Below are 684670 nucleotides of genomic sequence, written 5' to 3' on the forward strand. Positions count from 1 at the left end.
ATATCAAAAACAGGAAGTCAAAATGTTTCATTCGTTGCAAATCGATTTCCGTTTCATGACAAAATGTTGAAATTTTTCGTGAATAGAGGCAACCGGGTAGCATTTTCCCCCTCATTTCGTGTACAATGGTAGTAAACAGACAAAGACATCTCTCATCTGCTAGCAGTCGGTTGTGCCATGCGAATGATGCTAAGATAGGGAGTGGTCTTTTGAAACCTTCAACACATCGGATGCTTACCCGCATCAAATCCGTGTATATGTACATTAGCGAAAAAGGAACGGTTACGACCCAAGAGCTTGTTGATGAGTTCGGCACCACCCCACGAACGATCCAGCGCGACTTAAACGTGCTTATGTACAACGATCTCGTTCTCAGCCCAAGCAAGGGCAAATGGACGACCACAAACAAAAAAGTGCGCATCTCTTCGTAAACCCGGTGCCAATAGGGTAGGCAAGATGGGAGATGAACGCGAACCATTTTTCCACAGATGAATATCCACTATTTTTCCATAAAAAAGGAACCGCGTTAGGTTCCTTTTTTTTCGTCCGTCTCTGGCCGGTATTGCTTCAACATGTCCACCTCTTCGTCCGTCAATTCCCGATACTCACCGACCGCCAAATCCGGATCAAGCGGCAGCGGCCCCATTTGAATTCGTTTTAAATAGACGACCCGCTTGCCGACCGCTTGAAACATCCGCTTCACTTGATGGAACTTCCCTTCGGTGATCGTCACCTCGACATCGGAACGAAGGCCGGATTTCAACACAACGAGCTTGGCCGGTTTTGTTTCATAGCCGTCATCAAGGACGACGCCGCGCTGAAACGCCGCGACATCCGCTTCCGTCACTTCCCCGTCCACGACGGCAAAATACGTTTTCGGCACGTGTTTTTTCGGCGACAACAGCTGATGGGCGAGCTGGCCGTCATTCGTCAAGAGCAGCAGCCCTTCCGTATCTTTGTCAAGCCGCCCGACCGGAAACGGGGAAAACGCCCGGTCTTCTTCTTCAAGCAAATCGACGACCGTCTCTTCCACGGCATCTTCCGTCGCGGAAACGACCCCCGAAGGCTTATTCATCATCAAGTAAATGAATGGCTTGTACTCGACCGTTTCTCCCCAAACGGTCACGATTTGCTCATCCGGCCGCACTTTCGTTTTCGCATCACGAACCGGCGCGCCGTCCACTTTCACCGCTCCGGACTTGAGCAGCTTTTTCACTTCCTTCCTCGTCCCATACCCCATATGGGCGAGCAGCTTGTCAATGCGCAGCTCCACAAATCTCCCTCCTAAAAAAATGGCCTTCATTAGGCGTTCATCTAGTCCGTTTCCGCCTTCCCCCCATACACTGTGAAGGAAACATCAAGAAGGGGGATTTACCGATGAATGAATATTACTATTATGTCCCAACGTTGGATGATTACCGTCAACAGCCGCCAGCCAGCCAATTTTGGCCCGGATACCCAGGCGGGCCATTCGCCAACTGGGCGCGGCGCATCGAACGGCTTGAGCGGGCCGTCGAACGGCTCGACCGCCGGCTCGACCGGGTGGAAAGCCGCCTCGATCGCGTCGAACGCCGGCTCGGCCTGTCGTAAGCGAAATGGAGAAAGAAGGCGGGGACGACCGCCTTCTTCTTTTTTTGCTGCAAGCCGAACGGCATGGGGGAGGGCGAAAAACAGCCGTCGTCGAACCCTTTCGCTCGGGCGCCGCGATGTTCGCAAGAAGCGCCGTCCGCCAGGCTCCCGGCCTAAACGAGCCGCTTCTAGGAAACGGCCGATCCCCCCATACACCCTCGTCTACGATACCGCCTTTTTCTCTTTCCGGCGCCAAAACGCAAACCGGTCGCCAAACAGCGCCGAAAACAACCCGAAGCGGATGCTGAGAAACAAGTAGACGGCCGCCCCGACCGCTGCGCCGATGGAAACAGCGCCCACCGATTCAGCGGTGCCGGCGCGGTAATCGATCCATCGGGACGCCAGCGCCTCGACCCCCATAACCGCCGCTGACATCGCCGCCGTCAGGATGGCCATAAACGCCGTCCGGCGGGCGACAAACCGATAGCGGTAGCGCGTGCGGCGCTGAATGACCCATAAGTTGAACGCCACCGAGACGAAATAGCCCGCCATCGTGGCCACAATGGCCCCGACGGCCGACCATTTCATAATGAGCGGCGTGTTGAGCAAAAGCTTCACAAGCAAGCCGGCTGTCAAACTGACGACCGTAAACCGCTGCTCGTTGATGCCTTGCATGATCGCCGCCGTCACAGAAAACAAAGCGTACAAAATCGCCGCCGGCGCATACCAGCGCAACACTTGTTCACCAAGCGGATCATAGCTGTAAAACGAGCTGTACACCGGCCCTGCCAGCACCGCCATGCCAATCACCGCCGGGAGCGTTAAAAACATGAGCACTTGAAACGTCTGGTTCAAATATTGCCGCAGCGCTTTCCAATCTTGCGCGACATACGCTTTCGTAATCGTCGGGATGAGCGCCAAGCTGAACGAGGTCGCGAGCGTCACGGGGATGACGACGAGCTTTTGCGCCCACATGTTGAACACGGAATACGCGTGCTCCGCGATGCTCCCGCGGCCCGCCGCCGCCATCGCGTGATTGAACGTAAACTGATCGACGAGCTGGTACAGCGACATCGACAAGCCGACAAAAACAAACGGAATCGAAGAAAGAAGCAGCTCTTTATACATCGCCAAAAGCGACACGTCCGCTTCGCCGCGGTCACGCGCAAGCAGCGACTGCAAATACGGACGCCGCTTCCACCAATAGACAAGCAACACCAAAAGCCCCGCCGCCGCCCCGACAAACGCGGCAAACGTCGCCGCGCTCACAGCGGAGACGATCGAGCCGTCCATCAGGCGCAAAATGACGTAGCACGCCCCAAGCAAAAACGCGATGCGCGCGATTTGTTCGACGACTTGCGACAGCGCCGTCGGGCCCATCGACTCATGTCCTTGGAAAAATCCGCGGATCAAGCTCATCACCGGCACGATGAGGAGCGCAAAGCTGACCGCGCGGATGACGGCCGTGACGTCGTCGACCGAGTTGACGTTCGTTTTCGCATCGATGACGTGCGGCGCCAAGATGGGCGCCAGGGCGTACAAAATGAGCCATGAGGCGATGCCGCTTGCGATCATCAAGACAAGGCCGGAGCGAAAGAGCCGATAACCGACGCCGTATTCCCCAAGCGCGTTGTATTTCGACACAAACTTTGACACCGCCACCGGCAGCCCGCCGGTCGCCAAGCTCAAAAAAATTTGGTACGGCACATAGCCGTATCCGTACAGCGCCCCGCCGCGCTCGCCGACAAGATGGTAAAACGGGATGACGTAAAATAAACCAAGAAGGCGAGAAATCATCACGCCAGCCGTTAAAATAAACGTGCCGCGCAGCAGTTTCGATGTTGACATATGACCCCTTCCCTAGCCATGGACGTTGAAAATGATAACGTATCTATTTTACCATAGTTGTCAATGGAACGAAAAATATCGGCCACGCGCAGAAAGAAAGGGTGGAATGAACATGGGATACGACGTCATCATCATCGGCGGCGGTCCGTCCGGGCTCATGGCGGCCATCGGCGCCGGCGAAGAAGGGGCGAAGGTGCTCTTGTTGGAAAAAGGAACGAAGCTCGGGCGCAAGCTCGCCATCTCCGGCGGCGGACGCTGCAACGTGACGAATCGGCTGCCGGTGGATGAAATGGTCCGCCATATTCCCGGCAACGGCCGCTTTTTATACAGCGCCTTTTCCGTATTTAACAATGAAGACATCATCCGCTTTTTTGAGCGGCTCGGCGTGCCGCTCAAGGAGGAAGACCACGGCCGCATGTTTCCCAAAAGCGACAGCGCCCAGTCGGTCGTCGACGCGCTTGTTCGCGAATTGTCGCGCCTTGGCGTCGATGTTCGACTTGAATCGCCAGTGGCGGACGTGTTGTATGAACAAGGAAAAACAGTCGGTGTTACGCTGAAAAGCGGGGAGACGATCCACGCCCGTGCGGTTGTCGTCGCCGTCGGCGGCAAATCGGTGCCGCAAACCGGCTCAACAGGCGACGGCTATCCGTGGGCGGAAAAAGCGGGTCACACGGTGACCGAACTGTTTCCAACCGAAGTTCCGATCGTCTCGCATGAGCCGTTCATCCGAGAGCGGACGCTGCAAGGCTTGTCGCTGCGCGACGTCGCGTTAAGCGTCTTAAAGCCGAATGGCAAACCGATCATCACCCACCGGATGGATATGCTGTTTACGCACTTCGGCATTTCCGGCCCAGCTGCTCTCCGCTGCAGCCAGTTTGTCGTTAAGGCGTTGAAAAAAGCGGCGGACGGCGCGGTCAAAATGAGTATCGACGCGCTTCCGGACGTGACGCAGGAAGAGCTGTTTCAACAGTTCGCCAAGCTGTGCAAAGAGGAGCCGAAAAAGGCGATGAAAACGATCGCCAAAACGGTGCTTCCCGAGCGGTACGCCGTCTTTTTGCTCGAGCGGGCCGGCATCGACCCGCACGCCTCTGCCGGCACGGTCGGCCATGAGGCGCTGCGGGCGTTTGTCCGACAGTGCAAACAATTTACCTTTTACGTCCACGGCACGCTGCCGCTTGAGAAAGCATTCGTCACCGGCGGCGGCGTGTCGGTCAAAGAAATTGAGCCGAAAACAATGGCCTCCAAATGCATGGCCGGCCTTTACTTTTGTGGGGAAATTTTGGACATTCACGGCTACACGGGCGGCTACAACATCACCGCCGCCCTTGTCACCGGGCGGCTCGCCGGCGTGAACGCCGCCCGCTATGCATTGGCGGAAAAAAACGGGGCGATCGGCTCCGCGGGGCAGACGGCAACGAATTGACCGCCATCCTCATGCCCCTCGGGTGCTCCGGGGCTTTCGCTGACATTCCGACAACGCCCGTCTTCAAGGCGGGCGATCGCAAAATTTCGCCGCCTGAAATGGAAATGCCGAAACGAAAAAAGCGTCGCCCGCTTTGGGGGGGATCAGCACGAAAACGGCCAAAGAATCCCGCAGTCTGGAGCCGTGTGAAGTGTCAAGTCCGGTAAATGACCATGGCGGAAAAACAGTAGATTTGCTCGCCTTCCGATTCCATCGCCGCCACGCTGTACTTGACATCGATCAACTGTCCGTCTTTCAATCGGGCTAAAAAATCATTGACCGCCGCTTCCAAATCTTTTTCATGCTCTTTATCAAACACTTTCACTTTGTACATCGCCATTCCCCCGTTTTCTTTTTCCTTTTCCACGCATTTAGGGAAAATCCTGCCCACAAAAGGCGTCACGCGCCCCCGAACAGCGGGACGCGTGACGTCAGAAACTTCATTCGTCTTAATACACTCCAACCGCATTGAACGCCTGTTTCACCGAGTTGACTTCTTGGCTTGTCGACCCGTACAAATCAGCGGCCGCTTGCACGCAGGCGGCGCGCAGCTGGCTGAAGTTCGACGTCGGCGTCAAATAGTAGACAAGCGCCCGGTAGAAAATTTTCCCCATTTTGTCGCGGCCGATGCCGGTGACGCTCACGCCGTAATGGACGCCGCCTTGGCTGAGCAAGTACGCCGCTTTATTGATGATGCCGCTGTTTGTATGGACGCCGCCGTTGTCTTGCGTGCCGGTTTATTTTACTGAAAATTATAACGTTTTTTGTCTGCTTCCATCGCCCTTCGGCACTAAAAAACAAAACAGGCGCCCCAAACGATTGGGACACCTGTCGAACAAAACGTGCAGGCCGCCTTCGGCTGCCGGCTGCATGTCGGCCGAAACTGTGATGTCTCATTAACATGGAAACCTTCTTCACGAAAGCCCGCATCGCCATTCGCACGGACGCCCGGCCGCGGTCAGGCGGAAACGGCAGGCGCGACGAGGCATCATCGTTTCGGCACCGTTTCCCCTTCCCACTCAAGCATGCCGCCTGTCATGTTGCGGACGCGATAGCCAAGCTCTTGCAAGTAGCGGCAGACGTTTTCGCTCCGCCGTCCGGAGCGGCAGACGAAAATATATTCTTCATTGCGGTCGAATTCCTCAAGCCGATCGGGGATGTCGCCCATTTTGATATGCTTGGCGCCCGGAATCATGCCGAGGGCGACTTCCTCGTCTTCGCGCACATCGACAATGTTCAGCTTTTCACCGCGTTCGAGTTTTTCTTTCACTTCAGCCGGCGTGATTTCCTTGATCTCTTCCATGGCAGATCGACCCCTTTCGTTGGTGGATCAGGAGCGGGCCGAAGCCCGCCCTCATCATCAGTTGGCGACGATATTGACGAGCTTGCCCGGGACGGCGATCACTTTGCGCACCGTTTTGCCCTCGAGCTGCTCTTTAATTTTTTCGTCGGCCAGCGCCCGCTCCTCGAGCGCTTCTTTTGGCAAGTCGGCTGGCACGTGCAGGCGCGACCGCACTTTGCCGTTGATTTGCACGACGATTTCGACGACGTCGTCGACGAGCTTCGTTTCATCATACGCCGGCCACGGTTCGTAGGCGATCGTGTCCGTATGGCCGAGCTTTTGCCACAACTCTTCGCCGATGTGCGGACAAACCGGTGACAAGAGCTTGACGAAGCCTTCCATGTATTCTTTTTTCATTTGCTCCGCTTTGTACGCTTCGTTGATAAACACCATCAGCTGCGAAATGGCAGTGTTAAAGCGCAAGCCTTCATAGTCTTCCGTCACTTTTTTCACCGTTTGATGATAGACGCGCTCGAGCGTATCGTTCGCCGGTTCGTCGACAATGTTCGGGTTCAGTTCGCCATTCTCGGTGACAAAGAGTCTCCAGACGCGGTCGAGGAAGCGCCGCGCCCCATCAAGCCCTTTCGTCGACCAGGCGATCGACGCTTCAAGCGGCCCCATGAACATTTCATACAGCCGCAGCGTGTCGGCGCCATGGCTTTCGACGATATCGTCCGGGTTGACGACGTTACCTTTGGATTTGCTCATTTTTTCGTTGTTTTCGCCCAAAATCATCCCTTGGTTGAACAGCTTTTGGAACGGCTCTTTCGTCGGCACGACGCCAAGGTCATAGAGAAACTTATGCCAGAAGCGGGCGTACAGCAAATGCAAGACCGCGTGCTCCGCCCCGCCGATGTAGACGTCGACCGGCAGCCATTTTTTCAATTTCTCCGGATCGGCGAGCTGCTTGTCGTTGTGGGGGTCGATGTAGCGCAAGTAATACCAGCAGCTGCCCGCCCATTGCGGCATCGTGTTCGTTTCGCGCCGCCCTTTTTTCCCGGTTTTCGGGTCGACAACATTGACCCATTCTTCGATGTTGGCCAGCGGCGACTCGCCCGTTCCCGACGGACGGATTTCATCCGTTTTCGGCAACACAAGCGGCAATTCCTCTTCCGGCACCGGCGTCATCGTGCCGTCTTCCCAATGGATGATCGGAATCGGCTCGCCCCAGTAGCGCTGGCGGCTGAACAGCCAGTCGCGCAGCCGGTACGACACTTTTTTCCGCCCTTTGCCATGCTCCTCAAGCCAGGCGATCATTTTGTCGATCGCTTCCTGCTTGTTCAAGCCGTTTAAAAACTCGGAGTTGATATGCTCACCATCTCCGGTGTACGCTTCCTTTTCGATATTCCCGCCGGCAACGACTTCTTTGATCGGCAAGTGGAATGTTTTCGCGAATTCATAGTCGCGCTCATCGTGCGCCGGCACGGCCATGATCGCTCCGGTGCCGTAGCTCATCAAGACGTAGTCGGCGATCCAAATCGGAAGCCGATCGCCGGTGACCGGGTGAATGGCGTACGCGCCGGTGAACACACCCGTTTTTTCTTTCGCCAAATCGGTGCGCTCAAGGTCGCTTTTGCTTTGAATTTCCTTTAAGTAGGCGTCAACGGCTGGCTTTTGCTCCGGCGTTGTGATTTTTTCCACGAGCGGATGCTCCGGCGCCAAGACGGTGTACGTCGCGCCAAACAGCGTATCGGGCCGCGTCGTGAAGACGGTGAACGTTTCGTCATGGCCGTCGACGGCGAACTCGATTTCCGCTCCCTCCGAACGGCCAATCCAGTTGCGCTGCATTTCCTTAATGCTTTCCGGCCAGTCGAGCTCTTCTAAGTCTTCGAGCAGCCGGTCGGCGTAGGCGGTGATTTTCAACACCCATTGCCGCATCGGCTTGCGAATGACCGGATGTCCGCCGCGCTCGCTCCGGCCGTTGATCACCTCTTCGTTCGCCAGCACGGTGCCGAGCGCCGGGCACCAGTTGACCGGCATTTCATCCATGTAGGCGAGCCCTTTTTCATACAGCTTCAAGAAAATCCATTGCGTCCATTTGTAATAATTCGGGTCGGTCGTGTTGATTTCACGGTCCCAGTCGTATGAGAACCCGAGCGATTTGATCTGCCGGCGGAAGTTGTCGATGTTTTTTTGCGTAAACTCCGCCGGGTCGTTGCCGGTGTCAAGCGCATATTGCTCGGCCGGCAGCCCAAATGCGTCCCAGCCCATCGGGTGAAGGACGTTGTACCCTTGCATCCGCTTCATGCGCGCCAAAATGTCGGTTGCCGTATACCCTTCCGGATGGCCGACGTGCAAGCCGGCGCCGGACGGATACGGGAACATGTCAAGCACATAAAACTTCGGCTTGTCGTCATCATCGGGCGTGCGGAACGTTTTGTTTTTCTCCCAATAGTCCTGCCATTTTTGTTCAATTTCGCGGTGGTTGAAGCTCATCGCAGCACTCCTCCTATCCAGTTTTACTTGCATCATAGACGAAAATATGTACAAAAAAACCCCTCATCCCGAACAAAAGGGACGAGAGGAACACTTCCCGCGGTACCACCCTTTTTTGGCGCGCCTATGGCGCACCCGCTTTGTTCCTTAACGCAGATTCACGGCCGGCGTTATCGGCCGCAGCCGTTCACGCCGGCAACTCCGAGGCGAGTTCGCGGATTGACTTCGGTTGACTCGCACCGACCGTCAACTCTCTGCCGTCCATCAAGCCCGCTACTATTCCTCTTCACCGTTGTTCGCTTTATGATGACAAATTTATTATTATTGTAAAAAATTTGTCGATCGATTGCAAGCGAAAAACTAGACGGTCACAGCCGTTTTTTCCCCCGCCTCTTCCGCCCGCTTCGGCAGCCCCCGGTCATACACGAGCGCCGCGCCGACGGCCAGCAGAGCGAAGGCGACAAGCAATCCGATGAGCGGTTTCATTCCGAACGCATCGGCGACCCACCCGCCGAGGACCGGCCCGATCATCCGTCCAGCCGTGGCCGTGCCGTTGACGATCCCTTGGTAAAACCCGGCTCTCCCCAGCGGCGCCAGCTCGTTCACCACCGCCGGAATCGCCGGCCAGACGATCATTTCGGCGATCGTGAGCACAACCATCGACGTCGCAAATTGCAAAAGTGAATCCGCGCCAAACAATATCGCAAACGAGACGGTGAAAACGGCGAACCCGATGGCGATCTGCCGCTTCATCCCCGGCATAAAGCGGCGGACCAACGGCGCCAACAGCGGCTGGCCGAGCACGATCAAGGCGCCGTTGATCGTCCAAAGCAAGCTGTAGTGATGAACCGGAATGGAAAGCTCGCGCGTATAGGCGGCGATCGTCGTCGACCATTGGACGTAACTCATCCAGCATAATCCATAGCCGGCGCAAAGAAGGACAAGGGCGCGGATGTGCGCCCGGGGCGCCCCGTCCCCCGTTCGGCGCTTCCGCTCTTTTCTCCGCAGCGGCGGAAGCGGCATGCGCCGCAGCCCAATGACGACCGTCGCCAAAAAAGCGGCATACAGCCAAACGTTCGCCCAAAACACGAGCGCAAACGAATGCGAGGCGACAACGCCGCCAAGCGCCGAGCCGGCGGCGACGCCGATGTTTTGCGCCACATACAAGGCGTTGAATGCCCGCCGTCCCCCTTCCGGCCAAACCGCCCCGACATACGCCGACGCCGCCGGAAAGACGACGCCGTTGCCGATGCCGACAAGCGCCAGCCAGACGGCATAATGCGGCCAACCATGCCAGACGCCCAAACCGACAAGCGCCGCCATCGTCAGGCACGCTCCGGACACGAGCGTGCGAAACCCGCCGATCCGGTCAAACAACATGCCGCCGAGCAAGCTGCCAATGACGCTGCCGCCGGAGTTGAGCATCAGCACCGCTCCCGCTACGACGAGCGGCTGGCCGAGCTGTTCATGCAAATAAATGGTATTTAGCGGCCATAAAAACGACGCTCCTGTGACATTGAGCGCCATGCCGACAAGCAGCCACCAAAGAGCACGGGGCATCGGTCATCATCCTTTTCGTCTGCTATTTCGACTCCCAAACTAATTGTATGTGGGAAAGCGAAAAAAAGCAATCAAAAAAAGAGGGCGGCATGGCGCCCTCACAGACAGCGGCGCGTCACCCGTTCCGCTGCTTGGAGCGGGCCGGCTGGCCACCTGTTTGTTCATACTGTTTTTTCGCCAGTTTCACCGGATCAAAGTCTTGGCCGAGTTCCAAATCGTTATTGTTGTGACCGTTGCGCGTTTTTTGCTCCGGGTTCGTTTGTTTCAGACGTCGCTTCATTCCTTGTTCCTCCTTGTGTTCGCCATCAAGCAGACAGCCGCCCTGCGGTTGCTTTCCGTTTCACCGGTCAGGCAACATCCGCTTGTTATGCACCAGGACCTTCGATAGCGGCCATCGTGCAAAGCTCTTGTTTCATCGGTCAAGCAAAATCATCTCGTTTTGCAGCTGCTCAAGCTGAAGCCGCATCCGATGCAGCTGTTCCCGCTGCTGGGCGTTGCAACTTCGCGCCAAGTGAGCCAAATCGTTGACTGTCTGCTCAAGCATTTGCTGGGCGTTTGTGTATTCCGTGATGTTGTAGTGCTCTTGCTTTTGCGCTTCCGTATATTGTTCTTTCGCAAAGCGGATGACGTCTTCGCACCGCTGCAAAAATTCTTCCACCGATTGTCTTGTCGCCATGCGCTCACCTCTTTTCATGATGTTCCCTCATCTTTACTATGCGCCGACGCTTTCATCTGTATCACGTCAATGATTGGCAACAGTCGCTTTTTGCCGCCATCCGTGGTACAATGCAAGGATGATGCCATTTCAGCACAAGGAGAGAACGGCCGTGACAAACGCAATCCCATTTCCATATGCCGCCGACGGAAAACGGTATCACACATGGAACTGCCATTTGCGGCAAACGTTCGGCCAAAACGTGTTCAAAGTCGCCCTTGACGGCAGGTTTGACTGCCCGAACCGCGACGGAACGGTGACGTATGGCGACTGCACGTTTTGCAGCGCCGCCAGATCGGGCGATTTTGGCCCGATGTGGAGCGTCAACAAATGGGAAGGGCTAAACGCCATTGACGCTGAACTCAAGCGGCGGGACAGCTTTCAAGGAAAGCGGCGCGAACAGGGGGTGGCAAACGCATGGCCATCATGAATATTTTGCCGTTTGCCCGCTTTTTGCTTGATCAAGCAGTCAACGAAGGCGACATCGCCGTCGATGCGACAGTTGGCAACGGCCATGACACCGTCTTTTTAGCCGAGCTCGTCGGGGAGCGCGGGCATGTGTTTGGTTTTGATATTCAAGCCGAAGCGATCGCGGCGGCCAGAGCCCGCCTCGCCGAACACGGGCTGGACGGGCGGGTGACGCTGTTTCAGACAAGCCATAGCCTGCTGCTCGAAACGCTCCCCGACTCCGTTCACGGACGCATCGCCGGCGCCGTGTTCAACCTCGGCTATTTGCCGGGCGGCAATAAGCAAATCGCCACCCAGCCGGAATCGACGATTCAAGCGGTCGAGCAGCTTCTTTCCATCCTAAAGCCGGGCGGCATCATCGTTCTTGTCGTCTACCACGGCCATCCGGAGGGAAAGCGCGAACGCGACGCGCTCCTTGATTACGTCCGCTTTCTTGATCAACGGCGCGTCCATGCCTTGAAATACGAATTCATCAATCGGCAAAACAACCCGCCGTTTTTGATCGCACTCGAGAATCGGGCGGATGGGAGCGCCTGATTCCGTCCGATCCGCCGACGAACCACTGCTCTCGCCAGTACAAGCAAACGGCTGCCCTTACGAAAAGGACAGCCGTTTTTGTTGCTCCTGCCAAAAGCGGTACGCTTTTCCGTTCCAATAAAAAAACATCGACGCCGCCCCGCCGGCGCGGACGAGCCGGCGCGCCAGCCGGTGCAGACCGCGTTGCTTTTTCACCTTGGCATCCGACAAATACAACCCAAGAAGCCCTCGGTGAATAAGGCGGTGAAACTGGCTGTGCGGAAGGGCGCCGACATGGCGGTCGGCCTCTTCGATGAAATGGCAAAGCCGCTCAAGCATCACCGTTTCATTCGGATAGTAAAAGCAAAAATTCAAATCGCCGCCGGCTCGATCTTCCTCTTGATCGATCAAATAGTCGAGCAAAATGTGCAGCCCTTGAATGTATGGAAAATAACCGTCGCGCACTTGTCTCGCCATCTCCGGCGGCAGCGATTCGCCAAACGCATAGGCGACGAGGCAGAAAATACCGAGCGTCGAACCGGAGCAGGCGGAAAACTCATACCACTCCATCGGCGGCAAGGCGTCTTTGTATTGCGCGAACCATTTCTCCAGCCGCGGCACCCGCTCGCTCGCTTCGACATGTTTATGCACTTGCAAGTCGCAATAATATCCGGCCAATTCATGCAAAAATGGGGCGATCGTCTCATAATGGCGCACCGTCTCGAGCACCTCTTGGCACGTGCGGACAAGCGCCGGCAAATAGCCGCCGTCTTCCTGTTCGCGGCGATGTCGGTAATAGTTCGACGGCTCGGCGCCGATTGTCAACGCGTCCGGCATCGAATCGTGCAAGGCGCGAAAGTCGAGCGGATCGAGCGAGGTGCTGCGGTCGCACAAATTATCCAAATAATCGCTGATCGTCTGGTAAGCCACGATAAAGCGGATGCAATCCTCCATGTTTTCTCCGGCCAAAAGCGCCAAAATGGAGCCGCCTTCGCAATGGAACGTTTTCGACGCGATGCTCGCCAAGGCCTGGCGCCGAAGCTCCGGGTCGGGAATGCGCTCGGCCTGGCGCCGCCAATAGGCAAGCTCGCGGTGGACAAGCGGAAGCACGTCACGATACACCATTTTCATCAAGGCGATGGGGTTTTTCGGAATGTTCAATCGGTTCACCTCAGGTGCAAACACCATGGTCTCGTCTCCTAGCATTTCCATCTTATCGGCAACCAAAATTGTTTCGCGTCTGAACAGCTTGCGATCTCGTCTTCCAGTATTGCCATCAATGCGGCCGGGGCAAATCATAAAAGGGTTGGCGACGGAATGAAAAAGCCGCTCAACAACGGTTCTTCTCACGTTGAGAAGCTTTGTGAAATCGGATCTTCTTCCCCGATCCCAACCACTCATCGGGCGAAACGAAACGTTTTTCACCAATCCCGATTAGGCGCGCTCGCTTTCGTTGGCGATTTGGACGCAGCGTTGTACAATACATGGTGAACGATCGATTTTGCAACAGAAAGGAACGAACGCCCATGATTTACCCATACAAAGGCAAAACGCCGCAAATTGCCGCCTCCGCCTTTATCGCCGACTATGTGACGATCACCGGCGATGTCGTGATCGGCGAAGAGACAAGCATTTGGTTCAATACCGTCATTCGCGGCGATGTGGCACCAACGGTGATTGGCAACCGGGTCAATATTCAAGATAACTCAATTTTGCATCAAAGTCCAAACAATCCGCTTATCATTGAGGACGGGGTGACGGTCGGCCATCAAGTCATTTTGCACAGCGCCATCGTTCGCAAAAACGCGCTCATCGGCATGGGCTCAATCATTTTGGACCGCGCGGAAATCGGGGAAGGCGCGTTTATCGGCGCCGGCAGTTTAGTGCCGCCGGGCAAAAAAATTCCACCCAACACGCTCGCCCTCGGCCGACCGGCGAAAGTCGTCCGCGAACTGACGGAAGACGATATCCGCGAAATGGAGCGCATCCGCCGCGAATATGTCGAGAAAGGGCAGTATTACAAAGCGCTGCAGCAACAGCGGACATCGTGCGCCGACAAAAAAGAGCTACCGTGATCAGGCAGCTCTTTTTCTTTCATCACTTGTCCGCCAGCGCCAGCGCTTGTTCTCTCAGCGTCGTCGCTTTATCAGTGCGCTCCCACGGCAAGTCGATGTCCGTACGCCCAAAATGGCCGTAAGCAGCCGTCTGTTTGTAAATCGGGCGGCGCAGGTCAAGCATTTTGATGATGCCCGCCGGGCGGAGATCGAAGTTGCTGCGCACGACCTCAATCAAAATGTCTTCCGACACTTTGCCGGTGCCGAACGTATCAATGGAAATCGATACCGGACGGGCGACGCCGATCGCGTAGGCGAGCTGCACTTCGCATTTGTCGGCCAGTCCTGCCGCGACGATGTTTTTCGCGACATAGCGGGCCGCATACGCTGCCGAGCGGTCGACTTTCGTCGGATCTTTGCCCGAGAACGCGCCACCGCCGTGGCGGGCGTAGCCGCCGTACGTATCGACGATGATTTTGCGCCCCGTCAACCCAGCATCCCCTTGCGGACCGCCGATGACAAACCGTCCTGTCGGGTTGATGAAATAGTTCGTGTTCTCATCAAGCAGCTCCGCGGGCACGACCGGCTTGATGACCTGCTCTTTAATGTCGCGCTCGATTTGCTCTTGCGTAATTTCCGGATGGTGCTGCGCGGAAACGACGATCGTATCGACGCGCACCGGTTTGCCGTTTTCATCGTATTCGATCGTCACTTGCGTTTTCCCGTCCGGCCGCAAGTACGGCAAGACGTCCGTTTTACGCACTTCCGCCAATCGGCGCGCCAAGCGGTGCGCAAGCGAAATCGGCAGCGGCATCAATTCTTCCGTCTCATTGCAGGCGAACCCAAACATCAATCCTTGGTCGCCGGCGCCGATCGCTTCAATTTCCTCATCAGTCATCTGACCTTCGCGCGCCTCGAGCGCCCGATCCACCCCCATCGCAATGTCCGGCGATTGTTCGTCAATCGACGTCAGCACCGCGCACGTATCAGCGTCAAATCCGTATTTGGCGCGCGTGTAGCCGATCTCCCGGATCGTATCGCGGACGATGCGCGGAATGTCCACGTATGTTGATGTCGTGATTTCCCCGCTCACGAGCACCAGCCCGGTCGTGACGCTCGTTTCGCAGGCGACGCGGGCGTTTGGATCTTTTTCCAAAATCGCATCCAAAATGGCGTCAGAAATTTGGTCGCAAATTTTATCCGGATGTCCTTCCGTCACAGACTCTGAAGTAAACAAGCGGCGTTTGGCTGACATTCGGTTTGTTTCCTCCTCTTGGCATAATGTGGCGACACGGAACTCATTTCCCTTTTTCCCTTCGCAATATAAAAAACCTTTCCTGTAACGGCTGAGGAAAGGTCATGGCAATCGTATTGCTTCCTTTCACTCTTATCGTTCAAGGACTGCGCCTTGCCACAGGTTAGCACCATTTCACACATGTCCAGTTGTGACGGTTGCTGGGCTTCATCGGGCCTGTCCCTCCACCGGCTCGGGATAAGAGTATCCGTTCAATGACTTATCTTATCGCAACGGAATCGGCAAAGTCAACTATCAAAATTCATTTTTTATCATTTCCAGCCGCGAAAATTCTTTCCTCAAGGAAATCGACACATTGGGCAAAATAAAGTTTGAAAAACCCACACAATTAGTATGGACTATTAATAAAAATGTGTTATACTATTTTCAAGAGTGATTACAAAAAGAAGGCGGGTTTTGAATATGGGGATCGCAAACATGACGAATAAGCTTGATTTATTGCTACAAAAACCGTACGTACATCACCAATTGTCCGTCGCCGAGCTCGTCGAGAAAGTCCTGCAACGGAACGAAGGACGGCTGACCCACACCGGAGCCGTCGCGGTGACAACCGGCAAGTACACGGGGCGGTCGCCGAAAGACAAATACATCGTCGAAGAACCGTCCACGAAGCAAACGATCGACTGGGGAACGGTCAACCAGCCGATGTCTCCGGAAACGTTTGAGAAACTGTACGACAAAGTGCTCGATTATTTAATGAAACAAGATGAACTGTTCGTCTTTAAAGGCTTTGCCGGCGCCGATCCGAAATACCGGCTGCCGATTCAAGTCGTCAACGAATTCGCCTGGCACAACTTGTTCGTCCATCAGCTGTTCGTCCGCCCGAGCGCCGAGGAGCTCGCCGCGCACGAGCCGCAATTCACCGTCATTTGCGCGCCGAACTTTAAAGCCGACCCGAAGGTGGACGGGACGCGCTCGGAAGCGTTCATCATCATCTCGTTTGAACGGCGCACCGTGTTGATCGGCGGCACCGAGTATGCCGGCGAAATGAAAAAATCGATTTTCTCGGTCATGAACTATGTGCTGCCGGAACAAGGCATCCTGCCGATGCACTGCTCGGCCAACGTCGGGCAGGAAGGCGATGTCGCCCTCTTTTTCGGCTTGTCGGGAACGGGAAAAACGACGCTCTCGACCGACCCGAACCGCCGCTTGATCGGCGATGACGAACACGGTTGGTCAAGCCGCGGCATTTTCAACATCGAAGGCGGCTGCTATGCGAAATGCATCAACCTATCGCGCGAGAAAGAGCCGCAAATTTTTGACGCCATCGGCTTCGGCGCGGTGCTCGAAAACGTCGTTCTCGATGACGCGACGCGGGTGCCGAATTACGACGACGGCACGCTGACGGAAAACACACGCGCCGCCTACCCGCTTCAGGCGATCCAAAACATCATCGACCCGAGCGTCGCCGGCCATCCGTCCACGATCGTGTTTTTGACAGCCGATGCGTTCGGCGTCCTGCCGCCGATCAGCAAGCTGACGCGCGAACAGGCGATGTACCATTTCTTAAGCGGCTACACAAGCAAGCTCGCCGGCACCGAACGCGGCGTCACCGAACCGGAAGCAACGTTCTCAACGTGCTTCGGCGCACCGTTTTTGCCGCGCCCGGCCGTTGAGTACGCGGAAATGCTCGGGCAAAAAATCGCCGAACACAACGTCCGCGTCTTTTTGGTCAACACCGGCTGGACAGGGGGGCCGTACGGCGTCGGAAGCCGCATGAAGCTCGCCTACACCCGGGCGATGGTGCAAGCCGCCGTCGAAGGGGAGCTCGACAACGTCGAAACGGTGCAAGACCCGATTTTCGGCCTCGCCATCCCGACCCGCGTCCCGGGCGTGCCGGATGACGTCCTGCAGCCGCAAAACACATGGGCCGACAAACAAGCATACGAACAAAAAGCAAAAGAGCTAGCGCAAAAATTCCGCGCCAACTTCCAAAAATTCGCCCACATCGATCCGTCCATCGAAAAACTCGGCGGACCGCTCGTGTAACAAGAACCCAGCCGGACAGGGAGCCGTTCCCTGTCCGGCTGTTTTTTCGAACGCATAAAATGATTGTCGTCGATCCCCCGGGATTTTTGTACGATTGGAGGTCGACGACAATGCGAAGGCGGGTTTACTTCTTCAGCTGTTCAATCTTTTCCGCCGGCAGCCCGGTCAGCTCGTGGATCGTGTCGACATCGTACCCTTTCGCCAACATTTTCTTCGCGATGTCGATTTTCCCTTCCTCAATCCCTTTTTGGCGCCCTTGCTTCATCCCTTGTTTGACTCCTTGTTGAATTCCCTTTTCCATTCCCCGCTGTTCGTACGAGACGATGAGCTCCATCACTTGCTTCGCTTCCTTCGTCTCCATTTGGCTCACCTCGTTTCGCAGTTGGATTTCCTCCGCTTCGGACAACCGCAAATACGTTTCAAAAAACCCAAACAACAGCCGCTGCTTCGCCTCATCGAGCTCAAGGCGGACTAGCATGCGCAAAAACTCCTTTTTCACTTCCACCTTCTCGCTTTCATTATACCCCATTTTGCTTAACAAGGCGGCGGCAACCGGATTGTCACGGCGGATGTACTCGCGCCACGGCAGTTTGCGCAGTTCCACCGTCAGAAAGCGGAAGTCGAGAACGGTCAAAAACGGAAACTGGACGACCAATGAGGAAGGTTCATCGTGGTGTTCATCATAGCTGAAGATGGCGATCGGAAGAATGCGGCGGCGGTATTTTTGAAACAAGCGGCTGAAGTAGAGGAACATTCGCTCGGGGAAGGTCCGCTGTGCGTAGCTTTGGTGTTCGACATGGACGATGATGAGCCCTTCCTCCCCCTTCATCTTCGTTTCGACCAACAAGTCGACGCGATGCTTCTCTCCGGCCGTCACGTCGGTAAACAGTTCTTCTGTGAGGAAAGAAAGGTGGCGAACGTCGATGTGCTCGTACACGTTGGGAAAGAAAAGAAGCAAAAACTCTTCGAAAAACGTCGACAGCAGCTCTTTGAACAACCGGTCGTGATCGATTCGCGGTTTGGCCACGTTTCCCCTCCTTGCGGCATCGAATTCATCGTATGATATTCGCTCTCCGCGGCCAAACTCCTTCTCCTCCCCCCTACTTTTTTTATGGTATGATCAAACGTCGCACAGGAAATCCTCAAGCAAAGGCTATTTTTATGCTTGTCTGAACCGGCCTGACGCCACAAGTTAACTATAGACGGAAAAAACTTGAGCCAAGAGCGCAAACCGTTCTTCCGTTTGCGCTCCTGTCCGATGAACCCGTTCAGCTCTCATTCAGCCGCTTCATGGTGTGCAGCCTCGTTCAATTCGTCGAATACAGGCTGACGAGCTCATACGTCACCGTCGTCCGACTGTCTTCCCATTCGAGCTTTCTCACGACCGCGACGCCGCTCGCTTCGCTTTGCACCGTCCGGCGCACTTCAAGCGGCACGTCAAGCGGATACAAGCGGTAGCCTTCTTTTTTCAACACAAACACATTTCCTTGAACGCGCTGTTCCTTTCCTTTTGTCACAATGACCGTCTGCAGCTCCATCGGCATGCCCATATGATTCCAACCTCCTTGGCACCCCATCGATTCGTTGGCGGCCGCGCCGCCACCCGAGCGGCGCACGCAGCCGCCCCTCTAGTTGTATCGTATCACATCGTCGGCTGTTGTTTCATCCATTCCGTGAGCCTTTGCACCGTCTCGCGATTGGCTTGCGGCGGAAAATAGTGGGTGAACTCAGGGAAGTACCAAGCCGTGACCGGTTTGCCGAGCTGCTTCAGCCGCCGTTCCAGCCGCCAGGCGTGCTCAATCGAGACGTTCTCATCGCGCTCGCCGTGGATGATGAGCACCGGGGCCTTGAGCCGTTCCAGATGATAGAGCGGCGTGCGGTGCCGGTAGCGCTCCGGGCATTTGTTCGGCGTCCCGCCGATGACGCGCTTCATCATCCGCCGCAAGTCAGGCCGCTCCCAATACGTAAGCTCCATATCCGCCACCCCTCCCCAGACCGCGGTATTGTCAAAAGTTTATCCTCCACACTCACGGTTTTCCCTTGAGTTTCAACGGTTGGAAGAAAAAAAGCTTGCCACCCCCGTTGTTTTCGGCCATCATTGAGGTAACGACACCCAACAGCCAAAACAAAGGAGTGACAAGCTTTGTTACCTCAATTATTAGCCTATTTGCTCGAAATAATCAAGACCCAATATCAAATCATTGTGTATTTGATGGGTGTGATCGTGGGAAAATCCTTGAATCTCGAGGACTTGGACGAACCCATCCAAAAGCCGTACCGGAAACTTCAGGTCGATGACCTTCCGATCATCGATGTGCCGGAAACCCTTGATTACCGAAAGCTGTTGGCAGACTATGAAGCCCAGCACGGACGTCCTTTACGGCCCATCCAGCGCCGCGCGAATGCGAAACACCGTGTTCCGGATTCGTTGACCTGCCCTCGCTGCCAGGCTCCCTCTTCTTACCTGTACGCCAATAACGGCGGAAAAGGGCAATACCAATGCAAAGTGTGCCAGTGCCGGTTCAACCACCGAAATCGGTTCACCAAGCAAGCGGTCTTTCGCTGCCCGCACTGCAAAAAGACGCTGGAAAAAATCAAGGAACGCAAAGAATACAACATCTATAAGTGCAAGAACAACGCTTGCCCGTTTTACCAGGCCAACCTTCGCCGGATGACGAAGAAGGAGCGCCAACAGTTTCAACAGGATCCTCAAGCCTTCAAGGTGCGGTATTTGTTTCGAGAGTTCTTGTTTGACTTTCTCCCGTTGGCTTCCTCGTCGCTCATCAAGCCGAAGGTCGATTTGTCCCGGCTGGCTGCGTCGCCGCACGTGTTGGGGCTCGTGTTGACGTACTACGTCAACTTTGGGATGTCCTCGAGGGAGACCGCCGCCGCCATGAAGGACATCCATGGCGTCTCGATCTCCCATCAGACGGTGCTCAACTACGCCAACAGCGTCGCGCTTTGGATCAAGCCCTTTGTCGACCGGTTCCCGTATGAGCTGTCCGGTTCGTTTTGCGGGGACGAGACGTATATTCGCGTCAAAGGGCGCTGGCATTACCTGTTCTTTATGTTTGACGCCGTCAAAAAGATCGTGCTGTCGTATCGCGTCTCGCCCAACCGGGACACGCTCTCGGCCATCAAGGCCATCGATGATGTCCTCAGGAAGCTAGCGTCCCTCCCAGACGACTTGTCGTTCGTCGTGGATGGCAACCCGATTTATCTGCTGGCGCAACACTTCTTCGCCCAACACGGGATTTCATTTGACGTCCGCCAAGTGATCGGGCTGACCAATGAGGATCCGGTCTCGGAAGAGTTTCGCCCTCTCAAGCAGATCATCGAGCGATTCAACCGGACCTTTAAAGGCAACTACCGCCCGACCCATGGGTTTGGTGCGGAAGAAGGCTCGGTGTCCTTTGTGACGCTGTTTGTGGCGTATTTCAACTTTCTGCGCCCACACAGCGCGCTCGAAGGCCGGGTGCCGGTCGTCATCCCGGAACTGGCGGATCTTCCGCATATGCCGGCCCGGTGGACGAAGCTGATCGCCATGGCACAAGCGTTTCTCCAACAAGAGGCGGCCTGACTTTTTTGTCCTCTGGAGCCCGTTGAACAGAACTCCTGCCGGATTCGGCGAAGCGAACCCTTGACCAACCGAACACCGCCAAAGGTAAAATTCGGTCATGGCAAGGGCGGCTTTCTTATTGCCTTCTTTTTTGTCCCCGTCGCCCTTGACGACTCTTCCGCACCTTTGGCGGGTGTTGGTCAAGGGCGAATCCGGCCCTCCGCATGCCCCACGATGCTCAATGGGATGATCTGTGTGGAGTTTTCATAGAACTTTTGACGCTACCCAGACCGCCACCGAACAGACCCCCTCGGCCATTAGGGAGGCATGGAGCGCCATCGCCCCGCCGCGCGAGAAGCCAAACACGTGCACGCGCCCGGGATGGACGAGCGGATGGCGGCGAAGGAGATGAAACCCAGCGAGCGCGTCATAACGGTCTTCACCGGCAAAATCTTCGTTTCCTTCTCCGCCCCCATTGCCGCGATAGAGCGGAGCGAAGACGACAAACCCGTGCGAAGCGAATTGGACAAGGCGCGGCACCCGCACTTGCCCGACGTTTTTGATGCCGCCGCGCAAATACAAAAACCCGTCATAAACGCCTTTTCGCTTCGGCGCCGCTAAAAATCCTTTCACCTTCAGCCCTTGGGACATATAGGTGACAAAGAACACATCGATTCCCGGATGCGGCGACGGAAACCGGTATTGGTCGATGATGTCCCCGTCCATACGCCTGCCTCCTTCCTACGCGAAAACAGATGATGCGAACCACCCGTCATCATCCCCCAACGCCTTCTTTCATTAGGGCAAGTGGGGCTGTCCAACTGCCTCGCCGCTCTTGCATGCCGTCCCTTGGCCGAGCGTCAGCTTGAAAAAGCCCTCGAGCGCGAGGAGCGTCCCGACCGCCGCCCGTTCTCGTTCGACCGCCCATTTTTTCTAGACATTCACACATTTTGGCTGCGTGCATACGATAAGGTGAAACCACGGTTTACCGCATGCGAACCAAGGGGGGTTAACGAACATGAAAAAATGGGCCGTATGGTTATGCTCGCTTCTGCTGCTTTTGCCGCTTTCCGCCTGCACGAATGACGGGGGCCAAAGCGAAAAGCCGCTCCAAAAAGTGCGGCTCGCCGAAGTGACGCACTCGATTTTTTACGCACCACAGTACGTCGCCCTGGCAAAAGGCTTCTTTAAAGAAGAGGGGCTGGATGTCGAACTGACGACGACATGGGGCGGCGACAAAACGATGACGACGCTGCTTTCCGGCGGCGCGGACATCGCCCTTGTCGGCTCGGAAACGTCGATTTACGTCTACAGCCAAGGAACGGACGACCCGGTCATCAACTTTGCCCAACTGACCCAGACGGACGGAACGTTTCTCGTCTCGCGCAAAAAAATCGGCCACTTTACATGGGAGATGTTGAAAGGAAGCACGTTCCTCGGCCAACGGAAAGGCGGCATGCCGCAGATGGTCGGCGAGTTTGTGCTGAAAAAACACGGCATTGACCCGCACAACGATTTGCATCTCATTCAAAACGTCGATTTCGCCAATATCGCCAACGCCTTTGCGAGCGGCACCGGCGATTTCGTCCAGCTGTTTGAGCCAACAGCGAGCATTTTTGAACAAGAAGGGAAAGGCTATATCGTCGCTTCATTCGGCACCGAATCCGGGCGCGTGCCGTACACGTCGTATATGGCAAAACGAAGCTACATGAACGAAAACAAAGACGTGATTGAAAAATTTACGCGCGCGATCTACAAAGCGCAGCAATGGGTCGAATCGCACAGCGCAGCTGAAATTGCCAAAGCCATTCAACCGTACTTTAAGGACACGGACTCGGCCATCATCGAAAAAGTGGTTGAGCGCTACAAAAGCCAAGGGACCTATGCGACCGATCCGATTTTGGATGAAGAAGAATGGAACAACTTGCAAACCATTATGGCCGAAGCCGGCGAGCTGCCGAAGCGCATCGACCTGAACACGCTTGTTGATTCGTCGTTTGCCAAAAACGCGATGAACAAGTGACGAAAGCAGGTGAACGAAATGTTTCTTGCCATCGACCGCCTTTCGCACACGTATTTGACGAAAACGAACGCCGTCACTGCACTCGATGATGTGTCGCTGTCCGTCGAGAAAGGAGAATTTGTCTCCTTTCTCGGCCCAAGTGGCTGCGGCAAAACGACGCTTTTGTCCATCATCGCTGGGCTGATTGAACCGACGGAAGGGGCGGTCCACATCGAAGGCCAACCGATTTGGCCGAGCGGAATGGCCGCGCCGACGGCGCGGCGCGCGGTCGGCTACATGCTTCAGCAAGACTACCTATTCCCATGGAAAACAATCGAAGAAAACATCCTTCTCGGCTTAAAAATGACTAGAACGCTAACTGCTCAAACCAAAGAACGGGCGCTCGCTCTGCTGGCGGAGATCGGCCTTGGCGGCGTCGAGTCGTATTACCCGAGCCAGCTGTCCGGCGGCATGCGCCAGCGTGCGGCGCTCGTGCGCACGTTGGCGACCGACCCGAAGCTGCTTTTGCTTGATGAACCGTTTTCCGCCCTCGATCAACAAACAAAGCTGAAACTGGAAGAACTCGTTTGGAAGACGTTAAAACAATACGAAAAAACAGCGGTGCTCGTCACCCATGACATCGAAGAAGCCATCGCCATGAGCGATCGCATTTTCTTGTTTTCGCCGCGCCCTGGGCGCCTTGTGCGGACGTTTGTCATCCCGGATGAACTGCGCGGCCGCCCGCCGCTTGCCGCCCGCCAGCATCCGGCGTTTTCGCCATTGTTCCAATCCATTTGGAAGGAGATGGAGGCTCTTGAATCAAGCTCCTGACCGCATCCAGTCGCTGCACCGTGAATACCTCGCCGCATTGCGCAAAGAGCGGCGAGTGATCCGCCTTTGGCAGACGGCGCTACTTGTCGCCTTTTTCGCCGTCTGGGAAGCGGCGAGCCGCTTTCATTGGGTCGATCCGCTCCTATTCAGTTCGCCCTCCGCCATCGCCAAGCTGTTTGGCGAAAAACTCGGCGATCATTCACTGTTTGTCCACACGTGGGCGACATTGTTTGAAACGTTGCTCGGCTTTCTGATCGGCACCGCCGGCGGGGCGCTCATCGGCGCGGTCCTCTGGTGGTTTCCGCGCCTGGCGAAAACGCTCGATCCATATTTGGTCGTCTTCAACGCCATGCCGAAAGTCGCCCTCGGGCCGATTTTGATCGTCGCACTTGGGCCGGGATTTACGTCGATTATCGCCATGGGCGTCGTCATTTCGGTCATCATCACAACGATTGTCGTCTATTCGGCGTTCCAAGAAGTTAATCCGAACTATTTGAAAGTGCTGCGGACGTTCGGCGCCACCCGCTACCAATGCTTTCAAGAGGCGGTGCTGCCGGCGTCGTTCCCGGCGATCATTTCGACGTTGAAAGTGAACGTCGGCCTCGCTTGGGTCGGCGTCATCACCGGCGAGTTTCTCATCTCCAAGCAAGGGCTTGGGTATTTAATCATTTACGGCTTCCAAGTGTTCAACTTCACGCTTGTGTTGATGAGCCTGCTCATCGTCGCCTTGCTGTCGACCATTATGTATCAGCTTGTCGCCTTGATCGAAAAAAAATGGGGAAACCGCCGCTAGCGGGACGCTCGCCGAATGTTGACGGGCGTCTCGTTTCATTCCTGTCGTCCCAATGAGCCGGCATCCGCCGCTTTTGGGAAGCCCATCTTCGGGAGCCGCCGATCGGCGCCCCTTTTCAATCGATCAGCCCGCGCTGTTTCAACTTGGCAAGCGCCAGTGAAAGCACGTCATCTTTCATGAAATAGCTGAAACGCTGATCGGCGCGGATGTCATCCGGCAGCGCCTCAAGCAGCACCGGACCGTTCGTTTCCAAATACGACCCCCGCTCGACGAGCGCAGCGATGTCGGCAAAATAAATGTTTTTCACGATATCCGGCTCCACTTTATATTGGCCGATGTATTCGAGCCGGCCGACAATTCCCCCCGTTTCTTCCATCACTTCGCGGGCCGCGGCTTCCGCCGCTGTTTCCCCTTCTTCCACCTTGCCGCCGGGAAACTCAAGGCCGCGGCGCGGATGATCCGTCAACAGCCATCGCCCGCCATAGCGGCAAATGACCCATACATGCCCGGGGGAGGGGGAAAACGGATGATCCGCAAAGGCCAGCCGAACGCGATGTCCGTAATAATCGCGAAATTCATGCATCGGACTCTCCCCTTTCCTCTCCCCATTATACAGAAAAACGCCGCTCGACTCGCGGCGTTTACTCTTCTTTTTCGTCCGGAAGAATGCCTATCGAGCGGATGTGTGCTTTCGCTTCGTCGTTGCCGAGCTCATAAATCATTTTGTAAATGTCGACCATCGTCCGGTCGTACGCATCGTTTTCCCGGTCGTAATGGTATTGAATATACGGCACGTGGGCACGCCAAAACGCCTGCCAGTCGGTCGAGTAGTTCTGGTCGAAATACTCGCGCAGGCGGGCGATTTCCTCATCAGTCGCCTCGATTTGAAAGTCCCACGGCGACGCGGTTTTCAATTGGGAAATTTCCCCGGTTGCCATCGACACGTAATACGTCTTTTTCCGTTCGTCTGCCACCTTCGTTCACTCCTTCTGCTCTTTTTGCTTAGTGTGGGGCAATCGGGGAAAACTATGCTCATTTTATTTCATCTTTCAACAGCTCGATCGCCTTGCACGAAGCAAAAGGCCGTCCCCCGGCCTGAGGACAGCCTCCTCATTCTTATCGTCCTAAGAACGATTTCAACATCCAGACGTGTTTTTCCAAGCTGCGATGAATGCCAAGCAGCATATCCCCCGTCGTTTCATCGTTCACTTCATCCGCCAGCTGCATGCCTTCCTTCAATTCGCCGATCATCGTTTCAAAGTCGCCGACAATCGAAGCGACCATTTGCTCCGCCGTTTCCGTCCCGGCTGCTTCTTTGACGGACGCCTGCTTGAGGCAGTCTTTCATCGTCGCCACAGGTTTGCCACCCAAGGCCAACAGCCGCTCGGCCAGTGCGTCAATGTGGATCGCGGCTTCGTTGTACAGCTCTTCGAATTTTTCATGCAGCGTGAAAAACTGCGGCCCGGTGACATACCAATGATAGTTGTGCAATTTCACGTACAACACAGTCCAGTTGGCGATTTGCTTGTTGACAAGATCGATCAGTCGAGTTGTCATCCTCTCACTCCTCCTTATGGTTCTTGTACCCAGCTGGCTTGTTGATGAAACATGGAAAATGTGTCGATGGATAGCTTGCCCGATTTCACCGGAAATATGAACGCCAGCTCTGCCAGATATGGTATAGTGAACTACCCCCACTTAATTTTCTAGCGAAAATTTGAAGTGGGGGCTTCCAAAGAAGTTTGACTGCTTCAAGCAATCCTTATTCTTTGAGGCGTGTCCACTTCGCCGCTAGAGCATAAGACACTCAGGTCTACAGCTTTACTTTTCTTTAAGATGTTTAATGCGCCATTGACATCAGCATTAATTAGTTTGCCAGACTTTGTTCGATACAAGCCGCGCTTAATACGTTTGCCGCTGAACTTATATTCTTTTGGATTGTCGGCATTATATTCAGGAATCTCATCGCCGTCAAAATTCCTTGTGTTCAAAATAGTATTGTCTGACATTGTACAATCCGACGTTGTACATGTTCTTGGCAATATGGCACAGTTCTCGAAGAGTCAAGTATTCTTCTTTGGTCAAACCATTTAGCTGTTGTTTGATACAAAAATACATTTTTTCACCTCCCATCTAACTATATTATACTATATTTTACTGAATCTATCCTATTTTCAGCAAAATATAGTTAAGGCGATTCATCTCCCACTTACTCCGCTTCGCTTCGTTGAAGTGGGAGTCTTCTCGCCTAATTAAGATAAAAAGAAAAAAGGCGGGCGTCATGATGTACTGGACCTTGATCGTTTGCCTCATCATCGCCGCTGTCGTTCTCGTGCTGGCGGTCGTCACGACGTCCAAAGCGTATGCCTACAAGCATACGGTCGATCCGCACCCGAATGAACACGGCGGCGAACAACAAGCCGGCCCGAAGCAGCCGCAGTAGCGGCGCGGGGCTGGCTTGTTCATCAACCAAACACCTTTTTCAACTCTTCTTTCTCTTGCGAAAGCCAAAAGCGCATCAGCTGTTTGGCCGCCTCTAGATCATGCAGCTTCGCTTGGCCGCATTGCCGCTCGGTCGCGGCTGGCACTTCCGTCGCGGCGAGCGCGTCCTTCATGGCTTCTTCCAACAAATCAATGATCTCGTCCACGGTTGGCGAGCCGCTCACGACAAGATAAAACCCGGTTTGGCAGCCCATCGGCGAGATGTCGATAATATCGAAATGATCATATTTGGCCGCATGTCGGCGCAGCGTATACGCAAGCAGGTGCTCGAGCGTATGAATCGCGGCCGGATCCATCGCCTCTTTGTTCGGTTGGCAAAAACGGATGTCAAACTTATTGACGACGCCGTCGCTGCCGACTTTGTGAACGCCGCAATGCCGAACGTACGGCGCTTTGACCGCGCAATGATCCAATTCAAAGCTTTCCACCGGTGAAGGCATGTCAATCACTCCTAGTTATTTATTCTCTTTTTTATCATAACCAAGACGAGGAACGTTCCGCATCTTTTTTGCCTCTCGTTCGGCTTGGCGTCTATGCCCAAAAAGCAAGGCTGAGTCGGCGCTCCCTTCCGAGCGAACGACAGTTGTTTTTCTTGAACAAAAGAACGGTTTGTTCTATTGTAATCATGATGATCACAGAAAGGAGAACTGTACATGGGCCAATGGCTGATTTGGTGCATCCGCTTTTATCAACGCTTTCTTTCTCCGCTCAAGCCGCCGACATGCCGCTTTTATCCGACCTGCTCGAACTATGGCATCGAAGCGATCCGGCGCTTTGGCGCCATAAAAGGGGGATGGCTGACGGCGAAGCGCATTTTGAAATGCCATCCGTTCCATCCGGGCGGTTTTGATCCTGTTCCTGAATCATCAGAACATGTGAAAAGAAACAAAATCACTTAATGGCCTTGCCATTTGCTTGATTTTTTTATATGATTAATCCTGTAAATCGTAATGATTACGATATAATAAATGCGGACATCCTTGAGCCCAGAAAGGAGTTCAATATGAGACTACCATCCATTCTTTTGTCTTTCCTTTTGGCGGCAAGCGCCTGGCTATACGGCTGCCAAGCAAAACCGGAGGCACATAAGGCCCAAACATCGAACGACCCATTGACGATTTATACAACCGTCTATCCGCTTGAAGACTTTACGAAAAAAATCGGCGGCGACGCCGTGAACGTCAAAAGCGTTTACCCGCCGGGAGTGGAATCCCATACGTTCGAACCGACAACCAAAACCGTGCAGCAGATTGCCGATGCGGACGCCTTCATTTACATTGGCCACGGGATGGAACCGTTCGCCGAAAAACTGCAGGAAACATTACAAAATGAGCACGTCCGATTTCTCGTTGCCACAAACGGCATCGAATTGCTTGAATCGAACCATGAACAGGAGCATGCGCATGGCGAAGGGCACAAAGATGAACACGGAGAGGGACATGAGGAAGAACATGGCCATGAACACGGAGACAAAGATCCTCACGTATGGCTTGACCCCATCCGATCCATTTCGATCGCCGAGAACATCCGCGATTTGCTGATGGAACTGAAACCTGAAAAAAAAGACCTGTTTATGCAAAACTTTGAAACGTTAAAGATGAAACTCGAGCGCCTTGACGGGCAATTCCGTTCAACAGTGGAGAAAGCTCCCAGAAAAGAGATACTCGTTTCCCATCAAGCTTACGGATATTGGGAAGACCGCTACGGAATCAAACAGCTGAGTGTTTCCGGGCTTTCTCCGAGCAACGAACCATCGCAAAAAGAGCTGACTCAGCTCATCCAGACAGCCAAACAGCATCACATCCGCTATGTCATTTTCGAACAAAATGTTCGTCCCAAAACGGCGGAAGTGATTCAGAACGAAATCGGCGCCAAGCCGCTCCGTCTGCATAACTTGGAATCGCTGACCGATGAAGATCGAAAAGCCCACAAAGATTACTTTGCTCTTATGGCCGAGAATCTCCACGTGCTGCAAAAAGCCCTTTATTGAAATACAACCGCCTGCCTCTTTCGATTCGTGGGCTTTCTCATTTTGTTTCCCGGCTTCGTCTATTTCTGGCGTTTGTTTATGCACGATAAGCGCTATGTACGGCCAAAACAACAAGGAAAAAGGTGTCCCCAACACGCGTGGGACACCTTCCTTTATGACGTGCGATCTTCTGCCCTGCAGAAAGAAAAGCACCCTTTTCCTCACCCATCACTCTCACTATTGCAGCGAGCGGACATAGGCCGCAATGGCCGCAATTTCTCCCGGCGTCAATGTTTGCATTTCTTTCGTCCGATGGCGCCGGATTGCTTCCTCGATCGTTTTCGCGCTGCCGTCATGCAAATACGGGGCTGTCGCCCATACGCCGCGCAGCGTCGGCGTATCCCACTGTTTGGGCGTCCGCGGGTTTGTGAACCGGGCGCGGGCGTCGCCTTTGGAGGCGCGGTCCTTCGGATTGGCCGTGCCGATATCGTGCAAGTAGGCGGTATTGGCAGTCGTCAATTTCCCGTCAGGCCCGACCGCCTTGACGCTGTCGGTGAAATACTCGCCCCCATGGCAGCTTAAGCAATTCCCTTTCCCGTTAAACAGGCGCTCCCCTTCCTTCGCTTCCGCCGTCAAGCTGCCGTCCGCCTTTCGATACGGGCTTTTCGGCACGGGGAACGAACGCGGGTCGTTCAAGTAGGCGAGAATGGCGTCAAACATATGCTGGACGTTCGGCGGCAGCGGCTTGGACGGGTCGATCGCCGTCATGCCGCCCATCTCGCCTTGCACCGTATGAATGTAGTCGGTAAAATCGTCGCGCGAACCATCCCACATAAACAGCCCGGTTTTCGTCGCCAAAATATTGCTCGGCACGTTGCGCGGCCCTTTCGCCGTCATGAGCGTCAAGCCGTTGATGTCGCCGTCGCTATGGCACGAAGCGCAGCTCATCCAATTGTTTCCTGTAATGTTGATGGCAAACTCGTCGCTGTTGGCGCTGTAAAAGATCGTTTTTCCTTCACGCACGAGCGGGGAGAGCGAATCTTTCGCAATGAGGCGGATCGTGCCGCTCTCCTGCTTCGCTTTCGCATATGGGCTTTTTCCTCCGGTTTTGATCACGGCCAAATCATGGCTCATGGCGTTGTGGACGTAAAGCGTCTTCCCATCCGGCGAAATCGCGATCCCGCGCGGATTGTTGCCGTGGATGCGTCGCAAAATTTGCGTCGCCTTGCCGCCGCGGCGCAAGTCAAAGACGACGAGGTCCTCGCTTCCAGACATGACCGCGTACGCTTTGCCGCCGTCCGGGGAAAACGCCACATCGTACGGATTGGAGACGATGATCGTCTCGTTATGAACATCAGTGACATTGATCGCGGCAAACAGCTCTTTCCGCTCGTCCGGCAACTCAACGTCGTTCGTCACATCAATGACCGAGATGGCCGGAAACACCGTTTCCTCAAATTGGATCGGCGTATCGATGTTCGTCAATAAGTGCGGAATATACGCTTTTTTGCCGTCCGGGGCGATGACGATTTGCTCAAGCGTGTTCGGAATGCCTTGGCTCTTTTTTCGATCGGCTTTATCCGGCGACGGGGCGAGGGCGATTTCCTTGACCGCCCGCCGTTTCTTTGTGTCAATCACGGTGACTTTAGCCGCCAAATATTGCGTCACGTACAGCTTCCTTCCGTCCGCTGTCAGCGCCAGCGCCCGCGGCCGATCGCCCGCTTGGATGTCTTTGGTCCGCTTCCCGCTCTCAGCGTCAAACACCGAGACCGTGCCCGAGCGGTAGTTGGCGACATATACTTCCTCCCCATCTGGACTGGTGACGATGCCGAACGGCTCGATCCCCGTTTTCCAACGGTCGACGACTGTCCGCTTGTCAAGCGATACGACGTCCACTTCATCATCGTACATGCAGGAAACATACAGCGTCCGTCCATCCGGGCTGAGCGCCAGCTGGCGTGGTTCGCGGCCGACGGGAATTTCCGCTTCCTTCGTTTTGGTTTTCGCGTTGATGATTGTCACTGTATCCACATCGATGTTGGCGGTGTAGACATAGCGCCCGTCGCTGCTTACGGCGATGTTGTCGCCGTGCGCCGGGGCGTGTCTGACCACTTTCGGCTGCTCATGCCATGCCTTTTCGTCCTGACAGCCGGCCAACAGCGCGGCGATCGCCGCGGCGAACCACCATTTTCGCATTTCAATATTCCCCCGTTTTTTCACGAAAATGATAACCATCCTCAATTTTACAAAGAAAAGCAGCGAATCTCAGTCGTATTCGCCGCTTTCTTTCTGTTATTTGTTGCCGGATCCAACATCGACCTTGACCGTCCGCAACACCGGCGCCACGCCGTATGGGCCGCCGGCCGCCTGCACTTGCGGCACATGGTCGCGGTCAGTGTTGCCCAATTTTTTCCCTTTGATGTAGACATCTCCCGTATCCCAAAACTCACTTGCCTGCATCCCTTCCTGAAGCGTCGGGCCATCGACGATTCGGTCGTAAAAGTCGACGTAACGGGAGATGATCGTTTCGCGGTCAAGGGATTTCGCCGTCTCATCCGCTTGGTCGTTGTTCAAGTTTTGCAGCGCCACGCGGAACACCCCCGACAACGCGCCGGCGAGCCACGAGGTGTACTTATCCTCTGTTTCTCCCGTATGGTACACGTGCCATTTTTGATCCCAAAAATGGCGGTCCATCGCCTCATAAACAAGGCGCGCCGCATCGCGGTACGCTTCGTCTTTCGTCGCCAAAAACGCCGCCGTAAGCCCGCGGATCGCACCAAGCTGGGCAAGAAGCGTCGGCTCGTCTTGATCCGGCCCTTGGCCGATCGTATAGCCGTTTTCGACAAGCCCGTCTTTTCGCATCAAGTTGTGCATGATAAAATCCGCTTGCCGGCGGATGAGCTCAAGCGCCCGCTTTCCTTCCGGCGTGCCAAGCCCTTTGGCGCTCTCTCCGCTCGCATAGCCGACCGGCATCCCGTCAATCGCCCGTTCGAAGATGCGGAGCGCTTCCATTGTATAGCCGGCTTGGAACGTATCGACCCGATTTCCTTGCGTTCGCCCGTCATGTTCGGTCACAAACGCGCCCGCTTTTTCATTGAAATGCATGGCATCGATGTTGCGAAACACTTGCAGCAGCACGTCGCGGTTGACGGAATACGGGTCGTCGGCCACGCGGTCGTTGGCTGGATCGGCATCCACATTTTCTTTTGCCGCTTTCGGGAACGGTTTTCCGTCAAACACGGCCAAAAACGCGGGGTTTTGGTTTTTGTTTTCCGGCCGCTGGTCGGTCATGCCGAAAAACTCCGCCGCCGGCCATAGCATGAGCCATTGGTCCTCAAGCAAGCTGCGGGGATCTTTGACGACCAACTTCGCCGCATCCGGCGCCAGCTCGCTTCCCCCTTCAGCCAATTCCACCGCGTGCGGCAAATAGACGAATCCCCCGCTTGGGTTGTAGCGGCTGCCGGCTGCCTTCGTCAACGCCTGTTGCTTCGCATCATAAAATAAATGGTCACGGATAAAAGCCAGCTTGTTCCATATTTGTTCCGTCAAAATCATCCCTTGCATCCCGTCGGCGGAGCTGACGCCAAGAGCGACGTTCCCGCTTTGATCGTCGTTTGGCGTTTTCGCCTCCACCTCTTCATCGCTGTCTTTTTGATGAAAATTCCCCAAAAAGTCGCCGGCCCAAAGCGCTTGCTTCAAAAAGACACCGCCGTAAGCCGATGGCGTGAGCACTTTGTCCATTTTTCCGCGATCCCAGCGAAGCGATTGGAAATCGACTTGATAGACGGGAACGTATGTACCGTCGTCATTTTCCGCGTACACGTCCGTGTCAACCTTTTGCGCATAATGCGGATCGCCGCCGGCGTACTCGATGAAGGTCGGGAACATGTTGCGGAAAATTTCCTCGCGCGGATAGCCGACGCTGTCCGCAAGCTCATAAAAACGGTCGGCGAGTGCTTCATCGGCTGGCTTATGCCGCTGTTCGGCCCGTTGCTTGGCGATCGGGCCGTTGATGAGATGGAGCCCGAGCCCTGACTTTTCTGTCACCTCATACATGGCTTCTTCGGAATACTCGTATGACTCGATGCCGGCCGTATAGTCAAATTTCGTCGGCTCATCCGGCTTTCTCGCGTCAAGGGTGTCCAAATCAAGCCCGAGCCCTTCAGCGAGCGGTTCGCCCGAAAGTTCAAATTCCGAGTAGGCAAACATATTGCCGGCCGTATCAAAATGATCGTCCGCCACCGGCACGTGCAGGCGCGGCGCTTCCGCTGAACGGCCGTTCTCTTTCTCCCCGACGGCGGAACAGCCGGACGCCAAAAGCAGCGAGGCCGCCGCCGACGTGGCCATGATTTTCCAAGGCATGCGTTTCATAACTTGCTCCCCCATTTTATTTAAAAATAACGATTTTCATTTTCAATCTATTTCATTATACGTCGGCGATCCCCTTCATTCAAGCCGGAATCCGTTCCATCACATTCCGCCCGAGAAAGACGCTTTTCATGCCTCTTCTCCTTCCCTTAAGCCGGAATCCACTCAATGCGGCGTCCGCCCGTCCATAAAAAGCAGCATTCCAGTTCGTTCGGACAACGTCCGATTGTTTTGCGGCATAAGGACGACGCCGTTTCTTTGCATCGCCGAATGGCTTCCTCTTCCTCACACCACAGCAGCACACGAACCCGGTCGCGGTAAACGATGTACAACTCCCGATCCGCTTCTTCGCCCAATCCGCCGTCCGCCAGCAGCAGCGGCTTGCATGCCGCCTCTTCCATCGAACCGAAAAACTGCAGCAAATGATCCGTCACCTTGGCCAACACAAGTCCGTAATGCAACGGCGTCGGAAACATCGACAAAGGAAGGAGCGAACGGTGCTGATCAATCAACCGGAGCAAGCAAAGCGGCGACCGCAGCGAAGGGGCGGTGTCGCAATACGCTTGAATGACGCGGCGAAGAAACCGGCGCAACGCATACGGCCAGACATCCAACGTCTCGTGATGGATAGGCACCATGGCTCGCCTCCTGTTTGTTCATGCATGTTTTCCCAGCTGCTCCAACACGGCGTTTATCGAGCTCCATGACCGTTTCGCAAAATAAATAGGCTTGTCTTTGCTTTTCGCCTTCTCTTTCACTTTCTTCGCCAAATTATGGTTCACGTAATCGATCATGACCAATATGGCGTCGACATGCTCCGGAATGTCGCGTTTCACCATATTCACTTTTCGTCCATTGAGATGAATGATTTCCCGGAATCCGGAACGCTCCAATTTATCGGTAATATGGCCTAAATGATCGGCTCCGACAACAAGCAGTGATGCCATCACGAAAGCCTCCTTTGCTCGCTTCTTTCTTTTTTATTTTAATTGAGAATGATTTTCTATGTCAATTATAACAAGAGATATTTTCATCATTTTTTTGGGCGATGAGCCCCCGCTTCAACGATGGTAAAGAAGGAAACGCCATTTCTGCACGAAATCCTTCTTTTATATTTGGGGAGGCGTGGGAGAACAACCATGATGGAAGCTGTCGATTGCCCCTGCTTCCGTTGATCCCAAGCGGGAGTCTTCTCGATTAGAGATGGATAAAATGCCTGCAAATGCGTCAAACTATAGACGCGGGCGATTTCATCACGACAAGGGGGATGACCATGGCGAAAGATGTTCTTTGCGAAGTGCGCAACTGCCATTATTGGGCGGAAGGGAACCGTTGCAGCGCGGAGTCCATTTATGTGGTCAGCCATGCCGGAAACATGGCGTCTGATTCGTCGGAAACGGACTGCAAAACGTTTACTCCTTCCAATGAAGCGTAACGATTCAGCAAATAAAGCGCTGCCCGGTGTTGCGGGCGGCGCTTGCATCGTTAGAGGGGGATGACGGTGGACAAGCGCGCCAGTCTCATTCAAGCGTTCCAAAAGGAAATGAAGCGGACTCGCCCGATGGCGTCCCCACGTTGCATCGACTCGTTCGCCAATTTGTGGGAGTACGAATTCGGTTCGTTCGAGACGCTGCCGCCGGATTTGAAACGGCTTGTCGCTTATCGAGCGGCTGAGATCGGATGGACGGATGATGACGTGTAAGGCGGGCAAACAGACGAAGCAAGCGCCCTGCTTAAAGACGGGACGCTCGCTTTTCTGCTTCCGGAATCAACGTTTTCAATTCGCGGCGCAATAGTTTTTGCGCCGCATTGCGCGGCAGCGCGTCGACGAAATAAATGCGCGCCGGCACTTTGTATTTGGCGAGCCGCTCGCGGCAAAACTGCTTCAGCCCATGCTCATCAGCCGCAGCGCCTTTTTTCAGCACTACAAAGGCACACGGCACTTGCCCCCATGTGTCATCGTCGATGCCGGTCACGCCGGCTTCTTCGACATCGGGGTGCGACAGCAGCACCGCTTCGATTTCGGCCGGATAGACGTTTTCCCCGCCGGAAATAATGAGATCGGAGCGGCGGTCGAGCACGTACAAAAACCCGTCTTCGTCGACATAGCCGATATCCCCGGTGTAAAACCAGCCGCCGCGGATCGCCCGTTCCGTCGCCTCGGGGCGGTGCAAGTATCCTTTCGTCACGTTCGGTCCTTTGACGACAATTTCCCCAGCTTCATACGGCGCAGCTTGTTTTCCGTCTTGCATAATGCATAGCTCGGCCGGAAAGAGCGGCTTGCCGGCGGAGCCGAGTTTCGTCAGGCTGTATTCGGGCGCCAGCGTCACAATTTGCGATGACGTCTCCGTCATCCCGTACGTCTGGTACACCGGAATGCCTTTTTCCTTGCACGTCTCAAGCAGTGGGCGCGGCGCCGGCCCGCCGCCAAGCAGCATGCAGCGAAACGTATCAGGATAGCGCGCTTCCCCAAGCTCCGCCACCATCCGTTGCAGCATGGCGGCTACCACCGACATGATCGTCACCGTTCCGTTCATAATCAAGGCGTTCGCTTCCTTTGGGTCAAATGACGGCTGAATGTACATCGGCATGCCGTAAATGACACTGCGCATGGCGATCGACAGGCCGCTGATGTGAAACAGCGGCACGGCCGCAAGCCAGCAGTCGCCTTCGTGCAACCCGAGATTGAGCGCCGAGCCGACCGCGCTCCACCAGTGGTTGCCGTACGTTTGCAGCACGCCTTTCGGGGTGCCGGTCGTTCCGGATGTGTACATAATCGTCGCCGTCTCGTCCAACTCGAGCGTTTCCTTGAGCAGAACGTCCACTTCCGAAAGCGCGGCGAGCGCGCTCGTCGTCATCACCCGCCCGTCGCCGCCAAGGCGCCCGGCCAGTTCCTCATCGGCAATGACAAGGCGCGCGCCGCTGTCATCGAGCTGCCAGCCGAGCTCATAAGACGTGAGACGCACGTTTTGCAGCAAGGCGCGCGCGCCGAGCAAAAACAAGGCGTGGACGATCTCGATCATTTCAATGCGGTTTTTCATCAAAATGGCGACGATGTCGCCTTCCCGAACGCCCGCTGCAGCGAGGCGGCGCGCCCATGACGCCGACGCTTCGTACAGTTCGGCAAACGTTTTCGCCCGCTCTCGATCACGAACAGCCGTCCGCTCCGGGGTTAAAAACGCCCGCTGCTTCAGCCAGTTTGGCATTGTGGTCATGCGTTCTCCTCCTTTCGGCCGTTTGGCGTGCCAGCCCATCGCACAAGGCGCCGCCGCTCCCGCCAAAAAACACCCGCCGCTGTGGAAACGTCCTGTTCCGGGGGCGAGGTTGTTCCTTCCTTATGTGCCCCGCTGGCAGCGAGATGCGAAAAAGCAGCTTGATGCGGCATCAAGCTGCTTGGTCCGTTCTCACGGGAAACGCGGGAACTGGCCGAAGTCCGGCTTCCGTTTTTCCTTGAACGCCCGCATTCCTTCTTTCGCCTCTTCCGTCGTATAGAATAGAAGCGTCGCATCGCCCGCAAGCTGCTGAATGCCGGCCAGGCCGTCGGAATCGGCGTTGAACGCCGCTTTTAAGAAGCGAATGGCGGTCGGGCTTTTCTCCAAAATTTCTTGCGCCCATTTGACCGTTTCTTCTTCCAGCTGCTCGAGCGGCACGACTTTGTTCACAAGCCCCATCTCGAGCGCTTCTTGGGCGTTGTACTGGCGGCACAAATACCAAATTTCCCGCGCTTTTTTATGGCCGACGATGCGCGCCAAATAGCCGGCCCCATAACCGCCGTCAAAACTGCCGACCTTTGGCCCCGTTTGGCCGAAAATCGCGTTGTCGGCCGCAATCGTCAAGTCGCAGACGACGTGGAGCACATGGCCGCCGCCGATGGCATAGCCGGCGACCATCGCGATGACCGGTTTCGGAATGACGCGAATGAGCCGTTGCAAATCGAGCACATTGAGGCGCGGAATTTCGTCCTCGCCGACATATCCTCCATGGCCGCGCACTTTTTGGTCGCCGCCCGAGCAGAATGCTTTTCCGCCCGCGCCGGTCAAAATGATGACGCCGATATTCGAATCGTCGCGCGCTTTTGTGAACGCGTCGATCATCTCATTCACCGTTTTCGGCCGAAACGCGTTATGTACTTCCGGACGGTTGATCGTAATTTTGGCGATGCCGTTGTACGTTTCGTAAATAATGTCCTCATAGTCGTACTGCTTCACCCATTCAAACGGCATTTACACTTCCCCCTTTGTCATGAATTCACTTACTATTGTAGCAAAAACACCGGGCTGTTCCACGTGAATTGCATGTCCGGCTCCCGGAACACAGACGAACCTGCTGTCGGGCAGCCGCTCATGCATGCGGGCGGCGATGCGGCAAAACTTTTCATCACGCTCCCCGCAAACAAGAAGCACGGGCATGTCAAGTTCCCTAAGCCGCTCCCACCAAGACGGCTGCACGCCGGTTCCCATCCCGCGCAAGCTGTTGGCAAGCCCTTCAGCCGTATGGCGAAGCCGCTCACGGCGGACCGCCGCCCTTACAGACGCCGGAAGCGCCTGTTGCGTGAAAAAAAGCGGAAGACGCTCCCAATGGTCGACGAACGCACGCACCCCTTCCTGCTCGATCCGCTGCGCAAGCGCCTCATCCGCCTCTCGCCGGGCGCGCCGCTCCGCATCCGTCTGCAGCCCCGGCGAACTGCTCTCCAGCACAAGGCGGCGGACGCGGTGCGGATGCAACATGGCGAAAGTCAACGCCAGCCGCCCGCCCATCGAGTAGCCGACCACGTTCGCTTTCTCGACGCCAAGCTTATCAAGCAACGCCGCCAAGTCGTCGGCGGCGCGTTCGATCCGATACCGCCGGGCGTCCTTTGGCGCTTCCGTCCGCCCGTGCCCAAGCAAGTCCGCCGCAATCAGGCGGAACCTCCGCCAAAACGGGTGGAGCGGCCGCCATGTGTCCGCGCTGCCGGTAAACCCGTGCAACAATAAAAGCGGCTCCCCTTCGCCATATTGTTCCACATGGTAACGAACCCCATTCAGCTCCACATCAAACCATTCCTTTATGTTCGAGAAATTTCGCGATTTCCTGGGAAACACGTTCCCACAAAAAACGATGCATTTGGACATTTTCCGCGCGCGACGTGCGCACTTCGACAACATGAAGCCCGCCTGCTTCAAACGATTCCGCCACTTGACGGCGAAATTCGTCCCACGTACGCGGCGTTGCGTGCCGTCCGCCGTACATCCCAACGGCATCGGAAAACGACAAACCGGTCGGCGTGCCAAACAGCGTTTCAAACGGCCCTTCATGACGCGCCTGCGGCAAAAAGGAGAAAATGCCGCCGCCGTTGTTGTTCAACAGCACAATCGTCGCCTGCAATCCGTGCATTTTCGCTGCCAGCAGCCCGTTCAAATCGTGGTAAAACGACAAATCGCCGATCACGAGCGCAAGCGGCCCCGCGGCGGCGCCGGCCCCCAAGGCGCTCGAGACGACGCCGTCAATGCCGTTGGCGCCGCGGTTGGCAAGCACGCGGAGCGGCTTGTCCGTCGACCAGAAAAACGTATCGGCGTCGCGGATTGGCATGCTGTTGCCGATATACAGCAACGCGTCCGGCGGCAACAATTCGGCAAGCTCGACGAACACCTTCCCTTCAAACCATTCGGTTTCTGGCAAGTGCTGCCGCAACACGGTGCGGGCGATGTCGTTCATTTCCCGCCATGCCGCCGACCAGGGGCTTGAGGCCGCTTTCGGTTCGGCCACACGCAACAGCTGCCGGCACAACGCTGTTTCGTCGCTTTGCACCATGCAGGCGGCCGACAGCGTCGGGTCGCGCCAGCCGCCGTCATCGACGACGATTTGGCGGATCGAGCGATGCCGCTTCAGCCATAACAACAGCGGCTTGGACACCGGCATGGCGCCGAAGCGGAGCACGACATCGGGCACAAGCTTGGACGCGATTGCCTCGTCTTTTAAAATCGCGTCATAGCTGTCAATGACATACGTTTTGTCGTGCGCGCCGGCGCGCAACTGCGACAGCGGATCGGCGAGAATCGGAACATCGAGCGCCCGCGCGAGCGCGGTGACCGCCTCGGCGAAACCGGGCCGGTCGAGCGGCCCGCAGATGATCAGCCCGCGTTGAGCCGCGGCGAGCTCTTTATACAGGCCGGCCGCGCTTTCATCAGAAACCGTCGGCTGGCCGTTCACCACACGCGGCACCCCTTTAAGCGCCTGCACGCGCTCCCAGACGCCATCGTCAATTTCCGGAACAAGCGGCTCGCGGAACGGCAAATTGACATGCACCGGACCGGCCGGCGCAGCAGCGGCCGCTCCAACAGCCCTTGCCGCCATCGCCTGCGCATAGCGAAGCATCCCTTCCGCTTCTTCCGGCAGCGCCAAATCGACAAACCATTTTGCATAGCGGCCGTATAAATGAAGCTGATCGATCGCCTGCGGCGCGCCGACATCGCGCAGTTCATGCGGCCGGTCCGCCGTCAGCACGACGAGCGGCACGCGCGAATAGTGGGCTTCGACGAGCGCCGGCAAGTAATTGGCCGCCGCCGTGCCCGAGGTGCACACCAATGCGACCGGCCGCCGCTTCGCTTTCGCCATGCCAAGGGCGAAAAAGGCGGCTGACCGCTCGTCAATGTGCATCGAAAAGCGGAGGGCGGGGTTCCCGGCGATCGCCATCGCCAGCGGCGTTGAGCGCGATCCGGGGCTGATGACCGCCTCCGCCACCCCGGCTTGCACAAGCCCATCGACGAAAGCGGCTACATACAACGACAACGCCTCAGTCATGGTGCATCACTCCTAACGCCGATAACATCGGCGCCATTTTCACGTTCGTCTCCTCGTACTCGCTTTGCGGATCGGAGTCGGCGACGATGCCGCAGCCAGCAAACAAGAACGCTTGACTGCCAGCAAGCAAAGCCGACCGAATGGCGACCGCCCATTCCCCGTCACCATAAGCGTCCACCCAGCCGATCGGAGCGGCGTACCACCCGCGCTCGAGCGGCTCGAGGGCGCGAATCGTTTCCATCGCTCGTTCGCGCGGCGTCCCGCCGAGCGCCGGCGTCGGATGCATCCGTTCCACCAGACGCAACACGGACGGCTCCCGGCAGCCGCGGCCGACAACCGGCGTGCATAAGTGCTGAATATGAGGAAGCTTGAGAAGCTGCGGCCCGTCCGGCATCTCGACCGCCTCGCACACCTCGGCGAACAAGCGGCTGATCATGCGCACCACAAATTGATGTTCTTGGCGGTTTTTCCGGTCGGAAAGCAGCCAGGCGCCGAGCCGTTCGTCTTCTTCGACCGTCGCCCCGCGGCGCGCCGATCCCGCCAGGCAAATCGAACGGCACGTCTCCCCCTCTTTTTGGACGAGCTGCTCCGGCGATGCCCCGATTAAACAGCGGCCGTCTTGTTCAAAGGCAAACAAGTAGGCAAACGGCTGCTGCTCGCGAAGCCGGGCCAATACGGAGCCAGCATCGATCGTTCCGGCAAATGTCAACTGCCGGGCGCGGGCGAGCACGACTTTGTCAAGCGCCCCGGCGCGAATCGAAGCGATCGCCTGTCGGACCGCCTCCATCCACCGTCCGCTGTCTGCTTCCCGAGCCGCGACGAGCGCGGGAAGGGGGGCCGGAAGCGGCGGTGCAGCGATTCGCCCAAGCAGCCGGCCGACCTGCTCGATTTCCCGCCCCCCACCGCCGGCAGGCAGCGTGACGGTCAGCTTCGCCTGCCCGTTCCGCATCGAAAGAAGCACAGCCGGCGCGATCAGTTTTCCGGCTGAAAACCCGCGCCATACGTCCGTCGGCGTCCGGTGCGGATCAAAGGAAAACCCGCCGAACAGCAGCGGCGGCGCATCCGTGTCGCCATGCCGCTCGATTTGGCTGGCCCACTGCCGGCGGCGCGCATCGACCTCGCGAAACCGCCCGTCCTTTTCCCCCGTCTCAATTGCATGCACCGAGCCGAGGCCGACCAAGATGGTGCCGTCGCTTCGGTCCGACCAAAAAAACCGTTCGCGGAATCCGCAAGACGGCCCTTGCATAAAAAAAGAAACCGGATCGACGCCTTCCAACGATTCCGTCCAGCTGACAAACGGCCGCGCCGCCCGCACCACCAATTCGTGCAGTTGTTGTTGGAGTGTATGTTGAAATCCAATCGCCACGATCCTCACGCTTTCTTTCGTAAAATTCCCTCTCCATCCCCTACTTCCCATTATCCATTATATATAATAGGAAATCATTTATCTATCAGAAAGGGTTGACACGCCTAAAACCTTTTCCTACACTTATTTTGCGCGGAAACCGATCATATTTTCAAGGAATATAAGGGGAATGGATATGCAACCAGTCACACATATCGGCCACCGACCGCCGGCTCGCCGCGACTGGCGCGTCTTTTGGCGGCTGACGCGTCCGCATACGCTGACAGCGGCGTTTGTGCCAGTCTGCGTCGGCACGGTGCTGGCGATGGGAGAAACGTCTGTCAATTGGCTGTTGTTTGTCGCCATGATGGCCGCCTCGTTGTTGATTCAGGCGGCGACGAATATGTTTAACGAATATTACGATTACAAGCGCGGCCTTGACTCGCCGGAATCGGTCGGCATCGGCGGCGCCATCGTCCGTGACGGCCTGAAGCCGAAAACAGTGCTGGCGTTGGCGTTTGCCTGCTTTGGGGCAGCGATGCTCATCGGCGTCTACATTTGCGCGCAAAGCAGTTGGTGGCTCGCGCTTGTCGGAACGGTCTGCATGGCGGCCGGCTACTTTTACACCGGCGGTCCTGTTCCGATCGCCTATACACCGTTTGGCGAACTCGCCGCCGGATTTTTCATGGGCTTTATGATCATTTTAATTTCCTTTTTCATCCAAACAGGCGGCGTGAGCAAAGAAGCGGTGCTCGTGGCGATCCCGGTCGCCATTTTCATCGGCGCCATTTTGCTGGCCAACAACATTCGCGACTTGGACGGCGACCGCGAAAAAGGACGAAAAACGCTCGCCATTTTAATCGGCCGCGACTGGGCGATCCGCGTGCTTGCCATGATGTTTGCCGCCGCGTTTCTTTGGACGGTGGCGCTTGTGCTGTTGGGCATCGTGCCGTTTTGGGCGATGCTCGTCTTGCTGAGCGCGCCAAAAGCAGCGGCCGCGGCGCGCGGATTCATCGGTAAAACGAAACCGGCGGAGATGATGCCGGCGATGAAGGCCACAGCGCAAACGAATACACAATTTGGCTTTTTGCTCGCCATCGGCTTGCTTGTCGGCCAATGGCTGTAAACACGGTCGAAACGGCCGTGTTTTTTTTTTTTGATTTTCGCCCATACTACACCATATAGATAGGCTCCCGCGGCGAAACCATTCGCCGCCAACGGAAGGATGAAACGATCCCTGTGTTTGAAAGGCTCCAGACATTTTCAAGTTTGAATCCATGCAAGACAGACGCTGCAAGGAAGGGGTTGCAACCGATGTTGACGAACGAACAACTCGCCGCCTTCCGCTCCACATTGCTTGAGATGAAGCGGGACATTGAAGACCGGCTGAATCAAAACGACCATTTCGGCATGACGCGCAGCCACGCCCACGATGCGGTCGGCGAGCTGGCAAGCTACGACAACCATCCCGCCGATGAGGCGACTGAACTGTATGAGCGGGAAAAAGATTTGGCGTTGGACGACCATACAGAGCGCGAATTCCGCGAGATCGAGCGGGCGCTGAAAGCCATCGATGACGGCACGTACGGGATTTGCCGCACATGCGGCCAGCCGATTCCGTACGAGCGGCTTGAGGCGTTGCCGACAACGCTTTATTGCCGGGAGCACAGCCCGGACCAAATCATCTCGCAAAAGCGGCCACTCGAAGAAGGGGTACTCATGCCGCCGTTTGGCAAATTCGATTTTGACGACCGCGACGAATCGGTCGCCTATGACGCCGAAGACGCTTGGCAGGAAGTCGCCCGCTACGGTTCATCGGACACGCCGTCCGACCTTGGCAAAAATGTTGATTATTACGGAGAAGTATACGCCGAATCGGAGGAGCACGTCGGCTATGTCGAGGATTTGGAAAATTTCGCTGCTGTCGATTTGTACGGGCGAAATGTCAAAGTGTATCCGACGCGGGAGCACGAATGGCTCGAAAACATATTGGATGACGAAGGCATCATGTCAAACATCGGCGACTTGCCGGCGTATGAAAAAGACCCGTATACGGTGAACGAAAGCTATCGCCGCTACGATGAGCGCCCGACCCAGCAAAACTTCGGGGAACCCAATCCGTAGACAAAGGGCCTCCGTGCGATGACCTCTTGAAGTGGGGAATGCGGCCAGGCGGCCGGTTCAGTTTGACGCGCTCCAAAGGCCGACTTCCAACGTGGGACGCACGCCTTGCCATGGTCCGCTGACAACAAGCGCCTCATGTTCCAATGGCGGGAAACTCGCCAACGGGCCAGTCTGTTTTCAAACGAGCACGGGTTCTCGCGCCGCCTTCCAAACGATGGGCACATGGTTGCCCGTGCTTGTTTGAAACGGAGGAGGGGCGGATTCCGTAGTACATAACGGAATGTTGCAAAAACCTTTGGATGGAGGAGAAACGATGAATGCCCATGAGATCGATTACCGGCTGTACGGCGATGACATGCAGTTTGTCGAGATCGAACTCGATCCACGCGAAAGCGTCATTGCGGAAGCGGGCGCCATGATGATGATGGAAGACGACATCGCGATGGAAACGGTCTTTGGCGACGGCTCCTCAGCCGGAAAAGGACTGCTCGGCCGCCTCGTCGGCGCCGGGAAACGGCTGCTCACCGGGGAAAGTCTGTTCATGACCGTGTTTACAAATCAAGGCAGCGGCAAGCGCCGCGTCGCCTTTGCCGCTCCGTATCCGGGAAAAATCATTCCGGTCGACTTGAGCGAACTGGGCGAGAAACTCATCTGCCAAAAAGACTCGTTTTTATGCGCCGCCAAAGGGGTTTCCGTCGGCATTGAGTTTCAACGCAAGCTCGGGGCCGGCTTTTTCGGCGGGGAAGGGTTGTTTTTGGCGACCGTCACCGGCCCCGGGGCGGTGTGGGTGCAGTCGCTCCCGTTCAGCCGGCTCGCTGACCGCGTGCTTGCCGCCGCTCCGAGCGCCGGCGGACGGTCGGTCGGCGAAGGCAGCATCCTTGGCAGCATCGGCGATTGGCTAGACGGCGACGATTGAAACAAAATCAGGCGTTCAAACCGAACGCCGGCCGGTTCCGCCAACGCGAAACGGGGCGTTCCAACAGGGCGGCCCCGTTCCGTTTATGCCGTTGCCGCCGCAGTCCGGCAACAGCCATACATCCGACCTCTTTCCGCTGCAAGCCGTCGCTCCTTGGCCGCTGTTTTGCCTCCGCACAGGAAACCGTCCCAAGCCCGGCGTTTGGAAACGGCGGAATCGATCGTTCAGACCGGCTCAGACGGAAAAGGTTCATCATGCCAAAGACAAGTTCGTGATGGCGAGCGGCTGGTCGTTTGCGCCTCTGAGATGATTCGAAGCGGCCGCGCTCGTCTTTAGGGGCGCCTGTTTCCCGCCGGGCTTTACATCGACGGCGAAATGCCCCAAATCTCAGCCGCGTATTCCGCGACGGTCCGATCGCTGGCAAAGTAGCCGGAGTGGGCGATGTTGACGGCGCTCATCCGCCCCAGCCCGCCGTTGCCAAGCCCGGCGTCCGCCTTACATTCCTCGACATCTTCGAGGCGAATGCCGAGCTCGCGCAATCCTTCCTCGACGACCGAACGGACGCCGAGGTTTAACAAATTGTTGCCGAGCAGGCGACCCAACAAAAACTCAATCGACAAATAATACACTTGTTTCCACCGTTGCGCCCGGTAGCGTTCATTCGTCGTGATCCAATGGCGGCTGATATGTTCGCGCACCATCTGGCCGAGAACGTGATAATGATCGCGCGCCGTCGATTCGGCAAACGGTTTGCCGCACAGCGCCTCGACCCGCACCACAAACGCCCGTTTGAACGTTTCTTTAGGTTGATACGTTTCTTTAGGTTGATCAGCCGCTCCTTTCAACACCACGCCCGGTTCGACCTTGGCGTCTTTATCGATAATGACGCCATCGAGGACGCAGCCGTCGCCGATTTGGCACTTTTGCATATAATGTTGTTTTTCACGACCGCTCCTTTGCCGATACGGACGCCTTGAAACAGCAATGAACGCTTGACCGTCCCTTCGACGACGCACCCTTCATTGACGAGTGAGTTCGCCACTTCCGCCTCCTGGGAAATGTATTGCGGCGGCTGATTCGGATTGACGGAATAAATGCGCCATGAGCGGTCGAACAAGTCGAGCTCGTTGTCCTCATCCAACAAGTCCATGTTCGCTTCTCACAAGCTTTTCACCGTGCCAACATCTTTCCAGTAGCCTTGGAACGGGTAGGCAAACAACCGCTTGCGTTCGCGAAACAAAAGCGGGATGATGTCTTTGCCGAAATCGTGCGACGAATGCGGGTCATCGTTGTCGATTTTCAACTATTCTTTCAACAGCGGCCAATTGAAAATGTAAATGCCCATCGACGCCAAATTGCTCTTTGGCTCCGCCGGTTTTTCGGCAAACTCGACAATTTGCATCTCGTCATTCGTATTCATAATGCCAAACCGGCTCGCTTCTTCCCATGGCACTTCAATAACGGAAATCGTCACATGGCCTGTTTGGTGATATGGTAGTCGAGCATCTGCCGATAGTCCATTTTGTAAATGTGGTCGCCGGACAGCACGAGCACGTAGTCCGGGTCGTACTGTTCAATATAATTCACCCGTGGTGCTAGATAAACTCAAACAAGCATAAAAATAGCCCTTGCATGAGGATCCCCTTAAAATGAAAGTGCAACCAACCATTAAAAAGGAGCATTCCCGTTAGGAGCTTTTCCGGGGACTTGATCAAAAAAAGCCCTCTTGGTATGATGCAGGGGTGTCAAACAATACCTACCATCATGCCAAGGAGGACTTCAGATGAATTGTACACAAAACTATAAAATTGATCAAGTTACGGAACAAACGCTTGTCGTGGGCATCGATATCGCGAAACGAACCCACTACGCCTGCTTCGTGGATGACCGGGGGCGCGTGCTTCGCAAGTCGTTCCCGATCTTCCAGTCGAAAGAGGGGTTTCAGCAGCTGTATAAAGCGATTCAGGAGGCGATGCAAGCGTTTGGGAAGTCAGAGGTGATCGTCGCGGTGGAGCCGACCGGGCACTACTGGTTGAACCTGGCCTACTTCCTCGAGGAGCACGGGATCCCGTTGGTCATGGTCAACCCGGCGCATGTGTGCCGGTCGAAAGAACTTGATGACAACCTGCCGACGAAACACGACGCCAAAGACGCCCTGGTCATTGCCAGACTGGCAAAAGACGGACGATTCCTCGTTCCCCGGCTGCTGCACGAGATCGAAGCCGATTTGCGCGTGGGAAGCACGCTCAAAGAGAAGCTCCGCAAGGAACAGACGGCGGTGAAAAACGCGATCGTCCGCTGGACGGATCGGTATTTTCCAGAGTTTTGGACCGTGTTTCGTGACTTGGGGAAAACGGCGCTTTCGGTGTTGGAGTGGACGCCGCTTCCGGCTGATATGGCCGGTCGGACCGCCGAGGAGCTCATCGAGGTGTACCGGCAAAGCAAAGGGATGAAATGCCCGCAGAAGGCCAAAATTCAGGCGTTGATCAACACCGCGAAGGACTCGATTGGGGTGACGGAAGGGACAGCGATGGCCCGGTTTGAGATCGCCGCGCTCGTCCGCCGATACCGCCAATTGGAGGCGGAGATCGCTGCACTGGACGCCGAGTTGAAGGCATTGGTTCAAACGACGATGGAGTACCAATGGTTGAAAACGGTCGACGGGTTGGGAGACGCCACGATCATCGATCTGCTGGCGGAGATCGGCAGCTTCGCCCATTATCGGGACCCGCGCCAATTGGTGAAGTTGGCGGGCCTGACGCTCAAGGAGAACTCCTCCGGCCAGCGCAAAGGGCAAAAGCACATCTCCAAACGGGGACGGAAACGGTTGCGCTCGGTGCTGTTTCGGGCGATGATTCCGCTGATTCGGCATAACGAGGCGTTTCGCGAGCTGCATGAGTATTATACGACCCGATCCGTCAATCCGCTGACCGGAAAGCAGTCCATCGTCGCCTTGTGCCGGAAGCTGTTGAATGTGCTGTTTGCGATTTGTACGAAGAAACAAGCGTTTGACGCGGAGCGAATGAAACAGGACGTCTTGTCCCAGGTGCAACGGGCGGCCTAAGGCCTCCCCCTGCGAACGGAAGAATCGTTGGACAACGAGATGACACCGGAGAAGCTGGCGTGATTTCATCCATTCGACCTTGAGTCCCTAAAGGAGCTTGGCCGGCCTCCGCCTGATGACGAGACCGAACGAGGGAATGTTGGCGCGAAGACGCCCGGAGACATGGGAGGGTTCGTCCTCATCAGCGACGCGGAGATCCAAAGGGTGCATCGAATACGCTTCTCCCCACGGAAGGAAAATATACCCATCCGTGGCCGCGAAGCGCACCCTAGGTCTGTAAGATATCCACAAAACTGAAAAAGGATGTAAGGGATTTTGTCGAAAAATATTTTTTGGACACCCCTGAGGGGCCGAAAAGCCTTGATAAATCAACATTTCTAGAGGGAGGATCCCTATGCAAGAGCACTTTCATTTTACTACAGATCGAGCCAAGATTCAAAAGCAATATGCCGCCATTTTCGTTTTTGTTTCTGCTCAACTTTCATGCATTCAGGTGCATCTTCATCGTCGAAATCGCCATTTGGTCAAGCAAGAGGACGCTGTCATCATCGCCATTCATCTTTTAGGAAAGCTGCTCGGTTTTACTTCACGGGCATGGCATCGTTTTGTCACGGGAAATTTGTTCACAAACGTCTCGTTTCTCGAACGTTCCCGGTATAACCGCCGCTGCCGGGCGCTTGGCTTCGCTATCAAATGGATTGCCGTCGTGAGCAAAACGCGGCCAACATCATGCCTATGCCGTCGTGGACAGCTTGCCGCTCCCGTTGTGCCATACGGCAAGAATGCATCGCGTCAAACGGTTTCAAGAGATCGCCGACATCGGGTATTGCGCTTCCAAAAAGCAATGGTACTACGGGTTGAAGCTGCACCTTCAAGTGACCGATCAAGGGCTGCCAATGGGGTATGTGGTGACGGAAGCATCTTGCCACGATCGAATCGCAGCCGAAAGCGTGATGACCCAAATTCCCCACCCGTATAACTTTGGGGACAAAGGATTCATTAGCCGTGACTTGCAAAAAAGGCTGTACGAAGAATACCAAATGGCGCTTTGGACTCCGTCTCGAAAAAACCAGAAACATCGTGCGTCCGAGGCATGGGAGAAATGGATCCAACAAAAACGCAAAGTGATCGAGACGGTGTTCTCGGTTCTGGTTGACCACTATCGCATCACGGGGATCCGAGCCAATTCGATTATCGGATTTGAAGTGGCACTAGACGGTATATTGTTAGCTTATTCCCTGGTTACACTTGGGCTAGTTGAGCGCTAAAGCTCAACTAGCACCACGGGTGGCAAAATGAAATTTTCTGAATACACATAAAGGAGGGAAAAGGTGACTTGATTGTGTGCATGCTTCCGCTCATGCGGCGGCGTTTCCATATACTTCAGCATGTCGTTCATCCAGCCCATGTTCCACTTGTAGTTAAAGCCAAGCCCGCCGTCATACGTCGGCGCCGTCACCCGCGGCCAATCGGTCGAATCTTCAGCGATCATCAAGACGTTGGGGTCATAGGCAAACACCGCTTCGTTTAACTTGCGCAAAAACTCGACCGCATACGGGTTTTCATAGAGCTGGTCGTTGTTCGGCCAATACAGCATGTTCGCGACCGCATCGACGCGGAATCCGTCGACGTGGTAATACTCGAGCCAAAACAAGGCGTTGGAGATGAGAAAACTGCGCACTTCCGGTTTGCCTAAGTCAAAATTCGCCGTCCCCCAGACGTAATTTTCCCGGTCTTTTTCGTTCGCATATTCGTACGTCGGGGCGCCGTCAAACATATATAACCCGTGGGCGTCCTTGCAAAAATGCCCCGGCACCCAATCGAGAATGACCCCGATTCCTGCCTGATGGCAGCGGTCGACGAAATACATGAAATCATGCGGCGCACCGTAGCGGCTTGTCACCGCATAATAGCCGGTCCCTTGATACCCCCACGAACGGTCGAGCGGATGCTCGACAAGCGGAAGCAGCTCAATGTGCGTAAATCCACGCTCTAGCACGTACGGGATAAGTTCGTCGGCCATCTCACGGTACGTCAAAAAACGACCTTCCTTTTTCTTCCACGAACCAAAATGGAGCTCATAAATGACCATCGGCTGCTCGTAAATCCGCTTTCGCCGCTTCTTCCGCTGCCAAGACTGATCGTTCCACTGGTATCCTTTCAGATCGTAGACAATCGAGGCGGTGTGGGGGCGCAATTCGGAGCAAAACGCGTACGGGTCCGCTTTCAGCAGCACCCGCCCATCCGGCGTGACGATCTCATACTTATACAAATGCCCTTCCAAGTTTTCCGGGACAACGATCGTCCATACTCCTTCATCGTTCACTTTGGTGAGGCGGAACTTCGCCCCGTCCCAGCCGTTAAAGCTGCCGACCAGGCGCACGTCGCGCGCATGCGGCGCCCAGACGCAAAAGCGGGTGGCGGCCCTTCCGCCCTCATCGATCACGTGGGCGCCAAACAGCTCGTAGCTTTTATGCAAGCTGCCTTCATGAAACAAATACACTTCCAAATCCGTCGGATTCGCCGCAATCAAGTTCGATCGCATCCTTTCTGAAGCAAGATGATGGCCATACACAATATTGACTCCTATTCGCCAGCAGCAGGATTCATTCCTTGAATTGTTCGTCTATATTTTTAGACAAATTCCAACAACCGCTCTTTCTCGCTGTCGAAATTTCATTTGCACACAAGCGGATTTTTATATTATAATTTATAAATAACGGAGGTGCATTATGGCTCCAACACTGTACGATTTTCACCATCTCCCGCACGTCAAAACGCAACATGAATCAAAAAAAGCGCTCTGGGTGACGCTTTTGTTGACCATGTTTTTCACCGCCGTTGAAATCATTGGCGGACTGATTTCCAACTCGCTCGCCCTCTTGTCCGATTCGGCCCATATGGCATCCGATGTATTGGCGCTTGGATTGAGCATGGTCGCCCTCTACATGGCAACGCGCCCGCCGAACCGCCGCTTTACGTTCGGTTTTTTGCGATTTGAAATCATCACATCGTTTTTGAACGGGCTGACGTTGGCCGTCATTGCGCTGTGGATTTTATGGGAAGGCATTCAGCGTTTTCTTCATCCTGAACCGATCAACTTTCGTCTTATGCTCGGAATCGCGGCGATCGGCCTCATCGTTAACTTGACGTTGACCATCGTCTTAAGCCGGAGCACGAAAGAAGAAGACAACTTGAACGTTCAGAGCGCCCTTTGGCATTTCATCGGCGACTTAATCAGCTCGATCGGCGTCATCGTGTCCGCGCTGCTCATTTACTTCACTGGCTGGACGATTTTCGATCCGATCATCAGCCTCGTGATCGCCGCCATCATTTTCACAGGCGGGGCGAAAATTATGCGTGAATCGTATCTCATCTTAATGGAAGCCGTACCTGATGGGTTCGATCTCGAACAAATCCGCGCCGACATTCGACAGATCGAAGGGGTCGAAGACGTGCACGACATGCATTTATGGGCCATCTCCACCGACCATTACTCGCTGTCGGCCCATGTGTTTGTCAGCGAGCACATCCAGCCGCTTTGTGTCATTTTGGCGGTGAATGAAATGCTGAAGGAAAAATACGGCATTGAGCATGCCACGATCCAAGTCGAGCACACCATGCTCCACGACCACGGAACCTATGGGAAGGCGTTTTTGGAGAAAAAGAAGCAGCCGCAATGATAAAGACCGCCCATGCCGAATCGGCAAGGCGGTCTTTTATGATCAGTTCACGGATCGTTTTAACCCGTTTTTGGCTCCGTTTTCTTTTTGCAGGCGGTACGAAGCTGCATATCCCGTTTCTTCCGTTTCGTCCACGCCGTAGACGTAAACATTACCGAGACGGTCTTTGTATGCAAGCAAGTAATAGTAGTCACTGTATTTGTCTTTTTTCGCATACACGATGTTGGTTTCCACATTGGCCTTCAGCGAATAGGTCTTCTCATCAATGTACGCATCGCCGTACGGGTCATAGACGAATAACGTAGCCGTCACGGCTTCCGTGACGCGAATCGATAAGTTCAAGGCCGTCCGGTTGCCATAGCTGTCATAGGTGAAAGAGTAAAGGGAAGAAACGAGCCATGGAGGATCAGCGCTGTTATCGATTTTCCCTTCCGTCGTTTCGATCACCCCATTCGCAAACCGGGCGGCAATGCGGAACGTATAGACGCTGTCATCGTAAAACACGGTTTCGCCATTGTCGTTCAATCCATCCCATGTCAGCACTTGATCGCCGGCGTTAAGCGGATGTTCCGTCCAGATCGTCCGCACTTTTTCCCCTGCCTCATTGAAAATTTCCGCCGTCACCGTCGCTGGCGTGGACAGCCGGAAATGGACTTCGCTTCCCATTTCTTCATAAAACCAGACGACTTGCGGCGCGGCCACGTTGGCCAAGTCGACGTGCAGGAGGCTCGTGAAGGAAGCCTGCTGCCCGCGGGCGTCCACCACTTTCATGCGCACCTCATATTGCCCGTCAGCGACATACTGGCCGCTTCCGTCTTTCCCATCCCACGCCGCCTTTTTGCTTCCCGGGCCTTGCTGCGATCCAGAGAGAACGGTGCGCACGAGGGACGAACCTTGGTAAATTTCCACCGTGACGCTGCCCGCCTTCGACAGCGTATACGGGATGTCAAATGGCCCTTGCTGGACATAATACAAATCGTCCGGTGCCTGAATGGTTGGCTTGCGCCAATCTTCCACCTTAAATTTCGCCGTATGGACCACAAGCTTGTTGCCGCACAAGTCGGCAATTTCAACAGTATAATAGTAGTTTCCTTCACTGACAAAGGCGTTTTTGTTGTCTTTTCCGTCCCAGCTGATCGTATAAGAACCGCTGTTGTATTTTTTATTGCGCAAAAGCTGTTTGCTGATGGCTCCTTTTTCTGTTTTCACGTAGGCAGAAACGACGAGAGGCTCTTTCAGATTCATCCGGAAGCTTGCTTTCGCCACCCCGTCCATTTTAAACAGTGTTTGGCCAAGCGACACGCCGCTAAAGGCGACTTTTGTATCGATCACGACCGAGAGGCTGCGCGCGGCTTCCTTGCGTTTTTTGTCGTCCACTGCGGACAGTTTCAACCGGTACGTTCCGTCAGGCAGCAGCTTTCCGCTCGCATTTTTCCCGTCCCAAACAAGCGTCTGTTTTCCGCCGGAAAGCCATTTGTTGCTCCAAATCGTTTTCACGAGCTTGTTTTTCGAATCGTACACTTGCGCCGTGACGCTTGCCTTTTTGTTGAGCGCAAACGGAATGGACACCTTCCCTTTTGCCTTCGGCGAGAACGATACAGTGGAAGATGACAGCTGAATAGACGGAACCACGCTGTCTACAACCTTGATTTGCTTCGTTTTCGCCACCGTTTCGCGCCCGTTCGACACTTGAACGACCATCGTATACGCGCCGCTTCCGACAAATGCGCCGTTATCTTGTTTGCCGTCCCACGACAAGGAAATGCGGTTGCTGTTCCAAAGCTTGTTTTTGGCGATCGTCCGGACGGCGTACCCCCTGCTGTTTTTTACGTACGCCGTCACTTTCAGCCCTTTTCTATAGGCGGACAGCGAAAACCCAACCTTGTTATTTCCCTTCATTGTAAACGTTCCTGCCGCCGAAATCGAAGACAGCGGCGAAGGCGTGTTCCGCACCGCCTTATAGGCATCCACTCTTCCATACCCATAAAACACGTCCCATCCCTTACCGCCCAGATCGACGGTTGACTTTCGCAAAATGCTCTCGACTTCCCCGCGCGTCAGCAGCGGATTTTTCGACAACACGAGCGCTGCCGTGCCCGATACGATCGGCGCCGCCATCGATGTCCCAGTCAGGCTGTAATAGGAACTTCCCGGAAACGTGGAATAAATGTTGACTCCGGGGGCGGCGAGGTCAATGTAATCGCCGTAGTTGGAGAAATCGGTGATCCAATCGCTGCTGTCCGTAGCGCTCACGGCGATGACCGGGTCAAACGCAGCCGGATACACCGGGAAGTCTATATCGTCATTTCCCGCCGCCGCGACAAGCACAACTCCTTTGGACACCGCGTATTGCACCGCTTCTGCTTCGTACACTGTCGCGGAGTACAACCCGAGGCTGAGGTTAATCACATTCGCTCCGTGGTCTACCGCATACACGATTCCGTACGCCACGTCGTAACTCGTCGCCCCATCGCCTTCGAACACGTTCACCGGCATAATTTTCACATTCGGCGCCACGCCCACGACCCCTTTTTTATTGATCGACGCGGCAATGATGCCGGCTACATGCGTGCCATGCTCCCCAGCTGGGACCGACTTCGCCCCTGTCAGCACATTGTAGGGGGATACAATTTTTCCCGCCAAATCGGGATGGTTCATCTGCACCCCGTCATCGACGACCGCCACGGTAATTTGCCCCGATCCTTTTGTCGTATCCCACGCCTTCGGGGCGTTGATTTTTTTCAAATGCCACTGTTTGCTGTACCCTGGATCGCTCGGCGTATAAGTCCGTTCAATCACGTAGTTCGGTTCCACCGATTCAATTTCCGGAAGTTGGACGAGTTTGGCCGCCAATCCTTTCAAATCCGTGCCTTTCGGCGCTTTGACCAGGGAAAAGTTCCCGATGTCCATGAACGAAAGCTCGGCAGCCCGAAACAGCCGCAGCAGCGCTTCCCGCCGTTGTTCGCTGATTCCTTCTTTAAACTTCACAACCAACTCGTTTGCCGCTATTTCTTTTGGCTCGGAAAACTTTACAACGACATCCTTCACCGAAGACGGCGGCTTGACGGAATCCACTGTTTCCGCTGAGACAGCGGAATGATAGACTCCGAGCAGCAGCAGCGACAGGCCGATGGCCCTCAACCATTTCACGTGTTTGCTCCCCCTTCTTTTCGCTTCCCTTTCATTACGGCCGCCATGCCATCTTTCTTTCATTACGGCCGCCATGCCATCTTTCACTCGAACCGGCTACCCCCTTTCCTTTGTTGCTATATAGGAAAATATAACAATATTATACAATTGGAAACTGCCGTATATCTACCACTATTTAACTCAATCTTTGTAAAGAAATCCCTCGCTTCAACGCGAAGGGAAAGAGGGGGTGAATGTCGGTCGGCATCAGCCGAACCGCCTGGATACAGTTGTTTGTAAACTGGATGCAGGGGCTGCACGGGGAAAATCCAATGCGAAAACGAAACGAATCTTTCCACGAGAATCTACCGGTTTTCGCTTTGATCACTACTGTTCAGGAAGGAACCGCCCCCTCTTTCGCGAATCCATATACATAACCGCCTTTCACGGCCGCCCCGCCAAAACCGATCGAAAAGGAGGATTTCCGATGGAAATGGAGGTCATCTTGTCGTTTTTCAGCGTCGCCATATTGCTTACATTGGCGCCGGGCCCGGACATTTTATTCGTCATCGCCCAAAGCGTGTCGCAAGGCAAACACGCAGGCATCGCCACCGCGCTCGGGCTGTGCACCGGCCTGCTTGTCCATATCAGCGCGGCGGTGCTCGGCGTCTCGGCCGTCATTTACCAATCCGCCTTGGCCTTTTCCGTCGTCAAATATGCAGGCGCTGTGTATTTGCTGTACCTGGCCTGGCAGGCGTTCCGTGAACGAGACGAGGGCCTCTCCTTTGGGCGGCAGAAGCCAATGGCATACGCCTCGCTGTACAAAAAAGGCATTGTCATGAACGTGCTCAATCCGAAAGTGTCGCTCTTCTTTTTGGCGCTCCTGCCGCAGTTCGTTGATCCGTCAGCGGGCCAGATCCCGCAGCAAATGCTCGTATTAGGCGTCATCTTTCTCGTTCAAGCTCTCGCTGTCTTCACCTTAGTGAGCATCGGTGCGGAAAAACTGCGCCAATGGCTCTCGGCCCACACCGCCATCACTAGGCGAATCCATTGGCTCAAAGGCGCCATCTTCGCGCTGATCGGCATCCAAATCGCCGTCAGCGAGCGGTCGTAGCGGAAGAAAAAAGAGGGCGGCTGCCCTCTTTTCTGCTCATCTCCACAACAGTGCCGCGCCTCCCAATATGAGGAGCAGGGAGAGAAATAGCACCCATGTTGACCAAAGATCGATCATTTCAAAAAACAAGACTATTCTCCGCTCACGCCCCTCCTTCTTCTTGTATTCTTCCCACTGTTGCTTAATGATCACGATCCCAAACGGAAACACCCCGATTCCCGCCACAAGGAGAATCACCGCTATTCCTTTGTCATCCGTCCCCATTCCTCTAGCCAACCTCCGCACCGAATCACCGCCCGCGCTTTCAGGCAGGTGAGGATCATGCTTTCTGACGCCGTTCGCCCTCGCTCACGACGCTTTCGTTTGCAGCAGCTTCACACCAAGCCCGATAAACACGATCCCTGTCAATCGATTGACAAGAAGCGCCATTTTCGCGTTTTGACGCATCCGTTTCGTCGCTAGCGCGGCGACATAGACGACGCCAAGCCCCCACAGCGTGCTCGTCACCACGAACGAAACGCCGAGCAGCAGAAACGGAAGCGGGCCGTATGGCTGGGCCGTTTCGATGAATTGCGGCAAAAACGAAAGGAAAAACAACGCCACTTTCGGATTCAACACATTCGTCGTCACGCCGTGCCAATAAATCTTGTTCAGCTTCATCGGCGCCAACTCCCCCGACTCCAACGCGGGCGGCGCCGGCTGCCGCATCATTTTGATGCCAAGATACACCAAATACGCCGCGCCAGCGATTTTCACAGCCGTAAATAAGACAACCGACTGCTGCAAAATCACCGCCAAACCAAACGCAGCGAGCAACGTATGAATGAACACTCCCATCGAAATGCCCAACACCGAATACACGCCCGCTTTTCTCCCTTGCGCCACACTGCGCCCCATAATATACATCGTATCCACTCCCGGAGTGGCATGCATCAAAATCGACGCCAGCAAATACATCCCGTAACTTGTAATGCCTAACACATGTCTCCCTCCTGACCAAGCTAGCAAACAATCATCCATGGACAGTGGCACTGCTTTCGGGCAATGTTACAAAAGGTGGGGGGCTTCACCACCGATACAGTGACAAAATCGTTCCGTTTTCCAAAACGAATGATCCCAAGAACCTCGATGTCCACCGGCCTTCGAAAAAGCAGATGATGGGTAGCGCCCGGTCGGACAAGCAGCGCTTCCCCAATCGAACATCTTTTTTCCTTCCATGACCGCCCGCTCAACGAAAGCGGCTGTTTTTCACTGTCCTTGTTAGAAGTGAACTGCCCACCACCTACGCTTCGCTTAGAGGCAGGGGCTTCAAGCGACTTGTGCGTGTTCACTGAACGGTAAGCCACAAACAAGAACCCTTTACGCTTCCCTTCGTTCCAAAGGTGTCGGTTTGAACCATAGACGATCATATTCATCGGCGATGGCCAACCGAAATTCATCTCCCACCTACTCATTGATCGATCGCTCTTCACATTCCTTGAGGTGGGAGACTTCTTTCGGAAATGACGTTAACGTAAAAGATCTTCTTCTCATCGTCAGTCAAAAAGGCGATATTTTCGAAATGGAAAAAATGGCAGTAGCGCCAGAAATACTTTTAGTCACATTTTCGTGTCACCTAAAAGGCCGGTAAAAAACGGCTGTCACGAGCAAATCAGCGGCATTTCGCCGAAAAAGAAGATTGATTCCGCAAGGTTGTTCTAATTAAGAAACAGCTGGAACTAGCAGTATTTTATACGAAATCACCTGCCTCCTAAATCACCTGCTATTTTTCCAACCTCTTCTTAACGTCCAGATTTTTCTAGCTCTTTCGAATGGTTTGTTTTCGTTTCTTTCCAAGACAACAGCGTAAGTTCGTATTGGGCAAACCCGTTGGACAATGTCGCCACATAGCGGATGCGGCTGTCTGGCGGCAAATATTTTTGTGCTTCCAGTGACGATTCAAAGGAAACGGTCACCGATGCTTTCCCTTTCACTGGCGCAAAGGTCCAGTTGCCGTCCACGGACGGGTTGATCGTTCCGTTTTCGCGAATATAATCGATGATCACTTGCCGGTTTTCATCCGGCGCGGCCAAAATCGTGTTTTTCCCGCCCGGATTGATGATCCGGTTCGTCGTCGCCCGATAGTTGTTCGTCGCAACGATAAATTCCATCTTCGCCGTCACCGGTTTGCCTTGGAATCGCAAGTTTTTAATGCGGTTTGCTTTCGGATTGATCACATTTTGGTTTTTGTCGTATTTCGCCGGCTCGGTCACATCGATCTCGTACGTCACGCCATCAATAATGTCGAAGTTGTACGTCGGGAAGTCGTTGTTGACAAGCGGCTGAATGCCTGTCTTGTTCGGGTCGATTTGGTTGAATTGTCCCGCCGACCACTCAAGCCATTCTTTCAACTCGGCTCCCGTAATTTTCAGCGCATACACCGTGTTTGGATACAAGTACAAATCGGCGACGTTTTTAATGGCGATTTCCCCTGCCGGAATATCCGTGTAATAGCTCGGTCCACCGCGCCCGCCGGCCTTGAACGGAGCGCCGGCTGACAGCACCGGAAGGCCTTCATACTGCGTCCCTTTTAACATTTTTTCCACATACCACTTTTGGGCGTTCGTGACGATTTGCACGGACGGATCATCTTGAACGAGTGCAAAATAGCTGTTGATCGGGCTCGTAGTTTTTCCAACCGGGCTGCGGACGTACTGGATCGTCGCTTCGTGCTCCGCCTGAATGGCCTGCTCGACGGCCGAATCGCTGTCAACCAACGGCGTTTTCGTCGCCTTGTCATACACTGGACGGAGTTGGGCTTTCGCTTGCGTCACTTTCCATTTTCCGTCGACTTGCTCGACCGTCAAGTCGATCACGCCGAGCGTATCGCCCCATGAACCCGGCATCGTCACCGGAACGCCACTAAAATGCGCAGCTTGACGACGTCCCGCTCCTCCGCGCCTACCGCCGTCGGCCCAAACGAAGGAGCCAGCAGCCCCAACGCCAACACCACGCTCGCCGCCGCGTATTTCTTCCGTTTTTTCAATGTCCATCTCCCACTCATCAAATCATTGTCATCTTTCTGCGCCCGCATAGCGCGCTCGAAGACCGGGTGCCGGTCGTCATCCCGGAGCTCGCCGAGCTATCGCATATGTCGGCCCAGTGAACGAAGCTGATCACCATGGCACAAGCGTTTCTCCAACAAGAGACAACCTGACCTTTTTGTCCTCCTGAGCCCGTCGAAGAGAAAACCTGCCGGATTCGGCGAAGCGAACCCTTGACCAACCGAACACCGCCAAAGGTAACATTCGATAAAGGCAAGGGCGGCTTTTCGATTGCCTCCGTTATTCCCCCATTCTTTGTTGTCCCTTGACAATAATATTTTATTTTAAATATTAATAAAATAAAATAAAAAATTAGATTCATGATTAACTTCTCAAACTTGCTTACTCCATCGCCTTACGAATATGCTCTGGAATCATCACTACTTCTGTCGTGATCACAGGTTCGTTATATTCCTCATCAATACACTCATACCAGAACGCCAAATGTTTTTTATCAATTTCGTGTTCGGACTCTTCTACGGAAATCCCGCCTTCTCCCTGAACAGAGAACCAGTAAAGAAACTCTCCTTCCTCATTTCGCTCGCGGAAGATCGCTTCGACATGCATTTTTTCATCTTTGAGCGTCAACAGCACCTCGTTCATATGTGTGTTTAATAATTCCATCCATTCATCCACCCGCTTCGATTTTCCTTCCTTTACGCGAAATTTGCTTAATTCTACTTTCATCTCATGCTTCCACCTTTCTATTTATTGATGAGCTTCAAAATATAGAAAGAAACAGGCGTGTTGATTATCCAATAAAATCCAAAGGGTATAGAAAAAAGAGCACCTTTCCTGTAGAATGTGAGTAGCAACACAAACAAACCCAGGAGGTGCTCTCTATGAACAAGCATACCACACTCCCGAATTTGATGCAAAAACTTGTTTCGGATGAAGAGATTCAACTGATTGCCGAAGCGGTTGGGTATCGTGATTCGTCTCGAACCTTTACGTTGCGCGAGTTGATTCACTTCTTCCTGCTGGCCGCCATGCATCAATGGAAAAGCTTTCGCCACGGAGCCGATGTGGGGCCTCTGTATGGATTGCCGCGATTCCATTATTCAACTGTATCCAAGAAAGCGAAAGAAGTTCCCTATGACATCATGAAACGCTTGTTGGCGTTGATCATTTCCAAGTGCAACCGCCAAACCCGCCGTTCGCTTCGGTTTCCCAAACCGCTTCGGGTGGTGGATTCGACGACCGTCACGGTCGGGAAAAACCGCCTCCCATGGGCTCCGTATCACGGCGAACGCGCCGGAGTGAAGCTGCACGTCGCGTATTCGCCGGAATCCTCGTTGCCGGCAGACGTGGTGGAAACCATCGGACTGCGTCATGATGGCCCGGTGGGAGAACAGTTGACGAACGCTCAACAAGTGCTGGTGGAAGACCGGGCGTATTTCAAAATCGAACGCCTCGATCGATTTGTGGAGCAGCATCAGCTCTTTGTCATTCGGATGAAGGACAACATCGAACTTCATCAGAAAAAAAGCTTGAACCGCCTTCCGAGCGCATCTTCATCGGTTCAAGCCGACTTCACGTGCCAGTTGGGAACGAAACAATACCGCTCCACCAAGCGTCACCGGGTAGTGATCTTTCGAGATGCGAATGGCCGCGACATTCGGGTCGTGACGAACCTCTTCCATGCGTCTGCGGAAACCATTGCCGACATGTACCAACAACGTTGGACTGTTGAGATCTTTTTCCGTTGGGTGAAGCAATATCTGAATGTCCCGACCTTGTTTGGCACGACGGAAAATGCGGTATACAACCAACTGTTTGCGGCGTTCATCGCGTATGTGTTGCTGCGATGGCTGTATGATCAAACCAAAAAACGGACGAACGTCTCTCTTTCCTTCATTTCGTTTGTTCGCCGTTTTTTCTCTGGGCAGCTTCCTCTCGATTGGAAATCCGGGATGGCCGCTGCTTTGTTTGAGTATGCCCAAATTTATGGAAGGCGTATGTCTAATTTTGGATAATCAACACTCGTGAGAAAGAAAGCAGTATATCTTGTATGCCATGCCGAAAACGGTGGAGATAAGCGTCGCATAATAGTCATCAATGTGACCGTGCGCCACATGCCAGACAACTAACAGAAAAATGATATAGCATACTACATCGAGCAGCATCCCTTGCTTAGACGTTCGTTTTTCACCTTATCTTTCTACTCTATTTCGCTTCCTATCTATATAATTCCTTCTATAATTTTACACTTAACTACTGTAGATGAGCATTTTTCATTACAATAATTTCCATGGTTAGAGAGACAAACAGGGTACCCCTTACGCGATACGGAGCTGTTTTTTGATCACATCAATGGGAATATCTTGCTTTGCAGCGTCATAAATGAACTCGACGACGCTGTGGTCTTTCCGCGACCGAAGAAGCTCCAGCCCGGTGGAGAGATTTTGTCGGGATTCGGCGATGCTGTACACGCAGGAGAGCAGCACCACCGCCCAATACCGTTTCACCGCCCGAATGTGGCGAACGCGGTATCCATCCAGCTTCAGTTGATCTTTCGCCTGCCGGAAAAAGCACTCGATCGTCCAGCGCTGGGCGTAGTAACGCAAGATGTCTTCGTCCCCGAGTTCCCGGTCGGTGCTCAAGATGCAATGAAGATGTTCCGGCGCCATCGGCTGATCCGCCTTCCAAGCCAGCAGCACCACCGCGTCATCGAGGCCATGGATGGCCCCCTCATAGCGATACACGCGATAACGCTCCTGCCCCACCGTGACGAGGCGGGTGTCTTTGGACTCGATATAGCGGGCAAACTGCTTGGCTTGGATGGCGATGCCTTTCGGGTAGAGAATCCGGTTCGTCTTGAGCATCGCGATGACATGGAATCCCTGTTTCAGACAGGCTTCGATGAGCTTTTTGGACGGATACCACGAATCCATGAGCACATACACCGGCTGAGCCCGCTTCACCTTGAGTGTAAACTAGCACATTATTTCAGAATCCCTTTTTCAAATTATTTCAGGCGGATTCGGAAATAATGTGCAAAATTTTTGCGGATTGTTCCGGATTTTGCACATTCTTTCGGAACGTTTGCACGCTCTTTCAGATGAAGATTTCCAGCGCGCCTGATGGACCTATGGAAAAGAGAAAGCACAAAAGAGGCCGATTCGGCCCCTTTCGTGCTAATACCCCATTTCCTCTGCGGCCATGCGCACCACTTCTTCGTCAATGGCGTCCTTTTTCAGCTGATACCCGTATAACAGGCACGTCGTGGCCAACGTGTTGATCACCCGAGGCCATCCCCGCGACTGCAGGGCAATCGCCTCTAACGCCGATGGGGTGAAGATCGGATGCTTCGCCCCGGCCTGTTTCATCCGATGTTCGATGTAGCCCGCCACCTCTTCCTTCTCCAGCGGCCCCATCCGGTATCGCATGATGATCCGCTGGTCGAGAGGGCGGTGCTGATTGAGCCGCAGCTTCCCCTGTAAATGGGGCAGCCCGGCCAAAATCAAGACAAATGGGTTGGTCGAATCCATCTCAAAGTTGAACAAGATCGCGATGTCCTGTAAAAATGCATCCTTCGCTAAATGCATCTCATCCAAAATGAACACCGGCGTGATCCGCCGTTCATGATACAATCGCTCGATCGCCTGCTGGATTTGGCGGAAGAGGTCTACCTTGCGGTACTTCGGTTCCTCTCCTAATCCCAAGGCCAGTCCACGGTAAAAATCCATCACGCCTCCGGTGGATAACGGAAAGTAGACGACATGATACAATGATGGATTCAATGACTCTTTCAGCGCCCGAAGGGCGAACGTCTTGCCCGCCCCCGGCTCTCCGATCAACAGCCCGATCCCCCGGGTTCGTTTCACGTACTCCAGCGCCCGCAACGCTTCCTGAAATGACGCCCCTTGATACGCCTCGGACGGGTCTGTTTCTTTCGCAAACGGCTCCCGCGAAAGGGAGTAAAACGATTTATACACTGTGTTCTCCCTCCTTCGCCGGAATCGCCGCAAACGGGGACCGATGGCGTTTTACATAGGCATTGTCCTCCAAACGCACCCGAATGGCTTCCGCCACCCGTTTGCCCTCTTCGTACACATAGACGCCTCGTTCGTCATAGCGGAGCTCAATCGATTGCCCAATGAACCGAGGCGGCACTTCGTATAGCTGTTTATTCAGGGTGATTGTGCCATCGGCTTTCACCTTGCGGTGCTCCCGTTTCAGAAAAATCGCATCCAGCCAATCGCCATCTTCGATGAACGACACGAGATGCACTTGCGATTGAAACACCTCATGCGGCGTTTTTCCGTCCAGTGAGGCGTGCGGTTTTCGATGATACTCCTCTTCAAGCCACTTCCAAAAACGCTCGTTCAACTCGTCAAGCGATTTCGGCGGATTCAGCTCCAACAGTGGATAAAACCGTGTCTGTACGGTGCGGAAGAACCGTTCGATTTTTCCCTTGCTTTGCGGGTCATACGGCTGGGTGTGGATGAGCGTAATTCCCATCTCGGCGCACGCATACTGCAGCACCTCGGACCGATAAATTTTCCCGTTGTCCGAGTAAATGCGTTTCGGCTTCCCGCAACGAAGCACCGCTTCCTTCGTGACGATCCGCAGCCCGTCAAACTTCTCCGAAGGGAAAAATTGGGCATATGGCACTAACCGCGAGCAGTCATCGATATACGCGATCAAAAACGTTTTCTGGGCTTTCCCATGGACGCGAATCGTGGGTCCATGGGATAAGTCCCCTTGCCATAGCTCATTGATCTGGTCATACGCAAAACGCTTTCGCTCCGGCATCGGCAAGATTTCTTTTCCCACCAGGTTGTGTTTTTTCAACAATCGGTATATAGTAAAGTAAGAGGTATGATTTTCTGGGATTTCCCCCTGCTCGATCAGGTGTTCGTAGAACACCGTCACGGGCATGGTGGGATGTTCTTTTCTTAGGGCTAAAATATGATCCTCATCATCGGGCGACAGACGCCTTGAGTGGCCGCGGTCCGAACGGCGCTTCGGCTTTAAGGCGTCAAAGCCCCCTTTTTTGTATCGGGTGCACCAATCGAGGATCGTCTTGGCTGCGATTCGTTTGTCTCCCTGGTGGGGAACATGGTGCACTCGCTCGCTCACCTCTTTCAGATACGTCTTCGGTTCCACCTGCCCATTCACCAACGGAGCGATTAGCCCGTACCGAAACAGGGCAATGTCGTGTCTCATCGACTCATTCATTCAAATCTCCTCCTTGTCTCACTTGGAATCAGGACCGTTCCGGTCCGTCTGCCCTTATCGTACCGAATTGCTTTTTCTCCGTCGATAGGAAAGGTTTGTGGGAACCGAAACTATTTCCAATTTAGGGTATGTATGTAAAATCAGGATCCCATTTAATTCGCAAAAGGGTGTCGGAATCCGCCCTCCCACATCTCTCTGATGGCCGAATCAAGACCGTGTTCCTCTAACGTCTGGATCCACCAAGAAGCCCGTTCCTTTTCTTTTTTCACGATAGGGCCTATGATCCTCCACCGCCTCGCAAAAAAGCTGTGAAGGCTTGATAGGTTTCGGTAGAACCGTCGGACATAAAAGATGATGCCGTCCTTTGTCGGGAGAAACGGAGCCTGGTTCGTCCTTTCGGTCAATCCCAACTGCTCTTTCACGACTTGCCATATGGCGGACAACGTATACTGAAAATACGGGAGGAGAAAGGAAGGCAGCACACTCACCGTCTTCAAGCATTCCCGACAGCGATACCGGACAATCCAAATGCGATAATCACCATGTGGGGTCAATGCGTTTCGCTCATAGTAACCGTGGCGGTGCAACGGGCGCTTGGCCCGGCAATGCGGACACTTTTTCAGAAGAGGGAAGTCGTTTTCTTTTCCACGCTCTGCATACGTTTGGACGTCAATGCCAAAGTCATGAAATTGGATCACGTCCTCCTCCCCCTCCTATGAACCGATGGATTTTCTCTTCCGAAATAATTCACAAAAAATTTAGCACATTCTTTCAGAAAAGGGGAGAGGGCTTTCTGAAGGAATGTGCAAAAAAATGTCTCTTTTGTTCCGAAATAAAGTGATAATTTACACTTGAGCGAGGAAAGCATCTCGATCGCCAGGTCGATCTTGCTTTTTCCCGCTTTCTTGTCATACAGGCGGAACGCAAATGGGAACGCCTGCGTGAAGGTGTGCACCATCAGCCAAACGAGCGAATGCCCCCAGACCGATTGATGATCTTTATGCGAGTAGTGCCAGTCGCACCCTTGAATGGCGTGCACAGCCCGTGACGAAGGCTTTGTTTTTTGGCAAATCGTATCATCAATCGAAACAAAAAGGGGTTGATTCTTCCGTTTGGCCAGTCGTTCGACCTGGGAAAGGATCCACTCTTGAAGCTTCCCAAGCAGCCTTTCCTCGTTCCAAGGGCTTTTCGTGAAAAAGTGACGGAGCGTCGTTCGATGATTCGGATGAAAGCTCCAGTAATGAATATCAGTCAATGTTCCCGAGAATCCCTTGGTGGTCAAGGCATCGACAATATGAATGAGATGCTTGATGACCGGTTTGGAAAGCTGCAGCGTCAACCCCAGCGTGAAGAAAAACTTGTGGATTCCTTGGTGATGTGCTAATCTATTCATGAGACATGAACCTCCTTGTGTGAATGGGTTTTGAACACATCTATTTTACCCAAGGAGTCCGGTTCATGTCTCCTTTTTTGTTTAGTTGTCAATTTATGTCAGTGAATTTGCTCATCTACAGTTAACTATATAAATGCACCTTGAAAAGTTAACCTTTGCATCACGCTGCACACCCCAAGCGTCGAAGCACCTCTTCCGGTTGTTGATCTATATATTCCATAAACCGGGCAATGGCTTGGTCAATATCCATTTGATCTTTGTGAAACACATTGGCAATGACCGCATCCTTGAGCCATTTCCACAAGCGTTCGATGGGATTCAGCTGTGGGGAATAAGGAGGTAAAAAGATCAAGTGAAACGATTCCCCTTCTTGGCGCAAGAAATCTCTCACCATTTTGACATGGTGGATGCGGGCATTGTCGAGCACGAGCACGATCAGCTGGTCTGGATAACGGCTCTTCAAGATCTTTAAAAAATCCAAAAACGTCGTCGCATTCGCAGCGACTGCTCGATGAAGAACGGTGTCCCCATTGAGCACATTCACCGCCCCAAATACAGAAACGTGGGCATGATGGCCGCACGTAGGCACTTTCCATTTCACCTCACCGAACACGATTGTACGCACACGATTTTCTTTTCTCGAATCGTATTCAGTAAATAAAAAAACAAGAGATTTCACTTACGTGAAACCCCTTGTCCCTAAAGCCTTCTTCCTATTTTCGATGCCGATGGTGGGAGTAAAACCACCACCCTCCAAACCTTGATTTTTCAAAGTTTATAGACTTTCAATTTCCTTGGTGTGCAAAATTTGTGCAAAATTATCTCCAGTGCGTAAATCCATGCAAAAAGGCGGAATCCACTCCGCCTTCTTTTTTATGAACAAAAAGCCTACTCATGGGGAGTAGGTTTACTTAGTGAACTACCCACCACCTACGCTTCGCTTAGAGGTGGGGGCTTCAAGCGACTTGTGTGTGTTCGCTGAACGGTAAGCCACACACAAGAACCCTTTACGCTTCCCTTCGTTCCGAAGGTGTCCGTTCTAGCCATATTCTATCCTATTCGTTGGCTAACGCCAACCGAAATTCATCTCCCACTTTCACTGGTGCTGGCGCGCCTTCACGTTTAGAAGTAGGAGACTTCTTTCGGAGGGAAGTTAAAACAACTTTTTCATAAGAGCTGCATAAATCTTATCATTAATTTCCAACAAACTTTTCTTACCGTCTTTAAATTTAATAGCTACGACATATACGCCTTTAGATTTTGCAGATAACCCTGCAAGTAAACCCACTGGGCCTAAAAGGAAAGAGCCTACCAATCCTCTTCCAACTGCACTCACAGCGCTTTTTCCTTTGGTTTCATCCATCACTTCGTATTCTTCGACATTCTCCTTTGTTAATTCTATTTTCTTCGTAAACCCTGTCATAATACACACAGCGCCATGAATCAGCATGACGTTTTTCCCTTCATACTCTCCAGCAATGACTTTATTTTTTGCTCCCATGCACAAAATCCCTCCATTAGCTTAATTTCCCGCACTTCTTTTACCCTCCAATACTGTTTATACATCGATAACCGAAAAATTCCTCCTATAAAAACAAAAAAAATCCCCTGCCGAGTGGCAAGGGATTACTTTATGCGTATTTTTTGTCCGACACGAATTATATTCGGATTCTTGATGTTGTTGAGTTTCTGTAAAGTGGCTACTGTCGTTTTGTTTTTTGCCGCGATTCCAGACAGTGTATCTCCAGGTTTCACCGTGTAATATGACACATTGGCTTTAGGTGGACTCATTTTAGCCTTTACTCGTTGTTTGAAGTCTTCAAACGCCTTGGAATCCCTTACCCATGGCGCCGGACAATTTTTATGGGTAATATCGTAATGACGCACAATGTCTTTAATTGGATCCAACTTAAATGTTTTGCAGAGCTCTACAAATACATCTTCTGTACGAGAGATGGTGTCTGGATGAAACGTGCCGTCTTTTTCCACACACATTTCCACACCGATGGATAGAAAGTTCGCGTTCGGTTTCAATTCTGGAAAGCCGCGGTAAGTACCATCGTTCGCATGGTATGCCACTTCATCGAGAGGAATGATGTTAATTGCTTCGTTTTTATCCACAAAAATATGTGCCGAGGCGTATCGTTGTGCTTGAATGATGGTTCGATCAAAATACGTGAAATGATTGGCCGCTGATGCACCTGGGTTAGCTGTCCAATGCAAAACAAGTTTTTTTACACCTTTCAGTTTTAGACCCGGACGCGAATATTTGTTTACTCGGATGAACTTTTCTGTCCATGCGCTCATTACTTATCCTCTCCTTTCCCACTTTTTCCTTTCAACACTTCTACCGCCTGTGTAAGTCGTTCCGGAACTGGCACTCCCATTCTTCCCGCATTTTCAAAAATGCTTAGCAGCTCGTTGGCCATATAAAAAACGATAGTCGCATCTCGGAACATATTTTTCGTTCCAAGTGCGCTATCGACTTGATGCGCAAGGGCAACCATTACAAAGATCATCACTTTTTTAGCAATGCCTCTAAATCCAATCTTGCTAGACAGTGTTTTTTCCATAAATGCAGCGGCCATTCCGCTCCCATAATCAATGGCCGCCATCCAAAACAGTGCAACAAGCAATCCAATCGACTCACCAAAAACCAAACCGGCGAGACCACCAAGAATGGCCGCGCCGGTTTTGAAAACAACATCGAACCGTTCCATCATTTCACAACCTTTCTTACTGTAATAAAAAAGAGGACTGATATTTCAGCCCTCTTAACTGCCGGAATAGATAATTACCAATACACAAAGCGCTAAATAAATAACAACTCCAATCCATTTGATCGGTTGCTTTATCCATTTAGGCATCCGATGGAGCCAAACAATGGTATCGTCGAGAGCGTTTTGCGCTCTCTTGTGATTTCGAAAAAATGTTTCGATACCATCTAGGATGATTCTTAAAATGACTAATCCCACCAACACAAGCGCCGCAAAGAAAATAAAATTTAATATGCCTATCATGGGATCGACGCCAGGCGTGCCAAACATGCTTTATTTCCCCTCTCTTAAGCGTTTTAACTGTTCGATTAGGTTTTCAATTCTTTGCGCCTTTTCTTCGTTACTCATCTCCTTACTTTTATCGATTTTCTTGATTTTATCTAAAACTGGCGCATAAAGCGGTTTGCCTTATCAATTTCCGATTGTAAATAAGGATTGACGGTCGGTGTCGCTGGGTTTGGTGCTGCGGTTGGTTTCGGCGCTGCTGTTGTTTTCGGTGCGCTCACTACGGTTGGTTTGGTCGTCACCGGTTTTGGTGCGCTTGGTGCCGGCGGCTTATAGGTGCTACCCGTCAGCAATTTATACGTGCTATCCTGCGCCGAGCTTGTCTTTCCGCCCGATTGTTTAATCTCGTTATATTGGCGAATGAACCTTTCTTCTTTCGCTTGTTTTCCCTGAATCGCCTTTAAGGTTTGCTGTTGGGCTGGCGTTGGATTTTTAACCGTTTGAATTTGCCGCAAAAATCGCTGTTCTTTCTCAGTTAAAGGCATCGTATCACTCCTTTACAGAAAAAAGGCGAGCCAAAGCCCGCCTAAATTCGTGTCAAGTTCACGTCAAGCTGTGACAGGTTATGTCGCAGTATCGTCCGACTACGCAGTAAACTCTTCTCCTGTAATTTCCTTGTACTCAGCTAAAGTAATAACTCCCCATTCTGCCACTTCATGGACAATATCTTTTGTTAGGTATCCCATTTTGTAAAAAGTATTATAAAAATCGAAAAATGGACTTTTCATTAGCTGACTCCTCCTTTTAATTTCGCAATCTCGATATTTAAATTTGCTATCGTTTGTGTCAATTGAGTGATTAGCAAATCTTTCTTTTTGTTTTCGATTGTCAGTTGTGCCAACGCGGCCGCCGTGTTTTTTTCAGTGCTTTCTTCTTGTTGTCGTTCCTGTTCGACAATCTCTAAATCTTTAATTCGGATGCTTTTCATCTTTTGTCACCTCCTTTTACTCAAATGAGAAACCAAAGCCGTCAACGATAATTTGATCGGTTGCGGTTCCTTTCAATATCTCAAATTGAATGTTAATCCCCCAGTTTGATGCTGTTTTTGTTGTGTTTGTGAATGAGTATGCCTGACGATTCAGAAACGCCGTTGTGATGTCCTCCCATGTCGGGTTTGAATCGAAGCCGTTGTTGCAGGCTTTCACCGACAATGTAGCACCTTTTGGAACAGTGACCACACCACTAACGACAATTTTCTTTGCCGCAATCGATGTTTTGATCGGATTTTTCAACGTAAATTTGATTCGATCATCCGTTTTCGTGAATGTATATGTCCGTGTTGCTGTACCGCCTTTGTCGTCCGTGACAGTAATCGTAATAGTGTGAGAACCAAGCGATAAAGTTGACCAAACGCTGCTCAAGTCAAGCGTGTATGTCTGACCACGGACTGCATTGTTGATTGTTCGTATTGTTGTTGTATCAACTTTTTCTGTAACTGTGAGTGTATCGCTTGTATCTGTATCGTCAACAGAATAGTTCACTGTAAAAGGAGCTACTTTATTTCCTAGGTTAGAATCCGAGCCAGAAATCACAGGGGCAGAATTCAGAACTTCAAGGACGGGGCGCCAACCGAAAATCGCACCGCGGGAGTCAGACGAATAGTAGTCCCAGAAGCAAGCCGAGACGTACCCGCGGACCGCGCGGGTGGCGCTGTTTCCTGTGTATGTTTCCTGCACCCAAGAATAAACGTAAAACCAATTCCAGAACTGGTTATGCGCGCTGTTAAAGTCTATTGAGTATTGATAAATATCTAAATCCGTTGCGGATGGCACTGGCAAACCGCTAAATCCCGCCTCATTTGTGATTATTCGATCCCATTCATTGCTAGAAGGATAACCACCGGAGTAGTTGCCAGTTCCGTGATGATAGTCGCTTCCGCCTGTGAGAACTCGTAGCTTATATTGTCGCCCATCAATTGTAATAGTTTTCCCGAAAATGAGACCTTGAGCATTTAAATCGTCCCACGAGACATTTACAAGCAAAACACGGTCAGAGATTAACAGTTTCTTACTCCCGTCATTCACTTCGCGCCATTGAATTTTATAGGCGTCACTAGGGTTGGTATCTCTGATCTCGATTGCTGCCCCGACAGTATAAGAAGGTATATCTCCAGCACCTGGAGCCCCCGGAGGTGTATAACCTTTCTGCCAAGGTTTTGTCGGAAGTGCTATTTTTGTTCCTCCGACATATAAGGTACCTAATTTAATTAAATCGCCGTTCGCCAAATTTCATCTCTCCTTCCACGTTGATATAAGGAGTTTGCAAGGATTATATATTTCAAAAGTGAGTAAAACGCTTGCTTAATTTCTTGGCATAGAGAGAATTTCTCTGCTTTTGGAAAGTTTCGTAAAACCGGATAAGTCTCATGCAGTAATAATTCTGTCTTTTTATACAAGATTAAATCTGTTGCGGACTGACTCAATTAAAGCACCAACCTTTTGTTTGCACTATCATAAATCCCGTTCATCAAATTGATATCGTTTAAATTTTGAAAGCTTTCGATAAAAATATTCGCCGTCACACCGTTTAACGTTGCTCCTTTCAGCGTTTCGAGTTCTACAGCCATATCGATTATGTTGATGTTTAAATGTGTTAGTTCATCTTTTGTCGCCGCGTCGCTACTCAATTGTTCAGATGGCACTTTTCCATCTGGGCCAAGTGTTGCAACGCCGTTAGGTTTTCCTTTTTCTGTTTTCCAAACAAAATCACTTGCTTGTTTTCCGTCTACTGTATCCGCGTCTAAACCGCTTCCTGCGCCGTCGTTACCATCATGCCAGATTTTATGCCATTGTCCCCAAACCGTATCGTGTTCACCAGCATGACGATAATAAACTGAACCTGACGGCCCGCCTTGAGGGTGTATCCATTCAAAAAAGTATTGAAATTTCACGTCTCTCTGTGATATGTGCATTATTTTTCCATAGTTTGTCGGTTGTCCTTGTAACAGTCCTGCTCCAAGAACGTCGTAGTACGTAATTCCATCATTCGGCCATTTATCCGGCGTGTCGCTGGTATTTACACCAGCAGGCAAAGGAGTGTTAAATTTTAACGGTCCCGTCATTGTATCTCCGGCTGTTTTTACATATACTCCATCATGATTATGATCTGAACGAGCAACGGTTGTGGCGCTACCATTTCCACCAAACGACGCTGCAATGGTTACTTTGTCGTTTACTGCGTCTGGCGTTAATACGACCCCTGTACCAGCAACCAATTCTAACGTATCGGTTTTACTATCTGCGTCAATATTGGTTGCCCCTACTTTAATCGTCGTAAAGGCATTTTGGTTAGGTTCAGCGGTGGTACTGATTGTAATTTTATCGTTGGTTGCATCAGGGGTTAAAGTAATGTTAGATCCTGCAACCAATTCTAACACATCGGTTTTGCTATCCGCATCGATGTTGGTTGCGCCAACTTTGATCGTGGTAAACGCGTTTTGGTTCACCTCAGCGCCTGGCTGAATCCCATCGAGTTTGGCTTTATCCGATGCAGAAATCGCTCCTGGTGATGTCGTTGTAGCAATTGGCAATTGCGATGTTGGCACTTTCGCGTTCCCGTCGAGTGAAGCTACCCCGTTTGCCGAGCCTTTTTCTGTTTCCAATACAACCCCCTGGTCAATGCGATCCCAGTTGTCATTCAGCATGGTTTGTATATTGAATGTATCATTTCTATCAGCCACCGGATCTTTCTTATAAAGCCCTAAACGCGGTGTATTACTCGCCATCAGTAATCACCTCCTGCAAATTTATCAAGCGTCGTCGCCTGTAACTGAGAAAGCGTCATTACATGATGAATATCTTTGATTAGTAAATAAGAAAACTCGAAGTTGATCGCCAAATGAGCCGGAATAATCTCACGCAAGGCGTTTTGAATGTCGGTTAAGTTAGGCGGGACTCCAAGTTTGCTTACAAATTTAATTTTGACTGTATAAAGCGAAGGTTGTTCAATGACTTCAACTTGTCCGTTGTAATACGCTTCGGCAACGTTTTTGACCAATTCTACCGTGACCGTTCCGATACCTCGCAACTTCGACTTTATAACCGATCGTCGTTGGTCAATCGGCTTGCTTTCGTCTGTCGGGATACCGCAAATGCGCTCCCAATTCGCAAGCCCCCATGTGGCTGTGTCAACATAGAATTGTTTCAAAACTTCATCTATTGTAACATTCAATTGTTCAAATTCTTCGCCCTCTGTCCCTATTAAGGTTTGAAATTCTCTTATATTCTGATAATAATCAGGGAGATATTGGGATAAATTAGACATTTAGCGATACCTCCCTACGAATAGGAACTTCTTCATCTTGTAACGCTACATTGGCTGTGTCACTATTCACAATCAGCCCGTTGTAGTCAATGACACCTGGCGTATTCAGTAAGAGTGTTCCGATTTTTGCGTAGCTGACATACGTCATTGAAAAAGCGATCTCTCTGAAATATTCATCCAACGACGCTGCGAAAGCATCTTGAACATTTTGCAACGTATATCCCGATGCAAGGACTACGTTCGCCGAAACATTGATCGGTTTGCCTGTCGCTGAAGCTACTGTGACAGACGCTCCGATCGGCCGCACTTGCTCGATATATTCTTGCACTTGACTAACCAATTCTGTTGTGGCCGGTCGCATATCCGTATTAACGATTGTAATTTTGACGGTGCCAGGGCCGTTCCAAAGTGGTGTTACTTTTGCTGCGCCCACACCAGCCACTTCTGTCGCCCATCGCTTATAATCCGCCGCATTTCCACTCGTTCCGGGCTCCCGTACCTTCTGCAAAAAACGTTTTCGAAGGGAGTCATCACTTTCTTCATCCTCACCCGGAACGAGGACATCTGCTAGTATCGCTGTTCCTAGTCCGTCAATCGGTTCGATCGGAAGCAGACTACCAAACTCTTGATTGCCCGCGCTTCCTAGTGTTTCTGCTTGCATACGGAACTGACCGTTGGCAATTTTTCCGATAGCTACATAGACCATGTCATTAAGTCGGAACCGGCTTCCGATCGGAACGTCAAATGGCACGCCCTCCTCATCCGTGAACACTCCTTTTCGAATGGCCGGCGTCGCTTGTTTTCTATACACACCAAAGTCCGCTGCACGTCGATCCAAATATTCACCCGTCGAGGTTTCTCCGAACGCAAGACGCAAAACAACGTCCAGTTCTGCATACATCTGTGCCAATTCCATCGCAGCCGGTGCTAACGCATCATAGATGACAGAACCTTCTTGTTTATCAACATCGTCAGGAACTCGATCAAGCATCCTCTGCAAAATTGCCTCAAACGTTTGGTCCTCAAACAATACCGCTCACCTCTTTGGACGCCTCTATCTTTCCATAGACAGTTTGGCAAACAAACGTGGCGATAGCTGAATCCGCCTGGAACTGAATGCTGATGTCTTCGACTGCTAGGATGCGCGCGTCTTGAAGCACCGCTTCTTCGATTCTCCGAGGCAATTCTGCTTGGACAAACAATCTTTCTTTGCCACTTAGATTTTCAAAGCCGTAATCATCGCTATAAATTAAATGCTTGAATCGTTCGGTGCTCAACATTTTGAAAATCGATTGCTTGATAGCTTCCAACCCGTCAATCATTCCGATGCACCGGCCTCTCTCAAAGTCGAGACGATACGTTTTGGTAGGAAAGACGGAAGTATCGACGATATCTGTATCATCCATCAAAATATCTTCAGAAGGTAATACTGCCATCACTTCACCACCTTATCTAAAACCACAAATTGCTGGCCTCCTTGAGCGCGAAGCAGGATTACTTTATCGCCGCCTTTTAGATTTGCTTGTTCCGCCTGCTCCGTAACAACCAAAAATTCTTCCGTCAGTTTCAATCGCTGATGTATTTGAATCGCAAGAGGGCTTTCGGATACAACCGTGCCAAACAACACATTAACCGGATTAGTCGCTTCCACAGCTTTCACAGCAACTGTTTTAATTAAATCTATCAAGCTCATCTCAAATCACCTTCAAATCTAATTGCATCGTGTGCACGCCGCCTTCCCAGTTGTGCGTGCATTCGTCAACGAGAAAATATTGCTTGATGCCGATCTTTTCGATGTACACAAACACAAAACAACCGGCGCGCACTTTCCAATGGCCGAGGCAGGTGAGTTTCAATGATTTCGTTTCACGGTTACGCAACTTGATTAACTTGTCCAACAAGTCTTTGATTTGCGCGGCCGTCATCCTTTCATCGACTTTGCGAAATTCTTGCAATCGTCCCCATTTAGCAATGTTCGCGCTGTCTTGGGCAATATAGACCTCGCGTTTTCCTGTTTTTTTGTTGTCTTGCACGATCTTGATACGATTGTACGTTTCCTCGTCGATTGACTTTTTATAGTCGAAATCAAAAAGCAGACTCTCTTCCCCAATGTAGAAGTCGTCTGCTCGAATGGCCATGTTATTGATATTTCGCAGTTCCAGTTTCCCAAAATGATCGAACAGTACATAGTTCCTGTTCGTTGCAATCAACGTTGAATCTAAAAACTTTGCCACCACATCGAGCGCTTTTTTGTTGTCTTCGACCATCGCTGGCACTTTGTATCCCGTTTCTTCAAACGTTCCAATTTTCAATCCTGCATCGGTTGCAATTTTCCTAATGCCGGCCGTGGCCGTTGTTGAAGAAAAGACAAAGGTGTCGTTGTACATCAAATATCGAAGCTGATCATACGCCTTAACACTAAAATCACTATCCGCATTGAATCCTGTTTCAAACACATAGCCGTAGAAAATCTTGTATGATCCGTCGGTGACACGAATCACGGCTCCACTATTGATGGAAAACTTACGCGGATCCTCTATCACCAACTTTGCTTCCAAGGTGCCGGCTTTCCCGATCCGGCTGGTTGTCCATTTTAAGCTGGCCGCGGGCATGTCCCATATGGTTCCGTCTCGATTATCGATGAACACTTCCATTTCATTTCACCCAGTCTGGCGGGATCTTTAGCACTAAGCCGATAGGCAATCGGCGCAATTGACTGTCCTTGATACCGTTCAATTTCTGCAATTCACGATATCTATGACCACTGCCCGTGTAATACTGCGCCACCTTCCATAAGCTATCCCCTCTTTTAAGCGTATAGGTTGTTGGTTTCGGCTTCGTATTTTGCCGAGTGGGGGTATTCTTCTTCACGATTTGTTTCGTTCCGTTTTTTGCCTTGGCGATTTTCATTTTTTTTGGGCCGAATGGTACATATTTTTTTAACTCAAGAGAAAAGTTGACGTCCTCGCTACCAAAAGACTCGTCGTATTCAAAACGCTCAATGGTCACCAATTCATTAATCGTAAACGGCCCATTGACATAAATATATCGAACGGGCTGTTTGTGATTCAGCCACTTTTCCAACAAACGAATATAATCCTTCGGCTTTTTAAAGACCGTCGCTGAATAGTGCGTCGGTTGTGCTGGGAAGTAGGACTCCAGAGTAAAACTTTTCAGCTTTGCTGGCTTCGGGACATTCACTTTCCCTAACGAGGCAATCGTAAATTCTTCTCCGTCCCCTTCTTCCTTCACATTCACCTTTTCGGGGTTAACCGGGAGACGGAAGAATTCCCGGTCATTCACGACAAAATATATGGCTCTTTCCGTCATGAGTACGCCCCTTCCGCCGACCGTGCGATTTCATTTGACATGAGCTGTTCAATACGTCGGATCAACTTGTTAATGTCGACTTCGCTGCGAATATCGCCGGTTTGAACTTGGACAGTCGGTGTCAGTGTGATGAAGTTCTGAATCGACTTGATTGTCGCCAACTCTTTGAACACTTCTAAATCTTCCTCAGCAATATTCACCTCATCATCAATCTTCCCAACCTTTCCGACCTTATCCAGTTTGCCGCCGGTCGGGTTTTTGCCTTTATCATTTCCAATGGGATTCTTCATGCCAGGGCTGTTGGCGATTTGATTACCAAGCGCTTGGGACGGAAAGGATTTGAACGGATTGCCTGTTTTCCCATTCGGAATTAGGCTTTTCGCTTTATCCCACACTCCTGCCAGCTTATCTGATACGTTTTTGCTGAAGTTGATACCGGCTTTATTCCCCGCGTCAAACGCTTTGGGAAGGCTGAGCAAATTCATCCGTGGAATACTAACCACATTTTTGCTGCTTGTCGGCGCTTGAAGATTTGCTGCCCAGCTTTTCAATCCACCGGAGATGTTGCTTACCGATCCGGCACTCAGTTTGCCGATCGTTCCGATGTTCACGCCTGGTATCATGTTCAGAGCTTTAATCAGCCCATTAATGGCGCCAATCGCAATATTTGCCCCAGCTACAAAAGCACGAGCCAACGCATTGGCCGCACGATCAAAAGACCCGGCGAGCGCCGCCATGTTGTCGATCACCATTTTGGCTAAATCGTAGAACAACTTTTTAACGGCGTATGTCGGATCGATAAACACGTTGGCCAGGAACTCAGCAAACGTTGCAAACAGATTCCATAGGTTGGCCACACTGTTCCAAATATAAGCCCCCAACGCCGCAAACAACCCTGTAATAAATCCAATCACCGCAGCTGTTTGTTCTCCCCATCTTACCGTTGCATAAGCAACGAATCCGATTAAAGCAATGATCGTCAGTAATACCCACGTGGCTGGGGAGCTAAGCATAGCTGCATCGTATACCCATTTTGCGGCTGCTGCCATGAGGGTAGCTGCTCGCACTACCAACCATTTCGCTGCAAGGCCAAGCAAAATTGCACCAATCCCAGCCAAAACAGAGCCAATGACCGTTAAAACTGGCGCAATCCACGACCAATTTTCTTCAAAAAACCGTCCAACGGCACCAACCATTCGATAGAAAAACTCCAGCGCATCAAAAGCAAGATCCATGCCTTTAATAAACACGTTGACAAAAAACATCGCATGTTCCGCCATCGTAGCGAACGCATCAGAGTTCACGAACTGGTTAAACCGAATCAGCAACGGTTCAAATGCGCGGAACGCCCAGTTTTTGAACATGGTCATCGCATCGGAGAACGTCAACGGCATGTTTTTGAATTTCTTTTCAATGTCATCGGCAGCTTTGAACAAGGCGTTTTTGATAATGTCGGCAGTAATCGTTCCTTCTGCTGACATCTGCTTTAATTCGCCTTTTGTTTTCCCTGTAAAATCCGCAATTGCTTGGGCGAGCAATGGCGCATTTTCCATGATAGAACGGAATTCATCGCCTTGTAGTTTTCCAGCCGCCATCGCTTGGGTCAGCTGATACATGCCGGCTTGACGTTCAAAAGTGGACGCGCCGGATACGGTGAACGCTTTTCCCATCAACTCAGAAAACCGGATCATTTCGTCATTATTTTTGAATGCATCTTCTGCCAACAACCCTAACTTTGCGACCGAGTTAGCCATATCAACGTAGCCGCTTCGACTGCGTTGCGCTGCTTGGTATATCTTTTCCTGTAACTGCGCTTGTGTTTGCAAACCGTCATTGATATTTGCCAAACGTGCCGATGTAGAAACATACGTATCCGACGCTTCTACAAATGTTTTCGCCCCTTGCTTGATCGCTTCCAATGCCATATAGGCCGCCGCGGAGCCGGCAAAAGCACTAAAGAATGCTCTGACTGCACTAGTTGCCTGATGAATGGGAGGGGGCAAGCTAGCAAATTTCGACTGGAGTGGCGTTAGAGCATCGACGGATTGTTTAGATGCCAAAACTAGACGTTCTAAATCAGCCGATGCGTTCGTAATCGCTTTACGTGCTTTCGCCAATCCTTTTGTATCTAATTGAGTCGCGCTCGCATCCATCTTTTCCATGACGCGAATGGTCGCGTCCATCGCGCGAATCATTTTCATGAGCGGCCCCGTCAATTTGTCATTTAACGCTAACGTCGTTTGGACTCCAGCCATTCGCTCACCCCCTCATTTTGCTTTTTATGCGATCGTGTTCTTCTTTCTCTTTTTTCAATTCCAACTGAATGCTCGCAATGACAAACGCCTTTTCTTTTCTGTCCATCTCTAAAAACTCACGAGGACGCCAATGAAAACGGTGGAGAGCGACATGAGCATAAAACGCCTCTCCACCTTCTTCAATTAGTTTTTTGCCTCTTCTACCTCTTCGTCCATCGTCTTATCAAGCCCGGAAATTTCCGTCACCTTCTCAAGAATTTGGTTTGCTTCTCCTAAAAGGAACATTTCTGCAAACAACTTGTCCGCTCCTAGCACCCCATACGACTCTTGTAGTTCGCGATCGTTCAAATCAGGATACACAATCGATGCCACACAAATTTCACGATTATATCTCACCACATCAAACACCCGTTCCATCTTCCCGCCTTTTCCTGGACGGAATTTAAAGCAGCGCTCATTGATGGCGTCCGCTTCGCCGGCCGTGAGGGGACGCAAAACGAGTGGTTCATCAAAACGTTCCAGCTTCAACTCTACATTTTCATATGGTTTTACATTCCCTTTTAAAAAAGCTTTAAACTTGCTCATGTCGTTCCTCCTTAGTTAATGGTTTTAAATTGGTCAAGCAGATCGAAGTCATCAAACGTGAACGATACTTCATCTTTCAGGACATCGTCAGAATCTCCATCAAGCTTAGCGATGAGTGTGCTGTCCGGCACAATATTTTTGATGATTGCTGTTTGCTTGCCGGCTGCACTCGTAATATCCGCATTGACCAACATCGCATCGAAAATCGGCGCCTTCCCTGTCCGTAGATATTCCAATGCCATAGCGCGAATTTCTGGGCGATGGTAGTAATACGTCATGTTCCCTTTTCCGTTTGCTCCAACGATTTTACTTCCATTCATACGTGCGCCTACACGTTTGACGTCAGCTTTGATATATTCAATCGTTGCGTCAAATTTCACAATTTCCGCGAACTCATATGACTTCCCGTCGATCGTAATGTATAGCGTCCCTTCCTTCGACGAGATCGCATCTTTTGATTCCATTACACGTGGCATATTTATCACCTCCGTTTATCACTTGCACGCCACTGTCATATAGAGTTTTTCCATGGCATCGACGAATTTAAGTCCTACATTGACCAACACAGCATCTTTTTCATCACCTTGTTCAACTACAATTTCATCTGGATTATATGGCTCTAAAGCACCGACTCGCACGAGAGGATCTAACACGGTTTTCATCACTTCTTTTTTGAACAAGTTTCGGCCGTCCTCGTTGTTGTTCACTTTTCCAATGAAATATTTGGAGTAGATATACTGCGTGTTGTCTGAAACGATATCCATTTCACGAATGATTTTGTTTTTGCGGAAATCTTGATTTTTTGTCGGTGTGAATGAACGGAATGTGTTAATGTCTTGTTCTACCACTACCGAATCCCGATTGAATGTATAGACGATATGACCATCTTTCAATGCCTGTTCGATTTCCTCATGTGTTTTGCGTTCACAGTCAACAGCACCTGGATACTCGGCATATGTCAGCGAGCTCGTTCCGGCATTCGCGTACGCTGCTGCGTACCAATACAGCGCGTCTTTGGCGGTTAGTTGTTCGCCCCCTTCAAGCGTGACGCCATTGAGAACCGACACCACACCTTCATGATCGGCCTCGTTATAGTTGTTGGTGACGAGCGTGACATTTTTGCCGTAATTAGCCCGCCATTCTTTCACTTTGAGTGCGAGCAGCGCCTTCACCGTCGAATCGTCCGTACCGACGGCTACCACTTTGAAGTCTTGTGTATCCAATCCTGCAGCAAATTCACTATAAGCGTCATTTGTTGCTGTTCCCGTTGTTCCTCCGGACAGCGTCAATGTCACGTCAACTGTTGGCAGTTGCCCGCTAAACGTAACAAATGCATTCGGCTGCAAGTCAGCAATGGTAGCTACCGTTTGTGTATCTACGACAGCTCCATCAAAATACGTTCTCACTGTTGCTGTGCCATCCAAATTCACCGTCACTACTACTGATAGTTTATTGCCATCAGAACCGGCGTACTTGGCGGTCGCCGTCAATCCTCCACCCGTTGCCGCGGCTTTATTCCCCCCACTATTCAAGTTAAAAATCAGTACTTGACTGGTTGCCTTGAACGCTTCACGGAGTGGAACGATTTCGTTCAAATTCTTCCCTAACACTTCTTTAAATTTGGTGTTCGGCGTGACCTTTACGAACTTTCTCGCTTCGCCCCAATCTAATTTGATGGGAATGGCGACAACCGTATTGGAGTCCGGCGTCGTTGTGTTCAGGCTGTTCGTTTCAAAATTGATATACGCGCCAGGACGAATTTTGTTTTGCGTCTTCCATGTACCTCCTGCCATTATTGAACCTCCTTCGCTTTCCATTCACTCAAGAGCGTGTCTACTTCTTCTTTCGTGTACGTTCTCGACTCATCAAGCAGCACTTCAAGCAGCAATCGATCTTTCGCATATTCGGTCGCGCCCAAAAATGCTGATTTCCCATATCGCACTTCTGCCGTGCTTTTTTCAGTTTGCCGCGCCAATTTCCACCCCTCCTAGCGTCTGCATCTTTGTTTCGTCCGCCTTCTCTTGAAGCCAAACGCTCACATCGAACGTGATCACCAGCACGTTATCGGTTTTCGTCCCTTCGACACGATTGACATGGTAGCGATTCGCGATGTATTGAAATTCGTTTTGAAACGTTTCAAACACGTCATCGCATTCTGTATCTACTTCTGTAGATTGAGGAAAGTACACTACATTGAACGAATACGACCGTTGCACTTGACCTTTGACTTTTCTTTCTTGGCCAGATCGAATGATACGCACAAGAAAAGCAGGAGTTTGAAGCCCCTGCTTGACTTTTTCATCGTATACTTTGATGTCGCCAAACACCTGTTTAATTTGCTGAATAATGAGTGTTTTAATCTCCAAAGATCCGCCTCATCTCCTTTTCGATCTCCCGTTGCCACATGTTCGGGGCGATTCGGCGCATGTCATCCATCGTTAGCTTCAACATAAACCGTCCTTCTACCCACCCGACGGTCTGTCCAGCCACCACGATACGATGTCCGTTTTCCACAAACGATGCATATTCTGCCTGGTTGTAAATGTGAATATATATCGTATCACCCTTGCTCATCACATAATACTTCCAGTTGTTTCGCAAGTTTCCGGTATCAACGGGCGTTAGTTTTTTCACCTTTCGAATGGCTAGCTGTGCGATGCGTCCGGCCACTCTCATTTGCACTTGATGAGCGATTTTATTTAACTCTACCAGTTGTTGTTTCAACAACCTCACTTCACTGAACTCGTACCCCATTACGCATAGCCCTTTCGAATGAGCAATACTTCTTGATGGGTGACATACACAAATGGCTCTTTTGCCGACTCATATCGGATCCCATCAATCACAAAAACATCGCCGGCCTGCACATCAATGTCACTAGATAGCAGCGCCTTGACATCATACTGAATGGCGTTTGCATCACCCTGCACAGCGTTATTGAGCGTCTGCATACCAACCGAAGAAAGGCGACAAGGCACGTTTTCGTGCTTTGTCGCCCACTGCATTCCGTCGGCGCCATTTGGCTTCTGATACGGTTCGTATCGTTGGATGGTAGCTGTTCGGTCATACAGCCGTTCGACCGCGGATTTGGCTTTGAGAAAGATGTCACGGGCCCGCATGCTACCACCTCATTTTGCGAAACTTATATAACGCATTCTTGTATGAATGAACAACACTCTCTACTTCTGTTTCGCCTTGGCTCTTTTCGTGGGTCGTAAACGTGACTTGCACGTCCCCTTCTTTGATGGATTGAACAGTCGGTTCGGCATCGGGAGTATTTTTCTGCCTCAAACGAATCAAATCTACAACCATGTTTGCGTGAACATATCTCAACTCGTCCGGGACGTCCTCCCGATTGCAAAACGTCTTGATCGCCTGGCCAACTTCATCGATGTACATCTCCAGGCGATCGTCAGACAGAGAGGTGTCCAATTGGGCTTTCACAATCTCAAGAACGGTCATCACTATTCAGCTGCCTTTTCTGATGCCTTTTTTGCCCCTTTTTTCGCCTCTTCCTCCACCACTTCTTCGTATCCAGCCTTTTTAAAGGCGGCCTCTTGTACATCGTTGTGCGCGACCAAAACAACGTCGCCTTTTTTAAATTTCTTCATGTCCCGTCACCCCTTACGCGTTTTTGTGCACGTAAATGGCGTTCTTTTTGTTCTCGAATACGAACGCATCGTAACGAATACGTCCTTCCACCAATGTACCGTTAATGCCTGGCGGATTTTCATGCGTGACATAGTCAGTCAATTTAATTGGTGCCACTGTCGCCATCGGATGCGTAATGAAGAACTCGACGTTGGCTGGCAAGTAAGAAGACGGCACCGTAATCAATGGAATCCCGTCAATGAGACCCACTTGCCCTTTCATTAGTGCATCCTGTGCGATATCAGACGCTTTAATGAAAGACGGGTCTAAGCGAATTTGTTTATAAAAATTCGCGCCAATATACGCTACGCGACCAACCAATGGCACTTTCAAGTCTGTAAGTGTCGTTGTCGCATCCAAAAACGCCTCATACGCATTATCCTTTGTAATCGGCGCCGTCGCCGTCGTGCCCGCATTGGCGCAAATGACTGCAAAACGATAGATGTCCACCTCCGGCACAACCACTTCGTCAATCTGACGGGCAAGCGCTTTGCCGGCCTCCATAACACCCATGGTATCTTGTTTCGATTTATTATCGATCGTAAACGTAAAGGACCGATCGCGTGTTACTTTCATTTCTTGCACACTGTTCTCCAGTTCGACCGGTGTGCCATAACGATTGTTTCCTGACGGCGTATAATCTTGCATCGGTGCTGTTGGGATCGAGAATACCTTGACCGTTTCGACCCCAACCCACTCCAAATCTTGATTTACAGCTCCACCCGAAAGAGATTGTTTTTTGAAACGCTCGTCGACATATGGCGCATACTTCTCCGCATAGTTAATTGGCATTGTTCATTACCTCCTACACATTAAATAGAATTAAATCCAGCTAAAAACGGATCCTCTGGATCCCCGCCAGTCGGATTGCCTTCAGCTGGTTTGATCCCCGTAATTTTCGGTTGATGGTTGTTTTCAGGCACAAATAAAAAGGACTTGGTTTCTTGCAGCGTCTTTAACTGCTCATCCAGTCCTTTCGTGATGTTTCCGTTTTCGTCTAATTCAATAGCGTCCTTGTCAAGAAGCGACGCAACCAAATCGGCGTCATGTACCTTTCCATTAATCGCAAGTTTAATCGCGCTGTTCAATTGCGTTTCTTTGATTTTCGCTTCATATACCGCCTTCTCCTCTTTATATCGCTTCTCTAAATCCGCAAGCTTCGTTTGTAGCTCTTCATTTCCCTCGGCTTGCTTTTTCAACTGTTTTAAGTCGTTGTCGCGCTGCTCTAGCTGTTTTTTCATATCGTCAAGGTTGGCTTTCAACTCATCGACTTTGGTCTTGTGAGCTTCAACCGACTTTCCATGCTCGGCCATAATTTTGTCAATGACCTCTTTCTCCAGTCCTAAACTTTCGAGAAATTCACGTTTCATTCTTGTTCCCCTCCAGGTTACGTTTTTTTACGTGGTTACGGCCACGAACCGCTTTGTTCTTTAACGTCTACAAATGCTAAAAAGACGAGGGAAAATAAAAAAGCACATAACCGTTTTGTTTGGTTAGGTGCTTATTCTATAATTTGAATTGACTTAATTTCTGGCTCACCAACACCGATATATTTTCCGTCGATAAACATGTCAAGACTATCATAATCATTATCGGTATCTTCTTGGTCGGTATAATCTTGGACAATCCCCTCTAATATTTCACCATCTTTGAGAGTAACTCTTATTTTCTTTCCTACATATTCCCATAATCTCAATGCTCCATCCCTCTTTCTTTTATTAAAGTTGGAACAATATGAGTTCCTGTCTTACTATAATGTATTTTAAAGTCTTTTGTTTTTACTTCTTCTCCCGTTGTTTGATCCACATATACCCCGATGTATTTATCACCTTTTATGAGTTCTTTATTTATCCATTCTCCTTTGCTACTGAATTGAAGTACACCAGTACCAGCATATTTTCTCACTAACTCATTAGCTTCCTCATAAGAAATCGTTAAATAGCTTGGCTTCTGCTTACCCTTTGCTTTATTTCTCTCTACATAATCAAGATAGCGTTTATGAGACGGATTATGCTTGTCGTAATGGTTTCGGCTGTGTTCCAATTTATAAACACCATTACGAATATCGGCTCGTATCTGTTCTTCTAACGCTTGGCGCTTCTCTCTTTCTTTACGTTCCGCCTCGAGCTTCGGTTTCAATACATGTTCATTATACCACTCTTCATAAGGAACCGAACCCACCAATCCATTCATGGACTGGCGTTTTTCGCCGTTTGTGTACTCCGACTCATCAAAATGCGGGATCGTCGTCGTTCGGCAGCGCACATGAAACGGCGGCGCATTCGTGCCTGGCTTATAATCTTTGACGTTATAAACCTTGCCGTCTTGATATCTACAAATATCTGATGTTCGCATATCGAGCGTGGCCAAAATCTCGTATTTCTCCATTCCTGCATCGCGATAGCTGTTGTGCGCAGCTAAATTGTGAAAGAAGCTCGCTTCCGTCCTAACCAACGCTTCGGCGCGCGAGTATGCAACGTCTGTCACTCTCACTATTTCTTTGGCCGTCCGATCGATGGACCGGCCGATGATGAAGCTTTGTTCGAGCGACTTTCGAATGTTTTGCATGGTTTCTTGTTCGTGGCCCCAAATCCGTTCAGAAAACTCTTTGCCACTCCAGTTGTACGACATCACTTCGCGCATGGTGCTGTCATCAAGTATTTGAACGTTTGCAGGGATGCCGGCCATCGCGAAATCATACATGAAGTGGTAGTACGAGTTTTGGTACACATCGACCAACCCCGTATAGGTGTACTCCTGCAATCCGTTTTTTCCGCCATAGAGGTGCAGCATCATCATTTCGATTTGCGCTAAAAGCAACTCTAATCGCGAAATCCGAACACGATAACTGACTGCGTTGAGCAAATTTTCGTATTGCGGATTTCCCGCGAGGGCCATAGCACGAAACCGGGCCAAATCGACTTGCTTAAATTCTTCAATTTCTTGGGACGTTAAAATCTTTTTCGCCTCATACAATGAAAGCTTGTTATCTCTCGCATACCTTGCGTAAAACGCTTCAATCTGTCGCACAATATCTCGTTGCGCTTCTTTCAGTCGCTGTTGCATCTGCGCTAAATATTTCTCGACAATCAACTGCGCTTCCTGTTCTCTTTGCGCGGCACGCTGCTCCCAATACTGCCGGCTATTCATTTACGTTCCCATCTTTCCTTTGTTGCTGGAACGCACCCTGGTAGCCGTTATACATTTGTTCTTGTTCCTGTTGCTTCTTCAATCGTTCCTCGACTTGCTCCGTATACCACGGATGATTTTCACGAATTGTCTGGTCATCGAGAATACCAACCGACGCCTGGCAGTTGGCGATCACCTCTGACTCATTAATGATGATGTCACGGTTGAAGATAATTGAAATTGGCTCATTCGTGAAATCGCCTTTTCCTGTCATGAGCAAATACTGGTCGATGAACCAAATCAAATGTTCTAGGCTTGATTGAAACTCGGTTTCAAGGATGTTGCAGTCCATATCTAAATCCGAATATCGGTATCGAAGCGCCACTCCACTGGCGTTGCCCAGGTTCTCATCCTGTGTATCAACCCCGCGTCCAAATTCATAGATGGCTTTGCGAATGCGCAACAACTCTTTTTCCACAGCATCTGTCTGCAAATCGGTTTGTAGCTTGTCTACATCACCGTTTTCATCTAACTTTACCGCCCGATATCGGTTCAAATCATTTAAAAACTCCTGCAAGTCCACGCCGCCGTAATTCACAAGCTTGTAGATGAAATTCGGGATATCAGCCAAAAGGTCCGCGTTCACAGAAGCCTGCAAATTGTAATCATCAACGAGCGACTTGATACAGTCGATGAGAGGTTGTTCCTCCTCATTGTATTTAAAAGGAATGAGCGGAATACGCTCCCACAGATACGGCTTTCCATCGATCATGAAATGATAGTTTGTTTCCACTCCAGCCAACACATCCGGAACGAGCGAATCGGCTTGCCAGACATAATAGTTAATCCCGTTTGGGTGGTGATACTCGACCTTCTTTTGTAGTTGTTTTTGTGTGTTCGTGTACACCACTTCTTCATACACCCGAATAAACGACACAATCTCTTCATGATCATTATCTTTCCAGAACGGAATAATTTGTTCGCTCGGAATTTTTTTGAAAGCTAATTCTCCTTTTTCGTCAATGTACACATATAAAAAAGCGATCCCTTTATTGATCGCTTCTTTGCCGAGATTTTTAATCACCTTTAACAGCCGTTTATCAAACATATCTTGCATAATTTTGCGGTATTCTTCGTTTTCTGTCGCGATCGTCGGCTCCTTTGAAAGCAAATAGCCCACCTTTTGATTGACGAGCTTCTTCACAAAGTCATGAGCCAATTTTTGATTGGAACGCCACGTGATTTCCTGATTTTTCTTTTCAATGTCCATCTTCGTGCGGTAATATCGATCGCCGAGCAACATCAAATTCCGCTTTTCGCTTGTCTCCCAGTCTTTGACGATCGCCGCCAAAAGTTGCTCATCTGTCATGATCCCTTTCGCAAGCTCCGCCAACGCCCGCTCATGCCATGGCGCCCTGAATAAGTCCTCAATCAGCACATGATCACCTCCCTATTTCAAAATTGATACGGATGGCCGTTTCATATCGTCTTCAAACGCATACCGTGTGGCATCGATCGTATGATTATTTTTATCCTCCAGCTTGGGCTTTGGATTGCCGTCTGCATCTACCTGATAGTCAATAGACTCAAATTCTCTTGCGATGTTTGGTGTTCTCTTTGGGTCAATGACGATCGCCTCTAGGTCATCCAGCCATTTCTCCCCGTACTCCACGCTTCCCGGCCCCTTCTTGGCTCCTTTGATTCGTGGTATGCCGTGCTCTTTCTTCATTTCATCTATCGATTTCGGTTCGGCACTATCGGCAATGATCGGTTCAAGATGATAATTTTTCGCTTTGATTTTTTCAGCTGCTTCCCGGTTCGATAACTTTACACCATATATTTCGTCAATCGCGTAAATCGTTCTCCTCGTTTTATCGTAGTGCCAGCGTACAAACGCGAACGGATCCACACCATATCCCCAGTCAATGCCCTGGCGGATGTTATCAAAGCTCTTCATCTCGTCATCCGTAATCGTCCGAAACACCAAGTTGTCAAACGGTACCACACCACTCCCGATCGGCTCGCCAAGGTATTCATGACGATACTTCATTTCATTCGTTCGCTTTGTGTGCTCCGCTTCCTCCATGAAATCCTGCGACAAAAACGGATTATCCAAATACGTCGAGTGATGAACGAACGTGTTTTCAGGAAGAAACTGCGTTTCGTATTTTTGGTTCACCCATGATTGCCTCCGTTTTGGCGGGTTATAGCTGTAAAAAAACGTATATCTCAACCCATCTGGAAGCTCTCCGCGCAACACCGACTTTTCGATGACAGACACTTCTTCTTCTGTCTTAAATTCAGCAAGCTCTTCGATCCACATAATTGCTAGTGGAAATTTCGATGCTTTAATGGATTTGATTTTTTGTGGGTCATCAGCACCGCGGAACAGAATCCGATTTCCTCGCGGCAGATACGTGATCCGCATCGGGTTGATCGTCACTTGAAAATACTCTGTGACACCCAATATTTCCATCGCTTCTTTCAGCTGTTCCAACACCGAATCCGCTAGCGTGTTCCCGACCCTGCGTACAACAAGAGCCGTCACCGGATACCGCATCACCAGCAATAACACCATCATTGCGATATGCGTAGATTTGGCGCTGGCCCGACCACCTTTCAGTACATAGCGCAAATAACGTTGCTGTTTCACCAGCGCCCACACTTTTTGGAACGTTGGTGTAAACACTTCAGAAAGCCTAATCTGCTTCATCGGACTCACCGATGTCATCGATAATTTGAACACCAAAATTGGCGTCGATTTGCTGGCGCTCGGTCCACATGGCGAAGCGCTTGCCGAGGAGCTCAGCGGCTTTGACACGATCCCGAATGCTTGGTGTCTTATCTTCCAATTCAAAAAATCCTTCGCCTTTTCCGACAGGGATTTCTTCCGTGACCTCACCACGCAGCACTTTTGTCAAAAACTCCAGCACCTCATCCTGCGAAGCGACGCGTGCTTTATCTTTTTCAGCTAAGCGTTGACCGATGTACTCTTTAATCGCAACATTTTGCAACAGTTTGTGCGCATGACCTCGAGCCGTAGCGTCGGAATACCCAGCCTTTCTCGCCGCCTCTTCTGCGTTTCCTAATTCGATATAATAATCCGCAAACGCTTTTTGTTTTGGCGTCAACTTCCGCATCTACATCCCACCTACCTCCTCCTCTATTTTCTTTTGATCGCCCCGCGATGTCGCTTGTACGTTGGCCGATTCACGCCCATGATTTCCATCCAATCGCGCCAGGTCATCTTGTCCCTCTTCTTCATACGACGCAGCTTTCGTTTATCTTTATCACTCAACGCCTCGTGCAACTTATACACGTGGATCACCTCACTTAAATAAAAAACGCCACCCGATCGGGTGACGCTGATCCAACATATCTCACGCTATCATCATATCATGTCTGACACAAAATAATCTGTCATCTTTCTGTCATTTTTCCGTCAGTTTTCCTTCACTTTTCTGTCACTCACAAAATAAAAAAGACACCTACACAGGTGTCTCTTCCTCTTTGTAAACCTCTATTCGTAAAGCGAAAGCCAGCTTGTAGAACGCCCTTTCTCGCTCGCGGTAGTATTTTGATTCACTGATACACATATCGTTGTATACATCATAATCACGCGGCTCCTCTATACTCATATATCGTTTGATAATCAATTCGCGTTGTAGCTTCGTCAACCGATTCACCGCACGTACTATCCTTCTCATATATTCATCACGTTCCCGTTCGAAATCCACTTTTCGTATTGCAACATCTTCTGTAGACGAATGAAACGCATTTGTCTGCGACGGCGGCACGAGAGAGTACGTCTGTGTCACGCGTGGCAGAAATTCGTCCGGAACCGTCAACATATACATGCGATATTTTTCAAGTGCTGCCTCGACTGCTTCTTTTGTTTTTTCTCCGTCCACATCGCGAAGGAATGACATCTGTTTATACTTTACCAACCGGACCACTCCCGTTATAATATTGTCAAGGATTCCCATTGTTCACCGTCTATTCACCGTCATTGACCGGGAGAAGTCCGGTCTTTTTTTATGTCCGAACCTTACATAATCACGCACCATAGACATCTTTTTGTAGTTTTTGTAACGTATAAAGCCGTAATGCTTTCAGTTCACGTTGAAGATTGACGCAATTGTCCGAGTATCGGTCATTATCCGCCATCGCGGTTTCGAACATCTCTTTCCAGCGCTCGACTTCCTGCTTCAACTGCTCGCATTCCTGCTCCTTCTCTGTCAACAGCTTGTGCGCGTGGATCGCTTCTCGTTTGAGCCATTCGATGCCGGCCTCTTCTGTTGTATCTTCAGTGATCGTTTCGCTATCGGCCGGCTCATTCTCTGCCGTTTCTTGCGATTCAGTCCCTTGTTGTTCCAACTCTTTTTCCAATTGAGCGATCTTCTCCTTCCGGAAGCTCTTCCAGTTATACAGCTGTTGTTTGGTGATATTCTTGATCGCTGCGATCACGGCATCACTGAATCCCTGGCGGCGCAAATCGATGTATTCCTCGACAGTCAAGTCAATTTTCTTGGCCACTTCGGTCTTCTCCCTCTTGTCTTGGATGCTCTTTTTCGATATGTTCATCCAGCTGGCGTTGCATTTCAAACAGTTTTTTTATGTTCATCTGTTTCCCTCCAACTTGGTTTATAGTTATTCACATAATCCACAATCCTGCTGTAGAGGACGTCCCCGATGCCGGGGATGTCCTTCATGCCCTCTACCAACTCCGCGATCATTTGCGCCGCCGCCATCGATGCCTTTTTCTCCGCTTCTTTCATTCCGGCATTGAACCCGCGCCAATAGTCTGGATTCATTTCTCCCCTCCACTTACCAGAAGAAATATCCGCGTTTTTTCGCTTCTTCCCACTCTTTTTCCGTTTCGATCACTTCGTGTTCTCTTACATCGCCGTAGCAATCCGTTATCACTCTGATTCTCAAGAATTTTTCATCAAATTCTTTTGTCCATTCCGCTTCATACGATTCAACACTGATAATCTCTTTAATGTAATATTCCAGTGCGTTCATTTTCCTCGCCTCCATTAAACCGGTTTATCTCCCTCGTACGCCGCCGTTTTATGTATGTCGGTACTTTCCTATTCCTCCTGCTGTCCGGCGGCTGTACGGGGCGAATACGGGCGTTTATGAACGTGTTAGTTTTTAAGCCTTGCTAGCGCTAAAATCATTTTCAAATCGTCATAGTCCAGCTCCTGTATCTCCCGTCCTTCATACTCGTGTATGCCCATTTCCAAGAGGCGGCGGATCACAAACTGCCGTTGCAACTCGCGCATGTGTTGCACTGATTTATAGAGTGTGCCCATCATTCATCCCCCTCCGGTTGCAAAAATCATGTCTATTTTGCAGAATGGTTGCAATTACATATTCCTTTCATAAAATCCGGCCAGCGCCGGGAAATGGATATGCTCTTTTTTCATATCCCGGAACGTGAGGAATTCCCGGCCGCGCGACATCGGAAAATCCAACGGGTACTGGTGACAGTTGTACGGCTTTCGTTTGAACTTCTGCTGGAAAAACTGAATAGCTTCTTTCTCATTTGCTGCGAATATGAAAGCGAAACGTTTATCATCATACTTGAGAGAGAAAATTTTTATATCGCTGAATCCGAGTTTATTTTCTCTAATCATCTGTGCAACTTTTTCATGATCGGCTTGCGTAAAATCGAGTGAGTCAGCATCATCCTCGAGGGACACTCGCCCTTCTTGAAGTAAATGAAGTATGTAATGGGCTAGTGTCTTTTCCTCATATCGGATGCTCTCCTCATACAGCTCTCTGACCGTAATCATCGATGATCTCTCCTGTGTGTTCGTTGTATTTGACGCGAACCGTTCCAACCGGGCCGTTTCGGTTTTTAGCGATGATAAGCTCTAACGTGTCGTCGTCCGTTTCCTTGTTGTAATACTTTTCACGGTACAGGAAGATGATGAGGTCTGCGTCTTGTTCCACGCTTCCTGATTCACGAATATCGGACATCACTGGACGCTTGTCCGCTCGTTGTTCAACCGAACGGTTCAGCTGCGCCAGTGTGATAACCGGACAGTTAAATTCCTTCGCCATTGCCTTGAGACTTTTCGAAATCTCCGTCACCTGCAAATGTGCGCTGCCGCCGTAAAAATTCGCTGGCTTGATTAGCGTCAAGTAATCTATAAAAATGACAGGCTTTCGGTCTGGGAAGCTATGAATCATTTTCCTCGTTTTCGCTCTCATTTCCATGATGGTTTGGCCAGCACCGTCAAAAATCTGAATGTTGGTGTCTGCCACTCTGCCAATGATGGTTGGCCACATCTTTTTCTGTTCATCCGTTAGACCCTTATAAAGGTTCCGCATCTTCATTCGATTGAATCGGCCTGTTGAGGCGATCAATCGGTCTGTAATGCTGCGGCTCGGCATTTCTAATGAGAAAACAATCGGTAAATACCCTTGCCATCCGGCTTGTTTAGCTAAGTGAATCATGACATCCGTTTTTCCCATTGAAGGACGCGCCGCAATCACCGTGACTTCTCCGTCCTGAAATCCGTTCGTTGTTCTATCCAATTGAGCAATGCCAGTCGGAACGCCTCTTCTCGTTTCTTGCGGTTGCCAAGGCGCTTCGTATATTTCCGCCAGCATATCTGTTATGGCTGTATGGTCATCCATTTTGGCTTCGTTGATCGCGTCTAGCGATGTGATGACTTTCCCGATCTCCCATCCTTCTTGGATTGCTCGCGTTAGGATATTGTTTTTCTCCCGTTCCTTCCAGGCTTCTAAAACAAGTTCCTCGTATTCTTCAATTTTTTCGGCATCGGCAAAGGAAGCAAGTTCGTTAATGTATGAGATGCCGCCAAGTTGATCTAACTCGGGAGCCGTCGATAAGGTAACCACATCGACAGGCTTCCCTTTTCTAACGAGCTGCAGCATGGTTTTGAAAAGCTTTTGATGACGAGTGTCTTCAAATTGTTCCGGTTTTAGTGTTGTGTCCTTTAGCAAGTAGTTGTGCCTTAGAAACGTCCCTAGCAGCGCTTTTTCTGCAATCATGCCCAATCTTCCCCAGCATTGATGTCATACATCAGCTCGTCGTAGTATGGTGGGACTTTTTCTTTTTGTTCTCGTAAATCCGCAACGGTAGGAGGAAACTTCTTCTCTTTCACATGAGCCTTCACGCGCTCCATGACTGCGTTAGCATCTTGGTCCTGCAAAAACTCATGCCATATATCCAGCTTTTCCGATGACACTTCGAAATTTGGATAGACGTTCGCAAGGATTTTAAATACTGTTTTTAGTTGGTCCCGTGTCATCTATAACGCCTCCCAATCGATGCTGGATTTTTTGTGTTTTTGGTTCTCAAACTCCACATCGAGAGCATATACATCATCTAGGGTCTTCACATTTTTGTTGAACCAGTTTCTCATGATTCCTTCTGCATAGCTAAAAGGTTTTTGATTCACTAAGGCACGTTTCATAGCCTCAATAACAACGGGATCGCTAAGGTCTTCACACCAACTGATGATCTTCTCTCTCATAAAGTCATTGACATACCCAAAATTACGTTCGAAAAATTTGACCGCATCGTCATCGACATCATCATGTTGTTCTTCTTCTTTTTCTTCTTCTTTTTCTTCTTCTTTTTCTTCTTCTTTTTCTTCCCCATAGTCTATGGATACCGTATCGATACCGTATGGATACGGTATGGATATGGTATCTGTTTTATATCCGAGCTTTTGGCAGCGACTAATGAACTCCATAACAAATTCCGGTGTTTTCACTTGTTCCAGCTCTTTTTTGATACAAGCCATGACTTTTGAACTGTTAATCATGTTGTATTTCGCCCAATTGAGGATGAAAATTTCCTTTGTTGCTTCGTTGTACTTGATTTTTCCGTAGTCGATAAATCGTTGTAAAAGCTTGTCCACTGTATCACGGTTATAACCCGTTTCCATCTCGATCACTTTTTTTGGCAACTCATAAATTCCGCATTGTGATGTTTTGCTATTAGTCATCAGGTAAAGGTAAAAGTATTTCTCCTCTGGTGTAAGATCGAGAACGAAACTGTCTTGCCAAAAGTTAACGTGTATTTGTCGGTATTTTGCCACTTTGTTCACCCCTTCCTGACACAAATCGCAAACCCATCCTGACACAAATCGCAAACCCATCCGCCACGCGTTTAACGGTAAGATCCGGGTATCTTCGCATATACTCTCGCACCAACTGTTTGAAGTGCTCTTTATCTTTTGCCTCCTCCCAAATCCAGCGTGGGAGGAGGACTTTATATGGGGCTTGGTCATTCAGCATCGAAGACGATCTCCTCTTGTTGAGCCGTTTCTTCTCGCAGCTGCAGATCGATCACCTCGTATGCCTCGGCTTCAATGTAGTCAACTGGTTCCGGATCAGCTGTGATGTCCTTCTTCACTGTCTCGTCTTGAACAACAGCTTGCTGAATCTCAATCGAAATCGGCAGGTACTTCCACATGTGCCGGATGACAGTCTTTTTGGCCATTTCCTCATAGTCCGTTACCCACGGACCGTTATTGGCTGCTTTTGAACGCTTGCGACGTTTTTCAATCTCCTCTTTAGGCATGAATTCGAATTGATAGCCGCCGTCTTTGAAATGCGCAACCGCATAAGCACCAATAAACTCACCGCGGTTTGTCATCGCTGGCTTATGAACGAGCTTTGGATGTAAGCCGTACTCATATTCGAACGTGTCGTTTTCGTAAACCGCATGAGCATAAATGCTTTCGATATTTCCGCTGCGCCGTGCTAGGTCGATCATGCCTTTATAGCCGATGATGAATTGCACATCGGATTGTCCTGTTTTTCCATTTTTGAACGGAACGAAGTAGCAATGTCCGATGAGCCCCGGCTCTAGTCCAAGCTGTGCTGCTTGCATAACCGCGCCGAGAAGTGAAGGAACAGAACATTCAAGCAATTTAGGATTCGTACGGATAGTTGTAAGAGCAATTCGCGCCATGCGATCGGCATCCATGTGCTTTGGAAGAGCTTTTTCGATCTCCGGCCCCATCTTTTTGAGATATGCTGCAATCGTTTGTGCTGGAGTAGGCGCTGCTGCCTCTGTTTTGTTCGCTTTGTTTGCAAGCTGGTTTTTTAGCGTTTGATTTGTTGCCATACATATGACCTCCCTTATTTAATTGCAAAACGACGAAATATAGATTCTTTAGTCACTTCTTGATAAATGTCCGGATACTTCTCTTTGAGTAACTTCGTATCAACTCGACTGCTGTGAACGTTTTTCCACGTGACGATACGGTCACCGGCAAATGCTCTTTCATAATCACCGAGCATAGCCTTGAGCTGATTTTCAGCTTCCTTGCGACGTTCAGCTGCTTCGGTCTCCTCTTGCTTGGCTTGCTCGTATTTGGCGATCAACTCGGTAGCATGAGGTGGAAGCTCAATCTCTTCATCGAACTTCGCTGTCGGATACAAAGCTTTTAGCAAATCACTCGAAGCATCCGAACCGTCAAACATCGGTGGATTTTTCTTGAGAACGTGATTGTTCCAGAAGTTCGATTCAATCTCGATGAGATACTGAATGATCTCCTCATCTCGCTCGATTTTCTTGTAGATGAATTTGTTTCCGCCGATGAGAACCGCAATCCACCAGGAATCAAAACCTGTGACGGCCATGTAGTGTTGGCATTGGATGATATATTGCGCCGGAACCTCATCGTCTTTCCACTCTTCCTTGAGGTATTCACTGGCTGTTTTGCACTCAAGCCCCTCTTTCCGGCCGACAATGAGGCGATCGACGTTCGCGATCATGAATGGATGCTCCGGATGTCGCAAGATCGCGTTCCGACGACGGACTTTCAGGCCTGTTCGCCGGCTGAATTCCTGTGCGACGATATCCTCCAGGATCGTCCCCCAGTAGGCTGCTTCACTCGGCACTGATTCCTTCACGCCTTCCACTTTTTCGTAATACACCTGGATCGGACTTTTATATTTGTTAAGGCCGGCAATGGCGGCCGCATCCGATCCGCCGATGCCTTTCTGACGTAACCGCAACCATTCAAGATGATCCATGTTCGCCGTCTCTGCTAGGATGATCGGCTTCATAGGATCACCTCGTCAAAATCAGTAGTTTCGATAAGATGCTCACCCAAGCAGACGGTGTCACAGAACAAATCACCTTCAAATTGAATTGCTTCACATCCCTTATATAGTTCAGCACCGCAGTGACGGCACTCGCCGACCGTTGGATACGACTGTGGATCTCGCAGTCCATAAGCAAACCGATCAAGATTCATAACTGATTACCTCCCTTGTATTTGGAAGGCCGGTGAAATATAATGGAATTGGCAGGATAAATATTCACCGGCCTCTTTTTTATGGTCGAACGGTTCTGTTGTCCAAGCAGAACCGTTTTCTGTTTTTCCACTGCCGGTAGGCTTCGTTTTCAAGCAACCAAAAACGTTCTTCCCAAGACATCTGCAACCAATCGCGAACTTTGATCATCATACCGGCATCCGGCCGCACAAACTCTTTCTCGCTTCGCGAGTTTTCCACACACGCGACCAAACCTGTTTAGCTCCCACTATATCCCCGCTGGCTTCAATTACTTCCACCAAGCCGATTAAAAAGATCTCCTCTCGTAGCAACTGCTTATATCGTTTTTTGCAAAATGTTTCTCTGTTTTGCAAAAACATCATTTCACCTCCTTCACTCGAGACCGAAGCGTTCCAAAAGCTCTGGGCATGCCTTAATCGCATCACGAATGGTACTCAATCCAACACTGTTGACCCACTCAACACCACGCCGACTGTGAATACCGATTTCCACGATGAAGTTTTTGCTGATCCCGTTAATGTTGTAGGAGATGTTTCCATTGCCGTAGTCAATCGCTTCTATGCTAAAAATGCTGATGATTCGCTCTTTGTCTATGATGTCACCCGCCAACTTCTTGGTCTCTTCCGGCAACTCATCGAACGAGACGCGTTTGATTTGCATGAGGATCCCCCTTTTTCGTAAAGATGTCTCGGAAATGCTTTTGCAAAAACTCCTCCATCTTCGAAGCGATGAAGCACCATCGCTCACCTTTTCGCTCCGGGTAGTACACAAAACCGCCATTTTCAATATCGAGCATCGGCTTGTAGCGAGGATGGAGCAGGATGTGCTCCTTCAGCCAATCCTCGCTGTAGCCGGTGTGTTCCTTTAGGTCTTGCATCGACCACCAGACTTTGCTTTTCACTTCGTCTCCCCCTTCACGCCGTTTCTTTCTTCAGCAATAACCGGAACGTCTCTCGCCCTTTCGGCGTGATGAGCGTCTGCACGTCTGCCTTGCCGTTTCGCTCCCACTCTTTCAGCTCGAATAGCTCGGGAACATACGCCGCGTATGGCTTGAGCTTCCCTTTCTGATCGCGATACACAAATTTGTTTTTCAGCAACCAGTCGATGAAGAAACGTTCTTTCACTTGCAATTCTTTCGCTGTATCGCGGAAATTCGTTAGCAAGTTCCGATCAACCAGCGCGTCGAAATACTCCACTTTCGGCTTCATCGCCGCGATCTGCTCATTTTGCCGACGCACCGTTTCCAGCACGCCACGGAACATTAGCTTCGTCTGCTCATCCGCAAACGGAAGATACGTATTGATGAACATGTCCTCGTTCGCGACGTAGCCGCCGGTTCGACGGATGGTTGGGAGGACTACTTCAAATATCCACTTTTCAAATTCCTCCGCCTTTTGTCTGATTTCCGGATTTTTGCTCTGATCAGCCGCCTTAATGATCAAGCGGTATATATCCCCTTCTGGGATAACTTTCACCGTTTGCTCTCCTCCATTAGTAAGGATGCGGTAAGTTACCGCCCCCTTGCAGTGGCTTGAAATTGCTTCGTGCGGCCGGCTGTACCCCAATGCTTTTGCAACATCATTACCAACGGCGTGTGGATTGTTGTTAATTTCGACGAATCGAACATCGCCGAACATCGGATGATTAAAAATCTGTAATTGGTTCACACTTTCCCCTCCACCTCGTTAATGTATTTGATTAACTCTTTGTTTTTGTGTTGATACGCAAGCTGTTTTGTCGCTTTAAGCGATATAAGCCATTTTCCGTTGTGATAAATGAACTCATTGTCCGGTACATCCTTAAAAATCGGGAACTGTCTTTTAAATTCCGATAAACTAACTGGATCCAACTGTTTCACTTCCTTCTTCCGATCCATTGACTGCATGTAACGGATCGTCTAAAAAAATATATTCTTCAAAATTCAAACCATTTTCATCGCAATACTTTTTCAATCTTCCTAAGAACTTTGGTCCTGCCATACTATTCGAATTTAAAACCCTGTATAAATGTGCTACATCCAGACCTAGCATTCTAGCAAATTTACGGTACCCTCCATTTGCCCTTTCTTCCATTAATCCTTTCAACTTATCTTTGTCAATGTACACTTTACCACCCCTTTCTAGGTGTTGTATGCAGTCAATGTTGTTTACATGTAAAATATAACACTATTTATTACATACAGTCAATACTTTTTTGTTATTTTTATCTTTTTGTTGTTTACAAACAACAAAAGATATGTAACATTGATTTCAGACAATACAAAACAGGAGGTTGTCAATATGTCCTTTGATAAACAAAAGTTTGCCGAGTTATTAGAAAAAGCAAAAGGAAACAGATCAATAAACCACTACGCCCAAAAATCAGGTGTTACATCTGCTCATATATCAAGATTACTTAGATGCTTACTAGACAGCCCTCCCACTCCACAGACGATAAAAAAATTGGCTGACCATGCACACAACGGGGTTACTTATAAGGACCTCATGGAAGCTGCCGGCTACATCGATGACAATACAAAAACAGATCTCCCTGAACTCACCGAGAAAGACGAGCGTGACGTGCAAAAAGAGCTGGAAAAGATCATCAAGGGGCTCAAGACAGGGAGTGGATTTGCTGCATTCGGCGGAGTAGACATCGACGAACTCGATGAAGAGGATCGGGAACTGCTGATTGCATCTTTGGAAAACTCTCTCCGCCTCGCTAAACGTATCGCAAAGCAAAAATTCACGCCGAAGAAATATCGAAAAGAATAACCATCTCCAGGGGGTTCGCTATGGCTGAGAAGATCAAACAAATTGTAGAGAAGATGATCCGAAAGCACGGCACGAACAACCCCTTTGAGATCGCATCACAGAAAGGCATTGTGCTGTTGTTTGAGCCGCTGGGCGGGATATACGGGTATCATCATACATTTCGCCGGATTCAGATCATTCACATCAATTCAGAGTTGGACGAGCCGATGAAACGCTTCGTATGCGCGCACGAGCTGGGGCATGCGGTTTTGCATCCCGAACTTAGCACTTCATTTTTGCGAAAAAACACACTTTTCTGCATGGATAAAGTGGAAAGGGAGGCGAATGAGTTTGCCGTGGAATTGCTCCTGTCGGATGAAGTGCTTTATACATATCGAGGTACTAATGCAACCATTTATGAGGCCGCCGCGGCGTATGGCATCCCCAAGGAGGTGGTGCATCTAAAAAATTTTGACTTCTGAACCAAACATACATTCTGCACTTCTGCAAAGGGAGGGAGAAGACATGGCCAGCATCCAAAAAACCAAAAGCGGCTGGCGCTATCGTGTTTCCTACAAAGAAAACGGAAAATATAAAACGAAAACGAAAGGAGGTTTTCGGACGAAGAAAGAAGCGGAGCTTGCGGCCGCTGAATTGGAGAAACAACTTCACAAAGGCTATGATATTAATGCCGCAGATCAGCTTTTCCCTGAATATATGCGGAATTGGTTCGAGCTGTACAAAAAGGGGAAACACAGTCCAGAGCATGATAAAAATGTGGAATACTCCGTTCAGCTAGTCGAGGAATACTTTGCAGGCGTAAAGATGAAAGAACTCACAAGGGATATGTACCAAAAGTTTATTAATGAAATAGCGGAAACGAGAACGACTGAAACCGTCAAAAAACGTCATACTTACATCAAGGAATGCATTAAAGCTGCTATCGAAGAAGGAGTTATCATTCGCGACCCTACCTATAAAGTGGTGGTGAAAGGGAAGAAAAAAGGGAAAGACGAGGAACTGAAATATTTAAATTATCAAGAGGCGAAACAATTAATTGCTGAAATCAAAAAAGATATGCGCCCGAAATATATTTCGCGATATATCATTCTCTTTGCATTGGCGACTGGCGCACGTTTTTCGGAAATATTAGGGCTCACATGGGACTGCATTGATTTCAAAAACAGAATGGTGACGATCAACAAGACTTGGGATTATAAATTTACGAATGATTTTGCAGATACGAAAACCTATTCATCGAAGCGAACCATAAAGATCGATGAAGACACCTGCAAAATATTGAAAGAACTGCGGAAAGCACAGAATGAGGTGGCCATGAAAACCGGATTGAGGAACGAGAAAAATCTTGTTTTTGTGAACACGAAGATGGAGTTAGTGTCCAATAACGCTGTTAACAAAACACTAAAAACGCTGTGTAGAAAACTTGGTTTAAAAGAGGTGACGATGCATTCCTTGAGACATACGCACGCTTCGATGCTGTTATACCGGAAAGCGAACATCAAATATATCTCAAAGCGTCTTGGCCATAAGGATATAGGGATCACATTGCAGACCTACTCGCACATTTTGGACGAGCTGGAACAAGCGGAAAATATGCTCCTCGATCAAATCATGGATGATCTATATCATGCAAAATAGCCGTGCAAAATTCGTGCAAAATTTTTTCGGATTCTATCGTTTTTTTCGGGATTTCCTGAAAATGAAAAACGACCGCAAACGCGGTCGTATCAAGGCTTCCACGACTTTTGGCCGTGGGCTATCGAATTCCAAGGATGCCGATGGTGGGAGTCGAACCCACACGGGCAAAGCCCACACGATTTTGAGTCGTGCGCGTCTGCCAATTCCGCCACATCGGCGCGACATGCATTATTTTATCACATTACTTCATGTCTGTCAACACTTTTTATATTCATTAGATGGAGGCGGCACCCGGATTCGAACCGGGGGTAAAGGTTTTGCAGACCTCTGCCTTACCACTTGGCTATGCCGCCTTGATCGAGAGCGGAAGACGGGACTCGAACCCGCGACCCCCACCTTGGCAAGGTGGTGTTCTACCACTGAACTACTTCCGCGTCATTGGCTGGGGTAGCTGGATTCGAACCAACGCATCACGGAGTCAAAGTCCGTTGCCTTACCGCTTGGCTATACCCCAACGCCGAAAAGTGAAGGGCGACTAGTGGGAATCGAACCCACGCATGCCAGAGCCACAATCTGGTGCGTTAACCACTTCGCCATAGTCGCCATAATGATAATCAAAATGGCAGGGGCAGTAGGAATCGAACCCACACCGGAGGTTTTGGAGACCTCTGTTCTACCATTAAACTATGCCCCTTCAATCATGGTGGAGGGGGACGGATTCGAACCGCCGAACCCAAAGGGAGCGGATTTACAGTCCGCCGCGTTTAGCCACTTCGCTACCCCTCCAAGGAATGGTGCCGACTGCAGGACTTGAACCCGCAACCTACTGATTACGATTCAGTTGCTCTACCAATTGAGCTAAGTCGGCATAATTATGATATAAATCGCGGCTCATTGTTCATTTGTTGTGTCCCTTCCTCTACCAGCCAACTCGAAGAAGCTGGATGCGTCGGGACAACTCGCAGCCGATTCGATGAAGTGGATGCTCGTCTCTACCAATTGAGCTAAGTTGGCATACATATGATGCACATTATGTTATATGGTGGCTCGGGACGGAATCGAACCGCCGACACAAGGATTTTCAGTCCTTTGCTCTACCGACTGAGCTACCGAGCCGTATTAGGTTTTATGCTGTTTGCTTGTCCTGGATTGTGCCTCTTCCTCTTCGAGCTAATTCGAAGATGCTGGATGCGTCGAGGCAACTCGCCTCTGCCGAGTAGGCTGCCAAGCCATCATGATTTTCCTAATTTTTGAACAATGGCGGTCCCGACGGGACTCGAACCCGCGATCTCCTGCGTGACAGGCAGGCATGTTAACCACTACACTACGGGACCAATTTGGTTGCGGGGGCAGGATTTGAACCTGCGACCTTCGGGTTATGAGCCCGACGAGCTACCGGACTGCTCCACCCCGCGACGATAGGAAAGTAAATTAATTTGCACAATGTTCTTAGCGTTGTTATCCGTTACCTCTTCCTCTACAAGCTGATTCAAAGATGCCAGATGCGTCGAGGCAACTCGAAGTGAATTCGATGAAGCAAAGGCTCGTCGCTCCACTCCACAACGATTGAAAATGGTGGAGGATGACGGGATCGAACCGCCGACCCCTTGCTTGTAAGGCAAGTGCTCTCCCAGCTGAGCTAATCCTCCACGAAGAAGTGACCCGTACGGGATTCGAACCCGTGTTACCGCCGTGAAAGGGCGGTGTCTTAACCACTTGACCAACGGGCCATGTTGATGAATCATGGCGGAGAGCAAGGGATTCGAACCCTTGAGGCGCTATTCACGCCTACACGATTTCCAATCGTGCTCCTTCGACCACTCGGACAGCTCTCCACGATGGCTCCGCAGGCAGGATTCGAACCTGCGACCAATCGGTTAACAGCCGATTGCTCTACCACTGAGCTACTGCGGAATGACATCACTTTAGACATTTATTATTATAATGATTCGCGTTGAGCTGTCAAGGACTTTTTTTCATTCCTTCAAAACTAGATAACCGTTTTGGGAAGAAGCCGGGGCGAACCGCTCGCCTCCGCTTTTCTTGGTTAAGCCCTCGATCGATTAGTATCCGTCAGCTCCACGTGTCGCCACGCTTCCACCTCGGACCTATCGACCTCGTCATCTTCGAGGGATCTTACCCGCCTGACGCGGTGGGAAATCTCATCTTGAGGGGGGCTTCACGCTTAGATGCTTTCAGCGCTTATCCCGTCCGCACATAGCTACCCAGCGGTGCCCCTGGCGGGACAACTGGTACACCAGCGGTGCGTCCATCCCGGTCCTCTCGTACTAAGGACAGCTCCTCTCAAATTTCCTGCGCCCGCGACGGATAGGGACCGAACTGTCTCACGACGTTCTGAACCCAGCTCGCGTACCGCTTTAATGGGCGAACAGCCCAACCCTTGGGACCGACTACAGCCCCAGGATGCGATGAGCCGACATCGAGGTGCCAAACCTCCCCGTCGATGTGGACTCTTGGGGGAGATCAGCCTGTTATCCCCGGGGTAGCTTTTATCCGTTGAGCGATGGCCCTTCCATGCGGAACCACCGGATCACTAAGCCCGACTTTCGTCCCTGCTCGACCTGTCCGTCTCGCAGTCAAGCTCCCTTGTGCCTTTGCACTCTCCGAATGATTTCCAACCATTCTGAGGGAACCTTTGGGCGCCTCCGTTACCTTTTGGGAGGCGACCGCCCCAGTCAAACTGCCCGCCTGACACTGTCTCCCACCCCGCTAAGGGGTGCGGGTTAGAATTTCAATATCGCCAGGGTGGTATCCCACCGCCGCCTCCACCGAAGCTGGCGCTCCGGCTTCCCAGGCTCCCACCTATCCTGTACAAGCGATACCAAAATTCCATATCAGGCTGCAGTAAAGCTCCACGGGGTCTTTCCGTCCTGTCGCGGGTAACCTGCATCTTCACAGGTAGTATAATTTCACCGGGTCTCTCGTTGAGACAGCGCCCAAGTCGTTACACCTTTCGTGCGGGTCGGAACTTACCCGACAAGGAATTTCGCTACCTTAGGACCGTTATAGTTACGGCCGCCGTTTACTGGGGCTTCGGTTCGCACCTTCGCTTCCGCTAAGCGCTCCCCTTAACCTTCCAGCACCGGGCAGGTGTCAGCCCCTATACGTCGCCTTTCGGCTTCGCAGAGACCTGTGTTTTTGATAAACAGTCGCTTGGGCCTTTTCACTGCGGCTCGTTCGGGCTCTTCACCCAAACGAGCACCCCTTCTCCCGAAGTTACGGGGTCATTTTGCCGAGTTCCTTAACGAGAGTTCTCCCGCGCGCCTTAGGATTCTCTCCTCGCCTACCTGTGTCGGTTTGCGGTACGGGCACCTCTTCCCTCGCTAGAGGCTTTTCTTGGCAGTGTGAAATCGGGGACTTCCGGATGACTCCGTCGCCATCACCGCTTGGCCTTACAATCCGCGGATTTGCCTACGGATCAGCCTTGCGGCTTGGACAGGCTCTTCCAGCCGCCTGCTCGCCCTATCCTCCTGCGTCCCCCCATCGCTCAAACGGGAAGGAGGTGGTACAGGAATCTCAACCTGTTGTCCATCACCTACGCCTTTCGGCCTCGGCTTAGGTCCCGACTAACCCTGAGCGGACGAACCTTCCTCAGGAACCCTTAGGCTTTCGGCGCAGAGGATTCTCACCTCTGTTTTCGCTACTCATACCGGCATTCTCACTTCTAAGCGCTCCACCAGTCCTTCCGGTCTGGCTTCAACGCCCTTAGAACGCTCCCCTACCGATGACCAACGGTCATCCCGCAGCTTCGGCGGCACGTTTAGCCCCGGTACATTTTCGGCGCAGAGTCACTCGACCAGTGAGCTATTACGCACTCTTTAAATGGTGGCTGCTTCTAAGCCAACATCCTGGTTGTCTTTGCAACTCCACATCCTTTTCCACTGAACGTGCACTTTGGGGCCTTAGCTGGCGATCTGGGCTGTTTCCCTCTCGACCACGGATCTTATCACTCGCAGTCTGACTCCCGGGCATAAGTCGTTGGCATTCGGAGTTTGACTGGGTTCGGTAACCCGATGAGGGCCCCTAGCCCAATCAGTGCTCTACCTCCAACACTCTCCATCCCGAGGCTAGCCCTAAAGCTATTTCGGGGAGAACCAGCTATCTCCAAGTTCGATTGGCATTTCACCCCTACCCACACCTCATCCCCGCACTTTTCAACGTGCGTGGGTTCGGGCCTCCAGCCGGTGTTACCCGGCCTTCACCCTGGACATGGGTAGATCACCTGGTTTCGGGTCGACGACGACGTACTTTTCGCCCTGTTCAGACTCGCTTTCGCTGCGGCTCCGCCTCTTCGGCTTAACCTCGCACGCCATCGTCACTCGCCGGTTCATTCTACAAAAGGCACGCCATCACGCATGAACGCGCTCTGACTACTTGTAGGCACACGGTTTCAGGTTCTCTTTCACTCCCCTTCCGGGGTGCTTTTCACCTTTCCCTCACGGTACTGGTGCACTATCGGTCACTAGGGAGTATTTAGCCTTGGGAGATGGTCCTCCCTGCTTCCGACGGGATTTCCCGTGTCCCGCCGTACTCAGGATCCGCTCGGGAGGGAACGAAGTTTCGACTACAGGGCTGTCACCTTCTCTGGCCGGCCGTTCCAGACCGGTTCGTCTACCCCGTTCCTTTCTCACTCCCACAATGAGCGGTCCTACAACCCCAAGAGGCACGCCTCTTGGTTTGGGCTGTTCCCGTTTCGCTCGCCGCTACTCAGGGAATCGCGTTTGCTTTCTTCTCCTCCGGGTACTAAGATGTTTCAGTTCCCCGGGTGTGCCCTCCATGCCCTATGGATTCAGGCATGGATACTGCCCCATTACGGACAGTGGGTTCCCCCATTCGGACATCTCCGGATCAACGCTTGCTTACAGCTCCCCGGAGCGTTTCGGCGTTTGCCCCGTCCTTCATCGGCTCCTAGTGCCAAGGCATCCACCGTGCGCCCTTTCTAGCTTAACCTACAGCGCTCTCGGCTTCTTCCTTATTGTCTAGCGTCGGCTCGCCGCCGCTCGGGGTCAAATAACCTTCGCCTTCCGGGTGCAAGCACCCTTGCAGGCGAAGAACATTTGCCCATCGCGGCAACCCGCGAGCCTCCGCTTTTCCGGTTATCTAGTTTTCAAGGAACGATTTTTGTCATTGAGAGAACATGACTCGTTCCCTCAAAACTGAACGAAACGAAAGCGCTGTGTATCGACAGTTGGCCATTGCGGCCTCCACTTTTCGTCTTGTCTAGCTCCAGCGCCTGGCTCTCTTCTGCCAAATAACCTTCCCCCTCGGGGTGCCAGCACCCCTCCGGGTGAAGAACATTTGGCTTCGAGAGCCGAACGCGGCGCTTCCGCTTTTCGTCCTTAGAAAGGAGGTGATCCAGCCGCACCTTCCGGTACGGCTACCTTGTTACGACTTCACCCCAATCACTTGCCCCACCTTCGGCGGCTGGCTCCCTTGCGGGTTACCTCACCGACTTCGGGTGTTGCAAGCTCTCGTGGTGTGACGGGCGGTGTGTACAAGGCCCGGGAACGTATTCACCGCGGCATGCTGATCCGCGATTACTAGCGATTCCGGCTTCATGCAGGCGAGTTGCAGCCTGCAATCCGAACTGAGAGCGGCTTTTTGGGATTCGCTCCCCCTCGCGGGTTCGCAGCCCTTTGTACCGCCCATTGTAGCACGTGTGTAGCCCAGGTCATAAGGGGCATGATGATTTGACGTCATCCCCACCTTCCTCCGACTTGTCGCCGGCAGTCCCTCTAGAGTGCCCAACCGAATGCTGGCAACTAGAGGCGAGGGTTGCGCTCGTTGCGGGACTTAACCCAACATCTCACGACACGAGCTGACGACAACCATGCACCACCTGTCACCCTGTCCCCCCGAAGGGGGAACGCCCAATCTCTTGGGTTGTCAGGGGATGTCAAGACCTGGTAAGGTTCTTCGCGTTGCTTCGAATTAAACCACATGCTCCACCGCTTGTGCGGGCCCCCGTCAATTCCTTTGAGTTTCAGCCTTGCGGCCGTACTCCCCAGGCGGAGTGCTTATCGCGTTAGCTGCAGCACTAAAGGGTGTGACCCCTCTAACACTTAGCACTCATCGTTTACGGCGTGGACTACCAGGGTATCTAATCCTGTTTGCTCCCCACGCTTTCGCGCCTCAGCGTCAGGTGCAGGCCAGAGAGCCGCCTTCGCCACTGGTGTTCCTCCACATCTCTACGCATTTCACCGCTACACGTGGAATTCCGCTCTCCTCTCCTGCCCTCAAGTCCCCCAGTTTCCAATGACCCTCCACGGTTGAGCCGTGGGCTTTCACATCAGACTTAAGAGACCGCCTGCGCGCGCTTTACGCCCAATAATTCCGGACAACGCTCGCCCCCTACGTATTACCGCGGCTGCTGGCACGTAGTTAGCCGGGGCTTTCTCGTGAGGTACCGTCACCGCGCCGCCCTCTTCGAACGGCGCTCCTTCGTCCCTCACAACAGAGCTTTACGACCCGAAGGCCTTCTTCGCTCACGCGGCGTCGCTCCGTCAGGCTTTCGCCCATTGCGGAAGATTCCCTACTGCTGCCTCCCGTAGGAGTCTGGGCCGTGTCTCAGTCCCAGTGTGGCCGGTCACCCTCTCAGGCCGGCTACGCATCGTCGCCTTGGTGAGCCGTTACCTCACCAACTAGCTAATGCGCCGCGGGCCCATCCGCAAGTGACAGCCCAAAGGCCGCCTTTCAACCGAAGACCATGCGGTCTTCGGTGTTATCCGGTATTAGCTCCGGTTTCCCGGAGTTATCCCGGTCTTGCGGGCAGGTTGCCCACGTGTTACTCACCCGTCCGCCGCTGACCGAATCAAGGCAAGCCCCAATCCGGTCCGCTCGACTTGCATGTATTAGGCACGCCGCCAGCGTTCGTCCTGAGCCAGGATCAAACTCTCCAAAGAAAGTTGATTGGCTTTTGCTTCGGCCCATGCGGACCTCCGCTTTTCGTATTGTCCAGCTTCGGTCCGCCGCCGCTCGGGGTCAAATAACCTTCGCCTTCCGGGTGCAAGCACCCTTGCAGGCGAAGAACATTTGCCCGTCGCGGCGACCCGCGGACCTCCGCTTTTCGTCGCGCTTCGTTTCATTCAGTTTTCAAGGAACGATCGCGCTGCTTGGATGCAAGGAATTTCACTTCCTCATCAACTCATTGTCTCTCGCAAGCAGCTCCTTCATACTAACATAACATCTTTTCGTTGTCAACTGTTTTTCTTGTCCGTCGCGTCCGAACTGTTCGTTCTAGCAGCGACGCTATTTAATATATCACCTCAAAAACAAAAATGCAATACCTTTTTTTATTTTTTTTTTTTGCGACGCTGCTGCCCCCTTCTTCCTTTATATCATATTGGAATACGACGCCCGCTGCCTTGGCAACTTGTCCGCCTAAGACGACGAATATGCGGAGCGGCGGGCGCATACATTTCAATAATATATCTATCATCACTTACTTGATTTTTACTTTCTTGAAGGAGGCATCTTGGCGTTGATTCGCATCTTGTCATCTCCGTCCGGTTTTCACGTTTCCGGCTCGTCCTCGCTTCCGCCGAATGAACAGCGCATTCTGCACGCCCTTGTGTCTTCCCCTGAACTATATACGTATCCGAACGAACAGCAACTGCTGTTTGAAATCAAGCTTCGCAGCCAGATCGTTCAAGCCTCGGTGGACTTGGCGAAAAGCCGGGCGCAGTTTGCCATTTTCCGTTTTTCGCGCTGCAACAGCCAGTTCTGGCTGCGGGATGAGCGCGGGGGGTTTCAGCTTCGGCCAGACGTTCTTCCATCGGACGCCATCAATGATATTTTTGTCAACAGCGAACTGTACGCCTTTGAGTGCGCGACGGCGATCGTCATCGTTTTTTATAAAGCGGTGCTTGAAGGGATTGACGTGTCGGCGTTCAATCGTTTGTTTGCCCATTTGCTGCTGTATGACTGGCATACGGACAAAGACCTCGGTATCGAAACGAAAAAGGGAGAACACTTTCTCCCCGGGGACTGCCTTTATTTTAAAAACCCGGACGTTGATCCGCTGACGCCGCAATGGCAAGGGGAGAACACGATCTATTTGGGCGATGGCTTGTTTTACGGACACGGCATCGGCATCGAGACAGCGGACAGCATCATCGCCGCCCTCAACCGGAGGCGGAAGCAGTGGGCGACGAAATCCGCCTATCTTCTTCCTCATATTACACAAATGAACTTCGCTTATTTATCCCAATTCGCCCGCCGCTTCGACGAACTCCGCCTGCCGCTCGGCCGTCTGCCATGGATCGCCGGGACGTTAGGGTCCGCTGCTTTCTTGTATCGTTAGCGGGCCTTTTTCGTTTTTCTCCCACAAATACAGCCCGATTCCTGTTAAAATAAAAATGCCGCTGATCCATTGAAACAGGTGGATCGGTTCATCGAGCAGCCAGTACGCCAACGCCGAAGCGCCGACCGGTTCAAACAAAATCGCCATCGACACCGTCGAGGCGCTCACCCATTTGACGGCCCAGTTCATCACCGAATGGCCGAGCAGCGTTGGAATGACGGCAAGGGCGAGAAAACAAAGCCAATCCGTCAGCTGATACGCCGCCAGCGAAAGGCGAAACAGCATCGCGTACAGCCACAACACCGCCGCACTAATGCCATAGACGATATATGTATACGTCATGAGCGACAACCGTTGGCGCACTTCTTGGCCGAACAGCCAGTACGCCGTCACCATCGCGCACGCCACCAACGCCAACATGTCCCCATAGAGCGCTTCGCCGCTGACGCGAAAATCGCCCCAGCTAATCAAGACGCTTCCCGCAATCGCCAAAACAGCGCTTGCGAGCGCGCCCGCCGTCAGCCGCTCACGGAAAAAGAGCGCCCCGCCCGCAAAGGCGAACAGCGGCTGCAGCGTCACAAGCACGACCGAGCTGGCGACGGAAGTATAGTCGAGCGATTCAAACCAAAGAATAAAATGAAACGCAAGCAGCACGCCGGAACAAATCGAAAACCACCAGTCGCGTCGGGAAATACGCTTCAGTTCGCGGATATGGCGAAGAAAAAACGGCGTCATGATGACGACCGCGAAAAAAAGCCGATAAAACGCGATAACGGCCGACGGCGCCTCCGACCATTTGACGAAAATGGCCGATGTCGACACAGCAAGCGCGCCGATCAATAACGCAGCATACGATTTCGCTATGCTTGGCGGCTTCATGTTTCCATCTCCTCACCAACATTTTTTTACATTCATTATACCATGAAAGAGGTGAGAAAAAATGATGTTTGATCCGTTCCTCAAATTAGGGATTTCCGCCATCCTCGGGCTGATTATCGGGTTGGAACGGGAATTGAAGCGAAAACCGGTCGGCTTGAAAACGTGCCTTGTCATTTCCATTTCCAGTTGCCTGCTTACGATCGTTTCGATCGAATCGGCGTACGTCTTTCCTCTTAAAGACCATATCACAATGGACCCGCTCCGCCTTGCCGCGCAAATCGTATCCGGGGTTGGGTTCCTGGGAGCGGGCGTCATTTTGCGCCGCGGCAACGACAGCATTACCGGGCTGACGACCGCCGCGATCATTTGGGGGGCGGCAGGGATTGGCGTGGCGGTTGGCGCGGGCTTTTATTGGGAATCGGCGTTCGGTGTGGCGCTGCTCATTGTCAGCGTCGAACTCATTCCATTTTTAATCAACTTTTTCGGACCGAAGCAGCTGCGCGAAAAAGAGGTGATGCTGCAAATTACGGTCGATGAGGCGAAAAACATCACCAAAGTGATTGACCATTTAAAACAGCAGCGCATCAATATTAAAACGATCCGCATTAAAGACGTTGAGGAACATGAGCATTTGCTGAAACTAAGAGCCGTCATTGACCAAAAGCGCTCGACCGCCGAGCTTTACTACATCATTCGCTCCATCGACGCCGTCGTCCATGTCGATATTGAAAGCGGCTGATGAAAAAAGGATTGCAAACAGCCGACAAACTATATATAATGGAACATGGGCAGATGATCCATACCGTTTGGGGCATTAGCTCAGTTGGGAGGGCGTCATTGTTAGAATGACTGCCCTCATTTACTAAAAATCGGTTCAAAGAGATTTTAAAAGTGATTTCTACCCGGTCTCTAAAAACAACGATTTTGTCAATTACTGTACTTAACATCATTTTCTTTTTTTCCACCGATGCCTTTTCAAATACTTCTCTCCATACAGGAATGTATCTCTGCAATTCCTCCATTTCAGACAGTTCTATCTTCTTGGATTCTAAATCTAATTTTGCTTTATTGATCGATTCTTCCAACTCCCTTAACTCATTTTCTTTCTGATTAATAAGGTCATTAACAACTTTTGCATCAAAGGAACTTTCCCCCATGATTATTTTGAGTGCTTCATCTTTTAACTTCACTAACGCAGAATTCACTTTGTCAAATTCGCTTTGGAGCTTTCTTAACGTTTTAACCTCTTTATCTGTATTGCGTTGCTTAAATTCTTGAATCTTACTAGTAAGGTCGATTGTTTCAAGTTGGTCTAAATAATCATAAAGTTCGTCAAGAACCACACCTTCAATCTTTTTCGGAGAATACAATGTCTGTCCATCGCAATCTACTTTTTTCTGTGCTTTACCCGAACATCTGTATTTAGCCTCACGCTTTACATATTCTGTTCCATCTTTACGAACATATTTCTTTTTATTATATGTTGTACAAAGTGGACTTCCACAATGTCCACATCTTACTAACCCCACAAGTAACAAAGAGCTTTTCGTAGTCGTAATAATACTTTCTTCTCCCCTATTTTTTACATTTTCAGGATTTCTCTTCTCACGTATACTCTGCACTTTATTCCACTTTTCCTCATCAATAATTACTAGTTCCTCTAATTTCTCTTTAGATACCACTTCTTTTTCAGTACCTCTTGCGTAAACCATGTAGCCTTTATACATTGGGTTCCTTAATACATTATTAACCGCTCCGGAAGTCCATTTTTTCCCTGTTTTTGATGGGATACCTTGATTATTAAGATATTGAGCTATCCTGCTTTGACCATATCCCTCCTCAAGAACAAGATCGTACATTTTTTTAACAACCTCAGCTTCTTCCTCATCAATTACAACCTTAAGTAATTCTTTTCCCTTTTTATTGAAAACCCCCGAATTAACCGTCTTGTAGCCGTAAGGCACTAGACCCCCTCTATAGATACCATCTTCCACCATTTGCGAATGCTTTTCGTTTACTCGTATTGACGTTTTTCTACTCTCTCCACTTGATTGCCAGAATCGAATATAATTAATAAGCCTATCAGCATGATCTTCTAGCTTTTGTTGCCCTTCTTTGACTGACCATACCTCTATTCCATTATTAATAAACCATTCAACTATGAAAGGAGTCTCATCATCTCTCCTACCCAGACGGTCAAACATAAATACTAAAAGAACATCAAACAAACCTTTTTCGGCATCTTCTTTTGCACGTTGAATAGCATCCCTTTTACTTGCGGATACCTTAAACCCTGAAACACCTTTTTCAATATACTCTTTTACCAATTCCCAATTACCCTGCTTCTCGATGAAAGACCTACAAGCATTTCGCTGCATAGGAATATCATCACCATCGAGCTGTCCTTTTGTCGATACCCTGTAAAGCGTAGCAACTCTTTTCTTCACACCATCCATTACCATTCAAATACCACCCTTAACTTTATATTTCATTTTATAGTTGTTAGTTACACTACCTTTGTGTTAACTCGCTACCTAGACCATGTCAATTGTTTGATTCTGTTTTTTGCCTTATATATTCTTGGGTTAACATTTCCAATAACTCTCTTTCCGCATTAACATTACTTTCCATAAACTTTACCACAACCCACATTCCATGCTTCTCATTAAATCTTTTAACACCGATGACTTCATCATTTTCGATGATTGGTAAATATTTTTGACCATCAATAACAACAGCTTCTAAAGTAGACATGTGACCATCACCCCATACCGAAAATTAGGGATTGACCCCATGCCTTATAAACAATCTCTTGAAACAAGTCTTGAATTTTAGGCTAAAAGCAGACGTTTTTAAAATATTTGTACCTTTTGTTTTCAGATGTCCTTAAAAGGTATTAATTACCCCCAACTAGAGTCAATATGTTCCAGAACATACTTAATGCTTCTTACTTACTCGGTAAAAAGGCAAAAAAAAATACACCTATTCTTTTGATGATATGTAAATTATCATCATTAAAAGATATAGGTGTATTTTTATCATAATAATCAACCAAAAAGATGAAATCATATTGATAAGTACATATCAATGTACTCAATAGCAACCTTTTCATCTTGTTCAATCGCAATTTCTACTGCTCGTTTAACTATTTCCAATAGGTTCTCGGATTGTTTTCTAAGATTGAAGCTTTCTGTAATCTTTAATCGGATTATTTCTTGAGCGTTTTTATCAATGATAGGTACTGGGATATTTAAAAACTCATTTTTATTAATGGCAGTTAGGATTGTTCCTGAGCAGTTTTGTTTTAAGATATTTTGCATTAGTTCTGACTTGAATAAAATCAAAAGTGTTTCAGAGTTTATCTTTTTCGAATTGATTACGTAGAACCCAGTTGAACATAGGGCATTATCATATTCTTTTGGAATTAATGCACAACTTTCTAAAGAACCCTCAATAGAAGAAATAATCACATCATTTTCGTTTACTTTTCTTCTTGCTCTTGTAGGCAATTCATTTCCTTTTGCAATAGTGCAACCAGTTATTTCTCCAGATTTACCTATATTAGATAACTCAATATACTTATACTCAATATTGTCTTCAGGGTTAAAATTCTTATCCTTTATATTACATACTGAACCTAAAAGGTCATACCCATTTGTATATTTATAAATTAAATTTATATAATCTTCATATTTAGGTTGATAATACTCGGCATCTAAACGACCTGTAGCAAGGAAGGATTCTTTAAAATTCTTAATATTTATATTTTCTTCACTTAACTTCAAACCCTTTAAACCTATTGCTTTTAATAGATAATTTTCCGCTTCTTGATAGGCTTTAACAGAACGATCTTTATATTTGATTGAGAGTTTATATAGTGATTCAAACTTATTTTCAAAATCATCCATGAATCTTGGCAACCCAATTTCGCCAATAGAAGGAAGAGTTAAATGGGGTTGCCCTGTCTGACTTGCAGTTCTCCATAATAAGTCCTGCCCATATTTAGAGTGCAAAAATGCCCACAGGAAGTATTTATTAATCTGTTTTATATTTTTTGTTCTCAACAATATTAAATCTCTACTCAAGGCATAATACGGATATTCATTCGTTACTAAACCTAATTTTGCTAAAGTATTACCCCCTTTTGCAATCACTATATCACCTGGATAAGCAATTGCTATTGTTGAAGGATTATTATCTAATACAAATTGAGGTAAAAATGCTGTTTCAGAGTTTATTGTAACTAAACCATTCTGGATATCATTTACACGTAGAAATGGAACACCCTCAAAATCAAAGTTATAGTACTCTGTGATTGAAGGGTAGAATGCACTACAATCGAGTTCTACATTAATATCTTTAATTTTAATCTTACCTATTGCATTTATTTTTTCTTCCAGTTTAAGATAAGAACGTTTGTAATATTCTGCATCAAGCCTACCTTTAATATTATCTATTTCAGACAGTTTAACTATCGAAAACTCGACTCGCCCTTTCAATAAAGCTTTATACTTCGCTTCATTGAAAGGGCTATCTAGAAAAAACTTAATTTTTCCTTCTTTGCGAATTCTATAAAGGCTTCAGCTATACCATCTTGTGTTAACCCATCATGATTATATAAATCATGCTTTACAATAAGATGACCATGAGAGTCTAACAAATACTCCTCTAAATTATCATCATTATCTTGGACAGCATTAGGGTAATCTTTCTTGCGTACATATATTTTTTCTCCACTATTATCTTTGCTTGGTTCTTGCATTGTAGCGAAGAAAATTGGATAATCGTCTACCTTCGGGCAAAGTTCATCATCCCATTTTTGAACTAGCAATACGCTCGTTTTTGTACCAGTATGTGGTTTAAAAACGTTTCCGTGAAGCCCAATTACCGCTAAAATACGGCAGTGTTCAGCAATAAACTCACGTATATACTTATCACTGCTATTGTTTAACCTACCTTGTGGTAGTATAATCGCCATTCTACCACCTGGTTTTAAGAAGTCGAGGTTACGCTCAATAAATAATATATCTCTTCCTACTTTTGATTGATAACCTCCGTTAGGTTTTTTCGCTAATTCATATTTAGCAAGAATTCTGCTTTCCTTTATATCTCCTGCAAACGGTGGATTTGCCATCACTATATCAAATTTAAACTCCCTATTACTATTTTTATTAGCTCTGAGCTTCTTTAATCTTTTCCACCCTTCATAATAGATGTCTCGCCAATCTTCATCTTCTATTTTTTCATCCCATCGCTCATAATCCAATGTATTTAAATGAAGCACATTAGTTTGACCATCACCTGCAATGAGGTTTAATGTTCTACCTACTCTAACTGCTTTTTCGTCAAAATCTATTGCAAATACTTTTTCTCTTGCATAATCAATGCAACGTGATGGTTTAACCTCTGAAGTAAATAAATGACTTTGATCTAATCCCTCATCCTTCAAGATTTGCTTCCATACGTGGAAAATCGTATGTACAGTGAAACCACAGCTTCCTGCTGCTGTATCAATCATCGTTTCATGCTCTTTAGGGTTAAGCATTTTTACACACATATCAATGACATAACGTGGAGTAAAGTATTGTCCTTTTTCACCTTTGCTGCTTTTATTTATTAGATATTCAAACGCTTCATCTATTACATCTAGATTGGAATTAAACAGTTTTACGTCTTGTAACGATGCAACACATACGGAAAGGTGAGAAGGAGTGAGCATGATTTTCGAGTCCTCGGAGAAAACCCCCTCCCATTTACTTTTCGCTCTGTCAAATAAATCCTGAATTTTCTCTTTTAATTCACTTTCTGTATACCCATAGTTCCTAAACTCTAAATGTCGATTTCGGTTTCTACCACTTTCCATCTCGTCATACAACTTTGTAAAAATTAATTTGAAAACCTCTTCGAATACATCAACGCCCGCATTTGCTAAAACCTCATCTTCCATTTCTAAAATGAGGTCTTTCAAAGATTTACGTTCAGTTACTAATTTATCTTTAGCAATAAGGTCGTCTATAGTCCAACGCTCTTCTAAAATGTCTGATAGTTTTTGGTCGGCTCTTGGTATAGTTGGGATATCCTCAAAATAATTAGGGTCTTTTCGATGGTAATAAGAAATGGAATCACCATTAGTCCAAACTCCTATCGGTGCTCCTGTAGCATTGCAGTAAGATTTAAGTTGTTCTTTCCCCTCTTTAAACTTAGGCTTCTTCAACTCAACTATTATATACGGTGCTGTTACTTTATCTTTATCAAAAATAACAATATCCGCTCGTTTTTTCTCTCTTCCAAAACTAACTGCATACTCTAATTCCATTCTATCAGTAGGATAACCAAAATCCTTGGTTAACACCAATACATACAATTGTCGAATGACTTCTTCAGGTGTCAATTTGACATCCTTATTACGTACTAAACACTTAAAATATGGTACCTTTTTACCCCGAACCTCTTTAACAATGATGTTCTCTTCAATAAAATTTATCTTGTCTTGACTAAATTGCGTTAATTTATAGTTGGAATCCTTTAAAATGTCAGCTATTTTCATCTCGATATACACCTTCCATAACATTTTACATATTGCTTATTGCTGTCCTTTATTTTATCAAATATCGAAAGTAAAATTCCATTTCATTTATAACCATATAAAGAATCTAGTCAGCAATGGATTAAAGTATATCAAAAATGATAACTAGACAAGGAAAACGTTACTAATCTCTGTATGACCGTTACCTCAATCTGCAACTACTATATACCGCAACAAACATAAAAAAATCAACACCTATACCTCTAGCTAACCTTTATAAGGTTAGTTACCGGTTGCTTAGGTGTTGATTTTTTACTTGTTATGAACCAACGATTTTTTAGGTACCCCTTTATACATCAGCTCTAGTCTACTCTAATGATATCTCTTCCAACCCTACTCACGAAGATTTCATCGAACATAGCAACATTTGTTTCCTCGTTTAACGTATATGCAGAGAGATAGCCCTGCTTTGCCTTGAAGATTGTATGCTCTACATATTCCTTTATCACTACCTCGCAAGGATTATCCATTAAATCTGGATCGATGTAAATCGCTTCTTCAAAGATATTCTTTGGAACATACAAATAACTCTTAATTGGCACTACCTGCTCGAATGTATTTACTTCAAATTCGCTCTGAATATCCGGCTTTTTCCCTAACATGATGCATGAAAACAATACATGGTAAACCATCAACCCGTTTTGATCTAATTCATCTATTATTTCTTTGTCTCTGTCTGTTACCCCTTCTTGGATTATCATTGTCGGTCTTAAACTGTTGGTGACCAGTATCTCTCCATTCTTAAAAGCATCTATAATACTTTCCTTGACACCTAGTGTCTTCATTATCTGCTCTGCTAACCTCAAACTCCTTGATGTGTAAGGTACTATTTTCGATACATCCCCCTTATTCCATAACCTCGAATCTCTCTTTCCAATCCTTTTTGGCATCCCTAAAACCTCCCTTAATTTGGTTCTTAACTAATTAAAACCTGCTTTACGCAGGTTTTTAATCGGTCAACTAGTTATAAGCTAGCTCGCGAGTTTACTCTTAAAATTCGCTTATCTCTAGCGTTTTGAAAAATTTTTCGGGTATTTTTTGATGAAATGCCTTTTTAAGAGCAAATACCCCTTTTATAGACAATAAACCACTGCCGCTAACGACCATAACTCCTTACAAATTCCTCTATTTTCTGCCGGTTTACTTTACCTTTATCAAAATCATATACTTTCCATACATCTATCGAAACCGCACCACTGTCGACTGCCTCTAATCGAGAAAAATACCTTTTTAAACCTTTTTCATACTCTGTGCGAGATACCGATTGAGTTCCTAACTTGTACTTTTCAGGCTCTGCCTCGCATCCATCGCATACATTAAATGGATTTGGTCCAGATGCGTAACTGATCTGCTTCGTGTAAATCGTGTCGCCTTCTAACTTTATTTCAAACAATCCACTGCTCCAACTATCTAGACCACTTGTGCCGTCTTCTCCGATAAATATGTAATGACCATTACCCCGATATAACGCTATGTTCGAATCCTGTACCGAAAACGCCCACATTCCAATATGAAAACGAGTCTTGCTCTCAATAGGTGCGCCCGATATACCTGCACCTTTATGCTTTAAATGTACGATCTTGCCACCTCTTACAGTTATCGCTACATTGATCGGAGATGTTAAACGACCTACCGAACCGCCTAAAAGCTCTGGAATCCCATTTATATCTAAATCGATTAATACTAACTCGTCATTCGGGTCGAGAAATGTATCTCTGGATTCGAAGATGCTATCTAAATATTTCACATAAACACTCTGCCAACTTTCTTGAGGGTGAAGAAACAACACCAGTGGCATTATCAAAAGCAATATAAGAAAAGACTTTTTCATTTTTACCCCCTCCCTTTAAAGACGTGTCTATGTTACCACGTTAAAGGGTACGGGCAAATAAAAAATAAAACCGTTCTGAAATAGAACGGTTTATATCACCTCCTCTGCTTTATTTTTTGCCTTCATCACACTAACAATTTTTTTAACTCTTTTAAATCAGACAAGTGTTTGCGAAGCTCTGCTTCCTCATGTTTATTAGTGACTACATTTAACTCATCTTTTATCTTCACTTCAGCAAATTTTATTGAAAATTCTGCGCCAATCTTTATTGCGTTACGTTGAGCCTCCTCAAACTGTTTTTGAGCATTCTCGAATTCTCTACTTATTCTCTCTAGACCAACCGTTAATGCTTTACGTTGAACCTCCTCGAAATTTGCTTTAGCATCACAATATTTATTGATTGCTCTTTGAATTCTCTTCAATAGTGCCATTAATTCATATATTTGTTCCTCCTCTTCTTTTATTTTGCGCATTAAGATACCACCATCATCAAACCCATTATCTTTAAGATATATTGCACTTAATGCTAATTTTTCTAGCCTATTTAACTTAAATGCTAAAAAATCACAACATTCTCCTGAATATTCAATTACTTGCAACATCATTTTGTTAAATTCCATTTAAACCCATCTCCCTTTTTATAGTTTTATTATTTGTTACATATTTTTTCGATATCTCTTGAATTTAATCTTGAAATAGAACCATCTCTTGTATTGTTTTAAAAATTTCATAAAAAATTTTTTAATGTCATAGAAAAAATCCCGAAGAACCCCCTTAACGATTTATACTCTTCCTATTCGAGAGTTACACTCTTCAAACCAACCACTACCTATCGCCCCTAAATAGTTCAACAAACAGCCTCTATACAACCTCTCTCCAAATAAAATGAACACCAAATTTATAGAAATGTTTCGTACTTAAACCTCATATCTATTAATGAAATTACAAATGAATGGAGGATAACACTATGAGTGAAAAGGAATTATTTGAAGTTGAGATTGAAACGATTAATAAGTGCTTTGAACAACTGGTCGACACTTTTAATAACTTCTTTCAAGGTGTCGAAATCAATGAAGCCCATATTGGAAGATTCAAAAAAGAACAAGGCAGAATGAAACAATTTGCTGATGGAATTAGTGCTCTTCAAAAACAATGGGAAGATTATCAACAACATATCATAGATATTAAATTAATCGTCAATCGGACTTCTTTAGAAGTCGATCACCATAACGGTATAGTGCGTATCCTTACCGAAGATCTTAGAACTGCTAAAATTAATTCAAACGTTTTATCTATCGATTTATTCCGTGATATTGTTCTTTGCACAGTTGAACAATTTACAAGTGGTAGACGAAATCCTAAGCCTATCGATATTGCAACATTAATGGAGGATGAAATTAGAAGCAGAAGTAGATATGATAGCAAGGATTCTCAACGAGTGTTGGTTTATCGGGTCTTTCTTGTGTTGCAAAATGAAAATGCTGATATATTAACTCAAACTGTTGATGGCGAATTTAATCTTAACAAATCAGTAGATGAAGTCAAAGAATGGTTGGATCGAGTATTAAGTGAAAATCGTTGAATGTATAAGAACCATTAGATGTTGCATCTAATGGTTCTTTTTCATGCGCACTTGTGAGGGTGCGCGGTTTGCTCGTTTTTATAATGAGGGATAAGGTGAAATGAAGTGTGGTGGAGTGGTGGGAGAAATCATTTCTAATGTAGTGAAATGCTCATAAAAACGCCTCATTGCTCGAGTTGAGGTGATCTAACCGAAATTTGTATATCATGTCTGTCTTTGCTCTGTTTTTTCTTCTATGCCTTTGCTTCTTCCTCTCCTGTCTATTATGAATAAACTCAATTTTTAGATGCTGAAATTGTTTTTTTTATTGCACATTTTTTAAAAATTTCTTTTGTTATATAAAGCTGTTTTCGTATATTGTATGAAAGTATCCTACAAAGAAAAAAATTTATCTAAAACGGAGAAAAAATTTTCCTCCACAAAATATTTACCCCACATCTAGGTCGCTAGACGAACTCTGACTGCTTACCCAAAGCTAAAAATATACCTAATCTGATATATAACGAACATTATTTAAAAAGGTAACCTGCCTTTTCTTTTTCAGGTTACCTTTTAACTCTTACCCATCACCGCATTATAGAGTTATCTTTCAATTTGGTTACTTAATTGAACTTTTCTTACTTCTAGTTCCCTCTTGCGTTCCTGTAAAACCTGTTCTACTGTTAAGTCTCTAATCTGGAGAGAGAAACCTTTTTGCCTTTTAGGTCTTCGAGTTGCTTGAATGTCGTAAAGCTTGTACTCTCGACCTTGCTCTGGGTAAACAACGAAGGCAACGTGCTCCTCAGTTGGTACAAGACCCATTCGCTTTAATTTGTTTTGGGTAAATAAGTGGTCAGGTACTTCCTCTGGAAGGTAACGCTTTAAATTGTCTTTAGTCATATTAACCTCCGTTAACTTATCAAAAAATTACACCTGTTATTTACAGCAGACCTATGAATAGTCAGTTTCTAAAATTATAGGTGCATTTTTTGTTAGTTCTCTATAAATTTATTTCACCGTATTTACTAAAACGCTTATTTAATTCATCCATTAGAAAGTTATACGCTTCTTGAGTAATACGAATGTGTGATCTTCTGAAGTGCATGCTTTGTAGGGTTTTATGGCTTACCTTATTCCTTTTTCTTAAAGACGGGAAGGCTGCTTTCCCAATACTATTATACAAATCTACCAAACGAATACCATTCTTAATAGGCGCATTAATTACTTTTCCACTTGTCAATTCAACATAGTATGGAAAACGATGTTTCCAAGGAGCATCTTTAATATCAGCATCGTCAACAACGTTATCCTTATTGAATCCTTCTGTCTTGGCATACCCTACAATCATAGGTGTAGGTTGACCATGTTCATCGTAACTAACAATTGTTAAGAATAAAGTATCATCCTTTGCAATTCCGCTTGGTCTGCGTGGAAAGTAAGTAGTCTTCAAATCTCGATTCCGTATACCCTTCATTTGTTGGTAATTCAAATCATTAGGAATTCTGTTCTCTCCGGTTCCTTCAAACTTTAACCAATAACCATTACTTCCCTCGTCTGCTTCATATGTATTTTCTAGAATTGACTCGAATAAATCAGGATGAACAATTTTCTTTAACTCTACACCTTTTTTCTTAATATTTGAATATGTAACAGTTTTATCCCTTTGATTTGCTGCCAACTGAGGAACATACCTCTTTTCTTCATCGATCCATTCTTGTGTAACAACTCCTTTATCCCCAGCTGCTTGAATTTGCTCTAACAAATCATAGAAATACTCTTGAGCTTTTTCTGCTATTTCTGGTTCATCATCCATTAGTACGCAAATTTCATGATTAGACACAAAACCACCTTTTGTAAAATTGGCTGAACCAATGATTGTTGAATGTGAATCAAACAGATAAAGTTTTGAGTGTAAATCAACTAATGCATATATATTTGCATTTGCATGTAAAAGGCGTTCTAGTCCGTATATACTGCTGACACGTTCAACAAAGTCTTCCCGATAAAATCGTGTAATGATATTACAAACTACTGAAGGATTCTTAATTAGCCAATCGGCTAATAAGTTTGCAGTTTGCGTTCCTATAAAGGGAGAAATAATATTCAATTCATTCTCCGTTTTCTCTAAAAGTTCTTGAAACTGATATAGTAGGTTTTTGGATATTAAACTGACAGGCATCTTTTACCCCTCCCACAATTAAAGCTGCAACTATTTCTTTTCGTTTCTTCCACCTGGGACAAATTCATTGCGGCACCATTTTACAAAGTTTCCTGAATGGAGCATGTATGTTCTTGCCGTGTTATCAGCTAACAGACCTTCTTTCGCTTTTTCTTTTACTTCATTTTCATATATTTGATGCAATTCTTCTAATTTCTTTATAAATTCTTGTGATGCCCTCATCTGAATCAGCTCCCGATTAATATTTTATTTAATTATATAAAATTTTTTCTATTTATATAAGTTGCAATAAAGATTTTCCGATTGTTCGATTCTGTTTTCCTTCATAACAAGTCATTTTGATAGAATGCAGCGGGCGTTCTACTGGATGTAAAACAAAGTTTCAACTTATATATTTAAGTAATTTGTAGATATGGTTTATGTGTTGGGAATTGAGATTGTGATCCAATAAAAAGTACCTAATCTTTTAGCAGTCCACAAATTGAACTACATATAAAAAGTTAACTCTTAAAAAATTAAAAGGTAACCTGCTTCGTTTTCAGGTTACCTTTATAAAATACCTTTTATCTACCTTGGTTGATTTCCATTTACTTCAAAAAGACCCTTCTTAGGGTTAAGATATAAATTCATATCAGGTTTAACGTGGACCCAAGAATCTGTCGCCATTCAAATGTATCATGTGGTCAGGGTTATCAGCAATCCAAATCTCTGTCTCCCATGCAATTTCGTTAATAAATTTTTTAAAACCATTCTCACTGCTCATATCTAAAAATGCAGTAACGTATATAATTCCGCATTCGCAATTCTCAAGCATCGCTTGAATTTCGTGCATTCGTTTCACAGAAATAGGTCCAACGGATGTTACGGCTTCAATAAAATACAACCAGTTTTTATCTGGTCTATATAATACAACATCAGGTAACTTATCATGGTCAGTAATGCGAACTCCTAATTCTTCTAATTTCTCTCTGTTTTGGTTCATCACCAAAAGTTGTACTTGCACCTGTCATGAAAGTATGTTAGCTGTTTCTAGCCGAACCCGCAATGCAAAACGCTGGATATTTCTGTATCCGTATCCCCGACGTTTCATCAGCTTGATCTTGTTATTTGTTCCCTCCATTTTCCCATTTGAATAAGGGGATAAAATGCACGATATGATTTCGTCTGTTCGTTTGACGAGTGATTTTGCGATGGCGCGAACAGCAGAACAAGGACAAAACAAATACCGATGAACCCAGGCGTTCAAACGACGTTTCGCTTGTCGCTCGTTTTGGCTTTTGGATACATAACGAAAATGTTGAAGGGATTGATAGACAGCCTGCAAGGAATCACTCTCTTTCTGCCACTCCCGCACCGTTTGGCGCTCCTCCTCGGTGAGTTTCTCGGGGCACTGGGTCAATAAGCGGCAAACATGCCGAACATGCCCATGTTTCTTGTTCCCTTTTCCGAAGGATTTGCGGCATCGATCCAACGCTTCCGTAAACAATTGAATCACATGAAAATAATCGACCACATGCTTCGCTTCCGGACACACCCCTTGAATGGCTTTTTTCATCGCTGGAGCCAAATCACTCACGACATACTGAACAGAACCAGACACAGGAGCCAACACACGTCCAATGGCTTCCTCGTTCTTTCCTGCTTCAACGGCATACACTTCTCCCGTTTCGGCATCCATGACTGCCACTCCGTAATCATGTCCTTTTCGAAACGCAAACTCATCGACACAAACTGCCTTTGGTTGGATGTCATTCGATAGGAAGGAAGGGGCATGGGTATAAAACCAGCGTTCAACGGTCGTGTACGGAAGCTTGAGCATACGAGCCACCGCCTGAATGGATGTTCCGATGCAAGATTGCGCCACCCATTGCTGAAACGCATCCGTCGCTGCACTTCGAGGGGAAATTCCGGGATAAGACGTGCTGAATGTCATGCCACATGTACAACAACGTCTACGCTCCACAGGGAGTTCCACCCAAAAGATGCCGATCCGTTGAGCATACCCATGCATCCATTGCTTCTTTTTTCCTGTCATTTTGATCGTGCGTTTCAAGCAAACAGGACATAACGGGCATTGTTCAGGAAGAGAAAGTTCGAAAATCCAACGTTCTTCTTCTTTTCGCACCTTTTGAATCAAAACATCTGGTAAATCGATGAGTTCTTTGATAAACTGAGCGTACATGCGAATTTTCCTCCAATGGTTTGGTTTGGACACCTTTACCATACAGGAAAATTCGCATTTTTTGTACCCTCTATTTTCTCTATGCACACCGATCTTCAATGATCAAGTACAACTTGTGGTGAAGAGCCTCTGTTTTTAACTAAATCTTTTTTTGCCGTGTCTCCAACATATAAAACCTCTGCCCCTGGTGCAAACCGTGGAGCAAATTCTTCTATTATTGCCTTTTGAAGCTGATTATGTTTTCCCGGACTGAACTGTAGCTCTTTTCCATTTACCTTTACTGGTATCATGGTCATTTCTCGAACTTGGCTATATTTCTCTACCAAGGTTTCATGGTTCTCCAACCATGCTCCCAATTTTTCTTCCCATTCATCCGTTCCATATGCGCGAATGACTTCCAACACTTCATCTGTTAAACGATAAGAATAACGAGGGCTGTTTGTTGCTCGTTCTTCATCGTCTACATTGCGAACAGTTATAGCTCCATCGCAAAATTGGTGGATGGTATCTTTGCGGATAGTTTCTCTTGTGTTAGGTTTATAAACTTTTCCATAATGTTCAGCCATGAAGTTCATCATATCAACAATTCTCATAGGTTTATTTGTAGCTGCATCCCAGTTGTCTTCCTCTTTTAATCCTGCAAGTGCTAAAAATGTATACGCACTTCTATCGTTGTACTGTTGCTTCGGCATTCCTAATGCTTTTAATATTTCTTTTGCTTCTTCCAGTTTCCCCACTTCAATCACTCCTGATTTACACAACATTTCTCTTTCTAGATCTGGTAACTATAAACATTTCATCAATAATAGTATCACAAAATTCAACGGTAATACTATCCAGATTCATCACTTTTTCTCCGATTTGAATAATGTCTGTAAGTGAAGGAAGTGGGATTGAGTTCATTTCTGTCGCATTTACTTGTGTACTTCCATTCAATATTCTGTAATAGGTATCAACATAACTGCTATTTAATATCGCAAATAATCCAAACATTTCTTCCCTTGTCATTTCTCCATTTAACTTTGTGATATAGTTTAAATGATTTTCAATGCCAACTTTTTTATAAGGGAAGTTTTCAGCGATGTATAAAGCGCATTGTACTCTTTTTCTCTCTTCTTTACTTGTAAATCGCTTTACGAGAATGTAATCCTTGCTGTCTAATAAAATCCCTTTACTATCTTCCGTATTCAGAATATATTGCGGATTTTTAGAAGCAGGAACAGGGAATGTTATTCGGTTGTTAGAAAAATGGTTTGACCAAAGAAGAGGAACGGTATTTTCCACTTCTTCTTCTCTTAAGAATTCAGTTGCTCTAAAATCCACAACGGGTCCTGTTTTTAACTTAAACCCCAAACTTGGTAGGTTATACTTCCAATTCTTCATCATGTTAAGTAACTGAACTTCATCTCTCGTTGTTGGAATCATGATAAAAAGATTATCCGATTCTATATCTACAACAGTACTATAAGGTACTTTATGAATAAATCTTTCACCAGTGTACATATTTTCACTTGCGGATATAAGAATCGTATCTGTTACTTGAGTAGTTTTAATGGCTTTTAAAATAATCGCTTCTTGTAGTACTTTATCATTATCAAATACATCTTCCCTTGAATGAAATAGGTGAAGATTCGTTAGGCGAACAGTATTTAGAAAATATTCCCGAAACTTTTTAAAGTAAAGTCCACTGGTAAAACTTCTTGGTGTAATAAAAATCATTTGCCCATTTTGTTTCAACAACTTTGCAGAAAGAGCCATGAATAAGAAGTAAATATTTGGTTGTCCATGTATAACGGAACTCATTGCCACAGATTCCGGTTCTGACTTTCCTATCTTTTTATACGGAGGATTAGAGATAATCACATCATATAGACTTTCTTCTTCTCTGTGTTCTCTACCATTCCAATAGTCACTATTATCCAAAATAAAATTTTCTTGAATGATATTATAAGAAAATCTTTTACCGTTCTTTTCTAACACTTCACGAACCAATTCCATGTTAGCTCTTAGCACTGGTAATACATTTTCGTCATTTTCATAAAGATCAATATGAACGGTATTAATATTGCTTTGTTCCAAAATCCTTTCGCACAATGCACCTGCAAGAATGCCTGTACCAGCCCCAGCGTCTAATATCTTAATCGTTGACGTGTTATGTTCCATTAAATTTGCCATATAAGTGGCAACAGCAGGCGGAGTAAAGAATTGTCCTATTTTCTTACGGTTACTTTTATTTACTCTTTTTCCGTAATCAATAGTTGTATCGTAAATATGATTGACTAACATTTTTTTACACCTCAAAATATCGTATATCCGTTCTCTTATTTTAACACAACGTGGTGATAAGATTAAATGTTGTAAGCACTATGCATGATAAAAGACGAATTGAATTATTGAAGATGTACTTAGGGAACAGATATTTTAAAATTTAAAAGTAAACAATGTAGCAATAATCTTTTTGAACTGGTTCGATAATTAAAAAAAAAGACATACAAAAAGAAAGACCGATTTATTTCGGTCTTTACCTTATAAAATACGTACCCCACTTCTCTATAATTAACCTCTTTCCCTTACCGCACTACTGCCCTTAAATAACTGCCCAGCTCAACAGGAGGTACATCACACTTCATATAATCATGATACAAGCCTATGTCATTTAAACGAGCACTTATATAATGCTTTATCATTATGGCATCCCGTTTTACACTACTCGGTCCTTTATAAACCGGCTGATTAAAAACATCTGTTTTTGTGTAAAACTCTAATGCATAATGAGCATCCTTTAGCACCTGATAAATATTCATATTATAGCCACGTATCCTTATTGAATCCAACACTTTGTGTAAATCCGATTTCCGCTTTACACAATTATTTAAACAAATTATCAAATGACTATCTGTATCTATAAAAACACGTTCCTTTTGTGACCTATTTGACAAGTCTACTCTCGGTAAAAATTCTCCATACGTACCTATTAACGTTTTGACATGCAACTTGCTGTATTTATCAAATACAACTGCCACTAGTAAATGATCAGGTCTCTTAATATAAACCATCTCTAATCACCTCATTCAGTTTTATAAAGCCGCTCCTCAAACTCAAATATTGGACATTGGTGACAGAAGTATGTCTGTAATAACGAATCAGGAGGGATTAAAAAACGACAACATACAGAACCACATAACACCAACAAATCACATAATTCTTGATAGTATTCGCTCTTCTTGAAATTTACAATGTCCTGTTCAGTTCTTAATGCTTTTATTTGATTCTTTAGCCCCGTAAGACTATAAGGCTCATAAATACCTCGATTTACCCCTATTTTTAATAGATACTCTAGTCTGCCTATAACTTTCAGATATTCTTCTCTTAAATACGCAACCTGCTCTTTACTCAACATCACCACTCCTCGAAATTACCTTTATCACGCTAAGGCTCACCACCTTTCTTGATGAAACCTAAAACTTTATTTCCCTGCTCTAAAAATCACTACGCTTAAAACTAATTATTTCTATTGATTATTACTTTTTTCTAATACCATTTCTTAAAATCGATGTCTTGTCTACCCAACTAACTGTTTTATTTTTACAACTTAACAAAAAAGACAGCATAAGACACTCGATCCACGAATGCTATACTGTCGTTTTTATTATTTTTTGCATAAAAAAAATAAGACCCCAAACAGAGCCTTATAATGATGCCTCGTATTCCTTTACCTTTTTATAAAAAGTCGGCTTCTTCATGTTTACTAAATTCATGAACTCCACCGCTTTGATTTCGCCTTTTTTCCATTTTTTATATAACTCATCCCATTCTTTAGGAAGTTCTAACTTTGGTCTTCCCATATGTTTCCCCCTAGCCTTAGCCGCTGCTATACCTTCGGCTTGACGCTGTAAAAGAGTTTCACGTTCTTGTTGAGCTAAAGTCGTATATACCTCGATTAATATAGAATTGACCATATCTAAAACCCATTCTTGACCTTCTGGATAATCCTGCATTGTTGTAGGCATATCTAAAATTTTTACCCGAATCCCGTTACGTTTAAAATACTCTAAATACTCTTTGATTTGTGCTTTATTCCGACCTAACCGATCAATCGATTTAATATACAACGTATCGCCAGACCGCATTGCTTTTAACATATTTTGAAACCCTTCACGTTCCATGTCTTTCCCACTAGCCTTATCGCTATAGATATACTTTTCATCGGTAACATACTTTTTTAACGCATCATATTGTCGATCTAAATTTTGCTCTTTAGAAGAAACCCGAATATAACCGAACGAGATATTCATTAGACGATACCACCTTTATTTGGAAAGTTATTTTTGGTTGTCTAATGATACCGTGATTGTTTATAAAGGTCAATTAGTTTTCATACGTTTATAAAGTTTAATTTTCTTAATAAATAGACGCTAAATAGATATGAAATAGTACAGTAAGAAAAGGGGTACCTTTATAGACTATTACGATAACAAATTCCTATACTTCTTAACCATTTGTTACCATTTGAGACAAAAAAGAAAAGGCTTTTAAAAGCCTCCAAATAAAACCTAATTTTTACATTTTTACTCTTCCTCTTTTTTAGCCACATTTAAGTTTAACTTTTCTTTAAGTGCTAACGCTACCAGTGTCGGTGCAGGAGGTAATTTCCCACCAGATATTTTTCGATACTTTTCAGTGTTCTTTAGCAATGCTCCAAATTTATCTGCATACTGTGGCTTGATTACCCAACTACCATCTGGCATATATACATCGATATCTACCATCCCTGCTTTTATCGACCTCCTACCGTATTTCTTATTGTAGTTAATTGTCGGAGTCGGAAGCTTCGCATCGCCTCTATAAAATGCAGGAGATTTTACAGAAAGATGTACCCCATCAGAATTCCCATATTCATCACAACAGAATCCTCCATACTCATCCCTTATGATTAAAAACATAAATTCATAAAGTGTAAGATAACACGAGTGTTGATTATCCAAAATTAGACATACGCCTTCCATAAATTTGGGCATACTCAAACAAAGCAGCGGCCATCCCGGATTTCCAATCGAGAGGAAGCTGCCCAGAGAAAAAACGGCGAACAAACGAAATGAAGGAAAGAGAGACGTTCGTCCGTTTTTTGGTTTGATCATACAGCCATCGCAGCAACACATACGCGATGAACGCCGCAAACAGTTGGTTGTATACCGCATTTTCCGTCGTGCCAAACAAGGTCGGGACATTCAGATATTGCTTCACCCAACGGAAAAAGATCTCAACAGTCCAACGTTGTTGGTACATGTCGGCAATGGTTTCCGCAGACGCATGGAAGAGGTTCGTCACGACCCGAATGTCGCGGCCATTCGCATCTCGAAAGATCACTACCCGGTGACGCTTGGTGGAGCGGTATTGTTTCGTTCCCAACTGGCACGTGAAGTCGGCTTGAACCGATGAAGATGCGCTCGGAAGGCGGTTCAAGCTTTTTTTCTGATGAAGTTCGATGTTGTCCTTCATCCGAATGACAAAGAGCTGATGCTGCTCCACAAATCGATCGAGGCGTTCGATTTTGAAATACGCCCGGTCTTCCACCAGCACTTGTTGAGCGTTCGTCAACTGTTCTCCCACCGGGCCATCATGACGCAGTCCGATGGTTTCCACCACGTCTGCCGGCAACGAGGATTCCGGCGAATACGCGACGTGCAGCTTCACTCCGGCGCGTTCGCCGTGATACGGAGCCCATGGGAGGCGGTTTTTCCCGACCGTGACGGTCGTCGAATCCACCACCCGAAGCGGTTTGGGAAACCGAAGCGAACGGCGGGTTTGGCGGTTGCACTTGGAAATGATCAACGCCAACAAGCGTTTCATGATGTCATAGGGAACTTCTTTCGCTTTCTTGGATACAGTTGAATAATGGAATCGCGGCAATCCATACAGAGGCCCCACATCGGCTCCGTGGCGAAAGCTTTTCCATTGATGCATGGCGGCCAGCAGGAAGAAGTGAATCAACTCGCGCAACGTAAAGGTTCGAGACGAATCACGATACCCAACCGCTTCGGCAATCAGTTGAATCTCTTCATCCGAAACAAGTTTTTGCATCAAATTCGGGAGTGTGGTATGCTTGTTCATAGAGAGCACCTCCTGGGTTTGTTTGTGTTGCTACTCACATTCTACAGGAAAGGTGCTCTTTTTTCTATACCCTTTGGATTTTATTGGATAATCAACACGCCTGTCTTCATATCTTGCCTTACACCAGACACAAATTCTTTATTTGCCTCATGCATTTCTTCAAAAAACCACTTAATATTTTTAAAAAACTCCATGTATTGTACCCCTCCCAAACTTACGGTATTGTCAAAAGTTTATCCTCCACACTCACGGTTTTCCCTTGAGTTTCAACGGTTGGAAGAAAAAAAGCTTGCCACCCCCGTTGTTTTCGGCCATCATTGAGGTAACGACACCCAACAGCCAAAACAAAGGAGTGACAAGCTTTGTTACCTCAATTATTAGCCTATTTGCTCGAAATAATCAAGACCCAATATCAAATCATTGTGTATTTGATGGGTGTGATCGTGGGAAAATCCTTGAATCTCGAGGACTTGGACGAACCCATCCAAAAGCCGTACCGGAAACTTCAGGTCGATGACCTTCCGATCATCGATGTGCCGGAAACCCTTGATTACCGAAAGCTGTTGGCAGACTATGAAGCCCAGCACGGACGTCCTTTACGGCCCATCCAGCGCCGCGCGAATGCGAAACACCGTGTTCCGGATTCGTTGACCTGCCCTCGCTGCCAGGCTCCCTCTTCTTACCTGTACGCCAATAACGGCGGAAAAGGGCAATACCAATGCAAAGTGTGCCAGTGCCGGTTCAACCACCGAAATCGGTTCACCAAGCAAGCGGTCTTTCGCTGCCCGCACTGCAAAAAGACGCTGGAAAAAATCAAGGAACGCAAAGAATACAACATCTATAAGTGCAAGAACAACGCTTGCCCGTTTTACCAGGCCAACCTTCGCCGGATGACGAAGAAGGAGCGCCAACAGTTTCAACAGGATCCTCAAGCCTTCAAGGTGCGGTATTTGTTTCGAGAGTTCTTGTTTGACTTTCTCCCGTTGGCTTCCTCGTCGCTCATCAAGCCGAAGGTCGATTTGTCCCGGCTGGCTGCGTCGCCGCACGTGTTGGGGCTCGTGTTGACGTACTACGTCAACTTTGGGATGTCCTCGAGGGAGACCGCCGCCGCCATGAAGGACATCCATGGCGTCTCGATCTCCCATCAGACGGTGCTCAACTACGCCAACAGCGTCGCGCTTTGGATCAAGCCCTTTGTCGACCGGTTCCCGTATGAGCTGTCCGGTTCGTTTTGCGGGGACGAGACGTATATTCGCGTCAAAGGGCGCTGGCATTACCTGTTCTTTATGTTTGACGCCGTCAAAAAGATCGTGCTGTCGTATCGCGTCTCGCCCAACCGGGACACGCTCTCGGCCATCAAGGCCATCGATGATGTCCTCAGGAAGCTAGCGTCCCTCCCAGACGACTTGTCGTTCGTCGTGGATGGCAACCCGATTTATCTGCTGGCGCAACACTTCTTCGCCCAACACGGGATTTCATTTGACGTCCGCCAAGTGATCGGGCTGACCAATGAGGATCCGGTCTCGGAAGAGTTTCGCCCTCTCAAGCAGATCATCGAGCGATTCAACCGGACCTTTAAAGGCAACTACCGCCCGACCCATGGGTTTGGTGCGGAAGAAGGCTCGGTGTCCTTTGTGACGCTGTTTGTGGCGTATTTCAACTTTCTGCGCCCACACAGCGCGCTCGAAGGCCGGGTGCCGGTCGTCATCCCGGAACTGGCGGATCTTCCGCATATGCCGGCCCGGTGGACGAAGCTGATCGCCATGGCACAAGCGTTTCTCCAACAAGAGGCGGCCTGACTTTTTTGTCCTCTGGAGCCCGTTGAACAGAACTCCTGCCGGATTCGGCGAAGCGAACCCTTGACCAACCGAACACCGCCAAAGGTAAAATTCGGTCATGGCAAGGGCGGCTTTCTTATTGCCTTCTTTTTTGTCCCCGTCGCCCTTGACGACTCTTCCGCACCTTTGGCGGGTGTTGGTCAAGGGCGAATCCGGCCCTCCGCATGCCCCACGATGCTCAATGGGATGATCTGTGTGGAGTTTTCATAGAACTTTTGACGCTACCAAACTTACTAATAAATTCTACTATATTTATACAATGTCCTTCTTCCACATTCCTGCCCGTTAATTAAAAATCAACATTATACGTTAACAACGAAGTGAAAAAATAAAAAAAAAGCGACATCACTGTCGCTTTTGCTAGTATGTATATGGAGCATATCGGATTCGAACCGATGACCTCTTCGCTGCCAGCGAAGCGTTCTCCCACTGAACTAATGCCCCATTCTTATGACACTTTTCATTATGGACACTACTTATATTATCATAAAAAACAGAAAAATATCAACTACAAAATGCACACCCATCCGTCATTTTACCCCACCCTTTTATAAAAATCATTTCTTGGATTGCCCGTCATGTTCACATAATAAATGCTATTTGCTATACTTTTACTTGAATAAAACACGAAGCTGTTTTTCAAGGATTTTGGGCAGTGTAACTGACAAGCGTGGGAGAGCGTCGTGCTGGCAGCGCGAAGGTCACCGGTTCGAGCCCGGTATGCTCCATCCGTCAAACCCTTGCGTGGCAAGGGTTTTTTGTTTTCTGATTTCGCGGAGAGGGGATCACGATGAAGCGAATGATGATCATGATCGTTTGTTTGGTGCTGATGGCCCCGATATATGCAGCCGCCCATCGTGGCGAACTAGATGAATTGGGCGGACATTTTCGCAACAGCGACTGCACGTACTTGCTGCATGAACCGACTGCGCTCGCGAAACAGGCGAAAACGAAAGAAGAGCTTGTCCAACTTATTCAGAAATACAACGGCAATGAACGATGCAAGCGAAACCTCACTCCTGACCGCATTGACCTCGACGGCCATGCGCTCGGGGGAAAAGAGGGCGATGCTTCGCTGCGGCTGGGCCGGACATACAAAGCGGCATTGGTAGGGTGCGTGGACGGTGACACGGCCAAATTCCGTGTGAACGGCCATGTGTATACAACCCGCTTTTTGTTCATTGACACCCCGGAAAGCACGATCGAAGTCGAGCCATATGGAAAAGAAGCGAGCCAGTTCACGTGCTCCCGCCTGCAAAAAGGGGACATTGTGCTTGAAACAGACGGGAATACGTTGTTCGACAAATACCAGCGGCTGCTCGCTTGGGTGTGGGTGGACGGTCGCCTGTTGCAAGAGGAGATTGCCAAAGCGGGATTGGTGGAAGACTTTTATGACTATGGCGATTACAAATACGAAGACCGTGTCCGCGCCGCGTTGAACGAGGCAAAACGGACGGGGACGGGCATGTACGGAAGGGGAGCGGCAGATGAAAAGCCAACGCCAAACGGGGCGGACCATCCGCCTGATGGCAACACGCCGTCAAACGAGAAGTCCGCTGGCAGCCCGGCCGCCGATCAACCGTCTGCTTCCGATCAAGAGGCGGCGCCGAAAGACCGCGCGGGTCATCCCGTTGTTTATGCGTTGCTTGGTTTGCTGGCGGCGGCCGCGCTCTATTGGTTCGTCCGCCGGGGGACATGACCGGTGCGGGCGGATGATGGCAGCTCGAAACGCCCGGCTGCCCGCATCTTGACGCCCTGCCAATGAAACAGCCTGTCCGGTGCGGACAGGCTGTTTTGGTGCGGGCTGCAGGACAACCCGCTGCTATTGTTTCGGGAGCAGTTCTTCAATGCCGCCTTCGTGGGCGGCCGTTCGCCCGGACGCCGCCTCGAGCCGGCGGAATCCGTATTCCTCCAAACGCGCAATTTGCCAGTCTGTGAGATCGGTGTACGCGATGACAGACGGCGTGCCGGACGATTTATAAATCAAATTGCCGGTCACCGGGCATTGAAAGGCGTCGGCGACAAATCCTTCGCCGTCTTGAATCGTAAACAGCCGAATCGGCATAACGTTCATGTCATTCCCTCTTTCTTGGCATTGTCATGATTATCCGTGCCCCATCGGACGCCATTCTATACAAGCCGTTTGCCGACGATGACCAAATCGCGTTCCACCCCATCCAGTTCCGCCACGCGCGGAAAATATCCCCACCGTTCAAATCCGAAGCGGGAGAAAAGCCGTAAACTTGGTTCATTATGCGCAAAAATAAAGCCGAGCAGCGTCTTTATTTCAAGCGCTGGCGCCTTGTCGACCGCTTGCTTCAGCAACTTCGTCCCCAATCCTTGACCGCGGTGCGATTCGGCAATATAAATGCTCACCTCCGCCGTATGGCGGTACGCCGGGCGGCCGTAAAACGATTGGAAACTGAGCCAGGCACAAATATCGCCGCCATCTTCCACCACCCAAAGCGGCCGATGGTGAGGATCATGCGCTTCAAACCACGCCTTTCGGCTTTCCACCGACACCGGTTCCAAATCCGCTGTCACCATTCGGCTTGGGATCGTTTCGTTGTAAATGCGGACGATGTGCGGCAAATCAGCCGCCGTCGCATCGCGGATCACCCATTGTTCCATCTGAAATCTCCCCTTTTCGATTTCTCTTTTGCGTCCAAAGCCGCTTTTTTTGCAGCGCATTTCGTTTCCAAAAACGAAACAAGCGGGGAGTATAATCAAAACGTATGTACAAACAAAGAAAGGGGAACAACGTCAACTACCCCCACTTCGCTAACGCTTGAAGTGGGGGCTTGCAACTCCCCAGAAGTGCAAACAGACTTCGTCCTCCTTCCTTGACTTGGGGTTGCATCAGGGCAGGTTGACAACTACCCAACGACGCAGGTCATGCCTGCATCGTTACCGATTCTCTCGGTGTGTCTGTTGGCAGTACTTGGCTTCCACACACAACAGACGGATCTACGCTCGATGTTTTACGGTTACAACGTTTCCTGTAACCAACTCCATACATCGAGTAGCAGTTATTGGAGTGCCTTTATTAAACGGTTTTCTCCACGCCTTTATTATATCATACACAAAAGAAAAGGGGAACGCGCATTCCTCTCCCACTTACTCCCTTTGGTCGTTGAAGTGGGAGTCTCCTGCGCGAAATAGGATGAAAATCGAATGACGTTCCCCACCCGTTCTCTCTCCTTTCGATATTTCCAGTCGTTGACCCATTAGTCATGACCATATGTTACCGACCGGACAGTCATATATCAAGAAATTAAAAAAACACCGGGGCAACCGCCGAACAGCGGGGCCAATAAAATAAGGTTACAGACATTTCGTCCGTAACCTTGCCGTTGCCAGCGAATTGGTTCGTCAGCGGTTTCTCGCCCGTCCTGCGGGTCATTCGCGCTCCTCAGTCAGCTCGGCGACCGGCACATCCAGGCGCTCATTGAGCCGGCCGTCGCGCAAATGGACGGTCGCCATTTGCCGTTCTTCGTCATACGCGTCGATCCAGACCGATACCCCGTTGTAATAGACCGGAATATCAGCGGGCGACGAAACGATTTGTTTGACGCGGTTCATCTCCATCGCCGCTTTCCCCCTTTCCGTCGTGCTCCGTTTCCTAGTATGCGAGGGAATAGGAATGATTATGCAAAAATGGTCCACACTAAAGGGAGAAAAATCCGAGAGAGGGAATGCGATGAAAACGAGGGATGTGTTGTTCGCATACTGGCGCTGGCCGGCCATCATCCGTTTGTTCGCCGCTGCGAGCGCCACGATTGTGCTGTTTGGCGCGCTCATGCGCCTCATTGAACCGGAGACGTTCCGCACCGTGTTTGACGGCATTTGGTGGGCGATTGTGACCGCGGCCACGATCGGCTACGGCGACATCGTGCCCAAAACAGTCGCTGGAAAGATAGCAGCCATCGTGCTCATCGCACTGGGCACCGGCATTCTCACCGCCTATTTCGCTTCCGTCTCCGCGGCGGCCGCCACCCAAGCAACGGCGCGCACAAGCGGGCGCTTTGAGTATCGGGACCAGGATCACGCCATCGTGGTCGGCTGGAACGAACGGGCGCGAGAAGTGCTGCTTCGCCTCGCCCGGCGCGAGCCGTCGCTCCGTTTTGTGCTGATCGACGCAACCGTGCCGTCCCACCCGCTCCCTGATGTTCCCGTTCATTTCATTAAAGGGTCGGCCGGCGATGATGCGGTGTTGGAGAAGGCGAACATTCAAAAAGCGCGGTTTTTGCTCATTACTGCGAATCCGCACAAAGCCGAGGCAGAAGCGGACAAAGACGCGATCGTGACGCTGCTGGCAGCCAAAAGCCTCAACCCGTCGGTGTACGCTATCGTCGAAATCTTAACGGCGCGCAACGTCGCAAACGCCTTCCGCGCCGGCGCCGACGAGGTGATTGAGACGAACTTGCTGGCGAGTTTCGCCATGGCCGCCAGCCTCCGCTCCCCGGGCGTCGCCAGCGCGCTTACGGCGATGCTCAGCCGCCCGGGCACGCAGACGCTCTCCTTGCTTGAGCCGGATGCCGAATGCATCGGACAGACGTTTCATGACGTGCAACAACGGCTGCTTGGGCGCCACATCACCGCGCTTGCCGTCGTCTGCGCCGACAACCGGACCGTTTCCGTTTCGCCGCAGCGCCTCATTGAAGAAGGAGACCGCCTGTTCGCGATCGTTCCTTAATCGAGCAGGCGGCGCTCCAACTCTTGAACGAGCGCTTTACCGACGGAAATATACCGCTCGGGAACGGTCGCATCCGGGTCTTGCGGTTCGGCAAACTGGTTGAACGTCGCCCCCACATTGCCCACATCGGCGAAATCATCAATTCCTTGTTGATATTTATGCGCAAGCAAAAACGGCCGCCCAAGCTCCACCGTCGTGCCATGCGAATCAAGCTGCCCGTCGACTGCCCGAAACGGCACGCGCAAAAACTGGTAACCTAAGTCGTCGGCGATTTTGTAGTCAAAATACCCGTGATCGTAATCCCAGCCGCCGCCGATCACATAACCGAGTGGTTTTAATTGCTCTTCCAAATGGTACAGCTGAAATTGCTTCCCTTCCAAACGCGACGGAAGTTCAATCATAGACAACCCCTCCTTCTTTTTTATCGTTTCCCGTTTGATGGGGATTATTTGACCGCGGCGACTTCAGACGCCTGGTGAAAAACGGCAGGGGGCGATATAGCCGCGCCCGGGCGCTAAGCAGCCAAACGGCTGGTTCACAACGGGGTCAGGCCAAAAAAAAACGCCTCTTCCCTCGCAAAAGGGAAGAGGCGTTTTTTTGGCCGTTTGGGACGCGTCGCAGCGGCGGACAGCGGTGAGCCGCGTTGTCATTTCAGCCGTTTTTCCAGCTCTTCTTTCAGCTGCTCATACCCCGGCTTGCCCAAGAGGGCGAACATGTTCTTTTTGTATGCTTCCACTCCCGGTTGGTCAAATGGATTCACCCCGAGCAAGTAGCCGCTCATAGCGCACGCTTTCTCAAAGAAGTAGACGAGATAGCCAAACGTGTACTCATCCAGTTTCGGCAAGGTGATGACCAAGTTCGGCACGCCGCCGTCCGTATGGGCGAGCAGCGTCCCTTCGAACGCTTTCGTGTTGACGAAATCGACCGTTTTTCCCGCCAAATAGTTGAGTCCGTCAAGGTCGCTGTCTTCCGCTTCGATGACTAATTCATGGCGCGGTTCTTCTAGCTTCAGCACCGTTTCAAACAAATCGCGGCGCCCTTCTTGAATGTATTGGCCGAGCGAATGCAAGTCGGTCGAAAAGTCGGCCGACGCCGGGTAAATCCCTTTTTGGTCTTTCCCTTCGCTTTCGCCAAACAATTGCTTCCACCATTCGGCGAAGTAGTGCAGCGCCGGTTCGTAGTTCACAAGCAGTTCGATCGTTTTCCCTTTGTTGTACAAAATGTTGCGGATGGCGGCGTATTGGTAGGCGGCGTTGTCCTCAAGCTCCGAGGAACTGAAATCGCTGCGCGCTTTCGCCGCGCCTTCCATCATCGCGTCGATGTCCGCGCCGCTGGCAGCAATCGGCAATAGCCCGACCGCGGTCAACACCGAATAGCGGCCGCCAATGTCATCCGGAATGACAAACGTTTCATACCCTTCCTCGTTGGCGAGCGTTCTTAACGCGCCGCGCTTGCTGTCCGTCGTCGCATAAATGCGGCGGCGCGCTTCCTCTTTGCCGTATTTATCCTCGAGCAGTTTGCGGAAAATACGGAACGCGATCGCCGGCTCGGTCGTCGTCCCCGATTTGGAAATGACGTTGATCGAGAAGTCTTTTCCTTCCAAGAAATCGATGACGTCTTTCATGTACGTCGAGCTGATGTTGTTGCCGACAAAAATGATTTGCGGCGTTTTCCGCTTCTCTTTCGGCAAGGCGTTGTAAAACGAATGATGCAGCATCTCAATCGCCGCGCGCGCGCCAAGATACGAGCCGCCGATGCCGATCACAAGAAGGACATCGGAGTCTGATTGAATCTTTTTCGCCGCCTCCTTGATGCGGGCGAATTCGTCTTTGTCATAGTCGACCGGCCAGTCAAGCCAGCCTAAAAAGTCGTTCCCGGTTCCGGTTTTTTCGTGAAGAGAATGATGCGCGACTTTCACCGCATCGCGCAAGTATGTAAGCTCATGTTCGCCAAAAAAGGCGAGCGCTTTCGAATAATCGAACCGAATATGGGTCATCCATTCCGCCTCCCTTTCATGTTCATTTCCTTCTTTCACTTTAGCGGAATAGACGGGGGAAATCAAGCCGCAGTCCGCGTTTGCAAACGGATTCAATTCCGACAATTTTCGCTGCGTGTTTTCGGACGAAAGCCGACGAACAACGGCGGTTTCGCCCAATTGAGAATTCTGCCACAAACGAAGAGGCAATGGCAAAGGGAGCCGCTTGTGAAAGTGCGTTTTGGCTGCCTTTTCCGACCCTTTTCCGACTCCTAGAAAGCCGGGCAACACAGCCATGCCCGCCAAACCGACGATGCCGGAGCGGCGAGAAAAGCAACATTTCCCGCTTTGAACACGGTCATGACGGCAGCTTTTCTCTTCCATCGCCAGCCTTGCCGGGGACGGACAGCAAACAGCCAGCTTTGGCCTAAAGCCGCCGGCTGGCTGTTGCAAAACCGCTTCATCTTGGAGAGCCCCCGCTTTTCCAGTAAACGACCCACCACCTACGCTTCGCTTAGAGGTGGGGGCTTCAAGCGACTTGTGCGTGTCCACCGAACAGCAAGCCACACACAAGAACCCTTTACGCTTCCCTTCGTTCCGAAGATGTCGGTTCGGACCATATTTTATCCTATTCGTTGGCTAACGCCAACCGACATTCATCTCCTACTTTCACTTCGTTTCGAAGTGAGAAAGATGTTAAAGCGACGCGCGCAAAATGGCGAGCACATCGTCACGGTTCAGCTTTTTGAAATGGCCGAACTCGCCGAACGCCATGGCTTTATCCGCCATCAGTTCGAGCTGCTCGTCGCCAATGCCGTAGTCCATCAACCGCGACGGCGCCCCAAGGCTTGACCAAAACGCCCGCAGCCGCTCGATGCCTTCAAGCGCCACATCGCGCTCCGCTTTTCCGGCCGGATCAACTCCGAAGACGCGCACCGCAAGCTGGGCGAAGCGGCTGACGTTTTCATCCAAAACATGCTTCATCCAGTTCGGAAACAAAATCGCCAATCCCCCGCCGTGCGGAATGTCATACACCGCGGAAACGGCGTGCTCAATGTTGTGCGTCGCCCAGTCGCCGCGCACGCCCATTTGCAGGAATCCGTTTAAGGCGATCGTGCCCGAGTACATGATCGTTTCGCGCAGCTCGTAGTTTTCCAGGTCATTGACCAGCTTCGGCGCCGCCTCAATGACCGTGTTGAGCACCGCTTCGCACATCCGGTCCTGAAGCGGCGTGTTCAGCGTGTGGTGGAAATATTGCTCAAACACGTGCGACATCATATCGACGATCCCGTACACCGTATGTTCTTTCGGGACCGTTATTGTATAGGTCGGATCCAAAATCGAAAACTGCGGAAACGTCACCGGGCTGCCCCAGCCGTATTTTTCTTTCGTCTCCCAGTTCGTAATGACCGAACCAGCATTCATCTCCGACCCTGTCGCTGCCAGCGTCAAAATCACGCCAAACGGCAACGCGTCGGTGACGACCGCTTTTTTTGTGATGAATTCCCACGGATCGCCGTCAAATTTCACCCCGGCCGCGATCGCCTTCGTGCAGTCAATCACGCTGCCGCCGCCGACAGCGAGCAAAAACTCAACCCCTTCCTTCCGGCAAAGATCAACCCCTTTCCGGACGGTCGAGACGCGGGGATTCGGTTCGACGCCCGGCAGCTCAACAACGTCGGCGCCAATGCCGGCCAAGATGGCCATCACTTCATCATACAATCCGTTTCGTTTGATGCTGCCGCCGCCGTAGACAAGCAGCACCTTTTTGCCGTAGCGCGTCACTTCCTGCCTCAGCTGTTCAATTTGCCCCTTCCCGAAAATGAGTTTCGTCGGGTTGCGGAATGTAAACGGTTTCATCTCGTTTCCCTCCTTTGGCTTCTATTATGGCGGCCGCGGCCATCGTTGTAAAGCCGATTGCTTTCCAAAGCAGCCGTGCATATTTTCAACCGCTATGATTCATTCTATAAGCGAATGAAAGATCTTGCCCAAAGGAGGTGGACACGATGGGAGCGTGGCAGCGGATCGCCTTGTTATTGACGATCATTGGCGCGATAAACTGGGGACTAATCGGGTTTTTTCAATTTGATTTGGTTGCCGCCATTTTCGGCGGCCAGGACGCCGTTTGGTCGCGCATCATTTACAGCCTTGTCGGCATCGCCGGCTTGATCAACCTGGCGTTGTTGTTCAAACCGGCCGAAGAGCTCGAGCGCACTGAACCGAAACCGACCCGCACCTGAACGGGGCGGGACACCGCAGTTTGCGGGCGAAACCGGACACTCACCGCTTGGCGGTGAGTGTTTTATTGTTTTGGCAAATCTTCCTTCTTCGACTGCTCGATCCATTCACGCAGCTTTTCTTTTAGCGAGCGGAATCCCGGCTCAAGCGGCATTTTGATGCGCGCCTGGCGCTTCTCCGCGCCTGGTTCAAGCGCCTTCAAGGACAAGCTCGCCCGCTTCATCTTCCAGTCGACATCAAGCACTTTGACGGTCACGTCATCGCCGACATTGACATAATCGCGCACATCTTTGACAAATCGGTGCGAAATCTCGGAAATATGGATGAGCCCCTGCATTCCGCCCTCAAGCTGGACGAACGCGCCGTACGGCTGAATACCTGTCACCTTCCCTTTCACAATGGATCCTCGTTTGATCGTTGGCAAGCAAAACACTCCTATTGGTGAATTTCATCGTTTCTGTATTATAACATAAGGGGAAGGCAAAACCCAAAAATGAGGGGATAGGCCCAAGCGATTGTTTTTCTTGCACGAATGTGCTTGCTCCGTGGCGCGCGGCTCGCCGCCAACTGCCGACCCGATGGATTTTTTCCTAAACCGGCCGCCCCCCGGTCGTGTCCTTGCCGCTCTTTCGCGCGTATAGGCGTCAAGAAAAAGCCGGCGCAAACAGCGGTTCCGAACCAAGCCGCCATTACCGCTCCGTATGGATGAGGGCGTGTGCATGCGAAAACGGAAAAAGGCGCCCCGCTTCCGCGTGGGCGCCTTGGCCGCCGGCTACAAACGCGCCAAAAACCGTTTTATTCGTTTGACGGCTTCCTGCAGCTGTTCAAGCGACGACGCGTACGAACAGCGAACATGTCCTTCTCCGCTTTGGCCAAAGACGCTGCCGGGGACGACCGCCACTTTTTCTTCGATGAGCAGCCGCTCGGCGAACTGCTCTGACGTCATGCCGGTATGCCGAATGGATGGAAACGCGTAAAACGCGCCACCTGGCATATGGCATGGCAAGCCGATTTCATTGAGCGACGACACGAAATAATTGCGCCGCCGCCGGTAGCTGCTGCGCATCTCGGCGACATCGCGCTCCCCGCTGCGAAGCGCCTCAAGCGCCCCGTATTGCGCCATCGTCGGCGCGCACATGATCGCATACTGATGGATTTTCAACATCGCCTGCAAAATGTCTTCCGGCGCCGCAGCAAATCCGAGCCGCCAGCCGGTCATCGCGAACCCTTTCGAAAACCCGGAAATCAAAATCGTCCGCTCGCGCATGCCGCTGACGGCGGCCATGCTCATATAGCCGCCGTCATACGTCAGTTCGGCGTAAATTTCGTCGGCGATGACAAGCAAATCGTGCTCTTTCGCCAGGCGGGCGAGCGCTTCAAGTTCAGCCGGACGGAGAACCGTACCGGTCGGGTTGTTCGGCGAGCAAATGATGATCGCTTTCGTCCGCGCGGTGAGCGCCTGCTCCAGCTGCGCCACATGGAGTTGAAACCCGTCTGCGCCCGTTGTCTGCACCGCCACCGGCGTCCCGCCGGCAAGCACGACAAGCGGCTCATACGCCACGAAGCTTGGCTCGACGACGATCACTTCATCGCCCGGGTCGAGAATCGCCCTCAGCGCCAAATCGATCGCCTGGCTCGCCCCGACCGTCACCAAAATTTCCGTCTCCGGCCGGTAGTCAACGTGAAACTTGCGGCGCAAATAGGCGGCGATCTCTTGGCGGAGCTCCAAAAGCCCGGCGTTTGGGGTATAGGACGTATAGCCTTGCTCAAGCGACAAAATGCTCGCTTCGCGGACGCTCCAGGACGTGACAAAATCCGGTTCGCCGACGCCGAGCGAAATGACACCCTCCATGCCGGAAGCGAGATCGAAAAAGCGGCGGATGCCGGACGGCTTCAAGGCGGCGACCGTCTTCGACACGTATGTGTTTCGCATTTGCGGCTTCATGGCGACACCACGATGCGGCGATCTTGATCTCCTTGACCAAAGACGATGCCGTCATGTTTGTATTTTTTCAAAATGAAATGGGTCGTCGTTGAAATGACAGAATCGAGCGTCGACAACTTTTCCGATACAAACTGGGCAATTTCTGACATCGACCGCCCTTCAATGACGACCGACAAGTCGTAGGCGCCGGACATCAAATAGACGGATGTCACTTCCGGAAAGCGGTAAATGCGCTCCGCCACCTCGTCAAAGCCGACGCCGCGCTTCGGGGTCACTTTCACATCGATCATCGCCGTCACCCCTTCATGACCGTCCACCTTCCGCCAGTCGACGAGCGCGGTATATTGGACGATCACTTTCTCCTCTTCCAGCTTTTTGACGAGTGCCTCCGTTTCCGCAACTGGCAGGCCGACCATTTTCGCCAACATATCAAGCGGCGTACGCGCATCTTTTTCTAATATTTTTACAATTTCTAGTTCTTTTTCACTCAGTTTCACTTTGTCTTCCTCCCTTTCATCCATTTCCGCAAACCGGCCGCTGGATGCCGTCACGGGAGCGAACAAGATGCGGCGTGTTTCAGTTTGAGAAGCCGGCGGGCGAGTTTTTGACAGTCGCGGGCAGGAATCGTTTTGTCAAACGCGAATTCATATATGGACTGAATACGGGCGGCCAGCGTGCGGGGATCATCCGTATCGTACACCGCCTGAAGAACGTCGACCGCTTCCACCTCGTAGGCGCCGTTTCCGAGACCGAACGGGTCCCAGGCGCCGATGGTCTCAAGAAGCAGCCGGTTCAACTGCTGTCCGTCCATGCTGTCCATCCACCTTTCTTGCTGCTATGATATAACCAATTATAAGCCATCGATTCGAAAAAAAGAAGGGAGAAGATGCAACAATGTTTCCGTCCGATGAGGGAAAAAGCCATGCCCAAAACGGGGAAGGAACGGCCGCGTCCCTGTTCGACCGCGTGATTGACCGCCGGGGCACGCTGTCCGTGAAATGGGATGATACAAAGCGCATATTCGGGCATGAAGACGTCTGGCCGATGTGGGTCGCCGATATGGATTTTCCGGCGCCGCCCGAAGTGCAGGAAGCGCTGCAGCGGCGGGTTGAACACGGCGTGTTTGGCTACACCGTCATTCCCGATTCACTCAAAGAAGCGGTGTGCCAATGGCTTGAACGCCGTCATGACTGGACGATCGATCCGTCTTGGCTCGTGTTTGCCCCTGGCGTTGTGCCGGCGGTCGCCGCTGCCATTGAGGCGTTTTCGGAGCCGGGGGATGGCGTCGTCGTGTTCTCGCCCGTCTATCGGCCGCTGTTTGATCTCGTCCGCCGCCACGAACGCACGCTCATATTCAGCTCGCTCCGGCTGGCGGAAGAGAACTACGTCATCGACTGGAACGACTTGGAAGCCAAACTACCCGGGGCAAAGCTGCTCATCCTTTGCCATCCGCACAATCCCGGAGGCAAATCGTGGACGGCCGCCGAGCTCGAGCGGCTCGGGGAGCTGTGCCTCAAACACGGCGTCTTCGTCTTATCGGACGAAATTCACGCCGATTTGACGCTTCCGCCGCACCAGCATGTGCCGTTCGCCGCGCTTCGTCCCGAGTTTGCGGCGCAAAGCGCCACATTCCGCGCGCCGACGAAAACGTTCAACCTGGCCGGCTTGCAGGCGGCCGAAGCGGTCATTCCCGACGATTCGCGGCGCCGGGCGTTCCGCCGCATCCAGCAGCGTCACGGCTTTTTTACGTTGAATGCGTTCGCCGTTGTCGGGGCGGAGGCCGCGTACCGATGCGGCGGGTCGTGGCTCGACGCCTTGCTTGCCTACTTGCAGGAAAACATCGAGGCGGCCGCCGCCTATTTGGCCGACCGTCTACCGGCGCTTCACCTCATCCGGCCGCAGGCAACGTATCTCATCTGGATCGACTGCCACGGCCTCGGCCTTTCCGAGGCGGAGCTGAAACGGCGGCTGTTGGAAAGTGGAAAACTGGCTGTTGAATTCGGCAGCAAATTCGGTCCCGAAGGCGCTGGCTTCATCCGCTTAAACGCCGCCTGCCCACGCCCGACGCTCGAAGAAGGGCTGCGGCGGCTGAGGGCGGCGCTAGGCTAGCTTTGCGCCAAAGAAGTGCGGCCAAGCGAATGGCGAAACGGAAACGAAACAGCACCAAATCCGTTGCGGGATTCCTCTATCCATGTCAATCAAAAAGGAAAAGGAAGCCAAACGATCGTTCCTTCCCGTTCTCTGTTCTGCCAACCATGTGCCGCAGAGGCCGTGCAACCGTCGCTTTCGCGCATTTGCCATGCGAAGAGCTGTCCCGGCAACGTGAAACAGGGGCCCGCACGCGAGCCCCTGTTTCATGACGACTTGATTTCCCCGCAGGCGATCCGCCCGCCGGCGTCGCCGGCCGGCTGGGTCATGCCGTCGTCTTTCTTGGCATGAATGACGATCGATGTTCCGTCTTTCGTCAAGAGCGTCCCTTTTTCCCCTTCCCGGAGCGTCACATTCGGCGCCGTCAGCTCGACGTTGACCGTGCCGTCCTCCTTCACAATGATGTTCGGCAAATCGCCGGCGTGCGCCCCTTCCGGATGGAGAAGGCCGTGCTTTTTCCCGTCCGGGTTGTAATGCCCGCCCGCCGACTGAAAATCAGGCGGCTGGCAACTTCCTTTTTCATGAATATGAATGGCGTGCTCCCCCGGCGGGAGCCCTTCCAAATCGAGCTTCAACCGCACTCCTTCGGCTTGCTCCGTCAATTCCACCGTACCGATCCGATCGCCGTCCGCATTGATCATCTCCACCGTCCGGCTCGTTCCTTCATCTTGCCCGCAGCCGGACAACACGAGCAGCACGGCGGACATGATCGCATATGATCCACGCAACACAAACTCCCCCCAGCTTCATATCCGTTATCCGCCATTATTGCCGGGAAAGCGCCGGTTTATACATGCGGCGGCTGTTTTTGTCTGTCCTGTTTGCCGAGCAGCTGTTCTTCCAGCTGCTTCGCCTCCTTCTCCTGACGCCGGGAAATGACGACGATGAGCCGCATGGTAAACACCGCCATCAAGAAAAAGACGGCAAAGGAAATCGCCGCCGGAATGTATTCACGCTTGTCTTCCGGAAAGTACAAAAACAAGTTCAACACCCATGGCCACATCGCAAACAACCTTTCTGCCGTAAAATCATCTATCATTATAGCATAAAAAAAAAAGCCGCTGCCAACGCAGCCGGCTATAACGCAAACTTTTTCCTCAGCTGGGTGAAATCGATCCGCTCGCCGAGCGTCGGCGGCTTCGTCTTCGCCAAATACTTTTTGTCGTTTTCGATGAGCCGGAAGATCGTGTAGGCGGTAAACGCATCATCGAGCGCGCAATGGGCTTTTCCAACTGCTTCGTTTCCATACTCTTGCACCGCTTTGCGTAAGGCGGTTTGGTTTTTGTTGCCGAAAAACCGTTTATACTCCAAAGCCAAATCGCGGTGTTCGCCGGTGAATGGAAATGCGACTTGCGCCGACTGACAGTTTTCCCGGAGCACTTTCATGTCCATGCCGCCCCATGTAATGACGGTCGTCGGGCGCTCTCGGTCATACCGCCGGAGCAAGGAAACGAGATCAAAAAAGCTCATGCCGCCATCAATTTGCGCTTGGGTGATGTTGAGGAACGATTTGCACCGGTCGGTGAGTTGCGGAAAACGGAGCGGTTTCACATAGGAGGAAAATTGGCTCACGATTTGCTCCTCAACAACCGCAACAAGGCCGACTTCGATAATTTCCGGGCAAAACCCACTCGGATTCGTTTTCGTCTCCGGCATCGTAAATTCGAAATCGAGAAACAAATATTGCGGGTCATCCATCGCCGCTTCCCCCCTTTCTTCCATACAGCCGTAATGGGTCTTACTTATTATTATATCACGTAGAAGCCATTGTTTATTTCTTTTTTCAGAAAAGGGCGAAAAAGAGGCGGATGCCGTGAAAGCGGAGTGGTCTGGAGAAACCCAAAGGACATCCCGCTATTTCTTCTCTACTTTGCGCTTTTCGTTATACGTTCTCTCCGTTCGGCTAAATCATCGCGAACCGTCCCTTCCCACGGGCGAACGCCGGAGTAGTACGCCGCACGGCTAATCAAATGAGCTGACACCGGAGATGTTAAAAAAAGAAAGACAATAGCCAACAACAAACGGGAATTGAAATGATCGTGCTTCAACCAAAAGTAAAATAACGTCCCCATTAAGATAAAAATCATCCCTAGAGTAGTGCTTTTGCTAATGGCATGGCTTCTCGTATAGACGTCAGGGAGGCGGAGGGCGCCGATGGCCGAAATCAACGTTAACAGCGCGCCAACCATGACGAGCAACATGATCACCCCATCAATGATTTCCGTCACGTTCAATCACAACCCCCTTTTGCAAAAACTTAGCAAACGCCACCGTGCCAAGAAATGCCAAAATTCCAATCAGCAAAATAATTTCTAAAAACACGCTCGTCTCCAATATGATGGACAGCACCGCCACAATGCCTGCCAGACAAATCCCAATCGCATCAAGCGCAATGACCCGGTCCGCCACAGTCGGGCCCTTGACAACCCGATACAGAAAGCAGATGACAGCAAGCGACAACAACGTCAGCGCGACATTGAACACCACCATCACCGGCTCACCTCCAAAATCGTTTTTTCAAATGATGTCTTGATTTGTCGGATGACTTCATCCACATCCGGAGCATCCATCGTATGAATATAAATCTCTTTCTTATCATCAGAGACGTCGATCACAAACGTTCCGGGCGTCAATGTAATCAAGCTCGACAACAGCGTAATTTCCCAGTTCCTTCTCACCTCAAGAGGAAGAGCGAAAATGCAAGGTTTCATGTCCAGCGACGGGGAAAGAACAATCTTCAAAACAGCCCAGTTGGCCAACAACAACTCTTTGATGAAAATGAGCGCCAGCTTTCCAATCACAAACAACGGTACGGCATAAAACGTCGTCGAGAAATATCTTCGCAGCACAAAAATGATGCCGAAACCAAGAAGATATCCAATGACAAACGATGATCCGCTAAACGAATCAGCAAGAAACATCCAAACGAATGCCAATATCACATTGATCAGCAATTGTTGCGCCATTTGCCTCTACTCCTTCAGCACGGACTCAATATATATTGACGGATCCGCCAACGTCGCCGCCGCCTGAGCGATATATGGACGAACAAATTCGGCCCCGACGCCGTATAAAACGGCCAAGGAAAGAAGCGCGACAATCGGCACATACAGCGGGGCGACTCGTTTTTGCTCATACCCGCGCGCTTCTCCCCAACAAGATTGAATAAAAATTTTCATCACCGAATAAAGCACAAGCAAGCTGGATAATAACACAACCAGCGCAAACAGAAGCTGTCCTTTTTCAAACGCCGCCCGAATAATGAGCGCTTTTCCGATAAACCCGCTGAACGGAGGAATGCCGCTTAGCGCAAGAGCGGAAAGGAATACGGTCCAGCTAAGCAGTGGATACGAACCGAGCAGTCCGCTGAACCGCCCGAGTTGATTCGTTCCCGCGACATACGCAATCGCCCCGATAATGAAAAAGAGCGCCGTTTTCATGACCATGTCTTGCAGCAAGTAAAAGATCGTGCCTTCCATACTTTCTTCTGTCATTAAAGAAATGCCAAACGCCATCACACCGATGGCCGCCACAATGTTATAAATGGCGATTTGCCGCATATCGCGGTAAGCCACGGCGCCAATGACGCCAAATACAACGGTCGCGATCGCCAACCACGCTAAAATCGTATGCGTATAGCCGACATCTTGACGGAAAATGAGCGTGAAAGTGCGCAAGATCGAATACACACCGACTTTTGTCAACAAGCCGCCAAACAACGCAAGCACAGCTGACGGCGGAGCGGAATAAGCCCCCGGCATCCAAACATAAAACGGAAACAACGCCCCCTTTAACCCAAAGACAATGAGAAAAAGCAAGCAAATGACCGTCAATACAGCAGTGTTGTCTGCTTGAGAAATCCGTACAGCTAAGTGCGCCATATTCAATGTGCCGGTCACGGCGTACAAATAGCCGACGGCGATGACAAACAACGCTGATGAAAACACATTGATCACCATATATTTCATCGTTTCCTGAAGCTGGATTTTCGTGCCGCCATGAACGAGAAGCGCATACGATGACATAAGCATCACTTCATAAAACACGAATAAATTAAAAATATCCCCTGTGGTAAACGCCCCGTTCACTCCGACAATGAGAAACTGAAAAAAAACATAGTAGTACATAGACGCCTGTTTCGAATCAATCGTGAAAAATGAATACAGGAGGCAAGCGAACGCGATCATGCTCGTTGTCAACACCAGGAGCGCTGTAAGCATGTCAGAGACGAGCGTAATCCCAAACGGTGCCGGCCAGTTTCCAACGTCCAGCTTCTGCATCCCTTCATGGTCGACAAGGCGCACAAGCCAAGCGCCCGCAGCGATGAGCACCCCTGCTGACACGAGGGAAATCATTTTTTGCGCTTTCAATGATTTCACACAAAACATCAAGATGACCGCTGTCGTCAATGGAATCGCAATCGGAAAAATTACTGCATTAGTCATGGTCTTCCTTTCCCCTCATCTGTTCAATATTGTCCGTCCCGATCTCCTGATAAGAACGATACGCCAAAACGAGCAAAAACGCCGTGACACCAAAGCTAATGACAATCGCCGTCAAAATCAGCGCCTGCGGAACAGGATCGACATAGTGTTCCGCCTGCACGTCAAGCAGCGGCGGCGCTCCTTTTTTCAATCCTCCCATCGTCAATAACAGCAAGTGCGCTCCATGGCTTAACAATCCCGTGCCGATAATGATCCGAAGCAAACTTTTGCTTAACATTAAGTACGTAGCGCCGGCAAACAAACAGCCGATGACAATAATCATGACGACTTCCATTTATTCATCCTCTCCTATCGTTTCGATAATCGTCATGGTCACCCCGACAACGACCAAATAGACTCCTAAGTCAAACAAGACGGCCGTATGGAGCGAAACATCCCCAAGCAGCGGCAGCATGACATGGCCATGGGCGTGCGTTAAAAACGGGACATCGAAGACTAAGCCGCCAAGACCTGTTCCTAAGGCAAACAGCAGCCCGACACCAATGAGCGTGCGATACGAAACCGAGATCATCGACCGGACGGTTTTGATGTCAAACGCCAGCAGCAGCAAAATGATGGCGCCGGCGGTAACGAGACCGGCAATGAATCCGCCGCCCGGGTAATAGTGGCCGGCGAAAAAAAGCTGAATCCCAAATAAAATGATCATAAACGTGACAACGGCCGTTACCGTCCGCAAAATGAGCTCATTCATATTTGCCGCTCTCCCCTTTCGGAGCTTTCAGCTTCACTAAAGCGTAAATGCCGAGTGCCGCGATCGCCAGCACACAAATTTCAAAAAGTGTATCAAATCCGCGGAAGTCAACTAAGATGACGTTGACAATATTTTTTCCAGCCGCTTTTTCATACGCGTTTTCAATATGGTATTGAGCGATCGATGCAAAGTTTTTCTCACTGTACGCCAACAAGGCGATCACGCTGACCAACGCGCCGACGCCAAGCGAAATAAGAGCGTTCCCAAGCCGGAATCGAACGCCTTTCTCATGGCGGCTGAGCTTCGGCAAATGATAAAAGCAAAGCAAAAACAGCGAAACAGAAATCGTTTCAATGACAAGCTGGGTCAATGCCAAGTCAGGCGCCCGGAACAACACAAAGAAAAGGGAAACCGTATAGCCGACCGAACCTAACGCGATAATCGCAACAAGACGTGATTTGGCCGCCACAGTCGTCGCTGTTCCGATCAAGGCGACCAACGCCAATATCAGTTCATGGATGCCCACTTCCGCTAAATGGCTTAGCGAGAGCCTTCCATCTACTTTCAAAACAATCGTTGCGACAAGCAGCACGATCATTACGGACAAAATATACAAGAAATACGTCCGAACATACCCGGTCATGTAACGGCTTGTCAGCGAATACGACTGCTCTTCCATCTGCCGCACGACCGTGTCATATAAGTGATTCAGTGAAAGCCGCTGCGAAAACGCGCCGTACACGCGCCTCCATGAATCAAACTTCCGATATAGCAACACGCCAAGGACAATCACTCCGATCGTCATCCACACTTCAATCGTCCATCCGTGCCAATGACTAATGTGCACGGAAAGCCCTTCCCGACGGAACAAGCCGTTAACAACAGCATCCACCGCCGGAGCAATCACCGTGTTGGACAACACATTCGGAAACAGTCCAAAACCGATGACAAGGACGGCCAGCACCACCGGCGCCACAAGCATCCCCACCGGGGCTTCATGCGGCCGTTTCGGCCATTCCGAAGGCCTCGGAGCGCCAAGAAACGTTTTCCCAACAAAAAGAAGGCTGTACAAAAAGGTGAACACGCTCCCCACCCAAGCGAGCACCGGAAACAAGATCCCCCAGACATCAAGCGAAAACAAATGGGCGTTCGCCACCTGCACCATGGCCGCAAAAAACATTTCTTTGCTTAAAAATCCGTTAAACGGAGGCACACCTGCCATCGACAATGAACCGATGACCGCAACGGTAAACGTGACGGGCATAACGCTGAGCAGCCCGCCAAGACGCCGGATATCCCGCGTCCCGGTCTCATGATCGACAATGCCGGCAACCATAAACAAGCTTCCTTTAAACGTCGCATGGTTGATTAAGTGAAACACTGCTGCCACCACGGCCGCCATATATAAACGACGATCGCCCGGATCGCCATGAAAAGCCAGCGCTCCAGCGCCAAGCAGCGACATAATCAACCCGAGCTGGCTCACCGTCGAATAGGCGAGCAATCCTTTCAAATCTGTTTGGCGAGCGGCATGAAACGATGCCCAACAAAGCGTCGCCATTCCAATGCCCATCACCAACCAAACCCATAGCGAAGAAACAGCAAAAATCGGAGTGAAGCGAGCCACTAAATAAATGCCGGCTTTCACCATGGTGGCCGAATGCAAATACGCGCTGACCGGCGTCGGCGCTTCCATCGCGTCCGGAAGCCAAATGTAAAACGGAAACTGCGCGGATTTGGTAAACGCGCCAAGCAAAATCAAGAGCATCGCCGGAAAAAATAACGGATGTTGCGGCCACGCATCCGCCATAGCCATCCAATCGCGAATACTGTACGACCCTCCACTCATGACCGAAAGCAATAAAAATCCTCCAAGCAAAGACAACCCGCCAAGCACGGTGATGAGCATCGATTTTTGCGCCCCATACCGCGAGCGTTCACGCTCATTCCAGTAGCCAATCAATAAAAAGGATGAAAACGATGTCAATTCCCAAAATAGATAGAGCGCCATTGCGTTGTCCGAAAGAACGACGCCAAGCATCGCTCCCATAAACAAAAGCAAATACACGTAAAAGTGGCCGAGTTTTTCCTTTTCCTTTGGCAAATAGTAAGTCGAATACAGCACGACAAGAGAACCGATCCCTGTGATTAGCAACGAAAAGAGTAGCCCTAACCCATCCATATAGACTTGAAAATCCATTCCTAGAGACGGAATCCAAGGGATCGTTTGTCCGTAGGGGGTAAGAGGGAGATGTTGAATAAAATATAAAAACAATAAGACCGGTAGTGGGAGCACAAACCATCCGGTATGAATCGAACGCACATATTTATACAAAAACGGAACGAATAAAGCATAAATCAGTGGTGAGACAATTGCCAAGTTTAACATGAACCATCCTCCTTCCCTATTGTTTCCCCTCACATCGCCCCGCTTATCCTACTTCGTATTGTATCATAAACTCCCGCCTCTGTCGGCACAACGGTCTGCTGAAAATCAAGCCAGACTTTCGCCGCCTATCTGTATACGAAAAATTCCTAAAAAAGTTTCCCCTTACGCTGCCAATCGCCAATCGCATCGTTTCGATCGAGCAGGTGATTTATATAGATGCAATTTAAAGATTTACCATTTGCAGCTTTTATCGACTGTCAGGCGACCGAACAACGCCGCTTCACAGACCCATATATGGGTCTGTGAAGCAGGTGGTTGTTCGGTCTTCCGTCACGCCTTGGCGTGACGGGGCAAGCCTATGGCTTGCCTTCGACAGTCGAAAATGGACAAACCGCTTTTCCGTCAAGGATATGTTAAACTTCTTCGTTGCATCTATATAGTGAAACATGCTGCTGGTCCCAGCCGCTTTTTGCATTAAAAAGCATGGTGAATCCCGTTTTCTTTTTCGGTGAAATGCCGCTGATTGGGGCGCGACAGCCTTTTTCACCGGTCTTCCATGGCACCGGCTTACAGCGCAACGAGTATAAATAAGTAGTAATCACGCAGAAAAGGAGGAGCAAGCCCATGGTTTATTTCCTGCCCCCTGCGGCATGGGCAAGGCCGTACCCGTCGGTCGACCCCGCCATCTTCTCCCAATCGGCTGCCACCGCCCAGACGCTCATGAACGATGCTGGAGTCATTTTAAAAAGGCTGGCCGAATCGCGCTCGTTTTCCGCCACGATCATGTCCGCCGCCCAAGAAGGAAAAACGGAGGAAGTAAAGCGCCTCATCCGCTCGCTCGGCATCCGCTCGCAAACTGAAGTGTATTTTAATCCCAACGGCATCCGCCTGACGCTGTCGCCGCCGCCTGGCGCATTTCCGTGCTGCCAGCTTGCCATCGGCTTGCGTTGGAACGTGTTTCCTCCATTTCACGTATAGCCTTCGCCATCGCAACGCGCAATCAGCAAGCGGCGTTCGCTCTTCACATTCCCTGCTTTGGCGGCTGCCAACATCCGTTCACGTCGGCCGCACCTGATGCGATAGCGCCGTTTCCAGACGATGCACGGCGCTGGAAGCGGTGTTGTCGTTTGAGCCTTGCTGGGCCAGAAGCTCCTTTCACACCAAAACGGTTCTCGCCGCCGACCTTCGTGAACCAAAAAAAAGACAACGATCGTCTCATCGCCGTCTGGCGCCTAAACAAACTTGCCGGGCACCCAACGCCCGGCGTCCCCTTCCATTCACTTTGCGCATCCGCTCACCCCGAGTTCGACAGTGACTAGGCAAACAAAATGCCTCTCAACCCTTGATACAAAAGGGACGGGAGGCATTTGAGCACACTTTGGGCGTGTATCTAGGCGCGAGGATGGATGCCTAGGATCTTCGGAGGAGGTTCCAACCCTAGAGCCGCAAAGAGTTGCGCTTGTTTGGCCGTCAGTTCGGCTCGCTGAGAAAGGCCGCCGTTTTTGGAAGAAAAATGTCCAAGCATAAGACGCTCACATTCGTCTCTTACGTTCGGCCACGATTCATGAGTTCGGAGAAGGAATCGCGAAATGCTTTTGGCCAGACGTTCCAAGACGGCGCGATCCACTTCATCTTCGCGCCCGAACGAATCCATCACCTTCGCTTTCGCCTATTTGGCCTTTGGATCCCATTCATTGTGAGCAAGCTGGAGATAAGCAACGGTTGTTCCATCCTTGTTTTTGCGTGTGACTCGTCGTATATACATGCCTATATTACAACTTATAAACTTTATTTTTAAAAGAAAAAAATAATAAATCGTGTGCCTATGAAATTCAGCGTTTTTTTCTAGGATCCGCATTACGAAACCCTTGATATAACAGCATTTTGGTCATTTCCATTTGCCTAAAATGACCTCAAAGCTGTCGAACTCGGGCTCACCTAGGTCGATAAATGAGATCCCCGACAATGATCGTGATCAACGAAATCAACATCGTCATCTTGACCACCTTATAGTCTAAAAAGCGCAGCACTTGTTCTTCAAACATGTAGACGAAAAAGAATATGACCATCAGCACGGCGAGAGCTAAGACAAATCTTTTTTTCGATTCATGGACAATAGATTCTCCTTCTATCAGAATGTATCCAATACATTGCCCGTCGTTTTGATCATATCGTCGGAAATAAATACTTTTTTCAGATTGGTGCGCTTGCTGTCGCTATAGACAAAGTGATACGCGTCATATATATACTGATCATAATAATCACTGTAATATCGTATGATTTTCACTGTTGTCCAGTATGGTTTTAGATTAATATATTCCCCTGCCAATGTACAAATCGAAGCAATGGTTGTTGCCGCTCCAGGGCCAAACGTATATCCAGCTAATGTAGCGATAGCAGTTAATCCTGTTTTTAATACACTGCTTACAAATTTAGCGGTATCGTTATCAAAAGAATAATATCTAGTTCCGATAACCGTTCCATCTCCTGGGTTAGGGATCACTTGAGGCTTCACTTGGTTGCTGTATGAACCTCCCCCACTTACGCCTGTAGGCGTTGAAGTGGGGGTTTCTTGCCTTTTTCTTTCCGGGTGTTTCACGATACACCGGGTTTCCCGTGTATCTCGTGACCAAGCACGGAAACACAACAGAAAGAAATAGCAAGCAACATCATGCCAAAGCATGAAGGGTGGGAACTCACCATCTACTACTTCTCGCTTACGCGATCCGTAGATACTTGTGGTTCGTTATTTTCATCGGTCGGAATTCTCCATATAAGTGTTTTGTAAGAATATTGCATGCCGAATGGACATCCCGATGCTGAGAATAACCACAAGCACAAATAAAATTTCTAGAAGAAGGTTTTTTCTTCTTCCCGCAAACAGGACATGTTTGCGTGGTATACGATTCATCCACTTTTTCAAAAGTGATGCCTTTAGCTTCTAGTTTGTATTTCAAATAGTCGTAGAGTTTGCCAAAACACCAGTTCGATAATTTTTGGTTCACCAATTTGGATCGCTTTTTCTTTTTGTTGCGCTGGACGCCTTCGACATCGCCTATCATGAAATGTTTGACGTTTTGTTCCAAACACCAATCGACCAATTGTTTGGTCGTTTTATGCAAGCAGTCTTTTAATTGCGCTTCGCTTTTCGATAAAATATATTGCTTCGCGCGGTTATATTTTTTCCATTTACGCGAACCTTTTTTACATTTGGACATCTTTTTTTGCAGTTCTGCTATTTTTTTATTTCGAAGGCGATGAATGCTTCTTATTTTCCTACCGGTGATGATGATGCTGCTTCCGTTTTCGCTGACGGCACTAATGGCGTGAATTTCGCCAGGATCACCGGCAGCGATAGTTCCTTCTTTTTTAGTAGTTGGTTGTTCACCGTTTTCATAACTGAGGCAAAGCATGAGTTTCCAATGTTTCGCATCAAAAATGAGTTCGATTTCTTTGACAGTGCCGTTTGGAATTTGTTCTTTATCGATTTTCACTACAATAGGAGGTTGGTTTTTTCTTTCCCAGCGACCCATTTTCAGTTCAATGGTCCCATTTGGGTGAATGATAAATCCGTTATTTGCCCATTTCGTGTTGAAATATTTTTTCTGTTTGTACGGATATTTGTTATCTAGCCCTTTTTGTTTGGCTTTTTTGGCGCTGTCTCTGGCGTTCAAATATTTATGGCATACGGCTTGAATGCTTTGGCTATGGATCGGGTATTTGCCCTTCGTTTGTTTTTGAAGTTCGGTTTGGTTGATCCATTTTCCATTATTCTTTAATGCATAGTTTTTGGCAATGACTAAACAGTCATTCCAAATTTGAGCCGATATTCGGTTGCATTCGAATAATCGATCGATATCTTTTTTTGATGTTTGAAAAGGTATTTTGACCGTTCGATACATCCTTTCACCTCCTTACTTATAATATAAAATATGAATAACTCACATTTCGCACCCTAACAAGGTCAAAACAAAGGATTTTTTATTTAGTTTTTCAGAATAACTTTTTGACCAACACGACGAGCGATGGCTATCCTTTTTTTACCATCGCTGGTCGTTCCGTATGACGTTACACGTAAATGCTCTCATCCAGCCCCAACCCCTGCAGAATCCTTCGTTGTTCAGGGGTGAGGGAGCGATCCAGTGAGCGTTGGATGCGTCCATCCGGCAGCTCCAGGAGGACGACGTTCACATATTGAAACAGCTGGAAAATCGCCTGCCCCGTCGGTCGGGTCAGCTTGCGGCCTCCAGGACCCTTCAACGGGTGTTCTGGAGTAATAAACTGACGCACTCGGCGCTGAAAAACGCGGTAAATCGCCAAGGCCAACAGAAACAAATAGCCCAATACCGCGACCCGTTCTGGTTTTTTGACGTAAATCTCATCCGTGAAAAACGGATCTTTCAAAAAAGCGAAGTTCATTTCCACCGAGATCTGCCCTTTATACAGCTTCAAGATCTCTTGGGCATCCATGGGTTGGCCCTTCCATTCCTTCGGAACGGTCGTGACGAGGACAAACCGGGACGCTTTCCGTCTTGCCTGTTCCCACGCGTTTTGGTCGAATTCGACGTCAAGGCGCAAGAGATACCGCGTCTCCATCTCGGGTTCCGCCCCTTTTTTCGGCCGTCCGCGCCGTTTTTTCGGGCGTACGATCTCTTCGACCGCGGCCTTGACCTGATGAAACCGTGGGCGAAGGGACGTCTTGAGGGACGCCAAGGCTTGTTCGGCGTCTTCCCGGCACGAGAAAGGGTGGCGCTCCCAATGGGCTTGTTCCTCGCGAAGAAGCTCCGCTTCTTTGGTTCGTTCTTTTTCGAGCGTCTTTCCTTTTCGCTGGTCGAGCGCACTCGATTCGACGACGATCAGCCGAACGGGGTGGCCTTCATAGGTGGAGGATGTTTCCCATACCCGGTACGTGGCGCCGTTTCTCTCCGCCAGGGTAAAGGGTTCGCTCCACGGGATGTGAGGCGAATCGGCCTCCGCTAATGCCCGTTTCACGATCCGAAGCGACGAAGGGCCTCGGGTGATCAAAAAGGCGTTGGCCGCTTTGGTTTGCGCCAGAGTGTCTTTTGTCATCGCGGCGGAATCGGCCACGTAAATCCATTCGTCTTCCATCTTGGCTTGTTTGAGCTGTTCGTGGACACGGGACAGCACCTCCGGATTCCACGTTTTGTCAGGCAGGTTGCCGTCGTGCACATCGCCGTAAAACGGGATGCCGTCCTCGTTGCCGACCAGTCCGAAGCCGATCTGTTTTTGCCAACGATGATGGCGGTTATAGCCATGTGTGATCTGCAAAGCCTCTAATGAGGCCGATTCATACGCGCCGTAAACCGTCTTGTCCGTCGTATCGGCGTGAAAGGCTCGGAGGGAAAGGCCTTCTTTGCGATAAATGTGAATCAAGCAAGTGCTGATCACCTTGTGAATATCGGCCTCATACAAGCGGTCGAGATGACGAGCCAAGGCATCGTCGTTCAACCAGGAAGGATGGAGACCGGGACGGATGAGTTTCTCTAGATCGATCTCCTGAGCCCATCGTTCCACGTGAACGAGGGCTTGCCGGCCGTCAAACACATTGTAGAGGATGGCCTGAACGGCATCGCTGACTCGAGTCTGGCACTGTGGATCAACGGGAACGAGATGGTCAATCAATTGGGGCAGGCCCAGTTTCTTGAATAGGGCACTTATTATATTCAAATAATAATTGCGATAGACCTTTTTGACTTGAACGTTCATGAGAGAAAAACTCCTTCACTTTCCTTGTATGTCAAGGATTCATTCGACGATGGACACAAAAAATCCTCCCGATTTTCGTTGGGAGGGTGCGAAATGTGAGTACAGCATTCGAGCCCGCAGCATTTTATCAGAACGACGAAACCACTCTAAGGGAACACGATGGGGAGACGGCCATCTTCCTCTTTTTTCGCTCGATCTTTCCGGACCAAGACGATTTTCTTATCCGTCCATCCGCGCCCCTTCTTTCACGCATTGCCGTTTTCATCCGTCGGCTGCCGAGCCCCGATTTCCGCCGGGTGCGCAAATCGTAGCCCTCGTCATTTTTGCTCGTATGAATGATGTCTTCGTTCGCTCCGATTTTGCTCGCCCGTTTCAGCTCCTCATCCGGCACGAACCGATCCATTGACAAGACCTCCTTTCACGCTCCTCGCCGCGTTGTCCACATGAAGCGCTCGAGGAGTCGTTTTTTCTTTATCATCCCCCCAAGCCGCTTTATCATCCGCCGAAAAAAGAGAATTGACAGCCTAGCGATTGTTCGGTACGATTTTGTTAACGAACAAAAAAAGGAGGTTTACATATGGAGCGACGGACTTCGCTTCGACCGATTGACATGACGCTCGCCGCCATGTTCGTCGCCTTGATGGCGATCGGGGCGAACATTACGTCGTGGGCGCCGTTTCTTGTCGTCGGCGGTGTTCCCATTACGCTGCAGACGTTTTTCTGCGTCTTGGCCGGAGCGGTGCTCGGGCGGCGGCTCGGTGCGGTGGCGATGATTGTGTACATGCTCGTCGGCCTCGCCGGTGTGCCGGTGTTTGCTAAATTCAACGGCGGACTGTCGATGATTTTCCAACCGACATTTGGCTTCATTCTTTCGTTTATCGTTGCCGCTTATGCGACCGGATGGGTCATCAACCGCGGCCCGCAGCCGGCGTCAAAAGCTCGTTTCGTCACCGCCGCACTCGTTGGCATGGTCATCAACTATGTCATCGGCACGAACTGGATGTACATGGCGTACAAACTATGGGCGGAAGCGCCGGAAGGGCTTTCGTACGGCATGGTGTGGGGCTGGATGCTTGCCCCGCTGCCGAAAGACATTTTGTTGTCGATCGTCGCCGGCTTGATCGCCCCAAGGATTTGCCGGGCGATCGGACGCTCCTCCGCCGCGGACCGTTCGGCGGCCTAAACACGAAAAGAGTCTGACCCAAAAGGGAAATTTTCCTTAAACAAAACACAACATAGGAAAAACAATAAGAAAGGGTGTCCCGATCTGTTGGGACACCCTCTTTCATTCGTTAGAAAAATAAACGGAGAACCTGGTACACAAACCCAGCAATCAACGCTGACACTGGCAAGGTGATGATCCATGTCAGCACAATGCGGCGGGCGACGCCCCATTTGACGCCTTTCACCCGTTGGGCGGCGCCGACCCCCATGATGGCCGAGGAAATGACGTGCGTCGTACTGACTGGCAAATGCAACAACGTGGCGGAAAAAATGACGAGCGCCGAGGATAAGTCCGCTGCCGCCCCATTGACAGGGCGGATTTTCATAATTTTTCCACCGACCGTTTTGATGATCTTCCATCCGCCGACAGCCGTCCCCAATCCCATGGCTAAGGCGGCAGAAATGCGCACCCATTCCGGCACGACATCTGAGTGGTGCATTTCGGCAGCGATCAGCGCCATCGTAATGATGCCCATCGTTTTTTGGGCGTCATTCGTTCCATGCGTATACGCCTGCAATGCAGCCGTTACAACTTGAAATAGACGAAACCCTTTGGTTGTTCTTGTTAAATTGGCGTCTTTAAATAAGAAACGAAACAAACTCATAATGACAAACCCAACACCCATCGCCAAAAATGGAGAAATAATCAATGATTCCAAAATTTTAAGAAAACCTTGGTAATGGATTACATCCCAGCCAGCGGCGGAAATGGCTGCCCCAGCGACCGAACCGATGAGTGCATGCGACGAGCTGCTCGGAATGCCATAATACCACGTAATTAAGTTCCAGGCAATGGCAGCAACCAGCGCTGCCAAAATGACGAGAGAACCGTTCTCAAGGGTGAATGGATCGACAATGTCTTTCGTAATCGTTTTCGCGACACCGGTGAAGGTGAGCGCGCCGATAAAGTTCATCGTTGCAGCCAAAATAATGGCTTGGCGCGGCGTGAGCGCTCTCGTCGACACCGACGTCGCAATGGCGTTCGCGGTATCGTGGAACCCGTTAATAAAGTCAAACGCCAACGCGAAAACCACAATGAATATCGTCAAGACTAAAATCATATCCATAAAAACAACGTCCCCTTTTACGCGTTGCGCATAATGATCGTCTCGAGCGTATTCGCGACATCTTCACAGCTGTCAGCAATCTCTTCCAACATTTCGTAAAGCTCTTTGTATTGGATGAGCTTAATCGGGTCTTTTTGCGTCACAAACAAGTTTTTGATCGAAGCGCGCAAAATTTCGTCGCATTTCGTTTCGTAATCCTTGATTTTAATGGCGTGCTGGCGCATGTCAAGCAACTTTTTGTGCGACAGCAGTTCGAGCGCATGAACGATTTCGATCGTGCTTTGGTAAATATAGTCGAAGAACTTCACCATATGTTCGTCAATGTCCGTGAATGAGAACATTTCAAACCGGGCGGAGCATTGTTCAAGCCCGTCAAGCACATCATCCATTTTCATCGCCAGCTGATGGATGTCCTCCCGTTCAATCGGCGTAATGAACGTTTTGTTCAATTGGACGACAAGCTCATGGATGAACGAATCGCCTTTCCGTTCATACTCTTTCATGACGCGGGCGAATTCTTTCAAGTCGCTCACGCCTCGGATTTTATACTCAACAAAGTATTGGGCTGCTTCCTTGACATTTTCCGAAATCTTAAACAACATGTCGAAGAAAACGTCCTTTTTTGGGGAAAAGATCATTGAGACCACCCTCCATCTCAGAATTCGAAAATCACCGCTACTTATTGTAGTAATTTACACAGCATTTACAATAAGACAATCAAAAATTTTACACAAAATTTACATTACCTTTACATTTTGTTCGCTTTTCCTGCCCATATATTATGTAGCGTGCCAAACAAAAGCCGAAGCTATGCACATTTGCTTCGGCTTTCCCATTCGACATCGCGCGGCCGCCGGCTCAGCCCGTCCTGCTTGAATTAGGCGATCGCAGCGCCGCTTGCGTCTTGCTTATTCAAACCGTTCAACAAACGCGGTGAGCGTCCGCACCATGACACCCGTCGCCCCAGCCGGGCCGAGGTCGCCATCTTTCTTTGCAGTCGCCGTGCCGGCAATGTCCAAATGCACCCACGGGGTGTCTTCGGCAAACTCGCCAATAAACGCCCCGCCCATAATGGCGTGCCCTTCGCGCCCCGGAGAGTTGTTCAAATCGGCGATTTTGCTGCTTCGCACCCGCTCGCGGTCGTGTTCGGTGATCGGCAGCCGCCAAATGAACTCCCCGGTTTCCATCGATGCTTCCAGCAGCTGCTCAAACAGCGCCTCGTTGTTCGTCATCGCTCCTGTTTTGTCCGTGCCAAGGGCGACGATCACTCCGCCTGTCAGCGTGGCGACATCGATGATATAGCTGGCGCCGTGCTGTTTCGCATAAGTCACCGCATCGGCCAAAATGAGCCGTCCTTCAGCGTCCGTGTTGCGGACTTCGATCGTTTTTCCGGACAGCGATGTGATGACATCATCCGGTTTGAACGCCTCGCCGCTGATCATATTGTCAGTCGCCGGGATGACGGCGAGCACGTTTTGTTCCGGCCGCAGTTCGCCGATCGCTTCCATCGCCCCGAGCACCGCCGCCGCGCCGGCCATATCCGTTTTCATATCAACCATGCTGTCGCGCGGCTTCAGGCAGTAGCCGCCTGTGTCGAACGTCACCCCTTTGCCGACGAGGGCGATCACGTCTTCCCATTTTTCTTTCCCTTGATATTTCAACATGATCAATTTCGGCGGCTGCTTCGACCCTTGGTTGACCGCGAGCAGCGCTCCCATGCCGAGCCGCTCCATGTCTTCTTTCTCCAAAATTTCATAGTCAAAATCGTATCGGTCAGCGAGCTTTACGGCATAATCCGCCAAATCGGACGCCGTCAGCAAATTCCCCGGCGTGTTGACGAGCGTGCGCGCCGAGTTCGTCGCCTTCCCGTATACCGAACCGACGAACAAGCTCGCCTCGATGTCCGCTGCGTCCGCCCCCGTATAAACGGTGAGCGATTTCATCTCATAGTCCCGCTCTCGCCTGTTTTGCTTGTATCCCGGGAACTCATACGTCGCCAAATAATACGCTTCAGCAAGCGCATGCGCGGCTTCGTTTTCGTCGACGTCCCCGGCCGTAAACGTGTCAAGCGCGACCGCCGCTTTCGTCCGCTTCGCCTGCTTCAACGCGCGAAACAGCTTGCCGAACACCTCGCGCAGCCGCGCAAACGTCAGCTCCTCTTTTTTGCCGAGCCCGACAAAATAGAGTCGTTTCGCCCCGGCCGGCAAAAGCGGGTGAATCACGGCGATGCTCCCCCGTTTCGCGGAAATGTCGCCTTCCTTCCACAGTCCGGACAGCTGTCCGCCAAGGCGGGCGTCATACTCGTCGGCAAGGCCGGCAAACGGCTGCCCCCCTTCAAACAAGCCGATGACCAACGCTTCCTCGTTCGTTTCGACAGACGGCAATGGCTTTACCGTAAACATCGTCTCATCCTTTCTATGATTATGCCTTCCCGTCTTCATTATAGCGAAACAAGCCAATTATTTCGATCATCTAATGGATGAATTCCCCATATTTAAAAACAAGGGGGGCGAAAGAGGGAAAAAGGCGGGATGGGGCGAATGGATAACCATACTCCGATGCAGAAAGGACCGATGCCGTTGAAAATCGTTTCCTTATGTCCAAGCAACACCGAACTGCTCGCCTATCTCGGCCGCCTTGACGATGTCGCCGCCGTCGACGATTCGTCCGACTGGCCGCCCGAGGTGAAGCAGCTGCCAAACGTCGGGCCGGATTTGCACATTGATATGGACCGCGTCGAGGCGCTCAAGCCTGACCTGGTCGTCGCCTCTTTAAGCGTGCCCGGCATGGAGCGCAACGTCGAGGAACTCAAACGGCGCGGGCTCCCGCATCTCGTGCTGGCGTCGAATTCGCTTGAGGACATCGCCAACGATCTCCTTCAGCTCGGCGAGGCGCTTGGCGAAACGAAAAAAGCGGCCGACCTCGTCCGCCGCTACCGCGCATTTCTCAGCGAATACCGCGAGCGGGCCGCAACGGTGGCGGAGCCGGCTCGCCTCTATTGGGAATGGTGGCCGCGGCCGATTTTCACGCCGGGCGGGGCAAACTGGCTGAGCGAACTAAGCGAACTCGCCGGCGGGCACAACGTGTTCGCCGACCTTCCAGAAGCGAGCGTCCAGACGGAATGGGAAGACGTCGTCGCCCGCAACCCGTCGCACGTCCTGCTCGTTTGGGTCGGCGTGCAGACGAAAAACATGAACGCCAACGCCGTTATCGCGCGCCCGCACGCCGACAAGACTGAGGCGGTCCGTGCCGGGCGCATCCACGTGTTGGAAGAAGCGCTCTATTGCCGTCCGTCTCCGCGCCTCTTGGTCGGATTAAAAAATTGTCGCCGCTTTTGCATCCGGCGCTGTTTCCTCCCGCTGACGACAGCGATCCGCTCCTTGGCGGCTGACGGGCGGGAGCCCTCCTTTAACTTTTCGATTCCAAATATTGCTGCCGGAACACTTGCATCGTTTCATCCTCGTTCAACCGCGTCAATTCTTCCTCCGACAGCTTGCCGTCCCCTTTTTGGATAATGTAAACTTGCACTTTCCTTTTTCCCCAATATTTATAGACATCTTCGACCGTTTCATAATATAAATCAAGATGATGGCCTTTGATCGCCCCGCCTTTGTCGGCGACGACGCCGAACCCGTATCCGGGGATGAACAAAATCGTGCCGATCGGAAAGATCGATAAATCGGCAGCAATCGTCGAATAAAGGTCGCGCTTCACGCGGACGCCGGAGTACGTGATGCCATACTCAGGGTGATCAGGCGTTTTCCCGGTCGATTCAATGCCGGCTGTATAGCCGGTGGCGACCACTTCAACGGAAGGATATTTTGACCAGTCAAAATGATCCTCAAGCCGCGGGGCGGAGCGACTGCCGCTTTTCGGGCGGCCGTTTGTCCCGCCACTCGGCTCATGCTCGACCAATAATGCGCTCGACAAGGAGCGGAGAACCGTTTCCGCCTCGACTCCGGAAACAGACTGGAACGTCGCGGTGAGCGCTAGGAAAAACAACACCGTCATCGCGGTCCGGCGTGCAAACTGCCTGAACCTATCCAATGATCTCAACTCCTCTCACACCTCTATTTATCTCCAACCAAAATCGAAATATTCATTGCAACGGCGGGCCAATCGAAAAAACGCATGACACCGGACTCCAAGCGCCTGTTCCGCGGCGCCCTCCGGCATCGCCGCAACATGAAAAAACGCCGCCGCAGACACGGTGGCGCGCAAAAATAAAAAACGCCCCCGCTTGCGCGGAGACGCCTGAACACCTTTGATACCCTTTTGCGAAAAATACAACCGATCGGGCAGCATGATCGATCCGAAATGTCTTAGAACATTTGATAGCCTTTCGCCCGCAGCGTGCGGATCGCCCATCCGGCGCAAAGGGCGCCGGCAAAGCCGCTCGCCAAAATCAACAAATCAGCCGTTTCCAGCGAGGCGATTTTCCGGCCGAGCGCCGAAAACGAGGCGGCCGGATCGGTCCAATACTGCTTCCATGGCACATCGTCAATAATGAACACCGCAATGACCGGAAAGCAAACAGCCATGATCCATGTCATGCGCAACAACATATTTAACAAAAATCCGATGCCGAAAAATAAGACGAAAAATAAAAGCATCGAAATGAGTACAACCGGCAAACTCATTTGCATCCGCCCTTCCCTACCTTACACCCTTTTTCAGTGTACTGGATGGGCGGATGACAAGTCAATGCTCATCGTCGTCTTCCGTCTCGCTTCCCGTCCCTTGGCAGCCGCAGCACGTTTCCGATCCGCCGAGCAAAAGCTGGACGTATCCGTGGCCACCGCAGTACACGCAATCGGTCGTCGTCGCCGTTTGTGCCATTCTTCTTCCCCTCCACTTCTTTTTTGTTAATATATCAAAATTTTCTGTAAAAAATAGCGATTCTTCTCTGTTTTCGTTCATGTAATCGAATACATCGGCGCCTCGCTTTCATTTTCTCCATTATTCTTATGATTTTGACGATTTTAAGTAAAGGCGGTACTTCGTGTACCCAAACCGGATCACCCGGGTTCAGCCCGTTATGCGGGGGAAGGGAGACGAGCGGCTCAAGCGCCAATAAATAGCGAAGCAGCCCGGACGTGTTCGGGCCGTCGCGGAACGCCGCCTTGCTTAAAAAAGCAGCGGCCGACAATTCGCCCGCCTGCACGGTAATGGCGGCCGACAATGGGCGGAGAAGAAACATCGCCAAATTGTCGCTGATCTCTCCGTCGATGACCCCGGTGCGCAAACCGAGAAACACGACCGGCTCGGCGTCGATTCCCGTCTCCTCTTTCACTTCGCGGACGGCCGCCTCGTCAAGCATCTCCCCCGGCTTGACGAATCCAGCCGGCAACGACCATTTGCCTTTCAGCCCGCTGTAGGCTTTCTTGACGACAAGCCATTCGCCCGCTTCGTTGATCACAAGCCCGGCCGAGGCAATCCATACGTTTCCGCGTTTGTGGTCCATCATCCTCATCCTTTTCCCATCGTTGTTCCTGTTTGTATTTCGACAAGAAAGCAGCCGTTCCCTGTCAGCCGCCATATAAAAAAGAGCCGGCCCGAACGGAAACATCCATGAGAAAAGGCGCCCCTGGCGATGGGAGCGCCCTCTTTTGGCCTTCATCAGAAAAACTTGAATTTCCCTTTTTTCATGACGAGCGATGCACCGCCGATCAAATACAAAGCGCGGTTGTCGACGACTTTTTTCATGAAGCTCGCTTTCGTTCCCCACAACTTTTTGCCGAACACAACGCCGATCGCATCGTCATGGCCGAGCGAGCAAACCGTCCCTTTAATATCCGGCTTAAACGGCTCCAGCTCCCCTTGTCCACGGATGAGCACCGCCAAGTTTTTCGCGCACAGCTGGCCTTCTTGCATGGCGATTTGTGCCGTCGGCGGATACGGGCGGTTCGTTTCTTCATCAATGACGAGCGAACAGTCGCCGACGACGAAAATGTCTTCATGCCCCGGGACACGCAAGTACGGGTCCACTTTAATGCGCGCCCGCGCCGCTTCAAACCCAGATTCCTCGATGACGCGGCTGCCGCGCACGCCGGCCGCCCAAATGACCGTGCCGGCTTTAATTTCCTCGACATCATCACCTTTCGCGACAATGATGCCATCCGGCGTGCACTCTTTAATGGCGGTGCCGATTTTAAACTCCACTCCTTTGCGCTCGAGCTGGCTCACCGCGTATTCGACAAGCTCCGGATCGAAGCCCGGCAGCGCGGTCGGCGCCGCTTCGACGCAAATGATGCGCACTTTGTGCGGATCGACGTCATATTCGCGGCACAGCTCCGGAATGCGGTTGACGAGCTCGCCCAAAAACTCGATGCCGGTGAACCCGGCCCCGCCGACCACGATCGTCAGCCGCTCGTCTTTCTTTTCCTCTTCCGTGTTGTACGTCGCAAACTGGTACTCGATATGCTCGCGGATTTGCCGCGCCGCGTTGATGTTGGCGATCGAGAACGCGTACTCTTTCAGCCCTTTGATGCCGAACGTCTCCGATTCGAATCCGAGGGCGATGACGAGATAATCGTACGTCAGCTCTCCATTTTCAAGCAGCACTTTCTTTTCGCCCGGCACGATTTTCGTCACCGTATCTTGGACGAATTTCACCTTGCTGCGATCAATGACGTCGCGGATCGGATAGCGGACGCGGTCATGGTGCAACGTGCCGGCCGACGCTTCATGGAGCCATGTCGTTTCATAATGGTAGTCATGTTTGTTGACAAGCGTAATGTTCGCCTCGTTCACCCCGACAAGTTTTTGCAGGCGGACGGTCGTCATGAGCCCGCCATAGCCAGCCCCTAAAATGACAACGTTTGGTTTTCTCACTTGAATCACTTCCACCCTTTTTAATTTTTTTCCACACGTTTCTGATAGCTTTTGCTTCGGCCCCCATTTTTATTGAGCGAAGTTTGTGAAAGTATTCACGTTAACCTTCAAAAAAATGTCGACAGATTGTCACAAAAAATTAACAATCTATCCACAACCATATTAGTTCTTTTTTTGCCTCTTTTCAAGCCCTTTTTTTCCGCCGGCCCGGCAAAAATTCTCCGTTATAACGGCGCGCATTTATGGTAAGATAAACTTGTAAGGCCATTATTTATATGCGGGGAGGAATGTCGGTGAAAGAGGATCGGAATCTTTATGACGTCACGATCATCGGCGGCGGGCCGACCGGGATGTTTGCCGCGTTTTACGGCGGCTTGCGGCAAATGAAAGTGAAAATTATCGAAAGCCTTCCGCAGCTTGGAGGGCAGCTGGCTGCGTTGTATCCGGAAAAATACATATACGATGTCGCCGGGTTTCCGAAAGTGCGCGCCCAAGAGCTTGTCAACCAGCTGAAAGAGCAGATGGACCTATTTTCGCCGACCGTCTGCCTGAACGAGTCGGTCGACACGCTCGAAAAGCAGGGGGACGGAACGTTTAAACTCGTCACCAATCAACAAATCCATTATTCGAAAACGATCATCATCACCGCCGGAAACGGCGCCTTTCAGCCGCGTCGGCTCGAAATCGAAAGCGCTCCCCGCTATGAAGGAAAAAACTTACATTACTTCATCAACGACTTGGGGCAGTTTTCCGGAAAGCGCGTGCTCGTCTGCGGCGGCGGCGATTCGGCCGTCGACTGGTCGCTCATGCTCGAACCGATCGCCGAAAGCGTCATGATTGTGCATCGCCGTGACAAATTCCGCGCCCATGAACATAGCGTCGAACAGTTGATGAAGTCAAGCGTGCACGTGAAAACGCCGTTTGTGCCGGTCGAGCTCATCGGCGATGACCAAGGCATCCGCCAGGTCGTCCTCGAGCATGTGAAAGAAGGCGCGAAAGAAACGATCGATGTCGACGCCGTCGTGGTCAACTACGGCTTTATTTCGTCGCTCGGCCCGATCAAAAACTGGGGGCTTGACATCGAAAAAAATGCGATCAAAGTCAACTCGCGCATGGAAACGAACATCCCCGGCGTGTATGCGGCCGGCGACATTTGCACATACGACGGCAAAATCAAGCTGATCGCCTGCGGCTTCGGTGAAGCGCCGATCGCCATCAGCAGCGCGAAAACGTACATCGACCCGACGGCGCGGATGCAGCCGGCGCACTCCACGTCGCTCTTTTAAGCGGCAAAAAAGCGGCGACCGCCGAAACGGATTCGCCTATAACACGAACGAAAAACAGTACTTGCCAAAACAACAGCCCGACGGAACCAGAATGTTTGACGCAAAAAAAAACGCGCCCTGCCAAATCGGGCGGAAACCGCCGCCCGGTCGCAGCAGGGCTCGTTTTTCATTGCGCTATTCTTTCGCGGCCGCCGTATCCAGCCGCTCTGTTTGCTCCAAAAGCGCTGCCAGTTCCTCATTTTTCTTTTCCGCCGCCTTCAACCGCCGCTGCAAGCTGAACAAGCGCACCCAACCAAGCATGCCGACAACGAGACCGCCAACAATCGCCGATCCGAAAATGACGACAATGAGCGGCAGGCGGGTTTCACCGGCCAAATAATGGATCGTCACTTGCTCGACATTGGCCACTGCCATAAGAGCGATGACAAGCGCCAACACGAGCGCCAGCAACAAATTCAACTGCCCTTTCATCGGCGCTCCCCCTTCCTTTGACGGCCGTCTGGAAACGGCCTCCGGCGACGGGCGGCTTCAGCCGTTCACTCGGCATTGCCCCGGTGCGCCGGGGACGATTGATACGTTGAACAGCGCATTTCATGCCATTCGGCTAACATTGCTCCGGCGTGCCGGCGTTCGTTGCGGTGCGGAACGACGAGCCGCAGCCGCATGTTGCGATGGCGTTCGGGTTGTTGATCGTAAACCCGCCACCAAGCAAAGACTGCTTGTAGTCGATGACCGTGCCGCGCAAAATCGGGGCACTGTCGCGGTCGACCAAAATTTTAATCCCGTGCTGTTCGAATTCAATATCATCATCGCGCCGCTCGTGCTCAAAGCCCATGCCGTACGACAGCCCGCTGCAGCCGCCGCCATGGACGCCGACGCGCAGGTAGGCGTGCTCTTCTTCCTGCTCCTTCATCATGTCCTTAATTTGAAACGCCGCCGCTTCGGTCAGCGTCACGATCGCTTCCGCCATTGGACTCTCTCCTTTCCATGTTCTCGTCTTTCCAACCGGTCTCGTTTTGCCTCTTTTTTCTCTTTGCTTATAGTATACCGCTTTCCCATCCGGGTGCTCAACCGTTCTGCCCGCTTTCGTAAAAATACACGCCAGTGCACACCGTCTCCGCCGGCCCGGTCATGCGTACACGCCCGTCATGCCCCCAGACGATGCGCAAATCGCCGCCGGCCAAATGGACGACCGTTTCCACTCCGCGCGCCGTTTTGCCGTTCAACACCGAAGCGACGACGGCCGCGCACGCTCCGGTTCCACACGCCTGCGTCACGCCGGAGCCGCGCTCCCAGACGCGGAAATGAAGCTCGCGTTCATTGACGACTTCGACAAACTCGACGTTCACCCCTTCCGGAAAGCGCGGATCTTTCTCGACAAGCGGGCCGAGCGTCGTCACCGGCGCTTCGTCAATGTCCTCGACATAAAAAATGACGTGCGGGTTTCCCATCGAAACGGCGGTAATTGTATATTCGCGCCCGTTTACCACAAACGGCTCGGCGACCACCTGCGCCGCTTCCGGCCCGGCCATCGGAATAGCGCTCCGCGCGAGGCGCGGTTCGCCCATATCGACGGTCACGCTCGCTACCTTGCCGTTTTGGACAGCGACTTCCGCCTCGACAAGCCCGGAGAGCGTTTCAATCAAAAACGAGCGGCCGCGGACGAGGCCGTGCTCATACGCATATTTTGCCACGCAGCGCAAGCCGTTCCCGCAGTTTTTCCCTTCCGAGCCGTCGCTGTTAAAGATGCGCATTTTCACCGGCGCCTCATCGGACGGGCAAATGAGGATCAAGCCATCCGAACCGATGCCGGTGTTGACATCCGACACGCGGCGGGCGATCGCCGGCAACTCGTCTTCCGGCAACGTTTCCCGAAACAAATCGACGTAAATATAACTATTTCCTAACCCATGCATTTTCGTAAACGAAAACGATCGCACGATATGCCCTCCCGAAAAATTTTTCACCTTTTGCGTATATTGAATCCTTTGTGTGGACAAAATGGGAATATCCCCCGTTTTTTCATATACATTGAAGAGGATGCCGCTTGCAGGCATCCTCCTTTTTTCAGTCAAAACATCGGATTTTCTTCCAAATGTTTATAAATATTTTCCACCAGCTGCTCCGGCGTCTCACCGCTGACAAATTCGCCGTTGACGAGCGCAAACAACGTTTCCGCACAACGCGTGCAATAGCTTAAGCAGCTGTATTCGATGATGTCCAAATTCGGGTCTTTTTCAAGCATTTCCATCGCTTTGTACGACCCGCTCGCCAAGTTGCTGATGCAAAATTCTATGACCGGCAAAATCATCGCCTGTTCACCTTCCTGCTTCCCATCGTAGCCGTTTTGCGGCGCGGCGTCAACGGACATGCTCACGAGAAGGGCGCGGAAAAAGAGCGTCCCTCCAGTTTGAGAAAATCAAAAGCGCTGGCGCAAGGTTTCTCAAGTTGAGAAAAGGCGCAAGCGACGGCATGACGCTGAACGCACGACGCCGACCGTCGACAGGGAAGCCGCCATGCCGCTTCGGTTGAGCGCTCTCAGCGCCAAACGATGCGGTTTGTCAGCTTATGCGCCTCCAAGGCGGCCGTCCAGAAAAATTGTTGTTCTTTTGTCACAATTCGCTATACTTTTCCGTGAAAATAATGAATCCATGAGCGGTTATTTTTATGTTTGGGTGGCGAGTAAAAGCTTACTCATGGATGTTTTTTATGTTTATGGCATTGGCGGCTTACGAAACTGGACACAAGCCTGCCGCATTTGCCAAGCGCCCAGCTCGCCGAAGCGCAGGCGGAGCAAATCGTCCAAGTGCTGCAAAAACGGTGGAACGGCGAAGAGCCGCCGAGCGAATTCCCGCCGATCAAGCTGAAAGGCATTCTCGGCTCACTCGGCAAAAAACACGGCTTCGGCCTCGTCGCGGACCGCCCGCTCACCGGACGCGTGCCGCGCCTGTTAAAGTCGGGCATTTTATGGATGTACAAGTACCATCATGGGTATTAACCTGCTGAGCAGGCGGCCGCTTTGGTGTAAATTATCACTTTATTTCGGAACAAAAGAGACATTTTTTTGCACATTCCTTCAGAAAGCCCTCTCCCCTTTTCTGAAAGAATGTGCTAAATTTTTTGTGAATTATTTCGGAAGAGAAAATCCATCGGTTCATAGGAGGGGGAGGAGGACGTGATTCAATTTCATGACTTTGGCATTGACGTTCAAACGTATGCAGAGCGTGGAAAAGAAAACGACTTCCCTCTTCTGAAAAAGTGTCCGCATTGCCGGGCCAAGCGCCCGTTGCACCGCCACGGTTACTATGAGCGAAACGCATTGACCCCACATGGCGATTATCGCATTTGGATTGTCCGGTATCGCTGTCGGGAATGCTTGAAGACGGTGAGTGTGCTGCCTTCCTTTCTCCTCCCGTATTTTCAGTATACGTTGTCCGCCATATGGCAAGTCGTGAAAGAGCAGTTGGGATTGACCGAAAGGACGAACCAGGCTCCGTTTCTCCCGACAAAGGACGGCATCATCTTTTATGTCCGACGGTTCTGCCGAAACCTATCAAGCCTTCATAGCTTTTTTGCGAGGCGGTGGAGGATCATAGGCCCTATCGTGAAAAAAGAAAAGGAACGGGCTTCTTGGTGGATCCAGACGTTAGAGGAACACGGTCTTGATTCGGCCATCAGAGAGATGTGGGAGGGCGGATTCCGACACCCTTTTGCGAATTAAATGGGATCCTGATTTTACATACATACCCTAAATTGGAAATAGTTTCGGTTCCCACAAACCTTTCCTATCGACGGAGAAAAAGCAATTCGGTACGATAAGGGCAGGAGGACCGGAACGGTCCTGATTCCAAGTGAGACCAGGAGGAGATTTGAATGAATGAGTCGATGAGACACGACATTGCCCTGTTTCGGTACGGGCTAATCGCTCCGTTGGTGAATGGGCAGGTGGAACCGAAGACGTATCTGAAAGAGGTGAGCGAGCGAGTGCACCATGTTCCCCACCAGGGAGACAAACGAATCGCAGCCAAGACGATCCTCGATTGGTGCACCCGATACAAAAAAGGGGGCTTTGACGCCTTAAAGCCGAAGCGCCGTTCGGACCGCGGCCACTCAAGGCGTCTGTCGCCCGATGATGAGGATCATATTTTAGCCCTAAGAAAAGAACATCCCACCATGCCCGTGACGGTGTTCTACGAACACCTGATCGAGCAGGGGGAAATCCCAGAAAATCATACCTCTTACTTTACTATATACCGATTGTTGAAAAAACACAACCTGGTGGGAAAAGAAATCTTGCCGATGCCGGAGCGAAAGCGTTTTGCGTATGACCAGATCAATGAGCTATGGCAAGGGGACTTATCCCATGGACCCACGATTCGCGTCCATGGGAAAGCCCAGAAAACGTTTTTGATCGCGTATATCGATGACTGCTCGCGGTTAGTGCCATATGCCCAATTTTTCCCTTCGGAGAAGTTTGACGGGCTGCGGATCGTCACGAAGGAAGCGGTGCTTCGTTGCGGGAAGCCGAAACGCATTTACTCGGACAACGGGAAAATTTATCGGTCCGAGGTGCTGCAGTATGCGTGCGCCGAGATGGGGATTACACTCATCCACACCCAGCCGTATGACCCGCAAAGCAAGGGAAAAATCGAACGGTTCTTCCGCACCGTACAGACACGGTTTTATCCACTGTTGGAGCTGAATCCGCCGAAATCGCTTGACGAGTTGAACGAGCGTTTTTGGAAGTGGCTTGAAGAGGAGTATCATCGAAAACCGCACGCCTCACTGGACGGAAAAACGCCGCATGAGGTGTTTCAATCGCAAGTGCATCTCGTGTCGTTCATCGAAGATGGCGATTGGCTGGATGCGATTTTTCTGAAACGGGAGCACCGCAAGGTGAAAGCCGATGGCACGATCACCCTGAATAAACAGCTATACGAAGTGCCGCCTCGGTTCATTGGGCAATCGATTGAGCTCCGCTATGATGAACGGGGCGTCTATGTGTACGAAGATGGAAGGAAGGTGGCGGAGGCCGTTCGGGTTCGTTTGGAGGACAACGCCTATGTAAAACGCCATCGGTCCCCGTTTGCGGCGATTCCGGCGAAGGAGGGAGAACACGGTGTATAAATCGTTTTACTCCCTTTCGCGGGAGCCGTTTGCGAAAGAAACAGACCCGTCCGAGGCGTATCAAGGGGCGTCATTTCAGGAAGCGTTGCGGGCGCTGGAGTACGTGAAACGAACCCGGGGGATCGGGCTGTTGATCGGAGAGCCGGGGGCGGGCAAGACGTTCGCCCTTCGGGCGCTGAAAGAGTCATTGAATCCATCATTGTATCATGTCGTCTACTTTCCGTTATCCACCGGAGGCGTGATGGATTTTTACCGTGGACTGGCCTTGGGATTAGGAGAGGAACCGAAGTACCGCAAGGTAGACCTCTTCCGCCAAATCCAGCAGGCGATCGAGCGATTGTATCATGAACGGCGGATCACGCCGGTGTTCATTTTGGATGAGATGCATTTAGCGAAGGATGCATTTTTACAGGACATCGCGATCTTGTTCAACTTTGAGATGGATTCGACCAACCCATTTGTCTTGATTTTGGCCGGGCTGCCCCATTTACAGGGGAAGCTGCGGCTCAATCAGCACCGCCCTCTCGACCAGCGGATCATCATGCGATACCGGATGGGGCCGCTGGAGAAGGAAGAGGTGGCGGGCTACATCGAGCATCGGATGAAACAGGCCGGGGCGAAGCATCCGATCTTCACCCCATCGGCGTTAGAGGCGATTGCCCTGCAGTCGCGGGGATGGCCTCGGGTGATCAACACGTTGGCCACGACGTGCCTGTTATACGGGTATCAGCTGAAAAAGGACGCCATTGACGAAGAAGTGGTGCGCATGGCCGCAGAGGAAATGGGGTATTAGCACGAAAGGGGCCGAATCGGCCTCTTTTGTGCTTTCTCTTTTCCATAGGTCCATCAGGCGCGCTGGAAATCTTCATCTGAAAGAGCGTGCAAACGTTCCGAAAGAATGTGCAAAATCTGGAACAATCCGCAAAAATTTTGCACATTATTTCCGAATCCGCCTGAAATAATTTGAAAAAGGGATTCTGAAATAATGTGCTAATTTACATTTGGCTTCCTGTTCATTCACGCCAACAAAAGCGGCGGAGGACTCCCCGCCTTCTCTTTAGATGGCGTTCACCTGCCGCTTACGATGAGCGGTAGCCGTATTTCTCCATTTCCGCATAAATCGACTTCAGCCGCGGATTGCCTTCGGCCACGACTTCCCCTTCCACGACCACGACCGGGTACACCCAATCTTCCTCAACGATCGTCTGCGCCAGTTTCCGCTTTGCCTCATCGTCAGCGGGCGGCGCGAAAATGTCGACGTACGTCATCACAAACGGCTGGTCGGGATATTTGCGGCGCAGCGCGGCCTCGAGCCACTCATACGTTTCCTTCGACGACGGCAGCTGCACGCACGACGGACAAATGATGTCGGCCCCGTACACACAAATTTCAACCGGCTTGAATGTCATCGTTGTCATCCTTTGCGAAAACAAAATTTATCATTACTGTAGATGAGCAAATTCACTTACATAAATTGACAACTAAACAAAAAAGGAGACATGAACCGGACTCCTTGGGTAAAATAGATGTGCTCAAAACCCATTCACACAAGGAGGTTCATGTCTCATGAATAGATTAGCACATCACCAAGGAATCCACAAGTTTTTCTTCACGCTGGGGTTGACGCTGCAGCTTTCCAAACCGGTCATCAAGCATCTCATTCATATTGTCGATGCCTTGACCACCAAGGGATTCTCGGGAACATTGACTGATATTCATTACTGGAGCTTTCATCCGAATCATCGAACGACGCTCCGTCACTTTTTCACGAAAAGCCCTTGGAACGAGGAAAGGCTGCTTGGGAAGCTTCAAGAGTGGATCCTTTCCCAGGTCGAACGACTGGCCAAACGGAAGAATCAACCCCTTTTTGTTTCGATTGATGATACGATTTGCCAAAAAACAAAGCCTTCGTCACGGGCTGTGCACGCCATTCAAGGGTGCGACTGGCACTACTCGCATAAAGATCATCAATCGGTCTGGGGGCATTCGCTCGTTTGGCTGATGGTGCACACCTTCACGCAGGCGTTCCCATTTGCGTTCCGCCTGTATGACAAGAAAGCGGGAAAAAGCAAGATCGACCTGGCGATCGAGATGCTTTCCTCGCTCAAGGTGAAGCGGGCTCAGCCGGTGTATGTGCTCATGGATTCGTGGTATCCGTCTAAGAAGCTCATCGAAGCCTGTCTGAAACAGGGATTCCATGTCATCGCGATGCTCAAGACGAACCGGATTCTCTACCCGAAAGGCATCGCCATCCAAGCCAAGCAGTTTGCCCGCTATATCGAGTCCAAAGACACCCGCCTCGTCACGGTGGGGCAGGAGCGTTATCGCGTGTATCGCTATGAGGGGGCCATCCATGGCCTCGATGACGCGGTGGTGCTGCTCTCCTGCGTGTACAGCATCGCCGAATCCCGACAAAACCTCTCCACCGGGCTGGAGCTTCTTCGGTCGCGGAAAGACCACAGCGTCGTCGAGTTCATTTATGACGCTGCGAAGCAAGATATTCCCATTGATGTGATCAAAAAACAGCTCCGTATCGCGTAAGGGGTACCCTGTTTGTCTCTCTAACCATGGAAATTATTGTAATGAAAAATGCTCATCTACAGTTATCTAAGATAGGTTTCACTGGATCCATTACTCTAGCTTTCCGGATTTGTTTTCTTTTCGTTGGGCTAAAGTCCTCCATCTCTGCATACTTCTTAATCGTTCTAGGATCATGATTCGTTCTTTTGGTAATATCTGAGTATGAACGCCCTTTTTGATTCGCCTCATATCTGATATAATCTATTTCAGCCACTGCTAACATCTCCTTCATTACCTCCCGTTGAACAAGTTGCCCAACTAGGAGGGTATGGTATTTAGGGAATGTTGGCAAGTGGTTTTTTTATTTATGTATGGCCGCTGGGGCCTACATAAATTAATTGCCATACACTACATTAATAGATTGCCACAAACAGCTCCGGGGGTATTTAAAACACCGCTTTTTGCCGGTTTACCGGAAAAGGCGCAGGAAGCACTGGCAAAGATGACGCCCTTTTCCCCTAGACTGGGACATCCAGAAGAATTTGCCAGGCTGGTTTGTGCGATCGTGGAAAATCCAATGTTAAATGGGGAAACGATTCGTCTTGACGGGGCAATTCGCATGCCGCCGAAATAGACAGAGGGGTGATGGAATGGGAGAGCTTGTATTCGTACGCAAGGACAAGCACATCGCATATTTGACGATGAACCGACCGGAAAAATTAAATGCTTTATCCGCAGATCTGGTCCAGGCATTAATTCGCGAATTGAAGAAGGCGGAAGCCGATGATGAAGTGAAAGTTATTATCCTCTCCGGAGCGGGGAAATCGTTCTGTTCCGGCGGAGATCTTTCGGCTTTTCAGAAAATGTCCGATATTGGATCAATCATCAACTGGATGAAAGAGGCAACAAGACTTGAGCAGACGATTGTTGAGTTAGATAAGTTGGTGATTAGTGCAGTTCACGGGTATGCTGCTGGCGCTGGTTTCAGTTTGGCATTAGCGAGCGATTTTATCGTTTGCGATAAGGATGCGATTTTTACCGCGAGTTTCGCGAAGGTGGGACTGATTCCCGATTTAGGGTTGATGAAAAATTTAGCGAAAAACGTACCGCTACCGCTGGCAAAGGAGTGGCTTCTATCTGGAAGTCGTATTACAGCTGAAGAAGCCTATCGAAAAGGACTCGTCAATCGAATTGCTGAAGGAGATTTACTGGAGGAGGCGAGTCGTTTTGCCAAGTTTATTGTGGAGGGACCGCCACTTGTTCAGCGTTTTGTTAAATATATGTTGAATCATGCCCATGAGTTCACCCACGATACGAATTTCATGCAAGAAGTAACGATGCAAGCCTTGCTTTTACAGACAGAAGATAATAAGGAAGGCGTGCGGGCATTTTTCGAAAAAAGAAAGCCAGATTTTAAGGGGAAATAAGTGAAAAGATGAAAAAAAGGCGGAGAAACATAAGGTTTTTCCGCCTTAAGTCATTTAGTGAGGAAACTATTCATGTGTCTTTAATACGTGTTTCCTTAGAGCATTTGCCACTCCATGTTGATCATGGTGATCGGTTGTAAACATTGCATGACTTTTTACGACATCATCGGCATTCTCCATTGCAATGCTAATACCTGCTGCTTTTAACATCGGAATATCATTGATTTGGTCTCCAATCGCGACCGTATTTTCCATAGGGATTTGTAAGTGACTGGCCAAGTAACGTAGGCCGAACCCTTTATTCGCATCTTTATGGGTAAATTCAATGGAAGGTGGTCCACCAGAACTAATGGATACATCGTTCCGTGCCATCGTTTGTTTTTCCAAGAGCGATAGTTTTTCCTGATTAAATGTATTTCCGCTAATTTTTGTAACGTTTAAGTTTAATAGATCAAGTTCTTCGACATCACGTACAAATATCATATTGTTTTGGCTGAATACGATATCCGCATGATGTCTGTAGTAGTCTTTATCAATAGCAGGAGATGATTTTGCCAATTCGTCAATCTCGTTGTATAGAAAACTCTTTGTATCTTTTTCCATGAATATACCTTGATCGGTATAAAGTTCAACGGGTATCTCATATTGACGGAGGGCGTTAATTATTTCCAGGACCGTTTGCTTGTCTAAAAACAATTGTTTTAAAAAGCCGTTATCGTAAATGCTTGAACCATTCCCGCTGATAATTGGTAAATGAAGCTTATATGGCTTTAAAATATGCAAAATATCATCATGATACCTTCCAGAACAAATCGCAATATGATGGCCCTGCTTCTTCACTTCCAGGATTGCCTGTAGATTTTCATCGCTGATCGAACCATCGCTCGATAACAATGTGCCGTCCATATCAATGGCGATTAATTTCATGAAAACATCATTCGCTTTCTTTGTATTTTTTGTTCCATGATAAAAATAGACCCGCACACCATAAGATAAGAGTTTTTGATAAACTTTTCGTATGGTGGCGGGTCTTACCTTAACAATTCTATCTATCTAAAATACTTCATTCGACATAAGCTATTTGTTACGATTCTTCAAGGGTTGAGTGAGTGATTTTGTCCAAATTGGAGGTCCTTCCGGGAATGCTGCTTGCATATATACGTACATGAACATTCCCGAAAGTTTTTTTATTTATTAGAGCTCTTCACCATTCGTTTCGATGACTTTCTGATACCAGAAGAAGCTGTCTTTCTTAATCCGTTCCATAGATGCGTTATCGTCCACATCACGATCGATATATACGAAACCGTAACGTTTTTGATACCCGTTTAACCAGCTTAATACGTCTGAGAATGACCATACAGTATAGCCGATCACGTCTGAACCATCGGAAATTGCATCCCGAATCGCGTTAATATGATCTCTTAAATAGTTAATTCGATAATCATCGTGGATTCTGCCGTTTTCCACAGTATCAAATGCTCCGAGACCATTTTCTGTAATTAATACAGGTAAGTTGTAGCGACTGGTGATTCTTGTGATGGCAATTCGTAAACCGGTCGGATCGATCGTCCAGTCCCAATCAGTTTTATCGGTGAATGGATTATCGACAATCCGATAAAGTCCCGGAATTCCTTTTTCCGGTGTCGTTCCTTTTTCACCGGTATTGTTAATTGCATAGTTCATTTGCACACCGTCGAGGGGATTGTAAGCAACGGTTGCTGTTTGATAGTAGTTGATACCCATAAAATCAGGTTTTCCTTTGGCAAGGAGCTCGAAGTCGCCTTCCTGGATATCCGGTGTCAAACCATTTTCCTCTAAATAACGCCATGCTCTTTTCGGATATCTGCCATGTACGTATACATCCATCCAGAAGTAATTGTGGAAGTCATTCGCATCGTCTGCTGCCAGTACATTTTCTGGTTTCGTATCTACAGGGTAGTACGGCATATAGGCAAAGCTCGGTCCAATTTTTCCATCTGGAACATATTTGCGGAATTCGTTTATGACAGCCGCATTGGCGAGATTGGCAATATGGTTTGCATTATACATTCTTTTTCTATCTTGTACTTTAGGAGGGTGGAGAGCAGATTCATAGCCATGCCCGATAAAAATATTTTGTTCATTTAATGTTACCCAGTATTTTACACGGTCTCCGTACCGTTTAAATAATGTAATCGCATAGTTTTTAAAGTCTTCGATGATTCTTCTCGATTCCCAACCGCCATATTCATCTTGTAGAGCTTGCGGTAAATCCCAGTGATAAATCGTTAATACTGGTTCGATATTGTATTTGAGTAATTCGTCGATTAAACGATCGTAAAATTCCAGTCCTTTTTCATTTACCTCGCCATATCCTTTAGGATAAATACGTGGCCAGGAAACAGAGAAACGGTATGCTTTAAGACCTAATTCGGCCATTAATTTTACGTCTTCTTTATAGCGATGATAGTGGTCAATCGCTATATTACCGGTTGTGTTTTTGTAAGTATTTCCAGGGGTCTGAGAAAATGTATCCCAGATGGACGGTCCTTTTCCATCCTCATTCCAGGCCCCTTCTATCTGGTAGGCTGCCGATGCAGCCCCCCATAAGAAATCTTTCGGGAAAGGTTTTTTCTTGAGATGCTCCATTCTAAAATCCTCCTTAATTTATTAATCAATTTTATTAGTTGTTAAATTGTTTTAATACAAAGTCAATCGCTTTCTTCGGATTGTTTGTCAATTCGATATATTCTTGACCACTGGTCGATACGAGTTTAATTCCTAAACGATCCGTATCTTTCTTGATCACTTCGTAGTTGGAAGCAACTTGTGGTGCGAGAATGACTAAATCAAAGTCTTTCAAAATATCATTGTGAGAACCGTATGCACCTGCTCCTGCAATAATCGGAACATTATATTCTGCAGCGGCTTTTTTTAATGCATTGGCGAGTAAACCACTAGTTCCACCACCGGCACATAAGACAAGGACGTTTTTCACATCTTTCATTTGTCCAGCGACAACTTCATCAAGCGCTGTATCTACTTCAGCCGTAACTTCTTCTTCATCTGATTCTGCAGTTTCCAGTTCTTTTTGATAGATTTCATTATCGTAAGCTTTAAAGAATGGATAGTAGATGAGGAAGTCAACAACCAGTAACAGGATTGCTAACACAAAGGATAATCCTGCAAAACCGGTACCCATTACTAATCCTAACGGACCGGGGGTTGTCCACGGTAATACGTAAATGAATCCATTCATATTTAAAACATCAACGAAAAATTTGAAGAGCCATACGTTTGCAATTGGTGCCAGGATAAATGGTACAAAGAATACCGGGTTTAAGACTAACGGTGCACCGAATAAGATCGGTTCGTTAACACCGAAAAGTACAGGAATCGTTGCTGCTTTACCGATTGCCCGGTTTTGTTCTGATTTGGCTAAGAATGCAAACATTAATGTAATGATTAATGTTGCACCGGTTCCACCTAAAGTGGCGACGAAATGTTGTAATCCAGGAGCTAAAACGTGTGAAGCGTGTTCACCAGCCTGGAATAATTTCAAGTTTGCTTCGATATTCACATAGTAAATTGCAGTAACAGCAGGTTCAACAATGGAAGGACCGTGAATACCGATAAACCAGAAGAAGGCCATGGCTCCGTAAATGAGCGCCAGTCCTAAATATCCATCAGCAGCTGAGAACAAGGGTTGGAAAAACTTAATAACTCCTTCTGCAAAGTTCATCCCGGTTAAGTTTCTAAACACCAAATCAAATAGCCAGAAAAATAATGTAGATAAGGCAAATGGAATTAAGTCCTTGAATGTTTGGGCGATATTTGGTGGTACTTGTTCCGGTAATTTGATCGTTACATCGTTTTTCACACAAACTTTATAAATATTACCAACGACAAATGCCGAAATGAAAGCTGTAAGTAATCCAGCAGATCCCATATAGCCACTGGAAAAACCGCCTTCAATGGCATCTGCGGAAACGAGCAAGAAACCAACAATGGAAGCTAACATCGTAGAAATATTGTTGATTTGGTTGTTACTCGGTAAATCCCGGTTAAATGAGTCGGTTAAATATTTTGCCGTTGTGGCAGTTACCAATACGGCCAAAATTCCCATTGAATAATTGTAGGCTTTTAACAGAATTGCTTCGATGTGTTCAGGCCAGTAGAATCCGAAAACATTTGGTACGAAAGCCACTAACATAAAAATACTGGAAAATAAGACAACAGGCATGGATGCGATGAAACCGTCTTTTACAGCTCTCAAATAGACGTTTCGAGAAATTTTTTCAAAAAAGGGTTTCATTTTTTCGATTTGTGCAACTAAGCCATTCATTTTTTCCCATTCCTTTCATGATTTTTATTCGATTTGTGCAACTAAGCCATTCATTTTTTCCCATTCCTTTCATGATTTTTATGAATTGTGATCTTTTCGGTAAATATTTATTAAATGCTGAACAATATCACTTAACAACAATGTCGTCATTAAATGATCTTGTCCATGGACCATGATGAAACCTAATTCTAAATCTTCGCCACTAGCTTCAGCTGATAAGACTTTCGTTTGAGCATTATGAGCTTTATTTAAGCTCTCTCTTGCTTCTTCGATTAACTGATCAGATACATCGAAGTTGCCATTTCTTGCTTCGTTGATTGCGTTGAGTAGCTTTGATCTTGCTTCACCGGCGTAGGAAACAATTTCAAAGCCTACTAAATTCACTTCCGTTTTATTCATGTTGTTTCTCCTTTCTAAAACATGTTTGCTATTTTTTGTATTTAATGTAAAGATTGATGGATTTTCTGGTTTTTCCGAACGGGCGTCCAAAAAGCGATCATGTATTCATCATACAGCTTCTTTTGCAAGTCTTGGCTCACATATCCTTTGTCACCAAGTGTATACGGATGAGGAAGTTGGGCCATCACGGTTTCCGCAGCTGTCCGGTCGTGACAGGATGCTTCGGTGACGACATATCCCATCGGAAGCGCTTGGTCAGTGATCTGGAGATGAAGCTTAAACCCATAGTAAGCCATCTTTTTGGATGCACAATACCCGATATCTGCGATTCCTTGAAACTCCAAATAAAGTGAAAGTGGGAGGAGTTCAGTTCAACGGATACAAAACGGCTTAAGCGCTTTCTTATAACCCATACAGAAATTCCGAAAGGATAACGATATTTTTTAGGTGCTCTTTTAAAAATCCTCCCTAATTTTTTTGACTTTCTCATTTCAAAGCATCCTAATGTTTCTAAATTCTATAGAAACACTTTGGTCAGTTAATGGCTTACTTACTGATTTTCATTGATCACAAACAATACCAAACGAATGTTATATAACTTCACTGAACAGCATGACCAAAAGATGTCTCACCGCATGAATTGATTTTTTGTCTGATGTCCCTTATAATTAAAACTATCAGTGACTTGTAATAATTCACTAATTACTTTCATCCTTCTATCACCTCCTCGATATTACAATACATCCAACTTTCAATTACCTTATTGATTTTCCACTTAAGGAATAAATTCTATCTACTATCATTTGATTGATAATATAGTCAATTTGATTGGTATCAATAAACCCCGTCTTTTCTTCGATAGCATTTAACGTTCCGAAAGCATTGCCATAGACCAATACTTGTTCAGGACTATAATTTCTCTGAAGGGCGACAGCGAATCCAGCGACCATAGAATCCCCTGATCCAACCGGATTGACCGCTTGGACCTTAGGCGGTGTAATTTTGTAAAAAACTCCTTGATGATAGGCAATCGATCCTCTTTGTCCTAATGAAACGACAATATATTCGATTTCATATTCCAATAAAGAATTTTGGATGGCTTCGATGACTTCTTCATCCGTTGTCACTTTTCGATTGCATAGTTGGGATAATTCATCGAGATTCGGTTTAACTAAATATGGCTTCGCCTTTATTCCTTCTCTCAAAGCTTCTCCACTTGTATCCAAAATAAATTTTTTTCCTTTTTTATTCGCAATCTCAATCAATGTTCGATAAAAAGACGGTTTTAACCCTTTTGGCAAACTTCCCGAAGCTGTAATGACATCGGCACCGTTGATGAGGTCTTGATAATTCTCAATAAATTTTTTTGCTTCTTCTTCTGATATCGCCGGTCCTTCTTCTAAAATTTCTGTTTGTTGTCCATCATGGAGAAGAGCTATGCAGTTTCTTGTGTTTCCCTTAATATCAACAAACCGATGTGGAATTTGGATGGAATCAAGCTCGTTTCTTATAAACTGTCCGTTTGTTCCACCGAGAAATCCCGTTGCACAAAGACTTTCATTTGTGCAACGGATAACCCGGGAAACGTTTAACCCTTTTCCACCAGCGGTTTTGATCACACGATTGCATCGGTTCACTTCGTTGATATGAAAGGAAGAAAGATGATAGCTCATGTCAATAGCCGGATTTAATGTGATCGTCAAAATCATCCATCTCACCTTTTTCAATAACGATTGACACTCATGCACATTTCGATTTTTTCTTTAACCACTTGTTTCATAGCTTGCTTGGCCGGTTCCATATATTTTCTTGGATCATTTGCATTAGGATGATCGATTAAATATTGTCTTAACGCATTGGAAAAAGAAATTTTCAATTCAGTGGCGATGTTGACTTTACAGCATCCTAATTCAATACATTTTCGAACATCCTCGAATGGGATGCCAGATGCCCCGTGCAAAACAAGAGGCACACTTACCACTTCACGAATTTCTCGTAATCGATTAAAATCTAATTTAGGGGCGGACTTGTAAAGACCATGAGCTGTTCCAATCGCAACCGCTAAAGAATCAACACCCGTTCTTTCCACGAATTCTTTGGCGGCTTGCGGGTCCGTATAATAAGAATCAGCATCATCTACCACTAGATCATCTTCTTGTCCGCCCAATCTTCCGAGTTCCGCTTCAACGGTTGCTCCATTAGAATGAGCCAACTCCACCACTTGTTTGACTACCTGAATATTTTCTTCAAAGGGAAGATGAGAACCATCGATCATGACAGATTTAGTACCCAATTCAATCGATTCCTTAATATCTTCGATGTTTTCATGATGGTCAAGATGAAGTGCAATCGGAATCGAGTATTTTTTGGCGGCCGTTTCAGCAATGGCTTGGATGTAATCTCGGCCCGCATACTTAAATGTGCCCGGTGTGGCAGCTAAAATCACCGGCGATCTTAATTCAGATGCTGTTTCGACGACCACTTGAATCGTTTCCAAGTTGTGAATATTAAATGCAGGAACCGCATAACCCTCTTTTTGAGCTTTTAATAACATGTCTTTTGTGTTGACTAAACAATTGAACATAATGATTGCCACCTTCTTGTTTTTCATTATTCATTCGGGTACTCGCCTTTTTCCCATTTTTCTAAGAATTCATCAAAAAAGTGTTCATCCCCGATCGATGAGTCCTCCTCAATCAATCCATCGATTTTTTCTATCCATTTCTTATTTTTTTCTGTTTCTTTATACTCTGTTTCAAGAAAGACGTCGATAATATTTTCCATCAACCCGATGCCTGTAATTCGTCCCCCCATTCCAATGACATTGGCATTCAATTGTTCTCTCGCATATTTGGCTGTGGCTACATCTCGAACCAATGCGGCTCGTATGCCTTTTACTTTATTAGCGCTCGTCGTAATGCCAACACCGGTACCGCAAATAACAATGCCTAAATCCGCTTCGCCATTTACAACTTTCTCGGCTGTTTTTTTGCCATAAATCGGATAATGAGTTCTCACTTTATCATAAGTACCATTATCAATCACTTCATAGCCTTTCTCTTTTAGATACTCAACTAAATGATCTTTAATTTCTGTGACAATATGATCGCAACCTATCGAAATTTTCACCGAAATCCCCCCATTTATGCCATTTTATTTAGCATATCCACGCGAATTTGATGTCTGCCACCGGAGTATTCCCCTTTGATGAAGGCATCGACGATCGATTCAGCCAACCGTTTTCCCACAATACCAGACCCCATAGTAATCATCGAGGCGTTATTATGCTCCCTTGTCATCTTGGCAGAATGTTCATCCGAGACTTCAGCACAAATAATGCCTTTATACTTGCAAGCCGTCATAAATGACCCAGCTCCATATTCGTCAATCGCAATTCCTCTGTCAGCCTCATTAGCTAAAATCGCTTTGGCTACACGAGTAGTCGATTCAAAAAAATCCAAATCATTTTCCGGCGTTTTATCTATCACTTTATGACCTTTGAGACTTAAATACTTTTTCAAATGTTCTTTTAATTCAAAACCGGCGGAATCTGCACCTATCGCAATCTTCATGTTGAGATCCTCCCTTACTTTCTATTTAATAATTTTGGTCCATTTCTTATAGTACTCTTCTATTTGGGGACTAATTTTCGTGTCTGTGATAATCGCTGTCACATTTTTTACATCATAAAAGGTACAAAATGCTTCCACCCCAAATTTAGAATGGTCAGCTAAAATGTATTTTTCTGCCGCATTGTCTAAAATGATTCTTTGTCCATTGCCTTCCTCTTCATTGGCTGTAGTCACTCTTGTATCAATGATTCCGTTTGTGCCGATAAAAGCTTTATTTACTTTGATCTCGCTTAATAATTTATTGGCAAAATAACCAATAAAGGTTCCTGTTCTTTCTCTAAATCTTCCACCGATTAAAATCACATCATACCGTGAATCGTGCTTAAAACGGTTAAAAACCGTAATCGAGTTGGTGATAACATCCACATTTTCTGCCTTGACATAATCATAAATTAATTCATTCGTCGTTCCCGGCCCAATAAAAACAATATCATGATCGCAGATTAATTCCGCACATTTTTGAGCAATATGTTTTTTCTCCTCTACATTGATCGTTTGTTTCTGAACATGGGATAACTCTACATAAGGGATGGTACCTTTCTTCTTCGCACCCCCGTGAACCCGCTCAATTAAGCCTTGTTCCTCAAGAGCATTCAAATCCCTTCGAATCGTCATTTCAGCGACATTCAATCGCTCCGCCAATTCCGAAACCTTCACGACATCTTTTTGACTAATCACATCTAAAATGAGCCGGTATCTATCCTCTTTTAACATCGTCACCTCCCTCCTTTCACAGTTCGAAAATGTTCATTTTTGTTATAAAATGTTTGTTTCTGTTTACACCTGAATCCGTGACAGCAGCTCATCAAAAGCACCGGAAAACGTAATCATATCAAGGGTTTAGCCCAGTTTCGGATGTTCACTTATTGAGTGAAAAGCAAAAAGTGTGATATTTGTTGATTTATCAAGCTTTCTCAGCAGTTTGAACGCGTTTTTATCACGGATTCAGGTTTACATTTATTATTTTATAACGAAAACGCTATCATTACAACTATTTTTTGTTTTGTTCAACCTTTTGTCAAAAAACAGACTGGTACCGTCAAGAATTTTGTGTAATGTAAATGGGGTAGGTGTTCTAGCAAAATGCTTTACACAAAATTTTATACATCATCGACAACGGTACCGTCAAGAATTTTGTGTAATGTAAATGGGGTAGGGTTTCTCTGAAATGGATTTGAATTGATAGGGGACTGATTTTCTCCACACAAGAGACTGAATATTCAGTCTCTTGTGTGGAAAGGGAGAATCCCCCTATTTTGTTTATTTACAGTATTTGGTTAATGATAACGTTCTTCAAACATTCGCTCGAGGGCTTCCTGCGCTTCGGCAAATCCTCTTAACTTTCGCCCTGCCCATTTCTCATTAAAATCTTGAATGGTTAAATACACGACTTTTTCCGCGGCTTCTAAACTGCTCAAACTGTTCATCGGCTTTAGACGTTTCCGAATTTCCTTGATCGTTCGTTCGATGGCATTGGTCGTATAAATCACACTTCGAATACTGCTTGGATCATCCATAAATGTAAGGAGGACATCCAACTCATTGGCCCAAGATTGAACTTCTCTTGGATATTTGCTGGACCATTTCGACTCAAACTGTTGAAACATTTGTAACGCCATCTCCTTATTCGGCGCGCGATAAATCAGCTTGAGATCCTCGGCCACTTCGAATTGGTCTTTTTTCCGAACACGGCTGAGGGTGTTGCGGACTTTGTGCACGACACAGCGCTGCACATCGGCTTTCGGATACACCGACTTAAAGGCTTCCTCCAGCCCCGGAAGGCCATCGAAGACGCCAAGAAGCACTTCCTTGACGCCTCTTTGGTAGAGGTGTTGAAGAATTTCCTGCCATACATAGGCGCTTTCTTGTCCTCCCACAAAGAAATCAAGAATTTCGCGATATCCTTCTTCGTTCACCCCTAACACCACATAAATGACTTCTTTCTCCACGGTTTCGCGACGAAGTTTTACGTATAAACCATCCAAATATAAGACGGAATAACGCTTGTGCAGTGGACGAGTGTGCCATTTCTCGATGTCTTCCTTCACTACATCGGTAATACGGCTGATCGTTGCAGGAGAATAGGCATTGCCTAAAATTCGTTCAATAAACTTGCCAATTTCACGCGTACTCATGCCACTTTGATACATCCTGATGATGGCTTCCTCAAGCCAGCCGGTGTGCCGTTGGTAAGGGGCAAACAACTGCGTTTGAAATTCCCCGTTTCGGTCTCTTGGAACCAAAAGACCCTCAATCCGGCCATATTGCGTATCTAGATTTCGCTGATAGTAGCCGTTTCTCATATTCGGCGTTCCAGCCTGTTCGATTTCAAGGAAATGTTTGATTTCTTCCCGCATAATCAGTTCTAATTTTTCTTTTACAAACTGACGAATGGCATTTTCCAGTTGATTTGCCCAGTCTACATTCGGTATACTTTTAGACATAGGTAGGGTTCTCCTTTCTCTAAGATTTTTGGTCCAATCAGAGAATACCCTACCTTTTTTCTTTTGTTCTAGCAAAATGCTTTACACAAAATTTTATACATCATCAACAGACTATTTAAGAAAAAACCTTATACTGCAGCTATTCGCTCTCTTTTCTGTAAATCAATTTATTTATCTTGATTGATCCCCAATCAAGAAAACTTCATTTCAAAACGTAGTCCTGATGGCTCTGTTATTGAGAGATACGCAAAAATAATGAGAATACAGTTGCAAATAACAAGAGAAAGGGAATCTGTTTAAGTGAGAAGGGAAGATTCAAATAAAAGATTTAAGGAATCAATAGGGCAAGGAGGTTCTAATCATCGCAAAAAGCTCGATCCATCCGATTATGTAATAACTGTAGATGAGCAAATTCACTGACATAAATTGACAACTAAACAAAAAAGGAGACATGAACCCGATTCCTTGGTTAGAATAGATGTACCACCAACTATCCACAAGGAGGTTCATGTCTCATGAATAGATTAGCACATCACCAAGGAATCCACAAGTTTTTCTTCACGCTGGGGTTGACGCTGCAGCTTTCCAAACCGGTCATCAAGCATCTCATTCATATTGTCGATGCCTTGACCACCAAGGGATTCTCGGGAACATTGACTGATATTCATTACTGGAGCTTTCATCCGAATCATCGAACGACGCTCCGTCACTTTTTCACGAAAAGCCCTTGGAACGAGGAAAGGCTGCTTGGGAAGCTTCAAGAGTGGATCCTTTCCCAGGTCGAACGACTGGCCAAACGGAAGAATCAACCCCTTTTTGTTTCGATTGATGATACGATTTGCCAAAAAACAAAGCCTTCGTCACGGGCTGTGCACGCCATTCAAGGGTGCGACTGGCACTACTCGCATAAAGATCATCAATCGGTCTGGGGGCATTCGCTCGTTTGGCTGATGGTGCACACCTTCACGCAGGCGTTCCCATTTGCGTTCCGCCTGTATGACAAGAAAGCGGGAAAAAGCAAGATCGACCTGGCGATCGAGATGCTTTCCTCGCTCAAGGTGAAGCGGGCTCAGCCGGTGTATGTGCTCATGGATTCGTGGTATCCGTCCAAAAAGCTCATTGAAGCCTGCTTGAAACAGGGATTCCATGTCATCGCGATGCTCAAGACGAACCGGATTCTCTACCCGAAAGGCATCGCCATCCAAGCCAAGCAGTTTGCCCGCTATATCGAGTCCAAAGACACCCGCCTCGTCACGGTGGGGCAGGAGCGTTATCGCGTGTATCGCTATGAGGGGGCCATCCATGGCCTCGATGACGCGGTGGTGCTGCTGGCTTGGAAGGCGGATCAGCCGATGGCGCCGGAACATCTTCATTGCATCTTGAGCACCGACCGGGAACTCGGGGACGAAGACATCTTGCGTTACTACGCCCAGCGCTGGACGATCGAGTGCTTTTTCCGGCAGGCGAAAGATCAACTGAAGCTGGATGGATACCGCGTTCGCCACATTCGGGCGGTGAAACGGTATTGGGCGGTGGTGCTGCTCTCCTGCGTGTACAGCATCGCCGAATCCCGACAAAACCTCTCCACCGGGCTGGAGCTTCTTCGGTCGCGGAAAGACCACAGCGTCGTCGAGTTCATTTATGACGCTGCGAAGCAAGATATTCCCATTGATGTGATCAAAAAACCGCTCCGTATCGCGTAAGGGGTACCCTGTTTGTCTCTCTAACCATGGAAATTATTGTAATGAAAAATGCTCATCTACAGTTATCATTAGATTTTTTCCGCTACCATGATTATAATAAAAAATAGGGAAAGGAGTCGATGAAAATGACGGATCAAGAAATCAAAGAACAAGTACAAGAAGTTTTAGATAAACTCCGTCCGTTCCTGCTTCGCGACGGCGGCGACTGCGAACTTGTCGATGTCGAAGACGGCGTTGTCAAACTCCGTCTCCTTGGCGCATGCGGCAGCTGCCCGAGCTCGACGATCACGCTGAAAGCGGGGATCGAACGCGCCTTGTTTGAAGAAGTGCCGGGCGTCGTTGAAGTGGAACAAGTGTTTTAATGAAAAATCCGAACAGCGACCGCTGTTCGGATTTTTTTTGTCGCCGGCGGGCGGACACCGTCCGCTTCCGGACGACCCCGAAAACCGGACTGCCGCTGGCGGTCAAGCTTCAAGCGCCAGCTTGTAGACGCGGCTGCCGCGCGGCTCGACGGAAAGACGCGCGATGTCGCACGTCGGAAAATGCGGGCGCAGCTGGTGCGCCAGCCGCTCTCCTTGACCCGGTTCGGCAAAGACGAGCACTGTCGGCCCCGCCCCGCTCAGCGCCGCGCCGATCGCTCCGTATTCCTCGGCAAGCGTCTCGGCCCGCGCCAGCTCCGGAACGAGCGGTTTCCGGTACGGCTGGTGGAACAAATCGGCCGCCATCATCCGGCCGGCGAGCTTCCAGTTTTTCGTGAGCAAGGCGGCGACAAGGACGTTGCTGACGGCGCTTGCCTCGACGGCGCGCGCCCGCGGCCATTGGGCCGGCAGCTGTCCGCGCGCTTTTTTCGTTTCCAGTTCATAACCGGGGATAATGGCGACGATCTCCACATCAAATTCCGGCACACGGACGACATCCACCCCCGCTTCGCGGCAGCAGCCGATGACCAGCCCCCCGTACAGCGAGGCGCCGACATTGTCGGGATGCCCTTCATAGCGGGCCGCCCATTCCATCTTTTGTTCGCGCGACAGGCCTAGCTCGAGCAGCGCATCGGCGAGCTCCACGCCGGCGACGACCGCCGCTGCGCTGCTACCTAGCCCGCGCGTAAACGGAATGTCGCTGTACACATCGACCGCGCAGCTCGGCAGCCGCCGGCCGTGCGCGTCCGCCACCTTGTCCGCCACCTCGTACACCAAATTGTCCGTCCCGCGCGGAATGCCGCTGACTTCCGGTGTTTTGGGCGCAAACGACCACGCTTCCGCCAAGCGAACATCAAGCGTCAAGTAACGGTTGACGGCGAGCCCGATCGAGTCAAAGCCGGGCCCTAAGTTCGCCGTGCTGCCCGGCACGATGATTTTCAACATCTCGTCTTCTTTCATGTGCGGACAACCCCTTGCAAACGCTCCAAGACAGCTCGTTCATCATTCGGCAGCACGACCGGCTCAATCGCCGCCGTCTCCAAGGCGATGGCCGGGTCTTTCAAGCCGTTGCCGGTCAAAACCGCTACGACGAGGCTGCCGCGTTCGATTTCGTTCCGTTCGCGCTGTTTGATGACCCCGGCGATGGCCGCGCATGATGCCGGCTCGGCAAAAATGCCTTCCGTCCGGGCGAGCCGCTTGTAGGCGGCCAAAATTTCGGCATCGCTCACCTCATCGATTTTTCCGCGCGATTCGTTGGCGGCCTCGACCGCTTTTTCCCAGCTCGCCGGATTGCCGATGCGGATCGCCGTCGCCACCGTTTCCGGCTGTTCAATCACCCGGTTGCGGACGATCGCTGCCGCTCCTTCCGCTTCAAAGCCGCGCATTTGCGGCAACCCGGTCCCTTTGGCCGCATGGTACTCCTTAAACCCTTTCCAATAGGCGGTGATGTTGCCGGCGTTGCCGACCGGAATGGCGAGCACGTCCGGGGCGCGGCCAAGCTGGTCGCACACTTCGAACGCCGCCGTTTTCTGTCCTTCGATCCGGTGCGGATTGACCGAGTTGACAAGCGTAATCGGCGCCGTTTCGCTCAGGCGGCGCACCATTTTCAGCGCCTCGTCAAAGTTGCCGTCAATCGCGAAAATCTCCGCGCCGTACATCGCCGCTTGCGCCAGTTTGCCAAGCGCGATTTTCCCGTTCGGCACAACGACGAGGCAACGCATGCCGGCGCGCGCCGCATAGGCGGCCGCCGACGCCGACGTGTTGCCAGTTGACGCGCAAATGATCGTATGGCTTCCTTCCTCTTTCGCTTTCGCCACCGCCATCACCATGCCGCGGTCTTTAAACGAACCGGTTGGGTTCGCCCCTTCAACCTTGACATACAAGGTGATCCCAAGCTCTTCCGACAGACGCGGCAGCGGAATGAGCGGCGTGTTCCCTTCGCAAAGTGACAGCCTCGGCGTCGCCGCCGTAAGCGGCAAAAACTCGCCATAGGCGTCAAGCAGGCCGTTCCATGCCATTACCGTTTCTCCCCTTCCACCCGATACGAACTTTGGACGCGCTCGACGATTTCCAAATCGCCCAGCTGCTGCAAAATGTCTTCGTAGTCTTGCTGCGAGGCGTCATGCGTCACGATCACGATTTCCGCCAGACCGTTTTCTTTCAGCGGCAGCTGCAAAATTTTCTCAAAGCTCACCCCGCGCTGCGAAAACAGCGTCGTAATTTTCGTAAATGCACCGACTTGGTCTTTCACATGAATGCGCAAAAAGTATTTTGAGAAAATTTCCGCTGGCGCTTTCAATTGCTTTTCATATTGCGGGGCGACCGCGGAATGGCCGTTGACGCCAAGGCGCATGTTTTTCATCACCGCGACCAGATCGGAGACAACGGCTGTCGCCGTCGGCAGGCTGCCCGCCCCCGGCCCGTAAAACATCGTCTCCCCGACCGCTTCGCCATACACATAGACGGCGTTGTATTCGTTATGCACCGACGCAAGCGGGTGCGAATCCGGCAAAAACGTCGGCTGGACGCTCACTTCGACCTTCTGCCCGTCGCGCTGGGCGATGCCGATCAATTTCATCGTGTAGCCAAGCCGCTTCCCGTAGTTCAAGTCTTCCTCGGTCACTTCGGTGATTCCCTTCACTTGCACATCGTCCAAGTCGATGTCCATCGAAAAGCCGAGGCGGGCCAAAATCGCCATTTTTCGCGCCGCATCGAGCCCTTCCACGTCTGACGTCGGATCGGCCTCGGCGAACCCGAGCGCCTGCGCTTCCGCCAGCACGGCTTCATACGAAGCGCCGTTTTGCGACATTTTCGTCAAAATGTAGTTCGTCGTTCCGTTCACGATGCCCATGAGCTTGGTGATCCGGTCGGACGCCAAGCCGTCGACCAGGCTGCGCAAAATCGGAATGCCGCCGGCGACGCTCGCTTCATAAAACAAATCGCAACGGTGCTCCGCCGCCACCCGAAGCAGCTCTGAACCGTAGACAGCCATTAAATCTTTGTTCGCGGTCACCACGTGCTTCCCTTGGCGGAGCGCCCGCAACAGCCACTCTTTCGTCTCCTCGACGCCGCCCATCACCTCGATGATGACATTGATGTCCGGATCGTCGATCACGTCGGCGGCGCTTGTCGTCAACAATGCGGGGTCGACGGCGACATCGCGCGGCTTATGTACGTCCCGGACGAGGATTTTTTTCACCTTCACCGGACAGCCGACTTGGTGCATCAATTTTTCCTGGTGGTTTTCGATAATTTTCACCACGCCGCTCCCGACCGTTCCTAGTCCTAACAATCCGACCAAAATTGGTTTTTCCATGATTCCCGCTCCTTCTGTTTACGTACAGTAGACATTTGTATTTTTATAGTAGACATTATAAAAGACGATCAGCCATTTGGCAATGAAAAGTTTTACGACAGCTCGTTCACCGGGGTCAACGGCGACCGGCCTTCCAAGACAGCGATGATGTTGTCGCGCGCCAACGTCATCATCGCTCGCCGCGTTTCGTATGTGGCGCTGCCGATATGCGGCAACGCCACAACGTTCGGAAGCGACAGAAGCGGATGATCGGCGGCGACCGGCTCTTTCTCAAACACATCGAGCCCGGCAGCGGCGATCTCCCCTGCGACAAGCGCCTCATAAAGCGCCTGTTCATCAACGACCGCGCCGCGCGCCGCATTAATGAAAATCGCCGATGTTTTCATTTGCCGAAACGCCTCGCGGTTGAACAAATGGCGCGTCTCGCGGGTCAGCGGCGTCAAGCAGACGACAAAATCGCTCTCGGCAAGCAAATCGGCGAACGGGCGGTAGACGGCGCCCAGCTTCTCTTCCGCCTCCGGACGGCGCGAGCGGTTGTAATACAACACATCCATGTCAAACCCTTTCGCCCGCTTCGCCACCGCCTGCCCGATGTTGCCCATGCCGACGATGCCGATCGTTTTATGATGGACATCGGCGCCCGCCAGCAAAAACGGGCTCCAGCTTTTCCATTTTCCTTCTTTCAAAAATTCGGCTGCTTCGACAAGGCGGCGGGCAGTGGCGAGCAGCAAAGCAAACGTCAAATCAGCCGTCGTATCGGTCAGCACATCCGGCGTGTTGCACACAAGAACGCCGCGCTTCGTTGCCGCCGGCACGTCAATGTTGTCATAGCCGACGCCCATGTTGGCGACGACTTTAAGCCCTGAACCGGCCGCCAGCACGTCCTCGTCGATCGGGTCGGACACCATCGGCAAAAGGGCCGCCGCCTTTTTCGCCTCTTCCACCAACACCTCGTGCGGTACAGCCACGTCCTCATGCGGCCACATGCCGACCTCGGCGACGGCGGCGAGCGGGGCGATCACCTCCTCCGGCAGCTTTCGCGTCACAAAGACGTACGGTTTCGTCATGAAACAGCCCTCCATCTCATTTTTTCTAAATCTTATCACAACTCCAGCTAAAAAAAACGGGAAGTTGTCCGTTCCGGTGGTTCGGAAAAGTCGGCACTCGTTCGTTGCGGACAAAAACGAAGACCCCCTGTCACGGAAAGAAAACAGGCCCCCATTCGCTTCGGCTGAAAAAAAACAGGGTGTTTCCTTTCTATAAAAAGGAAAATCACCCAGACCTGCTTCAGCTGAAAAAACGGGAAGTTTCTTCCCCCTCATGGCGCCGGCGGCAGCCATTCAACGGCCGGCAGCCGGATATGGTTGGCGATGCCGGCGATCTCAGCAAATGACGCCAAAAACTGCTCATACTCGCGCGATGCGTCAAGCAACTGCCGCAGCGCCCGTTCCTGCCTCGCCTGCTCTTCGCGGTCCGCCGTCGTATAATACGCCTCGATGCATTCAAAATACGGAAGCGGAAACAGCAGGCGCGCATAAACCAGCCGCCAGGCAAACGACGACAGCGGCGCCAAATGACCGTAATCTTGGAAGAACTGCCGCACTGCCCGTTGACAGCCTAGCCCACGCTTGTTGTACAAATGGCGCACCCATTCCGCCAAATCGCGGGCGCAATGGTCGTACACCCAATCGAGCGGCAGCTTCGCCTCCGTTCCTTCGACCCAGCCGGCTTGCGGCAGGCGCTCATGACAAAACGCCGCATAATCGACGCGCAGCGGTTCGTCGTCGAGCTCTGTGTCAGCCACATATTGCACGGCGTTTTCCGCCAATCCTAAATAGTACGGGAACGATTCAAGAAACAGGCGGTCAAACGGCGATGCCGGCCCCGCTGCCATCATGTTCGCCCAAAACGCCTCCATTTGGTCGATTCGCTTCGCCCACAGTTCGCGCCATTGGCCGATGCGCCGGCAGGATGTGATCGGCAGCGGGCAAGAGCGCCCGTATTCATGCATGAGCGCCAGTTCGCGGCCGAGCGAACGAAGGCGGGCGGCCGGAAGCGGCGCGCGGAGGAGGACGAACGGCTGGCCTTGGCAGGGGGCAATATACGTCCCATGTTTCGTTTTGACCAGCTCCCCGACGGCGTCCACCCCTTTCGCCCGCAAATAGCGGCTCATTTGCTGACGCTCTTCCAGCTCCTCCTCGCTCCGCCCATCCGCCGGCACGATGAGAAACCGCTCTTGTTTATGCCAAACGACCGTAGACGCTCCCCGCTGTTCCATCCGTCCGACGCGCATGTCATATTGCTCATATACCCATGTTTCCATGGCCGCTCCTCCTTTGTCTTTTTGGCTTGCATTCTTCCTCCCTCCATGTCGTCGCCGCCCCGATGCCGCCCGGACGGGAACGGACTTTTGCGCGCTGATTCCCGGGCCCATAGCCGCGGCAAGGGCAGCTATTGTTTATATATGACAGCAGGCGTCAAAAAAACCGATGAGCATTTTTCTTTATACGAAGGATACATTCATGGCATGATAACATATATATAACAAACGACTTTTTCAAAAGAATGGGTGACAAACCATGACCAAACCGGATATGAACAACCTTGAACAAACCGCCCGCCGATGGCTCGAGGAGCGGGGGGTGACGGTGGAAAAAATTGCGGAGCTTGTTTATTATTTGCAATCGAAATACCATCCGGATTTAACGATGGACGAATGCATTGAAAACGTCAACCGCGTCATCTCGAAACGCGAAGTGCAAAACGCGATTTTGACCGGCATCCAGCTCGACAAGCTCGCCGAGGACGGTCGGCTTGACGAGCCGCTGCAATCCATCATCCGCCGCGATGAAGGGTTGTACGGGGTGGACGAAATTTTGGCCCTTTCGATCGTCAACGTGTACGGATCGATCGGGTTTACGAACTACGGTTATATCGACAAACAAAAACCGGGCATTTTGCAATATTTAAATGACAAATCAACCGGCAAATGCAACACGTTTTTGGACGACATCGTCGGCGCCATCGCCGCGGCGGCATCCAGCCGCCTCGCGCATCGAGCCGCCAACGCCGAGTGAGCGGCGGCGCGAAGCATCCATGCAAAAGACGAAATAGCAGCACCCCTCAAGCCAAACACGATTTATTGGTTCGCATCGATGGCTTTGTTGCTGCACCCGGTCATGAGAAAGGGTGCCCCGAGCCTTTCGGGACACCCCTCTTGCTTTACAGGCGCTCCATCCATTCGCGGAGCGAATCAGCCGTATAGGTCGGCTGCCGTTCGTAGCGGGCGAGCATCTCTTTCGTCGTGACGCCCGTATGGACGAGCAGCGTATCGATGCCCGCGTTCATGCCGGCTAAAATATCCGTCTCGTAATAGTCGCCGATCATCAACACATCTTCCTTTGGAACGCCAAGCACCTTAAGCGCCTGCTCCATAATGATGTTTTCCGGCTTGCCGATAAACGTTGGCTTCACTTGCGTCGAAACGGCGACGACGGACGTGATGGCGCCGTTGCCCGGCAGCAGCCCGCGCTCGGTCGGCAAGGCGATGTCGCCGTTTGTCGAAATGAACATCGCCCCGTTGCGGACGGCAAGGCACGCGATGGCAAGCTTCTCGTACGTCAGCTGGCGGTCGATGCCGATGACCACCACGTCTGCGTCCTCCCCAGCGAAGCGGAACCCTTTTTCCGCCAACGCGGTGCGGATCCCTTCCTCGCCGATGACATAAACGGACGCGTCCGGCTTTCGCTCAAAAATGTAGTTCGCCGTCGCCTGGCTTGTTGTGAAGACATGCCTCTCTTCCGCCGGCACGCCGAATGAGCGCAATTTTTCCGCCACTTGCGCCGGCGTGCGCGACGAGTTGTTCGTGACAAACAAATACGGGAGGCTGCGGCGGTGCAGCTCGTTCACAAACTCGCGCGCCTCGGCGATGCATTCTGTGCCGCGGTACATTGTCCCGTCCAAGTCAAGCAAATAGCCTTTGTATCGTTTCAACGGTTGTCAGTCTCCTTTCCATCCATCGATTCGCTGCCAAACGCCGACACCGGGCCGAGCTCGCTTTCCAAGTAATGGCGCACCGCCTTCGGGTACGCCTCAAGCGCCGGCAGCTGTTCGTTCAAATCCGCGAGCAGTTTCGCGTGATCGACGTTCGTATAGTTTTGGACGAGCGCTTTCCGGTGGGCGATGAACGCTTTCAGCCGCTCGCCGTCCTCAGCCGAAATCACCTGCTCGTCAGTCAAAATGTCAATAATGTCGTTATAGCTCCCCGGGTCGCGCATAATAAAGCCGTCAATCATCGCGTTGCCGACATCGAGCACCGCCTCGATGAGGACATGAGCGATCCGCTCGAGCGCCAGCTGCTCAAGCGCGCCGTCCCAGTGGCGCTGCGCTTTGTAGTGCGCCATCAGTTGCTCCATGCAGCGAAGCCGCTCTTCCAATTTGTTTTGGTCGACAAAATACATGGCTCGTCCTCCTTTTTTCTTCCCCGCCTTCCTCCCTTTTTCGCCGTTCGTCTGCTATGATGGACATAGGCGAAAAATAAAGGGAGGAATGGAGATGAGGGAACGGTTTTACTTATACGATGATACGGTCGAGGCAGCGGTCCGGTTCGTCAGCTTTGTCGGCGAGCGGCAGCGGTTCGATTTGGCGTTAATTGAAACTGACCGCTTTTATGGGAAATATTTGGTGCTGGATTTGCAAAGCAACCGGTTTGCCATTCTTGGCCGCGACGATTTGGAGGAGCCGGGCTATATCGAACGCGCCTATGCACTCAGCGAACAAGACGCCGATGAGCTGCGCGCCTTTTTGGACGAATGCCTTTCATAACCTTCCTCGGTTTTGGACATCTTATGAAACACCCCCGACAGCAAGGAAGGTGAGACGAATGGCGGAACGAGAACAATATGCCGACTTTTCCGTCGTCGAAAAACAGCGCAACTTTTTAACCGCCGAAGAATTCCCGGAAGGTCCGTACGGCTCGCCGCGCCGCGATGACGCCCTGGTCGAGAACAAAAGCACGCCGTGGAAGGAAGGGCAGCGCCATTACAGCGCCTTCAACTATGAGTTCAAATCGTTTCACCAAAACATTCCAAGGCGCGATCCGGCCTCCCATCCGCCGCACGACGACCCGCGCCAAAGCGAGCAGTTTCCATACAACGAAGGCGAATGACGTGCGGCCGCCCGGCAGCGGGCGGCTGCCGCCTTTACCGCTTCACCTTGCGCAACACAAAATAGGCGCACCCAAAATTGCAATATTCATACAAATACTCAGACAGCGTGCTGATTTTCGTATCATACGTCGCCTTTTGGTTATGGTCATCGAAAAACCCGCGCAGGCGAAGCTGATTGTATCCCCAATCGCCGACAATGTAGTCGTACTTCCCTAAAATATCGGCGTATCGGGCGCGAAACGCCTCTTCGTTAAACGCGTTTTTGACGTTTTCAACCAGTTCATAACAATGGTTGTTAATGCAAATCACCGCTCTCACCTCGCCTTTCCACTTTCATCATAAACGATGAACCGCACCCAATCAATTACTGTTATCAAACAGCGAACCGCGTGCCACCCTAAAAGCGAGGGGGGCTGACGATGAACCGATGTTGGATCGCCGCCGCGTTCGGAACGGCGATCGCCCTGGCCGGCTGCGCGCAGACGGCGCAGGACGAAAACACCGACGTCTACAAACGGAGCGGCAATACGATCAATGTGACCGACCGCAATGAGCTGTACAACGAAAATGGGGTGCCAAACGGCGATGACACGCCGATGAACAACTTCGGCTACGTCCGCCATCAAAAAAGCCCGATCCTCGGCGATGCAAACGGCTATAACGACATGCCGTCGTTCAACCGCGAGCAAGCCGCCGATTTAATCAGCAAACTGTGCACGCAGCTACCGGGTGTCAACGATGTCGCCACGCTCGTCACCGATGAAGAGGTGCTTGTCGTCTATGACGCCGACACAAAAAATCGGCAGCAAACCGCCGACCAAGTGAAAAAGACAGCGCTGTCCGTCGTTCCCCGCTACTACCATGTGTATATCGCCGACAATCCACAGCTGATGAAAGACATTGAGCGCTTCGGGCTCCTTGATTCGAACGCGCGCAATATCGACCAACTTCTCGATGCCACGATTCAGCGGATGTTGAAATATCCGCAAGGGAAAAAGCTGAGCGACGGGGAAAATGAAAACGGCGAAATGATCAACGAGACAAACGACCACCTCGACCGCGACTTCCGCGACGGCACGCCGCGGCCGACGCCGGCCGGACGGTAGCGAAAGAAAACGGTCTGCCTGTTTCTTAAAGAGGCTCGACCGTTTCTTTTTTCCGGCAACAAAAGCCGCCAGTCAAAGTGTTTGCCGCCTGGGCGCGATGCCCGCATCTCCCCTCGCAGGCTGTTTGGCGGCAGCGAGGGGGGCGGACGCCGGCTTTGACTCCGCAAGCCCGGGCGCCTGCCATCTTCACGCCTTCAGCTGCCGCGCTTTCGCCGCTTCGTTCACCTGCTCGTCGGCATGGTACGACGAACGGACGAGCGGACCGGCCTCGCAATGGCTGAACCCTTTGCTCAGCGCGATTTCTTTCAGCTCTTGGAATTCGTCCGGATGGTAATATTTGACGACTTTCAAATGTTTTTTCGTCGGCTGCAAATATTGGCCGATCGTCAAAATGTCGACATGGTTGGCGCGCAAATCGTCCATCGCTTCGATAATTTCCTCTTTCGTTTCCCCAAGGCCGACCATGATGCTCGATTTCGTCGGAATGTCCGGCTGCAGTTCTTTCGCGCGCCGCAAAAACTCAAGCGAGCGTTCATACGTCGCCCGGGCGCGCACTCTCGGCGTCAGACGGCGCACCGTTTCGATGTTATGGTTTAAAATATCGGGACGGGCGTCCATCAGCGTTTTTAAGTTTTCATACACGCCGCCCATATCCGATGGCAGCACTTCAATCGTCGTAAACGGATTTTTCCGGCGGATGGCACGCACCGTTTCCGCAAACACCGCCGCCCCGCCGTCTTTGAGGTCATCGCGGGCGACGGCCGTAACGACGACGTGTTTTAAATTCATGATGCGCACCGACTCAGCGACGCGTTCCGGCTCTTGCCAGTCAAGCTCGGTCGGGAGCCCGGTTTTGACAGCGCAAAAGCGGCAGGCGCGCGTGCAGACGCTGCCCAAAATCATAAACGTCGCCGTCCGCCTTACCGCCCAGCACTCATGAATATTCGGGCACTTCGCCTCTTCGCACACAGTATGTAAACGATTTTCCCGCATCAGCTTCTTCAATCCGATATAATGTTCATTCGTGTTCAGTTTAATCTTCAGCCAGTCCGGCTTGCGGACATGTTCTTCGTTTGTTGCCATCGTTCTCACTCCACTTGTCGAGGATTGTTCCATTTTCATTATAAATGAAAAACGCGAAAAAACACAAAAAAATAAGCCGCTTTCCTCTTTTTAACATTTATGAATCGCCTGTTTCTCCCCAAACTAAACATATGAAATGGGCGAAAAGGGGGGATTCCACGTGCACCGATGGTTTGTCGCCCTATGGGTGGCGACGGTGTTGTTCATAGCGGCCAGCGCGGCTTCCGCGGCGGAAAACGACGACGCAGTATACGAACAGCGCATGGAGCTGTATAAAAAAGCGGAGGCGGTTTCGCTCATTCCATGGTATTACTTTGCCGCCATCGACCAGTATGAACGGAACATCCGGCAAGCGCGCCGCGACTTGCCAAAACCAACCGGCGTCCTCGGCATTTATATGAAACCGGACGTATGGGCCGGACCGCTGAACAAAAATCCGCACGATACGAACCCGTTTACGATTTCCCAGTTTGGCGGGCTCGGTGTGGACGGAGACGGGGACGGCAAGGCGCGGGCGGATGACGACGACGACGTCATCATGGCCATGGCAAGCTATTTGCAGACATACGGTATCGATCATCGCCATATTAAAATCGCGCTTTGGAACTATTACCAGCGTTCCAAAACGGTGGATTTGATTTTAGGAAAAGTGAAGATTTACAAAAAATACAAGACATTGAAACTGGATGACCATGTCTTTCCGCTCCCGTTGCGGGCGAATTACAGCTACCGCGACACGTGGGGCGATGCGCGCGGCTGGGGCGGGCGCCGCATTCATGAAGGAACCGACATTTTCGCCGGCTACGGCGTGCCGGTCCGCTCGACGTGCTATGGCATTGTCGAACTGAAAGGATGGAATAAATACGGCGGCTGGCGCGTCGGCATCCGCGACATCAACAACACGTACCATTATTTTGCCCATTTGAACGGCTTTGCCGCCGGGCTTCGCGAAGGGCAAATCGTCGAGCCGGGCACGATCATCGGCTCGGTCGGCAGCTCCGGCTACGGACCGCCGGGCACCGCTGGAAAGTTCCCGCCCCACCTCCATTACGGCATGTACAAAGACAACGGCTATACGGAGTGGGCGTTTGACCCGTATCCGCACTTGAAAGCGTGGGAGCGGGCCGAGCGGCAGCAACAGCGGCGCCGCTAGCAGCGGCGGCTGGACAAAAAAGAGGCCGATGTCGGCCTCTTTTCGTCTTTCTGCTTTCGTTAATGCCCGCCCAAATACGCCTGTTTCACTTGCTCGCTCGCCTGCAGCTCGCTCGCCGCCCCCGACAGGACGACGCGCCCGGATTCGATGACGTAGGCGCGGTCGGCGATGGAGAGCGCCATGTGGGCGTTTTGTTCGACAAGCAAAATCGTCGTTCCCGATTCGTTGATTTCCTGAATGATGCGGAAAATCGTCTTCACCAGCAGCGGCGCGAGCCCCATCGACGGTTCGTCAAGCAAGAGCAGCTTCGGGCGCGCCATGAGCGCACGGCCGATGGCGAGCATCTGCTGCTCGCCGCCCGAAAGCGTGCCGGCCAGCTGCTTGCGCCGCTCCTCGAGGCGCGGGAACAGCTGAAAGACTTTGGCAAAGTCTTGTTGAATGCCGTCTTTGTCTTTGCGCAAAAACGCGCCAAGCTCCAAGTTTTCCTCGACCGTCATATTGGCGAACACGCGCCGCCCTTCCGGCACGTGGGAAATGCCTTGCTTGACGATCGTTTGCGTCGCCTTGCCGGCGATCGAAGCCCCTTCGTAGACGATGTCGCCACTTTTCGGCTTCAACAAGCCGGAGATCGTTTTTAGCAGCGTCGTTTTGCCGGCGCCGTTTGCGCCGATCAGCGTGACGATCTCGCCTTTGTTCACCTCAAGCGATACGCCTTTTAAGGCATGAATGTTGCCGTAAAACACATCGATTGCCTCCACTTTCAACACGTCACGACACCTCCTCGCCAAGGTAAGCCTCGATCACTTTCGGGTTGCTGCGCACTTGTTCCGGCGTGCCGTGGGCGATCAATTGGCCGTGGTCCAACACGTAAATGCGCTCGCATATGCCCATCACAAGCGACATATCATGCTCAATCAACAAAATCGTCAACGCAAACCGTTCGCGGATAAACGCGATCAAGTTCATCAATTCTTTCGTTTCTTGCGGGTTCATGCCGGCGGCCGGCTCGTCAAGCAAAAGCACTTTTGGCTGCGCCGCCAGCGCCCGGGCGATCTCAAGCCGGCGCTGCTGGCCGTACGGCAAGTTTTTCGCTTTCTCGTGCATGACGCCGTCAAGCTGAAAAATGTTCAAAAACTCGATCGCCTTTTCTTCTATTTCCTTTTCCCCGCGGAAATGGGACGGGAGGCGGAGAATGGAGCTCGCGATCGAATGGCGGGCATGCGCATGGTAGGCGACTTTCACATTGTCGAGCACCGACAGCTCGCCGAACAGGCGAATGTTTTGAAACGTCCGGCTGATCCCTTTGCGCGTAATTTTATACGGCGGCAGTCCGTTCAACGTCTCGCCGTCAAGCATAATCCGCCCGTCAGTCGGCACATACACGCCCGTCAACAAGTTAAACAGCGTCGTTTTCCCCGCGCCGTTCGGGCCGATGAGCCCGACAAGCTCCCCTTGATATAGCTCCATCGTCACACCGGAGAGCGCCTTCAGCCCGCCAAACTGGATGCCGACGTTTTCTGCTTTAAGCAACGGTGTTTTTGCCGCCATGATTCATTCCTCCCTGCGCTGCCTTCCGCCATTTGAAGAGCGAAGATAGTTCTTTCGTCCCCATCAACCCGGTTGGACGGTACAGCATCACCAAAATCAAGACGATGCTGTAAATGATCATCCGCGTTTCCGGATAGTTTTGCAAGAACGTCGAAACGATCGTCAGCAACACCGCGGCCACCACCGCGCCGGATAGGCTGCCGAGCCCACCGAGGACGACGAAAATCAAAATGTCGAACGATTTCAGGAAGCCAAAGTTCGATGGCTGAATAATGTAAAAGTGGTGCGCATACAGCGCTCCGGCGATGCCGGCGAAAAACGAACCGATCACAAACGCCGCCACTTTGTAATACGTCGTGTTGATCCCCATGGCATCGGCGGCGATTTCATCTTCGCGGATCGAGATGCACGCCCGTCCGTGCGTCGAGTTCGTGAAGTTGGCGATCACCAAAATGGTGGCAAACAGGCAGGCGAACACCCACGGCCATGTCGTCATATGCGTCACCGTCATGCCGCTCGCCCCGCCGACGTAATCGATGTTCAAGAGCGCGATGCGGACAATTTCGCCAAAGCCGAGCGTGGCGATCGCCAAATAATCGCCTTTTAAACGCAAGCTCGGCACGCCGATGATGAGGCCGGCGAGCGCCGCCGCCACCCCGGCAGCCAAAACGCCGGCCGCAAACGGCAGCTGCAGCTTCATCGTCATAATCGCGGAGGCATAGGCGCCAACGGCGAAAAAACCGGCATGGCCAATGGAAAATTGTCCGGTGATCCCGATAATTAAATGAAGGCTGACGGCCAAAATGACATTAATCGCCATAAAAAAGAGGGTATTCACATAAAAGATGTTTAACGTTCCGCTTGCAATCAGCCACTCGACAACAACGAAAAAGGAGAAGGCCAGTATGACGGAAACCCAAAATCCACTCGTCCGCTTCCAAGTTGCCATTGTTCCCTACCATCCTTTACACTTTTTCTCGTACGTTCTTGCCAAACAATCCGGCCGGCCGGAAAATGAGGATGAGAATTAAAATGACAAACGCCACTCCGTCGCGCCAAAGCGAGTAGCCGAGCCCGCTGACGAGCGATTCGATGACGCCAAGCAAAAGCCCCCCGACCATCGCTCCCGGAATGATGCCGATTCCGCCCAACACGGCGGCGACAAACGCTTTTAATCCGGGAAGAATGCCCATCAATGGCTCGATTTTTGTATAATAAATGCCGAAAATAACGCCTGCCGCCCCCGCAAGCGCCGAACCGATGGCGAACGTGGCCGAAATCGTATTGTCGACGTTGATTCCCATTAACCGGGCCGCTTCCGCATCATGAGAGACGGCGCGCATCGCTTTCCCGATTTTTGTCCGGTGAACAATGAACTGAAGAAGGACCATCAAAACGAGGGACGTGCCGAGGATGAACAGCGACTGGCTGCTGATGACAACGCCAAACAGCTCCAAGTTCCGATCTGACAGCAACGTGCTCGGATACGCTTCCGGCTGCGCCCCACGCAAATAAATGATGACGTACTCAATGAGCAGCGATACGCCGATCGCTGTAATGAGCACAGCAATGCGCGTCGCGTTGCGCAGCGGCTTGTACGCAATCCGCTCAATGACTACCCCGAGCACGGCACAGGCGGCCATCGCCAACAACAGCGCTGGGAAAAAACCGACGCCGAGCATCGTCACAGCGTAAAAGCCGACGAATGAACCAATCATAAAGACGTCGCCATGGGCGAAGTTAATGAGCCGGACGATGCCATACACCATCGTATAGCCAAGCGCGATGAGCGCATAAATGCTGCCTAGCGAAATGCCGTTGACCAGCTGTTGAATGAGTTCCATGATTGCACGCTCCTTAACGAAAACTCGTCGTTGGCCAAAAGAAATGCCGGATGGGAGGGCGCCCCTTAGGGGCCTCCTCTGTCCACGCATCCATCCAGCCTTTTATTACGGATTCACTTTTGTTTTAAATTGCTGCTGCCCGTCTTTGTATTCCAAAATAATGGCCGATTTGACAGGATTGTGGTTTTGATCGACCGTAAATGTTCCCGTGACAAGCTGCAAATCTTTCGTTTGCGCCAGCGCGTCTTTAATTTTCACCGGATCGGCGCTGCCAGCCCGTTTGATGGCATCCGCCAAGAAGTATGCCGTATCGTAGCCAAGGGCGTTAAAGGCGTCCGGCGCTTTATTGTATTTCGCTTGGAACGCTTTGACAAATTCTTGAATTTTCGGATCCGGGTCGCCCGACGAATAATGGTTCGTAATGTACGTATTGTTCAACGCGTCTTTGCCAGCAAGCTCAATCAGTTTTGGCGAATCCCAGCCGTCGCCGCCCATGATCGGGATGTTCAACCCAAGCTCTCGCGCTTGTTTGACGATCAAACCGACTTCTTCATAGTAGCCCGGCAAGAATAAAAATTCCGGATTGGCCGATTTAATGCTCGTCAGCGTGGCGCGGAAGTCGGTGTCTTTCGCCACATACGCTTCTTCGGCAACAATTTGGCCGCCGCCGGCTGTAAATGTTTCTTTAAATGACGCCGCCAGCCCTTTCGAATAGTCGCTCGCGCTGTCGATCAAAACAGCCGCCTTTTTTACTTTCAAGTCGTTCAGCGCAAATTTGGCCGCCACCGTTCCCTGGAACGGGTCGATAAAGCACGTCCGGAAGACGAACTCGTTCACTTTGCCATCTTTGACGGTCACCGTTTCGCTCGTCCCAGACGGTGTAATAATCGGAACTTTATTGTCATTGGCAATTTGCACTTGAGCGAGCGTGTTCGTGCTCGTCGCCGAGCCAATGATGGCGACGACTTTATCCTGGCTGATCAACTTGATCGCGCCGTTCGTCGCTTCGGCCGCTTCCGATTTGTTGTCGACTTTCACCAACTCCAGCTTTTTGCCGTTGATTCCTTCTTTGTTGATTTCCTCAAGCGCCAAGTCGAGCCCTTCCGCAATCGACTGGCCGTATGACGCGGCCCCGCCGGACAGCTCAAGGTTGGCGCCGATTTTAATCACATCGCCGCCCCCGCCTCCGCCGCTGTTTCCGCCTGAAGAACTGCCTCCTTGCTGGTTGCCGCCGCAGCCGGCCAAAAGACCCGCCGTCAGCATCAATGAGAAAAAGACACCTGCTGCTCTTTTTTTCTTCATTTCTTGTTCCCCCATTGTTCAAAATGTTCTGTCACCAGAGCGCACACCTTTTTCTGCATACTATATCGATAGAGTCCGTATGCCTTGTGCGCTCGTGCGCCGCGCCGGATGGCGCCGCAAACTGATGCATGCCTTCCGATGCCGGCCGTTCATCCCCCCTCTCAAACTGATATATAAATAATAAAATTATTTTCAATTTAATATAATATTACAAAATTCGAACCAACTCGTCTAGTTGTTTTCTATTTAAAAAACAAAAAAGCTGTTTCCTCTTGACAAACGCCAGAGAAACAGCCAAAGCCCCTTCGCCGAGAAGAACACTTTTTTTGCATAACATTTCCATGTTTCTGTAAAAACCATTCCCAACGGCTGACGGGCACCCGTCAACCTAACGGAACTATATAGATGCAATTTGAAGCTTTGCCATTTGCAGCTTTTACCCGAGTATTTGATCGACTGTCGGGCGACCGAACAACGCCGCTTAAAGACCCATATATGGGTCTGTGAAGCAGGCGGTTGTTCGATCCTCCGTCACGCCTTGGCTTGCCTTCGACAGTCGAACGAGAACGATCGATTTAGGAAGATGACAGTCGCCGGCCTTTTAGAGGCGCACATTGACAGCCTTTCCCACTACCGCTTCGGAAGCTGGATGGACGGGCCGACTTGACCGCCGTTTTTGTTGTAAAATTGCGGCACTTCTCCCGGAATAAAGCGCATCACAACTGGAATATCTGTTGTCACATTGGAAATTTTCGATGCAAAAGGAATGACGACCTGGATGTCGACCGATACATGAATATCAATTTCAATAAAAAAACTGTTAATATCATACGCTCGAATTTCTTTCGTCACTTCCGATTCGACATTGCCAACGATCTGAAACTGCACCGGAATGCGCGGGCCGAGGTTGGCGAGCAGCACGTTGTTCGTCACTTGGCCGAGCGGGATATAGTAAATGATCCCGCGGCTGTCCCCTTGGCCGGATTCGACCTCAGGCAGCACCATCCGTTCGATCCGTCCTTCTGTCGCCGCCTTTAAGCTTTCCATCACATGATCATCCGTCTCCGATAAGATGCGATTGATCACCGCGGTGTCAAAATCGACCGACACAATTTTGCCGCTTTCGTCCTTTTGAACCGTGACCAGCTGCCGAAATTCAGGGTTGTCTTTTTGAAACTGCTGCTCAATGGCGTTATTGATCACCAAGTTGGCAATCCGCTTCGTTTCCGTTTCCGCAATTTCCATCAGCATCGGCTCAATGCCTTTATTCACGATCCAAAGCCCGGCCGCTGTGGAAAACATAAAAAAAACGAATGTCAATAAAAACACGTAGCGGAACGGAAGCGGCCCTCTCCGCACAAATCGGGGGCGCAGCAAAATGAAATCCCTCCTTTACAAGCTATATGTATGCTTGCAAGGAGGGATTTTTTCACCGCATTTTCAACAGCGCGTCTTTTCCTTTCATTCCCCGTTTGATGCCAAGCTCCTCGGCGGCGACTGTCACCGATTCGAGCGGCGCCTCAAGCAACTGCTCGACCGTGCGCACCCCGACCGCCCGTCCGGCGACAATGCCGCGGTCGCGCAGCTTTTCGTTCAATAACGCCACATCGAGCGCCCCGCACATGATGTACCCTTTTTCACTCGCCACCGCCAGCAAGTTCGTTTTCGGCAGCTGGACGGACACCGCGACAAACGGATGTCCCTCAATGATAATCGGCTTGACTTCCACCATCGCCGCAGTCACTCTCCTTTCCATACTCCAATGTATGAAGCATGGAAAAAGAAGTGCCTGCCTATTGGGCCAATTTCCAGGCGAGAAGATCGCGCAAAAACTCCGGCATATAGTACGTTTTCTCCGCTGCCCGCTGAATTTGCGGATAAAAATGACCAATGGCAAACATGTCGGTCGTCGCCACGTCATAGGTGCGCTCCGGCTCGAGCGGCTCGCCGTTGATTCGAATGGCGCGGATATGCCAGGCGCCGTCTTCTTCCAGCTCCGTTTCGATCTCGACGCCGTCGTACACCATTTCTCCCATCACTTCGCCGCGGAAGCCAAACCCTTTAAAACGAAAATGCTTCATCCGTTCCGTATTGGCCTCAAGGATAATCTCTTTGAGCTCCGCGCCGCGCAGCTTCACCTTGCACGGGTTGAGCGGATGCGGGCAAATGCGATGCAAATCTTTTTTCGTCACCGGTCCTCTCGCAAGCGGTTCAAGCAGCACCCCGGCGTTCACCATCCCGATGTCCGCCTGGCACCATTCGCGCAGCGCAGACGCAAGCAAACGGGCAAGCGGCGACGGAGCGAACCAGTCAAGCGGCAAGTCATCATGGAGCACGGCGACTTGTTCCGCTTCAAGCCGCGCCAAACTTTTCTGTTCAAGGGAGCGAAGGCGGCACGCCACTTCTTCGGAAAACGGCATCACACCAGCATCCAACACCTTCGCAGACGCCCGCCCAAGACGTCGCCCTTCCACTTCCAGCTTAACGACACCGACATATTGTCCGTATTTCCCAGCCGCGCAAAGAAGCGCACCGTTTACTTCCTTACCTTCTGGAAACACATGGTGGGTGTGAGCGCCCAACACAATATCCACGCCCGGAATCGTTGCAGCGATTTTTTCATCTTCATTCACCCCAAGATGAGACAGCACAACGACGCAATCGGCCTTTTGCCTTACTTCCTCCACCGCCGCTGCCAACATGTCAAACGGCGGAACGATCTTCCAGCCGAGCAGCTCGTAAAAGTGAGAAAACGGAGCGGTGGCGCCAACCACCCCAATGCGAAACGTCTCCGTCGCCGGGATGACGACATACGGAAGCGCCCAATGCGGCCGCACGCCATCGCGGCGAAACAAATTGGCGACAACGACCGGAAACCGAGCCTGTTCGTACAACGTATCCAGTTCATCATGATCAAGGGTGATCCCTTCGTTGTTGCCGATCGTCACCGCATCATAGTGAAGATCGTTCAATAAGTCCACATTCGCTTTTCCACGCGTCGCCTCGGTAATCGGGTGCACGCGATCGAGAAAATCGCCGACGTCAAACAACAGCATCGCCTCGTTGCGAGCGCGATGTTCCCGTCTCCGTTCCGACAAAAAGCGGACGATTTGCGGCCAATGTTCAAAATGGCTGTGCACGTCGTTCGTATGATAAATGTAGATAGTTTGCTTCAAAACGCGCGCCCCTCCTTCCATTACGCCAAACTTTCCCATACAAGCCGGGCCCCGAGCAGTACAAGCACTAGCCGCAGCACGACGACAAGCATCCGGCTTGGCATCCGCTTATTGATCCACGCCCCGGTTTTCGCGCCGATCCATACGCCGGGAATGAGGGCAAGGGCAAACGACCATTGCACATTTCCCATCGCGACATGGGTGAGTGAACCGACGAGCGAGGACAAAAAAATCATCAACATCGACGTCGCCACCGCCACATGGGGCGGAAAGCGAAACAGCACGATCATCGCCGGCACCATGAGCGAGCCGCCGCCAATGCCAAACAACCCGCCGAAAAAGCCGACCACAAACGCGATGGCGACCGCCATGAGCGGTTGATAGCCGTATGTGAACACCTCGCCGTTTCGGTCCGTGTACATTCGCACAACACGCCGTCGCCACCATGGCGCCGGCCGCGCCTGCTCCGCCGCTGTTCGTTCGGCCCCGTTTTCTTTCGCCGCCGCCGTCTCGTCAGCCGAACGCTTCGTTTTCTTTTGACTCAGCGACAAAAAGAGCGACATGGCGATTAAAAACAGCCCAAAATACAATGAAAAATGAGCGGCGCTCAGCGTATTGTTCACCCAAGCGCCGATGACCGCCCCGGGAACGCTGCCAAGGCAAAAGAGCAAGCCGCTTTGATAGTCGACCATTTTGTCTTTCATATACGACAATGTGGACGATAAGCCATTGAAAATAATGACGACAAGCGACGTGCCGACCGCCACTTGCGGCGTCACCGCCGACAGCCAGCCGAGCGCGCCGAAAAACAGAAGCGACGGCACGATGATCACCCCGCCGCCAAGGCCGGCCAAACTGCCGACCGTCCCCGCGATAAAGCCGATCAAGACAAGCAACGCATACGCCATCCTCCATCCCCCTCTTTCTCGCTTCAAAACAAACCAAGCTGCCGCGGCGCAAGGCCCGTGTACTCAATGCCAAGCAAATCGATCAATTGTTTGGCGTTGTCGGCGGCATCGCCGCCGGAGTTGTTGTTAAACAGCACGTAAATCTGTTTCGTTTTTTGTTTTAATACCTCTATATGGCGCACCCACTCGCGCAGCTCGCGCTCATTGTACCGGTATAAATAGCGGACCACCCTCCAGTTCTCGCCGGCCGTCGCCTTGTTCCAGCCGTGAACATTCCGTCCGTGCAGGCGGATGAGCGTCTTTTCCCGGTCGGTCGGATGCAAAACGGTCGGCACCGACCCTTCCCCCGCCTGCGGCTCGTCGCAAATTGTGTGAATCCACCCTTCTTCTTCCATAAAGTGAAGCGTTTTTTCATAAAAGCGCGGCGAAAACCACGATTGGTGCCGAAATTCGAGCGCCGCCGGCACCTCCCCCATCCGCGCTTTTGTCCAGCGCAAGTACGCCACATGCTCGCGCCGACAGTCAAACCACGGCGGAAACTGAAACAGCACCATCGCCAATTTCCCCGCTTCCTGAAACGGCGCGATCGATTCCAGAAACGCGGCAAACATCGCTTCCTTGCTTTCATACGGAATCGGGCCGCGCTCATGCCCGGTCATTCCTTGGTATGCCTTCACGATAAACTGAAACGGCGGCGGCGTTTCCCGAATCCATTTTTCCACATTCGCCCGCGGTTGAATGGCGTAAAAGTACGAATCGACCTCGACCGTCGGAAAATGGGCCGCATATTCCGGCAGTTTGTCCTTCGCAGCAAGGCCCGGCGGATACAAACTGTCATGATCGCCCCAGCCGGTCAGTCCAATATAAATCATGGCCATCACCAGTTTATTCAGCTTTCAGATATTTTAACTATACCATAAGCAGGTCGGCCATGAAATCAAAACGACTATTGGCACGTTGCTCTAAGGGGGAATGGCCTGCGACGCGGCAAGCAACGTTATTCTTGCGTCAAGTAATTGAAATGTTTATCCGTGATATAGGTGAGATCAATATCAAAATTCATCTTATCTAAGATCGGTTGAATGTACTCGATTAAATGTGTGCCAACCCCAAAATAATCAGGGAACTTCGTAATATAAAACGAATGATTATTATCACAATCGGGCTTATGTTCAACTAACCCTTCGATGACCTCAATGATTCGGTCCACCATATGTTGTTCTAATGTTTTCTCTGAAATGATGACCGTGTGGATATAATTCTCCGCGCCTTCAAATGAATCCTCATCCTCGATTCCCTTTAAAATGGGAAAATCATCGAGAACACTAGGTCTCCTGTAATCCAAAATCAATAACATACAAACCGTTTCACCATCTTGGTCATCTAAACGAAACAACTCCAGATCTCGCAACTTCAACATTCTGATCAATTTCCACATTCCTATCATCTCTTTCACGTTCCACTCTCTTTTTCATCGTTATATTTTCAAAATAATGAAACATCACCAATCCGATTATAGATCATAACAAAATATTCATAAATAACCATTCCTTCACAAATCTGAAATGGACGATCATCGTTATGGACGCTTTTAGCACGGATAGAGCATGCCAGCATAACAATGACCGCTGACACCCACTCCATGTGACTCAAAACATTGAGGATGAGACACTGAAGTGGGATCAGCGGCACTTGAAAAAAATGATGGGTGCAGCGCTTCGTTTGAACGCTGTACCCTTGATATGATCAAGATTATCCAATGCTTCCTTCCATCTCGAACTTGATCAAGCGGTTCATCTCGACCGCGTATTCCATCGGCAGCTCTCTTGTAAACGGCTCAATGAAGCCCATGACGATCATTTCCGTCGCTTCCTGCTCGGAAATGCCGCGGCTCATCAAGTAGAACAGCTGCTCTTCCGACACTTTCGACACTTTCGCTTCGTGCTCAAGCGAGATGTTGTCGTTTAAAATTTCGTTGTACGGAATCGTGTCCGATGTCGACTGATTGTCGAGAATGAGCGTATCGCATTCGATGTTCGAGCGCGAGCCGGACGCTTTGCGGCCGAAATGGACCATGCCGCGATACGTCACCTTGCCGCCTTGTTTGGAGATCGACTTCGAGACGATCGTCGATGACGTATTCGGGGCCAAATGGATCATTTTCGCCCCGGCGTCTTGATGTTGCCCTTTGCCTGCGATGGCGATCGACAGCGTCAAGCCGCGCGCCCCTTCGCCTTTTAAGATGACGGCCGGGTATTTCATCGTCAGCTTCGAGCCGATGTTGCCGTCGATCCATTCCATCGTCGCGTTTTCTTCGCAGACGGCGCGCTTCGTCACCAAGTTGAAGACGTTGTTCGCCCAGTTTTGGATCGTCGTGTAGCGGCAGTAGGCGCCTTTTTTGACGATGATCTCAACAACCGCGCTATGAAGCGAGTTCGTCGTGTAAATCGGCGCTGTACAGCCTTCGACGTAATGGACGTGCGCCCCTTCGTCCACGATGATGAGCGTCCGTTCAAACTGCCCCATGTTTTCCGAGTTGATGCGGAAGTACGCCTGAAGCGGCGTATCGACTTTGACGCCTTTCGGGACGTAGATGAACGAACCGCCCGACCAGACGGCCGAGTTCAAGGCCGCAAATTTGTTGTCTGTCGGCGGCACGACTTTGGCGAAATACTCGCGGAACAAGTCTTCGTTCTCCTTCAGCGCCGAGTCGGTGTCTTTAAAGATGACACCGAGTTTTTCGAGGTCTTCTTTCATGTTGTGGTAGACGACTTCCGATTCGTATTGCGCCGAGACGCCGGCCAAATATTTTTGTTCCGCCTCTGGAATCCCTAATTTATCGAACGTCGCTTTGATCTCCGCCGGCACCTCATCCCACGAACGGCCCGATTTTTCCGTCGGTTTGACGTAGTACGTAATTTCATCGAAATCGAGGCTTGATAAGTCGCCGCCCCATTGCGGCATCGGTTTGCTGTAGAAGATGTCGAGCGCTTTTAAGCGGAACTCGAGCATCCATTGCGGCTCGTTTTTCATCCGCGAAATTTCTTCGACGACTTCACGCGTCAGGCCGCGCTGGGCGCGGAAGACGGAGACGTCTTTATCGACGAAGCCGTACTTGTATTCACCAATTTCCGGGGCTTTTTTCGCCATCTCGGTTCACCTTCCTTTAGACTTAGTGGTGATGCAGTCCTTTTTCGAGCGCTTTCCACGCGAGCGTCGCACATTTGATGCGGGCCGGAAACTTGGAAACGCCTTGGAGCGCCTCGATGTCGCCAAGGTCGACGGAATCGTCGTACTCTTTCCCTTGGATCATATCGGAAAAAATGTGGGCGAGCCGAAGCGCTTCCTCCACCGTTTTTCCTTTGATCGCCTGCGTCATCATCGACGCCGACGACATTGAAATCGAACAGCCTTCGCCTTCAAATTTGACGTCGGCGACTTTTCCGTCTTCGACTTTCATCGTCAAGTGGATGCGGTCGCCGCACGTCGGGTTGTTCATGTTGACATCGACGTTCGTTCCTTCAAGCACCCCGCGGTTTCGCGGGTTTTTATAATGATCCATAATGACTTGGCGGTAAAGCTGATCCAACGGATGGTTAGAAGACATGGCTGAAGTACTCCTTCGCTTTCTGTAATGCGGCGATGAACCGGTCGATTTCCTCTTTCGTATTGTAAAGGTAAAAGCTCGCCCGGGCGGTCGCCGTCACGCCGAGCCATTTCATGAGCGGCTGGGCGCAATGGTGGCCGGCGCGGATGGCGATCCCTTCGGCGTCAAGAACCGTCGCCACATCGTGCGGATGCACCCCGTCGATGTTAAACGTCACAAGCCCCGCCCGTTCTTTCGGGCCATATACCGTGACGCCGTCGATGCCAGCCAGCCGTTCGAGTGCGTATTGCGCCAGCTCGTGCTCATGGGCGGCGATGGCGTCCAAGCCGACTTGTTCAAGGAAATCGATCGCCGCCCCAAGGCCAATCGCCCCGGCGATGATCGGCGTGCCTCCTTCAAACTTCCACGGCAGCTCTTTCCACGTCGAGTCGTACAGCTCAACAAAATCGATCATTTCGCCGCCGAACTCGACCGGCTCCATCTGCTCAAGCAATTTCTTTTTGCCATATAATACGCCGATTCCCGTCGGCCCGCACATTTTATGGCCGGAAAGGGCGAGAAAATCGCAATCAAGTTCCTGAACATCGACCTTCATATGCGGAGCGCTTTGCGCCGCATCGACGACGACGACCGCGCCGCGCTTATGGGCGATGCGGGCGATCTCCCGCACCGGGTTGATCGTCCCAAGCACGTTCGATACATGAGCAATGGCGACAATCTTCGCTGCTTCGGTGACGGTCGCCTCGACATCGCGCAGATCGATCGTGCCGTCTTCCTGCATTGGAATGTATTTTAACGTCGCCCCCGTTTGCTTCGCCAGCTGCTGCCACGGAATCAAGTTGCTGTGATGCTCCATGTACGTGATGACGATCTCATCGCCTTCTTTGACGTTGACGCGCCCGTAGCTGGAGGCGACCAAATTAAGCGATGCCGTCGTGCCACGCGTAAAGATGATTTCCTGCGCCGATTGGGCGTTTAAAAACCGCCGCACTTTTTCGCGCGCGCCTTCGTACGCATCGGTCGCCTTCGTCCCGAGCGTATGGACGCCGCGGTGGACGTTCGAGTTGTACTCGCGGTAATAGCGGTCAAGCGCCTCAATCACCGGCAGCGGCTTTTGCGATGTCGCCGCGCTGTCGAAATAAACGAGCGGATGGCCGTTCACTTGCTGATGCAAAATCGGAAACAACGCGCGAATGTCGTTCACATTCATGATTGAACTTTCCTTTCAATCACTTCAATTAATTGGTTTTTCACGCCTTCAAGGGGAATCGCCTCGACAACCGGCGCCAAAAAGCCGTGGATGATGAGCCGTTCCGCGTCGCGTCTCGGAATGCCGCGGCTCATTAAGTAATACAATTGGATCGGGTCAACGCGCCCGACAGAAGCGGCGTGGCCGGCCATGACGTCGTCCTCGTCAATCAACAAAATCGGGTTCGCATCGCCGCGCGCTTTTTCGCTCAACATCAAGACGCGCGACTCCTGCTCGGCGTTTGATTTTGACGCACCGTGCTCAATTTTCCCGATGCCGTTGAAAATCGAGGTCGCGCTGTCGCGGACGACGCCGTGTTTTAAAATGTGGCCTTCTGTATGCTTTTCGTAATGAATGACGCTCGTCGTAAAGTTTTGCACTTGCTCGCCGCGGCTGACCGCGACCGTTTTCGTATCGCCGAACGAGCCGTCGCCGACAAGGCGGGTGATGTTCTCGGAGACCGTATTGCCGTCATTCATCAGCCCGAGCGCCCATTCGATCCGTCCATCGCGCCCGGCGATGCCGCGCCGATTGACATACGTCGTGGTGCCTTTGGCCAAATGGTCGACAGCGGCGAAAAAGACGCTTGCGTTCGCTTGAGCAAACACCTCGGCGACCACATTAACGACCGCGTTTCCTTCGCGGCTTGTTGATATATAATTTTCGACAAACACGACGCGGCTGTTGTCTTCCGCCACGACGATGACATGGTTAAACAAGGCGATGTCGTCTTCGTCTTGAATATAGACCGCCTGAAGCGGCGTTTCAATCTCCACATTTTTCGGGACATAGACAAACACACCGCCGTTGAGCAGCGCCGCATGGAGCGCGGCAAGGCGGTGCTCATCCGGCTTGACCGCCGTCATCAAATAGTTTTTCAGCAAGTCGCCATGCTCGCGCGCTGCGGTGAAGATGTCGGTGAAAATGACGCCCTTCTCCTTCAACTCATCGGACAGCGACACATACGCCGGCGTATGGTTGCGCTGCACGTACAAATTTTTCGTTCCTTCGCCGGCTTGCATGAGCGCCTTGACCGCTTCAGGCAAGTCATCGAGGCCGGCATATGGCGCACTGTCAACGGCATGGCGTGAGAAGCCAGTGAAGTTCCAATTGTCGATTTTCGTTTTCTCCGGTTTCGGAAGCGGCAGCCGCTCCGCCAACCGAAGCGCCTCAAGGCGCCGCTCGGTCAGCCAGCCCGGTTCGCCGCGTCCGCTTGAGAACGTGCGGATGTAGGTTTCATCGAATGGGATTTTCGTTTCTGTCGCCATAGTCCTCCTCCTAACGCTTACGCTTCTTGTCCGACCGTTTCGTCTTCGATGCCGAGTTCTTTTTTGATCCAGTCGTACCCTTCCGCCTCAAGCCGCTGCGCCAGCTCCGGACCGCCGGACTTGACGATGCGCCCTTGCATCATGACATGCACATAATCCGGGGTGATGTAGTTGAGCAGCCGCTGGTAGTGGGTGATGATCAAACAGCCGAACTCGCTGCTGCGCATTTCGTTGACACCTTTGGCGACGATTTTGAGCGCGTCGATATCGAGGCCGGAGTCGATCTCGTCTAAAATGGCGATTTTCGGCTCAAGCATCATCAGCTGCAAAATTTCATTTCGCTTTTTCTCCCCGCCCGAGAATCCTTCGTTCAAGTAACGGTGCGCCATATCCGGGTTCATTTCGAGAAACGCCATTTTTTCATCGAGCTTGCGGATGAATTTCATGAGCGAAATTTCGTTGCCTTCGCCAAGCCGGGCGTTGATCGCCGCGCGCAAAAAGTCGGCGTTCGTCACTCCACTGATTTCGCTTGGGTATTGCATCGCCAAAAACAGGCCGGCGCGCGCCCGTTCGTCGACTTCCATCTCAAGGACATCCTGGCCGTCGAGCGTCACCGATCCTTCTGTCACTTCATATTTTGGATGGCCCATAATGGCCGATGCCAGCGTCGACTTCCCCGTTCCGTTCGGACCCATGATGGCGTGGATTTCCCCGCCTTTGACTTCCAAGTCCACTCCTTTTAAAATTTCTTTTCCCTCCACGGCGACGTGGAGATTGCGAATCGTCAATACCGCCATGCAGCATACCTCCAATTCTCAATTGAAAGTCAATTCACTCGCTTGTCTTCTAGCGATCGTTCATTCTCATTTTATTCTCATTATCATTTTATAACAAATGAAAACTACGTGCAACTTTCCCGCTCTGTTTTCACTGTGACCGTGTGAAAAAACAGCGCCTTTTACTATTTTACACGAAAACCGCAAGCTTGTACGAGTTTTTGCAAAAAAAGACCCCGTTTTTTCCGGAGTCTAGTGAGCCGCCCGCAGCTCGCGGAGGCATTCTTGCACAAGCGTCACCGCTTGGCTCATCGCCGCCCCGCCGCCAAACGCGGCCGCCACCGCGTATACTTCCAAAATTTCCTGTTCCGACGCTCCTTCATCAAGGCAGCCTTTCGCATGGTAAATCGTGCAATACTCATCTTGCGTCGCCAGGCTGATGCCAAGGGCGATCAATTGTTTTTCTTTTTTCGACAGCGCTCCCTCGGCAAAGCACGCTTCCGTAAACGCGTTAAACCGCTCGGCTACGTTCGAAAGTTTTTTGGGTGAACGCCTCTATCCCTTCTTTGTAGCGGTGAAGGGAGGATTCGACCGATGCATAAACGAATGGTATTGAAAGGGTGTGGAAACACCACCGTTTCGCCAACATCGACGGAATGTCATGATGAAAACGAATGGTTCTGTTCCACTCCCATCATCATAGGAAAGGGGGCAATGCCATTGATTCGTTGGGTTGTCTTTGCCTTAACCGCCGCTTTCGCTTCGTTTTTGGCATGGATCATCATCGGCAGCATTCTCGGTGAACACGGGGACGTCATCTTCAGTTTAACGACAGTGGTCGCCCTGCAAAACTGCGTCATCATCGTCATGCTCGCCGCCGTACTGGCGCGTTTGAACAACCGATGAAGCGCGGGAAAACAGACCGGCCGCGGCGTCTCTCCATCCAAAACGGTTTTGAACTTTCGGGCGGCTCTTTTTTGTGCAAAAAATAACGGAAGCGATTCGCTTCCGTTATTGATTGTTTGTCGCCGCTGGAATGACGGCGCCGTGGTATTTTTCTTTGATGAAATCTTGGATTTCTTTCGATTGCAGCACTTCGACAAGCGTTTTGATTTCTTTCCGGTTTTCATCGCCTTTGCGCACCGCCACAATGTTCACATACGGATTGTTTTTCGGCGACTCCACGGCGATCGGGTCTTTCGCCGGGTCCAAACCGGCGTCAAGCGCATAGTTGGCGTTGATCAAAACCGCATCGCCTTCGCCGTTTTTGTAAATTTGCGGCAGAAGTCCAGCATCGACGTCCGCTTTAAATTTCAAATGTTTCGGGTTTTCGACGATGTCGTTGACCGTCGCTTTCGTTTTATCGATGCCCGGTTTCAGCTTAATGAGCCCCTTTTCTTGCAGCATCGACAAAATGCGGCCATGGTCGGCGACCGAGTTGCTCATGATGATCGTCGCGCCGTCCGGCAGTTCTTCAATGCTTTTGTATTTTTTCGAGTATAAGCCGATCGGCTCGATATGAATGCTGCCGGCGTTGACGAAATCATAGCCGTACTCTTTCTTTTGCGATTCCAAATACGGAATGTGTTGGAAATAGTTGGCGTCGATTTGCTTCTCAGCCAGCGCTTTGTTCGGCAAGATGTAATCTTGGAACGTAATGATCTCCAAGTCGATGCCTTTTTCTTTCAAAATCGGTTTCGCTTTTTCCAAAATTTCCGCATGCGGCACGTTCGACGCACCGACTTTCAACTTCACCAATTTGCCGTCTTTGCCGCCTTCCGCGCTGTCGTTATTGTTGCCGCCGCATGCCGCCAAAGCGAGCACGAGAATGGCGGCGAGCAACACACCCAACCATTTCTTCATCAGTTGTTTCCCCCTTTATCGTTTATCGATTTTCGAAGTGACAAAGTCACCGATCAGCTGAATGATAAATACAATGACCAACACCAATACGGTTGCGACAAATGTCACATCGTTATGGTTGCGCTGGAACCCTTCCAAATACGCCAAGTTCCCAAGCCCGCCGGCGCCGATGGCTCCAGCCATCGCTGTATAGCTGACGAGCGACACCGCCGTCACCGTAATGCCGGAGACAAGCGCCGGCAATGACTCCGGCAGCAACACTTTCCAAATGATCGTCCACGTTGAGGCGCCCATCGCTTGGGCTGCTTCGATGACGCCTTTATCAATTTCGCGAAGGGCAATCTCCACCATGCGGGCGTAAAACGGTGCGGCCCCAATGATCAAAGCCGGCAGCGCCGCATTGGCGCCAAGCATCGTCCCGACGAGCCAGGTGGTAAACGGAATGAGCAAAATGATCAAAATAATAAACGGAATGGAGCGGAAAATGTTCACAAACGCCGCAATCACGGTATTGACAAACCGGTTTTCCCATAGGTTGCCCTTCGCTGTCAAAAATAGAAGCAAGCCAAGAACGATTCCGAGAACGAAAGTGGCCGCCACCGCCACTCCCGTCATATACAGCGTCTCGACCGTCGCCGCCCACATCGTCTCCCATTGGACGTTCGGCAGGAGGTTAGCGAGCATCGTGAATCACCTCCACCGCCACCTGCTGGCTTTGAATGTAGCCAAGCGCCCGGTCAATTTCATCCGCCGCCCCATTGATGTGCACAAACAGCACCCCATAAGCGCCTTGATGGGTTTGCGAAATTTTCCCTTGCAAAATATTCATATCGACGGCAAATTGCCGCACGACCTGGCTGATGAGCGGCTGGCCGGCCGCCGCGCCGACAAACGTCAGCTGCGCGATCAGCCCGCTCGGGTATTGGCCAAACAAATGGGAAATCGCCTCTTCCGTCTCTTCCGGCTCGACGAGCTGCTTGACGAACCGCTTCGTGATCGGCTGCTGCGGGTTGCGGAACACGTGCAACACGTCGCCTTGCTCAACGATTTTGCCGTTTTCCATCACGGCGACGCGGTCGCAAATTTTGCGGATGACGTGCATTTCATGGGTGATCAGCACGATCGTCAGCCCGAGCCGCTTGTTGATGTCAACGAGCAAGTCCAAAATCGCATCGGTCGTCTGCGGGTCCAACGCCGATGTCGCCTCGTCGCAAAGCAGCACTTTCGGGTTGTTGGCGAGCGCCCGGGCAATGCCGACACGCTGCTTTTGCCCGCCGCTCAACTGCGACGGATACGCCTCTTCCCGCCCCGTGAGCCCGACGAGCTCGATCAATTCATCGACCCGTTTTTGCCGCTCCGCTTTCGGAACACCCGCAATCTCGAGCGGAAACGCAATGTTTTCCCGCACTGTGCGCGACCAAAGCAAGTTGAAATGTTGGAAAATCATCCCGATCTCTTGACGCGCCTTGCGCAGCTCCCGCCCTTTGATGCGCCCCATGTCGCGGCCGGCGACGACCACCCGGCCACCCGTCGGCTTCTCGAGCCCATTGAGCAAGCGGATGAGCGTACTTTTCCCCGCGCCGCTGTAGCCGATAATGCCGAAAATTTCCCCTTCGCGAATCTCAAGCGACACATTGTCGACGGCCGTGACCGAGCCGTTAGCCGCTTGATAGATCTTTGTCACATGTTCGAGTGTAATCATCGTTTCACCTTCCTCCCCAAGGCGGCGGAGCGCAAAAAGAAAACCTTTCTGCCCGCAGAGAACAGAAAGGTATTGTGCACCATTCCGTCTCTTATCTCTCAAAGCAGGCCGCTTTGTGTGAATTGGCACCTTTTCAGCGCACGCGCTGACGGTTGCCGGGCTTCATTGGGCACATCCCTCCACCTCTCTTGATAAGAGCGCAACAATCGCCTATTCGATTGACTACAACTGTGATTGTATCACCTTGTGTCGAACATTGTCAATAAAAATTTCACCCAACATGCCGATATGGCTTAGCCAAATGGAGGAGCGACTCAAGCAGCAACAGATGACGAAAGCTTCCCGATACATGCACTTCGCGCAGCCGGACGAGCTGCTGCAGCTTCAGCTCGCCGTCTAAAAGCGAGCAAAGTGCTTTTTTGGAGCCGTGCACCGTCAAGACGTTCCGTTCATCAGGTTCCCTTCCGGCAGTAAGCTCCTTGCCGAGCGCCACCATGGCGGTCTCTTCCTCGCTTTCAAAGCGAACATACAGCTGCTCATCCGGCAAAATCGGCAACAAATGGCGCAACGTTTGCATCCGTTCCATAAACTGTCCTACCAACTCGCACATTTCCATTGAGCATCCTCCCCCCATCTCCTTTGTCCTTTTATTTCCATGCCGAAGGGGGAGAATCCTTTACAAAAATCTCGACAGCCGCCGTGGCGAACCAACGCCGTTTTTGTCATTTCCCATGAAATGTGTCAAACGGCGTCAAAAAATGGCGGATCGTCAACGCGGCAAACGGGCGCGGATTGCTTCGTACAAATAAGGGACCGAATGGAACGCATACCATTTGCCGATGATCTCTCCGCCGGCGAAAAGAAGCAAGCACGGAACGCTTTCAATTTTCCACGCCGCCGCCTGCTCGGGGATGTAGTTGATGTCCGTTTCGCAAAACGGTATGTCCGGAAACAATTGTTCTAGGACAACAAGCATGCGCCTCGCCAACTGGCACGTGCCGCACAGTGGGGTATACAACGAAAGAGCGAGAAGCGGCTCCCCTTCCACCATTCGCTTAATATCGTTTCGACCGATTGTGTTCACTCGCCTCTTCCTCTCATGAACGATTCGATACGGACGTCAAAATGGGCGCGCAGCAGCACATGCGCCAAATGCCAGATCGGGGCGGCGGCCACTTCGCGATACGCCCGGTCAATGTAAATATGCCCTGCTTCCGGAAACACCCGGCGGAACTGCCGGCGCAATTTTTCCCCCGCCTCGTCGGCATCGGCGAGCACGTACACATCCCGCCCTTCGAGTTCATCGGCCAGCTCCTCAAGGCGCGCATCGCTGATCGTGCCGTTCGTGCAAATGATGACAACCGGCTCGTTCAGCACGGCCGCCACTTTTTCCTTATCTGACCGCCCTTCCACAATAATCACTTTTTCCACCTGTCGCATGTCCGACCCACCTAACGTGAATGAGGATACAATATTGTATGGCAACAGAAAAGCAACGGCCATCCGCCGTTGCCTCCTAACACCAGCCCGCCTCCCCGTCGCAGTCGACATATTTTTGATCCGGTTCAACGGTAGCGGTGACCCATTTTCAAATTTTCCCATTTGTTCGCTTTATCCGTTTTTCCACGCTACAGCCGCAGGAAGCGGAAGGCGGCCGATGAGCTCGCCTCCCTCGTACAGTTCGATCGTGCGGCCGTTCCATTTGCCGGTGACCCGGTCCGTGACATCCAGTTGCTTCGTTTGCAACACCATCACGAGCACCCCTTTTTCATCACATTCCGGTATGTATAGGGGGCCCGGTTCGAAGCGAACTTTGCAGGAACGTTTATCCTTCGTTGATCATCGCTTCGTATTGTTCGGCCGTCAACAAGTTGTCCACTTCACTTAAGTCTTTCGGCTCAATAACGATCATCCATGCTTTTTCATACGGTGATTCGTTCACATATTCCGGATTGTCGTTCAACGCTTCGTTCACTTCGACGACCGTGCCGCTGATCGGCGCATACAATTCCGAGACGGTTTTCACCGACTCAACGCTGCCGAACGGCTCGTTCGCTGTCAGTTCCGCGCCGACTTCCGGCAGCTCGACAAACACGATGTCGCCCAGCTCCGATTGGGCGAAATCGGTGATGCCGATGCGCACTTTATCCCCTTCGACGCGCACCCACTCATGCTCTTTCGAATAACGGAGTTCTTTCGGCGTGTTCATTAAATCCCTCCAGTGCGGCAAGTTGTGTTCTTTTTCATCATAACCGATTTTTCGCCAAAACTCACTGAATTCATTTCATTTCGGCCAAATTTTTTATGTTTCCGTCGAAACGCGCCCGGCAAAACACGATTCGTAGTCTTGTTCGCGGAATCCGACCACGACCCGCTCGCCGTCCGTTAAAATCGGCCGCTTGACGAGCATGCCGTCCGAGGCGAGCCACGTGAGCATCTCGTCTTCCGAGGCGCCATCGAGCTTGTCTTTCAATCCGAGTTCGCGGTATTTCATGCCGCTTGTATTGAAAAATTTTTTGAGCGGCAGCCCGCTTTTTCGATGCAAGTCGGCGAGCTGTTCTTTCGTCAGCGGCTCGTCGACCAAATGCACCGTTTGCACCTCAATGCCGTGTTCATCGAGCCAACGCTTCGCCTTCCGGCACGTTCCGCATTTTGGATACCAGTAGAGCGTCAGCGCCATCCGCATTCCTCCCTTTCATTCGACGGCTTGGAATTCATGGAAAAAGAAGCACCAGGCAAACGCCTGGCACTTCCCATTATCACACAATATACCGTTCCGCTTCAATGAGGGCGGCAGCCGCCTCGCGTTTTTTCGCGATCACATTGATCGGCGTATGGCGCGTAAACCGGCGGAGAGCGGCGAGCATCATCCGCAGCGTGTCGCCTTGTTCGACGGCGACAAGCGTTTCTTTCGCATGCCCCTCAATTTCATCCTATTTCGCGCAGGAGACTCCCACTTCAACGACCAAAGGGAGTAAGTGGGAGAGGAATGCGCGTTCCCCTTTTCTTTTGTGTATGATATAATAAAGGCGTGGAGAAAACCGTTTAATAAAGGCACTCCAATAACGGCTACTCGATGTATGGAGTTGGTTACAGGAAACGTTGTAACCGTAAAACATCGAGCGTAGGTCCGTCTGTTGTGTGTGGAATCCAAGTACTGCCAACAGACAGACCGAGAGAATCGGTAACGATGCAGGCATGACCTGCGTCGTTGGGTAGTTGTCAACCTGCCCTGATGCAACCCCAAGTCAAGGAAGGAGGACGAAGTCCGCTTGTACTTCTGGGGAGTTGCAAGCCCCCACTTCAAGCGTTAGCTAAGTGGGGGTAGTTGACATAGGCGACCACATCCGGATCGGTATGCTCCGTCGGGATGATTTCAAGCAGCTTCAAATAGCGCGGCGGATTGAAGAAATGCGTGCCTAAAAAGTGTTTTTTGAAATCATCCGAACGCCCCTCCGCCATCGCAGCGATCGAGATGCCGGATGTGTTCGAGCTGACGATCGTCCCCGGCGTCCGCACCTCGTCAACACGGGCGAAAACGCTTCGTTTGACATCCAAGTTTTCGACGACGACTTCAATGATCCAATCAACATCCGCCAGCCGATGGAAATCGTCTTCAAAGTTGCCGGTTTCAATGAGCGCCAGATTGTCTTGAGCCATCAGCGGCGCCGGCTTTTGCTTTTTCATCCGCTCCAGCGCCTGATTGGCGAGGCGGTTGCGCACTTGTTTATGCTCGAGCGTCCAACCTTTTGCTTCTTCCTCTTTCGTCAATTCCCGCGGCATGATATCCAACAGCAGCGTCGGAATACCGACGTTCGCCAAATGGGCGGCAATGCCCGAACCCATGACGCCGAACCCAAGCACCGCAGCGCGCCGAATGCGTTTTCCCATTTCGGTTCCCCCTCACACCATTGAATGAATCATCATTCATTTTTTGGTGAAAAAATAGTCGTGAAAACGTTATCTATATTCAATATATAGTATGTTGTTAATTTTCGCGATATATTTGCGCACATTTTTTTCACATCGCCGCCGTTCTTTCAATCCATACTAACAACCAGGAGGTGAAGACGATGGCCCGGCTGAAAAAAAATCCGTCTGAACGCGGCGTCAGCGCGGCGAGCGTGAAAGGAAACGCCGGCCCGACGGTCGAAGCCGACGGCGGCGGCAAGCGGACGAGCCAAAATCAGCAGTACAAAAAGCACAACATGCAAGGGGACTGAACGCCTAAGGGCGTCCGTCCCCTTTTTGCCTGCTTGACTTTCGCGCTGCCGGGCGATGGGCGTCACTTACGGAACATGCCTTTGACGACGAACGCCACGTTGGCCGGGCGCTCGGCGAGCCGGCGCATAAAATAGCCGTACCAATCGGTGCCGTACGGCACGTACACGCGCATCGTATACCCTTCGCGCGCCAGCTCGACCTGGCGCTCCGGACGAATGCCGTACAACATTTGAAATTCGAACTGACTGTTCGGGATATTGTATTCCTTGACGAGCTGCTTCGTATATTCAATGATGGCGTCGTCATGCGTCGCCACCGCCGTGTAATTGCCGTTTAGCATATGCTGCTTGATGATCTTTTTAAAGTTTTCGTCCACATCTTTTTTGTCTGGAAACGCCACTTCCGGCGGCTCTTTGTACGCCCCTTTGACGAGCCGCAAGTTCGGGCGGTACGGCTTCAGATCTTCAATGTCTTGCTCCGTCCGGTACAAATACGCCTGCAGGACCGTTCCGACGTTATCGTACTCTTTTTTCAACGTTTTAAAAATGTCGAGCGTCTTTTGGCAGCGTGAATAGTCTTCCATGTCGATCGTCACGAACACGCCGCGCTCTTTCGCCGCATCCAAAATGCGGCGCATGTTGCGCATGACAAGATCATCGGAAATGTCAAGCCCCATCGACGTCATTTTCAGCGACAGTTGCGAATTCAGCTTCTCGCGGCTGATCGCGTCGATCGCCTCTAGGCAATGGTTCGCCATCTCGTTCGCTTCTTGCTCGTTATCGACAAACTCTCCCAAGTAGTCGACCGTCACGGCCAGCCCTTTTTCGTTCAACCGGCGGATGACATGCACCGCTTCCTCAATCGTTTCGCCGGCGACAAACCTTGACGCGCCGAAGCGGAGGCCGTATCGCTTCGCCAACCGGGTCAACGTCTTATTTTTGGACAAGAACAAAAAAAAGTCGCGCATCAGCTGTTCCACTGTTGCAAGCCCCCTTTGTACGGAAACGCATTCATAATCCTTATTGTACCATGTTTCCGCCCGATTAAATACGTTTTTTCCGCACGGTTTATCTTTTATATGTGAATAATTTTCCACTCACTGCACAATCTACAAGCGAACAAACCATGAAAGGAGCGAAACGCGATGCAGCAACAACCGCAAATGAACCCGCAGACTGCGATGCCCGAGCCGCCGCAAATGGTGTCATCAAAAGACGCCATGTATTTTTCCGATATGATGTCGTGGAACTTGCTCGCGGCGAAAAAGGCGCACTTTTTCGCCGCGCAATGCCGGGACCCCGAGGTGGTGCAGGCGATCGAGCGCGCCGGGCAAATGCATCAGCGCCATTACAACATGATTTTGCGTCATTTGCAAAACCCGCCGCAGCCGCCGGTGATGTGAAAGGAGGGACGCCCGATGAACCAAAAACAAGTGCAAAATCCAGAGACGCAAGTGCCGAAAACGCCGCAAATGAACGAACGCGATTTTTTGAACGACATGTTGACAACAGAAAAATACATGACGTCGGCATACAGCGTGTACTTGCATGAGGCGAGCAACCAACCGTTATATCAAGAAATGATGAACATTTTCACAGAAACACAAAACTGCCAGCGCGAACTGTATAACTTGATGTTCAAAAAAGGCTGGTACAAACTTGAAGCCGCCGATCCGCAAAAGCTTCAGCAAATGTACCAGCAGTTCCAAGGGTATACGAATCAGCTCCCTTATCAAGGGAATGTCATGCAATAACAAAGCAAGAGGATGTCCGAACAGCAAAAGGACATCCTCTTTCTCAATCCGTTAAGAAGACCGGGTGCAGAAAGGGGAGAAAGGGATGACAGCGCCATCCGAATCCGTGTGGAACATGCTGCAAACAGCCGACGTCCGCATCCGCGACACCGAGATCATTGAATAAGCACCCCTTCTTGTTCCACAGGGATGCTTATTCTTTCATGAATAGACGATCAATCCCACCAGTCTGGATACGGCGGATACGGCGGATATAGCAGATACGGCGGATACGGCGGATACGGCGGATACGGGTAAAACGGACGCGGAGCTAACGCGCCGCCGAGCAGTCCGCCCAAGAAGCCGCCGACAAATGGGGCGCCAAACAACAATCCTGGAAATGGCATCGTTCCTTCTCCTTTCCCCAAAGCTAGAATGCTACACTGTATTCATATGCAACAAACAAGAAAAGAGGGTGGGTCGTCCGCCCAACCCTTGCCGGTTTCTCACCACCAAATGGGGACATACCACAACGGATAGAAAAACAGCGGAACTAATGCGCTCCCGAGCAAACCGCCTAAAAAGCCGCCAAAAAACGGAGCGCCGAAGAAAAACGGGTGCGGCCGCCAAATGCGTTCATCCGCTGCTTGGAGATGGCTCATCTTGCTTTCCTCCTTCCACTTGCTTTAGTCCCACTGTATGCAGAAAAAACGCCCGTTGCTTAGGCCAGTACCTATATAAGTTGCAATAAAGATTTTCCGATTTCGTAAATGAGAAGATAAAAAAACCGGCGCCATTCGCCGGTTGAATGCGACAGAAACAGGAAGCCGCTTTTCGCTGTATTATTTTTGCACAACCATTTTCATCCCGCACTGGCAAAGCAATGAATGTTTCAGCCGCCGAATAGGCTGGCGGCATTGTTCACAAATCATCGGCTTGTTCATCGATCTTTCTCCCCTTTGCACTCCTTCTACATTCTATTATACACACTTTTTGTTTATAGTAAATATAAATTAAAAATTATTATTAAATGATAGTGCGGATGATTTTGTTCCGCTTCCCATTTGTGCTACACTCATAGTGTTAATATTCTAACAAATAACAAAGGGAGGATGCACGATGTACGACATCGCCATCATCGGCGCCGGGCCTGCAGGGGCAAGCGCCGCCATTTTCGCCGCCAAAGCCGGGAAGAGAACGGTCTTGTTTGACAGCGACAAAGGCATGACAAAGCGCGCTTGGGTGGAAAACCATTACGGCGTTCCGCAAATCAGCGGCCCGGAATTGGTGGAAACCGGGAAAAAACAAGCCGCAAAATTCGGAGCAGAATTGGTGGAAGCACAAGTGACGGATGTGCAAAAAACAGACGGGGGATTCCGTCTCGAAACAGAAGCTGGATCCTGTCAACTACCCCCACTTAGCTAACGCTTGAAGTGGGGGCTTGCAACTCCCCAGAAGTACAAGCGGACTTCGTCCTCCTTCCTTGACTTGGGGTTGCATCAGGGCAGGTTGACAACTACCCAACGACGCAGGTCATGCCTGCATCGTTACCGATTCTCTCGGTCTGTCTGTTGGCAGTACTTGGATTCCACACACAACAGACGGATCTACGCTCGATGTTTTACGGTTACAACGTTTCCTGTAACCAACTCCATACATCGAGTAACAGTTATTGGAGTGCCTTTATTAAACGGTTTTCTCCACGCCTTTATTCTATCATACACAAAAGAAAAGGGGAACGCGCATTCCTCTCCCACTTACTCCCTTTGGTCGTTGAAGTGGGAGTCTCCTGCGCGAAATAGGATGAAACGAAACACGTCATCTTCGCCACCGGTTTGGCGACCGATTTAGCGGAAAAAATCGGCCTGCGCACCAAACCGGGTACGGAGCCGCGCATTAAAACGGTGCTTGACGTCGACGCCAACGGCAAGACGAACATCGACGGCCATTTGGGCGGCCGGGACGGTCGCTGGCGTCAGCGTCCATACGATCATCACAGCGGGCGACGGTGCGAAAGTCGCCATCAACGTCATCAGCGAGCTGAACGGCGAACGGTACGTCGATCACGATGTATTGAAAAAATAACAACGAAGGTGTCCCAAACAGCGGGACACCTTTTCTAAATAGCGCCATGGAAACGGCCGAAATGCAAGATGACGGGCCTGAAACGTCTGTCGCGTCGTCCCCGCATGACAATAGCGGCCCCGATCCATCCAAGGGCGCTTATTGTCCAATGCTCCGGTACTTCCCTTCAAAAAACAAGAGCGGGTCGCCCGGTTCGTCTTTCATCAAAATATCGGTCACTTCCCCAAAGTAAAGCGTATGATCGCCGGCCACGTACGTGCTGTGGACGTTGCATAAAATATTCGCCAACGCCTCCGGCAAAATCGGATGGCCGTTCACCCAATCAAACGAAACGGGGCGCTCTTCTTTCAACTGGCCGGCAAACAAGCGCGACAACTCCTCTTGATCGCGCCGCAAAATGTTGACGGCAAATTTCCCCGTTTGCTTGACAATGTCATGCATTCGCGCTTTATGGCCAATGGAGACGACGACAAGTTTCGGGTCGAGCGAAACGGACATAAACGCGTTCGCCGTCATTCCTTTCGCTTCCCCTTGAAAGTCGGTCGTCACGACCGTCACGCCGGTCGCAAATTTTCCCATGGCTCTGCGAAATGTACGATCATCCATACGTTTCTCCCATCCTTCCCTTTTCGTCATCCAGCAGCCCTACGCCTTCAGCTGGCGGTTGGGCGGCTTTCCTTCTTGATGTTTCCACACGACGGGCGTTTCGTCCGACATCTTGCCTCTATGGCTAGGCCCCATTCATGCCGAAATGAGGGTCAAATCTACCCCCATCATAGCAGAAATAGGGGAAAGAAACAACGACGATATACGGCTGTCATCGGCGGCCCGCCGCTCCAAGGTACGCCTCTGCCACCCGCTCAGCGGAAGAAGGTCAGCGCCGCCGCTTAAACGCTTCGGCGGTGTTGATTTTGTGTTGACGAACGTATTGTTCGATTTCATGCGGCGGCGCCTGTTCACGCAACAGACGGATGATCTCTCGATGTTCTTCGATCGATGCTTTCGCCCGCTGCGGCACAAAGGTGAAGCCGTAGGCGCGGATGCGCTTCATCCGCTGCCAAATTTGCTTGATTTGCTCTTCAAGATAGGCGTTGCCGCAATGGGCGTAAATCAGAGAGTGAAATTCATAGTTCAGCTCGCTGAACCGTTCCAGCTCCAGCTCTTCAAGCGCCCGCTCCATCCGCTCGTTTACTTGCTCAAGCCGATCGATCGCCTCCTTTGTCAAATGGGGGGAGCCGAGCGCGGTCGCATAGCCTTCCAGCACAGCCAACACCGACAGCGTCTCGATATATTCTTTCTCGTTGATGTTGCTCACAACGGCGCCCGTATACGGTTTGAGCTCGACAAGCCCTTCCGCTTCAAGCTGGCGGATCGCCTCCCGCACCGGGATGCTACTGAGTCCAAGCTCGCGGGCGATTTGGCCGATGACGACCCGGTATCCCGGGCCATAGACGCCGTTTTCAATGCGAGAAAGAATATACTCGTAAGCCAATTGGGTTTTGTTTTTCGCTTTCGTTTCCATACGTTTATCATATACTAGATCGTATACATTGACTAGCCATTATGCCTGTTCGGCAGACAAGGCGGTCTGTTTCTCCCCTTTGCCGAATGCGGGGATTGGCGGATCGCCGACCGCGACGTGGACAACTTGCACTTCCGTATAGAAATCAAAGCTGTAATGCCCGCCTTCGCGGCCGATGCCGCTGTATTTCGTCCCGCCAAACGGGATGCGCAAATCGCGGACGTTCGGCGAGTTGACCCACGCCATCCCGCTTTCGATCGCTTGGGCGACGCGGTGGCCGCGCTTCATGTCGTTCGTCCAGACGTACGCCGCCAATCCGTACTTCACATCGTTCGCCAACCGAATAGCCTCTTCTTCACTCGTGAAAGACATGACGGCCATGACCGGTCCGAAATTTTCTTCCTGCGCCACTTTCATATCGTTGCGGCAGTTAAGCAATAATGTCGGGGGCACAAAGTTGCCGCGCTCCAGCCCTTTCGGAACGCCCGGGGCATAGACGTCCGCCCCTTCCTGTTTGGCGATCTCAATATAGCGGTTCACCCGCTCCCAATGATCGCGATGAATGAGCGGTCCCAGTTCGGTCGCGGGGTTCATCGGATCGCCGATGACGATGCGGTCGACGCGCTCTTTCAGCCGGACGACAAATTCGTCGTAAATCGACTGCTCGAGCAGCAGCCGCGAGTTGGCCGTGCACCGTTCGCCATTGAGCGAAAACACGCCCCACACCGCCGCGTCAAGCGCCCGATCGAGATCGGCGTCGGCGAACACGATGAGCGGCGACTTGCCGCCGAGCTCCATCGATGTTTTTTTCAACGTTGCCGCGCTGTTGCGGATGATCTCCATGCCGGTCGTCGTCTCGCCGGTAAACGAGATGAGGCGCACATCCGGGTGGGCAACCAATGCGGCGCCCGCCGTTTCGCCAAACCCGTGCACGACGTTGAACACCCCGCGGGGCAGCCCGGCTTCATCGATGATTTCCGCCAGTTTATTCGCCGTCAACGGTGACCATTCGGCCGGCTTCAAGACAACGGTGTTGCCGGTCGCCAGCGCGGGAGCCACCTTCCACGTTTCCAGCATAAACGGCGTATTACGGCGTAATGAGCCCGGCGACGCCGACTGGTTTATAAACGGTATAGTTTAAAAACTGACCATTCACATGATACGCCTCGCCAACAAGGCGCGTCTTCACCATTTCCGCGTAAAAGACGTTCCCGTGACGGAAATGCCGTGCGTGCCGCTTTCAATATGCCAATCGATGAGCGCGGCAAGCGCCGCAAAATCCACGTTTCCTTCCTCATCAAACGGCGTGTTGCCGGCGCAATGGAAGACCGGCCAAACCGCGTTATACATGCGCGATTTTGCGGATCGGCCGCTTCTCCTTCTCCACCGGGTGCACGGCGCCGGACAGTACGAGCGGGTCATCGAGGAATGCCGCCGCCATGGCTTTGAACCGAACGTTCTATGCGAATGCCCGGACGCGACCATATTGCTCTCCCTTGTCGCCCAAGGCCTCGGAGCCACCATTGTGCCGCAATCCACTGTAGCCTTGTTTCGCCTCCCCGTCATCAAGGTGCTGGAGATCATCGACTCTTCGATGACAGCGGAAGCCGCCGCCATCCTCGACCGACAACGGTATTTGCCAAAAAGCGCCTGAACATTCCTCGACGTGCTCCAAACCGCTGCGGCCCGCGCCGCCGGCGGACAACATGAAGAAAGATAGCGATTCCTCCAATCATGGACGCTCAAGTGAAGGGAAAAAACAACATTGGCGTCATCTCTTCGTTGCGCCGCCCTTTTTGTTCAACGACCGGCTTTCCAAAAAAAATCAGGCGCCGTTGGGCGCCTCATCACAACCCTGCCGACCGCTGCAGCCGCTTGGCGATTTCCAAAAAATCTTCGGCCGAAATCCCGGGAGCGAATTCTTCCGGCACTTCGTCCAAATCGGGGATCGCCCCCCCTTGGGGCGCTCCTTCGACCACCTCGAGCGGCTGGCCGTCGCTTGGATGGGTTCCTTTCCAAATGCGGACGATTTCTTTGTAATAGCGATCGCTGAACGTATAAAGTCGGCGGTGGACGCCTTGATCCTCATACTTTCTCGCCGCATCGAACACGCGGTTATCGAGGTTCGGGATTGGCAGAAGCTTCGTCACATCAACGCCCGTCGCCACTTCCAACGCCTTGGCGTACGCCAAAACATGAACGCCCCCGCGCACAAGCAAGTAGCCGATCATCTCGCGGGCGGTAGGGTGGTCCGTCATTTCATAGACGCGCATTTTATGCGTGCGCGCTCCGCATTCAAGGAAAAAGTTGTGAAGCAAATCCAAAATCAAGTTGCCGCTGTTGAACACGTACTCCCCCGTCCACGCCTTCCCCATCGAATCGCCGGGAAACGCCGTCTGCGCCGTCGCGATAAAATGATACGTATTGCGCTTGTCTTTCGCATCCTTCATCGGCGCTGTATCCGGATCACCTGGATGGGTGGAGCCGGTCAAGCAAAGGTTGATCGCATTGGACACGAGCTCGACATGGCCAAACTCTTCGGCGGTGATGCTCGCCACCAACTCGTAAAACGGGCGCAGCTTCTTTTTTTGCCGAAAATTGAATGACTGAAACAAATAATTGTTTAACGTCGACATTTCTCCGAAACGGCCGCCAAGCAGCTCCTGGACAGCGGCAGCCGCATTGGGGTCCGCGTATTTGGGCTTCGGCAATTCAATCGCCAGCCGGTCGATCCGCTGAAATACCACGACTCTTTTCCTCCTTTTCCATTAATCGCCGAGGCGAACAGACACCACTTGCGCCAAGCGGATGTAATAAACCGCCTGATTCGCTGAGATGACGATATGGTCCGGCTTCACATCCCTCACCGTTCCTTGGATCGAACCGCGGACGGTTTCCACTACCACTTCTTTGCCGTTCAAAGCTTGGAAAGCGTGGTACACATACGGGTCAACCAGGGCAATGAGCTGCGGTGACGAAGCATGGGACACGTAGGGCTGGTTCATTCTCATTTCCTCCCTTTTGATGCGTTGAAGAAGATTCCCTTTTATCCATATGCCGCCCCGTGCCAAACATGACAAAAAACCAAGCGCCCTAAAAAAGAAAGCGGCCTTGATGCCTACTCATCAAGCCGCTTCCAACGATGGTTACGCCGCGAGAAAGCGGCGAACGCTCGGAATCTTTTGCACCACAAAACGGTCAAACAGCCAAAAAACGGTGAGCAATCGGCGAAAATGGTGTGAAATGAAACGGCCGGACAGACCAGTCCGCCTCATCATCCGATCAACCCAAGACGCAGCGCTTTTGCCACCGCTTCCGTCCGATTTTTCGCGTTGAGTTTCCTTAAGGCGCTGGAAATGTAGTCGCGCACCGTAAATTCGCTCAAATAAAGCTGACAGGCCGCTTCCAATGTCGATGCCCCATCAGCGAGCAGCTTCAACACCTCGATTTCCCGCGGCGACAGCGGCTCATGCTCTCCCTCATCCTTTTTTCTCGCCGGCGCTTCGATCAATTTCAACAACAACTCCCCCGCGCTTTGGCCAAATTTCATCAGCGCGGGAAACAGACGGCGGTCAACGGCAAAGAAGCGGCCCGGTCCGCGGTCGAGAACGACGCCTCCAATCATCCGCCCTTCCGTCGGCACATACACCGGAACGATCACCAGTGAGGCCAAACCGAACAAATCCACATACAGGCGCGGAAACTGTTCGCTCGCCCTCGGCACATAAATCGGACGAAAATGGCGAAATTCATGCACTTCCGCTTTCAATTTCCCCACGCTTTCTTTCAACATCGGAATGCTGTCCAATTCCACGCGCAAGCGCTGAATTTGCCCATTGTCCACGCCATGCCCGTGCAGACCGATGGCTGTGCTCTCCTGATTGACAAATTGAAACAGAGCGCAGCGGCTGAAAGGAAGAAAATAGGAAAAACCAAAACAAATATGCGCCGCCGATTCCTCAAACGTCTGCGCCCGCAAAATCCATTCGTTGAACAAAATGACGGCATCTTTCCACAAGGATTCTTTTTTCCACGCGGAATCGCTACTGGGTTTGAATGATTGTTCATTCACTTCATACAACAACCATTCATTCCATTTGAAAAACAAATACCGCACGGCTGGGTGCAGCGCAGCAGCCGCTGACGCATGCGCCTTCAACACTTGATGAACCGTATTTTCCATTAAATTCAGGGAAAATATGACCATCTCCGGATGAAACGCCGCAATGCGTTCGAGCTGCCCATTCGCTGGATGTTCGCCCCCGTACGGGAGCAATCTTGCCTGAACGAATGCGCATAGCGTGGAAAACACCTCTTGAACCCGCGCATTCCGCTTGCCAAGCGCCTCGCCGATCCGTTTCCATTCCCGGTTCAATTCCGCCGCATACCTATGCAAGATGTCGGCCGCTTCATGAAGCAAACGAAGCAAATGATCATTTCATTCCTTCGACATCCACATCCTCCCCCCGCATCCCCGCTAGTGATCGACTACTTTGATCATCTACTTTCTTAATTCGATGGGTCAATTCCTTCTTTTACCCGTCACGGTTGTCCAACAGCACTAAAAAAATCCGACAAACATAGGGATGTAATGGAATGCATAATTATCATAAAATTTAAACATATTTAATGAAGCGCTTACAGGTCTGATCATTCAAAAAAGGGGGAGGAGAAACGCCATGGAAATGGCAACAAAACCGGTCATCAACGCAATCTGTTTCAAAATATGTTACATCTTCAAAAACAACGTACAATGCAAGGTAAAAACGCGGTGCAAAATCCGCGCAAAATTCTTGCAAATTCGATGGGCTTCTTTCGGATTCTTGAAAAAGCAAAAACGACCGCAAACACGGCCGTATCAAGAGGTTCACTATTTTTAATCCGAAACAGCAACATGTTGGAAATGGAGACGGTGGGAGTCGAACCCACGTCCAGAGGCATCGCCACTTAAGCATCTACGAGCGTAGTCGGTATATTTCGCTTCGCCGTCCGTTCCGCCTACCGACAGGCATCCCGGCGGCTAGCCTGGTTCGTCTCTTCCCTCATCCTCAGGCGGCGGATTTGGGCGTAGCCCGCTTCATATGAGCCCCTCGAACGCCACGCGGGCGATGGCGGGAGGAGCTAGCTGCAGCAATTAGGCAGCTAAAGCGTAGTTTTGTTTGCCAGTTATCTTTAGGTGACGTTTTTACGAGGACGTCCCCCTCGGCTCGCCGCTTAAGCTCGACCTACCCCTGTCGAATCCGGATCGTCCCCGCGGTGCGAAGAGATCGGAACAGCTTAAGCATCGGATAACTGGCTGTTGCACTTTTTATTATACCATGACGCGGTGCATTTTCAATGGGAATGTTTTCAATCTCGCCAAAAAACAGGCTCTTCTCCGAATGTTGTGCCGGATGATTGAGAACACGGCTTCTTGGCACTTGCCAAGAAAAATCAGCCCATCCCATTTTCCGTACACGGCGACGCAAGAAATGCCCCCGCTTGCCGCGATGAACCAAACATCCCTCCGCCGTTCCCAAACCGGCAATGCCCGCCAAAAGCCCGATGTTTCAGGCTCCCGCCCTCGACAAATGCCCGCTCGGCGGCTTGCCTCTCTACAGCTTTTGCCGCTCGCGGAACGCCCGCTCGATTTCGCGCTGCGCTTCTTTCCGCTTCATGTCTTCCCGTTTGTCGTATTTTTTCTTCCCTTTGGCCACTCCAAGCTCCACTTTGGCAAAGCCATTTTTAATATACAATTTCAGCGGCACGAGCGTATACCCTTGCTCTTTCGTATAGCCGATCAGCTTGTTGATTTCGCGCCGGTGCAGCAAAAGCTTTCTCGTCCGCAGCGGGTCGTGGTTGTAGCGGTTGCCTTGTTCGTACGGGCTGATATGCATGTTATGGAGAAACACTTCCCCTTTTTCCACTTTGGCGAACGAATCTTTCAAGTTCACCCGGCCGTTGCGGATCGATTTGATCTCCGTCCCTTGCAAAACGAGGCCGGCTTCATACGTTTCTTCGATGAAATAGTCGTGGTGCGCTTTTTTGTTTTGGGCGATCACTTTTCCTTCGCCTTTCGGCATCCGTTTTCCCCCTCCTCATTGTAGCGTTTCTTATTTTACCAAAAACGAAAAAGAAGGAAAAGCCGCCCGTTCGGCTTTTCCTCACCGTTTTTTCTTTTTCTTCTTTTTCGCCTTCGCGCTGCGGTTTGAGCCGCTTTGCGCTTTCGGCTCCGCCTTCGCTTTTCCTTTCTTTTGCTTTTTCCCTTCAATGACGACCGGCGCGGCTTTTGCCTTCGGCGGGCGGCGTCCTTTCATGCCGACGACTTCAAAATCGACGATCCGTTCGTCTTTGTTGACGTTGATGACACGGACGGTGATTTCATCGCCGATGCGGTACATTTTTCCCGTCCGCTCGCCGATCATCGCATAACTGCGCTCGTCATAGCGGTAGTAGTCGTCGGTTAAGTAGCTGACGTGCACCAGGCCTTCGATCGTGTTTGGCAGCTCAACGAACAAGCCGAAGTTCGTCACCGAGCTGATGATGCCGTCAAATTCCATGCCGATTTTGTCTTCCATAAACTCGGTTTTCTTCAGATCGTCCGTCTCCCGCTCCGCCTCAACGGCGCGCCGCTCCATATCGGAAGCGTGTTCCGCAATTTCAGGCAGCTTTTCCGCCCATTTTTGCTGGGTGTCAAGATCCATCTGGCCGTTAATGAGATACGTCCGGATCAACCGATGGACGATCAAGTCCGGATAGCGGCGGATCGGCGACGTAAAATGGGTGTAAAACTCAGTCGACAGGCCGTAATGGCCGAGGCTCTCGGCGTCATAGCGCGCCTGCTTCATCGACCGAAGCATGACGGTCGAGATCACCATTTCTTCCGGCTCGCCGCGCACCGCTTCGAGAATTTGTTGCAAAGCGCGCGGATGGATTTGGTTGCCCGTTCCTTTCACGACATAGCCGAAGTTCGTGATGAACTCCAAGAAACGTTGCAGTTTTTCCGGCTTTGGATCCTCATGGACGCGGTACATAAACGGTACGTTCAGCCAATGGAAATGCTCAGCGACCGTTTCGTTCGCCGCCAACATAAACTCTTCAATCAACCGCTCGGCGACCGACCGCTCGCGCAAGACGACATCGTACGGCTTGCCGTTTTCATCGACGAGCACTTTCGCTTCTTTGAAATCAAAATCGATCGCCCCGCGCTTCATCCGCTTCGTGCGCAAAATGTCGGCGAGCTCAGCCATCAGCTCAAACATCGGCACAAGCGGCGCGTATTTTTCCCGCAAGGCTTCGTCTTTGTCCACCAAAATTTTATTGACATCGGAATACGTCATCCGCTCTGTCGTGCGGATGACGCTTTGGAAAATGTCATGGCGGACGACTTCGCCTTGCGGGGTGATCTCCATCTCGCACGACAGCGTCAGCCGGTCGACTTTCGGGTTGAGCGAACAAATGCCGTTGGACAGCCGGTGCGGAATCATCGGGATGACGCGGTCAACCAAATAAACGCTCGTGCCGCGTTCATACGCCTCGCGGTCGATCGGCGAGCCTTCTTCGACGTAATGGCTCACGTCGGCGATGTGGACGCCGAGCTTATAGTTGCCGTTTTCCAGCTTCGTCACCGTCACCGCATCGTCTAAGTCTTTCGCATCCTCGCCGTCAATGGTGACGATCATCTCGCCGCGCAAATCGCGGCGCCCTTCCAAGTCTTTCTCCGTAATGACATCCGGCACCCGGTTGGCGTGCTCGATCACGTCTTCTGGAAATTGAAGCGGAAGGCCGTATTTATAGATGATCGCCAAAATGTCGACGCCCGGGTCGTTTTTATGGCCGAGAATTCGGACGACTTCCCCTTCAGCGCTCATCCGTCCTTCTGGATACGAGGTGAGCCGGACGACGACTTTATGCCCTTCGACCGCACCGTTCGCGGCATGTTTCGGAATGAAAATGTCGTTGACGATCCGTTTGTCATCCGGGATGACAAAGCCGAAATATTTGCTTTCGGTGTACGTGCCGACGACCTCTTTCACCCCCCGCTCCACAATGCGGACGATCGTCCCTTCGCGGCGCGCCCCCGATGAATCGGCCTGGACGCGCACAAGCACCGTGTCGCCATGCATCGCGTTTTTCAGTTCGGACGGCGGGATGAAAATATCATCCAGTCCCGGCTCCTCCGGTGTGACAAACGCGAATCCTTTCGGGTGGCCAATCACCTTGCCGCGCACGAGATTCATCCGCTCGGGCACGCCGTAGCGGTTGCTGCGCGTCCGGACGACGAGTCCTTCCTCTTCCAGGGCGACAAGCGTTTTGACAAACTCCTTGAATCCATCGGCATCCTCGATGCCAAACGCTTCTTCCAACTCTTCGACCGTCATCGGCTTATACGCCTCATCGCGCATAAACGTTAAGATGCGTTCGGCCAACACATGATCCATTGTCCATCCCCTCCTTTCTCCATTACCAATCTAACGATTCAAGAAATGCATAAATATCTTCATGCAGCTGATCTTTTTCTTGATCAAGCGTAATCACATGGCCTGATTGCTCATACCACTTGATTTGTTTGACCGGCGATTCAATTTCGTTATAAATGATGTTCGCGCTGTCCGGGTTGATCATCTCATCATGGCGCGCCTGCACAACAAACGTCGGGGCATAAATCAAATCAAGATGGTCACGCACATCGGCGATCAGCTCCTGCAGCGCCTTTAACGTCTTCATCGGCGTCTGCTTGAACTTCTCCATCTCCTGTTCGATCTGCTCCTCTGATTTTCCTTCCCGCTTTTTATACTCGCGCGCATACTCGAGCACGCCTTCGTACATCGTTTCCTCGCTTTTGATGTACATCGGCGCGCACATCGTCACAATGCCCTCTATAGGTACAGTGTAACCTAATTTCAATGAAAATACGCCTCCAAGCGACAGTCCGGCGACGGCGATTTTTTCGTAGCCCTTGTTTTTCAAAAACTCGTAGCCGTTCATGACATCTTGCCACCAGTCATCCGGCCCGGTGTGGACGAGCTCCTCAGGCGGCACGCCGTGTCCTTTGTAAATAGGCGCATGGCACGTATAGCCTTTGGATTCTAAAAAACGCCCGAGCATCCGAACATCAGCGGAATTGCCGGTAAACCCATGCAACAGCAGCACCGCCCGCTCCCCGGCTTCAAAGAAAAACGGCTTCGGCGGAACAATTTTCATCATTCGTTCTCCTTCCTTTCTTGCTGAAATAGAAAAGGCAGCCCGCTTCTCTTTGGACCGCCCCCGTTTTTTGCTTATGATGGTTGGACATAAACAACAAGAATCGCCAACACAAAGAACAAAACGGCCAACACAACCGTCACGCGCTGAAACACCGCATCGAGCCCGCGTGCTTTCTGCTTCCCGAACAATTTCTCGGCGCCGCCGGTAATCGCCCCCGACAGCCCGGCGCTGCGGCCCGACTGCAACAAGACCACCGCGATCAGCGCGATCGACACAATGACAAGCAGCGTCACAAGCAAGGCATGCATGCCTGACACCTCCAACGACCGACATTGCAATACTTTCATTATACCATAGATCGCCGTTGGCGGCAACTGGCGGGCCTGTCTCAACACGACGAAAGGCACAAATTCACTTTTCCGTGAAAATACATGCGCCTTCAGCGGTCATTTTCATGCCCGGGTGGAGAGCAAAAATTGCTCATGGAACTTTTCCGTGAAAATGCAGGACTGACGCGAGATTTTCATCCCTGGGTGGAGGGCAAAGCGTGCTGCCCATGGATCTTTTCCGTGAAAATCCCCACCACTTGGTGAGTGCGGTATACGCTCCTGATCCGTGAGGGTATACTGAAAATGGCCAAAAAAGGCAATAGGAAAGCAGAGGTGCCCGATTTTAGGCATCTCGTATAACCTGTCTGCCTTTTGGCTAGACTAAATAAGTTGTGGTTGGCGGAACGGCTCTTTGCGGGAGATCATGCAAAAGATGATCACCAACATCCGCCGAGCAATGGCGATGAGGGCTTTTTTCTTCCCGCACCGGGCCGCCAACGACCAAAACTTTCGGGACAAGGGATGCGTCTTGGATCGAGCTGCTGACCATGCCGCCTCGCATAACGCTGATCGGAGATGGGGATTGCCTTTTGTCGTGCGCGTGCTCTTTCGCTTTCCGGCGCTTTCATGGTTGCCGGGGGACAATCCAGTCCATGAAGCCGCCCGTTCCGGCGTTTCAAAGACGCTCATGTCGGTTCCCATCTCGGCGATGATGACGGCGGCGGTTTGTTTTTTCACTCCGGGCATGGTCATCAGCAGGTTCACTTCCTCGCGATACGGCTCGAGCAGGCGGTCGATGTGTTGGTCGACTTCTTCGATGAGCCGCTCCAATTCCTCAACGTGTTTCCACAAGAGGCGAAGGAGACGGAGCTCGTGTTCGGTCAAGGTGCCGAGCAGCGAATCGTACACCGCTTGCTTTTTCGTTTTGAGCCTTCCGCGCAGGCATTCATCCAACTCGTCCTTGTCCACGTATCCCTTCTCGAGCAGCCGGGCGAGGATGTCTTTTCCGGAAACGCCGAAGAGATCGGAGAGGACCGAGCCGAGTTTGACATTGGAAGACTCGAGCACTTTTTGAATCCGGTTTTTCTCCGAAGTCAGCTGTCCGACCCACTTTTTGCGGAGGCGGGTAAAATCCCGCAATTCGCGAATATCCGCTGGGGGGACGAAACTTTTTTCAACGAGTCCATGGCGGAGCAGCTTGGCGATCCACTCGGCGTCCGAGACATCGGTTTTTCTTCCCGGGACATTTTTGATCCGCTGCGGATTGGCCAGTGTCAAGTCGACATAGCCCTCGAGGAAGGCGAAGACCGGTTTCCAATACACGCCGGTGGATTCCATGGCGACATGGGTGACCCCATGGTCTTCGAGTCACTCAAGCAGGTCGCCAAGTCCTTTCGAGAACGTGGAGAAGGTTTGAATGTCCTTTTGAATGTGTCCATCTTCTTCCCATAGCGCGCAGGCGACGATGGTTTCGGCATGAACATCCAATCCTGCGCAGCGAGGATAGATGACATCCATGATGAAAATCCTCCTTTTCGATGATCGAGTGCGCAAACAGCGAATCCACGGGAGAAATGCGGCAGTTTTCCGTTCGTCGTCACCTTTCCTCTATCACAGGAAAGGGCGGACAATGGGTGGTGCACCCAGTGGATTCAAACACTTTTCTGTACAGGGTCCAAGCCACCATTAAGTATAACGTCCTGTTAAACTGTTTGCGCCTATTCTTCATTATGGGAAGAAAAGGGGGATTTTCATCCCTGGGTGGAGGGCAAACCATTGCCCATGGATCTTTTTTGTGAAACATTTTTGTGAAACATTAGATTGGAAAGCCCCTCATCTAAAAGTTTTAAAAAAATACAAGCCAGAAGATGCTCAAATGGAGGAAATCGATGAAATCATTGACGAATGCCTGGCAAAAATCGCAACGTATCTGACCTGATCTGATCGGCCTGGAGGCAACGGAAGAATGGAACGGTGTTGAAGGAAAGACTGCGTTTCCTGTCTTTGCAAGACAGCTGAATCGGAGGGCGGGGGCCAAAAAAATTCCCTGCCTCTACCCCTTTGCATAGATGGGGGAACGTTTCATCCTCCATCTGCTTGACGCTCCATGCCTCGGGCGCGGTATGATCATTGTCGTCCGCAGCCGAAATGCGTTACAATAGAAAGCAAATCGGCAACGACTGGAGGGACTTCAATGGCAAGACCGGACGAACGAGTCGTCATCGCGATTGACGGCTATCAATTCAAACGGGCGCGCGAGGCAAAGGAAGGGAAAATTTTCGTCACCTCGCCGATCGGGGCGAACTTTACGTTTGACATCAACGTCATGCGCAAGCTCATCGAGGCCATCGACCGCGACCCGGCGCTCGCGGAACAGTTCGGGCTTCCTTCCCGAGGGGCGAACGAATAAAAAGGAACGGCGGTTGGCCGTTCCTTTGTTGGTTTAGCGGAGAGAGGCCGAAGCTCCATTTTTTCCGCAGACGGCGGTGCTCCCTCACGAATCAAATCTTCTAGCGTCCTTGCCATGCCGCCCGCTCGCGGCCGAACGGGTCGTCCTCGACATGGCTGGCGGCCGAAAAGACAAAGGCCGCCTTGCGCTCGTTCGTATACGCCGGCCACGCTTCCGGCAAGTGAGCACCGTTCGGGTCTCCGGTGCGGGCAAACGAGAGCCAAGCGTAATGCATTTCATTGGCGATCGCCTCGCGCTCCGGCCGGTTGCCGACGAAATTCGCGACGCCCGGCTGATGGAGATTGTGAAACACAAACGGCAGCTCGAGCGCGTGGCATGCTTTCAGCTGGCCGCCGAACACCGGCGTCTCATAGTCAAAGCGGTACATGTACACATCCGCCCCTTGCGCCGCTTGGGCGTCCGCCGTCCGCAGCATCCCCTCGACAAATACGCGGTACGTCATGATGCGAAGCCACGTTTGCCAAGTAGGCTCCGACGGCTCCGCCGTTTCTTTGTAATAGCGGATGGCCTCTTCTGGCACCGGCCCGACTTCCCGGTTGATTCGGTCAAGAAGTTCCTTTTCGCCAAGCTTTGTCCATGACGGATCCGTCAAGGTAAACAAGTTGTACTCGTCTTTCGTCACGCCGATGAGAATCGGAATGCCGCTGGCCGCCCCGTAGCGGAGCGCTTCGATCGGATGGCGGCGCAATACGCGGCCATCCACCACCGGACCGTACATGACCCCTGGACCGAGCGACAGCGCCGCCCGCAGCAGCTCCTCGGCAGGAATCGACAACAGCCGTTCGCGGTCGCCCGGACGGATGCCAGCCTTATCAAGAATGCGTTCGGTCATCGCCATCGCGGTCTCCGGCGAACGGAGAAGAAGCGATCCCGAACCGCTTTGCAACATGGCGCGCCGAAACAGCCCGCTGGCCTCCGGAAGCGACAACAGCACGCCGACGCTCGCCGCTCCGGCCGATTCACCGAAAATCGTGATGTTGTCCGGATCACCACCAAACGCCGCAATGTTCTCCTTCACCCAGCGCAGCGCCGCCACTTGGTCCAAAATGCCGAGATTCCCGGCTTGCGCGTACGCTTCGCCGAACGAATCACCGAGATGCAAAAAGCCAAACACGTTCATTCGGTAGTTGATCGTCACGACAACGACATCGCCGTGTTTCGCGAACGCCGTCCCGTCATACCACGGCGAAGAACCCGAACCGAACAAAAAGGCGCCGCCGTGAATCCAAAACAACACCGGGCGCTTCTTCCCATCCGCCGCCGGCGACCAAATGTTCAAGTACAGCCCGTCTTCGCTCGGCGCCTCGCTCATCCGCCCGAGCAATCCGCTGAAAATCGGATCCGACGGCTGCATCACGACAGGACCGAACGATGTCGCCTCCCGCACCCCATCCCACGCATCGGGCGGCTCCGGCGGCAAAAACCGGCGCTCACCGACCGGCGCTTTCGCGTACGGAATTCCTTTCCAAACAAAAACGCCTTCATTCATTTCCCCGCGCAACCGTCCGTACCTTGTTTCAACAACGGTTCGCTCCATCCCCATACCTACTGAATATTCAAATGATTCAAGAAATATTATAAACCACCACCCCTCCCACGTCCATCGTTTTGCACCCGCATGAGAGGTGCTCATGCCGCTTCGAAAAGAGAGATGCCTCGCCCATGTACAAAAGTAAAGATAGCCGCAGCCGAAGCAGTGAACACCATGAAGGAGATGATTCGAGGCGCGATCACGCCAAAAACATTTTGTTTAAGTCACTCCATGCATGGTATCAAACTCAAGCCCCCAATGTATACGGATTTCCCGGACTGCCGCCAATGCCAGCGCGCCGGTTCACAATGTTGCCCCATGCGTCATACTCGTATTGGACAACGACATTTCCGCTTGCGTCCGTCAATGCCACGACATCTCCATGACCGTTCAAATGATAGTAGTAAGTGGCTCCGCCTTTCGTCATCGTGACCGGGTGGCCCAATGCGTCCCATGTATATTCCGCTGTGATGATGTTGTTGGCGTCTGTTTCAGCCGATAAACTAAGAAATACGTATCATCCCCTAAAAACAGATCCATGATGCCAATCCTAGCATCATGGATGCTCATTAGTTAAAGAAATGGACGATCCATTCCATATCTTCCAACTATAACACATAATAATCACATCGCTTTCGTTACACCATTCTCCTATGATTTGACGTTCTTCCTCCGTCAACTTCTCTAGGCATTAGCTCAATAACCGGCAAACGTAACGAACATTTCCGTGTTTCTTGCCCCCCTTTGTCCACATATTTGCGACAACGTTCTAACACATCGGTAAACAGCTGAATGACATGAAAATAATCCACCACATGTGTCGTCTCTGGGCAAACCCCTTGAATCGCTTTTTTCATCGCTTGGGACCCAATCGCTCACGACACACATGAGTCCATGCACGTCCAATGGCTTCCTGTTCTTTCCTGCTTCACTGGCATACACTTCTCCCGGCATCCATGATCGCCACTCCGTAGTCATGCCCTTTTCGAAAAGCAAACTCATTTTCACGAAAAGCCCTTGGAACGAGGAAAGGCTGTTTGAGAAGCTTCAAGAACGGGTTCTTCCCCAGATCGAACGCCTGGCCAAACGGACCCCAATCAGCCCCTTTTCCTTTCGATGGATGATACGATTTGCCAAAAAACGAAGCCTTCGTCACGGGCAACGCACGTCATTCAAGGATGTGATTGTCATGACTCCCATAAAGATCATCAAATGGTCTGGGGGCATTCGCTCGTTTGGCTGATGGTGCACACCTTCACGCAAGCGTTTCCGTTCGCGTTCCACTTGTATGACAAAAAGGTGGAAACCAGCAAAATGGACCTGGCAATCGAGATGCTTTCCTTGTTCAAAGGGAAACGGGCTCGTCCGATGTATGTGCTTATGGATTCATGGTATCCGTCCAAGGAACTCATCGAAGCCTGCCTGAAACAGGGATTCCATGTCATCGCCATGCTCAAGACGAACCGGATTCTTGATCCGAAAGGCATCGCCATCCAAACCAAGTCGTTGGCCCGCTATATCAAGCCTCAAGCCCCCGCCTCGTCACGGTGGGTCAGGAGCGTTACCGCGTGTATCGCTATGAGGGGTCGATCCATGGCCTCGATGACGCGGTGGTGCTGCTGGCTTAGAAGGCGGATCAGCCGATGACTCCGGACCATCTCCGTGTCTTCTTGAGCACCGATCGGGAGCTTAGCGACGAAGACATCTCGCGTTACGATGCCCAGCGTTGAACGAGCGAATGCGCTTTCCAGCAGGCGAAAGAGCAACTGAAGCTAGATGGATACCGCGTTCGCCATGTTCGGGCGGTGAAACGGTATGGGGCAGTGGTGCTTTAGCCTGCGTGTACAGCATTGCCGAATCCCAACAAACCCTTTCCGCTGGGCTGGAGTTGCTTCGATCGCGGAAAGGCCACAGCATCGTCGAGTTCATTGATAACGCTGCGAAGCAAGATATTCCCATTGATGCGATCAAAAAACAGCTCCATGTCGCCTAAGGAGTACCCTGTTTACCTCTTATGACATGGAAATTATTATAATGAAAAATACTCATCTACAGATAAAAAAACTATTTGGCTCTTCACCACAACATGTACTTGACAAGCAATACAGCTTCCTGCACAAAGATTTGAAAAAATCACGGATTTGTTGATTTTCCCTTACAAGCGTAAATAGAGTTCAGAAAAAATCAAGTACAACTTTTGGTGAAGAGCCAACTATTTAAAACATTTCTATATTTTGTTAAAATTATATAAAAGATTTTGTTCAATCCATTTTCCAGTAAAAGGTGAAAGTGTAAATGAAGAAAATAATTCTTCCTGTCACGAGTGTTGATTATCCAAAATTATACATACGCCTTCCATAAATTTGGGCATACTCAAACAAAGCAGCGGCCATCCCGGATTTCCAATCGAGAGGAAGCTGCCCAGAGAAAAAACGGCGAACGAACGAAATGAAGGAAAGAGAGACGTTCGTCTGTTTTTTGGTTTGATCATACAGCCATCGCAGCAACACATACGCGATGAACGCCGCAAACAGTTGGTTGTATACCGCATTTTCCGTCGTGCCAAACAAGGTCGGGACATTCAGATATTGCTTCACCCAACGTGTAAATTAGCACATTATTTCAGAATCCCTTTTTCAAATTATTTCAGGCGGATTCGGAAATAATGTGCAAAATTTTTGCGGATTGTTCCAGATTTTGCACATTCTTTCGGAACGTTTGCACGCTCTTTCAGATGAAGATTTCCAGCGCGCCTGATGGACCTATGGAAAAGAGAAAGCACAAAAGAGGCCGATTCGGCCCCTTTCGTGCTAATACCCCATTTCCTCTGCGGCCATGCGCACCACTTCTTCGTCAATGGCGTCCTTTTTCAGCTGATACCCGTATAACAGGCACGTCGTGGCCAACGTGTTGATCACCCGAGGCCATCCCCGCGACTGCAGGGCAATCGCCTCTAACGCCGATGGGGTGAAGATCGGATGCTTCGCCCCGGCCTGTTTCATCCGATGCTCGATGTAGCCCGCCACCTCTTCCTTCTCCAGCGGCCCCATCCGGTATCGCATGATGATCCGCTGGTCGAGAGGGCGGTGCTGATTGAGCCGCAGCTTCCCCTGTAAATGGGGCAGCCCGGCCAAAATCAAGACAAATGGGTTGGTCGAATCCATCTCAAAGTTGAACAAGATCGCGATGTCCTGTAAAAATGCATCCTTCGCTAAATGCATCTCATCCAAAATGAACACCGGCGTGATCCGCCGTTCATGATACAATCGCTCGATCGCCTGCTGGATTTGGCGGAAGAGGTCTACCTTGCGGTACTTCGGTTCCTCTCCTAATCCCAAGGCCAGTCCACGGTAAAAATCCATCACGCCTCCGGTGGATAACGGAAAGTAGACGACATGATACAATGATGGATTCAATGACTCTTTCAGCGCCCGAAGGGCGAACGTCTTGCCCGCCCCCGGCTCTCCGATCAACAGCCCGATCCCCCGGGTTCGTTTCACGTACTCCAGCGCCCGCAACGCTTCCTGAAATGACGCCCCTTGATACGCCTCGGACGGGTCTGTTTCTTTCGCAAACGGCTCCCGCGAAAGGGAGTAAAACGATTTATACACCGTGTTCTCCCTCCTTCGCCGGAATCGCCGCAAACGGGGACCGATGGCGTTTTACATAGGCGTTGTCCTCCAAACGAACCCGAACGGCCTCCGCCACCTTCCTTCCATCTTCGTACACATAGACGCCCCGTTCATCATAGCGGAGCTCAATCGATTGCCCAATGAACCGAGGCGGCACTTCGTATAGCTGTTTATTCAGGGTGATCGTGCCATCGGCTTTCACCTTGCGGTGCTCCCGTTTCAGAAAAATCGCATCCAGCCAATCGCCATCTTCGATGAACGACACGAGATGCACTTGCGATTGAAACACCTCATGCGGCGTTTTTCCGTCCAGTGAGGCGTGCGGTTTTCGATGATACTCCTCTTCAAGCCACTTCCAAAAACGCTCGTTCAACTCGTCAAGCGATTTCGGCGGATTCAGCTCCAACAGTGGATAAAACCGTGTCTGTACGGTGCGGAAGAACCGTTCGATTTTTCCCTTGCTTTGCGGGTCATACGGCTGGGTGTGGATGAGTGTAATCCCCATCTCGGCGCACGCATACTGCAGCACCTCGGACCGATAAATTTTCCCGTTGTCCGAGTAAATGCGTTTCGGCTTCCCGCAACGAAGCACCGCTTCCTTCGTGACGATCCGCAGCCCGTCAAACTTCTCCGAAGGGAAAAATTGGGCATATGGCACTAACCGCGAGCAGTCATCGATATACGCGATCAAAAACGTTTTCTGGGCTTTCCCATGGACGCGAATCGTGGGTCCATGGGATAAGTCCCCTTGCCATAGCTCATTGATCTGGTCATACGCAAAACGCTTTCGCTCCGGCATCGGCAAGATTTCTTTTCCCACCAGGTTGTGTTTTTTCAACAATCGGTATATAGTAAAGTAAGAGGTATGATTTTCTGGGATTTCCCCCTGCTCGATCAGGTGTTCGTAGAACACCGTCACGGGCATGGTGGGATGTTCTTTTCTTAGGGCTAAAATATGATCCTCATCATCGGGCGACAGACGCCTTGAGTGGCCGCGGTCCGAACGGCGCTTCGGCTTTAAGGCGTCAAAGCCCCCTTTTTTGTATCGGGTGCACCAATCGAGGATCGTCTTGGCTGCGATTCGTTTGTCTCCCTGGTGGGGAACATGGTGCACTCGCTCGCTCACCTCTTTCAGATACGTCTTCGGTTCCACCTGCCCATTCACCAACGGAGCGATTAGCCCGTACCGAAACAGGGCAATGTCGTGTCTCATCGACTCATTCATTCAAATCTCCTCCTGGTCTCACTTGGAATCAGGACCGTTCCGGTCCTCCTGCCCTTATCGTACCGAATTGCTTTTTCTCCGTCGATAGGAAAGGTTTGTGGGAACCGAAACTATTTCCAATTTAGGGTATGTATGTAAAATCAGGATCCCATTTAATTCGCAAAAGGGTGTCGGAATCCGCCCTCCCACATCTCTCTGATGGCCGAATCAAGACCGTGTTCCTCTAACGTCTGGATCCACCAAGAAGCCCGTTCCTTTTCTTTTTTCACGATAGGGCCTATGATCCTCCACCGCCTCGCAAAAAAGCTATGAAGGCTTGATAGGTTTCGGCAGAACCGTCGGACATAAAAGATGATGCCGTCCTTTGTCGGGAGAAACGGAGCCTGGTTCGTCCTTTCGGTCAATCCCAACTGCTCTTTCACGACTTGCCATATGGCGGACAACGTATACTGAAAATACGGGAGGAGAAAGGAAGGCAGCACACTCACCGTCTTCAAGCATTCCCGACAGCGATACCGGACAATCCAAATGCGATAATCGCCATGTGGGGTCAATGCGTTTCGCTCATAGTAACCGTGGCGGTGCAACGGGCGCTTGGCCCGGCAATGCGGACACTTTTTCAGAAGAGGGAAGTCGTTTTCTTTTCCACGCTCTGCATACGTTTGAACGTCAATGCCAAAGTCATGAAATTGAATCACGTCCTCCTCCCCCTCCTATGAACCGATGGATTTTCTCTTCCGAAATAATTCACAAAAAATTTAGCACATTCTTTCAGAAAAGGGGAGAGGGCTTTCTGAAGGAATGTGCAAAAAAATGTCTCTTTTGTTCCGAAATAAAGTGATAATTTACACCCAACGGAAAAAGACCTCAACAGTCCAACGTTGTTGGTACATGTCGGCAATGGTTTCCGCAGACGCATGGAAGAGGTTCGTCACGACCCGAATGTCGCGGCCATTCGCATCTCGAAAGATCACCACCCGGTGACGCTTGGTGGAGCGGCATTGTTTCGTTCCCAACTGGCACGTGAAGTCGGCTTGAACCGATGAGGATGTGCTGGAAAGGCGTTTCAAGCTTTTTTTCTGATGAAGTTCGATGTTGTCCTTCATCCGAATGACAAAGAGCTGATGCTGCTCCACAAATCGATCGAGGCGTTCGATTTTGAAATACGCCCGGTCTTCCACGAGCACTTGTTGAGCGTTCGTCAACTGTTCTCCCACCGGGCCATCATGACGCAGTCCGATGGTTTCCACCACGTCTGCCGGCAACGAGGATTCCGGCGAATACGCGACGTGCAGCTTCACTCCGGCGCGTTCGCCGTGATACGGAGCCCATGGGAGGCGGTTTTTCCCGACCGTGACGGTCGTCGAATCCACCACCCGAAGCGGTTTGGGAAACCGAAGCGAACGGCGGGTTTGGCGGTTGCACTTGGAAATGATCAACGCCAACAAGCGTTTCATGATGTCATAGGGAACTTCTTTCGCTTTCTTGGATACAGTTGAATAATGGAATCGCGGCAATCCATACAGAGGCCCCACATCGGCTCCGTGGCGAAAGCTTTTCCATTGATGCATGGCGGCCAGCAGGAAGAAGTGAATCAACTCGCGCAACGTAAAGGTTCGAGACGAATCACGATACCCAACCGCTTCGGCAATCAGTTGAATCTCTTCATCCGAAACAAGTTTTTGCATCAAATTCGGGAGTGTGGTATGCTTGTTCATAGAGAGCACCTCCTGGGTTTGTTTGTGTCGTTACTCACATTCTACAGGAAAGGTGCTCTTTTTTCTATACCCTTTGGATTTTATTGGATAATCAACACGCCTGTCTTCCTGTAATTTTATTTATCAATCTTGTTTTTATAGTGGGTTACCTCATAGATACCGGGTTCCCCTTCGGTTCTTTATGGCTGGTATGGCTACCCTTTTTCGTTGCTGGTATCATCCTGTCCATTATGTTTCTAGTTCGTTATAGAAAGGAATCCAATGCCAACCTATTTTTATCGCTTGCTGTCTTGTTAAGTAGCCTTAGTTCTTTAGGTCTTTGGAGTTTTTATTATTATTTAGCCCGTGTTATGGGAGGATAAGAGCACGAAAAGAGAAGGTTGGAATAGACCTTCTCTTTTCATAAAAACATTTAGAAAATGCTACCTAATTTTCCTTGCGAGCACAATAATCCAAACTCGACAACCATCCACCAGTCCGGATCATAAGTAGCGTATGCACAGAGATATCATTCGTAATCGCAACCATCGTCTCCTTTCCCAAAATTAGCCCAACAACGATCGTGAGCTTGGCAGCATCGGTCTAATGCGTTAATTGGTGTTCCACTTCTACACTTAGCTCCAAAGTAATTTTGGTAACAATATTTTTCATTACCAGAACCATAGGAAACTAAGCATCCCTCATACCAGGCTTCGGGTGCGATTTCACCTTCCATTATTTTATCAGTCCCCATTGGTTTTTTAAGCTCTTCTACAAACAAGAAGTAAGAAGCTTCAAAAGGAATTTCAACTTATCTCTAGGAGCCCGGTGATTTACTTAGCAACGAGGTAAAACCTATATTTTCTCAAATTCAGAAACCTTGATAAAACGTGCTTTTGTTTCTCATTCAGCTTCGTCGATTTCTCAAGTATCCTCGTTTTTCACCGGCCTTCTAGAGACAAAGATGTGATTGTTTAAGTATGAGAGTGAAATCATGGGAAATATTTGCAAGAAAATTAAAAAATATAATCAAATCAAAATTGATCTTCTCAAAATAGTTAAGTGTATTGATTGTTGTACGGAAGATGAAAAAGAACTTTACCAGAACAAAGAAGTGACAAGCTTGTTGCCCAAATGATTCGCCGATTTGTTTGAAATCCCTAAGACCCAATATTCAATCACTGTGTATGTAATGGGTGTAATATGGGAAAACGATTGCCTTCTTTTTGTCTCCACCGCCCTTGACGATTCTTTCCCACCTTTGTCGGGTGTTGGTCAAGGGCGACTCCATCCTTGAACATCCCTCCGATACTCAAGGGGATGGTCTATGTGGAGTCTTCATAACGCGCTTTTGACGCGACCCTTTGCTATCCTCGCCCGCCGCAAAAAAAGGCACCTTTCTTGGCAAACAGCCGAAAGGTGCCTGTAATGATTCTGTTATCGGTTATTTTTTCAAATTGTAAAACGAACGGATGCCTTGGTAAATGGCCGTATGGCCGAGTTCATCCTCAATGCGGAGCAGCTGGTTGTATTTCGCGACGCGGTCGGTGCGCGACGGCGCGCCTGTTTTGATTTGGCCGGCGTTGGTGGCGACGGCGATGTCGGCGATCGTGCTGTCTTCCGTTTCGCCGGAGCGGTGCGAGACGACAGCCGTGTAGCCGGCGCGTTTCGCCATTTCGATGGCGTCAAACGTTTCGGTGAGCGTGCCGATTTGGTTCACTTTGATCAAAATCGAGTTGCCGACGCCTTTTTCAATGCCTTCGGCCAGTTTTTTCGTGTTCGTGACGAACAAGTCGTCGCCGACAAGCTGCACTTTTTTGCCGAGCCGCTCGGTCAGCAGTTTATGGCCTTCCCAGTCGTTTTCATCGAGCCCGTCTTCGATCGAGATGATCGGATATTTCGATACAAGCTCTTCATACCAAGCGACCATTTCTTCCGACGTTTTCACAACGCCTTCGCCTTCAAGATGATATTTGCCGTCTTCTTTGTTGTACAGCTCGGATGAAGCAACGTCCATGGCGAGCATCACTTGTTCGCCCGGTTTGTAGCCGGCTTTTTCGATCGCTTCGATGATCGTTTGCAGCGCTTCTTCGTTCGATTTCAAGTTCGGGGCGAAGCCGCCTTCATCGCCGACCGCGGTGTTGTAGCCTTTCGATTTCAGCACCGCTTTTAAGCTGTGGAAAATTTCCGCCCCCATGCGCAGCGCTTCGCGGAAGCTTTCCGCGCCGACCGGCATGATCATAAATTCTTGAATGTCGACGTTGTTGTCCGCATGCGCGCCGCCGTTTAAAATGTTCATCATCGGCACCGGCAGCGTTTTGGCGTTAAAGCCGCCTAAGTATTGGTACAGCGGCAAACCAAGCTCGTCCGCCGCCGCGCGGGCCACGGCAAGCGAAACGCCCAAAATGGCGTTGGCGCCAAGTTTGCTTTTGTTTTCCGTGCCGTCAAGCTCAATCAACGCGCGGTCGATCGCCACTTGGTCGGTCACTTCAAGGCCGATGATTTCCGGCGCGATGATTTCGTTGACGTTTTCGACCGCTTTTAACACCCCTTTGCCGAGGTAGCGGTTTTTGTCGCCGTCTCGCAGTTCGACTGCTTCATATTCCCCAGTCGAGGCGCCGCTCGGCACCAGGGCGCGGCCGAAACCGCCTTCTTCTGTATACACTTCCACTTCTACGGTTGGGTTGCCGCGCGAATCGAGCACTTCGCGGGCGTAAACATCAATAATCGCAGACATGAACACACACTCCTTTTCCTTCGTATCGTTATTTGACAATCAACGATTTCCCTGTCATTTCGTTCGGCTGCGGCAAACCGAGCAAATCGAGCATCGTCGGCGCCAAATCGCCTAAGATGCCGCCGTCTCTAAGCTTGATGCCTTTTTTCGTCACGATGACCGGCACCGGATTCGTCGTATGAGCCGTTTGCGGCTTGCCGTCCGGCGTCAATACTTCATCGGCGTTGCCGTGGTCGGCGGTGATGATGGCGATGCCGCCTTTGGCCAAAATGGCATCGACGACTTTGCCGAGGCATTCGTCCACTGCCTCCACCGCCTTGATCGTCGGTTCGAGCTTGCCCGAATGGCCGACCATATCCGGGTTGGCGTAGTTCAAAATGATCGCATCGTACTTATCGGCTTCAATTTCCTTGAGCAGCGCATCGGTCACTTCATAGGCGCTCATTTCCGGCTTCAAGTCATACGTCGGCACTTTCGGCGAGTTGATCAAAATCCGGTCTTCGCCTGGAAATTTCTCTTCGCGGCCGCCGCTCATAAAAAACGTCACGTGCGGATATTTTTCGGTCTCGGCGATGCGCAGCTGGCGCAGTCCGTGCTGCGACAGCACTTCCCCGATCGTGTTGTCCAAGTTCGTCGGCTTGAACGCCACGTACCCTTTCACCGTTTCGCTGAAATGGGTCAAGCAGACAAAGAACAAATGCTTCGGATGTTTCGGGCCGCGGTCAAACTCGCGGAAATCTTCGTTCGTAAACGTGTTTGAAATTTGGATCGCCCGGTCAGGGCGGAAATTATAGAAGATAATCGCGTCATTGTCTTGAATCGTCGCCACCGGCCGGCCGTCTTCGCGGACGATGACCGACGGCAGGACGAATTCGTCGTAAATGCCGTGTTTGTACGAGTCCTCGATGCACTCGAGCGGGTCGCGGTACGTCGGCCCTTCCCCGTACACCATCGCCCGATACGCCTTTTCGACGCGGTCCCACCGCTTGTCGCGGTCCATCGAGTAGTAGCGGCCCGATAACGTCGCGATTTCGCCGACGCCATATTCCTTGATTTTTTCCTGCAGTTCTTTGATGTATTGCGGCGCTGTTTGTGGGCCGACGTCGCGGCCGTCCAAAAAGCCGTGGATGTACACGCGCTTCACGCCTTCTTTCGCCGCCAAGCGCAAGAGGGCGTACAAATGGTGAATATGGCTGTGCACCCCGCCGTCGGAAAGCAAGCCGAACAAATGCAAACTTGTCCCGTGTTGTTTCACATGGTTCATCGCCGCCAAAAACGTTTCATTTCGGTCAAACTCGCCTTCGCGAATGGCAATGTTGATTCGCGTTAAGCTTTGGTACACAATGCGCCCGGCGCCGATGTTGAGATGGCCGACTTCCGAGTTGCCCATCTGCCCTTCCGGAAGCCCGACCGCCTCGCCGCACGCCTTGAGCGTTGTGTGCGGGTATTCGTTCCAATAGCGGTCAAAGTTCGGTTTGTTCGCCTGAGCGACCGCATTGCCGTACGTTTCGTCGCGCAGCGCAAATCCGTCTAAAATGATGAGCGCAACCGGTTTTTTACTCATGACGCCCCGCCTCCACCAATTGCAAGAATGAAGCCGGCTCGAGGCTCGCCCCGCCGACTAAGGCGCCGTCGATCTGTTGTTGCGCCAAGAAGTCGCGGATGTTGTCTGGTTTGACGCTGCCGCCGTATTGAATGCGGATCGCTTCCGCCGCCTCCGGGCCAAACAGGCGCGAAACAACCGAACGGATATGGCCGCAGACGCTGTTGGCGTCTTCCGGTGTTGATGATTTGCCCGTCCCGATCGCCCAAATCGGCTCGTAAGCGATGACCGCTTGCTTCACTTGTTCCGGCGTCAAGCCGGCGAGCGCTTTTTCCACTTGCGAGGCGACAACCGCGTTCGTCTGCCCCGCTTCCCGCTCCTCAAGCGATTCACCGCAGCAAATAATCGGTATAAGCCCGCGGGTGAAGGCGGCCAACACTTTTTTGTTCACGGTCTCATCTGTTTCGGCGAACATTTGCCGGCGCTCCGAATGGCCGAGGATGACGTACGTGACGCCGAGGTCTTTCAGCATGACCGGGCTCACTTCGCCTGTGTACGCCCCTTGATCGGCAAAGTGCATCGTTTGCGCCCCGATTTTTAAATCCGTGCCGTCTGCCGCTTGCACCAACCGATCCAAAAAGAGAAACGGCGCGCAAACGACGGAATCGACTTCGTCGGCCGGCGGCACGTGCCCTTTTACGTCCTCGACAAATTGAACCGCTTCCGCTAATGTTTTATGCATTTTCCAGTTGCCTGCAATGATCGGTTTTCTCATCGTTCACCCTTCCTTTCAATGGGCGGAGTCAGCCGCCATGCGCCAAATCCGGCGCCGTGGGTCATTTGTCTTCGAGTGCGACGACACCCGGCAGCTGTTTTCCTTCCATAAACTCGAGCGAAGCGCCGCCACCGGTGGAGATATGATCCATTTTGTCGGCCAAGCCGAATTTCTCAACCGCCGCCGCCGAATCCCCGCCGCCGATGACCGAATAGGTGTCGAGCGCTTCCGCCAGTGCTTCGGCGATCGCTTTTGTCCCGTGGGCGAACGCGTCCATTTCAAAGACGCCCATCGGGCCGTTCCAGACAACGAGCTTCGACTCGCGAATGACATCGCGGTACAATTCGCGCGTTTTCGGGCCGATGTCAAGCGCCGACCAATCGGCTGGAATCGCGTCAATCGGCACGACTTTCGTGTTGGCGTCGTTCGCAAACCGGTCGGCGACGACCACGTCCACCGGCATATAAAAACGGACGCCTTTTTCTTTCGCCTTTTCCATAAACGATTTGGCGAGTTCGATTTTGTCCTCCTCAAGCAGCGACTTGCCGACGTCATGGCCGAGCGCTTTGACGAACGTATACGCCAGTCCGCCGCCGATGATCAAGTTGTCGACTTTTTCAAGCAAATTGTCGATGACGCCGATTTTGTCTTTCACTTTCGCCCCGCCGATGATCGCTGTAAACGGGCGGTCCGGATTCGAAAGCGCCTTGCCAAGCACTTCAAGTTCTTTTTCCATCAAAAATCCGGCCACCGCCGGCAAGTAATGGGCGATGCCTTCCGTCGACGCATGAGCGCGATGGGCGGCGCCGAACGCATCGTTGACATATAGATCCGCAAGCTCCGCAAACGCTTTGGCGAGCTCGGGATCATTTTTCTCTTCGCCAGGGTAAAAACGGACGTTCTCAAGCAAGAGCACATCGCCTTCGTTCAAACGGTCGACCGCCGCTTTCACCTCATCGCCGACCGCTTCATTCGTTTTGGCGACCGGCCGTTCAAGCAGCTCGCCGAGCCGCTTCGCAACGGCATCCAAACGCAATTCTTCGACCACTTTTCCTTTCGGGCGGCCGAGGTGGCTCGCCAAAATGACTTTCGCCCCGTGCTCGATCAAATAGCGGATCGTCGGGAGTGCGGCGCGAATGCGCGTGTCATCGGTGATAGCGCCTTGCTCCATCGGAACGTTGAAATCGACGCGGCAAAAGACGCGCTTTCCCCTCACATCAACGTCGCGGATCGTCTTCTTGTTCATCGTTCGTGCCCCCTTTTGGCTACAGTTTGGACAAGGAAAAGGAGTGGGGATCATTTCCCCGCTCCCCTCCATTTTCCTATTATAGACTTGAACAGGCGGAAAACTCAGCGCCAAGCTGGTTTTACAGCCCTTTCGAGGCGATGTAGGCAGCCAAGTCGACGACGCGGTGCGAATAGCCCGTTTCGTTGTCATACCACGAAACGACTTTCACCATTTTGCCATCAATGACCATTGTCGACAACGCGTCGATCGTCGACGAAACGGTGCTGCCATTGTAGTCGCGCGACACGAGCGGTTCTTCGCTGTAGGCCAAAATGCCTTTCAGCTCGCCTTCAGCTGCTGCTTTCAACGCGGCATTCACTTCTTCGACCGTCACTTCTTTTTCCAATTCCGCCACCAAGTCGACAACGGATACGTTCGGCGTCGGCACGCGCATCGCCATGCCGTTCAACTTTCCTTTCAATTCCGGCAAAACGAGCGCGACCGCTTTCGCCGCCCCGGTCGTCGTCGGAATGATCGATTCGGCCGCGGCGCGAGCCCGGCGCAAATCTTTATGCGGCAAGTCCAAAATTCGTTGGTCGTTTGTGTACGAGTGAACGGTCGTCATCATGCCGCGGACGATGCCGAATTGTTCATGCAGCACTTTGGCAAACGGCGCCAAGCAGTTCGTCGTGCACGACGCGTTCGAGATGACATGATGGGCTTTCGGATCGTATTTGTCTTGGTTGACGCCCATGACGATCGTAATGTCTTCGTTTTTCGCCGGGGCGGAAATGATCACTTTTTTCGCACCCGCTTCCAAATGTTTGGCGGCGTCTTCGCGTTTCGTGAAGCGGCCGGTCGACTCAACGACGATGTCAACGCCGATCTCGCCCCACGCCAAGTTCTCCGGATCGCGTTCCGCCTTGACGATGATTTCTTTGCCGTTGACGACCAAGTTGTTGCCGTTCACTGACACTTCGGCATCCAAACGGCCATGGACAGAGTCGTACTTCAACAAATGAGCAAGCGTATTCGCATCGGTTAAATCGTTCACCGCCACCACTTCAATGTCCGGGTTTTTCAATGCCGCGCGGAAGACGTTGCGTCCGATGCGGCCAAATCCGTTGATTCCCACTTTGACTGCCATCTTATTTTCCTCCTTGCGATTGGATTGTATCAGCAAGGGAGATTACTCCCCTACGAACGCTTTTGCGGCTCCTTCGTCCGTCACCAATATCGAGTGCGGCGCCCGTTTCATGTACGCGCGAATGGCTTTCGCCTTCGACGCCCCTCCGGCGACGGCGATGACATGCTCGACATGCGGGAGGTGTTCAAGTTGAATGCCGACTGTTTTCACTTTATGGACGACGTCGCCGTACTCGTTGAAATAGTAGCCGAACGCCTCGGCGGCCGCATGGCGGGCGATGATGTTCTCCATCTCTACAGGCGGCGTCTTCCGCCGCTTGGCCATCGTCACCGCTTCACCGATGCCATGGACGACCATGCGGCATGATTGGATGAGCTCAAGCACTTCTTTCACCGCCGGCTCTTCGACAAGCGACGCGTACGCTTCATCGCTCAGCTGGTCAGGCACGTGCAGCAACCGATAGCGGCCCATCGCTTTTTCCGCCATTTTCGCACAAATCGTGTTCGCCTGATTCTCGACATCTTCGCCAAGGCCGCCGCGCGCCGGCACGAACAACACATCACGAAGCTTCGAATCCGGCGTCATCATCTCCGCGACCGCCGCCATCGTCGTTCCGCCGGCCACGGCGACGATGTCCCCGGGCTCAAGCAGCTCCTTCATGCAGGCGACACACGCTCTACCCATTTCTTTTTTTACCCAAGGGGAACGGTCGCTATCCCCGGCAACGACAATCACCCGCGGAATGCCGAGCTGTTCCTGCAGCGCGGCTTCCAGCTCTTTGAGTCCGAGCGCTTCCCGCATCAAATCATTGAGCGTATGAAGGAGCGCCTGGCCTTCCTCCGTCAACCGCATGCCCGACACATCGGTGGAAAGCAAGTTTTGTCCTTTCAAAAATTCTGTTTCCGACCGGAGAACCCGCTCGCTCATGCCGAGGCTCGCCGCCAGCGCCCGCCGCCCGATCGGCGCCATAAGCGAAATAGAGTACAAAATTTGATATCGTTTTTGCATAACGTCAAGCAAGTCGGGCGATAATTTTTTTAATGCCTCTACTAACGGTTGCATCGATCCTTTCCCTTAGCAGAACATAGGGACGTTTTTTGTCCCGGTATGACATATTATGTCCCGCCAATCGATAAAAAATTCCTCCCGCGCTATTTTCATTATAGCAGGAGGACGATAGCAGTTCAACTATTTTTTGCCCGCCGCAACCGTTTTCTCACCGTTTCTTTTTCAATCATCCCATACCCGATTTCTTCCCCGTCAAGCTCGACGACCGGAATCATCAACTGATATTTCTCGAGAAGCGCGTCGTCTTCATAAATATCGATCTCTTCCATCGTAAACCGATAGTCTGCCTGCAGCTCCGTCAAAACCGCTTTCGCTTTGTCGCAAAGCGGACAGTTCGTCTTCGTGTACAACCGGATGTGCATCGCGTTCTTCCTTTCTTTCACCGGTCGCATCAAGCTCCGGTGTATTGCTTTCGTTTCGCCGAAGAAGGAATGCGCAGCTGCTCGCGGTATTTGGCGACCGTGCGGAGCGAAATGGCGATGCCGTATCGGCCATGAAGCAAATCAGCAAGCTGTTGGCCAGAAAGCGGCGTCTGTCGGTCTTCCGCCGCGATCAGCTCTTGGATGATCGCTTTCACTTGAGCGGAGGAAAGCCACCTCGATCGTTTCCGCCAGCTCGTCGCGCTCAGGAAGACGTTCAAGCTGCAGCAAGAGGCATTCCGCCAAATCGCGGGCGCCGACTCCCGGCGGGTCGAGCGACTGCACAAGGCGCAGCCCCCGTTCCATCTCTTGTTCCGATGCGGAAAACCGCGCCGCCAGCTCGGCAAGCAATGAAAAACGACCGCAAACGCGGTCGTATCAAGGGGGTTGGGAATCTCAATCCGAACTTGTCAGATCGTTGGAACGCCCTCGGCAGGATTCGAACCCACGCTAAGAGAACCGGAATCTCTCGTGCTATCCACTACACTACGAGGGCATGGAAGTTCATGATTTCTCTATTTCGTTCCGTTGCATGTTCTATTATAGCAGGATCGTGCAAAAATGCAAGGGGAAAATGCAATAAAAAAACAGGAAAAATCAGGCCTTTGTTCCTTCCACATCAATGCCACCGCCACAGGCAACTGGTTAAAAAAATAAAAAAGCGGTTATGATGAAAAGAGGGATGTTCCCGCTAGCCGCGAATATGTTATAAAGAATGGGGAAGGTCGTTTTGTTTGACCTTCATTGACCATTCGTGTATGATGAAGGCGTACATATTGATCCATTAGGATGGAAAAGGAGGCGTTTTGGGATGTATTTGATTCCGACTGTCATCGAACAGACGAACCGCGGGGAGCGGGCGTACGACATTTATTCGCGCTTATTGAAAGACCGAATCGTGTTCCTTGGCAGCCCGATCGACGACCAAGTGGCCAACTCGATCGTGTCGCAGCTGTTGTTTTTGGCGGCGGAAGACCCGGACAAAGATATTTCCTTGTACATCAACAGCCCGGGCGGCTCGATCACAGCTGGCCTGGCGATTTACGACACGATGCAGTTCATCAAACCGGACGTATCGACAATTTGCATCGGCATGGCCGCTTCCATGGGGGCGTTTTTGCTTGCCGCCGGTGCGAAAGGGAAACGGTTCGCCTTGCCAAACAGTGAAATCATGATCCACCAACCGCTCGGCGGCGCCCAAGGGCAGGCGACGGAAATCGAAATCGCAGCGAAGCGCATTTTGTTCTTGCGCGACAAATTGAACCGCATTTTGGCGGAAAACACCGGCCAGCCGATCGAAGTGATCGAACGCGATACGGACCGCGACAACTTCATGACAGCGCAAAAAGCGATGGAATACGGCATTATCGACCGGGTGCTGACGCGCGCTGATGAAAAATAAGGCATGCACACGTTGGTAGAACCGCTATAGAGCTGCGCCTGCACCGACATTGACGAAAAAAGGCTGCTTCCGACAAAAACGGAGCAGCCTTTTCCATTCCTTTCCCCGCCAGCCCCACACGCTGCTTTACTTTTCCTTTTGCACATAGGCGGCGAGCTTTTCGATCGCTTCTTGCTCATCCGGACCGTCGGCAATGAGCGTGATCACCGCTCCATGGCCGATGGCGAGGCTCATCAAGCCCATAATGCTTTTCGCGTTCACCTGTTTTCCATCTTTTTCCAAAAATACATCAGCGGAAAAACGGTTCGCTTCTTGGACAAACAACGCCGCCGGGCGCGCCTGCAGCCCGGTTTCTAATTTTACTTTCACTTGTTTTTCCACCATTCTCCATCTCCCCTTTACAGCGATTTATGGAAATCGATCGGCTTTCCAGCCCGCAGCCGCTCCGCGATCTCATCAATTTTGCGTAGCCGGTGGTTGATGCCGGATTTGCTGATTTTGCCGCCGGCGACCATCTCGCCAAGCTCTTTCAGCGTCACGTCTTGATGCTCGATGCGAAGCTTCGCGATTTCCCGCAGCTTCGCTGGCAAGGCGTCGAGGCCGATCGTCTCGTCGATGTAGCGGATGTTTTCCACCTGGCGAAGCGCAGCGCCGATCGTTTTGTTCAAATTGGCCGTCTCGCAATTGACAAGCCGGTTGACCGAGTTGCGCATATCGCGGACGATGCGGATGTCTTCAAAGCGGAGCAGCGCCTGGTGAGCGCCGATGATGTTCAAAAACTCGGCAATTTTCTCTGCCTCTTTTAAATACGTAATAAACCCCTTTTTCCGTTCCAACATTTTCGCATTTAAAAAAAAGTGGCTGTTCATCAGTTCACATAAAGAGCGGTTATGATCCTCGTACAAAGAAAAAATCTCCAAGTGATACGAGGACGTCTCCGGATTGTTGACCGAGCCGCCGGCCAAAAACGCACCACGCAAATACGAGCGCTTACAGCATTTTTTCTTGACAAGTTCCGGATCGATGTCATGAATGAACGAAAAATCGCCGTTCCAAATGCAAAGATCACGGAGCAGCGGGGCGGCGCCGTCGGTAATGCGGACGATATACACGTTATTTTTCTTTAAACGCATTTTTTTGCGGACAAACAGCTCAACCGCGACGTCATACCCTTTTTTCAACAGCGTATAAATGCGCCGGGCGATCGCCGCATTTTCCGTTTGGACATCGACCGCCATCCGCCCGCCGGAAAACGACAGTGAGCCGTTCATGCGCAACAGCGCCGACAGCTCGGCCCGCAAGCAGCAGCGCTTGACCTCTAAATTCGTCAGCTCCTTCTTCGTTTCGGACGCAAAAGACATGATCGTTCCACCTCCATTCGCTCCCGTACCGGCCGGTTGGAGGTGCCCAACTCTCGGCGCGGCCATGCGGCCGCCGCCCCTCGCGCCCCGTCTCCTTGGCCTATGCGTATGCGGATCAGGCACACAGCGCCCGCCGTCTAGCAGCGGGGAAGCAGCCCGAGAAGGAGGGCGGCGACTTTCCCTGTATTATGGCGAATGACCCCATCATCGTACGTAACAATATCGTCACGGATCACCTGCACGCCGAGCGTGCCGCTGTCATCATGCACCGGCTCGGCCCGCTCCTCTTCATACCGGCGGCGGATGGATTCCGGAATCGCCCCGCTGTTGACGATGACGGCATCCAAAAACGGGACGCCAAGATGGTCATGAAGCGCCTTCACATGGTCGCTCACCGTATAGTGCGGCGTCTCGCCGGCCTGGGTCATAATGTTGCATATATAGACTTTTTTCGCCTTCGCCTTGCACACTTCCTGCCCGATTTTCGGCACGAGCAAGTTCGGCAAAATGCTTGTGTACAGACTCCCCGGGCCGATGACAATCAAGTCGGCGCCGCGGATGGCGGCGGTCGTCTCCGGCAACGGTTCAATATCTTCCGGGGTTAAAAACACCCTCTTAATTTTTTTCCCCGCGCCAGGAATTTTCGACTCGCCCGAAATAATGGTACCATCTTCCATTTCCGCGTGCAACACGACGCTTTTGTTCGCCGCCGGCAACACTTGGCCGCGTACGTTCAACACTTTGCTCATTTCGCGGATCGCCTTCACAAAATCGCCGGTGATCGATGTAAGCGCCGCCAAAATCAAATTGCCGAGCGAGTGTCCCGATAAGCCGTTGCCGTTTTGAAAACGGTGTTGAAACAGCTCAACAATAAGCGGTTCGACATCAGACAGCGCGGCGAGCACGTTGCGCACATCCCCAGGCGGCGGGATGTGCAGTTCGTCCCGGAGCCGCCCGGAACTCCCCCCGTCATCGGCGACGGTGACGATAGCCGTCAAGTCAAGATCGTGCTGTTTCAGACCCCGAAGCAGGACGGGAAGCCCAGTGCCGCCGCCGATGACGACGATCTTCGCTGCTCGTTTGTCTCTCATCGATGCGCTTCCTTTCTCCTCTCCATGTCCCGGTGCGAGACAACCGTTTTATAATTGGCGGAAAAATGGCGGGCGATATGCTCAGCGAGCGCCACGGAACGATGCTGACCGCCCGTGCAGCCGATGGCGATCACCAGCTGGCTTTTTCCTTCGCGCTGGTAATACGGCAGCATAAACGCCAGCAAATCAATCAGCTTTTCCAAAAACTTTTGCGTTTCTCCCCATTTGAGCACATATGACGCCACTTCCTCATCGAGCCCGGTTTTCGGCCGCATATGCTCAATGTAGTGCGGGTTCGGCAAAAAGCGGACATCAAACACCAAGTCAGCGTCAATCGGGATGCCGTATTTAAATCCAAACGACATAACGTTGACCATAAAGCCGGACTGGGCGTGCGATGAAAACTGGCGGACGATTTTCTCCCGCAGTTCGCGCGGCTTGAGCCCAGTCGTGTCATAAACGATTTGCGCCCGCCCTTTGAGCTCCTCAAGCAGTTTCCGCTCCAGGCGGATGCCTTCAAGCGGCGGCTCATTCGGCGCGAGCGGATGCGTCCGCCGCGTTTCTTTATAGCGGGCCACAAGCGTCGAGTCTTGCGCATCCAAAAACAAAATTTGCGGCATAATCCACGCCTGCCCGGCCAACTCATCGAGCGCGGCAAACAAGTGGTCGAAAAAGTCGCGGCTGCGCAAATCCATGACGAGCGCGACTTTATTCATTTTATTCCCGGACTCTTTCACAAGCTCCAAAAACTTCGGCAACAGCGTCGGCGGCAAGTTGTCGACACAAAAAAAGCCGAGGTCTTCAAAGCTTTGGATCGCCACCGTTTTGCCTGCCCCGGACATGCCGGTGATGATAACGAGTTGAATCGGTTGCTGCGCCCCGTGTTTCCCCATTTTTCTGCTCCCCTTCCGCTAACTTGGATCAAGACGATATGAAAGCAACTCAAACTCCTCCGTATATACAAACGTTCCGTACATGACCCCTTTGCCTTTGACAGCGTATTCTAAAATATGGTAGTCTCCTGGGGCCATCGGCAACGTGGACAGCGCTTCAACCTTATGCCAAGCGAGCGTCCCTTCTTCGGAAGACGGCACGTTTTCGCCGATGAAGTCGTCGGCGAAAAACGTAAACATCATCCACTCCGATACTGTTTCATTCCCGTTTTTCATCACGATCGTAAAGACGCCTTTCAGCTCTGGATTTTTCAAATAAATGCCCGTCTCTTCCCGGTATTCACGAATGCATGCTTCGCGCACCGTCTCACCGGGCTCCATTTTCCCGCCCGGAGCGACCCACCAGCCGCGCCTCGGCTTTTGCAACAGCAGCACTTGGCCGTCTTTATATAATACGCAGTTTGTCACCCGTTGCAATTCGTTCACCCCAACCATCCGCAAACACGCACATAATCATCTTTATTTTACCATAAATAGTTAGGCCGCTCCACCTTCAAACCGCTGGAAACCGTCCGCTTCCCGTCTGCAAAAACCTCGGGGCCCAACATTCCGCTTCCAGCCGAAAGACGCCATCCCCGCCGTTTCAAGCGAAACGGCAGGATGCAAGCGCCCGGCAAAAAAAGAGACGCGGACAAACGCCCGCGCCAAAAAGGATCTATATAAAAGGGGGTCAATTACTTACTTATAGCATACGACAAATGTGTTGCGCCCGTGTTACATCTGGGTTAAATAACCATTACGATTTGATTGCGATTTGGTTACCGGATCAGCTGACCCCTTGCTTATGGAGCTTTTCTTTCAGTTCCTCAACGTAATGCTGGGCGCTTTGCGCGGCGATGCTGCCGTCGCCGGTAGCCGTCACGATTTGCCGGAGCGTTTTTTCCCGCACATCACCGGCGGCGAAAATGCCCGGCACTTTCGTCTCCATCTTTTCGTTCGTGACGATATAGCCGTTTTCATTCGTGATGCCAAGATTGGCAAACGGCTTCGAGAGCGGCACCATCCCGATGTAAATGAAAACGCCGTCGCACGGAAATTCGCGCTCCTCGCCCGTTTGCGTATGCACAAGCGTCACGCTGCCGACTTTTCCGTCCTTTTCGTTGATTTGTTTCACCGTATGGTTCCAGATGAAATCAATTTTTTCATTGGCGAACGCCCGGTCTTGCAAAATTTTTTGCGCCCGCAGCTTGTCGCGGCGGTGAACGATCGTCACTTTATTGGCAAACCGCGTCAAATAGACGCCCTCTTCGACCGCTGAGTCGCCCCCGCCCACGACAACCAAATCTTTCCCTTTGAAAAACGCCCCGTCGCACACCGCACAGTACGAAACGCCGCGGCCGCCGAGCTCCGCTTCACCCGGTACGCCGAGTTTTTTATATTCCGCTCCGGTGGCGATGATGACCGCGCGGGCCTTGTACTCTTTGTCGCCGACGATGACCGTTTTGTACGCCTCGCCATCGATGATTTCTTTCACATCGCCGTATGCGTACTCCGCGCCGAATTTTTTCGCATGCTCAAACATTTTCGTCGCCAATTCCGGGCCTAAAATCGTTTCAAAGCCAGGATAGTTCTCGACTTCCTCAGTGTTGACCATCTGCCCGCCCGGGACGCCACGCTCGATCATCAGCGTCGACAAATTGGCGCGCGATGTATAGACAGCCGCCGTCAGCCCAGCCGGCCCGGCTCCGGCAATAATGACATCGTAAATTTTTTCGTCTGCCACACCGTCCACTCCCTCGCTTGAGAATCATTCCATTTTCATCGTATAAAAGTCGATTCGCCCTGTCTATTGATTTGCTCATGTATAGAGACGGCGCGCTTTTTGCACGTATTTTTGCACCGTCGACGCCGAAACGCCGTATTTGGCCGCCATCTCTCTTTGCGTCACACGCTCTCCTTGCTGACGACGCCACATGTATTCAATCGCCGCCGCCCACGCCGCTCCGTTCGCAAACCGTTCGCCATCGGCCAGCGGATGGACGGCAATCGCAAACGCAAAGCGGCAGAGTGCTTCCTTTTCTTCATTATTTGCCGAAAGCGCATCGACCATACGGCCGACGTTCCCCGCCCGGGCGGACGAGCCGTCGGTCAAGCCAAATAAAAACGAGTCGATGAATGGACGCAAGCGCGGGTCGGCCGGCAACAAGCGGCAGATCGCCAGCGACATGGCCGTTTCCTCCGCTTGCTTCGAGCGGCTGAACAAATATAAGCCGTACAACTGGTCAGCCAATCCTTCCTGCTCAATCCAGCGGATGATGCGGGCAAACGCTTCGTCGAACGACGGAACAGCCCACGGCTCCTCGCCGCGCTTTTCCGGATGAAACACGAGAAACTCTTCCCACATGTTCCGAGCGAGCGATTCATGCCCCGTATGGTAGGCGGTGCAGGCGAGCCAGTAGTAAAACGGCCCGTCGCCGCGAAAGCCGCTTTTGTACAGGCGGTGCAGCCAGCGGAACGCCAAATCGAACCGCCCGACAAGCGCGAACGTCGCCCCGAGCTTGTATTGATGCTCATGGAAAAACGGATAAAGCCCGGCGAGCGTCCGGCAAAGGGAAGAGACTTGCTCCTGATCATGCAAGTAATACGCGAAAACGAGCGCATTGCAAAGCGCATGCAAATTGCCGGGATCGCGTTTGAGCACTTCACGCACTTTCTGTTTCGCTTTGTCGACATCGCCGCTGTAAAAATAAGCAAGCGCCAGGTTGTTGTGCGCCGCCCACACGTCCGGATAGCGGACGACAATCGCCTCGAGCGCCTCAATCGCTTCCGCAAACCGCTCCTCCTCAAGCAAACGGCGGGCCCGATCCTCCAGCACCATCAGTTGCTCCTCTTCTTCCGTCCATTCTGAGCCATCGAGCCGAAGCAGCTCAAGCAAGTCGGCGGCATCGTCGGCAAACTCCCCGTCCGGCTCATTCGCCAAGTACTGTTCAGCGTATTGCCGAGCCTCGCGGAACAAGCCGAGGCAGGCGAAATTGTTCGCCAAAAAATACAAACAGTCGTCCATCGTTTCATCGAGATCATGAATAATTTTGAACAGCCATTGGTTTGAAAACTGGTATTCACCAAGTTCGGACAATACTAGCGCCAGCTGCAGGGCAAACGACGCATCGCGCTCATCCAAACGGACAGCGCGCTCGAAATACTTCCTCGCCTTATGCAAATCGCCCCGATCGTATGCTTTCATTCCTTTTTTGAAAAAATACTCTCCGTTCTGGATAAACGGCACAATCGTCGCTTTTCGTGATGACTGCTTCAGTTGTTTTCCCATTCTGTCCTCCGTTGTCCGTAAAATTCGTCGAGCAACAGTATATCATATTGGCCGCTGAAACAAACAACAAAACTCAGCTCAAAAACATGGCAGCAGCGCCATTGCCGTCCGCCAAACGGCGGAGACGTCAAAAAAGGATGCCCCGCCCTCCGGCTGCCTCCGCGGTTCGCTCACGCGAGCCATGAGCCCGGCAGTCTGAGTGGCGGGCATCCCGTTTTTCCATTCCTCCGTTTCCAATCGTTCCCGTGAACAAGCCTTCGCCAACCATCGGCTTACGATTAGGTTTGTTCCGCTGCTTCCGTTTTTTGTGCGTGCCGCTCGGCAAGCGTTGCCAGCACGGCGTCAAGCGGCAACTTTTGTTCCCGCAACAGCACAAGCAAATGGTACAACAAATCAGCCGCTTCCCATTTCAGCTCGTCATGACTCCGGTTTTTCGCCGCAATAATCACTTCGGCCGCTTCTTCGCCGACTTTTTTCAAAATCTTATCGACGCCTTTTTCAAACAAATACGTCGTGTACGACCCTTCTGGCCGTTCGGCGTCGCGCTTGGCGATGATCTGTTCGAGCTCGTTCAAAATGGCGAACCGGTCGGCCTGCGGCGCGCGCGCCGCGCCGTCCAGCGAGCGGGAAAAGCACGAATACGCGCCCGTATGGCACGCCGGACCCGCCGGCTCGATGAGCACGAGCAACGCATCGGCGTCGCAGTCGTAGCGGATGTCGACAACGCGCTGCACGTTTCCAGATGTCGCCCCTTTATGCCACAACTCTTGGCGCGAGCGGCTGTAAAACCATGTTTCTCCGGTCTCGATCGTTTTTTCGAGCGACTCTTTGTTCATATAGGCGAGAGTGAGCACTTCCTTGCTTTGCGCATCTTGGACGATCGCGGGCACCAGCCCTTTTTCATCAAAGCGAATGTCTGCCGTCATCGCACGTTCACCCCTCTTTCTTTCAAGTACGCTTTCACTTGTCCGACCGACGTTTCTTTGTAATGGAAAATCGATGCCGCCAGCGCCGCGTCCGCTTTCCCTTTTTCGAACGCTTCGAGGAAATGCTCGGCCTTGCCGGCGCCGCCGGACGCAATGACCGGAACGCTGACCGCTTCGCTCACCCGCCGCGTCAAGGCAATATCAAAACCGTTTTTGCCGCCATCGGCATCCATGCTCGTCAGCAAAATCTCCCCGGCGCCAAGACGGACCGCTTCCTGCGCCCACGCGACCACTTCCCATTCGGTCGCGTTGCGGCCGCCGTGCGTATAGACGCGCCATGAACCAAGCGTTTCATCGTATTTCGCGTCAATGGCAACGACGATGCATTGCGAGCCGAAAAAGTCCGCCCCTTCCGCGATCAAGGCCGGATGGAGCACCGCGGCGGTGTTGAGCGATACTTTGTCGGCCCCGGCGCGCAGCATCCGCTTCATATCGTCAAGCGAATGAATCCCCCCGCCGACCGTAAACGGAATGGCGAGCTCGGCAGCGACGCGCTCGACGACATCGACCATCGTTTTCCGGCCTTCATGGGAAGCGGAGATGTCCAAAAAGACGAGCTCGTCCGCCCCTTGCTCATCGTACGCCTTCGCCAGCTCCACCGGGTCGCCGGCATCGCGCAGCTGGACAAATTGCACTCCTTTGACGACGCGGCCGTCTTTCACATCGAGGCACGGGATGATGCGTTTCGTGATCATCGCTCGCTCACCGCCTTTAACGCTTCCGCTAGCGTAAACTGATTCGTATAAAGCGCCTTGCCGACGATCGCACCGCCGATGCCTTGTCCAGCATATTGGCAGAGCGCGCGCAAATCGTCAAGCGAGCTGACGCCGCCAGAAGCAATCACTTCTTTTCCCGTCGCCTCGGCCAACCGGACCGCGGCGGCGATGTTCGGGCCCGACAGCGTGCCGTCCGTTGCAATGTCCGTAAAGATAAACGTCTCCGCCCCCGCCTCGGCGAGCATCCGCCCGAGTTCTTCCGCTTTCACGTTGGACGTCGCCAGCCACCCTTCCGTCGCCACGAAGCCGTCGCGGGCGTCAATGCCAATCACGATGCGGCGGCCGTATGTTTGGAGCATCTTTTTCACAAACGGCGGATCGGCAATGGCCGCGCTTCCTAAAATGACGCGGGCGACCCCATTTTCTAAATAATACACGATATCCTCTTCCGTCCGGATGCCGCCGCCGACTTGCACGTTGACGCCCAGGCGGGCCGCTTCAATGACAAACCGGTCGTTGACGCGCCGCCCTTCTTTCGCCCCGTCCAAATCGACCATATGAATCCACTCCGCCCCTTGGGCCGCGAATTGCTCGGCCATCGCGACCGGCGAATCGCCGTACACCGTTTCTTTGTTGTAATCGCCTTGCAGCAGGCGGACGCACTTGCCGCCGCGCATATCGATCGCCGGATAAATCGTAAACGCCGCCATCAGCCGTTCCCCCTTCCCGTGGCGATGCCGACATAATTGTTCAAGATGCTCATGCCGACCGCACCGCTTTTTTCCGGATGAAACTGTGTGCCAAACACACAGCCGCGCCCGACGACCGCCGGAACATCAACGTCATATTCACTGCTCGCGAGCACGACGTCCTCATCCCCTGGAATGACATAATACGAATGGACAAAATACACATGCCCTTCCTCGACGCCATGAAGAAGCGGCGACGGGCGATGGAAACGGAGCCGGTTCCAGCCCATGTGCGGCACTTTGTATGGCTCGCCGGTTTTCGTGACGCCCGGAAAACGGACGACGCGGCCGCGAAGCAAGCCAAGCCCTTTTGTCGGCCCGTTTTCTTCGCTTTCGTCAAACAACAGCTGCATCCCTAAACAAATGCCAAGCAGCGGCGTGCCGTTTTCAACCGCCGAACGGATGAAAGCAGCTAGGCCTGTCTCATTTAAAATGTGCATCGCATCGCGAAACGAGCCGACACCGGGCAAAATCAGCCCGCGCGCCTGCTCGAGCTCCTCTTTGTCGCCGCTCACGATATACGGGCAGCCGAGCCGCTCGAGCGCTTTGCGGACGCTGTATAAGTTGCCCATGCCATAATCGATGATCCCGATCATCGTCATCCCATTCCTTTCTTCCCTGATCCATGCCCATCCCCTTGTTCAATGAACAACGGTATGGCGGCATGCTTTTTTACGGCGCTCCTTCCATGTGCAAACCTCTCCTTGGCATCCGGTCGCCTTTCCTGCATCCATGGAGCTTTTCCCGCAGGAAGCGCTGCCTCGATCCGACCGCCTTTCCTGCGCCTGCGGAACTCTTTCCCCACGGGGGGCGCCCCACTCCATCGGCTACAGCATCCCTTTTGTCGACGGAACGCCTTTGACGCGCGGGTCGATCATCGTTGCTTCATCGAGCGCCCGCCCGAGCGCCTTAAACACCGCTTCGACCATATGGTGCGTATTGCGCCCGTAATGGACGATGACATGCAAGTTCATCCGCGCTTCAAGCGCCAGTTTCCATAAAAACTCATGCACGAGCTCGACATCAAACGCGCCGACTTTCGCTGCCGGAAACTCGCCGCGAAACTCAAAATGCGGGCGATTGCTCAAGTCGATCACAACTTGCGCCAAGGCGTCATCCATCGGCACAAACGCGTTGCCGTACCGCTTGATTCCTTTTTTGTCGCCAAGCGCTTCCTTGATCGCCTGCCCGAGGCAAATGCCGATGTCTTCCGTCGTATGGTGGTCGTCAATATGCGTGTCGCCTTTCGCGTCAATGCGCAAATCGAACTGGCCGTGCTTGGCGAACAAATCGAGCATATGGGTTAAAAACGGCACGCCCGTTTCCAGTTCGGCTTTTCCTTCGCCGTCAATCGCCAAACGCAGCTCAATGCTCGTCTCGTTCGTCGTTCTTGCGATCATCGCTTCCCTTGCCATCATTCATTCCCCTTTCTCGAGCCGCACCTCAATGGCGCGCGCGTGCGCCTCCAGCCCCTCGAGGCGGGCAAAGGCGGCGATTTTGTCGCCATGTTGTTTCAATGCGGTTTCACTGTAAACAATCACGCTTGATTTTTTCACAAACTCGTCAACGCTCAAGCCGCTTGAGAATCTGGCCGTGCCGTTGGTTGGCAGCACGTGGTTCGGCCCGGCGAAATAGTCGCCGACCGGCTCGGAGCTGAAGCGGCCGAAAAACATCGCTCCCGCATGGCGGAGCCGGCCGAAAAGCGCGAGCGGTTCTGCCGTCATCACTTCCAAATGCTCCGGGGCCAGTTCGTTCACGACATCCACCGCTTCCTCAAGCGTCTCGGTGACGTAAATGGTGCCGTAGTTCTCGAGCGCCGCTTGGGCAATGTCGCGGCGCGGCAGCGTTTCCAGCTGCCGTTCGACTTCGCTCGCCACCGCCAGCGCCAATTTCATCGACGGCGTCACCAAAATGGCCGACGCCCGCACGTCATGCTCGGCTTGCGACAACAAATCGGCCGCAATCTCATCCGCATGCGCCGTCTCATCGGCGAGCACGACAATTTCGCTCGGCCCGGCGATCATGTCGATCGCCACATGCCCAAACACTTCCCGCTTCGCCAATGCCACATAAATATTGCCCGGCCCGAAAATTTTGTCAACCGGCCGGATCGTTTCCGTCCCGTAAGCAAGCGCGGCGATCGCCTGCGCGCCGCCGACTTTGTAAATTTCCGTCACGCCGAGTTCATAGGCGGCGGCCAGCACCCCAGCCGGGAGCGTGCCGTCTTTGTTTGGCGGCGAGGTGATGACAATCCGTTTCACCCCCGCCACTTGTGCGGGAATAACGTTCATCAGCACAGACGACGGATAAGCGGCCGTCCCGCCTGGCACGTACAACCCGACCGCATCGAGCGGCGTCACCTTTTGTCCGAGAATGGTGCCGTCTTCTTTCGTCATCCACCATGATTCGCGCTTTTGCCGCTCATGGTAGTCGCGAATGTTCGCCGCCGCTTGGCGAATGATCTCTAGCATCTCCGCGTCCATCGCCGCATGCGCGCGCTTCATTTCCGCTTCCGTCACCTTGAGCGAATCCAAGCGGACGCCGTCAAACCGTTCCGTGTATTCTTTCAGCGCTTCGTCGCCGCGGGTGCGCACAGCGGCGATGATATCGAGCACCGCACGCCGCTGCTCCTCCGTTCCGCTTTCAATCGTCCGCCTTAGCGACACGCCACCTCGGATCCGTTCGATTTTCATCGTTCGCTCCCCTTTCTATGGCATCGATCTTTCTATGGCATCGATCCGTTTTCCTCCACCAAGCCCCCATCAGCGCCGCGGACGCCGTTCCGCCAACGCCGCGCCGAGCCTCCATCAAGCTCTCTGCGGACAACCGCCCGTTTCCATCTTTTTCTATGGTTGTGGAATCACCGCCGCCAATCGGTCGACCAACCGCTCAATGTCCCCGCCGTTTAGCCGGTAGCTCGCCGGGTTGACAATCAGGCGCGACGTCACCTCGGCGATTCGTTCCAGCTCGACAAGTCCGTTTTCTTTCAACGTCCGTCCGGTCGAAACGATATCGACGATCCGGTCGGCAAGGCCGATCAGCGGGGCGAGCTCGATCGAGCCGTTTAGGCGGATGATCTCAACTTGCTCACCTTGTTCGCGAAAATACGTCGACGCGATGTTTGGATATTTCGTCGCCACCCTTGGCGCGATTTCATTCATCTTGGCACCGGGCAGCCCGGCGACCGCCAAATGGCAGCGGCTGATGTGCAAATCGAGCAGCTCATAGACGTTCCGTTCTTCCTCCATTAAGACATCTTTTCCCGCTATGCCCAAATCCGCCACCCCATGTTCGACATAGGTGACGACATCCATCGGTTTCGCCAAAATAAAGCGCATCTGCTCCTCCGGCACGTCAATGACGAGCTTGCGCGACTCGTCAAATTCCGGCGGCAGCACATAATCCGCCCGCCGCAGCAGCTCGACCGCCTCATCAAAAATGCGCCCTTTTGGCATCGCAATCGTCAGCATCACTCTTCCTCCCTGCTCGTCGTCATGTGCAAACGCGGCGCTTTTCCGCCAAACTCTCCCTCTCGCCGAACTAGCGCAGCCGGACACCCTCGTGGCTTTAGCCGTTCCATCTCCCGCCTCATCGACAGCCGTTCCAGTCGTTCCTGTTCGAGACGTTCTCCTCTTTTTGCGGCATTCATTGCCCGCTGCGGCCAAGCAAATAGACGATCGACCGGTAGCGCTGGCTGTAGGCGTCAATATCACGAATGCCGGCAATATGCTGCAAGACGACGCGCTTGCCTTCCACCCGTTTCGCCTCGGCGAGCTCCACCGCTTCCGCCAGCCGCTCTTGGCTAAAGACGATGCACTCGATGTCGCCGCGCACATCCGTTTCCCCAATCGCCTCAATCAACCGATCGACGCGCAACCCAACCCCCGTCGCCGGCGCCGGGCGCGAGAACTTCGCCAGCAAATCATCATACCGCCCGCCGTTGCCGATCGGGAATCCGACTTGCTCGGCGTACACGTCAAATAAAATGCCGGTGTAATAGCTCATATGGCTGACAAGCGCCATATCGAGCTTCACCGCCTCGGCCACCCCATACGTCCGAAGCGCTGCCATGAGCGCCGCCAGCTCGTCAGACGCCCGCCGCCCCTCCTCGCTTGTGACGAGCGTTTTCGCCTGTTCGATCACGTCCGTTCCGCCGCGCAAGGAAAGAAGATCCAACAGCCGCTTTTGATCGATCGACGAAAGCGGCCACGACTTCACATGTTCGCGGTAACCGACGTAATTTTTCTCATATAAAAAACGGCGCAATACACTCGCCCGCTCCTCATTCCCTAAAATCTCCAAAAACAGCGCATTGACATACCCGATATGGCCGATGGCCACCGAAAAGCGGCCCAACCCCACGCGCTTCAACAACGCGACCATTAAGCTGATGACTTCGGCGTCGGCGGCCACCGTGCCGTCGCCGATCAGCTCGACGCCGATCTGCTCAAACTCCGCCGGCCGACCGCCCTCGCGCTGCTGGGCGCGGAACACGTTGGCGTTGTACGCCAACCGGAGCGGATTGCCGTCGTCATAAAGCCTTGACGCCGCCACCCGGGCGATCGGCGCCGTCATATCGGGCCGAAGCACGAGCGTATGCCCTTGCTGATCGAGGAGCTTAAACAGCCGATGATCGGCAATCGCCGACGCCGCCCCGACCGTTTCATAATACTCAAGCGTCGGCGTTTCGATAAACTCGTACCCCCAGCGCTCAATTTCTTCCGCCATCACCGAGCGCACTTGCTTTTTCAACTCATATAAAAACGGCAGCGTATCGCGCATGCCCAACGGTTTTTCAAACATGAACAGCTTTTTTGCCATGTCCCCACGCCCTTTATCGAAATACTTCAGGAAATACTTTAGTTTGCTAATATGGTAGAGAAGTGAAGTTATTAGTAGTTTACTCCTTTGCGGCCACAGCGTCAAGGGGAAAACGCTTTGCCAATAACAAAACGGACAAGATCGCTTCAAAAAACTAGAAGCGCTTGTCCGTTTCGTTCCACACGGCATAGGCAGTGATCTGCACTCTAATGAAAATAGCGGCGATCCATCTTGCCAAAATCCCCAATTCTCCTTTTTTGTTTCTTTCCTTTTTTCCTATTCCAACATGGAAAACCGCCCCCGTTCAATCGGAAGGCGGTTCACTCCGGCGAACGATGCGCATCGGGCAGCCGGCGACCATCGCTCCGGGCGGGACGTCTTGATGAACGACCGTGCCGGCGGCGACGACGGCGCGGTCGCCGATCACCACGCCGGGCAAAATGGTCGAGTTCGCGCCGATCATCACCTCATCGCCGATCACGACATCGCCGAGGCGGTATTCGTCAACCAAATATTCGTGGGCGAGAATCGTCGTGTTGTAGCCGATGACGCAGTTGCGGCCGATGCAGATTTTTTCAGGGAAGAGAATATCTGGCATGACCATAAAGGCGAGCGCGGTTTGCTCGCCGATGTTCATGCCGAGAAACGTGCGGTACAGCCAGCGTTTTAGCGGCAAAAACGGCGTGTAGCGCCCGATTTGAATGATGATGACGTTTTTCAGCACTTTCCAAAACGATACGGTGCGGTACAATTGCCAGAGCGAGTTCGCTCCTTGGACAGGGTATTTGGTCGTTCGTCTCACCGGGAGGATGATTCCTCCTTTCATTCGTTGATGCCGACAATGGCGAGCAAGTCGCTCATTTTCTCGAGCATATAGTCCGGTTTATATTGTTCCAAATATTGGCGCCCTTTAATCGCCCACGCGACGCCGGCTGTTTTGACGCCGGCGTTTTTGCCGGCCAACATGTCGTGGTAGTTGTCGCCGACCATGAGCGCTTCGTCCGGTGTTGACTGCAGCACCTCAAGCGCCTTGTAAATCGGCTCGGGGTCCGGCTTTGGCCTCGTGACGTCATCGAGGCCGATGACGCACGAGAAAAACGGCGCCAGCCGCGTTTTTCTTAACCCCATTAGGGCGGTGTCGTGCATTTTCGTCGTCACGACGCCAAGGCGGAAGCCATGGCGGTGGAGCGTTTCGATCGTTTCATACACGGTGTCAAACTCGCGAATCAGTTCGTCATGATGGGCGTGGTTGAACGTGCGGTACGTCTTCACCATCTCCTCGACCCGTTCCGGATCGAGCGAGCCGAACGTTTCATAGAGCGACGGGCCGATGAACGGCAGGACGTCCTCACGTTTGTAACGGCCTGGATAGTACTTCTCCAACGTATGCAAAAACGACTGGATGATGAGCTCGTTCGTATCAATCAATGTGCCGTCAAGATCAAACAAAATGGTGCGAATCGTCATGAAGCGGCTTCCTTTCTAGTCGGTTGTTCAAAGCGGCGCCAAACGAACGCCACCGCCATTGTCAGCAATACGGCCGTCACCAAGCGGATGAAAAGCAGCGGCCAAACAGAGATGCCAAGCGGGACGAAAATGAGCGTATCTTCGACGACCGCATGGCAAGATACGAGAAAAATGAACGCCAGCGTCAAGTCGCGCTTCGAGACGCCGTCTTCTTTCGCCGCCTGAATCATCACCCCCGCCCCGTACGCCAAGCCGAACACAAACCCGGCAGCGAGCGTGAGCGATGTGTTCGCGCTCATGCCCAGCATCTTCGTCGCCGGCGCCATCCAGCGCGAAACGGCTTCGATCCAATGGCGTTCTTTTAAAATTTGAATGACCGTCATGAGCGGAATGACGATCGCGACAAGCTGCACAATGCCGGCGGCCGCTTTTTTCAGCGCCGCCAAGATGATCTCTCCCCAGCCGGACGGCGGGGCGGCTTCATGCGTGACAAACCCGTATTGGGCGATCTCCTGCCCCCCGTCCCATAGATGGGCGATCAACAAACCTGACACGACAGCGAGCCCGACGCGCACGACGATCATCAGCCAGACGCTCATGCCGGTGCGCGAGGCGACGGATGACTCGACGATCAAGTTATGGGAAAAGGAAAGCATGACCGCGAGAATGAACACTTCCTTCACCGTCAACTCGATCGTCAGCATCGCCCCGATCGCCGCGTACAATCCAAGCAAATTGCCGAGCACAAGCGGCACAGCCGCATCGCCGGATAAGCCGAACCATTTCATCAGCGGCGTAACCCCATCAATGATCCATGAAAAAAGCGGCGTCGGCTGCAGCAACGCCAACAGGAGCGTCACGGGGAAAATGATTTTCCCCAGCGCCCACGATGTCTTCAGCCCGGCGAGCACACCGCGCTGCAACGTTCCTGTCATGGTCTCCTCTCTCCTTTGCTTGCCTTGATCACCGCGATGCGGTGAAACCTTGATTCTCTGGATGCCGCGCACCGCATCTTGTTCATCCGTCCGCACCTAACCGAAAAAAGCGGGAATGCAGCTCCCCGACAAGATTGTTCCCGCTGCGAAGCGCGGCGGCGAAGGGGCTGCATTCATCGCGGTTTCCCGAAAACCGAACAAGTCCGCAACGTTTCGCCGCCTCAAACGGCTATTCATCCCGATAGCGCGCGTCCGCCCAGCCTTTTGTCCGGCGCACGATCCAAAGCGCGACGGACAAAACGATGAGCGTCACGGACACGACTTGCGCCGCGCGCAGGCTGCCGGCGAGCATCAAGCTGTCGGTGCGCATCCCTTCAATCCAAAAGCGGCCGATCGAGTACCAAATCAAATACGACAAAAACAGCTCTCCGCGCCGCAAGTTGACGCGCCGAAGCCAAAGCAAAAGACAAAAACCGGCCAAATTCCAAAGCGATTCGTACAAAAACGTCGGATGCCAATAGCGCCCGTCAATGTACATTTGGTTGATGATCCAATCCGGCAAATGCAAATTTTCAAGAAACTGGCGCGACACAGGGCCGCCATGCGCCTCTTGGTTCATAAAATTGCCCCAGCGCCCGATCGCCTGGCCTAAAATGATGCTTGGTGCGGCAATATCGGCGAGCTTCCAAAACGACAGCCCGCGCGCGCGGGCGAACACCACGCCCGTCGCCACCGCCCCGATCAAACCGCCGTGAATGGCGAGGCCGCCTTTCCAAACTTTTGGAATCTCTGACAAATGCTTTGAATAATAGTGCCATTCAAACAACACGTAATACGCCCGCGCGCAGACAATGGCGATCGGCACGGCAAACAGCACTAAATCGACAAACGTCTCTTTCGGCAAGCCGAGCCGCACCGCTTCGCGCGTCGCGAGCCATAGCCCAATCAACACACCGGTGCCGATAATGACCCCATACCAATAAATCGTAATAGGGCCAAGGTGCAAAAACACGCGGTCAAGCGGCTGAATCGTCGATTCCATCGTTTCCACCTCCTATGCTCCATGCCCAAACGAGATCCATTCCTTTGACGCAAGAAACGCCGACGATCAGTCGTAATCGTGCGCGCCGTCTTCGATGGCGTCGCTCAATCGCGCCGAAAACTCCTCAGCCGCGTTGACCCCGAGCCGCTTCAGACGGAAATTCATCGCCGCCACTTCGACGATGACCGCCAAGTTGCGCCCTGGGCGGACCGGAATCGTCAATTTCGGCAATTCCGTGTCCAAAATTTTCACTTTCTCTTCTTTCAACCCAAGCCGGTCGTACTGTTTGTCCGGGTCCCACAACTCCAAATCGATGACGAGCGAAATGCGCTTATGCGTCCGCACCGCCCCGGCGCCGAACAGAGTCATCATGTTGATGATGCCAAGTCCGCGAATTTCGAGCAAATGTTCAATCAACTCGGGCGCGCTGCCGACGAGCGTATCTTCATCTTCTTGGCGGATTTCCACACAGTCGTCGACGACCAACCGATGGCCGCGTTTGACGAGCTCCAGCGCCGTTTCGCTTTTGCCGACGCCGCTTTTGCCCGTGATCAACACCCCGATGCCGTACACATCGACCAACACCCCGTGCACCGCGGTGGTGGGGGCGAGCTTGCTTTCCAAATAGTTTGTCAATCGGCTTGACAGGCGGGTCGTTTTCATCGTCGAGCGCATGACCGGCACCGACTGGCGCTCAGACGCTTCGATCAGCTCCGGCGGAACCTCAAGTCCACGCGAGACGATGATCCCTGGCGTAATGTCCGTGCAAAGCCGTTCCATCCGCGACTTTTTTTCTTCCGGCGTCAACGTTTCATAAAACGACAGCTCCTTCCGTCCGAGCAACTGCAGACGCTCCGCCGGGTAATAGGCGAAATAGCCGGCCATTTCAATCCCCGGCCGCGACAAATCGCTTGTCGTAATCGGGCGGTAAATGCCCTCCGCGCCGCTGACGAGCTCGAGCTGGAACTGTTCAATGATGTCTTTCGTCCGCACTTTTGGCATACGTCGCCTTTCTCCCCTTTCTTCATCTTTCTTCCATTGTAACACGTTTCGTTCCGCCCTTGAATGGAAAACATCGGGGAAAACAAAACAGGGACGGCTCACCCCGTCCCGATCAAGCCAAACACATCAAACCGAAACGATCTTCACCGCATCGTTTCTCCCATTGCAACCTCTTGCCGCATTCGCCATCTTTTCACACGATCACGGAAAACCATGGCGCCACCGGCCTTCCAATGGATCACGCCCCGTTACGACCGGTTGTGGAGCGGCTCGATCACCGCTTTTTGCACAAGCAAATGGAAAAACGACAAGACGATCGACGCAAGCAGCGCCGTGCCAAAGCCGCCGATTTGAAACGCATCGCCCATCAGCCCTGCAGTCATCATGAGCGTGATGGCGTTAATGACAAACAAAAACAAACCGAGCGTCAACACGGTCACCGGCAGCGTCAACAAGATGAGCACCGGGCGAACGACGGCGTTGAGCACCGCCAAAATCACGCTCGCCAAAAACGCCGCGCCGATGCCGCTGAAGTGAATATCGTCAAAATAGCCGTCAATCGCCATGAGCAACACCGTATTGATCAACACACCGATCAGCCAATTGAGCATTTCATCACCATCTTTATTCGAGTCTCGCGCCCGCCGGCCACACCTTGTTACAGTCCCAAAGAAACGGGGCCACGGCATTCGCCGGCAAACGGGCGCTTTCTCTTATTTTAACACTTGAATCCCTTTTATGACATTCCAAACAATGACAACAAGATTCACCGCCCCAGCAACGAGGAACCCAAGCCAGACGAGCCCGCCGCCAAAAAGAAGCGATTCCTCGCCCCAATGGCCGAACAGCACCGGCGACGCGGCCAACGCAATGAACAAGAGGATCGTAACGGCCGGAATCAAATGCGACACGAGCGACCGCTTCGCATGGCGTTTGACTTCAAGATCTTCGACAACAAAATAGACGACAATCGGCAAAATGAACGGCGCAAAAAAGACGCTGAAATAACAAAGCGCGGATAACACTTTGTTCGTCGACAATCGGCAATCCCCTTTCCAAGTTTCCTTTACCTGTATATACGACGGCCGCTAGGAAAAGTTTCCTGCCGACGGCAAAAAAAGGCGGAGGCCGCCGGTGTCCCAAGCGGCGGACAAAGCCGCAAAGGCCTTTACGCCTTCGCCGCTTCATATTGCGCCTGCATGCGCGCCCGGTCGCGTTCGAGAATCGGTTTTAAGTAGCGGCCGGTGTGCGATGCCTCGACCTCGGCCACCTCTTCCGGCGTGCCGACGGCCACGATTTGCCCGCCGCGGTCGCCGCCCTCTGGGCCTAAATCAATAATATAGTCCGCGGTTTTGATGACGTCCAAATTATGCTCGATGACAAGCACGGTATCACCGTTGTCGACGAGCCGATGGAGCACGTCAAGCAGCCGGGCGATGTCATCAACATGAAGCCCGGTCGTCGGCTCGTCCAAAATGTAGAGCGTCCGGCCGTTGGAGCGGCGGTGAAGCTCAGCGGCGAGCTTGACGCGCTGCGCCTCGCCGCCGGAGAGCGTTGTCGCCGGCTGACCGAGCTTCATATACCCAAGCCCGACGTCATAGAGCGTCTCGAGCTTGCGTTTGATTTTCGGGATCGAGGCGAAAAAGTCGAGCGCATCTTCGACCGTCATGTCCAAGACATCGGCGATGTTTTTCCCTTTATACGTCACCTCGAGCGTTTCACGATTGTACCGTTTGCCGTGGCACACTTCGCACGGGACGTACACGTCCGGCAAAAAGTGCATCTCAATTTTGATGATCCCATCGCCATGGCACGCCTCGCAGCGCCCGCCTTTGACATTGAAGCTGAACCGCCCTTTTTTGTAGCCGCGCACTTTCGCTTCGTTCGTTGAGGCAAACACGTCGCGGATGTCGTCAAACACCCCGGTGTACGTCGCCGGGTTCGACCGTGGCGTGCGGCCGATCGGCGACTGGTCGATGTCAATCACTTTGTCGAGATGCTCCAGCCCGCGGATGTCGCGATGCTCGCCCGGCTTGGCTTTCGCCCGGTTGAGCTTTTGCGCCAGCGCCTTATACAACACTTCGTTGACAAGCGTGCTTTTGCCCGAGCCCGACACCCCGGTGACAGCGACAAACGTGCCGAGCGGGATGTTCACCGATACGTTTTTCAAGTTATGCTCGCGCGCGCCGACCACCTCAAGCCAACGTCCGTCCGGACGGCGCCGCTCGGCCGGAATCGGGATGAATTTTTTTCCTGACAAATACTGGCCGGTGAGCGAGTTCGGATTGTCCATCACCTCTTCCGGCGTGCCGGCGGCGACGACCTCGCCGCCGTGGATGCCCGCCCCCGGGCCGATGTCAATCAAATAGTCCGCGGCTAGCATCGTATCCTCGTCGTGCTCCACGACAATGAGCGTATTGCCGAGGTCGCGCATGCTTTTCAACGTCGCGATCAAGCGATCGTTGTCGCGCTGATGAAGCCCGATCGACGGCTCGTCGAGGACGTACAGCACCCCCGTCAGCCGCGAGCCGATTTGCGTCGCCAAGCGGATGCGCTGCGCCTCGCCGCCGGAGAGCGTGCCGGCTGAACGGCTGAGCGTCAAATAGTCGAGGCCGACGTTTTGCAAAAAGCCGAGCCGGTCGCGAATTTCACGCAAAATAAGGCGGGCGATTTGCGCCTCTTTTTCGGTCAGCTCGAGCCCGTCAAAAAAGGCGAGCGCCTCGGTCACCGACATGGCGGTGACCTCGCCGATATGCTTGCCGCCGACAAGGACGGCCAGGCTTTCTTTTTTCAGCCGGTAGCCTTGGCATGTCGGACACGGTTGTTCCGCCATATACTTTTCCATCTGCTCGCGAATGTAATCGGAGCTTGTCTCCCGGTAGCGGCGCTCGATGTTGCGAACGACGCCTTCAAATGCGATGTATTGTTCACGCACTTGGCCAAAATCGTTCGTATAGCGGAAATAAATCGGCTCACCGCCGCTGCCGTACAAAATTTTCGCGAGCTGCTCTTTCGGCAACTCCTTCACCGGCACGTCCATCGGGATGCCGTAGTGGCGGCACACAGCTTCGAGCAGCTGCGGGTAGTATTGCGAGCTTTGCGGCTCCCACGGAGCGATGGCGTGTTCTTTTAACGTCAGCTCATCGTTCGGGATGACCAAATCGAGATCCACTTCGAGCTTCACCCCGAGCCCGTCGCAGTCCGGGCAGGCGCCGAACGGACTGTTGAACGAAAAGAGGCGCGGTTCAAGCTCCCCGATCGAAAAGCCGCAGTACGGACAAGCGTGCTTTTCACTGAACAAGAGCTCCCCCTCGCCGATCACGTCAACGACCACTTTGCCGTCGGCGAGCTTCAGCGCCGTCTCCAACGAATCGGCAAGCCTTGATGCGATGCCGTCCTTGATGACAACCCGGTCGACGACGACATCAATCGAATGTTTTTTGTTTTTTTCCAGCTCAATGTCCTCCGTCAACTCGCGCATCTCACCGTCAATGCGAACGCGCACATACCCTTGTTTGCGAATATCCTCCAATGTCTTGGCGTGCGTCCCTTTTTTTCCCGAGACGATCGGCGCCAAAATTTGCATTTTCGTCCGCTCCGGGTAAGCAAGCAGCCGGTCGACCATTTGCTCGATCGTCTGCGATTGGATTTCAATGCCGTGCGTCGGACAAACAGGGCGGCCGATGCGGGCGAATAGAAGCCGCAAGTAATCGTAAATTTCTGTCACCGTGCCGACGGTTGAGCGCGGGTTGCGGCTCGTCGTTTTTTGGTCGATCGAAATGGCCGGCGACAATCCTTCAATCGCATCGACGTCCGGTTTTTCCATCTGCCCTAAAAACTGGCGGGCGTACGCCGACAGCGATTCGACGTAGCGTCGCTGACCTTCCGCGTAAATCGTATCAAACGCCAGCGACGACTTCCCCGACCCGGACAGCCCGGTCAAGACGACGAGCTTGCCGCGCGGGATTTCAACGTCAATGTTTTTCAAGTTGTGGGCGCGCGCCCCTTTGACAATGATTTTCTCCATTCCGTTCACCCGGCCATCATCCTTCCGCTTTCAATTCGAAAATGACGTCGCGCAGCTGGGCGGCCCGCTCGAAGTCGAGCGCTTTGGCCGCCTCTTTCATCTCCGTCTCGAGCGTTCGAATCAGCTCTTCCCGCTCTTGTTTCGTCATCGCTGCCGCCGGCTTCGCCTCGTACATCTCCGTCTCTTCCGCCGCATACGTCGCGCGGATGACGTCGCGAATCTCCTTTTTCACCGTGCGCGGCACGATGCCGTGCTTTCGGTTGTACTCTTCTTGAATCGCGCGGCGCCGCTTCGTCTCTTGAATAGCGATTTCCATCGATTTCGTCACTGTATCGGCGTACATGATCACATGGCCGTTCGCGTTGCGCGCCGCCCGGCCGATCGTCTGGATGAGCGAGCGCTCCGAACGCAAAAACCCTTCTTTGTCGGCGTCCAAAATGGCGACAAGCGACACTTCCGGAATGTCCAATCCTTCCCGCAGCAAGTTGATGCCGACCAGTACATCGTATTTGCCGAGCCGCAAATCGCGGATGATTTCAATGCGCTCGAGCGTCTTAATTTCCGAATGCAAATACGCCACCTTGATCCCCGCTTCTTTTAAATAATCGGTCAAATCCTCCGCCATTTTTTTCGTCAGCGTCGTCACGAGCGTCCGTTCATTCCGCTCGACGCGCTCATGAATTTCGCCGATCAAATCGTCGATTTGTCCTTTTGTCGGACGGACGTCGATTGTTGGGTCAAGAAGCCCGGTCGGGCGGATGATTTGTTCGACAACGCCCGGGCTGTGCTCGAGCTCGTACGGCCCCGGCGTCGCCGAGACGTAAATAATTTGATGGATTTTTTGCTCGAACTCTTCAAACGTGAGCGGTCGGTTGTCGAGCGCCGACGGCAGACGGAAGCCGTGGTCGACGAGCACTTGCTTGCGCGCCCGGTCGCCGTTGTACATGCCGCGCAGCTGCGGCAAGGTGACGTGTGACTCATCGACGATAATCAAAAAATCGTCCGGAAAATAGTCAAGCAATGTATACGGCGTCGATCCCGGCGGCCGCAGCGCCAAATGGCGCGAGTAGTTTTCGATGCCGGAACAAAAGCCCATCTCGCGCATCATTTCCAAATCATAGCGCGTCCGTTGCTCCAGCCGCTGCGCCTCCAACAGCTTTCCTTGGGCGCGCAGTTCGGCGAGCCGCTCCTCAAGCTCTTGTTCGATGTTTTGAATGGCGAGCCGCATTTTCTCCTCGCGCGTGACGAAGTGCGACGCCGGGAAAATGGCGACATGCTCGCGCTCGCCGAGCACTTCGCCCGTCAAGGCGTCCACCTCGCGGATGCGCTCGATTTCATCGCCAAAAAATTCGACGCGAATGCAATGTTCATCGCGCGACGCGGGGAAAATTTCGACCACATCGCCGCGGACGCGGAACGTGCCGCGCCGAAAGTCGATATCATTGCGGTCGTATTGGATGTCAACGAGCCGCCGCAGCAGCACGTTGCGCTCGATTTCCATCCCCACGCGCAATGAAACGACAAGCTCGCGGTATTCTTCCGGCGACCCTAAGCCGTAAATGCATGAGACGCTGGCCACGATGATGACATCCCGGCGCTCAAACAACGCCGACGTTGCCGAGTGCCGCAATTTGTCGATTTCATCGTTGATTTTCGCATCTTTTTCAATGTACGTATCCGTCTGCGGCACGTACGCTTCCGGCTGATAATAATCGTAATAGCTGACAAAATATTCGACGGCGTTGTGTGGGAAAAACTCTTTCAGCTCGCTGTACAATTGACCGGCGAGCGTTTTGTTGTGGGCGATGACAAGCGTCGGCTTGTTGACTTGGGCGATCACGTTCGAGATCGTAAACGTTTTGCCCGTCCCCGTCGCCCCAAGGAGCGTTTGATGTTTCACACCCCGCTGCAAGCCGTCCACAAGCTTGGCGATCGCCTGCGGCTGATCGCCTTGCGGTTCGTACGGCGACACTAATTGAAAACGGCCCTCCACCGTTTCGCCTCCTTCTTCAATCCATCTTTCCCCATTGTATCATATCCTCTGCGCAGATGCACAAAAAACGCGAACTGGTATTCGTTCCAACCTGCACAGCGATTTCCATTCCGTCAGGCCGCTTCCAGCTGCATAGATAAAAAAGCGGACCGCTGCAGATGGGTCCGCTTCTCTGTCATTTCTTTAAGTTGTCCAACATTCGCCCCGCCAACAGAAAACCGGCAATCGTCGAGGCGATGTCGGCGACGATTTCGTGCAGCTCGTCCGTATACCCTTTGGCATACGAGGCGACAAGCAAGGCAACGGTCAACAACAACGCAATGTAACGGTTGTACGTCACCCGCGCAAACAGCAGCAACAAAAGGCACGGGATGATAAGGGCCGCGAGAAACCACATACGTCTAGTCTCCTTTACGACACAGCTTCGGACGCCGAAGAGCCTCGTTGATGAACGAACAGCAGACCAAGTTCGTGGTGGCCGTCTTCATACACCGCTCCTTGAACGAAGCGGATCTCGCCGTTATGGCTGATGACTTCCAGCTTGCAAAACGCGCGGTTGCGCTGGAGCGCCTCGTAAAACTCGGCCTCAGTCTGCACTGGAACGCCGTTCGCTTTTACAATCACTTCACCAATGCTTAACCCCATTTGTTCCGCTTTGGAATTCGGGAGCACCCCGACGATCACCACGCCTTGCGGATGGCGGGCAAACCGGGGCGGGCGGGCGCGGTCGGCGCGGTGACCGGAAAAGGCAATCCACTCCCGCCCAATGATGGCTGCAGCTCCTGCGGCAGCCCCTAGCAACGGATGCCATAATCCGAAGACGGCCAGCACGGCGACAAGCCAAGCGAGGCGAAGCACGCGCCGCCCTTCTTCACGAGCTGCTTCCGCCGGCAGCACGTGCTGCCGGCGCTGCGAAAAGCCGAGAAGAAACGGCACAAGCCAAAACGAATAGCCGTCCCCAGCTGGAATGAGCGGCCACCACGAAACCGACGGCAACGCGCCGTCGGATATCGGCAGCACGACCGGCACAAACCAAAACCGTTGCGTCCACTGCATGCCGACAATCATTCCACGTTTGCTTCTCGCAAGCTGCGGCGAGGCCGCCCCATTTCGCGAGCGGAGAATCAGCCATCCTTCCGCCAACAGCAACAACACAAGCAGGGCGGCAAGCGCCCCTCCATCCGCCGCACCGTCTGACAACAGATGAGCGGCAAGTCCGCTTGGCCCCGCCAAGCCGAGCAAGACGAGCGCTCCGCCCACTGTATAAGCCGGTGAAAGGAGGCGCGCCTCCATCGTCAGGCCAAGCAGGATCGTCAACCCCGTCACCGCCCACACCGCATCCGGCGGCAACGCGAGCCCGATGCCGGACGCAATGACAGACAGCACAGCGCCCGCAACCCATCCCCACGTCCAAAGCCCACGCCATTCTTGCCCCAGCCGATAGACGCGCACATGAAAATCGCGGCGCTCCCGCTTCACCCGCCGCCAGCCGGCACCCCAGGCCAACAGCAGGCCGTAATACAAGAGCGGCTGCCGCCACACATCGGCGACGCCTTCCAACCATTCCAATCCCCAAGTTGCCATCCGCCTTCCCCCTCGCTTCGTTCCCCATTCTTTATCTCCTGAATCCGTGATAAAAACGCGTTCAAACTGCTGAGAAAGCTTGATAAATCAACAAATATCACACTTTTTGCTTTTCACTCAATAAGTGAACATCCGAAACTGGGCTAAACCCTTGATATGATTACGTTTTCCGGTGCTTTTGATGAGCTGCTGTCACGGATTCAGGTATCTTCTATTCTACCAAATGACTGGGACAAATCCCATGCCTGCCGCCATCTTTTTTGCCTGAATGGCGAATTTGCGCTGTTTTCCACTTTCTTTGCCGAATGGACACTAGTTTTGTCGCCCGGGCAGGATTTCTTATGCCAATGAAAAAAGGGATATAGAAGAAGACAAAAAAGGAGGAGTGGAACGATGGAGTTAAAAACACCCGACGTTGCCGCCCGTCTCGGAGTGTCGCCAAAAACGATCCAGCGCTGGGTGCGGAAATACAACATTCCGCTGCAAAAAAATGAAGCCGGCCACTACTTGTTTGACGAAAAAACGATCGCCCTGCTTGAGCGGGTCAAATTTGAACAAGGCGCCGCGCTGGAAACGCAGCCGAAAGCAGAACCGAAAACACCGCCGGCCCCTAGCCGTCCTTCAACATCGCCGCCGAACGTTCCTATTCATGCCCTGTTTCAAGAATATGTCGGACCGGAAATCAGCCGCGTCTCCCTGCGCCTTGATCAACTCGAGCAGCAACTGGAACAAAAAGCGGATGACGTCGTTTCCGTTCAATTGCTGCACCACCGACGGGAGATGGAAGAAATCACCGCCCGCCTGACCGCCTTGGAACAGCTCGTTGCCCGCCTCGAGCAACAGCTGAATCACCAGCCGCCCGCCCCGCACAATCCGTCCGAAGAACCGAAGCGGAAACGGCGCGGCCTCGGGCGGGTGATGAACTTGTTTGTCTAACCGTGCAAAGGCACAATCAGCCCCACCAAACAGGCAACGAGTTTATCGTGCGCTCTGCCTTAGGCAGGGCGTTTTTTCTGCCCTTCCTTATGATCCGTCCTTTTCCTTCTCTTCACTGCTTCTTTACTCTTTTTTCATTCTTTTTTAATCATCGTTCTTTATAATCTGTAGATGAGCAAATTCACTGACATAAATTGACAACTAAACAAAAAAGGAGACATGAACCCGATTCCTTGGTTAGAATAGATGTACCACCAACTATCCACAAGGAGGTTCATGTCTCATGAATAGATTAGCACATCACCAAGGAATCCACAAGTTTTTCTTCACGCTGGGGTTGACGCTGCAGCTTTCCAAACCGGTCATCAAGCATCTCATTCATATTGTCGATGCCTTGACCACCAAGGGATTCTCGGGAACATTGACTGATATTCATTACTGGAGCTTTCATCCGAATCATCGAACGACGCTCCGTCACTTTTTCACGAAAAGCCCTTGGAACGAGGAAAGGCTGCTTGGGAAGCTTCAAGAGTGGATCCTTTCCCAGGTCGAACGACTGGCCAAACGGAAGAATCAACCCCTTTTTGTTTCGATTGATGATACGATTTGCCAAAAAACAAAGCCTTCGTCACGGGCTGTGCACGCCATTCAAGGGTGCGACTGGCACTACTCGCATAAAGATCATCAATCGGTCTGGGGGCATTCGCTCGTTTGGCTGATGGTGCACACCTTCACGCAGGCGTTCCCATTTGCGTTCCGCCTGTATGACAAGAAAGCGGGAAAAAGCAAGATCGACCTGGCGATCGAGATGCTTTCCTCGCTCAAGGTGAAGCGGGCTCAGCCGGTGTATGTGCTCATGGATTCGTGGTATCCGTCCAAAAAGCTCATCGAAGCCTGTCTGAAACAGGGATTCCATGTCATCGCGATGCTCAAGACGAACCGGATTCTCTACCCGAAAGGCATCGCCATCCAAGCCAAGCAGTTTGCCCGCTATATCGAGTCCAAAGACACCCGCCTCGTCACGGTGGGGCAGGAGCGTTATCGCGTGTATCGCTATGAGGGGGCCATCCATGGCCTCGATGACGCGGTGGTGCTGCTGGCTTGGAAGGCGGATCAGCCGATGGCGCCGGAACATCTTCATTGCATCTTGAGCACCGACCGGGAACTCGGGGACGAAGACATCTTGCGTTACTACGCCCAGCGCTGGACGATCGAGTGCTTTTTCCGGCAGGCGAAAGATCAACTGAAGCTGGATGGATACCGCGTTCGCCACATTCGGGCGGTGAAACGGTATTGGGCGGTGGTGCTGCTCTCCTGCGTGTACAGCATCGCCGAATCCCGACAAAACCTCTCCACCGGGCTGGAGCTTCTTCGGTCGCGGAAAGACCACAGCGTCGTCGAGTTCATTTATGACGCTGCAAAGCAAGAGATTCCCATTGATGTGATCAAAAAACCGCTCCGTATCGCGTAAGGGGTACCCTGTTTGTCTCTCTAACCATGGAAATTATTGTAATGAAAAATGCTCATCTACAGTTTATAATGTATAATGTCCCGTGTTGCCAATGCTACACCTGTCCAAAAAGGGGGAGCAACAAGTGAAACAGATTGAACGCAGGGCCATCGCCGCTTCCTTTCTTATCTTAGCGCTCTATCTTTCCCCGCTTTACCTTCTCGGCGAGCATGCTCACATTCGTGTCCATGACAATATGGACTCAAACATCGCCTGGTACCGCGTGCTTGCCCGAAGTGGACAATTGTTTGGCCCGCTTGACGCCGTGATTCCGCAAGTGATCAACGGGTTGCCGCGCAACGCCTTCGGCACTGAATTCAGCGGCATCGTGTGGCTGCACGCTTTGTTTCCCTCCATGGTGGCGTACGCCATCAGCCAAACGATCACGAGGGTATTCGCCTTTTTAGGCATGTATTGGCTGCTCAGGCGCCACTTTTTGTCTTCACCGGAATCATGGCTCATTCGCGTCGGGGCGGCGCTTGCTTTTGCGCTGACACCGTTTTGGCCGTCCGGCATGTTAAGCACGCTCGGCATGCCGCTGGCGCTTTGGGCGTTTCTGTCGATCCGCAACGGAGAAGTGACATGGAAAGAATGGCTGGCGATCATCTTGCTTCCGTTTTACGCCAGCTTTGTGCTCGGATTTTTCTTTTTCCTCGCCGCGATGACGGCGGTGTGGCTGTTTGACGGCGTTGTCCGCAAGCAATGGAACAAGCGGTTTTTCGCCGCGATCGCCCTCATGACTGGCATCTTTTTGGCCATCGAGTACCGCCTCGTGTACTCGCTTGTCTTCAGCGGCGAACCGACGAGCCGGAACGAGTTCCTCTCCTCGCGGCTCAGCTTCGTCCATTGCCTTCGTTTAACGTTGAAAAATTATGTGCTCGGCCATACGCATGTGATGACCGTCCATGGGCCGATCATCTTGCCGGTGCTTTGGGCAGCGTTTTTTCTCGTTTTGCGCCGCCATCAGCGCGGGCCATTGGAGCGACGCTTCCTTTTGTTGTTTTGGTTGAACATCGCCTTATCGGCTTGGTATGCGTTTTGGTTTTACAAAGGGTGGCAGCCGCTGAAAGAACGAATTTCCCTTTTGAATACGTTCAATTTCGCCCGCTTCCATTTTTTGCGGCCGATGGTCATTTACATCGATTTTGCCTTGGCCTTGCAAATCTTAGCCAAGGAACGGACCGCATGGCGGCGCCTCGTGCCGATCGCCTTGGCGCTGCAGCTGCTTTTGCTTGGCGGGTTTAATGAAGAAATCCGCTATCGCCTCGCTGGCACCCCATCGTTCGAGCAGTTTTATTCCGAACATTTATTTACCAAAATCAAGCAATACATCGGCAAGCCGGTATCGTCCTACCGCGTCGCCAGCGTTGGACTTCACCCGGCCATCGCCCAATACAACGGGTTTTATACGCTCGATACGTACAACAATTTTTACCCGTTATCGTATAAGCGGAAGTTCCGCCGCATCATTGCCAAAGAATTAGACAAAAGCCCCGTGCTGAAAGACTATTTCGACCATTGGGGCAACCGCGTCTATTTGTTTTCGGCAGAGCTCGGGAAACATTACATGTTCACGAAACGCTCGCATAAGGTCATCCGTCATTTCGAGATCGACACAAAGGCGTTCAAACAGCTTGGTGGCAAGTACATTTTTTCCTCCGTTCCGATCGAAAACGCCCGCGACATCCATCTCCGCTTCTTGCGGGCGTTCACTGATCGACAGTCAGTCTGGAAAATTTATGTGTACGAAGTGGAGTGAAAGGGAGGTAAGAAACATGGTGGACAAACCATTGTTAGCCATCGTCGTCCCCTGCTACAACGAAGAAGAAGTGCTGCCAGAAACGGCCCGGCGGCTGACCGCTTTGCTTGAGCAGCTGCTCGAAGAAGGAGCAGTCGCCATCGGCAGCCATATCGTGTTTGTCGACGACGGCAGCCGCGACCGGACATGGGCGCTCATTGAAGAAGAAAGCGAGCGAAATCCTTTCGTGGCGGGCATCAAGCTCGCGCGCAACGTCGGCCATCAGCGGGCGCTGCTCGCTGGACTCGAAACGGTTCGCGCGTACGCCGATTGCGCCGTATCCATTGACGCCGATTTGCAAGACGATGTGGAGGCGATCCGCGAATTTGTGCAAAAATACCGCGAAGGATATGACATCGTGTATGGCGTGCGGCGGAGCCGAAAGACAGACACGTGGTTCAAGCGTACGACCGCCCAAGCCTTTTATCGGTTCATGAGGGCCATCGGAATCGAGCTGATTTACAACCATGCCGACTTCCGGCTGATGAGCAAGCGGGCGCTCGATGAACTGAGCCGTTATACGGAAGTCAATCTCTTTTTGCGCGGGTTGGTTCCGCTCGTCGGCTTCCGCTCGACGTGCGTCTTTTACGACCGGCATGAGCGGTGGGCTGGACAGTCGAAATACCCGCTCAAAAAGATGCTTGCCTTCGCCTTTGACGGCATCACGTCCTTGAGCGTCGCACCGATTCGCGCCATTACGCTCATCGGTTTTTTGGCCTTTCTCGCGAGCGGTGCATCCGGGCTGTACGCCCTCATCAGCAAACTTCTCGGGCACGCCGAATCAGGCTGGACGTCGCTCATGATCTCCATTTGGTTCATCGGCGGGCTGGTGCTCATGAGCCTCGGCCTCATCGGGGAATACATCGGCAAAATGTATCAAGAGGTGAAACGGCGGCCCCGGTTTGCGGTCGAAAAAACCGTGCAGCTGCCGCTTCCATCAGAAAAGGAGAAAACACCAGCCCATTTGTAGGAAGCCAGCGATAGTCCACAGGCAAATCAGTCACAAAGAAAAGGGTGCCTCTGCGTTGTCAGAGGCACCCTTTTCTCTTTACTCGTCATCATTGGCTCGCGCGCGACGGAAACAACACGCCAAGCGCTTTTTTCAACTGCACATCATGCTTCGGATCGCGGACGGCTTCCATGATTTTCGTTTGCAACACATCCGCCGTCGTCTCATCGATTCGCCCCGTAACCGGGAGCTGATTCGCTTTTTGGAACGCTTGGACGGCTTGCTCGGTGTCTTTGCTGAAGTAGCCGTCCGTGCGGCCCGGGTTGAAGCCAAGCCCTTTGAGCATTTTTTGCGCATTGGCGATTTGCTCGTCGTTCATGTCATACCGAAGCGGTTTTTCGACATGAAGCGGAGCGACGTGGAAATAATCCGGCTGCGCCACCGCGACATCCGGCTTGATCCCTTTTTTATGGATCCAATGCCCGTCTGGCGTCAGCCATTTGTACAGCGTCAATTTGATGTTGCTGCCGTCGCCCATCGGGATCGCCTGCTGCACCGTCCCTTTGCCGAACGTTGCCTCGCCGACCAGCTTGTAGCCGCCCGCTTCCTTCATCGCTCCGGCCAAAATCTCTGACGCCGATGCGCTTCCTTTGTCGATGAGCACGACGATCGGGTATGGCTTTTTCGCCGTTAAATCGGAATAAAACTTTTGCCGATCGCCATCGCGTTCTTCAATTTGCACATATGGTTTGCCTTTCGGGATGAGTTGCTTCAAAATTTCCTCAACGCTTTGCAAATAGCCGCCCGGGTTGCCGCGCACATCGATGATCAAGCCATCAATATGTTCGGCCTCAAGCTTCGCCAGTTTCTTTTTAAAATCGGCGGCCGTGTTTTCCGAGAATGATGTAATTTGCAAATAGCCGGCCTTTTTGCCTTCATACGTTTTGACCGACTCATACACCGTCTGAATCGGAATTTCGTCGCGGACGACTTTGACTTTCATCACGTTTTTGACGCCCGGGCGCAAAATGTCAAGCTCCACTGTCGTCCCTTTTTTGCCGCGGATTTTCAGCACCGCTTCATACAAGTCAAGCCCCTCTAGGCTTTCCCCGTTCACTCGCAAAATTTGGTCGTTCGGCTTCAGCCCCGCTTTTTCCGCCGGCGAATTTTTGATCGGAGCGACGATCGTCACCTTGCCGTCGATCATGCTCACTTCGGCGCCGATTCCTTCAAACGACGAGTCGAGCGACTCATTGAACTGCTCCGTCGTTTCCGCATCCATGTAGACGGAATACGGATCATGGAGCGTGTCGATCATCCCTTGAATGGCGCCTTCCGTTAATGTTTCTTCATCCACTTTTTCCACATACCGGTTTTTAATGAGTTCGTACGCCTGGCGGATTTTTTTCATTTCGTCATGATCGCTGGCCGTCTTGGACAGTTCCTCAGAAATGGCCTCCGGCATCGGCCCGTCTTCTGCTCCGCCAGCCAGCTGCAAACCGGCATACGTCCCGCCGGCCCCGATGAGCATCGAGATGGCCATGAGTGCGGCCGTTGTCGTTTTCTTCACGTTGTTTCCTCCTCACCCTAAACCTGCCCTTTCCATTGCCTGCAACGGAAGGGAAAGGGGGTCTCTTCGTTCTCCTTCGGCGAAACAAGCGGATGCCTCTAACGCCAATGAGAAAAGGAAAAGCACCGCCCAAACGCCGTGCCATGCCTTTATCTCCATCATATGTTAGGCTTGTACCGAGTATGCTCATTCGTTGTCTATCCTTTACTAGTTTACACGCTGCGTTTTGATTTCTCAACTCATACGGGCGCGGAAAAAAGAGGCACCCCCCGCCATTTTGGCGAACGATGCCTCTTTTTGATTCGTCTTTTTAGCCGCATCCGAAGTGGCCGTCAAACGAATGAACCGCACAAAAACGAAATGCTCTTACTCCTCTTTGGGCAAATCAATGAGCATGAACTGCGCTCCTTCGTTCGTCACCAAGCGAAGCGCCGGCGTGTCCGTAATACGGGCCGCATCGCGCCGTTCGAGATGGGCCTCACCGTTTAACGCCAAATCCCCCTCAATGACAAAGACAAAGATGTTCCGCCCTTCCGGCTGGGTAAACGTCAGCTCATGCCCGGCTTCCAAATCGGAAAGATAAACAGTGTACTAAGGTACAGAGTCAAGGGGGGATGTGGTGCAGCCAAACCGTTTTCCTTGATGTCAAATCAATCAAAAAAATACGCAACTTGTCCGTCTCATAGACAGACAAGTTGCGTATAGCAGAATTTAGAAAGCGATGTAATTACGCGGATCGACCGCATTCGTTTTTCCTGGGTTCCAGCCGCCGCGGTGCAGTTCAAAATGAAGGTGCGGACCGGTCGAATTTCCAGTATTACCCATATAACCGATGACTTGTCCTTTGCGAACGTGCTGCCCTTCGCCGACAAGACGCGCTTCTAAATGAGCATACACGGTCGTATAGGTTTGCCCATTAATCACATGGCTGACGAAAATGACGTTGCCGTAGCTGCTAGAATAGTAGGAGCGGAACACAATGCCGTCCGCTGCCGCGACAACCGGCACAACAGGAGCTCGCTTGCCAATGTCGACCCCGGGATGGAAGTCCGTGCCGCCAAACCGGTAGCCAAAGCCCGAGGTGATCGGACCGTTGGCTGGACGGGTGAAGGCCCCGCTCGACACAGGCGGTGTGCTGCCGCCCGATGGCGCTTCTTCTGATGACGATCCTCCATCGTTTGGCGCGGTATATGTACGTCCCTTCTGTTTCGCTTCTTCTTCGGCCCGTTTTTGCCGTTCGAGTTCGGCAAGCTGCTCTTTCACCGCCGCTTCTTGTTTGGCGATCAGTTCTTTTTCTTCTTCAAGCGCCATCTTATGATCATGCTCTTCTTCCTCTTTTTGCTTCAAATCGGCCATCAGGCGATTTTTTTGTTCCAGCTGGCCAGCCAGTTCAGCCTGCAGCTGCTTCAATTCTTGCAAATCCGCCTGCAGCTTGTTCCGCTTTTCGGTCAATTCTGTTTCCTTTTTTTCTTTCAGCGCTTTGTCCGCTTCCTGTTCACGGATGATTTGCTGGTCCGCTTCCATAATCGTGGTGACAGCGCTCATCCGGTCGATGAAGTCGCTGAAGCTTTGGGCGCCAAGCAATACTTGCAAGTAGCTGATCGCCCCGCCGCTTTCCTGAAGCGAACGCATCCGCCCTTTTAAAATTTCGTTCCGCTTTTCAATCCGCTCTTGAATTTCGGCAATCTCTTGTTTCAGTGTCTCGATCGCCTGCTCGGTTTCATCAATATCTTTGCTGACGTTGCGGATTTTGCCGCTCGTTTCGTCAATCGCCACGTTGAGTTTTTGAATGTCATTGGCAACTTGGCGCTGTTGCGAGCGAAGCGATTCGATCGTTTTTTGCGCCTCATTGATTTTTTGCTCGACATCGGACCGCTTCGAACGCAGCGAATTCATTTCATCCCGCTTCTGCTCGATGTCGCGCGTACTGACGGCGTTCGCTGCCGGCGGGAGAATGCCCAGCCCAAGCGCCCCGGCAACAGCGAGCGCCAACATGCGTTTCTTTTTCATCTTTCCCCTCTCCCTTTCTATCATTTATACTTTTAAAAACTTGCGCACAGACATAACGCTTCCCCAGACGCCGATGCCGGCGCCAATCACTAGCAGCAGCCCGCTTAACTGCCACATAAACGGCGAAAACGGAAGAAGTTCAAAAAACGGCAAGGAAACCCACTGTTCATACACCTGATACACGTTGTAGTACACGATCGAAAGCGCCGCGATCGGGAAGAGAGCGCCGAGCATTCCAAGCCATAGCCCTTCCAAAAAAAACGGCCAGCGGATAAACCCGTTCGTCGCGCCCACGAGCCGCATGATTTCAATCTCGCGGCGGCGGGCGAAAATCGTAATTTTGATCGTGTTGGAAATGAGAAACATCGCCGTAAACAACAATCCGAGAATGAGCACGAGCCCAACGTTGCGCGCCACTTTCAGCGCGTCAAACAGCTTCTCGACCGTCCCTTGGCCATAATTGACTTTATGAACGAACGGCAATGTTTCGATTTGTTTGGCGATTTTCACTGTATCTTGCGGATGGGTCGCTTTCACGACGTATACATCGCTTAGTGGGTTGTCCTGTTCAAATAAGCGGAACGACGAGCCTTCGTCCCCCATGCTTTTGATCAGCCGCTTCAGCTCTTCGTCCTTTGATGAATAGCGCACTTCCTTCACGTTTGGAATGGCTTCAATTTGCCGGCGCAAGGCGTCTTTTTGCCGGCTGTCAGCGGTCAGCTCGATATGGACGCGAATTTCGACATCGTTTTCGACTTTTTTGGCGAAATGGTTGATGTTAAACATGACGACAAAAAAGACACCGACAAGCAACAACGTCACCGTGACGGCGCTCGCGGACGCAAATGTCATCCAACCGTTGCGGCCGAGGCTTTTCATGCTCTCCCGAACGTGGCGCTTGAACGTATTAAGCGTCATAACCGTATTCCCCCTTCGCCTCGTCACGGACAATTTTTCCGTTTTCGATGGCGATGACGCGCCGACGAGTCGCGTTGACGATCTCTTTGTTGTGGGTCGCCATCACAATCGTTGTGCCCCGGTCGTTGATTTTCTCAAACAACTCCATAATTCCCCATGACGTTTCTGGATCCAAGTTCCCTGTTGGTTCATCGGCAATGACGATTTTGGGGGAATTGACAATCGAGCGGGCAATCGAAACGCGCTGCTGTTCGCCCCCGGACAGTTCGTTCGGGTAAGAGCGGACTTTATGTTTGAGGCCGACTAAGTCGAGTACTTCCATCACTTTTTTGCGGATCGCTTTCGGCGATTCTTCAATGACTTCCAACGCAAACGCCACATTTTCATAGACATTGAGCTTCGGAAGCAGCTTGAAATCTTGAAACACAACGCCGATGTTGCGGCGCAGCAACGGGACTTTGCTGTCTTTGATTTTAGCGAGGTTCACGCCATTGACGATGATTTTGCCGCTCGTCGGCTTTTCCTCGCGGTACATCATCTTAATAAACGTCGACTTTCCAGCTCCGCTGGGTCCAACGACATAGACGAATTCTCCTTGCTTGATGCGAACGTTGATGCCGTTTAACGCCACAACGCCGTTTGGATACGTTTTGTATACATCTTGCATTTCAATCATCATCATCACCTATTTTCGACTTTCCTGTTGCCCTTTCTCGAGCTGTTTCGAATGAATCCTGCAAAATTCCGCAAAGATTATTATAACACGATTTTCTATTGTCGAATTTTACATTTATATTTCAAATGGCCAACAAAAGCAAGAGTAGGAAAAACGGCCCAAAAAAACACACCGTCTGGTTTTCGGTTCAACCAGACGGTGCACATGCGGTGATCCTTTTCATTTTTTCGAAGCGAGCCATTCCGCCACTTTATCAGCGTCTTCCCCTTTAATGATTCCGGCCGGCATGGCGCCGCGGCCGTTGGCAATGATCTCTTTGATCTGCTCTTTGGAGTACTTGCTTCCAACCTTTTGCAAGTTCGGGCCGACCCCGCCCGACAAGTCTTGTCCATGACAGGACGCACAGTTTTGTTTATAAATTTGCTCGGCGGACGCGGCGGTATCTCCTCCACCATTGTTGCCGTTGTTGTTCCCAGCGTTGTCCCCGCCACCGCCGCACGCGGCAAGCGCGAGCGAAACGCCAAGGAACATCGCAGCCAACTTCCACTTCATGGCGAACTCCCCCCAGAAAACAAAAATTTCATTCTCTTTTATTATAACCGATTTTTTCCGTTTTACGTACGTTGAAATCCCTCTCCAAGCACTTCGACGGCGTTGGCCACGACGACAAACGCTGTCGGATCAATGGTTCGGACCAATTGTTTCAATTTCGTGAACTCGGATTGCGCGACGACGCACATCAGTACCGGCCGTTCGTGTTCGGTGTAACCACCGTACGCCGGCAGCCGCGTCACCCCGCGATCGATTTCGTGCAAAATGGCGCGGCGCACTTTTTCCTCTTCATTGGTAATAATCAAGGCAATTTTCGAATAGCCAAGCCCAACTTGGACGAGGTCGATCGTTTTGCTCGTCACATACAAGGCGATCAGCGCGTAGAGCGCTCGCTCAATGTCAAAGACAAACGCCGCGGTCAACACGATCAAGCCGTCAATCAAAATCACACACATGCCGAGCGATAGCCCGGTATATTTATGGATGATTTGCGCCGCCAAATCGGTGCCACCCGTCGAAGCGCGGCCGCGAAATACAATGCCAAGGCCGAGCCCGACACCGATACCGCCAAAGATCGCGCCAAGAAGCGGATTCGTCGTCGCCGGCTCCATCCCTTTCGTCATGTAGACGACCAACGGCAAAAACACCGTCCCGACAAACGTCTTGACGCCAAACTGCCGGCCTAGCAGCACAACGCCAGCGATAAAGAGCGGAATGTTGAGCGCCCATTGGACGTAGGCAGGCTCAATGCCAAACAGCGCGTGCATAATCGTGCTCACGCCGCTTACCCCGCCCGAGGCGATCCGATTCGGCAGCAAAAACACGTTAAACGCCACCGCGACAACTGCCGCGCCGACCAGAACATACACATACTCCAAAGCTCCCTCCAACGTCGGAGGCATGGTCTTCTCTCTTCGCTTCCGCATGCTTCCCCACCTTCCTCTGTGAGTATAGCATGCCCGTTTTGGCAAGTAAATGACAGCCAGTTAACGCGATAACGGTCTGCTATGATAAAGGAAAAAAGGACGATCCGATGATCGCCCTAGCCAAAAAATACAAGCCTCAATACACATCCCCGCGGTTGCCGATCGCCTCAATATAGATGATTCGTTCATCATGATCGATGCGAAACAACACACGATATGTTCCGATTCGCAGCCGATATAATCCATCCTGCCCCTTCAACTTTTTAATATCCCCCTGTGGTGGGATCGCAAGCAGACCTTGCAACCCAGAGGCCAACCGTTCTTGAACCTCTTTTTCTTGCCTAGCGATGAATTTGACTGCAGCCTTACGGTAAATCAACTTGTAGCCCGAATTCACGCTTGGCTTCTCCCCCGGTGATATATCCTTCATCGCTTTGCAGCTGCTGGCGCTCTTCTTCCGTCAACGCTTCTTCTTCATCTGTTTCGTCAATCCGCTCCCATACCATTCGTTCCTTTCTGGACCGATCAAGCAAGTACATCAAAAAATCGTACGCGGTTTGATGATCCGTTTCATCCAACCGGTCAATCAGTTCGTAAAGCAATTGTTTGCGCACAGCCAAAGCCATCGCCCTCCTTTTTCCTTATCATTACCTTCAGCGTATCACGAAAGCATAGATGCGTCAAAAGGCCAAAACACGATTTTGAAGCAAAAAAAGGACGATCCGATGATCGCCCTTTACTTCAACTTCGCACGCAAATACGCGTCAATAAACACATCAATTTCCCCATCCATCACCGCTTGCACATTGCCGACCTCGACGTTCGTCCGATGGTCTTTGACAAGCGAATACGGATGGAAGACGTACGAACGAATTTGGTTGCCCCAGCCGATTTCTTTTTGCTCGCCGCGCAGCTCAGCGAGTTCGGCCTGCTGTTCCTCGAGTTTCTTTTGGTACAATTTCGCCTTCAACATATTCATCGCTTTTTCGCGGTTTTTAATTTGCGACCGCTCCGACTGACACGTCACGACAATGCCAGTCGGCAAGTGAGTGATGCGCACGGCCGAGTCGGTCGTGTTGACGTGCTGCCCGCCCGCTCCGCTCGAGCGGTACGTGTCGATTTTCAGCTCTTCCGGCCGGATCTCAATTTCAATGTTATCATCCATCTCCGGCACGACTTCGCACGAGACGAACGACGTATGGCGGCGGCCCGAGGCATCAAACGGGGAGATGCGCACAAGGCGGTGCACCCCTTTTTCCGCTTTTAAGTAGCCGTAAGCGTTATGCCCTTTAATGAGCAGCGTGACGCTTTTAATCCCCGCTTCCTCGCCCGGGAGGTAGTCGAGCGTCTCGACTTTGAACCCTTTTTTCTCCGCCCAGCGCGTGTACATGCGCAACAACATCGACGCCCAGTCTTGCGACTCCGTGCCGCCCGCGCCCGGGTGGAGCTCCAAAATAGCGTTGTTTTGATCATACGGCTCATTGAGCAGCAGCTGCAACTCAAACTCGCTGAAGTCTTTTGTCAGCTTTTTCGCTTCCTCGACCAGCTCAGCTTGGAGCTCGTCATCCGGCTCCTCCTTGAGCAATTCGTACGTCACTTCCAAGTTGTCAAACCGTTCTTCCAGTGAAGAAAATTCCTCGACGAGATCTTTGAGCGCATTCGCTTCGGAAATGACCGCCTGCGCCGCCTTCTGGTCATCCCAAAAGTTGGGCGCGGCCATTTGCTCCTCTAATTCGCGAATGCGCTCCTGCTTCGCTTCGAGGTCAAAGAGACCCCCTGATTTCCGCTAATCGCTTAGCCATTTTCTCAAGCTCTTGCTTAATTTCCACCAAATCGATCATGTTGTCCTCACCTCATCATGAATATAGTATGTCAATGGTTCATATCTGCCATTCAAAAGGGAGGCAGCGCCCCCCTATTATTTATAAACCGTTACACCGTTCTTCCGCAACAATGTTTATATTTCTTCCCGCTCCCGCACGGGCACGGATCGTTGCGGCCGACGCGCACCGCCTTGCGGACCGGTTTTTTCTTCGGCTCTTCGCCGTCTTCTTTCGGGTGAACCGCTTCGCCTTTGGCCACCTCTTGGCGCTCAAGGTTATGGTGGATTTCCGCCTTCATGATATAGGTGGCGACTTCCTCTTCAATCGCGGCAATCATGTTTTCAAACATCGCATAGCCTTCCATTTGGTATTCGCGCAGCGGGTCGACTTGCCCGTAGGCGCGCAAATGGATGCCTTGGCGGAGCTGCTCCATCGCGTCGATATGGTTCATCCATTTCATATCGACGGCGCGCAAGACGACGACGCGTTCAAACTCGCGCATTTGTTCCGGCGGGATTTGCGCTTCTTTCTCATCATAGCGCACTTTTACTTTTTCCCAAATCAGCTCGATCATCTCTTCGGGCTCTTTGCCGCGCAAGTCAGCTTCCGTTACATCCCCTTCCGGAAGCAGATGGGCGTTGAGATACTCAACGAGCCCTTTCAAATTCCATTCTTCCGGAACCTCTTCTTTCGGCGTATGAGCGTTGACGACGCGCTCGATCACCGATTGGATCATCTTTTCGATAATGTCGCGCAAGTTGTCGGAATCAAGCACTTCATAGCGCTGGCGGTAAATGATTTCCCGCTGTTCGCGCAGGACATCGTCATATTGAAGCAGTTGCTTGCGGGCGTCGAAGTTGTTGCCTTCGACCCGTTTTTGCGCCGACTCAACGGCCCGTGTCACCATTTTGCTTTGGATCGGCTGCGAATCGTCCATCCCCAGGCGGTCCATCATCGCCATCAAGCTCTCGGAACCGAAGCGGCGCATCAACTCATCCTCAAGCGACAAATAGAACTGCGACACCCCCGGATCGCCTTGGCGTCCCGAGCGGCCGCGCAGCTGGTTGTCAATCCGCCGGCTTTCGTGACGCTCCGTGCCGATGACGGCCAATCCGCCAAGCTCCTTGACCCCTTCGCCAAGCTTAATGTCCGTCCCGCGCCCGGCCATGTTCGTCGCGATCGTCACCGCGCCTTTTTGTCCTGCTTGGGCGATGATCTCCGCCTCTTTCGCATGGTTTTTCGCGTTTAAGACGTTGTGCGGGATGCCGCGTTTTTTCAACATCTCCGACAACAGCTCCGACGTCTCGATCGCCACCGTGCCGACCAACACCGGCTGCCCTTTCGCATGGCGGGCGGCGATGTCCTCAACCACGGCGCGGAACTTCCCTTCCATCGTCCGATAAATCAAATCCGGACGGTCCTCCCGGATCACCGGGCGGTTCGTCGGAATGACGACGACGCGCATGTTGTAAATGTTGCGGAACTCTTCCTCTTCTGTTTTCGCCGTCCCCGTCATCCCCGCGAGTTTTTCATACATGCGGAAATAGTTTTGGAACGTAATCGTGGCCAACGTCATCGACTCGTTTTGAATCTCGAGCCCTTCCTTCGCCTCAATGGCTTGATGAAGCCCATCGCTGTAGCGGCGGCCATGCATCAAGCGCCCGGTGAACGGGTCGACGATGATCACTTTTCCGTCTTGCACGACGTAGTCGACATCGCGCTGCATCACAACATGCGCCCGCAGCGCCAGCTGAATATGGTGGTTGAGCGTCACGTGCTTCAAATCAAACAAGTTGTCGATGCCAAACGCCCGCTCGGCTTTGTTCATTCCTTCTTCCGTCAGCTGGACGCTTTTCGATTTTTCATCGTATGTGTAATCGACATCTTTGCGCAGCGTGCGGACAAACGCGTTCGCCTGCACATACAGCTTGGTCGACTTCTGCGCCGTCCCTGAAATGATGAGCGGCGTCCGCGCTTCATCGATCAAAATCGAGTCAACCTCGTCGATCACGGCAAAATGCAGCGGCCGCTGCACCATATGCTCCTTATAAAGCACCATGTTGTCGCGCAAATAGTCAAAGCCAAACTCGTTGTTCGTCCCGTACGTAATGTCGGCGTTGTACGCCGCTTGCTTCTCCTCGCGCGACATGCCGCTTAAGTTCAACCCGACAGTCATGCCTAAAAACTCATACAGTTTGCCCATTTCCGTCGCATCGCGCGTCGCCAAGTATTCGTTGACCGTCACGACATGCACGCCGCGCCCCGTCAAGGCGTTCAAATAGACGGGCATCGTCGCCGTCAACGTTTTCCCTTCACCCGTTTTCATCTCGGCGATGTCGCCCTCATGCAAAACGACGCCGCCCATAATTTGCACTTTATATGGGTACAAACCGAGGACGCGCTTCGCCCCTTCGCGCACAACGGCAAACGCCTCGACAAGCAAATCATCGAGCGATTCGCCTTGTTGGTAGCGGGCTTTGAATTCCTCGGTTTTTTGCCGCAACTGTTCATCGGACAGTCGGGCCATCTCCGGACCGAGCGCGTCGACTTGATCGGCAATTTTCTCAAGCCTTGCCAAATGACGCTTGTTCGGGTCAAATACTTTTTTTAAGACTCCAAGCATAGGAAACGCTCCTTATTTTTCATGGACTCACTTCTTCATCATCATATCATTATACAGGGATCAGTGACAACTGTTGCACAGGCTTCAAGAGGGGGCATGTCCAAGAGAGGGGATCACAACTTGGACTGAAGTTGCTCAATCGCCGCTTCCGCATGGTGAAGCCGCCGATTCAGCGCATAAATTTCAAAACTTTTCTCCTCCACTTTTTCGTGAATTTTGCGAAGCAAGATTTGCACATCATCCACAAGCTGCGTTTCGACGCGATAAAGCGTTTCTTTCACTTCCGTCAATTCAGTTTCCACGCCATCCAATCGGGTCTCTACGCCGCCCAATCGCGTTTCCACGCCATCCAATCGGGTCTCTACGCCGCCCAATCGCGTTTCCACGCCGTCCAAGCGGGTCTCTACACCATTCAACCGCGTTTCCACGCCGTCCAATCGGAACTCTACACCATCCAACCGGGTCTCTACGCCGTCCAATCGGGCCTCTACGCCTTTCAACCGCGTTTCCACACGGTCTAACCGCTCTTTCACCGCGCCCATTTCCCGTTCGAGGCCGACGAGGCGTCCGTTCATCTCCGTCAAACGGCCATCCATCTGCTCAAACCGTTGGCGAGTTTCTTCTTGGAACACCAAAAACCCTTTTTCCATGTTGTCCAACTTGGACAAAATTTGACGCAACAATTCCTCCATTGCTCTCCCCCATTTTGATTTTTCTCATGCATATTATAACATCCCCTGCCCAAAAAAGCAGGGGATGCGCACAAGAGGCAACCGTTTAATTCGCCTCGATCAATCCGTATTTTCCATCTTTGCGGCGGTAGACGATGTTCGTCCGGTTCGTCTCGGCATTCGTAAAAATGAAGAAGTTGTGCCCCAACAAATTCATCTGCAAAATCGCTTCTTCGCTGTCCATCGGCTTCAAGCTGAAGTGTTTCGTGCGCACGATTTCAAATTCCTCGTCGTCCTCCGCCGCAGCAGCGCCGCTTGGCACAGGGGCGGCCAGCTTCGCTTCTTTCTCGCGGTCGCGCAGCTTCCGATTGACTTTCGTTTTATGTTTGCGGATTTGCCGCTCCAGTTTATCCGTCACTAAATCGATCGCCGCATACATATCGTTATGGCGCTCTTCCGCCCGAAGCAACAAATGCGGCATCGGAATGGTCACTTCGATTTTCCCTTGTCCATCGTTGTAGACTTTTAAATTGACATGGACATTCACGTCATCGGTGCGGTCGAAATAGCGCTCCAACTTGCCGATTTTTTTCTCCACGTACTCGCGCAGCGCTGGCGTGACTTCAATGTTTTCCCCGCGAATGTAATACATCATCGCTGACCACTCCTTATTTTCAAACTATAGATCCCTACATTCTTTCATTACCCATCAAACCCCTGCTTCAATCAAAAATATTTTCGAAGATTTTGCGAAAACTGTAGGAAAATATGGTAAAACAGGCATGGGTGTTTTTTCTTAATTGGTGTGGAAAGTACGGAGTGTGGAAACGATGCGAAAAATCCATATTTCCCATGCGAAAAGCGGTGACGTGCTCGCTGTCGACTTGTTCGCCGCCAACGGCAGCGTCCTTTTGTCGCGCGGCGTGCGGCTGACAAACGGCTACATCCGTTCGTTGGCGCAAAAAGGGGTTCAATACATTTATATTATTGACGACAAACAAACCTATGACATCCGCCCGCGCCCGCTCATCAGCCCGACCGTGCGCCAGCAGGCGGTGAAAAAAGTGTACGAGACGATGACGGCCTTGATCGAGCAAAAAAAGCTGCTCAGCCGCGTGTCTTCCCTCGATTTAGGAAAAGAGTACGAAAACGTGTTCAAAGACATTTTGGACTATTTGCTCAAACAAGAAGATTTGCTCATCAACTTGTCGGATTTGGTCATCTCAAACGGCTACTTTTTCCACCATTCGGTCAACGTCGCCACGACCGTTAAGCTCAACACCGGAGAAGTCGGCGTCGTCTCGCAAGTGTTTCCGGGCTTCCCGCTCCGCCCCATCGTCCGCGTCATCAAAAATCCAGCGGGCGAGGAGCTGAAAAGCCCGTATGAAATCGACTTGCGGAAACAGATGAACATCACGATTGTGAAAGCAGTTTGAAGCGAAAAGGACAGCACGGCGCTGTCCTTTTCTTTATCGCTTTTTATCGTAAAACATCCCGTCAATCGAAAGCGGCTGCTCGTACGGATGAACGTAGCAGGCGTTCGCCTGCCGCTTCGCCTCGGTGATCCGCAAATCACTGCCAATCTCATCGCGCACTTGACGAAGCCGCGCTTCAATCTCTCGATTCCAAGCAACGATCTCGCGGCCAAGCCGCTGCTCTTCCTCGCTGTATGGCGGCCGCAGCTTCCGAAGCAGCTCCTCACGCTCCCGAAGCAGCCGATCGACCGCCGCAAGCCGCTCTTCGCGCTCCTCGGACGGCCACGGCAGCGCCGTCGCCTCAAGCAACTCCTTCGTTGCGCGCCAAACATCGTGCACAACGCCCATTACGCCTGCCCGCCTTCCGCGTATTGGCGCTGCCGGTTCAGCTGAATCACTTGCTTCCACGTATCGCGAAACTCGACGACATACCCTTCCACTTCATCCAAAATCGCCGCATCGCTTTTCACATTCGCCTCGATCAGACGGCGGTAGATGTAGTCATACATCGTCATCATCGACTTCGCAACCTCATACTCCATCTTCAATGTCTTCATCAGTTCCAAAATGATGTTTTGCGCCTTAATCAAATTTTCATTGCGCGCCGCAATGTCCCCTTTCTCGATCGCCTGGCGCGCAAGCTTGATAAACTTCAAGCACCCGTTATACAGCATCAACGTCAGTTCACCAGGAGACGCCGTCCGCACCGCGTTCGCTTGGTAGTGTTGATACGGATTGTTTGTCGCCATCTTCCGTCACTCCTCTTCTATGATGTTCACCCCATCGCAAAGCCATCATCTGATTCAACGGGCCGCGCCGAACGCCCTTCATCTGTTGCCATCCGTGAGCGTGGTCGCTTCTTCCCCCACTGTCACCGCGACAGCGCCTGAGCCTTCAAACCGCTTACCCCTGCATGCCGCCGCCAAAGGCGTTCATCAAGTACATGCTTTGCTGGTTGGCGCGCTGAATCGCCTCTTCCATCGCCGTGAATTGGCGATAGTAGCGGTCTTCAATTTGTTTCAAACGGTCTTCGAAGCGGTCAATTTGGTCATTGATTTCGATTAAATCGCGCCCGATCGCAAACTGCTGGTTCGTCCAAATCGTCTTCCCCGCTTTTTGCTCAATCTTCCCGATCGTCGCTTTGATCGTATCACGCAGGCGGCGGGCGATCCCTTTTTCCGCATCCGTCGCCCCGTCTTGGTTAAACAGTTGATAGACGGCATCCGGGTTTTCCTTGATTTTCTCCCGCAGCTTCGTCTCGTCAATGATCAACTTCCCACCGTCAAGGTAATTCGACGACGTCGTAATCCCGATTTGCGCGAGCTGCGAGAACCCGCTCGGGATGTTCGCCCCTTCCACTTTCGTGTACACATTCATCCGCATTTGGCTTAAGGCGCTCGACAAAATCGAATCGCCGCGAAGCATCCCGCTGCGCGCCTTTTCTTCCCACAGCTCCACTTGTTTTTCCGTCATCGCTTCTTTTTGCTCATCGGTGAGCGGCGGATAGTCGCGATAGCGCTCTTCTTTCAACTCGGCGTTGATTTTGGCGATCACTTCATTGTATTTATCGACAAACCCTTTTATCGCGTTCACCATCGCGTCGACATCGGTCGAAACCGACACCGTCGCTGTCCCCGTCCCTTTCACCGTATACGTCACACCGTTGATCGTAAATGTGTTCGATGAACGGGTCGTCGTCAAGCCGTTCAACGTCACTTGCACGTCTTGCCCCGCTGTTTTTCCTGTCAAATCCTGCCCTGCCGCGGCTCCCGTAAACCCAAGCTTTTGCGCGAAAAAGTCAGCCGTCGTCTGATCAGCGAGCACCAAGCTCGCCTGCGCCCCCGTCTCTTTTTTCATGATCGAAATCCGCCCGGTTTTTTCATCGTAAAACGCGCTGACGCCAAGATCCGCATTGTTGTTGAGCTGGGCGATCAACCCGTCCAGCGTCGTTCCTTGTTTTACCGTGATCGTCGCCTGCTTCGTGCTCCCATCCCCGTTCGTCACATTGATCGTCAACGTCGTATCAGCGGCAACGGAAAAACTCGCCTTGTCCACCCTTACCGCTTCATCGGACAGCCAGACGGCCGATGTGGCCACTTGATTGACTTGAATCGCCGCCGCCACGTTCGCCGCACTCGAGCCCGCCGTCGCTGTGACGACCGATTCGTTCGAACTCGAGACAGTTTTTTTGAACATGCTGCTTTGGAGCGTGATGTTGCTGAACAAATAGTCGTCAAGCCCCTGAAGCAACGTGTTCATCGACCGGTAATCATCGCGCTGCCACTCGAGCAGCTGCTTTTTCTGCTTCAATTTATCAAGCGGCATCCGTTCCACTTTCATTAAGTCCTTGACGATCTGGTCGATATCCATCCCGCTCGCGAGGCCGCTGATGCGCAACGTATTCGCCATGTCGACTCACCACCGTTAAATTTTTTTATCCACCAAAAGCCCGACAAACTCCATCATCGCCGCGTACATATCCAACAGCTTCTTCGGCGGGATTTCTCGAATGACCTGATCCGTTCGCTCATCAATGATTTGTACGTAATATTCCTGCAGCTCGTCATGCAGTTCAAACTTTAACGACGTATGGCTTGGCTGAAGGAATTCGTTTAAGCCTTTCACTACTTCTTCTAGTTTTTCTTTTGGAATGTTTTGCTGCGGTGCTTCCGAAGTGCTAGCATGATTCTGCTTTTGCGACTCGATCACGCTGCTTGCCTTTTCATTGCGAACACTTTCATACAAATAAGAAGGAGAATGCGAAGAGACCCTTTCCACCGACATAACGCCCGCTCCTTTGCATGAACACTATCTATGTTTTATATCGGATAAAGATGGAGAATTGTGAAGGGGGAGCAATAAATGCAATCCATATAAAAATCAGGAGATGATGATAATTTCATTTCTTGTGTATAATACTTGTCAATTGTTGAAAATAGCGGGGGTATCATAAGCAAAAACTAACGAGGGGGAAGTAGAAACTTAAAAGGGGAATATAAAAGAGTAAAATCACATTAAAACAAAAAAACAAGATGAGGAATATAAGCACAAAACATTCTTGGCAAAACTCAAACATTGCTTTTATCCATATTTAATAATGAAATTTTTAAAATCAATAATCATTCCCGTTCTCTCCATAAAGTCTACGCCTAAAATTCCGTCAAAACCATATATTTCTTTAGTCATTCCCAGTTGTAATAAAAATGATGCTAGCTCCTTTCCATCAATTATAACGTTGTTTACGATTTGTTCATAACAAATCTCGCTGTATCCGCCTACTCCGTACATTCGTTTTGTTCTTCCATTAATAATATCTAATTCGATACCAATTTGTGCGAGTGCATCCGTATCAAAAATGGTCGTAGCACAACCTGTGTCCAACAACACGTCTGTTAAAAGAACAGTTTTTTCACCACACTTTATTTCGACAGAAACAATAGGTAATCCATTTTCTATTCTTATATTCATACTCTCCCCCGAATCCCTATAAAATATTGTTCTTCTACCTCTATTTGCTCCTTACTTGTGTGAAAAATATATAATTCTTTCTCTGGAAAAGTTTTGTGTTGCTGCTTATAACCATTCCATGCATCAGACACACTATGGTACCGATCGATCACTACCATTTCCTCAATGATCCGTTTGCCATTTTGCGAATAAGCCGAAATGGCCTCCACCAACACAAATTGATTCGGATATTGCTTACGTAACTCTGACCATTTCATTTGTTTGCCTCCCTTTTTATTATCGGTATTGTCAAAAGTTTATCCTCCACACTCACGGTTTTCCCTTGAGTTTCAACGGTTGGAAGAAAAAAAGCTTGCCACCCCCGTTGTTTTCGGCCATCATTGAGGTAACGACACCCAACAGCCAAAACAAAGGAGTGACAAGCTTTGTTACCTCAATTATTAGCCTATTTGCTCGAAATAATCAAGACCCAATATCAAATCATTGTGTATTTGATGGGTGTGATCGTGGGAAAATCCTTGAATCTCGAGGACTTGGACGAACCCATCCAAAAGCCGTACCGGAAACTTCAGGTCGATGACCTTCCGATCATCGATGTGCCGGAAACCCTTGATTACCGAAAGCTGTTGGCAGACTATGAAGCCCAGCACGGACGTCCTTTACGGCCCATCCAGCGCCGCGCGAATGCGAAACACCGTGTTCCGGATTCGTTGACCTGCCCTCGCTGCCAGGCTCCCTCTTCTTACCTGTACGCCAATAACGGCGGAAAAGGGCAATACCAATGCAAAGTGTGCCAGTGCCGGTTCAACCACCGAAATCGGTTCACCAAGCAAGCGGTCTTTCGCTGCCCGCACTGCAAAAAGACGCTGGAAAAAATCAAGGAACGCAAAGAATACAACATCTATAAGTGCAAGAACAACGCTTGCCCGTTTTACCAGGCCAACCTTCGCCGGATGACGAAGAAGGAGCGCCAACAGTTTCAACAGGATCCTCAAGCCTTCAAGGTGCGGTATTTGTTTCGAGAGTTCTTGTTTGACTTTCTCCCGTTGGCTTCCTCGTCGCTCATCAAGCCGAAGGTCGATTTGTCCCGGCTGGCTGCGTCGCCGCACGTGTTGGGGCTCGTGTTGACGTACTACGTCAACTTTGGGATGTCCTCGAGGGAGACCGCCGCCGCCATGAAGGACATCCATGGCGTCTCGATCTCCCATCAGACGGTGCTCAACTACGCCAACAGCGTCGCGCTTTGGATCAAGCCCTTTGTCGACCGGTTCCCGTATGAGCTGTCCGGTTCGTTTTGCGGGGACGAGACGTATATTCGCGTCAAAGGGCGCTGGCATTACCTGTTCTTTATGTTTGACGCCGTCAAAAAGATCGTGCTGTCGTATCGCGTCTCGCCCAACCGGGACACGCTCTCGGCCATCAAGGCCATCGATGATGTCCTCAGGAAGCTAGCGTCCCTCCCAGACGACTTGTCGTTCGTCGTGGATGGCAACCCGATTTATCTGCTGGCGCAACACTTCTTCGCCCAACACGGGATTTCATTTGACGTCCGCCAAGTGATCGGGCTGACCAATGAGGATCCGGTCTCGGAAGAGTTTCGCCCTCTCAAGCAGATCATCGAGCGATTCAACCGGACCTTTAAAGGCAACTACCGCCCGACCCATGGGTTTGGTGCGGAAGAAGGCTCGGTGTCCTTTGTGACGCTGTTTGTGGCGTATTTCAACTTTCTGCGCCCACACAGCGCGCTCGAAGGCCGGGTGCCGGTCGTCATCCCGGAACTGGCGGATCTTCCGCATATGCCGGCCCGGTGGACGAAGCTGATCGCCATGGCACAAGCGTTTCTCCAACAAGAGGCGGCCTGACTTTTTTGTCCTCTGGAGCCCGTTGAACAGAACTCCTGCCGGATTCGGCGAAGCGAACCCTTGACCAACCGAACACCGCCAAAGGTAAAATTCGGTCATGGCAAGGGCGGCTTTCTTATTGCCTTCTTTTTTGTCCCCGTCGCCCTTGACGACTCTTCCGCACCTTTGGCGGGTGTTGGTCAAGGGCGAATCCGGCCCTCCGCATGCCCCACGATGCTCAATGGGATGATCTGTGTGGAGTTTTCATAGAACTTTTGACGCTACCTTATTATCATTTTATCAATAATCACCTTACACACATATAAAAAATCGTAGAAAGCAACATCTTTAATTTAAACGATGACAGTTTTAATCCTAAAAGTTTCTCTCCTTTACTGTAGATGAGCATTTTTCATTACAATAATTTCCATGGTTAGAGAGACAAACAGGGTACCCCTTACGCGATACGGAGCTGTTTTTTGATCACATCAATGGGAATATCTTGCTTCGCAGCGTCATAAATGAACTCGACGACGCTGTGGTCTTTCCGCGACCGAAGAAGCTCCAGCCCGGTGGAGAGGTTTTGTCGGGATTCGGCGATGCTGTACACGCAGGAGAGCAGCACCACCGCCCAATACCGTTTCACCGCCCGAATGTGGCGAACGCGGTATCCATCCAGCTTCAGTTGATCTTTCGCCTGCCGGAAAAAGCACTCGATCGTCCAACGCTGAGCATAGTAACGCAAGATGTCTTCGTCCCCGAGTTCCCGGTCGGTGCTCAAGATGCAATGAAGATGTTCCGGCGCCATCGGCTGATCCGCCTTCCAAGCCAGCAGCACCACCGCGTCATCGAGGCCATGGATGGCCCCCTCATAGCGATACACGCGATAACGCTCCTGCCCCACCGTGACGAGGCGGGTGTCTTTGGACTCGATATAGCGGGCAAACTGCTTGGCTTGGATGGCGATGCCTTTCGGGTAGAGAATCCGGTTCGTCTTGAGCATCGCGATGACATGGAATCCCTGTTTCAGACAGGCTTCGATGAGCTTCTTAGACGGATACCACGAATCCATGAGCACATACACCGGCTGAGCCCGCTTCACCTTGAGCGAGGAAAGCATCTCGATCGCCAGGTCGATCTTGCTTTTTCCCGCTTTCTTGTCATACAGGCGGAACGCAAATGGGAACGCCTGCGTGAAGGTGTGCACCATCAGCCAAACGAGCGAATGCCCCCAGACCGATTGATGATCTTTATGCGAGTAGTGCCAGTCGCACCCTTGAATGGCGTGCACAGCCCGTGACGAAGGCTTTGTTTTTTGGCAAATCGTATCATCAATCGAAACAAAAAGGGGTTGATTCTTCCGTTTGGCCAGTCGTTCGACCTGGGAAAGGATCCACTCTTGAAGCTTCCCAAGCAGCCTTTCCTCGTTCCAAGGGCTTTTCGTGAAAAAGTGACGGAGCGTCGTTCGATGATTCGGATGAAAGCTCCAGTAATGAATATCAGTCAATGTTCCCGAGAATCCCTTGGTGGTCAAGGCATCGACAATATGAATGAGATGCTTGATGACCGGTTTGGAAAGCTGCAGCGTCAACCCCAGCGTGAAGAAAAACTTGTGGATTCCTTGGTGATGTGCTAATCTATTCATGAGACATGAACCTCCTTGTGTGAATGGGTTTTGAGCACATCTATTTTACCCAAGGAGTCCGGTTCATGTCTCCTTTTTTGTTTAGTTGTCAATTTATGTAAGTGAATTTGCTCATCTACAGTCCTTTAGTAACAATGAGAGCAATGAACATGAAGCTGCATCCCATTACTAATCAAAAGGGACACAATTCTTTGAAAACCTTTTTCCCGAAAATCATCAGGCATGATCACAATCAACGTATAATCGGCGAGCGAATGGTAAAACTGCATTTTTCGGTCCGCCTTCTCCGTATACCACTTGTAACGCGTCGAACCATATAGTCCGAAATATTCGACAATCCACTTTCTGCCGTTTTGTTCAATCACCCAGTCAGGGATATATACTTCGTCCAGGCGTGTTGATTATCCAATAAAATCCAAAGGGTATAGAAAAAAGAGCACCTTTCCTGTAGAATGTGAGTAGCAACACAAACAAACCCAGGAGGTGCTCTCTATGAACAAGCATACCACACTCCCGAATTTGATGCAAAAACTTGTTTCGGATGAAGAGATTCAACTGATTGCCGAAGCGGTTGGGTATCGTGATTCGTCTCGAACCTTTACGTTGCGCGAGTTGATTCACTTCTTCCTGCTGGCCGCCATGCATCAATGGAAAAGCTTTCGCCACGGAGCCGATGTGGGGCCTCTGTATGGATTGCCGCGATTCCATTATTCAACTGTATCCAAGAAAGCGAAAGAAGTTCCCTATGACATCATGAAACGCTTGTTGGCGTTGATCATTTCCAAGTGCAACCGCCAAACCCGCCGTTCGCTTCGGTTTCCCAAACCGCTTCGGGTGGTGGATTCGACGACCGTCACGGTCGGGAAAAACCGCCTCCCATGGGCTCCGTATCACGGCGAACGCGCCGGAGTGAAGCTGCACGTCGCGTATTCGCCGGAATCCTCGTTGCCGGCAGACGTGGTGGAAACCATCGGACTGCGTCATGATGGCCCGGTGGGAGAACAGTTGACGAACGCTCAACAAGTGCTGGTGGAAGACCGGGCGTATTTCAAAATCGAACGCCTCGATCGATTTGTGGAGCAGCATCAGCTCTTTGTCATTCGGATGAAGGACAACATCGAACTTCATCAGAAAAAAAGCTTGAACCGCCTTCCGAGCGCATCTTCATCGGTTCAAGCCGACTTCACGTGCCAGTTGGGAACGAAACAATACCGCTCCACCAAGCGTCACCGGGTAGTGATCTTTCGAGATGCGAATGGCCGCGACATTCGGGTCGTGACGAACCTCTTCCATGCGTCTGCGGAAACCATTGCCGACATGTACCAACAACGTTGGACTGTTGAGATCTTTTTCCGTTGGGTGAAGCAATATCTGAATGTCCCGACCTTGTTTGGCACGACGGAAAATGCGGTATACAACCAACTGTTTGCGGCGTTCATCGCGTATGTGTTGCTGCGATGGCTGTATGATCAAACCAAAAAACGGACGAACGTCTCTCTTTCCTTCATTTCGTTTGTTCGCCGTTTTTTCTCTGGGCAGCTTCCTCTCGATTGGAAATCCGGGATGGCCGCTGCTTTGTTTGAGTATGCCCAAATTTATGGAAGGCGTATGTCTAATTTTGGATAATCAACACTCGTGTACTTCGTCATATTCTTGGTTCACAAAACGACATCCTTCTCTTTCCACTTTCCCATCAACGACCTCGCGAATCAAAAAGTTATGGATTTCTAGTTCTTCTTTTGAATCACACAATTGCCCGTCAATCCCAACTAGCAAATTAAATTCCTCAGGCTGAAATGTATATTCGGGGAATGATTCCATAATCCAACGGTAAAATTTGCTGTCGTAATGACGATCGACCATGCTGATAAACCGTGGAAAATGCTTGCGAAAATACGCCCGGTTTAACCTCGGCAACTCCTCGCGGCCGATCCCCCGCTTGGCACAAAACGTCCGCAGCGCCTGCACCCGGTTTTGCGGCGAATGCCAATGTTGGTTCGGCACACGCTGAAACTCTGTCACATCATACTTCCCCGGAAACACCGCCTCTATAATCTCAATCGGCGAACCGTGATATTCATGTAACAGACCAGTCAGCCCTTCCGCCATCAGCCGCTGTTTCGTCATAAAGCGCGGGACATCCTGCTCGGCTACTCCCTCCCTTTCAATCAAATCAATAATGACCTGTCTGACATTCTTGATATCTTTCCAATAGCCGTTTGGTTTTGTGTGAAAATCATCGAGTGAAAATTGGTTAGGGAAAAGATACTGGATGAACGCTGAAGGAGATCCGCGGTGATGTTTTAACGCTGCGCTAAAACGATATTGCAAAAGCATTTGCTGCGTCACTTTCTTCGGCACGTCTTCGAACCGGATCTTTTCCTTACGAAGCATGTCCATAAACTGCTCTTTCAAAAATTCGCGGTTTGTTGCATAACCTTGAGGAATTTTTTTAAAATCCGTTTCTTTAAAACGGCCGGGGTATAGGGCGTTCATAAGGCGAAATGGGGAATAACCATACCGCTTTAAAGGATTGGAAAACCCCCATTCGACAAGAACATAGCGGTTTACTTTTTGAGGGATCTCCTCAATCTTGATTCTCTCTTTCTCTAAATACCACTCCAAGCGTTTACGTATATTCTCCACATTGCCCCAATAATCAACCGGAACACGGCGGAAGTCGAATTCATTATATTGGTTAGGGTAAACAAACTCAATGAGCCGACGGGGAGATTTAAACCGATTCAAAACTCCCCAAAGTTTTTGTTCTCCAATAATCTTTTTATGGTTCATCACCAAAAGTTGTACTTGCACCTGTCATGAAAGTATGTTAGCTGTTTCTAGCCGAACCCGCAATGCAAAACGCTGGATATTTCTGTATCCGTATCCCCGACGTTTCATCAGCTTGATCTTGTTATTTGTTCCCTCCATTTTCCCATTTGAATAAGGGGATAAAATGCACGATATGATTTCGTCTGTTCGTTTGACGAGTGATTTTGCGATGGCGCGAACAGCAGAACAAGGACAAAACAAATACCGATGAACCCAGGCGTTCAAACGACGTTTCGCTTGTCGCTCGTTTTGGCTTTTGGATACATAACGAAAATGTTGAAGGGATTGATAGACAGCCTGCAAGGAATCACTCTCTTTCTGCCACTCCCGCACCGTTTGGCGCTCCTCCTCGGTGAGTTTCTCGGGGCACTGGGTCAATAAGCGGCAAACATGCCGAACATGCCCATGTTTCTTGTTCCCTTTTCCGAAGGATTTGCGGCATCGATCCAACGCTTCCGTAAACAATTGAATCACATGAAAATAATCGACCACATGCTTCGCTTCCGGACACACCCCTTGAATGGCTTTTTTCATCGCTGGAGCCAAATCACTCACGACATACTGAACAGAACCAGACACAGGAGCCAACACACGTCCAATGGCTTCCTCGTTCTTTCCTGCTTCAACGGCATACACTTCTCCCGTTTCGGCATCCATGACTGCCACTCCGTAATCATGTCCTTTTCGAAACGCAAACTCATCGACACAAACTGCCTTTGGTTGGATGTCATTCGATAGGAAGGAAGGGGCATGGGTATAAAACCAGCGTTCAACGGTCGTGTACGGAAGCTTGAGCATACGAGCCACCGCCTGAATGGATGTTCCGATGCAAGATTGCGCCACCCATTGCTGAAACGCATCCGTCGCTGCACTTCGAGGGGAAATTCCGGGATAAGACGTGCTGAATGTCATGCCACATGTACAACAACGTCTACGCTCCACAGGGAGTTCCACCCAAAAGATGCCGATCCGTTGAGCATACCCATGCATCCATTGCTTCTTTTTTCCTGTCATTTTGATCGTGCGTTTCAAGCAAACAGGACATAACGGGCATTGTTCAGGAAGAGAAAGTTCGAAAATCCAACGTTCTTCTTCTTTTCGCACCTTTTGAATCAAAACATCTGGTAAATCGATGAGTTCTTTGATAAACTGAGCGTACATGCGAATTTTCCTCCAATGGTTTGGTTTGGACACCTTTACCATACAGGAAAATTCGCATTTTTTGTACCCTCTATTTTCTCTATGCACACCGATCTTCAATGATCAAGTACAACTTGTGGTGAAGAGCCCTTTTTATTTATCTTTGGAATTTGTTCCCTTGATAAACCAAGTTGTACTTCTAACACATAGCGTACCAAGATAATGACATTTTCGTCCTTTTCCCATGTCCCTGCCGGAAGCGCCTTTCTCTTTCCAGCTAGCAATTCTTTGTACACACCTATAATCGGGAATTGCTCCAATTCGTAACAAGGAATTGTCCGATATTCATTTGTATCCGTCACTTGAATCACCCCCTTCGATTATAGCATATATACAAACATATGTTCTATATGCTTTTAAAATTTTTTGTCTTATCATCCTAACAAAAAACATACCGAGGAATCCAAATGTCCCTCGGTATGTTTTCTCGTATTAACGAAGCAATTGCAATACCCCTTGTGGTTGTTGGTTGGCTTGCCATGCCTCAACGTCTTTCGAACGTTGTGTAGACTACATCTTCACCTTTCCAGCTTGCCGCTGGCGAAGGGCTGGGCGCTTCGGTTCGGCATTTGCCTCCCCTACGGACTTCATCACCATAGCGTTTCGCCTTAGGTGGTATGTCCTAGTCGTTGAACCTTCTCCACCCTTTCGGGACAGGAGCTTGGCTGCTGATTGCCCATTGTTCCATCTTTCCTTTTTTCAAGCCATCACGCCTGCCGTTTCCAGCTTCGTTGTGGCAAGGAAAGCTTTAGGGCTTCCCAGCAATTCACCCAGTGATCCTCTTAGCCGTTTCCAGCTAAGACGCCCTTCTAATCAAATTACCGAAGCAGTTGCAACACCGCTTGCGGAATTTGACTAGATTGAGCCAACATCGCTTGTGCTGCTTGAGAAAGGATGTTGTTCTTTGTGAACTCCATCATTTCTTTGGCCATCGTGCCACCCTCACTTTCGTGACGGGACCAGACTACATCTTCACCCTCAGCTTTACCTGTTAGGGGCCGGGCGCTTCGAATGATACAGGACGATGAAAGAATCCTGTTCACCCTACGGACTTCATCGCCATAGCTTCTCGCCTTAGGCGGTATGCCCTAGTCGTTGAACCTTCTCCACCCTTTCGGGACAGGAGCTTGGCTGCTGGTTGCCCAATCCTTTGACTTTTCAAGCCATCACGTTTGCCGTTTCCGGCTGCGTTGTGGCGTCAAAGGCTCTAAGGGGTTTCCAGCAATTCACCCGGTGATACTCCTAGCCGTTTCCAGCTAGGACGACTGTGCCTGTCGCCATTTAAGCGGCTAAGGCATAATCTACGTCGCGAATGCGGGATTCAGCTGCTGTTAAGTTTTCAGATGCTGTTCCTAAGTTGTTAATTGTATGCTCGAGACGGTTTTGAACCGCACCAAGTTTACCACGTTCTGCTGATACAGTTTGAATAGCTTTATCAATAACTACAATAGCTCTAGAAGCATCCTCTTTATTTGAAATATTTAATGCCGCTTCCGTTTTAATATCATTTGTGCCATTTGTTACTGTATTTGTAGAAGTAAAGCCTGCTTGACCAGCATTACCTGTAATACCTAATGCAGCCGCACGCATATCGTTAATTGTTAAGGACATAGATTGACCAGTATTTGCACCAATTTGGAACTTCGTAGTATAACCTGAACCTTGTGCACCAGGTCCAACTACTTGTTGAACATTCTTAACATCACTAAAATTACTTTCACCTAAGGATTTCAAAGCATCGCTACTAACATTAATCGTAATATCTTTACCTGTTTCTGAAATAAATTGAAGTTTGTTGTCTTTGGATAGAGCAGCAGTAACTTTATCCGACAATCCAGCTTCTTGTAATGCTGCATTAATATCTTTTACGAAGCGCTCCATTTCAGCTTTTGCAACATTTGCATCAGCATTTGTAACATCGTATTTTTTAGGATCTGTGCCTGTGTTAAGATTTACTTTGACAGCACTATCAGAACCTACAGTAACTTCAAAATAATCTCCAGATAAAATTTGTAATTCGCTACTTCTAGTTCGGATAATAGAAGATCCGTTAGTTAAGCCTGTTCCAGTATCAGCATTTGAAATTGTAATGTCTGCACCATCTAAAGAGATAAGGTCAAATCCATCATTATTGGAGTTTGCAACTACTTGAACTTTACCAGATCCTAAAGCTTTATCAATTTTGGATTGAACATCAGCTATTAAATTGTTTAAACTATCATAATTTTTGTCTAAATCAATCTTTTTTGAATTAATTGTAAAAGATTTAGTGTTCGAAGTAGCGCCCGAAGACGCAAAATTTAATTGATTACCAGTAGCATTACTATCAGTATCGATAGTTCCACCTAAAACAACTTTCATCTTGTCTAATGCTAGAGCTGATTCTACACCAGCTCTCTCCATAGTCGTAGGACTACCCACTGCACTTGTTGTTCCCGTTGTCAAAACATCGTCAACATTAGCAACATCATCTGTCGCTCCTGTCAGAATAATATCAATTGAGCTCGTCGCTCCTTCTGATTTGGCAGTAAATTTAATATGTGTATTACCGCCAGAAGTAACCTTCTCCAAATTAACTAAATCAGATAATTTAGTTCCACCAGATGTTACCTCATTTAAAGCATTAATTACATCATCAACAGTTTTACCTGTCCAGTCCCTTTTGAGAGCGGAAGTTACATCAAAAGTAGTGTTGTCGACTTTAATTTTTGCTGTAAAGTTAACAGAAGACAAATTTTGAGCTGCAAAGTTTACAGTACCAGTTATTGAAGCACTTCTTGCTTGGGTAATTTTTGCACTTTCATTAGAACCGATTCCACCATTTAATAATTTTTGAGTGTTAAATTCTGTCGTATTACCAATACGGTTAATTTCGGAAGTTAAGTTGTTTAATTCATCTTGAAGAGCCGCACGGTCAGCATCTGTTGCAGTACCGTTTGCTGCTTGAACAGCCAATTCACGCATACGTTGAAGAATAGAATGAGTTTCATTTAAAGCTCCTTCTGCCGTCTGGAGAAGCGAGATTCCATCCTGTGCGTTGCGCGCTGCCATCTCCAATCCGCGAATTTGCCCGCGCATTTTTTCCGAAATCGCAAGGCCTGCCGCATCGTCGCCAGCACGGTTAATGCGAAGACCAGATGATAATCTTTCCATGTTTTTCGCTGCTGCGTTTTGACCGATCGTTAATTGACGATACGTGTTCAACGCCGCAATGTTGTGATTAATTCTCATATCCTTTTCCTCCTTGAAATTTTTTCTTCCACGTCCTTGTGGAATGATAGATTCGCGGATAGGAAGAAAGTCGGCCGCCTTTCTTCGCTATACCGCGTTCACTTTTTATATCGGTTTATTTTTTTTAAAGTTTAATAGGTTGGAGAAAAAATTCTTAGATTTTGATGTCGAGAAATTGGGAGAATGGCGAAGGCTGCTGGATCTCTTTGATGATGCGCGCTGGGTCGTCTTTATGTTTGTTGATCATTTCGTTTAAGGCTTGTTCGGCAATGGCCTTATTGTCTTGCACAATGCGCGCGACGACGCCTTGGACTGGCACTCCGCCGATGCTGACGCTCATCACTATTCCCCCCCTTTCCAGTGTTTCAGTTGTTCGTTTAGCTGCTCGAGCGATGTTTTGGAGGCGAAGGAGGCAGCGTTATTTTCTGCTTGGATGGCGAGATAAATTTCTTTGCGATGAATTTCAACATGTTTTGGTGCGTTAATGCCAAGCTTCACTTGGTCGCCTTGGATGGCGAGGACGGTGATTTCAATGTCATCGCCGATTTGAATCGCTTCCTTCAGCTTGCGCGTTAGTACAAGCATACTTGCCGCCTCCTTTATTTCGCCACTTTTTCGGGAAAGAGACGATGTTTCGTTTTATAGTTTGTATTCGTTAAAATAACTTGCTTGCCAAGACGCTTATGGACGTTAATGACAATCGGCGCCTGCAAGTTCGCCGTCGTGTCGTCGAACGGATCGGCAACAGTAAGAATGACATACACGGCTACTTCTTTTTCCGAAGACAACTGCAGTTGGGTAACTGACTGCTCATCAAGCTCGAAGTCATAATCTTTAAAGTAAATAAACGGATCAATCATCGCAAACCCGAGCGCTGGCGTTTTGATCGATTGCAAAATAACAAACGGCGTATCTTCAAGCGGCAATAGAACAAATTGTTTTTCGTCTAAAAAGCCTGGAATGCCGTGCTCGAAATGAAAAATATCCTTTTCGTTAATTTCAATTTCACCATGATATTTTGTACGAATTTTCATCATTTCACACCTTTTTATTAAATTGAAATTTCAAAATTAGTACCAACAAACTTTAAGTTGACGAAATCGATTTTTAATGAATTGCGCTGTCCAAGATCCATCGTCACTTTCCCCGGGGTATAGTGGATCATCGGCTTGTTTATTTTGGCGCGAATAATCGGTTGTTGGACTTTTACATCAATATGCACTTTCGCTGGTTCGAAGTTCGTTTTGACACTGAAGAGAGAAGGAATCCAACCAATATTGAAGTCATATATCGGATCCTCGCTGTTTTCTTTTGCCTGCTCGGCAAGTGGATTGCCGCCATCTTCAATTCTCATCAACTCATCTCCCTGGCGAGATACGCGGGCAAGTCCTTCCAGCCAGTCTTCATAACCTTGTTGCGCAAATTCTTCAATGCGGCGGAAAATATGTTTTAAATCCATCTCTTCCCATGCTTTCGTTTGGTCAATGGTCAGCTTGGCCGGTGTCGTTTCAATCTTCATTTCTGCCGGAGGTTGCTTCAGGTCAAGCTCTGCTGGCGGTTGTTTAATTTCCTGTACAGGCGGTGTTGTCTTGATCGCGATCTTTGCAAAGGTAGACTGCAAGCGAATTTGCGGCAGTTGCATATTTTTCTCCCTCCTAGAGGAAAAGCTATCTTGTCCTCGCAAGATAGCTTAACGCAAAAAGTCAAGAAGCGTCGGTTGAATAATGCGGGCACCGACACCTAGAGCGGCGCGATGTACGCTTTCTTGCGTTTTTAAATCAGTGATGACACGTTCAATGTCGGCATCCTCATTATCGGAGAGAATCCGATGAGCGATGACTTCCTGCTGATCCACTCTCTCTTCCATTAACTCTACTCGATTTAAACGAGCCCCCAATTCCGCACGAGCACTAAGTAAATTATTAATATGCTGATCAATATAACTAAGGTACTGGCTTATATCTTTTCCTGATTTTGTCGCATCATTTAAGTCGTTATTTAAAAATTCTAAATCACTAAATAATCCGTTTCCTTTTGCGGTATTGTCGTAATTAAATACTTTTGTCGGATTCACGTTTACAGGAATATAAATCCCTTTCGATAATTCGATTTTTATTTCATCCGTGTTCTGCGATACAACTGGCGGAGTTCGGCTTAAATCTACTGGTTGTTTCAGCGTATCCGTACCATTAAAAATATATTTATCTCCGACTTTTGTATTGGCAATAGAAGCTAAGTGTTCCGTTAATTGTTTAATTTCCTCCGAAATCGCTGCACGTTGGCTTACTTCATACGTATCGTTGCTCGCTTGCACCACAAGCTCGCGAATGCGCTGCAACGCTTGTGTCGCTTTATCAAGCGCTGCATCCGAGTTTTCGATCCAGTTGTATGCTTCGGAAAAGTTGCGCTTAAATTGCTCAACTTCTGTTAAGTTTGTACGGTATACCATCCCTTTCATTGCGATAACTGGATCATCGGATGGACGATTAATTTTTTTTCCTGTTGCCAGTTGATCTTGATATTTGCCAAGCCGCGCATAGCTGGCGCTTAAATTCCTAAGCATATTCCCTGTCAACATCCCTTGCGTTACGCGCATGTTTGTTCACCTACCTTCCTACAATGCCCATGCCGTTAATAATTTTATCGAGCATTTCATCGATGGCGGTAATTTGGCGTGCTGCTGCGTTGTATGCATGTTGAAATTTAATCATGTTTGTCATTTCCTCATCTAGTGATACCGAGCTGACCGATTGACGACGTTCCTCTACAGACTGACGTAACACTTCACTGTTATTTTTCAATCGTTCAGCTTGCTGTCCATCCACACCAAGCTTTCCAATCCATCCTTGGTAATTAGATTGAATCGTACCTGATGTTAAAGGAAGTGAGGTCGGCAAACTTATTGATACATCTATTAAGTTCACTGTTCCAGACGACAATAGTATTTTTCCAACGCTTGCTAAGTTAAGAGCATTGTTTCCATTTCCAGAGACGCCCTGTTTGGTGGAAGCTGCAATGTTAGAAAGATCATCGATTGCCGATGATAACTTAATGTTCTTAGCAGCTCCCGGAACTGTTACATCAAAAAATGCAGGAGCTTTTGCAGCACTGTTCAGTCCGTAACCCTCTTTATGAACAGCGTTGAATACTGTTCCAAACGTATACGCTAGATTATCCAAATTGTTAATCATCTCAGGATAAATGCCTTTTACATTTCCTGAAGAATCTTTATAACCAAACGATTCTATCAATCCTAGTAATTTTCCAGATGGAAACGATGTGATTGAAATGGAAACTCTGCCTATTTGCACATTGTCAATATCACTTATCGGAGTTTCTTTAACACCATCTCCGTCAATATCGCCTCCGATTCCATTTGGAAGAGAAAATGCATTCGTATGATTTCCTTGAACTAAGTAAATTTTTTGGTTGTTACTATCTAAAATCGGATTCCCGTTACTATCCACTAGATAAATATTATACGTTCCTTCTGCTATCTTTAACGCGTTTCCACCGCTTGGAACTTTCTCAACCTGTACGTTCACTAATTTTGACAGTTCGTCAATCAAGCGGTCGCGCTCATCGTATAAATCGTTTGGTAAATAGCCATTCGGCTCGACTTCGCTGATTTGTTGGTTGATTTTGCTGATTTGTTGTGCCAGAGAGTTGATTTCTGTAATCGTGACACCAATTTCATGACCTAAATCATTTTTAATTTGTGATAACGAGTCATGTAAATAATGAAACGTTTCCACAACCGCCAATCCGCGTTGACGAACGACCGAACGCGCCCCTTCATTTTCCGGATTCACGCTTAAATCTTGCAGCGCTTGCCAAAACTGATCCATCGTTTTCGATAAGCCACTGTCCGATGGTTCGTTCATGATATCTTCCATTTTTTTTAGGGCGTCTGCTCGCGCTTCCCAGTAGCCAAGCTTGTTATTTTCCCCGCGATATTGAATATCTAAAAAACTTTCACGCACCCGCTCAATCGACCCCGCCTCGACCCCCGTCCCCATCTGTCCCGGAATTTGCGGGCGGTTGAGGGAAGCCGGCGGGTACGGCTCGCTTTGGACAAAATTGACACGCTGACGGGAATAGCCGAGCGTATTGGCGTTGGCAATGTTATGGCTGGTCGTGTATAGCGCCATTTGCTGCACGGCCATGCCGCGCTTGGCGACTTCAAGCCCGTGAAACGTCGATCCCATCGTGCCCCTCCTTTTCATCTTCTAATGATTGTCCGCTGTTTTCTGCCTAGCGGCTCTGTTTCGTTTTGACGGCTGTTGGATGGATCGATCTCTCCTTATTTTCCGTCGGTGACTTGTGCTGCTATGCTTTGGAATCAAAGAGTGAACGGCTTCGTCCATGTCCATATTGTCTCGTTGATTGGTTTGGCGCGGTATAGTTCACGTTGGGCGGCTGCGGCATCAATTGGTCCAACATCAGCGTCACCCATTGCAGCGACTGGCGGATGAGCTGCCCATTCAGCTCGTTGACTGCCTGGAGTTCGTTGATCACGTCGAGCAACTCGCTAGCCAACTGTTCGGCTTTTTGCCGCTCCTCCTCGTCCATTTTCGGCAAGCAATCGGCCAATGTCAGCGGATGCCCGCCATCGGACCATGCGGCGACGAGTTGTGCCCGCTCGCGCTCGAGCTGCTGGATGGCGGCGATAGCAGTTTGTTCTTTTTGGATCAGCTGCATTAATCCGTCCATATCGCCTCGTTTTAATACGTCCGTTTTTTGATAGGCCAATTGAAGCAAATGCCGGTGCAGCGTCAAGTGCCGGTCAAGGAGCGCCATCAGCTGCAGCGCTGGCGCACGCTGTTCATCATCGGTTCGGCGATTTTCTACCCTTGTGTTCATTGGCCATCGCCCTTATAGAACTTGTATAGTTTCTCCGCAATGGCGCGGGCATCGATCTCATACGTTCTGTTGTCGATTTGTTCCTTCAACCGGCGCACTTTCTCTTCCCGCTCGGCGGCCCAAGTGGAGCGTTGCTGCAGCTCTTTTGCCGCCTCGGAAATTTCGACGCGATCCCGCCGCCCGGGTTGCCCTGTTTTTCCTTGTGGGATGCCCGAGTACTGACGGTAGGGATGAACGCCAATCAAAAACCGGTTATCGATTCTCACTGCGATTCCTCCTATCCGTTCCGCCCGTTGTTGCCTTACTACTATTATCGGTCAATCCGTTCATTTGTTTAGCGGCCATTTCGCTCTTCGTCGGTGTAATACGTGCGAAACACTTGTTTTTTCTTCTGTTCTTCTTCTTTTTTCGCCATTTCCAGCTGCCTTTGCAAATCTTTTGAACAGTCAGCGCACATTCTGCCTTCGCGGATCAGCTTGCCGCAACGGTCGCACGGATATCCTAAATTCGGCAGCTGCGCCAACGTTAAGCGGCCGCTTTTGATGAATTTGACCAGCAGCGTCTCAGGCACCCCTGTCGCATCGACAATTTGCTCCATCGTCGCCAACCGGTTTTCCCGGCGCCGCAAAAATTGGACCACGGTTTGAAATTGCCGTTCTTCTTCTTCATGACAAGACGGGCAAATATCGCGAAACGGCGAGCGGACAAACAGACGGCCGCAAACCGGGCAATTTTCTAAGTTCATCATTCTCCCCTCCCAATGTGCCCATTACGTATACAAATTGACGATCAACCCTTGAATTTCCCCCAACGTCTGCAGCAAATCAATCCTCGGCCGTTCTTGCTCGAGCACCGCGTTTGTGACGTCCAGCAGCTTTTGGTCGATCGTTTTGACGATATGATAGACGCGGGAACGGCCGCTCCAATGGAACCCATACTGCTCCGTCAGTTTCAAGCCATGGTTCACCGCTTCATCGAGCATTTGTCTGACGAGCTGTTTATACCGCCGCAAATCGTCAACCGTCCGCAACTTGGCCAGTTTTTTTCCCTGCTGTTCGATTTCATCCGCCAGCTGCCTCAGCCGCTCGTTTCGCAGCTTTTCCTGCTCCTTGGCGGTCAGCTCGGCAAATGACACGGATGGCGAAAAAGAAGCCGCCGCTTTTTTGCCGATTGGAACCGATGGGGTGTTGGCAATTTTATTGATCTCCATCTTCTTCGCTCCTACCGCCTTGTTCATCAAGCTTCTGAATCCATTTTAAAACTTCCCCGATCACCGCGTAAAGCTGCGGCGGGACGCGCGGCACCGGATCGACCAGCTGTCTCAGCAACTCCCGGTCATGGGGCATCGGAATGCCCGCCCGCCCCGCCTTGTCGGCCACCTCATCAGCAAGCTGCCGCGGCTGTCGGCCAAGATGTTGCTCATATGATTTGAAAGCAGGGGCGTAACGGTGTCTGTTCATATCGTCCACTCCCACTGGCTCGTTGGTATTGTCAAAAGTTTATCCTCCACACTCACGGTTTTCCCTTGAGTTTCAACGGTTGGAAGAAAAAAAGCTTGCCACCCCCGTTGTTTTCGGCCATCATTGAGGTAACGACACCCAACAGCCAAAACAAAGGAGTGACAAGCTTTGTTACCTCAATTATTAGCCTATTTGCTCGAAATAATCAAGACCCAATATCAAATCATTGTGTATTTGATGGGTGTGATCGTGGGAAAATCCTTGAATCTCGAGGACTTGGACGAACCCATCCAAAAGCCGTACCGGAAACTTCAGGTCGATGACCTTCCGATCATCGATGTGCCGGAAACCCTTGATTACCGAAAGCTGTTGGCAGACTATGAAGCCCAGCACGGACGTCCTTTACGGCCCATCCAGCGCCGCGCGAATGCGAAACACCGTGTTCCGGATTCGTTGACCTGCCCTCGCTGCCAGGCTCCCTCTTCTTACCTGTACGCCAATAACGGCGGAAAAGGGCAATACCAATGCAAAGTGTGCCAGTGCCGGTTCAACCACCGAAATCGGTTCACCAAGCAAGCGGTCTTTCGCTGCCCGCACTGCAAAAAGACGCTGGAAAAAATCAAGGAACGCAAAGAATACAACATCTATAAGTGCAAGAACAACGCTTGCCCGTTTTACCAGGCCAACCTTCGCCGGATGACGAAGAAGGAGCGCCAACAGTTTCAACAGGATCCTCAAGCCTTCAAGGTGCGGTATTTGTTTCGAGAGTTCTTGTTTGACTTTCTCCCGTTGGCTTCCTCGTCGCTCATCAAGCCGAAGGTCGATTTGTCCCGGCTGGCTGCGTCGCCGCACGTGTTGGGGCTCGTGTTGACGTACTACGTCAACTTTGGGATGTCCTCGAGGGAGACCGCCGCCGCCATGAAGGACATCCATGGCGTCTCGATCTCCCATCAGACGGTGCTCAACTACGCCAACAGCGTCGCGCTTTGGATCAAGCCCTTTGTCGACCGGTTCCCGTATGAGCTGTCCGGTTCGTTTTGCGGGGACGAGACGTATATTCGCGTCAAAGGGCGCTGGCATTACCTGTTCTTTATGTTTGACGCCGTCAAAAAGATCGTGCTGTCGTATCGCGTCTCGCCCAACCGGGACACGCTCTCGGCCATCAAGGCCATCGATGATGTCCTCAGGAAGCTAGCGTCCCTCCCAGACGACTTGTCGTTCGTCGTGGATGGCAACCCGATTTATCTGCTGGCGCAACACTTCTTCGCCCAACACGGGATTTCATTTGACGTCCGCCAAGTGATCGGGCTGACCAATGAGGATCCGGTCTCGGAAGAGTTTCGCCCTCTCAAGCAGATCATCGAGCGATTCAACCGGACCTTTAAAGGCAACTACCGCCCGACCCATGGGTTTGGTGCGGAAGAAGGCTCGGTGTCCTTTGTGACGCTGTTTGTGGCGTATTTCAACTTTCTGCGCCCACACAGCGCGCTCGAAGGCCGGGTGCCGGTCGTCATCCCGGAACTGGCGGATCTTCCGCATATGCCGGCCCGGTGGACGAAGCTGATCGCCATGGCACAAGCGTTTCTCCAACAAGAGGCGGCCTGACTTTTTTGTCCTCTGGAGCCCGTTGAACAGAACTCCTGCCGGATTCGGCGAAGCGAACCCTTGACCAACCGAACACCGCCAAAGGTAAAATTCGGTCATGGCAAGGGCGGCTTTCTTATTGCCTTCTTTTTTGTCCCCGTCGCCCTTGACGACTCTTCCGCACCTTTGGCGGGTGTTGGTCAAGGGCGAATCCGGCCCTCCGCATGCCCCACGATGCTCAATGGGATGATCTGTGTGGAGTTTTCATAGAACTTTTGACGCTACCGGCTCGTTTCGTTTTCCGTCTTCACTCTGTCTGTCGCCGCCCGCTCTTGGTCTTGGGAGTTCATCGGTTGGAAAGTGAGGCGTTGCACCCGATAACCGATCTGTTCCAAATGATCTTTGACTGTCGCCGCATATGACTGCAACACCGCCGCCAACCGCTCGTATTCTGTTTCCACCGTTACGGACAGCTGCCGTTCGATCGCCTGCAAGGAAATGCCGACTTTGCCTTGATTCGTGTCCAACAAAAAGTAGAGGCGGCAGTTTTGCCAGTCAAGCTGTCCGTCACCGCTGCGAGCGTTGACGTGCACATGTACGGTCGCCATCTCACCATGAAGCGAGAGTGGCCACTGGTACAACATAGTTTGGGTGTGGCTGTCAACAGTAAATTTGTTGAGCAACTGTTGGCCGGTAAGATTCATGAGCAGCCGTTCCGCCTGCGCGGGAGCGGTTCCTTCCTCAACCCATGACAGCAGCATCGCCTTCAAATTCTCGACCGGCTGTAATCGCTCTCCGCTCAAGAGCGCACGGGCGGTCTCTTGTTCATGGAAAAAGCCGAGGCGGCGCAGCGATTCAAAGACTCCTCTCGCCGATAATGCGCCATCGTTGGGCGCTTGGTCCACATGTTTCAGAAGGCGCGACAGCTGCTCGTGCGGCTTCGTGCCCTGCCACGCTTCCGATTCCATGAAAAACCGCTGTACTTTTTGTTCAGATGGCTGAAAGCGGAGCGACTCCAACAACGCTTTCACTTCACGCGCCGTCTTGGCCGCTTCGTCCGTCTTTCCTTCAGCAAGGCCGCGTTTCGCTTCTGCCAATTTCGCCCCCGCCTCAAGCAACTTCGTTTCCGTTTTCATGTCAGTAAACAACAACCATTCCCCGTGCAACAGCATGCGGTCGAGTGAATGAATGAGCGACTCAACAAGCGGCGCGGCTCGCTCTGTCGACTGTTGGGCAGCGGCATGCGCAAATTGTTCGAGCTGACGGACCATATCACGCTGCCAAACGCGAAAATCGTGGACCAATTGCCTTATTTTTTCTGTCACTGCCGTCATGACAAACGTCCGAGCCTCTGCCGTTGGAAGAACCAGCTCCGATGCAACCGCATACGCGCGCGAACCTTCCAATCGCTCCGTTTGTTCACGAACAGGCGCCGCTTTTGCTTCATGGGTTTCTTCCGGTTCCGTTTTCGTCAACAACGGCGCCAACAGGTCTCCGAGCGGCGGGCCATGGAGCGCTTCATGCGCTAGGCGCAAATGCGTCTCGGTCACCTCGAGCTGTTTCGCCGCCAAAGCAGCGAAGGTTTCCTGTTTTTTCTTTATCGAGCCGCCTTCCGTCTCCCAAAAACGACGAACGGCTTCTTTTTCCTTTTCGGTCAGGCGAATGCCACGGGCCGACAGCCATGAATCGATTCCATCGTCCAACGAAGATGGCAGAAACCGCCCTATAGATGATAGTGGCACCGCTTGCGCCATCCAAGTTCCACCTTCTTGCTTCACAAGCCGCACCATAAACGAACGTTCGCTTGGGACGCCATCCACAAAGTGGACGCGTACATCCTGTTGGCCGATGGCGACCACGGCCTCTTGATCGTTGAACCTTTCTTTCATTACCGCCATCTGCACGCTCCCCGGCTGCAATGAAACAGCCGGTGCGGCGACCTCATTGGATCGTTGATCGTGATGGATACGCATCATCATTCTTCCTCGCTCTTTGTTCTCCTACTTTATTATATCGGCACGTAGGCTTCCAATGTTTACACTGTTACGCGCGAATGAGCGTCAACGCCCCCACCTCTGCCGCCCCCGCTTCAAGCAAAACAAGGGCCGCGTGGCGGACGGTGATGCCCGTCGTGTAAATGTCATCGATGAGAACGATTCGTTTTCCGTCAATCGGCGGATGTCCGGAGAGAAAAAACGGGTTGTCGGTCTCCATCCGCTCGCGGCGCGATTTTTTCGATTGCTTTTCGGAATGTTTACGGGCCAGCCAAGGGAAATACAGGGATGGAAGCAGGCGGGCGAGCGCTTCCGCTTGGTTGAAGCCGCGCTCATACAGCCGTTCGGGGCTCAGCGGGATTGGGACGATGTGCCAATCGCGGCCGAAATGTCGGCGAAACGCTTGGGAAAACGGACGGCGGAATGCCTCGACGATGACATAGTCGCCGCGGAATTTCCATAAGGCGACGACGTCTTTCATCCAGTCGTTGTATAGATAGACGGATCGGTTTTTCACGAGCACCCTCCCCCATTGTTCATCTTCCTGCCACCGAAGGCAGTCGGCGCACAGCGATGGCTTGGCTTCCTCGAGCGGGCGGCCGCACATCTCGCAAAGGCGGCCGTCAATGAGTTTGAACGACCCGCGGCAGCGCGGGCAAAGGACGTCTGGGTCTTCAAGAAGAAACAGCTGGCGCCAGCTCGTGATCGGGTTGTACGGAGAATGGCAAAGGAGGCAGTTCATCGATGCAGCAACCCCCTTTTCTTCGCTGTCTCATTCATGCGGACAATGTGGCGGCGCGCCCGCACCATCTCGTTCGTTTTTCCGTGATGGAAAAAGCGGACGTCGCCATCCGGAAACGCCGCGTGGCGGCCGACGCGGCCGGCGATTTGCACAAGAGCGCTTTCCGTAAAGATGCGGTCTTCGGCACCGAGAACGGCGACATCGATGTTCGGCACCGTCACTCCCCGTTCAAGGATCGTCGTCGTCACAAGCAGCGGAACGCGCCCGTCGCGAAACGCCTGCACATGATCGGCGCGATCCGGGGCTTCGGCATGAACGCCGACGATGCGGGCATCGACTCGTTGCAACAGGCGGGTGACAGCTTCAAGCTCATCGATATGGGGAACGAACAAAAACGCCTGCTTTCTCTGTTCCAAACGATGGAGAACCCACGCAAGGACGTTTTCGGGCAAGCGGCCGCGCTCTAACCGCTTGCGCCAATTGCCGCACCATTCAAGCACGGGGACGGGGAGCGGATGGCCGTGATAGCGGGCGGGGATGACGACGGCGTTCCGTTTGCCACGCGCAATGTCACGTTGCCAAGCGCGGGAGGGAGTGGCGGTGAGATAGATGAGGCTTGATCGTTCTTTCCGCGCTTGACTGACGGCGTATTCAAGCATCGGTTCAACCGAATACGGGAAGGCGTCGACTTCATCGACGATCATAACGTCAAATGCGCGGTAGGCTCGCAGCAACTGGTGGGTGGTGGAGAGGACCAAAGAAGCGATCCGCCCGCGCTCATCGCTTCCGCCGTGCCATACGGCGAGCGAAACGCGCGGGAACGCCTGGCGGAAGCGCGGAGCGAGCTCGCGGACAACGTCCACTCTAGGCGTGGCGAGGCCAACGCGCCAACCTTCCTCCAAGGCGGCAGCGATGGCGGGAAACAACATCTCGGTTTTCCCTGCCCCGCATACGGCCCAAACGATCAGCTCGCTTCGGTCCAGCACCGCCTGTCGGACAGCCTGCGCGGCCTCCGCTTGGGCGGCGGACAGTTCCCCGTCCCAAGCGAGCGGCGCTTCGTGCGGCTCGGACGGAAGCGGCATCGTCACGTGCACAAGGTGAGTGCAGGAGCTGATGCGCCCCATCACGAGACACTTGCGGCAATACGCACAATCTGCCCCGCAGCGGGCGCACGGAAACGCGGCAAAAAGATGAGGATCGTTATTTCCGCAACGGACGCAGCGCCAGGCGCGCGCTGTTTTGATGAGCCCGGGCTGTTCGTGAAGCAAACCGGTCTGGATGGCGGCAGCGACTTCTCCATCGGGAAACGGCAGCTGCTCCCGCGGGAGACGCTGACCGTTCAGCCAGGAAACGAGCGGCGAAGCAACAGAAGATGGGAGAATGTACAATGAGCATCACTCCTTTTGAAATTCAAGAAAAGCATGTTCCCGAGCTGGGAGCCAAAAAGAGCGGGTGGCGCAGTGATGCGGTAAAAACGCGCTCCCCCAGGTTGAAAGGCTTTGAGCGCATCAATGAGCCAGTGTTATGGAGAAAGAGCAGAGCTGACGATGTTTTTCCCTAAAAGGCGGGTGGAAAACCGCTGTTCCCCTTGATCGATGAGTTGAATGTGTGAAAAGAAGGAACGACGCTACAAGGTTTTTCTAGTTGAGAAACGAAGCGAGAAAGCGGTTGTGCTAGCAAATCACCGCCCTTCTAACAAAATGATGAAAAGATGGGGAGGAAGCAAAAAACGGCAGCCTTCGATCGGCAAAGAAAGTGGAGGCAAAAAGGGCTTCCCAATGGAGTCAAGATGTGGTTTGACCCTCTTTTTCACGACATATCGACCTTCGAAAGAAAAGGATAAAGCGAAATCCGACAACATCAAAGATCCACAGAGAGTCATCGAGTCGATCGACAACGTGTTTCGACAACATTCCCGGGGAAATAGCGACAAATTTTTCAGGAAAGGAAAACGGTTCGACAAGTTCGGCCAGCCCCACATCTCCGGTCCGTTTCATAAGGAGGTGAGAAAACGAATGTAAAACAAATTCGCCGCCGCACAAGGCGGAGCACACCGTTCCGCCTTGTGCTCGGCTGCAGCGCCTCGAGGCGGCGCTTTGCGGCCTCGACTTATGGCTGATACCACGTCAGCCCGAGCGCCCCTTCGCCGACGTGCGTGGCGATGACGGGGCCAAAATAGCTGATCGAAAATTCGACGTGCGGATAGCGGGCGGACAGCTCATCGCGCCAGCGGTGCGCTTCATCGGGCTGGTTGGCGTGGATGATGGCGGCTTTGAGCGGCACACCCTTTTCCGCATCTTCGGCGAACAGCTCTTCGATGCGTTGCACCGCCTTTTTGCGCGTGCGGATTTTTTCAAACGGCACGATCACTTTGTTTTCAAAGCGAAGGAGCGGCTTGATTTGCAAGAGGCCGCCGATGAACGCCTGCGCGCCAGTGAGCCGTCCGCCACGCTGCAGGTGGGACAAGTCGTCGACCATAAAATAGGCGCGCAACGTCCGCTTCATCTCATCAAGACGGGCGAGAATCTCCTCCGGCATTTTCCCCGCCTTCGCCATCTCGGCGGCTTCGATGGCGTAAAACCCTTGCGCCATGCAGCTGATTTCCGAATCATAGGCGTAAACGCGCAGACCATCGACCATCGTTCCCGCCGTCACCGCGCCTTGATACGTGCCGCTGATGCCGCTTGAAAGGTGGATGCTGATGACAGCGTCGTACCCTTCCTCACGAATGGCAGTGAACAAGTTGACAAATTCGCCGACTGAGGGCTGCGATGTCGTCGGCAGCTTAGGATTCTGCTTGATTTTGACAAAAAATTCATCCGCCGTCATATCGATCTCTTCGCGATATGTTTCGTCCCCAAAAATGACGCTGAGCGGAATCATCCGGATGCCGAGCCGCTCGCGCACGTCTTTCGGCAAATAAGCCGTGCTATCGGTGACAATCGCAATTTTCACAGATGCCATTCCTTCCTGATTCAGCATTTTCTGCCATTATACCAAAAAGACTCGTTGTCCACCACCGCTCGATGCATGAGGAGGCAAAGAACGCGGGCAGACCGTGAAGCGGAACATCGTTGATCCTCATGCAACGCTTTGCCCAAGCCGCTCCTTCGCCGCCAAACGGCGCATCGATGCCACAGGAAGCCGCTTCGATCGTCAACGCACCGCTGCAAAGACTGGCGAGAGCCCCCGTTCCGTTCAGCGCACCTCCACCCAGCCGTTTTTGATCGCGACCACAACGGCTTGCGTCCGATCATTGACGTTTAACTTTTGCAAGATGCTGCTGACGTGGTTTTTCACTGTTTTTTCGCTAATGTACAGCGCTTCGCCGATGGCGCGGTTGCTTTTGCCGTCGGCCAACAGCTGCAGCACTTCGCACTCGCGCCGCGTCAATAAATGCAGCGGACGACGCACTTCTTGTTTGACCACCACGCCGCCTTTTTCCGACGTCAAGCGGCGGTATTCGCGAATCAAGTTGTGCGTCACTTTCGGATGCAAATACGATCCGCCTTCCGCGACGATTCTCACCGCCTCAATGAGCGTATCGGCATCCATCTCCTTCAGCAAATACCCCGTCGCCCCCATCTGCAAAGCGCGCATCACATAGTGTTCATCGTCATGGATCGACAACACGACGACTTTCGTATCAGGGTAAGCTTCGATCAGCTGTTTCGTCGCCTCCACGCCGTTGATGTCCGGCATATTGATGTCCATCAGCACCAAATCGGGGCGGTATGTTTCGACGATCGAAAGCACTTCGCTTCCGTCGCTTCCTTCCGCCACGACTTCAAAATCGCCCTCAAATTCCAAAATGCGCTTGATGCCCTCGCGAAACAGCTGGTGATCGTCGATAATCGCGATGCGTGTTTTCATCGTTTCCTCTCCTCCTTGTTCGTTTCGTCAGTCGAACGGTCGAGCGGAACGCGAATGAACACGGTCGTTCCGCTGCCAATCTTTGAGCGGATGTCGAGCGTGCCGCCGAGTAGCTCCACCCGCTCCCGCATGCCAATCAAGCCGAACGCATTTTCTTTTTTGACCAATGGATCAAATCCTTTGCCATCGTCTTTGACACTGACAAGCAGATGGTGGCACGTCACTTCCATTTTGACGTCGATGTGGCGCGCTTCGGCATGCTTCAAGGCGTTTTGCACCGATTCTTGGACAAGGCGAAACACGGCCGCCTCCATCCGCGACGGCAGCCGAATTTCTTCGCCGATATGTACAAAGGAAATGTGGACTCCGTTATTATATTCTTCGGTCGTTTGCAAGTATTTTTTTAGCGTCGGAACCAATCCTAAATCATCAAGCGCCATCGGCCGCAAATCGTAAATGATGCGGCGCACTTCGGACAAAGCCGAATGCACCATTTTGCGAAAATCACGAATCTCGGCGATCGCCGCCTCTGTCCCTCGCTCTTTGATCACCTTTTCGACGAGATCCGATCGAAGCAGGACATGCGCAAGCAGCTGCGCCGGGCCGTCATGGATTTCCCGCGACAGCCGACGCCGCTCTTCTTCCTGGGCTTCGGTGATTTTCAGCCCAAATTCCTGCTTTTGCTTCGCTCCTTCAACGAGCTCGCTGACCTGGCGGAAATCGCTGTTTAAGTAGTGGAGCACGACCGTAATTTGCCCGACTAAATAATCGGCGCGTTCGATAATTTGCGCAAAGCTCGCCAATCTCCGCTCGAGTTCATCACGGCGCAGCCGCAGCTGTTTCTCCCGCTCGCGCACCATCGTCAGCTTCATATGCAGCTCGTGCGCCGCTTCATACGCCTCGCGAATATCTTGCTCCGAGTAGGTCGAAAAGTTTTGGCTCACTTCCGACAGGCGGCGGCGCGCCTGACGCGCCTTCATTTCCAGCTGATCCGCTTCTCCGATCGCCTGCACGGTCAGCCGCTTCACCTCCTCAAGTTCGCGAAGCAAATGGTCGTGCTCTTGACGCGACTGCTCCCCGATGCGGAAAATTTCGTCTTTGCTATGTTGAACGGTGTCAATCATTTTTTCGACAATCCGATCTAACTGCTTTACGTCCCACTGTTTTGCCTTAGCCATTTGCCAACCTCCAACAGCGCTGCCAAGCGGTGCGCATGGGCGCCAGCAAAATTTGTTTGAAGGAAAAAAGTTGTCGATTTATAATAATAAAAGCATGCTCTATTTTTAGTTTACCATAATGAGAGTAGAGCGCTAGCCGTTCTTGCAAAAATAAACAAATAAACCGTTTGCACGATGTTGATCGTTGAGGTGTTTCGTTTTGTTGCAAAAATATTACACGGTTAAAGGATACGGTGAACACGAAATCGTAATTGAAAAATCACGGTTTATCTGCTATGTCAACCGCGCGGAAACGGAAGAAGAGGCTATCGCCTTTATTCAACAGATCAAGAAGAAGCATTGGGATGCCACCCACAACTGCTCCGCCTATTTGATTGGGGAGCATGACCAAATCCAAAAAGCGAACGATGACGGTGAGCCGAGCGGCACCGCAGGGGTGCCGATGCTTGAAGTGCTGAAGAAAAAAGGATTGAAAGACACCGTCGCCGTCGTCACCCGCTACTTCGGCGGCATCAAGCTCGGTGCGGGCGGCTTGGTGCGTGCATACAGCCGCGCCGTCTCAGAAGGCCTGAACGCCGCAGGCATCGTCGAACGCCGGCTCATGCGCGTCATGCAGGTGATGATTGACTATTCGTGGCTTGGGAAGGTGGAAAATGAGCTGCGCTCTTCCGTATATACTATTAAAAATATCCAATATGCCGACCGCGTCACGTTTGATGTTCTCGTTCCCGAGGACAGCCAGTCTTCGTTCGGCGAGTGGATGACCGAACTGACAAACGGAAGGGCGGACATTCAGGCGGGAGCGATGGAGTATGCCGAACGGTTGCTTCCGTCTTCCTAAAACGAAACTGGAAAGGAAAGAAGGGTTAAACGATGAATCATACAAGAAAAACGGTGAAAAAGCGAAAGAAAAAAAAGCGGCTCCGCCGATTATTTTTGCTCGTGTTTCTTCTTTTGCTCGGGGGTGTCGGCGCCTTTGGCTACAATATTTACTCCGAGACGAAACAGGCGTCAAGCAAAATGTATCAAGCGCTTGATCAGCCGGCAAGAAACATTGAGGTGCGCAAAGACCCATTTACCGTTCTGTTAGTCGGAGTGGAAAACCAGTACCACGACGAGGAGGGGCGGTCTGATGTCGTCATGCTTTTGACCGTCAATCCGAAGACGAACAAAGTGTATTTGTTGAGCATTCCGCGCGACACGCGCGTTTACATCCCGAGCGAAGGGCGGAAAGACAAAATCACCCATTCTTACAGTCAAGGCGGCATTCAATCGACCATTGCAGCCGTCAATGAGCTGATCGATGTACCGATTGACTATTACGTGACAACCGATTTTGACGGGTTCCAGAAAATTGTCGATTCCTTAGGCGGCGTCACGGTGGATGTTCCGTTCACATTCAAAGCCCAACTGACCGGCTCCCTCAAATGGCATACGTTCCATAAAGGCAAACAAGAGTTGAATGGCAATGAAGCGCTCGCCTATGTGCGCATGAGAAAATCGGACCCCCGCGGCGACTTTGGCCGAAACGAGCGGCAAAAACAAGTCATTCGTGCCATTATTGACAAAAGCACATCCATCACCTCGCTGCCGAAGCTGGATGACATCATCGCCGATTTAGGGGATCACGTGCGGACGAACATCCCTCCGGCCGATTTGTTATCGTTCATCTATGTCTATCAAAAAATGAAAAACGCGGATGTAGAAAATTTGCATTTGAAAGGATACGACGAAACAATCAACGGCGTGTACTACTACATCCCCGACGAGCAATCGGTCAGCTCAATCAATGAAACGCTGCGGCAAGCGCTCGAGACGTCCAACGCCTCCCTCACGCGCAGCAATTCACCATCCACACAAAACCAAAATTAACGATCACAAAGAAGGTGCTCCCAAAAGCAATGGGGCGCCTTTTTCCATTTACAGCGTATATCATGCCGCAATGATGATGAAAGAACACAACTTTTCATGTCCTCTGTTTTTTTCTCTTTTTCAACAAAACTTTTCATTTTTTCTCATAATAGGACTGAATTCGGGTTGGATAAAACGGCAAAATTCGCTATGATAGTATAGAAAACGCAAACTTGAGAAAAAAGGGGGGATCGAATCCTTGAAAAAAACGCTTCTTTCCGTCTTGTTAGCGACTTGCCCGCTGTGGCCGTCGGCCGCCTTGGCCGCCGATGGAAGTCCGTCCTCATCCTCACCGACACTCATGGTCGCGGAGCATAACGCTTTGCTGAGGAGAGGAGCGACGGATTCCTATCAAATCGTCGAATCCATTTCCGCTGGCCAACAAGTAAAGGTCATCGACAAGTTCCAAAACGCTGCTGGCGAAACGTGGTATCGCATCGAATATAAGGGCATCACAGGCTGGGCGCGGGCAGACGACTTTTCTGAAGCGCATGTCTCTTCCGCCTTCCCTAACGTGATGTTCGCCAAGCAAGACTCGTTGCTGAGAAGAGGGGCAACCGATTCATATCGGTCCGTTGGCTCGATTCCCGCTGGCCAACAAGTGAAAGTCATAGACGAGTTTCAAAATGCCTATGGTGAAACGTGGTACCGCATCGAGTACGGAGGCGTCACCGGCTGGACGCGTGCGGACAGCTTTTCTAACCAACCGCCTTCCATGCTCGTCGGAAAGCGTGCGGTGATCGCCGCCAACGACATCGCGATGCGCAAGGGGGCATCCCCTTACTATCCGGTCGTCAAAACACTGTCTAACGGCGATGTCGTCTCCATCATTGCCGAGTTCACCAATTCGCTCGGGGAACAGTATGTGCGTGTGGAGTGGGCGGGAGTCAAAGGATGGGTGAAAACGGAACAGATCTACATACTCAAACAGCTTCCGACACTTTTGCCGACATTCATGAACGTTGTGCAGTCCTCCCCGGTTCGCCGCGGGGCGAGCGTCCATTACCGCGCCGTCGCTACAGTGTCACGCGGTCAATCTGTCAAAGTGATCGATTTGTTCGTCACAAATGGTCAGGAACTTTGGTGCCGCGTTGATCTCGGACATGTCCGGGGATGGGTGTCGGAAAAAGTGTTGACGATGTCATCAACCATGTCGGTTCCAAGCGGTGTCTCGGATACGTCCAGCGTCTCAGGCCAGCCGCTGACGGTCAGCGTTTCGGTCGCCAATGTGCGGCAAGCTCCATCTTTAAAAGCAAAAGTCGTCACCCAACTGAAAAAAGGAACCAAACTGAACAGCCTGTCAAGCGCCAAAGATGCGTCGGGAGCGCTTTGGTACAAAGTGTCCCTCAATGGAAAAACGCTCGGCTGGGTGCACGAGACGGTTGTAACCAAATCCTACCTTTCCCCACCAGCCAGCCAGGGGATGCAAAAGCAGGTGACAACCACTAATGCGGCGCTGTTTGCCGAACCTTCGTTGAGCGCCGCCGTCATCGAGCGGATTGCGAAAAACCGAACGGTCACGGTTTTGAAGACGACAGAAGCATCTCCGTTCGACTGGGTGCAAGTCACCTCTGCATCGGGGAAAACGGGATGGATGCCGGTGTTTGAAGTAAAAGCCCCATCCTACGTATACGTCAAACAGGCGGGCACTCCGCTGCGCCGAGGTGCATCTTCGAACTATCAATCGTTGAAGGCGTTGGCAGCGAATGAGCGGCTTGCTGTCCTTTACGAATATCATGGATGGCTGAATGTCGAAACATCCAATGGCGTCCGCGGATGGGTGGAAGAATCGAGCACCTCTACCGTCGCCTTAAATAGTCTCGTGGAACCGACGTTTTCGACCATCAACGACAATGCCTATTTGACATGGAAAAAAACGTCTAATTTCCGCGTCTCCTATTCGTTGTTGCCGGGCAATCGTCTGAAAATCACCGGCTCGTTTTCCTACGCTGAAGTCCCGTCGACCGATATTCCAGGCATACAAACCGTGGAATGGACCGGCAGCAGCCTGCTCATCACCTTTGAACCGGGGTACACGTTCACCCTTCGCCATTACAGCGACCGATTGGCGCTGAAAATTCTCGAGACCGGACTCAAGGGCAAAAAAATCATCATTGACGCAGGGCATGGGGCGCACGACACCGGGGCGATCGGCCCTGGCGGCACGCGGGAAAAAGATATTACTCTCGACACCGCCTTATTGCTAAAAGAAGAATTGGAGCGGGCCGGAGCGATCGTGAAATTGACGCGAAGCACCGACATCTTTTTGGAGCTGTCTGAACGGACATGGATCGCCAACAGTTCCGACTACGACGCCTTTATCAGCATTCACGCCGACTCATACTCGCGGACATCTCGCGGAACGACAACGTACTACAACGTATCGAGCAACTTCAATGGGCCAAAAAGCGAGCAGTTGGCCGCCATCGTGCAAAAACATCTTGTCCAACAGCTCGGAACATATGACCGCGGCCATAAAACGCAAAACTTTTACGTCAACCGGAAAAACGAGCTGCCGAGCATTCTCGTTGAGCTCGCCTTCATCTCCAATCCAAATGAAGAGGCGCAGCTCAAAACGAAAGCGTTCCGCCAAAAAGCGGCCGTCGGCATTCGCGAAGGACTGGAAGAGTATTTCAGCCAATTCTAGTTTGTTCGCGTTCGGAGAATAATAGCATGAGAAGGCCGGTAATGCAACGGATTGCAAAGCTTTACGACGGAGTTCGTCAAACTGAGAAACATGGCAGCATCGCGTTTTCATTCCTTGCGATTCCTCATGAACCGAGCGAATCCGTTGTTTTTCACCGGCCTTTTAGGAAAGCTATTATTCTCCTTTCTTTCCATATCCAAAAACGGGGGAGATGAAACATGATGAAACGAAAAGCCAAATGGGCCGTTGCTGCCAGCCTGGCGGTCGGAATGACGGCAGGCGCCCTCTTGTTTACGCCATCGGCGATGAAAGCATCAGAAGAAGTCGTGTTAGCGAGCGTCGACTGGGTGACTTCCCAGCTCAACCCGATGAAAAACGACATTGCCAACCTGAAAGCACAACTGGCCGCCCAGCAACAACAAATTCAACAACTTCAACAACAACTTGCTAGCAAACCCGCTTCGCCTTCTTTGCCTTCTGTCGTCTATGTAGTGAAAAACAATGCGGCCGTCCGCAGCGGAGCGGCAACGAGATACCGTGTCATCACTTATAAACAGAAAGGGGCTTCACTGCAAGTGGTCGGGGCGCACCTTACTTCCCAAGGATTGTGGTACAACATCATCCTCTCCTCATCGTTGAAAGGTTGGATTTATTCCGGCGATGTCTCGACATCCGCCGTCAGCAGCGACAGCACCAAGCACGTCATCGCCACGGCCGCGGTCAATATTCGAAAAGGAGCGACGACTTCTTATCCGATTATTGCGACCGTTCCAAAAGGGACAGAGATGGTCTATATTCAGCCGTTTACCAACAGCAAAGGGGAGAAATGGTACAACGTGCAACTGTCTGATGGGCGTCAGGGTTGGATGGCCGCTGAATTTGGTGAGGTGAAGTAGACGGTGAAAAAATTGGCGTGGTTGGCCGTCGGCCTGTTTTTGCTCATCGTCTCTCCTTCCGCGTCGAACGCCGCTGGGGTGAAAACGTACAACAATCCCGTGCAAGTCCTTTTATATAAAGGGACATCGGTGACAGCCGCCGTCGAAGGAAACTATCAAATCGTCAATAAAGAGACGTTGACGATCACCCCGCTGCCAAGCGGGACAAATCTGACATTTCAGTCTTCCTCTTCGACCGTGTTTGTCACGTACAATGGAAAGACGGATTTTTCAAGCACCGGATTTACCATTCAAGAAACGATCGGCGCGGCGCCGTTGTCGCTTGTCAAGGTGAACCAAACGCGGTATCGGGGAAGCGTCGACATTCGCCTGCAAAACAGCGCCTTGTATGCTGTCAATATTTTAGATATGGAAGATTATTTAAAAGGAGTCGTGCCGAGCGAGATGCCTGCCTCTTGGCCGCTTGAGGCGCTGAAGGCGCAAGCCATTGCGGCCCGAAACTATGCCTATAAACATAAAACAAGTTTGACGACCAATCCAAACACACAGACGTATAAAGGATATGATGGAGAATCTCCACGATCGAACGCGGCAGTGGATGCAACAAGAGGATGGTATCTGAAATATAATGGCAGTATCATTGAAACGTATTACCACTCGACAAGCGGCGGCAGAACCGCCAATGTAAGCGACGTCTGGAACTCGTCGCAAACCGCCTACCCATATTTGGCGAGCGTCGATGACCCGTATGAATCATCGCCGTACAGCCGATGGTCATTCACCTTCTCCCCAGCTGTGCTGTTGCGTTCGTTCGGGTTCAACGATCCATCGGTTGTTTTATACGACGTCTCGATCGCCAAAACCGGCGCGAACGGAGAAGTGGGGGCCGTCACGATTGAAACCTCGGCAGGCGAAAAAACGGTGAAAGGCAATGAAGCGATCATCCGCAAACTGTTCCCGCTAGACGGCAATCAATTTTACGGCATCTTGCCGTCCAACTGGTTTGACATTCAAGTGCAAAAAAGCGGCCCATCCGTGTCGATTCAAACGGCCAGCGGCAACATCGCCGCCTCTTCCTTGTCATCTTACTCCGTCCAAACAGGGAGCGGAACCGTTTCGCTCGCCGGCGTCGAAGGAATCAAGGTGCAAACAACGGATGGCATCGTGCCGCTTTCCGCCTCGCCGTCAGGGGTTAGCTCGATCACTGTCACGGGAAAAGGATGGGGGCACCGGATCGGCATGAGCCAATACGGAGCAAAAGCATTTGCCGAGCGCGGATGGACGGCAGAGCAAATTTTAGAACACTACTTCCCCGGTGCTGAAGTCTCGTTCTAGCGACAGAGTCCATGATGTCATACGGGATTTTGCTCTCCACCTCGGCATCACTCGGGAACAAAAAAGGGCGTCCTTCTTTGTGAGCGGAACGCCCTTTCTTCTTTTTCTATTTTTCTGTCCATCTGACGGATTCGCGTTTTGTTTCATCGCCAAGGGCGTGAAGCAAATCGTCGACAATGCGAATCCATGAGTATTGCTCCACCGCCAACTTACGCCCATTTTCCGCCATCTTTTCGTATTCCTCGCTCGGAAGGCAAAGCAACTCGAGAACCGCGGCAGCGATCTGTTCAGGATTTTCTGGAGGAGCGATTTTTCCGCAATGGTATGTTTCTAAAATCTCGGCGCTCTCCCCTTCGCCGCAATACAGCACCGGGGTTCCGGTGGCGATCGCCGGGAAAATTTTCGACGGCCTTGCCCCTTTAAACAAATCGATGTTGCGCAGCGAAACGATGCTGTAATCGGTGATGGAGAAAATCTCCGGCATCTTCTCAACCGGAACGGATCCGTAAAACGTCACATTGTCAAGGCCGAGCTCTTCTTTTAACGCCATCAGCTTTTCTCGCTCTTGGCCATCGCCGACAAACAGGAAATGCGCCCGTTCATCTTTTGCTTTGACGATGGCCGCCGCCCGCAGCACCGAATCGAGCCCTTGGGCGTATCCCATCGTTCCGGCGTACGTAAACACCACTTTTCCTTCGAGCCCTAATTCCGCAAGCAACTCTTTGTTTTTCGGCAGCGGGCGAAACACATCCGTGTTGACGCCGTTCGGCAATAAAAAGACATCCTCGGGCGCCTTTCCTTGTTCAATCATATAATCGCGAATGCCTTCTGTCGCGGCAGCGATTTTCCAAGCCTTCCGGTATAAAAACAGCTCGAGCCACCTCGCCATTCGGATGAACAGCCGATTTTTCAAAATGCCGAGCTCAACGGCCGATTCCGGCCAAATGTCAGCGACGTTGAAGACAAACTTCGCCCGTTTCAACTTCGCGCCCACGTACCCGGTGATCCCTAAAAACAACGGCGGGGAATTGCAAATGATCACATCCGTCGGCTTCGCTTTCACAAGCAGCGAATAAAACGAGCTGAACGTAAACGAAAAATACGAAGCGAGTCGCTTCCAAAAGCTCCCCTTTGGCGACGGATAAATCCATGTCCGATGAACGGGAATGCCCTCCCATTGTTCGAACAAATAAAACAGGCCGCGGTATGGCTTGGGGATGACGCCGTGCGGATGATGCGGGAATGCCGTAAGCACTTCCACTTGATGCCCCCGTTTGATCAGCTCTTTGCTCACCTCATACACACGAATTTGCGGTGCGCCCGTTTCCGGCGGGAAGTGTTGGCATAGGTAAATGATCCTCATCGTCCGCTCCACACCACTTTCCCCCAAAATCGCAAACGAACGTTCCATTTCGAGCGCCAAGAGGCGAGCGCAAACGAGGCGTGGAAAAAGGGCAACGCCCCCCTGGCATCGTTCCGCTGTCCTTGGATGTATAGTCGTTGCCGTAAGCCAACGGCCATCACGAGCTTGCCAACGGAAAGCCGCCGGCTTCGCGTCCTAGCCGCCGCTTTCGGCAACAAACGAGCACCAACCGCGGCGGCTGATATGACGGCTTTGTTCCTCATCGACTCCCTCCACCGCCTTTCAACGTTTGTTCATACAATCGGATCATGCGCATCGCATTTTCCGTCCAATCGTAATGTTCATGAACATGGTTGACGCCGTTTTCCCCCATTCGTTGCCGCAGCCTCTCATCAAGCAACAGCCGTTCGAACGCCTCCGCTAGCTTTTCCGGACTGTTTTTCGGCACAATCAACCCCGTTGTTCCCTCACGGACGACTTCCGGCAATCCACCGACGTTGGAGACGACAACGGGAACGCCGCACGCCATCGCCTCGACGGCGGCAACGCCAAAACTTTCGCTGTCTTCAGTCGAAGGCACGGCGAAAATATCCATTTGATTGATGTACAGTGGCACTTGTTCGTTCGGAACTTTGCCGACAAACGTCGTCACGGATTGGATGCCGAGGCGGGCGCACAGCTCCTCGTATTCACTTCGCTGCGGCCCATCGCCGACGATCAACAGCTCCGTTTGTGGATGCCGCTCGTGCACAACGGCAAACGCTCGAATCAAATCAGCGATCCCGTACTTGTCCGAAAGAGCTTTCACTGTGCCGATCGTCACGGTCCGTTTCGGCTGTTTCGGCAATGGTTTGAAGCGGGCGACATCCACCCCAAACGGCGTCACCTCGATCGGTTTGTCCGTATACTTTCCGGTTTCTTTCGCCATCACATGACTTGTCGAACAAATGACATCCGCTCGCTGCAATGTATATTCAAGCATCCGTCGGTTCCAGCGATTGGCATTCGGAAACTGATACACGTCGCGTCCCCAGACGGAGACGTAAAACGGATGATACGAAGCAAGCGCCCCGATCAACCCGTAGCTGGAGGCATAATGGGCGTGCAAAATATCTGGTCGAAACGAAGCGAGCAGCCGCTTTAATGAAAAGACAGTGGAAAAATACGACAACTTCCCCGGCAGCCATTTCGGCAGCACGACTGTCTCGACTTCTTTCGCTTGCTCCGGCCCGTAATGGTCTTTAAACGTCACGACTTTCACATCGATGCCTTGCGTTTGGTAAAAGCGGGCCCACTTATGCGTATGGATCGATTTGCTTGGAGCCAATAAGGCGACTTTCATCGGAGGCCCCCCACCAACGTTTCTTTCACCTTTTCCACTCTCGCTTCCCATGAATGTTTCGCCATAAACGTCCGCGCAATGCGCAAGCGGCACTCCTCGAGCATGTCCGCCATCTTGGCGATCGCTTCTGCCATCGACGACGGGTTGTCGTCGCAAATGACGCCATACCCATCCGCTTCAATCAATCGCTTTTGCGCCGAGCAAGCGGTGGCGACAATCGGCAGGCCGCTCGACAGATAGTCGACCAGTTTGACGGGAACGGAAAAATCATTATACTCGCTCCGCCGCCGCGGGATGAAGGCGAAATCCATCTCCGCATACAAACGGTCGAGCGCTTCGCCGCTGACGTGCTCGACGCGCACTTGCAAGGCGGCAAGCTCTTCTTTCACCGCAAGCGGCTGCCGCTCGTACTCGTCTTTTCGGCAGACGACGGTGAGCGAAACAAGCGGCTTGCGGCGGTTTGCTAAGCGAATCGCCTCAAGCAGGAGCAAAAGCCCATAGTCAGCATTGTTGATGCCGCCAACATAAATGGCATTCAGCGGCTGTTTCGCCGTCCCGAACCGCTGAAACGGCTTTTGCTTCCCACCCGGCGGCAAATCGACCATCGGGCGGCGGATCGCGACATATGTTCCCATTTCGAGACTCGGCAAAAAGATGACATCGCAGTACCGCTCGTAAAACCGTTCTTCCCAACGGTACATCATTTGCATGGCCGCTTTTTTCCAACCGCGGAGCGGATACAAATCAGGAAACTTCCAATAGACGTCGCGATAAAAGACGCCAATGGGAACGTTGCGGCCTTTCAGGTAGCGGAGCACATCCCGATCGACGAACGGACGTTGCGGCCGGTGTCCTGGGTCCGTGAGCCAAAGCGGAATCGTCTGGTTTTCCATATAACAAAACCAGACATCATCGAGCTTGCCTTGGCTGCGGAGCTCTTGAAATTGCTTCTCCCGCTCGGCTGACGTGCCGGCGATCAGAAGAACGTCCACTCCCTCTTTCGCTCCCCAGCGCAAAAACGCCTGATGCATTTCATACGGCCGCAGCTTTGACCCGCTGTTTCGTTCCGCGACGAGTGAAAACGGGTAATAAATCAATACGGTTTTCATCATTCATCCCTCATCCGTGATTCGCCTTTTCGCTGCAAACCATGCCCGTAAATCCCCCTGCACCCGCAGCCACAACGCCATTCCGCCAAACAATGCCACGAGCAGCACCCAGGTCGGATTGAACAAAAAATCGGTGAACCCACCGACGAGCGTGCGGGGGATGTTAATGGAAAAATAAACGAACAAACTTAAAAACAAAGGATTTTTTGGCAGCCGTAGAAACCCAATATACAACAGCTGCGTCACGACACCGACATACAGCGTGCCGATGACGATCCCCACATAACCGAAATTGGCATACGCCTCAGCAACAAAAAGGGTGTTCAACACTCCCCCTGTCCCGTCTTCAATCCGCTCTGGGAACACGTGCGCCATCACGAGGCGGGCGGAGCGGACATTCTCGACGTCAAACAACCCTGTTAAAATCGAGGGCAAGCTTTTTCCATAAAGAAATGGCAGCGCTTCGCCGAACAAATTCAAATGAAGAAACATCGGCGCGATTTGCGCCAAAATCATGCGGCCGATCGGGCCTTTGTTGTAAGACAAAAAGGTCGCAACATCTTGCACCCCTTGAATGACGATGTACATGCCGACGAGCACCGCCGCCCCCACTCCCCCATACAACGCCAATTTCGCCGCCGACAGCCTTGTTTTTCCAATGTAGATGCGAATCAGCAAAAACATCATCACGTAAAAGAAAATCGGCGATTTGGCCAAATCATACACATTGACGAACACCGCTCCGACAAACAGACAGATAAACAGCAGCTTCCACCGCCACTCGTGCGTCAGCTCGGCAAACAAATAAGCGATAAACGACAAAAGCGGCGTGAGCGTAATGGCAAAAATATTGCGAACGAGCACGTTTCCGGCAAAATGGCGCGACGCCTCAATGCGCAACGCAGCCAAGCTCTCATCCGTCCCTGTCAAGAGCGCAAACACCGGAATCGTCGGCGTTTTCCAAATCATATACGCAATGGCGGCAAAACTGAGGAGCGACAGCGCCAAAAACGCATAAAACACTTGGCTGCCCGTCGCTCCAGCCAACGGAGAAAGCGGCTTTTGCAAATAGGCGCGAAACTCCTGCCTCGCTTCAAATCCGCACAGCCTTGAAACGACCACCATCGACAGCGGGAACACGATCATGACAAAGCATACGACAGCAAATCCAATCTGCCGGTATTCCTCGGGCCGAAACAGCTTGCGAATCATGTAGTAATCGTCCATCCCCAAGGCGATCAGCAGCGCGCCGATGAAGCTTGACAGAAGGAACGAGTAATAGTACACAATCGACACGAGATTCGGCGCCGTCCATGAAAGCGTCCCCGCTGCATAGCGAAACATCAAGGTGGAGACGACAAGAACAATCAACCCAATCAACACGTCCAACATGCCGACGCACCCTTATCGCTGTCCGATCGCCGCCACGATTTTCTCCGCCGCATGCCCATCGCCAAAGACGTCCGCATAAACAGGGGCGACTTCCTTGTGGACCGCCGCGACGATCTTCTCGCGGTCCGTGCCGGTTAAGATGTTCGCCCCGCCTTCGAGCGTTTCCACCCATTCGGTTTGTTCGCGCACCGTCACGCAAGGCACACGAAGGAAATACGCTTCCTTTTGTACGCCTCCTGAATCGGTGATGATTTTTTTCGCGCCGCTCTCTAACCGAAGCATGTCCAAATAACCGACCGGATCGATCAGCCGAAGCCCTGGAATCGCCGAAGCGTCCAAGCCGTACTCTTCAAGCTTATGCCGCGTCCGAGGATGAATCGGCCACACTTTCGTTCCGTCAATATCCCGAAAAGCAGCCAAAATGGCTTTCAATTTGTCGGGGTCATCGGTATTTTCCGCTCGGTGAATGGTGATCAAGTAGTAGGATTGTTCCGCCAGCGACAAATCAGCCAAAATCGTCGATTGGCGCTGTGCGAGCTCCTTGTTGTACAAAATGGCGTCATACATGACGTCGCCGACATTCCAGACGTTTCGCGTAATATTTTCTTTTCGTAAATTTTCCACGGCCGTCTCCGTTGGACAAAATAAGAGCTCGGAGACATGATCGGTCATGATGCGGTTGATTTCTTCCGGCATCTGCTTGTTGAAGCTGCGCAGTCCGGCTTCGACGTGGATGACGGGAATATGGAGCTTCGCTGCGACAAGAGCGCCCGCGAGCGTCGAGTTCGTATCGCCATAGACGAGCACATAATCCGGTTTTTCCTGCATGACAATTTCTTCAATTTTCATCAGCATTTCGCCCGTTTGCTTTCCATGGCTGCCTGAACCCACCCCTAGATAGTAGTCAGGCGTCGGAATGTTCAACTCCTCAAAAAAAATGGCCGACATATTCGGGTCATAGTGCTGCCCGGTATGGATCAGCACTTCGGTATATTGTTTTCGCAAGACGCGCGAGACGGGGGCAGCCTTGATAAACTGCGGTCTGGCGCCTAACACGGTGGCGATTTTCATCCGAAGCACCTCCTAGATCAGATGAGCGGTTATCAAGTATTTTGCGCATTTTCATCCTCGATCGTGCGCACCGGACGGCGCAAATCACGATCAACCCGGCTGGCAAAGAGTGTGGCGGCAAACAGGCCCCAACCAGCGAGCACCCAGCCGTCAGCAATCGGCGCCTGCTGAACGTAGACGATGACGATGAGGGAGAGCAATGTGCCGACCAAAACCAAAGCCATCTTTTTCCATGACACTGGCACAGGATACACTTGCTGGCTTTTGCGAAAAATGAAAGCCACAGCGACCATATACGTCATGAGGCTGGCCGCGACCGCCCCCCAGCTGAGCCAAAGCGGCACCAAAACGGCGTTCAATGCAAGATGAAGAAGCGCCGCTAGCGTGAACACCCGTGAAATATAGCCGGTTTCCTTTGTCAAAAACAAGCCGGTGGAAACAATCAGATAATAAAAGTTCAAAAACGTGACGGCCGATAAAAACGGGATATAGGACGCTGCATCGCGATATTCCGGTTTGAAAAAGGTTTCCACAAGCCACGGGCTCGCCGTGGCGATCAAAAGCAACCCAAACGCTCCAATGAGCAAAAGCGCCATATACACTTTCGCAAACAGCGCACGGCTTTCCGGCCGGTCTTTCATCGACATCGAATACGGACGCCACGCCATCTGCACGCCGCTCGTGATGAGCGTGATCACGGTCGCGAGACGCAAGGCAACCCCAAACACCCCGACTTCCTCCAACGACGCAAACCGTTGGATGAAAAACGTGCTGACGTTGGCGATCACCCAAAAGGCGAGCGAAGTCGGCACGAGCGGGGCGGCGTAGGCAAGCAGCTCCTTTAACACGTCAAAGCGCACGCGCCACACCATATACTTTACGGTCAAATGCAGCATCAACAAAAACACGAGCGCGCTGCTCACGAGCCGGCCGATGAGCAACCCTTCCGGCGTCGCCGCGAACCACCGGAGCGCCGCATACGACAGCACAGCGACAAGCAGCATTTTCACGAGCGTCCAAATCACGACTTTTTTCGTCTGAAATTCAAACCGCAGCACCGTCGTCGCCATGACGAAAATCGTATCGAGCAGCAACGTCGCGATACTGATGTACAGCAAATCGACATAGCGAGGTTCTTGAAACAGCGCGCCTGCGATCCACGGACCGGCCAAAACGACAGCCAAAAATAAGATGGCGACGACAAACAGCCGGAAGCACATGACGTTGCGCACATACAAAAGGCGCTTCTCTTTGTCGTCCGTGTCGTAATAGTAAAAAGAGAGCGCCGAATCCGTACCGAAAATGACGAGAAATGTCAGCATCGACGTCCATTGGTCGATCAAGTAGACCGCCCCGTACTGCGCCTTGGACAAATAGCTTGTATAAATCGGCAGCATCAAAAAGGCAATCATCTTCGTGCCGACGTTCATAAACGCGTAAAGGAGCGAGTCCGCTCCTAAACGCTTGAATGCCGAGAACAATTTATAACAACTCCCGCTCGTCGACCATTTTGCTGAAGCGCGCCGGGAATCCTTTCACGACCGTCCTCGGTTCCGTATCTTTTGTGACGAGCGCCCCAGCGGCGACAAACGTCTCTTCCGCCACCGTCACGCCCGGCAGCAAAATCGCTCCGCCTCCGACGCGCGCCCCGCGCTTGACGGTCGCCCCTTTGATTTTGGCGAACCGTTCTTCCGTCCGCCCCATGTAGTTGTCATTGGTCGTCGTGACGCACGGGGCGATGAACACATGGTCTTCGAGCGTCGTGTAGGCCGTGATGTAGGAGTTCGACTGGATTTTCGTCCGATCGCCGATTTGGACGTGGTTTTCGACGCACACCCCGCGCCCGACGATCACATATTGGCCGATGTGCACGTTTTCGCGCACGCTCGCCAAATCAGCGATCAATGTGTAGGCGCCGATCACTGCTCCTCGATAGATGACAGCGTTGGCGCCGATCGTGCAATGGTCGCCGATGACAAGCGGCGGCAGCTCGCCCGACAGCTTGACGGTGCTCGTTTTCGCCGGCTTCGGCGGTTTGCCGAGCACCGCTCCGTCGGCGATCGTCACGCCGTCGCCGACGACGGTTCCTTCGTGAATCGTGACGCGATGTCCGATTTTAACGTCGTTTCCGATTTTGACATTCGCCTCGATGACCGTGAAATGGCCGATTTCGACACGTTCACCGCAAACAACAGAGGGATCGACAACGTTCATGGTTTCGTCTCCTTCGCTTACAATTTGACGTATTTGGCCGGTTTCGACACATCTTTCATAGCATTGCGTGTGTCAAACACGACCCGGCTGTGACGAGCGACCATTTCATAGTCGATGTTGGAATGATCCGTCGTAATCAAGACAAGATCTGACTGTGCAAGCAGTTCCGGCGTCAGCTCGACCGTCTCAATCACCCGGTTGCACGCCCGGAACGACGGAACATACGGGTCGACGACGGAAAATTCCGCTCCGTATTGCTCGAGCAGCTCGACGATTTTCAACACTGGCGATTCGCGCACATCATCAATGTCTTTTTTGTAGGCGACGCCGAGCACCGTCACCTTCGAACCGCGCATCGCCTTCCCTTCTTCGTTCAAAATGAGCATTGCGCGATTGACAACGTATTCCGGCATGGCATTATTGATTTCGCCGGCCAGCTCGATCAGGCGCGTATGGTAGTTGTATTCGCGCGCCTTCCATGTCAAATAAAACGGGTCGATTGGAATGCAATGGCCGCCAAGCCCCGGGCCCGGGTAAAACGCCATAAATCCGTACGGCTTCGTTTTCGCCGCCTCGATCACTTCCCAAACGTCAATGCCCATCCGTTCGCACAAAATGGCCATTTCGTTCGCCAACGCAATGTTGATATGGCGGAACGTATTTTCAAAAATTTTCTCCATTTCCGCCACCGCCGGACTCGACACTTCGTGGACATCGCCTTCAAGCACAGCTCGATACATGGCCGCTGCCACTTTCGTGCACGTCTTTGTCACGCCGCCGACGACTTTCGGCGTATTTTTCGTCTTAAACTGCTTGTTGCCCGGGTCAACCCGCTCCGGCGAATAGGCAACGAACACCGTTTCCCCGACGACGAGCCCCTTTTTCTCCAGCGCCGGTTTCACGATTTCTTCCGTCGTGCCTGGATAGGTGGTCGATTCCAACACGACAAGCATCCCTTCATGGGCGTATTTAGCGATTTCCTTCGCCGAGTTTTCGACGTAGGACGTATCCGGCTGATGATGCCCATCGAGCGGGGTCGGCACCGCGATCGCCACGGCATCGACTTCCGCGATCCGGGCGTAATCGGTCGTCGCCACAAGCCGCCCTTGTTTGACCATCTCATGCAAATCTTCATCGACGACATCGCCGATGTAGTTGATCCCATTGTTCACTTGATCGACGCGGCTTTGTTGGATGTCAAAACCAATGACATGAAACCCTGCTTTTGCTTTTTCGACTGCCAGCGGCAACCCGACGTAGCCAAGCCCGACCACACCGATGACCGCGTCGCGTTTCTCAAACTTTTGCAACAGCCGTTCCGCGTATTTCATTCCTCTCATTCCTTTCTACTCAGATAGTTGCACTCTTGTCCCCGTTTCCGCCGAACGCAAAATCGCTTCGATCAGCCGAACAGGAGCCAATCCGTCCAAACCCGTGACGATCGGCTCGCGGTCTTCGCGAATCGCTTGCACCATATCTTCAATGATCCATTGGTGCCCCGGCTTGCCAAACGGGTCGGCGTTGATCTCATCGATGAGCTTTGCCCGTTCTTCCTCGCTGACGCCTTCCGCTTCCCACGTTTCGATAAAGTTGGCCGTCCGGCCGCCGATTTTCACTGATGCCGTTTCGCCGAAAATGGCGATCGATTCCTCCAAGTTTTGCGGATAAATCGTCGTCGCTGCCTCAATGACGCCAAGCGCCCCGCTTTCAAACTCGACGACCGCCGCCGCGACGTCTTCCGTCTCAATCTTGCGCAGACGGGTCGCCGCCATCGCTTGCACCGCCTTGACCGGCCCCATCAGCCAAAGCAGCAAATCCAAATTGTGAATGGCTTGATTCATCAAGACGCCGCCGTCAAACTCTTTCGTCCCCCGCCACGCCGCCTGGTCATAATAGGCTTGATTTCGATTCCAGCGCACCGTGGCGTTCGCATGGCTCAGTTTTCCGAACATCCCACGCTCCATCGCCTCTTTCAGCTTCCGAATAGCCGGACGGAAGCGGTTCGGATGAACGACCGCGAGCTTCACGTCGTATTCTTTCGCCGCGCGGATCATCTCTTCAGCGTCGCTCACACGGAGCGCCATCGGCTTTTCCACAATGATATGACGGCGATAGCGGGCCGCCAGCTTGGCCAGCCGCGCGTGCAATCCAGACGGAACACAAATGTTGACGACATCGATCTGTTCGTTCTCCTTCAACATCGTCTCCATATCAGTATAAACAGGAACGTCCGACACGTCGCGCAAACGTTCCGGATTCGTGTCGCACACGGCCGCCAGCTCGGCGCCGTCCGCCTTTTCAATGGCATCGATATGTTTTTTGGCGATATGCCCCATGCCGACAATGGCAAAACGGATCATGAAGAATAGTACCTCCTCGCGTCCAATATATACTTCCAAAGCACGAGCCAAACGACCGTCAAAAACAGGCCGAGGACAAGGCCGACGGCCATCAGCTGCCCCGTATACGTTTTCGATTTCGCCACCGTTTCCGACAATACGGCCGGTTTTTCGTAAAAGACAAGATTGCCGCGGATGCGATTGACACGCTCCATCACTTCAGTCAAGTTGTTTTCCGACTCGACCAACAAGGCGCTGATGTCATAGAGCTGTTCTGGATTCAAGCGGCCCGACTGTATTTGTTCGCTATAATAATCGACTTTTTGTTGCAAGGCGCGTTCCCGTTCTTCCAGCGCATGCAAGTATTTCGTGGTGACATCAATCCGCTCTTGCGAATGGCGCTTGAGCTCCTGGCTGTATTCCGACACAACAAGCTTCAATTCTCGACTCACGTCTTGTTCATCGTCGCCTTTGACCGTGATTTGCACGTACTGTTTCTCAGGAACGACGACATCCAAGTTTTTTACATCTGGAAACTTCGCTTCTATATTTTTCGGATCCGTCAACTCTTTTACATCAATCGATCCGGTAAACACGACAGCTTTCCCCGTATACTTCTCCCCCTGCAGCAAAAGCCGCCCTGCGATGACGGTCAACACGATCGTCGCAAGCGGAACGACAAGAAACCACCATTTTCGCTGCCAAAAAAAGCGCAAATATTCGTACAGCACAAACGGTCGTTTTTCCGCCGTCAATCCGGCCACCATCCCTTATCATAAAATAACAAAGTGTTGTGAACAAAACAAATGATCCAACGCCAAAGGAAACGCCATTGCTGTGCGCAAGTGACGTTTCCTTTGGCCGGTTGGACGATCAAGCGAAATGACGGTAAAATTCCGCGATTTTCTCGACGACGTACTGTTGCTGCTCCTCTTTCAGCTCTGGGAACATCGGCAGCGACAGCGCTTCTTTCGCCGCTTTTTCCGCCTCCGGCAGCTGCCCTTCCTTATACCCGAGCGAAGCAAACACCGGCTGCAAATGCAGCGGCAGCGGATAGTACACCATCGTCGCGATCCCCTGTTCTTTCAAAAACGCTTGCAACTCGTCGCGCTTCGGCGCTCGAATCGTGTATTGATGGAACACATGATAGCGACCGTCGACTTCTTTCGGCGTCACAACAAGGTCGCCGACCGCCTCCTCGAGCAGGCGCGTATACGTCGCCGCATGCTTGCGCCGCTGTTCCGTCCACCGATCCAGATGCGGGAATTTGACGCTTAAAATCGCCGCTTGCATCTCATCGAGGCGGCTGTTGTAGCCAAGTACATGATGGTAATATTTCGGCTTGCTGCCATGAACGCGGATGACCCGGCATTTTTCGGCCAGTTCGTCATCATTCGTAATGATCATGCCGCCATCCCCATAGGCGCCCAAGTTTTTCGTCGGGAAGAAACTGTACGTCGCCGCCGTCCCAAGCTCGCCAACGCATTTCCCGTTGTATTTCGCGCCGATCGCCTGGGCGGCGTCCTCAATGACAACCAATCCATGCCGCTTGGCAATCGCGGCAATCGCCTCCATATCCGCCATTTGCCCGTACAAATGCACCGGGATGATGGCTTTCGTCTTCTCCGTCACCGCCGCTTCAACTTGCGCTGGATCGATGTTGAACGTCACCGGATCGATATCGACAAACACCGGTTTGGCGCCGGCCCGCGCAATCGATCCTGCCGTCGCGAAAAAGGTGAACGCCGTTGTGATGACTTCATCGCCCGGCCCGACGCCGGCTGCTTGCAAAGCAATATGTATCGCATCGCTTCCGTTGCCGCAGCCGATTCCGTGTTTCGCCCGGCTGTAGGCAGCAATATCTGCTTCTAGCTTTTTGACATAATCTCCTAAAATAAAGCGAGAGGAGCGCATCACTTCATCCAATACGCGCATGATCTCCGGCTTCAATTGTTCATACTGTTCGCTTAAATCCAACATTGGCACGTTCATCGCAAGTTCCTCCGAATCCAAAAAATATGTAGAATAACCATGTTTAGTTTATCATATTTTTGCGTCAATATATAATGACAGTTTTGTGGCAATCTTGGCCTTGCCGCAAAAAAATCAGCGAAGGAACGGCAGAAGCTGCATAAACAACGAAAAAGAAGGGCATAATTTTCCAAAGACGGGGCATTCCTGAAAAAAGCCGTTTGTCCCTTTCATGGCACAAACGGCTCATTTGCTATTTATCGGTCATTTCCGTATACTTTTCGGCTTCCCCGAAGCAGCTTACGAATAAAAGTCATAAACGGTTTGTACTGATCATTGACCAAGCCGATCAGTTCAGCCAGCAGTTCCACGAAGACGATCAAGGCAAAGACGATGAGAATGGACTGCCATAACGTCGAGGCGGAGAACAAAATCGCGCTGATGGCAAACATCAAGCCAAACGCATAAATGAGCAGCACCGTGTTGCGATGCGAAAAGCCAAGGGCCAGCAGCCGATGATGAAGATGCAACTTATCCGGCGCCGAGATCGGCCTTTTATTCACAATGCGGCGAATAATGGCAAATGTCGTATCGAAAATCGGCACACCCAAAATGATCACCGGAACGACGAAGCTGAAGAGCGTCACGCTTTTGTAAAGCCCTAGCACCGACAGGACGGAAATCGCATATCCTAAAAACAACGCGCCGGTATCCCCCATGAAAATTTTCGCCGGGTGGAAATTGTAAAACAAGAACGCGATGACGCTGCCTAAGAGGATCAAGCAGAGCGTGAAAATGAGCATTTTGCCTGCCATGCCCGCCATAACGGCAATGGCCGCAATCCCAATGGCGGAAATGCCCGCGGACAATCCATCCAATCCATCGATCAAGTTGATGGCGTTCGTAATCGCGACAATCCAAAATATCGTGATCGGGTAGCTCCACAGCCCCAACTCAAACGTGCCGACAAACGGAACGGTCAAAAGATCGACCTTCAACCCGGAAGCAACAACGACGAACGCCGCCAGCAGCTGGCCGGCCAGCTTCACTTTTGGCGACAGCTCGTACAAATCGTCGAGCATCCCGACGAGCACGATGATGATGGCGCCGACCGTCATCCCCGTCACTTGCTCTTTATACACCCCGCCGACAAAATAGCCGACGGCGACACCGATAAAAATGGCCAATCCGCCAAGCCTTGGCATGACTTTTGTATGCACTTTTCTCCCGTTCGGCCGATCGACCGCGCCAATTTTGACCGCGAGTTTGATCACGAACGGGGTGATGACCAATACTGTGATAAACGAAGCCAAACATGCGGCAAATGCTTCCATATTCATATGCAATCACCTTGGCCTTATAAAATCGCGGAAACACACATCATCTTTATGTTACCATATACGATGAGTAAATCAATCTTTTTTTACACCCCTTTTTTGTCCCCAAGGATGGAAAATTTCTTTTTCCCTTGCCGCGAGAAGCTCCGAGCGCCAATCCGGCGGACGATTCCACATTTTACATCCTCCCTCCACAGGAAACATCTTGTGCTATAATTAGGTTTAGAGCACTTGGTGTGAATCATGCCTGTCTAGGAGAGGAATGGACATATGTTTGCAAAAGTAAAGCAACTATTTGACGAAAGCGCGCGAGACGTGCAGCGTCTTGCCAAGCTGGCGGCGCAAATCAATGAATGGGAACCAACCATTTCTTCGCTGAGCGATGAACAACTGCGCCAAAAAACGGTTGTCTTCAAAGAACGGCTCGAACGCGGCGAGACGCTCGATGACATAAAAACCGAGGCGTTTGCCGTCGTCCGGGAGGCGGCGCGGCGCGTGCTCGGTCTGCGCCATTACGACGTGCAACTGATGGGCGGATTGGCGATGCATGAAGGAAACATCGCCGAAATGCAGACCGGGGAAGGAAAGACGTTGGCGGCCACTTTGCCAAGCTACTTGCACGCCCTCCTTGGAAAAGGCGTCCACATTATTACGGCCAACGAATATTTGGCGCGCCGGGACTGCGAACAAATGGGTCGTGTGTTCCGCTTTCTCGGCTTAACCGTCGGCCTGAATGTGTCGCAAATGACGGCCAGCGAGAAAAAAGAAGCGTACGCGGCCGATATCACGTACGGCACCGGCACCGAGTTCGGCTTTGATTATTTGCGCGACAACATGGTGTACCGCCTCGAAGATAAAGTGCAGCGCCCGCTGTATTACGCCATCATCGATGAAATCGACAGCATTTTAATCGACGAAGCGCGCACCCCGCTCATTATCGCCAATAAATCGGGAATCGGAGCCGAATTGTTCCCGATTATGGCGCGCATCGTCCGCACCTTCGAAGAAGGAAAAGAGTATGAACGGTCTTTGGAGACGAAACAAATTTTCCTCACCGAAGAAGGGGCGCAAAAAATCGAGCGGGCGTTTGGCATCGACAATCTATACGACTGGGAGCATCACGTGCTGCTCCATCATGCGATGCAGTTGCTGCGCGCTTGGTTTATCATGCGGCGGGATGTCGATTACATCGTCAAAAACGGCAAAGTGATGATCGTTGACCCGTTCACCGGCCGGGTGATGGAAGGACGCTCGTTCAGCGACGGCCTGCATCAAGCCATTGAAGCGAAAGAAGGTGTGGAAATCACCGAAGAAAACGACATCCAAGCCACGATTACGATCCAAAACTATTTTCGCATGTATGAGAAGCTAGCCGGGATGACCGGCAGCGCTACGCCGTCGAAAGAAGAATTTTGGCAAACGTACCAGCTGCGCGTTATTACGATTCCGACAAACCGGCCATCCCGCCGCACCGACTGGGACGACCTCGTCTACCAGACGTACGAGGCGAAAGTACGGAAAATTATCGACGAAGTGAAAAAAATGAATGCCATCGGCCGTCCCGTTCTCATCGGCACGACATCGGTCGCACAGTCGGAACGGTTGTCAGCGGCGTTTTCGAAAGCAGGCATCCCTCACCACCTGCTCAATGCCAAAACGGAGGAAGAAGAAGCGCGCATCATCGCGACCGCCGGGCAAAAAGGGCAAGTGATGATCGCGACCAATATGGCCGGGCGCGGGACCGACATTTTGCTTGGAGAAGGCGTCAAGGAACTTGGCGGGCTGCACATCATCGGCACAGAGCGGCATGAAAGCCATCGCATTGATATGCAGCTGCGCGGCCGGGCAGGACGCCAAGGGGATCCGGGGTCTTCCCAGTTTATCATTTCGCTGGAGGATGATTTATTTCAGCTGTACGATCAAGAGGAGCTGGAAAAATGGCGAAGCAAAGTCAAGACGGATGAAACCGGGCTCATCGTGTCGCCCGACCCGATCAAGTTCGTCCAAAAAGTGCAAACAACGATCGAAAACGCCCATTATTCGGCGCGATTGCATTTATTGAAATTGGACACCGTGATCGACCAACAAAGCAAAGTCATCTACCATATGCGCGATCGCGTCTTGGCGCTGAAGCAAGCAGAGGTGCTGTCCGAGCTCCTTCGGCACATTCAGCGTTATATCACGCAAACGATCGACCGTTATTGTCCGGAAAACGTCTTTTTTGAAGAGTGGAACATCGAAGGACTGCACAACGAGCTGCGCCGTGCCTTTTTCCAGTTTGCCTATCCGATTGATGATCTTCGCCATAAGCAAAAAGAAGAAATCGCCCAACTTGTTTGGGACGAATACCAATCGCTTGAAGCGGCGCTCGCCGATCTTCCGTGCGACGAAGAACAAACGATGCGGCTTAAGCATTTGATGGTTGAAACCATCGACGCCCACTGGATTCGCCACTTAAATCAACTGAATGTATTAAAAGAGGGGATTCATTTGCGCAGCTACGGCCAAGAGGATCCGTACCGCGCCTTTGAAATGGACGCCTACCGCGAATTCGTCGCGCTGCAGCAAGCGATCGACGCCGGCATTTGCACGACAGCCATGAACTATTTGAAAAGCCAGTTTGTCATCGATGACGAAGCGGCCGCCGCGAACGAACCATAACCGCGGCGCAGCACGCCGCCTCGTAAAGGAGCATTCCCGTTAGGAGCTTTTCCGGGGACTTGATCAAAAAAAGCCCTCTTGGTATGATGCAGGGGTGTCAACCACATCACTCACCATACCAAGGAGGACTTCAGATGAATTGTACACAAAACTATAAAATTGATCAAGTTACGGAACAAACGCTTGTCGTGGGCATCGATATCGCGAAACGAACCCACTACGCCTGCTTCGTGGATGACCGGGGGCGCGTGCTTCGCAAGTCGTTCCCGATCTTCCAGTCGAAAGAGGGGTTTCAGCAGCTGTATAAAGCGATTCAGGAGGCGATGCAAGCGTTTGGGAAGTCAGAGGTGATCGTCGCGGTGGAGCCGACCGGGCACTACTGGTTGAACCTGGCCTACTTCCTCGAGGAGCACGGGATCCCGTTGGTCATGGTCAACCCGGCGCATGTGTGCCGGTCGAAAGAACTTGATGACAACCTGCCGACGAAACACGACGCCAAAGACGCCCTGGTCATTGCCAGACTGGCAAAAGACGGACGATTCCTCGTTCCCCGGCTGCTGCACGAGATCGAAGCCGATTTGCGCGTGGGAAGCACGCTCAAAGAGAAGCTCCGCAAGGAACAGACGGCGGTGAAAAACGCGATCGTCCGCTGGACGGATCGGTATTTTCCAGAGTTTTGGACCGTGTTTCGTGACTTGGGGAAAACGGCGCTTTCGGTGTTGGAGTGGACGCCGCTTCCGGCTGATATGGCCGGTCGGACCGCCGAGGAGCTCATCGAGGTGTACCGGCAAAGCGAAGGGATGAAATGCCCGCAGAAGGCCAAAATTCAGGCGTTGATCAACACCGCGAAGGACTCGATTGGGGTGACGGAAGGGACAGCGATGGCCCGGTTTGAGATCGCCGCGCTCGTCCGCCGATACCGCCAATTGGAGGCGGAGATCGCTGCACTGGACGCCGAGTTGAAGGCATTGGTTCAAACGACGATGGAGTACCAATGGTTGAAAACGGTCGACGGGTTGGGAGACGCCACGATCATCGATCTGCTGGCGGAGATCGGCAGCTTCGCCCATTATCGGGACCCGCGCCAATTGGTGAAGTTGGCGGGCCTGACGCTCAAGGAGAACTCCTCCGGCCAGCGCAAAGGGCAAAAGCACATCTCCAAACGGGGACGGAAACGGTTGCGCTCGGTGCTGTTTCGGGCGATGATTCCGCTGATTCGGCATAACAAGGCGTTTCGCGAGCTGCATGAGTATTATACGACCCGATCCGTCAATCCGCTGACCGGAAAGCAGTCCATCGTCGCCTTGTGCCGGAAGCTGTTGAATGTGCTGTTTGCGATTTGTACGAAGAAACAAGCGTTTGACGCGGAGCGAATGAAACAGGACGTCTTGTCCCAGGTGCAACGGGCGGCCTAAGGCCTCCCCCTGCGAACGGAAGAATCGTTGGACAACGAGATGACACCGGAGAAGCTGGCGTGATTTCATCCATTCGACCTTGAGTCCCTAAAGGAGCTTGGCCGGCCTCCGCCTGATGACGAGACCGAACGAGGGAATGTTGGCGCGAAGACGCCCGGAGACATGGGAGGGTTCGTCCTCATCAGCGACGCGGAGATCCAAAGGGTGCATCGAATATGCTTCCCCCCCGCGGCAGGAAAATATAACCAGCCGTGGCCGCGAAGCGCACCCTAGGTCTGTAAGATATCCACAAAACTGAAAAAGGATGTAAGGGATTTTGTCGAAAAATATTTTTTGGACACCCCTGAGAGGCCGAAAAGCCTTGATAGATCAACATTTCTAGAGGGAGGTTCCCTATGATTTTCCGACGAAAACAACGCACGCAACCGGAAGCCGAGCTGCCGGCGCAACATGTCAAACAGCCGGAGGTCGGAACGAAAACGACGCTGTCGTTTCATCCGGACTGGCAGCTGTCTCCGGAAGAAACGTACGTCTATCGCTTTTACCACGAACAGCTGCCGCCGCTTCAGCCAAACCAAATTTCCATTTCCGGCGTCAAGCTGGTCGAATACAACGATGGGTTTGTCGCTGTCGCCATTTTGCGCAACACGCTGCCGAAGCCGGTTCGCTTTGAACGAATCCGCCTGTTGCTGCTTGACGAGGATGGCACGGCGATTGCCCGCAAAGAGTTTGATATGAGCCCATTCGGCGAACTGCCGCCAATGACGGCCCGCCCGTGGCGGTTTTTGTTCGCCGCCGAGGACAAGCTCGTCGATCAGTTGCCTCAAGATGGATGGAAGATCGCCTTTGAACTGACACCGCGGCATCGGCTCGATCTAGAGGAAAGCTGGGAGCAGACGCTGTCGGCCAAGCAGCGCCAACAGCTGCAAGCCCTCGTTGACTCGGTTCCGCCTCCCGCTCCCGGAGAGGTGAACTTCATGGGCATTGAAGCGAAACAGCTGCCTTCCGGTGAACTAGGCGTCACGTTGCTCATTCGCAACGGCAGCGACAAACATATCCATTTTGAACAAATCCCGCTTGAAGTGCGGGATTATGCTGGCGATATCGTCGCCCGCGGATTATTTCCATGCCATCTGGAAGTGAAAGCCCACACCAGCAAACCATGGACGTTCCTCTTCCCACCGGAATTGCTGCGCAAAGCAGAACCGGATTGGACGTCCTGGAAGGTGACGATCCCATCCTCCCCGGCACAGAGCGAAAAGCAAGAAACGCAATCAAGCGAGGAGTAACCGGCAAAAAGCTGGCCCCCATGGTCGCCAAACGACCGATGGAGGCCAGCTTTCTTTGCATCGTTCCGTTCAAAACGACCGCGCTCCCGTTGTCCGTTGAGCCTTAGACGCAACAGCCGAACATTGCATCATCAAGAACGACGGCTATCCAACCCATCTCGACGGGAGGGCCTTATTTCGTAGAAGCAGCGGTTTGAATCTCCATGTAAGCACCTTTTTTCATCGCCACGCCGTCTTTGCTTTTCAACACCGGCGGAATGACCAATAAATAGCTCTGCCCTTTGGCCAGCTTCGCTGCCGGTTTGATCAAAAGCTCCGTCCCCCGGCGGATTTGCGCCGTCACCGCCGCTTCCCGTCCGCCTAATTGATACAATTTTACTCCGCTTACCGCGGTATTGGCGAGCGGACGAGAGAAGCGGACGACAAACGTCTTATCGACCGGCGCATTGCGCAGCTTGCCGAGCGACTGATACCCTTTCAGCTGGCCAATCAGCAAATCGCGGTGAGCGGCATACAGCTCTTTCCCAACAACCGTCGGCACATCCGGCTTCACCCCAACATGATGAATCGGCGTCCCTTTTGGCGAGAAAAAGTGGGCGACGGTCAACTTCAACATGCTGCCGTCCGACAGCTCAAACATTTCCTGCATCGATCCTTTGCCAAACGTCCGTTGCCCATACAAAACGGCCGCCTTTTGCTCCTTCACCGCCGCCGCCAACATTTCCGACGCGCTCGCGCTCGACGCGTTGACAAGCAGCCGGATCGGACCCGCCATTTGCACCGGCTGTTTGACAGCGGCATACACTTCTGGGTGATTCGAACGGTCGCGCAACTGAAACGCCTGTTTCACATTCGGGAAAAAGCCGGCGATTTGCTGCGCCGTTTCCACATATCCCCCCGGATTGTCGCGGAGGTCAAAAATCCACCCTTTCACCCCGCTTAACGAGCGAATGGCGCGTTCGATCTCAGCAGGCGCTGTCTCATCAAAACTATATAGCTGAATATAGCCGATATTCCCTGCCAGCCGTTTGAACTCCACGTTCGGCCAGTCGATTTTTTCCTGCTTGATGGTGACGCTGACGGTTTCCTCGGTCGACGGCCGCCAAACGGTTACGGCCACCGTCGTTCCTTCTTCCCCTGCGATCAAGCTCAATACTTTTTCCATTGTCTCATTCGTTACCGGCTGCCCGTCAACAGCCTGAATCACATCGCCCGGCTGCAGTCCGGCGCGGGCGGCTGGCCCATTGTCCAAGACAGACATGATGTGGACGCCGTTCTCATCTTCCTCAATCATCACGCCGATGCCGACAGACTCCATATCAATCCACTTCAAAAATTCCTCGTATTCTTCCTTTGTCATATAGGCAGAATACGGGTCAAGCTGTTTGACAATATCTTGCGGGGTGCTCGCCTTCAGCACTTGATCGCTCACTGGTTCCACATAATACTGGCGGACAATTTTCCGCACTTCTTCGAGCACCTTCGTTGACGCCGGAGCCGTCGCCGCCTCCGCCGGCGGACTCCAAACCGAAAATGAGGCCGCAAGCAATAGAAGAGCCGCCGCCCATCGCTGAATCACCTTCATATCCATCTCTCCTCTCCCGACATGCGCCAGTTTATTCGATATCGACATCTAAGACAACCGGCGCTTTAAAATCATCGATATACACCGCCAGCTGCTTGCGCGTCGCCGCATCCACCACGTTTGGCAGCCACCGGTCGCAAAGCGACAGCAACCGCTCCGCCCGCGCGATATCCCCTTCATCATACGCATCAAGCAACTTGTCCATGGCTTTCATAATATTGATGGGATCATACGCGCGCTGCTTGACAGCCAAAGCCGGGCGTTGAAACCATCCTTCCATCTTTTCGCGCAGCGACGCTCCCGGAACGCGGCCGATGAGAATCGCTGTTTTGCGAATTTGATATTCCAGCGGACCGTAGGAATCGTACACAACATCCACATCCCCCGTCCGCAGCGCCCAGTCGACGTTGGCCGCCAAGGCGCGCAATCGCTCCCCGCTTTCGACCGCGCTGATATAGGCGGAAGCCTTTTTCATCGTCTGTTCTCCGGCCGCGATCCGTTTTTCCAACTGCGCCCTTGCCGTTTGCGGACGCACGCGCGCCACTTCTTTTTTTGCCGCCTCATAATCGCGTTTGACTTGGTTGAAGAGACGGTACGGCTTGGACCATTGATTGGCTTTCATCGCCCGCTCAAGCTGGGCGGCATGCTGTTCAAGCCTATCCACATTCGGGAACGAGGCCGCTTCCACCTGAACAGTCAACAGCGAAAACGACAACCAAAACACCGCCAGCCATCCGATGATGGAAAATGCTTTTCTCCGTTTTCTCCTCACACTTTCACCTGCTATCTACAAAAATATAAAACATGTACTTCAATTTTACTGGAAAAGACACAAAATGAAAATATGTTCTGAAAAAAATCGAACTTAAGCCCTTCCAAGCATAAATAAGGCTGACTCTTCAGCCACCTTTTTGACTGTCAGAGCCAGCCTTGATCAACGAAAGTCCGGCCAGTTCGTTTGCTGCTGATCCCCGTCGATTTTGCTTAGCGTCCGGTAGCGAAACGGAATGATGGCCTGTTCTGGCTTTCCAAGAAACTCTTTCGCCCATTCGAACGGAATCAAATCGAACTGTTCCTTGTTTTCGGCAATGAAATAGACGCCGACGACTCTTCCTTGTTGATTGAGGTCAATTGTCAAAAAAGCCGGGTAATACGTGCCGTCTTGCGCCCACAGCACCGCTTTGGCCGTCACCAGGCCGTCCCCTTCGTCTTCCACATCCGGATTGGCGATTCGCTCCAACACTTTGATCGCCCATCCTTGTTTTTTATATCCTCCGACCAGCTTCGGCGGGTTTTTCCGCAACTGCTCCAACAACGTTTGTTCGTCCATCGTCAAGCTTTTGCCTCCCTTGCGGTTTGCCTATCCACTCGTTTTATAATATATACAATACTTTTCAGAGAAATGCAAATGCCCAGAAGAACAGGAGTCAGTCAAGACTTTGTGGAGAACATTTTTTCGGTTCACTACGGGTGTTGTCAATCACTAGTTAGCGAACCATTTTCAGGAATTCATTCGTAAGCGCTTTCGGACTCTCATCCCTCATCTTGAGGCGATGATACGATATTCCATTTTTTTACACCCAACCACCATCCCGGAGCGCCGACAACGCTTGATGGATCGGCGTCCCGGATGACCGCTGCAGACACGGTAGATTCTGACGCACCACATCTGCCCACAACCGTCCGGCCTTCCGTTTGGCCTGTTCGATCCGCTTGGACTTTGTTGAGGCCGAGGCCGCCGTTCGGGTCTCTTCTTCCTCCACCAACTGCCCATTTCTCCGCCAAATCCCGTCGATTCGGGCCGCCATCGCCCTCAGAAACGCCCGAAGCCCTTGGTCTTTCCAGCTGCGGCGGGATTTCACCCGATGCGCAAACCGGCTCATCACGCTCTCGGCGTGGCCCATCGGACGCATGCCGGTCGTCTCCACCCCTTGCTCCGACAGCCACTCCCGATAGTCCCGGATGCATCCCGGCATCGACTCGATCCGGCGGATCATGGCAACCATCTGCTTCTCTTTCGCTTCGTCCTCCAACGTGCCGACCGCGCTGTTCAGCTCCACGAGAAGCCCCTCTTCGTCTTGTTTCGCCAGCTTCTTCCGCACCTCCCGCCAACGCGGATGGCCGGACAGACACTGACGCAGCTCCCGCGCCACATGAAATCGATCCAGCTGAAAGCACGCCCGCTTCCCAAAATACTCCCGGCAGGCCGTGATCCACGACGCCGCGTCGCCGTTGATGATCAAAAGGTCCCGGCACGGATCATAGGCATATTCGTTCATCAGCCACTCTTCAAACCGTTCCCACACGTCTCCCGCCCCTTCATGGAGGTAGTGGCGCCGGTTCACGAGCTCGAGCTGCGAACCGTTTCGTTTCCATCCCTCGTGAACCGCCAGGATTTTCTCTTCTTTCGCCCGTTTCCCTTTCCCCTGGCGGGAAATGAACAGCCCATCCGCCTCCACAAATAGCACTCGGCCGTGCCGTTGGGAAACAGGGCGGTGCAGCGAGACAGGGGCCTCCAGCACCAGTTGGCGAATCGCCTCGTGGCTTAGGACCGCATACCCCACGATCGACTCCAACGTACGGGCCGCTTTGCGGTAGGAAGAGCACTCTACGGCCAACTCGACCGCCGTTTCCTCGAGGCAAGGGCTGATCGACTGCGCTCCATCAAAGCCCAGTTCGGCATCCAGCAAGAAGGTATAGTTCCCCGTTTGCCGGTCATAGTAGTAGTTCCGTCGAAACGTCACTTCTCCAAACAGCGTTTGGATCGTAGTCGGCCGTTTGTCTTTCAGCTGATACCGCCGCTTGTCCCGCGCTTCCGCCAGTTGTTGATCAATCTCCTCCAAAAGGGTCGCCAACAAGACAGCGAACACCTTTTGAAGAGTTCTGACTAATTGTTCCTCCAGCTCCCTCTAGAAATGTTGATTTATCAAGGCTTTTCGGCCCCTCAGGGGTGTCCAAAAAATATTTTTCGACAAAATCTCTTACATCCTTTTTCAGTTTTGTGGATATCTTACAGACCTAGGGTGCGCTTCGCGGCCACGGCTGGTTATATTTTCCTGCCGTGGGGGAAGCGTATTCGATGCACCCTTTGGATCTCCGCGTCGCTGATGAGGACGAACCCTCCCATGTCTCCGGGCGTCTTCGCGCCAACATTCCCTCGTTCGGTCTCGTCATCAGGCGGAGGCCGGCCAAGCTCCTTTGGGGACTCAAGGTCGAATGGATAAAATCACGCCAGCTTCTCCGGTGTCATCTCGTTGTCCAACGATTCTTCCGTTCGCAGGGGGAGGCCTTAGGCCGCCCGTTGCACCTGGGACAAGACGTCCTGTTTCATTCGCTCCGCGTCAAACGCTTGTTTCTTCGTACAAATCGCAAACAGCACATTCAACAGCTTCCGGCACAAGGCGACGATGGACTGCTTTCCGGTCAGCGGATTGACGGATCGGGTCGTATAATACTCATGCAGCTCGCGAAACGCCTCGTTATGCCGAATCAGCGGAATCATCGCCCGAAACAGCACCGATCGCAGCCGTTTCCGTCCCCGTTTGGAGATGTGCTTTTGCCCTTTGCGCTGGCCGGAGGAGTTCTCCTTGAGCGTCAGGCCCGCCAACTTCACCAATTGGCGCGGGTCCCGATAATGGGCGAAGCTGCCGATCTCCGCCAGCAGATCGATGATCGTGGCGTCTCCCAACCCGTCGACCGTTTTCAACCATTGGTACTCCATCGTCGTTTGAACCAATGCCTTCAACTCGGCGTCCAGTGCAGCGATCTCCGCCTCCAATTGGCGGTATCGGCGGACGAGCGCGGCGATCTCAAACCGGGCCATCGCTGTCCCTTCCGTCACCCCAATCGAGTCCTTCGCGGTGTTGATCAACGCCTGAATTTTGGCCTTCTGCGGGCATTTCATCCCTTCGCTTTGCCGGTACACCTCAAGAAGCTCCTCCACCGTCCGGCCGGCCATATCAGCCGGAAGCGGCGTCCACTCCAACACCGAAAGCGCCGTTTTCCCCAAGTCACGAAACACGGTCCAAAACTCTGGAAAATACCGATCCGTCCAGCGGACGATCGCGTTTTTCACCGCCGTCTGTTCCTTGCGGAGCTTCTCTTTGAGCGTGCTTCCCACGCGCAAATCGGCTTCGATCTCGTGCAGCAGCCGGGGAACGAGGAATCGTCCGTCTTTTGCCAGTCTGGCAATGACCAGGGCGTCTTTGGCGTCGTGTTTCGTCGGCAGGTTGTCATCAAGTTCTTTCGACCGGCACACATGCGCCGGGTTGACCATGACCAACGGGATCCCGTGCTCCTCGAGGAAGTAGGCCAGGTTCAACCAGTAGTGCCCGGTCGGCTCCACCGCGACGATCACCTCTGACTTCCCAAACGCTTGCATCGCCTCCTGAATCGCTTTATACAGCTGCTGAAACCCCTCTTTCGACTGGAAGATCGGGAACGACTTGCGAAGCACGCGCCCCCGGTCATCCACGAAGCAGGCGTAGTGGGTTCGTTTCGCGATATCGATGCCCACGACAAGCGTTTGTTCCGTAACTTGATCAATTTTATAGTTTTGTGTACAATTCATCTGAAGTCCTCCTTGGCATGATGGTAGGTATTGTTTGACACCCCTGCATCATACCAAGAGGGCTTTTTTTGATCAAGTCCCCGGAAAAGCTTCTAACGGGAATGCTCTTTTAATAAAGGCCATTCTGTGGTAAGATGTTTCATGGACTCTCTCCCTCCTGTTTTCGGTTGATGTTGACAATCACCATCATAGCAGGGAGAGAGTCCTTTTTGCATGACATTTGCTTTTTTCTACCGCGCTTCGCTTGGTGGCCCCGACGAGCGTCGCGAACAAAAGTTCGCAACCCTCGTCGGGGATCATTTCGGAATGTCACCCACAAATATTTTACTCACACGAAGAACAGCATGCAAGGACTTTCACGATTTCGGAACCACTATCGATGAGCAACATCCCTTGTTCATTCACCATCCTTCTAGGCAAGCAGGGGAGGCGCGCCCATCAGCGGAAGAGGGCGCGAAGGCCGTCGATGTAAATCGCTCCGGCGTTTTTCCGTCCGATATCCGTTTCCATATAACGCACCGGCATCTCCAGCATGAGCGGAAGCGCGACATCGCTAGGCACAGCGGCTTCGACATATTTCCAACCGATCCAATCGACATGGCGGGCAAAATCGATCCAAATGCGGCGCCCGCTTCCATCCTGCAGCTGGGCGCGCAGCCAATGGCCGCTTCCGTCTCCATACACCCACATGCCAATCGCTTGCGGCCGTTTCGAAATCCAAATCGCTTCCTCCCGACTAGCATAGACGCCGGATGTCCCTGGCATCCCGCGGAAATCGTATGAAATTTTCAGCGCCTGCTTTCCTTCTCTCACCTTTTCTGTCGTCCGCTCGACCGCAGCCCCCACATAGTTGACGCCCGATGCATTCCACTTCAACTCGTTCTCAAAATCATCAAGCACTTCTTCGCTTTCCCCGTTCTCTTGCGTCTCTTTGTACACAACAAGAAGCGCATTCGCCACCGGACGCGCAAATCCATCAGACGGCTTGTTTTCGACTTTGAGCTGCCCGTTTGGCTGGCGGACGACAAAGGTCGAAGAACCGCCGCCATCGAGCGTCATCGCATCGACGGCGCCAAGCTCATGCATCAGTTTGGCCAGCTCATTCAACGTCATGCCTTGGCTATGAGCAGGCTGGCGGCCATCGACAACGACGAGCATGACATTTCCGTTCTTGTCAATGCCGACGGCTGTACGCGGATGGACTCCTTTAATCGAAAACGGCTGCACTTTTCCATCCGCCACCAACCGGTATCGGCCGCCGAGCGCTTCTTTCACCCCACTCCATTCGGGCTGGTCATACTGAAGGGAAATTTCCACCGCATCCCCTTCTTTCGCCTGCCGCAAATAGTCACTCGCCCGGCCATGGCCCGATAGCACGAGCTCTCCAGGCTGGAGCGGTTCATTGCCTTGACCGACTACCACTTTCTTCACCGTTCCGGTGACCGTTCCATTCCCGTTCAACACCCCTTGTACATTCGTCAGCACGACTTCCGTCCCAAGAGCGTTCGTTTTCGTGGAGGCAGCGAAATACGGGGTGTACAAAATCAACTGATGAGCGCGCCGCGGCTTGTTGATGCCATCGACGGGATATGAGCCTCCTTCTCCAATTCGAACGCCAATTTGAACATCTGGGTTTCCAATCATCGGCTTTCCATCAGCGCTGATGCCAAAAATCGTCCGTTCCGCCGCCGGCGTTGTATTCGTCATCACGATCTCTCCCCGGTGCACCATCAAATCGGTCGGCGAACCATCCTCTTTGAAATAATCGCCGTTCACCGCCGCCAGTACGATTCCGTCGCGGCCATCGTACCGTTTTGCCTGCTCAAGCACCGGTTCAATGCCAAGCACTTGATCATTGGACAGCGCCGTCTCAATGGCCAGCCTCTCATTCGACGTATCGATGTCAAGCTTGTACACATGCTGCTTGCCGCGCGCGCCGACGATTTCCATTTCCTCTTTTTCCACCCCGGAGGCGATGCGCGTCGACACCTCCTTTACCACCGTGCCGACCGCCAGCTGCCTTGCCCCATACTTCCCCGGATTGACAAGCTTCAGCTTCTCCCTCGACGGCGTTTTATACACAACATGCCCTTTGATATTGGTGACGTAATATCCACCGCCAACCCCGTATTGGCCGCCAAACGCCTCGTCATACGAATACACCCGGTACTGTTCTCCAGGCTGCAACACGCGGACAAACGTCAGCACCCCGTTTTCCCGTTTCCATAGGTTAATCGGTTTCACGATCTCCAATTTTCCAATTTGCCCCTGCACGAGGCGCATGCCTTCCCAGTAGACGACATTCGCTCCGGCATCCGCTTCTGCCGCCTGCAGCGCCGTCCATGCGGCCAACACCGCCCCGACCCCAATGCGGATGATGTTCTTCGCTTTTCCCACTAGTCCTATTTTCCTCTCTTTCTATCATTTTGTTGCCACTGATTCTATTATACGACAAACTTCTACAAAATGGGGGATCATTTTCCATTTATTTAGTCCAAAAAAAGAACGTCCCAGCACTGCTGGGACGCCCTGTAGAAGCGAAAACATCATCCGCGGTCACGGAGTATAAAACTCTTGAGAGTAGTAGGGTTGATGAAATGAATTGAACGCCACCCCAACGCCGAGGCGGGTAAAGTCCGGATATAAAAGGTTTTGCCGATGACCGAGCGAGTGCATCCACGCTTCATGGACAAAAATCGCATCGTATTGTCCGTAGGCGATGTTCTCTCCCGCCACGCGATACGCGATGCCACGGCGCTTCAGGCGGTCAAACGGCGACAGGCCTTGCAAGTTCGTATGAGAGAAGTAGTGATGGACCGCCATATCTTCGCTATGTTCACGGGCGGCCGCCGCCGCCTTCGCATCCCACGCGAGCGCCGGAAGTCCGTGCAAGCGGCGCGCCGCGTTTGCTAAATCAAAAATTTGATATTCATAGGCCGTGCGCAGCTCCTCCGTCGGCGTTCCGTAAAACCCGGGCTTTTCATCCTCGAGCGCCCGATTGACGACAAGCACGCCATCCACCCGGTTGTTGTTGTACCGGTCATAAAAGAAGGTGACGTAGCGGCCGTTGACAAGATAGGTCCCGTATTCGTCATTTTGAATGTCGTAGACGGCATCCTTTTTTTGGATGAAGGCGAGCGGCCGACCGTAGCGCGCTTCCACCACCGTTTTCGCCGTTCCGATGCCCGTTCCTTTTTTCGTTTGGACAATCGGCTGATTCGTGTACATCGCCGCCACCCGATCACGGTCATAGCTCACCATCAAAAAGTTTTTGTAACCGCCTTGATCATACGCCTCCCAATATAGGCCGTAGGCGTTTTTCGTCTTGCGCTTCGCCGTGCCGTACATCGCTTCGACCTTGGCGCGCGAGTCGCCGATCGCCACCCCGTTCATCGTGACATCCGCCATGCTTGTTTTCGCCTGCTGCACGCATAAAGCAGCGGCCAACTTCTCTCTTGACGGCGTTTCATAGCGGACGCGGGCATCGTTCTTGATCCCATATCCTCGGCCGACACCAAAATAGCCGCCGCCTAGCGCGTACACGCGATACACCGCACCGCTTGGCAGCGTCTTCACTGCTTTGTTCGACAACCATAGCTCTGTCGGCGCCACCACCGTCACCCGGCCGATTTGCCCGGGCTTCAGTTCAGCACCGTCCCACCACACTTTTTCCGTGCCGACACGTTCTCCGCATCCCCCCGCCTTGACCATGGATGAACTCGGCATCCAAAGCCATCCGGCCGCCGCCAACAGCATTCCAATTGCCACGGCCTGCACCCATTTCCTCACTTCCGCCCGCTCCTTCCTTTCTCTTTTTCTTTCATCATAGAGGTCTTTCCGTCAAAAGAAAAGAGAAAAAAGAATGATTTCGAAGAAAAAGAGGGGGCTTTGGTGGCGCAAAGGTCAACATTTCGTCAAACAAGCTTCTCACCGGACTTGGCTAAGGGGCGAAATATAGGTTAAAATGGATCATATTATTCTTCCACACGAGTGTTGATTATCCAAAATTAGACATACGCCTTCCATAAATTTGGGCATACTCAAACAAAGCAGCGGCCATCCCGGATTTCCAATCGAGAGGAAGCTGCCCAGAGAAAAAACGGCGAACAAACGAAATGAAGGAAAGAGAGACGTTCGTCCGTTTTTTGGTTTGATCATACAGCCATCGCAGCAACACATACGCGATGAACGCCGCAAACAGTTGGTTGTATACCGCATTTTCCGTCGTGCCAAACAAGGTCGGGACATTCAGATATTGCTTCACCCAACGGAAAAAGATCTCAACAGTCCAACGTTGTTGGTACATGTCGGCAATGGTTTCCGCAGACGCATGGAAGAGGTTCGTCACGACCCGAATGTCGCGGCCATTCGCATCTCGAAAGATCACTACCCGGTGACGCTTGGTGGAGCGGTATTGTTTCGTTCCCAACTGGCACGTGAAGTCGGCTTGAACCGATGAAGATGCGCTCGGAAGGCGGTTCAAGCTTTTTTTCTGATGAAGTTCGATGTTGTCCTTCATCCGAATGACAAAGAGCTGATGCTGCTCCACAAATCGATCGAGGCGTTCGATTTTGAAATACGCCCGGTCTTCCACCAGCACTTGTTGAGCGTTCGTCAACTGTTCTCCCACCGGGCCATCATGACGCAGTCCGATGGTTTCCACCACGTCTGCCGGCAACGAGGATTCCGGCGAATACGCGACGTGCAGCTTCACTCCGGCGCGTTCGCCGTGATACGGAGCCCATGGGAGGCGGTTTTTCCCGACCGTGACGGTCGTCGAATCCACCACCCGAAGCGGTTTGGGAAACCGAAGCGAACGGCGGGTTTGGCGGTTGCACTTGGAAATGATCAACGCCAACAAGCGTTTCATGATGTCATAGGGAACTTCTTTCGCTTTCTTGGATACAGTTGAATAATGGAATCGCGGCAATCCATACAGAGGCCCCACATCGGCTCCGTGGCGAAAGCTTTTCCATTGATGCATGGCGGCCAGCAGGAAGAAGTGAATCAACTCGCGCAACGTAAAGGTTCGAGACGAATCACGATACCCAACCGCTTCGGCAATCAGTTGAATCTCTTCATCCGAAACAAGTTTTTGCATCAAATTCGGGAGTGTGGTATGCTTGTTCATAGAGAGCACCTCCTGGGTTTGTTTGTGTTGCTACTCACATTCTACAGGAAAGGTGCTCTTTTTTCTATACCCTTTGGATTTTATTGGATAATCAACACGCCTGATTCTTCCATTTTCGTGAGAGAGGAGCATACTTTATGAAGATCATGAAAAAATTTCTAACAGTCTCAGCGCTAAGCGCCGGAATCCTTCTGTCGCCATTTCACGCCCACGATGCGCAAGCAAAAGTTTGGTGGAATGGCATGGAATTGGTGCAGGGACAGATCGGCAAATTAACTGTTTTGAAAGATACCGAGCTTTATAAGTTACAAGGAGAGAAGAAAGTCTACGTCAGAACGTTAAAAACCGGCGGAACCTACCGCATTTACACGTTTAAACCGGGCATGTTAGGTTTAGGCGGCGGATATTATGTCGATCGCGATGCCCGGGTAAAATACGAAACTCCTTCCAAAGCAAAACTCAATCAAGTTAAAATGGAACAGCTGTTCCGTGGAGTAAAACTCGGCATGTCCACTTCTCAAGTCAAGAAGTTGGAAACCGCAAAATTTATCCTACAAGAAAATATAGACGGCGGCCAAGCCTGGGTCTATTCGACTTCTCTTTTCGGATATCATACGCTGCTCGTCTATGGATTTGAGAACGGAAAGCTTGCCTTCTACGGCTACTCGTTCGATGACGGCCAGGAGTATACAAACGATCAGCTCACAGCGATTTATAACAATCTGAAACAACAGCTCATCACGCTATTTGGAAACCAGTATGAACAGTCCGATTCTGGCCAAGGCTACCCGCCTGCACTCGCATTTCACAAAGACGGCCTTGTGATTGCCCTTTCCTATGATGCGGACGGGTTGGCGGTTACGGTCACGAGTGAACAATAACGTGCAAAAAGCGAGGCTGCCCTATTGATTCGGACTGCCTCGCTTTCTGTTTTTACTTCCCATTCACCAACTTCAACTTCTCCTTTGACGGCGTTTCGTAGCGGATGTGCGTGTCGATGTCGGTCACGTAATACCCGCCGCCGACCGCGTACTGCCCGCCGAAGCGCGCATCATACCCGTAGACGCGGTACACTTCCCCAGGCTGTAAGATGCGGACGAACACAAGGCGCCCATCCTTCGTCCGTTTCCATAGATTGATCGGCTTTTGCACCGTCAAGCGGCCGATTTGCCCTTTTTTCAACTCCACGCCATCCCAGTAGACTTTTTTCACTTGGCCTGGAGGAGTGGTTGGCTTTCTCGGTTTCTCTTTTGGTTTCGATGGAGACGGTTTTTGCGGCGGTGCTGATGGAGGCGCTTCGTTTCCCGGTGGAGCTGTGCCGCCCGGCGGAACGCTCCCCCCAGGGGATGCTCCATCCGATGGACCACCGCTGCCCGGAGAGGTGCCGTTGCCTGGTGTTGCCCCTCCGTCATGGGACGGCGTTTCGCTTCCCGGAGAATCGCCGTTGCTTGGCGGCGTTGTCAACTTCCCTTCACGCAACTGCTTCGTCTCCAAATTTAGCACGTAATCTTTCGTATTTTTCGCAATGGCTCCACCGTCGTTTTTGAACACGGCTGCTTTGCTTTCCGCTGACGGTTCGATATGGATCGCCACTTCTTTTTGCTGCGGAGCCGGCGTAAAGGTGTAGACAAATGCCATCTGATCATTGATCGGCACCCGCTCGCCATTGATCGTCAAAACACCGTTTTTAATGGCATTGCCCTTGATCGTCACTTGACTCCCTTGTTTTTTCACCTCTTCGATGACCACCGGCATATCAATCCAGCGCAAAATGCGGTCTTCCACAACCATCGTATTGTTTCCTTCATTGTGAACGGTCACTTTCAAATCCGTGCCGATCGAGCCGTATCCATAATAACTGACATCATCATCCCCATTGTCTGCAGGCGTATGATCAGCCAGCCCTTCCTGATCCCACGACCCGCCTTTCACATACTTATACGTGATCGTTTCCCCTTCTTGCACTTCAGTTGTAAATTGCCAATCAGGCGTCACCGCTCCATTGCGCGACATTTCCCATGCCCCTGTGTTCCAGCCGTTCAGGCTGTTCGGAATCGTAATGCGGGCATCGAGCGGCGTATAATCCGGCGCTTTCACTTTAAAAATCACCTTCACCATCACAATGTCCGGCGTCACCTTGACCGTGTTCGACTCCACAACATTGCCGGCGCGGTCATACAACTTGACAACATACGTGTACTCGGTGCCGTTTTCGACATCGTAGTCTGTAAATGAATCGCCGATCGAAGTGGTTGTATGCACGATATCACCGTTGCGCTCGATGACTAACAAATAAGCATCTCCATCTTTTTTCCCAACAAACGTCCATGATAAATTCACTTGTCCGGATTCAACCGCAGGCTGCCGCAGCTCGATGGCGTCTGCTGGCGCTATTTGGTCGCTGCTGTCTGCCGCAAACGTCACTTGCTTCTCTGCTGTATACACCCATTCCTTGCCGAGATTGGTCGTCAGCGCATAACGATACGTATACGTCCCTGCGGCGAGCGGAGTGAAGGAAGCCCGGAACACGTTGGCGTCGCCGTCTTGTCCTTGGTAGGACGCTCTGTATTCTTTCCATTTTTCGTCATGCGGGCCTTTCACTTGCAACACCGCTTGCAACCCATCGGCTGCTCCTTTGCTTGTCACACCGTCGATGTTCACTTTGACATCGATTGGTTGCGGCTGGGACAAGTCGAGTGTGGCATTGCTTAACGTGGTCACGAACTGGACATTGTCGCTCGTCAGCGGATAATGAGGAACGACGCGATTCGTTTCCACCTTTGGCGACTCATTCCCGTTCTCATCGACGGCGGTAACGGCAAAGTAATACGCAGTCCCGTTCGCCAACGAATCGATCGTCACGGAAGTCTCGTTCGTTTCCACCGCTAACGTATAACCAGCCCCTTGAATGGTTGATTGGTACACCCGATACTTCGACGCTTGCCCTTCCCAAGTAAGCGTCACGCGACCAACCGCGGCGCTTGCCTCCAAACTTCTGACCGCGGCAGGTATTTTCACCGTCACCGTCCCAAACATCATCCGTCCATCCAGGGCCGGAATCGTGACCGTCAACGTTCCGCCAGCGACCGTGGCTTTCTCGCCATCATGCAACTCATCCGTGAGTACGGTGCCATTCGGAAGCAACGAAGCGACGTCAAGCGCCACCGTCTTGTCCTCATTGCCGCGGTTGACGGCAATGAGCGCCACTTCACGCCCGTATTGGCGGGCAAATACGTATACATCCCCTTGCGCATACACCGTCTTGATGTCGCCATGGGCCAACAACGATTGATGGCGCTGGCGAATGTGCCCCACTTTCTGATAATGGGACAACAGATTTTGATCTTCTTTGCCCCACGGATACGTGCGGCGGTTGTCTGGGTCTTTTGAGCCTGTTACTCCCGCTTCATCGCCGTAATAAATCGTCGGCGCCCCCGGATATCCCATCTGCAAAATCGCCGCTAGCTTGAGCCTCTTTTTCCCAAGTTCCTCATTATAATTCGGATCAAGCTCCGCCCGCTCGGATGAATCCGTTCCGTTCCCAAGCAGAAAGACCGCCCGCGCCGTGTCATGCGAACCGATTAAGTTCATCAGCGCATAAAACGCTTCACTTGGGTAGTCTTCTCTTATGGCCGTCAGCCGTTTGTCCGCCTCTTCTGCATTTCCGTTTTTCAAAAAGTCAAGCACCGCCCCGCGGAACCGGTAGTTCATCACGGAATCGTACTGGTCGCCTAGAAAATATTTCGATGCGTCATCCCAAATTTCCCCTAAAATGAGCGGCTGCTCCCTCTCTTTTAACGTCGGACCGCGGTCGTACGACCCTTGAAGCAATTCTTGGCGGAACTCGCGCCAAAACGCCGGATCCACCTCATTCGCTACATCCAACCGCCACCCAGAGGCGCCGCGGGCAATCCAGCTTTTCGCCACCGAATCCGATTCACGGAAAATGTAATTCGCGAGCGCATCGTTGTTTAATTCACTCGGATACGATACCTTCTCCCCTATCACGGACTTAAACTCAGGCAAGCTGTCATAGCCCCACCATGACTGATACTTATAACGACCATCGACTTTTTCGTTTTCAATATTGAACCAAAGATGAAACCCATACGGGCTGAACGTCTGTCCCTCTTGTTTGAACTTCTCTTCCACTTGTCTCCGCGCTTCTTCCTCGCTCAATCCTTTTTCATTCATCAAATCGTAAACCGCTTCCCAATATTCATACGCGCCGACGGTCGGATAGCGGTGGTAGCGGTCAAAGTAAATCGAATCGTCGGATACGTGGTTGAACACCCCGTCTAAGATGAGATGCATTCCCCGGTTCGCAAGCGCTTGCACAAACGATTGGAATTCTTCCGGGGAACCGAACATCGGATCCAATTCTTTGTAATTGCTCGCATCATATTTATGGTTCGATGGCGCATTGGCGATCGGATTTAAGTAAATCGTGTTCACCCCAAGCGACTGCAAATAATCCAACTTTTGTTCAATTCCGGCGATGTCTCCGCCGAAAAAGTCATTCGACCATTCGCCGTCGCCATCGTAGCCGCTCGTTCCTTTCAGGCGCGGATTATCGGGCAAATCCGACCAATCGCGATGCTCAATCGGCTGCGCCCCGCGTGCCTGCTGCTTGCTGTTGTCGTTGGAAGGATTGCCGTTAAAGAACCGATCCGGGAAAATTTGATACACAACCGCTTCTTTCATCCAGTCGGGCGTCCTGTAATCCGGATCATACACCGTCAACTGGAACAGCTCTGCACGGCTGTCCACGGCTTTCCCCCATTGCCCTTCTTGCGTATCTTCGCCGTATTCCACTTTCGTTCCGGCATCTTGAGCAATAAATTTATACCCGTACACCCCGGGCGTCGAAGGGGTGAACACAGCCTCCCAATATTCATCATCCCCGAGCACGCCGACTTTTTCCATCGTGTAGACGTTGGCCGTGCCGGTCGTCGTATTTTTCACATACACATCCGCTTTCGTCAAATCGCCTTTTTTCGCCGCTAAGCGAAGCGTCACCTTCGTTCCTGCTTTCACCGCCCCAAACGGCTGGCGGTACAACGTATCCCATGTATTGTGTTTTAATCGGTCTTTCTGAACAACACCGTCAGAGCCATTGGGGTTGTAGTCGGTGTACACCTCTTTTGTTTTCGCATTGAAGAAGAATGTAATGATCGTCGTTTCCAAAACATTTAAGCGTGCATTCTCTTGTGGGTAGCTCTCATTCCAATTGTTTCCGAGGACAATTTTATATTCATACGATCCTTTCGGCACCTGCGCCTTAAACGTGTACACCGAGTCAAAATCATCATCGGTCAACAGCGTCGTCGATGTCCCCGGAGTCCATCCGTTGCTCTCCCTCTCATAGCCGATGGCCGGCAGCACCGTCCCGACAAGACGCGGCTGTTTCTCCTTCGCAATCGCCGTATACCATGTCGAATCCGCGATCGCATGCGTCCGGTCATTGTAATAAAACGTCACCTCGGTTTGCCGATCCAGCTTCAACACCAGATTTGCGCCATTGCGCCCACCGGCGCCGTAATTTTCATCCCAGCTGCCGTTGACCGCAATTTTGTACTCATAGGTCCCGGCTGGCAGCGTCCCGGTGAATGTATAAAGCCCATTCCCTTCATCATGCATCCTCGTCGCCAATGCCCCCGGGTCCCATTCCGCCGTATGGCCCAACTCATCTTGCAAATTGCCGACTAGCGTGATCGTCCGTGGCTGCGAGGCCGTGGATTCGGCCGTCCACCGATGCTCCCCATTCCCTAGAGCGCTAGAACTTCCTGTTTCGTTCGCAGCGGCAACCGCCTGGAAAGGAGTCAATGCCAGCAACAACACCGATGCCAAAACCAATGATAGCATTCTCCTTGCCCTCTTGATCATCCCCTGCTCCCTTCTCCTTTGTTTGGCCAACTTCCTTCTCTCCTCTCCTTTTTATTTCTTTGTGCAATCGTTTGCACAAAATGGTTGGTGCAAACGATTTCATCAATCTTTATCTTATACCAATAAACAGAATATTTCAACTATATTCCCCTCTGTTTTTTTATTTTCGATTCACTCCTAACTCAAAATCGTTTAAATTCGATATTGAAAACGATCACAAATAAAAATTATAATAGACGTAACCGTTCGAGGTTTTGCTTCCTGTTTACTCTTTTTATGCAATCATTTCCCTTCATTTTTTGGAATCCAAACCGTCGAATGTAACATTTGATTAAGGGGGAAGGGCATTGTGCTAACGTTTCACCGCATCATTCGAAAAGGATGGATGTTCCTGCTCGCGTTTTTGCTCACTGCCTTGCTGTTCTGCCCAACCGGACAGCCCGCCAAGGCTGCCGCACCGTTTAACGGCACCATGATGCAGTATTTTGAATGGTACTTGCCGGATGATGGCACGTTATGGACCAAAGTGGCCAATGAAGCCAACAACTTATCCAGCCTTGGCATCACCGCTCTTTGGCTGCCGCCCGCTTATAAAGGAACAAGCCGCAGCGACGTAGGGTACGGAGTATACGACTTGTATGACCTCGGTGAATTCAATCAAAAAGGGGCCGTCCGCACAAAATACGGAACAAAAGCTCAATATCTTCAAGCCATTCAAGCCGCCCACGCCGCTGGAATGCAAGTGTACGCCGATGTCGTGTTCGACCATAAAGGCGGCGCCGACGGCACGGAATGGGTGGACGCCGTCGAAGTCAATCCGTCCGACCGCAACCAAGAAATCTCGGGCACCTATCAAATCCAAGCATGGACGAAATTTGATTTTCCCGGGCGGGGCAACACCTACTCCAGCTTTAAGTGGCGCTGGTACCATTTTGATGGCGTTGATTGGGACGAAAGCCGAAAATTGAGCCGCATTTACAAATTCCGCGGCATCGGCAAAGCGTGGGATTGGGAAGTAGACACGGAAAACGGAAACTATGACTACTTAATGTATGCCGACCTTGATATGGATCATCCCGAAGTCGTGACTGAGCTGAAAAGCTGGGGGAAATGGTATGTCAACACAACGAACATTGATGGGTTCCGGCTTGATGCCGTCAAGCATATTAAGTTCAGTTTTTTTCCTGATTGGTTGTCGTATGTGCGTTCTCAGACTGGCAAGCCGCTATTTACCGTTGGGGAATATTGGAGCTATGACATCAACAAGTTGCACAATTACATTATGAAAACAAACGGAACGATGTCTTTGTTTGATGCCCCGTTACACAACAAATTTTATACCGCTTCCAAATCAGGGGGCACATTTGATATGCGCACGTTAATGACCAATACTCTCATGAAAGATCAACCAACATTGGCCGTCACCTTCGTTGATAATCATGACACCGAACCCGGCCAAGCGCTGCAGTCATGGGTCGACCCATGGTTCAAACCGTTGGCTTACGCCTTTATTCTAACTTGACAGGAAGGATACCCGTGCGTCTTTTATGGTGACTATTATGGCATTCCACAATATAACATTCCTTCGCTGAAAAGCAAAATCGATCCGCTCCTCATCGCGCGCAGGGATTATGCTTACGGAACGCAACATGATTATCTTGATCACTCCGACATCATCGGGTGGACAAGGGAAGGGGTCACTGAAAAACCAGGATCCGGACTGGCCGCATTGATCACCGATGGGCCGGGAGGAAGCAAATGGATGTACGTTGGCAAACAACACGCCGGAAAAGTGTTCTATGACCTTACCGGCAACCGGAGTGACACCGTCACCATCAACAGTGATGGATGGGGGGAATTCAAAGTCAATGGCGGTTCGGTTTCGGTTTGGGTTCCTAGAAAAACGACCGTCTCTACTATCGCTTGGTCGATCACAACCCGACCGTGGACTGATGAATTCGTCCGTTGGACCGAACCACGGTTGGTGGCATGGCCTTGATGCCTGCGATCGCGTTGTAAAGATATTCCGCTCTATCATTGAGACAAAAAACACGGCCTTGCCCGCCATGAATGGCGGCACAAGGCCGTGTTTGATGTTACCATCCATTTGCTTGCTTCAACTTCTCCTTTGACGGCGTTTCATAGCGGATGTGCGTGTCAATGTCTGTTACGTAATACCCGCCGCCGACCGCGTACTGCCCACCGAAGCGCGCATCATACCCGTAGACGCGGTACACTTCCCCAGGCTGTAAGATGCGGACGAACACAAGGCGCCCATCCTTCGTCCGTTTCCATAGATTGATTGGCTTTTGCACCGTTTGATGATTGTACCGTGATTTTCTTCGCGAGGAAGTGAGACGAAATGACGATTTTCGACCTTTGAACCATTTCATATATGTCTCAAACATTCCTGGGTTACCATTAAATCCCTAGTTGAAATTCGTGTACAGTATATTTGCTTTTTGTCACAACTCCCGGGTGCCGCAATGTTTCATGCACGTTCTCATGATACAACCGAACGTTTTCATTCATGACCTTCCACTCAACCGATCGTTGATGGCAAAACCCATCGATATCATTGTCGAGATGTTTCACATAGCGATAGGGGCTAATGATCCCAATGCTGAGCCATGCTCCATTGCGAACCAACACGATATCCCCTTGTTCCATCGTATGGACAAACGCCCAGATTGCGCCAAGAGCGTTGCCAAGCTTCGCCCCCGAATAATGGTACACGTTGCGCAATCGCTCTTTCCGTTCATCTTTGCTTATGCCGTCCAAATTGCCAATCAGCGGCCAGCCAATCCCAATGACCTGGTCGCGAATGAATTCGTCGTACCGCTGAAAAAAAGCGGTACACGTTGATCGCCGTCAGCCAGTTTTTCTTGTCTAATTTTTGTCAGGCTCTCAGATATTACTGCTCCATTCATTTCGTCTACCCTATGCTTTTCTAATTTTTGAGCTGTTGTCTTCTTCGTTACTCCCATTTAAGAGTCCGGCTATTCCACATTTTCCAATATTCATTTTCTTTTAAAATTGAGTCATATACAGGAAAAAGAAAATCTCGAATTTTCTCCATGACGAAGGGAAACTGTAGATCTTCTTTTATACCCGTTCTTTGCAAAAATGCCTTCCACTGTTTGTTTCGGCTCTCATCTTCTGCAAAAGAAGATGAAAACACAGGATGTTCTTTTTCTAAATTCGTTCGACGTCTTTGAAAGGTTTCAAATATGGCTTCCCATAAAACACGTCCATCAAAATTCTCGGTTGATAAAAGCGTGAAAACATCATAAAAATCCTTCATTCTACTGTTGACAACAGATAGTGAGATCATCGCCTCAAACTTTTCAGCTATTACTGAATAAGTTGAGTAGACTCGAATCTCCGGGGGCTTCATATTTAATAAAGTAGGATACTGCATCTCTTGTGGTTTTGGGATCACGACATCACCAAATCCAATATCCAGTTGCAATTGCTTTTTTATTTTGCCAAGTGCTGCCGGAATTTTAATACGAATCCCTTCATAATCAGCACCCTCTTTAATTCGTTCAGCCGTAATGCCCTTTACATCAAATTCGACTCCATCTTCTTCAGTGGCTAACGCACAAATGGACTCAAACGCAGTTTTGATATATTGAATATCATTCGAAATTTGTCTGGCTAAAAAGTCAATATCTTTGGTTGGCCTAGATTTAAATTGTGTTAAGGAAAATAAAAAGAGACCGCCTTTTAGAACAAATTGATCCCGATAATGAGAAATGGAAAGTCGATATAGCAACCTTTCTTGAAAATACAACAATAAAATGAAATCAAAGGTTTTTCCGCTTTGTTTAGCAATATTCTTTAGTCTTTCTCCAACTGAAGCAGGTATATTTTTAATATTTCCCATTATAAAAGCACCTCTAAGTATTTTAATAAAACCGTCTTGATGCGCATTTTCTCAGCACATTCCACCAGTTTATTTATGTTTTTTTCAGGACTTTGTAAATAATTTCGCAAACCTTCTTTCATTAAATCGATTCCTATTTTTTCTCTGTATCGAATAATGTCGCAAATCGTTTTTTCACGATTATAAATGCTTATTTTATGGCCGCCTATTTCCACTTCTTCAATTCCATATTCAAACTGTTTTTTTGAAAAATAGAAAATTTTAATTGGCGGATAATCGGGCAAACTGGGTTTCCTTGATTTTCTTTCAATAGCAATTTGGTACTCCCACGGGTTATAAGTTGTTAACTCATAAAAAGACAATGCCGACAAAAGACAAAGAACACCATTCGGGATCACTTTTGATACTTCAACCACTTCTTCATTTTGATCATTTTCAAATGCAGCATAACGGTACAGCCCACGTTTTATCCTAATGATGTCTCCATTTTGCTCGAACTTTCGAATATAATATTTGCTCACTCCTTTTCTGGTTAAGTCTTCTGTCTTCGCAAATCCTTTTTGACGCACAAAAATATCTTTTATGATTTTGCTTACTTCTTTATTCATTCATGATCACCACTCTTTTCACCTAAAAGTCGGCATTTATCATTCATTGCAAACATTTCATATACTTATTCTCCATTATTCACAATATCCCTCTTTTTTTCACCTTAATGCATTCACTTATTATTATATGCCGACAATAAGTAAAATTCCTACCGTTATTTTCACATATAATACTGAACCATTTCGCTCATGAAAACGTGATCCACTCCACTCCCGGAAAGACATCGTGTTAATATGGAGGGAGAGACATGATCGGCTGGTTGCCTCATATATCGCCATTCAAGCAAAATAATGCCTATGGAGGCTCCATACCATACTGACTGTGTTCCAAACTGTCCTTGGTCAACCGCAATGTCTATGGCTACACTTTAACAGCGACGTCACTGCCACTGACTATTACTCCGTCAAATGATTTAAACTGTGAGCATCATAACACCTTCATTCATTACCAACTAACTTGAACGCTCTCCCCCTATGCTTGCACTTAGAGGCGGGAGATTCTTGGGAACCCCCGCGGCAGGCTATGAACCAAGCCATCCCCGTGCATCCCACGGTTCAGCGATCTTACGAAGACAGCGATTCATCCCCCACTTATGCTCACGCGTAGAAGTGGGGTCTTCTCAATTCGGAATGATAAGCATGCAAAAAGCGAGGCTGCCCCATTCATTCGGACAGCCTCGCTTTCTTGCTTACTCCCCATTCACCAACTTCAACTTCTCCTTTGACGGCGTTTCGTAGCGAATGTGCGTGTCGATGTCGGTCACGTAATACCCGCCGCCGACCGCGTACTGCCCGCCGAAGCGCGCGTCATACCCGTAGACGCGGTATACTTCCCCAGGCTTTAAGATGCGGACGAACACAAGGCGCCCATCCTTCGTCCGTTTCCATAGATTGATTGGCTTTTGCACCGTCAAGCGGCCGATTTGCCCTTTTTTCAACTCCACGCCATCCCAGTACACTTTTTTCACTTGGCCTGGAGGAGTGGTTGGCTTCTCCGGCTGCTTTGGCGGGTTGGGCTTTTCTTCCTTCCAAAGCGGCAAGGCAAATTCATATTGGGCAAATCCGCTCGGCAAGGCGGTGACATAGCGGATGCTGCCGTCTTGCGGCAAGTATTTTTGCGCTTCCGGCGACGATTCAAACGTGACGGTCACCGGCGCTTTCCCTTTCACTGGCGCAAACCGCCAGTTGCCATCCGCTGACGGGTTGATCGTTCCGTTTTCCCGAATGTAATCGATGATCACTTGCCGGTTTTCATCCGGCGCAGCCAAAATCGTGTTTTTCCCGCCCGGATTGATGATCCGGTTTGTCGTCGCCCGATAGTTGTTCGTTGCGACGATAAATTCCATGTTCGGCGTCACTGGCTTGCCTTCGAATTTCAAGTTTTTAATCCGATTCGCATTCGGATTGATCACATTTTGGTTTTTGTCGTATTTCGCCGGCTCGGTGACATCGATCTCGTACGTCACGCCATCAATAATGTCGAAGTTGTACGTCGGGAAGTCGTTGTTGATAAGCGGCTGAACGTCTGTCTTGTTCGGGTCGATTTGGTTGAATTGCCCCGCCGACCACTCAAGCCATTCTTTCAACTCGGCTCCCGTAATTTTCAACGCATACACCGTGTTCGGATACAAGTACAAATCGGCGACGTTTTTAATGGCGATTTCCCCTGCCGGAATATCCGTGTAATAGCTCGCCCCGCCGCGTCCGCCGGCTTTGAACGGAGCGCCGGCCGACAGCACCGGAAGGCCTTCATATTTCGTCCCTTTCAACATCTTTTCGACATACCATTTTTGCGCATTCGTGACGATTTGCACGGACGGATCGTCTTTGATAAGCGCAAAATAGCTGTTGATCGGGCTCGTTGTTTTTCCAACCGGGCTGCGGACGTACTGAATCGTCGCTTCATGTTCCGCTTGGATCGCCTGCTCCACGGCCGGGTCGCTGTCAACCAACGGCGTTTTCGTCGCCTTGTCGTACACCGGGCGAAGCTGGGCTTTCGCTTGCGTCACTTTCCATTTTCCATCGATTTGCTCAACCGTCAAATCAATAACCCCAAGCGTATCGCCCCACGCCCCCGGCATCGTCACCGGAACACCGTTGATCGTGCCTGTTTCATTGTTGATACCGTTCCCATCCGGAAAATCGGGCGTCGTTCCCGGAAGCGCCGGGAATTTTTTATGCTGGTGGCCGGTCAACACGGCGTCGACCCCCGGAATTTGCGTCAAATAATAGGAGGCGTTTTCCATATTCGGGCTGTTTCCGCCGGTCTCAATGCCCGAGTGCGATAGCACAACGATCAAATCGGCCCCTTCCGCTTTCATTTTTGGAATATACTTTTGCGCCGACTGCACAATGTCTTTCGCAATCACTTTCCCTTGCAAATTCGCTTTGTCCCAATCCATAATTTGCGGCGGCACAAAGCCGATGACGCCGATCTTCAGCGTATGCTTCTCCCCGTCTTCATCAACGACTTCTTTCGCTAAAATTTGATACGGCGTGAAATAGTTGACATCGTTATCCGGATTTTGGTCATGATCGTCACGGTACACGTTCGCATTCACGATCGGCAGCTTGGCATCGTCATACACTTCATTGAGGAAATCCAAGCCATAGTTGAACTCATGGTTCCCAACCGTCGCCGCATCGTACTTCAACAAATGCAACAGTTTCACCGCTGGATGCACTTCGCCGTCTTGCAGCGGCTTCACTTTCGCCACATAGTCGCCAAGCGGCGTTCCTTGAATCAAATCCCCGTTGTCAAACAGAAGCGTATTCGGCTGCTCAGCGCGCGCCTGCTCGATCAAACGCGCCGTCTTCGACAACCCAAACTCATTCGTCGGACTATCTTTGAAATAATCGTAGTTGACGAGATTCATATGTACGTCCGTCGTCTCTAAAATGCGCAGCTTGACGACATCTCGGTCTTCCGCGCCCGCTGCGGTCGGCAACACAGCCGGAGCAAGCAGCCCCAACGCCAACACCACGCTCGCCGCCGCGTATTTCTTCCGTTTTTTCAATGTCCATCCCCCTCACTCAGATCAAATCATTGTCATCTCTATACATATTACCATAAAAGCAACAAAATTTTGATAGAAAAAACCAGGCGTGTTGATTATCCAATAAAATCCAAAGGGTATAGAAAAAAGAGCACCTTTCCTGTAGAATGTGAGTAGCAACACAAACAAACCCAGGAGGTGCTCTCTATGAACAAGCATACCACACTCCCGAATTTGATGCAAAAACTTGTTTCGGATGAAGAGATTCAACTGATTGCCGAAGCGGTTGGGTATCGTGATTCGTCTCGAACCTTTACGTTGCGCGAGTTGATTCACTTCTTCCTGCTGGCCGCCATGCATCAATGGAAAAGCTTTCGCCACGGAGCCGATGTGGGGCCTCTGTATGGATTGCCGCGATTCCATTATTCAACTGTATCCAAGAAAGCGAAAGAAGTTCCCTATGACATCATGAAACGCTTGTTGGCGTTGATCATTTCCAAGTGCAACCGCCAAACCCGCCGTTCGCTTCGGTTTCCCAAACCGCTTCGGGTGGTGGATTCGACGACCGTCACGGTCGGGAAAAACCGCCTCCCATGGGCTCCGTATCACGGCGAACGCGCCGGAGTGAAGCTGCACGTCGCGTATTCGCCGGAATCCTCGCTGCCGGCAGACGTGGTGGAAACGACCGGACTGCGTCACGATGGCCCAGTGGGAGAACAGTTGACGAACGCTCAACAAGTGCTGGTGGAAGACCGGGCGTATTTCAAAATCGAACGCCTCGATCGATTTGTGGAGCAGCATCAGCTGTTTGTCATTCGGATGAAGGACAACATCGAACTTCATCAGAAAAAAAGCTTGAAACGCCTTCCGAGCGCATCTTCATCGGTTCAAGCCGACTTCACGTGCCAGTTGGGGACGAAACAATGCCGATCGACCAAGCGTCACCGGGTGGTGATCTTTCGAGATGCAAATGGCCGCGACATTCGGGTCGTGACGAATCTCTTCCATGCGTCTGCGGAAACCATTGCCGACATGTACCAACAACGTTGGACCGTTGAGGTCTTTTTCCGCTGGGTGAAGCAATATCTGAATGTCCCGACCTTGTTTGGCACGACGGAAAATGCGGTATACAACCAACTGTTTGCGGCATTCATCGCATATGTGCTGTTGCGATGGCTGTATGATCAAACCAAAAAACAGACGAACGTCTCTCTTTCCTTCATTTCGTTCGTTCGCCGTTTTTTCTCTGGGCAGCTTCCTCTCGATTGGAAATCCGGGATGGCCGCTGCTTTGTTTGAGTATGCCCAAATTTATGGAAGGCGTATGTATAATTTTGGATAATCAACACTCGTGAATTGAATCATTATTTTGTTTCTCATCTTTTTTCTCCTTTAATAGTTTCTACCTGAATCCGTGAAAGAAGTGTATCAAAAATGCTGGGAAACCCAATCGTGTCGAGACTTCGACTCCATTTCGAATGTTCACCTATTAGGTGAAGAACCCCGAGTGCAATATTTTGTTGATTGATCCAGTTTTCTTGGCAGCTTTGAACGCGTCTTTATCACGGATTCAGGTTCTATTAAAATATACGCATCTTACCAATCTATTGAGGGGTTTGCTCTATTCTCTTCTCATTCTTTATTTAAATACTGAATAAGGAACTTTCACTTCCGGCATTCCCGCTGCATAAGGCGCCACTTCGTATTCATAAAACTTAATAACGATTCCATTCGCGGTAAAATAGAACGGACGTTGGCTGTTAATCTCTATACCAGACAACTCTTCTGTAAAAATGGCCTCGCCGCGATTTGCCCGGTTTGTTAAATCAGTAATCGCATATTTTTTAATCTTATTCAAAGCCGACTGGCTTTTTGCCACATCGCTTAAATACAAACGCTGGCCAGTCAAAACGTTAAAATTATACGCGGTTACTGTAGACATTCCATGTGCGCCGCCAGTATACATATAATCGTAAATTAAAATGCTAAGCAGATTGTTCTCATTATATTTCACTTCATAGGACATTTTATATTCGTAATCTAACATAGATTCTGGAAAATCCCCGCTATATTGCTCACGGTGTTCTTGTTCCGTTCGTTCTAGTTCCATATAAGCGTTATAAGAGGCACGAACGTGCTTTGCAAGTGTTTCATTAATTTTATCTTGGGCAGATTTGCTGATTAATCCTGTCACTTGAGGGTAATCAAAAGTATCCTTATAGGTGCGTTTAATAATTTTTACTCCTAACGCCTGCAGCTTTTCTTTCGATGGAGTCTGATATTTGACCCGATTGTCCCGATCAATAAAATATCCGCCGCCAAGGCCAAGTTTTCCTGGTAGAAACGTATAGATGCGGTACACCTCACCCGGATTTAATTTGCGAACTACTTTTTTTGTTGTTCCATTCAACTTGTAGAGCTCTGTCGGCTTAATGATGGTAGCTTTGCCAATCTGTCCTTTCTTTAATTCCATTCCATCCCATAGTACTTTCGCTAAAGCTTCATTATAAAAAGGACTCGCGAACATAAATAAAAAACAAACAACTACAGACGTAATCCACTTTTTCACGAATATTTCCTCCCCACAAAGATGAAATAAACAGGTGATAATAGCACCATAAAAATTTTACCTCATTTTTTATATAATTGTAAATGTTTTTTATAGATAAGCTACCAAAGTAAAAGATAGCACCGCTACTAAATCGGTACCGTCAAGAATTTTGTGTAATGTAATGGGGTAGGGTTTCTCTGAAATGGATTTGGAATGAATAGGGAACTAGTTTCCTCCACACAGGAGACTGAATATTCAGTCTCCTGTGTGGAAAGGGAGAATCCCCCTATTTTGTTTATTTACAGTATTTGGTTAATGATAACGTTCTTCAAACATTCGCTCGAGGGCTTCATGCGCTTCGGCAAATCCTCGCAACTTTCGCCCTGCCCATTTCTCATTAAAATCTTGAATGGTTAAATACACGACTTTTTCCGCGGCTTCTAAACTGCTCAAACTGTTCATCGGCTTTAGACGTTTCCGAATCTCTTTGATCGTTCGTTCGATGACATTCGTCGTGTAAATCACACTTCGAATACTGCTTGGATCATCCATAAATGTAAGGAGGACATCCAACTCATTGGCCCAAGATTGAACTTCTCTTGGATATTTGCTGGACCATTTCGACTCAAACTGTTGAAACATTTGTAACGCCATCTCCTTATTCGGCGCGCGATAAATCAGCTTGAGATCCTCGGCCACTTCGAATTGGTCTTTTTTCCGAACACGGCTGAGGGTGTTGCGGACTTTGTGCACGACATAGCGCTGCACATCGGCTTTCGGATACACCGCCTTAAAGGCTTCCTCCAGCCCCGGAAGGCCATCGAAGACGCCAAGAAGCACTTCCTTGACGCCTCTTTGGTAGAGGTGTTGAAGAATTTCCTGCCATACATAGGCGCTTTCTTGTCCTCCCACAAAGAAATCAAGAATTTCGCGATATCCTTCTTCGTTCACCCCTAACACCACATAAATGACTTCTTTCTCCACGGTTTCGCGACGAAGTTTTACGTATAAACCATCCAAATATAAGACGGAATAACGCTTGTGCAGTGGACGAGTGTGCCATTTCTCGATGTCTTCCTTCACTACATCGGTAATACGGCTGATCGTTGCAGGAGAATAGGCATTGCCTAAAATTCGTTCAATAAACTTGCCAATTTCACGCGTACTCATGCCACTTTGATACATCCTGATGATGGCTTCCTCAAGCTAGCCGGTGTGCCGTTGGTAAGGAGCAAACAACTGTGTTTGAAATTCCCCGTTTCGGTCTCTTGGAACCAAAAGACCCTCAATCCGGCCATATTGCGTATCTAGATTTCGCTGATAGTAGCCGTTTCTCATATTCGGCGTTCCAGCCTGTTCGATTTCAAGGAAATGTTTGATTTCTTCCCGCATAATCAGTTCTAATTTTTCTTTTACAAACTGACGAATGGCATTTTCCAGTTGATTTGCCCAGTCTACATTCGGTATACTTTTAGACATAGGTAGGGTTCTCCTTTCTCTAAGATTTTTGGTCCAATCAGAGAATACCCTACCTTTTTTCTTTTGTTCTAGCAAAATGCTTTACACAAAATTTTATACATCATCAGTGACATACTCCCACCACCTACGCTTCGCTTAGAGGTGGGGGCTTCTCGGGTAATCCCATCTCATGATGGGAAGTTGACCGAGCGATCCCCGTGTGCCCCACGGTTCGAGGACAAGTTAGACGATCGCGAATCGTTTCATGCCCTCATGTTTGATATTGATGGCCGCATTGACGTCCCTGTCGCTCTCGAATCCACATTCACAGCGGAATGTACGCTCAGAAAGCGATAGAGACTCCTTGACTCGACCGCAGCACGAACACGTTTTGGACGAGGGGAACCATTTGTCGATTTTGATCAGTTTCTTCCCCTGTTCTTCCAATTTGTACCGAAGGAAAGAGGTGAACATGCCCCAGCCGTTGTCATGAACGCGTTGACCGAAATGGAGGGCTTGGGACATTCCCTTCATGTTGAGGTCTTCGATGACCACGCAATCATACCGTTTCGCTAATTTGTGCGACTCCTTATGCAGAAAGTCTTTTCGTTGGTTCGCAATTTTTTCATGCAGCTTTGCCACTTTCAGACGCTGTTTATGCCAACGATTCGAGCCTTTCTTTTTACGAGACAATTTACGCTGTTCTTTCGCTAATGTTTCCAATGCTTTGCGATAGAATCGAGGATAATTGGCTCTCTTACCCTCGCTATCGACATACAGCGTACTCATGGAAAAGTCAAGCCCAACCACCGTTTGTACTTCTTTTGGGGCAGGTTGATGTTCGTACTCTGTGAGAATAGAAATATAGTATTTTCCTGTTTTGGTTTTCGTGATCGTACAAGACTTGATGATATGGTGGGCAGGAATCTCCCGGTGTTGCTTGAGCTTGATCCATTTCAGTTTGGGCAGCTTGATATAGCCATCTGAAAGCTTGATGTTGCCATTTACCACATTTGTGGTGTACGACTGTTTCGCCTTGCGGTTTTTGAACTTGGGAAATCCAGCGCGGCCAGAAAAGAAGTGTTGAAACGCTTTCTGCAAATTCAATTGGGCGTTTGCCAGCGCAAGGCTGTCCACTTCTTTTAGCCAAGGAAACTCCTTTTTGTACTTGGCAGGGGTCGGACATGTTTGCTGTTTCAAGGATTCTTGATCGTCCTTGAACTTTTCAAACATTTGTATGCGCTCTTCAAGCATTTTGTTATACACGAAACGGACACAACCGAAGGTTTTGGCGAGCAGTTGTTCTTGTTCTTTTGTTGGGTATAGACGGAACTGATAGGCTTTGTTTGCCATATCGACACCACATCACTTCATACCTTGATTTTCGATATATTTTTTCTATAACTGATTATATTGTAATACACAAAAAAGAGACAATTTTAGGCTATACCTAACCGAAATTCATCTCCCACTTTCACTTCGTTTAGAAGTGGGAGACTTCTTTCGGAAAGATGTTAAAAGAAAATCTCTATTTTCCTCTCTTCTATCCATTTAGCGAAATTTGCATTTTTAATTTCTGTATGGAATGACTGTCCATCTAACGAATAAATGACCTTCCTTGACTCGTTTCGACCGCTGCTGTGCACAAAAGCATAGATTTCTTCGGAGCTTAATTTCGTATTTTGAATGGATAATTGTAGAATACGGTCATAAGACAGCAGGATGTATTGCTCTTTAAACATCAAAAAATCATCGACACCTAATATTCGAAATAAACTTTCGTTATTTACAAAAGTATTATACATCGTATATACACCTTTGCCGTCATCACTACATATATAGGCAGGACCGTAGTACTGATGAACAAGCAATAATGAGAAAAAACAAATAAAGCGCTCTCCTGCATTATTTCCGTTATGTAAAATGATTTGTCTCAATTTCGGAAGATCCGAAAAAGAGGATAATTCACATCGTTCCAGATTATTAATAATATCTCTATTTACTCTGAAAGCTTCCAAAGCTAGTTGTTTCATCGCATCAAATATGTATTGCTTTTTCGTCATTCCTTTTTCTAATTGATAAATGGTTTCCATCGATATAATGTATAGCTGTTTCTTCGCCGATAATTGTTTGAAAAGCTCAAAGTAATAATTATTATACCGTTCCTTTGTGGGTATATTCCTAAAAGACTCTTCTAACACTACATCAGGAATAAGAAAAACCGGGGACTGATGAAACGCCTGCAGCAAAAGCGGCAAATTTGATATTTGTTTTCTTAATTTCGTTAAGATCATATTATCTAACATATAAAATGCTTGATGTTCATTTAGTGACTGGTACAGTTGGACCGTATTATCTGAAATAAACGGGCGAACGGATTCTAAAACAGGGGAATCGAGGACCTTCATCCTTTCGTCCCCCTTTGATCATGCACTGACGCCAACACTTGTTCATATAGCTTATCATAAGATTTTTTAATCGATTGAAGATCCTCCTCATACATCAATCCTTTTGCTTTTTCATACAATTCATCAAACCCGCTGATGTTTATTGTATAACTAGGCTCGAAAAATGATTTGTCTATATCATGAGGAATACGATTTCTATAATCATAGTCCAATGCATTTTTCGCTTCGTTAATCGTGATCAATTCGTTTTGAGCAAGTTTAACAATTAACGCTTTATACGGGATCTGGAAGATACTGATTAATCGCATAATTTTTTCTGGGAGAGATTGTTTCGTATGAGCAGTTTCTAAAAATTGAAAGCTTCTTTCTAACACAAAGTCATTAATTAAAAATTCGGAAGCGAAGAGATTAGGAAGCCGCTCTTTTTCATCATAAATATGATCAATCATGATAAAATTTTGGTCAGGGTTCTTAATTTTATCTCTGTCAAAAAAGAAATGATAAAACTCGTGCGCCCACATGAAATTTTCATATATTCTCGGCTGTGCGGTATTAATATGGACATAATAATCACCGTTATAGTAATACACAAGCCCACCATAGTCAGCATTTTGAATCGGAAACTGCAATACATTTGCATGCTCGTAAAGATAAGTTTTTATAAAATCAAGCGGCTTTACATGAGCAAGAGGATCTCCGAGGGAGTAAATACGGTCCATCGCCTTTTTAATTTTCGGCAAATGTGTTTTGTTATGCTCTAGAATCATTTCAAGATTATCTTTTGCAATCAATGGACTACCCCCTTGGATGTTCGGAATTTGTCACTGATTTTAACACATCGATCAGTTCAACAAATTCGCTGAAAAGATGCATGCCCTTTTTGAATTCTTCGTCCTCTGCACCGTGAAACGAAAGGGCCACATAATTCATAAATGAATCAGATCGGCTACGGTCAAACGTTTTTTCTTTGAATTCCATATCTGCCTTGTAAAAAAAGAACGGATCTTTAATGCGGAATAGCTTATTGATCTTTGCAACATACTCCTCCACATTTCCTTCGCCTTTCAAGAAATTATAATAAGCTGTCTTCTTAATACCAGTGCGTTCCATCACCCATGAATGTTTAATGCCTTTCCCTTCTATATATTTTTTGACATTCTGACCTACAATTTTGTTTGTATTTACCATACACTTCACCTCCCGTATATCTAACTCATATTTCGCAACCTTTGCATAATATACAAAAAATGACCAAAATATTCGCATAAAAATAAACTTTTATACAGATATTGTAAAATAACTAATTTTTATTCGATGAAATCAGGTTTATTTTGAATTTTTATTCAAGGTGCGAAATGTGAGATCTAAAATGACGAATCCAACCTTGAACATCCCTGCGATGCTCAATGGGATGATCCGTGTGGAGTTTTCATCAAACTTTTGACCTTGCTTCTACAATCAATTATAAACTGAGAACAATTGATTTTCCATGTATTTTTCCTCAAAAAGCGGAATATATGATTAGTTTATGTCAAAAATCATGCAAAAGTTCTTGATTAAATTCATTTTTTCCTTAAAAACGGGAATAAGGACGTCCTTCCGTTAATGCAAAAAGGCGCCCCAACGTTTGGGACGCCTTCTCCCTTGATTTCTACAGCAACTGAAGCAACGCCTTTTTGTTCGCTTGCACTTGGTCGTTCAACGCCTTGACTTTTTCTTTTACCTTCTGAATGTTTGCGTTGTTGGCGCCGACTTTCTTTTCAAGGGCGCGAATCTAGTTCACCATTAAATCCCTAGTTGAAGTTCGTGTACAGTATATTTGCTTTTTGTCACAACTCCCGGGCTCCGCAATGTTTCATGCACCTTCTCATTATACAACCGAACGTTTTCATTGATGATCTTCCACTCCACCGATCGCTGGTGGCAAAACCCATCGATATCATTGTCGAGATGTTTCACATAGCGATAGGGGCCAATGATGCCGATGCTGAGCCATGCGCCATGGCGAACCAACACGACATCCCCTTGTTCCATCGTATGGACAAACGCCCAGATTGCGCCAAGAGCGTTGCCAAGCTTCGCCCCCGAATAATGGTACACGTTGCGCAATCGCTCTCTCAGCTCATCTTTGCTTATGCCGTCCAAATTGCCAATCAGCGGCCAGCCAATCCCTATGACCTGATCGCGAATGAATTCGTCGTACCGCTGAAACCCATGCGGTTTCGTTTTCATTTGAAATACATGCGCCATTTCCAATCCCCCGTTTCCCTTTCAACCTCCGCCTTAGCCACACCGTCCCATCCATCAAAAAGCGACAGGCGCGTAACCACTTCAACTTCTTGCATGCTTCTTAAGAACGGCGGTAATCGCCTCAATCGTTTCTTTGGCGCCATCCGTCAACGCTTCAAACTTAAAAGCAATCGACTGGGCGTTTGGATTGATGGATGGTTCTTCGTTTTGATCTCTGCGAAACGCCGTGATCGCCTCCAAGTCTTGTTTGAGCCCATCGGGAAGCAGCGCTCGCTCGAACCTCCAACTGACAATGCAGGGCTCTTTCGCTGTGTAATCGTTGGATCCTTCATATTGTATAGCCCCAATGCGCTTCTTCTCTTTCTCAGAAGCGGCATCATTCGTGAACTACCCCCACTTAATTTTCTAGCGAAAATTTGAAGTGGGGGCTTCCAAAGAAGTTTGACTGCTTCAAGCAATCCTTATTCTTTGAGGCGTGTCCACTTCGCCGCTAGAGCATAAGACACTCAGGTCTACAGCTTTACTTTTCTTTAAGATGTTTAATGCGCCATTGACATCAGCATTCATTAGTTTGCCAGACTTTGTTCGATACAAGCCGCGCTTAATACGTTTGCCGCTGAACTTATATTCTTTTGGATTGTCGGCATTATATTCAGGAATCTCATCGCCGTCAAAAAAGCTGGCTTGAGACGTATAGGATTCTTCCTGTTTCAAGAATTCAATGCCGTAAAATTTACAAAGATATTCTAGCACGAGTGTTGATTATCCAAAATTAGACATACGCCTTCCATAAATTTGGGCATACTCAAACAAAGCAGCGGCCATCCCGGATTTCCAATCGAGAGGAAGCTGCCCAGAGAAAAAACGGCGAACGAACGAAATGAAGGAAAGAGAGACGTTCGTCTGTTTTTTGGTTTGATCATACAGCCATCGCAACAGCACATACGCGATGAATGCCGCAAACAGTTGGTTGTATACCGCATTTTCCGTCGTGCCAAACAAGGTCGGGACATTCAGATATTGCTTCACCCAACGGAAAAAGATCTCAACAGTCCAACGTTGTTGGTACATGTCGGCAATGGTTTCCGCAGACGCATGGAAGAGGTTCGTCACGACCCGAATGTCGCGGCCATTCGCATCTCGAAAGATCACCACCCGGTGACGCTTGGTGGAGCGGCATTGTTTCGTCCCCAACTGGCACGTGAAGTCGGCTTGAACCGATGAGGATGTGCTGGAAAGGCGTTTCAAGCTTTTTTTCTGATGAAGTTCGATGTTGTCCTTCATCCGAATGACAAAGAGCTGATGCTGCTCCACAAATCGATCGAGGCGTTCGATTTTGAAATACGCCCGGTCTTCCACGAGCACTTGTTGAGCGTTCGTCAACTGTTCTCCCACCGGGCCATCATGACGCAGCCCGGTCGTTTCCACCACGTCTGCCGGCAACGAGGATTCCGGCGAATACGCGACGTGCAGCTTCACTCCGGCGCGTTCGCCGTGATACGGCGCCCATGGCAGGCGGTTTTTCCCGACCGTGACGGTCGTCGAATCCACCACCCGAAGCGGTTTGGGAAACCGAAGCGAACGGCGGGTTTGGCGGTTGCACTTGGAAATGATCAACGCCAACAAGCGTTTCATGATGTCATAGGGAACTTCTTTCGCTTTCTTGGATACAGTTGAATAATGGAATCGCGGCAATCCATACAGAGGCCCCACATCGGCTCCGTGGCGAAAGCTTTTCCATTGATGCATGGCGGCCAGCAGGAAGAAGTGAATCAACTCGCGCAACGTAAAGGTTCGAGACGAATCACGATACCCAACCGCTTCGGCAATCAGTTGAATCTCTTCATCCGAAACAAGTTTTTGCATCAAATTCGGGAGTGTGGTATGCTTGTTCATAGAGAGCACCTCCTGGGTTTGTTTGTGTCGTTACTCACATTCTACAGGAAAGGTGCTCTTTTTTCTATACCCTTTGGATTTTATTGGATAATCAACACGCCTGATATTCTAGTTTTTCTTTTATGTTACCGAGAGGAATATTGACAAAGTTTTGATTTGTCTTTTTTCCTAGATTCATATTGCGTTGCCATGTTTCCGCATAGCCAATGACAAGTTTTCCAATTTGATTTTCAATACAGTAGTTAATGATGTAACGGCAAGTCTTGTTGATATAATCATTCACTTTATTATTGCGATTCATAGCAAGCAAAGCCTGTTTACGAGTGGTGACTTTGATTTTTTGCTTATCTTTTATGCTTTGAAGTCTGGCATTTTCTTTGTTAAACCATTGATTTATACTTTTTAATCTCCGCCCATCAATGATGAATGATCTGCCGTCTGATGTGACACAAGTGGCAAGATTGTTTAATCCTAAATCAATTGCCAGTGCTTTTTGGTCGTTTAATTCTCTTTGATCTTCAGGCATTTCATATTTGTACTGAATCTCAAAGAACCTGGCATGATGCTTAGGAATGATTTCAATCTGCTTAATCTTTTTGTCCAGTAACACAGGCGGAATCGTTATCGTGATAGGCTTGTGAGTCTTTTTAAATAGGCGAGAATACGGTATCGTGAATTTGTTGCCGTCTATACGAATCTGGCCAATGATCAGTGAATGAAAGCCATCTTTTTTAAGATATTTTGGAATACTGATAGCCTTGTGGTCATATTTTCCTTGTTTGGCAAGACTGATCAAACCAAAGAAAGATTTAAAGGCTTCATTGACCTTTTTTAAAATTTGCTGTGCCATGTTGCTGTTTAACAGCTTATAGTTTTCGTTAGTTTTTGCAAGATGATAATTTTTCTCATAATTAAGAAATTCCTTGTGTTCAAAATAGTATTGTCTGACATTGTACAATCCGACGTTGTACATGTTCTTGGCAATATGGCACAGTTCTCGAAGAGTCAAGTATTCTTCTTTGGTCAAACCATTTAGCTGTTGTTTGATACAAAAATACATTTTTTCACCTCCCATCTAACTATATTATACTATATTTTACTGATGTAAACTAGCACATTATTTCAGAATCCCTTTTTCAAATTATTTCAGGCGGATTCGGAAATAATGTGCAAAATTTTTGCGGATTGTTCCGGATTTTGCACATTCTTTCGGAACGTTTGCACGCTCTTTCAGATGAAGATTTCCAGCGCGCCTGATGGACCGATGGAAAAGAAAAAGCACAAAAGAGGCCGATTCGGCCCCTTTCATGCTAATACCCCATTTCCTCTGCGGCCATGCGCACCACTTCTTCGTCAATGGCGTCCTTTTTCAGCTGATACCCGTATAACAGGCACGTCGTGGCCAACGTGTTGATCACCCGAGGCCATCCCCGCGACTGCAGGGCAATCGCCTCTAACGCCGATGGGGTGAAGATCGGATGCTTCGCCCCGGCCTGTTTCATCCGATGCTCGATGTAGCCCGCCACCTCTTCCTTCTCCAGCGGCCCCATCCGGTATCGCATGATGATCCGCTGGTCGAGAGGGCGGTGCTGATTGAGCCGCAGCTTCCCCTGTAAATGGGGCAGCCCGGCCAAAATCAAGACAAATGGGTTGGTCGAATCCATCTCAAAGTTGAACAAGATCGCGATGTCCTGTAAAAATGCATCCTTCGCTAAATGCATCTCATCCAAAATGAACACCGGCGTGATCCGCCGTTCATGATACAATCGCTCGATCGCCTGCTGGATTTGGCGGAAGAGGTCTACCTTGCGGTACTTCGGTTCCTCTCCTAATCCCAAGGCCAGTCCACGGTAAAAATCCATCACGCCTCCGGTGGATAACGGAAAGTAGACGACATGATACAATGATGGATTCAATGACTCTTTCAGCGCCCGAAGGGCGAACGTCTTGCCCGCCCCCGGCTCTCCGATCAACAGCCCGATCCCCCGGGTTCGTTTCACGTACTCCAGCGCCCGCAACGCTTCCTGAAATGACGCCCCTTGATACGCCTCGGACGGGTCTGTTTCTTTCGCAAACGGCTCCCGCGAAAGGGAGTAAAACGATTTATACACCGTGTTCTCCCTCCTTCGCCGGAATCGCCGCAAACGGGGACCGATGGCGTTTTACATAGGCATTGTCCTCCAAACGCACCCGAATGGCTTCCGCCACCCGTTTGCCATCTTCGTACACATAGACGCCTCGTTCGTCATAGCGGAGCTCAATCGATTGCCCAATGAACCGAGGCGGCACTTCGTATAGCTGTTTATTCAGGGTGATCGTGCCATCGGCTTTCACCTTGCGGTGCTCCCGTTTCAGAAAAATCGCATCCAGCCAATCGCCATCTTCGATGAACGACACGAGATGCACTTGCGATTGAAACACCTCATGCGGCGTTTTTCCGTCCAGTGAGGCGTGCGGTTTTCGATGATACTCCTCTTCAAGCCACTTCCAAAAACGCTCGTTCAACTCGTCAAGCGATTTCGGCGGATTCAGCTCCAACAGTGGATAAAACCGTGTCTGTACGGTGCGGAAGAACCGTTCGATTTTTCCCTTGCTTTGCGGGTCATACGGCTGGGTGTGGATGAGTGTAATCCCCATCTCGGCGCACGCATACTGCAGCACCTCGGACCGATAAATTTTCCCGTTGTCCGAGTAAATGCGTTTCGGCTTCCCGCAACGAAGCACCGCTTCCTTCGTGACGATCCGCAGCCCGTCAAACTTCTCCGAAGGGAAAAATTGGGCATATGGCACTAACCGCGAGCAGTCATCGATATACGCGATCAAAAACGTTTTCTGGGCTTTCCCATGGACGCGAATCGTGGGTCCATGGGATAAGTCCCCTTGCCATAGCTCATTGATCTGGTCATACGCAAAACGCTTTCGCTCCGGCATCGGCAAGATTTCTTTTCCCACCAGGTTGTGTTTTTTCAACAATCGGTATATAGTAAAGTAAGAGGTATGATTTTCTGGGATTTCCCCCTGCTCGATCAGGTGTTCGTAGAACACCGTCACGGGCATGGTGGGATGTTCTTTTCTTAGGGCTAAAATATGATCCTCATCATCGGGCGACAGACGCCTTGAGTGGCCGCGGTCCGAACGGCGCTTCGGCTTTAAGGCGTCAAAGCCCCCTTTTTTGTATCGGGTGCACCAATCGAGGATCGTCTTGGCTGCGATTCGTTTGTCTCCCTGGTGGGGAACATGGTGCACTCGCTCGCTCACCTCTTTCAGATACGTCTTCGGTTCCACCTGCCCATTCACCAACGGAGCGATTAGCCCGTACCGAAACAGGGCAATGTCGTGTCTCATCGACTCATTCATTCAAATCTCCTCCTGGTCTCACTTGGAATCAGGACCGTTCCGGTCCTCCTGCCCTTATCGTACCGAATTGCTTTTTCTCCGTCGATAGGAAAGGTTTGTGGGAACCGAAACTATTTCCAATTTAGGGTATGTATGTAAAATCAGGATCCCATTTAATTCGCAAAAGGGTGTCGGAATCCGCCCTCCCACATCTCTCTGATGGCCGAATCAAGACCGTGTTCCTCTAACGTCTGGATCCACCAAGAAGCCCGTTCCTTTTCTTTTTTCACGATAGGGCCTATGATCCTCCACCGCCTCGCAAAAAAGCTATGAAGGCTTGATAGGTTTCGGTAGAACCGTCGGACATAAAAGATGATGCCGTCCTTTGTCGGGAGAAACGGAGCCTGGTTCGTCCTTTCGGTCAATCCCAACTGCTCTTTCACGACTTGCCATATGGCGGACAACGTATACTGAAAATACGGGAGGAGAAAGGAAGGCAGCACACTCACCGTCTTCAAGCATTCCCGACAGCGATACCGGACAATCCAAATGCGATAATCGCCATGTGGGGTCAATGCGTTTCGCTTATAGTAACCGTGGCGGTGCAACGGGCGCTTGGCCCGGCAATGCGGACACTTTTTCAGAAGAGGGAAGTCGTTTTCTTTTCCACGCTCTGCATACGTTTGGACGTCAATGCCAAAGTCATGAAATTGAATCACGTCCTCCTCCCCCTCCTATGAACCGATGGATTTTCTCTTCCGAAATAATTCACAAAAAATTTAGCACATTCTTTCAGAAAAGGGGAGAGGGCTTTCTGAAGGAATGTGCAAAAAAATGTCTCTTTTGTTCCGAAATAAAGTGATAATTTACAACTGAATCTATCCTATTTTCAGCAAAATATAGTTAAGGCGATTCATCTCCCACTTACTCCGCTTCGCTTCGTTGAAGTGGGAGTCTTCTCGCCTAATTAAGATAAACAACTGCACGGTTTGCTTTGCATGGCCATCACATAAATGCAAGCCTGCTTCCATCGATTTGTTTGCGATGAAATGGAAAATGGGTGCAACGGCAAAGCGGTACTCGAGCACCTTCATCTTTTCGTCTCCTTTCTTTTCACGCAATTTTTTGCTACGATTAACTTCAGGCATTGTGAGCATCCTCTCCATCCGTCAACATTTAGTTATGCGTTCACAACTTCCACAGTAGAGGAAAGGTTAGGAACTGGCAAGCCTTTTTTTATGCCATGAAGCTCTGCACTTTTTTGTTGCAGAACTCTGTACTTTCATTTTGCACTAAACACACAAGATAGTTGTCCAACTCTTCGTGATAGAATTCGTACGCTTCATAACCCACCTCGTCAATGTTCGCTGCTACGTTGAACGTTCTCTTCATTGTCCTTACAAACCAATCCATGTGTAACATCTTCTCGTCTCCTCTCAAATATATCCTTTTTCTTTCAGCGACAAATATCGTTCAGCGCAAACAATCAAATGGTCTAGCACATCAATTCCAACGATTCTTCCAGCCTCGACTAGGCGTTTCGTTACTTCAATGTCTTCCCTCGACGGCTCGCAATGACCGCTGGGATGATTGTGCGCAACGATGATAGAAGCCGAGTTGGAGAGAATGGCAGCCTTCATCACCTCCCTCGGATGCACGATGCTAGCGTTCAGACTTCCGACATGGCAAACGTTGATGGCAGTCGGCTGTTTTTTCGTGTCAAGGCAGACAACGACAAACTTCTCACGGTCGGCTTCCGCAAGAAACGGCTTCAGTAGCTTGTACGCGTCTTCCGGCGACTTGATTTGTCGCTCCTTGTACAGCACGCTAGAATCCCGAACGAGCTTCAGGCTTACGATGTTGACGCGCTTCGCTGGCTGCTTGGCAGATACCTCTCTTTCTAGCAACTCTAGCTGATGGTGGTTGATGGTTTGATACTTGCTCATCCTTTTCCCTCCTAAAATAGAAATAGCCTCAATTCCCCGAAAGGAATTGAGGCACCATGACTGTAGGTTCAAAATCATAATATATATTTGAAATCAAGCTCGATACAGATTTGGGCAAAAAGAAAAGCCCCGCAGAGATTTCTCTCCGCAGAGCTTTTCGACATACTTCGGGGCGCGACAGTGGAGTGAGCCTTTAAAAGTAGACATGTATAAATCGGGAAAAAGATGTCCATACAGAAGACAGGAAGGAGCCGATGAACATGTCGAAAAAACAAAGAACTTATGTAACTATTCAGCCACATCATAAAGTGAGCTGAATATTTTCTTCTTTCCTTGTCTATGATGTGAATATTGATAGACAAGGAGGTGAATCACATGTTGACGGTACAACAAGCTGTATTTACAGTTGAGGGCTTAATCGGCAAAGTCCAACAACAAAAACAGCTCATTCATCAACTCGTTCAAGAAAATGAACATTTGCGTCACGAAAACAAACAACTACGCAAAGAAAATGAACAACTGAAGTACCGTGTTCAAGAGCTGGAAGCACGCACGAAAAAAACAGCTCCAATAGCCATTTGCCCCCATCTTCTGACCGTTTTGCCAACACACGTTCTTCCCGTCAACCATCTGGCAACAAGCCAGGCGGACAAGAAGGACATCAAGGAACGACGCTCCATCAAGTAGAACATCCACATCATCGTGTCGTCCACCGTGTGCATACGTGTCAAGGATGTGGAGCTTCTTTGCGTGAAGTCAAACCGTTCAAAGTCGATATCCGTCAAGTGTTTGATGTCCCTCCTGTGGCGATCGAGGTGACACAACATGAACGTGAAGTGAAATCGTGTCCACATTGTCGATGCGTGCAACAAGCCGAATTCCCATCCCATGTCACGAATCATGTGCAATACGGTCCACGGCTCACGGCGCTCGTTGTTTATTTACATCATATCCAATTGATCCCGTACAAGCGTTTAAGTGATACAATCGAAGCGTTATATCAACACTCGATTAGTACAGGAACCCTTGCCAATATGGTGAAACGAGGACGCGAAGCGCTGGAATCAAATATGGACATCATCGAAGACGCCTTACTTGAATCCAACATCCTGCATGTCGATGAAACGAGTTTGCGCATCAATGGGAAACTCGCATGGGTGCATGTCGCGTGTACATCGAGATATACATACTTGGCTCCTCACGCTTCTCGTGGAAAAAAAGCGACCGATGAGATCGGGATTCTTCCCCGATATGAAGGGACGATGATGCATGATGCGTTCGGTACGTATCCGAAATACACACATGCCACCCATGCCCTTTGTCATGCCCACCATTTGCGTGAGTTAAAAGGATTCATCGAACAAGGGCATACGTGGGCGATGCGCATGACCACGTTTCTGTTAGCCGCCAAGCAAGCCGTCGAAGCCCATCACGGTGCACTTTCCGAAGAAGAAGCGAGACGGTGGGAACGAGTGTATGATCGCATCCTAGAAAGAGCACAACACCGATTAGAAACGATGACGCCTCTTCCGAAAAAAGCACTCGCTTTTGTTCGACGCCTTCAAAAACGAAAGGAAGAAGCGCTGCGTTTCTTACGTGAAGTACATGTTCCCTTTGACAACAACCAAGCCGAACGCGATCTTCGCATGGTCAAAGTCAAAGAGAACATTTCGGGTACGTTTCGCGAAGAAACATTCGCGCAGTCGTTTTGCATCGCAAGAAGCATCGTTTCCACACTGACGAAACACGAAAAAAACGTGTGGGATTCGTTATGTCTTCTGTTGACGGGTGACACGCTTGATCGCGTTCTTTCTACCACTTAGGGCATTTTCTATTACGGGGATGCCCTATTTGTGTTGCGCTTCTTTACATACTACTATCGGAGTGAATAGTTACGAACTTATAAAAGCTATTCTCCAGAATTGAAAATGGAAGCCGTTCAAAGAGCCTTGGCGGGAGAGAGTGTAAAAGTCATTGCACATCATCTTGAGATTACAGATCCTGACTATATTTATAAATGGATAGATCAATATGAAATGTACGGGGAAGTAGGACTAAAACGAAAAATTAGAAATCATCCTGAAATGGACAAGGATTTCATCATACGAGAACTAGAGATGGAGAATGAAATTTTAAAAAAGTATCTGCAAATTCTGAAAAGGGAGGGAAAACAGCGAAATTCAAAGTAGTAGACGAGCTCAAAACAAAATTTCCAGTCGTTAAAGTATGTGAAAAACTACAGATTTCAAAATCTGGTTACTATAAATACTTGAAAACGAAGGGTAAGAAGAAAAAAGAATCTAAGAAAGACTAATCATTAAAAGAATATATCTCTTTGATTTTCCATGAACATAAAGGGAGATATGGATATCGCAAAATTCACGCAGTTTTAAACAATCAATATCAACTACCTGTAAGTGAAAAAGTTGTACGTCGACTAATGAGAGAATTAGGATTAAAATGTCAATCTCGCATGAAACGAAAACAGCCAGTCAAAGTGAAAAAAGCAACTTCCGCTGGATATATTTATGAAAACCTATTAAAAAGAAACTTTTCCACGACACGTTTAAATGAAAAATGGGTCACAGATGTCACAGAAATTGCCGTGGAAGATAAAAAACTATTTGTTTCTGCCGTTATGGATTTACACAACAATGAAATTATTGGGCATCAGATTTCATCAACACACGATGTTCAACTTGTGGAAGATTCCCTATTGTATGCATTAGAAATCAGACACATCAAGGATTCTTTAATTCTTCATTCAGATCAAGGAATGCCATATCGATCAACAAGATGGAAAACGCTGATGGATACATTTTCAATCACACCAAGTATGTCGAGAAAAGCGAATGCGCTTGATAACGCATGCATAGAAAGCTTTTTCTCCTACCTTAAAACAGAGATGGAACAGGACTTGCGACGTACGAAAAGTGTGGAAGAGGCAACACAGCTTATCCATGATTACATTCGCTATTACAACCACCAACGGATACAAGGTGTTCTTCGTTATCAGACACCGACTCAATATGCAAAGGCTAGTTAACAACGAGCACCAGTGGGCTATATTTCCTCCTTCTCGTCTTACCAACCTCTCCTCAGAACTCCGTGGGGCTGTCAAGTGCTCTCCTTGACAGTTTCACGGGGTTCTGAGACACTAGGAAAAAGACGAGAAAAGGAAAGGAACCAGAGCTTTACCACTCTGATTCCTTCACGTGAACTGAATTTATACTGTCTACTTTTCGGATCGCAGTGCACAGGCATGCATCCCAAATTTTAGAACTCCATCAGTAAGAGTTAATTGCTCACCTTAGCTTGATCCTCTGCTTTTTGTTCAGCAGCTTTATTCTCTGCTTTTTGTTCAGCAGCTTTATTCTCTGCTTTTTGTTCAGCAGCTTTATTCTCTGCTTTTTGTTCAGCAGCTTTATTCTCTGCTTTTTGTTCAGCAGCTTGAGCTGATGAATAAGCTGATGTAGCTGTTACTTTAACTGGTCCTGCAGTTAAAGTACCTGCAGATACTACTACGTTAAACACAGAGTCTTTTGGAATTTCAGTTACTTCAGCAGACGCAGTACCATTGTTTACAAATACCAATTCGCCATCTACTTTATTGAATGTCAACGTGCTTACAAATTTAGTTCCATCAGGAAATTCATTGTTAGATCCAGTCAATACAACTCGTACGCCATATTGGTCCGTTACGACAATATCAGCAACATCTCCAGCTAAAACAGAGAAGTCAAATGGAGCATTTACCTTAGCCGCATCATAAGAAACATTTTCGAGTGCAGCAACTGTTTTACCAGCAGCTAAATCAGTAGCCTTACCATTAGCCACAACTTCTAGTTTTGTTACTTTTGGAGTTTCTTTAGAAATTGTCACTTCTTGTGTAAGTTTTTCACCAGTAGCATTGATTGTAACTGTTAATGGAAGTTTAATTTCTGTTTCATCTTTTCCGTATGTGAATGCTTTATCAACATCGATTGTTCCATCAGCAACATCAGTATTAAATGTAGCATTTGTAGACGAAACAGTGTAGTCAACCCCATGTGTTAGCTTTACTTTGCTTCCATCATCAAGCACACCATATACTTCAACTGCTTTATCATATGCACCATTATCAGTTTTACCAGCAGCTGTTTCATCATACACAGTGCCGACAGGTTTCACTTCATATGATTTATACTCTGTGCCATCTGTTACACGGAAGGTAACTGATTTTTCGCTGCCTGTAAGTACCTCATTTTTTTCTACATCTTTAATTGAAATTGTAACTTTTTCTGTACCTTTAGCAATTGGAGCAATTGTGTTCCTATCTGTAATGTTAACTGCACCTTCACCAGTATTCGGCTTTTCATCTGTGATTACTAAAGAGTATTTAGCTTTGTTACCAGTAAAGTAATTTGCTTTTTGGGCGGCTGACATTTCGCGCTCATATTGGTCAATAATCTTCACATTATCTACAGAAAGTGTTTGAGCAGATGAACCTGTAAGAACTGTTGTCTTAATGTCAGATGTTACACCTTCAACCCGCACAGGTTTTGCTTCTGCTTTAACTTGAATGTTTGCAATAGTAGATTTTCCAGTAGAAGATACTGCTACTAAAGAAATGTATCCTTCTTTAACATTTTCAGCAGGAACTTCTACGCCAATTTTTCCATCTACTTTTTTAACAACTGCATTTGTAAGACCAGATACTTTAATGCCTCTTGTTGCATCGTTTAGAACTTTTTCATCTGTAACAAGATTACCTTCTTTATCAAGAACTTGGATTGGTACAAATAGTTTTTCCTTAGCTACAACTAAATCTGGAACTTCAAAAGTTACTGTATCAGTACGTTGACTTTCTGCTACTTTCACTTTAAATGTAGCATTTTTACCGCTCGCAGTAGAGATCAGCATAACAGTCGTTTCGCCAGCTGTAACTGGACCATTTAGTTTCAATGCTGTTACATCTTTTCCATTTACTTTAATTGTTTCAAAATCAGTTGCTACCTTAGCAATTAAAGGATTCGTGTTATTAATCAGTACAGCATTGGAAGCATCAAGAGTAGCTTCGTCTACTACGTTACCATATTGATCTTTACCTTCTACCAATAAGTAGAATGCATCTTTAGAAAGATCAGTGGTTTCAGTTAGAGCCTTACCATCTTTGTTGTAAAGACCAGTAATAGCAATTTCAGAAACTTGTGCTTTTGGTGATACTTTTACCGTTGCTGAAGCTGATTTTCCACTAGCAGCATGCACAAGTGTTAAAACAATTGAATCTCCTTCTTTAACACCATCTTTAACAGGTATAGTAACTACACCTTTTGAAGGATTTGCATTGCCACCAACTACTGTACCAGCTGCATTAGCTGTTAGTGCAGTTGTAGCCGTGATATCTTCACCGTATTGGTTCTCTACTTTATAACCAACAGTGACATTTTTACCATTTTTATCTAAAACTGCATTTTCACTTAAAATTTTTACAGTTTCAACTCTTTCATTTTCAACAGTTGTAGTAGCTGTTAAAGCTTGATCAGTTAAGCCAGTGACGTTGACAGTGTACTCGCCAGCTGTTAATTTTCCTGTTAATTCAATAACAGCTTCAGTTTTATCAGCATTAAACGTGATGGTTTCAGTATTAACTTTTACAGAACCTTTTTTCACTTCAAATTTAGCTTTGGTAGTATCAACAACTTTGTTAAATTTAACTTTTAAAGATTTAGAAGTAATCGCACTTACACTCTCAACCTTCGGCGTCAATGCTGCTTCATACGCCGCCTTGGCGTCTTGTGCTGCTTTTTGCAGTTCAGCTTTGAACGCATCGGTTACTTTCGATACGTATTGGTTGACTTGGTCAAGCGCGGCTTTCGCTTTGTCCAAGTTGCCGGCTTTGACAGCGTCTTGCGCTTCACGCGCTTTCATGGCAACGGTGATGTCGTAGATCAAGCTGTCGCGCAATGCTTGAGCATCGGCTTTGAACGTCGAACGGAGGAGTTCGCGCGTCGATTGGCCGTAGACGCGGTCGAGAATGACCGTGCGCGTTTTGAGCTCGTACGAAATTTTGTGGTAGAGCTCTTCTGCTTTTTTCAGATCTTTCGCATCGACGGCTGCTTTGAGTTCTTGGCGCATTTTGTCTAATTTTGTCGCATAGTTGTAAGCGTCGATGTACGTAGCCACGCGCGCTTCGCCCGATTTCGGGTTGGCTTTGAATACATACGTTTCGTATGTAGCTTGCAAGTCAGCCAAATACGCGTCTTTTTTCGCGCCGCCGGCTTTGTTCACGACAGCGACAGCGTTTGCATACGCTTGTTTTGCTTTGTTGTAGGCGGCATATACATCTTTAATGTCCGGGAATTGGCCCGTTTCCGTTACCGTATGGCTGTACGTATAGTATGCTTCTTTCATTTGCGCTTTCGCTTGGCTGACGACCGTCGCCACGTCCGTTGCTGCTTGGGAAGCATGCGGGTTGGCGGCGACGAAAGCGCTCGCTGCTACAGCGCTGGCTGTGGCGAGTTTGACTGCTTTCTTTTTGTCCATAAAGCCTAAAATCCCCCTTCGTTTTTATGAAACTTTAAGACAATGATCCTAAACGGCTGCCGTTTAGTAGATTCATTGCCTAAAAGGTGCTAACATGAACCAAGATCATCATGTGTGTCCAGATGATAGACTTATTAGCAAGGCTATCATTCAGTGCTAGCACTTTCACATCATTCCTTAATGTTCTACGTCTTCTATAATAATACATTTTCTTTCTAAATTCTAGCCCTAAATACAAATTTTTTAGAGAATATGCCATTGAAATTATTTCCATCGATGGCGACATTGATATGAATATGCCTGTAACAGAAATTTAGAACAATATTTTGGCAGTTTGATGGTTTTGGTTGGCAAACATTTTGTGCAAAAACATCAATCGTTTTTCTTCACCGTGACGTCCATCGGTTGGCCAAGCGTCATTTTGACGACGTCATAGCGGTCATTCAAGTACAAATCGAGAAAGCGGAACTGTCCTGCGAATTGTTCCGGACTGTTCGTGATGGAAAATTGCAGCTGCATTGCGTAATCGCCGCTGTTGGCGAGCTGTTCGGCGATTTTTTCGATCTCTTCCTTCGGCACGTTGTACGCTTTTAAGTAAGAGATCGAGTCGGCGATCGCTTCGGCGTTGTCGTTGAAGAAAATGGAGAGCGTCACCGTTGCGCCGTCGATGCGGCCTTCAAGCGGCAATGACATATTTTGGCCGTATAAGTACCAGCCGAACAGACGATTTCCTTTTTGCCGCTCAATGACGAACGGGACGGATTCATTTCCTGCCTGAAGAATGTATTGCCCTTTCAATGAGCGGGCGACAAGGGCGAGAAGTTCGTCTTTTGTGAACGGCACGTATTGGATGGCGTCCCCTTGTTTGGCATACAGTCTACCGCCGAGGCTGTAATAGACGGTGCCGCCTGCCCGTTTTTGGCTGTAGACGCGATACTCGCGCCCTTGTTTCGCCGTCATGGCGGACTGCCATGCCGCTCCGTTCAGGCGGTATAGAGGCGTGTCGCGCAAAATGACGACTTTGCCGATCATGCCTTGTTTCCATTGGACTTGCCCCCATTGGACGGCGGCGTCAACTGTTTGTCCATTTCCTCCGAGGGCGATGGCGGCGGCGAGGCAGATGGCGGCTGCCATTTGGGATGCATGTTTCATCTTCGTTTTCCTCCTCATTTTGGTCATCGTTGTCGTTCCAGCATGCTAAAAGAACCGCTTCGCCCCCAAGTACCGCTGTTTCCAATACGGTTGGTCGAGGCGGCTGATCGTCACTCCAGTCGAAGCGCCGCTATGGATGAACTGGCCGTTGCCGATATAGATGCCGGCGTGCGATGGGCCGTTGGTGGTCGTGGCGAAAAAGACGATGTCGCCGACTTCCGGGGCGGAAACCGATACGCCTGCATTCCACATCAAGGCGACGGTGCGCGGGATGGGGACGCCTTGTTGCTGGAACAGGTAGAAAATGAAGCCGCTGCAGTCAAATCCCTCTTCCGGTGTCTCGCCGCCCCAAACGTATGGGGTTCCGAGCAGCTCAGCCGCATCGGCGACGAGTTCGATGACGTCCAGCTTCGCCGCAGGGGCTTGTCCGATCAGGCGCTCGTATGTTTCGCCGTCAACAATGCCGGTTGCGGGGAGTTGGGCCGCTTGTTGGAAACGACGGACGGCATCGGCGGTGGCGGTTCCGTAGTAGCCGGTGATGTCCGTCCAGAAGTAGCCGAGCTCTTTGAGCTTCGTCTGAATGCGCTTGACGTCGTCGCCGAGCGCGCCGATTGAGAGGCGAACCGCCAGGCGCTCGCGCTCGATCGGTGCAGGGGAGGTCGTTTTCGCTTTTACTGCGCTCGCGAGGCGGGCAACGGTTTGGTTGTCGACCGCGCCGGTCACTGGCAGGCCGTTGTCGCGTTGAAAGCGGCGGATGGCGTCGGCGGTCAGCACCCCATAGTAGCCGGTGATGTCCGAATAGGTAAAGTAGCCGAGTTGTTTAAGCTGCTGCTGCAGCTTGCGGACGTCGTCGCCGCGCGAACCGATCGTCAGCGCGTCAGATAACGTGGCCGGCTGACTTGTTGCTTTTTGCTTCAGCCGCTCAAGCGTCGCCCGGTCCGCCCGCCCGGTGGCGGGAAGCCCGTTCGCCCGTTGAAACTGCTTCACGGCATCGGCCGTCACCGCGCCATAGTAGCCGGTGATTTGCGGATAGCGAAAATAGCCGAGCTGTTTCAGCCGGCGTTGCAAATCACTGACGGCCGCACCGCGGGAACCGATGGCGAGCGTGTCGTTTGACGCAGGCTTTTTCAGCTTCGCGTAGGTGGCGTCATCGACGATGCCGGTCGCCGGCAAGTTCATCGCCCGTTGGAACGCCTTGACCGCTTTTTCGGTGATGGCGCCAAAGTAGCCGGTCGCTTGCGGATACGTGAAAAAGCCTTTTTCTTTCAAGCGCTGCTGGAGCTGTTTGATTTCAGGGGAACTCATGCCTTTTTTCCATTCCGCCGCCTGGCTGTCATCCGGGGCAAGAAAAAAGGACGAAACCATGGCAGCGGCAAAGAAGGCGTGATTCGGTTTCACGGATGCGTCCTCTCCCTTCGCCGCTCCTTCCGTTTGTTGTCGTCTTGTCCTGAGTGGATGTTCAAGATGAGGCGCGGCAATGTTCTATATTTTCAGTATATCGTACGAAAGCCATGAAAGGAAATGCTTTTTTCCATTGGGAGAAGAAAGAAGATCATGAACCGGAATGGGGTGTTCCCCGTTTCGGACGCGACAGATTGGCGAACAAGTGCGATACATGCCGGTCATCGACAAGGTAAATCGACTGCAGCACTTCATAAATGAGCTGTTTTTCCATCTCCAGCCATTCATCTGCGCGGATCGGGATGTATTTTTGCCTCGGTTCGTTCCATTCATAAAGGGCGACGGTAAACTTTTTTTGGCGAAGATCGAGCTTGACGATAAACATGTAAAGCTGGCTCGTGCATTTAAATACAAAATAGAGCTGGGCTTCCTTTGAGCAGGTGATCGTGCGGAACAGCGCCTCGCCTTCCGATGCAAAACGCATCCGTCCACCTTCGTTTTTCAGCGAGCGCAGCGAATCAGTGAAACTGGCCGGGGCGATCGTTTTCAGCCGCACGGAAAACGGATTTTTCATTTCCTTAATATAGATATGGTACATTTTTTGGGCGTGCTTCTCCCCGTTTCGTTCACAAATGACAAAATCGGCAAGATAGATGTTCACCTTGACCCCCTCTTTTTGGTTCATAATTTCCCATTTTTAACTAATTGTACTATGTCCTTCCTGGGCAAAAAAAGAGGCCGAACGACGAAATCACGGACAAATCCGTTCTGATTTAGAAACAAAGAGAGAAATGGGCGAAAAAGGAACAATCATTGGCTCCACGCTTTTCTATCTTTAAATAGTAATGATGAAAAGCGTGGTGACGAACGATGACAAACTTGGGGGAGACGCTCAAACAACTGCGAAAACAACGGCGCTGGACACAGGAACAGCTGGCCGAGCAGCTGAACGTGTCCCGCTCGCAAATCAGCAAATGGGAAAACGGCAGCCTGCTTCCTGACATTCAATCGCTCGAAAAGCTATGCCATTTGTTTAACGTCAGCGCTGATTTTTTACTCGGCAGCGAACTCGGACAGCGGGAAGTGCTGCGGGAAGTGAAGCGGCTGTATGGGGAAACGGAAATGGGTGAAAAGACGCTCGCTGTCGTCGATTATGTGCTGCGAAACCGCGAGATCAGCGACGCGGTGTACACGTTGGCGAAATTGCCGGAGAAAAAACGAAAACATGTCGAAACGATGCTGATCACGATCATTAAAGAGTGCGCCGAAGCCCTCGGCTGACTCCCGCCCTTCGACAAAAAAAGCGCTAACATCGGCTGCTAGCGCCATCGTTGGGGAGTCTTGCGAGGACACGTTCTTTCTCTTGGGGATTCGTTAAGAAAGGAATGAATGGGGAAACAAATCATCAAAACGGGAGAAAGGGAACGGATTCAGTGGCCCTTTACGGAAGTCGCGAATCCGTTTAGACGTGCTCCGGCCATTCTGGTTTCTTTCCGGAGTGGAGAAATTGGACGGACTCCGCGACGACTTCGGTGACATAGACGCGTTGACCGTCCTTATTATCGTAGCGGCGCGTTTGGATTCTCCCCGTCACCGCCACCATCGATCCTTTTCGGCAATAATTGGCGGTATGTTCCGCTGTTTTCCGCCATAAGACGCATGGAACGAAATCGGCATCAATCCCTCCTTCCGCGTTGCGGAAATTTCTCGCCACCGCCAAGGTGACGGTCGTCACGGCTGCTCCTTCGGCTGTGTAACGGAGCTCCGGGTCTTTCGTCAACCGCCCGACAAGCACCACTTGATTGACCATACGCCGGCGCATCCCTCCTTTCCATCCACCGCATCCTTATGATAAACGATCGCGTTTTTTGCCGTAAAACTGCGATTTTTGCATTTTTCTGCGCAATCTATAAGTACAATCCTCGTCAAATGCGGACAATGCGCCAGCAATAGCGCAGCAAAATGGCGTTTTTGGCATTTCGCAGCAAAATATGTGGATGGCTTTGGCGGAGACAGGCGCATCATCCTGTTTTTCTTCCCTTCGTTGGCTATGGTATAATTATGAATAGACAATCGTGATGAGGTGGGCGACCATGAAAACGTTCAAGCTTGTCGGGCTCTCGGTGATTGACGAGGGGATGCACCGCCGGGACATTCCGTTTATTGACGGCCTGATCATCAATAAGGAAGACGGGCAAAACCGCTGGCTCGTCGAGGCGTATTTGGATGATGAATACGAACCGGTATTTGCCGGATTGAAGGAGCGGACTGAGTTTCAGCTGCAAGTGACGATCACCAACCCGGGCAACGATCCGGCGAACATGCTTGTTGCCGTCCGTTCGATCACGAAAATGAACGGCCATATTAGCGTGCTGATGGAAGGGTTGATGATCCCACGGCGGACTCATTTGGCTGAAATGGTATTGGCCGGCCTTGTTGAGAAAGGATTGCAAGGCGAGGCGCTGCTCAAAGAATTCCGCCAGCAAATGGATGAGCGGCAAGGCGTGAGAGCGAGGGACGGACGGACATAATAAAAGGCTAGAGAGCGCGACTCTCTAGCCTTTTTGTATATCCATCGAGATCGGACGGCCATCAAACGTGGGCAGCGAAATCGACATGCACGAACGAAACCGGACAGTGTGGGCAGGTCGCCGATACGCGCCATTGACGCGCGACAGCTTTCATTCACTGACGCATCCCTCGCCAAAGCGAATGCTGTCCATGTCCATTGGCATGGACAGCTTACCATTCATTGTGAACGCGTTCCAGCGAAACGGTCTGAACCGGGCGGGCGGTGACGATGTAGCGCTTCGGGGCGCGGCCGATGAGACGGAACGGATAGCACGTCGTCACCGTCAGCGTTGGGCGCGCTTTCTCGACCAAAACGGTCCGGTCGTTGTCATCGACGATGCGAATGTTGACGATGCGATAATGAACAGCTGTGTCCGCCGCCCGGATGACGAGAGCATCACCGATCCCTAGTTCCCCAAGGCGGCGAAACACCGTGTCGCGATGCCCTGACAGCACGACATGCCCCTTTCCCCCCGGCCAAGCGCTGGCCGGGTAATGGCCGGCGCCGCGGCGCAGCTCTTGCTCGCGGACGCCTTCGTATACCGGGATCGCCACCCCGAGCTTCGGAATGACCAGCTCGCCAAGATGCGCCCCCAGCGGAGCAGCGGCTTGTTCAACCGGACGGCGGGACGCGTGGGCGGCTTCGGCCGCCGATGATGGAGACGAGTCCAAGGCAGGCAAGCGGACCGCCTCTTGATTCGCTGCTTTCCAGCCAACGATGTACCAATAGCCGTTCCAACCTGCTGTTGCCGCTCCGATGGCGAAAACGGCTGCGGCCGCCCAGCGGGCAGCTTTGCGTTTCCATCGATACCGAGGCGCATCTTTTTTCCACACTGTCTGCTCCCTCTTCACAGCCGCTCACCCTTTAAGGCGCCCCGCCCGCCGGTAAAGGAGAGCGCCTGCGACAGCCAGCAGCAACCCGGCCGCCGCCTGCGGCAAATACGGCGACGCCGTATCCGGCAATTTTTCTCCTTGCATCATCCCCTTCATCTCAAGCGCCAGCAGCCCGGCTTCAATCCCTTTCTCCCCGGCGCGGACGATGTAGCCGGACGTCAACATGTCCCTTGTCATCGCGATATCGGCCATTTCTTCACCTTGGCGGTTATACAATTTCACGTCGATCGTCTTCGTATCGGCTGCAGCGGCCGCTGACGGCTCCATCTCCCGCCCGTTGACATAGTACTTGGCCTCAAGCTGCAGCAAACGAAGCGCTTTTTCCCAAAGGGCTCGCAGTTCGCGACGTTGCTCATCCGTCCACGGCCCCTCGGTCTGCTCAAACGGGCGCAGCTGCGCACGAAGCGCCAAAAGCCGCCCAGCCAATTGCGGGTCGTCAATCGAGGCGATATGCCGGGTGAAGGCGCGTACTTCTTGTTCCGTCATCCCGAGCACCCCAAGCAAGTCGTTGATTTGCTGCATGGCGGCGTTATGCTGTGAGTAAAAACGGACGGCCCGGTCCAAGTCTTCAACAAATGTGTAGTCTTGCACCGTTTCGCCAAACTGGCCGAGCAGCGCCTCGAGCTCCTCGACCGTCAGCCCGTGCCGACGCAAAACGGCATGAAGCCGCTCGTCAGTGATGGGCGTGCCGAGCCATTGTTTCATCTCATCCATGGTGCGAAAATCGGCGGCTGTCAAGCCGTATTGATCCAAATAAGCCAACAGGTCGCTCACTGTCCAGCCGACACTCTCAGCATACTGCTCAAGCTCGCTTCGGCTGATGGCCGCCGCCCCAGCCGGAAACGAAGCGAAAACGGCGACAAGCACAGCCATTCCTAGCCATTGCCGCATTCGGTCTTCCTCCCTTTCGCTTTCTTTGACGTACATTGGTAGTATTTTCCGAACATGCCGCTCTTATGTACGCCAACCAGCGAAAAAAGAAGAAAGCTTGGCCTAGAGCGCTTGAACGTTCTCCCACCTACGCAAACGCTTAGAGATGGGAGATTCTCGGGGACACCTGCCATAAGGCAGACTGCCAGCCAGACCATCCCCGTCTGTCCCTGTGACTTGGCTGTTCCAACGAAGTCCTTCTTTCAAGATATTTTGAGCGGCGTTAGGGGACATCCATGATGGAAGACGCTGATTCATTCCCCCCTTCGGCTGATCGCGTGAAAGCGGGGGCTTCTCGGTACATAAGAACAGGCGCCCGAGTTTCGGACGCCTGTTTCGTGTTAGGAAAGGTGGCTTACGGTTGCCTGTTGGAAGTAGGCGTTGTACAATGCGCGCACCGCCTCGTTGACGACGTCTTCTTTGACGCCGAACATCATGCTCACTTCGGACGATCCTTGGTTGATCATCTCTAAGTTGATGTTGGCATTGGCAAGCGCCGTCACCGCTTTGGCCGCCATCCCGACCGTTTTTTCCATCCCTTCGCCGACCACCATGATGAGCGCCAGTCCGTATTCCACATTGACTTCGTCGACCGCCAGCTCCTCGCGAATGCGGGCTAAAATGCGCTCTTCTTTTCCGTCAGCGAGCTGGCTCGCCCGCAAAATGATCGACATGTTGTCGATGCCGGATGGCGTATGTTCATATGAAATGCCTTCGTCTTCTAAAATTTGCAGCACGCGGCGGCCGAATCCGATTTCGCGGTTCATTAAATATTTGCTGATGTTGATGCTGCAAAAGCCTGTGTCGCTCGCAATGCCGGCGACTGGTTCGTCGATATGATTGCGCTTGGCGACGATCCACGTGCCCGGAGCCGCCGGGTTGTTGGTGTTTTTGACGCAAACGGGGATGCCGGCGCGGTAGACGGGCTCCAGCGCCTCGTCATGGAAGACGGAAAAGCCGGAATACGACAGCTCGCGCATTTCCCGATACGTAATTTCCTTCAACTTGCGCGCATCAGCGACGATCGACGGGTTGACGCAATAAATCGAATCGACGTCGGTAAAGTTTTCGTACACGTCCGCTTTGACGCCCGCGGCGACGATTGAGCCCGTAATATCCGACCCGCCGCGCGGGAACGTGACAATATGGCCCGATCGGGAATAGCCGAAAAATCCCGGGATGACCAAAACGCCGCGACGTTCGCGCAGCTGCTTCAGTTTGTCGTACGACTCCGGGAGCACTTGGGCGTTGCCTGGCTCATCAGTGACGATGATGCCGGCTTCCAGCGGGCTGACGTAGCTCGCCTCAAGCCCAAAATCTTGCAAATAAATCGCCATCAGCCTTGCGTTATGGTCTTCGCCGCTCGCTTTCATGGCGTCAAACAGGCGGGGCGGATCGTTCCGATAGGCGCTGATTTTGGATTGTAAGTCATCCACAAGTTCAGCCAAAAATCCATCAGCTTCCAACTCAAGTTCATCTACAATGTCGGCGTATCGTTTTGTGATTTCTTGCATCGTTTGTTCATACGGCTCATCCGCTGCCACCTGTTCGGCGAGCCGAATGAGCATATCCGTCACTTTCACATCATCTTTATACCGCTTTCCAGGAGCTGATACAACGACGATGCGGCGCTCGATATCCGAGCTGACGATGTCGGCCACTTTACGGAATTGTGCAGCGCTCGCCACCGAACTTCCACCGAATTTAGCTACTTTCATCGTTCATGACCCTTTCTGTCGAAAGTATCTATAATTGTTTATCATATCACATTTTTCCGCCCATGGAACTATTCATTTTTTAGAAATTTCCGCCAACGTCCCAAAACGCCGCCATCGCCGGCCATGACTCTCTTCAAAACAGATGGCGCCGTGCTTCGTCAATGGAAAGACGGTGCTGCAACAGCCCCCCCGCCTTGACAAACGGATGATGGTTCAGCACAGCGCCGTTTTTCCATCGTTCCTCCTCAATTTTTTCCGAAAACGGCCGCTCTGCCTCACGTTTGTGCCACATTGCCGCGGCGGACGTTGGCGATTCCTTCTTTGCAGACGCCATACGGCAGCCACGAGCAGTTGCGGCATAACTCGTCCAAATCATCCGGCTTGACCCGTTCCGCCGTCCGCCGGATCAGTTCAGACTTCCAATACACATTGCCCGGCTCCAAACCTAAATGGCGAATGACGTTTCCGTCAAGCGAACGGACGTGGGCATCGGAATTGGGGCCGGCTTCACACGTTGTCTCTCCATGATGCGGACAGGCGAGGCACGCCTCATCGAGCGCCGCGACGACTTCAATCGGGAAATCGTCGTGTTCATCGCGAATGCGGGCCACGATCTCCCACATTTTTTCCACGAACGACGGGCTGTAGCCCATGCCGCGAAACCCGTGCACACAAAGCAAATGGTGGCCGCGCAGACGCAACGGCTTCATGCTCCTCTCTCCTTTCCTTCGTCTCGTTCGAGCATATGACAGGCGCGTGAAAATATGCCTGTCGCGCCGTTCTTTCATCTCTAAAATCATCATACGCCAACTGGTCCCTAGCAGCAATCATGTATTTGACCGGCGCCTTTCCAACTTCTTTTTCATTCAAGGATGGGGAGCAACATGGTACAATGAAAGCGGCAACTTCGCAACGAAAGGAATGGCGAATGATGACGAAAGACGAAGCGGCACGTTGTCTTTCCGTTTTGCTTCACGAACTGACCAAACCATGGCGAAAAGAAAAAATCCATTCCGATGTGCTCGAAATCATTATGAAACTGCGCATCCAGGCAGCGGATGACGAACGCTATATGAATAATTTGCTCAGCAACATCGCCTTCGCCGGCGAATCGGCGCATGCGTTAAAGCAAATTTGGAGCTACATGCTGCGTGAGCAAACGTTTCTATCGCCACAGACGATCGAGGCGATGCTCACGGACGCCCAGCAAGCGATCCGGCGCCGGCTGCCGGAGCTGACCGCCCGCTATGAGCGTCCGTTTTTGTCCATCGATGACCCGCTCGAGCGGAAACGCCAGCTTGAGCGCTCCTACGGTGCGCTTCTTTTGTTCAACCGGATCGCCACCGACTTTTTGCTTGAGTTCGTCCGCGAAGAAAACGAAACGGCAGCGAGCGTCTTTTTCGCCGCCGACCCGAACGAGGCGATCGAAGTGTTCCATCATCTTTGCAGCGTCTACGCGAGCCGCTGGCTGGAAGGCCTGGAAGTCGATTGATGGACAAAGACGATGACTTTCTTGATAAAGCGCTTGAAGGCTTCACGATGTTCGCTCTAAACCAAGGCGAAGTGTGCACATGCCCGTCGCGCGCCCTCATCCATGAGTCGATTTACGACGCCTTTATGGAACGGGCGCTTGAACGCGTCAAGCAAATCAAGCAAGGCAATCCGCTCGATACGGAAACGATGATCGGCGCCCAAGCCTCCTCCGAACAGCTCGAGAAAATTTTGTCATACATCGACATCGGCAAACAGGAAGGCGCCGAACTTTTGATCGGCGGCGAGCGGAACATGCTGGAAGGGGAACTCGCCGACGGATACTATGTCAAGCCGACGATTTTCAAAGGACATCACAAAATGCGCATCTTCCAAGAAGAAATTTTCGGCCTGGTGCTCGCGGTCACGACGTTTAAAGATCATGACGAAGCGCTTTCGATCGCCAATGAGACGCTGTACGGCCTTGGCGCCGACGTCTGGACGCGCGACATCAACACCGCGTACCGCTTCGGCCGCGGCATCCAGGCCGGCCGCGTGTGAACGAACTGCTATCACATTTATCCGGCCCATGCGGCATTTGGCGGCTACAAGATGTCCGGCATCGGCCGCGAAACGCACAAAATGATGCTCGACCATTACCAACAAACGAAAAACTTGCTCGTCAGCTATTCGCCGAAAAAACTAGGCTTGTTCTAATACTCACCCACCCACTCTTTCATCGCCTCCCCGTTTTGAGGCGAAGAGCCCACCATGTTGACAAGGTGTCCCGGTTCCGTTCGGGACACCCTCTTTTGCCTTGACGACACTGCTGTTGTCTCACTCGTTCTCCGCCAAGCAGCGGGCCGCCGATTGACCGCCCATACTGAAAACAAACGAAATGCATGAATGCAAAGGAGGGACACCCAATGGCTGAAGAACCGAAAGTCATCGCCACCGAAGCAGCGTTAGCGTTAATCGAAAAGCTGAAAGCCAAGTACGGCCCGCTCATGTTCCATCAATCCGGCGGCTGCTGCGACGGCAGCTCGCCGATGTGCTACCCGCTCGGTGAGTTGATCGTCGGCGATTCCGACGTGTTGCTTGGCGAAATCGGCGGCTGCCCGTTTTACATCGCCAAGGCGCAATACGAATATTGGAAGCATACACAGCTCATCATCGATGTCGTTCCGGGGCGCGGCGGCATGTTTTCACTGGAAGGCCCGGAAGGCGTCCGCTTTCTCACCCGCTCGCGCGTCTTCGGCCAAAGCGCGGATGCAGGTGCGCCGTAGCTGCCCATTGCGGGATGCCGCTGTGAACCCGCCATGTGCGATGCATGAATCGCTTGGCCAATGAAAAGCACGGAGCTCGACCGCTCCCCTTCGCCCCCGTTCCCAGATGCTTTATCCCCTTCGGAGCGGTTTGTTCGTCGCAACAAAAAAATGGCGGTCCGCCACCTGACCAAATGAGGCGCGGTCCGCCATGTCCTTTTCTTTACAGACCCGCGAGCGAGAAAGCCCACTCCTTGAGGAGTGGGATGAAAGCGAGCCGTTTTCTTATATTGAATGATGATGAAAAAAACGGTATCATGTAATCGTCGCAAGGAGGTGAATCCATGCCGACCATCACACTAAGGCTGGAACTGCACAACCCAACGAAAGTCAAACAGGATATGTATGAACGGATGACAGAAGTGAATACCGCGTTTGCGAATTGGCTGTTGGATCATCCCGAGCTGAATCAAGCGACGAGCAAAATTTTTAAAGCGTTTTCGTCGCAGCGGTTTCCTTCCGCCGTCGTGAATCAAACGATTCGAGAAGTGAAGTCCCAAAAGAAAAACCAGAAAACAAAGAAGTTTCGAACATTCTGGTGTTGCTTTAACAACCAAAACGTAAAGGTGGAAAAGAAAGGAGCGTTCTACACGGTTTCCTTCCCCACACTGGAGAAGCGAATTGGCGTGCCGGTCGTCACGCGCCCCTATCAAGAAGCATGGCTGAATCGGCTGCTTAACGGAACTGCTAAACAAGGGGCAGCCAAGCTCTACAAAAAGAGAAAGAAATGGTACTTGGCGATCGCGATCACCTTTGAAGTCAAGCCGCGGCACGAAACAAAGGTGATGGGCGTTGACGTTGGGCTTCGCTATATCGCTGTGGCCAGCGTGGGAACGAAATCACTGTTTTTCAAAGGGAACCAATGCGCCTTTGTACGCCGACGATATGCGGCTTTGCGGCGAAGGTTGGGCAAAGCGAAGAAGCTCCATATGATTCGCAAAATCGGCCGCAAAGAGTCCCGCTGGATGAAGGATCAAAATCACAAAATCAGCCGTCAAATCGTGAATTTTGCGCTCGCCAACGGTGTTGGCGTGATTCGAACGGAAGCGTTGACGGGGATTCGCAAGCGGGCAACATCGGCCAAAGAAGCGGGGCGAAGCCTTCATGCTTGGGCGCTTCATCAACTGCAAACGATGATTGCCTATAAGGCGGAAATGGCGCGCATTCGCGTTGAGTGGGTGAATCCAACCTACACGAGCCAAACGTGTAAATGTGGTTATCGAGAGAAAGCGAACCGAAACGGCATCCGCTTTCGATGCCAAAGGTGTGGATACACTCTCCACGCCGACTTGAATGGCGCCATCAACATCGCCAAAGCGATTTCGGGCTTCGCCGTCTAACCTAGCGCACTGGTCACAGGTGCGCCGCCCATGGGGGTACATCCTAACCCGATGGGATGGGGTGATGACACACCCCTGAACTTGGGCGTTGTCCGAACCAGAAATGGATGAGGACGTGAGCGACCCAAGAATCCCACGCCTTTAGGCGTGCGGAGTGTCAATCAGCCTCTTTTGCCTGCTTCATCGCCTCTGCCCGATCAGACAAGACAATCCGTTTCAAGCCGAACACGAAAAGCAAGCCGACCGCGATAAACGTGAGCCCGAACCAAAAGACCGCCTGCAGGGAATCGACAAGCGACTGCTTCAGCACCGGCACGAACATGTCCCGAAGCGGCGCTGGAATTTTCGCCATCGCTTCCGGACTGAGCAAGACAGAATACAAGCCTTGCGGGTCGGTATGGATCATATCGGCAAAGCGGTCGACAAGCCCTTTCGCCTGCGCCGGCAGCGCTTCAAGCTTTGGCATGAGCCGCTCGTCAAGCAAGACGCTCGACCGATGGTTCATGATGGCGCCAAGCACTGTCATCCCAAACGTCCCGCCAATCGAGCGGAAAAATTGGCTTGAAGATGTCACCACGCCAAGCTCCGATTTCGGAAAGCTTTCTTGCAAAGCAAGCGTTAAAATCGGCATCACGAGCCCTGTACCGAGTCCAAGCACGATCATATACAGCGTTGCCGTCCATTTTGACGTATCGACATCCATCGTGCCAAGCAAGCCAAACGCTGACAACATAATGGCCATGCCGACGATCAGCTGTGTTTTCACACCAATTCGGTAAACGAGTCGGCCGCCAACGACACTGCCGATAATCATCGTAATCATCATCGGTGTCATAATCGTTCCTGACTCTGTGGCACTTACCCCAACCACTCCTTGCATAAAAAACGGGACGAACATGATGGCTCCGAACATACCGACGCTCATGAAAAAGCCGATGCCGTTTAACAACGTAAACGTCCGGTTGCGGAAGAGCCAAAGCGGAATGATCGGCTCCTCCGCCCGTTTTTCCGCCCAAACAAACAAAGCGAAAAAGACAACCGCGGCCGCAAACAACGAAACGATTTGCCACGACCCCCACGGATATCGGTCGCCGCCAAACGTCAACCCCAACAACAAGCTGACGACGCCCGCCGTCAACGTCGCCATCCCGGCGATGTCAAATTTCACCGGCCCTTCGGCTTTATATTTGCTTAACCCCATCGCAATCAGCACCGTGGCGAGAATGCCGACCGGCAAGTTGATGTAAAACACCCAGCGCCAGTTCAAATGGTCGACGATAAAGCCGCCGATTTGCGGGCCGAGCACTGAAGCGAGACCGTACAAACCGCCGAACACCCCTTGCCATTTCGCCCGCTCCTTGCCGGTAAACACGTCACCGATGACAATCATCGCCATCGGCATCATAATCCCGCCGCCCAGTCCTTGAATGCCGCGGTAAACGATGAGCTCGGTCATATCGTTCGCCATGCCGCAAAGCGCTGAACCAACCATAAAAATGACCAACCCGCTCACATAGACAATCCGACGGCCCAATAAGTCGGCGAGCTTGCCGGCGATCGGCACGACCGTCGTCGACGTCAACATATACGCTGTCGTCAGCCACGTCATAATCCCCAATCCGTGAAGCTCCCCGACGATGCGCGGCATCGCCGTGCCGACAATCGTCCCGTCTAATGCCGCAAACAGCATGGCAATGATCAGCCCGGTAATGAGCAACGGGCGATGACGAATGGTGCTCGTCGGCACTGCTATCGCTTTTTCCATACTTCTCTCTCCCATCCGTTTTGTCGTTGGTATTCATCCATTTCTTTGACCAATGCATCCAAAGCCGGTGCGAGTTGAGGCGTTTGTTGATGACGCAAATACAACAGCAGCGCTTCGACGATATAGACGCGGGGCGGCGCGTGCCGTCCAAGCAGCTCCTCCTCCAGCGCTGCTATGGCTTCGAGCACATCGCTTGCCTGCTTTGGATCGAGATCGTTGACAGCCTCCCGGACGGCGGCGAACGCGGAAGCCAGCCGCTCCCGCTGACGCTCTCGCTCCTGCTCCTCCATCTTCACCCATGGCGCAAACGACTCTTCCGTCAAAAGCGGACGCTCCTCAGCCGTGAAGCTAGCGACAATGGCATCAAGGCGGCGCATGAGAAAACGAGCCGCCTCGTCCGCATCAAACGCCTCCTCGCGAAAAAAGAAGTAAAACAAATATTGCCGGATGATGCCGTTCGTCATCATGGCCACATCATACACATACGGACCAACCGCCTCGCCATAGACCTCCGTTAGGCGCGTGCAATACCATAAAAAAAGGCGCCCATGCTGGCGAAACATATACCGCTCCACTTCCGGATTGACTTTCGGCAATTGTTCCGACATGATCATGCGCAAAAAGTCTTTGTACTCGCGAATGTGAGAAAAATGGGCCGCCAACTGGCGGACAAACCGCTCCTTTTCCGGGCCATCCCCGCCGGATGCCGTGAAATCTGCGACCATTTTTTCGCTGTAATAGCGAAGCACTTCAAGCAATAATTCCTCCTTCGAGGCGAAATGATGGTAAAACGCCCCTTTGGAAATGCCCCACGCCTCGACCAAATCTTGAATCGAGGTGGCATGATACCCTTTTTCCGCAAACAGTTTCATCGCGGTTTCAATAAAGCGAACGCGCCGTTCATCCATGGCAACGACTCATTCCTTTCCCATTCGCTCTCATCCATTGCCGGTACGACGGCAACACCGCGCGCGGTTTCACGACATCAACCCGTACGCCGCGCTGTTGCAGCCATTCTACCAACCGTCGAACATGGATCATTGTCCTCGCCTCCATATCACTTATGACCAAATGGTCAAAATAATTATAAACCAACGTCATAAAGATACGCAACTCAAAAACGATTTTTTTGACCAATAGGTCGATTTTTTGCTAATTCCATTGAACAATCGGTCAATATCCCTGCCTTCAAACAAAAAACGGCCCCACCGCCTGATTGAAGACGGTGAACGGCCGTCCTTGCTATTCGATCGCTCTCGCCGCAAGCGCCAACGCGCCCGCGATGCCGGCGTTGTCGCCAAGCCCTGGGAGGACGATGTACTCGTCGATCTTCTCGAGAATCGTTTCGTGCTGAACATACCCATTGAGCAACTCCTGCACATGACGGCGCACAAGCGGCAACACGTGCGTCTGCTTCATGACGCCCCCGCCCGTGATCACCTTTTTCGGCGATAAAATGAGGATGTAGTTGGCGATCGCTTGGGCTAAGTAAAACGCCTCAAGCTCCCACACCTCGCTCCGGTCGGCCAGCTCCGCCCCCTTTTTCCCCCAACGCCGCTCAATCGCCGGGCCGGACGCCATGCCTTCTAGACAGTCGCCATGATACGGGCAGATGCCGGCAAACGCATCATCCGGATGGCGGCGGACGAACATATGTCCCATTTCTGGATGAAGCATCCCGTGAAGCAGACGCCCTTCCACGACGGCGCCGACACCAATGCCTGTCCCGACCGTCATATATAGGCAGCTATCCAATCCTTGCGCCGCCCCCCCAGCGCAGCTCGCCGAGCGCCGCCGCGTTGACATCCGTGTCAAAGCCGATCGGCACGGGAAAATGCTGCTTCATCGTGCCGACAAAATCAAACTGCGCCCACGCCTGTTTCGGCGTGCTCGTAATGTACCCGTACGTCGGACTGTCCGGACGCAAATCGACTGGGCCGAATGACCCGATGCCAATCGCCTCGATGCGGTGCGGACGGAAAAAGTCGATGACGTGCGCCATCGTCTCTTCCGGCGCCGTCGTCGGAAACACCGCTCGTTCATGGATGTTCCCCTGTTCATCGCCGATGGCGCAGACAAATTTCGTGCCTCCAGCTTCAATGGCTCCTAGGATCATATGTACGCCTCTCTTTCTTCATCTGCTCTTTTCTTGTATCTATCTTACTAGAAAAAGGGAGAGGGCATCAATGACAAAAAGCCGCTGATCAGCGGCTTTTTGAAACATAGCGCAATCGATTCTATTGTCTACCGGGTTTGTTGATCTACACTGCTGATTGGCTCACCCCTTCACCGAACCAGCCAACAACCCACGGACAAAATATTTGCCAAGGAAGATGTACACAAGCAAGGTCGGCAGCGCCGCCAACAGGGCTCCCGCCATTTGCACGTTCCATTGGACGATTTGACTGCCGGATAAGTTTTGCAAGGCGACCATGATCGGCTGTTTGTCCGATGTCGTGATCGTCACGGCGAACAAAAACTCGTTCCAAATGTTTGTAAACTGCCAGATCGCCACGACGACAAATCCAGTGATGGACAAGGGGAGCATAATATAACGAAAAATACGGACAAACCCAGCGCCGTCGATTTTCGCCGACTCAATCATTTCATCGGGGATCGCCGCGTAGAAATTCCGAAACATCAGTGTGGTGATCGGAATGCCGTAGACGACATGGACGAACACAAGCCCCGGAATCGTGTTGTACAGCCCGATTTCGCGCAAAAATTGGATGAGCGGAATGAGAATGCTTTGATACGGAATGAACATCCCGAACAAAATGAGCGTAAAGAGCGTATCCGCTCCTTTAAACTTCCATTTCGACAGTACATAGCCGTTGAGCGACCCCAGCAGCGCGGAGAGCAGCGTCGCCGGCACGACGAGCAAAATCGAATTCCAAAAGTTCGGGGCGAGCTTGTCAAATGCCGTCGCGTAGCTGCTCCAATCGATCGTTGACGGCAGCTTCCACATATCGGCCAATGTCACTTCATCGAGCGGCTTCAAGCTCGTTGTGACCATGACATACACCGGCAACAGGAAAAACACGCTCATGACGAGGGCTAACAAATACAAAAACGGCCGCGCCCACATGGATCTCGCCATCACGATCCCCCCTTGCGGCTTGAGATGAGATACGGAACGATAAAGATGGCGACCGACAGCAGCATCACGATCGCAATCGCCGCGCAGTTTTTGGTCAAGCAAAATGGCAAGCAGTTGGCCGAGCACAATGACGGCGGCGATAAACAACACCGTAAACACAAGTGTATTGCGCAAGTCGGCCTGGAAGCGGAAATCATGAAACAAATACAGATAGTTTTTCAACCCGGCAAACGACCAATCCGGCACGAGCGAATTCCAGTTGCTCAAGGACACATACCCCGTCCAGCCGATAAACCCGTACACAAATAAGAAAATCAGTACGACCGACGGTGCCAAAAACGCCGCTGCCAGCCAATGATCGGCCGTCCATTTCCGCTTTTTCCGCACCGCGGGGACATATGCTGTCTTCTCGGCTGGCGTGATGTTGACCGTTTCCACTAAGATCCCTCCTCATGATGACGAAAAGGGGAAGAGAATGGCTCCCGTCCCCTTTTCCCGATTACTTCTTCAGTTCTGCGGCGGCCGATGCCAACGTGTCGATGAACGTCTTCACATCTTTTTGCGTCACGAAAATGTTGACGGCCTGATTGACCTTCGTGACAAACCCTTCCGGCGCTGCTGAACCGTGCGCTAAGCTCGGCGCCAGCTCCGCCGTCTTGAAGTCTTGCATCGTTTGTTTGCCGTATTCATCGTACTTGGACGGATCCGCGTCGATGCGGGCCGGGATGGAGCCTTTCAGCGGGTTAAACGCATCTTGCCCTTCCACCGAACCAAGCACCGATAAGAACTTCTTCACATCGTCCGGGTTTTTCACGCCTTTCGGCAGGCCGAACGTATCGGTGATGACCATAAACTTGCCATCGGTGTTCGGTGTCGGTACGTAGCCGAAATCTTCGTTCACTTTTAATTTTAGGTCGTTGACGAAATAGCCTTTGGCCCAGTCGCCCATCAAAGTGCGGATTGATCTGGCTTTGCAAGCTTTTCAGTTCAAGTTCTTTCACGAGCCGGTCAAGCTCCGCTGCTTCTCGATGACAGCAAAAGCTTGTATAGATATAGATGCAACGAAGAAGGTGAACAGATCCTTGACGGAAAAGCGGTTTGTCCATTTTCGACTGTCGAAGGCAAGCCTTTGGCTTGCCCCGTCACGCCAAGGCGTGACGGAAGACCGAACAACCACCTGCTTCACAGACCCATCTATGGGTCTGGAAGCGGCGTTGTTCGGTCGCCCGACAGTCGATAAAAGCTGCAAATGGTCAATCTTCAAATTGCATCTATATGAACAAATAGGGGTCAGTCTGGCCGTCATCATTCGCCATGCGGCGGTGGCCATGCCCATCATCAAGTGCAGAGCGAGCAAAAAAACCCCGTTCCGAAACAAGCTCGCTGCATCGGAACGGGGTCTCTCCACTCGTTTATCCTTTCAACTTTTCCACCGCCTCCACTGGCAGTCCGGTCAACTCACAAATCGTTGGCACATCATATCCTTTCCCTAACATCCGTTTCGCAACGTCCATCTTGCCTTTTTCCATCCCCTTTTCCACCCCCCGTTGCTCGTACGACACGATGAGATCCATCACTTTTTTCGCTTCCTTCGTTTCCATTTCGTTCACCTCGTTTCGCAATTCGAGTTCCTCTTGTTCGGACAACCGCAAATACGTCTCAAAAAAGCCAAACAACAGCCGCTGTTTCGCTTCATCAAGCTCCAAACGGACGAGCATGCGCAAAAATTCTCTTTTCACGGCCACTCTTTCACTTTCATTATACCCCATTTTGCTTAACAGAGCGGCGGCGACCGGGTTATCGCGGCGAATGTACTCGCGCCATGGCAACTTGCGCAGTTCAACGGTAAGAAAGCGGAAATCGACAACGGTTAGGAACGAAAACTGGATGGTGAACGAGGACGGTTCATCGCGGTGTTCGTCATAGCTGAAGATGGCAATGGGAAGAATGCGACGGCGGTATTTTTGAAACAAACGGCTGACATAAATGAACATGCGCTCGGGAAACGTCGGCTGCGTGTAACTTTGGTGTTCGATATGGACGATGATCAGCCCATCTTCCCCTTTCAATTTTGTTTCCACCAATAGATCGACACGGTGCTTTTCGCCGGCTGCCACATCCGTAAACACCTCTTCGGACAAAAAGGAGATGTGGCGGAAGTCGACTTGTTCATACACATGCGGGAAAAACAGAAGCAAAAACTCTTCAAAAAACGTCGACAACAACTCCTTAAACAGCCGATCATGGTCGATTCGCGTTTCGGACACGGTCTCCCTCCTTGTGATATTTGAACTTCCTTTATTTTCTTCGCCGCGCCTTAGGCAAAATCCTGCCGAAAAGGCTGGTGAAAAGCATTGATTTTGTCTAAAATAAGGGGAACGTGAACGGGAAGAAAGCCCTTGTGTTGTGCGGCTTTTCACGATGAAATGACAAAGCCGCCTGTCACTGGCGGCCTTGTCAGTCCACTATAGCTTAGTTTCCAGCCGCTGCTTTGGTCTGTTTGAAAAACTGCGGCAAGTATTCTTTATGCGCTTCAAGCATTTCGTCCAACATTTGTTTGGCGATGGTGTCAGACGGCACAAGCGGATTGATCGTCATGGCGACGAGCGCCGTTTGGTAGTCGCCGGTGACCGCCGCTTCGGCTGCGACGCGCTCGAACGACTTGATTTGCTGGACGAGCCCACGCACCGCGACCGGCAAATCGCCGACGGCGATCGGTTTCGGTCCATCTTTCGTGATGACGCAGTTTACCTCCACCGCCGATTCCGGAGGGATGCTCGCAATGGCGCCGTTGTTTCTCGTGTTGACCGGCTGAATGTCGCGCTTGTCGTTGTAAATGGAGCTGATCAAGCTGCACGCGGCGTCGCTGTAGTACGCCCCACCACGCTGTTCGAGCTGCGGCGGCTTGATGGCCAAGTTCGGGTCTTTGTACAGCTCGAACAGCTCTTTTTCGAGCTGCTGCACAACCTCGGCGCGCGTCCCTTTCGTTTTCGCCGCCTCCAGCTCCTCGGCGAGCATTTTGTCTGTTTGGTAGTAATACCGGTGGTACGGGCAAGGCAGCACCTTCAACCTTTTTAAGAAATCCGGCTCCCAGCCAAGGTCAACGATGTTTTTCATCGTCACACCGGAGCGGTCTGGATGGGCGACGAGATCAATCACCTTTTCGGTCACCTCGACGCCGTCCAGATAGACGTGCAAGCCAAACACCATATGGTTCAAGCCGGCAAAATCAATGTGCACGCGGTCGGCATCAACGCCAAGCAGCTTGGCGACGCCCATGCGCATGCCGATCGGCACGTTGCACAACCCGACGACTTTCTCCTGCTTCGTATAGCGCAAGACGGCTTCCGTCACCATTCCAGCCGGGTTTGTGAAGTTGATCAGCCATGCATCGGGGCAAAGCTCTTCCATATCGCGAATGATGTCCAAAATGACCGGAATCGTCCGCAATCCCTTAAACAATCCGCCCGGGCCGTTTGTCTCCTGGCCGATCACCCCGTATTGGAGCGGGATGCGCTCGTCTTTCGCCCGTGCCTCTAGGCCGCCGACACGAAATTGCGTCGTAACAAAGTCTGCTCCTTCCAAGGCCCGGCGGCGGTCTAGTGTCAAATGAATCTCAATGGGCACACCGGCTTTTTCGACCATCCGTTTGGCCAGTGCGCCAACGATTTCGAGTTTTTCTTTGCCTTCCGGAATATCGACAAGCCACAATTCCCCGACCGGCAATTCATGATAACGCTTGATCAACCCTTCGACCAATTCCGGCGTGTAGCTCGACCCGCCGCCGATCGTCGCCATTTTCAATCGTTTATCCATACTCCTCTTCCCCTTTCGCCCTGTTGGGCATGGTATAATCAATGTAGGAATCAACCAGTGGGCTTGGAAGCGCCATCCTTTCCCAGCTATCGCACGTTCCGTCCCATGAAAGCGAGGTGTCCCGATGTTCACTCCTGAACAAATCGCCCAGTTCTCCGAGCTCGACTACGCCATTTACGACTATGTGATGAAACATCCTCATGAAGTCGCGTACATGCGCATTCGCGAGCTCGCCGAGGCCGTCCATGTCTCGCCGCCGACCGTGCTCCGCTTTTGCAAAAAGGTCGGATGCGAAGGGTTCAGTGAATTTAAAACGAAATGGAAGCTGTATTTGCGCGAGACAAAGCGAACCGCGATCATCAGCAGTCAAGAGGCGCTTAAGGAATTTTTCGAACGGACGCTGACCGCCGATTACGAGCGGACCATTCTGGATGCGGCAGCCGCGATCGCCCGGGCGGATCACGTGATTTTTGTCGGCTCCGGCAGCTCCGGCATTTTGGCTGAATACGGATCGCGCTATTTTTCTGCCTTTCAAAAGTTTTCCGTCTACATCAAGGACCCGTTTTTTCCGATTTACGGCCATTATTTCCACAACTGCGCCGTGATCGCCTTGTCGGTGTCTGGAGAGACGTCATATACGCTCGCCCAAGTGCACCGGTTCAAGGAAAACGGCAGCACGATCATCAGCATCACCAACCGGAAACATTGCACACTCGCGAACATCTCGGACTACAACTTGACGTATTATGCCACCGCCGAGCGGATGGGACAGACGGATGTGACAACACAACTGCCGGTCGTTTATTTGCTTGAGCGGCTCGCGAAGGAAATGTACCGGTTGCTGCCGGCGCAGACTGACCGCGGGCCGAGCGGGCGGTGACAAGGCTACAGCTCGGCACCGTTCGTCGCAATCACACGCTGATACCATTTGTTCCCTTAAACGTTCGGCCCGGCTGTTTGGCAAACACATCCCATACCGATAATCCTTTTCCATCTTCGTTCCACGCCCCTTCGACTTGATACGCAGCTGATGCTGCGCCCCATAAAAACTCAGGCGGGAACGGTTTAAGATGACGATGCTCCATTCAGATCGTCTCCTTTCTCGCAACAACGTCGATGAATCATTCTATCACCAATAAACCGTGTTTGGCGAAAAAAGTAAAGGGCGCGGCGGCTTTTTGTAACGAGACGAACGTGAAAAACAATTGTTTCTTCGGAGTAACAAACTGTTACAAAAAGGATAAGAAAAGCAAGCGCGCAGTATGCAAAAAGCAACCGTGAGGACGTTTCATGAAATGCGAGCAACGGCACTCTCCATCCTTGTAGAGAAACACAAGAAGAAAAAGGTGCTCCGTTCCATTGAGAGCACCCTTTTCCCCATAAAGGCCCGTCTTCAGCCCATTTATGTTTGGGAGAAATATTCAACCTAATCCATCGAGCCGCCATACAGATGAAGCGTTACGGCAAAAAGATTTTCCCCGGATTGAGAATGCCGTTCGGGTCAAACAGCTGTTTCAACCGTTTCATCCAAACGACGGCGTCGCCTTTTTCCTCGCGCAAAAACGTCCGTTTGCCAATGCCGATGCCGTGCTCTCCCGTGCACGTGCCGCCGCGCGATAAGGCGTAGCGGACGATATGGGCGTGCACCTGCTCGATCCGCGCCATCTCCTCGGCGTCATTCGGATCAAAGGCAAGCACGGTATGATAGTTGCCATCGCCGACATGGCCGAAAATGGCGGCAGTCATCTTCTGTTCATCAACAAGCCGACGCGTATCGGCAATGGCGCCGGGCAGTTCGGACAGCGGCACGCACACGTCGGTGGAGAGCATCGACTTGCCTGGATAGGCGGCTTGAATGGCAAACGCCGCATGGTGGCGCGCTTCCCACAGCTTCGCGCGGGCGAGCGAGTCGGTCTCGACCACAAACGAAACCGCCCCCTCCGCTTCGCACAATTCGTTGACAAGCTTTGTCCCTTCCTCGACGCTTGACGGGCTGCCGCTCAGTTCAATAAACAGCGTTGGTTTCACTGGATAATCGGTTTTTTTGTACGCATTGACCGCCGCGATCGTCGCCTCGTCAACGAGCTCGATTTTGTCGGGGCCGACGCCGGACCGCAAAATGGCAAACGCCGCTTGCGCCGCCGCCTCAAGCGATGGAAAACACACTTTGATCGCATTGGTCGCCTCTGGAATGCCATGCAGGCGGACGACGAGGCGGGTGAACACGCCAAGCGTCCCTTCCGATCCGACGAACAAGCCGGTCAAGTCATAGCCGTCCGACGATTTCACCGCCAAACTTCCCGTCTGAATGACTGAACCGTCCGCGAGCACCACCTCTAATCCGAGCACTTGATCGCGCATGACGCCGTACTTGACGCAGTTCGTTCCGCTCGCATTCGTCGCCGCCATGCCGCCGATCGTCGCGTCGGCCCCCGGGTCGACTGGGAAAAACAGTCCGTATCGCTTCAGCGCCTCATTCAGTTGCAGCCGCGTCACCCCCGGCTCGACGATGGCGAGAAAATCGTCCGGGCGAATGTCGATGATGTGGTTCATCAACGTCAAATCCAAACTGATGCCGCCCGCAACTGGAATGACATGCCCTTCCAAGCTCGTGCCAGCGCCAAACGGCGTCACAGGGATGCGGTGCTCGTTGGCAAACGCCATCACCCGGCTCACTTCCTCCGCCGTTTTCGGAAAGACGACGACATCTGGCGCATGCGGCGCATGGTAGGCGATGCCTTTGCTGTGGTGTTCGAGCACCGTTTCATTGATGCTCACCCGCTCGCGGTCGCCGATCAATTCCAGCAGTGATTCGTATACGTTCATCGTTCTCCTCCTCACCCGATCGGATCAAGCGGTGCCATCCATCGATGCGCCACCTTTTCTCTTGACGCACTCTGATGGTGGATCGATCGACCCGGATGGCATGGTTCGTTTAGTAACGGAGCAACGTTTCAATTCCTTCCGCAATCCGCTCGGCGTTCGGCAGCCAATCATCCTCCACCGACGGCACCGGGTACGGCGTGTCGTAGCCGGCGATGCGCACGATTGGAGCTGATAGAGAAAACAGCGCCCGCTCGCTGATCAAGGCCGCCACTTCCGCGCCAAACCCGCCTGTTTTCACCGCTTCATGGACGATCATCACCCGCCCCGTTTTTTCGACCGAGGCGAGGATGGCATCGATATCGAGCGGCTGAAGGCAGCGCAGATCGATCACTTCCGCGTCAATCCCTTTCGTCCGCATCTCATCGGCCAGTTTGGCGACAAGCGGTACGGTCGGCCCCCACGTGAGGATCGTCACATCTTCTCCTTCTTTGACGACCCGCGCTTGGCCGAGCGGAATCGTGTACGGTTCTTCCGGCACCTCCATCCGAAACGCCCGGTACAGCTTCATCGGCTCCAAAAACAAAACCGGGTCTTCATCGCGAATGGAGGAAATCAATAGCCCTTTCGCATCGTAAGGATTGGACGGCATGACCACTTTTAAGCCTGGGGAATGGGCAAACAGCGCCTCGAGCGCATCCGAATGCAATTCGGGCGTCCGCACCCCGCCGCCGTACGGGCTGCGCACAACGATGGGGCACGAAAACCTCCCGGCGGAGCGGAAGCGGATGCGCGCCGCCTGGGCCGCCAGCTGGTCCATCGCCTGGTACACAAACCCGAGAAACTGAATTTCGGCAATCGGCCGCATGCCATTGATCGCCAAACCGATTGACGTGCCGATAATGCCCGATTCCGCAAGCGGCGTATCAAACACACGCCCCTCGCCAAATTGCTCAAGCAGCCCGTCCGTCGCCCGGAAAACGCCGCCGTTTTCGCCGACATCCTCGCCAAGCACGATGATGCGCGAATCGCGCTCCATCTCCTGGCGCATCGCTTCATTGATCGCTTCAATCATCGTCAGCTCGGCCATTTATCTCACCCCGCTCCGTTGTTTGCGCCGCATCACTTCTTCTTTTTGCTCGGCAAGCAATGTTGGCGCTTCGCTGTACACGTAATCGAATACATCGACAATCGAACCGGACTTGCTGGCGATGGCCGCCTCGTACGCCGCCGTCACTTCGTCATTCACTTGGGCGACAAGTGCTTCTTCTTGCGCTTCCGTCCATAATCCGCGCCGTTTAAGCAGCACGCGCAGACGGTAAAGCGGATCTTTCGTCCGCCATGCTTCCACCTCTTCCGGCCGGCGGTATTTCGTCGGGTCGTCCGCCGTCGTGTGCGGCCCAAGCCGATAGGTGAGCGCCTCGATCAACATAGGACCCTCGCCGCGGCGGGCGGCTTCGACCGCCTGTTTCATCGTTTCATAAACCGCCAGCACGTCATTGCCGTCAACGAGCACCCCTTTCATTCCGTAAGCGAGCGCTTTTTGCGCGATCGCCCGGCTTGCCGTCTGTTTCCGGTACGGGACGCTAATGGCGTACTGGTTGTTTTGGCAGAAAAAGATGACCGGCACGTTGTACACCGCGGCAAAATTCATCGCTTCATGAAAATCGCCCTCTGACGTCGCGCCATCGCCAAAATACGCCACCGATACGTGCGATTCGCCTTTCAATTTCGACGCCCACGCGCAGCCGACCGCATGCAACGTCTGCGCCGCGATAATGATTTGCGTTGGGAAAATGTTCAATCCTTCCGGCATCCGCTTTCCCGACAGGCGGCCCTGCACATAATGGAAAAACTGCTCAAGCGGCATGCCGTGCATCAAGCAGACCGCCACTTCGCGGTAGCTCGGGAAAATCCAGTCGTCTTTTCGAAGCGCAAGGGCGCTGCCGATTTGCGCCGCCTCTTGACCGCTAAACGGGGCATACGTCCCGATCCGCCCTTGCCGCTGCATGCGCAAAAGCCGCTCATCAATGACGCGCGCCCGCCGCATTTCCCGGTAGGCACGAAGCAGCCACTCATCGGAAAACGCCGCTAACTTCTCCTCATCGCCATTTCCGTTTTCATCGAGAATTCGCACGATCTCGACCGACAATTTGTCCGGGTCAAACATGGGCTTCCCTCCTCATCATTTTTTCATCACGGCCCAGCTGCTTCTCTTTGGCGCTCGCTCTCTTCCAGCACGAAGACATGTCCTCCTAACCGAGCGCCGCCTACCGCACGTCCAAGAGCAACACTTCCGGATTTTCCAAATAGTGCGCCACCGTCCGCATAAACCGCCCGGCCGGCTCGCCGTCAATGACGCGGTGGTCAAAGGTGAGCGACATCCCCATCATATCGCGGATGACGATTTCATCGCCGACGACAACCGGGCGCCGTTTGATCGCATGAGCCCCGAAAATCGCCACTTCCGGATAGTTGATGATCGGCGTCGCAAACCAGCCCCCGCCCGCCCCGGTGCTCGTGATCGTAAACGTGCTTCCTTGCAGCTCCTCAAGGCGAAGCGCCTGGCGGTGCGCTTTTTCTGACAGTTCCGCGATTTCGATGGCGAGCTCGCGGATCGATTTTTGATCGGCGTCACGGATGACGGGGACGACGAGACCGGCTTTCGTCGCCGTCGCGATGCCGATGTGATACCGTTTCTTCAACACGATTTCGTTCGTTTCCTCATCCAGCACCGCATTAAACATCGGATATTGCTTCAGCGCCCTTGTCACCGCTTTAATAATAAACGGCAAATACGTCAGTTTGATACGTTCTTCCGCCAATTGATTGGCAAGGTGCTTGCGGATTTCCACCAACTTCGTCACGTCCACCTCGTCCATGCCGGTTACATGCGGCGCCGTGTACATCGATTTCACCATTTTTTCGGCGATTTTTTTGCGCAAGCCTCGAAGCGGGATTCGCTCTTCTTCTTCAAACACCGCATCCAAACTCGCGATGGATGTCCATGAGGCTATACTCTCCTGCCGTCCTCCGGCCGCACTCGCGCTGCCGGTCGGCAGAACGCCGGCTTCGTTCGCTTCCCTTCTTGCCGCCTCCGCCACCGAAGCGGCCGCCTCGCGCTCCCTGATATACCGCTCCAAATCGGCGAGCGTCACCCGACCGCCTTCGCCCGTTCCTTCCACTTCATCGATCGGAACACCCATCTCCCGCGCCCGCTTGCGCACAGACGGCGCGGCAATCGCCCGCTTGCGCCCCACCGTTGGGCGCGGGGCTTCTATATGAACAGCAGACGCAGGCTCCTGAGCCAAATGGTCAGTCGGCGCCGCTTCGGCCGCCACCGCCGCCTCGGTTTCCACGACAATCAACGGCTCTCCAACCTTCACCGTCGCCCCTTCCGGCCTGGCAAGCGCCACCACTTTGCCAGCGACCGGCGTCGTCATTTCGACCATCGCCTTATCGGTTTGAATTTCGGCAATCGGCTGATCCGCCTTGACCACATCCCCTTCCCGGACAAGCCAGCGAATGATTTCCGCTTCATGCAGCCCTTCACCGATGTCGGGCAATTTAAATTCATAGATCATGTGATATCCCCTTCCCCTTGTTCTCATGCTGTGATGGGAAACAAACACAATGGTGCAGCATCAATTGGTGCGGCGATCATGAGGAAACATAGAAGTTAAGCGCTTACAAAAAACGTGGTGACCATTCGTTTTTTCTACCAAAATATAAAATGAATATTTTAAATTTTCCAACCTACAAGATTTATGATAGTCTATAGATTGTCAAACTGTCAATATAAGGAGAGCAGACATTTTTCGCCCGCTTCGACAATCAACGACAGCAACTTCCATTATCGCAACATAACATTTTCGATTTCATTTGTCCCCAAACACCGGGAACGGGTCCAAAACGGCGGGGAGGCTGTTTTTCCCAGTATGAGCCATACAGGCGCCAATCGGCGGCATTGGGTGAAAAAGAAGTTGGTTTTATAAGGTTTTTCTAATTGAAAAATAAAACTAGTTCAACGGCATCACCCGTTTATATAAGGAGAGGGAGGAATTGACATGCGCCTTGCCACGATTCACCATATCGCTTTGATTTGCTCGGACTATGAACGATCAAAACGATTTTATACAGAAATTCTCGGATTTCGCCCCATCCGGGAGCAATACCGCGCTGAGCGCCGTTCGTACAAACTCGATTTGGAAGCTGATGGCGGCATTCAGCTTGAGCTATTTTCCTTTGAAAACCCGCCGAAGCGCCCAAGCTACCCGGAAGCGTGCGGACTGCGCCATCTTGCTTTGGCGGTGGACAACCTCGATGAAGCCATTGCCTACTTGCGCCAACACGGCATCGATCCCGAACCCGTCCGCGTTGATGAAGCGACCGGCAAACGATTCACCTTCTTCCAAGATCCGGACGGGCTGCCGATCGAGCTGTATGAAAACTAGAGAGAAAAGCACAGTTGCTCCATGACGATGACAAAACGAAGCCTCTCCGTTGATTTGTGGTACAATGGGGGCGATACAAATGAAGGAGGCCAAACAACATGATTCGAGTCGCAACCATCGGCACAAACTGGATCACCGAAGCATTTCTTGACGCCGCGCGCCTCGTCGATTCCTTCGAACTCGCCGCGGTCTACTCGCGAACCGAGGAGACCGCAAAGCAGTTTGCCGACAAAGTCGGGGCGCCGCGGACGTTCACGGACTTGCAAAAGCTGGCCGAAAGCGACGGCATTGATGCCGTCTATATTGCCAGCCCGAACGCACTTCATGCCGAGCAGGCGATTTGGCTCATGAACCACGGCAAGCACGTCTTATGCGAAAAACCGCTCGCCTCCAATGCGAAAGAAGTCAAAGCGATGATCGAAGCGGCCAATCGAAACAGCGTCGTATTGATGGAAGCGATGAAGGCGACGTTGCTCCCCACTTTCCGATCCATCCGCGAGCACTTGCCGAAACTCGGCCGCATCCGCCGCTATGTGGCAAACTATTGCCAATACTCATCGCGCTATGACGCCTATAAGCAAGGAACGGTGCTCAACGCCTTCAACCCCGCTCTCTCGAACGGGGCGTTGATGGACCTTGGCGTCTATTGCCTGTACCCGATGGTCGTTTTGTTCGGCCAACCCCGCAGCGTGAAGGCGCAAAGCGTGAAGCTCGAATCCGGCGTTGATGGCGAGGGCTCGATCGTGCTCGATTACGGCGACATGGACGCGGTCGTCTTTTATTCGAAAATCACGAACTCACACTTGCCTTCGGAAATTCAAGGGGAAGACGGAAACATGATTATCGACGCCATCCACACACCAGCCAAAGCGGAAATCCGCTACCGCGACGGACGCGTCGAGGACATCACCGCGCCGCAGGACAAGCCACCGATGTATTATGAAGCACAAGAGTTTATCCGTTTGATCGAAAACGGAGAACGCGAATCGTCCGTCAACTCGCACCGCCATTCGCTTTGGACGATGGAAATCATGGACGAAGCGCGAAAACAAACCGGCATCGTGTTCCCAGCCGACGAGCGATAATAAAAAGGTTCCAACCTAGTCTTCCTGGGGCTCGGTTGGAACTCTTTTTCTTTCTGTCTCATTGGATTTCCTTGGCTACCGATAAGCCATGGCTGTCACCTTCTGCTAAAATACGGGCCAAGCCATCCGCTTTCATGCGTCATGACAAACGTCCAGTTGAACTCACTGTCCACCACATATAGATCGATTTTGTCGTTTTCCGTTGCCAGATCGGCGGCTTTCAAGCCGGACGCATCCTCCACGGTGAACGCATCGTCGCCATGTTGAAAGAAAAGATTAGCAACATGTTTTCTCTTCTTGATCAAACGCCATTTCCGCTTCTTCTCCTGTGAAACAGCCTCTCATCCCATAGCTGAACACATGCCATAAGTAGCCGTTGACTCCATTCCGATTATGAAGGTGGATGTGTTGTTTTTCTTCCTCGGTCAAATGGCCGGCAAACACCTCTTCCCACTGTTGTCGCCATTGCGCTCCGAAACCGGACTGTTTACGGATTTTGATGTTTCGGCGAGCTAACTGATGAAATAACTCCATTTCGTTTCTCCTCCAGTGACCTAATGTGGCACCGCCTTCATCGATGTGCTCATTTCGTCTATCAACAAGATGGCTTCTCACCATCTTCGTCACACCGAGCGGTTTTCGTCCGCCCAGCCACTTCCCTGTTTCCGTCCGCACTTCGACGAGCAGTTGCTGCGCACCCTATGCAAGATAGTTTCCCCGCTCTTTGCGCCTGCCTTGCTGCACCGCCCCTATTCCCCCGTCTCGGCAAACCGGCGGATGCGCGCGCCGATTTCATCGCGGACGCGGCGGAACACCGCGAGTTTCTCCTCTTCGGTCCCTTCCGCTTTCGCCGGGTCGTCAAAGCCCCAATGGACGCGCTTCACGTGCGGCGGTGTGACCGGGCAGTGGTCGGCCGCATGGCCGCACAGCGTCACGACCAAATCAGCGCGGTTGAGGAGATCCGGGTCGATGACATCAGACGTTTGGTTCGAAATGTCGATGCCGACTTCCTTCATCACTTTCACCGCATTCGGATTGAGGCCATGCGCTTCAATGCCGGCGCTGTGCACTTCCCATTCCTCACCAAGAAGTTGTTTCGCCCAGCCTTCCGCCATTTGACTGCGGCACGAGTTGCCGGTGCATAAAAAGTATATGACTTTTTTCTTCATCGCTGATTCCCACCTTTACGTTGATGTTGGATTGCCCGAAGAAAAATACTTTCGCTGAAACGCCAATGCTACGTTGACAAGCGCCAGCATCACCGGCACTTCAATGAGCGGACCGATAACTGCCGCAAACGCCGCGCCCGAATGAATGCCAAACACCCCAACGGCGAGGGCAATGGCCAGCTCAAAGTTGTTGCTCCCCGCCGTAAACGCCAGCGTATGAACCTCCCCCACTTATCGAAGTGGGGGTTTCCTGTTTCCCCTTCGGAGGTGGATGCATGATAGGCTGGTTGGCAGCCTATCTGCAGGCAACACCTGGCACCCGTCCCGTTGGGAGCCACAGGCAACATGAGTATCCATGATACTCAAGGGCGGGAACTCGCCATCTACGACTTCATACCTAAGCAATCCGTCGATACGTAAACGGTTTGACCGTAAATTCCAATGGGCGGATTTCACCATAATATACTTTGGCAAATAAATTCATTGCCCCATGGATATCACGGTGTCGTTTGTACCCGCATTGACATGTATAATTTCTAGAAGAAGATTTATTTTTCTTCCCGCAAACAGGGCATGTTTGCGAGGTATAACTTTCATCTTTTTTCTCGATTTGAATTCCTTCGGCATTCAATTTGTATTTGAGATAATCAAATAATTTTCCAAACGACCAATTGGATAATTTCTGAGTTTTTGGGTAACTTCTTTCTTTGCCCGAAAACGGGTTTTCAGCGTTCGATACATGGTTTCACCTCCTATGTTTATTGTATTCTATTGCCATCCAAAGAAGAAAGAAAAAAACAGAAAAACCGAACGCCATTCATCCCCCACCTGTAGAGGTGGGGGACTTCTGGCTGATTTATGTTAAATAATGATATAAGTTAACCATGATGTATCGACAAAAGCAAGAAAAGCGAGCGTGCCGCATGTTTCCGCCGTACGCCCGCCAATGTCAGTCCATCCGCTTTTTCGCCGCCGACAGAAGATCGATTGCCTTCGTCCCTACCCCGACGAATGTTTCCAAAATCGCTTGCGCCCCAGCGATCGAAAAAATAAAAATGAACGGCATGGCGATCTTCGGGATGAATAAATACCCAAGCGCGAGAAAAATCGCGCTCCACACCCCCGCGCACCAGTAACAGTTCAACAAATAGCCGAATTTCGATTTCGGCACTTTTTTGATTTCCGTATGGCCGTCCTCACGCCGGATTGTCTCTTTTTTCATAAACGGATTGCGAATGAATTCGGTGATCTTATCAAAGACGATCAAGTGGGTGAACCTATAGCTGGCCAAAATGATCATGATGTACGTCATCCAGTCGAGTTCGCGAAGCATGGTGGATTCCTTTCTTTTTCCATCTTTTTCTTTAGTATGAACCAAGATGCGTTTCTTTATGACCTCCGATGGTTAATGGAGACGGTCGAGGGAACAAGCACGTTGTTCATCCCATGCGCCTCCAACGCCCCTAAGGCCATTTCGTCATTATGGGCAAAGACCGCTTGAATGTCTTTATGGCTTTGCAAAATATTTTCCATGACCGACAATCCTTTAGCTCGGTCAAAATCCGCCGCCTGTTTGGCGACGACTTTCATCCTATTTCGCGCAGGAGACTCCCACTTCAACGACCAAAGGGAGTAAGTGGGAGAGGAATGCGCGTTCCCCCTTTCTTTTGTGTATGATAGAATAAAGGCGTGGAGAAAACCGTTCAATAAAGGCACTCCAATCACGGCTACTCGATGTATGGAGTTGGTTACAGGAAACGTTGTAACCGTAAAACATCGAGCGTAGGTCCGTCTGTTGTGTGTGGAAGCCAAGTACTGCCAACAGACACACCGAGAGAATCGGTAACGATGCAGGCATGACCTGCGTCGTTGGGTAGTCGTCAACCTGCCCCCTGATGCAACCCCAAGTCAAGGAAGGAGGACGAAGTCCGCTTGTACTTCTGGGGAGTTGCAAGCCCCCACTTCAAGCGTTCGCGAAGTGGGGGTAGTTGACATTGGCTGCTTTGTCGATCACTTGGTGGAATCCTTCTCCCCGTTCACGTGCGGCCGAGGAGCCCGGAATCCCCTCCAATTCCACAATGTTTCCGCCGTTTTTCAAGTGGTCGACGATAAACTGCGCGGCCATTTTTCCTCCCGCCACATTGGCGGAGGCGATATGGGTGACCACTTTCCCGCCGTCCGCGCTGCGATCGACGGTAATGACCGGGATGTTGGCGCTGTTGGCGGATTCAATCGCAGACGTGACAGCGCTTGAGTCCGTCGGGTTGACCAGCAGCAATAAAAGCATAGGATAAAAAACAGGACATTGACAACTGCCAATGCCCTGACCAACACGCACAGCGACCGCAAAAAGTGCAACGATCTAGAAATAAGCAGAATCGCCCCACCCCCACCTACACCTAGTAGAGGACTTTTCTTTTGATACCGCACAACGACTGTCGCGATCAACGACGCAAACGAAATGATCAGCGACAACCACAGCAGCCATCATCCATTAGCCCCTTTTTATCAAGGGAGTTGCCGCTGCTGCCGTGCATGAAACCGTGCATCTGTATTAACCAGCATGTCTTAGAACACCTAAGGCGTTCGATCATTGCCTAACGCCCCTCTGCAAGCTTCTCACTTTTCCCTCCACCGTTCGCTTGCTTCATCCGCCCGTTTCGCCACCGCCATCATGCTCATGATGACGAGCATCACAAACGAACCCACAAACATTCCCGCGATAAACGCGACCATGGCCCTCTCTCCCTTTTCTCGCAAACTCGTTATTGGCCATTCTTTCCGTTTACATCTAAATCTATACGATGGGAGAGCTTTGTTCTATTATACGCCGCGTTTGACCGCCCGATGCTTGGTCCTTGCCCAACAGCGGCAAGCCCATACAATCAAAAGCGCCAGGAGCGCCCCACATGAATCAATCGCCACATCTTTTGGCGTCGCCGTCCGCCCCGGTTCAAACGATTGGTGCCACTCGTCGGTTGCCGCATACACTGTCGCAAACAGCCAAGCGCCCGCATACGCAAACCGTTTTGGCGCAAGCGCCCGCCACACAAGCGCGGCCAAAATGCCAAACTCGGTCAAATGCGCCGCTTTGCGAATCAAAAAATTCAAAAATGACGACCCCTCTTCATCCCCTCCGCCGAACGGCAAGTACGACAAAATCATCTGCAGCACATGCGCCGTATTCGCCCCAGTGAACGAGGAAGACTCGCTGAAGCTGTAAATGACGAGGCACCAGAGAATGACGGGAAGCCAGCGGGAAAGGAAAGCTCTCATCGTTTCACCTGCCAACAACCTTTTTCCCAACAAAACAAGGTACCTACACAACAAACGAAAGTAGACACCTTGTTCGCTGAACCCTTTATCATCATAACAGGAAGGGTGATCTTTTTCCATTTTCTTTTTTGAAAGCTGCTTTACCATTGTTGTGACATACTCCCACCACCTACGCTTCGCTTAGAGGTGGGGGCTTCTCGGGTAATCCCATCTCATGATGGGAAGTTGACCGAGCGATCCCCGTGTGCCCCACGGTTCGAGGACAAGTTAGACGATCGCGAATCGTTTCATGCCCTCATGTTTGATATTGATGGCCGCATTGACGTCCCTGTCGCTCTCGAATCCACATTCACAGCGGAATGTACGCTCAGAAAGCGATAGAGACTCCTTGACTCGACCGCAGCACGAACACGTTTTGGACGAGGGGAACCATTTGTCGATTTTGATCAGTTTCTTCCCCTGTTCTTCCAATTTGTACCGAAGGAAAGAGGTGAACATGCCCCAGCCGTTGTCATGAACGCGTTGACCGAAATGGAGGGCTTGGGACATTCCCTTCATGTTGAGGTCTTCGATGACCACGCAATCATACCGTTTCGCTAATTTGTGCGACTCCTTATGCAGAAAGTCTTTTCGTTGGTTCGCAATTTTTTCATGCAGCTTTGCCACTTTCAGACGCTGTTTATGCCAACGATTCGAGCCTTTCTTTTTACGAGACAATTTACGCTGTTCTTTCGCTAATGTTTCCAATGCTTTGCGATAGAATCGAGGATAATTGGCTCTCTTACCCTCGCTATCGACATACAGCGTACTCATGGAAAAGTCAAGCCCAACCACCGTTTGTACTTCTTTTGGGGCAGGTTGATGTTCGTACTCTGTGAGAATAGAAATATAGTATTTTCCTGTTTTGGTTTTCGTGATCGTACAAGACTTGATGATATGGTGGGCAGGAATCTCCCGGTGTTGCTTGAGCTTGATCCATTTCAGTTTGGGCAGCTTGATATAGCCATCTGAAAGCTTGATGTTGCCATTTACCACATTTGTGGTGTACGACTGTTTCGCCTTGCGGTTTTTGAACTTGGGAAATCCAGCGCGGCCAGAAAAGAAGTGTTGAAACGCTTTCTGCAAATTCAATTGGGCGTTTGCCAGCGCAAGGCTGTCCACTTCTTTTAGCCAAGGAAACTCCTTTTTGTACTTGGCAGGGGTCGGACATGTTTGCTGTTTCAAGGATTCTTGATCGTCCTTGAACTTTTCAAACATTTGTATGCGCTCTTCAAGCATTTTGTTATACACGAAACGGACACAACCGAAGGTTTTGGCGAGCAGTTGTTCTTGTTCTTTTGTTGGGTATAGACGGAACTGATAGGCTTTGTTTGCCATATCGACACCACATCACTTCATACCTTGATTTTCGATATATTTTTTCTATAACTGATGTAACTATTCACCCCAGTGCTAGTGTATAAAAAAGCCCAGCACAAATAGGGCATTTCGGTCATAGAAAATGCCCTAGGTAGCGGAAAGAACTCGATCGATCGTTTCGCCTGCCAACAGAAGACATAACGAATCCCACACGTTTTTTTCGTGTTTCGTCAGTGTGGAAACGATGCTTCTTGCGATGCAAAACGACTGCGCGAATGTTTCTTCGCGAAACGTACCCGAAATGTTCTCTTTGACTTTGACCATGCGAAGATCGCGTTCGGCTTGGTTGTTGTCAAAGGGAACATGTACTTCACGTAAGAAACGCAGCGCTTCTTCCTTTCGTTTTTGAAGGCGTCGAACAAAAGCGAGTGCTTTTTTCGGAAGAGGCGTCATCGTTTCTAATCGGTGTTGTGCTCTTTCTAGGATGCGATCATACACTCGTTCCCACCGTCTCGCTTCTTCTTCGGAAAGTGCACCGTGATGGGCTTCGACGGCTTGCTTGGCGGCTAACAGAAACGTGGTCATGCGCATCGCCCACGTATGCCCCTGTTCGATGAATCCTTTTAACTCACGCAAATGGTGGGCATGACAAAGGGCATGGGTGGCATGTGTGTATTTCGGATACGTACCGAACGCATCGTGCATCATCGTCCCTTCATATCGGGGAAGAATCCCGATCTCATCGGTCGCTTTTTTTCCACGAGAAGCGTGAGGAGCCAAGTATGTATATCTCGATGTACACGCGACATGCACCCATGCGAGTTTCCCATTGATGCGCAAACTCGTTTCATCGACATGCAGGATGTTGGATTCAAGTAAGGCGTCTTCGATGATGTCCATATTTGATTCCAGCGCTTCGCGTCCTCGTTTCACCATATTGGCAAGGGTTCCTGTACTAATCGAGTGTTGATATAACGCTTCGATTGTATCACTTAAACGCTTGTACGGGATCAATTGGATATGATGTAAATAAACAACGAGTGCCGTGAGCCGTGGACCGTATTGCACATGATTCGTGACATGGGATGGGAATTCGGCTTGTTGCACGCATCGACAATGTGGACACGATTTCACTTCACGTTCATGTTGTGTCACCTCGATCGCCACAGGAGGGACATCAAACACTTGACGGATATCGACTTTGAACGGTTTGACTTCACGCAAAGAAGCTCCACATCCTTGACACGTATGCACACGGTGGACGATGCGATGATGTGGATGTTCCACTTGACGGAGCGTCTTCCCCTCATGTCCCTCTTGCCCACCAGGCTTTTTGCCAGACGGCTCGCGGGAGGAACGCTTTTTCTCAAAACGGTCAGAAGATGGGGGCAAATGGCTATTGGAGCTGTTTTTTTTCGTGCGTGCTTCCAGCTCTTGAACACGGTACTTCAGTTGTTCATTTTCTTTGCGTAGCTGTTTGTTTTCTTTCAACAGTTGCTCAATGACTTGTTGCTGGTGAGTAATGAGCTGCTTTTGTTGTTGAACTTTGCCGATTAAGCCCTCAACTGTAAATACAGCTTGTTGTACCGTCAACATGCGATTCACCTCCTTGTCTATCAATATTCACATCATAGACAAGGAAAGAAGAAAATATTCAGCTCACTTTATGATGTGGCTGAATAGTTACTAACTGATTATATTGTAATACACAAAAAAGAGACAATTTTAGGCTATACCTAACCGAAATTCATCTCCCACTTTCACTTCGTTTAGAAGTGGGAGACTTCTTTCGGAAAGATGTTAAAATCGTTCGCTCACAGGCTGGAAAGAAGATTTCTTTTCCGTTCCCCTCTTTTCTTTCGATCATTCCCCTTTTAAGGGAGATTCTCTCCCTAGTTTATGTTTTCATGAACAAGGGTATGGGTATAGTAGTAAAAGGAAAATGTGTACATTTTTTTCGGTCAGCATTATAATTTTTAGAAAGGAGAATCAATGAGGTGATCGATATGCCTTCCGCTTTGGAAACGAAAATGAGGGTGACACTGTCTTGCACGGAACAGGCCAACAAACCAGATAAGGATCTTCCATTTGCCGAATTACGGAAAAAAATAGCCAAACCTTCTCCCTTTGGCAAAAAATTAGTGGACATCTACAAACAAGGACGGTAGCCGATTATGTCGTTTGTGATGACATATGAAGATGCCATAGATGAACATTTTGGACAAGCGTCTATATACATCGATGCTTGCCAACATTCAAGATTTAGCCTTGGCTCAAATGCGGCTGTTCCAGCTCGAAGCCTATGATGCCTTGCATTATGCCATTGCAACATACCACCATTATGGCTACTTCGCTACGCTTGATGGCGATTTTGTCCATACTCTTTACAACCAAGACCCCGACCCAGCGTCGATTACAAAAATTATAAAAATCGCCTAGCCTTGACGTTCTTGATCGAGTCGGGGTTGAAAAAGTAAGGGAGGCAGAGAACTCTATGCCCTCCTTCATTTCTTCTCCACTCACGCGAGCTGCACCAAGTTCAACCATGTGAATTGGTGACAAAGAAAGAGCATGCAATACATATCGATCCGCCTTTATGATGTACAAAAAAGCGGAAGCATCCTACTCTGCTTCCGCCAACAGTTTCAACGTCGCCGCGACAAACATTTGCACGCCAATCTCAAGCGCGTCTTCGTCGATCGTAAAGCGCGGATGGTGATGCGGGTAAACGATGCCTTTTTCTACATTGCCCGCGCCGACGTAGAAAAAGCTGCCCGGCGCTTTTTGCAAGAACGCCGAAAAATCCTCGCCGCCCATGTTCGGTTTCAAGCGAGCCACTGCCTCTTCACCGAACAGCTCGCGCGCCGTTTCTTCGATGACGCGGGTCACTTCATCGTAGTTAATGACCGGGCGGTAGCCGTAGTCAAATTGAAACTCATACGAGGCGCCGTGCGCTTCGGTGATTCCTTTGACAATGCGCTCCATCCATTGCGGTACCGTCTGGCGCAGCTCGGCGTCGAACGTGCGCACTGTCCCTTGAATTTCGACCTCCCCTGGCAGGACATTATGCGCCGTACCCGCCACAAATTGCGTCACGGACAGAACAAGCGGCTCGAGCGGGTCGACATAGCGCGAGACGATGTGCTGCAAGTTCGTCACGACTTGCGCCCCGATGGCGATCGCATCGATCGTTTGGTGCGGCATCGCTCCATGGCCGCCTTTGCCGATGATGCGGATGAAAAAGCGGTCGGGTGCGGCCATCATCGGTCCATACACAATGCCGATTTTTCCACGCTCAAGCGGCGACCAAAGGTGAGTGCCGATGACGACGTCCACCCCGTCCATGACACCCGCTTGCACCATCTCCTCCGCCCCACCCGGGGACAGTTCTTCCGCGTGTTGGAACAAAAAGCGAATCTCACCATGAATGTGATCGCGAAGCTGGGCAAAAATTTTCGCCGTCCCCAACAGCATCGCCGTATGGCCGTCATGCCCGCACGCATGCATGACGCCTGGGGTTTTGGAGGCAAATTCAAACGTGTTTTCCTCTTGAATCGGCAGCGCGTCCATATCGGCGCGAATGGCGACGACCCGGCCTGGCTGTTGGCCAATAAGGCGCGCCATGACGCTCGTTTTCGTCGGACGGGTAATCTCGAGACCGCCGAACGATTGCAGCGTCTCGTAGACAAACTGCGCCGTTTTCTCTTCCTGGAACGACAATTCGGGATGGGCGTGCAAGTGGCGGCGCCAGGCGATGACGTCCGTTTTCACTTCATCGACGAGCCGTTTGATTTCTTCCTTTGTCATCACGTTTCCCCCTCTTTTCCGCTTTCCTAATATTATAAACGGAAATTTTTGAATTTTCATTTCTCTATATTCATGAAGAAAGGCAGCCCGCTGCACGTTTAGTGAGTGAGCTGCTGTCCCAAACGTCATTCGTGATGCTCCACCGTTTCCTTTATCGCGCTTTGCCATCCGACCACCCCCGGCCGCCCAATCGACTCGTAGATTAAGCCGGCGGCTTCGGCCGCCTTCGGGTCGTAGCAATTCCGCCCATCCACCACAAGCGGTGTTTTCATCAGCGTCTTGTAACGGTGAAGGTCAAATTGCAGCACAGCCGGCCATTCGGTGAAAATGAAACAAACATCCGCGCCGCGAATGGCTTCCTCGATCGTCTCGCAACAAACAACCGCATCGCCAAAACGGCGGACGACATGTTCGAGAGCGGCTGGGTCCCAGACGCGCACGACTGCTCCTTCGGCAATGAGCCGCTCGATGTTCGCCAAGGCAGGAGACTCGCGCACATCATCGGTGCCCGGCTTGAATGCGGCGCCAAGCACGGCGACCGTCCGGTTGCGGAAATCCCCAATGTGCAGACGCGCTTTGTCAAGAAGTTTCCATTTTTGTTTCTCATTGACGTCGATCGCCGCCCATACCGTTTTGAGCGAATAGCCGTGGGAAGCCGCCAAGGAATAGAGGGCATTTGCATCTTTCGGCAGGCATGAGCCTCCATACCCGACGCCGGCGCGCAAAAAGCGGCGGCCGATGCGCGGATCCATGCCGATTCCTTCCGCCACCGCCTGAATATCAGCGCCTACCAACTCGCATACGTTGGCGATCTCGTTGATGTACGAAATTTTCAACGCCAAAAACACATTGGCCGCATACTTGATCATCTCGGCGCTTCTCCGGTCCGTCACGACGTACGGGAGGGCAAACGGGGCGTACAGCTCCTTCATCACCCGTTCAGCCCGGTCCGAATCCACTCCCAATACAATGCGCGGCGCCTGCAGTGTATCGCGCACTGCCGTTCCTTGCGACAAAAACTCCGGGTTGGATACGACGTCGAATTTCACCTCCAGCCGTCCGTTTTCCGCCAAAAAACGGGCGGCTTCATCGCCAGTGCCGACGGGCACGGTCGACTTGATAACGACAAGGCAATCGCGTTCGGCCGCCCTGGCGATGCGTCGCAATGCGCCCCATACATCATCAAGCCGCACAGACCCGTCCGGCTGCGGCGGCGTGCCGACGGCGATCATGATCACTTCCGCCCGTTGATACGCTTCCACATCGTTGGTCGTAAAGCGAAGGCGAACGCCGTTTCGCTGAATAAGCGAGTCAAGCCCCGGCTCATAAATCGGGACGATCCCTTCATTTAATAGGCGAATTTTCTCTTCGTTCACATCGACGCATGTCACATCATGCCCTTTATCGGCCAGACAAGCCGCGGTCACAAGTCCAACATATCCCGTTCCCGCAATCGCTATCTTCACGATTCCTCACACCTTTTCATCCATTGCGGCGATCGTCGCTTGTCCTCATTATATCGAATCGCCTTCCGGTTTTCACGGGTTCCGCCCCATTGCTCGAACAAAAAACTATTTTCCACACAAAAAAGAGAATGCCCCAAAAGCAACGAGGCATCCTCCCTTCTTCCATATATATACATCAGATTATTCCCCCGACCGGGCGTACATGACCTTTTGAGTCAGCCCTTTACGCCGCATGTTTCCGTTTCGTTGCGGACGGCCGATCGATCATCAAGCCAAGCGCAGCGCCGATCAGCGCAGGGACAACCCAGCCGAGCCCGACTGAAAACAGCGGCGCCCATGAGAGGAGCGGTTCTAACCATGCCGTCTCCAGCCCGATCGTTTTCAAACCGTCATACAGGCTGAACATGCCGGTAAAGAGCAACGCCATCCCGTACACTTTCGCCGAACCATGGTAAAAGCGGCGGAAAAACGACAGGGCGACGAGCACGATCGCCAATGGATACAGCATCGTCAACACTGGAACGGAAACAGCGATCAACGCATTTAAGCCGAGGTTTGACATCAAAAAGCTAAATAAGGTTAATACAATGACATACGTTCGGTACGAAACAGTCGGGGTGAGCTCTTGAAAGTATTGCGCACAAGCAGCGACTAGACCAACCGCCGTTGTTAAGCAGGCAAGCGCCACGATCACGCCCAACAGCAACTTCCCTCCGCTGCCAAACAGCAGCGATGACACGTATGACAATAGCTCGGCTCCGTTGGCAAATGAGCCGACACCAGCCATTCTAGCACCAATGGTGGCAATACCGCCATAAACGAGCGCGAGTCCCAATCCAGCGATCAATCCGGCTTGCACCGTGGCTTTTGCCTGCAACGCCGGCCGGTCCACCCCGCGGTCACGGAGCGCATGAATGACGACGATGCCAAAGGCAAGGGCCGCGATCGTATCCATCGTTAAATACCCTTCCAGCATCCCTTTCACAAACGGCGCCGAGGCATACTTCTCAGCCGGCATCGCCTGTGGGTCGTCAAGCCGGATTAAACCGGTAAGGCAAAGCACAGCAATGGAAAGCAGCAACATCGGCGTCAACAGCTGGCCGATTCGATCCACAAGCTTCGAGGGGTTTAAGCTGAGCCAGTACACAAGGGCGAAAAAGAGACCCGTAAACAGCCACATCACCAAAGATCCGCTCTCAGGGAAAAACGGCTTCGCTCCAATTTCATAGGCGACGCTAGCCGCGCGCGGAATGCCGAAAAACGGGCCGATCGCCAAATACACAGCGAGTGAAAAACAAAGGCTGAACAGCGGATGAACAGCGTTGCCGAGCGAACGGATGCCGTCTTTGGTGAACGCCACCGCCGCGACCGACAACAGCGGCAGCCCAACACCGGTGACGATAAATCCAAGAACCGCCGGCCATACGGCCGTTCCCGCTTCCATCCCTAAATACGGAGGAAAAATCAAGTTGCCCGCGCCGAAAAAGAGGGAAAAGAGCATCAATCCAGTAAACAGCACATCTCTCGTTTTCATTTTATCCCCCATTTCTATTATTTCGAAAAAGAATTTAATATTCTGGTATATAATAAAACAATAGTGTTAATTAGGATAACAGTCGATTATTATTATCCTAATCCTTTATAAATATTAAACTTTTTTAACTATTGCGTCAACCAACTTCCACCCTTTCGCCCTTGCAGCCCTCAGGCAAACGCCTTGAAAAGCTAATGGCCCTCTATGGTCAGCCAGCGGTGATCCAAACAAGGCGAGGCGACAAAAAGCGCCCCGAAAATCCGGGGCGCTTTTTGTCATGCCGCAGTAGATCCGTTATCCACTTTTTAGAAAAGGAGCGTACTATTGAAAATAATGGCGCATGGCGTTCACGATGGCCGTCGTCACCGCTTCTTGATAACCGTTTGTCGCCACAACCGCAGCGTCCGACCGATTGCTTAAATAGCCGAGCTCAAGCAACACGGACGGCTTCTCGTTTTCTCGCAACACGTAATAGTCGCCAAAGGCGATGCCGCGAAACGGCAATGCGGAAAGTTGCCTGAACAGCCCTTGGAACGATTGCGCCAATTCGTAGTCTGCAAACCGATCGTAATAGTAAATGGTGATGCCGGACGCATCTGGATCAGCGGCGCTGTCGTAATGCAGGCTAATAAACGCGTCCGCCTGATACAGGCGGGCGGCGGCAACACGCGCCGACAGCGGCACATACTCATCGCCGGAGCGCGTCAGCACGACGCGAGCGCCGTAAGATTGCAGCTTGTTTTTTAGAAGCCTCGCCGTTCCCAACGTCAACTCCTTTTCCTTAACGCCAGCGACACTTTTCGCACCGCCGTCTTTGCCTCCGTGGCCAGGGTCAAGGACGATCGTTTTTCCGGCCAGCGCCTGAACAGGACCGCTCGTCCAGCTGTCTGCATAAAGGCGCGAGTCGCTAGGCGCGATGATGGAAGGCAGCGAGCGGCCAGCCGACTGGGGCACTTCCGCTTCCTTTTCATTGGCTTGTCCACCCTTTACCTGCACATACGCGGACGAAACCCAGCCACCAAGCCCTGTTGAGGAGGCAATTTTGTACCATCCCGGCTTCTTTTCCACAATGTCAACTTCTTCGCCACGAACAAGACGGCCGATCCGCGGGGCGTGAAGCGACGGTTCAGCTCGCACGTTGAGTGAATCGGCGGCCACCGTTCCAGTCTGTTGTGAAATCGAGCGGGCCTCGGCTGGCGCCAAATACGATGCAGCGGCCCAACCGATGGCGTCTTCCGTCACGACCTGTTTCCAGCCGCCTTCTTCCCCAATCACCAACACCGTTTCCCCTTGCGCCAAATGTCCGATAATTCGCCCGTCTCGGCTCGGCTCTTGGCGAAGGCGGAGCCGGTCTTCTTGCACGACGGCTGTCTCTTTTGCCAACGCGACGTACCGCGCCGCGAGCCACCCGGTCCGATTTTTCTCCCATTCAATTTTCAACCAACCGTCTTTCACATCCACCAACCGGTACACGTCACCGCGGTGGACGCTTGCCACCGGGTGGTACGGCACCCCCGGCCCTTGGCGGACATTCACGCGATCCGCCGTCACCACCGCCAGACGCTTCGTTTCTTCCGTTTCTTTTTCTCCTTTCACTCCCGACGGCCAAAGGACCGCCAGCAACCAAAGCAAACAAAACGATGCGGCGAGCCATCCCCCCCGCCTCATGCGCGCTCCCTCCTAGTTCCCTCTCATTCTACTATATGGTTCGCGCACAATAGGCCATTTCCTGTCTGTCGGCCAGGAAAACCGCTCGACAGAACAGGCGCCGCCAACGTCCATGAACCGACAATGAATGCCCTGTTTCCGCACAATGTCCTCCAGCGCGACAGCCGCCAACAAACAAGACGCGAATGCTGCCGAGAACGCAACAATGGCGCAAATCCCGTCTGCACAAGCGCCCTTCGATGCCTCAAATTGGCGCAATCGCACGGCTGCCCCATTTCCTCACAAGCGCCCATCATAGAAAAAGAGGATGCCTCGTGTCGAGACATCCCCTTCCCCTTTACACCTTGGCGGATGGCCGGTCAAACCGAACAAACGCCTCCATGTAAGGAGCGGCCTGCGGCGGGTAGACACGTTGGACGGCCGCCAATGCGCCGTTGTTGGTGAACGCGGCTTCCAAGCACATGCCGGGCTCGACGTACGATTTCACCGATAGCGGCAAGCGCCAGTGGAACTGTTCGCCCGTCTCCAACCAGCGGATCGCGGCCTTTTCCCGTCCGACGCTCACCACCTGAAACATCCCGGTTCGATACTCCTCTTTCCTTTCTACCATTCCCTTCCAAATAATGTCAGCCATCCCCATTGGCAAATCAGGGCGATGATACAATCGAAGAAGGCGGACCGCTTTTAACAACGGCTCCTGCAATTCCGTCACGAGTTGGCGCACGACCCGGGCATGGCTTGTCCGATAGCGGCCGTCCAGCCATTTCGTGAACGCCTGAACGCCGCTTAATACTTGTTTCGCTTGATTGATGCTTATGTCAGGAGAAAACATGACGTAGTGAAATGCCAAACATTGCTGCCAATGGCGCGCTTCTAGCGCATCCCACGATGACAGCGGCGTCGTCTGCAAGTAATGGCCGACCGCCGTCACACCGAGGCGGTATTTCGCTTTCGTCGCCTCTGATTTTCCTTCCGTTTTTTCTTGGTAAAAACGGACGAGGTCGGCGCCGAAAAAGCGCATTTTCCATTCCGCCGGCATGGCAAAATATCCGCCCTCATCGAGCCGTTGCAATACTTGAACAGACGTTGTCCGCTTGATCTTAGGCGTCACAAATGGCGAGAGCGGCAAACCGTAGCGGGAACGGATGCTGTTCGTATCGACCATCACCGGACTGCCTTCTTGGCGGAGAAGTTCGAACGCATGGTACTCATATGCGCGCAGCCATTGCTCCACTGTTTCCTGCTCGCCGCTCATGGCCAATTCGTGAACGGACCGTCCCCCCCATTCTTCATGCGGCACATGCAGCGTCTGCTCTAACATCACCGCACTGTTGGCAACGAGCGCCATATATGACGGCTCACCCGGCGGCAACTGGACGTCGTATGACAGCAACTTCACTCCTTTAGGGACAAGGTGTGTCTTCGCTGACCGCGATACAACCGTCGCCGGCAGCCCCATTGCCTCAAGCGTCTTCGTCAGCACCCTCTCGGCGTCCGCATCAAAGGTGGAGAGCGTCATCGTCCGCCCCTGCCCCTCTACAAAGCCAGCTAATTCGTTCAGATAAATCGGGCTGGAGGCAAGATCATCGCAATATTCATACGTCACACCGCGCAGTGAACCTTTGACGGCTTCGTCCGTTTCCTCATCCACGATCACGATTCCATGTCGTTCCAGCTGACGGAGGGCGTTGCGCGCATCAGGCATGTCGTAGACGACCGTCCATTGTTCAACTGCTTCCGTCCCGCGCTCCTGTAATGAAGAAGCACTGTGACACGCGTCGACAATATCAAGAAAACGGGAAAATGCCAACTCTTCGTACGGCATGTTCGTCTCTTGAAGGAGAGAACGCATTCGTTCCTCGGCCTTCTTCACTCCGTCCGGCCCAACGATGGAGGCAGCCCCTTGGATATAATGACCGCCGTCAAACGGCTCGAGAAACGCAAACATACCGCCCCAAGGCACTACATCCGGCATCGTCTCGCTAAATGGCAGAAACAACGTTTCCCCCGTCAATCGGTCGACCGCTGTCCCCCCGTCTTCACCGCGGTCCACAAACTGAACGAGACGCGGAACAAGCCGAACCCACCGGTCAAGCATGTTTCGCAGCTCCAACGATAAACGGCGTCCTTTCTCGCGCCGAAACCATTCAACGCCGCGCATCCCGTTTGGGAAACGGTGAACGAACAAGTACCAAAGCGTTTCAAGCGGCTCAAGCATCTCACTGTGTTTCATTTCCCGAACGGCCTGACGGAACGCGTGCTTTATCGCCCGTTGTTCGGCGTAGGAGAGCGCCTCCTCTAAGAAACGGTGCACTTGTTGCGACAGCTCATACTTCTGTTCAAAAAACCGATGTTGCCGCGCCCTTTTCGCCTCTTCCTCCATCGCTTTGTTCATGCAGCATTTTTTATACTTTTTCCCGCTCCCGCACGGACACGGGTCGTTTCGGCCGACCGACATACGGCTCCCTCCTTGAATCAATTTCGTTTTCTAATTTCTATCACCATTATTATTATTTTGATTCTTTCAGAAACAGGTTAAACTATAAGTATACAAAAACAATCCTAAAAAAGGAGACGATATTCATGGAAGAGAAAAGACTCATCGACTTGATCGACGAATTGATGACGAAGCTTAATTCAACGAAAACTTCCCATCCGCACGGTCGATGGACGGAAACACCAAAAAGCAAAAGCACGACATCAAAGAAACCGCGTCGCTCCAAAACCGCCTATCAGTTAAAAATATCCTTAAACGGCATCCGTCCGCCGATTTGGCGGCGCGTCCTTGTTCCCGGACATGCGACATTTCACGATCTTCATCTCATCATCCAAGAAGCGATGGGATGGGAACAAGCCCATTTATACGAATTCGATTTCGGAAGCGTTCTCATCGGCATCCCTGACGGCTGGGATTCGTTTCAGCTGGAAAAAGAACTGATGGACGCCCGCCGCATTCAATTGCAGCAATGGCTGACGGAAGAAAAACAAAAGTTTCTGTACATTTACGATTTTGGCGACTACTGGAGCCATACCATCACCGTCGAAAAGATTGAAACACTCCCCAAACCGCTGGAACGCGCCACTTGCCTGAAAGGGAAACGGGCATGCCCTCCCGAGGATTGCGGCGGCGTCTATGGTTATTTGGAGCTGCTCGAATCAGCAGCAAACCAAGACTCCCTTACGGATCCGGAACTGCTTGAACGACTTGACTGGATGTATGACATGAAAGGCGAAGATTTTGATCCCGATGCGTTTAACATCGAGGAGGTGAACAAGCGGTTATCCTACATCCATCTGTAGCAAAGGGGGAGAAGGCGCCCAAACCAACGGCTGGGCACCTTCTCCCATGGATGCGCTGTATGTTCTTAACAAAACCCCCGTCCCGCAAATGTTTGCCAGACGAGCTCCTCGAGTTCTTCACGCAGTTCGGCTTCGTCGACTCCCTCAAGCAAACCGTCTTTTTTCCATGTTCGCATCGCCTTGTCAATCAAGCGGCGGACTTGATCGGTGTCCCAACCTTCGTCGTCAAACAGTTCTTCGACTTCGTCAAGCCATTCGTCAATCGCGGCATCCAACTCATCGCCGTCTATCATGCCTTCTTCGAAATCCCACTCATCATCAAGCCATTCCTCATCGTCATCATCCCACTCGCCATCCTCATCGCGATCCAGCATCTCGACCGCGAACAAGATAAATTCCATGGAAGTTGATTCGACTTCCTCAGCCGCCACTCCGTAGCGTGCAGCCGCTTCCTCTGCATCCATGAACTCCTCTTCCGCCATCTGACCGGCAACATGGCGAAGCGCGGCTGCATACACGACCGGGTCATCGATGGCCGGTTCATCTTGTTCGCAATACATGCGCCAAAAGAACGCCGCATGGCTAAGCACCCGGGGCGATGTCTTTTCTTCTCTCCGCTTCAGCTCGTGAAGAACCGCTTCTTCGTCAGGATCGTTCCACTCCAATTCAGCCGACAGCTGCCATAGCCATTCGTGAAGAGCCAGATCGAGCGCTTCTGGAAACGATGTTCGCCAAAACGCGTCTGCCGCTTTCCCGCTTCGTTTTCTCTCCGCCTCAATCGCATGGGCGAGCCGTGTTCTTCCGTTCTTTGGAAACGGCAGAGCGGCTATAAAGTACGTAAACTCTTCCCCATATGGAAGGAGGAAGCCAAGCAAAACGTCCCCTTCTTCAGCCGGCGGAACGGGCTCGGACGTTAAAAAACGGACGCGTTTTTCTTCCCCGCTCACAAGATCGCGCACCATGAGACGCCGCTCTTCGTCGAAACGGACGATCTCACCAAACGACGGAATCCCCTCCGTCCATCGCTCCAAATGCGCTTGCACCGCCGGCCGCCAACGGTTGCGGCGCCGGTCTTGCATGTACGCCGAAAAGATTGTTGTCCCCTTCTCATCCACCGGCCGGCAAAAAACAGCCCAATCCGTCAACAATAAATGAGCGCCCACCTCTAACTCTTCCGGAAACCATTGAAACGAGCATTCTGCCATCGTTTCCACCAACACGTCCTCGTATCGCTCCGACGCAAACAAGACCACATCCTGCATGCATTCGACCAGCTCGCGCTCAATAATAGATGCAATCGATACCGCCTCTTGCTTCCCACAACAATGCTTGTACATTTTCCCACTGCCGCATGGACAAAGATTGTTTCGCGATGCCTTCACCATATAGCTACCTACTTTCTTTGTATCATAGTCATTGAACGTTCTCCCCCTCTACGCTAACGCTCGGGCCAGCTAAACACTTTGGGGAGACATTCACGATCAACGTGTGATGGAACTGCTTTCAGCAACACATATCGCAAGCACTTTGGGACTTCCGCCGCTCATGTCGAGAACAGTGATTGGAGTGCCTTTATTGAACGGTTTTCTCCACGTCTTTATTCTATCATACCACAAAAGAAAGGGGGAACGCGCATTCCTCTCCCACTTACTCCCTTTGGTCGTTGAAGTGGGAGTCTCCTGCGCGAAATAGGATGAATGACTCTTACCATTGGGCTTGCCTGCATAATGGAGAATCATAGAGGCCGAGCCGAGAGAAACAAGCGCCCCGTCATTCATCGGGACGCCTACGGCCGGCGAAGCAAACGGGACAACGAGGCAAGCAGGCGCTCTTGAAACACAGCCCGTTCTTTCTCCACCTTGTCTGGCCACTCTTGCAGCGCCTGAAGCCACGGCTCTACGTACGGTGAGAAAGACGGCGGATATACGCGGGCAAGATCGTCCAGCTTGCCGTTGCGATCGGTCGCGGCGACGATATACATGCCCGGCAACAGATGCGGCTCTGCCCGCTTCGGAATGTCCCATGTCACCGTTCGGTTATGGGCAAGCCAATCCAGCACCGCCTTCCCCTGTTCCACACGCTTGACGCGGAAAAACGAGAAACCGACGGAAAGGGGAATAGGCAAACCAAACAAACGAGCAAGCTGCCAAGCCATCAGTTCCTCATCCGCCTTTCCGTTCTCGCCCCTCCATTCATCCAGCAAAGCAAAGCAATGTTCCAATTCGCTTCTGACCTCTTCCAGCACGGCACAAACAACAGTTCGATGATTCGTTCCATAACGGCGGTCCAGCCAATCGGCCCACTCAAGCAACATATCGAGCGCTCGGCTCACCACTTCCCATGAAAACGAACTCCATCTTGACGGGATTTGCTCGACGATGCATTGTTTCCATTCTTCTTCTCCTACGTCCTCCCACGATGAAAACGTCCGCCCGGTCATATATTCACACACGAGCAAAATCACGGCCCAACACGCCTCTTTGGCCTCTTTTTCTCCGCTCACGATGACTTCGTTATAAAACGCCAATGCGTCATCGGTAAAATACATCCCTTCCCATTCCGCGCGAATCAACAATGTCTCGGTTCTTTCCGGCCCCATCCATTTCATTTTCCATAAGTCCGAAAGACGATGTGATGAGCTAAACGGAGATGGGGGCAATCCATAACGGGAGCGAATGGGATTCACTCCGATGAGCACCGGCAAATTGGCTCGTTCTTGCATGTTAAACAAATGGAATTCATACTCTTTCAGCCACACATCCACTTCCTGCACACGCCCCTCGCGCGCCATTTCGTGAGGGGTTTTTCCATTCCATTTCTCAAGCGGGGTGTGAAGGGCTTTTTCCATTTGAACATCCAATCCGGCCATCGTTGCCACCCAAGGGGGAGAGTCTGGGTCTGAATCAATATGAAGCGAAACGTTTTCGATCCATTTTCGGCGCAAAACGGCTTCTGTCCCCCGTTTTCGTTCTTTTGGGGAATACCCAAACGCCTGCAGCAGCGACACGAGCTGTTCGGCCGTCCCTTCCTCCTCGGTAGACAACACGAGACGCGACCGATGAGCGGATAATGACCCGCCTAATTCAAACACATGAATCGGCTTGGGAGAAATCACTCCGACATAATGGTACACATTGGTGCACCATGAACCTTCCACTTTCTCCCCATCGTCATGATCAATGTGAGCGCGTCCGATCGAAGCAAGCTTCCTCATCGCCTCAGCGGCTTCCTGGCATTCGTATTCATACGTCCATCGCGTGCGCTCCTCTTGCATATCGTCCGCCCTCGGAGGATAGCCTGCATCAACGATATCGAGAAAATGTTCAACGGCTACCTTTTCATACGGCCAATCGGTTTGCGTCAACAAGACGCGAATGTTCTCTTCCGCCCGTTCCACGCCCTTCGGATCCACAATCGATGATACACCGCAAACGTAATAGCCGCCGTCAAAGGGCTCCAAAAAGGCAAACATGCCGCCCCAAGGGCGCACAACCTCCAATGTCTCGCAATACGGCATGAGAAGTTTCTCGCCCGTCAACCGGTCGACCGCCACTCCTCCTTCATCATCCAAATCGACAAATTGCACAAGGCGCGGCACAAGTCGAACCCAGCGGTCCAACATTTCCTTGAGCTCCGGAGACAGACGACGCCCTTTTTCCTGTTGAAACCATTCAACGCCGCGCAATCCATTCGGATAACGATGGAGGAAAAAACGCCAAAGCGTCTCAAACACCTTCAACTCTTCACGATGATCCTTTTGTTCGATCATTCGGCGAAATGTACGGTTGACCGCTTCGCGTTCATCATAAGACAGCGATTCATCCAAAAACCGCTGCACCATTTGCGACAGCTCATATTTTTGGTCAAAAAAGCGGCGCTGCCGCACCCGCTTGATTTCACGCTCCTGCTGTTTGTTCATGCAGCACTTCTTATACTTTTTCCCGCTTCCGCACGGGCACGGGTCATTTCGGCCGATTGCCATGCAAAATCCTCCCTTCTAATCATTCCTTTCCAAAACGGCGACCAAGATAATGAACCTCCCCCACTTATCGAAGTGGGGGTTTCCTGTTTCCCCTTCGGAGGTGGATGCATGATAGGCTGGTTGGCAGCCTATCTGCAGGCAACACCTGGCACCCGTCCCGTTGGGAGCCACAGGCAACATGAGTATCCATGATACTCAAGGGCGGGAACTCGCCATCTACGACTTCATACCTAAGCAATCCGTCGATACGTAAACGGTTTGACCGTAAATTCCAATGGGCGGATTTCACCATAATATACTTTGGCAAATAAATTCATTGCCCCATGGATATCACGGTGTCGTTTGTACCCGCATTGACATGTATAATTTCTAGAAGAAGATTTATTTTTCTTCCCGCAAACAGGGCATGTTTGCGAGGTATAACTTTCATCTTTTTTCTCGATTTGAATTCCTTCGGCATTCAATTTGTATTTGAGATAATCAAATAATTTTCCAAACGACCAATTGGATAATTTCTGATTGGTCTTTTTGTTTCGTTTCTTTTTCGTATTCCGTTGGATTCCTTCGATATCTCCAATGACGACTTCTTTCACTTGGTTTTCCAAACACCAACGAACAAATTGTCTCGTGGTTTTGTGCAGTGCATCCTTTAGTTGTGCCTCTGATTTCGAAAGTACATATTGTTTCGCCCGATTGTACTTTTTCCATTGTTTGGAGCCTTTTTTGCATCTGCTCATGAGTTTTTGCAGTTCTTTTAATTTCTTGTTTCTCAACCGATGAATGCTTCTTATTTTTCTTCCCGTGATAATGAGGCTTTCCCCATTTTCACAAATGGCTGCGATGGTGTGAATTTCCCCTGGGTCAATAGCAACACGGTTTTTACATGGATTTTCTTTTGGTTTTTTCCCATCTTCATACGATAAACAAAGCCACAAACCACGGTCATAGACCAACTCGATTTCTTTGACTTTTCCGTTTGGAAGTTTCTCTTTGTCGATTTTCACCACCAAAGGAGATTGTCGTTTTCGATTCCAAATTCCTAGCGACAGTTCCAACGTTCCGTCTTCATGCAAAACAAACCCATCTTTTGCCCATTTCGTGTTGAAATGTTTTTTCTTTTTGTATGGATATTTGATTTTTTCTCCTTTTTTCCGTGCTTCTTTTGCCCCATCACGGGCAAAGATATATTTATGCACAACCGCCTGGATGCTTTGGCTGTGGATAGAAAAACGACCTTTTGTTGCTTTTTGCAGTTCCGTTTTGGTTATCCATTTTCCTGTTTCCAAATGATGTTCTTTTGCCAAACGAAGGCATTCGTTCCAAACTTCTGCGGAGATACGATTGCATTCAAATAGTTTTTGGATAACTTCTTTCTTTGCCCGAAAACGGGTTTTCAGCGTTCGATACATGGTTTCACCTCCTATGTTTATTGTATTCTATTGCCATCCAAAGAAGAAAGAGAAAAACAGAAAAACCGAACGCCATTCATCCCCCACCTGTAGAGGTGGGGGACTTCTGGCTGATTTATGTTAAAAACGGTCGGAATCGCGCACAAAGCCATTTTTCCCAATCCATTATGGATTCGGTCAAAACCGATCGTTCCCCGCCGCTTTTTTTGGAGTTTCACGAATGGAACGCATTCCATTCCCTGTTTCTACTTATAGAGGGCTTGGGTTGAGCCCAATGATGTTTGAATGAGAGAGCCCTTGTGGAACCGGCTTTCCTTTCTGACGAAATGCCGCTGACTTGCGCGCAGCGCCCGTTTTTCTGCCAGTTTCTAGATGAATCCCCGATCGGTGAAGATCTCCCACGCTACATCGCGGAGTTCTTTACGCAATTCTTTTTCATTCACTTCCTCAAGCAGGCCCTCATTCCTCCACGAACGGATGGCGCGGTCAATATGACGGTTGACTCGCTTCTCGTCCCATCCTTCACGCATCAACATCAGATCGATGTCATCGATCCATTCATTGATGCGCGCATCAAGCTCATCCCCTTCCTCTTCGAACCAGTCTTCCTCCCAGTCATCGAGCCATTGCTCGTCGTCTTCATCATCAACAGCCATCAGGAAAAAATCCAACGCCGCCGATCGCACATCTTCTGGCATCACGTCATACCGATCGGCGATGTCTTCCACCTCCGATCCTTCCGCCTTCATCAAATGCCCAGCCACATAGCGGAGCGCCGCCGCGTAGACGGGAACCGAATAAGGGAGGCGGGATGTTTTTCCGCAATAGATCGCCCATATGGCGAACGCTTGATTGAGCAGCGCCGCTGGCGCCTCCGGCTCGTTTTCATCGAGCTCGCGAATGACGGCCGCTTGTTTCGGATCATCCCATTTGAACTGTTTGGCGAACTGCCAAAGCCACTCCAAGAGCACATCGGAAAGCACAGCGACGAACCGATCGCGCATCCATAAAGCCGATGGCTGACCGCTCCACTCCCCTTCTTGTTGAATCGCCCGAAGCAATCGATCTTTCCCTGACGCCGGGAGCGGAAACACCGCTGTGAAACACGTGAACACGTCTTGGTACGGCACAAGGAAGCCGAACACCACATCTCCTGTTTCGATCACGCTCGGCCATTGATGGGAAGCCAATAAATGAACGATCTTTTCCCCTCCCGTCAACAAATCCCGGACAACGGGGCGATTGTCGTCCTCATAGCCGATGAACTCGCCAAGCGACGGAACGGCTCCTTCCCACCTCTCGATGTGAGCCTGAACGGACGGGCGCCACCGCTCCCAATGACGGCTTTTCCGGTAAGCAGAAAAGATCGTTTGTCCTGTTTCATCAAGCGGCCAACAAAACAACATCCAATTCACCGCCATGATCTGCACGCCAAGCTCGAGTTCCTCCGGCATCTCATCAAGCGGGAACTGGTCTAAAAGCTCTTCCGCCTCCCTCTCATACCGCTGTAAAACAAACTGACGCATATCATTCATGCATTCGATCAACTCGCGGTCAATCAATGACGAAATCGAAACCGCCTCTTTTTTTCCACAACAATGCTTGTACTTTTTGCCGCTGCCGCACGGACAAAGGGCATTCCGCGACACCATCATATCGTCACCCGCTTTCCTTCGATTCGGCCTTGCCGTTATGTTCATTGTATCATAACAGAGAGAAAAGCAGGAATAAATCTCACGCCAAACAAACATAGCAACGGTACAATCCGCCATGCTATAATAATGTAGATATAAAGAATGAACGGAAAACGGGGGCTTTCTTCGGGAACCCATGATGCACAATGGACGGAAAGGACGGACTGATATGTTGCAGACCGCAATCTCCAAACCTCTGTTGCAAAAAGCCGCTGCCGACTTGCAGCGGGAATGGTCGTTTTCTCTCTTCCAACATGTCATCCAAAAAGGGCGGGAATTGTCACGGCAAGGGTTGGTGTATAACGTCACGGTCATAGACAGCGATTTTATCGAAGGAAAAGTCATCGACACCGCCATTCATGACGTGACGCTTGATTTGTCGGACATCTCCCTCCACAGCTGCACATGCGGGACGGAAGATCTTTGCCCGCACGTACTGGCGCTGTTCTTTTACGTGTACGGAAATGTATTTGACAACGGCGAGTTGTTGCGGCAATGGAAACAAGGAAAGAAAAAACCGAACCGGAAAGCGGCATCGGTCCAAACACCGTCTGAACCAAACACAGCGGAATCGGTCGCCCAATGGCGGAAGCAGTTCGCCGACCTATTGGACGAGTGGAGCGCCCGCCACCGCCGCCGCAATGATTGGCCGTACCGCTTGTCCCATCAACTGTTTCCGCGACTCGTCAAAAACAGCCCGAAACACAGCGCTGTCCGTTTGTTGCATCGCTTTCATGCGGCCTTGTTTTTGCTTGACCATTTGTTCGAATACGGACGCGAACGCGGTTGGGACCGTGGGCTGTTGTTCGGATCATACGAGCAGTTTTCGTGGCAACAAGACGTCGATTATATCGCCGACGAATGGTTCGAAACGTTGGAACGGTTTCCGTCCGAACTGCTGCCCCCGTCTGTTGAAACGCACATCGAACAGACGATCCCGTATGTACGGGAGTTGTTGCTGCGGTGGGGAAAGGCGTCCCCTTCACTCGTCTACAGCCTATACACAACCGCTTGGGAGCTGCTGTTCACGAAAGAAGCGCAGCGCCGGCAAGAGAAAGAAACGCTGATCCGCCTGGCAACGGAAAAACAGTCAACCACTCTGTTGCTAGCTGCCGCCCATCTCGCCTTTTTACTCGGCGAAGATGACGAAGCGCTCGCCATCTACCGCCAACATCCCAAGGAAGCGGCTCCGTTTTTTATCGATTGGATGGAGCGGTTCGCATCCTCGCATTCGCCGGAACGTTTCGCATCATTTTGGGCGAAAGGAAAGCAAGAGCTTGCCTTCTACATATCCGCTCTTCCAGAGATGGAGCGGTCGCCGTTTGTCAACGAAATCGGTCGGCTGTACGAATCATACGCTCGCCAACACAACAAATGGGACGACTATGAGAAGCTGTTGGCCGCATGCTTCCCATACAGCGCGAACCGCTACGTTCATTGGCTGCTCGATCAAAGGCGCTACCATGATGTAGTCGACTTATACTTATGGGGGGACGCCACCGCCCATGACATTGATCCAACATTTCTCGCCATGCTGCAAAAACAAAACCCGGCGCTCGTCTTGCCATTGTATCACCGAGCGGTCATGCGTTTTGTCGAGGCGAAAAACCGCGCAAGCTATCGCGTCGCCGTGCAATATTTAAAAAAATTGCGTGCGTGCTACCGATCGTTGAAACGAATGAACGAATGGCAGATGTATCTTGAACAGCTGTTAGCCAAAACAGCGCGCATGCGCGCGTTTCATGAAGAAGTGGAGAAAGGAAAATTGCTTCTATGATGGAACAAGCGTTGCAGACGATTACCCTTTCATGTGAATGGAGCGAAGAAGGACGATGCTTCTGGCTCAGCGGCCCGGACCGTGTTTCGAGCTGGGCGCCGCTTGTGTTCGCCTGGCATGAAGAAACCTTTTACGGCACCTTGCTTGATGTCGCGACCGTCCACGGACGCGACGCGGTGCGGCTGTCCCCGTGGCAGGCGCTCACGTTTTTCGCCTGGCGCCCGTCCAACCGTTTTCTTTCCATCAAATGGGGAGATGAGTTCACCGCCCAGCTTGAAACATGGGCGAAGCAAATCATCGACGATGTGCGCACACGCTGCTTCCGCCCCGATTTCTCGGCGTGGAAACAAGGGCAGCCGTCTGAATGGGCCGAAGCTGAGCGGACGCGTTGGCGCGGGCTCAAAGACGATCCGCACCCGCTTGTTGCGGCATGGCGGTCGCTGGCAATCGCCGACTGGCTGTCGCGCGACCCAGAGCTGCGCGGCATTTGGGGCGACATCGTTCGCGCTTATCCATTAATCGCCTCCCCCAGCGGCCAATGGATCGGAACGGAAGACGATTGGCTGGAACAAATCGGCTGGCTCGGCGACCGGCCGCCGTTTACGGTCGGGCTTCGCCTCGTCGAGCCGCCTGAGGACGGCGACGCATGGACGCTGGAAACGGTGTTCATCGCCATCGACGACAGCGTCATCGCCTCTGCCCGTGATATTCCGCGCGCCTGGCGCCCATATGAATCATCGATCCAGCGCGCCATTCGCCGCATTTGCGCGATCGTGCCGTGGCTTGACGCCGGGGAGGGTCTGCGGACGGAACTGTCTAATGAAGAAGCGTGGCGTTTTTTGTCCGAAGACAGCTTAAAGCTCACCGAAGCGGGCGTACGCCTCTTGCTTCCCGACTGGTGGCACGACATCCGCCAGGCGCAGCTGTCGATCAAAGCGAAACTGTCGCCTTCCGTCAACGCCGAATCACTGTTCGGCCTTAAGCGGCTCGCTGATTTCGATTGGCGCGTCGCGACCAACGGGATTGAGCTGACGGAAGAGGAGTTTGCCGCTTTGGCGGAACAAAAGCGGCGCCTCATTCGCCTGCGCGGCCAATGGCTCATCCTTGACCCCGCCCTTGTCCGCCGCGCCCAGGCGCTCATGGAAAAGGCGAAAAAAGAAGGCGTGCCGATCCACGATATTGTGGCGCAAACGCTGCTTTCGGAAGCAGAGGAGCGTGAAGAGGCAACGGACGAATCGATCCCGATCCACATTGACGTCCATGATCAGTTCCGCGCGTTCATCCGCCAGCTCCAGCAGCCGGATGGATTGCCGAAAGCGAATGTGCCGCCGTCGTTTCGCGGCACGCTCCGCCCGTACCAGCAGCGCGGTGTCGACTGGCTCGTCTTTTTGCGCCGATTCGGCTTTGGCGCCTGCTTGGCCGATGACATGGGGCTAGGCAAAACGGTGCAGCTGCTTGCCTATTTGGCCTATGTAAAAGAAATGGAACGTCCAGACACGCCGGCGTTGCTCATTTGTCCGACCAGCGTGATCGGCAACTGGCAAAAGGAATGCGCCCGCTTCACCCCAGACTTGCGCGTCTACGTGCACCATGGACCGAACCGGGCGAAAAACGATGCGTTCGTGCAAACGGCAGGCGAGGCCGATCTCGTCATTACGTCTTACAACCTTGCTCATTTGGACCAAGACGATTTAAAACAGATTCATTGGCATGCGATTTGCCTTGATGAAGCGCAAAACATTAAAAACGCGCAAACAAAACAAGCGCGCGCCATCCGCCGCTTGAGCGGAAAACATAAAATCGCCTTATCCGGCACGCCGGTTGAAAACCGTCTCGGCGAACTTTGGAGCATCTTCCACTTCCTCAACCCTGGCTATCTCGGCAGCCGTGCGGAGTTTGAGCGGCGCTTTGCCGGGCCGATTGAAAAAGAAGGAGATGCCCGCAAAAAAGCGGCGCTGCAGACGCTCATCCGCCCATTTCTCTTGCGGCGGACGAAAACGGATGAAGCGGTTGCGCTCAACTTGCCGGATAAGCTTGAACAAAAAGAGTATTGCCCGCTCACGGCCGAACAGGCTGCCTTGTACGAGCAGCTCGTCAACGACACACTCGAACGGGCAAAGGAAGCCAGTCCGTTTGCGCGGCGCGGCTTGATTTTGCAAATGCTAAACGGTGTGAAGCAAATTTGCGACCATCCGGCGCTGTATTTGAAAGAACGCCGCCCCCGCCAGCTCGTTGAACGGTCGCACAAGCTCGAAAAGCTCATCGAACTGATCGAGCAAATTCGCGCCAACGACGAATCGTGCCTCATCTTCACGCAATACGTGCGAATGGGCGAGATGATCCAACAGCTGCTTTCCGACCTGTTTGATGAGCGGGTGTTGTTTTTGCACGGAGGCGTCCCGAAACAAACGCGCGATCGAATGATCGAAGAGTTTCAAGCACGAAAAGCGCCGATTTTCCTTTTATCGCTCAAAGCAGGCGGCACCGGGCTCAACTTAACAGCTGCCAACCACGTCATCCATTTCGACCGTTGGTGGAACCCGGCGGTGGAAAACCAGGCGACCGACCGCGCCTACCGCATCGGACAGACGAAATTCGTCCACGTCCATAAATTGATCACCGTCGGGACAATCGAAGAAAAAATCGACGAGATGCTCGAACAAAAACAAGCGCTCGCCGACATCATCACCGAAGGCGAGGCATGGATCACCGAACTGTCCGATGACGAACTGCGCGACTTGCTCGCCTTATCGGCCGCAGCGAAAGGAGGCGCTTGAGCATGGCGGAAGAAAAACGAAAGCGCAAGAAAAAAACGGCGGAAAACCCGTGGGAAAAGCTGCTGAAGCGGATGGAAGAAAAGTTGAAAGAGCGAGAAAAGCGGCAAACGCAACGGGAAAGGGACACCACGCGGCTGATGAGCGCCGCCCCGACTCCATTGGACAAACAAAAAGCTCCATGAGCACGTTTTTGTCCTTCCCCGGCATGAAAATGATGCGTTTAGGCACGCGCATTTTCATGAAAAAATTCCGTGGGCGACGTTTTGCCCTCCCGCCCGGGCATGAACATGCCCCGTCAAGACGCGTGCCTTTTCATGAAAACAGCGTGGGATTCGTCCCACGCTGTCCGCTTTTAACGTCCTCTTGTCAACGAAACCATTCCGTCATGTCGATTTCAAGCCCGGGAACATGAACGGAGCGAACCGTTCCCGTTTTCACTTGAACATCGCCTGCTCATATAGCCGTTCCTCATTGAGCCGGTATCCCGTCACAGCTGGCTTCATCGGATTGACAATCCCGCATTCGTGAACGCCGCACGCCATGTACAAATTGAACGTTGCGACAAGATCATGCGCCTGGTTCCACGGACGTGAACTACCCACCACCTACGCTTCGCTTAGAGGTGGGGGCTTCAAGCGACTTGTGTGTGTTCGCTGAACGGTAAGCCACACACAAGAACCCTTTACGCTTCCCTTCGTTCCGAAGGTGTCCGTTCTAGCCATATTCTATCATATTCGTTGGCTAACGCCAACCGAAATTCATCTCCCACTTTCACTGGTGCTGGCGCACCTTCACGTTTAGAAGTAGGAGACTTCTTTCGGAGGGAAGTTAAAATCTCGACAATCAGCGGCGGAACCTCAATGTACTTCGTTCCATCCAACTCTTTCTCACCGCAAATGACCGTCAAATCGGGAACCATCGCCCATTACCGGCCAAAACGAAAAAAGGCCGGCCGCCCCCCTCTCATCAAAAGAAGGTGGGACGGCGCCGGTCCTTTTCCCTAAACGGAAGCATACATCCGATTAAGCTCTTGCGCTTCGTATTTCGCAAACGGGTCGATGAGCGAAATTTTTTGCGCCTCGGCGTCGCCGACGCCGGCGTACAGCTCAGCCGTGCCGTCGCCTTTGCGGATGAGTCCGCCGCTAAAGACAACGTTCGCCAAATCCGGCCGTTTCGCCGGACCATCCAAAAAGTGGGAGCGAAGCGCAAGCAATTGCAGCTCTGAACGCTCCATCGTCTCCGGGTTCAACACGAACACCATCGGGTAGTAATGGCGGTTGCCGTGCTCGTCAAAGCAAGCGATATGGCCAAGCGCCCCCACAAGCCCGTTCGCCAGCAAATGCGCCTCATTCACGCCGCCCCATTCTTCATCCATAAATTGGGCGTCCAAAATCGGCGCGGCCTCAATCACGTCCGGCGTCAACTCATCGAGCGAGAAAATGCGGGTGAACCCGATTTTCCCGCGTCCGCCTTTTTCCCCTTGCGGCCGGGTGAACACGCCGATCGAGCCATCTTTCAGCTCGACAAGGCGAATGTCCTTCATTCCGTCCGGCCCTTCGGCGAACTTTTTCAAACTGCGAATATTGCGGCCGCGGTAAAAGACCGTCCGCCAGCTCAGCTCGCCGTCAAACACCGGATGCGGAAACGTCTCCACGCCGCCGAACACCAACTGACCGTGAATGCGCGCCACAAACGGATCCTGCAAGGCGAACACCGGCGCCCCGTCACGAGGAACCCAGACGCCGTCGCGCTCGACGAAAAAGTACACTTCCGATTGCTCGCTGTCGCGCGCCTCGACGCGCCCAGCGATCACCCATTCTCCTTCATCCACAAACGGTGCGGAAATATTATAAACGTCCCGGTCCCCGACACCCGAAAAGCGAAGCTTTTCCGGCTCAAACGGCTGTGGGGCCGAACGAAATTCGTCTACTAACACTTGACATGTCTTTAATGTTGGCAATGAGAATAACATGATTCATCCCTCCGGATGGCGCCAAAAACGCCCACATTGGCATTTTTGGCTGTTTTTCCTGATCGCGGTTCGAACAGGAAACCGTCACTTTCTTTTCACACCGGCTTCGTCATTCGGACACCAAAGGCGATGCCACCTCCCGTCGGCCGGATGAGAAAGTCAATGAAACTCATTCTTTCGTGTGCTCCTATTATAATATGATATGAGAAAGAAGGAAACACGTTATTCATTGCCAAAAAAGCAGGGCCAAGACGAAGTCAAGGCCCTTTTTCTCCCTTTATTGGCGCTGTTGGACAAAACGGATGAATGCTTGATCAATATCCACCACCACAAACTCCACGTCCTCGACCGGACCCAACACCTCGACAAACAACTGCGCCACGTTTTCTTTGTCAAGCCTTCCGACGCCTGTCCCTAGTGCTGGCAACGCCACCTTCTTGATTCCGTTCTCCCGACAGTGCGCGACGAGACGCTCGAGACACGCCCGAACGATGTCATACGACGTCGCCCCTGCAGGCTGCTTCATCGTCACTAAGTGAAGGACCCCGCGAAACGGCAGCGAGCCTGCTCCTGTCACGTACAAATCGCCGGGCTTAGGGTCTTGCGCTTGACAGACGCGGATCGCTTCCTCCTCGATCACACGTCCCCCCGCCCGACGGATCGCCGCCGCCACGCCGCCGCCCATCGGCCCGATGCCGTTGGCGGCATTGCAAATGTACTCGACTCCTTCCACTTTGGTCAGATCGCCGACCATGGCACGAATCATCCGAACCCCTCCTTAGCCATGTTTATTCCCCCGCTTCCTCCGCCTCCATAAGCTCATCCAGAACACGGTTGATGGCAGACGATGCTTCATCGATGGCTTCCACTTGTATGAACTGCAATTCATCATCGATAATGCTTCGATAGCAGAATCTCCTTTTTGTCTTCATCCCTAAAAAACGACAAGCTGTCATGCAAAACATGAAATGCGACCGACTGATGGTTGAATTAGCTGCTCTTCGATCCCTTCGCCTCGGCCACCACCCGCTCCAAAAACGAAAGCAAATCGGCGCGCAGCTCCTCGTTTTGCAAGGCAAATTCAATCGTCGTTTCGATAAAGCCGAGCTTCTCGCCGACATCGTACCGTTTTCCTTCAAACTCGTAGGCAAAGACACGCTGAATTTCATTCAGCCGCCCGATCGCATCGGTGAGCTGAATCTCCCCGCCTGCGCCGACTTCCTGCTTCTCCAAAAACAAGAAAATTTCCGGCGTCAACACGTACCGCCCGACGATCGCGAGGTTCGACGGCGCTGTGCCCGGAGCGGGTTTTTCGACAAAGCGGCGCACTTGGTAGCGCCGTCCCTTCTGCTCGAGCGGGTCGATGATCCCGTAACGGTGCGTCTCTTCCTCCGGCACGCGCTTGACGCCGATCACCGAGCTGAACGTTTGTTCGTATTGCTCAATGAGCTGTTTTAAACAAGGTTTTTCCGCTTGGACGATATCATCGCCCAACAACACCGCAAACGGCTCGTCTCCGATGAAATTGCGCGCGCACCAAACAGCATGCCCCAGCCCTTTTGGCTCTTTTTGGCGAATGTAGTGGATGTCCACTTTTGATGGCTCTTTTACTTTCTCAAGCAAGTCCAATTTTCCTTTTTGCTTCAGCAGCTGCTCGAGCTCAAACGCATAGTCAAAATGGTCTTCAATCGCCCGCTTCCCTTTCCCGGTGACGATGATGATGTCCTCAATGCCTGATGCCATCGCCTCTTCAACAATATATTGAATCGTCGGCTTATCGACAATCGGAAGCATCTCCTTCGGCATGGCCTTTGTCGCCGGCAAAAACCGCGTCCCAAGGCCCGCTGCCGGAATGATCGCTTTGCGTACTTTTTTCATCTCCGATGGTTCCTCCTCTATCCGATGATCATCTGTTGTTTCGAGTCATGGCCAGTGTCTTTCATTGCCCAGCCGCAAACCGCTCTGCCGACCTGACCGATGAATCGGCGTTGTTTTTATTATACCAAATCCTGTTGAACGGAAAAGAAACGAAACGACGCAATGAGCGTTGAACGCTCTCCCACCTGCGCTCACGGTATGTTCGCGGCAAACCAAAAAAGAAACGCCCGGCCATCCAGGCGTTTCCGTTCTTACACCGCAACGTGCGGGCAACTTCGCTTTCATACTTTCACAAGCGAATCCAAAATCTCGCTAAGCTTCAGCTCGACGCACGCCATCGACGTATCCGCGGCGCCATAATACATTTTTACGATATCGCCATCGACAATCGCCCCGCATGAAAACACGACGCGGCCGAAAAAGCCGTTCACCTCATAATCCGCTTCCGGCTCGACAAACGGCTGCTCCGAGCGGGCGAGAACTTTGGATGGGTCGTTCAAATCGAGCAGCACCGCCCCCATGCAATAGCGGTGGTCATCCGACGCGCCGTGGTACAACTCAAGCCAGCCGCGCTCCGTTTTGATCGGCACCGCTCCGCCGCCGATGCGGGCGCTGTCCCACTTCCCTTCGCGCAGACCGAACAAAAAGCGGTGATTCCCCCAATGAAGCAGATTCTCTGACTCGGCAATCCACACCTCAGGGCGGCCGTTGCTTCTCGGCACCGGGCGATGAAGGGCGTAATACTTGCCGTTGATCTTCTCCGGAAAAATGAGCACATCTTTGTTTTCCGGCGCGAAAATCATGCCGTGGTGCGTCACCGTCTGAAAGTCTTTTGTCGACACCATCACCTCGCCGACTCCTTTTGGCGACACGGCGCTGAAATAAATGTAATACGTGCCGTCAATGCATGTAATGCGCGGGTCTTCAATACCGAATGTCTCGAGCTCATTCGATGGATAGACGAACGGGCGGTCGTCGATCACAAACCGCCGCCCGTCCCGACTGCGGGCGAGGCGCAAATACGAAAGCGACGTCAAATAGGCGAACCGCTCCGCCCCCGCCTCTTTAATAACGCGCGGGTCGGAAAAATCGTAGCGCGGATCGTCTTGGCGAAATTCGTAAACCTCGACCTTCCCCGTCTTTGGATTCCATACCGGCGCTTTCACGATGTTCGGGTCATCCGACACGGGGCGCTCCGCCACCCGAAGAAGCAGCAACACTTCCCCTTGAAATTTCGCCACCCCAGCGTTAAACGCCCCGATCACTTCAAACCCGTCGTGATACGGCGGCACATCGTTCGGCGTAATGAGCGGGTTTTCTTCATAGCGGTAAAGGTGCATCGTCACCCCTGCCTTTCGTATTTCGTAAATGGATCCACGATCGTGAGTTTTTGCGCTTCTGCGTCACTTGTTCCAGCGTAAAAATCGGCCGTGCCGTCCCCGTTGCGAATCAGTCCGCCGCTAAACACGACATCCGCTCGGTGAAAATGCCAAACATCAAACCGACCGCCAAAATCGTCACGGTATAAAACAAAGGGTACAGCATCGGAATCGTCACGTGCCAAACCCGCTTCCAGCCAATCGCGCCGTCCATTTCCGCCGCTTCATACACTTCTTTCGTGCAGCTTTGACAACGGGCAGCTGTCGCAAATCGCGACGCCGAAAATCACGACCGTCGACATCGACCTGAAGCGCTACGGCAAACGAGCGGTGGAATTGTTGCGATGGCGGTGGGACAACCCGAACGAACCTTTTCAGGAAGTGCTATTGTCTACGAAACTGATCAAACGGGAATCCACAGCAGCAAAACCAACGCGCTAGGGCGGGGCTGGCCTTTTGCCCCACCTGTTTGATTTCCATTCACTTGAAGCCGCTTTGTTTCATTTCCTCAATCTCCGTCACAGGCAATCCGGTCAGTTCGTGAATCGTCTGCGCATCAAACCCTTTCATCAACATCCGTTTCGCAATGTGCCGTTTTTCTTGTTCCGCTCCCTCTTTGCGCCCTTCCTCCCGTCCTTCCTTTCGGCCTTGAATTTTTCCCTTTTGCTCGTACGAAATGATCAATTCCAGCACGCGTTCTTTTTCTTTCGTCTCCATTTGTTCCACCTCGCTTCGAAGCTGTTGTTCTTCTTCATCGGACAGCTTCACATACGTTTCAAAAAAGCCCATCAACAAACGCTATCTTGCCTCGTCTAGCTCAAGACGCACCAACATGCGCAAAAATTGCTTTTTCAGTTCCACTCGTTCACTTTCAGTATAACCCATTTTGCTAAGCAGCGCAGCCGCCACCGGGTTGTCGGTGCGGATGAATTGGCGCCAGTTTTGCTTGCGCAACTCCACGTGGAAAAAGCGAAAGTCAAGCACATCGCCAAACGGAAAGGAGAGCATGAACGAAGAGGGTTCATCTCGGATGGCATCATAGCTGAAGACAGCAATCGGAATGATCGGAGTGCGGTATTTTTCAAACAAGCGGCTGAAGTAAAGAAACATTCTTTCTGGAAATGACGATTGAACGTACGCTTGGTTTTCTACGTGAACAATGATCAATCCGTCTTTTCCTTTGAACTTCGTCTCGACGAGCAGGTCAACGCGGTACTTCTCCCCAGCCGTTACGTCCGTAAACAGCTCTTCGGACAAAAACGACAAATGGTTGAAATCAATATGCTCGTGCATATCCGGAAAGAAGAGAAGCACAAATTCCTCAAAAAACGTCTGCAACAACTCCTTGAACAACCGGTCGTGATCGATCGCCATACATTCACCTCACACGAATACGTTTCGTATTCTCTTTTTCGACATCATCAAGCAAAATCCTGCCGATGGCACAAAAATGGCTGTCCCTTTTCAAGAAGAGACAGCCAAGACGCCGACCGCAATGTGAAGCCCCCTCCATTCCTGGATATGAATGTTTCGCCACTTGCACGCAAGGCCTAGAAGTGGGGGATTCCAAGGCGGCTACATCCCCGCCTTCCTTCCCCCAGCCGCCACTTTCGCCCGGCGGAAACGGGCGATCACGTTATCCATCCCCCCGCTGCCGAACAACACGCCCGCGACGATGAAAAGAAAACCAGCCAGCTGCATCGGCGAAATCGGCTCGCCCAGCAGCCAATGCGCCCCAAGAAGTGAAAAAAACGGATTGAGATTGATGAACACCGCCGACTCAGCGGGACCAAGATGTTGAACAGCCTGGTTATAAAACATATGGCCAAGCGCCGTCGCGACGACCGCCGAAGCAAGGAAAATCATCCAAAGCGGAAGCGTTCCTTCTTTCAAACTCGATAGGCCGCTCGGCTCGAGCACGAGGCTTAAGACAAACAGCCAAAGCGACCCGAAGACAAGCATCCACCCAGTCATCAACCGCGCCTCGACCGTCGCTTTTTTGATCATAATAAAGCTGATCCCTTGCGCCAAAACAGCCAAAAAGACGTACACATCCCCAATGGACAAATGGCCAAGGCCCCCGTCGCCGCTCGCGACAACAAACACGACGCCAAAAAACCCAAGCGCAATGCCAAGCAGCCGAAACAACGTCGGCCGCTGGCCTAAAAACACGATCGCCAACAGCGCCGTCACAAGCGGCACAAGCCCTAACACAAGACCCGCATTCACCGCTGTCGTCCTCGCAATTCCTAACGCTAAAAAGAAGTGATGGGCCACGACGCTGAACAAGGCGGCCACGCCAATCTGTTTCGCCTCCTTCCAACTGACTCGTTCCAGCTTGCCGATCCCCCATAAAAACAAAAGCACGACCAACCCGGCCGTTAGAATGCGCAGCGCTGTCAACGCGACGGGTGAAAAATGCTCCACCAAAACTTTCAACGCCGTCACATTCAGCCCCCAGGCAACCATGATCCCGACAAGCAACACATAAATGAATGATCTCTTCATCCCTCTCTCCCTCTCCTGCACGTTCGGTTTTTCTCAACATGGAAAAGGAAAAACGGAGCCGATGGACGCTCCGCTTTCCCACCCGTTTCCACATAGAACGAATGAATTCAATTCCGCTGCAATGGCTTCTGCCCTCTATTTTACTACACCACAGCGGATTTTTTGACTCAAAAGCACCGTCATCTCAAGCCCGCGGCATGTTCTTCCTTTCTCCGCCCATATCGGCCGTCCATCGTGCATATCGTATAACAGAGAGGAGAGAAGACCCCATGTTCCCACGCTACCGTCAAAAAACGATCCGAGCCAGGACGGGGGTGGCGGTTCTCACCGCCGCCGCTGTGTTGGTGGCGATCTTGTCTCTGTTTCTTTCGAACGAACAAAATGAGGCGAAGGAAATCGTGGACACGTTTTACCGCTATGAACAGGCAGGGGATTTTGGCAGCTCTTGGGAGCTGTTTCACCCGCTCATGAAAAAGAAATTCCCAAAAGACGTCTACATCCAGCGCCGTGCCCACGTCTTTATGCAAGACTTCGGCGTCGAGACGTTTGACTACCGCATCGATGAGGTGGAAAACCTGTCGTCATGGTCGATGTCTGATGAGAACAAACCGCTTCACGACGTGTATCGCGTCCGCGTCATTCAGACGTTCCATAGCGCTTTTGGCGTGTTCGAAATCCATCAAGACGTCTTCGTCGCCACAGAAAAAGGGGAAAAGAGCATTTTGTTCCCTTACCGCCCGTAACCCCAACATCGACGCGGCCCCGATATCGACCGGGCGCCGCTTTCACCGCTCCTTCCATTCCTCGATGATCTCAAGCGTCCGATTCATGCCGACATTGTATATCAACAGCTTAAGCAAGTTTTCCCGCTCCTCTTTTGCAAAAAAAGAGATCGCCGTCCATGATCTCAAGCGGGACAGGGGAGAGTTCGGCATACAGCTCATCATCAACCTTCTGTCCTTCCTCTGGTTTTAGGACAAACGTTCTCATTCGCGCCATCCTCCTTTTTCCCCTACACGTTTTGACAAGAAACACCCGTTAGGCAACGCTCCCTGTCAAGTATAGACTAACGCACAGCGCGTTCATACGGCATTGGCGGCCGCATGCCATGCGCATGAGACTCTCTTCCCATTTGAGCAACCTTATTCGAATCTTCTCATACACTAATGTATCATCAATCGTAGCTATTTTCTCCATCCAGCGAAAAAAAGGAGCGAAATGCCATGTACAAACATATCGTCAAACGCGGGGAAACGATCGCCTCCATCGCCCGCGACTACCGCACATCTGTTGAGGCGCTGCTTCGCGCCAACGGCCTCACCGCCTCGTCCGTCATCTTTCCCGGGCAAGCGATCATCATCCCCCACCTCCCGGCGAAAGGCTCGATTCCGTATACGATCCATGTATCGATCAGCCGCCGCCAGCTGACGTTAAAACACCGGGGACGAACGATCCGCACCTACCCCGTCGGCGTCGGCAAAATGGTCACCGCCACGCCTGTCGGCGATTTTGTCATCGTCAACCGCCAGCCGAACCCGGGCGGTCCGTTCGGCGCCATGTGGCTCAGCTTATCCAAAATCCATTATGGCATTCACGGCACGAACGACCCGTCCTCGATCGGCAAATACGTATCCAAAGGCTGCATCCGCATGCACAACAAAGACGTGCTCGAACTCGCCTCCATCGTTCCGAACGGAACGGAAGTGTTTATCCGGCCGTGAGGGCAAAACAGCGTCATTCATCCGTCTGTTCTGAGTCACAACCCGTTTTATTTTTCAAGAAGATGTCATTCACTCCCACCGAACGAACACCGTGTTTCCGCTCACGATGGCAGCTGACAATCGATCGGGCAAGTAGTATAATTAGGTCAAAAGCGAATGGAGTGAAGACGATGCCAGGCGGGATCTCGCATCACGCCAAAGACATTTTGTTCAAGTCGCTGAGCGCATTGTACCAAAACCAAGCCCTCGATGTGTACGGACTTCACGGACTCCCGCGGATCAAAGCACTGCTTCCAACCGAATTTCCGTCTGTACGGGCGGATGAACGGCGCGCCGACACCGTGTTTCTTCTCGAAGACGATTCCATTTTGCTTCTAGAGTACGAAAGCAACGAACGATTTCTCGACAACCATTTAAAGTATCTTGATTATGCCTGCCGCATCCTTCACACATACTATCAACAGGAAAAACGAATACGCCCGATTCACATCGTTGTGATCTACACAAGCGATGTCACGAGCGCCCGCGAACAGCTTGACGCCGGCGATGTGTTTCTTTCATCCAAAGCGGTGTTGCTTGGCGAATTCAACGGCGATGCGATTTTCCATGCCATTGAAGAAAAAGTCCACAACGGCGAACCGCTCACTCCGGAAGAAACGATGAAACTCATCCTCGTGCCGCTCATGCACACCCGCTTCGACCGGCAAACGATGATCGAAAAAACGATCGAACTGGCGAAAACGATCGACGACGAACCGAAACAGCTGCACATCATCGCCGGCGTCCTGACCGCCACAGACAAATTCATCGACCGGTCATACGCCGAAAAAGTAAAGGAGTGGATCAAAATGAACAAAGTGTTTCGCCTGTTAGTCGAAGAACTTGAACAAGAAAAAGAAGAAATGTTGAAGAAAGTGATGCAGGAAAAAGAACAAGCAGTGCAAAGAGCGATACAAGAAAAAGAACAAGCAGTGCAAAGAGTCATGCAAGAAAAGGAGCAGGCGATCAAGCAAACGGAAAAACGGAAGGCCATCGAAATCGCCAAAAATTTGCTTGATGTTCTTCCCATTCACGAGATCGCCAAACGAACCGGACTGACCGTCGCCGAAGTCGCCGATCTTGCAAAGGAAATGGACAAATAGGCAGCACAAAAGAGCCGCAACCGCGCGGCTCTTTTCATCTTCCCTTTGCTGCTTGGCAAGATCTCAATTTCTTTTGTTTCTCCAGCCAAAATAGTATAATGGATATAAACATCAAGGAGGGAAAGAAAAATGAGTACTTTGTCCCGCAAAACAGAAACCCGAAAGACAGCCCCCCCACCTCTTCACGAAACTGTACTAAGCGACAACGTTCGACGTTATGTAGAATTGGTCCAACAGTCGCTTGAACTTGAGAAGCGAAAAAAAGAAATCTATTCCAACCTAAGCGACCAGGAAAAACAGAGCGTACGGCATATTCTTACCGAAATGGCGGAACAAACAATTCCAGATGATCTCCATGTCCGCGATGTGGCTCTTCTGCTTGATGTCACGCCGCAAATGGTGCGTCGTTATTGCGCAGAAGGAAAAATCGAGGCTTACCAACGGCTTGGAGACAGTGGAAAATGGATCATCCCGGCCGCACAGTTTTTTCACCACCCAAACTGGCCTTCATTTCTCCAAATGAGAGAACAGCTGAAAAGCCAGTCGATTCGTATCGCGGAAAAAATGGAAAAAGAGTTTGGAGAATAGGAGAAAGTTCTTCATGAGCGGAAACGGCACGGAAACAAAAGCATATTTGCTGGATACAAACGTATTCCGATACAAGTCAAGCCCATCTGCCCACACGAACCACAAAAAAGCCGCCAAGCGTTTTTGGAAAGATGTTTTGCAGGAAGTTCGCCATGAAGAGGCTGTGCTCTATATCCCTAAAGAAGTCATCCGAGAGCTTGAATTGCAATCCTACACACTTGGCGAAAAGGAAAGGCAACGGATCTCGGAATTGTTGGAAAATATAACGATAACGATTCCCGATTGGACAACTCCCGATATGGAACATCAAGTAAGGAAAATGGCGGCTTATATTCGCTCTGAATACCAGAGGAAAATCAATGCCATGAGAGACATGGAATACGGCAGCGTGTCTGATGCCCGTATCCTGCTAACCGCTTGGCAATACGACTGCATTCTCGTCACAGCCAATATAAAAGATTTTGCGCTTTATCCTCTTCTGTTTCCTCAACACGAACATAGACTGCTTAATCTTTTATCAAATGATTATATCACCATTTCCCCGAGCATATATGACACCATTCATCATGACCCAATATTCACGGGCATGCTCCAAGAATTGAATGACTTCATCAACAGATGATTTAGACCGCATCGTCTTCCTAAAAGCACAACAAAGTCATTTCTCTATTTTGCCGGTCGCCAATGGCAAACCGCAGAGCCGATCAAAACGAAACAAGCATTCCTTGTTATCACTTCCTCCCAGAATGATGTTCCTGATGTCGGAAACAACAAAGCGAACCGGGCTGACCGTCGCCGAAGTCGCCGACCTTGCAAAGGAAATGGACAAATAGGCAGCACAAAAGAGCCGCAACCGCGCGGCTCTTATCACTGGTCTTTTCCCTATGGCTCTTGGCGTGTGGAACAAGCAACAGTCGGACTTTTCCCTTGGCCTTTGGCCGCCAAAGCGAGCGCACTTCCCAGTGTGTCAATCCCTCTACTCGCCGCTTGCCAATCGCTGACGGGCTTCATCCGTTAACAACAAATACGGACGGCGTTTCCCCTCCTCCTGGCGCACCACTTTCTCCGTCCACGGGTGAAGCAAAAACAGCCCTAACTTTAGACGGGATTCTGGGTCCACCATTTTTTGCCGCACGCCATCTTCATGGGCGATGAGTTTTTCAATCACGTTGAGCATCGCCTTCTTGCTTAGAAACACTTCCTTTTCCTTCGAACTCAAGCGCACGGTAATCCCCTCATCGGAAAACGAGACGACGCGAAACGCTTCCTTCCCTTTGAACGTCGATACGATTTTTCCTTCGTACAGTTCAACCAACAACGATTTCCACATGTTCTCGACAAACGTTTGTCGATCCATCCGTTTCACCCCCTATCCTTCTTTATCCCTCATTCCATTCGCCCCATCCGCACCGCTCGAACTGAACGAACGCCGAACATCCGCCAATTGCAACGCCAGTTTTTCCAATTCATCAGCGCAACCGATCGCTTCCACAAACCGCTTCGGCAGCTGGCTGTATCCGATTTCCAGCCCTTTCAGTCCTCCCGCAATGGCTGCAATCGTATCGCTGTCTCCACCCATATTCGCCGCCGAAATGACGACATCTTCGAACGAGTCACAACGGAGCAGCCAATGCAGCACCCACCCCATCGTATGGACGACATACCCGTCAGGAGGGTAGACAGGCGTCACCATAAGCAGCGGCTCATAACGGGTATGCTCCACTTCTTTCCGAATCGCCTTGGCGAGCGGCTCTCCTTGAAGCACCCGAAAGGCGACCCATGTCCGTCGATGTAGATGTCCGTTGTTTAATTTCGACCTTTTTCCTCAGAACCCTTTTCCTTCCATAAAATTTTTAAGAACGAAGACCCAGGACATAGGGACTTCCCAGCATTTCGGTGTTGACTAGTTCACAGATTTTTTCCCATAAATAAACCGCCCTATCATCAGGACGGACTTCCCGTTGGCATATGGTTCGTTATACGATGTTCGTTTCCATAGATTCGCCAATCCCTAACATTTATGCGCCATCGTTCGCCCGCCTTTGCCGTTTGACTGCCCGACTGCTCCCCATCTGATCCAAAATCCCCAGACAGGACTTTGCATTCCTATGCCTCCCAACATACAAGTTAGGCAAGACCCCTCCGCAGATACGCGGCAAACGACAATCAGCAACGCATGCTTGGGCCTCTCCCCCCATAGCCATCAAGTTAAGAAAACAGGAATAAATGACAGAAGGAAGGACAATGGAAACAGAAGGCGAAACGAAAAGGGGCCGCGTACGTGACGCGACGCCCCCACTCAATATATGTATATATCACCAATATTCCAGCGATTGATACCTCTTTGCACGACATTCATACGCTGTATTCTCTTCGCTGGCAAATTGAATTGGTATTTAAGACATGGAAATCCCTCTTTTTTACTTTAAAAAGAGGGCTCGGACTCCTTATAATAAGAGTTTTCTAACTCCTTCTCTCCTCTTTTTCCTACGTTTTTAAAAACCTTTAATGGATTTCAAGGCAAGTCCACACGGTAATTTCGAATCATAGTGCACAGGCGCGCAAGAAAAAAGAAGAGCGCACCGCCTTCGCGGAAACGCTCTTCCGATAATCTTCATAGGGAAATCAGACGTTTGTCATTTTAAGTTGCCCGGAACGGATTTAGAAAGTCTTCCCGAGTTGGACGCCGCAACTGGCGATACCGCTGGACGTAAAATGCGCATATCGTTTCACCTCCTCCTTTGCCATCCCGTTAAGCACTCAAACCGCCTAACAGCGCGGCATCATCGCACCGACGTTACTTTGATTTCGATTGCTGCGCATGAATCAAGCGCAGTACCTGTTTAATTTTTCGTTTTTCATAAGGACAAGGACGCTCTCCTTTACGTATGCGATACAACGGACAATGATTCCCTTGGCATGCCGGGCGGAAAAAACAGGCTTGGCACATTTCGTCTTGTTCTTCTCCCGACGTGACCCATAAGGCCAATTTATCAAAATCAATATCCATCGTTCCATCGGCATGAAGCCATCCGACATGGTTATATTCCTCGCCAAGGAAACACGTACATTTATACACTCGACCGTTGGCCCCAATGACGAACGAATGCGGCTTGGCCGCGTAACAAACCGCCCCGGAAGGCATAAGCATCGACTCAATAATCGAGCTCATATGCAACCCTTTGTTGATCCCTAATTCCGTAAACTCCCATATTTTCGTTTCCGCGGTACGATGGTCGCAGATCGGCAGCCCTTCATCGTTCGCTCCGCCCCATCTTCCAACAGGACGGCAAAAAATTTGAAAGCGCGAGTCTCCGGCAAAATAACGGGCCAACTCCTCTAAAAACGCTGGAACGTGGGAAAGATTGTCTTCATCAAAATTAATACGAATGTAAATTTCAAACGAATCATCTAACGTCTGGATATCGAGCAAATGGTTGACGATCGTCTCGTACGTCGGCCCCCGATTCGCAAGAGCCCGGCGCGAATCATGCACGTCTTTGCTTCCATCCAGCGTCACCATAAAGCGATTCACTTTATATTTCAATAAACGCTGCAATGTTTCTTTGGATAAATAATAGCCGTTCGTGGACATTTCCGCTTGATACGTGACGCCGTGCCGCTTTGTCCATTCGACGATCGCTTCGCTTAACTCTTCGATGATGTCCAGCGCCAGCAACGGTTCACCGCCAAACCAGCTGACCGTAAGATGCTCGAGCCGCGGAATTTTCTTTTCCAAAAAACGTTTTAACCCATTGATCACATCACGGCTCATATTTCCGCGCGAAAAATCTTGATAACAGTATGTACAGCGAAAATTACACGCTTCTGTCGGAAGGACAATCAGATGCATTACATCCGTCCGATGCAGCGTCTGATGCAAAAACCGCGCGCGCTGTTCCTCGTTTACGCTCTCTGCGACGAGAAATCCGCATTCGACAAGCGTTTTTTCAACAGGCAATAAGTCCCGCTCGATGCCGCTTCTCTTTAACGCTTGCATCACCGTTTTTTTCTCTTCCTCCGCTACAACGCCGATCGCCCCTGTATAACTGTTGTAAAGAATGAGCTCACTGTCTTCTGTTTGCGAAATCGCATTAAATCGAGATGGAATCCACTTCATGCTTCTCTACACCCTTTTAACATCATAATAAAAATTTGCCGCTGTCCGCTGTTACATCGGTCACAACACCAACTTTCACACGCAGCGCCGCTAATTATTGTAAAAAAACAAACAGCGAGAAACCCATCTTGTTTTTGAATATTAGGTCTGTAGATGAGCATTTTTCATTACAATAATTTCCATGGTTAGAGAGACAAACAGGGTACCCCTTACGCGATACGGAGCTGTTTTTTGATCACATCAATGGGAATATCTTGCTTCGCAGCGTCATAAATGAACTCGACGACGCTGTGGTCTTTCCGCGACCGAAGAAGCTCCAGCCCGGTGGAGAGGTTTTGTCGGGATTCGGCGATGCTGTACACGCAGGCCAACAGCACCACCGCCCAATACCGTTTCACCGCCCGAATGTGGCGAACGCGGTATCCATCCAGCTTCAGTTGATCTTTCGCCTGCCGGAAAAAGCACTCGATCGTCCAGCGCTGGGCGTAGTAACGCAAGATGTCTTCGTCCCCGAGTTCCCGGTCGGTGCTCAAGATGCAATGAAGATGTTCCGGCGCCATCGGCTGATCCGCCTTCCAAGCCAGCAGCACCACCGCGTCATCGAGGCCATGGATGGCCCCCTCATAGCGATACACGCGATAACGCTCCTGCCCCACCGTGACGAGGCGGGTGTCTTTGGACTCGATATAGCGGGCGAACTGCTTGGCTTGGATGGCGATGCCTTTCGGGTAGAGAATCCGGTTCGTCTTGAGCATCGCGATGACATGGAATCCCTGTTTCAAGCAGGCTTCAATGAGCTTTTTGGACGGATACCACGAATCCATGAGCACATACACCGGCTGAGCCCGCTTCACCTTGAGCGAGGAAAGCATCTCGATCGCCAGGTCGATCTTGCTTTTTCCCGCTTTCTTGTCATACAGGCGGAACGCAAATGGGAACGCCTGCGTGAAGGTGTGCACCATCAGCCAAACGAGCGAATGCCCCCAGACCGATTGATGATCTTTATGCGAGTAGTGCCAGTCGCACCCTTGAATGGCGTGCACAGCCCGTGACGAAGGCTTTGTTTTTTGGCAAATCGTATCATCAATCGAAACAAAAAGGGGTTGATTCTTCCGTTTGGCCAGTCGTTCGACCTGGGAAAGGATCCACTCTTGAAGCTTCCCAAGCAGCCTTTCCTCGTTCCAAGGGCTTTTCGTGAAAAAGTGACGGAGCGTCGTTCGATGATTCGGATGAAAGCTCCAGTAATGAATATCAGTCAATGTTCCCGAGAATCCCTTGGTGGTCAAGGCATCGACAATATGAATGAGATGCTTGATGACCGGTTTGGAAAGCTGCAGCGTCAACCCCAGCGTGAAGAAAAACTTGTGGATTCCTTGGTGATGTGCTAATCTATTCATGAGACATGAACCTCCTTGTGTGAATGGGTTTTGAGCACATCTATTTTACCCAAGGAGTCCGGTTCATGTCTCCTTTTTTGTTTAGTTGTCAATTTATGTCAGTGAATTTGCTCATCTACAGTTAGGTTGATATTTTCCGAAAAAAATTTGACAAGGAACAAACAAGAGGAAAAGATCCATGGGCAGCACGCTTTGCCCTCCACCCAGGGATGAAAATCTCGCGTCAGTCCTGCATTTTCACGGAAAAGTTCCATGAGCAATTTTTGCTCTCCACCCGGGCATGAAAATCCCCCTTTTCTTCCCATAATGAAGAGTAGGCGCAAACAGTTTAACAGGACGTTATGCTTAATGGTGGCTTGGACCCTGTACGGAAAAGTGTTTGAATCCACTGGGTGCACCACCCATTGTCCGCCCTTTCCTGTGATAGAGGAAAGGTGACGACGAACGGAAAACTGCCGCATTTCTCCCGTGGATTCACTGTTTGCGCACTCGATCATCGAAAAGGAGCATTCCCGTTAGGAGCTTTTCCGGGGACTTGATCAAAAAAAGCCCTCTTGGTATGATGCAGGGGTGTCAAACACATCACTCACCATACCAAGGAGGACTTCAGATGAATTGTACACAAAACTATAAAATTGATCAAGTCACCGAACAAACGCTTGTCGTGGGCATCGATATCGCGAAACGAACCCACTACGCCTGCTTCGTGGATGACCGGGGGCGTGTGCTTCGCAAATCGTTCCCGATCTTCCAGTCGAAAGAGGGCTTTCGCCAGCTGTATGAAGCGATTCAGGAGGCGATGCAAGCGTTCGGGAAGTCAGAGGTGATCGTCGCGGTGGAGCCGACCGGGCACTACTGGTTGAACCTGGCCTACTTCCTCGAGGAGCACGGGATCCCGTTGGTCATGGTCAACCCGGCGCATGTGTGCCGGTCGAAAGAACTCGATGACAACCTGCCGACGAAACATGACGCCAAAGACGCCCTGGTCATTGCCAGACTGGCAAAAGACGGACGATTCCTCGTTCCCCGGCTGCTGCACGAGATCGAAGCCGATTTGCGCGTGGGAAGCACGCTCAAAGAGAAGCTCCGCAAGGAACAGACGGCGGTGAAAAACGCGATCGTCCGCTGGACGGATCGGTATTTTCCAGAGTTTTGGACCGTGTTTCGTGACTTGGGGAAAACGGCGCTTTCGGTGTTGGAGTGGACGCCGCTTCCGGCTGATATGGCCGGCCGGACGGTGGAGGAGCTTCTTGAGGTGTACCGGCAAAGCGAAGGGATGAAATGCCCGCAGAAGGCCAAAATTCAGGCGTTGATCAACACCGCGAAGGACTCGATTGGGGTGACGGAAGGGACAGCGATGGCCCGGTTTGAGATCGCCGCGCTCGTCCGCCGATACCGCCAATTGGAGGCGGAGATCGCTGCACTGGACGCCGAGTTGAAGGCATTGGTTCAAACGACGATGGAGTACCAATGGTTGAAAACGGTCGACGGGTTGGGAGACGCCACGATCATCGATCTGCTGGCGGAGATCGGCAGCTTCGCCCATTATCGGGACCCGCGCCAATTGGTGAAGTTGGCGGGCCTGACGCTCAAGGAGAACTCCTCCGGCCAGCGCAAAGGGCAAAAGCACATCTCCAAACGGGGACGGAAACGGCTGCGATCGGTGCTGTTTCGGGCGATGATTCCGCTGATTCGGCATAACGAGGCGTTTCGCGAGCTGCATGAGTATTATACGACCCGATCCGTCAATCCGCTGACCGGAAAGCAGTCCATCGTCGCCTTGTGCCGGAAGCTGTTGAATGTGCTGTTTGCGATTTGTACGAAGAAACAAGCGTTTGACGCGGAGCGAATGAAACAGGACGTCTTGTCCCAGGTGCAACGGGCGGCCTAAGGCCTCCCCCTGCGAACGGAAGAATCGTTGGACAACGAGATGACACCGGAGAAGCTGGCGTGATTTTATCCATTCGACCTTGAGTCCCCAAAGGAGCTTGGCCGGCCTCCGCCTGATGACGAGACCGAACGAGGGAATGTTGGCGCGAAGACGCCCGGAGACATGGGAGGGTTCGTCCTCATCAGCGACGCGGAGATCCAAAGGGTGCATCGAATACGCTTCCCCCCATGGCAGGAAAATATAACCAGCCGTGGCCGCGAAGCGCACCCTAGGTCTGTAAGATATCCACAAAACTGAAAAAGGATGTAAGAGATTTTGTCGAAAAATATTTTTTGGACACCCCTGAGGGGCCGAAAAGCCTTGATAAATCAACATTTCTAGAGGGAGGATTTTCATCATGGATGTCATCTATCCTCGCTGCGCAGGATTGGATGTTCATGCCGAAACCATCGTCGCCTGCGCGCTATGGGAAGAAGATGGACACATTCAAAAGGACATTCAAACCTTCTCCACGTTCTCGAAAGGACTTGGCGACCTGCTTGAGTGACTCGAAGACCATGGGGTCACCCATGTCGCCATGGAATCCACCGGCGTGTATTGGAAACCGGTCTTCGCCTTCCTCGAGGGCTATGTCGACTTGACACTGGCCAATCCGCAGCGGATCAAAAATGTCCCGGGAAGAAAAACCGATGTCTCGGACGCCGAGTGGATCGCCAAGCTGCTCCGCCATGGACTCGTTGAAAAAAGTTTCGTCCCCCCAGCGGATATTCGCGAATTGCGGGATTTTACCCGCCTCCGCAAAAAGTGGGTCGGACAGCTGACTTCGGAGAAAAACCGGATTCAAAAAGTGCTCGAGTCTTCCAATGTCAAACTCGGCTCGGTCCTCTCCGATCTCTTCGGCGTTTCCGGAAAAGACATCCTCGCCCGGCTGCTCGAGAAGGGATACGTGGACAAGGGCGAGTTGGATGAATGCCTGCGCGGAAGGCTCAAAAAGAAAAAGCAAGCGGTGTACGATTCGCTGCTCGGCACCTTGACCGAACACGAGCTCCGTCTCCTTCGCCTCTTGTGGAAACACGTTGAGGAATTGGAGCGGCTCATCGAAGAAGTCGACCAACACATCGACCGCCTGCTCGAGCCGTATCGCGAGGAAGTGAACCTGCTGATGACCATGCCCGGAGTGAAAAAACAAACCGCCGCCGTCATCATCGCCGAGATGGGAACCGACATGAGCGTCTTTGAAACGCCGGAACGGGCGGCTTCATGGACTGGATTGTCCCCCGGCAACCATGAAAGCGCCGGAAAGCGAAAGAGCACGCGCACGACAAAAGGCAATCCCCATCTCCGATCAGCGTTATGCGAGGCGGCATGGTCAGCAGCTCGATCCAAGACGCATCCCTTGTCCCGAAAGTTTTGGTCGTTGGCGGCCCGGTGCGGGAAGAAAAAAGCCCTCATCGCCATTGCTCGGCGGATGTTGGTGATCATCTTTTGCATGATCTCCCGCAAAGAGCCGTTCCGCCAACCACAACTTATTTAGTCTAGCCAAAAGGCAGACAGGTTATACGAGATGCCTAAAATCGGGCACCTCTGCTTTCCTATTGCCTTTTTTGGCCATTTTCAGTATACCCTCACGGATCAGGAGCGTATACCGCACTCACCAAGTGGTGGGGATTTTCACGGAAAACTATAAAGCATAACCAGCGGTATCGAAACTGCCTTTAAGCCACGTTCACTTCATTCGCTGCAACAATTGATTAACCGCCTTTCCACCTGAATGGAGACTCGTAAAGGACGAGAAACAACTGTTTCTTGCCACACAATGTTCTCAAGAGCCATCGAGAGGAACATCAAATCGTTTTTCCAACTACATCACCATCCTTATTCATGCCATGAAGCACATAAAATGGCCCTTGTCTATTCGACAAGGGCCATTGTCATGATCAAATACTTTTTCGTTCACTTCATTTGGCGCATGGTTGATCGTGTATCTTCTTGAAAAAACGAAATCTTTTCGCATCGCGAGAAAAGGAATGCTTGATACATAGTGACGTCAGCCGGGAAAGAATCTTAAACCATTTCATAGCTTTTTCTCGGATCGCCTACCAAACCGTGGTTCTCTCCCATTCATCATTTCAAATGACCAGGCACTGATTTCGTCAGCCGCCCAGAATGGGACAACGCAACAGGCGATGCGGCAGGACGCAAAATACGCATATTCTCACCTCCCTTTCCCTTCATCTCGTACGAATGACTGCGCATCAATCAGCCGGAGCACTTCTTTGATTTTTCGCTTTTCGTGAGGGCAAGGACGATCCCCTGTTCGCAGGCGGTACAACGGGCAATGATTTCCTTGACACGCTGGCCGGAAAAAGCAAGCTTGGCACTGTTCATCCGTTTCCTCGCCTGACGTTACCCATAGAGCGAGCTTATCCATATCGACATCCATCGTTCCATCGGCATGCAGACGGCCGATACGGTTATATTCCTCGTCAAAGGCGCATGTGCATTTATACACTTGGCCGTCGGCCCCGATGACGAAGGAATGTGGCTTCGCCGCATAACAAACCGCCCCAGAAGGCATCAACATCGACTCCACCATCGAGCTCATCGAAAGTCCTTTCTTGATTCCGTATTCCGTCAACTCCCATATTTTCACCTCTGCCGTCCGATGGTCACAAACCGGCAACCGCTCATCATTCGCCCCGCCCCATCTCCCAACGGGACGGCAAAACAGCTGAAAACGCCGGTCCCCGGCAAAGTAACAAGCCAGCTCGTCTAAAAACAGCGGAATCCGGTCAAGGTTGTCTTCATCAAAATTGACCCGGATGTCCACTTCAAATGATTCGTCAAGCGTCTGAATATCACGCAAATGGCCAAGAATCGTCTCGTACGTCGGTCCCCGATTCGCCAGCACCCGCCGCGCATCATGCACGTCTTTGCTTCCATCAAGCGTCACCATAAAACGGGTCACTTCACACCGCAACAAACGCCGCATCGTTTCTTTCGACAAACCGTAGCCGTTCGTTGACATGTCCGCTTGATACGCAACGCCATACCGTTTCGTTTGTTCGATGATCACCGTGCTAATCTCTTCAATCACATCGATCGCCAACAGCGGTTCGCCGCCAAACCAGCTGACCGTCAAATGGGTGAGACGCGGAATCGTCTTCGTCAAAAAACGTTTCAACCCGTCAATGACCTCACGTTTCATCTGTCCGCGCAAAAACTCTTGATAACAATAGACACAACGGAAATTACACGCCTCCGTCGGCAAGATCACGAGATGCATCACATCCGTCCGGTGCAACGATTGATGCAAAAACTGCGCCCGTCGCTTCTCATCGACGTTCTCAGCGACAAGAAACCCACACTCCACCAGCGTTTGTTCCACCGGTGACAGTTCGCGGTCAATCCCGGTTCTCTTGAGCGCCTCAAGCACGGCGGCTCTCTCGCCTTCCGCCACCGCGCCAATCGCCCCTGTATAGCTATTGTAGAGAATCAATTCACCTTGCTTCGTTTGCGCCATCGCGTTAAATCGGGACGGAATCCACTTCATGTATCCAACACCTTTTTGTTTACCATTCTATCAATCCTTGCCGTTTTCCGCTGTTAAATCGGTCACATTGGTACTCCTAGACAACCTCATTCATCAAGCTGCGGCACAGGCTAGACCGGCCATCGCCAAAGCGGCAAAGGCAATGGACAAATAGGCAACACTAAAGAGCCGCACAGTCAGCCGCCCTAGGAGCTATGATCTTCTCGTATTTTAACGATAGCCTATTCTGGGTCATTAACCGTATGCTTGGAATAAAAGAAGTGAAAGAACAAATTTTAACATGGTCAATTCCAACAACTCTTGCATGGGATGTATCCTTAATCATGCTACTAATCGTTAATGCATTTTTGGATAATATATAACTCACATTTCGCACCCTCTCGACGAAAATCGGGAGGATTTTTTCGTTCCGATGTCGAATGAATCCTTGAGAGTGCGTCAGTTTATTACTCCAGAACACCCGTTGAAGGGTCCTGGAGGCCGCAAGCTGACCCGGCCGACGGGACAGGCGATTTTTCAGCTGTTTCAATATGTGAACGTCATCCTGCTGGAGCTTCCAGACGGGCGCATCCAACGCTCACTGGATCGCTCCCTTACCCCTGATCAGCGAAGGATTCTGCAGAGATTGGGCATGGATGAGAGCATCTACGTGTAACGTGATACGGAACGACCAGCGATGGTAAAAAAAGAATTGCCATCGCTCGTTGTGTTGGTCAAAAAGTTATTCTGAAAAACTAAATAAAAAATCCTTTGTTTTGACCTTGTTAGGGTGCGAAATGTGAGTTGTATCAAGGGGCGAGAGGCATTTTGTTTGCCTAGTCACTGTCGAACTCAGGCATGTCTTTCGCGGTCATATTGCGGACAATTCCCCTTGTTGATACGCTTTGATCAATATATGTTTGAAACACTCGGTTTCTGGTCACAGATTCTTTTTCTTCGTCACAACAGTCACCTCCAAACATAAATAAGCCTCCCGCTGAATTACTTCAACAGGAGGCTTTGAATTTACTTAGTATTTCGGCTATGCCACTTCCACGCGCTTGCAATAATCTCCTCAAGCGAATATTCCGCTTTCCAGCCAAGTTCTTCGTAAATTTTTTGCGAGGAAGCGACAAGGCGCGCCGGGTCGCCCGGGCGGCGGTCAGTGTATTCGATTACCGCTTTGCGACCAGTTACTTTTTCACATGTTTCAATCACTTCTTTGACGGAATAACCTAAGCCGTTTCCAAGATTGTAAATGGCGGTTTTCTTTTTGCCTGACAATAATGCTTCGAGCGCTAAAATATGCGCCTTCGCTAAGTCGGTAACATGGATATAGTCACGAATGCATGTCCCGTCTGGTGTATCATAGTCCGTACCAAAGACAGAAATTTTGTCACGCTGGTCTAACAAATGCTGCAAGACAAGCGGAATCAAATGTGTTTCCGGGTTATGGTCTTCGCCAATTTCTCCTGACTCGTGCGCCCCAGCCGCGTTAAAGTAGCGAAGGACGACATAGTTCAAACCATACGCAGAAGCAAAATCCGCTAAAATTTGTTCGATCATTAACTTCGAACGGCCGTATGGGTTAATTGGATTTGTTGGGCAATCTTCCGTAATCAATTCGACATTCGGAATCCCATACGTCGCCGCGGTTGATGAGAAGATAAAGTTTTTCACATTATATTTCAGCATCGTTTCTAGTAACGTTAAGGTAGCAGCAACGTTGTTTTGATAATACTTCAGCGGATTCACCACCGATTCGCCGACTAAGCTGTTCGCCGCAAAATGCATGACGGCTTGAATCGGGTATTTTTCAAAAATCGGCTCAAGATCCGCTTTGTTCCCTAAATCCCCTTGCACAAACACCGCGCGATCATCCACTAAATAGCGATGGCCAGTCGATAAGTTATCAAGCACGATCACTTGCTCTTTTTTCACTAATTCTTTCACTAAATGACTGCCGATATAACCGGCTCCGCCGACAACGAGAATCATGTACAATCCCCCAATTATACATTAACGATTTGATGGACTATAGCCATTACCGCGTTTTCTAATGCGGCAACTAGTTCTTCGCTCTCTTGTAACGATGTTCCTCTCACGCCAAAATAAAACTTCGCTTTCGGCTCTGTGCCTGATGGACGCAAGCAGAACCATGAGCCATTCGCAAGATGATATTTCAACACGTTCGAACGAGGCAAGTCAATCGTCTGTTCTTCCCCTGTCGCGACAATGGTGCGCTTGCTTATCAAATAGTCTTCGATCGCGACAACGCTAACGCCAGCGATTTCTTTTGGCGGCTCTTTGCGGAAAGTCGCTAGAATATTGGCAATTTGCTCGGCGCCATCTTTTCCTTTTAACGTTAGCGAGCGCAATGATTCACGATAGTAACCGTATTTTTCAAAAATCTCTAATAACCCTTCATACAATGTTTTTCCCTGCGCTTTATAATATGCCGCTACTTCCGCGGCAAAAATCGCCGATTGCACCGCATCTTTGTCGCGGACAAAGTCACCGATTAAATAGCCATAGCTTTCTTCATAACCGAACTGGAACGTGTATTCTTTCGTCCGTTCAAACTCGTTAATCTTCTCGCCGATAAATTTAAACCCAGTCAACGTATCGATCGTTGGCAAGCCATAATGCTCGGCAATCGCGCGGCCGATTTCGGACGTCACGATCGTTTTCACAACGACGCCGTTTTTCGGCAAAATTCCTTTTTCCTGCTTTTGCGATAATAAATATTCCAGCATCAACGCGCCCATTTGGTTGCCTGTTAACACGACATATTCACCATCTAAATTTTTCACCGCGACACCAAGCCGGTCCGCATCCGGGTCGGTCGCCATTAAAATGTCGGCATCGATTTTTTCGCCGTATTGAATCGCTAATGCAAACGCGGCATGCTCTTCCGGATTTGGCGAGGCAACAGTGGAAAAGTTCGGGTCTGGAAGTTCTTGTTCTTTTACAACCGTCACGTTTTCAAAACCAAATGCTTTTAAACCAGCGCGGACTAGCTTATTGGCTGTGCCATGCAAAGGAGAAAAAACAATTTTTAACTCTTTCGCTACTTCCGCAACTATTTCTGGATTGAGTTGAATCGTTTTTAATTGCTGAAGGTAGGCTTCATCGATTTCTTCGCCGATATAGGTAAGCAATCCGTTTTCCAGAAGTTCTTGCTCGCTTGCTACTGCAACCGTCAATTCATTTTCGACCGCATTGACGTATTGAATAATCGCATCCGCCACAGCTGGCGGGATTTGTCCGCCGTCTTGTCCATACACTATGAACCTCTCCCACCTACACTCCGTTTAGAGATAGGAGTTTCTTACCACTCGCCCGAAGAAGCTTCGGCGCAGAAGAAGGCTCTCTTCTCCCGCTCGATGCACGCATCGGAAGTCTTCCCGGCCGATTCGGTAAGCAACATCGGCTTTTGACCGATGGGGCGGTCCGGCCCGTCTACTACTTCTTGCTTACGCAATCCGTAGATACGTGAGCTTCGTCGGTACCGACCAAGGAAGAATATGTCCATGCACCGCCTTGCTCAAGATATTTCGGGCTCCATGAACGTCCCGATGTTCTTTATATCCACAAGAACAGGCAAAAATTCGGCCCGACACTTTTTTTCGTTTCCGGCAGACAGGACATGTCTGGCTCGTATACGATTCGTCCATCTCTTTCAGGCGAATGCCGTGCTGGGCTAATTTGTAGGTCAGATAGTTCTTGGTTTTCCCGAATGACCAATTCGAGAGCTTTTGCGCTTGTTTCCGGCTGGCCCGTTTTTTCTTTCGCGTGTGCCGCTGGACTCCCTCGACATTTCCGATGTACACATCGGAAACCGATTGGGCACGGCACCAATCGACAAACTGTTTCGTTGTTTTATGAAGAGCATCGCGCAGCTGGCGTTCCGATTTCGATAAGATGTACTTCTTGGCCCGTTCATACTTTTTCCATTGCCGGGACCCTTTTTGGCATCTCGATTGACGGCGTTGAATCTCGGCTAATTTTTTGTTTCGCAGCCGGTGAAGCGAGCGCACCTTTCGCCCCGTGATGAGGAGGGCTTGGCCGTTTTCGCAAAACGCCCCGATCGTATGGATTTCGCCAAGATCGATGCCAACCGCATGCCCCGGCTGGTACGCTTTCGCTTCCTGGCCATCGTCATAGGTGATGGCAAGATACCAGCCATGATCATAACAACATTCGATTTCTTTGATCGTTCCCTGCGGCAGCTGTGAGACGTAGACGATAATCGGTTTTTCGCGTTTTCCACCATGGATGCCCATGGACAACGTGATTTTCCCATTTTCATGAATGGTGAATCCGTCTTTTGCCCATTTGGTGTTGAAAAATGTCTTCTGCTTGTACGGATAACGAACGTGGCGATGTCCTTTCTGGATAGCGGCTCGAGCGGATTGCCGGGCGAAGAGGTATTGGTGGCAGACGGCTTGAATGGACTGGCTGTGAAGATGGAATCGCCCTTTCGTTTGTTTTTGCAGCTCGCTTTTCGAGATCCAGCGGCCGTGTTGAAGGAAATGCTCTTTGGCCAATCGGAGGCATTCATTCCAGACGCGAGCCGACTCGCGGTTACAGGCACGAAGCCGCTCGAGGTCCGCCTTCGATGCCCGGAAGGCCACTTTTTGCCCACGAAGCATGGTGGATCCTCCTTTCACCAAATCATGGATAAGAATAGTGTAGCACATATGTTCTATTTTTAGGAGAAAAAACAACCGATTCCTCTCCCACCTACACTTTGTTTAGAGGTGGGAGACTTCTCGGTAAATATGTTAAACCCGTTATACTCCGGCGGATTATGACTTGCGGTAATGACAACACCGGCAAACGCCCCAAGATAACGAACCGCAAACGACAACTCTGGCGTTGGACGAAGCTCTTTAAATAAATAAGCTTTAATTCCATGCTTCCCAACCGTCTTTGCCACTTCTAACGCAAACTCCGGCGACTTATGGCGGGAATCATAGGCAATCACGACACCGCGCGCTTTCGCTTCTTCGCCTTGTTCCACGATATAACGCGCTAATCCTTCCGATGCTTTGCGGATTGTATAGATATTCATTCGATTCGTCCCAGGACCAATTTCCCCACGCATACCGCCTGTGCCAAATTCTAAATTTTTGTAAAAGCTATCTTCAAGGGTTTTTTCATTATGCTGCATAGAAATTAATTGTTGTTTCAATTCTGCATCTAGCTCTGGATATGAAAGCCATTTTTCTACTGTTGATTTCCATGTCATTCCTTTATCTCTCCTAGAGTAGTAATAAAATAGTATTGCTAGTTAATGCATGGGAATATTAAAGTTGATTATATATTCGCTTTCCTCATAAAAAATTTCCTTAAAAATAAATATAGAAAGGGACTTTCTCACAAATTATGAGAAAGTCCCTTTCTAACACAGGTGTGCTTAATATACTGTTCTAGGATAAAACGAACAAAAAACTCATTTAATAATTTCTAACTGTAGATGAGTATTTTTCATTACAGTAATTTCCATTCCCTAAGAGACAAACAGGGGACCCCTTAGGCGACATGGAGCTGTTTTTTGATCACATCAATGGGAATATCTTGCTTTGCGGCGTCATAGATGAACTCGACGACGCTGTGCCCTTTCCGAGACCGAAGAAGCTCCAGGCCGGAAGAGATGTCTTGTTGAGATTCCGCGATGCTGTATACGCAGGCTAACAGCACCACGACCCAATACCGTTTCACCGCCCGAACGTGGCGAACACGGTACCCATCGAGCTTCAGCTGGTCTTTTGCCTGCCGGAAAAAGCATTCGATCGTCCAGCGCTGGGCATAGTAACGCAAGATGTCTTCGTCACTCAGCTCCCGGTCGGTGCTCAATATGACATGGAGATGATCCGGCGTCATCGGTTGATCCGCCTTCCAAGCCAGCAGCACCACCGCGTCATCAAGACCGTTGAGCGCGCCTTCGTAGCGGTAGACACGATAGCGCTCGTTCCCCACCGTGACGAGGCGGGTGTCATTTGGCTCGATATAGCGGGCAAACTCCTTCGCTTGGATGGCGATACCTTTCGGGTAGAGAATCCGGTTCGTCTTGAGCATGGCGATGACATGGAATCCTTGTTTCAGACAGGCTTCGATGAGCGCTTGGGACGGATACCATGAATCCACGAGCACATACACCGGCTGAGCCCGCTTCCCCTTGAGCGAGGAAAGCATCTCGATCGCCAGGTCGATTTTGCTTCTTCCCGATGTCTTGTCATACAGACGAAAGGCGAACGGAAACGCTTGCGTGAAGGTGTGCACCATCAGCCAAACAAGCGAATGCCCCCAGACCAATTGATGATCGCTGTGAGAGAAATGCCAGTCACACCCTTGAATGGCGTGCGTTGCCCGTGACGAAGGCTTCGTTTTTTGGCAAATGGTATCATCAATCGAAAGGAACAGGGGTTGATTCGTCCGTTTGGCCAGGCGTTCGATCTGGCGAAGAACCCACTCCTGAAGCTTCTCAAGCAGTTTTTCCTCGTTCCAAGGGCTTTTCGTGAAAAAGTGGCTGAGCGTGGTTCGATGATTCGGATGAAAACTCCAGTACCGGACATCCGTCAATGTCCCCGAAAATCCCTTGGTCGTCAAGGCGTCGACAAGATGAACGAGATGCTTGATGACCGGCTTCGAGAAATAAAGCGCCAATCCCAGCGTCATGAAAAACTTGTGGATTCCTTGATGATGTGCTAATCTATTCATGAGACATGAACCTCCTTGTGGGTAGTTGGTAGCACATCTATTCTAACCAAGGAATCGGGTTCATGTCTCCTTTTTTGTTTAGTTTGTAAATTTATGTTAGCAAATTTGCTCATCTACAGTTTCTAAGAAACTTTTTAAAGAATCTCGCCAATTCGGCATTTCTTTAAAACCATTCAGTCTTAATGCCATATGCTCAAACACTGAGTAAGCTGGCCTTGGCGCTGGTCTTGGAAAATCTTTTGTCGTACAAGGATTTACTTTAACCTCAATCCCAGCTTCCTCAAAAATTGCTTTCGCAAATTCATACCAAGAACAATGTCCAGAATCGGAAACATGGTAAACTCCGTATTTTTCCGTTTGAATCAGTTCCAAAATACAATTCGCTAAATCAACTGTATAGGTTGGACAGCCAATTTGGTCATACACGACCATCAATTCATCGCGTTCTTGTGCTAGTTTTAACATCGTTTTGACAAAATTGTTCCCATGCTTTCCGTATACCCAAGACGTTCTGACAATAAAAAACTTCGAATGTAAATCACGAACAAACTGCTCACCGGCTAATTTGCTTTTCCCATATACGCTGAGCGGGTTTGTCGGTGCAAACTCATGATATGGTACATTCGCCGTTCCATCAAAGACATAATCGGTACTTACATACACTAGTTTCGCTCCTACTTTTTCCGATGCGACTGCGACGTTTCTCGTTCCATACGCGTTAATGGCAAACGCTTGATCTGGCTCTGATTCTGCTAAATCCACTTTTGTATAGGCTGCGGTATGAATGACAACATCAGGGTTAACTTTGCCAATAATCTGTTTTACTTGGTCAAAGTTTGTTATATCTAACTCTTCTCGTCCATAACCGTACACTTCATACCCTTTATCCGTCAGTAAATGGACTAAATCAGTGCCAAGCTGACCCTTTGCACCTGTAACAATCACTTTCATAGCCTGTCACCGTACTGTTTTTGATAGTAGTTCATGTACTCACCGGATTTAATATTTTTCCACCATTCCTGATTGTCGATATACCATTGGATCGTTTCGACAATGCCTGTCTCAAATGTATATTGGGGCTTCCAACCAAGCTCGGTCATAATTTTCGTCGGATCAATCGCATAGCGGCGGTCATGCCCCGGGCGATCGGCAACATACTTAATTAAATCTTTCGAAACCCCGAGTTTTTCTACGATTAGATGCACGATTTCATTATTCGTTCGCTCATTGTGTCCGCCGATATTGTATACTTCCCCAGGTCTTCCTTCATGAATGACTAAGTCAATCGCTGCACAGTGGTCTTTAACATGAAGCCAGTCACGGATATTTTGGCCGTCACCATAAATCGGGAGCTCTTTCCCTTCCAACGCGTTGGTGATCATTAACGGAATAAGTTTTTCAGGGAAGTGATATGGTCCATAGTTATTGGAACATCTCGTAATGTTCACATTTAGCCCATAGGTTTCATGATACGCTCTTACAAGTAGGTCTCCACCAGCTTTACTTGCCGAGTAAGGGCTATTCGGTGCTAATGGTGTTTCTTCTGTAAAATATCCCGTTTCTCCAAGCGTACCGTACACTTCATCCGTTGAAATTTGCACATATTTTTTAATATGGTTGGCTTTCGCCACATCTAATAACGCTTGCGTGCCTAATACATTTGTTTTTACGAAAATATCGGGATCTGTAATACTTCGGTCTACATGCGATTCAGCCGCAAAGTTCACAATAACGTCAATCTCGTGTGTTTTAACAAGATAATCCACTAGTTCACGGTTATTGATGTCACCTTTCACAAATGTATAGTTCGGGTGATTTTCAACATCCTTTAAGTTTTCAAGATTACCAGCATAAGTTAATAAATCATAATTGACTACTTTATAATTTGGATATTTCTCAAGCATGTAACGGACAAAGTTGCTGCCAATAAAACCTGCTCCGCCTGTAACTAAAAGATTCATTATTATCTCTCCCACTCAAAGTTGATTTCGGCATCTGCTAATAGAGGATGTTTCGTGTCTTTGTCGGAAAGAATTGGATTCGATGTCGGCCAGTCAATTCCTAACGCCGGGTCATTCCAAAGAATGCCACGATCATGTTCTGGAGAATAGTATTCATCCACTTTATATTGTACTTCTGTATTTTCTACTAACGTACAAAAGCCATGAGCAAAGCCCTTTGGTACGAGCAATTGCCGCTTATTATCCGCACTTAAAATAAATCCTTGCCATTTTCCAAAAGTCGGTGAACCTTTACGAATATCAACAACGACATCGTAGATAGCTCCTCGAGTAACGCGAACTAACTTCGTTTGCGCCTTCGGATTTAACTGGTAATGAAGCCCACGGATCGTCCCCGCCTGTTGGGATAACGAGTGGTTATCTTGAATAAAATCAAAATCAAGCCCATATTCCACAAAAAGCTTTTTATTGTAGCTTTCCATAAAAAAACCACGATGATCACCAAATACTTTTGGTTCAATTAACAACACACCGGGTAATGAAGTCTCCGTAATTTTCACAACTAACACTCCCACCATTTTATAAATAGATTGGTCGTTTCTTCTGATTAGCAATATCAATTAAATATTGACCATACTGATTTTTCTTTAATGGCTCAGCTAACCTTAATAATTGTTCTCTCGTAATATATCCTTTAACATAAGCAATTTCCTCAATACAAGCGACCTTTAAACTTTGACGTTTCTCGATTGTTTCAATAAATTGCGAAGCTTCAAGCAATGACTCATGTGTACCTGAATCTAGCCAACAGAAACCACGACCTAAAATTTCAACATGCAATTCGCCAAGTTCCAAATATTTTTTATTCACATCCGTAATCTCTAGTTCCCCACGTGCAGAAGGTTTAATACTTTTAGCAATTTCAACAACACGATTATCATAAAAATACAACCCAGTTACCGCGTAATTGGACTTAGGATTTTGCGGTTTTTCTTCAATGGAAATTGCCTTTCCATTCTCATCAAACTCCACAACACCAAAACGCTCAGGATCCTTGACATAATAGCCGAAAACCGTTGCGCCTGTTTTTCGTTCAACAGCATTCTGCAACAAATGGGTTAAACCGTGACCATAGAAAATATTATCACCTAAAATAAGCGCGACATTATCATTACCAATAAATTCTTCACCAATAATAAATGCCTGTGCAAGACCATCTGGAGAAGGTTGCACGGCATAAGATAATGAGATTCCTAGGTCTGAGCCATCTCCTAGTAATTCCTTAAAACGCGGTGTGTCACTAGGAGTAGAAATAATCAAAATATCACGAATGCCAGCTAACATTAAAACAGATAACGGGTAATAAATCATCGGTTTATCGTAAATAGGTAACAATTGCTTAGATACTGCCTTTGTTAAAGGATAAAGGCGGGTACCACTCCCGCCTGCTAAAATAATTCCTTTCATAATAAAACTCCTTTTTAATTTTAATTTAAGTTTGTTAAGTTTGATTCCAATAATCTTTATGCATACTTAGCTTCGATTTAAGGAAGTTGGGAATATAGTTTTCCATACGCCCTAACTTATAACCTAAAAACCTCACACCATTCCTGAATATAATATTAGGTAATAAATAAGATTTCTTCTGTTTGAAAGCATAAGCAATTTCAGATTTCACATAACGAATCCCTTCCCTCTCAGCTTTAGCAAATTCATTAAGAAGCCATTTTTCTCTGTTATGGAAAACACCCGTATCAAAATAACGCTTAAACTCTTGCCATATTGAATAATTGTGAGAATGATAAACTATTGCATCAGCCACATAGGATATTTTATATCCCTTTTTTAGGATTTTTGCCGCTACATAAGTATCTTCTCCTAATATAACATTTGATGGAAATCCTCCTATTTCAAATAATACATCCTTTTTATAAGCAGCAAAAGAATTAGAAACAAAGATCGATTTAATTCCTAAATATGGAACATCTTTTATCGATTTTAAACTATTTTCATTCGGGTAGTTAAAGTAACGAGCAAAGGCGCTATAAAAATTTGCATCTTTATGTGGAATTTGTCTTCCATATGCAAGGCCAACTTCTCTACTCTCTATTAATGGCTTTATAATATTTTCAATTGAATTTGATGTTGGAATAGCGTCCTGAGTTAAAAAAACTAAAATATTTCCCTTCGCTAATTTAGCGCCTAAATTTCGAGTGCTTCCATGATTAAAAGATTTTTTAGATATGGTTATGATATTTAAATCATATTTACGCAATAATTCTTTGGTTTTATCTGTTGAAGAAGAATCTATTATAACAAAATCATAATCCTTATCTATCATATATTTTTCTAATATAGGCAAACTATGTTTTAGATATCTTTCCCCATTATATGTTGGAGTAACTATTCACCCCAGTGCTAGTGTATAAAAAAGCCCAGCACAAATAGGGCATTTCGGTCATAGAAAATGCCCTAGGTAGCGGAAAGAACTCGATCGATCGTTTCGCCTGCCAACAGAAGACATAACGAATCCCACACGTTTTTTTCGTGTTTCGTCAGTGTGGAAACGATGCTTCTTGCGATGCAAAACGACTGCGCGAATGTTTCTTCGCGAAACGTACCCGAAATGTTCTCTTTGACTTTGACCATGCGAAGATCGCGTTCGGCTTGGTTGTTGTCAAAGGGAACATGTACTTCACGTAAGAAACGCAGCGCTTCTTCCTTTCGTTTTTGAAGGCGTCGAACAAAAGCGAGTGCTTTTTTCGGAAGAGGCGTCATCGTTTCTAATCGGTGTTGTGCTCTTTCTAGGATGCGATCATACACTCGTTCCCACCGTCTCGCTTCTTCTTCGGAAAGTGCACCGTGATGGGCTTCGACGGCTTGCTTGGCGGCTAACAGAAACGTGGTCATGCGCATCGCCCACGTATGCCCCTGTTCGATGAATCCTTTTAACTCACGCAAATGGTGGGCATGACAAAGGGCATGGGTGGCATGTGTGTATTTCGGATACGTACCGAACGCATCGTGCATCATCGTCCCTTCATATCGGGGAAGAATCCCGATCTCATCGGTCGCTTTTTTTCCACGAGAAGCGTGAGGAGCCAAGTATGTATATCTCGATGTACACGCGACATGCACCCATGCGAGTTTCCCATTGATGCGCAAACTCGTTTCATCGACATGCAGGATGTTGGATTCAAGTAAGGCGTCTTCGATGATGTCCATATTTGATTCCAGCGCTTCGCGTCCTCGTTTCACCATATTGGCAAGGGTTCCTGTACTAATCGAGTGTTGATATAACGCTTCGATTGTATCACTTAAACGCTTGTACGGGATCAATTGGATATGATGTAAATAAACAACGAGCGCCGTGAGCCGTGGACCGTATTGCACATGATTCGTGACATGGGATGGGAATTCGGCTTGTTGCACGCATCGACAATGTGGACACGATTTCACTTCACGTTCATGTTGTGTCACCTCGATCGCCACAGGAGGGACATCAAACACTTGACGGATATCGACTTTGAACGGTTTGACTTCACGCAAAGAAGCTCCACATCCTTGACACGTATGCACACGGTGGACGACACGATGATGTGGATGTTCCACTTGACGGAGCGTCTTCCCCTCATGTCCCTCTTGCCCACCAGGCTTTTTGCCAGACGGCTCGCGGGAGGAACGCTTTTTCTCAAAACGGTCAGAAGATGGGGGCAAATGGCTATTGGAGCTGTTTTTTTTCGTGCGTGCTTCCAGCTCTTGAACACGGTACTTCAGTTGTTCATTTTCTTTGCGTAGTTGTTTGTTTTCGTGACGCAAATGTTCATTTTCTTGAATGAGTTGATGAATGAGCTGTTTTTGTTGTTGAACTTTGCCGATTAAGCTCTCAACTGTAAATACAGCTTGTTGTACCGTCAACATGCGATTCACCTCCTTGTCTATCAATATTCACATCATGGACAGGAAAAGCAAAAAATATTCAGCTCACTTTATGATGTGGCTGAATAGTTACATGTTGGAATAATAACAGATACTTTCAAATCCCTACCCCTTTTCCCTAATAATATATGAAATTATGAAATACTAATCCGAATTAGCTTCCAACATGAAATTCTCTTCTACTTCATATCTTGATAGTTTTGGTAATTTTTTGATTTAAAAAGGGTTCATCACCAAAAGTTGTACTTGCACCTGTCATGAAAGTATGTTAGCTGTTTCTAGCCGAACCCGCAATGCAAAACGCTGGATATTTCTGTATCCGTATCCCCGACGTTTCATCAGCTTGATCTTGTTATTTGTTCCCTCCATTTTCCCATTTGAATAAGGGGATAAAATGCACGATATGATTTCGTCTGTTCGTTTGACGAGTGATTTTGCGATGGCGCGAACAGCAGAACAAGGACAAAACAAATACCGATGAACCCAGGCGTTCAAACGACGTTTCGCTTGTCGCTCGTTTTGGCTTTTGGATACATAACGAAAATGTTGAAGGGATTGATAGACAGCCTGCAAGGAATCACTCTCTTTCTGCCACTCCCGCACCGTTTGGCGCTCCTCCTCGGTGAGTTTCTCGGGGCACTGGGTCAATAAGCGGCAAACATGCCGAACATGCCCATGTTTCTTGTTCCCTTTTCCGAAGGATTTGCGGCATCGATCCAACGCTTCCGTAAACAATTGAATCACATGAAAATAATCGACCACATGCTTCGCTTCCGGACACACCCCTTGAATGGCTTTTTTCATCGCTGGAGCCAAATCACTCACGACATACTGAACAGAACCAGACACAGGAGCCAACACACGTCCAATGGCTTCCTCGTTCTTTCCTGCTTCAACGGCATACACTTCTCCCGTTTCGGCATCCATGACTGCCACTCCGTAATCATGTCCTTTTCGAAACGCAAACTCATCGACACAAACTGCCTTTGGTTGGATGTCATTCGATAGGAAGGAAGGGGCATGGGTATAAAACCAGCGTTCAACGGTCGTGTACGGAAGCTTGAGCATACGAGCCACCGCCTGAATGGATGTTCCGATGCAAGATTGCGCCACCCATTGCTGAAACGCATCCGTCGCTGCACTTCGAGGGGAAATTCCGGGATAAGACGTGCTGAATGTCATGCCACATGTACAACAACGTCTACGCTCCACAGGGAGTTCCACCCAAAAGATGCCGATCCGTTGAGCATACCCATGCATCCATTGCTTCTTTTTTCCTGTCATTTTGATCGTGCGTTTCAAGCAAACAGGACATAACGGGCATTGTTCAGGAAGAGAAAGTTCGAAAATCCAACGTTCTTCTTCTTTTCGCACCTTTTGAATCAAAACATCTGGTAAATCGATGAGTTCTTTGATAAACTGAGCGTACATGCGAATTTTCCTCCAATGGTTTGGTTTGGACACCTTTACCATACAGGAAAATTCGCATTTTTTGTACCCTCTATTTTCTCTATGCACACCGATCTTCAATGATCAAGTACAACTTGTGGTGAAGAGCCTTAAAAAGATAGTTGACAGTAGACAAAGACCGAGGATAACCACAATTCATAATTTATTCAAAGGTATAAATATAACTACTTGATGGTGTTGCAAAACTATAATAAAAAATCTAAATCTCGCATATAATTATGCGTAATTATACATGAAGTAAATATCGGTTAAACATATACCAGCGATGTTGTTCAAATCCGCAATTCCTTAACTGATTAAACATATGCTTAATGATATTGTGGAACCAAAACAATCATTTTCCGAATTCCTTCTTTAGAAACCGAGAAATCACCCGACCATAGGGATCTTTTCTCTCCTCGTCATTACGCGAATTAATGGGAGAAATAAAAAAGATTTCTGTTTGTTCCACAGCTTGGCGGACTTCTTTGGCTATCGTACGCTGTGTCTCCGAGCACAAACTTGATTTTCCATTTCTTCAATAATGAAAACTGGCGAGCCACAGCGGCATCATTCCAATTCGCTGTTGTCAAGATATTAGATAAAATGGTTATTTCTATGGTTGTACAGAAATGTAGTTTATAGCCTTTAAACCAATTATATCGATTGAATTTTTCCCATCTATCTTAAGAATCGTAAAGACTGCTGGAGAGAGGTACTGTCGATTATGACTACTTTTAGATACCGAACCCCCCCTAAGTCTTTGAGAAGTTGGGTATGGAAGGAAGCAAATCTTTGTTTTTGAAAAACCATGTACCGACACGTGAAAAAAACCACAAATATGTTGGAAATATTTTAATGATTCAGTTTCGCACTAACTGACGTAAAGGACTCAATAAAAAAAGAACATTTCAGTATCAGTTTTTTTTGAAATCATCGAGTGACCCGTTACATATGGTGTTTGTGGCAAAGAAAGTTAGTCCAAAGCCTGTAAAAAATGGGGCACCTTTGCTAGAAAAAGCATCCACGATGACAAAATTGGAAATCATAATAGTGCCCACCCCTTGGAGGTTAATTTACAGATCACTATATATAATTTCCAACAGGATGAGCTTTTTATGTTCATTGATACACTCATTATGAGTTTTGCAACACGTTCATACTTGGTAACTGATTAATATCTTCTAAAATTTTACTATATATCCAATTTCCCGTATTTCCCTATAAATCCATGATAGAATCCTTTTAACATAAATTTTATTTTTTGAAATTTTTGGTTTTCAAACATTATGACTTTAAATATATCGTAAATACATGCTAAGATATCAAACAAAAACCATGAAAATTGCTTAAGTGCATATTTCTTATAGGTATATATCCTATTTCTTTCTATATAATATTTTCTTAAAACACTATGGTTTGTCGGAATAAATTTAAGAGGACCCAACTTATAGATTCTTCTTTTTCCTAATCTATGATACATAATAGCTTCTGTTATAACATAAATTTTAAAACCATTTTCTAGAAGTCGCAGACACATTTCGTTATCTACATAGTCTATAAACAGCTCCTCTTTAAAAAAACCAACTTCCTTAAATACGGAAGTTTTCATTAAACTACCCGAAGTTATAACTGTTAAGACCTCAATATAATCCCCCGAGCATTTTACTCTTTTAAACCCCAAACCACATTTTTGCACAAAAGGACTCATTTCACCTGTATTAACATCCTTATAATTAGGTGCTACTATGCCCACCTTTTTATCCTGTAAGTATTTAAAATATACTTTAAACCATGCCATTTTCAACTTCACTATCATGATCAAAAGTTATTACCCATTCATACCCTCTTCTCATTGCTTCTCTTATTCCTTGATTTAATGCACTTGCTATACCATTATTAGTTTTATTTCTTATAATGGTAATACTAGCCTCGTTATTTATTTGTTCTTGAATCTCATTAATAATTGAAAGATTGGAACCATTGTCAACAATTATTACATCATCAACTTGTGATTTATAGCTATTAAGGCATCTAATGAAATCTTGGGGGTCGGGGTTAAAAGTTACAACAATTGCACAAACTTTTTCGTGCATACTCATTCCCTCTCTCTAAACCGTTTACGAACTGTGATTTGATAAAATATAAGTGGTAGATAAAACATGTAAAGGGTACCTACAGTATTATTAAATAAAGAAACTACTAAAAAACCAGAGCATAATGAAACACAAGTAAGAAGAAAAAGATTAGATATCTCCAAAGATAGACTATGAAAATATTTCCAAAATATTATAAACCATAAAAGAAAGAAAAATAGTCCTATTAAACCATTATAAATAACAAAGGCAATGAACAAATTATCTATTACAAGATTATTGCTTACTTGTTCAGATTGTACCTCTCCTAATCCAAAGAGAAATGAAAAAAGGTTCATATTTTTAATTATTTCTATCCAAGTATCTTTCCTTACATTTAACGTTTCATTATTTAATAAGGATGCCCCAGATGTTTCATTTGATATTATTGTGAGAATTAGAACAACTATTAAAAACGCCAAATATGGATAATAATGTAAAATTAAATTCAATTTTATTTTCTTTCTATAATAGTACAAAACAAGAAATATATTCGAAATAATCATCCATAGAATTACATTTCGTGTCAAAGTAGACCAAATCGAAATCTGCGACATTATATAAGTTATAATTCTGATAAAAAGTCTATTTTTGTAAAGTATTATTCCTGCTAACGACATTAAATTAACAAAAACCGAGAAAAAACCATATACTAACGGACTTTGAAATAATGAAAAGGCTCTAATATTTTGTCCTAAAAAATAACCAAATATTATTGTGTAGTCATCAGTAATCTTATGAACATATTCCCATCCTAATCCTTGAAATACTAAGGGTGAATTATACAAAGTCTGAAGATATCCTATAAAAAACAACGGCCAAGATATTATATATATATATTTTTCAAATTTCGATAAGTTAACTGAGACATTCGCAAATTTATTCATTAATAAAAAAGGAAATGTTATAAAAAACCAACCTACCATATAATTTAAGGAATATATACTACGTTCCAAAGAATAGCCATATACCAATATATGAACCATTACGGAAATTAAACCATAAATCATATTAATAATTGTTACAATTAGTAAACCTCTATGGCACGGAATTAACATTTTCCTATTTAAAATAATAATTATCCATAAATAAGAACTAAATAAAATAGTCAACTTTGCTATTGTTACTGGAAAAATAATTGCCCCAAAAAATTTATATTGTAAATAATACAGAGGACCTGATAACAAAATGTAAAAAAAAGACATTATATTTATCAGCATTATAAAATTGCTAAGCGTCATTTTTTTTTTGTTAAAATTATAAGTATTATTAATAGTTAGTTCATTAGCAGACAAAACATTTTCTATATTACTGTTGGAGATATTATTTCCTAAAATCATATAACACCTCTACTTCAGCCCAATTATTTAAACTTTTCATACATATAATCATAAAATTTCCCTTCAACTAAATCATTAAATAAATTATATTTTACAAAATCATGTTTTTGTTTAACTTCTTCAATAATACATAATAATTCTTTAACTCTATTATCCCAATTGTATTTCAAGCTAGTATTTACACCTTCCTCCACGATTTTCCTAACTTTATCCGGATTCATTATTGCCCACTCAAGTTTTGATGCCATATCCTCAATTTTTCTTGGTAAGGTAACTAGTCCATTTTTATTATCAATCATATAATCCTCTACTCCATATTGAGTAGATAAAACTAATGTTCCACAGGCCATTGCTTCAATAGGTGGTAATGGAAAACTTTCATACCATGATGTTAATAAAACTATATCTGCAGAAGCATAAAGTTTGGCTAAATCTTCATTAAATAATTTCCCTACATATTCAAATTCTGTTTCATATTTTTTACTTGGAGGATTTAAACCAAAAACTTTCCAATTAACTTTTATATTTTTTTTGTTTAATTTTTCCCTAAGTAATTTAACAGCTGATACAGCGTCATCAAATCCTTTCCATTCCCTTTCCTCATCAAAAAAACTGACAATAGTCCAATTATCCTTTGAAATATACTTTTTTAAATAATCTCCATCGTTCTTAAATACACTTAAATCAATCCCTGGATTTAGCAAATATGAACTGACATTAAAGTTTTTATTCAATAGATTTTTTAACCATAGGGAATTAGATATTTTAAATATTGGTAAACTATAAGTCATTCTAGTTATTAACCTTTTAAATAGATCTTTAAAAAAGATTTCTTCAAAATGTTGCATATGATATATTGGAACGGTTTTATCAGATAATGCGGTTGCAGCATATGCAGTCCAACTAAAAGTTGCTATAGTAACATCTGATTCTACCCAATTATTTAACAAGCCACTTATCATTTTCTTTAGAGACGAAATATCTTTAAAATATTTATCGTTATGATTTAATATCAGATTTATTTTATCGTGAACTTTTAATTTTAGTTTTTCGAGTGTAAATTTTTTCGAAAAAACTTTTTCATCTGCAATTATCTTTTTCCAAATACCAATCTCCCATTTAAGTGAACCGTTTGGGGTAACAGCATAAACATCATGACCATACTCTACTAATTTATCCATAAAATTATATAAAACAATTGAACCCCCAGTTTTTCCAAATCCTATCAATAAGTAAGATATTTTCAAAACTAAATCCCCACTTTCAATAAACCAGATTCAAAAGTTTTTAAAGATTTAGCCACGACCATATCCATATCATAATATTGGTACTCTGCTAAACGACCAATGAAAATTAAATTATCATATTTTCTTGCTTCCTCTTTATATAGTCTATATAGTTCCAAGTTATTTTCATTCTTAATCGGATAATAAGGAATATTTTCTCCTGGAATATACTCTTGGGAAAACTCTTTTACAGTTGTTGTTTTGTCAGAAGATTGATTTGTTAAATGTTTAAATTCAGTTATTCTTGTAAAATTATAATCATTTGGGTAATTGACAGTCCCTACTTCTTGTACTTTTTCTTGATTGAACTGTTCAAATACAAAATTTAACGAACGATAAGGTAACTGTCCAAATTTATAATCAAAGAAGTAATCAATCGGACCCGTATAAATAATTTTTCCATTAAATTTTTGCCCGAATAAACTTGCTTCACCTGTTTCAAAGTTAAATTGTAACACTTCTTTATAATCAGTATTCAATAAAATCTTAATATTTTCGTGATCTAGCATTCTTTCGAATAGCTTGGTGTATCCTTCTTTCGGCATCCCTTGATAAGGATCTTGGAAGTAGCGGTCATCCCGGCTAATGTATACAGGCACCCGTCCTGTGACAGAAGGATCTAACTCTTCTGGCGTAACACCCCATTGCTTTGTTGTGTAACCAAGAAACACTTTCTCATATATATAATCGGCTAAAAACTTCAAATCCTCATCTTCAACTTCACGAAGTTTTAAAATAGGTACTTTTTTATTATAACCAAAATTTTCGATAAGTTTTTTCTCTAAACGTTCAGCTAAATTTTTAGGGAATACTTGATGAATAGAGTTCAAATTAAATGGAATCGGTACTTTTTGTCCATCAATAACCCCAAGTACTTTATGATGGTATAAATGCCACTCCGTAAAGTTTGATAAATAATCCCAGACTTTTTTTACTTTCGTGTGAAAAATATGAGGTCCATAGTTATGGATTAAAATACCTTGACTGTCATACGAATCATACGCGTTTCCTCCAATATGATTGCGTTTTTCAATCATTAATACCTTCTTATTTAATTGTGTTGCAATTCGTTCTGCTAGCACGCTGCCAGCAAATCCTGTTCCAATAATCACATAATCAAACATGTTTACCCTCCAGAAGTTTAATTCCTTTCGAATGTAAATACATAAACATTGCCAAAGTAACAAAAAACTCCGAAATAGCGACACCAAAAGCTGTTCCTATATGTTTAAACAAAGGTACCAAAATGATAGCTAAGAAAATATTTAATATACTAGCTAGCATTAAAATATTTGAAAAAGCTTTCTTGTATCCTAGAGTCAACATCGTTTGGATGCCGAAAATGTTACTTAATCCTATTATAAATGGTAAAAAAGCAATAATTTTTAGCACTATCCTGAATCCGTGACAGAAGTGTATCAAAAATGCTGGGAAACCCAATCGTGTCGAGACTTCGACTCCATTTCGAATGTTCACCTATTAGGTGAAGAACCCCGAGTGCAATATTTTGTTGATTGATCCAGTTTTCTTGGCAGCTTTGAACGCGTCTTTATCACGGATTCAGGTTTATTTGTTTTTTTGTACACATAAATAGCAGGAATAGTTAATATTATGAAAGTAAATAAAACTACTTTACTTGGGTGTAAAAGTTGATTTTTTTTATTCAATATGAAACACCACTACTTCGCTTTTTTATGATAAACCTTAATCAGTTTAATTGTAATTTATATCTTACCTAGTTGAATCTTCCTAATTTATTTTGAAAACCATCTTTAATTCCTTTTAAAATATATTTAAATTTATTGATTTTTTCATCTTCAAACAGGGCAACTCTTAATAGATCATATAGAAATGCTGTTACATCGTAGATAAACCACGGAAAATTCTTCTTTGCATATTCTTTATATAAATATATTCTATTTCTAGCATTATAATATTTCCTTATAGGAGAATAATTAGTAGGATAGAAAGTATAACCTAAAAATACTTTCTTATTGCGATTACCTAAATGATGTTTCATCTTAATTTTATCTGTAACTACAATCTTGTAACCCTCCTGATTTAATCTTAGGCATATTTCATTATCAACGTAGTCAATAAAGAGATCTTCCCTAAATCCACCAACTTTTTTAAGAACTGCTAAGTTAAAAAGACTACCTGACTGGATGACTATAAGTGGCTCAATTAACCCCTCACAAGTTTTCCTTCTGTAAAAAAAGTTGTTTGATGTTTTCATGAGAAATTTAGCTCTTTCTCCAGTGTTTCCATCAAAATAATCTGGAGCCAGTATTGCTATCTCTTGCTTATTTTTTATGTTAGTGTAAATCTCTTGGAAAACATCTATGAAATTTTCAGGTAAAATACTATCCTGATCCATTGTCAATAACCATCGAAAATTGTTTTTAACAGCAAAATCCATTGCTAAATTTAGCGCTTTACCAATCCCGAGATTATCTTGATTATAAATAATTGTTAATTTATCATTTTTTAGAGAAGTCAACCTTTTTAAAGACTCTTTGTTAGATCCATTATCTACTATCACAGTATGTTTGACTTGATTTTTTATAGATTTGTATCCTTTTATTATAGTTTCATCACAATTGTAAGTGACTATAACAGCACATACTTCGTTCATCATCACTTTTCATATACCTCTTTTGTTTCCATATCTAAAATAGCCTTTTTAAAACTAAAATATTGGTTATAAAATTTTGAATCTGTAGACCAAGGAAATTGAACGATTTTGTTTGAATAAATATGGTAGTGTGGTTTTATTATGCTTCTCGTATCCGAGTGATTTATCACAGCAATTTTAATATTTTTTTCATTATAATTTCCAATTCTTTCTATTAAACTTTTTATAGAATAACCGGTGTCCAAAGCATCATCTACTATTAAAATGTTGTTGAATACTGACAAATCTGGTAATTTCTCAATATATCGTTTATTATTTTTCTTGTGAAACCCTATTTTTATTTCGATAAACCTCAATGGCTCTTCACCACAAGTTGTACTTGAGATTTTAAGATAGGTATGCATAGGGAAAATAGAGGGGACAAATAACAAGATCAAGCTGATGAAACGTGGGGGATACGGATACAGAAATATCCAGCGTTTTGCATGGCGGGTCCGGCTAGAAACAGCTAACATACTTTCATGACAGGTACAAGTACAACTTTTGGTGATGAACCACCTCAATATATATTTCACTTTATCTGGAAGTATTTTCGAAAACGAGGCTAACCTTTTTTTACTTGAAGTTAAACTTCTACTTACCTTTACTCCATAGCATGGAACGTTGAATTTTTTCGATAATCTGTATCCAATAAGCCATCCACCTGATTCTAAATAAACAATAGCATCAGGTATATACTTTTCTTTTTTAATTACCTCATACAACTGCAGACAACACAGTTCAACGTCCTTAATACTCATACTTATAAAATTAGCCATTTTCTCACCACTAAACAAATAATTTTTTTAACCGCTTTGCTACTCTAGTATACTGGTGAACAATCTTAGGCGAAGGTTCACTAACTTGTTTAGCTTTCATTAGATTTTTTAAAAATTCATAAGGTGTATTAAAAGGATCTATAATCTGATAACTCCTTCCAATTTCTGCAACAGTATGCGAGTCACTACCTACCGCACTAATTTTATTTAATTCCTTACATAATTTATAGGCTTTATCATTAAATTTTTGTTGTCTAGTTCGTGAGTTAAATGTTTCAATAATATCAATTTCATCTTGAAGTGATAGTATCTTCTCTAGCTCTAAACAACTCTTAATTCTATCCTTATCAAATGGATGGGGTATATATACAATTCCCCCTTGCTCTTTAATCTGGTACACTGTTTCTTCAGGAGATAACCCAGGTTCTATATTTTTTTCTAGAAACAAACCTATAATTTCTCCTTTATCCGTAAAAATTTCTTCACCAATTATCACATTTATTTTTTTAGAGTACTCTTTAAACCACAAAGCCCCCTCAATGGTATTGTGATCGGTAATCGCAACACAATTAATACCTTTTTTTAACAATATATTCTCAAGAGCTTTAAAACTTAGTAATGAATCATGGGAAAAAAAGGTATGGACATGTAGGTCTACTTTAATAATATTAATCCCTCCCCAGTTTACTTGATTGATCCGTTATATTTCCCTAATTTATCAAAAAAACCATGGTATATTCCTTTAAAAATATATTTAAGTTTAAGGATTTTCGGTTCTTCAAACATAATAACTTTAAATATATCATAGAAAAAGGACATTATATCATACATAAACCAGTTTAAATTGCTAAGTGCATATCTTTTGTAAGTATAAATTCTATTTCTAGCAACATAATACTTTCTTAAAACGCTGTGATTTGAAGGGATAAACGTTAAACTACCAATCCTAATGATCCTTTTTTCCCCTAATCTATGAAACATTAATGCATCAGTAATAATATATATCTTGTATCCCATTTGAGTTAATCTGAGACAGTACTCATTATCTACGTAGTCAATAAACATTTCTTCTTTAAAAGGACCCACATTTTCAAAAACCTTAGTTTTCATAAGACTCCCAGATGTTATAACAGTTAAAGGTTCTATAAAATGCCCTTTAGCCTTAATTCTCTTAAATTTCCACTTATCCTTAATAACAAAGCGCATGCTATCCTTAGTGTTAATATCAATATAATTCGGAGCCAAGATTCCTACCTTATCCTTATCAAGATATTTTTCATAAACATCAAACATCTTTTCAAGCATATCATTTTTAACTTCCGTATCATGGTCAAAGGTTATGACCCATTCAAACCCTTTATCTATGGCTAGTCTAATTCCTTGATTTAATGCAGCTGCTATTCCCATATTAGTCTCATTGAATATAAAACTCACATTCCGATTTCTTAAAGAATTAATCAGCTGTTCCCTTATTTCAGTAGAAGAACCATTATCGACAATTATCACTTCCTTTACTTGATTTATATAGGAATTTATGCATTTCAAGAAAAATTTAGGGTCTGGATTATAAGTAATTACTACTGCACAAACATTTTTGAACATTAGGATAACTCTTTCTCCTTACATTATATAAGTGGCAATTTTGTTTTACATGGCATTGTTCGCTCTTCTTGTCACCGTGCCAGCTTGTTAGGTGATAAAGTAAAGACGGGACATGGAGGTCGGAAATTCTTTATTACAACCTATATAGATTTATAAATTTCTTTTAATTTTCTCTTCAAAAGTTCTCAATGCTTTTCCTACTACCATATCCATATCATAATACTGATATTCTGCCAATCTTCCCACCATTATGACCTTGTTATATTTTCTAGCCTCTTCTATATACTTTCTATAAAGTTCTAAGTTGTTGTCATTTTTGATTGGATAATAAGGAATGTTCTCACCTGGAATATATTTTTGTGAAAATTCTCTAACAACGGTTGTTTTGGTTGATTTTTGGTTAGTTAAATACTTAAACTCAGTGATTCGGGTAAAATTATAGTCATTCGGGTAATTTACTGTGCCTACTTCTTGAACAAACTCGACATCATATTGTTCAAATTTAAAATTCAAGGAACGATAAGGCAATTGTCCAAACTTGTAATCAAAGAAATAATCAATTGGACCAGTATAAATAATTTTTCCGTCAAATTTTTGTCCAAATAAGTTCGCTTCGCCGGTTTCAAAATTAAAGTGTAATACTTCTTTGTAATCTGTATTTAATAAAATCTTAATATTTTCGTGATCTAACATTCTTTCAAATAGTTTTGTATATCCTTCTTTTGGTATACCTTGATAAGGATCTTGAAAATAACGGTCATCTCGACTGATATATACAGGCACCCGTCCTGTCACAGAAGGATCTAGTTCTTCCGGAGTGACACCCCATTGCTTTGTTGTGTAACCAAGAAACACTTTCTCATATATATAATTGGCTAAAAACTTCAAATCTTCATCTTCAACCTCACGAAGTTTTAAAATAGGCACTTTTTTGTTATAACCAAAATTTTCGATAAGTTTCTTTTCTAACCGCTCCGCCAAATTTTTAGGGAATAACTGATTGATGGAATTTAAATTAAATGGAATCGGAACTTTTTGTCCATCTATAACTCCGAGAACTTTATGGTGATATAAATGCCACTCTGTAAAGTTAGATAAATAATCCCAAACTTTTTTTATTTTCGTATGAAAAATATGAGGCCCATAGTTATGGATTAAAATACCTTGACTGTCATACGAATCATACGCGTTTCCTCCAATATGATTGCGTTTTTCAATCATTAATACCTTCTTATTTAATTGTGTTGCAATTCGTTCTGCTAGCACGCTGCCAGCAAATCCTGTTCCAATAATCACATAATCAAACATGTTTACCCTCCAGAAGTTTAATTCCTTTCGAATGTAAATACATAAACATTGCCAAAGTAACAAAAAACTCCGAAATAGTGACACCAAAAGCTGTTCCTATATGTTTAAACGCAGGTACCAAAATGATAGCTAAGAAAACATTTAATATGCTAGCCAGCATTAAAATATTTGAGAAAGCTTTCTTGTATCCTAGATTCAACATTGTTTGGATGCCGAAAATGTTGCTTAATCCTATTATAAATGGCAAAAAAGAAATAATTTTTAGCACTATAACAGATTGCCTGTAATTATCTCCTAAAACAATATCTACTATGTTTTCCGTAAATACAAAAATCATTAAAGATATTAGGAAGGTACAACCACCGACTATCAAAAGAATTTTTCTTATAAAGATTAACCCTTTCTCAGGACTTTCTGACATTAATCGGCTAATATAAGGATAAATCGTTTGTGAAATTGGATTGATAATCCCAGTTGCAGCATTTATTATTTTTTCAGCGCTTGCATAATATCCTACAACTGTATTATTAGTAAATAAACCGAGAATAAATGTATTGCTAACTGTATATAAGCTAATAGCTACTGTAGAAATAAATACATGCCACCCTTCTTTTAATTGGTACTTAATATCGCTCCAACTAGGGTATACAAAATTTACGCCAAAAGTTCTTTTTATCATGCCTAAAGATATGAATCCAACTAGTATGGTCCCGAGGGAGTTAAGCAATGGAACAAATAGGATATCACTGCGCTGCTTTACCAACAAGAAAATGCCTATCGTAAAAATTGTTTTGGCAATGATATTAAGAATAGTTATATACCTCATTTTTTCTATTCCCTGGAAAAACCAAATAGGGAAAAGAACGTTACCGATAACCATTCCGAATGTTGCTATATATACTAGTTTATGGTTTTGAAATTTTGGGAATAACAAGATCAATAAACAAAGTATAAAGAAACTTATTATCATAAAGAATAACTTAATAGTCATCACCGTACTAAAAATACTTTGAACTCTTTTTTTATTATCTCTATAAATCGCAATTTGATTTGTAGCAGATAGATTAAATCCATAGTCAACTAAAATAATAAAAAACTGAATGAATGATTGAGCAAACGCCACTAATCCGTAGTTGTCCGGACCTAAAACCCTCACTAAATAAGGTAGTGTAAGCAAAGGAAGTATATCACGAGTGTTGATTATCCAAAATTAGACATACGCCTTCCATAAATTTGGGCATACTCAAACAAAGCAGCGGCCATCCCGGATTTCCAATCGAGAGGAAGCTGCCCAGAGAAAAAACGGCGAACAAACGAAATGAAGGAAAGAGAGACGTTCGTCCGTTTTTTGGTTTGATCATACAGCCATCGCAGCAACACATACGCGATGAACGCCGCAAACAGTTGGTTGTATACCGCATTTTCCGTCGTGCCAAACAAGGTCGGGACATTCAGATATTGCTTCACCCAACGGAAAAAGATCTCAACAGTCCAACGTTGTTGGTACATGTCGGCAATGGTTTCCGCAGACGCATGGAAGAGGTTCGTCACGACCCGAATGTCGCGGCCATTCGCATCTCGAAAGATCACTACCCGGTGACGCTTGGTGGAGCGGTATTGTTTCGTTCCCAACTGGCACGTGAAGTCGGCTTGAACCGATGAAGATGCGCTCGGAAGGCGGTTCAAGCTTTTTTTCTGATGAAGTTCGATGTTGTCCTTCATCCGAATGACAAAGAGCTGATGCTGCTCCACAAATCGATCGAGGCGTTCGATTTTGAAATACGCCCGGTCTTCCACCAGCACTTGTTGAGCGTTCGTCAACTGTTCTCCCACCGGGCCATCATGACGCAGTCCGATGGTTTCCACCACGTCTGCCGGCAACGAGGATTCCGGCGAATACGCGACGTGCAGCTTCACTCCGGCGCGTTCGCCGTGATACGGAGCCCATGGGAGGCGGTTTTTCCCGACCGTGACGGTCGTCGAATCCACCACCCGAAGCGGTTTGGGAAACCGAAGCGAACGGCGGGTTTGGCGGTTGCACTTGGAAATGATCAACGCCAACAAGCGTTTCATGATGTCATAGGGAACTTCTTTCGCTTTCTTGGATACAGTTGAATAATGGAATCGCGGCAATCCATACAGAGGCCCCACATCGGCTCCGTGGCGAAAGCTTTTCCATTGATGCATGGCGGCCAGCAGGAAGAAGTGAATCAACTCGCGCAACGTAAAGGTTCGAGACGAATCACGATACCCAACCGCTTCGGCAATCAGTTGAATCTCTTCATCCGAAACAAGTTTTTGCATCAAATTCGGGAGTGTGGTATGCTTGTTCATAGAGAGCACCTCCTGGGTTTGTTTGTGTTGCTACTCACATTCTACAGGAAAGGTGCTCTTTTTTCTATACCCTTTGGATTTTATTGGATAATCAACACGCCTGGAAGTATATAATTTAGTCCTTGCAAAGTTGCTAAAGATAGAAAGTTTTCAAATAATCTTTTTTTATCAGACATACATACTTTTCTCCTATAATCAATAAGCTCCCTTTCTTAAAAGGACCATCAAAACTGTTTTTACGAGAATCACTATATCTAAAAACAACGATTGGTTATATACATAAAATAATTCCACTTCTACTCTTTCAGGATACCCGACTTCACTTCTTCCGCTTACCTGCCAATAACCTGTAATTCCTGGCTTAACTGATAAAAACTTTGAAACCTCTCTTCCGTATTCTTTTAGTTCTTCTTCAACCACTGGTCTCGGTCCAACTAAACTCATTTCCCCTTTTAACACGTTAATCAGTTGGGGAATTTCATCAAGACTCGTTTTGCGTAAGAAGCGTCCTAAATTTGTAATTCTTGGATCTTCGTGCGGTTCTAACTTATAATTGTTTCTTACATATTTTTCATACAGTTCTTTATCTGCTTTCAGTTTTTCCTCTGCATTGACAATCATCGAGCGAAATTTATAAATATGAAATCTTTTTCCGTTTTTTCCTACACGAACTTGTTTGAAGAAAATTGGGCCTTTCGATTCACCGAATAAGTAGAAGATGCTGATAATCAAAAAAAGTGGACTTGTTAAAACAAGTCCAATGATTGCTCCAACAATATCCATTGTTCTTTTCGTAATAGCGTATAGTTTAGATGTATCTTCTAAACTTTGAAAGAAAGTGTATTCTACTCTTTGATTAGAAACAACCGCATCCTGTGCGGTATTCGACTTTGCCAACTCCCCGGTCCTCCCTCTAGAAATGTTGATTTATCAAGGCTTTTCGGCCTCTCAGGGGTGTCCAAAAAATATTTTTCGACAAAATCCCTTACATCCTTTTTCAGTTTTGTGGATATCTTACAGACCTAGGGTGCGCTTCGCGGCCACGGCTGGTTATATTTTCCTGCCGCGGGGGGGAAGCATATTCGATGCACCCTTTGGATCTCCGCGTCGCTGATGAGGACGAACCCTCCCATGTCTCCGGGCGTCTTCGCGCCAACATTCCCTCGTTCGGTCTCGTCATCAGGCGGAGGCCGGCCAAGCTCCTTTAGGGACTCAAGGTCGAATGGATGAAATCACGCCAGCTTCTCCGGTGTCATCTCGTTGTCCAACGATTCTTCCGTTCGCAGGGGGAGGCCTTAGGCCGCCCGTTGCACCTGGGACAAGACGTCCTGTTTCATTCGCTCCGCGTCAAACGCTTGTTTCTTCGTACAAATCGCAAACAGCACATTCAACAGCTTCCGGCACAAGGCGACGATGGACTGCTTTCCGGTCAGCGGATTGACGGATCGGGTCGTATAATACTCATGCAGCTCGCGAAACGCCTTGTTATGCCGAATCAGCGGAATCATCGCCCGAAACAGCACCGAGCGCAACCGTTTCCGTCCCCGTTTGGAGATGTGCTTTTGCCCTTTGCGCTGGCCGGAGGAGTTCTCCTTGAGCGTCAGGCCCGCCAACTTCACCAATTGGCGCGGGTCCCGATAATGGGCGAAGCTGCCGATCTCCGCCAGCAGATCGATGATCGTGGCGTCTCCCAACCCGTCGACCGTTTTCAGCCATTGATACTCCATCGTCGTTTGAACCAATGCCTTCAACTCGGCGTCCAGTGCGGCGATCTCCGCCTCCAATTGGCGGTATCGGCGGACGAGCGCGGCGATCTCAAACCGGGCCATCGCTGTCCCTTCCGTCACCCCAATCGAGTCCTTCGCGGTGTTGATCAACGCCTGAATTTTGGCCTTCTGCGGGCATTTCATCCCTTCGCTTTGCCGGTACACCTCAAGAAGCTCCTCCACCGTCCGGCCGGCCATATCAGCCGGAAGCGGCGTCCACTCCAGCACCGAAAGCGCCGTTTTCCCCAGGTCGCGAAACACCGTCCAAAACTCCGGAAAATATCGGTCGGTCCAGCGGACGATCGCGTTTTTCACCGCCGTCTGTTCCTTGCGGAGCTTCTCTTTGAGCGTGCTTCCCACGCGCAAATCGGCTTCGATCTCGTGCAGCAGCCGGGGGACGAGGAATCGTCCGTCTTTTGCCAGTCTGGCAATGACCAGGGCGTCTTTGGCGTCGTGTTTCGTCGGCAGGTTGTCATCGAGTTCTTTCGACCGGCACACATGCGCCGGGTTGACCATGACCAACGGGATCCCGTGCTCCTCGAGGAAGTAGGCCAGGTTCAACCAGTAGTGCCCGGTCGGCTCCACCGCGACGATCACCTCTGACTTCCCAAACGCTTGCATCGCCTCCTGAATCGCTTTATACAGCTGCTGAAACCCCTCTTTCGACTGGAAGATCGGGAACGACTTGCGAAGCACGCGCCCCCGGTCATCCACGAAGCAGGCGTAGTGGGTTCGTTTCGCGATATCGATGCCCACGACAAGCGTTTGTTCCGTAACTTGATCAATTTTATAGTTTTGTGTACAATTCATCTGAAGTCCTCCTTGGCATGATGGTAGGTATTGTTTGACACCCCTGCATCATACCAAGAGGGCTTTTTTTGATCAAGTCCCCGGAAAAGCTCCTAACGGGAATGCTCCTTTTATTTCTCTTCTACTTTCAGATCATTTAGTACTCTCTCCATGAATTGAATAAGATCTTCTCTTAACTCCTCATGCTGCAACGCAAACTCAATCGTCGTCTTAATAAATCCGATCTTTTCTCCGACGTCGTAGCGCTTGCCTTCGAATTCGTAGGCGAAGACACGTTGAATTTCGTTCAATTTTTGAATCGCGTCGGTGAGCTGGATTTCGCCGCCGGCACCGGCTTCTTGTTTTTCAAGGAATAAGAAAATTTCCGGTGTAAGTATGTATCTTCCCATAATCGCTAAGTTGGACGGTGCAGTGCCTGGCGCTGGTTTTTCGACGAATTGGCGGACTTGGTAACGGCGTCCGTGTTGTTCGATTGGATCGATAATGCCGTAACGGTGCGTTTCGTTATCAGGCACTCTTTTGACACCAATAACGGAACTGAGAGTTTGTTCATATTGGTCAATTAATTGCTTTAAGCACGGTGTTTCCGCTTGGACGATGTCGTCGCCAAGCAGCACGGCGAACGGTTCATCGCCGATAAAGTTGCGCGCGCACCAGACGGCATGTCCCAACCCTTTCGGCTCTTTCTGGCGGATGTAGTGGATGTCGACTTTCGATGGTTCTCTTACTTTTTCGAGTAAGTCGTATTTGCCTTTTTGAATTAAGTTTTGTTCAAGCTCAAAAGCGTTGTCGAAATGGTCCTCGATCGCGCGTTTCCCTTTCCCCGTGACGATGATGATATCTTCGATGCCGGAGGCGACCGCTTCTTCGACGATGTATTGAATTGTTGGTTTATCGACAATCGGGAGCATTTCTTTCGGCATCGCTTTCGTCGCCGGCAAAAATCGTGTGCCGAGCCCCGCCGCCGGGATGATCGCTTTGCGCACTTTTTTCATCTATATGTAACCCCCTATGTATAGTTGGCCCCTATGCCCCCGCGCATCGGTGCAACCGCAGCTGCGCCGATGCGCCGATGCATATGGGCATAAAAAACAGCCCCTTTTCGGGACTTAGTTTGGCATTTTTGATTTCAGATTCAAGATTTCTTTTTCATGATCGATCAGTTTGTCAAACATCACATCGGATCGGCGCTGCAAGTACGAGACGGTGACATCGACGGATTTTCTTATGCTGGTGACATCGTTTAAAATGAGTGCTTGATTGTGTTTGGAAATGCGCAGCTCTTCGAGGATTCGCTCTTGCATCTGCTTCATGCCGGCCATCTCGTGTTCTAGTGTTTGTTGGCCTTGTTGCAGCTGGGTGATGTCTTTTTGGATTTGAGAGACCGTCGTTTCCAATGTCCGTTGGCCTTCTTGGAGCTGGCCGATCTCACGCTGCAATGCATTCTGGCCTTCTTGCAACTGGATAATGTCTTTTTGAATTTGGGAAACCGTCGTTTCCAATGTCCGTTGGCCTTCTTGCAGTTGGGCGACATCACGCTGCAACGCATTCTGCCCTTCTTGGAGCTGGGCAACGTCCTTTTGAATTTGGGAAACCGTGGTTTCTAATGTCCGTTGACCTTCTTGCAGTTGGGTGACTTCCTTCTGAAGCTGGGATACATCTTGCTGCAGCTGCGATACGTCTTGACGAATGTGCCCGACTGCGCCTTCCAACCGTTCGAGCCTGTCGTGGACTGGTTTCAGTTCTTCTTGCAAGACGGAACGAAGCAATTCTTTCAGCTCTTGGCTCATGGCTTCACCTCCTTGACGCCATTATAGCATGGCGCGGCAGGGAAACGTTACAACGTGTATTCTCCTTGTCCGGAGTTATTCAGTGGAATGCGTTGATGAGGAACTTCATACCCCAAAATGACAAGGCTTGGATCATCCCAGTCCGCATACGGCGGCTTCTTCACAGGTTTGCCCACCGGCTGCCGAAACAAAGCTGGATCTGGCGAGTTTTTCGATAAATGGTCATCCTGGTAGGCCGTGTATACACATATTTTTGAAAAAGGCGGAAGATCCAAAAGCCCTCGTAACATATAGGCATGAAGCATGCCTCCTTCAAACTGCTGTTTCGCCTTTTCCCAACTCTTCACTCTTACTGTTTTTTTACATTCAAAAATGTGCAGTTCCCAACATTGCTTCTCTCTTCTGACAAAGACGATGCCATCGGGTGTGTTTTTGGTTCGAAGATAAGGGAATCCGTTGTTAGGCTTGATCGAAAACACTACGGCTTCGTTGGAACAGTGGAGCGTTACTTGTGCTTCTCCCGATTTTTCCTGCTCGATCACATATAACGTTCCGCCTGTTTCCCCCGTTTTCTCATAAAAGCTTCGCTCAAGGTATTCGAGGTTATTCATCCTCTCCATCCTCTTCCCCGATCTGGAATGCATACGTCTCTTCATTCAACTGCCAAATGACTTCATTGAACGTTTCCGCCGGAAAGCCGTTTTCGGTCGGAATGAGCGGCATGATGATCGTGTCTTGGCCTTGCATGCGGAACTGGTACGCCCTCACCTTTTTCGGATCAATCGCGTCCTCATCGACATAGCCATACGTTTTCATCAACTGTTCTCTCTTTGGATGCTGGTGAAGTTTGATCAAATTGTTCACCTGTTGGAACAAAATATCGCTATGGGTGGTCAACCACACCGGCATGCCTCGGTTGGCCAACTTGACAAGCGCTGTCGCTAATATGCGCTGGACGCGTGGATGCAGATGCGCTTCTGCCTCTTCAAAAAAGAGTGAACGGTACGTTGCTTTTGATTTTAAAAACAAAATGAGCGGCGACAGTTCAGTTACAAGCGACGATGTGACGTATAACGGCAAGCGCTCTTGTTTGCCTTGTGGGCAATAGTAGAACGATGGAATCGGTCCTTTTTCTTGGTCCATGGTTCCGTTGGCAATCTCGGTTTCAATAAATCGTCCGATGTCCGCATATTTCGACTGTCCGCTTTCCTCCAAACGCAACAACGCTTGCAAGAATCGATAGACAGGCAACGTGAAGTCAAGGGATGGTTCCTCATGTTCTTCGTTGATCATCCGTTCCATCATCTCTTGCACCAGCGCCTTGTAAGACAACATGAACCCTGTTCTCGAAGCGGGCAAATACAGCGCTTCGCCAATGGCCCGCCCTTGGATGCCGCCTTGTCTGGATGGTGGGTAAAACGGCGATGTAAGTCCATCCATCAGCAAATTCCACGTAATGTATTGAGCCATGCGATACCGCTCTGTCGCTTGTCCCTTGCTTCGATCCGTATACGGGATGCGAATATAGTGTTTCCCCGTCGAAAAACGAGCGCCTTGGAGCGAATCTTTCTTTTCAAAGATGATTCGCAGCGGTTCAGAACGGCGGTACCGCTCGATGCTTAACGAACCGATCGGGATTTTGCGCCGAAAAATCGTTCGAACCAACTCGCTTTTTTTGTTTCTGAGAACATCATTAAACCATTGGACAAACAGCTGCGCTTCACGGTCTTGGATGAGGCAGTCATCGCCGATAGACGATTCAAGAAAGCGATCGATTTCCTTGTACGTGGACGTGTTCGGAGGGTCTTTTGGAAACAGCTTGCGCCCCTCGGACAACACCCCCCAAAGAAGCGACATCAAATAGCTTTTCCCGCTGTTGTTGTCGCCGACAAACAACATTAACGGGGCAATATCGATTTCCCCCTGTTTGATCTTTCCGAATCGCTCAACCTTTAACGCCCAAGTTTGTTCCATGCGCGTATCGCCTCTTTTCGCAGATTACGGATCCTCTATCTTTCTATTATAAACGATACGCCTGACTCATAATCACTGAATTAGATAAAAACGAGTGAAAAATCGGGCATCTAACCCGCCCTCACGCCACACCCTCGACGACAGGCGTCTAAGGTGCCGGGACCGTCATCGTCCCCACCCACGGCATGGCCGAGTGCCTCCATTGATAACGGTAAGGAGACATCACCGGAAAAAGCGCGAAGCAAGAAAAAGGCCTGTCTTTAAGACAAAGAAGCCGCTGCTAGGAATCTCTCGCCGCGCGCCGAATTGTCTTAAAGAAAGAGCCGCTGCTATTGGATGCCGTTCGACATGATCCTGAATCGTTCTACAAGAAACAAGCCATGTTTCGACACCGAACGGACAAAAAAAGAAGTATCTCTTCTACTTTTTTATATCATACTCCCAACTATTTCTAAAAGAGGCCGAGGAACTTTTTCTTTCTCACTCGCTGCGGCTCATCGCGGAATACGGCTTGGCCGCGGATGAGCTGCTCGGCGTTTTCGCGGAAGTAGTAGAGCGCCTCGGTGCCGAATTCTTTGCGGACCGTTTCGTACGCCTCGCGAAGGTGGAACGGCCGCGTTTTCGTGTTATGGACGTCCGAGGCAATGAAGTGGGCCAAGTTCGCTTCGATCAGCTGAAAGGAGAACGTTTTGATGTTCTTGCCGAAATGGCCTGTAACGCTTGATGCCGTCAGCTGGGCCAAGGCACCGCGTTTGACGAGCTGGTACAGCCGCTCTGGATATTCGATGATTTCAACGTTTCGCTCCGGATGGGCGATGATCGGGATGAACCCTTTTACTTGCGCATCAAAGAGGAGCTGCTCCGCATACTTTGGTACATGATCGGGCGGAAATTCGATCAAAATGTATGGCGTATCGGCAAGCGTCATCACCTCGCCGCGAGCCAGGCCGTCAAGCAAGTCGCCGTGGATGCGCACTTCCTGGCCAGGAAGGACGGTGAGGTCGATGCCGCGCCGTTTCAATTCGTCGTTCAACTCAGCCGCCAAGGAAAGGACAGCTGGTCTTGGGTTTTCATACGTCCCATTTTGATGATGGGGAGTGGCGATGATCGTCGTGATTCCTTCCTTGGCTGCAGCCTGCGCCATGACGATGGCGTTCTCCATCGCAGCCGCTCCGTCGTCAACGCCGGGCAAAATATGGCTGTGAATGTCGACCATCGTCCACTCCTCCTTTTTTCGCTCTACTAAACACCTATTATGTTAACATAGAAAAAACAAGCTATCAATGGGCGATATTTGTCGAACATTATCGAAATGGAAGGAAAATTCCACCGATTAGGGGGCAAGCTGGAACGCCTTCCAATGCGGCTGTCAGTTGTCTTCTTTTCGAAAACGGTCTATAATCGAAATGGCATGCACGAAAATTTCGGAATGGAAAAGGAAGAGTGCGCATGAGAGCAGAACGTCGAAAAAAGAAGAAAACATGGCTCCGCTGGGTGGCGGGATTGCTTGTTGTGTTATTCGCTGGAGCGGGAATATTCGCCTATTCTATTTATCATCATGTGAAACAGACGGCAAACCAAATGCACGAGAACGTCAACTGGAAGTCGGAGAAGCGGAAAGAGGACGTTTCGTTTGAACGGAAAACGCCGATTTCCATTTTGTTGATCGGTGTCGATGAACGCAAAGGGGATCGCGGGCGTGCAGATACGCTGATTGTCATGACGGTGAATCCGAACAAGCAGTCGATTGAGATGGTGAGCGTGCCGCGCGACACAAGGACCGAAATCGTTGGAAAAGGGACGGAAGATAAAATCAACCACTCGTACGCCTTTGGCGGGGTGGAGATGACGATGGCGACGGTGGAGCATTTCTTAGATATTCCGATTGACTATTACATTAAAGTCAACATGGAAAGCTTCCGCGACATCGTGAATGCCGTCGGCGGGGTGACGGTGAACAACCCGTTCGCGTTTACGTATGAAGGAACGCATTTCCCGAAAGGCGAGATTACATTGAACGGAGACGAAGCGCTGAAATATTCGCGCATGCGCTACGACGACCCGCGCGGCGATTTCGGGCGCCAGGACCGGCAAAAGCAGATCATTCAAGCGATTATTGAGAAAGGCGCCAGCTTCTCGTCGCTCACAAACTACAGCGATGTGCTCGCGGCGATCGGGAAAAACGTGAAAACGAACTTGACGTTTGAGGAAATGAAATACATTCAGGCGAATTACAAAGACGCCCGCAAGCACATTAAGCAGCTGCATATTACGGGACAAGAGACGAAAATCAACGGCATTTATTACTTGCTTGTGCCGGAGAGCGAACGGTTGGCGATTTCAAATGAGTTGAAGGAGCATCTGGAGTTGAAGGCAACAGCGGCGAAGTAAATGCGACGCGCACCTTGTAAGGTGCGCGTTTTTATTGGGCGATGAAGCGCTTGGCGAGCGCATTGGCCCACACGTTGGCGCCTTCTGCGGTCGGCAGGTCGGTTTGCGGGTCGACATAGCGGTTCAGTTCTTCGCTTTGATCGTCGGGCCAGGCGGGCCAATGGTTGAGATACGGATAGCCGTTCTCATTGGCGAACGCTTCGAGCCGTTCCACTTGACGCGGATAGTAGGTCGCGTTGTAAATCGGGTTCGGCGGCTGCAAGATCACGACCGCATTCGGGGCCGCGGATTTGAGCCCGGCGAGGATCGATTGGATGTGGGCGAGCGTGTCGTCGATCGTCACGACGCCGTTGTCGTTTAATAAAAACGGTTCAAGCAAGACAAGATCCGGCTTATCCTTGGCCCAGTCGGCGGCGATGCGCTGCCGATCGGCGTCGGCGGTCGTCAAACCCTCGTATTCGTGGACGGTGATGTGAAACACGCCTTTCCCGTACGCTTTGTCGAGCGCCTGTTTTAATAAATCAGGCCAGCCGCCGTTCTCTGGCGTTGATTCCGAGCCAGCGATGACAAGGCGGATTGGGCGTTTTTCCTCGACAGCCCGTTTAATGGCAGCTTGTGCGGCCGCGGGCAGCTGCTTGGCGCGGGCGAGGATCGCTTCCGTTTGGCTCGTCTCCGTTTCCTGCTTGGCGGATATTTCGACTTTCGCCCGCGCCGCCTGCACGGTGGCGTCGATTTTTCGTTCCCAGTACAAATGCCCGGTTATGATGAAGGCAAGGCAGGCGGCGGTGAACAACAAGATCAAGATGAAGTTTCTCAACGGCTCTCCCCCTTTTCTCTATCAGAACGGCTTCCCGCGGTCGGGAAGCCGTTTTTGGTTACTTGTATTGATAGTAATAATAATACCCGCCGTCGCGGTGCTTCCGCTTGTTCAAAACGACGCCGAGCAGCTTGGCGTTGGCCGCTTCGAGCAGCTCCTTCGCCTTGACGGCCGCCTCGATTTCCGTGCCGCCGCTTTCGATGACCAAGACGGTGCCGTCGCATTGATTGGCTAAAATTTGCGCGTCTGTCACGGCCAAGACAGGCGGAGTGTCGAAGACGACAAGGTCAAACGTCTCATACAGCTGTTCGAGGCATTGCGCCATCGCTTTCGAGCTGAGGAGCTCGGCGGGGTTGGGCGGAATCGGGCCCGACGTCAAAACCGACAAGTGATCGATTTCGGTCGCTTGGCACGTCGGCAACAGCGGCGCCGAGCCTGTTAAGACGTTCGTCAGCCCCATGTAGTTGTTCAGGCGAAACGTGTAATGCACCGTCGGTTTGCGCAAATCAGCATCAACAAGTAGCGTCTTTTTCCCTTGTTGGGCGAAGACGACAGCCAAGTTCGCCACGGTGGTCGATTTCCCTTCGCCAGGCCGCGTTGACGTGACAATTAAGGAACGAAGCGGCGCATCAATGAATGAAAACTGGATATTCGTCCGGATCGTCCGATATTGCTCTGCGATGGGCGATTTCGGATTGTCAAATGTGATCAGCTTCCGCTCCGCTTTGCGGATTGATGCTGCTGGTTTACGAGCCAATGGTTTCACCTCTTGTTTGTGGAATGACGGTTTCGTGTTTCGCTTTTTTCCTACCTTCCGCCGTGATCAAACTGACCGCGCCGAGCACCGGCAGGCCGAGATGTTTTTCGACGTCTTCTTCCGTTTTGATCGTGTTGTCCAAATATTCAAGCAAGAACGCAAGCCCTACACCCGTCATCAAGCCGACGACAAAGGCGATGGCCATGTTCAGCAATGGCTTCGGTTTGACCGGGGCTTGATGGTCTTTCACTTCCGCTTTCGAGAGAATCGTTACGTTGTCGATGTTCATGATTTTGACGATTTCGTTTTTGAACACTTCCGCGGTTTTGTTGGCGATCTTGACCGCCAAGGCAGGATCGGGATCTTGGACGGTGACGGAGAACACTTGCGAGTCTTTTTCGCTTGAGACTTGAATCTGTTCGTTCAGCTCGTCGATCGTCCGGTCAAGGCGGAGCTCGTCTTTCACTTTTTCCAAAATGGTCGGGCTTTTGATGATGACGCTGTACGTGTTGATGAGCTGCACGTTCGTTTGGATTTCATTGAAGTTGTAGAGCTGCTGCTCCGATTTCGCTTGGTTGACGAGAATTTGTGTCGATGCCTGATAAATCGGCGTTAATAGAAAATAGCTGACCACACCGCTTACAACGGTCGCTAGCGCGGTGATCAGCACGATGAGCCAAAGCCGTTTGCGCAATGTTTCGAACAGCTCACGCAGGCTGATCGTTTCTTCCACCAGTATTCCCCCTCTCTTGTCTGTCTCCTTCTTGGTTGACGTTCGCGGTACGTACGCCCCCTCTGATGCAAAAGGGAAGGTTGTACAAATGTTTCCTCCGCAAGAACATCCCGATGTTCGACCTCTGTCCCGATCTTTCGAACATGAATCGACATTCCCATTATAGCGAATGAAGCGAAACATATCTAGCCTAAATCAGTACTAATTTTGGCGAAACGAAAAGGCCGCCTCGATCGGCAGCCTTTTTTCGTTATTCGTCTTTATTGTCTTTGTCGTTAGCGTCTTGCGGGTCTTCAATTGGGTCTTCGCGGTCCGGAACCGTATCGTGCTCATCGTCGCCCGGTCCGTTGTTCGTGTCGTCTCCCGGCGGGAGTTGATTGTTTTGGTTGTCGTTCAAATCAGCATCGCGGTTGTCCGGGATGCCGTCGTTGTCTTTGTCGTTGTCGACGTCATCGTTTTGGTTGATGTCATCGGCCGGGTTCACGTCTAGGTCGTTGACATCGTTTTGATTGTTGTTCGGCGGCGGCGGATTGTCTTTGTCGCCATTGCATCCGGACGCTAAAAAGAGGGCGACGATGGCGCTGAACAGTTTGAACAGCAACGCCTTTTTTTTCATGGCACCTTCTCCTTTCTTCGTGTTGTTGTGACCTTATGTAAGACCGGTCCTTGTTTATCTTTCCCAGAAGAGCGCATTTCATGCAAGGGGAATGAAACAAATGCGGAGGTGGCGTTTAGGGGAATGAACATACGCGCCCCGCAAAGGAGCGCGCGTTGGTCAGCCGTTTGTTTTCTCACCAAGGGCGAACATGAGCTCTGTTTCGCAGACGAGTTCGCCGTCGACGGTGGCGGTGCCTTTGCCTTTGCCGATGGCGCCGCGGGCGCGGAGAATTTCGACTTCCAGGCGAATTTGGTCGCCTGGTTTCACTTGCCGCTTAAAGCGGCAGTTGTCGATGCCGGCGAAAAAAGCGAGGCGGCCGCGGTTTTCTTCGCTTTGCAGGAGGACGACGGCGCCGACTTGGGCGAGCGCCTCGACGATCAACACGCCGGGCATGACCGGGTATTCGGGGAAGTGGCCGGCGAAAAACGCTTCGTTGGCGCTGACGTTTTTGATGCCGACGGCGCGCTTTCCTTCTTCGATTTCCAGAATGCGGTCAACAAGCAAAAACGGATAGCGGTGCGGGATGATCGCTTGGATTTGTTGGATGTCAAGCATAGAAACACTCCTTTTTCATGATCATCAAGACGATGACGCGGCGAGGTGCTGCTTACGTCCCTTTTTCGACAAAGTCGAGGATGTGCTGCCACGTCGAGGGGCGGAACACGTCAAGCCACGCTCCGTCGCCGATGGCGCTGTAGCCAACGACCGCGCCGGCGGCGAGGCTTAAGGCCATCAAGGCGGCGACGATGATGAGCCGGGTGCGCGCGAAACGGCGCGGCGCGGCCGCCTCCTCTTCAGCCGGAAGGGCTTGGGCTTCCGGTTCAGCGGGAGCCGGCGGGCTCTTTCTCACTCGGCCTTTCCGCCTTGCCATCCGGGAAGACGGCCGATGCATACGCTCTTGATGCCTCTCGTCACTCATCGCGATCCTCCTTATGAGGAGCGCATGCCGTTAATCAGCCCGAGCATTTGTTCCGAAATGGAAATGGCGCGGGCGTTCAGCTGATACGCTCGGTTTGTCGCCATTAGGCCAACCATTTCTTCGCCAAGGTCGACGTTCGACTGTTCCAAGGCGCCTTGCTTGACGCCGATTTGGCCACGCAAATTGCCGTTGAGCTCCCGAGCGGCGCCAGGGACATCCGGCAAGGTGAAGACGTTGTCTCCCTGGGCTTCGAGAAGCTGCGGACGGTCAATGGCGGTGACGCCAAGGTTCACGCGGGCAACAACCGCACCGCTGGCATCAGTGGCCGTCAGCATCCCGGTTGGGGAGAGCTGAAAGCCGGTTGTGCCGGTGGGAAATTCGATGGGCCGATTCGCTTCATCGAGCACCGGGCGGCCGTCGCTTGTCACGAGGGCAAGACGCCCGTCCATAGGAGTGACAGAAAAGTTGCCAGCGCGGGTGTAGCCGATCGTTGTGTCACCGTTGGCATTGGCGACTTGAACGCGAAACCATTGGTTGGCGGCGGTGAAGGCGAAATCGAGCGCGCGGCCGGTCTCGACGAGCGTTCCTTGAGCAGACACAAGCATCGTCGAGGCGAGGCGCGCCCCGTTGCCGTAACGCACGCCGGCCGGCGTCTCACGTGGCGCTTCGTCGGCGGGGAGGCGGTCGACTTGCTGGGCGAGGAGCTCAGCGAAGCGCGCTTCGCGCCGTTTAAAGCCGACGGTGTTGCTGTTGGCGATGTTGTGGCTGATCGTATCAAGCCGCTCTTGCAAGGCGTTCATCGTGTTGGCGGCGGTGAGCATCGAACGAAGCACGGGCTTGTCCTCCTTTTGTCATCATTTCAGGCGGCCGACTTCATTGACGGCCTTGTCCAAGCTGCGGTCGTACGCTTGGATGATTTTTTGGTTTGCTTCAAACGTTCGGTAAGCCGCGAGCAAGTCGGTCATCGTCCGCTCAACGTCCACGTTCGACCGTTCGAGAAACCGCTGCTTGACGGTATACGTGACATTGCCGGGCGCCTGCGGCAATGGCCCTGCCGTGCTGCGGAACAGGCCGTTTCCTTCCTTCACCAATGTTTGCGGGTTGGCGGCGAAGGCGACGCCAAGGCGGGCGATTTCCCGGTTTCCGGTGATGATCGTCCCGTCGTCGCGGACGGCGAACGTTTCATTCGGAACGGCGATGCGCTCGCCATTGCCATCGAGCACATACCAACCGTCTTGCGTGGTTAAATAGCCGTCCGGGCTCACGGTGAAATGGCCGTTGCGCGTGTACCGGATGTCGCCTTGGCCGTTTTCGACGGCAAACAAGAGCGCCCCGCGCTGCCCGCTTGCCGGGTCGACCGGGACTTGTCCATCGACTAAGGCTACATCAGTGGAGAGACCGGTTTCTTTCATATCCCCTTGGCGGAAGTTCGGGATGAGTTCTTGCATATAGACACCCGTCTGGAGCGGCCCGATCGCCGTTTGCGTCAGAATGGCGCGCGGCGGGGCGGTCGGAATCGGCTCGTCCTCGAGGCGGCTCATCAACAGTTCCGGAAACGCTCTCATCGCTCCTGCATCAGCTTTGTATCCCGGCGTTTCGGCGTTCGCCAAGTTGTTGGTCAGCATCTCGACGCGCCGCTCCTGGGCGAGCATGCCGCTCGCGGCGGTATACAATCCTCTTAGCATGACAGCTCCCTCGCTTGTCCATGAAAATTCGTGGCAGAAAGCCGCTGCCGGCGTTGGCGGGCGGCTTGTTGATTCCATTATAGGCGGGCGGGGGCGGCAGCCGCATCCCCTGCTTTTCCTTTTTTACACCAACTGCGATTTCGACGCGCGGTCGATGTTCTCAAGCATCAGCCCGGTGCCAAGGGCGACGCAGTCCATCGGATTTTCGGCGATGAACACCGGCAGCTTCAGCTCTTCGGCAAGCAACTGATCGATGCCATGCAAGAGGGCGCCGCCGCCCGTTAAGATGACGCCTCGGTCGATGATGTCGGCCGACAGTTCCGGCGGCGTGCGCTCGAGCACGCTTTTCGCGGCTTGTACAATCAAGGACACCGGCTCGCGAAGCGCCCGTTCGATCTCCTCCGATCGAACGGTGATCGTGCGCGGCAGTCCGGTGACGAGATCGCGGCCGCGGACGTCGATTTCTTCGGTCCGTGCGCCTGGGAATACCGTTGCGACTTTGATTTTAATCTCCTCGGCCGTTCGTTCCCCGATGAGCAGCTTATATTCGCGCTTGATGTAGTTTAAAATTTCCATATCGAACTTGTCCCCGGCCATTTTAATGGAAGAGGCGGTGACAATGTCCCCCATCGAGAGAACCGCCACGTCGGTCGTGCCACCGCCAATATCAACGACCATGTTTCCGCACGGCTGAAAAATGTCCATTCCGGCGCCAATGGCTGCGACTTTCGGCTCTTCCTCCAAGTACACTTTTTTGCCGCCGCTTTTTTCTGCTGCCTCTTTGATCGCTTTCCGTTCGACCGATGTCGTGTTCGTCGGGCAACAAATCAAAATGCGCGGTTTGGCGAAAAAGCCTTTTAGGTCGAGCTTGCTTAAGAAATGCTTCAGCATCGCTTCTGTAATGTCAAAGTCGGCAATGACGCCGTCTTTGAGCGGCCGAATGGCAACAATATTCCCAGGAGTACGTCCGACCATTCGTCGTGCTTCTTCGCCGACTGCGAGTACTTTGTTCGTGTGTTTATCAATCGCCACGACGGACGGCTCATTGAGCACGATGCCTTTGCCTTTGACGAAAATGAGGACGTTCGCCGTGCCTAGGTCAATGCCGATATCTCGTGAGAACATACATGCTCCTCCTTGCCTCTGCCTTGAAATCATTCCTAATAGATTATTCTACCATATTTGCTCCCCGGAATGATACTGCAAACGGCAGATGGCAAGGAAAAAGTCAGTTGTTTTTCACCGTCTGCTTTTTATACTTTTTCTTCGTTGCCTCCCCGCCCCGCAAATGGCGGATCGATTTATGGTAATCGAGGATTTGTTTCACTTCTTGGGCCAGCTCCGGATTGATCTCCGGCAGCCGTTCGGTCAAGTCTTTATGCACGGTGCTTTTCGACACGCCAAACTCTTTCGCGATGACGCGAACGGTTTTCCTCGTCTCCACGATATACTTGCCAATCTTGATCGTACGCTCTTTGATGTAATCGTGCACACCACTCGCCCTCCCTAAGTTGGATGTGAGAAGTGAGAAGTGTGAAATGAGACTCGTCTTGCCACTGATGAGCGCCGCTTTCGTTGGATGTCTTGGAAGCGTCTTCGCCGCGTCGCTTGCCGGTTGTGAACGATCCCCACCTCAACCACTCTCATTGCTGTTCAATTTGTAACATTTTATTAGACAAAACGGGAATATATACCAGAAATATCAAGGCGGACAACGGTTTTTTCACAATTTTTTTGCGGTTTGTAACGGAAGGGAAATGGGAAACGACTATGTATAGAGAGGAAAAAAGGAGGATCTGGCATGGGCAAAGGAAAAATGATCGGCGTCGCAGCCGTGTTGGCCGGGGTGGCGGCGGCGAGTGCGCTGTTTATGTATAATAGCGGCAACGAGCGCCCGCAGGCGAAAGATGATTTGCTTGGCTCCGCTCCAGCGGGCAAACCAGCGCCCACAGGCGGGAAAGGGATCATCGCCGGAACGTTGGAGCCGTCACTCACATACGAAAAGCAAAACGATGCTTACGTGTTTACGTTTACGGTCAAAAACCAAACGGAGCGCGTGCAAACGGTGACGTTCACGAGCTCGAAAAAGTATGACTACATTTTGTACCGCGATGGCCAAAAGGTGAAGCAGTACAGCGAAGGGAAGATGTTTGCACAAATTTACGAAGAGCGCACGTTAAAACAAGGGGAAGAGCTGTCGTTTCAGGAGACGTTCCGCGGCCTGGAGCCCGGAACGTATACGCTTGAGTGGTGGCTCGCCGACCAAAACTGGCCGAACGCGCGGGCGAAAGTGACGTTTACGGTGCAATGAGGCTTCGGGCGAATGACAAGTCAAACGGCCGGCCGCATGTGGCGCATGCCAAACGCCGCTCGTGCCGAGTTGGCCAACAGCCCGGTGAGAGAGGGCGCCCGTTCGCCTGTCAACGGCAACAATGACGACAAGAGGGAGGCTTCCGTCACTGTGAGGAAGCATCCCTTCCATCTTTCTTTAGCCATAGAGGCCATTCATGGCGAGAGAAACACCGCCCCGTACACGAGCGCCAAGGCGATGACGTACGCCGGATGGAGGCGCCATTTGCCGAACATCAACAGGGCGCTGGCGGCAGCGAGACACACCATTTGGACGAGCCCGGCTCCTTCGTACGACTCGCGAAAAAAGTCGATCGCCATGATCCCGAGCATGACGACGCGAAAAAAAGCAAGAAATAAATGCCATTTGTTCATCGAAGTCATCCCTTTATCGTGAGTCTCACCAAGCGGCGACCGCCCCGTCCGTGTGCGGCTCCGTCCCGGCGGCAAGCACGCCGGTGTCAGGATCGCGCCAAATGATTTGTCCGCGGCCGAACGGACCTCCGTCTAAGGCAAAGCGAATGTCATGCCCTTTGCGGGCGAGCGCTTCGGCGATATGGCGCGGGAAGTGCGGCTCGACGAGCACCGTTTTTTCTTCCATCCACTGCCAGCGTGGCGCATCAAGCGCCGCTTGCGGGTTCAAGTCAAAATCGATGGTGTTCATGATCACTTGCAAATGCCCTTGCGGCTGCATAAATCCGCCCATGACGCCGAACGGGCCGACCGGTGCGCCGCCTTTCGTCAAAAAGCCGGGGATGATCGTATGGTACGGCTTTTTCCTTGGCGCCAGCCCGTTCGGATGGCGTTCATCGAAGACAAAGTTATGGCCGCGGTTGTGCAGGGCGATGCCCGTGCCTGGGACGACGAGGCCGGAGCCGAAGCCCATGTAATTGCTTTGAATATAGGACACCATATTCCCTTCGCCGTCGGCGGCGGCCAAATAGACCGTGCCGCCTTTGGGCGGCGTTCCCGGCTCCGGCGTCAGCGCCTCCGCGCCGATTTGCGCCCGGCGCATGGCGGCAAACGACTCCGACAACAGCTCGTCTGGGCTGCAGCTCATATAACGGCGGTCGGCGATGTACGCTTTTCCATCGGCAAAGGCCAGCTTCATCGCCTCGATTTGCCGGTGGTGCGTCTCGACATCCGGGACGCTTGGCACGTCAAACCCGTTCATGATGTTGATGGCCATCAACGCGACAAGCCCCTGCCCGTTCGGCGGGATTTCCCACACTTCATAGCCGCGATAGGAAACGGAGATCGGCTCGACCCATTCCGGTTCGTACTCGGCGAGGTCGTCCGCCGCCAAAAAGCCGCCGTATTGCTTCGAGAAGGCGGCGATTTTTTCCGCCAGCTCGCCGCGGTAAAAGCTTTCCGCCTCCGTTTCGGCAATGGAGCGCAGCGTCGCCGCATGATCCGGAGACGCCCACACTTCCCCGATCTTCGGCGCGCGGCCGCCCGGCGCAAACGTCGCAAACCACGAGGCGAACTCCGGCCCGTTCAGCGCTTCTTTGTACACCCGATAAGCGTTCGCCCAGTATTTGCCCAGCACCGGCGATACTTGACACAAAAGTGCTTGCACAAGCCAAGTTACACGACATGACCTATCGTCTACTTCGATCAAGCGTGCCAAGTACAAACGAATGCGAAAAACCCTCCAGCAAAAAGGGACGGCTTCTGCGCGTCGGAAGTTGAAAACAATCGGACAACGAGAAAACCGTTGGATGACGGATGTGAACCATGCTGTCACGAAGGCACTCGTTCGTCAATATGGAGAACGTACCCTTTTGGTCGCTGTGCTTCCCCGTTTGGATTTCGAAACATCAAAACCAAAAAGACCCGCCCGCTTGTCTTGGCAAACGGACAGGCCTTTTCGTCGCGTTTTTCGTTTCCTCTTGCTCGACGCCTTGTCGATTACGCTCTCGCCATGCCGATCGAGGCGTCTGGCGTTTTGTAGGAAGACGCGTCATCATGTTGGTCTTGCTCATGGTCGCTTGGCGCCGTTTTGTTGTCATCAGCCGGCGTTTGTTCGGTTTCCTTGGCCGGGCTTTGTTCACTCGGCGCGGTTTCGTCGCTTGGCGTCACGTTCTTCTCTTCGCTTGCGTTGGCGTTATCTGTTCCGGCGTTGTCTTCGGCTTTGTCGGTCAAGGCGGTCAACGGTTTGTCGATATAGTCGATCGGGTTGACCGGTTTGCCGTCTTTGCGAATTTCAAAGTGGACGTGGATGTCTGCTTGTTTGTTAAACTCGCTTTGCCCTGCCTTGCCAATCACTTCGCCTTGTTTCACCGTATCGCCTGCTTCCACTTTCACGTCGGCCAGCGATTGATAGACGGTCGTGACCCCTTGTTCATGATTGATTTCCACAACGTAGCCTAAAATCGGGTCTTTTTCCGCTTTCGTTACCGTGCCGCTTAATGCAGCCGTAACGTCAAACGTTTTGCCGTCTTGGCGCACAAGGTCGATCCCTTGGTTCGGATGGTACGTATGATCGTAAAAGACGAGGGCTGCTTCCTGTTCCTGTTCTGATGCGTTGTCATCATAGAACGGTGTTTTGACTTGCACGGCGTTCGGGTCAAGCACAGGCATCGCGATGTTTTCGACCGTTTCATTGACCGGAACAGCCGGGTTTTCCTGCTGGGCGGTGCCGTTTTTCACGGTGTCGTTTTCACCCGACTTCTCTTGTTTGCCCGCTTGGAACCAAAGTGCGCCTGCGACGATCAACGCTGCGCAAGATAGATAAATAGCCGGAAATACCCAACGCTTGCGGAAGAAACGCTTCAGCGACGGTTGTTTTTGTTCCTCTCTCATGTTCATCACCTCAGCAACCATTTTGAACAGAAAGAGGAAAAGATATACACGCCGAATACAATTTTTTCGCTTATTTTTTGATATTCCCCCGCATTTTATGCAAAAAAAAAAAAAAAATCGGAGCGGACGCCCCGTCATTGTTTGGCGGTCAACTTGTTCAAAAAGGCGGTCGCTGAAGAGATGCGGACGCCTCGGTAATAATGCTTCACGATGTCGGCGTACGTTTTCCCTTCTTTGGCCATAAAGTTGGCGCCGTATTGACTCATGCCGACGCCATGGCCGTAACCTTTCGTCGTAATGATGATGTCATTCCCGCTACGCACCCAGGTGAAATCACTCGACGGCAAGCCGAGCCGTTCACGCACTTCGCGGCCCGTGAACGTCTTTCCGCCGATTTTCACCTCGCCGACTCGACGGCCGGGCGTGCGCGATAAAATGACACCGACGGATCCGTCTTTTGGCAGCACGATTCCGAGCCTCCGCTCAAATTCGACGACAGACATCGTTTTTCGCTGATAAAACTTCGGGGATTGTTTGTCCCATAGGCTGACGACGCTTTTTAAATACGGGATATCGTTTTTCCAGTACGCTTCAGAATTTTCTGTATACCCGTTGCTTGTGGAAAAGAAGAGCGCTTCAATCGGTTCGTTGTTGTACGTTAAAATTTGCCCGCGCGTATCCAGAACCGCTTTGGTCACTTTTTTGATCTTCCAGTCGTAATCGCTTCCCCATAACTTCCGCAGTTCGTCATCGCTGTAATACACTTGGTGCGCCACTGTGTCGGTCACATTCGCTCCTTGCGGCAGGCGGAACGGCTGGTTGGCGAGCATCTGTTTGACGATGTACGTTCGTGCCGTTAAGGCCTGCGCCTTTAACGCCTCGAGCTCAAATTCGGCCGGCATTTCCGCCGCCACCACTCCGATGACGTACTGTTCAAGGGGGATTTTTTCCACGCGCTGTTCTTTGCTTCGGTAAACCGCCACGTCAATGGACGGCCCTTCGGCTGCCTGCGAACGCTGGAGTTGTTCGTGCTTCTGCAACTGTTCCGTCAATTTCGCCACCTTCCCATCGTAAAACGGCAGGACAAGCGCTGCAGGAATGACGAGGATGGCCACAAACAGGCATAGTGCAAGTACGATGACCGGTTTCAGTCGTTTCACCATAGCCGAGCCCCCAATATGCATTTTCTAAGCCCAAGCGGACATGATCAATCAATGCCTGCATGGCTTCCGTTCGTTACTTATAGTTATGGGCTCGGACAAGTATATATGACTGTTTTCTTTCGCGTCTCCTCCTGTCCTTGAACGAGCGGATGCGCGCCCTCTTCCGTGCAGCGGAAAGCGGAGAGCCGGCATTGGCCGGCCAAGCGGGGGGGAGAGAATGCAAAAAACGACCATTCGATAAGCGTCAATTCCCGTTTTTAGGTCTAGGCGTGAGAAAATGCAAAAAACGACCATTCCCCGCCGAAACAGGCAGTTCACGGTCGTTTTTTCGCCATTATCCGTTCCATTCGATCGCTTGGATCGGGTCGAGTTGTTCTGTTTCTTCCCGAACGCGTTCAATGTCAGCGCCAAGCGCGGCCAGTTTTTCATGAAAGCGGACATAGCCGCGGTCAAGATGACGAAGCTCGGTCACGCGCGTGTAGCCGTCCGCCGCAAGTCCAGCCAAAATCAAAGCGGCGGCAGCGCGCAAATCGGTGGCCGCTACTTCAGCGCCTTGCAGCTGGCACGGACCGTTAATAATGACAGAGCGCCCTTCAATTTTAATATCCGCGTTCATCCGGCGGAATTCTTCCACATGCATGAAGCGGTTTTCAAAGACAGTCTCGGTGACCATGCTCGTGCCTTCCGCTTTTAACAGGAGCGCCATCATTTGCGATTGCATGTCAGTTGGAAAACCTGGGTATGGCATCGTTTTAATGTCGACGGCTTTCAACGTTTCCGGACCGATGACGCGCACACCGTTTTCTTCTTCGATAATCGTCACGCCCATTTCTTCCATTTTGGCAATGAGCGAACTTAAATGCTCGGGAACCGCTCCTTGCACGAGGACGTTGCCGCCGGTGATGGCGGCTGCCACCATAAAGGTGCCAGCTTCAATGCGATCCGGGATGACGGTGTGGGACGTGCCGACGAGCTCGTCAACTCCCTCGATTCGAATCGTGCCGGTCCCGGCGCCGCGCACTTTGGCGCCCATCGCGTTCAAAAAGTTCGCCAAATCGACAATTTCCGGCTCTTTGGCGCAGTTTTCGATCACAGTTGTACCTTCCGCGAGCACCGCGGCCATCATAATATTTTCCGTTGCCCCAACGCTTGGAAAGTCCAAGTATACTTTGGAGCCGCGGAGACGGCCGTTCACTTCTGCATCGATAAAGCCGTTGCCGACTTTCACGAAGGCGCCCATTGCTTCAAATCCTTTTAAATGTTGATCGATCGGGCGCGAACCAATGGCACAGCCACCCGGCAAGGCGACGCGGGCGCGGCCGTTGCGGGCCAACAGCGGTCCCATGACGAGCACGGAAGCGCGCATTTTCCGCACATATTCAAACGGCGCTTCCACCGTCAGCGGAGCGGTCGCATCGACCGTTACCGTATTGCCGGCGATTTGCACATCGGCGCCTAAATAGCGGAGCACCTCACTGATTGTATATACATCGGAAAGAGCAGGCACATCATGAATCGTGCTAGTTCCTTTTGTCGCTAATAAGGTGGCAGCAATGACGGGCAAAACGGCATTTTTTGCGCCTTCCACTTTGACGGTGCCGCTCAACCGGTTTCCGCCACGGACGATGATCTTTTCCAAGGTATTCCCCTCCGCGTCCAATTTCTCTATATTAATATTCAATGGTAATGATTGGGGTTCCAACAACGACGCGCATCTTGCCGTCCAATCTTTCCCTCAAGGCGAGTTGCAGGTTGATCGGCTGTTGCTTGGCGGCCGGGAGAACGTTCTTCCACTGCCCAGTATATGCAGACAGGGAAACGAATGACTCTTCCCGCAACCACTCAACCGGTTTCGCTTGAAAGTCGCGCACCAGCCGAGAAGCCTGATCGAACAAACCACCTTTCATATTACCATTGAACTCGCCTTCAATACAAGCATAAAATGTAGGGGCGTTCACAAATAGGCCGTTCGTCTTCATTTGAATCTGGCGTGCTGCTTCTTTCCACCCAATCCGGCTCCATTTGGGGCCCGTTGCTTCATAGAGGATATACGTTTGCGGCGTACCGTTTGTGACGGTCATCACGAGCTGGATTTGTTCTTGGAAGAAGGCGTGCTCGTTTTTGCCGATCGCTTTTTGCCAATGTCCGCTTTTGGCAAACGACCAGTGAAACGAACGATATGTTTGTTTCAATTCCGCCATTTTTTTGAAAAAGTCCGCATCATTTTGAATATCGTGGGCATACTCTCTTGTGTAAATGACCCAGCGGCCAAGCGAAGCACCGTGTTGCGCCAGCGTGTGCGCCATCGTTTCCATCGGTTTTGACCATTCGTCCCCCTGCGCGCCTTCTGTCCGGTATTGCCAGGCGGCGAAAAACAGGCTGGCCAGCATGAGCGCCAGCAGCCATTTCATCCGGTTTTTTCTCATCTTCGTTCCCTTCCTCTCCTTACTTGTTATTGTTGCCACCAGGACAGGGAACATACGTCCAAAAAATCGACAACCGGCGATTTTTGAAATCGTTTTTATGCATAAAAATAGAGTGGACGGATCGTCCACTCGGCCGAAAAAGACCCGGCCACCCATGCAGATCAATGGCGCCATATGGAAGATGCGTCGGCCGCGCGCGGCCGATCGCATAGCCTGTTGCGGCCAAAACGAGCGTGTCGGCGGCATGAAGCCTGCCCTGCCGCGGACGGGGCGCTGCTAGTCGCGAAACAAATACGGCAAATCGGTCGACCATGCCCAATAGTCGAGGAAAAAGTTCGCAACCGTTGAGCCGATCGCAATCGTCAATAAAATGTACAGCAGCCGCCCTTGGACGACGCGGTTCGGCTTCAGAAGCACTTCAAGCCGGACAGCTTGCAGCGTCCACCACGTCACCGCCATGAACACTAAATGAATGATAATCGACAGCAGCGCCTGTTGACCGATGATGGGCATCACCGCGCTCCACCTCCTCCTAAACCATGCAAACGTCCCCCATCCTCTTGATGAGGCGGTTTCCCCTCTGTTCAACAAAAAAGAGGAGAGGGTTCCCTCTCCCCTTATTGTACCGTTACGGCAAAAAATCGCCAAAATGCCCAAATTGGGCGGAGTCAGTCAAGACTTTGTGGAGAACATTTTTTCGGTTCACTACGGGCGTTGTCAATCACTAGTTATCGAACCATTTTCAGGAATTGATATCGTAAGCGCTTTCGGACTCTCATCCCTCATCTTGAAGTGATGATATTGTATTCCATTTTTTTACACCCAACCAAAATCCCGAAGCGCCGACAACGCTTGATGGATCGGCGTCCCGGATGACCGCTGCAGACACGGTAGATTCTGACGCACCACATCTGCCCATAACCGTCCGGCCTTCCGTTTGGCCTGTTCGATCCGCTTGGACTTTGTTGAGGCCGAGGCCGCCGTTCGGGTCTCTTCTTCCTCCACCAACTGCCCATTTCTCCGCCAAATCCCGTCGATTCGGGCCGCCATCGCCCTCAGAAACGCCCGAAGCCCTTGGTCTTTCCAGCAGCCTAATTCGGCATCCAGCAAGAAGGTATAGTTCCCCGTTTGCCGGTCATAGTAGTCGTTCCGTCGAAACGTCACTTCTCCAAACAGCGTTTGGATCGTAGTCGGCCGTTTGTCTTTCAGCTGATACCGGCGCTTGTCCCGCGCTTCCGCCAGTTGTTGATCAATCTCCTCCAAAAGGGCCGCCAACAAGACAGCGAACACCTTTTGAAGAGTTCTGACTAATTGTTCCTCCAGCTCTTTTAATAAAGGCCATTCTGTGGTAAGATGTTTCATGGACTCTCTCCCTCCTGTTTTCGGTTGATGTTGACAATCACCATCATAGCAGGGAGAGAGTCCTTTTTGCATGACATTTGCTTTTTTCTACCACGCTTCGCTTGGTGGCCCCGACGAGCGTCGCGAACAAAAGTTCGCAACCCTCGTCGGGAATCATTCCTGAATGTCACCCACAAATATTTTACTCACACGCAAAGCTCCGCGGAGTATGATGCCAATGCCATGGCTGCAATGATGCCCCTTGATCGTTGCCGCCTCAAAGGGGAAAGGGGGAAAGGACGAGGAATGACGCATGTTTCGGCTTGCAGAAAGACCGCAACGCAGAGGAGAAAGCCGCAGCTTCAAGTGATCTGGCAGTGAACTACCCCCACTTAATTTTCTAGCGAAAATTTGAAGTGGGGGCTTCCAAAGAAGTTTGACTGCTTCAAGCAATCCTTATTCTTTGAGGCGTGTCCACTTCGCCGCTAGAGCATAAGACACTCAGGTCTACAGCTTTACTTTTCTTTAAGATGTTTAATGCGCCATTGACATCAGCATTCATTAGTTTGCCAGACTTTGTTCGATACAAGCCGCGCTTAATACTGTAAACTAGCACATTATTTCAGAATCCCTTTTTCAAATTATTTCAGGCGGATTCGGAAATAATGTGCAAAATTTTTGCGGATTGTTCCGGATTTTGCACATTCTTTCGGAACGTTTGCACGCTCTTTCAGATGAAGATTTCCAGCGCGCCTGATGGACCGATGGAAAAGAAAAAGCACAAAAGAGGCCGATTCGGCCCCTTTCATGCTAATACCCCATTTCCTCTGCGGCCATGCGCACCACTTCTTCGTCAATGGCGTCCTTTTTCAGCTGATACCCGTATAACAGGCACGTCGTGGCCAACGTGTTGATCACCCGAGGCCATCCCCGCGACTGCAGGGCAATCGCCTCTAACGCCGATGGGGTGAAGATCGGATGCTTCGCCCCGGCCTGTTTCATCCGATGCTCGATGTAGCCCGCCACCTCTTCCTTCTCCAGCGGCCCCATCCGGTATCGCATGATGATCCGCTGGTCGAGAGGGCGGTGCTGATTGAGCCGCAGCTTCCCCTGTAAATGGGGCAGCCCGGCCAAAATCAAGACAAATGGGTTGGTCGAATCCATCTCAAAGTTGAACAAGATCGCGATGTCCTGTAAAAATGCATCCTTCGCTAAATGCATCTCATCCAAAATGAACACCGGCGTGATCCGCCGTTCATGATACAATCGCTCGATCGCCTGCTGGATTTGGCGGAAGAGGTCTACCTTGCGGTACTTCGGTTCCTCTCCTAATCCCAAGGCCAGTCCACGGTAAAAATCCATCACGCCTCCGGTGGATAACGGAAAGTAGACGACATGATACAATGATGGATTCAATGACTCTTTCAGCGCCCGAAGGGCGAACGTCTTGCCCGCCCCCGGCTCTCCGATCAACAGCCCGATCCCCCGGGTTCGTTTCACGTACTCCAGCGCCCGCAACGCTTCCTGAAATGACGCCCCTTGATACGCCTCGGACGGGTCTGTTTCTTTCGCAAACGGCTCCCGCGAAAGGGAGTAAAACGATTTATACACCGTGTTCTCCCTCCTTCGCCGGAATCGCCGCAAACGGGGACCGATGGCGTTTTACATAGGCATTGTCCTCCAAACGCACCCGAATGGCTTCCGCCACCCGTTTGCCATCTTCGTACACATAGACGCCTCGTTCGTCATAGCGGAGCTCAATCGATTGCCCAATGAACCGAGGCGGCACTTCGTATAGCTGTTTATTCAGGGTGATCGTGCCATCGGCTTTCACCTTGCGGTGCTCCCGTTTCAGAAAAATCGCATCCAGCCAATCGCCATCTTCGATGAACGACACGAGATGCACTTGCGATTGAAACACCTCATGCGGCGTTTTTCCGTCCAGTGAGGCGTGCGGTTTTCGATGATACTCCTCTTCAAGCCACTTCCAAAAACGCTCGTTCAACTCGTCAAGCGATTTCGGCGGATTCAGCTCCAACAGTGGATAAAACCGTGTCTGTACGGTGCGGAAGAACCGTTCGATTTTTCCCTTGCTTTGCGGGTCATACGGCTGGGTGTGGATGAGTGTAATCCCCATCTCGGCGCACGCATACTGCAGCACCTCGGACCGATAAATTTTCCCGTTGTCCGAGTAAATGCGTTTCGGCTTCCCGCAACGAAGCACCGCTTCCTTCGTGACGATCCGCAGCCCGTCAAACTTCTCCGAAGGGAAAAATTGGGCATATGGCACTAACCGCGAGCAGTCATCGATATACGCGATCAAAAACGTTTTCTGGGCTTTCCCATGGACGCGAATCGTGGGTCCATGGGATAAGTCCCCTTGCCATAGCTCATTGATCTGGTCATACGCAAAACGCTTTCGCTCCGGCATCGGCAAGATTTCTTTTCCCACCAGGTTGTGTTTTTTCAACAATCGGTATATAGTAAAGTAAGAGGTATGATTTTCTGGGATTTCCCCCTGCTCGATCAGGTGTTCGTAGAACACCGTCACGGGCATGGTGGGATGTTCTTTTCTTAGGGCTAAAATATGATCCTCATCATCGGGCGACAGACGCCTTGAGTGGCCGCGGTCCGAACGGCGCTTCGGCTTTAAGGCGTCAAAGCCCCCTTTTTTGTATCGGGTGCACCAATCGAGGATCGTCTTGGCTGCGATTCGTTTGTCTCCCTGGTGGGGAACATGGTGCACTCGCTCGCTCACCTCTTTCAGATACGTCTTCGGTTCCACCTGCCCATTCACCAACGGAGCGATTAGCCCGTACCGAAACAGGGCAATGTCGTGTCTCATCGACTCATTCATTCAAATCTCCTCCTTGTCTCACTTGGAATCAGGACCGTTCCGGTCCGTCTGCCCTTATCGTACCGAATTGCTTTTTCTCCGTCGATAGGAAAGGTTTGTGGGAACCGAAACTATTTCCAATTTAGGGTATGTATGTAAAATCAGGATCCCATTTAATTCGCAAAAGGGTGTCGGAATCCGCCCTCCCACATCTCTCTGATGGCCGAATCAAGACCGTGTTCCTCTAACGTCTGGATCCACCAAGAAGCCCGTTCCTTTTCTTTTTTCACGATAGGGCCTATGATCCTCCACCGCCTCGCAAAAAAGCTATGAAGGCTTGATAGGTTTCGGTAGAACCGTCGGACATAAAAGATGATGCCGTCCTTTGTCGGGAGAAACGGAGCCTGGTTCGTCCTTTCGGTCAATCCCAACTGCTCTTTCACGACTTGCCATATGGCGGACAACGTATACTGAAAATACGGGAGGAGAAAGGAAGGCAGCACACTCACCGTCTTCAAGCATTCCCGACAGCGATACCGGACAATCCAAATGCGATAATCGCCATGTGGGGTCAATGCGTTTCGCTTATAGTAACCGTGGCGGTGCAACGGGCGCTTGGCCCGGCAATGCGGACACTTTTTCAGAAGAGGGAAGTCGTTTTCTTTTCCACGCTCTGCATACGTTTGGACGTCAATGCCAAAGTCATGAAATTGAATCACGTCCTCCTCCCCCTCCTATGAACCGATGGATTTTCTCTTCCGAAATAATTCACAAAAAATTTAGCACATTCTTTCAGAAAAGGGGAGAGGGCTTTCTGAAGGAATGTGCAAAAAAATGTCTCTTTTGTTCCGAAATAAAGTGATAATTTACATAATACGTTTGCCGCTGAACTTATATTCTTTTGGATTGTCGGCATTATATTCAGGAATCTCATCGCCGTCAAAAAAGCTGGCTTGAGACGTATAGGATTCTTCCTGTTTCAAGAATTCAATGCCGTAAAATTCACAAAGATATTCTAGTTTTTCTTTTATGTTACCGAGAGGAATATTGACAAAGTTTTGATTTGTCTTTTTTCCTAGATTCATATTGCGTTGCCATGTTTCCGCATAGCCAATGACAAGTTTGCCAATTTGATTTTCAATACAGTAGTTAATGATGTAACGGCAAGTCTTGTTGATATAATCATTCACTTTATTATTGCGATTCATAGCAAGCAAAGCCTGTTTACGAGTGGTGCCTTTGATTTTTTGCTTATCTTTTATGCTTTGAAGTCTGGCATTTTCTTTGTTAAACCATTGATTTATACTTTTTAATCTCCGCCCATCAATGATGAATGATCTGCCGTCTGATGTGACACAAGTGGCAACATTGTTTAATCCTAAATCAATTGCCAGTGCTTTTTGGTCATTTAATTCTCTTTGATCTTCAGGCATTTCATATTTGTACTGAATCTCAAAGAACCTGGCATGATGCTTAGGAATGATTTCAATCTGCTTAATCTTTTTGTCCAGTAACACAGGCGGAATCGTTATCGTGATAGGCTTGTGAGTCTTTTTAAATAGGCGAGAATACGGTATCGTGAATTTGTTGCCGTCTATACGAATCTGGCCAATGATCAGTGAATGAAAGCCATCTTTTTTAAGATATTTTGGAATACTGATAGCCTTGTGGTCATATTTTCCTTGTTTGGCAAGACTGATCAAACCAAAGAAAGATTTAAAGGCTTCATTGACCTTTTTTAAAATTTGCTGTGCCATGTTGCTGTTTAACAGCTTATAGTTTTCGTTAGTTTTTGCAAGATGATAGTTTTTCTCATAATTAAGAAATTCCTTGTGTTCAAAATAGTATTGTCTGACATTGTACAATCCGACGTTGTACATGTTCTTGGCAATATGGCACAGTTCTCGAAGAGTCAAGTATTCTTCTTTGGTCAAACCATTTAGCTGTTGTTTGATACAAAAATACATTTTTTCACCTCCCATCTAACTATATTATACTATATTTTACTGAATCTATCCTATTTTCAGCAAAATATAGTTAAGGCGATTCATCTCCCACTTACTCCGCTTCGCTTCGTTGAAGTGGGAGTCTTCTCGCCTAATTAAGATAAAAAAAGCAGAGGAACATCCGCTCCTCTGCTTACTTCATTTCCGCTACATTCAAGCGGTTCAAGGCGCGTTTCAACGCCAGTTCGGCCCGGTTGAAGTCGATGTCATCCTGCTGGCTTTGCAGGCGGCGCTCCGCCCGCTCTTTCGCCGCTTTGGCGCGGAGGACGTCAATGTCCTCCGCCCGTTCAGCAGCTTGAGCCAAAATCGTCACGTTGTCCGGGCGGACTTCCAAAAAGCCGCCGCTGACAGCAATGTATTGCGTTTTGCCGCCTTTTTTCAGCCGGGCCGCGCTGATCTCGAGCGGGGCGACAAGCGGGATGTGCCCCGGCAAAATGCCGAGCTCGCCGCTTTTCGCTTTGATGCTGACCATTTCAACATCGTCTTCGTACACCGGGCCATCAGGAGTAACGACGCTCACGTGGATCGTTTTCATTGTCCAATCCCCCTATCCCGGGTCACACTTCGACACCCATCGCTTTCGCTTTTTCAACGACTTCTTCAATGCGGCCGACTAAGCGGAACGCATCTTCCGGAAGATGGTCGTATTTGCCTTCCAAAATTTCTTTAAAGCCGCGCACCGTTTCTTTGACCGGCACGTAGGAGCCCGGTTGGCCCGTGAACTGCTCCGCCACGTGGAAGTTTTGCGACAAGAAGAACTGGATGCGGCGGGCGCGGTGAACGACGAGTTTGTCTTCGTCCGACAGTTCTTCCATCCCTAAGATGGCGATGATGTCTTGCAATTCTTTATAACGTTGCAGCGTTTGCTGCACTTTGCGGGCGACTTGATAGTGCTCCTCGCCGACGATTTCCGGCGCCAGCGCGCGCGACGTCGAGGCGAGCGGGTCAACGGCCGGATAAATCCCCATCTCCGCGAGCTTCCGCTCCAGGTTCGTCGTCGCATCCAAGTGCGAGAACGTCGTGGCCGGAGCCGGGTCCGTATAGTCGTCGGCCGGGACGTAAATCGCTTGAATCGAGGTGATCGAGCCTTTCGCCGTCGACGTGATCCGCTCTTGCAATTGGCCCATCTCCGTCGCCAATGTCGGTTGGTAACCAACAGCCGACGGCATGCGTCCTAACAATGCCGATACTTCCGAACCAGCCTGCGTGAAGCGGAAAATGTTGTCGATAAACAGCAGCACGTCTTGCCCTTGCTCATCGCGGAAGTACTCCGCCATCGTCAAACCGGTCAAGGCGACGCGCATCCGCGCCCCCGGTGGCTCGTTCATTTGCCCGAACACCATGGCGGTTTTGCTGATAACGCCGGAGTCTTTCATTTCATGGTACAAGTCGTTCCCTTCGCGCGTCCGTTCGCCGACGCCAGCAAAGACGGAAATCCCGCCGTGCTCTTGGGCGATGTTGTGGATCAGCTCTTGAATCAAGACCGTTTTTCCTACGCCAGCGCCGCCGAACAAACCGATTTTTCCGCCTTTAATATACGGGGCAAGCAAGTCAATGACTTTAATCCCCGTTTCCAAAATTTCGACTTCGGTCGCCAATTCCTCGAATTTTGGCGCCGGACGGTGAATCGGGTCGCGGCGGGCGTCAGCCGGAATGTCGCCTTCGAGGTCGATCGGCTCTCCCAAGACGTTGAACACGCGGCCAAGCGTGACTTCGCCGACCGGCACCGAAATCGGTGCACCGGTATCGATGACTTCCATGCCGCGGATGAGGCCGTCTGTGGACGCCATCGCGATCGTCCGTACTGTATCATCGCCAAGGTGCAAGGCGACTTCCAATGTCAAGTCGATGTCGACTTCGTTTTCGTTGCGCGCTTGATGTTGAATTTTCAGGGCGTTGTAGATCGCCGGCAAGTGGCCGTTCTCAAACTTGACGTCTACAACCGGACCCATGACTTGGATAACGCGTCCTCTTGTCATCGTTTTCCCTCCTAACTTGCTAGTCCGCTATTGCAAGGCGTTTGCTCCGGCGACAATTTCCGTAATTTCTTGCGTAATCGCCGCTTGGCGAGCGCGGTTGTAGGAAAGCGTCAATGTGCGAATGAGCTCGTTCGCATTGTCCGTTGCGTTCTTCATCGCCGTCATGCGGGCGGCGTGTTCGCTTGCTTTTGCATCGAGCAATGCGCCGTAAATGAGGCTTTCCACATACTGCGGCAATAAGACGTCCAAAATTTCTTCTTGCGACGGTTCAAATTCGTACACCGTGCGCTGCTTATTCTCCGCCAAGTCAGTGAGCGGAAGAAGCTTCCGTTCCGTCACCTCTTGCTGGATCGCGCTCACGTAATGGTTGTAATACATATACAGCTCGTCAAACGTACCGTCGGCGAATAACCCAACCGTTTTGCGGGCGATTTCTTTAATATCGTCAAACGACGGCTGGTCCGGCAAGCGGGTGATGTCGAGAATGACCGGCATGTTCCGCTTGCGGAAAAAGCTCAACCCGACGCGGCCGATGACAATGATCGCATATTCGTCCGGAGAAGCATGGCGTTTTTGGATCGTTTGGTACACGAGGCGCAACACGTTGCTATTGTACGCGCCAGCCAGACCGCGATCCGACGTGATCACGAGATAACCGGTTTTTTTCACCGGGCGCGAAACGAGCATCGGATGCGAAGCCCCTCCGGCGCCAAGCGCCACATTGGCCACGACTTCTTGAATTTTCTCCATATATGGAACGAACGATTTCGCGTTTTGCTCCGCGCGGTTCAGCTTCGACGTCGAGACCATTTCCATCGCTTTTGTAATTTGGCTTGTCTTCTTCGTCGCATTGATGCGCGTTTTAATATCGCGTAACGATGCCAAAGGTTTCACCACCTTTTTGCTGCACGGGTTCTAACAGGCATGAGGGGGCGATATGCCCCCGCCGGCCTTATTGTGAAACGACAAACGTTTTCTTGAACGCTTCGATCGCTTGATTGAGATCGTCTTCGTTCGGAAGATCTTTCGTCGTGCGGATGTGCTCAAGCAAGTGTTGGCCGTTTTGGTCGAGCCACAAGTAAAACTCTTTCTCGAAACGGCGCACATCTTTGACCGGAATGTCGTCCAAAAAGCCGCGCGTCAATGCATAGATGATCAACACTTGTTTTTCGACCGGAATCGGCTGATGCAAATCTTGCTTCAGCACTTCGACCGTGCGCGCCCCGCGGGCGAGCTTCGCCTGCGTCGCTTTATCGAGGTCGGAGCCGAATTGGGCGAACGCTTCGAGCTCACGGTAAGCGGCCAAGTCCAAACGAAGCGTCCCGGCTACTTTTTTCATCGCTTTGATTTGTGCTGCCCCACCGACGCGCGAAACGGACAACCCTGCGTTGATCGCTGGGCGGACGCCGGAGAAGAACAAGTCCGATTGCAAGAAAATTTGCCCGTCCGTAATCGAGATGACGTTCGTCGGAATGTAGGCGGAAATGTCGCCCGCTTGCGTTTCGACGAACGGAAGCGCAGTCAACGAACCGCCGCCTTTGGCATCGCTCAATTTCGCTGCGCGCTCAAGCAGGCGGGAGTGCAAGTAGAAAATATCCCCCGGATACGCTTCACGACCCGGCGGACGGCGAAGCAAGAGCGACAATTCACGGTATGCCGCGGCTTGTTTCGATAAATCGTCATAGACCACTAACACGTGTTGGCCTTTATACATGAAATACTCGCCCATCGCCACACCGGCATACGGCGCCAAGAACAAAAGCGGAGCCGGCTGCGACGCCGAAGCGGTGACGACGATCGTATAGTCGAGCGCGCCGTGTTTGCGGAGCGTTTCGACAACGGTGCGGACCGTCGATTCTTTTTGCCCGATGGCGACATAAATACAAATCATGTTTTGGTCTTTTTGGTTGATGATCGTGTCAATGGCGACGGACGTTTTCCCCGTTTGCCGGTCGCCGATGATGAGCTCGCGCTGGCCGCGGCCGATCGGCACGAGCGCGTCGATCGCTTTAATCCCGGTTTGCAGCGGCTCATGCACCGATCTCCGGTCCATAACGCCCGGCGCCGGGCTCTCGATCGGGCGCGTTTCGGTCGTTTCCACCGGGCCTAAGCCATCGACAGGCTGGCCGAGCGGGTTGACAACGCGGCCGATGAGCGCCTCCCCGACCGGCACTTCCATGATCCGGCCTGTGCGGCGCACTTCGTCTCCTTCTTTGATGCCGGTATACGGCCCTAAAATAACAATCCCGACGTTGTTTTCTTCCAAGTTGAGCGCCATGCCCATCACGCCGTTGGCAAATTCAACAAGCTCGCCGGACATGACGTTATCAAGCCCATGAGCGCGCGCGATCCCGTCGCCGATTTGGATGACGGTGCCGACATCGCTCACTTGGATTTGCGATTCGTAGTTTTCAATCTGCTGCTTAATGAGCGCGCTGATTTCTTCCGCTCTAATGCTCATGCCTTTCACCCCTGTCTCCAAATGTTAACCAATGAGCTGCCGCTGAATCCGTTCAAGCTGCCCGCTGACGCTGCCGTCATAAATGCGGTTGCCGATGCGCAGCTTCACGCCGCCAATCAGTTCCGGCTCGACGATATTTTCAATGTGGAGCGTTGCTTTGCCAACCTTTTTGGCAAACACGTCAGAAAGCGCCTGCAGTTCTTCGTCCGTCAACGGGCGCGCCGAATAGGCGATCGCTTCAGCGATGCCGCGCGCATCGTTGGCAAGGGCGATAAACTGATCGGCCAGTTCAGGCACAAGGCCGAAGCGATGGCGCTCAAGAAGAAGCAAAAGCGTGTTTTTCACCGGAGCAGAAACGCCGGCGAACACTTCACGAACAAGCGCTTTTTTCTTTTCTAAAGAAAGATTCGGGTTGGAAAGAAGAGATAAAAACTCGCCGTTTTCCGCCAACGCTTGGCGTACGGCGCGGACGTCTTCCTCGATCCAGTCAAGCTGCTGTTGTTCGAGCGCGATTTGGAACAAAGCGGATGCATACCGTTTGGCGATCACTTCTTGGTTCATCGCGCTCCTCCTGCCTCTTGAACGTCTTTGATGTACGCTTCGATCAGCTTGCGTTGATCTTGCTCGGTCAACTCTTTTTCAATCACTTTCGAGGCGATGAAGACAGACAACGACGCCACTTGTTCGCGGAGCGCGGCCATTGCCTGTTCTTTTTCGCGCTCGATTTCTTGTTTCGCCGTTTCTTTCACCCGTTCCGCTTCCGCACGGGCCGAGGCGACGATTTGTTCTTTCTGCTCTTCGGCAAACTTGCGCGCATTTTCGATGAGCGCTTGCGCTTCTTGACGCGATTGCTTCATCAGTTCACGCTGCTCTGCCAGCAGTTTTTCCGCTTCTTGGCGGCGTTTTTCCGCTTGGTCGATTTCGTTCGCGATATGTTCTTCACGTTGTTTCATGATATTCATTAACGGCTGCCAAGCGAATTTGCGCAACAAGGCCAGCAAAATAATGAACATCAGCAATTGGTAAATAATCGTGCCGCCGCTGATGCCATGCGCCGCTTCGCCGAGCACCAATACGTTTGCCTTCCACAACACCGCGTTTCACTCCTTTCGACAGCTATCGCACCGACGCGGTCTCGCAAAACCGCACATAAAGGAATGGCGAAGGTGGTCGTTGACACGAACTTCGCCATCACTTTCCATATCGATTTCTTATCGACCTAAGTAAATGAACGAGAAGACGACACCGATGATCGGAAGCGCCTCAACCAACGCGACCCCGATGAACATCGTCGTTTGCAAAACCGGACGCAATTCTGGTTGACGAGCAATCCCTTCGATGGTACGGCTGACGATCAATCCGTTGCCGATGCCGGCGCCTAACGCCCCTAAACCTACCGCAATCGCAGCTGCAAGTACACCCAAACTCATGTTGATAGATCCTCCTTCACCATGTTAAAGTAATGTTTCAAGTCCTTAATGAAATGATAAGGAATGCTCAATGGTCATGACTGACCTTATGAGCCATATAAACCATGGTTAACATCGTAAAAATGAACGCCTGAATCGTTCCGACAAAAATACTGAACGCTTGCCACACCATCATCGGAATGGCTGCGCCAACAGCGCCAAGCACACCGTAATGCGTGCCAAGGCTGGCGAGCAAGCCAAGCAAAATTTCCCCGGCGTAAATGTTCCCGAAAAGACGCAAACCGAGCGTCAGCGTGTTGGCAAACTCTTCGATGATTTTAAGTGGGAACAACCAGGCGACTGGACGGGTGTAATCGCGCAAATAGTCGGATGCCCCTTTCATTTTCACCCCATAGTAGTGGGTGAGGGCGACGACCATCACCGCCAGCGTCAACGTAACGGTCGCATCCGCGGTTGGTGATTTCCACCAAAGTTCGCCGTTGACATGGACGGAAAACGGCAGTCCAAGCATATTGGCCACAAACACATACATGATGAGCGTGACCCCCAGCGTCAAAAAGCGGCCGCCCGTTTGCCAATCCATTGTGCTGTTAATGATGCCTCTAACAAAGTCAAAGACCCACTCCATAAAGTTTTGCATCCCCGTCGGGCGCAACTGAAGCGAGCGAGTAGCCGCAACAGCAATGATGAAAACGATCAAACAGGTGATCGTAATCATCAACATATCAGATAAATTAAACGTAAGGCCTAAAAATTCGACAAGCGGCGCTTTATGCTCCATCCTCTCTCACCTCGCTTTCTACACAGCTGATTAGTCATTATGTAAAAAATGATTTGCTACCAATAGGATATATGGGGTGGCCAAGCCGAGGACGACCGGCATAACGGACAAATGTTGGGGATACCGGGACACAAACAGCGCAACGGCGGCAGCCAGCGCAAATCGAATCATGGTCCCAAGCGAAGGAGGGCGCCGTCCCTCGGCCATCGCTTCTCCTGCTTTTATGACACGCCGGGCCAGCAAGCGAATGCTGTACAGCCCTGTTGCTGTTCCAATGAGCAAACTAAAAAACCACGCTTCATAACTGGTCAATATCCATCCTACCGCATAACCCACCATTAGCACCGACGATTGCTTTTGTATTCGTTTTATGATCCTATCAATCATTGTTTCTTATTCCCCAAAAAAACGCCGAATTGTTTTCAGCGTGGCGAACACCCCCGCTGCTAAGCCGAGCAACAAACCAATAACAAGGAAAAGCGGTTCACTGTCCAATTGTCGGTCAACCCATCTGCCGCCAAATAAACCAACTAATGTACAGCCGACTAGCTGTGATGTGATCGCTGACATCAAGCCGATGGCCCGAAAAGGATGACGGTTATTTTTTTTCATAATGGTTACCATACCTCGCCCGTTTAGACCAGAGATCATTTCCGACAGTGAAAACCTTCTCAATCTACCTAATTGTAAGCATCTACCTATTGTAAGCATACAATACCGCTTGGTCAATGTCAATGTGTTCCCACATAAAACATCATTCACACAGAGTAAATATTAATAATTTGGGACAATTCCTCATTTTCTTTTCACAAAAATGGTGTATAATGATATATTTTTTTGGACACTTCCCTGCCTACAGCAACCGACTCACTCTGGACGCGTCCCTGTTTCGATGTCGAAAGAGGGGGCCCCGTTTGGACGCGGCCCCCACACCCGTCAAGTTTAGCGGTATAAAATTTTTAAGACGATACTCGTGTTCATCCCCGCAGTGAATGATGGGGATCACATCCATTATTGGGCATACCAAATCCCCCTCCAGAAGAGGGGTGTTTGGTATTTATATCCATATCTAATTCTACCATATCTCTAATTTCGTTACGATATCTGATGCCGTTTCTTCCCCTTTCCTTCGACCTTTCTTGGCATGTTTTCGTAACAGGGAAAGGAGAGAGAAAAGGTTGATTTCCGCCATATGCGAACGCAAAAGCAACTGGTGCCAATACGATTGGAGAAGATCGAGCGCTTTCCGTTCACTGATTTCAATGTCTTCCTTTTGATGCCAATACATCCGAGCTTGAAACATCCCCATGCACAGAGAGTCAGAAAGGCTTCCGCCGTTAACGAACGCTGCCGCCGGATAAAGCCTGTTTTCCGTGCGAGACGGGTTCATTCTTCGGGAGAAAAGAGTTGACGAATGGTTTGAATCCATGCTTTCATTTGTTTTTCCATGAAAAAAATCCTTTCTAACGTGGAGTGTTCGTTAGAAAGGATACCGTGTTTTTGACGATGCACAAAGACCAAAATTCTTAACTTGATGGGTATGGACACGGCCCCCTCTTTCGACCGTACGGGCAACGGCCTGCTTCGGGTTATTTCGTGCCAAACAGCCGATCGCCGGCGTCGCCAAGACCAGGGACAATATAGCCGTGGTCGTTCAACCGCTCATCAAGGGCAGCGATGTAAATGTCCACATCCGGGTGCGCGGTTTCCACCGCTTTGACTCCTTCCGGCGCCGCGATCAGGCACATAAATTTAATGCTTTTCGCACCCCGCTTTTTCAGCGCATCGATCGCCGCCACCGCTGATCCGCCGGTTGCGAGCATCGGGTCGACGATGATAAAATCGCGCTCTTCGACATCGCTCGGCAGCTTGACGTAATATTCGACCGGCTTTAACGTTTCCGGATCGCGATACAAGCCGATATGGCCGACTTTCGCCGCCGGGATGAGCTTCAGGATGCCGTCAACCATGCCGATGCCGGCGCGCAAAATCGGGATGACGCCGAGCTTTTTGCCGGCAATTACTTTCGCTTTCGCTTTGCTGACGGGGGTTTCGATCTCGACTTCCTCAAGCGGCAGATCACGTGTAATTTCAAACGCCATCAACGTCGCCACTTCGTCGACAAGCTCTCGAAATTCTTTCGTGCCCGTATTCTTGTCGCGAATGTAGGTCAATTTATGCTGGATGAGCGGATGATCAAAGACGTACACTTTTCCCATGGGTCAACTCTCCTCTTCCGTATGTATGCACTACACTTCTATACATTCTACTGGAAAACGAGCGCCTATTCAACTGCCGAACGAACGGAAAAAGGCGCACCGCCAAATCCGGAGGCGGTGCACCGTACGGTTTCGGACGAAGCGGCGGCGCTTAGTCTTGATAGAGCGGAAACTTTTCCGTCAAAGCGGCGACGCGTTGGCGCGCTTCCTCAAGCGCTTGTTCGCTGCCGACGTTTTTCAGCACAAGGCCGATGATCGCGGCGATTTCGTCCATCTCTTCCAATCCGAAGCCGCGCGTCGTCACCGCAGCCGTGCCGATGCGAATGCCGCTCGTGACAAACGGGCTTTCCGGATCGTACGGAATGGTGTTTTTATTCACTGTAATGCCAACTTCATCCAACACTTTTTCCGCCGTTTTTCCGGTCAGCTGCTGCGGGCGCAAATCGACAAGCAATAAATGGTTGTCCGTGCCGCCGGATACGAGGGTGAACCCTTCGTTTTGCAGGGCGGAGGCAAGCCGTTTGGCGTTATCGACAACGCGCTTCGCGTACGCTTTAAAGTCGTCCTGCAACGCTTCGCCGAACGCCACCGCCTTGGCGGCAATGACATGCATCAGCGGCCCGCCTTGAATGCCAGGGAAAATGGCTTTGTCGATCTGTTTGGCGAACTGCTCCTGGCATAAAATCATCCCGCCGCGCGGGCCGCGCAACGTTTTATGCGTCGTCGTCGTGACGAAATGGGCGTACGGCACCGGGTTCGGATGGAGACCTGCCGCAACAAGACCGGCAATATGGGCCATGTCAACCATTAAATAGGCGCCGACTTCATCGGCGATTTCCCGGAATTTGGCGAAATCGATAATGCGCGGATAGGCGCTCGCGCCGGCGACGATCAGCTTCGGCCGATGAAGGCGCGCTTTCTCGCGCACGTCGTCATAATCGATGACATGGGTTTCCGGGTCGACGCCGTATGCGACAAAGTTGTATTGCACACCGCTGAAGTTGACTGGACTGCCGTGCGTCAAATGGCCGCCGTGCGACAAATTCATGCCAAGCACCGTGTCGCCGTGCTCAAGAACGGTGAAATAAACGGCCATGTTCGCCTGCGCCCCCGAATGCGGCTGGACGTTCGCATGCTCCGCCCCGAACAATTGCTTCGCCCGCTCGCGCGCCAACTCTTCGACGATGTCTACGTACTCGCAGCCGCCATAATAGCGGCGGCCCGGATAGCCTTCCGCGTATTTGTTCGTCAGCACCGATCCTTGCGCTTCCATCACCGCGCGGCTGACAAAGTTTTCCGAGGCGATGAGCTCAATCTTGGCATGCTGCCGTTTCCGCTCTTGCTCAATGGCCGCGAACACTTGCGGATCTTGTTGTGGCAAGTAGTTCATCAATAGCTCCCCCTTATGCGAAATCAGTGAATATTCATTTTTATTTTATCAGCTTCAGCTAGGCAAGTTCAAAGGAAAATGAATGAAATTGTTAGAAAGAACAGAAATTGTTCGGGTTTTCTAACGTATAGACGGCGCGGGCGCCACCGATCAGCTTTGGCCGCGTCTTCGCCAGCGTCACGCACGCCGATCCAATGTGCTTCACCGAAACGCGCACGGGAACGGCAACCGGCTTCAAATGCATACCGATGAGCGTATGGCCGATGTCAATGCCGGCATCGGCGCGAATCGCCTCGACAACGACCGGGTCAGCGAACTTTCGATAGGCGTAGGCGGCCATCGCCCCACCCGCTTTCGGCACTGGAACGACCGAAACGATCTCCAGCCCGTGAGTTTTGGCGGTTTCCCGTTCGACAACAAGCGCCCGATTTAAATGTTCACAACATTGAAACGCGAGCGCAATGCCGGTTTCGCGCCGCCACGCGTCAAGCTCGGCAAACAGCATGGCGGCAACGTCCATCGATCCAGCCGTGCCGATCCGCTCGCCAAGTACCTCGCTCGTACTGCAGCCGATCACAACGACATCGCCGCGGCCAAGCGGAGCCTGTTTGCGAAACTCATGCAAGATGGCTTGCCATTGCTCCCGCCATTCGGTCAATCGTGCGTCCATTCCTTTCCCTCCTTCGCACGGTGTGCCCCACACGATCCTTGACGAACACTAGAAGTCTAGTGATATAACGGAAAATGTGGCTCCATCACGTTGCTTTTCAAATGGAGAAACCTTATACATGCTGCTCTTCCTTCACTTTAGAATCATCCATTTCAAAAAACGGCTGTTTTTCAATGGCCTTCTCTATAGATGCAACGAAATCGTTTAACATATCCTTGACGGAAAAGTGGCTCATCCATTTTTGACTGTCGAAGGCAAGCCGTAGGCTTGCCTCCGTCACGCTAAGGCGTGACGGAAGACCGAACCACGACTCGCTTAAAGACCCATTCATGGGTCTTTAAGCGGTGTTGTTCGGTCACTCGACAGTTGGATGAAATGATCGGTCAAAACGAAAAATGTTAAAGCTTTAAATTGCATCTATTATATAGTATTTTCACCAATGATTCGCGAAAGATGAACGGCGTTTGTTGTGAACATCGCCGGATTCCCAGCCTTTGCGCTGCTGCCCTCATGAAGCTAGACGCCCACACCTTTCGCTTATGGCCCACAGGCCACATCCGCTCCGATGCGGCCCTGGTTCTGCCTACAAATGCTTGTTTTCATAGTCGGCGATTTTGCCGATTCGCCGCGCATGGCGTCCGCCTTCAAATTCGGTCTCAAGCCATGCCTTGGCGATTTCGCGCGCCAGGCCGGGGCCGATGACGCGCTCCCCCATCGCGAGAATGTTGCTGTCATTATGCATGCGCGTCAGCTTGGCGCTGTAGACGTCGTGGCAAAGGGCGCAGCGCACCCCTTTCACTTTGTTGGCGGCAATCGTCATGCCGATGCCGGTGCCGCAAATCAAAATGCCGCGGTCAAATTCGCCGCGCGCCACTTTTTCCGCGACAGGGAGCGCGTAATCCGGATAATCGACCGATGTTTCACAATCGCAGCCGAAATCGGTGTACTCGATTCCCATTTCATCCAACAGCGCTTTAATTTCCTCACGAATGCGAACTCCACCATGGTCAGAAGCAATCGCAACTTTCATCACATTCGGACGAGGAACCCTAGGCTTCGCCGTGATAGCGAAAGCCAGGGAGGAATCGCCCTTCCTCCTTTCGACAAATCATATTTGCCTGTACATCAACGGGTGCGAAACCGGGCAACAGCCGCCTGCAATTGTTCGGCCTGTTCCACCAACTCGCCAGCCAGTTGATGCACATCGTTGATCGATGCAGCCTGCTCCTCGGTCGCCGCCGCCACTTCGAGCGCGCCGGCGGACGTCTGCTCAGCAATCGCCGCCACTTCTTGCGTTTGCGCCGCGGCCCGCTCCATATGCCCCATTTGACGCTTCGCCAGCTCAGCGATGTCATGGACGGCGCGGATCACTTCATCAGCTGAGGCCGCCATGGCCGCAATGGCCTCATTCGTGCGCTCCCCTTTCGCCGCCTCAGCGTTGGCAGCAGCCACCTGCTTGTCCATTTGCGCCACCACACGGGCGACTTCATTTTGAATGTTGCCGACCAGTTCCGCGATTTTCTTGACCGCCTTGGCGCTCTCATCCGCCAGCTTGCGCACTTCCTCGGCGACAACGGCAAACCCCCGGCCGTGCTCGCCGGCGCGGGCTGCCTCAATGGAAGCATTGAGCGCAAGCAAGTTCGTCTGTTCGGCGATGTCCGCGACAAGCAACGTAATGTTGCCGATTTGATTGGCGTGTGCTTCGAGCTGCTTGACAGCCGCCCGCGACCGTTCTTGATCGTCAGCCAGCTGATCGATGCCGCTAATGAGCGAATCGGTGATATCGCGGCTTGCCTTCAACGTTTCGGCCATCCCATATACCGACTGTTCCGCTCGCTCGGCTGTTTCTTTGACTTGCACGGCGATGGCAAGCACATCCTCGGCCGCCGCAGCCGCTTCTTGGATCGCCTCGGCCGAAGACGCCGCCCCTTTGGAAATGTCGTCAATCGTCGCTGCAATATCGCGTGCACGGCTTGACGCTGTTTCGGACGCCTGCCTCATTTCCACCGTCTTTTCCGTCGTGCGCGCTGCGCTCTCTTCCACATTGGCGACGACGGCGCGCAAATGGCCGAGCATCCGGTTGAACGCGACAGCCAGCGAGCGAATTTCGTCATGGGAAGAGGGCAGCGGAACATCCTCATCGATATGCCCTTCTGTCGCCTTTGCCGCCGCTTCCTCGAGCCGTTGCAGCGGCCTTGTAATCCAGCCAGCGGCCAAATAGGCAAGCACTCCGGACCAAAAGATGCCAAGGAGCAACACGATCATCGTGAACACGCTTTTGTTCCATGAGGCGAACCACTGATCATACAAAACGTACAAGAAAAAGGCGCTCGTTGAATACGTGATCAGCGCCAACGCTGTCGTAAAGACGACGAGCTTCAGGCGCAAACCGAACCGATGACTTGTCCCCCCCATTTGTGTTCTCCCTCACTTCTTTACCTCATTGTTCTGTTTGCAACTTTTCCGCCAAGCGGTCAATGAGCGTCTCCAGCTCATCGCGCGCCGCCCGGTACACTTCAATCGGCCCGCCGAACGGATCAGCGATGTCGCCGTCTGTTCCCGAGACGAACTGCTTCAACGTAAACGTTTTGTCCTTCGCTTCTGGGAAACGCTCGACGATCATGTCTTTATGGCCGGATGTCATCGCCAGCACGTGCGTCGCCCAGTCGATATGCTCTTTTTTCAGCTGCGAGGAGCGGTGGGCCGCTTCGATTCCTTTTTCCTTCAACACCATCTTGGCATGAACCGACGCCTCGCTCCCTTCCGACGCAAACACGCCAGCCGATTTCACCTCGACGCCTGGCAGCTGCTTATTCTCCAGCAGCGCAGCGGCCATCGGGCTCCGGCATGTATTGCCCGTGCAAACGAACAAAATGCGATATGGCATACAACCACCTCTTCACATCAATGACTTACCATCAATATACAATAGGGAAAAGAGCAAAAACAAGCAGGCATCCCGCTTTTTCCCCGACTGGGAAGAAAAAACCGGTCCGCCCCGTTTGTTAAGAAAAAAGCAGCTTCAGCCCGAACGCGAGCAAAATGCTGCCGCCGAGCGCTTCGCTGTACGAGCCGAGCCATTGCTGAAAATGGCGGCCGACAAAGAGCCCAAGCCATGTCAGCACCGTGCTGAACAGGCCAAACAGCAAAATCGTCACCATCGTCCGCGCTCCGAAAATGCCGAGGCTCAGCCCGACGGAAAAGCTGTCTAGGCTGACGCTGAACGCAAAAAAAAGCAGCCCGGCGCCGTGCGGAAATAGTTGCGACCCGTCCTCCCGCTGGAACGAAGCCATAATCATCTGCGCGCCCAGCCATAGCAACAGCACCCCGCCCGCATATGTCGCGATGCTTCCAAACTCGCGCGACAACAAACGGCCGACCAACATGCCGATTAGCGGCATTACAATATGAAATAACCCGATCATCACCCCGATATAAAAAATTTGCCGGAGCCGAAGGCGCAGCAGCCCCATCCCTAGGGCGACCGAAAAAGCATCCATCCCTAACGCCAGCGCCATCAGCGACAAGGCGATGATCTCGCCGATTAACGCGCCCATTTCTCTTCCCTCCCGGACTGGCCTTACTGCTAGCATATGCGCGTCCGGAGCTCTTTAGAAGCGGCGCGTGGCCCAGCCGCTTCCTGCCAACCCAAAGGCGAATGGCGGCGTTGTCCCGCCCTGCACGCCCACGGAACGGCCGCAGCCCGGCAAAGCAGCGATGGACAAAAAAACGACGATTTCCAAAGGCCGTTGCCACCGCCCTTGAAAACCGTCTCCATTTTGTTGCGAGCCGCGCGGATGAAAGATAGACCGCCCCCAAACCGTCTCCGTTTTGTTGCCGGTTCAGCCCGACGGCGCCGCTTTTTCTCGCCTGCCGGCCGCGTCATCCATCATCTAGCCGCTGATCACGCGCCCCCCGGCCGCTTTGCGCAGTCGGTTCATAATCGCCGCGCCGAGGCCTTCTTCCGGAAATGCCTCGCTGTAAATGAGATCGACGTTCGTTTCATCAAATCGGCGCAGCGTGTCGTACAGCCGGCTCGCGACCGTCTCAAGCGCCTGGCGCGTTCCGCACGGCAGCACGACATCGGCCGCATACCGGTCCTTGTTTTCCTCGGTCGTCAACACGCCGACCGTTTTCCCTTCCGCCCGGCTTTCGTCCACGAGCTGCTGCAAAAACGCCGGTGGGCCGGCGACAATCCAAAGCGGCGCTTTCGGGGCATAATGCGTATATTTCATGCCGGGCGCTTTCGGCGCTGCCTGTTCGTCCCCGCCGCCGGCCGCCTCGGCGACATGACCAATCACTTCGCTTAACATTTCTTTTGTCACCCCGCCCGGACGCAAAATCACCGGCACGTCCCCGCTGCAGTCGAGCACGGTCGATTCCACGCCAATGCCCGTCGGACCGCCGTCAATCACCCCAGCGATTCGCCCGTTTAAGTCCGCGAGCACGTGCGCGGCTGTCGTCGGGCTCGGCCTGCCGGAGCGGTTCGCGCTTGGAGCGGCAAGCGCCAGACCGCTCGCCTCGATCAACGCCAGAGCCAGCGGGTGATCCGGCATGCGCACCGCCACCGTCGGCAGCCCGGCCGTCACTCGCTCGGACACGGCCCCCGCTCGTTTCGGCAAAACGAGGGTGAGCGGCCCCGGCCAAAACCGCTCCATTAACGTCTCAGCCACTGGCGGAAGCGGCGTGGCGACCGCCTCCGCTTGCGCACGACTGGCGACGTGGACGATGAGCGGGTTGTCGCTTGGCCGCCCTTTGGCTTCAAAAATTTTCTCCACTGCCGCCGTATTGGCGGCATCCGCTCCTAAACCGTACACCGTTTCGGTCGGAAACGCGACTACTTCCCCCGCCCGCAGCCATTCGGCCGCCTCTCGTATTTGTGGATAAACTTGCTGTTTATCAACAATATTATCCACAATCCAAACACGTGTTTTCACTCGTTTCACCTTCTCCATCGCCGTGATTCATCTTGAAAATGGCGGATTTTTTTACAAGCGTCAGATCGCCGCCCGATTTCTTTCCACAGTTATACACAAATTGTGAATAAACTTGTTATTTTTGTGGATAACTTTGTGGATAGATGCTTATGGAATGAGATGGCTGAGCCATTCTTTGAAGAAAAATTTGACTTCCACCGGCTGTTCCGGCTCGGCCATGACGACGAAGGACGATTCTTGATCATCCGTGTCCCCTTTGTCCTTCTCGCCATCCGCATGGATGGACGAAGCGGCGCGATCTTCGGTTTCCGCCATCGCATCCCTCTCCTCTTTCGGTTCGTCCTGCTCGATGGCCTGCTCGCCGCTTCGCATCGCCTCAGCTTCCGCTTCGGCGGCCTCGCTGTTTTGCGTCGACCCGGCTTCCATTGACCGGACGCTCTCAGCCGACACCGGTTCATTCGTTCCGGCGGGCGATCGGTTCGCCGCCATCATGACCGCATCGCCGTTGGAAAAATCGAGAAAACAAAGCGGTGGAAACAAGACGCACCACCAGTTTGCCCCTTTTCCTTCCCCGAGCGTAATGAGAAGGGCATCATACGTGCCGGCTGGATACACATAATTGCCGTACACTTTCGTCGGAAACTGAACTGAGCCAAACTGCACATGGTACGACTGGCTGCTTTGCTCTTCGCGAAGCACGCGGGCGACTGTTTGCTCGATCTCCGGCAAGTGCGAGCGGATGACGCGCTTCGCTTCGTCCACCGACGTAAGCTCCGCCACCCAGCCGTTGATTTGCGCATTGACCGCATCGCGCACTTTTCGCTTTAGCTGTTGGTCTTTGTCGGCGTCACTGTTCGCCAAGATGCGCAGGCGAATCGCCTCATCGGGAATGGCGACAACGGCGTTTGCCCCGGCGTTCGTCTGCTGGCCGTACAAGTGAACGAGCACACCTGTGATTAATAGAATGATATATAAACAAATCGCGAGCGAATGTCCCTTGATCACCATGATCGGCACCGTCCTTTCATCTTCCATTGTGGACGGCGCCGCTTCATTTTAAACCTATCAATCTAATTTTTTTCTTGTCATATATACCATCCGCTCTTTGCCGTTCAAATCAACGGCGACCTCAATCTCAGCATCTGGAAACGCTGCAGCCAAGAGCGCCGCCACCGCTTTTCCCTGCCCGGCGCCGATTTCAAATGCCGCGAGCGAAGGGACACTGAGCACAAGCGGGAGCTCGCGGGCAAAGCGGCGGTAAAAGTCAAGCCCATCGCGGCCGCCAAACAGCGCCGTATGCGGCTCATGCTCTTTTACGACAGGCGAAAGGACCGCCGCATCCATCTCCGGGATGTACGGCGGGTTGGACACGACAACATCAACCGTCTGTCCGCCTTGTATAAACGGCTGCAGCAAATCGCCGCATCGAAATGCGACGCGCGCGCCAAGCCGTTCGGCGTTTTCCTTGGCGACAGCGAGCGCTTCTTTGGAAATGTCGGTAGCGGTCACGGACAGCCGCTCGTTTTCAAGCGCCAGCGTGATGGCGATCGCCCCGCTACCGGTGCCGACATCAACGACATCGATCCGTCGGCGGCCGGCAAACAGGCGGGGAAGGCGCTCGAGCACCCCGAGCACAAGCTCTTCCGTTTCCGGACGCGGGATCAACACGTGGCGGTTGACGAGAAACGGCCGTCCATAAAACCATTCATAGCCAATCAAATATTGAATCGGCACATGCTCCATCGCATGGCGACGCACATCGGCCGCAAACCGTTCGTACAACGCTTCCTCAACCGGCTCCCGCCAGCGGGCGAACAGCCCGGCCCGATCGACGGCCAAATGATGGCACAGCAGCCACTCCGCCGCCCGTTCTTCTTTTCCATGGGCGCGCAAAAAAGAAGAAGCCCAGGCGAGGACTTCGTGGACGTTACGACGCATCGTTCGCTTGCTCCAATTTTTTCGCCTGATCGTCCAAAATGAGCGCCTCGATAATTTCGTCGAGGTGGCCATCGAGCACTTGATCGAGCTTTTGGATCGTCAATCCGATGCGGTGGTCCGTGACGCGGTTTTGCGGGAAGTTGTACGTCCGGATGCGCTCGGAACGGTCGCCGGTGCCGACTGCCTGCTTGCGCGTTTGGTCATATTCGGCGCGCGCTTCTTGCTGGTACTTGTCATAAATGCGGGCACGCAATACTTTCATCGCTTTTTCTTTGTTTTTGATTTGCGATTTTTCGTCTTGGCACGTGACAACAATGCCGGTCGGAATATGGGTGAGGCGCACGGCCGACATTGTCGTGTTGACGCTTTGCCCACCCGGTCCGCTTGAGGCGAACGTGTCGACGCGAATGTCTTTTTCATTGATTTCGACTTCGATTTCTTCCATCTCCGGCAGGCAGGCGACCGTCGCCGTCGACGTATGGATGCGCCCGCCTGACTCCGTTTCCGGGACGCGCTGGACGCGATGCGCGCCGTTTTCAAACTTGAGCTTCGAATATGCGCCTTTTCCGTTGACCATAAAAATGATTTCTTTATAGCCGCCGAGGCCGGTCGGGCTCGCTTCGATCACTTCCGTCTTCCACCCTTGCGATTCCGCATAGCGCGTATACATCCGGTACAAGTCGCCGGCAAACAGCGCTGCCTCTTCACCGCCGGCGGCCGCGCGGATTTCCATAATGACGTTTTTCTCATCGTTCGGGTCTTTCGGCAAAAGCAGCACTTTCAGCTTTTCAACAAGCGCCTCTTCCCGTTCTTCCAGCTCGTCAATTTCCTCTTTCACCATCTCCCGCAGCTCCGGATCGAGCTTTTCCTCAAGCATCGCCTTCGCTTCCGCGAGTTGGTCGCGAACCGATTTGTATTCACGGTACGTTTGCACCGTTTCCGCCAAATCAGCCTGCTCTTTCGAATAATCGCGCAGTTTTTTCGGATCATTGATGACTTCCGGATCCATTAAAAGTTCATTCAGCTTCTCATACCGTTGTTCGACAGCTTCCAACCGGTCAAACACATCACTCACCTCTGTTTTTCCACACAGTCTAATTTCAAATTATATCATGAAAAAAGGCCAAACAAAAACTCCCGCTGTTCGCAAGCGGGAGCTTTTAGTTCAAGCGCACAACAATTTCGTATGTCGGAATCGCTTTTGTCAACAATTTGTCGATGCGGCTCGCCTCGCGCCGCCGCTCTGTAGCAGACAACTCATCCGGCACATCGACGGTGACATACATATTGCCGCCGTGAAACCAAACGGAAACGGGGCGATAGTCGGTGTGCCGCTCGATCAGCTGCATTGCTTTGCGCGTATCGGCGCGCTGATTTTCGCTTCCTTCGGTCAAACTGATGAAGTTCGGATTTTGCCGCGTTTTTTCCGGATCGTCAAAGTTGTTGTACAAGTCGCGGTCGGCATCGATTTTCGGCCGTCCGTCCGTCATCAGCCGCGTGCCGTTTTTGTCTTCGCTTTGCTGACGGTAGGACGGGTGATCTGGGTTGAGCGAGCAGGCAGAAAGAAGCAAAACAACCCCTAACAGCCAGATGCATTTCATCATTTCGCCTCCCTGCTGTTAGGATGTCCGCAACAGGCAAGAATATGTACGCCTTCATTCGCCTGCCCGTTCGGAAAGCGGGCGGCCGTACCATTTGTTCGGTTTGCCCGGCACTTCATGGTGATGGCGGCAGCGCGGTTCGTACGCTTCGCTGGCGCCGACCAAAATGACCGGATCATCATAAGAGGCAGGCGCCCCGTTAATGAGCCGCTGCGTCCGGCTGGCCGGGGAGCCGCACACCGTGCATACCGCTTGCAGCTTCGTCACCGACTCGGCGATCGCCATCAGCGCCGGCACCGGCCCAAACGGTTCGCCGCGGAAATCTTGATCCAACCCGGCGGCGATGACGCGATAGCCGCGGTCGGCGAGCGTTTGGACGACGTCGATAATGTCATCAGAAAAAAATTGCACTTCATCGATGGCGACGACATCGGTGGCGGCGGAAATGTAACGAAACATTTCCGCAGGCGTCGCGACCGGAATGGCGATCACCGAATTGCCGTTATGCGACACGACGGCATCTTCGCGGTAACGGTTGTCGATCGTTGGTTTGAACACCTTCACTTCCTGTTTGGCAAACTGAGCGCGGCGGATGCGGCGGATCAGCTCTTCCGATTTGCCGGAAAACATGCTGCCGCAAATGACTTCGAGCCAGCCGGACTGCGTCATCACGTACATCGGGCCCTCTCCTTTCGCTCCACACTGTCATCGAAACGATGAGCGCCCCTGCCAGGCCAGGCCAAAACGGCCGGGGCGCCCTGGCGACAGGGGCCGTCCATCTAGTTTCACGAAAAAGCAGGCAAGCGCACCGCTTGCCTGCTTTCGTCCGTCCTTGATTACTTAAGGCCGTATTTTTTATTGAATTTATCGACGCGGCCCGCTGCCGAAACGAATTTTTGTTTGCCCGTGAAGAACGGATGGCATTCCGAGCAAATCTCAACGCGCAGTTCGTCTTTGACCGAACCGCTTTCGAACTCGTTTCCGCATGCGCAGCGGACGATTACTTTTTTGTACGCTGGATGGATCCCTTGTTTCATCGTTTTCATCTCCTTCCGCCCTGTATCTCATCGAAACAGAGTTATTCGTTCGCGCGGGCTCAGCCAAGCCAAGACTTCTCCCGGTTTGGCCGGGCGCCGCGCATGGAACGGCCGGGGCTTCGCGGAAGCGGCCCGGCCGGTGCAGACGGTTCATCGTATGAACACATCGATGTTGGTCCAAACACACATGTTAAGATTATAACAGCTTTTCCGCTCATTTGCAACGGGCGATTCCCGACAAATTCCGCCAGCTTGTTATAGGCGAAGCGGGCCGCCGTTTCTCCATTCTTGCTCAAGCAGCGCGAAAAACTCTTCGTTTGATTTTGTGCGGCGCAGTTTGTTCAAAAACCGCTCGATAAAATCCGGCGAGTCGGCCATCGTTTTGCGAATCGCCCACAGTTTTTCTAAATGTTCTTTCGGGATGAGCAGCTCCTCTTTGCGCGTCCCGGAGCGGCGAATGTCGATGGCCGGGAAAATGCGGCGCTCGGCGAGCGAGCGGTCGAGATGGAGCTCCATGTTGCCCGTCCCCTTGAACTCTTCGTAAATGACGTCATCCATGCGTGACCCGGTGTCGATGAGGGCGGTCGCCAAAATCGTCAAGCTGCCGCCTTCTTCAATGTTGCGCGCCGCGCCGAAAAAGCGCTTCGGCCGATGAAACGCCGCCGGATCGATCCCGCCCGAGAGCGTGCGCCCGCTCGGCGGAATGACCAGGTTGTACGCGCGGGCGAGGCGCGTGATGCTGTCCATCAAAATGACGACATCGCGCTTATGTTCAACAAGCCGCATCGCCCGCTCCAGGACGAGTTCAGACACCCGGATATGGTTTTCCGGCACCTCGTCAAACGTCGAGCTGACGACTTCTCCTTGCACCGACCGCTCAATGTCGGTCACTTCTTCCGGCCGCTCGTCAATGAGCAAGACGATCAACTCGACATCTGGATGGTTCGTCGTAATGCTGTTGGCGATTTCTTTCAGCAGCATCGTTTTCCCAGCTTTTGGCGGCGCGACGATCAATCCGCGCTGGCCGAAGCCGACCGGCGCGATCAAGTCGATGATGCGGGTCGACAGCTTGTCCGGAGTCGTTTCGAGCTTCATTTGCCGGTTCGGATAAAGCGGTGTCAACGCCGGAAAGTGGACGCGTTCCTTGGCGATTTCCGGGTCTTCGCCGTTGACCGCTTCGACATGAAGCAAGCCGAAGTAGCGTTCGTTCTCTTTCGGCGGCCGCACCTTGCCGGATACTTTGTCTCCATTGCGCAGATCAAAACGACGGATTTGGGAAGCGGAAATGTAAATGTCTTCCGAGCTCGGGGAATAGCCGACCGGACGCAAAAAACCGAATCCTTCCGACGGAATGATTTCGAGAACGCCTTCCATGAACGAGAGGCCGTCTTGTTCGGCACGTGCTTTCAAAATGGCAAAAATAAGCTCTTTTTTCGTCAACTTGCTGTAATAAGAAATTTTGTATTGCTTGGCGAGCTCATACAGCTCTTTGAGCTTCATGTTTTCTAAAGCCGCTAACGTTAAGTCCATTTTGACACCACACTTTGCAAAGTTTCCTATTCTCCCATCGTTTTTGTTCGGGCATCGTTCGACAGGCGAAGGGATCATTTCGTATAAGAAGATAATGAAGGCTGAAATGAAGTAGAATGGCAGAGCTTATTTTTGCATAAGCAACACGACTATTTTACCCTTTTTTCCGCTTTTTAATCAATCTTTTTTTCGTTCCGGGCAAAGCGGCGCCTCTCGATGCCGGCGCCGCCAAGACGGATGGAAAGGAAAGCCGCGGGATTGTTGTCGTTTGATTCCAATGAGCGGTGTAGGCGCTCCGGCCCGTCGGCGGAACGTCTCACTTAAAGACCAAATTCGGTTTTTTCTTCAAGCTGTGCCGCCCTTCGATAAAGCGGACGGTGCCGGATTTGGCGCGCATGACGACCGAGTGGGTGAGGCCGTACGCCCCCTTGAGCTGAACGCCGCGCAACAGTTCGCCGTCCGTGACGCCGGTGGCGGCAAAAATGGCGTCGTCCCCTTTCACCAGGTCGTCCATGCGCAGCACTTTGTTGACGTCAATGCCCATTTTCTTGCAGCGCTCGAGCTCGGCCTCGTTTTGCGGCAGCAGTTTTCCTTGCAGCTCGCCGCCGAGGCATTTTAACGCAACCGCCGCGAGCACTCCTTCCGGCGCGCCGCCCGAGCCGAACAAAATGTCAACGCCGGTATGGTCGAACGCCGTGTTAATGGCGGCGGCGACATCGCCGTCATTGATGAGCTTAATGCGGGCGCCGGCTTCACGCAGCTCATGAATGAGACGCTCATGGCGCGGACGGTTGAGAACAACCGCGACGACGTCTTCAATATCTTTGTTTTTCGCCTTCGCCACCGCTTTTAAATTGTCGATGATCGGCGCCTCAATATCAATCATGCCGACCGCTTCCGGGCCGACGGCGATTTTCTCCATGTACATATCGGGCGCATGAAGCAAATGGCCGTGGTCGGCGACCGCGACGACCGCCAAGGCGTTCCAGCCCCCGGACGCGACGATGTTCGTCCCTTCAAGCGGGTCAACGGCGACGTCAACGCGCGGACCGTAGCCGTTGCCGAGCTTCTCCCCGATATACAGCATCGGCGCTTCGTCCATCTCCCCTTCGCCGATGACGACCGTCCCTTTCATCGGCACGGTGTCAAACACATCGCGCATCGCCGACGTCGCGGCGTCATCAGCCTCATTCTTTTTCCCGCGCCCCATCCAGCGGGCGGCGGCAAGCGCCGCCGCTTCGGTGACGCGCACGAGTTCCATCGATAAGCTTCGTTCCATCGTCGTTCTCCCTCTCCCCTTTGTCGACTGGACGTTACGCGTTTTTCACTTGCTCGATTTCTTCATCGGTCATTTTTTCGCGCCAAATGACGGCGCCGAGTGCGGACAGCTTCTCGACTAAGCCGCTGTAGCCGCGGTCGATATGCTCGACGCCGGTAATTTCCGTCACCCCATCAGCCATCAGTCCGGCAATCACAAGCGCGGCCCCGGCGCGCAAATCGCTCGCCTTCACTTTCGCCCCTTGCAATTGGACCGGGCCGGTGACAATGGCCGAGCGGCCTTCCACTTTTACGTTGGCGTTCATGCGCCGCAGCTCATCGACGTGTTTGAAGCGGGCGCTGTAAATGGTATCCGTGACGATGCTTGTGCCGTTCGCTTTTGTCAATAAGGCGGTTAACGGCTGCTGCAAATCGGTTGGGAAACCGGGGTAGACGAGCGTCTTGACGTCAACCGCTTTCAAAACATCAGAGCCGCAGACGAGAATTTGGTCTTCTCCCTTCTCGACGCGCACGCCCATTTCGCGCAGTTTGGCCGTCAGCGATTCGACGTGCTGCGGGATGACGTTGTCGATGACGACTTCATTGCCCATCGCTGCAGCGGCAATCATGTACGTGCCGGCTTCAATCCGGTCCGGAATGATGGCGTGGCGGCAGCCCGATAATTTTTCGACGCCGTCGATGCGGATGACATCGGTGCCTGCGCCTTTAATTTTCGCGCCCATGTTGGAGAGCAGCGTTGCCACATCAATGATTTCTGGCTCTTTTGCCGCGTTTTCGATAATCGTCCGCCCTTTGGCGCGCACCGCCGCCAGCATGATGTTGATCGTCGCGCCGACGCTGACGACGTCCAAAAAAATGCGGGCTCCGCGAAGCTCCTCAGCGCGCAAATAGATGGCGCCCTGCTCGTTCGTGACGGTGGCGCCGAGCGCTTCAAACCCTTTAATGTGCTGATCGATCGGGCGCGGTCCGAGGTGGCAGCCGCCCGGCAGGCCGACGACCGCTTTTTTGAAGCGTCCGAGCATCGCGCCCATCAAATAGTAGGAGGCGCGCAGCTTTTTCACCTTTCCGTTCGGAAGCGGCATGGAAACCATGTTCGTCGGGTCGATGACCGCCTTCTTGCCGTCAAATGAAAACGAACCACCGATTTCTTCGATCAAGCTTCCTAAAATGCGCACATCGGAAATGTCCGGCAATCCTTCGATCGTCACCGGCGACTCGGCCAAAATCGCTGCCGGAATCAAGGCGACCGCGCTGTTTTTCGCGCCGCTCACTTTGATTGTTCCCTGCAGCCGATCCCCGCCGATGATTTTGATTTTATCCATCGTCGTCTCCCTTCTTTGCTCGGAAGTGGCTTCACCTTTCGGATGAGAAGACAAGGCCGGGCGGGGTGAGCCCGCTTGCCTTTAGAGGCAAACGCCTTATTTTCATTGTTGCCGATTCCAGTCGGCAAGAAACTTCTCGATTCCTTGATCGGTGAGCGGATGGTGGAACAATTGCATCAGCACTTTGTACGGGACGGTGGCGATGTGCGCCCCGCGCAACGCTGCTTCCGTCACATGGTGCGGGTGGCGGATCGAAGCTGCGATGATTTCCGTTTCGATGCCGTGAATGTTGAAAATGTCCGCAATCGTGGAAATGAGCTCTAAGCCATTATGGCCGATGTCATCGAGGCGGCCGAGGAACGGAGAAACGTATGTCGCGCCGGCGCGCGCCGCCAATAGCGCCTGGTTGGCGGTAAACACGAGCGTCACATTCGTTTTAATGCCTTTTTCGCTGAACGTTTTTACCGCTTTTAACCCTTCCGGCGTCATCGGCACTTTAATGGTAATGTTCGGAGCGATTTTCGCCAGCTCTTCTCCTTCCTCAATCATGCCGGCCGCATCGGTCGAAATGACCTCGGCGCTCACCGAACCGGAGACGATGGATGTAATTTCGCGCAGCCGGTCATGGAACGAAACGTTTTCTTTCGCCACTAAGCTCGGGTTGGTCGTGACGCCGGCCAAAATGCCGAGCTCATGGGCGTGTTTAATTTCTTCCAAATTGGCGGTATCAATGAAAAATTTCACTACGTATCCCTCCTTGTCATTATTTGGACGCAGGCAGGCAAGCCCGGTTGACGACCGAAAGCTGCCTGCCAGGCCGATCTTGCCGTTTGCTCGTTATTGCGCCGCTTTTCCGGACGAGCCGAATTCACGCATTTTGCCGATGACCGTCGCTTTGATCGCGTCGCGGCCCGGACCGATAATTTTGCGCGGATCATAGACGTTCGGGTCTTTGGCAAGCAGTTCACGGACCGCTTTGGTAAAGGCGATTTGGTTTTCCGTATTGACGTTGATTTTCGATGTGCCAAGGGAAATGGCGCGCTGAATTTGTTCAGTTGGAATGCCGGTGCCGCCGTGCAAAACGAGCGGAATGCCGGTCAAATCGCGGATTTGCTCCATTTCGGCAAACCCGAGCTTCGGCTCCCCTTTGTACGGGCCGTGCACCGAACCGAGCGCCGGAGCAAGGCAGTCGATGCCTGTCCGTTTGACAAGTTCTTCACATTCTTTCGGATCGGCGTAAATGACGCCTTCGCCGACGACGTCATCTTCCTGCCCGCCGACAATGCCGAGCTCGGCTTCAACCGAGACGCCGCGCGCATGGGCGTACTCTACGACTTGTGAGGTAATGCGGACGTTTTCCTCAAACGGATGATGGGAGGCGTCAATCATGACCGAGGTGAACCCAGCATCGATCGCCGCTTTGCATTTTTCAAAGCTCGAACCATGGTCAAGATGGATGGCGACCGGAACGGTGATGTTCATGTCTTCCATTAAGCCTTTTACCATGTTGACGACCGTTTTAAACCCGCCCATGTAACGAGCCGCCCCTTCGGAGACGCCGAGAATGACCGGCGATTTTTCTTCTTCGGCGGCCGCTAAAATCGCTTGCGTCCATTCCAAGTTGTTGATGTTGAATTGGCCGACCGCATATTTGCCGCGCAGCGCCTCGTTGAGCATCTCTTTCATCGATACTAACGACATGGTTCCATCCTCCTTAGTTGATTATCGTCTTTGTCGCCATGGCGAAACATAGGCCGACAGGCGCAAAATGCATCTACGTTAATAAGCATACCAACTTGCCGGCAAAACAGCAACCATTCCCTTCGTTAGTGCAGCTGACACAAAAAAGAGCTTTACGAAGAAAGATGGCTTTTGACGGCGGCGCGCAAGTCGTCGATGTCAAATGGCTTGGCAAAATGCATGAGCACCCCAAGCTCTTTCGTTTCCTGAATCATATCCAGCTCGCCGTACGCGGTCATAATGATCACTTTGATGTCCGGGTCGATGTCTTTGAGCCGCTTTAAAATTTCAATGCCGTCCATGCCGGGAATTTTCATATCGAGAAGCACGAGGTCGGGATGGTGTTTGCGGACGATTTCCAACGCCTGCATGCCGTTGGCCGCCTGATAAGTCACGTACCCTTCCCGCTGAAACACTTCATTTAACAAGATGCGGATGCCGTACTGGTCGTCGACGATTAAAATTTTGTTTCCCACATTTATGCACCTCTATTCCCTGTTTTCTCCCTATTAATGTTTCGCATTTCCTGAACGTATTTCCTGCTTGCTTTTCGGATCATTTACGGATTTTGTATAATGGCGGAGAAAGGAGGCCAAGTGATGAAAATTTTGGCGACGCAAACGATCGGGTTGCTGCAAAAAATCGCGGCGGACGAGGAGTGGGCGCTTGAGGACGGGGCGCGTCTGCTCGCCCAGGCGATCGTCGGCGACGGGCGCATCTGGCTGTACGGAGCAGGCGAATTGGACGCGGTTGTCACCGCCGCGCTTCTCGGTCCGGATCGGCTGCCAAAGGCGGCCCGCATCGAATCAAGGGAAGTGGGCGATTGGAACGAAACGGACCGGGCGCTCGTATTCGCCCGTTTTTCCAACGACAACGAAGCGATCCGCCTCGTGGAACAGCTGCAGGGGCACGGCGTTGATACGGTTGCCGTCTCAGCGCTCGTCAAAGACGAGCCGGGCTTGGCGGAGCTGGCCACTGTCCATATCGACAGCAAACTGTCCCGCCCGCTCGTGCCGACGGAAGACGGGCGTCGCATCGCCATGCCGACCGTGACCGCCGCTTCGTTCATCTACTATGGGCTTGTCGTGTTGCTTGATGACATTTTGCAAGAATATGCCTAAAAAGAGAGGGTGTCCCGTTGCGTTGGGACACCCTCTTTCTTGCTGCGCCGCCGGAGGCTATACCGTCCCCTTGCCTAGGGCGTCATATCCTTCTTTTGATTGCAGCGCCGCTTTGACAAACTCGCGGAAGAGCGGCTGCGGCCGCGTCGGGCGCGAGGTGAATTCAGGATGGAACTGCGCGGCGACAAACCACGGATGGTCTTTCAGCTCGATAATTTCCACAAGCCGTCCATCCGGGCTCGTGCCGGAGAAGACGAAGCCATGCTCTTCTAATAGATGGCGGTATTGATTGTTGAATTCATACCGATGGCGATGGCGTTCGTAAATGACTTCATCGCCGTACGCAGCGTAGGCGAGCGTTCCTTCCTGCAGCTTGCACGGATACAGGCCGAGGCGAAGCGTGCCGCCTAAATCTTCGACATCCTTTTGCTCTGGAAGCAAGTCGATGATCGGATGCGGCGTATTCGGGTCAAACTCGGACGAATGGGCGCCAGACAACCCGACAACATGGCGGGCAAATTCAATCGAGGCGAGCTGCATTCCTAAGCAAATGCCCAAAAACGGCACGCGCTGCTCGCGGGCGTAGCGGATCGCCTCGATTTTCCCTTCCACGCCGCGGTCGCCAAACCCGCCCGGAACCAAAATGCCGTCCGCGTCTTTCAGCAACTCCGCCACATTGTCGCGCGTGACGTGCTCCGCATTCACCCATTGGATCTCAATGCCCGTATCAAATGCATAGCCGGCATGGCGAAGGGCCTCGACGACCGAAATGTAGGCGTCCGGCAGTTCAACATACTTGCCGACGAGGGCGATTTTCGTCGTTTTCGACAAGTTTCGCACTTTCTCGACGAGCGCTTTCCACTCCGTCATATCTGCTTCACGGCAGTTGAGGCGCAAATGTTCACAGACGATTTGATCGAGCTTTTGTTCTTGAAGCATAAGCGGCACCGCATAGAGCGTGTCCGCATCGCGGCACTCAATGACTGCCTTCGGGTCGATGTCGCAAAAGAGAGCGATTTTGTCTTTCATCTCTTGCGGCATCGGCATTTCTGTACGGACGACGATGACGTTCGGCTGGATGCCGAGGCTGCGCAGTTCTTTCACGCTGTGCTGCGTCGGCTTCGTTTTCATTTCCCCGGCTGCCTTGATGTATGGCACAAGCGTGCAATGAATGTACATGACATTTTCGCGGCCGACGTCGCTTTTGATTTGGCGGATGGCTTCCAAAAACGGCAACGATTCAATGTCGCCGACCGTACCGCCGATTTCCGTAATGACGACATCGGCGTTCGTTTCCCGGCCGGCGCGGAAGACGCGCTCTTTGATTTCGTTCGTGATGTGCGGAATGACTTGCACCGTGCCGCCGAGGTAATCGCCGCGCCGCTCTTTGCGGATGACGGCGGAGTAGATTTTCCCGGTCGTGACGTTGCTGTATTTGTTCAAATTAATATCGATGAACCGCTCATAATGGCCTAAGTCCAAATCCGTTTCCGCGCCGTCATCGGTGACGAACACTTCGCCGTGCTGATACGGGCTCATCGTTCCCGGGTCGACGTTAATGTACGGGTCGAACTTTTGAATCGTCACGTTCAGGCCGCGATTTTTCAAGAGCCGCCCGAGCGACGCAGCTGTGATCCCTTTCCCGAGCGAAGAAACGACACCGCCCGTCACAAAAATGTATTTCGTCATTTTGTCTTCCCCCTTGCCGAAGTTACAATAACAGTGTTTGCGAAAGGGCAAATAAAAAATGCTCCACTTACCATATGTAAGGGAGCGACTGATGAATTCGTCCATTTTTCAAGAGCCCAACACACATTGTACTGAGTTCCTCAAACAAAGTCAAGCGGTTATTCGTCTTCCTCCGCTTCCTCGAGATCCAGCTCTTCGTCAAGCGGTTCATCGTCCAAATCAAACGGTTCGTCGTCGAGAATGTCCTCATCATCAAAAGCAACGTCTTCGTCCAGATCGAATTCCTCGTCTTCGAGCAGCTCTTCGTCGTCAAGCTCGAGCTCTTCCTCATCGTAGTCATCAAGATCGTCGTAATCGAGATCCTCTTCGTCAAGCAACTCTTCGTAATCATCGTATTCATCATCAAGCGCTTTTTTCTTCTTCGGCTTGACGATCGTCACCGTTTCGTCTTCCGTCTGGTCAAACGGATACCACGCACGCAGCCCCCAGACGTTTTCCCCAACGCAAATAAACCGCCCGTCGATGTTTAAATCGGTATAATATTGGGCAAGCCGCGCGGCGATGTCGTCTTCCGCCATGCCGGTTAATGCCGCGGCTTCGCGGACGATTTGGTCGAACGGCAGCGCCTCGCGCTTGTCAAGCAAAATGAGGTTCACCAGTTCGACGAACGACATCTCCTGCAATTCCTCTGGCGAGTATTGCTGCTGCAGGCTCAAGTTCAGCACTCCCCTTCTATATAATGAAACAAATGAATGCAAGTGGAATACATACCATTCATTATAAACAAATTGTCGGGGTTTATGCTACATATTTGGCGAAAAAAGCAAAAGAGAGGTTCGGTGACAATTTCTTTGTCCCGCACTTTTGTCACGAATGTCTTCGCCGCATATTTCGCTTTCGTCTCTTCCCATGTCGCCAAAATGCGCTTCGATTCGGGCGTCAGCTTCGCTTCGTAATCGGCTTTGAGCGTTTCGAGCGCGCGGATCACGTCTTCAGCTTCGTCCCGTTCCTTCGCCGCTTCGATGGCCCCTTCGATTTGGAAGAGGCGTCGGGCCACCTCGACTTGCTGCTCGGCGCGGCGGTGGTACGAGCGGACCGTCTCCGCAATTTCGCGCAAATAGTAGCGGCGCTCATTCGGGATGATGACGTTATGCTTTTCAACGTTGGCAACGGTTTTCAAATTCGTCTTCCAGTTCGTTCCCGTTTTCCGGTTGATCGTATCGACAAGTGCGACAAAAAGCGTATTCGTGCCCGGGTCGTTAAACTGGCTGGCGATCGTGCCGTATACCGGCATTTCCGATAGATCACGGTCAAACAGCTGATGGCTTCGTTGATACTGCTTCTGCACTTGCCGTTTTGCATCTTCCGAGCCTTTGCGTTCAAACTTGTTAATGGCGATCAAATCGGCGTAATCGATCATATCGATTTTCTCAAGCTGCGTTGGCGCTCCGAATTCGCTTGTCATCACATACATCGAAACGTCGCATACTTCGGTAATGGCGGCATCGCCCTGGCCGATCCCGCTCGTTTCGACAATGACGAGATCAAAACCGGCCGCTTTGACGACCGAAATGGCGTCGCGGATCGCCGGCGACAGCTCAGAGCGGGAATGGCGCGTCGCAAGGCTCCGCATATAGACGCGCGGCGAATGGATGGCATTCATCCGGATCCGTTCGCCTAACAGCGCCCCGCTTTCCACGCAGGTGCGCAAAATATGCTCAAAAATGGCTGGTTTCCCCAACCCGGGAAAACGCGCCAGCGATGAGCGAGGCGCCCGGTTCGCTCCATGTCGCTTCCTCGCCATGCCAAATCATGCTCATGCCGTTGCCGGGCCCGTGCAGCGGAACGTCAAGCAGCGAAGAACGCGGACAGGTCGGAAGCGGGTGTTCGCTCTGCTATTTTTGCGCGTTGTAGGACACATTAATAAGTACTGAAGCGACGCACAGGAGGGAAAAATATGCTCATCATTGCCGTTATTGTGATCATATTCGCACTCGTTTATCTTGATGACAAGCTTGGCCGGCTGATCCTCCGCAACGGGCGCAAAAAAGTCGTGTACCCAAAGCGGCGGAGCGATATGGCCTTGTATGTGAATGGACGGCATTTATTTGCCGATTATTTTGCCGAGCTGCGCCGCGCCCGCGATCATATCCATATTTTGTTTTATATCATCAAGCATGACGAAACGACGGCGCCATTTTTCCAACTTTTAAAGGAAAAAGCGGCGGAAGGGGTGGAAGTGCGCTTGTTGACGGACTGGGTCGGCAGCCTCGGGTTGCCGAAAACGCTCATCCGTTCGCTGAAGGCAAGCGGTGTCGAATTCGCCTACGCCCGCCCGCCGCGCTTTCCGTTTTTCATTTACCGCCTCAACCGCCGCAACCACCGAAAAATTACGGTCATCGATGGAAAGGTCGGGTATATGGGCGGTTTTAACATCGGCCGCGAATACAGTGGAAAGGACGCTAACATCGGAGAATGGCGCGACTATCACTTAAAAATCAGCGGAGAAGGGGTGCACGACTTGCAAGAACAATTTTTGCACGATTGGGAGGAGGCGACGGGCAAAACCGTCGCTGACAAACGCCGCTACTTCCCACCCCTTCACGCCGGCGCCATCCGCCACCAGCTTGTCGCGACTGACGGCGCCGCGCTTGAAGAGCAGTATATCGATGCGATCCGGCAGGCAAAACGAGAAATTATGATCGGCAGCCCCTACTTTATCCCGAGCCGGCCGTTGTTTGACGAGCTTATGCGCGCGATCCGGCGCGGGGTGCGCGTCACGGTCATTGTGCCGCTGCGGGCGGACCATTTATTTGTCCGCGAGGCCGCTTACCCGTATTTTTATCAAATGCTGAAGGCCGGAGCGCGCATTTACCGCTTTTACCAAGGATTTTACCACGCCAAAACGATTGTCGTCGATGAGGAATGGTGCGATGTCGGCACCGCCAACTTTGACCGGCGCAGTCTGTTTCTCAACGGCGAAATCAACTGCTATGTATTCGACCGCGCGTTCACGCAGGTGGTCAAGCGGGCGATCCAACGCGACCTGACGCGTGCCGAGCCGCTGACGCTCGATTTTTGGCGGAAGCGTTCGCTCCTTGACCGCGGCAAAGAATCGATTTCCCAGCTGATTTCCGCCTGGTTGTAGGCAACACGAAAAAAGCCGGCGATGTTCATCACCAACCCGCCTAACAGCGGCTTTCCCCGAGTAGGAACTTGGAAAAATCAGCCTTTTTTCGTGCAAAACCCGGCGCTTGGACGAACGCCCGGACAAAAGGGCAAAGGAATCCCGGCCGAAACCGCCAAACAAAAAACCCGGCCGGCTCCATGTTGGCGATGTGAGATCGCTGCAGGCGCCGGCCGGGATTGAATCAGTTGGCCATCCTGTATCTTCTATTCATTTCCAAAACAATGTCAACCATTGAAACAGCCGCATCCCAAGATACACTCCAACAATGCCGGCAATGCCAGCCAACGCCGGAGGGGCCGGAATCGGCAGGCGGAACAGCGTGAACAAAAAACCGACAACGATGCCGGTGACAAGCGACAGCACCACTTCTTTCACAAGCAAATCCTCCATCGTTGTTTTTCCTTATGATGCCCAGACAAAAAGGGAAGTAGTCGCTTCCCTCCTTTGTTGCATCTGTTACATTTGTTCCGGGGCGGAAACGCCGATCAACGCCAACGCGTTTTTCAGCGTAATTTGCACCGCCTTCACCAACGCGAGGCGGGCTTTCGTTTTTTCGATGTTGTCCAAATCAAGCACTTTTTCCGCGTTGTAGAAGCTATGGAGCGCCGAAGCCAGCTCAAACGCATAGGCGGTGACGCGGTGCGGCATCCGCTTGAGCGCTGCCTCGGCGACGACGTCCGGGAAGTCGCCGAGCACTTTGAGCAGCTCGATTTCTTTTTCCGTCTCCACTAAATGATGCAAAGCGAGGTCGCCTTCGTACGACACGTTTTGCTCTTCCGCTTGGCGGAGAATGCTTGAGACGCGGGCATGCGCGTATTGGACGTAGTAAACCGGATTTTCATTCGACTGCGACACGGCCAAGTCCATGTCAAAATCCAAATGTGTATCGCCCGAGCGCATCGCAAAGAAATAGCGGACGGCATCGACGCCGACTTCTTCCATCAGCTCGCGCATCGTCACCGCCTTGCCGGTGCGCTTGCTCATTTTGACGCGCTCGCCGTTTTGGTATAAGTTCACCATTTGGATGATTTCGACTTCGAGCGCCTCCGGATCGTAGCCGAGCGCGGCGATCGCCGCTTTCATGCGCGGAATGTAGCCGTGGTGATCCGCTCCCCAAACGTTAATCAGCTTGGTAAATCCGCGCCGCAGCTTGTCTTGGTGGTAGGCGATGTCCGGAAGCAAGTACGTATACGTGCCGTCCTGCTTAATTAAGACGCGGTCTTTGTCGTCCCCAAACGCCGTCGAACGGAACCATGTCGCCCCGTCCTGCTCGTAAATGTAGCCGCGCTCGCGCAAAGTGGAAAGCGCTTCGTCGATTTTGCCGCTTTCATAAAGCGATGTTTCCGAGTACCAGACGTCGAACGGAACACGGAATGCGGCCAAATCTTGTTTAATTTTGTCGAGCTCATAACGAAGGCCGTATTCGCGGAAGAAAGCAAGCCGTTCCTCTTCATCGGCGTGGACGAACCGATCGCCATATTCCTCAGCAAGTGTTTTGCCGATTTCGACAATGTCGTCGCCGTAATAGCCGTCCTCCGGCAACGGCATATCGACACCGAGCGCCTGGAAATAGCGGGCTTCGACCGATTTCGCCAAGTTGTAAATTTGCTTGCCGGCGTCGTTAATATAGTATTCGCGCGTCACGTCAAACCCGGCTTTCGCCAAAATGTTGCAAAGCGAATCGCCGACCGCCGCGCCGCGGGCATGGCCCAAATGCAAGTCGCCGGTCGGGTTGGCGGAGACGAACTCGACTTGCACTTTTTCCCCGTTGCCGACGTTCGATTCGCCATACGCTTGTCCCGCCTGCAAAATCGCCGGCACGACCGCCGTCAAATAGCGGTTGTCCATGTAAAAGTTAATAAATCCCGGCCCCGCCACCTCAATGCGCGCCACCGATACGCGCTCGCGATCAAGCTGCCCGACGATGGCTTCGGCAATCGCCCGCGGCGGCTTTTTCGCAATGCGGGCAAGCTGCATGGCGATGTTCGTCGAGTAATCGCCATGCGTCTTGTCGCGCGGCACCTCCAGCAAGACGTCCGGCAGCTCATCAGCCGAAACGAGCCCGGCTTTCACCGCCGCCTGGCGAATTTCTTCTTTCAGCTGTTCTTTCATTTGTCCGACAATGTTCATCGGCTTATACCCCCTTAAATGTCAACGTCAACGTATGGCGTCCGCTCCGCTCGTTTTGCAAGAAAAGCTCGTAGGAGAGAAAGAGCCGCCCCCGCTTCCGCTTATCGTCATAGTGAAACTCGATCGCATCCGTTTTCGCCGCCATCGCCCACCGCCCAAACACCGTTCCGTAATGGCCCGGCGTTTCTTGCCGGCGGCGGAACGTTTGCCGCATCTCGACCGCTCCGGAGCGAAGGATGGTCACCTCGTCAGGCGCGATTTTCACAATGTTGTTCACCCGCCCGAGTTCGTTTTCCTCCTCAAACTGCAAATAGCCTGTTTCCCCTTTTATGTAATACACCCCGTCCGCCTCAAGCACAACCGTCTCTTGGCGCGGACCGTCGCGAATGACAGCCACTTGGCGGAGGCGCGCCGGGATGCCGTTTGTTTCCTTCATATCGATGAACACACCTTTGCGAACAAACAGTCATAGTTTATAGTATAATGAACTGTTCCGCTCCATTCAAGAGGGGACAAACCCGATGGCAGATTTCCGCTCCAGTGGGCAAAAAAAGGGCTGGCCCAAAAGGTTGTTTTTCCTTAAACAAAACACAACATATTGTTATCTTAATGATTGTTTTATGCCTACATACGGTAATAAGAAAAGGTGTCCCGATCCTTTTGGGACACCCTCTTTGTTCCATCGGTATTTTATGATGACGCCCGAACATTTTTTAGCACGTTAATAGCAAAAAGAATGACACCTATCACGACGAGCACCCCGCCAATCGCTGTCACCGGCACGAACGCTTCGTTACCGTAAACGACGAAAATGAGACCGATCATCATGACCGGCAGGCCGATATTGTGCAGCCAGAAATGCACTTTCGCCCATTTCGCCGCCGCCGCTTGTGGAAATAAATGATAGATGATGCCAGCAAGCGTCAAGGCCGTCCAGCCAAGCAAGTTGATATGGACATGGACCGGGGTCAGCGCAAACGAATGGGTCATCGACATGCCAAGCCCAATACAGACGCCAATGACAAAGTACACAACAGAAATTTTGATCAGCTTCACGCCCATCTTCATTCCCTCCTTCCCTTTCTCTGTAAGAACATTACATGTTATGATCCTCCGTACGCTCATATTCCTGCATCTTTTGTCCCGCCAAAGAAAAAAGCACCCTCGCAAACTTGCGATTTAGGCGCTTTTTCTCATTTTTCACTTCCCTACCCAACCAAGCAGCATTTCCCGCACAAGCTTACTCGCCGTATTGGCCGTTTGTTCGGAGTGGTCGTAAATCGGCGCGACTTCCACCAAATCGGCGCCGACAACGCGGACGTCGGAGCGGGCGATCTCATGGATCGCGGCTAGCAGCTCTTTCGATGTAATGCCGCCGGCATCGACCGTTCCCGTTCCGGGGGCATGGGCCGGGTCAAGCACATCGATGTCGATCGTCACATACACCGGGCGGCCAGCGAGCTTTGGCAACACGGAGCGGAGCGGTTCAAGCACCTCAAACTTGGCGATGTACATACCGTTTTCTTTCGCCCACTCAAACTCCTCTTTCATCCCGGAACGGATGCCGAACGAAAAGACATTCGTCGGGCCGATCAAGTCAGCGACTTTGCGGATTGGCGTCGCGTGCGACAGCGGCTCGCCTTCGTAATGTTCGCGCAAGTCAGTATGGGCGTCCATGTGAATGACGGCCAAATCCGGGTAATAGTCGTACACCGCTTTGATGACCGGCCAAGAGACGAGATGTTCGCCGCCGAGGCCGAGCGGAAACTTGCCGGCGTCAAGCACCTTTTTCACGAACTGCTCAATCAGCTCTAAACTGCGGGCCGCATTGCCAAACGGCAGCGGAATGTCTCCAGCGTCAAAGTAGCGGATGTCTTTGAGTTCGCGGTCCAAATATGGGCTGTACTCCTCAAGCCCGATTGACACTTCGCGGATGCGGGCCGGGCCAAACCGCGAGCCAGGCCGGTAGCTGACCGTCCAGTCCATCGGCATGCCGTAAATGACCGCTTCGCTTTCTTCGAAGTTCGGGTGGCTGCCAATAAAGACGTTGCCTGAATAAGCTTCATCAAAACGCATCGATCTGCCCCCTTATTTCACTAGGTCCGCGACAAATTTTGGCAAAACGAAACACGCCTTATGCAATTCTTTCGTGTAGTATTTCGTCTCAATGTCATGGAACCGGTCGTCGCTCACCGCAAGCGGGTCGTATTGTTTCGAGCCGAGCGTAAACGTCCAGAGCCCGCTCGGATACGTCGGAATGTTCGCTGTATACAAACGGGTAATCGGGAAAACTTCTTTCACATCGCGGTAGACGTTGCGGATCAAGTCCGCTTTAAACCACGGGTTGTCCGTTTGAGCGACGAAAATGCCGTCCTCTTTCAGCGCGTTGGCGATGCCGGCATAAAACCCTTTTGTGAACAAGTTGACCGCCGGGCCGACTGGTTCCGTCGAGTCGACCATGATGACGTCGTATTCGTTTTCGCTTTGCGCGATATGCATAAACCCGTCATCGACTTTCACTTCGACGCGCGGATCGTCGAGTTTTCCGGCAATTTCCGGCAAGTATTTTTTCGAATACTCGATCACTTTGCCGTCAATTTCGACAAGCGTCGCTTTTTTGACGCTCGGGTGTTTCAGCACTTCACGAATGACGCCGCCGTCGCCGCCGCCGACGACAAGGACGTTCTCTGGCTTCGGATGGGTGAACAATGGGACGTGGGCGACCATTTCATGATAGACGAACTCGTCTTTTTGCGTCGTCATCACCATGCCGTCTAAAATGAGCATGTTGCCAAACTCCGCCGTTTCGACCATATCAAGCTTTTGAAACGGCGTTTGTTCTGTATGTAAAGTGCGGACGATGCGTGCGGTGATGCCAAAATGCTCCGTTTGCTTTTCGGTAAACCAAAGTTCCATCGGTAACATCCTTTCTCCGAGCGTTGCTTACTATACAAGTTTTCCTTAGCCAACGAAAAACTAAACACGAAAAAGTATAGAGCAATCTAGCAAAAATGCAAGAGGAACAAGTTTAAAATAAAAAATTTTTTTTCATACTGGTAAGAAAAAGCGGAAAACCTCGCTGGCGAAGCCTTGACAAAAGCAAGGCGGCACATCCAGCCAGGCGTCCGCCCGCATGTCTAAAACAACGCCAAAACCGTTGAGGTGATGCGCAATGGAACCGATCCCGGGCAGCCGTTTTCGCGGCACGTGGAAATATGTGCGCGCCGCCGTCTTTATCGGCTTTTTTCTCGCCATCTTTGCCTTCGCCGCTCTCGGGAGCTTTATTTTGTTTGCCAAAATCGAAGGCGCCCCGCCGGTCGCCGTGCCGCAAACAACGATTTTTTATGCGGACGACGGCCGCAAAATCGGGGAAAGCGACCATGGACAAAAGCGGTACTGGGTTCATCTCGGTGACATTTCCCCGCACGTCATCGAGGCGACGATTGCCGTTGAGGACCGAAAGTTTTACGAACACCACGGATTTGACTTGAAACGGATCACCGGCGCGGTGCTCGCCAATCTCAAGGCCATGGACAAAGTGCAAGGAGCGAGCACGATCACCCAGCAATATGCACGCAACTTGTTTTTAACACATGAGAAAACGTGGTCGCGAAAAATCCAGGAAGCGCTGTACACGATCCGCCTTGAAGCCAATTACAGCAAAGAAAAAATTTTAGAAGGCTATTTAAATACGATTTACTACGGCCATGGCGCCTACGGCATCGAGGCAGCAGCGCGCTATTATTTCGGTAAGCACGCGAGCGAGCTGGCGCTCAGCGAGGCAGCGATGCTCGCCGGCATTCCGAAAGGGCCGTATTACTACTCGCCGCTTGTCAACGAGGCGCGGGCAAAAGCGCGGCAAAAAATCGTGCTCACCTCTATGGTGGAAGCCGGCTACATCAGCCGCGAAGAAGCGGAGCGGGCGTACCGTGACAAGCTCGTTTACATCCGCCACCGCGAACGAGAGCAGCCTGTGGCCCCGTATTTCCAAGATGTTGTGAAACAGCAGCTGCGCACGAAGCTTGGATTTGATGAGCGGACGATTGAGCTCGGGGGGCTGCGCGTCTACACAACGCTCGACCGACGCCTGCAGCGAATCGCCGAAGAACAAGTTAAGCAAGTCATCAGTCCCCATTCTGCCATCCAGGCGGCATTGGTGGCCATGGATCCGCGCACAGGGGAAGTAAAGGCGCTCATCGGCGGACGCAACTACGAAGAAAGCTCGTTCAACCGCGCTGTGCAAGCGGAACGCCAGCCAGGGTCGACATTTAAGCCGTTTTTGTATTACGCGGCGATCAAGCAAGGATTCACCCCATCGACCCAACTGCGCAGCGAGCTGACGACATTTACGTTTAACGGCGGCCGATCGTCGTACACCCCCCATAATTACAATGACTACTACGCCAATGGCCCGATCACGCTCGCTCAGGCGCTCGCTGTATCCGACAACGTCTTTGCGGTGAAAACGCTCCAGTTCATCGGCGCCGACAAACTCGTCGAAACAGCGAAAGCGCTTGGCATTACAAGCAGATTGAAAGCAGTGCCGTCATTGGCGCTTGGCACCTCGCCCGTGAAAGTGATCGACATGGTGGACGCGTACAGCACGCTGGCCAACTACGGCAAACAAACCGAACCGGTGTTTATTCAAAAAGTCGTCGACGCGAACGGAAACGTGCTGTATGAACATAAGCCGGAGAGCCGGCAAGTGCTCGACCGCGACGCAGCGTTTGTGACGACCCATTTAATGACCGGAATGTTCGACCCAAAGCTTAACGGCTATACGACCGTCACCGGGCAATCGATCGCCGATGAAATGACGCGCCCGTACGCCGGCAAGTCCGGAACGACGAAAACGGACAGCTGGATGATCGGCTTCGCCCCGCAGTTGGTCGCCGGCGTCTGGACCGGCTACGACCGCGGCGAAACGATGAGCCGCTTTGACGAAAAGCAATACGCGAAACAAATATGGATCCGCTTTATGGAGAAAAGCCTCGCCGGCGAGCCGAAAAAATCGTTCAAGCCGACCAAAGGCGTCATCGGTGTCTACATCGACCCGCAAAACGGCAAGCTGGCAACCGATTCGTGCCCAGTGAAGCGGAAAACGTATTATATCGCTGGCACAGAACCGGTTGACTATTGCACCGATCATGTAAAAGAGGAGAAGAAGAAAAAAGAAGACGGAAAAAGCTGGTTCGAGAAATGGTTTCCATGGTTTTAAACAAGAAAATCCCCTGCGTTTGCCCGCAGGGGATTTTCTTGTCCTAGTTTTCCTGTGTTATACATTTAGATTTAGTTTATCCTTTTTTCCAGATAAGAACAAGCCCTTAGGCAAACATGTTCACAAAACCGTCACAATTCGCCTTCGAGTCCTTTTTTCAGTTCATCGCTCGAGCGGTTCCACATCCCGATGTCGTGGCCTTTCAAAAAGTCGGCGAGCACCCGCTTCGACTTAGCGTCCATATGATCGACGATGATATGCCGTTTCAGCGATTTATCGAGCCGGTTCACATGTTCCGGCAATAACTTATAACCAAGGCGCGCCTCACGGTCGACCGTCATTTCGCACGCCGTCACCCCGGCGTAATACGGACCGTCCTCGCGGCGCTCGATCGTCACCCAGACGATCCAATACGGCTTGCCGTTTGGCACGGCGGAGCGATCCGGCAAAAACTTGATGCCGCGCTCAACAGAGCTGCGGGCATGCATCGCCCCCATATCAACGAACGCTTCACCCGCTTCGACGTCAATGATGACCGGCGACACGTTTTCTAGGCTCAACGCCCCGGCGCCAAAGCCGCGGTGCCCGTCGGTCGGGTCGTCTTTGATGATATTAAAGCCGATGTTTTTTTTCTTTTTTTGCTCCATCCGCTTGTTCCTCCTTCCTACATAAACAAGCTGGCCACAAGTGACTGCAAGTTCTCAAGCACAAACGGCAGCGCCACTTGAAACACCGGCTCAATCGTATAGCGATCGAGCGGCGTCAGCACGAGAACAAGGAAAATGAGCGCCCCGTACGTTTCCCACTGCGTCATTTTCGCCCGCAGCCCATCCGGGGCCAAGTCTTCAATAATACGATACCCATCAAGCGGCGGAAATGGCAATAAATTAAACACAAACAAGACGGCGTTCAAGCTGATAAAAATTTGGAAAAACAGATCAAACCCGGCCGCAAACCAATCCGGCAGCGCCCGCATGATGCCGAAATCGATCATGGCGTACCAAATGACAAATCCAAGCCCGGCGAGCGCGAGGTTGCTTAGCGGCCCTGCCACCGAGACAAGAATGCCGGCAAGGCGCGGGTTTTTGAAATAAAAGCGATTGACTGGCACCGGGCGCGCCCAGCCAAACCCGGCGAGAAAGATCAGCAAAGTTCCAAGCAAATCCAAATGGGCAAACGGTGACAATGTCAGCCGTCCCTCGTTTTTCGCCGTCGGATCGCCGAACTTGTAAGCAACGTAGGCATGGGCGAACTCATGCACAGAAAACGCCAGCGCCAGCGTCAACAGCACGTACGGAATTTCGCTTAACGAATACGGCAAAATGTGTTCCACTTGATTAACTCCTTTTCCCCTGTATTCACTATCCTTAGTATACATGATTTACCGCCAAAAGTGGACTGAACTTCACGGTTCCATGGTATAATAAGCGTGATAGCACTCGACAAGGAAATGGGGGGAATGATGATGCCGTATGTCACGATCAAAATGCTCGCCGGCCGCACGGATGAACAGAAGAAAGCGCTCGTTGAAAAAGTGACGGACGCCGTCGTCGAGACGACAGGGGCGAAACGGGAGAGCGTTGTCGTATTTATTGAAGAAATGACGAAAGACCATTACGCCATCGCTGGAAAACGGCTGAGCGACGCGGAGTAACAAACAGGGGGACGCCATCGGGCGTCCCCATTGCTTTTTGAAATAAAAACGAATATTATTATAGTTGTCTTTCATATTGTTCGTCTTTAGGAGGTTGCCTATGATTCGTCTTCCGCACCATGCCAGCAATCGCAAAACAGAGGTTCTCGCTGGCCTGACGACCTTTTTCACCATGGTGTACATCATCGTCGTCAATCCGATCATCTTATCAGACGCCGGCGTCCCGTTTGAACAGGCGTTCACCGCCACCGTCATCGCCACCGTCGTCGGCACGCTGTGGATGGCAATATTCGCCAACTATCCGATCGCCATTGCCCCCGGCATGGGGCTGAACGCGTATTTTGCCTATTCCGTCGTCGGCTCGCACGGCGGCATTTCGTACGAAACCGCGTTTTCCGCTGTGTTTGTCGCGGGATTGCTGTTTTTGTTGCTGTCGCTCACCCCGCTCCGCAGCAAGCTGATCGAAGTGATCCCCGACAGCTTAAAACATGGCATCACCGCCGGCATCGGGCTGTTTATCGCCTTTATCGGCCTGCGGCTGACCGGAATTATCCAAGCCCATCCGCAAAATTTGGTCGCGCTTGGCAACTTGCATGCCCCGTCGGCCGTGTTGACGCTCATCGGCCTGGCGGTGACGCTCGTTTTCATGATGCGCGGCGTCAACGGCGCGCTCTTTTACGCCATGGTCGTGACCGGCGTCATCGCCTACGCGACCGGTCAGCTTCACTTTGACAAAGGTATCGTCTCGCTGCCGTCGCTGCCGGAAGGGCTTGTCGCCGCCAATCCATTGACGGCCGTTGGCGATGTCATCAGCCACAGCCTGTACGCTGTCGTCTTTTCCTTTTTGCTTGTCACGCTCTTTGACACGACCGGCACGATGATCGGCGTCGCCCAGCAAGCGGGACTGATGAAAGGAAACACACTGCCGCGCGCCCGCGAGGCGCTCTTGGCCGACTCCGTCGCGACCACGATCGGCGCCATGTTCGGCACGAGCCCGACATCGGCGTACATCGAGTCGTCAACCGGCGTCGCCGCCGGCGGCCGCACCGGCTTGACCGCGCTCACGGTCGCCGTCTTGTTCATCGCAGCCGCCTTTTTCAGCCCGCTTGTCGGCGCCGTCGCCGGGCTTTCTGCCATCACCGCCCCAGCGCTCATTGTCGTCGGCAGCTTGATGATCAGCAACATCGCCCATATCAATTGGCGCGAACTGGACGAAGCGTTCCCAGCCTTTCTCATCATCTTAAGCATGCCGCTCACGTCCAGCATCGCGACCGGCATCGCGCTCGGCTTCATCTCGTACCCGCTCTTAAAAATCGCCCGCGGCCGCTGGCGCGATGTGCCGTTGCTGCTGTACGTGCTTGCCGTGCTGTTCTTTTTGCAGCTGGCGTTTTTGCCGCATTAATCCAAAAGAAGAAGGTGTCCCGGAAACAATGGGACACCTTTTCGTCTATGGCCAGCTGATGGTGTGTTGAAACAGTGTTTTTCATCTTCTTTGGCGAGGAGACCCCGACTTCTAAGCGAGAGCGAAAGTCGGGGAGGAATCGCCCTTCCTCCTTTCAATTAACAATGTACTAGCATGCTCAACTCTTTTTAACTTTTTCCAGCTTGCTGAAGCATGCACTTTTGTGCCATCTAACAGCCGAAGGTCAAAATAACCACTGCTTCTTCTGCCAAATATAAAACATTCTTTCCTTTCGTATACCACCTTGTCAAACAGTTGAAACCCTTTGACAAATCGTGGAGCTTTGTTTGATTTTCGTTTTCCGCCTTTTAAGATGGTTGCTTTATGCAATTGACGGTTGTTTTTTCGAACGAATTTTAGAAGATAAACCGTGCCACTTGGCTTGGCTAGTGGATCTCCACTAATACAACGAGCATCCACCATATGAGATTTAGACAGTCCATTAGCAATGCGAATACATTTGGTGATATACCCGTATGTGATATTTGCATGCGAGTATTTTTCTCTTATCCTACTAAACATTGCCCATCGCATGGCGGTCATCTGACTAGCATCCCTCATAGGCGGTCGTTTGCGTTGAAATATATGCTCAAGCCCTTTTTCGTGAATTTCATGGTGGCATGTTTTGCATAGAGTGATCAGATTATCTGGTGAATCACCTCCTGTCTTTCGACTTTCAATATGATGCACTTGGAGAACAGGGTCTTTCTTTTTTCCTTTGCAATATTGACAAGTATGATTGTCTCTGTATAGAACATACTCTCTAACATTCCAAAACCCCATTTGTTCTCCTTGTTGATATTCCACCCCTCGGATATTTAGGTTTTTTAATTTCTGTGTATCGAATGCTGCTACCTCAATAGTGACAGATGTGACAGGGAGAATATTGTGAACTAAGTCAATCAACTTTATATGCGAGTTGATTTTGTGTTGAATAGATGGTGGTAACCATCCCTCTGGTTTTCTTCTGTTAAGAAATCTGGCTTCTCGGTAGCGAGTCTTTCTGTTTCTTCGACTTCTACGGAACTGTCTCCGTATAGCAAGTAATTCCACAATATCTGTTCGAAGTTGCGCTTCCGCTTCAAACAGCACATCTTTCTTTGTTGTTGCAGAAATTCCTACATGTCGTGTCCCCATGTCAACACCCAATGACACGGGTTGTTTGTAACCACTGCTACCATATAAAAGCTGGATGGTAAAAGGTGTCCTTCTTACTACTTTTGCTTTCTTCTGTTTTAGCAAAAGTCTTGCTTTCCTTGGTGAGCATGGCATGAGTGGTTTTCCATGCTTATTGATAATGTACACGAACAAGACGTGTACCTCCTTTCAGGAGTGAGTTCCTCCTCCCCAATGTTGGAAGGGCTTGTTCGGCAGACAGCACCGCTCCTACCCATCAGAGCTTTTAACCATCTGCGACAGGGTTACGGACTGGAGGAGCATCCGTAAGTGTCATGACCCTTCCAACGTAGCCATTGAATGGCTGAGGGTAGTCAACTAGGGCTTGCCAAGCCCCCACTTCAAAAGCCGTTAGGCTTTAAGTGGTGGGTAGTTGACCTTCCCTACACACAAGCGCCCTTGTTGCAACGGCTCCGCAGCGCCTCAATATACGCATACGCCTCTTCGATCTCGTCCTCCGTATAGCGCTGCTTGCTTTTTACGACAGCGATTTTCTCTTTTACCTCATCTTTTGACAAATGTTCAAAATAGAGCACCGTGGAGACAAGCTCCAAAAAGCGTGCGTTTTGTCCGTTCATCGCCTGCATGCATTCGGCAAGGCCCGGCATCTCCCAGTCGTAATGGCGCAAAAACTGTTCGCCCGCTTCGGTCAGTGTATAGCGGTATTGCACATAGCCGCTCTTTTTCTCTTTCACTTCATGCAAAAAGCCGAGCGCGCACAGCTCTTCGATGCGGCACGTCAACTCTTCCGAATACGGGCCGTAAAAGTGGAAGTCGAACTTCTCATAAAACGGAAAGTCGAGCTTTTTGGCGATGTAAATCATTTTTTGCAGCTTTTTGCGGCCGACAATTTCCCCGGCGGCCGCCAACGCCTTCATTACTTTCGCATGCTCTGTGAGCACTCTCCGTCATCTCCTAACCCTTTAAAATTTCCATAATCTTTTTCTTCACTGTCCGCTTCGTCGACAAGTCTTCCAGGAAATCAGCGGGGAAATAGAGCTTATGGTCGGTGCGCCGCTTGCCGGAAATGGCGTCAACCAACACCGATTCGCGCGACAGCTCGCGCAGCTCCCCGTTTGGCATCAACAAATAAATCGGCAGGCGCTCGCCTTCCTCGCCCGGCCGGTAAAAATCGTACGGCAAGTCGGACGATGAATCGACGACCAAGTAATAGTCTGGATCGATCCCGGCCTTTTTGAACAAGCCGGTCAGCTCGATCAGCTTCGCCATTTGCTCGTTCGTCGGATGGAACTCCGTATATTTGAACAGGCGGCGGTGGACAAACCGCCGGCACAAATCGCTTAAAATCGGATCTCGCTCATATTGCCATTGCTGGAAGTAAAACAGGATGATCGCTTCATCGAGCGCCAAATAGTCGCCGAGCGTTACATGGCCGGCAAAAAACGATAAAAAATGGGTTGGCTTCGTCGCAAACGTATACCCGTCCTCGTACAGCTTTTTCGCCCGATGCAAAATTTTCGTCAAAATGACTTCCGCACTGCGCGTCACAGGATGGAAATACACTTGCCAATACATTTGGTAGCGGCTCATAATGTAATCCTCGACCGCATGCATGCCGCTTCGTTTGATGACGACTTGGTCTTCGCGCGGGCGCATGACGCGCAAAATGCGCTCCATGTCAAAATAGCCGTAACTGACGCCGGTGTAGTACGCATCGCGCAGCAAATAGTCCATCCGATCGGCGTCAATTTGGCTCGAGATGAGACTGACGACGAGCTTATTCGGGTACGTCTTGGCAATCACTTCCGCCACTTTTTGCGGAAAATTGCCATCAACCGCGCGCAGGACGGCGTTCACTTCCGTATCGCCTAAAATGATGGCCTGTGTAAAATCTTCGTGGTCGAGGCGAAACACCTTTTCAAATGAATGGGAAAACGGGCCGTGCCCTAAATCGTGCAAGAGCGCCGCGCATAGGCAAAGAAGGCGCTCGCTATGATCCCAATGATCGCGGCCAACAAACACGTCGTCAATGATGCGGCGGATAATTTCGTAAACGCCGAGCGAATGGTTAAACCGGCTGTGCTCGGCGCCGTGAAACGTCAAATATGTCGTGCCGAGCTGCTTGATGCGGCGCAGGCGCTGAAATTCTTTTGTGCCGATCAAATCCCAAATCACTTTGTCGCGAACATGTATGTATCGGTGCACTGGATCTTTAAACACTTTTTCTTCGTCAAGCTGCCCGCCGGAATACATCGCGTCCTCCTCTTCCGTCTCCAACATACGTCTATTATACGCCGTTTCTTTTGGCAAAGAAATAGTTGACTTTTTTCTCCGTCTTTCTCCATTATTGACGGAAAAAACAAAAAATCACCTTCTTTCGGCAAAGAAGGTGATCGGTTATCGCTTTTTCAACCTTTCAGCAATTTTATCAATCAGTTCGTCTTCCGTCAGCGCCGCCACCGGACGGTTGTTGACGAAAGCAAACGTCTTTTTCCGCCCTGGGCCGCAATACGACTGGCAGCCGATTTTGATGACCGCATCCGGATCCAGCTTTTTGAGGCGCGGAATCAATGTTTTTAAATTCGGCGCCTTGCAGTCGTCGCAAACGCGAAACTCATTCGCCATCACTCGTCATCCCTTTCCGCAGCGTTTGCTTTGTGTATTCTACCGCTTTCGTGAGAAAATTGCAAGTTGGCATGCTTTCACCCTTGTAATTTGCCAATCCCATAAACTTGCAACGTATAATTTTTTTCCTTTTGGTCCACCCTTTTACTAGCATGGGAAAAAGGAGTGGAGAACAGTGAAACAACGGCAAGACGCTTGGACGGAAGAAGACGATTTATTGTTGGCAGAGACCGTATTGCGCCATGTGCGTGAAGGGAGCACCCAGCTGAACGCGTTTGAAGAAGTCGGCGACAAGCTAAATCGGACATCGGCCGCCTGTGGCTTTCGCTGGAATGCCGTCGTCCGCCATCAGTACGAAGAAGCGCTGCAGCTGGCGAAAAAGCAGCGAAAAGAGCGGCTGCGGCTGCTGGCCAAACAAGGCGGCGCGAAAAAGCGGCGTCTGTACGAGCCCCCGATGCCCTCACTTGAGGAGCTGGGAGAGGTGATGCAGCTGCCTGCCGTCATCCCATCCTCCCCGCCGCAACAAGTGACGCTGGATCAAGTGATCGCTTTTTTGAAAACGTTCCAATCCCATGAACGGAAACGGGAGACGCTGATCAAAGAAAACGAGCGGCTGCGCCGCGAAATTGAAGAATTAAAGCAAAAAAATAAAGAACTTGAAGAAAAGGTTGCGAAATTAGAAGAAAATTCGTCGACCGTCCAAGAAGATTTTGAGACGCTCGTGAAAATCATCAACCGAGCGCGCAAAATGGTGTTAAAAGAGGAAGAAGAGCGGGGACTGACCTTCCGCATGGACCCGAACGGCAACTTGGAAAAAATCGCGGAGTAAATAAAATAAGGATGCCCTGTCCATGGCTGCGCCTTGATCGCACTCTCTCCGGTGCGGCCGAGACACGGAGCATCCTTTTTGCCTGCCGGCGGCGTCAGGCGATGAACGCAGGCTCTTGCTTCTGGGCGGACCGCCCCCTTATTCTCCTGCTAGGAGCTCGCCCTTGAGCGCCGTTTCATTCCGCTCGACGATGCGCGCCCAATACTGCTCATACCAATTCCATTCGCCGTTCTCGAGGGCAGACGAATATAGCTCGCCGCCAAACGACTGCAGCGTGCGCCAAAGGGTGACAAGCAGCTCATCGATCGACAACTCGCAGCCGAGAAGCTCAGACAGCGACGCCATGACAGTTGGGACAACATCGGGGTAGGCGAATTTCGTTTTCTCTCCTTGGCGGCCGAGCTCATAAAAACAGCGAATAAGCTCAGCCCGCGCGGCTCCGCTCCCGTTGACGCAAAGGTAGATTTGCACGGCAACGCCGCCGCGCACGCGCCGTTGCGAAATGCCGGCAAACTTTTTGCCGCCAATGCTCAAGTCATAGTTCCCCGGGCAATACGAACCGACGATTTCCCCCGCCTCAACGCGGGCGCCGTATGAGGCAAGCATGGCGGCCATGAGCGCATACATCGCCTCATACCCTTGCTCGATGGCAATCGTGTTTTTCGTTTCCGGAAAAATGAGCGAAATATTCAACACCCCGCTGTCAAGGACAACGGCCAACCCGCCGGAATTACGGACGACGACGCGATACCCTTCCTGGCGCAAAAACGAAATGGCCTCATCGATGTACGGAAGCTTCGTATCAGCGGCGCCTAAGACGACGGTATTCTCATGCACCCACGTGCGGACGACCGCATCCGACTGTCCCGCACCAACCGCGGTGCATAATGCATCATCGATGGCAAACGATTGTTTCGCATCAAACAGCGGACCGAAATGCGACTGGTCGATGACCCGCCATTTCGGCTGCCGCAGCAATTCATGGCTCATCGCAACAAACCCCTTACGTTGAACGTTCCGCTCTCATTATACCACATCAAACTGGAACGATTACGGCCAATGAACCTCCCCCACTTACGCCCGTAGGCGTTGAAGTGGGGGTTTCTTGCCTTTTTCTTTCCGGGTGTTTCACGATACACCGGGTTTCCCGTGTATCTCGTGACCAAGCACGGAAACACAACAGAAAGAAATAGCAAGTAACATCATGCCAAAGCATGAAGGGTGGGAACTCACCATCTACTACTTCTCGCTTACGCGATCCGTAGATACTTGTGGTTCGTTATTTTCATCGGTCGGAATTCTCCATATAAGTGTTTTGTAAGAATCTGTAGATGAGTATTTTTCATTACAGTAATTTCCATTCCCTAAGAGACAAACAGGGGACCCCTTAGGCGACATGGAGCTGTTTTTTGATCACATCAATGGGAATATCTTGCTTTGCGGCGTCATAGATGAACTCGACGACGCTGTGCCCTTTCCGAGACCGAAGAAGCTCCAGGCCGGAAGAGATGTCTTGTTGAGATTCCGCGATGCTGTATACGCAGGCTAACAGCACCACGACCCAATACCGTTTCACCGCCCGAACGTGGCGAACACGGTACCCATCGAGCTTCAGCTGGTCTTTTGCCTGCCGGAAAAAGCATTCGATCGTCCAGCGCTGGGCATAGTAACGCAAGATGTCTTCGTCACTCAGCTCCCGGTCGGTGCTCAATATGACATGGAGATGATCCGGCGTCATCGGTTGATCCGCCTTCCAAGCCAGCAGCACCACCGCGTCATCAAGACCGTTGAGCGCGCCTTCGTAGCGGTAGACACGATAGCGCTCGTTCCCCACCGTGACGAGGCGGGTGTCATTTGGCTCGATATAGCGGGCAAACTCCTTCGCTTGGATGGCGATACCTTTCGGGTAGAGAATCCGGTTCGTCTTGAGCATGGCGATGACATGGAATCCTTGTTTCAGACAGGCTTCGATGAGCGCTTGGGACGGATACCATGAATCCACGAGCACATACACCGGCTGAGCCCGCTTCCCCTTGAGCGAGGAAAGCATCTCGATCGCCAGGTCGATTTTGCTTCTTCCCGATGTCTTGTCATACAGACGAAAGGCGAACGGAAACGCTTGCGTGAAGGTGTGCACCATCAGCCAAACAAGCGAATGCCCCCAGACCAATTGATGATCGCTGTGAGAGAAATGCCAGTCACACCCTTGAATGGCGTGCGTTGCCCGTGACGAAGGCTTCGTTTTTTGGCAAATGGTATCATCAATCGAAAGGAACAGGGGTTGATTCGTCCGTTTGGCCAGGCGTTCGATCTGGCGAAGAACCCACTCCTGAAGCTTCTCAAGCAGTTTTTCCTCGTTCCAAGGGCTTTTCGTGAAAAAGTGGCTGAGCGTGGTTCGATGATTCGGATGAAAACTCCAGTACCGGACATCCGTCAATGTCCCCGAAAATCCCTTGGTCGTCAAGGCGTCGACAAGATGAACGAGATGCTTGATGACCGGCTTCGAGAAATAAAGCGCCAATCCCAGCGTCATGAAAAACTTGTGGATTCCTTGATGATGTGCTAATCTATTCATGAGACATGAACCTCCTTGTGGGTAGTTGGTAGCACATCTATTCTAACCAAGGAATCGGGTTCATGTCTCCTTTTTTGTTTAGTTTGTAAATTTATGTTAGCAAATTTGCTCATCTACAGTAAGAATATTGCATGCCGAATGGACATCCCGATGCTGAGAATAACCACAAGCACAAATAAAATTTCTAGAAGAAGGTTTTTTCTTCTTCCCGCAAACAGGACATGTTTGCGTGGTATACGATTCATCCACTTTTTCAAAAGTGATGCCTTTAGCTTCTAGTTTGTATTTCAAATAGTCGTAGAGTTTGCCAAAACACCAGTTCGATAATTTTTGGTTCACCAATTTGGATCGCTTTTTCTTTTTGTTGCGCTGGACGCCTTCGACATCGCCTATCATGAAATGTTTGACGTTTTGTTCCAAACACCAATCGACCAATTGTTTGGTCGTTTTATGCAAGCAGTCTTTTAATTGCGCTTCGCTTTTCGATAAAATATATTGCTTCGCGCGGTTATATTTTTTCCATTTACGCGAACCTTTTTTACATTTGGACATCTTTTTTTGCAGTTCTGCTATTTTTTTATTTCGAAGGCGATGAATGCTTCTTATTTTTCTACCGGTGATGATGATGCTGCTTCCGTTTTCGCTGACGGCACTAATGGCGTGAATTTCGCCAGGATCACCGGCAGCGATAGTTCCTTCTTTTTTAGTAGTTGGTTGTTCACCGTTTTCATAACTGAGGCAAAGCATGAGTTTCCAATGTTTCGCATCAAAAATGAGTTCGATTTCTTTGACAGTGCCGTTTGGAATTTGTTCTTTATCGATTTTCACTACAATAGGAGGTTGGTTTTTTCTTTCCCAGCGACCCATTTTCAGTTCAATGGTCCCATTTGGGTGAATGATAAATCCGTTATTTGCCCATTTCGTGTTGAAATATTTTTTCTGTTTGTACGGATATTTGTTATCTAGCCCTTTTTGTTTGGCTTTTTTGGCGCTGTCTCTGGCGTTCAAATATTTATGGCATACGGCTTGAATGCTTTGGCTATGGATCGGGTATTTGCCCTTCGTTTGTTTTTGAAGTTCGGTTTGGTTGATCCATTTTCCATTATTCTTTAATGCATAGTTTTTGGCAATGACTAAACAGTCATTCCAAATTTGAGCCGATATTCGGTTGCATTCGAATAATCGATCGATATCTTTTTTTGATGTTTGAAAAGGTATTTTGACCGTTCGATACATCCTTTCACCTCCTTACTTATAATATAAAATATAAATATGAATAATCGAAAATCTATATTCTTTTTTCATCGATTCTCCCATTTTTTTACTTTTTTGATCAAAAGTAAAAAAAGGACGCCGCGTATCCCCCGCCTACGCTTCGCTTAGAGGCGGGGGACTTGCGGCGTATGGGTTGTTAAAAAAGAAAGCGGCTAAACAGCAGCCAGCCGCCTTCTTTGACACGAATCCATGCATGAAACAAGAGATCGCCCATTCTTTGGCAAAACGAACCGGTTCCGACTCCTCTTGCTCAGTTCGCCGCCTCTTTACTCCCCAAGCGACTGCGCCGCGGTGATGAGCGCGAGCTTGTAGGCGTCTTCGGCGCTGCAGCCGCGCGATAGGTCGTTGACCGGCTTGTTCAGCCCTTGCAAAATCGGGCCGACCGCTTCAAAGCCGCCAAGGCGCTGGGCGATTTTGTAGCCGATGTTGCCCGCCTCAAGGCTCGGGAAAATAAAGACATTTGCGTCCCCTTGAATGACCGAGTCCGGCGCTTTCTTTTTCGCCACCTCTGGCACAAACGCGGCGTCAAATTGAAACTCACCGTCAAGGATCAGATCCGGCGCCATTTCTTTCGCCAACCGCACCGCCTCAACGACTTTTTCCGTCTCCGGCGACGAGGCCGACCCTTTCGTGGAAAAGCTTAACAGCGCTACGCGCGGCTTAAGGCCGAACATTTTGGCCGTCCGGGCGCTCTCGACCGCGATTTCAGCCAAATCTTGACTGTTAGGAGCAATGTTGATGGCGCAATCGGCAAACACATATTTTTCGTCGCCGCGCACCATGATGAACACGCCGGACGTTTTGCCAACGCCTGGCTTCGTTTTAATGATTTGCAAGGCTGGTCGGACCGTATCCGCCGTCGAATGTGCCGCCCCGCTGACGAGGCCGTCGGCCGCTCCCATATAAACGAGCATCGTACCGAAATAGTTTTCATCGAAAAGCAACTCGCGCGCCGTTTCTTCTGTCACTTTCCCTTTGCGCCGCTCCACAAACGCCGAAACTAGCTCATCAAACCCGCCGTAGCGGCGCGGGTTGACAATCTCCACCCCTTCAAGCGGCAAGCCAAGCGCAGCTGCTTTCACCCTTATCGCTTGCTCATCGCCAAGGACGATCGGCTGAAGCACTTGCTCCGTCGCCAAACGGCTCGCCGCCGTTAAGATGCGGTCATCGGTTCCCTCGGGAAACACGATTTTTCGAGCCGTACCGGTTACTTTCGCTTTTAATGCCGTAAATAAATCGGTTGTCACGATTCATGCCTCCTTCACGGTTGGCCCGCCTGTCTCCAGGCATCAGCCTTTCTCTACATTAAGCATACCGCTTCTCGCCAGAAACGCAACGCAGGTAAGCCTTCACAACAAATAATTCACCTTTTGCCACAATTCAGTCTACTTCCACTTTGATGCGCTGATAGCCGCTTTTTTGGCCAAACTATGATATAGTGGTACTGTACAATTGATTGAATAAAGGAGTGACGATGATGAGCGAAGCGGCCCAAACGTTGGACGGTTGGTATTGTTTGCACGATTTCCGCACGATCGACTGGAGCGCGTGGAAAACACTTCCAAACGAAGAGCGCGAGGCAGCGATCAGTGAGTTTTTAGCGCTTATCGACCAATGGGAGACGACGGAAAGCGAGAAGCAAGGAAGCCATGCCGTCTACACGATCGTCGGGCAAAAAGCCGATATTTTGTTCATGATTTTGCGGCCGACGCTGGATGAGCTGCATGAAATCGAAACAGCGCTTAACAAAACGAAACTCGCCGACTATTTATTACCTGCGTATTCGTACGTTTCGGTCGTGGAGTTGAGCAACTACTTGGCGTCCGGCAGCGAAGATCCGTACCAAATTCCAGAGGTGCGCCGCCGTTTGTATCCAATTTTGCCGAAAACGAACTACATTTGCTTCTATCCGATGGACAAGCGGCGCCAAGGCAACGACAACTGGTACATGTTGTCGATGGAACAGCGGCGCGAACTCATGCGCGCCCACGGCATGACCGGCCGAAAATACGCCGGCAAAGTGACGCAAATCATCACCGGCTCCGTCGGCTTGGATGATTTTGAATGGGGCGTCACCTTGTTTTCAGATGATGCACTCCAGTTCAAAAAGCTCGTCTATGAAATGCGCTTTGATGAAGTGAGCGCCCGCTTTGGCGAGTTTGGTTCATTTTTCGTCGGCACTCGCTTGTCGGTGGAAAAAGTTCCTTCGTTCTTCCATGTATAGAAAAGAGGGGCCCAAACGCGGCAGGGCCCTTCGCTTATTTTCCTGTTCTTCAAGCAACCGGCGAGCTCCTCCCCCTGAAAGGTCAGCCAAACGAGCGATTTCTTCCGCCGTCATCCCTTTGCACATCATGTTACGGGTCTTTCTTGCGCAACGGGTTTCCCTTTTTGGTCAACCCCCCCTGTTTCTGTCATATCCAGCCCAACTGCCCCATACATATAAATCAGAAATTCCTCCGAGAAATCGCCTGTCTGTCTGTCACCATTTTCCTGTTCCATCAATAGCCTATTACTGTCGAAATTCACAACGACTGAGGTGACGATATGGGTCAGATCGCTCCCTCCATTGTAGCCCACACAGAAGAGGAAGTGAAGTTGTTGGCTCGGCTCATGCGAGCCGAAGCGGAAGGAGACGGGCGGCTTGGGATGCTCATGGTCGGCAACGTCGGCGTCAACCGTGTCATCGCCGACTGCCTTGACTTCCGCGGCATCCGCACTATCCGGCAAATGGTGTTTCAAAGCCCGGGCGGCTTTGAGGCGGTGCAAAAAGGATACTTTTACCAACGGGCGCGAAAATTGGATATAGGCCTAGCCCGCCAAGTGCTCCGCGGTTGGCGCTACCACCCAGCGACAAACGCCCTTTGGTTTTTTAAACCACCTGAAGGTCAACCGTGCCCACCGCAATGGTTTGGCCAGTGGAACGTCGGCCGCTACAAATCGCATTGCTTTTTTGCACCGACTCCATCCGACTGCCCACGTGTCTATTCTTAATATTGAGGAGGGTTCTTTATGCCGAACAATCCAGAAAATCAATTTTATCCACTTGATGAGGAGCAACAATCATTTTATTATTCGCCGTTCGGTCAAGAACGGCAACAACCGTATGCATCCTATCCATACGGCTATCCGTATCCGCAGCCGTACTATCCGGCGGCGTACCCGTATTATTACTATCCGCAAGCGGCTGCCGCTCCAACGTTCGGTTTGCAGGCGCCGACGTTTACGGCCCCGACACCGATGCCGACCACCACCGGCCCATCGATTCCAGGGATGCTGCCGATTGAAGAATCGTACATTGAAAACATTTTACGGTTAAACAAAGGAAAAGTCGCCACTATCTATGCGACGTTTGAAAACAACCGTGAGTGGAATGCCAAGGTGTTTCGCGGCGTCATTGAAGCGGCTGGACGTGACCATGTCATTTTAAGCGACCCACAAACAGGCACACGCTATTTGATCCCGATGATTTACCTCGATTACGTCACGTTTGAAGGAGAAATCGCCTACGAATATCCGTTTGCCGGTGCCTCCGCCACGCCGCTCGCCTCCTATTCGCCGCGCTGAGTGCAAGCGAAAAACCGATGTTCGATGAGCAGGCTGCCCCAGGGTAGCCTGCTTTTTTTCATCCGATGCGACGTCCATCACAAGTTGCTGACGCCCAGTTGTCTATCATGGTGGCAAACGAAACAAAAAAGGTGCCTTCTATGATTGGGACGGCGCGTGATTTCCTGTTCGGGGTACACCTTGCCCGCGCTTCGCTTACAGCCATTTCAACGCCGCATAGCCGATCATCACCCAGGCGACCAAAAAAGCGACGCCGCCAAACGGAGTGATCGCGCCAAGCGGCTTAATCTGCGTTACACTTAATACGTACAAGCTCCCGGAAAACAACACGATGCCGGCGAACATCACCCAGCCCGCCGCACCGATCAGCCCGACATTTGGCGCCTTGCCAGCGAGCAATCCGACAACAAGCAGCCCTAATGCGTGGAACATCTGATATTGGACCGCCGTTTTCCAAATCTCCAAATAACGATCCGGAATCTTCCCTTCCAGCCCGTGCGCGCCAAACGCTCCCAATGCGACGGCTAAAAACGCATTGAGCGCGCCGAGAAGGACGAATGTTTTCATAGCTGTTCCGCCTTTCTAATGAAAGATTGTTTTCCCTCATTACATTAATATAATGGAAATGTTCCTCGATAACAAATGACGAATAGGTGTCAGCCATTTCACTCGACAGAACCGGTCAATCGGGAGCGCCACCGGCAAGACCCGCATCCAAGCCGGTGAACCGCTTCTTGTTTTTTGGCGCAAACAAAGGCAAGCGATTCAACGGAGTTCTGTTGATCAACATTCCCCGTGGAGAAGACCGTTTTCCACGGTGTTTCGTTGCCCCCTCAAAAATCCAACAACGACTCCCCGTTCGCCTCATCGTCAATGTCGGGAGAACGTCCTCCGACAGAAACACCCCCAAGCGAAAGCCCGCCAGCAACCGAAATCGGCCCGCCGACGGCAAGCGACTCTGTCGAGACAGACGGAACGGACGGCTGCGGCTGGCCTGTCGTTTCCAGCATCAAATCGCATAAAACGCGAATGGCAGCGACATGTTCACGCATCCGCTGCGGGTCATGGGCCGCCTTTGCCTTGCGCAATTCGTCTTCCATTTTGGCGACAACCGCCGCCAAAGAGATCGTCATGATATCTTCCCCCTTTCTTCATTCAGCGCGGGCGCCGATGTTCTCGATTTGCCAATCGATCGGTTCGCGTCCGTGCTTGGTTAAAAACGCGTTCGTCCGCGAAAACGGGCGATGACCGAAAAAGCCGCGCGCGGCGGAAAACGGGCTCGGGTGCGGCGCTTCAATAATCAGATGGCGCGGATTCGTAATCCGTTCTTTTTTCTCTTGCGCGTTCCGGCCCCAAAGCAAAAAGACGACCGGATCGTCTTTTTCGTTGACGAGCTCAATGACGCGGTCGGTGAAATATTCCCACCCTTTGCCGCGATGGGAGTTCGCCTGGCCGCGGCGGACCGTCAACACCGTGTTTAACAACAGCACCCCTTGCTCGGCCCATTTGACGAGATAGCCGTTATCTGGTATATAGCAGCCAAGGTCGTCATGCAGCTCTTTAAAAATGTTCGCTAAGGACGGCGGCACCGGCACGCCCGGCTTGACGGAAAAACTAAGCCCGTGCGCCTGTCCCGGGCCGTGGTACGGATCTTGCCCGAGCAGCACGACTTTGACGTTTGCATACGGTGTATAATGAAGGGCGTTGAAAATATCGTGCATATCGGGATAGATCGTCCGCGTCCGGTACTCCTCTTTTAAAAACTCGCGCAGCTTTAAGTAGTACGGCTTTTGAAACTCCTCTTCAAGCAGCGGAGCCCAGTCGTTTTTGAGAATCGGCATTGCGAGCAACTCCTTTGCCATCGGCTTTTTCCCTTTTATCATTGTAGCCCAAAAGACACCAGCGTCAAAGCGAAGTGAATGTTCAGATTGAGGCAACCATAGCGAAACCTGTTTCCCCAATAGGAAATGCGCCAATCCCCTGCCGCAGCCAAACCGGAACACGCCGGTCGCGGCAGGCGGAATAGAGGACAAAAATCTCCTTTTTTATTCTCTTCGCCCATTGTTTCCATCTTTCCATCATCATGTCCCCTTTTCATTCGACATTCCCTGTTTCAACAAGTATAAAATATGGGTATAGAAAGCGTAAACACCAAAGGCCGGACAAGCTAAACCGTCGTCGCCAACGCAACACGGGATATCCATCAAACGCACAGTGGGGTGAAAGAAATGGATCAGAAACAATTCCATCTTGTTCATGACGAACAGCCGGATCGGCACGTTGTATACATAAAAGGCGAACTGGACCTGGCGGCAGCCGAGCAATTTCAACACACCGTCGAACCGCTCGCCGGCGATGCATCCAAACCGCTCGTTCTTCGTCTCGAAGATTTAACGTATATTGACAGCACCGGGATCGGCATGTTTGTAGCGCTGTTAAAAACGCGGCATCAACTCGGGGCGCCGTTTGCCATTGAAAACGTGCCGCCGAAAGTGCGGCGTCTGTTCGATTTAACTGGAGTATCCTACTTTTTTTCCGAAATGAACGATGCGTCAGAAAGGATCGGAGGCCAATCATGAAAGAGCACGAAACGATCGTACAGCTGTCGATTCCAGCCGATTCACAGTTTCTTGACATCGTGCGTTTGACGTTATACGGGCTGGCTGCCAAAATGGGATTTTCCTATGAAGAAATCGAAGATATGAAAGTCGCCGTCTCCGAAGCGTGCAACAACGTCGTGCTTCACGCCTACAACGGAAGAAGCGGCGATATTCACCTCCGTTTTAAGATGAGCGCCGATGCGCTTTCCATCGTCATTAAAGATGAGGGAAAAGGGTTTGACTACAAACGGGCGATCAAACAGGCGGCGTCGCTGTCCGGCAAGCCACTCCAAGATGTGAAAGTCGGCGGCCTCGGCCTCTTTTTAATGGAAGCGCTCATGGATGACGTCCGCGTCACGACCAAAGGCGGAACGGAAGTCCGCCTAACGAAATTCCGCCTTCACGGCGAAGGAGAGCATGCCCATGACTGTATATCCCCCTCCTCTGTCCAAGAGCAAGCTTGACGCCCTTATTTCCGCCTATCAACAAACGAAGACGGAAGAAGCGGCGACAGCGTTGCTCGTGCGTTTTGAGCCGCTCATTGCGGCCGCAGCGAAAAAAATGGCGCGCAGCCGCCCTGATTTTTACGAAGACTTGTTTCAAGTCGGCCGACTGTCGTTTTTGCGCCTTCTTGACCATTACGACCCGAACCAAGGAACAAACTTTGAATCGTATGCGATGAAAAGCTTGATCGGCTATATGAAAAACTATTTGCGCGACAAAGCGTGGTATATCCAAGTGCCGCGCCGGGTGAAAGAGAAAGGAAGCAAAGTGCAGCAAGCCATCGACGAACTGACCGTCAAGCTCGAGCGGTCGCCGAACATAGATGAAATTGCCGCCCATTTAGGCTTATCGGTGGAAGAGACGATCGAGATTTTAGCCGGCCGCGACCATTACCAGGCGATTTCGCTCGACGCCCCGGTCCAAGACGGGGAAAAGGATGCGACGACGATCGGTGAATTCGTCGCAGATGAAGCGAACGAAATCGAGTCGCTGATCGAGCGAATGGATTTAGAGCAGGCGATCGGCAAACTGAGCGAGCAAGAACAAATCGTCATCGACGCCGTCTTCCGCCGCGGCGAGACGCAACGTTCGCTCGCTGAACGGCTTGGCGTCTCGCAAATGACGATCAGCCGCATTCAAAAGCGGGCGATCGAAAAGCTGAAACGGCAGCTGGCCGCTGCCTACCCGTCGTAACAGCCAAAAACGCCGCCGGCCGGCTAGGGCGGTATTAGCGGCGGCGGAGCAACAACAACGTCTGGTCGTCTTTTTGTTCGTATTGGTGGTACGCCTTGATATGCTCGTACAAATCGCAGACGATTTGCGCTGCCGGCTGGTCCAAATTGACGCGGGCAACCATCGAGGCGAGGACGGAAAAATCATCGTCCGCCTCTTCGCCGCGTTTTTCGGTCACCCCATCGGTGTACAGCAGCACAAAATCACCCGGCTCGAGCACTACCGACTTCGTCTCAAACGAAAATTGCGGAAACAACCCGAGCGCGCACCCTTTCGCGTGAAGCGGCACGCATTGTTTCGTTTTCGCCCGGTACCAAAGCGCCGGTTCGTGCCCAGCGCACGCGTACGAGAACGTATGCGTCTTTTCGTTGTAATTGCCGACAAACATCGTGACAAAAATCGACGGCTCGGTGTAGTCGTAGGCGAATCGGTTCAGCAGGTCAAGATACACGTGCGGCTGCGTTCCGTAATGAACGGTCCGGTCCAGAATAAATTTCATCAGCGTCATGAGCATTGCCGCTGGAATCCCTTTTCCCGATACATCGGCAATGCAAGCTGAGACCGATGTTTGATGGACGGCAAAGTGGTAGAAATCGCCGCTCAACACTCGGGCAGGGACGCTGAGGGCGCTGATATCGACGTACGAAGGCAAATCCGCCTTCGACGATGTCTGCAAAAGCGCCCGTTGCATATTCGCGGCAAGCGACAGTTCAAAGTCGAGCTGTTCCCTCTCGCGCTCGAGCCGATCTTTTTCTTTTTTCTCCGTCATGTCGCGCAAAACGGCGACAAGCCCTGTCAGCGCACCGTTTTCCATCACCGGTGCCAGCGTGTAGCCGACCGGCAGGCACACGCCGTCATGGCGGCGAAACGGCTCCTCCTCGACGCGAATCACCTCGCCGCTTTTCAGCTGTTTGACAACACGGCGCAGCCGCTTCCAGTCCCACGCGGACCCATCCGGCCCGGCGAGCGAGACAAAGGAAAACAGCGGCTTCCCTTTCGCTTCCTCCGGATCAAGGCCAAGCAAACGGCCCGCTTCCGGGTTCATCCATACGATCCGGCCGTCGCGGTTTAACATCATCAATCCCTCGCCAAGGGCGTTCGCCATCATTTCCAGCTGCTGTTTGTGCTGTTTCAGCTCCACGTACGGTTTTTCGACCGTCTCGACGTACATTGCACGCACGACATACAAAAATCCGGTCATTTCATACAGCTGCCCCCATAGCGCATGGCCGCCGCCAAGCATAAGCAGCCATTGGCCGAGGGCAAACCACCATAACGCCAGCAGCCAGTACAGGAAGGATCGGGAACTCCCTTGCCGCCAACGACGCCATACAAGCAAAGCGGCGCCCGCATCGAGCAAACCGGCAATCCCTTCGCCGGCCTTCCACCAGAGCGGCCAGCGGCTTGTCCCGTCTCCCGGCCAAAGCGGCGCTACCCAATGGATGAATAGCCCAACGACCGCCGCATAAGCAAAAGCGGCGAAAAACGCTTGCCACCGTTGCCCGCTCCTCCGCTCCATCACCTCATCGCGGCGCGAAAACAGAAAAAGAAGCCCCCAGGCAAGCGTCAATCGGGCCGAGAGCGAAAAAGGGGACGCTTCCACACCATCAGATGCAAAAGACAAGACAACATGCAGCGAAAACAACAAGCCTGAGGAGAAAAACAGCGCCCCCATCATCAGCCGCTCCATTGACAACGTATGCGGAAACACAGACCATCCTTGCACGGCGACAAGCCAGCAAACGACCGTCACGGCGAGCCCTAAGGCAAGATGAATAGAATGATAGAATTCGGGCGAAACAGGCAACCGGCTGGCCGCAAACAGAAGCAAGCCAAACATTCCGGCCGCCAGCACGGCCATCGCGCTGTGCAGACGCACCAGGCGATATCGTTCGTATTCCTTCACCAACGAGGAACCTCCACTCTTCATTCTATATGGCTTATTATACCATACGGCTCCCCGCCACGTATATGAACGTCACGGCCGTTTGGTTTGTCCAATAAAAAAGGAGCCTCTCCGGATGAAGAGGCTCCCAGGCCAAGTTTGCAACCATTTCCCGCGCAATACTCGGCCTCCCGTTAAAACGTGTGCGCCAAGTCTTTCGCCCGGGCGATGGCGTTCGCTTTGATTTCTTCCGCCTTTTCCGGCACCGCCGCATGCCCTTCGACAAATACCATTCTATTGGTGATGGGAGATATCCTGCAACGACAAAATAATGGGAATGTATAGCGCAAAAAAATATTGCAGCGTGGCCGAACTTTAAGGACAAGATGTGATACAATCATGAGCGTGGCGGTGTGAACTACCCCCACTTAATTTTCTAGCGAAAATTTGAAGTGGGGGCTTCCAAAGAAGTTTGACTGCTTCAAGCAATCCTTATTCTTTGAGGCGTGTCCACTTCGCCGCTAGAGCATAAGACACTCAGGTCTACAGCTTTACTTTTCTTTAAGATGTTTAGATGCTATTCAACGCGAACGATTACGTTTAAACAAAGTGGACAAAAAGGTAAAACTAGATGAATGGCATCCAAAGAAGATTGCTTTAGCAAACGAATGGATTGAGAATGAGCAAACGCAGATGAAGCGCCCGATCATACGAGGAGCTATTTTCACTTGTGAACTCGGGGAAAATATCGGCACAGAACAAAACGGAGAGCGGCCGGTGCTTGTTCTTTCTAATGACTGGATTAACCGCACATCCGGAAACGTTAAGTGTAAACTAGCACATTATTTCAGAATCCCTTTTTCAAATTATTTCAGGCGGATTCGGAAATAATGTGCAAAATTTTTGCGGATTGTTCCGGATTTTGCACATTCTTTCGGAACGTTTGCACGCTCTTTCAGATGAAGATTTCCAGCGCGCCTGATGGACCGATGGAAAAGAAAAAGCACAAAAGAGGCCGATTCGGCCCCTTTCATGCTAATACCCCATTTCCTCTGCGGCCATGCGCACCACTTCTTCGTCAATGGCGTCCTTTTTCAGCTGATACCCGTATAACAGGCACGTCGTGGCCAACGTGTTGATCACCCGAGGCCATCCCCGCGACTGCAGGGCAATCGCCTCTAACGCCGATGGGGTGAAGATCGGATGCTTCGCCCCGGCCTGTTTCATCCGATGCTCGATGTAGCCCGCCACCTCTTCCTTCTCCAGCGGCCCCATCCGGTATCGCATGATGATCCGCTGGTCGAGAGGGCGGTGCTGATTGAGCCGCAGCTTCCCCTGTAAATGGGGCAGCCCGGCCAAAATCAAGACAAATGGGTTGGTCGAATCCATCTCAAAGTTGAACAAGATCGCGATGTCCTGTAAAAATGCATCCTTCGCTAAATGCATCTCATCCAAAATGAACACCGGCGTGATCCGCCGTTCATGATACAATCGCTCGATCGCCTGCTGGATTTGGCGGAAGAGGTCTACCTTGCGGTACTTCGGTTCCTCTCCTAATCCCAAGGCCAGTCCACGGTAAAAATCCATCACGCCTCCGGTGGATAACGGAAAGTAGACGACATGATACAATGATGGATTCAATGACTCTTTCAGCGCCCGAAGGGCGAACGTCTTGCCCGCCCCCGGCTCTCCGATCAACAGCCCGATCCCCCGGGTTCGTTTCACGTACTCCAGCGCCCGCAACGCTTCCTGAAATGACGCCCCTTGATACGCCTCGGACGGGTCTGTTTCTTTCGCAAACGGCTCCCGCGAAAGGGAGTAAAACGATTTATACACCGTGTTCTCCCTCCTTCGCCGGAATCGCCGCAAACGGGGACCGATGGCGTTTTACATAGGCATTGTCCTCCAAACGCACCCGAATGGCTTCCGCCACCCGTTTGCCATCTTCGTACACATAGACGCCTCGTTCGTCATAGCGGAGCTCAATCGATTGCCCAATGAACCGAGGCGGCACTTCGTATAGCTGTTTATTCAGGGTGATCGTGCCATCGGCTTTCACCTTGCGGTGCTCCCGTTTCAGAAAAATCGCATCCAGCCAATCGCCATCTTCGATGAACGACACGAGATGCACTTGCGATTGAAACACCTCATGCGGCGTTTTTCCGTCCAGTGAGGCGTGCGGTTTTCGATGATACTCCTCTTCAAGCCACTTCCAAAAACGCTCGTTCAACTCGTCAAGCGATTTCGGCGGATTCAGCTCCAACAGTGGATAAAACCGTGTCTGTACGGTGCGGAAGAACCGTTCGATTTTTCCCTTGCTTTGCGGGTCATACGGCTGGGTGTGGATGAGTGTAATCCCCATCTCGGCGCACGCATACTGCAGCACCTCGGACCGATAAATTTTCCCGTTGTCCGAGTAAATGCGTTTCGGCTTCCCGCAACGAAGCACCGCTTCCTTCGTGACGATCCGCAGCCCGTCAAACTTCTCCGAAGGGAAAAATTGGGCATATGGCACTAACCGCGAGCAGTCATCGATATACGCGATCAAAAACGTTTTCTGGGCTTTCCCATGGACGCGAATCGTGGGTCCATGGGATAAGTCCCCTTGCCATAGCTCATTGATCTGGTCATACGCAAAACGCTTTCGCTCCGGCATCGGCAAGATTTCTTTTCCCACCAGGTTGTGTTTTTTCAACAATCGGTATATAGTAAAGTAAGAGGTATGATTTTCTGGGATTTCCCCCTGCTCGATCAGGTGTTCGTAGAACACCGTCACGGGCATGGTGGGATGTTCTTTTCTTAGGGCTAAAATATGATCCTCATCATCGGGCGACAGACGCCTTGAGTGGCCGCGGTCCGAACGGCGCTTCGGCTTTAAGGCGTCAAAGCCCCCTTTTTTGTATCGGGTGCACCAATCGAGGATCGTCTTGGCTGCGATTCGTTTGTCTCCCTGGTGGGGAACATGGTGCACTCGCTCGCTCACCTCTTTCAGATACGTCTTCGGTTCCACCTGCCCATTCACCAACGGAGCGATTAGCCCGTACCGAAACAGGGCAATGTCGTGTCTCATCGACTCATTCATTCAAATCTCCTCCTGGTCTCACTTGGAATCAGGACCGTTCCGGTCCTCCTGCCCTTATCGTACCGAATTGCTTTTTCTCCGTCGATAGGAAAGGTTTGTGGGAACCGAAACTATTTCCAATTTAGGGTATGTATGTAAAATCAGGATCCCATTTAATTCGCAAAAGGGTGTCGGAATCCGCCCTCCCACATCTCTCTGATGGCCGAATCAAGACCGTGTTCCTCTAACGTCTGGATCCACCAAGAAGCCCGTTCCTTTTCTTTTTTCACGATAGGGCCTATGATCCTCCACCGCCTCGCAAAAAAGCTATGAAGGCTTGATAGGTTTCGGTAGAACCGTCGGACATAAAAGATGATGCCGTCCTTTGTCGGGAGAAACGGAGCCTGGTTCGTCCTTTCGGTCAATCCCAACTGCTCTTTCACGACTTGCCATATGGCGGACAACGTATACTGAAAATACGGGAGGAGAAAGGAAGGCAGCACACTCACCGTCTTCAAGCATTCCCGACAGCGATACCGGACAATCCAAATGCGATAATCGCCATGTGGGGTCAATGCGTTTCGCTTATAGTAACCGTGGCGGTGCAACGGGCGCTTGGCCCGGCAATGCGGACACTTTTTCAGAAGAGGGAAGTCGTTTTCTTTTCCACGCTCTGCATACGTTTGGACGTCAATGCCAAAGTCATGAAATTGAATCACGTCCTCCTCCCCCTCCTATGAACCGATGGATTTTCTCTTCCGAAATAATTCACAAAAAATTTAGCACATTCTTTCAGAAAAGGGGAGAGGGCTTTCTGAAGGAATGTGCAAAAAAATGTCTCTTTTGTTCCGAAATAAAGTGATAATTTACAGTTAAGGTAGCTCCTTTATCTACAAAATTAAAAACCAAAACCGTTACAGATCGGAAAGGGAAAACCAAAGTAGTGCCTCGTTTCAAGACACATTACTTTCTTCGAAAGGAAGTTTATCCTTTTTTAGCTCAGACTTCCGCGGTAAAGGTAGAAGAATTAACGACCGTAAACAAAGTACGATTAAAGCAACATATCGGCAATATAAACGAGGATGACTTAAATAAGATTATGAACCGTGTAAAATGGGTATTTGACCTGTAACGTATTTACAATGTATTGACGACGTATTTATGACGTATTGACATTTCCCTAGGTTTTTTCTATACTTAGAGTACAAAATAAGTTGTCTGTCTCGTCACAGACCATTTCACACGTGAAAAAACGTGGATTCGTTTGTTTTGACAACGGAGAGGAGCCTAAATGGTTCCTCTCTTTGCATATTATCGCCAAGAGAATCATAACCTAATGATAAGTTGCCTGCCGCGTCGCAGGCCATTTCACCCCGTCAGCGGGGAATTCATGGTTTTTGCCCCAGTACTTCGGTGCTGGGGTTTTATGTATTTATCGAGGAAAATTTCTCACGAAGAAATAGGGACTTTATTGATCAGGCTATACCATACGGCTCCCCACCAGCGTATATGAACGTCACGGCCGTTTGGTTTGTCCAATAAAAAAGGAGCCTCTCCGGATGAAGAGGCTCCCAGGCCAAGTTTGCGGCCATTTCCCGCGCAATACTCGGCCTCCCGTTAAAACGTGTGCGCCAAGTCTTTCGCCCGAGCGATGGCGTTCGCTTTAATTTCTTCCGCCTTTTCCGGCACCGCCGCATGCCCTTCGACAAACAACCCTTCAAATGACGGAACACCGAAAAATTGCATGATGACGCTTAAATACCGATGGCCCATTTCCATTTCCGCCGCCGGGCCTTCGGAGTAGAAACCGCCGCGCGCTTGAATGTGGAGCGCTTTTTTATCAGTAAGCAATCCGACCGGCCCTTGTTCCGTATATTTAAACGTCTTGCCGGCGACCGCCACGGCGTCAATGTACGCCTTTAACACCGGCGGGAACGAAAAGTTCCACATCGGCGTGACGAATACATATTTGTCGGCGGAAATAAACTGCTCGCACAGCTCGTTCATCCGCCCGACTTTCGCTTTTTCCTCGGCCGAGAGCTGTTCAAACGATTGGCCAGAACGGAGCTTGCCCCATCCACTGAATACGTCGACATCGATTTCCGGAATGTATTCTTTATACAAGTCGAGATGAATCACTTCATGATCCGGATGCACTTGCTTGTACGTGTCGATAAACGCCTTCCCGACCGCCATGCTGTACGATTGTGTATCGTCGTGGGGATGGGCGGTGATGTACAATACTTTCGTCATGATGCATACTCCCTTTCTTGATGATCTCAGCATTTTAGTGTTTGCCGTTTGTAAAAACGACATGCATTTATCTCTACTCCAAATATCTCGAACAAGAGATAATTATAGAAAGAAGATGCGAATTTGGCAAATCATTTGCCCAAAAAAAATTGCCCTTGAGGCAATTGACGTGCGGATCGGTTATTCGCTTTGTTCCACGACAAACGGGTTGCCGCTGATTTGTTTTCGTATCTCATCGGTGAGCGCAAACGGTTCGCTTTTGACACCGCTTTCATTTTCGCTAGGCAGATGACCGCTGCCATCGTAGTAGATCGGTTTTCCTTCCATGATGGCTAACCTCCTTGATTCGTGCAGGATACAGGAACTAGTCTGTGCTTCTATTTTACCATTTATGCGGCGGGAATTCGATCGTTTTTTGAAATTCGAGTCGGCCAAGACTTGGTGGAGAACGTTTTTTGGCTCCCTATGGAATTTTGAAATCACGGGTGATTGGGCCATTTTCAGGAGTTTATATCCGTAAGCGCTTTTGTACTCTCATCCCTCATCATGAGGTGACTCCGTTTAGTCTCATTTTTTACATCCAACCACCATCGCGAAGAGCCGGCAACGCTTGATCGATGGGCGTCCCCGATGACGGTTGAAGACACAGGATGTTTTGTCGCCTCACATCCGCCACCGCCGTCCTGCCTCCCGTTTGGCCTGTTCGACTCACTTGGCCTTCTTCGGGGCCGAGGCTGCCCTCTGGGGTTCTTCCTCCTCCAACTTCCCTTTCTCCGCCCTATTCCATCGATTTGGGTGATCATGGTCCATAAACGCCCGAAGCCGCTTCCCTTTCTCTTAGCGGGAAACAGAGTCCATCCGCTTCCACCAACAGCACCCGACCATATCGTTGGGAAACAGAGGGGAGGAGCGAGACAGGGGCCTCCAACACCAGCTGACGAATCACCTCATGGCTGAGGACCGCATCTCTCACGATCGACTCCAACGAACGGGCGGCTTTGCGGTAGGAAGAGCACCCCACAACCAACTTGACTGCCGTTTCCCCCTAGGCAAGGACCGATCGGTTAGACTCCATTAAAGCCCTGTTCAGCATTGAGCAAGAAAATATAGGCGCCCACTTGTCGATCGCAGTCTTAGTTCCGTTGAATGGATTAATTTTATTTTGCGGTAATCGGATTGGAAAATATCTTGTTGCGGAAGACGTATTTTGGAAATATTTTGGTGATGGGGTCACGAATGTCGTTAATCGGGTTGCCATAAGGGATAATATGTTCAAATAAAATTTCTAAAACCCTCTGCTTTCGATATAGGTTTTGACAAACTCGCCGTAAGCTTTCTTATCTATATAAGTTGCAATAAAGATTTTCCGATTGTTCGATTCTGTTTTCCTTCATAACAAGTCATTTTGATAGAATGCAGCGGGCGCTCTACTGGATGTAAAACAAAGTTCCAACTTATATATTATCGGATTCACATAATCTAACTTTCGATCTTTATAAGTATAGTTATCTCGAATCCAATGAAAGTCTTTATCGTTATTACTAACTAATATGGCATTATGTAGAAGAGCTGCAGCTGCAACAAGAGCATCTGGTGCTTTAATACTCTTTTTGCGTGTACTGTCCGCTCTCGCTTTTCTTCTTATGTCAGCTGCTAGCTCCATATCTTCTCTAGTGACTTCATAGATTTGATCAGCCATTTGAATATATCCTTTTCTATTTTCTCTTATATCAGGATCTGTTTCGATTTCGAAATGAGACATGATCTCCATCTCAATGAAGGTAGTCATAATAATCTCTACCTCATCTTCAATCAGCTGTTCAATGAACTCTACTGCATCAGGGTAACCCATTTCATGTGCTGCGTATATATTTGTATCGATTAGTACTTTGGTTGACAATGCTTAATCCTCCCACTCTTCTCTATTTGCAATTCTTAATGATTCCAACACGCCTTCTTTGCTAAATAACTTCGTACTGCCAGCCAGACGTTTGTGTAACGCTTTCTTTTCTTCCTTGGTTAGCTTCTTTTTTTTAGATCGCACTTGAATGACCTCCTTCATTTGCTCTTCTGTTAGAACAGATGGTCCAATTCGGTAATGATGACGGTTTTGACGCACTATTCTCTTTAAAATTGGGCGTTTTGCCGTTCCAGTTGTTATATGATATGCGCCACGGCTCCTTTTTTTGTTAGTGCTCATTTGCATCCCCACCTTGGTTGAGGTTTTATACATAATTATATCATGTTTCAAGAAGTCAGGTTATTAATTTTACTGTAGATGAGCAGGCTCTTCACCACAAGTTGTAAATGAACCTTCATCATTTACACTCCCGTTTCCGTTTTTCGATGTGCTCCAATTTCAATTTCTTGCAGTTGAGTTGCGTAAACAAAACTGGCGTGATTACATTTGCCATGACAACCCCATCGCGGCTGCGTTGTTAAGCAAAATGGCGTATACTGAGTTTGAAACATGTATCATACCTTCAAATGTTTCTATTTCGTTTTGAAATTGGTGGGACTTTTAGCGTATTAGGGCGAGAAGACTCCTGCTTCACCGGAGCAAAGCGAGGATATGCCGCGAAAACTCCCTGACACGCCTGTTCCTTGACAACATGATCATTTGTCCGGGAAGGCGATCGGCAGGGAGACTTGCCGGTCTTACCTACTGTACGTCAAGTTATCAGATCCATGTTGTCTATCAAAGGGGAATTTACACAATAATTTGGACTTAACCTATGTGTTTCATCGCTATTTACTGCATGTACCGTTACGTACTCTTATGCACAATTTTGGGTTTTTACTCTAGAAGGTTGGTGAAAAACCGTTGTTTGCCTTGATCGATGATGGAACGCGTGAACATAGAGGCTGATGCAACAAGTTTTCTCTACTTGAGAACTGATTCCCAGAAGCGGTTGTGCGAGTCAATCACCGGCCTCCTAGAAGGCCGATGAAAAATGACTGCCATGAGCAAATCAACGGCATTTCGCCAAAAAAGAAGGCCGATTTCACCAGGCTTTTCTAACTGAGACACAGATGGAATAGCAGGATTTTGTACGAGATCATCGCCTCTCTAGGATCCGCATGTGAAATCTTTGCGAGCAAAGCATTTTGGCTCTTTTAGATGACCTCAAACCGTCAAACTCAGAGGGGTGAAGGATCAAAAAAAGAGGCTGTCTGCGAAAGCTCGGTTTCACGATCTTTTGAGACAGCCTCCGTTCCCGTCATCAAAAAGCGATTTTTTCCTCTAAAAAGGCTTTGAGCTCCCCAATCGGCAGCCGCACTTGCTCCATCGTGTCGCGGTCGCGCACGGTCACTTGGCCGTCTTGTTCAGACTCGAAATCGTATGTGATGCAAAACGGCGTGCCGATTTCATCTTGGCGGCGGTACCGCTTGCCGATCGAGCCGGTTTCGTCATAGTCGACCATGAAATGTTTCGCCAGCTCTTCATAAATGCGGTGCGCCCCGTCCGCGAGCTTTTTCGACAGCGGCAAGACAGCCGCTTTGTACGGCGCAAGCGCCGGATGCAAGTGCATCACCGTTCTCGTCGTGCCGTCTTCCAGCTCTTCTTCGTCATAGGCGTCGATCATAAACGCCAGCGTGACGCGGTCAGCGCCAAGCGACGGCTCAATGCAGTACGGGATGTAGCGCTCGTTCGTTTCTTGGTCGAGATAATGGAAATCCTCGCCCGAGTATTCCATATGCCGCTTCAAATCGTAATCCGTGCGCGACGCGATGCCCCACAGCTCGCCCCAGCCGAACGGGAAATGGTACTCGATGTCCGTCGTGGCGTTGCTGTAGTGGGACAACTCTTCTTTCGCATGGTCGCGCAGGCGGATGTTATCCTCCTTCATGCCGAGCGACAGCAGCCAGTCCTTGCAAAACTGTTTCCAATAGTCAAACCATTGCAGCTCCTCACCGGGCTTGCAGAAAAACTCGAGCTCCATCTGTTCGAATTCGCGCGTGCGGAACGTGAAGTTGCCCGGCGTAATCTCGTTGCGGAAGCTTTTGCCGATTTGCGCGATGCCAAACGGCAATTTTTTGCGCATCGTGCGCTGGACGTTTTTGAAGTTGACGAAAATGCCTTGCGCTGTCTCTGGACGCAAATAAATTTCGTTGGCGCTCGACTCGGTGACGCCTTGGTACGTTTTAAACATTAAGTTGAACTGGCGCACGTTCGTGAAATCGCGGCTGCCGCATTCCGGGCAGGCGATGTCGTATTCCTTGATGAGTTCATCCATCTTGGCCAGCGGCAACCCGTCAACGATCATCTCGATCCCTTTTTCCTCGAGCGCCTTCTCAATCAGCTTGTCGGCGCGGTGGCGCGCTTTGCACTGTTTGCAGTCGACCATCGGATCGTTGAAGTTGCCTAAGTGACCGGACGCTTCCCACGTTCTCGGGTTCATTAAAATGGCGGCGTCAAGCCCGACGTTGTACGGTGACTCTTGGACGAACTTTTTCCACCACGCCCGTTTGATGTTGTTTTTCAGCTCGACGCCAAGCGGGCCGTAATCCCATGTGTTCGCCAGCCCTCCGTAAATTTCCGACCCCGGAAACACGAAGCCGCGATGCTTGGCATGTGCGACGATTTCTTCCATTGTGACAGCCATCGTGTTCATCCTCCTTCAATGTGATGTCCACCAATCAAAAACGCCCTCGCCCCTAGGCCTTGTGCCTAGGGACGAGAGCGTAGCTCCCGCGGTTCCACCCTAGTTGATGCGCAAATCACGCATCCCCTTTTTGCCATTTCCGCTCCGGACTGCCGTTTCATTAACCGTCTTCACCGGGCTCCCACCGCCCCCGGCTCGCTTGGGAAGAGAGGGTTAACTACTATTGATCCGTCATCGCGATCCATATATGATTTTGTCCACTATCATAGCAAACCAGAAAGACCTATGTCAATGGTCGCTCGCATTTTTTTGCGCCCAAAACCGCGACACGACGGGCTTCCCGTCCCAGATGACTTCGCTTTTCGCCCGGCGCTTCGCGACTTCCGGCTCGTCAAGCAAGAGCCAAAAATTTTTCATCGGCAAGTCCCCAAGCCCATGCTTCTCGCAAAGCCGCCGCAAATATTGGCGCCGCTTGTCGTTCATATGTCGCGACACGTTGTCGCCGTCCGGGCTGAACGCGTACAACACGGTCGCCGCCGCGACACGGGCGACGCGGCATACAGAGGCGGCCCGCAAAAAGAAGTCCCAGTCCCAATAATGGTGGACAGTCGTGTCAAAGCAGCCGATCTCGTCATGGAGCGATTTTCGATACACGCTTCCAGACGGGACGTACGTCGAAAACGTCCGCATCGCTTCCAAATCATACTCATAGGCAAATAAAAAACGGGCGGATGGAACACGCTGGTCGTTTTCCACCCGATACTGGACAATTTCCGCATCGGCATAGGCGAAGTCCGCATGCTCGAGTGCCGCGGCCATCCGCTCGAGATGGCACGGCAACACTAAATCGTCGTCGTCGCAAAGCATGATGAGGTCGCCACGCGCCGCCTTGACGCCTTCGTTGCGGGCGGCGACATGTCCTTCGTTGTCGCGGCGGTCGATGAGACGAACGTCAAGCTCCGGGTACAAGGCGGCGACATCATGAACGGGGATGCCGCCGTCATTGACAATGATCACCTCAAAATGGCGGTATGTCTGCCGGCTCAACGCCTCGAGCAGCTCGGCAAGCGGATACAGGCGATTGTACGTCGGGATGACGACCGATACGAACGGGCGCAAGGAATCCACCGCCTCTCTTCATGATCCGAACAAAAAAGGGCTTACCCTTAAGGTATAGCCCTCCGTTTGATTTGTCAACTTAAGCGAGCTCTTGCTGCTTCGTCTCTTTGCCGAGGACGGCGACAGAAAGAACGGCGACAAGAACAGCGAGGCAAAACAGCGTGAAAATCATCGTCACCGACACCCCTTGGGCGACAAGCGAGCCGACCAACAGCGGGCCGAAAATGCCGCCGATGCGGCCAAACGCCGCCGCCATGCCGGCGCCGGTCGCACGAATCGATGTCGGATACTGCTCCGGCGTATACGCATACAGCGCTCCCCAAGCGCCGAGGTTGAAAAACGACAAGAAAATGCCGGATGCCATCAGCCCGACGAGCGACTCGGCCGTGCCGAAAAAGTAAGCGCTCAATGCGGTGCCAAGCAAGTACGTGACCAAGACAAATTTCCGCCCCGCCCGCTCGATCAGCCATGCGGCGCTGAAATAGCCGGGCAATTGCGCCAGCGTCATGATGAGCACATATTCAAAGCTTTTAATTAAGCTGAATCCTTTCATGACCATGACGCTTGGCAGCCATAAAAACATGCCGTAATACGAGAAAACGACACAAAACCAAAGGATCCAAAGCATGACCGTCTCTTTCCGATAAGGAGCGGACCATACGTGGACGATGTTTTTCCATACCGTCTCTTCTTTTCTTACAGCCGCAAACCGCGGCGAATCAGGCAGACGGAGGCGCAAATAGATCGCATACAGCGCCGGGATCGCCGCCAGCCATAACGCCGTCCGCCAGCCGTAAGCCGGAATGACAAAATAGGAAATGAGCGCCGCCAGCAGCCAGCCGCCGGCCCAAAAGCTTTCAAGCAGCACGACAGCCCGGCCGCGATCCTTAGCTGGCACCGCTTCTGAGACGAGCGTTGACGCGACCGGCAGCTCGCCGCCAAGTCCCATGCCGATCAAAAAGCGGAGCGCCAAAAACGCCGCCAACGTCGTCGTCAGCGCCGACAGCCCACTGCCAAGCGAGAACAGCAACAATGTGAAAATAAAAACGTTTTTCCGCCCGATCCGGTCCGCAAGCAATCCGAACACGAGCGCCCCGACCGCCATGCCGATCGAGTTGACGCTGCCGATCCAGCCGACTTGGCCGGCCGTCAAATTCCAGTCTTTTTGCAAGGCCGCCATCAAAAACGACAACATGCCGACATCCATCGCGTCAAACAGCCAGCCAAGGCCGGCTATGCCTAACAGCTTGCGCTGGGAAATCGCGGTTTGGTTCATGTGTATCTTCCTATCATTATTAGTGTAAAGACATATTCATTATAAAAGAAAATCATTGGCCTGTGCACTATACGGTTGATAATTTTTGCGAAAAATCAGCTCGAAGCCTTGAATAACAGGATCAAACACCAACATCGCGATCCAGCCATCGTTCCATGGTTGGAACAAAAAGTTCGGCTAAAATCAGCTGCCATGCTTTTCATGATAGGCGCCAGTACAACCTTTTGGCAAAGCATCAAATCCTTTCTTCGTTCCCTCGTTCATGATGTTGATTTCGACCTCACATTTCGCACCCTTCCGACGAAAATCGGGAGGATTTTTTCGTTCCGATGTCGAATGAATCCTTGACACACAAGGAAAGTGAAGGAGTTTTTCTCTCATGGATGTGCAAGTCGAATCGGTCTATCGCAATTCTTATTTGAATATCATAAGTGCTCTATTCAAAAAACTGGGTTTCCCCCAATCGATTGACCATCTCGTTCCCGTCGATCCGCAGTGCCAGACTCGAGTCAACGATGCCGTTCAAGCCATTCTCTACAATGTGTTTGACGGCCGGCAAGCCCTCGTTCACTTGGAACAATGGGGGCACACGATCGACCTGGAGAAACTCATCCGTTCCGGGCTCCATCCTTCCCAGTTGAATGACGATGCGTTGACCCGTCATCTCGATCGTCTGTATGAGGCCGGCATTTACCGCGTCTTTCAGCGCCGGGTGCGTCCGTTCATGACTCCCGAACACCCGTTGAAGGGTCCTGGAGGCCGCAAGCTGACCCGTCCGACGGGACAGGCGATTTTTCAGCTGTTTCCATACGTGAACGTCGTCCTGTTCAAGCTGCCGGATGGACGCATCCAACGCTCACTGGATCGCTCCCTCACCCCGGATCAGCGAAGGATTCTGCAGGGATTGGGCATGGATGAGAGCATTTACGTGTAACGTGATACGGAACGACCAGATATGGTAAAAAAAGGATTTCCATCACTCGTTGTGTTGGTCGGAAAGTTATTCTAAAAAACGAAATAAAAAATCCTTTCTTTCAACCCTGTTAGGGTGCGAAATGTGAGTACTAATATGGGTTATATGAACTTTTTGTGAACGACAAATTGCGACATACTTTTACTTTTTTAACCTTTTATACTGTAGATGAGCAAATTCACTGACATAAATTGACAACTAAACAAAAAAGGAGACATGAACCGGACTCCTTGGGTAAAATAGATGTGCTCAAAACCCATTCACACAAGGAGGTTCATGTCTCATGAATAGATTAGCACATCACCAAGGAATCCACAAGTTTTTCTTCACGCTGGGGTTGACGCTGCAGCTTTCCAAACCGGTCATCAAGCATCTCATTCATATTGTCGATGCCTTGACCACCAAGGGATTCTCGGGAACATTGACTGATATTCATTACTGGAGCTTTCATCCGAATCATCGAACGACGCTCCGTCACTTTTTCACGAAAAGCCCTTGGAACGAGGAAAGGCTGCTTGGGAAGCTTCAAGAGTGGATCCTTTCCCAGGTCGAACGACTGGCCAAACGGAAGAATCAACCCCTTTTTGTTTCGATTGATGATACGATTTGCCAAAAAACAAAGCCTTCGTCACGGGCTGTGCACGCCATTCAAGGGTGCGACTGGCACTACTCGCATAAAGATCATCAATCGGTCTGGGGGCATTCGCTCGTTTGGCTGATGGTGCACACCTTCACGCAGGCGTTCCCATTTGCGTTCCGCCTGTATGACAAGAAAGCGGGAAAAAGCAAGATCGACCTGGCGATCGAGATGCTTTCCTCGCTCAAGGTGAAGCGGGCTCAGCCGGTGTATGTGCTCATGGATTCGTGGTATCCGTCCAAAAAGCTCATTGAAGCCTGCTTGAAACAGGGATTCCATGTCATCGCGATGCTCAAGACGAACCGGATTCTCTACCCGAAAGGCATCGCCATCCAAGCCAAGCAGTTCGCCCGCTATATCGAGTCCAAAGACACCCGCCTCGTCACGGTGGGGCAGGAGCGTTATCGCGTGTATCGCTATGAGGGGGCCATCCATGGCCTCGATGACGCGGTGGTGCTGCTGGCTTGGAAGGCGGATCAGCCGATGGCGCCGGAACATCTTCATTGCATCTTGAGCACCGACCGGGAACTCGGGGACGAAGACATCTTGCGTTACTACGCCCAGCGCTGGACGATCGAGTGCTTTTTCCGGCAGGCGAAAGATCAACTGAAGCTGGATGGATACCGCGTTCGCCACATTCGGGCGGTGAAACGGTATTGGGCGGTGGTGCTGTTGGCCTGCGTGTACAGCATCGCCGAATCCCGACAAAACCTCTCCACCGGGCTGGAGCTTCTTCGGTCGCGGAAAGACCACAGCGTCGTCGAGTTCATTTATGACGCTGCGAAGCAAGATATTCCCATTGATGTGATCAAAAAACAGCTCCGTATCGCGTAAGGGGTACCCTGTTTGTCTCTCTAACCATGGAAATTATTGTAATGAAAAATGCTCATCTACAGCTTTTATAGTATTCATTGAAATAAATAAACCGATAAAAGGGAGGGGGAATTTATGAAGCTGTCTATGAAGTTGTTCAAAAGAATTTTATCTCCTGTTTTAGCTCTGTCTGTTTTGGCGGTAGCAGTACCTACTTCTGTTTTTGCCGCAGAGACAAACACGGTGTCACAACTCACCCCTTCTGTGGCGAAGGTCAACACAGTGTCGCCAAAGGTAGAAACACAGGGTATCAAAACTGCAGCTCTCAAGAAAGCGGTATTGACGTTAGCAGACATGCTGGAATCGCAAGCCATTAAAAAATTGCTCGACTTTGTTGAGGACTACGGCAGTAAAAAGGTAGCAGATACTATCAGGGAATATGCCGATAATATTGCTGATACCTTGCGGACCATAGCTTCTTGGAAAGACCTTTCTATCCAAATCATTCAAGATCAAGTTAGCGGGGCGTTATATGATCTGGGAGTACCACTGAGTACAGCGAGACAGGTTGGTTGGGTCATTTCAAAATTCGTAGACTGGGTATTACTATAGTACAAGGAGGGTGCTATGAACGAGGAAAGAATCAAGGATCTTGAAGCAAAATTGAGTCTAGCCACCGACGCAATTACGTTACTCTTAGATATGGTGAACAAGGAGCACAAAAGCTTTGCGATTCTGGCCTTAGCCACTGGCTTTACTGCCGACGAGTTGGAACGCCTGGAAAAGCTGTTTTATCACGCTGGCAAATCACAGTGGGACAAGGACACATTTGTGGCAGAGTTCGAGAAGCAGCTTCCCAAAAGAAGTGCAATGTTGAGAAGCATTTTGGAAGGGCTAAAGTCAGATGGAAAGTTCGTATCGTTATGCGAGAAGTATTTGGATTGACAGAAAAAACCCGCCCATGTCGAGGCGGGTTTATTTTTCTTCAAAACATCCAAATCTTCACCAAACGATTCTGTCAATGTCAAGAGAGTATGGAGATCGCGAAACTCAAAAACCTGTCGCTACTGGCCAGCATGACCGGCGACGTTGAGTGGCAGCATGAGTTGTGCGCGAGGCTGGAGAAGTTGTCGGGATGAAAAAGGAGCCCTTCTCGCTTGATATTATCCCTCTAGTGTAGACAGTTGGGAAAATGCCCATACTGTCATGAAAAACACTGGAGGGATTTGTTTATGTTCGAGACCAAGCAAACACCGAAAGGGAAGACCACCTATTCCGTGGAGTTTAAATGGAGGGCTGTCCAGATGTACATCGAAGAAGGATGGGGATATAAGCGGATATGCCAAGAGTTATAGGGATTCCCTGCACGAAAACGATCAGACTTTGGGTAAAACGTTATCATGAACATGGTCGAAAAGGGCTCGAAGAACGGCGCGGGACATCCAAGTCTCCATTCAAGGGAAGACCCCGAAAAAAAGAGTGCAGTTTAGAGGAAGAGAATCGAAGACTGAAAGCTGAGGCGGAGGCGCAAATAGATCGCATACAGCGCCGGAATCGCCGCCAGCCATAACGCCGTCCGCCAGCCGTAAGCTGGTATGACGAAATACGAGATGAGCGCTGCCAATAGCCAACCGCCAGCCCAAAAGCTCTCGAGCAGCACGACAGCCCGGCCGCGATCCTTAGCTGGCACCGCTTCTGAGACGAGCGTTGACGCGACCGGCAGCTCGCCGCCAAGTCCCATGCCGATCAAAAAGCGGAGCGCCAAAAACGCCGCCAACGTCGTCGTCAGCGCCGACAGCCCACTGCCAAGCGAGAACAGCAACAATGTGAAAATAAAAACGTTTTTCCGCCCGATCCGGTCCGCAAGCAATCCGAACACGAGCGCTCCAACCGCCATGCCGATCGAGTTGACGCTGCCGATCCAGCCGACTTGTTCGGCTGTCAAGTTCCAGTCTTTTTGCAAGGCGGCCATCAAAAACGACAACATGCCGACATCCATCGCGTCAAACAGCCAACCGAGACCGGCGATGCCTAACAGCTTGCGCTGGGAAATCGCGGTTTGGTTCATGTGTATCCCCCTGTCATTATCGATGTAAAGACATCGTCTACTGTTCATTATAGAGGGGGACGGAAGTAAATTCAATCCCGTATTGCTCATTGTCTCACAAAAGGAACTACAACAGTAATAAACAAGCCGCCGAAAAGCGAGTGCTCTCGGCAGCTTTGCTCGTGCCAATCCGTCTTATAATTCCCATTTCTCGATGTCCATCTGAAGATGCCCATGAGCGCCAAAGAAAATCGTTTGGTCGTCCGGATGCGGAAAAAACCGCGCAGTGAACGTCTCTTCGCCATCATTGACGAACAGTTCGATCGATGACGTATCAAGGAAAACATGAAGCGAACGAAGACGTGGCAATCGACATTGCCGCTTCTCCGTCAGCCCGTTCACAAAGCTTTTCCGTTCAAGCGTCAATACCCCTTCGTCACTATTGTAAACAAGGCGAGCCGCATGGCGAAAGTAAATTTCCATCATGCTTCCGAACAGTTCGATATTGTCGAGGCGAAGTTCGATCGCATCTCCCTCGAGTCCCGCCCATGACCTCAGCTCATTCACCACAGTGGCGCTTGGATATGCTACTTTTTGTTTGCGCAACTGTTTCAGCTCTTCCACTGGCGTCTGTCTCAGCTTGCCGCCAGTGAGGCGAAGTTCGCGCGGCAAGGTGAGCGCGTGCACCCAGCGGTGGCTCACTGTCGGCTGACGGTCTTCATCCTGGTCCGGCACGCCCATCCAGCCGATGAGGATGCGCCGCCCGTTCCGGTCAAGCATCGTTTGCGGAGCGTAAAATTCAAAGCCGCGATCAAGCTCCTCAAACGTCCCGTGAAGGAATTCGGCCCGTTCGTAGTCGAAGCGGCCGACAAAATAACCTGACTGGTAGACGTTTTGGTAGCGCATGCCGTCCGGTTTTAATCCTTGCGGGCAGACGATGAGCACGTCTTGCCCATCTAATGGAAACAAGTCTAGGCATTCCCACATATAGCCAAACGGACCAAGCCCGTTCATGTTGCCGCCAGCAATTGGGCCAAGATGCTCCCAATGACAAAGATCAGCGGAACGAAACAGCACCGCTTTTCCATCGCCGCTTTCGCTTTGCGCCCCCAAGATCATATACCAATGGCCCTGATACCGCCATACTTTCGGATCGCGGAAATGGGCCGTATATCCGTCCGGAAGTGTAATGACGACACCTTTTTTTGTAAAATGAATGCCATCTTCCGATACGGCCATGCATTGGTACGTTTGGCGGTTTCCTTGTTCATCTTTCACATTGCCAGTGTAAAACAGCACGAGTTTTCCATCGCAACTAATCGCACTGCCGGAATAGCAACCATCTTTGTCATACCATTCGCTTGGCGCTAACGCAATCGGCGCTGCTTGCCAATGAACCAAGTCTGGGGATGTATAATGCCCCCAGAACTTGGCGCCATGGCCGGTGCGAAACGGCATCCATTGGTAGAAGACGTGATACGTTCCGTGCCAGTCGATCAGCCCGTTTGGATCGTTCATCAACCCGACAGGAGGCATGAGATGGTAGCGAAGCCGATACCGGTCACGATTGACAAGAGTCTCATATTTTTCGACTTCAGCGTATGCTTGTTCAATAAGTTTCTGTTCCCGTTCGGATTTCATCCGCTTGTCCCCTCACTCTTCTTCTTCACGGAACTTTAGAAGGAATGTCGCCACAAACGCTGAAACGACGGCAATGGCAAAACCGATTAAGTAGTGCATTAAGTTCGTGAGCCCTTCCGGCGCAACGATGGCGATCATCGGGATGCCGGTCAACCCGTAGGCATTAGCTACTACATTCGTAAATACGACGTACGCTCCGCCGAGCGCGCCGCCAATGGCCGCAGCGATAAACGGCTTCCGGTATTTTAAGTTCACCCCGAAAATGACTGGCTCGGTAATGCCTAAAAAAGCTGACAAGGCCGCCGGTAACGCAATCTCTTTTGTTTTTGTCCGCTTCGATTTGACAAATACAGCCAAACCGGCGCCGCCTTGGGCGACGTTGGCCATCGACCAAATTGGCAGTAAATAGTTGACCCCAAGTTTCGCCAACAAGTTCGCTTCAATGGCATGAAAGCTATGATGCACACCGGTAATGACGATCATCGAGTACAATCCGCCGAAGATAAGGCCAGCTAACGCACCGCCATAATGGTAAACAAAGTTCAACACCGTCGTAATCCCATCGCCAAGCAAATTGCCGAGCGGACCAATGGCCAAAATCGTAATAAATCCCGTCAAAATGACGGTCACAAATGGAACAACAAGCAAACTGACCGCATGGGGAACAACTTTTCGCAATCCACGCTCCAATTTGCTCATCACATACGTCGCCAGCAAAATCGGCACGACCGTCCCTTGATACCCGACCATAGCGATATCAAAGCCAAGAAAATGCATATAGTTTGGCTTGGCCTCGGCCAATCCCCACGGGTTTAATAGCGCCGGGTGAGTCATAATACCGCCGATGACCGCCCCTAAAAACGGCGTGCCTCCAAATTCTTTCGCCGCGCTAAAGCCGATTAAAATTGGCAAAATAATAAACGCCGCACTCGAAAACATATCAAGCAAAATATACAGCGGGCTGTCTGCCGCCACCCATTTGAACGCCTTCATCATCCCAAGCAAACCCATTAACAAACCGCTCGCGACAATGGCTGGGATGATTGGGACAAAAATGTTTGACAACGTCTTCGCAAAGCGGGCGAGCGGATTCATTTTTTGCTTGATGGCTTCTTGATGAGCATCAGCATCACCTTGCTGTATCCCTGCTTCCCGGACAAACGCCTCATACACTTTATTCACCACGCCGGTGCCAAAAATAATTTGAAACTGTCCGGAGCTGGAAAACGCCCCTTTAACCCCTTCAATGTTTTCAATGTCTTTCGCCTCGGCCTTTTTGTCATCTTTTAAGACGAGGCGAAGCCGTGTCGCGCAATGAGTTACGCTAATGATGTTTTCTTTCCCGCCAAGGAGCGGGATGAGTTGTTTAGCAATGTGTTCATAATTCATCGGTGAACTCCTCCCCTTCTGAATGATGGTGAAATGAAAAACAAAAAAGACCTAAAACATACAAAGGGCGATCTAGCGGCATGACTCACTTGCCGTTCCCTTCATACGTTTTAGGTCTTGCCTGCTCGAAGCAGTTACAATCCCGCAATATTTCGTTGTCTGTTTTGCATTATACGGCAACTTGCTGTTTTTGTCAACGCTTTCGCAACCGTTGGATATGGAGGACGATATAGGCGAGTTCCTCCTCCGGAAAACGGATGCCATATTCCTTCTCTGCATAGCTTGCCGCTTTTTGTGTACACGCCCATTCCCTTGCATATTTTGTCTGAATGAGCGCAAGCATCTCCTCATCCATCGAATGAATCGGCTCCCCGTTTTCGATGCGGCTTAAGGCAAAGCGCAAATGAGTGAGCAGCCGCTGGTATGAAATGCTTTCCTTATCGATCGATATGCCGAGCTCCGTTTGGATAAGGTCAACGAATTCATGAATGAGCGTCGTCTCGCGCATCGTTTTGTTCATGCTGGCGGCATCGAGTTTCGCCGTATGAATATGAAGGGCGATATGGGCCACCTCGTCATCGGGAATCTCGATGCCAAGCCGCTCTTTGATCAACTGTTTCGCCCATAGCCCAATTTCATACTCCGCCTTATATAGCACTTTAATTTCATTGAGCAATTTGTTTTGAATGCGGTAACCTTGCTTCAACCGCTCGATGGCAAACGACAAATGGTCAGTCAGCGCAATATGAATATGGTCGTTGAGCGGTGCTTGCAGTTTGCCTTCCGCATAGCTGATAATTTCTTCGGCAATATCGATATGTTCTTCTGGCAACGTGCGAAGCAATTGCTGGAACTTCTCATTTTCTTCTTCCATGACGAAAATTTTCTCAATGCGGCCCGGGGGGATGAGATCGTTTTTCCGCTTTTGAAACGCAATCCCCGGGCCCATGACAATTTTCTCTTTGCCTTCGTCGAGCACGACAACAGCGTTGTTGTTTAAAATCTTATGGATGCGAAACGCCATATGTCCTCCCTTCCGCCCTTATTTCATTTTCACATGAAATAAGACCGTCTCGCCTTTTTTGGCTGATGCCTCGGCCTTTCTCTCAAGGCTTTTGAGGGCATCCCCGTTCGTAATGATGATGGGCGTCACCGCGCTTTTCGCTTTCTCGCGCACAAGTGGCAAGTCGACAGAAAGAAGCCGATCGCCCCGCTTCACTCGGTCGCCGGCTTTGACATAAGCGGTAAACCCTTCCCCGTTCATCGACACGGTGTCGATGCCGACATGGATGAGCAACTCCACACCCGCTGCCGAACGCAAGCCGATGGCGTGTTTCGTCGGAAAGAGCTGAATGATTTCGCCATCGACCGGAGCGACGACATCCCCATCCGCCGGGTCGATGGCGATACCATCGCCCATCATGTTTTGCGCAAACACCGGATCCGGCACGTCTTCAAGCGGCACAATCGTCCCGTCAAGCGGTGCGGTGATCATCTCTTCCTTCGGCTGTTGCTTGCCAAACCATTTTTTGAACAACGAACATCATCCTTTCTTTTGCAGTTCATCTGAAAACAGTATACCGAAACGGAAGAAAACCGCAAGCCGTGCCGCCAAGATTCGGCGTTTTGATGCCATCGGCGGTAACATCTCCAATCGTTTTTAGCAACAAGGCGCCGAGCTCTTCTTCAACGAAATGGTCAGACATCAACTTCGCTGTCTAAATTTGCCCGATCGGATTGGCGATACCTTTGCCGTAAATATCCGGCGCCAAACCGTGCACCGGTTCAAACATTGACGGATATTTGCTGTTGACGTTCATGTTCGCCACGAGAACGGCTTTCTTGCCAATTCCGTCGCTGGGAATGACGGCAATGTCCCATTTTTTCATTCTTGGGAGAATTCCTTCTTTCCTTCCTTGGACAGAAAGCGCAGCCATTCCTTTCTTTCATCATACAATAACGGTGGTGGATTCACATTTATGATAAAATGAAACTACAAATCATATGGACGATGCGAGGGAGTCAATATGTCTTATGATACCGACCCGTTCCGCGGCGAATTTGACAGCCTTGAAGAGTTTGCCGACCGCGTCAGCGACGTGCTGAAATGCCCGGTGACGATCGAAGATGCGAACCATCGGCTCATCGCCTACAGCGCCCATGACGATTACACCGATCCGGCGCGGACGGCGACGATCATCAGCCGGCGCGTCCCGGAAAAAGTGATCAACAGCTTATGGAAACAAGGCGCCATCCCGGCGCTGCTCAAAAGCCGCGAGCCGGTGCGCGTACCGCCGATTCATGACGTCGGCCTCGGCAGCCGCGTCGCTGTGTCGATCTGGAAAAATGATGAGGTGATCGGTTTCATCTGGGTGCTGGAAACGAACCGGACGCTGTCGCCTGAGGAGATGGAATGGCTCAAGCTCGCCGCCAAGGCAGCGAAAAACAAAGTGTTGCAGCTGTATATGCGCAAAAACAAAAAAGAAGAGCGGGTGCAGGAGCTGTTTTGGAAGTTGCTGACGAGCCATATCGCGGCCGAAGACGAGATTCGCGCCCATCTCGCTGCCATGCAAATCCCGACCGCACCGCAGTTTGCCGTTGTCGTCTTCCGCTTTGCCGCTGATTTGACCGCCGAAATGGAGCGGCAAATTTCTTATCTCTTGCAGACGACTCAGCAACTCCCGCTCCTTCTTTATACGACCGACGGCCGCGATGTGATTTTGCTTGGGGCGCCCAAAACTGACCAGCCGCTGAAAGAGCTGAGTGCATTCATCGAATCGTTCGCCGCCAAAATGAAAGAACGATTTCACATCCACGATGTGCAGTGCGGATTTGGCGGCGTGTACAGCGTCTGTCGCCTCATTGAAAAAAGCTACCGCGAAGCGCTCGGGAAAACGTTGGCCGCCAACTAACCATGATGGACGCGGCCGACAACGCGCGCTGCCGGCCGCCTGTTCATCATTGTCCATTCCCATGATCGCCCGCTCATAGCGGGCGGCTTTTTTTATCTTAATTAGGCGAGAAGACTCCCACTTCAACGAAGCGAAGCGGAGTAAGTGGGAGATGAATCGCCTTAACTATATTTTGCTGAAAATAGGATAGATTCAGTAAAATATGGTATAACTGTAGATGAGCAAATTCACTGACATAAATTGACAACTAAACAAAAAAGGAGACATGAACCGGACTCCTTGGGTAAAATAGATGTGTTCAAAACCCATTCACACAAGGAGGTTCATGTCTCATGAATAGATTAGCACATCACCAAGGAATCCACAAGTTTTTCTTCACGCTGGGGTTGACGCTGCAGCTTTCCAAACCGGTCATCAAGCATCTCATTCATATTGTCGATGCCTTGACCACCAAGGGATTCTCGGGAACATTGACTGATATTCATTACTGGAGCTTTCATCCGAATCATCGAACGACGCTCCGTCACTTTTTCACGAAAAGCCCTTGGAACGAGGAAAGGCTGCTTGGGAAGCTTCAAGAGTGGATCCTTTCCCAGGTCGAACGACTGGCCAAACGGAAGAATCAACCCCTTTTTGTTTCGATTGATGATACGATTTGCCAAAAAACAAAGCCTTCGTCACGGGCTGTGCACGCCATTCAAGGGTGCGACTGGCACTACTCGCATAAAGATCATCAATCGGTCTGGGGGCATTCGCTCGTTTGGCTGATGGTGCACACCTTCACGCAGGCGTTCCCATTTGCGTTCCGCCTGTATGACAAGAAAGCGGGAAAAAGCAAGATCGACCTGGCGATCGAGATGCTTTCCTCGCTCAAGGTGAAGCGGGCTCAGCCGGTGTATGTGCTCATGGATTCGTGGTATCCGTCCAAAAAGCTCATCGAAGCCTGTCTGAAACAGGGATTCCATGTCATCGCGATGCTCAAGACGAACCGGATTCTCTACCCGAAAGGCATCGCCATCCAAGCCAAGCAGTTTGCCCGCTATATCGAGTCCAAAGACACCCGCCTCGTCACGGTGGGGCAGGAGCGTTATCGCGTGTATCGCTATGAGGGGGCCATCCATGGCCTCGATGACGCGGTGGTGCTGCTGGCTTGGAAGGCGGATCAGCCGATGGCGCCGGAACATCTTCATTGCATCTTGAGCACCGACCGGGAACTCGGGGACGAAGACATCTTGCGTTACTACGCCCAGCGCTGGACGATCGAGTGCTTTTTCCGGCAGGCGAAAGATCAACTGAAGCTGGATGGATACCGCGTTCGCCACATTCGGGCGGTGAAACGGTATTGGGCGGTGGTGCTGCTCTCCTGCGTGTACAGCATCGCCGAATCCCGACAAAATCTCTCCACCGGGCTGGAGCTTCTTCGGTCGCGGAAAGACCACAGCGTCGTCGAGTTCATTTATGACGCTGCAAAGCAAGATATTCCCATTGATGTGATCAAAAAACAGCTCCGTATCGCGTAAGGGGTACCCTGTTTGTCTCTCTAACCATGGAAATTATTGTAATGAAAAATGCTCATCTACAGTTATGAAGCAAAGGAGTGATGATGATGACGATGCCAAAAGCGTTAACGATCGCCGGCTCGGACAGCAGCGGCGGCGCCGGGCTGCAGGCGGACTTAAAAACGTTCCAAGAGCTTGGCGTTTACGGCATGACGGCGATCACGACAATCGTCGCCATGGACCCGCACAACCGGTGGGCGCACCAAGTGTTCCCCGTTGACCTAGCAACGATCGAAGCCCAGCTTGAGACGATCATCGTCGGCGTCGGCGTTGATGCTCTCAAAACGGGGATGTTGCCGACGACGGACATCATTGAACTGACCGCGCGGACGATTGAAAAGCATGGTTTGAAAAATGCGGTCGTCGATCCAGTTATGGTGTGCAAAGGGGCGGATGAGCCGCTCCACCCGGAAAATACGGTGTGCTACCGGGAAACGCTTGTACCAAAAGCAACGGTCGTGACGCCGAACTTGTTTGAGGCGGCGCAGCTAGCCGGCCTGCCGCGCATTGAAACGGTTGAAGACATGAAAGAGGCGGCTGGACGCATTCATGAGCTCGGAGCTCAATATGTGATCGTCAAAGGCGGACGGAAAATTCCGCACGACTATGCGGTTGACGTCCTTTATGACGGCCAAACGTTCGAACTGCTTGAATCGGAACGGATCGACACGACGTATACGCATGGCGCTGGCTGCACGTTCTCAGCCGCCATCGCCGCCGAACTGGCAAAAGGCCGGCCGGTGAAAGACGCCATCGCCACCGCCAAGGCGTTCATCACCGCCGCCATTCGCCATTCGTTCCCGTTAAACGAATACGTCGGCCCGACGCATCACGGCGCGTACCGACGCTATGAAGGAAAGTAGGCCACGTTTCGATCCTTGTCTTTTTTCACAAGACAGCCCGCTCCCGGAGCAATAGCGCTAGCTTCTTTTGCAAGACAGAGAACCGGCGTGCCCATGCCTAAAAAATGGATGCACAGGACGGGCTTGGCCATAATCAAATAGGCATTATGCGCCGCGACAACATGGAGAAAGGAGAGTGCCGCCATTGCGCGTATCCGCTGTCCAATATCATTTGCATACGATCCGTTCGTTTGACGAATTTGCCGCGCAAGTGACGCATTACGTCAAAACAGCGCAAGAGTTTGACGCCGAGTTTGTCTTGTTCCCAGAATTTTTCACGACCCAATTGCTTTCCATTCCACTTGATGACGGACGTCAAGCAGCGATCGACGACTTGCCGGACTACACGGAGCCGTATTGCGGGCTGTTTACGTCGCTCGCCAAAGACACGGGCATGTATTTGATCGGCACGCATGTCATCCGCGAAAACGGCAAGCTGTACAATGTCGCCCACTTGTTTGCGCCGGACGGAACGATCCATCGCCAAGCGAAGCTGCACATCACCCCGACCGAGGCCAACGAATGGAACATCGCCCCGGGTGACGGACTGCACGTCTTTGAAACGGACAAAGCGACGATCGCTATTTTGACGTGCTATGACATCGAGTTTCCGGAAATCGTTCGCCTGGCGCGCGCGAAAGGGGCGGACGTCATCTTCTGTCCGTCGTGCACCGACGATCGGCACGGGTTTTATCGTGTACGGTATTGCTGCCACGCGCGGGCGGTCGAAAACGAAGTGTATGTCGTCACGACCGGCACGATCGGGTCGCTTCCGACGGTCGACTTTATGCGCGCCAATTTCGGCCAAGCGGCCGTCATCACGCCAAACGACATCCCGTTCCCGCAAGGCGGCGTCCTTGCGGCGGGCGAGATCAACAGCGACATGGTCATTACGGCTGACCTTGACTTGTCGCTCCTTCGCAAAGTGCGGGAAAAAGGATCGGTCGCGACATGGCGCGACCGGCGCACTGATCTGTATCCAGACTGGAACACGATGGCGTAACAGCGGCGGCCCTTCGCCCCGCCTCCGGGCGGAGGTGCCAAGGGGGGCGGCGGCCGGACTAAAAGGGTGCGGCGCCGCGACATGTGTTGGCATCCGAACCAAAGCAGGGTGCGGCACCCCTTTGCCTCGTCTTAAAGCTGATCATGGCGACACCGCCTCAACACTGCCATCGCCCAGCCGAAACAGCATAGCGACGCGGCGACACGGTAAGGCGGTCGGACGAATTGCGAGGCCGCAACAACGCCTATATGATGAAGGACAAAATGCCGATCATGACAACAGGGTGTCCCCACCGAGGAACACCCTGTTCATTTCGCTTATGACAGCGATTTCTTAAACTGATCAAACTGTTCCGCCACTTTCCCTTCCGGCGCTTTCGTCAACAGGCTCACGACGACAATAGCGGCGAGGCTCGCGGCGAAGCCCGGAATCATCTCATACAACAGCCCTTTCAAATACTCCGACTGCGTCCACAAAATGACCGTTGCCGCCCCAGCGACCATGCCGGCGAGCGCCCCCCATTTCGTCATCCGCCGCCAGCATAAGCTAAGCAAAATGACGGGGCCAAACGATGCGCCAAATCCAGCCCACGCATAGCCGACCAAGTTTAAAATGGTGTCGTTTTTCGTGTACGCCAGCGCCGTTGCGACAATGGCGACAAGGAGCACCGACAAACGCCCGACGAAGACAAGCTCCTTATCCGAAGCCGCGCGGCGGAACACGACTTTATACAAGTCTTCGGTCAGCGAGCTCGACGTGACGAGCAACTGTGACGAGATCGTGCTCATAATCGCGGCTAAAATCGCCGCCAGCAAAAACCCAGTAATAATCGGATGGAACAAAATGTGTCCGAGTTGAATAAACACCGTTTCCGGATCATCAAGCTTCATGCCGCGCTGCGAAAAATAAGCGATTCCAAAAAGACCCGTCAACATCGCTCCGACAACGGAGAAAATCATCCAGCCCATGCCGATGCGCCGGGCGCTTTTCATTTCTTTCACCGACTTAATGGCCATAAAGCGGACGATAATGTGCGGCTGGCCGAAATACCCGAGCCCCCAGGCGAATAACGAAATGATGCCAAGAACACTCGTTCCTTTCCATAAGTTCAACAAGTTGGGATCGATGTCGCGGATCGTCTCCATCGTATCTACTGGCCCGCCTGTATGGAGCAGCGTCACGACTGGCACTAAAATCAACGCGATGAACATAATCGTCCCTTGGACAAAGTCCGTCCAGCTGACGGCCAAAAAGCCGCCAAACAGCGTGTAGGCGACAACAACACCGCCGACGATCCACAATCCCGTATGGTAGCTAACACCAAATGAGTTTTCAAACAGAACGCCCCCCGAAACGAGGCCGGACGAGACATAAAACGTAAAAAAGACCATAATGACAATCCCAGATACCATTCGCAACAATTTCGTGGCATCCCCGAATCGGTTTTCCAAAAACTCCGGAATCGTAATCGAGTCGTTCGCTACTTCCGTATAGACGCGCAAGCGCGGCGCGACAAACAACCAGTTTGCATAAGCGCCAAGCGTCAAGCCGATGACGATCCAAGCGGCGCTCACCCCATCGACATACATCGCCCCCGGCAGCCCCATGAGCAGCCAGCCGCTCATGTCGGAAGCCCCGGCGCTGAGCGCCGTCACCGCCGGTCCGAGCGTCCGGCCGCCAAGCATATAATCAGACAAATTGGACGTCCGTTTATACGCCCAATAGCCAATCCAAAGCATGCCGACTAAATACACAATGACGGAAAATAAAACCATATGGGCTCTCCTTCCTCTACTGTCTTGTCACCACTTTCATCATAACGAAATTGATAGTATTTACACAATAGTATTTATTTTTCCATACCTCTATAATAAACAAATTGACAAAACCTTTGCCAACTCTACCCTCTTTCTGGTATAATATTCTGTAAATTCAAAATCAATCGTTTATGTCTTTTTATACATAAAAAATTATTTTATAAAAATGCACACGAAATGATATTAGCCATATGCCCTTCAGTTAATGTGGCGAAAAACATTGAAAAATGCGCCTTTTCCCCATTTATACGGCGCGCCAAAATGTTCAAACAATTATTTTTATAAAACCTATTGCATAATAACAAAAATATTGATAGTATGATAATCGTTCATCGACAATGATTCCAAAGGGGGATTTTATAGGATGTTAAAAATGAAGAAAGGTTTGATCGTAGCGGTCGTTGCTGCGTTGTTTATGGCGCTCGCCGCTTGTGGCAAGTCGACAGAAACAAGCTCTCCGTCAGGCGCTGAAAAAGAAGGGAAGCAAAAAATCACCGTCGGGACGGACGCGGCGTTTGCGCCATTTGAATATATGCAAAAAGGAAAAATTGTTGGGTTTGACGCCGACCTTTTGGATGCGGTGATGAAAGAAGCCGGCTTGGATTATGAATTAAAAAACATCGGCTGGGATCCGCTGTTCGCTTCGCTGCAAAGCAAAGAAATCGACATGGGCATTTCCGGCATTACGATTACGGACGAACGGAAACAATCTTATGATTTCTCAGCTCCGTACTTTGAAGCAACACAAGTCATCTTAGTCAAACAAGGCAGCCCGGTGAAAAACGCCCTTGACTTAAAAGGGAAAACGATCGGCGTTCAAAACGCGACAACCGGTCAAGAAGCTGCGGAGAAGCTATTTGGCAAAGGCGATCATATTAAAAAATTCGAAACGAGTGTTGTTGCCATTATGGAACTGCTAAACGGCGGTGTTGATGCTGTCATCACGGACAACGCGGTGGCAAACGAATACGTGAAAAACAATCCCAATAAAAAACTGCAAGTCATTGAGGATCCAAAAAACTTCGCTTCAGAATATTATGGTATGATCTTCCCAAAAAACAGCGAATTGAAAGCAAAAGTGGACGAAGCATTAAAAAACGTCATCAACAGCGGCAAATACACTGAAATCTATAAAAAATGGTTTGGAAAAGAACCGAAGCTTGATCGATTAAAACAACAATAAGCGTGCGAACAAAGAAAATGCGTAACTACCCGCAAGTTACGCATTTTTCTTAGAGAAAGGTGAGATCGATGGATTTTCGTTTTGATATTATTGTTGAATACGCCCCTTACTTTTGGAAAGGGCTGCTCGTAACGATCGGCGTATCATTAGCCGGCATCGTGTTCGGCCTCATTCTCGGCCTGTTCATCGGCCTTGGCAAAATGTCGTCCAACCCGATTATTCGTTTGCCGTTTTCGTGGTACATTAACTTTTTCCGCGGTACGCCGCTTGTCGTGCAAATTTTGCTCGTCCATTTCGGCGCCATGCCGCTCTTTTTCGCCCAGCCAAATGCCGTCGCTTCCCTGGCCGTCTCGCTGTCGCTCAACTCGGCCGCGTATGTGGCCGAGATTTTCCGCGCCGGCATCCAGTCGATCGACAAAGGGCAAATGGAAGCGGCCCGCTCGCTTGGGATGACGCATGCGCAGGCGATGCGCTACATTATTTTGCCGCAGGCGTTAAAGCGAATGATTCCGCCGTTTGCGAACGAGTTTATCGTCTTAATTAAAGATTCGTCGCTTGGGATGGTCATCGCCGCCCCGGAAATCATGTATTGGGGGAAATCGGCCGCGGGTGAGTATTACCGTGTTTGGGAGCCGTATTTAACAGTGGCGTTCATCTATTTGCTCTTAACGCTTTCGTTAAGCAAACTGTCACACTATCTTGAAAGGAAGTATTCGACCCAATGATTGACGTACGCCAGCTGAAAAAATCGTTCGGTTCGCTCCAAGTTTTAAAAGGAATCGATGTCCATATTCGCGAAGGAGAAGTCGTGGTCGTCATCGGCCCATCGGGGTCGGGAAAATCGACGTTTTTACGCTGTTTAAACTTGCTTGAGGATTTCGATGAAGGTGAAATTATTATTGACGGCATTAATTTAAAGGCGAAAGACACGAACTTAAATAAAGTGCGGGAAGAAGTCGGAATGGTGTTCCAGCGCTTTAACTTGTTTCCGCATATGACGGTGCTGAACAATATCACGCTGGCACCGATGAAAGTGCGGAAATGGCCGCGTGAAAAAGCGGAAGCGAAGGCGATGGAGCTGCTCGCCAAAGTCGGGCTGCAAGACAAAGCGCACGTCTACCCGGACTCCCTCTCCGGTGGACAGGCGCAGCGCGTCGCCATCGCCCGGGCATTGGCCATGGAACCGAAAATCATGCTGTTTGACGAGCCGACGTCAGCGCTTGACCCGGAAATGGTCGGGGAAGTGCTCTCGGTCATGAAGCAGCTGGCCAATGAAGGGATGACGATGGTCGTCGTCACCCACGAGATGGGCTTTGCCCGTGAAGTCGGCGACCGCGTCTTGTTTATGGACGGCGGCTACATTGTCGAGGAAGGGAAGCCGGAAGACTTGTTCGACCACCCGCAGCATGAGCGGACGAAAGCGTTTTTATCAAAAGTGCTGTAAAACGTCGTCTTGCCTGTTTGAGGCAAGACGACTTTTTTAGGCACATATCATGCCCCCTATAATGCAACCACGTTACCTCTCCATCTCTTCAATGTTCCGTCAACGGCTCCCCCATTTCAGGCATCTATGACACCACAAAAGCCCTTCTGAACATAAAAAGCCGGCCGAACCCCGGCCAGCCTCGCTTTACAACACAAACTGCATCACCCAAATCGAACCGGCGACAACGACAACAGCAATAAAGAAGCTGTATACCATGTTGAACGTTTGCACTTTGCCGCTGTCGCTTTCGTTGACGTGCATGAATAGAAACAGCTGCAAGCTCGCTTGGATGATCGCGAACAAGACGATGATGACGATCACGGCTTTAAGCGGCAGCCCAGACGAGAGCGCCACCCAAAGAGCCGCAAACGTCAAGACGAGCGACAACAAAAACCCAATAATATGTTTCCACGGAAATGATTCGCGATGGCTGTTTGCGCCCATGTTAGATCACCATCCCTAACAAATAGACGAGCGTGAAGATGAAAATCCAAACGACGTCCAAAAAGTGCCAGTACAAGCTGACAATAAACACTTTGCGCGCTGTTTTCGGCGTAAAGCCGCGCTGGAGAAGCTGGATGATGATCAAAATCATCCAGCCAATCCCTACACTGACGTGGGCGCCGTGCGTGCCGACGAGCACGAAAAAGCTTGATAAAAATGCGCTCGTCTGCATCGTCGCTCCTTCATGGACGTAATGGATGAACTCGCGAATTTCAACCGTAATAAACCCCAACCCAAGCAGAAGCGTCACGAGCAGCCAAGCGATCAGCCCGCTCATGCGGCCGCGGCGCATTTCAAAAATGGCCAACCCACATGTGAAACTGCTCGTCAACAGCAACAACGTTTCGATCAAAACGTCTTTTACCTCAAACAGCTCCGCTGCCGTCGGCCCCGAGCCGGTCCGTTGGAACAAGACGAGATATGTCGCAAACAGCGTCGCAAACAGCGCGACTTCCGCCCCGAGGAAAATCCAGAAACCCAATATGTTCAACCGACTTTCTTGCGTCCGATACTCCAGCGGCACCGTTTCCTCATAGCGATGTGCAGCTTCTCCCATTCGTCACGCCCCCTTCCGCACCGCTCGTTCCGTCCGTTTGATTTCGTCAACCGGAATATGGTAGCCATCATCGTCTTCAAATGAGCGGAGAATCAATCCAAGCACAATGAACAACGCACCAACGATAGCCAACGCAAACCACTTGAACACAAGGCCGAACCCGGCGACGAAAAACGCCACCGACATCCAAAACGGGCGTCCTGAGTTGCTTGGCATATGGATCGGCTTCAAGTCTTCTTCTTTCACGTGGAAGCCGCCATACTTTTTCTTCATCACCCAATACGCGTCCACATCTTCGACAACCGGCGTCACCGGGAAATTGTAATGCACCGGCGGCGACGCGGTCGCCCACTCAAGCGTCCGTCCGTTCCACGGGTCGCCGGTCATGTCGCGCTCGCCGTAGCGGGCGCTGTAATAAATGTTGTAACAAAGCACGATAAACCCGATGCCCATCAACACCGCCCCGACCGTCGCGACGACGTTGAGCGGCGTCCAGCCGAGACCAGCCGAGTACGTGTACATGCGGCGCGTCATCCCCATCAATCCTAGGAAATACATCGGGAAGAAGCAGATGTTAAAGCCGATCATAAACAGCCAAAACGTCCACTTGCCAAGCCGTTCATTCAAGATATGGCCGAACATTTTCGGATACCAATAATGCAAACCGGCAAAGCAGGCGAACACCGTACCCGCGATCAACACGTAATGGAAATGGGCAATCAGAAAATAGCTGTTATGGTATTGATAATCGGCCGCGGCCATTGCCAGCATCACGCCTGTCACGCCGCCGATGACAAAGTTCGGAATAAACGCCAGCGACCAAAGCATCGCGGTTGTAAAACGAATTTTCCCTTTTCGGATCGTAAACAGCCAGTTGAAAATTTTCACCCCGGTCGGGATCGCGATCGCCATCGTCGTGATCGAGAAGGCAGAGTTCACGGCCGGCCCTGCGCCCATCGTAAAGAAGTGGTGCACCCAAACGATAAAGCTTAAAAACGCAATGCCGACGATCGAACCGACCATCGCCTTATAACCGAACAGCCGTTTCTGCGCAAACGTGCTGACCACTTCCGAGAAAATGCCGAACGACGGCAAAATGACGATATACACTTCCGGATGGCCCCAAATCCAGAACAAGTTCGCCCAGAGCATCGACATGCCGCCGTTGGCCATCGTGAAAAATTGCGTGCCAAATACGCGGTCGAACGTCATTAATGCCAAGGCGACCGTCAACACCGGGAAGGCGAAAATAATGAGCACGCATGTGATGAGAATCGTCCACGTAAACATCGGCATGCGCATCAACGTCATGCCCGGCGCACGCATTTTTAAAATCGTGACAAGGAAGTTGATCCCGGTCATCAATGTTCCGATCCCGGAAATTTGTAAAGCGACAGCGTAATAGTTGTTGCCGACGCCATGGCTGAATTCGTTGCCGGCAAGCGGGAAGTACGCCGTCCAACCGGCGTCCGGCGATCCGCCGATGACGAATGAAATGTTAAACAGCAACGCACCGAAGAAAAAGAGCCAAAAGCTTAACGCATTCAAATATGGAAACGCGACGTCGCGCGCCCCAATTTGCAGCGGAACGACAATGTTCATCAAACCGATGATGAACGGCATCGCCATAAACAAGATCATAATCGTCCCGTGCGTCGTAAATATTTCATTATAATGTTGCGCGTCAAGAAACTTCATGTTCGGCGCGGTCAGCTGCGCCCGCATCAAAAGCGCATCAACGCCGCCGCGGAAGAGCATCAAAACTGCGCAAATAATGTACATGACGCCGATTTTTTTATGGTCGACGGTAGTGAGCCATTCGTTCCACAGCCATTTCCATTTTTTAAAATACGTCAAGACGAACACAATGCCGATTATCGTTAAAACGATCGCGACATCAGCCGCGTAAATGAGCGGCTCTCCGGTTACGAAAAACTCGCTCCATTTCATCTTTCGCTCCTCCTTTCCTACTCCCCATGATGGTGACCGTTTGTCATCGTTTCATCATGTTGATCGTCATTTTTCATTGGCTTTCCATCTCCATGATGGCTGTTCTGTTTCGCATGGTCAATCCATTGCAAGTGGGTGTTCGAAAACGTCATTCGCCCAACAAGCCCCGGTTTTAAAATTTGTGTGTATTTTTCCTCATCGAGCTTCGGGGCGGTTTGTTTCACTTCATTTATCCATTTGCGGAAGTCCGTTCCCGTTTGGGCGACAACCTCAAATTCCATATGGGCGAACTTTTCCCCGGAAAAGTTGGCGCTCCGCCCCATATACGATCCTGGTTTATCAGCTTGTAAAATCAGCTCTGTCTCCATGCCGTCCATCGCATATTTTTGTCCGCCTAGCTCCGGCACCCAAAACGAATTCATCGGTCCGACGGACGTGAGCTTGAATTTGACCGGCACACCGGCCGGAATATGGACGTAGTTGACCGTTTCAATGTTTTCTTCCGGATAGCTGAAAATCCATTTCCAGTTCGCCGCCGTCACATGAATCGTGATCGGTTTCACGTTCTCGGTCGGCGGCTTTTCCAATGCAAACGTCGCCTTCACTGTTGGAACAGCGAGCGCAGCGACAATCAAAATCGGAATGGCCGTCCAGACGACTTCAAGCAACGTGTTTCCTTCCTCATCCGGCGGCTCATAGCCGGCATTTTCCGGCTTCTCGCGATAACGAATGAGAAAAACGGCAAACAACGTAAATACAACAACAATAATGAACAACATAAAGCCGACAGACCACATGATCAAATCATACTGCATGCGCGCCACCGGCCCTTGCGGATTTAACACCGCTGTGCGCTCGACGCAACCACCAAGCAAAAGCAAAAACGGCAAGGCTAACATGACGCGCCATATCGCCTGTTTCATCGCTCTGTATCCCCCTTTATCCGTCCCCGATATCCAGGGCGTCTTCCATCCAATAATTTATTTGTTTTCTACCATATCAAAGTTGAAAATATTTGAAACCAACACACGCAAAAGTTCATAAATCAGCAAAATATTTGTCACAAACTGTTCAATCATTGTTCAAGAAATCGCCACTTGTTTTCCTCGTTCAGGGAAATATTGATGGGAAAAGGGATTGAAGGAAGAAAAAGCCATCAAAAAAACGGCCGGATTCCTACGTTCCAAAAAATCCGGCCGTTTCTTGTATGTGAACTACCCACCACCTACGCTTCGCTTAGAGGCGGGGGCTTCAAGCGACTTGTGTGTGTTCGCTGAACGGTAAGCCACACACAAGAACCCTTTACGCTTCCCTTCGTTCCGAAGGTGTCCGTTCTAGCCATATTCTATCCTATTCGTTGGCTAACGCCAACCGACATTCATCTCCCACTTTCACTGGTGCTGGCGCACCTTCACGTTTAGAAGTAGAAGACTTCTTTCGGAGGGAAGTTAAATGGTATACCCTTGCAGCTCAAGCTGTTTGCGGATGCGCGGATTCAACGTTTGCCACATCCATTGTTGGTAGAGCGCTTTTTTCTCATTCGACGATAAATAATAGCGCGTTCCGGCTTGGCGGCGGGCGCGCTCAGTCACATCGTACAGCGCCAGCGCCGCGGCAACGGAAATGTTAAAGCTTTGGACGAAGCCGTACATCGGGATGACGAACGTCCCGTCTGCGAGTTTCAGCGCCTCATCGGATACGCCGCTATGTTCGTTGCCAAATAAAAGCGCCGTCGGTTTGGATACATCGATGTCGGAAAGAGGAATCGTCCCCTCGCCAAGATAGCTGGCATACACTTGATACCCTTGCTGTTTTAAGTCGTTGATGGCGGTTTCGATATCAGGCTGCCGGTGAAGCGTCAGCCATTGGTCAGCATGGCGCGTCACGAGCCGGTTTGGCGAAAATGGCGCTTTTCCCGTGACGATATGGATGTCTTGAACGCCGAACGCCTCGGCTGTCCGCAGCACCGCTGCCTGATTGTGCGGGTCGTCGACCGCTTCAATCAAAACCGTAATATAACGGGTGCGCTCGTTAAGAACGTCATACATTCGTTTTAATCGTTTCGGCAAAATCATTTCCCAAACCGGACGCGTCTGCTCGGTCAGCAACCCTTCTTGCTGCAGCTGGGCAAGAAACGTCTTCATGTCCCGTTCTTCCATGTCGATCACCTTCGCTCCGTTCCTCTTCGCCTGTGCTTTCCTATTGTACAAAATAGGATGCCGCTGGGCAATCTCGATCATTCCCTGAACTATTCAAACTATTCTATAAATAATATTTTGGAAACATTGTTCATTTACAAACTATCATTCATGCGGCTGCCGGAATCATTAACTTCGTCGTCTTGACTGCGGCTTTATCGTCATGCAACAACGGCATTTTCAGCACGAGCCGGACGCTGTTCAACCTCGCTGAACAGCAAGAAGCACCAACCGCATTCGGACGGTTAAACAGCCCGTTTCCTTTTCATTTGTTGGCAACTGCACAACCCGTCCCTCATCTTTCTTTGACGCCGATGTACGCCTGGCGCGGGTGGTTCGGCTGATCCGGATATTTCAATCGGATTTTCCCTTCGTCGACCAGCTTCCCTAAGTAGTTGGTGCGCAGCCCATCCGGCGTCCGTTCCAACAGCGTCGCCAACTCTTTCAGCCGCAGCGGTCGCTCGCAGCACAGGCGGACGATCATCTCTTCCATAACCGCCGGAGCCAACCGCTTTTTTCGACGTGCCAGTTCTGCCATCTCCCACAGCCGCTCATCGATCGCCTCGTTTCTCTCTTCTTCCTCCCTTTCATCAACAGATATAGCATTATTTACGGAGTTTGGCGTTTTATTAACGGAGTTTGCACCTTTATTAACGGAGCGTGACGGGATATTTACGGAGTCAACTTCGTTTTTTACGGAGTTTGCCTCCCTATTCAAGGAGTTCGTCGAGTTGTTTACGGAGTTTTGTTCGATAATAACGGAGTTGAGCTCCTTATTTACGTAGTTGGCCTCGTTACTTCCGAAGTCCACGTCATGTTGATCCGCACCGTGTTCTATCCATGCTTGTTCTTGCTGTTGCAATGATTCATTGATTTCTGTTTCAATTGTCGCCCCCGCCTCAGCTGGAAACAACAATGGGCATAACGTCACGATCGTGCGGTCTGGATTCATTTGCTGCAAAATATCGACCGGCTGGACAAGCGCCCGTTCCTGCCAATCATGCATGCGCTTCAAACCGGATCCTGCGCGTTTGCATACATCGATCAACAAAAACATTTTAAAGATGTTCGGATTGCGCAGATTGCTCATTTGTCCAGCCATAGCGGCTTCAATTGGCAGGCGGAACCGGCCCGGGTTGGCAAATCGAAACGCCCCGTCCTCTTTTTCAACGGTAATGCCGCCTTCTTCCCCGTAATCGGCATGAACGATGGCATTAGCGAGCGCCTCGGCGAGCAGATCACGCCCTTCCTCAAGCCAAACGTGGCGCTCCAACTCCGCCAACACGCGGAAATAAAAATCATAGGCGTTGCCGGACCACGTTCCATCCTGCGATGTGAACCGCTTCGCCCATCCTGCCGCCTTTGCACCGTCATATTCCCGGTATTCTAAAAAATATTGCGGCAGCACCTCGGTAATGATCCGCTCTTCGCTGAACATCACGAGTCCGGCGAGCGTCAGTCCTTCTTTGCTGCTGTCGCGCAGCTTGCCCCAAGCGCCGATTTTGTATAAAAACTCTTTCGTCTCAAGACTGTTCCATGGATGCCCCGGTTTGGCGCGGGCAAACTGCTCCCGGTAATGGCTGACGGTCTCAAAATTGAGCTCGCTCAAGCTGTAATGCTCTAAAATAAAGCTGTCTGCCAACCCATTGGCGCGTTCATGAAACGAATGTGTATATTTATTCACTCTTGATCTTCCTTTAACATTATTTTTGCAAAACAGTCTTGACCTCTTTTTTTCTATTGTACCATCTTTTATTCTCCTTGCGGACGATTGCCAAAAAAAGAAAAGGGTTGTGGATATGTGGAACGAGCACACGCCGGTCGCCGACATTGAACAAGGAGAGCGGCTGTCCGTCGTGACGCGCAGCAAACGGCGGGTCACATGCGACCACGTCGCCGTCTGTTCCCACTTTCCGTTTTATGACGGCGGATTTTATGTTTCCCGCATGTATGCTGAGCGCTCGTATGTCATTGCCATCACAGCTGCAGAGCCATACCCGGGAGGCATGTACTTGAGCGCCGACAACCCGAAGCGCTCGGTCCGTTCCGCAGCGGCAAATGGCGAGACGCTTATTCTCATCGGCGGGGAAAACCATAAGACCGGCCAAGGGGTGCCGACAATGCGCCATTATGAGGCGTTGTCCTCGTTCGCCTCGCAGTTGTTTACGGTAAAAGACATTCGTTACCGTTGGTCGGCCCAAGACTTGACGACGCTTGATAAAGTGCCATATATCGGCCCGATGACGGCAGGGACGCCAAACATTTATGTCGCGACAGGGTACCGGAAGTGGAGGATGACAAACGGCACAGCGGCGGGGATGATGTTGTCCGACCTCATTCTCGGCCGCGACAACCGGTATCGCGACTTGTACTCTCCGTCGCGCTTTTACGCCGACCCGAGCGTGCGGCAATTTTTCACGACAAACCTCGATGTCGCCAAACACTTGATCGTTGGAAAAATCGAACTAGCTGTTCGCCAGCCGCAAGATTTGGCGCGCGGAGAAGGGGCGGTCGTCTCGGTCAACGGGAAACGGGCGGGCGCCTATAAGGACGAGGCGGGAACGCTTCATGTCGTTGATACGACGTGCACCCATATGGGCTGCGAGCTGGAGTGGAACAGCGGCGACAAGACGTGGGACTGTCCATGCCATGGCTCGCGCTTCTCGATCGATGGCGATGTGATCGAAGGACCGGCGAAACAGCCGCTCGCGTGCATTGAACTTGATGACACGAAGTGACGCGCTGACGCGAGACGGCGGCGCATGCAGAACATCGTTGCAGTGGACATGTCGACCTTGAATTCCAATGGGGGTTGGGAGCGTATATTCCTAACCCCCTTATCGTTTTCATTTGCCGATCGCGCATTTCGTGATAAGATGAAAATGAGAGTGGACTGTACGTTACATGATGTTTTCGGGAGGGATGACGCATGGACTTTGAACCGATTTTTCTCACCCCTGTCTTCCAAGAACGGATTTGGGGCGGCACGAAGCTCGCCGAACGATTCGGCTACGACATTCCGTCTTCGCAAACAGGGGAATGCTGGGCGGTGTCCGCCCATCCGCACGGACAGACAGTCGTCGCCCGCGGACCGTTTGCCGGGATGACGCTTGGTCAATTATGGGAGGAACGCCGCGATTTGTTCGGCCACTTCCCGTCTGATCGCTTTCCGCTGTTGACGAAAATTTTGGACGCCAACGCCGACTTGTCCGTCCAAGTCCACCCGGACGATGAATACGCCAAAACGCATGAAGGCGGAGAGCTCGGCAAAACGGAATGTTGGTACATCATCGATTGCAAGCCGGGCGCTGAGCTCATTTACGGCCATTACGCCGAGACGAAGGAGCAGCTGCGCGCCATGATGGAGGCGGGGGAGTGGGAGCGCTTGCTCCGGAAAGTGCCGATCCGCCCGGGCGACTTCTTCTATGTCCCAAGCGGCACGATCCACGCCCTTTGCGAAGGAACGCTCGTCCTCGAGACGCAGCAAAGCTCGGACACGACATACCGCGTCTACGACTACGACCGTGTCGACAGCCAAGGGCGCAGGCGGGAGCTTCATCTTGACAAAGCAATAGATGTCACGACTGTCCCGCACCGCGACATCGACATCCGCCCCCATGTTGCCGAATTCCCGGGCGCGACTGTGATGACATTCGTGGAAGGCGACTACTTCGGCGTCCAAAAATGGGACGTCCGTGGCGCGTTCGAATCAGAGCAGGCAAAACCGTTTCTCATCGTCAGCATCCTCGAAGGCGAAGGCGAGCTTGTCCGCAAAGGACAGACATACTTGCTTCGCCGGGGCGACCATTTCATTTTGCCGCATCAATTCGGCCGTTTCACCATTCGCGGCTCCCTCCAGGCGATCGCGTCGTGGCCGCGGACAGGCAAATAAACGACTGACTTCCTCAACCAATGGGTTGCAACATACAAAAAAGGTGTCCTCTTGCCTTTGGGACACCTTTTTCTATTGTCCACCCGAGAAGGGGACGGCTGAACAGAACATGCCGTTCAACAATAGGATTTCACCCATGAAGAAATCCCATCATCTTCCCCGCTTAGGAGAAAGATGTCCCTTTCATTTGACCGAGACGATACACAGAGGCAATATGCCGCGCCGTTTGCGTCACATACTGTTCCGCCTGCTCGAACGCTTTCTCAAACGGAATGACGCCGGGAACAATTGTAAAGAGGGCGTCAATGCCATGGTCTAAGACGACCGCACTGTCGTCGCCTAACGAACCGGCGATGCCGATGACCGGGACGCCGAACTGCTTCGCCGTTTTGGCGACACCGATCGGCGTTTTTCCGAATATCGTCTGTCCGTCGATCCGTCCTTCACCGGTAATGACTAAATCGGCGCCTTTGACGCGCTCCGCGAGCTGAACCGTCTCGATCACAATATCAACGCCGCGCTTCAGCTCAGCCGGGAGGAACGCAAGCAACCCCGCTCCCAAGCCTCCGGCCGCGCCGGCGCCGGGAATGTCGCCGACTTGTTTGCCGAGTTCGCGGCTGATGACGTCGGCATAGTGCGTCAAGTTCTGGTCGAGAACCGCGACCATATCCGGTGTCGCCCCCTTTTGCGGGCCGAAAATGGCGGACGCGCCTCTCGGTCCGGTGAGCGGATTATCGACATCGCATGCGACATCAATGCGCACGTTCTCTAGACGCGGATCGAGCCCGGACAAGTCGATCGACTGCAAATAAGCGAGCGCTCCGCCTCCCGGACCGATGTCCCGGCCGTCTTCGTCCAAAAGCCTTCCCCCAAGCGCCTGCACCATGCCGGCCCCGCCATCGTTTGTCGCGCTGCCGCCAATGCCGATAATCAAATGAGTGGCGCCGGCGTCAAGCGCTGCTCGGATCAGTTCTCCCGTCCCCCGTGTCGTCGTCACCAACGGATTACGCCGGTCGCGTGGGACAAGGTGCAGCCCCGAGGCAGCCGCCATCTCGATGACCGCTGTCTTCCCGTCGCCGAGCAAGCCAAAAAACGCCCGCACCGGCTCACCGAGCGGTCCGGTCACGTTCACTTCCACGATGCGGCCGCCAGTCGCATCAACAAGCGACTGCACCGTCCCTTCCCCGCCATCGGCCATCGGCACTTTCACGTACTCAGCCTCTGGAAACACCGACCGGAACCCGCGTTCCACCGCCTCGGCGACTTCGAGCGCCGAGAGGCTTTCTATGAACCTCCCCCACTTACGCCTGTAGGCGTTGAAGTGGGGGTTTCTTGCCTTTTTCTTTCCGGGTGTTTCACGATACACCGGGTTTCCCGTGTATCTCGTGACCAAGCACGGAAACACAACAGAAAGAAATAGCAAGCAACATCATGCCAAAGCATGAAGGGTGGGAACTCACCATCTACTACTTCTCGCTTACGCGATCCGTAGATACTTGTGGTTCGTTATTTTCATCGGTCGGAATTCTCCATATAAGTGTTTTGTAAGAATATTGCATGCCGAATGGACATCCCGATGCTGAGAATAACCACAAGCACAAATAAAATTTCTAGAAGAAGGTTTTTTCTTCTTCCCGCAAACAGGACATGTTTGCGTGGTATACGATTCATCCACTTTTTCAAAAGTGATGCCTTTAGCTTCTAGTTTGTATTTCAAATAGTCGTAGAGTTTGCCAAAACACCAGTTCGATAATTTTTGGTTCACCAATTTGGATCGCTTTTTCTTTTTGTTGCGCTGGACGCCTTCGACATCGCCTATCATGAAATGTTTGACGTTTTGTTCCAAACACCAATCGACCAATTGTTTGGTCGTTTTATGCAAGCAGTCTTTTAATTGCGCTTCGCTTTTCGATAAAATATATTGCTTCGCGCGGCACGAGTGTTGATTATCCAAAATTAGACATACGCCTTCCATAAATTTGGGCATACTCAAACAAAGCAGCGGCCATCCCGGATTTCCAATCGAGAGGAAGCTGCCCAGAGAAAAAACGGCGAACAAACGAAATGAAGGAAAGAGAGACGTTCGTCCGTTTTTTGGTTTGATCATACAGCCATCGCAGCAACACATACGCGATGAACGCCGCAAACAGTTGGTTGTATACCGCATTTTCCGTCGTGCCAAACAAGGTCGGGACATTCAGATATTGCTTCACCCAACGGAAAAAGATCTCAACAGTCCAACGTTGTTGGTACATGTCGGCAATGGTTTCCGCAGACGCATGGAAGAGGTTCGTCACGACCCGAATGTCGCGGCCATTCGCATCTCGAAAGATCACTACCCGGTGACGCTTGGTGGAGCGGTATTGTTTCGTTCCCAACTGGCACGTGAAGTCGGCTTGAACCGATGAAGATGCGCTCGGAAGGCGGTTCAAGCTTTTTTTCTGATGAAGTTCGATGTTGTCCTTCATCCGAATGACAAAGAGCTGATGCTGCTCCACAAATCGATCGAGGCGTTCGATTTTGAAATACGCCCGGTCTTCCACCAGCACTTGTTGAGCGTTCGTCAACTGTTCTCCCACCGGGCCATCATGACGCAGTCCGATGGTTTCCACCACGTCTGCCGGCAACGAGGATTCCGGCGAATACGCGACGTGCAGCTTCACTCCGGCGCGTTCGCCGTGATACGGAGCCCATGGGAGGCGGTTTTTCCCGACCGTGACGGTCGTCGAATCCACCACCCGAAGCGGTTTGGGAAACCGAAGCGAACGGCGGGTTTGGCGGTTGCACTTGGAAATGATCAACGCCAACAAGCGTTTCATGATGTCATAGGGAACTTCTTTCGCTTTCTTGGATACAGTTGAATAATGGAATCGCGGCAATCCATACAGAGGCCCCACATCGGCTCCGTGGCGAAAGCTTTTCCATTGATGCATGGCGGCCAGCAGGAAGAAGTGAATCAACTCGCGCAACGTAAAGGTTCGAGACGAATCACGATACCCAACCGCTTCGGCAATCAGTTGAATCTCTTCATCCGAAACAAGTTTTTGCATCAAATTCGGGAGTGTGGTATGCTTGTTCATAGAGAGCACCTCCTGGGTTTGTTTGTGTTGCTACTCACATTCTACAGGAAAGGTGCTCTTTTTTCTATACCCTTTGGATTTTATTGGATAATCAACACGCCTGGTTCCTTCTTTTTTAGTAGTTGGTTGTTCACCGTTTTCATAACTGAGGCAAAGCATGAGTTTCCAATGTTTCGCATCAAAAATGAGTTCGATTTCTTTGACAGTGCCGTTTGGAATTTGTTCTTTATCGATTTTCACTACAATAGGAGGTTGGTTTTTTCTTTCCCAGCGACCCATTTTCAGTTCAATGGTCCCATTTGGGTGAATGATAAATCCGTTATTTGCCCATTTCGTGTTGAAATATTTTTTCTGTTTGTACGGATATTTGTTATCTAGCCCTTTTTGTTTGGCTTTTTTGGCGCTGTCTCTGGCGTTCAAATATTTATGGCATACGGCTTGAATGCTTTGGCTATGGATCGGGTATTTGCCCTTCGTTTGTTTTTGAAGTTCGGTTTGGTTGATCCATTTTCCATTATTCTTTAATGCATAGTTTTTGGCAATGACTAAACAGTCATTCCAAATTTGAGCCGATATTCGGTTGCATTCGAATAATCGATCGATATCTTTTTTTGATGTTTGAAAAGGTATTTTGACCGTTCGATACATCCTTTCACCTCCCTCTAGAAATGTTGATGTATCAAGGCTTTTCGGCCCCTCAGGGGTGTCCAAAAAATATTTTTCGACAAAATCCCTTACATCCTTTTTCAGTTTTGTGGATATCTTACAGACCTAGGGTGCGCTTCGCGGCCACGGCTGGGGATATTTTCCTGCCGTGGGGGGAAGCATATTCGATGCACCCTTTGGATCTCCGCGTCGCTGATGAGGACGAACCCTCCCATGTCTCCGGGCGTCTTCGCGCCAACATTCCCTCGTTCGGTCTCGTCATCAGGCGGAGGCCGGCCAAGCTCCTTTAGGGACTCAAGGTCGAATGGATGAAATCACGCCAGCTTCTCCGGTGTCATCTCGTTGTCCAACGATTCTTCCGTTCGCAGGGGGAGGCCTTAGGCCGCCCGTTGCACCTGGGACAAGACGTCCTGTTTCATTCGCTCCGCGTCAAACGCTTGTTTCTTCGTACAAATCGCAAACAGCACATTCAACAGCTTCCGGCACAAGGCGACGATGGACTGCTTTCCGGTCAGCGGATTGACGGATCGGGTCGTATAATACTCATGCAGCTCGCGAAACGCCTCGTTATGCCGAATCAGCGGAATCATCGCCCGAAACAGCACCGAGCGCAACCGTTTCCGTCCCCGTTTGGAGATGTGCTTTTGCCCTTTGCGCTGGCCGGAGGAGTTCTCCTTGAGCGTCAGGCCCGCCAACTTCACCAATTGGCGCGGGTCCCGATAATGGGCGAAGCTGCCGATCTCCGCCAGCAGATCGATGATCGTGGCGTCTCCCAACCCGTCGACCGTTTTCAACCATTGGTACTCCATCGTCGTTTGAACCAATGCCTTCAACTCGGCGTCCAGTGCAGCGATCTCCGCCTCCAATTGGCGGTATCGGCGGACGAGCGCGGCGATCTCAAACCGGGCCATCGCTGTCCCTTCCGTCACCCCAATCGAGTCCTTCGCGGTGTTGATCAACGCCTGAATTTTGGCCTTCTGCGGGCATTTCATCCCTTTGCTTTGCCGGTACACCTCGATGAGCTCCTCGGCGGTCCGACCGGCCATATCAGCCGGAAGCGGCGTCCACTCCAACACCGAAAGCGCCGTTTTCCCCAAGTCACGAAACACGGTCCAAAACTCTGGAAAATACCGATCCGTCCAGCGGACGATCGCGTTTTTCACCGCCGTCTGTTCCTTGCGGAGCTTCTCTTTGAGCGTGCTTCCCACGCGCAAATCGGCTTCGATCTCGTGCAGCAGCCGGGGAACGAGGAATCGTCCGTCTTTTGCCAGTCTGGCAATGACCAGGGCGTCTTTGGCGTCGTGTTTCGTCGGCAGGTTGTCATCGAGTTCTTTCGACCGGCACACATGCGCCGGGTTGACCATGACCAACGGGATCCCGTGCTCCTCGAGGAAGTAGGCCAGGTTCAACCAGTAGTGCCCGGTCGGCTCCACCGCGACGATCACCTCTGACTTCCCAAACGCTTGCATCGCCTCCTGAATCGCTTTATACAGCTGCTGAAACCCCTCTTTCGACTGGAAGATCGGGAACGACTTGCGAAGCACGCGCCCCCGGTCATCCACGAAGCAGGCGTAGTGGGTTCGTTTCGCGATATCGATGCCCACGACAAGCGTTTGTTCCGTAACTTGATCAATTTTATAGTTTTGTGTACAATTCATCTGAAGTCCTCCTTGGTATGGTGAGTGATGTGGTTGACACCCCTGCATCATACCAAGAGGGCTTTTTTTGATCAAGTCCCCGGAAAAGCTTCTAACGGGAATGCTCTTTTTAGCATCGCTTCGTCAGCGCTGAAGTTGTCAGAGGTCAGATAATAGGAGAGAGAGTCGACATGTTATTCCGAGCGCGACCGGTTATTTTTTCCGTTTTTTTCGCATCGATTGCTGTTGCGGTTATGTCAAAACCGCCTTCCTTCGATCGTACATATATGATCGCCTTGCTGTTTTATTGGCTGTTTTCCAGCTTGTATTCGCACTTGCGCGTCGTCGATAAAACAAAAAACAATATCCCGGTTGACTACGGCATCAACTACAGCTTATCGTTCTCCTTGTTTGCTGGCCCACTCGGGCTGCTTATTTTTGAATCGCTGTTTTGCTTGACTGAACATCTGACAAAGAAATATTTAAAAACAGCGGAACCGGATGAATGGCTGCACACGTTGTACAACATCGGCTCATTTGTGACGTTCAACTCATTGGCGTTCGCTCTATACAACCTCCTTAACCCGCTGTTTCAATCCGTTCCGCTTATCGGTTTTTGGCTGCTCGTTTTTCTGCTCGTCGTCATCGTTTCATTGCTGACTGATTGCTGTCTCATCATCGTTTTTTATCTCACCGGCGATATTCGGACACAAGGCGAAGCGCTTGAGTTTATTAAAACAAGAAGCTGGACGGACATGGGAAAAACGGCGCTGACAAATGGTCTGTTATTTCTCTTTTTGCAAGAACAGCGGTGGGATATGCTTTTAAGTTTGTTTTTGCTTAATTACTTTGTCAGTCGCTCGTTTTTTTCCAAATCGCAAAGCATCCGTCATAAACTGGAGCGCGATCAGTTTGAGAAGATGGCGTACACCGATTTTCTCACCGGCGTCCATAACCGCGCCTACATGGACAAAACGATCGCCAAGCTGAATGGGACAGGCGAATGGATCGGCGTTGTCGTCGCAGATATTGACAATTTTAAATCGATTAATGACACGTACAACCACGCTGTTGGCGACGAGGTGATCCGCCATTTTGCCTCAACCTTGAAACAGTTTCTCAAAGAGGGCGATTTTTTGTTCCGCAGCGGCGGTGAAGAATTTACGATGTTTTTGCGTCATCGCACGTTTGAAGAGAGCGTCCGGCTTGTCGAGGAGATTCGAGAAGCCGTGCGCCGCAGCACCGTGTTGGTCGATTATATGGCGGCGAAACGTCCCATTGCCTATACGTCGTCGTTTGGTCTTTACTTTTGTCAAGCAGAAGGAACGATGTCAATTGAAAAAGCGTACATTTATGCCGACCATTTATTGCTCCGTTCGAAAGAAAGCGGCAAAAATAAAGTATCAGCCCAATGCGGGGGAGTTGCGTGACGGGGCAGCTCCTTTTTGTTTTCTCCGCACCGTCCGGCCTAAGCAAAAACGGCGCAGCCACCATACATTAACGAAAAAATGGGGCTATCCTCGGCTGCACTGCCAAGGCAAACTTCTTCATCCTTTTCAGTAATGGATGACAGAAGAGGAATAGTTCAATAAGGTGGTGAGGGCCCTTTGATTCATCTTGTTACGGCGACTAACGACGCATACCCCTTGCCTCTTGGGGCGATGTTAAAGTCGTTGTTTGCCGATAAAACGTCCGAACATCGTGTCACCATTTATGTATCACACGAAACATTATCGGAACAAAACCAGCTAAACTGAGAAAAAAGTATTAAAAAAACATCCCCCAAAGTAAAAGGGGACGGCTCACTTGTGATACGGCTCCCCCCGGTTGATCCGAAATGCGCGGTAAATCTGCTCGAGCAAAATGAGACGCATGAGCTGGTGAGGAAACGTCATTTTCGAAAACGACAACGCCTCGTCAGCGCGCGCCATCACTTGTTTGCTTAAGCCAAGCGAGCCGCCGATGACGAACACTACCTTGCTTTTGCCATAGGTGGCGAGCTCATCGAGACGGGCAGCAAATTGCTCGGACGATTTCATCTTTCCTTCAATCGCAAGCGCGATGACGTGGGCGTCATGCGGAATTTTCGCCAACAGCCGCTCGCCTTCCCGCTGTCTGATTTGCTCTTCCTCAAGTTCGCTTGCCCGTTCGGAGGTTTTTTCATCGGCGACCTCAATGATCTCAATTTTTGCATATGCGGACAGACGCTTTGTGTACTCATTGATCCCTTGAATTAAATATTTTTCCTTCAATTTGCCCACAGCAGCAATGGAAATATGCACACATCATCCCCACCTTACAAACAACTTATCAACAATATTTATCCACATATACACAACACATATCCACATATTGTGCAAAAACATCAGCATCCTACGGCATAGACAGCCTTTTTCTTGCAAAAACGGCACAGTTTTTCGCTGTTATCCACAAACATGACATCAGGGGCCTGCTCCGTCTCATCCACATATTCGTCAATGGCCATATCGATGTGCTCCTCACATGTGAATATCATCATTCTCGCTCCTTTCCTTGTGGAAAAAAGAAGGAGCGTTTCCGCTCCTCCATCGTTTTCGTTTAATACGACTCACGCGTCAACTTCATCGTGACCGTGCGTTTTTCCCCATCACGATAAAACGTGACTTCCATCCGGTCGCCGATCGATTTTTTCGTATACAAATATTTGCGCAAGTCGAGCACATTGCGGATTTTTTCGCCATCAAGCGCCACGATGACATCAAACTGTTTTAAGCCTGCCTGGGCGGCTGGCGACATCGGCACGACTCGGATGACCGCAGCCCCTTCTGTTACATTCGGCGGCAAATGAAGCGTCGCCTGCAAATGGTACGATGGGATGTCGCTCAGCGAGCGAAGTTCAACGCCCATATATGGACGGCGCACTTGTCCGTATTTTTCCAAGTCCGAAATGATCGGAATGGCTGTGTTGATCGGGATCGCAAATCCGATGCCTTCAACCGCCTCTTGGGCGATTTTCATCGAATTAATGCCAATGACTTGCCCTTTGATGTTGACGAGGGCGCCGCCGCTGTTGCCCGGGTTAATGGCTGCGTCTGTCTGCAATACTTCCGCATTCCAATCCGGAGAGCCGTCCTGGTCCAAGTCAACTTCCACCGTCCGGTTCGTCCCGGAAATAATGCCTTGCGTCACCGACCCGGCAAACTGCAGGCCAAGCGGGTTGCCGATGGCGATGACCGGCTCTCCTGGCTTTACCGCGTCGGAGTCGCCGAACTCAGCCACCTTTTTCACATGCTTTGCATCGATTTCCAGCACAGCCAAGTCCATTAGCACATCGCTGCCCAGCAGCTTCGCCGGCACTCTCGTCCCATCTTTGAGGCTCACTTCGAGCTGACTGGCGTTTTCAACAACATGATGGTTCGTGACGATAAACGCCCGTCCTCCCGCTTTCTTGTAAATGACGCCCGATCCGACGCCAGCCTCGCCTCCTTGCGACCAGAAGCTGGCTTCTTGAATGTTGACAACGCCGACAACCGCATCCGATACTTGGTCGATCGCCTTTGTCACCGCCGTCGTCACATCGACGGAAACGCTTTGCCGAACCGCAGGAGCTTCACTTTCCCCTTCCGGCTTCCCTCGTTCCTCTTGCGACGGCACGACGTCGTACGGGAGGACGTCCCAACGGGAAAGCGCCGGAATGGACATGAGGACAAGCAATCCTCCTAACACAGCGCCGACAAGCGTGGACAAAAACGAACCGCTGCGCCGTTTCCGTCTCGTTTGCCCGTGCGCTTCGTAATGGTCATCGTAATATCCCACATTCACCACCCTTTCCACATTCGTCTTCATCCCTCATTATAATCATCAATAGAGAAAAAAATCCAACAAACACATTTTCCCCAGTTTAGCCAAAACGCCTCTCATACATACGCCAACGCGGTCGCCCGACGGGGATCGGTGTCGTATAAATGAAAGCGGGCGCCGACTGCCAGCCCTCTTTGTTCCAATATTTGCGCCACAGTCATGCGCGCCAGCTCTTTCATATTGTTATCTTGACTTAAATGAGCCAAATACACTTGTTTTGTCCGCTCCCCGATCACATCGGCAAGCGCCAGCCCTGCTTCCTCGTTCGAAATATGGCCGACATCGCTTAAAATGCGGCGCTTGACGCTCCACGGATACCTCCCCATCCGCAGCATCCCGACGTCGTGGTTGCTTTCAAACACGAACACATCCGCATTTTCGATCGTCTTTTTGATCCGCTCGCTCACGTAGCCGGTGTCGGTGAGCAACGCAAGCTTTTTTCCCCCGTAGTGAAAGACGTAAAACATCGGTTCAACCGCATCGTGAGAGACGCCAAACGATTCGACATCCACATCGCCGAACGTCCTCACCGCGCCGAGTGGAAAGACAAATTTTTGTTCGGCCGGAATGTCGCCGACGACCTGTTCCATCGCCCGCCATGTTTTTTCATTCGCATACACAGGCAGGCGGTATTTGCGAGCGAGCACCCCAAGCCCTTTAATGTGGTCGCTATGTTCATGGGTGACAAGCAGCCCATCAAGCTCCTTTGGATGGCGGCCGATTTCGGCAAACAGCTGCTCAAGCTGCCTGCCGCTCAACCCGGCGTCGACGAGCAAGCGTTGGCGGTCCGTTTCAACGTAAAACGCGTTGCCGGTGCTGCCGCTGGCCAGTACACTAAATCGCATCGTCATTCAAGCTCACTCCAACACACTTCCTTCATCGGTAATGACTTGTCCTTCAAACGCATTCACAAAATAATCTTCTTTCCGATTGACGACGATATGCCATGTCGGCGTCAACACTTGGGAAGCGGTAAACTGGACGAGGCCATAGTAGCCAAGCTCCACTTTCGTGACGCGGTCGCCCGGCTGCAAATATCCTTTCCGGTACAGCGTCTCAAGAGCTTTAATGGCCGGAACGATGTCTTGTTTCCGCTCGTATTTTTCCAAGTCATCGAGCATCGTCTGTTCATAAGAAACCGCTTTTTGCTGCTTATTGACATGAATGATGAGCTTGCTGTTTTCGTTGCCATAAATCATTTTGCCTTCGTACACTTGGTAACAAATTACCGTTCCTTCCCCTTCATCAAATGACCAAAGGGCGTACTGCTCCCCATCCAAAATATAGCGCCGCAAAAACTCGCGCAACTGGTACGGGTCGCTGACATTTAAAGCAATGGGATGGAGAAACGTTCCTTTCAATTTCGTTTCTCCTTCTTCGATTTTTGCTTTTTGCGCGGACAGTTTTTTCGTATCGGCGGCGGTAAACTCTCGGCTTTTGCCGCTGACGTACGCCGCTTTCGTCACTTCTTTCGGCAGCTCCACATACGTGATGCCGTTCGCTTCGAGCTGCTCTTCAATGGTCGTTTCCAAAATGACATCAAGCTGGCTGCTGTTTCGTTTTTCCATAAACTGATACACTAAAAAGCAGTCGAGGATGAGGAACACAATGATGAAAATCGTCTTCGTTTTACTCCAATCCATTCGTTCCCCCTCCTCCGCCGTCCCCATCGTCGCTCACTTTTTTCCACGTTTGCTCGTACAAATAAAACCACGCCGGTTCCAGACGAATCACTTTCTCCCGTTCCGGATCTTTGACGAGCTCGTAGCCGATGGCGATATCTTTCACGAGCGATTTACGAACGCCTTTCGCTTGTTCAAGCTGTTTGACGATCTCACGGCCGGACGGCAGCGTTTTCGGGGTTCGGGTGCGGTCGGGGATTTCCAGACGGAAGAGCGGACGCTGATATTTCATTAAATCGCTCGCCCCCCACGTCTCCACGATTTCCGACATGCCGTATTCATTAAAAACCGGATACCCGTTGACAACAAGCCGGAAAATGACTTTCCGATCTTCTTCACTCCAACGGGCAAAATGGTATAAATCAGTCCAGCCGCCATGTTCATTGACAAAATCAATGCTTTTTTGAATGAAGTGAGTTTCTTGATCAGTTTGGCCCATATTGGAGACACGGGCTGCCGGATTGACATACAGCAGCATGCGCTGAAAGAAATCGACGTCCATCAGCCGCGAACCATCGGTGTACTCCTCGCCAAACGGAATCAAGTCCTTTTTCACAACGCTCGGGTCGCTAAACAGCGCTTCTTTAAACTTATCGGCGTCCAACTCATCGGTGTAGTATTGCAAACTGCTAAGCTCCACTTCTTTTTCCGGCAAATAAAGCTGCTTCGTCTCACTGACCGGATAAGCGAAATAACGGGGAAAATGGTTGGCCTCCTTCGCCAGCCGGCTGATGGCGTCCTGCGAAGCGTCACTGGCGGTCGCCTTATAAATTTTGTGCTTATCGGTTGCGATAAAATAGACTGGGAATTTATCCCCTTCACTGAATGGAACGAGAATGCGGTCAAATGCCAAGCCATCAAGCCCTCTATCTTCCACCGTGAAGATCAACCGGTAAATATCGATCGGCAGCTCGTCTGGGTAAATGATTTCCAGCCGCTCTTTTCCGTCTAAAAACGACAAAAACTTTCCTTGCGGGACGGAAGATGAAATGTTCTCAAAATCGTCGAGCGCCCATTTTTTGACTTCTTTCAGCACTTCATTTTTCTTTTCCTCTTTCGTGAGGGCGTAGTGGGCTCCGCCTTTATGGATGAGCACCTGCTTTGGCTGCACGACCATCTCCGTATCAACTTGCGTATTGCTGACGGAAACGTGCTGAATATACTCGTCGTTTTGCAGCACGTCATATTTAGGATGATACGTCCATAAAGCAAACGTCATCATAATGCTGATGAGCACAAGCGACGTCAACACAACTGTTTTGATCGCTTCATACATCGTACCAGTCATCCTTTTGCTCCCGTTCTAGCGGTAGCGTAAAATAAATCGTCGTCCCTTTATGTTCTTTGCTTTCCGCCCAAATCGTCCCGCCATGGGCGAGCACGACTTCTTTGGCAATGGCCAGTCCGAGGCCGGTGCCGCCCAATTTGCGCGACCGCGCCTTATCGACCCGGTAAAAACGCTCAAAAATTTTCGCCAAATCGGCCTTCGGGATGCCGACCCCTTCGTCGCTGACGCTGACAATGATCTCGTCGGCCAGCTCGCGGACGCGGAACGTGATCGTCCCGCCTTGCGGAGAGTATTTCAACGCATTGGAAATGATGTTGTCCAATACTTGTGTGATTTTGTCCTCATCCACTTCGATGAAAATCGCCTGGCGCGGAATTTTGCGAACGAACCGGATGTTATCGCTTTTTGTCAGTTCAAAACGGTCAATCACTTTATGAAAATAAGCCGAAAAATTGATCCATGTCTTTTTCAGCTTGTAATCTTTGCTGTCGAGCTTCGACAGATGAAGCAAGTCGTTGACGAGCCGAATCATGCGCTCCGTTTCATTTTGCACGACTTGAATGAACCTTGGAGCGATGTCTTTATCTTGCCAGGCGCCATCCGCCAATGCCTCTAAATAGCTTTTCATTGTCGTCAAGGGCGTGCGCAGCTCATGCGAGACATTGGCGACGAACTGCCGCCGCTCGCGGTCGATTTTTTCGTGCTCGGTGATGTCGTGCAAAACGACAATCAGCCCGTTGACAAACCCGCCCTCTTTTTGAATGACCGATAGTGACGCCCGCAAAATGTACAATTCCTCATCGGTGCTGAAATCCAAAATGAGTGAGTCGCGTTCCTCGAGCAGCGTTTCAAACGTATATTGGTCAGCGATGCCGAGCACGTCGACGATCGAACTCGACAGCACTGTTTCACGTGAAACATTCAAAATGTTTAACGCCGCATCATTAATGAGAATGACGCGGCCGCGGCGGTCGGTCGCGATCACGCCATCGGTCATGTGCGTCAACACCGACTCAAGCTTGCGCCGTTCGCCTTCCGTTGTCGCCTGCGCTTCCTGCAGTTTTTTCGTCAAGTTGTTAAAGGTCATCGCCAGCTGGCCGATTTCATCATAGCCGTACACTTTGACTTTGCGGGAAAAATCGCCCCTTGTCATCGCCAGCGCTTGCCGGCGCATATCGGAAATCGGCCGGGTGATGGTGCGCGACAAAAAAATGCCGAGCACGGCGGTAATGGCGAGCGCGATCCCCGTCCCAGTCGCCAAAATCATGTTGATTTGCCGCATTTGCGAAAAGACGTTTTCCATTGAGGCAATAACGTAAATGACCCCTTTGACTTCCCCGCTCGTCTTAATCGGAGTCGAGGAAATGTACATACGATGGCCTGTCCTTGAATCAAGCATCATCCGGTCGACAGTTTCGCCGGTGACGAGCGAACGCTTCACGTAAATCTCCGTCGTCCGCTTCCCGACGATGTTTTGCATATACGGATTCGACGTCGCCAACACCTTCCCTTTGGCATCAATGACGCGCACTTCGGAAATATCTTGGGAAACGAAATCATGAAGAAGCGAACGGATGTCTTCTTCCAATGTCGGGCTTTTTTCATCGCGCTCCCGATTCATTGCCTGCTCGACGTTATAGGCGAGCAGCGTCACCCGTTCGTTCAGTGAGTTTTTGAAATTTTGCACAAGCTCCGTTTCCAACTTACGGACAAAATACACGCCGATGATTTGCATGGCGACAAGAATGAGCAGCACATAAATAATAACAAACTTAAAGCGGATCGAACGAAATGGCCCTACTTTTTTCATGCCGACTCATGACTCCTGTTCCGGGTTGCGCAAATAATAGCCGACGCCCCGTCTTGTGACGATCCACGACGGATGGGAAGGGTTGTCTTCGATTTTTTCACGCAGCCTTCTTACCGTCACATCGACCGTGCGCACATCGCCGTAATAGTCGTAGCCCCAAACCGTTTGCAGCAAGTGTTCGCGCGTCATCACTTGGCCGATATGTTTCGCCAAATAGTGGAGCAGTTCAAATTCGCGCTGGGTCAACGCGATCGTCTCCCCCCGTTTTTGCACGACGTACGCATCTGGACGGATGACAAGCGGCCCGATGACGATTTCATTCGTTTCATTCTCCACTTCCTCTTGGTTGGCTGTTTGCGCATGGCGGCGCAAGTTCGCTTTGACTCGCGCCAGCAGCTCGCGCGTGCTGAACGGCTTTGTCACATAATCGTCCGCCCCCAGCTCCAAACCAAGCACTTTATCAATCTCGGAATCTTTCGCCGTCAGCATGATGATCGGCATGTCGTATTTTTTCCGCACCTCGCGGCATACTTCCATGCCGTCTTTCAGCGGCAGCATAATATCCAATAAAATCAAATCCGGCATCGTTTCTTCCACTTTTTGCAGCGCTTCCTCGCCGTCATAGGCGCAGATGACTTCGTACCCTTCTTTTTGTAAGTTAAATTGCAAAATATCGGCAATCGGTTTTTCATCGTCAACAACTAAAATGCGTTTTTCCATCTCGCTCACGCCCTTCCTTTTGCGATGGAATGCTATCATTATTAATTTACCACGTTATAAAAACGAAATCATCCTTTGCCCGCTGCCATTTTGAGGAGCAAACCATATATATAGATGCAATTTGAAGATTTACCATTTGCAGCCTTTATCGACTGTCAGGCGACCGAACAACGCCGCTTCACAGACCCATATATGGGTCTGTGAAGCAGGTGGTTGTTCGGTCTTCCGTCACGCCTTGGCGTGACGGGGCAAGCCTATGGCTTGCCTTCGACAGTCGAAAATGGACAAACCGCTTTTCCGTCAAGGATATGTTAAACTTCTTCGTTGCATCTATATAGATGCAATTTAAAGCTTTAACATTTTTCGTTTTTACCGGTCATTTCATCCGAATGTCAAGTGACCGAACAACACCGCTTAAAGACCCATGAATGGGTCTTTAAGCGAGTCGTTGTTCGGTCTTCCGTCACGCCTTAGCGTGACGGAGGCAAGCCTATGGCTTGCCTTCGACAGTCAAAAATGGATGAGCCACTTTTCCGCCAAGGATATGTTAAACGATTTCGTTGCATCTATACAGTGAAAAGGGCATAGACGCACGCGCATGACACCGACCACGGACGGAACCGCTTTTCCTCCGCGAATGAAAAAAGCATAGACGCATGTGCATCTATGCTTTGGTGTTCACCGCTAGCCGCTTATGCATAAACGCTGCGGACGACGTTCGTTTGCGAGCGGTCCGGACCGACAGAGAAAATCGAAAGCGGGATGCCGGTGAGTTGGGAAATGCGTTCGACATAGTGGCGGGCATTGGCCGGCAGCTCGTCCAAGCTTCTCACCCCGGTGATATCTTCCGTCCAGCCCGGCAGCTCTTCGTAAATCGGCTCGCATTCCGCCAAAACTTTTAAGCTGGCTGGAAACTCCTCGATCACTTCACCGCGATATCGGTAGGCGACGCAAATTTTCAACGTTTCAATGCCGGTCAACACGTCAATCGAATTGAGCGACAAGTCGGTGATGCCGCTCACCCGGCGGGCATGGCGAACGACGACGCTGTCAAACCAGCCGACGCGGCGCGGACGGCCGGTTGTCGTCCCATATTCGCGGCCCACTTCACGAATGCGGTCGCCGATTTCATCATGCAGCTCGGTCGGGAACGGCCCATCGCCGACGCGCGTCGTATAGGCTTTTGCCACTCCGACGACGTGCTTGATTTTCGTCGGGCCAACGCCAGCACCGATCGTCACCCCGCCGGCCACCGGGTTGGAAGACGTAACAAACGGGTACGTCCCTTGGTCGATATCGAGCATGACGCCTTGCGCTCCTTCAAACAGGACGCGGCGTCCTTCATCAAGCGCGTTGTTCAATACGACCGATGTATCACAGACGTATTTTGCGATTTGCTGGCCATACTCGTAATACTCTTCAAAAATGTCCTCGAAGCGGAACCCTTCGGCACCGTACACTTTTTCGAACAACATGTTTTTCTCTTCCAAGTTGCGGGCCAGCTTTTCCGCAAACACATCGCGGTCGAGCAAATCGATGATGCGGATGCCGATGCGCGCTGCTTTATCCATGTACGCCGGCCCGATTCCTTTTTTCGTCGTGCCGATTTTATTGGTGCCTTTCCGCTCTTCCTCAAGCCCATCCAATTTCAAATGATACGGCAAAATGACATGGGCGCGGTTGCTGATGCGCAAATTATCGGTCGAAACGCCGCGCTCATGCAAATAGGAAAGCTCGGCGACAAGCGCTTTCGGATCAACGACCATGCCGTTGCCGATGACGCAAATTTTGTCTTTATAAAAAATGCCCGACGGGATTAAGTGAAGCTTATACCGCTCTCCGTTAAACACGATCGTGTGTCCGGCGTTGTTCCCTCCCTGGTACCGGGCAATGACTTCCGCGTTTTCCGATAAAAAGTCTGTAATTTTCCCTTTTCCTTCATCGCCCCATTGCGTGCCGACAACAACGACTGACGACATGGCGAGCACCTCCAGTTTCCTCGGTCTAAACATTGTCAGTGTATCAGTTTTTCGGTGCAAAGTCAATGAAACACGAACATTTTAAACAGTTATAAACTTTTTGTTCGTCTATTAAACCCGAAAGGAGGCGCCTGCCGCCAACGTGAGCCGGTTTACGCCCCCGGCGGAATTTGCGCCTCATCGAAGCGGCGCTCTAGGTTGACAAACTTATTATACTCTTTAATAAAAGCGAGCTGCACCGTTCCGACTGGACCATTGCGCTGTTTGGCAATAATGATTTCAATGATGTTTTTGTTCTCAGAATCTTTGTTGTAATAGTCATCGCGGTACAAAAAGGCGACAATGTCGGCGTCTTGCTCAATGCTTCCGGATTCACGAATATCGGACATCATCGGCCGTTTGTCTTGGCGCTGCTCGACGCTGCGCGACAGCTGCGACAAGGCGATGACCGGCACTTCAAGCTCGCGGGCGAGCGCCTTCAGCGAGCGGGAAATTTCCGATACTTCCTGTTGGCGATTTTCTTTGCTACGTCCGCTCCCTTGAATGAGCTGCAAATAATCAATGACAATCATGCCGAGCCCGCTTTCCTGCTTAAGCCGGCGGCATTTGGCGCGAATGTCGCTGACGCGGATGCTCGGCGTGTCGTCGATATAAATGCCGGCGTTCGATAAACTCCCCATCGCCATCGTCAGCTTGCCCCAGTCTTCCGGCGTCAATTTGCCGGTGCGCAAGTTTTGCGCGTTAATGTTGCCTTCTGCACAAAGCATCCGCATCACCAGCTGCTGGGCGCTCATCTCCAAACTGAAAATGGCGACATTTTCATTCGTTTTCGTCGCTACATTTTGGGCAATATTTAAGGCGAACGCTGTTTTCCCAACCGACGGCCGGGCGGCCACGATAATCAAATCGCTCCGCTGAAAACCGGACGTCATCCGGTCAAGCTCGGTGAACCCGGTCGGGATGCCGGTGATTTCCCCATCCCGGTTATGGAGCATCTCAATATTGTCATACGTTTGCACGAGAATGTCCTTAATATTTTTAAAGGCGCCCGAATGCTTCCGTTGGGAAACCTCCATAATTTTGCGCTCAGCTTCATCAAGCAAAACGTCGATCTCGTCTTCCCTTGTATATCCGTCTTGCGCGATCGATGTCGCTGTGCGGATGAGGCGGCGCAGCACCGATTTTTCCTCGACGATGCGAGCGTAATATTCGACGTTGGCCGCTGTTGGCACGGCGTCGGCGAGCTCGCTTAAGTAGGAGACGCCGCCGATTTCCTCAAGCTGCTCGGAAGCGGCGAGTTCCGCCGTCACCGTCACCAAATCGACCGGCTCCCCCCTGTCGGCGACGCGAAGCATGGCGTGAAAAATTTTTTGATGGGCTGCACGGTAAAAATCCTCTGGGATTAAAATTTCCGAAGCAGGCATTAACGCAGCGGGATCCAAAAATACGGCGCCAAGCACCGCTTGCTCAGCTTCAATGCTTTGTGGAGGAATTCGTTCTGAAAACAGCTCGCTCATCGTTTCACCACCTTTTCCCCCGTTGTATCTTTCTCTGTTGCAGCTAATAAGCAAAGGAGCCCCGCCGCAGCGGGCGGGGGCATCTTCGCTTCCTGAAATGAGACGTCGCCGTTATTTTTGTTCTGTCACATGCACTTTCAGCGTCGCCGTTACCTCTGGGTGGAGTTTCACCGGCACGTTCGTGTATCCAAGCGCGCGAATGGCATCGGCAAGCTCAATTTTGCGCTTGTCGAGCTTCAAGCCGTGTTGGGCTTGCAGCGACTCGGCGATTTGTTTGCTCGTAATCGAGCCGAACAAACGGCCGCCTTCGCCTGCCTTTGCTGGAATGGTTACTGTCAGCTTCTCAAGCTGTTCTTTCAATTTTTTCGCATTCGCCAGCTCCTCGGCCGCCTGGCGCTGCTCTTTTTGTTTTTGCGCCTCGAGCGCTTTTAAATTGGCTGGCGTCGCTTCAATGGCCAGCCCTTGTTTAAATAAGAAGTTGTTGGCATAGCCGTCGGCGACATTTTTGATTTCCCCTTTTTTCCCTTTTCCTTTGACATCCTTTAAAAAGATGACCTTCATGATGGCTTACCCCCCTCAAAATAGTCATGAATGGCTTCCCGCAGTTTCCGCTCCGCCTCTCCGACCGTCACCCCGGACAGTTGGGCGGCAGCATTTGTCAAATGTCCGCCCCCGCCCAACTTCTCCATAATGACTTGCACGTTGATGTCGCCAAGCGAGCGGGCGCTGATGCCGACCGTCCCATCTGCCCGCTTGGAAATGACGAAAGAGGCGGCGACGCCGCTCAGCGTCAGAAGCGTATCGGCGGTTTGCGCGATCAACACTTGATCGTGCACCTCGTTCTCGCCCCCCTTGGCGATGGCGATGCCGTGTTCATCAATCACCGTCCGCTCGACCAATTTCGCCCGTCTGACGTAATTCGTTACGCTTTCCCGCAGCAATTTTTGCACAAGCACCGTATCCGCTCCTTGGGCGCGCAAATACGACGCCGCATCGAACGTGCGGGAACCGGTGCGGAGCGTAAAACTCTTTGTGTCAACGACGATGCCGGCAAGAAGCGCCGTCGCCTCCAGCATCGACAGCTTCACCCGCTTCGGCTGGTACTCAAGCAGCTCGGTGACCAATTCCGATGTCGATGAAGCGTACGGCTCCATGTAGACGAGAATCGGCGCTTCAATAAACTCTTCGCCGCGACGATGATGATCGATGACGACGATATGATCCATGCGGTACAGCAGTCGTTCTTCAACGACAAGCGACGGACGGTGCGTATCCACGACGATGAGCAGCGTATCTTCTGTCACGAGCTCAAGCGCCTGCTCCGGTTTGATGCATCTCGACCATAAATCAGCATGTTTTCTCATTTCTTCGAGCAGCCGTTGCGCACCTGCATCCGTTTTTGCCTGGTCAACAACAATAAACCCTTCCTTTTGGTTTGATTGAACGACCTTTAAAATGCCAATCGCCGCCCCGAGCGCGTCCATATCCGGATATTTATGACCCATAATGAGCACCCTATCGCTTTCAGCGATGAGCTCGCGAAGCGCATGGGAAATGACGCGGGCGCGGACGCGTGTCCGCTTTTCCATCGGGTTCGTTTTTCCGCCATAAAACTTCACTTTTCCGTTTCCGTGTTTGATCGCTACTTGATCGCCGCCGCGCCCGAGCGCCAAATCCAAGCTCGATTGCGCAAGCGTCCCAAGTTCTGGCAGTGGGGATACGCCGGCGCCAATGCCGATGCTCAACGTGAGCTGGGCTTGGTGTTTGGCCGTCTGCTCGCGAACCTCATCCAAAATAGAAAATTTGCTTTTTTCCAACCGGGTCAATATGTGCTCATTCAATACGGCAATGAATCGATCCGACGACGTTCGCTTTAAAAAGATGCCGTAATCGTTCGCCCATCGGTTCAACACAGAGGTTACAAGGCTGTTCAATTGGCTTTTCGCTTGATCGTCCATCCCTTGCGTAATTTCATCATAATTATCAAGAAAAATGATCGCCATCGCCAACCGCTCTGCCTCATATTGCCGTTTCAGCTCCATATGCTCTGTAACATCGAAAAAGTAAAGAAGCCGTTCGTGGCGGCGGACGATGACTTTCAGCTGTTTTCCGTTCAGTTCCATAATCTCCTCGTCCGCCTTTCCTTTTTTGACGAAAGCGGCCAACGGTTCGGACAGCTCGGCAAGCGAGCGGCCAACCAACGTCTGTTCCTTAAAGCAGGAGGCTAAAAACCGGTTCGACCATTCGATTTTCCCTTCCTCATCGATGAGCATGATGCCGATCGGCATCTGCATAAGCGCTTCCTCGCCGACTTTCTTCACCCGATACGACAGGTTGGAAATATATTGCCCCAGCTCTTGATACAAAGAGCGCTGTGACCAAATGACATAATAAAGCGTAAACCCAACGGTGAGAAAGCCGATCAGCCCAAGCAGCCAGTGGAAATAAAACAGGCCGGCCGCCATGAGCACCGCCAAGGCGGCTAACGCATAGGATGGATAGCGGTATGCTTTCCTCTCGTAAAAATGGGACATTCAAGTCAGCTCCTACACTGAAGAAATGGCTCACCTTATCCAATTATTTATAGGCGGCGGCGCAAATCAAATCCTAAATCAATTATACCGAATATCGCCACAAGATAAAGTAGAAAAGGCAGGAATAAACAAACAACCGTCCCAGCGATCACCACGCCTTTCGCAATGCCTTTTTTGTAGGCGGCGTAATACAAAAACGAAAATCCTTGTACTGCCATGGCAAGCTGCAGCACATAAGAGAGGTTCAATACAGCAATATAAGGGAAAGTTCCCTCGGCAAACGGAAACATGGAAAGAACAAGCACCATGATGTATATCCATAGCACGCTTTTTGGCAAGGAGAGCTCACGAAACGGCGGCCACGTGCCGACCGGGAGCTTCAGCCGCTTCATAATGGGCAGCGAGACCATGATGGTCACGTAGGCGAGCGCCAACGCAGCGATGACAAACAGCGTCGGAACCATGTAGCCGATCAGTTCGATTCCTTGTTCAAGCTGCTTTTGCATCCCAGCTGGCGGCTTTTGGCCCATCGCTTCCATCATGCGCATCGCCGTATCAAACGACTCGCGCACTAAACCAAGCGTATCCCGGATCATGTCAACTTGGAAAAATTGAATCGAAATGATGTAATCAAGCACGATGTTGGCTAAAAACACGAGGGCGCCGACAAGCCAGATGAGATAGCGGTTTTTCTGTTTCGCCAACATCGCGCCGACCGTTATGCCAACAGTGCCAAACATAAGCGCCATCGGCAGCGACAAAAACGAACCGATAAGGCTGGAGACAACGAGAGCCGCAACGAGCAGCAACCAGGCAGGGGCAAGCCCGTGACGCATCGTAAACACCATAAATGGAAGCGCTAAAAACAGGGCAGCGACAAAGCCGATCACCGGCACGTACAACGCCATCAAAAACAAAACGGCAAACAGCGCGAGTTCGATGGCTGCTTCAGTGAGGGCGTGCGTTTTCCGCAATGAACGTTCTCCTTTCCATCTAGTTTACTCAGCATAAATAGAAAAAGCAGTAAGGTCCCCCTTACTGCTTTTTTCAGCTCACTCATCGGCAACGTACGGCAACAGCGCCATTTGGCGCGCCCGTTTGATTGCGACCGTCAGTTTGCGCTGATATTTCGCGCTCGTTCCCGTCACACGGCGCGGTAAAATTTTGCCGCGTTCAGAGATGAATTTTTTCAGCAAATCAACGTCTTTGTAGTCGATGTGCGTGATGTTGTTTGCCGTGAAATAACATACTTTGCGGCGTTTGCCACGACCGCCTTTCCGTCCTGCCATGCTTCGTTCCTCCTTTCCGCTTCTATCGTTTCCATGATCGTTCAAAACGGTAAATCATCGTCGGAAATATCAATCGGCTGGCCGTCATTGGCAAAAGGATCTTCGTCGAGGAGGCCAACCCCTTTCTCGCTTGAATGACGGTGGTTCTGATCTTGTCCGAATGGGAACGGATCCCCATAGTATCCGCCTGCTGCTGCCCCACGCTGCTCATTGCTTCCTTTTGGCTCAAGAAATTGGACGTTGTCAGCCACCACTTCCGTCACATACACACGTCGGCCTTCCTGGTTTTCATAGCTGCGGGTTTGCAGCCGGCCGTCAACCCCGGCCAAGCTCCCTTTTTTCAAGAAGTTGGCGACGTTTTCCGCTTGGCGGCGCCAAACGACGCATTGAATAAAATCCGCCTCCCGCTCGCCCTGCTGATTCGTAAACGGGCGGTTGACCGCGAGCGTGAACGTGGCAACAGCCACTCCGCTTGGAGTGTAGCGCAACTCCGGATCTTTCGTTAACCTGCCGACCAAAATGACGCGGTTAATCATCAGAACCACCTCGTACCATATACAAAAAATTATTCTTCTTCTTTCACAACGATATGGCGGATAATGTCTTCGCTGATGCGCGCTAAACGGTCAAATTCTTGCACCGCTTTCGGCTCTGCCGTGACGTTGACAATCATGTAGTAGCCGTCGCGATATTTTTCAATTTCATAGGCTAAACGGCGTTTGCCCCAATCCGTCACATTCGTAATCTCCGCACCGTTTTCTTTCAACACGTTGTTAAACCGCTCGACGAGAGCTTGTCTTGCTTCATCGTCCATGTTCGGGCGGATGATGTACATGATTTCGTATTTTCTCACGCTCGTCACCTCCTTTTGGTCTAAACGGCCCTTCCCGTCGAAGGGCAAGGAGCAATAATCATTACTCACATTCGTTGATTATACCATGACTGGCGGCAATAAGCAAGGCTATTCCGCTTCATTCCGATGACGGAAACATTCGCCAGAATTAGCACTGGAAGTTCACCACGCCGCCAACCATTTTCCTTTCTCCGCGGCATTGCACATGGAACTCACGCAGTCTGCCGCCCCTTGGCCGCGGACTCTGTCGACAATGGCGTTACACATTGAACCGGAAGTGCATGATGTCGCCGTCTTGCACTTCGTAATCTTTCCCTTCCAGCCGCACTTTGCCGGCTTCGCGCGCCGCCGCCATCGAGCCGGCAGCGACTAAATCGTCGTATGAAACGGTTTCAGCGCGAATGAACCCGCGCTCAAAGTCAGAGTGAATAATACCGGCGCATTGCGGCGCCTTCATCCCTTTGCGAAACGTCCATGCCCGCACTTCTTGTTCACCGGCGGTAAAAAACGTCGCCAGCCCAAGCAAGCTGTAGGCGGCGCGAATGAGCTGATCGAGGCCGGATTGTTCAATGCCGAGCTCTTGCAAAAACTGCTGTTTTTCCTCATCGCTGAACTCGGCGATTTCTTCTTCAATTTTTGCACAGACGACAATCACTTCCGCATTGTCGCTTTTGGCAAACTCACGCACTTCCGCGACGAACGGATTGCTCTCCGGATCAGCGACATCGTCCTCGCCGACATTGGCGACATAAAGCATCGGTTTGGTCGTCAGCAAGTGCAGCTGCTTGACGACTTTCATCTCTTCATCGGCAAACTCGATCGTGCGCGCCGGCTTGCCGGCTTCGAGCGTCTCTTTCAGCCGCAGCAAAATTTCGTATTCAAACGCCGCCTCTTTGTCTTTTTGCTTGGCGATTTTGCCCACCCGCTCCACTCGTTTGTCGACCGTCTCCAGGTCAGCAAAAATAAGCTCTAAGTTGATCGTTTCAATATCGGCGAGCGGATCGACTTTGCCGGCGACGTGGGTGATGTTTTCATCGCTGAAGCAACGGACGACTTGGCAAATCGCATCAACTTGGCGAATGTGCGACAAAAACTTGTTTCCAAGCCCTTCCCCTTTGCTTGCTCCTTTCACGATCCCGGCGATGTCGGTAAACTCAAAAACCGTCGGCACGGTCCGCTTCGGCCGGAACATGTCGGTCAGGACGGTCAACCGCTCGTCCGGCACTTCTACGACGCCGACGTTCGGTTCAATCGTGCAAAACGGATAATTGGCCGATTCGGCACCTGCTTTTGTAATGGCGTTAAACAACGTCGATTTGCCGACGTTTGGCAACCCGACGATTCCTGCTGTCAATCCCATTCGTTCCACTCCTCTTTCCCGTTCGCATCTTCCCTCATTATATGGGCTGGCACAAAAAATGACAAGCTTCAATGCGCACAGTTTGCAGCGCCGGAACGAGAGGGTAATGCTGAGAATGGTTTGAACGGAGCGGATGGATCGTCAACAACCGGTACGGATACTTGGCGGCCAATGCCGGATGAGCTTCTTCCGACTCAGCCGGGTACATGATTTGCAGCCGGCCGTCCATTCCTTTTTGCCGGGCAATGTTCGAAGTGAATTCATATTTGCCGCTTGGCGTTTGGAAACGGCGGTCATGCCATGGCACCGGCTCGACGGGCAGAAGAATGCGATGCTCAGCTTTGATCCGCTCGAGCGTAATCCCTTGTGTTTCCAACGGGCGCAGCGCCATGGCGAGAAACTGCTCGCGCGTATAGGCGAACACATCGCCAAAGCCAAGCCGTTTGGCCAGCTCCGTCCAAATCCAAAGATCAGGCTTCGCCTCGCCCGGCGGGTCGACGAGCTTCGGCCCGTAATTCAAATACGCATGGTACATTGACGAACAATAAACGTCTTCTTCCTCAAACGAAGCCGCAACCGGAAGGACATAATCAGCAGCGGCGGCGGTATCAGTCATAAACTGTTCAAAGACAACAACAGTGTTGACCGAGGCAAACGCCTCTTTCATTAAATTCGTATTCGGGCTGACGCAAAAGCCCCTTTTTGATGAGATGCAACCGAAGTATGGGAAAGAGACCCCCCTCCTGAAACCCTTGGCTTTACCGGATGTTTCGTGGCGGTCTATGTTTCCATGCTGCTCCAGATAGGAGCGTTACCGCTCTTTTGGATCAGCCCCTTTTGTCATTCTTCATGCCTGACTAACACTTTTTTCATTTTGCGAATAAACTCTTTGCGCGGCAACAGAACGCTGTGGGCGCACCCCTCGCATTTGATGCGGATATCCGCGCCTAAGCGGATCACTTTCCAACGGTTCGTGCCGCACGGGTGCGGCTTTTTCATCTCAACAATATCATACAAGCCAAATTCCTTCTCTTCCATCTGCTCACCTCCATGATTGTCATGATTTCTGCCCTTGCCATTTGGCATCAAGCGGCTCCTCTCCGCTTCGCCGATGCAACACGAACCTTGGGTATGCCATTTCGATTCCGCGTTCGTCTAAAAGCATCTTTACTTCTTTGCGGATGGCTCTTGCCACACCGACATGGCACATCGGCTTCGTTTCGCATGTAATACGAAGCACCATTTCCGAGTTTACTAAGTTTTGCACGCCAAGCAACTGCGGCGGTGCGACCATATCCTCGTATTTGTCCGGCAACTGCGGCAGCAGTTCACGAATCGCTTTTTCTGCCTCTTCAATATCTTCTTCATAGGAGATGCTGATGTCCACTACCGCCAAACTGTTGTGAAGTGAATAGTTCGTCACTTGCGTAATGCTGCCGTTAGGCAAAATATGCACTTCTCCCGTCCAGCTTTTAATTTTCGTCACCCGAAGCCCGATCTCTTCCACATACCCTTCAAAATTGCCGATGCGGACGTAATCGCCGACCGCAAACTGGTCTTCAAAAATGATGAAAAACCCGGTGATGATGTCTTTTACTAAGCTTTGCGCCCCGAAGCCGACGGCCAGGCCAACAACCCCGGCCCCAGCCAACAACGCTTTGACCGGAACACCAAACGTATCTAAAATCATCAACAGCGCAATAAAATATAGTACGTACGTAATCACATTGTCTAACAGCCGCGTTAACGTCATCTCTCGCCGTTCCGAAATGCGGATCGGTGCTTTCTCCCGCACTTTGAACATATTATGAACGGCTATTTTCAACACTTTCACTGCTGCGGCGCATATGAGTAGGATAAGAACAATCTTAAGCGCCCCTGTTCCAATTCGAAGCCATAGCTTCTCATTCGTCAACAGCTCGAGCAGCCGGTTAACCGTTTTTTCCATCGCATTCAATGTTGACGACACCTCAACCTTTTTCTATTCTGCGCTTTTATTTTAACAAGATGGACCGCCGATTTGTAGTCAAATGCAGGCAACGGGCGAAAAAGAAAAGACAAGAAAACAAACATCGAGATGTATATGATTCTTTTATTTTCCGTATACTGTTAATAATTTTGAACCGAAAGTAGGAGTGAATCGCATGAGCATACCGTCGATATTTTTCTCTTCCCGGGAAGAAAGGAATCGCGTTTTTTATGATGAACAGGGAGCGGCATCGTCCATCGCCTGGCGAATCACTTCGCTGCTTCCCGATCCGCTCGTTCAACCGATTGCCGTCGTCTGCATCGGCACGGACCGTTCGACCGGCGATTCGCTTGGACCGCTCGTCGGCACGATACTGAAGGAGAAGCCATTGGCCCGTTTTCACGTATACGGAACGCTTGAAGAGCCGATTCATGCGGTCAACTTGGAAGAAAAAGTGGGGGCCATTCAGCTGATTCATCGCGATCCGTTTATCATCGCTGTCGACGCTTGCCTCGGACGGTTGAAAAGCGTCGGGGCCATCACCGTGTCGAAAGGGCCGGTTCGCCCCGGAGCCGGAGTGAACAAGCAACTTTCCCCTGTCGGCGACGCCCATATTACTGGAGTCGTCAATGTGAGCGGGTTTATGGAATTTTTCGTCTTGCAAAATACGCGTCTTCATCTCGTCATGAATATGGCGAAAACGATCGCCAACGGCATTTATGAAGCGGAGCGGCACATCATCCGCAAAGAGCGAGCCACCCAACCGCTTCTGAAAGACCGGCATTCCTTATGGTAAACAGCAAAATCCCCTCTCATCCGGCTGTTGTTCTTAAAGAGGGGATTTCTTTTGCGCGCCTTGAACGCCCGGTTTAGGCGCTCCCTCTGCACGGACGTCGTTTGTCCGCTCTCGGCCGAAGAGGCGGCCGTCTATTAGACGAATGAAAGAACACACACGGCAGCCGCCACGACAAGAATGCTCGGCAGCAAATTCGCCACGCGAATGTTCGTCAAACCGAGCATATTCAGCCCGATGGCCATAATTAAAATTCTGCCGGTGGCCGTTGATTCCGCGATGAATGAATCCAGCACTTCCCTTGGCACGAACCGTTCAATTTGCGTGGCCAGCAGCGCGATGCCGCCTTCGTACAGGACAACGGGCAGGGCGGAGAACATGACGCCGATGCCGAGCGTCGTCGTCAAAATGACGCTCGCAAAGCCGTCTAAAATCGCCTTCGTATACAAGACGCTATGATCGCCGCGCAGTCCGCTGTCAAGCGCCCCAACAATCGCCATCGCCCCGATGACAAACAACAGCGTCGCGCTCACAAATCCTTTGGCACTGCCGCTTTCTCCGCTGCCGCCGACTTTCTTTTCCAGCCATCGTCCGAGCCGGTTCAGCTTTTCCTCCCAATTCCACCATTCGCCGAGAATGCCGCCGAAAACAAGGCTGAAGATGACAATGAGAAACTGTTCGCTTTTCATTCCCATTTGGATGCCAAGGAGCGCCACCGCCAGCCCGATTCCTCCCATCACCGTCTCTTATACCCGTTCGGGAATGCGGTGAAACCATTTTCCAATCAATGCCCCGGATACAATGCTGAGCCCGTTCACAATCGTTCCTAGCAATACCATGATGTTCAACCCTCTCTAGCTCCAGCAAAAATAAACCGGCCCTTATTGCCAGACCGCTCTACTCGTCGAACTGCACATCAAGCAGTTCCAATATTCTTTGCAAGTCTTCCGGAGAAAAAAACTCGATTTCAATTTTCCCCTTTTTCTTCGTCTGTTTGATCGTGACGTTTGTGCCGAATTTTTCGCGCAACAGCGATTCGCTCTCACGGAGAAACACGCTTTTTTCCGGCGGTTTCCGTTTCGATGTTTCACGTGAAACATTTTCGTTGATTTGCCGGATCAGTTTCTCGAGCTGGCGGACGTTCAGCCCGTCGCGGACAATCCTCTCGATCACGAACTTCATTTTGCTTTTTTGCTTCAGCCCGAGCAGCGCACGTCCATGGCCCATTGACAGCGTTCCATCGGCAAGCAGTTTTTGCACGTCGGGAGGAAGCGACAAGAGGCGCACATGATTGGCGACGTGCGGGCGGCTCTTTCCGACACGGCTGGCGACTTCCTCCTGGGTCAGATGCAGTTTGTCCATCAACATTTTATAAGCCATCGCTTCTTCAATCGGGTTCAAATCTTCGCGCTGCAAGTTTTCCAAAAGGGCAAACTCCATCATTTGTTCATCGGTCAGTTCGCGCACGACGACCGGCACAAACTGCAGGTTCGCCTCTTTTGCCGCCCGGTAGCGCCGCTCGCCGACGACAATTTCAAACCCTTTGACCGACTGGCGGACGATGAGCGGCTGCAAAATGCCGTGCTGCAAAATGGACTGTTTTAACTCTTCGATCGTTTCGGGCTGAAATGTTTTCCGCGGCTGGTATGGATTCGGATGAAGGACATGAATGCTGACCTCCTGCACCACTCCCTCTTTTCCGTCGAGTTCGAGGTTGTGAAACAGCGCATTAATGCCTTTGCCAAGACCTTTAGCCACGCTCAAGCACCTCCTTCGCCAACTCTAAATACACTTCCGCCCCCCGCGATTTGACATCGTACAAAATCACCGGCTTGCCGTGGCTTGGCGCTTCGCTCAGCCGCACGTTTCTCGGGATGATCGTTTCGTACACCATTTCGCGAAAATACTTTTTGACCTCCTGAATGACTTGCAACCCTAAATTCGTCCGCGCATCGAGCATGGTCAACAAGACGCCTTCGAGGCGCAAATTATAGTTTAAGTGGCGCTGCACAAGCCGAATCGTGTTCAGCAGCTGGCTGAGCCCTTCAAGCGCATAATATTCGCACTGGACGGGAATCATGACGGAATCGGCCGCCGTCAGCGCATTCAGCGTCAGCAGCCCTAGCGAAGGGGGGCAATCGATAATGATAAAGTCGTACATGGCTTTCAGCGGCTCAAGCGCATTTTTGAGCCGGATTTCTCGGGAAATGACCGAAACAAGCTCAATTTCTGCACCGGCAAGTTGGATCGTCGCCGGGATGACATATAAGTTTTCAATGTTCGTCGGCCGAATGACCTCTTTCGCCTTCATATCGCCAATAATGACATTATAAATGCATTCGTCGACATCGCCTTTTTCAATGCCGATGCCGCTTGTCGCGTTTCCTTGCGGATCGGCGTCAACGAGCAGCACTTTTTTTCCGAGATGCGCCAAACAGGCCGACAGGTTGACAGCTGTTGTCGTTTTTCCGACTCCGCCTTTCTGATTTGCAATAGCAATGACTTTGCCCACGGTGCCACCTACCTCTATTCCTTACTCGTAAATTCTATTTTACCATGAAAAAAGGAAAATGACTTTGTTTTCTGAAAGAAAAAAACCTCATCAGCTGCGCTTGATGAGGCAAAAGGCGACTTGATGATTATTTTTTCGCGATGCGAATCGTAATTTGATAGTAATCGTCAAATTCCTCTTCTTCGGAATGGACGGATACGCCGCTGTTTTCCACCATGGAGAGCGATTGGCGGATCGTGTTGACGGCGATACGCATATCGCGGCTGAACGCCTTCCGTTTCGGCTTCGGCTTTCGCTCGCCAGCCTCGAGCATCTTGACGACCCTGTCTTCCGTCTGCTTGACGTTGAGCTGTTTGTCGATGATTTCTTGCAACAGTTTCAGCTGTTTCTCTTTATCTTTCAACACAATTAACGCGCGTGCGTGGCGCTCAGTGATCGTCCGCTGCAACAGCGCCTCTTGCACTTCCTGAGGGAGTTTTAGGAGACGCAGCTTGTTGGCGATCGTTGATTGCCCCTTGCCAAGGCGCTGGGCGAGCGCCTCCTGCGTCAAATCGTGCAGCTCGATCAGCCTGGCGTACGCCATCGCCTCTTCGATCGGCGTCAATTCCTCGCGTTGTAGGTTTTCGATGAGGGCGACGGAGGCGGTTTCTTTGTCGTTTAAGTTTTTCACAATAGCGGGGATTTCCGTCCAGCCAAGCTTTTGCACCGCCCGCCATCTCCGCTCGCCGGCAATGATTTCAAATTGGCCGTTTCCGCATTCACGCACAACGATCGGTTGAATAATGCCATGCGTGCGGATCGTCAACGCCAATTCATCGATTTTCTCCTCATCGAACACAGCGCGCGGTTGGAAACGGTTTGGAATAATGCTGGAAATGGGAATATGGCGCACTTCTTCCCGGTCTTTGTCTTCTCCCATTTCTTCTTGCTCTTTTTCTCCAAAGCTGAACAAGCGCGAAAACGTATGCTTCATCCCCCTACACCACCTTTGGACATACTTGGCCGATATTCTCTGTTTTGCCCGGCATACGCCGCTGCTTTAGGCCGTCTTTTGTTTCCCTTGGCATAGGACGCAAAGCGGAGGGACGGACCCCCGCGCCGTCTGCAAGGGGTTTTATTGAATCGGTTGTTTGCTCGGCATTCCCGGCTTGCGCGGATATCGAGCCGGCGTCTTTTTCGTTTTGCGGACGAAAATGATCGTCCGTTCGCCCTCTTCGAACGGCAGCATGAACGTTTCCACCGCCGCCACCTCCCCGCCAAGCACAGAAATTGCCTTCTCCCCCTCTTTCAGCTCTTCCGGCGCTGAGGCAGCTTTCATCGCAATGAATGTACCGCCTGTCTTCACAAGCGGAAGACAAAGTTCAGCAAGCACCGGCATGCGCGCCACCGCTCTAGCCGTGACGACATCGAACGATTCGCGCATCCCCTTTTGGCGGGCGAACGTCTCGGCGCGGTCATGGTACAGCGCTACATCCGCAAGTTCCAGCTCTGCTGCGAGATGCTCCAAAAAGCGGATGCGCTTTTGCAGCGAATCGACGATCGAGATGCGCAGCTGCGGAAAGCAAATTTTGAGCGGAATGCTCGGGAACCCCGCCCCGGCGCCGACATCGCAAAGCGATATAGGCGCGGAAAAATTGTAATAGAAAGCCGGAGAAACCGAATCAAAAAAATGCTTTACATAGACGCCGGGCTTGTCCGTAATGGCAGTCAAATTCATTTTCTCATTCCATTCCACAAGCAGTTCATAATAGCGCTCAAACTGCGCAAGCGCCCGGGAAGAAAGGGAAATCCCTCTCTCTTCAAGCATGGATTGAAATTGTGTCGCCTCCATATGCCAATCCCTTCCCTCATGATTTATTCATTCGACACGCGCGCGATTCTTCCTTGTTCCAAATACACTAATAATATCGAAATATCGGCGGGATTGACGCCGGAAATGCGCGATGCCTGGGCAATTGAGAGCGGCCGCACTTGCTTCAGTTTTTGCCGCGCCTCGGTCGCCAGCCCTTGGATGGCGTCGTAATCGATATCTTCCGGGATTTTTTTGTTTTCCATTTTTTTGAGCCGCTCGACTTCCTGCAGCGATTTTTGGATGTAGCCTTCGTACTTGATTTGAATTTCGACTTGCTCGGCCACTTCCGGAGCGATGTCCTCGTCCGCCGGCGCCAGTTTTCGAATATGTTCATACGTCATTTCCGGACGCCGGAGCAAATCAGCGGCGCGGATGCCGTCTTTCAGCTCGCTTCCGCCCGCTTCGCGGATGACTTCCTGCACTTTTGGCGTCGGTTTGATGATCACCGTTTGCAGCCGCTTTTTCTCCCGCTCGATCGCCTCTTTTTTCGCCAAAAATTTTTGATACCGCTCTTCGGAAATGAGGCCGATCCGATAGCCGAGCTCGGTCAGGCGCAAATCGGCGTTGTCGTGGCGGAGCAACAACCGATATTCAGCGCGCGAGGTGAGCAAGCGGTACGGCTCGTTCGTCCCTTTCGTCACCAAATCGTCGATTAAGACGCCAATATAGGCGTCCGAACGGCTTAAAATGATCTCCTCGCGGCCGAGCGCACGGTGGGCGGCGTTAATGCCGGCCATAATGCCTTGGCCCGCCGCTTCTTCATAGCCGGACGTACCGTTGATTTGCCCTGCGGTATACAAGTTTTTCACAAGCTTCGTCTCGAGCGTCGGCCAGAGCTGGGTCGGCACGATCGCATCGTACTCGATCGCATATCCCGCCCGCATGAGCTGCGCTTTCTCAAGCCCCGGAATCGTTTCAAGAAGCTTGCGCTGAATATGTTCCGGCAGGCTCGTTGACAGTCCTTGCACGTACACTTCTTCCGTTTCCCGCCCCTCCGGCTCGAGGAAAATTTGATGGCGCGGCTTGTCATGGAACCGAACGACTTTATCTTCGATCGATGGGCAATAGCGCGGTCCGGTTCCTTTAATCATGCCGGAGTACATCGGCGACAAATGCAAATTTTCATCGATGATTCGGTGCGTTTCCTCCGTCGTGTACGTCAGCCAGCACGGCAGCTGATCCGTGATGTATGTTGTCGTCTCGTACGAAAACGCCCGCGGCTCTTCGTCGCCCGGCTGAATTTCCGTTTTGCTGTAATCGATCGTCCGGCTGTTGACGCGCGGCGGCGTGCCCGTTTTAAAGCGGACGAGCTTAAACCCAAGCTCCTCTAAATGCTCGGACAGCTTGATCGACGGCTGCTGATTGTTCGGTCCGCTCGAATATTTAATGTCGCCAATGATAATCTCCCCGCGCAAAAACGTCCCGGTTGTGATGACGACCGCCTTGGCGTAATAATGAGCCCCCGTTTGCGTAACGACGCCTTTGCAGACGCCGTCTTCCACGATGAGCCGCTCAACTTTGCCCTGCAGCAGCGTCAAGTTTTCCTGCCTTTCAAGCGTCTTCTTCATTTCCCGCTGGTACAGCACTTTATCAGCCTGGGCCCTCAGCGCGCGCACGGCCGGGCCTTTCCCGGTGTTGAGCATCCGGATTTGAATGTATGTTTTATCGATGTTTCTTCCCATTTCCCCGCCGAGAGCGTCGATTTCACGCACGACGATCCCTTTCGCTGGGCCGCCGATCGACGGGTTGCACGGCATGAACGCAATCATATCAAGGTTAAGGGTGATGACGAGCGTTTTCGCCCCGATGCGCGCAGCTGCCAATGCCGCTTCACAGCCAGCATGGCCGGCGCCGACGACGATGACGTCATACGATCCTCCTTGGTAATCCATGCTTGTTTCCTCCTTGCTTATTTTCCTAAACAAAATTGAGCAAACAGCTGATCAATCAAACTTTCGTGCACTGTATCACCCACGATTTCGCCAAGCAGCTCCCACGCCCGGCGCAAATCGATTTGCACAAGATCGACCGGCATGCCGGCGTCAATGCCGGCCAAGGCATCGTCAATCGCCTGTTTCGCCTGCTCGAGCAAGGCGATATGGCGGGAGTTGGAGACGTATGTTAAATCGCCGGCTTCCAGTTCGCCGCCGAAAAATAAGTCAGCAATCGCCTGTTCCAATTCATCAATTCCTTGTTCGCGCAACAACGACGTCGCCACAACCGGACGGCCGGCCGCCAGCTCGTTCACGCGCTCCATGTCAATCTTCTTGGGCAAATCGGTCTTATTCACAATGACGATGACATCCATCCCTTCCGTCATCGCAAACAGCCGTTCATCTTCTTCTGTCAGCGGTTCGTGGTAGTTTAAAACGAGCAAAATTAAATCGGCCCGCTTCAACATTTGCCGGGAGCGCTCGACGCCGATTCGTTCGACAACATCTTCCGTTTCCCGGATACCGGCCGTATCAATCAAGCGGAGCGGCACGCCGCGGACGTTGACATACTCCTCAATGACATCGCGCGTCGTCCCCGGGATATCGGTGACGATCGCCCGATTTTCATGGGCGAGCGCATTTAACAGCGAAGACTTGCCGACGTTCGGCCGTCCGATAATGACCGTGGCCAACCCTTCGCGCAAAATTTTCCCCTGATTGGCGGTCGACAAAAGCTTTTCAATTTGCCGGCGCACATATTGCGCCTTCTCCTTTAGCAGCCGCGGCGTCATCTCCTCGACATCATCGTATTCGGGATAATCGATGTTCACTTCAACATGCGCCAGCGTCTCCAAAATCGTCTGCCGCAGCTCGCGGATGAGCTTGGAAAGACGCCCCTCCATTTGCTGCAAGGCGACATTCATGGCCCGGTCCGTTTTCGCTCGAATCAAGTCAATGACCGCCTCCGCTTGGGACAAGTCAATGCGCCCGTTTAAAAACGCCCGCTTCGTAAACTCGCCCGGCTCGGCAAGCCGCGCTCCGTTGGCGAGCACTAACTGCAAAACGCGGTTGACGGAAACAAATCCGCCATGGCAGTTAATTTCCACCACGTCCTCGCGTGTAAATGTTTTCGGCGCCCGCATGACCGACACCATCACTTCTTCGACGACCCGGCCGCTTTTCGGGTCGACAATATGCCCGTAATGGATCGTATGCGACGGGACGTCTTTCAGCCGCTTCCCGCTCGGGCTCCGAAACAGCCGGTCAGTGATCTCCACCGCCTCATCTCCGCTCAGCCGGACGATGGCGATCGCCCCCTCGCCCATCGGCGTTGAAATGGCGGCAATCGTATCCAATTGTGTCACCGCTTTTCACCTCGCTTTTCTCCGTTTCTTCTATATCCACAGCCTTTCTCAGCCGCATGCTCCCTGTGCATAGTTGTTTAGTTCAATTTTAACTTATCCACATGTGAATAACAATATGGCACGCTCAGCCCCGCTGTGGAAAAATATATTGCTGGCCCATTTTCGCGCAGCCGCAAGTACACAAGCGAAAGAGGGCAAAAAAAGAGGCCTCCTCCACATTCGTTAGAGGGGCGTCCTTTTCGTTGGCGATTTTTTGCTTGTTATCGGGGAAACAACAATAAGGCGGTGCGGGTCAACTCCAACCGAATAGGTAGAGACATGCTTATGGCCGGCCAACGCAGCATGGATGATTTTGCGTTCATGGGCGGGCAACGGCTCCAGCCTCACTTCTTTGCCTGTCCTGACCGCCTGAGCTGCCAGTTTGTGCGCCAGTTCCACAAGCGCCTTTTCCCTTCGTTCACGATAATGCTCCACGTCAACCGCAATCGACACATATTCCTCCGCATGGCGATTGGCAACAAGCTGCGCCAAAAACTGGAGAGCATTTAAAGTTTGGCCGTGTTTGCCGATCAACAAACCGACCGGCCCCCCATGGATGTGGAGCGTCACTTGCTTGCCGCAGCGGACAGCTTCGACGTATGCCTCTTCCGCTCCCATATGCGCAATGACTTGCTGCAAGAAGCGCACCGTCTCCTCAACCGGATCCATTTTCAACACCGCTTTGACAACCGCCGGCCGGCCGCCAAACAAGCCAAACCAACCTCTTTTCCCTTCGTCGATCACAACAATAACCGCACGCTCTCGAGGCACGCCAAGCTGCGCGAGCGCCAACTGCACCGCCTCTTCGACTGTCCGGGCAGTCGCGGTCACTTCTTTCACTTTTTCGCTCCTCCTGAATGGGCGGCAATCTCCGGCCCTTTAATGAGATACGTTTGCACAATGGAGAAAATATTTCCGACGACCCAGTAAAGCGACAAAGCAGCTGGGAAGTTGATCGCGAAAATGACGATCATAATCGGCATCATCCAAAGCATCATCGCCATTTGTGGATTTTGCTGAGCGGAGCCGGCCATCATGATCTTTTGCTGGATAAACGTCGTCACCCCGGCAATGACCGGCAAAATAAAATACGGATCCTTTTCGCCAAGGTCAAACCATAAAAAATTTTGTTGGGCAATTTCCCTTGTCCGCATAATCGCGTGGTAAAAACCGATTATAATCGGCATTTGGATTAAAATCGGCAAACAGCCGGCCATCGGATTGACCCCGTGCTTTTGGAACAAGAGCATCATTTCCTGCTGGAGCTTTTGCTGTGTCTGAGCGTCTTTCGAACTGTACTTTTTACGCAACGCCTCTATTTCCGGCTGAAGCGCTTGCATCGCTTTGGCATTGCGCGTCTGTTGGATCATCAGCGGCAAAATCAACAAACGGATTAAAATAGTGACGACAATAATCGACAACCCAAAACTTCCGCCGAGCAGCCCGGCCACATATTTGATCAGCCAGGAGAGCGGATAAACGATATACTCATTCCAAAATCCTTTGCTTTCCGGAGTGATCGGCTGATTGATTTCCGTGCATCCGGCCAGCATGGCAGCCAATGCACCGATCAAAGCAATGAATAGTATTCGCCTTTTCACCTTCTTTTTCCTCCCACATGTACAAGTTCACTGTATGTATTTTATCATCTTTTTCCGCCCTTGTGAGAGCGTTTTTTCAGGCTAAATCTGGTGTTCAGCCTCCTTTTTCAGCCCCCCGGCTTTCCGCAGCACATGGATCAAACTTTTTTTCACTTCCGCGTAGCCCATTTCCGCCGCAGGCTGCCTGGCAATAATGACATAGTCCTTGCCAGGGGCGACCTCTTCTTTCAATTCAAGAAAGCATTGGCGGACGTATCGTTTGATCCGGTTTCTGACAACCGCTTTGCCAAGCTTTTTGCTGACTGACAGCCCAATGCGAAAATAAGGCTGCTCAGGACGGTCAAGCGTGTAGACGACAAACTGGCGGTTCGCCACCGAGACGCCCTGCTGAAACACCTCTTGAAATTCCTCGTTTTTTTTGATGCGATATTTTTTTTTCATGCCCCTAAAACACTCCATTTGCCTAGTTTCCCGCCGCCAAAACATTGAGAAAAAAGACCACTGAAGCTTCAGTGGCCTATTATGCAGACAATACTTTTCTTCCTTTGCGACGGCGGCGCGCCAATACTTTTCTCCCATTTTTCGTGCTCATGCGCGCGCGGAACCCATGCACTTTGCTGCGCTTCCGTCTATTTGGTTGATACGTCCGTTTCATCTATGACACCTCCCTGAAGGAATAACTGTTACGGGCAGTCTTTCTCATTATATTGAACAATCTCAGCAAATGTCAACCGCCCCTTTCTCTTTTCTTGAGGCGGCCTTGATGTGGATAAATTTTTCTGTCCTCAACCACAATCCACAACATTTATCGACATTTTTTTCACATACGCAACGGTGTGGATAACGTTTTTTCACAACCTGTCCGTTTTGTGGATAATCAAAAAATTCCGTTGCAACAAGCCGTTTTATTTGCTATTATTATTGTGTTTTCACTATGGTCGACAATGGATAACTGTGTGGATAAAAAACATATCCACACTTGTGGATAGGTTGTGGATATGTTTTTTCACATCTTGTTTATAATGTTGTCCACAGTTGGTGGGTTTTGTCGAAAAGCCGTCTTTTTTCCTTAATATATCTTTTCCACAAACTTATTTTTTTAAACAAATGATTATCCTCTGAATTAAAAGGGAGGGGCAACGG

General features: G+C 50.9%; 640 protein-coding genes, 17 tRNA genes, 2 rRNA genes, 1 other RNA gene, 81 pseudogenes, 2 riboswitches and 1 other annotated feature. Of the genes and pseudogenes, 148 read left to right on the forward strand and 593 right to left on the reverse strand.

Annotated features, from left to right (window positions below; genetic code table 11):
* Positions 1-209: 209 nt before the first annotated feature.
* The gene (locus NSQ51_RS13000; protein WP_033014532.1) at positions 210-431 is read left to right on the forward strand and encodes a DeoR family transcriptional regulator; all 222 of its coding nucleotides are present in this window, start codon (positions 210-212) and stop codon (positions 429-431) included.
* A 95-nt stretch (positions 432-526) separates the two neighbouring features.
* On the opposite strand, the gene NSQ51_RS13005 is transcribed toward NSQ51_RS13000, so the two are convergent.
* Positions 527-1273: a pseudouridine synthase gene (locus tag NSQ51_RS13005; protein WP_033009804.1), complete on the reverse strand. Its 747-nt coding sequence runs from the start codon at positions 1271-1273 to the stop codon at positions 527-529.
* Positions 1274-1377: 104 nt separating this feature from the next.
* Here NSQ51_RS13005 and NSQ51_RS13010 point away from each other — a divergent pair, with 104 nt between their 5' ends.
* Positions 1378-1590 (forward strand): hypothetical protein, encoded by a 213-nt coding sequence (locus NSQ51_RS13010; RefSeq protein WP_033006856.1) that lies wholly within the window; start codon positions 1378-1380, stop codon positions 1588-1590.
* Positions 1591-1791: 201 nt separating this feature from the next.
* Here NSQ51_RS13010 and NSQ51_RS13015 read toward each other — a convergent pair whose 3' ends face one another.
* Positions 1792-3417 (reverse strand): polysaccharide biosynthesis protein, encoded by a 1626-nt coding sequence (locus NSQ51_RS13015; RefSeq protein WP_049625021.1) that lies wholly within the window; start codon positions 3415-3417, stop codon positions 1792-1794.
* Positions 3418-3529: 112 nt separating this feature from the next.
* Here NSQ51_RS13015 and NSQ51_RS13020 point away from each other — a divergent pair, with 112 nt between their 5' ends.
* Positions 3530-4840 (forward strand): NAD(P)/FAD-dependent oxidoreductase, encoded by a 1311-nt coding sequence (locus tag NSQ51_RS13020; protein WP_049625022.1) that lies wholly within the window; start codon positions 3530-3532, stop codon positions 4838-4840.
* Positions 4841-5033: 193 nt separating this feature from the next.
* Here the strand turns inward: NSQ51_RS13020 and NSQ51_RS13025 are convergent, their stop codons facing one another.
* The 7 genes and pseudogenes from NSQ51_RS13025 to NSQ51_RS13055 form a co-directional block, all read right to left on the reverse strand.
* On the reverse strand, positions 5034-5213 hold the full coding sequence (locus tag NSQ51_RS13025; protein WP_008880941.1) for a sporulation protein Cse60: 180 nt from the start codon (positions 5211-5213) through the stop codon (positions 5034-5036).
* 115 nt (positions 5214-5328) lie between these two features.
* Positions 5329-5616 (reverse strand): annotated as a pseudogene (locus NSQ51_RS13030) (peptidase M4 family protein); the annotation flags it as partial.
* 251 nt (positions 5617-5867) lie between these two features.
* Entirely contained in the window at positions 5868-6182 is a 315-nt protein-coding gene (locus NSQ51_RS13035) for a rhodanese-like domain-containing protein (RefSeq protein WP_013144427.1), read from the reverse strand.
* Between the two features lie 57 nt (positions 6183-6239).
* Entirely contained in the window at positions 6240-8657 is a 2418-nt protein-coding gene (gene leuS / locus NSQ51_RS13040; protein WP_049625024.1) for a leucine--tRNA ligase, read from the reverse strand.
* Between the two features lie 74 nt (positions 8658-8731).
* Positions 8732-8956, reverse strand: a binding site (T-box leader).
* Between the two features lie 61 nt (positions 8957-9017).
* Positions 9018-10217 (reverse strand): MFS transporter, encoded by a 1200-nt coding sequence (locus NSQ51_RS13045; RefSeq protein ID WP_033014548.1) that lies wholly within the window; start codon positions 10215-10217, stop codon positions 9018-9020.
* 115 nt (positions 10218-10332) lie between these two features.
* Positions 10333-10497 (reverse strand): hypothetical protein, encoded by a 165-nt coding sequence (locus NSQ51_RS13050; RefSeq protein ID WP_033009817.1) that lies wholly within the window; start codon positions 10495-10497, stop codon positions 10333-10335.
* Positions 10498-10629: 132 nt separating this feature from the next.
* Positions 10630-10893, reverse strand: coding sequence for a YtzC family protein (locus NSQ51_RS13055; protein ID WP_033009819.1), 264 nt, complete (start codon positions 10891-10893; stop codon positions 10630-10632).
* A 121-nt stretch (positions 10894-11014) separates the two neighbouring features.
* Between NSQ51_RS13055 and NSQ51_RS13060 the strand changes: the two are divergent.
* Together NSQ51_RS13060 and NSQ51_RS13065 are read left to right on the forward strand one after the other, a co-directional pair.
* Positions 11015-11239: pseudogene (locus NSQ51_RS13060) on the forward strand (hypothetical protein); the annotation flags it as partial.
* A 110-nt stretch (positions 11240-11349) separates the two neighbouring features.
* Positions 11350-11937 carry a class I SAM-dependent methyltransferase gene (locus NSQ51_RS13065; RefSeq protein WP_049625025.1) on the forward strand — a complete coding sequence of 196 codons (588 nt, stop codon included), beginning with the start codon at positions 11350-11352 and terminating at the stop codon, positions 11935-11937.
* 57 nt (positions 11938-11994) lie between these two features.
* Here the strand turns inward: NSQ51_RS13065 and NSQ51_RS13070 are convergent, their stop codons facing one another.
* Complete coding sequence (locus NSQ51_RS13070) at positions 11995-13104, reverse strand: tetraprenyl-beta-curcumene synthase family protein (RefSeq protein WP_080706504.1); 1110 nt, start codon at positions 13102-13104, stop codon at positions 11995-11997.
* Between the two features lie 338 nt (positions 13105-13442).
* On the opposite strand from NSQ51_RS13070, the gene NSQ51_RS13075 reads away from it, so the two are divergent.
* Positions 13443-13991 carry a gamma carbonic anhydrase family protein gene (locus NSQ51_RS13075; protein WP_011232320.1) on the forward strand — a complete coding sequence of 183 codons (549 nt, stop codon included), beginning with the start codon at positions 13443-13445 and terminating at the stop codon, positions 13989-13991.
* A gap of 22 nt (positions 13992-14013) precedes the next feature.
* Here NSQ51_RS13075 and metK read toward each other — a convergent pair whose 3' ends face one another.
* Entirely contained in the window at positions 14014-15225 is a 1212-nt protein-coding gene (gene metK / locus NSQ51_RS13080; protein ID WP_033014553.1) for a methionine adenosyltransferase, read from the reverse strand.
* A gap of 129 nt (positions 15226-15354) precedes the next feature.
* Positions 15355-15469, reverse strand: a riboswitch (SAM riboswitch).
* A gap of 218 nt (positions 15470-15687) precedes the next feature.
* On the opposite strand from metK, the gene pckA reads away from it, so the two are divergent.
* A complete protein-coding gene (pckA, locus tag NSQ51_RS13085) occupies positions 15688-17274 on the forward strand; it encodes a phosphoenolpyruvate carboxykinase (ATP) (protein WP_049625026.1) in 1587 nt (528 codons plus the stop codon).
* Positions 17275-17398: 124 nt separating this feature from the next.
* Here pckA and NSQ51_RS13090 read toward each other — a convergent pair whose 3' ends face one another.
* The 3 genes and pseudogenes from NSQ51_RS13090 to NSQ51_RS13100 all read right to left on the reverse strand — a co-directional run.
* Positions 17399-18301: an Rpn family recombination-promoting nuclease/putative transposase gene (locus NSQ51_RS13090; protein ID WP_049625027.1), complete on the reverse strand. Its 903-nt coding sequence runs from the start codon at positions 18299-18301 to the stop codon at positions 17399-17401.
* A gap of 280 nt (positions 18302-18581) precedes the next feature.
* Positions 18582-18824 carry a DUF2584 domain-containing protein gene (locus NSQ51_RS13095; protein WP_011232325.1) on the reverse strand — a complete coding sequence of 81 codons (243 nt, stop codon included), beginning with the start codon at positions 18822-18824 and terminating at the stop codon, positions 18582-18584.
* A gap of 92 nt (positions 18825-18916) precedes the next feature.
* Positions 18917-19273, reverse strand: a pseudogene (locus NSQ51_RS13100) (prolyl oligopeptidase family serine peptidase); the annotation flags it as partial.
* A gap of 144 nt (positions 19274-19417) precedes the next feature.
* Between NSQ51_RS13100 and NSQ51_RS13105 the strand changes: the two are divergent.
* Entirely contained in the window at positions 19418-20854 is a 1437-nt protein-coding gene (locus tag NSQ51_RS13105; protein ID WP_047817981.1) for a DDE-type integrase/transposase/recombinase, read from the forward strand.
* A 264-nt stretch (positions 20855-21118) separates the two neighbouring features.
* Here the strand turns inward: NSQ51_RS13105 and NSQ51_RS13110 are convergent.
* Positions 21119-21559, reverse strand: a pseudogene (locus NSQ51_RS13110) (S9 family peptidase); the annotation flags it as partial.
* 292 nt (positions 21560-21851) lie between these two features.
* Between NSQ51_RS13110 and NSQ51_RS13115 the strand changes: the two are divergent.
* Genes NSQ51_RS13115 through NSQ51_RS13125 form a run of 3 tightly spaced genes read left to right on the forward strand, consistent with a single transcriptional unit; the run spans position 21852 to position 24459 of the window.
* A complete protein-coding gene (locus NSQ51_RS13115) occupies positions 21852-22856 on the forward strand; it encodes an ABC transporter substrate-binding protein (protein ID WP_049625029.1) in 1005 nt (334 codons plus the stop codon).
* A gap of 18 nt (positions 22857-22874) precedes the next feature.
* Positions 22875-23666 (forward strand): ABC transporter ATP-binding protein, encoded by a 792-nt coding sequence (locus NSQ51_RS13120; RefSeq protein WP_033014562.1) that lies wholly within the window; start codon positions 22875-22877, stop codon positions 23664-23666.
* Positions 23650-24459, forward strand: a complete 810-nt coding sequence (locus NSQ51_RS13125) for an ABC transporter permease (protein ID WP_049625030.1) — start codon at positions 23650-23652, stop codon at positions 24457-24459. The genes NSQ51_RS13120 and NSQ51_RS13125 overlap by 17 nt, the downstream gene beginning before the upstream one ends.
* Before the next feature lie 115 nt (positions 24460-24574).
* Here NSQ51_RS13125 and ytkD read toward each other — a convergent pair whose 3' ends face one another.
* The 5 genes and pseudogenes from ytkD to NSQ51_RS13150 all read right to left on the reverse strand — a co-directional run bounded on the left by ytkD (position 24575) and on the right by NSQ51_RS13150 (position 26577).
* Positions 24575-25042: an RNA deprotection pyrophosphohydrolase gene (gene ytkD / locus NSQ51_RS13130; RefSeq protein WP_047818907.1), complete on the reverse strand. Its 468-nt coding sequence runs from the start codon at positions 25040-25042 to the stop codon at positions 24575-24577.
* A gap of 58 nt (positions 25043-25100) precedes the next feature.
* Entirely contained in the window at positions 25101-25433 is a 333-nt protein-coding gene (locus NSQ51_RS13135) for a hypothetical protein (protein ID WP_033014566.1), read from the reverse strand.
* Between the two features lie 142 nt (positions 25434-25575).
* Entirely contained in the window at positions 25576-26016 is a 441-nt protein-coding gene (locus NSQ51_RS13140; RefSeq protein ID WP_033014567.1) for a Dps family protein, read from the reverse strand.
* Positions 26017-26210: 194 nt separating this feature from the next.
* Positions 26211-26435, reverse strand: a pseudogene (locus tag NSQ51_RS13145) (RNA-guided endonuclease TnpB family protein); the annotation flags it as partial.
* Positions 26431-26577: a hypothetical protein gene (locus NSQ51_RS13150; RefSeq protein ID WP_161804328.1), complete on the reverse strand. Its 147-nt coding sequence runs from the start codon at positions 26575-26577 to the stop codon at positions 26431-26433. The pseudogene NSQ51_RS13145 and the gene NSQ51_RS13150, both read right to left, overlap by 5 nt.
* 163 nt (positions 26578-26740) lie before the next feature.
* On the opposite strand from NSQ51_RS13150, the gene ytzI reads away from it, so the two are divergent.
* Positions 26741-26902: a YtzI protein gene (gene ytzI / locus NSQ51_RS13155; protein WP_015375668.1), complete on the forward strand. Its 162-nt coding sequence runs from the start codon at positions 26741-26743 to the stop codon at positions 26900-26902.
* A 22-nt stretch (positions 26903-26924) separates the two neighbouring features.
* On the opposite strand, the gene NSQ51_RS13160 is transcribed toward ytzI, so the two are convergent.
* The gene (locus NSQ51_RS13160) at positions 26925-27401 is read right to left on the reverse strand and encodes an S-ribosylhomocysteine lyase (protein ID WP_011232335.1); all 477 of its coding nucleotides are present in this window, start codon (positions 27399-27401) and stop codon (positions 26925-26927) included.
* A gap of 213 nt (positions 27402-27614) precedes the next feature.
* On the opposite strand from NSQ51_RS13160, the gene yidD reads away from it, so the two are divergent.
* Together yidD and NSQ51_RS13170 are read left to right on the forward strand one after the other, a co-directional pair.
* The gene (gene yidD, locus NSQ51_RS13165) at positions 27615-27860 is read left to right on the forward strand and encodes a membrane protein insertion efficiency factor YidD (RefSeq protein ID WP_033014569.1); all 246 of its coding nucleotides are present in this window, start codon (positions 27615-27617) and stop codon (positions 27858-27860) included.
* Positions 27861-27964: 104 nt separating this feature from the next.
* Positions 27965-28951, forward strand: a complete 987-nt coding sequence (locus tag NSQ51_RS13170) for a metal ABC transporter substrate-binding protein (protein WP_049624992.1) — start codon at positions 27965-27967, stop codon at positions 28949-28951.
* 216 nt (positions 28952-29167) lie between these two features.
* Here NSQ51_RS13170 and NSQ51_RS13175 read toward each other — a convergent pair whose 3' ends face one another.
* From NSQ51_RS13175 to NSQ51_RS13190, 4 genes are all read right to left on the reverse strand, one after another.
* Entirely contained in the window at positions 29168-31126 is a 1959-nt protein-coding gene (locus NSQ51_RS13175; RefSeq protein ID WP_049624994.1) for a beta-propeller fold lactonase family protein, read from the reverse strand.
* Positions 31127-31222: 96 nt separating this feature from the next.
* Positions 31223-33301: a hypothetical protein gene (locus tag NSQ51_RS13180; RefSeq protein ID WP_049624993.1), complete on the reverse strand. Its 2079-nt coding sequence runs from the start codon at positions 33299-33301 to the stop codon at positions 31223-31225.
* 146 nt (positions 33302-33447) lie between these two features.
* The gene (locus NSQ51_RS13185; RefSeq protein ID WP_013524470.1) at positions 33448-33936 is read right to left on the reverse strand and encodes a hypothetical protein; all 489 of its coding nucleotides are present in this window, start codon (positions 33934-33936) and stop codon (positions 33448-33450) included.
* An 18-nt stretch (positions 33937-33954) separates the two neighbouring features.
* Positions 33955-34245, reverse strand: a complete 291-nt coding sequence (locus NSQ51_RS13190) for a DUF2325 domain-containing protein (protein WP_013144398.1) — start codon at positions 34243-34245, stop codon at positions 33955-33957.
* Between the two features lie 326 nt (positions 34246-34571).
* Between NSQ51_RS13190 and NSQ51_RS13195 the strand changes: the two genes are divergently transcribed.
* Positions 34572-34733 (forward strand): DUF1540 domain-containing protein, encoded by a 162-nt coding sequence (locus NSQ51_RS13195; protein ID WP_064502500.1) that lies wholly within the window; start codon positions 34572-34574, stop codon positions 34731-34733.
* Positions 34734-34799: 66 nt separating this feature from the next.
* Positions 34800-35000: a hypothetical protein gene (locus NSQ51_RS13200; RefSeq protein ID WP_033014606.1), complete on the forward strand. Its 201-nt coding sequence runs from the start codon at positions 34800-34802 to the stop codon at positions 34998-35000.
* A gap of 31 nt (positions 35001-35031) precedes the next feature.
* Here NSQ51_RS13200 and NSQ51_RS13205 read toward each other — a convergent pair whose 3' ends face one another.
* The 5 genes from NSQ51_RS13205 to NSQ51_RS13225 all read right to left on the reverse strand — a co-directional run bounded on the left by NSQ51_RS13205 (position 35032) and on the right by NSQ51_RS13225 (position 41444).
* Entirely contained in the window at positions 35032-36513 is a 1482-nt protein-coding gene (locus tag NSQ51_RS13205; protein ID WP_033009852.1) for an o-succinylbenzoate--CoA ligase, read from the reverse strand.
* Positions 36514-36702: 189 nt separating this feature from the next.
* A complete protein-coding gene (menB, locus tag NSQ51_RS13210; RefSeq protein ID WP_033009854.1) occupies positions 36703-37521 on the reverse strand; it encodes a 1,4-dihydroxy-2-naphthoyl-CoA synthase in 819 nt (272 codons plus the stop codon).
* The gene (gene menH, locus NSQ51_RS13215; protein WP_033014576.1) at positions 37522-38328 is read right to left on the reverse strand and encodes a 2-succinyl-6-hydroxy-2,4-cyclohexadiene-1-carboxylate synthase; all 807 of its coding nucleotides are present in this window, start codon (positions 38326-38328) and stop codon (positions 37522-37524) included.
* A 1-nt stretch (position 38329) separates the two neighbouring features.
* A complete protein-coding gene (gene menD, locus NSQ51_RS13220) occupies positions 38330-40078 on the reverse strand; it encodes a 2-succinyl-5-enolpyruvyl-6-hydroxy-3-cyclohexene-1-carboxylic-acid synthase (RefSeq protein WP_033014578.1) in 1749 nt (582 codons plus the stop codon).
* Complete coding sequence (locus NSQ51_RS13225; protein ID WP_033014579.1) at positions 40071-41444, reverse strand: isochorismate synthase; 1374 nt, start codon at positions 41442-41444, stop codon at positions 40071-40073. Before NSQ51_RS13225 ends, menD begins: the two co-directional genes overlap by 8 nt.
* Before the next feature lie 175 nt (positions 41445-41619).
* Between NSQ51_RS13225 and NSQ51_RS13230 the strand changes: the two genes are divergently transcribed.
* The 3 genes from NSQ51_RS13230 (at position 41620) to NSQ51_RS13240 (ending at position 44463) form a co-directional block, all read left to right on the forward strand.
* A complete protein-coding gene (locus tag NSQ51_RS13230; RefSeq protein WP_033014607.1) occupies positions 41620-42549 on the forward strand; it encodes a 1,4-dihydroxy-2-naphthoate polyprenyltransferase in 930 nt (309 codons plus the stop codon).
* A 188-nt stretch (positions 42550-42737) separates the two neighbouring features.
* The gene (locus NSQ51_RS13235) at positions 42738-43547 is read left to right on the forward strand and encodes a yteA family sporulation protein (RefSeq protein ID WP_033014609.1); all 810 of its coding nucleotides are present in this window, start codon (positions 42738-42740) and stop codon (positions 43545-43547) included.
* 313 nt (positions 43548-43860) lie between these two features.
* Positions 43861-44463 (forward strand): AIM24 family protein, encoded by a 603-nt coding sequence (locus NSQ51_RS13240; RefSeq protein ID WP_049624995.1) that lies wholly within the window; start codon positions 43861-43863, stop codon positions 44461-44463.
* A gap of 449 nt (positions 44464-44912) precedes the next feature.
* Here the strand turns inward: NSQ51_RS13240 and NSQ51_RS13245 are convergent.
* A pseudogene (locus tag NSQ51_RS13245) lies at positions 44913-45311 on the reverse strand (glycogen phosphorylase); the annotation flags it as partial.
* Positions 45312-45341: 30 nt separating this feature from the next.
* Positions 45342-46050: pseudogene (locus NSQ51_RS13250) on the reverse strand (sugar phosphate nucleotidyltransferase); the annotation flags it as partial.
* A gap of 196 nt (positions 46051-46246) precedes the next feature.
* Between NSQ51_RS13250 and NSQ51_RS13255 the strand changes: the two are divergent.
* Together NSQ51_RS13255 and NSQ51_RS13260 are read left to right on the forward strand one after the other, a co-directional pair.
* Positions 46247-47527, forward strand: coding sequence for an IS110 family transposase (locus NSQ51_RS13255; protein WP_033013870.1), 1281 nt, complete (start codon positions 46247-46249; stop codon positions 47525-47527).
* A 394-nt stretch (positions 47528-47921) separates the two neighbouring features.
* Positions 47922-48795, forward strand: a pseudogene (locus tag NSQ51_RS13260) (IS982 family transposase).
* Between the two features lie 20 nt (positions 48796-48815).
* Here the strand turns inward: NSQ51_RS13260 and glgB are convergent.
* Positions 48816-50072 (reverse strand): annotated as a pseudogene (gene glgB / locus NSQ51_RS13265) (1,4-alpha-glucan branching enzyme); the annotation flags it as partial.
* 187 nt (positions 50073-50259) lie between these two features.
* Between glgB and NSQ51_RS13270 the strand changes: the two are divergent.
* Positions 50260-51210: a cation diffusion facilitator family transporter gene (locus NSQ51_RS13270; RefSeq protein ID WP_049625450.1), complete on the forward strand. Its 951-nt coding sequence runs from the start codon at positions 50260-50262 to the stop codon at positions 51208-51210.
* 42 nt (positions 51211-51252) lie between these two features.
* On the opposite strand, the gene NSQ51_RS13275 is transcribed toward NSQ51_RS13270, so the two are convergent.
* Complete coding sequence (locus NSQ51_RS13275; RefSeq protein ID WP_049625449.1) at positions 51253-54360, reverse strand: S8 family serine peptidase; 3108 nt, start codon at positions 54358-54360, stop codon at positions 51253-51255.
* A 466-nt stretch (positions 54361-54826) separates the two neighbouring features.
* Between NSQ51_RS13275 and NSQ51_RS13280 the strand changes: the two genes are divergently transcribed.
* Positions 54827-55453 carry a LysE family translocator gene (locus NSQ51_RS13280; RefSeq protein WP_033016374.1) on the forward strand — a complete coding sequence of 209 codons (627 nt, stop codon included), beginning with the start codon at positions 54827-54829 and terminating at the stop codon, positions 55451-55453.
* 36 nt (positions 55454-55489) lie between these two features.
* Here the strand turns inward: NSQ51_RS13280 and NSQ51_RS13285 are convergent, their stop codons facing one another.
* From NSQ51_RS13285 to NSQ51_RS13305, 5 genes and pseudogenes are all read right to left on the reverse strand, one after another.
* Positions 55490-55717, reverse strand: a complete 228-nt coding sequence (locus NSQ51_RS13285) for a hypothetical protein (protein WP_033016373.1) — start codon at positions 55715-55717, stop codon at positions 55490-55492.
* 84 nt (positions 55718-55801) lie between these two features.
* Positions 55802-56434, reverse strand: coding sequence for a LysE family translocator (locus tag NSQ51_RS13290; protein ID WP_033016371.1), 633 nt, complete (start codon positions 56432-56434; stop codon positions 55802-55804).
* Between the two features lie 812 nt (positions 56435-57246).
* Positions 57247-58356, reverse strand: a pseudogene (locus NSQ51_RS13295) (bifunctional 2',3'-cyclic-nucleotide 2'-phosphodiesterase/3'-nucleotidase); the annotation flags it as partial.
* Positions 58341-58478, reverse strand: a complete 138-nt coding sequence (locus NSQ51_RS13300) for a hypothetical protein (RefSeq protein ID WP_162489996.1) — start codon at positions 58476-58478, stop codon at positions 58341-58343. The pseudogene NSQ51_RS13295 and the gene NSQ51_RS13300, both read right to left, overlap by 16 nt.
* Positions 58479-58878: 400 nt before the next feature.
* A complete protein-coding gene (locus NSQ51_RS13305; RefSeq protein ID WP_012749497.1) occupies positions 58879-59223 on the reverse strand; it encodes a DUF6176 family protein in 345 nt (114 codons plus the stop codon).
* A 155-nt stretch (positions 59224-59378) separates the two neighbouring features.
* Here NSQ51_RS13305 and NSQ51_RS13310 point away from each other — a divergent pair, with 155 nt between their 5' ends.
* On the forward strand, positions 59379-60512 hold the full coding sequence (locus tag NSQ51_RS13310; protein ID WP_121678437.1) for an IS4 family transposase: 1134 nt from the start codon (positions 59379-59381) through the stop codon (positions 60510-60512).
* Between the two features lie 303 nt (positions 60513-60815).
* On the opposite strand, the pseudogene NSQ51_RS13315 reads toward NSQ51_RS13310, so the two are convergent.
* From NSQ51_RS13315 to NSQ51_RS13590, 56 genes and pseudogenes are all read right to left on the reverse strand, one after another.
* Positions 60816-61451, reverse strand: a pseudogene (locus NSQ51_RS13315) (transposase); the annotation flags it as partial.
* Between the two features lie 222 nt (positions 61452-61673).
* The gene (locus NSQ51_RS13320; RefSeq protein WP_064213564.1) at positions 61674-62474 is read right to left on the reverse strand and encodes an AAA family ATPase; all 801 of its coding nucleotides are present in this window, start codon (positions 62472-62474) and stop codon (positions 61674-61676) included.
* Entirely contained in the window at positions 62467-63720 is a 1254-nt protein-coding gene (locus NSQ51_RS13325) for an IS481 family transposase (RefSeq protein WP_117219280.1), read from the reverse strand. The genes NSQ51_RS13320 and NSQ51_RS13325 overlap by 8 nt, the downstream gene beginning before the upstream one ends.
* Positions 63721-63872: 152 nt before the next feature.
* On the reverse strand, positions 63873-64418 hold the full coding sequence (locus NSQ51_RS13330; protein WP_033011705.1) for a DUF6431 domain-containing protein: 546 nt from the start codon (positions 64416-64418) through the stop codon (positions 63873-63875).
* 155 nt (positions 64419-64573) lie between these two features.
* Positions 64574-65113 (reverse strand): annotated as a pseudogene (locus tag NSQ51_RS13335) (transposase); the annotation flags it as partial.
* 160 nt (positions 65114-65273) lie between these two features.
* Positions 65274-65792, reverse strand: a complete 519-nt coding sequence (locus NSQ51_RS13340) for an IS630 family transposase (protein ID WP_230581368.1) — start codon at positions 65790-65792, stop codon at positions 65274-65276.
* A gap of 474 nt (positions 65793-66266) precedes the next feature.
* Entirely contained in the window at positions 66267-66614 is a 348-nt protein-coding gene (locus NSQ51_RS13345; protein ID WP_014194751.1) for a hypothetical protein, read from the reverse strand.
* Between the two features lie 125 nt (positions 66615-66739).
* On the reverse strand, positions 66740-66904 hold the full coding sequence (locus NSQ51_RS13350; RefSeq protein WP_231847827.1) for a LysM domain-containing protein: 165 nt from the start codon (positions 66902-66904) through the stop codon (positions 66740-66742).
* A pseudogene (locus tag NSQ51_RS13355) lies at positions 66902-67420 on the reverse strand (N-acetylmuramoyl-L-alanine amidase); the annotation flags it as partial. The gene NSQ51_RS13350 and the pseudogene NSQ51_RS13355, both read right to left, overlap by 3 nt.
* A complete protein-coding gene (locus NSQ51_RS13360; RefSeq protein WP_121650046.1) occupies positions 67420-67833 on the reverse strand; it encodes a phage holin family protein in 414 nt (137 codons plus the stop codon). The gene NSQ51_RS13360 and the pseudogene NSQ51_RS13355, both read right to left, overlap by 1 nt.
* A gap of 54 nt (positions 67834-67887) precedes the next feature.
* Positions 67888-68160 carry a hypothetical protein gene (locus NSQ51_RS13365; protein ID WP_121650045.1) on the reverse strand — a complete coding sequence of 91 codons (273 nt, stop codon included), beginning with the start codon at positions 68158-68160 and terminating at the stop codon, positions 67888-67890.
* 110 nt (positions 68161-68270) lie between these two features.
* The gene (locus NSQ51_RS13370; RefSeq protein ID WP_121650044.1) at positions 68271-68660 is read right to left on the reverse strand and encodes a hypothetical protein; all 390 of its coding nucleotides are present in this window, start codon (positions 68658-68660) and stop codon (positions 68271-68273) included.
* Between the two features lie 99 nt (positions 68661-68759).
* On the reverse strand, positions 68760-68903 hold the full coding sequence (locus NSQ51_RS13375; protein WP_121650043.1) for an XkdX family protein: 144 nt from the start codon (positions 68901-68903) through the stop codon (positions 68760-68762).
* A complete protein-coding gene (locus tag NSQ51_RS13380) occupies positions 68903-69103 on the reverse strand; it encodes a hypothetical protein (protein ID WP_121650042.1) in 201 nt (66 codons plus the stop codon). The genes NSQ51_RS13375 and NSQ51_RS13380 overlap by 1 nt, the downstream gene beginning before the upstream one ends.
* A 16-nt stretch (positions 69104-69119) precedes the next feature.
* Complete coding sequence (locus NSQ51_RS13385; protein WP_233434064.1) at positions 69120-70400, reverse strand: hypothetical protein; 1281 nt, start codon at positions 70398-70400, stop codon at positions 69120-69122.
* Positions 70382-70597 (reverse strand): four helix bundle protein, encoded by a 216-nt coding sequence (locus NSQ51_RS13390; RefSeq protein WP_121650041.1) that lies wholly within the window; start codon positions 70595-70597, stop codon positions 70382-70384. The genes NSQ51_RS13385 and NSQ51_RS13390 overlap by 19 nt, the downstream gene beginning before the upstream one ends.
* The gene (locus tag NSQ51_RS13395; RefSeq protein WP_121650040.1) at positions 70598-71899 is read right to left on the reverse strand and encodes a hypothetical protein; all 1302 of its coding nucleotides are present in this window, start codon (positions 71897-71899) and stop codon (positions 70598-70600) included.
* On the reverse strand, positions 71899-72438 hold the full coding sequence (locus tag NSQ51_RS13400) for a YmfQ family protein (protein WP_121650039.1): 540 nt from the start codon (positions 72436-72438) through the stop codon (positions 71899-71901). Before NSQ51_RS13400 ends, NSQ51_RS13395 begins: the two co-directional genes overlap by 1 nt.
* Positions 72431-73468 (reverse strand): baseplate J/gp47 family protein, encoded by a 1038-nt coding sequence (locus NSQ51_RS13405; protein WP_121650038.1) that lies wholly within the window; start codon positions 73466-73468, stop codon positions 72431-72433. The genes NSQ51_RS13400 and NSQ51_RS13405 overlap by 8 nt, the downstream gene beginning before the upstream one ends.
* Positions 73461-73874, reverse strand: a complete 414-nt coding sequence (locus tag NSQ51_RS13410; RefSeq protein ID WP_014194744.1) for a DUF2634 domain-containing protein — start codon at positions 73872-73874, stop codon at positions 73461-73463. The genes NSQ51_RS13405 and NSQ51_RS13410 overlap by 8 nt, the downstream gene beginning before the upstream one ends.
* Positions 73874-74131, reverse strand: a complete 258-nt coding sequence (locus NSQ51_RS13415; RefSeq protein WP_121650037.1) for a DUF2577 domain-containing protein — start codon at positions 74129-74131, stop codon at positions 73874-73876. The genes NSQ51_RS13410 and NSQ51_RS13415 overlap by 1 nt, the downstream gene beginning before the upstream one ends.
* A gap of 1 nt (position 74132) precedes the next feature.
* Positions 74133-75092, reverse strand: a complete 960-nt coding sequence (locus tag NSQ51_RS13420; protein ID WP_121650036.1) for a hypothetical protein — start codon at positions 75090-75092, stop codon at positions 74133-74135.
* A 1-nt stretch (position 75093) separates the two neighbouring features.
* Complete coding sequence (locus NSQ51_RS13425) at positions 75094-75768, reverse strand: LysM domain-containing protein (RefSeq protein ID WP_033016786.1); 675 nt, start codon at positions 75766-75768, stop codon at positions 75094-75096.
* Positions 75765-78023, reverse strand: a complete 2259-nt coding sequence (locus tag NSQ51_RS13430; protein WP_121650035.1) for a tape measure protein — start codon at positions 78021-78023, stop codon at positions 75765-75767. Before NSQ51_RS13430 ends, NSQ51_RS13425 begins: the two co-directional genes overlap by 4 nt.
* A gap of 183 nt (positions 78024-78206) precedes the next feature.
* Positions 78207-78608 carry a phage portal protein gene (locus NSQ51_RS13435; protein ID WP_033020559.1) on the reverse strand — a complete coding sequence of 134 codons (402 nt, stop codon included), beginning with the start codon at positions 78606-78608 and terminating at the stop codon, positions 78207-78209.
* 11 nt (positions 78609-78619) lie between these two features.
* A complete protein-coding gene (locus tag NSQ51_RS13440; protein ID WP_019417361.1) occupies positions 78620-79084 on the reverse strand; it encodes a phage tail tube protein in 465 nt (154 codons plus the stop codon).
* 18 nt (positions 79085-79102) lie between these two features.
* Entirely contained in the window at positions 79103-80401 is a 1299-nt protein-coding gene (locus tag NSQ51_RS13445; protein ID WP_121650033.1) for a phage tail sheath subtilisin-like domain-containing protein, read from the reverse strand.
* Positions 80401-80583 carry a hypothetical protein gene (locus tag NSQ51_RS13450; protein WP_014194736.1) on the reverse strand — a complete coding sequence of 61 codons (183 nt, stop codon included), beginning with the start codon at positions 80581-80583 and terminating at the stop codon, positions 80401-80403. Before NSQ51_RS13450 ends, NSQ51_RS13445 begins: the two co-directional genes overlap by 1 nt.
* On the reverse strand, positions 80567-80974 hold the full coding sequence (locus tag NSQ51_RS13455) for a DUF6838 family protein (RefSeq protein ID WP_079935610.1): 408 nt from the start codon (positions 80972-80974) through the stop codon (positions 80567-80569). The genes NSQ51_RS13450 and NSQ51_RS13455 overlap by 17 nt, the downstream gene beginning before the upstream one ends.
* The gene (locus NSQ51_RS13460) at positions 80964-81341 is read right to left on the reverse strand and encodes an HK97 gp10 family phage protein (protein WP_233434069.1); all 378 of its coding nucleotides are present in this window, start codon (positions 81339-81341) and stop codon (positions 80964-80966) included. Before NSQ51_RS13460 ends, NSQ51_RS13455 begins: the two co-directional genes overlap by 11 nt.
* A 20-nt stretch (positions 81342-81361) precedes the next feature.
* A complete protein-coding gene (locus NSQ51_RS13465) occupies positions 81362-81727 on the reverse strand; it encodes a hypothetical protein (RefSeq protein ID WP_121650031.1) in 366 nt (121 codons plus the stop codon).
* Between the two features lies 1 nt (position 81728).
* The gene (locus tag NSQ51_RS13470; protein ID WP_121650030.1) at positions 81729-82070 is read right to left on the reverse strand and encodes a hypothetical protein; all 342 of its coding nucleotides are present in this window, start codon (positions 82068-82070) and stop codon (positions 81729-81731) included.
* Between the two features lie 2 nt (positions 82071-82072).
* On the reverse strand, positions 82073-82219 hold the full coding sequence (locus tag NSQ51_RS13475; RefSeq protein WP_164834629.1) for a hypothetical protein: 147 nt from the start codon (positions 82217-82219) through the stop codon (positions 82073-82075).
* A gap of 13 nt (positions 82220-82232) precedes the next feature.
* Positions 82233-83051: a N4-gp56 family major capsid protein gene (locus NSQ51_RS13480; protein WP_025950454.1), complete on the reverse strand. Its 819-nt coding sequence runs from the start codon at positions 83049-83051 to the stop codon at positions 82233-82235.
* Between the two features lie 20 nt (positions 83052-83071).
* Positions 83072-83629, reverse strand: coding sequence for a phage scaffolding protein (locus NSQ51_RS13485; protein ID WP_121650028.1), 558 nt, complete (start codon positions 83627-83629; stop codon positions 83072-83074).
* 131 nt (positions 83630-83760) lie between these two features.
* Complete coding sequence (locus tag NSQ51_RS13490; RefSeq protein ID WP_014194728.1) at positions 83761-83955, reverse strand: hypothetical protein; 195 nt, start codon at positions 83953-83955, stop codon at positions 83761-83763.
* Positions 83952-85409 (reverse strand): minor capsid protein, encoded by a 1458-nt coding sequence (locus NSQ51_RS13495; protein WP_025950452.1) that lies wholly within the window; start codon positions 85407-85409, stop codon positions 83952-83954. The genes NSQ51_RS13490 and NSQ51_RS13495 overlap by 4 nt, the downstream gene beginning before the upstream one ends.
* Complete coding sequence (locus tag NSQ51_RS13500; RefSeq protein ID WP_121650027.1) at positions 85402-86826, reverse strand: phage portal protein; 1425 nt, start codon at positions 86824-86826, stop codon at positions 85402-85404. The genes NSQ51_RS13495 and NSQ51_RS13500 overlap by 8 nt, the downstream gene beginning before the upstream one ends.
* Before the next feature lie 12 nt (positions 86827-86838).
* Positions 86839-88101 (reverse strand): PBSX family phage terminase large subunit, encoded by a 1263-nt coding sequence (locus NSQ51_RS13505; protein ID WP_110107640.1) that lies wholly within the window; start codon positions 88099-88101, stop codon positions 86839-86841.
* Positions 88088-88528: a terminase small subunit gene (locus tag NSQ51_RS13510; RefSeq protein WP_025950450.1), complete on the reverse strand. Its 441-nt coding sequence runs from the start codon at positions 88526-88528 to the stop codon at positions 88088-88090. Before NSQ51_RS13510 ends, NSQ51_RS13505 begins: the two co-directional genes overlap by 14 nt.
* A gap of 348 nt (positions 88529-88876) precedes the next feature.
* Entirely contained in the window at positions 88877-89317 is a 441-nt protein-coding gene (locus NSQ51_RS13515) for an ArpU family phage packaging/lysis transcriptional regulator (protein WP_220699882.1), read from the reverse strand.
* Positions 89318-89444: 127 nt separating this feature from the next.
* Positions 89445-89924 (reverse strand): hypothetical protein, encoded by a 480-nt coding sequence (locus NSQ51_RS13520; protein ID WP_233434065.1) that lies wholly within the window; start codon positions 89922-89924, stop codon positions 89445-89447.
* 65 nt (positions 89925-89989) lie between these two features.
* Positions 89990-90202 carry a hypothetical protein gene (locus NSQ51_RS13525; protein ID WP_121650026.1) on the reverse strand — a complete coding sequence of 71 codons (213 nt, stop codon included), beginning with the start codon at positions 90200-90202 and terminating at the stop codon, positions 89990-89992.
* 13 nt (positions 90203-90215) lie between these two features.
* Positions 90216-90413, reverse strand: coding sequence for a hypothetical protein (locus NSQ51_RS13530; protein WP_220699880.1), 198 nt, complete (start codon positions 90411-90413; stop codon positions 90216-90218).
* A 125-nt stretch (positions 90414-90538) separates the two neighbouring features.
* Positions 90539-90706, reverse strand: a complete 168-nt coding sequence (locus tag NSQ51_RS13535; protein WP_183085374.1) for a hypothetical protein — start codon at positions 90704-90706, stop codon at positions 90539-90541.
* A gap of 54 nt (positions 90707-90760) precedes the next feature.
* Positions 90761-91189 carry a hypothetical protein gene (locus NSQ51_RS13540; RefSeq protein ID WP_233434066.1) on the reverse strand — a complete coding sequence of 143 codons (429 nt, stop codon included), beginning with the start codon at positions 91187-91189 and terminating at the stop codon, positions 90761-90763.
* Positions 91164-92417 (reverse strand): replicative DNA helicase, encoded by a 1254-nt coding sequence (locus tag NSQ51_RS13545; protein ID WP_233434067.1) that lies wholly within the window; start codon positions 92415-92417, stop codon positions 91164-91166. Before NSQ51_RS13545 ends, NSQ51_RS13540 begins: the two co-directional genes overlap by 26 nt.
* Positions 92414-92677 (reverse strand): replicative helicase loader/inhibitor, encoded by a 264-nt coding sequence (locus NSQ51_RS13550; RefSeq protein ID WP_121650023.1) that lies wholly within the window; start codon positions 92675-92677, stop codon positions 92414-92416. The genes NSQ51_RS13545 and NSQ51_RS13550 overlap by 4 nt, the downstream gene beginning before the upstream one ends.
* Positions 92678-93472: a DnaD domain protein gene (locus tag NSQ51_RS13555; RefSeq protein WP_220699881.1), complete on the reverse strand. Its 795-nt coding sequence runs from the start codon at positions 93470-93472 to the stop codon at positions 92678-92680. It abuts the gene before it with no gap.
* Between the two features lie 188 nt (positions 93473-93660).
* Positions 93661-94506 (reverse strand): recombination protein RecT, encoded by an 846-nt coding sequence (gene recT, locus NSQ51_RS13560; RefSeq protein ID WP_121650020.1) that lies wholly within the window; start codon positions 94504-94506, stop codon positions 93661-93663.
* A 14-nt stretch (positions 94507-94520) separates the two neighbouring features.
* The gene (locus tag NSQ51_RS13565; protein ID WP_121650019.1) at positions 94521-95453 is read right to left on the reverse strand and encodes a lambda-exonuclease family protein; all 933 of its coding nucleotides are present in this window, start codon (positions 95451-95453) and stop codon (positions 94521-94523) included.
* Positions 95454-95851: 398 nt separating this feature from the next.
* Complete coding sequence (locus NSQ51_RS13570; RefSeq protein ID WP_033016764.1) at positions 95852-96043, reverse strand: hypothetical protein; 192 nt, start codon at positions 96041-96043, stop codon at positions 95852-95854.
* 13 nt (positions 96044-96056) lie between these two features.
* Positions 96057-96344, reverse strand: coding sequence for a hypothetical protein (locus NSQ51_RS13575; protein ID WP_121650017.1), 288 nt, complete (start codon positions 96342-96344; stop codon positions 96057-96059).
* Positions 96316-96585, reverse strand: a complete 270-nt coding sequence (locus NSQ51_RS13580) for a DUF771 domain-containing protein (RefSeq protein ID WP_259463637.1) — start codon at positions 96583-96585, stop codon at positions 96316-96318. Before NSQ51_RS13580 ends, NSQ51_RS13575 begins: the two co-directional genes overlap by 29 nt.
* A 13-nt stretch (positions 96586-96598) precedes the next feature.
* The gene (locus NSQ51_RS13585) at positions 96599-97351 is read right to left on the reverse strand and encodes a phage antirepressor KilAC domain-containing protein (protein WP_183085375.1); all 753 of its coding nucleotides are present in this window, start codon (positions 97349-97351) and stop codon (positions 96599-96601) included.
* A 168-nt stretch (positions 97352-97519) separates the two neighbouring features.
* Positions 97520-97789, reverse strand: coding sequence for a transcriptional regulator (locus NSQ51_RS13590; protein ID WP_044743754.1), 270 nt, complete (start codon positions 97787-97789; stop codon positions 97520-97522).
* Positions 97790-97963: 174 nt separating this feature from the next.
* Here NSQ51_RS13590 and NSQ51_RS13595 point away from each other — a divergent pair, with 174 nt between their 5' ends.
* From NSQ51_RS13595 to NSQ51_RS13605, 3 genes are read left to right on the forward strand one after another with little or no spacing between them, the layout of a single operon-like run.
* Positions 97964-98437: an XRE family transcriptional regulator gene (locus tag NSQ51_RS13595; RefSeq protein WP_121650015.1), complete on the forward strand. Its 474-nt coding sequence runs from the start codon at positions 97964-97966 to the stop codon at positions 98435-98437.
* A gap of 20 nt (positions 98438-98457) precedes the next feature.
* A complete protein-coding gene (locus NSQ51_RS13600) occupies positions 98458-98898 on the forward strand; it encodes an ImmA/IrrE family metallo-endopeptidase (protein WP_121650014.1) in 441 nt (146 codons plus the stop codon).
* Between the two features lie 43 nt (positions 98899-98941).
* A complete protein-coding gene (locus tag NSQ51_RS13605) occupies positions 98942-100075 on the forward strand; it encodes a site-specific integrase (protein WP_121650013.1) in 1134 nt (377 codons plus the stop codon).
* A gap of 135 nt (positions 100076-100210) precedes the next feature.
* On the opposite strand, the gene NSQ51_RS13610 is transcribed toward NSQ51_RS13605, so the two are convergent.
* The 18 genes from NSQ51_RS13610 to NSQ51_RS13695 form a co-directional block, all read right to left on the reverse strand.
* Positions 100211-100293 (reverse strand) — tRNA-Leu (locus NSQ51_RS13610).
* A gap of 61 nt (positions 100294-100354) precedes the next feature.
* A tRNA-Cys gene (locus NSQ51_RS13615) sits at positions 100355-100428 on the reverse strand.
* A gap of 9 nt (positions 100429-100437) precedes the next feature.
* Positions 100438-100509: transfer RNA gene (locus NSQ51_RS13620), tRNA-Gly, on the reverse strand.
* A 5-nt stretch (positions 100510-100514) separates the two neighbouring features.
* Positions 100515-100589, reverse strand: a tRNA-Gln gene (locus NSQ51_RS13625).
* 16 nt (positions 100590-100605) lie between these two features.
* A tRNA-His gene (locus tag NSQ51_RS13630) sits at positions 100606-100678 on the reverse strand.
* 17 nt (positions 100679-100695) lie between these two features.
* A tRNA-Trp gene (locus tag NSQ51_RS13635) sits at positions 100696-100769 on the reverse strand.
* Positions 100770-100776: 7 nt separating this feature from the next.
* A tRNA-Tyr gene (locus NSQ51_RS13640) sits at positions 100777-100861 on the reverse strand.
* 6 nt (positions 100862-100867) lie between these two features.
* Positions 100868-100943 (reverse strand) — tRNA-Thr (locus NSQ51_RS13645).
* 172 nt (positions 100944-101115) lie between these two features.
* Positions 101116-101191, reverse strand: a tRNA-Phe gene (locus NSQ51_RS13650).
* 142 nt (positions 101192-101333) lie between these two features.
* Positions 101334-101409: transfer RNA gene (locus tag NSQ51_RS13655), tRNA-Asp, on the reverse strand.
* 4 nt (positions 101410-101413) lie between these two features.
* Positions 101414-101490: transfer RNA gene (locus tag NSQ51_RS13660), tRNA-Met, on the reverse strand.
* A 158-nt stretch (positions 101491-101648) separates the two neighbouring features.
* A tRNA-Val gene (locus tag NSQ51_RS13665) sits at positions 101649-101724 on the reverse strand.
* Positions 101725-101733: 9 nt separating this feature from the next.
* A tRNA-Glu gene (locus tag NSQ51_RS13670) sits at positions 101734-101805 on the reverse strand.
* A 14-nt stretch (positions 101806-101819) separates the two neighbouring features.
* Positions 101820-101910, reverse strand: a tRNA-Ser gene (locus tag NSQ51_RS13675).
* A gap of 4 nt (positions 101911-101914) precedes the next feature.
* Positions 101915-101989, reverse strand: a tRNA-Asn gene (locus NSQ51_RS13680).
* Positions 101990-102118: 129 nt separating this feature from the next.
* A 23S ribosomal RNA gene (locus NSQ51_RS13685) occupies positions 102119-105046 on the reverse strand.
* A complete protein-coding gene (locus NSQ51_RS13690; protein WP_268760403.1) occupies positions 105041-105169 on the reverse strand; it encodes a hypothetical protein in 129 nt (42 codons plus the stop codon). The genes NSQ51_RS13685 and NSQ51_RS13690 overlap by 6 nt, the downstream gene beginning before the upstream one ends.
* Before the next feature lie 270 nt (positions 105170-105439).
* A 16S ribosomal RNA gene (locus NSQ51_RS13695) occupies positions 105440-106998 on the reverse strand.
* The 16S and 23S rRNA genes sit together here with 15 tRNA genes alongside, the layout of an rRNA operon.
* A gap of 578 nt (positions 106999-107576) precedes the next feature.
* Here NSQ51_RS13695 and NSQ51_RS13700 point away from each other — a divergent pair.
* Entirely contained in the window at positions 107577-108398 is an 822-nt protein-coding gene (locus NSQ51_RS13700) for a protein-glutamine gamma-glutamyltransferase (RefSeq protein ID WP_033016352.1), read from the forward strand.
* On the opposite strand, the gene NSQ51_RS13705 is transcribed toward NSQ51_RS13700, so the two are convergent.
* Entirely contained in the window at positions 108369-109277 is a 909-nt protein-coding gene (locus NSQ51_RS13705; RefSeq protein ID WP_049624797.1) for a DMT family transporter, read from the reverse strand. The two genes, NSQ51_RS13700 and NSQ51_RS13705, sit on opposite strands and share 30 nt — an antisense overlap.
* Positions 109278-109338: 61 nt before the next feature.
* Between NSQ51_RS13705 and NSQ51_RS13710 the strand changes: the two genes are divergently transcribed.
* Positions 109339-110016: an MgtC/SapB family protein gene (locus NSQ51_RS13710; RefSeq protein WP_033016277.1), complete on the forward strand. Its 678-nt coding sequence runs from the start codon at positions 109339-109341 to the stop codon at positions 110014-110016.
* Here NSQ51_RS13710 and NSQ51_RS13715 read toward each other — a convergent pair.
* From NSQ51_RS13715 to NSQ51_RS13745, 7 genes are all read right to left on the reverse strand, one after another.
* Entirely contained in the window at positions 109967-111739 is a 1773-nt protein-coding gene (locus NSQ51_RS13715; protein WP_121650176.1) for a recombinase family protein, read from the reverse strand. The two genes, NSQ51_RS13710 and NSQ51_RS13715, sit on opposite strands and share 50 nt — an antisense overlap.
* A gap of 82 nt (positions 111740-111821) precedes the next feature.
* Positions 111822-112031: a hypothetical protein gene (locus tag NSQ51_RS13720; protein WP_061567183.1), complete on the reverse strand. Its 210-nt coding sequence runs from the start codon at positions 112029-112031 to the stop codon at positions 111822-111824.
* Positions 112032-112342: 311 nt separating this feature from the next.
* Entirely contained in the window at positions 112343-113776 is a 1434-nt protein-coding gene (locus NSQ51_RS13725) for a restriction endonuclease subunit S (RefSeq protein ID WP_121650177.1), read from the reverse strand.
* Between the two features lie 35 nt (positions 113777-113811).
* On the reverse strand, positions 113812-115824 hold the full coding sequence (locus NSQ51_RS13730; protein WP_342462696.1) for an N-6 DNA methylase: 2013 nt from the start codon (positions 115822-115824) through the stop codon (positions 113812-113814).
* A gap of 341 nt (positions 115825-116165) precedes the next feature.
* Positions 116166-116753, reverse strand: coding sequence for a hypothetical protein (locus NSQ51_RS13735; RefSeq protein ID WP_121650185.1), 588 nt, complete (start codon positions 116751-116753; stop codon positions 116166-116168).
* A 206-nt stretch (positions 116754-116959) separates the two neighbouring features.
* The gene (locus NSQ51_RS13740) at positions 116960-117694 is read right to left on the reverse strand and encodes a hypothetical protein (protein ID WP_121650184.1); all 735 of its coding nucleotides are present in this window, start codon (positions 117692-117694) and stop codon (positions 116960-116962) included.
* 125 nt (positions 117695-117819) lie between these two features.
* Positions 117820-118314, reverse strand: a complete 495-nt coding sequence (locus tag NSQ51_RS13745) for a hypothetical protein (protein ID WP_033026111.1) — start codon at positions 118312-118314, stop codon at positions 117820-117822.
* 347 nt (positions 118315-118661) lie between these two features.
* Between NSQ51_RS13745 and NSQ51_RS13750 the strand changes: the two genes are divergently transcribed.
* Positions 118662-119276 (forward strand): hypothetical protein, encoded by a 615-nt coding sequence (locus tag NSQ51_RS13750; RefSeq protein WP_121650183.1) that lies wholly within the window; start codon positions 118662-118664, stop codon positions 119274-119276.
* A 582-nt stretch (positions 119277-119858) separates the two neighbouring features.
* Here the strand turns inward: NSQ51_RS13750 and NSQ51_RS13755 are convergent.
* From NSQ51_RS13755 to NSQ51_RS13810, 12 genes are all read right to left on the reverse strand, one after another.
* Complete coding sequence (locus NSQ51_RS13755) at positions 119859-120155, reverse strand: hypothetical protein (RefSeq protein WP_033026119.1); 297 nt, start codon at positions 120153-120155, stop codon at positions 119859-119861.
* A 100-nt stretch (positions 120156-120255) separates the two neighbouring features.
* On the reverse strand, positions 120256-121434 hold the full coding sequence (locus tag NSQ51_RS13760) for a phospholipase D family protein (RefSeq protein ID WP_121650182.1): 1179 nt from the start codon (positions 121432-121434) through the stop codon (positions 120256-120258).
* A 30-nt stretch (positions 121435-121464) separates the two neighbouring features.
* Positions 121465-121656 (reverse strand): hypothetical protein, encoded by a 192-nt coding sequence (locus tag NSQ51_RS13765; protein WP_121650181.1) that lies wholly within the window; start codon positions 121654-121656, stop codon positions 121465-121467.
* A gap of 415 nt (positions 121657-122071) precedes the next feature.
* Positions 122072-122416, reverse strand: a complete 345-nt coding sequence (locus NSQ51_RS13770) for a BsuBI/PstI family type II restriction endonuclease (protein ID WP_233434111.1) — start codon at positions 122414-122416, stop codon at positions 122072-122074.
* A gap of 24 nt (positions 122417-122440) precedes the next feature.
* A complete protein-coding gene (locus NSQ51_RS13775; protein WP_050367390.1) occupies positions 122441-123616 on the reverse strand; it encodes an ISL3 family transposase in 1176 nt (391 codons plus the stop codon).
* Between the two features lie 95 nt (positions 123617-123711).
* Positions 123712-124353 (reverse strand): BsuBI/PstI family type II restriction endonuclease, encoded by a 642-nt coding sequence (locus NSQ51_RS13780; RefSeq protein WP_121650194.1) that lies wholly within the window; start codon positions 124351-124353, stop codon positions 123712-123714.
* Positions 124354-124369: 16 nt separating this feature from the next.
* Positions 124370-125902: an Eco57I restriction-modification methylase domain-containing protein gene (locus NSQ51_RS13785; RefSeq protein WP_121650193.1), complete on the reverse strand. Its 1533-nt coding sequence runs from the start codon at positions 125900-125902 to the stop codon at positions 124370-124372.
* Positions 125903-126186: 284 nt separating this feature from the next.
* Complete coding sequence (locus NSQ51_RS13790; protein WP_121650192.1) at positions 126187-126672, reverse strand: hypothetical protein; 486 nt, start codon at positions 126670-126672, stop codon at positions 126187-126189.
* 11 nt (positions 126673-126683) lie between these two features.
* Positions 126684-127013: a hypothetical protein gene (locus NSQ51_RS13795; protein WP_131385738.1), complete on the reverse strand. Its 330-nt coding sequence runs from the start codon at positions 127011-127013 to the stop codon at positions 126684-126686.
* Positions 127014-127305: 292 nt separating this feature from the next.
* Complete coding sequence (locus NSQ51_RS13800; protein ID WP_033026122.1) at positions 127306-127911, reverse strand: recombinase family protein; 606 nt, start codon at positions 127909-127911, stop codon at positions 127306-127308.
* 273 nt (positions 127912-128184) lie between these two features.
* Complete coding sequence (locus NSQ51_RS13805) at positions 128185-128601, reverse strand: hypothetical protein (RefSeq protein WP_121674111.1); 417 nt, start codon at positions 128599-128601, stop codon at positions 128185-128187.
* Positions 128594-129727, reverse strand: coding sequence for an IS4 family transposase (locus NSQ51_RS13810; RefSeq protein ID WP_121678437.1), 1134 nt, complete (start codon positions 129725-129727; stop codon positions 128594-128596). Before NSQ51_RS13810 ends, NSQ51_RS13805 begins: the two co-directional genes overlap by 8 nt.
* Positions 129728-130089: 362 nt before the next feature.
* On the opposite strand from NSQ51_RS13810, the gene NSQ51_RS13815 reads away from it, so the two are divergent.
* Complete coding sequence (locus tag NSQ51_RS13815) at positions 130090-131526, forward strand: DDE-type integrase/transposase/recombinase (RefSeq protein WP_047817981.1); 1437 nt, start codon at positions 130090-130092, stop codon at positions 131524-131526.
* A 411-nt stretch (positions 131527-131937) separates the two neighbouring features.
* Here NSQ51_RS13815 and NSQ51_RS13820 read toward each other — a convergent pair.
* Positions 131938-132009 (reverse strand) — tRNA-Ala (locus NSQ51_RS13820).
* Between the two features lie 346 nt (positions 132010-132355).
* On the opposite strand from NSQ51_RS13820, the gene NSQ51_RS13825 reads away from it, so the two are divergent.
* A complete protein-coding gene (locus NSQ51_RS13825; protein ID WP_049624798.1) occupies positions 132356-133264 on the forward strand; it encodes a thermonuclease family protein in 909 nt (302 codons plus the stop codon).
* A 123-nt stretch (positions 133265-133387) separates the two neighbouring features.
* Here the strand turns inward: NSQ51_RS13825 and NSQ51_RS13830 are convergent, their stop codons facing one another.
* From NSQ51_RS13830 to NSQ51_RS13840, 3 genes are all read right to left on the reverse strand, one after another.
* A complete protein-coding gene (locus NSQ51_RS13830; protein WP_033016279.1) occupies positions 133388-133639 on the reverse strand; it encodes a hypothetical protein in 252 nt (83 codons plus the stop codon).
* 56 nt (positions 133640-133695) lie between these two features.
* Positions 133696-134196 (reverse strand): GNAT family N-acetyltransferase, encoded by a 501-nt coding sequence (locus tag NSQ51_RS13835; RefSeq protein WP_033010730.1) that lies wholly within the window; start codon positions 134194-134196, stop codon positions 133696-133698.
* A gap of 768 nt (positions 134197-134964) precedes the next feature.
* A complete protein-coding gene (locus tag NSQ51_RS13840; protein ID WP_033016280.1) occupies positions 134965-135153 on the reverse strand; it encodes an H-type small acid-soluble spore protein in 189 nt (62 codons plus the stop codon).
* 112 nt (positions 135154-135265) lie between these two features.
* Between NSQ51_RS13840 and NSQ51_RS13845 the strand changes: the two genes are divergently transcribed.
* Positions 135266-136261, forward strand: a complete 996-nt coding sequence (locus NSQ51_RS13845) for a potassium channel family protein (RefSeq protein WP_049624799.1) — start codon at positions 135266-135268, stop codon at positions 136259-136261.
* On the opposite strand, the gene NSQ51_RS13850 is transcribed toward NSQ51_RS13845, so the two are convergent.
* The 3 genes from NSQ51_RS13850 to NSQ51_RS13860 all read right to left on the reverse strand — a co-directional run bounded on the left by NSQ51_RS13850 (position 136258) and on the right by NSQ51_RS13860 (position 140096).
* Positions 136258-136662, reverse strand: coding sequence for a YugN-like family protein (locus NSQ51_RS13850; protein ID WP_033016282.1), 405 nt, complete (start codon positions 136660-136662; stop codon positions 136258-136260). The genes NSQ51_RS13845 and NSQ51_RS13850 overlap by 4 nt on opposite strands.
* Positions 136663-136907: 245 nt before the next feature.
* Positions 136908-138257 (reverse strand): glucose-6-phosphate isomerase, encoded by a 1350-nt coding sequence (locus tag NSQ51_RS13855; protein WP_049624801.1) that lies wholly within the window; start codon positions 138255-138257, stop codon positions 136908-136910.
* 675 nt (positions 138258-138932) lie between these two features.
* Positions 138933-140096: an iron-containing alcohol dehydrogenase gene (locus NSQ51_RS13860; RefSeq protein ID WP_049624800.1), complete on the reverse strand. Its 1164-nt coding sequence runs from the start codon at positions 140094-140096 to the stop codon at positions 138933-138935.
* Positions 140097-140242: 146 nt separating this feature from the next.
* On the opposite strand from NSQ51_RS13860, the gene NSQ51_RS13865 reads away from it, so the two are divergent.
* On the forward strand, positions 140243-140476 hold the full coding sequence (locus tag NSQ51_RS13865; protein WP_033010722.1) for a DUF378 domain-containing protein: 234 nt from the start codon (positions 140243-140245) through the stop codon (positions 140474-140476).
* Positions 140477-140538: 62 nt separating this feature from the next.
* Here NSQ51_RS13865 and yugI read toward each other — a convergent pair whose 3' ends face one another.
* From yugI to NSQ51_RS13885, 4 genes are all read right to left on the reverse strand, one after another.
* The gene (gene yugI, locus NSQ51_RS13870) at positions 140539-140898 is read right to left on the reverse strand and encodes a S1 domain-containing post-transcriptional regulator GSP13 (protein WP_033016285.1); all 360 of its coding nucleotides are present in this window, start codon (positions 140896-140898) and stop codon (positions 140539-140541) included.
* Between the two features lie 348 nt (positions 140899-141246).
* A complete protein-coding gene (locus NSQ51_RS13875) occupies positions 141247-142419 on the reverse strand; it encodes an aminotransferase (protein WP_033016287.1) in 1173 nt (390 codons plus the stop codon).
* On the reverse strand, positions 142416-142916 hold the full coding sequence (locus NSQ51_RS13880; protein WP_049624269.1) for an Lrp/AsnC family transcriptional regulator: 501 nt from the start codon (positions 142914-142916) through the stop codon (positions 142416-142418). The genes NSQ51_RS13875 and NSQ51_RS13880 overlap by 4 nt, the downstream gene beginning before the upstream one ends.
* 50 nt (positions 142917-142966) lie before the next feature.
* Positions 142967-143230: a DUF1871 family protein gene (locus NSQ51_RS13885; protein ID WP_033016289.1), complete on the reverse strand. Its 264-nt coding sequence runs from the start codon at positions 143228-143230 to the stop codon at positions 142967-142969.
* A gap of 83 nt (positions 143231-143313) precedes the next feature.
* On the opposite strand from NSQ51_RS13885, the gene NSQ51_RS13890 reads away from it, so the two are divergent.
* Positions 143314-144528: a MalY/PatB family protein gene (locus NSQ51_RS13890; protein ID WP_080985700.1), complete on the forward strand. Its 1215-nt coding sequence runs from the start codon at positions 143314-143316 to the stop codon at positions 144526-144528.
* Positions 144529-144773: 245 nt separating this feature from the next.
* Here the strand turns inward: NSQ51_RS13890 and NSQ51_RS13895 are convergent, their stop codons facing one another.
* The 10 genes from NSQ51_RS13895 to NSQ51_RS13940 all read right to left on the reverse strand — a co-directional run bounded on the left by NSQ51_RS13895 (position 144774) and on the right by NSQ51_RS13940 (position 152152).
* Complete coding sequence (locus tag NSQ51_RS13895; RefSeq protein ID WP_033010716.1) at positions 144774-145298, reverse strand: superoxide dismutase family protein; 525 nt, start codon at positions 145296-145298, stop codon at positions 144774-144776.
* Between the two features lie 56 nt (positions 145299-145354).
* Complete coding sequence (locus tag NSQ51_RS13900) at positions 145355-145570, reverse strand: hypothetical protein (RefSeq protein WP_033010715.1); 216 nt, start codon at positions 145568-145570, stop codon at positions 145355-145357.
* Positions 145571-145644: 74 nt separating this feature from the next.
* On the reverse strand, positions 145645-146265 hold the full coding sequence (gene kapD, locus NSQ51_RS13905; protein ID WP_033016292.1) for a 3'-5' exonuclease KapD: 621 nt from the start codon (positions 146263-146265) through the stop codon (positions 145645-145647).
* Positions 146266-146432: 167 nt separating this feature from the next.
* The gene (gene mnhG, locus NSQ51_RS13910; protein WP_049624271.1) at positions 146433-146768 is read right to left on the reverse strand and encodes a monovalent cation/H(+) antiporter subunit G; all 336 of its coding nucleotides are present in this window, start codon (positions 146766-146768) and stop codon (positions 146433-146435) included.
* 10 nt (positions 146769-146778) lie between these two features.
* Positions 146779-147054: a Na(+)/H(+) antiporter subunit F1 gene (locus tag NSQ51_RS13915; RefSeq protein WP_183084380.1), complete on the reverse strand. Its 276-nt coding sequence runs from the start codon at positions 147052-147054 to the stop codon at positions 146779-146781.
* Between the two features lie 2 nt (positions 147055-147056).
* Positions 147057-147533 carry a Na+/H+ antiporter subunit E gene (locus tag NSQ51_RS13920; RefSeq protein WP_049624263.1) on the reverse strand — a complete coding sequence of 159 codons (477 nt, stop codon included), beginning with the start codon at positions 147531-147533 and terminating at the stop codon, positions 147057-147059.
* 6 nt (positions 147534-147539) lie between these two features.
* Positions 147540-149012, reverse strand: coding sequence for a Na+/H+ antiporter subunit D (locus tag NSQ51_RS13925; RefSeq protein ID WP_049624264.1), 1473 nt, complete (start codon positions 149010-149012; stop codon positions 147540-147542).
* Complete coding sequence (locus NSQ51_RS13930) at positions 149005-149346, reverse strand: Na(+)/H(+) antiporter subunit C (protein ID WP_033016299.1); 342 nt, start codon at positions 149344-149346, stop codon at positions 149005-149007. Before NSQ51_RS13930 ends, NSQ51_RS13925 begins: the two co-directional genes overlap by 8 nt.
* Positions 149347-149763: a Na(+)/H(+) antiporter subunit B gene (locus NSQ51_RS13935; RefSeq protein WP_049624265.1), complete on the reverse strand. Its 417-nt coding sequence runs from the start codon at positions 149761-149763 to the stop codon at positions 149347-149349. It lies immediately after the preceding gene.
* A complete protein-coding gene (locus NSQ51_RS13940; RefSeq protein WP_049624266.1) occupies positions 149756-152152 on the reverse strand; it encodes a Na+/H+ antiporter subunit A in 2397 nt (798 codons plus the stop codon). Before NSQ51_RS13940 ends, NSQ51_RS13935 begins: the two co-directional genes overlap by 8 nt.
* A gap of 624 nt (positions 152153-152776) precedes the next feature.
* Between NSQ51_RS13940 and NSQ51_RS13945 the strand changes: the two genes are divergently transcribed.
* The gene (locus tag NSQ51_RS13945) at positions 152777-153130 is read left to right on the forward strand and encodes a hypothetical protein (RefSeq protein WP_049624267.1); all 354 of its coding nucleotides are present in this window, start codon (positions 152777-152779) and stop codon (positions 153128-153130) included.
* A gap of 412 nt (positions 153131-153542) precedes the next feature.
* Here the strand turns inward: NSQ51_RS13945 and NSQ51_RS13950 are convergent.
* The 5 genes and pseudogenes from NSQ51_RS13950 to NSQ51_RS13970 all read right to left on the reverse strand — a co-directional run bounded on the left by NSQ51_RS13950 (position 153543) and on the right by NSQ51_RS13970 (position 158282).
* A pseudogene (locus tag NSQ51_RS13950) lies at positions 153543-153917 on the reverse strand (hypothetical protein).
* Positions 153918-154283: 366 nt separating this feature from the next.
* Positions 154284-154751 (reverse strand): hypothetical protein, encoded by a 468-nt coding sequence (locus NSQ51_RS13955; RefSeq protein WP_233434085.1) that lies wholly within the window; start codon positions 154749-154751, stop codon positions 154284-154286.
* A 118-nt stretch (positions 154752-154869) separates the two neighbouring features.
* On the reverse strand, positions 154870-156054 hold the full coding sequence (locus tag NSQ51_RS13960) for an RNA-guided endonuclease TnpB family protein (protein ID WP_033017188.1): 1185 nt from the start codon (positions 156052-156054) through the stop codon (positions 154870-154872).
* 166 nt (positions 156055-156220) lie between these two features.
* A complete protein-coding gene (locus tag NSQ51_RS13965) occupies positions 156221-157879 on the reverse strand; it encodes an IS1634 family transposase (RefSeq protein ID WP_121678308.1) in 1659 nt (552 codons plus the stop codon).
* Between the two features lie 127 nt (positions 157880-158006).
* The gene (locus NSQ51_RS13970) at positions 158007-158282 is read right to left on the reverse strand and encodes a hypothetical protein (RefSeq protein WP_230847101.1); all 276 of its coding nucleotides are present in this window, start codon (positions 158280-158282) and stop codon (positions 158007-158009) included.
* A gap of 174 nt (positions 158283-158456) precedes the next feature.
* Here NSQ51_RS13970 and NSQ51_RS13975 point away from each other — a divergent pair, with 174 nt between their 5' ends.
* Entirely contained in the window at positions 158457-159062 is a 606-nt protein-coding gene (locus tag NSQ51_RS13975; RefSeq protein WP_049624328.1) for a biotin transporter BioY, read from the forward strand.
* A gap of 109 nt (positions 159063-159171) precedes the next feature.
* Here the strand turns inward: NSQ51_RS13975 and NSQ51_RS13980 are convergent, their stop codons facing one another.
* The 3 genes from NSQ51_RS13980 to NSQ51_RS13990 all read right to left on the reverse strand — a co-directional run bounded on the left by NSQ51_RS13980 (position 159172) and on the right by NSQ51_RS13990 (position 162572).
* On the reverse strand, positions 159172-160170 hold the full coding sequence (locus NSQ51_RS13980; protein ID WP_015375716.1) for an inorganic phosphate transporter: 999 nt from the start codon (positions 160168-160170) through the stop codon (positions 159172-159174).
* 17 nt (positions 160171-160187) lie between these two features.
* Entirely contained in the window at positions 160188-160808 is a 621-nt protein-coding gene (locus NSQ51_RS13985) for a DUF47 domain-containing protein (RefSeq protein WP_033016305.1), read from the reverse strand.
* A 270-nt stretch (positions 160809-161078) separates the two neighbouring features.
* Positions 161079-162572 carry a leucyl aminopeptidase gene (locus tag NSQ51_RS13990; protein WP_049624327.1) on the reverse strand — a complete coding sequence of 498 codons (1494 nt, stop codon included), beginning with the start codon at positions 162570-162572 and terminating at the stop codon, positions 161079-161081.
* A gap of 177 nt (positions 162573-162749) precedes the next feature.
* On the opposite strand from NSQ51_RS13990, the pseudogene NSQ51_RS13995 reads away from it, so the two are divergent.
* Positions 162750-163561 (forward strand): annotated as a pseudogene (locus NSQ51_RS13995) (cobalamin-binding protein).
* A gap of 17 nt (positions 163562-163578) precedes the next feature.
* On the opposite strand, the gene NSQ51_RS14000 reads toward NSQ51_RS13995, so the two are convergent.
* The 5 genes and pseudogenes from NSQ51_RS14000 to NSQ51_RS14020 form a co-directional block, all read right to left on the reverse strand.
* The gene (locus NSQ51_RS14000; protein ID WP_033016309.1) at positions 163579-164217 is read right to left on the reverse strand and encodes a 3D domain-containing protein; all 639 of its coding nucleotides are present in this window, start codon (positions 164215-164217) and stop codon (positions 163579-163581) included.
* Between the two features lie 275 nt (positions 164218-164492).
* Entirely contained in the window at positions 164493-164816 is a 324-nt protein-coding gene (locus NSQ51_RS14005) for a YuiB family protein (protein WP_033016313.1), read from the reverse strand.
* 55 nt (positions 164817-164871) lie between these two features.
* Complete coding sequence (locus tag NSQ51_RS14010; protein ID WP_160315650.1) at positions 164872-165009, reverse strand: YuiA family protein; 138 nt, start codon at positions 165007-165009, stop codon at positions 164872-164874.
* Positions 165010-165135: 126 nt separating this feature from the next.
* Positions 165136-165634: pseudogene (locus tag NSQ51_RS14015) on the reverse strand (NUDIX domain-containing protein).
* Between the two features lie 155 nt (positions 165635-165789).
* Positions 165790-167013, reverse strand: a complete 1224-nt coding sequence (locus NSQ51_RS14020) for an NAD(P)/FAD-dependent oxidoreductase (protein WP_049626249.1) — start codon at positions 167011-167013, stop codon at positions 165790-165792.
* Positions 167014-167297: 284 nt separating this feature from the next.
* Here NSQ51_RS14020 and NSQ51_RS14025 point away from each other — a divergent pair, with 284 nt between their 5' ends.
* On the forward strand, positions 167298-168290 hold the full coding sequence (locus NSQ51_RS14025; protein WP_033016356.1) for an NAD(P)/FAD-dependent oxidoreductase: 993 nt from the start codon (positions 167298-167300) through the stop codon (positions 168288-168290).
* 174 nt (positions 168291-168464) lie between these two features.
* Here the strand turns inward: NSQ51_RS14025 and NSQ51_RS14030 are convergent, their stop codons facing one another.
* From NSQ51_RS14030 to NSQ51_RS14045, 4 genes are all read right to left on the reverse strand, one after another.
* Positions 168465-168761 carry a LapA family protein gene (locus tag NSQ51_RS14030; protein ID WP_033010407.1) on the reverse strand — a complete coding sequence of 99 codons (297 nt, stop codon included), beginning with the start codon at positions 168759-168761 and terminating at the stop codon, positions 168465-168467.
* A 133-nt stretch (positions 168762-168894) separates the two neighbouring features.
* On the reverse strand, positions 168895-169260 hold the full coding sequence (locus tag NSQ51_RS14035; protein ID WP_033010406.1) for an iron-sulfur cluster assembly accessory protein: 366 nt from the start codon (positions 169258-169260) through the stop codon (positions 168895-168897).
* Positions 169261-169357: 97 nt separating this feature from the next.
* A complete protein-coding gene (gene dapF / locus NSQ51_RS14040) occupies positions 169358-170230 on the reverse strand; it encodes a diaminopimelate epimerase (RefSeq protein WP_080985697.1) in 873 nt (290 codons plus the stop codon).
* Positions 170231-170361: 131 nt separating this feature from the next.
* On the reverse strand, positions 170362-170601 hold the full coding sequence (locus NSQ51_RS14045) for a YuzB family protein (protein ID WP_033016359.1): 240 nt from the start codon (positions 170599-170601) through the stop codon (positions 170362-170364).
* Between the two features lie 435 nt (positions 170602-171036).
* On the opposite strand from NSQ51_RS14045, the pseudogene NSQ51_RS14050 reads away from it, so the two are divergent.
* The 4 genes and pseudogenes from NSQ51_RS14050 to NSQ51_RS14065 form a co-directional block, all read left to right on the forward strand.
* A pseudogene (locus tag NSQ51_RS14050) lies at positions 171037-171288 on the forward strand (NAD(P)/FAD-dependent oxidoreductase); the annotation flags it as partial.
* 177 nt (positions 171289-171465) lie between these two features.
* Positions 171466-172011, forward strand: a complete 546-nt coding sequence (locus tag NSQ51_RS14055; protein WP_049626302.1) for a DUF6431 domain-containing protein — start codon at positions 171466-171468, stop codon at positions 172009-172011.
* Between the two features lie 152 nt (positions 172012-172163).
* The gene (locus NSQ51_RS14060; protein WP_342462693.1) at positions 172164-173417 is read left to right on the forward strand and encodes an IS481 family transposase; all 1254 of its coding nucleotides are present in this window, start codon (positions 172164-172166) and stop codon (positions 173415-173417) included.
* Positions 173410-174210, forward strand: coding sequence for an AAA family ATPase (locus NSQ51_RS14065; protein WP_064213564.1), 801 nt, complete (start codon positions 173410-173412; stop codon positions 174208-174210). Before NSQ51_RS14060 ends, NSQ51_RS14065 begins: the two co-directional genes overlap by 8 nt.
* A 286-nt stretch (positions 174211-174496) precedes the next feature.
* On the opposite strand, the gene NSQ51_RS14070 is transcribed toward NSQ51_RS14065, so the two are convergent.
* Positions 174497-174826: a DUF1462 family protein gene (locus NSQ51_RS14070; RefSeq protein WP_033010402.1), complete on the reverse strand. Its 330-nt coding sequence runs from the start codon at positions 174824-174826 to the stop codon at positions 174497-174499.
* A 157-nt stretch (positions 174827-174983) separates the two neighbouring features.
* Here NSQ51_RS14070 and NSQ51_RS14075 point away from each other — a divergent pair, with 157 nt between their 5' ends.
* Positions 174984-175958 carry a transposase gene (locus tag NSQ51_RS14075; protein ID WP_342462697.1) on the forward strand — a complete coding sequence of 325 codons (975 nt, stop codon included), beginning with the start codon at positions 174984-174986 and terminating at the stop codon, positions 175956-175958.
* 64 nt (positions 175959-176022) lie between these two features.
* Here the strand turns inward: NSQ51_RS14075 and NSQ51_RS14080 are convergent.
* Positions 176023-176220 (reverse strand): annotated as a pseudogene (locus tag NSQ51_RS14080) (IS21 family transposase); the annotation flags it as partial.
* Positions 176221-176370: 150 nt separating this feature from the next.
* Between NSQ51_RS14080 and NSQ51_RS14085 the strand changes: the two are divergent.
* Positions 176371-176571: pseudogene (locus NSQ51_RS14085) on the forward strand (3-hydroxyacyl-CoA dehydrogenase); the annotation flags it as partial.
* 16 nt (positions 176572-176587) lie between these two features.
* Positions 176588-177364, forward strand: a complete 777-nt coding sequence (locus NSQ51_RS14090; RefSeq protein WP_049624223.1) for an enoyl-CoA hydratase/isomerase family protein — start codon at positions 176588-176590, stop codon at positions 177362-177364.
* 66 nt (positions 177365-177430) lie between these two features.
* Here NSQ51_RS14090 and NSQ51_RS14095 read toward each other — a convergent pair whose 3' ends face one another.
* The 11 genes and pseudogenes from NSQ51_RS14095 to NSQ51_RS14145 form a co-directional block, all read right to left on the reverse strand.
* Positions 177431-178291 carry a Cof-type HAD-IIB family hydrolase gene (locus NSQ51_RS14095; protein WP_049624222.1) on the reverse strand — a complete coding sequence of 287 codons (861 nt, stop codon included), beginning with the start codon at positions 178289-178291 and terminating at the stop codon, positions 177431-177433.
* A gap of 267 nt (positions 178292-178558) precedes the next feature.
* Positions 178559-179995: a glycoside hydrolase family 1 protein gene (locus NSQ51_RS14100; protein WP_049624221.1), complete on the reverse strand. Its 1437-nt coding sequence runs from the start codon at positions 179993-179995 to the stop codon at positions 178559-178561.
* Positions 179996-180029: 34 nt separating this feature from the next.
* A complete protein-coding gene (locus NSQ51_RS14105) occupies positions 180030-181691 on the reverse strand; it encodes a lactose-specific PTS transporter subunit EIIC (RefSeq protein WP_049624220.1) in 1662 nt (553 codons plus the stop codon).
* A 78-nt stretch (positions 181692-181769) separates the two neighbouring features.
* Positions 181770-182090, reverse strand: a complete 321-nt coding sequence (locus NSQ51_RS14110; protein WP_049624219.1) for a PTS lactose/cellobiose transporter subunit IIA — start codon at positions 182088-182090, stop codon at positions 181770-181772.
* Positions 182091-182152: 62 nt separating this feature from the next.
* Positions 182153-182428 (reverse strand): annotated as a pseudogene (locus NSQ51_RS14115) (transposase); the annotation flags it as partial.
* Positions 182429-182845: 417 nt separating this feature from the next.
* Positions 182846-183799 (reverse strand): 1-phosphofructokinase, encoded by a 954-nt coding sequence (pfkB, locus tag NSQ51_RS14120; protein ID WP_049624218.1) that lies wholly within the window; start codon positions 183797-183799, stop codon positions 182846-182848.
* A gap of 14 nt (positions 183800-183813) precedes the next feature.
* Entirely contained in the window at positions 183814-184674 is an 861-nt protein-coding gene (locus NSQ51_RS14125) for a tagatose bisphosphate family class II aldolase (protein WP_049624227.1), read from the reverse strand.
* A 26-nt stretch (positions 184675-184700) separates the two neighbouring features.
* The gene (gene lacB, locus NSQ51_RS14130; RefSeq protein WP_049624217.1) at positions 184701-185219 is read right to left on the reverse strand and encodes a galactose-6-phosphate isomerase subunit LacB; all 519 of its coding nucleotides are present in this window, start codon (positions 185217-185219) and stop codon (positions 184701-184703) included.
* Between the two features lie 14 nt (positions 185220-185233).
* Positions 185234-185662, reverse strand: coding sequence for a galactose-6-phosphate isomerase subunit LacA (gene lacA, locus NSQ51_RS14135; protein WP_049624216.1), 429 nt, complete (start codon positions 185660-185662; stop codon positions 185234-185236).
* A gap of 21 nt (positions 185663-185683) precedes the next feature.
* A complete protein-coding gene (locus tag NSQ51_RS14140; RefSeq protein ID WP_049626027.1) occupies positions 185684-186436 on the reverse strand; it encodes a DeoR/GlpR family DNA-binding transcription regulator in 753 nt (250 codons plus the stop codon).
* A 563-nt stretch (positions 186437-186999) separates the two neighbouring features.
* Positions 187000-188166, reverse strand: coding sequence for an IS256 family transposase (locus NSQ51_RS14145; protein ID WP_342462762.1), 1167 nt, complete (start codon positions 188164-188166; stop codon positions 187000-187002).
* 515 nt (positions 188167-188681) lie between these two features.
* On the opposite strand from NSQ51_RS14145, the gene NSQ51_RS14150 reads away from it, so the two are divergent.
* Together NSQ51_RS14150 and NSQ51_RS14155 are read left to right on the forward strand one after the other, a co-directional pair.
* Complete coding sequence (locus tag NSQ51_RS14150; protein WP_289492951.1) at positions 188682-189869, forward strand: IS701 family transposase; 1188 nt, start codon at positions 188682-188684, stop codon at positions 189867-189869.
* Between the two features lie 119 nt (positions 189870-189988).
* Positions 189989-190231: a NifU family protein gene (locus NSQ51_RS14155; protein WP_225995604.1), complete on the forward strand. Its 243-nt coding sequence runs from the start codon at positions 189989-189991 to the stop codon at positions 190229-190231.
* Positions 190232-190333: 102 nt separating this feature from the next.
* Here NSQ51_RS14155 and thrB read toward each other — a convergent pair whose 3' ends face one another.
* The 5 genes from thrB to yutH all read right to left on the reverse strand — a co-directional run bounded on the left by thrB (position 190334) and on the right by yutH (position 195927).
* Positions 190334-191248, reverse strand: coding sequence for a homoserine kinase (gene thrB, locus NSQ51_RS14160; protein WP_033016317.1), 915 nt, complete (start codon positions 191246-191248; stop codon positions 190334-190336).
* The gene (gene thrC, locus NSQ51_RS14165) at positions 191245-192306 is read right to left on the reverse strand and encodes a threonine synthase (protein ID WP_033010398.1); all 1062 of its coding nucleotides are present in this window, start codon (positions 192304-192306) and stop codon (positions 191245-191247) included. The genes thrB and thrC overlap by 4 nt, the downstream gene beginning before the upstream one ends.
* The gene (locus NSQ51_RS14170) at positions 192306-193604 is read right to left on the reverse strand and encodes a homoserine dehydrogenase (protein WP_033016320.1); all 1299 of its coding nucleotides are present in this window, start codon (positions 193602-193604) and stop codon (positions 192306-192308) included. Before NSQ51_RS14170 ends, thrC begins: the two co-directional genes overlap by 1 nt.
* 92 nt (positions 193605-193696) lie before the next feature.
* Positions 193697-194671, reverse strand: a complete 975-nt coding sequence (locus NSQ51_RS14175; RefSeq protein ID WP_033010396.1) for a D-glycerate dehydrogenase — start codon at positions 194669-194671, stop codon at positions 193697-193699.
* Positions 194672-194922: 251 nt separating this feature from the next.
* On the reverse strand, positions 194923-195927 hold the full coding sequence (gene yutH / locus NSQ51_RS14180; protein ID WP_049625463.1) for a spore coat putative kinase YutH: 1005 nt from the start codon (positions 195925-195927) through the stop codon (positions 194923-194925).
* 256 nt (positions 195928-196183) lie between these two features.
* Here yutH and NSQ51_RS14185 point away from each other — a divergent pair, with 256 nt between their 5' ends.
* On the forward strand, positions 196184-196681 hold the full coding sequence (locus NSQ51_RS14185) for a phosphatidylglycerophosphatase A (RefSeq protein WP_033010394.1): 498 nt from the start codon (positions 196184-196186) through the stop codon (positions 196679-196681).
* Between the two features lie 145 nt (positions 196682-196826).
* On the opposite strand, the gene NSQ51_RS14190 is transcribed toward NSQ51_RS14185, so the two are convergent.
* Together NSQ51_RS14190 and NSQ51_RS14195 are read right to left on the reverse strand one after the other, a co-directional pair.
* Entirely contained in the window at positions 196827-197597 is a 771-nt protein-coding gene (locus tag NSQ51_RS14190) for a TIGR01457 family HAD-type hydrolase (protein WP_033016323.1), read from the reverse strand.
* Positions 197594-198064, reverse strand: coding sequence for a DUF86 domain-containing protein (locus NSQ51_RS14195; RefSeq protein ID WP_049624156.1), 471 nt, complete (start codon positions 198062-198064; stop codon positions 197594-197596). The genes NSQ51_RS14190 and NSQ51_RS14195 overlap by 4 nt, the downstream gene beginning before the upstream one ends.
* A 94-nt stretch (positions 198065-198158) precedes the next feature.
* On the opposite strand from NSQ51_RS14195, the gene NSQ51_RS14200 reads away from it, so the two are divergent.
* Together NSQ51_RS14200 and NSQ51_RS14205 are read left to right on the forward strand one after the other, a co-directional pair.
* Positions 198159-198428 (forward strand): DUF3055 domain-containing protein, encoded by a 270-nt coding sequence (locus NSQ51_RS14200; RefSeq protein WP_049624155.1) that lies wholly within the window; start codon positions 198159-198161, stop codon positions 198426-198428.
* Positions 198429-198486: 58 nt separating this feature from the next.
* Entirely contained in the window at positions 198487-198771 is a 285-nt protein-coding gene (locus tag NSQ51_RS14205; RefSeq protein WP_033010390.1) for a hypothetical protein, read from the forward strand.
* A gap of 34 nt (positions 198772-198805) precedes the next feature.
* On the opposite strand, the gene NSQ51_RS14210 is transcribed toward NSQ51_RS14205, so the two are convergent.
* Complete coding sequence (locus tag NSQ51_RS14210; protein ID WP_033010389.1) at positions 198806-199081, reverse strand: YutD family protein; 276 nt, start codon at positions 199079-199081, stop codon at positions 198806-198808.
* Between the two features lie 110 nt (positions 199082-199191).
* Here NSQ51_RS14210 and NSQ51_RS14215 point away from each other — a divergent pair, with 110 nt between their 5' ends.
* The gene (locus NSQ51_RS14215; protein WP_033016325.1) at positions 199192-199878 is read left to right on the forward strand and encodes a YhcN/YlaJ family sporulation lipoprotein; all 687 of its coding nucleotides are present in this window, start codon (positions 199192-199194) and stop codon (positions 199876-199878) included.
* 186 nt (positions 199879-200064) lie between these two features.
* Here NSQ51_RS14215 and lipA read toward each other — a convergent pair whose 3' ends face one another.
* Entirely contained in the window at positions 200065-200961 is an 897-nt protein-coding gene (gene lipA / locus NSQ51_RS14220) for a lipoyl synthase (RefSeq protein ID WP_033010386.1), read from the reverse strand.
* Between the two features lie 160 nt (positions 200962-201121).
* On the opposite strand from lipA, the gene NSQ51_RS14225 reads away from it, so the two are divergent.
* Positions 201122-202114 carry a M23 family metallopeptidase gene (locus NSQ51_RS14225; RefSeq protein WP_049624154.1) on the forward strand — a complete coding sequence of 331 codons (993 nt, stop codon included), beginning with the start codon at positions 201122-201124 and terminating at the stop codon, positions 202112-202114.
* A 59-nt stretch (positions 202115-202173) separates the two neighbouring features.
* Here the strand turns inward: NSQ51_RS14225 and NSQ51_RS14230 are convergent, their stop codons facing one another.
* The 17 genes and pseudogenes from NSQ51_RS14230 to NSQ51_RS14310 all read right to left on the reverse strand — a co-directional run bounded on the left by NSQ51_RS14230 (position 202174) and on the right by NSQ51_RS14310 (position 218441).
* The gene (locus NSQ51_RS14230) at positions 202174-202881 is read right to left on the reverse strand and encodes an ABC transporter ATP-binding protein (RefSeq protein WP_049624153.1); all 708 of its coding nucleotides are present in this window, start codon (positions 202879-202881) and stop codon (positions 202174-202176) included.
* A 1-nt stretch (position 202882) separates the two neighbouring features.
* Positions 202883-203662 (reverse strand): ABC transporter ATP-binding protein, encoded by a 780-nt coding sequence (locus tag NSQ51_RS14235; RefSeq protein WP_033016330.1) that lies wholly within the window; start codon positions 203660-203662, stop codon positions 202883-202885.
* A complete protein-coding gene (locus NSQ51_RS14240) occupies positions 203637-204611 on the reverse strand; it encodes a branched-chain amino acid ABC transporter permease (RefSeq protein WP_033016332.1) in 975 nt (324 codons plus the stop codon). Before NSQ51_RS14240 ends, NSQ51_RS14235 begins: the two co-directional genes overlap by 26 nt.
* A gap of 16 nt (positions 204612-204627) precedes the next feature.
* Positions 204628-205506 (reverse strand): branched-chain amino acid ABC transporter permease, encoded by an 879-nt coding sequence (locus tag NSQ51_RS14245; RefSeq protein WP_033010381.1) that lies wholly within the window; start codon positions 205504-205506, stop codon positions 204628-204630.
* Between the two features lie 105 nt (positions 205507-205611).
* Positions 205612-206808 carry an ABC transporter substrate-binding protein gene (locus NSQ51_RS14250; RefSeq protein WP_049624161.1) on the reverse strand — a complete coding sequence of 399 codons (1197 nt, stop codon included), beginning with the start codon at positions 206806-206808 and terminating at the stop codon, positions 205612-205614.
* A 630-nt stretch (positions 206809-207438) separates the two neighbouring features.
* The gene (yunB, locus tag NSQ51_RS14255) at positions 207439-208185 is read right to left on the reverse strand and encodes a sporulation protein YunB (RefSeq protein WP_033016333.1); all 747 of its coding nucleotides are present in this window, start codon (positions 208183-208185) and stop codon (positions 207439-207441) included.
* A gap of 52 nt (positions 208186-208237) precedes the next feature.
* Complete coding sequence (locus NSQ51_RS14260; RefSeq protein ID WP_033010377.1) at positions 208238-208540, reverse strand: DUF1805 domain-containing protein; 303 nt, start codon at positions 208538-208540, stop codon at positions 208238-208240.
* 61 nt (positions 208541-208601) lie between these two features.
* Positions 208602-209984, reverse strand: a complete 1383-nt coding sequence (locus NSQ51_RS14265) for a bifunctional UDP-sugar hydrolase/5'-nucleotidase (protein WP_049624160.1) — start codon at positions 209982-209984, stop codon at positions 208602-208604.
* Positions 209985-210004: 20 nt separating this feature from the next.
* Entirely contained in the window at positions 210005-210892 is an 888-nt protein-coding gene (locus NSQ51_RS14270) for a sulfite exporter TauE/SafE family protein (RefSeq protein ID WP_033016335.1), read from the reverse strand.
* Between the two features lie 23 nt (positions 210893-210915).
* Positions 210916-211764 (reverse strand): DUF72 domain-containing protein, encoded by an 849-nt coding sequence (locus NSQ51_RS14275; protein ID WP_049624159.1) that lies wholly within the window; start codon positions 211762-211764, stop codon positions 210916-210918.
* 125 nt (positions 211765-211889) lie between these two features.
* Positions 211890-212330 (reverse strand): hypothetical protein, encoded by a 441-nt coding sequence (locus NSQ51_RS14280; protein ID WP_230581366.1) that lies wholly within the window; start codon positions 212328-212330, stop codon positions 211890-211892.
* Between the two features lie 314 nt (positions 212331-212644).
* Entirely contained in the window at positions 212645-214042 is a 1398-nt protein-coding gene (gene sufB, locus NSQ51_RS14285) for a Fe-S cluster assembly protein SufB (protein ID WP_015375743.1), read from the reverse strand.
* 22 nt (positions 214043-214064) lie between these two features.
* Complete coding sequence (sufU, locus tag NSQ51_RS14290) at positions 214065-214499, reverse strand: Fe-S cluster assembly sulfur transfer protein SufU (protein WP_015375744.1); 435 nt, start codon at positions 214497-214499, stop codon at positions 214065-214067.
* Positions 214489-215709, reverse strand: coding sequence for a cysteine desulfurase (locus NSQ51_RS14295; protein ID WP_049626342.1), 1221 nt, complete (start codon positions 215707-215709; stop codon positions 214489-214491). The genes sufU and NSQ51_RS14295 overlap by 11 nt, the downstream gene beginning before the upstream one ends.
* Positions 215706-217016 carry a Fe-S cluster assembly protein SufD gene (gene sufD, locus NSQ51_RS14300; RefSeq protein ID WP_121649986.1) on the reverse strand — a complete coding sequence of 437 codons (1311 nt, stop codon included), beginning with the start codon at positions 217014-217016 and terminating at the stop codon, positions 215706-215708. The genes NSQ51_RS14295 and sufD overlap by 4 nt, the downstream gene beginning before the upstream one ends.
* Positions 217017-217033: 17 nt before the next feature.
* Positions 217034-217813: a Fe-S cluster assembly ATPase SufC gene (sufC, locus tag NSQ51_RS14305; protein ID WP_011232465.1), complete on the reverse strand. Its 780-nt coding sequence runs from the start codon at positions 217811-217813 to the stop codon at positions 217034-217036.
* Between the two features lie 231 nt (positions 217814-218044).
* Positions 218045-218441 (reverse strand): annotated as a pseudogene (locus NSQ51_RS14310) (carboxymuconolactone decarboxylase family protein).
* A gap of 65 nt (positions 218442-218506) precedes the next feature.
* On the opposite strand from NSQ51_RS14310, the gene NSQ51_RS14315 reads away from it, so the two are divergent.
* Positions 218507-218698 carry a hypothetical protein gene (locus NSQ51_RS14315; protein ID WP_033010372.1) on the forward strand — a complete coding sequence of 64 codons (192 nt, stop codon included), beginning with the start codon at positions 218507-218509 and terminating at the stop codon, positions 218696-218698.
* Between the two features lie 105 nt (positions 218699-218803).
* On the opposite strand, the gene NSQ51_RS14320 is transcribed toward NSQ51_RS14315, so the two are convergent.
* The 10 genes and pseudogenes from NSQ51_RS14320 to NSQ51_RS14365 form a co-directional block, all read right to left on the reverse strand.
* Complete coding sequence (locus NSQ51_RS14320; RefSeq protein ID WP_049626343.1) at positions 218804-219655, reverse strand: MetQ/NlpA family ABC transporter substrate-binding protein; 852 nt, start codon at positions 219653-219655, stop codon at positions 218804-218806.
* Between the two features lie 15 nt (positions 219656-219670).
* Positions 219671-220339 carry a methionine ABC transporter permease gene (locus NSQ51_RS14325; RefSeq protein WP_049626344.1) on the reverse strand — a complete coding sequence of 223 codons (669 nt, stop codon included), beginning with the start codon at positions 220337-220339 and terminating at the stop codon, positions 219671-219673.
* Positions 220329-221357, reverse strand: a complete 1029-nt coding sequence (locus tag NSQ51_RS14330) for a methionine ABC transporter ATP-binding protein (RefSeq protein ID WP_033016344.1) — start codon at positions 221355-221357, stop codon at positions 220329-220331. Before NSQ51_RS14330 ends, NSQ51_RS14325 begins: the two co-directional genes overlap by 11 nt.
* Positions 221358-221445: 88 nt before the next feature.
* A riboswitch (SAM riboswitch) is annotated at positions 221446-221555 on the reverse strand.
* 73 nt (positions 221556-221628) lie between these two features.
* A complete protein-coding gene (locus NSQ51_RS14335) occupies positions 221629-221973 on the reverse strand; it encodes a hypothetical protein (protein ID WP_033016346.1) in 345 nt (114 codons plus the stop codon).
* 153 nt (positions 221974-222126) lie between these two features.
* The gene (locus tag NSQ51_RS14340) at positions 222127-222441 is read right to left on the reverse strand and encodes a thioredoxin family protein (protein ID WP_094239171.1); all 315 of its coding nucleotides are present in this window, start codon (positions 222439-222441) and stop codon (positions 222127-222129) included.
* Positions 222438-222797: a toprim domain-containing protein gene (locus tag NSQ51_RS14345; RefSeq protein ID WP_033010412.1), complete on the reverse strand. Its 360-nt coding sequence runs from the start codon at positions 222795-222797 to the stop codon at positions 222438-222440. The genes NSQ51_RS14340 and NSQ51_RS14345 overlap by 4 nt, the downstream gene beginning before the upstream one ends.
* Before the next feature lie 171 nt (positions 222798-222968).
* Positions 222969-223109, reverse strand: a complete 141-nt coding sequence (locus NSQ51_RS14350; protein ID WP_233205007.1) for a DUF2553 family protein — start codon at positions 223107-223109, stop codon at positions 222969-222971.
* Positions 223110-223182: 73 nt separating this feature from the next.
* Positions 223183-223566, reverse strand: coding sequence for a glycine cleavage system protein GcvH (gene gcvH / locus NSQ51_RS14355; protein WP_033016348.1), 384 nt, complete (start codon positions 223564-223566; stop codon positions 223183-223185).
* Between the two features lie 93 nt (positions 223567-223659).
* Positions 223660-224037 carry an arsenate reductase family protein gene (locus tag NSQ51_RS14360; RefSeq protein ID WP_033010367.1) on the reverse strand — a complete coding sequence of 126 codons (378 nt, stop codon included), beginning with the start codon at positions 224035-224037 and terminating at the stop codon, positions 223660-223662.
* A gap of 650 nt (positions 224038-224687) precedes the next feature.
* A pseudogene (locus tag NSQ51_RS14365) lies at positions 224688-225248 on the reverse strand (3-hydroxyacyl-CoA dehydrogenase NAD-binding domain-containing protein); the annotation flags it as partial.
* Positions 225249-225430: 182 nt separating this feature from the next.
* Between NSQ51_RS14365 and NSQ51_RS14370 the strand changes: the two are divergent.
* Positions 225431-225580, forward strand: coding sequence for a YuzL family protein (locus tag NSQ51_RS14370; protein WP_011232479.1), 150 nt, complete (start codon positions 225431-225433; stop codon positions 225578-225580).
* Positions 225581-225642: 62 nt separating this feature from the next.
* On the opposite strand, the gene NSQ51_RS14375 is transcribed toward NSQ51_RS14370, so the two are convergent.
* The gene (locus NSQ51_RS14375; RefSeq protein ID WP_033010362.1) at positions 225643-226560 is read right to left on the reverse strand and encodes a proline dehydrogenase; all 918 of its coding nucleotides are present in this window, start codon (positions 226558-226560) and stop codon (positions 225643-225645) included.
* A 165-nt stretch (positions 226561-226725) separates the two neighbouring features.
* On the opposite strand from NSQ51_RS14375, the gene NSQ51_RS14380 reads away from it, so the two are divergent.
* Together NSQ51_RS14380 and NSQ51_RS14385 are read left to right on the forward strand one after the other, a co-directional pair.
* Positions 226726-226983, forward strand: a complete 258-nt coding sequence (locus tag NSQ51_RS14380; protein WP_033010361.1) for a hypothetical protein — start codon at positions 226726-226728, stop codon at positions 226981-226983.
* 15 nt (positions 226984-226998) lie between these two features.
* The gene (locus tag NSQ51_RS14385; RefSeq protein WP_033010359.1) at positions 226999-227334 is read left to right on the forward strand and encodes a spore coat protein; all 336 of its coding nucleotides are present in this window, start codon (positions 226999-227001) and stop codon (positions 227332-227334) included.
* 215 nt (positions 227335-227549) lie between these two features.
* Here NSQ51_RS14385 and NSQ51_RS14390 read toward each other — a convergent pair whose 3' ends face one another.
* Both NSQ51_RS14390 and NSQ51_RS14395 read right to left on the reverse strand, forming a co-directional pair.
* Positions 227550-227720, reverse strand: coding sequence for a hypothetical protein (locus NSQ51_RS14390; protein WP_183085371.1), 171 nt, complete (start codon positions 227718-227720; stop codon positions 227550-227552).
* Positions 227721-227819: 99 nt separating this feature from the next.
* Entirely contained in the window at positions 227820-227975 is a 156-nt protein-coding gene (locus tag NSQ51_RS14395; protein WP_162839636.1) for a hypothetical protein, read from the reverse strand.
* Positions 227976-228432: 457 nt separating this feature from the next.
* On the opposite strand from NSQ51_RS14395, the pseudogene NSQ51_RS14400 reads away from it, so the two are divergent.
* Together NSQ51_RS14400 and NSQ51_RS14405 are read left to right on the forward strand one after the other, a co-directional pair.
* Positions 228433-228714 (forward strand): annotated as a pseudogene (locus NSQ51_RS14400) (FAD-dependent oxidoreductase); the annotation flags it as partial.
* Positions 228715-229124: 410 nt separating this feature from the next.
* Positions 229125-229398 (forward strand): annotated as a pseudogene (locus NSQ51_RS14405) (pyridine nucleotide-disulfide oxidoreductase); the annotation flags it as partial.
* Positions 229399-229536: 138 nt separating this feature from the next.
* Here the strand turns inward: NSQ51_RS14405 and NSQ51_RS14410 are convergent.
* The 4 genes and pseudogenes from NSQ51_RS14410 to NSQ51_RS14425 all read right to left on the reverse strand — a co-directional run.
* A complete protein-coding gene (locus NSQ51_RS14410; protein ID WP_033026215.1) occupies positions 229537-230004 on the reverse strand; it encodes a flavin reductase family protein in 468 nt (155 codons plus the stop codon).
* 268 nt (positions 230005-230272) lie between these two features.
* A complete protein-coding gene (locus tag NSQ51_RS14415; RefSeq protein WP_049624151.1) occupies positions 230273-230920 on the reverse strand; it encodes a GntR family transcriptional regulator in 648 nt (215 codons plus the stop codon).
* 39 nt (positions 230921-230959) lie between these two features.
* Positions 230960-232124: pseudogene (locus NSQ51_RS14420) on the reverse strand (aldehyde dehydrogenase); the annotation flags it as partial.
* A gap of 2 nt (positions 232125-232126) precedes the next feature.
* Positions 232127-232270, reverse strand: a pseudogene (locus NSQ51_RS14425) (dihydrodipicolinate synthase family protein); the annotation flags it as partial.
* On the opposite strand from NSQ51_RS14425, the pseudogene NSQ51_RS14430 reads away from it, so the two are divergent.
* Positions 232224-232640: pseudogene (locus NSQ51_RS14430) on the forward strand (LysR family transcriptional regulator substrate-binding protein); the annotation flags it as partial. The pseudogenes NSQ51_RS14425 and NSQ51_RS14430 sit on opposite strands and share 47 nt — an antisense overlap.
* A 127-nt stretch (positions 232641-232767) precedes the next feature.
* On the opposite strand, the gene NSQ51_RS14435 reads toward NSQ51_RS14430, so the two are convergent.
* From NSQ51_RS14435 to NSQ51_RS14480, 10 genes and pseudogenes are all read right to left on the reverse strand, one after another.
* Positions 232768-233667, reverse strand: a complete 900-nt coding sequence (locus NSQ51_RS14435; RefSeq protein WP_047818969.1) for a manganese catalase family protein — start codon at positions 233665-233667, stop codon at positions 232768-232770.
* Positions 233668-233688: 21 nt separating this feature from the next.
* Positions 233689-233925 carry a YuzF family protein gene (locus NSQ51_RS14440; protein WP_049624150.1) on the reverse strand — a complete coding sequence of 79 codons (237 nt, stop codon included), beginning with the start codon at positions 233923-233925 and terminating at the stop codon, positions 233689-233691.
* A 141-nt stretch (positions 233926-234066) separates the two neighbouring features.
* Entirely contained in the window at positions 234067-234195 is a 129-nt protein-coding gene (locus tag NSQ51_RS14445; RefSeq protein ID WP_255350132.1) for a hypothetical protein, read from the reverse strand.
* On the reverse strand, positions 234195-235316 hold the full coding sequence (locus tag NSQ51_RS14450; protein ID WP_342462699.1) for a response regulator transcription factor: 1122 nt from the start codon (positions 235314-235316) through the stop codon (positions 234195-234197). The genes NSQ51_RS14445 and NSQ51_RS14450 overlap by 1 nt, the downstream gene beginning before the upstream one ends.
* Positions 235317-235821: 505 nt before the next feature.
* Positions 235822-236173: a transfer-messenger RNA gene (gene ssrA / locus NSQ51_RS14455) on the reverse strand.
* Positions 236174-236514: 341 nt separating this feature from the next.
* Positions 236515-236982 carry an SsrA-binding protein SmpB gene (gene smpB, locus NSQ51_RS14460; protein WP_013144268.1) on the reverse strand — a complete coding sequence of 156 codons (468 nt, stop codon included), beginning with the start codon at positions 236980-236982 and terminating at the stop codon, positions 236515-236517.
* A gap of 81 nt (positions 236983-237063) precedes the next feature.
* Positions 237064-239340 (reverse strand): ribonuclease R, encoded by a 2277-nt coding sequence (gene rnr / locus NSQ51_RS14465; protein ID WP_049624149.1) that lies wholly within the window; start codon positions 239338-239340, stop codon positions 237064-237066.
* A gap of 22 nt (positions 239341-239362) precedes the next feature.
* Positions 239363-240103, reverse strand: a complete 741-nt coding sequence (gene estA, locus NSQ51_RS14470) for a carboxylesterase (protein WP_033008930.1) — start codon at positions 240101-240103, stop codon at positions 239363-239365.
* Between the two features lie 74 nt (positions 240104-240177).
* A complete protein-coding gene (gene secG, locus NSQ51_RS14475) occupies positions 240178-240414 on the reverse strand; it encodes a preprotein translocase subunit SecG (RefSeq protein WP_033015116.1) in 237 nt (78 codons plus the stop codon).
* 402 nt (positions 240415-240816) lie between these two features.
* Positions 240817-241953 (reverse strand): annotated as a pseudogene (locus NSQ51_RS14480) (IS110-like element ISGka2 family transposase).
* 676 nt (positions 241954-242629) lie between these two features.
* Here NSQ51_RS14480 and NSQ51_RS14485 point away from each other — a divergent pair.
* The gene (locus tag NSQ51_RS14485) at positions 242630-242845 is read left to right on the forward strand and encodes a hypothetical protein (protein WP_033015115.1); all 216 of its coding nucleotides are present in this window, start codon (positions 242630-242632) and stop codon (positions 242843-242845) included.
* Between the two features lie 100 nt (positions 242846-242945).
* Here NSQ51_RS14485 and NSQ51_RS14490 read toward each other — a convergent pair whose 3' ends face one another.
* The 3 genes and pseudogenes from NSQ51_RS14490 to NSQ51_RS14500 all read right to left on the reverse strand — a co-directional run.
* Positions 242946-244442, reverse strand: coding sequence for a carboxylesterase/lipase family protein (locus NSQ51_RS14490; RefSeq protein WP_049625299.1), 1497 nt, complete (start codon positions 244440-244442; stop codon positions 242946-242948).
* A 241-nt stretch (positions 244443-244683) separates the two neighbouring features.
* The gene (locus NSQ51_RS14495; RefSeq protein WP_121625796.1) at positions 244684-244863 is read right to left on the reverse strand and encodes an RHS domain-containing protein; all 180 of its coding nucleotides are present in this window, start codon (positions 244861-244863) and stop codon (positions 244684-244686) included.
* 195 nt (positions 244864-245058) lie between these two features.
* Positions 245059-245457 (reverse strand): annotated as a pseudogene (locus NSQ51_RS14500) (transposase); the annotation flags it as partial.
* Here NSQ51_RS14500 and NSQ51_RS14505 point away from each other — a divergent pair.
* A pseudogene (locus tag NSQ51_RS14505) lies at positions 245440-246429 on the forward strand (transposase); the annotation flags it as partial. The pseudogenes NSQ51_RS14500 and NSQ51_RS14505 sit on opposite strands and share 18 nt — an antisense overlap.
* Before the next feature lie 337 nt (positions 246430-246766).
* Here NSQ51_RS14505 and NSQ51_RS14510 read toward each other — a convergent pair.
* The 14 genes and pseudogenes from NSQ51_RS14510 to NSQ51_RS14575 form a co-directional block, all read right to left on the reverse strand.
* Positions 246767-247039 (reverse strand): annotated as a pseudogene (locus NSQ51_RS14510) (IS4 family transposase); the annotation flags it as partial.
* A gap of 207 nt (positions 247040-247246) precedes the next feature.
* Positions 247247-248047, reverse strand: a complete 801-nt coding sequence (locus NSQ51_RS14515) for an AAA family ATPase (protein ID WP_064213564.1) — start codon at positions 248045-248047, stop codon at positions 247247-247249.
* Positions 248040-249293: an IS481 family transposase gene (locus NSQ51_RS14520; protein ID WP_342462693.1), complete on the reverse strand. Its 1254-nt coding sequence runs from the start codon at positions 249291-249293 to the stop codon at positions 248040-248042. The genes NSQ51_RS14515 and NSQ51_RS14520 overlap by 8 nt, the downstream gene beginning before the upstream one ends.
* A gap of 152 nt (positions 249294-249445) precedes the next feature.
* Complete coding sequence (locus NSQ51_RS14525; protein ID WP_049626302.1) at positions 249446-249991, reverse strand: DUF6431 domain-containing protein; 546 nt, start codon at positions 249989-249991, stop codon at positions 249446-249448.
* 150 nt (positions 249992-250141) lie between these two features.
* Positions 250142-251011 (reverse strand): annotated as a pseudogene (locus tag NSQ51_RS14530) (IS4-like element IS5377 family transposase); the annotation flags it as partial.
* A 1423-nt stretch (positions 251012-252434) separates the two neighbouring features.
* Entirely contained in the window at positions 252435-253727 is a 1293-nt protein-coding gene (eno, locus tag NSQ51_RS14535) for a phosphopyruvate hydratase (RefSeq protein ID WP_049625149.1), read from the reverse strand.
* A gap of 28 nt (positions 253728-253755) precedes the next feature.
* Complete coding sequence (gpmI, locus tag NSQ51_RS14540) at positions 253756-255291, reverse strand: 2,3-bisphosphoglycerate-independent phosphoglycerate mutase (protein WP_121649999.1); 1536 nt, start codon at positions 255289-255291, stop codon at positions 253756-253758.
* Positions 255284-256045 carry a triose-phosphate isomerase gene (gene tpiA / locus NSQ51_RS14545; protein WP_033015090.1) on the reverse strand — a complete coding sequence of 254 codons (762 nt, stop codon included), beginning with the start codon at positions 256043-256045 and terminating at the stop codon, positions 255284-255286. The genes gpmI and tpiA overlap by 8 nt, the downstream gene beginning before the upstream one ends.
* Positions 256046-256106: 61 nt before the next feature.
* Positions 256107-257291 (reverse strand): phosphoglycerate kinase, encoded by a 1185-nt coding sequence (locus NSQ51_RS14550; protein WP_033015089.1) that lies wholly within the window; start codon positions 257289-257291, stop codon positions 256107-256109.
* Between the two features lie 121 nt (positions 257292-257412).
* Entirely contained in the window at positions 257413-258420 is a 1008-nt protein-coding gene (gene gap / locus NSQ51_RS14555; RefSeq protein ID WP_033015082.1) for a type I glyceraldehyde-3-phosphate dehydrogenase, read from the reverse strand.
* 42 nt (positions 258421-258462) lie between these two features.
* Positions 258463-259482, reverse strand: a complete 1020-nt coding sequence (locus tag NSQ51_RS14560; protein ID WP_033015080.1) for a sugar-binding transcriptional regulator — start codon at positions 259480-259482, stop codon at positions 258463-258465.
* 122 nt (positions 259483-259604) lie between these two features.
* Positions 259605-259850: a glutaredoxin family protein gene (locus tag NSQ51_RS14565; RefSeq protein WP_033015078.1), complete on the reverse strand. Its 246-nt coding sequence runs from the start codon at positions 259848-259850 to the stop codon at positions 259605-259607.
* A gap of 29 nt (positions 259851-259879) precedes the next feature.
* Positions 259880-260255, reverse strand: a pseudogene (locus tag NSQ51_RS14570) (RNA polymerase factor sigma-54); the annotation flags it as partial.
* A 76-nt stretch (positions 260256-260331) separates the two neighbouring features.
* Positions 260332-260403: transfer RNA gene (locus tag NSQ51_RS14575), tRNA-Arg, on the reverse strand.
* A gap of 315 nt (positions 260404-260718) precedes the next feature.
* Between NSQ51_RS14575 and clpP the strand changes: the two genes are divergently transcribed.
* On the forward strand, positions 260719-261309 hold the full coding sequence (clpP, locus tag NSQ51_RS14580; protein WP_049625145.1) for an ATP-dependent Clp endopeptidase proteolytic subunit ClpP: 591 nt from the start codon (positions 260719-260721) through the stop codon (positions 261307-261309).
* A gap of 126 nt (positions 261310-261435) precedes the next feature.
* Here clpP and NSQ51_RS14585 read toward each other — a convergent pair whose 3' ends face one another.
* From NSQ51_RS14585 to NSQ51_RS14710, 26 genes are all read right to left on the reverse strand, one after another.
* Positions 261436-261693 (reverse strand): HPr family phosphocarrier protein, encoded by a 258-nt coding sequence (locus NSQ51_RS14585; protein ID WP_033015070.1) that lies wholly within the window; start codon positions 261691-261693, stop codon positions 261436-261438.
* Between the two features lie 14 nt (positions 261694-261707).
* Positions 261708-262670 carry a DNA-binding protein WhiA gene (gene whiA / locus NSQ51_RS14590; protein ID WP_033015064.1) on the reverse strand — a complete coding sequence of 321 codons (963 nt, stop codon included), beginning with the start codon at positions 262668-262670 and terminating at the stop codon, positions 261708-261710.
* Positions 262671-262807: 137 nt separating this feature from the next.
* Positions 262808-263761, reverse strand: coding sequence for a YvcK family protein (locus NSQ51_RS14595; RefSeq protein WP_049625143.1), 954 nt, complete (start codon positions 263759-263761; stop codon positions 262808-262810).
* Positions 263758-264654 (reverse strand): RNase adapter RapZ, encoded by an 897-nt coding sequence (rapZ, locus tag NSQ51_RS14600; protein WP_033015060.1) that lies wholly within the window; start codon positions 264652-264654, stop codon positions 263758-263760. Before rapZ ends, NSQ51_RS14595 begins: the two co-directional genes overlap by 4 nt.
* Positions 264655-264672: 18 nt before the next feature.
* Positions 264673-265149 (reverse strand): 8-oxo-dGTP diphosphatase, encoded by a 477-nt coding sequence (locus NSQ51_RS14605; protein ID WP_033015058.1) that lies wholly within the window; start codon positions 265147-265149, stop codon positions 264673-264675.
* Positions 265150-265480: 331 nt separating this feature from the next.
* Positions 265481-266437 carry a thioredoxin-disulfide reductase gene (gene trxB / locus NSQ51_RS14610; RefSeq protein WP_013146376.1) on the reverse strand — a complete coding sequence of 319 codons (957 nt, stop codon included), beginning with the start codon at positions 266435-266437 and terminating at the stop codon, positions 265481-265483.
* Positions 266438-266512: 75 nt separating this feature from the next.
* Positions 266513-267982 carry a tetratricopeptide repeat protein gene (locus NSQ51_RS14615; RefSeq protein ID WP_033015056.1) on the reverse strand — a complete coding sequence of 490 codons (1470 nt, stop codon included), beginning with the start codon at positions 267980-267982 and terminating at the stop codon, positions 266513-266515.
* Between the two features lie 278 nt (positions 267983-268260).
* Positions 268261-268908 (reverse strand): bifunctional phosphoribosyl-AMP cyclohydrolase/phosphoribosyl-ATP diphosphatase HisIE, encoded by a 648-nt coding sequence (hisIE, locus tag NSQ51_RS14620; RefSeq protein ID WP_033015053.1) that lies wholly within the window; start codon positions 268906-268908, stop codon positions 268261-268263.
* Complete coding sequence (gene hisF / locus NSQ51_RS14625) at positions 268905-269663, reverse strand: imidazole glycerol phosphate synthase subunit HisF (RefSeq protein WP_049625142.1); 759 nt, start codon at positions 269661-269663, stop codon at positions 268905-268907. The genes hisIE and hisF overlap by 4 nt, the downstream gene beginning before the upstream one ends.
* Positions 269660-270394 (reverse strand): 1-(5-phosphoribosyl)-5-[(5-phosphoribosylamino)methylideneamino]imidazole-4-carboxamide isomerase, encoded by a 735-nt coding sequence (hisA, locus tag NSQ51_RS14630; protein WP_049625141.1) that lies wholly within the window; start codon positions 270392-270394, stop codon positions 269660-269662. The genes hisF and hisA overlap by 4 nt, the downstream gene beginning before the upstream one ends.
* Positions 270394-271035 carry an imidazole glycerol phosphate synthase subunit HisH gene (hisH, locus tag NSQ51_RS14635; protein ID WP_049625140.1) on the reverse strand — a complete coding sequence of 214 codons (642 nt, stop codon included), beginning with the start codon at positions 271033-271035 and terminating at the stop codon, positions 270394-270396. The genes hisA and hisH overlap by 1 nt, the downstream gene beginning before the upstream one ends.
* Positions 271036-271260: 225 nt before the next feature.
* Complete coding sequence (gene hisB / locus NSQ51_RS14640; protein ID WP_033015142.1) at positions 271261-271848, reverse strand: imidazoleglycerol-phosphate dehydratase HisB; 588 nt, start codon at positions 271846-271848, stop codon at positions 271261-271263.
* Positions 271849-271851: 3 nt separating this feature from the next.
* Entirely contained in the window at positions 271852-273126 is a 1275-nt protein-coding gene (gene hisD / locus NSQ51_RS14645) for a histidinol dehydrogenase (protein WP_033015041.1), read from the reverse strand.
* Between the two features lie 153 nt (positions 273127-273279).
* On the reverse strand, positions 273280-273903 hold the full coding sequence (hisG, locus tag NSQ51_RS14650) for an ATP phosphoribosyltransferase (RefSeq protein ID WP_033012052.1): 624 nt from the start codon (positions 273901-273903) through the stop codon (positions 273280-273282).
* Between the two features lie 175 nt (positions 273904-274078).
* Complete coding sequence (locus NSQ51_RS14655; RefSeq protein ID WP_049625139.1) at positions 274079-275254, reverse strand: ATP phosphoribosyltransferase regulatory subunit; 1176 nt, start codon at positions 275252-275254, stop codon at positions 274079-274081.
* 304 nt (positions 275255-275558) lie between these two features.
* Positions 275559-276056: a DapH/DapD/GlmU-related protein gene (locus NSQ51_RS14660; RefSeq protein ID WP_049625151.1), complete on the reverse strand. Its 498-nt coding sequence runs from the start codon at positions 276054-276056 to the stop codon at positions 275559-275561.
* Between the two features lie 20 nt (positions 276057-276076).
* Entirely contained in the window at positions 276077-276721 is a 645-nt protein-coding gene (gene ppaX / locus NSQ51_RS14665) for a pyrophosphatase PpaX (protein WP_033015037.1), read from the reverse strand.
* Complete coding sequence (locus NSQ51_RS14670; protein ID WP_033015034.1) at positions 276718-277656, reverse strand: nucleoside recognition domain-containing protein; 939 nt, start codon at positions 277654-277656, stop codon at positions 276718-276720. Before NSQ51_RS14670 ends, ppaX begins: the two co-directional genes overlap by 4 nt.
* A gap of 229 nt (positions 277657-277885) precedes the next feature.
* A complete protein-coding gene (gene lgt, locus NSQ51_RS14675) occupies positions 277886-278698 on the reverse strand; it encodes a prolipoprotein diacylglyceryl transferase (protein WP_033015140.1) in 813 nt (270 codons plus the stop codon).
* A gap of 66 nt (positions 278699-278764) precedes the next feature.
* Positions 278765-279700 carry an HPr(Ser) kinase/phosphatase gene (gene hprK / locus NSQ51_RS14680; RefSeq protein ID WP_049625138.1) on the reverse strand — a complete coding sequence of 312 codons (936 nt, stop codon included), beginning with the start codon at positions 279698-279700 and terminating at the stop codon, positions 278765-278767.
* 248 nt (positions 279701-279948) lie between these two features.
* Complete coding sequence (locus tag NSQ51_RS14685; RefSeq protein ID WP_033015030.1) at positions 279949-280311, reverse strand: phage holin family protein; 363 nt, start codon at positions 280309-280311, stop codon at positions 279949-279951.
* Between the two features lie 102 nt (positions 280312-280413).
* Positions 280414-280740: a DUF4870 domain-containing protein gene (locus NSQ51_RS14690; RefSeq protein ID WP_011232554.1), complete on the reverse strand. Its 327-nt coding sequence runs from the start codon at positions 280738-280740 to the stop codon at positions 280414-280416.
* 128 nt (positions 280741-280868) lie between these two features.
* A complete protein-coding gene (uvrA, locus tag NSQ51_RS14695; protein WP_049625150.1) occupies positions 280869-283727 on the reverse strand; it encodes an excinuclease ABC subunit UvrA in 2859 nt (952 codons plus the stop codon).
* A gap of 16 nt (positions 283728-283743) precedes the next feature.
* A complete protein-coding gene (uvrB, locus tag NSQ51_RS14700; RefSeq protein WP_049625137.1) occupies positions 283744-285720 on the reverse strand; it encodes an excinuclease ABC subunit UvrB in 1977 nt (658 codons plus the stop codon).
* Positions 285721-285895: 175 nt separating this feature from the next.
* The gene (locus NSQ51_RS14705) at positions 285896-286117 is read right to left on the reverse strand and encodes a CsbA family protein (RefSeq protein ID WP_033012047.1); all 222 of its coding nucleotides are present in this window, start codon (positions 286115-286117) and stop codon (positions 285896-285898) included.
* 14 nt (positions 286118-286131) lie between these two features.
* Positions 286132-287304 (reverse strand): PDZ domain-containing protein, encoded by a 1173-nt coding sequence (locus NSQ51_RS14710; protein ID WP_033015020.1) that lies wholly within the window; start codon positions 287302-287304, stop codon positions 286132-286134.
* A 393-nt stretch (positions 287305-287697) separates the two neighbouring features.
* On the opposite strand from NSQ51_RS14710, the gene NSQ51_RS14715 reads away from it, so the two are divergent.
* From NSQ51_RS14715 to NSQ51_RS14730, 4 genes are all read left to right on the forward strand, one after another.
* Entirely contained in the window at positions 287698-288240 is a 543-nt protein-coding gene (locus NSQ51_RS14715) for a MerR family transcriptional regulator (RefSeq protein WP_033012045.1), read from the forward strand.
* Positions 288241-288523: 283 nt separating this feature from the next.
* Entirely contained in the window at positions 288524-289711 is a 1188-nt protein-coding gene (locus tag NSQ51_RS14720; protein ID WP_342462700.1) for an IS701 family transposase, read from the forward strand.
* 124 nt (positions 289712-289835) lie between these two features.
* Positions 289836-291509, forward strand: a complete 1674-nt coding sequence (locus tag NSQ51_RS14725) for a DUF6044 family protein (protein WP_121650116.1) — start codon at positions 289836-289838, stop codon at positions 291507-291509.
* Positions 291510-291525: 16 nt separating this feature from the next.
* On the forward strand, positions 291526-292518 hold the full coding sequence (locus tag NSQ51_RS14730; protein WP_033015013.1) for a glycosyltransferase family 2 protein: 993 nt from the start codon (positions 291526-291528) through the stop codon (positions 292516-292518).
* Positions 292519-292606: 88 nt separating this feature from the next.
* Here the strand turns inward: NSQ51_RS14730 and NSQ51_RS14735 are convergent, their stop codons facing one another.
* From NSQ51_RS14735 to raiA, 13 genes and pseudogenes are all read right to left on the reverse strand, one after another.
* The gene (locus NSQ51_RS14735; protein ID WP_033015012.1) at positions 292607-294067 is read right to left on the reverse strand and encodes a S41 family peptidase; all 1461 of its coding nucleotides are present in this window, start codon (positions 294065-294067) and stop codon (positions 292607-292609) included.
* Positions 294068-294433: 366 nt separating this feature from the next.
* A pseudogene (locus NSQ51_RS14740) lies at positions 294434-294655 on the reverse strand (pirin-like C-terminal cupin domain-containing protein); the annotation flags it as partial.
* A 123-nt stretch (positions 294656-294778) separates the two neighbouring features.
* On the reverse strand, positions 294779-296077 hold the full coding sequence (locus NSQ51_RS14745) for a peptidoglycan DD-metalloendopeptidase family protein (protein ID WP_049624811.1): 1299 nt from the start codon (positions 296075-296077) through the stop codon (positions 294779-294781).
* Between the two features lie 24 nt (positions 296078-296101).
* Positions 296102-296995 (reverse strand): permease-like cell division protein FtsX, encoded by an 894-nt coding sequence (gene ftsX, locus NSQ51_RS14750; RefSeq protein WP_064213620.1) that lies wholly within the window; start codon positions 296993-296995, stop codon positions 296102-296104.
* The gene (gene ftsE, locus NSQ51_RS14755) at positions 296985-297671 is read right to left on the reverse strand and encodes a cell division ATP-binding protein FtsE (RefSeq protein WP_033015009.1); all 687 of its coding nucleotides are present in this window, start codon (positions 297669-297671) and stop codon (positions 296985-296987) included. The genes ftsX and ftsE overlap by 11 nt, the downstream gene beginning before the upstream one ends.
* Before the next feature lie 219 nt (positions 297672-297890).
* Positions 297891-298223: a cytochrome c551 gene (gene cccB, locus NSQ51_RS14760; protein WP_033015007.1), complete on the reverse strand. Its 333-nt coding sequence runs from the start codon at positions 298221-298223 to the stop codon at positions 297891-297893.
* Between the two features lie 62 nt (positions 298224-298285).
* Positions 298286-299149 carry a YitT family protein gene (locus NSQ51_RS14765; RefSeq protein ID WP_049624810.1) on the reverse strand — a complete coding sequence of 288 codons (864 nt, stop codon included), beginning with the start codon at positions 299147-299149 and terminating at the stop codon, positions 298286-298288.
* 136 nt (positions 299150-299285) lie between these two features.
* Positions 299286-299546, reverse strand: a complete 261-nt coding sequence (locus NSQ51_RS14770) for a type II toxin-antitoxin system RelE/ParE family toxin (RefSeq protein WP_013524619.1) — start codon at positions 299544-299546, stop codon at positions 299286-299288.
* Positions 299515-299775: a hypothetical protein gene (locus NSQ51_RS14775; protein WP_011232575.1), complete on the reverse strand. Its 261-nt coding sequence runs from the start codon at positions 299773-299775 to the stop codon at positions 299515-299517. Before NSQ51_RS14775 ends, NSQ51_RS14770 begins: the two co-directional genes overlap by 32 nt.
* A 110-nt stretch (positions 299776-299885) precedes the next feature.
* A protein-coding gene (gene prfB / locus NSQ51_RS14780; RefSeq protein ID WP_121650115.1) for a peptide chain release factor 2 occupies positions 299886-300990 on the reverse strand; the annotation gives its coding sequence in 2 pieces (ribosomal slippage) (positions 299886-300914 and positions 300916-300990; 1104 coding nt in all).
* 91 nt (positions 300991-301081) lie between these two features.
* On the reverse strand, positions 301082-303595 hold the full coding sequence (gene secA / locus NSQ51_RS14785; protein ID WP_049624809.1) for a preprotein translocase subunit SecA: 2514 nt from the start codon (positions 303593-303595) through the stop codon (positions 301082-301084).
* Positions 303596-303708: 113 nt separating this feature from the next.
* Positions 303709-304287, reverse strand: a complete 579-nt coding sequence (locus NSQ51_RS14790) for a tropomyosin (RefSeq protein ID WP_121650114.1) — start codon at positions 304285-304287, stop codon at positions 303709-303711.
* A gap of 85 nt (positions 304288-304372) precedes the next feature.
* Complete coding sequence (gene raiA, locus NSQ51_RS14795) at positions 304373-304921, reverse strand: ribosome-associated translation inhibitor RaiA (protein ID WP_049626422.1); 549 nt, start codon at positions 304919-304921, stop codon at positions 304373-304375.
* 175 nt (positions 304922-305096) lie between these two features.
* On the opposite strand from raiA, the gene NSQ51_RS14800 reads away from it, so the two are divergent.
* The gene (locus tag NSQ51_RS14800; protein WP_121650113.1) at positions 305097-305702 is read left to right on the forward strand and encodes a hypothetical protein; all 606 of its coding nucleotides are present in this window, start codon (positions 305097-305099) and stop codon (positions 305700-305702) included.
* Positions 305703-305735: 33 nt separating this feature from the next.
* Here the strand turns inward: NSQ51_RS14800 and NSQ51_RS14805 are convergent, their stop codons facing one another.
* The 6 genes from NSQ51_RS14805 to NSQ51_RS14830 form a co-directional block, all read right to left on the reverse strand.
* Positions 305736-306089 carry a flagellar protein FliT gene (locus tag NSQ51_RS14805; RefSeq protein WP_121650112.1) on the reverse strand — a complete coding sequence of 118 codons (354 nt, stop codon included), beginning with the start codon at positions 306087-306089 and terminating at the stop codon, positions 305736-305738.
* Positions 306089-306490, reverse strand: coding sequence for a flagellar export chaperone FliS (gene fliS / locus NSQ51_RS14810; RefSeq protein ID WP_121650111.1), 402 nt, complete (start codon positions 306488-306490; stop codon positions 306089-306091). The genes NSQ51_RS14805 and fliS overlap by 1 nt, the downstream gene beginning before the upstream one ends.
* A 154-nt stretch (positions 306491-306644) precedes the next feature.
* Positions 306645-308150, reverse strand: a complete 1506-nt coding sequence (locus NSQ51_RS14815) for a flagellar hook-associated protein 2 (protein WP_121650110.1) — start codon at positions 308148-308150, stop codon at positions 306645-306647.
* A 15-nt stretch (positions 308151-308165) separates the two neighbouring features.
* Positions 308166-308525, reverse strand: a complete 360-nt coding sequence (gene flaG / locus NSQ51_RS14820) for a flagellar protein FlaG (RefSeq protein ID WP_121650109.1) — start codon at positions 308523-308525, stop codon at positions 308166-308168.
* Positions 308526-308822: 297 nt separating this feature from the next.
* On the reverse strand, positions 308823-309209 hold the full coding sequence (locus NSQ51_RS14825) for a hypothetical protein (protein ID WP_033014989.1): 387 nt from the start codon (positions 309207-309209) through the stop codon (positions 308823-308825).
* Positions 309206-309466 carry a hypothetical protein gene (locus NSQ51_RS14830; RefSeq protein ID WP_121674101.1) on the reverse strand — a complete coding sequence of 87 codons (261 nt, stop codon included), beginning with the start codon at positions 309464-309466 and terminating at the stop codon, positions 309206-309208. The genes NSQ51_RS14825 and NSQ51_RS14830 overlap by 4 nt, the downstream gene beginning before the upstream one ends.
* Before the next feature lie 168 nt (positions 309467-309634).
* Here NSQ51_RS14830 and NSQ51_RS14835 point away from each other — a divergent pair, with 168 nt between their 5' ends.
* Positions 309635-311071: a DDE-type integrase/transposase/recombinase gene (locus tag NSQ51_RS14835; protein ID WP_047817981.1), complete on the forward strand. Its 1437-nt coding sequence runs from the start codon at positions 309635-309637 to the stop codon at positions 311069-311071.
* Positions 311072-311507: 436 nt separating this feature from the next.
* On the opposite strand, the gene NSQ51_RS14840 is transcribed toward NSQ51_RS14835, so the two are convergent.
* Positions 311508-312695 carry an IS701 family transposase gene (locus NSQ51_RS14840; RefSeq protein WP_033015014.1) on the reverse strand — a complete coding sequence of 396 codons (1188 nt, stop codon included), beginning with the start codon at positions 312693-312695 and terminating at the stop codon, positions 311508-311510.
* Positions 312696-313187: 492 nt separating this feature from the next.
* Between NSQ51_RS14840 and NSQ51_RS14845 the strand changes: the two genes are divergently transcribed.
* Positions 313188-314321, forward strand: coding sequence for an IS4 family transposase (locus NSQ51_RS14845; protein WP_121678437.1), 1134 nt, complete (start codon positions 313188-313190; stop codon positions 314319-314321).
* On the opposite strand, the gene NSQ51_RS14850 is transcribed toward NSQ51_RS14845, so the two are convergent.
* The 16 genes and pseudogenes from NSQ51_RS14850 to NSQ51_RS14925 form a co-directional block, all read right to left on the reverse strand.
* The gene (locus NSQ51_RS14850; RefSeq protein WP_342462701.1) at positions 314322-315089 is read right to left on the reverse strand and encodes a hypothetical protein; all 768 of its coding nucleotides are present in this window, start codon (positions 315087-315089) and stop codon (positions 314322-314324) included.
* A gap of 423 nt (positions 315090-315512) precedes the next feature.
* A complete protein-coding gene (locus tag NSQ51_RS14855; protein WP_050367390.1) occupies positions 315513-316688 on the reverse strand; it encodes an ISL3 family transposase in 1176 nt (391 codons plus the stop codon).
* 95 nt (positions 316689-316783) lie between these two features.
* Positions 316784-317029, reverse strand: coding sequence for a hypothetical protein (locus tag NSQ51_RS14860; protein WP_183085382.1), 246 nt, complete (start codon positions 317027-317029; stop codon positions 316784-316786).
* A 516-nt stretch (positions 317030-317545) separates the two neighbouring features.
* A pseudogene (locus NSQ51_RS14865) lies at positions 317546-317659 on the reverse strand (flagellin); the annotation flags it as partial.
* A 349-nt stretch (positions 317660-318008) separates the two neighbouring features.
* Entirely contained in the window at positions 318009-319958 is a 1950-nt protein-coding gene (locus NSQ51_RS14870) for a flagellin (protein WP_121650155.1), read from the reverse strand.
* 154 nt (positions 319959-320112) lie between these two features.
* On the reverse strand, positions 320113-320298 hold the full coding sequence (locus NSQ51_RS14875) for a hypothetical protein (RefSeq protein WP_033009476.1): 186 nt from the start codon (positions 320296-320298) through the stop codon (positions 320113-320115).
* A 2-nt stretch (positions 320299-320300) separates the two neighbouring features.
* Positions 320301-320543 carry a carbon storage regulator CsrA gene (csrA, locus tag NSQ51_RS14880; protein WP_121650156.1) on the reverse strand — a complete coding sequence of 81 codons (243 nt, stop codon included), beginning with the start codon at positions 320541-320543 and terminating at the stop codon, positions 320301-320303.
* Between the two features lie 14 nt (positions 320544-320557).
* Complete coding sequence (gene fliW, locus NSQ51_RS14885) at positions 320558-320992, reverse strand: flagellar assembly protein FliW (protein ID WP_121650157.1); 435 nt, start codon at positions 320990-320992, stop codon at positions 320558-320560.
* 17 nt (positions 320993-321009) lie between these two features.
* Complete coding sequence (locus tag NSQ51_RS14890; RefSeq protein ID WP_121650158.1) at positions 321010-321600, reverse strand: DUF6470 family protein; 591 nt, start codon at positions 321598-321600, stop codon at positions 321010-321012.
* 48 nt (positions 321601-321648) lie between these two features.
* Positions 321649-322554: a flagellar hook-associated protein FlgL gene (flgL, locus tag NSQ51_RS14895; protein ID WP_121650159.1), complete on the reverse strand. Its 906-nt coding sequence runs from the start codon at positions 322552-322554 to the stop codon at positions 321649-321651.
* A 10-nt stretch (positions 322555-322564) separates the two neighbouring features.
* The gene (gene flgK / locus NSQ51_RS14900; RefSeq protein WP_121650160.1) at positions 322565-324166 is read right to left on the reverse strand and encodes a flagellar hook-associated protein FlgK; all 1602 of its coding nucleotides are present in this window, start codon (positions 324164-324166) and stop codon (positions 322565-322567) included.
* Positions 324167-324287: 121 nt separating this feature from the next.
* Complete coding sequence (locus NSQ51_RS14905; protein WP_023633641.1) at positions 324288-324821, reverse strand: flagellar protein FlgN; 534 nt, start codon at positions 324819-324821, stop codon at positions 324288-324290.
* Positions 324818-325087, reverse strand: a complete 270-nt coding sequence (flgM, locus tag NSQ51_RS14910) for a flagellar biosynthesis anti-sigma factor FlgM (RefSeq protein ID WP_121650161.1) — start codon at positions 325085-325087, stop codon at positions 324818-324820. The genes NSQ51_RS14905 and flgM overlap by 4 nt, the downstream gene beginning before the upstream one ends.
* Before the next feature lie 68 nt (positions 325088-325155).
* Positions 325156-325569 carry a TIGR03826 family flagellar region protein gene (locus NSQ51_RS14915; RefSeq protein ID WP_183085381.1) on the reverse strand — a complete coding sequence of 138 codons (414 nt, stop codon included), beginning with the start codon at positions 325567-325569 and terminating at the stop codon, positions 325156-325158.
* A 21-nt stretch (positions 325570-325590) separates the two neighbouring features.
* Positions 325591-326031 carry a YaaR family protein gene (locus tag NSQ51_RS14920; protein WP_121650163.1) on the reverse strand — a complete coding sequence of 147 codons (441 nt, stop codon included), beginning with the start codon at positions 326029-326031 and terminating at the stop codon, positions 325591-325593.
* Positions 326018-326281, reverse strand: coding sequence for a hypothetical protein (locus NSQ51_RS14925; protein WP_121650164.1), 264 nt, complete (start codon positions 326279-326281; stop codon positions 326018-326020). The genes NSQ51_RS14920 and NSQ51_RS14925 overlap by 14 nt, the downstream gene beginning before the upstream one ends.
* A 168-nt stretch (positions 326282-326449) precedes the next feature.
* On the opposite strand from NSQ51_RS14925, the gene NSQ51_RS14930 reads away from it, so the two are divergent.
* Positions 326450-327886, forward strand: a complete 1437-nt coding sequence (locus tag NSQ51_RS14930) for a DDE-type integrase/transposase/recombinase (RefSeq protein WP_047817981.1) — start codon at positions 326450-326452, stop codon at positions 327884-327886.
* A gap of 260 nt (positions 327887-328146) precedes the next feature.
* On the opposite strand, the gene NSQ51_RS14935 is transcribed toward NSQ51_RS14930, so the two are convergent.
* The 3 genes from NSQ51_RS14935 to NSQ51_RS14945 all read right to left on the reverse strand — a co-directional run bounded on the left by NSQ51_RS14935 (position 328147) and on the right by NSQ51_RS14945 (position 331989).
* Entirely contained in the window at positions 328147-329838 is a 1692-nt protein-coding gene (locus tag NSQ51_RS14935) for a hypothetical protein (protein WP_147432143.1), read from the reverse strand.
* 70 nt (positions 329839-329908) lie between these two features.
* Positions 329909-330601: a ComF family protein gene (locus NSQ51_RS14940; protein WP_121650076.1), complete on the reverse strand. Its 693-nt coding sequence runs from the start codon at positions 330599-330601 to the stop codon at positions 329909-329911.
* Positions 330598-331989: a DEAD/DEAH box helicase gene (locus NSQ51_RS14945; RefSeq protein ID WP_049624575.1), complete on the reverse strand. Its 1392-nt coding sequence runs from the start codon at positions 331987-331989 to the stop codon at positions 330598-330600. Before NSQ51_RS14945 ends, NSQ51_RS14940 begins: the two co-directional genes overlap by 4 nt.
* Here NSQ51_RS14945 and NSQ51_RS14950 point away from each other — a divergent pair.
* Positions 331989-332162: a hypothetical protein gene (locus tag NSQ51_RS14950; protein ID WP_155266788.1), complete on the forward strand. Its 174-nt coding sequence runs from the start codon at positions 331989-331991 to the stop codon at positions 332160-332162. The two genes, NSQ51_RS14945 and NSQ51_RS14950, sit on opposite strands and share 1 nt — an antisense overlap.
* A gap of 548 nt (positions 332163-332710) precedes the next feature.
* Here the strand turns inward: NSQ51_RS14950 and NSQ51_RS14955 are convergent.
* The 3 genes from NSQ51_RS14955 to NSQ51_RS14965 form a co-directional block, all read right to left on the reverse strand.
* The gene (locus NSQ51_RS14955) at positions 332711-333556 is read right to left on the reverse strand and encodes a DegV family protein (RefSeq protein ID WP_049624574.1); all 846 of its coding nucleotides are present in this window, start codon (positions 333554-333556) and stop codon (positions 332711-332713) included.
* Positions 333557-333799: 243 nt separating this feature from the next.
* The gene (locus NSQ51_RS14960) at positions 333800-334474 is read right to left on the reverse strand and encodes a response regulator transcription factor (protein WP_049624573.1); all 675 of its coding nucleotides are present in this window, start codon (positions 334472-334474) and stop codon (positions 333800-333802) included.
* Complete coding sequence (locus NSQ51_RS14965; RefSeq protein ID WP_121650075.1) at positions 334471-335652, reverse strand: sensor histidine kinase; 1182 nt, start codon at positions 335650-335652, stop codon at positions 334471-334473. The genes NSQ51_RS14960 and NSQ51_RS14965 overlap by 4 nt, the downstream gene beginning before the upstream one ends.
* A gap of 199 nt (positions 335653-335851) precedes the next feature.
* Here NSQ51_RS14965 and NSQ51_RS14970 point away from each other — a divergent pair, with 199 nt between their 5' ends.
* The 5 genes from NSQ51_RS14970 to NSQ51_RS14990 all read left to right on the forward strand — a co-directional run bounded on the left by NSQ51_RS14970 (position 335852) and on the right by NSQ51_RS14990 (position 342441).
* Positions 335852-336493 (forward strand): YigZ family protein, encoded by a 642-nt coding sequence (locus NSQ51_RS14970; protein WP_049624571.1) that lies wholly within the window; start codon positions 335852-335854, stop codon positions 336491-336493.
* A 32-nt stretch (positions 336494-336525) separates the two neighbouring features.
* Positions 336526-337524: an LCP family protein gene (locus NSQ51_RS14975; RefSeq protein WP_049624570.1), complete on the forward strand. Its 999-nt coding sequence runs from the start codon at positions 336526-336528 to the stop codon at positions 337522-337524.
* A 238-nt stretch (positions 337525-337762) separates the two neighbouring features.
* Positions 337763-340210: an SH3 domain-containing protein gene (locus NSQ51_RS14980; RefSeq protein ID WP_049624569.1), complete on the forward strand. Its 2448-nt coding sequence runs from the start codon at positions 337763-337765 to the stop codon at positions 340208-340210.
* Between the two features lie 218 nt (positions 340211-340428).
* A complete protein-coding gene (locus NSQ51_RS14985) occupies positions 340429-341106 on the forward strand; it encodes an SH3 domain-containing protein (protein WP_049624568.1) in 678 nt (225 codons plus the stop codon).
* 3 nt (positions 341107-341109) lie between these two features.
* Complete coding sequence (locus tag NSQ51_RS14990) at positions 341110-342441, forward strand: SpoIID/LytB domain-containing protein (RefSeq protein ID WP_049624567.1); 1332 nt, start codon at positions 341110-341112, stop codon at positions 342439-342441.
* 106 nt (positions 342442-342547) lie between these two features.
* On the opposite strand, the gene NSQ51_RS14995 is transcribed toward NSQ51_RS14990, so the two are convergent.
* The 12 genes from NSQ51_RS14995 to NSQ51_RS15050 form a co-directional block, all read right to left on the reverse strand.
* The gene (locus NSQ51_RS14995) at positions 342548-343804 is read right to left on the reverse strand and encodes a glycosyltransferase family 4 protein (protein ID WP_033014918.1); all 1257 of its coding nucleotides are present in this window, start codon (positions 343802-343804) and stop codon (positions 342548-342550) included.
* 259 nt (positions 343805-344063) lie between these two features.
* A complete protein-coding gene (locus NSQ51_RS15000; RefSeq protein ID WP_033014914.1) occupies positions 344064-345146 on the reverse strand; it encodes a glycosyltransferase in 1083 nt (360 codons plus the stop codon).
* Positions 345143-346258, reverse strand: a complete 1116-nt coding sequence (locus NSQ51_RS15005) for a glycosyltransferase (protein WP_049624566.1) — start codon at positions 346256-346258, stop codon at positions 345143-345145. The genes NSQ51_RS15000 and NSQ51_RS15005 overlap by 4 nt, the downstream gene beginning before the upstream one ends.
* Complete coding sequence (locus tag NSQ51_RS15010; RefSeq protein WP_033014909.1) at positions 346259-347647, reverse strand: O-antigen polymerase; 1389 nt, start codon at positions 347645-347647, stop codon at positions 346259-346261.
* A 12-nt stretch (positions 347648-347659) separates the two neighbouring features.
* Positions 347660-348718 (reverse strand): UDP-N-acetylglucosamine 2-epimerase (non-hydrolyzing), encoded by a 1059-nt coding sequence (gene wecB, locus NSQ51_RS15015; protein WP_025950142.1) that lies wholly within the window; start codon positions 348716-348718, stop codon positions 347660-347662.
* A 32-nt stretch (positions 348719-348750) separates the two neighbouring features.
* Positions 348751-350199 carry an oligosaccharide flippase family protein gene (locus tag NSQ51_RS15020; protein WP_049624565.1) on the reverse strand — a complete coding sequence of 483 codons (1449 nt, stop codon included), beginning with the start codon at positions 350197-350199 and terminating at the stop codon, positions 348751-348753.
* A 1-nt stretch (position 350200) separates the two neighbouring features.
* Entirely contained in the window at positions 350201-350932 is a 732-nt protein-coding gene (locus NSQ51_RS15025; protein WP_033014903.1) for an N-acetyltransferase, read from the reverse strand.
* A 17-nt stretch (positions 350933-350949) separates the two neighbouring features.
* Positions 350950-352263, reverse strand: a complete 1314-nt coding sequence (locus tag NSQ51_RS15030; RefSeq protein ID WP_049624564.1) for a nucleotide sugar dehydrogenase — start codon at positions 352261-352263, stop codon at positions 350950-350952.
* 15 nt (positions 352264-352278) lie between these two features.
* Positions 352279-353292, reverse strand: coding sequence for a Gfo/Idh/MocA family oxidoreductase (locus NSQ51_RS15035; protein ID WP_013524681.1), 1014 nt, complete (start codon positions 353290-353292; stop codon positions 352279-352281).
* Positions 353289-354026: a hypothetical protein gene (locus tag NSQ51_RS15040; protein WP_049624588.1), complete on the reverse strand. Its 738-nt coding sequence runs from the start codon at positions 354024-354026 to the stop codon at positions 353289-353291. Before NSQ51_RS15040 ends, NSQ51_RS15035 begins: the two co-directional genes overlap by 4 nt.
* Positions 354027-354144: 118 nt before the next feature.
* A complete protein-coding gene (locus NSQ51_RS15045; RefSeq protein ID WP_033014895.1) occupies positions 354145-355263 on the reverse strand; it encodes a DegT/DnrJ/EryC1/StrS family aminotransferase in 1119 nt (372 codons plus the stop codon).
* Between the two features lie 236 nt (positions 355264-355499).
* On the reverse strand, positions 355500-356582 hold the full coding sequence (locus NSQ51_RS15050) for an MraY family glycosyltransferase (RefSeq protein ID WP_049624563.1): 1083 nt from the start codon (positions 356580-356582) through the stop codon (positions 355500-355502).
* Positions 356583-356849: 267 nt separating this feature from the next.
* Here NSQ51_RS15050 and secA2 point away from each other — a divergent pair, with 267 nt between their 5' ends.
* The 3 genes from secA2 (at position 356850) to NSQ51_RS15065 (ending at position 361944) form a co-directional block, all read left to right on the forward strand.
* Entirely contained in the window at positions 356850-359240 is a 2391-nt protein-coding gene (gene secA2, locus NSQ51_RS15055; protein ID WP_121650074.1) for an accessory Sec system translocase SecA2, read from the forward strand.
* A 134-nt stretch (positions 359241-359374) separates the two neighbouring features.
* The gene (locus tag NSQ51_RS15060) at positions 359375-360655 is read left to right on the forward strand and encodes an IS110 family transposase (RefSeq protein WP_342462703.1); all 1281 of its coding nucleotides are present in this window, start codon (positions 359375-359377) and stop codon (positions 360653-360655) included.
* Positions 360656-361050: 395 nt separating this feature from the next.
* A complete protein-coding gene (locus NSQ51_RS15065) occupies positions 361051-361944 on the forward strand; it encodes an accessory Sec system S-layer assembly protein (protein ID WP_049624561.1) in 894 nt (297 codons plus the stop codon).
* A gap of 172 nt (positions 361945-362116) precedes the next feature.
* Here the strand turns inward: NSQ51_RS15065 and NSQ51_RS15070 are convergent, their stop codons facing one another.
* The 8 genes from NSQ51_RS15070 to NSQ51_RS15105 form a co-directional block, all read right to left on the reverse strand.
* Positions 362117-363529, reverse strand: coding sequence for a S41 family peptidase (locus NSQ51_RS15070; protein WP_033014874.1), 1413 nt, complete (start codon positions 363527-363529; stop codon positions 362117-362119).
* Between the two features lie 31 nt (positions 363530-363560).
* The gene (locus NSQ51_RS15075) at positions 363561-364301 is read right to left on the reverse strand and encodes a hypothetical protein (protein WP_049624560.1); all 741 of its coding nucleotides are present in this window, start codon (positions 364299-364301) and stop codon (positions 363561-363563) included.
* Positions 364302-364463: 162 nt separating this feature from the next.
* Entirely contained in the window at positions 364464-364865 is a 402-nt protein-coding gene (locus tag NSQ51_RS15080) for a hypothetical protein (RefSeq protein WP_049626152.1), read from the reverse strand.
* Between the two features lie 238 nt (positions 364866-365103).
* Positions 365104-366432 carry an ISLre2-like element ISGsp3 family transposase gene (locus NSQ51_RS15085; RefSeq protein ID WP_342462763.1) on the reverse strand — a complete coding sequence of 443 codons (1329 nt, stop codon included), beginning with the start codon at positions 366430-366432 and terminating at the stop codon, positions 365104-365106.
* A 386-nt stretch (positions 366433-366818) separates the two neighbouring features.
* Complete coding sequence (locus NSQ51_RS15090; RefSeq protein WP_055358439.1) at positions 366819-368099, reverse strand: IS110 family transposase; 1281 nt, start codon at positions 368097-368099, stop codon at positions 366819-366821.
* 438 nt (positions 368100-368537) lie between these two features.
* On the reverse strand, positions 368538-370496 hold the full coding sequence (locus NSQ51_RS15095; protein WP_121650202.1) for a phosphodiester glycosidase family protein: 1959 nt from the start codon (positions 370494-370496) through the stop codon (positions 368538-368540).
* A gap of 159 nt (positions 370497-370655) precedes the next feature.
* Positions 370656-371888 (reverse strand): CAP-associated domain-containing protein, encoded by a 1233-nt coding sequence (locus NSQ51_RS15100; RefSeq protein WP_049624557.1) that lies wholly within the window; start codon positions 371886-371888, stop codon positions 370656-370658.
* Positions 371889-372096: 208 nt separating this feature from the next.
* Complete coding sequence (locus NSQ51_RS15105; protein WP_121678437.1) at positions 372097-373230, reverse strand: IS4 family transposase; 1134 nt, start codon at positions 373228-373230, stop codon at positions 372097-372099.
* Between the two features lie 137 nt (positions 373231-373367).
* Between NSQ51_RS15105 and NSQ51_RS15110 the strand changes: the two genes are divergently transcribed.
* On the forward strand, positions 373368-374111 hold the full coding sequence (locus tag NSQ51_RS15110; RefSeq protein WP_049624717.1) for a hypothetical protein: 744 nt from the start codon (positions 373368-373370) through the stop codon (positions 374109-374111).
* A gap of 52 nt (positions 374112-374163) precedes the next feature.
* Here NSQ51_RS15110 and NSQ51_RS15115 read toward each other — a convergent pair whose 3' ends face one another.
* Positions 374164-379095 carry an alpha-amylase family glycosyl hydrolase gene (locus NSQ51_RS15115; protein WP_233434095.1) on the reverse strand — a complete coding sequence of 1644 codons (4932 nt, stop codon included), beginning with the start codon at positions 379093-379095 and terminating at the stop codon, positions 374164-374166.
* 406 nt (positions 379096-379501) lie between these two features.
* Between NSQ51_RS15115 and amyS the strand changes: the two are divergent.
* Positions 379502-381115, forward strand: a pseudogene (gene amyS / locus NSQ51_RS15120) (alpha-amylase).
* Between the two features lie 97 nt (positions 381116-381212).
* Here the strand turns inward: amyS and NSQ51_RS15125 are convergent.
* The 5 genes and pseudogenes from NSQ51_RS15125 to NSQ51_RS15145 all read right to left on the reverse strand — a co-directional run.
* A pseudogene (locus NSQ51_RS15125) lies at positions 381213-381434 on the reverse strand (multifunctional 2',3'-cyclic-nucleotide 2'-phosphodiesterase/5'-nucleotidase/3'-nucleotidase); the annotation flags it as partial.
* A gap of 103 nt (positions 381435-381537) precedes the next feature.
* The gene (locus NSQ51_RS15130; protein ID WP_014196820.1) at positions 381538-381897 is read right to left on the reverse strand and encodes a hypothetical protein; all 360 of its coding nucleotides are present in this window, start codon (positions 381895-381897) and stop codon (positions 381538-381540) included.
* Positions 381898-382093: 196 nt separating this feature from the next.
* Positions 382094-383005, reverse strand: a complete 912-nt coding sequence (locus NSQ51_RS15135) for a nucleotidyl transferase AbiEii/AbiGii toxin family protein (RefSeq protein WP_014196821.1) — start codon at positions 383003-383005, stop codon at positions 382094-382096.
* Complete coding sequence (locus tag NSQ51_RS15140; RefSeq protein ID WP_033014861.1) at positions 383005-383613, reverse strand: type IV toxin-antitoxin system AbiEi family antitoxin domain-containing protein; 609 nt, start codon at positions 383611-383613, stop codon at positions 383005-383007. Before NSQ51_RS15140 ends, NSQ51_RS15135 begins: the two co-directional genes overlap by 1 nt.
* Positions 383614-384302: 689 nt before the next feature.
* Positions 384303-386630 (reverse strand): bifunctional 2',3'-cyclic-nucleotide 2'-phosphodiesterase/3'-nucleotidase, encoded by a 2328-nt coding sequence (locus NSQ51_RS15145; protein ID WP_121650139.1) that lies wholly within the window; start codon positions 386628-386630, stop codon positions 384303-384305.
* A gap of 186 nt (positions 386631-386816) precedes the next feature.
* On the opposite strand from NSQ51_RS15145, the gene NSQ51_RS15150 reads away from it, so the two are divergent.
* Complete coding sequence (locus tag NSQ51_RS15150) at positions 386817-387950, forward strand: IS4-like element IS5377 family transposase (RefSeq protein ID WP_339239654.1); 1134 nt, start codon at positions 386817-386819, stop codon at positions 387948-387950.
* Positions 387951-388247: 297 nt separating this feature from the next.
* On the opposite strand, the gene NSQ51_RS15155 is transcribed toward NSQ51_RS15150, so the two are convergent.
* From NSQ51_RS15155 to radC, 16 genes and pseudogenes are all read right to left on the reverse strand, one after another.
* Entirely contained in the window at positions 388248-389177 is a 930-nt protein-coding gene (locus NSQ51_RS15155) for a DUF3298 and DUF4163 domain-containing protein (RefSeq protein WP_033017510.1), read from the reverse strand.
* A gap of 294 nt (positions 389178-389471) precedes the next feature.
* Positions 389472-390638, reverse strand: a pseudogene (locus NSQ51_RS15160) (IS256 family transposase).
* A 222-nt stretch (positions 390639-390860) separates the two neighbouring features.
* Positions 390861-391970: an RNA-guided endonuclease TnpB family protein gene (locus NSQ51_RS15165; RefSeq protein ID WP_049625974.1), complete on the reverse strand. Its 1110-nt coding sequence runs from the start codon at positions 391968-391970 to the stop codon at positions 390861-390863.
* A 161-nt stretch (positions 391971-392131) separates the two neighbouring features.
* Entirely contained in the window at positions 392132-393025 is an 894-nt protein-coding gene (locus NSQ51_RS15170; protein ID WP_121650203.1) for a hypothetical protein, read from the reverse strand.
* On the reverse strand, positions 393022-393816 hold the full coding sequence (locus NSQ51_RS15175; RefSeq protein ID WP_121650204.1) for an ImmA/IrrE family metallo-endopeptidase: 795 nt from the start codon (positions 393814-393816) through the stop codon (positions 393022-393024). Before NSQ51_RS15175 ends, NSQ51_RS15170 begins: the two co-directional genes overlap by 4 nt.
* 4 nt (positions 393817-393820) lie before the next feature.
* The gene (locus NSQ51_RS15180; protein WP_121650205.1) at positions 393821-394213 is read right to left on the reverse strand and encodes a hypothetical protein; all 393 of its coding nucleotides are present in this window, start codon (positions 394211-394213) and stop codon (positions 393821-393823) included.
* A 597-nt stretch (positions 394214-394810) separates the two neighbouring features.
* On the reverse strand, positions 394811-395275 hold the full coding sequence (locus NSQ51_RS15185; protein WP_033013769.1) for a hypothetical protein: 465 nt from the start codon (positions 395273-395275) through the stop codon (positions 394811-394813).
* A gap of 81 nt (positions 395276-395356) precedes the next feature.
* A complete protein-coding gene (locus NSQ51_RS15190; RefSeq protein ID WP_233434109.1) occupies positions 395357-395515 on the reverse strand; it encodes a hypothetical protein in 159 nt (52 codons plus the stop codon).
* Positions 395516-395725: 210 nt separating this feature from the next.
* Positions 395726-396025, reverse strand: a pseudogene (locus tag NSQ51_RS15195) (zinc ribbon domain-containing protein); the annotation flags it as partial.
* 12 nt (positions 396026-396037) lie between these two features.
* Complete coding sequence (locus NSQ51_RS15200) at positions 396038-397171, reverse strand: IS4-like element IS5377 family transposase (protein ID WP_342462704.1); 1134 nt, start codon at positions 397169-397171, stop codon at positions 396038-396040.
* 103 nt (positions 397172-397274) lie between these two features.
* A pseudogene (locus NSQ51_RS15205) lies at positions 397275-398231 on the reverse strand (transposase); the annotation flags it as partial.
* 250 nt (positions 398232-398481) lie between these two features.
* Complete coding sequence (locus NSQ51_RS15210) at positions 398482-399282, reverse strand: AAA family ATPase (protein WP_064213564.1); 801 nt, start codon at positions 399280-399282, stop codon at positions 398482-398484.
* Positions 399275-400528 carry an IS481 family transposase gene (locus tag NSQ51_RS15215; protein ID WP_342462705.1) on the reverse strand — a complete coding sequence of 418 codons (1254 nt, stop codon included), beginning with the start codon at positions 400526-400528 and terminating at the stop codon, positions 399275-399277. Before NSQ51_RS15215 ends, NSQ51_RS15210 begins: the two co-directional genes overlap by 8 nt.
* 152 nt (positions 400529-400680) lie before the next feature.
* Positions 400681-401226, reverse strand: coding sequence for a DUF6431 domain-containing protein (locus tag NSQ51_RS15220; protein WP_121692564.1), 546 nt, complete (start codon positions 401224-401226; stop codon positions 400681-400683).
* A 159-nt stretch (positions 401227-401385) separates the two neighbouring features.
* On the reverse strand, positions 401386-401655 hold the full coding sequence (locus NSQ51_RS15225; protein WP_342462706.1) for a hypothetical protein: 270 nt from the start codon (positions 401653-401655) through the stop codon (positions 401386-401388).
* Positions 401656-401943: 288 nt separating this feature from the next.
* Positions 401944-402453 carry a DNA repair protein RadC gene (gene radC, locus NSQ51_RS15230; protein ID WP_121650214.1) on the reverse strand — a complete coding sequence of 170 codons (510 nt, stop codon included), beginning with the start codon at positions 402451-402453 and terminating at the stop codon, positions 401944-401946.
* A 375-nt stretch (positions 402454-402828) separates the two neighbouring features.
* Here radC and NSQ51_RS15235 point away from each other — a divergent pair.
* From NSQ51_RS15235 to NSQ51_RS15245, 3 genes and pseudogenes are all read left to right on the forward strand, one after another.
* A pseudogene (locus NSQ51_RS15235) lies at positions 402829-404276 on the forward strand (IS66 family transposase).
* 93 nt (positions 404277-404369) lie between these two features.
* Positions 404370-404642: pseudogene (locus tag NSQ51_RS15240) on the forward strand (helix-turn-helix domain-containing protein); the annotation flags it as partial.
* A 140-nt stretch (positions 404643-404782) separates the two neighbouring features.
* Positions 404783-405499 carry an IS3 family transposase gene (locus NSQ51_RS15245; protein ID WP_121650007.1) on the forward strand — a complete coding sequence of 239 codons (717 nt, stop codon included), beginning with the start codon at positions 404783-404785 and terminating at the stop codon, positions 405497-405499.
* 251 nt (positions 405500-405750) lie between these two features.
* On the opposite strand, the gene NSQ51_RS15250 is transcribed toward NSQ51_RS15245, so the two are convergent.
* From NSQ51_RS15250 to NSQ51_RS15265, 4 genes are all read right to left on the reverse strand, one after another.
* Positions 405751-408978: a hypothetical protein gene (locus NSQ51_RS15250; protein WP_342462707.1), complete on the reverse strand. Its 3228-nt coding sequence runs from the start codon at positions 408976-408978 to the stop codon at positions 405751-405753.
* Between the two features lie 372 nt (positions 408979-409350).
* Complete coding sequence (locus NSQ51_RS15255) at positions 409351-410130, reverse strand: hypothetical protein (RefSeq protein WP_121650008.1); 780 nt, start codon at positions 410128-410130, stop codon at positions 409351-409353.
* Between the two features lie 45 nt (positions 410131-410175).
* Positions 410176-411528, reverse strand: a complete 1353-nt coding sequence (locus NSQ51_RS15260) for a peptidoglycan-binding protein (protein WP_121650009.1) — start codon at positions 411526-411528, stop codon at positions 410176-410178.
* 154 nt (positions 411529-411682) lie between these two features.
* Positions 411683-412192 (reverse strand): hypothetical protein, encoded by a 510-nt coding sequence (locus NSQ51_RS15265; RefSeq protein WP_033013768.1) that lies wholly within the window; start codon positions 412190-412192, stop codon positions 411683-411685.
* Between the two features lie 209 nt (positions 412193-412401).
* Here NSQ51_RS15265 and NSQ51_RS15270 point away from each other — a divergent pair, with 209 nt between their 5' ends.
* Complete coding sequence (locus tag NSQ51_RS15270; RefSeq protein WP_049624694.1) at positions 412402-412812, forward strand: helix-turn-helix domain-containing protein; 411 nt, start codon at positions 412402-412404, stop codon at positions 412810-412812.
* Between the two features lie 181 nt (positions 412813-412993).
* Here the strand turns inward: NSQ51_RS15270 and ssb (NSQ51_RS15275) are convergent, their stop codons facing one another.
* The gene (ssb, locus tag NSQ51_RS15275) at positions 412994-413353 is read right to left on the reverse strand and encodes a single-stranded DNA-binding protein (RefSeq protein ID WP_183084371.1); all 360 of its coding nucleotides are present in this window, start codon (positions 413351-413353) and stop codon (positions 412994-412996) included.
* 271 nt (positions 413354-413624) lie between these two features.
* Here ssb (NSQ51_RS15275) and NSQ51_RS15280 point away from each other — a divergent pair, with 271 nt between their 5' ends.
* Complete coding sequence (locus tag NSQ51_RS15280) at positions 413625-414062, forward strand: YwpF-like family protein (RefSeq protein ID WP_033013755.1); 438 nt, start codon at positions 413625-413627, stop codon at positions 414060-414062.
* Between the two features lie 211 nt (positions 414063-414273).
* Here NSQ51_RS15280 and NSQ51_RS15285 read toward each other — a convergent pair whose 3' ends face one another.
* The 5 genes from NSQ51_RS15285 to NSQ51_RS15305 all read right to left on the reverse strand — a co-directional run bounded on the left by NSQ51_RS15285 (position 414274) and on the right by NSQ51_RS15305 (position 418354).
* A complete protein-coding gene (locus NSQ51_RS15285; protein WP_033013754.1) occupies positions 414274-414936 on the reverse strand; it encodes a class D sortase in 663 nt (220 codons plus the stop codon).
* A gap of 24 nt (positions 414937-414960) precedes the next feature.
* Positions 414961-415887, reverse strand: a complete 927-nt coding sequence (locus NSQ51_RS15290; protein WP_049625968.1) for a processed acidic surface protein — start codon at positions 415885-415887, stop codon at positions 414961-414963.
* Between the two features lie 380 nt (positions 415888-416267).
* Positions 416268-417644: an aspartate kinase gene (locus tag NSQ51_RS15295; protein ID WP_049624691.1), complete on the reverse strand. Its 1377-nt coding sequence runs from the start codon at positions 417642-417644 to the stop codon at positions 416268-416270.
* Between the two features lie 133 nt (positions 417645-417777).
* Complete coding sequence (locus NSQ51_RS15300) at positions 417778-417936, reverse strand: hypothetical protein (RefSeq protein WP_155266779.1); 159 nt, start codon at positions 417934-417936, stop codon at positions 417778-417780.
* A complete protein-coding gene (locus tag NSQ51_RS15305; RefSeq protein WP_033013751.1) occupies positions 417920-418354 on the reverse strand; it encodes a DUF1284 domain-containing protein in 435 nt (144 codons plus the stop codon). Before NSQ51_RS15305 ends, NSQ51_RS15300 begins: the two co-directional genes overlap by 17 nt.
* A 221-nt stretch (positions 418355-418575) precedes the next feature.
* Here NSQ51_RS15305 and NSQ51_RS15310 point away from each other — a divergent pair, with 221 nt between their 5' ends.
* From NSQ51_RS15310 to NSQ51_RS15325, 4 genes and pseudogenes are all read left to right on the forward strand, one after another.
* Positions 418576-419136, forward strand: coding sequence for a hypothetical protein (locus NSQ51_RS15310; RefSeq protein WP_230581305.1), 561 nt, complete (start codon positions 418576-418578; stop codon positions 419134-419136).
* A gap of 5 nt (positions 419137-419141) precedes the next feature.
* Positions 419142-419831: pseudogene (gene adh, locus NSQ51_RS15315) on the forward strand (aldehyde dehydrogenase); the annotation flags it as partial.
* Positions 419832-420040: 209 nt separating this feature from the next.
* Positions 420041-420400, forward strand: coding sequence for a DUF779 domain-containing protein (locus NSQ51_RS15320; RefSeq protein ID WP_015375908.1), 360 nt, complete (start codon positions 420041-420043; stop codon positions 420398-420400).
* 323 nt (positions 420401-420723) lie between these two features.
* Positions 420724-421779: an RNA-guided endonuclease TnpB family protein gene (locus NSQ51_RS15325; protein WP_121650010.1), complete on the forward strand. Its 1056-nt coding sequence runs from the start codon at positions 420724-420726 to the stop codon at positions 421777-421779.
* A gap of 157 nt (positions 421780-421936) precedes the next feature.
* Here the strand turns inward: NSQ51_RS15325 and NSQ51_RS15330 are convergent, their stop codons facing one another.
* The 9 genes and pseudogenes from NSQ51_RS15330 to NSQ51_RS15370 form a co-directional block, all read right to left on the reverse strand.
* Entirely contained in the window at positions 421937-423544 is a 1608-nt protein-coding gene (locus NSQ51_RS15330) for an MDR family MFS transporter (RefSeq protein ID WP_121650011.1), read from the reverse strand.
* Positions 423529-424452: a TetR/AcrR family transcriptional regulator gene (locus tag NSQ51_RS15335; RefSeq protein WP_055358827.1), complete on the reverse strand. Its 924-nt coding sequence runs from the start codon at positions 424450-424452 to the stop codon at positions 423529-423531. Before NSQ51_RS15335 ends, NSQ51_RS15330 begins: the two co-directional genes overlap by 16 nt.
* A complete protein-coding gene (locus NSQ51_RS15340; RefSeq protein WP_033008215.1) occupies positions 424445-424585 on the reverse strand; it encodes a hypothetical protein in 141 nt (46 codons plus the stop codon). The genes NSQ51_RS15335 and NSQ51_RS15340 overlap by 8 nt, the downstream gene beginning before the upstream one ends.
* Positions 424586-424786: 201 nt before the next feature.
* Positions 424787-425660, reverse strand: a pseudogene (locus tag NSQ51_RS15345) (ROK family protein).
* A 162-nt stretch (positions 425661-425822) separates the two neighbouring features.
* On the reverse strand, positions 425823-426644 hold the full coding sequence (locus NSQ51_RS15350) for a carbohydrate ABC transporter permease (RefSeq protein ID WP_011232675.1): 822 nt from the start codon (positions 426642-426644) through the stop codon (positions 425823-425825).
* A 75-nt stretch (positions 426645-426719) separates the two neighbouring features.
* A pseudogene (locus tag NSQ51_RS15355) lies at positions 426720-427082 on the reverse strand (sugar ABC transporter permease); the annotation flags it as partial.
* A 61-nt stretch (positions 427083-427143) separates the two neighbouring features.
* A pseudogene (locus NSQ51_RS15360) lies at positions 427144-427596 on the reverse strand (carbohydrate ABC transporter substrate-binding protein); the annotation flags it as partial.
* A 460-nt stretch (positions 427597-428056) separates the two neighbouring features.
* Positions 428057-428911 carry an Rpn family recombination-promoting nuclease/putative transposase gene (locus tag NSQ51_RS15365; protein ID WP_055358825.1) on the reverse strand — a complete coding sequence of 285 codons (855 nt, stop codon included), beginning with the start codon at positions 428909-428911 and terminating at the stop codon, positions 428057-428059.
* 205 nt (positions 428912-429116) lie between these two features.
* Entirely contained in the window at positions 429117-430460 is a 1344-nt protein-coding gene (locus NSQ51_RS15370) for a 6-phospho-beta-glucosidase (protein ID WP_055358824.1), read from the reverse strand.
* A gap of 124 nt (positions 430461-430584) precedes the next feature.
* On the opposite strand from NSQ51_RS15370, the gene NSQ51_RS15375 reads away from it, so the two are divergent.
* The gene (locus tag NSQ51_RS15375; RefSeq protein ID WP_055358823.1) at positions 430585-431340 is read left to right on the forward strand and encodes a MurR/RpiR family transcriptional regulator; all 756 of its coding nucleotides are present in this window, start codon (positions 430585-430587) and stop codon (positions 431338-431340) included.
* Positions 431341-431383: 43 nt separating this feature from the next.
* Here NSQ51_RS15375 and NSQ51_RS15380 read toward each other — a convergent pair.
* The 5 genes and pseudogenes from NSQ51_RS15380 to NSQ51_RS15400 form a co-directional block, all read right to left on the reverse strand.
* A pseudogene (locus NSQ51_RS15380) lies at positions 431384-431545 on the reverse strand (family 1 glycosylhydrolase); the annotation flags it as partial.
* Between the two features lie 373 nt (positions 431546-431918).
* Positions 431919-433286, reverse strand: coding sequence for an FAD-linked oxidase C-terminal domain-containing protein (locus NSQ51_RS15385; protein WP_055358822.1), 1368 nt, complete (start codon positions 433284-433286; stop codon positions 431919-431921).
* Between the two features lie 109 nt (positions 433287-433395).
* Positions 433396-434373, reverse strand: a complete 978-nt coding sequence (locus NSQ51_RS15390; protein WP_061580903.1) for an alpha-ketoacid dehydrogenase subunit beta — start codon at positions 434371-434373, stop codon at positions 433396-433398.
* Positions 434374-435453: a pyruvate dehydrogenase (acetyl-transferring) E1 component subunit alpha gene (gene pdhA, locus NSQ51_RS15395; RefSeq protein WP_055358820.1), complete on the reverse strand. Its 1080-nt coding sequence runs from the start codon at positions 435451-435453 to the stop codon at positions 434374-434376.
* Positions 435454-435553: 100 nt separating this feature from the next.
* The gene (locus NSQ51_RS15400) at positions 435554-436867 is read right to left on the reverse strand and encodes a dihydrolipoamide acetyltransferase family protein (protein ID WP_055358819.1); all 1314 of its coding nucleotides are present in this window, start codon (positions 436865-436867) and stop codon (positions 435554-435556) included.
* 483 nt (positions 436868-437350) lie between these two features.
* Here NSQ51_RS15400 and NSQ51_RS15405 point away from each other — a divergent pair, with 483 nt between their 5' ends.
* Positions 437351-437737 carry a VOC family protein gene (locus NSQ51_RS15405; protein WP_033011380.1) on the forward strand — a complete coding sequence of 129 codons (387 nt, stop codon included), beginning with the start codon at positions 437351-437353 and terminating at the stop codon, positions 437735-437737.
* Between the two features lie 98 nt (positions 437738-437835).
* Complete coding sequence (locus tag NSQ51_RS15410) at positions 437836-438822, forward strand: Gfo/Idh/MocA family oxidoreductase (RefSeq protein WP_055358818.1); 987 nt, start codon at positions 437836-437838, stop codon at positions 438820-438822.
* A 95-nt stretch (positions 438823-438917) separates the two neighbouring features.
* Here the strand turns inward: NSQ51_RS15410 and NSQ51_RS15415 are convergent.
* The 11 genes and pseudogenes from NSQ51_RS15415 to NSQ51_RS15465 all read right to left on the reverse strand — a co-directional run bounded on the left by NSQ51_RS15415 (position 438918) and on the right by NSQ51_RS15465 (position 446222).
* A pseudogene (locus NSQ51_RS15415) lies at positions 438918-439356 on the reverse strand (DUF4275 family protein).
* A 215-nt stretch (positions 439357-439571) separates the two neighbouring features.
* Positions 439572-439991 carry an arsenate reductase (thioredoxin) gene (gene arsC, locus NSQ51_RS15420; protein WP_011232692.1) on the reverse strand — a complete coding sequence of 140 codons (420 nt, stop codon included), beginning with the start codon at positions 439989-439991 and terminating at the stop codon, positions 439572-439574.
* Positions 439992-440006: 15 nt separating this feature from the next.
* Positions 440007-440207, reverse strand: a pseudogene (locus NSQ51_RS15425) (arsenical-resistance protein); the annotation flags it as partial.
* 181 nt (positions 440208-440388) lie between these two features.
* Positions 440389-440622 carry a transposase gene (locus NSQ51_RS15430; RefSeq protein WP_233434054.1) on the reverse strand — a complete coding sequence of 78 codons (234 nt, stop codon included), beginning with the start codon at positions 440620-440622 and terminating at the stop codon, positions 440389-440391.
* Between the two features lie 318 nt (positions 440623-440940).
* Positions 440941-441324 (reverse strand): DUF1360 domain-containing protein, encoded by a 384-nt coding sequence (locus NSQ51_RS15435; RefSeq protein ID WP_055358349.1) that lies wholly within the window; start codon positions 441322-441324, stop codon positions 440941-440943.
* Positions 441325-441440: 116 nt separating this feature from the next.
* Positions 441441-441581: pseudogene (locus NSQ51_RS15440) on the reverse strand (D-ribose ABC transporter substrate-binding protein); the annotation flags it as partial.
* Positions 441582-441990: 409 nt separating this feature from the next.
* Positions 441991-442269: pseudogene (locus NSQ51_RS15445) on the reverse strand (substrate-binding domain-containing protein); the annotation flags it as partial.
* A gap of 341 nt (positions 442270-442610) precedes the next feature.
* On the reverse strand, positions 442611-442727 hold the full coding sequence (locus NSQ51_RS15450; protein WP_011232702.1) for a DUF3789 domain-containing protein: 117 nt from the start codon (positions 442725-442727) through the stop codon (positions 442611-442613).
* Positions 442728-442814: 87 nt separating this feature from the next.
* Positions 442815-443267 (reverse strand): VanZ family protein, encoded by a 453-nt coding sequence (locus NSQ51_RS15455; RefSeq protein WP_049625161.1) that lies wholly within the window; start codon positions 443265-443267, stop codon positions 442815-442817.
* A gap of 267 nt (positions 443268-443534) precedes the next feature.
* Positions 443535-444644, reverse strand: a complete 1110-nt coding sequence (locus tag NSQ51_RS15460; protein ID WP_049625974.1) for an RNA-guided endonuclease TnpB family protein — start codon at positions 444642-444644, stop codon at positions 443535-443537.
* 129 nt (positions 444645-444773) lie between these two features.
* Entirely contained in the window at positions 444774-446222 is a 1449-nt protein-coding gene (locus tag NSQ51_RS15465) for an IS66-like element ISGst1 family transposase (RefSeq protein WP_342462708.1), read from the reverse strand.
* Positions 446223-446834: 612 nt separating this feature from the next.
* Here NSQ51_RS15465 and NSQ51_RS15470 point away from each other — a divergent pair.
* Positions 446835-447065: a hypothetical protein gene (locus NSQ51_RS15470; protein WP_061567530.1), complete on the forward strand. Its 231-nt coding sequence runs from the start codon at positions 446835-446837 to the stop codon at positions 447063-447065.
* 183 nt (positions 447066-447248) lie between these two features.
* Here the strand turns inward: NSQ51_RS15470 and NSQ51_RS15475 are convergent, their stop codons facing one another.
* From NSQ51_RS15475 to NSQ51_RS15495, 5 genes are all read right to left on the reverse strand, one after another.
* Positions 447249-448433 carry a M20 family metallopeptidase gene (locus tag NSQ51_RS15475; RefSeq protein ID WP_121650131.1) on the reverse strand — a complete coding sequence of 395 codons (1185 nt, stop codon included), beginning with the start codon at positions 448431-448433 and terminating at the stop codon, positions 447249-447251.
* A gap of 125 nt (positions 448434-448558) precedes the next feature.
* A complete protein-coding gene (locus NSQ51_RS15480; RefSeq protein ID WP_121650130.1) occupies positions 448559-449899 on the reverse strand; it encodes a UDP-glucose/GDP-mannose dehydrogenase family protein in 1341 nt (446 codons plus the stop codon).
* 223 nt (positions 449900-450122) lie between these two features.
* Positions 450123-451433, reverse strand: a complete 1311-nt coding sequence (gene brnQ, locus NSQ51_RS15485; RefSeq protein WP_049624258.1) for a branched-chain amino acid transport system II carrier protein — start codon at positions 451431-451433, stop codon at positions 450123-450125.
* 321 nt (positions 451434-451754) lie between these two features.
* On the reverse strand, positions 451755-453101 hold the full coding sequence (locus tag NSQ51_RS15490; protein WP_121650129.1) for an N-acetylmuramoyl-L-alanine amidase: 1347 nt from the start codon (positions 453099-453101) through the stop codon (positions 451755-451757).
* A gap of 337 nt (positions 453102-453438) precedes the next feature.
* A complete protein-coding gene (locus tag NSQ51_RS15495) occupies positions 453439-455559 on the reverse strand; it encodes an SEC-C metal-binding domain-containing protein (protein WP_049624260.1) in 2121 nt (706 codons plus the stop codon).
* A gap of 125 nt (positions 455560-455684) precedes the next feature.
* Here NSQ51_RS15495 and NSQ51_RS15500 point away from each other — a divergent pair, with 125 nt between their 5' ends.
* Positions 455685-456401, forward strand: a complete 717-nt coding sequence (locus NSQ51_RS15500; RefSeq protein ID WP_121650128.1) for a plasmid pRiA4b ORF-3 family protein — start codon at positions 455685-455687, stop codon at positions 456399-456401.
* Between the two features lie 65 nt (positions 456402-456466).
* Here the strand turns inward: NSQ51_RS15500 and NSQ51_RS15505 are convergent, their stop codons facing one another.
* Positions 456467-457738, reverse strand: coding sequence for a hypothetical protein (locus NSQ51_RS15505; protein WP_235468585.1), 1272 nt, complete (start codon positions 457736-457738; stop codon positions 456467-456469).
* Between the two features lie 220 nt (positions 457739-457958).
* On the opposite strand from NSQ51_RS15505, the pseudogene NSQ51_RS15510 reads away from it, so the two are divergent.
* Positions 457959-458142, forward strand: a pseudogene (locus NSQ51_RS15510) (hypothetical protein); the annotation flags it as partial.
* A 45-nt stretch (positions 458143-458187) separates the two neighbouring features.
* Here the strand turns inward: NSQ51_RS15510 and NSQ51_RS15515 are convergent.
* The 3 genes from NSQ51_RS15515 to NSQ51_RS15525 all read right to left on the reverse strand — a co-directional run bounded on the left by NSQ51_RS15515 (position 458188) and on the right by NSQ51_RS15525 (position 463447).
* The gene (locus tag NSQ51_RS15515; RefSeq protein ID WP_049626463.1) at positions 458188-460383 is read right to left on the reverse strand and encodes an SEC-C domain-containing protein; all 2196 of its coding nucleotides are present in this window, start codon (positions 460381-460383) and stop codon (positions 458188-458190) included.
* A 230-nt stretch (positions 460384-460613) separates the two neighbouring features.
* Positions 460614-461792, reverse strand: coding sequence for an RNA-guided endonuclease TnpB family protein (locus tag NSQ51_RS15520; RefSeq protein ID WP_011231306.1), 1179 nt, complete (start codon positions 461790-461792; stop codon positions 460614-460616).
* A 368-nt stretch (positions 461793-462160) separates the two neighbouring features.
* The gene (locus NSQ51_RS15525; protein WP_064213728.1) at positions 462161-463447 is read right to left on the reverse strand and encodes an SEC-C domain-containing protein; all 1287 of its coding nucleotides are present in this window, start codon (positions 463445-463447) and stop codon (positions 462161-462163) included.
* A 208-nt stretch (positions 463448-463655) separates the two neighbouring features.
* On the opposite strand from NSQ51_RS15525, the gene NSQ51_RS15530 reads away from it, so the two are divergent.
* The 3 genes from NSQ51_RS15530 to NSQ51_RS15540 are packed head-to-tail and all read left to right on the forward strand — an operon-like array spanning position 463656 to position 468222.
* Complete coding sequence (locus tag NSQ51_RS15530) at positions 463656-465263, forward strand: SWIM zinc finger family protein (RefSeq protein WP_053532368.1); 1608 nt, start codon at positions 463656-463658, stop codon at positions 465261-465263.
* On the forward strand, positions 465260-468040 hold the full coding sequence (locus NSQ51_RS15535; RefSeq protein ID WP_064213727.1) for a DEAD/DEAH box helicase: 2781 nt from the start codon (positions 465260-465262) through the stop codon (positions 468038-468040). Before NSQ51_RS15530 ends, NSQ51_RS15535 begins: the two co-directional genes overlap by 4 nt.
* Positions 468041-468042: 2 nt before the next feature.
* Positions 468043-468222, forward strand: a complete 180-nt coding sequence (locus NSQ51_RS15540; RefSeq protein WP_049625359.1) for a hypothetical protein — start codon at positions 468043-468045, stop codon at positions 468220-468222.
* 184 nt (positions 468223-468406) lie between these two features.
* Here NSQ51_RS15540 and NSQ51_RS15545 read toward each other — a convergent pair.
* The 7 genes and pseudogenes from NSQ51_RS15545 to NSQ51_RS15575 all read right to left on the reverse strand — a co-directional run.
* Positions 468407-468627, reverse strand: a pseudogene (locus NSQ51_RS15545) (Uma2 family endonuclease); the annotation flags it as partial.
* 413 nt (positions 468628-469040) lie between these two features.
* Entirely contained in the window at positions 469041-470012 is a 972-nt protein-coding gene (locus NSQ51_RS15550) for a DUF1861 family protein (RefSeq protein WP_121650103.1), read from the reverse strand.
* Between the two features lie 277 nt (positions 470013-470289).
* The gene (locus tag NSQ51_RS15555) at positions 470290-470778 is read right to left on the reverse strand and encodes a macro domain-containing protein (RefSeq protein ID WP_020755180.1); all 489 of its coding nucleotides are present in this window, start codon (positions 470776-470778) and stop codon (positions 470290-470292) included.
* A gap of 224 nt (positions 470779-471002) precedes the next feature.
* Complete coding sequence (galU, locus tag NSQ51_RS15560) at positions 471003-471890, reverse strand: UTP--glucose-1-phosphate uridylyltransferase GalU (protein WP_015375962.1); 888 nt, start codon at positions 471888-471890, stop codon at positions 471003-471005.
* A 281-nt stretch (positions 471891-472171) separates the two neighbouring features.
* Positions 472172-473230 carry a glycoside hydrolase family 130 protein gene (locus tag NSQ51_RS15565; RefSeq protein WP_121650104.1) on the reverse strand — a complete coding sequence of 353 codons (1059 nt, stop codon included), beginning with the start codon at positions 473228-473230 and terminating at the stop codon, positions 472172-472174.
* A gap of 2 nt (positions 473231-473232) precedes the next feature.
* A pseudogene (locus tag NSQ51_RS15570) lies at positions 473233-473367 on the reverse strand (DUF1861 family protein); the annotation flags it as partial.
* A pseudogene (locus NSQ51_RS15575) lies at positions 473367-473504 on the reverse strand (ABC transporter permease subunit); the annotation flags it as partial. The pseudogenes NSQ51_RS15575 and NSQ51_RS15570, both read right to left, overlap by 1 nt.
* Positions 473505-473509: 5 nt before the next feature.
* Between NSQ51_RS15575 and NSQ51_RS15580 the strand changes: the two are divergent.
* Positions 473510-473710, forward strand: a pseudogene (locus NSQ51_RS15580) (substrate-binding domain-containing protein); the annotation flags it as partial.
* Positions 473711-473749: 39 nt separating this feature from the next.
* On the opposite strand, the pseudogene NSQ51_RS15585 reads toward NSQ51_RS15580, so the two are convergent.
* Positions 473750-474643 (reverse strand): annotated as a pseudogene (locus NSQ51_RS15585) (Rpn family recombination-promoting nuclease/putative transposase).
* Between the two features lie 201 nt (positions 474644-474844).
* A complete protein-coding gene (locus NSQ51_RS15590; RefSeq protein WP_121650105.1) occupies positions 474845-475777 on the reverse strand; it encodes a DMT family transporter in 933 nt (310 codons plus the stop codon).
* A gap of 269 nt (positions 475778-476046) precedes the next feature.
* Between NSQ51_RS15590 and NSQ51_RS15595 the strand changes: the two genes are divergently transcribed.
* On the forward strand, positions 476047-476520 hold the full coding sequence (locus NSQ51_RS15595) for a hypothetical protein (protein WP_049624117.1): 474 nt from the start codon (positions 476047-476049) through the stop codon (positions 476518-476520).
* 109 nt (positions 476521-476629) lie between these two features.
* On the opposite strand, the gene NSQ51_RS15600 is transcribed toward NSQ51_RS15595, so the two are convergent.
* Complete coding sequence (locus NSQ51_RS15600) at positions 476630-476767, reverse strand: hypothetical protein (protein ID WP_233434091.1); 138 nt, start codon at positions 476765-476767, stop codon at positions 476630-476632.
* A gap of 233 nt (positions 476768-477000) precedes the next feature.
* Between NSQ51_RS15600 and NSQ51_RS15605 the strand changes: the two genes are divergently transcribed.
* The 4 genes from NSQ51_RS15605 (at position 477001) to NSQ51_RS15620 (ending at position 479850) form a co-directional block, all read left to right on the forward strand.
* On the forward strand, positions 477001-477498 hold the full coding sequence (locus tag NSQ51_RS15605; RefSeq protein ID WP_049624118.1) for a L,D-transpeptidase family protein: 498 nt from the start codon (positions 477001-477003) through the stop codon (positions 477496-477498).
* A gap of 170 nt (positions 477499-477668) precedes the next feature.
* Complete coding sequence (locus tag NSQ51_RS15610) at positions 477669-478640, forward strand: hypothetical protein (RefSeq protein ID WP_049625155.1); 972 nt, start codon at positions 477669-477671, stop codon at positions 478638-478640.
* A gap of 129 nt (positions 478641-478769) precedes the next feature.
* Complete coding sequence (locus tag NSQ51_RS15615; RefSeq protein ID WP_013524778.1) at positions 478770-479228, forward strand: helix-turn-helix domain-containing protein; 459 nt, start codon at positions 478770-478772, stop codon at positions 479226-479228.
* Positions 479229-479241: 13 nt separating this feature from the next.
* Positions 479242-479850, forward strand: a complete 609-nt coding sequence (locus tag NSQ51_RS15620; RefSeq protein WP_049625154.1) for a DUF4411 family protein — start codon at positions 479242-479244, stop codon at positions 479848-479850.
* A gap of 354 nt (positions 479851-480204) precedes the next feature.
* On the opposite strand, the gene NSQ51_RS15625 is transcribed toward NSQ51_RS15620, so the two are convergent.
* Complete coding sequence (locus tag NSQ51_RS15625; protein WP_081256684.1) at positions 480205-480585, reverse strand: hypothetical protein; 381 nt, start codon at positions 480583-480585, stop codon at positions 480205-480207.
* A 12-nt stretch (positions 480586-480597) separates the two neighbouring features.
* Positions 480598-480993 (reverse strand): ADP-ribosylglycohydrolase family protein, encoded by a 396-nt coding sequence (locus NSQ51_RS15630; protein WP_230847111.1) that lies wholly within the window; start codon positions 480991-480993, stop codon positions 480598-480600.
* Positions 480994-481458: 465 nt separating this feature from the next.
* On the opposite strand from NSQ51_RS15630, the pseudogene NSQ51_RS15635 reads away from it, so the two are divergent.
* Positions 481459-481680: pseudogene (locus NSQ51_RS15635) on the forward strand (transposase); the annotation flags it as partial.
* A 345-nt stretch (positions 481681-482025) separates the two neighbouring features.
* Here NSQ51_RS15635 and NSQ51_RS15640 read toward each other — a convergent pair.
* Together NSQ51_RS15640 and NSQ51_RS15645 are read right to left on the reverse strand one after the other, a co-directional pair.
* The gene (locus NSQ51_RS15640) at positions 482026-483348 is read right to left on the reverse strand and encodes a radical SAM protein (RefSeq protein ID WP_033013709.1); all 1323 of its coding nucleotides are present in this window, start codon (positions 483346-483348) and stop codon (positions 482026-482028) included.
* Between the two features lie 209 nt (positions 483349-483557).
* Positions 483558-484745, reverse strand: coding sequence for an IS701 family transposase (locus tag NSQ51_RS15645; protein WP_033010947.1), 1188 nt, complete (start codon positions 484743-484745; stop codon positions 483558-483560).
* Between the two features lie 610 nt (positions 484746-485355).
* On the opposite strand from NSQ51_RS15645, the gene NSQ51_RS15650 reads away from it, so the two are divergent.
* Together NSQ51_RS15650 and NSQ51_RS15655 are read left to right on the forward strand one after the other, a co-directional pair.
* A complete protein-coding gene (locus tag NSQ51_RS15650; RefSeq protein ID WP_342462709.1) occupies positions 485356-486636 on the forward strand; it encodes an IS110 family transposase in 1281 nt (426 codons plus the stop codon).
* Between the two features lie 397 nt (positions 486637-487033).
* Positions 487034-488170 (forward strand): annotated as a pseudogene (locus NSQ51_RS15655) (IS110-like element ISGka2 family transposase).
* A gap of 681 nt (positions 488171-488851) precedes the next feature.
* Here NSQ51_RS15655 and NSQ51_RS15660 read toward each other — a convergent pair.
* Positions 488852-490189, reverse strand: a complete 1338-nt coding sequence (locus NSQ51_RS15660; protein ID WP_049624877.1) for a radical SAM protein — start codon at positions 490187-490189, stop codon at positions 488852-488854.
* 167 nt (positions 490190-490356) lie between these two features.
* Here NSQ51_RS15660 and NSQ51_RS15665 point away from each other — a divergent pair.
* Both NSQ51_RS15665 and NSQ51_RS15670 read left to right on the forward strand, forming a co-directional pair.
* Positions 490357-490551 (forward strand): annotated as a pseudogene (locus NSQ51_RS15665) (GntP family permease); the annotation flags it as partial.
* A 68-nt stretch (positions 490552-490619) separates the two neighbouring features.
* Positions 490620-490844 (forward strand): annotated as a pseudogene (locus NSQ51_RS15670) (transposase); the annotation flags it as partial.
* Between the two features lie 350 nt (positions 490845-491194).
* Here the strand turns inward: NSQ51_RS15670 and galE are convergent.
* From galE to NSQ51_RS15775, 21 genes and pseudogenes are all read right to left on the reverse strand, one after another.
* Positions 491195-492166 carry a UDP-glucose 4-epimerase GalE gene (gene galE, locus NSQ51_RS15675; protein WP_121650180.1) on the reverse strand — a complete coding sequence of 324 codons (972 nt, stop codon included), beginning with the start codon at positions 492164-492166 and terminating at the stop codon, positions 491195-491197.
* Between the two features lie 14 nt (positions 492167-492180).
* A pseudogene (locus NSQ51_RS15680) lies at positions 492181-493461 on the reverse strand (phospho-sugar mutase); the annotation flags it as partial.
* Between the two features lie 183 nt (positions 493462-493644).
* The gene (locus NSQ51_RS15685; protein ID WP_121650179.1) at positions 493645-494823 is read right to left on the reverse strand and encodes an RNA-guided endonuclease TnpB family protein; all 1179 of its coding nucleotides are present in this window, start codon (positions 494821-494823) and stop codon (positions 493645-493647) included.
* Between the two features lie 125 nt (positions 494824-494948).
* Positions 494949-495422: pseudogene (locus NSQ51_RS15690) on the reverse strand (phospho-sugar mutase); the annotation flags it as partial.
* Positions 495423-495706: 284 nt separating this feature from the next.
* Positions 495707-496894 (reverse strand): IS701 family transposase, encoded by a 1188-nt coding sequence (locus NSQ51_RS15695; RefSeq protein ID WP_049625563.1) that lies wholly within the window; start codon positions 496892-496894, stop codon positions 495707-495709.
* A 96-nt stretch (positions 496895-496990) separates the two neighbouring features.
* Positions 496991-497845 carry a dTDP-4-dehydrorhamnose reductase gene (rfbD, locus tag NSQ51_RS15700; RefSeq protein WP_121650209.1) on the reverse strand — a complete coding sequence of 285 codons (855 nt, stop codon included), beginning with the start codon at positions 497843-497845 and terminating at the stop codon, positions 496991-496993.
* Entirely contained in the window at positions 497842-498855 is a 1014-nt protein-coding gene (rfbB, locus tag NSQ51_RS15705; RefSeq protein ID WP_121650208.1) for a dTDP-glucose 4,6-dehydratase, read from the reverse strand. The genes rfbD and rfbB overlap by 4 nt, the downstream gene beginning before the upstream one ends.
* 2 nt (positions 498856-498857) lie before the next feature.
* Positions 498858-499415, reverse strand: coding sequence for a dTDP-4-dehydrorhamnose 3,5-epimerase (gene rfbC, locus NSQ51_RS15710; RefSeq protein WP_183085384.1), 558 nt, complete (start codon positions 499413-499415; stop codon positions 498858-498860).
* Between the two features lie 19 nt (positions 499416-499434).
* The gene (rfbA, locus tag NSQ51_RS15715; RefSeq protein ID WP_121650206.1) at positions 499435-500322 is read right to left on the reverse strand and encodes a glucose-1-phosphate thymidylyltransferase RfbA; all 888 of its coding nucleotides are present in this window, start codon (positions 500320-500322) and stop codon (positions 499435-499437) included.
* 34 nt (positions 500323-500356) lie between these two features.
* On the reverse strand, positions 500357-501262 hold the full coding sequence (locus tag NSQ51_RS15720) for a glycosyltransferase (RefSeq protein WP_342462765.1): 906 nt from the start codon (positions 501260-501262) through the stop codon (positions 500357-500359).
* A gap of 65 nt (positions 501263-501327) precedes the next feature.
* On the reverse strand, positions 501328-502776 hold the full coding sequence (locus tag NSQ51_RS15725; protein ID WP_076611637.1) for an IS66-like element ISBst12 family transposase: 1449 nt from the start codon (positions 502774-502776) through the stop codon (positions 501328-501330).
* 273 nt (positions 502777-503049) lie between these two features.
* On the reverse strand, positions 503050-504225 hold the full coding sequence (locus tag NSQ51_RS15730) for an ISL3 family transposase (protein WP_050367390.1): 1176 nt from the start codon (positions 504223-504225) through the stop codon (positions 503050-503052).
* A 452-nt stretch (positions 504226-504677) separates the two neighbouring features.
* Complete coding sequence (locus NSQ51_RS15735; protein ID WP_342462766.1) at positions 504678-504863, reverse strand: hypothetical protein; 186 nt, start codon at positions 504861-504863, stop codon at positions 504678-504680.
* A 575-nt stretch (positions 504864-505438) separates the two neighbouring features.
* Entirely contained in the window at positions 505439-505999 is a 561-nt protein-coding gene (locus NSQ51_RS15740; protein WP_342462710.1) for a hypothetical protein, read from the reverse strand.
* Positions 506000-506030: 31 nt separating this feature from the next.
* Entirely contained in the window at positions 506031-506339 is a 309-nt protein-coding gene (locus tag NSQ51_RS15745) for a glycosyltransferase (RefSeq protein ID WP_342462711.1), read from the reverse strand.
* A gap of 2 nt (positions 506340-506341) precedes the next feature.
* On the reverse strand, positions 506342-507718 hold the full coding sequence (locus tag NSQ51_RS15750) for a hypothetical protein (protein ID WP_342462712.1): 1377 nt from the start codon (positions 507716-507718) through the stop codon (positions 506342-506344).
* A gap of 23 nt (positions 507719-507741) precedes the next feature.
* A complete protein-coding gene (locus NSQ51_RS15755) occupies positions 507742-508965 on the reverse strand; it encodes a glycosyltransferase family 4 protein (protein ID WP_342462713.1) in 1224 nt (407 codons plus the stop codon).
* 2 nt (positions 508966-508967) lie between these two features.
* On the reverse strand, positions 508968-510128 hold the full coding sequence (gene glf / locus NSQ51_RS15760; protein WP_342462714.1) for a UDP-galactopyranose mutase: 1161 nt from the start codon (positions 510126-510128) through the stop codon (positions 508968-508970).
* Positions 510121-510396, reverse strand: a complete 276-nt coding sequence (locus NSQ51_RS15765; RefSeq protein ID WP_342462715.1) for a polysaccharide biosynthesis C-terminal domain-containing protein — start codon at positions 510394-510396, stop codon at positions 510121-510123. Before NSQ51_RS15765 ends, glf (NSQ51_RS15760) begins: the two co-directional genes overlap by 8 nt.
* A 343-nt stretch (positions 510397-510739) precedes the next feature.
* The gene (locus NSQ51_RS15770) at positions 510740-511642 is read right to left on the reverse strand and encodes a glycosyltransferase family 2 protein (protein ID WP_342462767.1); all 903 of its coding nucleotides are present in this window, start codon (positions 511640-511642) and stop codon (positions 510740-510742) included.
* On the reverse strand, positions 511642-512043 hold the full coding sequence (locus NSQ51_RS15775) for a phosphoribosyltransferase (RefSeq protein ID WP_342462768.1): 402 nt from the start codon (positions 512041-512043) through the stop codon (positions 511642-511644). Before NSQ51_RS15775 ends, NSQ51_RS15770 begins: the two co-directional genes overlap by 1 nt.
* A gap of 1 nt (position 512044) precedes the next feature.
* Between NSQ51_RS15775 and NSQ51_RS15780 the strand changes: the two are divergent.
* Positions 512045-512164, forward strand: a pseudogene (locus NSQ51_RS15780) (transposase); the annotation flags it as partial.
* A gap of 303 nt (positions 512165-512467) precedes the next feature.
* Here the strand turns inward: NSQ51_RS15780 and NSQ51_RS15785 are convergent.
* From NSQ51_RS15785 to NSQ51_RS15840, 12 genes are all read right to left on the reverse strand, one after another.
* The gene (locus NSQ51_RS15785; RefSeq protein WP_310794045.1) at positions 512468-513154 is read right to left on the reverse strand and encodes a PHP domain-containing protein; all 687 of its coding nucleotides are present in this window, start codon (positions 513152-513154) and stop codon (positions 512468-512470) included.
* Positions 513142-514059, reverse strand: coding sequence for a glycosyltransferase family 2 protein (locus tag NSQ51_RS15790; RefSeq protein WP_121674109.1), 918 nt, complete (start codon positions 514057-514059; stop codon positions 513142-513144). Before NSQ51_RS15790 ends, NSQ51_RS15785 begins: the two co-directional genes overlap by 13 nt.
* 150 nt (positions 514060-514209) lie before the next feature.
* Positions 514210-515367: a UDP-galactopyranose mutase gene (glf, locus tag NSQ51_RS15795; protein WP_121674110.1), complete on the reverse strand. Its 1158-nt coding sequence runs from the start codon at positions 515365-515367 to the stop codon at positions 514210-514212.
* Positions 515360-516523 carry a flippase gene (locus NSQ51_RS15800; RefSeq protein WP_342462769.1) on the reverse strand — a complete coding sequence of 388 codons (1164 nt, stop codon included), beginning with the start codon at positions 516521-516523 and terminating at the stop codon, positions 515360-515362. The genes glf (NSQ51_RS15795) and NSQ51_RS15800 overlap by 8 nt, the downstream gene beginning before the upstream one ends.
* A gap of 44 nt (positions 516524-516567) precedes the next feature.
* Positions 516568-517701 carry an IS4 family transposase gene (locus tag NSQ51_RS15805; RefSeq protein WP_121678437.1) on the reverse strand — a complete coding sequence of 378 codons (1134 nt, stop codon included), beginning with the start codon at positions 517699-517701 and terminating at the stop codon, positions 516568-516570.
* A 195-nt stretch (positions 517702-517896) separates the two neighbouring features.
* Positions 517897-518484 carry a sugar transferase gene (locus tag NSQ51_RS15810; RefSeq protein ID WP_183085394.1) on the reverse strand — a complete coding sequence of 196 codons (588 nt, stop codon included), beginning with the start codon at positions 518482-518484 and terminating at the stop codon, positions 517897-517899.
* Between the two features lie 512 nt (positions 518485-518996).
* Positions 518997-520277 (reverse strand): IS110 family transposase, encoded by a 1281-nt coding sequence (locus NSQ51_RS15815; protein ID WP_341083684.1) that lies wholly within the window; start codon positions 520275-520277, stop codon positions 518997-518999.
* 110 nt (positions 520278-520387) lie between these two features.
* On the reverse strand, positions 520388-521272 hold the full coding sequence (gene galU / locus NSQ51_RS15820; protein ID WP_121650095.1) for a UTP--glucose-1-phosphate uridylyltransferase GalU: 885 nt from the start codon (positions 521270-521272) through the stop codon (positions 520388-520390).
* Between the two features lie 114 nt (positions 521273-521386).
* Positions 521387-522067, reverse strand: a complete 681-nt coding sequence (locus tag NSQ51_RS15825; protein WP_121650096.1) for a hypothetical protein — start codon at positions 522065-522067, stop codon at positions 521387-521389.
* A gap of 47 nt (positions 522068-522114) precedes the next feature.
* Positions 522115-522678 carry a hypothetical protein gene (locus NSQ51_RS15830; protein WP_049626530.1) on the reverse strand — a complete coding sequence of 188 codons (564 nt, stop codon included), beginning with the start codon at positions 522676-522678 and terminating at the stop codon, positions 522115-522117.
* Positions 522671-524041 (reverse strand): AAA family ATPase, encoded by a 1371-nt coding sequence (locus NSQ51_RS15835; protein WP_049626531.1) that lies wholly within the window; start codon positions 524039-524041, stop codon positions 522671-522673. Before NSQ51_RS15835 ends, NSQ51_RS15830 begins: the two co-directional genes overlap by 8 nt.
* Before the next feature lie 451 nt (positions 524042-524492).
* Positions 524493-525257, reverse strand: a complete 765-nt coding sequence (locus tag NSQ51_RS15840) for a CpsB/CapC family capsule biosynthesis tyrosine phosphatase (protein WP_121650097.1) — start codon at positions 525255-525257, stop codon at positions 524493-524495.
* 233 nt (positions 525258-525490) lie between these two features.
* On the opposite strand from NSQ51_RS15840, the gene NSQ51_RS15845 reads away from it, so the two are divergent.
* Positions 525491-526432 carry a LytR family transcriptional regulator gene (locus NSQ51_RS15845; RefSeq protein ID WP_121650098.1) on the forward strand — a complete coding sequence of 314 codons (942 nt, stop codon included), beginning with the start codon at positions 525491-525493 and terminating at the stop codon, positions 526430-526432.
* 31 nt (positions 526433-526463) lie between these two features.
* Here NSQ51_RS15845 and NSQ51_RS15850 read toward each other — a convergent pair whose 3' ends face one another.
* The 10 genes from NSQ51_RS15850 to spoIIID all read right to left on the reverse strand — a co-directional run bounded on the left by NSQ51_RS15850 (position 526464) and on the right by spoIIID (position 533493).
* The gene (locus tag NSQ51_RS15850; RefSeq protein WP_121650099.1) at positions 526464-527249 is read right to left on the reverse strand and encodes an SGNH/GDSL hydrolase family protein; all 786 of its coding nucleotides are present in this window, start codon (positions 527247-527249) and stop codon (positions 526464-526466) included.
* A gap of 58 nt (positions 527250-527307) precedes the next feature.
* Positions 527308-528006 (reverse strand): CpsD/CapB family tyrosine-protein kinase, encoded by a 699-nt coding sequence (locus NSQ51_RS15855; RefSeq protein ID WP_049626534.1) that lies wholly within the window; start codon positions 528004-528006, stop codon positions 527308-527310.
* Positions 527996-528739 carry a YveK family protein gene (locus tag NSQ51_RS15860; protein ID WP_121650100.1) on the reverse strand — a complete coding sequence of 248 codons (744 nt, stop codon included), beginning with the start codon at positions 528737-528739 and terminating at the stop codon, positions 527996-527998. Before NSQ51_RS15860 ends, NSQ51_RS15855 begins: the two co-directional genes overlap by 11 nt.
* Positions 528740-528989: 250 nt before the next feature.
* Positions 528990-529355, reverse strand: coding sequence for a hypothetical protein (locus NSQ51_RS15865; RefSeq protein ID WP_121650101.1), 366 nt, complete (start codon positions 529353-529355; stop codon positions 528990-528992).
* A gap of 159 nt (positions 529356-529514) precedes the next feature.
* Positions 529515-529952, reverse strand: a complete 438-nt coding sequence (gene fabZ / locus NSQ51_RS15870) for a 3-hydroxyacyl-ACP dehydratase FabZ (RefSeq protein ID WP_064213655.1) — start codon at positions 529950-529952, stop codon at positions 529515-529517.
* Between the two features lie 52 nt (positions 529953-530004).
* Entirely contained in the window at positions 530005-530316 is a 312-nt protein-coding gene (locus NSQ51_RS15875; RefSeq protein WP_064213654.1) for a DNA-directed RNA polymerase subunit beta, read from the reverse strand.
* An 11-nt stretch (positions 530317-530327) separates the two neighbouring features.
* Positions 530328-531149, reverse strand: coding sequence for a flagellar hook-basal body protein (locus NSQ51_RS15880; RefSeq protein ID WP_049626537.1), 822 nt, complete (start codon positions 531147-531149; stop codon positions 530328-530330).
* 21 nt (positions 531150-531170) lie between these two features.
* Positions 531171-532001, reverse strand: a complete 831-nt coding sequence (locus NSQ51_RS15885; RefSeq protein WP_049626538.1) for a flagellar hook-basal body protein — start codon at positions 531999-532001, stop codon at positions 531171-531173.
* A 123-nt stretch (positions 532002-532124) separates the two neighbouring features.
* Positions 532125-533126 (reverse strand): rod shape-determining protein, encoded by a 1002-nt coding sequence (locus NSQ51_RS15890; protein ID WP_033013679.1) that lies wholly within the window; start codon positions 533124-533126, stop codon positions 532125-532127.
* A gap of 103 nt (positions 533127-533229) precedes the next feature.
* On the reverse strand, positions 533230-533493 hold the full coding sequence (gene spoIIID, locus NSQ51_RS15895; RefSeq protein ID WP_011232801.1) for a sporulation transcriptional regulator SpoIIID: 264 nt from the start codon (positions 533491-533493) through the stop codon (positions 533230-533232).
* A 309-nt stretch (positions 533494-533802) separates the two neighbouring features.
* On the opposite strand from spoIIID, the gene NSQ51_RS15900 reads away from it, so the two are divergent.
* A complete protein-coding gene (locus NSQ51_RS15900) occupies positions 533803-534312 on the forward strand; it encodes a BsuPI-related putative proteinase inhibitor (RefSeq protein ID WP_049624841.1) in 510 nt (169 codons plus the stop codon).
* 194 nt (positions 534313-534506) lie between these two features.
* Here the strand turns inward: NSQ51_RS15900 and NSQ51_RS15905 are convergent, their stop codons facing one another.
* Positions 534507-534725 (reverse strand): hypothetical protein, encoded by a 219-nt coding sequence (locus tag NSQ51_RS15905; RefSeq protein WP_049624840.1) that lies wholly within the window; start codon positions 534723-534725, stop codon positions 534507-534509.
* A 25-nt stretch (positions 534726-534750) separates the two neighbouring features.
* A pseudogene (locus NSQ51_RS15910) lies at positions 534751-535908 on the reverse strand (gamma-glutamyltransferase); the annotation flags it as partial.
* A gap of 64 nt (positions 535909-535972) precedes the next feature.
* On the opposite strand from NSQ51_RS15910, the pseudogene NSQ51_RS15915 reads away from it, so the two are divergent.
* Positions 535973-536134, forward strand: a pseudogene (locus NSQ51_RS15915) (RNA-guided endonuclease TnpB family protein); the annotation flags it as partial.
* 127 nt (positions 536135-536261) lie between these two features.
* Here NSQ51_RS15915 and NSQ51_RS15920 read toward each other — a convergent pair.
* The 41 genes and pseudogenes from NSQ51_RS15920 to NSQ51_RS16120 all read right to left on the reverse strand — a co-directional run bounded on the left by NSQ51_RS15920 (position 536262) and on the right by NSQ51_RS16120 (position 573716).
* Complete coding sequence (locus NSQ51_RS15920) at positions 536262-537155, reverse strand: M23 family metallopeptidase (RefSeq protein ID WP_033013676.1); 894 nt, start codon at positions 537153-537155, stop codon at positions 536262-536264.
* A 134-nt stretch (positions 537156-537289) separates the two neighbouring features.
* Positions 537290-538318 carry a stage II sporulation protein D gene (gene spoIID / locus NSQ51_RS15925; RefSeq protein ID WP_033013675.1) on the reverse strand — a complete coding sequence of 343 codons (1029 nt, stop codon included), beginning with the start codon at positions 538316-538318 and terminating at the stop codon, positions 537290-537292.
* A 334-nt stretch (positions 538319-538652) separates the two neighbouring features.
* On the reverse strand, positions 538653-539957 hold the full coding sequence (murA, locus tag NSQ51_RS15930) for a UDP-N-acetylglucosamine 1-carboxyvinyltransferase (RefSeq protein WP_064213651.1): 1305 nt from the start codon (positions 539955-539957) through the stop codon (positions 538653-538655).
* A gap of 31 nt (positions 539958-539988) precedes the next feature.
* Positions 539989-540744, reverse strand: coding sequence for a YwmB family TATA-box binding protein (locus tag NSQ51_RS15935; RefSeq protein WP_064213650.1), 756 nt, complete (start codon positions 540742-540744; stop codon positions 539989-539991).
* A 276-nt stretch (positions 540745-541020) separates the two neighbouring features.
* A complete protein-coding gene (locus tag NSQ51_RS15940; RefSeq protein ID WP_033011771.1) occupies positions 541021-541260 on the reverse strand; it encodes a DUF1146 family protein in 240 nt (79 codons plus the stop codon).
* A gap of 300 nt (positions 541261-541560) precedes the next feature.
* Positions 541561-542106, reverse strand: coding sequence for a UPF0236 family protein (locus NSQ51_RS15945; RefSeq protein ID WP_080986873.1), 546 nt, complete (start codon positions 542104-542106; stop codon positions 541561-541563).
* Positions 542107-542530: 424 nt separating this feature from the next.
* Positions 542531-542686, reverse strand: a pseudogene (locus NSQ51_RS15950) (RNA-guided endonuclease TnpB family protein); the annotation flags it as partial.
* Positions 542687-542895: 209 nt separating this feature from the next.
* A complete protein-coding gene (locus NSQ51_RS15955) occupies positions 542896-543696 on the reverse strand; it encodes an AAA family ATPase (RefSeq protein WP_064213564.1) in 801 nt (266 codons plus the stop codon).
* Positions 543689-544942 (reverse strand): IS481 family transposase, encoded by a 1254-nt coding sequence (locus NSQ51_RS15960; RefSeq protein WP_342462705.1) that lies wholly within the window; start codon positions 544940-544942, stop codon positions 543689-543691. The genes NSQ51_RS15955 and NSQ51_RS15960 overlap by 8 nt, the downstream gene beginning before the upstream one ends.
* 152 nt (positions 544943-545094) lie before the next feature.
* Entirely contained in the window at positions 545095-545640 is a 546-nt protein-coding gene (locus NSQ51_RS15965) for a DUF6431 domain-containing protein (protein WP_121692564.1), read from the reverse strand.
* Between the two features lie 153 nt (positions 545641-545793).
* A pseudogene (locus NSQ51_RS15970) lies at positions 545794-546888 on the reverse strand (transposase); the annotation flags it as partial.
* Positions 546889-547060: 172 nt separating this feature from the next.
* Positions 547061-547462 (reverse strand): F0F1 ATP synthase subunit epsilon, encoded by a 402-nt coding sequence (locus tag NSQ51_RS15975; RefSeq protein WP_033017484.1) that lies wholly within the window; start codon positions 547460-547462, stop codon positions 547061-547063.
* Positions 547463-547484: 22 nt separating this feature from the next.
* On the reverse strand, positions 547485-548906 hold the full coding sequence (atpD, locus tag NSQ51_RS15980; protein WP_033017483.1) for a F0F1 ATP synthase subunit beta: 1422 nt from the start codon (positions 548904-548906) through the stop codon (positions 547485-547487).
* Between the two features lie 27 nt (positions 548907-548933).
* The gene (atpG, locus tag NSQ51_RS15985; RefSeq protein WP_121649988.1) at positions 548934-549791 is read right to left on the reverse strand and encodes an ATP synthase F1 subunit gamma; all 858 of its coding nucleotides are present in this window, start codon (positions 549789-549791) and stop codon (positions 548934-548936) included.
* Positions 549792-549858: 67 nt separating this feature from the next.
* The gene (atpA, locus tag NSQ51_RS15990) at positions 549859-551367 is read right to left on the reverse strand and encodes a F0F1 ATP synthase subunit alpha (protein ID WP_033017480.1); all 1509 of its coding nucleotides are present in this window, start codon (positions 551365-551367) and stop codon (positions 549859-549861) included.
* A 24-nt stretch (positions 551368-551391) separates the two neighbouring features.
* Positions 551392-551928, reverse strand: coding sequence for a F0F1 ATP synthase subunit delta (locus NSQ51_RS15995; protein WP_033017479.1), 537 nt, complete (start codon positions 551926-551928; stop codon positions 551392-551394).
* Entirely contained in the window at positions 551925-552458 is a 534-nt protein-coding gene (locus tag NSQ51_RS16000; protein ID WP_183084009.1) for a F0F1 ATP synthase subunit B, read from the reverse strand. The genes NSQ51_RS15995 and NSQ51_RS16000 overlap by 4 nt, the downstream gene beginning before the upstream one ends.
* Before the next feature lie 120 nt (positions 552459-552578).
* Positions 552579-552797 carry a F0F1 ATP synthase subunit C gene (gene atpE / locus NSQ51_RS16005; protein WP_011232830.1) on the reverse strand — a complete coding sequence of 73 codons (219 nt, stop codon included), beginning with the start codon at positions 552795-552797 and terminating at the stop codon, positions 552579-552581.
* 67 nt (positions 552798-552864) lie between these two features.
* A complete protein-coding gene (atpB, locus tag NSQ51_RS16010; RefSeq protein ID WP_015376063.1) occupies positions 552865-553578 on the reverse strand; it encodes a F0F1 ATP synthase subunit A in 714 nt (237 codons plus the stop codon).
* A gap of 30 nt (positions 553579-553608) precedes the next feature.
* Complete coding sequence (locus NSQ51_RS16015; RefSeq protein ID WP_033017477.1) at positions 553609-553965, reverse strand: ATP synthase subunit I; 357 nt, start codon at positions 553963-553965, stop codon at positions 553609-553611.
* Between the two features lie 6 nt (positions 553966-553971).
* On the reverse strand, positions 553972-554190 hold the full coding sequence (locus NSQ51_RS16020; protein WP_033008425.1) for an AtpZ/AtpI family protein: 219 nt from the start codon (positions 554188-554190) through the stop codon (positions 553972-553974).
* A gap of 977 nt (positions 554191-555167) precedes the next feature.
* Positions 555168-555797 (reverse strand): uracil phosphoribosyltransferase, encoded by a 630-nt coding sequence (upp, locus tag NSQ51_RS16025; protein WP_033017312.1) that lies wholly within the window; start codon positions 555795-555797, stop codon positions 555168-555170.
* A gap of 151 nt (positions 555798-555948) precedes the next feature.
* The gene (gene glyA / locus NSQ51_RS16030) at positions 555949-557187 is read right to left on the reverse strand and encodes a serine hydroxymethyltransferase (protein ID WP_033017313.1); all 1239 of its coding nucleotides are present in this window, start codon (positions 557185-557187) and stop codon (positions 555949-555951) included.
* Positions 557188-557278: 91 nt separating this feature from the next.
* A complete protein-coding gene (locus NSQ51_RS16035; protein WP_049626042.1) occupies positions 557279-557857 on the reverse strand; it encodes a TIGR01440 family protein in 579 nt (192 codons plus the stop codon).
* A gap of 583 nt (positions 557858-558440) precedes the next feature.
* A complete protein-coding gene (gene rpiB / locus NSQ51_RS16040; protein ID WP_025949616.1) occupies positions 558441-558887 on the reverse strand; it encodes a ribose 5-phosphate isomerase B in 447 nt (148 codons plus the stop codon).
* 95 nt (positions 558888-558982) lie between these two features.
* The gene (locus tag NSQ51_RS16045) at positions 558983-560272 is read right to left on the reverse strand and encodes a methyl-accepting chemotaxis protein (RefSeq protein ID WP_121649989.1); all 1290 of its coding nucleotides are present in this window, start codon (positions 560270-560272) and stop codon (positions 558983-558985) included.
* Between the two features lie 25 nt (positions 560273-560297).
* Entirely contained in the window at positions 560298-560744 is a 447-nt protein-coding gene (locus NSQ51_RS16050) for a low molecular weight protein arginine phosphatase (protein WP_049626040.1), read from the reverse strand.
* A 118-nt stretch (positions 560745-560862) separates the two neighbouring features.
* Positions 560863-561414: a manganese efflux pump MntP family protein gene (locus tag NSQ51_RS16055; RefSeq protein ID WP_121649990.1), complete on the reverse strand. Its 552-nt coding sequence runs from the start codon at positions 561412-561414 to the stop codon at positions 560863-560865.
* Positions 561415-561750: 336 nt separating this feature from the next.
* Positions 561751-562812 carry an L-threonylcarbamoyladenylate synthase gene (locus tag NSQ51_RS16060; RefSeq protein WP_049624837.1) on the reverse strand — a complete coding sequence of 354 codons (1062 nt, stop codon included), beginning with the start codon at positions 562810-562812 and terminating at the stop codon, positions 561751-561753.
* A 129-nt stretch (positions 562813-562941) separates the two neighbouring features.
* Complete coding sequence (spoIIR, locus tag NSQ51_RS16065; RefSeq protein ID WP_121649991.1) at positions 562942-563829, reverse strand: stage II sporulation protein R; 888 nt, start codon at positions 563827-563829, stop codon at positions 562942-562944.
* A gap of 30 nt (positions 563830-563859) precedes the next feature.
* Complete coding sequence (gene prmC / locus NSQ51_RS16070; RefSeq protein WP_121649992.1) at positions 563860-564732, reverse strand: peptide chain release factor N(5)-glutamine methyltransferase; 873 nt, start codon at positions 564730-564732, stop codon at positions 563860-563862.
* Positions 564722-565798, reverse strand: a complete 1077-nt coding sequence (gene prfA / locus NSQ51_RS16075) for a peptide chain release factor 1 (RefSeq protein ID WP_033008402.1) — start codon at positions 565796-565798, stop codon at positions 564722-564724. The genes prmC and prfA overlap by 11 nt, the downstream gene beginning before the upstream one ends.
* Before the next feature lie 94 nt (positions 565799-565892).
* On the reverse strand, positions 565893-566333 hold the full coding sequence (locus NSQ51_RS16080; protein ID WP_049624836.1) for a hypothetical protein: 441 nt from the start codon (positions 566331-566333) through the stop codon (positions 565893-565895).
* A 54-nt stretch (positions 566334-566387) separates the two neighbouring features.
* Positions 566388-567011: a thymidine kinase gene (locus NSQ51_RS16085; RefSeq protein WP_033008406.1), complete on the reverse strand. Its 624-nt coding sequence runs from the start codon at positions 567009-567011 to the stop codon at positions 566388-566390.
* Between the two features lie 158 nt (positions 567012-567169).
* Positions 567170-567370: a 50S ribosomal protein L31 gene (gene rpmE / locus NSQ51_RS16090; protein ID WP_008880715.1), complete on the reverse strand. Its 201-nt coding sequence runs from the start codon at positions 567368-567370 to the stop codon at positions 567170-567172.
* A gap of 255 nt (positions 567371-567625) precedes the next feature.
* Positions 567626-568900: a transcription termination factor Rho gene (gene rho, locus NSQ51_RS16095; RefSeq protein WP_049625378.1), complete on the reverse strand. Its 1275-nt coding sequence runs from the start codon at positions 568898-568900 to the stop codon at positions 567626-567628.
* Between the two features lie 316 nt (positions 568901-569216).
* Entirely contained in the window at positions 569217-570179 is a 963-nt protein-coding gene (glpX, locus tag NSQ51_RS16100; protein WP_061567519.1) for a class II fructose-bisphosphatase, read from the reverse strand.
* Positions 570180-570213: 34 nt separating this feature from the next.
* Positions 570214-571500 (reverse strand): UDP-N-acetylglucosamine 1-carboxyvinyltransferase, encoded by a 1287-nt coding sequence (locus NSQ51_RS16105; protein WP_064213380.1) that lies wholly within the window; start codon positions 571498-571500, stop codon positions 570214-570216.
* A 102-nt stretch (positions 571501-571602) separates the two neighbouring features.
* Complete coding sequence (gene fsa / locus NSQ51_RS16110) at positions 571603-572244, reverse strand: fructose-6-phosphate aldolase (RefSeq protein ID WP_033008413.1); 642 nt, start codon at positions 572242-572244, stop codon at positions 571603-571605.
* 93 nt (positions 572245-572337) lie between these two features.
* Positions 572338-573201: a class II fructose-bisphosphate aldolase gene (locus NSQ51_RS16115; protein WP_049626035.1), complete on the reverse strand. Its 864-nt coding sequence runs from the start codon at positions 573199-573201 to the stop codon at positions 572338-572340.
* A gap of 152 nt (positions 573202-573353) precedes the next feature.
* Positions 573354-573716 carry a response regulator gene (locus tag NSQ51_RS16120; protein WP_049624645.1) on the reverse strand — a complete coding sequence of 121 codons (363 nt, stop codon included), beginning with the start codon at positions 573714-573716 and terminating at the stop codon, positions 573354-573356.
* A gap of 123 nt (positions 573717-573839) precedes the next feature.
* Here NSQ51_RS16120 and NSQ51_RS16125 point away from each other — a divergent pair, with 123 nt between their 5' ends.
* The gene (locus NSQ51_RS16125) at positions 573840-574361 is read left to right on the forward strand and encodes a DUF2529 domain-containing protein (protein ID WP_033017337.1); all 522 of its coding nucleotides are present in this window, start codon (positions 573840-573842) and stop codon (positions 574359-574361) included.
* Positions 574362-574418: 57 nt separating this feature from the next.
* Here NSQ51_RS16125 and NSQ51_RS16130 read toward each other — a convergent pair whose 3' ends face one another.
* The 3 genes and pseudogenes from NSQ51_RS16130 to NSQ51_RS16140 form a co-directional block, all read right to left on the reverse strand.
* Positions 574419-576050 (reverse strand): CTP synthase, encoded by a 1632-nt coding sequence (locus NSQ51_RS16130; RefSeq protein ID WP_033017339.1) that lies wholly within the window; start codon positions 576048-576050, stop codon positions 574419-574421.
* A 158-nt stretch (positions 576051-576208) separates the two neighbouring features.
* Positions 576209-576766 (reverse strand): DNA-directed RNA polymerase subunit delta, encoded by a 558-nt coding sequence (gene rpoE, locus NSQ51_RS16135; RefSeq protein ID WP_033017340.1) that lies wholly within the window; start codon positions 576764-576766, stop codon positions 576209-576211.
* Between the two features lie 119 nt (positions 576767-576885).
* Positions 576886-577740: pseudogene (locus NSQ51_RS16140) on the reverse strand (methylmalonyl-CoA mutase); the annotation flags it as partial.
* A gap of 267 nt (positions 577741-578007) precedes the next feature.
* Here NSQ51_RS16140 and cls point away from each other — a divergent pair.
* The gene (cls, locus tag NSQ51_RS16145) at positions 578008-579198 is read left to right on the forward strand and encodes a cardiolipin synthase (RefSeq protein WP_033010745.1); all 1191 of its coding nucleotides are present in this window, start codon (positions 578008-578010) and stop codon (positions 579196-579198) included.
* A gap of 249 nt (positions 579199-579447) precedes the next feature.
* On the opposite strand, the gene NSQ51_RS16150 is transcribed toward cls, so the two are convergent.
* The 6 genes from NSQ51_RS16150 to speE all read right to left on the reverse strand — a co-directional run bounded on the left by NSQ51_RS16150 (position 579448) and on the right by speE (position 584286).
* The gene (locus tag NSQ51_RS16150) at positions 579448-579615 is read right to left on the reverse strand and encodes a XapX domain-containing protein (protein ID WP_033010756.1); all 168 of its coding nucleotides are present in this window, start codon (positions 579613-579615) and stop codon (positions 579448-579450) included.
* A gap of 81 nt (positions 579616-579696) precedes the next feature.
* Complete coding sequence (argS, locus tag NSQ51_RS16155) at positions 579697-581370, reverse strand: arginine--tRNA ligase (protein WP_049624643.1); 1674 nt, start codon at positions 581368-581370, stop codon at positions 579697-579699.
* 4 nt (positions 581371-581374) lie between these two features.
* On the reverse strand, positions 581375-581806 hold the full coding sequence (locus NSQ51_RS16160; RefSeq protein WP_033010742.1) for a DUF1934 domain-containing protein: 432 nt from the start codon (positions 581804-581806) through the stop codon (positions 581375-581377).
* A 254-nt stretch (positions 581807-582060) separates the two neighbouring features.
* The gene (locus NSQ51_RS16165; RefSeq protein WP_080985699.1) at positions 582061-582438 is read right to left on the reverse strand and encodes a cytochrome-c oxidase; all 378 of its coding nucleotides are present in this window, start codon (positions 582436-582438) and stop codon (positions 582061-582063) included.
* Positions 582439-582570: 132 nt separating this feature from the next.
* Positions 582571-583446: an agmatinase gene (gene speB / locus NSQ51_RS16170; protein WP_049624641.1), complete on the reverse strand. Its 876-nt coding sequence runs from the start codon at positions 583444-583446 to the stop codon at positions 582571-582573.
* Positions 583447-583458: 12 nt separating this feature from the next.
* Positions 583459-584286 carry a polyamine aminopropyltransferase gene (speE, locus tag NSQ51_RS16175; RefSeq protein WP_049624640.1) on the reverse strand — a complete coding sequence of 276 codons (828 nt, stop codon included), beginning with the start codon at positions 584284-584286 and terminating at the stop codon, positions 583459-583461.
* A 256-nt stretch (positions 584287-584542) separates the two neighbouring features.
* Here speE and NSQ51_RS16180 point away from each other — a divergent pair, with 256 nt between their 5' ends.
* Positions 584543-586588, forward strand: coding sequence for a PBP1A family penicillin-binding protein (locus NSQ51_RS16180; protein WP_049624639.1), 2046 nt, complete (start codon positions 584543-584545; stop codon positions 586586-586588).
* Between the two features lie 131 nt (positions 586589-586719).
* On the opposite strand, the gene NSQ51_RS16185 is transcribed toward NSQ51_RS16180, so the two are convergent.
* A complete protein-coding gene (locus NSQ51_RS16185) occupies positions 586720-587235 on the reverse strand; it encodes a YwhD family protein (RefSeq protein WP_049624638.1) in 516 nt (171 codons plus the stop codon).
* Between the two features lie 17 nt (positions 587236-587252).
* The gene (locus tag NSQ51_RS16190; RefSeq protein ID WP_011232875.1) at positions 587253-587921 is read right to left on the reverse strand and encodes a site-2 protease family protein; all 669 of its coding nucleotides are present in this window, start codon (positions 587919-587921) and stop codon (positions 587253-587255) included.
* Between the two features lie 132 nt (positions 587922-588053).
* Between NSQ51_RS16190 and NSQ51_RS16195 the strand changes: the two genes are divergently transcribed.
* Together NSQ51_RS16195 and NSQ51_RS16200 are read left to right on the forward strand one after the other, a co-directional pair.
* On the forward strand, positions 588054-588242 hold the full coding sequence (locus NSQ51_RS16195) for a 2-hydroxymuconate tautomerase (RefSeq protein WP_011232876.1): 189 nt from the start codon (positions 588054-588056) through the stop codon (positions 588240-588242).
* A gap of 100 nt (positions 588243-588342) precedes the next feature.
* Positions 588343-589644, forward strand: coding sequence for an NCS2 family permease (locus NSQ51_RS16200; RefSeq protein WP_049624637.1), 1302 nt, complete (start codon positions 588343-588345; stop codon positions 589642-589644).
* Between the two features lie 111 nt (positions 589645-589755).
* Here NSQ51_RS16200 and iscB read toward each other — a convergent pair whose 3' ends face one another.
* The 4 genes from iscB to NSQ51_RS16220 all read right to left on the reverse strand — a co-directional run bounded on the left by iscB (position 589756) and on the right by NSQ51_RS16220 (position 593466).
* Entirely contained in the window at positions 589756-591009 is a 1254-nt protein-coding gene (gene iscB / locus NSQ51_RS16205) for an RNA-guided endonuclease IscB (protein ID WP_231107618.1), read from the reverse strand.
* 254 nt (positions 591010-591263) lie between these two features.
* The gene (locus NSQ51_RS16210; RefSeq protein ID WP_033015432.1) at positions 591264-591782 is read right to left on the reverse strand and encodes a hypothetical protein; all 519 of its coding nucleotides are present in this window, start codon (positions 591780-591782) and stop codon (positions 591264-591266) included.
* Between the two features lie 13 nt (positions 591783-591795).
* The gene (locus NSQ51_RS16215; RefSeq protein ID WP_049624635.1) at positions 591796-593094 is read right to left on the reverse strand and encodes an HD domain-containing protein; all 1299 of its coding nucleotides are present in this window, start codon (positions 593092-593094) and stop codon (positions 591796-591798) included.
* 144 nt (positions 593095-593238) lie between these two features.
* Positions 593239-593466, reverse strand: a complete 228-nt coding sequence (locus NSQ51_RS16220) for a DUF1450 domain-containing protein (protein WP_011232879.1) — start codon at positions 593464-593466, stop codon at positions 593239-593241.
* A gap of 175 nt (positions 593467-593641) precedes the next feature.
* Between NSQ51_RS16220 and NSQ51_RS16225 the strand changes: the two genes are divergently transcribed.
* Entirely contained in the window at positions 593642-594295 is a 654-nt protein-coding gene (locus NSQ51_RS16225; protein ID WP_015376083.1) for an RsfA family transcriptional regulator, read from the forward strand.
* 138 nt (positions 594296-594433) lie between these two features.
* On the opposite strand, the gene NSQ51_RS16230 is transcribed toward NSQ51_RS16225, so the two are convergent.
* The 4 genes from NSQ51_RS16230 to pta all read right to left on the reverse strand — a co-directional run bounded on the left by NSQ51_RS16230 (position 594434) and on the right by pta (position 599392).
* A complete protein-coding gene (locus NSQ51_RS16230) occupies positions 594434-595285 on the reverse strand; it encodes a lipoate--protein ligase family protein (RefSeq protein ID WP_049624634.1) in 852 nt (283 codons plus the stop codon).
* A gap of 397 nt (positions 595286-595682) precedes the next feature.
* The gene (locus tag NSQ51_RS16235; RefSeq protein ID WP_049625563.1) at positions 595683-596870 is read right to left on the reverse strand and encodes an IS701 family transposase; all 1188 of its coding nucleotides are present in this window, start codon (positions 596868-596870) and stop codon (positions 595683-595685) included.
* 96 nt (positions 596871-596966) lie between these two features.
* A complete protein-coding gene (locus tag NSQ51_RS16240; protein WP_342462717.1) occupies positions 596967-598106 on the reverse strand; it encodes a transposase in 1140 nt (379 codons plus the stop codon).
* 305 nt (positions 598107-598411) lie between these two features.
* The gene (pta, locus tag NSQ51_RS16245) at positions 598412-599392 is read right to left on the reverse strand and encodes a phosphate acetyltransferase (RefSeq protein ID WP_049624169.1); all 981 of its coding nucleotides are present in this window, start codon (positions 599390-599392) and stop codon (positions 598412-598414) included.
* A 230-nt stretch (positions 599393-599622) separates the two neighbouring features.
* On the opposite strand from pta, the gene hemQ reads away from it, so the two are divergent.
* The 3 genes from hemQ to gerQ all read left to right on the forward strand — a co-directional run bounded on the left by hemQ (position 599623) and on the right by gerQ (position 601709).
* Positions 599623-600369, forward strand: a complete 747-nt coding sequence (hemQ, locus tag NSQ51_RS16250) for a hydrogen peroxide-dependent heme synthase (protein ID WP_049624168.1) — start codon at positions 599623-599625, stop codon at positions 600367-600369.
* Positions 600370-600689: 320 nt separating this feature from the next.
* A complete protein-coding gene (locus NSQ51_RS16255; RefSeq protein WP_044745349.1) occupies positions 600690-601136 on the forward strand; it encodes a cell wall hydrolase in 447 nt (148 codons plus the stop codon).
* Positions 601137-601154: 18 nt separating this feature from the next.
* The gene (gene gerQ, locus NSQ51_RS16260; RefSeq protein WP_049624167.1) at positions 601155-601709 is read left to right on the forward strand and encodes a spore coat protein GerQ; all 555 of its coding nucleotides are present in this window, start codon (positions 601155-601157) and stop codon (positions 601707-601709) included.
* A gap of 195 nt (positions 601710-601904) precedes the next feature.
* On the opposite strand, the gene NSQ51_RS16265 is transcribed toward gerQ, so the two are convergent.
* From NSQ51_RS16265 to NSQ51_RS16275, 3 genes are all read right to left on the reverse strand, one after another.
* The gene (locus NSQ51_RS16265; RefSeq protein ID WP_015376087.1) at positions 601905-602276 is read right to left on the reverse strand and encodes a DUF423 domain-containing protein; all 372 of its coding nucleotides are present in this window, start codon (positions 602274-602276) and stop codon (positions 601905-601907) included.
* A gap of 266 nt (positions 602277-602542) precedes the next feature.
* The gene (locus tag NSQ51_RS16270; protein WP_011232887.1) at positions 602543-602842 is read right to left on the reverse strand and encodes a YwdI family protein; all 300 of its coding nucleotides are present in this window, start codon (positions 602840-602842) and stop codon (positions 602543-602545) included.
* A gap of 18 nt (positions 602843-602860) precedes the next feature.
* Positions 602861-603550, reverse strand: coding sequence for a uracil-DNA glycosylase (locus tag NSQ51_RS16275; protein WP_011232888.1), 690 nt, complete (start codon positions 603548-603550; stop codon positions 602861-602863).
* Positions 603551-603937: 387 nt separating this feature from the next.
* Between NSQ51_RS16275 and NSQ51_RS16280 the strand changes: the two genes are divergently transcribed.
* The 3 genes from NSQ51_RS16280 to NSQ51_RS16290 are packed head-to-tail and all read left to right on the forward strand — an operon-like array spanning position 603938 to position 605506.
* On the forward strand, positions 603938-604288 hold the full coding sequence (locus NSQ51_RS16280) for an STAS domain-containing protein (RefSeq protein WP_049624166.1): 351 nt from the start codon (positions 603938-603940) through the stop codon (positions 604286-604288).
* Positions 604285-604773 (forward strand): anti-sigma B factor RsbW, encoded by a 489-nt coding sequence (gene rsbW / locus NSQ51_RS16285; RefSeq protein WP_049624165.1) that lies wholly within the window; start codon positions 604285-604287, stop codon positions 604771-604773. Before NSQ51_RS16280 ends, rsbW begins: the two co-directional genes overlap by 4 nt.
* Positions 604733-605506 carry a sigma-70 family RNA polymerase sigma factor gene (locus tag NSQ51_RS16290; RefSeq protein WP_033011024.1) on the forward strand — a complete coding sequence of 258 codons (774 nt, stop codon included), beginning with the start codon at positions 604733-604735 and terminating at the stop codon, positions 605504-605506. The genes rsbW and NSQ51_RS16290 overlap by 41 nt, the downstream gene beginning before the upstream one ends.
* A gap of 34 nt (positions 605507-605540) precedes the next feature.
* Here NSQ51_RS16290 and NSQ51_RS16295 read toward each other — a convergent pair whose 3' ends face one another.
* Both NSQ51_RS16295 and NSQ51_RS16300 read right to left on the reverse strand, forming a co-directional pair.
* Entirely contained in the window at positions 605541-607451 is a 1911-nt protein-coding gene (locus NSQ51_RS16295) for a SpoIIE family protein phosphatase (RefSeq protein WP_049624171.1), read from the reverse strand.
* Positions 607452-607624: 173 nt separating this feature from the next.
* Positions 607625-607720 (reverse strand): annotated as a pseudogene (locus NSQ51_RS16300) (FMN-dependent NADH-azoreductase); the annotation flags it as partial.
* A gap of 319 nt (positions 607721-608039) precedes the next feature.
* Between NSQ51_RS16300 and NSQ51_RS16305 the strand changes: the two are divergent.
* Positions 608040-608258: pseudogene (locus NSQ51_RS16305) on the forward strand (type II toxin-antitoxin system PemK/MazF family toxin); the annotation flags it as partial.
* A 207-nt stretch (positions 608259-608465) separates the two neighbouring features.
* On the opposite strand, the gene NSQ51_RS16310 reads toward NSQ51_RS16305, so the two are convergent.
* The 3 genes from NSQ51_RS16310 to NSQ51_RS16320 form a co-directional block, all read right to left on the reverse strand.
* Positions 608466-609266, reverse strand: coding sequence for an AAA family ATPase (locus tag NSQ51_RS16310; RefSeq protein ID WP_064213564.1), 801 nt, complete (start codon positions 609264-609266; stop codon positions 608466-608468).
* Positions 609259-610512, reverse strand: coding sequence for an IS481 family transposase (locus tag NSQ51_RS16315; protein WP_342462705.1), 1254 nt, complete (start codon positions 610510-610512; stop codon positions 609259-609261). The genes NSQ51_RS16310 and NSQ51_RS16315 overlap by 8 nt, the downstream gene beginning before the upstream one ends.
* A 152-nt stretch (positions 610513-610664) precedes the next feature.
* The gene (locus tag NSQ51_RS16320) at positions 610665-611210 is read right to left on the reverse strand and encodes a DUF6431 domain-containing protein (RefSeq protein ID WP_121692564.1); all 546 of its coding nucleotides are present in this window, start codon (positions 611208-611210) and stop codon (positions 610665-610667) included.
* A 152-nt stretch (positions 611211-611362) separates the two neighbouring features.
* Between NSQ51_RS16320 and NSQ51_RS16325 the strand changes: the two are divergent.
* Positions 611363-611623 (forward strand): annotated as a pseudogene (locus NSQ51_RS16325) (type II toxin-antitoxin system PemK/MazF family toxin); the annotation flags it as partial.
* 485 nt (positions 611624-612108) lie between these two features.
* On the opposite strand, the gene NSQ51_RS16330 reads toward NSQ51_RS16325, so the two are convergent.
* The 5 genes and pseudogenes from NSQ51_RS16330 to NSQ51_RS16350 all read right to left on the reverse strand — a co-directional run bounded on the left by NSQ51_RS16330 (position 612109) and on the right by NSQ51_RS16350 (position 614944).
* On the reverse strand, positions 612109-612744 hold the full coding sequence (locus tag NSQ51_RS16330) for an FMN-dependent NADH-azoreductase (protein WP_049624163.1): 636 nt from the start codon (positions 612742-612744) through the stop codon (positions 612109-612111).
* A gap of 180 nt (positions 612745-612924) precedes the next feature.
* Positions 612925-613071, reverse strand: coding sequence for a hypothetical protein (locus NSQ51_RS16335; protein ID WP_162489993.1), 147 nt, complete (start codon positions 613069-613071; stop codon positions 612925-612927).
* A 247-nt stretch (positions 613072-613318) separates the two neighbouring features.
* Positions 613319-613871: pseudogene (locus tag NSQ51_RS16340) on the reverse strand (UPF0236 family protein); the annotation flags it as partial.
* A gap of 263 nt (positions 613872-614134) precedes the next feature.
* Positions 614135-614644 (reverse strand): PIN domain-containing protein, encoded by a 510-nt coding sequence (locus NSQ51_RS16345; protein WP_231107628.1) that lies wholly within the window; start codon positions 614642-614644, stop codon positions 614135-614137.
* A 3-nt stretch (positions 614645-614647) separates the two neighbouring features.
* Complete coding sequence (locus NSQ51_RS16350; RefSeq protein WP_033009761.1) at positions 614648-614944, reverse strand: hypothetical protein; 297 nt, start codon at positions 614942-614944, stop codon at positions 614648-614650.
* 100 nt (positions 614945-615044) lie between these two features.
* Here NSQ51_RS16350 and NSQ51_RS16355 point away from each other — a divergent pair.
* Positions 615045-615212: pseudogene (locus NSQ51_RS16355) on the forward strand (DUF4351 domain-containing protein); the annotation flags it as partial.
* Positions 615213-615968: 756 nt separating this feature from the next.
* Here NSQ51_RS16355 and NSQ51_RS16360 read toward each other — a convergent pair.
* The 3 genes from NSQ51_RS16360 to NSQ51_RS16370 form a co-directional block, all read right to left on the reverse strand.
* Positions 615969-617351 carry a glycine--tRNA ligase gene (locus NSQ51_RS16360; RefSeq protein WP_033004942.1) on the reverse strand — a complete coding sequence of 461 codons (1383 nt, stop codon included), beginning with the start codon at positions 617349-617351 and terminating at the stop codon, positions 615969-615971.
* A 288-nt stretch (positions 617352-617639) separates the two neighbouring features.
* Positions 617640-618470: a glycosyltransferase family 2 protein gene (locus NSQ51_RS16365; protein WP_121650166.1), complete on the reverse strand. Its 831-nt coding sequence runs from the start codon at positions 618468-618470 to the stop codon at positions 617640-617642.
* 79 nt (positions 618471-618549) lie between these two features.
* Positions 618550-619746, reverse strand: a complete 1197-nt coding sequence (locus NSQ51_RS16370; protein ID WP_121650167.1) for an MFS transporter — start codon at positions 619744-619746, stop codon at positions 618550-618552.
* 379 nt (positions 619747-620125) lie between these two features.
* Between NSQ51_RS16370 and NSQ51_RS16375 the strand changes: the two genes are divergently transcribed.
* From NSQ51_RS16375 to NSQ51_RS16395, 5 genes are all read left to right on the forward strand, one after another.
* Positions 620126-620680, forward strand: coding sequence for a DUF4277 domain-containing protein (locus NSQ51_RS16375; protein WP_080985723.1), 555 nt, complete (start codon positions 620126-620128; stop codon positions 620678-620680).
* A 322-nt stretch (positions 620681-621002) separates the two neighbouring features.
* Positions 621003-622190 (forward strand): IS701 family transposase, encoded by a 1188-nt coding sequence (locus NSQ51_RS16380; protein WP_033010947.1) that lies wholly within the window; start codon positions 621003-621005, stop codon positions 622188-622190.
* 114 nt (positions 622191-622304) lie between these two features.
* Positions 622305-622781 (forward strand): hypothetical protein, encoded by a 477-nt coding sequence (locus NSQ51_RS16385; protein WP_013146667.1) that lies wholly within the window; start codon positions 622305-622307, stop codon positions 622779-622781.
* 15 nt (positions 622782-622796) lie between these two features.
* Entirely contained in the window at positions 622797-623114 is a 318-nt protein-coding gene (locus NSQ51_RS16390) for a hypothetical protein (protein WP_013146668.1), read from the forward strand.
* On the forward strand, positions 623093-623308 hold the full coding sequence (locus NSQ51_RS16395) for a hypothetical protein (protein ID WP_230456207.1): 216 nt from the start codon (positions 623093-623095) through the stop codon (positions 623306-623308). The genes NSQ51_RS16390 and NSQ51_RS16395 overlap by 22 nt, the downstream gene beginning before the upstream one ends.
* A 386-nt stretch (positions 623309-623694) precedes the next feature.
* Here the strand turns inward: NSQ51_RS16395 and NSQ51_RS16400 are convergent.
* The 6 genes and pseudogenes from NSQ51_RS16400 to NSQ51_RS16425 all read right to left on the reverse strand — a co-directional run.
* Positions 623695-624237 (reverse strand): annotated as a pseudogene (locus NSQ51_RS16400) (MFS transporter); the annotation flags it as partial.
* Positions 624238-624411: 174 nt separating this feature from the next.
* On the reverse strand, positions 624412-625857 hold the full coding sequence (locus NSQ51_RS16405) for a sucrose-6-phosphate hydrolase (RefSeq protein WP_049625185.1): 1446 nt from the start codon (positions 625855-625857) through the stop codon (positions 624412-624414).
* 12 nt (positions 625858-625869) lie between these two features.
* Entirely contained in the window at positions 625870-627246 is a 1377-nt protein-coding gene (locus NSQ51_RS16410; RefSeq protein ID WP_049625186.1) for a sucrose-specific PTS transporter subunit IIBC, read from the reverse strand.
* Between the two features lie 193 nt (positions 627247-627439).
* Positions 627440-628270 carry a PRD domain-containing protein gene (locus NSQ51_RS16415; protein WP_033015391.1) on the reverse strand — a complete coding sequence of 277 codons (831 nt, stop codon included), beginning with the start codon at positions 628268-628270 and terminating at the stop codon, positions 627440-627442.
* Positions 628271-628288: 18 nt separating this feature from the next.
* Positions 628289-628783: a PTS glucose transporter subunit IIA gene (locus NSQ51_RS16420; protein WP_033015389.1), complete on the reverse strand. Its 495-nt coding sequence runs from the start codon at positions 628781-628783 to the stop codon at positions 628289-628291.
* Between the two features lie 25 nt (positions 628784-628808).
* Positions 628809-629072: pseudogene (locus NSQ51_RS16425) on the reverse strand (isocitrate/isopropylmalate family dehydrogenase); the annotation flags it as partial.
* A 201-nt stretch (positions 629073-629273) separates the two neighbouring features.
* Here NSQ51_RS16425 and NSQ51_RS16430 point away from each other — a divergent pair.
* The 4 genes and pseudogenes from NSQ51_RS16430 to NSQ51_RS16445 all read left to right on the forward strand — a co-directional run.
* Positions 629274-630134: pseudogene (locus NSQ51_RS16430) on the forward strand (PucR family transcriptional regulator); the annotation flags it as partial.
* Between the two features lie 356 nt (positions 630135-630490).
* Positions 630491-631678 carry an IS701 family transposase gene (locus NSQ51_RS16435; RefSeq protein WP_033015014.1) on the forward strand — a complete coding sequence of 396 codons (1188 nt, stop codon included), beginning with the start codon at positions 630491-630493 and terminating at the stop codon, positions 631676-631678.
* 86 nt (positions 631679-631764) lie between these two features.
* Complete coding sequence (gene pdxK / locus NSQ51_RS16440) at positions 631765-632580, forward strand: pyridoxine/pyridoxal/pyridoxamine kinase (protein ID WP_049625419.1); 816 nt, start codon at positions 631765-631767, stop codon at positions 632578-632580.
* Positions 632581-632764: 184 nt separating this feature from the next.
* Entirely contained in the window at positions 632765-633622 is an 858-nt protein-coding gene (locus NSQ51_RS16445; RefSeq protein WP_049625417.1) for a carbon-nitrogen hydrolase family protein, read from the forward strand.
* Between the two features lie 317 nt (positions 633623-633939).
* Here NSQ51_RS16445 and putP read toward each other — a convergent pair whose 3' ends face one another.
* Positions 633940-635397 carry a sodium/proline symporter PutP gene (putP, locus tag NSQ51_RS16450; RefSeq protein ID WP_049625416.1) on the reverse strand — a complete coding sequence of 486 codons (1458 nt, stop codon included), beginning with the start codon at positions 635395-635397 and terminating at the stop codon, positions 633940-633942.
* Positions 635398-635803: 406 nt separating this feature from the next.
* On the opposite strand from putP, the gene NSQ51_RS16455 reads away from it, so the two are divergent.
* From NSQ51_RS16455 to NSQ51_RS16465, 3 genes are all read left to right on the forward strand, one after another.
* Positions 635804-636622, forward strand: a complete 819-nt coding sequence (locus NSQ51_RS16455) for a basic amino acid ABC transporter substrate-binding protein (protein ID WP_049625415.1) — start codon at positions 635804-635806, stop codon at positions 636620-636622.
* Positions 636623-636690: 68 nt separating this feature from the next.
* Positions 636691-637347: an amino acid ABC transporter permease gene (locus tag NSQ51_RS16460; protein WP_049625414.1), complete on the forward strand. Its 657-nt coding sequence runs from the start codon at positions 636691-636693 to the stop codon at positions 637345-637347.
* Positions 637344-638066, forward strand: coding sequence for an amino acid ABC transporter ATP-binding protein (locus NSQ51_RS16465; RefSeq protein WP_011232919.1), 723 nt, complete (start codon positions 637344-637346; stop codon positions 638064-638066). The genes NSQ51_RS16460 and NSQ51_RS16465 overlap by 4 nt, the downstream gene beginning before the upstream one ends.
* Before the next feature lie 186 nt (positions 638067-638252).
* Here the strand turns inward: NSQ51_RS16465 and qoxD are convergent, their stop codons facing one another.
* From qoxD to NSQ51_RS16490, 5 genes are all read right to left on the reverse strand, one after another.
* A complete protein-coding gene (gene qoxD / locus NSQ51_RS16470) occupies positions 638253-638552 on the reverse strand; it encodes a cytochrome aa3 quinol oxidase subunit IV (protein ID WP_011232920.1) in 300 nt (99 codons plus the stop codon).
* Between the two features lies 1 nt (position 638553).
* Positions 638554-639168 carry a cytochrome aa3 quinol oxidase subunit III gene (gene qoxC / locus NSQ51_RS16475; RefSeq protein WP_049625413.1) on the reverse strand — a complete coding sequence of 205 codons (615 nt, stop codon included), beginning with the start codon at positions 639166-639168 and terminating at the stop codon, positions 638554-638556.
* Positions 639169-639171: 3 nt separating this feature from the next.
* On the reverse strand, positions 639172-641118 hold the full coding sequence (gene qoxB / locus NSQ51_RS16480; protein ID WP_049625412.1) for a cytochrome aa3 quinol oxidase subunit I: 1947 nt from the start codon (positions 641116-641118) through the stop codon (positions 639172-639174).
* A gap of 17 nt (positions 641119-641135) precedes the next feature.
* The gene (gene qoxA, locus NSQ51_RS16485; RefSeq protein ID WP_042381220.1) at positions 641136-642041 is read right to left on the reverse strand and encodes a cytochrome aa3 quinol oxidase subunit II; all 906 of its coding nucleotides are present in this window, start codon (positions 642039-642041) and stop codon (positions 641136-641138) included.
* Between the two features lie 525 nt (positions 642042-642566).
* Positions 642567-643277 carry an RNA methyltransferase gene (locus NSQ51_RS16490; protein WP_033008879.1) on the reverse strand — a complete coding sequence of 237 codons (711 nt, stop codon included), beginning with the start codon at positions 643275-643277 and terminating at the stop codon, positions 642567-642569.
* A gap of 146 nt (positions 643278-643423) precedes the next feature.
* On the opposite strand from NSQ51_RS16490, the pseudogene NSQ51_RS16495 reads away from it, so the two are divergent.
* Positions 643424-643564, forward strand: a pseudogene (locus NSQ51_RS16495) (amino acid permease); the annotation flags it as partial.
* A 47-nt stretch (positions 643565-643611) separates the two neighbouring features.
* Here NSQ51_RS16495 and NSQ51_RS16500 read toward each other — a convergent pair.
* The gene (locus NSQ51_RS16500) at positions 643612-645000 is read right to left on the reverse strand and encodes an ATP-binding protein (RefSeq protein WP_049624459.1); all 1389 of its coding nucleotides are present in this window, start codon (positions 644998-645000) and stop codon (positions 643612-643614) included.
* A 124-nt stretch (positions 645001-645124) separates the two neighbouring features.
* Here NSQ51_RS16500 and NSQ51_RS16505 point away from each other — a divergent pair.
* Positions 645125-646054 (forward strand): annotated as a pseudogene (locus tag NSQ51_RS16505) (FAD-dependent oxidoreductase); the annotation flags it as partial.
* A gap of 191 nt (positions 646055-646245) precedes the next feature.
* Positions 646246-647208, forward strand: a complete 963-nt coding sequence (gene manA / locus NSQ51_RS16510; protein ID WP_049624460.1) for a mannose-6-phosphate isomerase, class I — start codon at positions 646246-646248, stop codon at positions 647206-647208.
* A gap of 163 nt (positions 647209-647371) precedes the next feature.
* Here the strand turns inward: manA and NSQ51_RS16515 are convergent, their stop codons facing one another.
* The 5 genes from NSQ51_RS16515 to NSQ51_RS16535 form a co-directional block, all read right to left on the reverse strand.
* On the reverse strand, positions 647372-648496 hold the full coding sequence (locus NSQ51_RS16515; protein WP_049624462.1) for a glycerate kinase: 1125 nt from the start codon (positions 648494-648496) through the stop codon (positions 647372-647374).
* Positions 648497-648685: 189 nt separating this feature from the next.
* The gene (locus NSQ51_RS16520; protein WP_342462718.1) at positions 648686-649162 is read right to left on the reverse strand and encodes a transposase; all 477 of its coding nucleotides are present in this window, start codon (positions 649160-649162) and stop codon (positions 648686-648688) included.
* Positions 649155-650288 carry an IS4 family transposase gene (locus NSQ51_RS16525; protein ID WP_121678437.1) on the reverse strand — a complete coding sequence of 378 codons (1134 nt, stop codon included), beginning with the start codon at positions 650286-650288 and terminating at the stop codon, positions 649155-649157. The genes NSQ51_RS16520 and NSQ51_RS16525 overlap by 8 nt, the downstream gene beginning before the upstream one ends.
* A 30-nt stretch (positions 650289-650318) precedes the next feature.
* A complete protein-coding gene (locus tag NSQ51_RS16530) occupies positions 650319-650936 on the reverse strand; it encodes a hypothetical protein (protein ID WP_339239856.1) in 618 nt (205 codons plus the stop codon).
* Between the two features lie 395 nt (positions 650937-651331).
* Entirely contained in the window at positions 651332-652612 is a 1281-nt protein-coding gene (locus NSQ51_RS16535) for an IS110 family transposase (protein ID WP_033013870.1), read from the reverse strand.
* Positions 652613-652782: 170 nt separating this feature from the next.
* Between NSQ51_RS16535 and NSQ51_RS16540 the strand changes: the two genes are divergently transcribed.
* The gene (locus tag NSQ51_RS16540) at positions 652783-654021 is read left to right on the forward strand and encodes a GGDEF domain-containing protein (protein WP_049625410.1); all 1239 of its coding nucleotides are present in this window, start codon (positions 652783-652785) and stop codon (positions 654019-654021) included.
* A 372-nt stretch (positions 654022-654393) separates the two neighbouring features.
* On the opposite strand, the gene rlmH is transcribed toward NSQ51_RS16540, so the two are convergent.
* From rlmH to NSQ51_RS16640, 20 genes and pseudogenes are all read right to left on the reverse strand, one after another.
* Positions 654394-654873: a 23S rRNA (pseudouridine(1915)-N(3))-methyltransferase RlmH gene (gene rlmH / locus NSQ51_RS16545; RefSeq protein WP_020754209.1), complete on the reverse strand. Its 480-nt coding sequence runs from the start codon at positions 654871-654873 to the stop codon at positions 654394-654396.
* A gap of 83 nt (positions 654874-654956) precedes the next feature.
* The gene (locus NSQ51_RS16550; RefSeq protein WP_080706568.1) at positions 654957-655109 is read right to left on the reverse strand and encodes a CxxH/CxxC protein; all 153 of its coding nucleotides are present in this window, start codon (positions 655107-655109) and stop codon (positions 654957-654959) included.
* 59 nt (positions 655110-655168) lie between these two features.
* A complete protein-coding gene (locus tag NSQ51_RS16555; RefSeq protein WP_049625409.1) occupies positions 655169-656386 on the reverse strand; it encodes a trypsin-like peptidase domain-containing protein in 1218 nt (405 codons plus the stop codon).
* Between the two features lie 101 nt (positions 656387-656487).
* Positions 656488-657282 carry an MBL fold metallo-hydrolase gene (locus NSQ51_RS16560; RefSeq protein ID WP_049625408.1) on the reverse strand — a complete coding sequence of 265 codons (795 nt, stop codon included), beginning with the start codon at positions 657280-657282 and terminating at the stop codon, positions 656488-656490.
* A gap of 6 nt (positions 657283-657288) precedes the next feature.
* Entirely contained in the window at positions 657289-658074 is a 786-nt protein-coding gene (yycI, locus tag NSQ51_RS16565; protein ID WP_033016892.1) for a two-component system regulatory protein YycI, read from the reverse strand.
* Entirely contained in the window at positions 658061-659389 is a 1329-nt protein-coding gene (yycH, locus tag NSQ51_RS16570) for a two-component system activity regulator YycH (RefSeq protein WP_121649996.1), read from the reverse strand. The genes yycI and yycH overlap by 14 nt, the downstream gene beginning before the upstream one ends.
* Positions 659382-661211 carry a cell wall metabolism sensor histidine kinase WalK gene (gene walK, locus NSQ51_RS16575; protein ID WP_121649995.1) on the reverse strand — a complete coding sequence of 610 codons (1830 nt, stop codon included), beginning with the start codon at positions 661209-661211 and terminating at the stop codon, positions 659382-659384. The genes yycH and walK overlap by 8 nt, the downstream gene beginning before the upstream one ends.
* 6 nt (positions 661212-661217) lie before the next feature.
* Positions 661218-661931, reverse strand: coding sequence for a response regulator YycF (gene yycF / locus NSQ51_RS16580; RefSeq protein ID WP_049625405.1), 714 nt, complete (start codon positions 661929-661931; stop codon positions 661218-661220).
* 692 nt (positions 661932-662623) lie between these two features.
* Positions 662624-663910 carry an adenylosuccinate synthase gene (locus tag NSQ51_RS16585; RefSeq protein WP_033016911.1) on the reverse strand — a complete coding sequence of 429 codons (1287 nt, stop codon included), beginning with the start codon at positions 663908-663910 and terminating at the stop codon, positions 662624-662626.
* A gap of 152 nt (positions 663911-664062) precedes the next feature.
* Positions 664063-665427: a replicative DNA helicase gene (gene dnaB / locus NSQ51_RS16590; protein WP_049624893.1), complete on the reverse strand. Its 1365-nt coding sequence runs from the start codon at positions 665425-665427 to the stop codon at positions 664063-664065.
* 111 nt (positions 665428-665538) lie between these two features.
* Positions 665539-665988, reverse strand: coding sequence for a 50S ribosomal protein L9 (gene rplI, locus NSQ51_RS16595; protein ID WP_033008865.1), 450 nt, complete (start codon positions 665986-665988; stop codon positions 665539-665541).
* Positions 665985-667961, reverse strand: coding sequence for a DHH family phosphoesterase (locus NSQ51_RS16600; protein WP_033016902.1), 1977 nt, complete (start codon positions 667959-667961; stop codon positions 665985-665987). The genes rplI and NSQ51_RS16600 overlap by 4 nt, the downstream gene beginning before the upstream one ends.
* A gap of 47 nt (positions 667962-668008) precedes the next feature.
* On the reverse strand, positions 668009-668935 hold the full coding sequence (locus NSQ51_RS16605) for a YybS family protein (protein ID WP_033016903.1): 927 nt from the start codon (positions 668933-668935) through the stop codon (positions 668009-668011).
* A 78-nt stretch (positions 668936-669013) separates the two neighbouring features.
* The gene (rpsR, locus tag NSQ51_RS16610) at positions 669014-669250 is read right to left on the reverse strand and encodes a 30S ribosomal protein S18 (RefSeq protein ID WP_008880812.1); all 237 of its coding nucleotides are present in this window, start codon (positions 669248-669250) and stop codon (positions 669014-669016) included.
* Between the two features lie 41 nt (positions 669251-669291).
* The gene (ssb, locus tag NSQ51_RS16615) at positions 669292-669786 is read right to left on the reverse strand and encodes a single-stranded DNA-binding protein (RefSeq protein ID WP_033016904.1); all 495 of its coding nucleotides are present in this window, start codon (positions 669784-669786) and stop codon (positions 669292-669294) included.
* A 29-nt stretch (positions 669787-669815) separates the two neighbouring features.
* A complete protein-coding gene (gene rpsF, locus NSQ51_RS16620) occupies positions 669816-670103 on the reverse strand; it encodes a 30S ribosomal protein S6 (RefSeq protein WP_033008861.1) in 288 nt (95 codons plus the stop codon).
* Positions 670104-670362: 259 nt separating this feature from the next.
* Positions 670363-671463, reverse strand: a complete 1101-nt coding sequence (gene ychF / locus NSQ51_RS16625) for a redox-regulated ATPase YchF (RefSeq protein WP_049624894.1) — start codon at positions 671461-671463, stop codon at positions 670363-670365.
* A gap of 67 nt (positions 671464-671530) precedes the next feature.
* Positions 671531-672145: pseudogene (locus tag NSQ51_RS16630) on the reverse strand (molybdopterin-dependent oxidoreductase); the annotation flags it as partial.
* Between the two features lie 158 nt (positions 672146-672303).
* A complete protein-coding gene (locus NSQ51_RS16635) occupies positions 672304-672501 on the reverse strand; it encodes a DUF951 domain-containing protein (protein WP_033008859.1) in 198 nt (65 codons plus the stop codon).
* Between the two features lie 19 nt (positions 672502-672520).
* Positions 672521-673420 (reverse strand): mechanosensitive ion channel family protein, encoded by a 900-nt coding sequence (locus tag NSQ51_RS16640; protein ID WP_064213522.1) that lies wholly within the window; start codon positions 673418-673420, stop codon positions 672521-672523.
* A gap of 187 nt (positions 673421-673607) precedes the next feature.
* Here NSQ51_RS16640 and yyaC point away from each other — a divergent pair, with 187 nt between their 5' ends.
* Positions 673608-674228, forward strand: a complete 621-nt coding sequence (gene yyaC, locus NSQ51_RS16645; protein ID WP_033016907.1) for a spore protease YyaC — start codon at positions 673608-673610, stop codon at positions 674226-674228.
* A 134-nt stretch (positions 674229-674362) separates the two neighbouring features.
* Here yyaC and NSQ51_RS16650 read toward each other — a convergent pair.
* The 11 genes and pseudogenes from NSQ51_RS16650 to rpmH form a co-directional block, all read right to left on the reverse strand.
* Positions 674363-675064: pseudogene (locus NSQ51_RS16650) on the reverse strand (DUF554 domain-containing protein).
* A 58-nt stretch (positions 675065-675122) separates the two neighbouring features.
* Positions 675123-675983, reverse strand: a complete 861-nt coding sequence (locus NSQ51_RS16655) for a ParB/RepB/Spo0J family partition protein (protein WP_033014251.1) — start codon at positions 675981-675983, stop codon at positions 675123-675125.
* Positions 675976-676737: an AAA family ATPase gene (locus NSQ51_RS16660; protein ID WP_033010849.1), complete on the reverse strand. Its 762-nt coding sequence runs from the start codon at positions 676735-676737 to the stop codon at positions 675976-675978. Before NSQ51_RS16660 ends, NSQ51_RS16655 begins: the two co-directional genes overlap by 8 nt.
* 127 nt (positions 676738-676864) lie before the next feature.
* Positions 676865-677710: a nucleoid occlusion protein gene (gene noc / locus NSQ51_RS16665; protein WP_033014250.1), complete on the reverse strand. Its 846-nt coding sequence runs from the start codon at positions 677708-677710 to the stop codon at positions 676865-676867.
* Positions 677711-677851: 141 nt separating this feature from the next.
* On the reverse strand, positions 677852-678568 hold the full coding sequence (gene rsmG / locus NSQ51_RS16670) for a 16S rRNA (guanine(527)-N(7))-methyltransferase RsmG (protein WP_033010847.1): 717 nt from the start codon (positions 678566-678568) through the stop codon (positions 677852-677854).
* Between the two features lie 23 nt (positions 678569-678591).
* Positions 678592-680481, reverse strand: coding sequence for a tRNA uridine-5-carboxymethylaminomethyl(34) synthesis enzyme MnmG (gene mnmG / locus NSQ51_RS16675; RefSeq protein ID WP_033010846.1), 1890 nt, complete (start codon positions 680479-680481; stop codon positions 678592-678594).
* Between the two features lie 17 nt (positions 680482-680498).
* Complete coding sequence (gene mnmE, locus NSQ51_RS16680) at positions 680499-681887, reverse strand: tRNA uridine-5-carboxymethylaminomethyl(34) synthesis GTPase MnmE (RefSeq protein ID WP_033014247.1); 1389 nt, start codon at positions 681885-681887, stop codon at positions 680499-680501.
* 222 nt (positions 681888-682109) lie between these two features.
* Entirely contained in the window at positions 682110-682766 is a 657-nt protein-coding gene (gene jag, locus NSQ51_RS16685) for an RNA-binding cell elongation regulator Jag/EloR (RefSeq protein ID WP_033014246.1), read from the reverse strand.
* The gene (spoIIIJ, locus tag NSQ51_RS16690; protein ID WP_033014244.1) at positions 682763-683527 is read right to left on the reverse strand and encodes a YidC family membrane integrase SpoIIIJ; all 765 of its coding nucleotides are present in this window, start codon (positions 683525-683527) and stop codon (positions 682763-682765) included. The genes jag and spoIIIJ overlap by 4 nt, the downstream gene beginning before the upstream one ends.
* Before the next feature lie 81 nt (positions 683528-683608).
* Positions 683609-683968 (reverse strand): ribonuclease P protein component, encoded by a 360-nt coding sequence (gene rnpA, locus NSQ51_RS16695; RefSeq protein WP_044743680.1) that lies wholly within the window; start codon positions 683966-683968, stop codon positions 683609-683611.
* A gap of 79 nt (positions 683969-684047) precedes the next feature.
* Entirely contained in the window at positions 684048-684182 is a 135-nt protein-coding gene (gene rpmH, locus NSQ51_RS16700; RefSeq protein WP_020961658.1) for a 50S ribosomal protein L34, read from the reverse strand.
* Between the last annotated feature and the right edge of the window lie 488 nt (positions 684183-684670).

Origin of the sequence: Geobacillus sp. FSL K6-0789 (genome assembly GCF_038593135.1) — a bacterium.
Classification (GTDB): Bacteria; Bacillota; Bacilli; order Bacillales; family Anoxybacillaceae; genus Geobacillus; species Geobacillus stearothermophilus.

Coding starts and splice junctions, on each gene's coding strand:
- NSQ51_RS13800 (WP_033026122.1), bottom strand. CDS start 127,911: ATGAATATCTCGTTCGGTTATATTCGGGTTTCTTCTAAAGAGCAAAAT.
- NSQ51_RS13785 (WP_121650193.1), bottom strand. CDS start 125,902: ATGTTAGTCAATCATATTTACGATACAACTATTGATTACGGAAAAAGA.
- NSQ51_RS13945 (WP_049624267.1), top strand. CDS start 152,777: ATGGTTTATTTCCTGCCCCCTGCGGCATGGGCAAGGCCGTACCCGTCG.
- NSQ51_RS16540 (WP_049625410.1), top strand. CDS start 652,783: ATGTTATTCCGAGCGCGACCGGTTATTTTTTCCGTTTTTTTCGCATCG.
- NSQ51_RS13115 (WP_049625029.1), top strand. CDS start 21,852: ATGAAAAAATGGGCCGTATGGTTATGCTCGCTTCTGCTGCTTTTGCCG.
- NSQ51_RS13550 (WP_121650023.1), bottom strand. CDS start 92,677: ATGACACGGGACCAACTAAAAACAGTATTTAAAATCCTTGCGAACGTC.
- NSQ51_RS13430 (WP_121650035.1), bottom strand. CDS start 78,023: ATGGCTGGAGTCCAAACGACGTTAGCGTTAAATGACAAATTGACGGGG.
- NSQ51_RS16600 (WP_033016902.1), bottom strand. CDS start 667,961: ATGTCCCATTTTTACGAGAGGAAAGCATACCGCTATCCATCCTATGCG.
- NSQ51_RS14825 (WP_033014989.1), bottom strand. CDS start 309,209: ATGAATATAAGAATAGAAAATGGATTACCTATTGTTTCTGTCGAAATA.
- NSQ51_RS13885 (WP_033016289.1), bottom strand. CDS start 143,230: ATGGACGGACAGCAGTTGAACCGGCTGCTTCTTGAGACCATCGGCGCC.
- NSQ51_RS13975 (WP_049624328.1), top strand. CDS start 158,457: ATGGAGCGACGGACTTCGCTTCGACCGATTGACATGACGCTCGCCGCC.
- NSQ51_RS14035 (WP_033010406.1), bottom strand. CDS start 169,260: ATGGCGGAAGCGATCGTGACGCTGACCGAAGCGGCGGCGTTTCAAATT.
- NSQ51_RS13540 (WP_233434066.1), bottom strand. CDS start 91,189: ATGATTACGGTCAGAGAGCTGTATGAGGAGAGCATCCGATATGAGGAA.
- yycH (WP_121649996.1), bottom strand. CDS start 659,389: ATGTATGAAGCGATCAAAACAGTTGTGTTGACGTCGCTTGTGCTCATC.
- NSQ51_RS14235 (WP_033016330.1), bottom strand. CDS start 203,662: ATGGCGGCAAAAACACCGTTGCTTAAAGCAGAAAACGTCGGCATCCAG.
- rnpA (WP_044743680.1), bottom strand. CDS start 683,968: ATGAAAAAAAAATATCGCATCAAAAAAAACGAGGAATTTCAAGAGGTG.
- whiA (WP_033015064.1), bottom strand. CDS start 262,670: ATGTCTTTTGCGTCCGAAACGAAGAAGGAGCTGACGAATTTAGAGGTC.
- yycI (WP_033016892.1), bottom strand. CDS start 658,074: ATGGATTGGAGTAAAACGAAGACGATTTTCATCATTGTGTTCCTCATC.
- NSQ51_RS13120 (WP_033014562.1), top strand. CDS start 22,875: ATGTTTCTTGCCATCGACCGCCTTTCGCACACGTATTTGACGAAAACG.
- NSQ51_RS15375 (WP_055358823.1), top strand. CDS start 430,585: ATGTTCACTCCTGAACAAATCGCCCAGTTCTCCGAGCTCGACTACGCC.
- galE (WP_121650180.1), bottom strand. CDS start 492,166: ATGATTCTCGTTGTCGGCGGAGCCGGTTATATCGGCAGTCATTTAGTG.
- NSQ51_RS16290 (WP_033011024.1), top strand. CDS start 604,733: ATGACTGTATATCCCCCTCCTCTGTCCAAGAGCAAGCTTGACGCCCTT.
- NSQ51_RS15775 (WP_342462768.1), bottom strand. CDS start 512,043: ATGCATACCTATCTTAAAATCTCAAGTACAACTTGTGGTGAAGAGCCA.
- NSQ51_RS15540 (WP_049625359.1), top strand. CDS start 468,043: ATGGCGGAAGAAAAACGAAAGCGCAAGAAAAAAACGGCGGAAAACCCG.
- NSQ51_RS16560 (WP_049625408.1), bottom strand. CDS start 657,282: ATGACGATGCGATTTAGTGTACTGGCCAGCGGCAGCACCGGCAACGCG.
- NSQ51_RS14410 (WP_033026215.1), bottom strand. CDS start 230,004: ATGGATGATCGTACATTTCGCAGAGCCATGGGAAAATTTGCGACCGGC.
- galU (WP_015375962.1), bottom strand. CDS start 471,890: ATGAAAAAAGTACGCAAAGCGATCATTCCGGCAGCGGGCCTTGGGACG.
- NSQ51_RS16370 (WP_121650167.1), bottom strand. CDS start 619,746: ATGAACCAAACCGCGATTTCCCAGCGCAAGCTGTTAGGCATAGCCGGC.
- mnhG (WP_049624271.1), bottom strand. CDS start 146,768: ATGTTGCTCGTCATGGTTGGCGCGCTGTTAACGTTGATTTCGGCCATC.
- rfbD (WP_121650209.1), bottom strand. CDS start 497,845: ATGAAAGTGATTGTTACAGGTGCAAAGGGTCAGCTTGGCACTGATTTA.
- NSQ51_RS15030 (WP_049624564.1), bottom strand. CDS start 352,263: ATGAAATACGCGGAACGGCTGTTGCAAAAGTTTGAGAAACGCGACGCG.
- NSQ51_RS14845 (WP_121678437.1), top strand. CDS start 313,188: ATGAACAAGCATACCACACTCCCGAATTTGATGCAAAAACTTGTTTCG.
- NSQ51_RS16255 (WP_044745349.1), top strand. CDS start 600,690: ATGGGTCAGATCGCTCCCTCCATTGTAGCCCACACAGAAGAGGAAGTG.
- cls (WP_033010745.1), top strand. CDS start 578,008: ATGCTCATCATTGCCGTTATTGTGATCATATTCGCACTCGTTTATCTT.
- glf (WP_121674110.1), bottom strand. CDS start 515,367: ATGTTTGATTATGTGATTATTGGAACAGGATTTGCTGGCAGCGTGCTA.
- NSQ51_RS15920 (WP_033013676.1), bottom strand. CDS start 537,155: ATGAGAGAGGAACAAAAACAACCGTCGCTGAAGCGTTTCTTCCGCAAG.
- NSQ51_RS15035 (WP_013524681.1), bottom strand. CDS start 353,292: ATGATCCGTTTTGCCATTGTCGGCATGGGGCATATCGCCAAAAAACAT.
- NSQ51_RS13065 (WP_049625025.1), top strand. CDS start 11,350: ATGGCCATCATGAATATTTTGCCGTTTGCCCGCTTTTTGCTTGATCAA.
- NSQ51_RS14890 (WP_121650158.1), bottom strand. CDS start 321,600: ATGCAACTGCCGCAAATTCGCTTGCAGTCTACCTTTGCAAAGATCGCG.
- NSQ51_RS14960 (WP_049624573.1), bottom strand. CDS start 334,474: ATGAAAACACGCATCGCGATTATCGACGATCACCAGCTGTTTCGCGAG.
- secA (WP_049624809.1), bottom strand. CDS start 303,595: ATGCTTGGAGTCTTAAAAAAAGTATTTGACCCGAACAAGCGTCATTTG.
- NSQ51_RS14240 (WP_033016332.1), bottom strand. CDS start 204,611: ATGGCAACTTGGAAGCGGACGAGTGGATTTTGGGTTTCCGTCATACTG.
- NSQ51_RS15050 (WP_049624563.1), bottom strand. CDS start 356,582: ATGAATATGGAAGCATTTGCCGCATGTTTGGCTTCGTTTATCACAGTA.
- NSQ51_RS13180 (WP_049624993.1), bottom strand. CDS start 33,301: ATGAAACGCATGCCTTGGAAAATCATGGCCACGTCGGCGGCGGCCTCG.
- NSQ51_RS13185 (WP_013524470.1), bottom strand. CDS start 33,936: ATGGTGCCTATCCATCACGAGACGTTGGATGTCTGGCCGTATGCGTTG.
- yidD (WP_033014569.1), top strand. CDS start 27,615: ATGGGCCAATGGCTGATTTGGTGCATCCGCTTTTATCAACGCTTTCTT.
- NSQ51_RS14605 (WP_033015058.1), bottom strand. CDS start 265,149: ATGGTTGGGGTGAACGAATTGCAACGGGTGACAAACTGCGTATTATAT.
- NSQ51_RS13015 (WP_049625021.1), bottom strand. CDS start 3,417: ATGTCAACATCGAAACTGCTGCGCGGCACGTTTATTTTAACGGCTGGC.
- NSQ51_RS15745 (WP_342462711.1), bottom strand. CDS start 506,339: ATGCACGAAAAAGTTTGTGCAATTGTTGTAACTTTTAACCCCGACCCC.
- NSQ51_RS13350 (WP_231847827.1), bottom strand. CDS start 66,904: ATGAGTCCACCTAAAGCCAATGTGTCATATTACACGGTGAAACCTGGA.
- NSQ51_RS13515 (WP_220699882.1), bottom strand. CDS start 89,317: ATGTCATTCCTTCGCGATGTGGACGGAGAAAAAACAAAAGAAGCAGTC.
- NSQ51_RS14685 (WP_033015030.1), bottom strand. CDS start 280,311: ATGCTCAATTGGCTGATCGGTGTGTTGATCAATACGGTGTTGCTCATG.
- NSQ51_RS16270 (WP_011232887.1), bottom strand. CDS start 602,842: ATGACGATCTCTTTGGCGGCGGTTGTCGCCAAAATGGAAGACGAATTG.
- NSQ51_RS14325 (WP_049626344.1), bottom strand. CDS start 220,339: ATGCTCGCTAACCTCCTGCCGAACGTCCAATGGGAGACGATGTGGGCG.
- rnr (WP_049624149.1), bottom strand. CDS start 239,340: ATGGATCATGTGTTGGCCGAACGCATCTTAACGTTTATGCGCGATGAG.
- NSQ51_RS13370 (WP_121650044.1), bottom strand. CDS start 68,660: ATGCCTTTAACTGAGAAAGAACAGCGATTTTTGCGGCAAATTCAAACG.
- NSQ51_RS15390 (WP_061580903.1), bottom strand. CDS start 434,373: ATGGCCGAGCTGACGATGATTGAAGCGATCAATGAAGCGATGCGCCAG.
- gpmI (WP_121649999.1), bottom strand. CDS start 255,291: ATGAGTAAAAAACCGGTTGCGCTCATCATTTTAGACGGATTTGCGCTG.
- NSQ51_RS13235 (WP_033014609.1), top strand. CDS start 42,738: ATGTTGACGAACGAACAACTCGCCGCCTTCCGCTCCACATTGCTTGAG.
- NSQ51_RS15025 (WP_033014903.1), bottom strand. CDS start 350,932: ATGAACGTTGTCGATCCCTCTGTTGTTTGCGGTGAACGTGTCGAAATC.
- NSQ51_RS14670 (WP_033015034.1), bottom strand. CDS start 277,656: ATGACAGGAACGTTGCAGCGCGGTGTGCTCGCCGGGCTGAAGACATCG.
- NSQ51_RS14920 (WP_121650163.1), bottom strand. CDS start 326,031: ATGGAGATCAATAAAATTGCCAACACCCCATCGGTTCCAATCGGCAAA.
- NSQ51_RS13605 (WP_121650013.1), top strand. CDS start 98,942: ATGGCCAGCATCCAAAAAACCAAAAGCGGCTGGCGCTATCGTGTTTCC.
- NSQ51_RS14870 (WP_121650155.1), bottom strand. CDS start 319,958: ATGAGAATTAATCACAACATTGCGGCGTTGAACACGTATCGTCAATTA.
- NSQ51_RS15840 (WP_121650097.1), bottom strand. CDS start 525,257: ATGGTCGACATTCACAGCCATATTTTGCCCGGCGTTGACGACGGAGCG.
- NSQ51_RS14775 (WP_011232575.1), bottom strand. CDS start 299,775: ATGGCTTTGGCTGTGCGCAAACAATTGCTTTACGAACTGATTGACCGG.
- NSQ51_RS13435 (WP_033020559.1), bottom strand. CDS start 78,608: ATGAGCAAGTTTAAAGCTTTTTTAAAAGGGAATGTAAAACCATATGAA.
- NSQ51_RS13280 (WP_033016374.1), top strand. CDS start 54,827: ATGGAAATGGAGGTCATCTTGTCGTTTTTCAGCGTCGCCATATTGCTT.
- NSQ51_RS16035 (WP_049626042.1), bottom strand. CDS start 557,857: ATGGACGCACGATTGACCGAATGGCGGGAGCAATGGCAAGCCATCTTG.
- NSQ51_RS15975 (WP_033017484.1), bottom strand. CDS start 547,462: ATGAAAACGATCCACGTGAGCGTCGTTACTCCTGATGGCCCGGTGTAC.
- NSQ51_RS13810 (WP_121678437.1), bottom strand. CDS start 129,727: ATGAACAAGCATACCACACTCCCGAATTTGATGCAAAAACTTGTTTCG.
- NSQ51_RS13775 (WP_050367390.1), bottom strand. CDS start 123,616: ATGTACGCTCAGTTTATCAAAGAACTCATCGATTTACCAGATGTTTTG.
- NSQ51_RS13715 (WP_121650176.1), bottom strand. CDS start 111,739: ATGGTAATGGATGGTGTGAAGAAAAGAGTTGCTACGCTTTACAGGGTA.
- NSQ51_RS16385 (WP_013146667.1), top strand. CDS start 622,305: ATGAAGCTGTCTATGAAGTTGTTCAAAAGAATTTTATCTCCTGTTTTA.
- NSQ51_RS14940 (WP_121650076.1), bottom strand. CDS start 330,601: ATGAACTGCCTCCTTTGCCATTCTCCGTACAACCCGATCACGAGCTGG.
- NSQ51_RS15300 (WP_155266779.1), bottom strand. CDS start 417,936: ATGTGGCACAAACGTGAGGCAGAGCGGCCGTTTTCGGAAAAAATTGAG.
- NSQ51_RS15435 (WP_055358349.1), bottom strand. CDS start 441,324: ATGCTTCGCGAACTCGACTGGATGACGTACATCATGATCATTTTGGCC.
- NSQ51_RS14205 (WP_033010390.1), top strand. CDS start 198,487: ATGGCGGAACGAGAACAATATGCCGACTTTTCCGTCGTCGAAAAACAG.
- NSQ51_RS14855 (WP_050367390.1), bottom strand. CDS start 316,688: ATGTACGCTCAGTTTATCAAAGAACTCATCGATTTACCAGATGTTTTG.
- NSQ51_RS15960 (WP_342462705.1), bottom strand. CDS start 544,942: ATGAATGAGTCGATGAGACACGACATTGCCCTGTTTCGGTACGGGCTA.
- flgK (WP_121650160.1), bottom strand. CDS start 324,166: ATGGGATCGACGTTTCACGGGCTTGAAGTCGCCAAGCGCGGCATGGCC.
- NSQ51_RS13830 (WP_033016279.1), bottom strand. CDS start 133,639: ATGAACGTTATGCCGATTCGGCTGTTTACGATTCAAGACGGCGAAGGA.
- rpmH (WP_020961658.1), bottom strand. CDS start 684,182: ATGAAACGGACGTATCAACCAAATAGACGGAAGCGCAGCAAAGTGCAT.
- NSQ51_RS13445 (WP_121650033.1), bottom strand. CDS start 80,401: ATGGCAGGAGGTACATGGAAGACGCAAAACAAAATTCGTCCTGGCGCG.
- NSQ51_RS16455 (WP_049625415.1), top strand. CDS start 635,804: ATGTTAAAAATGAAGAAAGGTTTGATCGTAGCGGTCGTTGCTGCGTTG.
- NSQ51_RS14360 (WP_033010367.1), bottom strand. CDS start 224,037: ATGGCGCTGACGCTCTACTGGTATCCAAAATGCGGAACGTGCCGGAAG.
- rsbW (WP_049624165.1), top strand. CDS start 604,285: ATGAAAGAGCACGAAACGATCGTACAGCTGTCGATTCCAGCCGATTCA.
- NSQ51_RS16390 (WP_013146668.1), top strand. CDS start 622,797: ATGAACGAGGAAAGAATCAAGGATCTTGAAGCAAAATTGAGTCTAGCC.
- menB (WP_033009854.1), bottom strand. CDS start 37,521: ATGCCGTTTGAATGGGTGAAGCAGTACGACTATGAGGACATTATTTAC.
- NSQ51_RS13425 (WP_033016786.1), bottom strand. CDS start 75,768: ATGACGGAAAGAGCCATATATTTTGTCGTGAATGACCGGGAATTCTTC.
- NSQ51_RS15865 (WP_121650101.1), bottom strand. CDS start 529,355: ATGAAAAAAAAGGCGTTGCTGTTCAAACTGTTCAGCGCCATCGTCGCC.
- NSQ51_RS15070 (WP_033014874.1), bottom strand. CDS start 363,529: ATGAAGGTGATTCAGCGATGGGCGGCGGCTCTTCTATTGCTTGCGGCC.
- NSQ51_RS13345 (WP_014194751.1), bottom strand. CDS start 66,614: ATGGGAGCAAAAAATAAAGTCATTGCTGGAGAGTATGAAGGGAAAAAC.
- yyaC (WP_033016907.1), top strand. CDS start 673,608: ATGAGCATACCGTCGATATTTTTCTCTTCCCGGGAAGAAAGGAATCGC.
- NSQ51_RS13010 (WP_033006856.1), top strand. CDS start 1,378: ATGAATGAATATTACTATTATGTCCCAACGTTGGATGATTACCGTCAA.
- eno (WP_049625149.1), bottom strand. CDS start 253,727: ATGTCTGCGATTATTGATGTTTACGCCCGCGAAGTGCTCGATTCGCGC.
- NSQ51_RS13835 (WP_033010730.1), bottom strand. CDS start 134,196: ATGGAACAATGGGTGATCCGCGATGCGACGGCGGCTGATTTGCCGCAC.
- lipA (WP_033010386.1), bottom strand. CDS start 200,961: ATGGCAACAAACGAAGAACATGTCCGCAAGCCGGACTGGCTGAAGATT.
- NSQ51_RS15625 (WP_081256684.1), bottom strand. CDS start 480,585: ATGGATCGACAAACGTTTGTCGAGAACATGTGGAAATCGTTGTTGGTT.
- atpA (WP_033017480.1), bottom strand. CDS start 551,367: ATGAGCATTAGAGCGGAAGAAATCAGCGCGCTCATTAAGCAGCAGATT.
- NSQ51_RS15215 (WP_342462705.1), bottom strand. CDS start 400,528: ATGAATGAGTCGATGAGACACGACATTGCCCTGTTTCGGTACGGGCTA.
- sufC (WP_011232465.1), bottom strand. CDS start 217,813: ATGGCGGTATTGACGATTCGCAATCTCCACGTCGCCGTGGAGGGAAAA.
- lgt (WP_033015140.1), bottom strand. CDS start 278,698: ATGGAATCGACGATTCAGCCGCTTGACCGCGTGTTTTTGCACCTTGGC.
- NSQ51_RS13790 (WP_121650192.1), bottom strand. CDS start 126,672: ATGGTTTATATTAAGAGACCTGATCATTTACTAGTGGCAGTTGTATTT.
- NSQ51_RS14070 (WP_033010402.1), bottom strand. CDS start 174,826: ATGACATTCAAGCCGGTTGAAATTTGTGTGTACGGGGCCGACATCATT.
- NSQ51_RS14380 (WP_033010361.1), top strand. CDS start 226,726: ATGCAGCAACAACCGCAAATGAACCCGCAGACTGCGATGCCCGAGCCG.
- NSQ51_RS16020 (WP_033008425.1), bottom strand. CDS start 554,190: ATGAAAAAAAATAACCGTCATCCTTTTCGGGCCATCGGCTTGATGTCA.
- NSQ51_RS16350 (WP_033009761.1), bottom strand. CDS start 614,944: ATGAGCACTAACAAAAAAAGGAGCCGTGGCGCATATCATATAACAACT.
- gap (WP_033015082.1), bottom strand. CDS start 258,420: ATGGCAGTCAAAGTGGGAATCAACGGATTTGGCCGCATCGGACGCAAC.
- NSQ51_RS13925 (WP_049624264.1), bottom strand. CDS start 149,012: ATGACTAATGCAGTAATTTTTCCGATTGCGATTCCATTGACGACAGCG.
- NSQ51_RS13205 (WP_033009852.1), bottom strand. CDS start 36,513: ATGACCACAATGCCAAACTGGCTGAAGCAGCGGGCGTTTTTAACCCCG.
- atpD (WP_033017483.1), bottom strand. CDS start 548,906: ATGACAAGAGGACGCGTTATCCAAGTCATGGGTCCGGTTGTAGACGTC.
- NSQ51_RS14215 (WP_033016325.1), top strand. CDS start 199,192: ATGAACCGATGTTGGATCGCCGCCGCGTTCGGAACGGCGATCGCCCTG.
- NSQ51_RS14730 (WP_033015013.1), top strand. CDS start 291,526: ATGGTGGACAAACCATTGTTAGCCATCGTCGTCCCCTGCTACAACGAA.
- recT (WP_121650020.1), bottom strand. CDS start 94,506: ATGGCAACAAATCAAACGCTAAAAAACCAGCTTGCAAACAAAGCGAAC.
- NSQ51_RS16130 (WP_033017339.1), bottom strand. CDS start 576,050: ATGACGAAATACATTTTTGTGACGGGCGGTGTCGTTTCTTCGCTCGGG.
- yycF (WP_049625405.1), bottom strand. CDS start 661,931: ATGGAAAAACGCATTTTAGTTGTTGACGATGAAAAACCGATTGCCGAT.
- NSQ51_RS16460 (WP_049625414.1), top strand. CDS start 636,691: ATGGATTTTCGTTTTGATATTATTGTTGAATACGCCCCTTACTTTTGG.
- NSQ51_RS14260 (WP_033010377.1), bottom strand. CDS start 208,540: ATGGTGGAAGTCAAGCCGATTATCATTGAGGGACATCCGTTTGTCGCG.
- NSQ51_RS15590 (WP_121650105.1), bottom strand. CDS start 475,777: ATGAAGAGATCATTCATTTATGTGTTGCTTGTCGGGATCATGGTTGCC.
- NSQ51_RS16165 (WP_080985699.1), bottom strand. CDS start 582,438: ATGAAGATGGGCGTGAAGCTGATCAAAATTTCTGTTGTGTACTTTGTC.
- NSQ51_RS13920 (WP_049624263.1), bottom strand. CDS start 147,533: ATGGCGCAACAATTGCTGATCAATGTGATATTGGCATTCGTTTGGATG.
- NSQ51_RS16465 (WP_011232919.1), top strand. CDS start 637,344: ATGATTGACGTACGCCAGCTGAAAAAATCGTTCGGTTCGCTCCAAGTT.
- NSQ51_RS15105 (WP_121678437.1), bottom strand. CDS start 373,230: ATGAACAAGCATACCACACTCCCGAATTTGATGCAAAAACTTGTTTCG.
- NSQ51_RS14315 (WP_033010372.1), top strand. CDS start 218,507: ATGCCATTGATTCGTTGGGTTGTCTTTGCCTTAACCGCCGCTTTCGCT.
- NSQ51_RS15305 (WP_033013751.1), bottom strand. CDS start 418,354: ATGAAGCCGTTGCGTCTGCGCGGCCACCATTTGCTTTGTGTGCACGGG.
- NSQ51_RS15500 (WP_121650128.1), top strand. CDS start 455,685: ATGGAAGAGAAAAGACTCATCGACTTGATCGACGAATTGATGACGAAG.
- NSQ51_RS14075 (WP_342462697.1), top strand. CDS start 174,984: ATGAATAGATTAGCACATCACCAAGGAATCCACAAGTTTTTCTTCACG.
- NSQ51_RS13310 (WP_121678437.1), top strand. CDS start 59,379: ATGAACAAGCATACCACACTCCCGAATTTGATGCAAAAACTTGTTTCG.
- NSQ51_RS13865 (WP_033010722.1), top strand. CDS start 140,243: ATGGGAGCGTGGCAGCGGATCGCCTTGTTATTGACGATCATTGGCGCG.
- NSQ51_RS13760 (WP_121650182.1), bottom strand. CDS start 121,434: ATGCCTGTCAGTTTAATATCCAAAAACCTACTATATCAGTTTCAAGAA.
- NSQ51_RS13965 (WP_121678308.1), bottom strand. CDS start 157,879: ATGAACGTTCAAGTCAAAAAGGTCTATCGCAATTATTATTTGAATATA.
- NSQ51_RS15325 (WP_121650010.1), top strand. CDS start 420,724: ATGCCGACCATCACACTAAGGCTGGAACTGCACAACCCAACGAAAGTC.
- NSQ51_RS14145 (WP_342462762.1), bottom strand. CDS start 188,166: ATGTCTAAAAGTATACCGAATGTAGACTGGGCAAATCAACTGGAAAAT.
- NSQ51_RS15270 (WP_049624694.1), top strand. CDS start 412,402: ATGACAAACTTGGGGGAGACGCTCAAACAACTGCGAAAACAACGGCGC.
- NSQ51_RS15695 (WP_049625563.1), bottom strand. CDS start 496,894: ATGAATAGATTAGCACATCATCAAGGAATCCACAAGTTTTTCATGACG.
- NSQ51_RS15465 (WP_342462708.1), bottom strand. CDS start 446,222: ATGTTGACGGTACAACAAGCTGTATTTACAGTTGAGGGCTTAATCGGC.
- NSQ51_RS15790 (WP_121674109.1), bottom strand. CDS start 514,059: ATGTTCAAAAATGTTTGTGCAGTAGTAATTACTTATAATCCAGACCCT.
- NSQ51_RS13740 (WP_121650184.1), bottom strand. CDS start 117,694: ATGAAAAAGTCTTTTCTTATATTGCTTTTGATAATGCCACTGGTGTTG.
- NSQ51_RS14790 (WP_121650114.1), bottom strand. CDS start 304,287: ATGGAGGAATTGTTGCGTCAAATTTTGTCCAAGTTGGACAACATGGAA.
- brnQ (WP_049624258.1), bottom strand. CDS start 451,433: ATGAAAACGAGAGATGTGCTGTTTACTGGATTGATGCTCTTTTCCCTC.
- NSQ51_RS14935 (WP_147432143.1), bottom strand. CDS start 329,838: ATGCGTATCCATCACGATCAACGATCCAATGAGGTCGCCGCACCGGCT.
- NSQ51_RS14280 (WP_230581366.1), bottom strand. CDS start 212,330: ATGTGGAAATTGATCAGAATGTTGAAGTTGCGAGATCTGGAGTTGTTT.
- NSQ51_RS13575 (WP_121650017.1), bottom strand. CDS start 96,344: ATGCAAATCAAACGCGTCTCGTTCGATGAGTTGCCGGAAGAGACCAAG.
- NSQ51_RS13705 (WP_049624797.1), bottom strand. CDS start 109,277: ATGAAGCCGCCAAGCATAGCGAAATCGTATGCTGCGTTATTGATCGGC.
- NSQ51_RS14830 (WP_121674101.1), bottom strand. CDS start 309,466: ATGAAATGGTCAGAGTTACGTAAGCAATATCCGAATCAATTTGTGTTG.
- NSQ51_RS13420 (WP_121650036.1), bottom strand. CDS start 75,092: ATGGAAGTGTTCATCGATAATCGAGACGGAACCATATGGGACATGCCC.
- NSQ51_RS13535 (WP_183085374.1), bottom strand. CDS start 90,706: ATGGGCACACTCTATAAATCAGTGCAACACATGCGCGAGTTGCAACGG.
- ppaX (WP_033015037.1), bottom strand. CDS start 276,721: ATGACGATTCGCACCATTTTGTTTGATCTTGACGGCACATTGATTGAT.
- glpX (WP_061567519.1), bottom strand. CDS start 570,179: ATGGAACGAAGCTTATCGATGGAACTCGTGCGCGTCACCGAAGCGGCG.
- NSQ51_RS14485 (WP_033015115.1), top strand. CDS start 242,630: ATGGCAAGACCGGACGAACGAGTCGTCATCGCGATTGACGGCTATCAA.
- NSQ51_RS13845 (WP_049624799.1), top strand. CDS start 135,266: ATGAAAACGAGGGATGTGTTGTTCGCATACTGGCGCTGGCCGGCCATC.
- kapD (WP_033016292.1), bottom strand. CDS start 146,265: ATGGATGACCCGCAATATTTGTTTCTCGATTTCGAATTTACGATGCCG.
- NSQ51_RS13900 (WP_033010715.1), bottom strand. CDS start 145,570: ATGTGGCCATGGGTGTTGAACTTGTTTTTGTACTTTCCGGAAGACAAG.
- NSQ51_RS13440 (WP_019417361.1), bottom strand. CDS start 79,084: ATGCCACGTGTAATGGAATCAAAAGATGCGATCTCGTCGAAGGAAGGG.
- NSQ51_RS15835 (WP_049626531.1), bottom strand. CDS start 524,041: ATGGAACAAACTTGGGCGTTAAAGGTTGAGCGATTCGGAAAGATCAAA.
- menD (WP_033014578.1), bottom strand. CDS start 40,078: ATGACTGAGGCGTTGTCGTTGTATGTAGCCGCTTTCGTCGATGGGCTT.
- NSQ51_RS14125 (WP_049624227.1), bottom strand. CDS start 184,674: ATGTTCAATTGTTTAGTCAACACAAAAGACATGTTATTAAAAGCTCAA.
- flaG (WP_121650109.1), bottom strand. CDS start 308,525: ATGTCGGTGGAAAGGGTCTCTTCGCATTCTCCTTCTTATTTGTATGAA.
- NSQ51_RS15730 (WP_050367390.1), bottom strand. CDS start 504,225: ATGTACGCTCAGTTTATCAAAGAACTCATCGATTTACCAGATGTTTTG.
- NSQ51_RS14985 (WP_049624568.1), top strand. CDS start 340,429: ATGATGAAACGAAAAGCCAAATGGGCCGTTGCTGCCAGCCTGGCGGTC.
- qoxB (WP_049625412.1), bottom strand. CDS start 641,118: ATGAAATGGAGCGAGTTTTTCGTAACCGGAGAGCCGCTCATTTACGCG.
- NSQ51_RS14490 (WP_049625299.1), bottom strand. CDS start 244,442: ATGGAGCGAACCGTTGTTGAAACAAGGTACGGACGGTTGCGCGGGGAA.
- NSQ51_RS14335 (WP_033016346.1), bottom strand. CDS start 221,973: ATGGAAATGTGCGAGTTGGTAGGACAGTTTATGGAACGGATGCAAACG.
- NSQ51_RS13410 (WP_014194744.1), bottom strand. CDS start 73,874: ATGGCAGTATTACCTTCTGAAGATATTTTGATGGATGATACAGATATC.
- NSQ51_RS16360 (WP_033004942.1), bottom strand. CDS start 617,351: ATGGCTGTCACAATGGAAGAAATCGTCGCACATGCCAAGCATCGCGGC.
- NSQ51_RS14095 (WP_049624222.1), bottom strand. CDS start 178,291: ATGAAATTAATCGCCATTGATATGGACGGCACATTGTTATCGAGCGAT.
- NSQ51_RS16015 (WP_033017477.1), bottom strand. CDS start 553,965: ATGATTGATAGGATCATAAAACGAATACAAAAGCAATCGTCGGTGCTA.
- NSQ51_RS15455 (WP_049625161.1), bottom strand. CDS start 443,267: ATGAGAGCTTTCCTTTCCCGCTGGCTTCCCGTCATTCTCTGGTGCCTC.
- NSQ51_RS14295 (WP_049626342.1), bottom strand. CDS start 215,709: ATGAATGTGAACGACATTCGCGCGTTGTTTCCGATTTTGCATCAGCAA.
- NSQ51_RS16055 (WP_121649990.1), bottom strand. CDS start 561,414: ATGGGCGCGTTAATCGGCGAGATCATCGCCTTGTCGCTGATGGCGCTG.
- NSQ51_RS15610 (WP_049625155.1), top strand. CDS start 477,669: ATGCCAGGCGGGATCTCGCATCACGCCAAAGACATTTTGTTCAAGTCG.
- speB (WP_049624641.1), bottom strand. CDS start 583,446: ATGCGTTTTGATGAAGCTTATTCAGGCAACGTCTTTATTGGCAGCCAC.
- NSQ51_RS14350 (WP_233205007.1), bottom strand. CDS start 223,109: ATGGTGTTGCAAACGAAGCAACTGGATGTCACGGACCGGGTCACCGGC.
- NSQ51_RS14715 (WP_033012045.1), top strand. CDS start 287,698: ATGGAGTTAAAAACACCCGACGTTGCCGCCCGTCTCGGAGTGTCGCCA.
- NSQ51_RS13485 (WP_121650028.1), bottom strand. CDS start 83,629: ATGAAACGTGAATTTCTCGAAAGTTTAGGACTGGAGAAAGAGGTCATT.
- NSQ51_RS13935 (WP_049624265.1), bottom strand. CDS start 149,763: ATGAATGAGCTCATTTTGCGGACGGTAACGGCCGTTGTCACGTTTATG.
- NSQ51_RS14320 (WP_049626343.1), bottom strand. CDS start 219,655: ATGAAGAAATGGTTGGGTGTGTTGCTCGCCGCCATTCTCGTGCTCGCT.
- upp (WP_033017312.1), bottom strand. CDS start 555,797: ATGGGAAAAGTGTACGTCTTTGATCATCCGCTCATCCAGCATAAATTG.
- NSQ51_RS13970 (WP_230847101.1), bottom strand. CDS start 158,282: ATGGATCGGTTCGTGCCGGATGAGGAGCTGAAACGGGCGAGCAAAATC.
- dnaB (WP_049624893.1), bottom strand. CDS start 665,427: ATGAGCGAGCTGTTTTCAGAACGAATTCCTCCACAAAGCATTGAAGCT.
- flgL (WP_121650159.1), bottom strand. CDS start 322,554: ATGCGCGTAACGCAAGGGATGTTGACAGGGAATATGCTTAGGAATTTA.
- hisF (WP_049625142.1), bottom strand. CDS start 269,663: ATGATCACGAAACGCATCATCCCGTGCCTCGATGTGAAAGACGGCCGC.
- NSQ51_RS13480 (WP_025950454.1), bottom strand. CDS start 83,051: ATGCCAATTAACTATGCGGAGAAGTATGCGCCATATGTCGACGAGCGT.
- atpB (WP_015376063.1), bottom strand. CDS start 553,578: ATGGAGCATAAAGCGCCGCTTGTCGAATTTTTAGGCCTTACGTTTAAT.
- NSQ51_RS15535 (WP_064213727.1), top strand. CDS start 465,260: ATGATGGAACAAGCGTTGCAGACGATTACCCTTTCATGTGAATGGAGC.
- gerQ (WP_049624167.1), top strand. CDS start 601,155: ATGCCGAACAATCCAGAAAATCAATTTTATCCACTTGATGAGGAGCAA.
- qoxD (WP_011232920.1), bottom strand. CDS start 638,552: ATGGGCGCAAACAGCCATCGCGAATCATTTCCGTGGAAACATATTATT.
- mnmG (WP_033010846.1), bottom strand. CDS start 680,481: ATGGATTACCAAGGAGGATCGTATGACGTCATCGTCGTCGGCGCCGGC.
- NSQ51_RS15450 (WP_011232702.1), bottom strand. CDS start 442,727: ATGGTCGCGTTTATCGCGGGAATGTTTGTGGGTTCGTTTGTGATGCTC.
- NSQ51_RS15410 (WP_055358818.1), top strand. CDS start 437,836: ATGATTCGAGTCGCAACCATCGGCACAAACTGGATCACCGAAGCATTT.
- NSQ51_RS14445 (WP_255350132.1), bottom strand. CDS start 234,195: ATGAGGCGGACTGGTCTGTCCGGCCGTTTCATTTCACACCATTTTCGC.
- NSQ51_RS14200 (WP_049624155.1), top strand. CDS start 198,159: ATGAGGGAACGGTTTTACTTATACGATGATACGGTCGAGGCAGCGGTC.
- galU (WP_121650095.1), bottom strand. CDS start 521,272: ATGAAAAAAGTGCGCAAAGCGATCATCCCGGCGGCGGGGCTCGGCACA.
- NSQ51_RS14905 (WP_023633641.1), bottom strand. CDS start 324,821: ATGAACACAAGGGTAGAAAATCGCCGAACCGATGATGAACAGCGTGCG.
- NSQ51_RS13270 (WP_049625450.1), top strand. CDS start 50,260: ATGGCTCCAACACTGTACGATTTTCACCATCTCCCGCACGTCAAAACG.
- NSQ51_RS13890 (WP_080985700.1), top strand. CDS start 143,314: ATGTTTCCGTCCGATGAGGGAAAAAGCCATGCCCAAAACGGGGAAGGA.
- NSQ51_RS13990 (WP_049624327.1), bottom strand. CDS start 162,572: ATGTTTACGGTAAAGCCATTGCCGTCTGTCGAAACGAACGAGGAAGCG.
- NSQ51_RS14585 (WP_033015070.1), bottom strand. CDS start 261,693: ATGGTGGAAAAACAAGTGAAAGTAAAATTAGAAACCGGGCTGCAGGCG.
- rfbA (WP_121650206.1), bottom strand. CDS start 500,322: ATGAAAGGAATTATTTTAGCAGGCGGGAGTGGTACCCGCCTTTATCCT.
- NSQ51_RS14495 (WP_121625796.1), bottom strand. CDS start 244,863: ATGACGAAAGGCGGAGCCACTTACTACTATCATTTGAACGGTCATGGA.
- NSQ51_RS16550 (WP_080706568.1), bottom strand. CDS start 655,109: ATGATGATATTCACATGTGAGGAGCACATCGATATGGCCATTGACGAA.
- NSQ51_RS14800 (WP_121650113.1), top strand. CDS start 305,097: ATGCGAAAAATCCATATTTCCCATGCGAAAAGCGGTGACGTGCTCGCT.
- NSQ51_RS15600 (WP_233434091.1), bottom strand. CDS start 476,767: ATGAGAACGTTTGTCCTAAAACCAGAGGAAGGACAGAAGGTTGATGAT.
- NSQ51_RS13720 (WP_061567183.1), bottom strand. CDS start 112,031: ATGTCTACTTTAGAAGCTGTTGTTATTGATGGTCAAAAATATTTACCA.
- NSQ51_RS14705 (WP_033012047.1), bottom strand. CDS start 286,117: ATGTGGTTTCTCGCGGCCCTTATCATCCCGTGCCTTTTGTTGCTGCTG.
- NSQ51_RS13745 (WP_033026111.1), bottom strand. CDS start 118,314: ATGGAATTTAACAAAATGATGTTGCAAGTAATTGAATATTCAGGAGAA.
- NSQ51_RS15110 (WP_049624717.1), top strand. CDS start 373,368: ATGAAGATCATGAAAAAATTTCTAACAGTCTCAGCGCTAAGCGCCGGA.
- atpE (WP_011232830.1), bottom strand. CDS start 552,797: ATGAGTTTGGGTGTACTTGCAGCTGCGATTGCGGTAGGTTTAGGGGCG.
- NSQ51_RS13285 (WP_033016373.1), bottom strand. CDS start 55,717: ATGGGGACGGATGACAAAGGAATAGCGGTGATTCTCCTTGTGGCGGGA.
- NSQ51_RS14060 (WP_342462693.1), top strand. CDS start 172,164: ATGAATGAGTCGATGAGACACGACATTGCCCTGTTTCGGTACGGGCTA.
- NSQ51_RS13140 (WP_033014567.1), bottom strand. CDS start 26,016: ATGACAACTCGACTGATCGATCTTGTCAACAAGCAAATCGCCAACTGG.
- NSQ51_RS14995 (WP_033014918.1), bottom strand. CDS start 343,804: ATGAGGATCATTTACCTATGCCAACACTTCCCGCCGGAAACGGGCGCA.
- NSQ51_RS15660 (WP_049624877.1), bottom strand. CDS start 490,189: ATGAAGTGGATTCCGTCCCGATTTAACGCGATGGCGCAAACGAAGCAA.
- NSQ51_RS15750 (WP_342462712.1), bottom strand. CDS start 507,718: ATGATTTTAGGAAATAATATCTCCAACAGTAATATAGAAAATGTTTTG.
- NSQ51_RS16315 (WP_342462705.1), bottom strand. CDS start 610,512: ATGAATGAGTCGATGAGACACGACATTGCCCTGTTTCGGTACGGGCTA.
- tpiA (WP_033015090.1), bottom strand. CDS start 256,045: ATGAGAAAACCGATCATTGCAGGCAACTGGAAAATGCATAAAACATTA.
- NSQ51_RS14370 (WP_011232479.1), top strand. CDS start 225,431: ATGGCCCGGCTGAAAAAAAATCCGTCTGAACGCGGCGTCAGCGCGGCG.
- NSQ51_RS16050 (WP_049626040.1), bottom strand. CDS start 560,744: ATGCCATATCGCATTTTGTTCGTTTGCACGGGCAATACATGCCGGAGC.
- NSQ51_RS15890 (WP_033013679.1), bottom strand. CDS start 533,126: ATGTTCTCACGAGATATCGGCATTGACCTAGGCACGGCGAACGTCCTC.
- NSQ51_RS13825 (WP_049624798.1), top strand. CDS start 132,356: ATGAAGCGAATGATGATCATGATCGTTTGTTTGGTGCTGATGGCCCCG.
- NSQ51_RS15830 (WP_049626530.1), bottom strand. CDS start 522,678: ATGAATAACCTCGAATACCTTGAGCGAAGCTTTTATGAGAAAACGGGG.
- NSQ51_RS13960 (WP_033017188.1), bottom strand. CDS start 156,054: ATGTATCGAACGGTCAAAATACCTTTTCAAACATCAAAAAAAGATATC.
- NSQ51_RS16635 (WP_033008859.1), bottom strand. CDS start 672,501: ATGGAAGAGAAGGAATTTGGCTTGTATGATATTGTTGAGATGAAAAAG.
- NSQ51_RS16240 (WP_342462717.1), bottom strand. CDS start 598,106: ATGTATCGAACGGTCAAAATACCTTTTCAAACATCAAAAAAAGATATC.
- ftsX (WP_064213620.1), bottom strand. CDS start 296,995: ATGACGCTTAATACGTTCAAGCGCCACGTTCGGGAGAGCATGAAAAGC.
- rho (WP_049625378.1), bottom strand. CDS start 568,900: ATGGACTTAACGTTAGCGGCTTTAGAAAACATGAAGCTCAAAGAGCTG.
- ftsE (WP_033015009.1), bottom strand. CDS start 297,671: ATGATTGAAATGCAAGATGTATACAAAACGTATCCAAACGGCGTTGTG.
- NSQ51_RS14155 (WP_225995604.1), top strand. CDS start 189,989: ATGAAAATGACGGATCAAGAAATCAAAGAACAAGTACAAGAAGTTTTA.
- NSQ51_RS16235 (WP_049625563.1), bottom strand. CDS start 596,870: ATGAATAGATTAGCACATCATCAAGGAATCCACAAGTTTTTCATGACG.
- putP (WP_049625416.1), bottom strand. CDS start 635,397: ATGGTTTTATTTTCCGTCATTGTGTATTTAGTCGGCATGCTTTGGATT.
- NSQ51_RS16280 (WP_049624166.1), top strand. CDS start 603,938: ATGGATCAGAAACAATTCCATCTTGTTCATGACGAACAGCCGGATCGG.
- NSQ51_RS13530 (WP_220699880.1), bottom strand. CDS start 90,413: ATGAACGCACTGGAATATTACATTAAAGAGATTATCAGTGTTGAATCG.
- NSQ51_RS15180 (WP_121650205.1), bottom strand. CDS start 394,213: ATGGTAAATACAAACAAAATTGTAGGTCAGAATGTCAAAAAATATATA.
- NSQ51_RS14965 (WP_121650075.1), bottom strand. CDS start 335,652: ATGGCTAAGGCAAAACAGTGGGACGTAAAGCAGTTAGATCGGATTGTC.
- NSQ51_RS15805 (WP_121678437.1), bottom strand. CDS start 517,701: ATGAACAAGCATACCACACTCCCGAATTTGATGCAAAAACTTGTTTCG.
- rfbB (WP_121650208.1), bottom strand. CDS start 498,855: ATGAATCTTTTAGTTACAGGCGGAGCAGGTTTTATTGGCAGCAACTTT.
- NSQ51_RS14140 (WP_049626027.1), bottom strand. CDS start 186,436: ATGTTAAAAGAGGATAGATACCGGCTCATTTTAGATGTGATTAGTCAA.
- NSQ51_RS16060 (WP_049624837.1), bottom strand. CDS start 562,812: ATGGAGAAGGTGAAACGAGTGAAAACACGTGTTTGGATTGTGGATAAT.
- NSQ51_RS14765 (WP_049624810.1), bottom strand. CDS start 299,149: ATGCGGAAGCGAAGAGAGAAGACCATGCCTCCGACGTTGGAGGGAGCT.
- NSQ51_RS15255 (WP_121650008.1), bottom strand. CDS start 410,130: ATGAAACATGCATCCCAAATGGCAGCCGCCATCTGCCTCGCCGCCGCC.
- NSQ51_RS16275 (WP_011232888.1), bottom strand. CDS start 603,550: ATGCCGATTCTCAAAAACGACTGGGCTCCGCTGCTTGAAGAGGAGTTT.
- NSQ51_RS14595 (WP_049625143.1), bottom strand. CDS start 263,761: ATGAGAGACAAACGAGCAGCGAAGATCGTCGTCATCGGCGGCGGCACT.
- NSQ51_RS13470 (WP_121650030.1), bottom strand. CDS start 82,070: ATGACCGTTCTTGAGATTGTGAAAGCCCAATTGGACACCTCTCTGTCT.
- NSQ51_RS13075 (WP_011232320.1), top strand. CDS start 13,443: ATGATTTACCCATACAAAGGCAAAACGCCGCAAATTGCCGCCTCCGCC.
- NSQ51_RS16585 (WP_033016911.1), bottom strand. CDS start 663,910: ATGTCGTCAGTCGTTGTTGTCGGCACGCAATGGGGCGATGAAGGAAAA.
- NSQ51_RS15605 (WP_049624118.1), top strand. CDS start 477,001: ATGTACAAACATATCGTCAAACGCGGGGAAACGATCGCCTCCATCGCC.
- NSQ51_RS15815 (WP_341083684.1), bottom strand. CDS start 520,277: ATGAATTGTACACAAAACTATAAAATTGATCAAGTTACGGAACAAACG.
- NSQ51_RS13175 (WP_049624994.1), bottom strand. CDS start 31,126: ATGCGAAAATGGTGGTTCGCCGCGGCGATCGCCGCGCTGTTGGCCGGC.
- NSQ51_RS15995 (WP_033017479.1), bottom strand. CDS start 551,928: ATGAACCAAGAAGTGATCGCCAAACGGTATGCATCCGCTTTGTTCCAA.
- NSQ51_RS15150 (WP_339239654.1), top strand. CDS start 386,817: ATGAACAAGCATACCACACTCCCGAATTTGATGCAAAAACTTGTTTCG.
- NSQ51_RS13230 (WP_033014607.1), top strand. CDS start 41,620: ATGCAACCAGTCACACATATCGGCCACCGACCGCCGGCTCGCCGCGAC.
- rpiB (WP_025949616.1), bottom strand. CDS start 558,887: ATGAAAGTTGCGATTGCTTCTGACCATGGTGGAGTTCGCATTCGTGAG.
- NSQ51_RS13475 (WP_164834629.1), bottom strand. CDS start 82,219: ATGAAGAAATTTAAAAAAGGCGACGTTGTTTTGGTCGCGCACAACGAT.
- NSQ51_RS15295 (WP_049624691.1), bottom strand. CDS start 417,644: ATGAAAGTAGCTAAATTCGGTGGAAGTTCGGTGGCGAGCGCTGCACAA.
- NSQ51_RS13570 (WP_033016764.1), bottom strand. CDS start 96,043: ATGTTTTTGCAAAACAGAGAAACATTTTGCAAAAAACGATATAAGCAG.
- NSQ51_RS15225 (WP_342462706.1), bottom strand. CDS start 401,655: ATGCCTGAAGTTAATCGTAGCAAAAAATTGCGTGAAAAGAAAGGAGAC.
- NSQ51_RS14550 (WP_033015089.1), bottom strand. CDS start 257,291: ATGAACAAGAAGACGATCCGCGACGTTGATGTGAGGGGAAAGCGCGTC.
- NSQ51_RS14975 (WP_049624570.1), top strand. CDS start 336,526: ATGAATCATACAAGAAAAACGGTGAAAAAGCGAAAGAAAAAAAAGCGG.
- fliW (WP_121650157.1), bottom strand. CDS start 320,992: ATGAAAATTCGTACAAAATATCATGGTGAAATTGAAATTAACGAAAAG.
- NSQ51_RS13495 (WP_025950452.1), bottom strand. CDS start 85,409: ATGAATAGCCGGCAGTATTGGGAGCAGCGTGCCGCGCAAAGAGAACAG.
- hisG (WP_033012052.1), bottom strand. CDS start 273,903: ATGCTGACGATTGCGATGCCAAAAGGGCGCATTTTTGATGAGGCGGTC.
- NSQ51_RS15505 (WP_235468585.1), bottom strand. CDS start 457,738: ATGTACAAGCATTGTTGTGGGAAGCAAGAGGCGGTATCGATTGCATCT.
- NSQ51_RS13380 (WP_121650042.1), bottom strand. CDS start 69,103: ATGAAAAGCATCCGAATTAAAGATTTAGAGATTGTCGAACAGGAACGA.
- NSQ51_RS15090 (WP_055358439.1), bottom strand. CDS start 368,099: ATGAATTGTACACAAAACTATAAAATTGATCAAGTTACGGAACAAACG.
- NSQ51_RS13020 (WP_049625022.1), top strand. CDS start 3,530: ATGGGATACGACGTCATCATCATCGGCGGCGGTCCGTCCGGGCTCATG.
- sufB (WP_015375743.1), bottom strand. CDS start 214,042: ATGGCGAAAAAAGCCCCGGAAATTGGTGAATACAAGTACGGCTTCGTC.
- NSQ51_RS14275 (WP_049624159.1), bottom strand. CDS start 211,764: ATGATTTATATTGGACTGACCGGCTGGGGCGATCATGACAGTTTGTAT.
- NSQ51_RS14195 (WP_049624156.1), bottom strand. CDS start 198,064: ATGTATTTTGTCGACCAAAACAAATTGGAAGAGCGGCTTCGCTGCATG.
- NSQ51_RS13565 (WP_121650019.1), bottom strand. CDS start 95,453: ATGAAGCCGATCATCCTAGCAGAGACGGCGAACATGGATCATCTTGAA.
- NSQ51_RS16405 (WP_049625185.1), bottom strand. CDS start 625,857: ATGAAATCCGAACGGGAACAGAAACTTATTGAACAAGCATACGCTGAA.
- NSQ51_RS13730 (WP_342462696.1), bottom strand. CDS start 115,824: ATGAAAATAGCTGACATTTTAAAGGATTCCAACTATAAATTAACGCAA.
- NSQ51_RS13710 (WP_033016277.1), top strand. CDS start 109,339: ATGATGTTTGATCCGTTCCTCAAATTAGGGATTTCCGCCATCCTCGGG.
- NSQ51_RS14090 (WP_049624223.1), top strand. CDS start 176,588: ATGGGAGAGCTTGTATTCGTACGCAAGGACAAGCACATCGCATATTTG.
- NSQ51_RS16125 (WP_033017337.1), top strand. CDS start 573,840: ATGAAAATTTTGGCGACGCAAACGATCGGGTTGCTGCAAAAAATCGCG.
- cccB (WP_033015007.1), bottom strand. CDS start 298,223: ATGAAGTGGAAGTTGGCTGCGATGTTCCTTGGCGTTTCGCTCGCGCTT.
- NSQ51_RS15525 (WP_064213728.1), bottom strand. CDS start 463,447: ATGATGGTGTCGCGGAATGCCCTTTGTCCGTGCGGCAGCGGCAAAAAG.
- NSQ51_RS16200 (WP_049624637.1), top strand. CDS start 588,343: ATGATTCGTCTTCCGCACCATGCCAGCAATCGCAAAACAGAGGTTCTC.
- NSQ51_RS15405 (WP_033011380.1), top strand. CDS start 437,351: ATGCGCCTTGCCACGATTCACCATATCGCTTTGATTTGCTCGGACTAT.
- NSQ51_RS14110 (WP_049624219.1), bottom strand. CDS start 182,090: ATGAATAAAACGGAAGTGAATTTAGTAGGCTTTGAAATTGTTTCCTAC.
- NSQ51_RS16380 (WP_033010947.1), top strand. CDS start 621,003: ATGAATAGATTAGCACATCACCAAGGAATCCACAAGTTTTTCTTCACG.
- NSQ51_RS14385 (WP_033010359.1), top strand. CDS start 226,999: ATGAACCAAAAACAAGTGCAAAATCCAGAGACGCAAGTGCCGAAAACG.
- NSQ51_RS15645 (WP_033010947.1), bottom strand. CDS start 484,745: ATGAATAGATTAGCACATCACCAAGGAATCCACAAGTTTTTCTTCACG.
- NSQ51_RS14105 (WP_049624220.1), bottom strand. CDS start 181,691: ATGAATGGCTTAGTTGCACAAATCGAAAAAATGAAACCCTTTTTTGAA.
- lacA (WP_049624216.1), bottom strand. CDS start 185,662: ATGAAGATTGCGATAGGTGCAGATTCCGCCGGTTTTGAATTAAAAGAA.
- NSQ51_RS13770 (WP_233434111.1), bottom strand. CDS start 122,416: ATGAACCAAAACAGAGAGAAATTAGAAGAATTAGGAGTTCGCATTACT.
- pdhA (WP_055358820.1), bottom strand. CDS start 435,453: ATGTTTGACCCGGACAAATTGTCGGTCGAGATCGTGCGAATTCTCGAT.
- prmC (WP_121649992.1), bottom strand. CDS start 564,732: ATGCGTCGTAACGTCCACGAAGTCCTCGCCTGGGCTTCTTCTTTTTTG.
- NSQ51_RS14395 (WP_162839636.1), bottom strand. CDS start 227,975: ATGAGCCATCTCCAAGCAGCGGATGAACGCATTTGGCGGCCGCACCCG.
- NSQ51_RS15530 (WP_053532368.1), top strand. CDS start 463,656: ATGTTGCAGACCGCAATCTCCAAACCTCTGTTGCAAAAAGCCGCTGCC.
- NSQ51_RS16080 (WP_049624836.1), bottom strand. CDS start 566,333: ATGAAATGCATCTGGCTGTTAGGGGTTGTTTTGCTTCTTTCTGCCTGC.
- NSQ51_RS14710 (WP_033015020.1), bottom strand. CDS start 287,304: ATGGCAACTTGGGGATTGGAATGGTTGGAAGGCGTCGCCGATGTGTGG.
- NSQ51_RS14390 (WP_183085371.1), bottom strand. CDS start 227,720: ATGCCATTTCCAGGATTGTTGTTTGGCGCCCCATTTGTCGGCGGCTTC.
- NSQ51_RS15185 (WP_033013769.1), bottom strand. CDS start 395,275: ATGGCGCATGTATTTCAAATGAAAACGAAACCGCATGGGTTTCAGCGG.
- NSQ51_RS13170 (WP_049624992.1), top strand. CDS start 27,965: ATGAGACTACCATCCATTCTTTTGTCTTTCCTTTTGGCGGCAAGCGCC.
- NSQ51_RS14850 (WP_342462701.1), bottom strand. CDS start 315,089: ATGCTTCGTAAGGAAAAGATCCGGTTCGAAGACGTGCCGAAGAAAGTG.
- hisB (WP_033015142.1), bottom strand. CDS start 271,848: ATGGCAAGGGAAGCGATGATCGCAAGAACGACGAACGAGACGAGCATT.
- NSQ51_RS15555 (WP_020755180.1), bottom strand. CDS start 470,778: ATGATTCGTGCCATGGTCGGCGATCTGACCAAAGTGGAAGGAGTCGAG.
- NSQ51_RS15005 (WP_049624566.1), bottom strand. CDS start 346,258: ATGATGAAAACCGTATTGATTTATTACCCGTTTTCACTCGTCGCGGAA.
- NSQ51_RS15810 (WP_183085394.1), bottom strand. CDS start 518,484: ATGGATATTGTTGGAGCAATCATTGGACTTGTTTTAACAAGTCCACTT.
- NSQ51_RS13025 (WP_008880941.1), bottom strand. CDS start 5,213: ATGTACAAAGTGAAAGTGTTTGATAAAGAGCATGAAAAAGATTTGGAA.
- NSQ51_RS15615 (WP_013524778.1), top strand. CDS start 478,770: ATGAGTACTTTGTCCCGCAAAACAGAAACCCGAAAGACAGCCCCCCCA.
- NSQ51_RS13860 (WP_049624800.1), bottom strand. CDS start 140,096: ATGAAACCGTTTACATTCCGCAACCCGACGAAACTCATTTTCGGGAAG.
- NSQ51_RS13055 (WP_033009819.1), bottom strand. CDS start 10,893: ATGGCGACAAGACAATCGGTGGAAGAATTTTTGCAGCGGTGCGAAGAC.
- NSQ51_RS13050 (WP_033009817.1), bottom strand. CDS start 10,497: ATGAAGCGACGTCTGAAACAAACGAACCCGGAGCAAAAAACGCGCAAC.
- thrB (WP_033016317.1), bottom strand. CDS start 191,248: ATGAAAGAAGACGAGATGTTGAAAATCATCGTGCCGGGCAGCACGGCG.
- hisIE (WP_033015053.1), bottom strand. CDS start 268,908: ATGACGGCAGACATTCGCTTTGATGAAAAAGGGCTGGTGCCCGCGATC.
- clpP (WP_049625145.1), top strand. CDS start 260,719: ATGTATTTGATTCCGACTGTCATCGAACAGACGAACCGCGGGGAGCGG.
- qoxC (WP_049625413.1), bottom strand. CDS start 639,168: ATGGGAGAAGCTGCACATCGCTATGAGGAAACGGTGCCGCTGGAGTAT.
- NSQ51_RS15595 (WP_049624117.1), top strand. CDS start 476,047: ATGTTCCCACGCTACCGTCAAAAAACGATCCGAGCCAGGACGGGGGTG.
- NSQ51_RS14615 (WP_033015056.1), bottom strand. CDS start 267,982: ATGGGAAAACAACTGAAGCAGTCATCACGAAAAGCGACGATTGTGCCG.
- rplI (WP_033008865.1), bottom strand. CDS start 665,988: ATGAAGGTCATCTTTTTAAAGGATGTCAAAGGAAAAGGGAAAAAAGGG.
- NSQ51_RS13505 (WP_110107640.1), bottom strand. CDS start 88,101: ATGAAGCAGATTAGGCTTTCTGAAGTGTTTACACCAACGTTCCAAAAA.
- ssb (WP_183084371.1), bottom strand. CDS start 413,353: ATGCGCCGGCGTATGGTCAATCAAGTGGTGCTTGTCGGGCGGTTGACG.
- secG (WP_033015116.1), bottom strand. CDS start 240,414: ATGCATGCCTTGCTTGTGACGCTGCTTGTCATTGTGTCGATCGCGCTG.
- NSQ51_RS14345 (WP_033010412.1), bottom strand. CDS start 222,797: ATGCGACAGGTGGAAAAAGTGATTATTGTGGAAGGGCGGTCAGATAAG.
- sufD (WP_121649986.1), bottom strand. CDS start 217,016: ATGGCGACAGAAACGAAAATCCCATTCGATGAAACCTACATCCGCACG.
- NSQ51_RS13840 (WP_033016280.1), bottom strand. CDS start 135,153: ATGGAGATGAACCGCGTCAAACAAATCGTTTCGTCGCCCGCTGATATT.
- smpB (WP_013144268.1), bottom strand. CDS start 236,982: ATGCCGAAAGGCGAAGGAAAAGTGATCGCCCAAAACAAAAAAGCGCAC.
- NSQ51_RS13985 (WP_033016305.1), bottom strand. CDS start 160,808: ATGATCTTTTCCCCAAAAAAGGACGTTTTCTTCGACATGTTGTTTAAG.
- NSQ51_RS16180 (WP_049624639.1), top strand. CDS start 584,543: ATGGAACCGATCCCGGGCAGCCGTTTTCGCGGCACGTGGAAATATGTG.
- wecB (WP_025950142.1), bottom strand. CDS start 348,718: ATGAAAATCGCCACCGTGTTAGGCGCCAGACCGCAGTTTATCAAGGCT.
- pfkB (WP_049624218.1), bottom strand. CDS start 183,799: ATGATTTTGACGATCACATTAAATCCGGCTATTGACATGAGCTATCAT.
- hisD (WP_033015041.1), bottom strand. CDS start 273,126: ATGAAAATCGAACGGATCCGAGGTGGCGTGTCGCTAAGGCGGACGATT.
- NSQ51_RS15310 (WP_230581305.1), top strand. CDS start 418,576: ATGACGAAAGACGAAGCGGCACGTTGTCTTTCCGTTTTGCTTCACGAA.
- NSQ51_RS15140 (WP_033014861.1), bottom strand. CDS start 383,613: ATGAATAAAGAAGTAAGCAAAATCATAAAAGATATTTTTGTGCGTCAA.
- NSQ51_RS13190 (WP_013144398.1), bottom strand. CDS start 34,245: ATGGCATCACTGCTTGTTGTCGGAGCCGATCATTTAGGCCATATTACC.
- NSQ51_RS14100 (WP_049624221.1), bottom strand. CDS start 179,995: ATGGAGCATCTCAAGAAAAAACCTTTCCCGAAAGATTTCTTATGGGGG.
- NSQ51_RS15885 (WP_049626538.1), bottom strand. CDS start 532,001: ATGCTAAGAGGATTGTATACCGCCGCGAGCGGCATGCTCGCCCAGGAG.
- NSQ51_RS15280 (WP_033013755.1), top strand. CDS start 413,625: ATGAAAACGTTCAAGCTTGTCGGGCTCTCGGTGATTGACGAGGGGATG.
- NSQ51_RS15945 (WP_080986873.1), bottom strand. CDS start 542,106: ATGAAACATCTTACCACAGAATGGCCTTTATTAAAAGAGCTGGAGGAA.
- NSQ51_RS13595 (WP_121650015.1), top strand. CDS start 97,964: ATGTCCTTTGATAAACAAAAGTTTGCCGAGTTATTAGAAAAAGCAAAA.
- NSQ51_RS16415 (WP_033015391.1), bottom strand. CDS start 628,270: ATGGCGTTTCGCATCCATAAGATTTTAAACAACAACGCTGTTGTCGTG.
- arsC (WP_011232692.1), bottom strand. CDS start 439,991: ATGAAGAAAAAAGTCATATACTTTTTATGCACCGGCAACTCGTGCCGC.
- NSQ51_RS16410 (WP_049625186.1), bottom strand. CDS start 627,246: ATGAATTATGAACACATTGCTAAACAACTCATCCCGCTCCTTGGCGGG.
- gcvH (WP_033016348.1), bottom strand. CDS start 223,566: ATGAACACGCCGAAAGAACTCCGTTATTCGAAAGAGCATGAGTGGGTG.
- NSQ51_RS14815 (WP_121650110.1), bottom strand. CDS start 308,150: ATGGCGAATACGTTGCGCATCAGCGGCCTCGCGAGCGGGATGGATATC.
- argS (WP_049624643.1), bottom strand. CDS start 581,370: ATGAACATTGTCGGACAAATGAAAGAACAGCTGAAAGAAGAAATTCGC.
- NSQ51_RS15010 (WP_033014909.1), bottom strand. CDS start 347,647: ATGTTGGACGTGTTGATTGGGTTGATTGTTCTTGTCGTCTCCACCTTG.
- NSQ51_RS15250 (WP_342462707.1), bottom strand. CDS start 408,978: ATGGACAAAAAGAAAGCAGTCAAACTCGCCACAGCCAGCGCTGTAGCA.
- NSQ51_RS13510 (WP_025950450.1), bottom strand. CDS start 88,528: ATGCGGAAGTTGACGCCAAAACAAAAAGCGTTTGCGGATTATTATATC.
- raiA (WP_049626422.1), bottom strand. CDS start 304,921: ATGATGTATTACATTCGCGGGGAAAACATTGAAGTCACGCCAGCGCTG.
- NSQ51_RS14150 (WP_289492951.1), top strand. CDS start 188,682: ATGAATAGATTAGCACATCACCAAGGAATCCACAAGTTTTTCTTCACG.
- noc (WP_033014250.1), bottom strand. CDS start 677,710: ATGAAGCATACGTTTTCGCGCTTGTTCAGCTTTGGAGAAAAAGAGCAA.
- ytkD (WP_047818907.1), bottom strand. CDS start 25,042: ATGCATGAATTTCGCGATTATTACGGACATCGCGTTCGGCTGGCCTTT.
- NSQ51_RS15045 (WP_033014895.1), bottom strand. CDS start 355,263: ATGAACGTGCCAATGTTGGATTTAAGCGAACAGTATGAACAATTGAAG.
- NSQ51_RS15770 (WP_342462767.1), bottom strand. CDS start 511,642: ATGATGAACGAAGTATGTGCTGTTATAGTCACTTACAATTGTGATGAA.
- NSQ51_RS15650 (WP_342462709.1), top strand. CDS start 485,356: ATGAATTGTACACAAAACTATAAAATTGATCAAGTCACCGAACAAACG.
- NSQ51_RS16525 (WP_121678437.1), bottom strand. CDS start 650,288: ATGAACAAGCATACCACACTCCCGAATTTGATGCAAAAACTTGTTTCG.
- NSQ51_RS13415 (WP_121650037.1), bottom strand. CDS start 74,131: ATGAGCTTGATAGATTTAATTAAAACAGTTGCTGTGAAAGCTGTGGAA.
- NSQ51_RS15475 (WP_121650131.1), bottom strand. CDS start 448,433: ATGACAAAGGAAGAAATCAAACGGCTCGTCGATGAAGTGAAAACGGAC.
- rpsR (WP_008880812.1), bottom strand. CDS start 669,250: ATGGCAGGACGGAAAGGCGGTCGTGGCAAACGCCGCAAAGTATGTTAT.
- NSQ51_RS13240 (WP_049624995.1), top strand. CDS start 43,861: ATGAATGCCCATGAGATCGATTACCGGCTGTACGGCGATGACATGCAG.
- NSQ51_RS15725 (WP_076611637.1), bottom strand. CDS start 502,776: ATGTTGACGGTACAACAAGCTGTATTTACAGTTGAGAGCTTAATCGGC.
- NSQ51_RS14245 (WP_033010381.1), bottom strand. CDS start 205,506: ATGGAACTCATTCAACAGCTGGTCAACGGCATTTCGCTAGGCAGCATT.
- NSQ51_RS14175 (WP_033010396.1), bottom strand. CDS start 194,671: ATGACGAAACCGTACGTCTTTGTGACGCGAAAGCTGCCGGAGGAGGTG.
- NSQ51_RS16535 (WP_033013870.1), bottom strand. CDS start 652,612: ATGAATTGTACACAAAACTATAAAATTGATCAAGTTACGGAACAAACG.
- NSQ51_RS15905 (WP_049624840.1), bottom strand. CDS start 534,725: ATGAACAAATGGCATTTATTTCTTGCTTTTTTTCGCGTCGTCATGCTC.
- metK (WP_033014553.1), bottom strand. CDS start 15,225: ATGTCAGCCAAACGCCGCTTGTTTACTTCAGAGTCTGTGACGGAAGGA.
- NSQ51_RS15385 (WP_055358822.1), bottom strand. CDS start 433,286: ATGAACGTATACGAATCACTGCTGGAATTGATCGGCGACCGCGAGCGG.
- manA (WP_049624460.1), top strand. CDS start 646,246: ATGGACTTTGAACCGATTTTTCTCACCCCTGTCTTCCAAGAACGGATT.
- rsmG (WP_033010847.1), bottom strand. CDS start 678,568: ATGGAGGCGACACAATTTCAATCCATGCTTGAAGAGAGAGGGATTTCC.
- rapZ (WP_033015060.1), bottom strand. CDS start 264,654: ATGGGGAAACACGGGGCGCAGCAACCGATTCAACTCGTTATCATCACC.
- NSQ51_RS14875 (WP_033009476.1), bottom strand. CDS start 320,298: ATGAGCGTCAGCATCGGCGGAGTGCCAGTCCAAGGCGTCGTCGCGCGC.
- NSQ51_RS16230 (WP_049624634.1), bottom strand. CDS start 595,285: ATGAGCCATGAATTGCTGCGGCAGCCGAAATGGCGGGTCATCGACCAG.
- NSQ51_RS13875 (WP_033016287.1), bottom strand. CDS start 142,419: ATGAAGCCGCAAATGCGAAACACATACGTGTCGAAGACGGTCGCCGCC.
- NSQ51_RS15290 (WP_049625968.1), bottom strand. CDS start 415,887: ATGCGGCAATGGCTAGGAATGGCTGTGCTTGTCGCCGTTTTCGCTTCG.
- NSQ51_RS13855 (WP_049624801.1), bottom strand. CDS start 138,257: ATGACCCATATTCGGTTCGATTATTCGAAAGCGCTCGCCTTTTTTGGC.
- fabZ (WP_064213655.1), bottom strand. CDS start 529,952: ATGCTTGACATCCAACAAATCCAAGCGATCATCCCGCACCGCTATCCG.
- NSQ51_RS16185 (WP_049624638.1), bottom strand. CDS start 587,235: ATGGAGCAAAAAAAGAAAAAAAACATCGGCTTTAATATCATCAAAGAC.
- NSQ51_RS15000 (WP_033014914.1), bottom strand. CDS start 345,146: ATGAAAGTCGCCTTATTGGCTCCAAGCAAATCGATCCATACGCATAAG.
- sufU (WP_015375744.1), bottom strand. CDS start 214,499: ATGTCTTCTAACCATCCGTTGGATCAGCTTTACCGCCAAGTCATTATG.
- NSQ51_RS16335 (WP_162489993.1), bottom strand. CDS start 613,071: ATGGAAGGAAAACCGATCTACTACGATGGCAGCGGTCATCTGCCTAGC.
- NSQ51_RS14560 (WP_033015080.1), bottom strand. CDS start 259,482: ATGCAACCGTTAGTAGAGGCATTAAAAAAATTATCGCCCGACTTGCTT.
- NSQ51_RS13305 (WP_012749497.1), bottom strand. CDS start 59,223: ATGAAAGTAGAATTAAGCAAATTTCGCGTAAAGGAAGGAAAATCGAAG.
- speE (WP_049624640.1), bottom strand. CDS start 584,286: ATGGAACTTTGGTTTACCGAAAAGCAAACGGAGCATTTTGGCATCACC.
- NSQ51_RS13160 (WP_011232335.1), bottom strand. CDS start 27,401: ATGCCTTCACCGGTGGAAAGCTTTGAATTGGATCATTGCGCGGTCAAA.
- NSQ51_RS15115 (WP_233434095.1), bottom strand. CDS start 379,095: ATGCTATCATTGGTTTTGGCATCGGTGTTGTTGCTGGCATTGACTCCT.
- hemQ (WP_049624168.1), top strand. CDS start 599,623: ATGAGCGAAGCGGCCCAAACGTTGGACGGTTGGTATTGTTTGCACGAT.
- yutH (WP_049625463.1), bottom strand. CDS start 195,927: ATGGAAACATGGGTATATGAGCAATATGACATGCGCGTCGGACGGATG.
- NSQ51_RS15460 (WP_049625974.1), bottom strand. CDS start 444,644: ATGGCAAACAAAGCCTATCAGTTCCGTCTATACCCAACAAAAGAACAA.
- NSQ51_RS15320 (WP_015375908.1), top strand. CDS start 420,041: ATGGCTGAAGAACCGAAAGTCATCGCCACCGAAGCAGCGTTAGCGTTA.
- glyA (WP_033017313.1), bottom strand. CDS start 557,187: ATGAACTACTTGCCACAACAAGATCCGCAAGTGTTCGCGGCCATTGAG.
- NSQ51_RS13325 (WP_117219280.1), bottom strand. CDS start 63,720: ATGAATGAGTCGATGAGACACGACATTGCCCTGTTTCGGTACGGGCTA.
- NSQ51_RS15135 (WP_014196821.1), bottom strand. CDS start 383,005: ATGGGAAATATTAAAAATATACCTGCTTCAGTTGGAGAAAGACTAAAG.
- NSQ51_RS14030 (WP_033010407.1), bottom strand. CDS start 168,761: ATGAAAGGGCAGTTGAATTTGTTGCTGGCGCTCGTGTTGGCGCTTGTC.
- NSQ51_RS16395 (WP_230456207.1), top strand. CDS start 623,093: ATGCGAGAAGTATTTGGATTGACAGAAAAAACCCGCCCATGTCGAGGC.
- NSQ51_RS16265 (WP_015376087.1), bottom strand. CDS start 602,276: ATGAAAACATTCGTCCTTCTCGGCGCGCTCAATGCGTTTTTAGCCGTC.
- ytzI (WP_015375668.1), top strand. CDS start 26,741: ATGATGTACTGGACCTTGATCGTTTGCCTCATCATCGCCGCTGTCGTT.
- NSQ51_RS15875 (WP_064213654.1), bottom strand. CDS start 530,316: ATGAGTGACGAGAGGCATCAAGAGCGTATGCATCGGCCGTCTTCCCGG.
- secA2 (WP_121650074.1), top strand. CDS start 356,850: ATGTTTGCAAAAGTAAAGCAACTATTTGACGAAAGCGCGCGAGACGTG.
- NSQ51_RS15565 (WP_121650104.1), bottom strand. CDS start 473,230: ATGCACCTTTACCGCTATGAAGAAAACCCGCTCATTACGCCGAACGAT.
- pckA (WP_049625026.1), top strand. CDS start 15,688: ATGGGGATCGCAAACATGACGAATAAGCTTGATTTATTGCTACAAAAA.
- NSQ51_RS13765 (WP_121650181.1), bottom strand. CDS start 121,656: ATGAGGGCATCACAAGAATTTATAAAGAAATTAGAAGAATTGCATCAA.
- NSQ51_RS15065 (WP_049624561.1), top strand. CDS start 361,051: ATGATTTTCCGACGAAAACAACGCACGCAACCGGAAGCCGAGCTGCCG.
- fliS (WP_121650111.1), bottom strand. CDS start 306,490: ATGGCGACAAACAATCCGTATCAACACTACCAAGCGAACGCGGTGCGG.
- NSQ51_RS13755 (WP_033026119.1), bottom strand. CDS start 120,155: ATGACTAAAGACAATTTAAAGCGTTACCTTCCAGAGGAAGTACCTGAC.
- NSQ51_RS13360 (WP_121650046.1), bottom strand. CDS start 67,833: ATGGAACGGTTCGATGTTGTTTTCAAAACCGGCGCGGCCATTCTTGGT.
- NSQ51_RS15490 (WP_121650129.1), bottom strand. CDS start 453,101: ATGAGGCGGGGGGGATGGCTCGCCGCATCGTTTTGTTTGCTTTGGTTG.
- NSQ51_RS14440 (WP_049624150.1), bottom strand. CDS start 233,925: ATGAACCAGCCCTACGTGTCCCATGCTTCGTCACCGCAGCTCATTGCC.
- NSQ51_RS16105 (WP_064213380.1), bottom strand. CDS start 571,500: ATGGATAAAATCAAAATCATCGGCGGGGATCGGCTGCAGGGAACAATC.
- NSQ51_RS13150 (WP_161804328.1), bottom strand. CDS start 26,577: ATGTATTTTTGTATCAAACAACAGCTAAATGGTTTGACCAAAGAAGAA.
- NSQ51_RS14720 (WP_342462700.1), top strand. CDS start 288,524: ATGAATAGATTAGCACATCACCAAGGAATCCACAAGTTTTTCTTCACG.
- NSQ51_RS14010 (WP_160315650.1), bottom strand. CDS start 165,009: ATGGCACAAACGGCGACGACGACCGATTGCGTGTACTGCGGTGGCCAC.
- NSQ51_RS15900 (WP_049624841.1), top strand. CDS start 533,803: ATGGGCAAAGGAAAAATGATCGGCGTCGCAGCCGTGTTGGCCGGGGTG.
- ychF (WP_049624894.1), bottom strand. CDS start 671,463: ATGGGATTGACAGCAGGAATCGTCGGGTTGCCAAACGTCGGCAAATCG.
- NSQ51_RS14045 (WP_033016359.1), bottom strand. CDS start 170,601: ATGATTTTGCCGGTCATAGAATTTTGCATCAGCAACTTGGCGAGCGGG.
- NSQ51_RS15170 (WP_121650203.1), bottom strand. CDS start 393,025: ATGAAGGTCCTCGATTCCCCTGTTTTAGAATCCGTTCGCCCGTTTATT.
- estA (WP_033008930.1), bottom strand. CDS start 240,103: ATGAAAATTGTTCCGCCGAAGCCGTTTTTCTTTGAAGCCGGGGAGCGG.
- NSQ51_RS13095 (WP_011232325.1), bottom strand. CDS start 18,824: ATGGGCATGCCGATGGAGCTGCAGACGGTCATTGTGACAAAAGGAAAG.
- NSQ51_RS16375 (WP_080985723.1), top strand. CDS start 620,126: ATGGATGTGCAAGTCGAATCGGTCTATCGCAATTCTTATTTGAATATC.
- spoIIR (WP_121649991.1), bottom strand. CDS start 563,829: ATGGAAGATGAAAGGACGGTGCCGATCATGGTGATCAAGGGACATTCG.
- NSQ51_RS14565 (WP_033015078.1), bottom strand. CDS start 259,850: ATGCACATCCGGTTGTACACGAAGACGAACTGTCCGCTTTGCGACAAA.
- NSQ51_RS15335 (WP_055358827.1), bottom strand. CDS start 424,452: ATGGATGAACGGCGCGTTCGCTTTATTGAAACCGCGATGAAACTGTTT.
- NSQ51_RS13930 (WP_033016299.1), bottom strand. CDS start 149,346: ATGGAAGTCGTCATGATTATTGTCATCGGCTGTTTGTTTGCCGGCGCT.
- NSQ51_RS13750 (WP_121650183.1), top strand. CDS start 118,662: ATGAGTGAAAAGGAATTATTTGAAGTTGAGATTGAAACGATTAATAAG.
- NSQ51_RS14655 (WP_049625139.1), bottom strand. CDS start 275,254: ATGGCAAAAAAGCTGTTCATGTTTGAAAAACCGTTGGGCATGCGCGAT.
- NSQ51_RS16195 (WP_011232876.1), top strand. CDS start 588,054: ATGCCGTATGTCACGATCAAAATGCTCGCCGGCCGCACGGATGAACAG.
- NSQ51_RS15165 (WP_049625974.1), bottom strand. CDS start 391,970: ATGGCAAACAAAGCCTATCAGTTCCGTCTATACCCAACAAAAGAACAA.
- NSQ51_RS14925 (WP_121650164.1), bottom strand. CDS start 326,281: ATGAACAGACACCGTTACGCCCCTGCTTTCAAATCATATGAGCAACAT.
- NSQ51_RS14005 (WP_033016313.1), bottom strand. CDS start 164,816: ATGCAAATGAGTTTGCCGGTTGTACTCATTTCGATGCTTTTATTTTTC.
- NSQ51_RS16530 (WP_339239856.1), bottom strand. CDS start 650,936: ATGTATCGAACGGTCAAAATACCTTTTCAAACATCAAAAAAAGATATC.
- NSQ51_RS14270 (WP_033016335.1), bottom strand. CDS start 210,892: ATGGCGTATGCGTTGCTTGTCTTGATCGGCTTTATCGCGGGGACGGTC.
- NSQ51_RS16330 (WP_049624163.1), bottom strand. CDS start 612,744: ATGACGAAAGTATTGTACATCACCGCCCATCCCCACGACGATACACAA.
- NSQ51_RS16085 (WP_033008406.1), bottom strand. CDS start 567,011: ATGTACGTGATGACGCAGTCCGGCTGGCTCGAAGTCATTTGCGGCAGC.
- NSQ51_RS13980 (WP_015375716.1), bottom strand. CDS start 160,170: ATGGATATGATTTTAGTCTTGACGATATTCATTGTGGTTTTCGCGTTG.
- NSQ51_RS14415 (WP_049624151.1), bottom strand. CDS start 230,920: ATGGAAACGAAAGCGAAAAACAAAACCCAATTGGCTTACGAGTATATT.
- NSQ51_RS13600 (WP_121650014.1), top strand. CDS start 98,458: ATGGCTGAGAAGATCAAACAAATTGTAGAGAAGATGATCCGAAAGCAC.
- NSQ51_RS14520 (WP_342462693.1), bottom strand. CDS start 249,293: ATGAATGAGTCGATGAGACACGACATTGCCCTGTTTCGGTACGGGCTA.
- hisA (WP_049625141.1), bottom strand. CDS start 270,394: ATGGCGGCGTTTACGATTTATCCGGCGATCGATATGCGCGGCGGCAAG.
- NSQ51_RS16220 (WP_011232879.1), bottom strand. CDS start 593,466: ATGGCGAATGAGTTTCGCGTTTGCGACGACTGCAAGGCGCCGAATTTA.
- rpmE (WP_008880715.1), bottom strand. CDS start 567,370: ATGAAACAAGGGATCCATCCAGCGTACAAAAAAGTAATCGTCCGCTGC.
- NSQ51_RS15350 (WP_011232675.1), bottom strand. CDS start 426,644: ATGGCGAGATCCATGTGGGCGCGGCCGTTTTTGTATTTGTTAGCCCTC.
- NSQ51_RS15935 (WP_064213650.1), bottom strand. CDS start 540,744: ATGAGAAAAAACCGGATGAAATGGCTGCTGGCGCTCATGCTGGCCAGC.
- NSQ51_RS16115 (WP_049626035.1), bottom strand. CDS start 573,201: ATGTCGTTAGTATCGATGAAAGAGATGCTCAACGAGGCGCTGCGCGGC.
- csrA (WP_121650156.1), bottom strand. CDS start 320,543: ATGCTTGTACTAACGCGCAAGCTGAAGGAAGCGATTCAAATCGGCGAT.
- NSQ51_RS13525 (WP_121650026.1), bottom strand. CDS start 90,202: ATGAATCCAGACTATTGGCGCGGGTTCAATGCCGGAATGAAAGAAGCG.
- NSQ51_RS16160 (WP_033010742.1), bottom strand. CDS start 581,806: ATGAAGGAAACAAACGGCATCCCGGCGCGCCTCCGCCAAGTGGCTGTC.
- NSQ51_RS13255 (WP_033013870.1), top strand. CDS start 46,247: ATGAATTGTACACAAAACTATAAAATTGATCAAGTTACGGAACAAACG.
- NSQ51_RS14185 (WP_033010394.1), top strand. CDS start 196,184: ATGACCAAACCGGATATGAACAACCTTGAACAAACCGCCCGCCGATGG.
- NSQ51_RS15550 (WP_121650103.1), bottom strand. CDS start 470,012: ATGTTATTCTCATTGCCAACATTAAAGACATGTCAAGTGTTAGTAGAC.
- NSQ51_RS15470 (WP_061567530.1), top strand. CDS start 446,835: ATGAACATTTTGGACAAGCGTCTATATACATCGATGCTTGCCAACATT.
- NSQ51_RS13545 (WP_233434067.1), bottom strand. CDS start 92,417: ATGATTGCAGAAAAAGCGCTGCTAGGGACGTTTCTAAGGCACAACTAC.
- NSQ51_RS14250 (WP_049624161.1), bottom strand. CDS start 206,808: ATGAAGAAAAAAAGAGCAGCAGGTGTCTTTTTCTCATTGATGCTGACG.
- NSQ51_RS15400 (WP_055358819.1), bottom strand. CDS start 436,867: ATGATCTATGAATTTAAATTGCCCGACATCGGTGAAGGGCTGCATGAA.
- NSQ51_RS15825 (WP_121650096.1), bottom strand. CDS start 522,067: ATGAGCCAAGAGCTGAAAGAATTGCTTCGTTCCGTCTTGCAAGAAGAA.
- NSQ51_RS15620 (WP_049625154.1), top strand. CDS start 479,242: ATGAGCGGAAACGGCACGGAAACAAAAGCATATTTGCTGGATACAAAC.
- walK (WP_121649995.1), bottom strand. CDS start 661,211: ATGAAAAAAGTAGGGCCATTTCGTTCGATCCGCTTTAAGTTTGTTATT.
- NSQ51_RS13070 (WP_080706504.1), bottom strand. CDS start 13,104: ATGGTGTTTGCACCTGAGGTGAACCGATTGAACATTCCGAAAAACCCC.
- NSQ51_RS13735 (WP_121650185.1), bottom strand. CDS start 116,753: ATGCCAAAAAGGATTGGAAAGAGAGATTCGAGGTTATGGAATAAGGGG.
- NSQ51_RS15515 (WP_049626463.1), bottom strand. CDS start 460,383: ATGGCAATCGGCCGAAATGACCCGTGCCCGTGCGGAAGCGGGAAAAAG.
- NSQ51_RS13400 (WP_121650039.1), bottom strand. CDS start 72,438: ATGTCTAATTTATCCCAATATCTCCCTGATTATTATCAGAATATAAGA.
- NSQ51_RS13395 (WP_121650040.1), bottom strand. CDS start 71,899: ATGGCGAGTAATACACCGCGTTTAGGGCTTTATAAGAAAGATCCGGTG.
- NSQ51_RS14915 (WP_183085381.1), bottom strand. CDS start 325,569: ATGATGAACTTAGAAAATTGCCCGGTTTGCGGCCGTCTGTTTGTCCGC.
- qoxA (WP_042381220.1), bottom strand. CDS start 642,041: ATGAAACAGGCGATATGGCGCGTCATGTTAGCCTTGCCGTTTTTGCTT.
- NSQ51_RS13940 (WP_049624266.1), bottom strand. CDS start 152,152: ATGTTAAACTTGGCAATTGTCTCACCACTGATTTATGCTTTATTCGTT.
- NSQ51_RS13465 (WP_121650031.1), bottom strand. CDS start 81,727: ATGCGGGCCCGTGACATCTTTCTCAAAGCCAAATCCGCGGTCGAACGG.
- NSQ51_RS13035 (WP_013144427.1), bottom strand. CDS start 6,182: ATGGAAGAGATCAAGGAAATCACGCCGGCTGAAGTGAAAGAAAAACTC.
- NSQ51_RS13365 (WP_121650045.1), bottom strand. CDS start 68,160: ATGTTTGGCACGCCTGGCGTCGATCCCATGATAGGCATATTAAATTTT.
- uvrA (WP_049625150.1), bottom strand. CDS start 283,727: ATGGAGAAAATCATTGTCAAAGGGGCGCGCGCCCACAACTTGAAAAAC.
- NSQ51_RS14805 (WP_121650112.1), bottom strand. CDS start 306,089: ATGGGCGTTGTGCACGATGTTTGGCGCGCAACGAAGGAGTTGCTTGAG.
- thrC (WP_033010398.1), bottom strand. CDS start 192,306: ATGGCATGGAACGGCCTGCTTGACGCCTATGGCGAGTTTTTGCCGCTT.
- NSQ51_RS16435 (WP_033015014.1), top strand. CDS start 630,491: ATGAATAGATTAGCACATCACCAAGGAATCCACAAGTTTTTCTTCACG.
- NSQ51_RS15330 (WP_121650011.1), bottom strand. CDS start 423,544: ATGGAAAAAGCGATAGCAGTGCCGACGAGCACCATTCGTCATCGCCCG.
- NSQ51_RS15340 (WP_033008215.1), bottom strand. CDS start 424,585: ATGATCCATGTTCGACGGTTGGTAGAATGGCTGCAACAGCGCGGCGTA.
- NSQ51_RS16045 (WP_121649989.1), bottom strand. CDS start 560,272: ATGGGGGGGACAAGTCATCGGTTCGGTTTGCGCCTGAAGCTCGTCGTC.
- hisH (WP_049625140.1), bottom strand. CDS start 271,035: ATGACGATGATCGGGATCATCGATTATGGCATGGGCAACTTATACAGC.
- NSQ51_RS15845 (WP_121650098.1), top strand. CDS start 525,491: ATGAGAGCAGAACGTCGAAAAAAGAAGAAAACATGGCTCCGCTGGGTG.
- ssb (WP_033016904.1), bottom strand. CDS start 669,786: ATGATTAACCGCGTCATTTTGGTCGGCAGGTTAACGAAAGATCCGGAG.
- NSQ51_RS15060 (WP_342462703.1), top strand. CDS start 359,375: ATGAATTGTACACAAAACTATAAAATTGATCAAGTTACGGAACAAACG.
- radC (WP_121650214.1), bottom strand. CDS start 402,453: ATGAGCAAGTATCAAACCATCAACCACCATCAGCTAGAGTTGCTAGAA.
- NSQ51_RS14330 (WP_033016344.1), bottom strand. CDS start 221,357: ATGATTACACTCGAACATGTGACAAAGATCTATCAAGCGGCTAACGGC.
- glf (WP_342462714.1), bottom strand. CDS start 510,128: ATGTTTGATTATGTGATTATTGGAACAGGATTTGCTGGCAGCGTGCTA.
- pdxK (WP_049625419.1), top strand. CDS start 631,765: ATGACGATGCCAAAAGCGTTAACGATCGCCGGCTCGGACAGCAGCGGC.
- NSQ51_RS13195 (WP_064502500.1), top strand. CDS start 34,572: ATGGCGAAAGATGTTCTTTGCGAAGTGCGCAACTGCCATTATTGGGCG.
- spoIID (WP_033013675.1), bottom strand. CDS start 538,318: ATGGTGAAACGACTGAAACCGGTCATCGTACTTGCACTATGCCTGTTT.
- NSQ51_RS15370 (WP_055358824.1), bottom strand. CDS start 430,460: ATGGATAAACGATTGAAAATGGCGACGATCGGCGGCGGGTCGAGCTAC.
- NSQ51_RS15200 (WP_342462704.1), bottom strand. CDS start 397,171: ATGAACAAGCATACCACACTCCCGAATTTGATGCAAAAACTTGTTTCG.
- NSQ51_RS13045 (WP_033014548.1), bottom strand. CDS start 10,217: ATGCCCCGTGCTCTTTGGTGGCTGCTTGTCGGCATGGCGCTCAATGTC.
- NSQ51_RS16490 (WP_033008879.1), bottom strand. CDS start 643,277: ATGGAAGAACGGGACATGAAGACGTTTCTTGCCCAGCTGCAGCAAGAA.
- NSQ51_RS16215 (WP_049624635.1), bottom strand. CDS start 593,094: ATGTATTCCGGCGGGCAGCTTGACGAAGAAAAAGTGTTTAAAGATCCA.
- leuS (WP_049625024.1), bottom strand. CDS start 8,657: ATGAGCTTCAACCACCGCGAAATTGAACAAAAATGGCAGGACTATTGG.
- NSQ51_RS15520 (WP_011231306.1), bottom strand. CDS start 461,792: ATGTATCGAACGCTGAAAACCCGTTTTCGGGCAAAGAAAGAAGTTATC.
- NSQ51_RS13375 (WP_121650043.1), bottom strand. CDS start 68,903: ATGAAAAGTCCATTTTTCGATTTTTATAATACTTTTTACAAAATGGGA.
- NSQ51_RS14745 (WP_049624811.1), bottom strand. CDS start 296,077: ATGAAAAAGAAACGCATGTTGGCGCTCGCTGTTGCCGGGGCGCTTGGG.
- NSQ51_RS15495 (WP_049624260.1), bottom strand. CDS start 455,559: ATGTCGGTCGGCCGAAACGACCCGTGTCCGTGCGGGAGCGGGAAAAAG.
- NSQ51_RS14840 (WP_033015014.1), bottom strand. CDS start 312,695: ATGAATAGATTAGCACATCACCAAGGAATCCACAAGTTTTTCTTCACG.
- NSQ51_RS14950 (WP_155266788.1), top strand. CDS start 331,989: ATGAGCATCACTCCTTTTGAAATTCAAGAAAAGCATGTTCCCGAGCTG.
- NSQ51_RS15685 (WP_121650179.1), bottom strand. CDS start 494,823: ATGCTTCGTGGGCAAAAAGTGGCCTTCCGGGCATCGAAGGCGGACCTC.
- NSQ51_RS15640 (WP_033013709.1), bottom strand. CDS start 483,348: ATGAAGTGGATTCCATCTCGATTTAATGCGATTTCGCAAACAGAAGAC.
- NSQ51_RS14170 (WP_033016320.1), bottom strand. CDS start 193,604: ATGGAAAAACCAATTTTGGTCGGATTGTTAGGACTAGGAACGGTCGGG.
- hprK (WP_049625138.1), bottom strand. CDS start 279,700: ATGCCAAAAGTGCGGACGAAAGACATCATTGAACAGTTCCAGCTCGAG.
- NSQ51_RS13850 (WP_033016282.1), bottom strand. CDS start 136,662: ATGATTGAACTTCCGTCGCGTTTGGAAGGGAAGCAATTTCAGCTGTAC.